This window comes from Pseudomonas sp. P2S-1, from assembly GCF_057197725.1.
In genome coordinates this window covers 1,366,338-2,284,884 of the sequence record NZ_CM170068.1, presented here as the reverse complement: position 1 = coordinate 2,284,884, position 918,547 = coordinate 1,366,338, and the positions used below count along the sequence as shown (strand labels likewise).

Genomic DNA, 918,547 nt, shown 5'->3' with positions numbered 1-918,547 from the left:
TCAGGTCGGCATAGGTCAGCACCCGACGCCCGTTGTTGCGCAGGCCCAGGCCGGGATCGGACAGGTTGGCCTTGGGCATCATGGCCTGCATGTCCACCAGCGGGTTGCCGGTTTCCGAGGCCGGGTGCTGCTGCATGCCCATGTTCATGCCCGGCATGGCGTGGTTCATCCCGCTCATCTGGCTGTGGTCCATGCCGGCCATGCTGCCGTGATCCATGCCGGCCATATCGCCATGGCCCATGTCGGCCATGCTCAGCACCGGCTTCGGTTCCAGCGCCGGCACTGGCGCACTCAGGCCCTGGGCCCGGGCCAGGCTGCCACGGGCATAGCCGCTGCGGTCCATGCTCTGGGCGAACAGGGTGTAGGCCGGCTGGTCGCCAACGGTGACCAGTACATCGTAGGTTTCCGCGACCGCCAGGCGCAGTTCGTCTACCGTCACTGGCTGCACCGGCTGGCCGTCGGCCGCGATCACGGTGAGCTTCAGGCCGGGAATGCGGAAGTCGAAATAGGTCATGGCCGAGCCGTTGATCAGGCGCAGGCGCAGGGTTTCGCCGGGCTGGAACAGGCAGGTGAAGTTGCCCTCCGGGGGCTGTCCGTTGAGCAGGTAGGTGTAGGTGGCGGCGCTGATATCGGCGATATCGGTGGGCGTCATGTGCATCAGCGCCCAGTCCTTGCGGTTGGCCAGGGTGGCCGACCAGCCGTCGCGGGCCACGTCGTCGATAAAGTCACCGACGGTGCGCTGGCGCTGGTTGTAGTAGTCGGCCTGTTTCTTCAGTTGCGCCAGCAGGGCGGTGGGTTTCTCGTCGCTCCAGTCGCTGAGCAGCAGCACGCAGTCGCGCTGGTAGACATGGGGTTCGGGCGTTTTCGGCTCGATGACGATGGCGCCATACACCCCCGCTTGCTCCTGCAGCCCCGAATGGCTGTGGTACCAGTAGGTGCCATGCTGCTCCAGGGTGAAGCGGTAGAGGTAGTCGCCGCCGGGCTCGATGCCGGCGAAACTCAGGCCGGGCACGCCGTCCATGTTGGCCGGGAGGATGATCCCGTGCCAGTGCAGCGAGGTGCTTTCCTCCAGGCGATTGCGCACCCGCAGGGTCACGGTATCGCCCTCGCGCCAGCGCAGCACCGGACCTGGCAGGCTGTTGTTGATGGTCAGCGCGGTCTTCGGCTTGCCGGTGATATTCACGGCGGTCTGGCCGATGAACAGCTCGAAATGCTGGCCGTCCAGCTCGACGAAATCATGCGCTCCGCGGGCCCAGGCGTTCGCTCGCCAGAGGCCGAGGCCGCCAAGGGCGCTGGCGGCGGCCAGGCCTTTGACGAAGGTGCGGCGGGTAGGAAAGTGGGGCATGGGGTTGTCAGTCCATCAACGGGGATGCCTGACCATAATCCGCGGCGGCTGACAGCAAACTGAGGTTTGAATTACAGATTTGTCAGCGAGAAAATAGCCCGCCCCGTTAGCGGTTCGTACCGGGTGGGGCAAGGGGATACAAGGTTCATATTGCACCAGGAGTCGCAATGGACAAGGTCATCATCATCACCGGAGGCAGTCGCGGCATCGGCGCCGCCACTGCGCTGCTCGCCGCGCGCCAGGGCTACCGGATCTGCATCAACTATCACGCCGACGACGAGGCGGCCCAGCGGGTGCTGGCCCAGGTCCGTGAACTGGGCGCCGAAGCCATCGCCGTGCGTGCCGATGCCAGCGTCGAGGACGAGGTGATCAGCCTGTTTCAGCGGGTCGATCACGAACTGGGGCCGGTCACGGCGCTGGTCAACAATGCCGGGACCATCGGGCAGCAGAGCCGGGTCGAGGAAATGTCGGAGTTTCGCCTGCTCAAGGTGATGAAGACCAATGTGGTCGGGCCGATGCTGTGTGCCAAGCACGCGCTGATGCGCATGTCGACGCGCAATGGCGGCAAGGGCGGGGCCATCGTCAACGTGTCGTCGGTGGCGGCGCGCCTGGGCTCGCCCAATGAATACGTCGACTACGCGGCGTCCAAGGGCGCGCTGGACACCTTCACCCTGGGGCTGGCCAAGGAAGTGGCGGGCGAGGGTGTGCGGGTCAACGGGGTGCGGCCGGGGTACATCTTCACCGATTTCCACGCCCTGAGCGGCGACCCGGACCGGGTGCGCAAGCTGGAGCCGGGGATTCCCATGGGGCGGGGCGGGCAGGCGCAAGAAGTGGCCGAGGCGATCCTGTGGCTACTGTCGGACAAGGCGTCCTACTCGACCGGGAGTTTCCTGGATCTCGGGGGTGGGCGGTAGTTGTTTGCCGCACTTCAGGGCCTCATCGCTGCATAGGTATTTTCACATCTCTCGCTCAGGCCCGGATGGCTTGTCAACGCGAGGTCTGTAGGAGCGTGGCTTGCCCGCGAAGGGCCGCAAGGCGGCCCCAAAACCTGCCACGCCGAGTATCTGGGGTACCGAAGTCGAGCAGGCGCTGAATCCATAAAGGCGCTCCCCAACTAGCTCGTGCTGGATGGTCTTGGGGCCGCTGTGCGGCCCTTCGCGGGCAAGCCACGCTCCTACCTGAACCGCGTCGGCCATCAGCCCGAGATGTGTAGATACTCATGCAGCGATGAGGCCCTGAAGGACCCAGCAGCTCATTGCTCCCGGAGCATCGCCTCGACCCGCTCCATCAACCCCTCCAGCCGAAACGGCTTGGTCATCACGCTGATCCCCGGTGCCAGGCGCCCGTCACTCATCGCCGCGCTTTCGTCATAGCCGGTGATGAACAGCACCGGCAAGTGCGGATGCACCTGGCGCACCGCTTCGGCCAGTTGCCGGCCGCTGAGCCCGCCCGGCAGGCCGATGTCGCTGATCAGCAGGTCCGGCGGCGGGCCGTTCTTCAGCACCGGCAAGGCCAGCACCGCGCTTTCGTAGACATCGACCCGGTGCCCGGACTCTTCGAGCATTTCGGCGATCACCATGCGCAGGGTTTCCTGATCTTCCACCAGGACCACGCGCGCCTCCTCGCCCCGGGCCGGCAGGCGCTGTTCGGCACCCGGCAGCATCTGCGTCAGCGGGGCCCGGTCATGGCGCGGCAGATACAGCTCGATCCGTGTGCCCTGGCCCGGCGCCGTGACAATGCGCAACTGCCCGCCGGACTGGCGGACAAAGCCGTAGGCCATGGACAAGCCAAGCCCTGTGCCCTGGCCCAGCGGCTTGGTGGTGAAGAACGGGTCGATGGCCCGCGCCGCGACATCGGCGGGCATGCCCTGGCCGTTGTCCGCCACGCTCAGGCGCAGGTATGGCCCGGCCGCAAGATCCAGCGGCCGGCCGTGTTCTTCGTCAAGTTCGAGATTGTCGATGGTGATCTCGATCAGACCGCCATTGGGTAGGGCATCCCGGGCATTGATGCACAGGTTGAGCAGGGCGCTTTCCAGTTGCGGCGGGTCGATGAAGGTGGTCCAGAGGTTCTCGGTAAACCGGCTGCGCACTTCGATGGCCGGGCCGACACTGCGCTGGATCAGGTCTTCCATGCCCCGTAGCAGCAGGCCGATATGGGTGGGCTGGGGCTGCAGGGTCTGCTGCCGGGAGAACGCCAGCAGGCGATGGACCAGCGACGCCGCGCGCTGGGCCGAGTTGCTGGCGGCCTGCAGCAGCAGGTCGACCTCGGCGTGGCGCTGTTGGCGCAGGCGCTGGCGCATCAGCTCATGGGCGCCGAGGATGCCGCCGAGCAGGTTGTTGAAATCATGGGCGATACCGCCGGTGAGCTGGCCCACCGCTTCCATTTTCTGCGCCTGGCGCAAGGCGTCTTCGGCGCGCAGCAGACGCTGCTGTTCCGCGACCCGGGCACTGATGTCGTAGGCGAACAGGTAGGCACCGCGTACCGCGCCATGCTCGTCGTGGAGGACGTTGAAGCGCATTTCATAGTGGCGGCGGCGCCCGCTGGCACCGAACTCGGCGTTCTCGATAAACACCTCGCCGGCCAAGGCCCGGCGCCACAGGGCCAGGCCGCGGACGCAATCGGCCGGGACGCTGCGCAGGACCCGCTCGACCGGCTCGCCGATGCCCGGCACTTCGCCGTACAGGTAGTCGAAGTCGTTGAGCGACTGCTGGTTGATTGCCATCCAGCGCATATCAGGGCCGACCACCTGGACGCAGGCGATGCTGTTGTCCACCAGCGTGGCCAGCAACTGGCGCTCGGCCACGCTGTCGAGTACCCGTTGTTCCAACTGTTCATTGAGTTGCTGCAAGGCGACCTCGGCGTCGCGCCGCTCGGTCACGTCCTTGAACAGCACGGCCACCTGCCTGCGCTCGGCCGGTTCGATGCGGAAGGTGGTCACCGACAGCACCCGGCCGGTGGCCACCAGTTCCTGTTCGAAGTGCAGCGGCTCGCCGGTGCGCAGTACCGCGCCATAGCGGGCGACCCAGTCGTCGGCTTCATCGGGCACCATCTCCCGCAGCTTCTGCCCGACCACATCGGGAATCCCCGCATGCCGGGCATAGGCGGCGTTGGCCAGTACATGGATATAGTCGCTCAGCGGACCGTGCGGGCCATCGAAGAACTCGATGACACAGAAACCCTCGTCCATGGTGTCGAACAGGAAGCGGTAGAAGTCCCCGTCCAGTGCCCGTTGCTGCACCAGTTGCTGTTCGAGGTCGGCATTGCGCCGCTTGAGTACCTGGAGTTGCAGGCGCAATGAATCGAGTTCGCTGACGGGCATGGAAAGATCCGGAAACAAGCCAATTTCGCCACTTTAGACCCACGCTCGTCCGGCGGCTAGAACGAACGTACGATCCGTCCGAGTGTTTCCATGGCTTTTTCCGATTGCTCGGTCCAGGGGCTGCCGTAATTCAAACGGATGCAATGGCGGAAGCGCTGGGTCGGCGAGAAGATCGGCCCTGGGGCGATGCTGATGCCCTGGGCCAGGGCCATCTGGAACAGCTTCAGGGAGTCCATGTTTTCCGGCAGTTCCAGCCACAGGAAGTAGCCGCCGGATGGATGGCTGACCCGCACCGAGGCCGGGAAGTGCCGGGCGATGGCGGCGAGCATGGCGTTCTTCTGTTCCTCCAGGGCATAGCGCAGGCGGCGCAGATGGCGGTCGTAGCCGCCGTGCTGCAGGTAGTCGGCAATGGCCGCCTGGGCCGGCATCGAGGCACACAGCGAGGTCATCAGCTTGAGCCGCTCGATCTTGCGGGCGAAACGCCCGGCCGCCACCCAGCCGATGCGATAACCCGGGGCCAGGCTCTTGGAAAACGAGCTGCAATGCATCACCAGGCCCTCGGTGTCGAAGGCCTTGGCCGGCTTTGGCGCCTGCTGGGCGTAGTACAGCTCGGCGTAGACATCGTCCTCGATCAGCGGCACCTGGTGCTGGCGCAGCAACTCCACCAGCGCCTGCTTCTTCGCTTCCGGCACGCTGGCGCCCACCGGGTTCTGGAAGTTGGTCATGCACCACACGGCCTTGACCGGATGACGTTCCAGGGTTTGCGCCAGCACCCCCAGGTCGATACCCTCGCGCGGATGCACGGGAATCTCCACGGCCTTGAGCTTGAGACGCTCCAGCACCTGCAGGCAGGCATAGAAGGCCGGCGCCTCGATCGCCACCAGGTCGCCCGGTTCGGTCACCGCCTGCAGGCACAGGTTCAGCGCCTCCAGGGCGCCGTTGGTGATCAGCAGCTCCTCCATCGGCAGCATCAGCCCGCCGACCATGTAGCGCAGGGCGATCTGCCGGCGCAGTTGCGGGTTGCCCGGCGACAGGTCGGTGACCACCATGCGCGGGTCCATGTCCCGGGTCGCGCTGGCCAGGGAGCGGGCCAGGCGCTGCAGGGGGAACAGGGTCGGGCTGGGGAAGGCCGAGCCGAAGGGCACGGTGTGCGGGTCCTTGATCGACTCGAGGATGGAGAACACCAGCTCGCTGACATCCACCTCGGTGGACTCGCCGGCCGGCTCGCCGATCCGTGGCTCGCTGAACGGCTTTGGCGCATGGGCGTTGACGAAATACCCCGAGCGCGGCCGCGCGCGGATCAGGCCGCGGCGCTCCAGCAGGTAGTAAGCCTGGAACACCGTGGACGGACTGACCCCATGGGTCTGGCTCGCATAGCGCACCGACGGCACCCGCTGGCCGGGGCCGAGGACCCCGGTGTAGATCAGTTCGGCAATGTCGTCGGCGAATTTCTCGTAGCGTTTCATCATGGCTCTGCTGGTTCGAAGTGCACGCAGTGTAGGGGATCAGCGGTTCAGCGGGGCAACGAAGCGGCTGCGGGCCACGGCGCGGATGTCCGGCTCGTCGCTGTCGACCAGTTCGAAGTCCAGCTCCTGGGAGCTGCTGGCGGCGCGCTCACCGAGCATCGCCACCGAGACCGGCAATTCCGCCATCTCGCTGGCGGCGAGGGTGAAGCGGGTCTTGCCGTGCAGCTCGAAGCCGTCGGCATCGAGCAGGCGCAATTGGTAGCTCTGTGGCGCCTGGGTCTTGTTGATCACCTTGAGGATGTAGATGTTCTCGATCTGGCCCTGGGCGTTCTCGCGGAACAGGCCTCGGTCCTTGATCACGTCCATGGACAGCATCGGCCGTTCATGGAGGGCGATGGCCAGGGCGCCGATCATCACCACCAGCACGGTGACGTAGCCCAGCAGGCGCGGACGCAGCCAGTGGGTCTTGCCGCCTTGCAGGGTGTGCTCGGACTTGTAACCGATCAGGCCGCGCGGGTAGTTCATCTTGTCCATGATGCTGTCGCAGGCGTCGATGCAGGCGGCGCAGCCGATGCACTCCATTTGCAGGCCATTGCGAATATCGATGCCGGTGGGGCAGACCTGCACGCACATCGTGCAGTCGATGCAGTCGCCGAGGCCGGCAGCCTTGTAGTCCTGCTCCTTCTTGCGGGCGCCACGGTTCTCGCCGCGACGTGGGTCATAGGCGACGGCCAGGGTGTCCTTGTCGAACATCACGCTCTGGAAGCGGGCGTAGGGGCACATGTGCATGCACACCGCCTCGCGCATCCAGCCGGCATTGATATAGGTGGCGCCGGTGAAGAACAGGATCCAGAACAGGCTGACGCCGCCGGCCTGCAGGGTGAACAGCTCTTCGGCCAGGGGCCGGATCGGCGTGAAGTAGCCGACGAAGGTCAGCCCGGTCAGCACGCTGATGGCCAGCCACAGGGTGTGCTTGAGGGCACGGCGGGCCAGCTTGTTCGGGCCCCAGGCGGCCTTGTCCAGCTTCATGCGCTGGTTGCGGTCGCCCTCGGTGACCTTCTCGCACCACATGAACAGCCAGGTCCAGGTGCTCTGCGGGCAGGTGTAGCCGCACCAGACCCGGCCGGCGAACACGGTGATGGCGAACAGACCGAAGGCGCAGATGATCAGCAGCGCCGAAAGCAGGATGAAGTCTTGCGGCCAGAAGGTCGCGCCGAAGATGTGGAACTTGCTTTCCGCCAGATCCCAGAGCACCGCCTGGCGGCCGCCCCAGTTGAGCCAGGCGGTGGCGAAGAACAGCAGGAAGAGAAAACCTGCGCCACTCAGGCGCAGGTTGCGGTACAGACCGGTGAAGCTGCGGGTGAAGATCTGTCTGTCGCTGCTGGCGGCCTTCTTCTTGTGAGACGGCTCGGCAATTTCAACGATCTTGACGGGGATAGGTTCGCTCATGGTTCGTCGCTCATCAGGCCTCGATCAGGCCCATGAACTATGGCGAGTGATCTGTTTGCAGAACAGATTCAGGTATCCCGATAAAAACCGTATCAGATTTCCCGTGTATCGCCTGCAGGCCCTAGATTATCGAGCCCGGAGCGCTGCTCTTAAGATGCCTGCGACCATCCACCGCACCGGCCACGGTGAGGGCGTCGGCCTCGGCTTCGGTGATCGGCACGCGCTTGCCGGCCAGCTCGGCGACCGACATGCGCAGGTCTTCGTCGGTCAGCACCTGCACCTCGGTGGCGTCGCCTTCGATATCCAGGTCGTCGCCGATCAGGGTGCAGCGTTGGGTGGTTTCATCGATGCGGATGGGCATGGCGTGTTCCTCATGCGGTGGCTTATGAGGCTGTGACCGTCGTGCCGTGGCGCTTGCGGCCTTGAACCGATCAGCGGTCGCAATCGCACTTTGTCGAAGCGGGTGTTGTCCATCGGGTAACTGCTCTGACAAGGACAACGCCATGGACGCCTGGTGGCATGAGGTGTGGGTGACACTGGTGGCGGAATTCGCCGACATCACCGATGCGAAACAGCTGACCCAGGTGTCGGTTCGCCTGTTGATGGCGGCGCTATTGGGCGCGGTGCTCGGTTTCGAGCGCGAGATGAAGGGCAAGGCCGCCGGGGTGCGTACCCATATGCTGGTGGCCATCGGTGCGGCGCTGTTCGTCCTCGTGCCGCGCATGGCCGGGGCCGACGATGCGGCCTTGAGCCGGGTGGTGCAGGGTATCGTTGCCGGGATCGGCTTTCTCGGCGCCGGGACCATTCTCAAGGGCCACGATATGGACGCCAGTCACGTCAAGGGCCTGACCACGGCGGCCGGGCTGTGGATGACCGCGGCGATTGGCGTGGCGGCCGGCATGGGCCGCGAGGCCACGGCGCTGTTCAGCACACTGCTGGCGCTGGTGGTGTTCGCGATCATGCCGTGGGTGGTGGACCTGTTCGAGGACGAGGAACACAAGAGGAAGCGCAAGGAGGAGGAGGGAAAGAAAGAGGAAAGTGGCAAGGCCTGAATGCACTGAGGGGAGCCGAAGCTCCCCTCAAAGATTGTTGCGCGCTCTTTTTTTGTTATTGGAGGGCGGTCTATTGTTGTTTTTGGCAACCGTTGCCTCTTGGTGCTGTTTTGTGCGATTCCCATCCGGGATCAAGAGCAAACGTATTTTTTTGAGCGCTGATCGACCTTTATCAATTGATCCAACCGTGACGGGCGCTACCTTGAGGTAGTTTTATTGTTCTCTGCCTGGTTGCGGGGCACGCCCCCGAAAAGCCATCCACTTCAAAAAAATCAGTTAGCTTCGTCTCTGCCGTATTGTTCTTGTTATGTCAGATCCGGTACGTCTTGTTTTTATTGGGTTTGCCGCATTTTTTATTCTTGTTGTGCCAGAGATATAGCAGGTGTCGTGCCAACTTTTAAAAACCCAATGAAATCAAGGGTTTGGCGGTTTCTGTGAAAAAGCTGGCACGGGAAAATCCGCTGATTTGTTTCCGTGTTACCCGGTTTTTCCCTGGGACGTGGGTAGGCGGTAACACTTTGTGACCAAGTGCACAGTGTTACCACATCCTCAGCAGGCGTTACGCGCACGTGCTACCCGCGAGCCGGTGGCACGGCCGAGCACCGCGCTGATGCGCTGGCCGGCGGCGATCAGTTTGTCCAGGTCGATGCCGGTGTCGATGCCCAGGCCCTGCAGCATGTACAGCACGTCCTCGCTGGCCACGTTGCCGCTGGCGCCCTTGGCATACGGGCAGCCGCCGAGGCCGGCGACCGAGCTGTCGAACACGCTGATGCCTTCCAGCAGGCTGGCGTAGACGTTGGCCAGGGCCTGGCCGTAGGTGTCGTGGAAATGCCCGGCCAGTTGCGGGCGTGGGACCTGGGCGCCGACCACGTTGAACAGGTGGCGGGTAGCGCCCGGGGTACCGGTGCCGATGGTGTCGCCCAGGGACACTTCATAGCAGCCCATTTCGTACAGCTCGCGGGCCACGGCGGCGACCTGGGCCGCATCCACTTCGCCCTCGTACGGGCAACCCAGCACGCAGGACACATAGCCGCGCACCCGCACACCGTGCTGGCGCGCCGCGTCCATGATCGGCACGAAGCGTTGCAGGCTCTCGCTGATCGAGCAGTTGATATTGCGCTGGGAGAACGCCTCGGAGGCGGCGGCGAACACCGCGACTTCCTTGACCCGGGCGGCGAGGGCGTCCTCGAAGCCGCGCATGTTCGGGGCCAGGGCGGCGTAGGTCACCCCCGGTTGCTGGCGGATACCGGCGAACACCTCGGCCGAACCGGCCATCTGCGGGACCCATTTCGGCGAGACGAAACTGCCGACTTCGACGTAGGACAGGCCGGCATCGGTGAGGTCATCGACGAGGCGCACCTTGTCGGCGACGCTGATGGGTTGGGCTTCGTTCTGCAGGCCGTCGCGGGGACCGACTTCGACCAGACGCACTTTGGCGGGCAATGGCATGGCGGGGGCTTCCTGGTGGGGCTCAATGGCCGTTGTTGTTCTGTTTGTTCAGGGTTGCGGCCAGGGCTTGCTGGCAGCGTTCTTCGGCGGTATCCAGTTCCAGCTGCATCTGCTGGATGTCGAGCAGTTGCTGTTCCAGCTGGGCGCGGCGCTCGGCGATCTTCGCCAGCATGCTGTTGAGCTGCTTGGTATTGCCGCCGGTGGGGTCGTACAGCTCGATCAGTTCGCGGCATTCGGCGAGGGAAAAGCCGATGCGCTTGCCGCGCAGGATGAGTTTCAGGCTGACCTTGTCGCGGGCCGAGTAGATGCGCTCCAGGCCGCGCCGCTCGGGGCTGAGCAGGCCTTGTTCCTCGTAGAAGCGGATCGCCCGGGTGGTGATGTCCAGCTCGCGGGACAGGTCGGAAATACTGTAGGTCTGGCTGCTCATGGCGGGGCTCTGGGTGTGAAGGCGATGGGGCCTAACCTAAAGCCAGGTTGACGTATACGTCAAGGTGATTGGCGGTGTCCTTCAGGGCCTCATCGCTGGCAAGCCAGCTCCCACAGGGTTCGAGTTGCTGCAAAACCCTGTGGGAGCTGGCTTGCCAGCGATAAATGGCCCAGACAACCTCTACTTATCGGTCATCCGCCGAATGACTTCCCACAACCGCTCATCCTCGAAATCCGCCACCACCAGTTGCGCCCCCGCCGCCATCAGCGCCTCCACCGTCTGACTCGTCGACAACCCCACGGTAAAGATCCCCGCACCGCTGGCCGCCTTCACCCCCGGCACCGAGTCCTCGAACGCCAGCGCCCGCCCGGCCTGCGCATTCAAGCGCTGCAACCCGATGAGGTAGGGCAGCGGATCCGGTTTGGCCTTCGGCAGCTCCTCGGCCACCAGCACATGCTCGAAACGCCCGGCCAGGCCCAGCGCCTTGAGCATGTGTTCGGCATTGGCTCGCGGTGCATTGGTCACCACCGCCATGCCGATGCCACGGGCCTCGGCGTACTCCATCAAACGGACCAGCCCCGGCGTCGGCTGCAATGTCGGCGACAGCTCGCGAAACCGCGCTTCCTTGCGGTCGGCAAAGTCCCGGTGCTCGCTCAGCGGCCGGTCCGGAAACAGGTAACGGCACAGGTCGGCATTGGCCCGCCCGCTGATATGCGCCTCGAATTCCGCCTCGGTCAGGGTGCGGCCGTCCTCGTGCAGCAGTTGCTGCATGGCTACAAGATGAAGTTTGTCGGTATCGGCCAGGGTGCCGTCGAGGTCGAAGAGCAGGGCGTCGAGCATGGTGCATATCCGTAAAACAATGAGTGGCCATCATACCCGCCGATCGACGGGGCTGGTCAGCGGAGTACGAAAAGAGTACAAATGTACCCCATGACCAGACTCTCTCCCAAACGCAGCGCCATCCTCACCTTCATCCGTGATCGCATCACCGGAGAAGGCCGGCCGCCGAGCCTTGCCGATATCGCCCAGGCCTTCGGCTTCGCCTCGCGCAGCGTGGCGCGCAAGCATGTCCAGGCCCTCTGTGAGGCCGGCTTCATCGAAATCACCCCGAACCAGGCGCGCAGCATTCGCCTGGCCGGGGTCCTGCGCCGCCCCGAAGTGCTGGAGATCCCGGTGCTCGGCCAGGTGGCCGCAGGCCGGCCGATCGGCCCGGACGTGGATATCCACGAGCAACTGATGCTCGACGCCCACCTGTTCAGCCGCAGCCCGGACTACCTGCTCAAGGTCCGTGGCGACTCGATGATCGACGACGGCATCCTCGACGGCGACCTGGTGGGCATCCGCCAGCAGTCCGATCCCCGCGACGGGCAGATCGTCGTCGCCCGCCTCGATGGCGAGGTGACCATCAAGCGCTTCGAACGGGGCAACGGCCATTACCGCCTGCTGCCACGCAACCCGGCCTACGCGCCGATCGTCGTCGGCCCGGACCGCGACTTCGTCATCGAAGGCGTGTTCTGCGGCCTGGTGAGGCGTGACTGATGGGCGCCGTGCTCAGCCTCGACGGGCTGCTCGACAGCCGACGGGTGTGGAAAGGCCGGCCTGTGGTCGAGGACCATGGCCTGCAACCCACCGGGCACGCTGCACTGGATGCGTTGTTGCCCGGCGGCGGCTGGCCGGCGGCCGCGCTCAGTGAACTGTTGCTGGCGGAGGAGGGCGCAGGTGAACTGCAACTGCTCTGGCCCAGCCTGGCCCGCCTGACTGCCGGCGGTGAGCGGGTGGTGCTGGTGGCGCCGCCGTTCATTCCCTATCCGCCGGCCTGGCAGGCGGCGGGCGTGGACCTGCGCTGGCTGTCGGTGATCGAGGCCGACAGCAAGGAAAGCCTGTGGGCTGCCGAGCAATGCTTGCGTTCCGGCAGTTGCGCCGCCGTGCTGTGCTGGCCGCAGCGTGCCGACGACCGCGCGCTGCGGCGCTTGCAGGTGGCGGCGGAAACCGGGCAGGCCCTGGCCTTCGCCTGTCGTGGGCAGAGCGCCGCCTTGAACCCTTCACCCGCTGCCCTGCGCATCGCCATCGACACCCGGCCAGCGCAATGGCGGGTGCTCAAATGCCGGGGCGGCCTGGCGCCGAGCCGGCCGATCGCCGCCAGCGGGCGCGTGGGGTGAGACGCCATGCTCTGGGCCTGCATCCTGTTACCGCAACTGGCGCTCGACAGCGTCCTGCGCGGTCGTGACAACGCCGATCAGCCGCTGGTGCTGCTTAGCGGTCCGAGCAATCGCCGGGTTTTGCAGGCGGTCAATCCTGCCGCCCGCGCCCTTGGTCTGCGTGCCGGGCAGAGCCTGACCAGCGCCCAGGCCCTGGCCCAAGGATTCGCCACGGCCGAACACGACGCCGACGCCATCGAGCAACAACAGCAACTGCTCGCCGCCTGGGCCTATCGCTTCAGTTCCCAGGTCAGCCTGCATTACCCCCGCGCCCTGTTGCTGGAGGTGGAGTCCAGTCTCGGTCTGTTCGGGCCCTGGCCCCGATTCGAGGCGCGTTTGCGTGAGGAGTTGAAGGCCCTGGGCTTCAGTCATCGCATCGTCCTGGCCAGTAATCCCGTGGCGGCGCGAATGCTGGCCAACGCCCATGACGGGCTGGCCACCGAGGATGCCGACAGCACCCGCGCCGCCCTGGCCGCCATGCCCATCGACCGCCTCGGCCTGCCAGCGGAAGCCGCCACCGCCTTTACTCGCATGGGCCTGCGCCACCTCGACCAGGTGCTGGCACTGCCCCGGGAAACCCTGGCCCGGCGTTTTGCCGCCCAGGTGCAATTGCATCTGGACCGCCTGCTCGGCCTGCGTGCCATTGCGCTGGACTGCTACCTGCCGCCGGACCGTTTCGAATCCCGTCTGGAACTCAATTTCGATGTGGAATCCAACCAGGCACTGCTGTTCCCGTTGCGGCGGATGATCGAGGACCTGGCCGCCTTTCTCGCCGGCCGCGATGCCGGGGTGCAGCGCTTCAACCTGTTCATGGAGCATGCCGAGGGCGCCGACACCCTGTTGCAGGTCGGCCTGCTGGCGGCCGAGCGTGATGCCGGACGTCTGCTGGAACTGGCTCGCGGCCGTCTCGAACAACTGACCCTGCGCGCCCCAGTGCGCAACCTGCGCCTGACTGCCGAGGAACTGCCGGCCTTCGTGCCCCTGGCCAGCGAACTGTTCTCGGCCCGGGCCCAGCAGCAACAGGGCTGGGAGCAATTGCGCGAACGCCTGCGCGCACGGCTGGGCGATGAGGCGGTGCGTGCGGTGGGCGTGGTGGCCGATCACCGTCCGGAATGTGCCTGGCGCAGTGCCGATCTGCCGACGGTTTCCGGTTCCTGTCCGGCGCCGCGGCCCGGCTGGTTGCTGGAAGCACCGCGCTGCCTGCCGCTGAACGGCCTGCGCCTGCTGGCCGGGCCGGAGCGCATCGAGTCCGGCTGGTGGGACGGCGGCGATGTGCGCCGCGACTACTACCTGGTGGAAACCGCCGCCGGCCAGCGCGGCTGGGCGTATCGTCAGTTGGGTGAAAGCCGCGACAGCCCGTTGTGGCTGCAGGGCTGGTTCGCATGAGCGGCTATGCCGAGCTGCATTGCCTGTCGAACTTCAGTTTCCAGCGCGGGGCGTCCAGCGCTCTGGAGCTGTTCGGGCGGGCGAAACAGCAGGGCTACCAGGCCCTGGCGATCACCGACGAATGCACCCTGGCCGGGATCGTCCGGGCCTGGGATGCAGCGGGCAAGGTCGGGCTGCCGCTGATCGTCGGCAGCGAGATGCGCGTGGAAGACGGGCCGAAGCTGGTGCTGCTGGTGGAAAACCTCAAGGGCTACCAGCGCCTGTGCGGGTTGATCACCCAGGCCCGGCGGCGTACGGAAAAGGGCAGTTACCGGGTGCTGCGCGAGGACTTCGAGCCACCCATGGACGGCCTGCTGGCGCTGTGGGTTCCGGACACCACGGACGATCCGGCCCCGGGCCGCTGGCTGCGCGGGATTTTCGGCGAGCGTCTGTGGCTGGCAGTCCATCTTCACCACGGTCATGACGACCGCCAGCGCCTGCAAGACCTGCTGGCCCTGGCCCGCGACCTGGACATCCGCCCATTGGCCTGCGGCGACGTGCATATGCACAGCCGCGGGCGGCGGGCCTTGCAGGACTGCATGACTGCGATCCGCCATCACACCACCGTCGCCGAGGCCGGGCATCGCCTGTTCGCCAATGGCGAGCGCCATCTGCGTCCGGTGGAGCAACTGGCCGCGCTGTATCCTGCGGCGTTGCTGGAAGAAACCACACGGATCGCCCAGCGTTGTCATTTCGACCTCAAGCGCGACATCAACTACCAGTACCCCCACGAAATCGTGCCCCAGGGCTACACCGCCGGTGCCTGGCTGCGTGACCTCTGCGAGCGGAGAATTCCCACGCGCTGGCCGGCGGGCATCAGCGACAAGAATCGCGAGGCGCTGGAGCACGAACTCGAACTGATCACCGACCTGCAGTACGAGTCCTATTTCCTTACCGTCTACGACATCGTCAATTTCGCCCGTGAGCAGGGCATCCTCTGCCAGGGCCGTGGTTCTGCAGCCAACTCGGTGGTGTGTTTCGTCCTCGGCATCACCGAACTGGACCCGAGCCACACCAGCCTGTTGTTCGAACGCTTCCTGTCCCGCGAGCGCAACGAGCCGCCGGATATCGACGTGGACTTCGAGCACGACCGTCGCGAGGAAGTCCTGCAATACGTGTTCAGGCGCTATGGCCGCCATCGTGCGGCGCTGACGGCTGTAGTCAGCAGCTACCATGCCTCCGGCGCGGTACGGGATATCGGCCGGGTGCTCGGCCTGCCGCCGGACCAGTTGGGTGCCTTGTCCGACTGCTGCGGGCGCTGGAGCGACCGGGTGCCGTCGCCCGAACGCCTGGTGGAAGCCGGCTTCGACCCGGACAGTCCGTTGCTGCACCGGGTCCTGACCCTGACCGGCGAGCTGATGGGCTTCCCCCGGCACCTGTCCCAGCACCCCGGCGGCTTCGTTATCAGCGAGCAGCCGCTGGATACCCTGGTGCCGGTGGAAAACGCCGCCATGCAAGAGCGCACGGTAATCCAGTGGGACAAGGACGACCTCGACATGATGGGCCTGCTCAAGGTCGATGTACTGGCCTTGGGCATGCTCAGCGCCTTGCGTCGCTGTTTTGATCTCTACGAAGTGCATCGCGGCAAGCGCCTGAGCATTGCCGCAATTCCGGCGGACGACCGCCCCACCTACGACATGATCAGCCGCGCCGACACCATCGGCGTGTTCCAGATCGAATCGCGGGCGCAGATGGCCATGTTGCCGAGGCTCAGGCCGCAGACGTTCTACGACCTGGTGATCCAGGTGGCGATCGTGCGGCCGGGGCCGATCCAGGGGGATATGGTTCATCCCTACCTGCGCCGGCGCAACGATGAAGAAGAGGTGGTCTACCCCTCGGAGAAGCTCAGGGCGGTCTTCGAGCGGACCCTTGGCGTACCGCTGTTCCAGGAGCAGGTCATGTCCCTGGCCATCGTCGCCGCCGACTTCACCCCCGGCGAAGCGGACGAACTGCGTCGTTCCATGGCCGCCTGGAAGCGTCATGGCGGGCTGGAGCCGCACCGCATCCGCCTCACCGAGGGCATGTTGCGCAACGGCTACGACCTGGAATTCGCCGAGCGCATCTTCGAGCAGATCAAGGGCTTTGGCAGCTACGGCTTCCCCGAATCCCACGCCGCCAGCTTCGCCCTGTTGACCTACGCCAGTTGCTGGCTCAAGTGCCATGAGCCGGCGATCTTCGCCTGCGCCCTGATCAACAGCTGGCCCATGGGTTTCTACAGTCCGGACCAGATTCTCCAGGACGCCCGCCGGCACCGCATCGAGATCCGTCCGCTGGATGTCCATCACAGCCATTGGGATTGCAGCCTGGAGCCGGGGGAGGGTGGCGCGTTGGCGCTGCGTATCGGGCTGCGGCAGATTCGCGGGTTTCGCGAAGACGATGCCGTGCGCCTGACCAGGGTGCGAGAGATGCAGGCATTCCGAGATGTCGGCGACCTGTGCCTGCGCGCCGGACTCGACGGCCGCGCCCGCGACCTGCTGGCCGATGCCGGAGCCCTTGCCGCACTGGCCGGGCACCGTTACCAGGCGCGCTGGGAAGTGGCGGCGGTGCAGGCGCAACTACCGTTGTTCGCTGCCGTCGAGCCAACGCCCGAAGTCGCGGTGGCGCTACCTGCGCCAAGCGTGGGTGAGGACCTGTTCGCCGACTACAACAGCATCGGCACCACCCTTGGTCCGCATCCACTGAGCCTGCTGCGCCGCCGCCTCACCGCCATGGGTTGCCGCAGTTCGCGGGCGCTGGACGATGTCGAGCACGGCGACAGCATCAGCGTTGCCGGGCTGGTGGTGGGGCGGCAGCGGCCGCAGACCGCCAGTGGCGTGACCTTCGTCACCCTTGAAGACGAATTCGGCATGCTCAACGTGGTGGTCTGGCGCGATCTGGCCGAGCGCCAGCGCCGGGTGCTGGTGGGCTCGCAACTGATGCAGGTGCGCGGCAAGCTGGAATTCGCCGAGGGTGTGCGCCATCTGATTGCCCGGCGAATGGAAGATCTCAGCCCGCTATTGAGCGGGCTGGATGTGCGCAGTCGGGACTTTCACTGAGGTTCAGACCATCGCCAGGCGTTGCTTGCGGGTCGGGGCCGGGAAGGCCTGGTCGATGGCCTGCAGGTCCTCGGCCTTGAGTACCAGCTTGCCGGCCCCGGCATTGAGCTGGACATGGCGCGGTTCCACGGCCTTGGGAATGGCGATCACCCCGTCATTGCGGGTGACCCAGGCCAGGCTGACCTGGGCGGGCGTCACGCCGTGCTGTTCGGCAATGTTCGCCAGCACCGGATGGTTCAACAGGCGTCCGGCCTGGGCCAGCGGACAGTAGGCCATGACCGGTACCTGCTGTTCGCGGCACCAGGGCAGCAGGTCGAACTCGATGCCGCGCTGCTGCGGGTTGTACAGCACTTGGTTGGTGGCACAGGCCGGGTTGTCCAGTTCGCGCATATCGTCGGTATCGAAGTTCGACACGCCCCAGCGCCCGATCTTGCCGGCCTCGCGCAGGCGCTCGAAGGCGTCGACGGTTTCTTCCAGCGGGTACTGGCCGCGCCAGTGCAGCAGGTAGAGATCGATCTGATCGGTGGCCAGGCGTTGCAGGCTGCGTTCGCAGGCGGCGATGGCGCCCTTGTGGCTGGCGTTGTGCGGGTAGACCTTGCTGACCAGGTAGACTTGCTCGCGGCGCCCGGCCAGCGCTGCGCCGACCACTTCTTCCGCGCCGCCTTCGGCGTACATCTCCGCGGTATCGACCAGGGTCAGGCCGAGGTCGATGCCTTGTTGCAGGGCGGCGACTTCGCTGCGCCGCTTGCCCGGGTCCTCGCCCATGTACCAGGTGCCCTGGCCGATGACCGGGACCTGGTGGTTGCCGAGTGTTGTCGTTCTCATCTGTGAAACTCCTCCTGAATTTTCTTTGTGGCTGATGGCCCTATCGCTGGCAAGCCAGCTCCCACAGGGTTATGCGGTGCACGCGATACCTGTGGGAGCTGGCTTGCCAGCGATGAGGCCATCAGCCACACCACAAATCACAACCAGGATCGGTGACCTCAGCCACCAATACCTCCAAAACCGCCTGCGCCGCCGCCGACAGCTTGTGATCCGCCAGCATCATCACCCCGATCCGCCGCTCCACCACCGGCTCCACCAGCGCCACGCACTGCGCGCCCAGTTCGCGCATCTGCCCGATGCACAACGCCGGCACCGCACTGACGCCCAACCCATTGGCCACCATCCGGCCAATGGTAGACAACTGGTGACTCTCGAACGCCACCGCCAGCCGACCGTGATCCGCCGCCACATGCCGCTCCAGCAGCAAGCGCACCGCCGACGGTCGTTGCAGGGCGATGAAGTCCTCGCGCAGCAGCTCCGTCCAGCTCACCTGCGCCTGCCCGGCCAACGGCGAATCCTTCGGCACCACGGCAACGAAACGGTCCAGGTACAACGGCCGGAACAGCAACGGCTCGCTGGCCTCCGGCTCGAAACCGATCCCCAACTCGACCCGGCGGTTCCTGACCAGCTCCAGCACCTGTTCATTGATCACGTCATGCACCGTGACGTTCACCCGCGGGTAGCGCTGGCGAAACAGCTTGAGCACCGGCGGCAGCAGGTTGCCGGCAAAGGCCGGCATGGCCGCCACCGATACCCGCCCCAGTTGCAGGGTGAAGTGCTGGCGCAGCAGTTCCTCGGTGTTGTCCCAGTCCGCCAGCAGGCGCCGGGCCAGGGGCAGCAGCACCTCGCCCTCCGGGGTCAGGCTGACGCTGCGGGTGGTGCGGCTGAGCAGGGCGCCACCCAATTGTTCTTCGAGGCCCTTGATGGTCAGGCTCAGGGCCGGTTGCGAAAGATGCAGATGCTCACCCGCCTGGGCGAAGCTCTGGTAGGTGGCGACGGCGACGAACGCCCGTAGTTGCTTGAGGTTCATGGGATTGTTTTGAATTCCAAATCAATCAATGAGAAAAACAAAATTAACAAATCAGTGCCCAAGGAGGAAGATCCGTTCAAGCCCAAAGCAAGCCCCAACAACGACAACAAGGCGGATCACATGGCCGGACTGGACAAGCGCGTAGCAACCTATGAACAGGCCCTCGAAGGCTTGACCGACGACATGACGGTACTGGCCGGCGGCTTCGGCCTGTGCGGCATCCCCGAGAACCTCATCGCCGAAATCAAGCGCCGCGGCGTCACCGGCCTGACCGTGGTCTCCAACAACTGCGGCGTCGACGGCTTCGGCCTCGGCGTGCTGCTGGAAGACCGCCAGATCCGCAAGATGATCGCCTCCTATGTTGGCGAAAACGCCGAATTCGAACGCCAGTTGCTCAGCGGCGAACTGGAAGTGGAACTGACCCCGCAAGGCACCCTGGCCGAGAAGATGCGCGCCGGCGGCGCCGGGATCCCGGCCTTCTACACCGCCACCGGCTACGGCACCCCGGTCGCCGAGGGCAAGGAAGTGCGCCAGTTCAACGGCCGCCACTACATCCTCGAAGAAGCCATCACCGGCGACTTCGCCATCGTCAAGGGCTGGAAAGCCGACCACTACGGCAACGTGGTGTACCGCAACACCGCCCAGAACTTCAACCCGCTGGCTGCCACCGCCGGCAGGATCACCGTGGTCGAGGTCGAGGAAATCGTCGAGCCAGGCGTCCTGCTGCCGACCGAGATTCATACCCCGGGCATCTATGTCGACCGGGTCATCGTCGGCACCTTCGAGAAGCGCATCGAAAAGCGCACCGTCAAAGCCTGACCCGTCCCCAGAACAACAAAGAGATCCTGACCATGGCACTTACCCGCGAACAAATGGCCCAGCGCGTCGCCCGCGAACTCAAGGACGGTTACTACGTCAACCTCGGCATCGGCATCCCGACCCTGGTGGCCAACTACGTCCCGGCGGATATGGACGTGATGCTGCAATCGGAAAACGGCCTGCTCGGCATGGGCGAATTCCCCACCGAAAGCCAGCTCGACGCCGACATGATCAACGCCGGCAAGCAGACCGTGACCGCCCGCCGTGGCGCGTCGATCTTCAACTCGGCCGAGTCCTTCGCGATGATCCGCGGCGGGCATGTCGACCTCACCGTGCTCGGCGCTTTCGAAGTGGACGTGGAGGGCAACATCGCCTCCTGGATGATCCCCGGCAAGCTGGTCAAGGGCATGGGCGGAGCGATGGACCTGGTGGCCGGTGCCGAGAACATCATCGTCACCATGACCCACGCTTCCAAGGACGGCGAATCCAAGCTGCTGCCGCGCTGCAGCCTGCCGCTGACCGGCGCCGGCTGTATCCGCAAGGTGCTCACCGACCTGGCTTACCTGGAGATCGAGAACGGCGCGTTCATCCTCAAGGAGACGGCGCCGGGGGTGAGTGTCGAGGAAATCATCGAGAAGACCGCGGGCAAGCTGATCGTGGCTGACGATGTGAAGGAAATGACCTTCTGATCTTCTGTTCTCGAGGACCCTATCGCTGGCAAGCCAGTCCCCCCTGGGCCTGGAGTCAAACGGTGGGCCCGCTTACTACGCTGACCCTGTGGGAGCTGGCTTGCCAGCGATAGGGCCCTCGAGAACACCTTGAGCAACAAGCCGGTCCGGGGCAGGGAACCACGCACTCCCTGCCGCAGACCGGCTCCCGCCTGCTACTGCTTCGCCTCCCGCTCATCCTGCGCCACCACCGCCTGGCACAACTCGATCATCTGCTCGCGCATCCAGCGGTTGGCCGGGTCCTGGTCGGTGCTTTCATGCCAGTACAGATGGGTTTCCAGCGGCGGCACATCGTTCACCGGCAAACGCACGTAGTTCAGTTGGTGGCGCCGGGCAAAGCGCTCCGGCACGGTCATCACCATATCGGTCTGCTGCAGCACCTGGGACGCCATCAGGTAATGCTGCGAGCGCAGGGCAATGCGCCGCTGCAGCCCCATCTTGCCCAGCGCCAGGTCCACATAACCCAGGCCATTACGGCGGCTGGAGATATGGATATGGGTCATGCCCATGTACTCGTCGAGGCTGATCTTGTCTTTCGCCATCGGATGCCCCTGGCGCAGGGCGCAGACGTACTGGTCCTGCATCAGCTTGACGTGGCGTACCTGCGGGTCGGTGTTGAGCGGCGCATCCACGGCGAAGTCCAGGCGCCCGGCGGCCAGTTCCTTGGTGGTTTCACGGCGCTTGCACAGGAAACTCTCGATCACCACCGCCGGGGCCAGGCGGCGCAGGCGCTGGAACAGCGGCGGCAGGATCACCGCCTCGGTGAGGTCGGTCATGCTGATGCGGAAGGTCTTGTTGGCCTGCAGCGGGTTGAAGATGCGGCTTTCCTGCACCGACACCCGCAGCAGCGACAGGGCGTTGCGCACCGGGCCGATGATGTTCTGCGCCATGGGCGTCGGCACCATGCCCTGGGCGGTGCGCACGAACAGCGGATCGTTGAAGGTCTCGCGCAACCGCGCCAGGGCGTTGGACACCGCCGGCTGGGTGATGCCGACGATCTGCCCGGCGCGGGTCAGGTTGGCTTCGGTGTAGATCGCATCGAAAACGATGAACAGATTCAGGTCGACCTTGTTCAGGTTCATGGGCACCGCTCTTGTTGGTGTTATCGGCCGATCATATATCGGTTATGAATGTTTATACACGCCGAAAATAGACTAGGTGGATTTTGATCGGTGATCTAGCATCCTTTCCAGATCCCTTTCACGAAGAAGGTACTGCTCATGGATTTCGCCTACACACCCAAGGTCCAGGCCCTGCGCGAACGCGTCACGGCGTTCATGGACACCTATGTCTATCCCGCCGAGGCGGTGTTCGAGCAACAGGTCGCCGAGGGTGATCGCTGGCAGCCGACGGCGATCATGGAAGAACTGAAGAACAAGGCGAAGGCCGAGGGCCTGTGGAACCTGTTCCTGCCCGAGTCGGAACTGGGCGCCGGCCTGACCAACCTGGAATACGCGCCGCTGGCCGAGATCATGGGCCGCTCGCTGCTCGGGCCGGAACCGTTCAACTGCTCGGCGCCGGACACCGGCAATATGGAAGTGCTGGTGCGTTACGGCAGCGAGGAGCAGAAGCGCCAATGGCTGGAACCGCTGTTGCGCGGTGACATCCGTTCCGCCTTCGCCATGACCGAGCCCGACGTAGCGTCGTCGGACGCCACCAACATGGCCGCCCGCGCCGAGCGCCAGGGGGATGAGTGGGTGATCAACGGGCGCAAATGGTGGACTTCCGGCGCCTGCGACCCGCGTTGCAAGGTGATGATCTTCATGGGCCTGAGCAACCCGGACAATCCGCGGCACCAGCAGCATTCGATGATCCTCGTGCCCACCGATGCCCCGGGTGTGAAGATCGTCCGCCCGCTGCCGGTGTTCGGCTATGACGACGCGCCGCACGGGCATGCCGAAGTGCTGTTCGAGAACGTGCGGGTGCCCTACGAGAACGTGCTGCTGGGCGAGGGTCGTGGTTTCGAGATCGCCCAGGGGCGCCTTGGCCCGGGGCGGATTCACCACTGCATGCGTTCGATCGGCATGGCCGAGCGCGCGCTGGAACTGATGTGCAAGCGTTCGGTGGAGCGCACGGCCTTCGGTCGTCCGCTGGCGCGGCTGGGTGGCAACATCGACAAGATCGCCGACTCGCGGATGGAGATCGACATGGCTCGCCTGCTGACCTTGAAGGCGGCGTTCATGATGGACACCGTGGGCAACAAGGTGGCCCGCAGCGAGATTGCGCAGATCAAGGTGGTGGCGCCGAACGTGGCCTTGAAGGTGATCGACCGGGCGATCCAGATCCATGGTGGCGCCGGGGTGTCCGGAGACTTCCCGCTGGCCTACATGTATGCGATGCAGCGCACCTTGCGCCTGGCCGATGGCCCGGATGAGGTGCACCGGGCGGCGATCGGCAAGTACGAGATCGGCAAGTATGTGCCGAAGGAGATGCTGCGCAGCGGCCACTGATCCATTTTGAAGGCCTGCACTGTCCCCTGTGGGAGCTGGCTTGCCAGCGATAGCTGTAGTGAATTCACCATAGCAATCGCTGCGGTTCGGCGGTCCGACAAGCCAGCTCCCACAGGTTCAGCGATCAGCCTTCTTTCTGGGGCGTTTTCTCATCCCGGGTCTTGAACAGCGACAACACCACCCCACCCGCCAGCAACCCGAAGGTCACCCCCAGCGACACCAGCGCCGGGATCTTGCCGATGAAGCCGTGCAGGAAGATCTTCCCGCCAATGAAGATCAGCACCAGCGCCAGCGCGTACTTCAGGTACACGAACCGGTGCATCAACGCCGCCAGCGCGAAGTACAGCGCCCGCAATCCAAGAATCGCAAAGATGTTCGACGTATAGACGATGAACGGATCCTGGGTGATCGAGAAGATCGCCGGCACGCTGTCCACCGCGAACACCAGGTCGGCGAGTTCGATCAGCACCAGCGCCAGGAACAGCGGCGTCGCGTACAGGATTGCCTTCGACCCGCCCGGTGGCGTCAGGCGCACGAAGAAGTGCGCGTCATGCAGGCGGTCGGTGACCCGCACATGCTTCTTGATGAACCTGATCAGCGGATTGTTGGCCAGGTCCGGGTGCGCGTCCTCGCGGCTGAACAGCATCTTCACCCCGGTGATGAGCAGGAAGGCGCCGAACACATAGAGGATCCACTCGAATTCCTTCACCAGCGCGCTGCCCACGCCGATCATGATCGCCCGCAGCACCACCACCCCGAGGATCCCCCAGAACAGCACGCGGTGCTGGTAGCGCCGGGGGATGCCGAAGAAGCCGAAGATCATCGCCATGACGAAGACGTTGTCCATCGACAGCGACTGTTCCACCAGCAACCCGGTGTAGAACTCCAGCGCGCTCTGCGCCCCCAGCTCGTACCAGATCCAGCCGCCGAACATCAGGCCGACGCTGAAATACCCGGCGTAGAGCAAGAGGCTTTCGCGCATCTCGATTTCGCGCTGGTCACGGTGCAACACCCCGAGGTCGAAGACCAGCAGGGCGATGACGATAACGACGAATGCCAGCCAGAGCAGGCTGCTGGTGCCGAGGAATTCGGCATTGATGAAATCATGCAGAGCTGTCATGAGCCCCTCCCAATGTCGTGGAAGTGACTCCGACATGGCGGTCGAATGACCGTCAGAGGGGCCCGGCGTCACACCTTTCAGACTAGCCGGGGATTGGCACGGGTCAGGGCGAGAGCGTTACAAGGTCTTACAAGAGCTGGCGAAATTTCCTTCAGTAGACCCAGGCTTCGACACGGCGATTGCGGATCCGGCCCTGGGTATCGGTGTTGGCCGCCACCGGCAGTTCGGCACCGAGGCCGATCACGTCGCGCAGGGTCACGCCTTCGCGCACCAGCTCGCGGCGTACCGCCATGGCCCGCAGACGCGAGAGCAGGTCGGCGCGGCGGGCGTCGTCCTTGGCATCGCCGAAGCCCACCAGCACCACCTTGTCGTCGAGCTTGCGGTTCTGCCTGAGGTACTCGACCAGGCGCTGGATATCGCGCAGGGCCTTGTTGTCGAGGGTCGCGCTGCCTTCCTGGAAGCGGAAGTTGACCGACAGGCGACGGGCTTCGCTGGACAGGTTACGGTAGCTCGGCGGCATGTCCGCCTGCGGCGGTTCGCTGATGGTGCGCACGCGCTGGTCGATGAAACCGCTGCTGGCGACGATGGCCTGGCCCTTCGGGCTCTGGGTGAAGTCGAGCAGGGCGCGGGCGAGGGGATTGGACTGGGCGGGCGGCAGGTAGAAGTACAGACGGCGGGAGAGGGGATAGTCCTCGCTGGCGATCTGTTCCGGGCTTGGCAGCATGGGCCGCGAAGCACCGTCGGCGATGGCCAGCACCCGTGCGCCGTGGACCGTGGTCAGGCTGCTGAAGCCGATGGCATGGCGATCGTTGCGTACGGCCTGGGTGAGTTCTTCGCCGGACTCGAAACGCTGGGTGGTGTTGGCCAGGGCGCGGTGTTGCGGGTCGAGTACCAGGCTCTTGAAGGTTTCCCAGGTGCCTGAGCGGTCGTCGCGGGCGTACAGGCTGATGGGGCCGCCGCCGACGCCGAGTTCTTCCCAGGTGCTGATCTGTCCGGAAAAGATCTTCGCCAGTTGCTCGATGGTCAGTTGCGGCAGGGGGTTGTCCGGGTGGACCAGCACGGCGACGCCGTCGAGGCCGATGACTTGCTCGGCTTCGGCGCTGGTCAGGTTGCCCAGGGCCTGGAGTTCAGTTTGCTCGCTGTCCTTGATCGGGCGTGAAGCGGCAGCCAGGTCGGCGCTGCCGGCCTTGAGCGCGGCGAAACCGGTGCTGCTGCCGTGGGCGGCGATGTCCACCTGGATGGTGCCGCCGCTGATGCGCACCTCATTGGCCTGGGTGCCGGGCTCACTGCGGATATCGCTGATGCCCTTGCTCTCCAGCAGCCCGCGCACCAATGCCGGAGCCAGGGCTGCGCCGATGGTATTGGACCCCTGGATGCGCAGGGTATCGGCAACCACCAGGGGGGCGAGCAGGGCGAGGAGCAGGGCGCAGGCGCGGATCATTGCCGAAGGGCACTCTCGAATGGACGAAGGTGGCGGCAGATTAAGACAGAAAGATGAAATAAAGATGACGGCCACGACGCAGGCCCCTGTGGGAGCTGGCTTGCCAGCGATTTGGCCGGCACTGACAACAAGGGTGTCAGGTCGGGCCTCATCGCTGGCAAGCCAGCTCCCACAGGGTTTGTGTTATCAGCTCAATTCAAGCCAGATCGGCGCATGGTCGGACGGCTTCTCCATCCCGCGCAGTTCATAGTCCACCCCGGCAGCCTTGACCCGCGGCAGCAGCGCATTGGACGCCATGATCAGATCGATCCGCAGCCCACGCTTCGGCTCATCCTCGAAGCCCCGGCTGCGATAGTCGAACCAGCTGAACTGATCGACCACTTCCGGGTGCAGGTGGCGGAAGCTGTCGGTCAGGCCCCAGCCTTTCAGCTTCGCCATCCACTCGCGCTCTTCCGGCAGGAAGCTGCACTTGCCGGTTTTCAGCCAGCGCTTGGCGTTGTCCGGGCCGATGCCGATATCGCTGTCCTCCGGGGAGATGTTCACATCGCCCATCACGATCAGCGGCTGGTCGTTCTTGAACTCGTTTTCCAGCAGATTCTGCAGGTCAGCGTAGAAGCGCTGCTTGGCCGGGAACTTGGTGGGGTGGTCGCGGCTTTCGCCTTGGGGGAAGTAGCCGTTCATGATGGTCACCGGGTTGCCCTGGTCATCGGCGAAAGTGCCCCAGATAAAGCGGCGCTGGGCGTCCTCTTCATCGGTGGAGAACCCTTTGACCAGGCTCAGCGGCGCCTGGCGCGACAGCAGGGCGACGCCGTAATGGCCTTTCTGGCCGTGGTAATGCACGTGGTAACCGAGGGCCTGGACGTCAGCGAGCGGGAACTGATCGTCGGAGACCTTGGTTTCCTGCAGGCCGATCACATCCGGCTGGTGCTTGTCGATCAACGCCGCCAACTGATGGGGCCGGGCGCGCAGGCCGTTGATGTTGAACGAGACGATCTTCATGGAAGGGCGATCCTGGGGAAAAGGCTGGATGCTAGCCGAGTCGGGCGGCAGGGGCCAGTCGGTTGGGTGCTTGCCGTGAAGTCCGGGTCTGCTGTGATGTCGTATATAGCGACGAAATTCCCCGGATATCCGCCTTTTCTGTAGGCAATTTCCCAATCATGCTTCCGCGCTTCGTTTGGCATTGCACTCCTGAAAATGGCTGCCTAGTCTTCGCCGGTCGCGGCTACTTGGCGATCAGGTTTGGTCACCTGCTTGGTAACTTATGAAGCGCGGCTGCCGTTCCGTTCGTTATGGCGGCTGTGTGCGGGGCGCCCTCGTGCGCGCCGGGTTTTCCTAAGTTCCCCGGTTGACCAACCTGCACACAGTCGCCACCCAGCATTCGCTGGAGATCTGCCAGGCGTTGGTGGAGTCGTTGATGAAAGCGGGTCGGAAGTCCACCTCCTGAGTTGAGCGCTGAACGAGAGGCTGCCGGGTCTGCATGGCAGCCTTTCCAAGTAACTTCAAAAAAGTCCTACAAATCCGTCAGAAACGTCTGATTTATCCAGTCTCTCCGAACCTTCACGGTTGCAGCCTCCCAACCGACACGCACCGCTGTTCTTTCATCTCGAAGACAAGGCCGGTGCTCACAAGCAAGGAGCAATGCCATGGATATCAGCACCTCACGTTTTACCAATGAAGTTTCGCCTGTGTTGTCCGTCACCCAGGAGCTGTCCTGCTTCGAGAAGGACGTTTGAATCATGGCCCGCTCAATACTCTTCGGCCTGGGTCAAGGTCTCCATGGTGACCAGACTACTACGGGCGCGGTCTGCTTCAGCAGCTTGCCCAACATGGCGCAGGATGGACGCGGTGTCCTGCGGCTGGGCGACAAGACCACGCGATGTCCTCGATGTGGTGAAGTCGGCACCATCGCTGAAGGCCTGGATGCCTTCAAATGGATGGGGCAGCCTACAGCAGTAGACGGGGCGCGTATTCAGTGTGGTTGCCCAGCAGGCAGCAATCGACTCATAGCGAAGGATGGAATGCCTACGCGGGTAGCAGAGCCGGCTGCTGGGGTGGCAGCGAGCGCAAGCCCGGCTCAGCCACAACCCTATTCTCAACCTGCTGCTGCCACGCGGGCTGCTCCGCCAGTGGCTGCCGCTCGTCCTTCGACACCAACTGAAGACAACGAACTGGCCGAGCCCGGCTTCTACATCGTTCCGAAATCCATTGGTCGCCGCTCACTGGAAGCCGAATTGTTCGGGGGCTTCCCTTCTCACGAGGTGATGCGCAAGTTCAACGCGCTGAACGGCAGTCTTGGTCAGGACATCGTCAAGGCCGGGCAGTTGGTAGTGCTCAGCGATCCCCGCAACTCCATGTGCATGCAGCAAGAGGCGCATTTGATGGAGGCGGCGGAGGAGGTGGCTGAGGCGCTGAAGGACCTGTCGCCGGAAGATGCTGATTTCATGGTCAAGCATCAGGGTGCGGTTGCCTCGGTGCTGGGAGAGGTGTCCACTTGGGCTGGTGTTACGACAGCCGTACTTGAAAAACACATGAAAGATTTGACCCGGATCCTGGTGGACTTCGAGAAACTCCACCAAGAGACCTACCGCACCTATGGCCATTTGCGAGTGCCTGAGTTTTTCGAAAAGCGGCAAAAATTACTGGATGAACTGGATGCCAGTTTTTTCAAGTCAAATCGGTTACGCAACTTTTCCTCACTCGGTGGCCATCCCAAATTGAAAAAGGCCTTGGGGATCTCGACAAAAAGTCTTGTGCATCATTGGAACAAGGCTGGGGGACCAGGACCTATCCCCGGATATTCCAACTATGTAACACCCATCGCCAAAGCGGAAAAATACATGAAGGCTGGTGGCGCTATTGCCATTGGAATTGGAGGTGTGTCTTCGGCGCTGGCCATTAAGGACGTCTGTATGACCGGCACTGAGGAAGCCTGCAAAAAAATGATGGTGACTGAGGGCGGTAAGTTCACCGGTGCGACTGTAGGAGGCATTGGTGGGGCAGGGTTGGGGGTCAAGGCCAGCCCCGCAATTTGTATCAGCCGAAGTGCTAGCCCAAGCGCGAGGGGGATTCTCATCTGTTCGCTGGTTGTCGTGGGCGGCGCGTCTTGGCTTGGAACCTTCTTTGGTGGTAAGGGCGGTGAAAGAGCAGGAGAGGTCATCCATGACTTTTATCTATATGACTGATCTGAATAATTGGCCAAAAGAGATGGTTCTTTTTCTCATTGTTGGCCTGTTGGCGTTTTTCTTTTGCTTGCTCGGTTTCAGGTTGTATATCGCCAAAAAGTATTGGGTGGATATATCGTCGACCTTTCCGAATAGTCCGCTTATAAAGTCTGCGATTATGTTACTTCAGCCTCAGGGGCTTTTTGCTCGTAGCTTTGTCATTGACTTCATCGGTGGGACGCTTTCTTGTTCGAGGATGCTGATTCGTAAGAAAAGATTATCTCCGGATGATATTGATAATTTCCCTTCGCATCTGCGACGGTTGATTTTTAGAGAAGGTTTGGCTTTTAGAGTGCTCCTTCTCTGGTTCATTATCCTTTACTTGCTCTTGGAGTTCAGGGGGCATAGCACCTGAGGTTGGCTTTTTAGCTTTTATGACTGATATCGACACCTGGCCGATCACGGTGGCAGCTACGGTTCTAGGGGGCGATTTTTTGACAGCCTCGCCTTGCCTTTTGGGAAAGATATAAATTAGTAGGAAATACCTCGGGCGAGTGTTGGAGGTGTTTTCGAGAAGTCCAGAGGTCAGGGTGTGGGGGATTCTATATGACAGATATCTCTATGATTGATATGGATACGTGGCCACTAGGGGTTAAGGCGAATGTTCTTGGTGGAGGTATGTTAGTCATTTGGCTCTGCCTTTTAGGACGATTCTATATCAGTAGAAAGTACCTTGATCGGGTTCTAAACGCCTTCGGAAGAAGTCCAGATGTCAGGTTTTGGGAGAGGCGATTCAATCAAGGCTTATTCTATAGATCGTTATTGTTCGGTATCTTGGCGCAGTTCGTGTTTTTCTCGGGGTTTCATATTAAAAGAGGCGAGGTCTCTGCTGAGGATATCCGGGATTTTCCCCGTGATTTAAAACGCGTCCTACTGATCGATAGTGTTTTGATGTGGGCGTCCGCAGCTCTCTTCGCGGTTTTGTGCGTGTTGATGGAGATCAGGAGTAGCGCCTAGTCAATGTAAGGTGCGCTGACCCATGACAGCGATCGGCGGATTTGTGTCGCGCGATAAAGCTTGGCCATCAGGCATAAATCGGTAGAGCTTCAGCACCCTTGAGATCGAGCCCCGACCGCCCCGCCGCTAGCCTTTCGTTGATGGAAATCATGAATAACGAACTGCTCAGATACTCTCTATGTAGTTCGTTATTCAGTCGCGGATAGGAACCCTATTCAATAAAGCGCCCGGGACATGTAGACGCCCATGCGGCGATGAGCCCTGCAGGGGAAGTGACGTTATCAGGCCTGGCCCTATCGCTGGCAAGCCAGCTCCCACAGGGTTCTGGGTCGGGCACGAAATCCATGGCCGACGCGCACATTGTGGGGCTTGCCAGCGATAGGGCCATCAGTGACAACAACGCTCCTGCTATCAACCGCCCGAATCCGGCTCCAGCAACGCCCCACATAACTCCCCAGCCTGACGACTGAGCGTGCGGACCGCCTGATGAATACCGGCATAGCAACGCATATTGAGCAGCGGTTGCCCGCCATTCTCCAGGTGCTCGTCAAAGACGACCAAGGCCTCGGCGAGCAATTCGAGTGTCCAGACATATTCCTGGATCGAAGCCAGGCGTTCGTTGTGGGTCATGGGTGCACCTGCCTTTTCTCCGTTTGGGAGAAGCAGGTCGAAGGGAGGTTCGGCGAAAAGCGCCGGCGGAGAACGGATACGAGGATCCTGAACAGACTTGCGGTGGTCATGCATGAGTTCCTTTCGTTTTGAAACCACCACCGTTCGCGGCCAAGCGAGTTGAGGTGGCAGCGGTACGCAGGTTGGCCGACCGGGACGAAAGGGGCCCGGCACACCCGAAGGTGTCCTGCGTACCACCGCCATGAGATGCGGAACCTATCCCCCCACGCAGCACAACGCAAGCACCCCGTCCACGCTGTCTATACTCCCTCCCATCAGGAAGGAACGTTGGCGCAGCCCACCCCTCAAAGAGCCATGCCCAACTGCCATAAGGAGATCCGCGACCATGCCCCAATCGACCCCCGCGCCGGCCGAAGTGCGTTTGCTCGACGGCGGCTACAGCCGAGAGGCGCGTTCTCTGCTCTACCATGCCTACCGCCACGAACACACCTACGGCTACCTGTTCGAAGCCGAACGCCCCGGCTTCGACCAACGCGTGCGCGCCCTGGTCCGCGAGCGGGTGCGCCAGCATTTCCTTCAGGACCTGCCTGCCATCGGCCTGCTGGTGGACGACCGCCTGATCGGCGTGGCCCTGATCTCCCCGCCGGTGCGCCGCCTCGGCGTAACCGAAAGCTGGGCCTGGCGCCTGCGCATGATGCTGTCCGCCGGCGTCCGCTGCACCCGCCGCTACCTCGAATACCGCGCCGCTTTCCTCGCCTGCCTGCCCGGTGACGCCGTGCATATCCTGCCGCTGCTGGGCATCCATCCGCAGTTCCAGGGCCAGCACTACGGCGAGCAATTGCTCGCAGCCGTGCAGGATTGGTGCGCCGAAGACGAGGCATCCCGCGGCGTGGTCCTGGACACCGGCAACGAGCATTACCTGGAGTTCTATCGGCGCCAGGGCTATCTGGAAATCGGCGAAGTGGCGGTGGGGCCGATCCGCGAACATGTGTTCTTCCACCCCGCACCCCATGCGATCGAACGGGCACAGGCTTGATCCAGACGGCTTTCGACATGCAAGTCGCCATCCTGCTCTGGTAGCATCCCTGCCCATGACGTATTCAGGACGCTTTTCCCTGGGTTTGATCCTGTGCCTGGCCAGCAGTGTTGCCATGGCCGTACAGAGCGAACTGGTCGTTCGCGTCAAACCCGCCAATAACGATCTCAAGGCCAATGTCGAGGGCTATATCGGTAGCCTCGGCGAGCGCGACGAAGAGGCGCTGCTGCGCTTCAGCCGTGGCGCGGAGGAGCAGGCGCGCAAAGCCGCCCAGGCCTTGGGTTACTACCAGGCCCAGATCGGCAGCGAAGTGCTGCCGCCCCGCGACGAGGACAAGGGCCCGCGCCTGCGCCTGACCATCGAGCCCGGCGAGCCCATTCACCTGCGCAACGTCAAGGTGCGCATCGACGGACCGGCCAGCCAGCTCAAGGCCTTCCGCATTCCCGACAGCAAGGCGCTGCGCAGCGGCGCGGTGCTTAACCACGGCAGCTATGAGGACGCCAAGCGCCTGATCCAGAACCAGGCCTCGCGCTACGGTTTCTTCAAGGGCCACTTCACTCAAAATCGCCTGTCGGTGGACCCGGCCGCCGGAGTCGCCGATATCGACCTGGTCTACGACAGCGGTCCGCGCTACACCCTGGGCAAGGTGCAATTCGACGGTGACTCACCCTTCGACGAAGACCTGCTGCAACGCATGGTGCCGTTCAAGGAAGGCACGCCCTACGACTCCGAGCTGATCGCCGAACTGAACAACGCCCTGCAATCCAGCGGCTACTTCGAGGGCGTGCGGGTCGATGCCGCGCCCACGGCGGCGCAAGGCCAGAGCATCCCGGTGGACGTCAACGTGCAGGCGCGCAAGCCGCGGACCATGGGCCTGGGCCTGGGGTATTCGACCGACGTCGGGCCGCGGATCAAGGCCAACTGGACCCGCCATTGGGTCAACCCGCAGGGCCACAGCTACGGGATCGAAAGCGAAATCTCCGCACCCCGGCAGAACATCGGCCTGTGGTACGACGTGCCCCTCGATCCGCCACTGACCGACAAGCTGCGCTACGCCGGCGGCTATCAATATGAAGAGATCGCCGGCACCGACACCCTGAGTAAATTGCTCACCGTCGGCCCCGAGTGGCATAGCAAGCTGCCCAGTGGCTGGCAGCGGGTGCTGTCGCTGAAATGGCAGCGTGAGGAGTATCGCCTCGGTGACGATTCCGGCCTCAGCACCCTGCTGATGCCGGGCGTGAGCTACAGCTACCTGCGCAGCGACAACCGGATCGACCCGCACAACGGCTACCGCCTGCAGTTCGATGCGCGGGTGGCCAAGGAAGGGCTGATGTCCGACACCAACCTGTTCAACGGCACGGTGCTGGTCAAGGGCCTGACGACGATTGCCGACAAGCACCGCTTCCTCGGTCGCGCCCAGTTCGGCGGCAGTGCCACCAACGGCTACAAGTCGATTCCGCCGTCGCTGCGCTTCTTCGCCGGTGGTGACCAGAGCGTACGCGGCTACGACTACCAGACCCTGTCGCCGACCAACAGCGATGGCGACCGCATCGGCGGGCGCTACATGGTCGCGGCCAGTGCCGAATACCAGTACCAGATCGCCGATAAATGGCGGGTGGCGACCTTCGTCGACCAGGGCAACTCCTTCAACAATCTCGAACTTCCCAGCCTCAAGACCGGCGTCGGCTTCGGCGTGCGCTGGATCTCCCCGGTGGGGCCGCTGCGTCTGGACCTGGCCAAGGCGCTGGATGACGACGGCGGGATTCGACTGCACTTTTCGATGGGACCAGAGCTGTGAAACGGGTAGCGAAATGGAGTGCGATCAGCCTGTTCGCAGTGTTGGTTCTAGTGGCGCTGGCCTTGGGCCTGGTGCTGGGTACGCAAGCGGGCAGCCGCTGGGCCCTGGGCCTGGTGCCCGGCTTGCAGGTGGACGGTTTCCAGGGGCGTCTGGCTGGTTTGTGGCAGGCGGAAAAGCTGGTCTGGCAGTCCGGCGAGGACCGCGTCGAACTGACCGCGCCGCTGTTTGAATGGACTCCGGGCTGCCTGCTGCGCCGCACGCTGTGTATCGACAAGCTGCACGCCGCGCAGATCGAACTGGCCTTCGCACCCACCGAAACCGATCCGGACAGCGGCCCGCTGAAACTCCCCGACCTCGATCTGCCCCTGGCCATCGAGCTGGGCGAGGTCCAGGTCGGCGTATTGCGCCTGGACGGCGCCGAGCAGTTGAGCGGCCTGACCCTCGCCGCCCACTGGACCCGCGCAGGCCTGAAGATCGACAGCCTGGACCTCAAGCGCGAAGACCTGCACCTGACCCTGCAAGGCCTGCTGCAACCCAGCGGCGACTGGCCGTTGCAGGCCGAAGGCCAGTTGCAGTTGCCGCCGGTGGATGGCCAGCCCTGGCAACTGGCGCTGCAGGTCAAGGGCGACCTGCAGAAGAGCCTCGACCTGCAGGCCGACAGCAGCGGCTACCTGCAAGGGCGCCTGGATGGCCAGCTCCAGCCGCTGGTGGAAAACCTGCCGGCGCAGGTTCATCTCAGCGCCAAGGACTTCAAGCCTGCCGCCAGCCTGCCGGACACCTTGCTGTTCCAGCAGCTCGAACTGACTGCCCATGGTGACCTCAAGGCGGGCTATCAGTTGGTCGGCGCCGGCAATCTTGCCGCGCAAGACGGCCCGATCAACCTGGCCCTGCGTGGCCGGGTCGATGCCAAGGGCGCCGAAGTGGCGGGGCTGGACCTCACCGCCACCCCCGAGCAGCGCCTGGCCCTGACCGCCACCGCCAACTGGGAAAATGCCCTGACCGCAACCGCAACCCTCGACTGGCAGGATTTCCCGTGGCTGCGCCTTTATCCACTGGACGAGGCGCCGCAGGTGGTGCTGCACCGGCTCAAGGCCCAGGTGCAATACCGCGATGGCAACTATGAAGGGGATTTCAGCGGCGACCTCGACGGCCCCGCTGGCGCCTTCAAGCTCAGCAGCCCGTTCAAGGGCGACCTGGGCCGCATCAGCCTGCCGCAACTGGCGCTGGAAGCCGGGCAGGGCAAGGCGGCCGGCAGTGTCAGCGTGGCCTTCGCCGATGGTGTGGCCTGGGACGCGGCGCTGGACCTGTCCAACCTCGACCCGGCGTACTGGCTCAAGGAGATGCCCGGCACCCTCGCCGGTCCATTGCGCAGCAAGGGCGAACTGAAGAACGAAAAGCTCTCGCTGAACGCCGACCTCGATCTCAAGGGCCGTCTGCGCGGCCAGCCCGCCGTCTTGCAACTGAAGGCCGAAGGCGCGGGCGAGCAATGGACCCTCGGCGCCTTGCAGGTGCGCCTGGGCGATAACCAGATCAATGGCAGCGGCAGCCTGCAACAGCGCCTCGCCGGTCAGATCGACCTGAACCTGCCGCGCCTCGGCCAGCTCTGGCCGCAACTGCAAGGGCAGGTCAAGGGGCGGCTGGATGTCTCCGGCACCCTCAAGGCGCCGCAAGGTCAGTTGAAACTGCAAGGCAGCCAATTGGCCCAGGCAGAAAACCGTCTGCAATCCCTCGATCTCGATGCCCGCCTCGATGGCGCCCAGAAAGCCCTGATCAACCTCAATGCCAGCGGCATCCGCGCCGGCGAAACCGCGTTGGGCACCCTGACCGCCAAGGGCCAGGGCGATATCCGCCAGCAACAGTTGCAACTGGCCCTCGACGGCCCGCAGCTCAAGCTCGACCTCGGCCTGGACGGGCAACTCGACCAGAAGAAAGGCGACTGGCGCGGACGCCTGGCCAGCGGCGAGATCAAGGCCGGCGGCCAGGACTGGCGCTTGCAGGCGCCGGCCACCTTGCAGCGTCTGGCCAACGGGCAGATCGATTTCGGCGCTCATTGCTGGCGTTCCGGGCCGGCCAGCCTGTGCGGTGATCCGCAGCGCCTGGCGCCGGAGCCGCGGATTCGCTATCACCTCAAGCAGTTCCCGCTGGAAAGCCTGGCGCAATGGCTGCCGAAGGACTTCGCCTGGCAAGGGCAACTGAATGCCGATATCAATCTCGACCTGCCGGCCAGCGGCCCGAAAGGCACGGTGCAGGTGGATGCCAGCGGCGGCACCCTGCGCATTCGCGAGAAGGGGCAGTGGGTCGACTTCCCTTACCAGGCCCTGCGCCTGGACAGCACCCTCGGCCCGCGCCGGGTCGATACCCAGGTGAACTTCCGTGGTGGTCGCCTCGGCGAGCTGAGCCTGAATGCGCGCATCGATCCGCTGGCGCGCAACAAGCCGCTCAGCGGCGACTTCAACCTGAGCGGCCTGGACCTCGCGGTGGCGCGGCCCTTCGTGCCCATGGTCGAGCGCCTGGCCGGCCAGTTGAATGGCAGCGGACGGATTTCCGGCACGCTGCTGGCGCCGCTGGTCAATGGCAACCTGGTGTTGTCGGGTGGCGAAGTGGCGGGGGCCGAGCTGCCGATCAGCCTGCGCGACCTGACTGTACGGGCGCAGATCGCCGGTGAGCAGGTGCAGCTCAATGGTGACTGGAAAAGCGGCGAGCTGGGCCAGGGTCGCCTGAGTGGCGAGATTGGCTGGGGCCAGGCCTTGATGGTCAACCTGGCCCTGCAAGGCCAGCGCCTGCCGGTCAGCGTCGAACCCTATGCGGCCCTGGAAGTGGCGCCGGACCTGAAGATCAGCCTGCAAGGCGAGCGCCTGGCGGTCAGCGGCAAGGTGCTGGTACCCAAGGGCACGATCACCGTGCGCGAGCTGCCGCCGTCGACGGTCAAGGTCTCCGAGGACACGGTGATCGTCGGCCAGCAGACCGAGGAGGGCAAGGCGCCGATGCAGGTGGCGATGGACATCGACGTGCAGGTCGGCCAGGACAAGCTGGCCTTCAGCGGCTTCGGCCTGACTGCCAACCTGTTGGGGCATGTACATATCGGCGACAACCTCGATACCCGCGGCGAACTGAGCCTGGCCGACGGCCGCTACCGCGCCTACGGCCAGCGCCTGACCATCCGCCGCGCCCGCCTGCTGTTCGCCGGGCCCATCGACCAGCCGTACCTGGATATCGAAGCGATCCGCAAGACCGACGATATCATCGCCGGCATCCGCCTTACCGGCAGCGCCGAGCAGCCCACCACCACGGTGTTCTCGGAGCCGGCGATGAGTCAGGAGCAGGCGCTGTCGTACCTGGTGCTGGGGCGTCCGCTGAGCACGACCGGGGAAGACAACAACATGCTGGCGCAGGCGGCGCTGGGCCTGGGGCTGGCGGGGAGTGCGGGGATCACCGGGAGCCTGGCGTCGAGCCTGGGCATCGAGGACTTCCAGCTGGATACCGAAGGCAGCGGGCAGAGTACCGCCGTGGTCGCCAGCGGCAACCTCACTGAAAAACTCAGCCTGCGCTATGGCGTGGGCGTGTTCGAGCCGGCCAACACCATTGCCCTGCGTTATCTGCTGAGCAAACGCTTGTACCTGGAAGCGGCCAGCGGCGTGGCCAGCTCCCTGGATCTGTTCTACAAGCGGGATTTCTGAATCAGCGCACGGTGGCGGCGTCGATGAATTCGTTGCCGGAAGGCGGGGTATCGTCAGGCGGGGCGGGGTGACGGGCAGGCGAGATCAGGTTGGTGTATTCCTCGATCAGCCGGTTCAGCGCCTCGGGTGGCTCGCAGGCCTGGAACTGCATGCGGATCTGCACCTCGTCCGGGTCGCGGTTCTCACCCTGGCGGCGGTTCTGCTGGCCGACCTTGACGAAAAAGCGCTGGTGCGCCGAGTCGCTGCACTGGCCGGGGGCCGGGCGGGTGTTCTGGATCTTCACCGACAGGTCCACCTGCATCCGCTCCAGCGCCAGGCCCCGCGGCGCGACCAGGGCGATCAGCGGGATCTTCAGGGTATGCCGGTCATCCATCGCCACCTCGACCATCTTCGCCTTCATCGGCGCACCGAGCTGCTGGCTGTCGTAATCGAAGAACTGGTCGAACAGCTTGATGTACTGCTGGGCGATCAGCCCGGTGGTGGCGGAAGCGGCTTCCTGCAGGCCGCGGGTGATGTCGCAGAGGTCGCTGGTGGCGATGGGTTCCTTGGGCGGCGTGTGGTCCACGGGCGGCATTCCTTATGCGGATCAAAGGTTGCCCCGCGCGAGGCGGGGCGGTGTTTGTGTTGCGCGATGGCTCAGTTGGCGCTGGGTGGCATCAACTGGGTCTTTGGATCGGGGACGGCATTATCGGTTGGCGGGGCGTCCGGGTTGGTCGTTTCACTATTGGGCAAGGTGATCGGCTTGGTCGCCGCCTCGGTGAGGAAATCGATCACCCGCATCAGTGCCTCCGGTGGATCCTGGCGGCGAATGCGGGTGCTGATGGCATAGCGGGCGCGGGTGTCGGTCTTGCGGGTTTGCGCCGACTTGTGGCTGGCCTGGCCGCGGATGTCGACCTTGAACGGCCCCCAGCCCAGGGATGCACCGAACTCGACGGAGCCGCTGGTTTCCTTGGTGTCTTCGGCGCTCTGGCTGATGGTCAGCTCGAAGTCGATGGTGCCCTCCTCGATGACGATATTCGGGTGAGCGACCGCCGCCAGCAGCGGGATCTGCATCTTGCGCGACATGGTGCCCTTGTAGACACCCTGTTCGTCGGTGATGGCCTCGTCATAGTCGAACTGGATGGAGACCGCCTTGCCGTCCTTGATACAGACGCCCAGGAGGAAGTCCGCATAGCTTTTGCTGGCGGTGACCTGGGCCTGGATCATGGCCTGCAGGGGGCCGGAGATCATCCGGTCCAGGGGTAGTGCGTTGATTACCGAGCCAATGAGGCTGCTGTCGATGGACATTCAAGAATTCCTTCTCTTGATTGCGCGAAAGTGCGCGGGGGTTGCCGGACGCTGGAGGGCGCCCGGCAGTCGGGGTTCAGCGTGAGTGCGCTTCCTGGCGACGGATGTTGCCGATCTGCCGCAGGCTCAGGCCGTACTTGTTGGCCAGCACGCTGCGCGACAGGCCGTTGGAGCTTTCCTCCTGGATCTGCTGGTTGCGCAACTGGCGGTTGAAGTGGTCGCACTTGGGGATTTCCAGGGCCATGCCGGCATAGCGCTTGATCAGGGCTTCCAGGGCCTCGGCCGGGAGGATCTCGGCCAGTGAAGTGCGTTCGCGATGCTTGGGGATGTACTTGGGGCGCCCGCCGTAGATATGGGTCAGGCGGTACGCGTGTTCGATGCCGATGCACTCGATGAGCATCTGCAGGGATTGGGGGAGTTGCTCGATGTCGATTCGCTTCAGGTCACATGATTGCATGATGACGTCCTTGTATTTCCGGCGTGAGCAAAAGGGTCTCTGTCTGGGCCAGGCGAGGCTTGAGCGTTGTGCAGGATGGGTAGCGGGCACTGGGCTGGCCAGGTGGCGTGGGATCGATTCTCGACCAGCCGTACAAGTGGTCGCTAGGTAGCAAGCAGGTCAGGAGCGGTAGCCAGGAAGTCAAAGCGCTGTAAGTATTGTGGTCGCCGAAAGTAGGCAGAAACGCTCTGATGCGCGCGGGGGCCTTGTTTTTCCGCACGCCCCCCCAGGTGAGGAGCGTGTGGTTGCTCAAGGTTGACTCAAGGGCAAGGCTGGCTGAGCAGCAGGCTCACCTGGCCCATCCACGGCCCCGCGTCGCCGCCGGTGCGCTCGGGCAGGGTGCGCCAGTCGACCGTCAGGCACAGGGCGCTGAGCGGGCTGCCGTCAAGGTTGCCCAGTACCAGCGGCTGGAAATCGCGGCGGTATTGCACGCGGGTACGTTTTTCCGCCGTGGCCGAGTGCGGGCTGGCCAGGGTGGCGCGGGTCAGTTCGTCGATGCGTTGCGCCGGGAGGGTGAAGTGGGCCGCCTTGCCCGGCGTCAGGTGCCCGGCTTCGCGGCTGCGTTGCCAGAGCAACTGCCACTGGCTGCTGCCGGCGTGTTGCGCCAGGGTCGTGGCCAGGGCGATCAACTCGGCTTGCGGACGGTTTTCGGTTTCCAGCGCCTGGGCGCCGAGGCTGGTGGACAGCACGAGGCTGCCGAGGAGGATGCGCGGGGACATGGCATTGAGGCTCGCTGGACAAGGGCGTGGGCCCGGAGCCGTGTATGGTTTCAGCTGCCGCCGGACGAAAAAACCGGGAAAAGATCCTCTGGCGCAATGCTGCGATGTATCATGGCGCCCGGCCAGTTACCGGCCTTTACCATCGCTGTGCAAGGATTTTCCAATGACTCAAGGGCAACGCCTGAAATACTCGATCCTGATGACCCTGGTCTTGCTGGCCGCCATGTTCGGCCTGTCGTGGCTGCAGAAGGAGGGCGTGATCACCGAGCAGATGTTCCAGTACATCGCCATGGGCCTGGCGGTGATCTTCGTGGTCATCAACGGCATCATGCGCCGCAAGGTCAAGCCCTGACCTGAGGGAACAGGGCGGCCGGCGGATCGCCGGCCGGTCGCTCAACGTGACGGGGCCTGTTCCAGAACGGCGCGGGCCTGCGGGTTGAGGCTGTAGCATTTGTCGCTGCCCATGCTGATCACGCCTTCCACGCACAGGCGCTTGAGCACTTCGCGTACGCTGAGGAACGACAGCGGGATATCGAGCTTTTCCAGCTGGCCGTGGATGCCGCGCACGCCGATCGCGCGCCCCTCGCGATCGGCCATGTGCAAGGCGTCGATCACCTTGAGGCGGATCAGGCTGGTGCGCAGGCCAAAGACCCGCAGCAGTTCGCGGATCTGTTCGTTGCCGGCGCGCTCCTCGGTTTCCGGAGCCTCGTTCTTGACCTGCAGTGTGGTATTCATCTTGCGTCTGTAGCGAAGCGGCTGGGCCGGTTGCGGTTGCTGGTTGTACATACAAAAAACTCCCTTTTCAGAGCCTGTCTGTCCTGCGTTCAAATGACGCTCCCAACCTATAAGACGAATGAGAACGACAAATCTGCAACTTTTGCGGAAAAAAAATCCGTCTTCCTACCTGTAACGAAGCAGCCACCCCTTTACCGTAAATTTTTCATCTGAGCTTCGTTCTATCAGGATGTCCTCGATATCCCTGATCCGGCAGGAGTTCCCGTGATCGCCATTGCTTCCCCCTCCAGGCTTTGCCTGGCCGTGCTGCTTGCCGGCCTCGGTCTTTGCGCCCAGGCCCGGGACAATCCCGCGCAGGTGTCTGCAGAAATCCGCCGTACCACCTTCGGTGTCCCGCATATCCTCGCCCGTGATGACCGCGGCCTCGGCTACGGCATCGGTTATGCCTACGGCCAGGACAACCTGTGCCTGCTGGCCAATGAGGTGGTCACGGTCAATGGCCAGCGTTCACGCTGGTTCGGTCCGGAGCAGCGCACCCTGGAACAGCGCAAGAACCTCGCCAGCGACCTGTTCTTCACCTGGTTGAACACCCCGCAGGCGGTGTCCGCCTTCTGGCAGGCGCAGCCGGCACCGATCCAGGCATTGCTGGAAGGCTATGCCCAAGGCTTCAACCGCGCCCTGGCCGAACGTCGGCAACAAGGCCTGCCCGCCGAGTGCCAGCAGGCCGAATGGCTGCGGCCGATCACGGCCTTCGACCTGCTCAAGCTGACCCGACGCCTGCTGGTTGAAGGTGGCGTTGGCCAGTTCGCCGAGGCGCTGGCGGGGGCAACGCCGCCGAATGCGCTCGCGCAACTGGATCCGAACGACTTCCGCATTGCCCTGGAAAACCAGCAGCGTTTCGCCCTGGAGCGCGGCAGCAACGCCGTCGCCCTGGGCAGCGAGCGTTCGGCGACAGGGCGCGGCATGCTCCTGGCCAACCCGCATTTCCCCTGGAACGGCGGCATGCGCTTCTACCAGATGCACCTGACCATCCCTGGCCAGCTCGATGTGATGGGCGCGGCGCTGCCAGGCCTGCCGCTGGTGAATATCGGTTTCAATCGCCACCTGGCCTGGACCCACACCGTGGATGCCTCGAAGCATTTCACCCTGCATCGTTTGCAACTGGACCCCAAGGACCCGACCCGGTATCTGATCGACGGCCAGTCGGTACCGATGGACCGCCAGCAGTTGAAGGTCACGGTCAAGGGCGAGGATGGGCAACTGCGGGAGGTTGGCCGCGAGCTGTTCAGCACGCGCTTTGGCCCGGTGGTGCAGTGGCCGGGGCGCCTGGACTGGACCTCGAGCGTCGCCTTCAGCGTGCAGGACGCCAACCTCGGCAACACCCGGGTATTGCAGCAATGGCATGCGCTCAACCAGGCTGGCAGCCTGTCTGAGCTGCAGGCCTCGGTGCAGCAGTTGCAGGGCATTCCCTGGGTCAACACCCTGGCCACTGACGCCGACGGCCAGGCGCTGTACCTGAACCAGTCCGTGGTGCCCTATGTCGATGCCGACCTGCTGGGACGTTGCAGCGATCCCAAGGCCGGCCTGGAAATGATCGTGCTCGATGGCTCGCGCAGCGCCTGCGACTGGAAGGTCGATGCCCGCGCTGCGCAGCCGGGGATTTTCCCGGCAGAGATGCAGCCGCACCTGAGTCGCGGGGATTTTGTCCAGCACGCCAACGACACGGCCTGGCTGGTCAACCCGGTGCAGCCGCTGACCGGTTTCTCGCCGCTGATCAGCCGCGACGGCATCCCCCTTGGCCCCCGCGCGCGTTTCGCCCTGAGCCGCCTGGAGCGACCGGGCAAGCTGGGGGCGGACGATTTGAAGAACATGGTGATGGACGACCAGGTCTACCTGGCCGAGGTGCTGCTGCCGGACCTGCTCAAGTGGTGCGAGGGTGTGGGTGATGACCCGAGTCTGAAAGGCGTGTGCGCCGCGCTGAGTAAATGGGATGGCCGGGCCAACCTCGACAGCGGCCTGGGCCTGGTGCATTTCCAGATCATCATGCAGGTCCTGCAGGAGAAGGGCGGGTTCTGGCGGGTCGCCTTCAACCCGGCCGACCCGCAGCACACGCCCCGTGGCCTGGCCTGGGAGCGGGCCGCGGTGGCGCAGATGCTGCGCGAGGCGGCGCTGGCGTCGGCGGCCCGGGTGGCCGGAGCCGATCCTGCGACGCAATGGGGGCAGATCCAGCAGGCCGCCGACGGTACGCCGATCCATGGCGGCCCGGCCACGCTCGGCGTCTACAACGCGATCCAGAGCGTCGACGCAGCGCCGGGCAAGCGCCGCGTCGTCAGCGGCACCAGCTACCTGCAACTGGTGACCTTCGACGACAAGGGGCCGAAAGCCGAAGGCCTGCTGGTGTTCTCCCAGTCCAGCGAGGCGGCGTCACCCCATGGCAGCGACCAGACCCGCGCCTTCTCGGCCAAGCACTGGCAGCCGACGCCGTTCACCGAGGCGCAGATCAAGGCCGATCCGCAGTACCGCTCCCAGGTGATCAGCGAGCCGTTGCCGGTCGAGGCGGCGGTCAGCCGGTGACGTCGCGCATCAGCAGGCCGTAGGCCAGGTCTGCCTGCTCGGGTACCGGCAGGTAGACCACATGGCCGTCGCCCGGCGCGACCTGCAAAGGGTTGCCCTGGCGGTCGCGCAGTTCGGCGAGGTCGAAGTGGAAGTTGCCGCCCGGGGTCATCAGTTCCAGATGATCGCCCAGGGCAAAGCGGTTCTTCACCTGGACTTGCGCCAGCCCGTCGACCCGTTCGCCGGTCAGCTCGCCAACGAACTGCTGGCGGTCCGACACCGAGTTGCCGCGCTGGTAGTTCTGGTACTCGTCATGCACATGCCGGCGCAGGAAGCCCTCGGTGTAGCCGCGCTGGGCCAGGGATTCCAGGTCGAGCATCAGCGAGCGGTCGAATTCGCGGCCGGCCACCGCGTCGTCGATGGCCTGGCGGTACACCTGGGTGGTCCGGGCGCAGTAGAAGTGCGATTTGGTCCGCCCCTCGATCTTCAGCGAATGCACGCCCATGCGGGTCAGGCGCTCGACGTGCTGCACGGCGCGCAGGTCCTTGGCGTTCATGATGTAGGTGCCGTGTTCGTCCTCGAAGGCCGGCATGTCTTCGTCCGGGCGGTTGCTTTCCTGAAGGAGGAACACCTGTTCGGTCGGCGCTCCCAGGCCCAGGGTCGGTTCCGGCTCGAACTGGCGGACGATATCGCCGGTCTCGTTTTCGGTGGCTTCGCTGGCGGTGTATTTCCAGCGGCAGGCATTGGTGCAACTGCCCTGGTTGGCATCGCGGCGGTTGAGGTAGCCGGACAGCAGGCAACGCCCGGAATAGGCCATGCACAGCGCGCCATGGACGAAGACCTCCAGTTCCATTTCCGGCACCTGCTGGCGGATCTCGTCGATCTCTTCCAGGGACAGCTCGCGGGACAGGATCACCCGGGTCAGGCCCAGGCTTTTCCAGAACTTCACGCTGGCCCAGTTCACCGTATTGGCCTGCACCGAGAGATGGATCGGCATGTGCGGGAAGTGCTCGCGTACCAGCATGATCAGTCCCGGGTCGGACATGATCAGCGCATCCGGGGCCATGGCGATCACCGGCTCCAGGTCCTTGAGGAAGGTCTTCAGCTTGGCGTTGTGCGGGGCGATGTTGACCACCACGTAGAACTGCTTGCCCTGGGCCTGGGCTTCCTTGATGCCGAGGGCGAGGTTGGCGTGGTCGAACTCGTTGTTGCGCACCCGCAGGCTGTAGCGCGGCTGGCCGGCGTAGACCGCGTCGGCACCATAGGCGAAGGCGTAGCGCATGTTTTTCAGGGTGCCGGCGGGGGCGAGCAGTTCGGGTTTGGTCATGGTCGGGGGCACTGGGGGCAAAAGGCGGGGATGCTACGGCAGGGGCGGTTGCGATTTATTGATCTGGAGCAACGGCACTTTCTGTGTGGCGCAAAGCACTAATGTTCAGTGCTGCTGGCGGCCTCATCGCTGGCAAGCCAGCTCCCACAGGGACTGCGTGCACCGCCGGACCTGTGGGAGCTGGCTTGCCAGCGATGAGGCCATCAGCAGCACCCGATAAACAGGTGTTGATCTAAGGGCCGACATGAGCGAAACCGTATTGCAAAAACGAACCCTCATCGGGTTGCTGGTCCTGGTCACGGTGGCCTTTGGCTGGATCCTCCTGCCGTACTACGGCGCGGTGTTCTGGGCCGTCATCCTCGGCGTGCTGTTCGCGCCCATGCAGCGCCGTCTGCTGCTGCGCTTCAACCAGCGCCGCGGCCTGGCCGCCGGGGTGACCCTGCTGACCTGCCTGGTGATCGTGGTCCTGCCGGTGATCGTGGTCAGTGGCCTGCTGGTCCAGGAAGGCGGGATGATCTACAAGCGCATCGAAAGCGGCGATCTGGATATCGCCGGCTACATCGAGCGCTTCAAGGATGTCCTGCCGCCGATCGTCCAGCATGGCCTGGAACGCCTCGGTATCGGCGACCTGGAAGGCCTGCGCGACAAGGTCACCAAGGGCGCCGTGGAGGGCAGCCAGTTTTTCGCCAGCCAGGCCTACAGTTTTGGCCAGAGCACCTTCGAGCTCCTGGTTGGCCTGGGCGTGATGCTTTACCTGCTGTTCTTCTTCCTGCGTGACGGCCCCGAGCTGGTCCGACGCATCCGCCAGGCAATACCGCTGGCCGAGCAGCAGAAGCGCCGCCTGCAACTGAAGTTCAACCGGGTGGTGCGGGCCACGGTGAAAGGCAACCTGCTGGTGGCTATCGCCCAGGGCGCCCTCGGTGGACTGATCTTCTGGGTGCTGGATGTGCCGAGCCCGCTGCTGTGGGGCGTGCTGATGGCGTTTCTCTCGCTGCTGCCGGCCGTGGGAGCGGGGATCGTCTGGGGACCGGTGGCGGTGTACTTCCTGTTCAGCGGGGCGCTCTGGCAGGGCGTGGTGCTGACGGTGTTCGGCGTCTGCGTGATCGGCCTGGTGGACAACCTGCTGCGCCCGCTGCTGGTGGGCAAGGACACGCGCCTGCCGGACTACCTGATCCTGGTCTCGACCCTCGGCGGGCTGGCGGTGTTCGGGCTCAACGGCTTCGTCATCGGGCCGTTGATCGCCGCGTTGTTCGTGTCCAGCTGGGGGATTTTCACCAGCACCCGGCCCCAGGTGCAGTTGCCGCCTTGAGGGCCGGCCCCGTCATTCGAAGTGCTTGATATCCACGGCGTCGCCGGACTGCATGTTGAGCTTCTGGCGAATGTCCTCGAACATCAGGTCGTAGTGCTTGTGCTGCGAACCGATGCTGCTGAGTTCCTTGGGTATCCCGTACTTTTCGGCAATCTGCGTCACGTTGCGGGCAAAGTTGTAGGCTTCTTCCTTGGGTAACCAGAAGGATTCATCCATGTTCTGGTCCTGGATGCTGCCATGCATGCGGAACTGCATGCCCTTGCCCTGTTTCGGGTCCTGGGTGACCTCGTAGCTGATCTTCAGGTTGTAGCTGACGTCCTTAGGGGTCAGCGCATGACGCTCGATATGCAGCTGCCCCGGCTCGAATGTGGCCATCGTCGTTTCTCCTGGGAAGGGGGCGGTGCCCCGTTAACGCCACCGCCACCGGGCCTGGCCGGTCAGCGCGACCCAGCCAGTATGGTGGACAATCCCGTGGTTCGCCTGACCTTCCCCAAAGAGTTTGCCTGGAGGCCTAGCGCAAGCTGTACGAGACGCCTGCGTACACGCCGAAGCCTTCGCCCGGCACCGAGCGGGCCACATCCGCGCCGTTGTCGTTGTAGCCCGGGACGACGATGGCGGCGTAGCGCTTGTTGGTCAGGTTGCGCAGGTCGATCCAGGTCTGCCAGTCCTGCTTCGGCGCGTTGTAGCCGAAGGTGGCGCCGAGGATGGCGTAGGCATCGGCGTCACGGCTGTTGGCGTAATCGACCTGGACCCTGGACGCCAGGGTGGTGTTGAGCCCGGCGTAGAAACCGCTGGGCAGGTCGAAGCGCAGTTCGCCCTGGTAGTAATGCATAGGGATGCCCGGCAGGCGGTTGTCGCCGAAGACCTTGTCGTCGCGGTAGTGGAAGTCGTTGAAGGTGTAGGCCTGGCGCAGCGACAGGCGACCGATATCGCCGCGCTGCCAGAGGGTGCTGTCGAGGCTGGCTTCGATGCCTTGGTGGATGGTCGGGCTGGCGTTGCTTTCGCTGCGCAGCGGCGCCTGGATTTCCACCATCAGCAGTTCGTTGCGCACGGCGGAGTAGTACCAGGCCAAATCCCAGCGTCCCAGCTCCGCGTCACCCCGGGCACCCAGCTCGAGCGTGGTGGCGGTCTGGTTTTTCAGCTCGATGGGCTGGTACTGGGTTGGCGCGCTCCAGACCAGCGACCACGGGTGCGGCGGCTCCACCGAGCGGCTGAGGTTGCCGTACAACTGCAGGCTCGGATTCAGGTCGTAGCGCAGGCCGAGACGCGGGGCGTAGTCCCAGTCATGCATGCTGACCTTGCCGCCTGGACCCGCGGTAACGTTGCTGTAGGTCACATCGCTTTCCCGCCGGGTATAGATCGCCGCCAGGCCGCTGGTCAGCCAGAGATCGGGAATCAGCTCCAGTTCATTGCCGACGTGCAGGACGGTGTCCGAACCCTGGTAGGAAAAGTCCCGGGTCTTGGCGCCGACGATATCGTTTACCCGCGAATACTGCGAGGCACCACTATTGGGCAGGTGCTTGGTCGTCCGCCAGCCGATCGTGGTCTTGCTCTCATGACCGAACAGCGTATGCCGTCTCTGATAATCAAGGGTACCGCTGACATCGGTGTAGGCCACCTTCAGACGCATCGGACCTTCGCGCAGGTCCATCGGAAAGTCGTGATAGACCAGGCCCGCCACCAGTTGCGAATCGTCGTCGAGGTAGAAGGTGGTCTTGTTCGCCAGCCAGGTGGCGCCGGGCTGTGGACGGCTGTCGTTGCGGCTCAGGTAGGCCGGGTTGGCGTCCCGTGGATGGTGCTTGATCTGTTCCTTGGTCAGGCGCCCGGCCAGGTCGTTTTCGGTTTCCCGGTAGCGCAGGTAGAAGCGTGTCTCCAGGTTTGGATTGAAGCGGTAGCCGACATTGGCCGCGACACCCTTGCCGCTGCCGCTGCTGTGCTCCTGGTAACCGTCATACTCGGTATCGGTGAGGGCGACATAGTAGTCGAGGTCGCCGAGTACCTGGCCGGAACTGATATGACGCTTCTGGTAGCCACGGCTGCCCGCTTCGTAGCGCAGTTGCAGGGGCGCGGCGTCGTAACCGGTGTGGGTCACATAGTCGATGGCGCCACCGAGGGCCAGAGCGCCGCGATCGAAACCGTTGGCCCCGCGCAGGACTTCGGCGCGGCTCAGCCACAGCGGCTCGAACAGCTCGTAGGGCGTGCCGCCGGGGCCGGTCAGGGGCAGGCCGTCGAACATCACGTAGGTCCCCGAGCCGTGGGCCCCGGGTGCGCGGTTGATCCCGGAACCGCGAATCGACAGGCGAATGCCGTCGTTGCCGGCGGACTGGGCGAACACCCCGGGCTGGTAGGCGAGGACGTCCTGGTTGCTGGCGACCCGACCTTGCCCGACCCGGTTCATGTCCACCAGGTTGGTGGCACCGGGTACCTGGCGCAGGCGCTCATTGGCCTCCTGCAGTTCATTGCGCTCTTCGCCCTGGATCACCACCTGGCCCAGTTCGACGCTCTCGGGCGTCTGCGCGGCGGCACTGCCGGCCAGGGTCAGGCCCAGCAGGCACAGAGAAGAATGCAAGGACAGCGGTGACGGCATCGTACAGCTCCAACGGATTTGGTCTGGCAGGCAATGTGAAGTCAGACGAACGAAAGGGCTGTTAAATCACCACTTTCTTCTGCCGCGGTTGAGCGACTTGATTCCACTGACTTGTAGCTTTGCCGGCTACAAGTTGTGCGACTGGTCCTACAGCAAGGCCGCTCCGTATCGTTCGCCCATCGTTAACCGACCCGGGCGAGCCCCGGGCCTCGTGCAGGAGATTGCGCATGTCATCCGCTTCCGCTGTTAGCCCGCCCCCTACCGGCGTGGCACCGCCCAACCTGACCCGCCGTGAAGAAGAGGTGCTGTACTGGTGCTCGTGCGGGAAAACATCCTGGGAAATTTCGCAGATTCTCGACTGCAAGGAGTCCACGGTGAACTTCCATGTCAGCAATGTACTGCGCAAGCTGTCCGTGCATTCCCGGGTGGCCGCCGTGATCAAGGCCTTGCGCTACGGCATTCTCCGTCATCAAGCCGAATTGCCAGGGAGGTGCGTTGCTCATGAGTGATCCTACGAGCTCGAGCCTGTCCAGCCTGTTCGTAGGGCTGGGGCTCGCCGCATCCTTGCCGGCGGTGGAGGGCGATATGGTCTTCGGCGCGGTGCTCGGCGCCTGGCTGGTCGCGAGTACGCGGGGCTTTTTGAAGGCCTGGCAGCGCATGGGGTCACTGCTGCTGTCGGCGGGGGTGGGCTATCTGTTTACGCCGCTGATGCGCTCGATCGGCCCGTTTCTTTCAGGCGGGGAGGCGGCGTTCATCGGTGCCGTGGTGGTGATCCCGATCGTGATCAAAGTGATGATCTGGCTGGACGGCGCCGACCTGCGCGACATCATCCAGCGTCTGCGGGGCTCATGAGTCCTGCTGGTCGAGCTGTGACAAACGGCTGCTGATGGCTTCGAACTGCTGTTCCAGCTCGCGCAGGCGCTGCTTTTCCTGGATGGCCAGGGCAATGGCGCGTTGGTCCTGGGGGCTGAGCAGGCGCAATTCGGTGATCACCTGGGTTTCCCAGTCCGGATCGGCGCTGGGGATCATGGCCTGGTGGCTGTGCACGCGAAAACGTGGGCCTTCGCCGACCAACAGCCAGTCGAGGGAAATGCCATGGCGGTTGGCGAGTTCTACGCATATCGCATAGGGGATGCTGTCACGCCCCTTCCAGCTGCTGACCGTCTGCGGGCTGACCCCTAGTGCAGCGGAAAGCCCGGAGTCGGTGACCGATTGGGTAACGAGCTTCATCCGTGCCAGCACCGCAGCGAAGCCATTAATACTCATAACGAGTAATCCTGTGGGGTGCTGATATAATGTTCGGCAAAAAAATACGCAAAACGCATTCTCTCTCTTTGCAACATTGAGCACTACTCGTTTGGGGAAATTAAATGTCAGAAATTTCCGCTCGTAGCATAGGAAATTTCTTCTGCTTGGGCGTTTTGAGCTTACAGGAGATTGGAATAGGAATGAATTATCGTAATGGTCGCACTGTGCGCTGCTTCCGTGTTCGGATGCCGTCGCGGGCAAGGAGTCTGCAGTGAGTACTTACAAGCTCGTATGCCCGCACTGCCAGAGCCGGATGCGCATACGTACCAGCGAAGGGCGGCATATCTTCCTGCGCGTGGCTTACCTGCAATGCACCACGGAGGCCTGTGGCTGGTCGGTGCGTGCCGAGTTCGAAATGACCCACGAACTCTCGCCCAGCGGCATGCCCAATCCGGAGGTTTACTTGCCGCGTGCCGACAGTGATCTGCGACGTGCCGCGTTGCGCCCGGCGCGGGATGACCTTTCCGGGCAGGAGCGTGGCACGTCCTGAGCGTGATGAAGTCCAGGGCCAAGGGCGCTGGAAAAAAAACACCCCGCCGAAGCGGGGTGTCTGTTCTTGCCAGGTGGATCAGCTGACCAGTTGCAGGCCGGCGTGTTGCACCAGGTCCAGCAGCGGCTGCGGGTAGACGCCGAGGACGAAGGCCAGGATGGCAATGGCCAGCAGCATGACGCCGCCGGTACGTTGCTCCCAGTTGAACGGTGCATCGTGACGACGCAGGTTCGGCTCGATCAGGTACAGGGTGACCATCACGCGCAAGTAGTAGAAGACGCCGATGGCGCTACCGATGACCAGGGCACCGGTCAGCCACCACAGCTGCGACTCGACGCCGGTAGCGATGATGTAGAACTTGCCGATGAAGCCGGCGGTCAGCGGGATACCGGCCAGCGACAGCATCATCACGGTCAGTACGGCGGTCAGGTACGGACGGCGCCAGAACAGGCCGCGGTACTCGTACAGGGCGTCCGCGTCACGGCCGTTGTACGGCGAGGACATCAGGGTGATCACGCCGAAGGCGCCAAGGCTGGTGATCACGTAGGTGACCAGGTACACGCCGATGGCTTCCAGGGCCAGACCCTTGCTCGCCACCAGGGCGATCAGCAGGTAACCGAAGTGGGCGATCGACGAGTAACCCAGCAGGCGCTTGAGGTTGCTCTGGGTCAGGGCCAGCAGGTTGCCGACCAGGATCGAGGCGACGGCGATCACCGACAGCACGGTGGTCAGCACGCCGCTGCTGGCGGCAGGGGAGAGCATGTACAGGCGGACCACCACGGCGAATACCGCGACCTTGCTGGCGGTGGCCAGGAAGGCGGCGACCGGTGCCGGAGCACCTTCGTACACGTCCGGGGTCCACAGGTGGAACGGTACCAGCGACAGCTTGAAGGCCAGGCCGACCAGCATCATGCCCAGGCCCAGCTGGGCCATCAGGCTAGGCATGCTGGTGGCGGCCAGGGCCTTGCCGATGGCGTCGAACGCCAGGCTGCCGGCGTCGGCGTAGAGCAGGGCCATGCCGAACAGCAGGAAGGCGGAGCCGGCGGCCGACAGCACCATGTACTTGATGCCGGCTTCCAGCGAGCGCTTGTTGAAGAACGCATACGCCACCAGGCCGTAGACCGGTACCGAGAGCAGCTCCAGACCGATGAACAGGCCGGCCAGGTGTTGCGCGCAGACCAGCACCAGACCGCCGAGGGCGGCCATCAGGATCAGCAGGTACAGCTCTTCGCGGTTGCCCGGGTAGCCCGAGCCGCCATCACCCAGGTAGGCATGCGCCAGGGTCACGCAGGCCAGGGTGGCGACCAGGATCAGCGCCATGTACAGGCAGGCGAACTTGTCGATGGTCAGCAGCGGGGTGACCGCCAGGGGTATGACTTTCAGGACCGGCAGGATCGACAGCAGGGCCAGGTTCAGGCCCACGGTCGACAGCAGGAAGGTTTGCGAGTGGTTGCGGCGCCAGGCGATCGCCAGCATCACCACGACAACGGTGATGGTGGTGATCAGCAGCGGCGCAAGCGCGATAAAGTGTTGAATCGTCAGGTCCATAGCGCTCTTACCGGGCCGAAGCGAGTTGAGTGAAGGCGGTGCCGAGCCACTGCTGCACACCACTCATGGTGGCGGCAGAGGTGTCGAGGAACGGCTGCGGGTAGACGCCCAGCACGATCAGCAGGACCGCAAGGCCCAGCACCATGATCAGTTCGCGGTTGTCCATGCCGGCCAGGACCTCGTCGGACTTCGACGGGCCGAAGTAGGCGCGGTGGATCATGATCAGCGAGTAGACCGAACCGAACACCAGGCCAGAGGTGGCGATGACGGTGACCCATGGGGCACTGACGAAGCTGCCGAGCAGGATCAGGAATTCGCCGACGAAGTTGCCGGTACCCGGCAGGCCCAGGGATGCTGCGGCGAAGAACAGGCTGATCGCCGGCAGGTAGGCGATGCGGTGCCACAGGCCGCCCATCTGGCGCATGTCACGGGTGTGCAGGCGCTCGTACAGCTGGCCACTGAGGATGAACAGCGCCGCAGCCGACAGGCCGTGAGCCAGCATCTGGATCACCGCACCTTGCAGGGCCTGCTGGCTGCCGGAGTAGATGCCGATCAGCACGAAGCCCATGTGCGACACGCTGGAGAAGGCGATCAGACGCTTGATATCGGTCTGCGCGAAGGCCAGGAAGGCACCGTAGAAGATCCCGATCAGACCCAGGGTCATGGCGATCGGCGCGAACTCCGCCGAAGCGTTGGGGAACAGCGGCAGGGCGAAACGCAGCAGGCCGTAGGCCGCGGTCTTCAACAGGATACCGGCGAGGTCGACGGAACCGGCGGTCGGTGCCTGGGCGTGAGCGTCAGGCAGCCAGGAGTGGAACGGCACCACCGGCAGCTTCACCGCGAAGGCGATGAAGAAGCCCAGCATCAGCAGGTACTCGGTACCGGCCGGCAGGTTGGCTTTCAACAGCTGGCTGTAGTCGAAGGTGATCACGCCGGTATTGTTGAAGTTGACCAGCACCAGGCCAAGGATCGCCACCAGCATGATCAGGCCGCTGGCCTGGGTGAAGATGAAGAACTTGGTTGCTGCGTAGATCCGGGTCTTCTTGCCGTCGGAGGAGCTGTGACCCCAGAGCGCGATGAGGAAATACATCGGCACCAGCATCATTTCCCAGAAGAAGAAGAACAGGAACAGGTCGAGGGCGAGGAACACGCCGACCACGCCGCCGAGGATCCACATCAGGTTGAGGTGGAAGAAGCCGACGTGGCGCTGGATCTCTTTCCACGAGCACAGCACCGACAGCACACCGAGCAGGCCGGTGAGCAGGATCATCAGCAGCGACAGGCCGTCGAGGGCCAGGTGCAGGCTGATGCCGAAGCGCTCGATCCACAGGACCTTGAACTCGTAGGCCCACTGCGGCTCGGCACCCGGGGCAGGGGCGAGGGTGTAGTCCCCGTTGGCCCACAGCCAGAGGCCGATACCAAGGAGCAGGGACATGGTCAGCAGCGCAATGTAGCGCGGCAGGGTGGCGCCGAAGCGCTCACCCAGCCAGCACAGCAGGCCGCCGATGAAGGGGATCAGGATCAGCCAAGGCAAAATCATGACGGGCTCAATTCCTTTCGCAAAGTCGCAAGGTTCATATCAGACCGCAGCCATCAGTACGGCGCCGAGTACCAGCACGGCACCGACGGCGATGGAAGCGGTGTACCAGCGCAGCTGACCGGTTTCGGTCTTGCTCATGGCGGCGTGGCCGCCACGGGCCATGCGCGGGATCAGGCCGATGGTGCGGTCCACCGGGTCCTTGCGCAGGATATGGCTGATCAGCAGGTAAGGTTTGACGAACAGCTTGTCGTAGATCCAGTCGAAGCCCCAGGCGGCGAACCACCAGGCCGAGAGCAGGCGACCGATGCCGCTGTTGGCGACGGCAGTCACGAAGCGGCGCTTGCCGAGGAACAGCAAGGCCGACAGCAGGATACCGGCGATGGCGATGGCGCCCGAGGCGATTTCCAGGCTGTGCTTGGCTTCGCCGCCGGCATGGCCCGCGCTTTCCGGCAGCACGCCGGCCAGCGGTGGGTGGATCCAGGCGCCAACGAAGGTCGACAGGACGATCAGCACGCCCAGCGGCAGCCAGTGGGAGATACCGTGGCCGGCATGGGCTTCGGTCTTGGCTTCGCCGTGGAAGGCAATGAAGATCAGGCGGAAGGTGTACAGCGAGGTCATGAAGGCACCGACCAGGCCGGCGTACAGCAGGCCGGTGTTGCCGCTGGCGAAGGCTTCCCAGAGGATCTCGTCCTTGGAGTAGAAGCCCACGGTGATCAGCGGCAGGGCCGCCAGGGCCGCACCACCGACCACGAAGCTGGCGTAGGCCAGTGGCAGTTTCTTCCACAGGCCGCCCATCTTGAAGATGTTCTGCTCGTGGTGGCAGGCAACGATCACCGCACCCGATGCAAGGAACAGCAGGGCCTTGAAGAAGGCGTGGGTCATCAGGTGGAAGATCGCCGCGTCCCAGGCGCCAACGCCCAGGGCCAGGAACATGTAGCCGATCTGGCTCATGGTCGAGTAGGCGAGGATACGCTTGATGTCGGTCTGGACCAGGGCGGCGAAACCGGCCAGGACCAGGGTGACACCGCCGACCACGCCGACCAGGTGCAGCACTTCTGGCGCGAGGGTGAACAGGCCGTGGGTACGGGCGATCAGGTAGACACCGGCGGTGACCATGGTCGCGGCGTGGATCAGTGCCGAAACCGGGGTCGGACCGGCCATTGCGTCGGCCAGCCAGGTCTGCAGCGGCAGCTGGGCGGATTTACCGACCGCACCACCGAGCAGCATCAGGGTCGCCAGGACCATCCAGGTGTCGCCCGCCTGGAACTTCTGCGGGGCCAGCACCAGCAGTTCCTGGATGTTCAGGGTGCCGAGCTGCTGGAACAGGATGAACAGGCCGATGGCCATGAACACGTCGCCGATACGGGTGACGATGAAGGCTTTCAGTGCCGCGTTACCGTTGTTGCGGTTGCTGTAGTAGAAACCGATCAACAGGTACGAGCACAGGCCCACGCCTTCCCAACCGAAGTAGATGAACAGCAGGTTGTCGCCCAGGATCAGGAACAGCATGCTGGCAATGAACAGGTTGGTGTAGGAGAAGAAGCGCGAGTAGCCCGCTTCACCACGCATGTACCAGGAGGCGAACAGGTGGATCAGGAAGCCGACGCCGACCACCACGCCGAGCATGGTCACCGACAGGCCGTCCAGGTGCAGGGTGAAGGTCGGGGCGAAGCCGTCGACCGACATCCACGTCCACAGCAGTTGCGAGTACACGCCGTTTTCCGGTGGCGCGACGTTGAACTGGAAGATCACCCAGGCGGCGACGATCGCCGACAGGCCGATCGAGCCGACACCGATCAGCGCCGAGAGGTTCTCCGAGAAGCGACCACGGGAGAACGACAGCAGCAGGAAGCCGATCAGGGGGAATACGAAAGTCAGGAAGAGAAGGTTCATCCGCGCATCTCACTGGCTGCATCGATATCGAGAGTGTGGAAGCGGCGATACAGCTGCAGCAGGATCGCCAGGCCGATACTGGCCTCGGCGGCTGCCAGGCTGATCACCAGGATGAACATCACCTGTCCATCCGGCTGGCCCCAGCGGGCGCCCGCGACGATGAACGCCAGTGCCGAGGCGTTCATCATGATTTCCAGACTCATGAGCACGAAGAGAATGTTGCGGCGGACCATCAGGCCGACCAGACCGAGGCTGAACAGCAGGCCGGCGACCGCCAGGCCATGTTCGAGAGGGATAGCAGACATGTGATTACTCCTTCGCCTCGTTGCGGCCGAGGTGGAAGGCCGTGACCGCTGCGGCGAGCAGCAGCATGGAGGCCAGTTCCACTACCAGCAGGTAAGGACCAAACAGGCTGATGCCGACCGCCTTGGCGTCGACCGTGGTATGACCGATGGCGCCGCCGCTCTCGGTGCTGAACAGCACGTAGAGCAGTTCGGCCAGCAGCAGGCCGGCCAGCACGACCGGGCCGAGCCAGATGCCCGGGGTCAGCCAGCCGCGCTCCTGGGCGACCGAGGCCGGCCCCAGGTTGAGCATCATCACCACGAAGACGAACAGCACCATGATGGCACCGGCGTAGGCGATCACTTCCAGGGCGCCGGCGAACGGCGCACCGAGGGCGAAGAAGGTCATCGCCACGGAGATCAGGGAAATGATCAGGTAGAGCAGGGCATGCACCGGGTTGGTGTTGGTGATCACCCGCAGGGTGGACACCACGGCGACACCGGATGCGAAATAGAAAGCGAATTCCATCTTTCTTCCTTAAGGGAGCAAGCTCTTCACGTTGATCGGCTCGGCTTCGTTCTGCGCGGCGCCTTTCGGCTTGCCGGCAACGGCCATACCTGCAACACGGTAGAAGTTGTAGTCGGGATTCTTGCCGGGGCCGGAGATCAGCAGATCTTCTTTCTCGTACACCAGGTCCTGACGTTTGAACTCGGCCATTTCGAAATCCGGGGTGAGCTGGATCGCGGTGGTCGGGCAGGCTTCCTCGCAGAGGCCGCAGAAAATGCAGCGCGAGAAGTTGATACGGAAGAACTCCGGATACCAGCGTCCGTCATCCGTCTCGGCTTTCTGCAGCGAGATGCAACCCACCGGGCAGGCCACGGCGCACAGGTTGCACGCTACGCAGCGCTCTTCGCCATCGGGGTCGCGGGTCAGGACGATGCGGCCACGGTAGCGTGGCGGCAGGTAGACCGGCTCTTCCGGGTATTGCAGGGTGTCGCGCTTGCGGAACCCGTGGGAGAACACCATCACCAGGCTGCGCAGCTGGGTGCCGGTGCCCTTAACGATGTCGCCAATATATTTGAACATGGGTCAAATCCTCACTGGGCCGCAACAGCTGGCGTGTTGAGCAACACGATCGCAGCGGTCACCAGCAAATTGATCAGGGTCAGCGGCAGGCAGAACTTCCAGCTGAAGTCCATCACCTGGTCATAGCGCGGGCGCGGGATCGAGGCGCGCAGCAGGATGAACAGCATGATGAAGAAACCGGTTTTCAGGGCGAACCACAGGAACGGAACCTGCGGCAGCAGATCGAACGGACCGTGCCAGCCACCGAAGAACAGGGTTACCAGCAGCGCCGACACCAGGATGATGCCGATGTACTCGCCGACGAAGAACATGCCCCATTTCATGCCGGCATACTCGATGTGGTAGCCGTCGGCCAGTTCCTGTTCCGCTTCCGGCTGGTCGAAGGGGTGACGGTGAGTCACGGCCACGCCAGCGATGAAGAAGGTACAGAAGCCGAAGAACTGCGGAATGATGAACCACAGGTTCTGCGCCTGGTACTCGACGATGTCGCGCATGTTGAACGAGCCGACCTGGACCACCACGCCCATCAGCGCCAGGCCCATGAACACTTCATAGGACACGGTCTGGGCCGAGGCCCGCAGGCTGCCGAGCAGGGCGTACTTGTTGTTCGACGACCAGCCGGCGAAGAGCACGGCGTAGACCGACAGACCGGCCATGGCGAAGAAGAACAGCAGACCGATGTTCAGGTCCGCGACACCCCAGGTCGGGGTGATCGGGATGACCACGAAGGCGATCAGCAGGGCGCTCATCGCCACCACGGGTGCCAGGGTGAAGATCATCCGGTCGACGAAGGGCGGGTTCCAGTCTTCCTTGAAGAACATCTTCAGCATGTCGGCAGCGATCTGGAACATGCCGAACGGGCCGACGCGGTTCGGACCATAGCGGTCCTGCCACCAGCCCAGCAGGCGCCGCTCGACGAAGCTGAGCAGCGCGCCGCAGACCACCACCGCCAGCAGGACCACAACGGCCTTGACGACGGCGATGATCACATCGATCACTTCGGGGGTGAACCAGGTCATTGTGCTGCCTCCTGCAGGCCTTCGACGGATGCACCGAAGATGGCGGGCGGAATACCGGCCAGGCCTTTCGGCAGGGCAACCAGGCCAGCGCCCAGTTCTTCATTGATACGCAGCGGCAGGCGCAGGGTCTGGCCGGCAACGTTCAGGCTGAGCAGGGCACCTTCGTTGACGCCCAGGCGGTCGGCTTCCGACTTGGCCAGCGCAACGTAAGGCTGCGGGATGCGCTCTTGCACCGGGGCGGCGCGGGAGGAGTTCTCCTCGCTGCCGAACAGGTGGTAGAACGGCACGGCCTGCCAGGTGCCACGGGCCGGGGCGAAGGCCGCCGGGACGCTGGCGAACCAGTTCAGGCGATCGCCCTGCGACTCGATCAGGCGGGTGCCCGGGTCGCCTGCACGCAGGTGACCACCGACCTCGTCCTGGAACTTGTTCCAGGCTTGCGGCGAGTTCCAGCCCGGCGACCAGGCGAACGGCACTTGCGAGCGCGGTTCGGCGGAGCCCGAGTAACCTTCCATGGAGAAGGCGAACGCGGTGTCCTGGTCCTGCGGGGTACGCGGCTCGTGCACGCTGATATTGGCGCGCATGGCAGTACGACCGGAGTAGCGCAGTGGCTCACGGGCGAGTTTCATGCCCTTGATGCGGAACGCGGCGGACGGTGCGGCATCGACGATGCCGGCCAGTTGCGGGGCAACGGTGGCGCAGGCGCTGGTGACGTGGTCCAGTTGGGTCCAGTCCACCGGCTTGTTCAGCAGGGTCGCACGCAGGGCGTGCAGCCAGCGCCAGCCTTCGTGAACCAGGATGCTGCTGTCCAGGTAGGTCGGATCGAACACCTGGAAGAAGCGCTGGGCACGGCCTTCCTGGCTGACCAGGGTGCCGTCGCCTTCGGCGAAGGAAGCGGCCGGCAGGACCAGGTGGGCGCGGTCGGTGGTCGCGGTCTTCGAGTGATCGGCAACGATGATCACCTTGGCGGCGGCGAAGGCGGCATCGACCTTGGCAGCCGGTACGCGGCTGTACAGGTCGTTTTCCAGGACGACGATGGCGTCGGCCTTGCCGCAGATCACTGCGTCCAGGGCGGCGTCGACGGAATCACCACCGAACATGGCCATACCGATGCTGTTGGCTTCCGGGACCACCAGGCTGAGGGAGCCGGCTTTCTCGCGCAGCTTCAGGGCCTTGGCGATGTTGGCAGCCGCTTCGATCAGGGCTTTGGAGCCGAGGGAGCCACCGGACACGATCAGCGGACGCTTGGCGGCGACCAGGGCATCGGCGATGCGCTTGGCCAGCTCGACAGCTTCGCTGTCCAGGCCTTCGACGGCAGGGGCGCTCGGGTCGATGGCGTGGGCCACGGCGAAACCGATGCGGGCCAGGTCGTCTGGCGCTGCGTGCACGCACTCTTCGGCGACGTCATCCAGCTTGGTCTCGGCCAGGCTGGCGATGAACAGCGGGTACAGGGCGTGCTGGCCGATGTTCTTCACCGCAGCGTCGAGCCACGGCTGGACCTTCATCGCTTCGGCCATGGCCTCGGCCTTGCCCTTGGTGGCCTGGCGCACGGCCAGGGCGACGCGGGCAGCGGTCTGGGTCAGGTCTTCACCGAGGACGAACACGGCGTCGTGGTCTTCGATGTCGCGCAGGGTCGGCACCGGCAGCGGGCTGTCGTTCAGCACCTGCAGGACCAGGCGCACGCGCTCCAGCTCGGCCGCTTCCATACCGGAGTAGAAGTGCTCGGCACCGACCAGCTCGCGCAGGCCGTAGTTGCTTTCCAGGCTGGCGCGGGGCGAACCGATACCGACGATGTTGCGGCCGCGCAGCAGGTCGGCGGCCTTGTCCAGGGCGGCGTCCAGGCTGAGCTTGGAGCCGTCGGCCAGCAGCGGCTGGCGTGGACGGTCGGCGCGGTTGACGTAGCCATAGCCGAAACGGCCACGGTCGCACAGGAAGTACTGGTTCACCGAGCCGTTGAAGCGGTTCTCGATGCGACGCAGTTCACCGTAGCGCTCGCCCGGGCTGATGTTGCAACCGCTGGAGCAGCCATGGCAGATGCTCGGGGCGAACTGCATGTCCCACTTGCGGTTGTAGCGTTCGGAGTGGGTCTTGTCGGTGAACACACCGGTCGGGCAGACCTCGGTCAGGTTGCCGGAGAATTCGCTCTCCAGGGCACCGTCCTCGACGCGGCCGAAATAGACGTTGTCGTGGGCACCGTAGACGCCCAGGTCGGTACCGCCGGCGTAGTCCTTGTAGTAACGCACGCAGCGATAGCAGGCGATGCAGCGGTTCATCTCGTGGGCGATGAACGGGCCGAGCTCCTGGTTCTGGTGGGTACGCTTGGTGAAACGGTAGCGGCGCTCGTTATGGCCGGTCATTACCGTCATGTCCTGCAGGTGGCAGTGACCGCCTTCCTCGCAGACCGGGCAGTCGTGCGGGTGGTTGGTCATCAGCCATTCGACGACGCTGGCGCGGAACGCCTTGGACTCTTCGTCTTCGATGGAAATCCAGGTGCCGTCGGAGGCAGGGGTCATGCAGGACATGACGATGCGACCACGGGTGTCGTTCTCGTCGGTGTACTGCTTGACCGCACACTGCCGGCAGGCGCCGACGCTACCGAGCGCCGGGTGCCAGCAGAAATAGGGGATGTCGAGGCCGAGCGACAGACAGGCCTGTAACAGGTTGTCTGCACCGTTGACTTCGAGCGCTTTGCCGTCTACGTGGATAGTGGCCATGGTTCAAAGTTCTTCGTTGGCCCGCGTGAGCGGGTGTGGCTAATGGAAATCGGTGTGCCCGCGGCTCGCGCGAATCATTCGGGCGAGCCTGCGTGGCTGGCGGGCGGCACGGACCACCCGCTTTTTCATCTTGTTATGCGCCGACCACAATCGGCTGCGCCAGGTTCGGGCGCAGGGTTTCACCACCAGGATTGGCGGCGACACCGGCCTCGAACTCGGAGCGGAAGTATTTGATGGCACTGCCCAGCGGCTCGACGGCACCTGGTGCGTGAGCACAGAAGGTACGGCCAGGGCCGAGGAAGTTGACCAGTTGCAGCAGGGTGTCGATGTCCTCGCGCTTGCCCTGGCCTTTTTCCAGGGCGCGCAGCATCTTCACGCTCCATGGCAGGCCGTCGCGGCACGGGGTGCACCAGCCGCAGGATTCGCGGGCGAAGAACTCTTCCATGTTGCGCAGCAGCGAGACCATGCTGACGCTGTCGTCCACCGCCATGGCCAGGCCGGTACCCATCCGGGTGCCCACCTTGGCGATGCCGCCGGCGTACATTTGTGCGTCCAGGTGCTCGGGGAGCAGGAAGCCGGTACCGGCGCCGCCTGGCTGCCAGCACTTGAGCTTGAAGCCGTCGCGCATGCCGCCGGCGTAGTCTTCGAACAGCTCGCGGGCGGTGACGCCGAACGGCAGTTCCCACAGGCCCGGGTTCTTCACCTTGCCGGAGAAGCCCATCAGCTTGGTGCCGTGGTCTTCGCTGCCTTCACGGGCCAGCGACTTGTACCAGTCGACGCCGTTGGCGACGATCGCCGGGACGTTGCACAGGGTCTCGACGTTGTTCACGCAGGTCGGCTTGCCCCAGACGCCGACGGCGGCAGGGAAGGGCGGCTTGGAGCGCGGGTTGGCGCGGCGGCCTTCCAGCGAGTTGATCAGCGCGGTTTCTTCACCGCAGATGTAGCGGCCGGCACCGGTGTGCACGAACAGTTCGAAATCGAAGCCGCTGCCGAGGATGTTCTTGCCCAGCAGGCCGGCGGCCTTGGCTTCATCGATGGCGCGGTTCAGGTTGCGGGCGGCGGTGGTGTACTCGCCGCGCAGGAAGATGTAGCCACGGTAGGCCTTGAGGGCGCGGGCGCTGATCAGCATGCCCTCGACCAGCAGATGGGGCTGTTGCTCCATCAGCATGCGGTCCTTCCAGGTGTTCGGCTCCATTTCGTCCGCGTTGCACAGCAGGTAGCGGATGTTCATGGATTCGTCTTTCGGCATCAGGCCCCACTTCACGCCGGTGGGGAAGCCTGCGCCGCCACGGCCCTTGAGGCCGGAGTCCTTGACGGTCTGGACGATCTCGTCCTGGGACAGCTGGGCCAGGGCGGTACGCGCGGCGGCGTAGCCGTTCTTGGCCTGGTACTCGTCGAGCCATACCGGCTCGCCGTCGTCACGCAGGCGCCAGGTCAGCGGGTGGGTCTCGGCGCTGCGCGCGATGCGGTTGGCCGGGCCGAAGGAAGTGATGGTCATACGTAACCCTCCAGCAATTTGGCAACACCGGCCGGCTGCACGTCACCGAAGGTGTCGTCGTCGATCATCAGGGCCGGGGCCTTGTCGCAGTTGCCCAGGCAGCACACCGGCAGCAGGGTGAAGCGCCCGTCCGCGGTGGTCTGGCCGAGGCCGATGCCCAGCTCGCTCTGGATCTGGCCGACCACGGACTCGTGGCCGCCGATGTAGCAGACCATGCTGTCGCACACGCGGATGATGTGGCGGCCAACCGGCTGGCGGAAGATCTGGCTATAGAAGGTGGCCACGCCTTCGACGTCGCTGGCCGGAATGCCGAGGATCTCGCCGATGGCGTGGATGGCGCCGTCCGGCACCCAGCCGCGCTGTTTCTGGACGATCTTCAGGGCTTCGATGGACGCCGCGCGCGGGTCCTCGTAGTGATGCATCTCGTGCTCGATGGCCGAGCGCTCGGTTTCGCTCAGGGCGAAACGGTCGGTTTGGATAAGCGTGCTGTTCATGCTTAGCGGTCCACGTCAGCCATAACGAAGTCGATACTGCCCAGGTACGCGATGAGGTCCGCGACCATGCTGCCCTTGATCACCGAAGGGATCTGCTGCAGGTGCGGGTAGCTCGGCGTGCGAATCCGGGTGCGGTAGCTCATGGTGCCGCCGTCGCTCGTCAGGTAGTAACTGTTGATGCCCTTGGTCGCCTCGATCATCTGGAAGGATTCGTTGGCCGGCATGACCGGGCCCCACGAAACCTGCAGGAAGTGGGTGATCAGGGTTTCGATGTGCTGCAGGGTGCGCTCTTTCGGCGGCGGCGTGGTCAGCGGGTGATCCGCCTTGTACGGGCCTTCCGGCATGTTGCGCAGGCACTGGTCGATGATGCGGATACTCTGGCGCATCTCCTCGACACGGACCATGCAGCGATCGTAGGCATCGCCGTTGTGGGCCAGCGGTACTTCGAACTCGAAGTTCTCGTAGCCGGAGTAAGGACGCGCCTTGCGCAGGTCGAAATCGAGGCCGGTGGAACGCAGACCGGCACCGGTGACGCCCCAGGCCAGGGCTTCCTTGGTGTTGTACTGGGCAACGCCGATGGTGCGGCCCTTGAGGATGCTGTTCTGCAGGGCCGCCTTGGTGTACTCGTCGAGGCGCTTGGGCAGCCATTCGACGAAGTCCTTGACCAGTTTGTCCCAGCCGCGCGGCAGGTCGTGGGCGACGCCACCGATGCGGTACCAGGCCGGGTGCAGGCGGAAGCCGGTGATGGCCTCGATCACGGTGTAGGCGCGCTGGCGGTCGGTGAAGGTGAAGAACACCGGGGTCATGGCGCCGACGTCCTGGATATAGGTACCCAGGAACAGCAGGTGGCTGGTGATGCGGAAGAATTCGGCGAGCATCACGCGGATGGTGTCGACCTTCTGCGGCACCTTGATCCCGGCCAGCTTCTCGACTGCCAGTACGTACGGCAGGTTGTTCATCACGCCGCCGAGGTAGTCGATACGGTCGGTGTACGGGATGAAGCTGTGCCAGGACTGGCGCTCGGCCATTTTCTCGGCGCCACGGTGGTGGTAGCCGATGTCCGGGACGCAGTCGACGATCTCTTCGCCGTCCAGCTGCAGGACGATACGGAAGGCACCGTGGGCGGACGGGTGGTTAGGGCCGAGGTTGAGGAACATGTAGTCCTCGTTCGCGCCCTGGCGCTTCATGCCCCAGGCTTCCGGATTGAAGCGCGCGGCTTCTTCTTCCAGCTGCTGCTTGGCCAGGTTCAGGGTGAACGGGTCGAACTCGGTGGCACGGGCCGGGAAGTCCTTGCGCAGCGGGTGACCTTCCCAGGTCGGCGGCATCATGATCCGGGTCAGGTGCGGGTGGCCCGGGAAGTCGATGCCGAACATGTCCCAGACTTCGCGCTCGTACCAGTTGGCGTTCGGCCAGATACCGGTGACGGTCGGCACGCTCAGGTCGGTTTCGCTCAGCGAGACCTTGATCATCACGTCGCTGTTACGTTCCACCGAGAGCAGGTGGTAGAACACGGTGAAGTCGGCACCCGGCAGGCCGCGGCGCTGGGTGCGCAGGCGCTCGTCGACGCCGTGCAGGTCGTACAGCATGCTGTACGGCTTGGCGATGTTGCGCAGGAAGGTGAGGATCTCGATCAGGCGGGCGCGGTCAACCCACAGCACCGGCATGCCGGTACGGGTGTCCTGGGCGCTGAACGCCTCTGCGCCAAAACGGTTGTGCAGTTCGACGACCACATCCTGGTCGTCAGCCTTGTAAGGCGGAATATAAATAGCGGTGTCCGCTGTCATGGTCTCGGTCGCTTTCGGTCAACGTAGAGAATGAAGCCAGGCCGCCGGTTCCGGGGAACGGGCGGCAGGTCGCTGGATCAGACTTCGTCGGGGCTGCGCAGGTTGGTCACCTGCATGCGCTGTTCACGACGCAGATCTTTCTGGGCCGGCATCTCGGCGCGGTACACGCCTTGATCGCCAACCACCCAGGAAAGAGGGCGTCGCTCCTGGCCAATCGACTCCTGCAGAAGCATCAGGCCTTGCAGGAATGCTTCAGGGCGAGGCGGGCAGCCAGGTACGTAGACATCCACGGGGAGGAACTTGTCGACCCCCTGGACAACCGAGTAGATGTCGTACATGCCGCCGGAGTTGGCGCACGAACCCATGGAAATGACCCACTTCGGTTCCAGCATCTGCTCGTACAGGCGCTGGATGATCGGCGCCATCTTGATGAAGCAGGTGCCGGCGACGACCATGAAGTCGGCCTGACGCGGAGATGCCCGGATCACTTCGGCGCCGAAACGGGCGATGTCGTGCGGCGCGGTGAACGCCGTGGTCATCTCCACGTAGCAGCAGGACAGGCCGAAGTTGTACGGCCACAGGGAGTTCTTGCGACCCCAGTTGACCGCGCCACTGAGCACATCTTCGAGCTTGCCCATGAAGATGTTCTTGTGGACCTGGTCCTCTAGCAGTGAATCGGAGACGGTTTCCCGGTCTCCGATTGGATACTGCTCGTTGGGCGCATCCGGATCGATTCTGGTGAGATTGTATTGCATTGCCAAAGCCTCATTGTTTCAGCTTCGCTTGCCGCTTGCGACGACCCACGGGAGCCCAATCGAGCGCCCCGACCCGCCAAAGGTAGACAAGACCTGCCAACAGAATTGCTATGAAAACGAGAGCTTCGACGAATCCGGTCCAGCCGCTTTCGCGGACGGACACAGACCATGCAAAGAGAAAGAGGGCTTCGATATCGAAGATCACGAACAGCATCGCGACCAGATAGAATTTGGCCGACAGGCGCAGGCGGGCGCCGCCGGTAGGCAGCATGCCGGATTCGAACGGTTCGTTCTTGCTGCGGCCCCAGGCCTTGCTACCGAGCAGGCTGGACAGGCCGAGCATGAAGGCGCAGAGGCCGACGACACCCAACAGGAAAATGGCGAAACCCCAGTTGTGGGCGATCAGTCCGGTCGAATCGGGCATGCTGGAAATCCTTAACAGAGCACGTGGTCTCTGAGCGTAAAAAGAGTGTAGAGCAGTGACGATATGTCGCAGCGGGATCTATCGCGCTGATTTTATGGGTAAAGCGGGTGTAAGTAAAATTCCCGAGGCAAATTTATTCGTAGGATTAAGAACAAAAATCGCTCGTAAGTGCCTGTAGCCCTTGTATTTCGGGGATTCGACGCGGTTTCGTTAATTATGTTTCTTGCAGGCTGTAAAGAATTGCAAGTTTCGAAATGATAATTGATATCATTTGGCGGTCGCGTGTTATTCCTACTGTTCGAGTCAACTAAGAAGTTCATCGCTTTTCTTCCTGCAAGTTATTTGCAACCTGCGTTCTAGACGCTTTTGTTCGCGGGCGTTGCGGCCTGGATCAAGGGTTGGGCAGATCGTTGCCGCTGCGCTGATCCGGCGATGGCCCACTGGCCCAGCCAGTAGAACAGGATGATCAGGTAGGGCGCGGCGGCGAAGGGGCTGACGAAGCGGTCGATGCCGATCAGGCTGTCCGAGAGCACGAAGCTGGCGGCGCCCAGGGCGGCGAGGCCGGCGCAGGCCAGGGCGCGCCAGAGCATGGCGCTGATGACCAGGGCGTAGGCCGCCACCGGGATCAGCAGGTCGCCCAGGCCGTGCCAGGCCAGCAGGGTGAACAATCCGACGCCGCAGGCGGCTGCTACCAGCAGGGCGCCTGGAGCGAATGTGCGGGTTTCATCGAGGTAGGCGCGCAGGTAGGCCAGGTGGGCGCAGAAGAAGGCGGCCAGGCCGATGATGAACAGGTCGGTGGGCCAGGCCAGGGCCAGGTCACCGAGTATCGAGAAGCCGAGGCCGATCAGGATCCAGCGACGGTAGGTGCCCGCGGGAGCGCCGGCAAGCCAGATCATCAGCATTAATACCGGAACGGGCTTGGCTGCGAAGGCGAGCCACGGCTGGCCGCTGCCGGTTGCATATAGATAGAAGGCGCCGCCGATCAGGGCGAGGGCGCAGAGTGTCGCGGAGCGGGGCATGGCCGATCCTTGTCCGTTGCTGTGCGAGCAAGCATAGCCAAGGATGGAAAAGCTGCGGCCCGGAACCCCATCACAGGTTCCGGGCCGCAGGTGTCACCCGAAAGTCACCGATCGGTCAGATCAGTGGAACTGCTCTTCTTCGGTGGAGCCGGTGAGGGCGGTAACCGAAGATTTGCCACCCTGGATCACGGTGGTCATGTCGTCGAAGTAGCCGGTGCCGACTTCCTGCTGGTGGGCCACGAAGGTGTAGCCCTTCGAAGCGTCAGCGAATTCCTGCTCCTGCAGCTTGACGTAGGCGGTCATGTCGTTGCGGGCGTAGTCGTGCGCCAGGTTGAACATGCCATGCCACATGTTGTGGATGCCGGCCAGGGTGATGAACTGGTGCTTGTAGCCCATGGCCGACAGTTCGCGCTGGAACTTGGCGATGGTCGCGTCGTCCAGGTTCTTCTTCCAGTTGAAGGAAGGCGAGCAGTTGTAGGACAGGATCTGGTCCGGGTATTCCTTCTTGATCGCTTCGGCGAAGCGACGGGCTTCGTCCAGGTCCGGCTTCGCGGTTTCGCACCAGATCAGGTCGGCGTATGGCGCGTAGGCCAGGCCGCGGGCAATCGCCTGGTCCAGGCCGGCGCGGACTTTGTAGAAGCCTTCCGGAGTACGGTCGCCCACTACGAACGGCTGGTCGTACGGGTCGCAGTCGCTGGTCAGCAGGTCAGCGGCGTTGGCGTCGGTACGGGCCAGGATGATGGTCGGTACGCCGGCAACGTCGGCTGCCAGACGGGCAGCGGTCAGCTTCTGCACGGCTTCCTGGGTCGGAACCAGTACCTTGCCGCCCATGTGACCGCACTTCTTCACCGAAGCCAGCTGGTCTTCGAAGTGAACGCCGGCGGCGCCTGCTTCGATCATGTTCTTCATCAGCTCGTAGGCGTTCAGCACGCCGCCGAAACCGGCCTCGGCGTCAGCCACGATTGGCGCGAAGTAGTCGACGTAGCCTTCGTCGCCCGGGTTCTTGCCGGCTTTCCACTGGATCTGGTCGGCGCGACGGAACGAGTTGTTGATGCGCTTGACCACGGTTGGAACCGAATCCACCGGGTACAGCGACTGGTCGGGGTACATGGATTCTGCCGAGTTGTTGTCGGCAGCCACTTGCCAGCCGGACAGGTAGATGGCCTGGATGCCGGCCTTGACCTGTTGTACAGCCTGGCCGCCGGTCAGGGCGCCCATGCAGTTGACGAAATCTTTCTCAGGGCGGAAGGACGGGTGTGCGCCCTTGGTCACCAGGTTCCACAGTTTTTCCGCACCCAGGCGAGCCAGGGTGTGCTCTGGCTGGATCGAACCACGCAGACGGACGACATCGGCAGCGGTGTAGGTACGGGTCACGCCTTTCCAGCGCGGGTTCTCGGCCCAGTCTTTTTCGAGGGCTGCAATTTGCTGTTCGCGTGTCAGTGCCATGGAAATAAACCTCGTCGCATAGGTCTTGGTGAAAAGAGTTCGCTCTGTCGGCTGCGCTGTGTCGTACAGGGGCAGCACCGAATGCTCGCGGCTCAGGGACGCGCTGGCGATGAAACAGTCTAGTCGGGCGAAATCGCGACGGTGAACGATGTGGGCTCGGAGGGGGAAGTGAGCAGGTGCGGGCGTCCGTCGGGCAGGTTGGCTCGTGGATGCCGTGCTGCTTCGATCAGGGTGTGCCGTGTACCGTTTGATGCGCTTCCGTCCCTCGGGACAACCTCGTTCCAGTCGTGATCACGTCCAACGCGCCTTGTGGGCTGTACAGACACGAATCGGCCTCGGGGGTAGTTCGAAGCGCGACCCGAAGGCCCTTGCCAGGGCCCCTGATTAGCGGGAGCGGGGCCATCATGCCTCTGTGATTTGAGGTCGTCAAATGTTTTGTAGTGCTTTTTTCACTTCACTACATCTTTGGTCTAATACGACTCCTCAGTCAGTTTCAAGGCCGTTGGTCGAGGCCTTGATTTCCGTGGGTTCAGTCCAAAGCGTCGACTTTTACCCGTAAAGTCATGTTTTCACCGCGCTGGGTGGAGTAGGTGATGGCCGAGGCAGAGCGGTCGGCCTGGCTCTGCTGATTGAATCCGGCCAGGGTGATCCACTCGCCGAGCTTGCCGGTGACCTTCGTGTCGGTACTTTGTACTTTCACTACATCGGGACGTTCCTGGCTCATCCGGTCATTGTTGGTGCTGATGGCCAGGTGAACGGTTTCACCCGAGACGCTGGCGGTGACGTAGAAGCCCTGGGTGACGTTGCGGTATTCGGTCTGGCTCTGCAGGCGGCCGTAGGGGTCGGTCTGGGTGCTGGTGAGGGGCACGCTCTGGCCGATCTGGATCAGCGCCGGGGTGCCTTCGCTGGCCTGGATCTGTTGCAGGCCGCCGTCGCGGTTGGCGGTGCCGTAGCGGATGACTCGGCCGTTGCCGTGGTTGTCCTGGTAGTTGCTGTCGTCGTTGTCGACGCTGATCAGCAGGCGTTTCGGGGCGGTGTCCAGGTCACGGAGAAGGGTGCGAAGTTCGTCGATCTTGCCGGGTTCGGCCTTGACGATAAGCTTGTTCTCGAAGGCGCTGACGGTGCCGTCCCGGCCGATGAAGGCCTGGGCCGTGGGCAGGATTTCCGCGCTGGTGCGGTGGTTCAGCGGCAGGACTTCGGTGGCGGCGACAGCGGTGAGGCTGAAGGCCAGAAGCAGGGAAGCGAGTAGGGGGCGTAGCGGCATGTCCATGATCTCCGCGGGTGGAGTGGACATGATGGCAAAGATTTTTTGCGGTCGGGAGGATTTGCTGTGGATTTGAAGGCCTCATCGCTGGCAAGCCAGCTCCCACAGGGTCCGTGGGGCTGGCTTGTCGGCGATTGGGGTCACAGAGGTTTCGAGTCGCGCACCATGTCGACATGAGGAATCCCGGCTTCCAGGAACTCCTCACTGACCACCCGGAACCCCAAACGCTCATAGAACGCCGTGGCATGCACCTGCGCCGTCAGCATCTGCTGGCTCAGGTCGCGGTTCTGCGCTTCGATGATCGCCGCCTGCATCAGCGCATCGCCGACTTTCAGGCCGCGCCAGTCCTTGAGCACGGAAACCCGGCCGATCTGTCCGTCCAGCAGCAGGCGGGCGGTGCCGATGGCGTAGTCGTCTTCCATGGCCAGGAAATGGATGGCTTCGTTGTCGTCCGAGTCCCATTCCAGCTCCGGCGGCACGTTCTGCTCGGCGATGAACACCGCCTCGCGAATGCGGCGGATATCTGCATTGTCCTTGTGCCAGTCGGCCAGACGGACCTTGATCTTATTCATTGGCGAACCCCAGGCTTCCTTGCTGGATCAACTGGCGCACCAGTTCCAGGCCGTTTTCATCGCCGAGCCAGTCGCCAAGGTTCTCGGCGTGCAGCGCATCGGCAGAGCAGATCAGTTTCAGCAGCTCGCGCAGGTTGCCCGGCAGCAGACGGCTCTGGCCGCTGGCGAACAGCAGCAGGTTGTCGTCCACTTCCGACCAGGCCAGGCGCGCGCTCGGGTTGCGAATGATGATCGCGCCTTGCTCTAGGCTGTCGATCAGGTCTTCCTCACTCAGTTCCTCGCCGCTGACCAGTTCGGGGTAGCGCGGCTCGGTCATGAACTGGCCGAACCAGGTTAGCAGCAGGCGCTCGTCGCCCATGTGCTCGTTGAGCAGGCTTTTCAGGCGGCCGAGGGCATCGTGCTGGATCTGGTGCGGATCGTCGCTGACCGGCTGGGCATCGGCGTCGCTGTAGCGCTCTTCGTCGGTAAGGAACTGGCCGAGGAAGTCGGTGAAGTGGGTCAGCACTTCGGCGGCGCTCGGGGCGCGGAAGCCGACCGAGTAGGTCAGGCAGTTGTCTTCGGCGACGCCGTAGTGGGCCAGGCGCGGCGGCAGGTAGAGCATGTCGCCCGGTTCCAGGGTCCACTCGTCGCTCTGCTCGAAGTCGGCGAGGATGCGCAGGTCAGGGTGCTCCAGCAGCGGGCTGTCGCTGTTGCACATCTGTCCGACTTTCCAGTTGCGCTTGCCCTGGCCCTGGAGCAGGAACACGTCGTAGTTGTCGAAGTGCGGACCAACGCTGCCGCCCGGGGTGGCGAAGCTGATCATCACGTCGTCGATGCGCCAGCTCGGCAGGAAGCGGAAGTGCTCCAGCAGTTCGCCGACTTCCGGAACGAACTGGTCGACCGACTGCACCAGCAGGGTCCAGTCGCGCTCCGGCAGGCTGCCGAAAGTCTCTTCGGTGAACGGGCCGCGGCGCAGTTCCCACGGGGTTTCACCGTGTTCCAGGACCAGGCGCGACTCGACTTCTTCTTCCAGGGCGAGGCCGGCCAGTTCGTCGGCATCGATAGGGCTTTCGAAATCGGTAAAGGCCTGACGGACCAGCAACGGTTTTTTCTGCCAGTAGTCGCGCATGAACTGGCGCGCAGTCAAACCGCCGAGAAGTTGCAGTGGGATATCAGGATTCATGATTAACCTATTGAAAAAAGACAATTTTCTTTCAGGAATAAAAACGCCCGGCTCGGCCGGGCGTTAAAACGCGGGTCGCGGATCAGACGCGCTTGGCTTGCTCTGCAGCGTTGCCGATGTAGCTGGCAGGGGTCAGCTTCTTCAGCTCTTCGCGAGCGTCGGCAGGCATGTCCAGGCCTTCGATGAAAGTCTGCAGTGCTTCCGGGCTGATGCCCTTGCCGCGAGTCAGCTCCTTGAGCTTCTCGTAGGGGTTTTCGATGTTGTAGCGGCGCATGACGGTCTGGATCGGCTCGGCCAGGACTTCCCAGCAGGCGTCCAGGTCGTCGGCGATGCGCGCGGTGTTGATTTCCAGCTTGCCGATGCCTTTCAGGCTGGCTTCGTAGGCGATCACGCTGTGGGCGAAGCCGACACCGAGGTTGCGCAGCACGGTGGAGTCGGTCAGGTCGCGCTGCCAGCGCGAAACCGGCAGTTTGCTGGCCAGGTGCTGGAACAGCGCGTTGGCGATGCCCAGGTTGCCTTCGGAGTTCTCGAAGTCGATCGGGTTGACCTTGTGCGGCATGGTCGAGGAGCCGATTTCGCCGGCAACGGTCTTCTGCTTGAAGTAGCCCAGCGAGATGTAGCCCCAGACGTCACGGTCGAAGTCGATGAGGATGGTGTTGAAGCGGGCGATGGCGTCGAACAGCTCGGCGATGTAGTCGTGCGGCTCGATCTGCGTGGTGTACGGGTTGAACACCAGGCCCAGCTCGTCTTCGATGAAGGCGCGGGCGTTGGCTTCCCAGTCGATCTGCGGGTAGGCCGACAGGTGGGCGTTGTAGTTGCCCACGGCGCCGTTGATCTTGCCCAGCAGTGGCACGGCGGCAACCTGGGCGATCTGGCGCTCCAGGCGGTACACGACGTTGGCCAGTTCCTTGCCCAGGGTGGTCGGCGAAGCCGGCTGGCCGTGGGTGCGCGACAGCATCGGCACTTCGGCGAAGCGGTGGGCCAGTTCACGGATCGACTGGGCGATCTGGCGCATCAGCGGCAGCAGCACGGTGTCGCGGCCTTCGCGCAGCATCAGGGCGTGGGACAGGTTGTTGATGTCCTCGCTGGTGCAGGCGAAGTGGATGAATTCGCTGACCTTGGCCAGTTCCGGCAGCTTCGCGGCCTGCTCCTTGAGCAGGTACTCGATGGCCTTGACGTCGTGGTTGGTGGTGCGCTCGATCTCTTTGACGCGCTCGGCGTGCTCGAGGGCGAACTCATTGGCCAGACCGTCCAGCAGGGCATTGGCTTCGGCGGAGAAGGCCGGGACTTCGGCGATCTGCGGGTGGGAAGCCAGGCGCTGCAGCCAGCGGACTTCGACCAGGGCGCGGAAACGGATCAGGCCGTATTCGCTGAAAATGGGGCGCAAGGCCTGGGTTTTGCCGGCGTAGCGGCCGTCTACAGGGGAAACCGCAGTGAGCGAGGAGAGCTGCATGGGGTGTTCTCGGACAGTCAGGCTTTTAAGAGGGCGCATATCATACATGAAAAATGCGCCCGGGTCGGGTGGCTGACAAAAGGTATTTGTCAGCCGCGAAGCATTGGATAGAGCTCGCGCAACAGCTTGCGGCGGCTGAACACCAGCTGCCAGCGGTGCCCGCCGAGCTGGCGCCAGAGGCGCGCGGCACGGATGCCGGCCAGGAGCAGGGCGCGGATCTTCGAAGCGTTGTTGGTCTGCTGCAGGTGGCGCATGTCGCCGTGGACCTGGATGCGCTGACGCAGGGTGCTCAACGTATCCTGGTACAGCGCGCCACTTGAAGCGATGACGTTTTCGTGAACCAGGCCGAAATGGTCGGCCTGGGACTGGATCTGCGGCAGGCGGTTGCCGATGGTTTCCAGCATGTCGCCACGCTTGGCCAGTTGGCGCTCCAGGCCGAGCATCGACAGGGCGTAGCGCAGCGGCTCGCGCTGCAGGCTGCCGGGGTCGCGCTCCAGGGCGCTGGCCAGGGCGCGGTAGCCGTCGCGCAGGTTGAGGTCGTCGCCGCCGAAGACTTCCAGGGTGTCCTTGGGGTCACGGACCAGCAGGCTGCCGAGCATGCAGCCGACGTCGGCCTCGCTGACCGAGCCGGTGCGGGCGATGCGGTCCACCAGCACGGCGGCCTGGAACACGCCGCCGAGGGCAATCAATTGCTCCTGGGTCTGGTTCATCCGCGCGGGCTCCACGGCTCGGCGATCTCGATCACGCCGCCGCCGAGGCAGACTTCACCGTCGTAGAACACCACGGACTGGCCGGGGGTGACCGCACGCTGCGGCTCGTCGAAGATCGCGCGGTAGCCGGTTTCGGTGCGCTCCAGGGTGCAATCCTGGTCGCTCTGGCGGTAGCGCACCTTGGCGGTCAGGCGGCGCGGCGCGGACAGGTCGACCGGGTTGACCCAGAAGATGTCCGAGGCGAGCAGGGCGCGGGAGAACAGCCATGGGTGTTCATTGCCCTGGCCGACCACCAGCACATTGCGCGCGAGGTCCTTTTCCAGCACGTACCACGGCTCGTCGCCGGCGTCCTTGAGACCGCCGATGCCGAGGCCCTGGCGCTGGCCGATGGTGTGGTACATCAGGCCATGGTGGCGACCGATGACTTCGCCTTCGGTGGTCTGGATCTCGCCCGGCTGGGCCGGCAGGTATTGCTTGAGGAAGTCGCTGAAGCGGCGCTCGCCGATAAAGCAGATGCCGGTGGAATCCTTCTTCTTCGCCGTCGCCAGGCCGTGTTTCTCGGCGATGGCGCGGACTTCCGGCTTCTCCAGCTCGCCCACCGGGAACAGGGTGCGGGCGATCTGCTCGCCGCCGACGGCGTGGAGGAAGTAGCTCTGGTCCTTGTTCGGGTCCAGGCCCTTGAGCAGTTCGGTGCGGCCGTCGATATCGCGGCGACGCACGTAGTGGCCGGTGGCGATCAGGTCGGCGCCGAGGGACAGGGCGTAGTCGAGGAACGCCTTGAACTTGATTTCCCGGTTGCAGAGGATGTCCGGATTCGGGGTGCGGCCGGCCTTGTATTCCTCGAGGAAATGTTCGAAGACGTTATCCCAGTACTCGGCGGCGAAGTTGGCGGTGTGCAGCTTGATGCCGATGCGGTCGCACACGGCCTGGGCGTCGGCCAGGTCTTCGCGGGCGGTGCAGTATTCGGTGCCGTCGTCCTCTTCCCAGTTCTTCATGAACAGGCCTTCCACCTGGTAGCCCTGCTCCATGAGCAGGACGGCGGAAACGGAAGAGTCCACGCCGCCGGACATGCCGACGATGACGCGCGTCTTTTCGGGAGCGGGAAGAGCTGTTTCGGACATAGGTATGGGATGCGTATCTGGAAAAAGACGACGATTCTATCAGGCTGCGTCCTGCAAGGCGAAAGGCGCGCTCAGTTGCGGATCAGATCCAGGCTGTGCAGCGGGCCGGCCAGGTAATCGTCGAGGCATTGCGGCACCAGTTCGCTGCGCCAGCGTTGCGGGTCGGCGAGCAGTTCTTCGCGGGTCAGCCAGACGGCGCGGACGATATCGCTGTCCAGGGCGCGCTCGGTGTGGTGCTTGACGGGTTTGGCGGCAAAACAGATGCGCTGGTAGGTCACGCCGTTGCTGGGGGCGGTGTAGAGGTAGATGCCGACCACGCCGGTCAGCTCGACGTCCCAGGCGGTCTCTTCCAGGGTTTCCCGCAGGGCGGCTTCGAGCAGGGTCTCGTTGGCTTCGAGGTGCCCGGCGGGCTGGTTGAAGACGTGCTTGCCGGCCTTGAACTCTTCGACGAAGAGGAAACGGCCCTGGTCTTCGACGACGGTGGCGACGGTGATGTGGGGTTGCCAGGTCATTTTGTATTCCTTGAGAGGGAGGTGTGGCTTGCAAAGAACCCTGTGGGAGCTGGCTTGCCAGCGATGAGGCCGGACCTGACAGCCTCTTGGTCAATGCCGGCCAAATCGCTGGCAAGCCAGCTCCCACAGGGTTCAGCGTGCAGCTGATATAAAAAACCCCGGTGCGTGGCCGGGGTTTTCCTTTATTGCTTCAAGCTGACGCTCTTACAGTGCGGCGATCGCGCTGTTGAAGGTCTGGCTTGGGCGCATCACCTTGCTGGTCAGCTCGACGTCGGTGAAGTAGTAACCACCGATTTCAGCTGGTTTGCCCTGCACGGCGTTGAGCTCGGCGACGATGGTCGCTTCGTTCTCGGCCAGTGCCTTGGCCAGCGGGGCGAAGCGTGCCTGCAGGGCAGCGTCTTCGGTTTGTGCAGCCAGTGCCTGGGCCCAGTACAGGGTCAGGTAGAAGTGGCTGCCGCGGTTGTCGATGCCGCCGACCTTGCGCGCAGGGGACTTGTTGCTGTCCAGGAACTGGCCGGTGGCCTGGTCCAGGGTGGCCGCCAGTACCTTGGCTTTCGGGTTGGCGTAGGCGTTGCCCAGGTGCTCCAGGGAAGCGGCCAGGGCCAGGAACTCACCCAGGGAGTCCCAACGCAGGAAGTTTTCTTCGACCAGTTGCTGCACGTGCTTCGGCGCCGAACCGCCGGCGCCGGTTTCGAACAGGCCGCCGTTGTTCATCAGCGGGACGATCGACAGCATCTTGGCGCTGGTGCCCAGTTCCATGATCGGGAACAGGTCGGTCAGGTAGTCGCGCAGCACGTTGCCGGTGACCGAGATGGTGTCCTGGCCGGCGCGGATGCGCTCCAGGGAAACCTTCATCGCCTCGACCGGTGCCAGGACGCGGATGTCCAGGCCAGTGGTGTCGTGGTCCTTCAGGTAGGTCTGGACCTTCTCGATCAGCACGCCGTCATGGGCGCGTTGCGGGTCGAGCCAGAAGATCGCCGGGGTGGCGCTGGCACGAGCGCGGTTGACCGCGAGCTTGACCCAATCCTGGATTGGCGCGTCCTTGGTCTGGCACATGCGGAAGATGTCGCCCGCTTCCACTTCCTGTTGCAGCAGCAGGTTGCCCTTGCTGTCGAGGACGCGGATGGTGCCGTCGGCCTTGGCCTGGAAGGTCTTGTCGTGGGAGCCGTACTCTTCGGCTTTCTGTGCCATCAGGCCAACGTTCGGCACGCTGCCCATGGTGGTCGGATCGAAGGCACCGTTTTTCTTGCAGTCTTCGATGACGGCCTGGTAGATGGTGGCGTAGCAACGGTCCGGGATCAGCGCCTTGGTATCCTGCAACTGGCCTTCGGTGTTCCACATCTTGCCCGAGTCACGGATCATCGCCGGCATCGAGGCGTCGACGATCACGTCGCTCGGTACGTGCAGGTTGGTGATGCCCTTGTCGGAGTTGACCATGGCCAGGGCCGGACGAACGGCGTAGACCGCCTTGATGTCGGCTTCGATCTGCGCCTGCTGGTCGGCTGGCAGGGTCTTGATGCGGGCGTACAGGTCGCCGATACCGTTGTTCAGGTTGAAACCGATCTGCTCCAGTACGGCAGCATGCTTGTTCAGCGCGTCAGCGTAGTACTCGGCAACGATCTGGCCGAACATGATCGGGTCGGAGACTTTCATCATGGTGGCTTTCAGGTGCGCCGACAGCAGCACGCCCTGGGCCTTGGCATCTTCGATCTCGGTGGCGACGAAGGCGCGCAGGGCCTTGGTGCTCATGACCGCGCAATCGATGATTTCGCCGGCTTTTACCGAAGTTTTCTCTTTCAGGACGGTAGTGGCGCCGTCCTTGCCCAGCAGTTCGATGCGCAGGCTGTCATCGGCTTCGATGAGGGCTGCTTTTTCGCTGCCGTAGAAGTCGCCGCTGCTCATGTGGGCAACGTGGGACTTCGAGTCGGCGGCCCAGGCGCCCATCTTGTGCGGGTGCTTGCGCGCGTAGTTCTTGACCGACAGCGGGGCGCGGCGGTCGGAGTTGCCTTCGCGCAGGACCGGGTTCACGGCGCTGCCTTTGATGCGGTCGTAACGCGCCTTGGCTTCCTTCTCGGCATCGTTGCTCGCGGTGTCCGGGTAGTCCGGCACGTTGAAGCCCTTGCCTTGCAGCTCCTTGATCGCGGCCTTCAGTTGTGGAACCGAGGCGCTGATGTTCGGCAGCTTGATGATGTTGGCTTCGGGCGTGGTCGCCAGTTGGCCCAGTTCCGCCAGGTGATCGGCCACTTGCTTGTCGGCGCCGAGCTGTTCTGGGAAGGCGGAGAGGATGCGGCCGGCGAGAGAGATGTCCCGGGTTTCTACCGAGATCTCGGCGGTAGCGGTGAAGGCTTCGACGATAGGCAGCAGGGAGAAGGTGGCGAGGGCGGGCGCTTCGTCGGTGAAGGTGTAGATGATCTTCGAACGGGTGGACATATTCGGGTTAACTCTCTGTTTTGCTGAGCGTGCTCGGAATCTCGGTAGGGCGCGCAGGGTAAGCGCTTCGCTCAGACACATCCATAAGCGGAAAGTCGAGGATTCCAGGCTGTGATGGTGGGTTGCATCAGTCGAGTGTCAAACGGCTGCACTGCTGTAACAGTTCAGTCTTGTCGGGGCCGTGGGGCCTGTGGCGGTCGTCTCGCCCCCGAGTGACCCTTGGGTCACCGGCGCAGTATACCAATTCCTTGGTCCTAATCAGCAAGACGAACATGTCGGATGGCCATTTATAGACCAAAGATGTAGAGCTTTTTTCAGCTTCGTGACGGTTTTCCCCGTGAGGTTTCCGTTCTCCGCCAAGTGGGTTAGGCTCAGTGGATTGCATGACTTCAAACCAAGAAAAAGCGGAGTGCAGCATGGGATACCAGAAAATCGAGGTTCCGGCAGTCGGCGACAAAATCACCGTCAACGCAGACCATTCTCTCAATGTTCCAGACAATCCGATCATCCCGTTCATCGAGGGCGACGGCATCGGCGTCGATGTCACCCCGGTGATGATCAAGGTGGTCGACGCTGCGGTCGAGAAGGCCTACGGCGGCAAGCGCAAGATCTCCTGGATGGAGGTCTATGCCGGTGAAAAGGCCACCCAGGTCTACGACCAGGACACCTGGCTGCCCCAGGAAACCCTCGATGCAGTGAAGGATTACGTGGTTTCCATCAAGGGCCCGCTGACCACCCCGGTCGGTGGCGGTATCCGTTCCCTGAACGTGGCCCTGCGTCAGCAGCTCGATCTCTACGTCTGCCTGCGCCCGGTGGTGTGGTTCGACGGCGTGCCGAGCCCGGTGAAGAAGCCAGGCGATGTCGACATGGTGATCTTCCGCGAGAACTCCGAGGACATCTACGCCGGTATCGAGTGGAAGGCCGGTTCGCCCGAGGCCAACAAGGTCATCAAGTTCCTCAAGGAGGAAATGGGCGTCACCAAGATCCGCTTCGACCAGGATTGCGGTATCGGCGTCAAGCCGGTGTCGAAGGAAGGCACCCAGCGCCTGGTGCGCAAGGCCCTGCAATATGTCGTGGACAACGACCGCAAGTCGCTGACCATCGTGCATAAAGGCAACATCATGAAGTTCACCGAAGGCGCATTCAAGGACTGGGGCTACGAGATCGCCCGGGACGAATTCGGCGCCGAGCTGCTCGACGGCGGCCCGTGGATGAAGTTCAAGAACCCGAAGACCGGCCGCGAAGTCATCGTCAAGGACGCCATTGCCGACGCCATGCTCCAGCAGATCCTCCTGCGCCCGGCCGAATACGACGTGATCGCCACCCTCAATCTCAACGGTGACTACCTGTCCGACGCCCTGGCGGCAGAGGTGGGCGGTATCGGTATCGCGCCGGGCGCCAACCTGTCCGACACCGTGGCCATGTTCGAGGCGACCCACGGTACCGCGCCGAAATACGCCGGCAAGGACCAGGTCAACCCGGGCTCGGTGATTCTCTCCGCCGAAATGATGTTGCGCCACCTCGGCTGGACCGAGGCGGCCGACCTGATCATCAAGGGCACCAACGGTGCCATCCGCGCGAAGACCGTGACCTACGACTTCGAACGCCTGATGGATGGGGCGACGCTGGTCTCGTCTTCCGGCTTCGGCGAAGCGCTGATCAAGCACATGTAACGATTAAAGGCCCGCGTCAGTTAAATGAGGCGGGCCTTCATTCGTAAAGCCTGTTGAGACTCAAGCGTCTGCTGTGATGGCTGCGGCAGCCTTGGCCTCCACGGTGGCAGGCGCCGAGCGGATCTCTGTGGCGTGTAATCCCTTCGGGCCTTGAATGATTTCGAAAAGAACCGGCTGACCCGCTTTCAGCGTTTTATAGCCGTCCATCTGGATCGCCGAATAGTGTGCGAACAGGTCGTCTGTCTTTCCGTCTTCATTGATGAAGCCGTAACCCTTCGCATTGTTGAACCACTTGACTTTACCGCTTGCCATCCTCATATCCCTCTGCAAAGGACTCCATCACTGGAGTATCATCCACTCCATCCGCATACGAACCTGCGAAATTCCTGGTTGACTGCGCGGATCTAATTGACCACGGTGGGTTCTTATTGGTTGTAACACCGTTTTACCGATAGTCAAGGTCAGGCGACGGGCCGTAATCCGCGCCGTTCCAGCGGCCAACCCACAACCTTAACCTGTCGAAATGATGAAATTCTTTCCATGCATGCACATAGCCAGATTCGACTAACATTCAATCAGGATCGCCCGCAATCGCATGAGGACGATGGCTCCGGATTGGCGGTACAGGAAGCCAAGCCGGCGCTGCAGGCGCCACCGATGTACAAGGTGGTTTTGTTCAACGATGACTACACGCCGATGGATTTCGTCGTCGAAGTGCTCGAAGTGTTCTTTAACCTGAACCGCGAGCTGGCGACCAAGGTCATGCTGGCCGTCCATACCGAGGGACGGGCAGTCTGCGGATTGTTTACCCGCGACATCGCCGAAACCAAGGCCATGCAGGTCAACCAATACGCCAGGGAAAGCCAGCATCCGCTACTCTGTGAAATCGAGAAGGACGGTTAATCGCCGACCACTTGGGTATGAGGTGAAGCTATGTTAAACCGCGAGCTCGAAGTCACCCTCAATCTGGCCTTCAAGGAGGCGCGCTCGAAGCGTCATGAGTTCATGACCGTCGAGCACCTTCTGCTGGCATTGCTGGACAACGAGGCTGCCGCCACCGTTCTGCGGGCGTGCGGGGCGAATCTCGACAAGCTCAAACACGATCTGCAGGAGTTCATCGACTCCACCACGCCACTGATCCCCGTTCACGACGAGGACCGCGAAACCCAGCCGACCCTGGGCTTCCAGCGGGTGCTGCAGCGTGCCGTTTTCCATGTACAGAGCTCCGGCAAGCGTGAAGTGACCGGGGCCAACGTACTGGTCGCCATTTTCAGCGAGCAGGAAAGCCAGGCGGTGTTCCTGCTCAAGCAGCAAAGCGTGGCTCGCATCGATGTGGTCAACTACATCGCCCACGGTATTTCCAAGGTTCCCGGGCACGGCGAACACCAGGAAGGCGAGCAGGAGATGCAGGACGAGGAGGGTGGTGAAACCTCGTCGTCGAGCAATCCGCTGGACGCCTATGCCAGCAACCTCAACGAACTGGCGCGCCAGGGGCGGATCGATCCGCTGGTGGGGCGTGAGGTCGAAGTCGAGCGCGTGGCGCAGATTCTCGCCCGTCGGCGCAAGAACAACCCGCTGCTGGTCGGTGAGGCCGGTGTCGGCAAGACCGCCATCGCCGAAGGCCTGGCCAAGCGCATCGTCGACGGCCAGGTGCCGGACCTGCTGTCCCACAGCGTGGTCTACTCCCTGGATCTCGGTGCCCTGCTCGCGGGCACCAAGTACCGCGGTGACTTCGAGAAGCGCTTCAAGGCGCTGCTGGGCGAGCTGCGCAAACGCCCGCAGGCGATCCTGTTCATCGACGAAATCCACACCATCATCGGTGCCGGCGCGGCATCGGGCGGGGTGATGGATGCGTCCAACCTGCTCAAGCCGCTGCTGTCCTCGGGTGATATCCGTTGCATCGGTTCGACCACCTTCCAGGAATTCCGCGGCATCTTCGAGAAGGACCGGGCCCTGGCCCGACGCTTCCAGAAGGTCGACGTCAGCGAGCCGTCGGTGGAAGACACCGTGGGCATCCTGCGCGGTCTGAAGGGTCGCTTCGAGTCGCACCACAGCATCGAATACAGCGATGAAGCCCTGCGCGCCGCTGCTGAACTGGCCGCACGCTATATCAATGACCGGCACATGCCGGACAAGGCCATCGACGTGATCGACGAAGCCGGCGCCTACCAGCGCCTGCAGCCGGTCGAAGCGCGGGTCAAGCGCATCGAAGTGCCGCAGGTCGAGGACATCGTCGCTAAGATCGCGCGCATTCCGCCAAAACACGTCACCAGTTCCGACAAGGAGCTGCTGCGTAACCTGGAGCGCGACCTGAAGCTGACCGTCTTCGGTCAGGATGCCGCTATCGACTCCCTGTCCACCGCCATCAAGCTGTCCCGTGCGGGGCTCAAGGCGCCGGACAAGCCGATCGGTTCCTTCCTGTTCTCCGGCCCGACCGGGGTGGGCAAGACCGAAGTGGCGCGGCAGTTGGCCAAGGCCCTGGGTGTGGAGCTGGTGCGCTTCGACATGTCCGAGTACATGGAGCGGCATACCGTTTCCCGTCTGATCGGCGCGCCTCCGGGCTATGTCGGTTTCGACCAGGGCGGTCTGCTGACCGAGGCGATCACCAAGCAGCCGCATTGCGTGTTGCTGCTCGATGAAATCGAGAAGGCCCACCCGGAAGTCTTCAACCTGCTACTGCAGGTGATGGACCACGGTACCCTGACCGACAACAACGGGCGCAAGGCGGACTTCCGCAACGTGATCCTGATCATGACCACCAACGCCGGCGCGGAAACTGCGGCGCGTGCCTCGATCGGCTTCACGCATCAGGATCACTCTTCCGACTCCATGGAAGTGATCAAGAAGAGCTTCACGCCGGAGTTCCGCAACCGTCTGGACACCATCATCCAGTTCGGCCGTCTCAGTCACGAAACCATCAAGAGCGTGGTGGACAAGTTCCTCACCGAGCTGCAGGCGCAACTGGAAGACAAGCGCGTCCTGCTCGAGGTCTCGGATGCGGCGCGTGGCTGGCTGGCGACCGGTGGTTACGATGTGCTGATGGGCGCACGGCCGATGGCCCGGCTTATCCAGGACAAGATCAAGCGGCCATTGGCCGAGGAGATCCTGTTTGGCGAGCTGGCCGAGCATGGCGGTGTGGTGCATGTCGACATCCGCGATGGCGAACTGGTGTTCGACTTCGAAACCACGGCGGAGATGGCCTGACCGGAGATCTTGTGGGGGTAGGCTGGCCTCATCGCTGGCAAGCCAGCTCCCACAGGGTCGGCGGTGCACTCGATACCTGTGGGAGCTGGCTTGCCAGCGATGAGGCCCTCAGCCTCACCCCAAAAAACAGCAAAAACAAAAAAGCCCGGCATCTGCCGGGCTTTTTCGTTCGTATCGACTTTTAGCGGGCGCGGTAGGTGATGCGCCCTTTGCTCAGGTCGTACGGCGTCAGTTCGACGCGGACCTTGTCGCCAGTCAGGATACGGATGTAGTTCTTGCGCATCTTGCCGGAGATGTGCGCGGTTACGACGTGCCCGTTTTCCAACTCCACGCGGAACATGGTGTTGGGCAGGGTGTCGACGACAGTGCCTTCCATTTCGAAGCTGTCTTCTTTCGACATGCAGTAAAGCCCTCGGTGTTCAGTTATGGCCGGCCACAGAAGCACCCGGCTACAAAAAGTGGCGTGCATTGTGCCCGAAAAAGGGAGGTCAAGCCAAGGATTTCAATTAAGGGTGACCCAGCGCTGGTTGATCAGCAGTTCAATAGGGCGGTATTGGGTCTTGTAGTTCATTTTTTTGCAGTTCTTGATCCAGTAGCCCAGGTACACCGCATCCAGGCCAAGGCGCAAGGTTTCACCGATCTGCCAGAGAATGGCGTAGCGGCCGAGGCTGCGTTTTTCCTCGGTCGGTTCGTAGAAGGTGTACACGGCTGACAGGCCGTTGGGCAGCAGGTCGGTTACCGCCACGGCGACCAGCCGGCCTTCGAGGCGGAATTCGTAGAAGCGCGAAAACGGCAGGTCGCGGACCAGAAACGTCGAGAACTGGTCACGACTGGGCGGGTACATGTCGCCATCGGCATGGCGCTGCTCGATATAGCGCCGGTACAGGTCGAAGTATTCTTCATTGAAAGAAGGGCGGGCCGGGCTCACCACCAGGTCGGCATTGCGCTTGATGATGCGCTTCTGCTGGCGGTTAGGCGAAAAGCGCGCAGCCGGAATACGTGCCGGTACGCAGGCATTGCAGTTCTGGCAGTGGGGCCGGTACAGATGGTCGCCACTGCGACGAAAGCCCATTTCCGACAGGTCCGCATAGACGGTGGCGTCCATTGGCTGGCTCGGGTCGAGGAACAGCGTGGTGGCCTGCTCGTCAGGCAGGTAGCTGCAGGCATGGGGTTGAGTGGCATAGAACTTCAACCGCGCCAACTCAGTCATGGTCAACCCCTCGGCAGGTTTTTTACTAATTGTAAGCCAGCTCTGGAAACTCGCCTAGCAAACGGCCTGCGTACAGATCCAGGTCGCGCGATTGGGCTGGTCCAGATATTGATTCAGATAATCGGCGAAGGTTGCCCTGGCGATGGCCCGGGCACCAAGGCTGTGCAAATGATCGGTGGGCATCTGGCAGTCGATCAGGACGAAGCCGGCCTCGCGCAGGTGCTCGACCAGGGCGACGAAACCGACCTTGGAGGCGTTGTCGGCCCGGCTGAACATCGACTCGCCAAAGAACAGCCGGCCCATGGCCAGGCCATACAGCCCGCCAACCAGCTCGCCATCACGGCGCACTTCCACCGAATGGGCGAGGCCCTGGCGGTGCAGCTCGACATAGGCGGCCTGCATGCTGTCGGTGATCCAGGTGCCGTCGGCATAGGCCCTCGGCGCAGCGCAGGCGGCGATCACGGCCGGGAAGTCCTGGTCGAAGCTGACCTGGTACTGGCCCTGGCGGATCAGCTTGCGCAACGAGCGCGACACATGCAGCTCATCAGGGAACATCACCGTGCGCGGGTCGGGTGACCACCAGAGAATCGGCTGGCCGTCCTGGTACCAGGGGAAGCAGCCGTGGCGATAGGCCTGGACCAGGCGTTCCGGGCGCAGGTCGCCGCCCGCGGCAAGCAGGCCGTTGGGTTCGCGCAGGGCCTTCTCCAGTGGCGGGAAGTCCAGGGTGTTGCGGTTCAGCCAGGTCAGCATCGTGGTCCGTCGCGGTTTGGCAGGGCAGGGGAGGGCGCCCAGCATGACCCGAAAAAGCCTCGCCGGACAACCCCGCGCCAGACGCCGCGCGGCCCTGGCGATGATGGCTGTTGGCCCCGTGCGCAACTTAATATCCGTACAGTTGTCCCAACCATGCAAAAACACCGCATAAGCCTTTGTCACAAAAGAAAATGCGTGCTCAAATTGTTGTATTGGAATGTGCACCTGTCATGGCACGTTCCGCCGAGCGTCATGGCGATGGATCGGCAGTAATGTTAAAAGTAGTGATTTGTTGACCGGCCCCCTTGGTCAATCACGGTTGGACGCGCTTCCGCGCAGGAATAGACCAGTTTTGAAGAAAACCACAGCAACACCCAATCCCGAGCCGCTCTGGCGCCAGCAGTTGCATTACAGGCTCAAGGAAGGTGCCCTGATTGCCATGGGCGCCCTGTGCCTCTATCTGTGGATGGCATTGCTGAGCTACGACCAGGCCGACCCGGGCTTCAGCCACACCAGCAACGTCGACCAGGTGCAGAACGCCGCCGGGCGTGCCGGTGCCTTCTTCGCCGACATCCTGTTCATGGTGCTGGGCTACTTCGCCTATATCTTCCCCTTGTTGCTGGCGATCAAGACCTGGCAGATCTTCCGCGAGCGACACCAGCCCTGGCAGTGGAGCGGCTGGCTGTTCTCCTGGCGGTTGATCGGCCTGGTGTTCCTGATCCTCTCCGGCGCCGCCCTGGCCCATATCCATTTCCATTCCGCGCCGAGCCTGCCGGCCTCGGCGGGTGGCGCGCTGGGCGAAAGCCTCGGCGACCTGGCGAAAAACGCCCTGAACGTGCAGGGCAGCACCCTGATGTTCATCGCCCTGTTCCTCTTCGGCCTGACCGTGTTCACCGACCTGTCGTGGTTCAAGGTCATGGACATCACCGGCAAGATCACCCTCGACCTCTTCGAACTCTTCCAGGGCGCCGCCAGCCGCTGGTGGAGCGCGCGCAACGAGCGCAAGAAACTGGTCGCGCAATTGCGTGAGGTCGACGAGCAGGTCAATGAAGTGGTGGCCCCGGTGGTGCCGGACCGCCGCGAGCAGGCCAAGGCCCGCGAACGCATCATCGAACGCGACCAAGCCCTGGCCAGGCACGTTGCCGAGCGCGAGGACAAGACCCCGCCGGTGATCATGCCTGCGCCCGCCAAGGCCCCCGAGCCAAGCAAGCGCGTGCAGAAAGAGAAACAGGTGCCGCTGTTCGTCGACAGCGCCGTCGAAGGCACGCTGCCGCCGATCTCGATTCTCGACCCGGCCGAGCAGAAGAAGGTCAACTACTCGCCGGAGTCCCTGGCCGGCGTCGGCCAGTTGCTGGAAATCAAGCTGAAGGAATTCGGCGTCGAGGTCTCGGTGGACTCGATCCACCCGGGCCCGGTCATCACCCGCTACGAAATCCAGCCGGCTGCCGGTGTGAAGGTCAGCCGCATCGCCAACCTGGCCAAGGACCTTGCCCGCTCCCTGGCGGTGACCAGTGTCCGTGTGGTCGAGGTCATCCCCGGCAAGACCACCGTGGGTATCGAGATTCCCAACGAAGACCGGCAGATCGTGCGCTTCTCCGAAGTGCTGTCGTCGCCGCAGTACGACGAGGCCAAGTCGCCGGTCACCATGGCCCTGGGTCACGACATCGGCGGCAAGCCGGTGATCACCGACCTGGCCAAGATGCCCCACCTGCTGGTGGCCGGTACCACCGGTTCCGGTAAGTCGGTGGGTGTGAACGCCATGATCCTGTCGATCCTGTTCAAGTCCGGCCCGGAAGACGCCAAGCTCATCATGATCGACCCGAAGATGCTCGAACTGTCGATCTACGAAGGCATCCCGCACTTGCTTTGCCCGGTAGTCACCGACATGAAGGACGCCGCCAACGCCCTGCGCTGGAGCGTTGCCGAGATGGAGCGGCGCTACAAGCTGATGGCGGCCATGGGCGTGCGTAACCTGGCCGGCTTCAACCGCAAGATCAAGGACGCCGAGGAAGCCGGCGAGCCTATCTACGACCCGATGTTCCGCCGCGAAAGCATGGACGACGTGCCGCCGACCCTGACCACCTTGCCGACCATCGTGGTGGTGGTGGACGAATTTGCCGACATGATGATGATCGTCGGCAAGAAGGTCGAAGAACTGATCGCCCGTATCGCCCAGAAGGCCCGGGCCGCCGGTATCCACCTGATCCTCGCCACCCAGCGGCCGTCGGTGGACGTCATCACCGGCCTGATCAAGGCCAACATCCCGACGCGCATGGCGTTCCAGGTGTCGAGCAAGATCGACTCGCGGACCATCATCGACCAGGGCGGCGCCGAACAACTGCTCGGCCACGGCGACATGCTCTACATGCCGCCGGGCACCAGCCTGCCGATCCGCGTGCACGGCGCCTTCGTCTCCGACGACGAAGTGCACCGCGTGGTGGAAGCCTGGAAGCTGCGTGGCGCGCCGAACTACAACGACGACATCCTCAACGGTGTCGAAGAAGCCGGCAGCGGCTTCGATGGCGGTGGCGGCGGCGAGGGCGGTGAAGATGCCGAGACCGACGCGCTCTACGACGAAGCGGTACAGTTCGTCCTGGAAAGCCGCCGTGCTTCCATTTCCGCGGTTCAGCGCAAGCTGAAGATCGGCTACAACCGCGCCGCGCGGATGATCGAGGCGATGGAAATGGCCGGCGTGGTCACCCCGATGAACACCAACGGTTCACGTGAAGTCATAGCGCCGGGGCAGTCGCGGGACTGATCTTCCTTTTTTGACGGCGGGCACCGACGCCCGCCGTGTCATTCATTCAGCAACGAGGATTGCCATGCGCCTGATTCGCATGATGTTGGTTTCCGCTTTGAGCCTGTCCAGTGCCTCGGTGTTCGCCGCCGAAGCCGACGTGGCGCGCCTGAGCCAGTTGCTCGAGCGCTCGACGACCATCAGCGCCACCTTCTCCCAGCTGGCCCTGGATTCCAGTGGTACCCAGCTGCAGGAAACCAAAGGCCAGATGGCGGTCAAGCGCCCGGGCCTGTTCTACTGGCACACCGACGCGCCACAGGAGCAGGTGGTGGTGTCCGACGGCAAGAACGTCACCCTGTGGGACCCGGACCTGGAGCAGGCGACCATCAAGAAGCTCGACCAGCGCCTGACCCAGACCCCGGCGCTGCTGCTGTCCGGTGATATCTCGAAGATCGGCCAGAGCTATGACGTCACCTCGAAGGAGCAGGGCGAGGTCATGGACTTCGAGTTGCGCCCGAAGACCAAGGACACCCTGTTCGACTCGCTGCGCCTGTCGTTCCGGCGTGGCCTGATCAATGACATGCAGTTGATCGACAGCGTTGGCCAGCGCACCAACATCATGTTCAGCGGGGTCAAGGCCGGCGAGCCGATTCCGGACAGCAAGTTCAAGTTCGACGTCCCGGCGGGCGCGGACGTGATCAAAGAGTAAGAGGTCACCCAGTCGTCCATGGACCTGTTTCGCAGTGAACCGGTTGCCCAGCCCCTGGCCGCGCGCATGCGCCCGGCCAACCTGGACGAATACGTCGGCCAGCAGCACCTGCTGGCCCGCGGCAAGCCGCTGCGCGAGGCCCTGGAACAGGGCGCGCTGCATTCGATGATCTTCTGGGGCCCGCCCGGGGTCGGCAAGACCACCCTGGCGCGGCTGCTGGCGCAGTTCTGCGAGGCGCATTTCGAGACGGTCTCGGCGGTGCTCGCCGGGGTCAAGGAGATCCGCCAGGCGGTGGAAGTCGCCAAGCAGCAGGCGGCACAGTATGGCCGGCGGACCATTCTCTTCGTCGACGAGGTGCACCGCTTCAACAAGTCCCAGCAGGATGCCTTCCTGCCCTATGTGGAAGACGGCACCCTGATCTTCATCGGGGCGACCACCGAGAACCCGTCGTTCGAGCTGAACAACGCGTTGCTGTCGCGGGCCCGGGTCTATGTGCTCAAGAGCCTCGACGAGGAAGCCCTGCGCCGCCTGGTGCAGCGTGCGCTCACCGAGGAACGCGGTCTCGGCAAGCGCAACCTGAGCCTCTCCGACGAAGCCTTCGCCATGCTCCTGGCCGCCGCCGATGGTGATGGCCGGCGCATGCTCAACTTCCTCGAAAACGCCTCGGACCTGGCCGAAGACGGCAGCGAGATCGGCGCCGAGCTCCTGCAAAGCCTGCTCGGCGATACCCGCCGGCGCTTCGACAAGGGCGGCGAAGCTTTCTACGACCAGATTTCCGCGCTGCACAAATCCATCCGTGGCTCCAACCCGGACGCCGCGCTGTACTGGTTCGCGCGCATGCTCGACGGCGGCTGCGACCCGCTGTACCTGGCCCGTCGCGTGGTGCGCATGGCCAGCGAGGACATCGGCAACGCCGACCCCCGCGCCCTGAGCCTGTGCCTGTCGGCCTGGGACGTGCAGGAGCGCCTCGGCAGCCCGGAAGGCGAGCTGGCGGTGGCCCAGGCCATCACCTACCTGGCTTGCGCGCCGAAGAGCAACGCCGTGTACATGGGCTTCAAGGCCGCGCTGCGCGAAGCGTCGGAGCACGGTTCGCTGGAAGTCCCGCTGCACCTGCGCAACGCCCCGACCAAGCTGATGAAGCAGCTGGGCTACGGCGAGGAATACCGCTACGCCCACGATGAGCCGGGCGCCTATGCCGCCGGCGAGGACTATTTCCCCGACGAGCTCGAACCGCGCCAGTACTACCAGCCGGTGCCGCGCGGTCTTGAACTGAAGATCGGCGAGAAGCTGCGGCAACTGGCCGAGCTCGACCGCAACAGCCCGCGGCAACGGAGAAAACCGTGATAGCACTGATCGCTGCCGTCAGTGCCGGAGGGATTGCCGGCACCCTGTTGCGCTTCGCCACCGGCAATTGGGTCAACGCCCACTGGCCTCGACACTTTTATCTCGGTACGCTGGCCGTCAACCTGATTGGCTGCCTGTTGATCGGCCTGCTCTACGGACTGTTCCTGCATCGTCCGTACGTGCCGGTCGAGCTGCGGGGTGGCCTGATCGTCGGCTTCCTCGGCGGCCTGACCACGTTTTCATCCTTTTCACTGGATACCGTGCGCCTGCTCGAAAGCGGGCAGGCGCCGCTGGCTTTCGGCTATGCCGCGGCCAGCGTGCTGGGCGGCCTGCTCGCAACCTGGGCCGGCCTGGCACTTACCCGAATCTGAACCAACACCACACATAACGAGAGAACGATATGCTCGATTCCAAACTGTTACGCGGCCAACTTCAGGAAGTGGCGGACCGCCTGGCCTCCCGTGGCTTCAGCCTGGATGTCGCGCGCATCGAATCCCTGGAAGAACGCCGCAAGACGGTGCAGACCCGTACCGAACAGCTGCAGGCCGAGCGCAACGCACGCTCCAAGTCCATCGGCCAGGCCAAGGCCAAGGGCGAGGACATCGCCCCGCTGATGGCTGACGTCGAGCGCATGGCCGGTGAGCTGGCGGCCGGCAAGGTCGAGCTGGACCAGATCCAGTCCGAGCTGGACCAGATCCTCCTGACCATCCCCAACCTGCCGGACGCCAGCGTACCGGTCGGTGAAGACGAAGACGGCAACGTCGAAGTGCGCAGCTGGGGCACCCCGCGCCAGTTCGACTTCCAGATCCAGGACCACGTCGCCCTCGGCGAGCGCAACGGCTGGCTGGACTTCGAGACTGCGGCCAAGCTCTCCGGCGCGCGCTTTGCCCTGCTGCGCGGCCCGATCGCCCGCCTGCACCGCGCCCTGGCGCAGTTCATGATCAACCTGCATATCAACGAGCATGGCTACGAAGAGGCCTACACCCCGTACCTGGTCCAGGCCCCGGCGCTGCAAGGCACCGGCCAGTTGCCGAAGTTCGAGGAAGACCTGTTCAAGATTACCCGCGAAGGCGAAGCCGACTTCTACCTGATCCCGACCGCCGAAGTGTCGCTGACCAACATCGTTTCCAACGAGATCGTCGACGCCAAGGACCTGCCGATCAAGTTCGTCGCCCACACCCCGTGCTTCCGCAGCGAAGCCGGTGCCTCGGGCCGCGACACCCGCGGCATGATCCGCCAGCACCAGTTCGACAAGGTCGAGATGGTCCAGGTGGTCGAACCGTCGAAATCCATGGAAGCCCTGGAAAGCCTGACCGCCAACGCCGAGCGCGTGCTGCAGGCCCTGGAGCTGCCGTACCGCGTTCTGGCGCTGTGCACCGGCGACATGGGCTTCAGCGCCGTGAAGACCTACGACCTGGAAGTCTGGGTACCGAGCCAGGACAAATACCGCGAGATTTCCTCGTGCTCCAACTGCGGCGACTTCCAGGCCCGCCGCATGCAGGCGCGCTGGCGCAACCCGGAAACCGGCAAGCCGGAGCTGGTCCACACCCTCAACGGCTCGGGCCTGGCGGTAGGCCGGACCCTGGTCGCGGTGCTGGAAAACTACCAGCAGGCCGACGGCACCATCCGTGTGCCGGAAGTCCTCAAGCCGTACATGGGCGGCATCGAGGTCATCGGCTAAATGGAATTCCTGCCGCTGTTTCACAATTTGCGCGGCAGCCAGGTCCTGGTGGTGGGCGGCGGCGAGATTGCCTTGCGCAAATCGCGCCTGCTCGCCGATGCCGGGGCGCAACTGCGCGTGGTCGCGCCCGAGATCGAAGGGCAACTGGCCGCGCTGGCTCGGCACAGTGGCGGCCAGCTCTTGGAGCGTGGCTATCAGGAAGCGGATCTTGACGGTTGCCAACTGATCATCGCCGCTACCGACGACCCGGCGCTCAATGCCCGGGTCTCGGCCGAGGCGCGCAAGCGCTGCGTGCCGGTCAATGTGGTGGATGCGCCGGCACTGTGTTCGGTGATCTTCCCGGCCATCGTCGACCGCTCGCCTTTGGTGGTCGCGGTCTCCAGTGGCGGCGACGCCCCGGTGCTGGCGCGGTTGATCCGTGCCCGCCTGGAAACCTGGATTCCGGCCGCCTATGGCGAACTGGCCGGACTGGCTGCGCGGTTCCGTGACCGGGTCAAGCAGTTGTATCCGGACGTCAACCAGCGTCGTGGCTTCTGGGAGGAAGTGTTCCAGGGCCCGATCGCTGAACGCCAGCTGGCCGGGCAGGGCGCCGAAGCCGAACGCCTGTTGCAGGCCAAGGTCGAGGGCAAGCCCGAGCAGACGGCGGGCGAGGTGTATCTGGTGGGGGCAGGCCCGGGTGATCCGGACCTGCTGACCTTCCGCGCGCTACGCCTGATGCAGCAGGCCGACGTGGTGCTCTACGACCGTCTGGTGGCCCCGGCCATCATCGAGATGTGCCGGCGTGATGCCGAGCGTATCTATGTCGGCAAGCGGCGCTCCGATCACTCGGTGCCCCAGGAGCAGATCAACCAGCTGTTGGTGGACCTGGCGCGTCAGGGCAAGCGGGTGTTGCGTTTGAAGGGCGGTGATCCGTTCATCTTCGGACGGGGCGGGGAAGAGATCGAGGAACTGGCGGAGCAGGGCATTCCTTTCCAGGTGGTGCCGGGTATCACTGCAGCCAGTGGTTGCTCCGCCTATGCCGGGATTCCGCTGACCCACCGCGATTACGCGCAGTCGGTGCGCTTCGTTACTGGCCACCTGAAGGATGGCACCAGCAACCTGCCGTGGGATGACCTGGTGGCACCTGCGCAGACCCTGGTGTTCTACATGGGACTGGTGGGGTTGCCGACCATCTGTGCCGAGCTGATTCGCCATGGCCGTGCTGCCGATACCCCGGCGGCGCTGGTCCAGCAGGGTACGACCAAGAACCAGCGGGTGTTCACCGGCACGCTGGCCGACCTGCCGCAGCTGGTGGCGGAGCATGAGGTTCATGCGCCGACATTGGTGATCGTGGGTGAGGTGGTGCAACTGCGGGACAAGCTGGCCTGGTTCGAAGGCGCCCAAGTCTAGCGCAGATCCCTTGTAGGAGCGTGGCTTGCCCGCGAAGGACCGCGCAGCGGTCCCAAAATTGCGGCGACAATACAATTTTGGGACCGCTGCGCGGTCCTTCGCGGGCAAGCCACGCTCCTACGGGGGCGGTGGCGCATCAGACCCCGGTTTTCTTCCAGATCCCCCGCCCAACCAGCCGTTCCCGATCATGCGCCTGCCCGAAGTCCTGCTTCGGCCCTTTCGGCACGATCCCGTTCGGGTTGATGGTCTTGTGGCTGGCGTAATAGTGATGCTGGATATGCTCCATGTTCACCGTCTCCGCCACCCCCGGCCATTGATACAGCTCGCGCAGCCAGTTGCTCAGGTTCGGGTAATCGGCGATCTGCCGCAGGTTGCATTTGAAGTGCCCGTAGTACACCGCATCGAAACGCACGATGGTGGTGAACAGACGGATATCCGCCTCGGTCAGGTATTCCCCCGCCAGATAACGTTGCCCATCCAGTAGCTGCTCCAGGGTATCCAGCTCGGCGAACAACGCATCGAACGCCTCCTCATACGCCTTTTGCGACGTCGCGAATCCCGCCCGGTAGACGCCATTGTTCACTGCCGGATAGATACGGTCATTCAAGGCATCGATCTTTGCCCGCAGCGGCTCCGGATACAGATCCAGGCGATTCCCGGTCAAGCCGTCGAACGCCGTGTTGAAGATACGGATGATCTGCGACGACTCGTTGTTGACGATGCGCTGCTCCTGCTTGTCCCACAGCACCGGCACGGTGACGCGCCCGGTGTAGTGCGGGTCGTCGCGGGTGTAGCGCTGGTGCAGGTAGTCGAAGCCGTCGAGCTTGTCCCCGGTAGAGCCCAGGCCCTTGTCGAAGGTCCAGCCATGTTCGCCCATCAGCCAACTGACCACGGACACATCGATCAGGTTTTCCAGGCCCTTGAGCTTGCGATAGATCAGGGTGCGGTGGGCCCAGGGACAGGCCAGCGACACGTACAGGTGATAGCGCCCGGCCTCGGCCGCCGGCAGGTCGTTGCGGCGCTGCGCGTTTTCGCGCTCGAAGGCGCCGTCCTTGCTGCTTTGATACCACTGGTCATGCCAGCGTCCGTCGATCAACAGGCCCATGGTGAAGAGTCCTTGGCAATTCGTTAGAAGTTGGAGCCCATTCTACGGACTCAAGTTCGAACGAATAGCGCAAAGATCCCGCCTGTTTGATCGAAGGATTCGATGGGTCGCGATCAGACCAGACGTGCAGCCCAGTATTCGCGGGCCTTGGCGAAGTCTTCGTCCTGGGCGTGACCGAGACCGCGCAAGGCCAGGGCCATGGTCGCGACCACGGCCATCTCGCCATAGCTGTCACTGGATTCGCCGGACCACACCTTCAGCAAATGTTCCGGCTCCAGGCTGGCCGGCTTCACATGCCGTTGCGCCGACATCTGTGGCCATTCTTCATCCCAGTCCGCGCCGTCGGCGGTGCCGTAGAGGTGGCTGGTGGCATCCGGGTTGATCTCGATCTCGCCGCCATCACCCTTGACCACGATGGCGCGGTCACCCAGCAAGCGGCTGGCCTCGCGGTGCACGGCCTGGTAGCCGGGGTGGAAGATGCTCTGCAGGCCGCAACGGGCGCCCAGCGGATTGAGCACGCGGGCGAGGGAGTGGATCGGCGAGCGCAGGCCGAGGGTGTTGCGCAGGTTGATCATCCGTTGCAGGCGCGGGGCCCAGTCCTGCAGTGGGAAAAAGGCGAGGTTGTGCTGGTCCAGCGCCGTCTCGACTTCCTCCCAGTTGCGGCACAGCGGGATGCCCACCAGGTCCAGCACCTGTTCGGTATACAGGCGCCCAGCGGTATGCGCGCCGCCGCCGTGCATCAGGATGCGCACGCCATTGTTCGCCAGGCAGCGAGCCGCCAGCAGGTACCAGGGCAGGTGACGCTTCTTCCCGGCATAGCTCGGCCAGTCGATATCCACGGCAATCGCCGGGGCCTCCAGGCGCGCGCGCAGGGCTTCGGTGAAGCCGGCCAGCTCTTCCGGGCTTTCCTCCTTGTTTCGCAGCAGCATGAGGAAGGCGCCCAGTTGGGTTTCCTCGACCTTGCCATCGAGGAGCATGCCCATGGCGTCGCGGGCTTCCTCGCGGGTCAGGCCGCGGGCGCCGCGCTTGCCCTTGCCGAGGATGCGGACGAATTCGGCGAAGGGGTGCTCGGCCGGGGTTTCGGTAACGAGAGGACGTGGCTCGGTCATATGCAGTTGGTCGGCTTGGGCAGGCCCGCCAGCTTGGCGGCGAGTTTGGCGGGAGTGCCGTTGAACAGGCGGTTGAGGTGCGCGCTGTTACCCTTTTCAGGGCCCAGCTTGAGCGCGGTGTACTTGATCAGCGGGCGGGTCGCGGGAGACAGCTCGAACTCCTGGTAGAACTGGCGCAGCAGTGCCAGCACCTCCCAGTGATCGGCGTTCAGGGCGATGGACTCGCGCTCGGCCAGGGCCTGGGCGACCTCCTCGGACCAGTCGCCCAGGTCCACCAGGTAGCCGTCCTTGTCGAGGGCGATCTCTTGGCCGTTGACGTGCAGGGTGCTCATAGCCAGCTGTTGACCTTGTCGTAGTTCAGGGACAGTTCGACGAACGCCGGGTAGTCGATGGCCGTGGCCGGGCTGTCGGCGATGGCGCGGGCCTGCAGGTCTTCGGCGAGCGCATACAGGCGCGGGCCGAGGGTGCTCAGGCCGGCGACGGTGGCGCTGCCGGGGTTCAGCGCATAGACGGCGTCGCCACACAGCAGCAGGCCGTCATGGGCGCCGAGCAGGCGCAGGCAACTGGCAAGACGGTCGTCGCCGAACGGCGAACGGGAAATGACGTGCAGGGTGCTCATCAGAGGGTTACCACCTGGTCGAAACGGTCGATCAAGGCCGCGAGGCCGACGTCATCCAGCACTTGCACCGGCAGGCTCAGGCCGTCGGCGGCGAGGCCGCGCTCGGCGAGGCTGCTGGCGGCGACGAACAGCTCCTCGATGCCGAACATCGGCAGGGCCTGGAGATTGGCCGCGAGATTCTTCTGTTGCAGCAGCGCCGGTTGCTGGTGGGCGGCGAGCTGGAACACGCCGTCATCGAGAAACAGCATGCCCAGGGGCAGGTCGAAAGCGCCGCCGGCCAGGGCGATATCCAGGGCTTCGCGGGCGGACGGGCCGCTCCACGGCGCCTGGCGGCTGATGATCAGCAGGGACTTGGCCATTTCAATCGCCTCCGAAGCAGACCAGACGGTCCGCGCTTTGCGCCGCTTCATGCAACTGGCCGAGGCCGGACAGCTCCCACGGCACCGGCAGGTTGGCCGCCGGGCGCTGATAGCGGTTGGCTTCCTCGTCGTTCAGCACGCCACGGCGCAGGGCGGCGGCGATGCACACCACGGCGTCGAGGTTCCGGGTGGTGACGAAGTCGCGCCACTGCGCGGGCACGTCGTTCTCGTCCTGGGGCGTGACGACGTTGGCCGAGGCGCTGTGCACGCCGTCCTGGTAGAAGAACAGGCGCACGATCTCATGGCCGCCGGCCAGGGCCGCCTGGGCGAACAGCAAGGCGCGACGGGAGGAGGGCGCGTGGCCGGGGGAAAAAACCGCGATGGCGAACTTCATGGCAGGCCCTGTGGGAAAAACACCCGCCATGATAAAGCAAAAAGCCCGCAGCAGGCTGCGGGCTTGTCTGTTACGGGGCCGGGATCAGGCCTCGCGCTTGCTCTCGGGCAGGAACCAGTTCAGCACCAGGGCGCAGATACCGCCGGTGGCCACGCCGGATTCCAGCACATTGCGCAGGGCCGATGGCATATGGGCGAGGAACTCCGGCACCTGGGCCACGCCGAGGCCGAGGGCCAGGGACACGGCGATGATCAGCAGGGCGCGGCGGTCCAGGCTGACGCTGGCGAGGATATTGATCCCCGAAGCGGCGACGGCACCGAACATGACCATGGCCGCACCCCCCAGCACCGGCTCTGGCACGGCCTGGATTACCCCGGCCACCGCCGGGAACAGGCCCAGCAGCACCAGCATCAGGGCGATCCACACGCCGATATGGCGGCTGGCGATGCCGGTCAGCTGAATCACCCCGTTGTTCTGCGCGAAGATCGAGCTGGGGAAGGTGTTGAACACCCCGGCCAGCAGCGAGTTGGCGCCGTTGACCAGCACGCCGCCCTTGATCCGCTGCATCCACAGCGGGCCTTCCACCGGCTGGCGCGAGACCTTGCTGGTGGCGGTGACGTCGCCGATGGCTTCCAGGGAAGTGACCAGGTAGATCACCAGCATCGGGATGAACAGCGACCAGGAGAAACCGATACCGAAGTGCAGCGGCACCGGCACCTGGAACAGTGCCGCCTCATGCATGCCGGTGAAGTCCAGGCGGCCCAGGTAGCCGGCCAGGGCATAGCCCACGGCCAGGGCGATGACTATGGCGCAACTGCGCATCCACACCACCGGAATGCGGTTGAGCACCACGATGATCGCCAGCACCACGCCGGACAGCAGCAGGTTCTCGCCATTGGCGAAGGTGCCGTTGCCCATGGCGGCGAAGCCGCCGCCCATGCTGATCAGGCCGACCTTGATCAGGGTCAGGCCGATCATCAGCACGACGATGCCGGTCACCAGCGGGGTAATCAAGCGCTTGACGAAGGGCAGGATGCGCGAAATGCCCATCTCCACGAACGAACCGGCGATGACCACGCCGAAGATCGCTGCCATCACTGCTTCGACCGGGGTGCCTTGCTTGACCATCAGTGCGCCGCCGGCGATCAGCGGGCCGACGAAGTTGAAGCTGGTGCCCTGGACGATCAGCAGCCCGGCGCCGAACGGCCCGAAGCGTCGGCACTGGACGAAGGTGGCGATGCCGGAGATCACCAGGGACATGGACACGATCAGGTTGGTATCGCGGGCGGACACGCCCAGTGCCTGGCAGATCAGCAGGCCCGGGGTCACGATCGGCACGATGATCGCCAGCAGGTGCTGGAGCGCGGCCAGCAGGCCGATCACCAGGCGCGGCCGGTCTTCCAGGCCGAGGACCAGTTCATTGGCCTGTGCCGGGCCTTGTTCGATTGAGCTCATGGAGAGGATGCCCCGGAAAAAAAGGAGCGCATTCTACGGGGCGCCTGGGGTTTTCGGTAGTCCGGTTTTTGCAGTGTTCTTCAGGGCCTCATCGCTGGCAAGCCAGCTCCCACAGGGATCGCATGCGCCGCCGAACCTGTGGGAGCTGGCTTGCCAGCGATGAGGCCCGGGAGAACACCACAACAATCAACTGCCCCGACAAGCCGCCTCCAGCACCCGCGGCCCCGGCCCCTCCAGCCCCAGCCTGTCCTCCGGGTTGCGCAGCGGACAATCCTCCAGCGACAGGCACCCACAACCAATGCAGTTGTCCAGACTGTCCCGCAGTGCCTCCAGGGTCCGGATCCGCGCATTCAGATCCTCGCGCCAGGCCGTGGACATCTCCCCCCATTGCGCCGCCGTCAGCTTGCTGTTCGGCGGGTAGCGGCCGAACGCGTTCTTGATCTCCTCCAGCGGAATCCCGGTGCGCTGGGCCACCTTGATCACCGCAATCGTACGCAGTACCAGTGCCGGAAAACGCCGCTGGTTACCGGCATTGCGGGTACTTTCGATCAGCCCCTTGGCCTCGTAGAAATGCAGGGTCGACACCGGTACCCCGGCGCGCCGCGCCACTTCGCCGACGCTGAGCAGGCGCATCCCGTCCACCGCTTTTTTCCCCGCCATGCCTGTTGACCTCAAGTAAAGTTGAGGTTTTATAGTCCGGCCCCGTCGTTCCTGCAAGCGCAGGAATCATCATCGATCAGCGGGGCGGAGCATGGGCAAGAGGCTGCTGTTGGGGGGAGGGGCGCTGGCGCTGGGTGCGCTGGCGCTGGTAGTGGGGATGCAGCGGACGCCGCCGGCACAGGCCAGCGGCGCATGGCCGGCGACCAAGGTGGCGCTGGCCAGGGTCACGTCGATGCCGGCGCCACGGCAGCGCTTCGCAGTGGGCGAGCTGGAGGCGGTCGATCAGGTGCGGCTGGCCGCTGAAAGCGCCGGGCGGGTGACGCGTATTGCCTTCGAGTCGGGGCAGACGGTCAAGGCCGGGCAATTGCTGGTCCAGCTCAACGATGCTCCGGAACAGGCCGAACGCCTGCGCCTGCGGGCACAACTGCGCAATGCCGAATCATTGCTGGAGAGGACGCGCAAGCTGCGCGCCTCCAGTGTCACCACCCAGGAGCAACTGGACAACGCCAGCGCCGCCGCCGACATGGCCCGGGGCGAGCTGCAACAGGTTGAAGCACGGATCGCGCAGAAAGCCATCGTTGCGCCGTTCGCCGGCAAGCTGGGGATTCGCCGGGTGCACCAGGGCCAGTACCTGAATGCCGGCGACGCGGTTGCCAACCTGGTCGATTCGAATCGGCTACGGGTGAATTTCTCCCTGAACGAACAGGCGGTCGCCGAACTGAGTCCCGGACAGACCGTGCAACTGGGCATCGATGCCCTGGCGGACCGGACCTTCCCGGCGCGGATCAGCGCCATCGACCCGATGATCAGTTCGTCGCGCCTGGTCCAGGTCCAGGCCACCCTGGTCAACGCGGACAGCCAACTGCAACCCGGCATGTACGCCCGGGTGCGACTGGACGCGCAACAGCCGACCAGCGTGTTGTCCTTGCCGGAAACCGCCGTCACCTATACCGCCTACGGCCAGACGGTGTTCGTCGCCCGGCAGGACAAGGACGGCCTGCGGGTCGCCCGGGTCGGCGTGACCACCGGCGAGCGCTGGCAGGGCCGGGTGGAAATCACCTCCGGCCTCGCCGAAGGCGACCAGGCGGTGGTGTCCGGCCAGCTCAAACTGAGCGACGGCATGACCGTGGAGCCTGTGGCCGAGAACAGCCTGGATGAAGGAGGCCGGTCGTGAGATTCACCGACCTGTTCGTCCGTCGTCCGGTGCTGGCCCTTGTGGTCAGCGCGCTGATCACCCTGATGGGCCTGTTCGCCCTCGGCAAGTTGCCGATCCGCCAGTACCCGCTGCTGGAAAGCTCGACCATCACCATCACTACCGAGTACCCCGGGGCGTCTGCCGAGCTGATGCAGGGCTTCGTCACCCAGCCGATCACCCAGGCGGTGTCCTCGGTGGAGGGCATCGACTACCTGGCGTCCTCGTCGATGCAGGGCCGCAGCACCATCACCCTGCGCATGACCCTCAACCGCGATCCGACCCAGGCCCTGACCCAGGCCATGGCCAAGGTCAACCAGGTGCGCTATCGCCTGCCGGAAAAAGCCTACGACCCGGTGGTCGAGCTGTCGGCCGGGGACTCCACCGCCGTGGCCTACGTTGGGTTTTCCAGCGAAACCCTGTCCATCCCCGAACTGAGCGATTACCTGTCGCGGGTGGTCGAGCCACAGTTCTCGGGGATCGACGGCGTGGTCAAGGTGCAGACCTTCGGCGGCCAGAACCTGGCCATGCGCCTGTGGCTGGACAGCGAACGCATGGCCGGGCGCGGGGTGACTGCCAGCGACGTGGCCGAGGCGGTGCGCCGCAACAACTACCAGGCCACCCCGGGCCAGGTGCGCGGGCAATACGTGCTGGCGGATATTCGCGTCGATACCGACCTGACCAGCGTCGAGGCCTTTCGTGACATGGTCGTGCGCAACGATGGCAACGACCTGGTACGCCTGCGGGATATCGGCAGCGTCGAGCTGAGCGCGGCCATGACCCAGACCAGCGCCACCATGGACGGCAAGCCGGCGGTGCATCTGGGGCTGTTCCCCACGCCGTCGGGCAACCCGCTGGTGATCGTCGACGGCATCCGCAAGTTGCTGCCGCAGATCCAGCAGACCCTGCCGCCGGGGGTGAAGGTGGCATTGGCCTACGAGACCGCGCGCTTTATCGACGCTTCGATCAGGGAAGTGCTGCACACCCTGCTCGAAGCGATGCTGATCGTCGTCGCGGTGATCTGGCTGTGCCTGGGATCGCTGCGCAGCGTGGCGATCCCGGTGCTGGCGATCCCCCTGTCGATGCTCGGTGCTGCGGCATTGATGCTGTTCTTCGGCTTCAGCCTCAACCTGCTCACCCTGCTGGCGATGGTCCTGGCCATCGGCCTGGTGGTGGACGATGCCATCGTCGTGGTGGAGAACGTCCATCGCCATATAGAAGAAGGGCAGACCCCGGTGGCTGCGGCGCTGGCCGGGGCCCGGGAGATCGCCGGGCCGGTGGTGGCCATGACCCTGACCCTGGCGGCGGTGTACGCGCCCATCGGCTTGATGGGCGGGCTGACCGGCACGCTGTTTCGTGAGTTCGCCCTGACGCTGGCCGGTGCAGTGATCATCTCCGGGATCGTCGCCCTGACCCTGTCGCCGGTGATGAGCTCGTTGTTGCTCAAGCCGGGTCAGCAGGAGGGCCCGATGGCCCGGCTGGCGGAGAAGGTTTTCGGTGGCCTGGCCGGGGGTTATGGCCGGTTGCTGGGGCAGTCGCTGGCGCGGCGCTGGATCAGTGGCGGCATCGCCGTGCTGGTCTGCCTGAGCCTGCCCTGGCTGTACCTGCAGGCGCAGCGCGAACTGGCGCCGCCGGAGGACCAGGCGGCGGTACTGGCGGCGATCAAGGCACCGCAATACGCCAGCCTGGAATACGCCGAGCGTTTCAACGCCAGGCTGGATCGGGTGATGAAGGCCATTCCGGAAACCACCGATACCTGGATCATCAACGGCACCGACGGCCCGGCCAACAGTTTCGGCGGCATCAACCTGAGTGCCTGGGGCGAGCGCCAGCGCTCGGCGGCGCAGGTCCAGGCCGAGTTGCAGCAGGCGGTGGGTGAGGTCGAGGGCAGTAGCATCTTCGCCTTCCAGGTGGCTTCGCTACCGGGCTCCAGCGGTGGCCTGCCGGTGCAAATGGTGCTGCGCAGCGCCCAGGATTACCCGCTGCTGTACCAGACCATGGAAGGGCTCAAGCAACGCGCCCGGGAAAGCGGCCTGTTCGTCGTGGTGGACAGCGACCTCGACTACAACAACCCGCTGGTCCGGCTGAGCATCGACCGGGCCAAGGCCGCCAGCCTCGGCATCGGCATGCAGGCCATCGGCGATTCGCTGGCGGTGCTGGTGGGCGAGCAGTACGTCAACCGCTTCGCTTTGTATGGCCGCTCCTACGATGTGATTCCGCAGAGCATCCAGGACCAGCGCCTGACCCCGCAGGCCCTGGCCCGCCAGTACGTGCGGGCGGATGACGGGCAATTGCTGCCGCTGTCCACCGTGGTGCAGATGGACATGAGCGTGGCGCCGAACCGCCTGCTGCAATTAGACCAGCAGAACGCCAGCACCTTGCAGGCGATACCGGCGCCCGGGGTGTCCCAAGGTCAAGCCGTGGCCTTCCTTGAACAACTGGCCAGCGAGCTGCCGCCGGGCTTCAGCCATGACTGGCAATCGGAGTCGCGGCAGTACGTGCAGGAAGGGCTGGCGCTGATGTGGGCGTTCCTCGCCGCGCTGGTGGTGATCTACCTGGTGCTCGCCGCCCAGTACGAAAGCCTGGTGGACCCGCTGATCATCCTGGTCACCGTGCCGCTGTCGATCTGCGGTGCCTTGCTGCCGCTGGCCCTGGGCTGGGCGACTTTGAACATCTACACGCAGATCGGTCTGGTGACCCTGATCGGCCTGATCAGCAAGCACGGGATCCTGATGGTGGAGTTCGCCAACGAAATCCAGGTGCGCGACAACCTGGGCCGTGGCGAGGCGATCATCCGCGCCGCGCAGGTCCGCCTGCGCCCGGTGCTGATGACCACGGCGGCGATGACCTTTGGCGTGGTGCCGTTGTTGTTCGCCAGTGGCGCCGGGGCCAACAGCCGTTTCGGCCTGGGCGTGGTGATCGTCTGCGGCATGCTGGTGGGCACGCTGTTCACCCTGTTCGTGCTGCCGACCCTTTATGCATGGCTGGCCCGGGATCACCGGGTCGAAGGTGCACGCAAGCAACAGCTGGCGGATGCCCAGCGCGTGCTGGGGAGTTGAGGAATGTCCATGAAGTCATTTGTCGTGTTGGGCGGGGCGTTGTTCCTGGGGGCTTGCAGCGTCGGGCCGGAGTATCGGCAGCCGGATGTGCCGCCGATCGCGCTGGTCAGTCCGCAGGCCGGGGGATTCGCCGCGGCCGGGGCGCAGTCGCAGGCGAACTGGTGGGGCTTTTTCGAAGACCCGCAGCTGTCGCGCCTGATCGAGCGGGCCCTGGTGCAGAACAACGATGTGCGCCAGGCCCACGCCAACCTGCTGCTGGCCCGCGCCGGGTTCGACGAGCAGGACCGCAAGCGCTATCCGCAGGTGACCAGCGAGGCCGGTTACCAGCGCAGCCTTGAACAGCGCGCGGTGGACGGTGCGGCACCGCAGCGCAGCCTGGCCGAGTCGTGGCGGGCGGGCCTGGACCTGCAATGGGAACTGGACCTGTTCGGCCGCCTCGATCATCTCAGCCGTGCCGCGCAGGCGCGGGTCGAGGCGTCCCGGGCGGATCTGGAGCAGATGCAGTTGAGCATCGCCGCCGAGGTGGCGCGGGCCTGGTTCGAGGCTCAGGGGCAACGTCGGCAACTGGCCCTGGCCAATGACGAAGTACGCAGTTGGGGCGAGACGGTGCGCATGGTCGAGGCGCAACTGGCGGTCGGCAGCGGCCTGCCCGAGGACCGGGAAAGTGCGCGGAGCAACCTGTTGCGGGCCGAGGCATCGATTGCACCCTTGAGCAGTGCGATGCAGCGCAGCCTGTATCGGCTGGAGGTGTTGTGCGGACAGCGTCCTGGCAGTCTTGCGCTTGAGTTGGGAGCGGCGCCACCGCTGCCGTTGGCGCGGCAACTGCCACTGGGTGATGTCGACCGGCTGATCCGCAATCGCCCGGATGTCGTGCGCGCCGAGCGTTTGCTGGCCGCGCGGGTCGAGGATGTGGGAGCGGCGACGGCGGATCTCTATCCGCGCTTGAACCTCGGGGGCTTTATCGGCTTCTTCGCCTTGCGCGACGGCGATCTCGGCAGCGCCTCGCGGGCCTTCGAACTGGCCCCCGGCCTGACCTGGCCGGCGCTCGACCTGGGCAGTGTGCGGGCTCGCCTGCGGGCGGCGCAGGCGCGTTCGGCGGGCGAGGGCGCGCGCTTCGAGCAAGTGCTGCTGGTGGCGGTGGAAGAAGTGGAGGGCGCCGTGGTGGAACTGACCGAGCAGCAGCGGCATTTGCAGGGGCTGGTGAAGTCGGCGGTGCATGGCGAGGCGGCGTTCGACATTGCCAGCCGGCGTTATGACGCCGGGGGCGGCAGCTATCAGGCGGTGCTGGAGAGTCAGCGCGAGCTGTTGCGCATGCGCCAGGAGATTGCGGGGGCGGAGACGGCTTCTTATCTGAATGCGGTGGGGTTGTACAAGGCGTTGGCCTGGCGGGGGTGATGTTGTTCTCTCGGGCCTCATCGCTGGCAAGCCAGCTCCCACAGTGTCCGTGGCGCTGCCGATCCCTGTGGGAGCTGGCTTGCCAGCGATGAGGCCCGAAAGAGCAATAAAAAGCATGCTGCCCACCCGAAGCCTCTGGCAAACTCCTGTTACACAAGGCAGCCAAGAGCCCCCCGATGATTGATATCCACAATGTCACGGCCTTCCAGCAGCAGACGCGAGTTCTGGAAGGTTTCTCCCTGCATATCGGCGAAGGCGAGAAGGTCGCCATCCTTGGCCCCAACGGCGCCGGCAAGAGCACCCTGCTCAAACTGATCACCCGCGAGCTGTACCCGGTGGAGCGCGAGGGCAGCCATCTGCGCCTGTTCGGCAGCGATACCGTCAACCTGTGGGCCTTGCGCAGCCGTATCGGTTTCGTCTCCCAGGACCTGCAGGACGACTACACCCCCTACACCAAGGCCCTGGACGTGGTGGTTTCCGGCTTCTTCGGTTCCATCGGCGCTCATGGCCATCTGCAACCGAGCGAGGAGCAACTGGACAAGGCCCGCGAACTGCTGGCCGTGGTGGAGATGTCCGGGCATGAGCAGACCATGTTCCAGCGCCTGTCCACCGGTCAGCGCCGTCGCCTGCTGCTGGCCCGCGCCCTGGTCCACCAGCCCAGCGCGCTGATCCTCGACGAGCCGGCCAACGGCCTCGACATGGGCGCGAGCCTGGGCATGCTCAAGCTGATGCGCCGCTTCTGCGGCGCCGAGCACGCGATGATCATCACCACCCACCATATCGATGAGATCATCCCGGAGATCGAGCGGGTGGTGCTGCTGGACAAGGGCCGCATCGTCGCCGACGGGCCCAAGGCCGAGGTGCTGACCAGCGAACGCCTGTCCGCCCTGTACCAGACCGACCTGCGCCTGACCGAACAGGATGGCTGGTACCGGTGTTGGCACGGTTGATTCACTAAGGGGCGCTTTACGCAATGACAGGAGTTCGATCGGGCTTCAAGGCGCTGGCGGTCGGTCTGTGCCTGCTAAGGCAAGGACCTGGACGCGGAGATCGACCGACGTTGCGTGCTGGCGCTCACCCGTGCCCTGGGATATATGAAGGATCTGGCAAGCCGGGAGCTGCGCCGGACCGACGTCAAGGAAGGAGTGATCGACGGGGTGCGCAGCGGGTGCTGACCGCGACCAGTGTCTACGGCAAGCTTCCCTAGGGATCACCTGGCCTGGGCGATACCTGCATACTGCGCTTTCAGGTGCCCCTGGTCGTCCAGCAGGTAGGCATCCATCACTTCACGCACCACCGGCCCGGCCACCCGGCCACCGGCCTCGCCGTTCTCGATCATCACCGCCACCACCACGCTGGGGTGGTCGGCGGGGGCGAAGCCGACGAACAGGGCGTTGTCGCGGTGCCGCTCGAGGGTCTTGTTGCGGTTGTAGCGCTCGCCCTGCTTGATCGCCACCACCTGGGCCGTGCCGCTCTTGCCGGCGATGCGGTACTGGGCGCCGGCCGCTGCGGCGCGGGCGATGCCGCGGGGGTCGTGCATGACCATCTGCATGCCCTGGTTGACCTGGTCCCAGGCGTGGCTGTCGTGCAGCACGATGTCCGGCATGGGGTTCGGATCGACGGGCTCGACGCCACCCACGCTCATGGCCAGGTGCGGGCGGTGCCACTTGCCCTTGCTGGCCAGCAGGCTGGTGGCCTGGGCCAGTTGCAGCGGGGTGACCTGCATGTAGCCCTGGCCGATGCCGAGGATCAGCGTCTCGCCGGGGAACCAGGCCTGGCGGCGGGTCGCACGTTTCCACTGTTGTGACGGCATCAGCCCCGGCGCCTCCTCGAACATGTCCAGCGAGACCTTCTCGCCCAGGCCGAAACGCGCCATGTAGTCGTGCAGGCGGTCGATGCCCAGCTTGTGCGCCAGGTCGTAGAAGTAGGTGTCGTTGGAACGCATGATCGCCGTGTACATGTCCACCCAGCCATCGCCGCTGCGGTTCCAGTTGCGGTATTTGTGGTCGTAGTTGGGCAGCTCGTAGTAGCCCGGGTCGAAGACCCTGCTGCCGGGGGTGGTCGCACCGCTGTCGAGGCCGGCGATGGCCACTTCCGGCTTGATCGTCGAGCCGGGCGCATACAGCCCGCGCAGCACGCGGTTGAACAGCGGTCGGTCGATGGAGTCGCGCAGGGCGGCGTACTGCTTGAAGCTGATGCCCTTGACGAACAGGTTGGGATCAAAGCTCGGGTTGCTGACCATCGCCAGTACGTCGCCATTGGCCGGGTCGAGCACCACCACCGAGCCACGGCGATCGCCCAGGGCGTGCTCGGCGGCCAGTTGCAGATGCGAGTCGATGCTCAGGACGATGTTTTTCCCGGGCACCGGGTCCTTGTGGTTGAGCACGCGCATCACCCGGCCCTGGGCGTTGGTCTCGACTTCCTCGTAGCCGACCTGGCCGTGCAGTTCGTTCTCGTAGAAGCGCTCGATCCCGGTCTTGCCGATCGACTGGGTCCCGCGGTACTGGGTGCTGTCGAGGACCTTGGCTTCCTTCTCGTTGATCCGCCCGACGTAGCCCACGGAATGGGCGAAATGCTCGGCCAGCGGGTATTCGCGGATGAACTGCGGCTCGACGTCTAGGCCGGGCAGGCGGAACTGGTTCACCGCGATCAGGGCGATCTGTTCTTCGCTCAGGCCGACCATCAGGGTCACCGGCTCGAAGGGTTTGCGGCCGCGGCGCAGGTCCTTGTCGAACTGGCGGCGGTCGTCTTCGCCGAGGCCCAGGACCTGGGCCAGGGTGTCCAGGGTCGCCGCCGAATCGCCGGCGCGCTCGCGGGTCATGGTCAGGTCGAAGCTGGGCTTGTTGTCGGCCAGGACCACGCCGTTGCGGTCGTAGATCAGCCCGCGCTCGGGCGGGATGGGCAGGACGTGGACCCGGTTGTTTTCCGAGACGGCGGTCTGCTGGTCGTGCTGCAGCACCTGCAGGACATACAGGCGACCCACGAGCACGGCGACCAGGGTCAGGACCAGGATGGCGCAGGCGACCAGCCGGCGGTTGACCAGGTGCTGTTCCTTTTCGTGGTCCTTGAGGGGGATGGGCTGTGGCATGGACGTGTTTCGGGCAGCGGGCGGGCGATGCTACGCGTTACCAGCGCGTTCAGGGGCGAATATGAAGACTTGTTCATGTGGATTCATGAAGGGCGGGGTTGTCTGATCTGGCCTCATCGCTGGCAAGCCCACACGGACCCTGTGGGAGCTGGCTTGCCAGCGATGAGGCCATCAGCAACAACCCAGGTTGGCTGTCAGAGCAGAGAAAGTGGATAGCTCACGATCACCCGATGCTCATCGAACTCATTGCTGCTGAAATCCCGCCGCAAGGTCGAACTGCGCCACATCAGCGTCAGGTCGCGCAGCGCCCCGCTCTGGATCGTGTACGCCAGTTCGCTCTCGCGCCCCCATTCCTTGCCATCCTTCACGCTACCGACCTGCACCTGATCCCCACTGATATAGCGCGTCATGAACTGCAGCCCCGGCAACCCGTCCACCGCGAAATCATGGTCATAGCGCACCTGCCATGAGCGCTCATGGGCATTGTCATAGCTGGAGTTGTAGCTGTCGTTGGCCAGGCTGGTGCCCGCCGTACCATTGACCCGCATCCACCCGGTGTCGCCGCTGACCTTCTGCAGGCCCAGATAGAAAGTGTGCCCACCGGTGCGCGCCGAGAGCATTAGCGAGGCGGTGCGGTTGTCCATGTCGCCGGCCAGCGAGCGGCCGCTGTCCTTGCCGGTGAAGTAGCCGAGGTTGGCACCCAGGGTCCAGGTGCCCACGGCCTGGCGGTGGGTCAGGTTGTAGTACTGCTGCTGGTAGATGTCCTGCAGGTCCGAATGCCAGACGCCGACCAGGGTTGCCTTGTCGTTGAACAGGTACTCGCCACCGAGGATATCCAGGCGGTCCGAGGTAGCGCCGGGGCGGCCGGACATGAACATATCGTCCATGCTCGCGTCGTTGCGCGGGCTGTTGCCCCGGAAGCGCGCGCCGTAGAGGGTCAGGTCGGTGATCTCCCGGGAGGTGACCTGGGCGCCCTGGAAGGTCTGCGGCAGCGAGCGGCCATCGTCCGAGCGCAGCACCGGGAGCATGGGCGACCATTCGCCGACCTTCAGCTCGGTCGCGGAAAACCGTGCTTTCCCGGCGACCCCGAGACGCCCGAAATCATCCGCCGGACGCCCGTCGTCATGCACCGGCAGCAGTTGCGTGTTGGCCGTGCCACGCCCGCCGTCGAGCTTCAGCGAATACAGCCCCAGCACATCCACGCCGAAGCCCACCGTACCCTCGGTGAACCCCGAGCGGGCGTCGAGGATGAAACTCTGGGTCCATTCCTCGGCCTTGCCTTGCGGATACGCCGGATCGACGAAATTGCGGTTGATATAGAAGTTGCGCAGGGTCAGGCCGGCCTTGGCGTCTTCGACGAAACCGGCGGCCTGGGCAGCGCTGGCGCCGAACAGCAGGCAGGCGCAGGCCGCCGGGAGACGGCGTGGGGAGCAAAGGATATTCATTGTTGTTGTTCCTTTCTTGCGGGCGAGTGAAACCACGCAGCCGCCGCAGGCTGCGTGGGAAAAGGTGAAGGGTCAGGTCAGGCGAGCAGGGCGACGATGGCCGGTACGCTGAGCACGGCGGTGTAGTACCCCATGAATTGCACGCCGATATTGAAGCCGATGAAGCGCTGCAGGAAGCCGCCCAGCAGGCCGATGGTGAGGATCACCAGCAGGCCCAGCAGACCGCCTTCCCACAGGCCGATCACCAGGATCAGGCCGACGAAGGTGGCGATCACCGCCTCGTGGCTGATGCGCCGTGACACGAACGAGGCGGCGCGGTGGGCGAAGTTCATCGAGAACGGGTAGGCGATGAGGATGGCGATCACCACCGCGAGCATGCCGAAGGCCAGGAACTCACTGGCGCTGAGCAGGTTGTGCAGGTTGTTCACCTGGCCGGTGGCGCTGTCCACGGTAAAGCGTGGCGGGGCGTTGAACAGCGGCGCGGCCGGGCCGGCAGCCACCGGGCTGAGCGGCAGGCCGAAGGCGATCAGCGGGATCAGCGCCTCGGCGATATAGGTGGATTCGGTCACCCCGTTGCGCACGCTGATCACCGAGGTCAGGCGGTGATAGGCGTGCTTGATGCGCGCCCCGACCACTTCGCCGAGGATCACGGTCATCGCCACCGGGCTGAACACGAAGGTGGCGCTGGACACCGTGGCGGTGGCCAGGGTCCAGCCGGCCTGGCGGCGGTCGAGGACCTTCAGCGGGTTGGGGAACCAGCCGCCCCAACTCTTCACGTCCGGCGACAGCGAGAAGGTCCGTGGTTCGCTGCGCTTCATCCGCGCCCGCTCGGCCGGGGCGAGCATGGCGAACAGCGCGGCGATCAGCGGGCCGATGGCGATACCGAGGAAGTAGCTGACGCTGAGCTTGACCCCGTGCTGGCCGGTGAAGGTCTGCAGGGCGATGATCACCAGCACGAACGGCAGCAGCGCCAGCACCGAGGCCCAGCGACCGGCGGAAAAATACGCGATGGTCGTTGCCGCAGCGAGGAACACCCAGGGCGCCGCCTGCTTGATCCCGTCGCCGAACGGCGCCAGCAGCACGGCGAACAGCACCGCCAGCGGTACCGCCACCAATGCAGCGATCACCGCCCCGGAGATCATCTTGCGCAGGGCGATATGCGGCACGCCGAGGTTGCGCAGGAAGTTCGCCTCGCGCATCAGCGGCGTGGCCATGGTGTCGCCGGGGATGCCGAGCAGGGCGGTGGGTACGGCGTGGGTCATGTGCTTGGCCACGGCGCCGGCGAGGAAGAAGGTGAAAACCCCGGCGGCAGGAACGCCGAGCAGCACCACCAGCAGGGTCAGCGGGGCCAGGGTGGTGGTCTCGTCGCTGCCGGAGATCAGGCCGATGGCGGAAAACACCACGGCGCCGATCACGCCCATCAGGGCGGCGATCAGGATCTGGTCGAACAGGGCTTCCATCAGGCGGTACCTCCCTTCAGGGCTGGGGTGGTGGTGACGGTGCGGGTAGTGCTGGCGGGTTCGGCCTCATCGAACAGTTGCTCCAGGCCCAGTTCGCGCAGCTCGGCGCGGACTTCCGGCGGCAGATCGGAGAGTTGGCCGATGCCGCCGTATTCGCTGCGCAGCTCTTCGATCACCTGCTGGCGCCAGGCCGGGTCGGCGACGTGTTCCACCACATGGCGCTTGGGCTTGAACAGGCAGGCGCTGACGCCGCCGCCCAGCAGCGAGCCGAGGATCCCGAGAAGCATGGCGTAGGCGCGGGCCATCTGGCTGGATTCGACCCAGCCGGTCAGCAGGTGCTCGGCGAGGAAGAAGATGCCCAGGCTGCAGGCGGCGCCGATGGCGATTGAGGCGACCAGGTGGCGGCTGTCCACGGTGTCGCCCCAGACTTCGTAGAGGTTGTCGTCAGCCATGGTCCACCTCCGTGGGGCGGGGGTGCAGGCGGCATTCAAGTGTCATCGGAATTCTCCTGCCCTTGCGGGCTTGTTGTTTTTGTTCGGGAGCCAGGGTCGGGTTCAGCGGTGTTCTGCGCTCCCTGCCGCCAGGGCCAGGCCGGCGCGGGAGCGGTTGGCGACACCCAGCTCCGCGCTGATCCAGGTGCCGACCCGGGCCACTGCGTCCAGGTCCACGCCGGTCTCGAAGCCCATGCCGTGCAGCAGATAGAGCACATCCTCGGTCGCCACGTTGCCGCTGGCGCCGGGGGAGTAGGGACAGCCGCCGAGGCCGGCAACCGAGCTGTCGAAGGTGCGTACACCCTGTGACAGCGCGGCCTGGACATTGGCGATGGCCATGCCCCAGGTGTCATGGAAATGCCCGGCCAGGGCTTCGACCGGCACGTCACGGGCGCAGTGCTCGATCAGGCGGGCGGTCTCGTCCGGGCGGCCTGCGCCGATGGTGTCGCCCAGGCTGATCTCGTAGCAGCCCAGTGCATGCAACCGGCGCGCTACCGCTGCCACGGCTTCTGGCTCCACTGCACCGCTGAACGGGCAGCCGAGCACGCAGGATACATAGCCGCGCACCCGGACACCCGCCGCTTTGGCGGTTTGCAGCACCGGGGTGAAGCGCTCGAAGCTCTCGTCGATGGAGCAGTTGATGTTATTGCGCGAGAACGCCTCGGAGGCGGCGGCGAACACCGCCACCTCCCGGCAGCCAGCGCGCAGTGCGGCGTCGAGGCCCTGGCCGTTGGGCACCAGGGCTGCGTAGTTCACCCCGTCGTCCTGCGGCAGGCGCTGGAACACCGCCTCGCTATCAGCCATCTGCGGCACCCAGCGCGGCGACACGAAGGCGCCGCCCTCGATATGCCGCAGGCCGGTGGCGGCCAGTTTGCCGATCAGGGCCAGGCGGGTGTCCACTGACAGGTGCCGGGGTTCGTTCTGCAGGCCATCCCGCGGGCCGACCTCGAAGATCCTGACCTGCATGGTCATTCGCCGCGTTTCTGTTTCAGCAACTCGACGGCGCGGTCGGCGCGCACGTCGTGGTCCTGCACCAGCTGGCGGGCGACCCAGTCCACCTCGTCGCCACGGGCACCGGCCACTACGGCGATGTTGCGCGCGTGCAGGGCCATGTGGCCGCGCTGGATGCCTTCGGTGGCGAGGGCGCGCATCGCCCCGAGGTTCTGCGCCAGGCCCACGGCCACGGCGATCTCGGCCAGGTCCTGGGCAGTCTTGACCCCGAGGATGCGCAGCGACAGTTGCGCCAGCGGATGGGTCTTGGTCGCGCCGCCGACCAGGCCAACCGGCATCGGCATTTCCAGGGTGCCGACCAGATGGCCGTTGCCGTCCTTTTCCCAGGTGGTCAGCGAACCGTAGTGGCCGCTGCGGCAGGCGTAGGCGTGGGCACCCGCTTCGACGGCGCGCCAGTCGTTGCCGGTGGCGACGATCAGCGGGTCGATGCCGTTCATGATGCCTTTGTTATGGGTCGCGGCGCGGTAGGGATCGACGGCGGCGAAGGAGTAGGCATCGAGAATGCCCTCGATCACCGCTTCGCCGCTGAACTCGGCGGACTTCAGTTGCTCCGGGGTGATCCGCACCTGGGCCCGGGCCAGGCGCAGGTCGGCCAGGTTGGAGAGGATGCGCAGGCGCACCTTGCCGCCGGTGATCTCCTCCATCAGCGGCGCCACGGCCTCGGCCATGGTGTTGACGGTGTTGGCGCCCATGGCATCGCGCACATCGACGATCAGGTGGGCCACCAGCATCGGGCCGCGCGGGGTGTCGGCGAAGGTGTGCACCTCGATATCGCGGCAGCCGCCGCCGAGGCGGTTGAGCAACTGGTCCTTGCGGTTGGCCAGCTCGATGATCTCGTCCTTGCGCCGCAGCAGGCTCAGGCGCGCATTGAGCGGATCGGCGACACCGACGATCTGTACCTGGGCGCGCATCAGCGGGGCGCTGCTGGAGGTTACGAAACCGCCGTTGGCCCGGGCCAGCTTGGCCATGTAGGAGGCGGCGGCGACGATCGAGGGTTCTTCCACCACCAGCGGCACCAGCACATCGCGGCCATTGACCTGGAAATTGCTGGCCACGGCGAAGGGCAGTTCGAACTTGCCGATGACGTTTTCGATCATGCCGTTGGCGATCTCCATCGGCAGGGCGCCGGCGTCGGCCAGCAGGGCGACGTCATCGCCGCTCAGGCCGAGCAGGCGGCCGATATGGTCGAGACGGGCAGCGGGGGACAGGTTGCGGAAATCGGGCAGGCGGGAGTCGAGGCTCATGGGGGCTCCTGTGGAGTCATTGTTGTTGGGGCGACGGCTTGAGCGCGGCGCCGGCGTGGTGCTAAATGTGCAGCCACTGTGCCCTTGGATAAAGGTACAGTTTTGCCCAACAGTACCCAGACTGTACCCATGACAGCCCAGGAGCGTGCCGATGGTCCGTGTCACCCTTGCCCAGCAGGTCGCCGATTCGGTGGAGCAGCAGATCCGTGCCGGGGTGCTCAAGGCCGGCGACCGTCTGTCGTCGCTGCGCGAATACATGCGCCTGCACGGACACTCGAAGAACACCGTGATCACCGCCTACGAAATCCTCGCCTCCAAGGGGCTGGTGGAGGCGCGGCACGGGCAGGGCTTCTTCGTCGGCGTGCTGGTGCAGGCGGCGGAAGCGGACGAAACGCCGCCCTACACCCGGGCCATGGACACCATCTGGATGATGCGCCAGCAGTTCGTCCGCGAGCCGGGGGTGGCGCCGCTGGGCGAAGGTTTCGCACCGGTCTCATGGCTGCAGGACATGCGTCTGGACAAGTTCACCCGGCAGGTGATGCGCAGTGGTGCCGGCAACCTGTTCCGCTACGGCAACCGCCTGGGCAACCCGGCCTTGCGCCAGAGCCTGGTGCGCAAGCTGGCCAGTTATGCGATCAGCGCCACGCCGCGGCAGATCGTCACCACCCACGGCGCCAACCATGCGCTGGACCTGATCATCCGCCGCTTCGTGGTGCCGGGGGATGCGGTGCTGGTGGAGAACCCGGGTTACTACCCGTTGTTCGGCAAGTTGCAGATGCAGGGCGCGCGGATGCTCAGTGTCCCGCGCCTGCCTGACGGGCCGGACATGGATGCCCTCGAAGCGCTGTTGCAGCGGGAGCGGCCGCGGTTGTTCTTCGTCCAGTCGGTCTGCCACAACCCCACGGGTTCGGATATTTCCCCGGCCAAGGCCCATCGCCTGCTGCAACTGGCCGAGCGGCATGACCTGCTGCTGGTGGAGGACGATGCCCTGGCCGACTTCAAGCCCAGCTCCGCGCTCAAGGTCGCGGCGCTGGATCAGTTGCGGCGTTCGCTGTACATCGGCAGTTTTTCCAAGTCGGTGTCGGCGGCGTTGCGGGTGGGGTATATCGCCGGCAGCAAGGACATCATCGACGAGCTGGCGGATCTGCAGATGATGCTGCACACCAGTTGCTCGGAGCTGTGCGAGCGGACGGCGGATGTGATTCTTGGCGAAGGGCATTTCCTGCGGCATTTGATGCGGTTGCAGGATCGGGTGCGGGAGGCCACGGAAGGTGGGTTGCAGGTGCTGGATGAGCTGGGAGCGGAGGTGTTCTGCCGGCCGCAGCAGAGTCTGTATTTGTGGGCGCGGTTTCCGGGGATCGAGGACACGGCGCAGTTGACCCGGGAAGTGCAGGGCAGGGGGGTGATGCTGGCGCCGGGGGCGATTTTCCAGACGGATCAGAAGGGGGTGACGCCGTGGACGCGGTTGAATGTGGCGTATTTGCGGGAGGCGGTGTTTGCGGAGTGTATTCGGGGGCGGGGAGAGCAGGTCTGAAGTGCGACGCGGACCTTGTGGGAGCTGGCTTGCCAGCGATTGCAGTAGTGAATTCACCACCGCAATTCCGCAAATCCAGGATCGTCTATTCACAGGCATGAAAAAGCCCGCCGAAGCGGGCTTTTTCAATTCAGCACCTGGATCAGTCGTCCGAGCTCATGATGCCGAACAGTTGCAGCAGGCTGACGAACAGGTTGTAGATCGATACATACAGGCTGATGGTCGCCATGATGTAGTTGCGCTCGCCGCCGTGGATGATCTGGCTGGTCTGGAAGAGGATGCAGACCGACGAGAACAGTACGAAGCCGGCGCTGATCGCCAGTTGCAGGCCGCTGATCTGGAAGAAGAAGCTCGCGACCACCGCGCCCAGCAGGACGAAGAAGCCAGCGGTGATGAAGCCGCTGAGGAAGCTCATGTCCTTGCGGGTGATCAGCACGTAGGCCGACAGGCCACCGAAGACCAGCGCGGTCATGGCGAAGGCCGAGCTGATGACCTCGGCGCCACCGGCCATGCCCAGGTAGCGGTTGAGGATCGGGCCAAGCAGGAAGCCCATGAAGCCGGTCAGGGCGAAGGTGGAGACCAGGCCCCAGACCGAATCACGCAGCTTGGCGGTGAGGAAGAACAGACCGTAGAAACCGATCAGCACGACGAAGATGTTCGGGTAGCCGACGCGCATCTGCTGCGCGACATAGGCCATGACGGCGCTGAACGCCAGGGTCAGGGCCAGCAGGCCGTAGGTGTTGCGCAGGACCTTGCTGACTTCCTGCTGATCGGCCTGCAGGCCGTGGTGGACGGCATAATCCTGTTCGCGCATGGCGACACTCCTGTGGGGTTTGAAACGTTGAGTTGCAAAGATCATATCAGACCCTTGGAAAGCAGCCACGTAGAGAGTTTGACAGCGTGTTTCATTTCGGTATGATGGCGCCCGCATGACAAAGTGGAAGCGTGGCCGAGTGGTTTAAGGCAACGGTCTTGAAAACCGTCGATGGGCAACTATCCTAGAGTTCGAATCTCTACGCTTCCGCCACTAATTTTCATCAAAGCCCTGATTTTTCGGGGCTTTTTTGTGTTTAGACGCTTTGGTTCCCCCATCTGGTCCCCCATTGTTAGTACGGCTTCCCCAGGTCTACGGTGGATTGATAGTCCCGCGAACGACTTCGGAGCATGACGAAGCGTTTGGTGGTGGGCGAAGTTGACTCCAAGGGTTGTCCACGAGGTGCAAGAGGCAGCGTTCCGTGGCTCGGGCCATGTATTTGGTCCGCGATTTGCCCTTCCATCTGCGACATCTGGACCGCTGTTCTCGCCTTTACACCCAGCCCGTCAGCGTGCAGACCGAGCACAGCAGTATGCCCCTGGCAATGTGGCCGACGCACGTGGCAGCGTCCAACCATTGGGCTCAGTTGCGAGGACGAAACCCGCATCGCTATCGCTACTATGTTGGACGTTATAGTCTTTGAGCAGTCAGACAGCAGGTAAGTACTAATGCGGTCTGCTCTAAACAGTGAAATTAAGCAGGGGCAGGTCCGATTTTATGAAGCTCTATTTTATTTGTTTTTTTCTTGTCCTTTAGCTCTGTCTTTTGAGTCAGCTAGTGCGCCGCAGCTAAGAATGAGCTGTCGCCCATACGCCCGCGAAGCATCCCGGACTGATTTTTTGTTGACGGCGATGATCATATATGCCGTGTGGAATACTACAGCCGTGATTGCAATGATTAGCTTCTCGTCCAGGCGAGGGAGGGTATCAAAGTATGCGGGGCGAAAGTATAGGATATTGATGCAAAAGATAAAAACCAGAAAGTTGCATATTACGGCGACCGGCTTTAGGCCCAGCAGGTTTCTGCGGAATCCATAAGTTATATTTTCGTTGAAGAGCATCGAGAACTTGGCTGTGTCACGTGTGCGCTCGCGAAGCCACGCGTTCGCGGCTCGATAAAAATCATTTGCTTTAGTTGGGTTTTTTTGTTCTTCGGCTGCGGATGGGGCTTTTTGCTCGAGATGCTCAGCAATTAATTTTCGAAATCCCTTTTTGTAAGCTTCGGGGACGTCAGTATTATCTCTATGCCATTGTTCAGGAGTTTCTCCTGAACCTAGTTTTTTTTGTATGTTCTTACCTAGGTGTCGAGCCCAATCAGAAAATGCATAAACCAAAATCAAGCTCATTGCTGTGGCAATTGCTTGAGAAATGCCCAAGTGGTCCCATGGTATTATAATAAATAATAAGGTTAGTGTCGGCAGTCCGGCAATGATTGCTGGGAAAACTCTCGCTTTCAGGCTGTAGGTGTCAAAGTTTTTGAATAAGTCCATGTTCGGCTCTATTGTGTTGTGATTGCCTTGATTTTATTTGGTGCTCTAGCTTGTTTTAATGAGAAGCTGATGCAGCCTGTCAATCAGAATCCCAGCGCTCGTAAGCGCATTTATTAAGGTAAATCGAGCGGTAGCAATACAGTGCTCCGCCCACGTAGGCTATAGCGCCGCACATCAGGGGCACCTTTAAGGGTGCGTAGGGCTGAGGTAGCAAGTCCAGGGCCCTGGAGGCGATGGAATAGGTTGCAAAAACCAGAGGAGCCAGCAGGTAGAAAATAATGAGGATCGTGTAATCCCTTCTTGGCTCAGCTGCGGATGCTTCACTCATCTGCTCATGACTCCATGACAACTTTTTCAATACGGAGCATCACAATCTGCTGATGCTCACCCACTGTTTCGCCAGGCTTCACGTCCAAATTGAGCCTGCGCTTCAGGTAATACAGTTGAGGTTCACGGGCACGAAGGTAGGCTTCACCGTTCAACATCTGGTAGTCGTGCTCGATCGCTTTACGTTTTTCAGGCGGATAGCTCGGGTTTGGGCCGATGACCACGTCGACAAAGGTTTCCCACTCCACGTCCTGGGGCACCTTGGTGGGTGCCGTCTTCGACGCATGCAAAGCGGTGATGCGACCCAGTACGAAATCCTTGAATTTTTCGGATCGGAAGCAGTAAGCGCGGGTATGCCATCGGAAGCCGTCGTGTGCGAACGTCGTGGGAAAAATCGTGCGCAGCTCCGGAGAATCAAAATTGGTCATTGATCTGTAGTCGACCTCAACGGCTTCACCCATCTGGATCGCTCGGATCAGCTTGATCAGAATCTGCTGATCCACCTGTCTTGTGGGGGAGGGTAGGCTTGCAACGGGGGGCGCCCAGCCGATGAAACTGTCTGAAGGCGCGATATTCCCGATGCCGCGTTGCAGCAGCTCATTTAGATAATGCCCAGGATCAGGGTTCGTGAGCACGGGCTTGAAGTTGGGGCCGGCCACATACGCCTTAAGCGTACGATCGTAGGCCATATTTTCCGGAGCGAGCTCTTGGTAAGCCGAAAAATCCAGGGAAGCCTGTGGTACAGAAATTCCGAAAAAACCGGTCAGGTCGGAACGATTTAGCCTGCCCTCCCAGAGCAGTCGAAAGTCAATGAATTCGAGGCGGCGTTCCTGGCCCCAGCGACCTGTGCGAGTAGCGGTAGCAGTCATGGAAGATCAGCCTGACGATTGGTGGGTATAAAAAATATTCGCATAAAATCTAGACGGGTTGAATTTCTATACGTATCTTATCCCACCTGAAGCGTTTCTCATAGTTGGCGCAATGCCCGGGGAGGGATAAATGGCTGCCAAGGTGACTTTTTTTCAAGTAGGTACCGGTGACATGACGTTGATCCGGCTCGCCGACACGTCTGTGACCACCATTTTGATCGACTCGCGTATCCGCCAGGCAGCGGACAACCCCAACGATGACACCCCTGATGTGGGTAGGGCGCTGAGGGAGCGGCTGCAGTGGGATGCCAAGGGCCGCCCATTCGTTAACGCCTTGCTGCTGACCCATCCTGACCAGGATCACTGCGGAGGCTTGAGCAAGCACTTCTGGCTTGGTCACCCCGATGATTATCCCGACGACGATCTGGATCGTTGGGAGAAGCGAATTTTCATCCGCGAGCTTTGGTCGTCGGCTCTGGTGTTCCGTCGCCGATCGGACAATCATCCTCTGTGCGACGATGCCATCGCCTTCAATGCTGAAGCGCGGCGTCGTGTAAAGCACTGGCGTACCTATGGCTGGGCTGGTCATGGCAATCGCATTCGCATCATGGGCGAGGACATCAAGAAGAAGACGGACGACCTGGGGCCAATCCTGGTTAAAGCAGGAGAGAAATTCAGCACTATTGCGGGTGAAGACGTCTCGCCTTACTTCACCTCGCACTTGCTTGCACCGGCTCCACACGAGGATGACGAAGAGCTCGAAAGAGAGCTCTCTAAAAACGAGTCGAGCGTCATCATGAATATGCAGATCTCGCCGTCCGCCTATTCGCAAACCAAAACCAAGTTTCTCATTGGCGGTGACGCTGAGGTGTTGATTTGGGAGCGCATGTGGGGTCATTACGAGTCCACCCCCGAGGTGCTCGAATATGATCTGCTCCTGGCTCCGCACCACTGCTCCTGGCACACGCTTTCTTGGGATAGCTGGTCGGGTAAGGGCAAGAACGCCAAGGTTAGTTGGGATGCCCGCCAAGCCTTGAGCCAGGCGCGCAATGGCGCAACGATCGTTTCCAGCAGCGATGAGATTCTCGACGATGACTGCGATCCGCCCTGTATTCGGGCAAAGCGGGAATATCAGGACATCCTGGAGGATGTGGATGGCTGGTTCTCCTGCACGGGGGATCTTGGTGACAAGGCCTGCATGGACTTCGAGGCTCGCTCGGATGGTAAGGTCAAGCTGCTGACCGCTGCAGCAGCACTTGCCGGAGCGGTACCGAGCTCCGTGGCGGCATCGATTCCTCCGCGTGCAGGCAAATGCGAATGATCGATTTCTACGAACTCGGTGAGGCGTGGGCCGGGTCAGGGGAGGATCACCTCTATCCCCAGACCCAGGCACTGCTCAATGCGTTACGGGCTTGTCCCTACACCGATGTTCGAGAAATAAGGAAAGACCAGCCGGGGAAGAGAAACAGCGAATACATCGTCATCGATGCCGGGGACGGTACAGTTGATTCGGGTAATCCCGCCGGAATCAGGCGACTCGAGCGATTGGCGGTCGGTGTAAACCCCGCTTTCCGTGTGCAGGTGGTGGTGTACACGCTGCGCAAAGACTTCCCTGTGCTGTCGCACCAACATCCACCATCCCCAGGCGGAGCTAGGGTGCTCTGTCTGTACGACAGTACTTGGTCGACGGTAGAGCGCACTTGGACGCCGGAGCGCTTCATCGCTCGGATGTTCTGGTGGTTGAGGGAGTCTGCACTGTTGAAGCTGCACCGGGATGATCAGCCGCTGGAGCAGCTTTTTTACATGAGCCCTTATCAACTCATCTTGCCATCCAACTATGTCGATTACGCGAAGTCAGACAGCAACACGTTGACCATCTGCAAAGTGGATGTAGGTGATTCGATCATCTTGAGGGCAGATCCCACTCAGCCAGGCGACCAGTCGAAAGTAGTTAGGATGGTCTCAGTGGTAGTTGATCCTGTGGGATCGCCAACGTTGGCTGGGTATCCGGAGACCTTGGGTGATCTGCACGATCAACTTGTGTCGTGGGGCAGCGACCTCTATGAGTCACTTTACGCGACTGTTTATGACGCCGTAGAAGGCGGCGTTTCTGCTGCGCCTGCCCAGGGCCAGGGTATCCTCATCACTGTCTGGATTCCCCGTGTCCGCGAGGGTGAGGCTGAACGCTTTGACGTAGCAGGGTACATGCTGAACGTCTCCTTGTTCGACCTCGCAACGGCCCTTGAGATGTTGGGGCCGCCCGATTCAAAAGGATTGAGTCACCGTACCGTACTCATTGGTGGAGCTACGGGCACTTCCTGGCGATTCATTCCTCTTTGGTCGGTAGAGGTTCGTTCGGCCCTTACGGCCAAAGCTGCTCGTGACCTGTCAGGCACCCCTGAGGAGAGAAGCGACATTCAGGGCGTCCTGGCCGGGGTAGGGGCTTTGGGTAGTGTGTTGGCTGATCTATGGGTTCGCCAAGGCTGGGGGCGTTGGACGTTCATCGATCCTGATCGAGTGCTTCCTCACAACCTGTGCCGCCATGTGGCGTTTGACTCATTAGTTGGTCTGCCAAAGGTCAACGTCGTGCGAGATATAGCAGTAGCGACCTATCCAAATTGGGATCCGCCCAAGGCCATCGCCAAAGGCATACTCGATGATGCCGAGGAAATCACTTCGTCATTGAGCGCTGCGGAAATCGTGGTGGATGTTACGACCACGTTAGAGGTACCACGTGAGCTCGCCCGCAGGGCGGCAGCGCCCAGGACGGTGAGCTTGTTCGTGACACCTTCAGGGCTCTCAAGTGTGATGATCCTGGAAGATCAGGACAGGCTTCAGCGAATCGATGGTCTGGAGGGGCAGTACTACCGAGCGATACTGGAAAATGATTGGGGTCATGAGCATTTGGCCCAACATCTGGGGGATCGTTGGGTCGGTGGCGGCTGCCGAGACATATCGGTGAGAATGTCTGGTGAGTCGATCCATGGTCATGCCGGGATCCTTTCTAAACAGCTTCGGCAGTCGGTGGCCAAAGCGAAGGCGAGGATTTGCATCTGGGAGTCAGATGAGGGGTCCGGTTCGGTCATAGCTCATGAGGTCGAACTCGCGCAAGTGCATACGGTGGAGTCAGCAGGTTGGACAGTGAAGTACGACGAGCTTCTGGTTCAGAATTTGTACTCCGCTCGTGAGAAAGCCCTGCCTAATGAAACGGGCGGTGCGATTCTCGGCGTCACCGATATAAAGACCAAGACCATCGTCATTGTTGATGTGCTGCCTACCCCTCCGGATAGTGAGGCCAGCCCGAGCCACTTCATTCGTGGTAAAGAAGGTCAGGCAGAGGCACTGGAGGTGGTGCATAAGCGAACGGCTGGTATGGTGGATTACGTGGGCGAATGGCATTCCCACCCAGATGGGTGTCCGGCACTTCCAAGTGAGGACGACAAAAATCTGCTTGCAAATCTACATCACAGAATGAGCCTCGAAGGGCTCCCCGCGCTAATGCTGATCGTTGCTAAGCAGCAAACCTTTTTTGAAGTGAAATTCACAAAATAACGATCTCGAGGGGGTGACCAGGTCAGTTAACAGTTCCACAGTTTAGGTGCATCAATACCGTAGATTTTTCATGGAGTGAGGAAGCAGATGTCCGACTATTTTGAAATTGATTTTCTTGGGGTTGAGACCGCCAAAAGTGGTGATGCAATCACTATGCGCTATTCCGTGAACGGTGTCGAAGGCGTTCATGTGGTTGATGGCGGATACCTAGATACTGGTGATCAAATTGTCAGGCATTTGCAAACCGTGTACGGAACCACTGTGATCGATAATGTGATTCTTACCCATCCCGATCGCGATCACGCCAATGGCCTGAGGCGTGTGTTGGAACAGTGTACGGTCAAGAACCTCTGGATGAATAGGCCATGGATGCATGCAGCTGAACTGATCCATCAGTTTGAGAATTATCAGTCGGTTGAAGCGCTAGCGAGAAAGCTCCGTTCGGTATATGAGGCGTCTGCAGCCCTTGAGGAAATTGCCATGGAGAAGGGCATTCCCATCCATGCGCCACTTCAAGGTTGTAGGATTGGACCGTTTGTGGTCATGGCACCCACATTGGCGCGCTATCTAGATTTGGTTGTGCATTCCGCAAAAACTCCTGAAGCGGTTGACGAGTCTCCGTTAGGAAACGCGCTAAGCGAAATTTTTCGTGCAGTTAAAGCTGCCACTGCGTATGTCAAATCACTGTGGGGCGAAGAATATTTTCCGCCAGGCCCCACTAGTCGTGAGAATGAAATGAGCGTTGTGCAATCAGCAGTCTTAAATGGTCATCGTGTGATGCTCACTGGGGATGCCGGGCGCGAGGCGTTGCAGGAAGTGATCAACTATGCGCCAGTTGCCGGATTGATGCTGCCAGGGATCCGATACTTTCAGGTGCCTCATCATGGTGGGCGTCACAATGTTTCGACTGAAATTCTCGATCAGCTGGTTGGGCCTCGGTTAGAAAGCCTGCCAGCGAAGCACTCATGGAATGCCATCTGTAGCTCGGCTGAGGCTGATGAGGACCATCCGCGCAGATCTGTGATCCGCGCAATGATGCACCGCGGTGGTCATTGGGCGGCAACTGAAGGAAAAGATATACGCATAGGTGCTGGCATCAAGCGAGAAGGTTGGATAGCTATCCCTCAGGCGGCATATCCTGAAGAGCAAGAGAGCTAAACAGAAGTAGCAAGGCTCAGAATAGAATGAGTAAAGACTGAACGCTTAAGACGTCGGAGGCTGGAGAGAAAGAAAGGGGTTGTCTGGAGGAGGCGGGAGACCAAGAAGAATCACGTCACGCAGGATGTAGCCGTTGAGAGATGTGGTTTTCCGCGGGCCTCGTACAGTGCATGTCCAAAAGTTCTGGCTATTGGGCTTTCTCAGATGAACATCCAGCTTTTCAAATTGACGTTGGATTCGTCGCCAGGGGTCGCTTTGAAGGTCTGCTTCGGCTGACTTGGGGTGTTCGGCAGCGTAGCGAATGCCCGGGGTGACTAGGCTCTGTATGAAAACCTTTGAAATTCCGCCAACGCCCCAGCCCGCCTGAGTTTCCGTAGAGTTCTGGCCTTTTCAGCGCGGAGATCTGCCATGCCCAAACAGCGATACGAAATTTCCGGCGCCGACTGGGAGCTGGTAGCGGACCTCTTCAACACGTCGCGTCGCGCAGGACGCCCGCGTGCCGATGACCGATTGATCTGGGTACTTTGCTCTGGCGCAACCTGGAGAGACATGCCTGAGCGATATGGCCCCTGGTCCACGGTTTACCAGCAGTTTCGGGATTGGCGAAATCAGGGCACGTTCAACAAGATGCTCAAGCGGATGTACGTCAAACTCAACGCACAAGGGCTGATCTCTACTTGCCACGACGCTTCGACATCTCTCCGACGCTCTGGCTAAGCGACGCGAGTGAGCGCTCGATGACCGCGAAGCCCCCGTGCGCTTCTGCATCTGCTGCCAAGGCTTGTTCGTTTTCACGGAGATCAAGCAGCGAGTTCTGCGCAGCAGCAGACAACCCAGTGTCGGGTGAACGCATACAAGACACCTTAAGCAGGTGGTACAGCCGGTCTTCATTGACCGTCGCTCGTTTCACATGGTGGCGAAGTAGTCCAGAGATGAAGAAGAGCATCAACACGAAGCCACTGAGCATGACATACCCCAAATTGTGTTCCGCGGCCAAATTTGTGAAGTCCACGGGTGAGGGCTGTTCCATTCCTGCTGACCTTGCGGCCGTGATTGCCCCAGCGGTAGTTTGGAGGAGCTGAATGAGATAGCTGCCAAAGGCTAGCGAGCCCATGAACACCATCACGGCGAAGAAAAGCATCGTGAAAAGGTGAACTCTTGCTCGAGATCTATGAAACCGCAATGCGTTCCGAACCTCCCGGATAACCGCTTCAAGATCGTGCATAGGGACTCCTTGTGACACGAGTGTTATTTGGCTGATCTGAGCGTCAAATTGCCGTATCTGGATTGCGGTGGCGCCAGATTACGGCATCAAGCTCGGCCAGGTTTTTAGCTGGGTATTTTTTGGCACGGCTTAGGGCGATGCGGAGCAGGCGAGCTGAGCGGATGTAGTTGGCCCCCTGAGTCGCCCCCCTGACTTTTGAAACACCTGTCCCTTGCAACCAATGACGAATAGGGGAGTTGAGGACGTAATAGTCATCCGGAAAAAACTGACAGAGCATTTCTGAAAACAGGGCTCCTCGTGTGCTTACCCCTTCGGTCGCTAAGCGATCAATCTCTAGTCTTACCACTCGATCCCGAGAAATTTCGAAGGCGTCTAATACGCGCACTACGCTTCGAGCGAGCTCTTGAAAATTGCTGCTTCGGCCCTGGCGCTCCCAGCCCGCCCCTTGAAAGCGATTCCCCTTGTAGTAAGACCAGAGGCTGTTAAGTGTGTCGTAGAATCTCAAGCTGTCGCTGTCGTCCCAATTCTTTTTTCCCGAGGCTGAGCGGAACGCCGATTCCAGTTTTGCGCGGGTTGCAGCGAACTGAAGCATTTGTTCTCGACGTCTTTTCAGGACATCCTTCAGACCAGAGAGAACATGCGGATCTGGGAGTACCAGGTCATATACGCCTCCGTTATCGCCTTCGTCGTTTTGGGCCGGGCGTTTAGGTTTAGGAGGTTGTATGGCCTCTTGATAGCCGGCAAGCCAGTTGGCGTCCAGCGTTGCACAGTTGTGAGCGAGCCCCTCGATCCACTCCTCTGCGGCTTTGAAGCTTGTCTTTGAAATCAGTGAAAAGCCGTTTGCTTCGTGGTTCGATGAGAAAGCAGCTTTAGATAGATTCGACGAGCCCACAAGCGCGTAGCACGACCCACCTACCTCACGCCAGAACATAGCCTTTGGGTGGAAGCCTTCGATGCCCTCAGCAACTAAAAACTCCTCGTGCCACTTTTCAGGGAGCCATGTGAGCACCTGTAGACAGGCAGCCTTGCGTGTAATGCCAAAATCCTTCCCCACGATGAAGGTGAAGGTCTCGCACTGCTTTCCCAGTTCCTCCTGGATATCCCAATTGGTCAGATACGCGCTGACGATATAGAGGTGCGTCGACCTGCGAAATGCGCGTCTGTAGACATCCGCGAGTGTCGATTTCGATCTATCAGGCAGCAGCAGTAAATCCATACGGTGTGCATCCATGGCTTTTGATTGAGAGTGGAAGGGCCTTGCAACGTGAACCGCAATGGGAGGCACCGTCCGCCGAAGGCGTTCGAACCTGATCTCATGGAGTGGTCGCAGGGTGATGGCATCTGGCTACCTATGGTGGGGTGCTAGCTGCATCTTTTCAAGCATGCGATATGAGAGGGAGGCCGTTGCGCTTAGCTAAGCGATCGGACAATAAGCCCAGCTCACTGCCATTACTCAAGGATTGCGGTTGGTATGACGTTCATAAATGTTCCCCCAGAACAGCAGCGTGCGGTTGTCGCTATTGATTTGAGAGCCCTCCACACCGCGGTAGACAGGTGTCTCGACCAAGAACGGTTGACGCCGATCCTTGAGCTAAACCTCAAGGATTGTGGGAGATGCATCGGTAACGAGCTCGTACGATTCGCGCGATCTATCGATGCTTATGCCAAGGCGAAAACCATCGCAACACGCGAGAGCACCAAGGTTCAAGCCCTTCGTGTAGGAGGCGACCTAGTACACGCCTTCTACGTCATGAGGGTGCGAGTCGAAACCGATTTGGCGGACGGGGAGATTCTTCGTTGATGACGAAATGAGCAGACCGTTCTTTGTTACCAATCAGCTTTCGGTCAGCATTTCATACCGCTGGCGACCACCAGCGAGCCCAGAGTGGAAGCATGGGCTGATCACCTTTCATTACGAGTACGAACCTCCTAGGAACTATGCGCTGCCGCTGCCAAAGGGGGTAGCTTCGCGATGCCTCTCGTCCTCATTGATCGATCACTCGCACCCGCCCTCCCTCCGAATGGTGCCAACGGAGGTATATCTGAGATATCTGAATTGAAGCGTAAGCGTGCAGTCAGCTGCACGCTTACGCTTCAATTCAGTATTTGCGATAAAGGCTCGATTTTGCTAGGGCTAGGCTAGATGGGAATAAGCGGAAGAAGATCAAGAACGCTAAAATCTCCGAAAATGGGGAGAACCTTGAATAAGAGTTTGAATCTCTACGCTTCCGCCATTACATACCCGGCAAGGGGAAGTGTTAGCCAGAGGCAGGGGTGTCGCGGGTGACTGCGAATCTGAAGGAAGCCCGAGGCAAAATGCTGGCCTGACGAACAGGAAGCGGATCAGGCGGCGCTGCGGGGTGAGGCGGCAACTATCGCCAAAGCCCAATACTTGCACGGAACGCTGTGACGTAAATCCGACAGGCATAAGCAGGAAGGTCGCGCGAATTACCCTGGGAGATCTGCACGTTTGCCACTGTGCTACCGAGCGTCGAGAGGCGACGGGATGAACGTGCAGAAGTCAGCCGCCGTTCGGCTCCTGCGCATTGGCGTGCGATCAGTTGAGCCATTGCCTGGCGCTCGGGCCTCAGGCCCGGGTATCGGGGCGAAGCATTCATTGTCAGAGAGAGGTGATATGCTTCGCCACCTATCGAATTGAGGGTGTGACCATGGGCAGGAAACTACAGGAACTCCGAAACGGCTTTACGCTCAAGCACCGCCTCTGGACCGCCATCTCCCTCATCGCAGCCGCACTCTCCGGCGGCGCCCTGGTCAGCTCCGAAACCAGCCTCACCGCCCTGATCGCCCCCGCTGCCACCTTCGTCGTCCACACCATCCTCCCCGCCGCCAGCTGACGCCCCGCCAACGCGCACAACGCCCCAATACCGTGCATCCCCCGCGCCCATAATCCCCCCGCATCCCCCAGAACCCCCGCAAAACCCACCCCGCCATCCACTTGGCACGCCTCTGGCATTACTTCCCTCCGTGCGGGAGTAGCGCGAGCTAAATTGCACCACAATCTGAAAATAGGTCGGCTAGGGTTCCGGTCCGCTTCTGCGGGCGTCTGGACCGAGAGCCGGCGACCTCCAGTTCGAGGTTACACGGCGGGATAAAAGCCCGGGAGACAGACCACTCACTGCAATGAGTGTCGTGCTGCTCCCTGGTTCGTCCACCGTCAACTGGAGTCACTTCATGCGAAAGTCCCTGCTTTCCGCCTTCCTCGCCGCCGGCCTGGCCCTGTCCGCGAGCTCCGCCTCCAACGCCGCGGCGAAGACCGATTTCGATATCTGCTGGACCATCTACGCCGGCTGGATGCCCTGGGAATACGCCGCCGCCGAAGGCATCGTCGACAAGTGGGCGAGCAAGTACGGCATCCATATCAAGCTCACCCAGGTCAACGACTACGTCGAGTCGATCAACCAGTACACCGCCGGCCAGTTCGACGGCTGCTCGATGACCAACATGGACGCCCTGACCATCCCTGCCGCCGGCGGCGTCGACAGCACCGCGCTGATCGTCGGTGACTTCTCCAACGGCAACGACGGTGTGGTCCTGAAAGGCACGGGCAAGACGGTCAACGACCTCAAGGGCATGGACGTTAACCTGGTCGAGCTGTCCGTCTCCCACTACCTGCTGGCCCGCGCCCTGGACACCGCCGGCCTGCGCGAGAAGGACCTGAAGGTGATCAACACCTCCGACGCCGATATCGCCGCCGCCTTCAATACCGCCGACGTGCAGGCGGTGACCACCTGGAATCCGATGCTCGAAGAGGTGCGCAACAAGCCTGGCGTGACCCAGGTCTTCGACTCCAGCCGTATCCCCGGCGAGATCCTCGACCTGATGGTGGTCAATACCCAGACCCTCAAGGACAACCCGGCCCTGGGCAAGGCGCTGACCGGCGCCTGGTACGAGGTGATGGACCTGATCGCCGGCGATTCGCCCGAGCGCACCAAGGCCCTGGAGCACATGACCAAGGCTTCCGGTACCGACCTCGACGGTTTCGAGCGCCAGCTGTCCACCACCTACCTGTTCGATACGCCCAAGGCGGCACTGACCTTCGTCAGCAGCGCCGAACTGCCGAAGACCATGGACAAGGTCGCCAGCTTCTCCTTCGACCACGGCCTGCTGGGCGAGGGCGCCAAGGACAGCAAGGCGGTGGGCATGAGCTTCGCCAACGACGTCATCCTCGGCAACCGCGACAACCTCAAGCTGCGCTTCGACCCGACCTACGTGCGCATGGCCGTCGACGGTTCGCTGTAAGCGAGGAGTGAACATGCGCCTGATCAACCGCCATCCCGATCGCCCGTCGCGGCTGCTGCTGATGCTGCTGCCGTTCGCCCTGGTGCTCTGTGCCTATTTCCTCGGCTCGGCGCAGCGCCTGGCCGAGAACCCCAACGACAAGCTGCTGCCCAGCGCGGCCCAGATGGGCGCGGCGGTGGAGCGCATGGCGTTCGTCGAGGACAAGCGCAGCGGCAACTACCTGCTCTGGCAGGACACCGCCTCCAGCCTGCAACGCCTCGGTTTCGGCCTGGCGATCAGCGCCGTCATCGGCCTGTGCCTGGGCATCGCCTCGGGCACCTTGCCGCTGTTCGGCGCGCCGCTGTCGCCGTTGCTGGTGGTGCTGTCGATGATTCCGCCGCTGGCGATATTGCCGATCCTGTTCATCGTCTTCGGCCTGGGCGAGCTGTCCAAGGTGATGCTGATCGTGATCGGCATCACCCCGGTCCTGGCCCGTGACCTGGAGCAGCGTGCCCGGGAGATTCCCGCCGAACTGCTGATCAAGGCCCAGACCCTGGGCGCCAGTTCCTGGACCCTGATCCTGCGGGTGGTGCTGCCGCAACTGCTGCCACGCCTGCTGATCTCCCTGCGCCTGGTGCTGGGTTCGGCCTGGCTGTTCCTGATCGCGGCGGAGGCCATCGCTTCCGAGGATGGCCTGGGCTACCGGATCTTCCTGGTCCGCCGTTATCTGGCGATGGATGTGATCCTGCCTTATGTGGTGTGGATCACCTTGCTCGCCTGGTTGACCGACTGGCTGCTCAAGACCCTGACCCGCCGTGCGTTCCCCTGGTACGAGGGGGCACGGGCATGAGCTTTATCCAGGTGAAGAATGTCTGGCAGGAATACGACCAGCATGTGGTGCTCGAAGGCCTGAACCTGAACATCGCTGAAGGCGAGTTCTGCACCATGGTCGGTGCCTCGGGCTGCGGCAAGTCGACTTTCCTGCGCCTGCTGCTGGGCCAGGAGCGGCCGAGCCGCGGGCAGATCCTGCTGAATGGCGAGCCCCTGGTGGCCGAGCCCGATCCGGCCCGGGGCGTGGTGTTCCAGCGCTATTCGGTGTTCCCGCACCTGAGCGTGCTGGACAACGTTGCCCTTGGCCTGGAGCTGCCGCGGGCCAAGCTGCTGGGCCGGCTGTTCGGCAGTGCCAAGCGCGACGCCCGCGAGCAGGCGGCGGCCTTGCTGCACAAGGTCGGTCTCGGCCACGCCCTCGACAAGTACGCCAGCCAGCTTTCCGGCGGCATGCAGCAACGTCTGGCGATTGCCCAGGCGCTGATCATGAAACCCAAGGTGCTGCTCCTCGACGAGCCCTTCGGCGCCCTCGATCCGGGCATCCGCAAGGACATGCATGCCTTGCTCCTCGAACTGTGGCGCGAGACCGGGGTGACCGTGTTCATGGTCACCCATGACCTGAGCGAAGGCTTCAGCCTCGGCACCCGCCTGCTGGTCTTCGACAAGGTGCGCCACGACCCCCACGCGCCCACGGCGTTCGGCTCGCGGGTCACCTACGACCTGCCACTCAACGGCAAACGCCTCGCAGCCCGGGCTGATGATTTGCCCGAGCTTCTTCAATCGTACGCAAGAGGTTAACCATGACCGACACCAACGTTTTCGCAGAGGAACTCCTGCCCGGAGGCGGCCATCTGTCCTTCGTCCTCAAGCGCGGCCAGCAGGTACGTTTCACTGACCTGGAAGGCGGCGCCAACGTCAGCCTGATGCTGTTCAACGCCCATGAAAAAAGCGAGCGCCTGAACCTGCCGGACAGCCTCAAGTGCCAGCACACCGCCAAGCTCACCAGCGGCCACTGCCTGTACTCGGACATGGGCCGGGTGCTGGCGGCGATCACCCGTGACACCTGCGGCTGGAGCGACAGCATCGGCGGCGTGCTCAACGCCGAGGAAGTCCAGGAGAAATACGGCGCCGGCCGATACCAGGAACTGCGCAACCGCTTCCACCGCAACGGCACCGACAACCTGCTGGTGGAAATGGGCAAGTGGGGCCTGGAGCTGTCCGACCTGACCATGCCCCTCAACCTGTTCAGCCGCGTGGACGTGGGCGCCGATGGCAGCCTGCATTTCGTCGAGGGCAATTCGCAGCCGGGCGATGCCATCGAGCTGTATGCGCCGATGGACACCCTGTTCATCGTCACTGCCCTGCAACACCCGATGGACCCGTCCGCGCAGTACGCGCCCAAGCCGGTGCGACTGACCTTCGCCCGCGCCGATGAAAGCGTTGCCGAACACTGCCGCACCTCGCGCCCGGAGAACGAGCGCGGCTTCCTCAACACCCAACGCCTGTTCGCCTGAGGACCCGTCATGACGTCATCCCTGCAAGCCGACACCGCGATCTACCGCGCCACCATCCCCGCCGGCGAGCCGTGGCTCACCGAGGTCAAGGCCGGCCAGACCCTGCGGATCCTCGACCTGGAAGGCAACCAGGCTATCGACACCCTGTTCTACAGCGTCGCCAACCCCCGCGAACGCTATGACGTGCAGCGCACCCTGCGGCGCCAGGGCAACGTCTACCTGGGCGTCGGCAGCGTGCTGTATTCCAACCTCGGCCGGCCGATGCTGACCATCGTCGAAGACAACTGCGGCCGCCACGACACCCTCGGTGGCGCCTGCGCCCAGGAAAGCAACACCGTGCGCTACGCCCTCGACAAGCGCCATATGCACAGTTGCCGCGACAACTACCTGCGCGCCTGCTGCCACGACGGCCGTCTGGGCAAGCGCGATATCAGCCCGAACATCAACTTCTTCATGAACGTCCCGGTCACCCCCGAAGGCGGCCTGACCTTCGAGGACGGCATCTCCGCCGCCGGCAAGTACGTGCAGCTCAAGGCCGAGATGGACGTGATGGTGCTGATCTCCAACTGCCCGCAACTGAACAACCCGTGCAACGGCTACAACCCGACCCCGGCGGAGCTGCTGATATGGAACTGAAAGCCCTGCTGCGCCAGGTCCGCCTGTGCTTCTTCAGCGCCTGCCAGGCCCGTTTCGGCCAGCTGAAAACCGACAAGCGCGTCTGATCTGCCGTCCGGGGACGACCCCGAGACCTCCAAACAACTGCGGGACGGCCCGCACCCCTCCGGGGACGTTGTCATGTTCGAAAAACTGCTGATCGCCAACCGTGGCGCCATTGCCTGCCGCGTCCTGCGCACCTTGCGCGAGCTGAAGGTGCAGGGCGTCGCGGTCTACTCCGAAGCCGATCTCGCCAGCCGCCATATCGTCGAGGCCGACCAGGCCATCAGCCTGGGGCAGGGCGCTGCGGCGGGCACCTATCTCGCCGTGGACAAGATCCTCGCTGCCGCCAAAGAGAGCGGGGCGCAGGCCATTCATCCCGGCTACGGCTTCCTCTCCGAAAACGCCGCGTTCGCCGAAGCCTGCGAAGCGGCCGGGCTGGTCTTCGTCGGCCCGACGCCGGAGCAACTGCGCCTGTTCGGCCTCAAGCACACCGCCCGTGATCTGGCCCGCCAGCAAGGCTTGCCGCTGCTGGAAGGCACCGATCTGCTCGACAGCCTCGGCGATGCCTTGCAGGCCGCCGACTCGGTTGGCTACCCGGTGATGCTGAAAAGCACGGCGGGCGGTGGCGGCATCGGTATGCGCGTGTGCCGCTCGGCGGCGGAGCTGGAAGACGCCTTCGAGGCGGTCAAGCGCCTGGGCCAGAACAATTTCAGCGATGCCGGCGTGTTTATCGAGAAGTACATCGAACGCGCTCGCCATCTGGAAGTGCAGGTGTTCGGCGATGGTGCCGGCGAGGTGCTCGCCCTGGGCGTGCGCGACTGCTCGGTGCAGCGCCGCAACCAGAAAGTGCTGGAGGAAACCCCGGCGCCGAACCTGCCCGAAGGCATGGCCGAGGCCCTGTGCGACGCCGCGATCCGCCTGGCCCGCGCGGTGAAGTACCGCAGTGCCGGCACCGTCGAGTTCGTCTTCGACAGCGATGCGCAGCGTTTCTATTTCCTTGAAGTGAACACCCGTCTCCAGGTCGAGCACGGCGTCACCGAGCAAGTCTGGGGCGTGGACCTGGTGCGCTGGATGATCGAACTGGCGGCCGGCGACCTGCTGCCGCTCGATCAGCTCGCCGCTGGCCTCAAACCCGTGGGCCATGCCGTGCAGGCGCGGCTCTATGCCGAAGATCCGGGCAAGGACTTCCAGCCGAGCCCCGGCCTGCTCACTGCCGTCAGCTTCCCCGAGGCGGACGGCAAGGCGCTGCGGATCGACACCTGGGTCAGCGCCGGTTGCGAAATCCCGCCGTACTTCGACCCGATGATCGCCAAGGTGATCGTCTGGGCTGCAGACCGCGAGCAGGCGCGGGAGCAACTGCATCGCGCCCTCGGCGACAGCCAGGTCTACGGCGTCGAAACCAACCGCGACTACCTGCGCCAGATTCTCCAGGACACGCCCTTCGTCAGCGGTCAGCCCTGGACCCGCTGCCTCGAGGGCCTGACTTACCACGCCACCACCTTCGAAGTGCTCAGCGGCGGCACCCAGACCAGCGTGCAGGATTACCCGGGGCGCCTGGGCTATTGGGCCGTCGGTGTACCGCCCTCCGGCCCGATGGACAGCCGCGCCCTGCGCCTGGGCAACCAGTTGCTCGGCAATCCGGAAGGTGCCGCAGGCCTGGAAGTGACCATGAGCGGTCCGACCTTGCGCTTCAACACCGATGCGGTGATCGCCGTGACCGGCGCGGTGATCCCGGTGACCCTGGACGGCCAGGCGATCGCCATGAACACCAGCGTGCTGGTCAAGGCCGGCAGCCTGCTGGCCCTGGGCACCATCGCCGGTGCCGGCGCCCGGGCTTACCTCTGTGTGCGCGGCGGCCTCCAGGTGCCGGCGTACCTGGGCAGCCAGAGCACCTTCATGCTCGGCCAGTTCGGCGGCCATGGCGGCCGTGCACTGCGTGCCGGGGATGTGCTGCACCTGGCGCCGCTGGAGGATGCGTCGGCAGGCGCCACGCTGCCCGCGCAACCAGCGCTGGCCGCTACCCGGCAGATCCGGGTGATCTACGGTCCCCACGGCGCTCCGGAGTACTTCACCGAAAGCTACATCCGCACCTTCTTCGCCACCGACTGGGAAGTGCACTTCAACTCCAGCCGTACCGGCGTGCGCCTGATCGGCCCGAAACCGGAATGGGTCCGTGCCGATGGCGGCGAGGCCGGGCTGCATCCATCGAACATTCACGATAACCCCTACGCCATCGGCGCGGTGGACTTCACCGGTGACATGCCGGTGATCCTCGGCCCGGATGGCCCGAGCCTGGGCGGTTTCGTCTGCCCGGTGACGGTGATCGAGGCCGATCTCTGGCAGCTCGGCCAGCTCAAGGCGGGGGACAAGGTGCGCTTCGTGCCGACGTCGCTGGCGCAGGCCCGCAAGCTGGCCTGCGCCGCGCTGCTGGACGAGCCGGAGGAGGCGGTCTCCGAACAGGACCTGCTGTCGCCCATCGTCCTCGATATTGGCGCGGACGATACCCGGCTGGTTGCCCGTCTGGCGGGTGATACCCACTTGCTGCTGGAAATCGGCGCCGCCGAACTGGACCTGGTCCTGCGCTTCCGCGGCCATGCCCTGATGCAGGCGCTGGAAGCCAAGGCCCTGGCCGGTGTCGTCGACCTGACCCCGGGCATTCGCTCGCTGCAGGTCCATTACCAGCCGGAGCGTCTGCCGCTTGGTCATCTGCTGGAGGTTGTGGCCGGTGAATGGCAGACCGTGTGCGCAGCGAAAGACCTTCAGGTGCCATCGCGCATTGTCCACCTGCCACTTTCCTGGGACGACCCGGCCTGCCAGCGGGCCATCGAGAAATACATGACCACCGTGCGCAAGGACGCCCCTTGGTGCCCGAGCAACCTGGAGTTCATCCGCCGCATCAACGACCTGCCGAACCTCGACGAGGTGCAGCGCACGGTGTTCGACGCCAGCTACCTGGTCATGGGCCTGGGCGACGTCTACCTCGGCGCACCGGTGGCTACGCCGCTGGACCCGCGGCATCGCCTGGTCACCACCAAGTACAACCCGGCGCGCACCTGGACCGCGGAAAACTCCGTGGGTATCGGCGGTGCCTACATGTGCGTGTACGGCATGGAAGGGCCGGGGGGCTACCAGTTCGTCGGGCGCACCCTGCAGATGTGGAACCGCTATCGCGAGGTCGAGGCCTTCGATGGCAAGCCGTGGTTGCTGCGCTTCTTCGACCAGATCCGTTTCTACCCGGTCAGCGCCGGGGAGCTGGAGCGTATTCGCCGCGACTTCCCGTTGGGTCGTTTCGACCTGATGATCGAGCCGAGCCAGTTGCGCCTGGCGGACTACCAGCAGTTCCTGGCTGAGGAAGCACCCAGTATCCAGGCCTTCCGTGACCAGCAGCAGGCGGCGTTCGCGGCCGAGCGCCAGCGCTGGATCGACAGTGGGCAAGCGCATTTCGAGTCCACCGAGGCGGTGGCCGAGGTCGGTGAAGAGGCGCCACTGCCGGCCGGGCAGATCGGTGTGGAAAGCGCCATCGCCGGCAATCTCTGGCAGGTCCAGGTCACCGTTGGCCAACGGGTCGCGGCGGGGGAGGCGCTGGTGGTGCTGGAGTCGATGAAGATGGAGATCCCGGTGCTCGCGCCGTGCGCCGGGGTGGTTCGGGAAGTGCGGGTCGAGCCGGGCTCGGCGGTGCGTGCGGGGCAACGGGTGGTGGTACTGGAAGGAGGTGAGGCATGAAGGTGAATCTGCAACTGGATGCGCTGCGCAAGGGTTATGGCGCTGGTGAATACTCGGCGCGGGACCTGATTCTGGCGCTGCGCGAGCGAGCGGCGGAACTGAATCCGCGCTTCAACATGTTCATTCATCTGTTGAGCGTCGAAGAGCTGGAGCCTTATCTGGCGGCGCTGGACGGTGCTTCCCTGGAGAGCCTGCCGCTGTACGGTGTGCCCTTCGCGATCAAGGACAATATCGACCTCGCCGGCATCCCGACCACGGCCGCCTGCCCGGCATTCGCCTATGTACCGGAGCGTTCGGCCACGGTGGTCGAGCAGTTGATCAGGCTGGGTGCGGTGCCGCTGGGCAAGACCAACCTGGACCAGTTCGCCACCGGCCTCAACGGTACGCGCTCGCCTTATGGCGCCTGTATCAACAGCGTGCTGGAAGAGTATCCGTCGGGTGGTTCGAGTGCCGGATCGCCGCTGACCGTGGCGTTGGGGCTGACCAGTTTTGCCCTCGGCACGGACACCGCAGGCTCCGGCCGGGTACCGGCAGCGTTGAACAACCTGGTGGGTCTCAAAGCCAGTAAAGGATTGATCTCCACCGCTGGCGTGGTTCCGGCCTGCCGCACCCTGGACTGCGTGACCACCTTCACCGCCACTGCTCCAGAGGCCAGCCAGTTGCTGCAACTGCTGGCGGTGCAGGATCCGCGTGACGAGTACAGCCGGGCCAATGCCGGCTGGAACCTGGGCAGTGCTTTTGGCCGTGTGGGCAAATTCCGCTTCGGTGTGCCACGGGAGCAGGACCTGGAGTTCTTCGGCTGTCAGGAAGGCCCGGCGCTGTTCGCCGCAGCAGTGGAGCGCTTGCAGGCGCTGGGTGGCGAGGCGGTGACCCTCGATCTTTCTCCGTTCCTCGAAGCCGCCCGGCTGTTGTACGAGGGCCCGTGGGTGGCCGAGCGCTACAGCGTGGTCGGCGAGCTGGCGCGTACCCAGCCGGAGGCGGTGTTGCCGGTGATCCACGCGGTGCTGGCCAAGGCGCCGCAGGTCAGCGGCGTCGATACCTTCCGCGCCCAGTACCGTTTGCAGCAGCTCAAGGCCGAATGCGACCGGCTGCTGGCCGGGCTGGAGTGCGTGCTGACCCCGACCATTGGCCGGCCAGTGACCCTGGCCGAGCTGGCCGAGGAACCAGTGCTGCGCAATGCCGAACTGGGTTACTACACCAACTTCATGAACCTGCTGGATTACGCGGCGGTCGCGGTGCCCAGTAGTTTCATGGGGAACGGTTTGCCGTGGGGCGTCACCCTGCTCGGGCGGGCGTTTACCGATCAGTACCTGTTGAGTCTGGCGAGTGCTTACCAAGGTCTTGAAACGCCTGCTCGTGAGGCGCGCAACGATCAGGTCCGGGTTGTGGTCTGTGGTGCTCACCTGGAAGGGCTGGCGCTCAACTGGCAGTTGAAGCAGCGTGGCGCGACGCTGGTCGAGGCGACCCGAAGCTCGCCGAATTACCGGCTGTATGCTTTGGCGGGCGGACCGGTGCAACGGCCGGGGATGGTTCGCGTCGCCACGGATGGCGTGGCGATTGCGGTGGAGGTCTGGCAGGTACCGAGTGCCGCGCTGGGTGCCTTCCTCAGCGAGATTCCAGCGCCGTTGGGGCTGGGCAAGGTCGAGCTGGAGGATGGACGCTGGGAGACTGGATTCGTCTGTGATGCCTATGGGCTTGAGGGAGCGCAGGACATCAGCAAGTGGGGCGGCTGGCGCGCCTGGTTGAAGTCGTAGTCAACATTCCGAAAGCGCACCGCAGACCCTGTGGGAGCTGGCTTGCCAGCGATGAGGCCGACAATGGCGATGATGTTGTCAGGTCGGGCCAAATCGCTGGCAAGCCAGCTCCCACAGGGTATGCGGCGCGCTCACCTAGAACGCTATCTCGTAACTGACAATAACCCGATTTTCATCCACCCCATCCTGCAGATTCGACCGCGCCGTCGCATTGCGCCACCTCAGCCCGAGGTTCTTCAACGGCCCGCTCTGGACCACATAGGCCAGGTCCGTGGTCCGTTCCCATTCATGCCCGTCCTCTCCGGCAGCCCGCAGCAACGCGGCCTTGCGCGTGGACACATGGCTGACATCGACGTCATCTCCCTTCACATAACGCAGGGTGAAGCTCAGCCCGGGAATCCCAAGCGCCGCAAAGTCATAGTCATACCGCGCATGCCAGGCCCGCTCGTCCTGCAGGGAGAAGGTATAGGCCTGCTGCTCGCTGAACAGGTAGGTATCGGTCCCCCCGAGATAGGCATAGGCCGTATCCCCGGCCACCTTCTGGTACCCGCCACTGATCCGGTGCCCGCCCAGCTGATAGCCGAAGTTGCTGCTGATCACCCGGTTATCCACTTCGCCGATCAGCTTCGCCCCGGTCTCCTGCGCGGTGAAGTGACGGATCTCGGTAAACACCTTGCCCGGCCCCAGCGGCAGCGAGTATTTCAGCCCAAGATAGGTACGCCGGTAGAAATCCTCCAGTTCGCTGGCGTGAGCGCTCAGGGTCAGCTCGGGCACCGGCTGGTAATCGACGCCGCCATAGGTGTAGCTGTCGCTATGGATCGCGGTGGACCAGGCACCCACCTGGGCCATGGTGGTCAGCTCTTCCGAATCCGCCGAGTCGCGCTGCTTGACCTTGTCGACCCGGCCGAGGTGGAAGGTGAAGTCGCCAAGGTCCCGGGAGGTCAGTTGCCCGCCATTGAAGTACTGCGGCAACAGCCGGCTATTGTTCGAGGCGATCAGCGGCAGCACCGGATTCAGCCCGCCATAACGCAGTTCGCTCTTGGCGAAGCGCACTTTGGCGGTCACCAGCATCTTCGAATAATCATCCTCGGCACGGCCTTCGGCATTGCGCGGCAGTAACCCGGTACCTGAACGATCCGGACTGGAATCCAGCTTCAGCCCGAGCATACCGATCGCATCCACACCAAAACCCACCGGCCCCGAAGTAAAGCCTGACTGCCAGTTGACGATAAAACCCTGCGCCCATTCCTCACGTTTCGACTGGCTGGGAAACCCATCGCGGAAATCCCGGCTGAAATAGAAATTGCGCAGTTCCAGCTTGCCCTTGCCGTCGGCCAGGAAATCCGCCGAAGCCTGCGGAGCGAGCAGGGTGAAACCCAGGCCCGCGCCCACGGCGCAAGCCCACCAGGAGGTGCTTGTTGTCATTGTTATTACCTTCAGGAGCGGGTCGGGCTGAAGACCAGCCCGACCACAGGGGAGGGCTCAGGCTTTCGCCGGGTTCTTCACGAATACCGCGATGAGCACGACGCAGCCGAGGATCAGCGGGACGATGGAGAGCATGCCCATGTAGCTGACCCCGGTCAGGTCGTTGACGAAGCCGACCATGGCCGGCGAGACGATGCCGCTCAGTTGCCCGAGGGAGTTGATCGCCGCCGTGCCGGTGGCGATGCCCAGCCCGGAGAAGGTCGACTGGGGAATGGTCCAGAACACCGGGATGGCAATGAAGGTGCCGGCCGTCGCCAGGACCAGTGCCAGCATCAGCGCCACCGGATTGCCCGAGAAGCCGCAGGCGAGGATATAGCCGATGGCCGAGGCGACCATGCACCAGAGCAGGTAGCTCTTGCGGTCGCCGGTCTTGTCCGAGCGCCGGGTCACCACCAGCATGCCGATGCAGGCGACGATATAGGGCGAGGAACTCAGCAGCCCGACCATCAGCAGGTCGTGCACCCCGGACATCTGGATCAGGTTGGGCATCCAGAAATTCAGGCCGTAGCTGGCGCTCTTGATGACGAAATAGATCAGCGCGAACACCCCGACCTCCCAGGTCAACAGCACCCGCCAGATCGAGCCGTGGCTGTTGCTGTCCGCCTTGCGATCGGCCTTGAGGTTTTCCTTGAGCTGGTGCTTTTCCTCCGGGCTCAGCCATTTCGCCGAGTCGATGTCCTTGTCCAGCTTCCACAGCACCGCCAGGCCGAGCAGCACGCAGGGCAGGCCGGAGAGCAGGAACAGCCAGTGCCAGCCGGCCAGCCCCAGCAGGCCGTCCATCTTGCCGAGGATCAGCCCGGCGGCCGGCGACCCTACCGCACCGGCCAGGGGCACGGCGAGGAACCACAGGCCGTTGATCCGCGCCAGGTAGCGCTTGGGGAACCAGCAGGCGAGATAGAAAAGGATCGCCGGGCCGAAGCCGGCCTCCATCACCCCGATCAGGAAACGCAGGAAGTACAGGGTGTACTGGGTGTAGGCGAAGACCAGGGCGGCGGTGGCCAGGCCCCAGGAAATCATGATCCGGCAGATCCACGCCGGCGCCCCGTACTTCTTCAGTCCCCAGCTGCTGGGCACTTCGAAGAGCACGTAGCCGATGAAGAACATGCTCGCCGCCAGGCCGTAGGCGGCGTCGCTCAGGCCCAGTTCGGCCTGCATCTGGGTCTTGGCGAAGCTGATATTGATACGGTCGAAATAGGAAAACAGGAAGCAGATGATCGCCAGCGGCATGATCCGCCAGGCCACCCGGCGGTACAGCAGCAGTTCGTTGAGGCGTGCAGAGGCGTGTGGAATGTCCAGCGCCGTCGAGGACGTGGTCATGGTGTTCTCCATTCTTGTAATTGTGCGGAGAGTGTTTGCCGCCTGCGTGGGCGGCGGGCTCGGGTCAGGCGATGCGGATCAGGGTCCGCTTGTGGATCTGTGCACGCTCCACATAATCATGGGCATTCTTGTGGAAGCTGCTGATGCTTTCGTCGGTGAGTTCCCTCACTACCTTGGCCGGCACGCCGAGGATCAACGAGTTGTCGGGGTAGACCTTGCCTTCGGGAACCACTGAGCCGGCGCCGACCAGGCAGTTCCTGCCGATCACCGCGCCATTGAGGATCACCGACTGGATGCCGATCAGGCTGCCGTCGCCGATCTGGCAACCGTGCAGCATCACCTGGTGGCCGATGGTCACGTCATTGCCGACCCGCAGCGCAAAACCCGGATCGGTATGCAGCACCGCGCCTTCCTGGACGTTGCTGCCGGCACCGATCTCGATCAGTTCGTTGTCGCCGCGCAGCACCGCCTGGGGCCAGACGCTGGCGCCCTGGCCGAGGGCCACCTTGCCGATCACCGTGGCGTCCTCGGCCACGTAGACGCTGTCGTGCAGTTCCGGCCGCTGGCCGTCGTATTCATAGATCGCCATCTTGCAGTCCTCTTCTTATTGTTCGCTGCGCAGCACGCCGGCATCGCGCAGGCGGGCGATTTCGTCGTCGCTGTAGCCGAGATCGCGCATCACCGTGAGGGTGTCCTCGCCGATCCGTGCGATGGGGCGGCGTGGGCCCAGGCGTTCGCCATCGAGGGAGAAGGGCAGCAGGGGCATCTCGGTATGGCTGCCATCTTCCAGCTCCAGGCGGGCGAGGCCGCCGCTGTGGATCAGGTGCTCGTCGTCGAACAGTTCTTCCGGACGGCGGATCGGCGCGAAAGGAATGCCGCTGGCTTCCAGTTGCGGTGCCAGCTGCTGGGCGTCGATGGTGGCGAAGATCTCTGCCAGGTGGGCCAGCAGGCGTGGGCGTTGCAACACCCGATCGTTGTTGGTCGCCAAGGTCGGGTCGTTCATCAGCGCTTGCTGGCCGAGCAGGGTGCACAGGGTGCGCCACTGACCGTCGCCGGTGGCGGCGACGAACATCTGCTCGCCGCCGGCAAAAACGAACACGTCATAGATGGCCCAGGCACTGATGCGGTTGGGCATCGGTGCCGCCGCCTCGCCGGTGACCACGTATTGCTGCATATGCTGGGCGGCCAGCAGCACGCAGTTCTCGTACAGCGCGCTTTGCACCTCGCGGCCCTGGCCGCTGCGCTGGCGCTCGAACAGTGCGGCGAGCACGGCGATAGCGCCGAACATGCCGCCCATGATGTCGTTGACCGAACTGCCGGCGCGCAGTGGCCGGCCCACCGGCCCGGTCATATAGGCCAGGCCGGCCATCATCTGCACCACTTCATCGAGGGCCAGGCGCTTGTCGTAGGGCCCGGCGAGAAAGCCCTTGTGGGTGGCATAGATCAGCCGCGGATTGCGGGCTTTCAGGGCGCTGTAGCCAAAGCCCAGGGCGTCCATGCGCCCGGGCTTGAAGTTCTCGATGAACACATCGGCGCTGTCCAGCAGCTTGAGCACCGCATCGCGGCCCTCGGGCGTCTCGACATCCACCGCCAGGCTCTGCTTGTTGCGGTTGAAGGTACGGAAGAAGCCGGCGCCGGCACCGAGCAGGCGGCGGGTGCCGTCGCCCTTGAGCGGTTCGACCTTGATCACTTCGGCGCCGAGGTCGGCGAGGATCATCCCGCAGGTGGGGCCCATGACCATATGGGACATTTCCACGACGCGCACGCCGTCGAGTGGCAACTGTTGCATGGTGGTTTCCTCAGGCGGCGGGGGCGACGAAGTTCTTCGGCAGGCCGGCGCGGGCGATATAGCCGTATAGTGGCTCGCCGGGCAGGGCACGGCTGAGCAGCTCGCGACTGGCGATCAGGCGCTGCAGGTCGATGCCGGTGGCGTAGCCCATGCTCTGCAGCATGAACACCAGGTCTTCGGTCACGGTATTGCCCGAGGCGCCGGGGGCGAAGGGGCAGCCGCCGAGGCCGGCGAGGGAGGCGTCCACCTCGGTGATGCCGTGCTGCACCGCCACCAGGCTGTTGGCCAGGGCCAGGCCGCGGGTGTCGTGGAAGTGTGCGGCTTGCAGCTTCGCGCCGGCGATCTCGCGGACCGCATCGATGGTCTCGCCGACCTGGCCCGGGGTGGCGTAGCCGGTGGTATCGCCGAGGGAAATCTGTTCGCAACCGGTTTCCAGCACGCGACGGACCAGGGCGCACAGGTCGGCCAAGGGCACTTCGCCCTGGCGGGTGCAGCCGAAAGCGGTGGACATGCCGGCGACCATGATGACGTTGTCGCGCCCGCTGCTGCTGCGCAGGTCGCACATGCGGGCGAATTCCTCGACCATCTCTTCCGGCGAGCGGCGCACGTTGGCCTGGCTATGGGCGGCGCTGACCGAAATCGGCGCGACGATCCGGTGGGCGCCGGAGGCCAGGGCATTCTCGGCGCCGCGCAGGTTGGGGGCGAGCACGGTGACGTTCAGGTCCGGGTAGGTCAGGGCATGGGCGACCACTTCGGCGGCGTCGGCCATCTGTGGCAGCAGGCGGGGGGGGACGAAGGAGGCGACTTCCATATGGCGCACGCCGGCGGCGTAGGCCTGGTCGATCCAGCGTTTCTTGTCGTCGGTGGGCATGATGCTCTGCAGGCTTTGCAGGCCATCGCGCATGCCGACTTCATTGATGATTATTCTTGTCATGGCATCTCTCGCGGGGTGATCTGCCGCCTAAGGTAGGCAGGGGGCGGGCGGGGGAAAAGACGTCTTTGGCGGGGGTATCCATCGTGGATGGCGATGGATCGATGCGGTTCGCACAGAACCCTGTGGGGGCAGCCTGCTACGCGGGCATCTCCGCCAACAGATGATTCAACAACCGCCGCGCCGAAGGTGACAGCGCCTCCTGGTCACGCACGCAGATCACGAACTCCCCCTTGGCCCAGGCATCGGTCAGCGGAATCACCTTCAACCCGAACATCGCCGCATAGCGCGTCACTGCTTCCCGCGGCAGGATGGTCTGGGCCAATCCGGCCTGGACCAGCCGGTAAGCCGCATCGAACGACGACACATGGGCGCGGATGCGCAGCTCCCGGCCCAGTTCCTGGGCGGTGTTCTGCATGAAACTGTTGAGGGTGGCGAAGGCCGAGTGGCCGATATGCTCGTAATCGAGGGTCTCGCCGAGGGTAATGCTGCTGCGCCCGGCCAGCGGATGCCGCTCGTTGACCACCAGCGCCAGGTGATCGCGCCGGTAGGGGATGAATTCCAGCTCGCTGGTGGACACGGTCTTTCGGCAGATCCCCAGGTCGGCCTGGCCCTCCAGCACACCGCGCACCACATCGAAGCTGAAGCGCTCCTCCACATCCACGCGGATATTCTCGTTGGCCATCATGAACGATGACAGCGACTCGGGGAGGAACTCCATGATCGACGAGATATTCGCGTGAACCTTCACATGCCCCCGCGCACCCTCGGCGTACTCGCTGATTTCCCCCTGCAGGCGCTCCATGCTCAGCATCAGTTGCCGGGCATGGCGCAACAGCGCCTGGCCGGCGGGGGTCGGCGTCACCCCGCGCTTGCTGCGGCGCAGCATCGGCACGCCAAGGTCGGCCTCGATATCGGCGATGCGCTTGCTCACCGCCGACGGCGCAATGAACTCGCGCTCGGCGGCGCGGGCGATGGTGCCTTCCTCGCAGACTGCGATGAACAGGCGCAGGGAGATCGGGTCGATGTGCCACATGAGGGGAGGCCTTGTGTTTATGTAGGCCGGTGCAGGATACGCAGGCCGCCGAGACCTGGGCAACCAGAACGGCAGGAGCGCCGCGGACCCTGTGGGAGCTGGCTTGTCGGACCGCCGAACCGCAGCGATAGCGGCGGTGAATTCACCTAAGTCATCGCTGGCAAGCCAGCTCCCACAGGGTGATGTGGTGTACTTGAGATGGCTACATCCGATCCACATCCACAATCGCCTGGGCAAACGCCCGTGGCGCTTCCTGCGGCAGGTTGTGCCCCACGCCACCTTCGATCAGGCGGTACTCGTACTTCCCGGTATAGCGCTTGGCATAAGCCTCGGCCGGCGGGTGCGGCGCGCCATTGGCGTCACCTTCCAGGGCAATGCTCGGCACCGTGATCGCGGGGAAGCCGGCGAGCTTTTTCTCGATGGCGTCATAGCGTGCCTCGCCCTTTTCCAGGCCCAGCCGCCAGCGGTAGTTGTACACCGACACCGCAACATGGTCCGGGTTGGCCAGCGCCGCGGCACTGCGGTCGTAGGTGGCATCGTCGAACTGCCACTGCGGCGAGGCGGTCTTCCAGATCAGTTTGGCGAAGTCATGGGTGTTCTGCGCATAGCCTTCGCGACCGCGCTCAGTGGCGAAGTAGAACTGGTACCACCATTGCAACTCGGCAGCCGGCGGCAACGGTTTCTTGCCGAGTTCCTGGCTGCCGATCAGGTAGCCGCTGACCGCCACCAGCGCCTTGACCCGCTCCGGCCACAGCGCCGCGACGATATCCGCGGTCCGTGCACCCCAGTCATAACCGCCGAGTACCGCGCTCTTCACCTGCAGTGCATCCATGAAGGCGATCAGGTCCTCCGCCAGCGCCGCCGGCTGGCCGTTGCGCAGGGTCTTCGGCGAGAGGAAGCGGGTTTCGCCATAGCCCCGGGCATAGGGGATCAGCACCCGGTAACCCTGTTCGGCGAGCGCTGGTGCGACATCGGCGTAGCTGTGGATGTCGTAGGGCCAGCCGTGCAGCAGGATCACCACCGGGCCATCGGCCGGGCCGACCTCGGCATAGGCGACATCCAGCAGTCCGGCCTTGATGTGCTTGAGCGGGCCGAGGGTCGTGTGGCTGCCGGCGACAATCGGGGCGATCTGCGGGGTGCTGGCCTGATCGGCATGGACGGCACCCAGCAGGCCCAGGTGCAGGGCGGTGGCGGCGAAGATCGAGGTGAGGGTGTTCATGGTCAGGCTCCTTCAGTGAGTGGTTTTGGCTTCGGCCAGCAGTTTTTCAATGACGTGTTCCTGGGTGGCATAGGCGCCCTCGCCGAAGTGGGCGTAGCGCACCTGGCCCGTGGCATCGATCAGGTAGTGGGCGGGCCAGTACTGGTTGGCGAACTGGCGCCAGATGGCGTAGTCGTTGTCGATCGCCACCGGGTAGGTGATGCCGAGCTTCTGCACCTGCTTGCGCACGTTGGCCGGGACCCGCTCGAAGGGGTATTCCGGGGTATGCACGCCGATCACCACCAGGCCGTCCTTGCCGTAGCGCTCGGCCCATTGCTTCACGTAGGGCAGGGTGCGCTGGCAGTTGATGCAGTCGAAGGTCCAGAAATCCACCAGCACCACCTTGCCGCGCAGGGCTTCGGCGCTGAGTTCAGGGGAGTTGATCCACTCCACGGCACCGCCCAGCGAGGGCATTTTTCCCTTGGGCGAGAGGTCCGGTTCGGTGGCGGCCTGGGCCTTGGCGATCAGGCGGTCGAGGGCCGTGGAGACCGACTTCAGCACCTGCTGCTCGACCCGGTTGGACAGTTGCGACGAGGTGTCCGCCAGCAGGCTGCGGGTACCGCCGCTGGCGATCCCGACCGCGGCCAGCAGCACCACCACGCCGGTACCGCGGCGCAGCCATTCGAGGGTTGGCAGGGACAGCCGCAGCCGCCGGCTCAGGCCCTTGCCGGCGAGGATCAGCACGCCCAAGGACACCGCGCTGCCCAGGCCATAGGCGAGCAGCAGCAGGCTGGTCTGGACATTCGGCCCGGCGAGCATGGCACCGCTGAGGATCAGGCCAAGGATCGGTCCGGCACAGGGCGCCCAGAGCAGGCCGGTGGCGACACCGATCAGCAATGAAGCCAGCGGACCCGAGGCCGACGCCCTGGGTGCGATCCGGTTGCCCAGGGCCACGAAGGGCCTGGCCAGCCAACTGCCGAGGCGCGGCGCCAGCAGCGACAGGGCGAACAGCATCAGCACCGCCAGGGCCAGGAAGCGGCCACCGGTATTGGCCTTGACCACCCAGTCGCTGCCGACCACCGCCAGGCTCGAGACGGCAGCGAAAGTCAGGACCAGGCCGCCGAGGGTCAGCAGGATCGAAGTGCGGCTCTGCCCGCCACGGGCGAAGACGAAGGGCACGACGGGCAGGATGCAGGGACTGAGGACGGTCAGCAGGCCGCCCAGGAAGGCAATGATCAACATGGCGTTCTCCGGTTGCGAGGGGGAGGGCGCCGCTCCGCAGATCGGCGCTTGCCAGGCATTTCACGCCGCCGAGGTATCCGGGATGTGTCGATCCACGGCCTTGCTGTCGCTTTTGGTATCTGTGTACCGTCCTGATACAAAACCCTACAAAGGCTGCTGCCAGCCCCGGGGCGTCTCGCTAGACTCAGCGCACCTCCCGCTGAGCAAGGCCACTGCAATGGACTCCAACGCTGATCACGTGCTGATCGTCGACGACGACCGCGAAATCCGCGAACTGGTGGGCAACTACCTGAAGAAGAACGGCATGCGCACCACCCTGGCCGCCGATGGCCGGCAGATGCGCAGTTACCTTGAAGCCGGCCAGGTCGACCTGATCATCCTCGACATCATGCTCCCCGGCGACGATGGCCTGGTGCTCTGCCGCGAACTGCGCGCCGGCAAGCACCGAGCCACACCGGTATTGATGCTGACCGCGCGGGACGATGAGACCGACCGCATCATCGGCCTGGAAATGGGCGCCGACGATTACCTGGTCAAGCCGTTCTCGGCCCGCGAGCTGCTGGCGCGGATCAACGCCGTGCTGCGACGCACGCGGATGCTGCCGCCGAACCTGCAGGTCAGCGAGCAGGCGCGCTTGCTTGAGTTCGGCACCTGGCGGCTGGACACCACGGCGCGCCACCTGCTCGATGCACAGGACACCGTGGTCGCCTTGAGCGGGGCCGAATACCGCTTGCTGCGGGTATTCCTCGACCATCCGCAGCGGATCCTCAGTCGCGACCAGTTGCTCAACCTGACCCAGGGCCGCGACGCCGACCTGTTCGACCGCTCCATCGACCTGATGGTCAGCCGCCTGCGCCAGCGCCTGCTGGATGACGCGCGCCAGCCGGCCTATATCAAGACGGTGCGCAGCGAAGGCTATGTGTTCAGCTTCCCGGTGCGCCTGGTCGGAGCCGGCTCATGAAGCGCTGGCCGCGCAGCCTGGCCTCGCGCCTGTCGCTGATCTTCCTGGCCAGCCTGATCCTCGCCCATGGCCTGTCCTTCGGCCTGCAGACCTTCGAGCGCTACAGCAGCGCGCGGACCCTGATGCTGAGCAACTTCGAGCAGGACATCGACACCTCGGTGGCGATTCTCGAACGCCTGCCGGCAGCGGAGCGCCCGGTCTGGCTGCCGCGCCTGCAGCGACCGAACTACAGCTACCAACTGGACCAGGGCGAAGCGGGCATCGAGATGACCGACGAACCGGCCTCGGTGCAATCGATCAAGACCACCCTGGGCGCGCACTACGCCTTGAGCTTTCGCGATATTCCCGACGTCCGCCCGCATTACCAGGCCCACCTGCGTTTCGCCGATGGCCAGCCGCTGACCATTGATGTGCGGCCGTCGATCATGCCGTTGTCGCCGTGGTTGCCGGTGCTGTTGCTCGGGCAGCTTGCCCTGTTGCTGATCTGCACCTGGCTGGCGGTACGCACGGCGATGCGCCCGCTTGCCCACCTGGCCAGCGCCGTGGAAAACCTCGACCTCAACCAGCAAGGCCAGCGTCTGGAAGAACAGGGCCCGAGCGAGGTGGTGCAGGCTGCCGTAGCCTTCAACCGCATGCAGGAGCGGATCGCCGCTTATGTGAAGGAGCGCGTGCAACTGCTCGCCGCCATCTCCCACGACCTGCAGACGCCGATCACCCGGATGAAGCTGCGGGTCGAGTTCATGGACGACTCGGCGGACAAGGACAAGCTCGCCAGCGACCTTGAGGAGATGCGTCACCTGGTCAAGGAGGGCGTGGCCTATGCCCGCAGCACCGAGCCTTCGACCGAGGCGCGGAGCCGGATCCGCTTGAAGGCGTTTCTCGACAGCCTGGTGTTCGACTACCGCGATGTCGGGCGGGCGGTGGAACTGCTGGAAACCGGCGATCTGCTGGTCAGCAGCCGGCCGCAGGCGTTGCGTCGGCTGCTGACCAACCTGATCGACAACGCCCTGAAGTTCGGTGGTGAAGCGTGGGTGCGCGTGCTCGAGGAGGGTGGTGCCGGCCTGTCGATCCAGGTACTGGACAACGGGCCTGGGATACCCGAGGCGCTGCTGGGGGAAGTGGTGAAGCCGTTCTACCGCCTGGAAAGCTCGCGTAACCGGGATACCGGTGGTACGGGATTGGGCCTGGCGATTGCGGCGCAGCTGGCGGTGAGCCTGGGGGGAGAGCTGCGTTTGGGCAATCGGCAGGAGGGTGGCTTGTGTGCCGAGGTGAGATTGCCCTTGGTCTAGTGTCTCTCCTCAGGGCCTCCCACAGTGTCCGCGGCGCACGCAGAACCTGTGGGAGCTGGCTTGCCAGCGATGAGGCCCGGGAGGACAGCTCAACTCGACGCAGACTACGCATTTGCAAAGAAGTTCCAGTAACAGCAGTTCGATGAACATTTTGCCGATGACCGGCGCTATGTGATTGCCATCATCCAGCCACTTGGTATGCCATCAGGTTAGTTGTACGACAAGGTCTCCGGGCCTATCCAGGCAGACCCGGGAATGAATTTCACATTTTGATACATCCACTCACATGAGTGATTCGAAATGGCTATAAGGCCATTCAGTTGGGTTCTATCTTTGGTTGTAAGCTGGCATTCGGGTGATAGCGGAAAGGCATAACCTCCAAATGGAGGTGCCATCATTAAGCTATCAACTATCTGTTCGAAGCCACGCATCTTTGCACCCTAAGGCGAGTTACCTGCTGGCCAGGCCGGCTCACAGTGGCTGATGACTGCCACCCCCGTAATCATTGCTCCGCGTCGTTTTTGTGATGCGCTTCACATTATTTATCAGGTGATTTCGGAGCGAATCGGGCGTGATTCAACGGTGCTCTTTTTCGGCGCTCGACGTTCGTAACTCACCAATGGAATGCGATGTTCTCTTGAGTTTTTTCTCGCCGAACCCGACTCTCAGGTCGTCAATATACTCGGACTTTTCCTCTATTTTAATTTGTTCTAATAGGTTCGCAGTTTTCTGTTCAGGTTTTTCTCTGCATTTTATTTTGGTTTATTTGTATCGGCTCTCTTTTGGTTGTTAACTTTGCTGCTGATACCAGTATTATTTTATCTGCGTTTCCTGGATGCGATTTATATGAGCGCCTCATCGAATACGTTTTCTGCTTGTACCCAGAAAGTATAACTTTCTGCATTTTTACTTGCGCGCAAAATATTTGCGGGACAGCCTTGCGTCGCTGTGAATCCCTTGTTCTGCAAGGGCTGCGGGCATGGTTCTGACCCGTGGGTCGATTATTTTGCGCACTTATGAAAGTTGCACTTCGTCGCGTCAAACCCTCGGCGTCAAAAAATATCAGCAACTTGCCGTTGACCGTTATTGCTAACGGCGCTATTAATGCGCCAACTCTACCCAGACCATGCTATTGGTCGTGACTGCGAAGGACTTGCGGGGGGAGTGGTAAACTACTTTGCGTGCAAGCTTCCTCGAAGCCGCTTGTGTGTGCCCAACTAAAAAAATGAATTGGCTGACTATTTTCGGCCAGGGCCTCGTATGCCCGAAACAATGCAAACGGTTTACCAAAGGACTGTTCGTCGCCCTGTTTTGGGGCGTCGCTCGAGTGTGCTTAATCGCTAGAGAAACAACGATGCCGGATGTATCACGACGCTCGACACACCTGTCCCGCGCAACCTCCTCGCCAATAACTGACAGCAAGGTTCCCATGTTCAATTCCCCCGTACCGGCGAAGGCGCTGCTGTGCGCCCTCGGTTTTGCCGTGATGACAGCCAATGCCGCGATGGCCAGCGAAAGCGCGGCCCCGGCCACTCCGGCCCAGGCCTCCCAGAGCCGGGTGATGGTCAAGGCCGTCGAGTTCAGCGGTAACCGCACCTTCACCAGCGAGCAGCTCAGCGCGCAGATCGCCAACGACATTGGCCGGCCCATGAGCCTGGTCGAGATGAAGGCCCTGGCTGCCAAGATCGAGGCCTACTACCAAGCCGCCAACTACCGCCTGGTCAAGGTGGTGGTCCCGGCCCAGGACTTCGCCAACGAGCCGGCCCTCAAGCTGGTGGTGCTGGAAGGCTGGCTGGGCAATGTCCAGGTCACCGGCGCCAAGCGCTTCACCCCGGAACAGGTGCACGACGCCCTGACCGCCGGCGGCGTGGTCGAAGGCAAGCCGTTCACCCTGGAACAGGTCGAGCGCGCGCTGACCCACCTGAACCGCCTGTCCGGCATCGAAGTCACCTCGACCCTGCAGCCTGGCGTGCAGACCGGTTCCACCGACCTGGTGGTCGACGTCACCGAGGCGCCGCGTATCCAGGGCGCCATGGAAATCAACAACTACGGCAGCAAGGACACCGGCGAAACCCGCCTGATGCCGAGCCTGAAGTTCGCCAACCTGACCGGCCACGGCGACGAAGCCAACGTCCTGGCCCTGACTTCGGTCGGCGACGGCGACCTGTGGTACGGCTACGTCGACTACAGCCTGCCGCTCAACGCCCAGGGCACCAAGGCCCGCGCCTACTTCTCGAAAGGTAACGTCGACGTCGGCAACACCTATCGCGTGCTGGAGATCGAGGGTGACAACCAGAGCTGGGGCCTGGGCGTGTCCCAGGACTTCGTGCGTTCCGCGCGCAGCATCGTCACCGCCGAAGCCTGGCTGGAATCCCAGGACCTGGAGCAGAGCATCCTCGGCGTGCGTACCGCCGAAGACAAGATCCGCAAACTGCGCTTCAGCCTGAACCTGGACAACTCCGACCTGTACGGCCGCACCCTGGCCACCGCCGGCCTGCACTACGGCCTCGGCGAGGCCCTGGGCGGCATGGACGACGACTCGCTGATGTCCAGCCGCGCCGCCGCCAAGGCGGACAACAAGTTCACCAAGTTCACCTTCGACGTGGCTCGCCTGCAGCAGATCACCCCGCGCTTCCTGGTGATCCCGCGTATCGCCGGCCAGTACTCGCTGGATTCGCTGGTCTCCAGCGAGCAGTGGGGCGTCGGTGGTTTCAACTCGGTGGTCGGCCATGCGCCTTCCACCTACTCGGGCGACCACGGCTTTACCGCCAGCCTCGAGGGCCGTTATTCGCTGTTCAAGGACAACGACCGCTACCAGGCCACTGCGCGCCTGGACCACGGTCAGGTCTGGTTGAAGGACCCGCTGGTCGGCCAGGACGACCATCAGGACCTGAGCGGTGCCGCCATCGGCCTGCTGGCCCGGCCGATCGACAGCGTCGACCTGCGCGTCGATTTCGGAGTGCCGATCGGTGACAAGACCGAAGACAGCTCCTACGTCTACGCCCAGGCCCGCTATCGCTTCTGAGCCCCGGAAACCACACCCCATTTGCACAGGTAAGTACTTATGTCCCGCAAGAAGAAAGGCACACAGAGATTCATCAAGGCGGTTTCGGTTTCCGTCATCGGCGCGACCAGTTCGGTTGCGCTGGCAGGCCCGACCGGCGGCGTCGCGGTGCAGGGCGGCATCAGCATCGGCACCATGAACAACAACGAGCTGGTGATCACCCAGGCCCTGCAGAAGGGCATCATCAACTGGACCGATTTCAGCATCGACGCGGGCGAACTGGTGCGCTTCGCGCAGAACGCCGGTAACGACTCGATCACCCTGAACCGGGTGCTGGGCAGCCAGGTCTCGAACATCCAGGGCGCCCTGCAGGCCAACGGCAACATCTTCCTGATCAACCCCAACGGCATCGTCTTCGGTGCCGGCTCCCAGGTCGACGTGGCCGGCCTGCTGGCCACCACCTTCGACGTCACCGACCAGAGCTTCATCGACGGCGGCCAGCTGAACTTCGCCCAGGTCGCCGGCAAGGACCTGGCCAGCGTCGCCAACCAGGGCACCATCACCGCGGGTAGCGGTGGTTTCGTCTACCTGGTCGCGCCAAAAGTCGATAACTCCGGCTTCGTCATCGCCAACGTCGGCCGCGTGACCATGGCCGCCGGTGACCGCTTCACGGTCAACCTGCAAGGCAGCAACCTGATCAACTTCAGCGTCAGCGCCGACACCCTGGCCGCCGCCACCGGTAACGACCTGACCGGCGTCAAGAACAGCGGCACCGTGACCGCCCAGACCGTGCTGATGCAGGGCAATTCGGCCAGCGGCCTGATGAGCTCGGTGGTCAACAACAGCGGCATCATCGAAGCCACCGACCTGACCATCGAAGCGGGCGATATCGTCCAGAACAACGTGATCAAGGGCGTCGGCACCGCAGCGGCCACCACCGCGACCCTGACCGCCGGCAAGACCATCACCACCGGCGCCAACAGCTCGACCCGCGCCGGCACCCTGAACCTCAGCGTGAAGGACGAAGGCGCCTCGATCGGTTCCGAAGAAGGCGCGCTCACCGTCGATGCCGACGTGCTCAACGCTTCCTCGCAAAGTGGCAACGTGCTGGTCACCGACGTCAGCGGCGGCGTCGCCCTGGGCGACGTCAAGGCCGGTACCCCGGCAGCTGGCGGCAGCGTGGTGATCACCGCGCAGAACGGTTCCATTACTTCTGCGGACACCTCCAAGGCCAACGTCACCGGCTACTCGGCCAAGCTGGTCGCCGACGGCGCGGTCGGCAGCGACAGCACCGCGGTCAACACCAAGGTCGGCGTGCTCTCTGCCTCGACCCAGAACGGCGGCATCAACGTCAAGAACGACGGCGCGCTGATCCTTGGCGACGTGGTCGCCCGCGAGCAGATCACCATCAACGGCCAGTCCTCGGTGTCCGGCGCGGTGGACAACAGCGGCGCGATCACCCTGAGCAACGGCAGCACCGGGACCAAGAACGTCAAGGTCCAGGCCAGCGAAGGCGTGATCCTCACCGGTACCGTCTCGGCCACCAACGGCCTGAGCGTCACCTCCGACACCGGCAGCATCCTTGCCGCCCAGGCCGGCACCTCGCTGGTCGGTCGTAGCGTCAACCTGTCCGCCGGTGGCGAGATCGGTGACGCCGCCCAGTCCCTGAGCACCCAGAGCAACACCGTCAACGCGGCGGCCGGCAACGGCGGCGTGTACCTGAGCGAAAGCAACGGCCTGACCGTCGGCACCATCACCGCTGCCGGCACCGACAACAACGTCGTGCTCAACGCTACCCAGGGCAACATGACCATCGGCAGCCTTACCGCCACCGGCGGCGCCGTGACCCTGAATGCCGACAACGGCAGCATCATCTCCGCCAGCGGCTCGACCACCAACGTCACCGCCAAGGACCTGACTGCTTCGAGCAAGTCCGGCATCGGTACCTCGGCGAAGAAGCTGGGCACCAGCGTCGATACCCTGACCGCCACTACCACCGCCGCCCAGGCCGGCGTCTACGCGACCAACGACAAGGCCCTGAGCGCACTGTCGGTAACCACCCCGAACGGTGACACCAACGTCGCCTTCACCGGTGGCTCGCTGGTCTACAGCCGCACCCTCGGCACCCTGACCCTGAACCGCACCCAGGCGCTGGACCTGTCCTTCGCCAACACCGCCGCCGGCCTGAAGCTCAATGGCATCGACGCCGGTGCCGACAAGAACGTGTCCCTGACCGCCGCCGGTGATATCACCCAGGGCAGCGGCAGCGTGGTCGGCAAGGACGTGGTCATCGACGCATCCGGCAGTGTCGGCGCCGTTGGTACGGCCCTGGCCACCCAGGCCAGCAGCCTGAACGTGACCAGCCGCAATGGCACCGTCAACCTCGCCAACACCTCCAGCGACCTGACCCTGACCGCCAAGGCCAACGCCACCAACGGCGCGATCACCGCGACCCAGACCGGCAACCTCGCAGTCAACTCGGTCATCGCCAAGAAAGCCGTGGACCTCAGCGCCGGTGGTGCCGTGACCACTGCCGCCGACGCCGTGGGCACGCCGATCTCGGCCGGCTCGCTGAACGTTACCGGTGCCTCCATCGGCACCAGCAGCAAGGCCCTGTCCAGCCAGGTAGCTGGCGGCGCAGTGAACCTGACCGCCACCGGCGGCGACGTGAACTTCTCCAACAGCGGCGCCATCAGCCTGCTGGACGTGCTTGCCTCCAGCGGCAAGATCGCCTTCCAGAACGCGGGTGACACCGTGGTTGGCCAACTGCAGGCCAGCGGCACCATCGACTTCAAGGTCACCGGCAACGTCACCGACGGCAACGGCAGCGCCGCCAACTTCATCACCAGCGGCCTGACCGCGGCGGTGAAGTCCTTCGGTACCAGCGGCGACGCCCTGGAAATCCAGGTCGACAACCTGGTGATCGACGCCGCCAACGGCGGTATCTACGCACGCCAGAGCAACGGCAACCTGCTGTCCCTGGTCCAGGTCACCAGCGGTGGCACCGGCAGCGACATCCAGATCGACGCCGATGGCTCCATCAAGCTGGGTAACGTCGATGCCGGCGGCAACAACGTCAAGATCGCTGCCGGTGGCAGCATCGAAGATGGCCGTACCGACCGCAGCAAGGCCAACGTCGTCGCCCGCTCGCTGGACATCAGCGCGCCGAACGGCATCGGCCAGCAGGGCGACCTCGCCCTGGACGTCAGCTTCCTCTCCGCCGCGGGCGGCAGCGCGGGCGTGACCGCGACCAACGCCGGCGCGGTGGCCGTGGACGCCAGCTCCCTGACCGGCAAGGGCACCAGCGCGATCAACATCGTCGCTACCGCCATCACCATCCTCGACAACAACGGCGGCACCATCACCATGGATGGCGGCTCGCTGGTGCTGAAGGCGACCTCGGGCAACATCGTCTTCCTCAACCAGAACGACACCATCTACCTGCCGGGTGGCGGCAGCATCACCCTGATCGCCACCTCCAAGGCCAGTTCCCAGGTGCCGGGCTACGACGGCGTGATCATCGCCGGCAACCTGAAGACCGACGGCGGCAACATCACCCTGCAGGCGCAGTCGAACATCACCATCGGCATGCTCGATGCCGGCAGCACCGGCAACGTCACCGTGGCCTCGGCCGGCGGCGTGATCCTCGACGGCAACGGCACCGCGCAGAACATCCGCGGCAATAACGTCAGCCTGACCGCCAGCACCCCGAGCGAGCACACCGCCGAGCTGACCCGCGACACCGCCATCGCCGAATACTCGGCGCGCGACGCGGAAGCGGCGGCCAAGCTGCTGCAACTGAACATCCTGATCCAGCAACTGAAGGACTACGAGGCGCTGGTCACCTCGGCCACCCTGCAGAACAGCCTGGCCGAACTGACCCAGCGTCTGTCCGAGATCAACGCCAACGCGCAGTCGGCCAAGGTCGACAGCATGTCCGCCAAGGCCGACGCGCTGAACACCGCGCTGAACGCCGCCACCGTGGTGCGCAACGCCGCCGCCGTGATCGCCGGTGCCGCCCAGGCCGTTCCGTTCTCCGGTGACGCCGGTGCCGACGCCGCCTTCGCCGTGGTCGACCTGGTGATGTCCGCCGCGTCCCTGGCCCTTGACAGTTACGAGCGCTACAGCCTGGCACCGCAGCAGGACCTGCTGGTCGAGCTGAACAACACCCTGGACGTGGCCAACGCCGCGGTCTACACCGCCGCCACCAACCTGGCGACCACCACCCAGATCCGCGACACCACCGCGACCTCCAAGGCCACGGCCGACCTCGCCGTGTTCAAGGCCAACACTGCCCGCGACGCCGCCCTCCAGGTGCGCAAGCAGGCCGTGGCCGCCTACGACCTGAACCAGCAGATCGACAGCTCCGCCGACAAGCCGCTGGGCATCACCGCCAACCGCCTGGACATCAACAACGGCGGGGTCATCGACTCCAGCCTGTACCTGAACTCCACCGGCAGCCTGGGCCTGGGTGACATCACCGTCGCCGCCGGCGAGAAGATCGTCGCCGAAGCCACCGGCAACGTCGGCGTGGTCGGTACCGTCAACAGCAACACCTCCATCAGCCTCAAGGCTGGCCAGGCCATCCTCGGCCAGGGCGGTGTGCTGGTCACCCCTGACCTGAAAATGGTCGCCGGCAACGGCATCGGTGCCCTGCAAGCGGTCAACACCAAGACCGACCGTGTTGCAGCGGACGCCGGCAACAGCGGTGTGGCCATCGTCAACGCCAATGGCGGCGCACTGCTGACCATCGGTACCCAGGGCGCGGTCAAGGGCATCACCGGTGCCGGCGATATCAGCGTCACCACCGATGGCTCGCTGAAGATCGACCAACTGGTGAAAGACAGCACTCACAGCCACACCGTGAGCCTGACTGCCACCGATGGCGCGATCGTCGACGGCAACACCGTCGAGCGCAATGTCCAGGGCGGTACCCTGGTGGCCAAGGCCGCCGGCAATATCGACCTCGACACTGAAGTCGACACCCTTAACGCCGACATCACCAACGCTGGCAACATCACCGTGCGTGAAGCCAACGGCGTGACTGCACGCAACCTGAAGACCGCCAGCGGCAACATCGACCTCAAGGCCGGCGGTGCCGTGGTGGTGGGCAGCCTCGACGCCGGTGCCGGCACTGGCACCATCGACCTGCATGCCGATGGCGCGGTCTCCGATGACCAGGACAACACCACCCTGATCGTCGCCGACACCCTGAACATCAACGCGGCCGGCAGCGTCGGCGCGGTGGGCAGCAACGCCAACCGTCACCTGGACCTGAAGGTCAACACCGTCAATGTCACCGCCAGCGGCGAGGTCAACCTGGCCGAAGCCGACAGCCTGACCATCGGCACCCTGGAAACCGAGCAGGGCAACGTCACCGTCACCACCGCTGGCGCGCTGAACGTCGGTCGCATCAGCACCGCCAGCGACACCGTGACCCTGGTATCCGGCGACACCATCACCAACGCCGGCAGCGGCGACGACAGCAATATCGACGCGGGCAACCTGTCCCTGTCGGCGATCAACGGCATCGGTACCGACAAGGCGCTGAACGTCAAGGTCGACAAGCTGGTCGCGCAAACCGGTAACGGCGGCGTCAAGGTCAAGGACCTGGACGGCGACCTGGTCATCGGCGGCGTCACCGCGAACCTGGGCAACCCGTCCATCCTCGGTGTCACCGCCAACGGCGGCGATATCGAGGTCGGCACTGCCGGCAACCTCACCGTTAACGAAGGCGTGGTCAGCAGCGTCGACGGCGCGATCAGCCTGCAAGCGGGCGGCAACCTGGAGCAGAACGCTTCCCTGTTGGCGAACAACGGCAGCCTCTCGGTCAAGGCCGGTGGCGATATCGTCATGCAGTCGGGCGTGCTCTCGGCCTCCCAGGGCAACGGCAACATCACCTACAAGGCGGGTGGCAACGCCAGCCTGCAGCGTCTGAATGCCGTTACCGGCAACATCGACCTGAAGGCTGAACAGGGCGACCTGACCCTGAACCGGCTGGTGCAGACGGACGAAGGCAACATCACCGCCCATGCCGGCGGCAACCTGGTGGCCGAGCAGGAAGTGCTGGTCGGTGCGGCGGGCGATATCCAGCTCACCGCCCTGGGCACCCTGACCCAGAAGGCTCTGGTACAGACCGGCGCAGGCGATATCCGTATCGGCGCGCTGGGTGACGTGACGGCCCTGGACACCGCCAATGTGATCGGGACCGGCGACATCACCTACCTCAGCTTCGGCAACCTGAACGTGCAGCAGGTCAATACCGGCGCTGGCGACATCAACCTGGGCGCGGCGGGCAACCTGACCCAGAACGCCCTGGTCATGACCGGCGAAGGCAATATCACCGCCAACGCCGGTGGCAACCTGACCACCCTGGCGCCGACCGCTGTCATTGGCAATGGCACTATCGACTACACCGCCGGCGGTAACCTGGACCTGCAGCAAGTCACCACCTCGGCCGGCAACATCGACCTGAAGGCGGGCGGCAACCTGATCCAGAACCAGCTCGTGCAGACCGGTGCTGGCAACATCACCGCCAAGGCCGACGGCAACCTGACCACTCTGGCCGACACCACCGTGAACGGCACCGGCAACATCGACTACAGCGCCGGCGGCAACGCCAGCCTGCAGCAGGTAACCACCGGTGGTGGCAATATCGGCCTGAAGGCTGGCGGCAACCTGGTCCAGCACGCCGTAGTGCAAACCGTTGCCGGCAACATCGTCGCCCATGCCGACGGTGACCTGACCACTGAAGACGACACCACCGTGATCGGTGCGGGTAACCTCGACTACAGCGCTGGCGGTAACGCCAACCTGCAGCAGGTGACCACCGGCAGCGGCAACATCGACCTGAAGGCCACTGGCAACCTGACCCAGCACGCGCTCGTGCAGACCGGCGCGGGCACTATCACTGCCCATGCCGACGGCGACCTGAGCACCGAAGCCACCACCAGCGTGGTTGGCACCGGCAACATCGACTACAGCGCTGGCCGTAACGTCAGCCTGCAGCAGGTGAGCACCGGTACCGGCAACATCGACCTGAAGGCCACCGGCAACCTGACCCAGCACGCGCTGGTGCAGACCGGCGCGGGCACTATCACTGCCCATGCCGACGGCGACCTGAGCACCGAAGCCTCCACCAGCGTGGTCGGCACCGGCAACATCGACTACAGCGCTGGCCGTAACGTCAGCCTGCAGCAGGTGAGCACCGGTACCGGCAACATCGACCTGAAGGCCACCGGCAACCTGACCCAGCATGCTCTGGTACAGACCGGCGCCGGCACTATCACTGCCCATGCCGACGGCGACCTGAGCACCGAAGCCACGACCAACGTGGTCGGCACCGGCAACATCGACTACAGCGCTGGCGGCAACGCCACGCTGCAGCAGGTGAGCACCGGCGGCGGCAACGTTGACCTGAAGGCGCTGGTCGGCAACCTGACCCAGCAAGCGCTGGTGCAGACCGCTGGCGGTCAGGTCAATGCCAGCGCTGGCAGCGACCTGATCATGAGCGTTGGCGCGCAGACCCTGGTCAACGGCCAGGGTGACGTGACCTACACGGCCGGCAACAACCTGCTGATCGACGAGATCCGCACTGCCGACGGCAACGTCAACCTGGCCGCCACCACCGGTGACATCCAGGTCCAGGGCACTGCGGCACGCAACGTCACGGCCAGGCAACTGACCGCCAACGCGGGCGGCAGCATCGGTACCAACGATGCGCTGCGTACCGATATCGACACCCTGGTGGCCAAGGCTGGCAGCGGTTCGATCGTGGTCGACGAAGCCAACGCCATCACCCTCGACGACGTCGCTGCGGCCAATGGCCAAGTGGCGGTCAGCGCCGGTGATATCAGCGTCAAGCAACTGCAGGGCGACAGCCTCTCGCTGAACTCCAGCGGCAAGGTGGTTACTGCCACCGGTGGCCTGGTCAAGGGCGGCAGCCTGGACGTCAACGCCGAAACCGGTGTCAACCTGCACACTGCGGTGGACAGCGCCACGGTCCGGGTCAACGGCAGCGGTGATGTGGTCCTGGCCGAAGACGACGGCATCAGCCTGAATCGCCTGAGCACCGCCGATGGCAACATCCGCGTCAACGCCGGTGGCGACATGGCCGTGCGGACCGTCGATGCCGGCAGCCACAACGTCAGCCTGACTTCCACCAGCGGCGCCATCGTCACCCAGGCTCAGCCGAGCTTCTTCGCTCGCCTGCTGTCCCGTGTGGCCCAGGCCACCGGGATCACCGGTGACCGCGTCGAGCTCAATGCCGCTACCGGCCTGGGCAACGGCGAGCAGGGCGCACTGCAACTGCACGGCAGCACCGTGGCGGCCAGCACCAGCGGCGGCGACGTCAACCTGGCGCAGAGCCAGGCCGTCACCCTTGAGCAGGTGCGTACCGGCAACGGCAATGTCTCGGTCAGCGTGGCCGACGGCAACGCAACCGTGGGTGCGGTCAGCGGTAGCGGCTCGGTGAGCCTGTCTGCCGAAAACGGCCAATTGGTCGACGATGGCAATGCCAACACCCGGGTCCAGGGCAACGCGCTGAACCTGACCGCCAGCAATGGCATCGCTACGCAGACCCAAGGCAGCAGCGTCAACGCCCAGGTCACCGGCAGCGGCAACATCGCCATCGACGAGGCCGACGGCCTCAATCGCCTGACCGTCAACAGCGCCAACGGTGACGTCTCGGTCACCAGCCGCACCGGCAACATCGGTGTGGATGTGGTCAATGCCAGCGGTCATGCGGTCAACCTGAACGCCAACGCCGGTGCGATCCTCGATGCCAACGGCAACGCGGCGAGCAACGTCAACGCGCAGAGCGCCAACCTGGTCGCGGCCAGCGGCGTCGGCCAGAGCGGCAACGCGTTCGACGTCAACGTCCGGACCCTGGCGGGTAACGGCGGCAACGGCGGTGCCAACCTGAACAGCACCTCGACTGCGGCGCTGAACGTGAGCGGTCTGTCGACTGCCCAGGGCAACATCGCCCTGACTAGCGCTGGCGACCTGAACGTCAACGGTGCGGTCAGCAATGGCGGCGCGGGCAACATTGCCCTGAGCGGTACCAACGTCAACCAGAACGCCGATATCAGCACCAGCGGTCGCGGCAATGTCAGCGTCACGGGTAGCGGTGACGTGGTCATGGCGGCCGGCAGCACCACCAGCACCGACACCGGTACCGTCAGCTACCAGGGTGGCAAGACCATCAAGGTGGCGTCGATCCAGACGGCCAACAACATGGGTGGCGGCAAGGTGGTGTTCGTTGCACCGCAGGTCCTCGACAACATGCCGGGCGTGGCCAACGTGCGCGCATGGCAGGTGTCGATCAAGGCGGACAACGGCAATGCCGCGCTGATCCAGGAGCTGATGGGCGACGTCAACGACTCGTCGCAGGTCGACCTGGGCAGCCGCGTCATCGGCGGCAGCCTGGCCGAAAGCCGTCGCTTCATGGAAGCGCTGCTGCAGCCGGCGATCGTCCAGCAGACCGGTCCCGAGAAGCTGTTCGATGCGGGCCTGCTGACGACCAAGCAGGTCACGCCGTACAACGGCTTCGTCGAAGGCGAAGACGGGGTGATGACTTACAACAAGTAAGTCGGAACCTGTAATGAAAAAGGCCGCCGGGGAGACCCGGCGGCCTTTTTTATTGGTGTGTCTGCAAGGGCCGTGTCGCTGGCGACACTCGCGCAGCCCCGCCTCTACGGCACCGCCGAAAACACCGACCCGGTAATCCGCTCGCTCAGTAACTCCAGCGCCCGCAACCCCGCCAGCGAATTCCCCGAGGCATTCAGTGCCGGCGACCACACGCAGATGCTGTAGCGCCCCGGCACCACTGCAACGATTCCGCCGCCGACACCACTCTTGCCCGGCAACCCCACCCGATAGGCGAAATTCCCCGCTTCGTCATACAGCCCGCTGGTGGCCATGATCGCGTTGACCTGCTGGGCCTGGCGCGGGCTGAGGATCTGCTCGCCGCTATGCGGGCAATAGCCGCTGTTGGCCAGGAAGGCGAAACCACGCGCCACATCCACGCAGTTCATCGACAGCGCACAGTGATGGAAATAGCTGCGCAGCACTGCATCCACATCGTTATGGAAATTGCCGAAGGCGGTCATCAGCCAGGCCATGGCGGCGTTGCGTGCGCGGTGCTGGTACTCGGATTCGGCCACCACGGCATCGCTGACGATCCGCGGATTGCCCGCCAGGCGCCGGACGAAGTCGCGCATGGACAGGGCCGGGGTGGCGAAGCGCGACTGGTTGATATCGCAGATCACCAGGGCCCCGGCATTGATGAACGGATTGCGCGGCCGGCCCTTTTCCACTTCCAGCTGGACCAGCGAGTTGAACGCCTGCCCGGACGGCTCGTAGCCCAGCCGTGTCCAGATCTCCTCGCCGCTGTGGTTGATGGCCTGGACCAGGCTGAAGACCTTGGAAATGCTCTGGATCGAGAACGGCGTATGCGCGTCGCCAGCGCAGTACAACTGGCCGTCCAGGCTGTGCACGGCGATGCCCAGCTGGTTCGGCTCGACCTGGGCGAGGGCGGGGATGTATTGCGCGACCTGGCCCTGGCTGAGCAGGGGGCGGACCTGGTCGAGGATCTCTTGCAGCATGTCTTGCATCGCGACGGCCTTGGGTGCGGGAGCATGGAGTAGTCACAGACGATGCGCCACGCGCCCGAGGCACGTGCTCAGTGCCCGCTCGCCGCCGCGCTGCCCGGGGTTCTCGGCCCCGGGGTGAAGCCGTGGCGATGGGCACTCCAGGCGATCAGCAAGCCAATGCCGATCAGTACCAGCATCGCCCAAGGGAAGGCTGCCGCGCCCCAGTGGTCGAGCAGCACTCCGCCGACCACGCCGCTGCCGGCGATGGCGCTGTTCCAGGCCACCACGTTGAGCGACAGGGCGACATCCGCACCTTCCCCGGCGGCATCGGCCAGGGCGGTCTGCAGCAGGGTCGCGGCACCGCCGAAACTCAGCCCCCACGCGGCCACGCCGAGGTAGATCACCAGGGGCTGGTCGGCGCACAGGGCGAAGACCAGGGTGACTGCGGCAAAGCCGACGAGGCTGGCGAGGGTGGTTGCCCGCAGTGCCGGTTCGACCCGTTTCGCCGTGAGCCAGATGCCCGCCAGGGCGAACATGCCGAACACCAGCAGCACTAGGTCAACCCGTGTTTCCAGGCCGGCCTGGGCTACGAACGGCGCGATGTAGGTGTAGAGAATGTTGTGCGCCAGCATCCAGCTGATCACCACCGCCAGTACCGGACGCACGCCGGGCGTGGTCAGCACCTGGTGCAAGGACTGGCGCTGGTGCGCGGCTTGCGGCGGATAGTCCGGGACCTTGACCAGCACCCAGGCGATCAGCACCAGGGTCAGCAGCGACATCAGGCCGAAGGTCGCGCGCCAGCCCATGGCACTGCCCAGCCAGGTGCCCAGCGGCACGCCGAGGGACAGCGCGATCGGTGTGCCGACCATGGCCACCGCCAGGGCCTTGCCTTGCTGATGCGGCGCGACCATGCGCCGGGCATAGCCGGCCAGCAGGCTCCAGGCCAGGCCTGCGCAGACCCCGGCGCAGAAACGTGCGACCAGGGTCACGCCGTAGTGGGAGGAGAGGGCGGTGATGGAGTTGAACAGCAGGAAACCGACGATGGTCAGCAACAGCACATTGCGTCGCCGCCAGCCGCGGGTGGCGATGGTCATGGGGATCACCGCCAGCACCGAACCGAGGGCATAGGCGGTCACCATCTGCCCGGCCATGGACGGGGAAATATCGAGCCCGGCGCTGATAAGCGGCAACAATCCGGCCGGCAGGGTTTCGGTGACGATGCAGAGAAAGCCGGTCATGGCCAGGGCGAGCAGGGCGCCGAGGGGCAGGCGCTGGTCTGTCGCGGGGAGGGAGAGCGAGGCGGTCACGGGAAAGGTTCCTTGAGTTAGATATCGATCGGTACAAATGTTGGCGGGCCTGCGGCTGCGTTGTCAACGACTTATGTATCAACTAGTATCGAAGTCCTTGTCCCGAGGAGTTTCCCCATGGCGCAAATGGGCCGTCCGCGCACCTTCGATCGTGACCAGGCGCTGGAGCAGGCGCTGCACCTGTTCTGGCAGCATGGCTACGACGCCACCTCCCTGGCCCAGCTCAAGGCCGGGCTGGGTGGCGGCATTTCCGCACCGAGTTTCTATGCCGCCTTCGGTTCCAAGGAGGCGTTGTTCAACGAGTGCGTGGAGCGCTACCTGGCGACCTACGCCCAGGTCACCGAATGCCTGTGGGATGAAGGCCTGTCGCCGCGGCTGGCCATCGAAACCGCGCTGCGCCAGTCGGCGCGGATGCAATGCGAGGACGGGCACCCGCGTGGCTGCATGGTTGCGCTGGGGGTGATGAGTGCCCCGAGTCCGGAAAACGCCCGGGTGACGTCAGCACTGACACACTCGCGGCAGCGTACCCGGGCCGGGCTTCTGCGTTGTGTTGAACGCGGGATCAGCGCGGGCGAGTTGCCCGGGGAGACCCAGGCCGAGGTGCTGGGGACGGTGTTCGACAGCTTCCTCCAGGGCATCTCGATCCTGGCCCGGGATGACACGCCGCATGCCGTGATCGATGCGGCGATCACCCGGGTGATGCGGGTCTGGGAGCTTAGCGGCGGCTGATCCAGCCGTGCATCAGGCCGGCCTGGAAGAAGGGCAGCGAATGGCTGAAACCGCCGGCCTCGATGATCCGTGCGACCTGCTCCCGGGGCAGGATCGCCACATCCCTGGCATAGGCGGCCCGGGCTCGCTCCAGCGCCTCCGGCTGCACGCCGGCGGAGGACATCAGCGACATCCAGGCGTGGAGCAGGGTGTCGTAGGCGGGGGAGGCGGTGTCGGCCGACAGGTCGGCGCTGGCGAGCAGGCCTCCGGGTTTCAGGCGCTGGGCGATTTCGCCGAAGAAGGTGCTGCGTGCGGCGGGATCGAGGAAAAACTGCGAGACCAGGAAGCAGGTGCTGGCGTCGTAGGTCGGCGCGCTATCCAGGTTTTCCAGATAGCCTTCATGGAAATCGCAGCGTTCCAGAAAGCCCTCTCGCCGTGCCCTCTCGCGGCACACTTCCAGCATGGCGCCGGAAGGGTCGAGGGCGATGAAACGCCAGCCTGGATTGCGCGCGGCCAGATAGCCGATTTCCGCGCCGGTCCCGGCGCCGACGGCGAGGATCCGGGCATTGTCCGGCAGGCTGGTAAACAGTGAGCCGAGCAGGAATGCAGGTTGTCGCGGATCGGCGCCATGCCGGCCCACTGCTGGTCGTAGCCGGCGGCCTGCTGGTCGAACAGGGCCTTGAGTTCGTCGTTGTGCATGGGAGTCTTCCTGTCTTTTCGACGCGGTATCGAGGGTGGTGTTTCCTTTTATTCTCGCAGAGCTGTCAAGCCCCCGATCCTAAGGACACATCAGAACCCTGTGGGAGCTGGCTTGCCAGCGATTTGGCCCTATCTGACAACATCATTGTCATGTCGGCCTCATCGCTGGCAAGCCAGCTCCCACAGGGTTATTGGTCAGCCCCGAGATTGGTGTTTATGCTTGACGCCCTTCAAGGAGAAGCACCCAAGATGACGGACCACAACCTCCCCCTGATTTTCGCCGCCACCCTCAGCCTGCTCGCCGCCCTCGCGCACCTCTGGTGCATCCAGCAGGGCCCAGCCGGCTACCGCCTTCTCGGTGCCGGCGAGCGCATGGTCCGCGCCGCCGAGAAAGGCCGGAAACTTCCGACCCTGATCACCCTGTTCATCGCCGCCGTCCTGACGGTCTGGGCCGCGTACGCCTTGTCCGGCGCCGGGGTGATCGGCCCGCTGCCACTGCTGCGCCCGGCGCTGTGCCTGATCACCCTGGTCTACCTGCTGCGCGGTATCCTCGGGCCCGTGCTCCTGCGCAATACCGGGCGCACTGGGCGCTTTATTGCCGTCAGCTCGCTGATCTGCACCGGTTACGGACTGGTTCATCTGCTCGGGCTGGTCCAGGTCTGGAACAGGATCTGAACCAAAAAGCTGACCTGTAGGTCAGTTGCTTCAGTCCCTAGCCCATTGCCCGGAGCGTTCCATGGCCCATTTCACTCTCAACTACCTGTTCAACGACAAACCCCAGTCCCATACCTTCGACCTCAAGCAAACCGAGCTGCCGCTCCACGAAGCCGCCATGCACCTGCTGGTGCTGCACTTTGGCGACGGCGAGAACAGCCTGGTCATGCCGTCTGCCGATGCCACGCCGGAGGAGATTCTGGAGCAGGCTCAACGGATGGGGCTGACCTGGATCGAGGTGGTCGGCCGGCAGCCGTGAGTTCGAGCTGCCTGGAAAACCTGCACCCTGTTATCCTCCCCGGCCTAATCCCCCGCACCATCGAGGCAGACATGGGTCGACCCCGCAAAGAGGACTCCCTGGGTCTTGAAATCAAGAACGTGATCATCGACGCCGCCCTGGCGATGATCGTCGAGGATGGCGTGGTCGGGGCCACATCCCGGCGCATTGCCGCGCGGGCCAAGGTGTCGCCGGGCACGGTGACCTACCATTTCACCTGCATGAACGAGATCATCGCCGCGGCCTTCGTGCGTATGAGCGAGGGGATTGCCGGGATCTATTACAGCAAGCTGCGCGAGGCCCGCGACAAGGCCCAGGCGCGGGAGGTGGTGGCGGACCTGATCTGCGGTGACCTGTGGAAGGTCTCCGGGCAGATGCTGCTGATCTTCGAGCTGTATTCCTTCGTGTCGCGCTTTCCCGAGTACATGCACATCATGGATGACTGGATGGCCCTGTCGCGCAAGGCCCTGCAACTGCACTTCGACGAGCGCGCGGCGCGGGCCATCGATGCCTTGATCGAGGGCTTCACCATCCACAATGCCCTGGGAAAAACGCCGGTGGAGCGGGGGGAGATTTTGCGGCTGATCAAGGCGGTTTCCTGAGTGATGTCGCGGGCCTCATCGCTGGCAAGCCCACAGGTATCGCGTGCGCCGCTGAACCCTGTGGGAGCCGGCGTTGCCGGCGATGAGGCCCGAACCAACGAGATCAAACCACAGCCTGTTTCCCCGGCCGATCCTGCAACGCCGACGCCACCACGAATGCCATCGCCACCAACCCCAGCACTGGCAGCATCGCCAGGCGCAAGCCGAAATGCTCGCCAATGAACCCGAGCAAAGGCGGCCCGACCAGAAACGCCATGTACCCGGCAGTCGCTGCCACCCGCACCCGCTGGTCGCTGTCCCGGCCACTGTCCCCGGCCGCCGAGATCGCCAACGGGAATCCAAGCGAAGCGCCCAGTCCCCACAAGACCACCGCCGACGCGGCAATCCACTGAATATCGCAGAACACGATCAACCCCAGGCTCAGCGCTCCGATCAGGGCACTGCCGCGCAAGGTCGCCGCCCGCCCCAGGCGCTCCACCACCCGGCCCCCGGCAAAGCGCCCGAGGGTCATGCCCAGGGTAAACACCACGTAGATCAAGGTCCCGGCGGTATGAGCGAAGCCGTGCCCGTCGATCATCAACAGCGGCAGCCAGTCGTTCGCCGCGCCTTCGGCCAAGGCCATGGCCAGGACCACGAAGCAGATCAGCAGCAGTCGGCGATCGGCGAGCAGGTTGCGTAATGGGGCGGTCGATCCATTGGCATGCCCCGTACTTTCCTGCTCGCTGAGCCGTGGCGCCTTGCCGATCAAGGCCAGTACCAGCAACACCGACAACAGTGCAATCGTCCACAGATGCCGGCCCAGCGGCACTTCCAGGGCCGTCATGGCCATCCCGGCCAGCGCTCCCAGCAGCGTGCCGAGGCTGAAGAAACCATGCAGGGTGGTCATGATCGAGCGCCCAGACGCCCGCTCCACCGCCGCGCCCTCGATATTCACCGCGATCTCTGCCCAGCCCATGCCCAGGCCGAAGATGAACAGCCCGGCAAAGGCCCCGGCCATGCTCAGCAGGTCACTGCCGGCTGCCAGCACACACAGGCTCAAGGGCAGGGCGAGCAGACCGATCAGGGTCAGGCGATGGCTGCCAAGCCGCGCCACCAAGGGGCCGGCGCTGAGAATCCCGCTCATGGCCCCGGCGGAAAAGCCAAAGAGGATCAGGCCCATCTGCTCGGTGGACGCCGCCAGGCCATCGCGCAAGGCCGGCGTGCGGGTGACCCAGGTGGCCATGGTCAGCCCGGGAATCAGGAACAGGAGATAAAGCGCACGGCGGGCGCCGGCGCTGACGTGGATCGACATCGGGGATTTCCTGCGCAGAGATATCTTCATTCGTACATGTGTACGATAAGCTATCCTACGGTGATGAAATTCCCGGGTCAACGTCCCCGAGGTCCGGCAAAGCCTTGCGTCAGACGGTCGCAGGCCCCTAGCATGGCTGTTTTTGCCAAGGAACACGCCCCATGCTGGCTTCGTTGTTCGCCGTTCTGGCACCGGTCTTTATTGTCGCCGGGATCGGCTTTATCTGGGCGCGGCGGGGCAATGCCTATCCCACGGACTTCATCGCCAGCCTGGTGATGACCATCGGCACGCCGTCGCTGGTGCTGTCGACCCTGCACCGCACCCGCCTGGAGCCGGCGGCGTTCGCCAGCATGGCCCTGGCCTGCGTGATCTGCATGGTGGTCATGGCGGGTATCGGCTATCTGGTCAGCCGCGCATTCCGCCAGCACTGGCGCGTGCTGATGCCGGCGTTCATGTTCCCCAACACCGGCAACATGGGCTTGCCCGTGGCGCTGTATGCCTTCGGTGACCAGGGCCTGGCCCTGGCGGTGGCATTCTTCCTGACCCTGTCGAGCTTCCAGTTCACCCTCGGCATCGCCATCTCAGGTGGCGCGGCAAACTTCCGCTCGCTGCTGAAGAATCCCATCGTCATCAGCCTGGTGCTGGCCTTGCCGCTGATCTTCTTCGATATCAAGCTGCCGCTGTGGCTGGGCAACACCGTCGACCTGCTGGGCGGCATGACCATCCCGCTGATGCTCCTGACCCTCGGCGTGTCCCTGGCCAGCATCCGCCTCAGCGACGTCGCCAGCGGCATGCTGATCGGCGCGCTGCGCATCGTGCTCGGTGCTGGCGTGGGCTGGGGGATCGGTGCCTTGCTCGACCTGAACACCCTGGAGCGGGCGATCCTGGTGATGCAGACGGCAATGCCCGTGGCGGTGTTCAACTACCTGCTGGCGGTACGCGCCAACCGCTCGCCGGAGCAGGTGGCGAATGTGGTGATGTGCTCCACCGTGCTGTCGTTCGTGTGGTTGCCGGTGGTGCTGGCGGGGTGGATGTAACAGATTTGAGTACCGGAGAACCTCGACCATGGACCTGAAATTCAGCCACACCGACATCCTCGTCGCCGACCTGGAAAGCGCCTGCGCCCACTACGCCCGGGTGTTTTCGGCCCAGGTCTCGCGGCCCTTCACCTGGCAGCGCGACGGCCTGCATGTGCGTTACGCGGTGGTTTTGTTCGGCAGCGAGCGCTTCATCCTGGTCCAGCCCCTGGCCGGAAACCTCCACGACCTGTTGTTGCGCTGCGGCGAGGGCACCATCTACCGGCAGTGCTACACCACCCCGGATATCCTCGTGGCCTATGACGAACTCGTCGCCAAGGGCGAACAGCCCGAGGACGAGAACGGCCAGCCGCTGCTGCGCGAGCACCTGGACTCGCCCAGCGGGGTGCGGATCATCTGGTTGCCCAAGCGCTTCGGGCAGTTGTCCATCGAGATTCTCCAGGCCGACGAGCTGGAGCATTTCATCCGCAGCGCCTTTGCCCTGTCCCCTGCGGAATCAGGCTGACGGCTTGAACAGCTCGGCGCACATGAAGTCGATGAACACCCGCAGCTTCGGCGCCAGTTGCTTGCTCGACGGCCAGAGCAGGCGGAAGCTGCCCTGGTGCTCGACATGCGCCTCCAGCAATGCCACCAGCTCACCCCGGGCGATCGCCTGACGCACCATGAAGTCCGGCAGGCAGGCGATGCCGAGGCCGGCCAGGGCCACGTCGACCAGGGCGGCGGAGGTGTTGCAGGCCATCGAGGCCGGCAGCTTCCAGTCCCGAGTGCCTTGTGCATCCTTCAGCGGCCATGGCTCGAACTTGCCGGTGGTGTGCAGCTTGTACTGCAGGCAGGCGTGCTGCGCCAGGTCGCCGGGTACCTGGGGTGTACCACGACGGGCCAGGTAGTCCGGGGCGGCGACGATCTGCAGGTGGTAGGTGCCCAGCGGCCGTGACATCAGCCGGGAATCGGCAGGCTCGCCGGTGCGCATTACCACATCGAAGCCTTCGTCGATCACATCCACCAGGCGATCGGTGAAGTCCAGGTCCAGTTCGATTTCCGGGTACCGGTGCATGAATGCGGTCAGCGCTGGCATCACCAGCATGCCCACCAGGGGCAGGCTGACCCGCAGGCGCCCGCGGGGTGCCTGCCAGGTTTCCGACAACTCCAGTTCGGCCGCTTCCACTTCGCACAGGATCCGCCGGCAGCGTTCGAGAAACAGCGAGCCCTCGGCCGTCAGGGTGATGCTGCGGGTGCTGCGGTGGAACAGGCGCACGCCGAGGCGCTGCTCCAGACGGCAGATGCTTTTGCCCACCGCCGAGGCCGAAACCCCAAGCTGGCGTCCCGCCGCCGAGTAGCTGCGGGTTTCCGCCGCCTGAACGAAAAAGGCAATGCCGTTGAGCGATTCCATCACTGCGCCTATTGCGGACATTTTGTCCGATATGTTTTGAGTCCGGGCATTATTGTCTTGTATCGACGATAGCTCCAGCATGGCCGCCTCATTTGGCACAGGACGGCACCATGGCACTTTCCAGCACCACCCCGATGGACGACGCGACGCCCTTGCCGATCGCCGCGCTACTGGCCCTGGCGCTGGCCGGCTTCATCACCATCCTCACCGAGGCGTTGCCCGCCGGTTTGCTGCCGGCGATCAGCGGCGACCTGAGGATTTCCGAAGCGCTGGCCGGGCAACTGGTGACCTTGTACGCCATCGGTTCGCTGGTCGCGGCCATTCCCCTGATTGCGCTTACCCGTGGCGTACGCCGGCGCCGTCTGCTGCTGACGGCGCTGGCCGGGTTCGTGGTCGCCAACGGCGTCACCACCCTGTCCGCCAATGTCGGCCTGACCCTGGCGGCGCGCTTCGTTGCCGGGGTGTCCGCCGGATTGCTCTGGGCACTGGTCGCCGGATACGCGGCGCGGATGGTCAGCGAGGCGCAGAAAGGCCGGGCTATCGCCATCGCCATGGTCGGTACGCCGTTGGCGCTGTCGCTGGGTGTGCCGGCGGGGACCTGGCTGGGCAACCTGGTCGGCTGGCGCCTGTGTTTCGGGCTGATGAGCCTGCTGGCGCTGGGCTTGATGGTCTGGGTGCGGATCAAGGTTCCGGACTTTCCGGGGCAGGGCGCGGGACAGCGTTTGTCGCTGGGCAAGGTCTTCACTCTGGGCGGGGTGCGCCCGGTGCTGGCGGTGGTGCTGCTGTTCGTGCTTGCGCACAACATTCTCTACACCTATATCGCGCCGTTCCTGGCCGAGGCGGGGATGGGGGATCGGACCGACCTGGTGCTGTTGGTCTTCGGCGCAGCATCGCTCCTGGGGATCTGGATCACCGGCGTGCTGATCGACCGGCATCTGCGGGTGCTGACCCTGGTCAGTAGCCTGCTGTTTGGCGTGGCAGCCCTGGTACTGGGTCTGAGCGACAGCCCGATGCTGATCCTGGCTTCGGTTGCGGTCTGGGGCCTGGCCTTCGGCGGCGTGCCGACGCTGTTCCAGACCGCGCTGGCCAAGGCGGCGGGGGAGGCGGCGGATGTGGCCCAGTCGATGCTGGTCACGGCATGGAATTCGGCGATCGCCGGGGGCGGAATACTCGGGGGCGTGTTGCTGAAGCAGTTTGGCGTTGTGGCGTTCGCGCCGGTACTGGTGCTTTTGCTCGGGGTCACCCTGAGCCTGGTGTGGAGCGCCCGGCGCCACGGTTTCACCCCATGAAAAAGGGCCCCGCGGGGCCCAGATCGGTCACTGGCTCTTGCGTCCGCCACCATGGCTGTTCTGGCCGCCAAGACGTCCGGCTTCGGACGCGCGCTGGCGGTCGTTGGCAAAATTGCCGCCCGAGGACTGGCCGCCTTTACGGCCGGCTTCGGCGGCTTTCTGCCGGTCATTGGCGAAATTGCCCGGATTGGAGTGTGCGGGTTTGCCTTGATCGTTGGCCATGATCCTTCACCTCATGTCGGTTTCAAGTGTGCACACAGGATGCCCTGCGTACAGGTACGACGAGGGCTGCGGTGTCGCTGCTCAACGCGATTCGGCACGGGCCGACGAATTGTCGTAAAGGTTGGCGGGCCAAGGGAAATGGATGGAACGCTCTGCGGCCGGATGCAACCTAACGCAGGACATTCGTTACGGGAGCATCGTCATGAACCACGACAAGCCGCGCCACGACCAGGGGCCGCATTCTTCGGAGCATTCCAGTGGCAAGGATGATCCGGGTTTCGATCCGGATTCGCCGGATCTCGAGGATCCACAGGTGGATCCGGTCGGGCCGGCCAAGGCGCCCAAGGGCGGGCCGGGGGACAGCAAGGGTGGGGATCGGAGCTGAGGAATTGGGCGTTCTCCCAGGCCCTATCGCTGGCAAGCCAGCTCCCACAGGTACTGCACAAGTCTCAAGGTTTGTGCTGACCCTGTGGGAGCTGGCTTGCCAGCGATGAGGCCCGAAAGAGCACTAGATCCGGAACTGCTTCACCAACGCCCGCAGATGCCCCTCCAGCGCCGAAAGACTCTGCGCCGTCTGAGCCCCCTGCCGGGTCTGCTCGGCCACGCTGTCCACCGCCTGGGCGATCTGGTGCACGCTGCGGTTGATCTCCTCGGCCACGGCCGTCTGTTCCTCCGCCGCACTGGCGATCTGCGCGTTCATCGAGCTGATGGTGCCAATCAACCCCGCCATGGCATCCAGCGACACCCCGGCCTCGCTGGCCTGGTCGCGGGTGCTGTCGCCGGCTTCGCAGGAGTTGCGCATCGACTCCACCGCCGAATGGGTGCCGGTGGTCAGACGATCGATCATCACCTGGATTTCCTGGGTGCTCTGCTGGGTCCGGCTGGCCAGCCCGCGTACCTCATCGGCAACCACGGCGAAACCACGCCCGGCCTCACCGGCCCGGGCTGCCTCGATGGCGGCGTTGAGGGCCAGGAGGTTGGTCTGCTCGGCAATCGAGCGGATCACCCCGAGCACCCCGACGATGGACTGCACGTCCTGCTGCAGGCTGTCCAGCGAGGTGCCGCTGCCGCGAATGTTCTCCACCAGCGCATGAATGCGCTTGATGCTGCCGTCTACCACCTGCCGCGCCTGCTGGCCCTGGCTGTCGGTTTCCTGGGCGGCCTGGGCGGCGTTCTGCGCGCTGTGGGCCACTTCCTGGGCGGCGGCGGACATCTGGTTGATCGCCGTGGCCACCTGAGTGGTTTCGTGGCGCTGGGCTTCCATTGCCCGCTCCGAGCGACGGCTCTGGCTCTCCACGGCTTCGACCAGGGTCGACAGCTCGCCACTGACCTCGACCACCTGGCGCACCAGGCCCTGGATCTTCTCGACGAAACGGTTGAACGAGCCGGCCAACTGGCCCAGTTCGTCGTTGCCGGCGCGCAGGCGATGGGTCAGGTCGCCGTCGCCGTCGGCGATGGCGTCGAGGTTGTCCTTCATCGCCTTGAGCGGCTTGAGCAGGGTGTTGCTGAGCATCAGCCCGGCGATGCCGAGGATCACCAGGAGCACCGCGGCGATGGCGATGATGCTGGTGAGGATCGAGTCGATGCGCTGGTCGATCTCGGCGCGCAGCTCGGTGATGCGCAGCTCGATGTTGTCCAGGTTCACTGCGGTCCCGACGGCCATGTCCCATTTCGGCAGGTAGAGGCTGTAGGCCAGCTTCGGCACCTGCACGCTTTCGTTGCCCGGCAGCGGCGAGCTGTAGTTGACGTAGTGGCTGCCGTCCTTGGCCACCCGCACCAGCTCGCGGTTGATGAACACGCCGTTGACGTCCTTGCGGTCGCTGAGGTTCTTGCCCACGTCCACCGGGCTGTCGCCACGGAACAGGCGGACCACGTTGGAGTCGTGGGCGAAGAAGTAGCCATCCTTGCCGTACTTGATCTTCGCCAGCAGGGCGATGGCTTCGCTTCGGCTGGCCAGGTCGCCGGCGGGGGCGGCGTCGTACAGGGCCTGGACCGAGCCAACGGCGATCTGCATGTAGTGTTCGAGGCTCTGGCGGCTTTCATCCAGCAGGCGCTGGCGGGTTTCGCTGATCTCGCTTTCGGCGAGGTTGCGCAGGATCCGGTCGGCGGCGCCACTGATGACCAGGGCGAAAACCAGGACGGGGAGTACGGCAAGCAACAGCAGTTTTGTTTTTAGAGTCAGCTGCATCTTCGAGTCCTCAGTGACGGGCACAAGGCGAGGGGAGGTAACAGGGTCATCGGCCTGGCCGGGAAAAGCTGAAGGCTCGAGGGCGCACGCGTCACCGAAGTGTCATGAAACGAGAGGTAACATTCCTGCCATCAAATTCGAACATGCTTGCGCCCGGCGCGGAATTGGCCGTCGGACCTATCAGGACATCTCCCATGAAAGGCAGCGCCCCCCTGTTTGCGGCCGTGGACCTCGGTTCCAACGCCTTCCGCATGACCATCGGCCAGCAGATCCCCGGCAACCGCCGCCCGTTGATCCGCAAGGTGAAAAGCCTGCGCGAGCCAGTGCGCCTGGCCGAGGGTCTGCGTGACGAGTCGCTGGACAAGCTCGCCCTGGAGCGCGGCTGGCAGGCCCTGGAGCGCTTCGGCAAACACCTCAGCGGCTTCAAGGAGGCGCGGGTGCGCGCGGTGGCCACCAGCGCAGTGCGCCAGGCGCGCAATGCAGCGGTGTTCCTGGAAGGCGCCGAGGCCCGCCTGGGCTTTCCCATCAGGGTGATTTCCGGCCAGGAAGAAGCCGAGCTGGTGTTCTCCGGCATCGCCCACACCATGCCGTGCGAGAAAACCACGCGCCTGGTGGTGGATATCGGCGGCGGCTCCACCGAGCTGATCGTCGGCCGCGGCAAGCAGCCGATCTTCACCGAAAGCCTGACCATCGGCTCCGGCACCTTCGGCAAGCGCTATTTCCCCGCTGGCCGGGTCGACAGCCGCGCCCTGCAGCAGGCCGAGCAGCACGCCACCCTGGAGTTCTCCCGGGTCGATGGTTATATCCGCGAACACGACTGGCATGCGGCGATCGGCTCGTCCGGCACCGCGCGCATGCTGTCCCGGGTGCTCAAGGCCAATGGCCTGAACGAGGGCGGGCGCGATGGCATCACCTATGCCGGGCTGTTGCGCCTGTCCCTGGCCCTGCTCGATGCCGGCCAGGTCAAGCGCCTCAAGCTTGGCGGTCTGCAGGCCCATCGCCAGGGCATGCTCCCCGGTGGCCTGGCGATCATGCTGGCGGCGTTCAAGGTCTTCGGTATCGAGGACATGACCCCGTCCGAGCCCGGCCTGCGTTTCGGCCTGCTGCACAGCCTCGTGGATAGCGGTTCTTCCCGTCACTGATTCCCTTGCCGAGAGCCCGCATGATCACCACCCAGGGCCATCAGCAGGACGCCGACCTCAACGGCCTGCTCTACGGCTTCGTGTTCCGTCCCGGCCAGCCGGGGCGGGAGATCGATTCCAGCGAAGCCCGCGAGCTGATGCTCGCGCCCCGCGACCCCGAGGAATTCCTCTGGCTGCACATGAACCTCGCCCACGCCGCCTGCGAGCGCTGGATGAAGGGCAGCCTCGACCTGCCGGAAACCTTCTTCGAAACCCTGCGCGAAGGCTCGCGTTCGACCCGCATCGAACACGCCGACACCGCCTTGCTCGCGGTGGTCAACGATGTGGTGTTCAACTTCGGCATGGTCTCGTCCGACGTCTCCACCCTGTGGGCCTGCGTACGTCCGCGCTTGCTGGTGAGTACGCGCCTGCAGCCGCTGCACTCGGTGGATCGCCTGCGTTCGTCGGTCAAGCGTGGCGAGCAGTTCAGCTCGACCATCGAGTTGCTGGTGCACCTGTTCGGCGACCAGGGCGATGTACTGACCCAGATCGTCCGCGAGACCACCATGAACGTTGACCGCATCGAGGACCAGTTGCTGTCCCAGCGCCTCAGCGACAACCGCGCCGACCTCAGCGCCATGCGCCGTGTACTGGTGCGCCTGCAACGCCTGCTGGCGCTGGAGCCGGGCTCGCTGCTGCGCCTGCTCAACCGGCCGCCGGACTGGCTGCAGGAGCAGGACATCCGCCAATTGCGCGCGGCCACCGAGGAGTTCTCGGTGATCATCAACGACCTCACGGCGCTGGGCGAGCGGATCAAGCTGCTGCAGGAAGAGATCGCGGCCAAGCTGACCGAGGAGAACAACCGCACCCTGTTCACCCTGACGGTGGTCACGGTGCTGGCGCTGCCGATCAACATCATTGCCGGCTTCTTCGGCATGAACGTGGGCGGGGTGCCGCTGTCGGAGGACCCCAACGGCTTCTGGGTGCTGGTGGTGCTGGTGGCGACCTTTACCGCGCTGGCGGGGCGCTGGGCCTTCCGCAAGCGTGGGGACTACTGACGCTCGCGTCAGGCTTTCGGGCTGCTCCGCAGCGCGCAGACCGGGAAAGACAGCAGCGCTCCGGGCGCTTAATTCCCGGTTAATCGCACCTTCGGACAATGCCCGGGCTAAACGATTTCCGTTAGCGCAAGCAAAGGTCCTATTCCATGTCCATGTTCAAAGCCGCAACCCTGTCCGTCCTTTTCGCCCTGCCAGTCCTGGCCCATGCAGAAGGCGGCAGCGACCGGGTCAATGAATGGCATGCGCAATTCCAGCAGGCACAAAAAGAGGCACCGCAGCAGGCGGTAGCCGACAAGAAAGCCGAGCAGTCGACTACCGACAAGCGCGATTCCTGATCACAGGTCGTAACGCACGCTCAAGGTGATGGTCCGCGGATCATTCACCGAGTAATACGCCGTACTGCTCGCCGCCGAATACGCAATGCTTTGCGGATAAGCGCGGTTGAGCAGGTTCTTCACCGCAAGGGTGGTGGTCCAGTGGCCATCACCACTGCTGTAGCTGCTGGTGGCGTTCCAGAAACTCTGCTGCGGCACCTCGTAGATATCGCCATTCACCGCATTCGCGTAGGACTTGCTCTGGAATTGCCAGTCGGTCCCCGCCACCAGTGCGCCCGGTACGTCCACCGGCAGCGTCCAGTTCAAGCCCAGCGCCAGGTTCCAGCGCGGCGCGAAGACCATCCGGTTGCCATCGGCATCCACCCCCGGCCCTGCCGCATTCTTGAAGTCGTCGTACTGCGCCTCGAGGTAGCCGAGATTGGCCTTGAAGGTCAGGTCGCGGCTGAGTAGCGCGGTGTTTTCCAGCTCCACCCCGTAGCTGTGGGCGCTGCCGACGTTGGTGCGCAGGTTGGCGCTGATGGCCGGGTCCCAGGCGTTGGTCTGCAGGTCCTTGTAGTCGTTGTAGAACACCGCGATGTTGCTGCGCAGGCGGCCATCGAGGTAGTCGCCCTTCACGCCGGTTTCATAGGTGATGACGTTCTCCGGGTCGAAGCCCTGCAAGGCGGCGAGGCGGGTCGGCGCACGGTTGTCGAAGCCGCCGGCCTTGAAACCCTTGGCCACGTAGCCGTACTGGGTCAGCTCGTCGCTCCAGGCGTATTCCAGGCCCAGCTTGGGGCTGAACGAGGCCCAGCTTTCGCTGGTTTCGGCGCTGAAGTTGAGGCCGGTGATCTCGCGCTGCCGGGTAATGGCGTAGTTCTGGTAGTCGAAGTTCTTGTGCTCGGCGGTGTAGCGCAGGCCGGCGGTCAGGGACAGGCGTGAGGTCAGCTTGTACGTGCCCTGGCCATACAGGGCGTAGCTTTCGGTGTCGGTGGTGCTGTACTGGCCGCTGGCATTGACCCGGTCGGCGGCCACCGAGTAGGTCAGGCTGTCGCGCTCGGCGCGGAAGCGCTCCTTGTACAGGTAGGCGCCGAGGGTGAAGTTGAAGCGCTGGTACTCGCCGTTGAGCTGGAACTCCTGGGTGGCGTAGCGCTGCTTGTAGTGGATCAGGTTGTTCTGCGTCGGTGCGGCGTTGCCGGTGTTGGCTTCGCCGGAGTTGTCGTAGTCCACCGGCTGGTCGAAGGCCGACCAGGCGGTGACCGACTTGAAGCTCAGCTGATCGTCGAAGTGGTAGATCGAGCGCAGCACTGCACTGCCCTGGTCGAGGCGGTTCTTCGGGTCGAGGCTGCTGTAGGTCTTGAACTTGTCGAAGTGGCCGTTGCTCGGGTCGAAGGGGGTGTAGCTGGTGGTGTCGCCGCGGTCGAAGGTGCCGGCCAAGGTCAGTTGCGTGTCCCAGGCCGAGTCCACCGGGGCCAGGCGCAGCTTGCCGCGATAGGACTGGATATCCACGTTGTTGACGTCCTTGTGCCGGGTGCGGTTGTACACCGTGCCATCGCGGCTCAGGCGCAGGGCCGAGAAGCTGGCGAACAGGGTGTCGTCCACCAGCGGGCCGCTGACCAGCAGGCGGCCGTTGCGTGCGTCGTAGTTGCCAGCGCCGAGTTCGACGAAGGCGCGGGTTTTCTGGTCCGGGTCGCGGGTGATCACACGGATCGCCCCGGCGGCGCTGTTGCGGCCGTACAGGGTGCCTTGCGGGCCACGCAGCACTTCGACGCGCTCGACATCGTTGAAGTCGAGCATCGAGGAGATCGCCCGGGGGATGTACAGGTCGTCGGCATAGACGGCCACGGCGGCTTCCTGGATCGGGTCGGTCTCGCCGATGCCGCGGATGCCGTAGGTCTGGGCGCTGTAGGAGATCGACTGGCGATTCAGGGTCAGGTTCGGGATGCGGCCGGAGAGGTCGCGGATATTGTTGATCTGCTGGTCGCGCAGGGTGGTCTCGTCGAAGGCGCTGATGGCCACCGGGGTTTTCTGCAGGTTTTCCTGACGGTGCTCGGCGGTGACGGTGACGCTGGGCAGGCGTTCTTCGGTGGCGGCGATGGTGGTCAGGGGGAGGGTCAGCAGCAATGGGGGGAGGGCGTGGCGCAAGGCGGGTTTGGGCATGTTGGCTTCCTGCTTTTTTTGGGTTTTTCCTCCCTGAGTGGGGTCGGTCAGTGGGTTCTCTAGTGCATCTGAAGGCCAATCGCTGGCAAGCCAGCTCCCACAGGTCCAGCGGTGCACGCGATCCTTGTGGGAGCTGGCTTGCCAGCGATGAGGCCCTCACTGTTTGTAATCATCTCCCTCCCGATCCAGTTGCCGGATCAACGCATCCCAATGCCGCTGGATCCCCGGGCTGTTGCCGTCGATAAACGCCGCCGTCTGCTGCCTGACCTTCTCGATCGCCGCCTCCGGCGCGAACAGCAGGTCCGCATTCCCGCCGGCCTGCGCCGCGATCTGGATATTGCAGGCCCGCTCCAGCCCGTGCAGTTCACGGAACGCATGCTCGACGCTGATCCCGCCCGTCAGCAGCCCATGGTTGCGCAGGATCAGGATATTGCTCTCGCCCAGGTGGGCCACCAGCCGCTCCTGCTCGTCCAGGTCCAGGGCCACGCCCTCATAGGTGTGATACGCCACCCGGCTGTAGTAGGCCAGCGCATGCTGGGACAGCGGCAGCAGGCCGTCACGCTGCGCCGACACCGCCGCGCCATCGCGGGTATGGGTATGCAGCACCGCCTTGAGGTCCGGGCGGGCGCGGTGGATGGCGCTGTGGATCACATAGCCGGCCTGGTTGATGCCCAGGTCCAGCGGGTCGTCGATGAGGGTCCCGTTGACATCCACCTTGACCAGGTTGGACGCGGTGATTTCATCGAACAGCAAGCCAAAGGCATTGATCAGGAAATGCTCCTCCGGCCCCGGCACCCGCGCCGAGAAGTGCGTGTAGATATGGTCGGTCCAGCGAAACAGCGCGGCCAGCCGATAGGCGGCGGCGAGCTTGACGCGCACCTCCCATTCCTCGGCGCTGACCCGCTGGCGCACGCTGTCGAGATCGGATTTGACGGATAGAACGGCAGTCATTGCAGTACTCCTGGGGATTCGCGTGAAAGGTCAGTAGCCGCGCTGGTGATCGACCAGGTTGCGCAGCGGCTGGCCCTGGTGATAGCGGCGGAAGTTCTCGACGAAATCCACGGCGAAGCCGCGAATCCCGTCGGTGGAAAGGGCGCAGGTGTGCGGCGAGATGAACACCCGCGGGTCGCTGTACAACGGGTGACCGGCCGGCAGCGGCTCGGGTTCGGTGACATCCAGGGTGGCCCGACCGATGCGCCCGGCGTCCAGCGCTTCGAGCAGCGCCTGCTGATCGAGCAGGCCGCCCCGGGCGATATTGATCAGGTGCAGGCCGGGCTTGGCATGCGCCAGCGCTTCGCGGCCGATGATCCCGCGGGTCTGGGCGGTCAGCGGCGCGGCGAGGACCAGGTGGTCGGACTCGGCGAACAGCTGGTGGATATCCGCCACGGCCTCCACCGGTACCCCGGCGTCGAGCGGCTGGCCCGGACGGCCCAGGGCGATGACCCGCAGCCCCAGCGCCGCGGCCTTGGCCGCCAGGCTTTTGCCGATGCTGCCGAGGCCAAGAATGCCCAGGGTCTTGCCCCGCACTGGCTGCAGCGAGCTGAAGCGCCAGTCATCGTCCTTGACCCAGATATCCGGCAACTGTTTGGCCGCCGAGAAGATCGCCGCCAGGGCGAACTCGGCCACCTGCTCGGCATTGCTGCCCTTGCCGCTGGTCACTGGCGGGCCCTGGAACAGCCAGTCCGGGTAGAAGTCGATACCGGACGACACTAACTGCACCCAGCGCAGCGACCAGGGCCAGCCGCGCGGCGCCTCGTCGACCCGGCGCCCGCGCACGTTGACCGGGCGCAGGATCACCACGTCGGCGCGTTCGGCATTGAACTGCTCCGGGCTCAGGTCCAGGACCCGGTGCTCCGGCAATTGCTGGCGGATGAATTCGTTGGCTTGTGCATCCAGCTGGCTGGCGATCACGCTGACGCTGCTCATGGGCTGACTCCTGCATCGAGGGCGGCGCGACCGGTGCCATGGAACACCACGTCGTCCTGCGGGGTATGGATGCGACTGCACAGCACGTCGCGGTAATGCCGCTCCAGCGGGTTGTGCCGCGACAGGCCGGGGTTGCCGGTGGCCTCGATGGCCAGTTCCACCGCCTGGATCGCGTTCTGCGTCACCAGTTGCTTGAGCTGCCCGGCGTTCTGCGCCGGGACCAGGCCGGCGGCGGCGGAGTCGAGCAGGTTGCGGTTGGCGAAGAGCAGGGTGTCGATGCGCCCGACCCGCTCCTGGAAGCGCGGAAGGCTGGCCAGCGGCTGACCGAGGTTGGACGGGGTGCGTTCGCGCAGGAAGGTCACCAGCCAGTCGCGGGCGGCCTGGGCCACCGCGTCGTAGATGCTCGACAGCAGCACCGCCATCCATACCAGGCTTTCGCCATCCAGTTCCGGGCGCGGCGCGCTGGCCGGGCTGACCGAGACGGCGTGGTCCAGGGGCAGCAGCACGTTGTCGAACTCGACCCGGTGGCTGCAGGTGGCGCGCATACCGAGGTGATCCCATTCATCGACGATGCGGATGCCGGGGCTGTCCTTGTGCACCAGGAAGCCGCCCACCAGCGGGTCGGCGTCGTCGCTGCGACCCCACACCAGGTACCACTCCAGGCCATGGCTGCCGGTGGAGTAGAGCTTGGTCCCGGACAGCCGCCAGCCTTCGGCGGTACGCCGGGCAACGGTTGCCGGCAGGCCGCCACGGGCCGGTGTGCCGAGCTCGGGCTCGACGCGGAAGGCATTGATCAGCGCGCCGTGCTCCACCGCCTCGCGGGCCAGGCGTTCACGCAGATGGGCCGGCCAGCGCTGGTCGTCCTGCAGGCGGAAATGCTGGAGGTACTGCATCACCAGGATCAGCGCGGTGGACGGCTCGCCCTTGGCCACTGCGGCGATCACCTTGCGCGCTGTCGGCAGGTCGGCGCCGCCTCCGCCGAGGCTTTTCGGCACGGTCAGGCCGAGCAGGCCATGGCGCTGGAGCAGGGCGAAGTTGGCGGCGGGAAACGCGCCGCTGCGGTCGAAGCCGGCGGCACTGGCGGCCAGCTCGCGGGTGATGATCGCAAGGACCGGGTCTAAAGCGTCCTCGGGCGGCGTCGCCCGGTGCAGTGGAACGGTATTGGCGGAAGACTGGCTCATCAGGCACTCATTTGCATAAGACGGCAGGGCTTATGACCGTATGTGCGGTGAGTGCCTATGTAAAATTCTTTATGGTTCTAAGCTAATCACGGAAATGAAAAATTGTTCGCATATTAGGTTATGACCAAAATGCATTTCACTGATTATGCGCGACTCGCTACAGTCGGCTCACATTCCGCGTCGCATAGCGGATGGAACCCGGAACCTGACAACAGGCTGAGATCCAGCCTCAAGGAGCGTCGCGATGATCCCCCTTACCCGAATCCTGGCCCTTGGAGCCGCCTTGCTGCTGGCCAGTCCGGCTTTCGCCGCCGAGCGTGTCGAACTGCGCATCGGCGACCAGAAGGGCAATATGCGCGCCCAGCTCGAAGCGGCCGATGGCCTGAAAGATCTGCCCTATGACATCCGCTGGGCCGAATTCCCCGCCGCTGCGCCCCTGGCCGAAGCGCTGAATGCCGGGGCCATCGATGCCGGGATCATCGGCGATGCACCGCTATTGTTCGCCCTGGCGTCCGGGGCGCAGGTCAAGGCGATTGCCGTGGACAAGTCCGATGCCTATGGCACGGCAGTGCTGGTCAGGCCGGACTCGCCGTTCAAGAGCGCCGCGGACCTCAAGGGCAAGCGCATCGCCACCGGGCGCGGCTCCATCGGGCACTACATTGCCCTGAAGGCCCTGGTCAGCGCCGGCCTCAGCGAGAAGGACGTGGAATTCCGCTTCCTCGGCCCGGTGGACGCCAAGGTCGCCCTGGCCAATGGCTCGGTGGACGCCTGGGCCACCTGGGAACCCTACACCGCGTTGTCCGAACTGAGCGGGCAGGGCCGGGTGCTGGTCAATGGCCGTGGCCTGTCCAGCGGCAACAGCTTCCTCGCCGCCACCGACAAGGCCCTGGCCGATCCGGCCCGGCGCGAGGCCCTGCAGGATTACCTGACGCGCCTGGCCAAGGCCCAGGACTGGGCCAACCGCAACCTCGACAGCTATTCGAAGACCCTGGCGCAGATCATCGGCTTCCCGGTGGACGCCGCGCGCCTGCAGTTCGAGCGCCGGCAACTGCGTTGGCAGGCCGTGGATGCGCAGACCATCGCCGAGCAACAGGACACCGCTGATTTCTACCAGGCCCACGGCCTGATCGCCGGGCGCCTCGACGTGGCCCCGACCTTCGCCAGCGGCTTTGTCCTGCCGGCCACCGTACAACTGACCAAGACCCCCTGATTGCGGAGCTTCGCGCATATGATTCCTTTCAAACGCATCTATCAACTGGCCGCCGCCGTGGTGCTGGGCGCCAGCCTCGCCGGCACCGCCAGCGCCGAAACCCTGCGTATCGGCTACCAGAAATCCTCGACCCTGCTGACCCTGCTCAAGGCCCAGGGCAACCTGGAGAAAGACCTCAAGGTCCAGGGCATCGACGTCACCTGGCACGAATTCGCCAGTGGCCTGCCGCTGCTGGAGGCGCTGAACCTGGGCAATGTCGATGTCTCCGCCGATGTCGCCGACACCGTCCCGGTATTCGCCCAGGCGGCCGGTGCCAAGCTGGTTTATTTCGCCCGCGAAACCCCGTCGCCCCTGGCCCAGGCCATCCTGGTGCCGGCGGACTCGCCGCTGAAGACCCTCGCCGACCTCAAGGGCAAGAAGATCGCCGTGACCAAGGCAGCCGGCAGCCATTACCTGCTGATCCAGGCCCTGGCCAAGGCCGGATTGAACTTCAACGATATCCAGCCGGCCTACCTGATTCCGGCGGATGGCCGCGCTGCCTTCGAGAACCGCAAGGTGGATGCCTGGGTGACCTGGGACCCGTTCGTCGCCAGCGCCCAGCGCCAGCAGCATGCACGGGTGTTGAGCGATGGCCAGGGCCTGTCGAACTACCAGCGCTACTACCTGGCCTCCAGCGATTACGCCAAGGCTCACCCACAGGTACTGAACACCCTGTTCACTGCCCTGAGCGGCGCCGGTAAGTGGATCAAGGCCCATCCGAGCGATGCTGCGAAGGTGCTTGGACCGCTCTGGGGCAACCTCGATGTCGCGACGGTCGAGCAAGCCAATGGCAGACGCAGTTATGATGTGCAGCCGGTACAGGCTGATAACCTCGCCGAACAGCAGCAGATCGCCGATGTGTTCTTTGCCCAGGGCCTGCTGCCGCGCAAGATCGACGCCAGCGCCGTGGAGCTGTTCAAGCCCGTCGCGCGCTGAGGCGGTAACCGAATACAGGCCGCTGGCGCCTTTCGGGGTGCCAGCGGCCTTCGCCGTTTCGAAAAAGGAGTGCTTCATGGAAAAGCGTCAACTCGGCAACAGCGGAATCCAGGTCAGCGCCATCGCCCTCGGCACCATGACCTGGGGCGAGCAGAACAACGAGGCCGAGGCCTTCGAGCAGCTCCAGGTGGCCCGTGAGGCCGGCGTCAACTTCATCGATACCGCCGAGATGTACCCGGTGCCGCCGATCGCGAAGACCTACGGCGAGACCGAGCGCATCATCGGCAACTACTTCGCCCGCTTCGGCGGCCGTGAGCACTGGGTGCTGGCGAGCAAGGTGGCGGGGCCGCACCGCATCGACCATATCCGTAACGGCGATGCACGGCTGAACCGGGCCAATATCACTGCGGCCCTGGAAGACAGCCTCAAGCGCCTGAAGACCGACTACCTCGACCTCTACCAACTGCACTGGCCGGATCGTCAAAGCAACTTCTTCGGTCAGCTGGGTTATGTGCACGACGCCACCGATGAGCCCACCGCCATCGAGGACACCCTCGAGGTGCTGGACGACCTGGTCAAGGCCGGCAAGATCCGTCACATCGGCCTGTCCAACGAAACCCCGTGGGGCGTGCACCGTTTCCTGCACCTGGCCGAGACCCGTGGCTGGCCGCGGGCGGTGTCGATCCAGAACCCCTACAGCCTGCTGAACCGCAGCTACGAGGTGGGCCTGGCGGAGATGTCGATTCGCGAGAAAGTGGGGCTGCTGGCGTATTCGCCGCTGGCGTTTGGCGTGCTCTCGGGCAAATACCTGAATGGTGCGCAGCCGCCGAAGGGGCGCCTGACCCTGTTCGACCGTTTCCAGCGCTACAACAATCCGCAGGTAGAGAAGGCCACTCAAGGCTACGTCGCCCTGGCCCGTGCCCATGGCGTGGACCCGGCGCAACTGGCGCTGGCCTATGTCACCAGCCGGCCGTTCGTGACCAGCAACATCATCGGCGCAACTAACCTGGAGCAGTTGCACAGCAACCTGGCCAGCGTCGAGGTGAAGCTGACCGAGGAGCTGTTGCGAGGGATCGAGGCGATCCATGTGCAGCAGCCGAATCCGGCGCCTTGAGGCGGGTCTGAGGGTGCCTTCCGGGGCCTCATCGCCGGCAACGCCGGCTCCCACAAGGATCGCGGACACCGCCGAAACCTGTGGGAGCCGGCGTTGCCGGCGATGAGGCCCTTACCGGCGCCGCTTACCAAAGCACCAGGGTGTAATCGATATTCACCCTTAGCTCATTGTCATCCCTGAACGACGCCGTCGAAGCAAAGTCATTCCGATACCAGGCATGCCGCAACCGCAGCGCGACGTTCTTCAACGGCCCGCTCTGCACCACATACGACAGCTCGATATCCTTCTCGCTCTCACTACGATCCGAGCCACCCAGCGCCGCCGGCAACTCGATATGGCTGCCATCCAGGTAGCGCAGCATGCCCTTCAGCCCCGGTACCCCGACCGTGGCGAAGTCATAGTCGTAGCGCACCTGCCAGGTCCGCTGCTTGGGGTTGAGAAACTCGCTGCTCAACGCGCCCTCGCTGACCACCATCGGCTCGGACCCGGCGATATAGGGCATCGAGGTATCACCATTCAACTGCATCCAGCCCAGCCCCAGGCTATGCCCGGCCTGGCTGTAGGTGCTCATGATGCCGAAGGTGCGGTTGTCCACTTCACCGGCCTTGCCGAGGCCATCCTCGCGGCTGATGTGGTAGCGCACATCGGTCTTCAGGCGTCCGCCACCCAGGGCACGGTTGTCGACGAAGCCGAGGTAGTCCTGCTTGTAAATGTCTTCCAGCTCGGCGTGGTAATACTTGAGGGTCAGTGGCTCGGACCATTGGTAATCACCGCCGATATAGGTGAAGGCATCCGACTGCGCCGCACCATTGAAGCGCCGGTTGGGCGCGGCGATGCTGATCTTCTGGTCGTTGCTGGAGTCGCGCTGGTTCATGCGGTCCAGGCGCCCGGCGGTGAAGGTCAGGCCGGCGAGGTCCTGGGACTTGAGGTTGAAGCCGCGGAAGGTCTGCGGCAGCAGGCGGGTCGGGCTGGCGAAGAGGATCGGCAGGATCGGCATCAGCGTGCCGCCCTGCAGTTCGGTCTTCGACACCTTGACCTTGCCGGTCAGGCCCAGCTCGGAATAGTCGTCACGTGGCTCGCGGTCGGTGCTGTCGAACGGCAGCAGGCCGGTGCCGGTGCGGTCTGGGCTGGAATCGAGCTTGAGGCCGAGCAGGCCCTGGGCATCGAGGCCGAAGCCGATCGGGCCTTCGGTGTAGCCGGAGTTGAAGCGCAGGATAAAGCCCTGGGCCCATTCCCGGGTCGCCGATTGCGCCGAGGTACCCTTGTAGTCGCGGTCGAAGTAGTAGTTGCGCGCGGTGATGCTGGCCTTGCTGTCCTCGAAGAAACCTTGTGCGTGCAGCACCGGGCTGAGGGCGCTGAGGGTGGCGAGAACGAGGGTGCGGTTGACTGATTTCATGCCTGTGCCTTTGTTGTTCTTGTTATCGGTGATGGAAGTCATTCAGGGGCATGCAGCAGGACCCATTGCTGGTCCTGCACGCTGACCAGGGCGCGGGCGCGCTGGTCGTGGCCGAAGTGGTCGGTGGGGCTCAGGCTGTAGACGCCATGGGTGCCGGCCACTTCCCTGGTCTTCTCCAGCTGGTCGCGCAAGCCCTGGCGGAACCCGGCACTGCCCGGCTGGCCGCTTTTCAGGGCTTCAGGCACCGCCACTTCGACCAGGCGCATGGCGTCGAAGAGGTAGGCGCCGAACGGCGACAGGCTGTTGGCACCGTACTTGGCCTCGTAGCGCTGGGCGTAGTCGCTGGCGATGGCCTTGGACGGATGGCTGTCGGGCAGCTTGTCCCACACCACCACCGGCCCCACCGGCAGGATCGCGCCGTTGAGGGCCTTGTCACCGATACGCAGGAAGGCCGAGTTGGCCGCGCCGTGGGTGTGGTAGATCGTGCCCTTGTAGCCGAGGCGGCGCAGTTCGGTATGGGGCAGGGCGGCCGGGGTGCCGGTGGCGCCGATCAGCACTGCGTCGGGCTTGGCGCTCATGACCTTGAGGGCCTGGCCACTGACCGAGGAATCGGTGCGGTTGAAGCGCTCGTCACGCACCAGCGTGATCCCGGCGGCCGGCGCCAGCTCGCTCAGTACCTTGTGCCAGTCCTCGCCCCAGACGTCGTTGTAGCCGATATAGCCGAGGGTCTTCACGCCGTTTTCCTGCATATGTTCGATCAGCGCTTCGGCCATCAGTGCGTTGGTCTGGGCGATGGTGAAGATCCATGCCTGCTCGCCGTTGGCCGGGGCATAGGGGGCCAGGGCGATCTGCGCGGTGTGGCTTTCCTTGGCGATCTGCGCCACCGCCGCCGAGGTCGGCACGGTGCTGGAGCCGATCAGCAGGTCGACCTGGTTCTCGCTGACCAGCTTGCGCGCGTTCTTGGCGGCGGCGGTGCTGTCGCTGGCGTCGTCGAGGACCACGTATTTCACCGCTTGCCCGGCGATCTCTTGCGGCAGCAGATCGACGGTGTTGCGCTCGGGAATGCCCAGCGAGGCACCCGGTCCGGTAGTGGAAAGGATCACGCCGACGGTGACATCGGCCTGGGCGGCGGACGCCATGGCGGCGACCAGCAGCAAGGGGAGGAAGGGTTTCATGAACAGCTCCTTGGATGTTGTTGTTATGGGGCGAGCGAATTCGATAAAGCGGGCGCTAGGTGCCGGTAGCGCGGGGTGCCTCCGTGCCGGTGGGTTTGCGTCCGAGGTAGCTCTCGACCACCCGCGGGTTCTGCGCCAGGTCGGCGGCAGGGCCGTGGAGGACGATGTCGCCGGTTTCGAGGACGTAGCCGTAGTCGGAAATCTTCAATGCAGCGCGGGCGTTCTGTTCCACCAGCAAGATGGAAACGCCGCGCTCGCGCAGGGTCTTGAAGATCTCGAAGATCTCGCCGATCACCCGTGGTGCCAGGCCCAGGCTCGGTTCGTCGAGCATCAGCAGGCGTGGTTTGGCCATCAGCGCGCGGCCGATGGCGAGCATCTGCCGCTCGCCGCCGGACAGGGTGCAGGCTGCCTGCTCGCGGCGCTCCTGCATGCGCGGGAACAGGGCGTAGACCTCGTCGAGGGTCTGCTGATGGTCACGGTGGCCCTGGCGATGGCGGCTGAAGGCGCCAAGGCGCAGGTTGTCCTCGACGCTCATCAGGCCGAACAGCTCGCGGCTTTCCGGGACCAGGGCCATGCCCTTGTCGATGCGCTGGGCCACGCCATGGTGGGCCAGTAGCGGCTGGTTGGCGTAGTCGATCTCGCCGCGTGACGGCAGCAGGCCGATCAGCGCCGCCATCAGGGTGGTCTTGCCGGCGCCGTTGGGGCCGATCAGGCTGACGATCCGGCCCTCGTCCAGGTGCAGGTCGAGGTTGCGCACCGCCTCCACCTTGCCGTGGTTGATCGACAGGTTGCGTACATCCAGCAGGCGGCTCATTCCACACCTCCGAGGTAGGCGGCCAGGACCGCCGGGTTTTCCTGGATCTCCAGCGGCGTGCCGCTGGCCAGGGGCTGGCCGAACTCCATCACCACGATCCGGTCGGACAGGCCCATGACGAACTCCATGTCGTGCTCCACCAGCAGCACGCCGAGGCCTTCGCTGCGCAGTTGTTCGAGCAGGCGGGCCAGGGCCTGTTTCTCGCCGTAGCGCAGGCCGGCGGCGGGCTCGTCGAGGAGCAGCAGGATCGGGTCGCTGCACAGGGCGCGGGCGATCTCGACGATGCGTTGCTGCCCCAGGGCCAGGCTGCCGGCCGGGGTATGCAGGTGCTCGCCGAGGCCGACCCGCTCGATCTGCCGCGCAGCTTCGGCGAGCAGGCTGGCTTCCTCGGCCCGCTCCAGGTGCAGCATCGAACGCAGCAGCCCGGCCTTGCCGCGCCGGTGCGCGCCGAGGGCGACGTTCTCCAGTACGCTCATGTCCGGCAGCAGGCGCACATGCTGGAAGGTGCGGCTGATCCCGAGGCTGGCGATGGTGCGCGGGGCGAGGCCGTCGATGCGCTGGCCGAGGAAGGTGATCTGCCCGGCATTCGGTGCGAGCACGCCGGAGAGCAGGTTGAAGAAGGTCGACTTGCCGGCGCCGTTGGGGCCGATCAGCGCGGTAATCTCGCCGCTGTTGAGCGCCAGGCCCATGTCCTTGTTGGCCACTAGCCCGCCGAAGCGCTTGACCAGTCCTTCTGCTTGCAGCAATGGCTGGCCGTGCCCGGGCATGCTGCGCCGGGGCAAGGCGGCGGCGTCGCCGGCGAGGGTGTTGTGCCGGCGGGCTTTCGGCAGCGCCGCCTGGATCAACGGCAGCAGGCCGCCGCGGGCGTATTGCAGGACCAGGATGATCAGCACGCCGAAGAAGATCATCTCGAAGTTGCCGGCCTGGCCGAACAGGTGTGGCAGCACGTCCTGCAGCACCTGCTTGAGCAGGGTCAGGAGGAAGGCGCCGAGCAGCGCGCCCCACAGGCTGGCGACGCCGCCGAGGACGATCATGAACAGGTACTCGATGCCCATCACCACCGAGAACGGCGTCGGGTTCACCACCCGTTGCAGGTGGGCGTAGAGCCAGCCGGACAGGGCGGCCAACAGCGCGGCGACAAGGAACACCTGCAGGCGGCTGCGCCCGGTGTTGATGCCCATGGCCTCGGCCATCCCGGCGGCGTCCTTGAGGGTGCGGATGGCCCGGCCCTGGCGGCTGTCCAGCAGGTTGCCGAGCAGCCACAGGGTGACCGCCAGGATGACCCCGAGCAGCGGGCTGAACTGCGCCGCGCCGCTGATCGTCCAGCCGAACAGCTCGATCGCCGGCAGGTCCTGGATCCCGCCGAAGCCACCGAGCCCCGGCAGGTTGCCGAACAGGTAGAACAGCGCCAGGCCCCAGGCCAGGGTGCCGATCGGCAGGTAGTGCCCGGCCAGGCGCAGGGTCAGCAGGCCGAGGCAGGTGGCGACCAGCAGGGTGATCGCCAGGCCCGCCAGCAGGCCGAGCCAGGGCGACAGGCCGTACTCGGTGGTCAGCACTGCCGTGGCATAGGCGCCGATACCGACGAAGGCCGCCTGGCCGAAGGAGGTCATGCCACCGATGCCGGTGAGCAGCACCAGCCCCAGGGCCACCAGGCTATAGAGGCCGATGTAGTTGAGCAGGGTGACCTGGAATGGAGGAAGCACCATCGGCGCCACGGCCATGGCCGCCAGCAGCAGGAACAGGGGAAGCAGGCGACGGCTCATCAGTGTTGCTCCTCGACATGCGGGTGTTTCAGCGACAGCCAGAGCAGCACCGGGATCACCAGGGTGAAGACGATGACTTCCTTGAAGGCCGAGGCGCCGAAGTTGGCGAAGCTTTCCAGCACGCCGACGAAGAACGCGCTGGCAGCGGCGATCGGGTAGCTGGCCAGGCCGCCGAAGATCGCCGCGACGAAGCCCTTGAGGCTGATCAGGAAGCCGGAGTCGTAGTAGAGGGTGGTCAGCGGGCCGATCAGCACACCGGACACCGCGCCGATAAAGGCGGCGAGGCCGAAGGCGCTTTGCCCGGCGAGCTGGGTCGGGATGCCCACCAGTTGCGCGCCATTGCGGTTCAGGGCGGTGGCGCGCAGGGCCTTGCCGTACAGGCTATGGCCGAAGAAGGCGTAGAGCAGGCCGATCAGGCCCAGGGCGCAGGCGATCACCAGCAGGCTCTGCAGGCTGACCGGCAGGTCGCCCAGCATGAAGGTGGTATCGGCCAGGGAGCGCGTGCGCACCCCTTCGGCGCCGAACAGCCACAGGCTGACGCCGACCAGGGCGATATGCACCGCCACCGAGATGATCAGCAGCGACAGCACCGAGGTCTGTGCCACGCGCTGGTAGACCAGGCGGTAGAGCAGCGGCCCGAGTGGGGTGACCAGGGCCAGGGTGATGACGATCTGCAGCAGGCCGGGCAGGGCGGCCAGGTCGAGATTGCCGAGGGCCAGCCAGAGTACGGCGGGCAGCCCCAGGTAACGCAGGGCCAGGCCGGGCAGGCGGCGGTAATGGCCGTGGCGCAGGGCGATGCCGGCGTCGAGCGCGCAGGCCAGCAGCGACAGGCCGATCAGCAGCCACAGGGTGCCGGGCAGCAGGCCCAGTTGCAGGGTCGCCAGGGTCAGGGCGCTGTAGGTCACGAAATCGCCCTGGAACACCAGGATGGTGCGGGTGACCGAGAACACCAGGACCAGGGCCAACGCCACCAGCGCATAAATCGCACCCGTGGTGAGGCCGTCCTGGCCGAGAAACGCCAGTATCGAGAAGTCCATAGGCAACCCTCAGCGAGTGATGGGGTAAGGAAAACCGGGCCGTGTGCAGGTGCACCCGGACAGGGAAGGGGGAGGCGAGGTGGCGGCGGGGCGGCCGGTGCACGCGTGCGACATCATGGTGAGATACCCAGCTGTATTTTTATTGTCGTGTGATCCAGCCATTGCGGGGCTTTGGCCAAGTCACTCTGGATACACATGTGAATGTGTATGTATAGACTAGCCGGTCATGATGGAGGGTTGTCAAGAGGGGAGAGGGGAATGATGGTGTTTTGAAATTAGGGGATACAGTTATGTATCTTTCGAGGCATGTACAGGATCAAGGTAGGAGCGTGGCTTGCCCGCGAAGGACTGCGAAGCAGTCCCAAAATGGTGTGGCCAGTGAGAGTTTGGGACCGCTGCGCGGTCCTTCGCGGGCAAGCCACGCTCCTACAGGGGGCTGAGTGTTTGGTCAGGCCGGCACGGCCGCCTGCTGCGGCAACAACAACCCCGCCATCCGCTGGCTGCGCTCCAGCCGTTGCTGCTGGGTGTCATCCCCATGCAGCAGCGACAGGCTGATCTGGTACGCATAGATCAGGTACGCCCGGTCCTGCGCCTCATCCGCCGGCGCCCCGGCCTGGATCAGCAAACCTTCGATGTAGTTCAGGCGGTGACTGTCCACCTCGTCGATCGCCTGGCGCGCCTGTTTGTCGCGGCGCGCCCAGGCGCGGATGCCCAGTTCGATTGCCGCCGCGTCCTTGGCCGTCTGCCCGTGGGACGGCAGCTCCAGCAGGCGCTGCAACTGCTGCAACGGTGAGACATGGGCGTTGCGCAGGTTGAGGATCACATCCTCCGTGGCCCGCGCCCGCCAGTTGCCGAGGATGCCTTCGAGCAGCTCGCCGCGGCTCTTGAAGTGGTAGTAGAAGCTGCCGCGGGTGATCTTCAGTTCCTTGGCCAGGGTATCGACCCGGACCGCATCGACGCCGCTGCTGACCAGCACGTGCTGCGCGGCGTGAATCCAGTCTTCGCGGGTGAGATTGGTGCGTGATGACATCGTGTAAGGGCCTTGTTGATCGAGCTGGACAGGCGCAGGGGCGGCAAGCCCGAAGCGCGAAGGAGGGCATTCTAGCGCCCGGCGCAAGGCCGGTGCTATCGCCGCCGGCGCCCGTGTGGCGCGGCCTGCGGCCCTGGCAGTGTGCCGAATTCCCTCGGTTCTTGAAATACACATGTGTAGGTAGAGCCCCATTATTTTGCACGGTTCCAGGTTTTTTTCGTTGACGCACGTCAAAAGCGTCCCTAGCATCTAGATACACATCTGTATGTTAAGAATAAAAACGGAGACCTCGATGAGCGCACATGCCAAGACGCTGCTGGCTGCAGGGCACAACACCCACTACTACGAGGCGGGCCAGGGCGACGCCCTGTTCCTGCTGCATGGTTCCGGACCAGGGGTTTCCGGCTGGAGCAACTGGGGCAAAAGCATGCCTGTATTCGCCGACCGCTATCGGGTGATCGTTCCGGATATCGCCGGCTTCGGCTTCACCGAGTTCCAGGAGGATGCCAAGTACGACATCAAGCTCTGGGTCAATCACCTGGTCGGCATCATGGATGCCCTGGACATCCAGAAGGCCTCGTTCATCGGCAACTCCTTCGGCGGCGCCGTGGCCATCGGCCTGGCGGTGTTCGCCCCGGAGCGGGTGAACAAGCTGGTGCTGCTGGGCACCCCCGCCGGTGAATTCGTGCAGACCGCCGGGCTGCGTGGCGCCTGGGAATACGAGCCGTCGCTGGACAACATGCGCCGCCTGATGGAGCTGTTCCCCTACGACAAGGCGCTGATCAGCGACGAGATGGTCCAGGCCCGCTACGAGGCCAGTGCACGTCCCGGCGCCCAGGACGCCCTGCGCAAACTGATCCCGCAACCGGCCGCCGAAGGCGAAACCATCGTGCGCGGTTTCCCCGCGGCCGCCCTGGCCAAGATCAGCGCGCCGACCCTGGTGGTGCATGGTCGCGAAGACCGCGTGGTGCCGCCGCAATGCGGCCTGCTGATCGCCAACAGCATTCCCGATGCCGACCTGCACCTGTTCGGCCATTGCGGCCACTGGGTGCAGAGCGAGCAACCCCGGCGCTTCGCGGCGCTGGTCCGCGACTTCCTGGGCGAGTAAGCGCCATGAGCCGAAATGTGATGGAGCGGGTGCTCTGGCAACTCTGTGTCGAGCGGGCGGCGAAAGATCGCTTTCGCCAGGACGCCGAAGGCTTTCTCGGACGCTTCGACCTGGCAGAAGAAGAGCGGGCGATGATCCTCGCCTTCGACGTCGCCGGGCTGCAGGCGGCCGGGGTCAACCCGATGCTGACCATGGGCTTCTGGCAGGAGCTCTCGGTCGAGCGCGACATGGCGGTCTACAAGCAGCGTCTGGGCTGCACCGATGAACAGGGCGCCGGCTTTTCCGCCGCGCTCAAGGGGTGACGAAATGGGCAAGATAGTTGGCGGCTTCTGGATGCCGCATGACCCGGTGATGTTCGTGGCGCCCAAGGCGCCGTCCGAAGCCCAGCGCGATGCGGTGTGGGGCGCCTATGCCGAATGCGCCCGGCGCCTGGCCGAGCTGGAGCCGACCGCGGTGATCATCGTCGGTTGCGACCACTACATCCTCTTCGGCACCCACTGCCTGCCGCGCTATGTGATCGGCACCGGCGACGTGGATGGCCCGATCGACCGCCTGCCGGGCCTGCAACGGCGGGTGGTGAAGAACCATGAGGCCCTGGCCGAGCACATCGTCGCCCATGGCGATGCCAATGGCGTGGACTGGAGCGTGGCGCGCAGCTTTACCGTCGACCACTCCTTCTCCATTCCCCACCAGTTGGTGGTGCAGCCGGCCGAACAGCTGATGGGCAAGACCCTGCCGAGCATTCCGGTGTACCTGGCCTGCGGCGTCGATCCCTATATCTCGCTGCAACGCTCGGCCGACCTGGGCCGGCAGATCCGCGCGGCGGTGGCGTCCTTCGACGCCGACGAGCGCGTGGTGATCATCGGCAGCGGAGGCATCAGCCACTGGGTCGGCACCGCCGAGATGGGCAAGGTCGCCGAGGACTTCGACCGCGAGATCCTCGAACTCGGGGCCAGGGGCGATCTCGCCGGGCTCTGCGCCTACAGCGATGAAGACATCCTCCGTCGGGCCGGCAACGGTGCCATGGAAATCCGCAATTTCGCCTGCGCCATGGCCGCGCTGGAGCAGCCGGTGGGTGACGTCATCGCCTACGAGGCGGTGCCGGCCTGGGTCACCGGCCTGGGCTTCGTGCAACTGAAGGAGGCGCGCCCATGAGCCGCGTACTGCTGTGCCAGCGCGACGAGCTGGCCCCGGGTGAACTGAAGAAGGTCGAGCGCGCCGAGGGTGATGCCATCTGCGTCTACAACCTGGGCGGCACCTTCTACGCCACCACCGACATGTGCACCCACGCCACCGCCTCCCTGGCCGAGGGCGACCTGGAAGACGACCTGATCACCTGCCCGGTGCACTGGGGCCAGTTTCATATCCCCACGGGCCAGGCGGTGACCTTCCCCTGCGAGCGGCACCTGCGCACCTACAAGATCATCGTCACCGACCGCGAAGTGTTCGCCGATGTGGCGCTGGAAGCCGACGAAGCCCTGGCCGCGGCGCAAAGCCCGGTCTGATAACCGCATGCCTGTGAGTTGAACCATGGATAACAATAAGCACATTCCGCTCAGGACCATAGAATCGACCCCCGCCCTCGGCAACCTCGACCGTATTTGCGATATGCAAGAGGGTCGGCTGTCGGGCAAGGTGTTCTGGGACCAGGCCATTTACGAGCAGGAGCTGGAGAAGATTTTCGCCCGCTGCTGGCTGTTCGTTGCCCACGAATCGCAACTGCCGAAATTCGGCGACTACCTGACCACCTCCATGGGCGAGGACGAAGTGCTGGTGGTGCGGCAGAAGGATGCCTCGCTCAAGGTCTTCCTCAATTCCTGCCCGCATCGTGGCAACAAGGTCTGCTTTGCCGAGGCCGGCAATGCCCGGGGCTTTATCTGCAACTACCACGGCTGGTCGTTCGGCGCCGACGGTGGCCGCTTGATGGGCATGCACGAGTCCAAGTGCTACGAAGAAAGCAACTTCGACAAATCGAAACATGGGCTGCGCGAGGCCCGGGTCGCCACCTATAAAGGCCTGGTCTTCGCCACCTTCGCCGCCGATGCACCGACCCTGGAGGAATACCTCGGGCCGATGACCTGGTACATGGACGTGATGCTCGACATGGACGAGGGCGGCAGCGAGTTCCTCGGTGGCTGCATCCGCTCCACCATCGAATGCAACTGGAAGATCGCCGCGGAGAACTTCGTCGGCGACATCCTCCACGGCGGCTGGACCCACGACTCGGCGGCCAAGGCCATGCTCGGCGGGCCGGTGGCCAATGTCGGCGAGCTGGAAGAGTCCTACTCGGTCAATTGGAACGGCCACGGCTACGAGTTCGCCACCGATGTGGTCGGCAATGCCGCGACCCTCGGCGAGCGCGATATCAACAAGTACCTGCACGTGCTGCGGCCCAAGGTGGCCGAGCGCCTGGGCGAGTTCCGCTCCAAGCTCATCGGGGCGATCTCGTCGTTCACCGTGTTCCCCAATTTCTCCTTCCTGCCGGGGCAGAACACCGTGCGCATCTGGCAGCCGCGCGGGCCGCACAAGATCGAGCTGTTCACCTGGGTGATCGTCAACAAGAACGCGCCGCAGGACATCAAGGACAAATGGCGGCGCGGCGCGATGATGACCTTCTCGCCCACCGGCGTGTTCGAGATGGACGACGGCGAAAACTGGGAATACTGCACCAAGACCGCCAAGGGCGTGGTCACCCGCTACCAGGACCTGTATGTCGGCCTCGGCATGCACACCCGCCTGGAAGACAGCGACCTGCCCGGCAATGTGTTCAAAGGGCAGCTCAACGAATGCAACGCGCGGGCGTTCTACCAGCGCTGGAAGGACCTGCTGCAAGCGCCGACCTGGGCCGATGTCCCGGACCGCAACGGCACGCTGCGCTGAGGAGAACGAGATGAACCAACCACAACTGTCCTTCGAGGAAAGCCGCCGGGTCGAGCAGTTCCTGCTGCGCGAGGCGCGCTTGCTGGATGACGAATGCTGGGATGACTGGCTGCAGACCCTGAGCGAAGCGATCCACTACTGGATGCCGGGCATCGAGAACCGTCGGCGCGAGGACAAGTCCGGGCCCTACACCCTGGAGCACATGGCCTTTTTCGACGACGGGTTCCGCGAGTTGCAGCGCCGGGTGGCGCGCTTCAAGCAGCCTTCGGCCTGGGCCGAGAACCCGCCGACGCGCAATGTGCACCTGGTCAGCAATATCGAGGTGTATGCCGGGGAGGAGGCGGGGGAATACCGGGCCTTCTCCTGCTTTATCAACGTGCGCAGCCGCGGGCTGGACGAACAGTCGCAGATCACCGGGCGGCGCGAGGATGTGCTGAGGGTCGAGGCCGACGGGCTGAAGCTGCTGCGGCGCAAGATCCTGATCCCCAACGCGATGTTGCTGTGCAAGAACATCAATACCTTCCTATAGGCGCAACACCCCCCCTGTGGGAGCTGGCTTGCCAGCGATGAGGCCAGCAGGACCAACATCTTTGCCCGGCCTGGCCCTATCGCTGGCAAGCCAGCTCCCACAGGGGGCGCGTAGATTTCGAGGACTGAAACATGGGTTGGCTAAACCACCAGGTAGCCCTGGTCACCGGCGGTACCGGCGGGATCGGCAGCGCCATCGTGCGCCGCTATGTCGCCGAAGGTGCCAGGGTCGCAGTCATGGGCCGCGACGCCGCGCAACTGGCAGCACTTTCCAGCGAACTGGGCGACGCCATCATCACCGTCCAGGGCGATGTCTCCCGCTGGCAGGACAACCAGCGCGCCGTGGCGGCGACCTTGGAAGCCTTCGGCAAGCTCGACACCTTCGTCGGCAACGCCGCAGTCTTCGACTATTTCACCCGCCTGGACCGCATCGCCCCGCAAGACTTCGAAAGCGCCTTCAACAAGCTGTTTTCGATCAACGTCCAGGGCTACCTGCTCGGTGCCCAGGCCGCCACGCCAGCGCTTCTTGAAACACGCGGCAACATGATTTTCACCCTGTCCAACAGTGCGTTCTATGCCGGGGGTGGTGGCATTCTCTACGTTACGGCGAAACATGCCCTGGTCGGCATGATCCGCCAGTTGGCCTATGAGCTGGCGCCGAATATCCGCGTCAACGGTGTCGCCCCCGGTGCCACCAACACGCCGATGAAAAGCCTGGAAGGCCTGAACAGCCGCAGCGTGCCGCTGAACCAGATTCCCGGCTTCGGAACCGGCGCCGCCGAGGCCGTGCCGCTGCAACGGATCGCCGAACCCGAGGAACACACCGGCCATTACGTGCTGCTGGCCTCGCGGGAAAACGCCGGCCTGACCACCGCCAACATCATCCACAGCGATGGTGGCTGGGAGATCCGCAGCGCCGGGGCGAAACACCGCAAGACCTGAATCGACAACGGCGTGCTCTACAAGACAAACAAGAGAGATGCGTGATGAGCAACAGAAGCCTTAATGCACCGCAACAACAACTGCTGGAGATGTTCTCCGGCCTGAATATGCCGGTGCTGGCCGCGCCGATGTTCCTGGTCTCCGGCCCGCAACTGGTCTCCGCCTGCTGTCAGGCCGGGATCGTCGGCAGCCTGCCGGCGCCCAATGCCCGTACCGTCGAGCAACTGGACGCCTGGCTCGGCGAGATCGTCGCCGAACGCGAAGCGGCGATCCAGCGGGGTGAAAACCGTGCGCCGTGGATGCTGAACATGATCGTGCACAGCACCTACGACCGCTTCGATGCCGAGCTGGAACTGGTCAAGCGCTACCAGCCACCCATCGTTTCCACTGCGCTGGGCAGTCCCAAGCGGGTCCTGGAAGCCGTGCATGCCTACGGCGGCGTGGTCATCGCCGATGTGATCAGCCCGGCCCTGGCGCGCAAGGCCATGGAGGCCGGGGTCGATGGCCTGGTGCTGGTGTGCAACGGCGCCGGTGGGCATACCGGGACCTATAACCCTTTCGCTTTCATCGGCGAGGTTCGCCAGTTCTGGGACGGCCCGCTGGGCCTGGCCGGGGCGATCTCCACGGGGCGCGATATCCATGCCGCGCAGGTGCTCGGCTGTGATTTCTCGCTGGTCGGCACGCGCCTGGTGGCCGCCGAGGAAAGCCTGGTGGAGGACGCCTACCGCGACATGCTGGTGCAGTGCGGCCTCGACGATATCGTCACGACCAAGGCGGTCAGCGGCGTGCTCGCCAACTGGATGCGTCCGTCACTGGAAAGCGCCGGGATCGATCCGGCTGCGCAGAGCCGGGCCAGCATCGACTTCTCCGGGAATATCGCCAGCGCCAACAAGGCCTGGAAACACGTGTGGTCGGCGGGGCAGGGCGTGGGGCAGATCAGCCGCCGCTACAACGTCGCCGAACTGGTGGACGAACTGCACCAGAGCTACCGCGCAAGCCGTGCCCGGACCCTTTGAATCGAGGAGAACCCGATGAGCCATCCCGCCCTGCACCCCGCCGCCGAAGCCCTGGCCCGTGCCCGCGAATCCCGCGTGCCCTGCGCCCGGATTTCCGAGCGTTTCGACATCAACAGCCTGGCCGACGCCTATGCCATCCAGGAACTCAACACCCAGGCCGCCCTGGCCGCCGGCCGCCGCCTGAGCGGGCGCAAGATCGGCCTGACTTCCCTGGCCGTGCAGCAGCAACTGGGGGTCGACCAGCCGGACTTCGGCATGCTCTTCGCCGACATGGAAATCCGTGACGGCGAGGCCATCGACAGCACGCGGCTGATCCAGCCCAAGGCCGAGGGCGAGATTGCCTTTGTCCTCGGTCGCGACCTGCCCCATGCCGACACCACCCTGGCCGAGCTGCTGCGCGCTGTCGATCATGTGCTGCCGGCCCTGGAGATCGTCGATTCGGCGATCGAGGACTGGAAGATCACCCTGGTCGATACCGTCGCCGACAACGCCTCGTCCGGCCTCTATGTGCTGGGCAAGACCCCGGTCAGCCTGGCCGGGCTGGACCTGGCCCTGGAAGGCATGCTGCTGGAGAAGAACGGTGCGCAGGCGGCCATCGGCGTCGGCGCTGCCTGCATGGGCAACCCGCTGGATGCCTGCCTCTGGCTGGCACGGACCATGGCCGAAGCCGGGCGTCCCCTGCAGGCCGGCGATGTGCTGCTGTCCGGGGCATTGGGGCCGATGGTCCAGGTTCAGGCCGGCGACAGCCTGCGTCTGCGCCTGACCCGCCTGGGCGAGGTGAGCTGCCGCTTCGTCTGAACAAGCCACGCCGGCCCACGCGCCGGTGAACGTCACAACAATAAAACCAGTGGGCGCCGGAACCTGATCCGCCGACCCACGAGGGCGTGCCATGTACGATTTCTTCAACGACCCGACGCGGTTGGCGCCGGCCCGTGTGCGCTGTGAACCCGGCGCGGACGGCAGTTTCATCCTTGCCTCGACTGAACCCCTGCAACCCTATGCCCGCTGCATCGGCCAATGGCTGGAGCATTGGGCTGCCGTCAAACCGGATCATCCTTACCTGGCCGAGCGCCGTAACGGCGGCTGGTTCACCCTGACCTACAAGGACGTGCGCCAGCGCGTCGGCGCCCTGGCCCAGGGCCTGCTGGAGCTGGACAGCGCACCCGGTCGCCCGGTGCTGATGCTCTCGGAAAACGATATCGACCAGGCCCTGCTGACCCTCGCGGCGATGCACGTGGGCATTCCGGTGTCCACGGTCTCGGTGGCCTATGCGCGCAATACCGGCAGCGGCTGCAGCAAGCTCAAGGCGATCATCGAGGTGCTGGACCCGGCGCTGATCTTCGTCAACGACGGCGATGCCTACTGCCGGGCCATCGAACTGGTCGCGCCGCAATGCCCGGTGGTCGCTGCGCGAAATGCCCAGGAGATCCCCGACGGCCTGGCCCTGCCGCTGTTGTACAAGCCCGAAAGCCCGGCAGTGATGGAGGCCTTCTTCCGCCTCGATGGCGACACCCCGGCGCGCTATCTGCTGACCTCCGGCTCCACCGGTGCGCCCAAGGCCGTGATCAACACCCACGGCATGCTCTGCGCCAACCAGCAGGCCATCGCCCAGTGCTGGCGCTTTATCGATGACATCGAAGTGGTGGTGCTGGACTGGCTGCCGTGGAGCCATGTGTTCGGCGCCAACCACAACTTCAACCTGGTGCTGCGCAACGGCGGCACCCTGTATATCGACGATGGCCGGCCGCTGCCGGGGCAGATCGACCGCACCGTGGAGAACATCAAGTCGGTACGGCCGACCCTGTTCTTCAACGTGCCCCGTGGCTACGAGGCATTGCTGCCGTACCTGGAGCGCGACGAGGAGCTGGCCCGCGCCCTGTTCGGGCGTCTGGACCTGCTGTTCTACGCCGCCGCGGCCCTGCCGCAAAGCTCGTGGCAACGGCTCTCGGCCCGCGCCGCCGAAGTACGCGAAGCGCCGCTGTTCTTCGCCACCGAGTGGGGCTCCACCGAGACCTCCCCGGTGGTCACCAGCGTGCATTTCCAGTTGGACCGGGCCGGCAATATCGGCCTGCCGGTCCCGGGCACGCAGATCCGTTTCGTGCCCAGTGGCGACAAGCTGGAAATGCGCGTGAAAGGGCCGTCGGTGTTCCCGCGCTATCTGAATGACCCGAAAAGCACCGAAGCGGCCTTCGACGAACTGGGCTTCTACCGCATTGGCGATGCCGGGCGGCTGGTCGACCCTGAGCGGCCAGAGCTGGGGATTCTTTTCGATGGCCGGGTTACCGAGGACTTCAAGCTCAGCAGCGGCACCTGGGTCTCGGTGGGCACCCTGCGTCCGCGCCTGGTCAGCGCCCTGGCGCCCTATGCCAGCGACTGCGTGATCTGCGGGCATGACCGCGATGCGATTGGCGCTCTGGTCTATCCGACCCCGGCCCTGCGCGAATTGCTGGGCAAGGCGGGGCAGGGCATGAGCGGCGAACAGCTGGCCCTGCAGCCCGAAGTGCGCCTGGCCCTGAGCGCCGGTTTGCAGGCCCTGGCCCGGGATTTTCCGGCCTCGTCCCAGCACGCCGTGCGCCTGATCATCCTCGACACCTCGCCGAGCCTCAACGACGGGGAAATCACCGACAAGGGCTACATCAACCAACGCACCGCCCTGACCCTGCGCGCCGACGCCGTGCAGCGCCTGTACGCCGACACCCTCGGCCAGGACGTGATCCTGCTTGCCGAAGTCTATGGAGAAGCCGTATGAGTCACCGCAAATTGAAAGTCGCCATCATCGGCTCGGGCAATATCGGCACCGACCTGATGATCAAGATCCTGCGCCATGGCGAGCACCTGGAGATGGCGGCGATGGTCGGTATCGACCCGGCTTCCGACGGTCTGGCCCGTGCAGCGCGGATGGGCGTGGCGACCACCCACGAGGGTGTCGAGGGGCTGACCCGGATGTCGGCGTTCGCCGACATCGAGTTCGTCTTCGATGCCACCAGCGCCGGCGCCCATGTGCAGAACGACGCCTTCCTGCGCTCGATCAAGCCGGGGATCCGCCTGATCGACCTGACCCCGGCGGCCATTGGCCCGTACTGCGTGCCGGTGGTGAACCTGGAGCAGAATCTCGGGCAACTGAACGTGAACATGGTCACCTGTGGCGGTCAGGCGACCATCCCGATGGTGGCTGCCGTGTCCCGTGTAGCCAAGGTGCACTACGCCGAAATCGTCGCGTCGATTGCCAGCAAATCCGCCGGCCCGGGCACCCGCGCCAATATCGACGAGTTCACCGAAACCACCTCCCGCGCCATCGAGGTGATCGGCGGCGCGGCCAAGGGCAAGGCGATCATCGTGATGAACCCGGCGGAGCCACCGCTGATCATGCGTGACACCGTGTTCGTGCTGTCCGAGGCGGCCGATCAGGCGCAGGTCGAGGCCTCCATCGAGGAAATGGCCCAGGCCGTCCAGGCCTATGTGCCCGGTTATCGCCTCAAGCAGAAGATTCAGTTCGAGGAGGTCAGCGACCTGAAGATCCCCGGCCTGGGCGTGTTCTCCGGCCTGAAGACCTCGGTGTTCCTTGAAGTCGAAGGCGCCGCCCATTACCTCCCGGCCTATGCCGGCAACCTCGACATCATGACCTCCGCCGCCATGGCCACTGCCGAGCGCATGGCCCTGTCGATGCTCAACGGGAGCGCAGCATGAACAAGCTCTACATCTCCGACGTCACCCTGCGCGACGGCAGCCACGCCGTGCGCCACCAGTACACCCTGGACAATGCCCGGGATATCGCCCGGGCCCTGGACAAGGCGCGAGTGGACTCCATCGAGGTGGCCCATGGCGATGGCTTGCAGGGCTCCAGCTTCAACTATGGCTTTGGTCGCCATACCGACCTGGAGTACATCGAAGCGGTGGCCGACGTGGTCTCCCACGCGAAGATCGCCACCTTGCTGCTGCCCGGCATCGGCACGGTGCATGACCTGAAGGCCGCCTATGACGCCGGTGCCCGGGTGGTTCGCGTGGCGACCCACTGCACCGAGGCCGATGTCTCCAGGCAGCACATCGAATACGCCCGTGAGCTGGGCATGGATACCGTCGGCTTCCTGATGATGAGCCATATGATCCCGGCCGAGCAGCTGGCGGCCCAGGGCAAGCTGATGGAAAGCTACGGCGCGCAGTGCATCTATATGGCCGACTCCGGCGGCGCGATGAACATGCAGGACATCCGCGACCGCATGCGCGCCTTCAAGGCGGTGCTGGACCCGGCGACCCAGATCGGCATGCATGCGCACCACAACCTCAGCCTCGGTGTCGCCAACTCCATCGCCGCCGTGGAAGAAGGCTGCGACCGCATCGACGCCAGCCTCGCCGGCATGGGCGCGGGGGCGGGCAATGCGCCGCTGGAAGTCTTTATCGCCGCCGCCGAGCGTCTGGGCTGGAACCACGGCACCGACCTCTACACCCTGATGGACGCCGCCGACGATATCGTCCGGCCGTTGCAGGACCGGCCGGTGCGGGTCGATCGCGAATCGCTGGCGCTGGGCTATGCCGGGGTCTATTCGAGCTTCCTGCGCCACGCTGAAATCGCCGCTGCGCGCTATGGCCTGAAGACCGTGGACATCCTCGTCGAGCTGGGCAAGCGGCGCATGGTCGGCGGTCAGGAAGACATGATCGTCGATGTGGCGCTGGACCTGCGGGGGCGGTCATGAGCTTCCGCCTGCAGATCGAGCCGGTCGGCCTGAGCTGCCCGGCCTCTCCCGAGCAGACCGTGCTCGACGCCGCCCTGGCCGATGGCCTGATGCTCAAGCACAGCTGCCGCACCGGCACATGCGGGAGCTGCAAAGGACGTTTGCTCAGCGGTGAAGTGGACCATGGCGACAGCCCGCTGGAGGTGCTCAGCGAGGCCGACCGCGAGCAGGGGCTGGCGCTGTTCTGCTGTGCCCGGGCCAGGTCCGACCTGGTGATCGAGGCTCCGGAAGTAACCGAACTGCGCGGGATCAGCATCCAGCAGATGGGCGCCCGGGTCGGCTCCATCGACAAGGTCAGCCATGACGTCGCGGTGCTGCGTCTGATGCTGGCGCCGGGCAGCGCCTTCAACTACTTCCCCGGGCAGTACGTGCAGGTGCTGCTCAAGGATGGCAGCCGGCGCAGCTATTCCATGGCGACTGCGGCGCCCCGGGATCAACAGCTGGAACTGCATATCCGGCATATGCCCGGTGGGGTGTTCAGCGGGCATGTGTTCAACGCCTTGCAGCCCAAGGCGATCCTGCGCATGGAGGGGCCGTTCGGCTCGTTCTTCCTGCGCGAGGGCGAGGCGCCGATGGTGTTTCTCGCCAGCGGTACCGGGTTCGCGCCGATCCAGGCGTTGCTCGAGCAGTTGCGCGAACAGGGTAACCGGCGGCCGGTGTACCTGTACTGGGGCGGGCGGCGACGCGAGGATCTTTACCGGCATGAGCAGTTGCTGGCCTGGGAGGCGGAGCTGCCGTGGCTGAGGTATACGCCGGTGCTGTCGGAGCCGGCCGAGGCCTGCGACTGGCAGGGGGCGACGGGGTTCGTGCACCGTCAGGTGATGCAGGACTTCCACAGTCTCAAGGGTTTCGAGGTGTATGCCTGCGGCGCGCCGGTGGTGGTGGAATCGGCGCGGCGGGAGTATGTGGCGGAGCGGGGGCTGCTGGAGGGGGATTTTTATGCTGATGCCTTTGTGTAGCAGACAAGGTTGACACAAATCCCGTAGGAGCGTGGCTTGCCCGCGAAGGACCGCGCAGCGGTCCCAGATTTTCATTGTTGCTACCATTTTTGGGAGCGCTTCGCACTCCTTCGCGGGCAAGCCACGCTCCTACAAACCTGTGTGTTGCAGTGCTCAATCGGTTTGCCATCATATAGCCACTTCCGTAGAATGCTTTCCCCATAAATCAGGCCTGCGACCTGACCAGAAAAAAGCCTTTGTGTGCACCACGCCCTCCGTAGCCGGCGCAGTAACGCCGTGCCCGTGGGCTCCAAGGCTTTATTCGAGGATCGGTCAATGCGGGTCAGAAATCTCTCCATCGGCGCCAGGGCCGGGTTCGCTTTCGCAATCCTGGCGGTGCTTGTCTTGCTGCTGGGTGCGGTCGCCATTTTCGAAGCGGAGAAAATGGATTCCTCGACCAAGAAGATCACCGGCTACTGGCAGCCCGGCAGTCATGCCCTGGCCGAAGTCGGCCTGGCCCTCGGCCGGACCCGCGCCCTGACCCTGCGCTCGATCCTGCAGCGTGATCCCCAGGAGCGCCAGCGCACCCTGGAGCTGATCACCGAGCGTCAGGGCGAGATGACCAGCAACCTCAAGTTCTACGAGGACAGCATCGCCAGCCCGCGCAACCGCGAGCTGTTCGACGCCTTCAACAGCTCCTACAGCCAGTACTCCGAACTGCAGCGCCAGTTGCTCGACGCCGTGCGCGCCGACCGCACCGAGGACGCCATCGACCTGCTCAACGGCCCCATCGTCGCCCATGCCGACAACATGATGAACGACCTGAGCAACCTGATCCGCTACAACTACGATGGCTTGCTGGAGTCCGGACGGGTCAGCGGCGAAGCCTATGACCGCGCCATCGTGATCATGGCGGTGACCCTGGTGGTGATCCTCCTCGCGATGATCGCCATCGCTGCCGTGCTGACCCGCAGCATCGTCCTGCCGCTGCATGAAGCGGTGGTGGTCGCCGACCGCGTGTCCCACGGCGACCTGACCCAGGAAATCAACGTCTACGGCAAGGACGAGCCGGCGCTGCTGCTGGAGTCCATGCGCACCATGCAGGAACGCCTGCGCACCACCATCCGGCAGATCGCCGAATCCTCCGACCGCCTGGCCTCGGCCTCGGAAGAGCTGCATGCGGTCACCGACGACACCAGTCGCGGCCTGCTGCAGCAAAGCGCCGAGATCGAGCAGGCGGCCACGGCAGTCAACGAGATGACTGCCGCCGTCGAAGAAGTCGCCAGCAACGCGGTGACCACTTCCGATGCCTCGCGCCGGGCCGACGACACCACCCAGCATGGCCGCTCCCAGGTGGACCAGGCGCTGGCCTCGATCCAGAGCCTGGTCAGCGATGTCGGCGAAACCGCCCAGGAAGTCGAGGACCTGGCCAACCACGTCAACGACATCAGCCGGGTGCTCGATGTGATCGGTTCGATTGCCGACCAGACCAACCTCCTGGCGTTGAATGCCGCCATCGAGGCCGCGCGCGCGGGGGAAGCGGGGCGTGGTTTCGCCGTGGTCGCCGACGAGGTCCGCGCCCTGGCGCACCGCACCCAGCAGTCCACCGAAGAGATCGAGCAGATGATCGGCGGCGTGCAGGCTGGCACCCACCGGGCGGTCAGTACCATGCACAGCAGCCAGAGCCAGGCCAGCCAGACCCTGGTGGTCGCCCAGGCCGCAGACGAAGCGCTGAAGGTGATTGCCGAAGCCATCGCCTCGATCAACGAACGCAACCTGGTGATCGCCAGCGCCTCGGAAGAGCAGGCCTCGGTGGCGCGGGAAGTGGACCGCAACCTGGTGAACATCCGCGACCTGTCGATGCAGACCTCGGCGGGGGCCAACCAGACCAATGCGGCGAGCCAGGAGCTTTCGCGGCTGGCGGTGGAGCTGAATGTGATGATTTCCAAGTTCAAGGTGTGATTGTCGGCTTCACTCCAACCCTGTGGGAGCTGGCTTGCCAGCTCCCACAGGGTCAGTGTCGCTTGCACTTGCGTGAAAAAAGTTCCCTTCCCCCGACATGCGGTATTTGGCTTCATGCCTCGCTAAAACCCCGTCCCAGAGCCTCTCCTGGCTGAAAAACATCCTTTCGATATATATCCAAAAGCCTGTTGTCGCCGCTTCGCCTCGCCACTAGCCTCAACCTGCTAACGCTCACATCACTGCCACCCAAAGCGCATTCGGGAGGGACCCTCGCGCTTGATGACCGAGGTGCATCATGTCGTTTAGTGCCGACGTATTGAATGTTCTGGCACGAGAAGTCTCTCCCAACCTGCGCATGAACATCCTGCACGGCCTGATCGTGCAACTGGGATTCGATTTCTTCGGATTTACCTGCTGGACCAGCTTCGGCCCGCGCCCGACGCTCTGGGGCACCTGGCCGGCAGGCTGGATCCAGAAATACAAGGCCAGGCAGTACCTGGAGGTCGATCCCAGGGTCGCGCACTGTCGGCGCTCGATCCTGCCGATCTCCTGGAACGAGAACTTCTTTCGCGGCGCCCCCGGGCTATGGGATGAAGCCCAGGCCTTTGGCCTGTGCCATGGCTGGTCGCAGGGCGCGCATTCGGAAGGGGTGTTCAGCATTCTCGATGTAGCCCGTGAAAAGGGTGCGATAGGCGACGAGGAGTGGTACGAAAAAGCCGGTCAGGTGCTGCTCCTGTGCAACCTGATCCATATGCAGCAGGTCGACGACCTCAAGCGCAGGATCGAGGCCCTCAATCTCACTACTCGCGAAATCGAAGTACTGCGCTGGTCAGCCATCGGCAAAACCGCCGAGGAGGTGGCAGACATCCTCAACCTGTCGGAATCGACGGTGAACTTCCATTTGCGCAATAGCATCATCAAGCTCGGTGTTCAGAACAAGGTGGCCGCCATTGCCAGGGCGGCGCAGCTGGGCCTGTTCATCAATTGCGAAGAGCGGCGGGTCAGCGACGAACCTACCCATTACCGGCGACGCTCGAGTGATTGGGCGCTGGCGTCCAGTGTTTGAGCTAACTCATTGATATTGCACTGTTATGACGACTGTCACGGCAAAAACGCCCCTATTTGGGGCGGTTTTAGTTGTGCAAGACAGGAACAATTCTTATCTGCGCTCCGCGCAGTGGCAGAAAGCCAGTTTTACCGGTCAATTCGTTAGCTAGCTTTGCTCTTGGCCTGTTAGTTGCCTCTCAAAATGCATTGCAATGTCGCCATTGGAGAGGTCTATGTCGCTATCAAGCAACTCCATGCAGTTATCCGCTGAAGAGCGCCGTTGGTTGCCGTGGTTTGGCAAGACCGGCAAATTCGCCATGGGCTGGGCCTGCCGGGTCAACCGCACGGCCTATCCGGTGATCGAGCAAACCTTTGAAGCCATCGCCGACACCCGGGTCAAGCTCCTCACCGGCTGGGCCGTGGAGCAATGGGAACACCTTGCCGAACTGGCCCAGGGCATCGATGGCCTCAGTGCCCTTGACGGGCAGGTCCTGCAGGAAAAACTGCAACAGGCCGAGGACTTCTCCGAACTGTTTGTCGTCGATGCCACCGGCACGCTGCTGGCCTCGACCTGGAACGGCGCGCAGGCGCGCAACCTGAATCCCGCCGCCCTGGCTGAAGGCCTGAAGGCGCCGTTCCTTCATGGCCCCTACAGCGATCCGCTGACCCTGGTCATCGGCCCGTCCTCGTCGCGCTTCCATGATGAAGTCACGCTGATGTTCTACCAGCCGCTGAAAGTCGCCGGCAAAACCCTTGGCTGCCTGTGCGGGCGGGTGCCCAACGACGTACTGGGTGACCTGATCCAGCGCGAGGCCGGGCATATCTTCGCCGAGTCCGGGGACAACTACCTGTTCATGGTCCAGTCGCGTTTCGACCGCAACCTGCAACCGGGCGTGGCGCTGTCGCGCTCACGCTTCGAGGACGGCACCTTCAGCCATGGCGAAAACCTCAAGAGCGGCGTGCACACCGCCTGGAAAACCGTGCAGGTGCAGCGCCACACCGAACTGGAACTGCGCTTCACCGACCCGGCCACCCAGCAACTCCACCCCGGCGTGCGGGAAACCATCCGCAACGGCTCGAACCTGTTCGTCACCTACCCGGGCTACTCCGACTACCGGCATATCCCGGTGGTGGGCAAGGGCGTGACCTTCCAGTTGCCGGGCTCGCCGGACCGCTGGGGCATGATGTGCGAGGCGGACCTGGAAGAGGTCTACCGCCGGCGCTCCCTCAGCTTCGGCCTGATGAAACCCTATCTCGCCACCATGCTCGGCCTGTTCGCCTGCAACTATGGCGTACAGCACTACAGCGGCTTGCCCCAGCACCTGATCGACCTGTGCGAGGCTGCCAGCCTGGTGATCGCCGCCCTGGTCTTCAGCGCCCTCGGCCCGAAGCGCCTGGCCGCGCGCCTGACGGAAATGACCGGAGTGATCCGCACCATTGCCGAGGGCGAGGGCAACCTGCGCCAGCGTCTGGACCCGACGCGCATGGCCAATGACGAAACCGGCGACATGGGCCGCTGGATCAACAGCTTCATCGACCACCTCGACTCAGTGGTGGGCCAGGTGGTCAAGGCCAGCCACAGCGTTGGCACCACCAACCAGATGATGATCGGCCGCAGCCGCAAGGCCAGCAGCACTTCCATGGAAGTGGCGGACGCGGTGCACCGGATGATGGTCATCGTCGAAGAGCAACTGGGCGAAATCCAGCAAGCGTCTGCCGGTGCCGAGCAGATGAAACAGGCCATGGACGAAGTGGTCGAGCGGGCGCGGGAGCAATTCCTCACCGTGCAGCAGGGCACCCAATCGATCCGTGACGTGGTCGAACGCTCGGCGTCCAGTGTGCAACTGCTCGACAGCCGCATGGCCGAGATCGGCAAGATCAGCGGCCTGATCAGCGACATCACCAACCAGACCAACCTGCTGGCCCTCAACGCTGCCATCGAAGCGGCCAGGGCAGGGGAGCACGGCCGCGGCTTTGCGGTGGTCGCCGACGAAGTGCGCAGCCTCGCGGCGCGTACTTCCAGTGCCGCCGAGGAAATCCGCGTCACCGTCGAAAGCCTGCAGGGTGAAACGCGCAAGGCGGTCGGCTTCATGGAAGACGGCGTGCACAATGTCGACCAGAGCCTGGGCCTGGCCGAACAGGCCTCCTCGGAAAACGTGCAGTTGCACCAGGCGGTGGAAAACATGTTCCAGATCATCCAGCAGCTCAACCAGCGCAGCCTGGACTACGGGCGGACCATCAAGGAAGTCGACCAGTCCTCGCTGGAAATGCACCAGACGGTCAACGTCCTGCATGCCAGTGCGGAAACGGTGCGGCTCAATGCCAACAAATTGCAGAAACTGGTGGGGCTGTTCGAGGTCACCCGCACGGGCGCGCAGCGGGAAGCCGCCTGAGATGAAAGGCGAGGGGCAGGGCGCTTTCCGGGCGCAAAGCGGCCCTGTCACCGGGCAGAAACTTTTTTTAAATCAGGGGGTTGCAAGGGTGGGGGAATGTGGACATAATGGCGTCCATCGAAAGCGACGAGAAATAAAAAATCTCAACGTTTTCAACGAGTTAGGGAAATCGAGAGATTTCTGAAGCTCATGAGGCCGAGTAGCAAAGTGGTTATGCTCCGGATTGCAAATCCGTCTACGCCGGTTCGATTCCGACCTCGGCCTCCACTATTTCAAGCCCCGCAGATTAAGTTCTGCGGGGCTTTTTAGTTTGTGCGGGATGATGCCGGAGTTCCGGAACTGCTTAGAGGAACACGGCCATCGTTTCGGTTTTTTGTGAGTTTCCGAGTACATAAGGACATGTTCATGCGGGTCGTCACAGTCGTAACTTTGTTCGCTTTAACGCTGGCCGGTTGCTCCGGCATCCCCTCGGTTCCCTATGAGGAGCCTGCTCAATCAGATGGGGTGGCGCGTCTTCGCGTGATCACCAACTCCAGTGTGTATGGCGACAGCATCACGGGTAATTGTGCCCCTGCTACCCGTCACAAGATGGCTGATGCCGGACGCTTCGGGCGGGACGGAACCGCCAACCTCAACTATCCCCAATATCCCCTGAACCCCTCGAGCACTGGCATGCCAGCCAGGCTTGCGCCCGCTCTTGTCGACTACGTTCCCTCCATCCGGATGGCTGAAGGTGCCTATAAAGAGGTCGTAACCGAGTATCGCGTCAGGACTGATTTGCCGTTCCAGATTGCAACCTTGGGCGCGACCATTGGCAGTTATGGCAGCACCTACTCTGCTTGCGGTGCCGAAGCGCACGTTTACAAGCTCGAGCCAGGGAAAGACTACGAAGCGTTGGTCGGGGTGGGTAGCAGACCAGGTAGTGATGGCGGGCAAGAGCTTGTTTGCATGCTCGGCGTTTTTGAACTTGCGCCCTTGGGGCTGACGTCAATCGTGGTTCCGCGGAAGCTGACAGCCTCTGCGCCTGCGCAGGTGGTGTGCAAAAACTAGGCGCTGTACAAAAGGACGTGGCGCCTACGCCGTTGTTTATCGGGCGCCAGCGGTAGTATTCCGGTTTTCTACACAGGTGAGTCTGGCGCTATGGTTATGTTCTTGCTGCTTTCTGGGCTTGGTCTGATGGTGGCCATGCAGGTGGTTATCTTTTTCGTGGCGTTCAAGAATTCGCCAGGTCAGGCGCTGGTTTGTTTATTGATACCGTTTTATGTGTATGTCTACGCGAAGAAGGATCCCCAAGCGAAGCCGTTTCTTAAGCTTTGGTACGCCGGGGTGGCGCTATTGATCGGTGGGGTGGTCGCGTCATCGTGACCCGCTGAAGTTGCAGCATGAGTTTGCTGGGCAGGCGAAACCTCAGGGCCTCAGGCCCACAGAGGCTGCGTGTCAGGTCTGGTGTAACCCCAGATGCGTGGCACTCCATCCTCCAGGGAAAAGGCTAGATTGTGTTTTCGTAGCGTGGAGATTAGCCAATCGGATGAGACCGCTCTGAGCTCGATCCACTCGATTTCTGCTACTGGATGGATGTGGTAATGCCATTCTCGATCCCAGTCCGTGCAGTAATCGCCTGGAGCCAAGACGCTGTGCAGTCTGAATTCTGGCTTCATTTGCGGAGCGTCTGTCATTGCTTTGATCAGCTCAGCCCATTTGGTGTTGTTCATGATGGGAAGAATCTTACCTGACGTCAGCAGCCTGCGAATTTTCGATTTTTCTACTTCGTTGAGTTCGGGTAACTGATGCATAGGATTCGCCGAATTGTATGAAGTGAGTAGCGCGAAGACAGAAAGTATTTATTTTCGTCGACTGCATGCTGAGCGTCGAGTGGTAAACAAACCCGCCTTCTCCTTCTGGCCCCCTAAATGCCCTGGAAAAATGCCAGGGTGGCGGTTAACCTGCTGCTATTTGTTATTAGAGAGAAGGGGACAGAAAAGGGGACCAGAAAAGGAGAAAAGAGAAAAGGAGAAAAGGAGAAAAGGGGACAAGAAAAGGGGACAGATTTATTTTCGAGAGAAAAGGGGAGAGAAAAGGGGACAGATTTATTTTCTCGTCTCCTTTTCTCGAGTGTCTGAGTCGAGTGGAAAATAAATCCGTCCCCTTTTTCGCTGGTGACCGTGAGCTTCATGTTGGACCTCATTCCTTGGGTTGGAGCTTCTATCCTAGACCGAATCGCCGGGGCGCGGCTGCGTCATCGCACGATATGCGTCCACTGGGTTACGCTTACCCAGGATCGAATATCCCGGGATGGAACCAGAGTGCTGGACTTGTTGATGACCTACGTGCTGGCCCCAGTGGCGGCAGCCGTTTTCTTTCCGATCGGTTGGCCGATCGTCAAGCTGGTCACCTGGGGGCGCTACCCCAGAAAGGGCATGTGGTTCAAGGATACGCCCGAGTCGAACTGGACAATCGGGGCAGGCATGGCTGTCTTGGTGATTGCCATGATGGTGGCGCTGCAACAGTTCCAGATGCTGTAGTCGTCACAGGTCCTGCGGGACATAGGTGACTCCAGCAGCACGCTGTAGGTCCGGTGGCCGAATTGAAGTTTTGCGAGGGTTAAGTTCGTATGTCGTGTAGCTGTTTGAGCGCAGAGAGTTGCGTCAGCTTCGGTGAGTCGGAAGAGGCGTTTTGCAGGGGCTGTGCGTTCATCAGCCAACGCCCCGACCTCAATTTGTACCAGTGCCGAAGCTGCGGAACTCATTGGCAGATCGATACCGATGGCAGGTCAGACCTGGCAATCAAGGTCGAGCATCCAGACCACTGGGCTACCTTCAATGATTTGCCCCTCAGGCGCGATTTCTTCATCCGTTTCCATGGTGGTGAGGATCGGACGAAATGCCTGTGGGCGAACTGCCCGAATTTCGCCCTGAAGAATATGGCGATCTGCGTTGATCACGCCTATCCGGAGTTCTCTCCCGGCGGCGAGTAACAGGGAACAGCAATTAAGCCTTGAAAGGCCGTTCAAGCCACTCCATCAATACCCGATCGGAGCGCATTACCCCAAGGGCCTGATCAGCTCGCCCCCCTGATTGCGGACGTTACCGACACCCCTGCCCACCGCAAACCAGCGAAAATCCTCTGCCGGCCTGCAGCCCTCCCGCACGATTTCAGCCGCTCGCCCAGGCGCAGTACCAGGATCAAGCCATTCCACCGCCATAGCCGCCGTCAGCACCAACGGCTTGCGCTCATGAATATCCACCAGCCCTCGATCAGCTTCAGCGGTGATGATCACAAACCCGTCCTGCTCGTCAGCCTCAAGCCCTGAATGAACCTGCGCCAACGCCGCGAAATACAATGGTGCACCGTCCACCGGCGTGATGTAGTAGGGCTGCTTGCGCTTCACATCCTGCGCATCCGCAATCCACTCGAACCACCCATTCGCCGGCACCAGCGCTCGCCCATGGGGCCACAATGCCTTGAAGAACTTCCCCGTCATCACCGTCTCGGCCCGGGCATTGATCGGATCCGGCCGCGTGCCCTTCGCCCAGAACGGCGCCCATCCCCATTTCACCTTGTCGACCCTGACGCCACCCGCAGCCGGGGTGATGATCTCGACCTTTGTACCCGGTGCGACGTTGTAGCGCTCGATCGGCTCATGGTCGTAGCCATCAATCACGACCAGGTCGAGCGACAGCTGGCGCAGATAGTGGTCCATCGACTCGTAGAGCGAGTACCTGCCACACATGGCCATTACCTCGTTTGTCAGAAATTTCCTACGCGTCATTGACCGGGCGATTTACGCCGGATTAACTGTATATGCATACAGTTTGCATCGAGCCCGCAATCATGACTATCACCATCCTGGGTACGCCGACCGGCGGTACCGAATCCCTTCCGCTGTATTCCTTCCGTGTTCCGGCGGGTTTTCCGTCGCCTGCGGCCGATCATCTTGAAGGCCATATCTCGCTCGATGAGTTGTTCGATATCCGCGCGCCCCATGTGTATGTGGTGAAGGTTGAAGGCGACAGCATGGAAGGCGCCGGTATCTACTCGGGCGATCTGGTCATCGTCGACCGCGGCCGCGAGGCCGAGCACGACGATATCGTCATTGCTGCCGTGAACAGCGAGCCGGTGTGCAAGCGCCTTTATCGGCGCGACGGGGTGGTGATGCTCAAGTCGGAGAACGTCAAGTACCCGACCCGCTACATTCTGGAAGGCGACGAATTGCTGATCTGGGGTGTTGTACGCTATAGCGTGCGCGACCATGCGCAGTGACCAGGTGTTTGCGCTGATCGATTGCAACGCGTTCTATGCAAGCTGCGAGCGCGTGTTCAGGCCGGACCTGGCCAGGACTCCTATCGTGGTGCTGAGCAACAACGATGGTTGCGTGATCGCGCGAAGCTACGATGCCAAGCCGTTCGTGAAGATGGGCGAGCCATACTTCCAGGCCAGGGAAAAACTGCGCCGGCACGGCATCGTGGCGTTCAGCAGCAACTACGCGCTGTATGGCGACATGAGCGAACGGGTGATGACGCTGATCGAGTCGAGGGTGCCGAGCGCCGAGGTCTATAGCATCGACGAATGCTTTGCCGACCTGACGGGTATCCCAGGTGATCTGAACGTGTTTGGTCGTCAGCTTCGATCGCGGGTCCTGCAATGCACCGGTATTCCTGTCGGGGTGGGAATCGCCCGGACCAAGACCCTGGCCAAGCTGGCCAACCACACCGCCAAGCGCTTGCTCGCGCACACCGGCGGGGTGGTGGATATAACCGCTGATTTTCAGCGTGACTGGGTGCTGCGCAACACCGAGGTCAAAGAGGTATGGGGCATCGGCAAGCGCATGAATGCACACCTCGCAGGCATGGGGATCCGGACCGCCATGGACCTGGCCAGGGCCGATCCGCGGCTGTTGCGCGAGACATTCAGCGTGGTCGTTGAAAAGACGGCCCGTGAACTCGCCGGTACGCCTTGCCTGGAACTCGAGGAGGTGGAACCTGCGAAGCAGGAGATCTGCTGCAGCAGGATGTTCGGCAAGCGCCTGAGCGAGATCGAGCCCATTCGGCAGGCCGTGGCTACCTATGTGGGGCGTGCCGCGGAAAAGCTCCGGGCCCAGGGCTCGCTGTGCAAGCGCATGCGGGTGAGCATTCGCACCGGCATGTTCAATCCCGATGAGGCGCACCATGCCCAGGGTGCCTTGGTGGAGCTGCCGTACCCCACCAATGACACCTTGCTGCTGACGCGACTCGCGGGCAAGGCGCTGGAGCAGATCTACCGGCCCGGCTATCGATACAGCAAGGCCGAGGTGCTGCTCGTCGATCTGCGCCAGCCGGGAGCGTTTTCGGAGGACCTGTTCGCGGCAAGGCAGACGCTGTCCTGCGATCGACTGATGCAGGTAATGGACACTATCAACGGACGTTGGGGCCGGGGGACCATGCGCGCCGCCAGCGTGCCATTGGCACCGGACTGGGGCATGAGACGGGACATGCTGAGCCCGTCGTACACGACCAGGCTCGATCAGTTGTGGACCGTTCGCTGCAATTGATTGAATGACGGCGGGGCGTCCATGGGAGCTGGCTCATTGGGCCTGCTGCCGTGTTGTTTACGAGTGGCTGCATGCCCGGAGCGATCGGAAAACGCTAACCCTGGAAAAGGGGGCCGAAAAGAGAAAGCAACGTGATGCGCCCGGCTCAAACAGGGCGATCACTTCACCTGAAGTGCCAAAGCCAGCGCACTTCGAATGCCTCCATGCTTCTCCTCGACATACAGCGGCGCCGTTTTCCAGTCGTAGAACCAGGCAGGCATTCGGCGTTTCTCATCCGGCTCGTTGGCGAAGCGAGGAAACAGGTGGCAATGCAGCTCGGGCTCGGAGTTTCCAAGGATTTCATAGTTGATCCTCGCGGCACCCGTGACCTGCAGCAGCGCATCGCCCAGTCGGGCCATGTCGAGGAGGTAGGCGGCCCTGGCGTCCGCGTCCAGATCGTTGAGGCTGGGTACCACAGGATCAGGCAGCAGGAGGCAATATCCCTCAAGAAACTGTACATCGCCCATCACCGCCCAGCCCGAGGGCATTCTGCAGATGACTTTGTCGTTGGTGCCGTTGCGCGCCATTTCCACACGTTGGGTAATCAGAGACATGGGTCAGTCCACAATGAAGAGTTTGGCGCCGACAGGCGTTGATGAACGGTGCGCCTCGGCGTTGTCGCCGACCTGATAGCTCATGCCCGGGTGGAGCGTGAAAGTGCGACCATCTTCCAGTTCGGTGTCCAGTTGCCCTTCGAGGCAGAGCAGAATATGACCCTTCCGGCACCAATGATCGGCCATATAGCCCGGGCTGTACTCAACCAGGCGAACCCGTATTTCCCCAAACTGGCAAGTGCGCCAATACGCCGTACCGGTCTCGCCTGGATAAGCAACGGGATCGATCGTTGACCAGTCTGTGGTTGCAAAGGGAATTGCGGTCAGTTCCATGACACTCTCGTAGCAAACAGTGGGGCTCGAACCATACCGATGGCGCCGCTCTGTCGATAGGCACAGACTGCGGGGAATTTGAACATACAGAGCGAAGTAGGGGTTGCCTCCACTACTCGCAAAACTACTCAGCCGCGCCTGCGCAGCCATTCATCCGCGACATCGCCCATATTGGCTGGCGCGCCACTCTTGATCCAGGCCATGAAGGCCCGGTCGAACTTGAACCCTTCGCCACATTCGCCCAACAGAAACTGCCGGACCTTCTGCGTGTTGCGGTAACGGGCGTCGATCAGGGTAGTGCGAGTGATGGGCCCGGCATGCCAGTCGAAGTTCATGTTATTCGTTACCCCTCCGGCGCAGTCACGCCGCTGATAAACTCATCCGTCCCAAGTCGGTGAGAACCATACTCTACGACGTAATCCCCACCCCGACGATCCGCCTCGGCCCTGGCGGTTTTCTGGTCGGCATAGACATCGACGAAGTGCCACGGATGCCGGTCCCGCAAGACACCCCAGCCCAGCACACAGCCCTCGTTATCAGGATCCGCCGGCAGGTTTTTCGCCAAGCTGCGAATAGTCATGTCGTTCTCCTGGTGGATGCAAACCACGACGGAAACAACCGTCACCTGCAAACATGGCTCAACGATGGAGCACTGGCAATACAGACCGACCCATCATCAGTCGCCGTGGCGGCCGTGTAATCCGCCTGGTTATAAATCCCGTGATTACGGTAGTGAATTCAGCATCGCAATCGCGGGTGAACCCGCTCCCACAATGATCGCGGCGCGGCTCAATAACTGTTCTCTGGGCGACGGCAATGGCGGCGGGCAGCGCTGCGCGCGCGCAACCTGTACTATCGGCGACCTTGTTCACATGACCACGAGGAGCCTGAAGTGAGAGGCCTGGAAAAATTCGTATCGCTGCGCTTTGTCGTGCTGATGCTGTTCATCGCGTTGGGCGCAGCGTTGCACGGCGCCGGCAAGGTCGGTTTCTGGGGCATGCTGGCGATCATGATGGCGCCAAACGTGTTCTTTGCGCTGCTGCGAGCAAGAAAGTCGAACGACGCTCAGGGCTGAGAAGGGCGGGTTGCTGCGGCGCGGGAGTGATCCGCAGTGCGCTCGCGCCACAGGAGGACGCCCAGCATGAGACTCGTGCTGACACCCGGCATCAGGAACAACGCAGTGATCTTCGGCACCTCGGGCCAGAAGGCTCCACCCACCACCACGCTCCACACCGGGCAGGCCACCCCGCCGGCAATCAGCAGCCAGCGCTTGGGCATCACTGGCTCACTGGCCTTGGCCAGTGCATAAATGCGCCACCCGGACCACAGGCTGAAGGACGAAATGGCGCAGATCCCCAGGGCCCAGGTGACGCTGCGCACGTTCGGCTCGATGAATGCCATCGGAATGAACACGGCGACGATACCGTAGAGGAACAGCAGGGTCACCGGCAGCAGGCCGACCAGTGCGACGAGGGTGAGGGCGATGCGAGGTGCGGTAAGCCTGTTCATTGCGCTCCTTGGCGATTCGAGTGCCATGTCCTGGCGATTGACCCTACATTGAACGCTCGAATCCTGAGAAATCGGCCAGCTGAGCGGTGGGATCGCCCATGACTTCAACAACCTGCTGACACCGATCATGGGCACCCTTGACCTGATCCGCCGACGCTTGCCCGACGAGCGCTCCCAGGCCCTGGTCGAAGGCGCGCTGCATGCGGCGGAGCGGGCCCGCAGCCTGGTCGGGCGCCTGCTCAGTTTCGCCCGGCGGCAGACCCTCAAACCGCAGGCGGTGGACCTGCTGGCGCTGGTCAATGGCATGCGCGAGCTGATCGAGCGCTCTCTCGGGCCGCGGATCAAGGTGGTCATCGCCATTGAGAAGGGTTTGCCGGCGCTGCTGGTCGATCCCCATCAACTGGAGCTGGCGGTGCTCAACCTGGCGGTGAATGCCCGGGATGCCATGACCGAGGAAGGCTGCCTGGAAATCAGCGTCCAGGCCGAGGAGGTGCCCGCCGGGCTGGTCAAGGGGTTGCTGGCCGGGCGTTATATCCGCCTCAGGGTCAGCGACAACGGCAGCGGCATGAGCGCCGAAACCCTCAAGCACTGCATGGAACCGTTCTATTCCACCAAGGGCGTGGGGCAGGGCACCGGCCTTGGCTTGTCCACGGTGCAAGGGCTGGCGATGCAGTCCGGTGGCGGTATTGATATCGACTCGGCGCCGGGCGAGGGCACCCGTGTCAGCCTGTGGTTGCCGGTCACCGCGCAGGCGGTGCGCGACGATGAACTGCCTGCCGAGATCGGCGCCGTGTCCGCTGGGTTGCAATTGCTGCTGGTGGATGATGACGAGCGGGTGCGCAGTACCACGGCGTTGCAACTGCGTGAGCTGGGTTATCGGGTTGTCGAGGCGGATTCGGCGAGCAGCGCGTTGCAGTTGATTATCCAGGGCGTGCAGGTCGATGCCCTGGTCACCGACCAGTTGATGCCGGGCAAGGCCGGAGTCGAACTGGCCCGGGAACTGCGTGAACATCTGCCCGGGTTGCTGGTGCTGATCATCACCGGCTACGCCAACCTGTCACCGGAGCCGTTGCAGGGCTTCGAGGTGCTGGCCAAGCCGTTTCGCGGGCGGGAGCTGGCGGCGGCGCTGGGGCGCTTGCTGGACGAGGCGCCGGGTCTGGTCGCTAAATAGTGCATCACCACGGACCCTGTGGGAGCTGGCAAGCCACCCACAGGGTTTTGAGTCGGCCGCAGGACCTGACGAACTGCACCACGCCACGCATCAAGCCTCGCTAGACTTTCCCTATCCGCCCAGCCACTCCCTAGCAGTGATCGCGCCGGGATCCGCAAGCACCCGGCCGGGAGATCAGGATGAGCCCATCCCTGTTCCAGCAGACGCCGTCGATCACCGCGTTCGACAGTCGCGGCCTGAGCGTGCGCAGCATCGAGTACCTGCGCCACCCTGATACCGAACCGGCCACCACTGCCCTGATTACCCGGCACCACTACGGCGCCATGGGCTTTCTGGCCAGCAGCAGTGACCCCAGGTTGCATGCGCTGGGCCGCTCCAGCCTCGATTGCGTGACCGACCTGGCCGGCAAACCCTTGCGCACCCGCAGTGCCGATGCCGGCACCGAGGTCAGGCTGCACGATGCCGCCCGCCGCGAGGCCTTCGCCGTCAGCCGGATCCGTAGCGACGGCCCGCGTGCCGATGACCTGACCGAGGCGGTGACCCGGACCTGGCAGTACGAGGATGACACCCTGCCCGGACGCCCTCTGGCCCTGACCGAACAGGTGGCCGGCGAGCCACCGCGTATCAGCGAGCGTTTTGTCTGGGGCGGTGTATCGCCGCAGGAGCAAGACTTCAACCTCGCCGGGCAATGCGTCAGCCACTATGGCACCGAAGGTTTGACGAGCATCGACAGTGTCAGCCTGAACGGAGTGTCGCTGCAGCAAACCCGGCGCTTGCTGGCGCAGGCCGATATGGCCGGGACGCTTGCCGACTGGCAGGGCACGGGCCCGGACAACTGGAATGAATGGCTGGCCGAGCAAGCCTGGGTCAACCTGAGCGTTGTGGATGCCTGCGCTGCCACCCTGGCGATTACCGATGCCCAGGGCCATCGCCGCCGCTTTGCCTATGATGTCGCCGGGCTGCCGAAGGCCAGCTGGGTTGCAGTGGCCGACGGCCCCGAACAGATCGTCGTCAAGGCTTGCAGCTACTGCGCCAATGGCCACAAGCTGCGTGAGGAGCACGGTAACCAGGTCCTCACCACCTACGGCTATGAGGTGCAGACCGAGCGCCTGGCCCGGATCCGTACCGAGCGCCCGGCGGGGCACCCGGCTGGGGCCATGCTCCTGCAGGACCTGCACTATGAATACGATCCCTGCGGCAACGTCCGGCGGGTGACGAACGAGGCGCAGGCCATCCGTTTCTGGCGCAACCAGCGGGTCGCGCCGGAGACCGTGCTGGACTATGACAGCCTCTATCAACTGGTCAGTGCCACTGGCCGGGAGATGGCAGCGATGTCGGCGGCGGTCGATGACGTCACCTACACCCGCTATCAGCGCAGTTACAGCTACGATGCAGCGGGCAACCTGTTGCGTATCCACCACACCACGCCGGCTACCGGGCATGCGTCCAATCTGTCCCTGGTAGTCAGTGAGTACAGCAACCGGGCACTGCCGGACTCGCTGGTGGGGTCGCCCGCCGAGGTGGAGGCGCTGTTCACGGCGGGTGGGCAGCAGAAGGTGCTTTCGCCGGGACAAACCCTGGCCTGGACGCCGCGCGGACACCTGGCGGAGGTGACCTCGGCTGCCGGGGATCTTGACGAGCACTATCGCTACGACAGCCGAGGACTGCGGGTACTCAAGACCGGCACGCGAGGCAATGTGAGTGGCGAACGCTGTCACTACCTGCCGCAACTGGAACTCAGGACCTTGCATAACGGCGCACGGGCCAACGGCCAGTTGCAGGTGCTGCTCTGCGATCAGGGCCAGGATGCCCAGGTGCGTCTGCTGCACTGGGTTTCCGGCAAACCCGACGAGGTCGCCAATGACCAGCTGCGTTTCAGCTACGTCGATCGCCTCGGCAGCGGCATGCTGGAACTGGACCAGCACGGCCAGGTGCTCAGCCGCGAGGAGTACTACCCCTATGGCGGCACCGCCGTGTGGGCGGCGTCGAGCCAGGTCGAGGGTGATGGCAAGACTATCCGCTATTCGGGCAAGGAGCGTGATGCGACCGGGCTGTATTACTACGGGCAGCGCTATTACCAGCCCTGGCTAGGGCGCTGGCTGGGCGCCGATCCGGCTGGGACGGTGGATGGTTTGAATCTGTTCCGGGCAATGCGCAACAACCCGGTGACGTTCAAGGATGTGGCGGGGTTGGTGCCGGTGGCGCCAGAGCAGGTGGAGGAAAAGAGTACCGAGGTAGTGGCGCGTGGCGGGCCTGATGTTCTGTCCTTGCCCCACCGCGAGATCAGGCACCTGGACCCATATCACCAGAAGGAATACGCCTTCATCGCGGCTGACCTCGGGGAGCATTATCGGCTCTATATGGACAAGGGCGGCCCATCGGACAACCTGGTCATCACAGCTGACGGTGCAACTGCGTTCTGGCTTCGCGACATACCGGTCGAGGAGGGGCAGCGGTTCGGCTTTTTCACCCCTCACGGTCAATTGCTTGAGGATCCCGGGATCGGCAAGCTGATGCGTGGCAGCAACAAGGCATTTGTCCTGACCGATGGCACTGACTTCGAGCCCAGAAAGCAGGAGGCGCAGGATCTGCTTGCAGCAGGCAGGACTGGCAAGCTTTCCGGGAGCCGGAAGGCAGGCTTCATTGCGGACTACAGCCTTTTCAAGTTCGCGGATGACAACGCTGACGTGCTGGCTACCGTCTTGAGCTTGAACCGTTCTGAGCAAAGCGACTTCCGATTCGATGTGCTGACGGTCAGAAGGCGCCGGGCGCTTCCTGCGATGTTGAAAATGGCTAGCCTGAGTGGTGCGTTGAGTGTCTTGAAGAAGAACGGCTTCAACTACAGCACTGTGTATGCTTCATTTTGTCGTGGGGTGTTTCTACACCGGGCCAAGTCGTTCGATCCGACGCGGGCGAAGGACATCTGATGGGTGGTGTTTTTCAGGGCCTCATCGCTGGCAGGCCAGCTCCCACAGGTTCAGCGGTGCACGCGGATCACTGTGGGAGCTGGCTTGCCAGCGATGAGGCCTTGGAATCCAGCATAAAAAAGCCCCGCAAGGCCGAAGCCTGCGGGGCAAAGCGGTCGGTGTGAACCAACCAAAGGAGCCTCAATAATCCAGTTCAGCGAGACGCCACCGCCTCGCTCTGCCAGCCACCACCCAAGGCCTTGTAGATCGCGACGATCCCGCGATACAGCTCGACCTCGCCCTGGGCCTGGGCATCTTCCGCGGCCAGGCGCTCGCGCTCGGCGTCCAGCAGCACCAGGTAATCCACCGTGCCTTCGCGATAACGGATCGACGCCAGGTCCGCCGCCTTGCGGCTGGCCTCGCTCTGCTTCAGCAGCGAGATCAGGCGCTGCTGGCGCTTGCCGTAGTCGCTGAAGGCGTTTTCCGATTCTTCCAGGGCCAGCAACACCTGCTGTTCATAGGTCGCCAGCGCACCCTCTGCCTCGGCATTGGCGCCGCGCAGACGGGCACGCACGCTGCCCAGGTCAAAGGCCGGCCAGGTGATGCTCGGGCCCAGGGCCCAGGCCGAGGCCGCCGACGAACCCAGTTGTGAACCCCGCCCGGCAGTGAAGCCAAGGAAGCCGCTGAGGCTCACCCGCGGGAACAGGTCCGCCGTGGCCACGCCGACATTGGCCGTGGCCGCCGCCAGCTGGCGCTCGGCGCGGCGGATATCCGGACGGCGTTGCAGCAGCTCGCCCGGGTCACCGATCGGCAGGGCCTTGGCAATCGCCGGCAACTGCTTCGGCGCCAGGTCGACACTCAGCGCATCCGGCCGCTGGCCGAGCAGGGTAGCGATGCGATTGCGTGCCCGTACCTGTTCCGCCTGCAATTGCGGCACGCTGGCTTCCACCGCCGCGAGACGGGCATCGGCCCGCACCACATCCAGCTCGTTGCCGACCCCGGCTTCACGCAGGGTTTCGGTAATGCCGCGGGAATCCTGCTGGGTCTTCAGGTTGGCCAGGGCGATTTTCTCGCGCTCCTGGGCGCCGCGCAGTTGCCCGTAGGCATCCACCAGTTCGGCGATCAGGCTGACCTGCAACTGCTGCAGATCGGCCTGGGCCGCCGCTTCCTGCGCCTCGCTGGCTTCCAGGCGACGCTGGATGCGGCCGAACAGGTCCAGCTCCCAGGCCATGTCCAGGCCCAGGTCGTAGCGTTCGCTATTGACCCGGTCCTCGGTCTGGCCAGGAATCTGGCCCTTGCCGAGGTTGCTGCTGGCGCGGCTGGTCACGGTCGGGAAGGCGTCGTTGTCGACGTCTTCACGGATCGAACGGGCCGCCTTGAGGCGGGCGAAAGCCACCCGCAGGTCACGGTTGCCGTTCAGCGACTGGCTGACCAACTGGTCCAGCACCGGGTCTTCGAACTGGTGCCACCAGGCGCTTTCGAAGCGGCTGCGGTCCAGGCCGGACTGGCCGTCGGTGGCGGCCAGGTGTGCGGCGGCGGTGTCCGGGGCCTTGTAGTCCGGGCCCACGGCGCACGCGCTCAGGGCCAGGACCAGCAGGCTCGGCAGCCACAGTTTGCTACTCATTTCTAGACGGCTCATGCGTGGCTCCCTTGCGCGGTCAGACGGGCGGCCTTGCGAGCCTGGTTGCGTTCGACGCGGCGACGGATCAGGACGAAGAACACCGGCGTCAGCAACAGGCCGAAAATGGTCACCCCGATCATCCCGGAGAACACCGCTACGCCCATGGCATGACGCATCTCGGCACCGGCCCCGGAGGAGAACACCAGCGGCACCACACCCATGATGAAGGCGAACGAGGTCATCAGGATCGGCCGCAGACGCAGGCGGCAGGCTTCCAGGACCGCAGCCAGCGGGTCGAGCCCTTCGGCCTGCTTGTCCTTGGCGAACTCGACGATGAGGATCGCGTTCTTGCACGCCAGCCCCACCAGTACGATCAAGCCGATCTGGGTGAAGATGTTGTTGTCGCTGCCCGACAGGATCACCCCGGTGATCGCCGAGAGCAGGGTCATCGGTACGATCAGGATCACCGCCAGCGGCAGGCTCCAGCTTTCGTACTGGGCCGCCAGCACCAGGAAGGCCAGCAGCACGCAGAGCGGGAAGACGAACAGCGCGGTGTTACCGGCGAGGATCTGCTGGTAGGTCAGCTCGGTCCATTCGAAGGTCATGCCGTTGGGCAGTTCTTCCTTGAGCAGCTTCTCGATGGCTTTTTCCGCCTGGCCGGAGCTGTAGCCCGGGGCTGCGGCACCGTTGATCTCGGCGGTGATGAAGCCGTTGTAGTGCATCACCCGGTCCGGGCCGGAGGTGTCGCTGACCTTGATGAAGGTCGCCAGCGGGATCATCTCGCCCTGGTTGTTGCGCACCTTCAACTGGCCGATCTGCTCGGCGTCGAGACGGAACTGCTGCTCGGCCTGGACGTTGACCTGGTAGGTACGGCCAAAGCGGTTGAAGTCGTTGGCGTACAGCGAACCCAGGTAGATCTGCAGGGTGTCGAAGATGTCGCTGATGGCCACGCCGTGGGTCTTGGCTTTCTCGCGGTCGATGGCGGCATCGACCTGGGGCACGTTCACCTGGTAGCTGGTGAACAGGCCGGCCAGTTCCGGCACGTTGTGGCTCTTGGCGATGATGTTCTGGGTTTCCTTGTACAGCGCTTCATAGCCCAGGTTGCCACGGTCCTCGATCTGCAGGCGGAAGCCGCCGATGGTGCCCAGCCCCTGTACCGGCGGCGGCGGGAAGATCGCGATGTAGGCGTCCTGGATATCGGCGAACTGCGCGTTCAGCGCGGCGGCGATGGCGCCGGCCGACTGGCTCGGGTCCTTGCGCTCGTCGAACGGCTTGAGCGGGGTGAACACGATGCCGCTGTTCGGGCTGTTGGTGAAACCGTTGATCGACAGGCCCGGGAAGGCCACCGAGTCGGCCACGCCCGGCTGTTTCAGGGCGATCTCGCTCATGCGCTTGATCACCGCCTCGGTGCGGTCGAGGCTGGCCGCGTCCGGCAACTGGGCGAAGGCCACCAGGTACTGCTTGTCCTGGGCCGGCACGAACCCGGTCGGGGTCGAGGAGAAGCCCATCCAGGTCAGGACCATCAACCCGGCATAGACGAACATGGCCACGCCACTGCGGCGGATGACCCGGCCGACGGTGCCGACATAGCTATGGCTGGCGCGCTCGAAGAAGCGGTTGAACGGACGGAACAGCCAGCCGCCGAGCAGACGCTCCAGCAGCCGCGAGAAACGGTCCTTCGGCTCGTGGTGACCTTTGAGCAGCACGGCAGCCAGGGCCGGCGACAGGGTCAGCGAGTTGAAGGCCGAGATCACCGTGGAGATGGCGATGGTCAGGGCGAACTGCTTGTAGAACTGCCCGGTAAGACCGGAGATGAACGCCGCCGGAACGAACACGGCGCACAGCACCAGGGCGGTGGCGATGATCGGGCCGGTCACTTCGCCCATGGCCTTTTTCGTCGCCTCAAGAGGCGGCAGGCCGAGCTCGATGTTGCGTTCGACGTTCTCCACCACGACGATGGCGTCGTCCACCACGATACCGATGGCCAATACCAGGCCGAACAGCGACAGCGCGTTGAGCGAGAAGCCGAACAGGTGCATCACCGCGAAGGTACCGATCAGCGAAACCGGAACGGCCACCAGCGGGATGATCGAGGCGCGCCAGGTCTGCAGGAACAGGATCACCACCAGCACCACGAGGATCAGCGCTTCGAACAGGGTATGCACCACCGCCTCGATCGAGCCGCGAACGAACACGGTCGGGTCGTAGACGATGCTGTAGTCCATGCCTTCGGGGAAGTTCTGCTTCAGCTCGGCCATCTTCGCCCGCACTTCGTCGGAGATCTCGATGGCATTGGAGCCCGGGCGCTGGAAGATCGGGATGGCCACCGCCGGCTGGTTGTTCAGCAGCGAACGCAGGGCGTACTGGCTGGAGCCCAGTTCCACCCGGGCGATGTCCTTCAGGCGGGTGATCTCGCCGTTTTCGCCGGAGCGGATGATGATGTTCTCGAACTCTTCCTCACTGACCAGGCGGCCCTGGGTGTTGACCGACAGCTGGAAGCTGGTGGCGCCCGGCGCGGGCGGTGCACCGAGCTGGCCGGCGGCGACCTGGCGGTTCTGCTCGCGAATGGCGCTGACCACGTCGGCGGCGGTCAGGTTGCGCGAGGCGACCTTGTTCGGGTCGAGCCAGACCCGCAGCGAGTAGTCGCCCATGCCGAACAGCTGCACGTCGCCGACGCCGCCGAGGCGGGCCAGTTCGTCCTTGATGTTGAGGATCGCGTAGTTGGACAGGTAGAGCATGTCGTAGCGCTGGTCCGGCGAGGTCAGGTGCACGACCATGGTCAGGTCGGGCGAGGCCTTGTCGACGGTGATACCGATGCGCGTCACTTCTTCCGGCAGCTTCGGCTGGGTCCGCGTCACGCGGTTCTGCACCTGGACCTGGGCGTTGTCCAGGTCGGTGCCCAGGGCGAAGGTGATGGTCAGGGTGATCTTGCCGTCGGCGGTGGACTGCGAGGACATGTACAGCATGTTCTCGACACCGGTGATGGCCTGCTCCAGCGGCGCGGCGACGGTCTCACCGATCACTTTGGGGTTGGCGCCGGGGAAGTTGGCGCGCACCACCACGGTGGGCGGGACCACTTCCGGGTATTCGCTGATCGGCAACTGGAACAGCGAGATCGCACCGGCGATCAGGATCAGCAGGGAAAGCACCGCGGCGAAGATCGGCCGGGTAATGAAGAACCGGGAAAAATTCATTGGAGTCGTCGTCCCTTAACCGCGTGGGGTCGCGGCGCTGGCGAGCTTGACCGTGGCCTTGCCGGTCTCGGCAGGCTGACGGTTGGCGGCTTCCAGGGCCTGGCGCTGTTGGGCGAGGGCGGCGAGGGTGGCATCGCTCGCCATCGGCGTTTCTTCAGGGGTGACCGGTGAGCCCGGGCGTACCCGTTGCAGGCCCTTGACCACGATACGGTCTTCCTTGGCCAGGCCGCTGCGCACGATGCGCAGGCCTTCCAGTTTCGGGCCCAGCTCGACGGCGCGGTAATCGGCCTTGTTGTCCTTGTCCATGACCAGCACGAACTTCTTGCCCAGGTCGGTGCCCACGGCTTCGTCGTTGATCAGCACGGCGGAGTAGGTGGCGCTGCCTACCAGCTTCAGGCGGGCGTAGAGGCCCGGGGTGAACTGGCCGTCGCGGTTGTCGAACACGGCGCGACCACGGATGGTGCCGGTCTTCGGGTTGACCTGGTTGTCGACGAAGTTCATCTGGCCCAGGTGCGGGTTGCCGGTTTCGTTGGACAGGCCCAGGTACACCGGGGTGGTCTGGCCGCGCTGGCCTTCGCGGGCCAGCTGGGTGTACTTGAGGTACACGCGCTCGTCGGCATCGAAGTAGGCGTAGACGCGGTCGGTGGAGACCACGCTGGTCAGCGGGGTGACGTCGGCGGTAACGATGTTGCCGGCGGTGAACTGGGCACGGCTGACCCGGCCGCTGATCGGCGCGGTGACCCGGGTAAAGCTCAGGTTCAGTTTGGCCAGGTCCAGTTGCGCCTGGATTGCGGCGACACCGGCGCGGGCTTCGGCGGCGGCGCTGGTGCGCGACTCGGCGAGTTCGGCGGAAATCGCGTTGCTGTTGCGCAGGCGTTCACCGCGCTGGGCTTCGTTTTCCGAGCGGATGGCGGTGGCGCGGGCTTGTTGCAGTTGGGCTTCGAGGCGGCGGACCTCGGCCTGGAACGGGCGCGGGTCGATCTGGAACAGCAGATCGCCTTTCTGCACCTGGGCGCCTTCGGTGAAGGCGACCTGGTCGATCTGGCCCGAGACACGGGGACGCACCTCAACGGTTTCCGGCGCTTCGAGGCGGCCGGTGAACTCGTCCCATTCATTGATCGGTTGCTCGATCACCTGGGCCACGCTGACTTTCGGTGCCGACGGAGCCTGCACCGCTTCCGGGGTGCGACCGCAGGCACTCATCACCAGAAGGGCCAACGCAGCAAGGGGATAGCGCAAGGGTTTGAGTGACTGCTCCATGGAAAACTCCGCCAATGTATTGATAGTGGGCGGATTCTGCGTTTTGCCGCGGGCGGGCACGAATCGAACGAAGCGAAGGTGACTATCACGGGGAATGATGGAAGTCGGGGATTATCGTCTGGCGTTGATAGTTGCAGCTTGTGGAGCCTGTGCGGGCTTCATCGCTGGCAAGCCAGCTCTCACAGGGATCGCGTGCACCGCAAACCTGTGTAGCTGGCTTGCCAGCAATAGGAGTCCACAGGGATCTGAGCGGCACCGCAGAACCCTGTGGGAGCTGGCTTGCCAGCGATGAGGCCCGCACAGGCACCACAAGGCCAATCAGGCAATCACCCCCATATATTCCCGCGCCAAGCCCAGGTACTCCTCGGCCCGGCTGTACCGCGCCAGCAGTTCGCCAGTCTTGAGTTCGGCCCCGGTAGCGGGCCCGCGCTGCGCCCGCAGGGTGTCGTAGGTCGCCTTGATTGCCGCGAAACAGGCGGCATGCCCGTCCACCACGATGCGCACGCCGAGCCCGGCCAGGCGCTGTGCATCCCAGTGTTCCTGGCTGCCATAGGTCACCAGCATCACCGGCACCCGCAAGCCCTCGACGATGGCTTCGAGTTGCGAAAAATCCCGGACCCCGATCAGGCAGATCCCGTCCGCGCCCGCCTTCTGGTAGGCCTGCGCGCGCTGGATGACCTGCGGCAAGGATTGCACCCCAGCATGGGTCCGGGCAATCAGCGCCAGGCTGCGGTCCTGCCGCGCCCGCTGCGCCGCGCGCAGCTTGCCGACGGCTTCCTCGACACTGATCAGCTCCGACAGCGGCTCCTCGAAGCGCGCCGGCAGCAGGGTGTCCTCCAGGGTCAGGGCGGCGACCCCGGCCCGCTCCAACTCTGCGACACAGCGCATGACATTGAGGGCATTGCCATAGCCATGGTCGGCATCGGCAATCACCGGCAGGCGCGACACCCGGCCGATGCGGGTGGCCTGTTCGACGAATTCGCTCAAGGTCAGCAGGGCGATATCCGGCGCGCCCAACACCTGCAGCGAAGCCACCGAACCCCCGAGGATGCCGACTTCGAAACCCAGGTCGGCGGCCATGCGTGCGGAAAGGGGATCGAACACCGAAGCGGTACGCTGGCAGGTCGGACTGGCGAGCAGGCCACGGAAGGTCTCGCGCAGTGCGTGATGACTGGCTGGATACATGGCGATCTCACGTTGTTCTGTAGAAGGAGGGAACAACCGGCCAGGGCGGCGTGGGCCCCGGCCGGTCGCGGTCTTACTTGATGAAGCGCACCTGCGCGTTGATCTTCTCGATCACCGAGCCCTTGCGTTCGTTGAAGCGCTTCTTGTTCTGCTCGAACAGGTTGTTGCCCTTGGTATCGATGGAGATGATCAGCGGGCCGAATTCGCGCACGCGGTTGACCCAGAGGGTCTCGGGCATGCCCAGGTCCTGCCATTCGGCGCGTTCGATCTCTTCCACCTTGGTCGCCGCCAGGACCGCGCAGCCACCGGGGAATACCGCGTGCACCGCCTTGTTCTCCAGGCAACCGGTGGTGGTTTCCGGGCCCATGCCGCCCTTGCCGACAATCAGCTTGACGCCGGTCTGCTCGATGAATTCCTTCTCGAACTTCTCCATGCGCATGCTGGTGGTCGGGCCGATGGAGACCATCTCGAAGCTGCCGTCGTCCTTTTTCTTGACGATGGGGCCGGCGTGGAAGATCGCGCCACCGCGCAGGTCCACCGGCAGTTCGCGGCCCAGCTCGATCAGGCGGCGGTGCGCGACGTCGCGGCAGGTGACCAGCTGGCCGGTGAGGTAGACCACGTCGCCTACGTTGAGCTCGGCCAGGTCTTCGTCTTTGATCGGGGTGCTGAGGATCTTTTTCACAGAACTACACCTTCATGGGAAAGGATGTCGTAGGACAGGTCGGCATTGATACGGATCTTGCCGCGGCGGTGGGCCCAGCAGCCGGTGGACACGGCGACCCCGATGGTCGACGGGTGCCGCGCCGAGGACTCGATGTTGACCCCCATGACGCTGCTGTTGCCGGTCAGACCCTGGGGGCCGATGCCGATTTCGTTGAGGCCGTCTTCCAGCAGTTTTTCCATCAGCGCCGCACTTTCGTTCGGGTGGCTGGAGTCCACTTCCCGGAGGATGGCGCGCTTCGACAGGCGGGCGGCGGTCTCGACCGAGGTCGACACGCCGACGCCAACCAGCAGCGGCGGGCAGGCGTTGACGCCGCGGGAGGTGATCACGTCGAAGACGAACTCGGTCACCCCTTCGTAGCCCTGGCCAGGCATCAGCACCTTCGCCGAGCCGGGCAGGGTGCAGCCGCCACCGGCCATGTACACGTCGACGATGGCGTAGTCGGCATCGGGGATGATTTCCCAGTCCAGCCAGGGGATCTTCGAGCCGGTGTTGGTCCCGGTGTTCTTCTCGACGAAAGTTTCCACGGCGTTATGGCGCAGCGGGCCCTGGATGGTCGCCTCCTTGGTGGCGTTCTCGAGGATGCTTTCCATCTCGCCCAGCAGCGGGAAGCGCGCACCGGCCGAGATGAAGTACTGGATCACCCCGGTGTCCTGGCAGCTCGGGCGGTTGAGCTTGTCGGCGTAGTCCTGGTTCTCGGCCATGGAGTCGTACACGGCGATGGCCAGGGGGTTGGTTTCCGCCGCGCGCAGCTTGGCGGTCTTGGCTTTGACGTCCTTGGGCAGGCGCTTGCCGATGTAGGCGGTGAATTTCGCCAGGGTGTCGGTCAACGACTGGACGGCTTCTTCTTTTTCCACGGTCTTATCTCCTTACAGCATCACAAGGCGGTTGGGTTCGGGTGCGGGTCACGCACCGCTGGCGCTGGTCGCCGGTTTCACGGTCTGGTTGTTCTGCAGCACCGGGGCTGCTTCTGCACGTTGCGCTTCGGGTTCGGGCTGGCCGTCGAGGGCACGGTTGAGCTGGGCGCTGTCCAGGGCGCCGACCCACTTGGCAATGGCCAGGGTGCCGACGGCGTTACCGATGGTGTTGGTGATGGCGCGGGCTTCGGACATGAAGCGGTCGACGCCGAGCAGCAGGACCATGCCGGCCACCGGGATGCTGCCCAAGGAGGCCAGGGTCGCGGCCAGGGTGATGAAGCCGGAGCCGGTCACGCCTGCCGAGCCCTTGGAAGTGAGCAGCAGCACGCCGAGGACGATGAGCTGGTCGGTCAGGCTCAGCGGCGTGTTGGTGGCCTGGGCGATAAAGATCGCCGCCATGGTGTAGTAGATGCACTGGCCGTCGGGGTTGAAGGTCAGCCCGGACGGAATCACCAGGCCCACCACCGGTTTCGACACCCCGGCCTTTTCCAGCTTGCCCATCAGTTGCGGCACCACCGATTCCGAGGAACTGGTGCCCAGTACGGTGAACAGCTCTTCCTTCAGGTACTTGAGGAACTTCCACAGGCTGAAGCCGGACAGGCGGGCGACGAAGCCGAGGACGATCACTACAAAGAGGAAGCAGGTGATGTACATGGTCGCCATCAGCTTGCCGAGGGACACGATCGAGCCCAGGCCGTACTTGCCGACGGTGAAGGCCATGGCGCCACAGGCCGCCAGCGGGGCGACGCGCATCACCATGCCGACGATATGGAACATGCCGTGGGAGAAGCTTTCCAGCACGTCCACCACCGGCTTGCCGCGCTCGCCCAGGTGGGCCAGGGCGATGCCCAGCAGGGTCGAGAACAGCAGGATCGGCAGGATCTCGTTCTTGGCGAAGGCGTCGGTGACGCTGGCCGGGATGATGTGCAGGAGGAAGTCGGTGAAGCTGCCGGAGCCAGCCGCTGCTGCCGAGGTGTAGGTGGAGATGCTCTTGGTATCCAGGGTCGCCGGGTCGATGTTCATGCCCTGGCCAGGCTGGACCAGGTTGACCACCACCAGGCCCAGGACCAGGGCGAAGGTGGAGAGCACTTCGAAGTAGATCAGCGCCCGCGCACCGACCCGGCCCAGCTCCTTCATGTTTTCCATTTTGGCGATGCCGAGCACCACCGTAGCGAAGATGACCGGCGCGAAGACCATCTTGATCAGCTTGATGAAAGCGTCGCCCAAAGGCTTGAGATCGACGCCGACTTCGGGCCAGAACACCCCGAGGGCGATACCGAGGCTGACGCCGATCAGAACCTGCACATACAACTTGCCTAGAACTTTCATGGCCGTTTTTCTCCGCTTTATTGTTGTGAGTCGGATTTTTTCTTGTCGGCCGGGCTTATCGCGCCGCTGCGACCAGGCAAGTCGTGGCGGCGGGATAGCCCAGTTTTCGTGTGGGTAATCACGGGAGGGAAAGTTAAAGGTTTTTCTGAAATGTGGTAATACAATGAAATTCACTTCATTGTTTACCTGAGGTTACTAATGAGTCCGGTCTCGGAATTGGCCTTCTTCATCCAGTTGGTGCGGCTCGGCAGCCTGGCGGCGACGGCGCGGGAACTGAACCTGACCCCGCCGGCGGTTTCCAAGCGCCTGGCCCAGCTGGAGCAGCGCCTGGGCGTGCGCCTGCTCAACCGCACCACGCGCAGCATCAGCCTCACCGCCGAGGGCGAGCTGTACCTGGTCAATGCCCAGCGCATCCTTGGCGAGATCGAGGAGATGGAGCGCCAGGTGTCCAGTAGCCGGGCCGAGCCCAAGGGGTTGTTGCGGGTCAATGCGCCGTTGGGCTTTGGGCGGACCCATGTCGGGCCGGCGATTTCCTCGTTCGTCCAGCGCCATCCGGAAGTGGAAGTGCAGTTGCAGCTCACCGACCGGCCGATCAACCTGCCGGACGATGCCATCGACGTGGCCATCCGTTTCGGCGACCTGCCGGACTCGCGGCTGATCGCCCGCAAGATCGCCAGCAACCGCCGGCGCCTGTGCGCCTCGCCGGCTTATCTGGCGCGTTGCGGGATGCCCGAAACCCCCAGGGACCTGGCCAATCACGACTGTATCGTCCTGCGCCAGAACGACGCCGCCTTCGGCAGTTGGCGCCTGAGCCGGGGCAAGCAGGCGGAGTCGGTCAAGGTGCGTGGCGGGCTGAGCACCAACGACGGCGAAGTGGCGTTGAACTGGGCGCTGGACGGCCACGGCATCCTGATGCGCGCGGAGTGGAACCTGGCCCGGCACCTGCGCTCCGGCGAGCTGGTGGAAGTGCTCGGCGAGTACGAAACGCCGCCGGCGGATATCTACGCGGTGTACCTGGAGCGCCTGAACCTGTCGGCCAAGGTGTCGTTCTTCATCGAGCACCTGCGCGCGTTCTTCCAGCGTGAAGCCTGGAAATAGGAAAAATATCGCTCGGGTGCAGGAAAATCCTCGGTCGGCGTTTTCTGCGGCTAGGGTAAGGTGACGGGTCAAACTGCCAGGAGACGTTCACGTGGCGACCTACACCCTGCGACAACTCAAGTACTTCGTCACCACGGTCGAGGCCGGCAGTGTCGCCGAGGCCTCGCGCCAGCTGTATATCGCCCAGCCGTCGATTTCCACGGCGATCAAGAGCCTGGAAGAAAGCTTCGGTGTGCAGTTGTTTATCCGCCATCACGCCCAGGGTGTGTCGCTGACCCCGAGTGGCAAGCGCTTCTATGCCAAGACCAAATCGCTGTTGCAGATGGCCCGGGAGTTCGAGCAGAACGCCCTGGCCGACAACGACACTGTGGCCGGGCAGATCGATATCGGCGTGTTCGAGACGGTGGCGCCGCTGTACCTGCCGCGCTTGATCGCCGGCTTTCGCGAACGGTATCCGGGGGTGGATATCCGCATGCGCGACGGCGAGCAGCAGGAGCTGGTCCAGGGGCTGACATCCGGGGCGTTCGACCTGGCGTTCCTGTATGACCACTACCTCGACAACACCATAGAGACCGAGCCGCTGATGCCGCCGCAAAAGCCTTACGTGTTGCTGCCGCACAAGCACCGTTTTGCCGGGCAGGCCCAGGTCTCGTTGCGCGACCTGTGTCCGGAACCGATGATCCTGCTGGACGTCGCCCCGAGCCGCACCTACTTCGTCAGCCTGTTCAACGACCTGGGGCTGACCCCCAACATCGTCTTCAGCTCGCCGTCGATCGAAATGGTGCGTGGCATGGTCGGGCAGGGCTTCGGCTTCTCGCTACTGGTGACCCGGCCGAGTTCGGAATGCACTTATGACGGGCAGAAGGTGGTGGCGGTGGAGATTGCCGAGCCGGTGGAATTGTCCGGGCTGGTCACGGCCAGGCTGAAGCGGGTGCAACTGACCCGGCCGGCGCAGTTGTTCGTGGATTTCTGTCGGGAAGAACTCTCTACCACACATCACCCGTAGGAGCGTGGCTTGCCCGCGAAGGAGTGCGCAGCGCTCCCAAAATTGTGTTGTCACCACCAATTCGGGACCGCTGCGCGGTCCTTCGCGGGCAAGCCACGCTCCTACCTGGATTGCATATGCTGCAATACTCTTTTGGTAGCTCAGCGATGCGGTCTTACTACCTTGAAATTTCACCTTTCAAGGAAGAAACCTCATGTCCAGACGCCTGCGTATTGGCCGATACTCCGAGCCGGGGCGGCTCTACCTTCTGACCTGTGTTGTGCAGGACCGCGAACCGCTTTTCCATGATTTGAAACTAGCCCGGATCGTCATTCAGCAGTTCCGTCTTGCCCAGGAGGAGGGTGTAGTCAACTCACTGGCCTGGGTGGTGATGCCCGACCATTTGCACTGGCTTGTAGAGCTGACGGAGTGGAAGTTGGACGCGGTGGTCCGAAGGCTGAAGTCTCGCAGCTCGCATGAAATCAATGCACTCAGGCAACGACAGGGCAGGCTGTGGCAGCCCGGGTTCCATGACCGTGCGTTGCGCAAGGAGGAAGACATTCGTGCGGTAGCCCGCTACATCATCGCCAACCCGATAAGAGCTGGCCTTGTCGAAAAGGCCAGGGACTACCCGCACTGGGATGCCATCTGGCTGACGTGACCTTGACCTGTAGGAGCGTGGCTTGCCCGCGAAGGACCGCGCAGCGGTCCCAAAATCGCGTTGTCGCTGCAATTTTGGGACCGCTGCGCGGTCCTTCGCGGGCAAGCCACGCTCCTACAAGAGCAGGTGCAATCAGTCCGGAATCACCGCGATCACATCGATTTCCATCAACCACTCCGCCTGCGCCAGCCCGGCCACCACCAGGCCGGTGGAGATCGGGAACACGCCCTTCAGCCACTTGCCCACCTCCTTGTACACCGGCTCGCGGAAGCGCGGGTCGGTAATGTAGGTGGTGGTCTTGACGATGTGACTGAGGTCCGAGCCCGCTTCTTCCAGCAGTTGCTTGACGTTCTTCATCGCCTGCTCGGCCTGTGCCCGCGGGTCACCGAGGCCCACCAGGTTGCCGTCGAAGTCGGTGCCCACCTGGCCACGCACATACACGGTGTTGCCGGCACGCACGGCCTGGCACAGGTCGTTGTCCAGGGTCTGGTTGGGGTAGGTGACCTTGGTGTTGAACATGCGGATGCGGGTATGGGTAGGCATCAGTTGACTCCTTCGAGAGCGGCGGTTTCAGACGGTTCGGTAGCGGCGGGGGACTGGCGCTGGGCCTTGTCCTGGTACGCCTGGTAAGTGCGTTGGGTGGCGATATGGCCAGCGACGTGCTTGGCGTCATGCCACACGCCCCAGATGAACGACGAGCCCCGACGGGACAGCCATGGCAGGCCGAGGAAGTACACGCCTGGTTCGCTGGACACACCGCGCTGGTGCCTGGGTTTGCCATTGGCGTCGAAGGCGTCCACCGCCAGCCAACTGAAGTCCAGGCCGTAGCCGGTGGCCCAGATCACGCTGGTGACGCCGGCCTTGGCCAGGTCCAGTTCGCGGATCGGGTGGGTCATGCACTCGGGATCGGCCAGGCGCTCGCGGGCTTGCGGCTCTTCCGGCAGGTCGAGGCCATTGCGTTCGATATAGGCGTCGGCGGCGTCCAGCAGGGCCAGGTAGTTCTCGTCGCCAAGGCGGATGTTGTCCACCAGGTTGTCCTGGAAGCGCGCGATACCACCCTCGAACGACTGGGTCAGGCCGACCAGGGTCATGCCCTGGTGGGCGAGGGCGCGGAAGTCCACGGTATGGCCGCCACGGGCGCCGCTGACGGCGATGGTCACGTGCTCGCGGCCGGGCTTCATGATTTCCGCGTCCCACTCGCCGAGCACGCCCAGCCACCAGCAGAAGTCACGGTTGCGGTAGGCACGCGGCGGACGGTCATGAGCGCCCACGGAGAGATAGACCTTGCGGCTGGCGCGCATCAGTTCGTCGGCGATCTGTACGCCGGACGACCCGGCGCCTACCACCAGCACTGCGCCTTGCGGCAGTTGCCCGGGGTTGAAGTAGGCGGCGGAGTGGATCTGGTGCAGGGCTTCGTCCTTTGGCGCGATGGCCGGGATCACCGGGCGCTGGAACGGGCCGGTGGCGGCGACGACGCGGGCGGCGCGGATCGTGCCTTCGCTGGTCTCGATGGTGAAGCCCGGGCGGTCGGCATTGCGGGTGACCTTCTTCACCTCGACACCGGTGCGGATCGGCAGGTCGAACTTGCGCACATAGGCTTCGAAGTAATCGGCGACCTGGTCCTTGCCGGCGAAGGCGTCGGCGTCGAGGTCGAACTCCAGGCCGGGGAAGCGGTCGTGCCAGACCGGGCCGTTGGCCACCAGGGAATCCCAGCGGCCGGTGCGCCAGGCTTCGGCGATGCGGTTGCGTTCCAGCACCAGGTGCGGCACGCCGAGCTTGCTCAGGTGTTCGCTCATGGCCACCCCGGCCTGGCCGGCGCCGACCACCAGGGTATCGATTTCAAGGTTGTTCAAAGTCATGTCCATTGCCCTGTTCTCTAGGCGTTGTTGTTCAGGGACGGTCAGTGGAACCGCCGTTGCCTGGGGCCAGACTAGGGAAGCGCAGGGAAAGGCGAAAATAGTTAATAGCTGGGGGTTGGCGATAAAAAGGCGAGGGTGGGGGTGTTCTTTCGGGCCTCATCGCTGGCAAGCCAGCTCCCACAGGTTATGCAGCGAGCCTGCCGGCGATGAGGGCAGTCCAGACAACCTTTTTCCTAAGCCCGAAGCACATTTTTCATCGTTTCCCCCATCTCCCCGTTGCCCCACCATCGCCTGGACAGCCACAACAAACGGGCCGCATGGACGGTCCTCAGGGAGAGCACGTGCAAGATCTCGGCTTCTGGCAGCAACGCGCTGCGCAACAGACCTTCATCGACCAGGCACTGATCGGCGGCCGCCGTGTCAGCGCGCAATCCGGCGCCACCTTCGATTCCATCAACCCGGCTACCAACCAGTTGCTGGCGCGCGTCGCGGCCTGTGGCGAAGCAGAAGTCGACCTCGCCGTCGCCAGCGCCCGCCGCGCCTTCGAGCAGGGCCCCTGGGCGCGCATGGCCCCGGGCGAGCGCAAGAAGGTGATGCTGCGCCTGGCCGAGCTGATCATGAGCCACCGCGAGGAACTGGCCCTGCTCGACTCGCTGAACATGGGCAAGCCGGTGATGGACGCCTACACCATCGACGTGCCGGGCTCGGCGCATGTCTTCGCCTGGTACGGCGAGGCGCTGGACAAGGTCTACGACCAGGTCGCCCCGACCGCCGCCAACGCCCTGGCGACCATCACCCGTGAAGCCCTCGGGGTGATCGCCGCCGTGGTGCCGTGGAACTTCCCGCTGGACATGGCCGCCTGGAAACTCGCCCCGGCGCTGGCCGCCGGCAACAGCGTGGTGCTCAAGCCGGCCGAGCAGTCGCCGTTCTCGGCCCTGCGCCTGGCCGAGCTGGCCCTGGAGGCCGGGATTCCGGACGGGGTGTTCAACGTGGTGCCGGGCCTGGGCGAAAGCGCCGGCCGTGCCCTCGGCCTGCACCCGGACGTGGACTGCCTGGTGTTTACCGGTTCGACCCAGGTCGGCAAGTACTTCATGGGCTACTCGGCGCAGTCCAACCTCAAGCAGGTCTGGCTGGAGTGCGGTGGCAAGAGCCCGAACCTGGTGTTCGACGACTGCCAGGATCTCGACCTTGCGGCGGAAAAAGCCGCGTTCGGCATCTTCTTCAACCAGGGCGAAGTCTGCTCGGCCAACTCGCGGCTGTATGTGCAGCGCTCGATCCATGACGAATTCGTCGAACGCCTGCTGGCCAAGGCCCGCGACTGGCAACCGGGCGACCCGCTGAACCCGGCCAGCCGCGCCGGGGCCATCGTCGATGCCGAGCAGACCGGGCGTATCGTCAAGGCCATCGGCAAGGCGCAGGAGGAGGGCGCTCGTCTGCTGGCCGGTGGTCGCCAGTTGACCTTCAATGGCTCCAGCAACTTCATCGAACCGACGATTTTTGTCGGCGTCGACAACGGGATGAGCGTGGTTTGCGACGAGATCTTCGGCCCGGTGCTAGCGATCAGCAGCTTCGACAGCGAAGCGCAGGCGGTGAGCCTGGCCAACGACAGCATCTACGGGCTGGCCGCCTCGGTGTGGAGCGACGACCTCAACCGTGCGCATCGTGTTGCCCGCCAGTTGAAGGCCGGCACCGTATCGGTGAATACCGTGGATGCGCTGGACGTGACCATTCCATTCGGCGGTGGCAAGCAGTCGGGCTTCGGCCGTGATCTGTCGCTGCATTCGTTCGACAAGTACACGCAACTGAAGACCACCTGGTTCCAGTTGCGCGGTTAAGCAGATTTGCGCTGGCTGTTCCGGCCTCATCGCTGGCAAGCCAGCTCCCACAGTGTCCGCGTCGCCGCCGAACCCTGTGGGAGCTGGCTTGCCAGCGATGAGGCCGGTGCAGCCACCACATTACTTCTCAGACACCCAGTTCAAGGATCCCCAACATGACCTTCTCCATCATCGGCCGCTGCCCCGAAACCGGCCAGGTCGGCATCGCCATCAGCTCCTCCAGCATCGCCGTCGGCGCCCGTTGCCCCTGGGTGCGTGCCGGCGTCGGCGCAGTCTCCACGCAAAACATCACCCTGCCAGCCCTGGGCCCGCAGATCCTCGACCTGCTCGAACGCGAACAGATCGCGCCCGCCGAGGCCCTGGAACGGGTGCTCGGCTCCAACGGCTGGAGCGAATACCGCCAGGTCACGGTGATCGACAGCCACGGCAAGGTCGCCCTGTTCACCGGCAGCGAAGCCCTCGGCGTGCATAATGCGGTAGCCGGCGAGCAATGCGCTGCAGCGGGCAACCTGCTGTCTGGTCGCCATGTGATCGAAGCCATGGTCAGCGCTTTCGAACAGGCCGACGGCCAGTTGCCCGACCGCCTGCTGGCCGCCATGCACGCCGCCATGGCCGCCGGTGGCGAAGCCGGTCCGGTGCACTCGGCAGCCTTGAAAGTGGCCGGCGAACTGACCTGGCCGCTGGTAGACCTGCGGGTCGACTGGGCTGACCAAGACCCGATCGGCCAGCTCGACGCCCTGTGGCAAGCCTACCGCCCGCAGATGCAGGACTACGTCACCCGTGCCCTCGACCCCACCACCGCACCGAGCTACGGAGTGCCGGGCGATGAGTGAAACGAGCAGCCGCGATCTGCTGGAGCGCCTGATCGCCTTCCCGACGGTCAGCCGTGATTCCAACCTGGAGCTGATTGCCTTTATCCGCGACTACCTGGCCAGCCACGGCGTGGACAGCGAGTTGTTCCTCAACGATGAAGGCACCAAGGCCAACCTGTTCGCCACCATCGGTCCGCGCGATCGCGGTGGCGTGGTGCTGTCCGGGCATACCGACGTGGTGCCGGTGGACGGCCAGGCATGGACGGTCGAGCCCTTTGTCATGAGCGAGCGTGACGGTCGCCTGTATGGCCGTGGTGCTGCGGATATGAAGGGGTTCATCGCCTGCGTGCTGGCAGCGGCCCCGGCCTTTGCCGCCGCGTCGCTGCACACGCCGGTGCACCTGGCGTTTTCCTATGACGAGGAGGTCGGCTGCCTCGGCGTGCGCTCGATGCTCGCCGCCCTGGAGCAGCGTGCGCACAAACCGACCCTGTGCCTGATCGGCGAGCCCACCGGGCTCAAGCCGGTCCTCGGCCACAAGGGCAAGCTGGCGATGCGTTGCCAGGTGCATGGCGCGGCCTGCCATTCGGCCTATGCGCCTTATGGCGTGAACGCCATCGAATATGCGGCGCGGTTGATCGGCAAGCTGGGAGAGATCGGTGAGCGCCTGAGTGCGCCCGAGTTGCATGATGAACGCTTCGACCCACCGTTCTCCACGGTGCAGACCGGGGTGATCAAGGGCGGCCGTGCGCTGAATATCGTCCCGGCGGAATGCGAATTCGACTTCGAGGTCCGTGCCTTGCCGGGCTTCGATGCCCAGGTGGTGGCGGATGAACTGGAGCGCTTTGCCGAAGCGGAGCTGGTGCCGAGGATGCAGGCGGTCAAGGCTGACACCGGCGTGAGCCTGAGGCCGTTGAGCGCCTATCCGGGGCTGGCGACGGCGCCGGATAGCGAAGCGGCCAGGTTGCTGGCGATGCTCAGTGGCTCCGATGAGTTCGGCACCGTGGCCTTTGGCACCGAGGGCGGGCTGTTCGAGCAGGCTGGGATTCCCACCGTGGTGTGCGGGCCGGGGAGCATGGACCAGGGGCACAAGCCGGATGAGTTCGTCAGCCTGGAGCAGTTGCAGGGTTGTGACGCGATGCTGGGGCGGTTGCTGGATTATTTGCGGGAGTGAGGGGGCTGCGCCGTCAGGGGTAGGAGCGTGGCTTGCCCGCGAAGGACCGCGTAGCGGTCCCAAAGCCTGCCACGCCGAATATCTGACTGAATGCGATCTGCTCGGCGCTGAATCCGAACTCTGGACTCAACGATACTCGTGCGGGATGGTTTTGGGACCGCTGACGCGGTCCATCGCAGGCAAGCCAGCTCCTACACCGATCGCGTTGTTCGAATACCGCCTCAATGGCCCGCTCAACTTCTGTTGCATATGTCTGGAAACTTCACCGATTTCCGACTTTCTTGTAGGCAATTTCCCAAGCATACTCCCGACCCCCGCTTGGTGGTTGCGTCCTTGGGAAACCCTGCCTAGTCTTCGCCGGTCGTCGCACATCGACGACACGGATTAGCAGTCCGAATGGCTAGTGCATTCCAGCGACGCTTGTAATGGCGGCTGTGCGTGTGGGCACCTTCGGGTGCGCCGGGTCTCCTAGCCCTCGGTCTGCTAACCCGCGTACAGCTGTCACCCACTCGCGGAAAAAAGGCCGCGGAGCAACCCTCCGCGGCCTTTGCTTTCAACCAGCCAGCGCGATCAGTGCGCAGCCGCCAGCTTGGCGCTCGTCTGCCGCCGACGGTACGCACTGTCCCGGGTCGCCAGCCAGTAGTACAGCGGCGAGGTGATCAGCAACCCCACCAGCCACGACAGGTCGGCGCCATCGATATGCGCCGAGACCGGGCCGACATACAGCGGAGTGTTCATGAACGGGATCTGCACCACGATGCCGATGGCATAGGCCAGCAGCGCTTGCGGGTTGTAACGGCCATAGATGCCGCCATCGACCTTGAAGATCGAGGCGATGTCGTAGTCGCCCTTGTGGATCGCGTAGAAGTCGATGAGGTTGATCGCCGTCCACGGCACCAGCACCACCAGCAGCACCAGGACCATATCGACGAAGTGCCCGATGAAGTCCGCCGAGGCGAATACCGCCACCACGCAGCAACCCAGCAGCACCACCAGCGACAGCACGGCGCGGCTTTTCGCGGTGGGGATCCAGCGATACGCGAAGGTCTGCACCAGGGTAATCAGCGACAGCACCGCGCCATACAGGTTGAGGGCGTTATGGCTGATCACGCTGAGCAGGAACAGCACCAGCATCAGCGGGCCGATGGCGCCAGTGGCGAGCTTGACCGCGTCCATGCTGTCCATGCCGGCCGGTACCGCCAGCACCGCGACGGCGCCGAACACGAACGACAGGCTCGACCCCAGGGCCGAACCCAGGTAGGTGGTCCAGAAGGTCGCCGCCACCGGCACGTTGGCCGGCAGGTAGCGCGAGTAATCGGACACGTATGGGGCAAAGGCGATCTGCCACAGCGCGGCGAGGGACACGGTGGCCAGCCAGCCGGACAGGTTGAAGCTGCCGCGGGTGAGGAAGTCATCGGACTGCACATGGGTGAGGATGTAGCCGAAGCCGACCACGATGCCGATGCCCAGCACCCAGGTGCCGATGCGGTTGAGCACGTGGATGAAGCGGTAGCCGATGATGCCGATGATCCCCGAACCGAGGGCACCGATGACGATGCCCACCGGCACCGGAATGCTCTCGGCCACGCCATGCAGGGACTTGCCGGCGAGGACGATGTTGGAGGCGAAGAAGCCGATGTACATCAGCCCGGCGATCACCACCACCAGCAGGGCGCCGAGGGAACCGAACTGGGCGCGGCTCTGGATCATCTGCGGGATGCCCATCTGCGGGCCCTGGGCCGAGTGCAGCGCCATCAGCACGCCGCCGAGCAGGTGACCGACGAGGATCGCGACGATGCCCCAGACCAGGTTCAGGTGAAACAGCTGGACCCCGAGGGCCCCGGTAACGATAGGCAACGGCGCGATATTGCCGCCGAACCAGAGGGTGAACAGATCCCTTACCTTTCCATGGCGATCTTCAGGGGGCACGTAGCCGATCGTATGTTTCTCGATGAGCGGTGCGGATGACGCTGCGTTGGTCATGACGGACTCCAAGGCAAGGATGAGCACGCTGGGCGCACTTCAGTTTTTGTAGGGAGCCGATCTTGAGGGGGCAGGGGCGGGGGCGAAATTAGTAAATATGTGTTCTCAGGCGTTAAAAAAACTTGGGGGTCGACTCGGTCCCTGTGGGAGCTGGCTTGCCAGCGATTTGGCCAGACCTGACAACATCATTGCCCAAGCCGGCCTCATCGCTGGCAAGCCAGCTCCCACAGGGACCGTGTCCAGTCCTTGCCATTTCACGGCAGGCTCAGGTTAAATGCGATTAATTACCATTTGTTTCGGTGCAGTCCCCCCGCCATGTCCTCCCCCGACCTCTCCCTGCAAAAGGCCGTGCACACCCTGTACGAGGATCACCACCCCTGGCTCTGCGCCTGGCTGCGCAATCGCCTGGGTTGTGTCGAGCATGCGGCGGACCTGGCCCAGGACACCTTCATCCGCGTCATCACCCTGCGCAAGGCCGCCGACCTGCGCGAGCCGCGGGCGTACCTGAGCAGCGTGGCGCGCAGCCTGATGATCGATTCGTTCCGCCGCCGCGCCCTGGAACAGGCCTACCTGGAGGCCCTGGCGGCACGTCCGGAAGCTGTCGATATCTCCCCGGAAACCCGCCTGCAGATCATCGAGACCCTGGTGGAAATCGATCGCCTGCTCGATGGCCTCGGCAGCCGCACCCGGGAGATCTTCCTCATGGCCCAGCTCGATGGCCTGAGCTACGTGGAGATCGCCCGGCGCCTGGAGGTGTCGGTGACCACGGTGAAGAAACACGCGGTGCGCGCGTTGACCCATTGCCTGCTGCTGGTCGAGGACTGACGCGTGACGCTGCCCCGTGATGTGCTGGAAGCCGCCGCGCACTGGTTCGTCGAGCTGCGCTGCGAGCCGGATGCGGCGACCCGTGCCGCCCACCAGCACTGGCTCGACAGCGACCCACGCCACCAGCAGGCCTGGGCGCGTCTTGGGCGCCTGCAGGGCACCTTCGGCCAGGTCGCCCCGCAACTGGCGCGGACCACGCTGGCCGGGGCCAGGGCCAAGCGCCGTGAGGTGCTCAAGGTGCTCTCGCTGTTGCTCGCGGCAGGCGCTGCGGGAACCCTGGCCTGGCGCGATACCACGGTGCAGGGTCTGCTCGCCGACCAGCGCACCGCCACCGGCGAGCGCCGTGCCCTGCGCCTGGAGGACGGCAGCCAGTTGCAACTCAACACCGCCAGCGCGCTGAACATCCGCTACAGCGCCGACCTGCGCCAACTGGAGCTGCTGCACGGGGAGATCCTCGTGGAAACTGCACGCGACGTCCTGGCCCGGCCTTTCGTGGTGCACACCGCCGAAGGCAGCCTGCGCGCGCTCGGCACGCGCTTCCTGGTGCGCCGCGAGGCCGGGCTGACCCGGGTCTGCGTGCTCGAGCACGCCGTGGAAGTACGCTGCGCCGCAAGCACCACGCCAATCCGCATCGACGCCGGCCAGCAACTGGCCTTCAGCACCGCGCAGCCCGGCCCGCTTCAGGCCGCCCCGGCCCAGGCCGACGCCTGGAGCCGCGGCATGCTGGTGGTCAGCGACTGGCGCCTGGGCGACTTCATCGCCGAGCTGCAACGCTACCGCCCCGGTCACCTGGGCTGTGCCGAGGCTGTCGCCGGGCTGCGGATCTCCGGGGCCTTTCATCTGGCCGACAGCGATATCGTCCTCGACAACCTCACCAGCACCTTGCCGGTGCGCATCCGTCGTTTCAGCCGGTTCTGGGCGCGGGTCGAGGCTGCCTGAAAAAAATTCCAGCGGGGGGTTATCGATTGCGCAACAGCTTCGACTTGTAGGTAGAGGCGCCACAGAGACGCCGTTAATCACTGCCACAGGGCGAAAGGAAAACCCATGTCCCGTTACATCGAGCATCGTTCCCCCCGCGTGACCTTCACCACCTGCGCCCTGCGCCGGGCCATCCGCTGTGCCCTGCTGGGCGCCACCCTGGCCGTGCCGGTCGGCCTGCTCGGCAACGTGCAGCCGGTGCTGGCCGACAGCCTGGGCGCCACCACCTTCGATATCCCCGCCGGGTCGCTGGACAACGCCCTGGCCCAGTTCGCCGCCAGGGCCGGGGTGACCGTGTCGTTCGACCCGGCCCATGCCCGCGGCCTGAAGTCGCCGGGGCTGCACGGCCAGTACGACGTCGACAGCGGCCTGCGTCAGTTGCTCAGCGGCAGCCGCCTGCAGGCGCTGCGCCAGGCCAACGGCAGCTACTCGCTGTTGCCGATGGCGGGCGAGGGCGCAATGCAGCTGGACAGCACCACCATCACCGGCACCGTCGCCGAGTCGGCCTGGGGCGCGGTGGACGGCTATGTCGCCAGCCGCAGCGCCAGCGCGACGAAAACCGACACGGCGATCCTGGAAATCCCCCAGAGCATCAACGTGGTCACCGCCGCGCAAGTGGAAACCCAGGGCGCACGCAACCTGACCCAGGCCCTGCGCTACACCCCCGGCCTGAACATCGGCGGCTTTACCGACCGCAACAGCATCGCCGACGAAATCACCAGCCGCGGCTTCGCCCCGACCCCGCTGTATTTCGACGGTGCCTACGTGCCTTATGCGGGCAGCCTCGGCGGTGCGCCACAGATCGACCCCTACACCCTGGAGCGCATCGAGGTGCTCAAAGGGCCATCCTCGGTGCTGTTCGGGCAGAACCAGCCGGGCGGGCTGGTCAACATGGTGTCCAAGCGTCCGACCTTCGAAGCGCGCAACCAGGTCAAGCTGGGTGCCGGCAGCTATGACCGGGTCAATGGTGCCTTCGACAGCAGCGGGCCGCTGGACGAGCAGGGCACATTCGCCTATCGCCTGGTCGGCGTGGCCAACAAGGGCGGCGACCAGGTCGACCACACCCACAGCGAGCGCATGCTGCTGGCGCCGAGCCTGAGCTGGCGGCCGAGCGAGGCGACCACCCTGACCCTGCTGGCGCAACTGCAGCGCGACAATGGCGCGGTCGACTACCAGTCCTTGCCACGCATCGGCTCCCTCGACCGCGGCCCCAACGGCCAGCGCATCGACCGCAACTTCTACTCCGGTGACTCGCACTACAACGACTACCGCCGCGACCAGTACATCCTCGGCTACGAGCTGCGCCACGACTTCAACGACGACCTGACCCTGCGCTCCACCGCGCGCTACCTGGATATCCGCGACCGTTACCGCGGCTTCTACCTGCGCAGCTTCGTCAGCGACGGCGGGGTTACCGACTACACCCGGGCCAACCGCACCAAGCTCGACTGGCGCCAGCACAACATCGCGTACACCGTGGACAACAACCTGGAGTACCGCTTCGCCACCGGCGCCCTGCAGCACACCACCCTGGTGGGCGTCGACTACCGCCACTTCAGCCGCAAGTACGATGGCTACAACGCCAACAACGTGCTGCCGGTAGACCTCTACGGCAAGAACAACTACGACACCTCCAGCGTCACCCCGGTGCTGGATACCCAGTGGGACAACACCGTGCGCCAGACTGGCGTCTACCTGCAGGACCAGATCCGTCTTGACCAGTGGCTGCTCACCGTCGGCGGGCGCCAGGATTGGGCCGAGATCGACAACAAGGACCTGCTCGCCCACTCCATCGCCTCGCAGCGCGACAGCAAGTTCACCGGCCGGGTGGGGCTGACCTACCTCACCGACTTTGGCCTGGCGCCCTATGTCAGCTACTCGCAATCCTTCCTGCCCAGTGTCGGCACCGCTGCACCGGAGCGCGGCGGCAAGGCCTTCGAGCCGACCGAGGGCGAACAGTATGAAATCGGGGTCAAGTACCAGCTGCTGGAGAAGACCCTGCTCACGGCCTCGGTGTACCAGGTCAAGCAGAAGAACGTGCTGACCGGCGATACCGAGTATCCGCAGTACCAGGCGCAGAGTGGCGAGGTGCGTTCGCGGGGTGTTGAGCTGGAGTTGAAGAGCAGCCTGGACGCTTTCGATGTGCTGGCGGCGGCGGGTTATATCGACTCGTTCTACACCAAAAGCACCTATGGCGATCAAGGTAACCGCAACGAATCCCAGGCGCCGGTCTCGGCCAGCCTGTGGGTGGATTACCACGTCACGGCGGCGGGGCTGGACGGGCTGACGGTGGGTGGCGGGGCGCGTTATACCGGGCGCAAGCCGGGGGACTCGTCGCATTCGTTCGAGGTGCCGTCTTACACGGTGTATGACCTTACCGTGCGTTACGACCTCGGGAGGCTGGAGCCGAGCCTGCGCGGGTTGCAGGCGAGCGTGAACCTGCAGAACCTGTTCGATCGCGAGTACGTGTCGGACTGCAACTATGCGTTCGGCTGCTACTACGGGCAGGAGCGGGTGGCTTCGGTGCAGATGACCTACGACTGGTAAGGATCCGAGGGCCTCATCGCAGTTCAAGCCAGCTCCCACAGGGTTTTGCGGCGCATGCAATACCTGTGGGAGCTGGCTTGCCAACGATAGGGCCCTCAAGAACCCCGCAAAAATCAGACCCCTTTGGTCGACGGCAACAGCACCGTCAATATCCCAAGCAACGGCAGGAACGAACACAGGGTGTACACCTCGGTGATCCCGTGCAGGTCCGCCAGGTGCCCGAGCAGTGCCGCGCCGATCCCGCCGAAGCCGAACATCAGGCCGAAGAAGATCCCGGCGATCATCCCCACGTTGCCTGGCACCAGCTCCTGCGCATACACCACGATGGCCGAGAAGGCCGACGCCATGATGAAGCCGATGATCACACTCAGCACACTGGTCCAGAACAGGTCGGTGTAAGGCAGCATCAGAGTGAACGGCGCAGCACCAAGAATGGAGAACCAGATCACCGCCTTGCGCCCGATCCGGTCACCGATCGGCCCGCCGAAGAAGGTCCCAGCCGCCACCGCCCCGAGGAACAGGAACAGGTGCAGCTGCGAACTGGCCACCGACAGGTCGAACTTCTCGATCAGGTAGAAGGTGAAGTAGCTGGTGAAGCTGGTCATGTAGAAGTACTTGGAGAACACCAGCAGGGCCAGGATCACCAGGGCGAAGGTCACCCGGCGCTTCGACAGACCGTGGGTGGCCTTGGTCCCGGCCTTGAGCTTGAACAGGCTCAGGTGGTGGCTGTACCAGCGGCTCAGCTTGTACAGGACGAACATCGAGAACAGCGCCACCAGGCCGAACCAGGCGGTGTGGCCCTGGCCGTAGGGAATGATGATCGCCGCCGCCAGCAGCGGGCCGAAGGCGGAACCTGCATTGCCGCCGACTTGGAAGGTCGACTGGGCCAGGCCATAGCGGCCGCCCGAGGCCAGGCGGGCAATGCGCGAGGCTTCCGGGTGGAAGGTCGAGGAACCGATGCCCACCAGCGCCGACGCCAGGAGAATGGACCCGAAGCTGCCAACGAAGGCCAGCATGATGATGCCGACCAGCGTGCAGATCGAACCGACCGGCAGCAGCCACGGCTTCGGATGGCGGTCGGTGTGGTAGCCGACCCACGGCTGCAGTAGCGAGGCGGTGAGCTGGAAGGTCAGGGTGATCAGGCCGATCTGGGTGAAGCTCAGGCCGTAGTTGGCCTTGAGGATCGGGTAGATCGACGGCAGCACCGCCTGGATCAGGTCGTTGACCAGGTGGGCCAGGGCGCAACCGGCGATGATCTGCATCACCAGCTGGCTGCCAGGGCTGGCGGTCGATGTGGCTGAAGCGGGTGGAGCGGTACTGGTTGTTGTACTGGACATGCGGGACCTTCCGGAAATAACTCGACACACAAGGAGAAAGCGAGCTTATGCTAGGCGCCCCCCGGTCGCCTGTCTCGCGCGATTGGGACAACAGCTGTCGAGAAACGGGCAAGATGATCAGAACACTGGACGAATTTGTCCGCGATATCGACCGTGGCGACTGGCGCCTCGTCAGCAGCGCCACCGATTACCCGGAAAACTGGTTTATCCATCCTCACTCGCACGAGAAGCACCAGTTGATCTACGCCATCGAGGGCGTGATGGTGGTGCACTCGGCCCAGGAGCAGTGGACCGTGCCCCCCAGCCGCGGCATCTGGATGCCGAAAGGGCAGGTGCATTCGATCCGCTGCGTCGGCCCGGTGAAGATGCGCAGCGTGTTCGTCCACCCCGACGATAGCCTCGACCTGCCGATGCAGACCTGCGCGGTAAGCATCTCCAGCCTGCTCAGCGAACTGATCAAGGTGTCGGTGGAGATCCGCCATCCCCATGCTCCGGACTCCCGGGAAGCACGGGTGCTGCGCTTGATCCTCGACGAACTGGAAATCCTCCCGACCCTGCCCTTGAACCTGCCGCAACCGGACGAACCGCGCCTGCACACGATCTGCGCCGCCTTGCAGACCGACCCCGGCGATGCCTCGACCCTGGCCGACTGGAGCGCGCGCCTGGGCCTGGACGAGAAGACCATCCAGCGCCTGTTCCAGCGCCACGCCGGGATGACCTTCGGCCAATGGCGCCAGCAGGCGCGCTTGCTGGCGGCGCTGGAACGGATCGCCCTGGGTGAGAAGATCATCGATGTGGCCGGGGCGCTGGGCTACGACAGCCCGAGCGCGTTCAGCGCGATGTTTCGCCGGCATTTCGGGCGCACGCCGAGCGGCTTCTTCCGCTGAGCCCCGGCTTTGCGGCTAGAATCCGCGCTTGCCCCTTCAGACAGGAGTCACCCCGTGCGGGTCCCATCTCTCCCGCGAACCCTGGTTCGCCTGCTTTCCTGCGGCCTGGCCGCGCTTGTCCCGCTGCTCGCCAGCGCCACCGACAGCCGTGGCGAACTGGATGCCGCGCACTTCGAGGGCTTGTCCCGGTCCACCTACCAGTTGGAAAACTTCTCCGAGCGTTATCGCGCGACCCTGGAGATCGCCGACCAGGACGATGTCTTCCGTCCCGGCATCATCAGCGTCTATGACAAGCAGGGCGGCCAGGCGCTGTTGCAGGTGCGTTCGGAGGAGCTGGTGCTGGACCAGCAGACCGGCTCGGAGGAAGTCCGGGTCAATATCCACGAGCTGCCCTACGGCGAGCAGAGCGTGCTGGTGTACCAGGATTTCAACCTCGACGGGATCAAGGACCTGGCCCTGATGGACGGCCAGTTCAGCTGCTACCACGGCCCGTCGTACCAGGTCTTCCTCGGCACTGCCGACGGCTTTCGTCACAGTGAATCCTTCACCCGCCTGGCCCAGGAGTACTGCGGGCTGTTCTCGGTGGACGAGAAGGCCCGGGAGATCAACACCTTCACCAAGGATGGCTGCTGCTGGCACGAGTCCAGCACCTTCGTCCTGGAGAAGGGTGAGCCGGTGTTCAAGGTGCGCGCGTCGGTGGGGCACAACGATCCGTCCGGGCTGATCGTCGAGACCCTGGAGGAAAACCGGGGCGGCAAGCGGGTCAACAGTGTGCACCGCTACTGGAATGCGGAAGACCCGCCCGAGGTGCTGCTGGCGTTCCGCCTGGCGCCGTCGGGCAAGCGCATCATCCTGTTCAAGAGCCCGAACGACGGGCGTCCGACCTATGCGGCGCTGGACCAGCGTGACGAGGCGGTATTGCTGTACCCGGACGAGGAGGGCGAGGGGATCGAGGCGGATGCACGCCAGGTGCGTTTCTCGCGTGGGGACACCATTTGGCGCATCCTCGCCGACGAGCAGGGCCGGCTGTTGAAGATGCAGGTGGAAGTGAAGGGCAAGGTCACTGACCTGAAGCTGATGCCGGATGGGGTGGAAGGGTCGCTGGAGAAGGTGGCGGCGGCCATGGCGGAGGCTGGCTGAAGATCTCAGTTGGCCTCATCGCTGGCAAGCCAGCTCCCACAAGGTTCGCGGCGCATGCCATACCTGTGGGAGCTGGCTTGCCAGCGATGAGGCCATCAGCCCCACCGAAAATTCCGGATCAGTAGGCGTAGCGCAAGGTCGTCATGAAGTTGCGCGGCGCCCCATACAACCCCGCCGCCGTGGTCGTCAGGTATTCCTTGTCGAACAGGTTGTTGACGTTCACCGTCGCCGACAGCGACGGGCTGATCTGGTAGCGCGCCATCAGGTTGGCGATCGCATAGCTGCTCTGGGTGGTGGCATAGCTCAGGGCATACCCCGTCTCGCTCTGCCAGTTGACCCCGCCACCCACGGTCAGCTTGTCCAGCTCGCCAGGCAACCGGTAGGTGGTGAACAGCTTGACGCTGTTGCGCGGAATCTCGGTGACGATGCGCTCGTCCTCCGAGTTGAAGCTGACGTTGTACGAATAGCCCCCGGTGACCTGCCAGCCCTCGAGAATCTCGCCGTTGACCTCCAGTTCCACGCCTTCGCTGGTGGTCCCGCTTTCCGCCTTGTAGGCCTGGAAGCCATTGGGTTGCAGCCGGCCGCCATCGGCCACCGCCAGGTTGTCCTGCTCCACACGGAACAGCGCCAGGCTCGCATTCAGACGGTCTTCAAGAAAGCCGGCCTTGATCCCCACCTCGTAGCCCGTACCTTCCTGCGGATCCAGCGGCGTGCCGTTGACGTCGCGGATATTGGCGTTCTGCGGGTTGAAGATCTGCGTGTAACTGGCGTACGCCGTCCAGGTGTCGTCGAGGTCGTAGACCAGCCCGGCATAGGGGATGACGATACCGGTCTCGGTGCGTTCGGCCTTGGTCACCGCGCCGCTGCTGTACAGCCAGCTCTTGCTGTCGCGGTTCCAGTCCACCACCCGCGCGCCGAGGATCAGGCTGGCGGCGTCGGTCAGGTGCCAGCGCGAAGTGAGGTAGGCGGCGTACTGGGTTTCGGTCAGGTCGCTTTCGCCGAGCTTGTTGAACACCGGCTTCGGCGTGTGGCCGTCCCAAGTGAAGATATTGTCGATGCTCCCGGCATAGCCCGAACTTGCCCGCTGCCAGCCGCCGTAGTTGGGCGTACCGCGCTCCTCGATACGCGACAGGGTGACGCCGCCGATCAGCTCGTGCTCGCGGCCGAACAGTTCGAAGCCGCCGGTGAGGTAGGCGTCGATATTGTCCTGGGTCGGCGCGGCCTGCCAGCGGGTCGGCATGATGTAGGCGCCGCTGCCGTCGGCCATGTCGATTTCGCCATCCATGTAGGCGACCACCGTGTCGTAGTCGTTGCGCGCGTGGCTGTACTCCAGCTTGCCGCTCCAGCCATTGGCGAAGTGGTGTTCCAGGGAGGCAAACACGGTGCTTTGCTGGCGATCGTAGTAGGACCAGTCCGGCGAGGTGTTGAACGAACGCTTGAAGTCGGTACGCGCACCGTCAGTGGTGAACAGCGGGAAGCCGGTGCGCATCGGCGCGTTGCTGTGGGTGACCTGGTAGCTGAAGCCGGCGGTGACCAGGGTGTCCTCGTTCAGGTCCACCTCGCCGATGCCGTAGAGGGTGCTCAGCTCCTGGCTGAAGCGGTCGATCCAGGCGTGCTGGTCCTTCTGCTCGGCGACGAAGCGCCCGCGCACGTTGCCCGCGTCATTGAGCGCGCCGCCGACGTCGAGGCTCAGGCCATAGCGATCCCAACTGCCGGCTTCGGCGCTGATCAATACCTGCGGCTCGACCGTGGGCCGTTTGCGGATCAGGTTGATGGTCGCCGATGGATTGCCCAGGCCGCTGACCAGGCCGGTGGCGCCGCGCACCACTTCGACGCGGTCATACATGGCGGTGTTCTGGGTGTAGTTGTCCATGCGCGACGAGGTCGGCACGCCGTCGATCTCGAAGTTGCTGATGGCGAAGCCGCGGGACAGGTAGGCGGTGCTGTCGGCACCGAGGCTTTCGCGGACCACGGTAATGCCGGTAGTGGCGTCGAGGGCGTCGGTGAGGTTGTCGAGCTTCTGGTCCTCGAGGCGCTGGCGGGTCAGCACGGTGATCGACTGTGGGGTTTCCTTGAGCGACAGGTTCAGGCGCGTCGAGCTGCTGGACGACTCGGTGGTGTAGGAGCCGGAGCCTTCGGTGGTGGAGCCCGGCGCCTTGCCGGAGATACTCAGGGCGGTGAGCTCCAGGGCGCCGTCGCCGGCCGCGGCGCGGGGCATCAGGACGTAGCTGCCATTGGTTTCACGCCGGGCCTGCAGGCCGCTGCCTTCGAGCAGGCGGGCCAGCCCTTCGTCCACCGAGTACTCGCCTTGCAGGCCGGGGGAGGTCAGGCCCTGGGTCTGTTCACTGGGGAAGGAGAAGGTCACCCCGGCGCGGGCGGCGAACTGGCTCAGGGCCACGCCGAGCGGGCCGGGGGCGATATCGAAGCGCGCCACCTGGGTCTGCGCCATGGCCACGCCGGGCAGCACCAGCACGGGGCTGGCCAGCGCCCCCAGCAGGGCCAGATGGATTGCGCGAGCCAGGGGGCTCGCGGCTTGCTTGGCAAAACGGGACATGCGGATTTCCTTCGGTTGGCGTGGCACATATGCGGCAGTTGTCGCCGCTTCAGTGCATGGCCGGATGAGAATGAAAATCGGCAACCCCAGTGAAGAAAGTTTTTTCACGCGGCATCGAGGCGCACCCAGTAGCGGGTCAGGTAGCGCACCCGGACGGGCAGGGCGGTGGCGAGGTTTTCCAGCACGGTGTCGGTGTCGTCGAGGCGGAAGGCGCCGGTGACCTTGAGCCCGGCCACGCTGTCGGCACAGGTCAGGTAGCCCCGGCGGTAGCGGCCCAGTTCGCCGAGCAGGCGTTGCAGCGGCCAGTCCACGGCCATCAGCATGCCGTGGGTCCAGGCGTCGCTGGCGTCGGCCAATGGGGTGACAGGCAGCAGGTGCCGAGGATCGAAGCCCGATTGCTGTCCGGCTTCGACCCGTTGCAGCGTTGCCGGTGTGCTGGCCGGGCGCAGTTCCACCGCGTGCTCGAACACCTTCACCTCGCTGCGCCCGTCATGGCTGTACACGCTGAAACGGGTACCGAGGGCGCGCACGCTGCCTTCCGGGGTGTGTACCAGCAGCGGCCGGTTGGCCGGGTCCTTCGCGGTTTGCAGCAGCAGTTCGCCGCGGTGCAGTTGGATCTCCCGCAACGAACTGCCGTAGTGCACATCCACGGCGCTGTCGGTGTTGAGGATCATTTGGCTGCCATCGGCCAGTTGCAGCTCGCGGCGCTCGCCCTTGGCAGTGCGGTACCGGGCCAAGCGCGACGACAGCGGCTCCAGCGTCTGCAGGCTGGCTCCCGTGGCGCCGGCCATCAGCAGCAGGCCGAGGACCTTGTTCACGGCACGCCGTTTGGCCCGCACATCCGCCAGGGTCGGCAGGGCCAGTTCCGGGGAGAGCAGGGCCAGGCGCTGTTGCAGTTGCTCCACCTGGGTCCAGGCCTCGGCGTGCCTTGCGTCTTCGGCCAGCCAGTTGCGCCAGGCCTTGCGTTCCTGCTCGCAGGCCGGCGCGGCACTGAGGTTGACGTACCAGGTGGCGGCGGCTTTCAGCACTTCGCGATCAAGCATCGGTTCAGCCCTGGGCCAGCAGCAGACAATGGGTGATGGCGCGGACCATGTGCTTCTTCACCGTGGTCACCGACACCCCGAGGCGCTCGCCCACGGCGACGTAGCTCAGGCCTTCGAGCTGCACGGCGAGGAAGATGCTGCGGGTGCGCTCGCCGAGTTCGTCGAGCATGGCGTCGACGGCGGTCAGGGTCTCGATGATCAGCAGCCGGGTTTCCGGGGAGATGTCCGTGGCTTCCGGGCGCAGGGCCAGGGTGTCGAGGTAGGCCTGCTCGACGGCGCGGCGGCGGAAACGGTCGATCATCAGGGCGCGGGCGATGGAACTGAGGTAGGTGCGCGGCTCGCGGATCGCCTCGACATTGCGCGCGCTGAGCACGCGGACGAAGGTGTCCTGGGCCAGGTCCGCCGCGTCGCTGGAGTTGCCCAGGCGCGTGCGCAGCCAGGTGTTCAGCCAGCCGTTGTGCTGCTGGTAGAGGTGGTGCAGGGCGGAGGTGTCGGACATGGCGGAAAAGGTTATTGAGAATTATTCGCTGTATTGTTGGCGAAAAGGGGCCGCAATAACAAGGCTTCAGGGCTGTGTTGTTCCTGAGGGCCTCATCGCTGGCAAGCCAGCTCCCACAGGTATCGCATGCACCGCGAACTCTGTGGGAGCTGGCTTGCCAGCGATGAGGCCCTCAAGAGCGATGAAATTCTAATGCGGCCACGCCTCCACCAGAAAATCCCTCACCGCCTTGATCCGCGCACTCTCGCGCAACGAACGATGGGTACACAACCACACCTCCCGGGTCAGCCCGGGCATCTCCATCACCAGCTCCAGGGTCGGCGTCAGCTTTGCCGTGCGCTTCTCCACGATGCCCAGCCCGGCCCCGGCGATCACTCCGTCGTAGATGCCCAGGGTCTGGTTGCAGCGCAGCCAGGGCGGCGGCGCACCGTCGAGGCCTTGCCACCAGGTTTCCAGGTCCTGGTCCAGGCGCGATTCCTCCAGGCCGACGAAGTCGAGGTTGGCCCAGTCCCGCGCCGTCACCGCCGGACGATGGCGTTCGAGGTACTGGCTGGCGCCGTACAGGGCGAATTCGATCTCGCCGAGGGGCTCGGCAATCAAGTCCTTGGTTTCCGGTTCGGCATAGCGCAGTGAGAGATCCGCTTCACGCCGGGCCAGGTTGACCGGATGCGGCGTGGTCAGCACTTCCATGTCCAGCAGCGGATGACGCGGGCGGATCGGTGCAAGCAGGGCGATCACCAGGAACGACAGCCACTCGTCGGCATTGACCCGTACCGTGCCTTCCACGCTTTCCGGCGAGTCCGCCTCGCGCAGGATCTCGTTGGCCGCGCCCTCCATCTGCTCGGCGAAGCCGGCAATGCGCTGACCAAAGGCGGTGGGCAGGCAGCCGGTGGAGCTGCGTTCCAGCAGTTGCCCGCCGAGTTGTTCCTCCAGCGCATCGAGGCGCCGCGACAGGGTGGCGGTGCTCAGGCGCAGGCGCTGGGCCGCGCGTTTCAGGTTGCCGGTGCGGACCACGGCCAGCAGGACATGCAGGTTGTCCCATTCAAGGCGTTTCATATTTGCAACCACTGCTTGGGGTATTGGCTGTTGAGGTACGGAAATGTAGGTCATAAGCTGGCCGGGTTCAAACGTTTCCAGGAGTCATTACATGACCACCGAAAAGACCCTGCTCACCCGCATCGTCCATGCGCTGGGCTTCGAATGCTTCGCGCTGCTGCTGTGCGCGCCGACCATCGCCCTGGTGATGGACAAGCCGCTGATGAGCGCCGGGCTGCTGACCCTGGCCATCTCGGTCACCGCGACGCTGTGGAACATGCTCTACAACGTCCTCTTTGACCGGCTGCAGGGGCGCCTGGGCTTCCAGCGCACGCCGCTGGTGCGGATTGCCCATGCGCTGGGCTTCGAAGGCGGGCTGATCCTCGCCGTGGTACCGGCGGCCGCCTGGTGGCTGTCGATCGGGCTGGTGGAGGCGTTCCTGATGGAGGTGGGCTTGCTGGTGTTCCTGCTGCCGTATACCTACCTGTACAACCTGGGGTTCGACCGGTTGCTGGAGCGGCGGCGGATGGCCGCGAAGCTGGTGTGCGGCTGAAGGCCTCATCGCTGGCAAGCCAGCTCCCACAGGTTCTTGTGCGCTGCGGACCCTGTGGGAGCTGGCTTGCCAGCGATAGCGTCAGTGATGTCTCAACTGTCCTTGCGGAAACACAACACCTTCGAAACCAGCTTCTGACAAACCTCTCCAGCCTGGTTACGGGTCAACGACTCCACCACCACGAACCCCCGGTCCGGCTTCGACCGCGACGGCAACAGCTCCAGCACCGTGCTGGTGACCTTGAGCACATCCCCCGGCCGGGTCGCCCTTGGCCAGCTGATTTCCCCGCCAGCGCCGATCACCCCGCGTGACAACCGCAGGCTTTGCACCAGCAGTTTCATGGTGATCGCCGCCGTGTGCCAGCCACTCGCGGCGAGCCCTTCGAAGAAGGTGCTCCTGGCGGCATCTGCGTCGATATGGAAAGGTTATGGGTCGAACTCTGTAGCGAAACGGATGATCTGTTCGGCGTCCAGCGCATGTTCCTCGCTGACAAAAACATCGCCAACCGCCAGGTCATCCAGATAGATTGTATTTCCCGCTGGCATTTTTCCGGTCTCCTTGCACGGCACGAGTCAGGTGTTCATCCTCCGGCTCCGCAGCCCGCCATTCAACCCCCGACGGCCCATATGAGCGTTGATTCACACGACACCCGCGACAACGACTGGATTCACATGCGTCGTGACGCGGAAACCGGCATCGAAAGCGTTCATGCGCATTTCGAGGGCCACGCCTACGACCCCCATGACCACGACGAGATGCTGGTGGGCGTGACCCAGCAGGGCGTGCAGCAGTTCAGTTGCAACCGCTCGCTGCATGTCAGTACGCCTGGCCGGGCGATCCTGATCGAGCCGGGCGCGGTGCATGATGGCCATGCCCCGGAAGCCGAGGGGTTCACCTACGCCATGCTCTACCTGCCGCAGTCCTTCGTCAGCCGCATGACCGAGCGCCTCGGCATGGGCGATGCCTCCAGCCTGCAGGCGGCCTTCCACAGCACGCTGACCGACGATGTGCACCTGACCGGGGCGATCCAGCAGGCCTTTCTCGCCCTGCACAACAACGAGGGCCGGCTGGCCCGGGACCAGGGCATGGACCAGTTGCTCGCTGTGCTGTCGCGCCATCTCTACCTAAAGCCGGCTTCGCTGCGCCGCGATTCGCCGGAGGAACTGCAGCGGGCGCGGGACTTCCTGCATGCACAGATGGCCCACGACGTCAGCCTCGAAGAGCTGGCGACCTACTCGGGCGTCGACCGTTTCCGCCTGACCCGGCAGTTCAAGAAAGCCTATGGCCAATCGCCCCATGCCTACCTGGTACGCCTGCGTCTGCGCGCGGCGCGGGCCTTGCTGGCGCGGGGCATGAAGCCGGTGGACGTGGCGGCGGAAACCGGCTTCTCCGACCAGAGCCACCTCGGCGTGTGGTTCCGTCGTGCGTTTCGCATGACCCCGGCGGCCTACCGCCGACAGTGCACAAACCTTACAGACTGACCCGCCCCCCGGCTCCGATCATGACGCCTCGGTTCTGATCTGGAGTTTCCCGATGTTCGACAGCAAAGTAGCCATCGTCGTGCGCGACGACCTTGCCACCTGGCAGCGCCTGAATGTGGTGGCCTTCCTCTCCACCGGTATCGCCGCCGCTGCGCCCGAGGTCATGGGCGAACCCTACGTGGACGCCGCCGGCAACACCTACGGCAACCTGTTCGGCCAGCCGATGATGATCTTCGAAGGCGACCTGGCCGGGTTGCAGAAGGCTCACCGCATCGGCCTGGAGCGCGGCCTGACCCTGTCGCCCTATGTCCAGGCGATGTTCGCCACCGGCCACGACGTGGCCAATCGCGAAGTGTTCCTCGCCGAGGATCCGGCCAACCTGAACCTGGTGGGCCTGGCCCTGCGCGGGCCGAAGAAGGCCGTGGACAAGGCGTTGAAGGGGCTCGCATTGCATGGCTGAGTTCACCGGAATGAATGCGACGACGCTGTGGGGCTTCTGGGCCTTTGCCATGGTCTTCGTGGTGATCCCGGGGCCGGACTGGGCCTATGCGATCGCCGAAGGCCTGCGCGGCAAGGGGGTGATGGCGGCGGTGGCCGGGTTGCTCGCCGGGTATGTCGCCTTGACGCTGGTGGTGGCCGGCGGCTTCGAGGTGTTGGTGGCGGGCAATACCACTTTTCTCACGGGCCTGAGCCTGGTGGGCGCGGCGTATCTGGGCTGGTTGGGCATGGGCTTGTTGCGCAATCCGCCGGTGGTGGAGGCGGGGGCTGAGGCACTGCGGGTCAGCCGGCTCGGGCAGTTCGTCCGTGGTGCGCTGGTCAGCGGCTTGAATCCGAAGGGCTTCCTGTTCTTCGTCGCCTTCGTCCCGCCGTGGACCACTGCCCAGGCGAGCCTGAGCGTCGCCTGGCAGATCGTGGTGCTGGGGTTGATCTACACGGCCAGTTGCGCGGTGGTGTATTCGCTGGTGGGGCTGGGCGCCGGGGTCGCGTTGCGTTCGCGGCCGGCGGCTACGCGCTGGGTCGGCCGGGTGTCGGGCGGGGCGATGCTGGTGCTGGCGGTGATGCTGGTGTGCTCGGAGAGCGGGCTGGTTTGATGGGGATGTTCAGGGCCTCATCGCTGGCAAGCCAGCTCCCACAGGGTTTTGCAGCGACTCGGACCCTGTGGGAGCTGGCTTGCCAGCGATGAGGCCCTGAGAGTCACCAGAACAACATGCCTTGGCAACGCTTCCCTAATGCATATAATGCGAACCACTCCCATTCGCACACCCTTGCCATCATGCCCGATTCCACCTCCAACCCCGAACTGATCGGGGCCCTGGCGCTGCATTACGACGATCTGGTCGCCTATATCCGCCGGCGCTTCCAGGGCAGCCAGTTCGCCCGCGAGGTGGTGCATGACGTTTGCGTGCAGTTGCTGGAGAAACCCCCGCAACAGCCGGTGAAGCTGCCGTTCGCTTTCCTGCGCAAGGTGTCCTTCAACAAGGCCATCGACCGCCGCCGCGCCGATAACAGCCGTGCGGCCTTGATCGACTACACCCCGGACGTCCCCGACTGGCATGTGCACGACCTCGACGGCGCCGCCAGCCTCGACTTCGAGCAGCAACTGCATGCCTTGCTGGCCATCATCGACAGCCTGCCGGCCCGGGCCCGCCAGGTGTTCCTGCTGCATCGCATCCACGGCATGCCACAGAAGGAAATCGCCACCGAGCTGGGCATTTCCCTGAACATGGTCACCCAGCATTTCTCCCGCGCCATGCACACCATCGCCCGCCAGTGGGAACCGGCGCGCCGGGCCCTGGCGACCCCATGAAGAACACCGAGAAACCCGCCGACGCCCTGACCCCGTTCGAGCAGGCCCTGCGCGAGCGTGTGCCGTCCCGCGACGCCCTGCTGGCCGAGGCCAAGGCCCAGAGCGCGCGCCAACGCCAGCGCAAGCGTGCCCTGGGTGGTGGACTGTCAGTGTTGCTGCTGGCCGCTGCGGCCTGGGTTTTCGACCCGTCGTACTACAGCGACGAGGTGCGCGTCGCCATCGGCCAGCGCGAGCGCCTGACCCTGGCCGACGGCAGCCAGTTGGTCCTCGACAGCAACAGCCGCCTGCGCATCGAACACCGCCTGCGCAGCCGCCAGTTCGAGCTGCTCGAGGGCGAAGCGACCTTCACCGTGGCCCACGGCCCGCAACCGTTCATCGTGCGCAGCCAGGGCATTGCCGTGCGCGATATCGGCACCGTGTTCAACGTGCGCAGCGACAGCCGCGGCGTCGCCGTGGCGGTGGTGGAGGGCGAGGTGGAAGTCTCCAGCGCCGCCGTCGCGCCCCGGCGCCTGCTCGGTGGCCAGCAGGTGCAGGCCAGGGACGCGCAGATCGGCCCGGTCATCCCGGTGGACCCGACCCGTGTCACCGCCTGGCAACAGGGCAAGCTGCGCTTCGACGGCACGCCGTTGCGCGAGGTGATCGTCGACTTGCAACGCTATCGCCAGGCGCCGATCCACCTGCTCGACAGCCGGGCTGCCGGCCAGCGGCTTTCCGGTGAATTCGACAGCGCTGCGGTGGAGCCGCTGCTCGACCTGCTGCCGTCGATCCTGCCGATCAATGTGGAGCGTGCCGCCGATGGCCAGGTGTCGATCCGCAGTCGTTGACGGAAAAGAGAATATTTTTCATTCCGGACCTCAACATTTTCCCGGGCCCATTCGCCACTCCCTGTGAGCGTCGATTCAGAACGCGTTTTTCGACTGCACTATCGGGGAGTCCAATGAGCATCAACACATCGCGCCGTTTGCGCCGCCTGTCATTGCTGGCCGTCAGCATCACCTTGGCGACCAGCCTGCAGGCCCAGGAGGCCCGGCATGCCGTGAACCTGCCGGCCCAGCCGCTGGATCAGGCCCTGAACGCCCTGGCCGGGCAGACCGGGGCGCGCATCCTGTTCGCCACCGACAGCGCCGAGGGCCTGCAGGCGCCGGCCTTGAGTGGCGACGTCACGGTGGAGCAGGCCCTGCAACGCCTGCTGCGCGGCAGCCGCCTGAAGCTGCAGAAAACCGGGGACGGCAGCTACCTGGTGTCCAGCCCGGCTTCCGCCGACGACGGCGCGCTGCAACTGGACGCCACCAGCATCAACGCCAGTGGCCTCGGTGCCACCAGCGAAAGCACCGGCTCCTACACCACCGGGACCATGAGCAGCGGCACCAAGCTGGCCCTGACCCCGCGGGAAACCCCGCAGTCGGTGAGCGTGGTGACCCGCCAGCGCATCGAGGACCAGGCCATGACCACCCTCGGCGATGCGGTGAAGTACACCACCGGCCTGACCCTGACCAAGTGGGGCGGCGAGCGCGAGCGCTTCAACTCCCGGGGTTTCCAGTTGAACAACCTGATGGTCGACGGGATTCCCGTGGCCTACGACGAAGCCAGCCTGTCCACCGGCCTGTTGTCCATGTACGACCGGGTCGAAGTGGTGCGTGGCGCCTCGGGCCTGATGGAGGGCGCGGGGTCCCCGGGCGGCTCGATCAACCTGGTGCGCAAGCGCCCCACCGAAACCTTCCAGGGCAGCATCACCGCCGGCGCCGGCAGTTGGGACAACTACCGCGGCGAACTGGACCTCAGCGGCCCGCTCAATGCTAGCGGTACGCTGCGCGGGCGCACCGTGCTGTCGCTGCAGGACCGCAATTCCTACATCGACGACTATGAGAACCGCCGCAGCCTGTTCTACGGCGTGCTCGAAGCCGACCTCGACGACGCCACCACGGTCGCCGTGGGCTACAGCTGGAGCCAGGACAACAACCCCGGCGCCGACTGGAACGGCCGCGGCACCAACGCCGATGGCAGCTTCCTCGATATTTCCCGCTCGACCCGGATGAGCCCGAGCTGGTCGTACTGGGACAAGGAAAGCAGCACGGTCTTCGCCGACATCACCCACCGCTTCGCCAACGACTGGACGGCGAAGTTCGCCGCCACTGCGCTGAAAAGCCAGATGGACATGTTCGGCTCCTACCTCTATCGCCCGGACGAGACCTCCCGCGACCTCGGTTTCGGCTTCGGCAAGTACCACTACGAAAACACCCAGACCAGCCTCGACGGCTATGCCAGCGGTCCGTTCGAACTGTTCGGCCGCAGCCATGAGCTGGTGGTCGGCGGCAGCTACCGCCAGCAGGATATCGACGACGGCCCTGGCGGCTGGCCCCTGGGCTTCGTCTACGAGTTCGACCCGCTGGCGTTCAATGGCAAGGGCGTGCCCAAGCCCGCCATCAGTGACGCCTGGTCGCGGGACGGCAAGATCGACCAGTCCAGCGTCTACCTCACCGCGCGCTTCAGCCTGACCGACGCCCTGAAGATGGCCGCCGGCGGGCGCCTGGACTGGTACGCCTACGAACTGACCACCCATTCCGGCACCTGGACCGGCAACGACGAGTACAAGGCGACCCGGGAATTCACCCCCTACCTGGGCTTCACCTACGACCTGAACGACACCTATACCGCCTATGCCAGCTGGACGCGGATCTTCAATCCGCAGAACTACAGCATGGCCGGCGGCGGTCTGCTGGACCCGCAGGAAGGCAGCAACTATGAGGTCGGGCTCAAGGGCGAGTACTTCGACGGGCGCCTGAATGCCAGTGTCGCGCTGTTCCAGATCGACCTGGAGAACCTCCCGGTGCAGCTGGATGCCGCCACCTGCGGGGCCATGCCGGACTGCTACGGGGCGTCGGGCGAGGTGCGCAGCCGGGGCGTCGAGTTCGAGGTCAGCGGCGAAGTGCTGCCGGACTGGCAACTGTCGGCCGGCTACACCTACAACTACGCCAAGCACCGCAAGCCCAGTGACTATGCGCCGATCGGCACCCAGTCCAGCGGCGAGCGCTACGGTACCAACCTGCCGCTCAACCTGTTCAAGCTGGCCACCAGCTACCGCCTGCCGGGTGACTTGAACCGCTGGAAGGTCGGTGGCGGTCTGCATGTGCAGAGCGATATCTACACCAGCGCCGGCATCGAGCAGGGCGGTTACGCGGTGACCGACCTGTTCGCCAGCTATGATGTCGACCGGCACCTGAGCGTCAGCCTGAACGCCAACAACATTTTCGACCGCGATTACTATTCCAGCATCATGACCACCGTTGGCGGCAATTTTGTCGGCGATCCGCGCAACTACATGCTGACTGCCAAGTACCGCTTCTAATTCGGGGAGTGCTTTCGGGCCCCATCGCAGCGATGGGGCCATCAGCAATCAGCGTGCATCCACCAGACGGATACTGTCCCGCCCACCGCGCTTGGATTCATACAGTGCCGCATCGCTCTGCTCGATCAGCGCCGCGAGGCTGGCCGGCGGGTATTCGAACAGGTTGGCGCCGATGCTCAGGGTCACCGGCTCCGGCGTGACGAAGGTCGAAGCCTGGTGACGGAAGCCGTCGCGCAGGGCGCTGCCGAGGGCGACGATGCGTTCGGGGGAGGCATTGCCCAGCAGGATCACGAATTCATCGCCGCCCAGCCGCGCCGCCAGGGCGTCTTGCGGCAGCCCGGCGAGGATCATCTCGCCGAGGCTCACCAGCAGGCGGTCGCCGGCCGCATGCCCGTACAGGTCGTTGACCAGCTTGAAGTTGTCGATATCGATCAGCAGCAGGGCACCTGGATGCTGCACCGAAACATTGTCCAGCAGGCGCGGCGCCCGCACTTCCAGGGCGCGGCGGTTGTACAGGGTGGTCAGCGGGTCGCGGGCGGCGAGGCGGGCGATGCGCTTTTCCCGACGGTAGCGTTCGCTGCCGGTCATCGACAGGGCGATCAGCATCAGCGCCACCGCACCTTCCACCAGGGAGATCTGGATGATCTCGCCGCGGAACGAGGCCAGGTCCAGCAGGGTCCCGGGGACCATCGCCAGGCAGGCCTTGAGCACGTAGAACAGGCCGTGGCCGAGCATTACATAGCGCAACTGCACGGCGCCGACGCTGAGGGACCTGCCGTGAGGCCGCAGCAGGGCGCTGGCGCGCAGGGCCAGAACGCCCACCAGGCCGGCATTGAAGAAGGTCATGACCTTGGACCACCACTGGTCGTCGGGCAGCAGGAGCAGCGCGCCCCAGAGCACGAAGATCAGGTACCAGGCCCGTGACAGGCGGGTTTCGGTGAAACGCGCGACACCCAGAAGGAACAGCCAGTGGGCGGTCACCAGCAGGCCGTTGGCGAACCAGATGCCCAGCACCAGCAGGCCGTTGCTGCGCATCAGCGCCAGGGTCGAGCCGATGGTGATGGTGGCGAAGCCGGCGCTCCAGAACAGCAGCGAGTTTTCCCGCACGCTGCCCCATTCGATCGCCAGGTACAGCGCGGCGGTCGCGGCGAGGACGACAGTGAGGACCAGCATGGTAGGGGGATCGAGCGTCATGTACTGACGGGACCTTTCTTGTTAATTACGAATGGGGCGGGATTGTAAGCTGTTGAAACGTTTTTTCGGAGCGTTGTGGACGTTTTGTCACGTTTGTTTCGTTGCTGGGGCTGATGGCCTCATCGCTGGCAAGCCAGCTCCCACAGGGGTCGCGGCGTACACAGAACCAGTGGGGAGCTGGCTTGCCAGCGATAGGGCCATCAGCCACAACCTCCATCCATGTCCGTCCCCACCCTCCGATTGTCCGTATCCCGCCCCCCGCCACGGTTGTCCCGCCATCCTCCGCTGCCAAGATGGTCGGCAAAGACTTTTGCCGCGGAGGTGGACGCTGTTGGGTACGCTGGCCAGGGTTTGCAGTCCGGTCGAGGCACTGCGCTTCGACCGCTTTATCGTCCACACCGGACAACGCCTGCTGCTCGCCGACGGCCAGCCGCTGCGCCTGGGCGGTCGGGCGCTGGAGATTCTCCTGGTGCTGCTCGAACACGCCGGCGCGGTGGTCGACAAGCAGACCCTGCTGGCCCGGGTCTGGCCCGGCAGCGTGGTTGAGGAAATCAACCTGCGGGTGCATATCGCCGCCCTGCGTCGGGCCCTCGGCGACGGTTTTATCGTCAACCTGCCCGGCCAGGGCTACTGCTTCGTCGCCCCCGTGCGGCGCGAAGGCCAGGCCCCCGTGCTGCCGGCGAACAACCTGCCCACACGCCTGAGCCGGATCATCGGCCGCGACGAGGAACTGGCGGCCCTGGCCTTGCTGCTGGCCCAGCGGCGCCTGGTGACCCTCACCGGACCGGTCGGCGTGGGCAAGAGCAGCCTGGGCCTGGCCGCCGCCGAGGCGCAGGCCAAGCGCTGGCGCGATGGCGTGTGGCTGCTGGATTTTGCCCAGGCGCACTGCGCGGACGACGCCGTGGCCGGGTTGCTGCGCGACCAGGGCCTGCAACCCCGCAGCGATTGTCCCCTTGGCGGACTGCCCGGCCATCTGCTGCAACGCCAGGCGCTGCTGGTGCTGGACCATTGCGAGGCCCAGCCGAAAGCCAGCCGCCGCCTGGTCGACGCCCTGCTGGCACTGGCCCCGGGCGTGAGCCTGCTGGTAATCGGCCGCGAGCCGCTGCGGGTGCGTGGCGAGACCCTGCTGCCGGTCTCGCCCCTGGCCGTCCCACCGGGCAGCGACGCCCACAGCGTCGAGCAGTTCATGAGCTATGCGGCGGTACGCCTGTTCGTCACCTGCGCCCAGGCCCGCCAGCCGGATTTCCAGCTGCGTCAGCAGGACCTCAAGACCGTCTGGGACATCTGCCGGCGCCTCGACGGGCTGCCCCTGGCCCTGGAACTGGCGGCGGCGCAGATCGATGTGTTTGCCCTGGTCGGCCTGCGTGCGCAGTTGAACGAGGGCTTGCAGGTGCTCAATCGCGGCCGGCGTACCGCCGAGGCCCGGCATCAGTCGTTGAAGGCGGCGCTGGACTGGAGTTTCCAGCGCCTGTCCGACGCCGAGCAGCAGGTATTGCAGTGCCTGGTCACCCTGGGTCGGGGCTTCAGCCTGGAGCAGGCCGTCGCCCATGCCGCCGCCGCCGGCCTCGGCCCGCTGGTGACGGTCCGGGCGGTGGAGCAACTGGCGGCCAAGTCCCTGCTCACGGTGGAACATGGCCTGGCGCGCTACCGGGTGCTCAACAGCACCCGCTGGTACCTCGGGCAGGTGCGCCAGTCAGTCCCGGCGTAGCGGCAGTTGCTCCAGCAGATGCCGGGCACGCAGCAGCTCGATGCTGGCGAAACCTTCCTTGAAACGTGCGTAGACCGGTGCCAGCAACTGCCGCGCCGGTAGCGGTCGTTGCTGTTCCAGCCAGAGTTGCGCCAGGGCGGTGGCGCTGCGCAGTTCCCAGGCCAGGGCCTGCTGCTTGCGCGCCACACCCAGGGCCTTGAGCAGCAGGCTTTCGGCCTCCTGGCGGGCATCGCCGGTGGCAGCGTTCAGCAGCTCCGCCGCCCGGGAGCAGAGCAGGGCGGCACTGGCCCAGCCCGCTGCGCCGCTCTGGGCCCGTTGCAGCAGGGTGGCGTCCACCCGGCCCGGCACCAGGGTCGCCAGCAGATCGCCGATCAACCCGTTGGCTGCGCCCAGCGGCCGTTCAGCCGCCGTTTCGAACGCCTGGGCGTAGTGCTCCGACCAGTCGCGGAACAAGCCCACCGAGTGACGCAGCGACTGCTCGCGCAGCAGGCGCACCCGCTCCCGCGCCAGCTCCCGGTCGCCGTTGTACCAAGGGATCACGCAGCCGCTCAGGGCGAGGGTGTAGCAGAGGGTGGTGCCATGGTTGATCTGCACCGCCAGTTCCAGGGCCTGGTTGGCGCTGCACGCGGCCTGCTCCGGCAAACCTTGCAACCAGAGGATCCGTGCCTGCAGGGTCAGGGCGGCGACGCTCTGGTCGTACTGCACGCCGAAGCCATGGGTAAAGCGGTTGAGCCGGCCGCTGTGGGCCATGCGTTGCAGGGCGTCGTCCGATTCACGCCGGGCGCCGGCCTGGTCACCTGTGAAATGCAGGCCAAGACCGCGCAGGCGCTGGGCGCTGAGGGCCAGTTGCGGGTCCTGACTGAGGCCGCGCTGGTCGAAGTCGCGGCTCAGTTGCAAGGCTTCCTGGTATTCGCCGCGGCTCAGGTGCACCGCCATATTGCCGGAGATCGCCCGTAGCTGGCCGGGCAGGTCGCCGTGGGCTTCGGCCATGTGCCGGGCGCTGGCAAAAGCGTCGAGGGTGGTGGGGACGCCGCCGTGATCGTGGTAGCTGAAGGTGCCCATGGCGAGCTTCAGGTTGATCGCCAGGCTGCCGCCGGGATGGGCGTCGGCTTCCAGGCGGCGCAGGGCCTTGCGGATATGCCGGCCATGTTCCGAGAGCAGCGAAAGCTCTTGCCACAAGGGCGCGGAGGCGGCGGTCAGGCGTGCGCCCAGTAATCCTGCCTCGGCATTGGCGAAACCCCATTCCAGCGCGCCGCGCAGGTCGTCCAGGCAGCGCGAGTAACGTTCCAGCCACTGTTCGGCACTGGTCCGCGACCACTCCCGTTCGGCTTGCTGCATGATCGCCAGGCAGCGCTCGGCATGGCGCTTGAGCGCTTCGGGCAGCTCGCCGGCCTGTTGCAGCTTGTCCAGGGCGTAGCTACGAGTGGTGTCGAGCATGCGGTAGAACACGTCTTCGTCGCCGACATCGACATTGAGCAGCGACTGGGTGACCAGTTGGCTCACCGCATCGCGCACCTGGTCCGGGGACAGGCGTTCGCCCGCCGCCAGGGTCATCGCCGAGTTCAGGCTGAAACCGCCACGGAACACGCTGAGCCGGCGCAGCACGGTGCGTTCGCTGTCGGCGAGCAACTGGAAGCTCCAGTCCAGGGTGGCGCCGAGCAGGTGCTGGCGGCGCTCGTCGCCCGGCACCGGCAGCAGGTGGCGGCGCAGGTCGGCGAGCAGGGTGTCAGGGCCGAGGCTGGCGAGTTGCGCGGCGGCCAGTTCCAGGGCCAGGGGGATGCCGTCCAGTTGGCGGCAGATGGCAACCACGGTGGCTACGTTGCCGGCATTCAGTTCGAACGGTTCCTGGTTGGCGATGGCGCGCTCGACGAACAGTTGCACCGCGCCGTAGTTCAGGGCCACGGCGGGATCGTCGGGGGCATCGGCGGGCGGGCATTCGAGGGTTTCCAGGCGCTGCACCGCCTCGCCTTCGGCGCGCAGGCTCTCGCGGCTGGTGACCAGGATCTGCAACTCCGGGGCGCAGCGCAGCAGGTGCTCGCAGAGGCTGGCGACCGAGTCCACCAGGTGCTCGGCATTGTCGAGCAGCAACAGCAGATGCCGCTCGCGCAGGTGTTCGCACAGCGCCTCCAGCGGCGCCTGGTCGGGCAGGGCGAGGCCGAGCACCCCGGCCAGGTTGCTGACGATGGTGGACGGGCTGGTGAGGGTGCTGAGGTCGAGCAGACGGATGCCGTCGCGGTACTGGCCGATCAGTTGCTCGGCGACCCGCAGGGCCACGGTGGTCTTGCCGATGCCGCCGGGGCCGGCGAGGGTCAGCAGGCGCTGGCGGGTCAGTTGCCCGAGCAGTTGATTGACCAGGATCTGCCGACCGATCAGGCGGGTGCGCCGCAGGGGCAGGTTGTGCGGCACCTGGGTCGGTGCCAGGGGCTCCTCGGTCTGGGCGCGCAAGGGGGCGACAAAGCTGTAGCCGCGCTGGGCGACGGTGACGATGTAGCGCTGCCCGCCCTGGCCATCGCCAAGAGCCTTGCGCAGGGCGGCGATATGCACCCGCAGGCTGATGTCCTCGACCACGGTATCCGGCCAGACCCGGGCCATCAGCTCGCTTTTGCCCAGCACTTCGCCGGGGTGTTCCAGCAGCGCCAGGAGAATGTCCATGGCGCGCCGGCCGAGGCGCAGGGGGCGGTCGTTTTCTACGATCAGGCGCTGGCCGGGAAAGACCCGATAAGGGCCGAACTGCACGGCCTGTTCACGGTGACGGCTCACTTCATACTCCTGACGCTGTTCCGACTGCCGGCAAGGGCCATGGAAGGGCTCTGGCCTGTGGTTTGCGAGCATGTTGGGGAGGTTTGCCCGACAAGGCAATGCTTCCTTGGGCCTTGGTGGCTTTTTGCCCCGGCTACGCTTGTCACGCCTCGCTGGCAAAAGCCCGGTCTACGCGGCTTTGACCGGTTGGACAAAGGCCTACAGGGCAAGGGGAGATAATTAACAACGATTAACTCGTACATCCCCCACCCGCCCTGAAGAATTCCCGGCACACACCATCGGAACGTCCTTCATGACCGACCAGGATGACCGCAACGACCCGACCCGGCGCCGCCTGCTGGCCGCCGGATCCCTCCTGACCGCGGCGGCGACCTTGCTGCCGCGGTTGTCCTTCGCCTCACTCACTCCAGACCAGGGACCTGCAATGAATGCCGATCTGATTCTGTTCAATGGCCGCTTCCACACCGTGGACCGGGAAAAACCCGAAGCCAGCGCCGTGGCCATCAAGGACGGGCGCTTCGTCGCCGTCGGCACCGATGCCGAAGCCATGGCCGCCCGTGGCAGCGCCACCCAGGTCATCGACCTCAAGGGCCGCTGCGCCATTCCCGGCCTCAACGACTCGCACCTGCACCTGATCCGTGGCGGCCTCAACTACAACCTGGAACTGCGCTGGGAGGGCGTGCCGTCCCTGGCCGATGCCCTGCGCATGCTCAAGGACCAGGCCGAGCGTACGCCGAGCCCGCAATGGGTGCGGGTGGTGGGTGGCTGGAACGAATTCCAGTTCGCCGAAAAACGCATGCCGACCCTGGAGGAAATCAACCAGGCCGCGCCGGACACCCCGGTGTTCATCCTCCACCTGTATGACCGCGCCTTGCTCAACCGCGCGGCCCTGCGCGTGGCGGGCTACACCAAGGACACGCCGAACCCGCCGGGTGGCGAGATCGTCCGTGATTCCCGTGGCGAGCCGACCGGCATGCTGGTGGCGCGGCCGAACGCGATGATCCTCTACTCGACCCTGGCCAAGGGGCCGAAGCTGCCGCTGGAATACCAGATCAACTCGACCCGCCAGTTCATGCGCGAGCTCAACCGTCTTGGCCTGACCAGCGCCATCGACGCCGGTGGCGGCTTCCAGAACTACCCGGACGACTACGAGGTGATCGAGCATCTGGCCAAGGAAGAGCAACTGACCGTACGCATCGCCTACAACCTGTTCACCCAGAAGCCCAAGGAAGAGCTGGCCGACTTCAAGAACTGGACCGGCAGCGTCAAGCTGCACCAGGGCGACGACATGCTGCGGCACAACGGTGCCGGCGAGATGCTGGTGTTCTCCGCTGCCGACTTCGAGGACTTCCTCGAACCGCGCCCGGACCTGGCACCGTCCATGGAGCAGGATCTGGAACCGGTGGTGCGTCACCTGGTCGAGCAGCGCTGGCCGTTCCGCCTGCACGCCACCTATGACGAATCCATCAGCCGCATGCTCGATGTGTTCGAGAAAGTGAACCGCGATATCCCGTTCAACGGCCTGCCGTGGTTCTTCGACCACGCCGAGACCATCACCCCGCGCAACATCGAGCGGGTCCGGGCGCTGGGCGGTGGTATCGCGATCCAGGACCGCATGGCCTTCCAGGGCGAGTACTTCGTCGACCGCTACGGCGCCAAGGCGGCCGAGGCCACGCCACCGATCAAGCGCATGCTGGCCGAAGGCGTGCCGGTGGGCGCCGGTACCGATGCGACCCGAGTTTCCAGCTACAACCCGTGGACTTCGCTGTACTGGATGGTCAGCGGCCGCACCGTCGGCGGCCTGGCCCTGCACCAGGAAGGCCTGCCGCGCTCCACCGCGCTGGAGCTGTTCACCCATGGCAGCGCCTGGTTCTCCTCCGAGCAGGGCAAGAAAGGCCAGATCAAGGTCGGCCAACTGGCGGACGTGGCGGTACTCAGCGCCGACTTCTTCAGCGTCGAGGAAGAGGCCATCAAGTGGATCGAGTCGCTGCTGACCGTGGTTGGCGGCAAGGTGGTCTACGGTGCCGGCGAGTTCGGGCCGCTGGGTCCGAAGGACATCCCGGTGCTGCCGGACTGGTCGCCGGTGGTCAAGGTTCCGGGGCACTGGCGTCCGTCTTCGCCGTTGCAGGCCCAGGTACACCAGTGCAGCGGCCCCTGCGGCGTGCATTCGCACAGCCATGAGCGCGCGCGGATGTCCAACGTACCGGTCAGCGACTTCCAGGGCTTCTGGGGCGCGTTCGGCTGTTCCTGCTTCGCTTTCTGAGTTCCACCCCGGCGCGGGCAGGGGCCCGCGCCTCTTTCTCTGTAGAGGAGTCATGAAATGAGCAACGACTACAAACGCCTGAACAAAGACGACGCGGTGGTGTTGCTGGTGGATCACCAGACTGGCCTGATCTCGCTGGTACAGGACTTCTCGCCCAACGAGTTCAAGAACAACGTGCTGGCCCTGGGCGACCTGGCCAAGTTCTTCGGCCTGCCGACCATCCTCACCACCAGCTTCGAACAAGGCCCGAACGGCCCGCTGGTGCCGGAACTGAAGGAACTGTTCCCGGATGCGCCGTACATCGCCCGTCCTGGCCAGATCAATGCCTGGGACAATGCCGACTTCGTCCAGGCGATCAAGAACACCGGGCGCAAGCAGCTGATCATCGCGGGTGTGGTGACCGACGTTTGCGTGGCGTTCCCGACCCTGTCGGCGCTGGCGGAAGGTTATGAAGTATTCGTGGTGACCGATGCGTCCGGCACCTTCAACGACACCGTGCAGCAGGCGGCTTGGGCACGGATGAGTGCTGCGGGCGCGCAATTGATGAACTGGTTCTCGGTGGCCTGTGAGCTGCACCGCGACTGGCGCAACGATATCGAAGGCCTGGGCAACCTGCTGTCGCAGCGGATTCCCAACTATCGCAACCTGATGAACAGCTATGCGGCTCTGAAGTAAGAGCAGGTTCGGGTCGCGGCAGGCTCTTGGGCTCGCCGCGATTTTTCTTGTGTGGCTGATGGCCTCATCGCTGGCAAGCCAGCTCCCACAGGGTTCGGCAGCGCTGCTGGCATTGTGGGAGCTGGCTTGCCAGCGATGAGGCCCGAAAGAACAACACAAAAAGCAAAAGGGGCCGCGTTTGCGGCCCCTCCCATTTCCTGCCTTTCAGTTCAGATGCGCCTTCAGCTCCAGCGCCGCCTGACGCATCGCCGCCTGCACTTCCGGCACCTTGGCCAGCGGGTTGAGCAGGCCGTAGTCGTGGATCATGCCGTTGTAGCGCACCGCCGTGACATCGACCCCGGCCGCGTCCAGCTTGCGGGCATAGGCTTCGCCTTCGTCACGCAGCACGTCGAACTCGGCGGTCTGCACCAGCGCAGGCGGCAGGCCCTTGAGCTGTTCGGCACTGGCCCGCAGCGGCGAGGCGTGGATGCCGGCGCGCTGGGCCTGGTCGGTGGTGTAGCTGTTCCAGAACCATTTCATCATCCCGGTGGTGAGGAAGTGCCCTTCACCGAACTGCTTGTACGAAGCCGTCTCGAAGCTGGCATCGGTCACCGGCCACAGCAGCAACTGGAAGCGCAGGGCCGGGGTTTTCTTTTCCTTGGCCATCAGCGCGACCACCGCCGCCATGTTGCCGCCGACGCTGTTGCCGGCCACTGCCAGGCGCTTGCTGTCGACACCGATCTCCTTGCCATGCTCGGCGACCCATTGGGTGGCAGCGTAGGCCTGGTTGATCGCGGTGGGGTAATGGGCCTCCGGCGATGGCGTGTAGTCAACGTAGACCGCGACGGCACCGGAACCGACCACCAGGTCGCGGATCAGGCGCTGGTGGGTCGGGAAGTCGCCGATGACCCAGCCGCCACCGTGGAAGAACATGAACACCGGCAACTCACTGGCGACCTTGGCCGGACGGACGATCTTCAGGGTGACCTTGTCCTGGCCGACGCTGATGATCTTCTCGCTGACTTCGATCCCGGAGAGGTCCACCTGGACCGAAGCCTGGGCACCGGTCAGCACTGCACGGGCATCCTTCGGGGCCAGTTGCTCCAGCGGTTTGCCGCCGCCTTTTTCCAGGGCTTCGAGGAAGGCCTGGGTCTGCTGTTCGACGCCAGGGCTGCCGGCCGCGAAAGCGTTGCCGATGGACAGGGCGAGAAGGGTGGCGCCGAGGGTTTTGTTGATCAGTTTCATGGTGAGATTCCTTTTCTTCGTATGAGGTGTGGGCAGCAAGGTTTGAAGCCATCAGCGCCGCGGTTGGTTTGGGCTGCGCTGTAAGGTGTGGCTAGATTATTGGGATGCGCGGAAGTGAAAAAGCCGCTATAAAGCGTTTAACTGTCCACTGGAAAGAGACAATGAACCCGTTTGAAGATATGCGTGTGTTTGCCCAGGTCATGGAGTCCGGCAGCTTTACCGCTGCGGCCGACAAGCTGGGCCTGTCCAAGCAGTTCGTCAGCCGCCGCCTGATGGCCCTGGAAGAGCGCCTGGGCGTGCGCCTGCTGAACCGCTCGACCCGGCGCCTCGACCCGACGCCCCTGGGCCAGAGCTACTACGAATCCTCCCTGCGCCTGCTCAACGAGGTCGAGCAGGTGGAGCAGGGCATCGCCGGGCAGACCAGCGAACCCCGTGGCACGGTGCGCGTGAGTGCGCCGCTGTCGTTTGCCGTGGCCCACCTGGGCTGCCTGCTCCCGGAATTTCTCCAGCGTTATCCGCAGGTCAGCGTCGAGGTGGACCTGAGCGACCGCTCGGTGGACCTGCTCGGCGAAGGCTACGACCTGGCCCTGCGGATTGGCGTGCTGGAAGACTCGACCCTGATCGCCCGGCGCCTGGCAGCGGTTGACCGGGTCTACTGCGCCAGCCCCGAGTACCTGCAGCGCAAAGGCACGCCGTCACACCCGGACCAGTTGGTCGACCACGACTGCCTGCCCTACGGCCACGGCCGCCAGGTGCAATGGCGTTTCCTCGAACAGGGCAAGTCGCGCACGGTGACGGTGTGCGGGCGCATGCGCGCGAACAACGGTGAGCTGCTGCGCGATGCGGCGGTGAAGGGGATGGGGATTACCTACCTGCCGACCTTCATCGTCGGCGAAGCCTTGGCGGCGGGTCAGTTGGTGACGGTCCTGCAGGACTTCGTCACCGAGCCGTTGCAGCTTTCGGCGGTCTATCCGCAACACCGGCAGAGTGCGCGCCCGGTGCAGGCGCTGATCGAGTTCATGCGCGAGCGCCTCAGCGCATGAAGTGCACCTTGCCGCTGTCGTCGTTGCCCATGTAGATGCCATAGACCCCGGCCTGGCGTTCCTCGATGTAGCGTTCGAGGATCTGCCGGATCGCCGGGTAGTAGATGGCGTCCCAGGGGATTTCATCGGGGGCGAAGAAGCGGCAGTCCATGGTTTCCGGGCCCCACTGGCCGGTGATCTCCAGGGCCACGGCGCGGAAGATGATGTACACCTCGCTGATCTTCGGCACGCTGAAGATCGAGTAGGGCGAGACGATGTCGCCGCGCACCCCGGTTTCTTCCCAGACCTCGCGCAGCGCCGCCTGCTCGGTGGTTTCCCCGGCCTCCATGAAGCCCGCCGGCAGGGTCCAGGTGCCGGGGCGCGGCGGGATGCCGCGCTGGCACAGCAGGTACTTGCCGTCGCGCTCGATGATGCAGCCGGCGATGATCTTCGGATTGATGTAGTGGATGTACCCGCAGCCGCCGCACATCAGGCGCTCGTGGGTATCGCCGTCCGGCCGTCCCTGGTGCAGCGCGGCGGAGCATTGCGGGCAGAAACGCGGGACGGCGGGCATGATCAGCGACCTATGCGGGGTTCTTTGATGGCGATCGGCGTGGCGATCTCACGGATCTTGCTGTTGTCTTCCTGCTTGGACCGCAGGTAGTCCAGGGCGACCTTGGCGGCGGCGCGGACGTGATCGACGGAGGCCTGGTGCGCGGCCAGCGGGTCGCCGCTCTTGATCGCCTCGACGATCTTTTCCATCTCCCGGTTGCTCGCGCCACGGCGGTTTTCCTGGGACACGGAAGTGGCGCGCAGGTAGCTGATACGCGCCTGCAACTGGCGCAGCTGGGTGGCGGCGACATGGTTGCCGGAGCCTTCCAGGAGCACGTCGTAGAAGCCTTGCACCGATTCCAGCACCTGTTGCAGCTCGCCGTCGGTGAGGGCGTTGCGGTTCTCCTCAAGGGCCTTCTCCAGGGCGCGGATGTCCTTGGCCTTGGCATTGAGGGTGAACAACTGGACGATCAGGCCTTCGAGCACGCAGCGCAGCTCGTAGATATCGCGGGCGTCTTCGAGGGTGATGATGGCCACGCGCGGGCCCTTGGCATCGGCGAATTCCACCAGGCCTTCGGACTCCAGGTGGCGCAGGGCTTCACGTACCGAGGTGCGGCTGACGCCGAGGCGGTCGCAGAGGTCGCGTTCGACCAGGCGGTCGCCGGGCAGGAGGTGGAAATTCATGATCGCGCTGCGCAGTTTGTCGAGCACGATTTCGCGCAGGGTAACGGGGTTGCGGTTGACCTTGAAGCTGTCGTCGAGTGGCTGGCGTTTCATCTTCTGCGCTCTGCAATTGGCTGTTGCGCCAGCGACATCGACGCACTCGCCGATCGGGTGCGTCCTGCGGTGGGTCAAGAACAGCCAGTATTAACTGGTTGACTCCGAGTCGGCCTCGGCGAAGGCTTCGCGGGCCAGGCGGAAGCTGTCCACCGCCGCGGGTACACCGCAATAGATACCGACCTGGAGCAGAATCTCGCGTATTTGTTCACGACTCAGTCCGTTGCGCAAGGCACCGCGGATGTGCAGCTTGAGTTCGTGGGGCCGGTTCAACGCGGAAATCATTGCCAAGTTTATCATGCTGCGTTCTTTCAGCGACAAACCGTCTCGGCCCCAGACATGGCCCCAGCAGTACTCGGTGACCAGTTCCTGCAGCGGCTTGGTGAAGTCGTCGGCGTTCTGGATAGAGCGGTTGACGTAGTCCTCGCCCAGTACCTGGGTGCGGATGGCGAGGCCTTTTTCGTACTTCTCGTTGCTCATGCCCGGGGTTCCTGCATGGGGTGATGAAAAACGGGGTGCCGCAAACCGAAGGTGAGTGGTTGCTCGGCGGCACCCCTGAAAACAAAGGTATTGCGATTTCGCTGTAGGAGCGTGGCTTGCCCGCGAAGGACCGCGCTAGCGGTCCCAAAATCTCACTGACAGCACCAATTCTGGGAGCGCTTCGCACTCCTTCGCGGGCAAGCCACGCTCCTACAGGGATGGCGGCGTTAGCCGAGGTTCGGCAGGGCGCCCAGCTTGCCCTTGTGGTAGATCATCGGCGTCGCCGGCTGCTCGGGAAGAATCAGGTTCTTCACTTCGCCGACGATGATCGCGTGGTCGCCACCGTCATACTCGCGCCACAGCTCGCATTCGATCACCGCCGTGGCATGGGCCAGCACCGGGTTGCCCAGTTCGCTCAGGCTCCACTCGATGCCCTTGGCCTTGTCCTTGCCTTTACCCGCGAAGGCGTAGGCTTCGGCGGTTTGCCCGGCGGCCAGCAAGTGAATGGCGAAACGCTTGCTGTCACGCAGGATCGGGTAGGTGTCGGAGGCGTAGTTGGGGCAGAACAGCACCAGCGCCGGTTCGATCGACAGCGCGCTGAAGGCGCTGGCGGTGATGCCGACGATGCCGCCCTCGGCATCCAGCGTGGTGACGACGGTCACGCCGGACGGGAAGGAGCCCATCACGTCTTTGTAGATGCCGGGTTCGATCATTTCAGTTCACCTTTCAGCGCATCACGAAGGGGTCGGGCATGGGCGCGGTCGAGAGGTTGATCCAGACCGTTTTCAGTTCCGTGTAGGCCAGCACCGAGTCAATACCGCTTTCGCGGCCATAACCACTGTTCTTGAAGCCACCGATCGGCGCCATGGCGGACACGGCGCGGTAGGTGTTGACCCAGATGATCCCCGAACGCACGTCGCGGGCCAGGCGGTGGGCACGGCCCAGGTCGCGGGTCCAGATGCCGGCGGCGAGGCCGAACTGCGAGTCGTTGGCGATCGCCAGGGCTTCTTCCTCGGTCTTGAAGCGGATCACCGCGGCGACCGGGCCGAAGACTTCTTCCTGCATGATCTTCATCGAGTTGCTGTCGCACTCGAACAGGGTCGGCTCGTAGAACCAGCCTTCACCCTCGACCTCGGCACGCTTGCCGCCCATGCGCAGGCGCGCACCTTCGGCATTGGCGGCAGCGACCAGGCCTTCGACCACGGCCAGTTGCTGGGCGGTGGCCATCGGGCCCATCTCGCTGGTTTCGTCCTGCGGGTTGCCGATGCGGATGCGCTTGGCCCGTTCGATCAGGCGCTCGACGAACTCGTCGAAGATCTCGTCCTGCACCAGCAGGCGCGAACCGGCCACGCAGCTCTGGCCCGAGGCGGCGTAGATGCCGGCCACGGCGCCATTGATCGCGCTGTCGAGGTCGGCGTCGGCGAAGATGATGTTCGGCGACTTGCCGCCCAGTTCCAGGGACAGCTTGGCGAAGTTCTCGGCACTGCTGCGCACCACGTGACGCGCGGTGGCGGCGCCGCCGGTGAAGGCGATCTTGCGGATCAGCGGGTGACGGGTCAGCGCCGCGCCGGTGCTCGGGCCGTAGCCGGTGACCACGTTGACCACGCCGGCCGGGAAGCCGGCTTCGAGGGCCAGGCGGGCCAGTTCGAGGATGGTCGCCGAGGCGTGCTCGGACGGCTTGATCACGATGGTGTTGCCGGCGGCCAGGGCCGGGGCCAGCTTGATCGCAGTCAGGTACAGCGGGCTGTTCCACGGGATGATCGCAGCGACCACGCCGATTGGCTCATGCACGGTGTAGGCGAACAGGTCCGGCTTGTCGAGGGGCAGGGTGCCGCCTTCGAGCTTGTCGGCCAGGCCTGCGGTGTAGTGGAAGAACTCCGGCAGGTAGCCGACCTGGCCGCGGGTTTCGCGGATCAGCTTGCCGTTGTCGCGGCTTTCCAGTTGGGCCAGGTGTTCCTTGTTCTCGGCGATCAGGTCGCCGAGGCGGCGCAGCAGCTTGCCCCGGGCGGTGGCGGTAAGGCCACGCCAGGCCTGGCTGTCGAAGGCGTTCTGCGCGGCCTGCACGGCCAGTTCGACATCGGCTTCGGCGGCGTCGGGCAGTTGTGCCCAGACTTGCGCGGTGGCCGGGTCGAGGCTGTCGAAGGTCTTGCCGCTTTGTGCATCCAGCCACTGGCCGTCGATGCACATCTGGAAACGGGAGAGAGTCATGCAACGATCCCCTTGGCTGAGTCGGAGAGAGTGCGGGCGTGCCCGAGGAAGTCCAGCAGCATCTGGTTGACCAGGCGCGGCGACTCCACCGGCATCATATGCCGCTGTTCGGCCAGGACCACACTCTGGGCGCCGGGAATGCGCGCGGCCAGTTCGCGGGTCATGGTCGGGGTCGAACCGAGGTCGTGCTCGCCGGTGGCGATCAGGGTCGGTACCTGGATGCTGCCGAGGTCGTCGGCACGGTACATGTCCTGGGTGGCGAACAACTCATAAGTGGTCAGGTAGCCCTGCGGGTCGTTGCCGGCCAGGGTCTGGCGGATGGCCGCGACCTGGGCCGGGTTGGCCGCCTGGTATTCGCGGCTGAACCAGCGCGCCAGGGCCGCTTCGGCATTGGCGTCGGGGCCATGTTCGGCGGCCTGTGCGGCACGGGCGATCACGCCGGCGCTCTGCTCGGGGCTGCGGTTGAACACGCTGTTGAGCACCACCAGCGCCGCCAGGCGTTGCGGGTAGTGCAGGGCGAAGGCGCGAGCGACCAGGCCGCCCATGGAAAAACCGATCACCGTGGCCTGGGTGATCTGCAGGTGGTCGAGCAGTTCCAGCAGTTGCTCGGCATAGCCCTTGAGCGGGGTACCGGCCTGCGGGCGCGGGCTCTGGCCGTGGCCGAGCATGTCGTAGGCGATGACGCGGTAATCGCTGGCGAGGCCGACGATCTGTCCGCCCCACATTTCTTTGTTCAGGCCCACGCCGTGGATCAGTACCACGGGTTGGCCCTGGCCGGTGGACAGGTAGCTGGTGCCGGCAGGTGTACGTTCAGCGACAGGCTGAATCATGGTGGGGCGCTCCTTCAGAGTCGGGCGTGGTGCGACCCACGCCCCGGCCCGGTGGACATTGTTGTTATTGGTTTTTTTCTGCAGCCAGCTCTTCCAGGTCGATGTAGCGGTTGCCGATGCGCGGGTGCAGGCGGCCGCCGTCGGAGGCGCCGAGGACCACGACGATCTCGTCGGCACGCGGGGCGTCTTCGATCTGCATTTCCAGGGTGATGTAGTGCGAGCGCTGGCCTTCGTCGTCCTTCTGCATCATCGGGATCTGGATCGAGGTGCCAGGGCCGCCGCGCTTGTTGGTGAAGCTCAGGTAGCTCTTGGCCTGGACCGCTTCACGGTAGTGGTTGCCGAAGCGCAGGGTGTGGATCACGGCGGAGGCGTGCTCGATCTCGCCGTCGGCGCCGACCACGGCAGCTTTACCGTAGGCCTCGATCTTGTCGGCACCGCCGATGGCGGCGATCAGGCGCTCGACCATCAGTGCGCCGAGGTCGGAGCAGTTGGCGCGGATTTCCGGCTTGAGGTCTTCGACGAAGCCGCGGCCGACCCATGGGTTCTTGATCACTACAGCCAGGCCGACCATGGTCACCGGCTTGTCGGTGGCCTTGCCGCCTTCGATGCGGGTTTCTTCGGAGTAGGTGACGATCTTGCGGATTTCGAAACTCATGGGGCGGGGCTCCTGTGGAGTGTGTTTAGGTCTTGTTGTCTGATGGTATACCATAATATTTGATGTGCAAGGGGTTACAGGAAATTTCTGTGGGGGAGGGGATAAGTGGTTGTCAGGAGGAGGGGGCAGGGCTTGAGGGGTGTGGTGTTCTGGCCATAGCTATCGCTGGCAAGCCAGCTCCCACAGTGACCGCGTGCACCGCGAAACCTGTGGGAACTGGCTTGCCAGCGATGAGGCCCTGAAGGGCAAAGGAGTTATCAGTGCTTGGCGAGCTGTTGATCCACCAGCCATCGACCATGGGCCAGCGACGCATGCTGGGCATTTTCCAGGTCGGACATCCAGGCCATGCTCAGCGGCAACGACCTGCGCGTTCCGGTATGGCCCTGGGGATCGGTAATGAGACAGCCGCCGGCATAAGGGGTGGGGATCCCGGGATGGGATTCGACGCTGGCGGTGATGGTGTAGCCACGGTAGTCGCAATGGAGACTTTGCATGGTACTGACCTCGCTGCGGGAAAATCGGAAGTCTCCTATCGATATACCACAGCGTCGGACCAGGCTGCCCCGGTCCGACGAACGTCATGACTCAGCGAAACGCCGGTACGACTTCCTTGATGAAGAGTTCCAGCGACTTGCGCTTCTCTTCATGGGGCAGGCTGTTGTCGCACCAGAAGCTGAACTCGTCGACACCCAGCTCCTTGTAGTAACGGATGCGCTCGATGACTTCCTGCGGGGTACCGATCATCGCGGTCTTGTGCAGGCTTTCCAGTTCGAACTCCGGACGCTCGGCGAACTTGGCTTCCGGGCTTGGCGCGAGGAAGCCGTTTTCCGGGGTCTGCTTGTTGCCGAACCAGGCATCGAAGGTGCGGTAGAAGCGGTTGATCGCCTGGGCGCCGATCTTCCAGCCTTCCGGGTCGTTCTCGGCATGCACGTGGGTGTGACGCAGGACCATCAGTTGCGGACGCGGGACGTCCGGGTTGTTGGCCAGGGCCGCTTCGAACTTGTTCTTCAGGTCGACCACTTCCTCGTCGCCTTTCATCAGCGGGGTGACCATGACGTTGCAGCCGTTCTTCACCGCGAAATTGTGCGAATCCGGGTCGCGGGCGGCGATCCACATCGGCGGCATCGGCTGCTGGATCGGCTTCGGCACGGAGGTGGAGGTGGGGAATTTCCAGATCTCGCCGTCGTGGGCATAGTCGCCCTGCCACAGGGCGCGCACCGCCGGGACCATCTCGCGCAGCGCCGCGCCGCCTTCGGAGGCCGGCATGCCGTTGGCCATGCGGTCGAACTCGAACTGGTAGGCACCACGGGCCAGGCCCACTTCCATCCGGCCGTTGCTGATCACGTCGAGCAGGGCGCATTCGCCGGCGACGCGGATCGGGTTCCAGAACGGCGCGATGATGGTGCCGGCGCCGAGGTGGATGGTCTCGGTGCGCGCGGCCAGGTAGGCCAGCAGCGGCATCGGGCTTGGCGAGATGGTGTATTCCATGGCGTGGTGTTCGCCGATCCACACGGTGCTGAACCCGCCTTTCTCGGCCATCAGGGTCAGCTCGGTCAGGTCTTCGAACAGTTGGCGGTGGCTGACCTGTTCATCCCAGCGTTCCATGTGTACGAACAACGAAAATTTCATGAGGCGTTTCCTCGGCTCTTGTTATCGGGCGCCCGTCGGATCAGCCGGGCGCATTAAGAAGAATAGGGGCTCAGGCGAAAGCTGGCAGGCTGGCCATCTTGCCGCGGCAATACACCAGCGGGCTCGGCGCTTCGTTCGGGACGATCAGGTTTTTCACGGCGCCGACCATGATGGCGTGGTCGCCACCTTCATATTCGCGCCACAGTTCGCATTCGATGATCGCCGTGGCATTGGCCAGCAGCGGGTTGCCCAGCGCGCTCAGGGTCCACTCGATGCCCTGGGCCTTGTCCTTGCCTTTCTTGGCAAAGGCATAGGCTTCGGCCTGTTGCTGGCCGGAGAGTAGGTGGATGGCGAATTTCTTGCTGCGGATCAGCACCGGGTAGGAGTCGGAGCTGTAGTTGGGGCAGAACAGCACCAGCGGTGGCTCCATGGACAGGGAGCTGAAGGCACTGGCGGTGAGGCCGACGATCTGGCCGTCGTCGTCCAGGGTGGTGATGACGGTAACGCCGGACGGGAAGGAGCCCAGGACGTTCTTGTAGACGGTTGCGTCGATCATGGCGTGATCCTCGTGATGCAGCGGTGGGTCCGCGTTTTTATCGTTGATGTGTCTGATGGTATACCGTAATACCTAATTTGCAAGAGGATTTTTCCTGCCCTGACGAACGCGTTGATCCAGGTCAACGCCCAATGAATCCGGGGCCTGGCGCCGTTAAGGGGAGCAAAGCGAGGCGGTAAAAAGCAGATCAGTTGGTCGGCAAAAGGACGAATCAGTGTTGTCAAAAGCTTGGAATACCATAATATGGTCTTCAGCTTCGACGCCGCTTGCAGCGTGCCGCAAGTGGTTTCCTACAAAGATAAAAACAGAACCTTTCGAGCTTTTTGCCCATGTCCCAGTCGTCTTCGCAACACCAGTTGATCGAAAACCATACGGTCGATTACGTACCGCCAGCAGAGCGCCATGGGAAGGCGCGGGATCTGTTCACGCTGTGGTTCAGCACCAACATCGCGCCGTTGCCCATCGTCACCGGGGCCATGGTGGTCCAGGTGTTCCACCTCAACCTGCTGTGGGGGCTGGTGGCCATTGTCCTCGGCCATATGCTCGGCGGTATCGTCATCGCCCTGGCCTCGGCGCAAGGGCCGCAACTGGGCATTCCGCAGATGGTGCAGAGCCGCGGGCAGTTCGGCCGTTATGGCGCGCTGCTGATCGTGTTCTTCACCGCGTTGATCTACGTCGGCTTCTTCATTTCCAACATCGTGCTTGCTGGCAAGTCGATCCACGGTATCGCCCCGAGTGTGCCGATGCCGGCGTCGATCATCATCGGCGCGCTGAGCGCCACCGCCATCGGGGTGATCGGCTATCGCTTCATTCATACTCTGAACCGCATCGGCACCTGGGTCATGGGCTCGGCGCTGCTGGCCGGCTTCATCATGATGTTCGCCCAGGACCTGCCGGCGGACTTCTTCACCCGCGGCGCCTTCAACCTGTCGGGCTGGATCGCCACGGTGTCGCTGGGGGTGATCTGGCAGATCAGCTTCTCGCCCTACACCTCGGACTACTCGCGCTACCTGCCTCGTGAAGTAGGAATCGCCAAGCCGTTCTGGGCCACTTATTTCGGCGCGACCCTGGGCACCATCCTGTGCTTCAGCTTCGGTGCCATTGCCGTGCTGATGGTCCCGGAAGGTACCGAGGCGATGGACGCGGTGAAGCAGGCCACCGGCTGGCTGGGGCCGATCCTGATGGTGCTGTTCCTGCTCAACATCATCAGCCACAACGCCCTCAACCTGTACGGTGCGGTGCTGTCGATCGTCACCTCGATCCAGACCTTCGCCGCCAACTGGACCCCGAGCATCAAGGTCCGCGTGGTGCTGGCCAGCGTCATCCTGCTGGGCTGCTGCCTGACCGCGCTGAGCGCCACCTCGGATTTCATCGGCCACTTCATCGGCCTGATCCTCGCGCTGCTGCTGGTACTGGTGCCGTGGGCATCGATCAACATCATCGACTTCTACCTGATCAAGCGTGGCAATTACGACATCAAGTCGATCTTCGCGGCGGATGGCGGGATCTATGGCCGCTTCAACATGCACGCGATCATTGCCTATGCCTGCGGGATCCTGGTGCAGTTGCCGTTTGCCAATACCTCGCTGTATGTCGGGCCGTATGCCAACCTGGTGGAAGGCGCGGACCTGTCGTGGCTGGTGGGATTGGTGGTGACGGTGCCGCTGTATTACTGCCTGGCGACCCGTGGGCGCAAGGAGGCATTGGTGGCGGCCTGGCGGGCACAATGATCTCCTGAGAGCACCGCTGAACCCTGTGGGAGCTGGCTCTGAAGGATGAGTACAAACAAAAATGCCGCGGACTATCCGCGGCATTTTTCATTTCAGCAACCGAATCAGAACTCGGTCGGCTGGATGATCTCGACCCAGTAGTCATCCGGGTCCTTGATGAACGCCAGGTGCTTCATGCGGCCATCGCTCAGGCGCTTCTGGAAGTTGACGCCCAGTGCTTCGAAACGCTCGCAGGCCGCACGGATATCCGGCACGGAAATACAGATATGACCGAAACCACGCGGGTCGGTGTTGCCGTTGTGGTAGGCGAAGTCCGCGTCGTTCTCGGTGCCATGGTTATGGGTCAGTTCGAGAATGCCGGGGATCGACTTCATCCACTCGGTACGCTTGGCCGCATCGGCCGGGATCTGCGCCTTGTCCACCAGGGCGAGGAAGTACAGGCTGAACTCGGCCTCCGGGAAGTCACGCTTTTCCACCAGGCTGAAGCCCAGCACGCGGGTGTAGAAGTCCAGGGATTTGGCGACGTCCTTGACCCGCAGCATGGTGTGGTTGAAGACGAAGTTGCGGGTGGCGGCATCGGGTTGCGCGGTGACGCCAGGGAGGTTATCGAGATCTTGCAGGCTCATGGGCACTCCGCTTGAAAAGGCCGGCGCCAGAAGCGCCAGCGGAAAAGATAGGCAGCCATGATACGGAACTGAAACCATTGCGCAAACAACAACGCCCCGTGGTGGCGGCCACGAGGCGTTGGAATTAGAAGCCCGCCGAAGCGGGCGCATTGGGGCGCTAGTCCTTTAGCAGCCTTCATCCTGATCCATCACGTGTGAAAAATATGTGAAGTGCATTTCATTTGCGCAACCAGCTGTCGACCGTCGCCGCGCCATGCTGTTCCTTCCATGCTTTCAGGCCGCGATGGTTGCCGCCCTTGGTCTCGATCAGTTCGCCGGTATGCGGGTTCTCATAGACTTTGACCACCCGTGCCCGACGGGTTTTCGGGGGGCGGGCAACCGATTTGCCGACACTGGCAGGATCAAGAATGGCGATGATGTCGCGCAGGCCCTTGTCGTGGGCTTTCATCAAATCAAGAAGTTTGCGTTCGAATTCGATTTCGCGTTTAAGGCCGGCGTCCTTTTTCATGGTCTCCAGCTGTGCGAGCTGTTCCTGAAGGGCTTTTTCGGCGGCGCGAAACTCTGCAAGTCTGGACATGGGAGTCACTCCTTATCGAGGGTGGGCGCTGTTCAGATACAGGGAGAAACAACGACCACAGGTGGCGGTAACTAACAGCATGTTTGACAGTGTAGCCAACTCGGGATGGACTAACAGTAAACTTTTATTATGCGGCGGCAGGAACTTTCAAAGTTGCCGATGTTCTGCCGCGCCGAGTAAAAGTTAAGGCCTGACCTGGGTGAAAAGCGGTGTACCCCGGCTATAACTTGTCGATCTTGCAACCTGCGGAGCCTCATCCATGAAACATCTGTTGTTGATCGGTATCGGCCCGGGCAATCCGCGGCAGATCACCCTGGAGGCCATCGATGCGCTGCAGCGCGTCGACGTGTTCTTCGTCCTGGACAAGCACCAGGAGCACGACGACAGGCTGCGTCTGCGCAAGGAGCTGCTGGCGCAGCATGCCGCGCAGCCGTACCGCCTGGTTCAGGTGGATGATCCGCAGCGCGACATCGAGGCCGCCGACTATGTAGGCGCGGTACAGGACTGGCACCGTCAGCGCGCCGCGCTCTACGGCCGGCTGCTCGCCGATGAACTGGGGGGGGGCGAATGCGGCGCCTTCCTGCTCTGGGGGGAACCGGGGCTGTACGACAGCACCCTGCGCATCCTCGAACTGATCGAGGGCTCGGCGTTCAGCCTCGAAGTGATTCCCGGCATCAGCAGCGTCCAGGCCTTGGCGGCGCGCCATCGCATTCCCCTCAACCGCATCGGCGAGCCGCTGCAGATCCTCCCCGGGCGGCGCCTGGCCGAGGTGCAGCGGATCGACAATCTGGTGGTGATGCTCGACGGCAAGTGCGCGTTCGCCGCGCTCGACGATCCCGAACTGGACATCTATTGGGGCGCTTACCTGGGCACGGCGGACGAAATCCTGGTCAGCGGGCCGTTGCAGGAGGTCAAGGCGCAGATTCTTGCCGCCCGCGAGCAGGCGCGGGCCGACAAGGGCTGGATCATGGACACCTATCTGCTGCGACGCAGCATGGCGCCGGTGAGGTTGTAGAGACGCTGGTCGGCCAGGCCCATCAGGGTTTGCTGGATGCGCTGAACGAGCGCGGCGCCGTGCCACTGCGGGTTGAAGTGCCGCTCGAGGACCTGTCGGGCATCCCGCTGTGCCTGGTTCCAGCGGGCTTCGTCGCTGTACAGGCTGATCGCGGCTTTGGCCAGGCCTTCTGCCGTGCCCGATACCAGCCCCGGCCAGGGCTGGTTGCCATGCATGGCTTCGCTGCCGATCGGCGTGGTGATGGCGGGGGTGCCGGCGAGCAGGGCGTTGGCCAGTACTGCCTTGGTTCCGGCGCCAAAGCGCAGTGGCGCCAGGCACAGGCGGGCCTTGCTCATGACGTCCAGCGGCACTTCGGGCTGTTCGTGAATCAGCAGGCCGCCGACAGGGTCATGCAGTGCCAGGGCCTTTTCCGTGGGGGAAGGGCCGTACAGGCGCAATTGCACATCGGGCAGATGACGGCGGGTCATCGGCCAGATGTTGTGCCTGAGCCAGAGCACGGCATCCCAGTCGGCCGGGTCGCGGAAGTCGACGAAACCGACCATGTGTTCCCGTTTGCCAAAGGGTGCCATCGCCTGCGGTGCCAACAGCAACGGCGGGCACCAGTGCAGCAGGTCGGGCGGCACGCCGAAACCGTTGACCAGCAGGTCGATCTCGACGTCGGAGGTTACCAGGCTCAGGTCGCTGCGATGGATCGCGGCGATTTCGCGCTGGGCCAGCTCGGTCGGGGCCATCTGCTGGTACAGGTCGGAGCCGGAGGTGGTGAAGAGTTCGCGGAAATCGTTGGGTTCCAGGCCCGTCACCAGGCGCCGGCGCAGCAGGGCCTGGCGCGCTTCGCGCAGACTGTGCAGGAGCGGGATTGCGAGGACGCGCAGGGCGTTGGGATGCTGCTGTTCGATGTGGGCGCCGAATTGTTCCTCCATCCTGTGGCCGTCGAACAGCACGATGTCCGGGGCAGGGTCGCCGGGAGTCACTTGCCAACCGTGGGCGAGGAAGCGGTCGAGGATCTGCTGGAGCGGGCTGCCCGGGGCGGGCGGGGTTTGGCCGATGACCAGAATGTGCAGGGGAGTGGCGGGCATGGGCGGGTGGGGCCTTGGCAGAAAAGGTGCGTATTAAAGCAGATTCATTGATGTCGTCTTCAAGGGCCTCATCGCTGGCAAGCCAGCTCCCACAGGGACCGCGTGCACCGCGAACCCTGTGGGAGCTGGCTTGCCAGCGATGAGGCCCTCAGCAACAGCACAAAGTCCTAATGGCAGCACTCTTGCTTCTGGCTACCTTCATCATACCGATCATGATGCCGCACCCAATCCATGGTCCCTTCCTCATTCCGCCCCTTGGGCATCAGGTCAAGGAGGTTGTAAGTCCCAACGAGAATATCCAGCCCCCGGGCATAGCTCGAATAGGTATGGAACACAGCCCCGCTGGCATCCCGGTAGAACACACTGAGCCCCGGCAACTCGGTCTCGTTGCCGCTGTACGGCTCATAATTGTATTCCGCCCCTTCCCCTGACGGCGTGACCCCGAAGTCCCGGTTGAAGCTGCTGCCATGAGACGAAACCCAGGCGAATTTCCAGCCCATGCGCCGGCGAAACGCCTGGAACTCGGCATAAGGCGCGCGCGACACCGCCACCAGTGATACGTCGTGATGGGCCAGGTGCAGGTTCGCCCCGTCAAAGTGGTCGGCCAGGAACGAACAGCCCGGGCAGCCTTCCTCCCAGCCCTCGGCAAACATGAAGTGATAGACCAGCAACTGGCTGCGCCCGGCGAACAGATCGTCAAGGCCCAAGGCGCCGTCCGCGCCTTCGAAGCGGTAGTCCTCTTCCACCTTGACCCAGGGCAGGGCGCGGCGGGCGGCGCTGAGTGCGTCGCGCTGATGGGTGAAGGCCTTCTCGTGCAGCAGCAACTGGCGGCGGGCGCCGAGCCATTCGCGGCGGGTGACCACCGGGTGCTTGCGATCGTTGTTCATGACGGAATCTCCAGTGAAGGTGACTGTGGTCGTCTGGTGTGCCCGTCAATAGACAGCCAGGTCAGCCAATCTTCACAAATCCGATGAGCGGGACGCTTCCGGTGGCTGCGAAACGTTGATAGCATCGAGCCACCTCGTCGGCCGTGGAATTTGTGACGTCCGTCTCAGTTCCCCGGGTTCCGACTCAGGTCCCCTTTACTTGGTGTGATGACTAAAAAGTTACCGCCCTGTGATAAACGGCTATCACGTTCTGTGAAGAGCAGCCGATACCCCGATTGAAACGAATCCAGACCTTTGACAGGGACGTAGTGCGATGAAGCAGGCAGTGTGGTGGGCGGCGTTGGCCTTGATGACTGGTGTTGCACAGGCCGCGACCGAGAGCAGCGATCCGTTGCTCGATGGCGCCACCTCCAGCGGCGGCAGCGAAGTGCGCGGTGTATTGCGCGCCCGGTCCCAGGCTGTGCTGGCCAGCGAACTGCCCGGCCGGGTCACCGACATGCCCTTTACCGAAGGGCAGTCGTTCAGCAAGGGCGATGTGCTGGTGCGCTTCGACTGCAGCGCCTACCAGGCCCAGGCCAATGCCTCCGCCGCCGCCGTGCGCGCGGCCCGTGAAGAGCTGCGCAACAAGCAGCAACTGGCCGCGTTGAACTCGGTGGGCAAGTTCGAAGTGTCCCTGGCCGAGGCGCGCCAGGCCCAGGCCCAGGCCGAAGCCCAGGTCTACCAGGTGCAGGTGCAGCGCTGCCAGATCAAGGCGCCTTACGACGGCCAGGTGGTGCAGCGCCGGGTCCAGGCCCACGAGAGCGTGGCCAGCGGTGCGCCGCTGCTGGAAATCGTCGATAACCGCTCCCTGGAAATCCATCTGCTGGTGCCGTCGAGCTGGCTGGGCAAGCTCAAGCCGGAACAGACCTTCAGCTTCGTCCCCGATGAAACCGGCAAGCCGATCGATGCGGTGATCAAGCGCCTCGGTGCGCGTATCGACGAAGGCAGCCAGACCCTGCTGCTGATTGCCAGTGTCCCGGCCAATACCCCGGGCCTGCTGTCCGGCATGAGCGGTACTGCGCACTTCGCGGAGAGCAAATGAACGCTCCTGTTCCCGGCGCCCTCGAGCAACTGCTGGCCCATTACCTGAAGCTGGAGCGCCAGGCCCGGTCTGCGCCCTCGGTGGAGGAACTGGCCTTCAGCATGGTCAACGACAGCCAGCCGCTGTTCGGCTATCGCCATGGCGCGTTGTTGATCACCGGCAAGGTCCGTGCGCTGACCGGGATCAGTTCGGTGGAACCCAACGCGCCGTTCGTTGTGTTTATCGAACGGGTGGCCAAGCGTCTGGCGGCCGGCGAACGCTTCGCCCTGCCGGGCGCCGTGCCGCCCCAGGACCTGGACCAGGCCAGCCGTGATGACTGGCAGGCGCTGTCCGCTCCCCATGCTTTCTGGTTGCCGTTGAAGGATCGCCAGGGCGAGGTGTTCGGCGGCCTCTGGCTGGCCCGCGACAACCCCTGGAACGAAGCCGAGCAAGTGCTGCTGGCTCAGCTGGGTGATTGCTACAGCCACGCCTGGCTTGCCCTGCAACCCGGCAAACCGTGGCGCCTGCGCTGGCCGGCGCGGACCCGCTGGGCCCTGGCCGCCGCGCTGTTGCTGGTGTTGCTGGTGCCGGTGCGCCAGTCGGTGCTGGCACCCGCCGAAGTGGCGCCGCGCAACGGCCAGGTGGTCGCCGCGCCGCTGGATGGCGTGGTCGCCGAATTCCTGGTCAAGCCGAACCAGCCGGTGAAGGCGGGCGAGGTGCTGGTGCGCTTCGATGCCACCACCCTCAAGGCCCAGGCCGATGTCGCCGAGCGTACCCTCGGTGTCGCCGAGGCGGAGTTCAAGGCCAACACCCAGCGCGCCTTTTCCGATGCCGATTCCAGTGCCCGTCTCGATCTGCTGGCGGCCCGGGTCGAGCAGAAGCGTGCCGAGCGTGACTATGCCCGCGACCTGCTGGCGCGCAGCGACGTGCGCGCCGAGCGCGATGGCATCGCGGTGTTCGCCGATGCCCAGCGCTATCTCGGCAAGCCGATGCGCACCGGCGAGCGCCTGATGGAAATCGCCGACCCGGCCCAGGCCGAGCTGCGCATCGAACTGCCGGTGGCCGATGCCATCGGCCTGGAGAAGGGCGCCGAAGTCGCGCTGTTCCTCGACAGTGATCCGCTGAACCGGCACAACGCCGTGCTCGAACGCGCCGCCTACCAGGCGCAGAACACCCCGGCCGGGCAGCTCGCCTATCGGCTCGACGCCCGCTTCGAGAACGCACCGCCGCGCATCGGCCTGCGCGGGACTGCCAAGGTCTTCGGGGACCGTGCGCCGCTGGCCTTGTACCTGTTGCGCCGGCCGCTGGCGGCCCTGCGCCAGGCGGTGGGCCTGTGATGCTGCCGGCGCTGCGTCCGGACCTGCAGCTCTCGGCGGGTGCGCCGGGGCTCGACGGTTCGCCCAGCTGGACCCTCGCCGATCCGTTGCGCGGACGCTATTTCAAGCTCGGCGCGCCGGCCATGCGCCTGCTGCGCCATTGGGCGCTGGGCGATCCGCAGAAGGTGCTGAACGCCGCCAATGCCGAGCCGGGTGCCCCGCTGGCCGGTGCGGCAGTGGAAGAGTTGCTGCGCTTCCTGCGCGGCCATGACCTGGTCAGCGCCGTGGACGAAGAGCAGCGCGCCAGCTATGCCACCAAGGCCGCAGCCCAGCGCCAGGGGATCTGGACCCAGGTCCTGCACAAATACCTGTTTTTCCGCATTCCCCTGTGGCGCCCGGATGCCTTCCTCAACCGCACCTGGCCCTGGCTGGAGCGCAATGGTCGCAACCTGCTGCGCTACGGCCTGCCGACCGTGCTGCTGCTCGGCCTGTTCCTGGTCATGCGCGACTGGGAGCGTTTCCTCTCGACCTTCCCGCACCTGCTGAGCCTCGGCGGCATGGCGGCCTTCGCCATCGCCCTGGGCTTCGCCAAGCTCTGCCATGAATTCGGCCATGCCTACATGGCCAAACGCGCCGGTTGCCGGGTACCGAGCATGGGCGTGGCGTTCATGGTCCTGTTGCCGATGCTCTATACCGATGTCAGCGATGCCTGGCGCGTGCAGGACCGGCGTACCCGCCTGCTGATCGGTGCCGGCGGCCTGCTTGCCGAGCTGATCCTCGCCTGTATTGCCCTGCTGGCCTGGTCGCTGCTGCCGGACGGGGCAGGGCGCACGGCGGCGTTCATGCTCGCCAGTGCCACCTGGATCACCACCCTGGCGATCAACGTCAATCCGCTGATGCGCTTCGACGGCTACTTCCTGCTCAGCGACCTGTGGGGTGTCGACAACCTGCAAGGCCGCGGCTTTGCCCTGGGGCGTTGGCACCTACGGGAAAAACTCTTCGGCTACGGCGAGCCGATGCCCGAGCGCTGGTCGCCAAAAATGCGCCGGCGCCTGCTGACCTGGAGCTACGCCTCGTGGATCTGGCGTGCAGTGTTGTTCTTCGGCATCGCCCTGGCGGTCTACCACCTGTTCTTCAAGGTGCTGGGCATCTTCCTGATGATGGTCGAGCTGGTGTGGTTCATCGGCCTGCCGATCTGGCGTGAATGGCAGCACTGGTGGAAGCACCGGGACAAGGCCCAGCCGCGCAAGGTGCTGTTCCTCGGTGCCGGTCTCGCCTTGGTGCTGGCCCTGCTGATCGTGCCGTGGCGCAGTGGCGTGGAAGTGCCGGCGATGCTCGAAGCGTCCCGTTTCAGTGCCTTGCATGCGCCGGCGGCAGCGCGCATTCGCGAAGTGCTGGTCAAGGATGGTCAGCAGGTCGAGGCCAACCAGGTGTTGATAACCCTGGAATCGCCCGACCTCGAAGCGCGCATGGCGATCGGCCGGCGCGAAATCGAAATACTCCAGCTGCAACTGCGGCGCCAGTCCGGGCGTAGCGAAACCGCCGCCGACAGCGGCATCCTCGAGCAGCGCCTGGCCGAAGCCGTGGCCGAATACCGCGGCCTGGCGGCCCAGCGCGAGCGTCTGGTGCTGCGTGCGCCGCATGCCGGGACGCTCCGGGACCTGGCCGATAACCTGATACCCGGTCGCTGGGTCGGTACCGAGCTGCCTTTGGCGCAGATCGCCGAAGGTGGCCTGCGTCTGCGCGGTTATCTGGCCGAGGCCGATCTGTGGCGGGTTGCACCGGGGACCACGGGGCATTTCGTCGCCGACGACGTATTGCGCGATTCCCTGCCTGTAGCGCTGCAGGCCGTGGATGCCAATGGCGTGACCTATATCGATCAGGAGGCGCTGATTTCCGATCATCACGGCCCTATTGCCACCCGCCGGGATGAAGAGAAGAGGGCGCAGCCGCTGCAGGCGCAATACGGTGCGCAATTCGTGCTTGAAAACAGTGCGCCACAACAGGTTTCACACCCCGTGCGCGGCCTTGTGGTGCTGGACGGAAAGAGCGAATCACTGCTGTCCGCCGCATGGCGACGTATGGCTGCAATTGGAGTGCGAGAAAGTGGATTTTAGTAGTGCGATTGTAAGACAGTTGGGTTAATCTGCTGTCAATTGGCCATATTTCTAAGTGTGACGCCCGTCACGTAAATAATTAGCTCGCAAAGTATCGCTTACAGGGAAGTTTGCTTTGATGTCGAAGTACGCTGTGACACTCCGTGCCTTGCATTCAGATGATATGGCATTTATCGAGCGCCTCTACGCCGGCTCGCGCGCCTTCGAGATGTCGCATAGCGGCTGGCCCGTCGAGCAGATCGTCGCTTTCCTCAGTCAGCAGTTTCACGCCCAGCACACTTATTACCAGGCCCACTATCACGATGCCGATTTCTGGATCATCGAGCATGAGGGGCAGCCCATCGGACGCATCTACATGTTCTGGGGCCCGAGCACGATGAACCTGGTCGACATCATCCTGCTGCCTGAATACCAGGGGCGGGGAATCGGTTCGGCATTGATCGAAGAACAACTTCGGCGTGCCGATGAGCTGGGCCTGATCGTGAATCTGTTCGTCGAGACCTATAACCCCGCGCAGCGCCTTTATGGGCGCATGGGCTTTGTCGTGTGCGGCAACAACGGCGTGTACCTGCAAATGCGCCGTCAACCGCAGGCCCTCTCCAGGAAGATTTCATGAGCGAATCCACCGCTTTCCTCATCCCCACCCGCGAGGAACTGCAACAGGCCGATCCCGAGGGATTCCTGCTGCAGATCACGCCCGAGCGGGCGTTGAAGGTCAGTTTGCTGCAAGTCCGTGAAGGGCTGCCGATGACCCCCGACTACGACTGTTATTCCCTGCTGATCGCGTTGCCCCAAGGGGTGCGACTGCCGCAGGCCACGTTCAATCTTTTCGGCCCGGGGCGCGAGCAGCCCTGGATGTTGCTGATGTCGCCGGTCAGGCCCGAGCCCGATGGACGGCAGGTGCTGGAAGCGGTGATTCACAGCACGCGTTCCCAGGATTTTTCCAACGCATGTCAACGTAAGGAAGTGTCTGATGTCTGATCAATATCTCGGCGAAATCAGGTTGGTGGGTTTCAACTTTGCCCCCTATGGCTGGGCGCAGTGCATGGGGCAGATCATGTCTGTCAGCCAGAACGCTGCGCTGTTCTCGCTGCTTGGCACCATGTACGGCGGCAACGGCCAGTCGACCTTCGCGCTGCCGGACCTCCAGGGTCGGGTTCCGGTCGGCTACGGCACCAGCACCAACGGCGCCCCGACCTACGTCCAGGGGCAGGTCGGCGGGGTTGCGAGCATCACCCAGCTGGTTTCGAACATGGCTGCGCACAGCCACCCGATCGCTTCCACCCTGGCGGTGCAGGTCGATCCGACCACCGTGCTGAACGTTGAAGCCAACCTCACCGAACCGGTTGCGGGTAGCTTCCTGGCCTTGCCGGTCGATGGCAACGGCAACGCTATCAACCTGTTCCACGCCCCGGATGCCACCAAGAGCCAGATCAAGCTGGCGTCCAACAACCCGACGCTGACCGGCACCATCAACGCCGCCGTCTCCGGCCAGAGCGTGCCGATGTCGGTGATCAACCCGTATGTGGCGGTCAACTACATCATCGCCATGCAGGGTCAGTACCCGACCCGCGGCTGATTGCTACAACCGGCGCTGCCCCAGGGGCAGCGCCACTTTTTCGAGTGCATCGCCCAAGCAGGCGGTGCCAAGGCACTCCAGGAGGTGCAGCATGAAATTCATCGAGCGATTCTCGCGCAAGTCCAGCCAGCAGCCGCAGCCGGCCGATGCCGTACAGGCCCCGCTGTTGATGGCTCTTGAACCGCGGATCATGTTCGATGCGTCCGTTGGCGTGGTCGCCCAGGACGCCGCGGCCGATGTCGCCAGCGACACGGCTAAGGACAGCACCTCCGCAGACAAGACCGCTGTTTCGGCCGCCAGCGCGACCAGCGCCGCCAGCGGCAGCGCGCAGAACAGCCAGCGCCAGGAAGTGGTGTTCGTCGACGGCCAGGTAGCCAATGTCGGCGAGTTGTTGCAGGGCCTGTCGGGCAATGCCGAGGTGGTGATCCTCGACCCGAACAAGGACGGCCTGCAGCAGATGGCCGATTACCTCAAGGGCCGCGAAGGGCTGGATGCGATCCACCTGCTGTCCCACGGTGCCGATGGCAGCGTGCAGATGGGCAACCTGTGGCTGTCCAACGCCAATCTCGCCGAGCACCGCGCAGAGCTGGAAAGCATCGGCGCCGCGCTCAAGGCCGACGGCGACCTGATGCTCTACGGCTGCCGTGTCAGCGAGACCGAGCGGGGCCAGGAGTTCATCGACCAGCTGGCGCAGATCACCGGCGCCGATGTCGCCGCCTCCGCCGACGATACCGGTGCTGCGGACCTGGGCGGCAACTGGACCCTGGAGCGTACCAGCGGCGCCATCGAGACCACCGCCCTGGGCGCGCAACTGCAGGGCTACGAGGCCCTCATGTCCGTCGCCTTCAGCGGCGATCTCAGTGCTTCCGGGCCGGTCCTGGGTAGTGGCCAGCTGTCGCGTATGGTGATCGGCGACTTCAACAATGATGGTCGTGACGACATCCTCTATCAGATTGGCGGTGACGGAACCAACTGGCGCTTCGCTGCGGGCAACGCCAACGGCACCTTCACCGTGGTCGAGCAGGGGCAATCGCCGTTTTCCGGCGTGACGCTGATCAATGCCGTGACCAACGGCATCAACTACTACGCTGCGGATTTCGACAAGGACGGTGATATCGACCTGCTCGGTGTGGAGTCCGGCGGTGCCGCGTACCTGTACCGCAACAACAACGGTGTGTTCGCCCGTGAAACCGTGACCAGCTTCGGTGGCACCCAGTACAACGTGCGCCTGGTAGTGGGCGACTTCGATGGCGATGGCGCCGCCGACATCCTTTATCAACCCGGCAACGTCGACCCCAGCAACAGCTGGCGCTACGCCAAGAACAACGGCGACGGCACCTTTACCGACGTGGCCCAGTCAGCGTCGCCGTTCGCCGCATTCACCCTGGGCAGCTACAGCTCGTTCAACTACCGGGTCCTGGATTTCGATGGCGACGGCGACCTCGACATCATGTGGGTCGCCAACGGCTCCAAGGGCACGCTGTACGTCAACAACGGGGGCAGCTTCACCCTGGGTTCGACCACCAACTTCCCGACCACGCCTTACGGCGGGCGTACCCTGTGGGGCGATTTCGACGGTGACGGCGATGCCGACGTGTTCTACCAGAACGGCACCAACGGCAGCGAGTGGATGTACGGCACCAACAATGGCGACGGTACGTTCACCACTGTCGCGCGGGCCAGTTCGCCGTTCGCCGGCCTGAGCATGGTCGACTTCAGCAACAGCAACTTCCGCGCCGGCGACTTCGATGGTGATGGCGACCTGGATGTGATCGGCATCTCGGCGACCGGCAGTTCCTACGTGTACTACCAGTCCGGCACCACCCCGCGGCTGGTCAGCGCCACGCCGGCCGACGACAGCCTCAATGTGTCGCCTGCCGCCAATATCGTGCTGACCTTCAGCGAGAGCGTGACCAAGGGCACCGGCAATATCTATATCGTGCGCACCTCTGACGGGCAGGTCGTGCAGACCATCCCCGTCACCAGCGCCCAGGTGACCGGCAGCGGCACCACCTTCACCATCGACCCGAGCGACCTGGCCCAGGGCACTGCCTATGCTGTGCGTATCGACAGCAAGACCTTCGTCAACACCGACGGCAAGGTCTACAAGGGTATCTACAACAATACTGCGCTGAACTTTACCACCTCCGTCGTGCAGGCCCCGGTGATCAGCAACCTCAACGGCGATTCTGTCAGCTACACCGAAGATGCCGCGTACGTCCTGATCGACCAGAACAGCAACGCCGTCGTCACCGACGCCGACTCGGTCAACTTCGCCGGCGGCAAGATGACCGTGCAGATCACCTCGGGCCTTGCCAGTGGCGAAGACGTGCTGTTCATCCGCGACCAGGGCAACGGGGCCAACCTGATTTTCGTCACCGGCGCCTCGGTCATCTACAACGGCCTGGTGGTCGGTACCTTCACCGGCGGTACCAACGGCAACCCGCTGGTGATCACCTTCACCAACAACGCCAACCCGACTACCGTCTCCGCCCTGGTGCAGAACCTGGCGTACCGCAACTCCAACAGCACCGAGCCGTCGACCACCGCGCGCAGCGTGTCGATCGCCATGGATGATGGTGCCGGCGGCAGCAGCACGACGTCGGTGGTCAGCCTTTCCGTAGTGGCGGTCAACGATGCGCCGGTGGTCAACATCACCGCGACCAACCCGACCTACACCGAGAACACCTCGGCGGTGCAGCTGTTCAGTGGCGCGACCATCAATACCGTCGAGTCCGGGCAGTCGGTGCTGCAGATGGTCTTCACCGTCAGCGGCATCGCCAACGGCGCGGCTGAGAAGCTGGTGATCGACGGCACCGACGTGACCCTGGTCCAGGGCACCTCGCTGACCACCTCGATCAATGGCATCACCGTCACTGTGTCGGTGAGCAGCGGCACGGCCACCGTCACCCTGGACAAGGCCGCCGGCCTGTCCACGGCGACGGCGCAGACCATCCTCAACAACATGGCCTACCGCAACGACAGCGAGACCCCAACCACGGTCAACCGGGTCGTGACTCTGAGCACCGTGAGCGACAATGGCGGAACTGCCGGCGGTGGCCAGCCTACCGCTGCCGTGGGCATCTTCAGCACCGTGACCGTGGTCGGTATCAACGATGCGCCGATCCTCTCCGGCGGGCCCTACAACTTCGCCACCATCAACGAAGACGTCACGGCCACTGGTGTGCGGATCTCGACCATACTGGCCAGCCACACCATGATCGACCCCGATACCGGCGCCCTGCGCGGTGTCGCGATCATCGCCAAGACCGGCAATGGCACCTGGCAGTACTCCACCGACAACAGCACCTGGACCGACTTCGGTGCCGTTTCGAGTAACAGCTCGCTGTTGATCGCCTCCACCACCTATGTGCGCTACGTCCCGGACGCCGCCAACGGCGAGACCGCGACCCTGACCTTCCGTGGCTGGGACCAGACCACCGGCACCGCCTCCGCCAACGGCATCCGCAGCACGGCCGATACCACCAACAATGGCGGCACCACGGCGTTCTCCATCGGTACCGGCGCGGTCAACCAGATAGTCACCTCGGTCAACGATGCACCGGTCATGATCGGCGTAGCGCCGACCCTGGGCGGCCTCACCGACACCTCGATCAACAACGGTGGCGCGCTGGTCAGCGATCTGCTGGGCGGTGTGACCGACGTCGACACCGGCGCGCTGAAGGGCATGGCGATCACCGGCTTCACCGCGGACTACGGCAAATGGCAGTACAGCACCAACGCCGGCAGCACCTGGAGCGATATCGGTAGCGTTTCCGTCACTACCGCGCTGATCCTCACCGCGCAGAACATGGTGCGCTTCGTGCCGGACGGCATCCACGGCGAAACCGCGACCATCACCTACAAGGCCTGGGACCAGACCAACGCCACCTTCGGCCTGCAGGGCACCAAGACCAATACCACCACCTCCGGCGGTACTTCGGCCTATTCCAGCCAGTTCGACACCGCCACCGTGGTGGTGACCGCCGTCAACGAACGCCCTGTGGTGACGCTGACCGGCACTGCGGCCATCTGGACCGAAGCCAACAACGCACCTTCCAACCGTATCCCGGTGGACTCCGGGGTGACCGTGTCCGACCCGGACGGCCCGAACCCGCTCAGCGCCACCGTGCGCCTGCTGACCTACTACAGCTCCCAGGACAGCCTGGCCTTCGTCAACGACGGCCTGAGCATGGGCAATATCGTCGGCACCTGGAGCGCCGGCACCGGCATCCTGACCCTGACGTCCGCCGGCAACCTGGCGACCGCCGCGGAGTTCCAGGCCGCGATGCGCGCCGTGACCTACGGCAACTCCTCGGACACCCCGAACACCACCAGCCGTACCATTCAGTTCCAGATCACCGACGGTGGCAACATGGCCTCCATCGCGGTCACCCGCGATGTCACCATCGTCGCGGTCAACGATTCGCCGACCATCAGCGCCCCGGTTTCGCAGTCGATCAACGAGGACATCCCGACCGCGCTGAGCTCGATTACCTTCAGCGACGTCGACTCGACCCTGGGCATCGTGACCTTCTCGCTCGTCGGAGGTACCGGTACCCTGAGCGCCACCGGTGCCGGGGGCGTGACCGTGGGCGGCACCTCGACCGCGCTGACCCTGAGCGGCACCCTGGCCAACATCAACCTGTTCATCGCCAACAACCGCCTGGTCTACACCCCGGCGGCCAATGCCAGCGGTGATGTGACCCTGACCATCAACGTCAACACCACCAGCGTGTCCGACGCCACCACCACCATGACCCTGCAGGTCCAGGCGGTGAACGATGCGCCGGTGGCCACCGTGCCGCCGTCCATCACCGTGACCGAAGACGTGTCAAGCGTGATCACCGGCATCAGCTTCACCGACATCGATGTCGGCATCAACGCCGTCACCGCGACCTTCTCGGTACCGAGCGGCACCCTGAGCGCGACCACCGGCCTGGGCGTCACCGTCGGCGGTTCCGGCACCGGCCTGCTGACCCTGACCGGCAGCCTGGCCGATATCAACTTCTTCATCGCTGCCAACGGCCTGACCTTCAAGACCGCCCAGGACGCCACCGCCAGCGTGATCCTGACGGTCAACATCAACGACGGCGGCTTCAGCGGCAGCGGCGGCGAGCAGACCGACACCAAGACCGTGACCCTCAACGTCACCGCGGTCAACGATGCCCCGGTCAACAATGTGCCGGGTGTGCAGACCGCCTCGCAGAACGTTGCCCTTGGCTTCAACACCGCCAACGGCAACGCCATTTCGATCAGCGATGTGGACGCCGGCAACGGCCTGATGACCGTGACCCTGACGGCCGTCAACGGCACGCTCACCCTGAGCAACCTCAGCGGCATCAACATGGTCAGCGGCACTGGCCTGAACAACGTCGTCATGATCTTCGAGGGCAACCGCACCAATCTCAACGCGGCGTTGCAGAGCCTGACCTTCCGGCCGACCAACAACTTCCTCGGCGCTGCCAGCGTGACCATCGAGACCAACGACAACGGCAACTCCGGTACCGGTGGTGCCAAGTCCGATGTCGATACCATCTCGATCAACGTGATTCCGGTGAATCCGAAGGTCACCAACGTCTCGGCCCAAGGCCTGGACCGCACCGTGAAGATCGGCGACGAAGTGCTGATCAGCATGACCTGGGACCAGGTGGTCAACGTCGACCTGAGCAGCGGCAGGCCGACCTTGCTGCTGGAGACCGGCCTGGTCGATCGCAGTGCGGAGTATGTCAGTGGCACCGGCACCAACACCCTGGTCTTCAAGTACACCGTGCAGGCCGGGGATATCAGCGCCGACCTGGACTTCCAGAGCACCGCGGCGCTGCAACTGAACGGCGCGGTGATCAGCAACAATACCAGCGACCTGGCAGTCCTGACCCTGCCGACCGTGGGCGGTTCCGACTCGCTCGGCGGGCGCAGCAATATCGTGGTCGACGGCGTGGTGCCGGTGGTAGGCAGCGTCAGCGCGCCCACCAATGGCACCTACATCACCGGCCAGGGCCTGGACTTCACCGTCAACTTCAACGAAGCGATGACGGTCGACACCACCACCGGCGTGCCACGCATCGCCGTGACCCTGGATACCGGCGGTACCGCCTATGCCGAATACGTCTCCGGCAGCGGCAGCAGCGCCCTGGTGTTCCGCATGGTGGTCACCAGCGGCCAACTGGACAGCACTGGCGTGACCCTGGGCAGCAGCATCGATACCAATGGCGGGGCGATCACCGACCTGGCCGGCAACGCTACCGTGACCACTCTGAACAGCGTGGCCAGCACTGCGGGCGTGAATGTCGATGGCGTCGCGCCGAGCATCGTCAGCGTGGTTCCGCCGGTCGACGGCAGCTACAAGGCCGGCGACGTGCTGACCTTCACCGTCAATGCCAGCGAAGCCTTGCAGATTGGCAGCCTGGCACCGCGCCTGGTGCTGGATGTCGGTGGTGTCACTCGCTACGCCACCTATGTGTCCGGCAGCGGCAGCGGCGCGCTGGTGTTCCAGTACGTGGTGCAGACCGGCGACAACGATGCCAACGGCATCGCCGTCAGCAGCCTGGACCTGCGTGGCGAACAACTCACCGACCTGGCGGGCAACGACATCGACCCGACCCTGGGCAGCGGCAACCTGCCGGGCGTGCTGGTCGACACCACCCGGCCCTTGGTCCAGAACATCAACTTGCGCGATCCGGCGAGCATCAACCTCCTGGGGTCGGCCACCTTTGACGTGATCTTCTCGGAAACGGTCAGCGTCGTCGATCCCCGTTTCTTCGTTGTCGCGGTCAATGGCAACACCACGGTGTCTATCGATAGCATCACCAGCCTGGACGGCAAGACCTGGACCGTGAAGGTGAGTGGCATCACCGGGCAAGGGCACGTGGGTATCATCGTGAGCGGCAGTGGAGTCGTTGATGCTGCGGGTAACACAACCACCGGCTCCGTCGGCCCGGTCATCTACCACTTCGACCGCGTCGCACCGAGCATCACCAGCGTCAGTGTGCCGACCAATGGCACCTACGTTGCCGGACAGAGCCTCGACTTCTCCGTGACCCTGGATGAAGACGTACAACTGACCAGCAATGGCCAGTCGCCAAGCATCCTGGTGAACCTGGGCAATGGCCAGACTGCTCTCGCGCTCCTTCAGAGCCAGACCGGCAACCGGACCCTGACCTTCCGCCTGACCGTCGAACAGGGCCAGCTCGATACCGACGGGATTACCCTCGGTTCCTCGATCAACCTGAACGGCGCTACGCTGCGTGATGCCGCGGGCAACGATGCCAACCTGACTCTGAACAACGTCGGCGATACCTCGGGTATCAACGTCGATGCAGTGGCGCCGGTGATCGACTCCGTGACCCTGCCGCCGAATGGCGAGTACCGCATTGGCGAGGTGCTCACCTTCACGGTCAACACCAGCGAGAACCTGGTGCTCGATACCAGCGGCGGTACGCCGTACCTGCTGCTCGATGTCGCTGGAATCCCGCGCTACGCCATGTATGTGTCCGGCGGTGCCGACGGCAAGATGGTCTTCGAGTACAGCGTGCAGCCAGGGGAGAACGCCACCGGCCTGGCGATCACCCGCCTTGACCTCAATGGCGCCAGTGCCCGCGATGCGGCGGGCAACGCCATGGTGCTGGATGTGAACGGGGTGGGGGATACCAGCGGTATCGTTATCGACAACACCGCCCCGACCCTCGTCAACTTCACCCAGTTGACCGCGTCGCCGACCGCTTCCAGCAGCGTGGTGTATTCCCTGCTCTTCAGCGAGAAGGTGAGCGGCGTCGACCAGGCCCTGACCCTGAGCTTCACCGGTACGCTGCAAGGCGCGATCGAGAGCATCACCTCGGTCGACGGCAAGACCTGGCTGGTCACCGTCAGTGGCCTGACCGGCCAAGGTAACGTGCGCCTGGCGATCGACACCGCAAACGGCGTCAAGGATGTGGCCGGCAACCCGGCGCGTGGCTACTCGACCGCCTCGGAGTACCGTGTCGACCGGGTCGATCCGACCGTGGCCAGCGTCAGCGTACCGGCCGCCGGCACCTACGTGGCCGGGCAGAACCTCGACTTCACCGTGACCATGGACGAGAACATCGAGATGGTCGTCAGCGCTAACAGGCCAACCATCGAAGTCAAGCTGGGCAATGGCCAGACCGCGTTGGCTACCTATGTGAGCCAGACCGGCAGCCGTACGCTGCTGTTCCGCATGACGGTTGCCGAAGGCCAGATCGACAGCGACGGCATCGCCCTGGGGGCCTCGATCAACCTCAATGGCGCCATCCTGCGTGACAGCGTGCGCAACAATGCCGATACCACGCTCAAGAACGTCGGCGACACCCGTCAGATCCTGGTGGATGCGGTGGTACCGAATGTCACCGGCGTGACCCTGCCGGCGGCAGGTACCTACCAGGTAGGCAGCGTGCTGCGCTTCGATGTCGCGGTCAGCGAGAACGTCAATGTGGTGACCAGCAACGGCGTTCCGCGCCTGGTCCTGGATATCGGCGGGGTGACCCGCTTCGCCAGCTACGTTTCCGGCACCGGCACCTCGATGCTGACCTTCGAATACACCGTGGTGGCTGGCGACAATGCCAGCGGCATCGGTGTGGCCAGCGTCGTCGACGTGAACGGCGGCACGCTGCGCGATGCGGCCGGCAACGACATGACCCCGCAACTGAATGCACCGGCCAGCAATGCCGGCGTGATCATCGACACCGCGCCGCCAGTGCCACTGAGCATCGTCGCCGAGGGCGCCTACCAGGCCAGCGACCGCAGCCTGAGCTTCACCCTGACCTTCAACGAAGCCGTCAGTGGGGTCGACACCGGCGACTTCTCGCTGCTCGGCACCCAGAGTGCCACCGGTACGGTGCAGTCGGTGCAGCAAATCGATGCACGCACCTATCGCATCGTGGTGAGCAACATCACCGGCCAGGGCAGCCTGTCGCTGAACCTCAACGCGCCGGGCAGCGGCATCCAGGACGCGGTCGGCAACCTGATGACCCAGTCCCTGGCCAGTTCTGCCCAGGGAATCCCGAACCAGGACGTCGGCGATCTGGAATACCGCATCAACCCGCCGGACACCTCGAATGCTCCGCAACCTTCGGTGATCCAGCCGCAGGTACCGGGCATCATCATCAACGAAAGTATCTCGCCGCTGGCCCCGGGCTCGCTGTTCGAAGTGCGTACCGTGGGCGGCGACCTGAAACCGCTGGGCACCATATTCCTCGGCCAGGCCGGCAGTGCGCCGAGCTTCATCGCCCAGGTCTTCGGCAGCAGCGACACCGGCCTGGGTGGCGGTGACGGCCAGGGCTTCCTCGGCTTCGGCGGCGGCAATGGCGGGATCTTCGGCGGCAGCACCTTCGCCACCATCTTCGGTCGCGAGGTACCGGGCGTCACCGAGATGAACGTGTTCAGTGGCAGCCAGTGGAAACAGAGCGACCTCAACCAGGGGCTGCGCGGGGTGTTCGGCGTACCGACCTTCGGCCAGCAACTGCAACAAATCAACGAAGCCGACCAGCGCCACGTGCGCGAATTGGCCAAGGCCCTGGCAAAACCGGCAGAGATCGGACAACGGGCATGAAAAACAGCACAACTCTTGAGAATCGAGCCGTACCAGGGGGCGGCGCAAGGATGAACAACAAACACAAACTGTTTGCCGCCAGTCTGTTGGCATTGGCCATTACCGGCTGTGCCGTCAAGACCGACCCGATCGAACGCAGTGCCAGCGAAGAGCGTGCCCGTGCCGACATGGCGCAGATCTACAAGGACCAGGAGCCCCTCAGCGGGCCCCTGACCCTGCACCAGGCCATGGCTCGTGCGGTCAAGTACAACCTCGAAGCGCGCCTGAAGGTGATGGAAGAAGCCCTCGGCCAGCGCCAGCTGGACCTGGCGCAGTTCGACATGCTGCCACGCATGGCCCTGTCCGCAGGCTATGCCGGTCGCAACAACGTCAGCGCTTCCAGCAGCCAGAGTATCCGCACCGGTACCCAGTCCCTCGAGCCTTCGACCTCTCAGGACCGTGACCGCGACGTGGCCGACCTGACCATGGTCTGGAACGTGCTGGACTTCGGCGTCAGCTACCTGGGCGCCAAGCAGCAGTCCGACCAGCGCTATATCCTCCAGGAGCGCAAGCGCAAGGTCATCCACACCATCACCCAGGACGTGCGTTCGGCCTACTGGCGGGCCGTGGCGGCGGAGCGTCTGCTGACCCAGATCGACACGCTGATGGGGCGCATCAACCAGGCCCGCATCAACAGCCAGCTGATGAGCGCCCAGCGCATCGGCGACCCCGTCCAGGCCCTGAGCTACCAGCGCGCCCTGATCGAGGCCACCCGCCAACTGGAAGAGCAGCGCCGTGCACTGACCCTGGCCAAGACCGAGCTGGCCGCGCTGATCAACCAGCCGATGGACAAGCCGTACACCCTGGCGCTGGACAACAACTACGCGGTGCCGGAGCTGCATGTCGACTTCGCCAGGCTGGAGCAGCAGGCCCTGGCCAGCCGTCCGGAACTGCGCGAGCAGGACTACCAGTCGCGGATCAGCGCCACGGAAACCCGCAAGGCCATGCTGCGCATGCTGCCGGGCCTGGAGTTCTCGGCCGGTGGTCACTACGACAGCAACTCCTTCCTGACCAACCAGAGCTGGGCTGACTACGGCCTGAAGGTCACCTGGAACCTGTTCAACGTGATTTCCGCACCGACCGCGATCAAGGTCGCCCAGGCCGGCGAGAACGTGGCCGATGCACGTCGCCAGGCGATGTCGGTGGCGGTGCTGGCCCAGCTGTACGTGGCGCGGGCCAACTTCGAGGAAGCCAGCCGCCAGTTCAAGACTAGCGAAGAGATGGCCAATCTCGACGGGCAGATCGCCGATCAACTGCGCAATCGCTTCAAGACCAACAACATTGGTGAGCTGGAGCTGATCCAGGGCGAGCTGAACAACCTGCAAACCCAGCTCAAGCGCGACCTGTCCTACGCCGAAATGCGCAATGCCTACTCCCAGGTGTTCGTCAGCACCGGTGCCGATCCGCTGCCGAAGGAACTGGCGGACGACAAGGTGCAGACCATCGCCAATGCCTTGCAGACCAGCGAGGACAGCTGGAATCGTTGATTCTGCTTCGTAGCTGATGGCCTCATCGCTGGCAAGCCAGCTCCCACAGTGTCCGCGGCGCGACCGAACCCTGTGGGAGCTGGCTTGCCAGCGATAGGGCCCTCCTTGACCACAAAGAAGCGTGGTCTTACACATTGAAATACTTTCCCTGTGTAGTAAAACGCCGCTACAACTGTAGGATCGACATCCCAAATTGATCTCAGGTTGATATGACTTCCTTCTCCTCGGAGCCCCCCAGTACCAGGCCTTCATGGCCTGTCTTGTTTTCCCGTCCCCGTGACCTGTCCTGCATGAGTGCCCATCCATGGAATGGCTAGCCGATCCCACCGCGTGGCTGGGTCTGGCCACGCTGATTGTCCTGGAACTGGTCCTGGGCATCGACAACCTCGTCTTTATCGCCATCCTTGCCGACAAGCTGCCGCCCCATCAGCGCGACCGCGCGCGGGTGATCGGTCTGTCCCTGGCCCTGATCATGCGCCTCGGCCTGCTGGCCTCGATCTCGTGGATGGTGACCCTCACCGCGCCGCTGTTCGAGGTGTTCGACAAGTCGTTCTCCGGACGCGACCTGATCATGCTGTTCGGTGGTGTGTTCCTGCTGTTCAAGGCCACCATGGAGCTGCACGAGCGCCTCGAAGGCCATGTGGTGCAGGCCGGCGGCCCGGTGCGCCATTCGGCGTTCTGGCCGATCGTGATGCAGATCGTCGTGCTGGATGCGGTGTTCTCCCTGGACGCGGTGATTACCGCCGTAGGCATGGTCGAGCACCTGTCGATCATGATGATCGCGGTGATCTTCTCCATCGGCATCATGATCGTCGCGAGCAAGCCGCTGACCCGCTTCGTCAACGCCCACCCGACCGTGATCATGCTGTGCCTGGGCTTCCTGATGATGATCGGCTTCAGCCTCACCGCCGAAGGCCTGGGCTTCCACATTCCGAAGGGCTACCTGTACGCGGCGATCGGCTTCTCGTTGCTGATCGAAGCCTTCAACCAGTTGGCCCGGGCCCGGCGCAAGCGCAGCCTGCAGCAGCACAAGCCGCTGCGCGAGCGTACCGCCCATGCCGTGCTGCGCCTGCTGGGCGGGCGCCGGGTGGAAGCCGACGAGGTGGGTGAGGAAATCGCCGACCTGGTGGGCGATGGCGAGGAGCAGGTGCTGTTCGATCGCCGCGAGCGGGTGATGATCAGCGGCGTGCTGAACCTGGCCGAACGGCCGATCAGGACGGTGATGACGGTGCGTGCCGAGGTCGATGCCATCGACCTGGCGCAGCCGCCGGAGGCGATCCGCGAGGCGCTGATGAACTCCTCGTACTCACGCCTGCCGCTGATCCGCGGCGGTCGTATCGAGGAGCCGCTGGGCTACGTACACAAGAAGGAACTGCTCAAGGAACTGCTGGCCGGTGGCGAACCGGACCTGGAGCAACTGATGCGCGCACCGTTGAACCTGCTGGAGAGCTTCAGCATCCTCAACGCCCTGGAGCAGATGCGCAGCGAATCGACGCACATTGCCTTCGTGGTCAACGAGTTCGGTGATTTCACCGGTGTCCTGACCATGACCGACATTCTCGAGTCGATTGCCGGCGAGCTGCCCGACGCCAGCGAAGTGGAAGGCCCGGGCATCGTCGCCGATGGCGACGGCTACCTGGTCAGCGGCGCCCTGAACCTGCGCCAGATCCAGGCGCAGACCGGCTTCGCGGCCAAGCCCACCGACGACTACCAGACCCTCGCCGGGCTGGTGATGAGCCTGCTGGACCGCCTGCCGATGGTCGGCGACCAGCTCGCCTGGGATGGCTGGTCGCTGACCGTGGTCGAAGTGGAAGAGCGCCGCGTGCGTCAGGTCCGGCTTACACAGCCGGCCGACGCTGCCGCAGCAGGTGCCTGATGCCTTCGATGACCAGCACCACGACCGCCAGCCAGATCGGCAGGTAGGTCAGCCACTGATCCGGGGCGATGCTCTCGCCCAGGATCAGTGCCACCATCACCAGCAACACTGGTTCCACATAGCTGAGCAGGCCGAACATGCTGAACGCCAGCATCCGGCTTGCCAGCACATAACTGATCAACGCCAGTGCACTGATCGCCCCCAGCAGCGGAATCAGCCCGTAGAGCTGTGGATGGCTGGCTAGGTCACTGGCGTTGAGCGGTCCGTTGACCACGAAGTACAGGGCCGCCGGCGACATCAGCAGCATGTCGGTCCACAGGCCGCCCAGGTGGTCGGTGCGCAGGCGTTTGCGCAGGACGAAATACACCGGATAGCCACCGGCGACCACCAGCACTTCCCAGGCGAAGCTGCCGTGCTGGTACAGCTCGTGGCCGACCCCGGTGGCCGCGCAGGCCACAGCGACCTTCTGCAGACGCGAAAGGCGCTCGCCATACACCAGGCGCCCGGTGATGACCATGGTCAGTGGCAGCAGGAAATACCCCAGCGACACTTCCAGGCTGCGCCCTTGCAGCGGTGCCCAGAGAAACAGCCACAACTGCACGCCCACCAGGGCCGAGGTCGCGCACAGGCCGAGGAACAGTGCGGGCGTCTGCCTGACCCGGCGCATCAGCCCGGTGACCAGCGACCAGTCGCGGGTGAAGATCATGAACAGGGTGGCGCAGGGCAGGGTGAGAAGCATGCGCCAGCCGAAGATCTCCTCGCCATCGAGTGGGGCGAGGAGGGAGGTGTAGTAATACATCACGGCAAATAGGCAGGATGCCATCACCGATAGAGCAATGCCTCTGGACAAGGGGGCCTCGAACAACAGTAAAGCGGGAAGGATTGACCGTTCATGATCTCAGGGCCGGCTCCGGTTCGGCAACCGCCGCAGCCCCCGGCTGTTCGCCCAGGGCCTTGATGAAGTCGGCCAGGGGCATCGGCCGGCCGAACAGATAGCCCTGCTGGTAGTCGACATCGAAGCGGGCCAGGTAGTCGCGCTGCTCCGGGGTTTCCACGCCTTCGGCGACGATGCCCAGGCCAAGCTTGGCGGACAGCTCGATGATGCTGTCGAGGATATGCAGGGACAGGGCATCGACACCGATCATGGCGACGAAGCTCTGGTCGATCTTCAGGTAGTCGATGTTGAAATGGCGCAGGTAGCTGAGGCTTGACTGGCCGGTGCCGAAGTCGTCGATCGCCAGCAGCACGCCCATAGCGTGCAGGCGTTCGAACAACTGGTCGGTGACCGGGCCGGGCTTGATCGGGGTGCGTTCGGTCAGTTCCAGGGTCAGTTGCAGGCGGCCCGGGGGAAAGGCGTCGAGCAGGGCCTGGCAGTCGTCGCACAGGCTCGGGTCCTGGCAATGGGCGGCGGTGATGTTGATTCCCAGGTGGAAACCCTCCTCGATCAGGTGGGCGTGGGGGGCCAGGTCACTGGCCACCCTGGCCATCATGCGCCGGGTCATCGCCACGATCTGCCCGCTGTGCTCGGCGTAAGGGATGAACAGGTCCGGCCGCACCAGGCCATCCCGCGGGTGGTGCCAGCGCATCAGCACCTCGGCGCCGGACCAGCGGTAGTCGCCACGGCGCACCACCGGCTGGAAATACGGCACGAACTCGTCGGCCTCCAGCGCCCGCTGCAACTCGGCCCGGGGCGACGAGGCGCGGCGCAGTTGCCAGTAGCAGGCGGTGCCGGCACTGGCGCCGAGAAACAGCAGCAGGCCGAACAGCGCCGGGTACTCGCTGCGCATCAGGCGCCAGGCCCGGCCGTTTTCGAAGCCGCTGTAGAGGGAAAAGGCGTAGCGTTGCGAATCCACCCGCTGCGCGGCCAGCGGATAGCCCGGCACCGCGTCCTCATGCACCTGGCCGAGCTTGTCGATCCAGTGCCGGCCGACCTGCAGGCGCAGGTCGATATCCGGGGCGATCAGCTCCAGGGCGCTGGTCAGGTGGTCGCCGTCCAGGGTGGTGATCGCTCCCCGCGGGCCGTCGCTCAAGCGATACACCAGCAGCGGATGCCCGGGCGTCACCGAGTTGCCGTCCATCAGCCACAGGCTGCCAGCGGTGTAGTCGGCGGGGTCGACCTTTTCGCGGAACTCGCCGAACAGCGAGGTGCAGTAGATTTCGTCGTTGAGGGTCAGGTTGGTGGAGCGCACGAAGGAGCGCCGGGTAACCTGCTCGCGCAGGGCCAGGTCCACCTCGGGGCAGGGCCTGCCGGCCAGGGGCAGCAGGGTGCGTGCGGCTTCGGCGACGTTATCCAGCACGCCCTCCAGATGCCGGACGGCCTGGCGGGCGCTGTTCTGCGCACGGGCCTGGAGCTCCCGTTCGGCCTGCCAATGCATGATGGCGAGGCCGCCAAGCACCGGCAGCAGGCCCACCAGCCAGGGCAACAGACGACGTGACAGGCGCGTACGGCGACGGGCTTTGTGCAGGGGCATGGGCGGATCCATCCTGAAGCTGTCCGGACAGCATAGCGGGCAAATGAAGGCGCCTATGATAGGTGTTACGGGGTAGATAAAGCAGTGCGCGACAAATCGAATTACGCCCTGTAGAATCGCGTTACGAATACAACAATAAGGTTCTCCGCTCTCGGGGAATCAAACCCGCCGCACATGGGTCTTCTATGAAGTGTCATGGATTCAAACTGATTCTTGGTGACTACCTTGCTCGCAGTACCCGGGGCATTTCCTGCGCGCCACCACGTTCACTCGCATCGACCGAACAGTAACTCGCGTTATTCAACCGTTTTGATGATGAGGCATACGAACATGGCAGATCTCTTTGACAACCCGATGGGCCTGATGGGCTTTGAATTCATCGAATTCGCCTCGCCGACCCCCGGCACCCTGGAGCCGATCTTCGAGATCATGGGTTTCACCAAGGTCGCGACCCACCGCTCCAAGAACGTCCACCTGTACCGCCAGGGCGGGATCAACCTGATCCTCAACAACGAGCCGAAGAGCGTCGCCTCGTATTTCGCCGCCGAGCACGGCCCGTCGGTGTGCGGCATGGCCTTCCGCGTGCGCAACGCCCATGAAGCCTATGCCCGGGCCCTGGAGCTGGGGGCGCAGCCGGTGGAAATCGAGACCGGTCCGATGGAACTGCGCCTGCCGGCGATCAAGGGCATCGGTGGTGCGCCGCTGTACCTGATCGACCGTTTCGAGGAAGGCAGTTCGATCTACGACATCGATTTCAACTGGATCGAAGGTGTCGATCGCAACCCGGCCGGTGCCGGCCTGAAGATCATCGACCACCTGACCCACAACGTGTATCGCGGGCGCATGACCTACTGGGCGGGCTTCTACGAGAAACTGTTCAACTTCCGCGAGATCCGCTACTTCGACATCAAGGGCGAGTACACCGGCCTGACCTCCAAGGCCATGACCGCGCCGGACGGCATGATCCGCATCCCGTTGAACGAGGAATCGTCCAAGGGTGCCGGGCAGATCGAAGAGTTCCTCATGCAGTTCAACGGCGAGGGCATCCAGCACGTGGCCTTCCTCACCGACGACCTGCTCAAGAGCTGGGATGCCCTGAAGAAGATGGGCATGCGCTTCATGACCGCGCCGCCGGAAACCTACTACGAGATGCTTGAAGGCCGCCTGCCGGCCCATGGTGAACCGACTGCCGAGCTGCAATCGCGGGGCATCCTGCTGGACGGCTCGTCGAACCCGGACGACAAGCGCCTGCTGTTGCAGATCTTCTCGGAAACCCTGATGGGCCCGGTGTTCTTCGAGTTCATCCAGCGCAAGGGCGACGATGGTTTCGGCGAGGGCAACTTCAAGGCGCTGTTCGAGTCGATCGAGCGTGATCAGGTGCGCCGTGGGGTGCTGAGTACCGACTGATGCTTGTTTGTCATTGCTGATGGCCTCATCGCTGGCAAGCCAGCTCCCACAGGGATCGCGTGCATCGCTGGACCTGTGGAGGTTTGCCAGCGATAGGCATAGGTACCTACACATCTCTCAGCCCCATGCTGAGTGCTCTGGCTCTGGCTCTGGCTCTGGCTCTGGCTCTGGCTCTGGCTCTGGCTCTGGCTGTTGCTTTTGATCTGCTTTTGATCTGCCGCGACTTCAGGAGGCTGAGTGGAGCGCTGATGTAGGGGGTGGAGGGCCATGGATGGCCCGGAAAGCGCCATAGGGCAGGAGCCCGTATGGCGCGGCCCCCGGAAGCAGTGCGGAGGGAAGGAACCCGGAGCGAAGCGTAGGGCCGGATGCAGGAGCGGAGGCCTTTTGCTTACTTTTGGGCCTTTTTTCCAAAAGTAAGCCGCCGTAAGGGCGGAAGGGTGATTCTGGGGCGCTGCATGTAATGGATATGCCCCCCATTTCTGTACCCGTCGCTTCGCCCTTAGGTCCTGCTTTTTGTGAGCATATCCATTCACTTTGGTGACATTTATTCACCTTTTCGCCCTTACGGCGACTCCCTTTTGGAAAGGCCCAAAAGGAAGCAAAAGGCCTCCCGGGGTATGACTCACCCACATGGGTTACAAATCAGTTCACTCACATAGGTAACAGTTTTTAACTGGCAGGGTCGGTTTTCGAGGATCTGACTATGCCTTGGCGAGAGCTAAAACCTATGGACCTCAAACTGCTGTTCATCGCGGACTACATCAAAGGCCCGCCTAGCTTCAGTGCGCTTTGCCAAGCCTATGAGATCAGTCGCAAGACTGGCTATAAATGGGTTGAGCGGTATGAGAAGGAGGGGCCAGCAGGGCTGGAGGAGCATAGTCGTCGTCGACTTACCCAGGAGTGGGTGGTGCCTCTTGCTGTCCGTGAAGCGATCATTGAACTGCGCGGCCGGGGTGAAACAGAGCCTGGACCCAAGAAAATCCAGGCCGCTTTGCTTGAGCGTTTCCCTGACCAGGCGCCGCCATCAAAGACGTCTATCTACAACATCCTGAAGAAAGCCGAACTGGTTAAGCCTCGACGATTGCGTCAGCGCGTGGCGGTTTATCCCAGGCCATTACAGAAAGCAGAGTCGCCCAACCAGCTGTTTAGCGCCGATTACAAGGGCCAGTACCTGACAGGTTCGGGCGTCTGGTGCTATCCATTGACGATCATGGACCATGCCAGTCGCTTCCTACTTGCCTGCCACAGCATGGCTAACACTAACTTTCAGGAAACCCAGGCGGTTTTCACTCAGGTGTTTCGTGAATATGGTCTGCCGGAGCGCATTCGTACCGATAACGGTGTTCCGTTTGCGAGCAAGGGGCGAGCCGGGCTCTCACAGTTGTCCATCTGGTGGTTGCGTCTCGGGATCATTCCTGAGCGGATAGCTCCAGGTAGGCCGGAACAAAATGGTCGACATGAGCGCATGCATCGAACGTTGAAAAGTACGCTCCCGTCGCCACCAGCAGTAGCGTGGGAGGCTCAACAGAAGCACTTTGATCGCTTTATGCAGCACTACAACCACGAGCGTGTACATGAGGCGTTGAAGCAGAAAACACCCGCGTCCTGCTATAAACCTTCTACCCGCCCATATCCTGAGAAGCTACCGGAGATGACCTACCCAAGTCATATCGATAGCCTCCACGCGGACTGTTCAGGCATCGTCAACCGTCGTGGCCTGAGGATCTATGTCGGCTGCGTGCTCAAGCATCAGGCCATTGGACTGGAGCGAGTCGGGGATGGAGTCTGGGATGTTATCTTCGGCCCAATCATCCTTGGGAGGATCGATGAAAGAGATGCCATTGATGGCTATGTGACACTTCAAGTGTTACCTATGTGAGTGCACTTTTTTGTAACCCATGTGGGTGATCCGTACACCGGCCCGCATCCGGCCCTGCGCTTCGCTCCGGGTTCCTTCCCTCCGCACTGCTTCCGGGGGCCGCGCCATACGGGCTCCTGCCCTATGGCGCTTTCCGGCCCATCCATGGGCCTCCACCCCCTACATCAGCGCTCCACTCAGCCTCCTGAAGGCCGGGACAATCAAGATCAAGATCAAGATCAAGATCAAGATCAAGATCAAGATCAAGATCAAGATCAAGAGCCAGAGCCAGAGCCAGAGCCAGAGCCAGAGCCAGAGCAACAGCAACAGCAACAGCAACAGCAACAGCAACAGCAACAGCACTCAGTATGGGACTGAGCGATATGTAGATACCCATGCAGCGATAGGGTCCGTGAGAACACCATCAAGCAAAAAGCCAGCTCACGCTGGCTTTTTCATTGCTACATCGCCCGGCGCATTCCGCGCCGCCGACGATACATCGCCCAGTAACTCCCCGCCGCCGTCATGATCCCCACCAGTAGCAGCGAAGGCACGACCACGAGGCTGTTGTCCAGCAGTTGCCGAACGGCATGCCCCGGTGGATGAAGGATGTGGAGGGTGTAGCCGTACATCGGCGATACCTGGCTCATGTCGGGCTCGCTGGACAGGGCTTCCAGGCTGTCCTCGACCTCGCCCAGCGCGCCGATCAGCGTCGGCCCGAACTGCAACTTCACGCTCTCCGGCAGGCGGGTGCCACGCAGCACCCTTTGCAGGATCTCACCGTCCGCCACCGCCAGCACGCCGTAGGGATACTCCTGCAGACGGTAATAGAGAATCGCCGAATCCGGCGTGTTGTCGTTGCCCGCTTCCAGGCGCAGGCGGTGGTTGAAGTAGTCGCCGGGATCGACCAGCAAGCCGGACTCCCCACGCAAGGTGCTGCAATAGGCCCGGTTTTCCCGCACCAGGGTCAGCGAGCGCAGTTGCGGGTTGCCCACGACTTCGCTGTGCAGGGCAGGCAAGGCCTTGTCGCAGGCGTATTCGGCAAGATTGAGCACCTTGTTGCTGGCGCCGTGCAGCGAGTCGAGCAGGCTGTCGACACCCAGCCGGGCGTCACGCAAGGCCAGCACGGCGGACTCGTCGAGCTGCTTGTTGACCTGCCAGGCCATGACCAGCAGGCCGAAGGCGACCGGGGCCAGGCCAATCAGCAGCAAGGTCAGCAGGGTAAGCAGCGCGTGTCCGGAGTGGGAAGTACGAGGGGGCATGGTTCACCTGTAGGCAGAAGGCAAGGGTCCGGATGGGGCCGGACCGAAGCCGATCAGCATAAGTGAGCGCTATACCCGCTTCCTGTACGAGCAGCTGACAGCAGCTGTCGGATTCTTCGTTTCGTCACAGACCCGGGCTGTTCTGCGCACTGTCCAGTGCCCTGAGCACCAGGCGCCCGACCGCAGCACCGGAGGCCGGATTCTGCCCGGTGACCAGGCGACCTTCCTTCTGGTCGGCGATGGCGAAGGCGGCCCATGGGTCCTCGGCCTTGCGGTAGAGACCGCCGCGAGCGGCCAGTTCGGTTTCGGTCAGGAATGGAACCACCTTGTCCAGTTCTGCCAGCTGTTCTTCAATATTGGAGAAGCCGGTCACTTCGCGGTCGCGCAGCAGCAACGAGTTGTCGCTGAGCTTGATGTTCAGCAGACCCACCGCGCCATGGCAGACCGACGCCACCACACCGCCGTTTTCCCAGATTTGCCGGGCGATGTCCTGCAGTCCCTGATGGTCGGGGAAATCCCACAGCACACCATGCCCGCCGGCATAGTAGATCGCCCGGTAGTCGCGGGCGCGCACCTGGCCGGGGGCCAGGGTGGTGCCGAGGCGGTTCATGAACGCCTTGTCGTTGTACCAATGCCAGTCGATATCCTGGGCCAGGTTCAGGCTGTGGGGGTCGATGGGCACGTAGCCGCCCGCCGGGCTGAGGTAGTCGACCTGGTAGCCGGCCTGTTGCAGGACATCGACAAAATGCACGGCTTCACCCAGCCACAGGCCGGTCGCGCGTTTCAGGGTCGGATATTTGGCCGTATTGGTCAGCACCACGAGAACTTTCTGGCTCATTGCGGCGGTCCTCGGCAGAGGTCAGGGTCGGAGGGGAATTTCGAACCTGTACAGCATAGTCCTCCGGGAAAAGCCCGCCACGGGCTATGGCTATGTGCTAGCGTTCTGAAATGGTGTCCGCAATCGCACAGGAGAACGACATGGTCGATGCCCAGCAGCAGTCGCAGTTCATGCAGGCCGCCATCGACGAGGCCCGCCTGGGCCTGGAAGAGGGCGGCATTCCCATCGGTTCGGTGATCGTTCATGCGGGGCGAATCATCGGCCGCGGGCACAACCGCCGGGTCCAGCAGGGCAGTGTGGTCCTGCACGGGGAAATGGATGCGTTCGAGAATGCCGGACGCCAGGATGCGCGGATCTACGCCGAGGCCACGCTTTACACCACCCTGTCGCCCTGCGCCATGTGCAGCGGAGCGATCCTGTTGTACGGGATCCGCGAGGTGGTGGTCGGTGAAAACCGCACCTTCATGGGCGAAGAGACACTGCTGCGCGAACGCGGCGTGCAGGTCAGGGTGTTGCAGGACGAGCAGTGCATCGACCTGATGACCCGCTTTATCCGCGAGCGTCCGGCACTGTGGAACGAAGATATTGGACAGGAGTCCGACCGCTGACAGCGGTCAAGGAAGCACGGCGATGCACATCATTCATCTCGCACCTCGCCCGGTGCAAGCCCAGGGCATGAGCGAAGCGCTGCGCTGCTTCGATTGGAGCACGACGTCCCTCGGGCCTTTGCACCGCTGGCCCAATTCGCTGCGTATCGCCGTCGACCTGATGCTCGCCTCGCGCTTCCCCAGTTGCCTGGTCTGGGGCAGCGACATGGTCACCCTGTACAACGATGCCTTCGTGCCCATCCTTGGCACCAAGCCCAGTCCGCTGGGACGGCCTTTCCCCGAGGTGTGGAGTGACATCTGGGACGAGGTGGGCGGGCTGGTGTTCCGAGTCATGGACGGAGAGGCGGTGTTTCTCGAAAACTTCCCCCTGGTGACCAACCGCAATGGCGTGCTCGAACAGGTCTGGTTCACCTTTTCCGTCAGTCCGGTGCGCGATGAGAGCGGCAAGGTCGCCGGCTTTCTCGACACCGTGCTGGAAACCACCAGCAGCGTCGAGTCGGAGCGGCAATGGCGCGAGCTGGCCAGCTCCTTCGAACGCCAGGTGCAGGAGCGCACCGTCGACCACAACCACATGTGGGAGCTGTCCAGCGACCTGATGGTGGTGGTCCGGGATGACCTGCGCCTGCGTACCTTTAACCCGGCCAGCCGGCAGTTGCTCGGCTGGGATGACGATTTGCACGGCAAGTCGCTGCTGGAGGTGCTGCACCCGGACGACCACGACGAAGTCCGGCGCATCCTGCAGGGGGCCCAGCCTGCCGGCGAGGGGCGCCTGCGCCATGTCGAAGGCCATTACCGGCGCTTCAGCCTGAGCGCCATGCCTGGATCGGACTTCACCACCCTGCTGGGCCATGACATCAGCCAGGAACGCGAACGCGCGGAGGCCCTGCACCAGGCCGAGGAACTGCTGCGCCACGGCCAGAAGATGGAAGCGGTCGGCCAGTTGACCGCCGGCGTGTCCCACGATTTCAACAACCTGCTGGCCGGGATCGGCACCAACCTGGAAATGCTCGAACGACGCCTGGCCCAGGGACGTCTCGAGAACCTCGGGAAATACGTGCACGCCGCGCGCCAGGCGGCCGACCGCGCCTCCGAGCTGACCCGGCGCATGCTTGCGTTCTCGCGCCGCCAGCCGTTATCGCCGCGCCCTGCGGACCTGAATGACCTGCTGGCCGGGATCGAGCCCTTGATCCATCAGGCCATCGGTCCGGATGTCGAACTGCGGTGGCAGGTGGACCCGCGCCCGTGGTTGATCGAGGTGGATATCAGCCAGATGGAAAACGCCCTGATCAACCTCTGCGCCAACGCTCGCGACGCCATGCGCCAGCGTGGCTGGCTGAAGATCAGCACCTGCAACGAGCGGCATTACAGCGAATTGCCCGGAATCGACCTACCGCCGGGCGATTACTGCTGTCTGCGGATCGAGGACAACGGCTGCGGCATGTCGAAGGCAGTCGTGGCGCGGGCCTTCGATCCGTTTTTCAGCACCCGGCCGGCGAGCGAGCGCAGCGGTTTGGGCCTGTCCATGGTCTACGGCTTCGTGCGCCAGTCCGGCGGCAGCATTCGCATCCTTTCCGAAGAGGGCAAGGGCACCTGCGTCGAACTGCTCCTGCCGCGTTTCATCGGCCCGGCGCTGCCGTTGCCGCAGCCGCTGGCGGAGCCGGAAGTTGCGCCGCTGATAGCGCCGACCGGCAGCCAGCGCATCCTGCTCATCGACGACGAGCCGGTGCTGCGCATGGTGATCCGCGAGTGCCTGCAGGAACAGGGCCTGGAGGTGCTGGAGGCGGGCGACGCCAGCAGTGGCCTGGCCTTGTACGAAAGCGCCGGGCCGATCGACCTGGTGGTGTCGGATATCGGTCTGCCGGGCGGTCTCAGTGGCATCGAGGTGGCCAAGGCTGTGCGTGCCCGCACGCCGGAGCAGAAGATTCTGTTCATCACCGGGTTCACCCAGGAGTCCATCAGTACCAGCGGCCTGCACGACCAGGGGCTGGAGTTGCTGATCAAGCCATTCGGCCTCGAGGCGCTGCTGCGCAAGGTCGGCAGCATGCTTCAGTCCACGGCAGACGCCGGGGCACGGGAGCGCTGACGGGCAGCCACGCGCTCGAGCACCAGGTAGGTCACGCAGGCGATCAGCAGCGGCAGCAGGAAGTACACCGCGCGATAGCCGATCAGCGCCGCCAGCAGCGTGCCCTGGCTGTATTGCCCCTGCAGCAGGGTGATGAACACGCTCTCCAGCACCCCCAGTCCGGCCGGGATATGGGTGATGACCCCGGCGATGCTGCTGACCATGAGGATTGCCAGGAGGGTCGGGTAGCCGGCCTTGTCCGGCAGCAGCGTATAGATCACCAGGCCCATCAGGCACCAGTTGCCGGCGCCCATCAGCGCTTGCAGGGCGGCCAGGCGCCACGACGGCAGGGTGAGCGAGTGGTCGCGGATCGTCCATTCGCGGCGCCGGGCGAAGCGGCAGGCCAGCAGATAACCGATGGCCACCGCCAGCATGCCGATGCCGATCACCCGCAGCCCGCTGCTGCCGATCTCCAGGCCCGCGGGGAGCTTGGGAAAACCGAGGACGAACAGGCTGCCGGCCACCAGCAGATAGCCCAGCCAGTTGGTCACCAGGCCGCAGCCGAGAATACGGGTGATGGTCGCGGTCTCCAGGCCCAGCCGCGAGTACAGGCGAAAGCGCAGGGCGACGCCGCCGACCCAGGCGCTGAGGTTGAGGTTGAACGCATAGCAGACGAAGGCCAGCGGCAACACCTGGCGCGCCGGCAACTGATGCCCGGTGTAGCGCCGGCCGAGCAGATCGTAGCTGCTGAACAGGGCGAAGCTGCACGCCACGACGCCCACGGCGGCGAGCAGTACCTGCGGCCGGTACGAGGTCAGGGCCTGCCAGACCTCGCCCCAGTCCTGGTTGCGCAGAAGCATGAACAGCAGCACCGGGACCAGGATGAAGAACAGCACGGTCAGTGCCTGGCGCGCGCGTTTCCACAGGGTCTTGTTCACGAGAGGCGCTCCTGCACGGTTTCCACTTCCTGATACAGCGGCTTGAGCCGCGGCTTGTGCGCCGGCAGCCCGGCGAACAGCGCGGGGAAATAGCGGGTGAAGTGGAAGGTCAGGAAGATCAGCGGCGCCCGCCACCAGTAACCGCGCAGCACCCGTTGCAGGGTCACGCGCTTGCAGCGTTTGTGGCGCAGTTCGTCGAGGTGTTCGTAAAGGCGTTGGTTGAAGGCTTCGTCGCGGATCACCAGGTTGGCTTCAAGGTTCAGCGACAGGCTCAGCGGGTCGAGGTTGCTCGAACCGACGGTGCTCCACTGCCGGTCCACCAGGGCTACCTTGCCGTGCAGCGGGCGTTCGCAATATTCGTGGATCTTCACCCCGTCACGCAGCAGGTAGTTGTAGAGCAGGCGCGAGCACAGGCGCACCCAGGGCATGTCGGGCATGCCCTGGAGGATCAGGGTGACGTCCACGCCACGTCGCGCGGCATTGCGCAGGGCGCGCAGCAGGCGGTAGCCGGGGAAGAAATAGGCATTGGCGATGATGATGCGCTCGTGGGCACTGACGATGGCGCGCAGGTACTGTTGCTCGATATCGGTGGGGTGCTGATTGTTGTCGCGGATGAACAGGCGCATCCGCGCCTGCTCGCTGTCCGCCTCCAGCACCGGCGCCCGGCGCCACCAGGCGCGGTGGCGACGAGCGACCCGGGCATGGCTATCGAGCAGGGTGAGGGTGGCCTTGCGCAGGTCATCGACGATCGGCCCGCGCACCTGCACCGCGTAATCCTGCTTGGCCAGCGGTCCGAAATCGCCAAGGTGGTCGGCGCAGTAGTTGATCCCGCCAATGAAGCCCAGGGTGCCATCGATCACCAGGATCTTGCGGTGCAAGCGCCGGAACAGGTTGGTGCGCACGCCAAGGCGCATCGGGCTGGGGTCGAAGGCTTGCAGGTCGACCCCGGCATCGAACAGCGCCTGCAGGTACTCGCGGCTCAGCTCGGCGGTGCCGTAGCCGTCCACCAGCAACTGCACGCGCACGCCGCGGCGGGCGGCCTCGATCAGCACCTGCTGCAGCTCCAGGCCGACCTTGTCCTCGTAGATGATGAAGGTTTCCAGTAGTACCTCTTCCCGGGCCTGGCGAATGGCCTCGAACGCGGCAGGGTAGTATTCCTCGCCGTTAATCAGCAGTTGCACGTGGTTTTCTGCGCGCCATTCGGTGTTCATAACAGGACCTCGACACAGAGTGGCAGGTGGTCGGACAGATGCGACCAGGGTTTGCGCGACATCACCCGCGGCTCGCGGGCCCGGGCATTGCGCAGGTAGATGCGGTCCAGGCGCAGCAGCGGCCAGCGGGCCGGGAAGCTGCGCGCCGGCGCGCCGAACTCATGGGTGAACACCTCGAACAGCCCGCGGCTGGCCAGCATCACATCGGCGCGCTGGCGCCAGTCGTTGAAGTCGCCGGCGATCACCACCGGCGCGGCCTCCGGCAGGGTGTCGAGCAAGCCGCAGAGCAGCTTCAGTTGCTGGGTGCGCTGGCGTTCGTCGAGGCCCAGGTGCACGCAGATGGTGTGCACCCGGCGTTCGCCGGGCAGCGCCAGCACCGAATGCAACAGGCCGCGCTGCTCGCTGCCATCGACGCTGACATCGAAGTTGTGGTGCTCGAGAATGGGAAACTTCGACAGCAGGGCATTGCCGTGCTCGCCCTCCGGATACACCGCGTTGCGTCCATAGGCGAACATCGGCCACAGGCTGTCGGCGAGAAATTCGTATTGCGGCAGCGGCGACCAGCCCGGGTAACGCCCGGCATGCCGGCTGTGGCTGCCCAATACCTCCTGGAGAAACACCACATCGGCATGATGGGCGCGCACCGCCTCGCGCAACTCCGGCAGCACATAGCGCCGGTTCAGTGGGCTGAAGCCCTTGTGCACGTTGACCGTCAAGACCCGCAAGGCGTTGACCGGGGCGACATCGCTGAGTTTCAGGGGGCGTTGCGCCTGGGTCATGGGCGGCCCTCGCTGGCCAGCATGTGCGCGACCTTGTCTTTCAGGGTGGCGAAGCTGAAGGGCTTGTTCAGCACTTGCATGCCCGGGGCCAGGCGCCCCAGGTGGGCGGAGGCGTTCTCCGCATAGCCGGTGATGAACAGCACCCGCAGGCCGCCGCGCAACTTGCGCGCGATCTCCGCCAACTGCAGGCCGCTCATGCCTGGCAGGCCGATGTTGCAGATCAGCAGGTCGTAGTGCCGCTCGCTGCGCAGCAGGCTCAGGGCCTGGTCGGCGTCGGCGACGTCCTGGCACGGGTAGCCCTGTTCCGTGAGGTGGTCGCGCACCAGATGGCGCACCGTGCTGTCCGACTCGACGATCAGGATTCGTTGCTCATGCCCGGCCTGGGCCTCGTTGCCGCAAGCCACCGGCGCAGCAGGATCTTGTGGATGATGACGTGGCAGCAGCAACTCCACCTCGGTGCCCTGGCCGAGTCGGCTGTGCAGGCTGACATGGCCGTGGGACTGGCGACTGAAGCCATAGACCATCGATAGCCCGAGACCGGTGCCCTGGCCAATGCCCTTGGTGGTGAAAAACGGATCGAAGGCCCGGTCCAGGGTGCTTTGCGCCATGCCGCAGCCGTTGTCGCTGACGCTGATGCGCACGAAGTCGGTGCCGCTCAGCGGATGGGCTTCCGGCAGCGGACGGGGCAGATGGCGGTTGCTCACCTCGATGCGCACCTCGCCACCCTCGGGCAGGGCGTCCCTGGCGTTGACCAGCAGGTTGTCGAGGGCTTCCTGCAACTGGCGGGCATCGGCCTTGGCCGGCCACAGTTTGTCGTCGATGCGGACCTGCAGGCGCACGCCCGGGCCCAGCACTTCGTTCAGGCGCTTGCGCTCCAGCAAGGCCGCCAGTTGCACCGGACGGTCGTCCAGCGACTGGCGGCTGGAAAAAGCCAGCAGCCGGTGGGTGATGCTGGCGGCGCGCTGCACTGCATTGAGGCCCATTTCCACCAGCCTGGGGATTTCTTCCGGGCGCTGCTGGGTGTGGCGCTGGCGGATCAATTCGAGGCTGCCGCCGATACCGGTAAGCAGGTTGTTGAAATCATGGGCCACGCCGCCGGCGAGCTGGCCGATCGCTTCCATCTTCTGGTCCTGGCGCAGGCGTTGTTCTTCCTCGCGCAGATGGCGCACCCGCTCTTCGGTCTGGCGTTGCAGGCTGGCCAGTTCCAGGCCTTGCTGGCAACTGTAGTACTGGCGACGCCGGGCGCGCAGCGAGGAGTGGGCCAGGTCGAGCAGAGCCTGTTCGGCGAACGGGCAAGGCAGAATGAACAGATTGCCCAGGGCCAGGCACAGGTCGGGGCTGTGGCTGATCGACTGCGCGCCGTCGCCGAGCAGCAGCACCGGCAGGTCGGACCACAGCGGCTGGCTGCCCAGGTACTGCTTGAGCTGCGAGGACTCGAAGCCATCCAGGCTGGTGTGGGCGATGATTGCCAGCCCGGCGCCCTGGTCAAGGGTTCCGGCCAGTTCTTCCAGACTGCGCATGACCAGGGCTTGCAGCCCGGCCTGATCGAGCAGGTTCAGAGCCTGCCCGCTGATCGGCGGTGGCGCCAGGATCAGCGCACGCTCGCTGTTGGCTGACGAATGATTCACGGTCGATCTCCTTGGAAGGCGCCCCATGCAGCGTTGCGCCTGCATGGGATGCATTCTCTCTGGACTCGCCGTGAAAGCGGGGGTTCAAACCGATTGCGCGGACCGCGCGAGGTGACTCAGAGACCCTGCTGGACCAGCGGATCGTCGGGGTTCTGCTGCTCCAGCTGGGCCAGCAGGATCTGCACGTTTTGCAGTTGGCCGCTTTCTTTCCAGTACTCGATCAGCAGGACCCGCGCCTTGCGGTTGGCAGGCTGGCGGGTGAGCAGGGTTTCCAGCTGCTTTTGCGCGACCTGGAGCTGGTCAAGGCTGTGCAGGCTGACCGCCAGGGTATAGCGATAGTCGCTGTTGTCAGGTTCCAGCTCCAGTGCGCGGGAGAAGGCCAGCAAGGCGTATTCCTCCTGCTGGTGACGCAGCAGCCACTGGCCCAGTTCGAATTGCAGGAAGGCGGAATCGGGATGGCGCTGCAGGGCTTCGGCCAGCACTGCCCGGGATCCGTCGGTCTGGCCCTGGGCGTCGAGCAGGCGGACCCGGGTGGCGAGGGCGTCGAGGTTGCCGGGTTCCAGCTTCAGGGCCTGCTCCAGCGCGCCGGTGGCCGAAGCGAAGTCGCGCTCCTGCAAATACAGGTTGGCCAGGTGTACCTGGTCGCGGACATCGTCGCCCCGGGTTTGCAAGGCCAGTTGGTACTGGTCGAGCACGCTCTGCAGCGGGGCGAAATACAGGCCCACGTCATCCGGGCTCAGGCCCATCAGCGCGTCCACTGCGGCAAAGCGCACGTTGTCGTCTTCATCGTCGAGCAACGGGCCGAGCAGCAGGCTGCGCTGGTTGGCCGGCACCATGGCGGCGATCGCTTCGAGCGCGGCGCGACGTACCAGGGGATCGTCGTGCTGCAGATCCTTGCTGGCCAGTTTCAGGGCCACGGGGGAAGGATAATTGGGCAGTTCGGCGTACAGGCTGGCGCGGCGAATGGCCGAAAGGTCATGGCGGCCCAGTTGCTGGTACAGCACTCGCGCCGCACCTGGCAGACCATTGTGTGCCTGGGCCAGGGCCCTGACGTAGGAATGCTGCAGGGCCGGATCGGGCGCCGGAGGATCCTTGTGCAGCAACAGGCTGCCCACCCCCAGAAGCGATAGCAGGGCAAGGCCGGCGAACAGGTAGAGGCGCGGTCTGGGCATGCGGGGTCCGGGTCCATGGCCTACAGAAAGGGACCAAGCTTGGGTCAGACGAATGGTTGAGTCAATGTGCGAGGTCGTGACGAGGCCTCTGGGGCAGCGGCTTCCCCCGCGAAGGTGGCGGTAGTGGAACCGCAGCCACGATCGCGGGTAAGCCCGGAAGGATCAATGTCCGCGATGGCGACGTTTGTGCTTGTACTTGCGCTTGCCCGAATCATGCCGGTTGTCATCGGCCAGATGGTTGCCCAATGCGCCCCCTGCGGCACCGCCAAGGCCGGCACCGATGGTCGAACCGGTCGAGCCGCCGACCTTGCCACCCAGTACCGATCCGCCGGCCGAGCCCAGGCCGCCGCCGATTGCCGCTTCGGTGCGGTTGCCTTTCTTCGCACCCACCGCGCTACCGGCAGCACCACCCAGCCCGGCACCAATGGCCGCACCGGTGCTGCCACCGATCTGCTGTCCAACCACGTTGCCCAGCGCGCCGCCGAGACCGCCGCCAATGGCGGTGGTGCCGTCACCGGCCAGCGCGGCCTGGGAGATCAGGAAACCTAGAGCGAGGGTAGGCAATATGAGACGCATGGGAGAAACCTCGGGGTTGTTGAAGCGATCAGGTAGTCAGGGGAAATCAATCGTCATCGCGGTAGCGGCGATCGTCACGACGGTAGTCATGGCGGTCGTCGTAACGGCGTTGGTCCTGGCCGTGCCAGCGTCGCTGATCACGGTCGCGGTCGCGCCAACCGTCGTCACGGTCATGATGATGGTGATGGGCACAGCCGGCGGACAGCAGGATCGCGGCGAGCAAGGAGAACTGGGTCAGGCGGGTCAGCACGTGGATTTCCTCGAATCGACTCGGGAGGGTCGATGGCGAGGTTATGACCGCATATTTGCGGTTTGGTTTCCGTGATCACCGGTAACCGATTGGCAGATATGAAAAAAGCGCCTCGAAGGGCGCTTTTTCAGAAGAGTGGTGCCCCGGGCCGGACTCGAACCGGCACGCCTGCAAGGCGGCGCATTTTAAGTGCGATGTGTCTACCAATTTCACCACCAGGGCAGTGGGAACGGCCGATTAGACACCAAAAGCACGTCAGAATCAACGATTTAGGTGCTGCGAAAGCGCTTGCGGGTGGCTCGATGGAGCAGGGCACTGGCGGACCGGAGATTGTCCGTTTAACGCTATTTCCTGCCCTTGTCGCGTTAGTTGGAAGAGCGCGAGCGCGTTAAGGTAGCCAGGCACTTCCGATAACAACAGGATTTTCCTCATGGCCCGTTCGCGTTTCCTGCCGGACAACTTCACCCTCACCCTGGTTGCGGTGGTCGCTGCCGCAACCTTTCTACCGGCACATGGCCAGGTCGCCGTCGCGTTCGACTGGATCACCGACATCGCCATTGGCCTGTTGTTCTTCCTTCATGGCGCCAAGCTGTCGCGCCAGGCCATCGTTGCCGGCGCGGGCCACTGGCGCCTGCATTTCCTGGTATTCCTGTGTACCTTCGTGCTCTTCCCGCTGCTTGGCCTGGCACTGAAACCGGTGCTGCTGCCGTTGGTGGGCGGCGAGTTGTACATGGGCTTCCTGTACCTCTGTGCCTTGCCGGCGACGGTGCAGTCGGCGATCGCCTTCACCTCGCTGGCCAGGGGCAACATTCCCGCGGCGATCTGCAGTGCTGCGGCCTCGAGCCTGATCGGCATTTTCATCACCCCGGTTCTGGTGGCGCTGCTGATGGGGGTTCATGGTGATGGCGGTTCCACCCTCGAAGCCATCAGGAAAATCAGCATGCAGTTGCTCGTGCCATTCGTGGCTGGCCAGATCGCTCGGCGCTGGATCGGCGACTGGGTGGGGCGCAACAAGGCCTGGCTCAAGTTCGTTGACCAGGGTTCGATCCTGCTGGTGGTGTATTCGGCTTTCAGCGCGGCGGTGATTGGCGGCTTGTGGCAGCAGGTTCCTCCGGTGGTGCTCGGATCCATCGTCCTGGGCTGCTGCCTGCTCCTGGCCCTGGCCCTGGGAATCACTTCGTTGCTGGGCAGGTGGCTCGGCTTCAGTCTTGAAGACCGCATTACCATCCTGTTCTGCGGCTCCAAGAAAAGCCTGGCCACTGGCGTGCCCATGGCCCAGGTGCTGTTCGCCGGCAGCAGCATCGGCGTGCTGATCCTGCCGTTGATGCTGTTCCACCAGATCCAGCTGATGGTCTGCGCCTCGCTGGCCCAGCGCTATGCGCGCCGGCCGGAAGCGCCGGTGGTCGAAGCGAGTGCCTGCCCACGATAGGTGCTGGGTTCACACGCGTCAGCGCGCCATATACCGCTGCACCCAGCGCCGCGGAATCAACAGCGACGCCAGGCCGAGCAATGCCGCCAGCACGCTGCTGAACAGCAGGGCGGCAAAGCCCAGGTGATGTTCCAGCCAGCCGCCGAGCACCGCGCCGAGCAGCATGCCGCCCCACGGCACCAGTTGCATGCGCCAGCCAGCCCGGCGCTCGCCCATCAGCCAGCGTCCCAGGCCGCGACCGAAGCGGGACAGCGCGCCGGTGACGTAGGTCAGGCCGATGGGCAGGCCGTTCACTTCTTCCACCGCAGCATTGAGCATGCCCATGGCCAGGATCGCCGCGAGCAGGGCGAGCAGTTCCAGGTAGCTGCCGCACAGGGCTGCGCTGAGCAGCAGCAGGGAGGTCAGGGCCAGCAACGGCCAGGCCCGCTTGCGGCTGGAGCGGGCGATCATTACGCCGAGGGCGTTGCCGACAACGAACATGATGACCAGCAGGGCCAGGCGCAGCACCAGTTCGAAATGCCCTTCGCTGACCGCTACTGCCAGGCGCGTGGTATTGCCGCTCATGAAGGAGACGAAGTCACCGCTGGCGAGAAAGCCGATGGCATCGGTCATGCCGGCCAGCACCGAAAGTCCGCCGACGAAGAACAGCCCGACCTGGCCACGCCTCTGGTACAGGCGCTGGGCATGAGGCCTGCGCAATCCGCCGGGATGTTCGGGCAGCATGCGCGACTTAGCGGGGTTCGATGCTGCTGGCCACGGCACGCAGCTCGTTGACCGAGTCGGTCAGGCCGCTGACCCGGGCATTGACCTCGACAGCGTCCTCGGCATGCACCGAGTTCTGCAGGTAGACGGCGTGCCCGGCCAGGCCGCGGGCGAGTTGCTCCATGCCGTCGGCGGTGTGTTCCAGATCGTCGTGGATACGTTTCATGCGTGTGTCGATGACCAATCCCTTTCCCTCAACCACTTGTCTGTCGGTGCCACCGGGCGCGGCAACTATAGCAACTTGCCTGCATTCCCGCAGGCGCGGCGCCGACAATCGCGCTATACCTTGATCCAGCGCAATGGTTGTGGGGCTTATCTATGGTCAGCGCCGGATTACTCCTTCGGATATCGGAACTTCGGCGTAGGAGAAGGCGTCTTTTCGTGTCGTCCTCAGCGTATGCTGTAGCTACACTCCAACAATAGTCAACGGACTCCGAAATGGATGCATCCGAACGCGTCGATTCGCATGGCATGAACGCCGGCCTGTACGAGCAACTCGTGCAGACCGTGGTGGACTACGCCATCTACATGCTGGACCTCGAAGGTCATATCGTCTCCTGGAACGCCGGTGCCGAACGCATCAAGGGCTATCGGGCAGAGGAGGTCATCGGCCAGCATTTCTCGCTGTTTTTCACTGAACAGGACAGCGCTGATGGGCGCCCCGGTTTCCTCGTCAGCCAGGCCCTGAGCAAGGGCCGGGCCCAGGATGAGGGCTGGCGGGTGCGCAAGGACGGTACGCGTTTCTGGGCCCTGGTGGTGCTGGATGTGGTGCGTTCGCGCGAAGGCCAGGTGATCGGCCTGGCCAAGATCACCCGGGACATCACCGACCGCCGCGAGGCCGCGTTGCAACTCGACGCCATGCGCGCCCAGCTGTTCCAGTCGCAGAAGCTCGAAGCCCTCGGCCAGTTGACCGGGGGCATGGCCCACGATTTCAACAACCTGCTGACCATCATCCTCAATTCGGCCAAGCTGGCGATCAACAGCAGCGATGCGCAGCGCACCCGGCGCCTGCTCGAGCATATCCTCGATGCCGGCCAGCGCGGCAGCCAGATGACCCAGCAGTTGCTCAGCTTTGCCCGGCGCAAGGAACTCAACGTGGTGCGGGTCAACCTCGCCGAGGTGATCGAGTCGATCCACGCGTTGCTGTATCAGGCGCTGCCAAAGAACATCGAGCTGCATGTGCTGTGCGATGACGATCTGGCGCCGGTGGAAGTGGACGCCGGGCAGTTGCAGATGGTCCTGCTCAACCTGGTGCTCAATGCCCGCGATGCCATGGAGGCGGGCGGCGAAATCCGCATCCGCGCCGGCAATCGCACCTTGCTCGGCGAGCGTGATGGACTGGTTGGCGACTTTGCCGTGATCAGTGTCGTCGATACCGGCAAGGGCATCGATACCGAGGTGCTGCCGCGGATCTTCGAGCCGTTCTTCACCACCAAGGGTTTCGGCAAGGGCACCGGTCTGGGCCTGAGCCAGGTATATGGGTTCGCCAAGCAAAGCAATGGCGGGATCTGGGTCGACAGCGAGCCGGGGCAAGGCACCTGCATGACCCTGTGCATTCCGCTGCTGGTTAACGGGGAGGAAAAACAACCGTGGAACAACTCCAGCGTCTAGTGACGGGAATCGGAGGGCTCGACGAGCTGCTCAAGGGCGGGCTGGTCGCCGGCTCCGCGTATATCGTCCAGGGCCGTCCCGGCTCGGGCAAGACGGTGCTGGCCAACCAGCTGGCGTTCAATCATGTCGAGCGCGGCGGGCGGGTGCTGGTGGCGACCTTGCTCAGCGAGTCCCACGAGCGCCTGTTCCAGTTTCTGTCGACCTTGTCGTTCTATGATCCGGCGAAGATCGGTGACCAGATTCGCTTCCTCAGTGCCTTCGACACCCTTGAACAGGAAGGGCTGGAGGCGGTGGTGCGCCTGTTGCGCGGCGAGATCGCCCGTCAGGGCGCTTCGCTGCTGATCGTCGATGGCCTGCTCAACGCCCGCTCGCGTGCGGAAACCGTGCTCGACACCAAGAAGTTCATCTCCGAGCTGCAAGCCCACGCGGCCTTTGCCGGCTGTACGCTGGTGCTGCTGACCAGCATTCATCTGGACGAGGACGGCCCCGAGCACACCATGGTCGATGGCGTGATCGAACTGGGCGAGGACCTGCACGGTGCCCGTGCGGTGCGCCGCATCCAGTTGCGCAAGACCCGCGGCAGTGCGGCGCTGTCCGGGTTGCACGAGTGTGAAATCACCGATGATGGCATGCAGGTCTATCCGCGGCTCGAAGCGTTGTACGGGCATCCTTCCGGGGCCGGCAGCGACACCTTCGCCCGGGTCGGCAGCGGCGTACCCTGTCTTGACACTCTGCTGCAGGGCGGGCTGGCAGAAGGTTCGGTGACCTTGGTGATGGGGCCTTCGGGCAGTGGCAAGACGTCCCTCGGCCTGAGTTTCCTCGGGGCGGCGACGCCCGAGGCGCCGGGGCTACATTTCGGCTTCTACGAACCCGCCTCGCGCCTGCGCATCAAGGCCTCGAGCCTCGGGCTCGACTACCCGGCGATGGAGCGCGAAGGCGCGCTGCACATCAGTTGGCAACCGACCACCGAGGGCTTGCTCGACGATGTCGGCGCGCGCTTGCTGCGGCAGGTCGCCGAGCACGGGATCAAGCGCGTGGTGATCGACAACCTCGGCGCCTTCACCCGCCTGGCGACCCGTCCCGAGCGGCTCAACGAATTCTTCCGCGCGTTGATGGGCGAACTGCGTGCCCGCGACGTGACGGTGCTGGCGACCTGGGAAATGCGCGACCTGTTCGGCTCCGAGATCATTGCCCCGGCACCGGAGCTGTCGAGCATCGTCGACAATCTGCTGCTGATGCGTTTCGTCGAATTGAACTCGCAACTCAAGCGCGTTTTGTCGATTCTCAAGGTACGCGACAGCCGCTACGACCCGGCGCTGCTGGAGGTGTGTTTCAGCGAGAAGGGGATGGAATTGCACAAGGCTTTCAACGAGGCCGCCGCGGTGTTGTCCGGCACGGCGAAACCACTGGAGCGGTCCTGAGGGCCGCGGTCTGACGATATGAGCACAGTCCTGGTAGTCGACGATGAATACGTGATCTGCGACATCCTGGGGTTTGCCCTGGAAGATGCGGGGTATCGGGTGGAAAAGGCCAGCAATGGCGAGAAAGCCCTGGAAACCCTGACAGCGGGGCTTGCGGCGCAACCGCCTGGGGACGCGAGGATCGAGTTGTTGATTACCGACTACATGATGCCCGTGATGAATGGTGAAGAGCTTGCCAGGGCGCTTCGCGCCGAACCCAGCTTGCAGGCCTTGCCGATCATTCTCATGAGTGGCGCGCAGGCCAGCATTGGCCGGGAGAATCCCGGGCTGTTCGATGGGGTGCTGGACAAGCCTTTCGATACCGAACTGCTGATTGCCATGGTCCAGCAGCTGTTGCCACTGCCCGGGGAGTGAAGCCCGGCATCGCCATCAGGTGTATTTCGGCAGGGGACAGGCGCATCCGTGCGACTGCAATCATGCCAGCGGCTTAATGATTGCCTTCTCCTTTCTCCGGCGCCGGGCTGCCGGCCTGAATGCGTTTGTAGATCTCCTCGCGGTGCACCTGGACATCTTTCGGTGCATCGATGCCAATCCTCACTTGCATCCCTTTGACGCCCAGAATGGTGACCTTGATGTCATCGTCGATGACGATGCTTTCGCCGACTTTACGGGTGAGTATCAGCATGTATTTCTCCTTGGTAACTTGAAATGCCTCGCGGGCCTTTTCCCCACTGAGGATGGGGGCGCCGGAAGCGCTTCCCTCTTTCCCTTCATTAAAGACGCATTCGTTGAAAATTAATTCCCCGAGCAAAATATTTGCTGATGCCTTTTTCTGGATTGGGAGTCGACGGGCAGGTAATCATTTCGCTTGGCGGGATTCGCCACCCCGCAAGCATAGGGGGCTTGAACGCATATGGGAAATTTCTCTTGCGAAAAGAGAAACTTTCGATAGTTAACTTTTTTTATGTGGATTTAGCGCTGCTGGCCAAATGAGTTTCATTCTTTTTGGCGGCGTGTTGCCGGTAGGAGCGTGGCTTGCCCGCGAAGGACCGCGCAGCGGTCCCAAAACCTGCCACCGCCGGGCATCTGGAAGAACGCTATCAACCAATCTCTGTGAATCCAGCAGACTCGTGCTGGATGGTTTTGGGACCGCTGCGCGGTCCTTCGCGAGCAAGCCTCGCTCCTACAGTGTTCTGGCCAGGTTCAGTGATGGCCGAGCAGTGCCACACCCTTGATCTGCGCCCACAATTGCTGCCCCGGCTGCAGCCCGAGCTGGTCGCTGGAATAACGCGTGACCCGCGCCAGCAGCGGATGCCCGGCGGCCTCGAGGCTGACCAGCATCTGCGCCGGATTACCCTGTTCGGACAGCGCCCGCAGGGTCACCGGCAGCCGATTGATGATGCTCGAACGATTATCTTCGGTCAGGCTCAGGCTGATATCCCGGGCCTGAATGCGGATGCGCAGGGTCGAGCCCGGCGGTAGCGGCGCATGGGGAATGCGCAGACGCAACTCGCTACCCGGCAGGTGCAGGTCGAGGAGCTGGTAGGTCTCGTCGTAGTGGCCGGTACGGCCCTCGATCACCACGCCAGCTTCCTCGTCCTGGGCCAGGGGCAGGTCGAGACGGGCCAACGTCTGGTTCAGCGGGCCGCTGGCGAGGACCTTGCCTTGCTCCAGCAGCACCAGGTGATCGGCCAGCCGCGCGACCTCTTCCTGGGCGTGACTGACGTACACCAAGGGGATTTGCAGCTCATCGTGCAGGCGTTCCAGGTACGGCAGGATCTCGCGCTTGCGCGGTGCATCCAGGGCCGCCAGCGGCTCGTCCATCAGCAGCAGGCTGGGGCTGGTGAGCAGGGCCCGGGCAATGCCGACGCGCTGGCGCTCGCCGCCGGACAGAGTATCGGCCTTGCGTTCCAGCAGATGGTCGATGCCCAGCAGTTCGCAGGCCTGCGGCAGGTTGATGCGGCGGATGGCCGGATCGATACGCTTGCAGCCGAACTCCAGGTTGCCGCGCACCGAGAGGTGGCTGAACAGGCTGGCTTCCTGGAACACATAGCCGATCGGGCGCTGGTGCGGCGGCACGAAGATGCCCTTGGCCGAGTCTTGCCAGACCGTTCCGGCGACTTCGATATAGGCATCACCCGCCCGCTCAAGGCCGGCCAGGCAGCGCAGGCAGGTGGTCTTGCCGGAGCCGGAGGCGCCGAACAGGGCGCTGACGCCCTGGCCGGGCAGGACCAGGTCGACATCCAGGGTGAAGTCGTCCCGGGCCATCTTCAGCCGGGCATGGATGCGCGAGGTCATGCAGAACTCCAGGCCGATTTGCCACGGCGGCTGCCATACAGCGCCAGCAGCACCAGAAACGAGAACACCAGCATCGAACCGGCCAGCCAGTGCGCCTGGGCGTACTCCATGGCCTCGACGTGGTCGAAGATCTGCACCGAGACCACCCGGGTCTTGTCGGGGATATTGCCGCCGATCATCAGCACCACGCCGAATTCGCCCACGGTATGGGCGAAACCGAGGATGCTGGCGGTGATGAAACCGGGCCTGGCCAGGGGCAGGACCACGCTGAAGAAGGTGTCCCACGGACTGGCGCGCAGGGTCGCGGCCACCTCCAGCGGGCGGTCGCCGATCGCGGTGAAGGCGTTCTGCAACGGCTGCACCACGAAGGGCATGGAATACACCACCGAGCCGATCACCAGCCCGGTGAAGCTGAACACCACGGTGCCCAGCCCCAACGCTTCGGTGGTTTTACCGATAAAGCCATGGGGTCCGAGGGCCAGCAGCAGGTAGAAACCGATCACCGTCGGCGGCAGCACCAGGGGCAGCGCTACCACCGCACCGACCGGGCCGCGCAACCAGGAACGGGTGCGCGCCAGCCACCAGGCGATCGGCGTGCCGACCAGCAACAGCAGCAAGGTGGTCAGCGACGCCAGCTTGAAGGTCAGCCAGATTGCGCCGAAATCGCTGGCGTCGAGCGGCATCAGAGTTCGTAGCCGTAGGACTTGATCACGGCAGCGGCCTTGGGACCTTTCAGGTATTCGACCAGGGCCTTGGCGGCAGGGTTGTCCTTGCCTTTCTCGAGGATCACCGCGTCCTGGCGGATCGGGTCATGCAGCTCGGCCGGCACGATCCACGCGGAACCGCTGGTGACCTTGCCGTCCTGGAAGATCTGCGACAGGGCGACGAAGCCCAGCTCGGCATTGCCGGTGGAAACGAACTGGAAGGCCTGGGTGATGTTCTGGCCTTCGACGATCTTGCCCTTGGTGGCGTCGGTCAGCTTCAGCTTGTCCAGCACCTGGGTGGCGGCCAGGCCGTAGGGCGCGGCTTTCGGGTTGGCGATGGAGAGGTGCTTGAACGCGTTCTTCTTCAGCACTTCGCCCTTGCTGTCGACGTAGCCCGGCGTGGCCGACCACAGGGCCAGGGTGCCCACGGCGTAGGTGAAGCGCGAGCCTTTGACGGTAGCGCCTTCGCTTTCCAGCTTGGCCGGGGTGCTGTCGTCGGCGGCGAGGAACACTTCGAACGGCGCGCCGTTCTTGATCTGTGCATAGAACTGGCCGGTGGCACCGAAAGCGGCGACCAGCTTGTGGCCGGTGTCCTTCTCGAAGTCCTTGGCGATAGCCTGGATCGGTGCGGTGAAGTTGGCGGCGACGGCCACCTGGACATCATCGGCCCAGGCGCTGTTGAAGGCGAACAGGGTGAACAGGCTGGTCAGGGCAAGGCGAGGTGCGGAAATACGCATGAAACGACTCCGTGGTTGAGTGAAGGCCAATCGCTATATAGTTGAATATATAGCGATTGCCTTGCAAACGGAAAGCTTTGTTTCAGCGACGAATAAGCGCGAGGGTTTGTTCGGCAAGTGTGCGGGTAAGTTCGGCGGCGGGGCGTTCGATACCCAGGCGCAATGCCTGGCCGGACCAGAGATTGCTGAAATCGCTGTTGCTCTCGGACTCGCTGATCGCACGGATCGGCATCAGCGCCCCGCCGGCCAGGGGGAAGGCCGGGGCCAGGTCGCTGACCGGGCCCAGCTCGCGCATGATCCGGTTGTAGATGCCCCGCGCCGGGCGCCCGGTAAACAGGTTGGTCAGCGCCGTGTCGCTTTCCCGTGCGGTATGCAGGGCGCGGCGGTGCATGGCCGAAACCTTGGCCTCCGGGCAGAACAGGTAGGCGGTACCCAGTTGCACGGCCGAGGCGCCGAGCATGAAGGCCGCAGCGATACCGCGCCCGTCGCCGATCCCGCCGGCGGCGATCACCGGCACACGCACGGCGTCGGCGATCTGCGGCACCAGGGCCATGGTGCCGACCTGGCTGTTCAGGTCATCGCTGAGGAACATGCCGCGATGGCCGCCCGCCTCATAGCCCATGGCGATGATCGCGTCGCAGCCGTGCTGTTCCAGCCACAGTGCTTCGGTGACGGTGGTGGCGCTGGAAATGACTTTGGCGCCGGTCGCCTTCACCCGGGCCAGCAGGCGCGGCTCGGGCAGGCCGAAGTGGAAACTGACCACCTCGGGCTTGTATTCCTCGACCAGGGCGCAGGCGTTGTCATCGAAGGGCGCGCGGCTGGACACTGGCGTCGGCGCTTCGTAATCGGCACCGACCTCTTCGTAATACGGCCTGAGCGCTTCTTTCCAGCGGGCGATCCGGGCCGGATCGTCGGCCGGCGGGGTGTGGCAGAAGAAGTTTACGTTGAGCGGGCCGTTGCTGGCCTGGCGGAAGGCTTCCAGCTCCTGGCGAATCTGTTCGGCGCCGAGCATGGCGCAGGGCAGGGCGCCCAGCCCGCCGGCCTGGCTCACGGCGATCGCCATGGCCGAGCCGGTAGCGCCGGCCATCGGTGCCTGGAGGATCGGCAGGTCGATGCCGAACAGATCGAGGATGCGTGAATCCGGCCAGTGGCTCATACCCGTGAACTCCTTCTACGGCGGCCAGCGGCGTCAGAGCGCCTTGCTGACCTGGATATCGGTGATCTTGTCGGCGTCGTCGCCGTGGATCTTGCGCAGCGCTTCCTGGGCCTGCTCCAGGGAGTTGTCCGGCAGCACGGCGAAGTCCCAGCGGCGTTCGCCGTCGAGCTTGTACTTGATGACGTATTTGATATTGGTGCTCATAAGGCTCTTATCTCAACTGCGACGACGAACGACGGATGATCTTGATCTTGTGGCTGAAGGTCGGCTTGCGGGTCACCGAGATCGGCCGCGGGGTCACGGTGTCGATGGTTATGTTCCAGAACCCGGTGCTCGGCACGGTGATCTTCGCCGGGAAGCGATCGAAGGCGCCGCCATGGTAAGTGTGGCGGCCGCCGTTCTTGAAACTGCGGAAGTTGGCGTCGTTCATCAGGCGGATATTGCAGCGCTGGGAGCACTCGATCACGACGATATCGTCTTCGTTGAGGTGCTCGCGCTGGTGTACGAATTTCATGTAGCGGCTCCGCAAGGGGATATTTCGGCAAAGCGGCACGATAACAGATGCGTGGGAAAGGAATGTAGGACTCATCACATTCCTTGCGATAAATCTGACAATCCAGGGAGCAAATTGGCCTAATAGCGGTCTTAGGATTTTTGAATGAATATGGGAGAGGGTCTCGATGAAATGGTTTGTATCTGCCTTGGCGTTGGCGCTGACCGGTTGTGCCAGTGTGGCCGAGCTGGAACAGAGCCCTGAAACCCTGAACGTGATGTCCGGCAAGTCACCGGAGCAGTACCTGACCTGTGTGCAGGAAAAACTCAAAGACAGCCGCGACCCTTTGCAGGTGACCCGTGGCGAGAAGAATTCGATCCGGGTGATCGTGCCGCAGAAGCTCTCCGAGGCACCTGCGGCGGTGATGGATATCAGCGAGCGTTCCGCTGGCAGCTCGATCAAACTGCATGAACGCCTGAACAACTTCCCGCTGCGGCTTTCCGACGTGAACAACGCCGCGACCCAGTGCATTTCGGGCTGATTCCAGCCCTCTAGAGAACACTGCACGACCCTGTGGGAGCTGGCTTGCCAGCGATTTGGCCAGATCTGACAACCTCTTCGTCAGTGCCGGCCTCATCGCTGGCAAGCCAGCTCCCACAGGGTTTTTGTGCAGTCTGGAAATTTCCTCTCATTAATCGATTCACCGATCCAAATGCCCCTTTCTGGTGCTTTCCGCCGTTGTAGTGGCGGAGGGATAGCCCTACTATCCATAGGCTTATATTTTTTGAGTCTAAGCATATAACCATAAGAAAAAGCCAGAAGAAAAAGGGAGCTCCGTGATGATTACACTGGATCGAATCCTGATCAGTAGCCTGTTGTTGTTTTCCCTGCCGATAGCCCACGCCGACCAGGGCCAGAACGTCTTCACCCAGGGTGGGGCCAACCCTGCGGCCATGGCCTGCCAGGGCTGCCACGGGCCGGATGGCCTGGGCATGGCCGCTGCCGGCTTTCCGCGACTTGCCGGTCTCCCGGTGGGTTACCTGAGCAAGCAGTTGCGCGATTTCCGCGACGGCACGCGCAAGAACCCGATCATGGAGCCATTGGCCAAGGCCCTCGGTGATGAGGAGATCGCCGCCGTCAGTAAAACCCTCGCGGCCATGCCGGCGCCTGCGGCGCCGACTACCCGCCGTCAGCAGATGGCCAGCAATGCGACCGAACAACTGGCGTTGTACGGCGACTGGAGCCGGCAGATTCCCGGCTGCGTGCAATGCCACGGCCCGGGTGGTGCCGGTGTCGGCGAGCACTTCCCGCCGCTGGCCCACCAGCCGGCGACCTACCTGACCGCGCAACTCAACGCCTGGCGCGATGGCAGCCGGCACAACGACCCGAACCAGTTGATGGTGGGCGTGGCCAAGGCCATGACCGACGAAGAGGTCAAGGCCATCGCCGACTACTTCGCCGCAGGCCAGGAGGTCAAGCCATGAAAGCATTCGTTTTTTCCGCACTGGCCTTTGCGTTGGGTTCGGCGCATGCCGCGCAGGTTGCCATGGAAGACCAGTCGCAACTGAAAGTGCCGCCCGCCAGCCAAACGCCGTTCTTCGTGCCTCCGTCCCAGAGCGAACTGCCGGACAACGCCTTCGGCAAGATGGTCCGCGACGGCTATGCGCTGTTCGTCGACACCAAGCGCATGGCCCCGGACTACGTCGGCAACGGCATGAAATGCAGCAACTGCCACCTCGACCAGGGGCGCCTGGCCCACTCCGCGCCGCTGTGGGGCGCTTACCCGATGTACCCGGCCTACCGCAAGAAGAACGACAAGGTGAACACCTACGCCGAGCGTATCCAGGGCTGCTTCCAGTTCAGCATGAACGGCAAGGCACCGGCGGCCGACAGCCCGGAGATCACCGCGTTGTCGGTGTATTCCTACTGGCTGGCGAGCAAGGCCCAGATCGGCGTTGAGCCGCCTGGCCGTGGCTACCCGGACGTCGCCCAGCCTGCGGGCGGCTACGACATCGCCCGTGGCGCGCAGGTCTACCAGCAGCAGTGCGCGATCTGTCACGGTGACACGGGGCAGGGGCAGAAGGTCGGCGACGACTACGTGATGCCGCCACTGTGGGGCAAGGACTCCTACAACTGGGGCGCCGGCATGCACCGGATCAATACGGCGGCGTCCTTCATCAAGTACAACATGCCCCTCGGCAGGCCCGGCAGCCTCAGCGACCAGCAGGCCTGGGACGTGGCAGCGTATATCAACAAGCACGAGCGCCCGCAGGACCCGCGCCTGGTGGAAGGCTCGGTGGAGAAAACCCGCCTGAAGTTCCACGCCAACGATGGCGTCAACCTGTACGGCCAGACCGTCGACGGGGTGTTGATCGGGCAGGGCACTGGCAAGTAGCTATAGTCGTCTGGACGATGATGGCCAGGGCGCCGTTTTTCGAAGGGAAAACGGCGCCTTTTTGTCGCCGGAGTAATGGCACAAAGCCAATATTTTCAACGGCTGGGAACTATCCCGCCGGTTATTTCTCTATGATGGCAACGGTTGCGCTCGGGCGCCCCATTGTAAGCTTCACGCCGCCTGATTAGACTGCGCCGAATTTCGTACACGCAGCCCTTCGTTAAGGACTTTTATGATCAAGAAATGCTTGTTCCCGGCAGCCGGCTACGGCACTCGCTTCCTGCCAGCCACCAAAGCCATGCCCAAGGAAATGCTGCCGGTGGTCAACAAGCCACTGATCCAGTACGGCGTTGAAGAAGCCCTCGAAGCCGGCCTGACCGAAATCTCCATCGTCACCGGCCGCGGCAAGCGCGCGCTGGAAGACCACTTCGACATCAGCTACGAGCTGGAAACCCAGATCAAGGGCACCGACAAGGAAAAATACCTGGTCGGCATCCGTCGCCTGCTGGACGAATGCTCCTTCTCCTACACCCGTCAGACCGAGATGAAGGGCCTGGGCCACGCGATCCTCACTGGCCGCCCGCTGATCGGCGACGAGCCGTTCGCCGTGGTCCTGGCGGACGACCTGTGCGTCAATCTCGACGACGACGGCGTGCTGACCCAGATGGTCAAGCTGTACAAGCAGTTCCGCTGCTCGATCGTCGCCATCCAGGAAGTCGATCCGCAGGAAACCAACAAGTACGGCGTGATCGCCGGCGAGATGATCCGCGACGACATCTACCGCGTGCACAGCATGGTCGAGAAGCCTAAGCCGGAAGACGCGCCGTCGAACCTGGCGATCATCGGCCGCTACATCCTGACCCCGGACATCTTCGACCTGATCGAACAGACCGAGCCAGGCAAGGGCGGCGAAATCCAGATCACCGACGCCCTGATGAAGCAGGCGCAGAACGGCTGCGTCATGGCCTACAAGTTCAAGGGCAAGCGTTTCGACTGCGGTGGCGCCGAAGGCTACATCGAAGCTACCAACTTCTGCTTCGAGAACTTCTACAAGACTGGCAAGGCTTACTGAGTCGGTAGGGTTTCAGACAAAACGCCCGGTGCCTGCACCGGGCGTTTTGCTTTGCGGCTCAAACGCGCACCGCCCGATTCTTGCGTGGCGTACGGCCGATGCAGCAGACCCAGCGGTGATTGCGGCGGTAGGGCGCGCGGATGAAATTGATCTCGGCCAGCAGGCGCATGCCGCGCTTCTTCAGGGCTTCGGTCAGTTGTACGAGTGTCTCTGCTTCGATAGTCATCGCTGTTACCTCGTCAGATTACTGCGTTCATCAGTGTTGACCGGGCGGGTTTGCCGCAGATTCATTTTTTTGACTTGGGCGACAGCTTTTCGCCCGCAAGCCTTGCAAGCCCTTTTGTTTATGGCCTGGACTGGCGCTATGCTGGCGGCCTGCCGAGGAGAGTGAAATGGCCTACGATTTTGACCTGTTTGTAATTGGCGCCGGTTCCGGCGGTGTGCGTGCCTCGCGATTCGCCGCGGGCTTCGGGGCCAAGGTGGCGGTAGCGGAAAGCCGCTACCTGGGCGGGACCTGCGTCAACGTCGGCTGCGTGCCGAAGAAGCTGCTGGTGTACGGCGCCCATTATTCCGACGAATTCGAGCAAGCCTCGGGCTTCGGCTGGTCGCTGGAAGACGCGCAGTTCGACTGGGGGCAACTGATCGCCAACAAGGACCGCGAGATCCAGCGCCTCAACGGCATCTACCGCAACCTGCTGGTCAACAGCGGCGTGACCCTGCTGGAAGGCCACGCACGGATCACCGCGCCCCATGAGGTGGAAGTCGAGGGCAAGCGCTACTCGGCCAGGCATATCCTTATCGCTACCGGCGGCTGGCCGCAGATCCCGGAGATTCCCGGGCGCGAGCTGGCGATCAGCTCGAACGAGGCGTTCTACCTCAAGACCCTGCCCAAGCGCGTGCTGGTGGTCGGTGGCGGCTATATCGCCGTCGAGTTCGCCGGGATCTTCCAGGGCCTGGGCGCCGACACCACCTTGCTCTATCGCGGCGACCTGTTCCTGCGGGGCTTCGACGGTTCGGTGCGCACCCACCTGAAGGAAGAGCTGGAGAAGCGCGGCCTGGACCTGCAGTTCAACGCCGATATCGCCCGCATCGACCAGCAGGCCGACGGCAGCCTCAAGGCCACCCTCAAGGATGGCCGCGAGTTGCTCACCGACTGCGTGTTCTACGCCACCGGGCGCCGGCCGATGCTGGACAACCTGGGTCTGGAGAACACCGAGGTGCAACTGGACAAGCGTGGCTTCGTCCAGGTCAACGACGAGTTCCAGACCGATGAACCGTCGATCCTCGCCATCGGCGATGTGATCGGCCGGGTGCAACTGACCCCGGTGGCCCTGGCCGAAGGCATGGCGGTGGCACGGCGCCTGTTCAAGCCGGAAGACTATCGTCCGGTGGACTACGCCAACATTCCTACGGCGGTCTTCAGCCAGCCACCGATCGGCACCGTTGGCCTGACCGAGGAGCAGGCGCTGGAAGCCGGGCACGCGGTGAAGATCTTCGAAAGCCGTTTCCGCCCGATGAAGCTGACCCTCACCGAGGTCCAGGAAAAGACCTTGATGAAGCTGGTGGTGGATGCCGACAGCGACCGCGTGCTCGGCTGCCATATGGTCGGCCCGGAGGCGGGCGAGATCATCCAGGGCCTGGGCATCGCGCTGAAGGCCGGGGCGACCAAGCAGCAGTTCGATGACACCATTGGTGTGCATCCGACGGCGGCGGAAGAGTTCGTGACGATGCGAACCGTGACCCGCTAACCCGAAGCCAACACAAAACCCTGTGGGAGCTGGCTTGCCAGCGATGAGGCCGGCACTGAAGAAGATGTTGTCAGATCTGGCCCTATCGCTGGCAAGCCAGCTCCCACAGGGGATCTCCACAAGCCTCGAAATCTTCTATTAGTACCCACCGGTTATAGCCAAAACCAATCATCAACATCATTTTTGCCAATGAGCATTGATCGGCTCTATTGGCTAGGATTTCTCCATCAAGTTTTTCCAACCCTGAAGGAGCGATACCGATGCCAATCATCAACAGCCAGGTCAAACCGTTCAACGCAACCGCTTACCACAACGGCAACTTCGTTCAGGTCTCCGACGCCGATCTGAAAGGCAAGTGGTCCGTGGTGTTCTTCTACCCAGCCGACTTCACCTTCGTGTGCCCGACCGAGCTGGGCGACCTGGCCGACAACTACGCCGAGTTCCAGAAACTGGGCGTGGAAATCTACGGCGTGTCCACCGACACCCACTTCACCCACAAAGCCTGGCACGACACTTCCGACACCATCGGCAAGATCCAGTACCCACTGATCGGCGACCCGACCCACGTCATTTCGCGCAACTTCGACGTGCTGATCGAAGAAGCCGGCCTCGCTGACCGCGGCACCTTCGTGATCAACCCGGAAGGCCAGATCAAGATCGTCGAGCTGAACGACGGCGGTGTCGGCCGTGACGCCAGCGAGCTGCTGCGCAAGGTCAAGGCTGCCCAGTACGTCGCTGCCCACCCAGGCGAAGTCTGCCCGGCCAAGTGGAAAGAAGGCGAAGCCACCCTGGCGCCATCGCTGGACCTGGTCGGCAAGATCTAAGCCGGTCATGACGAAGTCGAGGGCGGTCATCCGCACCTGATTGCAGTACCCGCCCCGCACAAACGCCCGGGCGCTTTCGCCCGGGCGTTTGCATTTATAGAGATTGAAAAAAGGAATCGCCCGTATGTTGGACGCCACGCTTAAAACTCAGTTGAAAGCCTACCTGGAACGGGTCACTCAGCCGATCGAGATCGTCGCCTCCCTCGATGACGGCGCGAAGTCCCGCGAACTTCACGACCTGCTGCGCGAGATCGCCAGCCTGTCGAGCCTCATTACCCTGCGCGAGGATGGCACTGACGCCCGTGTCCCGTCGTTCTCGCTCAATCGCCCCAATGGCGAGATCAGCCTGCGCTTTGCCGGCATTCCCATGGGTCATGAATTCACCTCCCTGGTCCTGGCCCTGCTGCAGGTCGGCGGGCACCCGTCCAAGGCCAGCGCCGAGCTGATCGAACAGATCGCCGGGCTGGAAGGGGAATTCAATTTTGAAACCTACTTCTCGCTGTCCTGCCAGAACTGCCCGGACGTGGTCCAGGCGCTGAACCTGATGGCGGTGCTCAACCCCAACGTGCGCCATGTGGCCATCGACGGTGCGCTGTTCCAGGCCGAGGTCGAGTCGCGCCAGGTCATGGCGGTGCCGAGCGTGTACCTCAATGGTGAGGTCTTCGGCCAGGGCCGCATGGGCCTGGAAGAGATCGTCGCCAAGCTGGACACTGGCTCCAGTGCCCGTCAGGCCGACAAGCTGAACGCCAAGGACGCCTTCGACGTGCTGGTGATCGGTGGCGGTCCTGCCGGCGCCGCCGCGGCGATCTACGCAGCGCGCAAAGGCATCCGCACCGGTGTCGCGGCCGAGCGTTTCGGCGGCCAGGTGCTGGACACCATGGCCATCGAGAACTTCATCTCGGTGCAGGAAACCGAAGGCCCGAAACTGGCCACGGCGCTGGAAGAGCACGTCAAGCAATACGACGTCGACATCATGAACCTGCAGCGTGCCGACGCCCTGGTGCCGGCCACCGATGGCGGTCTGCACCAGGTGCGGATGAACAGCGGCGCGACACTCAAGGCCAGGACCGTGATCCTCGCCACCGGTGCCCGCTGGCGCGAAATGAATGTTCCGGGCGAGAAGGAATACCGCAGCCGTGGCGTGGCTTACTGCCCGCACTGCGACGGTCCGCTGTTCAAGGGCAAGCGCGTGGCAGTGATCGGCGGGGGCAACTCCGGCGTGGAAGCGGCCATCGACCTGGCCGGCATCGTCGCCCAGGTGACCCTGATCGAGTTCGACAGCCAGTTGCGCGCCGATGCCGTGCTGCAACGCAAGCTGCACAGCCTGCCGAACGTCAAGGTCATCACCAGCGCGCTGACCACCGAGGTGCTGGGTGACGGGCAGAAGGTCAACGGCCTGCGCTACAAGGACCGCACCACCGATGCCGAGCATGAGCTGGCGCTGGAAGGGATCTTCGTGCAGATCGGCTTGCTGCCGAATACCGACTGGCTGAAGGGTACCGTCGAGCTGACCCCGCGTGGCGAGATCATCGTCGATGCCAAGGGCCAGACCAATATCCCGGGGGTGTTCGCCGCAGGAGACGTGACCACCGTGCCGTACAAGCAGATCGTGATTGCGGTGGGTGAGGGGGCCAAGGCTTCGTTGGCGGCGTTCGATCACCTGATCCGCACCTCCGCACCAGCCTGAAGGGCCTCATCGCTGGCAAGCCAGCTCCCACAGGGATCGCGTACACCGCGGACCTGTGGGAGCTGGCTTGCCAGCGATGATCTCCCAGACAATAGAAATCCCGGCCAATGGACCGGGATTTTTCATTCTCCGCCGCCTTTAATGTGCCCCGGCAGCCTTGTTCAGATCACTCTCCTGCCACTCGGTATACACACAGGCATCCGCCACCGCCCAGCGCACTTTCACCTCATCGCCCGGCTTCATCGACATGCCGGCCGCCGATAGCGCCTTCACGGTCATCTGCGTACCGCCAGCCGTTACCACGGAGCAGGTCTGGCTCTCGCCGAGGAACAGCACCTCGCCGACCTTCGCCGTCACTTCGTTCCAGCCCGCTGGCAGTGCTTCCTGGGCAGCTTGCTCACGACTCAAGGCCAGCGCTTTCTCCGGCCGAACCATCAGCAACACTTCCTGCCCGTCGCTCACACCCGAGGTCAGACGCATCGCCACCGGCTGCCCTTCGAAGCTGGCCGCGCCATTGCCGTGGGCCTTCACCCGCAGGAAGTTCGAGTTCCCCAGGAACGACGCCACGAACGCATTCGGCGGATTCTGGTACAGGTCATACCCGGTCCCCAGGCCGACGATCTTGCCGTGGCTGAAGATCGCGATGCGCTGCGACAGGCGCATGGCTTCTTCCTGGTCATGGGTCACATAGACGATGGTGATCCCCAGTCGGCGATGCAACTGGCGCAGTTCATCCTGCAGGTCTTCACGCAGTTTCTTGTCCAGCGCGCCCAGCGGTTCGTCCATCAGCAAAATGCGTGGCTCGTAGACCAGCGCCCGGGCGATCGCCACGCGCTGTTGCTGACCACCGGACAGTTGCGCCGGGCGCCGATGGGCGAACTTGTCCAGTTGCACCAGCTTGAGCATCGCATCCACCTGCTTGTCGCGCTCGGCGGCGCTGCGTTTGCGGATGGCCAGGGGGAAGGCGATGTTGTCGCGCACCGAGAGGTGCGGGAACAGCGAGTAACGCTGGAACACCATGCCGATATCACGCTTGTGCGGCGGTACGTTGACCAGCGATTGCCCGCTGACCAGGATCTCGCCGCTGCTCGGCGTTTCGAAGCCGGCCAGCATCGACAGGGTGGTACTTTTGCCCGAGCCGCTGGAGCCGAGGAAGGTCAGGAACTCTCCGTCCTGGATCTCCAGGTTGATGTTGTCCACCGCGGCGAAGTCGCCGTAGTGCTTGTTCAGGTTGCGCAGGCTGACGAGGGTCTTGGCCTGGGCGGCATCTTTGATCACTGCACTCATTATTGTTCTCCGGGCGCTCAGGCGCTGACTTCGTTGCGCCGGCGCAGAGCGGCGGCGATCACCATGACCAAAACCGACAGGCCGATCAGCAGCGTCGAGGCGACGGCGATCACCGGTGTCAGGTCCTGACGCAGGGTGGTCCACATTTTCACGGGGAGGGTCTGCAGGTTGGGGCTGGCCATCATCACGCTCAGCACCACTTCATCCCAGGAGACCAGGAAGGCGAACAGCGCGCCGGCGATCATCCCCGGGCGGATCGCCGGGAAGGTCACCTTGAACACCGCCTGCAGGCGCGAGGCGCCGCAGATCACCGCGGCATCCTCGATCGACTGGTCGAACAGCTTCAGCGAGTTGATGATCGAGATGATGGTGAAGGGCAGGGCGACGATCACGTGGCTGACCACGAAGGAAAACAGCGTGCCGGTCCAGCCCAGCTTGAGGAACAGCGCGTACACCGCCACGGCGATGATCACCAGCGGCACGATCATCGGCAGGGTGAACAGGCCGTAGAGCATTTCACGGCCTGGGAAGCGCCCGCGCACCAGGGCGAAGGCGGTGGGCAGGCCCAGGGCCACGGCGCAGATCGTGGTCAGGACCGCGACCTTGAGGCTGGCCAGGGCCGCGTCCATCCACTCGGCATTGGAGAAGAACTGGCCGTACCACTTCAGGGTCCAGCCCGGTGGCGGGAACACCAGCCACTGGGACGAACCGAACGACAGCAACACGATGAACACGATCGGCAACAGCAGGAACAGCGCGATCAGCCCGGTGGTGGTGTAGAGCCCGAAACGCATGCGCCGGCTCATGGCATTGGGGGTCAGGAGCATGGTCGCTTACCTCGCGTTGCCAACCGGGGATTCCGGTTGCAGCTTCAGATAGAAGTAGAACAGCACCAGGGTGATCATGATCAGCAACGCCGCGGCGGCGCTGGCCAGGCCCCAGTTGAGGAACGACTGCACCTGCTGGACGATGAATTCCGGCAACATCATGTTCTGCGCGCCGCCGAGCAGGGCCGGGGTCACGTAGTAGCCGAGGGACATCACGAAGACCATAAGGGCCCCCGAGAACAGGCCCGAGCGGCACAGCGGCAGGAACACCTTGAAGAAGTTGGTCCAGGGGCTGGCGCCGCAGATGGAACCGGCCTGCAGGACCATCGGGTCGATGGCCTGCATGGTCGCCTGCAGCGGCAGGACGATGAACGGAATCATGATGTAGCTCATGCCGATCACCACGCCGGTGAGGTTATGCACCATCTCCAGCGGGGCATCGATGATACCCATGGCCATCAACGCCTTGTTGATCACACCTGACGCCTGCAGCAGCACCAGCCAGGAGTAGGTCCGCGCCAGCAGGCTGGTCCACATCGACAGCAGCACGATGTTCAGCAGCCAGCGGCCCCAGCCGCGGGGTACCAGGGTGATCGCCCAGGCCAGCGGGAAGCCGAGCAGCACGCTGATCAGGGTGACCAGGCCGGCCACCGAGAAGGTGTTGAACAGCACCCGGGCATAGGCCGAGTTGGCGAACAGTTGCTCGTAGTTGCCCAGCCCCGGCACCGGTTCCAGCACGCCGCGCAGCAGCAGGCCGATCAGTGGCGCGAAGAAGAACAACCCGAGGAACAGCAGGGCCGGCAGCAGGTTGCGGCTGCCGCGCCAGCGCTGGCGCAGGGTGGGCGAATGGCTCATGGCCGCTCCCTGGGCGCCGGTACCGCTGGCACCGGTCGCCGATTGCAAGGCGTTGATGGCGACTTTCATTTGACCAGCCACTCATTCCAGCGGGTAGCGATTGCCGGACCGTTCTTCGCCCAGTAGGCGAAGTCCAGGGTGACCTGTTCCTGAGCGTAGGCGGTAGGCAGGTTCGGTGCGAGTTCAGGCTTGAGCAGGCTGACCGAATCCAGGTTCACCGGGGCGTAGGCGGTCTGGTTGGCGAACTCGGCCTGGCCCTGGGCGCTGGCGGCGTTGGCCAGGAACTTCATGGCCGCGTCCTTGTTCTTCGCGCCTTTCGGTACCACAAGGAAGTCGGCCATGACCAGGTTCTGCTTCCAGCTCACGCCGACCGGTGCGCCGTCCTGTTGCAGGGCGTAGACCCGGCCGTTCCAGAACTGTCCGAGGGTTGCCTCGCCGGAGGCCAGCAGTTGCTGGGACTGGGCGCCGCCGCCCCACCAGACGATGTCTTTCTTGATGGTGTCGAGTTTCTTGAAGGCGCGGTCCAGGTCCAGCGGGTAGAGCTTGTCGGCCGGCACGCCGTCGGCCAGCAGGGCCAGTTCCAGCACGCCGGGGCTAGGCCATTTGTACAGGGCGCGTTTGCCGGGATAGGTCTTGGTGTCGAACAGCGCGGACCAGTCCTGGGGCTTGTTGCCGCCCAGCTTGCCTTCGTTGAAGCCGAGGACGAAGGAGAAGAAGAACGAACCTACGCCGTGGTCGGAAACGAAGCGGGGGTCGATGCGGTCGCGCTTGATGGTGTTGAAATCGAGAGGTTCGAGCAGGCCTTCGGCGGCGGCACGCAGGGCGAAGTCGGCTTCGACGTCGACCACGTCCCACTGCACGTTGCCGCTCTCGACCATGGCCTTGAGTTTGCCGTAGTCGGTAGGGCCGTCCTGGACGACCTTGATATTGGTGCTCTTGGAGAAGGGCTCGGCCCATGCGGCTTTCTGCGCGTCCTGGGTCGTACCGCCCCAGCTGACGAAGTTGAGGCTGTCGGCGGCCTGGGCGGCCTGACATGCCAGGGTCAGCAGGCTGGCGGACAGCACTGCGGTTACACGTTTGCTCAATTGCATGGTTACGCCCTCGTTGCTTTTGTTATTCGAGGCGGGCTTTCTGGTGCCCGCCAATCTAGTTCGGGGAGCAGCTTTTACAAAGTGTGGTGGCCGTTTGTGATTGTAGGTGCCGGCCTGCAGTTTTTAAGGTCTACGGGATATCATATTATGGTATTCCAAACTTTTGGCAAGAGGGATGGGGCGACCGGCCATCACTCGGGGGCTGTTTTCTGGTTTGGGGTCTTGTGGTGGAGCTGAGGGCCTCATCGCTGGCAAGCCAGCTCCCACAGGTATTGTTGTGGGAGCTGGCTTGCCAGCGATGAGGCCGGTACAGGCAATGAAGACGTCGAGCCTTAGCCCAGCATTCCTTCTTCAAAAGGAATGCTCTGCACCACCTCCAGGTCATACCCGGTCAACCCGGCATATTTCAGCGGCGGGCCTAGATGGCGCAGCTTGCCCACGCCCAGGTCCTGGAGGATCTGTGCGCCGGTCCCGACCTCGGAGTAGGTCCTGGTGGTCCCACGCTGATACGGCCGTGGCGGCTGGGTCAGGTGCGGTACCCGCTCCAGCAGGGCCTGCGACGATTCATGGTTGGCCAGAATCACCACCACCCCGGCACCCTCGGCCGCGACCTTCTGCAAGGCCGCCCACAGGGTCCAGTTCGCCGGCCCGGCATATTCGGCGCCAACCAGGTCACGCAGCGGATCGATCACATGCACCCGCACCAGGGTCGGCTGTTCGCGACGGATATCGCCCATGACCATGGCCATGTGCACGCCGCCTTCGATACGGTCTTCGTAGGTCACCAGACGGAAGGTCCCGTGCACCGTCGGCAGTTCCCGCTCGCCGATGCGCTTGACCGTCTGCTCGGTGCTCAGGCGGTAGTGGATCAGGTCGGCGATGGTGCCGATCTTGATGCCGTGCCTGGCGGCGAAGATCTCCAGGTCCGGACGCCGGGCCATGGTGCCGTCATCGTTCAGCACCTCGACGATCACCGAAGCCGGGGAGAAGCCCGCCAGTCGGGCCAGGTCGCAACCGGCCTCGGTATGCCCGGCGCGGGTCAGCACGCCGCCTTCGCGGGCACGCAGGGGGAAGATGTGTCCCGGCTGGACCAGGTCTTCCGCCCTGGCATCCGGCGCCACCGCGGCGGCCACGGTGCAGGCGCGGTCGGCGGCGGAAATCCCGGTGGTCACCCCGCGCGCCGCTTCGATGGACACGGTAAACGCCGTGCTGAAGGCGCTGCCATTGGCCGGCACCATCTGCTCCAGGCCCAGGCGCTGGCAGTGATCGTCGGTCAGGGTCAGGCAGATCAGGCCACGGGCCTCGCGGGCCATGAAGCTGATGGCGGCGGCGTCGCAACGCTCGGCGGCGATCAGCAGGTCGCCTTCGTTTTCACGGTCTTCGTCGTCCACCAGCAGGACCATCTTGCCCTGGCGATAGTCTTCGAGGATTTCTTCGATGGTGTTGAAAGCCATGCTGCGCGCTCACTATCTATGGTTCGGTAAAAATTATGGTATACCATAATACGAATTAACCCGGTAAGAGGAGCTTGACCCATGAAGGCCTACTGGATTGCCCATGTCGATGTGACCGATCCGCAGCAATATCAGCAGTACACCCAGCGCGCACCGGCGGCCTTCGCGGCATTCGGTGGCAAGTTGCTGGCCCGGGGCGGGCGCAGCGAGGCGATGGAAGGTCGAGCGACACCACAACGCAGTGTAGTGATCGAATTCGACTCGTATGAGCAGGCCGTCGCGTGCTATCGCTCGGCGCAGTATCAGGAAGCCTGCAGCCACCGGCAGGGGGTGGCCAAGGCTGAGGTGATCATTGTCGAAGGTTACGAGCCCTGAGCTTCAAGCTTTAAGCGGCAAGCTGTAAGTAATCGTGTTGGCAACGCGATCTGCTTTTGCTTGCCGCTTCTAGCTTGGAGCTTGCAGCTTCAGAAACCGGGCAGTTCGTGAGGGCGCAGGTCGAAGACCAGCACTTCGGCGTCCTCGCCCTTGCCCAGCTCGATGATCTGCTCCTGACGCAGGCGCACGCCATCGCCTTCGTTCAGTTGCAGGCCGTTGAGCTCGACGCTACCACGGGCCACGTGGACGTAGGCATTGCGCTCGGCCGGCAGCTTCAGCACGGCGCTTTCCTCACCGTCGAACAAACCGGCAAACACCCGCGCGTCCTGGCGGATCTGCAACGAGCCGTCGGCGCCGTCCGGCGAGATGATCAGCTTCAGCCGACCGCGTTTTTCCTCGCTGCTGTAGTTCGCCTGCTGGTAACGCGGCTCGGCACCGACCTCCGCCGGGACGATCCAGATCTGCAGGAAGTGCACCGGCTCGTCATGGGAGTGGTTGAACTCGCTGTGGGTCACGCCACGGCCCGCACTCATCAGTTGCACGTCGCCCGGGCGGATCACCGAGCCGGTGCCCATGCTGTCCTTGTGCTCCAGCGCGCCTTCCAGCACGTAGGAGAAGATCTCCATGTCGCGGTGCGGGTGCTGGCCAAAGCCCTTGCCCTCGCTGACCCGGTCATCGTTGATCACCAGCAGGTCGGAAAAGCCTTGCTCGGCCGGGTTGCGGTAGTGAGCGAAGGAAAAGGTGTGGAACGACTTCAGCCAGCCATGGTTGGCCAGGCCACGATCGGACGCTTTGCGCAGGGTCAGCATGATGTATCTCCTTGTCAGGTCGGGGTTGCGAAACGGCAACCGCGTTTCTATGGGGGTAGATTACTGTTTACCGGGCAAGGCAATAAGTAGATGACAACGGAATGACTGTCCCTTTCAAGTGGACAATGTCAGCGGGCTTTCCGCTTCGCTTGCAGGAAGGGTCATAATGCGTCGCACTGTTTTCCTGAATTGCGGTGATTCCCTTCGATGAAAAGCGTGGCCATGGTGCTGTTCCCGGATTTTCTCCTGCTCGACATGGCGGGGCCGCTGGAGGTGTTCTCCATTGCCAATCGCTACCTCAGGCCCGAGGAGCATTACCGGCTGACCACCCTGGGCGCGGTGCCGGGGGCGATTCGGGCGTCGAATGGGGTGAACGTGCTGCCGGACGCGGTCATCGACCCCGAAAAGGGGCGCTGGGACCTGCTGCTGGTGCCGGGCGGGCCGGGGGCCTACAACGAGATCTGTCCGCCGTTGAGCCTGTGGCTGGAGGATGTGGCCGAGCGCGCCGTCTGCTACGGCTCGATCTGCACCGGTGCCTTTATTCTCGGCCACGCTGGACTGCTCGACGGTTATCGCTCGACCACCCACTGGCACTACACCGAGCGCTTGATCAAGGCGTTCCCGAAGACCCAGGTGGAGACCGACCAGATTTTTGTCCGTGATCGCCAACTGATCACCTCCGGCGGCGTGACGGCGGGCATCGACCTGGCCCTGGCGGTGGTTGCCGAGGATCACGGCAAGAAGGTTGCCCAGGACGTGGCCAAGGTGCTGCTGGTGGTGATGAAGCGCCAGGGCGGCCAGGCGCGGTTCAGTCCGCTGGCGGGGGAGGTGGCCAAGGAAGAGACGCCGATTACCCGAGTGCAGAACCATGTGCTGGAGCACCTTGATGAGTCATGGGGGATCGAGCGCATGGCGGCGCTGGCGGCCATGAGCCCGCGGCATTTTTCCCGGGTGTTCTTGCGCGAGGTGAACATGACGCCGATGGCGTTTTTGCAGAACGCGCGGATCGACCGGGCGCGGGCGTTGCTGGAGAGCGAGGACCTGCCGTTGAAGACGGTGGCCTGGCGTAGCGGGTTTGGCAGTGTGCGGTATATGCGGCAGGTGTTCAGTGAAAGGCTGGGGGTCACCCCCAGCGAATACCGCGAACAATTCGGCTAGGAGCAGTATCAAGAGCCGATCGCGGACCCTGTGGGAGCTGGCTTGCCAGCGATAGCTGTAGTGAATTCACCATCGCAATCGCTGGCAAGCCAGCTCCCACAGGGTCCGCGGTCGGCCCTAACGAAAGAGGGGCGCCTTCTCAGGCGCCCCTCTTTTTCACGCAGCGGACTGTATCAAGCCCACGGACGATCACCGTTCTCGTCCTTGATCCGGGTCGGCAGACCCATCACATCAAGGGCGTGCAGGAACGGCTCGGCCGGCAGTTCCTCGACGTTGACCATGCGCGCGACATCCCACTGGCCACGGGCGACCAGCAGGGCCGCAGCCACGGGCGGTACACCGGCGGTGTAGGAGATGCCCTGGCTGTCGGTCTCGGCGTAGGCTTCTTCGTGGTCGGCCACGTTGTAGATGAAGACTTCGCGCGGCTGGCCATCCTTGGTGCCCTTGACCAGGTCACCGATGCAGGTCTTGCCGGTGTAGCCCGGCGCCAGCGAGGACGGATCCGGCAGCACGGCCTTGACCACTTTCAACGGCACCACTTCCAGGCCTTCGGCGGTCTTCACCGGTTGCTCGGAGAGCAGGCCGAGGTTCTTCAGCACGGTGAACACATTGATGTAGTGCTCGCCGAAGCTCATCCAGAAACGCACGTTGGGCACGTCGAGGTTCTTCGACAGCGAGTGCACTTCATCGTGGCCGGTGAGATAGAGGTTCTGCGAGCCGACCACCGGCAGGTCGTCGGTACGCTTCACTTCGAACATGGTGTTGCTGGTCCACTGGCTGTTCTGCCAGCTCCACACCTGCCCGGTGAATTCACGGAAGTTGATTTCCGGATCGAAGTTGGTGGCGAAGTACTTGCCGTGCGAGCCGGCATTGACGTCGAGGATGTCGATCGAGTCGATGCGGTCGAAGTACTGTTGCTTCGCCAACGCCGCATAGGCGTTGACCACACCCGGGTCGAAGCCGACACCGAGAATGGCGGTAATGTTCTTCTGCTGGCATTCCTCGAGGTGTTTCCACTCGTAGTTGCCATACCAGGGCGGGGTTTCGCAGATCTTGCCCGGTTCTTCGTGGATCGCGGTGTCCAGGTAGGCGACACCGGTATCGATGCAGGCACGCAGCACCGACATGTTGAGGAAGGCGGAACCGACGTTGATGACGATCTGCGATTCGGTCTCGCGGATCAACGCCTTGGTCGCCTCGACATCGAGTGCATTGAGCGAGAAGGCCTGGATGTCGGCGGGTACCTTGAGGCTACCCTTGGCCTTGACGCTGTCGATGATGGCCTGGCATTTGGAGATGTTCCGCGACGCAATTGCAATACGACCGAGTTCGTCGTTGTGCTGCGCGCACTTGTGGGCCACCACCTTGGCGACACCTCCTGCACCAATGATAAGAACGTTCTTCTTCAATTCTCTATCTCTCCTTATCTGCCAGCTCAGGAAAGGCTGGACAGGTAGTCTTCGAAACCGAACTCACGAACCACCTCGACGCTACCGTCGAGTTGTTTCACTACGATGGACGGCATTTTCAGGCCGTTGAACCAGTTTTTCTTGACCATGGTGTAGCCCGCTGCGTCGATGAACGACAGCCGATCGCCGATGGTCAGCGGACGATCGAATTGGTACTCGCCGAAGATGTCGCCGGCCAGGCACGATTTGCCGCAGACCATGTAGGTGTGCTCGCCATCGTTGGGGGCCATCTTGGCGTTGAGACGGTAGATCAGCAGGTCGAGCATGTGCGCTTCGATCGAGCTGTCGACCACGGCCAGGTGCTTGCCGTTGAACAGGGTGTCGAGCACGGTCACTTCCAGCGAGGCGCTGTTGGTGATCGCCGCTTCGCCCGGCTCCAGGTAGACCTGCACGCCATAGGTTTCGGAGAACGACTTCAGGCGTGCGCAGAACGCATCCAGGGCATAGCCTTCGCCGGTGAAGTGGATGCCGCCGCCGAGGCTGACCCATTCGACCTTGTGCAGCAGGTGGCCGAAGCGTTCCTCGATGGTCCCGAGCATCTTGTCGAACAGCGCGAAATCGCCGTTCTCGCAGTTGTTGTGGAACATGAAGCCGGAGATCTGCTCGATCACCGCTTCGACCTTGACCGGGTCCCACTCGCCGAGGCGGCTGAACGGGCGGGCCGGGTCGGCCAGCAGGTAGTCGGAGCTGCTCACCTGCGGGTTGACCCGCAGACCGCGGACCTTGCCCTCGGACGCCTCGGCGAAGCGCTGCAGCTGGCCGATGGAGTTGAAGATGATCTTGTCGCAGTTGGCGAGCATCTCTTCGATCTCGTCGTCGGCCCAGGCCACGCTGTAGGCGTGGGTCTCGCCCTCGAACTTCTGGCGACCGAGCTTGAGCTCGTAGAGCGAGGACGAAGTGGTGCCGTCCATGTACTGCTGCATCAGGTCAAACACCGACCAGGTGGCGAAGCACTTGAGTGCCAGCAAGGCCTTGGCCCCGGAGTTCTCGCGCACGTAGGCGATCTTTTCCAGGTTGCTCAGCAGCTTGGTTTTGTCGATGAGGTAGTACGGGGTCTGGATCACTTATAAGGCTCCGGGTAGGCCAGCCAAAAAAAGAGCCGCATTGTGCCCGTACTCGATACATATCGAAAGGGCGGGATGCGCTTTTGGCGGTGTCAATGGCTGGGACGCGCACGGCGGTGGCGTTTTGCCGGTTAACGGGTTGCAAAATGTTACGCGAGGTAGGAGGAGGGTGGGGTGACCGTCGGGAAGGTCATCGGGGTCTGTGCTATCTAGCCCGCGATTGTGTGAAAGGCGCAAGCGAGGTGGATGAATATTGGGTTAAGCCACGTCCTTGTGGCTCATTGTCAGCAGTCGGCTCACAGCACGATCCACCCGCCCACCAGACCGGCCAGCGCCACCAGCGCACCCAGCACTACCACGGCAAATACCAGCTTCTCCGCGCCGCTGAAGGCCGCCACGCCCTGTTCGTGCCGGGCCTTGAGATACAGCAGCGTTCCCGGCCCGTAGATCAATGCCGATAGGAGCAGGTACTTCAGCCCGCCCGCCAGCACCATCAGCACGGCATAGGCCGTGGCCAGCAGGGCGATCAGCAGGTCCCGTCCGCGTCCGGCGCCGTTTTCGTAGGTATCGCCACTGCGCGCCAGTTTCACCGCATAGGCTGCCACCAGCAGGTAGGGGATCAAGGTCAGCGAACTGGTCAGCTCCAGGGCCAGGGTAAACGCTGCCTCGGTGAAGAAGGTCAGGACCAGGAACAACTGCACGAACAGCGTGGTCAGCCACAGCGCGGCGCTGGGCACGCCATGGGCGTTCTCCCGGGTCAGCAGCGCCGGCATGGCCTTGTCGTGGGCGGCGGCATGCAGCACCTCGCAGGCCAGCAGGGTCCAGGAGAGGAAGGCACCCAGCACCGAAATGATCAGGCCGATACTGATGAAGATCGCTCCCCAGCGTCCGACGATCATCTCCAGCACCCCGGCCATGGATGGCTGGCGCAGCGCCGCCAGCTCCGGACGCAGCAGCACGCCGTAGCTGAGCAGGGTGATCAGGATCAGCAGGCACAGCACCCCGACGAAGCCCAGCACCGTGGCCACGCCGACATCCCTGGGATTGCGCGCATAACGGGAATACACACTGGCGCCCTCGATCCCGAGGAACACGAACACCGTCACCAGCATGGTGCTGCGCACCTGCTCGAACAGCGACTCCTGTGGCGCCATCACCAGCTCGGCCGCGGCATGGCCGATGCGCCCGTAGTCGTCCAGGTGGGCCAGGTCCGGATCGGGGGTGATCGCCGCGTGGGTCCCCCAGAAGTTCAGCACGAACAGCTCACGGTCGAAGGCCACGGCCACGAGGATGATGAACACCAGGATCGGGATCATCTTCGCCACCGTGGCGATGGTATTGATCACCGCGGCCTCCTGGACGCCCCGCAGCACCAGCAGGTGAAAGCCCCACAGCAGCAGCGAGGACACGCCGATGGCGATCACTGTATTGCCGTCGCCGAACACCGGAAAGAACGCGCCCAGGGTCGATTTGATCAGGATGAAGTAGGACACGTTGCCGATGCAGGTCCCGGCCCAGAAGCCGAAGGCCGAGGCGAAGCCCAGATAATTGCCGAAACCGGCGCGGGCGTAGGCGTAGATCCCCGAGTCCAGGTCCGGCTTGCGCTGGGCCAGGGTCTGGAACACGAAGGCCAGCATCAGCATCCCGGAGCCGGCGATCAACCAGGCGATGATCGCCCCGAAACCACCGCTGGCGCGGCCGAAGGTGGCGGGCAGGGAGAAGATCCCGGCGCCGATCATCGAGCCCACGACCAGGGCGGTCAGGGCGCCGACGCTGAGTTTTCCATCGGTGGGGGAGCTCATCGAACCTTCCTTGGTGTTGGGGCGGGAGTCGATGAGTGAAGACGGTGAGGGGCGATTGTGCCAGTGGGGAGGGTTGGAGGTGATGAAAGTAAAGCCGGCTGCGTAGGTGCAGCCGGCTTTGCTGGGGTTATCGACTGTGGTTTGTCTCAGGTGTGGCGCTGATGCAGTCTCGGATGCTTGGGCCTATGTAAATCATCCCGGAGTAAACCGCTCCTGACCTGTTCCAACTGATACGGTCACTTGAGAACTCAAGGTCGTATATCTCACTTTCTCCTATCAGTTCGCCGCTATGGTTATCGTACAGTCGATAGAATCCTGGCAGTCCCCAACCGGTAAACCACCGAGGCGAAATGTCCTCGTTGGGATCGGACTTTGGATAAAAAATGTCTGGAAGAATCCAGAATGGCCTGAAACTTCGGATGCTCATGCATCCGTCAGGGCTCGACTCGGCGTATGCAACTTCAGTCGCGAGGCCTTTTTCCCACGATTTAGAAGCAAGCCAGGCTCCAACTATTATTGTGCTGGCCAACAGAGTGCACTTAACCCACTGGGTGGTCTTGGGCTTGAGGTGGCTGATGTCTCGCAAGCAATATGGTCCGGATGGTGTATTTAAATTTTAACTCCAAGCCGGCCTTTACAGCCGGCTTGGAGCGTTATGGTGAAGTTATTCCGGCAGTGTTTGTTGACGGCCAGTACAATCTCGGATGCTTGGGCCGACGTAGGTCATGCCTACCCATACGCCTCCGGCTCGATCCCAACTCAGCCTTCCTCCAGAGAATGCGAGGTCATAAATTACAGTTTCACCAATCAACTGATTATTGTAGTTGTCGTATAGACGATAGAAACCCGGGACCTCCCAAAAGTGAAACCATCTTGGTTTCGCTGCCTCATGGGGCGCTAGTTCACGATGGAATATATCGGGCAGCAGCCAAAATGGCTTGAAGGTCTGAATGCGAGAGCAGCCATTGGGACTATTTTCGGCGTCGTCGATTGGCGAAGCGAGGCCTTTCTCCCACCACTCGAAAGAAAACCACAGTGCGGAAATCGCAACGCCAAAAATGGCTGCCACCCTCCAAGGGTTTTTCAAGTTATCTCCCCCAAGTCAATGGTTAAATTGGAGTCTCTCCAGAGAATCTCAGAGTAGAGCACGTAATCGCCGCCCATCCCGGTTTTGTTTCTGTAGCTTCTGAAGTCATTATTCGTGACAAGGGCGAATTCATCATTGGCCCATTTGTAGATGGATTGTCCGCTTGGTACGCTGGCTCGCATCATTTCTTTCTTGGTTAGAACTCGATCGCCTGTCCATATTCCCAAGAATTGAGTGCCGTTGAAATCATAATGGTCGCGGATGTAAAAGCCGATACGCTCCACCTGAGAGTAACTGTGTGGTCTTTGTGTTTTTGGATTTTCTTTAGCGAGGGTCTTTCCAATTACCCCAATCTTCAATGTGGCGACTCCCAGAGCGCCGTACATGTCGTCAAGGGGATCTTCCGAGCTTCCGAGAGCGATAAAGTTAACTTGAGATGTTGCATCCATTTCTCGTGCTGAAAATCTGGAAGACCCCAGTGTCACGACACTGCCTTTGTGCCATCCGGCCTTTTCCAATAACTCTTTCAGTCGCTTTTGACAAAGGACACACCTCCCTCGATCTGGTAGGTCAAGCCAGTGACGCCACAGGTGACGCTGTCACCCTCGCGGGAATGTTTGATGCCCATCATCGTCATCAGCTTGTCGGAGCCGGTGACGACACCTCCACAGCTGGTCTTGTCGCCGAGGCGAATGAAATAGCCAACCATCGCGTTGTTTTCCTCTTGGCGGGGTAATCGGGTCGTACCCGAGTACCGGTAATGGCCTGCGCTGCGCTGTCAGATTTCTGAAGGCATGCAGGCCGACTGCCTGAGAATGGGGAGGATGCTTGGTGGGGTATGTAGGACGGATCTGAGTGATATAGAGGAATGCGCCTTATTTTCCTGATATCTCCAGAGTGCTGGCGCTGGGTGCGGAGTGCACAGTGGCCGATCCAGTTGAATCTCCTCGCACGGGCGATGGTCACAGGCACAACGACCATCGCATCGAGAGAGGTAGTCATGAGCAACGATGAACTGGAACGCGAAGTCCTGACCCGCCTGCTGCACGCGCATCCGGAGGGGCTGGGCAAGGAGATTCTCGACAACTACCGCGGCGAGAAAGCCGTGGCCGGGATGCTCAAGACCTTGCAGGAACGCAAGCTCATCCAGGGCCACCCGGTCAAGGTGGAGGAGCATGAACCGAGTGTCGAGTTCCCGATCAAGCTGACCAGTGCGGGGGTGGAGGCGGCGAAGCGGTTGGAGGGGGTGGAGTAAAGATCCAGAGCGCGACGCGTACTCTGTGGGAGCGGGTTCACCCGCGATTAGGGTAGTGAGTTCACCACCGCAATCGCGGGTGAACCCGCTCCCACAGGGTCCGTGTTGGGCTTTAGAGCTTAGGCGTACGCGGCGGAATCATCCGGCGGTTGCCGGTAGCCTCGAACGCCGCCCCCAGCTTCAGCAGGTTCGAATCGTCATAAGCCTTGCCGGCAAAGGTCAGGCCCACCGGCATGCCGATATCGGCCATCACGCCCATCGGCACGGTGACGGTCGGCACGCCCAGGTGACGGATCGCCAGGTTACCGTTGGCCACCCAGATGCCGTTGCTCCAGGCGATATCCGCCGATGCCGGGTTGACATCCGCATCTGCCGGGCCGACATCGGCCACGGTCGGGAACAACACGGCGTCCAGCCCTTGCGCGTCCATCCAGTCTTCCAGGTCCAGCTTGCGGGTCGCTTCCAGGCCGCGCAGGCCGTCCGGCACGGTGGGGATCTCGTTCCACGGGGTGATGCCGCGTCCGGCCATCTTCACGTACTCGTCCATGCCCGCTGCCAGGTCGCCTTCGCGGTTGGGCAGGGTGCCCGGGTCGTGCGGGAAGATCTTCGGCCCATCCACATCGACCAGGCGGTTCAGCTTCGGATCGCCATTGGCCTGCAGGAAGTCATCGAAGGCCCAGGCCGTCAGGTCCCAGAGTTCGTGGTGGAGGAATTCCTTGGAGACGATGCCGCGATTGAACACGGTCGGCGCGCCCGGTCGATCACCCTCGCAGTTGGATACCAGCGGGAAGTCCACCTCGATCACTTCGGCACCGGCCGCTTCAAGCGCCTGGCGGGCCTGTTTCCACAGGTCGATCACCGAAGCGCGGGTATTGATGCGCTGGCCGGTCGGGCCGCCGATACCCGGCGCTTCGGAGGTACCGGCGGCTTCGTCGGCATTGATATACATGCGCGGCACGCCGAGGCGCTTGCCGGCCAGGTCGCTGGCGCCCACGGCCAGTTCGGCATAGGAGGCCGGGCGCACCGAGGCCACGCTCGGGATCGGTACCCAGGGTTGCAGGCGCCACAGGTCGCCGCGGGTGTCGGTGTCCTCGGCGACCACCACATCCAGCACTTCCAGCAGGTCGGCCATGGTCCGCGCGTAGGGCACCACCACATCCATGGTCGGAGTCAGCGGCCAGTTGCCGCGTACCGAGATCACCCCGCGGGACGGGGTGTAGGCGCACAGGCCGTTGTTCGACGCCGGGCCACGACCGCTGGACCAGGTTTCCTCGGCCAGGCCGAAGGCGGAGAAGCTGGCGGCGGTGGCGGTACCGGCACCGTTGGACGAGCCGGAGGCGAATGGCGCGGTCAGGAAGGCGGCGTTGTACGGGCTTTCCGCACGGCCATAGACACCGCGCTGCATCCCGCCGTTGGCCATCGGCGGCATGTTGGTCTTGCCCAGGCAGATCGCCCCGGCAGCGCGCAGGCGCTCGATGGTGAAGGCGTCACGGTAGGCCACCAGATTGGCGAAGGCCGGGCTGCCGGAGGCGGCGGTCAGGCCCTTGACCAGGTAGCTGTCCTTGGCGGTGTAGGGAATGCCGTCCAGCGGGCCGAGGGTTTCACCGCGGGCGCGACGGGCATCCGAAGCTTCAGCTTCTTTCAAGGCCTCGGGGTTGCGCACCACCACCGCGTTCAATGCGGTCGGCGTGTCTGCGCCATCGTAGGCATCGATCCGGGCAAGGTAGGCCTTGACCAGCTCGACCGCCGTGGTCTGGCCGGACTCGAGCGCGGCACGCAGTTGGGCAATGGAAACTTCGGTGACCTCGATCATGCAGCTTGCTCCGGTGGCTGACAGGTAACAGGGAAGGGGATTCCCTCACGCAGGGACATCACGCTTTTCAAATTGTTTTCTCGTTGGATACCCCGTTGTGTGGTTTTACACAACGGCTAGGCCTAAAGCGGGTGATATTTTTAACACTTGGCGATCAACAAGGGAATGGGGCGCGATGCAAACCCAGTGATTTAGCCGATAGGCCGCACTGTATCCGTTGAGTGTGTAGAAAAATATGAACAGTCGATCGCCGTGTGCTTGAGCACCGGAATCAGGAGAGGAGGGAGAGAATAGAAGAAAAAATGGCAGGGGCGGCTGGATTCGAACCAACGCATGGCAGGATCAAAACCTGCTGCCTTACCGCTTGGCGACGCCCCTGTTGCGACGGACAAAAGCTTGTCCTGATGCAGATCCCGCTGCTGGTCACTGTGTGTCCGTCGCGGGATGGGCGGCAATTTAACAAGATTTGTTACGCCTGGGAAGTGTTTTTTGCAAAGAAAAGCGTTTTTAAACAGCGACTTAGTTGGATAGAGAACGCAGGTTTGATCGCCGCGGACCCTGTGGGAGCGGGTTTACCCGCGATTGCAGTAGTGAATCCACCATCGCAATCGCGGGTAAACCCGCTCCCACAAGGTCCGCGGCGCACTGGAACTCAGCGCTACCAATCGCTTGGCAACGCAGGTGGTCCTGGCAGCGAAGGGAAGTGCGGCAGCACTTCTTCAGCCAGTTCCTGGATGACCTCGGCGGGCGGCCTTTGCGAGTGCTGGATCCCTAGCGCGGCATGATTGACGCCCGCTGCCTGCCAGCGCTCCAGCAGATCGATCAGCCCTTTGCGACCCGTGCGCAGTATGTAGCCGCCCTGAACGGGCGTGCGCGGGTAGTCCGGATCATCAACCAGGTCCAGCCATTCGTTGGTCATGTGCGGGCGGAAGCCGCCGTCGCGGATCAGCTCGCGCCAGGCACGGATCTTTTCCGCCAGGTGTTGCGGCCCGCGTTCGTTGTGGGTCGCATCCGGGTAGGTGAGCCAGCCGTCGGCATGTTCGGCGATCCATTCCAGCGATTGGCCGGACGAGCCGGTGACGATCAGCGGGATGCCTCCCGTCGCCGGATCGGGCAGCAACTGTGCCCCCGTGAAGCGACCGAGCGGCGAGTCCAGCGTCAACGGACCAGGGCCGAGCAGTTGACGGAAGCACCTCACCGCTTCGGCGAAGCGTTCCCCCCGCTGCGCACGATCGATACCGTAGGCAGGAAACTCGATTGGCCGGTCGCCGGACGCAATCCCCATCACCAGGCGCCCGCCAGACAGTCGGTCGATGCTGGCCGCCGCCTTGGCCAGGTCAATGGGGTGGCGCAGGGTAAAGATGGCACTCCCGGTCGCCAGCGCCACGTTCTGCGTGCGCGCGGCAAGAAAGGCCAGGTAGGTGAACGGATCGAAGACCTGGCCCGCATCGCCGAAGGATGGATCGTATAAAGGTACGTCACGGACCCATACGGCGGCGAAACCAAGCCGGTCGATCGTGCTGGCCAGGTCGGCCTGGCCCGCCAGCACCTCCATGCGCCCTTGGTAAAAGCGCAGGGGCAGGAACAGACCAAGCGTCAGGCGCTCGGGGGCGAACATGCGCCGGTAGCCGGGATGGCCGTGGAACCTGGCCATTGGTGCGCCGGTCAGGCGCGGAGTAACAAACGCGTCGTTCATAAGTGACCTTCCTTGTGCCTCAGGCACCCGTAGCCGTTGCGGGAATGACAATGCCGCGCTGCACCGCCGGACGGGCGGCGACCCGTTGGTGCCAGGCATCGAGATGACGGTGATGGCTGAAGTCGAAGCCCACCAGCCGGGCGATATGGCTCCAGCCGAAATGCGCGATATCGGCGATGGAGTAGTGCTCTCCCGCCAACCAGGTGCGGGTAGCCAGGCGCTGGTCGAGCACGCTGAAAGCCGCCTCGGTCAGCGCCCGGTAGCGCTCGATGGCGGCGGGCAGGGGCGTCTCGGCAAACAGCTCGAAGTGCACGCGCTGGCCGAGCAGCGGGCCGACGCTGGCGGCATGGAACTGCAGCCAGGTGATCGCCTCCCAGCGCTCCCGCGCAGTGTCGGGCAGCAATTGCCCGCTGAGGTCGGCGAGGTACAGCAGGATGGCGGCCGATTCGAAGAGCGTGATATCGCGCTGGTCATCGCGCAGTACCGGGATGCGTCCGTACGGGTTCAGCGCGAGGAATTCCGCCGTGCGGTGTTCGTCGTTATCGATGCGGACGTGGTGCAGCTGATAAGGCAGCCCGAGCTCCTCCAGGGCGATGGTGATCTTGAAACCGTTGGGCGAGCTGTCGGTATACAGGTGAAGCATTGGCGGCATCCTTGTTCGGGGCGGTTTCGCTTGAGGAGTGAGCTGGCCTAAACTGCCAGGCACTCCGTTGTGGCAATGTTCCCTGATGAAGCCAATGCTGGAAAACGATGAATCATGAAGCCTGAATTTAGAAAAACTAAACCATGAACAGCATTCTTCCGTTGCTGGCCCTGCGCGCCTTTACCCAGGTCGGGCGCTTCGGCAGCGTCAAGCACGCCGCCGAGTCCCTCGGCGTGACCCCGGGTGCGGTCAGCCAGCAGATCCGCCAACTGGAAGAGCGGCTCGGCGTGCCGCTGTTCAATCGCGGGCGCAATGGCATGCACCTGACCGAGGCCGGGCAGAAGGTCTGGCCGCAACTGCTGGCCGCCTTCGAACAGATCGAGAGCGCCCTGCATACGCTGGAAGCGGACCGCCTGCGCCCGACCGTCACGGTCAGTACCGTGCCCTCGTTCGCCGCCTCCTGGCTGGTTCCGCGACTGGGCCGCTTCACCGAGCGGCACGGGCATATCGAGGTGCGGGTCGAGGCCTCGGGGGCACTGGTGGACCTGCGTCAGGAGCGGGTGGATATCGCCATTCGCCACGGACTGGGCGACTATCCGGGGTTGTCCTGCGAGCCACTGATGGCTCCGGTGCTGCTGCCGGTGGCGAGCCCGACGCTGTTCGCTTCACGGACCGGCCTGGTCGAACCGGCGGATTGCCTGGAGTGGCCTTTGCTGCAGGACGCCGATCGCGCCGATTGGGTGTTGTGGCTGGGCGCCCATGGTGTCGCCCAGGACCCGCGAGCCGAACGAGGGACGGCCTTCGATGACGATTACCTGCTGATTCGCGCCGCCGTGGCCGGGCAGGGGCTGGCGCTGGTGCCCGAGCAATATGCGGCGGAGGAAATCGCTGCAGGACGCCTGGTGCAGGTGCTGGACAAGCCATGGCCGGCACGGTTTGCCTATTACCTGGTCACCCTGGCGGAAGGGGCGCGGCGCCCTGAGGTGGAGGCGTTCATGGCCTGGATACGCGACGAGGCAGCCGACGTTCAGTGACGCACAAAAAAAGCCCCCGCGACCTGACATCGCGGGGGCAAACGAGTGGACACCCCTATGCTGCGCTGCCGTTACACACCGTCCACCCGGTAAACCCCGATCAGCACCTCCTTGTCATTCACGTCGTCGATGGTCCCGACGTAGGTGTAGTCCTCCAGCCAGTCGTACTTGCCCGCTGGGGTGCTGAAGCTCGGCACGGTGCGGCAGTAGAAGTCGGCCTGGGTCAGCTCCTCGCCCTTGGCCTGTTTCGCAAGGCCCGCAGCGGTCGGCCGCCAGAGCCCGTAGTTGTGGATGATGATCACCTGGCCGTCTTCGGTCTTGAGGCGATAGAGCGCATCGATCTTCGTCACCCCGTCATTACGCTCCACCGACATGTCGGCGCCGCCGGGAATCACCTCGCCCTTGAACCCGCTCGCAACGAAGTGCCCGCCGATGATCGGGTAGTTGATCCGGTGGCCTTCGGCACCTTTGCCCATGTCCTCGTCGGCGCCGAGCTTGACGTTGATCTGCATGACCAGCTCGGTCTTGACCCGGTCCGGCTTGCTGTCCTTGAGTTCGCCGGCCTGGACGACGCCGACGAGCAGGCCGAGGGCGGTGACCAGCAGGGTGTGCGTGGTTGTTTTCATGAGTGCGCTTCCTTATTTGAGTGGGTCGGGACGGCAGGGTTGCTTGAGCAGGCTGTCGCAGGCCGGCTGGGCCTTGGGAATGGCGACGCCCTTGAGTTCGCCAAGCACCAGCGCTGACGGGTGTTCGGCGTCGTGCAGCAGCTTGGGCCGGGCGGGCAGGGCGAAGGTGTCGAAGCCGTAGCCGCCGGTGCGACCCGGCGCATCGATCCAGATACGGATGCGCGAACCGGCACGGAACGGGTGGGAGAACGGCGGGATTTCCACCCGGCCCAGGGTCGGCGTGTCCGGCAGCATCGGTTCGACCGCGTCCGGGGTATCCAGGCGCCATGGGCGCAGGGCGGTGGACTTGTGGTCGTCGAGCTTGCGTGACGACATGCGCAGCCAGCCGCGCTGCACGAAGACTTCCTGGCCGTCAGGCAGCAACTGGGTCAGGGTCACCTGCACGTCCATGTCCGGGCCCATCGGCGTCGACAGCCAGAGGTCGGCGCTGGCCGTGCCGTAGCCGAGCACATCGCGCTGCAACGGCGCGCTGGTGTAGGCCAGGCTGCCGTCCTTCCAGCCGGGCTTCTGTGCGCCCCAGGCGTTGTCTTCCTCGTAGGTGTTCACGTCCGGGCCGGCTACCGGGTAGGTGTACTCGTCCGGCTCGCCGCTGGGCTGGCCGTTCTCCAGCAGCTTGCCGTCGCCGGCCAGGGCGAAGCGCAGCGGGGTGATGTCCAGGGGCAGGCGCGGCCGTTCGATGACCCAGCCCGGGGTCGCGGTTTCGTTCAGGTCATGGGGCGTGTCGCGTTTCGGGCTGGTGGTTTCCTGCCAGATTTCCACGTGCGCGGTCTTGTCGAAGCCGTTGCCCTCGCCCTTGACGAAGTGGTCGAAGAAAGCCACCAGCTTGTCGCGGAAACGGGTCGCTTCGTAGATATCGTGGGGGCCGTTGGTTTGCACGGTCCACAGTTGCTCGGGCTTGAGCGTCTCGTGGTAATAGCCTTCGCGGGCCATCACCGCTTCGTCCTGCCAGGCCTCGAAGGACAGCACCGGGACCTGGATGCGGTGGGTGCGTGAGCGGATGTTGCGCTGTTCGGTCCATTCGTCCCGCAGCGGATGGCGGATCAACTGGTAGGTCAGGGCATGCTTGCCGATCTCCGCCTCGTTGCGTGCCAGCTGGGCCAGGCAGCGGCTGTCGTTCTCGCTCTGCGCGCTGGCCTTGACCGCTGCCCAGCGCTGGGCCAGGTACCAGTGCCAGCCGGTCACGAATTCCGGCGCCGGCACGCCGCCCGGTGCCCAGCTGTCGCCCCGGGCATCGCCGAGGACCATGCCCGGCGCAATGGCCTTGAGGCTGGCGGGGCGCTCCGAGGCGGTCATCAGTTGCGACATGCCCGACCAGGACCAGCCGAACATGCCGACCTTGCCATTGGACCAGGCCTGTTTCGCCACGAACTCCACGGCATCGCGGCCATCGGTGCCGTAGGCCGGGCCGAGGAAGTCGAAGGTGCCCTGGGAGCAACCGCTGCCCCGGGCCTGCACGCCGACTACCGCATAGCCGAGGGCGACCAGTTGCTTGTCGAGATCGACCGAGAAGGTCTCGTCGTCCGCCAGGTAGGCGCTGCCGCCGATGCTGCCGGAGTCGTAGCCGCTGTAGCGCACCAGCACCGGGAACTTGCCCGAAGTCGCCGGGAGCAGGGCGGAGTAGCGCAGTTCGGTGCCGTCGGCGGTCTTGATGTAGCCGGTCTCGCGCTTGGCCCAGAAGGGCTGCCACTGGCGGGCGGGAATGTCGCTGACGTCCTGCCCGGGGATGTCCTGGGCAGCGTGCGCGCAGGCACAGAACAGCAGGGCGGCGGCCAGCGCCGTGGTACGGAAGATCATGGCGGTTTCCTTGGGTCAGAAGAGCTTCGAAGCGGAGAGCATCACGGTCGCCGAGCAGATATCGTCGACGCCCTGGGTGGACTGGCATTCGGCCCTGGACAGGTCGGTATCTACATAGGCCAGGCGCCAGTCGATATCCAGCAGGGTCCTGTTCAGGCCCACTTCCCAGTCGTGGTAGGTGCTGCGGGTGCTGCCGTCGTGGCTGACGTAGACCGGGTCCTTGGCGTCGGAGTAGCCGTAGCGCAGGTCCAGCGAGGTTTCCCAGGGCAGCTCGAAGCGGTAGCCGGCCCAGAGCACGCTGCGGTCATCGCCGTAGGGCTTCACTTCCTTGGTGTATTTCATGCCGAAGGTGGCGTTCCAGGCACTGAGCACGCCGATCCATTCGCCGTAGTTGAAGGCGCTGTCCTTGGGGTAGTCGTACTCGTAGTAGATCAGCGAGGCGGCGATGTCCTCGTTGAAGCTGTGCTCGATGCCGGCGTAATAGTCGTATTCGCGACGGGTATCACTGTCGAAGTCGACGTTGGAGGTGAACACCCCGAGCAGCAGCCCGCTGGAGTGCCGCAGGCTCAGGTCGAGTTGCAGGGCCGGGCGGTTGAGGGTCTGGGAGACACCGCCGGTGCGGTAATCGCTCATCGCCGCGACCAGTACGTCGAGGGTGAAGTCGTCATTCAGTTCGATGGCCTGGACCGGCAGTGTCAGACCCAGGGCCAGAAGCGCGCCGAGGCGCCTGGTGGTTGCTTTCATGTGCTCCGCTCCGTTTATTATTCTTGATGGCAGATGTGCACTAACTGGTTATTGGTCTTACTTATTTTTTTTGGGTGAAGCCTGTTCGTGACTCGGTTTTGTGTCGTGAACAGGCTTAATTTATGGCTTTGCGCCCTATGGTCTCTATCCGTCTTGCGCACGAAAGCCGTCCGGAACTAACCTGATGATTAATAAATTTAACAATATGGGATGTGGGCTATGACGATCAGGGTGCTGGAGGCGCAGGAGGTGAACGAGCACCGCGTCGCCCTGCCGGGCTGGCAGGAGCAGTACACGCAGATGTCCGCCGGGCGCTTCCAGGGGCGTCTGGTGCATGCCGAGACGGCGGGCGTCGAGTTGTACGAGGAGCGCATGAACCTGCGGGTCGAGCAGGAGTTCCATGCCCCGGCCGACGCCCTGGTGTTCAGCTTCGACATGAGCGACAACGCCCTCTACCTGCTCGACGGCCAGACCCGCAATGCCTGGGTCACCCCTGAGAATTACCGCGAAGTGGCGGTGGTGTTGAAGCAGCCGGCGACCTGGCAGCGTTCGGCGGCGGAGTTTCGCCGGCTGGTCCTGCAGCCGCTGCGCTCCAGTGGCTGCAATGCCTTCGCCAGTTCACTCAGTGGCGTGCTCGCCGAAGCGGTGCGCGGAGAGGTGGATGTGGATGCGCCGGGGTTTGCCCGGCAGATCGCCGATGGTTGCTTCCAGTTGCTCGACGAGGCCATGGACGTGGGTGGGCGCGGGCGGGCGGAATGCCATATGCGCCGGGTGGTGGAGCGGGTCAAGGAAGTGGTCAACGACTGCCCGCAGGACAGCTTCGGCGTGCAGGACCTGGCGGATGCGGCGGGGGTCTCGGTGCGGCATCTGCAGCAATCGTTCCTGCGCTATGCCGATATGCCGCCGACGGTGTGGCTGCGTAACCGGCGCCTGAATGCGGTGAGGAGGGACCTGCTGGCGTCGGACCCGGGGCAGGTGACCGTGGCCGAGGTGGCGATGCGCTGGTCGTTCTGGCACCTGGGGCGGTTTTCCCAGTCGTACCATGGGTTGTTCGGGGAATATCCGAAGGAGACGCTGAAGCGGGGGTGAGGGCTTGGGGCCTTGTGCCGGCTTTCAGGGCCTCATCGCTGGCAAGCCAGCTCCCACAGGGTTCAGCGGCGCCGCGGACACTGTGGGAGCTGGCTTGCCAGCGATGAGGCCATCAAATACACCACATCAATCAGCCAACCATCTCCTTCACCCGATACCACAACATCCCCAGCGCCAGCAGCGGCGAGCGCAACAGCTTGCCCCCGGGGAAGGTCAGGTGCGGCACCGCGCCGAACACATCCAGCCCCTTGCTCTGCCCGAGCGAAATAGCCTCCGCCAGCAGCTTCGCGCTCCAGTGCGTGACATTCAGTCCATGCCCCGAATACCCCTGGGCAAAGAACACGTTCGGATGCTGCGCCAGCCGCCCGACCTGCGGGAAGCGGTTGGCGGTGATGCCGATCATCCCGCCCCACTGATAGTCGATGCGCACATCTGCCAACTGCGGGAAGACCTTGAGCATCTTCGGCCGCATATAGGCGCCGATATCCTTGGGGTCGGTCCCGGAATAGTGACAGGCGCCGCCGAACAGCAAGCGCCGGTCCGCCGTGAGCCGGTAGTAGTCCAGGCCGACCTTCTGGTCGCACAGCGCCAGGTTCAGCGGAATCAGGCTGGACGCCACGGCCTCGGACAATGGCTCGGTAACGATCACATAGCTCCCCGCCGGCAGCACCTTGCCACTCAGCTTCGGCTCCAGCTCATCGAGATGGGCATTGCAGCCCAGCACCAGGCTGTCCGCCCGCACCCGACCATGGGCGCAGTGCACCACCACCTGGTTTCCATGCTCGATCCGTACGACCGGGCTCTGCTCGAAGATCTTCACCCCCAGCCGGCTGGCCGCCCGGGCTTCGCCGGTGACCAGGTCCAGCGGATGCAGATGCCCCGAGCCCATGTCGATCAGCCCGCCGGCATAGCAGTCGCTGGCGACCACCTGGTGCATGCGCTTCGGCTCCACCAGTTCGATCGGGTGCGGATACCCCGAACTCGCCAGTGACTCGTACTCTTCACCCATCGCCGCGAACTGCGCCGGGGTATTGGCCAGTTCGCAGAAGCCCCAGCGCAGATCGCAGTCGATAGCGAACTCGTCGATGCGTTCGGCGACCAGGGTCACCGAATCCACCCCGGCCCGCTCCAGATAGCGCACGCCTTCTTCGCCGACATATTTGGCGAAGCCACTGACATCGTGGCCGATGCCACGAATCAGCTGCCCGCCATTGCGCCCGCTGGCGCCCCAGCCGATGCGCCGGGCCTCCAGCAGCACCACCGAGTGCCCGCGCAAGGCCAGCTCCAGGGCGGTGTTGACCCCGGTCAGGCCGCCACCGATCACGCACACATCGGCCTGGATCTCGCCGTCCAGCGCAGGGTAGGGCTGGCTGTCGCGGGCGGTGGCGGCGTAGTAGGACGCCGCATGCTCAGCGCTTTGCATCATCAAGGGATCTCGACTCATTGGTTGAACTTGACCTTGCTCCAGCTGCGGGTCATCAGGCGCATGATCTTCGGCGACGGGGCCTTTGAGATATACAGCTTGTCCAGCACCGCCTGGGGCGGATAGACCTCGGGATTGTTCAGGGTCTCGGGGTCGATGAACGGCCTGGAGTCGGCATTGGCGTTAGGGTAACCCACATAGTCGCTGATTCCGGCGATCACCTTCGGCTCCATCACGTAGTTGATGAAGGCCAGGGCCTGGTCGGGGTTCTTCGCGTCGGCGGGAATCGCGATCAGGTCGAACCACAGGTTGCTGCCTTCCTTGGGAATGCTGTAGGCGATCTTCACCCCGTTGCCGGCCTCGCGGGCGCGGTTGGCCGCCTGCAGCACATCGCCGGAGAAGCCGAACGCCACGCAGATATCACCGTTGGCCAGGTCCGAGATGTACTTGGAGGAGTGGAAGTAGGTGACGTAGGGGCGCAGTTCCAGCAGGCGCTTTTCCGCCTTGGCGTAGTCGGCCGCGTTGCTGCTGTTGGGGTCCAGGCCCAGGTAGTTGAGGATCGACGGGATCAGCTCGTCGGCAGAGTCCATGAAGGCCACGCCGCACTTCTGCAGCTTCTTCAGGTTCTCCGGCTCGTACAGGGTGGCCCAGGAGTCGATATGGTCGACACCGAGCACTTCCTTGACCTTGTCGACGTTGTAGCCGATGCCATTGGTGCCCCACAGGTAGGGCACCGAGTGGCGGTTGCCGGGGTCGTTCTGTTCGAGCAGCCTGAGCAGCGCCGGGTCCATGTGCTTCCAGTTCGGCAGCTTGCTGCGGTCCAGTTCGAGGAACACCCCGGCGTCCACCTGGCGGGTCAGGAAGTGGTTGGACGGCACGACGATGTCGTAGCCGGTCTTGCCCGCCAGCAGCTTGCCTTCCAGGGTCTCGTTGGAATCGAAGACGTCGTACACCGGCTTGATCCCGGTGGCACCCTCGAAGCCGGCGAGGGTGTCCGGGGCGATGTAGTCGGTCCAGTTGTAGATGCTGACACTGGGCTGCGCGCTGGCCAGCAGCGGCGCGGCGAGCAGGGCGAGAGGGGCAAGACGTTGCAACAGCTTCATGGCGACTCCTGATCCGTTTTTATTGTGTGCGGCGGGGCGATCGATGTCAGACGCTGAGCAGCAGGAACTCGCGTTCCCACGAGCTGATCACGCGCTTGAAGTTCTCGTGCTCGGTGCGTTTCACCGCGACATAGCCCTGGACGAACTTGCGGCCCAGGTACTGTTCCAGCACCTCGCAGTTCTCCATCGCTGCCAGGGCGTCCTCGATGGTGATCGGCAGGCGCAGGCTGCGGCGCTCATAGGCGCGGCCCTGGACCGGTGCGCTTGGTTCGATCTTCTCGACCATGCCCAGGTAGCCGCACAGCAGGCTGGCGGCGATGGCCAGGTACGGGTTGGCGTCGGCGCCCGGCAGGCGGTTTTCCACGCGCATGGCTTCCGGCGAGGACGGCGGTACGCGCAGGCCGGCGGTGCGGTTCTCTTCGCCCCACTCGACGTTGACCGGCGCCGAGGTGTCCGGCAGGAAGCGGCGGAACGAGTTGACGTTCGGCGCGAACATCGGCAACACCTTGGGAATGTACTTCTGCAGGCCGCCGATGTAGTTGAGGAACAGCTCGCTCATGCTGCCGTCTTCGTTGACGAAGATGTTCCGGCCCGACTCGGTATCCACCACGCTCTGGTGAATATGCATGGCGCTGCCCGGCTCGTCGGTGATCGGCTTGGCCATGAAGGTCGCCGCCACGTTGTGCTTGAGTGCGGCTTCGCGCATGGTGCGCTTGAACACGGTGATCTGGTCGGCCAGGCTGAGGGCGTCGCCGTGGCGGAAGTTGATCTCCATCTGCGCCGGGCCGTCTTCGTGGATCAGCGTATCGAGGTCCAGGCCCTGGGCTTCACACCAGTCGTAGACGTCTTCGAACAGCGGGTCGAATTCGTTGGCGGCATCGATGGAGAAACTCTGGCGTCCGCTTTCCGGGCGGCCCGAGCGGCCGATTGGCGCTTCCAGGGGGAAGTCCGGGTCGCTGCTGCGCTTGGTCAGGTAGAACTCCATTTCCGGCGCGACGATCGGCGTCCAGCCTTTCTGGGTGTACAGGCGCAGCACGCGCTTGAGCACGTTGCGCGGCGACAGCTCGACGGGGTTGCCGCGCTTGTCGTAGGTGTCATGAATCACCATCGCGGTGGGCTCGATGGCCCAGGGCACCAGGAAGATCGCCTCCGGGTCGGGGCGGCAGAACATGTCGATGTCCGCCTCGTCCAGCAGGTCGTAGTAGATCTCGTCCTCGACGAAATCGCCGGTGACGGTTTGCAGCAGGACGCTCTCCGGCAGGCGCATGCCGCCTTCGCCGAGAAACTTGTTGGTGGGGGAAATCTTGCCGCGGGCGATGCCGGTGAGGTCACTGACAATGCATTCGACTTCGGTGATCTGGTGTTGCTTCAGCCAGGTGCTCAGCTGATGCGCGGGGGTGTTCATGCAAACCTCTGACGGGTTAGTTGGAAGGCACGCGACCGGCGTGGGCCGGTGGGCGCGTGACTAGTCTTGGTCAGAGGCGGGGGGCGGTTCTATCCGTTTTCCGCAGGAATGGCTTGTGTTGCTCTTTCGGGCCTCATCGCTGGCAAGCCAGCTCCCACAGGGTTCAGCGGCGCCGCGGACACTGTGGGAGCCGGCGTTGCCGGCGATGAGGCCCGAAAGAACAGCAACTTTGTTCAAGGCCGGAACGCCTCCGGTCAATACACTTGAGTCCTTCATCCCCAAGGACTACTCATGATCACCTGCCAGGTTCGCTACATCATCGACCCCTACCAGCTACCGGCCTTCGAAGACTACGGCCGCCAGTGGATCCGCCTGGTCCAGCGCCTCGGTGGCCAGCACCACGGCTATTTCCTCCCTGCCGAAGGCGCCAACAATATCGCCTACTGCCTGTTCAGCTTCCCCGGCCTCGCCGAGTACGAGCAGTACCGCAAGCAGGCCGAGACCGACCCCGAGTGCATGGCGGCGGTAGCCAAGGCGGTGCAGTTGAAGTTCATCCTCAGCTATGAGCGGACCTTCCTGCGCCCCGTATTGGAATGACCCGGGTCAATATCCCGGGCCATGCGCCGGAGTAGGGTGAAACTGCCCGAATCCAGCAGGGAGCCCGCCATGGCCAAGCCGTTTCCCGTCAATCCCAAGCACCCCGAGCGTATCTGCTGGGGCTGTGACCGCTATTGCGCTACGGCCGAGCTGGCCTGCGGCAACGGCGCCGACCGCACCATGCACCCCGCCGAGATGCTCGGCGAGGACTGGTACGAACATGGCGACTGGGGCCTGGAGATCAGCGGCAAGATCGCGACCGACAAGCAGCCCCCGTCCTGACCCTCAGCACGTGCGCGCCTGGCCGCCAATGGCCAGTGCGGCGCGAATCAGGGCCAGGTGGGTCAGGCCTTGGGGCAGGTTGCCCAGGTACTCGCCGCTCTGCGGATCGATCATCTCCGAGTAGATCCCCACCCCATGGGCCAGCCCCATGACCGCCGCCTCGAAGGCCCGGGTCGCGTCCTCCCGTTGACCGAGCAAGGCACGGGCCTCGATCAGCCAGAAGGTGCAGGCCAGGAAGCAGCCTTCCTCGCGATACACCTCGCTGTAGCGATAGTGGAAGGCGTCGCAGCCCAGCTCGCGCTGGATGGCATCGAGGGTGCTGCCCAGGCGCTCCCGTGACGGATAGCCGAAATGCACGGCCAGGGCCACCGAGGCATCCAGCTGCTCGCTGCCCGGATAGAACTGGTAGGCCTGCAGCTTCTCGCTCCAGCAGTGTTTCTCGATCCAGTCATGTACCCGCTGGCGCTCGCGATCCCAGCGGTCGCGGCAGGTGGTCGGCAGGTGACCGCCGTCGGCCAGTTCCACCGCCCGGCTCAGGGCCTGCCAGCAGGCGATCTTGGACAGGGTGTAATGCTGCTCGTCCGGCAGTTCCCAGATCCCCGAATCCGGCTTGCGCCAGCGGTCGGCGCACTGGTCGGCGATGCCGGAGAGGATCCGTGCGCTAACCGCGTCGAGGATATTGCCGCAGTCGATGAAGCAGCGGGCGGTCTGGAAGATATCGCCGAAGATGCCGTGCTGGATCTGGCTCACCGCGTCATTGCCGATCTGCGGCGGCGAGTTCTTGTAGCCGGGCAGGTGCACCGGGCGGGTGCCCTTGGCGAGGTCGCCTTCGAGGGTGAAGAGCACCTGTGGGCCGTGCTCGCCAAGGCGGTGGAGCAGCCAGGTAAAGGCGGCCTTGGCTTCCAGTTCCGCGCCGATACCCAGGAACGCCTCGATGGTGTAACCGGCATCGCGCACCCAGGCGAAGCGGTAGTCCCAGTTCTTCGGTCCGCCGATGCGCTCCGGTAGCGAAGTGGTAGCGGCGGCCATGATCGAGCCGGTGGAGGAGGACAGCAGCAGTTTCAGGGCCAGGGCGCTGCGGATCACCAGGGGCTTGTAGGCGCCTTCGTAGCCGAGGCTGTCGCTCCATTGCCGCCATTCGCGGTGGGAGCCGTCGATGCGCGCTTCGATCAGCTCAAGGGGTGGTACCACCAGCGGCTCGTCGCGGCCGCAGATGATCGCCAGCACGGTCTTGTCCCCGGCCTTCAGGCTCAGGCTGGCGCGCAGGCCGAGGTCGTCCTTGCGATCGACGTCGAGCAGTGCCTTGTCGTAGCAGACCAGGCCGAGAATACGCCCGGCATGGAAGACGCAACCGTTGTGGTTGGCGGCCAGGAAGGGGCTGACGGTATCGGCCTGGGTGCCGAAGTCGATGCGGATGGTGAAGTCCATCTGGCCTTCGAGCACTTCGATGCGCCGTGCCAGTTCGCCCCAGGGCAGACGGCCGGCGGGGCCGCTGTTGAGGGATTCGGTGAGGAGGGCGCGGCCGGTAGCGCCGATGACCAGGGTTTCCAGGACGTTGCTGCCGGGCCGGTAACGGCGTTCGATGCGGTACTTGCCTTCGGGGGTGATGGCGAAGCGGCCGCCTTCAAGGGGCGAAAGCAGGCGGTCGAACAGCGGTGGGGAGTCCATGTGCGGCACGCACCACCAGTCCACCGAGCCGTCCCAGCCCACCAGGGCCACCGAGCGACCGTCGCCGAGGGCGGCGTAGCCCTCCAGTGGCAGCCAGCCGCCGGCGTCCCGTTGCGGTTCGCCGAGCTGGTAGCCGTTCATCACGCTGTCGTCCACGGGGAGGGTCTCCGAAATGCAAAGGGGTCATTCGGAGAGATTCGTGGGGGAGGGGTTTGGTTCCGGGTGTTGTGTTGTTGCTGAGGGCCCTATCGCTGGCAAGCCAGCTCCCACAGTGTCCGCGTCGCTGCTGAACCCTGTGGGAGCTGGCTTGCCAGCGATGAGGCCCGAGAGAACACTACAGAATCAGGCTTTTGCCGCCCTGGCCGCATGCAGCTTCTTGTAGCTCTCGATCAACCGCAGATGCCGGTCCAGGCCTTCCAGCTTCATGCTGGTCGGGGTCAGGCCGTGGAAGCGCAGGCTGCCTTCGACCGAGGCCAGCACCGCATCCATCCGCGGATTGCCGAACATGCGGCGGAAGTTGACCTCGTAGTCGGCCATTTCCAGGTCGCTGTCCAGCTCCACTTCCAGCACCACGTTGAGCGCCTGGTAGAACAGCCCGCGCTCGACGGTGTTGTCGTTGTACTGCAGGAACATCTCCACCAGTTCCTTGGCATCGTCGAACTTCTTCAGCGCCACCTGGATCAGGATCTTCAGTTCCAGCACCGTGAGCTGGCCCCACACGGTGTTGTCGTCGAACTCGACGCCGATCAGCGTCTTGATCTCGGTGTATTCGTCCAGCTCCGACTCCAGCAGACGCTCCAGCAGGCTTTCCAGGGCGTCGTCGTCGAGGCTGTGCAGGTTGAGGATGTCCTCGCGGAAGAACAGGGCCTTGTTGGTGTTGTCCCAGATCAGGTCGTCCACCGGGTAGATTTCCGAGTAGCCCGGCACCAGGATGCGGCAGGCCGGGGCGCCCAGATGGTCGTAGGTGGCCATGTAGACCTCCTTGCCCATGCCTTCGAGGATGCCGAACAGGGTCGCGGCTTCCTCGGCGTTGGAGTCTTCGCCCTGGCCGGAGAAGTCCCACTCGACGAACTCGAAATCGGACTTGGCACTGAAGAAACGCCACGAGACCACACCGCTGGAGTCGATGAAGTGCTCGACGAAGTTGTTCGGCTCCATCAGCGCATGGCTTTCGAAGGTCGGCTGCGGCAGGTCGTTGAGGCCCTCGAAGCTGCGGCCCTGGAGCAGTTCGGTGAGGCTGCGCTCCAGCGCCACCTCGAAGCTCGGGTGGGCGCCGAAGGAGGCGAACACACCACCGGTGCGCGGGTTCATCAGGGTCACGCACATCACCGGGAATTCACCGCCCAGGGAGGCGTCCTTGACCAGCACCGGGAAGCCTTGTTCTTCCAGGCCCTGGATGCCGGCGAGAATGCCCGGGTACTTGGCGATGACTTCCTGCGGCACATCCGGCAGGGCCAGTTCGCCTTCGAGGATCTCGCGCTTCACCGCCCGTTCGAAGATCTCCGACAGGCACTGTACCTGGGCTTCCACCAGGGTGTTGCCGGCGCTCATGCCGTTGCTCAGGTAGAGGTTCTCGATCAGGTTCGACGGGAAGTACACCACCTCGCCATCGGACTGGCGCACGTAAGGCAGCGAGCAGATACCGCGCTCGATATTGCCCGAGTTGGTGTCGTACAGGTGCGAGCCGAGCAGCTCGCCGTCCGGGTTGTAGATCGCCAGGCAGTATTCGTCGAGCAGCTCTTTCGGCAGGGCGTCCTTGCGCCCCGGCTTGAACCAGCGCTCGTTCGGGTAATGCACGAACCCGGCGTTGGCGATCTCCTCGCCCCAGAACTGGTCGTTGTAGAAGAAGTTGCAGTTCAGCCGCTCGATGAACTCGCCCAGGGCCGAAGCCAGCGCGCTTTCCTTGCTCGAGCCCTTGCCGTTGGTGAAGCACATCGGCGACTGCGCATCGCGGATATGCAGGGACCAGACGTTGGGCACGATATTGCGCCAGGAGGCGATCTCGATCTTCATGCCCAGGCCCGCGAGGATCTCCGACATGTTGGCGATGGTCTGCTCCAGCGGCAGGTCCTTGCCCGGGATGATCGTGCTGGTTTGCCCGTCGAGGCCCGGCATCAGCAGGGCCTGGGCATCGGCGTCGAGGTTCTCGACTTCTTCGATGATGAACTCGGGGCCGGTCTGCACCACTTTCTTCACGGTGCAGCGGTCGATGGAGCGGAGGATGCCCAGGCGGTCCTTCTCGGAGATGTCCGCCGGCAGCTCGACCTGGATCTTGAAGATCTGGTTGTAGCGGTTTTCCGGGTCGACGATGTTGTTCTGCGACAGGCGGATGTTATCGGTGGGGATATCGCGGGTCTGGCAGTACAGCTTGACGAAATAGGCCGCGCACAACGCCGAGGAGGCCAGGAAGTAGTCGAACGGACCCGGTGCCGAGCCATCGCCCTTGTAGCGGATGGGCTGATCGGCGATCACCGTGAAGTCGTCGAACTTGGCTTCGAGTCGGAGGTTGTCGAGAAAATTGACCTTGATTTCCATGCGGGTTCCGTAGCGGGCGAATCGATTTTGGCGGCCATTATCCGGTTTTTCGCCGGGAAGTCTTGTCCTTTCACCCGCGGCCGCCGGGCGGGCAGGGAGGTTAGTCCTCCTCCAGATGATGGACAAAGGTCGCACCGCTGTAGGCCTTGCGGAACAGGCCCAGTTCCACCAGCCGTGGCATCACCTGCTCAAGGAACAGGTGCACCGATTCCACCGAGCCGCCGGGCGCCGCGATAAACCCGTCCATGGCCCCGGCCTCGGCCCATTCGACGATGCTCGCTACCGCGTCGTCCACCGTGCCGATCACCTGCCAGTGGGCGGCCGAGATCACTTCCGGCTTCAGCAACAGCTGATCTACGGTCAGCGACTCCCGCTCGATCAGGCGGCGCAGCAGGCGGGTGTGGGTGCGGCTGTTGGTCTTGGCCAAGGGGGGCGGCAGGTCGTCACGGGTCACCGGGCGATCCGCCGGCCAGTCGCTGAGGTCGAGGCCGGTCATTTCCTTGACCGAGGCGAACTTGCGCTGGCGGTCGAGGCGGGCATGGGTTTGCATGAACAGGGCGCGGGCTGCTTCCCGGGTCGGCGCCAGGTACAGGCTCAGGCCGGGCAGCAGGCGGACATCCCGGGGATCGCGGCCATGGGCCTCGGCACGGCGTGACAGATCGCGGCGCAGATCAATGGCTGCCTCGATATCCGGGGTCGGCGAGAACACCAGGTCGGCCACCGAGGCAGCGAAGTCGCGGCCGGATTCCGAGGCGCCCGCCTGGACGAAGGGAATCCGCGCGCCGCCGAAGGCCGGCAGGTTGAGCGGGCCCTTGACCTTGAAGTGGGGGCCTTCGTGGTTGACCGGGTGGATCAGCGAGGTGTCGGCGTATTGACCGGCGGCGCGGTCGAGTTTCAGCGCTTCGTTGGGGAAGCTGGCCCACAGTTGCTGCACCAGCTCGGTGAACTCGGCGGCGCGCTGGTAGCGCTGCTCGGCGTCAGGCATGCGCTCCAGGCCGAAGTTCTCGTGGCCCTGCAGGGCGGTGACGATGTTCCAGCCGACCCGGCCCTTGCTGATCCAGTGCAGGGATTGCAGTTGCCGGGCCACCACGTAGGGCGGGTAGAAGGTGGTGGAGACGGTGGAGACCAGGCCGATATGGGTGGTTGCCTGGGCGACGGCGGCGAGCAGCACGGTGGGGTCGAGGCTGGCGAAGCCGGGAGCGTGTTCCATCACTTCAACGGCCAGGCTGCTGACGTCGGGGCGGAACACGAAGTCCAGGTGCGCGGCTTCGGCGCGACGGGCCAGGTCGATGGCGAAATCGGCGCTGAAGAGGTGCTCGATATTGCTGTTGTCGCGCCGCCAGCCGTCGCCGCTGAGCCAGGTGGGGGCGAGGGAGAGGCCGATGTGGAGCTTGCGGGTATTCATAAATAATCCTATGTATTCGCAATACCTCTGTAGGAGCGTGGCTTGCCCGCGAAGGACCGCGCCAGCGGTCCCAAAATCTCACTGCTACCACTATCTTGGGACCGCTGCGCGGTCCTTCGCGGGCAAGCCACGCTCCTACAGAAGCGGGTACGCGTCGTTCTTTAGAAGGCGCCCTTGACCCCGACCCCGAACATCCGCGGCGTGGTCATGCTCGCCTCCGTCCCGCCTATCCCGCGGTTCTGCTGCATGTACAGCGGCGACCGATCATCGAAGACGTTCTTCACATAGCCATACAGCTCCACTTCCTTGCTGTAGCGGTAGCCCATGCGCATATCGGTCAGGGTGTAGGCGTCCACGGCATAGGCCTTGGTGTTGGCGGTGTCCGAGTAGTAGCCATCCACATGCCGCACCTGGGCCGAGACGTTCAGCCTGTCGGTGACATCCCAGCTCGGCCCGAAGCTCAGGCTGTAGCCCGGCGAACGGGCGAATTCATTGGCCTCGTAGCTGTCGTTGCCGGAGATCCTGTCGATCCGCGTGCGCAGGGTGCCGGCGCTGGCTTTCAGGGTCAGGTTGTCCAGCACCCGGTAGTCGGCGCTGAGTTCCAGTCCGTAGGCGTGGGCCTTCTCGGCATTGATGGTGTAGGACTGGGTGATGCCGGTGGAGATCACCACCGGGATGTTGTACTGGGCATCCTTGTGGTCCATGTAGAACAGGTTGCCGCTCAGTTGCAGACGGTCGTCGAGCAGGCTGGCGCGGGTGAACAGCTCATAGTTCCACACCGACTCTTCCTTGAACGACATCCAGTTGCGGGTGGTCAGGTTCAGCGCCACGCCGCCCGGGTTGTAGCCACGGCTGACCATGCCGCCGACGGTCCAGTCCGGGGTCACGGCAAAGGCCAGGGACAGCTTGGGTAGCAGGGCAGAGAAGGTCTTTTCGTAGTCCAGCGGAGTCGGCGCCAGTACCGAGCGGCCTTCGCGTTCGATGCGGTCTTCCTGGTAGCGCAGGCCGCTGCCGAGGGTCCAGCGGTCGGTCAGGCGGTAGCTGACATCGCCGAACACGCCGAGGTTTTCCTTGCGGTCATCGAAGGTGGACAGCCCGCTGAGCAGCAGGCTCTCGTCGGACTTGGTCTTCGCCACGTAGATCCCGGTGGTGCCGCTGACCGCGCTGTCCTGGTCGCCGAAGTTCAGGCGGGTTTCGTTGGACAGGTTCTTCTGCTGGATATCGGCGTCGCCGTTGCCGGGAATCCCGGTGTAGCGCTGCACATGGGACAGCGAGTACTGCGCCTGGTTGAGCAGCTTGAGGCCGTTGTCGAAGTCGTAGCTGACATCGAGGATGCTGGTGTTGGTCGACTGCTCCCAGCTCGGCATGGTGGTCGTGGTGTGTTCCAGCTTGTGGTACGGCGCGGCCGCAGCTTCCTGGCTGGGCCGGTTGGCGTCACCGTGGGAAAAGGTGTACTTGGCTTCCAGCCCGGGCAGGGCGCTGGGCAGCCAGAGCAGCTTGGCGCGTGCGGTGGTGGAACTGAAGTTCTTGTCCGCCTTGCCTTTCTGGAAATTCGGGTTGGTGTAGTCGATGAAGGTGTCGCGGGCCGAGTGATCCACGGTGATGCGCCCGGCCAGGTCATTGCCCATCAGCGGCCCGGAGGCCATCAGTGAGGTGCGGTGCGAGTCGTAGTTGCCGAGTTCGGCCTGGTAGGCGGCTTCGGGGGTGAAGCTCGGGTCCTTGGTATTGACGATGATCGCCCCGGCGATGGCATTGGCGCCTTGCGAGGTGGTCTGCGGGCCGCGGAAGACCTCGATGCTGTCCAGGTCCCAGACCGAGGTGGCGCCGAAGTACATCTCGTTGTAGTTCAGGTAATGACCGTCGAGGTTGATGGTCGCCCGCGGCACGGTGCCGCCCCAGAACACGTTCTGCCCGTTGTTCGGGCCCTGGCTGTCCATGCCGCGGATCACCGGGGCGCCGACGCTGTCGGTGTAGATCACGTTGGGCACGTCGTTGAGCACTTCGGTGACGGTGGAGCTGCCGGCCTTTTCCTTGTCGATTTCCTGCCCGGTCTTCACCGTCACCGAAGAGGCGGTGTCCTTCAGTTCGCGCTCGACTTTTTCACCGGTGATCACGATCGGCTCGAAGGTCAGGCTGGCGGGTTCCGCCATTGCCGACGTGGCGCCGAGCAGGGTCGACAGGGTCAGGACGCTGAATCCGCCGGTGAGGGTGAGAGGGGAGTAGGGCTTCAAGGGTACTGCTCCTGAATGAGAATGGTTGCGATTTGCCGAAAGGCTATCACGCAGCCATCACATTCCTCAATAAAGAATTCATTCCGCAATGTGGTTTGTGCTTTTTGCCTCGGGCAAAATCGGTATCATGCCCAGCGCGATGGAAACCAAGCCTGAGGAGAGGTCATTTGAACAACGACGAGTCCACCCTGGACGACGCCCCGCAAGCCCCCGGCGAAAAGCGCTCTGGCACTATCCAGTCGGTGGCCATCGCCACGCGTTTTCTCCAAGTGCTGGCCAGTGCCGAGCGCGAGCTGGCGTTGGGTGAAGTGGCCCGGCGCACCAATACCGGCGGGTCCACCACCCACCGCTATCTGCAAAGCCTGGTCAAGGAAGGCCTGGCCCGACAGGACCCGGCCACGGGGCTCTATGACCTCGGGCCGACGGCGCTGAGCATTGGCATTGCTGCGCTGAAGCGGGTGGATGCGGTGGAAATCGCCGCCAGCCACATGAAGGCCCTGGCCCACCGCCAGGCGGCCAGTGGTGGCGTGGCGATCTGGACGGAGCGCGGGCCGACGCTGGTGCGCTGGTATCGCAGCGCGTATTTCTCGGTGAACCCGCTGGCGCTGGGGGATATCCTGCCGCTGGACAACACCGCCTGCGGGCTGGTGTTCCAGGCGTTCCTGCCCAAGGCCACCATCGATGCGGCGCGCAAGCAGCAGCCGGCGCATTTCCGCGGCACGCCGCCGAGCAAGGCGGTGCTGGACGAAGTGCGCAACAGCTGCTGGGCGGAGCTGACCAGTCACCTGCTGTCGAACGTCACCGGGCAGGCTGCGCCGGTGTTCGATGCGCAGGGGGAGATTGTGTGCTGCATGACTACGGTGACGGATCTCGGGCGCTTGAATTCGCCCGAGGACCGGGATGCGCTGTTCAGGGAGGCGGGGGTGGTGAATCAGGCGACGGGTGGGGCGGCTTCAGGGTTGTGGTGATGCATCCGGCCTCATCGCTGGCAAGCCAGCTCCCACAGGGTTCGCGGCGCACACAAGACCTGTGGGAGCTGGCTTGCCAGCGATGAGGCCCTTAAGAGCGACTCCGGGCCAGCCCCTTCGCCACCAACATCGGCGTCCCCGTCACCGGATCCTCAATGATCAACGCCTCCAGCCCGAACACCCGCTCCACCAACGCCTCGGTAAACACCTGCGCCGGCGCCCCGCTGGCAACGATCTCGCCATCCTTCATCGCCACCAGGTGCGTGGCATAGCGGCAGGCCTGGTTCAGTTCGTGGAGCACCGCGACGATGGTCCGGCCCTGGCGGTTCAGTTCGGCCAGCAACTCCAGCAACTCGATCTGATGAGCGATATCCAGGTAGGTGGTGGGCTCGTCGAGCAACAGGATCGGCGTCTGCTGCGCCAGGACCATGGCGATCCACACCCGCTGGCGTTGGCCGCCTGACAATTCGTGCAAAGGCCGCTCGGCCAGTTCCTCCACCCCCGTCGCCTGCATCGCGTCCTGCACCGCCTGCTCGTCCGCTTTCGACCACTGTCGCAGGAACGACTGGTGCGGATAGCGCCCGCGCGCCACCAGGTCGGCCACGGTGATGCCGTCTGGCGCCGTTGCGCTCTGTGGCAGCAGGCCGAGGATCCGCGCCACTTCCCGGGCCGGGAATTCACGGATCGGACGCTGATCGAGCAGCACCTCGCCGGCGCTCGGCACCAGCAGGCGGGAGAGGGCACGCAACAGGGTGGACTTGCCGCAGGCATTGGGACCAACGATCACGGTGAAGGAGCCGTCGGGGATGGCGATGCTCAGGTCGCTGGAGATGGTCCGCTGCTCATAGCGCAGGGTTAGCGCATCGGCCCGCAGGCGGTGCGTCATGGCGGGGATTCCTTGGGGATGATGGCGCGGCAGTATTGCATGTGTGGAATTTATTCCGCAATATGGAATGCGAAAGCCTCTCAATCGTATCATTGCCTTTGAATTCGTGGTGTCCCAATCGCTGGCTTGCCAGCGATTGGCCCGACCAGACAGCGGACCTGAACCTGCCCAATGAAAACCCTGACTCCTCTACTGCGCCTCGCCGCCACCACCCTGGCCCTGATGGCCGGCCTGGCCCAGGCGGTGGAAACGCCGAAGCGCATCGTCTCGACCACCCCCAGCGTCACCGGCATCCTTTTGGCGATGAACGCCCCGCTGGTGGCCAGTGCCGCCACCACGCCCAGTCGCCTGTCCGACGCCAAGGGCTTCTTCACCCAATGGGCGAAGGTCGCCGATGAGCGCGGCGTCGAAGTCCTCTACAAGAACCTGGTCTTCGATATCGAAGCGGTGATCGGCCAGGACCCGGACCTGCTGGTGCTCTCCGCCACCGGCGCCGACAGCGTGATCCAGCACCAGGGCGAGCTGGAAGCCCAGGGCATCCGCACCACGGTGATCAACTACTCCAACCAGAGCTGGCAGGACATCGCCACCGAACTGGGTCGCCAGACCGGTCTGCAAGCCCAGGCGGCCGCGGCCATCAAGCGCTTCGACGACTACACCGCCGAAGTCGCCGCAACCCTCAAGCCCGCCAGCGGCAGTGTCAGCGTGGTCGGCTACAACATCGGCGGCAGCTACTCCATCGCCCGGGAAAACAGCCCGCAGGCGCGGGTGCTGAATGCCCTGGGCTTCAAGGTCAGCGGCCTGCCGGCTGCCCTGGAGTCCCAGGTGCAACGCAGCTCCGACGTGGCGTTCATTTCCCGCGAGAACCTTTCCGCGGCGATCGCCGGGGACAGCGTCTTCCTCCTTAGCGCCACCGACGCCGACGTCCAGGCCTTTCTCAATGACCCGGTGCTGGCCAACCTGCCGGCAGTGATCCACAAGCGGGTCTACGCCCTGGGCCCGAGTTCGTTCCGTATCGACTACTACTCCGGCCGCGAGATGATCGACACCGTGGCGCGGAATTTCCGTTAAGTGGTGCTGGCAAGACGACGTCGCCAACGCGCGTGGGGGCTGCTTGCCGGGTTGGGCTTGCTGGCACTGGCGGTGGTGCTGAGCCTGACCCTGGGCTCGCGCACCCTGGCCCTGGCCGAAGTGCTGGACGCCCTGCGCCATTACGACCGGCATAACGACCTGCACCTGATCGTCCGCGAGATGCGCATCCCGCGCACCCTGGTGGCGATCCTCGCCGGGCTGGCTCTGGGCCTGGCCGGGGCGATCATGCAGGCGGTGACCCGCAATCCCCTGGCCGAACCCGGCCTGCTGGGGATCAACGCCGGCGCGGCGCTGGCAGTCATCGGTGCTGCCGCGACCTTCGGCATGGCAAGCATGGCCAGCTACGTGTGGTTCGCCTTTCTCGGCGCCGGGCTGGCAGGCGCGGCGGTGTTCATGCTGGGGCAGGCCCATGAAGTCAGCACCAACCCGGTCAGGCTGGTGCTGGCCGGGGCCGGCCTGTCGGTGCTGCTGGGCTCGGTCACCGGGGTGATCGTGCTCAATGCGCCGCCGGAAGTGTTCGACCAGTTCCGGCATTGGGCCTCGGGCTCCATCGAGCGTGCGGATTTCAGCGCGGTGTGGGTCCTGCTGCTGGCGGTGCCGGCAGGTTCGCTGGCGGCGTTTGCAATTGTCGGCAACCTGAATGTCCTCGCTCTCGGCCGCGATCTGGGCCAGGCCCTCGGCGCCAGCGTGCGCGGCACCTGGTGGCTGGCCTGTCTGGCGGTGATGCTGCTGGCCGGCGCCGCGACGGCGGGTGCCGGGCCGATCGCTTTTGTCGGACTGGTCGCGCCCCATCTGGCACGCCTGCTGGTGGGGCCGGATTACCGCTGGCTGCTGCCGTACTCGGCGCTGTTCGCGGCGGTGCTGTTGCTGCTGGCGGATGTGCTGGGGCGGGTGGTCGGCGGCACGACCGAGATCGCTGCCGGGATCATCGCCGCCGTGCTCGGTGGTCCGTTCTTTATCGCCGTGGTGCGCAAATACCGGTTGAACAGACTATGAACAGAACCCTGCGTTTTGCTGGAGTGTCCCTGCGCTGGCAGCCCCGGATGGTATTGCTGTGCCTGGTGCTAGCGTTGCTGGCCCTGGTGCTTGGCGTCGTGCTGCTGGGCATCGGCAGCCTGCACCTGAGCCCGGCCCAGGTCGTCGACAGCCTGGTCGGCACGCCGGACAACCTGACCGCGCAACGGGTGATCACCCGGGTGCGCCTGCCTCGCGTCCTCACCGCCTTGCTGGTGGGCGCGTCGTTGGGCATGGCCGGGGCGATCTTCCAGTCGATCTCGCGCAATGCCCTGGGTTCGCCGGACATCATCGGCTTCACGACTGGCGCGGCCAGCGGGGCGATTGTCCAGCTGATCCTGTTCGATGCCGGGCCCCTGGGGACCTCGTTGGCAGCGGTGGCGGCGGGGATGGTCACGGCGGCGCTGGTGTTCGTGCTGGCGATGAAGGGGCGCAGTACCGGTGGCTACCGGCTGGTGCTGGTGGGGATTGGCGTGGGGGCGATGCTGTCCGGGTTGAATACGGTGTTGCTGGTGGTCGGTGATCTCGACCGGGTGATGACGGCACAGCTGTGGCTGGCGGGATCGTTGAATACCCGGACCTGGGCCCATGTGCTGCCGGCGGCGCTGGGCTTGCTGTTGATTGGGCCGCTGGCGCTGTATCACGGGCGGCAGATGAACCTGCTGGAGATGGGCGATGATGCGGCGAGCCAGCTGGGTGTAGCGGTTGAGCGTACGCGGTTGACGATGGTGCTGGCGGCGGTAGGGCTGACCGCGATTGCCACGGCGGCGGCGGGGCCAATTGCCTTTATCGCGCTGGCGGCACCGCAACTGGCGCGGCGCTTGAGCGGGGCGGGGCAGGTGCCATTGCTGGCCGGGGCCTTGATGGGGGCGGTGTTGCTGCTGGCGGCGGATTTGCTGAGCCAGCGGTTTGCCGGGGCGGTGAACATGCCGATCGGGTTGACCACGGGGATGCTGGGTGGGGTTTATCTGTTGTGGTTGCTGGCCTGCAACCGCCGAATATAGATCATGCACATAACCTGTGGGAGCTGGCTTGCCAGCGATTGCTGTAGTGAATTCACCATTGCAATCGCTGGCAAGCCAGCTCCCACAGGTTCTGTGCAGTTTTCGGGGGCGAGGTTCTCAGAGGGATTGCAGGAACAGCAGCAGCGCCTGTCGGTCTGCCTTGTCCATCCCGGCAAAACGCTCCCGCGCAACCCCGGCTTCCCCGCCATGCCACAACACCGCCTCGCTCAAGCTCCTTGCTCGCCCATCATGCAGATACCCGGCCCCCGGATTGATCCGCTCGATCAGCCCCACCCCCCATAACGGCGGCGTGCGCCACTCCGTGCCGGTGGCCAGGAAATCCTCGCGTCCATCCGCCAGACCGTCGGCCATGTCATGCAGCAACAGATCGGTATACGGCTCGATCACCTGTGCCCCGGCCTTGAGCTGCGGCCGGTGGCAAACCGCGCATCCAGCCTCGGCGAACAGGCGTTCTCCCTCCAGCACCCTGTCCCGGTCCCGCCGCGCAGGCGGAGCCAGATTGGCCAGGTAGAAATGCAGCTCGCTCAACTGCATCGCATCCACCTCCGGCAGCCCTCCACTCAAGGCCTGCTGGCAGTCCCGCTGCTGCGGCGCGCAGTTTTCCTCGGGATACAACGGCGAGGTGATCCCCAGGTCCCCATGCAGGGCGCTGGCGATCTGTTGCAGCAGGTCCGGCTGGTTGGCCTTGAGCCCGAAACGCCCGGGCTCCAGGCGCTGGCGCTCGACGCTCCAGACCTGGTTGACCTTGCCGCGCACGCCATCGGCCTTGGGCTCATCGGCCATGCGCTGCAACTCCGCGGCGCTGACCTGTTCCAGCAAGCCCAGCCCGAACACCGGATTACCCACCCGCATTGACGTGTGGATGTCCCCAAGCGGCCCGTAGCCCTGCTCACTGAACAGCAGATGCGGTTGGCGCAGGCTCAGGGTTTCGCCATTGGCAAAGCGCACCGGCCGTTCTTCCCAGCGAATCCGAGCCTGGCCTTCGCCACGCACCCCGGGAATCCCCAGTTCATTGAGCTGATCGCCATAGGCCGGATGCGGCAGCGGCCCGCCATGGGCATCCTTCCCCGGCAGCGACAGACGCACCAGCATGGTCCGCATCGGTGCCGTTTCATCCGCAGGCGCCTGACCCCGACCGTTCTTCGGGTGACAGGCAATACAGGTGATCCGGTTGTACAGCGGCCCCAGCCCGTCCACCGCCTCATCCCGCGACGGGGCGATCACCCAGGCCTGGCGAAACAGCCCGCGGCCCTTGAAGAAGCGCTCCAGTTGCATGTCGTCGTCGAGCCCTGGCAGTGGCCGGGCGAAGGCTTCACGGTCGGCCCGGGCACTGGCGGAAAACACCACCAGTGCGCCGAGCAGCAAGGCGCCGAGCCGCCTCACAGCCCCATCTCGTCGAGCAACCGCGCCGCCTCGGCCTGACGCGTGGCGCCCTGGAACTGCCAGGCGATTTCGCGCTTGCCGAGTGCGTCCTGGTCGCTGGCCGGCTGGTGCTCCATGCCGCTGTCCTGGCGTGCGCCGAACAGCTTCAGCAGATCCGTCGAAGCAGCCTGCCCGGCACTCAGCGGCGGTACCGTCAGATAAGCACGGACCGCTTGCAGGTCGCGGCCCATGGCTTCCCCGGCATGCACCCGTTGCCACAGTTCGGTCAGGCGCTCATGGGGCTGCCCCAGCCATTGCACGAACAGCGACGTAACCAGCGCCAGACGCTCGCGGGACGCTGCCTTGTAGCTGTAGGCACCCTGTTCGGCTGCCACGAACGGATCGTGATAGCCCGCTGGGAGTTCGGCATAGACGCTGGGGCGTACCGGCAACTTGCGGATATCCGCATCGGCCAGCAGCTTCTGCCCGGCATCGGACAGCACGAAACGCACGAAGGCGCGTGCGCCGTCCGCCTGCTTCGTGCTCCGGGTGATCGCGATATGCGCCGGATTCAGCCCGCCATGGGCCGGATAGACGAACGCCACCGGTTGCCCGTTGCTCACCGCCGAGGCGACGAAGAAGTCGATGGACAGGCCCACCGCTGCGCGCCCGTTGGCCACCTCGTCGCTGACCAGGGTGCCGCCGCGGCTGACCAGCCGCGACTGCCCGGCAATCTCGCTCCACAGTGCCCAGCCGCGCTCCCAGCCGTAGTGCTGCAGGACGATATCCAGCAGCACCGGCGCGAAGCCGACCCGGCCCGGATCGGGCAGGGCGATGCGCCTGCGCAGGCGCGGATCGAGCAGGTCGGTCCAGTCCTTCGGCGCCTCGATGCCCAGTTCCGCCAGGGCCTTGGGATTGGTGGCGAAGCCATAACCGGCCAGTTCCGTGGCCTGGTAGCGGGCGTCCGGGTCGCGCAGGGCCGTAGCGCCGATCCGTGGCGGCAGACCCTTCAGGTCCACGCCCAGCGGTTGCCAGCTTCCGTCCTTGGCCAGCCGGGCGAAATTGCCCGGCGACGGCGCCCAGTACACATCGACGCCGCCCTGGTCCGCCTGGCGCAGGAAGGGCAGAGCATCGAAGCCCTGGCGCCAGAGGATCTGCAGGCGATAGTCCGGGTTGGCCTGTTCGAAGGCTTCCTCGAAGCGGCTCATCATCTCCTCGGGGTAGCTGGTCAGCACCACCACCGGTTCGGCCGCGAGCAGGCTCGCCGGGCTCAGCGCCAGGGCGAGCAGCCATGCCTTACAGCGGAACATTGAACTGCACGAAGTAGTTGCGGCCGATTTCCGGGTAGCCCTCGCTGTACTCGTAGAGACGGTCGAACAGGTTGCGCACCCCGGCCTCGACCAGCACGTCGTTGCTGAAGCGGTAGCCGCTCTTGAAGTTGTACACCGCGTAGCCGCCGGACATCTGCGTACCATCGGATACGTTGTAGCGCTTCGATGCCGCTTCCGCGCTGCCGGTCAGGCGCCAGGCGTCGTGATTCCAGGTGGCCGAGGCGAACAGGTTGTGGCGCGGCGTGTCGATCGGGTGCAGTTCGGGATTGCTGCGGTTCTCGCGGTCGAGGAAGGTGTAGCTGGCGCCCAGTTCCCAGTCGCCCAGGTCGCCCTTCAGGCCCAGTTCGAAGCCCTGGTTACGTGCCTTGGCGATGTTCTGGTACTGGCCGCAGGGCGCTGCGCAGTTGAGCTGTGCCGGGACGGTGACCTGCTGGATCGAGTCCTCGATATTGGCCACGAACAGCGCCGCATCCAGGTTCCATTGCGCGGTCAGCGCGCCGCTGTAGCCCAGCTCGTAGTGGGTGGCCCGTTCCGACTTCAGGTCGGGGCTGGCGATCACCGTGCCGAAGCGGGTCGAGTAGCGGTCCTTGATCGTCGCGAAGCGGCTCTTGCGCGAGACGGTCAGGCGCACCTGGCCGTTGTGGTCGATATCCAGCAGGGGGCCTGTGTTCATGAACAGGCCGAGCTGGCTGTTGACCGCGTCGTCGCTGCCGGTGGGCTCGTCGTACAGGGTCTTGACCCGTGGCGAGCCGGGGTTGGTGCCGTAGTTCTCGGCGTCCAGGCTCTTGCGGTAGTTGTAGGACACGCCACCGACAATGCTGAAGATCGCGTTCAGGCGCAGGGTGTCTTCCAGGGCGATGGACTGGGTCTGGTCGCGGAAGTGGGTCTGCGGGTCGCTACCGTCGCGGGAGCGGTGCACGTCTTCCTTGAAGTGGTAGGCCACGCCCAGGCGGTTGCCCTCGGTCAGGGCCAGGTCGCCTTCGATGGAGAAGCCGCTGGACTCGTCGTCATACTTGCTCGGGAAGCCGGATTGCAGCGCGCCGGGGATACCGTTGTTGTAGACGTAGCTTTCCAGGGAGTTCTTGAAGGTGTCGTGGTAGACCCGGGTCTTCAGGCCGTGCTCGCCGAAGCGGGTGTTGGTGGCGACGAACAGGCTGGTCTTGTCCCAGGTCGGCCATTCCCACCAGCGCTTGCGCTGGCCGGTGGCGGGCAGGTCGCCGGCATAGGGCGGCTGGCCCTTGCTGCCTTCCTGCTGGACGTAGCCGACCACGTATTCGTCGGTCTCGTTGGGGGTGAAGCCGAGCTTGAAGCTGAACTTGCCATCGCGCTTGTTGCTGTTCTCGCGGCGGCCTTCGCCTTGCTGGTTGTTGGTCGGCTTGAAGTCGTCCGGGAGCATCGTGTAGTCGTAGTCGACATAGGACACGCCGCCCTGCATCCACCAATTGCCCTGGTTGGAGCCGACGTTGGCGTAGCTGCGCCAGGCGTTGACGTTGCCGTGGTCGGTCATTTCCAGGCCGCCGCCCACTTCACCCTCGAAGGCCTGGGTCGGGCGTCGGGTCACCAGGTTGATCGCCCCGCCCAGGGTATTCGGGCCGTACAGCAGGGAGGCGAAGCCCTTGGCCACCTCGATGCGCGACAGGTCGTAGGTGGTGAAGCGGCCCAGGTCGATATTGCCGTCGTAGGGGACGTAGGTGGGGATGCCGTCGATATACACCGGCACCTGCAAACGATCGAAACCGCGCACGTAGACCACCTGTTCGGCGCGGCCGCCGATGTAGCTCTGGTTGACGCCTGGGGCCAGGGCCAGGGCGCGGTCGACGGTTTCCCGGTCGTGCAGGCGGATGTCCTGCAGCTCGACCACGGTGCTGCCGGTGGCGAGTTTTTCGTCCTGCGGCGCGGCGATCTGGATTTCACCGAGGGTGAAGGGCTTGCTGTCCTCGGCGGCGAGGGCGGACTGGGCGCTGATGGCGGCGATGGCCAGCACCAGGGTACGGGGGGTGAAGGGTTGCATGACTGCTCCATGGTTATGGGGCTGGTCGTTGCGGGCATGCAGTCTTGTGGTGTTGCTGAGGGCCTCATCGCTGGCAAGCCAGCTCCCACAAGGTCCGCGGCGCCGCAGAACCCTGTGGGAGCTGGCTTGCCAGCGATGAGGCCGGTAACAGGCGACACATCCTGAACTGCCTAGCACGGGGAAACGAATCCAGCTTTCGTTATATATTTTCCTATACAGCGATACCCGCAAAAACAGCTCGGGCCTTCCTCCCCGAAGACTGCGAACCGTTTGGAAATCCAGCGGACAGGGTCCGGCAGAAAGCGGACCGGGACGAATACTAGCGTTGCCAGGCGCCCGCTGACAACGCTGTATATCAAATTACATAACGATATTGTCGTGATGGCAGTTGTGGCGGGTCGCGCAGAGGCAATCCCCAGGCTCAGTTGCGCCCGGCGGTCACCCCCCCATCCACCGGCAGGATCGCCCCGGTGATCCATGACGCCTGTTCCGACGCCAGGAACAGGATCGCCTGGGCCACATCCGCCGGCTGGCCATTGCGGCCCAGGGGGTGGAAGGCGTTGAAGGTCGGCAGCACGTCCTTCACCTGGTCGGCGCTCATGAAGGTCCCGTAGACCGGTGTTTCCACCACGGCCGGGGCCACGGTGTTGATGCGGATATTGGCGCTGGCCAGTTCCAGGGCCAGGTTGCGGGTCAGGGCATGCACGCCGGCATTGGCAGCGGAATAGGCTGCCGAAGGCGTCGCGCCGATGGCCTGGATAGCCCACAGCGAACCGGTCTGCACGATTGCGCCGCCACCACGCTGGATCATCGCCCTGGCCGCTGCCTGGGCCATGAAGAACTTGCCCTTGAGGATGATGTCGAGAAACCCGTCGTACTCGGCGGGGCTGACTTCAAGAAAAGGCTTGGGGTTAAAGACCCCCGCGTTGTTGACCAGGATATCGACGCCACCGAAGGCCTTCTGCGCCAGGGCGACCAGTGCCTCGGCGGTTGCCGGATCAGCGATATCGCCGGCCAGGGTGCGTACCTGGTTTCCGCTGGCATCGATTCGCACCGCCGCCTCTTCTAGCTTGCGTGCATTACGCCCGCCGATCACCACGCTGGCGCCGGCTTTCACCAGTTGCCGGGCCACCTCTTCGCCGATACCTGAACCACCACCGGTGATGATTGCTACCTTGTTAGAAAAACTTTGCATCGAGAACACTCCAGGGCCTTGATCGGGCACGCATCGCATTGAGCAGGAAAAACCGCCCCGGTTCTGCTATTTTCCTTAGAGAGTCGGGCTGGCTTGCGCTGCATTGTTGTCTCGCGCAGGCTCGCTCGCAACGCAGGATATTTTCGCTAACGGGAAAGAAAAACTTTCAATGTCACTGGCCTATCTCAACGCCTTGCGCGCCTTCGAAGCGGCGGCGCGGCACCAGAGTTTTTCCGCAGCAGCGGCGGAGCTGAACGTCACTCCGGCGGCAGTCGGGCAGCAGGTGCGCAGCCTCGAAGCCTGGCTCGGCATCCCGCTGTTCACCCGCGCCGGCAGTGGCACGGCGCGGCTGATGCTGACCGATATCGCCCGCTCGGCCTTGCCGGATATCCAGGCCGGCTTCGACCGGCTCACGGTGGGGCTGGCGCGGCTCAAGGATGCTGGTGTGCATACGGGGCTGACGGTCAGCGTCAGTCCGGCCTTTGCCTCGAAATGGCTGCTGCCGCGGATCGAGCGGTTCCAGCAGGCGCATCCACGGCTGGATGTGCTGCTCGATACCAATGCCCGCTCGGTGGATTTCCAGGCAGAGCGGATCGATATTGGTGTGCGTTATGGAGCCGGGAAACGGCCGGGGCTGACGGCGCTGCACCTGATGGCCGAGACCTTGTTCCCGGTGTGTGCGCCGGATTATCCGTTGTTGAAGAAAGGACGTTTGCCGGAGAAGGTGCTGGATCGCTGCACGCTGATTCATGACCTTTCCATGGCGGGCGATCCGGACTATCCGACCTGGCGGATGTGGATGGATGCTTCGGGCTTTACCGGGATCGATACAGACCATGGCCTGCGCATCAACAACTCGGCGGCGGTGCTTCAGGCGGCCATGGACGGGCAGGGCTTGGCCCTGGCGCGCAGCGTGATGGTCAAGGATGACCTGGCGGCAGGGCGGTTGATCCGGCCGTTTGCCGACAAGGGGCTGGATTGTCCGTTGACCCAGGCGTACTACGTGGTCTATCGGCCGGAGTGTGGGGAGTTGGGGAAGGTGCAGGCGTTTCGGGATTGGTTGCTTTCGGAGGCCAGTGCACAGCACTGACTTTTTCGGTGGCAGGACCGGCCTCATCGCTGGCAAGCCAGCTCCCACAGGGTTCGGCAGCGACTCGGACCCTGTGGGAGCTGGCTTGCCAGCGATGAGGCCCGACCAGTCAACCCATCATTTTCAGATCGCCCAACCAAACACCCGGAAATGCTGATTGGCAAACCTCACCCGTACCGGTAGCGAATCGATCCTCCATTCACTGGCCAGCGGCTCATTGAAACGTGCCGGCACCATCAGCCCCCGGGTCGGGCTGCTGAACGGTTTGCGCAGGTCACTGGGCAGCGGGTTGGCGCTTTCCGCCGGGCTGATCACCTGCGCGCCGACCCATTCACCATTGGGCAGCAGCACATCCAGCGCCGACCCCAGCGTCGAGTGCTCGACATCCTTCGGGTCCAGGTACACCCACAATTGCGCCGGCCCCTCGCGCTCCAGGCGCATCAGCAAGGTCCCCGGACCGACATTCTCACCCGGCGCGGCAATCACCTCGGCAACCCGTCCGGCCTCGCTGGCATGCACGTCCATCCGCGCCAGTTGCTCCTTCAGCCATTGCCCCTCGCGCTCCTGCTGCCGGGCGTAGTCCTGCGTCGCACCACCACTCAGGCTGCGCTCGAAGGCCAGCAACTCCGACTCGCGACTGTCCAGGGCATTCTGTGCTTCCAGCAGCTCGCCACGGGTCGCGGCACCCTGCTGCACCAGCCGGCGCACTTCGCCAACATGTGTCGAGGCCCGTTGCACCAGGCTGCGCAGCACCGCGCGGTTCTGCTCGTTCACCGAGGCACTGGCAGCCGGCGCCGAGCCGGCCTGCAACAGGCTCAGGCGCAGGCGCCATTCCGGGTTGTCCAGATCCGCCAGCGGCGTGCCGGCCTGCACATGATCCCCGGCCTGGACCCGCAACGCACGGATCTCGCCGGGTTGCATGGCGCGTACTTCCAGGGTCGGCAAACGCACCAGGGCCGGGGCCTCGATGCGCAACAACGCCAGCCCGTAGCGCCCGGCGAGCCAGAGCACCGGCAGGCAGATCAGGAACAGGATCAGGTACCAGCGCAGCCTGAACGCCAGGCGCTTGCCCGGCGCATAGAGCACCTGCATGCCGTTGTCTTCGGTGGGGTGTTGTTCCTTGGCACTGCTGAATTTGATCTTCATCGGCTTCTCGGGTACTCGCTCCAGGACTGCCAGTCGATGCCGCTGATGCCGGCGGGCAGCAGCGCGTTTTTCCAGTGGGTGGTCTGCTCCTGCAGTTTCTGCTGGCCCGCGTCGGCCCAGCTGAGGTCCTTCGGTTGATCGGTTTCCACGCTCTGCGCCAGACGCAGGTGCAGGCCCGGCCATTTCTTCGCGATCTCCGTCGCCCGGTTGGCGCTGGAGGTCGGGTTGCGGGTGTAGATCATCAGGCTGATTTCACCTACGCCCAGCTGCTGCAACTCGCAGGGCACGCAGGGGTTGCGCCGGGCCTCTTCGAGGAACCAGCGCGGATGGCTGGACAGGTTCAGCGGCCACGGGCTTGCCGCCTTGGCCTCGCGCAGGGTGGCGAGCCAGTCCTTCAGGCGCTGGTCCGGCACCGGCCAGCCCAGTTGCTCGACTTCCAGGTCCAGGTGCAGGCCGTCGAAGGGCAGGGCGCTCAGTTGACGGATCAGCGCCACCAGTTGCGCGCGCTCCCGGGGCTTGATCCAGGCCGGATCGCCCAGCAGCAGGTTGACCTTGAAGCCCTGGGCATGGGCGCTGCGCAGTAGCTGGTCGAGGGCGGGCCGGGTGCGTTCCATGGCGGCCACCTGCACGGCGTCGAGGCCAAGATTCAGCACCTGCATGCCAGCCTGTTTCAGCGCGCGCAACTCACCGTCGCGGGTCCGTGGATCGAGCAGTATCTCGCTGTGCCAGAGGTAAACACCCTGGCGCCAGTCGCTGGATGCGGCCGGTGGCTGTTCCTCGTCGACCGGCTGCCAGCGCAACCAGTGATCGCCCAGCAACGCCTCGAAATCTGCACTGTCATCACCGAACAGACGCAGCGCCGCGTCCTGCAACCAGGCCGCATGCCAGGCGGAAATCTGCGCGAAGCCGGCGTTGTAGTGATCCACCTCGGCCTGCAGCAGGCGCACGCTGGCTTCGCCGGAGTCCAGGCCGGTGCGCTGGCGGCGTTCGGCGACGATGCGGTCCACGGCAGTGCGTCGCTCACTGCGCCACGCGTATTCATTGGCGTTGCGCCGCTGCTGCTCCAGCACCTTGCCCAGCTCGCGCAGCAGCACGCCGTGTTCCTGTTCCTTCGCTTGCACCGCCGCCTGGTAGCGGGCCTCGCCTTCGCGACTGCGGGCGGTGCCGTAGTCGAGCAGGTCGAGTGGCGCGCTGAAGGTCACCCCGGCGCTCAGGCCGCTGCCGTTCTCGCCGGCACCGCTGCGCTGCTCGACGGTCTGGGTCACGTTGAAATACGAGTCGATGGCGCTGTACCAGGGGCGATGGCGGTTCTGCTCGGCCAGGCTCAGCTCGGCATCGCGGCGGGCCAGGCGCGGGTTGCTTTCCAGTTGCGTGCGCCAGGCTTCCAGCGGGCGCGGCTGGCCGGCGAGGGGGATGGCGACCGGGGTCGATGACTCGTCCACCGGCACACCGAGGCTGCGCAGGCTGGCGCGGATATCCGCGAGCAGATCGCCCTGCATGTCGCAGCGGCGGGTGACGGAGATCCATTCGCTGCGCATCAGCTCGGCATCGGACGGCAGGATCCACTGGCCTTTCAGGCGGGTGCGCAACTGTTCCTCGGCATCACGCGAGGCGGCCTGCACGTCCTGGCACAGTTGCTGTTCCTGGGTCGCCCGCCACCAGTCGGCGTAGCTGCTGCGGATCGCCAGGCGCTGACGGGCGCGCTGGTAACCCTGTTCGATCTCGCCGACCCGCACATCGCGCTCGCTGGCCCTTACGGCCTCCATGCGCCGGGCCAGGCTGCCAAGCAGTGGATAGCGCACGCCGATGGCGGCATTGCGGCCGTAGTAATCATCGCGGATATCCTCGGTGACCAGCTCACGGTAATGGCCGACATTGGCATTGCCATAGACCTCCCAGCCGCTCTCGCTTTCACGTTGTTCCCTGGCCGCATAACGCGCCTCCAGTTCGGCATTGCTGGCGCCGACGCCACGGCCGTCGCCGGCCTGGCGCAGGGCCTGGTCCAGGGTCAAGGGAGCCGCCTGGGCCAAAAGCGGCGCGCAGAAAGCCAGCGGCAGCAGCCGCAGTGCTGTTTTCATCATCAGTAGTGAATGCCTTAGAAACGGTTGGCCCGCTTGAGTACCCACCAGGGCGCCATGCTCGATTCCTCGTGCCCGCGCCGCAGGGTTTCATTGAGAATGGCGACCACGCTCCAGCAGCGCAGGGCGTACATCGCCAGGGGGTAGAAGGGCAGTACCCAGATCAGCGCCAGGTCTTCCCGCGGTCGTTCGCTGACCATCAGCATCAGCCCCAGGTACAGCAGGCCGCTCATGGCCAGGTACAGGGTGTAGATCAGCAGCGAATAGAACAGGAACGCCGTCGGCGGCAGGATGAACAGCGCCACCAGGCTGTAGCCGACGATGATGAAGGGCAGCACCAGCTGGAAGAACAACCCGCTGACCATCAGCATCAGGAAGTTCGGCCAGCCCAGCAGGCGCGGGGTGAAGGCATGCCGGTGCTTGCGCAGGTAGACGAAGAACAGGTCGCCGTCCCAGCGCAGGCGCTGGTCGAGGAAGCTGCGCAGGGTCGCCGGCGCATCGGTGTGCCCGATGGCCCGGGGCTCGAAGGGAATGCGCAGGCCGTAGCGGCGGAAGTAGCTCTTGATGCGCAGGGTCAGGTCGAGGTCTTCGGCGGTGTGGGTGTCCCAGCCGCCGATCTGCTCGAGGAACTCGCGGCGGAAAGCGCCGAAGGCTCCGGACACGTTGTTCACCAGGTTCCACTCGGCCAGGCCGATCTTGCACATCTGGATCGACAGCAGGTACTCCAGCGCCTGGATCCGCGCGATCCACGACTGCCGCGCATTGCGCACCCGCAGGCTGCCGGCCACGGCGGGCACCTTGGGGTCGCTGAAATGGCGGACCATGCGCAGGACCATGTCGTTGTCGAAGGAGGTATCGCCATCGACATTGATCAGGATCTCGCCGCTGCTGAAGGCCAGCCCGCTGTTGAGCGACGACACCCGCCCGCCGCGCTGCCACTTGGCAATGGGCCGCAGCACCCGGTTGCCCGGCAGCTTGTGCTCGGCCTTGAAGCGTCGCACCACCTCGGTGGTCTCGTGGTTGACGCTGGCGCCGTCGACGATGGGAATGATCTCGATCATCCCCGGGTACGTCTGTTCGGCGAGGCTGCGCAGGGTCAGCTCGACATCCTTGCCCTCGCTGTAGCAGGTGATGATGCACGACACCCGCGGGTACCAGGCCTCGTTGCGCGGCACGGCGCTGTGTTCGCGCACGAACCAGCGCAGGGTGCCGAGCAGCACCAGCAGGTTCAGCGGCACCTCCAGCAGCAGGAAATATGGAAACACCATCAGGAACAGCCGCCAGTGCCCGTCGGGCCCCTGGATCTCGGCCAGCCAGGCATCGAGGTGAGCGAGCAGGGCATCCATCAGAGCGCCCCCGCCAGACGCGCCATCAGCAGCTCGGCGTCTTCCTTCTCGACCAGGTCGGCCGGGGCCACGCAGCCGCTGGTGGTCAGCACGATGTCCTGCAGGTCCTGGCCGACGAACAGCTCGCTGATCTGGTTCAGGCGCTCGGTCACCCGCTCCAGGCCGACGCGGTCGGTGCACATCAGCAGCAGCCACAGCTGTTCCTCGCTGGTGCGGGTGCAGCGGTCGGTATCACGGATGGCCACCTGGATGCGTTCGATCAAGGTATCGAGCAGGGCGTGGCCGCGTTGCGGGCCGAGGCGGGCGAGGGCGCCGCCAAGGTTCTTGAAGCGGATGCCGAGCAGGGCGAAGGTTGGCGAGCCGTGGCGGGCGATCAGTTCAAGCTGCCAGTCGAGCAGGGTCTTGAAGGCGTTCACACCGACCAGGGACAGGCCGCCGAAGTACTGGTCGAAATCCCGCTCCAGGCCCTGGCGAGCGCTGATCAGGCCGGTCTCTGACAAGCGATGGTCATGCACCTGGCGCACCAGCAACTCGTCCGGCGCATGGTGCTCGCCGCAATCCAGGCATCGCGCCTGGATATCGCCATCGACGAAGAAGGCCGGATTGGCAGCGGTAGTTTTCCAGCGGCCGGTCGTAGTCGGTGCCGATATGGCGCAGGCGGGTCAGGCAGTTGGGGCACACCAGTACGCCGTCCTTGAGGTACTCGGCCTGGGCGCCGACATGGCCGCAGGTGAAGCAGTGCAGGGACGGCTCGCGGACGATATCCAGCGACGTGCATTCGACGCACACATCCACGTAGTTCAAATGCCCGCTGCCGCAGCGGCGGCACAGGCGGATGCGGTCCACCAGGCTGACGCTGTCCAGCAGATTGCGCTGGACCAGGCTTTGTACCAGGGCGTGGCCGTTGAGCTGGTCATCGCCGAGGGCGTCGATCAGCGGGTAGTGGTAGAGCGCCGGGGAATCGGGTTTGCGCAGGGCCTTGAGCTGGCCGGGGGCGCGCAGCCAGAGCCAGGCGATCAACTGCGCCTCAGGGCCTTCCGGGGCGCGGCCGCGGTTGAACAGGGCGAGGCGTTCGCGCCATTGGTGAAAGGCTGGTGCCGGGTCGGCGGGAGGTAGGCCGTCGCACAGGGCCTCGGTCAGAGGGTGGTCGCCGAGACAGTAGATCAGGCTCAGGGTGTAGGCCGGATGGCGGCGCAGTTTCTGGGCGGATTCGGCGTTCTGCTCGGGGCTGCCGGTGAGGATCAGCACGTCGAAAGCGGGCTGCTCCAGCAGGTCTTCAACGGTGGTGAAACAGGTGGTGGAGGTCGGAAGGGTGAGGTGGCCGGGGCCTATCGCAGCAACGCGGAGGGTCGTAACGGTCATCGGACTTTTCCAGGCATCAGGTCTGTTTGGTCCGAGCCTGATATCGCGGAAAAGTTCTACAAGTGTTTGGCTTGTACAAGTTTCATGTACAAATTTACGGGGTGTTCATTCCGAGGTCCAAAGGGGCGTCCTTGAGCCAGAAACGGGTGCCGTTTGGTCCCGATCGTGCGTAGAAGTGATGGCCTGGAGGCAGGCGTAGCCAGCCGAGTGTTTCCAGTCTTAAATCAGCGGTTTGCAAATCACCCTCGAGGATCAGAAGCTCGAGTCCGCGTGGGTTATCCAGGGTGATTGCCGTGTTTTTCGCGACCGTTCGCAGCGAGACGCGTTCGTGGATGTTTTCGAATAGCAGTTCGTCGGTTTGAGTGGGTAATGGGCGGGCGAGGTGGACGGAATCGAGGGGGTGGAACTGGCGCAGGCGGACGAAGATCGTGCAGCCGTTTGTGGAGCCGGGGGTGTGCTGGCTGCCGGGTGGGTTGCGTACGTAGGTGCCGGCGGGGTAGCTCCCGTGCTCGTCCTCGAAGGTGCCTTCGAGGACCACGAATTCCTCGCCGGCGCCGTGGAGGTGGGGGCTGAAATGGCTGCCAGGGGCGTAGCGCACGATCGAGGTGGCGCGGGCCTGTTCGGCGCCGAGGCGGTAGAGCGGACGGCGCTCTACGCCGGGTAGCGGGCTGGCAAGCCAAGGCAGGGTGGGGGCATGCATCACTGCTGGCAGGGTCAGGTCTGCGTTCAGGTGTTCGTTGAGCATGGTGGGCTCCGGTGGGCTGGCCACGAAATTATCGCCGCGGAAGGAGGCTGGAGCGAGTAAGGAATTCTGTGGGTGGGCAAACAAATGCTTTGCGATGCGGGCTGGGTGAGAGCTGGCGTCATGATATACGCGGACCGGGTGGGAGCGGGTTCACCCGCGATTGCGGTAGTGAATCCACCACCGAAATCGCTGGCAAGCCAGCTCCCACAGTGTCCGCAGCGAGCACAAATAACGTGGCTGGCTCAGGACCCTGTGGGAGCTGGCTTGCCAGCGATGGCGTCAGTCCAGACACCCAGTAATTCACTGATATACGCGGACCGGGTGGGAGCGGGTTCAGCCGCGATTGCGGTAGTGAACCCACCACCGAAATCGCTGGCAAGCCAGCTCCCACAGTGTCCGCGGTGAGCACAAATACTGTGGCTGGCTCGGGCCCCTGTGGGAGCTGGCTTGCCAGCGATGGCGTCAGCCCAGGCCCAGTAATTCACTGATATACGCGGACCGGGTGGGAGCGGGTTCACCCGCGATTGCGGTAGTGAATCCACCGCCGCAATCGCTGGCAAGCCAGCTCCCACAGTGTCCGCGGCGAGCACAAATACCGTGGCTGACTCAGGTCCCTGTGGGAGCTGGCTTGCCAGCGATGGCGTCAGTCCAGACACCCAACATTTCCCTGATAAAGCCGGTCCCGATGTTTGCAGAAGGCGGAGCAGGTGGCGACTGTGGCACAGGTTGGTCAACCGGGCCTAAGGATACCGGCGCGCTTTCGGGCGCCCTGTACACAGCCGCCATAACTCGATCTCGGTGAGCGGGGAGGCAACTGCACGCAGGTTGGTCAACCGGTCTCAAGGCATCCCGGCGCACTCGAAAGTGCCCCGCGTACAGCAGCCATAACGCATGTGCAACGTTGCACGCTCAAACGGGGCGACGACCGCACGCAGAGTTGGTCAACAGGTACCGAGGCAAACCTGCTCGCCTCAAGGCGCTCCACGCACGGTCGCCATTTCGATTGGAGCCAGATGATTGAAGCTGAACAATGGCAACGTCACCTGCCCTCAGCAGGATTGAATTGTAAGTTTCCATGCTCAGCTCGCGAGGCCGGGCGAATCCACGTCCTTGGTTACCCCATGATCCTTGACTGCCACGGGCAGGTACGCTTGCAGGTTTCCTTCGATCACCCGCTTGCCTCCCTGATCTCCCTCCAGCTCAATCAGCTCTCCCCAAAACTTCCTGCCAAACACCACCGGGTGACCTCGCTTCCCCTCGAACTCCGGCACCACAATCCGTTCTGTTCCCGCTAACCCCTTCAACTTCACCAGCGTTTCCACCTCGATCCAAGGCATATCCCCCAGCAGCACTGCCACCGCCTCAGCATCCGAAGTCCCGGCCACGACCCGAATACCAGCCGCCAGACTCACCCCCATCCCGTCATCTGCCCGCTCAGCCCTGACTACGGTCACCCGCGGATCCACACCCAGCGCCGCCGGATCGTCTCCCGGTCGCAACACCACCCAAACGTCATCGAACGCTTCCATCACCCGCGCCAGCGTCGTCTCCAGCAACCGCTTCCCCGAAGGCAACACCGCCACCCGCTTGTCACTCCCGAACCTGCGCCCGCGCCCCGCCGCCAGCACCAGCGCCGCACACCCCCCGGTCAATCCCTTTGAACCCATCTCTGCACCCCCCGGTCGGACCTGAAAAGCACAAGCATACCTACCGTGAGGCCTTTGTCATGAGCGATGTCCCAACCGAGCCGAGCACGCACCCCATCCGACTGGAGATCAACGGCAATCTCCACCAGCTCCAGGTCCCACCCTGGCTGACCTTGCTCGACCTGCTGCGTGACGAACTCGATCTTGTCGGTAGCAAAAAGGGCTGCGACCACGGCCAGTGCGGCGCCTGCACCGTGCTGCGCAACGGCCGCCGGGTCAACGCCTGCCTGACCCTGGCGGTCATGTGCGACGGCGACGAACTGACCACCATCGAAGGCCTCGCCGACGGCGACCGCCTGCACCCGCTGCAACAGGCGTTCATCACCCACGACGCCTTCCAGTGCGGCTACTGCACCCCCGGCCAGATCTGCTCAGCCGTGGGCCTGGCCCGTGAGGGCAGGGCGACGTCGCGGGCGCAGATCCAGGAGGCCATGAGCGGCAACCTGTGCCGCTGCGGTGCGTACAGCAATATCGTCGCGGCGGTGGAAGAAGCACTGCCGCACATGGGAGGGCCGCGCCCATGACGCCCTTCGCCTACAGCAAGCCCGACAGCATCGAACAGGCCGTGCAGCAGGCCGGACCGGACGCACGCTTCATCGCCGGCGGGACCAATCTGCTCGACCTGATGAAAGAGAACGTCGAGCGCCCCTCACGGGTGATCGATATCACCGGCCTGCCCCTGGGCGAGGTGTGCGCCACGCCCCTCGGCGGCTTGCGCATCGGCGCCCTGGTGAGCAACGCCGAGCTGGCCTGGCACCCGGAAGTGGAGGCGCGCTATCCGTTGCTGAGCCAGGCGATCCTGGCCGGGGCCTCGCCGCAGTTGCGCAATATGGCCAGCACGGGCGGCAACCTGTTGCAGCGCACCCGCTGCCATTACTTCTACGACGCGGCAGTGCCCTGCAATAAACGCCACCCCGGCAGCGGCTGTCCGGCGCGGGACGGGCTGAATCGCCAGCACGCGATCCTCGGCGCCAGCGAGCAGTGCGTGGCGGTGCATCCATCGGATCTGTGCGTGGCCCTGGCGGCACTGGACGCGCGGGTGCTGGTGCACGGCAAACAGGGCGAACGGACGATACCCTTCGCCGACTTCCATCGCCTGCCAGGCACCACTCCCGAACAGGACAACGGTCTCGCACAGGACGAGCTGATCGTCGCCATCGAACTGCCGCAGCCCCGCTTCGTCGCGCGCTGCCGTTATCTGAAGATCCGTGACCGTGCGTCCTATGCCTTTGCCTTGGTATCGGTGGCAGCCGGCCTGGCACTGACGGACGACAACCGCATCGCCGAATTGCGCGTGGCCCTCGGCGGCGTAGCGCACAAACCCTGGCGCGAGGCCGAGCTGGAGCAGTCAATGCACGGTCGCCCCGCCAACCGCGACACCTGGGCCGACTTCGCCGACCAACTGTTGCGCGATGCCTGCCCGCTGGAGCACAACGCCTTCAAGATCACCCTGGCGAAGAACGCCATCATTCGTGCACTGAGCCAGGCACAGGCCGCGGAGGAGCAGCCATGAACAGTCCCCTGAGCGGTCAGCCACTGGACCGGGTGGACGGCCCGGCCAAGGTCACCGGCAGCGCCCGCTACGCCGGCGAGTACCCCGAGCAGGGCTTGCTCTTTGGCAGCGTGGTCAGCGGCAATGTCGCCCGCGGCCGGATTCGCCGCATCGATTGCGACGCGGCGCTGGCGGTGCCCGGCGTGGTCGCGGTGCTGCATCACCTGAACCGGCCGAGGATGGCCGGGGACGACGAGTCCTATGAGGACGCCGACTCCGCCGACGGCAAACCTTTTCGTCCGCTGTTCAATGATCGCGTGCTGTACAGCGGCCAGCCGTTGGCGCTGGTGGTCGCCGAGAGCCTGGAACTGGCGCGCCACGCCGGTTCGCTGGTCAGGATCGAGATCGACGAGGAGCCACACCAGACCGATCTGCTCGCCGATCTGCCCAAGGCCCACGCTGCCCCGGCAGAACTACCCAAGCCCCGGGGTGACTTCGCCAGAGCCTTCGAGTCCGCAGCGTACAAGGTCGATGCCACCTACAGCACGCCGATCGAGCACCACAACCCGATGGAGCCCCACGCCTCGACGGTGATCTACAGCGCGGACGGCAGCCTCCAGGTTCACGACAAGACCCAGGGTACCCAGAACAGTCAGGACTACCTGCACAAGGTCTTTGACCTGCCCAAGGACAAGGTGCGGGTGTGCGCGGCCTATGTCGGCGGCGCCTTCGGCTCCGGCTTGCGCCCGCAGTACCAGTTGACCCTGGCGGTGATGGCGGCGCTGCAGTTGCAGCGCTCCGTGCGGGTCACCCTGACCCGCCAGCAGATGTTCACCTTCGGTTACCGTCCGCGCACCGTGCAGCGCATGCAGCTCGGTGCGGACGCGCAAGGCGGGCTGCTGGCGATCTCCCACGAGGCGACCGGGCAGACCTCGCGCTTCGAGGATTTCACCGAGCATCTGGTGGAGTGGTCGGGCATGCTCTATCGCTGCGACAACGTTGCCATGGGTTACCGCCTGGTACCGCTGGACGTCTACACGCCGCTGGATATGCGCGCGCCGGGCGCGGCCTCCGGGGTGATCGCCCTGGAGTGCGCGATGGACGAGCTGGCGTGCGCACTGGCGATGGACCCGGTGGAGCTGCGCCGGGTCAATTTCGCCGACAGCAATGGCAACGAGGGCAAGCCGTATTCCAGCAAGGCGCTGCTCGACTGCTATGCCCGGGGTGCCTTGCGCTTTGGCTGGCACAGTCGCGATCCGAAACCGCGGAGCATGCAGGAGCAGGGCGAGCTGATTGGCTGGGGCATGGCCGGCGGCGTCTGGGAAGCCATGCAGATGAAGGCCAGCGCCCGTGCGCGACTGGACCGGGATGGACATCTGTGGGTGAGCAGCGCGACCACCGATATCGGCACCGGGACCTATACGGTGATGACCCAGATCGCCGCCGATGCCTTTGCCGCCGAACTGGCCGACGTGACCTTCCAGCTTGGCGACAGCAGCCTGCCGACGGCGCCGTTGCAGGGCGGTTCATTTACTGTGTCGTCGGTAGGTTCGGCGGTGCGGCAGGCATGCCAGGCGCTGCGCGGCAAGCTGGTGGCCTGGGCCAAGGGGCGCTATCCGGAGTTGGCGGCGCTGGAAGCCGAGGCGTTCATCGTTCGCGACGGGCAGTTGCAGGTCAATGGCCGGGGGTATCCGCTGGAGGACCTGGAAGCGCGGGTCGACGCCGAGCCGTCGGCCAGGCGCCAGGGCTTTGCCAGCGCAACCCATTCTGCAGTGTTCGTCGAGGTGCGGATCGACGAAGCCCTGGGCACCTTGCGCGTCAGCCGGGTGGTGAGCGCGGTGGCGGCGGGGCGGGTGATCAATCCCAAGACCGCGCGCAGCCAGATCCTCGGCGGCGTGGTCTGGGGGCTGGGCATGGCCTTGCACGAAGAGACGCAGATCGATCATCGATTGGGCCGCTACATGAACCACAACCTTGCCGAGTACCACATCCCGGTGAACGCCGATATTGGCGAGATCGAGGTGATCTTCGTCGACGAGCCGGACGATATCGTCAATGAGCTGGGGTCAAAGGGCGTGGGTGAAATCGGCGTGGTCGGCGTGGCGGCGGCGGTGGCCAATGCGGTGTTCCATGCCACCGGGAGGCGGGTGAGGGACTTTCCGCTGACGGTGGAGAAGCTGATGGGTTGAGGGTGCTGTTCAGGCGCCCTTAAATCCCGGCCAGGTGCAGGTCGCACTCCTGCGCCTGCTTGGCCTTGACCACGGAAAACTCCGTTGGCAACACCACCGCATTCTTCTCTGCCAGCACCTCCGCCATCACACTCACCGCAATCTCCGCCGGGGTCTTGCTGCCGATATAGATTCCGATCGGCCCATGCAGCCGCTGTAACGACACCTCCGTCTCCCCAAAATGCTCGATCAACCGCTCGCGCCGGCTCTGGCTGTTACGCCGCGACCCGATCGCGCCGATATAGAACGCCGGGCTGTGCAGGGCCTCCAGCAGCGCCAGGTCATCCAGCTTGGGGTCGTGGCTGAGGGCGATGATGCAGGTGCGCAAATCGGGAGCGAAGGCGCGGACGATATCGTCGGGCATACCGACCAATTGCTCGACACCGTCAAGACTCCAGGCCTCCATGTACTCCGGACGCGGGTCGCAGACGCTGACCTTGAAGCCGTTGAACTGCGCCATGGTCGCCAGGTATTCGGCGAGGGCACCGGCACCGATCAGCAACATGCGGTAGCCGGGGCCGAGGGTGGTGAGCATGCGTTCGCCATCGAAGGCGAACTGTTCAGGGTTGAGCGTGGTTCGAAGCGAGACCCGGCCGCTAGCGAGATCAAGGCTGCGGCGCACCAGGTGACCGTTGTCGAGATGCTGGAGAAGCTGGCCCAGGCTGTCGGCGCAGGGCGCAAATTCGAGGACGATTTCCAGCGTTCCGCCGCAGGGCAGGCCAAAGCGGTGGGCTTCGTCGGCGTCGATGCCGTAGCGCACCAGTCGCGGCAAACCGTCGGGTAGTCCGGGACCTTCATAAGCGGTGGTGTAGCGATGGATCAAATCGTCCTCGATACAGCCACCGGAAACACTGCCGATGACCCGGCCATCGCCGCGCAGGGCCATCATCGAGCCGACCGGGCGCGGGGAAGAGCCCCAGGTGCGGACCACCGTGGCCAGCAGGGTGCGCTGGCCCGAGGTGAGCCAGTCGTGGGCGGTGCGCAGGACCAGGAGGTCGATGCTTTCCATGGGGTGGGCCTCTGTTGATATGACGTTCAGGCTGGCCGCGATCCCTGTAGGAGCTGGCTTGCCTGCGATGGACCGCGAAGCGGTCCCAAAACCTGCCACGCCGGGGTATCTGGAAAACCACAATCGACCAGGCGCTGAATCCACAACTTCATATGACCACAACTCGTGCTGGATGGTTTGGGACCGCTTTGCGGTCCATCGCAGGCAAGCCAGCTCCTACAGGGGATTGCGGTGTCCCGGGATCAGCGCATACGCAGCACGATCGGGCTGGCACTCGCCGGGTCGGTGCGCTCGCGCAACTTTCCAACATCCTTTACATCCACAGCACCACCCCGATTCCCCCATTGCGTCCTGACGAAACTCAACACCTCGGCAATCTCCCGATCCGACAACTGCTCCCTGAACGCCGGCATCCGGTAGGCATCCGGCACCCCGGCCGCCACCACCCGCTGCGCACCATTCAAGGTGATGTTGATGCTCGACGCATTCTCATGGGCCATTGACGAAGAAGCCCCCGCCAGCGGTGGCATCCATTCGCTTTGCCCACGCCCGTCGAGACCATGGCAGGACGCACAGCGGGTCGCATAGGTATGCGCGCCCGGCGCATCGGCCTGCGCCGCCTGGTACTGCCATGCCGGCCCATCGCGCTGCGGATCACCCGGCAGCGACTTGAGATAGCGGGCAATCGCGGCGAGGTCGTCATCGGTCATGAATTGCGTGGAGTTGTTGAACGCCTCGGTCATCGAGCCGAACACCACCGCATGTTTGTTACGCCCGGTCTTGAGGACCTGCGCGATCTCCGCTTCGCTCCAGCGCCCCAGCCCGGTATTCGGGTCGTCGCGCAGGCTTGGCGCATACCAGCCATCCAGCAGGGCGCCGGAGAGGTAGGCGGGCTTGCTGCCGTCCAGGGCCTTTTCGTTGAAGGCCAGGCCCCGTGGCGTATGGCAACTGCCGCAGTGGCCGGGCCCTTCAACGATGTAGGCGCCGCGATTCCACAGCGCGTCCTTGCCCGCATTGTCGGCATGGGGCGCGGAGTGACTGAACAGCCCGTTCCACAGCGCGATCGGCCAGCGCAGGTTCAACGGCCAGGGAATCTCGCCCGGCTTGTTCGCCTCGGCAACCGGCGCCACGCCCTTGCTGAAGAAGGCATACAGCGCCCGCACGTCCTCATCGCTAAGCCTGGCGTAGGACGGGTAGGGCATCGCCGGATACAGCCGCCCGCCATCCGGCCGCACGCCATGGCGCACGGCGCGGTCGAAGTCGGCGAGGCTGTAGGTGCCGATACCGTGCTTGCGGTCCGGGGTGATATTGGTGGCGTAGATCGCCCCCAGTGGCGTGTCCATCTTCAGACCACCGGCAAAGGGACGCCCCTCCGGCAGGCTGTGGCAGGCCACGCAGTCACTGAGACGGGCGACATATTCGCCGCGCTTGATCAGTTGCTCATCCGCCCCGTCGTCCGCCTGCGCCACAAAAGGCGAGGCGGGGGTGCGGGTGACGTACCAGCCCAGCACAGCAACGCACAGCAGGACCAGCAGGCCCAGTCGTTTCACAGTCATCGACGGCCCCTTAGCTGAAGCTGTAGCGTGACAGCGGCATGCTGCGAATGCGCTGGCCGGTCAGGTGCGCCACGGCATTGGCCACCGCCGGCGCCGTGGCCGGCAGCGGTGGTTCGCCGATGCCGCCCATCTTCGCGCCGCTTTCGATGATCTTCACATGCACCCGGGCCATGCGCGCCGGAGGCAGGATCGGGTACAGGTCGTAGTTGCGTGCCCGCGGCTTGCCGTCGATATACACGGCTTCCTCCACCAGCGCCTGGGACAACCCCAGGGCCACTGCGCCATTGACCTGGGCGTCGATGATCGCCGGGTTGACGATGCTGCCCGGGTCAATCGCCTGCCAGATCTCGTGGACCTTGACCTGGCCGTGCTCGATGGACACCTCGGCGATCACCGCCGCTTCCGAGCCGAACGGCGAGGCCATGGCCACGCCACGGGCGCGACGGGTGCCGTCTTCGGCGACATACGGGCCGCGTTTCCAACCGCCGGACAACTCGCCCACGGCCTTGAGCAGGGTGGTCAGGCGCGGGTTGTCGCGCAGCAGTTTCAGGCGCAGGTCGAAGGGGTCGTGCTTACCCTGGTCGGCCAGTTCGTCGAGGAAGGCTTCGTAGAAGAAGTCGTTCAGCGAGTTGCCCACCGAGCGCCAGTAGCCCAGCATCGCCGGGCCTTTCACGTAGTTCTGGGCGATACGCCGGTTGGCGATGGCGTAGGCCTTGCCGGCCAGGCCCTCGACGGCCGTGTTGTCGATTTTTTCCCCTTGCTTGCCGGCGATGGCTTCGGTTGGGCCTTCGGTGGCGCTGACGGCTTCCAGTGCTATCGGCAAGCCATCCTGGTCCAGCGCGGCGCGGAACCTGACCACGGCCATGGGCCGCAGGGCATCACGGACGAACTCTTCCTCGCGGCTCCAGATCAGCTTGATCGGGCGCCCGGTGGCCTTGGCCAGTTCGATGGCCTGGGGGTACGGGTTGGCGCTTTCGTAGAGGAAGTGGCGGCCGAAGAAGCCACCCAGCAGCGGCGAATGCAGGCTGATCTTTTCCGGATCGAGGCCGGTGCGCTTGGCGATATCGGCGCGGAACATGTCCGGCGCCTGGTTCGGCAGCCAGACTTCGAGGGTGCCGTCCGGGTTGAAGCGGGCGGTGGCCGACGGCGGTTCGAGCTGGGCGTGGTTGAGGTACTGGTTGTGGTAGGTGGCTTCGACCTTGGTGGTCGCCTTGTTCCAGGCGCTGGCGAAATCACCTTCCTTCTCCGCTTCGCGGCCCGGGCCGGTTTCTGCAGCCAGGCGCTCGCGATGGCCGTCGCTGGAGAAGTCCGCCGGCATGGGCCGCAGTTTCGAGTCGGGGCCGGCTTCCTGCCAGTCCACCTGCAAGGCTTCAGCCGCACGCTTGGCGTGCCACCAGCGTTCGGCGACCACCGCCATGGCGCCCGGCAGACGGTGCACGGAATGCACGCCCTTCATGGCCTTGACCTGGTCTTCGTTGCGCACGCTGCCGACCGTCATGCCCAGGCGCGGCGCGTGCTGCACGGCGGCATGGAGCATGCCCTCGACCTTGATATCGATGCTGTACACGGCCTTGCCGGTGGACTTGTCGTAGGCATCGACGCGCTGTACCGGCTTGCCGATCCAGCGGAACTGGCTCGGGTCGCGCAGCGGCACGCTGTCGGCGTTCGGCACCGGCAGGTCCATGGCCCGTTCGGCCAGTTCGCCGTAGCCGAGGGAGCGGCCGGACGAGGCGTGGATCACCCGGCCAGGTTCGGTGGTCAGTTCGCTGACCGGCACCTTCAATCGTTCGCTGGCGGCCTGCAGCAACATGGCCCGGGTCAGGGCGCCGAGCTTGCGCATGGTCGGGTAGCTGGTACGCACCGACATGCTGCCGCCGGTGATGCGCAGGCCATTGTCCATCACCACGAAGGCCGGGCCGGCCGGCGCGGCTTCGACGATGAAGTGGGCGGGGTCGATATCCAGTTCCTCGCCGACGATCTGCGCCATGGCGGTGTAGATGCCCTGGCCGCCTTCCATGAACGAGCAGAGCAGGCGCACGCGGCCGTCGGGGCGGATTTCCAGCAGGGCCGGGACCTTGATGCCGGGCGCCGCAGTCTCGGCGGCTTCGACGCGGCTGATGCCCAGGGGCAGGCCGCAGCCAATGACCAGGGCGCCGGCCGCAGCGCCGGCACTGGCGAGCAGGAAACGGCGCCGCGACAGGTTGACCGGCTCGCCGAGGGGCAGCTGTTCAGTGCTCATCAGGCAGCCCCCTCGTTGTTGGCCACTTCGTGGACGGCGCTGCGGATGGCGTTGTAGGTGCCGCAGCGGCACAGGTTGACCATGGCCGCTTCGATCTCGCCGTCGTTGGGGCGGGCGTTGTGCTTGAGCAGGGCGGTGGCGGCCATCACCTGGCCGGACTGGCAATAGCCGCACTGGGCAACCTGATGCTTGACCCAGGCCTCGACCACGCGCTTGCCGACGTCATCGGCCTCGACCGCTTCGATGGTGGTGATCTCGCGGCCGACCACGCCGGCCACCGGGGTCACGCAGGAACGCACCACATTGCCATCCACCAGCACCGAGCAGGCGCCGCACTGGGCCAGGCCGCAGCCGTACTTGGTCCCGGTCAGGCCGAGGTCGTCGCGCAGCACCCAGAGCAGGGGCGTGTCCGCATCGGCGTCGACCTGGTAGGTCTGTTGATTGATTCGCAGGTCCATGGGATCACCAGTCTTTTCGGTCGGTTGTCTGATCGGGCTTTTTATAGGCAGCCGTGCGCTTCGGTGCGTGAGCCCGTCGGGAAACGCTAGCACAGGGATGCATGAAGGATGACCGGACCGCTTCGCTAGGTGCTAGCGATGGGATTGATCAATCCCCCGTGCTGAAACATTTTTGGGGTGATCCGAACCCCGGCACCGGAGTCCTTATAATCGGCAGCGATAGGTAATGGCCACATGATGCTATTCATTCCAGGTAGCCTGAAATTCGATGACGCGAGCCGAACTGCTGGATTGTCTGCAACACACCGTCGGCGACTTCTACAAAGGTGAAATCGACGAAGCCATAACCCTTCATCTGGAGTTGATGCTCGATGACTACCAGCGCAAACCATTCTTTTACAAGAGCCTGTTGAAGTACGACCGCTTCATGGTGGTCCTGTCGCTGTTTGCGTTTCATTACCGCGATCCACTGACGCCGCTTTCCCAGGTCAGGGAGTTTTGTCTGCGGCGAGGGTACCTGTCGCGCAACAGCCTGGAGTCCTATTTCTCGTTCTTTATCATCACCGGCTACATGCATGTGAGTGTGCATCCCGAAGATGCCCGGTTGCGTATCTACCGCCCGACCCGCTTCGCCGTCGAGGAAGCCGCACGGCTTATCAAAGCCTATCTGCTGCCTGGTTGCCTGCTGACGCCGGGCGGCGGCGCGTACGGCAGGGCCAATGACGCGGCCACGTTGCTGCGGCGGTTTTTCACCGGCCTGGTGCAGTTCCTCGATGCCGACATTCTTCTCGACAGCCTGCTGCCGGGTGCCAAGTGGATCATGAACAAGGATGGTGGTCACCTGCCGATGCTGGCGCTGTACCTGGATGCTCTCAGGCACCGCCCGGCCAATGGTGGCTACAAGGTCTCGACCTATGCCGAGCTGTCGTCGCGCCTGTATGTGTCGCGAACCCATGTCATGCGCCTGGTCCGCGAGGGAGAGACGAAGGGCTACTTCCGCTGCTGCGGTAACACGGTGGAAATGCGGCCGATGTTTGCCGAGCTGGTCAGGCACACCATGGCGATCAATTTTGCGGTTGCGCGGGTCAGTATGGAGCTAGGGGCGGATGTCAAGGAAACCGAAGTGTTCAAGCCAGGCGCCGGACGTGTCGGCTAGTCAGGGACAGCGCATCCGGCTGCTGCTTCGCGAAGGCGTTATCGCTGCCCAGATGCTGGTGCTGGCCACCTGGATGCTGATCCATGTGGTGCTGTTCGAGCGGGCAGCCGGCCCGGCCGCCTGGGGGCCGCTGCTGGTTTCCGGGGCGCTGGCCCTGTTGCAGACCTTTACCGCGTCCGACCGGATCTGGCGCTTCTCCGGGCTGGCCTTCGTGCTGGTGGTGATGGTCGGCTTCAAGCTGATCTTCATCGAATACCCGCTGTTGCATCAGCGCTTCTCCCTGCCGCTGACGGTGCTGGCGGTCGTCGGTGCATCGCTGCTGATTCGCGGGGCCTGGGATTACCTGGTCGTGGCGGTGCTGACCTGGATCGTGATCGGCCCCTATGTGAACGGTGAACCCGACGACCTGTATTTCCTGGGCCTGTTCGTGGTGTGCTCCATCAGCCTGGGCTGGATCAACAGCCGCACCTATATCCGGGCCCTGAAGAACACCCTGGATATCGAGCGGCACTACCGCACCTTGTCGGAGACCGACGACCTCACCTCGCTATACAACCGTCGGGCGCTGATGGCGCGCCTGGAACGCTGCGTCGCGTCGGGCACCGGCGGGTTTTTCATGATGATCGATGTGGACGACTTCAAGAGCATCAACGACCGCTTCGGCCATGCTGTCGGCGATGACGTCCTGCGGATGCTGGCCGATCGGCTGAAGGCCATGGCCGTCGGGCATTGCGTGGGACGACTGGGCGGCGAGGAGTTCGGCGTCATCATCGATGCCCGTGACCCGCGCAAGGCCCGGGCATTGGCGCAGCAGTTGCTGGAAGGCGTGCGCGAGTGTCGCGGAGCACCGGTGCCGTTCACCTTCAGCGCCGGCCTGGTGCCCTTTGCCCGGGACCAGGACCTTTCCGAGATTCTCATTCATGCCGATCGCAACCTGTACAAGGCCAAGCGCGCCGGCAAGAACAGGGTGCATCCGGGCACCCGGGACAGTCATTCCCGTCAGTAAATGGAGTCAGCCATGTTCAACCGTCGTTGCCAGCAGGACCTGCGGGCCTGCCAGCAGGAGTTGCAAGCGCTTCAGGGATCGCTCGCCTGTCTCGGACAGGGCCTGGCCAGTATCGCCCTGGATGAGCGAGGGCAGATCTGTGCGGTCAACCAGGTGTGCGCCGAGGCCCTCGGGCGCCCCTCGACGCGGCTGCTCGGCATGCGTCCGGGCGAGTTGCTGGAGCCTGGCGCCGAGTGGTCGGCGCAGCCGCAGACCGCCACCCGCTGGCGCTGCCGCGGGACCGATGGGCGTTCGGTGATGCTGGGCCTGTACTGGCTGTGCGATGGCCATGGCGGTTGCCGGGGCTACGGCTCTGCCTGGCCGGTGCCAAGCCGCCAGGAGCGGGACGGGCTGGAGATGTTCCAGGCCCTGAACCGTTCGACGGCGATCATTCAGTTCAACCTTGAGGGCACCGTGCTGGATGCCAACGACCCTTTCCTGCAGGCCATGGGCTACGGCCTTACCTCGATCCTGGGCAAGCATCACCGGATGTTTTGTCGGGCCGAGGACGCCGCTTCGCTGGAGTACACCGAGTTCTGGCGGGCGCTCAAGCGCGGCCAGTTCATCGCGGGACGGTTCCAGCGCCTGGACAGCCGCGGTGAGGTGGTTTGGCTGGAGGCGACCTACAACCCGATCAAGGATGCGTCCGGCAAGGTCTACAAGGTCGCCAAGTTCGCCAACACCGTCACGGCGCAGGTCGAGAAGGCCGATCTGGTCAAGCAGGCCGCCGGGCTGGCCTTTGATGTCGCCCGGGTCACCGACCAACACGCGCGGCGTGGCATGGGCGTGGTCGGTGAAGCGGCCACGGCGATGCGCGATATCGCCGGTCAAATGCAGGCATTGACCGAGAGCATGGGCGCTCTGGAAAACCAGTCGCGGCTGATCGCGTCGATCGTCGAGACCATTGGTGCGATCGCCACCCAGACCAACCTGCTGGCGCTCAATGCGGCGATCGAGGCGGCGCGTGCTGGCGGACAGGGCAGGGGCTTTGCGGTAGTGGCCGATGAGGTCCGCCGGTTGGCCGCACGTACCACCGAGGCGACCGCGGAAATCTTCGATGTGGTCAAGCAGAACCGCACCCTGACCGATGCCGCGACCCGCGGCATCGAGTCCAGCCGTGCCCACACCGACCAGGTTCAGGCCCTGGCCGAGCAGGCCGGCAGCACCATGCTGGAGATCCAGCAAGGCGCGAGGCAGGTGGTCGAGGGGATTGGGCGCGTGGTGAGTGATCTGGGGTAGACGCGTGTGCCGGTCCATTTCTGGGGAGAACGAATCGCCGAAGACTGGCCTGTTAGCCTGACCTGAATTCAACAGCTATTGCGAGTGGAGGAAAACATGGCTGATTTGGTAGTGCGGGTGACGGGGCTACAGGCGAACACCGACAAAGCAGTGCTTCGGATGCAGACCCCGATGAAGCCGCTGGACAAGGAGGCTTCCGAGCTCGAGAGACAAGGATCGGATGCCATGGGAACCCTGTTTGCGCTGGAACAGGGCAAGGAAAACCAGCAGGATCTCCTGCGGCGTACTCGGGAACTGATCCAGGAGGCGCAAAAACGCTTGCAGCAAGAGCAGCAGAAGCTTGATCGGCTTGCCGCCGAGGCGGCGGAAAATCCCTCTGCCTCGGCGGCGTTGTCTGCCCAGCGCACTACTGTCTCGGCCGCCAATGCGCAACTGCTCGCCCTGCATGCGCAATTGATCCAGTTGATGAGCCAGGCCCCGGGGGTTTCGGTGGGTCGGGTCGACACGACGGCCTGAACCTGGTGCTCAGGCCAGGCGCAGTTCATCGATCACCAGGCACATCGCCCGCGACACCTCGCGCTGGTTGGAGTAGTACAGATGAAACCCCGGAAACTCCCGCCACCAGTCTTCCAGTACCGGCAGCAGCCGCCCGCTGTCGAGGTGCGGGCGGGCCATGCCCTCGGGCACGTAGGCCAGCCCGTGCCCATCCAGCGCTGCATTCATCACCTGGTAGATCCCGTTGAACACCAGCCGCCCGTTGACCCGCACGTTCAGCTCCCGCTCGCCCCGTTTCAGTTCCCAGGCGTACAGGTTGCCCATGGTCGGCAGGCGCAGGTTGATGCAGTCGTGGTTCATCAGCTCTTCCGGGGTTAGCGCCATCCCGCGTTCGGCCAGGTAAGCCGGTGCAGCGACGATGGCCAGGCGGAAGTCCGGGCCGATGCGCACCGCCTGGATATCCTTCGCCAACCCGTCCCCCAGGCGTACGCCGAAGTCATAGCGGCCCTGGACGATATCGGTGAAGGCGTAGTCCGAGTGCATCTCCACCTGCAGACGCGGATAGCGTTGCAGCAGTGGCGCCAGCTTTGGCCAGAGCAGGGTGTCGATGGCGTGGTCGCTGGCGGTGAAACGCAGGGTGCCACCGGGGCTGTCGCCCAGCTCGCTGACTGCGCGCAGTTCTTCGGCGATGTTCGCCAGACGCGGGCCTACCGCCTCAAGAAGGCGTTCGCCGGCTTCGGTCAGGGACACGCTGCGGGTGGTGCGGGTGAGCAGGCGGATGTCCAGGCGCTTTTCCATCTCGCGGATGGTGTAGCTGAGCATCGACTGGGACATGCCCAGTTGCGCCGCCGCCCGGGTGAAGTTGCGTTCGCGGGCCACGGCCAGCAGGGCGAGCAGTTCACCGTAACGTTCCCGGGCCATCAGTCGGTCTCCAGGCGCAGGGCGGCGATCAGCAGGCTCATGGCCCCCGATGGCTGGCGCCGGCTTGGGTAGTAGAGGTGCAGGCCCGGCCACGCCGGGCACCAGTCTTCCAGCAGGCGCACCAGGTGGCCGGAGCGCAGCCAGGGATCGGCCATCTCCTCCGGTACGTAGGCCAGGCCGAGGCCGGCCACCGCCGCTTCGACGCAGTCGGTGGCGCGGTTGAAGGTGAGTTGGCCATCGACCCGCACCGCCAGTTCCTTGCCATCGCGTTCGAATTCCCAGGCCCAGAGGTTGCCATGGGTGGACAGGCGGATATTGATGCAGTTGTGCCGGGTCAGGTCCTGCGGATGCTCAGGAGCGGGATGCCGGGCGAGGTAGGCCCTGGTCGCGACCAGGGCGAAGCGCAGGTCCGGGGCGATGCGTACGGCGATCATGTCCTGGGCCAGGGATTCGCCCAGGCGCACCCCGGCATCGAAGCGCTCGGCGGCAATGTCCACCAGGGCGTTGTCGATGGAGATCTCCACCTTGATTCCCGGGTAGTGCGGCAGGAAGCGCTTGAGCTTGCCCATCAGCACCGATTGCACGGCGTGGTCCGAGGCGGTGATGCGGATGCTGCCGGTGGGTGTATCGCGCAGTTCGTCGAGGGCCTGGAGTTCGGCGTCGATCTGCGCCATCTGCGGCGCCACCTGCAGCAGCAGGCGCTCGCCGGCTTCGGTCGGCACCACGCTGCGCGAGTTGCGTGATAGCAGGCGCACGCCCAGGCGCGCTTCAAGGTTGCGGATGCCATGGCTGACGGCGGTCTGCGACAGGCCCAGGCGTGCGGCGGCCCTGGTGAAGCTGCGCTCCTCGGCGACGGCGAAGAACAGCGGCAGGCCGGCGAAGGCGTCACGCAGATGGCGGTGTTCCATCAGCGACCGCGACGCCGCGAGACCACGGCTTCGATATTCTTGCGGCCGATCAGTTTCGGCTGCTCGGGCTCGCCCAGCCACTTGTACATCACCAGGCAATCGACCAGGCCGAGGCGGGCGTGGCGGTAGGCCTTGGGCAGGCGCCCGACCGTCTCGAAGCCGAGCTTGGTCCAGAGGGCGACGGCGACTTCGTTGGTCGACACCACCGAGTTGAATTGCAGGGCGAGAAAGCCCGAGGCGCGGGCCAGTTGCTGGGAGTGTTCGCACATCTGCCGGGCGATGCCGCGACCGCGGGCATTTTCGCTGACCATGTAGCCGCAGTTGCCGACATGGCTGCCGGGGCCGGCGGCGTTGGCCTTGAGGTAGTAGGCGCCGAGAATTTCGCCGTTTTCCTCGGCAACCAGCGTGTGCACCGGGATATCGAGCCAGAGATGGCGGGCCTGTTCCTGGGTCATGGCGGGGTCGTAGGCATAGGTTTCCCGGGCCGCGACGATGGCCTGGAAGGTGGGCCAGAAACGGTCGAAGTCGGCGGCGGTCATCGGGCGGATCTGCAGCATGCGGGGGCCTTGGCTGGGGGAGGGCAGCCGGCATTCTAGGGGATTTGCGTGGTCTGTGCCGGCCTCATCGCTGGCAAGCCAGCTCCCACAGGGTTCGCGGTGTACAAAAACCTGTGGGAGCTGGCTTGCCAGCGATAGGGCCCTGGAGCCTTACTCGGTCGCCTTGCCCACCGCATCCAGCGCCCGCGCCGAATACACCAGGGCCGCGCCGGCATTCATCGCCACCGCCACCCCCAGCGCCTCGGCGATCTCTTCACGGGTCGCGCCATGCTTCACCGCCTGCTGCGAGTGCACAGCGATGCAGCCGTCGCAGCGGGTGGTGACGGCCACCGCAAGGGAGATCAGCTCGCGGGTCTTGGCGTCCAGGTGATTGGTCTTGGCCCCGGCCGCGCTGGCGGTGGCGTAGCCGGCCACGGTGTCGGGCGACAGCTGCTTCAGATCGCCGATTCCCGCCATCAACTGCTTACGGTAACCATCCCAGTCCATCATGCTCATCGTGTTCACCTTGTTGGTTTGGATCGATCGAACAGTGAAGCTAGTCGCTTCCCCGCCGCCTCGCCAATGGTCGTTGGGCCTGAGCGGGTAGTGCTTTAGAACCAGTCGCCGGCCAGCACATTGAGCAGCGCCATCAGCGCGGCGCTGCACAGCACCACGAGGATCGCCAGGCGCTGGACCCAACGTCGTTGCGCGCCGTCGCCGCCGGCCAGTTGCAGGGCCATTTCGATCTTGCCCGGCGAGGCGAGGATGGAGATCGCCGCCGCCACGTTGTGGGTGGCCATGAACAGCAGCAGATTCGCTCCGAGCGACCTGGCGATCTCCGCCTGGGTCGCGGCGAACATGGCGTTGGAGCCGCTGCTGGAACCGGTGACGAAACCGCCCAGGGCGCCCACGAAGGGCGAGATCGCCAGGTAGCCCGGGCCCATGTCCGCCAGCAGCCGGGCAAGGTAGGCCGCCGTACCGCTGACCGCCATGACGATGCCCATGATGATGAACAGCCCGGTCACCGGGGCCACCTGCAGCCAGGATTTCCATGCCCGCCCCAGCGGTTCGGCGGGCACCCGGCCGGCGCAGAACCACAGGGCGGCGACGAACAGCCACAGGGCCGGGGAGGCGATGTAGTGCCAGGTTTCAGGCAAGCCGGAGAAACGCACCAGGCTGCCGGCAATCAGGACGCCGCCGAGCAGCAGGCCGTAGGCGTGCAAGGCGCGTCTGCCGATCGGCAACAAGGCTTCGCCGCCCGCCCGGCCGCCGCGCAGCAGGTGCAGGCAGATGATCGCCACGCTGCCCACGGCACCGGCCGGCGCCGTGCCGAACGCCAGGTTTGCCAGGCCCACGGCAAAGGTCAGCACCAGCGCCGACAACAGTGCCAGCAGCAGGGCTCGTGGTCGCTCGCCCGGTGTACTGACCAGCCACGCCGCGACACAACCATTGATAGCGAACGGCAGGACGCTCAACGCTGCCGAGGCGATCCCCAGCTCATCGAAACCCAGCCCCGCCAGGCTCGCGGCGATCATCGTCCCCGGTCCCATCGAGCCCCAGGGCACGGCGCACAGGCCAAGCAGGCCGATCAGCGCCGCATGCCGTGGCGTCAGGCCCATGTACACCAGCAGCGGAATGCCGATGGTCACGCCAATACCAAAGCCGGTTACCGATTCGGCGAACGGTGTAATGCCATGTACCACGAGCAGTACGGCGGCGACACCTGTACCGGCACGCCCCTTGATCCAGTTGGCCAGCGCCGCCTGGGCGCCCGCATGGCGCAGCACCTCGGACATCAGCAGGCCGCCGCCGACGATCAGCAGCACCTCCAGCACCAGCGGCAGCCACTTGATCGTGGCCACGCCGATTTCCGCTGCACCCAGTGGAAAGGCAATAATGGCCGCCAGCAACGCGGCGCACACACCCAGCAGCGCCGCATGCAGCGAACGGATGCCCAGGCCGAGGGCCAGGATCGCGGAAAACACCGGGGACGCTGCAAGAAAGGCATTCATCGTTCGAATTACTCAGGTTTGCGTTTTCGCAATTATATTTGCTGATAAGCAATTGGCAAGATTGAAAGGACCGGAATGAAAGACAAAGACGAACATGCGGAACAGGATCTGTTCGGCCTGGCCGTGCGCCAGCGTCGCCTGCAACTGGGAGTGACCCTGGATCAGTTGGCGGAGAACAGCGGGGTTTCCGCAGCGGCGTTGTCGCGCCTGGAGCGCGGCATGCTGAGTCCGAGCCTGCGCAACGCGCTGGCGATCGCCCGGGGGCTGGGCTGCGAATTGTCGGAGCTGATCGAGCAGGAACCGACCGAAGTCACCCGGGCGGGGGACAACCTGCGCTTCGTCGACGAGGAGACCGGGATCGTGCGCCTGGCCCTGGCGCGGCCTGGGCCGGATCTGGAGTTGCTGTCCTATACCGTGCCGCCGGGGGCGTCATCGGCCAGGTTCTCGCCGCACAAGAGCGGCTCGCGGGAGATCTTCCATATCGTCGCCGGGACGCTGGAAGTGCATGCCGGGGATCAGGTGGTGGTGTTGAACGAAGGGGATACGGCGACGGTGCGCGGGGACTGCGAGCACTGGTTCAGGAATGTGGGGGAGGGGGATGTGCGGATCTTGCTGACCATCTTCAAATAAGGTGGTGAAGCTGAGGGCCTCATCGCTGGCAAGCCAGCTCCCACAGTGTCCGCGTCGCTGCAGAACCCTGTGGGAGCTGGCTTGCCAGCGATTGGGGCCACCTCAGATATAGATGAACACCAGCGCAACCAAAGCCACCACCGCCCACTTCTCCGCGTAATACCGCGCCCGATTGCGCTTCTTCAGCGCCTTGCCGCGCTCGCGGATCTTGTAGATGCGGGTGAACAGCCGGTTGATCCCGCCGGTCTTGTCCCCGGCATCGTTCGGCGCCGCAGCCGCCGCCATGACATTGGTACTGAACCAGCGGTTGAACGCCGTCGCCCAGCGGTATTTCAGCGGCCGCTCGACGTCGCAGAACAGGATCACCCGGTTGTGCTCGGTCTGGTTGGCGGCGTAGTGGATATAGGTCTCGTCGAACATCACCGCTTCACCGTCGCGCCAGTGGTAGTTCTCGCCGTCGACGCAGATGAAGCAGGCTTCGTCGTTCGGCGTGTCCAGGCCCAGGTGATAGCGATAGGAGCCGGCATAAGGGTCGCGGTGCCGCACCAGCTTCGACCCCGGCGGCAGGGTGGCGAACATCGCCGCCTTGACCGTGCCGATGCTCTGCAGCAGTTCGGTGGTGCGCGGGCACAGCTTCATCGCCGAGGGGTGGCTCTCGCCATACCACTTCAGGTAAAAGCGCTTCCAGCCGCTCTTGAAGAACGAGTTGAAACCGACGTCGTCGTAATTCTGCGAGCTCTTGATCTCGCCGACATGCAGCAGTTGCAGGGCTTCTTCGCGGATCTCCTGCCAGTTGTCCTGCAAGGGCTTGAGTTCGGGGAAGGCCTCGGTCGGCAGGTAGGGCTTGGCCGGCAGCTTCGAGAACAGGTAAAGGAAGGCGTTGACCGGCGCCAGGAAGCTGGAGTGGTCGCCCAACTGGCGGGTGATCTTGTGTCGGACGCGGCCACGGAAATGCACGTAGGCAATGGAGACGGCGAACAACAGGACAATGAAGATTTTCATGGGCGGGTACTTGTCGATGTGGCGATGCGCCATGGCATAAGCCCGCCAGCATAATCAATTGCCCTGTGGGTTTGTACAAAATGTTGCAGTGACCCGACTCGACCATGGTGCAATGGCTCACCCCCGCAGCAGCCGGGAGGTGAGCCGTTTCAGCAGGGGCTCAGGGGTTGACGGTGATGAACGGGTCCCAATTCAGCCGTTCGCTGATGATGTTGCCCTGGCTGTCAAGCACGTAGAAATCGATCATGTACCAGATCTTGTCTGCGCCGGGCTTCTCGGCGTCGGCCTGCCAGAGGCTGACGGTAGTGCTGGTGGTGCCGATGTTTGGCGGATTGCTCACGTTGCTGCCTTTTTTCACGTAAGGCACCAGCACATCCTCGAACCAGTGCAGCTCCGGGTCGGAGATATCGCCCGCGTTGGCCGTTTGCTTGTTGCCCTTGTACACACGGGAGATCACGGTCGACCGGTCGAAGTTGCGCGACAGGGTGGTGGCGCGCCAGCGGATGACGTCGCCTTTTTTCACGTCGATCCAGAGTTCGTTGCCTCCGTCCTGTTGATCACCCGATGCACTGCCATCCACCAGCTTGCGTTGGGCTACCAGGTACACAGCGCCCGGTACCCGGCTCTGCTGGGTGCCACCGACCCCGTCGATAATCTGATCGGCGTCGACCACCAGCAATACATCCACGATGTTTCCAGACATGCATGACTCTCCATTGGTGTTGGGTTGACAAGGCGACCACGCCCGTTGGGCGCATCCCGGCTCCCGGTCCCTGGGTGCGGTCGCGGGATCAAGGATGGTTGATGGCTATCTGATGTCAATTCACGGCGGATGACAGGGGTTCGATCCGCGGCTTCTCCGGCCCTTGGCTATCCTGTTGAATTGTCTGGCAATGCGCCGATGTCCTGGGTCGTGATGAGGTCATGTCGCGCGGGCGCAATGGCTGAAGGCTTACGGGAACTGACGGCAACTCGTGTGGATTTCCGTTGTCGTAGCCCGGCTTCCGGCCCTGCTCCGAAGCAATTGTTCTATCGTTCCGAGGACCGCCTGCCCGGGAAAGGACCCAATGACCTTCAAGCACATCGACCTGCGCAAGATCATCCTGCTGTTTGCCCTGGTCACCGCCGGCGTGACCCTGGCCAACAGCTTCTATGCGGCGCGCCAGGTGCAGCACCAGGTGCTGGTGGACAACGCCCTGGAAGCCAACCGCGCCTATGCCGCCAAGGTGGCGTCGAGCATCGAGGCCTTTCTTTTGTCTGCGCAGCAGCAACTGGCCTACAGCGTCGATCAGATGAGCCGCGATTTCGGTGACCCGCGCCTGCTGCATGCCGAAGCGAAACGCATCCAGGAACAGGACCAGGGCTTCAACGCCATCACCATCGTCGACGCCACCGGCCATGTCCTTGCGGCCTGGCCGCCGTCCTTGCTGCACGACGGCCAGGCCCTGACCTCCAGCGGTGCCGAGCATGCGCTGAACAGCCGCGTGCCCCTGATCAGCGACGCCTACACCTCCAGCACCGGCAACCTGGTGGTGTTCATCTCGCACCCGGTGTTCGACGATCAGCAGCGCTACCTGGGCTTTGTCGGCGGCGCCGTGTACCTGCGCGAAAAGGGCATCCTGCACACCCTGATCAGCAACCACTTCTACCGTGACGGCACCCTCAGCTACGTGGTCGACAACAACCGCCGCCTGCTCTACCACCCGCAGTTCGACCGGGTTGGCAGCGTGGTCGGGGCCAACCTGGCGGTGGACGAACTGCTTACCGGCAAGAGTGGCGCCATGCAGGTGGTCAATACCCAGGGCGTCGAGATGCTCGCCGGCTTCGCCAGCATTCCCCTGACGCGTTGGGGCGTGGTTTCGCAAAAGCCCTACCGCGACACCGTGGCGCCGCTGGACCGGCTGATGTGGCAGATGTTCCGCGGCACGGCGCCGGTGGGCGTGCTCGGGCTGATCGGCATCTGGTGGATGACCTTGCTGATCACCCGGCCGCTGCGCCAACTGGCGGACAACGCCAATGCGATGAACGCCAGCAGCTCGCCGGAGCGCATTCGCGCGGTACGCGCCTGGTATTTCGAGGCGGACCACATCAAGCGCGCGCTGCTGCGCGGGATCAACGTGATGCAGGAGCGCATGGGGCGCCTCAACCTGCAGGCGCAGACCGACCCGCTGACCGGCCTGTTCAACCGCCGGGCCCTGGGTGAGGCGCTGGAGGTGATGGACGAGCGCAAGCAGGGCTTTGCCGTGATCGCCGTGGATATCGACCATTTCAAAGCGATCAACGACGGCCATGGCCACGATGTCGGCGATGAGGTGCTGGCGCGGCTGGCGGGTGTGCTGCGCGAGTGCTCGCGGGAAGGCGACCTGGCGTTTCGCCTGGGCGGCGAGGAGTTTCTCCTGCTGCTGCCAGACACACCCATCGCCGCCGCCGGGGAGATGGCCGAGCGCTTGCGCGGGCAGGTCGAGATAACGCGAATCGAGCCGGTGGGGCATGTCACGGTGTCGCTGGGGGTGGCCCGTTGTGCGGCGGGCGATGACAGCCATGCCGCGCTGAAGCGGGCGGATGAGTTGATGTACAGGGCAAAGCAGGGCGGGCGGAACCGGGTAGTGCTGGAGTAGCGCGCTGGCCTGCAGGCGTTGTCGTTCTGGAGGCCCGTCTATCTCCTGCCTTTGCGCGGCGCCTGATATTTCTGTCAGTAGCGCGAATGTTCCCGGCTGGTTAGCTTCATCGAACGGGCGGCCCGCTAGCGCCGCAGCACTCGATGGAGAACCTGCCCATGGCTCGGCGCAAGGCCACACCCTCCGGTAATTCCCTGTCCCGTATCGCCACCCGGCCCGAGCAGGCCGAGCAACTGTTGCAGGCTGGCCTCGGGTCGGCCTTTGCCATTGCCCGTGGCAACCTCGACAGCTTGATGCAGCGCATCCCCGGCCTGGCGGGCGAGGACGCCCGGCGTCTGCACCAGCGTGCCAGTGCCCTGGCGGTGCTGGCTGCGCGTGAGTATCGCGAGGAGCGCCTGACGACCGAGGACAGCGGCGACCAGCCGTGGCGCACCGGGCTCCGCGCCTTGGTCGAGGGCCCGACCTTTGAAAGCCAGTTCAGCCCGAGTTGGAGCGATAATTGCCTACCCGGCTCGATCGAGGCCACTACCTCGCCGGCTGCCTATTTGACCGCGCTATTCACCTGGGTCACGAGAGTGATCGAGCCGCTGGCCAACACTGAGGAGGCTACGCCCATCCTGCTTGCCGAGCGGCGCCCGGACCTGGCTGCGCTGCTGCTCGACAACCAGGCCCTGGAGCGGGTTGAGCCGACCATCGGCATTGTCAACGAAATCCTCGAAGGCGCCGCGCGCCGTCATCTCGACGAGCTCAACCAGAAGACCCTGGCGGTTGACGATGCCTTGCTCGAGTCGCGCTATCCGCTGGGCTTGCCGTTCGAACGCTACATGTCGCAAATCAACAACATCCTCCAGCCAAAGAACTACGGACTCGGCGACCTGGTGCGCCAGCTCGATCCGGAGTTTCCCTATTTCTGCCGTCTCGGCCTGCATTCGCTGCGCTCCGACGATGCGCTGCAGATGGACACGGCACTGGGCCCCGAGCAGCGTGCCCTGCTCCTCGAAGCGGCATATTTCCCCCGTGGCGCGCGGCGCGCCAGCGCCCGCACGGTACAGACCCTGACCAACCCGCGCACGTTGTTGCGCGAGTCGCTGCATACCCTGCAGAACGCTTTCTTCATGCGTCACTATGGGGCGGAGAAGGCCGAGGATCTCTTGCCGCTGAGCGCCTTCTGTCTGCGCACCGGGCTGAACCAGGACGGCATTGAGTCGCTGCTGTCGATACAGCGCTATGCGCCGGTAGCGTCTCCGAACGTGCCAGGGCTGACAGTACCGGGGCCGGCGCGCTTCGGCTCGGTCTATATCAACAGCGGCATCGAGCCGGCAATCGGTGTGAGCACGGTCGACAAGCAACACCGCCTCAGCGACTGGAGCAACGACCATTTCGACCGCATGCAGCGCATGATCCGCCTGGCACGCTGGCTCGAGCTGCCCTTCGGCGAGACCGACCAGCTCCTCGACGCCGCTTTGCAGGCCGAATATGGTGAGGCGGGCCGGGGGCGCGAAATCACCGAGAACACCCTGCGTGCCCTCGGACTTTTCCGTCGCCTGCGCCGTGACTTCAAAGTCCAGGCCGAGGAGTTCGCAGCGCTCCTGCAAGGTGTCGCCCTGTATGCCCGAGGGAGCGAGATCCCGCAGTTCGACCGGGTCTTCAATGACCCGACGCTGTTCAGCGAGCCGCTGGTGCTCGATGGGCGCCCTTTCAATATCGCGCCTGGCAACGAAGTGGAGTATCGCCGCATCCACCATCTGTGCGCGGCCTTGGGCATCGATTACGAAACCTACCTGTACCTTGCCCGCTACATCGTCCAGACAGGGGATCAGCAGGCGCTCCTGGCCAAAGGGCAAGCCGAGGTGCTGCATTGGTCACATTCGGTCATTTCCGCCTTCTACCGCCTCGCCCGCTTGCCGGCGTTGCTCGGTCTCACCAGCATCGAGGCCTTGGCGCTGCTGCAACTGATCGGGGAGCGCGGGCATCAGTACGTTTCGCGCCTGGTCAATACCACCCTGGCCATTCATCAGCACAGTGACCTGAGCGACACCCTGAGCGTGGTGCAGTCGATGGCCGATGCCGTGCAGTGGTGCCGGGAGCATGACCTGAGTGTCTCCTGGCTCTACCAGCATCTGATGCCGCTGGCACCACCAGCGGCCGCCAGTGGTGTCGAGCTGGACTTGTTGCGGCAAATGCACGGACGCATGTTGCCGACCTTGCTCAGTAATATGGTTTTCAGCGATGCGGGATTGCCGATGATTTCCGGCAAGGACGAACCCACCCCCATCGACTGGATGACCCTGTTGCAGGTTTTTGTCTCCAAGGAAGGATTGATCGTCGAACCGGGCGAGTACCCGAACATCGAGGATTATGAAGCCGCGCTGAAAAGTCGGCTGGAATTGATCGTGGACAATCTTGAGCTGGAAGACGGTCCGCATATCGTCATCCGCGTCTTCCAACTGGTGATGGATGCCCGCTCGGCTCAGCACGCGCTGGTCTGGGAGTCACTGGCCAGCAGCTTCGGGGGCAGCGCCGAGTTGAGCCAGGAAGTACTGGCCTGGGCGGGTGGCAGCAGCTACCAATTGCTGGAGGAGGTCCATGAGCTGTTTGTGGAGGAGGATCCGCTGCCAGTGCCGATTGGCGACGATATTCTCGAATTGCTTGCACGCCTTGGTCACCGTATGGGCATCGTCGAGCAACTCGGTCTTAGCCCCTTGGCACTGCGAAGCTGGCGCCTGCACCCGGAGTGGTTCGAGGGAGAGATGGGCGGTGACGGTGGCACCATCACGTTCGCTAATCTCCACCTGCTGACCCAGTACCACTATTTGCTGGCGTTTACCAAGCAGGCCGAGCAGGTGCTGCTGGACTATCTGAAACTGGTCAACAACCTGCCACCGGACCTCACCGAGCAGGACCTGCAACTGATCCGCGAGGACGCTGCCGGCAAGATTGCGCAATTCACCGGTTTCGGTGTACGCGACATCCTCGAGACTGCCGCAGAGATCACCGATAACGGGCTGATCGTCACGGTTCGGCAACTGGGTCATCTGGTCCGAGTACGCCAGGCCTGTACCAAACTGCAACTGGGCAGCGCGGCGGCCGTTGCGTTGAGCCGGCTACGTAGCAACAGCCTGCGCGAGGAGTACCGTGCTGCGGCCGAGAGCGCCCTGAGTAGCCTGGTGGAGCAGCAAAGGGGGCAATCGACGGCCCAAGGCGAGCTAGGTCAGAGCGAGGCTTCGTGGATCGTGGTGGATGTGCTGCGTCTGGTGGCCAAGGCGGGGGGCAGGGCGATATGCCTGCTGACCGTGAAGAACTTTGCCGGCGAGCCTCTGCCGGGGATCACCGTCACCTGGGAAACCGATCATTCACGACTCGGCGGTCCCTCTTCGTTCACCACGGACGAAAACGGCCAGGTGGAAAACTATCTGCTGGCCGGCGAGGAAATGGGAACCGCCCAGATCATTGCTCGTTTTGGTCTCGACCGGCAGATTCTTGCACCGTTGATCCTGATCGATTGCGATGAGACCTCCCTGACCATCAAGGACCCGGTGTGCGCGCCGATGGAGGCGTTGGCCGGCAACCTGGCATTGATCGAATATGGTCTGCGCCTCGAGGACGACTTTGGCAACCCCGGGCGCGATCGGGTGCTGGAGTGGAGCACCGACCTTGGGACTTTCGAGCGCCCGCAGACCCGTACCGATGCCAAAGGCCTGGCCAGTGCGCGTCTGCGCAGCCTGTCGTCCGGCGAGGCGGTGGTGGTGGTCAGGCTGCCGCTCAATGGCGAGGCGCATACCTACGAGGCGGTGGAGTTTCTCGAACAGCAGTACTTCCAGTATGTGCGGTTCAACGGGCCGGTGGCCGCCACCCAACCCGTCACCGTGACCTGTCGGGCGGTCAATCTCGATGGCAGTCCGCAAGACAAACTGACCGCGCATTGGGATGCCGATGTCGGCAGTTTCAGCGCCGACCGCAGTATTACCGATGCGCAGGGTATCGCCAGCATCGAGTACACCGCCGATGAACCCGGCGAGGTGACAGTCACGGTCAAGGCTACGTTCAACGACAAACCGTTGCAGCCCTTGTCGTCCGAACGCACGACGATTCATGAACTGCCCAGATTGGTGGAAATGGAACCTGCCGAACAGTTCTACATCGTCGGTCAGTTCCTGGCGGCCACCTTCCGTGTGCGTCTGGAACCAGCTGCGGCGGAGTTGCCGGTGACCTGGTGGAAGGGCGACGAACTGCTGGCGACGACCAAGACCACTGCCGAGGGTGTGACGGGCTACCAGGCACATTTCAATGACAATGAGGTGGGCACTCACACCATCACCGTGAAGTCGGTGCGCGCGGGTGACGAGTTTAATTTCAAGGTGAGGGTGGTGGCACAGCACGCAGAGCTCGTGGCGCAAGTAGGGTCGAACAGTCCGGGCATGGTGCCGGTCGATGCAGTCAAGGGCGCGTACTGTATCGACCCCGGCCTGAGTTCGAGCCTTTTAGTACGTGCCGTGCGCAACGACGGCGAGGGCGACAGCCAGGGACGTATGACCTTCAGTCTGGGCGAGGGCGCGAATCCGGCTTCTCTGGGCGTTACGTTCAGCCCGCCCTTGGGCCAGCTTCTGGATTGCGCAGAAGATGGCGGTGTGACATTGCAGATTGACTGCAGCAAGGCAGCCTTCCTGGCTGACAGTGACCCTTACTCCAACGACATCGTTCTGAACGTGAAGTCGAACCTTGGCGTCACCCTAGCACTGAAGTTCAGCTTGCGATACCTGCTTGATCTGGAGAAGAGCGAGTTGCACTTCTTCCGGGGACCCCTGGATGGCAAGGATCATGCGGCATTCGGTGGCCGCCTGGCTCGGCGCAACGGAGCGGCACCCATGACGTTGCCGGAAGGACAGACTCGCGTGCAACTGTTCCTTGCTGGCGCTTCGTCGCAAGTGGCCGACCTGACTTCCTACGGACAGGGTGATGTTTGGCTGCCTTGTACTTCCTTTACAGGTGACTTGGGTGCCATTGAATCGAAATGTCGTTTCAATCGGACAGGTGACTTGTCCAGACGTGTGCATTTCGTTGGTTCGGATACCTTCGAGGCCAAGCGGATCATAAGCGAAGCCACCTTGACGCTGCTGCCAGCCACCGATTCAGGCATTGTCGGCAGTGGGAACACTTTCGTGGCCGACCAGGGAGATACGTCCCGGCTCGTGCTGACGTTGAGTGATGCCGGAGGCGGCATCAGTGGTTTGCCACTGCTTCCTGGAAAAAAACAGGTTCAAAGCGTGGAATTCCGTGGAGGTGGGCCTACCGATGCGAACGGCCAGACCTGGCTAGACGTCGATGCGCGCAATGCGCTGATCGAAGGTCAGTACCCACTGTTGATTTCCCTTGGCCATTTGTCTCGCACCCTGGATTTGCTGGTCCGCGAACTGATTGCCACGGATGTTGAAATGACCCGTGAAGCCGAAACGCTCATTCGGATCAATGTCCATTACGCCCGAAGGAAAGGCTTTGTCTTCACCGAAGATGGCCAGAGCTACCTGTTCGAGCTTCATATAGATGACACCATGAGAAACCTTAGAGCCACTCCAGAGGCGCATGGGTTCACGCTCGGAACATTAGCGAATACGTCTGAAAATCTTCTTCGGCTTGCGCTGGGTCATTTAACCGACAGACGTTTCTGTCTGTACGGACCTACCGAATTTCCCATCATCGCCGACAGTGCTTCTGGAGTTGAATCATGAACCCCATCTTCGCCAAGCTCGCCGAAGACCTCCGCGATGCGCTGGTCGCCTACTACCTCGGCCAGATTGTCCCGCAACACTCGGTGGAAGCCGGGCGCGGCCTGGTCACCGAGCAGGACCTTTACGAGTTCCTGCTGATCGACAACCAGGTCAGCGCCAAGGTCGATACCAGTCGCATCGCCATGGGCATGGCCAGTATCCAGCAATATATCCACGCCATCTTCAACGGCATGGAGCCTGGCTACCTGGGCATGCTCGAAGGCAGCGAGCAGCAGCAGTGGCGGGTGGCGAAAAGCGAGTATGCGGTTTGGGGCGCCAACCAGATGCTGCGCGACTACCCGGAAAACTACCTGGTGCCCAACCTGCGCCTGAAACAGACTACGGCTTTCCGCGAGTTCCTCGGCGATACCGACCAGAGCCGGATTTCCAAGGACTCGGTGCAGCGCGCGTTGCAGCATTACCTGGACAAGTTCGAGACGATCAGCAACCTGGAGGTGGCCACCGGCTATATCGATGGGCTGGATTTGCGCAATGCCGACTACTACTTCATCGGCCGGCAGAACGTCGAGCCGCGTGCCTGGTTCTGGCGCAAGGCGGCGGTTCGTTTTGGCGATCCCGAGGAGGCGCGCGCCGAGGATGACGACTACCTGAGCCCTACGGCCTGGAGCGAATGGATGCCGGTGGAGGTGCCGAAGGGCGACGAAGTGATGCATATGCGTCCGCTGGTACTGGAAGGGCGGCTGTATGTGGTCTGGATCGAGGAGCGCGTCGAGCAGAAGGCGGTCCCCGCCGAGCGGGCCGAGGTGCCGGGGCTGATGGAGCCGGTAAACCGTTATCGTCTCAAGCTGGCCTATCGCACGCTGGAGGGAACCTGGTCGGTACCGATGAGCTATGACCTGCAGCATGAGGGGGCACGGGTCTATACCCGCCTGATGGCCTTCGTCAACCTAGCCGACCCGCAGGACAAGAAGATCGTCATCGGCTTTGCGCTCAACAAGGACGCGATGCTCGAGGGCCTGGTTCTGGATATGCGTTTCAGGGTGCTGCTTCATGAGCAATTCACGCCGAAACCTCCTGAGAACGAGAACGAACCGCCGACCGAGACGCAGAGGATCGCTCACGGCATTCGCCACTTCGTCGAGCCGCCCAACGCCCTGCAGCACCCTCTGGTCAGCGACAAACCCTTGAATGTGACGGTGCGCAATGTGCGCGACGGGGAGCATGCCGTCCAAGGCCCGTTCAATGGCCGCCTGCACCTGGACTGCCAGCTCGGCTTCAATGGCAATGGGCCCTATTTCTGGCTGCAGGGTCGCTCCAACCTTGCACTGGGTTATCACGGACCGGCCCAGGCGGCGTTCGTCATGGACGGTTACCGAGGGGATACCAAGGATTGGACATGGACGAACACGGTTATCCTCAACGGTAATGTGCAAACCACGGTGATAACCAAACCTGTCGTTCAGGACGAACAGCTCGTGGTTGCGCTTGGTTTCCCGCCATTCGATTCGATCAATCACTATGAGGTCACCGTGTCGGGCGTGGTTCCCAAGGCACCGCTACTGGTCGGGAACAAAGGTGGCCAGTACCTGGACCTGGGTAACCTCGGCCTGAAAGGCCTGCGGTACGTGCGTTTGAACACGCTCTTCGCCAAAGAGCTGGTCGCCCGTGCCCTGATCTCGGTGGACGCCCTGATCAATTGGGACTCACAGCACATCAAGGAGCCGCCATTACCGGGAACTACCCAAGAGCAGCACATGGACTTCCACGGCGCCAACGGTCGCTACTTCTGGGAGCTGTTCTTCCATATCCCTCACGCCGTGGCTTGGCGCCTGAACAACGAGATGGATTTCCAGGGCGCCGAAGAGTGGCTGCACTACATCTTCAATCCGCAGGCGCGGATCAAGCCGACCAATCCCCCCAGCCCCTACTACTGGGGCGTGCGGCCGCTGGACGAACCGGGCCGGGGCGATTACGAGGTCGATGGCATCGCCGATCCGGATGCCATCTGCTATTCGAAACCGGTGCATTACCGCAAGGGCATCTTCGCGTTCTACGTGCAGAACCTGCTGGGCTATGGCGACCTGCTCTACCGCCGCTTGACCCGCGACTCGCTGAACGAGGCCAAGCTTATCTACACCCGCGCCCTGAGCCTGCTCGGGCCGCGTCCGGACAACCGCATGATCGGGCGCTGGGAACCGGTGACCCTGGAGGAGGCGGCGACCCCGGACGAAAGCCTGTTCGCGACGATCGAGGCGCAACTGCCGGCCGGGCTGCCGCTGCAACTGGCGCCCGACAGCACGCCCTGGCTGGAACTGCTCGATTCGCCGCGTTTCCGCCTGCCGGTCAACACCCAGTTGCTGGACCTGTGGGACCAGTTGGAAAGCCGCATCGGCAACCTGCGCAACAACCTGACCATCGACGGCAAGCCGCTCATGCTGCCGCTCTACGCGAAGCTACTTGATCCGCTGGACCTGCTGCGCGCGCAAAACAGCGGCAGCGGCCTGGTGCAGCGCAGCGTCGGCAGCATGGCGCCGGTGCTGGCGTTCCGGTTCCGGGCGCTGCTCCCGCGGCTGCAAAATGCGGTGGAAACGCTGAGCCGCTTTGGCGAGCAGGTGCGGATGTACCGTGAGCTCAAGGACCGTGCCGAGCAGGAAGAACTGCAACATGCTCACGTCCTGGAGCTTTCGCAGTTCGCCATCCAGTTGCAGGAGGTGGGGCTGGAGCAGGCTGATGCGACCCTGCTGGCGCTGGAGGCAAGTCGTCGGGTGATCGACCAGCGACGGGCACATTACGACCGTCTGGCGGATGAAGACATGTCCTTGGGCGAAATGGATTCGCTTGCGTTCCAGACGGCTGCTGCCGTGTCCTCCGCTATCGGCGAGGGCTTCGAAACCGCTGCCGGAGCCTTGCAAATGGGGTCCGTAGTCGTTACCACATTTGGTGGCGGCCCTATCCGCCTGGGTTCCGCATTGTTGGCGACCGCAGGCGTGTTTCAACTGGTGGCCTCTGGTCAACGCATCACCGCTGACCGGCTAAGCTCGAACGAGCAATACCGACGCCGCCTTCAGGACTGGGAGCTGCAACGCGACCAGGCCGCCGCCGAACTGGAAGCCATTGACGAACAGATCACTGCCCAGCGTAGCGCCATCGATATGGCCAAGGTGCAGATAGCCCAAGCCAGCAAGGCCGAGCAGCAGGCCCAGGACTACTACCGCTTCCTCAAGTCCCGCAGCACCAACGCCGGGCTCTACCAGTGGCTGCTCAGCCAGATGTCGACCTTCTACTACCAGGCCTACGACGCGGTAGTCGCCCTATGCCTGAACGGCGAAGCCAGTTGGCATTACGAAATGGGCGACTACCAGACCCGCTTCATCCAGCCGAACGTCTGGTTCGACAACCACTTCGGCCTGACCGCCGGCGAGGCCCTGCGCCTGCAGTTGCTGCGCATGGAGGCGGCCTGGCTCAAGCGCTTCGAACGGCGCCAGGAACTGGTGCGCACCATTTCGCTCAAGCAACTGTTCAACCAGCCTGGCAGCGACCAGAACTGGGAGACTGCGCTGAAGGGCGTGATCAACGAGGGTGTGCTCAATTTCGAACTGGCACCGCGCCTGTTCGATGGCGACTATCCGGGGCATTACCTGCGCCAGCTGGTCAGCGTCTCGGTCTCGCTGCCGGCGCTGGTCGGCCCTTACCAGGATGTGCGCGCGGTGCTCACCCAGGTTTCCAGCCGTACCGTGCTCAAGGCCGATCCGCGGGCAATGAACGAGCTGTACAACCAGCCGGAGGGCGACGCCAGCCACATCCTCTACAACCCCCGCGCCAGCCAGAGCATCTGCCTGTCACGCGGCATCGACGACCACGGCGTGTTCCAGCTCGACTTCAACGACGAACGCTACCTGCCATTCGAGGGTACCGGCGCCTTGTCGCACTGGGAACTGCGCTTCCCGCGGCACGCCGAGCAAACCGACATGCTCGAAAGCCTGACCGATATCATCGTGCAGTTGCGCTATACGGCGCTGGATGGCGGGCCGGACTTTGCCGGGCATGTGGAGGGGTTGCTTGGGGATTGAGGCGGATGCATGGCGGTAGGTGTTCGGCGCTATTGAGATCGAGCGCCGCTTGCGCGGCGCATCGCTGGCAAACCAGCTCATAGAACAAAACATAACTTTTTGATTTTGCAGGGTCTTTGTGGGAGCGGGTTTACCCGCGATTGCTATGGTGGATTCACTATTGCAATCGCGGCGGCTTGTGGGAGCGAGCTTGCTCGCGAACGGCGGCGAAGCCGTCGCAAAACCTGAGTCCGCGTCTGGCCTGACACACTGAGGTGGATGGCTTTGGGGCCGCTTTGCGGCCCTTCGCGACGGTTCGGCGCTCCGACAAGCTCGCTCCCACAGGGTGTGCGCCGCGCTCAAGAACTGTTCTCTGCGTGACAGCGCAGCCTGCAAGGCTGGGCGGACTCCCACAATCATTGCGGCGCGTTTCATGCTTCGCCCTGCATTTCTTCCCAGGTGTCGTTCTCGTCCTCGCTGATGCTGTACCACGGCAGGTAGCGTTGCCGACGCAGGTAGCCCTTGGCGGTCAGCACGCGGATTTCCCGGCCCAGCGGGTCGTAGAACTGCTGGTCGTTGTAGCCGAACAGCTTGAACGAGGCGTCGTTGATGTAGCGCCAGCGCTCGGCGAAGTAAGGCCGGTAGACCCGCACCGGCAGGCCCTTGTTGTTGTATTCGACCCGCTCGCTGACCCGCCAGCGCGCAGCCGCCTCCACCAGCACCGGCTTGCCGTCTTCCAGGCGCAGTTCGCCGTTGTCGTCGACGGCGTAGGCCAGGCCCGGCTCGACCCGCTGCTTGCTCTGCAACGCGCGGCCGAAGCCGTCGCTGCTGCTCAGGCTGATGCGGATCTGCAGTTCGGGATCGCCCGGGTAGCGGTCGGCCAGCAGCACGGCGCTCTGCACCGGCTGGCGGGTTTCCACGGGTTGCATCCAGCTGAAGGCGTCGTAGTAGCAGGCGCTGGCGGCGTTCTGCAGGGCGGCGTGCGGGTCGTCGATGGCGCTGGCGAGGTCCTCGCTGTCGCGATGGTATTCGCTCAACGGCGCGAAACCCGCCGCTTCACCGTTTTCGGTGCCGTGGAAGCTGCTCGCCAGGAGCCGGCCGAAGCCGTCGTACAGAGCTTCCTGGATATTGTCGTTGGGGTCGGTGATGTGCCGCGGTTGCAGGCAGTGATAGTCGAATTCGGCCAGGGTCCGGCAACCATCGGGCAGGGTGATGCAACTGACCTGGCAGTGATAGGGGTCGTGGGTCACTTCGGTGACACCGTGGCTGCGGGTTTCACGGAAGGCCTGGGTGCGGTGGAACGCGCTGGCCGGCGCGTAGGTGGTGAAGCCCTGGCGGATGGCCCAGAGCTCCAGCTCCGGCTGTTCCGGCAGGAACGCCGGCATGCGCTCGTAGTTGAGTTCGACCAGCTTGTCGCGCAATTCGTCGCGGCTCATCACCCGGTCGTAGGCCTGCATCGCCTGTTCGTTCAGTTCGGCACTCTCCAGGTAACCGGGCAGGGCCTCGAAGCTGGCCTGGCCATCGGGCAGGTCTTCCCGGGTGGTCATGTCGGGCGCCTGGTAGCGTTGCACGGTCTGCCCGCTGAAGACCCGCTCGGCGTCCTCGCCCAATGGGCTTTCCGGGCCGACCAGGTGCTCGTAGCTGATCTGCCGCAGCGGCAAGGCCGTGCGCGCCAGCATCACCACGTTGTTGCGCTGGCGCCAGGGCAGGCCGAGGCGCCAGCCCTGGGCGTCGCTGAGGTGGATGGCCTGGCTGCGGGTTTCGTTGAGGTAATGGTTGTACTGCGCGTCGTCATGGGCGTCGCGCCACCAGGTCTGTTCATGCTCGGTGTCGAAGGGGGGCGGGTCACTGACATGGCGGCGGCGTGCGCAATGGATGACCACGGCATGGGTCGGCTGGGCGTAGGCGTCATGGGCCAGGTTGATGCTGTGCTGGCAGCGTGGGTCGTCGGCCTGGCGCTCGTAGTTCAGGCTGATGCTTTCCAGTACCAGCGGCAGCATGCGCGCATAGGGCTGGTGGGCGCCGGCGGGGGCCAGTTCGCGCAACAGGTAGCGATGCTGCTCCACCGCGTAAGGCACCGCCGCGTGCGGACTGTCGTCGAGGCCGTAGTGCTCGCTGCGGATCGGCGAACCGCTGAGGGCATGGGCCATGGCACGCAGGCGGGCCTCGTCCGGGCTGGCGACGATGTGCTCGGCCGCGTTCTCGAACAGGCTGAGCAGGTCCGGCCCAGGCTCGGCCGCCTCGCTGTCCTGGTAGAAATCATCCCGGGCCGGCGCCGGGTACTGGCCGGTGTGGAACCAGGTCTTGCTGAGGATCGGCGCGGTGAAGTGCGTGTCCTCGTCACCCCGGGCGCTTTCGCTGTCGGTTTGCAGGAGCAGGCCGAAACCGCGCAGCTCCCGCTCATGGCGGTCGTAATGGCCGCGGCGGTACTGCATGCGCTGCACCAGCAGGTTGCCGGTGATCTCGTCGAGCTGGGTCTGCCGGGTGACCACGTGCAGGGTCATGGGCAGGTGGCTGACCGCAGGCTGCCCGGCCTGGCGCAGTTCCGCTTTCTCGTCCAGCCATTCCTGACCGGAACTGCGGTATTCGACGCTGCCGACCGCGCCCATGTTGTTGTCGGTGCGGTTGAGCAGGTAGGGCTTGTGCGCGGTGAAGTCCATGCGCCAGTGGCGTGGCTGCATATGTGGCACGGTCAGGACCAGGCTGGCACAGCCCAGGCCCTGCAGGTCGGCGGCGCTGACCTGGCACAGGCGGTCGTAGCGCACGCCCTGCGGCCAGGGTTGCAGCACCGGCGCCTGCAGGCCGCAGCCGCTGCGGTTCATGAACAGGCGCACGCCGTCGCTTTCCAGGTAGAGCAGATCGCTGGCGCCGGAACCGTCGAGGTCGGCCAGGCGCACCCGTCCGGCATCGAACGCGGCATGCTCGAAGGGCAGGCTGGCGAAGCGGAAGCCTTTGCCGAAGCGGCCGTGGCCGAGGTTCGGCCAGCAGCGGATCTCGTTGTGGCGGATGCGCACCAGGTGCTGCTGGCCACTGCCGAGGATATCGCTGAAAGCCACCAGCTCGGCGCGGTCGTCGCCGATGACCGGCAGGCGGTCGTCCTGGCTATGGGGCACGTCCACCGGCGCGGCATGCCCCTGTTCACGGCGGTTGGCATACAGGCGCACGCTGCGCGGGCCAATCAGGGCCAGGTCGAGCAGGCCGGCACCGCTCAGGTCGGCCAGTTGCGCCAGCGGGTGCAGGGCTTCCGGGGCGACGGCGGCGAACGGCACGAAGGTCGACCAGCTACGGTCCGGGTTGAGGGTGAAGAAACCGTTCAGGCCGGGAGCGCTGATGCACCATTCGAGGCGGCCGTCGCCGGTCAGGTCCTGCAGCGCCTGGCGCAGCGGCCGGCTGCTGTCGGCCAGGGGCAGGCGCGGCAGCAGCGACCAGTCGCCATAGGTCACCCGGTCGTTGCGGGCGTCGTCGTCGCGGCCGCTGGCGTCGCGCAGCGGCTCGCGGTAGTACCAGCCCTTGTCGCTGCTGTGCAGCACGCCGGGCAGGCCCTCGCCGTACAGGTCGACCAACTGGTAGCCGAGGTCATCGTTGAGCCCGGGCATGGCCGGGAATTCGCTGAAGGTGCAGGGCGCCTGCGGATAGAACGGCGCATAGGCGAAGGTCAGCGGCGGCAGGCTGCTGAACTGGCCGCTGGCAGACCAGGCCTGGCTATGGGCACCGACCAGCAGGTTGTAGGACAGCTCGCTGGCCTGGTACTCCAGCAGCAGGCGCTGCACCAGCACCGGTTGAGGCCCCAGTTCGGCCTCGAAGCGGTGGAACATCAGGACCTGCCGGCACAGGCGCAGGTTGCCCAGCTCGAAACCGTAGGCGAAGGTGCTGTGCGAGTCGCTGCGCACGCTCCAGGGCCCGGCCTCGGCGTAGCCGGGCTTGTCCGCGGCCTCGGCGCTGCGCTCGCCGTAGTCGAACAGCACCTCGAAATGCCAGTGCACGGCGTCGAGGGTGTCCGGCTGCCACAGGTACAGCCAGGGGTGGGCGCTTACATTGCCGTAGCAGACCCGGCTCAGGTAGCGCTGGGCGCGGAAGTCGCGGGGATGCTCCGGGTCGAGTCCGGCCAGGTCTTCGCCCTTGTACTGGTAGAGGATGTGCTCGCCATGGGCATTCATGCTCTCTTCCAGCAGCCATTCGCCGACCCGCCGCGAGTCGTCCGGGTCGGTGCTGCGCGAGGAGGGGTTGCGGCCGTAGAAATGCAGGCTGCCGTCGCCGCCGTGGATCAGCCAGAAGCCCGGGTCGTCGGCATCGGCGCGCCAGTGCTCGATGCGCTCGAAGGCGCCTTCGATGCGCGGGAAGTGGCGGATCACCTGGTAGCGGCGGTCCAGGGCCAGGCTGCGGTAGTCATCGACCTCGGTGAACAGCAGGTTGCCGCTCGCATCGCGTTCAGGCAGCCAGACCACCCCGTCCGGGCCAAGGATCACGTCGTCATCGGTGTAGCGCGGCACGCCCTTGCTGGTGCGCCGGGCGACGCAGCCGATGGACAGGCTCCAGCCCATGCCGAACAGGCCGTTGCTGACCGTGCTGCGGTAGTTCAAGGCCAGTGGCGGGGCATAGCCGCGACCAGGGGACACGGGCAAGGGAATGTCGAAGGAGGCCGCCCCCGTGGTGCCGACACCGCCCCAGCCGCTGCCGATGCTCTGGATGGCGCCGCCGCCCTTGGGCAGCGCGGGAAGGGCGACAGCGGGTGTCTGATCCTGCATGACCTATGCTCCATGGACTGTCCATGGAGCAAGAGTGCCTTGGTTGGGGGATTTCGTTAACTGACAAAAATGCTAGGTGGACGACCGTGCCGCGCACCTTGGCAGCCGTTCATGGCGTCCCGAACAACGCCGTCCAGTAGATTCCCGCATCGCTCTTCGGGTCGGTGGCATAGGCCCCGCCCATCTCCCGCAACTGCGGGTTCATCAGGTTCGCACAATGCCCCGGGCTGGCCAGCCAGCCATCGACCACCTTGCGCGGGCTGTCGAGGCCGGCGGCGATGTTCTCGGCGATGCGCTGGCCGCTGTAGCCGGCGAGCTCCGCCCGGTCACCCGGGGTGCGGCCTTCACGGTCGATATGGTCGAAGAAATTCTGGTTGGCCATGGCCCGGCTGTGGCTCTGGGCCGCCCCGGCCAGGGTGTCGTTCCAGCCCAGCGGGGTGGTCGCGCTCATGGCCTGGGTACCGCATTGGCGCGGCTGGGCGCGGGCGCTGTTGATCGCATCGAGCAGATTGCGCCCTTCGCTTTGCCAGTCGCCCAGGCGCGCGCTGAGCAGCGGGCGGGCGACCACGATACGCCATTCACGGTCTTCGCGGCTGACGCCGATATCGACGAACTGCGGGTCCAGCACCACCTGGCAGAAGCTCTCGCGGATGGCTTTCATCGCCGCCCCGGCATCCCGCGGGCCGGACAGGCTGATGGCCTGGACATTGACCATTGGGTAGGCGACCCGGGCCAGTTGTTGTTGCAGGTCGCCCATGCTGGTGGCCGACAGCACCAGGCGCGGGTCGCTGGCCAGCGGTGGCAGCTCCAGGGACGCCTGGTTGGCGCAGGCCTGGGACTGGTTGCGGTAAGCGTTGATCGAGTCGATCAGTTGCGTCTCTTCCGACGCCTGGACCTGGCTGGCGAGCAGGGGGCCGAGGCAGAGCAAGACGAAGCAAAGCATGGAGGAACGGACGCGCATTGAAATCTCCCTGGTACATGAAACCGGCGGGTCCGCGCTGATGGCCCGACCGGAGCCCCGATGGATTGGGGTAAAAATGCAGAACAAGCGGGTGCATGGTAGCCAGAATGGCTACTGCCTGTCGTCTTTGTCCGGCATCAGGCCGTTTGGGTTCCCTGCGACGGATCAGCGCGCAGCGCCATTTTGCGGTTTATAGAAGACAAATCGACTGGTTTGCGCGGTTTTCACGAAGGTTTTTCGCCATGCGGGAGCGGCTTTGCGGTCGTGGAAATAGAGGGCGCCATGGCTGTTGTCGGGGAGCTGGCGGTTGAGGGTCTTGCGCGCAATTTCCTTGGCCTGGAGGAAGGGCTCGTCTTCCTTGATCTGGTCGGCACGGCCATCGCACCACCAGGAGAACTGGCAGGCATGGCGTTCCGATCCCTGCTTGACCACGCCGCAGACGGTATCGGGGAAGCCGTCATGGCCGAGACGATTGAGCACCACGTTGGCCACTGCCTGCATGTCGGCGGCGCTGGCGCCCTTGGCTTCCCAGTAGATGGTGCGTGACAGGCAGGTCAGAGTGTCGTCGAGGGCGGCCTCGCCGTTGGGGTCAACGGCCTTGGCTTCTGTCGGGGTAAGGGTGGTGCCGGGAGCGGGCTTGGCCTGGACCGCGACGGCGTGTTCCAGGGCTTCGGCTTTTTCCTCGGCCTTGTTGGCGACCGGGTCGGCGGCCTGGGCGGTGAGGCTGAGCAGGGCGGTGAGGCAGAGGGTGGTCCACGGAGCGTGCATGGCCGGAGTCTCAGGTTGAGTACCTGATGTATTGACTGCGGGGGAAGTTCAATGATTCCGGGGTTGCCGCCGGACGGTAGCGGTTCGGTTGTTTGCGGTTGTGAAGCGCACTGCTGATCCCTGTGGGAGCTGGCTTGCCAGCGATGAGGTCGGCACAGGCAAAGATGTTGTTCGATCTGGCCAAATCGCTGGCAAGCCAGCTCCCACAGGGTACGCGGCGTATTCAGATCAGTCGTATAGCTCGCAACTGCCAGTTCGCAGTACGCTCCCAGGCAAACGCCGCCGCATGCCGGCTCAATTCATCCAGTTGCCGATCACGCTTCTTCTCCGCCTCGACCATCGCCTTGCGCCCATGCTGCTTGAGCAGGTAGCTGTGGATCTGCTGGATCTCCACCGTGCGGAAGATCGGCGCCACATCCAGCACCGCCAGCTCCGCATCCCCGGCCGGCGCATCGGTGGCCATCAGCACCTGCGGCCCCCGGGCTCCGACCACCTCGAAGCCGAGGGCTTCGAAACACGGCACCTTGCCCTTGCCACAGGCCAGTTCGATACGCGGATGACGCTGGCGCACCTCGTCGAGCATCGCCCGGGCGATCCCGCGGCGACGTAGGTCCTGGCGCACCGCCATATAGGCCACGGCGCAGGCCCCGGGCTCGCCCTCGATCGGCAGGTACAACACGAACCCGGCCAGTTGCTCCTCGTCGCACGCCAGCACCAGCTCCACCGGCAAGCGCGTGCCACCCAGCGCTTGCAGATAAAGGTGCACCTCGAAGCCCAGCGCGTATTGGTACAGGTTGTACAGCGGATTGCTCGGCTGCAGGCCGGTGGCGCTGAGGTCGCTGAAGTTGTCGACCACCAGTTGCATCAGCTGGCTGTGCAGCGGTTCGGCAGGGGCGGTCTGGTGCAAGGTGACAACGGGCATCGCGGGCAAGGCTCCGGAAACGGGACAGGGCCGCCAGTCTACAGGAGCCCGCGCGGAACTCAGACCCTGAATCGCCCCACCAGCGCCGTCAGCTCGCTCGCCAGCCCCGACAGGGTCTGGCTCGCCGCGCTGGTCTGCTGCGCGCCCTCGGCCGAACGCGCCGACAGTTCGCGGATATTCAGCAGGTTGCGGTCCACCTCCCGCGCCACCTGGGCCTGCTCCTCGGCGGCACTGGCGATCACCAGGTTGCGTTCGTTGATCTGCCCGATGGCGGCATAGATGCCTTGCAGCACCTGCTCCGAGGCCTGGGTGGTGTCCAGCGCCGAACGCGCCCGCTCGGCACTGGCGTGCATGGAGCTGACCGCCACCTCGGTACCGTGCTGCACGCTGCCGATCATCTGCTCGATTTCCTGGGTCGACTGCTGGGTGCGGTAGGCCAGGGTACGCACCTCGTCGGCGACCACCGCAAAACCACGCCCGGCTTCACCGGCCCGGGCCGCTTCGATGGCAGCGTTGAGGGCCAGCAGGTTGGTCTGCTCGGAAACCGCACGGATGACTTCCAGCACCTTGCCGATATCGCGGATCTCCCCGGCCAGCAGTTGCAAACGCTCGCTGCCGGCCTGCACTTCGCCGGCCATGGCCTGGGTGCCGTCGAGGGTGTCGCTGACCTGCTGGCGGCTTTGCTCGGCCAGGCGGTTGGAGTCATTGGCGGCCTGGGAGGTGGACACGGCATTGCGCGCCACTTCTTCCACGGCGGTGGTCATCTCGGTGACGGCGGTGGCCGCCTGTTCCAGCTCTTCATCCTGGCGGCGCAGACTTTCCGCGCTCTGTTCGGTGACCGTATTCAGGGCCTTGGCGGAGGCGGCCAGTTGCCCGGCGCAGGCGCCGATCTGGCCCAGGGTGTCGCGCTGGCTGTACTGCATGCGTTGCAGTTCGGCGAACAGCTGGCCGATCTCGTTGCTGCCCGGCACTTTGACCGGCTCGCTCAGGTCGCCGCCGGCAATGCGCTGGAAATGCCGCCCGGCTTCGGCCAGCGGGCGCAGCACGCGCTGCTGGATAAAGCCCCAGCACAGCACCGCCAGCAGCACCGTGGTCACCAGCAAGGCCAGGCTCAGCAGTTGCGCGGTGCGCAGGCGGTTGGCCGACTCGGCCATGATCTGCTGGCTGCGCGCGCTCAGCTCCTTTACCAGCTCCTGGCGCAAGGCCTGCAGGCGGCCCATGGCATTGCCGGCATCGACGTTGACCGCGAAATAACGGTCCAGGGAGTTTTCCAGGGTCGCCTGGCGCTGCCCGGCGATGGCCACGGAATAGGTCTGGAAGGTGCGTTGCAGCTCATCGGCGGTGCCCTTGATTGCCGGATCATCGACGGCGGCGACGAACTCGGCGGTCAGCGCCAGGCTGGCGTTGATCAGCTCTTCGGAGCGGGTCAGGCGGCCCTTGGCACTGTCCATATGGCCGCCTTGCTGTTCGATAAAGCCCGAGGACACGTTGGCGCTGGAACGGATCGCCATCAGCAGGGCGTTGTTCAGGCGATCGGACTGGTGCGCGGTACGGTCCAGCTCGGCGATCTGCGCGTCGCTGCCCACGGCGGCGCGCCAGGCGCTGACGGTGGAGAACAGCAGGGTCAGGCTGAACAGGGACAGCACCCAGAACATACCGGTGCGGATTTTCAGGTCGGCGAACATGCGGGCAGGGCTCCTCGATTGTCGGTCCCGCCACTTGTCGTGTGGGGCGGGTTGCCATTGCTATCGGAGGACGAAGATGACCGCTTGAGGGGTGGAGACCGGGTTGTGTTCGATTATCGAACGGAGATGCTCGGCGCGCTGTCGGCACAGGCGCGGCGGTATTCGCCGGGGGTGACGCCGAAGGCCTGCTTGAACTGGCGGTTGAGGTGGGCCTGGTCGGAGAAGCCCAGGTCCATGGCGACATTGAACGGCAGGTAGCCGTGGCGCAGCAGGGTCCGCGCCCGGGCCAGGCGGCGCTGCTTGAGCCAGGCATGGGGCGGCAGGCCGGTGGCCTGGCGGAACACCCGGGCGAAGTAGAAGGGCGAGAGGTGTACGGCAGCGGCCAGTTCTTCCAGCGAGGGCGGGCAGTCGAGGCGCGCATCCAGCAGCTCGCGGGCCCGGGCCACGGCCAGCGGCTCGTTGCCCGGGGCGCGCGGATCGCGGACCTTAGCGTGGCGTTGCATCAGCAACAAGGCCGCCTCGCGCCATGCCGACTGCTGCTCCAGGGCGCTGGCGCCCTGTTGCGCGCAGCGGTGCAGGCCGAGCAGGGCACGGAACACCAGCGGGTCCTGCAACACGCTACTGCTGAAGCCCGGGGTGCCGCCGGCGCTGAGTTCCAGCTCGTCCAGCACGCCGGTCATATGCGCCACGTCCGGGTAGCAGCCGCGATAGCTCCAGCCGTTTTCGTGGGCGCGGGAGCCGGTGTGCAGTTCTTCCGGGTTGATCAGCACCACGCTGCCCACCGGCGCCACATGGTCGGCGCCGCGGTGCCAGAAGCACTGCGCGCCGGTCTCGATGGCGACGATGGAGTAGCCCTCGTGCACATGAGGCGCGAAGCGTTGCTGGAAATAGCGGGCCTGGAGCAACTCGAGGTTGTCCAGCGCCGGCGCCTGCCAGAAGTGGGTCTGTTCCCGTGGAGCCTGTGTCATGGCGAACCGTTCAGCCACCAGCGATAGACGAAGAAGAAGCCCATGCTCAGCAGCATGCTGAGCAGGGTATTGCGCGTCCAGAGTACCAGCACCACCGCCAGCAGCGAACCCAGCAGGTAGGGGTTGGCCGGATCCAGGTTGAGCTGGTGTTCGGGCAGGAACACGATCGGCCCGCAGATCGCGGTGAGCATCCCCGGCACGGCAAAGCCGAGGAACTGCCGGGCATTGGAGCTCAGGCGCAGCGGCAGGCGGGGCTCGAGGAAGGCGTAGCGGTTGAGGAAGACCAGCAGGCCCATGGCGAAGATCAGGACGAAGACCATCAGCGTGCTCCGGAGAATTTCTGGCAAATGAAGCCGGCGGCCATGCCCAGCAGCCCGGCGGCGACCAGTGCGGTCTCCCAGTGCCAGTAGCTGAACAGCACCGAGCAGAACAGCGCCACCGCCACGCAGACCACGGTCGGCAGGTTGCGCACGGTCGGCGCGATCAGGGCGACGAAGGTGGCAGCGATGGAGAAGTCCAGGCCCAGTTGGTCCAGGTGCGGGATGCTCTGGCCAAGGATGATCCCGGCCAGGGTGAACAGGTTCCACGCCAGGTAGAAGGTGAAACCGACGCCGAAGGCGTACCAGCGGTTGAACTGCTGGCGGTCGTGCTGGCTGACCAGGGCGAAGAACTCGTCGGTCAGCAGAAAGCCCAGGGCCAGGCGCCAGCGGGTCGGCAACTCCGACAGTACCGGGCGCATCGACAGGCCGTAGAGCAGGTGCTGGGAGGTCAGCAGCAGGGTGGTCAGCAGGATCGAGAACAGGTTGGCGCCACCCTTGAGCATGCCGATGGCCACCAGTTGCGCCGCGCCGGCGAAGACGATCGCCGACAGGCCCTGGCTTTCCAGCGGGGTAAGGTTGGCTTCAATGGCCATGGAGCCGGCCAGCAGGCCCCAGGGCGCGACCGCCACGGACAGTGGCAGGCAGGCGATGGAGCCCTTGATATAGGCGGTGCGGGCAAGGGATGGGGACATGGGCGACAGCGTGGTGAGGGACGGCCATGCAGGATGCCAGAGCGCCGCGCGGGCGCCTTGAACAATCTTGCCCAGTTACCTCAGGGGTGCTGGCTGACCAGTTGACGGCGTGCCGCCTGGCAGCCGTTGAGGTCCATGGCCTTTTGCACATAGCTGACGCGCTGGTTGGCATCCAGGCCGGCGAGCAGGCGGTAGACCTCGGCCTGGAAGTCGCGCTGGCGCCCCCATTGCAGGGCCAGGCCCTGCGGGCGTTCGCGCAGGCACAGCAGGCGCACGGCAGGTTGCGGATAGTAGCCGGCGTAGAACGAACTGCGCGCCGCGACCTGCTCCAGGTCCTGGCGGTAGGTACGGTCTTCCAGCAGGTCCGGACACCAGTTGACCACTTCCAGCGCGGCCGGGGCGAAGCCCTGGGCGATGCTCGAACGCAGCAGCGGACAGGCTTCGGCGGCGATCTGTGCGGAGGGCAGGTGGGTGATGTAGTGCAGCGCCAGGCGGTACTCGGCCACCGGATGCTGCAACAGCGCGGCGCGTTGCAGCAGGGCGACGGCGGGTTGCAGGGTCTGGTCGAGGGCCTGGACCTTGCGGATCAGCTCGCCGTCGGTGGGCAGGGCATCCAGCGGCAGGGCGTTGCTTTGCGCGTCGGCCTTCTCCAGCAGGGGCAGCGCCTGGCGGTAGAGCAGGTCGGCATGGGGATCGATGAGCGGATCGCCGGCCAGTGCCGTCAGCGGCAGCAGCCACAACAGGGAGAGCAGGGAGCGGTCACATCGCACGGGGTTGGTCCTGCTGGGCGGCATTCATGGTCTCGGGCACTGTCCATAGTGAGGGAAGAAACTCCTGGCCGGACATTCTAACGGGATGAGGGGCGCGCCGAAACCCGTCGTCGACAAGGTGCCGTGCAGGTAGAATCCGTCCCCTTCGCGGCTTGCGCAAAAACCTGTGGGAGCTGGCTTGCCAGCGATTGGGCCGGACCTGACAACATCTTTGCCATGGCCGGCCTCATCGCTGGCAAGCCAGCTCCCACAGGGTTTTGCAGCGGCCATTGGATTTTTGCCAGCAGAGGAAACTGTGGTGCAGCCACAACAGGGCTTTGTCCTGACCCGCCATTGGCGGGACACGCCCCAGGGCACCCAGGTGGAGTTCTGGCTGGCCACTGATGCGGGCCCGCGCCTGCTGCGCCTGCCATTGCAGACTTCGGTGGCCTTCATCCCCGCGCAGTACGAGGCCCGCGTGCGCGAGCTGCTGCGCGGCGAGCGGGATGTCGAGCTGCGCCCCCTGGCCCTGCAGGACTTCGAGCACCAGCCCGTCCTCGGCCTGTACTGCCGGCAGCAACGCCAGTTGATCCAGTTGGACAAACGCCTGCGCGCCGCCGGCATCGAGGTGCTCGAAGGCGATATCCGGCCGCCCGAGCGCTACCTGATGGAGCGCTTCATCACCGCCCCGGTGGCCTTCAGCGGGCAGGTGGATGCCGACGGCGTGTACCTCGACGCCCAGTTGAAACCGGCCAATGACTACCGCCCGCCGCTGAAACTGGTGTCCCTGGATATCGAGACCAGCGAGCGCGGCGAACTGTATTCCATCGCCCTGGAAGGCTGCGGCCAGCGCCAGGTGTACATGCTAGGCCCGGCCAACGGCGAGCCCGGCGCTGTGGATTTCGACCTCGCCTGGTGCGATTCGCGCGCCGACCTTCTGCATAGCCTCAACACCTGGCTGGCCCGCCATGATCCGGATGCGATCATCGGCTGGAACCTGGTGCAGTTCGACCTGCGCGTCCTGCATGAGCACAGCAAGCAACTGTGCGTGCCGTTATTGCTGGGCCGCGATGCCCAGCCCATGGAGTGGCGCGAGCACGGCAGCCGTACACACTTCTTCGCCGCGGCGGCCGGCCGGTTGATCATCGACGGCATCGAGGCGCTGCGTTCGGCGACCTGGAGCTTCCCGTCCTTCAGCCTGGAAAACGTCGCCCAGACCCTGCTCGGCGAAGGCAAGGCCATCGACACACCGTACCAGCGCATGGACGAGATCAACCGCATGTTCGCCGAGGACCGTCCGGCCCTGGCACGCTACAACCTCAAGGACTGCGAACTGGTCACGCGGATCTTCCGCAAGACCCGCCTGCTGGACTTCCTGCTGGAGCGGGCGACGGTTACCGGGTTGCCGGCGGATCGCAGCGGCGGTTCGGTGGCGGCCTTCTGCCATTTGTATATCCCGCTGATGCACCGCCTTGGCTTCGTGGCGCCGAACCTTGGCGGGCGCGAAGGCGAGGCCAGCCCCGGCGGTTTCGTCATGGACTCCCGGCCCGGGCTCTATGAGTCGGTGCTGGTGCTGGACTACAAGAGCCTGTATCCGTCGATCATCCGTTCCTTCCTGATCGACCCGGTGGGCCTGATCGAGGGCCTGCGCGAACCGGATGACCAGCACTCGGTGCCGGGTTTCCGCCAGGCGCGTTTCTCGCGGACCCGGCACTGCCTGCCGGCCATCGTCGAGCGGGTCTGGCAGAACCGCGAAGCGGCCAAGCGCGACGGCAACGCGCCGCTGTCCCAGGCCCTGAAGATCATCATGAATGCCTTCTACGGTGTGCTCGGCTCAAGTGGTTGCCGCTTCTTCGATCCCCGCCTGGCCTCGTCCATCACCCTGCGTGGGCACGAAATCATGCAGCGCACCCGCCAACTGATCGAGGCCCAGGGCTACGCGGTGATCTATGGCGATACCGACTCCACCTTCGTCTGGCTCAAGAGCGCCCATGCGCCGGAGGATGCCGACCGCATCGGCAAGGCGCTGGTGGCGGGTGTCAACCAGTGGTGGCGCGAGCACCTGCGCGAAGAGTACGGGCTGGAAAGCGCCCTGGAATTGCAGTACGAGACCCATTACACGCGCTTCCTCATGCCCACCATCCGCGGCGCCGAGGAGGGCAGCAAGAAGCGCTATGCCGGGCTGGTGCGGCGCGCCGATGGCAGCGAGGAGATGGTCTACAAGGGCCTGGAAAGCGTGCGCACCGACTGGTCGCCGCTGGCCCGGGAGTTCCAGCAGGCGCTATACCAGCGGATCTTCCAGCGCCAGCCATACCGGGAGTTCGTCCGTGATTACGTGCAGCGCACCCTGGCAGGGGAGCTGGATGAACTGCTGATCTACCGCAAGCGCCTGCGTAGGCCATTGAGTGACTACCAGCGCAACGTCCCGCCGCATGTCCGCGCCGCGCGTCTGGCGGACGAATACAACGACAGCCGGGGCCGGCCGCGGCAGTACCAGCGCGGTGGCTGGATCAGCTACGTGATCACCACCAGCGGGCCGGAGCCGCTGGAGAACCGGCGCAGTCCGATCGATTACCAGCATTACCTGGACCGGCAGTTGCAGCCGGTGGCGGATGCGATATTGCCCTTTGTCGGGGATGATTTCGATGGGTTGATCGATCGGCAGATGGGGTTGTTCTAAAGGGCCCTATCGCTGGCAAGCCAGCTCCCTCAGGGATCGCATGCACCGCGACCCTGTGGGAGCTGGCTTGCCAGCGATGAGGCCATCAGCAGCACCACAAGGTCTATTGATGAATCTGGTTCATGGCGGCATCAAGCCCCGGCGGGTTATGCCCTCGCCGATGCTGTGGCTGAATCGGTTCGATCAGCCATCGAACGGAAACCGCCCATGAGTCTTACCAACCCGAGCGTTTGCCTGCTCTGCCTCGCCGCCCTGCAACTGCCGGTGGCAGAGGCCGGCGAGCAACGCATCACCCGTGCCGGAGAACAGGCGTCCATCGCCGGCTCCGAGCAGTTCTTCACCGGCCGGGTCCGCATCGACCCGGTCTGGCCCGCCGATGACAACCTCAGTGCCTCCGGTGGCCTGGTCACCTTCGAGCCCGGTGCCCGCTCAGCCTGGCACACCCATCCGGCCGGACAGCGCCTGCTGGTCACCGCAGGCGTCGGCCTGGTCCAGGAATGGGGCCAGCCGGTGCAGGTGATCCGCCCCGGCGATGTGATCTGGTGCCCGCCCGGCATCAAGCACTGGCACGGCGCCGCGCCCAACACCGCCATGACCCATCTGGCGGTTACTCCCAGCCTGGACGGCAAGAATGTGAACTGGATGGAGAAGGTCAGCGATGAGCAATACCTCGCCCGTTGAACGCCTGCGCGCCGGCGTGTTGAGCGCTACCCTCTGTCTGGCCGCCGCCGCCGAAGCCAGCACTTCACAGGAGATCACCCAGGTGAACCGATCCGCCGATAGCAGCATCAGCCTTTCCACCACCCTCGATGCCCGCCAGCAAGCCATGGTGCCCATCGCGGCGCTGGCGGCAGCAGGGCAGATGGAGCCGCTCAAGGCTGCCCTGGGCAAGGGCCTGGATGCCGGCCTGAGCATCAGCGATACCCGGGAAATCCTGGTCCAGCTGTATGCCTACGCCGGGTTCCCGCGCAGCCTCAATGCCCTCGGCGTGCTGATGGCGGTGGTGGAAGAGCGCAAGCAGCGCGGTATCGAGGATGTGCCAGGACGTGAACCGCAGCGAGCGATTCCGGTCGGGGATGAACTGCTCGCCGCCGGTACCGCCAACCAGACCCGGTTGTCCGGGGCCCCGGTGGCCGGCCCGTTGTTCGAGTTCGCACCGTTGGCCAACCAGTACCTGCGCAGCCACCTGTTCGGCGATATCTTCGAGCGCGACAACCTCGACTGGCAGAGCCGCGAGCTGGCAACGGTGAGCATGCTGTCCGCCCTGACGGGCGTCGAGCCGCAGTTACAAGCCCATATGCGCATCAGCCTGAACGTCGGCATCAGCGCCGAACAGCTTGAACATCTCGGCCGGGTGCTGGCCGAGGTCGATCCGCACATGGCACGCCGGGCCAGCGAGGCGCTGGCCCGACAGTTGAAGCCATAACCTCAGCGGGTCAGCTTCAGCAACGCCTTGGCGGCGTCTTCGGAACTGGCCGGATTCTGCCCGGTGACCAGCCGCCCATCGACCACCACGAACGGCTGCCAGTTGCCGGTTTTCTCGTACAGCCCGCCCAGGCGCTGGAACTCGTCCTCGATCAGGAACGGCACCACGTCGGTGAGCTGCACATCAGCTTCTTCGCCATTGGTGAACCCGGTGACCCGGCGCCCGGCCACCAGCGGACTGCCGTCGGCGGCCTTGACATGACGCAGCACCCCCGGGGCATGGCAGACGAAACCGATCGGCTTGCCGGCTCGCTCGAAGGCTTCGATCAGGGCGATGGAGCGTGGCGATTCGGCCAGGTCCCACAGCGGGCCGTGGCCGCCCGGGTAGAAGATGGTGTCGAAATCACTGGCCTCGATGCTGTCCAGTTTCACCGTCGAGGCCAGTGCGCGCTGGGCCTCGGGGTCGGCCTTGAAGCGCTGGGTCAGTTCGGTCTGGAAGTCCGGCAGCTCGCTTTTCGGGTCCAGCGGCGGCTGGCCACCGGCCGGGGAGGCCAGCACGACTTCGGCACCGGCATCCTTGAACACGTAGTAAGGCGCGGCGAACTCTTCCAGCCAGAAGCCGGTTTTGTGTCCGGTGTCGCCCAGTTGGTCGTGGGAAGTCAGAACCATCAGTACTTTCATCGGGTGTGTCCTTTCAATCGGGATTCGGGTGTTCAGGCTTCGAGAAAAGCCTGGATCGCTTGCAGTTTCGTGTCATAGGGCGCACGCAGGCGCAGGTTCGAGGCGCCATCCTCACTCTGCCGGACCACCGCCTTGGCATGGGTGAAACGACGGAAACCATGTACACCGTGGTAGGCGCCCATGCCCGACGCACCCACGCCGCCGAAGGGCAGGGCGTCGATCGAGGCGTGGGTCATCACATCGTTGATCACCAGTGCTCCCGAGGTGGTGTGACGGGCGAAGGCCTGTTGCTGCGCCGGGTCGTCGCTGAACAGATAAGCCGCCAGCGGGCGCGGATGGGCGTTGATGTACTCCAGGGCCGCGTCGAAGCCGGCACAGGATCTGACCGGCAACAGGGGACCAAAGATCTCTTCCTGCATGATCTGCATCTCGTCGCTGGCACCCAACACCAGGTGCGGGGCAATCTTTCGAGTGCGGGCGTCGAAGTCCGGTTCCCCTTGCGGGGCCAGGCTGATCACCGTGGCGCCCTTGCGCCGGGCGTCGTCGAGCAGGCCGAGCAGGCGCTCGAAGTGCCGTGGGTTGATGATCGCGGTGTAGTCCGGATTGTTCTGCAGGGTCGGGAAGGTGCTGGCGATGAACGCTCGGCTGGCCGCGACAAACGCCTGTTGGTCCTGTTCGGCGATCAGCAGGTAATCCGGCGACAGGCAGATCTGCCCGGCATTGAAGGACTTGATGGTCAGGGTGCGTTGCACCGCCGTGGCGATATCGAAGCCTTCGGCGACCACCACGGGCGACTTGCCGCCCAGCTCCAGGGTGACCGGCACCAGGTTCTCGGCCGCAGCCCGCATCACATGGCGACCGACCGCCGTGCTGCCGGTGAACACCAGATGATCGAAGGGCAGGGCGCTGAACGCGGCGCCGACGCTGGCATCGCCGAGCACCACGCAGAGCTCGGAGGGTTCGAAGTACGCGGGAACCAGCTCGGCCAGCAGTTGCGAGGTGGCCGGGGTCAGTTCCGACGGCTTGAGCATCGCACTGTTGCCCGCAGCGAAGACCCCGGCCAGCGGCCCGAAGGCCAGGTTGATCGGGAAGTTCCACGGACTGATGACGCCAACCACGCCCAGTGGCTGCTGTTCGATCCAGGCACTCATGCCGGGGCCGGGACTTTCCACCGGCTCAGGCTGCATCCAGCTTTCCAGGTGTTCGGCCGAATGTTCGAGCATCTTCACCGTGGTCGCGAGGTCGGCCACCAGAGTCTGGTAGCGGCTGCGGGCGCCGAAGTCGGCCGCGATGGCCGTGGCGATCGCCCCGTGGTTGTCGCGGATCAGGCGGGCGGCGCGGGTCAGGCGGTCGCGGCGCCGTGCAGCGCTGGCCGGACCGGCGGCGAGGTGGGCGCGCTTCATGCCGCGCAGGATAGCGTCGAGGTCCTGGAGGGCCTGGTTGTCGATCATCATGATGCTCCACTGGCTATCTCGAAAAGATGCCGGCCATGCTAGGGGACTGGTGAGGCGTGCAGAAGTCAGGGTATTTTGCGTCTCATATAAAATTATTTATGGATGGCCCATGTCCCTTGTCCGTCTGCGGACCTTTATCGAGGTCTACCGGCAGCGCTCCATCAGCGGCGCGGCACGCACCCTCAGCCTCACCCAGCCGGCGGTTTCCCAGCATATCGCCGGGCTCGAAGCGGCCATTGGCCGGGCCCTGTTCGACCGTCAGGCGCGAGGCGTGGAACCGACCTCGGCGGCCCGGGAGCTGGCCGCCGACCTGGGTGACAAACTGGACCTGGCGGAGTCGGCCCTGGCCTCGGCACGGGCGCGTTCGGTGGAGCTGGCCGGGGCCTTGCAGATCATCGGCCATGCCGATTTTCTTGCCGAAGTGGTATCGCGTCAGTTGCGCCCGCTGCTTGAAGACGGCATTCGCCTGCGCATGCGCAGCGGCAACCACGAGCTGATCACCCGGTCGTTGGTGGAAGGCGAATGCGATCTCGGCATCTCTGCTCAGGCCCCGGACGATCCACGACTGCGTGGCGAACTGATGTCCAGCGACGAAGTGGTCGCGGTGGCGGCGCCCGCCGTGGTGCAGCGCCTGCTGGCTGGCGGGAGCCTGCAACAGGCGCTGGGCCGGGAGCCGCTGTTGGCCTACAGCCTGGAACTGCCGCTGGTGGACACCTGGCTGGCGCACAACGGCATCGAGCTGCCGGCGTCGATTCCGGCCGTGGCCGGGCAGGATCTGCGCACCTTGCGCACCCTGATGGTCGACGGTTTCGGCTGGAGCGCGTTGCCGGCCTATCTGTGCGAGGCGGCCATCGCCCGCGGTGAGCTGGCGGAGATTCCCGGCCCGGTCGGCCGCACCCGGCGTGATTACCACCTGCTCTGGACCCCGGCTGCGCTGCGCCAGCCCCGGGTCGCCCACGCCCGGCAGATCTTGCTCTGGCAGTTGCGCAACAACCCGCGCAGTTGAGCTGTCATCGACTATCCTCCTGACTAACAAGTAGGAAATTTCCGCGGTGCGATCGCGAAAAATTACCTTTCTGAAACCGAAAGTTACCTTTGTCCCGGGCAGTCGCCCTGTGCAGTCGTTTAGGCTCCGACCTTCGGATCTTTCCTGGAGGTCTGTAGTCATTGTTACGAGGATTGAAAAAGGAGAAACACATGCTCGTCCGGTCCCTGACCCTTGCCGCGCTGCTGGCCGTTGCCGGTCCGCTGTTCGCAGATGACAGCCCTCTGGATCTGGATGCGGGCCGGGCCCGTCCGCTGGTGGTGATCGCACCGACCAGCGCCGACCCGCTGCTGCGAAGTCTCAACGAGTCGCTCAAGGACCCGGCGACCCAGGCGGGCTTCAAGGAGCGCGGCCTGGTGCTCTACAGCGTGGCCGGGATGATCGGCAAGCGGGATGACAAGAACCTCGAGCAGCAGACCACCATGGCGCTGATCCGCCAGGTCAGCCGCGGCGCGCAGAACGGCACCCAGGTGACCCTGGTGGGCAAGGACGGCAGCAAGCATGTGCTGGAAAACGACGGGTCGCTGGATATGAACAAGATCTTCGCGGCGGTGGATGCGCTGCCGGCGGAGGAGAAGGCGATCAGCAAGCCGGAGGCGGAGGTGGCACCAGTGGCCGCTGATGCCAAGGCGGGCAAGGCGGATGCCAAGCCGGCGAAGCCGGCAAAACCCAAGGCACCGCCCAAACCGCTGGATGACTGAAACGCGGACCCTGTGGGAGCTGGCTTGCCAGCGATAGGGCCAGGCCTGACAACATCTTTGCCAGTGCCGGCCTCATCGCTGGCAAGCCAGCTCCCACAGGGTTTTGTGTCTGGCTTCTAAACGACTTAACCGAAACGCGCCGCGCTATACGGCGCAGGGTCAGTCAACGGCACCTCCCCACACATCATCTCCGCCACCAGCCTTGCCGTGACCGGCCCCAGGGTCAGGCCATGGTGGGCATGCCCGAAGTTGAACCACAGCCCTTGATGCCGCGGCGCCGGGCCGATCACCGGGCGCATGTCCGGCAGGCACGGGCGACGGCCGAGCCACGGCTGCCGGTCGACCCGTTCGCCCAGGGGGAACAGGCTGCGCGCGATCACCTCGCAGCGCTGCAACTGGATTTCATTGCCCGGATCGTCGCTGGCCGCGAACTCCACCCCCGTGGTCAGGCGGATGCCCTGGTCCATCGGTGCCAGTACGAATCCCGCCTCGACATCACAGATCGAATGCCTGAGCGGCATGCCCGGACGCACCTGGTAATGCATGTGATAACCGCGCTTGTTTTCCAGCGGAATGGCGTAGCCCAGTGGCTTGAGGACCTCGCTGGCCTGAGGGCCCAGTGTAATCACTACGTCCTTGGCATCGATCGGCCCGCGCTGGCTGCTGACCTGCCAGCCACCTTCGACCTGCCGCAGGCTGCGCGCATCGCCATGGATGAACTGCCCGCCACGCTGCACGAACAGGCGTGCGTAAGCGCGGACCAATGCCCCGGGGTTGCTCACCGTCTTGGGATCGAGCCAGTGAATGGCGCCGATTGCGGCCTGGCTCAGGCTGGGTTCCCGGGCATGCAGTTGCTGGCGGTCGAGCAGGTCGAAGGCCAGGCCGTAGGGGCCCAGGCTTGCCGCGTCGGCCTTGGCGGCCGCGAAGGCGGTTTCGTCCCGGTACAGCTCGACCCAGCCCTCGGCCCTGATCAGCGCCTGGGCACCGGCCGCATCGATCAACGGATCATGTTCGCTGACGCAGCGCTGCATCAGCGGCTGGATGGCCCGGGTCGCGTCGGCCAGCGGTGCCGGCGCGGAGTGCTGCCAGTAGCGCAACAGCCAGGGCGCCAGCTTCGGCAGGTAGCGCCAGTCGAAACGCATGGCGGACTGGCGGTTCAGGCTGTAGCGCGCCAGTGTCTTCAGGTCGCGGGGAAAGGCGTAGGGCGTCACGCTGGAACACTGGATCAGCCCGGCATTGCCATGGCTGGTACCGCTGCCGGGCTCGTCGCGGTCGATCAGCACCACTTGACGGCCGCGCGCTTGCAACTGCAGCGCGGTACTGACGCCGACGATTCCGGCACCGAGAACGAGGGTTTGGCAGTGCATGCGGGGACACCTCCAGTGTGATCAGGGTTGTTACAGACTTTGACAGATAGCGGTCATCCGGAGAAAGTCCACAGGTGGCTGTTCCCACTCCAAATCCAAGCAAGGGAGCTTCAGATGTCCGCACCTGCCCGACAGATTCCGTTCGCTGACCTGGTGAACCTGTTGCAGCGTATCTTCATTCGCAATGGTTGCAGCGACACGGTGGCCGCCGCGCTCGCCACCAACTGCGCCAGTGCCCAGCGCGATGGTGCCCATAGCCATGGCGTGTTCCGTATCCCCGGTTATCTCTCGACCCTGGGCAGCGGCTGGGTCGATGGCCGGGCCGAGCCGGTGGTCCGCGATGTGGCCAGCGGTTATGTCAGCGTCGATGCCGGCGGCGGTTTCGCCCAGCCGGCTCTGGCGGCGGCCCGCGAGTTGCTGGTGAGCAAGGCGCGCAGTGCCGGGATCGCCGTGCTGGCGATTCACAATTCCCATCATTTCGCGGCCTTGTGGCCGGATGTCGAGCCCTTCGCCGACGAGGGCCTGGTGGCCCTGAGTGTGGTCAACAGCATGACCTGCGTGGTGCCTGAGGGCGCACGACGGCCGCTGTTCGGGACCAATCCGATCGCCTTTGCCGCGCCCTGTGCGGGCGGGGCGCCGATTGTCTTCGATATGGCCACCAGCGCCATGGCCCATGGCGATGTGCAGATTGCCGCGCGCAAGGGCGAGTTGCTGCCCGAGGGCGTTGGCGTGGATCGCGAGGGCAGGGCAACGCGCGATCCGGCGGCGATTCTCGATGGCGGGGCGTTGCTGCCGTTCGGCGGGCACAAGGGCTCGGCGCTGTCGATGATGGTCGAGCTGCTGGCGGCGGCGCTGACCGGCGGGAACTTCTCCTTCGAGTTCGACTGGTCGCAGCATCCCGGGGCGAAGACGCCGTGGACCGGGCAACTGATCATCGTCATCGATCCGCGCCTGGCCCAGGGCGAGCGTTTCGCCGAGCGGGCGCGGGAACTGGTGGGGCAGATGGAGGCGGTGGGGGTGACGCGGATGCCGGGGGAACGGCGGTTCAGGGAAAGGGACAAGTCGGCGCGGGACGGGGTTAGCCTGACGTGGGAGGAGTGGACACAACTGCACTCCCTGGCCTGACACTGACCCTGTGGGAGCTGGCTTGCCAGCGATTGCTGTAGTGAATTCACCATCGCAATCGCTGGCAAGCCAGCTCCCACAGGGGGTGGCGGCGTTCTCCAGATCATGCGCGAGCGCACAAAACCCTTGCACCAAGGGCATGTTCCTGCGCCCTGACTCCGGGTATCCTCGACACACTTTGTTCGATTCATCCTCCCCAAGGAGTTGTGCGCTGTGTTCAAACATGTCGATGCCTATGCTGGTGACCCGATTCTGTCCCTGATGGAAACGTTCAAGACCGATCCGCGTGCCAACAAGGTCAACCTGAGCATCGGCCTGTACTACGACGCCGCTGGCGTGGTGCCGCAACTGGCAGCCGTGGGCGAGGCCGAGAAGCGCCTGGCCGACAAGCCCCACGAAGCCTCGCTGTACCTGCCGATGGAAGGCCTGGCCGGTTACCGCCAGGCGATCCAGAACCTGCTGTTCGGTGCCGACCACCCGGCGGTGACCGACGGCCGCGTCGCCACCGTGCAGACCGTTGGCGGTTCCGGCGCGCTGAAAGTCGGTGCCGACTTCCTCAAGCGCTACTTCCCCGAGTCGCAGGTGTGGGTCAGCGATCCGACCTGGGACAACCACCGCGCCATCTTCGAAGGCGCCGGGTTCAAGGTGAATACCTACCCGTACTTCGACCAGGCCACCCGTGGTGTCAACTTCGACGGCATGCTGGCGGCCCTGCAGACCCTGCCGGCCAACAGCATCGTCCTGCTCCACCCGTGCTGCCATAACCCTACGGGTGTCGACCTGAACCAGGCGCAATGGCAGCAGGTGATCGAGGTGGTCAAGGCGCGCAACCTGATCCCGTTCCTCGATATCGCCTACCAGGGCTTCGGCGAAGGCCTGGCCGAGGACGCCTTCGCCATCCGCGAAGCGGCCCGTGCCGGCGTGCCGTGCCTGGTCAGCAACTCGTTCTCGAAGATCTTCTCGCTGTACGGCGAGCGGGTCGGCGGCCTGTCGGTGGTCTGTGACGACGCCGCGACCCAGGCCAGCGTGCTCGGCCAGCTCAAGGCCACCGTGCGCCGCAACTACTCCAGCCCGCCGGCGTTCGGTGCGCAGCTGGTGGCTACCGTGTTGAACGATGCCGGCCTGAATGCCCAGTGGGCGGCGGAAGTGGAGCAGATGCGCCTGCGCATCCTCGACATGCGCCAGGGGCTGGTGGATGCCCTGGCGGTTTTGCTGCCGGGCCAGGACTTCTCGTTCTTCCTCAGCCAGCGCGGGATGTTCAGCTACACCGGCCTGAGCGTGGCCCAGGTGCGCCGTCTGCGCGACGAGTTCGGCGTGTACCTGATCGACAGCGGCCGGGTGTGCATGTCGGGGCTGCGTCCGGACAACCTGCAGCAGGTGGCTGAGGCGATCGCTGCGGTCCAGTAAGTCTTCTAGTGGCTTTTAGGGCCCTATCGCTGGCAAGCCAGCTCCCACAGGATTCGCGGGGCACGCGGTCTCTGTGGGAGCTGGCTTGCCAGCGATGAGGCCATCAGCAACACCGTCAAAACCTGCTGTCCATGCACCGCAAAGGTGCAACCATTCCTCGGACAGGGCTTTAAAAGTGCAACCTTTCAGCGCACAATCGCGCCCCTCTTTTATGGCCGGGGTGTGCTGAGGCGTCTATTCAGCCACTTCCGGCGCTGTTGCAGTCTTGCGAGTGGAGCTTCACCCGGAATGAACGAGCAGTCCCCGAGCGTTGAACAACGCTTCGAATCCACCCCGGCGGCGAGCCTTGCGCGCTGGGATCGTCATGACACCACCTGGATGCTCGGCCTGTTCGGCACCGCCATCGGCGCCGGTACGCTGTTCCTGCCGATCAACGCCGGCCTCGGCGGTTTCTGGCCGCTGCTGATCCTGGCGCTGCTGGCCTTCCCGATGACCTATTACGCCCACCGCGGCCTGACCCGCTTCGTCCTCTCCGGCCGCAACGACGGCGATATCACCGAGGTGGTGGAAGAGCACTTCGGCCTGAGCGCCGGGGCAATGATTACCGTCCTGTACTTCCTCGCCATCTTCCCGATCCTGCTGATCTACTCGGTGGCCCTGACCAACACCGTCGGCAGCTTCCTGGAGCACCAGCTGCATATCCAGCCGCCACCGCGGGCGCTGCTGTCGTTCGTGCTGATCCTCGGCCTGCTGGGCATCGTGCGCTGCGGCGAGCAGGCCACGGTCAAGGCCATGAGCCTGCTGGTCTACCCGTTCATCGTCGCCCTGGCGTTCCTCGCGGTGTTCCTGGTGCCGCACTGGAACGGCGGGATCCTCAGCACCGCCGGCGATGTGCCGAGCGGCGGCGCCTTCCTGCATACCCTGTGGCTGGCGATCCCGGTGATGGTCTTCTCGTTCAACCACTCGCCGATCATCTCGGCCTTCGCCGTTGCCCAGAAACGCCGCTACGGCGCCCACGCCGACGAGCGCAGCGGGCAGATCCTGGCCCGCGCCCACCTGCTGATGGTGGCGATGGTGATGTTCTTCGTGTTCAGTTGCGTGCTGACCCTGTCCCCGGCGCAACTGGCCGAGGCCAAGGCACAGAACCTGTCGATCCTGTCGTACCTGGCCAACCACTTCAGCAACCCGACCATCGCCTTCGCCGCACCGCTGATTGCCTTCGTCGCTATTGCCAAGTCGTTCCTGGGGCACTACATCGGTGCCAGCGAGGGCCTGAAAGGGATCATCCTCAAGACCGGCAAGCGCCCGGCGGCCAAGACCCTGGACCGGGTGACCGCTGCGCTGATGCTGGTGGTGTGCTGGATCGTCGCCACCCTCAATCCGAGCATCCTCGGCATGATCGAGTCGATGGGCGGCCCGGTGATCGCGGCGATCCTGTTCCTGATGCCGATGTACGCCATCCGCAAGGTCCCGGCGATGCGCAAGTACAGTGGCAAGGCGTCGAATGTGTTCGTGGTGGCGGTGGGGCTGGTGGCGCTGTCTTCCGTCGTCTATTCGCTGCTGCCGTAAGCCGAGCGCATAACCCCTGTGGGAGCTGGCTTGCCAGCGATAGGGCCCTATCTGACAATATCTTTGTCATTGATGGCCTCATCGCTGGCAAGCCAGCTCCCACAGGGTTTTGTGGTGACTTGTCGGTTTTTGTACGACACGATTGTCCACAAAAAACGTCCGACAATTCAACAATTTGCATTCCCCCATAGGTGCCAGCGCACTTTCATGCTTAACTCTGGGTCCTTTCAATCCCCGAACAAGGACTCCGCTCATGGCTCAAGTGACTCTCAAAGGCAACCCGGTTCAAGTCAAAGGCGAACTGCCGAAAGCTGGCGCCCAGGCTCCGGCCTTCTCGCTGGTTGGCGAAGGCCTGGCTGACAAGTCGCTGAAAGACTTCGCCGGCAAGCGCAAAGTGCTGAACATCTTCCCGAGCGTCGACACCCCGACCTGCGCCACCTCCGTGCGCAAGTTCAACGCCCAGGCCAACGACATCGCCAACACCGTCGTGCTGTGCATCTCCGCCGACCTGCCATTCGCCCAGGCCCGTTTCTGCGGCGCCGAAGGCCTGAGCAACGTCCAGAACCTGTCGACCCTGCGCGGCCGCGAGTTCCTGGAAACCTACGGCGTGGCCATCGCCGACGGCCCGCTGGCCGGCCTGGCTGCCCGTGCGGTCGTGGTCCTGGACGAGAACGACAAGGTCCTGCACAGCGAACTGGTTGGGGAAATCGCCGAAGAGCCCAACTATGACGCCGCCCTGGCCGTCCTGAAGTAAGACGCTCTGGCAACACCTTGAAACGGCCTGGCTTAGTCCAGGCCGTTTTTTTTAGCTACAAGCTTCAAGCCGCAAGCTGCAAGTAAAAGCAGGCGCGGCGCTGGCGGGCTCTTTCTTATGGCTTGTGGCTTAAAGCTTGAAGCTTTTCCATTAAAGTTCAGAAACTTGGCAACGTCAGTAATCAGTAAATTGCCGGTAAAGGCGCTTTGCTAAAACGTCTCGAGTGCTTATCGTTCAGCCTCCTTAAAAGTTTCCTGCGTACTCATGGTCGAGAACCCGATGCAATCTTCCTCCCGTTCTTCCCGCCGCTGGCTCTTCAGCCTGTTGATTCTGCTGGTCATTGCCGGCCTGTGCTGGTGGCTGTGGCCCAGCGCGCAGACCCCTGCCACGCCGACTGCCCAGGGTGAGGCCAAGGGCCATCCCGGCGGGCGCCGCGGGGCCATGGCCGGTGCCGGCGGCGGGCGGCCGGGCTTCGGCACGTCCACCGCCAGCGTGCCAGTGCGCGTGGCACCGGCCACGGTCGGCGACTTCCCGGTCTACTACAAGGCCCTGGGCACCGTGACCGCGACCAATACGGTCAACGTGCGCAGCCGGGTGGCGGGGGAGCTGGTCAAGGTCCACTTCAAGGAAGGCCAGCAGGTGAAGGCCGGCGACCTGCTCGCCGAGATCGACCCGCGCAGCTACCAGATCGCCCTGCAGCAGGCCGAAGGCACGCTGGCGCAGAACCAGGCGCAACTGAAGAACGCGCAGATCGACCTGGCCCGCTATAAAGGCCTGTACGCCGAAGACAGCATCGCCAAGCAGACCCTCGACACCCAGGCGGCCCTGGTTGCGCAGTACGAAGGCACGATCAAGACCAACCAGGCGGCGGTCGGCGACGCGAAGCTGAATCTCGACTTCACCAAGATCCGCGCCCCCATCGCCGGTCGCCTCGGCCTGCGCCAGCTCGACCTCGGCAACCTGGTGGCCGCCAACGACACCACCGCCCTGGTGGTGATCACCCAGACCCAGCCAATTACCGTGGCCTTCACCCTGCCGGAAAACGAACTGGACACCGTGCTCACCCGCTTCCGCAGCGGTGCGCCGCTGCCGGTCGAGGCCTGGGACCGTGGCGACACCCGTCAGCAGGCTACCGGCGTGCTGGCGAGCATCGACAACCAGATCGACATCACCACCGGTACCCTGAAATTCAAGGCGCGTTTCGAGAACCGGGACGAAGCTCTGTTCCCCAACCAGTTCGTCAACGCCCGCCTGCTGGCCGACACCCTGAAGAACGTGGTGCTTGCGCCGTCGGCGGCGATCCAGTTCGGCAACAACGGCACCTTCGTCTACGTGATCGACGACGAAAGCAAGGTGCATATCCGCAACCTCAAGGTCGGTGCCAGCGATGGCGAGCAGACCGTGGTCAAGGAAGGCCTGGCCAAGGGCGAGCGGGTCGTGCTGGAAGGCACCGACCGTCTGCGCGACGGCACCAAGGTCGATGTGGTGGACGATCCGGCCAAGGTCCCGGCCACCCCCGGCCAGCACCTGCAGGGCCAGGACAAGCCTGAGGTTTCCGAAGCCCCGGCCACCACCACCAAGGCTGGCGCATGAACCTCTCGCGCCTGTTCATTCTCCGCCCGGTCGCCACCACCCTGAGCATGCTGGCCATCGTCCTGGCCGGCCTGATCGCCTACCGGCTGCTGCCAGTGGCGGCGCTGCCCCAGGTGGATTACCCGACCATCCGGGTCATGACCCTGTACCCGGGCGCCAGCCCGCAGGTGATGACCAGCGCGGTGACCGCGCCGCTGGAGCGCCAGTTCGGGCAGATGCCAGGCCTGGAGCAGATGGCCTCGACCAGCTCCGGGGGCGCCTCGGTGCTGACCCTGCGCTTCAGCCTGGAAATGAACATGGACGTCGCCGAGCAGCAGGTCCAGGCGGCGATCAACGCCGCCAGCAACCTGCTGCCCAGCGACCTGCCGGCGCCGCCGGTGTACAACAAGGTCAACCCGGCGGATACCCCGGTGCTGACCCTGGCGATTTCCTCGAAGACCATGCCGCTGCCCAAGCTCAACGACCTGGTCGATACGCGCATGGCGCAGAAGATCGCCCAGATCAGCGGCGTCGGCATGGTCAGCATCGCCGGCGGCCAGCGCCAGGCGGTGCGGATCAAGGTCAACCCCGAGGCTCTGGCGGCCGCCGGGCTGAACCTGGCCGACGTGCGCACCCTGATCGGCGCCTCCAACGTCAACCAGCCCAAGGGCAACTTCGACGGCCCGACCCGGGTGTCGATGCTCGATGCCAACGACCAGCTGCGTTCCCCCGAGGAATACGCCAACCTGATCCTCGCCTACAACAACGGCGCGCCGCTGCGCCTGAAGGATGTCGCCGAGATCGTCGACGGCGCCGAGAACGAGCGCCTGGCCGCCTGGGCCAACCAGAACCAGGCGGTGCTGGTGAATATCCAGCGCCAGCCCGGGGCCAACGTGATCGAGGTGGTCGACCGGATCAAGACCCTGCTCCCGGAAATCACCGACAACCTGCCGGCCGGCCTCGATGTCACCGTGCTCACCGACCGCACCCAGACCATCCGCGCCTCGGTGCGCGACGTGCAGCACGAACTGCTGTTCGCCATCGCCCTGGTGGTGATGGTCACCTTCCTGTTCCTGCGCCGTCTCAGCGCGACCCTGATTCCGTCCATCGCCGTGCCGCTGTCGCTGATCGGCACCTTCGGCGTCATGTACCTGGCCGGTTTCTCGATCAACAACCTGACCTTGATGGCCCTGACCATCGCCACCGGCTTCGTGGTGGACGACGCCATCGTCATGCTGGAGAACATCGCCCGGCATATCGAGGAAGGCGAGACGCCCATGCAGGCGGCGCTCAAGGGCGCGCGGCAGATCGGCTTCACCCTGATCTCCCTGACCTTCTCGCTGATCGCGGTGCTGATCCCGCTGCTGTTCATGGCCGATGTGGTCGGGCGGTTGTTCCGCGAGTTCGCCATCACCCTGGCGGTGGCGATCCTGATTTCCCTGGTGGTGTCCCTGACCCTGACCCCGATGATGTGCGCGCGCCTGCTCAAGCGCGAGCCCAAGGAAGAGGAGCAGAGCCGCTTCTACCGCGCCAGCGGTGCCTGGATCGACTGGCTGATCGAACATTACGGCCGCGGCCTGCAATGGGTGCTCAAGCACCAGCCACTGACCCTGCTGGTGGCGGTGGCGACCCTGGGCCTGACCGTGCTGCTGTATATCGCCGTGCCCAAGGGCTTCTTCCCGGTGCAGGACACCGGGGTGATCCAGGGCATTTCCGAAGCGCCGCAAGCCACGTCCTTCGCCGCCATGAGCCAGCGCCAGCAGGAACTGGCAGCGCTGATCCTCGAAGACCCGGCGGTGGAGAGCCTGTCGTCCTATATCGGTGTCGATGGCGACAACGCCACGCTCAACAGCGGGCGCTTGCTGATCAACCTCAAGGCCCACGGCGAGCGTGACCTCACGGCCGCCCAGGTGATCGCCCGCCTGCAACCCAGGGTCGACCGTCTCAGTGGCATCCGCCTGTTCATGCAGCCGGTGCAGGACCTGAGTATCGAGGACCGGGTCAGCCGCACCCAGTACCAGTTCAGCCTGTCGTCGCCGGATGCCGCGATGCTGTCGGAGTGGAGCGACAAGCTGGTCCACTCCCTGCAGCAGTACCCGCAGCTCACCGATGTCGCCAGCGACCTGCAGGACAAGGGCCTGCAAGTGTTCCTGGTGATCGACCGCGACGCCGCCAGCCGCCTCGGCGTGACCGTTTCGGAAATCACCAACGCCCTGTACGACGCCTTCGGCCAGCGGCAGATCTCGACCATCTACACCCAGGCCAGCCAGTACCGCGTGGTGCTCCAGGCCGAAGCCGCCTCGACTCTTGGGCCCAAGGCGCTGGACGGCATCTACGTCAAGACCACCGCCGGCAGCCAGGTGCGCCTGTCGGCCCTGGCCAGGGTCGAGGAGCGCCAGGCGCAACTGGCGATCGCCCATATCGGCCAGTTCCCGGCGGTGATGATGTCGTTCAACCTGGCCGAGGGCGTGTCCCTGGGCGAGGGCGTGCAACTGATCGAGCAGGTGCAGAAGGACATCGGCATGCCGCTGGGCGTGCAGACCCGCTTCCAGGGCGCGGCGGAAGCCTTCCAGGCCTCGCTGTCGAGCACCTTGCTGCTGATCCTCGCCGCCGTGGTGACCATGTACATCGTGCTGGGCGTGCTCTACGAGAGCTACATCCACCCGGTGACCATCCTCTCGACCCTGCCGTCGGCGGCGGTGGGCGCCTTGCTCGCGCTGATCCTCAGCGGCAACGACCTGGGGATGATCGCCATCATCGGCATCATCCTGCTGATCGGCATCGTCAAGAAGAACGCGATCATGATGATCGACTTCGCCCTGGAGGCGGAGCGCAACCAGGGCATGGACCCGGAAAAGGCCATCTACCAGGCGGCGCTGCTGCGCTTCCGGCCGATCCTTATGACCACCCTGGCGGCGCTGTTCGGTGCGCTGCCACTGATGTTTGCCAGCGGTTCCGGCGCCGAGCTGCGCCAGCCCCTGGGCCTGGTGATGGTCGGCGGCCTGGCCCTGAGCCAGATCCTCACCCTGTTCACCACTCCGGTGATCTACCTGTACTTCGATCGCCTGTCGCGGCGTTTCAACAAGCGCGAAGTCGTGGGAGAGCCGGTATGACCTGGCAGCAGCAAGCTTCAAGCTGCAAGCGGCAAGAGAACCGGGTAATGGCGGCTGTTCGCGTACTTTCTTGCGGCTTGAAGCTTGCCGCTTGGAGCTGCCATTGAACCTCTCCGGACCCTTTATCCGTCGCCCGGTGGCGACCATGCTCCTGAGCCTGGCAATCATGCTCCTGGGGGCGGTGAGCTTCGGCCTGCTGCCAGTGGCGCCGCTGCCGAAGATGGACTTCCCGGTGATCGTGGTCTCGGCCAGCCTGCCCGGGGCCAGCCCCGAGGTGATGGCGGCCACCGTGGCCACGCCGCTGGAGCGCAAGCTCGGCACCATCGCCGGGGTCACCACCCTGACCAGCAGCTCCAGCCAGGGCTCGACCCGGGTCATCCTCGGCTTCGACCTGGACCGCGATATCGACGGTGCCGCGCGGGAAGTGCAGGCGGCCATCAACGCCGCGCGCAACCTGCTGCCCAGTGGCATGAAAAGCATGCCTACCTACAAGAAGATCAACCCGTCGCAGGCGCCGATCATGGTGCTGTCGCTGACCTCGGACGTTTTGCAGAAAGGCCAGCTCTACGACCTGGCCTCGACCATCCTGTCCCAGAGCCTGTCCCAGGTGAGCGGGGTAGGGGAGGTGCAGATCGGCGGCAGTTCGCTGCCGGCGGTGCGCATCGAGCTGCAACCGAAAATGCTCGCCCAGTACGGCCTGGCCCTGGACGACGTGCGCGCCAGCGTGGCTGCGGCCAACCAGCGCCGGCCCATGGGCTTCGTCGAGGACCCGGAGCGCAACTGGCAGGTACGGGCCAACGACCAGCTGGAAAAGGCCAAGGACTACGAACCGCTGGTGATCCGCTACCAGGACGGCTCGGTGCTGCGCCTGAGCGATGTGGCCAAGGTCAGCGATGGCGTGGAGAACCGCTACAACAGCGGCTTCTTCAATGACCAGGAAGCGGTGCTGCTGGTGATCAACAGGCAGACCAACGCCAACATCATCGAGACCGTGGCGCAGATCAAGGAACAGTTGCCGGCACTGCAGTCCCTGCTGCCGTCCAGCGTCACCCTGAACATCGCCATGGACCGCTCGCCGGTGATCAAGGCGACCCTCAAGGAAGCCGAGCACACCCTGCTGATCGCCGTGGTCCTGGTGATCCTGGTGGTGTACCTGTTCCTCGGCAATTTCCGCGCTTCGCTGATCCCGACCCTGGCGGTACCGGTGTCGCTGGTGGGCACCTTCGCGGTCATGTACCTGTGCGGTTTCTCGCTGAACAACCTGTCGCTGATGGCGCTGATCCTCGCCACCGGCCTGGTGGTGGACGATGCCATCGTGGTCCTGGAGAACATCTCCCGGCATATCGAGGACGGCCAGCCGCCAATGCGCGCGGCCTATCTGGGCGCCAGCGAAGTCGGCTTCACCCTGCTGTCGATGAACGTCTCGCTGGTGGCGGTGTTCGTTTCCATCCTGTTCATGGGCGGCATCGTCAACGCGCTGTTCCGCGAATTCTCCATCACCCTGGCGGCGGCCATCATCGTCTCCCTGGTGGTGTCCCTGACCCTGACCCCGATGCTCTGCTCGCGCTGGCTCAAGCCCCACGACCCGGCTGCCGGGCAGACCCGCCTGCAACGCTGGAGCGAGCGGGTCAACCAGCGCATGGTCGCCGGCTACGACCGCAGCCTGGGCTGGGCCCTGCGCCACAAGCGCCTGACCCTGCTCAGCCTGTTCGTCGCCATCGGCGTGAACATCGCCCTGTACGTTGTGGTGCCCAAGACCCTGATGCCGCAGCAGGACACTGGCCAGCTGATGGGCTTCGTGCGCGGTGACGACGGCCTGTCGTTCAGTGTGATGCAGCCGAAAATGGAGATCTACCGCCGCGCCTTGCTCGCCGACCCGGCGGTGCAGAGCGTGGCCGGCTTTATCGGCGGCAACAGCGGCACCAACAATGCCATGGTGCTGGTGCGCCTGAAGCCGATCAAGGAGCGCAAGCTGTCGGCCCAGCAGGTGATCGAGCGCCTGCGCAAGGAAATGCCCCTGGTCCCGGGCGGGCGCCTGTTCCTCCAGGCCGACCAGGACCTGCAACTGGGCGGCGGCGGCCGCGACCAGACCACGTCCCAATACCTGTACACCCTGCAAAGCGGTGACCTGACCGCCCTGCGCACCTGGTATCCGAAGGTGGTCGCCGCCCTGCGTGCGCTGCCCGAGCTGACCGCCATCGACGCCCGCGACGGCGGCGGCACCCAGCAGGTGACGCTGGTGGTCGACCGCGACCAGGCCAAGCGCCTGGGCATCGACATGAGCATGGTCACCGCAGTGCTCAACAACGCCTACAGCCAGCGGCAGATCTCGACCATCTACGACAGCCTCAACCAGTACCAGGTGGTGATGGAGATCAACCCGAAATATGCCCAGGACCCAAGCACCCTGGAGCAGGTCGAGGTGATCACCGCCGACGGCGCGCGCGTGCCGCTGTCCACCTTCGCCCATTACGAGAACACCCTGGCCGATGACCGGGTCAGCCATGAAGGGCAGTTCGCCGCCGAGGATATTTCCTTCGATATCGCCGAAGGCTACGCCCCTGACGCGGCCCTGGCCGCGGTGGAGCGGGCGGTGGCGGCGGTGGGCCTGCCCGAGGACGTGATCGCCAAGCTCGGCGGTACCGCCAATGCCTTCGTAAAGACCCAGCAGGGCCAGCCACTGATGATCCTCGGCGCGCTGGTGCTGGTGTACCTGGTGCTGGGCATCCTCTATGAAAGCTACATCCACCCGCTGACCATCCTCTCGACCTTGCCGTCGGCCGGGGTCGGCGCCTTGCTGACCCTGTACGTCACCGGCGGCGAGTTCAGCCTGATCTCGCTGCTGGGGCTGTTCCTGCTGATCGGCGTGGTCAAGAAGAACGCGATCCTGATGATCGACCTGGCCTTGCAACTGGAACGTCACCAGGGCCTGGGCCCGGAGGAGTCGATCCGCCGCGCCTGCCTGCTGCGCCTGCGGCCGATCCTGATGACCACCCTGGCGGCGATCCTCGGTGCGCTGCCGCTGCTGCTGGGCAGTGCCGAAGGTTCGGAAATGCGCCAGCCGCTGGGCCTGACCATCATCGGCGGCCTGGTCTTCAGCCAGGTCCTTACGCTCTACACCACCCCGGTGGTCTACCTCTACCTGGACCGTGCACGCCATCGCTTCAACCGCTGGCGCGGCGTGCGCACCGATGCTGCCCTGGAAACCCCGCTATGAGCCAACGTCCGTTTCTTTCCGATCCCTCGCTGATGCGCCTGCTCGGTGCCCGTGGCTCGCGCCTGCTGGCGGCCGGCCTGTGCGTGGCGATGCTCAGCGCCTGCACCCTGAGCCCGGACTACCAGCGCCCGGCCATGGACACCGATGTGCCGTTCAAGCACGCCGAGGGCTGGACCCAGGCCACGCCGTCCGACGCCCTGGCGCGCGGCGCCTGGTGGGAGCTGTATGGCGATGCGCAGCTCAACGGCCTGGTCGCCGAGCTGAATGCCAACAACCAGACCGTGCGCCAGTCCGAAGCCCAGTACCGCCAGGCCCAGGCCCTGGTGCGCAGCTCGCGGGCGTCGTTGTTCCCGAGCCTGAGCCTGAGCGCCAGCAAGAACCGTTCGAGCCAGGGTACCGGCAGCTCCAGCTCCAGCCTGAGCAACAACAGCAGCGGGATCCGCGATACCTACAGCACGCAACTGGGGGTGAGCTGGGAAATCGACCTGTGGGGCAAGTTGCGTGAAGGCCTGAATGCCAACGAGGCCAGCGCCGAGGCGAGCTTTGCCGACATGGCGTCTATCCGCCTCAGCCAGCAGTCCGAGCTGGTGCAGAACTACCTGCAACTTCGGGTGATCGACGAGCAGAAGCGCCTGCTCGAAGCGACCCTGGCGGCGTACCAGCGCTCGCTGAAAATGACCCAGAACCAGTACCAGGCGGGGGTGTCCGGCAAGGACGCGGTGGCCCAGGCGCAGACCCAGCTCAAGAGCACCGAAGCGGACCTGGTGGACCTGGTCTGGCAGCGCGCCCAGTACGAGAACGCCATTGCCGTGTTGCTCGGCAAGCTGCCGGCGGAGTTCTCCCTGGCGGCCACCGACAGTATTCCGGCCTTGCCGCAGATCCCGGTGTCGCTGCCGTCGCAACTGCTGGAGCGGCGTCCCGACATCGCTGCCGCCGAGCGCAATGTCATGGCGGCCAATGCCAATATCGGCGTGGCCCGGGCGGCGTATTTCCCGGACCTGAGCCTGAGCATGAACGGCGGCTACAGCAGTAGCAGCTTCAGCAACTGGATCAGCCTGCCGAACCGCTTCTGGTCGGTGGGGCCGAGCCTGGCCATGACCCTGTTCGATGCGGGCAAGCGTTCAGCCGAGGTGGACCGTACCGAAGCGGTGTATGACCAGACCGTGGCGCAATACCGCCAGACCGTGCTGGACGGCTTCCGCGAGGTGGAAAACTACCTGGTGCAGCTCAAGGTATATGGCGATGAAGCGCTGGTGCGCCAGCAAGCGCTGGAGTCGGCAAGGGAATCCCTGCGCCTGACCGAGAACCAGTACAAGGCCGGCTTGATCGGCTATCTGGATGTGGTGAATGTGCAGACCACGGCGCTGAGCAACGAGCGCAGCGTGCTGAACCTGCTGCAGGGCCGGCTGGTGGCCAGTGTCCAGCTGATTGCTGCACTGGGTGGTGGCTGGGATGGGCAGATGGCGGCGGCCGAGGACTAGGATACCTGTGGGAGCCGGCGTTGCCGGCGATGAGGCCCTCAGCCAGCGCCTCAAGCCGCCGAACTGATCCCCACCGGCAGCCCACCCTCGATCGCCCCCAGCAACATGCTTTCCATCAAGGCCAGCCGCTGCGCCTGGGGTGCTGCCGAGTTCTGCAGCCAGCCCGGCAGGCTGTTGAGCAGGCTCGCCACCACCTGCGCCGCAGCCTCCAGGGCCGCTCCGTCGAGGCGGCTGGAGGGCGCGATCAGCTCGAGCAATCGCGCCTCATATTCCCTGCGCATTCCGGCTATCAACGCCTGCTGCTCTTCGCTCAGGCAACACAGGTCGCGCTCCGCCAGGCGGAACTGCAACGGCCGTTCCCCATGCAACTCCCAATGGGCGCGGATCACCGCCGACAAGCGCACGGCCTTGCCCCGGCCTACCGGGTGCAAGGTCGCCAGCAGTTCCTCATACAGCTCCTCGATCAGGTCGAACAACAAGTGCTGCTTGCTCGGGAAGTGGTGGTACAGCGAGCCCGCGGTCAGGCCCACATGGGCCGCCAGCTCGCGCATGCTGACCTGGCCGAACCCCTTGAGGGCGAAAAGCTCGAGGGCCTTGTCGCGGCGTTCTTCGTAGTCGGCGCAGGTCCTGGGCATGGCGGTTTACCCGTAGACGTGGAAGCCGCGGCCGCTCTTGCGACCCAGGTAGCCGGCCGCGACCATCTCCTTGAGCAGCGGAGCAGGGCGGTACTTGCTGTCGTTGAAGCCCTCGTGGAAGGCCTCGATGATCGCCAGCAGGGTGTCCAGGCCGATCAGGTCGGCCAGGGCCAGCGGGCCGATCGGCTGGTTGCAGCCCAGGCGCATGCCGGTGTCGATGTCCTCGGCACTGGCCAGGCCTTCCTGCAACACGAAGATCGCTTCGTTGATCATCGGCACCAGGATACGGTTGACCACGAAGCCCGGACGGTTGCCGGCGGTGATCGCGGTCTTGCCGACCTGGCCGGTCAGGGCCATGGCCGCGGCGTAGGTCGCGTCATTGGTCTGCAGGCCGCGGATCACCTCGACCAGGGCCATCATCGGCACCGGGTTGAAGAAGTGCACGCCGATAAAGCGCTCCGGCTGGCTGACGGTGGCGGCCAGTTGGGTGATGGACAGCGACGAGGTGTTGGTGGCGATCACGCAGCTGTCGCTGACGCTGGCGGCGACCTGCTGGAGAATGCGCTTCTTGAGCTCGAGATTTTCGGTGGCGGCCTCGATCACCAGTTGCGCGTCTTTCAACTGGGCGTAGTCGGTGCTGGTGCGAATGCGCCCGACCGCGGCTTCGGCCTGGTCCGCCTGCAGGGTCTGCTTGCTGACCTGGCGCTCCAGGTTCTTGCGCAGGGTGGCCACGCCACGCTCCAGCGCGGCGTCGGACACGTCGATCAGGGTGACCTGGTAACCGGCCACGGCACACACCTGGGCGATGCCGTTGCCCATGGTCCCGGCGCCGATCACGGCGATGTTGTGAATGCTCATGCGGTTATTCCTCAAACCCGTTCGAACAGGACGGCGATACCCTGGCCGCCGCCGATGCACATGGTCGCCAGGGCATAGCGACCCTGGATGCGTTGCAGTTCATGGATGGCCTTGGTGGCGATGATTGCGCCGGTGGCGCCCACCGGGTGGCCCAGGGAGATGCCGGAGCCGTTCGGGTTGACCTTCTCCGGGTCGAAGCCGAGCAATTTGGACACGGCGCAGGCCTGGGCGGCGAAGGCTTCGTTGGACTCGATCACGTCCAGGTCGGCGACCGTGATGCCGGCCTTGGCCAGGACTTTCTGGGTGGCTGGCACGGGACCAAGGCCCATCAGCTCCGGTTCGACACCGGCATGGGCGTAGGCCACCAGGCGGGCCAGGGGTTTCAGGCCTTCGCGCTCGACCATCGCCCCGGTCGCCAGGACCAGCGCCGCAGCGCCGTCGTTCAGGCCGCTGGCGTTGCCGGCGGTGACGCTGCCGTCCTTCTTGAACGCGGTCTTCATCCCGGCCAGTTGCTCGGAGCTGACCTCACCGCGCACATGCTCGTCCACCTTGAACTGCACCGGGCCTTTGCGACCGGGGACTTCGATGGCGACGATCTGGCTGTCGAAACGGCCTTCGGCGATGGCGCGGGCGGCGCGCTGCTGGCTGGTGATCGCCACTTCGTCCTGCATCTCGCGGCTGATGCCGTGTTTGGCGGCAACGTTTTCGGCGGTGATGCCCATATGGAAGCCTTCGAACGGGTCATGCAGGATGCCGAGCATGTAGTCGATGCTCTTCATGTCGCCCATGCGTGCGCCCCAGCGGGCCTGGGTCAGCAGGTACGGGCCGCGGCTCATGGCCTCGGCGCCGGCGGCGAGCACGGCCTCGGCTTCGCCCAGTTGCAGGGTCTGCGCAGCGGAAACGATGGCCTGCAGGCCGGAACCGCACAGGCGGTTGACGTTGAAGGCCGGGGTTTCCTTGGGGATCCCGGCGTTCATCGCGGCCACGCGGCCCAGGTAGGCGTCGCGGGCTTCGGTGGGGATCACGTTGCCCATCACCACATGGCCGATCTGCTCGGGGGCGACACCGGAGCGTTCGAGGGCAGCGCGGGTGACGTGGGTGGCGAGGTCGGCCAGGGGCAGGTCCTTGAGCGAGCCGCCGAAGGTGCCGATGGCCGAGCGCACGGCGCTGACTACATAGATATCGTTGTTGTTCATGATCCACTCCAATGGGCTAAGGCGTGGCATGACGCCACCCGCTCTGCGAGAATGACGCCCGGTTCACGCCCGGATTGTCAGCGAGTCTAGGCAAGGGGCGGGGCCGGGCCTATGCCTTAACTGTCCAGCGTGCCTGTCATTTTTTGCAATGCAGGGGCGCCAATGCGGAACTGTTCATGCGGGAAAACGATTCGGTCGCGGTCTACTTCGTCCACATCATGCTGTATGCCCTGCGCCAGCAACCGGCGCGGGCTGCGGCGCTGCTGCGCCAGGCCGGTATCGATCCGGTGGTGCTGGAGGATAGCAGCGCCCGGGTGCCGGCGACGGCGTGCGCCCGTTTGTGGCTGATCCTGATCGAAGCCCTCGACGACGAATTCTTCCACCTCGACAGCCACGGCATGCCCCTGGGCAGCTTTGCCCTGATCTGCCGCGGGCTGATCCAGGAGCCCAACCTGGAAAAGGCCCTGCGCCAGTGCCTGGGCAACTTCAGCCTGTTCCTGCGGGATATCCGCGGCAGCCTCAGCCTGCGCGGGCAGCGGGCGGTGATCAGCCTGCACTCGTGCATCGACGATCCGCAGCGCCGGGTTTTTGCCGAAGAAACCTTCCTCGTCCTGGTGATCAGCCTGCTGTGCTGGCTGGGCGGGCGACGCATTGCAATCGACCGCACCGAGCTGACCGATGCCCGGGTGCGGCTCGAGGACGATGCACTGTTGTGGGGGCCGAACCTGCAATTGGGGGCGGGGCGGACGGAAGTGGAGTTTGCCGCCGACTACCTGAAGTTGCCGGTGGTACAGGACCTTGGCGCGCTGAAGACCTTCCTGCGCAGTGCGCCGCAAGGGTTGGTGGTGCGCTGGCGCAACCAGAACGGCCTGGCGGCGCGGGTGTACCGGCATCTGCGTCGCACCGAGTACGACCAGTGGCCGACCTTGCTGGCCCTGGCGGGTGAAATGGGCCTGAGCCCGAGCAGCTTCCGGCGCCAACTGGAACGTGAAGGCTGCTCGTTCCAGCAGATCAAGGACGAAGTACGCCGGGCCATGGCCTTCGAATGCCTGCGCGATAGCGACCTCAGCGTTGCCGAGATCGCTGCGCAGACCGGTTTCCAGGAGCCCAGCGCGTTTCACCGGGCATTCAAGAAGTGGACCGGGGAGAGCCCCGGCAGCTATCGCCAGCGCCTCGCCGAGGCTTAGGCTTTGTTCGAGAAGTGCCTGCGCGGCGATCAGGCACTTCTCGTACAAACCTACGCCGGGATCATCGCAAAGCCCACGCCAAAGCGGTTCCAGGCATTGATGGTGGCGATGGCCAGGGTCAGGTTGACCACTTCGCTTTCGCTGAAGTGTTCCAGCAGGGCGTCGTACTGGTGCTGCGGCGCATGTTTCTCCGGCAGGCGGGTCAGGCTCTCGACCCAGGCCAGGGCGGCCTTTTCCCGTGGGGTGAAGAAGTTCGTCTCGGCCCAGACGCTGAGGGTCTGCAGGCGTGCCTCGGTTTCGCCGGCCTGGCGCGCATCGTTGGCATGCAGGTTGACGCAATAGGCACAGCCGTTGATCTGCGAGGCGCGCAGGCGGATCAGCTCGAGCAGCGAGTGCTCCAGGCCGGATTTCACCATGGCCTGCTCCAGGCCGACCATGGCTTTGTAGGCGTCCGGGGCGTGCTTGGCCCATTCGATTCGGGTGGTCATTGGCGGGTGCTCCGTTGTGTGTCAGGGGATGGAGCACACCTTAAGTGCAGAGTCCGGCTGGCCGAATAGCCAATTCCGGGTTTTCCAGGGAGGCCAATCCCGCAGGCGCTACCAGAGCACGATCGCCGCCAGTTCCACCATGCACATCACCGTCACGCACAGCGCCAGCAACAGATGCACCCTGACCCCGGTGGCCACGGTCTCGGCGCACAACCCCTGCACCTGCACTGCGTAACGTCGCCGCAAGCGCAACCACGCCAGGCCCGCCACCGCCAGGCACAGCCCGGCCGGTAGCACCGCCAGCCAGCCATGATGGGGAACCCAGCGCAGGAAAAAGCAGCTGCAGACGATCATCGCCAGAATGGTCCGCCGCCACGCCAGCAGGGTGCGCTCGGGTTGCAGGCCGATATCGCCATGGGTCAGTTCAGGCACGGAAGAACACCGCCCAGGCAAAGATCACCATCACCAGCGACACCCCGATCGACAGCGCCGGGGCAATCATCGGGAAGGGCAGCGGCTGGCGCTTGCGCATGGCGCGCTCGACGTTCAGCCAGCGGATGAAGGCCGGCAGGCTCAGCAGCAGCGCAAGGACGATCAGCGACACTGCCAGCAAGCGGCGGGTGCCGGAGGAGAAGATCTCGGCAGTGAACATGTCTACCGCGATACCGCTGGCCAGCAGGGCCAGGGACGTGCGGATCCAGGCGAGGAAGGTGCGCTCGTTGGCCAGGGTGAAGCGCGGGTCCGGTTCCTGGCCGTCGGCGAGGAGCTTGCTCGCGAGCCAGCCGCGGGAGGGGTCGGTGTTGTCGGTCATGGGGTGCTCTCCTGATGGCGAAGGTCAAGCATTCGGCCGTCGCACTTTCCGCGATGTGGTTCGCCGATGGCAAGTGCAATAGAAGGTCCGACAGCAGATCGCGTCAGGGCTGACCGGTGCAATGCGATTTCCCGGCATTCCCTTCGCGCAGGCAGTACCGTCCTGGGTCCTACAGCGCCCGGTCCCGACAGTGCAGCAGCGCCTCGCGAATCATCGCGCTGACCAGTGCCGGCGAGACGCCCAGGGCGCGGGCGATCTCGTTCTGCTTCATGCCGTGGATGCGGCTCATCTCGAAGGCTTGCCGGGTGCGCGCCGGCAGGTCGGCGAGGGCGGCCGAGACCCGCTCCAGCACCTGTTGGTCCGAGATCAACGCCTCCGGATTGGCCCCCGGCGGCACCGGCGCTTCATCGCATTCAGTCTCGGCATTGATCAGCCGGTCTTCGAACTGGCGTCGCCGGTAATGATCGATCGACAGGTTGTGCACCACGCGGTTGAGGTACGAGACCCGGGACTGGATCTGCTGGTCCTTGCCGGCGTCATCGACCTTGATAAACGCCTCGTGGACGATGTCCTCGGCGTGGCTGCGGCAGCCGATGATCTTCGCGGCCAGGCCGATCAGGCGCGAGCGCTGGGTCGAGAACACCTCGAGCCAGGGAGAACCACCGCGGGCCACACCGGTTTTTTGCATGGGATACCTGGGTTCCGTTCTTGAAGTCAGCGCGCACGGTCGGGAAATCTAGTGCTATCAAGAAGTATTTGCAACAACTCTCGTAAATGGCGCGCCAGGGCAGCCAGGGCAAAAGCGGATGGAGTAAGCTTGCGCACTTTCCGCCCATGGCCGTCCCGATGTCCGACCCTGCCCAGCCTGAGAAAACCCCGAGCGAGATGGCCGCCGACTGGTGCGTGCGCCTGCATTTCGAGGAATGCAGCGCGGCGGACCGGGCGGCGTTCCTGCGCTGGTATCACGCTGATCCGGTGCACGCCATCGAGTACGCCAACATGTGCCGGGTGTGGCAGGTCAGCGAGCAGTTGCCGGAGCCGGCGACCCGGCGTCGCCGCCTGCCGCCGCTGGCCCGCGCCGCCGCCGTGCTGCTGGCGGTGGGGGTGGCGTGGAGCGCTGGCTGGTCGTGGGGCGTGTTGCCGGGCAGCGTGCGTTACTACGCCGCCGAGGAACTGCGTCGCCAGGTGCAGTTGCCGGACCGCAGTGTGGTGGAGCTCAACCGGCGCACCGGCCTGCTTTACCTCGGCTACCGTGACCAGCGGCAGATTCGCCTGCGTGACGGCGAAGCCTTCTTCGATGTGCAGCGCGATACCGACAAGCCTTTCGTGATCAACACCGAGAACGCCCGGGTGCGGGTGACCGGCACCCATTTCAACGTCTGGACCACGCCGTCGCAGAGCACCGTCACCGTCGCCGAAGGCACCGTGCTGGTCTCCCGTGGCGAGGACGGCGAGGGCGCCAACCAGGGCGCGGAGCTGACTGCCGGCCTGCAGGCCGACGTTCGTCCAGGGCGGGCGCCACAGCTGCGCCGGGTCGATCCGGCGCGGGCCACGGCCTGGCGCCATGACAAGCTGATCCTCGATGACGTCAGCCTGCGCGAGGCCATCGTGCAGTTGAACCGTTACCTCGAGGTGCCTCTGCAACTGGACGGCAGTGCCATCGCCGAGCTGCGCCTGGGCGGGATCTACGACATCGCCGAGCTCGGCCAACTGGTGGCCGCATTGCCACGGATCCTCCCGGTGAAACTGCGCCGCGGCGACGGCGTGCTGATCCTCTCCGCCCGCTGAAATCACGCGCTCCCGACAATTCGCTGAACAAATCCGCGACTCGTTCGTCGATCCGGCATGCGCCCGGTTTCATCCCTCGCGCAGGCCAATACATAACGAGAATCGTCAGGAGCATCATGATCACCCACCCGCTGAATCATTCGCCGCAACGGCTGCGCCAGTGCATCGCCGCCGCGACCCTGGGCCTTGCCATGGCCATGGCGCCGTCGGTCCGCGCCGAGCCCGTAGCGATCGACATTCCGTCCAAGACCCTGGCTGCGGCGCTGACCGACCTGGGCAACCAGGCCGGGCTGCAGATCCTCTACAGCCAGGACATCGTCTCCGGCTTGCGCAGCCAGGGTGTGTCCGGGCAGATGGAGCCAGAGCAGGCGCTGCGGCAGATGCTCCAGGGGACCGCGATCGTCTTCCTGATCGATGGCCGCCACGTCACCCTGCAGGACAGCGCCGGGGAGGCGAGCCTGGTGCTGCCGGGCACCAGTATTTCCGGCCAGGCCTACAGCTCGGTGACGCCGGATGATGGCTACGTCGCCAAGCGCGCTTCGGCGGGGAGCAAGACCGACACGCCGATCATCGAAACGCCGTATTCGGTGTCGGTGGTCACCCGCGAGCAGATCCAGGCCCAGCAGCCCAAGACCGTGTCCCAGGCGCTGCGCTACACGCCGGGGATCAACACCGAGCTGGCCGGTCCGCAGTTCGTCACCGACCAGCTGACCATCCGCGGTTTCCAGCAGGGCACCGGGCGCATGCTGCGTGACGGCACCCGGACCTTCCTCCCCGAGTTCCTCGGCTGGGATGCCCCCGAGCCCTATGGCCTGGAGCGCATCGAGGTGCTGCGTGGTGCCAGTTCGGTGCTCTACGGCGCCTCGGACCCCGGTGGGCAGATCAACCTGGTGAGCAAGCGGCCCACCACCGAACCGTTGCGCCAGGTGCAAGTGCAGGGTGGCAACCATGACTACCAGCAGACGGCCTTCGACCTGGGCGATGCCCTGGACGATGAAGGCGTCTGGAGCTACCGCCTGACCGGCCTGTTCCGCGAGGCCGATGCCCAGGCCGACGACATCACCAACCGCCGCGAGTACCTGGCCCCCGCGATCAGCTTCCGGCCCAATGCCGATACCGAGCTGACGGTGCTGGGCGAGTACCAGAAGCAGACCGGCAACTTCGCCAACCCGCTGCCGGCCCAGGGCACGGTGTTCCACGATCCCCGTGGCCGCCTGGACCGCGATACCAACGTCGGCGACAGCGCCTACGACTTCATGACCAACGAGAAGACCTCCCTGGGCTATGTCTTCGAGCACCATGTCGACGAGGTCTGGACCCTGCGCCAGAACGTGCGCTACAGCGACTACCGCCAGTCCAGTTCGGAAATCGCCATCTTCGGCCCGGTCGGCAGCGACTATTCGCGCTACAACGACCAGCGCAAGGGCGATGGCCGCCTGTTCACCATGGACAACCAGGTTCAGGCCAACTTCGCCACCGGGCCGCTGGAGCACACCTTGCTGATGGGCGTGGACTACAACAATGGCAAGTTCGACCAGCAGCAGGCGCTCAACTTCATCCTCGAACCCTTCGATGTGTACAACCCGGCGCACGGCCAGGCGCTGACCTACGCGCCGGTCAGCAGGGCGAGTTGGGAGCAGAAGCTGTCGCAGACCGGTGTCTACCTGCAGGACCAGTTGAAGGTCGACAACTGGGTATTCCTGCTTGGCGGTCGCTACGACTGGGCCAGCAACCAGAAGGACGACCGTGATCCGCAGACCCAGAAGGACGAAAAGTTCAGCGGCCGGGCGGGCATCGTCTACCTCTTCGACAACGGCCTGGCGCCTTATGCCAGCTACAGCGAGTCGTTCCTCCCGGTGATGGGCGTGACCGCCAGCAACAGCCAGTTGTCGCCGGAGAGCGGCAAGCAGTACGAGCTGGGCCTGAAGTACGAGCCGCCGGGGGCTAACAGCCTGTACACCGTCGCGATGTTCGACCTGACCAAGCGCAATGCCACGGAGTACGTTTCCGGCGTGGCCCGCCAGGATGGCGAGCGTCGCTCCCGGGGGATCGAGTTCGAGGCCAAGACCGAGATCAGCAAGGGCTTCAACCTGATCGGCAGCTACACCTGGAACGATGTCGAGGTGACCAAATCCGATCTCGGCACCGAGGGCAATACGCCGATCCGCATTCCCGAGCACATGGCCTCGGTCTGGGCCGACTACATCTTCCAGGGCGGGCCGCTGGCCGGCTTGAGATTGGGGGCGGGGGCGCGCTATGTAGGCAGCACCTACGGTGACGACATCAACAGCTTCAAAGTCGACAGCTACACGCTGTTCGATGCGCTGGTGGCCTATGACCTGGGCAAGCTCGATGCGTCGCTGCACGGGATGGAGGTGTCGCTGAACGCCAACAACCTGCTCGACGAGAAGTACGTGGCCGGGTGCTTCAGCACGGTGGGCTGCCAGTATGGGCAGCAGCGGACGGTGTACGGGTCGGTGACCTACAACTGGTAAGTGACTGGTCAAAACCGGTTCTCGCGGCTGGTCAAAAACCTGTGGGAGCTGGCTTGCCAGCTCCCACAAGGTCCGCGGTTGGCGAATTTCCGACGACAGGGAATTTATTCCGCCCCCGCACTGTCTTCCCCTGCGTCAAGGCGATCGGCTATCGTCGCCGGGCACCGTTCCCGTTCGCCGCCGCGAGGCCCGTCATGCAATCTCCATCCTCCGATACCGGCGACGCCCTCGAGCGTCTGCAACTGGCCCTGGATTCCGGGGCCATCAGTGGCACCTGGGTCTGGGACATCCCCAACAACAGCGTCACCGCCGACCAACCCTTTTCCAGGGCTTTCGGCCTGCCTCTGGACCGCTGCCGCGCCGGCATGCCGATCGAGGAAGCCTTCACCTCGATCCATCCTGGCGACCTCGATCGCGTCGCCGCCGAAATCCAGCAGACCATGCAGCGCGGCGGGGCCTTTCGCTGCGAGTACCGGGTCCGGCAGCAAGACGGCTGCTACCGCTGGATCGAAGCCAGCGGCCATTGCGAACTGGACGCCGAAGGGCAGCCCGTGCGCTTCCCGGGCGTACTCATCGATATCGAGTCGCGCCGCGCGGCGGAGGCCGAGCGCGATCGGGTGTCGGCGCTGCTGCGGATCTTCGCCGGGGCGGTCCCCGGCGTGGTCTACGCCAAGGACCTGGACGGGCGAATGCTGGTGGCCAACCACGGCACCACCGAGCTGATCGGCAAGCCGCCCGCCTTCTATATCGGCAAGACCGACCTGGAATTCCTCGAGGACAAGGAGCAGGCACGCCAGGTGATGGCCACCGACCAGCGCATCATGCACGGCGGCAAGGCCGAGCAGATCGAGGAGCAGGTCGACATGGCAGACGGCACCGCGGCCACCTGGCTGTCGGTGAAGGCCCCCTTGCTGGATGACACGGGGGCGGTCATGGGCTTGATCGGCTCTTCCATCGACGTCACGGCCAAGAAAGCCGCCGAAGAGGCGCTGCTGAATCTCAACCGCACCCTGGAAACCCGGATCGGCGAGGCCCTCGCCGAAAACGAGGCCGCGCAGGCCGCACTGCGTCAGGCGCAGAAGATGGAGGCGGTTGGCCAGCTCACCGGCGGTATCGCCCATGACTTCAACAACCTGCTGGCCGGCATCACCGGCAGCCTGGACCTCATCAAACTGCGCCTGGCGCAGGGCCGCTCGGCGGATCTCGAGCGCTATGTGGCGGTGGCCTACGGTGCGGCGCAAAGGGCCGCCGCGTTGACCCACCGCTTGCTGGCGTTCTCTCGCCAGCAAACCTTGCTGCCGGTACCCACCGATATCAATTCGCTGGTCAGCGGCATGGAAGAGCTGATCCAGCGCACGGTCGGGCCGACCATCGATGTCTCGGTGCAACTGGAGTCGCTGCGTTCGACCTGCGTGGTCGATCCGGCCCAGGTGGAAAACGCCCTGTTGAACCTGTGCATCAATGCCCGCGATGCCTTGCGTGGTGGCGGCGAGCTGCGCATCAGGACCTTCGACCAGCCAGGCGGTCAGCACGAGCTGCCGCCCGGCGACTACCTGACCATCGCGGTGGAGGACGATGGCTGCGGCATGAGCCCCGAGGTGCTGGCCAAGGCCTTCGAGCCGTTCTTTACCACCAAGGCGGTCGGTGCCGGTTCGGGCCTGGGCTTGCCGATGATCTACGGTTTTGCCCGGCAGTCCGGCGGCCAGGTGCGGATCGAATCCGAGGAGGGCAGGGGTACCCAGGTATTCCTGTCGCTGCCGGCACGGCCCCAGTTGCTTGCGCCGCCAGCGCGCGAACAGACCGTGGAGGACGTCGCCAGGGTCGCCAGTGGCGCCACGGTGCTGGTGGTCGAGGATGAGGCCTCGGTGCGGGCCTTCGTCAGCGAGACGCTCACCGGGCATGGCTATTCGGTGATCGAGGCGGCGGACAGCAAGGCCGGGCTGCGCCTGTTGCGCTCGGACATTCCCATTGATGCGCTGGTCACCGATATCGGCTTGCCCGGTGGCATGGACGGGCATCGGATGGTGCTGGAAAGCCGCGCGGCGCGGCCTGGCTTGCCGGTGCTGTTCATGACCGGCTACGCGCGACCGGAAGTGCTGGACAACTCGCCGCTGGAAGCGCCGGTACTGACCAAGCCGTTTGCCCTGGAGGCGCTGCTTCGGAGTGTCGATGCGCTGTTGAAACGCTGAGAGCGACGCGGACCTTGTGGGAGCTGGCTTGCCAGCGATTGCGATGGTGAAGCCACTGCTGCAATCGCTGGCAAGCCAGCTCCCACAAAGTCCACGCCAATCCAGCTTTCTCGTGTATAAAGCGCTGATAGCCGTCTGATATCAACGTATCGCCACCGAACATTCACATTACTGTCATAAAGTTTCGGCAAAGTGCCTCGGCCATCACATGGAGCACTTTCTGAATGAAACGCCTGATGAAGTCCGCTGCACTCGCCGTTTCGGTATCCCTTTTCGCTTCTTCGGCCTTTGCCGAAAGCGTGCGCCTGACCGGTTCCGGCGCCAGTTTCCCTGCGCCGATCTACCTGACCTGGTTCAAGGATTTCAGCAAGAACACCGCGGGTGTGACTGTTGACTACCAATCGAAAGGCAGTGGTGCAGGTGTTCAGGACTTTCTGAACAAGACCGTCGACTTCGCCGCCAGTGACTCGGCGATGAAAGACGAAGAAATCGCCAAGGTCGCCGAAGGCGTCCAGCTGCTGCCGATGACTGCCGGTGAAATCGTCCTGGCCTACAACCTGCCGGGCAACCCGAAAGGCCTGAAGCTGCCACGTGAAGTCTACTCCGACATCTTCCTGGGCAAGATCACCCAGTGGAACGATCCTAAGATCGCCGCTGCCAACCCTGATCTGAAGCTGCCGGCTACCCCGATCACCGTCGTTGTGCGCGCTGACTCCAGCGGTACCACCGCCGTGTTCACCAAGCACCTGTCGGCCATCAACCCTGCCTTCAAGGAAGCACTGGGCGAGGGCAACACCGTCAACTGGCCTGCGACCGACAAGTTCATCAAGTCGCCGAAGAACGACGGCATCACCGCCACCGTTCGCCAGACTCCAGGCGCTATCGGCTACATCGAATACGGCTTCGCCAAGCTGGCCAAGGTCGACTTCGCCGTTCTGCAGAACAAGGCCGGCCAGTACGTCGTCCCTAACGCCGAAAGCGGTGCCGAAGCACTGGCCGCGGTGAAGATGCCGGAAAACCTGGTGGCCTGGCTGCCTGATCCGGACGGCGCCAAGTCCTACCCGATCACCTCCTACACCTGGATGATCTTCCGCAAGGACAACGGCAACCCGGCCAAGGCCAAGGCCATGCGCGACATGATCGAGTACAGCCTGACCGAAGGTCAGAAGATCGCTGACTCGATGGGCTACATCCCGCTGCCACCATCGGTTGTCGAGCAGGTACGCAAAGCGTCCGCCAACATCCAGTAAGACTGCCAGCGCGCTCTCGGAGTGGCTTGATCGCCACGCCGGGAGCGTTTGCCCCTGTCCCGGAATTAATCGATGAACACCCCATTTGACATACCGGAAAACCCCGACTCTGCATGCCGGCCACCTTCGGCGAAGGATTTCCTGGTCGACCGCATCTTCCGTGCCCTGGCACGCATCGGTGTTGCGCTGATCCTGGCGCTGGTCTTCGCCCTGATTTTCGAAGTAGGACGCAAAGCGCTCCCTGGTATGGAAAAACACGGCTTCGACGTGCTGTTCGGCACCGTCTGGGACGTCAACCAAGGCAAATACGGAATTCTGCCAGCCATTTGGGGCACGCTTTACAGCGCCTTTATCGCACTGCTGATCGCCGGTTTCTTTGGCGTGAGCATGGCGATCTTCCTGACCCAGGATTTCCTCCCGGCGAAACTCGCCGCCGTCTTCCGCACCATCGTCGAACTGCTCGCCGCGATCCCCAGCGTGGTCTACGGCCTGTGGGGCATCTACGTGGTGATCCCGGCCATCCGTCCGCTGACCGCCTGGCTGAACAGCGAACTGGGCTGGATCCCGTTCTTCGGCACCTCCCTGAGCGGCCCCGGCCTGCTGCCGGCTGCACTGGTACTGGCGATCATGATCCTGCCGACCGTTGCCGCCGTGTCCCAGGACGCCCTGACCAGCGTGCCGATGAAAACCAAGCAGGCCGCCTACGGCCTGGGTACCACCCACTGGGAAGCGATCCTCAAGGTGATGGTGCCGTCCGCGGCCACCGGCATCTTCGGCTCGCTGGTCCTCGGCCTCGGCCGTGCCCTCGGTGAAACCATGGCTTTGGCCATGCTGGTGGGCAACGCCAACACCATCACCGTGTCGCTGTTCGCCCCGGCCAACACCCTGGCGGCCTTGCTCGCCCTGAACTTCCCGGAAGCCGGCCCGACCGAGGTCGAAGTGCTGATGTACGCGGCACTGGTGCTGATGTTCATCACCTTGCTGGTGAACGTGCTCGGATCGCTGCTCATGCTCTACGCCCAGCGGGGGAATAAATAATGACCGACCTGTCCCAACCAGCCACCGCGCTGCCGAGCCTGCAGCGCCGGTTCGAAGGCCGCGCCCTGCGCAGCATCATCCTGACCAGCCTGGCCTGGTTCACCGCGATCGTCGCCAGCGTGCCGTTGCTCTCGGTGCTGTACATGCTGATCACCAAGGGTGGCGCACGCCTGAACCTGGAAGTGTTCACCGAGCTGCCACCGACCGGTTTCGAGATGGGCGGCGGCTTCGGTAACGCCATGGCCGGTACCTTCGTCATGGTCGGCATCGCTGCCGCCATCGCGGTACCGGTCGGCATCCTCGCCGCGGTGTTCCTCGCCGAACTGGGCCCCGACAGCAAGCTGGCCAACGCCTCGCGCTTCGCCGCGAAGATGCTCACCGGCCTGCCGTCGATCCTCGCGGGTGTATTCGCCTACGCCCTGGTGGTCATGACCACCGGTACTTACTCGGCGCCCGCAGGTGGCGTAGCGTTGGCAGTCCTGATGTTGCCGATCGTCGTACTGACGGCCGAGGAAGCCATGAAAATGGTCCCCAAGATCATGAAGGACGCCGCCTACGGCATGGGGTGCACCCGTGCCCAGGTGATCATGAAGATCGTCCTGCCGACCGGCCTGCCGGCGATCCTCACCGGCGTCATGCTGGCCGTGGCCCGCGCCGCCGGCGAAACCGCGCCGCTGCTGTTCACCGCGCTGTTCAGCAACTACTGGATCTACCACGACGGCAGCCTGGCGGTGATGAACCCCACGGCGTCGCTGGCGGTACTGATCTACAACTTCTCCGGCATGCCGTTCGACAACCAGCTGGAGCTCGCATGGGCGGCCTCGCTGGTCCTGGTAATGATCGTGCTGCTGGTCAATATCGTCAGCCGTATCTTCGGCAAGCCCAAGTATTAAGAAAGGGAGCATCTGAACTTGAACGTATCTACCGCGCAACAGGCCGCTCCCGTGGCCAGCCAGGCTCCAGTGGTAATGGACTGCAAGCTGGACAAGATCTTCTACGGCAACTTCATGGCCGTGCGTGACAGCCATGTGCCGATCGAGAAGAACAAGATCACCGGTTTCATCGGTCCGTCCGGTTGCGGCAAGAGTACCGTGCTGCGCAGCCTGAACCGCATGAACGACCTGGTGAAGGGCTTCCGCTTCGAAGGCCACGTGCACTTTCTCGGCCAGGATGTCTACGGCAAGGGCGTCGACCCGGTCGTGGTGCGCCGCTACATCGGCATGGTGTTCCAGCAGCCGAACCCGTTCTCCATGAGCATCTTCGACAACGTCGCCTTCGGCCTGCGCCTGAACCGCTACAAGGGCGATATCGGCGACCGCGTCAAGCACGCCCTGCAAGGCGCGGCGCTGTGGGATGAGGTCAAGGACAAGCTCAAGGTCAGCGGCCTGTCGCTGTCCGGTGGCCAGCAGCAGCGTCTGTGCATCGCCCGTGCCATCGCCACCGAGCCGGAAGTCCTGCTGCTCGACGAGCCGTGCTCGGCACTCGACCCGATCGCTACCCGTCGCGTCGAAGAGCTGATGGTCGAACTGAAGAAGGACTACACCATCGCCCTGGTGACCCACAACATGCAGCAGGCGATCCGTGTTGCCGATACCACCGCGTTCTTCTCGGTGGACATCTCGCAAGGCACGCGTACCGGCTACCTGGTGGAAATGGGCCCGACCACGCAGATCTTCCAGAACCCGCGTGAACAACTGACGGATGACTACATCAGCGGCAAGTTCAGCTGAGTCACGCCGTACTTCACAGGCGACCCGCCGCCGGAGACCGAAAGGTCTGCCGGCGGCGGGTCGCTTTATCGTCTGTCCAGCCTTTAGCGGAATAGTCCATGGGTGCGACGCATCGTCTCAATCTGTCAGCGGTAGAACAGGCCCTGCGCGAGGTGCAACAGCACTTCGCCGAGCTCAGCCGGCACTTTCTCGAACCGCGTGATCCGTTCACCGACGAGGTTCTGCAAAATGTGCTTGAAGGCTATGCGCTGATTGACGACTATGTCGCCCGTGGTGTGGACCTGTTCGACCTGCGGCAACTGGACCTGATGCTGGAGATCAACGCCACCGTGCTGTGTGGGAGCGATCCTGTACGCCGGAGTGAATTTGCCCAGCACCTCGAGGCGACCGAGGAGCACTTCTTCAATAACGTCGAAGGTGGCATCAAGGATCTCTACAACTGGTATTGCACCTACCGCAGCGATTCGGTGTGGAAGCGGGCGGCCGGGGTCTACGTCCGGATCCTCAGCAAGCCGCAGCTGTTCATCGAAGGCAACAACCGCACGGGCTCGCTGATCGTCAGCTACCTGTTGATGCGCGCAGGGTTGCCGCCCTTCGTGCTGTCGCTGGACAATGCCGAGGGCTACTTCAACCCGTCCTCGGTGATACGCAATTCTGCCAAGCATGGCGTCAAGGCACTGTATGAACTGCCCAAGATCAAGAAAAAGTACGCGGCTTTTCTTGAAGCTAAAGCACCGGATCCCAGGAAATTCTTTCTGAGCGCTCCCCGCATGCCGATTTATCAGGAGAATCAATGATGGCCAGGTACCGAATGCTCGAGCGAACGCAGGCCAGCGGGAAAAGGGCATGGCAGGCCATCGGGCATGCCATGAACCGGCCGCGCATCCGCATCTCGTTCGACATCGACGACACGCTCGCCTGCCTGCCGCATCACAGCCCTGCCGAAGACAGCAAGCTTCCCGACTTCATCCACCGCTGGCTCGGCGAGCCCCTGCGCAGCGGCACCCGCGCCCTGATCCGCGACCTGCGTCGCCAGGGCTGCAGCATCTGGATCTACACCTCTTCCGGGCGTACCCCTTCCTATATCCGTCGTTGGCTGATGCTCTATGGCATTCGTGTCGATGGCGTGGTCAACAGCGACCGGCACAACCATGCGCTGACCGAGCATGCGTTCGAGAAGATGCCGTCGAAATTCCCGCCGGCGTTCGATATCGACCTGCATGTCGATGACTCCGATGGTGTGCGGATCGAAGGCGATGACCATGGTTTCCGCGTGGTGGTGATCTGCCCGAAGGACAAGAGCTGGGCCAAGAAGGTGCTGGCGGCGGCGGGGGAGGTGCAGGCGAAGCTGGCGCCGCAGCACAAGCCGGTGATGGCTGTTCGTCGTCCGGAAACCGTTACTTCGTGGCGCGGGCTGGATCGGGCTAACTGAAGGGCCTGAAATCGAAGCATTTCTGTCAGGTTCCATCTTGATGCGTCAGCTACCGGATGAAACCAATTCGACGGCCGACTGCCGCTCAGCGACGCCGAAGCGCTTCGCTGAGCGGCAAGACCGACAATCTACTCCGTCGGCATCTTCTTGAACTCGATCACCTGTTGGGTCACGTAGCTTGCTGCGAACCAGGTGACCATGCCGAGCCCGGTGGCGTAGAGCAGCGCTTTTGTGACCGGGTCCACGACGATGATGCACGCCTGCATGCAGACACCGGAGGCCATGTAGGCGATGCGGTTGGCCAGTTTCCAGGGATTGCTCTCGTCGTCGGCCCAATAGCTGAGCATCCAGAACAAGCCGCCTGCCGCGATCAAGACAGCCGCAGGCGCAGCCGCCACGGCCTGGGCCATGATGTTGTCGCTGGCGTTCAGCAGCCCCCGGCTCTCGCTGTTTAAGAACTCCAGCGTCAGTTGCGTCATTCCGGCAAGCCAGGACAGGCTCAGGAATATCTCGACCCAGGGTCCGGATTTGCGCCCGGTCGGAAAGAACGGAGTGGCAGCCTTTTGCAGCATCTGGCCGGCCCAGAGAATTTTCTGATACCAGTTCATCGCTGCCTTGGGCAAAACGCCCTTGGTCAGCAGGCTCGCCTTCATCAAGCTCGTTACCACGCCATATGCGTTGAGCGCGATGTCGCGAAAGAGATCGGTCCAGCGCTTGATTCTGGCAAACCTCGCCGTGACCTTCTCCTGCTTCAGTGTATCGGAGGCCATCAGCAACTCGATGGCCTCGTCACCCAATGCCAGCTTGCACGTGATGGTGGTGAGCACGGCAGCCGGCCACATCACTACATCGATGATGCGGAACGAGGTATCGATGGTCTTGCCACCGGTAAGCAGGGCGAAGGTCTTTTCCATGAACGGGAAGCGAATCTTGCTGAACAACAGAACGCGGAAGCTGTTGATCAGCCCCTGCAGCGCCGTCAGTAATCCGGTCACCACCTGTTTGAGCACGCGCACGGCGACGTCGGCGATGTTGAACATCAGGCTGAGCACCAGCTTCTCGATCTTTTCGAAGTCCAGGTCGGCGAGCTTGAAGCCCTCGGGGCCGAAGACGTCCTTCGTGTTGACGCCAAGATCCTTGAAGGCTGCCTTCAACTCGTCGAGGTGCTGGTTGATGTCTTGCTCGAGCTTTTGGTGCGAGTCCCCCAGATCGGGCGTTTCATACACCACGAATGCACTGGTGATGCCGTTGATCAGGTCGTTGACCCACGCGGCCGGACCGGTACGAGTGACTTCGTACCTGTTATGTTCTTCCTTGGAATGTTCGCGCACCAGACTGTGCTGCGGCTTGCCCGGTACAGGCTGCCCGGCGCAGTTGATGCCCAGCCGCTTGGCATGGGCACGGAGCCTTTCCTGAACCCCGTCGAAGCCTTTGCCGACGCTGCCCTTCATGCGTTCGGCCAGTTCCAGCATTTCCACGAACTGAGAGTCGACGTTGTCCAGCATGTACTGGCGGACCTTTCCGATGTCCTTCCAGTTGAACAGGAACTTAAGGTATTTCCACACCTCCTCTGCGGCGATCTTGACACTTTCCCACAGGTTCTTGAAGAAGGTGCCGATCGATTGCAGTGTGTCGAGCACGAAGCGCCTGATCTTGCCGGCGATCTCGCAGACGAACTCGATCGCATCGCCGACCTTGCGAATCACGAAGCTGAAGGCCGATTTCACTGCCGAGGTGGCCCTGGCCCATAGCCCTTCCAGAAGGTCCGACAGTGACTCGCCGAAACCACCAAGTTCCGCGTCGTCGCTGCCCTGGATGGCCAGTGCCTGCGCCGCAGTGGTACTGCTGAGCCTGCCCTTGCCGTCGCTGGCAACGCCCCAGGCGTATTGATCGCTCAGGTGGCTGCCCACCTGTGAGTCGAAACCGGCACCCAGCGGCACCAGCCTGGCAGGTCCGGCGGCGTCGCCTAGCAGCAGCGAAGCCTGCTTGAGCGCCGAGACCAGCGCCTCGAGCGTGCGCGAGCCTTCAGCGCTGCGGTACTCGTCGCCGAGCAGCGGCTTGTCGTCGGACCTGGCGGCCTGTAGTTCTGCGACCGAGAGATTGTCGAAACGGCTGTACAGTGTGGCCGCAGGATTCACTTCCAGGGTCTGGCAACAGGCATCGATGTCAATCCGATAAAGCGCCGGAGCGAACGACAGCGCCCGATTGAAGATGCGCAGGCTCCCTTGGGCATCGGTCTGCACTCGAATCGGAGTGTCCGGCCCAGTGGTCACGCTCCGGCCATTGACCACCAGAGTGGACAACACGGACGCGCGCAACGTGACCTCACTGAGCGGCAAGCCAAAACCGTTCTCGTCGGAGATGACGATATTGCTTGCGAAACAGGTGGTAGTGGCCGAGCCCTGCGGGTCGGCAACGCGGATTTCGCTTTCTTGCCAGATACCCTGCGCATCACGCCACAGGTAGCCGGCATGACCATCGCGGTACACCAGCAGTACCCCGGCGGTCAGGTGGTCATCACCCATTACGGGGGCCAGCTCTGCGATGTCGCTGCGTATCATCAACGACTGGTTCCACTGCTCTGCGGCGTTCTCCCGGCAGGTCATCAGCAGTTGCCCGTCCGCCTGCAGGGCCCAGACACTGGTGGCGCCTTCGGCGTTCTCGCAGACGCTGAGTTGACGAATGTTCCTGGCGCGCTCAGGGGCAATCACTTCTTCGAATTGTGGGTCTCGAACGAAGAACTCGTCCTTGCCCAGCAGATGCACACCGTGGCCGCCAACGTATAGGTCACTGCCGTCGGTGCTAGCTGCACCAAGGGACAGGACTCGTGCATCGGGCGGGCAGACGAACGGATGCACACCGGTAGGGGACATCCGGCTGCCTGGCATGCGTCGAGTGAACAGCGCCAGCGTATCGTGGCTGCGTTGTATGCCCAGGGCGAACAAGGTCGCATCGTCGCCCACCGAACCCAGGTCCAAGGCAAGGGTTTCCTTCAGTTCCGATGGCACCGTGAACACCAACGCCTGTTGCAGGGACGGGGCGCGGTCGTCGCGCACCAGCCAGACGTCCTGCTTGCCGCCCTCCATCGCGGACAGCACGATGGTCCAGCGCCGGTCGGGTTCGCGGTGCAGGCGGATGGCATCGATGGTCATGTCGCCACGGGTACCGTAGTCGGTCCAGGGCAGGGCGCTCCAGTCGGTCTGGCTGGCGTCGAGGTTGTAAGCCACCAACAGCCGGGAAACGGCTTTGCCGCTGGTGTTGTCCTTGAGCGCCACCGCCAATGTGATACGTTCCTGGCCGTCGATCTCGGCCCAGGCTGCACTGAACGCCATGACATTGCTTGCGACCGCGATGCTTTCCCAGCCTGCGGAAGCTTCCCCGGTGCGGCGTACCAGCGCCAGGCGCTGGCCCTTGCCCAGCGTCAGTACCATTGGCTCCACCGATGCATTGCGGCGATCGGGCAGGGCGATCATCCTGGCCTGGAAACGGCCAGCAGCCGTAGGGTCTGCCAGGTCGTCGCGGCCGAAGGTACGGGCGGGCTCGATGTACTCGAGCACATCGGTCCCGATGGTGAAGCTGGCCTTCGCTTCGCCGTGTTCATCCAGGGCATCGAGCTGGCTGATTTTGGGAGTCTTGTCCATGCGCGCTTACCGTCCTTGCTTGTTGGTGGTGCCCTTGCCCTGGGTAAAGCTCTGGCGTGGGATGGTGACGTCGACGTACATCACGTCGAGCATCAGGTCGTGGTGTTCGCTGAAGCGCACATTGCGGAAGGCGAAGACCTTCTCCCCTGGCGGAACGAAGGCCATGTTGTCGAGTGTCACCTGTACCTTGCCGAAGGACTCTTCCAAGCGCAGGGCGATCTGCTCGCTGAAGCGCGTGGTCACTTCCCTGGCGCGCCTCACATCATAGTCATTGGAGATCTGCAGTACGTATTTCCTGATGAAGTCGTCGGGTTCGCCGCTGGCGAACGGAGCATGCGCCTTGGCGTTAATGCGCAGTACCGGCTTGATCGAATACTCCAGGCCCTTGTTCTCGATATCGAAGGTCAGCGAGCCGTTCAGTTCGATGTCCGACGCCGCGCGAGCCTCGGACTCGAACAGGGTTACCTTGCGTTTGCGTTCCAGGTGGATCCTTGCCATACCCTTCACAGACCAGGCATTGCCAGGCTGCGGAATAATGCTCAGATCGAGCCACTCCAGCAGCGCGTAGTCGATGTCATCGTGTTTGAACCTGAACATTTTCTGGTTCGACAGCCGCAGCGAGCGGTCCGACAGACTCACGTCCAGGCCGTCGAGTAGGTCCAGCTCCGGCTTGTCGAGACGTTGTGCGATGGTTCGGGAGGCGTCGGATATCGCGATCAGGCGCCTGGCTTCTGCCTCGAAGGCCTTTTGCAACTCCTTGTGCATGTGCTGCTGGAACAGGCGGCCGCGCAGCACCATCAGGCCGGCCACGCTGCTGTTCACGCCGTTGCCGCTTTCGATCTCGTACCACGGGCCCAACTTCCCGCGTGCGGCATCGAGCTCATCGCCCGCGAGCATAGGGCGACTGGTAGGGCCGGTGAACACGCCGAGGTAGTCCAGGGTGCGGGTGAGCGGGTTGCTTGGCCCCTGGCTGTGGTCGTCGGTGATCTTGAAGGCGTAGTCACACAGGGTGAAGGTTGACGGGCGCTCAGGTGCGGCGGGGTACACCACGCAGTTGAGAACCAGCTTGTCGTGCAGGGGTGAGACGTCGCTGCCCAGCCAGGTCTCCAGGCGGTCGAGCAAATTATCGCGCGATGCTTCGTCGGGCATACTGAAGCTGGTGACCTCAGGTGGCGCTTCCAGCGTGCATTGGCCTTTGGCCAGAGTCATCAGCAAGGCCTCGATCGAAAGGCCCCCGGCACCGACATCTTCCTCCCGTTCCCACTTTTCCACTTGGTCAGCGGCAGTGGAATCGAACTGGTACAACTGGGCGGTGCTCAGCGTGCGTCGGTCCAGATGCGCGAAGAAATGCACTTTCCAGTGCAGGAACCTGGCGACCTCCTTTCCACCCTGTGTGGCTGACTCGATCTTCAGGCTCATGCGCACACGGTTATTGGGAGCTCCTTGGGTATCGAGGGAAATGGTCGGGTATCCCAGCACCAGATCCAGGCCGTCCACACTGATTTTGTCGGGGCTGCCGGTCCTGATACGCTTCCACACCTTCCAGCCCGCCCGCAGTTGGTCGTTGATCGACGCCTCCGAGAGCGAAAGCGCCATGTCGAAATCCGTGAGCTTGTTCGTTGTTGCCAATGGCATTGGACCACCTCGTTCCTTTAGGTTTTGATCCAGCCACCGGCTACCATCGGGCTGGACAACAAATAATGTCTCATTGACATCATTGAAGGCTAGTGGAATGTCTCGGCCATTTGCGTGACAGCAAGGACCGGTGTGCGAGGGGCGACTCGAGGGCAAAGAGCACCGAAAAGGGGACTGACCGAACAGCGTTCCATTGCGATGCGAGCGCGGGTTGAATCGATCGAAGAAGTCCCTATGTGACCATGCTCGCCAGAGTCATTGGCTTGAGGATCGATCAGTCGGCTTGAACGCCACCCGGCAAATGAATGGTGAACTTGGTCCCATACACCGGATTCGACGTCACCGAAATCTTCCCGCCATGGGCCTCGGCAATCTGCCGGACGATGAACAGTCCCAGCCCCACAGAGCGCAACGCATCCTGCTGCTCGCTGGCGCGCACCATGGGTTCGAACAGGGTCGGCAATAACTCGTCGGCAATGCCCGCTCCGTGGTTGTGAACGGTGATGCTTGCACCATGCTCGGTCAGGTCGGTGGTCAGGGTGATGGGGTAATGCGGGTCGCCGTAGGCCACGCTGTTGGCCACCAGGTTGCCGATCATCTGCTGCAGGCGGTCCGGGTCCACCGGGAACTCGCCACGGCCGCGGGCCAGATGGCGGATAGCGGCGCTGTCGAAGGCCACCCGCAGTTCCGCCACGCTGTGTTCGATGGCCTGCGCCAGGTCGACGGGCTGGCGGCGGATGCTGATGCCCTGGCCGATCCGTACCGAGGCGAAGTCCAGCAGGTCGACGATCATCCGCTGCGCGCGCTCGGCGGACTGGCCGATGCTGCTCAGCAGGCGGTGCTCCTTGTCGGAGCGAGCATCCTGTTCGAGCATCTGCGTGGCCATCTTGATCGCGGTCATCGGGTTTTTCAGGTCATGGCTGGCGATGGCGACCATGCGCTCGGCAAAGATGGCCCGGCGCTGGGTGCTTTCATAGGCCTCTGCCAGTTCTGCCTTGGCCTGTTGCAGCGCGGTTTCGGCGGTGATCTTCTGCTCCAGCAGCTCTTCGGCCCGCTGCCGCGCGGCGAGTACGGCGCGTTCGTAGCGGTCGCGCTCGGTGGTGCCGAACAGGGCCAGTTCGTAATGCACACCCTCGGCGGTTTCCCGGCGTACGCCGTTGAGCAGCATGGCAATGATATGCCCGTCGCGGTGCAGCAGTTCGAGCTTCACCTCGGCCACCGAGCCCTGCATCTTCATCAACGGCACCCAGTGGGTGCGCTGGAACAGGCGGGCGCCGGTGGTCAGCAACTGTTCGAAGCGACGCTCACAGAGGCTCGCCTGGTCATATCCCAGCCAGTTGCAGAAGGTCTGGTTGCTGCGCAGCAGGCTGCCGTCCTCGGCCATGACCACCAGCCCGCAGGGTGCCTCTTCGAACAGGGATTCGCTGCAGAGCGACAGGGTGTCATCCATGGCCGAGGCCGCGCTGGGTCAGGAAACTGTCCATGGCTGCGGAACAGGCACTCGGTGCGCTCATCTGCGGGTAATGGCCGATATTGTCGATCAGGTTCAGTTGGCTGTCGGGCAGCACGCTGTGCAGGTACTCGCCAACGGCCACCGGAACCACCGGGTCGTCGCCGCATTGCACGATCAGCGTCGGAGTTGGCAGGCCGGCAATATCCTGGCGATGGTCGGAGAGGAAGATCACCCGGGCGAAATGCCGGGCGATCTGCGCATCGGTGCGGCGGAAGCTGTTGGTCAGCTCTTCGCCCAGCGCCGGTTGCCCCGGAGCGCCCATCAATATCGGCGCCATGGTGCTGGACCAGCCCAGGTAGTTGTCGTCCAGGGTATCGAGCAGGGAATGGATCTCTTGCAGGGAGAAGCCGCCGGTGTAGTCCGGAGAGTCGATATAGCAGGGCGAGGCGCCGATCATCGCGTGGGCGGCGATCCGTCCCGGGCGCTGGCGGTCAGCGAGGATGCCAATCATCGCGCCCACCGAATGGCCGGCGAGGATCACCGGGCCTTCGGCGTATTCGTCGATCAGTTCGTTGAGGTCCGAGGCGTAGCCCCACAGGGAAGCGTATTTGTCGCGGTCGTGCAGCTCGACAGCGGACTGGCCCGCGCCGACCAGATCGTAGGTGATCACCCGGAAACGCGTGACGAAATGCGGCAACAGGAATTTCCACATCGACTGGTCGCAGCCGAAGCCATGGGACAGGATCAAGGTCGCGCTGCCGCTGCCGGCGAGGTGCACGTTATTGCGTTTTTGCAGGGTCATACCTATCCCGGGGTTGTGCAGCGCGGTGCGTTCGTTGCCATTTCAGCGTAGTAGCAAAGTGATGCAATTGACCTTGCATTTGACGCTAAAGTTTCGTTTCGTGCGGTCATTTGGATCTGAAGGCGGGTGCTATGCAGCCCGGTACCATACGCGAAAAGGCTGTTGGGTGCGTGGATAATGCAAAAGCCCCCGGCGTTTTGGCGGCGGGGGCTTTGGGGGGGATTCGATTGGGGAGCTTGTGCGGATTCTGTGGGAGCGGGTTTACCCGCGATAGCGATGGTGAATTCACTATCGTAATCGCGGGTGAACCCGCTCCCACAGGGTCCGCGTCGTGCTTTAGAAATGTACTCTGTGCGGCGCTCGATGAAACGCGACCCCTATACCTAGCTCGCGGGCAAGAGAATCACGAAGTTCTTTTTCATATCTTCCAGCACGGTCCATTTGCCCTTGGCGCCTGGTTCGATAATGAAGGTGTCACCAGCGGCCAGTGTGACGGGGGCGCAACCCTCGAGTTCGATGACGCAGCGTCCACCCAGGACATGGCAGAACTCCCAGACCTTGTAGTCGATGCGCCACGCTCCGACGCTGGCTTCCCATTCTCCGGAAATGCGACCTTGCTGTTCATCGTGATAGTACTTGGAGGTCAGTGTATGAGGGGTGCCCTCCAGGACCTCTTCAAAAAAGGGAAGGTCGCGCACCGGTTGGATATCCAGTTCGCGGAACACGGTCAGTTTCTGGTTCATGGCTTTTGCTCCAGTACGTCGTAGGTTGGGCGATACATCAAATAGGCTTCACCGGTTACGCCCAGCATGGGGTGCGGAACGATCTGGCAGGTTTTCACGATCTGGAAACCATGGCGTTCATAGAAGCGGCGTGCACCGTGGTTTTCCGCATAATCGATCAGGCAAAGCCCCTTCAGTCCAGCGTCATCAGCGCGCTGCTGGGCATGGCGAAGGAACTGGACGCCCAGCCCCTGGCTACGCCAGGCCTCATCCAGGGCCAGGCTGGAGATGTACAGGGTGTCGGGTATTTCCATGTCGGAATAAGGCGCGAGGACCGGGTCGGTCTCGACAGACCTGTCAGGGCTCTCGCGCAAGGCATAGCTGTGCATCATGCCGATGACGCGCCCTTCGGAAGTGGCCATCAGGCAATTCTTATAGGAGAAGTCGCCGTGTTCCCTGGCATAGCGCGACGCACCGACACTCAGCAGTGTTTCTCCGGGTGCGGCCAGCTTGCTCCATATGTAATCGGCCATGCCCTCGGATGTCAGTTGAAAGAAGCGCGCAATATCCTGCGCGTCCGAGGCTTGGGCGGGTCTGAAGGCGATAGGCATGTACGGTGCTTCCGTGGGCTCGGGTAGTTGGTTTTCGAGGATTACTCCGTTGGCAGGGTAGGCGGGTTGAAAGATTCCCGTGATGCTCTGGGCGACAGTGTTTGCGCTGTGTGCGACGCAGACGTGGCGGTTTGACCTTTTCCAATGTCGGTCTGCGACAGGTTCAGAAATGCGACGATGACTGGGTCGTCACGGGCAGCTTCCCTCGTCATGCCTCAGCTCTCACGCACCTGTCTTCCTTGCGCAACGCATCGATCAGTGCCTGACAGACTTCCAGTGATTGCCAGGTAGCCCAGGCCACATCCGCCAGAGGCCGGGCGAGCATTTCGCATAGCTGGGCGTTGGATTCGAATGCCGATGTGACTGCTGCCGTGAGGTGCATCAGTACATCGTCGATGTCGACATCGGGATTCACCGCGAAAACGGGTGGATGAGTACCGTTACAGGCGCCGAAATGGGTGGCTGCGGTGGTTCGGCGAGAGGTCGGGGCAGGTGAGGTGTTTTCTTTCATGGTGGCGATCCTTGGCGTTGGAGGAGTTGCCAAGCATCGGTGTAAAACGAGTCCGGGGCGACGGCGTATGTTCCGCATTCCGGATCCTGGACGCTGCGTTATGGCGCGCCAGGCACATGCCGAGAGCTCTTCAGCGTCCTTGCGATCGAGCGCCGCTTGCGCGGCGCATCGCTGGCAAGCCAGCTCCCACAAGGTCCGCGCTGGGCACAACGTTCTGCGGCTGGCTCAAAACCCTGTGGGAGCCGGCGTTGCCGGCGATGAGGTCATCAGCAACAGCTTCAATCTGTGGGTCCAACATGGAGTCCCCCACAGTTCCCGTTTCGCAAGGATGCCTGTGTGCTTCATCCGCCCCGAAGAAACTCCAACACAACCCGCCCAACCCCTACCAGATCCCTGACACCCACGGCCGAATGCCCAGCCGGCATCACCACCAGCACCGGCGCCATCCGCTCCGCCTCCGAATACCGCCCATGCCCATTCCCCATCCCGCCGTGATCACTGACAAAGATCACCAACCGCTCAGGCCCAGGGGACACATTCAACGCGTTTTCCCACAAGCGCCGCAGCCGCCCATCGGTTTCCCGCACCGCCGCCGCATACCCCGCATCCCCGACATCGAACGCCCCGCGATGCCCGGCCTGATCCACCGCATCCAGATGAATGAACGCCAACTGCGGCTGACAGCGCCGCCACGTGCCCAGCACCTCCTGCTCGATCGCCGCATCATCGGCCCGCAAGACCGTGGCGTGATGTAGCCCGGAACGCGCGTCCAGCCGCCCTCGCACCAACTCATAAAGCCGCTTCCACTGCGTAACCAGCAGGCTCCGGCTACCCGGCACATCCTCCTCGACACGCTCGAACAGCGTCTCGACCTTGATCGGACCAGCACTGTCATTGTCGAGAATCCCGTGCTCCCTGGCCCAACGCCCGGTAAGCACCGTGATCCAGCCCGGCGCCGAGAACGTCTGCTGGGTCCGGCCATTGCTCACATCCACCGTCCCCGCGCTCACCCCGGGTGACTGCACAGCGCCAGGAGCACAAGGCCCTTGCGCAGCGCCAGGTATCGAGAGTTGGAAGACAGGGTCGGTTCACACCGTCAGCAAGCGGGAGCCTCGAACTCTACACCTGCAACCGCAACAGCTCCCGCGCATTCACGCCTGTGCAAGCAGTCGATAACTGCGCAACCTGTCCTCCAGCCGATAGGTGACGGTCACGATCCCCACCTCATCACAGCCAAACTCATCGGCAATCCGCTGCATTTCCCGGCGACAGGTCTCAGGTGAGCCCACCACCATATCGCCCAGGGTGTCATCGAACTCGGCTCGCTCTTGGGCGCTCATCAGTTCGTAACGACGCTGCACCTCGGCCGGGCTCTGCAACGGCTCCCGAGGCATCCGCCCGGCCGTCATCTTGCGATAGACAGCAGTCCCGGCGACAAACCGAGCCTCCTCATCCGAAGCAGCACAAATCACCGCCAGCGCCACCAGACGCGGCGCCGGCGTGGTCATGTCAGCCTGCCGATACACCTCGGCATGATGCTCGAAGATCGCCGGCGAGCAGGCCTTCGGTGCGATAAACCGGGCCAGCGCCAGCCCCATGCCGAGCTGCCCGGCCAAGGTCGAACTGCCACCGCCGGAACCGAGCATCCACAGCGAGGGCAGGGTGCTGGCGTCGACATTGCAGGTCAGCGCTGCATAGCCATGACCAGCCGGAAAACCACCGCGCAGGAAGGCGCAGAGTTCTGCGGCCTGCTGGGGAAAAGCGTCGTGCTGCGCAACAGTACCCGGTGCCGCCAGGGCAACGGAACTCAGATGACTGCCACCCGGAGCCCGACCGATGCCCAGGTCGATTCGCCCGGGAAACAACCCGCCAATCAAAGCAAAGGTCTCGGCCACCTTGTAGGGGCTGTAGTGGCTCAGCATCACGCCGCCGCTGCCGACGCGCATGTGCCGGGTGGCGCTGGCGATCCGGGTCAGCAGGATCTCCGGCGCGGTACCGGCGAACTGGATGCTGTTGTGGTGCTCGGCGACCCAGTAGCGGTGATAGCCCCAGCCCTCGCATTCAGTGGCCAGTTCCACCGAGGTGCCGGCGGCGCTGGCCGCCGTGCAGTGATCGTGGATAGGGGTTTGGTCGATTACGGTGAGTTTCAACGACACTGGAGAGGTTCCGTTCAGATCGAAATTTGTGTCGATGTTAACTAATTTTGCTAGAAGCTGCGCGGCAACCACAACGCCAGTTGCGGAAAGGCGATCAACAGCCCGATCAGCACCAGCAACGCCAGGCAGAACGGCAGCGCACCGTAGACCACGTCCATGAAATTGCCGCGCCCGCGAATGCTCTGCACCACGAACAGGTTCATGCCGAACGGCGGGGTGATCTGGCCCATTTCGCACAGCACGATCAGCACCACGCCGAACCACAGGGGATCAAAGCCCAGGCTGACGACGATCGGCACGATCAACGGCGCGGTGGTAATCAGCATCGCCAGGGTGTCCATGAAACAGCCCAGCACGATGTAGAACAGGATGATCGCCAGCAGTGTGAACATCGGTGACAGCTGCAGGTCGGTGACGAAGCTGACCAGGGCAGTGGTCAGCCCGATGGAGGCCAGGACGAAGTTGAGGAAGAACGCCGACAGGGTGATGAAGATGATCATGCCGCTGGTGCGCATCGTGGCTTCGAAGGCCTGGCCCAGGCTCTGCCAGGTGAAGGCCCGGCGCCACAGGCCAAGGCCCAGGGCGCTGAGCACACCCAGTGCGGCGGATTCGCTGGCGGTGGCGAAGCCGCTGTAGATCGAGCCGATCACCAGCACGAAGATCGCCAGTGGCGGTATCAGGTCCGGCAGGCAGGCCAGGCGTTCGGCCCAGCGGGTGTGCTCCTTGCGTCCGCCCAGTTGCGGGCGCACCAGGCAGGCGATGACGATCAGCGCGACGAACAGCAGGCTGAGAATGATGCTCGGGATGGTCGCAGCCAGGTACAGCTTGGGCACCGAGACGTTGGCGATCAGGGCGAACAGGATCATGTTGATCGACGGCGGGATCAGGATGCCCAAGGTGCCGCCGGCCGCGATCGAGCCGAGGAACAGCGGGGCGTTGTAGCCCTTGCGCACCTGCTCGGGGATGGCCAGGGTGGAGATGGTGGCGGCGGTGGCGACACTGGAGCCGCTGGTGGTGGCGAACAGGGCGCTGGCGCCGATGTTCGAGTTCATCAGGCCACCGGGCAACCAGGACAGCCATTTCTCCACCGCCTGGTACATGCGCCCGGCCACGCCCGAGCACACCAGCAGTTCGCCCATGAGGATGTACAGCGGAATCGCCACCAGGAGAAATTCGGTGCTGGTGTTCCAGGCGATCTCGCCCATCGCATTGCTCAGCGGCAGGGTGGAAAACAACTGCGACAGCGACATGCCCAGCAGACCGACGCTGACCGCCGCCGCCACGCTCAGCCCGAGCAGGGCCAGCAACAGGAAGAGGGTGATGCTCATCATGGCGTTTGCTCCTTCAGGGGCTTGCCGGCATTGCCGAGTTCTTCGTCGATCTCTTGTTCGACGCTGTTGATGCCGATCAGCGCGCTGACCTCGGCCCAGCGCCCGCGCAGCAGGTGGCCGAGGCTGGTGAGCATCAGGCTGAGCAGGGTCAGGGCGAAGAACAGGTAGCCGGCGAACCACAGCGATTGCGGTATCCATTGCGGCACCTGCAACGGCGTGTTGGACACCGAGTGGTAGTCGATGGAGTCCCACAGCACCGCCCAGGCGTGGTACGTCAGCGCGCAAACCAGGACCGCCATGCAGGCCAGGGCGAACAGGTCGAGGGCCACCCGGGGCTTGAGGCCGAGGCGGGCGTAGAGGATGTCGACGCGGATATGCGCGCGCTTGAGCAGGGTCACCGGGAAGGCCCAGGCGCTGGTGATCGCCAGGACGTAGCCGGCAATCTCGTCGGCCCCGCCCATGGACACGCCGAGGGTCTTGCGCAGGATCAGGTCGATGCCGATCAGCAGGGCGCAGCCAAGCAGGGCGAAGCCGCCGACCCAGGTGCTGGCCTTGGCCACGGCGTTGATTGCGGTCATGCCGGAGCGTGGGTTATTCATGGCGGTGGGCTCCGGAGGACAGGTGCATGCCGAGGGTTTGCCCGACCGTGGCGTTCCAGCGCTCGACGCAGGCGGCGCCGCAGCGCTTGCCCCAGTCGTTGGCGATCTTCAGCGCGGCCTGGCGCACGGTTTCCCGTTCCTGTGGATCCGGAGCCGAAGCGGTCATATGGGCGGGCTGGTGGATCTGGCAGTCGGGGCGACCGAGGTTGCAGGCCAGGGCGTAGCGGTTCTCCCTGGCGGTCTCGCGCCACAGCGCATCTTCCAGCACCTGGGCCTGGGTTTGCAGTAGCTCGCGGACTTCGGGTGGCAACTGCTGAAAGCGCTTGAGGCCGATGCCGTAGAAGCCGATCGACCAGTCCACCGGCAGGTCGTACAGGTGCTCGGCCACGTCGTACCACTTGGCGGCGTTGCCCGAGCCGATGCCGGTGATGGCGCAGTCGATGACGCCGGTCTGCAGGGCGGTCACCACTTCGGCGAAGGACAGGGTCACCGGGACGGCGCCGATGGCCTTGACCAGCTCGGCCATGTTGCGTCCGCGGGTCCTGATTTTCCGGCCTTTCAGATCGGCCAGGGTCTGCACTGGAGCACGGCAGAAGAACACCTGGGCGGTGTAGGGCACGGTGGCCAGCAGCTTGATGCCGTGGCGCTCGGCCATGCGTTGTTCCAGCACGGGCTTGTAGGCGTTGGCGATGCTGCGGGCGCTGTCGATGTCGGCAGCCATGCCCGGCAGGTCGACGCCTTCGAAGGTGGCGTCGTCACCGGCGACGAAGGCGAACACGCCCATGCCGATGTCCACCGCGCCGAAGCGCATCAGGCGGATGATCTCGGGGCCTTTCAGGCCGCTTTCGGAGAGGCCCAGCAGTTGCGCGGTGACCTTGCCGCCCGAGGCTTCCGGCAGGGTCTGGGTCCAGAAGGGGCGTTCGACTGCGCGGAACGTGTAGTTGTGGCTGCCGCCGCCGACTACGTTGAAGCGCATCTCGGGGTAGTCCTGGGCCTGTGCTGCGGTGCTTGCCAGCAGGGCCAGGGGGATAAGTAGCGAGCTGAGTTTCACGGGAGTCCTCTTGTTCTTTTATTAGGAGCAGTGATCAGCAGTACGGCGCGTACCTTGTAGGAGCGAGGCTTGCCCGCGAAGGACCGCGCTAGCGGTCCCAAAATGGTGTGGTCAATGAGATCCTGGGACCGCTGCGCGGTCCTTCGCGGCGGTTCGGCGGCCCGACAAGCCTCGCTCCTACAACATTCAGCGCGGAATCACTGGTCGGGTCGCCGCCTCGATGGTCGCCCGCGACCCAACGATATCCGGAAACTTCTCGCCCTTCGCCAGCCGCGCCAGGGTGTGCTTTTCATTGCGCTGGAAGTCGATGGCACGTTGCGCCAGCCCGAGCATCTGCTCCGGCGGCAGGAACACGATGCCGTTTTCATCCGCCACCACCGCATCCCCCGCACGCACGACAACCCCACCGCAGTGGATGGGCGTGCAGAACTCGCCGTCCAGACCAATGACCCGCGTGGTAATCGCACTCGCGCCCCGCGACCAGACCGGTACGCCATGCTCGCGCAACTCGCCCAGGTCGGTGACATAACCATCGACGATGATCCCGGCCACGCCGGCCTGCTTGGCCGCATAGGCCATGGCGCCGCCCAGAGCAGCGGTGATGCGCTCGCCACAGCGGTCCACCACCAGGAAGTCGCCAGGCCGCACGCAGCCCATGGCGTAGTGGAGGATGCCACCGTCATTGCCGGGCATGCGCACGGTCACCGCCGTACCGACCGCACGCACGTTCTGCAGGTGCGCCTTGATCTCGGGATGGGGAATGCCGTGGGTGATGAAATGTCCGATGGTGGCCGGTTCGGCCTCGATCAGCACTTCGAGGATGTTCGGATCGACCGGGGCAGGCAGCGCTTCGATTAGATACATAGTGGGTTCTTGTTATCTCGGATGCTTTTTCGAAGGGTTTCGGTCATCCTAACAACCACCTTGAACGGTCGATAATAAAAATCCGTAAGCACTGGCGGGAGCAGTTTTTATCATGCGTATTACGCTGATGCAGATCGAGGCATTCTATTGGACCGCACGTCTGGGCGGCGTTCACGCAGCCTCCCGGCATCTTCATCTGACCCAGCCGGCCATCTCGGCGCGCATCAAGGAGATGGAGTCGCTGCTCAGCGTGAAGTTGTTCGATCGCAATAAACAACGCATGAGCCTGACCGCCGACGGACATACCGCTTTACGTCATGCGGAACTGGTGTTGAACAACAGCACGCAACTTGAACAGTTCGCTGCGCAGCAGAAGAAACACCGGCGTTTGCGCCTGGGCGCCGACGAGTGTTCGGCCATGGTCGGGCTGACGGCGGTCATCACGGAAATCAAGGCGCACTTCCCGGAAATCACCCTGGAAATCACCATTGACGTGGGCGCGGCGCTAAACCGCAAGCTCAACGATCATGAACTTGATATCGCCCTGCTGACCAACCCGGCGACCCGTGAAGACGTCACCGATGTGTTCCTGGGCTGGATGACGTTCCAATGGGTCGCCGCTCGGCATCTCGATATCGAGGAAGGGCCTTTTCTCGCCCGACATGCGCAGGAATATTCAATCGTGACCCACAGCGCGCCATCGACGCTGTATTCGGTAGTTGATCGCTGGTTGAAGGAAAGTGGCTCGGTGAGCCACGCCTTCCATTCGAGCAACTCGTTGGCCTTTATCGCCAAGATGGTTTCGGCCGGGCATGCCATCGGTATTCTGCCGGTACCGTTGATTCGCGACATGCTGGCCGTGGATATGTTGAAAACATTGCCCTGCGATCCGGCGATTCCACCCGCGAAGTTCTGCTTGTCCTATCTGACCGAGCGCCCTGATATGCAACTGGGCGAACTGGTTTCGATTATTCGCGCAACGCTGGTCAAGCAGAACTTCCTGGTGGATTAACGTACTTCAGGCAAGAGCACGTTTCACCGCCGCAATATGCTGCCCCGCCTGGTTAAGCCAGGACAGATCACTGCCCATCAGCAGCATGTCGCTGCCCAGTTCCATCAGCCGCCGGGCGTTTTCCCGGTCGGCCGGGGCGCAGGGCACCATCACCTGGATGCCACGGGCATGGCATTTCTCGATCAGCAGTCTCAGGCGCTGCAGCACCTCCGGGTTGCCGAGGCGATAGTCCACCGGCAACTGGCGCGACAGCGAGTAGTCCGCCGGCCCGAAGTGCACCGCATCGATGCCTTCCACATCGAGTATCTCGTCGATGTTGTCGAAGAACTCGAAGCTTTCCGCCATCGGCACGATCACGCTGCGGGCGTTCTCCGCCTCGGTGTAGCGCGCCCAGTCGAAGCCGGGCCCGGCGAAGCCTGCCGAGCGCACGGAGCTGTCGCCACCACGGCGCCCGAGCGGCGGGAACTTGCTGAACTGGATGATCTGGCGCATCTGCGCGGCCGTGTGCACCTGCGGCACGATCACCCCCGCAGCGCCCATTTCCAGGGCCTTGCGGATATCCCATTCGAGTGTGCCGCGGACCCGCACCAGGCTGGGAATGGCGGCGTGGCTGGCGGCCAGCAGGAGCTTTTCCATGTCGCGGTCGATGCCGAGCGCGGTGTGCTCGGCATCGATGAAGACGAAGTCCAGCCCCCAGTTGCCGGCCACTTCGATGGCCATGCAGGCGGTGCTGTAGATGTTCATGCCGAAGGTGGTGCCGCGCGCCATGCGCGCCTTCAGCAAGGTATGTGTGGTGCTCTGGTTCATGGTCGAGTTCGTCCGGGTCAGAGGCGGTAGGTTTCAGGCAGCCGGTCACGGAACGGATGCACTTCGAACACGCCCGGGTCGCGGATCAGCGACTTGTTGCGGGCCTTGGCCAGGTCGATCTCGACGCTGTACACACCGTCTTCCAGGCCGGCACGCACCAGCGTCTTGCCGGACGGCTCGATGATGTGGCTGGTGCCGATGAACTGCATGCCCTCGTCCATGTCGTTGCGGTTGGGGGCGACGAAATAGACCATGTTTTCCGCCGCGCGCACGGTGCTGAAAATGTCCGGCAGCATGCGCGCCTGCTCGGGCCAGGCCGCCGGCAGCACGACGATATCGGCGCCTTCCAGGGCCAGGGTACGCACTACCTCGGGGAAGCGGATTTCATAACAGATGGCCAGGCCGACACGGCCGATCTCGGTGTCGAACACCGGTGGCGTCCATTCGCTTGGGCGGTCGGTGAAACGGTCACCGATCATGAACGGCAGGTGGCGCTTGCGGTGCAGGCCGATGATGCCCTCGGCACCGATCAGCGCCGCGGTGTTGAACACCTGGGCGTCGTGACGCTCGTAGAAGCCGACAACAATCAGGATGCCGGTCTGTGCCGACACTTCGAGCAATGGCGCCAGGGCGTCGAGGGTGATGGCGCCGCGTTCGAGGTCTTCACGGCTGTCGAAGGCGCCACCGGTGATCAGGCACTCGGCGAAGGCGATCAGGCGCGAGCCTTCGGCGGCGGTCTGGCGCGCCAGGGCAGCGACTTTATCAATGGTCTGTTCCGGGTTGCCGGCTACGGGATGAATCTGTGCGACGGAGATTTTCATGGTGTTCCTTGATGACAAGAGAGGAGCGCCGCACCCGGCGGCGCGCTTGGCTTCACTGCGCCTGGTAGCCCATGGCCTGGTAGACCTTGCTGACCAGTTCGGGGTTGATTTGCGCGGCGTACTTGTCCACCACCGGGCGGATGGTGGCCTGGATGCGTGCGACTTCTTCGGGCGCCAAGTCGTTGACCTGCATGCCGCTGGCCTGCAGCTCGGCGATGGCCTTGGTGTCCGCCTCGCGGGAGATCCGCCGTTGCTCCAGGCGCACGTCCTGGGCCGCTTCGCTGAGCAGTTGCTGCTCATCGGCGTTCAGGCTGTCCCAGAAGGTCTTGCTGATCAGCACGATCTGCGGGTTGTAGTTGTGCCGGGTCAGGCTCAGGTACTTCTGCACTTCGTTGAAGCGCGAGGCGAGGATCAGCGCCGCCGGGTTTTCCTGGCCGTCCACGGTGCCGGTCTCCAGGGCGGTGTTGACCTCGGTGAAGGGCAGGGGCGTCGGGTTCGCGCCCAGTGCCCGCCACACATCGAGGAACAGCGGCGACTGCTGGGCACGAACCTTCAGGCCGGCGATGTCTTCAAGCTTGCTCACCGGGCGCACGTTGTTGGTCAGGTTGCGCACGCCAAGCTCCCAGAAGGCCAGGCCGACGAGGTTTTTCGCCGGCAACTGGTCGGTGAGCATCTTGCCGACTTCGCCATCGAGCATGGCGTCCACTTTGGCGGTATCGGTGTAGAGGAACGGGAAGTCGAGGATGCCGAAGTCGGTGACGTGGTTGATCATCAGCCCGGCGTTCCAGGTCATCATTTCCACCACGCCGCCCTGCAGCGACGACAGCACCTGGACGTCGCCACCCAGCACACCGTTGGGGAAGGTGCGGACCTTGATCTTGCCGCCGCTGCGCTGTTCGACCTGCTTGGCGAACAGCTCCATGCCGATGGCCGGCGGGGTGCCCTTGGGGCTGGTGGCGGCGAACTTGATGGTGCGGGCGTTGTAGTCGGCGGCCATGCTCAGGCTGCTGGACAGCAACAGCGCGGCGATGAAGGCGAGTTTCTTCATGGTGTGGGTACCTTTTGTTTTTATTGAGTGTCAGTGGCCGAACCACTGGGCCGGGACGAGGACCAGGTCGGGGAAAAGCACCAGCAGGAACAGCACGATGATTTCGGCGATGAGGAACGGGAAGGTGCCCTTGAGCAGTTCCTCGTAGCGCATCCTGCCGATGCCGCAGACCACGTTGAGCACCGTGCCCACCGGCGGGGTGATCAGGCCGATGGAGCAATTGATCATGAACAGCACGCCGAAATAGATCGGGTCGATATTCGCGGCGGTGACCACGGGCACCAGGATCGGGGCAAGGAGCAGCACTGTGGGGGTCAGGTCCATGACCATCGAAATCACCAGGATCAGCAGCATCAGCACCACGATCAGCAGGCGCGGGCTGTCGATGACCGGCTGGATCAGGTCGATGATCTGCCCGGGGATATCGGCGATGGTGATCATCCATGCCGGAATCGAGGCGGCGGCCACCAGGAACATCACTGCGGCGGTGGTCTTGCCGGCGCGCAGCAGCAGTTCATTGAGCGACTTCAGGCTCAGCTCCCGGTAGATCAGCGAGGACACCAGCAAGGCGTAGACGCTGGCCACGGCGCCGGCTTCGGTGGGGGTGACGACCCCGAAGCGCAGGCCGACCACGATGATCACCGGCAGCATCAAGGCCCAGAAGCTGTCCACCAGCGCCTTGAGGCGTTCCTTGAGGCTGGCCTTGGGGCTCAGTTCCACCTCGTCGTTGCGTCGGGTCATCAACCACCAGGCCACCACTAGCGCGGCGGCGATCATCAGGCCCGGGGCGATCCCGGCGAGGAACAGCTTGGTGATCGACAGCCCCGAAGCGACACCGAGCACCACGAAGCCGATGCTCGGCGGAATGATCGAGCCGAGCACCGACACCGAGGCGATCAGCCCCCCGGAGCGATTACGGTTGTAGCCGGCGATGACCATCATCGGCAGCAGCAGGGCGGTCAGCGAAGCGGCATCGGCCAGTGCCGAACCCGACAGGCTCGACAGCAGCACCCCGGCGAAGATGGTCACGTAGCCCAGCCCGCCGCGCAGGTGCCCGACCAGGGTGATGGCCAGCTTGATGATGCGTTTGGACAGGCCGCCGGTATTCATCACTTCACCGGCGATGATGAACAGCGGAATGGCCAGCAGCGGGAAACTGCCTGCCGAGTTGATGATGTTCTGCGCGATGATCTGGCCGTCGAACAGGCCCAGCAGCCACATCAGGGCCACGCCGCAGAGAATCAGGCCATAGGCGATCGGCGTACCGATCAGGATGGCGGCCATCAGCACGCCGACGAAAACGGACAGGGCCATTATTCGGCTGCTCCATGTTCAGTGGACGGGGTCGGCGCAGGGAGTGTGCCCATGAGGTTGCGCACCAACTGGGTGCAGATCAGCAGCGCGCTGCAAATGGAAAAGACCAGGCCAGCCCCGTAGAACAGGGCCATGGAAACCCCCGTGGACGGGGCGCCGACATGCAGGTTGATCAGCGTCTGCTTCCAGCTGCCGTCGAGGAACAGCCAGGTGACATAAAGCATCAGCACCTGGGTCAGGGCCAGCAGGCACCTGGCGACGCCGGGCGAGGCACGGCGGGTGAGGATATCGACGCCGATATGGCCGTTTTCGTGGAGCATCAGCTGGGCGCCGGCGAAGACCAGCCAGACGAACGCCAGGCGGGAGATTTCCTCGCTGAAGAACAGGCCTGAGTTGAAGCCGTAGCGCAGCACCACATTGGCGAAGATCAGGCAGGTAATGCCGACCAGGCACAGGACCACGAGGCTTTTGAGGACGAGGAAGTAGCTATCGATCAGTGTTTTCATGGCGCCTCCTGGAACATTGCTGTCCAGAGGGCGCCGGGCGTGCCTGGTGTGAAGAAGAGGACGGCGAAGTCCAGGGATATCCGGGAGGAGGGCATCGGGGGTCACCTTTTTATTATTAGACATACGTCGTCGTATGACTGACCCGATTGTTCAACTAAACGTGGGCGCTGCGCTGCCTCAAGATTTTTATCAGGGGGATAAGGAATGGCGATCAGTGGGCGGCCAGCCGTGCCTGCTCGAGGACGCCAATGGCCTCAAAGGCAGGCACCCGGCAATCCCACTGCGCACAAACCCATCTACGCTCAACCTTTCACCGGCGGCTCCTCGCTCGGCGGATCGCCCACGGTGGGTGGCATGGTCGGCTGCACCGGCACGCCCTCCGGATCCTCCTCGTCGGGTACCGCTGGCGGCAGGGTCGGGTCGTCGATATTCGGATCGGGCGTTTCCGCAGGGATAGGAATGTTCATCGCTGTACCTCGCAAGGACGTTGATCGTGTCTTTCGCTTGGACCTCTTTCCCGCAACAACGCTCATTTTTTATTGAACCCCCGCGCCTGCCGTTGCTCTCAACCCTTACCGCCACGCCGTAACGGAGCGATGTTCGATGACCCGCAATGAGCCTTTCGTAACCGAGCGCATGGCCGCTGCCGACAATCCCGCCGACGATCCGCTGACCCTGTCCCAGGCCCTGTTGCTGCCCCGGGTGGTGATCGAGAACACCACGCCGGTGCTCGATGCCGGGCTGTATGCGGTCAAGACCGAGACCGGCCGCACGGTCACCGTGGGCAGCACGGTCTACGCCGACGGCCACGATGTCCTGGCGGTGACCCTGAACTGGCGCCAGGCCCATAGCCGGCGCTGGCGCAGCATCAACATGAGTTTTCTCGGCAACGACCGCTGGGAAGGCCGCTTCAGCATCAATGAAGTGGGGCGCCATCTGTTCGTGATCGAGGCGTGGGTCGATGCGTACGCCACCTACTGTCACGATCTGGAAAAGAAATTCGCCGCCGGGGTGAATATCGAGCTGGAGCTGGAAGAGGGCCGCCTGCACCTGGAACACGCTGCCGAACGCAGCGCCGGGCCGCTGCGCGAGGAGCTGGCCGGGCTGGCCCGACGCTTGAGCAAGGGGCTGCCTGCGGCCAGCCGGGTCGAGATGCTGCTGGCCAACGATACCCGGGTGCTGATGGCCCAGGCCGATCCGCGCAGCTACCTCAGCCGCAGTCCGGAGTTTCCATTGGACGTCGAGCGCGAGCGCGCGGCCTTTGCCAGCTGGTATGAGCTGTTTCCCCGCTCGATCACCGACGATCCCCAGCGCCACGGCACCTTCAACGATGTCCACGGGCGCCTGCCGATGATTCGCGACATGGGCTTCGATGTCCTGTACTTCCCGCCGATCCATCCCATCGGCACGAAGTTTCGCAAGGGCCGCAACAACTCGCTGACGGCCGGGCCGGACGATCCCGGCAGCCCTTATGCGATCGGCAGCCCCGACGGTGGCCATGATGCGATCCATCCGCAACTGGGCAGCCGCGAGGACTTCCGTCGCCTGGTCGCCGCTGCGGCGGAGCACGGCCTGGAGATCGCCCTCGACTTCGCCATCCAGTGCTCCCAGGACCACCCCTGGCTCAGCGAACACCCCGGCTGGTTCTCCTGGCGCCCGGACGGCAGCATCCGCTATGCGGAAAACCCGCCGAAAAAATACCAGGACATCGTCAACGTCGATTTCTACGCCGCCGACGCCGTGCCCTCGTTGTGGCTGGCGCTGCGCGATGTGGTGGAAGGCTGGGTGGCAGAGGGCGTCAAGCAGTTCCGCGTGGATAACCCGCACACCAAGCCGCTGCCGTTCTGGCAATGGCTGATCGCTGATATCCGCAGCCGCCATCCCGAGGTGATCTTCCTTGCCGAAGCCTTTACCAAGCCGGCGATGATGGCCCGTCTGGGCAAGGTCGGCTACAGCCAGAGCTACACCTATTTCACCTGGCGCAATACCAAGGCGGAGATCCAGGAGTACTTCGAGACGCTCAACCAGCCGCCGTGGTCGCTGTGCTACCGGCCGAACTTCTTCGTCAACACGCCGGACATCAACCCGTTCTTCCTGCACACCTCGGGGCGCGCCGGGTTCCTGATCCGCGCGGCACTGGCGACCATGGGTTCGGGCCTGTGGGGCATGTACTCAGGCTTCGAGCTGTGCGAGGCGGCGCCGATCCCGGGCAAGGAGGAATACCTGGATTCGGAGAAGTACGAGATCCGCCCGCGGGACTTCACCCAACCCGGCAACATCATCGCCGAGATCGCCCAGCTCAACCGCATCCGCCGCCAGCAGCCGGCCCTGCAGAGCCACCTGGGCGTGCGCTTCTACAACGCCTGGAACGACAACATCGTGTATTTCGGCAAGCCCGCCCCGGATGGCGAGAGCTTCGTGCTGGTCGCCATCAGCCTGGACCCGCACAACGCCCAGGAGGCGCATTTCGAGCTGCCGCTGTGGGAGCTGGGCCTGGACGACAACGCCGTGACCCGTGGCGAGGACCTGATGAACGGCCATCGCTGGGAGTGGTTCGGCAAGACCCAGTGGATGCGCATCGAACCCTGGCACCTGCCATTCGGTATCTGGCGCCTGGACAAGGCGCACTAGGAAGGGAAGTCGAGCATGGCGAAGAAAAGCCGCCCCGCGGCCTTTATCGATGATCCGCTGTGGTACAAGGACGCGATCATCTACCAGATCCATATCAAGTCCTTCTTCGATTCCAACAACGACGGTATCGGCGATTTTCCCGGCCTGCTGGCCAAGCTCGACTATATCGCCGAGCTCGGGGTCAATACCCTCTGGCTGCTGCCGTTCTACCCGTCGCCGCGCCGCGACGACGGCTACGACATCGCGGCCTACAAAGCTGTGCACAGCGACTACGGGACGATGGCCGATGTGCGCCGCTTCATTGCCGAGGCACACAAGCGCAACCTGCGGGTGATCACCGAACTGGTCATCAACCACACCTCCGACCAGCACCCCTGGTTCCAGAAGGCCCGGCGCGCCAAGCCGGGCTCGGCGGCGCGGAATTTCTATGTCTGGTCCGATAGCGACGACAAGTACGACGGCACGCGGATCATCTTCCTCGATACCGAAAAGTCCAACTGGACCTGGGACCCGGTGGCCGGGCAGTACTTCTGGCACCGCTTCTACTCGCACCAGCCGGACCTGAACTTCGACAACCCGCAGGTGATGAAGGCGGTAATCGGGGTCATGCGCTTCTGGCTGGACATGGGCGTCGATGGCCTGCGCCTGGATGCCATTCCGTACCTGATCGAGCGCGACGGCACCAACAACGAGAACCTTCCGCAGACCCACGCCGTCCTCAAGCAGATCCGCGCCGAGATCGACGCCAACTACCCTGACCGCATGTTGCTGGCCGAGGCCAACCAATGGCCGGAAGACACCCAGCAATACTTCGGCGACGGCGAGGGCGACGAGTGCCATATGGCCTTCCATTTCCCGCTGATGCCGCGCATGTACATGGCCGTGGCCCAGGAGGACCGCTTCCCGATCACCGATATCCTGCGCCAGACCCCGGCAATCCCGGAGAACTGCCAGTGGGCGATCTTCCTGCGCAACCACGATGAGCTGACCCTGGAGATGGTCACCGACCGCGAGCGCGACTACCTGTGGAACTACTACGCCGCCGACCGCCGTGCGCGGATCAACCTGGGCATCCGCCGACGCCTGGCGCCGCTGATGCAGCGTGACCGCCGGCGCGTCGAGTTGCTGACCAGCCTGCTGTTGTCCATGCCCGGTACGCCGACCTTGTACTACGGCGACGAGATCGGCATGGGCGACAACATCTACCTCGGTGACCGCGATGGCGTGCGCACGCCGATGCAGTGGTCGATCGACCGCAACGGCGGCTTCTCCCGCGCCGATCCGGCGCGCCTGGTGCTGCCGCCGATCATGGATGCGCAGTACGGCTACCAGAGCGTCAACGTCGAATCCCAGGCCGAAGACCCGCACTCGCTGCTCAACTGGAACCGCCGCCTGCTCACCGTGCGCAAGCAGCAGAAGGCCTTCGGCCGCGGCACCCTGAAAATGCTGGCGCCGAACAACCGCCGGATCCTCGCCTACCTGCGTGAATACACCAGCCCCGAAGGTGTCAGCGAAACCGTACTGTGCGTGGCCAACGTATCGCGCGCCGCGCAGGCGGTGGAGCTGGACCTGGCACCCTGGATCGACCGGGTGCCGGTGGAAATGCTTGGCGGCTGCGCCTTCCCGCCGATCGGCCATCTGCCCTTCCTGCTGACCCTGGCGCCCTACGGCTTCTACTGGTTCCTGCTGGCACCGAAGGACCAGATGCCCAGTTGGCACGTCGAGGCGGCGCAACCCTTGCCGGAGTTCACTACCTTGGTCGTCAAGAAACGCATGGAGGAACTGCTGGAGGCTCCGGCCCGGCAAACCCTCGAAGCAACCATCCTTCCCGAATACCTGCCGAAACGCCGCTGGTTCGCCGGCAAGGACCAGGCCATCGACAAGGTCCACCTGGCCTACGGCGTGCGCTTCGGTACGCCGACCAGCCCGGTGCTGCTGGGCGAGCTGGAGGTGGACAGCGGTGGTCAGCGCCGTCGCTATTTCCTGCCCTTCGGCCTGATCGGCGAGGAGCAGATCCATACCGCGCTGCCCCAGCAACTGGCGCTGGCCAGGGTGCGGCGCGGGCGTCAGATCGGTTTCATCACCGATGCCTTCAGCCTGGAAACCTTTATCCGTGGCTTGCTCGCCGGCTTCCAGGAGCACCTGCGCCTGCCCGGCAGCGATGGCGAACTGCAATTCGAATCGACTCCGCAACTGGCGGCGCTGAAGCTGGGCGATGACGCCGAGGTGCGCTACCTGTCGGCCGAGCAGTCCAACAGCTCGGTGGTGGTCGGTGGCAGCCTGGTGCTCAAGCTGATCCGCCGGGTCAATGGCGGCGTGCATCCGGAGCTGGAAATGGGCGCCTACCTGACCGCTGCCGGCTTTGCCAATATCTCGCCGTTGCTCGGCTGGCTGAACCGCGTCGACGACAGCGGCGAGCCGTACCTGCTGGCCATTGCCCAGGGTTACCTGAACAACCAGGGCGATGCCTGGGACTGGACCCAGAACAACCTGGAACGGGCCATCCGCGACGAGATGGAGCCGCCGCAGTTGCGCGGCGAGGGCCATGCCGATGCCCTCGAAGACCTCACCGGCTTTGCCGCCTTGCTCGGCCAGCGCCTCGGCGAGATGCACCAGATCCTGGCCCGGCCTACCGACGACGAAGCCTTCAAGACCCGCATCAGCGACGCCGAGGACAGCCGCCGCTGGGGCGAGCAGATTGCCGATCAACTGCGCACCGCCCTCGACCTGCTGGTGCAGCACCGCGACGCACTGGACGAGGAAAGCCAGGCCCTGGTCAGCGACCTCGAACAGCAGCGCGATGGTCTGCTGCGCGAGGTCGGGCAACTGGCGCAGCAGGCCGAGGGCGGCCTGGTCATGCGCGTGCACGGCGACCTGCACCTGGGGCAGGTACTGGTGGTGCAGGGTGATGCCTACCTGATCGACTTCGAGGGCGAGCCGGCGCGGCCGCTGGACGAGCGCCGGGCTCGCCACAGCCCGTACAAGGATGTCAGCGGCGTGCTGCGCTCCTTCGACTACGCTGCTGCGATGGCCTTGCGCGGAGCAGCGGGCGCTGGCGCACTGCCGGACAACCTGCAGGCACGCCAGCGGGTTACCAAGCGTTATCTGCACGCTGCGCGCCATGCCTTCGTCCAGGCCTACGGCCTGGCCACCGCCAGTCTGCCCCATGCCTGGCTCAAGGAGGGTGGCGAGCAGGCGGCACTGGAATTGTTCAGCCTGGAAAAGGCTGCCTATGAAATCGCCTATGAAGCGGAAAATCGCCCGAGCTGGCTGGCCGTGCCCTTGCATGGTCTGCATGGGCTTGTAAGTACCTGGGGAGAGCAGTAGATGAGCGTGCACAAGAAGGAACAGGGCGGACTGGGCCGCAGCGATATCGACGACCTGGTCAATGCCAGGCATGTCGATCCGTTCGCGGTGCTCGGTGCGCACGCCGATGGTGCAGGAGGCACCTGGCTACGGGCTTACCTGCCGGAGGCCTTGAGCGTGCAGGCGCTGGGTGGCGACAGCGACGAGTTGATCGCCGAATTGCAGCAGGAGAGTGTGCCGGGCCTGTTTACCGCGCATGTGCCGCGGGGTATCGACAAATACCGCTGGCGGATCAACTGGGCCGGTGGTGAGCAGGTCACTCCGGACCCGTACAGCTATGGCCCGCAACTCGGAGACATGGACCTTTACCTGTTCAGCGAGGGCAATCACCGCGATCTGGCCAACCGCCTCGGCTCGCAGCCGGTGACGGTGGACGGGGTCGAGGGCGTGCGTTTCTCGGTGTGGGCGCCGAATGCCCGGCGGGTCTCGGTGGTGGGTGACTTCAACAACTGGGACGGGCGCCGGCATCCGATGCGCCTGCGTCACGCCAGCGGGGTCTGGGAGCTGTTCATCCCAGGGCTGCGCGCTGGCGAAACCTACAAATACGAAGTGCTCGGCCATGACGGCGTGCTGCCGCTCAAGGCCGACCCGCTGGCCCGGGCCACCGAACTGCCGCCAAGCACCGCCTCGAAGGTCGCCGGCCCGCTGGCCCATGAATGGCGCGACCAGGACTGGCTGCGCGAGCGCGGCGATGCCCAGGGCGTCGGCGCACCGCTGTCGATCTACGAACTGCACGCCGGCTCCTGGCAATGCGAGCTGGACGAAGCCGGCGAGGTCAGCCGCCTGTACAACTGGCGCGAGCTCGCTGAACGGCTGATTCCCTACGTGCAGGAGCTGGGTTTCACCCATATCGAGCTGATGCCGATCATGGAGCACCCGTTCGGCGGCTCCTGGGGTTACCAGCCACTGTCGCTGTTCGCACCGACCTCGCGCTACGGCACGGCGGAAGACTTCGCCGCCTTCGTCGATGCCTGCCACCAGGCGCGGATCGGCGTGATCCTCGACTGGGTCCCGGCGCATTTCCCCACCGACAGCCACGGCCTGGCGCGCTTCGACGGCACCGCCCTGTACGAGTACGACAACCCGCTGGAGGGCTTCCACCAGGACTGGGACACCCTGATCTACAACCTCGGCCGCACCGAGGTCCATGGCTTCATGCTGGCTTCGGCGCTGCATTGGCTGCGCGAATTCCATATCGACGGCCTGCGCGTCGATGCGGTGGCCTCGATGCTCTACCGCGACTACTCGCGCAAGGCCGGCGAATGGGTGCCCAACCGTCACGGCGGGCGGGAGAACCTCGAAGCCATCGATTTCCTTCGCCACCTCAACGAGGTGGTCAGCCTCGAAGTGCCGGGTGCGCTGGTCATCGCCGAGGAATCCACCGCCTGGCCAGGTGTCAGCCAGCCCGTGCAGCAGGGCGGGCTGGGTTTCTCGTACAAATGGAACATGGGCTGGATGCACGACACCCTGCACTACATCCAGAACGACCCGATCCACCGCCAGCACCATCACAACGAGATGAGTTTCGGTCTGATCTATGCCTATTCCGAGCACTTCATCCTGCCGATCTCCCACGACGAAGTGGTCCATGGCAAGCGCTCGCTGATCGACAAGATGCCTGGCGACCGCTGGCAGAAATTCGCCAACCTGCGCGCCTACCTGGCGTTCATGTGGTGCCACCCGGGCAAGAAGCTGCTGTTCATGGGCTGCGAGTTCGGCCAGTGGCGCGAGTGGAACCATGACAGCGAGCTGGACTGGTACCTGTTGCAATACAGCGAGCATTTGGGCGTGCAGCGGCTGATCGGTGATCTCAACCGGCTGTACCGGGAAGAGGGCGCCTTGCACCAGCAGGATTGCCAGCCGCAGGGCTTCCAGTGGCTGATCGGCGATGATGCGCACAACAGCGTGTTTGCCTGGTTGCGCTGGAGCCGCGAAGGCGAGCCGCTGCTGGTGGTGGCCAACTTCACTCCGGTGCCGCGGGAGGGCTACCGGATCGGTGTGCCGTTCGGCGAGCGCTGGGATGAAGTGTTCAATAGCGATTCGCAGCGTTATGCCGGGTCGAACTTCGGCAATGAAGGGGCGGTGAAGGGCGGGACGGTGCCCAGCCATGGGCAGCCGATGTCGCTTGAGGTGAATCTGCCGCCGTTGGGGGTGCTGATCCTGCGGCCTGCTCAGCAGTAATATCTTCCTGCCAGCCCATCAGCGCCGACCGCGAGGTCGGCGCAGCTCCAGCAACAACAAGCGCAACGCCTTTGCCAGCAGCGCGCCCAGAATGCACCCCGCTGCCGTGGCGATGATCTGCAGCAGCAACCCCAGCCCGCTGGCCAGGCGCGGCGCCTCGGCAAAGTGGATCAGCTCCGGCCACAACGCCAGCCACAGGGCGATGAATCCCAGCACCAGGTCGTACCACAACCCGCTGACCCCGGCCGGACGATAGCCGCGAACGAACAGGATGAACGCGCTGAAGGCCATGGCCAGCAGCACAACGCCAAACACCTGGTGAAGCGCGTCGGGTCCGGACATCAGGCCTGCTCCCCGTGCTCGCCGCGCAAGCGCAGGCATTGCTGGCGATGCAGGCCCAGGCGCATTTCGTCGAGCAGGGCCGCGGCGCAGCCCAGCGCCCGGCGCGCCTCGGGGCTTATGGTCGTGTCGGCACCGCTGAAATCATCGATGCGCAACCCCGGCAACAGATCGGGCATCTCCACCAGTGTCCAGTCCAGCCCGCTGACGTCCAGGCTGCGCCGCAGCCCGGCACTCAAGGCCTGGTCACCGCTGTCATCCGGGTTCACCAGCCATTGCCAGTGCCCGAGCAGAAACAGCCGCGGCGCTCGGTCGCCGAGGCCCAGGGCAGCGTCGATCAGGCAGCCACACTGCGGCGGCAGATCTTCTTCAGGCTCAGCGCCGAGGCAGGCGAATACTACTTCCAGCCCGGCCACTGCGCGCTTCACCGTATCCACCGAATCCAGGCTGCCCAGCTTGCAGCGCAAGCCAGGCCGGGCGGTGATCCGGTTGAGATCGTCCAGCAGCGCGCTGACTTCGTGCTGGCGATGCAAGGCGGCCGCGATCAGCGCCTGGCCGAGACTGTCCAGCGGGTTGAACACGCCGAGCTTCAGGTGTGGCGTTTCGAGGTTATGCATTGCAGCCTCCTGGCGCAGTCGGCAATCGATATGACTTTCGAAGTTGCGCCTGCACCCGGAGTTCCGCCGGCTTGACGAGCGTCAAGCCGGGAAGCCGGCCGCCGCGTTAGGCTGACCGGCACAATGAGGCCCCGCCATGATCTATCCCGTTCTGCTGACCCTGCATCTGTTCGCCGCCATCGTCTTTATCGGCACGGTGTTTTTCGAAGTGCTGTTTCTCGGCGCCATCCGCCAGCAGTTGCCCGACCGCCTGATGATGATGCTCGAGCACGCCGTCGGCCAGCGCGCCCGGCGCCTGATGCCCTGGGTCCTGCTGGTGCTGTTCGGCGCCGGGGTCGGCATGGTTCGCGAGCGTTACATGGCGCAGGTGAGCACACCCTGGACCTCATCCTTCGGCACCTTGCTGAGCCTGAAGATCCTCGTCGCGATCAGCGTGCTCGGGCATTTCCTCACGGCGCTCTGGATGTTCCGCAGCGGCCGCATGACGGCGAACGCGGTGCGCTTTATCCATGCCAGCGTCTTTACTCATCTGTTGCTGATCGTGCTGCTGGCCAAGGGCATGTTTTATCTGAGCTGGTAAGGAGTAGGCCACGATGCAAGTGATCGACCGCAAGAAGGCCCTGGCGACACCGCCGTGGCTGCGTCTGGCGTTTCGTCCGTTCTTTCTTGGTGGCAGCCTGCTGGCGCTGATCGTGGTGCCGATGTGGCTGCTTGCGCTGGGCGGCAAGTTCGACTGGAGCCCGGCCGGCGGCTGGTTGGCGTGGCATCGGCATGAGTTGCTGTTCGGCTTCGGCCTGGCCATCGTTGCCGGCTTCCTGTTGACCGCCGTGCAGACCTGGACCGGGCAACCGGGGCTGACCGGCAAGCCGCTGGCGGCGCTGGCGTTGCTCTGGCTGGCGGGGCGGCTTGCCTGGCTGGCGGCAGCGCCTTGGCCGATGCTGATCGTGCTGGAACTGGGTTTTCCGCTGCTGCTGGCGTGGCTGATGGGGCGAACCCTGTGGAAGGTCCGTCAGCAGCGCAATTATCCGCTGGTGGGATTGTTGCTGTTGCTGACGCTGGTGGACGCCATCGCCATGGCCGGACTGGTCGCCGGCGACGACGGCTGGCAACGCCAGGGCGTGCTCGGCGGGCTGTGGCTGGTAGCGGCGATGATGGGCTTGATCGGCGGCCGGGTGATTCCGTTCTTTACCCAGCGCGGGCTGGGGCGCAAGGACATGGTGGCGCCCTGGGCATGGCTGGACTGGGCGCTGCTCGGTGGTTCGGCGCTGGTTGCGCTGCTGTACGCGGCCGGACCGGCGTTGCTGCCCAATGTGTTGATCGGGATGTTGTTCGCGGTACTGGCCGTGGGTCACCTGGTTCGCCTGGCTCGCTGGCACGACAGCGGCCTGTGGCGCGTGCCGCTGCTCTGGTCGCTGCACCTGGCCTACGGCTGGCTGGTGCTGGCGTGCGCAGGTATGGCGCTGTGGCATTTCGGCGTGGCGCTGAATCCGAGCCTGGCGGTGCATTGCCTGACCATCGGCGCCATGGCCGGGCTGATCCTGGCGATGATTGCCCGGGTCAGTCTTGGGCATACGGGGCGGCCGTTGCAGCCGCCGAAGGGGATGGCGCTGGGCTTTATATTGCTGAATCTTGCCGGGCTCAGCCGGATCCTGTTGGTGCAGGTGAATCTCCACGCTGGCCTGGGCGTGGCGACGCTGTGCTGGGTGCTGGCCTTTGGGTTGTTTGTCTGGGGCTATGCGCCAATGCTGCTGAAGGTGAGGGTGGACGGGCATCCGGGCTAGCTGGATCGACAACAGGCACTTGCATCCCTGCTAATCTCGAAATACTGTATGGATATTCAGTGTTTCGGGAAAGGCTCCCCATGCAACTCATCGCCAAGCTCGGCATCCTCGCCGATGCCGCCAAGTACGACGCCTCGTGCGCCAGCAGTGGCGCCCCCAAGCGCAGCTCCAAGGGCAGCGACGGGCTTGGTGCGACCAATGGCATGGGCATCTGCCATAGCTACACCCCCGACGGGCGCTGCGTCTCGCTGCTCAAGGTGCTGCTGACCAACTTCTGCCTGTACGACTGCCAGTACTGCGTCAATCGCCGCTCCAGCAATGTGCCGCGGGCGCGCTTCACGCCGGAAGAGGTGGTGCGCCTGACCCTGGATTTCTACCGGCGCAACTGCATCAGCGGGCTGTTCCTCAGCTCGGGGATCATCCGCTCGGCGGACTACACCATGGAGCAACTGGTCCGTGTGGCCCGGCTGCTGCGCGAGGAGCATGACTTCCGCGGCTATATCCACCTCAAGACCATTCCCGACGCCGACCCGCTGCTGATCGAGGAAGCCGGGCGCCTGGCCGACCGTCTCAGCGTCAATATCGAACTGCCCAGCGACGCCAGCCTCAAGCGCCTGGCCCCGGAAAAGCAGGTGGCGACCATCCGCCAGGCCATGGGCACCATCCATCGCGGCCAGCAGGCGGTGGCCGGCGAGACACGGGCGCCGCGTTTCACCCCGGCCGGGCAGAGCACGCAGATGATCGTCGGTGCCGACACCTCGGACGACCGCACCATCCTGCGCAATGCCGAGTCGCTGTATCAGGGCTATGACCTCAAGCGCGTGTACTACTCGGCCTTCAGCCCGATCCCCGACAGCCCGAACAGCGTGCCCCTGGCAGCACCACCGCTGCTGCGCGAGCACCGCCTGTACCAGGCCGACTTCCTGATGCGCGGCTATGGCTACAAGGCCGGTGAGCTGCTCAACACGTCGAGCAACCTGGAGCTGGACATCGACCCCAAGCTGGCATGGGCGCTGTCCAACCGTGAGGTGTTCCCGGTGGATATCAATCGTGCCGAACCGGCCTTGCTCGCGCGAATTCCAGGCATCGGCCTGCGCAGCGTGCAACGCCTGGTGGCGCTGCGGCGCGAGCGGCGGGTGCGCTACGACGACCTGATCCATCTGCGCTGCGTGCTGGACAAGGCCCGGCCGTTCATCGTCACCAGCGATTATCGCCCGGCCCTGGCCGATACCCGCAGCGGGCTGTTGCGGGCGCGCCTGCGTGACCCGGTGGCGCCGGTGCAGATGGGGTTGTGGGGATGATCGCCCTCGACTGCGACGACCGCTTCGCCACCTGGCGCGACCAGGCGCGGGTGTTGCTGGGCCATGGCATCGACCCGGCGGAGGTGAATTGGGGGCAGGGGCCGATCCAGGACCTGCTGGCAGTCCCCGAGGGCCTGCCGAGTGGCCCGGGACCGTTCCGGGCGCGGGTGCCGGCAGAGCTGCTGGCACAGTTGCAACTGGCTGCCCGCTACCGTGGCGAGCAGCGCTGGAACCTGCTCTATGAAGTGCTCTGGCGAGTGGCCCATGGCGACCGCACGGCAATGCTTGCGGGTGATCGGCTGGGCAGCGAACTGCAACGGCGGATCAAGCAGGTCACACGCGAGGCGCACCACCTGCATGCCTTCGTGCGTTTCGTGCCGTTGCCGGCAGCGGTGGCGCAGAGCCTGCAATTGGACCTGGTGGCGTTCCACGAGCCGGCCCACGACATTCTCGAAAGCGCCAGCGGGCACTTTGCCGAGCGTTTGGGCAAGCAGCGCTGGTTGATTGCCACTTCGCGGGATGGCATTCGCTACGACGGCAAGGATTTCGATTACCGCCGCCAGTGTCCGCCTGAATGGCGGCAGTGGGCCGAGCAGGCCGATGACCCGGATGCGGACCTGTGGCTGACCTATTACCGCCATACGTTCAACCCGGCGCGGGTCAATCCCGATGCCTTGCGCATGCATATGCCGGGGCGCTTCTGGCGGCATCTGCCGGAAGGGCCGTTGATCCCCCGGCTGGTCGGGCTGGCACGGCAGGGCAAGCAGCGCGACGGGCAGGCCCAGGAAGTGGCGGAGCGGGGTGGGAAAAGGATTTCGGTGGTGACCCGTTAGTGGGATGTCGTTGCTGAGGGCCTCATCGCTGGCAAGCCAGCTCCCACAGGGTTCTGCAGCGCCGCGGACACTGTGGGAGCTGGCTTGCCAGCGATGAGGTCCTGAAGGACAACAGAAAGGCTCTTGATTCAACACGGACATGAGGTACCTCGAATGCACAAAGCCGACCGCCTGTTCCAGCTGGTGAACCTGATCCGCGTGCACCAGCCGATCACTGCCGAACGCCTGGCTGAACGGATCGGCGTTTCCGTGCGCTCGATCTATCGCTACATCGACGACCTGTCCCTCAGCGGCGTGCCGGTCTATGGCACCACCGGCGTCGGCTACGCCCTCGACGCCGCGTTCGAGATGCCACCACTGCGCCTGAGCCGCATCGAGGTGGATGCCCTGACCCTGGGCATGGAAATGCTCGCCGGCAGCGCCGACAACGAACTGGCCAGTGCTGCCCGTACCCTGCTGAGCAAGGTCTCGGCCAGCGCGCCGCAACAGGCTGTCGATCCGCAACAGAGCCCGATCCGCGCCTTGAACAGCAGCACCGCCACGACCCGCAGCCACCTCAGCGCCCTGCGCCAGGCCATCGAGCACAAGCGGGTTGTGCAGATCACCTATACCAGCCTCGACGGCGCCGTATCCCGACGCCTGATCCAGCCCATCGGCCTGTTCTACTGGGGCGGCAAGTGGACTGTCGGCAGCTGGTGCAACACCCGTGCGGCCTATCGGGATTTTCGCGTCGACCGCATCGCCTCCGTCTTCACCAGCGAAGAACCCTGGCGCGACAGCCCGCAGATTGCCTTGCGCACCTACATGCGCCATCAATCCAGCGCCGGACGTACTGACAGCACGCTGTCAGGATGACCTGCCGATACTGGGTCTTTCTTAACTCCATGGAAGACCTCCACCCATGTCACACGTACTCGAACTCGCGATCTTCACCGTCAAGCCTGAACACCTCGCGCAGATGCCCCGACTGCGCGACGGCCTGCGCGAAACCCTGAAAGCCTTCCCGGGGCTGATCGAATACAGCGGTTATTCCCCGATGAATAACGAACGCACTTTCGCCGACTTGGCCAAGTGGCAAAGTTACGAACATGCGGCGGCCGTGGCCAAGGCATTCAATGAAGGCGACCCATGCTTCGCCGGATATAGGGATGCCATTGAAAGTCTGACTCTGATGAATCATTTCCTGCCGGAATAACAATCCGCGTTTATATGAATGGCGCAGTCTGCGCCATTCCCAACCAGCCGACCAATGGCCCGCAAAGCCGCTGTTATCAAGGATTCTGGCAGCTAGTATCAACAATCCTGATACTCCAATTGCATCTGCTGTTTTCGTGAATATGCAGCCGTACACTCGATCGTAATCCGGTCACCAACACCGGTCCCCACAACTAAAACAACAGGTGGAGAGACGAATGAGTCAGGTAGCGTTCGAGGATCTTCCGCTGAGCCGTTTTCATATTCGGACGGTATTCAGCGGAACAGGAGGGCAGTTCAGCGACGGATTCGTGTTGGGCATCATCGGCATCGCCGTGAGCATGGCGGCGGGTCCCCTGCAATTGAACGCACTGTGGATGGGATTGCTCGGCGCCGCGTCGCTGGCCGGCCTGTTCCTCGGCAGCTTGTTCGCCGGTCCCCTGGCCGACAAGTTCGGCCGGCGCACCATCTTTGCCTGGGACATGCTGCTGTTCGCGGTGATCTCCGCATCGCAGTTCTTCGTCACCTCGCCGGAACAGTTGCTGGCCTTGCGCTTGCTGTTGGGCCTGGTCCTCGGCTTCGACTATGTCGTGTCCAAATCCCTGGTCACCGAGTTCGCCCCCCGGCGTTATCGCGGGCGTCTGCTCAGCGTGCTGGCGGCGGCCTGGGCGGCGGGTTACGTCGCGGCTTACCTGGTGGGCTTCGCGATCCGCGATATCGGTCCGGATGCCTGGCGCTTGATGTTGGCCTTGAGTGGCGTGCCGGCCTTGCTGATCCTGCCGCTGCGCATGGGCGTACCGGAGTCGCCGATCTGGCTGATGGCCCGTGGTCGCAGTGCCGAAGCCCTGGCGATCATTCATGCCAAGTTCGGTCCCCATGTGACCCTGCCGGCCGCGCCGCCCGCCGCCACGAAGAAGCGCGGCAGCATCGCCGAGCTGATGAGCAAGCGCTGGCGCCGCAACACCCTGGTCGGTTGCGTGTTCTACACCTGCCAGGTGATCCCGTTCTTCGCCCTCGGCACCTTCTCGCCACGTGTTCTCGAAGCACTGAACGTGCAGGACAAGTTCGTCGGCGGCCTGGTCTACAACGTGCTGCTGATGCTCGGGGCGCTGCTCGGCCTGCTGATCATCGACCGGATCTCCCGCCGCGCCTTCCTGGTCGGTACTTTCTATCTCAGCGCCATCGGCCTTGCCGTGCTGGCCTACGCCGGTTTCGGTCCGCTGGGCACCATCCTCGCCTTCGGCTTCTTCGCCTGTGTCCTGGCGGCGGCGGTGAACCTGGAGTTCGTCTATCCACCGGAGCTGTTCCCGACCCACCTGCGCGCCTCGGGCATCGGCCTGGCGGTAGCGGCCAGCCGTTTCGGTTCAGCCTTCGCCACCTTCCTCCTGCCGATCGCCGTGCAGCACCTGGGCATCCACACCGCCCTGGGCGTGTGCGTCGCGGTGCTGCTGTTCGGCGGGGTGTTCTGCCACCTGTTCGCCCCGGAAACCAGCAAGGAAACCCTGGCAGCCGTCAGCCCGGAAGGCGAGGGCGAGCCTGCGCCGCTGGCATTCGCCGACACCAAGTAAAGAAGAGGACATCCCCATGTCAGCCAGCAAGCTTATCGATATGTACGCGGTGCAGGTCTTCGTCGCCGTGGCCGAGGAGGGCAGCATGTCGGGGGCGGCCAGCCGAATGGGGATTTCCCAGTCGGGGGTGTCGCAGATGGTCCGGCAACTGGAGGACGACCTCGGCGTGGTCCTGGTCGATCGCACCACCCGGCCGCTGACCCTGACGCCGTTCGGCCTGGCCCTGCGCAACCGCGGTGCGATCCTCAGCGAGGAACTGTGCAATCTCAAGGCCCAGGTGCTGGATGCCGGGCGCGGGGTCAAGCCCGACCTGCGCATCGGCCTGGTGGACTCCTTCGCCGCCACCTGCGGTTCGGCCTTTACCCGGCAGATGCTCGGGCGGGTCACGCAGCTGTCGGTCCGCACCGGCCTCAGCCCGCAACAGGGCGAATCGCTGCTGCGCCGCGACCTCGACCTGATCATCACCAGCGACCCGCTGATGGACGCCAATGATGTGGTGCGCTACCGGCTGTTCACCGAACGCTATTTCGTCATCACCCCGAAGGCGCTCGGCAAGCCGCTGCACAGCCTCGACGACCTGCGTGCCCTGGCCAATGTCCTGCCGGTGGTGCGTTTCAACCGCCTGTCCCAGGTCGGCCTGCAGATCGAGCGGCATATGCGCGGGCTAAATGTGCGCATGCCCAACCGCCTGGAGCTGGACAACGCCGACGCCCTGACCGCCATGGTCGCCGACGGCATCGGCTGGGCCGTGACCAGCCCCATGTGTTTCCTCCAGGCCTGCACCTGGGTGGAAAACGTCAACGCCCACCTGGTGCCGCCACTGAGCCTGGAGCGCTCGCTGTACCTGGTGGCCCGTCGCAACGAATACAGCGCCTTCTTCGCCGATGCGTGCGAGACGGCGCGCACCGTCATTCTGGACACCTTCCTGCCGCGGCTGAGCGCCCTGGGCAAGGGTGTCGAAACCCTGGTAACCATCGATGAGGAAGATTCCCGTGAGTACTTTTGAGAGCGCCGGCGAGCGGATCGAGCAGGACTACGTCGGCGAAGTGCGGATCCCCGCCGGCAAGCTGTACGGCGTCAACACCGTGCGCGGCTTCGACAATCTCAGCGTCTCGCCGCTGAGCATTGCCCACTACCCGGCGTTCCGCGATGCCTTTGCCCAGTGCAAATGGGCGGCGGCGCTGGCCAACCTGGATTGCGGGGTGATTTCCGGGGCACAGGCCGAAGCCATCGTCCTCGCCTGCCAGGACATCATCGCCGGCAACTGCGACGACTCGCTGATCGTCGACCTGCTGGAAGGCTCCGGCGGCACCTCGACCAACATGAACTTCAACGAAGTGGTGGCCAACCGCGCCCAGCTGTTCATGGGCCATGCTGCCGGCAGCTACGACATCGTCCACCCCAACGACCAGGTCAACGCCTCGCAGTCGACCAACGACGTCTACCCGGCGGCACTGAAGATCGCCACCCACGCCATGCTCGAGGGCCTGATCGGCGAAGTCCGCCAACTGGCTGCTGAGTTCGACGCCAAGGCCGTGCAGTTCGCCGATATCCTCCACCTCGGCCGCACCTGCCTGCAGGACGCCCAGCCGATGCGCCTGGGTCAGCTGTTCTCCGGCTATGCCTCGCTGACTCACCGTCTCGCCGAGGAACTGGTCGCGGTACGCGCCAAGCTGCACACCCTGCCACTGGGCGGTACCGCCATTGGTACCGGTTTCGGTGCACCGGCGGCCTATCGTGGCGCGGTGTACCGCCATCTTGGCGACGTTACCGGCGTCGCCTACCAGGCGCCGGAAAACGCCTTCGACGCCATGCAGAACATGGACGTGTTCTCTCGCGTTTCCGCCGAGTTGCGCACCTGCGCGGCGGCCCTGGCGAAGATCGCCAGCGACCTGACCAAACTCTCGTCCGGCCCGGTCGCCGGCATCGGCGAGCTGAAACTGCCGGAAGCCCAGGCCGGTTCCTCGATCATGCCGGGCAAGGTCAACCCGGTGCTGCCGATGGCGATGATCCAGCTCAGCTTCGCGGTGATCGGCAATGATGTCGCCGTGGCCCAGGCGGTGCAGGCGGGCGAGCTGGAGATCAACCATTTCGAACCGGTGGTGGCTTCGCGGGTGTTCGACAGCATCACCTTGCTCACCCAGGGCATCCAGCGTTTCCGCGAAAAATGCATCGCCGGTATCCAGGCCGATGAAGCGCGCAATCTCGCGCACCTGACCGATTCGATGGCCGTGGCCACTGCGCTGGTGCCGCGCCTGGGCTATGCCAGGGTCAGCAAGCTGGCGCGGCAGTCGGTCAATGAAGGCCGCTCGTTGCTGGCGATCATGGCCGAGAGCGGGGTGATGAGCGAAGCCGAGGCGATGGCGGCGATCGAGAAGGCCTCGCGGCCAGTCTTCGAAAACTGAATCGTTTCACGAGATCGTCATCTGATTCTGTTCAGATGTACGAATTACTTCGGCCCCAGCCTCGCGGATTGGTCCCTGCGAGGTGCCGAAGTTCTGGTTGGAAGGCGTTTTCCCGAGCACCGCTGATGCGGTGCTTTTTTTTTGCGCCAGGCCAGGTGCAAACTGATGGCGTCGTACACATCGACAAGCGGATCCATGCCCGGTAGCCTGCCGTCCCGCCGGAAAAGGATGCCGTTGTCATGCGTGAAAGGAAGTCTGCCCGTCTATTGGTCCTCGACCCGGAGGATCGGGTCCTGCTGTTCCACTTCGTGCACAAGGGCGATGCCCTCGATGGCAGCGATCACTGGGCCTCGCCCGGTGGTGGCCTGGAGGAGGGGGAGAGCTTCAGGGATGCGGCGATTCGCGAGCTGTACGAGGAAACCGGGATCCGCACCGAGGAGGTCGGCGAGCCGGTGGCCGAGCGGCGTTTCGTCATGCGTCTGCCCAGTGGCGAGGATGTGATCTCCATGGAACGTTACTACCGTGTACAGGCCGGGTCGCAGCAGCTCAGTCGTGAAGGCTGGACCGCGCATGAGCAGAAGGTGATGGCGGCGCATCATTGGTGGTCGGCGGAGGAATTGCGCACGACCACTGCCACGGTTTATCCGGAACGCCTGCTGGAGATGCTAGGGCATGCTTGAGAAGTCAGGAGGATTTTCGGGTGATCTTTCGGGCCTCATCGCTGGCAAGCCAGCTCCCACAGGGTCCTGAGTCATCCATAGAACCTGTGCCCGGCGCGGACCTTGTTTGGGCGCCGAACCGCCGCGATTGCTATGGTGAATTCACTGCTGCAATCGCGGGTGAACCCGCTCCCACAGGGTCCTGAGTCATCCACAGAACCTGTGCCTGGCGCGGACCCTGTGGGAGCTGGCTTGCCAGCGATGAGGCCCTTCAGGTCGCCGCCACCCTCAGGGTCTTGACCAGTAACCCATGCAACCGGTCCACCGGCTGCGAGCCCTGCGACGCCCGGCTTCGATACACCGCCACCGCCATCGGCTCCAGCGGCCCCAGCCCATGTTCGGCGCCGAGAATCTCCAGATGCTCCGGCACACTGCACCGCGTCAGCACCGCCACCGCCAGGCCACTTTCCACTGCGGCGATCTGCCCGGCCAGGCTCGAACTGTTGTACACCACCCGGTAATCCCGCCCTTGCAACGCCAGCGAGTTGATCGCGCAACGCCGCGCCAGGCTGGTGCTTTCATAGGTGGCAATGGGCAGCGGATCACGCCGCCAGATATCGAACTGCGGCGAGCCAACCCAGACCATCGGCTCATGGAACAGCAGCGTCCCGCGCCGGGCGTGATCCCGTGAGACCAGCGCAAGATCCAGGTCATTGCGTTCGATCCGCGGGATCAGCAAGGTCGATTGCTCGCAGTCCAGCTCGATCTCCACCGCGCCATAACGCAGGGCAAAACGCTTGAGCACCGGGGTCAGGTAGCGTGCGGCGTAGTCGTCCGGTACGCCAAGGCGGATGCGCCCGGTCAGCTCGTCGCCATGGAAGGCCTGCTGCGCATCGTTGTGCAGGTCGAGGATGCGCCGGGCATAACCCAGCAGTAGCTGGCCGTCCGGGGTGAGCTGCTGCTGTCGCGCATCGCGCACCAGCAACTGTCGGCCCACCGCCGCTTCGAGCTTCTTCAACTGCATGCTCACCGCCGATTGCGAACGATGGACCTCCGGCGCGGCATTGGACAGCGAGCCGGTATCGACCACGGCGACGAAGCACTTGAGCCAGTCGATCTGCAGGTCCTGCATAAGCATGCACTCCGCTGTATTCGGTAAACGAATGGGTTGGTCGCGTAATATGCGCTTTTCGCAATGGCGTGTCTGCTGGATAGTGGCTGGCGTCCGTACATGCACGATTTAAAAACAGGAGAGAGTTTGTGTTATCGGTAGCCAAAGGCTCCACGCAGTTGGGGTACAACGAGATCCGCGACGGCTTCAGGCTGTTGCTGCCGATCTCCATGTTCGTGGTGGTGTTCGGCCTGGCCTTTGGCCTGGCCGCCGCCCAGGTCGGCCTCGACCAAGGCACCATCCTGTGGATGAGCACGCTGGTCTTCGCCGGTGCCTCGCAGTTCGCCGCCCTCGACCTGTGGGGCGCCCAGGTGCCGCTGGTGCCGTTGATCGTCACTGTATTCGCCATCAATGCCCGCCACCTGCTGATGGGCGCAACCCTCTATCCCTGGCTGCGCGAGCTGCCGGTCGCACGGCGCTACGGGATCATGCTGGTGGTCTCCGATGCCAACTGGGCCATGTCGATGCAGGCGTTGTCCGCTGGCAAGCCGGGGTTGGGCATTCTCTTCGGTGGCGGCCTGGCGCTGTGGTCGACCTGGATCCTCGGCACCTGGCTCGGCCTGTACTTCGGTAACCTGGTGGCCGACCCGGTCAGCTGGGGCCTGGACATGGTCATGGGCTGCTTCCTGTTGTCCATGGTGGTGGGCGGCAAGAAGGACCTGCGCATGCTGCTGATCTGGGGCGTGGCCGCCGGTTCCGCGCTGCTTGCTTATCGTTACCTGCCGGAAAACAGCCACGTGGTGGTCGGCGCCCTGGCCGGCGGCATCGTCGGTGCGGTCTGGATGGAGAAACAGAAGTGACTATCGAAACCACGGGCCATGGCCCGCTGATCCTGGTCCTGATCATGGCCGTCGTGACCCTGGCGACCCGTTGGGGCGGGGTCTTCGTGATGTCCTTCGTACCGATCAACTACCGCGTGCAGCAGTTCATCGGCGCCATGTCCGGCTCGGTGCTGGTGGCGGTGCTGACGCCCCTGGCGGTCAATGGCGACAACGGTGCCCGGGTGGCCCTGGCGAGCACCGCCGTGGTCATGCTGCTGGTGAAGAAACCGCTGCCGGCAATCGCCGCCGGCATCATCGCAGCGGCCGTGTTCCGCCACCTCTGAACCGTCCGGCGCCCTCCCGCGAGGGCGCTGGATTTCCGCCAGCCGCCTATTACGCTTAACCCTGCGTGCAACGCGAGGCCGTCCGCCTGTTCCCCAGGCCCGGCGCAGTCCGTGATCCGATGTCATCAGCCTTTTTGAATGGCCAGAGTGCGTATGGATTCATCAGCGGGATGCTCCGGCCTACAAGAACAAAAACGGAGAACACCTTCATGGCGGTTACCTACGGCACTTCGACGCCCACGCCGGGCAGCACGTCCGGCAAAGGCATCACCCACGACGAGCGCAAGGTGATCTTCGCCTCGTCCCTCGGTACGGTCTTCGAGTGGTACGACTTCTACCTGTACGGCTCCCTGGCGGCGATCATCGCCAAGCATTTCTTCGCCGGGGTCAATGAAACCACTGCCTTCATCTTCGCCCTGCTGGCCTTCGCCGCCGGCTTCGCGGTGCGACCGTTCGGCGCCATCGTCTTCGGCCGCCTCGGCGACATGATCGGGCGCAAGCACACCTTCCTGATCACCATCATCATCATGGGCGTGTCCACCGCCATCGTCGGCCTGCTGCCCAGCTACGCGACGATCGGCGTGGCGGCGCCGATCATTCTCATCACCCTGCGCCTGCTGCAGGGCCTGGCACTCGGCGGCGAATACGGCGGCGCGGCGACCTATGTGGCGGAACACGCGCCACCCGGCAAGCGCGGTTTCTTCACTTCGTGGATCCAGACCACCGCGACCCTCGGCCTGTTCCTCTCACTGGTGGTGATCCTGACCTGTCGCACCGCCCTCGGTACCGAGGCCTTCGAGGCCTGGGGCTGGCGGATTCCGTTCCTGCTGTCGATCCTCCTCCTGGCGGTGTCGGTGTATATCCGCCTGCAACTGCACGAGTCGCCGGTGTTCAACAAGATGAAGGCCGAAGGCAAGGCGTCCAAGGCGCCGCTGACCGAATCCTTCGCCCGCTGGGACAACCTGAAAGTGGTGATCATGTCGCTGCTCGGCGGCACCGCCGGCCAGGCCGTGGTCTGGTACACCGGGCAGTTCTATGCGCTGTTCTTCCTCCTGCAAACGTTGAAGATCGACCCGCAGACCGCCAACCTGCTGATCGCCGGTTCCTTGCTGATCGGCACGCCGTTCTTCGTGATCTTCGGCAGCCTGTCGGACCGGATCGGACGCAAGAAGATCATCATGGCCGGCTGCATCCTCGCCGCGCTGACCTACTTCCCGATCTTCAAGGGCCTGACCGAATTCGGTAACCCGGATATCTACACGGCGCAGCAGCAGAACCCGGTGACGGTGATCGCCGATCCTGCGCAGTGCTCATTCCAGTTCGACCCGGTGGGCAAGGCGCGCTTCACCAGCTCCTGCGACGTGGCCAAGAGCCTGCTGGCCAAGCGGGCGATTCCCTATGAGAACGAGGCGGGCGAGCCGGGTGCGGTGGCGCAGATCCGCATCGGCAACAAGATGATGCCGAGCTTCGAAGGCAGCAGCCTGCCGGCGGCGGAATTCAAGGCGGCCAATGACGGCTTTACCGCCTCCCTGGGTGCGGCGCTGAAGGAAGCCGGTTACCCGGAAAAGGCCGACCCCGCCAAGACCAACTACCCGATGGTGCTGCTGCTCCTGACCATTCTCGTGATCTACGTGACCATGGTCTACGGCCCGATCGCCGCCTGGCTGGTGGAGCTGTTCCCGGCGCGGATCCGCTACACCTCGATGTCCCTGCCGTACCACATCGGCAATGGCTGGTTCGGTGGCTTCCTGCCGACGGTGGCCTTCGCCATGGTCGCGGCGACCGGGGATATTTACTACGGGCTCTGGTACCCGATCGTCATTGCGGTGATGACGGCGGTGCTGGGGATCTTCTTCATGCCTGAGACCAAGGACCGGGATATCAGTCATACCTGAGGTGTTCTTGAGGGCCTCATCGCTGGCAAGCCAGCTCCCACAGGGGTCGCGTAACCTGTGGGAGCTGGCTTGCCAGCGATAGGGTCCTCACACGCTATACATCTTCCTTGAGCCAGAGCTGATCAAACCGCCACGTCGGAAACAGCGTCCTCTCCGCCGCCGCCCCACCCACCCTGCGCGAAAACCCGTCCACCAGGTTCGCATAGCCCCACACCAGCATCCCCCCACGCTCGTACTGGATCCGCTGCGCCTCATGCACCAGCGGCTTGCGCTTCTCCACTTCCGGCTCGGCCAGCGCCTGCAGGAACAGCTCGGAAAACCGCGGATCGTCGAAGTGGGTCTTGTTCGCCACCGACACCGGTGCATCGGCATGCAGGGCACAGGTGAGGAAGGGCGCGCCGATGCTGCCGCCGGTGCTGAAGGTCCATTCGGTATGCTGCGGCCCGTTGAAGGTCGCCGCATCCACCTGGCGCACCTTGATCTGCACCCCGGCCTTGCGCGCCTGCTCGGCAAATACCAGGGCCGAGGACAGAGACACGCCTTCCTGCTCGGCGACCAGCTCCAGCTCCAGGTTCTCCTGACCCGCTTCGCGCAGCAGGGTCCGGGCCTTTTCCAGATCCTGGCGACGCGGCGGGATGCTCTGGTCGAAGGTCGGATCGTTGGGCGCATACAGGTCGTTGGCCGGTCGTCCTTGGCCATTGAGCACCCGCGCTACCAGCTCCTCGCGATCCGCCAGCAGGCGGAAGGCCTGGCGTACCCGGGGATCGTCGAACGGCGCCTTCTGCGTGTTCATGTCGAAGCCCAGCCAGTTGCCGGTCACCGAGGTCAGCACCTGCACCCGCGGATCGTTCTCGATCAGGCGCAGGTGCTCGGCGGCCAGGGCATTGGCCATGTCCAGTTGGCCGGCCTTGAGTGCGGCGAGGCGCGAGGTCTGGTCCTTGAAGCCGATGATTTCCAGCTCGTCGGCATAGGGCCGGCCGGACTTGTAGTAGTTCTCGAAGCGGGTGAACAGCGAGCGCTGCCCGGCCGAGAAGCTCTTGAACTTGTACGGCCCGGCGCCGACCGGATTGGTCACCGGGTGATAGTCCACCGGCACGATGCCGCCGAAATTCACCCAGGTTTCCGGCAGCGGCACGAAGCCCGCGCCGTCCTTGAAGCGCACGCGCAGGGTTCGCTCGTCGAGCTTCTGCAGGTTGTCACGGTCGATCCAGTGCAGCAGGGCGGCGTAGGGCGAGGCCAGTTGCGGGTCGGTCAGGCGGCGGATGGAGAACAGCAGGTCCTCGGAATCGATGGTCTTGCCGTGATGGAACTCCAGGTCCTTGTGCAGGCGCAGGGTCCAGACCTTGCCGTCCGGGCTGACCTCGGCCTCTTCAGCCAGGGCCAGGCGCGGCAGCATGTTCTCGTCCCACTCCCAGAGCTTGCTGTACAGGGCGAAGCCGCGAATGATGCCGCTGCCGACCGGCTTGTGGGCGTCGAGGTTGCCGGCCTGGTTACCGTCAAGGATGCCCAGGCGCAGGCGCCCGCCATGGCGCGGGCCCTGGTCGATGGCGGCGCTGCCGGGCTGGCTGTCGTCGCCGCAACCGGCAAGCAGGCTGCCGCCCAGGGCCAGGCCACCGAGGGCCAGGCTGTTGCCGAGGAAGCAGCGGCGGGTGAAGGGAGGGTGGGACGTCATGGCGCGGACCTGTGATTGCTGGGTTGGGGCAGGGCAGAGCAGGTTTCGCGCCAGATGGCTGGAGGGGCCGGAATTGCTGGGATTGGGGCCGGTGGGTGGTGGTGGGGGAGCAGTGGGGTGTTGCTGGGGCAGCAGGGGTTCAGCAGGTCGGGTTGTGTTGCTATCGCTGGCCCTATCGCTGGCAAGCCAGCTCCCACAGGGATGGCGTGCACCGCTAAACCTGTGGGAGCTGGCTTGCCAGCGATAGGGCCCTCAAGAACACCAGCAATCTCCATCCCCGACATTCCGCCAATGGACAACCCCATCCCCCGCTCCTTATCCTCCCGCCACTACATGAACAACAATTACAAAGCCCATGGATGTCGAATTCCCCGCCGCTGCGCTGTGGCGCCGGTTTGCCCGGCCGCGGCGCAGCCTGGTCGCACGCTATACCCTGCTGTCCACCCTGGTGATGAGCGTGGCGCTGATCGCTTTGGCCGTGCTCTACGAACAACTGGCCAAGGACCTGCTCAACCGCCTGACCGGCGAACGCCTCGATGCCCAGGCGCTGTCCACCGCCAACCGGGTGTCGTCCTTCCTCGATGAGCGCTTCTACCAGCTTTCGGCCCTGTCCAATCACCCGAACATGCCGGACTTCATCGCCGACCCTGGCCATTCCGTCGGCGATATCGACGCGTTGCTGAAGCTGGAAAGCGAACTGCCGTTCCTCTATGGCGTGCTGTTCTTCAACGACGACGAACGCCTGCTCAAGGTCCTGCCCGGCCCGGCGGCATCCGGCGCGCCGTACTGGAGCAACGAGGACTGGTCCCTGGCCGGGCTGCCGCGGCAGAAGGTCGGCGATATCGAGGTGATCGGCCCGGCCTTGCCCCAGGCCGGACGCTCCGGCTGGCTGCTGATCCGCAAGACCATCCGCAACGGCCGCACCGATCACCGGGTCAGCATCGGCCTGCACCTGCGCCTGGCCTCGCTCACTGAACTGCTGACCAGCGCCGGCCTGAGCGGGGTGGTGACGCCCTTGCTGCGGGTTCCCGGTGGCGCCTTCATCGATGCTACCGGGCGCCAGGTCGCGGCACCCGAGGACCTGCGCGAAGGCCCGGTGATCCTGCCCGGCTGGCAGGTGGTGTTCAGCGTGCAGCCGGACGCCATCCTCAAGCCGCTGGACGATGCGCGCTGGTGGCTGTACCTAGCCGCCGTCGGCTTCATTGCGTTCATCCTGGTGGTGTTCTTCACCCTGTCGCGGCAGTTGCGGGCGCGGGTCGGTACCCTGGTCGAGGGCGCCCACCAGCTGTCCATGGGCGACCTCGGCTACCGCCTGCCAGAGCAATCGAGCAACGACGAGATCGGCCGGGTGACCCGCGCCTTCAACGTCATGGCCGGGCGTCTGGCGGATGTCATGGAGCGCACCGTACGCTCGGAGAACCTCGCCGTGCTCGGCACCTTCGCCACTGGCGTAGCCCATGAAGTACGCAATCCCCTGGCGACCATGAAGACCACCGTCCAGGCCCTGCTGCGCCGCGAACCGGAAAGCGAGCGGCGCCTGCTGCTGAGTGACCTCGGCCAGGAGATCGACCGGCTGTCCCATGTCACCAGCGACCTGCTGGAGTACGGTCGCCCGCATCCGGCCAACCCGGACATCGTCGAGCTGCACGGCCTGTTCGAACGGGTGAAGCGGCAGATCGCCCCGGAAGCCGAAGCCCGTTCCATCCACTTCGACGCCAGCTGCGCCCCGGGCATCCGCCTGTTCGTCGACCCGGACCAGGCCCAGCAGATCCTGCTCAACCTGTGCCTGAACGCCGTGGAGGCCTGCACCCCCGGTAAGCGGGTCAGCCTCGGCGGACAGCGCACCGGCGAGCGCGTCCTGGTCAGTGTCAGCGACCAAGGCTGCGGTATCCCTGCCGACGCCCTGAAGCGCGTGCGCCAACCCTTCTTCACCCTTAAACCCCGGGGCACCGGCCTTGGGCTGAGCATTTGCCAGCAACTGCTGGAAGCCAATGCATCGCGAATGGAGATCGCGAGTACCGCCGGCAAGGGCACCGTGGTGACCCTGGACTTTCCCGCGCCTTGCCCGACCGATTTGAAGTGAGCCTGTGATGTCCGACTTTCATGTACTGATCATCGACGACGAAGAAGCGCTGGTGCGTTCCCTCAGCTACGCCCTGCGCGCCGAGGGTTTCAAGGTCGGCGCGGCCTACAGCGGCGAGGAAGGGCTCAAGGTCCTGGCCGACAACGCCACGCGCTGCGATATCGTCCTGCTCGACCTCGGCCTGCCGGGCATGGACGGCATCGCCACCCTTGACGGCTTGCGCAAGCTGCGCCCGCACCTGCCGGTGATCATGATCTCCGCCCATGGCGACACCCGCGCCGCGGTGCAGGCGGTGAAGGGCGGCGCCACCGATTACCTGACCAAGCCGTTCGAGCTGGACGACCTGCTGGCGACCATCGAAACCACCCTGGCCGTACCCGACGCCGTCAGCGATGATCCAGCCCCCGGCAACCTGCTCGGCCACAGCCCGGCCATGCGCGGCCTGCACGCGGCGGTGCTGCGGGTGGCACGCAGTTCGGCGACGCGCATCCTGTTGCTCGGCGAGTCCGGCACCGGCAAGACCCTGGTCGCCCAGGCCCTGCACGACGCCAGCAACCGCGCCGGCCAGCCCTTCGTCGAGGTCAACTGCGCGGCGCTGCCGGAACAGTTGATCGAGGCCGAACTGTTCGGCTCGGAAAAGGGTTCCTACACCGGTGCGCACCAGAAGCGCGTCGGCCTGGTGACCCAGGCCAGCAACGGCACGCTGTTCCTCGACGAGATCGGCGAGCTGCCCCTGGCATTGCAGGCCAAGCTCCTGCACTTCCTGGAGAACGGCAGCTACCGTGCGGTGGGCGCAAGCCAGGCGAGCAGCGCCGATGTGCGGGTGGTGGCGGCGACCAACCGCGACCTGGCCGAGGACGTGCGCCAGGGCCGTTTCCGCGAGGACCTGTTCTACCGCCTCAACGTCATCACCATCGATATCCCGGCCCTGCGCGAGCGCGGCGAGGACATCCTCCTGCTGGCCCGGCATTTCGCCGAGCGCCAGGCCCGGGAAGAGCAGGGTGCGGCGATCAGCTTCCAGGCCGACGCCGAGGCGGCCCTGCTGCGCCATCGCTGGCCGGGCAATGTCCGCGAACTGAAGAACATGATCGAGCGCCTGACCATCCTCATGCCCGGCCAGGCCATCGCAGCGGCGCAGTTGCCGGGGCCGATGCAGGCTGCCGAGCCAGTGGGCGCCAACCGCTCGCCGATCGAAGACCAGCTGGAGCGCGCCGAACGCGAACTGGTCTTCGATGCCCTGGCCCGCAGTGCCGGACACAAGGGCATGGCCGCCGATCTCCTCGGCATCTCCCGCCACGCCCTGAAGCGCCGCTTGCAACGCCTGGGCGTCGAGCGCGGTGATGAGCGCTAACCGCTCAAGCGCTCGCCCGCGCTGAGCGGCTACCGCTCAACGTTCCCCGCTCAACGCCGTGGCACACCGCGCCACGGCACCTCGATTTCGTCACAAGTAGCCGCGCAAAGCCTTGTTCCAGAGCGCTTTCGCGGTTTCTTATGGAGCATCGTGCAGAGGCTGGCACAGCCTTTGCGATAACCCTTCCGCTAACCACAAGAGGCGTCCACGAACGCCCCAAGGTATTTTCATGCAAGCGTCGTTTTCCCGACTGCCATCCGTTATCGCCCTGAGCGGCCTGCTCCTGGGCTTCGCCTGCACGGCCCATGCCGGGCGGGTCGAGCTGGGCGCTGCCGCCCCGCAGGCCGACCTGACCCTCGGCTGCCTGTACCCGATGACCGAGCGCGCCGCGATCTACGGCCAGGACAGCATCGCCGGCATCCAGGTGGCCCTGAGCGAACTGCAAAGCCAGCGCGAAGCCGGCGAGCAGGTGCCGCGGATGCGCGTGATCATCGACGACGACCAGTCCAAGGCTTCCTATGGCACCGGCCTGGCCCGGGCCTTCATCCGCAAGGACGGGGTGCAGGTGCTGTGCGGCATGGTCTCTTCGGGTGTGGCGATCGCCGTGAGCCAACTGGCCCGGGAAGAGAAGGTGCTGATGATCGGCACCGACCACGCCTCGTCGCGCATGAGCCTGGAAAACGGCCATCGCTATTACTTCCGGGTGACCAACGACACCTGGACCTCCATGGCCGCTGGCGCCCGCTACCTCAAGGACCTGCAAGCCAGGACCGGCTGGAAACGCCTGGCCTTCATCGGCCCCGACTACGAGTACGGCCATGTTTCCCGCGATGACCTGCATGAAGCGCTGCGCCAGCAGGGCGTCAAGTTCGACGACGTCACCGAGCTGTGGCCGCGCCTGTACGAGCCGGACTACTCCGCCTATATCGCCGCGCTGGAACAGGCCCGGCCCGACATCATCGTCTCGGCCCTGTGGGGCGGCGATTTCCATGCCTTCGTCAAGCAGGCGGCCGGGACCCGGTTGTTCGAAAGCTCGCGCCTGGCCAACTTCGATACCGGCGGAAACTACGACTTCCTCGCCTCCCTGGGCGACAAGGCACCCCCGGGTCTGATCCTCTCCGCCCGGCACCACAACAACTTCCCGGATACGCCGCGCAACCGCGCCTTCGTCGAGCGCTTTCACACCCTGACCGGGCGCTTCCCGACCTACGCCGCGCAAGGCGCCTATACCGGGGTGATGGTCCTGGCCAAGGCCAGCCAGAAGGCCGGTGGCGCCACCGATACCGAATCCCTGATCCGCGCCCTCGAAGGGCTGGAGATCGCCTTGCCGGAAGACCCGCCGGGCTTCGTCTCGCGCATCGACCCGCTGACCCACCAGATCCAGCAGACCCAGGCCGTCGGCACCCCGGTGCCCAACCACGACTACCCGCCGGCCCAACTGATGCTCGGCAACTGGCAGCTGTATTCCGCCGAGGAGCTGCAACCCGATCCCGCCACACGCGCCCGCCGTTTGGCCCAACAGATCCGTAATCCCGAGGGGCATGCCCCTTAGCCCGGCTCTTAGCCAGTAAATCCCCGCAATGGAAACGCCATGAATAACTACAAGAAACGCCTCCAGCAACACTGCAAGACCCTGCCATTGGCCCTGGCCATTGCCGCCGCCGGCTTCAATGGCGCGGCGGTTGCCGCCGAAAACGGCAAGTTCCGTATCGGCGTGGTGACCTTCCTCTCCGGCCCGGCGGCCGGTCCGTTCGGCGAGCCGTCGGCCAATGCCGCCAAGGTGCTGGTGGAAGGCCTCAACCAGGGCAAGCTGCCCGCGCCCTACGACAAGCTCGGCATCAACGGCGCCGAAATCGAGATGGTGATCATCGACGAGGCCGGCGGTGCGGCGAAGCAGGTCGAGGAATTCCGCAACCTGGTGCAGCGCCAGAAGGTCGATGCCGTGGTCGGCTACATCTCGTCCGGCGACTGCCTGGCGATCGCCCCGGTGGCCGAAGAACTGGGCGCCATGACCGTGTTCTACGACTGCGGTACCTCGCAGCTGTTCAGCGAAGACAAGACCCCGCAATACGTGTTCCGCACCAGCCTCGACGCCGCCGTGGACAATATCGGCGCCGCCCGCTACCTGGCCAAGACCCGTCCGGACGCCGTGCGCGTCGGCGGCATCCAGCAGAACTACGCATGGGGCCAGGACAGCTGGAACGACTTCACCCTGTCCATGGCCCAGGTCATGCCCAAGAGCCAGGTGGTCGAGTCGCAGATGCCCAAGGTCTTCCAGGGCCAGTACGGCGCGGAAATCTCGGCGCTGTCGGTGAAGCGTCCGGACATCATCCATTCCAGCTTCTGGGGCGGCGACATGGAGGCCCTGGTATTGCAGGCCAACTCCCGCGGCCTGCTGGAAGACGCCACCGCCGTGCTGACCTGCGGCGAGTCGGCCCTGGAGCGCTACAAGGACCAGGCCCCCAACGGCATGATCATCGGCGGTCGCGGCCCGTTCGGTGCCTTTGCCCCGGATAACGCCCTGAACAACTGGTTCACCACGCAGTACAAGGCCGCCTACAAATCCTCGCCGACCTACCCGGCAAGCAAGATGGCCCAGGCCATCCTCGGCCTGAAGTTCGCCGCCGAGAACGCCGGCAGCGAAGCCGGCAAGATCCCGGCCCCGCTGGACATGGCCAAGGCCATGAAGGGCGCGACCTTCGAATCGGTGTCCGGCACCGTGCAGATGGCCCGCGCCGGCGGTCACCAGGCAATGCAGGGCATCGCCTATGGCGAGTACCACTACGACGCCGCCAGCAAAAAGGGCAGCGTGCAGAACGTCATCGCCTTCGCTGGCGAATGCGTGACCCCGCCGGACGGCACCAGCGCCCACGACTGGATCAAGGCCGGCTTCCCCGGCGCGCAGTGCAACTGATCGCAGTGCACACAGCTGACTGATGGTGGCGGCCGGTCCCGGCCGCCACACTAGCCTGGTACGAATTTATGCTGAGTCTTTATGCGGTGCTGATCGACGGCGCCATCTATGCCTCGTGGCTGTTCCTGGTCGCGGCGGGGCTCACCGTCATCTACGGTGTCATGCGCATTCTCAACATGGCCCATGGCAGCTTCTATGCCATTGGTGCCTATGCCGCCGCCTCGCTGGTGGGCTGGTATTTCAACAACGGCATCGGCCCGGTCTGGGTCGGCTACCTGATGATGCTCGGCTGCGCCCTGGCCGCCGGCCTGATCGTCGGCCTGCTGATCGAGCGCGGCCTGCTCCGGTTCATGTACGGCCGCGACGAGGTGCTGATGGTGATCATCACCTACGCGCTGCTGCTGATCCTCGAAGACGCCATGAAGATGATCTGGGGCGTCAACCCGTACTTCGCCTACCAGCCCTACGCGGAAATGGGCCGCAGCGTGCTGGCCGGGCTCAAGGTGTCGAACTACGACCTGATGCTGGTCGGCGTGTCGCTGGTGCTCGGCCTGTCGCTGTGGCTGTGGCTGGAGCGCACCCACCAGGGCAAGGTCCTGCGGGCGGTGATCCATGACCGTGAAGTGGCCCAGGCCATGGGCGTCAACGTGCGCCGGGTGTTCACCCTGGTATTCGTCCTCGGCACGGTGCTCGGCACCCTGGCCGGCGCGCTCACCGCTCCGGCGATCTCGGTGGCGCCGGGCATTGGCGTGGAGATCATCGTCCTGGCCTTCGCCGTGGTGGTGATCGGCGGCATGGGCAGCATCGAGGGCGCCGCCCTGGGCGCCTTGCTGGTCGGCCTGAGTCGTGCGGCGGCGGTGCACTACGCACCGCAATTCGAACTGTTCGTGATCTACGGCGTGATGGCGCTGGTCCTGGCGGTGCGTCCGCAGGGCCTGTTCGGTCGCGTGCTGGCGAGGAAAATCTGATGCGTCTCGATCGAACCGAAATGATTCTCCTGGGCGTGGCCGTGCTGCTCGCCCTCGGCGGCGTGATCGCCCCGCAATGGCTGGTGTTCCTGCTGACCATGGCGCTGGCCAAGTCCATGGTGGTGCAGGGCGTGGTGATGCAGATGCGCGCCGGCCTGGTGACCTTCGGCCAGGGCCTGTACTTCTGCATCGGTGGTTATGCCGTGGGCATGAGCGGGCACTTTCTCGATATCAGCGACCTGCCGACCCTGCTGCTGATCGGCGTTGCCGCCGCCGTCGCGTTGGCCATGCTGCTGGGCCTGCTGATGACCCGCTACCGCGAGATCTTCTTCGCCATGCTGTCGCTGGCGTTCTCCATGATCCTCTACGGCATGCTGGTGAAAAGCCCGGCCCTGGGCAGCACCGACGGCTTCAACGTCAAGGCCTGGACCCTGTTCGGCTGGAGCCCGGCGCAAGGGCAGGCGCCGCTGGCGCTGTTCGTGATCATCGTCGCCGTCAGCGCGGTGCTCGCCGTGCTCCTGCACCGCTACGGGCGCAGCAGCGCAGGGGCCATGTGCGAGGCGATTCGCGAGAACGAAGTGCGGGTCGAGTACCTCGGCCAGTCGCCGCGCTGGGTGCTGTACATGAACTATGTCGCCGCGGCCGGCGTCTCGGCCCTGGGTGGCGGCTTCATGGCCCTGTCCGCCGGGCATATCGACCCGGAAATGGCCTACTGGATCACCTCCGGCGAGTTCGTCTTCATCGCCTTGCTCGGCGGCACCGCCCATGTGGCGGCGCCGATCATCGCCGCGATCCTCTTCGCCGTGGTGCGTACCTATGCCATCGAGCTGGTGCCCCATAGCTGGCAGATGATCCTCGGCATCACCCTGTTGGCAATCATCGTGTTCCTGCCCAAGGGGCTGTGGAGCCTGTTCAGTGGCCAGGCCCGCCGGGCCAAAGCCGTGGAGGCCAAGGCATGAGCTGCATTCTGGAAACCCGTGGACTGTACAAGGAATTCGGCGCGGTCACCGCCGCCAAGGACGTCAACGTGCGCATCGCCAAGGGCGAAGTGGTCGGGGTGATCGGCTCCAACGGCGCCGGCAAGACCACCTTCATCAACATGGTCACCGGCTACCTCAAGCCGAGCCGTGGCGAGATCCTGTTCAACCAGCAATCGATCATCGGCCGCACGCCGCGGGCGATTACCCGCGCCGGCATGGCCCGTTCGTTCCAGGTTGCCCAGCTGTTCCCGGAACTGACCGTGCTGGACAACCTGCTGATTGCCCTGGCCGCCGCCGAATCGCCGTTCCCGTCGCTGCTGCGGCCGCTGCGCAGCGATGCGCGGATTGCCCGTGCCGAGGCGATCCTCAGCGAGTTCAGCATCCTCAACTGGCGCGACAGCAAGGTCACCGCCGTGCCCCAGGGCGTGCGCAAGCTGATCGATATCGCCATGGCCCTGATCGGCGATCCGCAGATGCTCTTGCTGGACGAGCCCACCAGTGGCGTCAGCGCCGAAGAGAAGACCCAGTTGATGGACACCGTCATGCAGGTGGTGTCGCGGCATCAGGTCACGGTGCTGTTCGTCGAACACGATATGGACGTGGTGCGCCGCTATGTGTCGCGCATCCTCGCCTTCTACAGCGGTGAAGTGCTGGCCGACGGTCCGCCCGAGGAGGTCCTGGCCAATGCCCGGGTCCAGGAGCTGGTCACCGGCGGCCACAAGGCGCACAAGGGAGCACACGCATGAGCCTGGAAATCCGCAACCTCAATGTGTCCATCGAGTCGGTGCCGATCCTGCACAACGTCTCGCTGAATGTCGGTGCCGGGCAGATGGTCGGCCTGATCGGCCACAACGGCGCCGGCAAGACCACCCTGATCCGCACCCTGATGGGCCTGCTCGAGGCCGAATCCGGCTCGATCAGGTTCAACGACAGCGACCTGCGTGCCCAGCCCGGCCATCAGCGCGCGGCGGCGGGGATCAGCTACCTGCCCGAAGACCGCCGGCTGATCCCGGCGCTGACCGTGGAGGAGAACATCCTCCTGCCGGTCTGGGCCAACAAGCTGCCGGGCAGTGCCGAGCGCCTGGAATGGGTCTACAGCCTGATCCCGGAAATCGCCCAGTTCCGCGAGCGCCGCGCCATGCAGCTGTCCGGCGGGCAGCAGAAGCTGGTGGCCCTGGCCCGGGCGCTGATGCCCGCGCAGCGTCTGCTGATCCTCGATGAACCCTTCGAAGGCGTGGCCCCGGTGCTGTCCCGGCGCCTCACCGAAGTGATTGCCAAGCTCGGCGATGCAGGCCTGTGCGTGCTGATCTCCGAATCCGATGACACCCATTCCGCTGACCTGGTCGATGCCGTCTACCGCATCGAGCGCGGCAGCGTGCGAGCAGGATGAACGCCATGTCGACCTTTACCTTTGAAACCACCCCACGGGTGATCTGCGAAGTGGACGGCGCCCTGCGCCTGGGCACCCTGTGCCGCGAACTGGGGGCCGAGCGGGTGCTGCTGGTCAGCGACCCGGGCCTGCAGAAAGCCGGCTTGCTGGAGGCGCCGATGCAGGCGCTGCGCGAGGCTGGCGTCGAGGTCAGCCTGTACAGCGATGTACAGGCCGATCCGCCCGAGGCGTCGGTGCTCGATGCCGTGAAGGCTGGGCGTGACTGTGGCGCCCAGGCGGTGATCGGCCTGGGTGGCGGCAGCTCGCTGGACACCGCCAAGCTGGTGGCCTTGCTCTGCGGTCGTGAGCAGAAGCTGGAGGACATCTACGGTATCAACCTGGCCCAGGGCCCGCGCCTGCCGCTGATCCAGGTGCCGACCACGGCCGGGACCGGTTCGGAGGTCACGGCGGTGGCTATCGTCACCACCCCGAGCCATGAGAAGAAGGGCGTGGTCAGCCCGCTGCTGTACCCGGATATCGCCCTGCTCGATGCGCGCCTGACCGTCGGCCTGCCGGCGGCGGTCAGTGCCATGACCGGTGTCGATGCCATGGTCCACGCCATCGAGGCCTACACCAGCCTGCACAAGAAGAACGTGCTGTCCGATGGCCTGGCCCAGCAGGCGCTGCGCCTGCTGGCGGGCAACCTGGATCGGGTGCTGGCCGAGCCGGGCGACCTCAAGGCCCGCTCCGACATGCTGCTGGGCTCGATGCTGGCCGGCATGGCCTTCGCCAACGCCCCGGTGGCGGCGGTGCATGCGCTGGCCTATCCGCTGGGCGGGCACTTCCATGTGCCCCATGGCTTGAGCAATGCGCTGGTGCTGGTGCCGGTGCTGAACTTCAACCGCAGCGCAGCCGAGGGGTTGTATGCCGAGCTGGCACCGAGCGTCTTGCCGGGGCAGCGCTTCGATTCGCCGGCGGCGGCTTGCGAGGCCTTTATCGGGTTCATGACCGCCTTGGTCGAGCGCATGCCGTTCGCCCAGCGCCTGGCTGAAGTCGGCGTCACAGAAGCGGACCTCGACCGCCTCAGCGACGACGCGATGAAGGTCCAGCGCCTGCTGATCAACAACCCGCGCCCGGTCACCCGCGACGATGCGCGGGCCATCTACGCCTCGGTCTTGTGAGGGCCTGTGCGATGAATCATGAATTCAGAAGCGTGCCGCGCATCGTCTGTGCGGCGGGGAGCCTGGGCAGCATCGGCGAAGTGTTCGCCGGGCTCGGGGCAGGGCGGGTGTTGCTGGTCTGCGACCCGGGCATCGTCAAGCTGGGCTTTGCCGCTACGGCGGTGACTGCGCTGGAGGCAGCGGGTCTTGACGTGGCGGTGTTCGACCAGGTAGTGGCGGATCCGCCGGCCGCCGTGGTCCGCCAGGCCGTCGCCCAGGGGCGGGCTTTCGACGCCGATGGCGTGCTCGGCCTGGGTGGCGGCAGTTCGCTGGATGCGGCCAAGCTGGTGGCCTTGCTGATCAACAGCGAGCAGCCGCTGGAAGACCTGTACGGCACCGACAGGGCCCGAGGCCGGCGCCTGCCGCTGGTGTTGATGCCGACCACGGCGGGGACCGGCTCGGAGGTGACCTGGGTCTCGGTGATCACCGACGAGCAGCAGCGCAAGCAGGCGGTGTACTCGGCGCAACTGATGCCGGACGTGGCGGTGCTCGATCCCGAACTGACCCTCGGCCTGCCGGCGCAGGTCACGGCGGCGACCGGGCTGGATGCCATGGTACATGCCATCGAGGCGTACACCAGCCGCACCCGCAAGAACCCGATTTCCGATGGCCTGGCCACCACGGCCCTGGGGCTGCTGGGCGGCAACCTGCGCAAGGTGCTGGCGGACGGTCGCGACGTGGCGGCGCGGGAGGCCATGCTGCAAGGCTCGCTGATGGCCGGGATGGCCTTCGTCAACGCCTCGGTGGCGGCGATCCATGGGCTGGCGTATCCGCTGGGGGCGCGGTTCCATATCCCCCATGGGCATGCCAATGCGCTGGTCATGGCACCGATGATCCGCTTCAACCTGGAAGCGGCGCAGGGGTTGTATGCGGAGCTGGCGGGGTATCTGTTGCCGGGGGAGGTGTTTGCTGACGAGGCGGCTGCGGCCGAAGCCTTTGTCCAGGCTATCGAAGGGCTGGTCAGGGATAGCGGGCTGGAGACCCGTCTGTCGAAGCTTGGGGTGGATGAAGCGGCGATCCCGGGCATGGCCGCGGATGTGGTCGGCGGGTTGAAGCGGCTGCTCGACAGCAATCCGCGGGATATGGATGTGCGGGAGGTTGAGGCGATTTATCGCGGGATTTACTAACCCCTTTCCAGGATCACCGCAAACCCTGTGGGAGCTGGCTTGCCAGCGATGACGATGGTGAATTCACTACCGCTATCGCTGGCAAGCCAGCTCCCACAGGGTCCGTGTCGCTTGTTATTGCTCTGTTTTCTTCAGTTCAGCACGAACCTGCTCCAGCAACTTGCCCAGCATGTTCTTGCCAGTTCCATCCCCACCATCTGCCCAGTACCGGTCGTTTTTGGTGTGCTCCACCAGCTCCGCATCCCCGGTCCCCAGCAGCGTCTCGCGCAGCTCGGCATGCTGGCTGAACTTGGCCCGCAGGGCGTCGAGCATCACCTGGTCGCGCACCTGGTCCCAGTCGCTGCGGAACGAGCGATGCCGCTCGCGGCCCATCTGTGCGGCGAGGAAGGGCGTCTTCGCTTCACGCACGGCATCGATATCCACCTGCTCGGTGAACTTGCAGGCCTGGAAGTAGTGTTCCGAGGTCGGCCAGACGCTGCCGTCGAGGGTGATCGCATGGCGGGAGAAATTCGAGAAGCAGCCGTAGGGCTTGTCGGTCTCGTAGAAGAGGATCTGCATGTCGGTCCTTGAGCGGTAGTGCGGTAGCGGATGATACCGCAGCTCTCAAGAACACTGCATGACCCTGTGGGAGCTGGCTTGCCAGCGATTACTGAGGTGAATTCACCATAGCTATCGCTGGCAAGCCAGCTCCCACAGGGTTAGGTGTCAAGCTTCAGTTCAGCGTCAGAAGGTGTACGCCACCCCGGCCTGCACCGTGCGCGGCGCGCCCGGATAGGCATAGGTGTTGAACGCCCCTTCGTCATACCCCTTGTTGAATACGTTCTTCACGTCCAGATTCAGCCGCACGTGCTCGTTGACCTTGTAGAAGCTCAGCAGGTCGACGACGCTGTAGCGCTCCATGGTGTAGGTCACCGCTTCGGTCTGGCCGTTGCGGTCATCGACGTATTTCACCCCGACACCCAGCCCCAGGCCCTTGGCGAAGCCATCCTGGAATTCATAGGTGTTGAGCAGGCTGAAGCTGTTGCGCGGGATGTTGGCCAGGCGCGTGCCGGTGGGCAGGCGGTTATCCTTGGTCACTTCGGCGTCGACATAGGCATAGCCACCGATTACTCGCCACTCAGGGGTGATGTTGCCGGCAACGTTGATATCCAGGCCGCGACTGCGCACCTCGCCAGCGGCGATGCTGTAGTTCGGGTCCACCGGGTCGCGGGTCAGGACGTTTTCCTTGACGATGTGGTAGATCGCCGCGTCCACCGCCAGCTGACGCTCCAGCGCTTCCCACTTCACGCCCAGCTCATAGGATTTGCCTTTTTCCGGCTCGAAACCGGCACCGTCACGGCTGGCACCGCTGTTGGGCTTGAAGGAGCGGGCGGTGTTGGCGTAGACGGCCACGGTGTCGGTCAGGTCATAGAGCAGGCCGAAGCGCGGGGTTACCGCATTGTGCGACGCGTCCCAGTCGGTGCTGCCCGGCAGCAGGTTGTCGTACTCGTGCTCGAAGCGCTCCACGCGCAAGCCGGCCAAGGCCTTGAGGCGCTCCGTCAAGGCCACCTGGTCCTGGATGAAGAAGGCCCAGGTCTTGAGGTTTTCCTGGTCATGGGTGGTGGTGCGGGTCAGGGCGGGACGTGGCTGGCCGAGGACCGGGTTGTAGATGTCGATCGGGTAGGTGCCGTTGGCGGCCGAAGAACGCATGATGATCGAGTTGTAGTCGTAGTCTTCGTATTCCACGCCGGTCAGCAGCGTGTGGCTGAAGGCACCGGTATCGAAGTGGCCGGTGAGGTTCAACTGATAGTCACGGTCGGTCCATTCCAGCCGGCGCCAGTTGAAGTTGCGCTGCAGGGTACGACCGTCCGCCGGGGCGCCGTTGGCCTCCACCGCATTGCCGTCCAGCGAGCCGTCGAGGTACTGGAAACCACCGCCCAGGGTCCAGTTGTCATTGAGCATATGCTCGAAGCGCACCTGGGCCATGTCGTTGTCGTTGTGCAGCAGGTTGTCGCTGCCTTTCTCCCAGATATTGGTGTCCCGTGAGGCGCTGCCTTTCTGCGTGGTGTAGCGGGTCAGGCCGCGGTCCAGCGGGTGGTTGTTGCGCATGAAATCGCCTTCGAACACGATCTTCGTCGCATCGTTGACCTGCCAGCTGAGCACCGGCGCCACTTCGTAGCGCTCGCTTTCCACGTCGTCACGGAAGCTCTCGCCACCTTCGCCGAGCAGGTTCAAACGGTACGCCAGGCTGCCGTCCTGGTTCAGCGGGCCGCTGGCATCGAGGGTGCCGCGGTGCATGCCCTGGTCATCGAACTGGCTGCCGACGGTGACTTTCGATTCCGGCAGCGGCTGCTTGGTCACCACGTTGAAGGTACCGCCGGGATCGCCACGGCCATACAGGCTGGTGGCCGGACCGCGGATCACTTCCAGGCGCTCGACGCTGGCCGCGTCCGGGGCATTGGGGTAGCCGCGGTTCATCGGGAAACCGTTGCGGTAGTACTCGCCGGTGGTGAAGCCGCGCACAGTCACGGTGGTCAGGCCCTGGCCGCCGAAGTTGTTGGCCCGGCCAACGCCGCCGGCATAGTCCAGAGCATCCTGCAGGCAGGTCGAGCCGGTATCTTCCAGCACCGCCTTGGGCACTACGCTGACCGATTGCGGCGTCTCGTGCAGGGCGGTGTCGGTGCGCGTCGCGCTGGCGGAACGGGTTGCCTTGTAGCCCTGCACCGGGCCATCGGCACGCTCGTAGTCGGCACTGTCGTTGATGTTCACGGCTTCCAGCTGGAGGCTCGGTTCGGCCGCAAGGGCCAGGGCAGGGACGGCGTGGAGCAGGCAGAGCGAGACGATGGTACGGCGCATCGGCGTAGGAATCCTGACGGAATTTGTAGGACAAGGGAAAAATGCGCGCGGATAGTATCTGCGACTACTTCTTGTTTGCAATCACTTTATCAGTTGATGGTATGCCAGAAATCTTGATGAATCGGACAGGAAAACCCCCGGAACAGAGGGCTTTTGCCCTAAGCACCAAACTGGTGAGTTCTGTATTGGTTTTGCACTAAAAGAAATTTAATTTCCTGAGGGGAATTGACTAGCCGGGCGCTGCTACTGATTTTTTCCTACAACAAACACCCATGTTTTCAAGCGATTGCGACAAGTTCGCGGTGATTTTCCGAACTTGGCAAGGCGCTTGCGTTGCCTCCCTGGCTATCACACAGCTGCGGTGCGCCGCAGCGACAATGAATGCCGGCCCGCCCAGCAAATGCGGCCACCGGCATCCCCATCGATTGGAGGCAGTGGGCAATGATCCGGTATTCACCTGTGGTCCGCGGTACCTTGGGCCTTTCCCTGATGTTGGGCGCGACGGCGGCATTCGCCGAGGACGCGCCGGCGGCCATCGACAGCGGCGACACCGCCTTCGTGGCCCTGTGTTCGCTGGTGGTGCTGTTGATGATGTTGCCCGGGCTTGCCCTGTTCTACGGCGGCATGGCACGCAGCAAGAACGTGTTGTCGATCCTCATGCAGGTGTTCTGCACCGCGTCCCTGGCGGCGGTGCTGTTCGCCCTCTATGGCTACAGCCTGACCTTTACCGATGGCGGCTCGTTGCAGTCCTTTATCGGCGGCCTGGACAAGCTGTTCCTGCGTGGCGTGAGCAAGGACTCGATCACCGGGACCATCCCCGAGTACCTGTACTTCCTGTTCATGCTGCTATTCGCCGCGATCACCCCGGCGATCATCGTCGGTGCCTTCGCCGAGCGCATGAAGTTCTCGGCGGTGATGGTCTTCATGGCCTTCTGGCTGACCCTCAACTACCTGCCCATGGCCCATATGGGCTGGGGTGGCGGCTGGGTGTTCAACCTCGGCGTGCAGGACTTCGCCGGCGGCAACGTGGTGCACCTCAACGTCGGCATCGCCGCCCTGGTCGGTGCCTGGATGCTCGGCCGCCGCCGCGGTTTCGGCACCCAGGCCCTGGCCCCGCACAACATGACCATGACCTACACCGGCGGTTGCATGCTCTGGGTCGGCTGGCTCGGTTTCTGCGGCGGTTGTGCCCTGGCGGCCAGCGGCTTCGCCATGCTGGTGATGGTCAACACCATGCTTGCCAGCTGTGCCGGCGCCCTGGGCTGGCTGATCGTCGAATGGCAATACCGTGGGCGTCCGAGCCTGTTCGGCGCAATTTCCGGGGCGATTGCCGGCCTGGTGGCGATCACCCCGGCCTGCGGTTTCGTCGGGCCGATGGGTGCCATTTTGCTGGGCTTTATCGCCGGTCCGGTGTGCGTCTGGTCGGTGGACAAGCTCAAGCCTATGATCGGCCTGGACGATGCTTTCGACGTCTTCGGCGTGCATGGCGTGGCCGGGATCCTCGGCGGCCTGCTGACCCCGGTGTTCGCCCTCACCGCCATCGGTGGCCAGGGCTTCGCCGAAGGGCGCGGGCTGATGGAGCAGTTGATGGTCAATGGCGGGGCGATCCTGTTCAGCATCGTCTTCTCGGCGCTCAGCAGCTGGATCGCCTTCAAGATCGCCGGCGCGCTCTGCGGCGGGCTGCGGGTGGATGAAGAGTCCGAGGTGGATGGCCTCGACCTCTCCGCTCACGGCGAGGTGGGATACAAGTATTCCAACTGATCCCTGAGGGAAAACAGCGCCGGCGCCTTGTGCCGGCGTTTGCATTTGTCGTGAAAGGAGAAGGGCAGTGGGCTGGTTGAATGGATGGACGTATCTGCTGGCGGCCGGGGCGTGCGAGGTGCTGTATGCCTCGATCATTCCCAGGACCGATGGCTTCACCCGGTTATGGCCGAGCCTGTACTGCGGGGTGTTCCTGGCCTTGAGCATCTACCTGCTGAGCCTGTCGGTCAGGGAGCTGCCGCTGGGGCTGGCCTATGCGGTGTGGGTGGGCATCGGGACGCTGGGGACGGTGATCTACGGGAGCATGTTTCTCGGGGAATCGCTGGGGGTGTTGAAGGGGGTGTGTTTGCTGATGATTGTCGGCGGGATTGTCGGGTTGAAGCTGGTGGGGGATGGGCAGGTGGCCTGACTCTGTCGGGATCGACGCGGACCCTGTGGGAGCGGGTTCACCCGCGATTACGATGGTGGGTTCGCTATCGCAATCGCGGGTGAACCCGCTCCCACAGGGTCCGCGTCGTTTTGTAGCTTTACTTCAGCTTCGGTAGTTCTTCATCCGGCATCGCATAGCTGTGCTTCTCATGCACGAACGTAGTGACCAGCGCATACAGCGTGGCCGCGATCACCACCACGGTGATCACCCCCAGCACCGCAGGCTTGTCGGCAAAGGTGAATACGGCGCTGGCGCCTTCATAGGTACTGATGCTCATCCCGGTTCTCCTCAGACAGTGGCTTTGCTTTCAGCGATCATCACCGGCTTGGCTTTCACCGGCTCACCATAGATCCCGCTCCATTCCGGATAGGCCTGGGCCGGTACCTCGGTCAGGTCCAGGCCACGCTCTTCGGCATGCGCCGGCACCCGCAGCACGCCGGCCTTTTTCAGCGCCCAGGACACCAGGTAGCCCGGAATGAAGCCGAGCGAAGCCATGACCAGCGCGCCGCCCAATTGCCCCATGAAGCTGATCTCGGCCATGCCGTTCATGTTCGGGTAGCCGGAGAGGAACACCCCGCTGATCACCAGCCCGGCAAAGCCGCCAAACCCGTGCACGGCAAAGGCGCCCACGGCATCGTCGAGGCGGAATTTCAGCAGCAGGTTGTTGACCAGCGGCGCCACGGCGGCCACGCCCATGCCGATCAGGTAGGCCAGGCCGGGGTGGTAGAGGTCCAGGCCCGGGGCCACGGAGATGATCCCCACCAGCCCGCCGGACATCATCCAGTACGGCTCGCGACTGGTCAGGTAGGCACCGATCAGGCCGCCGGCAAAGCCCATCAGGGTGTTGAAGGCGAAGGCGGAGAGGGTGGTGGGCTGGCCGTAGATATTGATCCACTGCGCCCCCGAGCTGTAGATGATGCAGCCACCCAGGAAGCCGAAGAAGCCGACGATGATCAGCATCAGCCCGACCACGCTCATCGGCATGCTATGGCCGACAATGGCGTTGGCGCTGCCGTCCGGGTTGAAGCGGCCGATCCGCGCGCCGAGGTTGATCACCACGGCCAGGGCGAAGAAGCCGGCGATCATGTGCACCACGCCTGCGGCGCCGACGTCGTGGTAGCCCCACTTGACCGTCAGCCAGCCCTCCGGGTGCCAGCCCCAGGCCGCGCCGAACAGCCACAGTACCGAGCCGAGGAGGATGGTCATGATGATGAAGGCGCTCATCCGCGCCCGCTCGATGATCGCCCCGGACAGGATCGAACCGGTGGTGGCGGCGAACAGGGCGAAGGCGCCCCAGAAAATGCCGGTGGCGTTGTCCTTGATGTTCGGGCCCATGACCTGGCTCCACGGCATGGCCGCGCTGAGGGCGTCCATGCGCGGCACCAGGCCGTCGGGGAAGGCGTTGTAGATGGCCCAGCCGAACAGGAAGAAGGTGGGGACGATGAAGCCGAAGGCGAGGATGTTCTTGACCCCGGCAGCGAGAGCGTTCTTCAGGCGCGAGGCGCCGATTTCATAGGAGAGGAACCCGGCATGGATCAGGATCATCAAGGCGATGCACCACCAGTAGAAGATCTCCATGTTCAGGGTGTTGGTCATTTCGATCAGACCCTTCAGTTCCTCCAGGGTCGGGGCTTTCTGTTCTTCCATCACTCGATCCTCGATGCAGATGCTTTTGGAATGTTGTGGTGGGCAGAGGGAAGTGGACTGCTTGCCTTTGAAGGCTTTTGTTTTTATGTGTTCTTGAGGGCCTCATCGCTGGCAAGCCAGCTCCCACAGGGTTCGCGGCGCATGCAATACCTGTGGGAGCTGGCTTGCCAGCGATAGCGGTCTCAGGATTGCAACATGTTCTGGATCTGCTGCACTGACTCCTGCGTCCTGCGCGCCAGGTTGCGCACTTCATCCGCCACCACCGCAAACCCCCGGCCGCCTTCCCCGGCCCGGGCTGCCTCGATGGCCGCATTCAACGCCAGCAGATTGGTCTGCTCGGCAATCCCGCGGATCACCCCGGCGACCTGGGCGATCTGCCCGTAGGTGGCCTGGATGCTCGCCTGCTCGCGATCATGCAGGCTCGCCGCAGTCTTCTCGTCGCTGATCTCGCGCACCGCCCCGGTCACCCAGGTCAGCCGCCCCTTGGCATCCCGCAAACAGCGCCCGCGCTCGCGGAACCACACCTCGCCACGGGTCTTGTGGCGCATGCGGTATTCCACGGCATAGAACCCATCACCAGCGCTGTCGACCATCGAGGCATTGAAGGCCTTCATCACATTCTTCAGGTCATCGGCATTGACCACGCCGAAGTAGCTGTCCCAGCCATCGGGGAACTCGTCGCGGCCATAGCCGATCAGGGCGCGAAACTGTTCGGACCAGCGAATCACATTGTGCGGATGGTCCGGGTCGCCATTGACCACGTTCATCGCCCAGCAACCCTCGGTGAGGGTGCGCTGGGTCAGCTCCCAGACCTGTCGGTCTTCATCCCAGCGCTCGCGCTCGGCATTCAATACCTGCAACTGCTGGGCAACCGCATCGCGTTCCGCAGTCAGCTGCTGCACCCGCGCATCGGCCTCGGCCAGGCGCCGTTGCAGCGCATCCAGCTCATCCGCGGTGCACGGCGGTGTTACATAACCCTCGGCCTGCTGGCGAATCCGTTGCAGTTCGCCCCAGTCCCTTTGCAGATGTTCCAGGTTGCCGAGCAGCCGCGGCTGGCGCTGCAATACGGGTGAATGGCCCGTAACAGAGCCATTGCGGGAAAGTTGTTCGAGCCACTGGCTGAGCTCGTTGGCCAGGTCGCTGGACGCTTTGCTGAACCACATCGTCAGGTTCTCCATGCAAAAGGGACAATCCCTGTCCCGGTTACCTGCAATTTCCCATCCAGTTTCACGAACGTACCCGACGTTTTTCCGGATCGTAGGCCACGGTGCTGGCCGTGACGGTCGCACTGATGCGTTTCTGCTGGCCATCGAGCTTGCCCACCTCGACCTGTGTGCCCGGCGCGCAATGGGCCACATCGAGGCGGCACAGGGCGATATTGCGGCCCAGCACCGGCGAGCGGGTGGCGCTGGTGATCACCCCGACCTGGGCCCGGCCCACGCGCACGCAATCGCCATGGACAGCCGGTTCATTGCCCTCCAGCTCCAGCCCCACAAGACGCCGCTGCGGCTCGCTACTGCGCCGCAACAGGGCAGTGCGCCCGATAAAGTCCGCCTGCTTGCTGTTCAGCGGCACGCAGAAGCCGATGCCGGCCTCGAACGGGTCGGTCTGGTCGCAGAAGTCATAGCCGGAGAAGATCAGCCCGGCCTCGATGCGCAGCATGTCCAGGGCATCCAGCCCCAGCGGCACCAGGCCCAGCGGATCGCCCAGTTCCCAGAGCCGCGTCCACACCGCCATGGCATCCCGCGGATGGCACCAGATCTCGTAGCCCAGCTCGCCGGTATAGCCGGTGCGCGAGACCATCAGCGGCGGGCCGTTGTAGTCGTCCAGGCGCCCGGTGAGAAAGCGGAACCAGCCGAGATCCTCCAGCACCGGCTGCGTGCCCGGGGTCCAGATCATGCCCTTGAGCAGGGCACGGGCCAGCGGGCCCTGCACCGCGATGTTGTGGATCTGCTCCGAGGCGCTCTTGACCCACACCTTCATCCCCAGCCGCGCCGCCTGCTCGCGCAGCCAGTCGCCGGCATGGTCTTCGCCACCGATCCAGCGGAAGGCATCCGGGCCGAGACGCAGTAGCGTGCCGTCATCGAGCATGCCGCCATGCTCGTAGCACATCGCGCTGTAGACCACCTGGCCCACCGCCAGCTTGCGCACGTCGCGGGTCAGGCAGTGGTCGAGCAGGGCCTCGGCATCCGGGCCGAGCACTTCGAATTTGCGCAGGGCCGAGAGGTCCATCACCGCCACCCGCTCGCGGCAGCCGTGGTATTCGGCGAGGGTGCCGTAGCCGTCGAACTGGCGCGGGGTCCAGAAGCCACGGTATTCGATGAATTGTCGGGTCAGGGCGCTGGTGCCGGGGTGGAAGCCGCTTTCCCGGGTCAGTTGCGCTGGAGCATCGGGGGCTTTGCGAGTGGCCATGGCGAGACTGAAACGCTCCTTGGCGGAATAGACGCGGATATGGATGTCGGTGGGCTGCCAGCCGTTGGCCGGGTCGATATCGTCCGGGCACGAACTGCTGGCGCAGACCAGGTCGGTCATGGCCCGCAGCAGCACGTAGTCGCCGGGGCGCGACCAGGGTTCGTCGACGGTCAGTTGCTGATGGGCATCCACCGCGGTGTTGAAGAAGAAGTTGATCGCCGGCCAGCCGGCCCGGGCCGTCACACCATGGCGGGCGAGGACGCGGCTGAGGTTGTCGCTGCAGTTGGCGTGGCCGAAGTAGCCCTGGGCCTCGTAGTAGCGTGCGGTGCAGGCGAGGGCGAAGGTGTCGTGGCGGCCGACGGTGTCGCGCACCACTTCCAGCATGGGTTGCAGGTTGCGGTCGTAGAAGCGGCTGAACAGGCCCGGGCCGGGATAGGCATTGCCGTTGAGGGTGCGGGTCACGGTCGGGTCGAGGTCGATCTGCGCGCCGCTGTCCAGGCCGCGGCGGTCGAAGGCGACGAAGTCCGAGCACTGCCGGCCGGCCACGTCCAGCACCTGGATGTACTGGCCGGCGCCCACTACATAGTCGCGGGCGGTGCCGGGCGTGATGGTGAACTCGTCCACCACCTCGCCCAATGGCACTGGCAGGGGCGGCGTGAATTGTGCCCGGGGATTGGCCCGGCGCACCAGTACACGCAGCTCGCTGGCCCGCGCCTGGCTGTCCACCGGCGTGGCGCCGCCGGGGGCGGCCACCAGTACCAGCAGGTTTTCGCTGCTATGGAACACCCGGCTGTGGCCCGCCGGAGTGGCCTCGGACCAGAGCCGTGCGGCCTCCGGCAACTGTCGGCAGTCGATGCCACGACGGGCCAGACCCGCCGTCACATGCGCCGCTTCGCGACTGCCGTCGTGCAGCAGATGGCTGATGAAGGCCGCACCGGGGCTGGGCCGCAGACCCATTGCGCCCAGGGCCTGGCGGTTGCCGGCGAAGGCCAGCAGCTCGGCGCCCTGGTCGCCCTCGAGGTCGATCACCTCCAGGCGGTCGCCGGGTTCCAGCTCCACCACCGTCAGCCCGGCCGGCGCGACGCGATGGCGCTCCACCAGCGGGTTGCGGGCGAACAGCGCCGGCTCCAGCGGCCGTGAAATCACGGGTGCTTGCATGGGCTGCTCCTCAAGGCGCGGTCAGTTTGCCGGGGGCCGGCGCGTCGGCCAGGTAGGCGTGCAGCGAGTCGTCCAGCGCCTCCAGCCAGGGCGTGTGGTGCGGCGTGGCCAGGGTGCCGGTAATCAACGAGCGATGGCACTTGTCGCGGTAGCCCATGATGTTTTCGTACTTGTCGTGCTTCCATTCGAGGAAGGTGCGGTTGACCTCGGCGATATCGAAGCTGGGGTAGTCGGTGGCCTCGATCAGTTGGCGGATGTACTCGCCCTGGAACTCGAACATCTGCTGGGCGTTCTCCAGCCCCAGTTCGGTTTCGCGCCAGGCCAGGTCCTCGGCGTGCATGGCCGTCGGGTCGGGCAGGGCGATGCGCCCGAGGATCACGTCGCGGGCATACCAGGCCTGGGCGTCGAACATGTTGAAGCTGTACCACTGGTCCTGCATGCCCAGGTACACCAGGCGCGGGTTCTGTTCCCAGAACACGCCCTTGTACAGGTTCAGCGGCCACAGGCGGTTGTCGGTCTTCAGGCGCAGGTCTTCGGGGAGGAAGGGGAAGTGGTGCTTGTAGCCGGTGCAGAGGATCACTGCGTCGATGCTCTTGCTGCTGCCGTCGATGAAGTGCGCGGTGTTGCCGGAAACGTGGGTCAGCAGCGGTTTTTCCTCCCAGTTCTGCGGCCACTGGTAGCCCATGGGCGCGCTTCGGTAGCAACTGGTGATGCTGCGGGCGCCGTACTTGAAGCATTGCGAGCCGATGTCTTCGGCGGAGTAGCTGCCGCCGACGATCAGTACGTCCTTGCCCTTGAATTCCAGGGCATCGCGGAAGTCATGGGCGTGCAGGATGCGGCCGGCGAAGCTTTCGAAACCCGGGAAGCTGGGCACGTTGGGGGTGGAGAAATGCCCGCTGGCGACCACCACGTAGTCGAAGGTTTCGCTGTAGGTCAGGTCTTCGGCGTAGTTGTGCGCGGTGAGGGTGAAGGTCCGGCTGTCGGCATCGAAGCGCACGTCTCGCACGGCGGTATTGAAGCGGATCAGCTCGCGTACCCCGGCTTTCTCCACCCGGCCCTTGATGTAGTCCCAGAGCACCTCTCTTGGCGGGTACGAGCCCATGGGCCGGCCGAAGTGCTCGTCGAAGCTGTAGTCGGCGAACTCCAGGCATTCCTTCGGGCCGTTGGACCAGAGGTAGCGGTACATGCTGCCGTGGACCGGCTCGCCGTGCTGGTCGAGGCCGGTGCGCCAGGTGTAGTTCCACATGCCGCCCCAGTCGGCCTGCTTCTCGAAGCACACCAGTTCGGGGATGTCGGCGCCCTTGGCCCGGGCCGACTGGAAGGCTCGCAACTGGGCCAGGCCGCAGGGGCCGGCGCCGATGATGGCTACGCGTTGGTTCATGGCATCTACTCCTAGTGATGACCCAGAGCAGACCGCGGACCCTGTGGGAGCTGCGGTGTGCTTGAGGGAGGGCTAGCGGAAAATCACGGTGCGCTCGCCGTTGAGGAACACCCGGTGCTCCAGGTGGTATTTCACCGCCCGCGACAGCGCCACGGTCTCGGTGTCACGGCCGATGCGCACCAGGTCATCCGGCCGCCAGGCGTGGTCGACCCGCTGCACCTCCTGCTCGATGATCGGCCCCTCGTCGAGGTCCGAGGTGACGTAGTGCGCCGTGGCACCAATCAGCTTCACGCCTCGCGCATAAGCCTGGTGGTACGGCTTGGCACCCTTGAACCCGGGCAGGAACGAGTGGTGGATATTGATCGCCCGCCCCGACAGCTCGCGGCACAAATCGTCGGAGAGGATCTGCATGTAGCGGGCAAGCACCACCAGTTCGGTACCGGTCTCTTCCACCAGCCTGAGCAGCGCCGCCTCCTGCTGGGCCTTGCTGTCCTTGGTCACCGGCAGGTAGACGAAGCGGATGCCCTCGCGCTCGGCCATGGCCCGCAGGTCCAGGTGGTTGGAGACGATGGCGGTGATGCGCATGTCCAGCTCGCCTTTCTGGTGGCGATAGAGCAGGTCGGTCAGGCAGTGGTCGTACTTGCTGACCATCAGCAGCACCGGCATCGGCCGGTTGCCTTCGAACAGCTCCCAGTCCATGGCGAAGGGCACGGCGATATCGGTAAACCCATCGCGCAGGGCATCCAGCTCGGGCGTGACCCCGTCGTTGAAGCGGAACACCGCACGCATGAAGAAGCGCCCGGCCAGTTCGTCGTCGAACTGCGCCAGCTCGCTGATATAGCACTGGCGCCCGGCCAGGTAGGTGGTCACCGCGGCAACGATGCCGGAAGTGGCGGGGCAACCGATCTTGAGGATGTAGTGGGTCATGGTTCTCAGCCTTTGGCAGTGCGTTTCTTTTTTTCGGGGTCGTCGAACGGCAGGCTGTGGGCGATGGCCTTGGCGGTGAGGCTGCCGCGTACTTCCAGGGGCAGGCCCTGGGTGGCGATCTGCGGCTCGACCCGGGCGATGGCCATGGAGCGTTCGGTCAGGCGCGAGTACATGGCGCAGGTGATCACCCCGACCTGGCGGCCGTCGTGCCACAGGGTGTCGCCGTTCTGCGCGGCGCTGTGGCCGTCGAGCAGCACGCCGTAGATCCTGAAGCGCTCCTTGCCCTGCAGGCGCACATGCTCGCCGGCCCCACGGAAGTCCTGCTTGCCGGGCGACACGGTGAAGTCCAGGCCCAGCTCCCACAGGGTGTCGCCGGCCTTCTGGTCGGCGAAGGGGTACATCTGCGAGTTGTCGTAGGGGTAGAACAGCAGGTAGCTCTCGACCCGCAGCCAGTCCAGGGCGGTGAAGGCGCAGGGGATGATGCCGTGGCCGGCGCCTTTCTCCAGGATGCCGTCCCAGATCAGCGGCGCATCGGCGGCCTTGCAGAAGATCTCGTAGCCGCGCTCGCCGGTGTAGCCGGTGCGGGAGATCATCACCGGGCGGTCGAAGAGTTTGGTCTGCAGGTGATGGAAGTAGGGCAGGTCGCGGATGCCGGGCACGTGCTCGGCGAGGAAGTCCACCGCCTTCGGGCCTTGCAGCGACAGGTCGTGCAGGTCGTCGTCGAACAGCACCGCCACCTGCCGGCCCTGGGCCGAGCGCACCAGCATCTCGTGGCCAATGCCGGCCCCGTGCACCACCATGAAGGCATTGGGCCCGGTGCGGTAGACGATGCAGTCATCGGCGAAGGTGCCGTCTTCATTGAGCATGCAGGCGTACACCGACTTGCCCGGATACAGCTTCGAGATATCCCGGGTGGTGGCGTCCTGCAGCAGGCTTTCGGCGTGGGGGCCGACGTAGTGGACCTTCTTCAGCCCGGAAACGTCCATCAGCCCGGCATGGGTGCGGATGGCTTCGTGGTGGTCGGCGAGGTCGCTGGCGTAGGTCCAGGCGGTGCCCATTCCGTTCCAGTCTTCCAGGTGCGAACCGAGCGCCAGGTGGCGTTCGCGGAGCGCGCTGATGCGCCATGAGGTGGCCATGGGAAATGTCCTTTTGTAGTGATTGTTGAAATCAGGCTTCGGGGTCGAACGGGCGCAGCCAGTCCAGCAGCGGCTGGCGGTAGCGGCTGATGCCTTTGTAGTCGGCGATCGGCTCGGGCAGGTCGCGCATGACCCGATACATACGCCGGGCCCAGGCGGGATTGGTGACCAGCTCGTCCAGGCTGATGAGGTAGGTACGGATGCTGAACATCAGCGCGTTGGAGCGCGGCAGGCGCACCATCAGTTGCAGCTCCACCCGCAGATGCACCAGCGCGCCAGCGTTGTCGGCGGTGACCTTGCCGCGATCGTTGCCCCATTCGTGGTAGGTCTCGGGGGAGGTGTCGAGGCGCGGGTTGATGGTCAGGGTCCAGTTCAGGCGGCGCACCGGCTGGCCGACCTGGAGGTTCAGCAGGTACTTCAGGGCCCGCTCGAACACCCCGGCGCGATGGGCCATGGGCACCGGCGTATGCCATTGCTGGAAGCTCATCCCGGCATCGAAGCGCAGCGACCAGTCGGCCGGGCAGGTGACCATGCCGGCATCCATGAACAGGTCGTTGTCGCGCTGGTCGAGCAAGGCGAAGTCACCCTGCATCTGCCGGGTGATGTATTCCAGCGGCTCGCAGGGCAGGGTCGCCGGGTCGCCGAAGGTGAAGTGCTGGTCGATGCCCAGGGCCAGGTTCTGCCAGTGCCAGGCATTGCCATCGCGGCTCAGGCGAAAGTGCCGGGGGTAGTCGGTGGCCAGGCTTTCCATCAGCAGGGCGACGCTGTCCCAGGCGGCCTGGGCCATATGCGGCATTACCAGGCAGCGTTGCGGGTCCAGCTCCAGCACCCGGGCGCGCTCGGCCATCTCCGAGACGTAGTGCTCGTCGACATCGAACAGGTGCTCGAACACCGAGCCGGGGTCGCGGGAGGTGGCCGGCTCCAGGTTCACCGAGTACATGTACTGGTCTTGCGGGAACGGGAAGGGAAAGCGGGCGATGGCTTCGGCGCTGTTGGCGAAGCTGAAGTCGTCCCGGTAGGTTTCCAGCGGCTTGAAGGTCAGGGTCATGGCAAGGGCTCCGGGTCAGATATCCAGCAGGATCGGGCTGCCGCAGCCACGGGAGACGCAGGGCATCAGGCTGGCGGCGCGATCGGCGGCGGTGAGGAAGTGGTCGCGGTGCTCGACGTCGCCCTTGAGGTACGGCGTCTGGCACTGGCCGCAGACACCGCCACGGCAGAGGTTGGGCAGCTCCACGCCGGCCGCTTCCAGGGCTTCGAGCAGGCTTTGCTCGGCGCCGACCTGGAGCTGGCGGCCGCTACGGTGCAGCTCGACGCTGAAGGGCAGGCCCGGCTCGGGCGCGGCGAAGGCTTCGCTGTGGATGCGCCGCGGGCTCCAGCCCTGGGCGGCGGCCTGTTCGGCGATCGCCAGGGGCAGGGACTGCGGGCCGCAGCTGTAGACATGGGCGCCGAGCGGACGGTCTTTCAGCAGCGCTTGCGCGTCCAGGCGGCGGGTGCCGGCGGGGTATTCATGCAGGCGCGGGCCGAGCAACTGGCGCAGTTCGGCGAGGTAGGCATCGCTGCTGCCGCGACGATAGGCATAGTGCAGCTCGAAATCCGCACCCCGGCGCAGCAGTTCGCGGCTATGGGCGAGAAAGGGCGTGATGCCGATCCCGGCCGCCACCAGCAGGTGCTGCTGCGCCTTGCTGTACAGCGGGAACAGGTTGGCCGGGGCGCCGATGCGCAGCGAATCGCCGCTGCACAGCACCTGGTGCAGGTAGCGCGAGCCGCCCCGGGAATTGTCCTGGTGACGCACGGCGATGCGGTACTCGCCGCTGTCCGCCGGGTCGCCGAGCAGCGAGTAGGCGTTGCGCCGGCCATTGGGCAGGTGCACCTGGACATGGCTGCCGGCGGAGAAGCCGGGCAGGCTGCCGCTCATGGCGTGCAGGCAGTATTCGCGGATTACCGGGGTGAGTTCGCGGATGGCGGCGACGCGGACATCGATCATGGGCGGGCCTCTGCGTAGGGTTGGTCGGCATCGGTGCACACGCCGAGGTAGGCGCCGAGGCGTTGCGAGAAGTGGCGGCGTACTTCCAGGCGCACGCCGCAATGGGCGCAGGTCAGGACCTCGGCGGCGCTGGCCGGCTGGCAGCGGGCGCAGTGCACGCAGAACACCTGGCGGCTGCCGGGCACGCGGCTGAGGAGGATTTCGTCGTCCTGCAGGCCGGCACTGCGGGCCAGGGCCTGCAGCGGCCAGATGAAGGATTCGTCGCCGCGCAGCTCCAGACGCAGGCCGCAGCGGGCCAGCTCGAGGCGGGCGGTCAGGGCCCGTTGCAGGGCGGCGGCGTTGGCGAAGTCGGCCAGGGCCAGTTGCTGCCCGGCAGGCAGGTCGGCGTCGCGGTACTGGGTAACCAGCAGATCCGCGGGCCGGCCCTGGGGCTCGTAGCGGGGGACGCTGAAGGGGTGGTCGGTCATGGCGCGGTCTCGGCGGCTGTTTCTTCGTGAGGGAAATAATTTCCCCGGAAGAAATTTCACTCAATCCGCTAGAGGGGGTATGCCAAAAGGCGTAGTGGGCGCTGGAGGGCACGGAAGTTGCTGCCCTGGAGGTAATTCCCCAAGGGTTGCAGGAGGAGAGGGATGGACAATGCCTTGCAGTCGGCCCCCGTGTGGGACGACCTCACCGAGCGCGAGGGCCAGACCCTGACGCTGATCAGCACGGGCCTGAGCAACAAGCAGATCGCCCGGGAGCTGGGGATCAGCGACGGCACGGTGAAGATCTACGTGCGCAATCTGCTGCGCAAGTTCCGCCTCGGCTCGCGCCTGGAGCTGGCAACCCGGGTGCATCGCGGTGCATCGGTGGTGCCGGCTGCACCGATACCGTTCGCTTCGGGTCTGCTGGATGAGTTGCCGGGGCTGATCTATCGCGGGCGCAATGATCGTAGCTGGTACATGGAGTACGTGAGCGCGGGGTGCCTGCCGTTGACCGGGTATCCGGCGGAGTACCTGACGTCCAGCCCGGAGCGCAGTTTCGGCACGCTGATTCTTGATGAATATGCGGAATACATCTGGTACTGCGTGCAGTGTGCGCTGCTCAAGCATGAGCCGTATCAGCTGAGCTACCGGATCCGCAGCGCCGAAGGGCGGATCAAGGATGTGTGGGAGACGGGGGTGGGGATCTACTCGGGCAGCGGAGAGGTGCTGGGGATCGAGGGGGCGATTTTCGAGCGGTTGGTCTGAGCCCGTTTGACCACCACCGAACCTGTGGGAGCTGGCTTGCCAGCGATGAGGCCGGCTTGGGCAACGATGTTGTCAGGTCTGGCCAAATCGCTGGCAAGCCAGCTCCCACAGGGTTTTGCAGGGTCAGTCAGTTCGCCGCTCCAGATGCAGGCACAAGCGCCGGGCCGGCCACAGGCTGATCACCGCAATCGCCGCAAGCCCGGCCAGCAACCCGCCATACCCGACAAAATGCGCCACCTGCATCGCCCCCAGCGAAGCCACCATCGCTACCGCCGCATCCACCGACTGGAACAACGCATAGTCCGACGCCGGCTGGTGCCCCCGGACCTGGCCCATCAGCAGGTTGTACAGGGTGACGAAGCCGATCGCCGCGACCACATTCACCACAGCGAACAACCCGAGCCACCACGGCAGGTCGAACACCTTCACCCCGAACGCCGCCGCCAGCGCGACCCCGGCATGCAGCAGCATGCACGGCAGCAGGCAACGCCACGCCCCCAACCGCCGCGCCATCCAGCTACCGAGCAGGATGCCCAGGCCACTGGCGACCGTGCCGTACAAGGTGATCACCAGCCCCAACCGCTCGAACGCCAGCCCCTTGTCCAGCAGCAGCACCGTCTGCACCGCCATCAACCCGCGCATCGCCAGGTAATAGATCGCCACCAGGCACAGCGCCGGCCACAAGGCGCGCAGGCTGCCGAGGTCCAGTCGCGGCGCCGGGGCATTCGCTGCTCGAACGCTACTCGCAGGCAGCCAGCGCAACGGCAACAACAGCGCCAGGGACAACCCCGCCATCCCCACGAACCCGCCCCGCCAGCCCCAACGCTCGGCCAGCCAGAGAAACCCCAGGCTGCCGAACACCACGCCAAGGTAACTGCCGCCCACCTGCGCCGCGTTGGCGAACGGGCGCTGGCGGCTGTCGGTGGTGGTGATGGTGATCGCGTCGGCGTAGACATCGTGAGTCGCCGAGAGCAGTGCCAACAGCATCAACGCCATCAGGATCGGATACAGCGCGCTCTCCGGCGCCAGGCTGGCGATCACCAGCAGCACTGCGGCCATCCCCAGTTGCAGCATCACCAGGCTGCCCAGGTAGCGATTGCCCCGCAGCCCCAGGCAATGCCGCTCGCACCAGGGCGCCCAGAAGCACTTGCCGACCCAGGGCAGGAAGGTCAGCGACAGCAGGCTGAGGCTGGCCAGGTCCAGCCCCTGGTGGCGGAAGTAGCCGGTCACCCCTTGCAGCATCAGCGCGGTGAGCATCCCTTGATGCAGGTAGTAGCACCAGTAGGGCAGGTAGCGCCGCATCTCAGAAGCTCGCCTTCACGCTCAGGCCCAGCTCACGCCCCGGCCCCGGCTGGGCGAACTGCTGGCCCGGTGCGGATTCGTAGGCATAGGTGCGGTACAGCTTGTCGCCGAGGTTGTTGGCGTACAGCGCCAGTTCCAGGTCCGGTTGCGGCAGCCAGCTCAGCCGCGCGTCGATCAGGCTGTAGCCGCTTTGCGCGACCTGGTTGTCGACATCGAAGTAGTGCTTGCCGATATAGCTGACCCCGGCACTCGGACGGATCTCGCCAAGCAGTCCGTCGAAGAACAGGCTGTGCTCGATCGACGCACGCAGGCTGCGCTGCGGGGTGAAGGTCAGGTGATTGCCCTGGCGTTCGGAGTCCAGCAGGCGGTTGCGGTTGACCGTGCCGGCCACGCGCACCCGGGTGGCGTCCGTGGCCTGCCAGTCGAGGGACAGCTCGGCCCCCTCGCTGCGGGCCTTGCCGATATTGGCCAGGGACTGGGTGCCGGTCCCGGCATCGCCGACGAACTGCTGCACATCCTCGATGTCGATGCGGTACAGCGCGCCGTTCAGCCACACCTGCTTGTCCAGCAGGCTGGCCTTGAAACCGACCTCCAGGTTCAGGGATTTCTCCGGCGAGTAGGCCACCGCATCCGGGGTGATCGCGCCGATCCGGTTATAGCCGCCAGCCTTGAACCCCTTGCTGACCGAGGCATACAGGCGGGTGTCCGGGGTGGCCTGGAAGCCCAGGGCGACCTTTGGCGTGGTGCTGGTGAAGCGGTCGTTGCCGCTGTAGTCGAAGCCGGGGGTGTACAGGGCGTTCTGCTGCACATAGCGGGTCTCGGCCTTTTCCTCGCTGTGGCGGGCGCCGAGGGTCAGGTCCCAGCGCGGCGCCAGGTGCCAGGTGAGCTCGCCGAACACCGCCTTCTCGGTGTTCTCGATGCGGCTGTCGGCCTGGCCGTAGACGCCGAACAACGGTGCGCTGCTGTCGGGTTCACGGCGCGAGTGACTTTTGCTGTTCTGCCAGTACAGGCCGGTGACCAGGTCCCAGGCGCGGTCTTCGCCCTGGGTCGCCAGGCGCAGTTCCTGGCTGAGGGTGCGCTGGGTTTCCGGCCAGAGGAAGCCGAGGTCGCCGAACAGGCGTTCATGCCGGTAGTTCTGCAGGGCGCTGATGGCCGTCAGGCGCCAGCTGTCGTTGAGGCTCCAGTCGAGGGTTGCGCTGCTGCTTTCCACGCGACGGACATAGATCGACTCCTGCAATGGCACGCTGGCCCGGCGCTTGCCGTAGGTGGCATCGGCCAGGTACTGCTCGTCGTAGGAACGCAGTTTGTCCCGGGCATAGGCCAGGCGCAGGCTGAGGTCTTCAGTGGCCTTGAACAGCAGGCCGACCCGGGCACCGCCGTTGTCGCTGTCGCCATGGTGCTCGCTGCGGGTCAGCTCGCCGTCGGTGTCCTCGTGGTAGACCGTGCCTTGCAGGTACAACCGGTCGCTGAGCACGGGCGTCGAGCCGCTGGCGGACACCTGCTGGTGCAGGTTGCTGATCCGGCTTTGCAGCGTGGCGCGGGGCGTGTCGTCCGGCTGGCGGGTGAGGATGTTCAAGGCGCCGGCATGGGCGTTGCGGCCATACAGCGTGCCCTGCGGCCCCTTGAGCAATTCGATCTGCTCGATATCCAGCAGCTCCTGGTTGAAGGTCCCGAGGTACTGCGGCACGCCATCGATATAGATGCCCACCGGGGCGTTGTACGGATCGGACGAGGAAATGCCGCGCAGACTCAGGCTGGGAAACAGGTCGGCGCCGGTATTGCGCACCAGCAGTTCGGGAAAGACCCGCTCCAGCTCGCCGCTGTGGTAGACGTTGGCCTGCTCCAGGTCGGCCGGGGTGGCGACGGACAGGGCCAGGTCGGTCTGGTTCTGGTTCTGCACGCGCTTGTTGGCGGTGACCTGCAGGTCGGGCAGGGTCAGCACGTTATCGGCGAAGGCAGTCGGGGACAGGGCGCAGAGCACCGCAAGGCTGAGCAGGGAGCGTTGCATCGGAAATAACCTGAGGCGGGAATGATGGCCAGATGGTCGCGATCCGCGCCTTGGCCTGCGCGCGCGATCAGGGTGACGGCGCGCGCGATCGGGTCATTTGTTGATAGTCATTATCATTTGTCGTGTGTGTCGCAGCGGTTGCGGTAGTCGCTGGGGCTGATGCCGTGGTGGCGGCGGAACACCTTGGCGAAGTGGCTGGCATTGGAATAACCCACTTCCAGCGCCGCATCCACCACCCGCTCGCCCCGTTGCAGGCGCTGGGCGGCCAGTTCCATGCGCATGTCCTGGAGCAGGGCATAGGCGCCCTTGCCGTAGAGCTGGCGGAAGCCTTGCTTGAGCTTGCGCACGTTGAGGCTCACGGCGTCGGCCAGGGCTTCGAGGGTCCAGGGCTCGGCGGGGCGGGCTTGCAGGAGGTTGCGCGCCTGTTCGATGCGGCCCCGATCGCGCGCACCGAGCACGGGTTGCGCCGCGCCGCTTTGCAGGTAGCCGACCATCTCGCCAAGCATCTCGAAGGCCTTGCCACGCAGGAAGATCTCCCGTGCCACGCCCTGCAGCGGGCAATCGAGCATGGCCATGCCGACCTTGCGCAGCACCGTCGGTGCCGGGAACTGCACCAGCCGCGCCTGGCCGTCGGCGGAGATGCGCCGCTCCCACAGCCCGGCCTGATCCAGCAGTTGCTGGTCGAGGCCGATCCGGCTGAGCACTTGGGGCGCGAAGCTGATATTCACCCCGCGCACCCGGGTGTTGGCGGCCAGCAGGCCCTCGCCCTGGATCGCCACGGTGCCGTGGTAGAGGCAGCAGGTGTCGGGGCTCAGGAGCATGAACGGGGTATCGGCGAACTGCCGCCAGCCGCCGCCTTCGGCGTAGTAGGCGATGGACAGCGACGGGCCGCTGTTGGCCTGGATACGGCAGTCCTCGCTCGGCAACAGGTCCAATACGCGGATATCCAGTTCCTCGTCGGCCAGGTTGGCGAAGGTCGGGGACAGCGGCTGGTCGGCGACGTAATGGTTGATGGACATGGCGGGGCCCTGGCTAAGCGATGGTGGATGATAACACTTATCATTACCGACCGATCGCGCGCGTCCGCTCCCTTATCGCGCGCGCAGCGGCGGGGTCGCCTCGGCAAGCTGTCGACACCATTGATGAGGTGATACAGAGTGACTGTGAAGATTCTGATTCAGGGCGCCGGGATTGCCGGCCTGGCCGCCGCGTGGTGGTTGAAGAAGCGTGGTTTCGAGCCCGTGCTGGTGGAGCGGGCGGCGGACCTGCGCTGCGATGGTTTCGTTCTCAGCCTGGGCGGCAGCGGCCACGATATCGCCGGGCGCATGGGCATTCTCGAAGGCCTGATGGCCAAGGGCGTGGAGCTGGGGCGCACGCAGTTTCGCGACAGCCAGGGGCGCGACGTACTGCTGATCGACCATCGCAAGCACCTGCGCCAGACCAATCTGCTGCCGGTGTGCCGGGATGATCTGGTTAATGCGCTGCACCGGGCGTTGAACGATCAGGTAGCGATTCGCTTTGGCACTCAGGTCGAGACCCTGGCGCAGGATGGCGAGGGCGTCGATGTGTGCTTCGACGATGGCACCACCGAGCGTTTCGACTTCGTAGTGGCGGCGGATGGCTGTTTTTCGAGCCTGCGCCAGCGCTATTTCGCCAGTGACGACGCGTGCCTGAAGTCCCTCGGCTACAGCGCGGCAGCCTTCACCCTGGAAGGCGCCCAGGCGCGCGGCGGCGAGCGCCATGTTTCGTTCTCCGAGCCGGGCTACACCGTCGAGTTGTACGGCATGCGCGAAGACCTGCTGGCCGCGCTGTTCGTCTGGCAGGATCACGAGGGCCTGCGGGTGCCAAGGGCGCAGCGGGCAGGGCGCCTGCGCGAGATGTTCGTCCATGCTCATGGCGATATCCAGCGGGCGCTGGATGCAGTGCCGGAGGGGTTCTACCTGGATCATCTGATGCAGGTGCATTTGCCCGCCTGGCATCAAGGCCGCCTGGTGTTGCTCGGGGACGCGGCGCATTGCCTGACCCTGGCCTCCGGGCGGGGAGCGAGCATGGCCATCACCGGTGCCTGGCTGCTGGCCGAGGAGCTGGCCCGCAGTGGTGATGTGGCGGCACTGCAGCGCTACGAAACGCGACTGCGCCCGGATATCACCGTGCTTCAGGCGCTGGCGCCGAAGATGGCCGGGTGGTACGTGCCGTTGACGCGGCGCGGCTGGCACCTGCGCAACCTGTTCATGCGCTGGACCCCGGACTGGCTGACCGGCTGGATGTTGCGCCGCACTTTTACCGAAGTGGATCAGGGGGCGTTGAGCCAGGCGGTGAGAACGCAACCTTGAGCGCGGCGCGGACCTTTTGCGTCCGCGCCCGCCGAAAATCCCTTGCCCCTGTCCAGGCCCTCGGTCATCCTGCCTCGCTTCGCCCCCCGCCGAGGAACCCCAAGGTTTGCCCGATCCACTGACCCGCCCGCTCTCGCAATACCTCGCTCGACTGGCGCCTTCCAGCCAGTTGACCATGAAGTACGTCCTGCAGGATGCCGCCGACCGCCTCGGTTTCGACGAGGTGGATATCGTCGAGGTGCCCTGGCACCAGCTCGAACCCGCGCATATCACCGAGCTGGTCGCCGCATTGCGCAGCGATGGCTACGCGCCCAACAGCACTTCGCTGTACGTCAACGCCATTCGCGGGGTGATGAACGAAGCCTGGCGCCTGGGCCTGATCGACCAGGAGCGGCTGTTGCGCATTCGTGAGGTGAAAGGTGTGCAGGGCACGCGCCTGCCGGTGGGGCGCAACCTCAAGCGCAGCCTGATTCGCGAGCTGATGGAGGCCTGCGCCGCCGATCCGCGGCCTCAGGGCCTGCGCGATGCGGCGTTGATCGCCTTGCTGTATGGCACCGGCATGCGCAAATCGGAGTCGGTGAACATCGACCTGGCCCAGGTGGACTTCGCCGAGCGCAGCTTGCAGGTACTGGGCAAGGGCAACAAGCAGTTGATCAAGTACGCCCCGGTCTGGGCCTTCGAAAAGCTCGACGCCTGGCTGAAATTCCGTCGTGAACAGCTACCTCCGGGGCAGGAGGACGACACCTTCCTGTTCAACCGCATCCGCCGCGGCAGCCATATCACCCGCGAGCGCATCACCAAGCACGCGATCTACTACATCGCCCGCCAGCGCGGACAGCAGGTGGGAGTGAAGATCATGCCCCACGACTTTCGCCGGTCATTCATTACCCGGGTGATCGAGGAGCACGACCTGTCCATCGCGCAGAAACTGGCGCACCACAGCAATATCCAGACCACCGCCAACTACGATATGCGCGATGACAACGAGCGGCGCAGGGCGGTGGATCGGTATGACTACTGAGGAATCATCACGTAGCACGTTGCAGTGCGAGATCTACGATTTGTTTGACGGTTAGTTGCGCTATGTCTTCCAGGCGAAGTTGGCAACCAAGTTCGTGGGATAGCTGTATGGCCAGCCATATTTTGTCCACTTCATCCCAATCAAACTCATGAATAGTGTTGTGCATTTCTACTTTCTGCCCGGGTAGCAACCGATCGGTAATAAGCCCGACGACAAGTTCAGTGACGTTTTCTTCATTTATAGTTATCGACTGGCGCATCTCATTTGCCTCGTTTTCCACGCAGGATGGGTTCAAGCATTTCAGCAGAGAATCCGATCCCACAAAACTGACAAAAATACCAGGTGCCCGCCCTAACGCGAGCACCCGGTACATTCAGGACCCGGCCTTCTGCAACGGTGCGGAAACGGTCTCCGTAGCCTGTCCGGAACGCCGCATCACATGGATCGCCGCCAGCGCCGCTACCACCAGCCCCGGCGAAGCGGCCAGCAACACGCCGGCCGTTCCGGCACCGGCCGCGAGGATCTGCCCGGCCGCCAGCGGTCCGCTCACCGACCCCAGGCGCCCGATGGCCACTGCCGCCCCGACACCGGTAGCGCGTACGGCGGTCGGATACAGCGGCGGGGCCAGCGCGTAGAGCACCAGTTGCGCGGCGATCACGAACAGCCCTGCGGCAAACCCGGCAATGGCCATGGCCGTCACGCCCACCGACAACCCCAGCCCGGCCAGCGATACGAGCAGGCCGGCATAAATGCACAGCGTGACCCGCTGCGGGCTGCCACGGTCCAGCAGCATGCCACCCAGCAGCGAACCCAGCGCGCCGCCGACGTTGAACAGCATCTGCACCAGCCCGGCATCCGGCTTGCTGAAGCCCTGGCCGATCAGCAGCGACGGCAGCCAGTTGAGCAGCATGTACATCACGGTCAGGGTGAAGAAGTAGGCGAGCCACAGCATCAGCGTGGCACTGGCCCTGCCTTCGCCGAACAGCGCGCTGGACGTGGAAGGTCGTTGCAGCACCGCACCGGCCTGCTGGAAGGCGCGGGATTCCGGAAGCATGACCAGCATCAGCGGGACCGCGAGCAGGGGCGCGAGGCCACCGATGATAAAGGTCATCTGCCAGTGGTCATGGGAGAACATCGCCACCACCGCCGCCAGTGCGCCGCCGAGCGGTACCCCGGAGTACATGATGCTGATGGCGGTGCTGCGCCGTTGTTCGCCCACTGCTTCGGCGCACAGGGCGATCAGGTTGGGCAGGGCGGCGCCCAGGCCCAGGCCGGTCATCAGGCGTGCCAGCAGCAGGTGGCTGTAGGTCTCGACATAGGCGGTCCACAGGGAGAACACGCCAAACAGGATGACCGCCGCCACCAGGACTTTCTTGCGCCCGATGCGGTCGGCCAGCCAGCCGCCGAAGAAGGCGCCCGGCAACAGCCCGACGATGCTGGCGCTGAACACCCAGCCGAGCATCTTCGGGTCCAGCTCGAAACTCTGGCGCAGCCCGGCGGCAGCGGTGCCGGCCGATTGCAGGTCGAAACCCTCGATCAGCGCGACGATGAAACACAAAGCGATTGTCAGCGTCGGACGACGCGATGAAGTGTCCATGGCATGGCCTCGTTCTTGTTGTTGTTCTGCGTGTGCCGGTCGCGAATGGCCGGCTGGAAAACAAGATAACAAGAATAACTATTTTTGCAGCTGCTTTTTTCCACTGGTTGATAGCGGTTGAGAGGTCCGTGCTAGACGCGGGCGAGACAGAAAAGCGCCTGCCTCGCGGCAAATAGTTAATAAAATTAACGTTCGATTATCGGTCATTCACCGTTGACGGACCCCGGGCGGCTTTCCATTCTCCGCTGCGTGGCGATGCCTGACACCTCGCCCGACTGCCAGAAAAACAACAACAAGAGTGGACTTCCCCTATGCATCACTGCGTTCGTGATACCCGCGCCACCCTGGCGCTGGCGATGGCATTCGCCAGCACCCCGAGCCTGGCCGGCGGCTTCTTCGAAGACAGCCACGGCAATCTTGCGCTGAAAAACTACTACCTGGATCGCGACTACAAGGACGCCGGCGCCAAGAGCGCCGCGCGGGAATGGGCACAGGGTTTCAATCTGTTCGTCGAGTCCGGTTTTACCGAAGGGCCGGTGGGCTTTGGCCTGGATGCCCGGGGATTGCTGGGGCTCAAGCTGGACTCGGCGCCGCACCGCAGCGGTACCGAGCTGCTACCGGTGTCGAAGAGTGACGGGGTAGCGGCCGACGATTACTCGCGGCTGGCGATGACCGCCAAGATGAAGATCAGCCAGACCACCGTGAAGAGCGGCGATAACCTGATCTTTCTGCCGTTCGCCTTCGCCAGCCCGTCGCGCCTGCTGCCGCAGACCTTCCGCGGCACCACCCTCAGTTCGAAGGAAATCGCCGGCTTGACGATCAATGCCGGCTACCTGGACCGGATCAACAAGCGTGATTCCACCAGCTACGAGCGCATGGCGATCGCCTCGCCCAATGGCCGCTTCCGTGGCTCGGAAACCTCATCGCACATGCTCTATGCCGGGGGCGACTACCAGTTGAACAAGTCCCTCGGCCTGCGCGCCTATCACGCCGAACTCGAGGACCTGTACCAGCAGGACACCCTGGCCGCGCTGTACGAGCAGGGCATCGGCGACGGCACCTTCACTGCCGACCTGCGCAGCTTCTTCAGTCGCGAGGACGGCCAGGCAAGGGCGGGCAGGGTGGACAATATCAACGCCTCGGCGCTGTTCAGCTACCGTCTTGGCGGGCACCGGCTGGGGATCGGCTACATGAATTCCAGTGGCGACTCGGCCACGCCCTACGTATCGGGCACCGAGCTGATGGGCATGAGTGAGCTGACCATGAGTTCGGACTTTCTCAATGCCAAGGAGCACACTTGGCAGGCCATCTACGACTATGACTTCGTCGCCATGGGCATCCCGGGGCTGAAAGGGCGGCTGCGCTATGTGCGCGGGGACAATATCGAACTGGCGTCGCTGAATGCCGATGATCGCAAGGAGCGCGAGTTCCAGATGGAGCTGGGCTACGTGATCCAGAGCGGGCCGCTGAAGAATGTCGGGTTCCAGGCGAGGAAGTCGATCTACCGCAATGACTTCCCGACGGGGGCGGCGTTCAGGGACGAGAACCAGACGCGGTTTCTGGTGACCTACACCTTGCCGATCTGGTAACCCGCATCTCACGGACAACACATAACCCTGTGGGAGCTGGCTTGCCAGCGATTTGGCCAGATCAGGCAACATCATTGCCCTTGCCGGCCTCATCGCTGGCAAGCCAGCTCCCACAGGGTCATGTGTTGCCCGTCAGTCCTGATACACCTTCTTCAACAACCGCAACAACTCCGCCCGCTCGCCGTCATCCAGCGCCGCCGTGGCATCGCGGTCGCTGTCGCTGGCGATCTGCTTGAGTTCCTTGAGCAGGGTTTCCCCGGTCTTGCTCAGGAAGATCCCGTACGAGCGTTTGTCCGGCTTGCAGCGAATGCGCACCGCCAGGGCCCGCTCTTCCAGCTTGTTCAGCAACGGCACCACCTGCGGCGGTTCGATGGCCAGCGCCCGGGCCAGGTCCGCCTGCATCAGCCCCGGGGTCTGCTCGATGATCGCCAGCGCCGAGAACTGCGCCGGGCGCAAATCATGGGCGCAGAGCCGGGCGATCAGATTCTGGAACAGCTTCAATTGGGCACGACGCAAGGCGTAACCGATCAGGTCTTCGAGGGAGGCATCCAGCGCCGGGGCCGGCTCGGGGGCGGTGTCGGAGGTGCGGGCGGACCTTGCCATCAGGATTGGGGTTCCTTGAGTAAGAAAGTTACCCAGTTTGCCCGCCCGGACAGGATCTGGCTAGCACGACCTCGGAAGAAAGCCCTGCAACTGACTCAGGAAAAAAGATAATTTTCATAATAGTTAATTGACATAACTAATTTGCTCGATTAGCGTGCTAACCATCACCTCGAACAACAAGAGTGCATCACATGAGCAACTACGAAGGCCGCTGGACCACCGTCAAGGTCGAAATCGAATCGGGTATCGCCTGGGTCACCCTGAACCGTCCGGACAAGCGCAACGCCATGAGCCCGACCCTCAACCGCGAGATGGTCGACGTGCTGGAAACCCTGGAGCAGGACGCCGAGGCCGGCGTGCTGGTACTGACCGGTGCCGGCGAGTCCTGGACTGCGGGTATGGACCTCAAGGAATACTTCCGTGAAGTGGACGCCGGCCCCGAGATCCTTCAGGAAAAGATCCGCCGCGAAGCCTCGCAATGGCAATGGAAGCTGCTGCGCATGTACGCCAAGCCGACCATCGCCATGGTCAACGGCTGGTGCTTCGGCGGCGGTTTCAGCCCGCTGGTGGCCTGCGACCTGGCGATCTGCGCCGACGAAGCGACCTTCGGCCTCTCGGAAATCAACTGGGGCATCCCGCCGGGCAACCTGGTGAGCAAGGCCATGGCCGATACCGTCGGCCACCGCCAGTCGCTGTACTACATCATGACCGGCAAGACCTTCGGCGGGCCGAAAGCCGCCGAGATGGGCCTGGTCAATGAAAGCGTGCCGCTGGCGCAACTGCGCCAGACCACCCGCGAGCTGGCGCTGAACCTGCTGGAGAAGAACCCGGTGGTGCTGCGCGCCGCGAAGAACGGCTTCAAGCGCTGCCGCGAGCTGACCTGGGAACAGAACGAAGACTACCTGTACGCCAAGCTCGACCAGTCGCGCCTGTTGGACACCGAAGGCGGTCGCGAACAGGGCATGAAGCAGTTCCTCGACGACAAGAGCATCAAGCCGGGCCTGCAGGCGTATAAACGCTGAGTGGTCCAAGGCGGCGTCCGCCGACGCCGCCACCGCGTGCTTCCTGACAAGACAAAAAAAGAGGAACGAGCATGTTGCAGGTGCCTTTGCTGATTGGCGGGGAGTCGCGCCCCGCCAGTGATGGACGAACCTTCGAACGGCGCAATCCGGTGACCGGAGAAGTGGTCTCGCAGGTGGCCGCCGCTACCCTGGACGACGCCGATGCCGCAGTCGCCGCCGCCAGCGCCGCTTTCCCGGCCTGGTCGCGCCTGGCCCCCAACGAACGCCGCAGCCGCCTGCTGGCCGCCGCCGATGCCTTGCAGGCGCGCACTGCCGAGTTCATCGCCGCCGCCGGCGAGACCGGGGCCATGGCCAACTGGTATGGCTTCAACGTCAAGCTGGCGGCCGGGATGCTTCGTGAAGCGGCGTCCATGACCACCCAGATCACCGGCGAAATCATTCCTTCCGACGTGCCCGGCAGCCTGGCCATGGCGGTGCGTGCGCCGTGCGGCGTGGTCCTGGGTATCGCGCCGTGGAACGCCCCGGTGATCCTCGCCACGCGGGCCATCGCCATGCCTTTGGCCTGCGGCAATACCGTGGTGCTCAAGGCCTCCGAGCTGAGCCCGGCGGTGCACCGCCTGATCGGCCAGGTGCTGCAGGATGCAGGCCTGGGCGACGGCGTGGTCAATGTGATCAGCAACGATCCGGCCGATGCGCCGCAGATCGTCGAGCGCCTGATCGCCAATCCGGCGGTGCGCCGGGTCAATTTCACCGGTTCGACCCATGTCGGGCGCATCGTCGGCGAACTGGCGGCGCGGCACTTGAAGCCGGCGCTGCTGGAACTGGGCGGCAAGGCGCCGTTCCTGGTGCTGGACGATGCCGACCTGGAGGCCGCCGTCGAAGCGGCGGCCTTTGGCGCCTACTTCAACCAGGGCCAGATCTGCATGTCCACCGAGCGCCTGGTAGTGGACGAGAAGATCGCCGATGCCTTCGTCGACAAGCTCGCCGCGAAGATCGCCACCCTGCGGGCCGGCGATCCGCAGGACCCGGCCTCGGTCCTCGGCTCCCTGGTGGACGCCGGCGCTGGCGAGCGCATCAAGGCGCTGATCGACGACGCGGTGGAGAAGGGCGCGCGCCTGGTCTGCGGCGGCCAGCTGGACGGAAGCATTCTCCAGCCGACCCTGCTCGACCGCGTGGACGCGAGCATGCGCCTGTACCGCGAGGAATCCTTCGGCCCGGTGGCCGTGGTCCTGCGTGGCCAGGACGACGAGGCGCTGCTGGCCCTGGCCAACGACTCCGAGTTCGGCCTGTCCTCGGCCATCTTCAGCCGCGACACCAGCCGCGCGCTGGCCTTGGCGCAGCGTGTGGAATCGGGGATCTGCCATATCAACGGCCCCACCGTGCACGATGAAGCGCAGATGCCGTTCGGCGGCGTGAAGTCCAGCGGCTACGGCAGCTTCGGCAGCCGCACCGCCATCGACCAGTTCACCCAGTTGCGCTGGATCACCTTGCAGCACGGTGCCCGTCACTACCCGATCTGATACGCCGGGACTACCCGCCGCCCGGCGCATCCGGGCGGCGGCACGACAGACAACAAGAACAAGGAGCAACCTGCGTGAATTCCGAAGCCAGCACACGGCCGGCCGACCGTGCCCAATCTCCACGCTATCGGCAGGTGTCCATCGGTCATCCCGAGGTCGAGGTCAGCGAAATCGACGGCATCCTGCGCATGCAGGCACGCGAGCCCCTGGCGCCGCTGCCCGCACGTTTGCTCGAACGCCTGGAATACTGGGCCGAAGCGCGTCCACGACAAACCTTTGTCGCTGCAAGGCAGAACGACGGTGCCTGGCGCGAGATCAGCTACGCCGACATGTTCCGGCAGGTGCGCACCATCGCCGCCCATCTGCTCGACCTGGGCCTGAGCGCCGAGCGCCCGCTGGCGCTGTTCTCCGGCAACGATATCGAGCACCTGCAGATTGCCCTCGGCGCCATGTATGCCGGCATTCCCTATTGCCCGGTGTCGCCGGCCTACGCCTTGCTCTCCCAGGACTTCGCCAAGCTGCGGCATGTCTGCGACGTGCTCACCCCGGGCGTGGTCTTCGTCAGCGACAGCCAGCCATTCCAGCGCGCCATCGATGCGGTGCTGGAGCCCTCGGTAGCGGTGATCAGCGTGCGTGGCACCGTCGAGGGCCGCCGCACCCTCGATTTCGCCTCGCTGCTGGCGCCGGCCGACCTGCAAAAGGCCGATGCCGCCTTCGCCGCCACCGGTCCCGACACCATCGCCAAATTTCTCTTCACCTCCGGCTCGACCAAGCTGCCCAAGGCGGTGATCACCACCCAGCGCATGCTCTGCGCCAACCAGCAGATGCTTCTGCAGACCTTCCCGGTATTCGCCGAGGAGCCGCCGGTACTGGTGGACTGGCTGCCGTGGAACCACACCTTCGGTGGCAGCCACAACCTCGGCATCGTCCTGTACAACGGCGGCAGCTTCTACCTCGATGCCGGCAAGCCGACGCCCCAGGGCTTTGGCGAAACCCTGCGCAACCTGCGGGAAATCTCGCCCACCGCCTACCTGACGGTGCCCAAGGGCTGGGAGGAACTGGTCAAGGCGCTGGAGCAGGATGCCGAGCTGCGCGAGGTGTTCTTCGCCCGCATCAAGCTGTTCTTCTTCGCGGCGGCGGGGCTGTCGCAGAGTGTCTGGGACCGTCTTGACCGCATCGCCGAGCAGCACTGCGGCGAACGTATCCGCATGATGGCCGGTCTCGGCATGACCGAAGCCGCGCCGTCCTGCACCTTCACCACCGGGCCGCTGTCCATGGCCGGCTATATCGGCCTGCCGGCGCCGGGTTGCGAGGTCAAGCTGGTGCCTCTGGGCGACAAGCTCGAAGGGCGTTTCCGCGGGCCGCATATCATGCCCGGCTACTGGCGCGCCGCGCAGCAGACCGCCGAGGTGTTCGACGAGGAAGGTTTCTATTGCTCGGGGGATGCGCTGAAGCTGGCCGACCCGCAGCAGAGCCAGTTGGGGCTGATGTTCGACGGGCGTATCGCCGAGGACTTCAAGCTGTCGTCCGGGGTGTTCGTCAGTGTCGGTCCGCTGCGCAACCGCGCGGTGCTGGAGGGCTCGCCCTATGTGCAGGACATCGTGGTCGCGGCGCCGGATCGCCAGTGCCTGGGCATCCTGGTCTTCCCGCGCTTGCCGGAATGCCGGCAACTGGCGGGGTTGGGGGCCAGCGCGACGGATGCCGAAGTGCTCGCCAGCGCCCCGGTGCGCGCGTGGTTCGCCGACTGGCTGGAACGCCTGAACCGCGATGCCCAGGGCAACGCCAGTCGACTTGAATGGCTGGCCTTGCAGGATGAAGCGCCCTCTATCGACCAGGGCGAGATCACCGACAAAGGCTCGATCAACCAGCGCGCCGTGTTGCAACGCCGCGCCGCCCAGATCGAGGCGCTGTATCGCGGCGAGGCGCCCGGCATGCTGCATGCGCGGGTGAAGGCATGAGCCTGTGCAGCCGCTTCGATGATCTGGCGATCGTCGAGATGGCGCGCACGCCTTGGATCGATCTGGGCGGTGCGCTGGCCGGGGTGTCGCCCATCGACCTGGGGATCCATGCGGGGAGGGCGGTGCTGGAGCGGGCCGCCATCGATCCGGCCAGCATCGACAGCGTACTGGCCGGGAGCATGGCCCAGGCCAGTTTCGACGCCTACATGTTGCCCCGTCATATCGGGCTCTACAGCGGTGTAGCGCAAAGCGTGCCGGCGCTGGCGGTGCAGCGGATCTGCGGGACCGGGCTGGAGCTGCTGCGCCAGGCCGGTGAGCAGGTGCGCGACGGCGTGCAGCGGGTGCTGTGCGTCGGGGCCGAGTCCATGTCGCGCAATCCGATCGCGGCGTACGAGCATCGTGGCGGCTTTCGCCTCGGTGCACCGGTCGGCTTCAAGGACTTTCTCTGGGAAGCCCTGTACGACCCGGCAGCGGGCGTGGACATGATCGGCACCGCCGAGAACCTGGCCCGGGAATACGGATTGAGCCGGGAAGAGGTGGATGCCTGGGCCTTGCGCAGTCATCAGCGGGCGTTGGCGGCTCGGGAGGCGGGCTGGTTCGATGCGGAGATCGCTGCTGTCCGCTCCGTGCGTTTTGACGCCGAAGACTGCCTGCCCCGGGGTATCGAACTGCCTCGGGGCATTAGCGAGGTGCTTCGCGACAGCCATCCGCGTCACACCGATACGTCTGCGTTGGCCCGCCTGCGAGCGATCCACGAAGGCGGCGTGCAGACCGCCGGCAACAGCTGCGCGGTGGTCGATGGTGCGGCGGCAGCGCTGGTCTGCCGCTACTCCGCCTGTGAACGGCCGCCGCTGGCCCGGGTGCTGATGGCCACTGTGGTAGGCGTACCGCCACGGACCATGGGCATCGGCCCGGCCCCGGCGATCCGCCTGCTGCTGGAGCGCAGCGGCCTGCGCCTGGAGCAGATCGACCGCTTCGAGATCAACGAGGCCCAGTCGGCGCAGGTACTGGCGGTAGCCCGCTCGCTGGAGCTGGACCCGGAGCGCCTGAATGTCCACGGCGGCTCCATCGCTCTCGGCCATCCGCTGGCCGCTACCGGCCTGCGCCTGGTGCAGACCCTGGCCCGCCAGTTGCGCGACGGCAATCTGCGCTACGGCATCGCCGCTGCCTGCATCGGCGGCGGGCAAGGCATGGCGCTGCTGATCGAAAACCCCCAATTCGCTGCTTGAACGAGGAAACCCATGGCCTATCGGGCGCCCCTGGGCGATATGCAATTCGTGCTGCAACACTGGTTGCGTGCCGACCGTGACTGGCGGCAGATGCCAGCCTTCGCCGAGGTCGATCTGGACCTTGCCGTGCAGGTGCTGGAAGAGGCGGCACGCTTCAGCAGCGAGATCCTCGCGCCGCTGAACACGCCGGGTGACCGTCAGGGTTGCCGGCTGGTCGAGGGCGAAGTCATCACGCCGGAGGGTTTCCCGGCGGCTTACCGCGCCTATGTCGAAGGTGGCTGGCCGGCGCTGGCCTGTGCGGTGGAGCAGGGCGGCCAGGGCCTGCCCCAGGTGCTGGATGCGGCGCTGCTGGAAATGCTCTACGCCAGCAACCATGCCTGGGCCATGTATACCGGGATTGCCCATGGCGCCTACCTGTGTCTGAAGACCCACGCTTCGGTCGAGCTTCAGCAGCGTTACCTACCCGGCATCATCAGTGGCGAAACCCTGCCGACCATGTGCCTGACCGAGCCCCAGGCGGGCAGCGATGTCGGTCTGTTGCGCTGTCGCGCCGCGCCGCTGGACGATGGCAGCTATGCGCTCAGTGGCAGCAAGCTGTTCATCTCCGGGGGCGAGCATGACCTGAGCCACGACATCCTTCATCTGGCGCTCGCCCGGTTGCCCGATGCACCGGCGGGCAGTCGCGGTGTCTCGCTGCTGCTGGTGCCGAAGTGGCTGGACAACGGCGAGCGTAATGCCGTGCATTGCGATGGCCTGGAACACAAGCTGGGCATTCGCGGCAGCGCCACCTGCGCGCTGCGTTTCGAGGGTGCCCGGGGCTGGCTGGTGGGCCAGCCGCACGGCGGGCTGGCGGCGATGTTCGTGATGATGAACTCGGCGCGCCTGCATGTGGGCCTGCAGGGGCTGGGGCATGCCGAGGCGGCCTGGCAAATGGCCCGCGACTATGCCCTGGAGCGCCGGCAGATGCGTGCGCCGAAGCACCCCGAGGGTATCGCTGCGGCGCTGGCCGATCCGATCCACCTGCACCCGGCGATGCGCCGGATTCTCCTGGAGCTGCGGGTGCGTACCGAAGGCATGCGCGCCATTGGCTACTGGGCTGCGCACTGGCTGGATATCGCTGCCGAAGCGGCTGACCCGGCCCTGCGCGGCAAGGCCGAGACCCTGGCCGCGCTGCTCACGCCCATCGTCAAGGCCAGCTTCACCAGCCAGGGCTTCGAGCTGGCGAGCAAGGCCTTGCAGGTGTTTGGCGGCTATGGCTACACGGCGGAATTCCCCATCGAGCAGACCTTGCGCGATAGCCGGATTGCCATGATCTACGAGGGCAGCAACGAGATTCAGGCCAATGACCTGCTGCTGCGCAAGGTGCTTGGGGATGGCGGCGAGGGCTTTGGGTTGTTGCTCGCGGAGCTGCGCGCGGAGGCGCAGGCCACCGGGTCGGTGTACGCCGAGGCGCTGGGCGAGGTGTGCGACGGGCTGGAAGGGCTGATGCCGGAATTGCAGGCGTTCAGTGCCGGGGATGGCGAGTATCCGTATCGGGCGGCGGGGGACTTCCTGCAACTGTGCTCTATCAGTTTGCTGGCCTTTGCCTGGGCCCGGAGTGCCCGCTGTGCCGAGGGGCTGGCGGAGCCGTTGCGGCGGGAGAAGCTGGAGAGTGCGGGGTTCTGTTTCGATTATCTGTTGCCGGAGTTCGATCGGCAGGTGGCGGCTGTAAGGGCGGCGCGGGCGCCATTGCCCTTCATTGGCTGATCCGGCCTCATCGCTGGCAAGCCAGCTCCCACAGGGATCGGCAGCGCTGCGGACACTGTGGGAGCTGGCTTGCCAGCGATGAGGCCCGGGAGAGCACTACAGAATCCAGCTATTCGATACCTGCATACCTGACTTGCACAAACCGCCGCCCTCAGCCCCTCTGGCCCGGTGCTATAGTCCGCCGACCCCCGATCCCCAGAGGAGCCCCCGTGAGTACCTTCACCTATACGGTCAGCCCCGATATCTTCCGCGATCACCCCGACTACCGCCGTGGTGTGGTGGTGTTCCGCAACCTCGACAACGCCCGCCCCGATCCCGACCTCACTGCGCAACTGCGCGCCAGCGAGGCCTCGGTACGCCAGCGCATCAGCGGCAACCCCGCTGACTTCCCGCAGATCGCCGCCTGGCGTGACGCTTACCGCCGCTTCGGCGCCAAGCCCTCGGAGCACCGGGCCTCCATCGAAGCCCTGAGCCGCCGCGTGCTCAAGCCCGACAACCTGCCGGACATCAACCCGCTGGTGGATATCGGCAACCTGCTGTCCCTGCGCTACCTGCTGCCTGCCGGAGTCCACCCCGTCGGTCCGCAGTCGAGCCACATCGAGCTGCGCAAGGCCCGCGATGAAGACCGTTTTCTCGCCGACGCCGGAAGCGCAGCCGAAACCATCGCCCCCGGCGAAATCGTCCTCGCCGCCGGCCCGCGCATCCTCACCCGGCGCTGGACCTGGCGCCAGGCCGCCGATACCCGCACCCTGGCCGACACCGGCCATGTGTTCTTCGATATCGACGGGCTGCCACCCACCAGCCCGGAAGACGTGCAGGCCGCCATCGCCGACCTGATCGAACTGGTCGCGCGCTTCTGCGGCGGGGAGTGCCTGGCTCACGCGGTGCTCGACGCCGCGCATCCCAGCCTGAACATCGCCTGATGGGCCAGGCCTTCAACAACCTCAGCATCGGTCAGTTGCGCGTGCTGCTGACCCTGCTGGAGGTGCGCAACCTCAGCCATGCCGCGACCCGCCTGGGCACCAGCCAGTCGGCATTGAGCCGGCACCTGGCGCAGTTTCGCGAGGCCTTCGGTGATCCGCTGCTGGTGCGCCAGGGCCGCCAGTACATCCTCAGCGAGCGTGGCCTGGCGCTGGTCGAGCCGATCAAGGTGGTACTGGGGCAGTTGCAGGACCTGGGCACGCCTTCGCAATTCTCCCCGGCCACCTGCGAGCGGCGTTTTGCCCTGGCCGGGTCCGATCACGTCGCCCAGTACATCCTTCCGCAATTGCTGCGCGACCTGGCCGAGGTGGCGCCCGGGGTCAGCCTGGATTTCCGCCCCTGGGAAGCCAACCGTTTCGACTGGCTGGCCAACGGCAAGGTCGACCTGGCCACCAGCATGATCGAAGACACCCCGGCCGAGTTTCACGGTCGGGTGATCGGTGAGGACATGGCAGTGTGCGTCATGCGCAACAGCCATCCGCTGGCCGGGGAGTCACGCTTGAGCGTGCAGCAGTTCCTTGCCTGGCCGCACCTGAAGATCAGCACCGGCGGCGACAAGGACAGCTTCGTCGACGCCTGGCTGCGCAAGCATGGCCAGCAGCGCGACCTGAAACTCACGGTGCCGTACTACTCGGCGGCGCTGGAGGTGATCCGCGACAGCAACATGCTCTTGATGCTGCCGGAACATATCGCCCGCAAATGGAGCGAACAGGCCGAGGTGTGCAGCAGGCCGCTGGCCTTTGTCGAGCATCCATTCCGTTACTGGGTGGTCTGGCATAGCCGCACCCATGCGTCAGCGGAGCAGCAGTGGTTTCGCAAGTTCATTTATGAGCATTGCCGGGGTTCGCAATTCCTCAGTCCCGGTTCTTGAAGCTTCAAGCCTCAAGCGGTAAGCGGCAAGAAAGAGCAGTCCGCGTCGCCGCGGCTTTTTCTTGCCGCTTGAAACTTAAAGCTTGCAGCTATCCATCCCCCGCATAGTTGCCATTCAATATTGCCGGCTGTTGCGCCGGAAACTTGCTGGTAACTTGAAGTTCGACGAAGTGCACAAACAACTTCGCACTAAATAAGAGTTTAATACTTCACCTGCCGAACTATCGCCAGGCGCCGGGTCATGCCGTGCCTGAAAAACAATACGGACAATAAAGACGATGAGCAGAAACATTGATGCCGACCCCGCCCTGGCGCGGGGTCTGTCCAACCGGCATATCCAGATGATCGGCCTCGGCGGCGCCATCGGCACCGGCCTGTTCCTCGGCAGCGCCGGGGTGATGAAACTGGCCGGGCCTTCGCTGCTGCTGGGCTATGCGCTGGCGGGGCTGATCGCCTTCCTGATCATGCGCCAGCTCGGTGAGATGCTGGTGGACGAGCCGGTCTCCGGTTCCCTGAGCCACTTTTCCAACAAGTACTGCTCCGGTTTCATGGGCTACCTGGCCGGCTGGAACTACACCGCCGGCTATATCCTGGTGGGCATGGCCGAGCTGACCGCCGTGGGCAAGTACGTGCAGTTCTGGTGGCCGGAAATCCCCACCTGGGCCTGCGCTGCGTTCTTCTTCGTGCTGGTCAACGGCCTCAATTTGCTGGCGGTGAAGGTCTACGGCGAGGCGGAGTTCTGGTTCGCGGTGATCAAGGTCACGGCGGTGGTGATGATGATCGCCTTGGGGGCCTGGCTGCTGTTCGGCCCGACCCCGCCTGCGGGAGCGGCGGTCAGCAACCTGTGGAGCCATGGCGGCTTTGTGCCCAATGGCTTCGGCGGGTTGATCCTGGCCCTGCCGCTGATCATGTTCGCCTTCGGTGGCCTGGAGTTCATCGGCTTTACCGCCGGCGAGGCACGGGACCCGCAACGCACCATCCCCCGTGCGATCAACAAGGTGCTGCACCGTATCGGCCTGTTCTATATCTGCGCCCTGGCGGTGCTGCTGGCCCTGACGCCATGGGATGAGCTGGTGGCCTCGCTGTCGGCCGGCGGCGACCCTTACAGCGCTAGTCCCTTCGTGAAAATCCTCGATCTGCTGGGCATCGGCGCGGCGGCCCATGTGCTCAACCTGGTGGTGCTGACGGCGGCGCTGTCGGTGTACAACGCGGTGGTCTACTGCACCGTACGCCAGTTGCATGCGATGGCCGGGCAGGGTCATGCACCGAAGAAACTGCTCAAGCTCAATCGCAACGGGGTGCCGGTCAATGCCCTGTTGGTCACCGCCGCGGTCACGGCATTGGCGGTGATCCTCAACTGGCTGTCGCCCAACGGCACCCTTGAACTGCTGATGGCCCTGGTCGTGGCCACCACCATCATGAACTGGATGCTCACCAGCTATACCCACCTGAAGTTTCGCCGGGCGAAAGTTGCAGCGGGGGAGAGCACCGGTTATCGCTCGCCACTGTTTCCACTGAGCAACTATCTGTGCATCGCCTTCATCCTTGGAATCATGCTGATCATGGCCTTTATTCCGTCGATGCGTATTTCGGTCTGGTTGATTCCGCTGTGGTTGCTGCTGATCTACGGCAGTTACCGCAAATATCACGCGATGAAGTCCGGCGCGCTGCGTTTCGAATAATCCGCAACAGGAAATGATGATGAAATCCCAACTCCCCGCTGTTCAACAGCTCACGGGCGGCGAAGCCCTGGTCGAAAGCCTCAAGGTGCATGGCGTCGATACCCTGTTTGCCCTGCCCGGGGCGCAGATCTACGGCCTGACCGATGCCCTGGCGCGCAACGCCGAGAGCATCCGCACCGTTGGCGCCCGGCATGAACAGACCAGCGCCTACATGGCCTTCGGTTATGCCCGCTCCACCGGCCGCCCCGGCGTGTTCACCGTGGTACCCGGCCCGGGCATCCTCAACGCCAGTGCCGCCATGCTCACCGCCCACGGCTGCAATGCCCCGGTGCTGGCCCTGACCGGTGATGTGATGAGCGGCTTCAAGGACCGCGGTCGCGGCCAGTTGCATGAACTGCCGCGCCAGTTGGAAATCCTCCAGGGCATCGGCAAATGGGCAGCCCATATCGAACAACCGGCGGACGCGCCGTGGCAGGTGGCCCAGGCCTTCCAGGCCATGCAGTCGGGGCGGCCAGGGGTGGTGTCGTTGCAGGCGTCGTGGGACTTCTTCACCCGTGGTGGAGCGGTGCGCATGCAGGCGCCGCTGGCGTTGCAGGCCAAACCGCCGGTGGATACCGATGCGCTGGAGCAGGCGGCGAAGCTGCTTTCCGGGGCGAAGGCGCCGATGATCTTCGTCGGTTCCGGTGCGCTGGAGGCCAGCGCCGAAGTCGGCCAGCTCGCCGAAGTGCTGGGTGCCCCGGTGGTCAGTTTCCGTGGCGGACGCGGTGTGGTTTCCGATGATCATCCGCTGGGCTTTACCGTCGCTGCCGGTGCGCGCCTATGGCCGCAGACCGATGTGGCGGTGGTGATCGGTTCGCGCTTCGAGCTCCTGGATATCCGCTGGCGCCATCGCCCGGCCGGGCTGAAACTGATCCGCATCGACATCGATCCGGCGGAGGTGCGGCGGATCCCTTCGGAGGTCAACCTGCTGGCGGATGCCGCCGAGGGTTCCAGCGCCCTGGCCGAGGCGGTGCTGCGCGTCGGTCCGCCGCGTCGTCGCGACAGCGAGATCGCCGAGGCCAAGGTAGCTGCCGAGCAGGCGATCCAATGCGTGCAACCGCAACTGGATTACCTGCGGGTGATCCGTGAGGTGCTGCCACGGGACGGCTTCTTCGTCGAGGAGATTTCCCAGGTTGGTTTCACCTCGATCTTCGGCTTCCCCGTGTATCAGCCGCGCACCCTGGTCACGTCCGGGCACCAGGGCACCCTGGGCTTCGGCTTCCCCACGGCGCTAGGGGTCAAAGCGGCCCATCCGCACAAGGCGGTGGTGTCGATCTGCGGCGACGGCGGCTTCATGTTCGCCGCCCAGGAACTGGCGACGGCGGTGCAGTACCAGCTCAACCTGGTGACCATCGTGTTCAACAACAACGCCTTCGGCAACGTCTACCGCGACCAGCAGGAGAGCTTCGGCGGGCGTCTGCTTGGCTCGGAACTGGTCAACCCGGATTTCGTGCGCTTTGCCGAGTCCTTTGGCGTGCAGGCGGTGCGTGTTGCTTCGCCCGCACAGCTGCGGCCGGTGCTGGAACAGGCCTTCGCTGCCGATCGCCCGGTGCTGATCGAAGTCAGCGTGCCCCGTGGCAGCGACAGCAGCCCGTGGCAATTCCTTCACCCGACCTTCAACTGAGGCGCACCTGATGTTCGAACATGTCGAAACGTACCCCGGCGACCCGATCCTTTCGCTGATGGACAATTACCAGCGCGACCCGCGCACGGACAAGGTCAACCTGAGCATCGGTTTCTACTACGACGACGCGGGCCAGGTGCCGGTGCTGGAGTCGGTGCGCCAGGCCAGGGCGCTGCTGGAGGCGCGGGCGGAAAGCGCCAACCTGTACCTGCCCATGGACGGCCTGCCGGACTTTCGCCGGGCGGTGCAGGGCTATCTGTTCGCCGAGGCGGATTGCGAGCGCATCGTCACCCTGCAGAGCGTCGGCGGTTCCGGTGCGTTGCGGGTCGGGGCGGATTTTCTCAAGCGTTACTACCCGGACTCGCAGGTGTGGGTCAGTGATCCGACCTGGGACAACCATCTGGCGATCTTCCAGGGGGCCGGGTTCGCGGTGAACCGCTATCCGTACCTGGATGGCTCCGGGCAGCAGGTGGATTTCCCCGCAATGCTGGAGGTGTTCGCCAGGCTGCCGGCCAACAGCATCGTGCTGCTGCATGCGTGCTGCCATAACCCGACCGGGGTTGACCTGCAACCGCAGCAGTGGGATGCGTTGTATGCGCTGTTCCGCGAGCGGGGTCTGATTCCGTTCCTCGATGCCGCGTACCTGGGGTTGGGGCAGGGGCTGGATGAGGATGCCTATGCCATCCGTGCCCTGGCGCGGGCCGGGATCACCGGGCTGGTGAGCAACTCGTTCTCCAAGGTGTTCTCGCTGTATGGCGAGCGGGTCGGGTCGTTGTCGGTGGTCTGCGACAGCGCGGCGATTGCCGCGCGGGTAGCGGGGCAGTTGAAGGGGACGGTGCGGACCAATTATTCCAATCCGCCGCGGCATGGCGCGGAACTGGTGGCGACGATCTTTGCCAACAGCGAGTTGAGCACACTGTGGCGCAGTGAACTGGATGGCATGCGCGAGCGGATGTTGGCGATGCGTCGGGCGTTGTTCGAGCGGATCGAGCCGGGGCTGGAGGTCGGGTATCTGCTGCGCCAGCGGGGGATGTTCAGCTACACCGGGTTGAGTGCCGAGGCGGTGGATCGGATTCGGGAAAAGCACGGGGTGTATCTGATTCGCAGCGGGCGGATGTGTGTGGCCGGGCTTAATTCATCCAACCTGGATGCGGTGGCGAGGGCACTTTCGGACCACTGATAATCGGGTGTTCTTGAGGGCCTCATCGCTGGCAAGCCAGCTCCCACAGGTCCAGCGGTGCACGCGATCCCTGTGGGAGCTGGCTTGCCAGCGATGAGGCCCTCAAGAACACCCATAAAACCTGGGCAAGGCCCGTCCCAGAGCCTCGCCTTGTGCGAAACATTTCACAAATCTTTCACTTTATTTCGAACTTTCCTACAGACCCCTCCCTCGAAGCCCTGCATTCGTTAATACGTTTACCGTCATGGAGGCTTCACCAATGCGTACCCGTAACCTGCTCGCCCCGACCTGCATCCTGGCCCTGCTGGGCGCGCCCCTGGCTGCCGTCGCTGCGCCGAGCACCGACCCGCTGTTCACCCTCGGTCTGACGGGCAGCTACGACAAGTTCAAGTTCGAAGGCGGCAGCGAATCCGACGATAGCCATATGGGCCAGGGCGGTGTGTTCGCCACCTTCGGCAACAAGCTCACCGCCGAATCCGGCTTCATCTACCAGCTCGGTGCCGAGGCCAAGTACGGCAAGAAGAACGACAACAAACTCAAGGAAGCCCAGGCTGACCTGGACCTCGGCTGGCGTGCCGCGCTGGATGCGCGTAACTTCGTCGATGTCAGCGTGGGTGGTGGTTATGGCTGGTCGCGCTTCGAGCCGGACATCAACGACATCGACACCAAGCTCACCGTCAAATCGCCGTTCGCCAAGGCTGCGCTGGGCTACAACCACCAGTTCGACGCCTCGACCCTGCGCGTCGAAGTCGGTGCCCGCCACACCATCGACGGCCGTGCCCGCCTGAAGGTCGAGGACTTCGGCAGCGACAGCGTCGACCTCAAGGACCGCACCAACCCCTATGCCGAAGTCAGCCTGCTGATGAACCAGCAGGGCGGCATGCCGATCCAGGTCGGCGCCTACTACACCCGCACCGAGTACAAGCTGGACGAGGACTCGGCAGTGGCTGACAACACCAAGCTCAAGCGTGACGAGTTTGGCGTGAAGGTCGGTCTGGCGTTCTGATGCAGTAAGTCGCGACACAGCAAAACCCCTGTGGGAGCTGGCTTGCCAGCGATGAGGCCAGATCAGACAACAGTGTTGCCAGTGAGGGCCCTATCGCTGGCAAGCCAGCTCCCACAGGGGCCAAGGTGACCACAGAATCTGTGCTGTGTCAGTAGCAGCAACCTACTGCTGAGCCATTGCTCCTGACGCAACAGTCAAAACTCCCAACCCCGCCACACCCCTTGATCCACAAGCCCTCCAGCCTCTGGCACGGGCATTGCCATGGTCCAGCCATCCGTAATCAGAGAGCTGCCCATGACCCTGCCTTTCCGCCGCCAGCCCCTGGCGCTGTTGATCGCCGCGACCTTGCTGCCTGCCCACGCCGCCCTGGCCGACGACACCGATAAACCCGATGCCCTGCCCACCGTGACCGTCACCGCGCAGAAGCGCGAAGAGTCGCTGCAGGACGTCGCCGCTGCCGTATCTGCCGTGTCCGGCAAAAGCATCCAACAGACCGGTGGCGGCTTCACCGCCGGCAAGGCGCTGCAGGACGTGCCCAACGCCATCGCCCCGGAATTCGCCGGCAACCAGCGGCCACGCTGGTACATCCGCGGCATGGGCTCGGGCGACATGGCTTCGACCACCGTCTACCCGGTGGGCATCTATGTCGACGACACCTATATCAGCCCGCATATCGCCACAGGCGGTCCGCTCTATGACCTGGAACGGGTGGAGATCCTGCGCGGTCCGCAAGGCACCCTGTGGGGCAAGAACACCACCGGCGGGGCGATCAACTTCGTCTCGCGCAAGCCGCAGTTCGAGGAGGGCAACGGCTACCTGAAGATCGACGCCGGTAACTACGAGTCGCGCCTCTACGAAGGCGCCTATGGCGGCACCCTGGTGGACGATCGCCTGGCCGCCCGGGTGGCGTTCGTCGACCAGAGCAAGGACGGCCAGTTGAAGAACATCGTCGATGGCCATACCGTCGGCGATGTGCACGACCAGGCCGTGCGCGCGCAAATCCTCGCGCGCCTGAGCGACGACGTCGACGCCACCCTGCAGATCCGCTCCCGTGACTACAAGGGGCAGGGCATCGCCACCCGCGCCTGGGGTGCCGGCCCCGGCGGCACCACGCTGTTCGGCCCGGCACCCACGGTCAAGGACGATGAAGCGGCCTTCACCGGCAAGGGCGAGGACCGCATCCAACACAACGGCGTGCAACTGAACCTGCACTGGGACCTGGGCGAGCTGGCCCTGGATTCGATCACCGCCTTCGACGACATCCAGGAAAAGGCCCAGGGCCCGAACATGGGCATCTACGAATTCGGCCGCTCCTATGGCGACGATCACTGGCGCCAGGTGTCCCAGGAACTGCGCCTGTCCTCGGCCAGGAACCAGGCCGTGAGCTGGATCGTCGGTACCCACCTGTTCCATGAAAGCCTCGACAGCGCCAGCAGCAGTGCGATCCTGCCCACCGCCTACAACGCACCTTTCGATGTCGCCAGCTATGGCCGGACCGACCTCGACCAGACCACCACCAGCTACGCCCTGTTCGGCAGCAGCACCTGGCAGGCCACCGATGACCTGAGCTTCACCCTGGGACTGCGCTGGACCCGCGAGACCAAGGACATCGACCTGAACCGCGTCGCCTCGACGGATGCCGCGGACGTGTCCTTCGCCAGCAGCAACCGCTGGTGGAAGGACTACACCGGCACCCTGGCCACCGTCGCGACCCAGGACGAGCAGCGCACCTGGAACAAGCTGACCTACGACTTCACCCCCGAATACCAGCTCAACGACAACGCCCGGGTGTATTTCCGCTACGCCAAGGGCTTCCGCTCCGGCGGTTTCAATGGTGGCGCCACGGTGCAGGCGGAGAGCTCGGTGGTGGCGCCGGAGAACGTCGATGCCTACGAGCTGGGGCTCAAGAGCGAGTGGTTCGACGAGCGTCTGATCGCCAATGCCAACGTCTTCTACTACGACTACGCCGATATCCAGGTGAATACCGTGTCGGTGAGCAACGGGCAGGTGGTGTCGCTGCTGACCAACAGCGGCGCCGGGGTGATTCGCGGGGCGGAGTTCGAACTGCAGGCGTTGCCGTTGCAGAACCTGCAACTACGCGGTTCGCTGGGCTTGCTGCATACCGAGTTGAAGGACTTCTCGTCACCGGGCGGCCCGGATTACTCGGGTAACCGCATTGCCCGCTCGCCGGAGCGAACCCTGTCGGTGGGGGCGAGCTACCGGATTGCGCTGGAGGGCGGGGATGCGGTGACGCTGGATAACAGCTGGCGCTATCAGAGCCGCATTTACTTCCTGCCGACGGCGCAGGAGGACCACAGTGTTTCGCAGGGTGGGTACACGCTGGGGAATGCCAGCCTGACCTATCACTTTGCCGGGAAGCAGGACCTGGACCTGAGCGCCTACGTCAACAACCTTACCGACAAGCGCTACAAGACCGACAGCGTGCCGCTGCCGTTCGATATCGCCTGGGATGCGCGGGGGGATCGCAGGACTTATGGAGTTTCGGTGACTACCCACTTCTAACGTCGATCGCAGCAGTCCTGTAGGAGCGTGGCTTGCCCGCGAAGGACCGCGCAGCGGTCCCAAATGCTCACTGTCAGCACCATTTTGGGAGCGCTTCGCACTCCTTCGCGGGCAAGCCACGCTCCTACAGGGTCCGTGCTGTGCCCTTTATCCAAACCACCGGGCCAACCCACTCGGCGTCAACCCGGTCCAGCGCTTGAACGACCTGCGGAAATTGGTCGTATCACTGAACCGCAGGTAGTTGCACACCTCTTCATTGGTGTACCCCTTCATCTGGTACAGGTACAACGCCACGTGCCGTCGCACCAGGTCCAGCTGCTGCTGGAAATGGGTGCCATGCTTGCTCAGCTTGCGCTTGAGGGTAGTCGGACTGATACCGAAGGCGGCAGCGACCCGGTCGAGGTTGATCGGCTCATGGATATGCCCGTGCAGGTGATCGAACAGCTCATCCAGAAAACTCGCCCCACCTCCCAGCGCCTCCAGTTGCCCCAGACACGCCTGCCGCGCCACCAGCCCAGGTGTCGCAGCGGCATTGGGCAACGGTCGATGGATATATTCCCGAGGCAGGGAGAGCAGGGTGATCTGCGCATCGAAACGCACTTCCTCACCTAGATACACCCAGTACTGCTCGATATGCCGCGGCTGGCTCCAGGCGCACTGGATACGCCAGGGCAGATGCTCGCCGACCAGCCGCCGACTCATTGCAAGGACCGCGCTCAGGCAGGCTTCACCGAGAAACTGCGCCTGGTTGCCGGTACCACAGCCATCCTGCCAATACAGATGCAGGTAATGCTCCTCCAGCATCAGCCGCGGCGTCAGCAGCGGGCTGAGCAGGGCATGGAACTCGCACAGGTGTTCCAGCGCCTGGTACAGGTCGCGGGCATGCAGCAGGGTCTGGCTGGCCTCGCCGTAATGCCCTGGCAGCAAGCGCTGACCAAAGAGGAAAGCACTGTCATCGGCATCCAGCAGGCGCCGGGCATTGTCGATCAGGGTCAGGAACTGCTCCTGGCTGAAACGCGTTGCGCCCCGGCTGACATCCTCGTAGAACACCTCGCAACCGCGCAGCAGACGGTGGCTGTCGATGCCCCGGGAGAGGGCCAGGTCGATCAGGGTTGCCGGCTGGTAGTGGCCGACGATGAAACGCTGATCACGCTCGTAGCCGCTCATGCCGCCCCCTGCTGCGGAGCCTGGCGCTTGGCCCTGGCGATACCGAGGTTGACCCGCTTGAGCAGGCTGTCTACATCGTCGTCATAGGCCATGGCGGCCGCCACGCTGGCGCGCAACTGCAAGCGCTCGCCGTGGCGTTGGGTCTTGTAGGCGAAGCTGGCCACTGCCTGTTGCAGCTCCCCGGCCAGCCAGCGGGCCTGGGTTTCGCCGGTATTGGGCATGACCACGACAAAGCGGTCGCCGGCCAGACGGCAGAGCACATCCTGCTGGCGCAGGTTGAGCAACAGCAACTGGGCCAGCGCCTGCAGCAGGTGATCGCCCTCGGCCTCGCCATGCATCAGGTTCACCGCGCTGAAATCATCGATATCCAGCACCACCAGCGACAGCGGCTGCTCTTCGCGGGCCGCCTGTTCCAGGGCCAGTTGCACATGCTGCTTGAGGTACTGGGCACCGCCCAGCGGGGTCAGCTTGTCGAACAGCAGGTGTTCGCGGAACAACCCCTCGCGCTTGCTCATCTGCGCGTTGATCGCCTGCTGTTCCTGGTGCAGGTGATAGATGCCGAAGGTCACCAGGAGCAGGCCCACCGGCATCGGCGCGGTTTCCAGCCAGTTGTCCCAGACCGCGTCCGGGGCCAGGCGGATGAATTCGTCGAGCACGTCCATCCACCAGGAAAAACACACGCAGGCCATGCCCACCGCCAGCAGGCGACTGACCCGGCCGGCCGGGCGGCTGCGCATCAGCATCACCAGCCAGATCAACCAGATCAGCCCCGAGCCGCCTTCGCCGACCACGTCCATCCAGTTGATCTGCGCCCACGGCTTGACTTCGCCGAAGGCCAGGTAGATCTGCAGGCCGAGGTTGGCGGCGATGGCCAGGCCGACAAAGGTCAGGGTGTGCAGTTTGAGCAGTGATTTCATCGACGGTCTCCGGGCCGGGCCCGCTGAGCGTGCCCGACCAAGGTCACAGGGGTGTTACAGGGATTTGCTGCGGGACTTGCAGGGAAGCTGGTCCGGACCCTGTTCGCCAGTGCAGAAACGCTCGGCGGGCAGGTTCTTCGCCGGCTCGCTCAGGCGATTGCTCCCTTGCTTGTCGCGGTTCAGGTCGAAGGCGTCGTAGAGCGTGCCGTTGGCGGTGAAGCTGCGCACTTCCAGGCGCGACGGCAGCACCTCGACGGTCTGGTACAGCTGGGTTTCCTCGGCGCTGCGGTCTGGCTGCTGGCGGGCGCGGTCGTTGAGGCCGTACATCTTCGAACCGGCCACCGAGACCATGTACACCGGGCCCTGGACCTTGCCGGCGGCGTGGTCCTTCTTCGCCGCGACACGGCCGTTTTCATTGCTCAGGCGGCTGTAGCAGTGGTCGTGGCCCTGCAGCACCAGGTCGACCTTGTAGCGTTCGAACAGCGGTTTCCACGCGGCCTTGAGCGGGCCGGTGTCTTCCGGGCGGGCGCAGGTGAAGATCGGCTGGTGGGTGACGACGATCTTCCAGCGCGCCTTGCTCTCCTTCAGGCGCTGTTCCAGCCACTGGCTCTGCTGGTCGAGGGTGTTCAGGTCGAGGGCGGCAGTGCCGTCGAGGACGATGAAACGCACGCCCTGGTAGTCGGTGAAGTAGGTGGTGGTTTCCAACCCCTTCACGCCATTGCCGGGCAGGGCGAACTGCTTCGCCCAGTGCGGACCGAGCACGCGGCCTTCGCTGCCATCGGGGTTCACGCTGTCCAGGTACTCGTGGTTGCCGGTGGCGACCACCTGTGGCACCCCGGCGTAGTGGAAGCCACCGGCCTGGTTCCATTCGCCCCATTCATCGTCGTGGACCAGGTCGTCGCGCTGCGAGGTGAGGTCGCCGGCATGCACCACCAGCGCCGGGCTGGCGGTGGCGTGCAGGGCCTGGCGCACGCTGCGCGAGGCGATGGAGAGGATGTCGTTCTGGGTGTCGCCGAGGTAGATGAAGCGGAAGGGCTTGAAGCCAGCGGCGGCGGTGCGGAACTGCAGCCATTCGCTCCAGCCATCGGCGCCCTTGACCCGGTACACGTAAGGGGTGTCCGGTTGCAGGTCGGTGAGGCGGACCTGGTGGTACAGGGCGGCGCCGTTCTCGGTATCCAGCGACTGGCTGCTGCCTTCGAGCAGGATGGCGCGTTTTTCCAGTTGCGGACCGTCGAGGGCCGGGGCCAGTTGCAGCTGGCTGGCCGCCTGGCGGCTGTCGGTGCGGAAGGTCACGGCCATTTCCCGGGCCGGGTTGGCGCCGGGGGTCAGGACGATACGGTCGGCCAGGCCGGTGGCGGCGTAGGGCGCGCCGGGTGAATGCGGCAGGGGTTCGGCTGCGCTGGCGTTGCCGATGCAGGCGGCGAGGGCGAGGGCCAGCAGGCTCAGGCGGGACATGGAGGATCCTTGGGTCGGTGAGTTCTGGCGGCCAAGGAAACAAAGGCAAATGACGCTTGGGTTACAGGGTGGGGGGTCTATTTGGACGCTGGCAGATGTGAAAAAAATGTTGGTTTTTTCAGTGTTCTCAAGGGCCTGATCGCTGGCAAGCCAGCTCCCACAGGGACCGCGTGCACCGCTGAACCTGTGGGAGCTGCGGTTCGGCGCCCCGACTTGCCAGCGATGAGGCCGGTACAGCCAATGAAGAGTGAAAGGGGGTCATATCAGGCCAATTCCCCGCGAAAACCACCCGAAAATGCCCCGATCCGACCGCTGTGAAAATCCCTGTCACAGATCTGCCACACGCCACCCCTAGCGTGCCCCTCAGTTTCCGCCGGGTGTGGCGGATCGACTTCAGGGGAGCAACAACGTGGCAATCGTCAGATTCAAGATCAGCCTGCTGAGCATGGCCATCGCCGCCAGCCTGCCGGCCTTCGCCGAAGACAAGGTGGAGCACGTCAACGTCGTCGGCCAGGCCGCCAGCCTGGACCAGGCGCTGAAGGAGCAGAAAGCCTCCGACACCATCCGCAGCGTGGTCCACGCCGATGCCGTCGGCCAGTTGCCCGACGATAACGCCGCCGAAGCCCTGCAACGGATTCCCGGCCTGTCGGTGGAACGCGACCAGGGCGAAGGCCGCTTCGTCAGCGTGCGCGGCATCGGCCCGGACCTGAACAGCGTGACCATCAACGGCACCCTGCTGCCCGCCCCGGAAGCCGACCGCCGCGCCGTGGCCCTCGACGTGCTGCCCACCGAACTGGTGCAGTCGCTGTCGGTGGTCAAGTCGCTGACCCCGGACATGGACGCCAACTCCCTCGGCGGCACCATCGAGGTGGAAAGCCTGTCGGCCTTCGATCACCCGGGCCTGTTCTACACCGTCAGCGGCGAAGCCAGCCACGACGAGAACACCCGCCAGACCAGCCCGAAATTCTCCGGCGCGTTCAGCAACAAGTTCAGCCTCGGCGACGGTATCGACAACTTCGGCGTGGCCGCCGCCCTTAGCTGGCAGCAGCGCGATTTCGGCTCGGACAACGTCGAGACCGGCGGCGCCTGGGACTTCGACGGCGACCAGCCACGCCTGGAAGAAGCCGAACAGCGTGACTACCGCATCCGCCGCGAACGCACCGGCGCCGGCCTGAACTTCGACTACCGCCCGGACGATTTCTCCAGCTACTACCTGCGCACCCTCTACAGCCGCTTCAAGGACACCGAGACGCGCAATGCCGCCGGGATCGAGTTCGAAGACCCGCAAGCCTCCGGCGAGCGTGGCGACGGCGAAGGCTGGCGTTCCCTGAAGTCCCGCGAGGACACCCAGGAAATCCAGTCCTATGTATTCGGCGGCGAACGCCTGATCGATGCCTGGACCCTCAGTGGCCAGGTCGGTTACAGCAAGTCCAGCGAGAACGACCCGGGCGGCATTGCCGACGCCAAGTTCGAAGGCGACTTCAGCGACATCGGCTTCGACGGCACCCGTAAGCCACGCCTGTCCACCGGCGCGGCCTTCTACGACCCGAACGCCTTCACCCTGGACAAGGTGGAATGGGAGAAAGCCCATTCCACCGACGAAGAAAAGAACATCCGCTTCGACCTCGCCCGCGACTACGAACTGGCCGGCAACAGCTCCCAGGTCAAGTTCGGCGCCAAGGCCAGCCGCCGCGACAAGCGTGCCGACACCGATATCTGGGTCTACGAGGACTTCGACGATGTCACCCTGGCCGGCTACCAGAGCGGCAAGGTCGACTACTCCCTGGGCAACTTCGGCAACGGCATCAGCGCCGGGGCGATCAAGAACCTGATCGGCGGGATGGACCGCGATGCCTTCTACGACGAAGAAGAATCGCGGATCAACGACTTCACCATGCGCGAAGACATCAACGCCGCCTACCTGATGAACACCGTCGATGTTGGCGCCTGGCGCTTTATCGGCGGCGTACGCTACGAGGGCACCGAGTTCGAGGCCAAGGGCACCGGCCTGCGTGACGGCGTCTACAGCCCGACCGAAAGCCGCAAACGCTATGACCACTGGCTGCCGGGGTTGCACGCACGCTACCAGTTCACCCCGCAAACCCAGTTGCGCGCGGCCTGGACCAACACCGTGGTGCGCCCGACCTTCGGCCAGCTGGCGCCGGGCTTCATGATCGACGACGGCGAAGGCGAAGCCGCCTTCGGCAACCCGAACCTCAAGCCGCTGGAATCGATGAACCTCGACCTCGGCATCGAGCACTACATGGGCCGTGCCGGCACCGTCTCGGCGTTCCTGTTCTACAAGGACATCGACAACTTCGTCTACAACACCGACCTGGCCGGCACCGGCGAGTGGGTCGACTTCGACGAGGCCAAGACCTACGCCAACGGCCAGAGCGCCAAGCTGTACGGCATGGAACTGGCCTACTCGCAGACATTCGACTGGCTGCCGGCGCCGTGGAACGGCCTGCTGCTGGGCGGCAACCTGACCCTGAGCAAGTCCCGCGCCGAAATCGAAGGCCAGGGCCTGACCCGGCGCATCGACCTGCCCAACCAGTCCGACACCGTCGGCAACCTGACCCTCGGCTGGGAAGACGACAAGCTCAGCCTGCGGGTGGCCGCCAACTACAAGTCGAAGTACCTGGCGGAAGTCGCCGGCATCGACGATAAGGCCCATGACCTGTACTCGGACGACCAGCTGTTCGTCGATTTCAAGGCCGGGTACTTCATCACCCCGGACCTGCAACTCACCTTCGAGGCGCAGAACATCACCGACGAGTCCTACTACACCTACACCGGGCGCTCGCGCTTCAACTCGCAGTACGAGGAATACGGCCCGACCTACAAGGTCGGCCTGACCCTGACCCACTTCTGATCGCCAGCCCGAGACCCGAACATGTTCAATGCAAGACCTTTCACCTTCGCCGGGGGCCTGCTGCTGGCCCTGGCAGTATCCCAGGCCGTGGCCGCCGCGCCGCTCCTGACCCTTGGCGAGCGCCTGCCCGGCAGCGTCGAGAATGCCCGTCTGTTGAGCACCGATGGCTTCTGGCCCGGTGCCGACCGCCTGGTCGCCGGCAAGCAGGGCCTGCAACTGCTCAAGGCCGACGGCCAGGTGCTGAGCCAGCTCGATGGCCGCTACAAGGGCCTGGACCTGCGCAGCGACCAGGACGCGTTGCTGGTGGCGACCGTCGATAGCAAGCGCCAGCAGGCCGTGCTGGTGCAGTTGCACAAGGACAAGGGCTGGAGCACGCCGCTGTACCTGCCCAAGCGTGATTTCCCGGTCGAAGGCCTGTGCCTGTATCGCGACAGCGCGCGCAACAGCTTCGTCTTCCTGATGGGCGCCGAGGGCGTGGGCGAGCAGTGGTTGGTGGCCACCGCAGACAAGCCGCTTGGCGAAGCCCTCCGCGTGCGTGGCTTGAGCCTGCCGCCGCTGAGCGAGCACTGCCAGGGCGACGATGCCGGTGACAGCCTGTTCGTCAATGAAGAGAACGTCGGTTTCTGGCGCTATGGCGCGGCCGCCGAGGCGCCGCTGCAACGGCGTCCGGTGGACTTGCGGGCGCCATTCGGCTCCATCGCCAAGCGTGCGGCCGGGATGGCGGTAGTGCCCGGCGGTGTGCTGGCCCTGGATCCGCTGGGCGCCAGCCTGCACCTGTATCGCCAGGCCGGCACGAGCTGGAAAGCCGAGGCGAGCCTGCCGCTGGCCGGTCTCAAGGAGCCCGAGCAACTCAGCGTGCGCCAGGACGCCAAGGGCCTGGACCTGTTGATCGTCGACGATGAAGGCCAGCGCCGTGCCCGTCTCGACTGGGACCTGCCGGTTGCCAAGGTCGCCGCGCCGGTCCCGGTATTGCCGGCCCAGGTCCAGACCGAGCCGGTCCCGAGCTTCGGCGATGCCGCCGACGATCCGGCGATCTGGGTCAATGCCGCCAACCCGCAGCAAAGCCGGATCATCGGCACCGACAAGAAGGGCGGGCTGCTGGTGTACGACCTCGCCGGCAAGCAGCTGCAGGACCTGCGTGTCGGCCGGGTCAACAACGTCGATGTGCGCAATGGCTTCAAGCTCGGCGAACGCACCGTGGACCTGGCGGTGGCGAGCAATCGCGATAACAACAGCCTGCAGGTGTTCGCCATCGAACCGCTGACCGGCGAAGTCAGCCCGCTGGGCGAGGTGGCCACGCCGCTGGAGGAAATCTACGGGCTGTGCATGTTCAAGGATGCCGCTGGTGCCATCCACACCATCGTCAACGACAAGAACGGCAGCTTCCTGCAATACCGCCTCGGCGCGGCGAAAGGGCAGGTCGAGGGCGAAATGGTGCGCCGCTTTGCCACCGCGACCCAGCCGGAAGGCTGCGTGGCCGACGACCGTGGCCAGCGCCTGTTCATCGGTGAGGAAGACAAGGCGGTCTGGACCCTGGATGCCCGCGCCGAAGCACCGACCACGCTTGAGAAAGTCATTGCCGTGGGCGACCCGATCAAGGCCGATATCGAAGGCCTGGCGTTCTACCAGGGCAAGCAGCGCGACTACCTGGTGATCTCCAGCCAGGGCAACGACCGCTACGTGGTGGTCGAGGCCAGGCCGCCGTATCGCCTGCGCGGCGCCTTCGCGATTGGCCTGAATGCCGAACGCGGCATCGACGGTGCCTCGCAGACCGACGGCCTCGAAGTCACCTCCGCCAACCTCGGTGGTCCGTGGAGCCAGGGCCTGCTGGTGGTGCAGGACGGCCGCAAGCGCATGCCCGAGGGCCGGCAGAACTTCAAGGCGATTGCCTGGAGCCAGGTGGTCGAGGCGCTGCAGCTCGATTGAGCCGCTGTCATCAACCGGCAATGCCGTTGTCATCCAATACACGACGCCCTGCCTGGTGCGGGGCCAAGGAGCAAAGAACATGCACGCAAGTGAACCTATGAGCATCTGGGGCCTGGTCAGCGATGCCAGCCTGGTGGTGCAGGCGGTGATGGCCTGCCTGGTACTGGCCTCGCTGCTCAGCTGGTACCTGATCGTCCAGCGCGGCTGGGCGCTGGGCCGTAGCGAGAAGGCCTCGGACGGCTTCCTCCAGCGTTTCCGCGCCAGCGGCGACCTGGCCCTGCTGTACCGCGAAAGCCAGGCGCGCACCGCCGAGGGCGATGACGAGACGCCGCTGCAGCGCCTGTTCGTCGATGGCTACCAGGCCTTCGCCCAGTTGCAGCGACAGCCGCAGATCGAGAATTCCGCCGTGCTGGAAGGTGTCGAGCGCCGCCTCTACGTGTCCCTCGCCGAGCAGGACGAACGCCTCGACAAGGGCCTGGCCTTCCTCGCCACCGTAGGTTCTGTCAGCCCGTACATCGGCCTGTTCGGCACCGTGTGGGGGATCATGAATGCCTTCCTCGGCCTGTCCCAGGTCCAGCAGGCGACCCTCAACACCGTGGCCCCGGGCATCGCCGAAGCGCTGATCGCCACCGCCATCGGCCTGTTCGCGGCGATCCCGGCGGTCATGGCCTACAACCGCTTCAGCGCGCGCGGGCAGATGCTCAGCGCCCGCCAATACGCCTTCGCCAATGAATTGCAGGCGCGCCTGCACAAGCGTCTGCACTGCACCCCAAGCATGGCTGCGGTGGCCTGAAAGGAGTTTCCCCGATGTTGGTAAAACCCCAGCGCAAGCACGCCGTGAAGGCGGAAATGAACGTGGTGCCCTATATCGACGTGATGCTGGTGCTGCTGGTGATCTTCATGGTCACCGCGCCGATGCTGGTCCAGGGCGTCAAGCTCGAACTGCCCAAGGTCGCCGCCCAGGCCATGCCGGCCGACAGCGAGCGGCAGGTGCTGACCCTGTCGGTAAAGGTCGATGGCGGCTTCTACTGGAATGTCGGGCCGGACCTCAAGCTCGACGGGCAGAGCGACAGCGCCGTGAGCCTCGAGGAAATGCGCGACAAGGTCGGGCGGATCATTGCCGAGCGCGGTGATACCCAGGTCTATGTGCGGGCCGACCAGGGTGCCGATTACGGGCGGGTGGTTGCCGGCATCGCCGAGTTGCAGCGTGGCGGGGTGAGCAACCTGGGCCTGATTACCGAGGAGCCTTGAGATGACTGCGATGAGTCTGCCGCTGTCGGCCCCGGTGCCGTCCTTCAATCTGCCGAAATGGCGCGCCAATGCAGGTGCCGCGGGCGTGGCCGTGGCCTTGCATGTGGCGGTGGCGGTGGCCTTGCTCGGGCATGACTACAGGCCGCAGATGCCGGCGCCGGTGGTGCCGGTGATCACTACCCAGTTGATCAGCGTGCCGCTGCCGGAACCGGTGGTTGAGCCTGTGGTGGTGCCGGAGCCGCCTGCGCCTGCCGTTGTCGAGCCGCCGCCTCCGGAAGTAGTGAAGGCCCCGGCGCCGGTGGTGCCGACCGAGGCGGAACTGGCGTTCAAGCGCGAGCAGTTGCGCGAGAAGCAGGAGCAGGTGGCGGAGCAGAAGCGTCAGCGTGAGGAAGTTCGTCAGCGCGTGGAACAGCAGCGTCAGGAACAGATGGCAAGGGAAGCGGCGCAGGCGCGGGAGGTTGAGCAGCAGCGCCTGGCCGCCGAGCGTCGGGCGGCGGATGAGCGTGCCCGTGCCGCAGCGGCGGCGAGCCAGCAGTACCTGCCGATCACCAAGAAAGCCCCGGACTACCCGCAACGGGCGCTGGACAAGGGTATTCAGGGGGATTGCACGGTCAGCTACACCGTGGATACCCAGGGCAAGGTGCGGGATCCGCAGGTGGTGGACGGGTGCCATCCGTGGTTTGCCCAGCCATCGTTGCAGGCGGCGCGGAGCTTTCGCTATCAGCCGAGGATTGTGGATGGCCGGGCGGTAGAGGTACCCGGGATCAAGAACACCTTCCACTACAGCATCGAGCAAGGCTCCCGGTAGAGGGTGATGCTGATGGCCTCATCGCTGGCAAGCCAGCTCCCACAGGGTTGCGGTGCATGCGGTCCCTGTGGGAGCTGGCTTGCCAGCGATAGCGGTCTCAAGGCAACGTCGCAGGCCGTAGGTACTCGGGCTGGAGTGTGTTGAACCAGAACAGAATCATGCTCACCAGAATGGTCACCAACACCAGTAACCCAACCCCCCACACCGAAGCCGCATAGAGAAACCCCTGGTCCTGGGTCAACCGCATGAATTTCGGCAACCCCACGAACAGCAGGTAGGTCGCATAGGCCCCCGCCACGATCAGCGCCGCCACTGCCAGCCAGCGACTCGGATACAACCCGGTGATCCCCGCCAGGAAATACGGCGTGGTGGTGTACGCCACGAAACCGATGCACTGATTCAACGTTGGCCGCGCCTCGAAGGTCCGCGACATCCAGCGGATAAACCCGCCCATGATCAGCGTGCCCAGCAGCATGGTGACGTACAGCAGCACCCCAAGCTGCAACCCACTGGCCATGCTGACCCGCACCCGATCGCCCTCGGCCAGGCTCCAGCCGGTCCAGGTCACCCCGATGAACAGGCAGATGGCCGGGAGCAGGGCCCATAGCAGCAGGTGCGGGAGGTAGTGGCGCGGTTGCCGTTCTTCTTCGGTGCGGATATCCACCCAGGCGTAATCCGGGTGGGTAAGGAGTTTGACCAGGTGAGCTTTCATCGGAGTGATCTCCTGTCAGCGATGAAGTTTGGAAACAGGAGGGTTTTCCGGTGTTCAGTTTTTGTCGGGGCAGGGCGCCGAGTGGTCGGTTGACAGGCCGGTGATCATCTCGATGGATCTTTTTCACCAGCGCAGCGGTCGGTTTCTGCAACGGTCATCCACGGAGAACTATCATGCCTTCCAGCAAGCACCCGGGCGCTGCGCCCGACCAGCACATGCCCGGCGAAGTGGAGCGCGACAACGACGCCCACCGCCCCGATCAACCCGGCCAGGGCAAGCGTGATTCCACGGCCCAGGAACACGCAAAACGCGAAGGCGGCGGGCAGGGAAAATATTCGAAGTAAATGGCGCAATCGTTTGTCCGGTTGGTTATTTCAATATTCCGCACCTGTGGAAGTAACAGGATGTTTTTCCGCTGTTGCAGCATTGAAATACCGGTCGTCCGTTAATCCAGAAAAAACGCCGCGTTTGTTGGCGGAAATATTCCGGGGCGTTAGTCTCACTGACGTACTTATAAAACCCGGGCACAGGAGCGTGAATATGAAGTATCGCGGAAAACACTATTGGGCCTGGGCCGAAGCGCCTCTGATGAGCCGTTCCCATGAAGAAGTGCTGGACGGTGGCGAGATTGTCGATGTGCAGGTGCGGCTCTCCCGGCTGGGCGCAACCCAGCTGTTTATCGGGGTCTACAACGCCGGCGGCACGCTGATGTTCGAGGAAACCTACGATTCCCGGCCGGGCGAAACCATGACCCGGGCGATGAACTGGGGCACGGCAAGGGCGCGTTTGCTGGCCAGTGAATCGATGGGCGGGAATATTGTTGCGGTATTGTGAAGTGTCGGGTTAGTTGGTGTTTTAACTATTGTCGTCCTGTTGTAATTGAACTGTTTTTGTTCTTTCTGGCCTCATCGCTGGCAAGCCAGCTCCCACAGGTACTGCAGTACACGCGGTCCCTGTGGGAGCTGGCTTGCCAGCGATAGGGCCCGGGAGAACACTCCGCATTCAACTGTCCATCCAGCAACAGTGGCTCAACATTTTGCTGTTTCAACAGTCGCACTGACTGTTGCCTGAAACCATCAAGCCCCTGAAATACAAGGCTTTTCCTGCTTGGCATGGGAAATGCGATAGCCCTGTGGTCATCGCATTCCAGGATTCATCTTTCCCATGACCACACCTGCCGTTTCCGCCCATTACGACCTCCGCCAGCCGGATGCCCATGTCATCCGCGACGATGCCGAAGCCATCGCCGTCGCCCAGCGCATCGCCGCCTTGCTCCGCGAAGGCGCCGCCGAGCGCGACCGCCAGCGCCGGGTGCCCGCCGATGTAGTCGATGCCTTCTCCAACAGCGGCCTGTGGGGTATCACGGTGCCTCGCAGCCATGGCGGCGCCGAAGTGTCCTTCGCCACCCTGGCCCGGGTGATCGCCATCGTCTCCGCCGCCGACCCGTCCCTTGGCCAGATCCCGCAGAACCACTATTGCTTGCTGGAAGACATCCGCCTGCAAGGCACAGAGGAGCAGAAGAGCTTCTTCTTCGACCTGGTGCTCAAGGGCCATCGCTTCGCCAATGCCCTGTCGGAAACCGGCGGCAAAACCGTGGCCGATATCCAGACCCGCCTGGTCGCTGAAGACGAGGGTTACCGCATCGACGGGCGCAAGGGCTACTGCACCGGCTCGCTCTACGCCCACTGGATCGGCGTGCTGGCCCTCGACGAAGCGGACCGCGCCCACCTGGCTTTCGTCGAGCGCGGCACCCCGGGCCTGGTGGTGGTCGACGACTGGGACAGCATCGGCCAGCGCACCACCTCCAGCGGTACGGTGATCGCCGATGGCCTGCGCGTTCCGACGTTCAACCTGTTCCCCAGCTACCGCTCCTATGAAGTGCCGACCCTGGCCGGCCCCTTCGCCCAGCTGACCACCGCCGCCATCGACGCCGGTATCGGCCGTGCTGCGCTGGACGACACCATCGCCTTCGTTCGCGAGCATGCCCGACCGTGGGTTGATGCCCAGGTGGAGAAGGCCGGGGATGATCCGCTGACCATCATCCAGGTCGGCTCGCTGGAGATTCGTCAGGAAGCTGCCGAGGCCCTGCTGGAGCGCGCCGGCTGGGTACTGGATGCCGCCAGGCCGAGCCCTGACGAAGACAATGTCGCCGCCGCCTCGGTAGCCGTGGCCAAGGCCAAGGTGCTCACCACCGAAGCCGCCATCGAAGCCAGCAACCGCCTGTTCGAGCTGGGCGGCACCCGCTCTTCCCTGGCCCGGCACAACTTCGACCGTCATTGGCGCAATGCCCGGGTGCACACCCTGCATGACCCGGTGCGCTGGAAATACCACCTGGTCGGCAACTGGGCGCTGAACGGCATCAAGCCGGCGCGGCACGACTGGAACTAGGGGGCGGCCATGAGCAAGCAGATCCGCCTCAATGCCTTCGCCATGAACACGGTCGGGCACCTGTCCCCCGGCCTGTGGCGCCATCCCCGCGACCAGTCGCGGCGCTACACCGATATTCATTACTGGGTGGAGCTGGCGAAAACCCTCGAACGCGGGCGTATCGACGGGCTGTTCATCGCCGATGTGCTCGGGGTCTACGACGTCTATGGCGGCAGTGCCGATGCGGCGCTGAGCACCGGGGCGCAGGTGCCGGTCAACGACCCGCTGCAACTGGTCCCGGCCATGGCGGCGGCCACCGAGCACCTGGGGTTTGGCGTGACGGCCTCGGTGTCCTTCGAGCATCCGTTTCCCTTCGCCCGGCGCATGTCCACCCTCGATCACCTGACCCAGGGCCGCGCTGGCTGGAATATCGTCACCTCCTACCTGAGCAGCGGTGCGCGCAACCTCGGCCAGCGCGAGCAGCTGTCCCATGACCAGCGCTATGCCCTGGCCGAGGAATACCTGCAGGTCTGCTACAAGCTCTGGGAAAGCAGCTGGGAGGAGGGCGCGGTCCGAGCCGATCGCGACAGCGGAGTCTATGCCGATCCGGCGAAGGTGCATGGCATCGGGCACGAGGGCGAGTACTTCAAGGTGCCCGGCTTCCACCTCAGCGAGCCGTCGCCACAGCGTACCCCGGTGCTCTATCAGGCCGGTGCGTCCAGCCGGGGCCGGGCCTTTGCCGCGGCCAACGCCGAATGCGTGTTCGTCGCCGCGCCAAGCAAGGCGGTGCTGAGGAAGCAGGTGGACGAGTTCCGTGCGGCAGCCGTCGCTGCCGGGCGCGCCGCCGACGATATCGTCATCCTCGAACAGCTCACGGTGATCGTCGCCGAGACCGACGAGGCGGCCCTTGCCCGTCTGCGCGAGTACCGCGAGTACGCCAGTGCCACCGGCGCCCTGACCCTGATGTCGGGCTGGACCGGGATCGATTTCTCGCAGTACGGCCCGGAGCAGATCCTCAAGGAAGTCCCGAGCGACGCTATCCAGTCGGCAGTGGAAGCCTTCACTCGCGCGGACCCGAACCGCACCTGGACCACCGCCGAGATCGCCGACTACTGCGCCATTGGCGGCGACGGCCCGGTGCTGGTCGGCTCGGCCCGGACCGTGGCCGACCAGTTGCAGGAATGGGTCGAGGCCACCGGTGTGGACGGCTTCAACCTGGCCAGCGTGGTCGCCCCGGAGACCTTCGTCGCCGTGGTCGACCTGTTGGTGCCGGAACTTCAGGCTCGCGGCCTGTTCAAGCGCGAATACGCCGAAGGCACCCTGCGCCACAAACTGTTCGGCCAGGGTGACCGCCTGCGCGCGCCGCACCCGGTGGCGGCGCTGCGGCGGGAGCACGGGCAATGAACGAGTTGCTGGTCAACCTCAACTGGGGCGAAGTCGGCCAGGCCAGCCTGGAGACCCTGAGCATGCTTGCCGCTGCCCTGGGATTCACCGTGCTGCTTGGCCTGCCGCTTGGCGTACTGCTTTATCTCACCGGACAGCGCCAGTTGCTCGCCAGCCCTGGCCTGTACCGGGGCATGTCGCTGGTGGTCAATGTCCTGCGTTCGTTGCCGTTCATCATCCTGCTGATCGTGCTGATCCCGTTCACCACCTTGCTCACCGGCACCTCGCTGGGCGTGCGCGGCACCATCCCACCGCTGGTGGTGGGCTGCACGCCGTTCTTCGCCCGGCTGGTGGAAACCGCGCTGCGCGAGGTGGATCGCGGCCTGGTTGAAGCCAGCCAGGCCATGGGTGGCAGCACCTGGCAGATCATCCGCTACACCCTGTTGCCGGAATCGCGCACCGGGCTGATCGCGGCGGTCACGGTGACGGCCATCGTCCTCGTCGACTACACCGCCATGGCCGGGGTGATCGGCGGTGGCGGGCTGGGCGACCTGGCGATCCGCTTCGGTTACCAGCGCTTCCAGACCGACGTGATGGTGGTCACCGTGCTCTTGCTGATCCTGCTGGTGCAGGCCCTGCAAATGAGCGGCGACCGCCTGGTGCGGCATTTCACCCGTCGTTGAAACACCTTTTTGCCTACCTTTGGAGTCAGACCATGTTCAAGCAATCCCTGGCGCTGCTTGCCGCTGCCATCATCAGTTTCTCCGCCCACGCCAATGAAAGGCTCACCGTCGGCGCTACCCCGGTGCCCCACGCGGAGATCCTCGAATTCGTCAAACCGGTGCTGGCCAAGGAGGGTGTGGACCTGGATATCAAGGTCTTCACCGACTTCATCCAGCCCAACCTGCAACTGGCGGAAAAGAACCTCGACGCCAACTACTACCAGTACCGGCCGTTCCTCGATGACTTCAACAAGACCCGCCACACCGACCTGGTGCCGGTGGTGGGCGTGCATATCGAGCCCTTCGGTGCCTACTCGACGAAGATCAAGGATCTGAAGGATCTTCCGGACGGCGCCAGCGTGGCCATTCCCAATGACCCGGTGAATACCGGCCGGGCGCTGGTGCTGTTGCATGAGGCCGGGCTGATCAAGCTCAAGGACCCGAGCAACACTTTGGCGACCCAGCGGGATATCGCCGAGAACCCGAAGAAACTGAAAATCCGGGAGCTGGAAGGCGCCTTGCTGGCGCGGGCGGTGAACCAGGTGGATTTGGCCTTCGTGTTCGCCAACTACGCGCTGGAGGCGGGGATCGACACCAGCAGTGCCCTGATCGTCGAGAAGGGCAAGGACCTGTATGTCGAGTACCTGGTGGCGCGGCCGGACAACCTCCAGGACCCGGGGATCCAGAAACTGGCCAAGGCGTTGAATACGCCTGAGGTAAGGCAGTTCATCCTGACCCGCTACAAGGGCCAGATCGCCCCGGGGTTCTGAGCCTGAATCTTCATCTGCCTTGAGGGCCTCATCGCTGGCAAGCCAGCTCCCACAGGGTCCGCGTGCGCCGCTGGACCTGTGGGAGCTGGCTTGCCAGCGATAGGGCCCTCAGCAACAACACAACAATCCCGGACCCTCCCCATGACCAGCTTCCCCCCGGAATCCCTCACCACCCACCTGCACCTCCAGGGCATCGGCAAGCGCTATGGCAGCCTCACCGCCCTGGCCGACATCGACCTGCAGATCCACCGCGGCGAGATCTTCGGCATCATTGGCCGCAGTGGCGCCGGCAAGTCCTCCTTGCTGCGCCTGATCAACCGCCTGGAAACCCCGAGCGCCGGCCAGGTCCTGATCAACGGCCAGGACATCGCCCGGCTGACCAGCGCCGAACTGCGCCCGCTGCGCCGCCAGGTGGCGATGATCTTCCAGCACTTCAATCTGCTCGCCACCCGCACCGTCGCCGAGAACATCGAGCTGCCGTTGCAGATGGCTGGTGTCCCGGCGGCGGAGCGGACGCGCAAGGTCGAGGAATTGCTGCAACTGGTCGGCCTCGGCGAGCGCCGCGATGCGTACCCGGCGCAGCTTTCCGGTGGCCAGAAACAGCGGGTCGGTATTGCTCGGGCGCTGGTTCTCGACCCGCAGATCCTGCTCTGCGACGAAGCCACCTCGGCCCTCGATCCGGAAAGCACCCAGGCGATCCTGCAACTGCTGCGGGATATCAACCGGCGCCTCGGACTGACCATCGTGCTGATCACCCATGAGATGGAAGTCATCCGCGATCTCTGCCATCGGGTCGCCGTGCTCGAGCGCGGACAAGTGGTGGAGCAGGGCGAGGTCTGGCGGGTGTTCGGTGATCCGCAGCATGAGGTCAGCCGGATCCTGCTGGCGCCGTCGGAGCATCGTGAGGCGGTCGAGGTGGCGGGGGAGCAGGTGCTGGATCTGCACTACACCGGCGAGCATGGGCTGGAGCCGGATCTGGCGGCGCTGAGCAAGGCGCTGCCGGGGTTGCGGTTGTTGCACGGTGGGGTGGAGCGGATCCAGGGCCGGGCGCTGGGGCGGTTGCGGGTGGCGGTCAAGAGTGGCGATCTCGAGCGCGTTCAGATGCTGGCAGATCGAGTGGATGAGGTTCAGATTGCGCGTTACTTGTAGGCGGGCGCCGGCAAGCTACGGCTGAATCAAAAAGTCAGACGTTTCTGCTTAATCCTTCAGATTTGCCCTACTTATTTACCAACGCATTGCTTCCATGATCTGGCTCGATTGGATGGCACCAAATAACGACGAGGCCTACAGCACCCTTGCTATCCATGTGCAAACCACCAGCAGCGGCCCGTCGCCAGATCTGGAGTAGCTTCATGTCGTTAAAAGATTTCCAGCAAGCCACAGCCTTGGGCCCTGATGCTCTGTTTCTCCTGGAGGGTGTCACGCTGGATACCCTGCCGGGCAGAGACCATCCACCCAAGCAGATCGTCATCCACGCCCTGCCTCTGTCAAAAGTCCCGGTGGCCATGCGCAAGATGAATTGGCACACCGCGGCAGCCTTGATGCAGCGTTGGTTCGACAGCCCCGCATGGCAAATGCCGGAGGCGTGGAAGGAGGAGAAAACCAGGCCTGATCCCATGACCCTGACGCGAGCTCATTGCGATGAGGGCATCGTGAAGATGAGTTGGGCGATGGGGTTCGCGCGTTGTCGGGAGGCTGTGTCCCTGGCAGCGTCAAGGATCCACACGCCGAATGGCGTTCAGCGGCTGAATGACCTTCTGATGAAGGCCGGATGGGACAGAAAGGCCCCCATCCGGCTCGGTGATTTGAATGCGACCGCTCGGGTACTCGATGTGACAGCCCAGGTAAACGTTGCGCCGTTAGGGAGTCTGTCCGACCCGCTGGACGACATGTACGGTGCGCTCGGGCAGGCGATAGTCAAGGTATGTGTCTCGGGCAGGGCCTTTGTCGAGCAAGAGCCAGGGAACCAGCGCTCGATCGGCTATTTCCAGGTGGAGCGGCTGGGGTTCTATATCCGGGATCACTATGACTTCAATGGCTTTCAGTTCTTGGGGATCTGGACACAGGACCAGATATTGAACCGCTCTGAATTGATAGAGGTTGCGACAGGTGGAAGTGCCCCGATTTTCGAACTCGGTGATACAGCCTTCGCTTCGGTAACAAACGGTGACTTCAGGAAGTATCGGGATGGGGTTGGAATGGGCGGAGACTTCCTCCTTTACTCCGATGTTCTGTGGGTCGAAACCGACCAGATCATCAACCTGGGACCGGTATCGTGAACCGAACTTCCCGAGCTATTGCGCTCGCCATCGCAATCTCGGCAGCCCTTTGGGCTGCTTCTGGATGGTGGGAAAAAGGCTTGGCGACACAATGGGACGAGATCAGCAGCCCCAACGGCTGCTACCGACTGCAAAGTCTGAAGCCGTTCTGGGTTCTGCCCGATATTTTCCATCCCCGTGCAGATCCCAATGAAGATGTTCCAGCACAAAGATGGCCGCTGTGGAAATACCCGGGCTTCTATCGTCTTTACGATAACCGCACGGGAGAGCTGTTAGGGGAAAGCAAGATCTACGACCTGGCTCAGGCCAGTGGAACAATCAACTGGGGAGTGAGCGGTGAGGTGTATGCCGGGTTGATTCATGTCGGTCCCAATGCTCCAGACTGCATCTATGACCAACCGGTAAAACCAGGGCGCAACCAGTAAGTACAAAGATTCTGCAATCAGGCTCATCGCCGGCAATGCAGCTTTCCACAAGGTTTGACGGCATACGCGATACCTGTTGAAGTCCACCCTGCCTGAAAGACTGGGCGGACTCCCATAGTGACCGTGTGCACCGCGAACCCTGTGGGAGCTGGCTTGCCAGCGATGAGGCCAGTGGTTTCACCCCAGATTCAACAGCGTGACGTCAGGCGTCTCCAGGTGTCCATAGGCCGGACGGCAGCGCAACTCGACCCTCATGCCGCCTGCTCCTTGCCCTTCCCCGCACGAATATCGAACGCTCCACCGGTAAAGGCGCCATCCACGGTGACCTTGCCCTTGCCCGGCAGCAGCGGGAAGACCAGTTCGGCGAAGCGGTAGGCTTCTTCCAGATGCGGATAGCCGGACAGCACGAAGCTGTCGACACCCAGTTCGGCGTACTCCAGCAGGCGCGCGGCGATAGTCTCGGCATCACCCACCAACGCAGTGCCGGCACCGCCACGCACCAGGCCAACCCCGGCCCAGAGGTTCGGCGCCACTTCCAGCTTGTTGCGGTCACCGCCATGCAGCGCGGCCATGCGTCGCTGGCCCTCGGAGTCCATCTTCGCGTAGTTGGCCTGGGCGGCAGCGATGGTGGCGTCGTCGAGGTGGCTGATCAGTTCGTCGGCCGCGGCCCAGGCGGCCTCGTTGGTTTCACGGACGATCACGTGCAGGCGCACGCCGAAACGTACGCTCCGGCCATGCTTCGCGGCACGGGCTCGCACATCGGCGATCTTTTCGGCCACGGCGGCAGGCGGCTCGCCCCAGGTCAGGTAGGCATCCACATGCTTGGCCGCCAGTTCATGCGCAGCCGGCGAAGAACCACCGAAGTACAGCGGCGGGTACGGCTGCTGCACCGCTGGGAAGAAGTTCTGCGCGCCCTCGACCTTGAGGTGCTTGCCCTCGAAGTCGACGTTCTCGCCCTGCAGCAGGCGGCGCCAGATGGTGAGGAACTCGTCCGAGGCTTCGTAGCGCTCGTCATGCTTGAGGAACACGCCGTCGGCCGCCAGTTCGGTGGCATCGCCGCCGGGCACCACGTTGAGCAGCAGGCGGCCGTTGCTGGCCTGGTCCAGGGTGGCGGCCTGGCGCGCCGAAGCCGTGGGGTTGCCGAGGGACGTACGCAGCGCCACCAGCAGCTTGATGCGCTGGGTCACTGGCACCAGGCTGGCGGCGGTGACCCAGGGGTCCAGGCAACTGGTACCGGTGGGAATCAGCAGGCCGTCGTAGCCAAGCTGGTCGGCGGCCACGGCGATCTGGCGCATATAGGCGTTGGTTGCCGGCCGGCCGCTGGCGGAGTGACCGAGGTAGCGGGTGTCGCCGGAAGTCGGCAGGAACCAGAAAATATCGAGACTCATTGCAGTGTCCTTGTTGCCATCGTTGAGTGGTAGGCACGCGTAGCAGGTTCTGTTTCTAGGAATTCAGATCGACAGGTTGATCACCCGGCCATCGAAGCCACCGGGGGCGGGACGGCGCTTGTTGACCACCAGTTCGCCGATGCGGATCAGGTGGGTGCGGGTGATGTTGCGCGACAGCCCGAGCAACTGCGCGGTATGCACCTGGTTGTAATGGCAGAAGTGGTAGGCGGCACGCAGCAGGGCGTCCTCGACCTTTTCATGCAGGCCTTCGCCCTGTTCCTCGAACAGTTGCAGCAGGGCACGCTGGAGCAGTTCGTCGGCGCTTTCCTGGCGCGGCCGGTTGTCGTTCTCGCGCTCGATGCGCAGGTTCGACAGGTGCAGGTCCTCGGCGCGGATCACCTGGTCGCGGCACAGCAGCAGGGTGTGGTGGATGACGTTTTCCAGCTCGCGGATATTCCCCGGCCAGTCGTAGCTGGCCAGGCGCTGGCGGGCTTCGTCGCTGAGGCTGACCTCGGCGTAACCCAGGCGCCGGCTGTATTCGGCGATGAAATGGCGGGCCAGCGGCAGGATGTCGCCCGGCCGCTCGCGCAGCGGGTGCAGTTGCAGGCTGACCACGTTCAGGCGGTAGTACAGGTCCTCGCGGAAATGCCCGGCATTGATGGCTTTCTCCAGCTGCACGTTGGTCGCCGCCAGCACCCGCACATTGATCGGGATGCTCTTGCGCGAGCCCAGACGCACCACCTCGCGCTCCTGCAACACCCGCAGCAGCTTGACCTGGATCGGCATCGGCAGGTCGCCGATCTCGTCGAGGAACAGGGTGCCGCCGTCGGCTTCCTCGAACCAGCCGGCCTTGGCCGCGAGGGCGCCGGTGAAGGCGCCTTTTTCGTGGCCGAACAGCTCGGCCTCCACCAGCGACTCGGAAAACGCCCCGCAGTTGACCGCCACGAACGGCCCGTTGCGCCGCCCGCTGAGGTTATGGACATGCCGTGCCACCAGCTCCTTGCCGGTCCCGGTGGCGCCGATGATCAGCACGCTCGCCTCGCTGGGCGCGACCTGTTGCAGATGGGCCAGCAGCGCCTGCGAGCGCGGGTCTTCGAAGACCTGCGCGGTGGCGCGGATCGAGGTGGCCAGGGTCGGGGACGGGGGCAGGGTGAGCAGTTGCATGGGCGGGCCTTATGAGTAGAAGGTCGGGGTCGGGCGCGTACCGTTGAGCGCCCATTCGCCGAGCTCGTGGACGCGGTAGTCCACCGGGTCGTGCAGGGTCTGGGTGCGCAGGTTGCGCCAGTGCCGGTCGAAGCGCAGCGAGGCATGGGTGGCGCGGGCGCCGGTGACTTCGAACAGGCGGTTGCAGATGTCCAGGCCGTGGCGGGTCGCGGCGACCTTGGCGGTGCCGATGGCCAGGGCCAGTTGCCCGCGTTCCTCGGCACCCAGGCCGGTGCCCTTGGCCCAGGCCTTGTCGAGCAGTTCGGCGGCGCGCTCGATCAGCAGGCGCACGCTTTCCAGGCCGACCCAGAACTCGCCGTAGTGGCGCAGCACGTGGGGGTCTTCGCCACTGTGACGGGCGCTGGAGCGGAACCACGGGCGGCTTTCGTTGAGGGTGTACTGGCGCGCTTCGGCGAAGGCGCCTTCGGTGATACCGAGGAACAGGTTGGCGAAGTGCAGCTGGGCGATCAGCGGGCGCAGGCAGGCGAACGGCGTGCTCAGCGGGCCCGGATCGAGCAGCAGTTCACCCTGCTCGATGCGCACCCGCTCGAAGGTGGCGCTGCCGCTGTCGGTCTGGCGCTGGCCGATATTGTCCCAGTCGCCATGCAGGGTGATGCCGCTGCGGGCGCTGGGTACGGCGGCGATCAGCAGCTTGCCGCCCGCGCTTTCGTCCACCGCCGAGGCGATGAGCATTTCCGAGTCGCTGGCGCCGGAGCAGAAGCTCTTCTTGCCGGAAAACTCGACCCAGCCATCGAAGCGCTTGACCACGGTGCGGGTGTCCAGCGGGTTGAGGGCATTGCCCCAGAACCAGTGCTTGCGCGCGGTCTGTTCGAACCATGGCTCCCATTGCTCGGGGCGCGAGAACAGGCGCACGGTGGCCAGCATCAGGTGCTGGAAGCCGAACACATGGGCAATGGAACTGTCGACCCGGGCGAACTCGCGGGTCACTTCCAGGGTTTCGCTCCAGCTGGCGCCGAGGCCGCCGTACTGGCTCGGGATCACCAGGCCGAGCAGGCCGCTGGCGCGCAGGGCATCGCGCTCGGCTTTCGGCGTGCCGCCGCGGGCATCGCGTTCGACGGCGGTGGCGGCGAAGCGGGTCGCCAGTTCGCGGGCGATTTGCAGTGGGGTTTGCAGGGCGTGTGAAGGCAGGGTCATGGTCCGTGTCCTGCCTCAGGCGATCTTGCGCAGGGCGCTGTCGGCCACGCCGCCCAGCACTGCGGCGGCCCGTTCGGCAGCCAGGGCGATACGCGCCTGGAGGGCCGGGCTGGTGATCTGGTAGTCAGTGAAATCGGCCTGGGAGGCATAGACGCCGATGGGCAGGGTCAGGGCCTGGAAGAAGCTGAACAGCGGGCGCAGCTGGTGATCGATGACCAGCGCATGGCGCTCGCTGCCGCCGGTGGCGGCGAGCAGTACCGGGGTATCGATCAGCGCGTCCTGGCCGATCAGGTCGAACAGGTGCTTGAACTGGCCCGGGTAGGAACCGCGGTAGACCGGGGCGGCGACGATCAGCAGGTCGGCCTGTTCGATGGCGACCAGTTGCGCCTCGACATCGGCGGGCAGTTCGCTGCGCGACAGGGCACCACCGACCGGGCGGGCAATATTGCCCAGCTCGATGATCTGGACGTTGAAGTCCAGGTGCTGGCCGAGGGCGCTGATCAGGGCTTCGGTCAGGACCAGGGTGCGCGAAGGGCGCCAGGCCCCACCGGAAACGGCGACGATGTTGAATGCGGTGCTCATGATTCGGATTCCTTGGCGGAGTGAGTTGCCTGGACAAGAGCAAGAGCCGTTCCAGTTTTCAAAAGCCTTTTGAATCAATGGGTTGTGATGGGTTTGTGAGGAGCCAGGGTGTTGCCCAGAGCGGCAACTGTTGCTGGGGTGTTGGTGGGTGAACAGTTGCCTGGCGAACAGTGGCTGGGTGAGGGGATTGTTGGAGGGGAGGGGTTATTCAGTCCAATTATTAATAAAGATAAATTAATAACTTTATTGAATATATGTCCGGGTGGCTTGATGAAGTTGAGGGAAATTTCCTACGGATAGGCTAGAGTCGAGCCCTTCGACTTCCACCCGGATGGAGCCACGCAATGTCCTGCCCCCAGGTCTGTACCGGTGCCTTGCTGCAATGCAGCTTCGGCGCCGCGCCATGCGCGCTGAATGTCCTGCCGGTCAACCGGGTCATGGTGGGGGGCGTGCCGGCGGCGAACATCATGGACCATATCCCGCTGGTGAATATTCCCACCTTCGGCATGTGCATGAGCATGGCCAACCCCATGGTCGCCGCGGCCACTGCCGCCGCGCTCGGGGTGCTGACGCCGATGCCGTGCATCCCGGCGACGTCTGCGCCCTGGATGCCGGGCGCGCCCACGGTGCTGCTGGGCAACATGCCGGCGCTGGATGCCAACAGCATGCTGATGTGCAACTGGGCGGGGGTGATCAAGATCAATTTTGCGGGGCAGGTGCAGACCTTGATTCCTTGAGTTGTCTTGAGGGCCTCATCGCTGGCAAGCCAGCTCCCACAGGTCTAGCGGTGCACGCGATCCCTGTGGGAGCTGGCTTGCCAGCGATGAGGCCCTCAAGGTCAAAACAGATCCCGGGCCTCACTCCGCCCCATTGGTCCACCACCACTTCAACCGCGAAACCGGCTTCCCCGCCGCATTCAGCGGCCGCCCGTCCTCGGCATACTTCTGCCCTGGATCCAGCGCCTGGCCATTGAGGTATTGCGCCCTCATCGCCAGCTTGCCATTGGGGTGATAACGCTGCTGCAAGCCCTCGCGCACGCCATGGTTGTACAGTTCGCGCTCGGCCACCGTCCCATCCGGGAAGTAGCTGACCGCCTCGCCATGCAACACGCCCCGGCGGTAGCCGGCCGAGCGCAGCAACTGGCCGTCCTCGCCATAGAACTGCGCCACCCCCTCCAGCTTGTCATTGCTGAAAGGCAGTTGCGCCGAGACCCGGCCATTGGCGTGGAAGGTCTGGCTGACCCCGTGCAACACCCCGCCGGCATAGTTGAGGTGGGCCTGGGACCGGGCGTTTTCCTCGATGCGCAGCGGGCCGTTGAGGTCGCCCTCCAGCAGCCGCCCGGTCAGGCGCGAGTCGCCGCGTTCAAGCTGGAAGGCATCACCCCTGGCGGTATTCTTCAATTGATCTTCACCAGGCCGCCCTTGATGGTCAGCATGCCGCCGCCATCCACCGTCTGTTCGGCACCGCCCTTGTTGGTCAGGCTGACCCCGGCATCGTTGGTCAGGGTGGTGCCGGCCTTGTTCTCCAGCGAGGTGCCGGCCTGGTTGGCGAAGGAAGTCCCGGCCTTCTGCGCGATGGACGTGCTGGCCTGCACCGCCAGGTCGGCACCGCTCTTGATGCTGAAGCTGGCACCGCTTTGCAGGGTAATGGCGCCAGTGACCTTGATGCTCAGGTCGCCATCGATGGTCAGGCTGTAGTTGCCGCTGACCTTGTCGGTGTAGTTGCCGCCGGTCTTGTGGGTCTGGTCGCCACCCACGGTGACGGTGCGGCTGTCCTTGACGTCGAGGCTGTCGCTGCCGGTCTGGATCGCCACCGTGCGCTTGCCCTTTTCCAGGGTGATGGTTTCGTCGCCTTCCTTGACCGTGCGGGTGCGGGCGTTCTTCACGGTCTGGGTCTCGTCATGGCCGATATCCACGGTCACGTCGTTGAGTACGTTGGTCTTGAAGTCCTTCTGCGCCTGCAGGAACACTTCCTCGGCGTCCTTCTTGTCCTCGAAGCGCAGGGCGTTGAAGCCGCCGCCGCCCTTCGACGAGTTGGTCATGATCCCGGACTGGGTCTGGTTGTCCGGCAGGGTCCAGGGCGGGGTGTTGTCGCCGTTGTACACGCAGCCGCTGACCAGCGGGCGATCCGGGTCGCCGTCAATGAAGGTGACGATCACTTCCTGGCCGACCCTGGGCACGAACTGCATGCCGAAGGCCTTGCCGGTCCAGGGCAGGACCACCCGGACCCAGCACGAGCTGGTTTCGTCGTTCTTGCCGTCGCGGTCCCAGGGGAACTGGATCTTGATCCGGCCGTGTTCGTCGGTCCAGATTTCCTCCCCGGACTTGCCCACCACCTTGGCCGTCTGGGTGTGCATGCGCGGTTTCGGCGTGACCCGTGGCGGGCGGTAGGCGGTGGCCTTGGGGATCGCCTCGAAACGGTTGCGGTAGTGCTGGTGGTCGACGTCGTGGGTCACCGAGGTCACCACCCAGTCGATGTTCAGGCTGGCGTCGTCGTGGTTGCCGAGGGTGAAGTAGTGGCCGGGCACCAGCCAGCGGCAGTCGCTCTCGCCGATAAAGCGCTGCTCCTGGCTGCGCAGGCCGTCGACCCGTTGCTTGGTCAGGGCATCGCCGCGGGCCTTTTCGATATAGCCGCCGGGGTGCTCGTAGAGGTTCAGCGGCCCGGACTTGGCCTCGGCCTGGCTGTACAGCTCGGTGGTGGGGGTGGCGAAGGTGTAGTCGCTGGCCGAATAGACCCCGGCCACCGCCTGCATCACCAATTGCCCGGAGCGGATTCCGTGCAGCTCGCGCACCCCCATCTCCTGGCCGATGTACTTGATCGCCGCGCCGTTGGGCAAGGCCGGGAAGGCGTCGTTGTTGTCGGCCAGGACCAGGGTATGCACGCCGTCTTGGTGGGTGAAGAACCAGAAGATGCCGTCTTCCTCCAGCAGCCGCGAGACGAAGGCGAAGTCGCTTTCGCCGTACTGCACGCAGTATTCCCGGGCGGTGTAGCTGCCGGTCAGGGACAGCTTGTAGTCGCTGAAGCCGTGGGCATCGAAGATCTTGCTGGCAATGTCCGAGGTGGTCAGGTTCTGGAACACCCGGTTGTTGCTGGCCAGGTTCAGCCACCACAGCCAGGGGCGCAACAGCAACTGGTAGCGGTCGGCGCTGGCATCGGCGGGCATCTGGCGGATTTCCGCGACCAGGCCGTCCAGCGGGCGCTGCTTGTCGTCGTTGTGCAGCACGGCGGTGACATGGCTGGCCACCGCATCGGTCAGGGTCAACGCCGTATCCGAGTGCCCACGCAACATCTGCATGCCCAGCCCGTTGAGCAGCTCGGTGCCACTCAGCGCCTCGGGGTAGAGGTCGCCGAGGGCACTGGCGCTAAGGGAGAGGCTGGTGGTGCTGTCGGTGGCGCGGGGCATCGAGGGCTCTCGGACAATCTGGCGGAAGCTGGGACTTTACACGGTCATGGCACTTTCACTGCGCTTTTACTCAAGTGCACACTTACTCAAGGGCCCACTCCGCCAGCTTCCCGGTGACCTGCTTCATCAGCACATTCTCGATATCCCGCGCCCCCGCGCCGCTGCATTTGGCGAGCACCGCCTTGACGATCCCGCGGTCGAAATCGAACTGCTTGCCGGTGGCGGCCTTGTAGCGGTCACGGAGTTTTTCCAGTTTGTGCAGGACAATGCCTTCCAGCGTGGCCTCGTCCAGCGGGTGATAGGGCACCACGGTCATCCGCGCCAGGAACGCCGGGCGGAAGGCCTGCAGCAGCACCTTGTGCAGGCGTTCGTTGAACACTTCGCCCTCCAGGTCGGCCTTGGCCGTGTCGAGGATCAGTTCGGCACCGACGTTGCTGGTGGCCAGCATCACGGTGTTCTTGAAGTCGACGATCAGGCCGCTGCCGTCCTCCATCACGCCCTTGTCGAAGACGTTGTAGAAGGCTTCGAGCACATCGGGGTGGGCCTTTTCGATCTCGTCCAGCAGCACCACGGAATAGGGCTTGCGGCGCACCGCTTCGGTGAGCACGCCACCGCTGCCGTAGCCGACATAGCCGGGCGGGGCGCCCTTGAGCTGGCTGACGGTGTGGGCCTCCTGGTACTCCGAGAGGTTGATGCTGATCAGGTTGCGCTCGCCGCCATACAGGGCATCGGCCAGGGCGTAGGCGGTTTCGGTCTTGCCGACCCCGGTGGGGCCGGGCAGAAGGAACACCCCCACCGGTTTCTGCGGGTCGGTGAGGCCGGCGCGGTAGGCCTGCAGGCGCTGGGCGATGGTGTCGAGGGCGACCTGCTGGCCCATGACCCGCTGCCCCATGCGCTGGCCGAGGGTACGCACGGCATGGGCTTCGTCGGCGAGCATCTTGCCCACCGGAATGCCGGTCCAGCCGGCGATCACCGCGGCGACGATCTTCGAGTCGACCTGTTCGGGCACCAGCGGATCGTCCTGGCGGATGGCATCGAGGCCCGCCTCCAGGCGCAGCAGCTCGGCGGCCAGGTAATCGATGCGGCTGTCGGTGTCCGGGTCGCGCTTGTCGCCGTCGGCATCGGCTTTTTCGCTGAGGGCCAGCAGCTCCTGGCGGGCGTCGAGCAGTTCGCGCACCGCTTCACGCTCTTCGCTCCAGCGGCTTTCCAGCTCGCGCATGGCGTCCTGGTTGACCAGCGATTCGCCTTCCAGGGTGGTGATGCGTTCACGGTGGTCCTGGCCGGTGGCCTGCTCGCGGCGCAAGCGTTCCAGTTCCTCGGTGAGGCTGTGCTGGCGATGGCGCAGGTGTTCCAGGGGCGGCGGTACGTCGTGCTGGCCGAGGGCGACCCGGGCGCAGGCGGTATCGAGGATGCTGATGGCCTTGTCCGGCAACTGGCGCCCGGAGATGTAGCGGTGCGACAGCTTCACGGCATCCTGGATCGCGCTGTCCAGCACCAGCACGCCATGGTGCTGCTCCAGCTTGGCGGCGATGCCCCGCAGCATCTGCACGCAGGTGGCTTCGCTCGGCTCTTCCACCTGGACCAGTTGGAAGCGCCGGGCAAGGGCCGGGTCTTTTTCGAAGTACTTTTTGTATTCCTGCCAGGTGGTGGCCGCCAGGGTCCGCAGCTCGCCGCGGGCCAGGGCCGGCTTGAGCAGGTTGGCCGCGTCGCTGCCGCCTTCGGCGCCGCCGGCACCGATCAGGGTGTGGGCTTCGTCGATGAACATGATGGTCGGCTGGGGTGCGCTGCGCACCGCGTCGATCACCCCCTTGAGGCGCTGTTCGAACTCGCCCTTGACCCCGGCGCCGGCTTGCAGCAAACCGAGGTCGAGGACCCGCAGGCAGACGTCTTGCAAGGCCGGCGGTACGTCGCCGGCGGCGATGCGCAAGGCCAGGCCTTCGACCAGCGCGGTCTTGCCCACCCCCGGCGCGCCGACCAGGATCGGATTGTTCTGGCGGCGGCGCAGGAGAATGTCGATGCATTGGCGGATCTCGCCTTCGCGACCGATGATCGGGTCGATGCGCCCGGCCCGGGCGTCGGCGGTGAGGTCCTGGGTGTATTGCTCCAACAGCGGGTCTTCGGCGCCTTTCGCCGTGCCCTTGCCGCGCTTGACTGGGATACTCTCGGCCAGTTGCTCGCGGGAACCACGGGTCAGCTCCTGGAACTGGCTGCGCAGGCGGTCGAGGGGGATCGCCAGCAGCGCGGCGGCGCTGTTGAGCAACTGGCTGCGCAGCTCTTCGCGTTCCAGCAGGGTCAGCAGCAACTGCCCGGAGCGGATGTGCTGCTGGCCGCCGCCGATGCTGGCCTGGAGCACGGTTTCCTTGAGCAGGTTGATGGTCTGCGCCGACAGCGACGGGGTCCGGGTATTGCCGCCCTTGAACAGTTCCAGGGCGCGGTTGATCTGTTCGGCCAGGGTGTCGCGCTCGACCTTGAAATGCGGCAGCAGCAAGGCCAGGTCACCGCCCTGGATTTCCAGCAGTTCGAGGAGGAAGTGTTCGATCTCGACGAAGTGGTGCCCGCGTTGCAGGCAGCGCTGCGCGGCCCGTTCCAGGGCGTCGCGGGTATCGGTGTTCAAGCATGCGATAAGGCTGCCGAGTTCCATGTTCAGTCCCTGGTCGGTGGGCGCAATCGGGTTTCGATGCGCTGGAGGTGATCCGCGTCGCCGTGGCGGCGCACGCCGTTGTTCCAGTTCAGGCGGGTGTTGTGCTGGCGGCCCAGGTGCAATACCGGCGCGCCCTTGATTTCCAGGACCAGGGTGCAATCCAGGTCGGGGCCGAAGTACAGCGCCGCAAGGTCGGCCAGTTGCTGGTGCACCGCGTTTTCGGGCAGCAGCGATTCGGCTTGCGCCGGTGTCAGCGGGCTGAAGGTCAGGGTGATGCCGGCATGTTCGTCCCAGATGTGTCTGCCGGCAATCGCGCTGCGCCCGAGCGCCAGGTTGCGCCGTCCACGCCCGAGTACGCTGCGGCTGCCCGTCGGGATTTCGCACCACGCGCCGGTGTAGGGGGCGATGCTCAGGGGCAAGCCGAAGTGATGGCGGACGATGGAGGTAAAGCCGGCCAGCGAGCGGCGGCCACCGGCGAGCAGGGCCGTGCGCGCCAGCACGGCGGCATCCGGCAGCTCCTGGCGGTCGCGCAGGCCCTGGGGCAGCAGGCCGCTGAGGGCGCGCAACTGCTGGTGGACCGGGCTGGCCTCGGGCCGGGCGAAGCCGAAGGCGATACGGTGCTTGCGCAGGGCCCGGTAGAGCAGGCTGAGCAGGCGGTGCTGGAACAGGTCGAGGAATTCCGCCGGGGCATGGTCGCGGGCCACGGCGCGTTGTTGCAGCCATTCCTGGAAGGCATAGGGCAATGGGCCGTCGGGGCCACCGAGGCCAAAGACCGGCGTACTCAGGATCGGCCGCGGGTCGTCGGGATCGTGGCTGATCTTCTCCACTTGGGCCACGGGGAATACCGGTGTCAGCGGGCCACGCAGGCGCACCGCCTCGTTTTGCGGGACGCTGCCACAGCCGAGGGAGGTGGCCTTGCGGTTCTCGTGTTCGAGGATCAGCAAGGCCTGAAGCAGCTCGAAGCCCTCGGGGCGCCCGCGCAGCGTCTCGCTCAGAGGCTCAGGGGCATGCCGGCTTGCGGGCTCCATGTCTTGATCTCCTTGGTGGCGTCGTCAGCGTCGACCAGTACCGTACTGATATAGCGGTTGGCGGTGGCATAGAGCGAGAAAAATTGCGCCAGTACGGCGGAAAACAGCACGGTGCTGTGCCCGGCGAAGTGCGTCGGGTCGAGCTGGATGCGCACTTCCAGGCCCTTGCGCCAGCCACGCCAGGCATCCTCGCCGACATGGGCGACACGACGTTCGCTGCCCAGGCTTTTCAGGCCGTCGATCTGCCGGCTGGCGCTGGCTTCGTTGCGCAGGTTGTGCAGGGTCAGCATCTCGCGCAGGGCATCGAGGGCCTGCGGGCCTTCCACCAGCGACAGGTGATTGAGGGTCAGTTGCGACACCAGGCGCCAGCGCGACTGGCCGTCGAGGCTGGGTTCGCCCTGGCTGCTGGGCGGATTGACCAGGCGTGCGCTGGCCGGTGCGCCGGGCCGTTCGAAGGACAGTTGGGTGCCGGCTGCCAGGCTTTGTGCCAGATGGCGGTTGGTGCACAGCAGGTCGGCACTGAGGGTGAAGTTCCAGGCCTGGGTCAGTGGATCGAAACCAGGGTCCACCAGGCTGATCATCATGTCCGTACCGATGCGATTCGCCGTCAGGCCACGGACCCGCCGGGCATGCCAGTACAGCTTCGCGTCGCTGCCATGCTGGCTGCCGTAGTACGGCGCCAGCGGGCGCACCACGCCGTCGGCGGACAGGCTGCGCAGGCTGCGGATGCTGTGGATTTCCACGCTGTTTTCGCGATGGCTGTCGGCGACCAGGCGGTATTCGCTGCTGCGGCCGTCCGGGCGCAGGGGCTCGGAGGTGCGGCGGAACAGGTTGATCGCCGGGGCGCAGCCGAGGGCGAAATCGCTGGACTGGAGGAACAAATGTGGCGGAATCGGCCGGTCGAAGACCAGGTACAGGTCCAGGCTGTTGCCCTCGATGTGCCGTGGGTCCAGGGGCACATCGAAAAAGTGGAATTTCTCCGGGAAGGCGAAGTATTCGGCCAGCAGTCGCAGGCCGGGGTGCACGCCATCTTCCTCGGGCAGCAGCGCCTCGTCGCCGGCGAAGCCGACCACTTGCGGCAGGCCGTCCAGGCGTTGCAGGCGCTCGCGGCCGTTGCCGTTGCAGACCGCGAGGGTGTGGGCGCCGAGCAGGTCGTAGAGGGTTGCATTGACCATGGGCGAGGCATCCAGATGCAGGCGCAGGCGCCGCAGCTCCAGGGCGCTCCACGGCGCCTTGCCCAGGCAGTCGATGCGCAGGCGCAAGGCCGAGGCGGCGTTGCGCAGGCCGGTTACCTCACGAGCCTCGTCGCCGCCGAGCAACACCGCCTCGCTGATCTGCAGCGGCCACAGGGTGACCTCGGCGCCGGTGCGGAAATGCAGGCTGTCGCCGCGGGTCGTGGTGACGAACAGCGGCGTGTCGCGGGGCAGGGTGTAGCCGCTGTCGAGCACGCCCTTGGTCAGGTCCGGCTCGAAGCGCACGATGGCGCAGGAGGGCAGGGGCCGCAGGGCCAGCGGATAAAGCTGTTCCAGCAGGGCGTCGCTGAATTCCGCGTAGTCGTCGTCGAGACGCCGTTGCAGACGCGCCGAGAGCAGCGAGAAGCCTTCCAGCAGACGCTCGATATGCGGGTCCTGGCTTTCTCCCGGGGACAGTTCCAGGCGCCGTGCCACCTTGGGGTAGCGGTTGGCGAAGGCGCTGCCGGCATTGCGCAGCCAGGTCAGTTCGCGTTGGTAATAGTTGAGCAGCAGCGGGTCAATCGAGTCGCTCATGGCTGACCTCCACCGCCGGATCGCCCTTGTCCAGGACAAAGGCCACCGGCCATTGCTGGCCAGCCTGGCGCAGCAGGCCGCTGACCAGGATATTCAGGCGCCGTGGCTGCCCGAGCACCTGGCGCACCTCGACCTCGCCCAGTTTCAGGCGCGGTTCGAAGTGACTGATAGCGGCGCGGACCTCCCTGGCGATACGCCGGCGATCGTCACTGTTGCTGGCCTGCAGGCCGCTCCAGTCGCCGATGCCGTAGTCCAGCACGGTGGGCGGCGTACTCAATGCCGGTCCCGCGCGGCGGCTGTTGAGCAGCCGCGTCAGTTCCTCGCGCACCGAGTCGGCCAGGGCCTGGCGGTCGAGCAGCGGCGCCTCGCCCGGGCTGTCGGCCAGACGTTCGAACAACAGGGGGCGCGAGGCGCTGGACATCTATCGTGAACCTCAGGCGCCGGCCTTGTTGAGAGTCATGTCCCAGCTGGTGCCCGCCACGCCTTCCTTGGTGCCGTCGTCCTTCTGGGTGGTCAGTTCCCACTTGATCTTGGTGAAGTTCAGGGAAATGGTTTCCACCGGCTTGCCACCGCTGCCGCCGCTGACGCTGACATTGGAGAGGACCACGTTGTCCAGGGTGTAGACGATGAAGGGCATGATCTGCCCGCTGCTCTCGGCGGCGTTGCGGCCGATGGTGATCTTGGCCTGGGTGATCGGCTTGCCCGAGACGCAGTACAGGTTGAGGTTGGGGGTCGAGGTGTCGATGAACTTGGTCAGGGTGAATTCGCCGACGAAGGGCTTGCCCGAGGTCCGCTCGGTGTTGCTGACGTCGTTGGTCACCTGCATGGCGACGTTATGGCTGTAGGACATGATCTCGATCTTGTCCTTGTAGCCCTCGATCAGCGAGTCACCTTTGATGTCGTCGCCCAGGTCCAGAATGATCGCATCCATCGCATGAAGCTCCTGCAGTCAGAAAATTCGAATGAAAAGAAGGGGAACACTCCCGCGGGCGTACCCGCGGGAGCCGGGGTCAGGCAGCGACCGGTGGTGGCAGGGTAGCGACCAGGCGGATCGAGGCGGTCAGCTCTTCCAACTGGAAGTGCGGCCGCAGGAACACCGTGGCCCGGTAGGCACCCGGCTTGCCGGCCACCTCGGTGACGTCGATGCGCGCTTCGCGCAGCGGGTACTGGGCCTTGATGTCCTGGGGCGCGTTGTCGTTGACCAGCACGTAGTCGGCGATCCAGTTGTTCAGATAGGTCTGCACGTTGTCGCGGGTCATGAAGCTGCCCACCTTGTCGCGCATGATCACCTTCAGGTAGTGAGCGAAGCGCGACGACGCCAGCACGTACGGCAGCATCGAGGAGATGCGCGCGTTGGCGTTGGCCTCGTTGGTGTTGTAGGCGCGTGGCTTGTTGGTGGTCTGGCCGCCGAAGAACACCGCGGTGCCGGTGTTTTTCTTGTGGCACAGGGCGATGAAGCCGAGGTCGTTCAGCTCTTTCTCGCGGCGGTCGGTGATCGCTACTTCGGTCGGGCACTTCAGGGTCAGGTCGCCGGAGGCGGTCTTGAAGGTGTGCTGTGGCAGGTTGGTCAGCGCACCGCCACTTTCGGCGCCACGGATCGCCGCGCCCCAGCCGAACTTGGCATAGGCGTCGGTCAGGCGGCGGGCCAGGGCCCAGGCGGCATTGCCCCAGAGGTAGTGGCTGCCGTCGGCCTTGCTGACGTTCTCGCTGAAGTTCATGCCTTCCACCGGCAGGGTGTCCGGGCCGTAAGGCAGGCGCAGGAGGAAGCGCGGCAGGACCAGGGACACGTAGCGCGAGTCCTCGGTGTTGCGGAAATCACGCCATGGGCCCAGTTCCAGGCTTTCGAAGACCTTGGCCAGGTCCTTCGGTACGCCGAGGTCGTTGAACTGCTTCATGTCGAACAGCAGCGGGCTGGCCGCGGAAATGAACGGCGCATGGGCGGCTGCGGCGACTTCCGAGAGCTTGCCCAGCAGGGCGATATCCTGCGGGTGGCGACCGAAGTAGTAGTCACCCACCAGCACGCTGAACGGATGCCCGCCGAAGGTACCGTACTCGTCCTCGTAGATCTTCTTGAACAGGACGGTCTGGTCGAAATCGATGGCGCGGGTCAGGTCTTTCTTCAGGTCATCCTGGGAGACGTTGAGCAGGCGCAGTTTCAGGCGGGTACTGGTCTCGGTGTTGCTGACCAGCATATGCAGGCCGCGCCAGGAGGATTCGAGCTTCTGGAAGGCCTCGTCGTGGAGGATTTCGTTGAGCTGGTCGCCGATCAAGCGGTCGATCTGCTCGATGCGGTTGTTGATCAGGGCGCGGGTGTCAGGGTCCTGGCCCTGGTTGACGGCGAGGGCCTTGTCGAGGACCTGGCTGGCGAACTCGGCGATCATGTTCTGGGCGTAGGTCTTCTGACTTTCGTCATGAACGATCTGGCCTTCCTTGATGATCTTTTCCAGCAGGGTCAGGGTCTGGGTGCTGCCTTCGCTTTGGTTCTCGGTGCTGGACGCGGGCATGGTGAAGTCTCCGGGTGCAAAGGGAATGATCGGGCGTGCGAATCAGGCGTCGGACCGGTTACTCGGTCTTCGGCTCGGGGCTGTCGCCGGAATCCGCTGCGTCTTTCTGCTCATCCGGGGTTGCGTCGGTCTTGCCGGTGCTGGCGCCGGAGCCGGCGGCCTTGATCTCTTCGAGGTCCTTCTGGGTGCCAGCCAGGACTTCCTTGAGCAACTCGTCCAGGCGGTCGTTGCCGTCGAGCTTGGTCAGCAGGTCGCGCAGGCGCTCACGGGCTTCGAACAGCACCTTGAGGGCCTCGACCTTTTTCACCACGTTGACCGGGTCGAAGTCTTCGATCGATTCGAATTGCAGCTTGGCACTGAGAGGGGAGTTGCCACCGCTGAGGGTGTTCTTGACGTTGACGGTGACGCTGGGTTTGATCGAACTCAGGACCTGGTTGAAGTTGTCGCTGTCGATCTCGACGAAGCGACGCTCGTTCAGCTTGTCCGGGTTGGGGGTGGCGCCGGAAAGGTCGGCGAGGATGCCCATGACCAGCGGCAGCTCCTTTTTCTCGATGGCGTTACCGGTTTCTACGTCATAAGTGATCTGCACGCGAGGCGGGCGGACCCGGTCCAGCTTGTGCTGAATACTCTCTTCCATAGTGGCTGACTCCGATGCAGAAGGCGGGCGCAATGCAACGGTTTCCCACTGATCGCATTCCCTTGCTTAGACCGCGGGCCGGACACACTCGCGTTGGAGGATCCTGTTTTCCGCAATCACCTCAATTCGTCATGGTGGCGAATTGGCATGGATGCTATAACAGGCATCCGGAAATGCAAATAAAACTTTTCTTGGATCATTATGCGTCTTAAAAAGTTCATGTTTTTCAAGATTATGCTGGTACTTTTGGGCCTCGCCGGGATGGGCGGGTGCGCATATTTTGGATCCAAGGTTAGTGTCGACGGAGTTACCCTCGATGTTGCTTTGCGTGCAAATGATGACTCGCCGATTGCGGTCGACTTTATTGCGGTCAACGATAATGATTTGCTGACAAAGTTGTCAGGACTGACAGCAAAACAATGGTTTGCAAGTCGCGATCAATATCAGCGGGATTTTCGTCAATATCTTTATGTCTGGGGCCTGGAACTGGTACCGGGTCAGTTGATTGAGTCGTCAACTTTCCCGCTTGATGGAAAACCTTCGGTGGGACTTCTGGCCTTTGCCAATTACCAGAGTGCGGGCGCCCATCGCCTGCGCCTGGAAGACCAGCGCAGCATTCGCTTGAAATTCGATGCGCGCGAGATGACCCTGCTCGACCAGAACCTGCGCTAAGCACCCCGGGTGCGGCCAGATGCCAAATACAGGATGTCAAGGGAACCTATGAGCGTGCGACCTGATGTGGTTTGCTGGTACGAAGGCATGCAACTGCTGCCCCAGCATTTTCAGTTGCAAGGGATGCGGGCCGAAGCCATCGCCGCGCACCTGGCCCGGGCCGCCAATCCCTGGTTCTGGGGGGTGACGCAACTGTCCTGGGAGTTGCCTGCGCTGGTCGCCGGCAAGCTGCGCATCCTCAGCCTGGAAGCCACGTTGCCCGATGGCATGCCGATCAGCCTCGAGGCCGGTGAGGGCGGCCTGCCCGAGTTCGATCTGGCCGAGGTGGTCGCGGCTGCGCCGGATGCCGCCGTTACCTTGTACCTGGCGGTCAGTCCACTGTGGCAAGGCCAGCGCCTGCGTGCCCTGGACGGCCGCTGGCGCTCGGAACTCAGCGAGCCGGTGCCGAACCTCGACAACAACCTCGATGACGAGCGCATCACGGTGTGGAAACCCCATCCGCGGCTGGTCACCGATGCCAACAAGGCCGACACCGTGTGCCTGCCGCTGCTGCGCATCAGCAAGGCCGATGGTGGTTACCAGGTGATGAATGACTTCATTGCGCCGACGCCGCGCATCCTCCCCGAGTCGCCCCTGGGCCAGCGCGTCTTCCAGCTCTGCGCGATGATCCGCGAGAAATGCGTGTTCCTCGGCAAGCGCCTGCAGGCCGTGCAACTGGAGGGCGATGCCGGCAGCGCCGACGACCTGCGCCGGCAATCGGCCGCGCTGTGGGCGCGCCTGCCGGAAATCGAGGGCGCCCTGAACAGCCGCATCGCCACGCCTCAGGGGCTGCATGGGCTGTTGCTGGGCATGGCCGGTAGCTGGTCGGTACTGGATCCGGCCAAGGGCGTGCCGGCCTTTGCGCCGCTGGATTTTCTCGATCTGTACCGCGGCTACAACGAAGTGCTGCGCTGGATGGAGCAGGTGCTGGGCAAGCTGCGCCTGGGCTATCGCAGCGTGCCGTTCGAGCAGAAAGGCAATGTCTACGAGGTGCAGTTGCCCTCGACCGAAGCCAGCCAGACCCTGGTCATTGGCCTGCGCATGCCGGCCGGTTCGCCGGAGGAAGATGCCCGCCTGTGGCTGGGCCGCACCATCATCGCCACCGCCGCCCAGGTTGCCGAACTGGCGCGCCAGCGCCGTCCGGGCCTGGCGCAGAACCCCATGAGCCGCAAGGAGCAGGTGGCCTACGGGGTCGGCGACGATACCCGCCTGTTCGTGATCGAGGCCGAGGGTCTGGGCTTCGATCCGCAACTGCCGTTGCAGATCGTTTCCACCGGCTCGGGGGAGACCTTCCGGCCCTGGCAGATCGTTCTGCTGATCGACGACCACCACGAAGAACAAGACGCCTGACACGGTAGGGAAGCCTATGCCAGAAGGGATTGCCGTTTCGCGTTATCGCGGCGTGCAGGATGCGCCCCTGACCAGTGCCTTTCGCCAGGCCTGGCAGGAGTGGGCGCAGGCCTGGGACGAGCTGGACAAGCGCGGCCAGGACCACGACGCCCTGATCGACCAGGTGGTCGAGCTGTCGACTGCTGCTACCCGGCGCCTGTGGCGCACGGCCTTTGCCAGCGTCGGTGACTCGGCGCCGCTGCAGATCAAGTCGATGGTCTATGCCTTCGTCGCCCTGGTCGACGAGACCCTGCTGTTCGCCGACTGGCCCGGCCAGCCGGCCTGGCAGGAGCGTCCGCTGGAACTGCGCCTGTACAGCAGCCGCCAGGCCGGCGACCGCCTGCCGGTGGAGATCAAACGCCTGCTCGACGAGCAGGCGCCCACCAGCCAGGACCTGGGCAATGTCTACCTGCTGTGCATGATCCTCGGCTTCCACGGTCGCCTGCGTGGTCCCGCAGGTGAGGCGCTGCACGCCAAATGGCGGCATGCGCTGTTCAACTTCACCCGCCAGCGCGACCCGGACTATGCCAATGTCAGCGCGCTGCTGGCCGAGCCGGCCAGTGTCCGTCCGCAGCAGTTGCCGCCTCGCGAATCCATGGGCGACGGCCTGCGCCTGGGGCTGCTGATCCTTGGCGTGAGCCTGCTGCTGATCGCGGCCGGGCATCTGTTCTGGCGCGATATCGGCCAGGAACTGGCGCCGGTGCTGCACCTGGCCACCCCGCATCAGGTCCAGGAGCCGATTTCATGAGTCTGTCCGTCGTGGCCTGGGTGGTCGGCATCCTCCTTGTCCTGCTGCTGGTCGTGCTGCTGGCGCTGTGGCTGCGCAACCGCAATGGCGCGATGGTGCGCAGCTTCTACCTGGCGGTGCGCCAGATGGAACACGAGCAGGGCGTCAGCGATCGTTACCAGGCGCCGTGGCTGTTGATGCTCGGTGACGAGGTCGAGGGCAAGCGCCTGTGCGCCGACTGGAACCTTAATCCCGTGGACAAGCCGGCCTGGTTCGGCCGCTGGTGGGCGGACCCGAGCGGCGCGGTGCTGGTGGTACCGCAGGCGCTGTTCATGCCCGGTGAAGGGATGAAGCAGGCCAGTGGCTGGTGGAACCTGATCGGCCTGCTCCTGCGCCTGCGTTCACGGCGCCCGCTGGACGGGGTGATCTGGACCATCGCCGCCGCCGACCTGCTCGATGCCGACCGCGCCGCGACCCTGGGTCTCGACGCGCGCCGGCGCTTTATCGATCTGCTGCAACGCCTGGGCTGCAGCCTGCCGGTGTATGTGCTGGTCACCGGCATGGACGAAGTGCCGGGCTTCCAGGAACTGGCCCGGGCCTTGCCGGACGCGGCGCGCAAACAGGCGCTGGGCTGGTCGTCGCCGCATCCGGCGGATGCCGCCTGGCAGTCGCAGTGGACCGACGACGCGGTGGATGGCATCAGTCATGCGCTGTCCGAAGCGATCGTGCAGATGGGCACCCTGTCGGGGCAACTGAGCAACGACCTCGATACCCTGCCGCAGCGGTTCGAAGGCATGCGGCGCAACCTGCAGATGCTCCTGTGGCCGGTGTTCCAGGGCAACACCCATGGCGAGGCGCCGGCCCTGCGCGGCCTGTACTTCACCGGCGCCCAGGCTTTGCCGGGCGAGGCCGGGGCCTTGAGCGCGCTGGACCAGCCGCTGGTGCAGAACGTCTTCAGCCACGGCCTGTGGCAGCAGCGCATCAATGCCGAGCGCGGCCTGGCCCGGCCGATCCCGCGCCTGTTGCAACTGCGCCAGCGCTGGCAGCGGGTGGCGGCGGTGAGCGCGGCGCTGGTCGGGGTGGTCTGGGCCATTGCCATGGTCTGGGTCTGGCGCGATTCCCTGCGCGATGCCGGCGAGCTGTCGCGGCTGCTGCAGAACGCACAGAACGATTACATCGCCATCCCTGACGACAGTCACCGCCAGGAACTGACCCGGCACAACGTGCAGAGCTTCTGGAACGTGCTGGAGCGCGCACCGCGCTGGCACTTCACCTCGCTGGCCTATCCGACCTCGTGGTTCTCGTCGCTGGACGATGACATGGACCGGGTCCTGCAGCACACCGCCATGAGCCATATGCAGCAGCCGATCCACGACCTGCTGCAGGCCGAGCTGCGCGATGTCCTGGCCATTGCCGAGGTCACCCGCCGCGCCGGCGCGCCCCAGGGCGGTGATCCGGCGCAATGGCCGAGTTACCTCAAGGCCCGCGAGCTGGTGCACAAGGTGCTGCGCCTGGAGCAGGCCGCCAGCCTCTACGGCCAGGCCCAGGCCAACCAGAAAACCCCGCTGGACCAGTTGATCCCGCTGAGCAACCAGGCCCTGGACATGAACCTGAATGTCGGGACCCTGCCCAACGAGCGCTACTACAACCGCCTGCTGGTCAACCAGGGCATCAGCCCGCTCAAGCCGCTGGACCTGGCGTTGTATCGCAGCACTATCCAGGGCAATTTCAACCAGTTGATGGAAAACTGGCTGGGGCATTACTTCCGCACCGACGGCTATGTGGTCTCGGCCGGTTACCTCAAGCTCTATCTCGACCGCCTGGAGAACGGCGCCGGGCAGACCCTGCGCGAGCTGGAGCATATGGACTCGCTGATCGAGGACCTGCAATCGGCCATCGACCTGACCAACTCCACCTGGAGCCGCGGCAAGGGCCAGGACCTGGTTGCCGGCTACGGCGACCTGCTGGAGAAGATCCGCCAGAGCAAGCTGCTCGGCCCGGCGATCGCCGACGAGACCGAGCGCCAGGCCGAACAGATGCAGTACGCGTTCAAGGAGCAATGGATCGCCCAGGGCTCGTCGAGCCGTAACCTGCTGGTGCAGAACGCCGCCGGGCAACTGGCCCTGCAGGAGCGTATCGTCCATCTGCAAAGCGCCATCAACCTGTTGCTCAAGCGTGACTTCGTCGCCCGCGCCCTGCGCGAGGACGCGACGGGCGAGGCGACGCCGCTGAGTCATGTCGACAGCGAGGGCCTGCGCCTGGCCCAGAGCTATGCCGACAGCTACAAGCAGTACTCCCATGAGTCGCTGGCAGGCATTCCGCCGGTCTACCGCAATGCCCTGCTCAAGACGGCCGAAACGGTCGCGGGCGATGCCATGTGGGCCAGCCTCAATCGCCAGGCCGCCGACAGCGAGCTGCTGGGCACATCGACCTTCCAGGTGCGCCCCGACCAGGCCCTGGCGGTGCACCGCGCCTTGATCCAGCTGCAGCGGCCGGACCTGGCCAGCGGCCTGCAAAGCGCCCTCAACCAGAGCGCCCTGGCCGATATTTCCCAGGCGATCGACGCGGTGTTCCAGCAGCCGGTGTTCCGCGACCGTGCCGACATCCAGCAATGGGACGGCAGCAAGGACTTCGGCTTGCGCCTGTTCCGCGCGGTGGACGCACAGGACCTGAAAGGCAGCCTGGACCAGCAGTTCGCCGTGATCACCGCGATCACCGAACAGGCGGCCCCGGCCAAGGACTGGTTGATGACCCAGTTGCCGAGCCTGAACCTGACCGAGTCGGAGCTGGTCAGCCGTTTCAACTCGCTGGGTGAGGAGATGGTCAAGTACAAGGCGCAGAATCCGTCCAGCTCCCCGGCGCTGATCACCCAGTTGATCGTGCGTGACTTCAACGACATGGACCAGGCCAGTTGCCTGAAGATCCTCGGCTCGGCCACCGCCCCCCATGCTAGCGGGCAACTGACCCAGCGCTGGGTCAGCCTGCAGCAGGCTGCCCTGCAGCGTTGCCAGTACCTGCAGCGGCAGAGCGTGGCCAGTGCCTGGAACGAGCTGGCCGGCTACTTCAACCAGTACCTGGCCGGGCGTTTCCCGTTCGCCGTTGACCGTCATGCCCCGGACGCCGATCCGGCGCGGGTCCAGTATTTCCTCACCCTGATCGACAACCGCCTGCCCCAGGCGCGGGATGGCCTTGGCCTGCTGAGCGTGCGTGAGCGTGCCGCGGCCGCTGAATTCCTCGACCGCATCGCCCTGGCGCGGCCGTGGCTGGGGGCGATGCTGGTGCGCGACAAGGCCGGGTTGTCCGGGATCGACATGGAAGTCACCTGGCGTACCGACCGTGACAGCGAGCGCGGAGCCGACCAGGTCATCGCCTGGAGCCTGGAAGCCGGCAATCGCCAGATCGTCTGGCCGGGGGATGACCAGGTCCTGCACTGGAGCCTGGGCCAGACCCTCAACCTGCGCCTGCGCTGGGCCCGTGACGGTACCCAGCGGCCGGTCAACGACCCGGTGCAGCAGCAACTGCATGTCAGTGGCCTGGAAGCCGAATGGCAATACCAGGGGCCGTGGGCGCTGTTGCGCATGATGGCGGCGCACAGCTCGCTGCTGCGCCAGCCGAACGTCGACTACACCGAATTCCCGCTGAGCCTGGAAGTGCCCGTGCACGCCCAGCCCGAAGAGGAAAACCAGACCCAGATGTTCCTGCGCCTGTCGCTGATGAGCCAGGGGGGCAAGGCCCCGCTGTCGATTCATCCGCTGCCGGTTCAGGCACCGCTGTCCCCCCTAGGCTACGCACCGCGTGGCGTGGCGATTTCAGGAGATTACCCATGACCATTCCCGGCTTTTCCAAGCGGGTCAGCGAACTGCTCGAGCCCATTTCCGCCAATGCGCCCTGTGGCGTCGATGTGACTTACGACGGGGCGTACGACCGGATCAAGGAGCTGCGCCGCGAAGATGACACCAGCCTGCCCACGGGCGTCTGGTCGACCAGCGAGGTCAAGCGCGCCGAGTGGGAGAAGGTCCAGCTGATTGCCAGCGAGGTCATCAAGACCCGCAGCAAGCACCTGATGATTGCCGCCTGGCTCGGTGAGGCCTGGTTGCACCGTGAAGGCCTGAAGGGTGTGGCGGATGCCCTGGCGCTGATCGGCGGCTTGTGCGAACGCTACCCCGACGATCTCTACCCGCTACTGGAGGATGACTATGGCCACCGCTCCGCCCCCTTGATCTGGATGGCGCGGCGTTACGACGAAGTCCTGCATACGCGGATGCACCTGTTCCCCGAGGTCGTGCCGGATATCGGCAACTTCAACCTGTACACCTGGCAGCAGATGAAACAGCGCCAGGTGCAGATCAACGACAGCAAGCCGGCCAAGGTCGCTGCCGAAGCGGCCCAGGCGTTGCAGAAAAAGGTCAACGAAGAGGTGCGACGCACACCGGTCACCTGGTGGCTGGAGGGCGTGAAGGCGCTGGAAACCGCCAAGGCGCAACTGCTGCTGCTCGATGGCTGGTGCGACCGCAACCTGGGCGGCGAAGGGCCTTCGTTTACCAAGCTGCGCAAGCAGCTGGAGAACCTGGAAGCCCTGCTGCGCGAGTTCGTCGCGATGCACCCGCCGCAACTGTTGCCGCCCGAGCCTGAGCCCGAGCCTGAGCCGGAAGTGGAGAGACCCCGTGCCGACCTGGCGGCTGTCATCGAGCCGCGGGTTCCCTTCGCCGAGCCGCGCACCCGTGATGAAGCCTACCGGCAGTTGCTGGTGATTGCCGACTACCTGGCGCGCACCGAACCCCACAGCCCGGTGCCGTACCTGATCAGGCGCGGGGTGGAGTGGGGCAACAAGCCGCTGCGCGAGCTGCTGTCGGAGTTGATCAACTCGGACGCCGAGGCGCGGCGCTTGTGGACGTTGCTGGGGGTTCTCTAATACAGCGGCGATGCGGTCCCTGGCTGGAATGTGGACCCTGTGGGGCTTGCCAGCGATTGCTGCAGTGAATTCACCATTGCAATCGCTGGCAAGCCAGCTCCCACAGGGGTGATATGCTGCGTCCTTTTCCAGCCAGGACCTCTCATGAGCGCCACCACTCCCGACGGCCTGCCGGTCTACCGCCTGATCACCGGCAAGGACGATTCTGCCTTCTGCAAACGCATCTCCGAACTGCTTGCCCAGGGCTACCAACTGCATGGCTCACCCACCCTGACCTACGACCCGCAGCAGCAAAGCGTGATCGCCGGCCAGGCGGTGATCTGGGCCGGCAGCAAGGTCAGCGACTGAAGATCCGCTGCACGCCCAACAGCACCAGCGCGCCACCGGCCACGCCGTTGATCCAGCGCTCGATCCGCAGGTACAGCCCGCGCAACCGCGAAGTACCGAAGACCATCCCCAGCCCCACATGCCAGGCGAACGACAGCACGCCGATCAGCACCACGGTCACCGCGTAGAACCACAGCGGCGGATGGGCCGGGAAGATCGCGGCGAAGGCGCTGGTCCAGAACGCCGCGCCCTTGGGGTTGGTCACGCAGGTCAGCAGGCCGGTGCGAAAGGCCGCCAGGCGCGAGCCGTCGAGCTGCGGCTGGTCGATGGCGGCGCTGCGTGGCGCCGGATGGAAGGCCGACCAGAGCAGGCGGGCGCCATACCAGACCAGGTAGCTGGCGCCGAGCAGACGCACCGCCGAGGACAGCCAGGGATGCTGCGAGAGCAGGGTCGCCAGCCCGGCGATCGAGACGATGACCCAGAACACCGAGCCGGTGCCGATGCCGAAGGCCACATAGCGGGCATCGCGACGGCGCTGACTCAGGGCCATCTGGCTGAGGATGAAGAAGTTCGGCCCGGGGCTGGCGAGGACCGCCAGGTAGATGCCGGTGATCAGCAGTAGGGAATAGAGGTAGGTCATGGTCGCGGCCGGGCAGGAGGAGTGACCTCGATGGTGCACCAACTCCCCTTGCCAGTTCCAGCCTCATCACCGGGAACGCCACGGACCCTGTGGGAGCTGCGGTTCGGCGCCCCGACTTGCCAGCGATGAGGCCGGTAGCGACAACTCAGTCCTTGCTGCCCAGCATGTACTGCTCGAAATGCTTGATGTGATCGTCGAGGTTGTCCTCGAGCATCATCCGGTACTGCTCGCTGAAGTACTTCACCAGCTCTTCCCGCGCCGCCGCCATCTCGGCCCCGGACTTGAAGCTGCGGGCGCTCATCCAGGCGTTGAAGCGCGACGCGCCGAAGGTCATCGAGGCGCTGACCTTGCCCAGGTCCTCGAGGCGTTCGATCTGCTGGTTGGCCAGGTCGATATGGGCGTCGGCACGGTCGTAGAAGGCTTGGTCGGTAGCTTGGGACATGGCAGGGCCTGAAGGGCTGGAAATCGGACCGGCGATTGGACCACGTTTGCCAGCCCGACGCTATGCGTCGGGCAAGGCGTAGTCGGTCGGCTCGAAGCGCTCGCTGCAGTCCATGCTCACATTGCGCAACGCCGCCGTCTGCCGGTAGCTGTCATGCAAGGGCTCGGCACAGTAGGTGATCAGTAGCGAACGCCGCCGCGCACCGGACGGATTGAGGCTGGCCGCATGCACCAGGTCGGCGTCGAACACCAGCAGGTCGCCGGCACTGCCGGACATCTGCACGCTGCGGCTTTCGTCACTGGAGTCGAAGGGCGGTTCGTCCGTTTCATAGCGGTGGGTACCGGGTACCAGGCGCGTCGAGCCGTTGTGCGGGCCGTAGTCGTCGAACCAGGCCATGACGATCACCGTGTCCCCGGGCCGCTGTCCCCACATGTCCCGGTGCAGAGACTGGTGGCCACCCCCGGCCAGGGGCTCGCGACCCTCGACCTGGGCGAGAAAGAAACGCTCGTCGATCATTGCGCCGACCGCCGCCAGCAAAGCCGGCAAGCGGCACAGGGCCTGGATGCGCGGGTGTTCATCGAGCAGCGAATGCCGCCAGTCCTGGCCACGGGGAACCGGCCAGTCGCGGGACTCCAGGACGCCGTCGTCGAAGACCTTGCGCAGTTCTTCCAGCCAGTCGGCCGGGATCGCCTGGGGCATAAGGAGGTAACCGTCTCGACGGAGTTGCTCGCGGGGACTCATGGTGGCTCGGCATTCCTTGTCGTGCGGCACATTGATCATGCCCGGGGCTCAGCCGGCATCCTGCCCCCGGGTCGCTTGTTGTCAATTTGATATCGGTCGGCCGGGGCCGGTATTGTCCTGGATCACGCCCGGATGGCGTTGGTGTCACCTTGCAGCCACCACTGATTGCGCTTGTCCGCCAACTGCGACTCCAGTACCGACACACCCTTGTCGCGCATCGAAACCCGTTCACGCTGCAGCACGTCCGTCAGCAAACCGAGCAGGTTGCGGGTCTGCGAGGTCGACTTCGGCGTATTCGTTTCACTGGTCAGCACGCCATCGACATAGCTGCGCACGCGCTCGTTCTGGCTGGCCTGCTGCGTGGCACTGGCCTCGACCAGGCGGTTGTCCTTGTTGAAGCCCAGGCGCGTGCTGCTTTTCGCTTCGTCGGTGACCTCGTGGTAGCGGTAGTTCTGCGATTTGTAGTCGGTGCCCAGGGCCAGCGGCACCTGCGGGTTGGCCCCGACATGCCAGGCGGCGCTGAGCTTCGATTGCTGGTCCTGCTGGATCGAACGGCTGGACAGGGCCTTGCCCTGGGCCGTGGTGCTTTGCGAGACGCTGTAGTCGAAGCGATCGGTTTCCGTTGGCAGCAGCGGATTGACCGACTTCGCGGTCTGGCCGATCGAGGCCTTGAAGTCGGCCAGGCCGCTGAGCAGCAGGCGGTCGGTCTTGCCGGAAATTGGCCCGGCACTCTCGGCCTGTTTGGCGTCATCCACGCTGTTGAGCTGGACGAAGGCCTCCTTGAACAGGTTCATCAGGTCCTTGTCGCCATTGCCACGCTTGCGCGCGGCGTCGAACTGTTCGAGGTAGTTGCCGATCGCCGCCTGGCGTTGGCCGCTACTGCCGAGCAGGCTGCTGTCATGGGTGTCGAGGTCGAGCTTGAAGTTGCCCGACGGGCCCTGCAGGCTCAGGTTGCGCGCCTTGTCATCGAGGCTCAGGTCGAAGACCTGCGGTTCGCCGCTGGCGGTTTGCAGCGAGGCGTTCATCTTCAGCGAGCTGAACAGGTTGCTATCGAACTTGACCAGGCCATCCAGCTTGAGGCTCGGCGGTTCCTTGGCCAGGCCGTCGATGGCCGCCTGGAAACCGTCGGCCAGGTCGGCCAGGCCCTTGAGTTCGTAAGCGTTGAGCTCGCCGCCCTCGACCTCGGCGCTGACCGCCAGGCCATGCTCGTCGCTGGCCAGGGACAGGGTGATGGTGGCCCCGGAGGCGGTAGTCAGGCTCAGGCTGATGGCATTGGCCGGCGCCTGGCGCAGGCTCTCGCCGCGCAGCTTGAGAGCCGCTGCGCTGGGCTCGGTGCCTTCGGCGTAGCGGAACACCGATTGCGAGACGGACTGGCCGCCCTTGAGTGCCAGTTGCTCGATCAGTGCGGCCCCCACGCCCTGGAAGCGCTCGCTGTTGGACGAGCCCTGGATGCCGGTCAGCAGGCTGACGCTGAGCTTGTCGACGCTGTCCTGCTCCAGGGCATAGCTGGCCGAGGCGCTGCTGCTGCGCGAGGAATAGGTGTAGCCGTCGCTGTCGTTGCGGGTCTGGCCCAGGGTGACATTGCTGGTGCTGACCACGGCTGGCGCCTGCACGCTGCTGGCGCTCGGCGTGGTGGTGTTCTGCGGTGCGGTGTAGACCGGCGTGATTCGCAATCCTGCGCTGATCGGGTTCATCTTGGGGCCCGTGATGTCCATGGAGATGCCAGGGTTATCGGCCATCACGGGAGAAGCTTGAGTGCCCCGGGCGCCGATGCCCTTCGGCGCCCGGGAATTCCCTGCGGGTTGGCGGTCAGTCGAACTCACCACGCAGGGTCAGGGTGAAGTTGCGCGGCTCGCCGTAGTAGTTGCCGTACTCCGAGGTCCCGACGCTCTCGTAGTAGCGACGGTCGAACAGGTTGTTGCCCTTGAGCGCGACGGTCCAGTTCTGGTCAACCTTGTATTCCACCAGGGCGTCATACACCGCGTAGCCGGACTGGCTGAAGTCATAGGCGCGGCTGTCGATGGTGTTGCCCTGCGCGTCGAAGCGGTAGGCCTGGCCGGACACGTAGGTCGGGCTCTGCGCCGTGACGCCGCCGCCGACCCGTACCGCCGACAGCGCACCGGGCAGGGTGTAGACGCTCCAGAGCTTGAACAGGTGCTTGGGCGTGATGGTGCTGTAGAGGGTTTCCTCGGTGTTGTTCTGCACGCGGTTGTAGGTGTAGCCGGCGAGCACTTCCCAGCCCGGGGCGATCTCGCCGCTGGCTTCCAGGTCGATACCCTTGCTGACGATCTTGTCCTGGGCCAGGTAGCAGCAGGCGCTGCTGTAGCTGAAGGCCGGGTCGGGATAGGCCGGGTCGATTGCCGCCTGGTGCTCGCGGGTGGTGTAGAACAGCGCAGCGCTGACGTTCAGCGCGCCGCCCAGCAGCTCACCCTTGATCCCTGTTTCGTAGGTCTTGCCGGTCATCGGCTCGATGGAGGTCGCGGCGTCTTCCGGGCCCTTGAGTTTCTGCGCCTGGGGCTTGAACACCTCGCTGTAGCTGACGTAGGCCGACCATTGATCGTCGAGGGCGTAGATCAGGCCGCCGTAGGGCACCAGGGTGGTGGGTTCGCGGTCGGAGACGCGGTCCTGCAGTGTCCATGGGCCGGTGCCGTTGCTGTTGCGCATGCTGTAGGCCTGCTCGAACTTGTAGCGCTGGGCACGCGCGCCGAGTACCAGCTTGAGCGGGTCGCTCAACTGCAGGCGCAGGGTCGAGTAGACGCCGTACTGCTCGCGGGTGTTCGGGGAATAGTCCCGCCAGAAGGCATGGTTCGATTCGTCGCTGGACAGCGGCGTGGCGCTGGGGTCCCAGAGGTCGATCAGGCCGCCCTTGCCGACCATACCGCCCGCCGCGCGCCAGCGGCTGGTGACCTTCTGGTAATCGGCACCGAGCAGCAGTTCGTGGCGGCGGCCGAAGGCATCGAAACCACCGGACAGATTAATGTCGAACACCGATTGCTCGCTCCAGCTCGACACGTAGCTGCCCCACCAGTACGGACCGGTGTTGGTCGTCTCGTCCACCGAGCCATAGGGGATCACGCCTTCGGTGGTGGAGCCGTTGTGGTTCCAGGTGTAGGAGGTGTTGAGCTTCCAGTCGTCGTTCAGGTAGTGGTCGACCTTGGCAAACCACTCGCGGGTGAAACTGTCGTTCCAGGCCTGGCTGGTGGTGTACCAGGTGTGCCGCGGCAGGTGCACGTCGCCGCCGGTGCTGTAGCGCGGCAGGCCGTCGCCGGTGCCGTTCTCCTTGACCTTGTCGTAGCTGCCGCCGACGGTCAGCAGGGTGTCGGCGCCGAGATCCGCTTCGAGGATGCCGTACAGCAGCGGCTTCTCGGTGCTGCGGTTGTCCATGAAGTACTGGCGGTCGGTGTAGGCCGCGACCAGGCGCCCGCGTAGTGCGCCGTCGAAGGCCAGCGGGCCGGTCACATCGACCTCGCTACGGTAGTTGTCCCAAGAGCCGGCGGAGGTATTGAGCTTGAGCTGGTAGTGGTCGAGGGGGCGCTTGCGCACCAGGTTGACGATGCCCCCCGGATCGCCGGTGCCACCCAGCAGGCCGCTGGCGCCGCGCAGGACCTCGACGTGGTCGTAGGAGGCCAGGTCATACATGCGGTCGCTGTAGAAGGTACCGACCCCGGTACCGATATCCATGGGCGCGGCACCATCGATCTGCACGTTGTCGATGCCGAAACCGCGGGAGTAGAACTGCTTGGAGTGGTAGGTCGAGCTGCGCGTGGTGATACCCGGTGCCAGCTTCATGGCTTCGGGCAGGTTGGTCATGCGCTGGTCCTCGATGACCTTGTTGGTGATCACCGAGACGCTTTGCGGGGTGTCCTTCAGGCTGACCGGGGTCTTCGAACCGATGCTGACCAGGCTGGTGGTATAGGCGCCGGAGTTCTCGGTCATCTCGCCCATGCCCTGGCCGCTGATGGTGGTTACGCCCAGCTCCAGGCTGCCGCTGGCAGGACGCTCGACCAGGCGGTAGCCGGCGCCATCGCTGATGGCTTGCAGGCGGGTGGCGACGAGGATCCGCGCCAGGCCTTCGCTGACCGAGTATTCGCCGTCAAGGCCATCGCTGCGCAGGCCGGCGGTCAACGCCGAGTCCACGCCGATCATCACCCCGGCCTGCTGCCCGAAGGCACCGAGGACGCTGTCCAGGCTGCCGGCCGCAATCCGGTAGCTGCGGGTCTGTTGCTGGCTGCTGCTGTCGGCGGCGAACAGCGGCTGGCTGGCGCTGCCCAGGGTGGCGCCGAGCAGGGCCAGGCGCAGGGCAAGGGCAAGAGGAGAAGGGCGTGTATGCATGAAGACGATCCGTTGGGTTGGCAGGGGAAAGGGCGCTGTTTTTCAGCGTTCTGCCTGTCTTGATGCGCGAGACGGAAAAAACTGCCGGGTATCGCGAATTATTTTTATTTGAGTGCAGGATTCAGGCAGGCAGCACCGTCGTCCAGAGACCGAGCACCCGCTCTACCCTGATCGGCAACATGCGTGTCAGCAGCTCCAGGCTGGCCTCGGGATGCTCCAGCGAGTACGACCCGGAGACCGCCAGCCCGGCCACTTCCGGCGCGCAACGCAGCACGCCGTGGCGATAGCGGTCGAGGTGGGCGAGGAGCAGGCCCAGGGGCATGCGCTCCACCACCAGCAGGCCGTTGCTCCAGGCCAGGTCGGTGCTGCTGACGGGTGCCTGTGGCGACGCCTGTGCGTTGCTAAAGCGCAGTTGCTGTCCGGCGCCGAGCATCAGCCGGTCGCCCTGGGCGAGTTGCAGCGTGGCGCTGCCGGAGAAGACCTGGAGCTGGGTGCCATGCACGCCCGGCAGGTCTCGGCCGATGACCAACTGGCTGGACGCTCCGGGCATGACCCAGCCGCCCTGGGTACGGATGCGCAGGGCGGCTTGCGGGCCGGTGCTGATCAGCACGCGGCCGAGGTTGAGGCTCAGGTCGCCCGCCTCCTGGTCCAGCGCGGTGCGGGTATCCAGTTGCAGCGTCGTGCCGCCGGCCAGTTGCAGGCGCTGGCGCTGGCCAGTGCCAGTGCGGTAGTCGCTGAACAGCTCCGGCAGCACGCTGCGTTCGCGTACCCCGGCGCCGGCCGCGGTGAGCAGGGCCAGGCCGGCGATACCCTTGAGCAGGGTCCGTCGGGAGCTGCCGCTGCGGGCCCGCAACAGGCTGCGGGCGCTGGCTGGCGCCAGGTTACGGGTGTTCTGGCGCAGGTCCTGGTTGAGGCCGGCGAGGCGTTGCCAGGCCAGTTCATGGGCAGCGCTCTGCGCGCGCCAGGCGTCGCAGGCCAGGCGCTCGTCGTCGCTGCTGACCCCGGATTGCAGGAGCACCATCCACTGTAGCGCCTGCTCCAGCACCTGCTCGTCGATGGCTTGGCGGTCCAGTGGCTGGAAGGCTTTCACAGGTCGTAGACCGAGGCGTAGCAGGTCCGGTAGGCCTTGAGCATGGCCTTCTGCACCACGTTGACGCTGATGCCGAGCTGTTCGGCGATCTGCGGATAGGTCAGGCCATCGAGCTGCGACAACAGGAAGATCTCCCGCACCCGGCTGCCCAGACCGTCGAGCACCCGGCCCACGGCATCCAGGGCTTCGAGGACCAGCAGGCGGGTTTCCGCTGACGGTACCTCCTGCTGATCGAGGGCGGCCAGGGATTCCAGATAGGCATTTTCCAGGGCACGGCGGCGGAAGAACTCGGCGCACAGGCGGCTGGCGACGGTCGCCAGATAGGCCCGGGGTTCGCGCAAGGAGGGCAGTGTGTCCTGGCGCATCAGGCGCACGAAAGTGTCCTGCGCCAGGTCCTGGGCCTGCTGGTGATTGCCCAGCTTGCGCCGCAGTAACTGAACGATCCAGCTGTGGTGGGCGACGTAGAGTTCACCGATGGCGTGGTGCGGGGACGCGGGGGAGGGCATGCGCGCGGTTCCAGGTTCGAAGTTGTCGAATGGTGCGCATGGTAATACTTCTCATTAACCCTGTTGCAACTAAATTCTGTACACGGACCCTGTGGGAGCTGGCTTGCCAGCGATAGGGCCCTGGCTGACAAAGATGTTACCAGTGCCTGCCTCATCGCTGGCAAGCCAGCTCCCACAGGGACCGTGTCGACAGGACCTTTTCAGATCCCGCCCGGCGAATCCAGCACCTGGCGAATCTTGCGCGCCAGGTCATGGGGCAGGTACGGCTTGGAAATCACCTCGAATTCCGACCCGCCGATATCCGTGCGCTCGATGGAGTTCTCGGCATAGCCGGTGGTCAGCAGCACCTTGATCGCCGGGTGACTGCGCCGCACCTCCCGGGCCAGCATCACGCCGTTCATGCCCCCGGGCATGATCAGGTCGGTGAACAGCAGGTCATAGCGCTCGCCACCTTCGAAACGCTTCAGCGCCTCGCGGGCGTTGAGTACCAGGTCGGCCTGGTAGCCGTAGTCCTCCAGTACCATCTTCGCCAGTTCCGCAACATCCGGGCGGTCTTCGACGATCAGTACGCGCTCGTGCCCGTTCTTCGCCTCGGCGGTCTGGCGCCGCTCCAGCGGCAGCACGGCGCCGCTGTCCATCGGGAAGTACAGGCGCAGGGTGGTGCCGATACCTTCCTCGGTATAGATCCGCGCCGTGCCCCCGGATTGCTTGGCAAAGCCATAGACCATCGATAGCCCGAGCCCGGACCCCTTGCCTTCTTCCTTGGTGGTGAAAAAGGGGTCCATGACCCGGTCGCGGATGCTTGCCGACATGCCGATGCCGTTATCGGTGATCGCCAGGCTGACGTAATGCCCCGGCAGCAGCCCGTCGTAGGAGGTAGTGGCGAGGTCGCGCACGGTGACGTTGCGGGTTTCGATGAAGATTCGCGGCTTTTCCCGGCCGATCAAGGCATCCCGCGAGTTGATGAAGATGTTCAGCAGGGCGACTTCCGCCTGGGTCGGGTCGATGCGGCAGTTCTTCAGGCTGTGTTCGAGGTCGTATTCCACCTGCACGCCAGCGCCGAAGGTGCGGGTGACCAGCGGGCGCACGGTGTCCACCAGCTGGTTGAGGTTGAGCACCCGGCCTTGCAGCTTCTGCTTGCGCGAGAACGCCAGCAATTGCTTGGTCAGGGTGCTGGCCTTGTCCACTGCCGAGCGGGCGTGGAAGGTGCTGCGGCGGATGCGCTCCATGTCCGGCGCGGGCTTTTCCGCGGCGGTGCGGATCAGGTCGATATAGCCGCCCATGACCTGCAGCAGATTGTTGAAATCATGGGCGATGCCGCCGGTCAACTGGCCCAGGGCTTCCATCTTCTGCGACTGGTGCAGCGCGTCCTCGGCATCCCGGCGGCGGCTGACATCCAGTTGCGAGGCGAAGAAATAGATCAGTTCGCCTTTCTCGTTGAAGATCGGCGAGATGAACAGCGCGTTCCAGAACGAGCTGCCGTCCTTGCGGTAATTGAGGATCTCGGTGGAAAAATCGTAGCGTCCCTCGACGGCGTCGCGGATGGCATCGACCACTTCCGGATCGGTGTCCGGCCCCTGGAGAAAGCGGCAATTGCGCCCGACGATCTCTGCCGAGACATAGCCGGTCATGTCGAGGAAGGCCTGGTTGGCGAAGATGATCGGATTGTCCGGAGCATTGGGGTCGGTGACGATCATCGGCATGCGCGTGGTTTCCACCGCTGCGAAGAAGATGTCCTTGGGATGGCCGGAGATGTCTGCGGTCGAGGAATCGTCGACGCGGGTGGGGGTGTTGGGCACGGGGTGGTCCTTGTGTAAGCCTGCTCTTGAATGCAGACAGCGGCGATGGCGCTTTGGTTGCTTGCTGGTGTCGGACTTGTTGTGCACAGGTGCGCAATGGCCATTTCCAGCCATCCCCAGGTCCGTCCCAACCGGTCTGTCTCGCGGCTTCTACGCTAGAATCGCGCTCTTTTTGCCAAGGAAACCTCCATGACTGTCATCGGCCCCCGGGCCGCCACCGCCTGTGGCCTGCTTGCCATCCTGCTGTGGAGCACCGCCTCCGGCCTGATCCGCAGCATCAGCCAGATGTTCGGCCCGCTGGGTGGCGCGGCCCTGATCTATTCCTTGGGCACCGTGTTACTGGTCCTGTTGCTGGGGCGTCCGCGCCTGCGTTCAGTGCCGCGGCTGTACCTGTGGCTCGGCACTGCGCTGTTCGTCGCCTACGAAATCTGCCTGTCCCTGGCCCTGGGGTTTGCCAGCGACGCCAACCAGGCCATTGAAGTGGGCATGCTCAACTACCTGTGGCCCTGCCTGACCGTTGTTCTGGCGATCTTCATGAACGGCCAGCGCGCACGCTGGCTGATCGTGCCGGGCAGCGTGCTGGCCTTGACCGGGGTGGTCTGGGTGGTCAGCGGCAATGGTCTCTCAGTGGCGCGAATCCTCGCCAATGTCGGCAGCAACCCGTTGAGTTATGGCCTGGCCCTGAGCTGCGCGATCACCTTCGCCCTGTACTGCAACATCACCCGCCGCTATGCCAACGGGCAGAACCTGGTGGTGCTGTTCTTCTTCCTGACGGCCTGCCTGCTGTGGATCAAGTACGCCTTCAGCAGCGAGCATCTGCCGGCGTTCACGCTCGGCAACAGCGTCGAGCTGTTCGCTGCCGGCGTGGCCATGGCCGGTGGCTATGCGTTGTGGAACCTGGGCATCCTGCGCGGCAACCTGACCTTGCTGGCCACCGCGTCGTACTTCTCCCCGGTGCTGTCCTCGGCTTTTGCCGCCGTGTGGCTGGGGGCGCAACTGAGCGGGCAGTTCTGGCAGGGCGCGGTGCTGGTGGTGATCGGCTCGCTGCTGTGCTGGCAGGCGACGCGGCAGGTACACTGAGGGTCCTTTTTCCTGGTTGTTGCCCGCCATGCTCCGTACCGTCACCGACCTTGATCTGCGCCTGCTGCGCATCTTCACCACCGTGGTGCGCTGCGGCGGTTTCACCGCAGCACAGGCCGAGCTGAACATGAGCCAGTCGAATATCAGCATGCAGATCGGCAGCCTGGAGCAGCGCCTGGGTTATCGCCTGTGCGAACGCGGCAAGGGCGGCTTTCGCCTGACGGCCAAGGGCAAGCGCATCCTCGACGCGTCGCAGACCATGTTCGAGGCCATCGGGCTGTTTCGCGACGAGGCCCAGGGGCTGTCGGGCAACCTGGTGGGGGATCTGTATGTGGGCATGGCGGACAACGTCGCGACCTTGCCCGAGGCACGCTTCGGCGAAGCCTTGGCGCGCTTTCACGGGCGTGAGCAGGACGTGCAGTTGAACCTGTACGTCAACTCGCCGACCGAGCTGGAGCTGGCGGTGATCGACGGGCAACTGGACCTGGCGGTGTCCTATTTCAGTCGCTCGCGGCCGAGCCTGGAGTACCTGCCGCTGTATACCGAGGAGATCGGGGTGTTCTGCGGTGACCGGCATCCGCTGTTCAACGAGGCCGAGCCGGACCTGCAGCGGATCGCCGCGTGCAACTGGATCAGCCACGGTTTCCTGCCGGAAAACCAGGAACTGCCGCTGCGCCCCGAACGCAGCCGGGCCACCGCCTTTCATATGGAGGCGGTGGCCCATGCGGTGCTGGCGGGGACGCACCTGGGCTATCTGCCGACCCACTATGCGCAGATCTGGATCGAGCGCGGGCGGATGCGTGCGCTGCAGCCGCAGCACCTGAAGTACGAGGTGGTGCACAGCATGATCACCTATAACGGCCGGCCCAGGAGCGAGGCGGCGCGGGCGTTTGTCGAAGATCTGCTGGCGGTGCATGGAGTAGAAGGATAAGGAGGGAAGTTCTTCAGCGTTTTCCCGGGCCTCATCGCTGGCAAGCCAGCTCCCACAGGTACAGCGGTGCTCTCAAGAACACTGGTGAACCTGTGGGAGCTGGCTTGCCAGCGATGAGGCCGGTAGCAGCACTACAAATCTATTTTAGAAACCCACCCACCGCATTCCGATAGATCCGCGCATAGTCCGAAGCCCCCAGCGCCAGCGCATTGGTCTCCGACGACGAGATATCCGCCACCGCCAGCTCACCTATCAACGCTGCATCCTCGCCACTCAACCCCAGCTCGGCCAGCGTCGCCGGAATCCCCACCCGCGCCCGCAACTCCAGTACCCAGGCCAGCAATCCATCGAAGCTGCTGTCCTCAAGCTGCAGATACCGCGCCAGCCGCGCTGCATCCCCTTCGATGGCACTGCGATTGGCCACCAGCACATAGGGTAGCAACACCGCATTCAGAAGCCCGTGATGCAGGTGATGCCGCGCCCCAAGCGGATGGGCGAGGGCATGCACGCCTCCCAGGCCTTTCTGGAAAGCCACGGCCGCACTGGCCGAGGCAATCAGCATGCCTTCCCGGGCAACCAGGTCATTGCCATCACGCACGGCATTCTCCAGATGCAAGCGAACCAGCCGCACACCTTCCACGGCAATCCCCGCCGACATCGGATGGCACAGCGGCGAGAACAGCGCTTCAAGGTGGTGGGTGAGGGCGTCCATGCCGGTGGCCGCGGTAAGTTTCGCCGGCAGGCCAGCGGTCAGGCGCGGGTCGAGGATCACGCTGCGGGCCAGCAATTCGCGGTGCCCGATCACCTTCTTCACGCCTTGCGCGGTATCGGTCAGCACCGCCTCGCGGCCCAGCTCCGAGCCGGTACCGGCAGTGGTGGGAATGGCGATCAGCGGCGGCAGGTCCAAGGCCGGGTAATCGGCCAGGGTCGGATAATGCTCCAGCATCTGCGCCCATTCGAAACGCTCGAGCCCCTGCGGATCGCGGCTGAGCAGGGCGATACCCTTGGCCGCGTCGAGGGCGCTGCCACCCCCCAGGGCAATCAGCGAGTCATGCTTGCCCGCCGCGAAAACCTCGGCCCCGGCGCGGACTTGCTCCAGGCTCGGGTTGCCCGACAACCCATGGAACAGCGCGTAAACGACGCCCGCTGCCTGCAGATGCTCACGCACCGCCCGCAGCGGTGGCAGCTCCAGCATGCCGGGATCGGTCACCAGCAACGGCCGGCGCATCCCGGCCAGGGCGCAACGCTCGGCCAGCACGCTCAGCGCATCGACGCCGCAGAAGATTTCGGTGGGGTAGTTCCAGTAATGAATCATGCTCAATTCCTGTTTTCAGGCATGCCTCGTCCCGCCGGCCAGCACACCGGTGACGGGACAAGGAAGGGAAGGGGATCAGTCGACGGCGCGACCGGCAAAGCTGAGGCTGGTGGCGATCCGCCGATGAGGCTTGGCGATTGCCAGGTAGCCCAGGCCGAACAGGGCCAGCGCCGAGAACACCAGCACCACCGCCCAGACCTGGAACCACGGCGCACCAGGTGGCGCCAGCAATTCCCGCGGCCAGGCCACGTTGATCGCTTCGAAGAGCAGCCAGACCACAGCGAAACAGTTGATCGCCAGGCCCTTGCGCCCCAACTGCAAGGCGCCCTTGGCCGGATCCCAGCGCCCGCTGAGACGGGCATACAGGGCGCTGACGGTAACGATCAGGAAGACAAAGAAGAAGCCGCCGCTGCCAAAGGCGATCAGGGTGCCCACGGCGGTGGCGTTCAGGCCCAGGGCCAGGCCGAGGCTGGCCAGCAGGGTGCTGCCGATCATCGCGGCCATCGGTACCTTGCGCTTGTCGACCCGGCGCAGCAGCCCCGACGCCGGCAGGATGCCGTCCCGGGCCATGCCGAAGATCGCTCGGCCGATATAGGTCTGTACCGAGACCACGCAGGCGACGAAGGCGATCAGCACGATGGCGACGAAAGGCCGCTCGGCCCAGGCGCCGAAGGCATCGGTCACTGCCGGGGTGACCGGGTCGATGATCTGCCCGCTGACCACGGCGGCCGGGTCCTTGAACGACAGGGTCACGGCAAACGCGGTGAGCATCACGGTCAAGCCCACCACCAGCATCGAGCGCAGGATCGCCCGTGGCGTGGACACCCGCGCATCGGTGGTTTCCTCGGACAGTTGCGAGCAGGCATCGAAGCCGAGGAAGGCCCAGCCGCACACGGCCATGGCGGTCAGCAACCCGCTGAAATACGAGCCCCCGGAGGCACTTTCCGCGCCCATGCTGGTGAACAGCAGCTCGAACGAGTGATTGCGGAAGAACAGCAGCAACAGCACGCCGATGCCGATGGAGGCGATGGCCTCGGCGAAGATCCCGGCGTTGACGAAGTACTTCAGCGGGTTGATGCCCAGCAGGTTCACCCCCAGGCCCAGCGCCAGCAATGCCGCCCCGCAGGCCACCTGGGCATTGGCCGAGGGCGGTTCGTCGAACAGCAGCAGGCCGAGCCAGAAGCCGCCGAGGTAGGCCACGGTGGTCAGCGAGGCCAGCGCCGCCGCCAGGTAGAGGAAACCGGTGAACCAGGCCAGGCGGTCACCCACCAGGCGGCGCACCCACTGGTAGCAGCCGCCGGCCAGGGGAAACTGCGAGGACAGCTCGGCATACACGAGGGCCACGCTCAGTTGCAGCAGCAGGCACAGCGGCACGATCCACACCCAGGACGGCCCGACGCTGATGGCGCCGAGGGACATCACCGAATAGATGCCGACAACGGGAGAGATGGTGGCGAAGCCCACGGAAAACGACGACCACAGGCTCAGGCCGCGATCCAGCTCCTGGCGGTAGCCATGGCTGGCGAGCAGGTGCTCGTCGGGATTGGACGGAACGGACATGGGGGATCCTCGGCAGGTATTGGAATTGTTATCGAGATCCGGTGCCTCTGGGGGCACTCGAGGTTCCGGCACAGGGTATGCCGGGCTTGGGTCAGGAAAAATTCATGATTGCTGCGGCCAGCATCAAGGTTTCTTGATGTTCTGCAGATGACGACTAAAGGCTGGCGGGTGTCGTTCGTGCTACTGGGAGGGACGCTGCAGCCCGGCAATACCGGGAGTCTCAGCTAACCTTTGAACTGTTCGTCGATGGCGGGCCTCGAAACCTTCGTCCCGCCGTCGAGCCACGCGCCTTGCGTGCACAAGGGCGGGCAGTCGGTCCATCGGGCAGGGAACTCAAGCCAATCACACCGGGGCTCGCCTCGTGGGAGAAGAGATGAATAACGGGATCAAATGGCGAGGTGCGCTGGTCGGCTTCGCGCTGGCATGCAGCTTTACCAGCGTCCAGGCCGCCGAGCCAAAGAAAGTCGATGTATTGCTGGTGGGCGGCGGGATCATGAGCTCGACCCTGGCCATCTGGCTCAACGAGCTGGAGCCGGGCTGGTCGATGGAAATGGTCGAGCGCCTGGACAAGGTCGCCGAGGAAAGCTCCAACGGCTGGAACAACGCCGGTACCGGGCATTCGGCCCTGGCCGAACTTAACTATACCCCGGAGAAGGACGGCAAGATCGACATCACCAAGGCGGTGGAGATCAACGAGTCGTTCCAGATCACCCGCCAGTTCCTCGCCTGGCAGGTGAAGAACGGCGTGCTCAACAACCCGCGCTCGTTCATCAACACCACGCCGCACATGAGCTTCGTCTGGGGCGATGACAACATCAGCTTCCTCAAGCGCCGCTACGAAGCCCTGCAGAAGAGCCCGCTGTTCCGCCCCATGCAGTATTCGGAAGACCCGGCGCAGATCGCCAAATGGGTGCCGCTGATGATGGAAGGCCGCGATCCGCAGCAGAAGCTGGCGGTGACCTGGACGCCGATCGGCACCGACGTCAACTTCGGCGAGATCACCCGGCAGTATGTGGGCTACCTGCAGAAACAGCAGAACTTCAGCCTCAAGCTCAACAGCGAGGTCGAGGACATCACCCGCAACGCCGACGGCTCCTGGCGGGTCGAGTACAAGAACCTCAAGGACGGGACCAGAACCAGCACCGACGCCAAGTTCCTGTTCATCGGCGCCGGTGGCGCGGCCTTGCCGCTGCTGCAGAAATCCGGCATCCCCGAGGCCAAGGACTATGCCGGCTTCCCGGTGGGCGGCTCGTTCCTGGTCACCGACAACCAGGACATCGCCCTCAAGCACATGGCCAAGGCCTACGGCATCGCCTCAACCGGTGCGCCGCCCATGTCGGTGCCGCACCTGGACACCCGGGTGCTGGATGGCAAGCGGGTGATCCTGTTCGGGCCGTTCGCCACCTTCTCTACCAAGTTCCTCAAGGAGGGCTCGCTGCTCGACCTGTTCGCCAGCATGTCGCTGCATAACACCTGGCCGATGGTGCGGGTCGGGGTGCGCGAGTTCGACCTGGTCAAATACCTGATCGGTCAACTGATGCAGAACGACGACGATCGTTTCGCCGCCCTGCAGACCTACTTCCCTCATGCCAAGAAGGAAGACTGGCGCCTGTGGCAGGCCGGGCAGCGGGTGCAGATCATCAAGAAGGATGAGCAACTGGGTGGCGTCCTCAAGCTCGGTACCGAGGTGGTGACTTCCAAGGACGGCACTATTGCTGGCCTGCTCGGCGCCTCGCCAGGTGCCTCGACCGCGCCGCCGATCATGCTCGACCTGATGCAGAAGGTGTTCAAGGACCGCCTCGCTTCATCGGCCTGGCAGGAAAAGCTCAAGCAGATCATCCCCAGCTACGGCACGCACCTGAACGACGATCCGGCGGCGGTGGAGCGGGAATGGGCCTATACCAGCGAAGTGCTGCAGCTGGCCCCGGCGCCGGGTATCGACCAGCGCCAGGACCCGGGCAATCCGCAGAACATCGACCCACTCGGGCAGAAGAGCGGCAATGCCGATCCGGATATCAACCCGGACGGGGAGGAGTAGAGGGACAACCGAAGGCCGCTGATGCGGCCTTCGGGCTTTTTGGGGATCAGATATTGCTTGTCACCGACTGGCATGGGTATCTACATATCTTTTCCGACGATCAGTGCTGACCCCGGGTCGTTTGTCGAGAGACCGCATGATGGCCACAAGGCGCAAGCCGACAGATCTCCAGCGTTCTCCAGATCGAGCGCCGCCCGCGCGGCGCATCGCCGGCAACGCCGGCTCCCACATTTGTTGCAACGCGCCATGGCCTGTGAGATCTCCTTTGCCAGCCTTTGGATGTTCGGCGATGTATCGCGGGGAGGCTGTTGGGTACGACGCGGTATCGCGTCGTACAAACAAGGCGATCACTATGGCCTGTCAGGCATAGGTACGTTGCAACAAATGTGGGAGCCGGCGTTGCCGGCGATGCGCCGCGCGGGCGGCGCTCGATCTCAAGGGCGCTGGAAAAGTCATGACAAGCACCTGTCAGCCCTGATGCAGTCTACTGAAGGGCCTTCTCGCATCAAAAGATGTGTAGATACCCATACACCGATAGGGCTCTGGAATGCGGCTGTGAAAGACTTTCGGGGCCTAAGCTAATGACCGCTTCGGGTGTCCGCCTGTCGCCCGGATTGAACAGCGGGGACCTTTCGCTCATCAGTGTTCAGGTAGACCTTTGGAGTAACGCGCAACCTCCGGCCAACGAGGACACGCATGCAATCAGGGAAGACATCCACCCCCGCAAGCCGCAGCCGCTTGACCCGGCAACTGATCTTCGGTTTTTCCGGAGCCATCCTGCTGATCCTCGCCGTCGGCCTGGCGTCTCTGTACCGCATCGTGGTCTCCCTCGACGAGCGCGAGGCGTTGCGCAGTGCCTTTCTCGCCAGCTCGGTCCAGCAGAGCCTGGAAAAATCGCAGAACAGCTACCTGCTCTCCAACGCCTTCTGGCAGGCGGCCTACGACGAGCTGGGCGTCGGCAATAACCACCAATGGGCCTACGCCGAGGACAATGTCGGCCCGACGCTGTACAGCAACGATGGCTTCGCCGGGGTCTTCGTCATCGACGAGAACACCACCAGCTACGCCATGCTCGACGGCCAGCTCAGCGATCAACCGCTGGAGGCCCTCAGCCCGGCCAGGCAACGGATCCTCGGCGAAGCGCGCAAGGCGCTGCGCGATGATCAGGCCGCTTCAGGCTATATCCGTTTTCGCGATGCCCCCGCGTTGTTCAGCGCCGCCGTCATTCGTCCACCACAGTTGCCCCATCACGTGCCCGGCCCGCAGCGGGTACTGGTGTTCATCCGCCCGCTGACGCCGGCAGTGCTGGAACCCATGGCCGCCAGCGTCGGCCTGGCCTCGTTCGCGGTCACTTCGCGGGGTGACGACCTGCCCGGGCAAGGCCGCATGCGCATGGACGACAGCGGCTATTGGCTGGCCTGGCCGGTGGAGCGTCCCGGCAGCGAGCTGGCGCTGACCGTGATGCCGCCGCTGGCCCTGGCGACCCTGTTGATTCTCCTGGCCATGGTCGCCTTCGCTCGTCAGGCCCTCAACGTCAGCGCGCGCAACGACCGCAATTACCACGAGCTGGTGGAGTCCCGCGAAGCCCTGCAGATCAGCAAGGAGCGCTTCAAGGCCGTGGCTGAAGCTGCCTCGGACTGGATCTGGGAAACCGATTCGCGGCTGAAGCTCACCTACCTGTCCGGGCGTTTTGCCGAGTTGACCGGTTATCCGGTGGAAGACTGGCTGGGCCGGCCCTTCACCCATCTGATGAGCTGTGACACCGGGCATCTGGAGCACTGGCTGGCGCAACTGGCGAACACCAACGGCACCGGTAGCCTGCGCTGCCAGTACCGTGATCATCTCGGCCAGCAGCGCATCTGCCGGCTTTCCGCGCGGCCGGTGTTTCATCACGACCAGCTCCAGGGCTATCGCGGCACCAGTTTCGATATCACCGACGAGGTCGCGGCCCACGCGCGCATCCAGCACCTGTCCCAGCACGACGCCCTGACCGGCCTGCCCAACCGCAACAAGCTGTTCGCCTTTCTCGAACAGATATTGCTGGACGGTGCGACGGAACTGGCGGTGCTGCTCCTCGACCTCGACAATTTCAAGCCGATCAACGACCACCTTGGCCATCCGGCCGGTGACGCGGTACTGATCGAAGTCGGCCGGCGCCTGGGGCGCATCACCCGGGACAGCGACCTGGTGGCCCGGCTCGGGGGTGACGAGTTCGTCCTGGTGGTCGCGCGGCCGGGCGCGCGGGAGGAGGTGGATGCCCTGTGCGAGCGGATCGTCGAGGCCCTGCGCCGCCCCATCGAGCATGACGGCCAGCACCTGCATATCGACGCCAGCCTGGGCGTGGTGCTGTCCCGCGAGCATGGCGGACAGCCCACGGACCTGATCAAGTACGCCGATATCGCCCTGTACAACGCCAAGGCCGCCGGCAAGGGCACCTGGCTGTATTTCTCGGCGCAGATGAACGATGCCTTGCAAGGCAAGCGCACCCTGGAGCGGGAGCTGGCCGTGGGTATCGAGCAGGGGCAACTGGTCCTGCATTTCCAGCCGCGCTTCCTGATCGACGGGGTCACCGTGGCCTCGGTGGAAGCGTTGGTGCGCTGGCAGCATCCGCAGCGTGGGCTGCTGGCGCCGGACGAATTCATCCCGCTGGCGGAGGAGTCGGGGCTGATCGTGCAACTGGGCAACTGGGTCCTGCGCGAGGCCTGTACCACGGCCAAGCGCTGGCCGCAGCCGGTGATGGTCTCGGTGAACATGTCGCCGGCCCAGTTCACCCGCAGCAACGTGGTCCGCGATGTGCGCGACGCCTTGCTCGACAGCGGCCTGCCGGCCCATCGGCTGGAGCTGGAGATCACCGAGAACGTGATGCTCAACGATATCGAGAATGCCCTGGCGACCATGACGGCGCTCAAGGAACTGGGCGTGCGCCTGAACATGGATGACTTCGGCACGGGTTATTCATCGCTGGGGTATCTGCGCACCTACCCGTTCGACAGCATCAAGATCGACAAGCGCTTCGTCCAGGCCCTGGGCAAGAGCGACAGCGACCGTAGCGTGGTGCAGGCGATCATCAACCTGGGCAACGCCATGGGCATGACGGTCACGGCGGAAGGGGTGGAAACCGAGCGGCAACTGGATCTGCTCAGTGCCGACCAGTGTCATGAGGTGCAGGGGTATCTGCTGAGCCGGCCGGTGGAGAATGGGGTATTGGTGGGGATGATGAAGACCGAATGAGGGCATCCAGGCTTGCACAGACCCTGTGGGAGCTGGCTTGCCAGCGATGAGGCCGGCTTGGGCAATGATGTTGCCAGGTAGGGCCAAATCGCTGGCAAGCCAGCTCCCACAGGGGTTTGTGCAAGCCGCAGATGCTCATAGACTGACCGCCCTCGTTTGCACTTCAGCCAGTGGCACCGCCCGCCCCGGCATATCCTCCAGCAACCGCCGCGTATACTCGCTCCCCGGCCGCCCGAACACCTCTTCGGTGGCCCCCTGATCCACCAACCGACCCTGGCTCATCACCAGCACCTGGTCACTGATCCCGCGCACCGTCGCCAGGTCATGGGAGATGAACAGGTAGGTCAACCCCAGCTCCCGCTGCAAGCGCTGCAACAAGTCCAGCACCTGGGCCTGCACCGGCGCATCCAGTGCCGACAGCGGTTCATCCAGCACCAGCAACTCCGGCTCCACCGCCAGCGCCCGGGCGATTGCCACCCGCTGTCGTTGCCCGCCAGAGAGCTGGGCAGGGCGCCGATGCAGCAGATCCCCCGACAGGCCGACCCGCTCCAGCAACGCCAGCACCCGCGCCCGGTCATCCTGCCGCTGACCTATGCCGAACGCTTGCAACGGCTCGCTGACGATCGCCAGCAGATCCAGCCGGGGATCCAGCGCCGCATAGGGATTCTGGTAAACCAGCTGCACCCGCCGCCGATAGCCGCGCAGATCGCGCCGGCTGGCCCCCAGCACCTCCAGTCCGTCGAAACGCACGCTGCCGGCACTGGCCTGCTCCAGCGCGAGAATGATCCGCGCCGTAGTGGATTTACCCGAGCCCGATTCACCCACCAGGCTGGTGGTCGTGCCCCGTTGCAGGCTGAAACTGACGTCATCCACCGCCGCCGGCCCTTGCCTGTCGAAGCGCCGGTGCAGGCTGGTGACCTGCAACAGCGGCAGCTCCCGGCTCACCGCTGGCGCCACCCGACGCTGCTGCAAACGGGCCAGCGGCGACGCCTGGAGCAACTGGCGGGTGTAGGGATGCTCCGGCGTATGCCACAGCTGCGCCGGGGTGCCGCTTTCCAGCAGGCGCCCATGGCGCATCACCAGGATCCGGTCGGCACGGTCCAGCGCCACCGCCAGATCATGGGTGATCAGCAACAGGCTGCTGCCACGCTCGCGCACCAGTTGCTGCAAGCGATCGAGGATCTGCCGCTGCACGCTGACGTCCAGCGCGCTGGTCGGTTCGTCGGCGATCAGCAGCGGCGGGTCGTTGGCCAGGGCGATGGCGATCAACACCCGCTGGCACATGCCGCCAGACAGTTGATGAGGGTAGCGGCTGAGCAGGGTTTGCGCTGCCTTCAGGCCGACTTCCCGCAGCAGTTTCAACGCCCGCGGACGGGCTTCGGCCAAGGGCACACCATGCACGGTCATGGCCTCGACCACTTGCGCGCCGATGGTCTTCACCGGGTCCAGCGATGTCCCCGGGTCCTGCGGCACGAAGCCCACCCGCCGACCCCGGCGCTGGCGCCAGGCGCGTTCGTCGAGGCTGTCCAGGGCCTGGCCCTGCAACCACAGCTGTCCTTGCTGGCGTGCCGACTCCGGCAGCAACCCGGCCAGCGCCGCCGCCGTGGTCGACTTGCCGGAACCGGACTCACCGACGAGGCAGACGATCTCGCCCGCCGCGATCTCCAGGTCCAGCTCCGCCACAGCGGGTTGTGTCGCCCCCGGATACTCGACGCCAAACTGACGGATACGAACCAGCGGCGCACTCATGAGCGTTCTCCCTGAAGACGTTGCAGACCGCGGCCAAGCTGCTGGGTCGCCAGCACCACGCCCGCCACCACCAGCCCCGGCAGGGTGGTGTACCACCAGGCGGCGACCATGTAGTTGCGCCCCTCGGCGATCAGCAGGCCCCATTCCGGTTGCGGCGGCGGTGCACCGAAGCCGAGGAAGCTCAGGGCCGATACCGCCAGCACCGCACTGGCGAACTCCAGCGCCGCCAGCGCCAGCAGGGGGCCGACCGCATGGGGCAGGACATGCCGGCAGAGGTTGGTCCAGGGCCCGACGCCTACCACCTGCGCCGCCTCGACGAACACCCGGCTGCGCCAGCGCAGGACTTCGCCGCGGGCCAGCCGGGCGAACACCGCGACGGAGGACAGGCCGACGGCGATGGCAATCTCCAGCGTGCCGAAACCCAGGGCCGTGACGATGGCCATCGCCAACAGCAGCGCCGGAATCGCCATCAAGACTTCCACCAGCACCGCCAGGACCCGATCAGCGACACCGCCAAACCAGCCGGCGATACCGCCGAGCAGGGTGCCGGCCACCAGGGCGATCAGCACCGCGATGGCGGTTGCCTGCAACGACAGCGCAGCCCCATGCACGCAGCGCGCATACAGGTCGCGGCCCAGGTGATCGGTCCCGAACCAGTGCTGTGCCGAGGGCGCGCGCAGGGTCTGGGTCGGGTCGGCGAGCAGCGGGTCGGCGCTGCTGAACAGCGCCGGGAAGAACGCCCAGCCCAGCAGGACAAGGAACAGCAGCAGGCTCAGCGCCACTGGAAAGCCGGGCCAGTAGCGCAGTGAAACCGACGGCGAAAGGGCAGGTTGCAGGATCATGGTCGGCTCCCTTGGCGAATGCGTGGGTCGAGCAGCGGATAGAGCAGGTCGGTGAGCAGGTTGGTCAGCACATAGAGGGTCGCCGCCAGCAGCACCACGCCCTGGACCACGGCGATGTCCTGGCTGGCCACCGCCGCCTGGGCCAGGCGGCCCACGCCATCGCGGGAGAACACCGTCTCGGTGACCACCGCCCCGGCCAGCAGGTTGCCCAGCAGGGTGCCGGTCAGGCTCAGCAGGGGAATCGAAGCGTTGTGCAGAATATGCCGCCACAACAGTTGCCAGCGGCCCACGCCCTTGCTGCGCAAGGCCTGGACGAAGGGCTGCTGGCTGACACTGGCAATCGAGCGCCCGAGCACCTGGGCGATCATCGCCGCGCAGGGCAAGGCCAGGGTGACGGCCGGCAGCACCAGGCTGGCGATACCGTGCTCGCCCATGGCTGGCAGCCAGTGCAGGCGGAAGGAGAACAGTTGCAGCAACAGCAGGCCGACCCAGAAGGTCGGCAGCGACACCACCAGCGCCGGGGCATTGTGCAGCGCTGCCTGTACTGGGCGACGACGCACTTGATGGGCCGCCAGTGCCACGCCGATCCCCAGCGGCACAGCGATCAGCAGGGCGGAAAAGGCCAGGGCCAGGGTCGCCGGGAGCGCCGCGGCCAGGGCCGCCGCGACCGGCTTGCCGGTCTGCAACGATACGCCGAGGTCCAGCTGCAACAACCGCCACAGCGCACCGCCGTACTGCTGCCAGAGGCTGCCGTCGAGGTGATAGCGGGCGCGTAGCTCGGCTACCTGCGCCGGGTCCACCGCACCCGGCTCGCCGCTCTGGGCCAGGAGGATCGCCACCGGATCGCCCGGCAGCGCGTAGAGAATGGCGAACGACAGGCTGAAGGCCGCCCACAGCACCAGCAGGGCCTGACCCAGGCGCCAGAATGGAGAGCTGTTCATGGTTGCACCAGCCAGGTGTCATAGAACTGCAGGCGGGTCGAGGCCTCGTAATGCAGGCCGCGCACTGCGTCGCGGAAGGCGGTCACCGTTGCCGCCTCCACCAGCGGGATCACATGGCCCTGGTCCAGCAACTCGGCACTGGCTTGCTGGATCAGCGTGCCACGCTTCTGCGCATCGAGGCTGGCGGCGGAGTCCAGCAGTAACTGGTCCAGCGGCAGCGGCCCGCGGACATTGACGTTGCGCCCGGAAGACAGGAACACCGTGCGCAGCACATCCGGGTCGGCGCGGGTCAGGTTGAAGAACCACAGGCTGTAGTCGAGGGAGGTCTGTTGCAGGCTGACCTGGCCGATGGTGGATTTGTTCAGGCGCAGCTCGACGCCGACCTTGCGCAGTTGCTGCTGTACCAGTTCCAGCACCGGGGTGGTGGCCTGCCAGTAGTCGAGGGCGAAGCCCAGGCGCTTGCCGTCGCGCTGGCGCCAGCCATCGGCGCCCTTGTGCCAGCCGGCATCGTCCAGCAGCTTTTCCGCGCCCTGCGGGTCGTAGGCGAGGTGGCTGCTGAGGTCCTGGTAATACGGCGTGCTGGTCGCCAGCACCGAGGAGGCCGGCTTCTGGTAACGGGAAATCACCCCCTGGAACTGGCTGCGGTCGATGGCCTTGTTCAGCGCCTGGCGCACGGCCAGTTCATCCAGCGGCGCCCGCGAGACATTCGGCGTCAGGCTGAAGACGATGCCCGGGTTGGGCCGGTTGATCGACGGCACGCCCTGGGCTTCCAACACGGCTTCGTCCTGCACCGGCACGCTGGTGTTCACGTCGATCTGCCCGGACAGCAGGCTGCCCAGGCGTACCCCGGATTCGGGAAGAATGTGGAACTCGATAGCGTCGAGCCAGGCACGGCCCTGGTGCTCGGCAATGGACGAGGGCCAGTTGTAGTCGGGCCGGGCCTCGATCCGCACCAGCTTGTTGTGGTCGAAGCGTTTCACCGTAAACGGTCCGGAGCCTACCAGCGCACCTTGGCAACGCTCCTCGGCACTGCGCTTGAGGGTCTCGAGGGAAAATAGCCCGAGGCTCATGGTGGAACTGGCCTGGAGGAACTGGGCGTTGGCCTGCTTGAAGGTAATGCGCACGCTCAATGGCCCGGTGACTTCCACCGATTCCAGCCCAGCCAGATAGGTCCCTGCCAGTTGTGCTCGGGCCCCGAGGGCGACGATGGCCTCGAAGTTGGCCTTCACCGCTGCGGCATCCAGCGGGCTGCCATCGGCGAAGGTCACGCCCTCGCGCAGATGGAAGCTGAACTGCCGCGAATCCTCGCTGACCTCCCAGCGCTCGGCCAGCCAGGGCAGGATCTCGGCGCTTTGCGGGTCCTGATCGGTAAGCGAGTCCACCAGTTGCCGACCAACGTTGAGCGCGGTGTTGTTGCCGGCCTGCTGCGGATCGATGCAGTTGGGGTCGCCGTCGAAGGCTACGCGCAGCACACCGCCAGGCTTGGGTTGCGCCGGGGTGCCGGTGGCGGCCTGTTGTTCAGGCTTGCCGTCGCAGCCGGCCAGGGCCACGGCGATGGCCAGGATTGCCAGGGGTCGAAACATGGACGCTCCTTAGAAGAACCGGTTTTTGCGGTAGGGCAGGCCGAGGTTTTCCCGCAGCGTGGTGCCGGCGTATTCGCGCTGGAACAGGCCACGGCGTTGCAGCTCGGGGACCACGCCGTCGACGAAGTCATCGATGGCCGAGTGCAGGCCGCTGAACATGATGTTGAAACCGTCGGCAGCACCGGCTTCATGCCAGGCCTGCAAGTCGTCGGCGATGCTTTCGGGGGTGCCGATGAGGATGCGATGACCACCGGAGGTGAGCTGGTTGAACAACTGGCGCACCGTCGGGCGCTCGCGGCGGATCAGATCGAATATCAGCTTCTGCCGGCTCTGGTGGGTGTTGGTGGTGAAGGTTTCGGGCGGCAGCGGCACTACCTCGTCGAAGGGCAGCTCGGACAGGTCGTAGCCGAGGCTGACGAACTTCGAGATGGAGCTGAGGAAGGCCTTGGGTTCCAGCAGTTCCTGCTGACGGTCGTACTTGGCCTGGGCTTCGGCGAGGGTCTTGCCGACCACGGGAGAGACTCCGGGGAGGATTTTCAACGCGTTCGCGCCACGCCCGAAGCCGGCCGCCGCCGTCTTGGTCTCCGCATAGAACGCCCGGCCCTGCTCGATGGTGTGCTGGGCGGTGAAGATCAGCTCGCCAACCCGCGCCGCGAGACGTTTCCCGGCTACCGAAGCACCGGCCTGGGCCACCACCGGATGACCCTGCGGCGAGCGCGAGACGTTGAGCGGGCCACGCACCTGGAAGTGCTCGCCCTGGTGATCCAGCACATGCAGTTTGTCGATATCCAGCCAGGTGCCGCTGGCCTTGTCCTGGACGAAGGCGTCGTCGGCCCAGCTGTCCCACAGGCCGCTGACCACGTCGTAGAACTCCTCGGCGCGGGCATAGCGGTCGTCATGCTCGACATGCTCCTGGCGGTTGAAGTTCTCGCCGCCGCCGAGGGAGGTGACCAGGTTCCAGCCGGCGCGGCCGCCGCTCAGGTGGTCCAGCGCCGCGTACTTGCGCGCCACGTTGTAGGGCTCGTTGTAGGTGCTGCTGGCGGTGGCGATCAGGCCGATATGGCGGGTGCTGGCGGCCAGCGCCGGGGCCAGGATCAGCGGGTCCCAGCGCACGCTGTTGGGCCCGCGTTGCAGGGCCAGGTCGAGCTTGACGTCGAGGGTGTCGTTGAAGAACAGCGAGTGGAAGCGCCCGGCCTCCAGCTTGCGGGCGATGTACTGGTAGTGCTCGAGGCTGCGGAAGGTGTCCAGCGGTGCCTCCGGCAGGCGCCAGGCGCTGCCGCTGAGGGTCCCGGGGATAAAGGCGCCGAGTACGAACTGGCCTTGGCTCATGAGGGTTCTCCTGGCGCCCGCCGAACACGGCGGGCACGGGTTCGGTGGGGTCAGAAGTTGTAGGCGATACGGGTGTACCAGAAGCCGCCGTACGGGTCGAAGGGCGAGATCGAGCCGAATTTCGGGAAGCCGTTGACGTCGCCGGCGGGGAATGCGTTGTTGTCGGCGCGCACGTCGAACAGGTTGTTGGCGCCCACGGCGACGTCGAAGTTGTCGGTGACCGCATAGGCCACTTCCAGGTCGGTTAGCCATTTGGCGCCGTAGGTCACGTCATAGTTGGGGTTGGCGTCGCGGGCCACGACCTTGTCGTAGCGGGTCACTGCAGCATTCACGGTGAAGCGCTCGATCTGCCAGTTGGCGCTGAGGATCAGCTTGGTCTTGGGGTTGGCCACGGTGAGGTAGCCCTGGGCGACCCGGTCGAACAGCTCCAGGTTGTTGCCGGCGGCCTTGAGCGAGGCCGGGGTCTGCTTGATGTCGTCGATCTCGGTCTTGTTGTAGTTGGCGCCTATGCCGTATTTCACCCGGCCGAACTGCCCGTAGTCGACCCGGTAGTCGGCCACCAGGTCGACGCCGCGGGTGGTGGTGTCGGCGGCGTTGGTGAAGTACTTGATGCGGTAGCCGGGCTTGTAGCCGTTGTCGGCGAGGATCTGGTCGACGCCATTGCCGTAGAGGAAGCCGGTCAGGGCGATGCGGTCGCGGATCTCGATCTGGTAGGCATCCAGGGTCACGCTGGCCTGGGCCAGTGGCTGCCAGGTCAGGCCGAGGCTGATATTGCGCGACTTCTCCGGGCTCAGGTCCTCGGCGCCGAGGGCCCTGGCCAGGGCCGAATCGACCCGGGCGGTCTTGGCCTCGACGAACTGCGAGACGCCATTGACCGTGGTGTACTGGTTGGCGGTCTGGGCGTAGATCGACTGGGACAGCGACGGCGCGCGGAAACCATTGCTCAGCGTGCCGCGCACGGCGAAGGTCGGGGTGAAGTCATAGCGCGCGGTGAGCTTGCCGCTGCGGGTGTTGCCACTGCTGTCGTCGTATTTTTCGAAGCGTGCGGCGGCGCCCAGGTAGAGCTTCTCGGTAGGGTTGATGCCCAGGTCGACATAGCTGGCGTAGCTGTTGCGGCTGGCCTGGCCTTCGTCTTCCGGGGGCAGGGTGATCGCGCCCTGGGCCCCCACCGAGCCGGGCTGCCCGGCCAGCGGACCGCTGGGGTAGATATAGCCGCCGTTGATCCACGAGAGCGGGTCGTCCGACTCGGTCTTGTAGCGCTCGTGACGGTGTTCCAGGCCCCAGGAGACTTGCAGCGGCTTGCTCAGGCCGACCTCGAAGGCGCGGGTCAGGTCGAGGTTGTTGGTCCACTGGTCGAAGGTATTGCTGTAGGTATCGAAGTGGGTCGGGCTGCTCGGGCCGAGTGAGGCATTGAGGGTCTCGTCGGCCCCGGCCTGGCTTTTCGCGCGACCGAAGGTGGAACTGAGGTCCCAGTGCCAGTCGGCGATCTCGCCCTTGCCGCCGATGGCGGCCTGGTAGTCGTCTTCCTTCAGGGTGTAGAAGGGCGCGGTGCCGTCCGGGTAGATCTCGGGGATGATGTTGGTCGAGTTGGGGCGCCGGTAGTTCTGTCCACCCTTGGCGTCGCGCTGGCTGTAGGTGGAGAAGGAATACAGGGTCAGGTCGTCGCTCACCGGCAGCTCGGCGTTGTACGACAGGTTGATCGCCTTGATCTTCGGCAGGCCGTTCTTCTGCACTTCGCGGTCGGCGGTGGCGTTGCGCGGGTCGCCGGCGAAATACAGGTTGCCGGTGGCCTCGCGGGAGCGGGTCGCGGTCTGTACCGACTTGGCGTCCAGGGCATAGTTGAAGAAGCCGCCGTTATCACCCAGGGCCAGGCCCTGGTTGAGGGTCTGGCGCAGGTTGCCGCCGTCGCCGTCCTCGTAGTACTGGCCATATTGGGTGCTGGCCGAGCCACCGTTGTCGTGCTGCTTGAGGATGATATTGATCACCCCGGCGATGGCATCGGAGCCGTACTGCGCCGAGGCGCCGTCGCGCAGGACCTCGATATGGTCGATGGCGCTGACCGGGATCATGTCCAGGTCCACCGGGTTGGTGCCGTAGGCGGCGGTGGAGTCGAGGTTGATCACCGAGCTGTTGTGGCGGCGCTTGCCGTTGACCAGCACCAGCACGTTGGAGCCGTTCAGGCCGCGCAGGCTGTAGGGGCGGGCGACGCTGTCGTTGGAGGTGCCGGAGGGGCGCTGGGAGAACGACGGCAGGGTCTTCTGCAGGGCTTCGCGCAGGCTGCTGGAGCCGGTCTGTTCGAGCTGCTTGCTGTCGATCACATCGATCGGTGCCGGGCTGCTGGTGACGGTGCGCACTTCGCTGCCGCGCGAGCCGGTGACGATCACCGTGCCGAGCGCGGTATCGCTGTCGGCAGCCAGCGCCAGGGGGCTGAGCAGGTAGCCGGCGAACAGCGCCGGGGCCATGGACAAAGGGGTGAGTACGGACTTCATGACGGTTCCTAAGGGTTCGATTGGCAGTCAGGCCCTGGATGTGCGATCGAACGGGCTCTCATAGGTTGTTTCACGTTTTCCAGGCATGGCCGGGCCGGCGGGAGGTCCATTGCTCCCGTGTCCTGGCGTGCCTGTGTCTCGTCCGGCGCGCGCCGGTACGCTTATGCCGCGGCGGATCCCTGGCCGCTGAGCAAGGAAGTGAAGCGCCGGTCCCAGAAGTCGCGGACCGTCAGCGGCTGGCGCAGCAGGCCGCTGTCGTGGAACAGGTCGGCGATGCGCTGCTGGGCGGCGATGTCCTCTTCGCTCACCGGCAGCAGGCAGCACGGGTGCTGGCGCTGGTTGAACTGTTGCAGGTAAAGCTCGCGGGAGATCCCGGTCAGGGCTTCGTTGCGCGCAGCCCAGGCCTCGGGGTTGCGTTCCACCCAGTCCCAGGTGGCGCGCTCGCGCTCCAGGAAGTCGGCGATCTGTGCCTGCTTGCCCGGTTGTGCGAGCACCTTGGCGCTGGTGGCGATCAGGTAGTTGCCGCACTGGTAGCGGCTTGCGTCGGCCAGCCACTCACCGTCCATTTGCGTCAGCGCCTGCAGGGCCCCGATTCCGCCCGCGACGATGGCGTCGAGATGGCCGTTCTGGAAGGCGATCAGCGCATCCCGCGCCGGCATTGGCCGGGCCTGGATATCGGCAAGGGTCAGGCCGGTGTCGCGCAGCAGGTTGAGCACCAGGTAGTGGGTGTCGGTGGCGCGCACGAAGCTGATGCGCTTGCCCTTCAGGTCGGCGATCGAGCGGATGCCGCTGCCGCGCTTGACGATCAGGCCACTGCGGTTCTGCTCGCCCTGGTAACTGGCGATCAGCACCAGCGGATTGCCGGCGGCGCTGGCGAACAGGGGCAGCACCGGGCTCATGAAGGCGTAGTCCAGGCTGGCACTGGCGAAGGCTTCGAGGACCATGGCTCCGCCCGGAATATCCACCCATTCCACGGGGTAGGGCGTGGCGGCCTGGCCGGCATCGCCGAGAAAGCTGGCGGCCTGGCCCTTGTAGCGCCACACCCGCAGCGCTTGCGCAGTGCTCGCCAGTGCCGGTGCCATGCCCGCCGCCAGGCCGAGCAGGGCGCTGTGGCTGAGGAAGCGGCGGCGGTGGAGGTCGATGTTCATGGCTCAGTCCAGCAGGTCGGGTTGTTGCTGGACGATGCGGTCCCACAGCGGCAGGAAGTTCAGCCAGCCAAACAGCTCCCGTTGAGCCGAATTGAAGCTGTCCTCGCCCAGTTCCGGAACCCGTGGCTGGCCGGCGGAGTACGCCAGCAGATGGGCGCGGGCGGTGTCGTCGGCGAGGATAAAGCGCCACGCCGCACTCTCCACCGTCTGCCCGGTGGTCCACAGGCCGTGGTTCTGCCAGACCAGCAGGTTGTTGTCGGCGAAGGTCTCGACGAAGGCGTGGGCCACCAGGTCGCGATCGTTGGTGTGCAGGGCGTGACGGTCGAACAGCACCTGCTCACCGACAAAGGCCGAGGACTCGGCGGTGATTGGCTGGAACAGCTGGCCCAGGGACGACCAGACCCGGCCATGGAACCCGTGCAGATGGGCAATGCCGACCACCTCCGGACGGGCCTTCTGCAACTCGTAGTGCAGTTCCAGGGCGCTGGTATTGAGCAGGCCATCGCCTTCCACTACTTCCCCCTGGCCGTTAACCCGCAGCAGATGGCTGGTGCGGATCTGCGAGAACGGCACGCCCAGTGGGTTGATCCAGTAATGCTCGGTCTCGATCGGGTCGCGGGCGGTGAAATGCCCGGCCAGGCCGACCTCGAAGCCCAGTTCGGCGAACAGGCGGTAGGACGCGGCGAGACGTTGCTTGCGGTGCAGGCGTTCGGCGTGGAGATCGGCGTGGGTGGTCGGGGCGCTCAGTTGCAGGCGATGGTTGTGGTTCGACAGGCGGGTAATGCTGTGGCTCATCGGGGCGTACTCGCAGGTGGATGAATCGGGCGCCTCCACCGTGCGAGGGGTCGGGTCTGGAGGGACTGTAACAAGGGGGGAGGGAGGGGCAGAAATACTGTTTTGATCTATTTTTATTATTATTTTTAGGAATTAAAAATTGATTGAATATTTAAGTATTGCATTTTGCTCGAGGACCTCATCGCCGACAACGCCGGCTCCCACAGGTATCGTGTACACCGCTGACCTTGTGGGAGCCGGCGTTGCCGGCGATGCGCCGCGCGGGCGGCGCTCGATCTAAAGGGCGCTAGAGAAGTCGTGCCAAGCACCTGTCAGCCCTGATGCGATCTACTGACGGGCTTTCTCGCCTCAAAAGATGTGTAGATACCCATGCAGCGATAGGGCCCTGATAAACAACATAAACAGAAAAGGCCGGACTCCGATCCGGCCCAACGGACCAGCCATGCACAACAAAAACAAGATCCTGCCTGCTCTTACCCTGCGGCCCCTGTCCCTCCAGGTCCATGCCGCCGGCTTCCTGGACGACAGCCAGGCCACCCTGAAAGCCCAGAATTTCCACCTCAACCGCGACTTCCGCGAAGATGCCGGGATCTCCAAGCGCGAGGAATGGGCTCAGGGTTTCATCCTCGATTTCCGCTCCGGCTACACCCTGGGCACCCTGGGCTTCGGCGTAGATGCCATCGGCATGCTCGGCCTCAAGCTCGACTCCTCGGCCGGTCGCAGCGGTACCGGTCTGCTGCCGGTAGGCGACGACGGCCGGGTGTCCGACGAGTACAGCAAATTCGGCGTCGCCGGCAAGGTTCGCCTGTCGAAGACCGAGCTGAAGATCGGCACCCAGTTGCTCAAGTACCCGACCATCGCTTCCAGCACCGGGCGCATCCTGCCGCAGACCTTCCAGGGCGGCGCGCTGACCTCGAAGGAACTGGACAACCTGACCTTCACCTACGCCCAGATCGACCGCACCACCAAACGCGACTACTCCCACAGCGAGGCCTGGTCAACAAGAACCGGCGCTTCAGCGGCACCCCGGAGGCTGACGACTTCCGCATGGGCGGCGTGGATTACGCGCTCAGTCCGGACCTGGTGCTCAGCTACCAGTATGGCGAGCTGGACCAGGTCTACGGCCAGCACTACCTCGGCCTGCTTGGCAGCCGCAAGGTCGGGCCGGGCAAGCTGGCCCTGGATGCGCGCTATTTCATCAGTGATGACACCGGCCAGGCGCGGGCGGGCAGGGTGGATAACCGCACACTCAATGTGCTGCTCAGGGCGACAAGGACGCGGCTGATGCTGGTCTGGCAGCTCGCCTGCGCCAGGCTCGCAAGCCACGGCAGCAGGACCAGCAGCAGGCTCAGGACAACAAGCCGCATGGGCGGCAGGCAATCCGTGGCAGTAAGTGGAAGATGCGCGAATTCGACACGCGATAGTGGCCTTCGACCATCGCCAGAATCAGGTATAGCGCTGCCACGCCCCGGTGTGAAATTACCTAGTTTCAGTGATAGCCAGTGGCCAATACCTTCACGTCCAATAGCGTTTTGCCAGGCCTGCTGGTCAGCACGCGCCTGCGCCTTGATCGCTAAAGGGAGCCCCCATGAACCGCACTTATGCCCTCGTCTGGAACCCAAATTTCGGCGCCTGGAGCGTTGCCGATGAACATGCCCGGCGACGGGGCAAGGGCGCTGGCGCAGTGCTGGCGGCGATCCTGCTGCTGCCGGCACTGGCCAATGCTGCCGATCTACCGACTGGCGGCCAGGTGACGGCGGGGCAGGGGCAGATCGGCTTGCCGGCGAACAACCAGATGGTTATCGACCAGGCCAGCAACAAGCTCGCCATCGACTGGCAGAGCTTCGATATCGCCGCCGGCAACAAGGTGACCTTCAACCAGCCCGGCCGCGATTCGGTTGCGCTGAACCGGGTTCTGGGCGCCGATGGCTCGAAGATCATGGGCCAGCTCGATGCCAATGGCGGGGTCTTCATCGTCAACCCCAACGGCGTACTGTTCGGCAAGGACGCCCAGGTCAATGTCGGCGGCCTGGTGGCCTCGACCCTGGACATCAGCAACCGCGACTTCGAGGCCGGCAACTACGCGTTCAAGAGCAACGGCAAGAACGCTGCGGTGGTCAACAACGGCAAGGTCAGCGCCACCGATGGCGGCAGCGTCGCCCTGCTTGGCGGCACGGTCAGCAACAACGGGGTGATCGTCGCCAACCAGGGCAGCGTGGCCCTGGCGGCGGGCAACGCCGTGACCCTGGACTTCGCCGGCGACGGCCTGCTCAACGTGCAGGTGGACGAGGCGGTGGTCGATGCGCTGGTGGAAAACCACCAGCTGATCAAGGCCGATGGCGGCCAGGTATTGCTCACTGCCAATGCCGGTGACGTGCTGATCAACACCGTGGTCAACAACACCGGCACCATCGAAGCGCAGACGGTTGGCGAGAAGAACGGCAAGATCGTCCTGCTTGGCAGCTTCGATGGCGGCAGCGTACAGGTGGCCGGCACCCTCGACGCCAGTGCGGCGAGCGGCGGCAACGGCGGTTTTGTCGAAACCTCGGGTGCTCACGTCAAGGTGGCGGACAGCGCCAAGGTCACCACCCTGGCCCAGAATGGCAAGACCGGTACCTGGCTGATCGACCCGACCGACTTCACCGTCAGCGCGGGCGGTACAGCCAAGACTGACAGTGGCATGGGCGCCGACACGCTTTCCAGCAACCTGGCGACCACCGACGTCACCCTGCAAACCGTCGCCACCAATACCGGCGCCGAACCGGGCGATATCCACGTCAACGCCGCCGTGACCTGGAATGCGGGCACCACGCTCACTCTCAGCGCCCATAACAACATCAATATCAACGCCGCCATTACTGCCCGGCACGCCAATGGCAAGGTCGCGCTGAAGTACGGCCAGGCCAGCATCAGTGGTGGCACGGCGGACTACAACCTCAAGGCGCCGATCAATCTGCAAAGCGGGCTGAACTTCAGCACGCAGAAAGGCCTGGCCGGCAACACGTTCACCTACAACGTGGTCAACGATGCCCAGGCGCTGCAAGCCATAAACGACAACCGACACGGCAACTACGCCGTGGGTAGCTATATCGACCTGGGCAGCATCAGTAACTGGGTGCCGGTGGGGACCTGGAATGAAGCGTTCGTTGGCCGACTGGTCGGGTTGGGTCATACCCTCTCCAACCTCACTATCGACCGTAGCGGGACCGACAATGTCGGTCTGGTCGGTTACGCCGACAGCGGCAGCGTGATCCGCGATATTGGCCTGGTCGGTGGTAGCGTCACAGGCGGGAACACAGTTGGTGGGCTGATCGGAGTCAACCAGGCAACAGTCAGCAACGTCTTTAGCACTGCCACAGTCAATGGCCAGGCGGGCGTCGGAGGGCTGGTCGGGATCAACGACGGCCCCATCACCAACGCCTATGCCGCTGGCAGCGTCACGGGTCAAAATTCCGTCGGAGGGCTGGTCGGGGTCAACAGGGGCATCATCAACAACGCCTATGCCACTGGCAACGTCACGGGCCAGGTAGAGGTCGGCGGGCTGGTCGGAAGCAACGAAATGACCGTCAGGTTCGCCTATGCCACCGGTCTAGTCCAGTCGGGAGATGTTTTCTTCGGTGGTCTGGTCGGAAGCAACACCGTCTTCGGCTTTGTAGGCGAGTCCAACTGGGACAGCGACAGCACTGGCAGCGCCAAACCCAACTTTTCCGACTTCTTCAATGGCGTAAACGTGAGCGCCGTCACCTCCAGCAACCGCTACAACCACAGCAGCTATGGCAACCTTGGCACCTGGAGCCTCGTCGCCGGCACTGGCAACGTCTACACCACAGGTGCGAATGGCTGGATCATGATCGAGGGCCAGACGCGCCCCTTCCTCGCCAGCGAATACAGCACCAGCGTCGGCAACGACCACCAGTTGCAATTGATGGCCTACAGCCTCGGTGCCAGCTACACCCTGGCACGCGATATCGATGCCAGCGCTACCGCGGGCAGCAATGCCAGCGGCATGTGGAGCACGGCAGGCTTCGTTTCGGTGGGCGACACCGGCAACCGTTTCACCGGGCAATTGGACGGCGGCAGCCATGCCGTGACAGGGCTCACCATCAACCGCACGGGCACCGACTCCGTCGGCCTGTTTGGCTACACCAACGTCGGGAGTGTGATTCGCAATATCGGTCTGGTGGGCGCCACTGTCGTGGGCAATAACGACGTCGGCGGCCTGGTTGGCAGAAGTTACAGCGCCCTCAGTAATGTCTATGTCACGGGCAGCGTGACGGGCAATAGCAACGTCGGCGGTTTGGTGGGTAGCAGTGGCGGGCTGATCAATAGTGCTTATGCCGCTGTCGCGGTGAACGGCAACTCCAGTGTTGGCGGCCTGGCTGGCTACAGCGAGCAAAACGTAATCAACACCTATGCCTCCGGCAACGTGACAGGAGGCGCCTATGTTGGCGGTCTGATCGGCTTCAATGGCGCCCGGATCGATGACTCATTCGCAACCGGTAGCGTGAGTGGCACTGGTGCACTCGGTGGTCTGGCTGGACTGAACAATGGCGGCGGCGTCGTGGCGCGCAGCTTCTACGCCACCACCGACGCCAATGGCGCGGAAATCAACAACGGCGGCGCCAATACGGGATTATTCAGCGGCAACTCGCTCGGCACTGGAAAAAACCGGAATCAGCTGACCCAGGCTTCCACCTTCACTGGCTGGAGCATCGCCACTACCGGCGGTTCGAACGCTGCCTGGCGAATCTATGACGGCTATTCTGGCCCGCTGCTGCGCAGTCTTCTCAAGTCAGTGACTGTCACGGTCGACGATGTTACCGGCAAGACTTATGACGGCACGAGCGGCACGGTCGCAGGGGTAAGCCACAGCCTCTCCGACAGCAGTGCCAACCTGCAGGGCAGCGCCAGCTACTCCAGTGTTTCCACGCGCAATGCAGGCACTTATGGCCTGGGGCTGACCGGTTTGTATTCCGATCAGCAGGGCTATGACATCGAGGTTGTCGAGGGCAGCTATGTCATCGGCAAGGCCAGCATCAGTGCCGTGACCGGTATTACCGCGCAAAACCGCACTTATGACGGCACTACCGATGTCAGCCTCAACACGGGTAGCGCCGGCTTCACCGGTCGTTTCGGCAATGACGCGTTGAGCGTGACCTCGGCCAGCGCTGCCTTTGCCGACAAGAGCGCTGGTGACGGCAAGACGGTCGACATCACCGGAATCGTCCTCGGCGGTGCCGATGCCGGTAACTACACCCTGGCTGACAACACCGCCAGCACAACCGCCGATATCGCCAAGGCCAGCATCAGTGGCGTGACCGGAATCACCGCGCAGAACCGCACTTATGACGGCACCACCGATGCCACTGTGAACACCGGCGCCGCCGCGTTCACTGGTCGTTTCGGCAATGACGAACTGAGCGTGGCCTCGGCCAGCGGCGCCTTTACCGACAAGAACGCCGGCGACGGCAAGACCGTCAACATCGACAATATCGTCCTCGGCGGTGCCGATGCCGGTAACTACACCCTGGCTGACAGCACCGCCAGCACGACCGCCGATATCGCCAAGGCCAGCATCAGTGGCGTGACCGGCATCACCGCGCAGAACCGCACCTACGACGGCACCACCGCTGCAGGACTGAACACCGGCGCTGCCGCGTTCACCGGTCGTTTCGGCAATGACGAGTTGAGCGTGAGCTCGGCCAGTGGCACCTTCGCCGACAAGAACGCCGGCAACGGCAAGGCGGTCGATATCACCGCAATCGTCCTGGGCGGCGTCGACGCCGGCAACTACACGCTGGCTGACAACACCGCCACCAGCAGCGCCGATATCGCCAAGGCCAGCATCAGTGGCGTAACTGGCATCACCGCACAGAACCGTACTTATGACGGCACCGCCGATACCACGTTGAACACCGGCGCCGCCGCGTTCACCGGTCGTTTCGGCAACGACGAGCTGAGCGTGGCCTCGGCCAGCGGTGCCTTTACCGACAAGAACGCCGGCGACGGCAAGACCGTCAACATCGACAATGTCGTCCTCGGCGGTGCCGATGCCGGTAACTACACCCTGGCTGACAGCACCGCCAGCACGACCGCCGATATCGCCAAGGCCAGCATCAGTGGCGTGACTGGAATCACCGCGCAGAACCGCACCTACGACGGCACCACCGCTGCAGGACTGAACACCGGAACCGCCGCGTTCACCGGTCGTTTCGGCAACGACGAGCTGAGCGTGACCTCGGCCGGCGGTGCCTTTATCGACAAGAACGCTGGCGACGGCAAGACCGTCAACATCGACAATATCGTCCTCGGTGGTGCCGATGCCGGCAACTACTCCCTGGCTGACAGCACCGCCAGCACGACCGCCGATATCGCCAAGGCCAGCATCCGTGGTGTGACCGGCATCACCGCGCAGAACCGCACCTACGACGGCACCACTGCTGCTGGACTGAACACCGGCGCTGCTGCGTTCACTGGTCGTTTCGGCAACGACGAGCTGAGCGTGGCCTCGGCCAGCGGCGCCTTTACCGACAAGAACGCTGGCGACAGCAAGACCGTCAACATCGACAATATCGTCCTCGGTGGTGCCGATGCCGGTAACTACACCCTGGCCGACAACACCGCCAGCACGACCGCCGATATCGCCAAGGCCAGCATCAGTGGTGTGACCGGCATCACCGCGCAGAACCGCACCTACGACGGCACCACTGCTGCTGGACTGAACACCGGCGCTGCCGCGTTCACTGGTCGTTTCGGCAATGACGAGTTGAGCGTGGCCTCGGCCAGCGGTGCCTTTACCGACAAGAACGCTGGCGACGGCAAGACCGTCAACATCGACAATATCGTCCTCGGTGGTGCCGATGCCGGTAACTACACCCTGGCCGACAACACCGCCACCAGCAGCGCCGATATCGCCAAGGCCAGCATCAGTGGTGTGACCGGCATCACCGCGCAGAACCGCACCTACGACGGCACCACCGCTGCTGGACTGAACACCGGCGCTGCCGCGTTCACTGGTCGTTTCGGCAATGACGAGTTGAGCGTGAGCTCGGCCAGTGGCACTTTCGCCGACAAGAACGCCGGCAACGGCAAGACGGTCGATATCACCGGAATCGTCCTGGGCGGTGCCGATGCCGGTAACTACACCCTGGCTGACAGCACCGCCACCAGCAGCGCCGATATCGCCAAGGCCAGCATCAGTGGCGTGACCGGAATCACCGCGCAGAACCGCACCTACGACGGCACCACCGCTGCTGGACTGAACACCGGCGCTGCCGCGTTCACTGGTCGTTTCGGCAATGACGAGTTGAGCGTGAGCTCGGCCAGTGGCACTTTCGCCGACAAGAACGCCGGCAACGGCAAGACGGTCGATATCACCGGAATCGTCCTGGGCGGTGCCGATGCCGGTAACTACACCCTGGCCGACAACACCGCCACCAGCAGCGCCGATATCGCCAAGGCCAGCATCAGTGGCGTGACCGGAATCACCGCGCAGAACCGCACTTATGACGGCACCACCGATGCCACTGTGAACACCGGCGCCGCCGCGTTCACCGGTCGTTTCGGCAACGACGAGCTGACCGTGGCCTCGGCTAGCGGCGCCTTCGCCGACAAGAATGCCGGCGCCGCCAAATCGGTCGCCATTATCGGGATCACCCTCGGCGGTGCCGATGCCGGCAACTACGTCCTGGCCAGCGATACCAGCAGCACCCAGGCCGCTATCGCCAGGGCGGCACTGACCATTGCCGCCGATGACGCCGCCAAGATTGCCGGGCAGAGCATCGTCCTGAACGGCTACAGCAGCCGCGGCCTGGTCGCCGGCGACAGCGTGGTGTCGGTCAGCCTCGCCAGCAGCGGCGAAGCGGCCAGTGCCGCCGCCGGCTCCCACGCCATCGTGGCCAGCGCTGCCACCGGTGCTGACTTAAGCAACTACACCATTCGGTACGAGAACGGCATCTTGTTCGTGCTCCCTGCACTGAGCGAGCCGAGCCTGCCGGTGATGGGTCAGGATTACCTCGGCGTACAGGCCTCCAACGGCCAGATCGTATCGAGCCAGGCCACACAAGAGGCTAGCGAACCTCAGGGCCTGAGCCACGACCTGCTGATCACCAACCCGTCCGACGAGCGCCTCAACCTGCACGTCGTCAACCAAGGCATCCGCCTGCCAGAAGGAATCTGATTCATGCGTTTCGTTCGTTCTTTGATCGGCGGTGGCCTGTCCCTGCTGTCGCTGTCCGTGATGGCGACCACCTTGCCGGACGCCGGCCAGTCGCAACAGAACATCGACCAGCTCCCGCTGCAACTGCCTGGCAAGCAGCGACTGGAGCTGAACCTGCCCGATACGCCGTCGGCCGCAGTGACGGCCAAGGGTCCCAGCCTGCAGGTCAACGGCTTCACCCTGGAGGGCAACGGCGCCATCGGCAGTAACGAGCTGCTGCCCCTGCTTGGCGACCTGCAAGGCCGCACGGTATCCCTGGGCGAACTGCAGGCTGGCGCCAACCGCATCACCCGGCTGTACCGCGAGCGCGGTTACCCGCTGGCCCGAGCCTACGTTCCGGCGCAGGAGATCGACGGCGGCGTGGTGCGCATTGCCGTGATGGAAGGCCGCTTCGGCGAGGTCGGCGTGAATAACACCTCGCGGGTCTCGGATAAGGCGCTGACGCCGCTCACGGCGCTGAAAAGCGGCGACGCCGTGCGCTCGGCCGAGCTGGAACGCAGCCTGCTGTTGCTGTCCGATACGCCAGGGGTGGAGGTGAAATCCACGCTCAAGCCGGGTGCTTCGGTAGGTGCTACCGATCTGTTGGTGGATGTCACGCCGGGCCCGCTGCTGTCCGGTTCGGTGGATGCCGACAACTACGGCAACCGTTTCACCGGCGAATACCGCCTGGGCGGCACGCTCAACGTCAACAGCCCGCTGGGTTTGGGCGACCGCTTGACCCTGCGGGCCATGGGCTCGGACGAAGACCAGCAGTACGGGCGCATCGCCTACCAGTTGCCGATCGGCCCCTGGGCCACCCAGGTCGGTGTGGCCTATTCGGACATGGACTACCAGCTGGCCAAGGACTTCGACGACCTCAAGGCCCACGGCAATGCCCGGATCGGCAGCCTTTACGCGATCCAGCCGCTGGTGCGCAGCCGTGACTTTTCCCTCTACGCGCAAGTGCAGTTCGACGACAAGCGCCTGAAGGACGATATCGACCTGTTCGGCAGCAAGAGCGACAAGCGCTCCCGCGTGGTCATCGCCACCCTCAACGGCAACAGCCGCGACACCCTGCTCGGCGGTGGCGTAAACAGTTTCGCCCTGGCCTGGAGCCAGGGCAGCCTGAATATCGACGGCCAGTTGAACCAGACCATCGACGACCTGACCGCTGGCACGCAAGGCCGCTTCCACAAGCTCAACCCCAGTCTGGTGCGCCTGCAACGCTTGACCGAGCGCTTCAGCCTGTATGGCCAACTGCAAGGCCAGTGGGCCGATGGCAACCTCGATAGCTCGGAAAAGATCAGCCTCGGCGGCGCCTACGGCGTGCGTGCCTATCCGCAGGGCGAGGCGTCTGGCGACCAGGGCTGGCTGGCCAACCTCGAATTGCGCTACGCCCTGACCGACGCCTGGCAGTTGAGTACCTTCGTCGACCACGGCGAAGTGCGCCTGAACAAGGACACCTGGAGCAATGGCGAAAACCACCGCAGCCTGTCGGCGGCGGGTGTTGGCGCAAGCTGGGCTGCGTATGGCTGGCAAGTCAATGCGGTGGCCGCCTGGAAGCTGGGCAATGATGACCCGCAGAGCGATGTCGACCGCAGCCCGCGGGTGTGGGCGCAAGTAGTGAGGTTCTTCTAGGCTCTGTACGAAAAGCATCCGAGCTCGTCCATGCTGCGTTAAAAACGGGCTCGGAATGCTCATTTACATCAATAAACCCCACTTCCCCGCCTGTTTTTGCCTCGCCGGGCCTTCGCTAAAGGGCTTGTGCTGAAGTGGCACATGGTCGTTGGCTGGCCAGTGCCGAGCTGCGTTACGCCTTGACCGATAGCTGGCGCCTGGTTACCTTCGCCGACCATGGCGAAGCGCCTGAATGCACCGGCCCTGAGCATCGATACCGCGCCCCGTCGGCTGTCTGCCGCCGGCCTGGGAGCGGGCCGGTCGACCCGGGTGTGGAGCTTCAGTGCGCTGGCAGGCTGGAAGCTGGGTGAGCAACTGGGTGCGGCTGCCAGCGAACGCCAGCCACGCCTGTGGTGGCAGTTGGCGCATTTTTTCTAGGCTATGGCTTCTGCCGGTTCCACTTGATACCGGTTGACCGGCACCTCCAGCCCCAGATGGCCCCTCAGGGTCGTGTCGGCATAGTCCTTCCTGAACAGACCCCGCGCCCGCAGGATCGGCAGCACTTCCTCGGTAAACCGGGCAAACGCCGCCGGTGCACCGACATGCACATTGAATCCGTCCACCGCACTGTCGCGGAACCAGCGCTCGATCTCGTCGGCCACCGTCCGTGCCGACCCGGCAAACCCGGTAAACGGCCGGGCGAACCTGAGCGCTGTCTCGCGCAAGGTCAGCCCCTGTTCCCGCGCCACCCGCTTGATCTTCTCGGCATGTCCGCGATAGCCATTGCTGCCCAGGTCACCCAGCTCCGGGAACGGCTCATCCAGCGGGTACTGGCTGAAATCGTGGTAGTTGAACGGCCGCCCCAGTTGCACCAGCGCCTTGCCCAGATCCAGCTCGCCATGCCGCGCCTTGAGGATCGCCTGCGCCTCTTCATCGGTGTCGGCAATGATCGGCGTGATCCCGGGGAACACCAGCACCTGCGCCGGATCGCGCCCGGCCTCCGCCGCCCGGCGCTTGATATCGGCGTAGTACTCGCGGGCATCATCGAAATTGTCGACCCCGGCGAAGATCCCTTCGGCGATCCGCGCTGCCAGCCCGCGTCCGGACTCTGAAACGCCGGCCTGGAAAATCACCGGCTGGCCCTGTTCCGAGCGGGAGATGTTCAGCGGGCCGGTGACCGAGAAGAACTCGCCGCGATGATCCAGCCGATGCTGCTTTGCCGGATCGAGGAAACGCTTGCTTGCCCGGTCACGGGGGAAGGCGTCGTCCTCGTAGGAATCCCACAGCCCCTGGACCACCGCCACATGCTCGTGGGCCCGGCGATAGCGCTCGCCATGGTCGATATGCTGCTCGCGACCGAAGTTGCCAGCGGCGCCTTCCAGGCCGGTAGTAACCACGTTCCACCCGGCGCGACCATGGCTGATCTGGTCCAGCGAGGCGAACTGGCGGGCGACGTTGAAGGGTTCGGTGTAGGAGGTGGTCAGGGTCGCCACCAGGCCGATCCTGTCCGTGGCACCGGCCAGCGCGGACAGCAGGGTCAGCGGCTCCAGGCGGTTGAGGAAGTGCGGCGCCGAATCCGCGGTGATGTAGGGGCTGTCGACGATGAAGACGAAGTCGAACTTCGCCGCTTCCGCCGCCCGGGCCTGCTGCTTGTACCAGTCGATATCGATGCTCGCGTTGCCGGGGATGCCCGGGTCCAGCCATTCCTGCTGGTCGGTGCCGACGCCGGTAAGGATGGCGCCAAGGTGCAAGTGCCGTGTGCTCATGCTGCAACTCCTGTCGTGCGGAAAAGGGATGGGCTCAGGCCCAGGCGTGGCGGACTTGCAGGCTGTCGGCATCGAGGGCGGCGTCCACCGCATCGATGATCGGCTGGGCTTCGCTGCGCACCAGCCAGTCCGGGCTGACCTGGGCGAAGTGCACCCGGCGATCGCGACCGATCACCACCACCGTGGGCTGCGGCAGTTCCCAGGTCCCGGTGCCGGTCACTTCACCAATGCCGTTGCCTTTGGCCAATGCGGCCTGGCGCGAGGCTTCGTCGAAGCTGTAGAGCACGCCGAAGCGACGGCCGAGCTGGTTGTCCGTGTCGCTGGCGACCTGCAGGGTCAGCTGGTGCTTGTCGCGGATCTCGATCAGGCGTTCCGGCACCTGCGGGCTGATCGCTACCAGCGGTACGCCCCGGCGCTGCAAGGCCGGTTGCAGGTTCCGCTGGTAATAGGGGATGGCGATATTGCAGGCCGGGCAGCCGGCAAAGCGGAAGAACACCAGCACGGCGGGGCCGTTGTCGAGCAACTGGTCGAGGTCCAGGGTACCGCCTTCGACCTTGAGCAGTTCGAATGGCTCGACGATGTCCCCGGCCTTGATGAAGCGCTGCGGGTCGGCCTCGTCCACCAGGCGCTGGCGCTGGTCGATATTGACCTTGAGGGCTTCCGGCGCCCAGGTGCGCACGCGCTCGGCATGCAGTTCGGCGAGCAGTTGATTGAGGGATTCACTCATGGCGGGATCCTGTGTCGGGGGAAGGAGAAGGGGTGGCCAGTTCGCGGGCCAGGGCGAAGATGTGTTCCATGCGCCAGTGCTGGTTTTCATAGCGCGGGTCCGTGGCGAACTCGTCCCAGCCGGAGTCGCGGCGGTACTGGCCGGGGAGGTTGCTGGCGAGGATCTGCGCCGGGTCGAGGCTGACCGGCCGCTCGTAGTCGGGGTGCACGTAGAGCGCATCGCTGGCGCAATAGAGCTCGCACATGAAGCAGGTCTGGCAGGCAGCCTGGTCGGCGATGCGCGGTTTGCCGTCGTCGCCGAGGGCGAGGACGTCGGTGGGACAGACACTGATGCACTGGGTGCAGCCGCTGCAGCGGTCGTTGAAGATCAGTTCGATCATGCCGGGACCTCCTCGGCTTGCGGGACCGGGTCATGACGGACCCAGGGCGTGTCCAGTCCGCCGCTGCGCAGGTGGGCGTCGAAGCGGCGGTGCTGGCCAGGAGCATCCTCGCGCTGGTGGATGCCGCGGCTTTCCTTGCGCGCCAGGGCGCTCGCGTAGCACCAGCGGGCGCTGGCCAGCAGGGCTTCGGTTTCGCGCCAGCGCAGCAGGATGGTGGGGTCGCCATGGGTTGAGCGGGTGTGCAGGCGGTCGCGGTGGTTGTCCAGTACGTGCAGGGAGCGCTGCAATTGGGCGCCCGTGCGGAACAGGTTCTTGTCGTAAGGGTGCAGCTCGTTCTGCACGGCCTGGATCGTCTCGCGGTAATCGGCATTGGAAGGGAAAAATGAAATCTCAGCGTACCGTGCTACGTTACGTATCACGGTACGATTGCGTTTTGCGTACTGTGCGGCGCCGGTTCCGGCCCATTGCCCGCTGGACAGCGCCCATGACGAGTTCACTGCGCCGCCGCCGGAGATTGCCCCGGTTACCGCCTCACGGCTGGCGGCATCGCCGGCGGTGAACAGGCCGGGGACGGTGGTCTGGCAGTGGTCGTCGGTCACCCGCAGGCCGCCGACGCCGCGAATGGTGCCTTCGCCGTGCAGGGTCACCGGGAACTTGTCGCGGTAGGGGTCGATGCCGAGACGGTCGAAGGGCAGCATCAGGTTGGGTTGCACATAGGGCAGGCGTGCACGGACATCGGCCGGGATCCGGTCCAGGCGGCAGAACACCGGACCTTGCAGCAGATGGCGGGCGAGGGCGTTATTGAAGTTCGGGCCCTGGGGGATCTCCAGTTCGCGCCCGGCGGCATCGAAATAGCGGCCGAAGGTGTAGACCATCGAGCGGGTCATGGTGCTGCCGGCCGGGGCGATGCAGTAATAGGCGGAAAACTCCATCCCCGACAGCTCGGCGCCGGCTTCCACGCCCAGCAGGTAGCCGTCGCCGGTGTTGGTATGGCTGCCCAGCAGGCGCGACATGAACCCGCAACCACCGGTGGCCAGTACGGTGGCCGGGGCCTTGACCTGCCACTCCCGCTTGAGCTGGCGCTGCCAGCCGCGGGCGCCGGCCAGTTCGCCGGACTCGTTGCGCAGCAGTTCAAGGGCCGGGCTCTGGTCCAGCAGGGTGACGCGGTGTTCCAGGGCCAGTTGGCGCATGGCGCGCATATATTCTGGGCCGCGCAGGGCGCGGTATTGCTTGCGGCCCTGGTCGTCGGTGGGGAAGTGGTAGAGGCGCTCCAGTTGCGGCAGGGAGTGCCAGGTGGTGTCGAGGATCCGCGCCATCCAGCGTGGGTCGCCGAGTCCGGCGGCGCTGTCGACGCGTTTGGCGATCGCGGATTGACGTTGTTCCGGTGGCACCCACCAATGGCCCGGTCCGGCGGTGGCAGTCACGCCGCTGCTGCCGCACCAGCCTTTCTCGGCCAGCACCACCTTTGCGCCTTCACGGGCAGCGGCGACGGCGGCCCAGGTGCCCGCGAGGCCACCGCCGATCACCAGCACATCGGCATCGAGCTGGAGCGGGGCGGGGGCGTTGTGAAACAGGGGGATCATGGGTGCGGTTACTCCGGTTGAGGTCGTGGGGACGGCCTCCGCCGGGAGTGGGGTCGGGTCTTGGGGTAGAACGATAGGCGTGGGAGCGGGTGGGAGGGAAAGGCTTTTTGGTTCTAAGCTAATTATGCGAGTTATGTATTTATTGGCTTTTCAAAATCAGGAATAGGTATTTATTGCGTGACGCCACGGTCCCTCCTATGGCTGGTGTCTTTTTGCTATCATTTGCCCACAAATCAAATCCAGCGCTCCCTGCGAGCGGGTTGTACTAAGGATCCCGAGTCCCATGGCGTTATTCCTGCAGAAACCGGTGTTCTGGAACACCAACCACTACATCGCCCCGTCCGGTGGTTTCGCCACCAGTGGCTACGCCAGGGAAAACGGCTACGGCCACGAAGAGTGGAACAACTCGCCGCGCCTGCTCCTGCGCCAGGGCAATCAGCGTTACCGGGTCTTCCACACCGACGGCGCCGGTAACTCGCCGCTGGTGGAAAATGCCGGCCAGATCTTCGTCTTCATGACCGCCGCGCACAACGGCATCCTGCAATTGGTGGGCATCGCCGGTAATGCCGTCGGCCTGTTCGACGAGCGCCTGTTGCCGCAGCGCCAGCAGATCGTCGAGAAACTTGCCCTGCTGGATCTCTGGGAAGAAGCTTGGTCGGTGACCAAGGTGCGGCGCATCCACGAGGATGACCGTCATCACTTCATCAGGAACTGGAAACAGAACCTGCACCGCATTCCGAGCTGGATCTGCCCTGAAGAATATTTCTGGTGGTTCGACGAGCCGGTGACCCTGGATCCTCGCACCGTGACGGGGGCGGAGATACTCGCCTCCGCCGGCACCAGCGAACTGGACCTGGCCCTGGTCGGGCGGATCATGGATGCCGTTCCCCAAGCGCAGCGTGGCGAGCGCTGGGCACGCTTGATCGATGCCATCCACTGCGCGCCGACCGAGCCGGTGGTGGCTTCGGATCGGGATGCGTTGCTGGAGGGCAGCGAGCCGGTGACCGAGCAACTGACCAACCTTCAAGCCCGCCGTGGTCGCGGCAAGTTCCGCCAGGACCTGCTGGAAATCTGGGGCGGGGCCTGTGCGGTGACCGGGCTGGCCTGCAGCGAGGTGCTGCGGGCGTCGCATATCAAGCCGTGGGCGGTGGCGACGGCGGCGGAGCGGCTGGATCCGAACAATGGGGTGTTGTTGTCGGCGAATCTGGATGTGCTGTTCTACCGCGGGTTGATTTCGTTCGATGAACAGGGGCAGATGCTGGTGTCGCACTGGTTGAGCGAGTCCCATCGGGTGGCGTTGGGGTTGCCGCAAGCTTTGCGTCGCGTGCCAATTGAAATGGTCACGTATTTGAAATTCCACCGAGAGAATGTGTTTCAGTATTAGGCTCGGTGCGAAAAATTCTTGCCTGATCCTTATTAGGTGCTGAAGCGCAAGGTTAAGGTGAGTGTATGTTTTCGGCCATTTGCTAGTTTCTGGCTGTATGGTTTTTCTGAATCTAGGAGGGTATATGTCCCGGTGGAGTTCTCATGTTTCTTATGAGGTAGATCTTGAGTTGGAAAGGAGGGCGGCAGGGTGGGTGTGTAAAGAGTGTATTGGTGACTGGGTTATAAAGTGTGTGCATCATTCGCTGATGGAAAAGAAAAATTGCGAAGCTTGCGGTGTTGAGGTTGATCGTGCTCGCAGTGTAGAGAGTATCGCATCGCGAATTGCTGCGGTACTGCCTAGTTTTTTTGAAGTCGACTACTCAGATTCGGCTTTTACGTTAGCTGATGTCGTAGGTGAGTCCATAGGTTGTAATGGGGCGGAGGCCAACCAGTTAATTGCTCTTAGCTTGAGTCAGGAGTATGGGGGTAATGGTTTCTATAGGGAGGGAGCGACCTATGTCCGGAAAGCTGGAGGAGCAGAGGATGATCCGAAAATAAACTTGCGTACACAAGATGAATGGGCGGGCCACGCAAGAGCATTAGTGCATGAGAGGCGATATTTTAATCAAGGGGCAAAGAGTTTTTTTGAAAGGTTAGTTAGTGAAGCCCTTCAGGCAAGGAAAATTGGGGCTTCTGACCCGGTTGTGGTTAGGCGGGTGCCAGCAGGGAAAATATTCTTTCGCGGCCGTATTGCAAATAAAACGGCTTTGGAGGAAATACTGAAAAATCCCGAGAAAAAATTGTCGGCGCCGCCGAAAGAGCTTGCCGCTAATAGTCGAATGAGTGCGGCTGGTGTGCCATTTCTCTATGCTGCTGAGGAGCTGGCGACCAGCATCGCTGAAATTCGCCCGTCTATTGGCGATACAGTTGTGGTGGGAGAGTTCTCTTCATTGAGAGAGCTGACCTTCTTCGATTTTACCTGTTTGAATGACAATCTCGAATATCCAGCTGTAAGTATGTTTGATAATTTTGCAGGTGATGTTGAGGGCGTCAGGTGGATGTTGCGTAACCTCCATATTGAGTTAGGTAGGCCTGTGCGGGCTAATGATACGGACTATGTCGTGACTCAGGCGCTAGCGGAGTGCATTAAGTTTCATGAAGCTGTAAAATTCGACGGCATCGTTTTTAGCTCTGTTCAGCATAACGGGGGAGTGAACTACGTTATTTTTAGTGAAGGGGGAGATGTGGCGGATAACTTGAATGAAGAGTTGTCATTCGCTGTTGAGCTTGTCGAGGGGCGGGTTACCGTTCATCGTGTGGGTGGTGTCAAATATGAGTTTTTCAATGTCCCAGGCTAATGCATCGAAAAGAGTGTTGGGCGGGCTTAGCTAGACTCGACCAACATCGTGGACCTTCGACGAACAGAGGGTCGGTCGAAACCTTCTTGAAAGTGTTCTCCAGATGAGGCTTGAGTCCAAAGACGTGTCATATCGGCCTAACGCTGGCTGGAGACGTCAGACGCGAATTCGGGTTATGCAGGGCCTTTTCTCTGTCGGGAGCGACGAAACGGCTCGATGTGCTTTCCGTCGCTCAGCCAAAATAGGGCAGCAGTTCGGCCGATTTTCACATCGTTGCTCCCAGAGCATCTCTGGTGCTCAAAAGCCGGAACTAAAATATGAGTGTTATTTGAGAAACACTATGAGGTTTAAAACGACGCAATTTCTTTCACCGCATCCAGCACCACCCCCCGCAACCACCGCGAAGCCTGCGACCGATGCTTCCTCGCATGCCACAGCTGGTAATACCGCAGCGCCGGCACCTCCACTGGAAACGGCTCGATCCTTAGCGGCAGCAACTCGCTGTAGTGCCGTGCAAACGACCGCGTGGTGGTAAACACCAGATCCGATTTCACCAGCACATAGGGCGCGATGCAGAAATACGGCAGCGTGGTGGTTACCCGTCGCGCCAGCCCGTTGCCCGCCAGCTCATCGCCAATGGTCCCGTGCCCCGAGGCGTTGTGGGTCATGACTGCCAGATGATCCGCTGCGGCATAGGCTTCCACCGTGAGTTCGCCCGGGCGGATCGGATGCTCTTCACGCAACAGACACACCAGGTCGTCATCGCACAGCGGTTGCAGGTGCAGGTGATCCGCCGGGGTGCGCCAGTTGCCGATTACCAGGTCCAGGTAGCCATCCTCCAGCCCCTTGGCATAGCCGCCTTCCGCCTGCAGGTGGGTGAGTTCGAGAGTGGCGTGGGACGCCTGGGCGTTGAAGCGTTCGACGATGGCCGGGACGAAGAACACGCTGAGGTAGTCCGGGGTGCTGATGCGGAACGTCTGGCGGGTAGTCGCGGGGTCGAAGCGGTCGCTGGGGTGGAGGATCTGCTCGATGCTGGCCAGGGCGCGGGCGGCGGGTTCGATCAGGGTCTGGCCGTGGGTGGTGAGGACCATGCCGCGACCGCTACGCACCAGCAGCTGGTCGCCGGTGAGCTGGCGCAGGCGGCGCAGGGCGACGCTGATGGCCGGCTGGGTCTGGCCCAGCAGGTCGGCAGTGCGCGAGACGCTGCACTCGGTGAGGAGGGTGTGCAGGGTGCGGATCAACTGGGCGTCGCAGTTGGGGAGGGTGGTGGGCACTGGGGACTCTGGGCTGTCATGGAGTCTGTGGTGAGACTGATGGCCTCATCGCTGGCAAGCCAGCTCCCACAAGGTCCGCGTGCACCGCAAAACCCTGTGGGAGCTGGCTTGCCAGCGATGAGGCCGTCAGCGGCAACAATCTATATCGCTATATAAACATCTATATAGCGTCACGCCAACCTACCGCCAATCCGGCAGCCCCTTCAACAGCTCGGCTTTCTCCTGCGTCGCTGCCCCCATCAACACGAACCCGAGCATCCGGCTCTGCGCGTCATGGTAGAGCGAGCGCACATTGGCGATCCCTTTGTCGCAACGCTCCGCCAACCGCGTCGACCACAATCCGCCGGTATCCATCGGCGAAGCCACCACCGTCGGCAATACGCTGGTCTTGATCGTCACCGGCATCGCCGGGTAGGCAACCGCTGTCGGCTCGCCGGCCAGTGTGCAAGCCAGCGCCCGGGCCTGGAGCATGATCGGCATCACGTAGGGCAGCACCAGGTCGTGCACCTGGGCGCAGTCGCCAAGGGCATATACATTCGGTGCGCTGGTACGCAGGCAGGTGTCGGTGACGATCCCGGCGCCCACCTCCAGCCCGGCCGCCCGGGCCAGGCCCATCCTGGGTTCGAGCCCGATGGCGCAAAGTACATAATCCACTTCGATCCCGCGTCCATCCGCCAGTTGCAGCTCGTAAGCCGCACCACGTCGCCATACCCCCAGCGGTCCATTGCCCAGTTCCAGACGCACGCCGATAGACTCCAGCGCATTGGCCATTTCCTCCCCGGCCTCCGCAGGCAGCAGCCGGCTCAAGGGCCAGCCCGCCCGGTCCACCAGGCAAACCGGGTGCCCGGCATGGCGCAGGTCATTGGCGAACTCGCAACCGATCAGGCCGGCACCAAGGATGGCGATGCGGCTGTCCGCGCCGGTCTCGCTGCGAAACCGCCGATAGTCCTGCAAATCGTTGACCGTGACGATCGCCTGCGCGCCATCACCCTCCAGCACTGCACGCCGGGCATCCGCGCCAAGGGCCAGGACCAGCTTGCCGTAACGCTGCGGCTGGCCGTCGATGTACACCAATTGCGCCTCGGTATCGATGCGCTGCACTTCGACCCCGGTCCGCACCTGCGCTTGCAACTGCGCGGCCATCTGCCCGGCACTGGAAGTAACCAACTGCTCCGGCAAGCGCCCGGTCTGGAAGGCGTTGGACAGCGCCGGCTTGGAGTAGAGCTCACCGCCATCGCGGGTCACGATCAGGATCGGAGTCTCGCTGTCGAGCTTGCGCAGCTCACGGGCCAGTGTGTACCCGGCCAGCCCGGAGCCGACGATCACCACCGGATCGACTGGCGCCTTCACGGCTGCAGCCACCGCCTCCAACGGCAGCCGGACCATCTCGAAATCCGCCTTGCCCACCCCGCATTCCGGGCAGTACCAGTCCTCCGGCACATCCTCCCAGCGGGTGCCGGCGGCAATGCCGTCCTCCGGCCGGCCCAGGGCCTCGTCATAGAAAAATCCGCAGACCAGACATTCCCACTTGTACATGTTCATTCCTCTCTCAGCTGGTAAAGGCTCGACCCAGGCCCAACGCGCTCAGGGCGCGGCGGTAGGCGGTGGAGGAGCGGTCGGCGGGGATGTGGATTTCCAGGGACAGGTCCAGCGGCAGCTCCTCGGGGCGGCATTGCTCGACGATATCCCGGTCCTCCTCGAACACCTGCTGGTTGAAGGCGTAGACGTCAGCCAGGGGCATGTCCTTGTCGAAGTTGCGGGTGATGGAACAGAACATCCGGGTCTTGCGCGCCGAGATGGGGCTGGCGGCATTGAGAATCACCAGGCGCTGGCCCGGCTCGGGGAAGTCCACGGTCAGGCGCGCGGTGAAGGGCGCGAACACGTCGAAGGTGCGGGTCCACAGATAGCCTTGCGGCGCTCGGTGCTGCAGGGATTTGGGGAAATTGCTGACGTCGCTGACGTACTCGGCATGCACGCCATAGGGGGTGACCTCGGCCTTGTAGGTCGGCACCACCGGGTTGTCGCGCTCGGCGAAGGCTTCGTGGTGGATCCAGGCGAAGTGCGCGACATCGATGAAACCTTCGACCTGGCGCCCGGCCGACGCGGCGATATCGATGGACGGCGGCAGGATGCGCTGGAAGTCCGGGTCATGCCAGGACGGCATCTGTGCCAGCGGCGCTTCGTCACCGGCCATCAGCACCCAGATCAGCCCGAATTCCTCGCGGGCCTTGTACATCTGGATGCGGTGGCGCTCGGTGAGCCTGGCGTTGGGTTCGGAAGGAATCCGCGTGCAGCGGCCATCGCTGCCGAAATGCAGGCCGTGGTACGGGCAGATGATATTGCCGTCGCGCACCCAGCCCTTGCTCAGCGGCGCACCGCGGTGGCTGCAGATGTCACGGGCGGCATTGAGGGTGTCGCCGGTGCGGTAGAGCACCACCGGCTCGTCGAGCAGGATCACCGCATGGGGCTGGTCGGTGACGTCGGCCGAGAAGGCCACGGGATGCCAGTGGCGGGTGAGGATCTCGCGGTCCTCGGCGCTGAAGGTGCTGGTTTTGGTGATGGGGTTCCAGGTGATGTCCCGGCACGCAATGGCGGCGCTGTTCATATTCTTCTTCTCCTCGATAGGGGCTGACACGGGAGCAACGCCACCACCGTTCGCTTGCCTCGAGCCGGTGGTGCGTTGCCAGGCCCATGCTAGGGCGTCAGGCGCGTGGCACCCATGGTGCGAAGAACATGTCTGGCATGTGCCTTGGCTTATGTCATGGCGTTATCCCGTGCGTTGATCCAGCGCCGATAGCGACGGGCCCGCAGGGCGGTGGAGAGCTGTTGCAGCACCAGCGCCCAGGCCGGGGCGACCTGCGGTCGGGGCTCGCGGCCCTGGCTCAACCGGCGCAACTGGAACTTCACCGCCGCCATGTTCGCCACCGACGCCAGTACCTTGTTCTTCCAGGTGATCGGGCGCAGGGCCGGGGCGCTGTCCTGGCCCTGTTGCCATTGGCGGGGCAGGTCCGGCGCGATGGCCAGGGCCGTGCCGATCCCGGCCATGGCCACGCCGGAGGCGATCACCTGTTCCGCCACCGGGCGGCGACGGATGCCGCCGGTGACCATCAGCGGCATCTTCGCCACGTTTTGCAGCGCCTTGGCGAACTCGATGAAGTAGGCCTCCCGGGCCAGGGTCCGGCCGTCGCGGGCGTCGCCCTGCATGGCTGGCGCCTCGTAGCTGCCGCCGGACAGCTCCACCAGGTCCACGGGCAGGTCATTCAGGCGCAGGACCACCTCACGGGCGTCCTCGGCACTGAAGCCGCCGCGCTGGAAGTCCGCGGAGTTGAGTTTGACTGCCACGGTGAAGTCTCTCGACACCACGGCGCGCACCGCCTTCACCACTTCGATAAGCAGGCGGGCGCGGTTGTCCAGCGAGCCGCCCCATTGGTCGTTGCGCTGGTTGCTCAGGGGCGAAAGAAACTGGCTGAGCAGATAGCCGTGGGCGGCATGGATCTGCACGCCGTTGAAACCGGCCTGCTCGGCAAGGCGCGCGCTGTTGGCGAAGCGCCAGATCACCTCGGCGATCTTCGCTTCGTCCATGGCTTGCGGTTCGGTGAAGTGGCGGGACATGTTGCCCAGGGCCAAGGGCACGGCGGAGGGCGCCCAGGTCGGCTGGCCGAGATTGGCCGGCATCTGCCGCCCGGGATGGTTGAGCTGCAGCCAGAACTGCGCGCCCTGTGCCTGGCCGGTCCGGGCCCAGTGGCGGAAGCGGTCGAGCTGGCGGTCGTCTTCCAGCACTACGCCGCCGGGCCCGGTCATGGCGCGGCCATCGATCATCACATTGCCGCTGATCAGCAGTCCGGCACCGCCTTCGGCCCAGGCCTGGTACAGGCGCAGCAGTTCGGCGGACGGGGCGTGATCGGCGTCGGCCATGTTTTCTTCCATGGCGGCCTTGGCCAGGCGGTTGGGAATCACGGCGCCGTTGGGCAGGGTCAGGGGCGTGAACAGGTTCATGAAGGGACACCTCGGTTGGTCGTGGCAGCACCTTAGGTTTAAAGTGAACTTTAAGGTCAAGCACTTTGCTGTGAGGTGGTGGATGAAAATCGGTGAACTGGCGAAGCGCAGTGGGTTGTCGGCCTCGCGTATCCGTTTCTATGAGGCCAGCGGGCTGCTGAACGCCGTGGAGCGTACCGGCAATGGCTATCGCAGTTATGGCGCGGATGCGCTGTGGATCCTGGAACTGATCACCGGCGCACAGAGCGCCGGGTTCTCCCTGGAGGAGATCCGCAGCCTGCTGCCGATGTCCAGCGGCGGCTGGCAGCATGATGAACTGCTGGCGGGGCTGAAGCGCAAGGTCGCGGAGATCGAGGTGCTTCAGGAGCGCCTGGCGCGGAACAAGGCGCAGTTGCTGGTGGCGATCGAGGGGATCGAAAGCCGGCCGGAGGGGCGGGATTGCGTGGAGAATGCGCAGGCGGTGCTGGAGCGGTTGCGAGTACAGTCGCCCAAAGCTGATATGGGCGACTCCAATTCTGGCTGGTGAATACGAGTAAGAAATCTGAGTTGCCCAGCTTCTTGCTGATTAGGAAACTGCGGGGGGGGGGCGCAATTTCTATCGATTTACTATTGTTTGTATAGTGCTGAATATAAGGCTCGCTCTGGGTTGAGGCGTAAAAAAAACTGAGGGGGTTGGAAGTTTTTTTCATATGATCTCATGGTCTCAAGACACAAGTCTTGGTCGAGGGCCTCGATATTTTTTAGCCCTATAGCGGTAACACGCTCACGTGCAATGGTATAGTCATCGAATTCTTTTTTTGAAATGCATATGCAGTGGCCGTATTTTTCCCACATTTTCTTTGGTGGCAATGACTCAATGAAGTCGATATCGGCAGAGACTTTTATCTCTCCGACAGGTAGGGTGCTGTAAATCCATAGCTTGGAACCAATCGGGAGGTTGACGTTTCGCACGCGAAGTTCAACGGTCTTTTTTCCAAGCAATATATTTGTAACGTGTTTTGGCTTTATAGAGATGATTGCGTCAGCCATTGAAAGCTTCTCCAATAAGTTTTTTCAAGCTCTGGAATGGTATCTTTTCAGGAGAAACCAAATTGGCATTGCTGACGAGTCCAAGCTGCTTGGCTCTGGTGAAGGAAATGCGCCTGTCAAACTCTAAAAAGTTGTCAAATGTGAAAACGTGAACATTTCCTGTTTGGTCTGTTATGTTTATTAGCTCCTCTCGGGATAAAACTCCTTGTCTATCTAGTTTTACTATGGCCTCATCAATGTTGATGATGTTTGAATAAGTTATTCTTGCAAAGCCTATGATTTCTTGGATGCTTTTTGTGCCGGATACGTAGAATGCAATAACTTGGCCCTTTTTGAAGATGGCGGTGTTCTTGGTTGAGCGAAAGTATGCTTTCTCAAGCAAGAATGATTTTTCATTGCTTGCTAGTAGAGAAAGCTGGTTTTTGGTGTTGCCTATTAAGCTGTTGGCGAAGACCTCACGAATCGGGACTAATATGCAGCTTCTGTCGTTGTTTAAGATGAAGCGAGGGCCGATTACAGTTTCGAAGTCAAACCAAGATATGGTTTCAGTTCTGCTAGAACAGTCCGTAAGACATACTCCGGTGTTTTGAAGCTCTTTCTTTGTTGGGATTTTTTCTGGTGCTGTAAAACCGCATAGTTGTTTCAGGTCTTTGGCGAAGCGCGGCCAGGTTTTACTATCGAGAAATAAGTTGCTGATAATTTTTACGTAGTGATTGGTCGATTTGAAAAAAACCTCGTTTGAGTAGCGTTTCCTCAGTGAGGTACTGGCCGTTGCCTACATAAAAGTCCAAGCGATGCAAGAAACCGCTTTTGTGACGTAGAGTCATCTCCAAGAAATGGTCTATAGCAGCAATGGACTGAGGACAGCTTTCGTCTAAGTAAAGAGTGGCAATGGCACGCTGAGTAGCTTTGGATGGCTTTTCAAAAAAGAAGACGCCGAATAATTTTCCATCCAGTCTGGACTCATAAACGCTGATGGCGCTTTTTATAGGAGAATTTAGTAATAGCGCTTCAGTTACTGGGCTGGGAGATGAGAAGGCGCCTATGAAATTTCGGATTTCGTCTGTTATGGGGGATGATGTAAAAGCGAAGTCAGAGTTTAGAGGTGTCGCTGCCGAAGCAGAATCATCCTCAGTAATGAGTTCGTCAGGGGATAAAATCGAGACGCCATAACGATCTCTTATTTCATTGCATGCGCGTAGCAGTGCCTTTTCACGAGTAATAAAACCTCTTATTCCTGCTAGGATGCAATAGCTTAGATGTGCAAGGTCGGAATTGTCGTTTTGTGCTGATTTTCTAAAGTTATTTCGATCTGGGAAAATAATGCTTTTTAGTTTTGCGGAGATTTCGACTATGTCGAAGTCTGTTTTTAGCTCGGGGAAAGCTCCAGCTAGCCTTAGGATAGGGTCATCGTCAACTTTTAAGGATCGTCTTTCTAGCTCTTTCTTGAATTCGGGAGTTATGCAAATCGAAAAGCCACCTTGGAAACCAATTTGCATGATTTTAATGACTTTTTGGTATCCAGGCCTTGCTTGAAATATGTCGAATAGCAGATTAAGGTCCATGGCGTAAATCGGGCGCTCTAACACAGGTCCAATAGGTTGAACTTTTGTTTTTTCTCTGTGTAGGTCGCCGAATAAGTCATTTTCCTCTAAGCTGCAGCCTCTAAGATTGATTGTCCTTTTGGTAGTGTCTCCGCCTTTAACTTGCCGGTGTACCAAAAATCCAGATTTTTCCCAAAAGGCATTTGCAGGCAGGTCGGAGGCTACCTTTGCTACGATAGAATGGTAGTTTTTGCTCTGAGCGAAATTTTTTAGTTCTTCGATAAGTATGCTTCCCAGTCCATGTCCCCGAACCGATTGACAGGCATAAACTTGAAAGATTTTGAGGGTAGGCATAACTCCCCCGAACATCAGATAGCCCTTTAGCTCGTTTCTTGTATTTAGAGCAACCCAGAGTTGGCCTTTTGATGCCATCTGTTCATAGGCGGATGCAGAAAGAAAACCAAATGATTTTTTGTTTTTATCTGCAATTGCAGCCACTTGTGCTACATAGGAAATTGTTTCGTCGGGTTTTTTGAGAATTGCATATTCCATTGCGATTTCAACCGATTCTGATTTATTTGTTAGCAGAGTGAGGCGTCGATTTTGCCACATATGGCTGAAAATTCATCGCGTTTTTGTAGTATTTGATGTCTGTGAACGTGGACGGCCTACCTTGGCTCACCGCAACTCGTGTTGCCTGCTTTGACAGCCTCATCGATTGAGGAAACGGAGCTCTCAAGGCGTTTCTGCGTCAGGTGGTGGCTCGCGTGCAGAGTATTAGGATCTGAGCACGAGAAGTTACTTACGAAGGCTTACCTTCACTCTGACTCTTGTCCGCCCGATTTCGGTCGAAACGCTTGATCCCGGGAAATACAGGCAACCAGGATTCCCGGCGGATCACCCAAAGCTCATAGGTCGGCTTGAACTGGTCCGGCGCATCCAGAGCGCCGAGGTTCAGCTCGACTTCATCGCCGCTGCGGGAGAACACCGGGGAGCCGCATTTCGGGCAGAAGTGGCGGTTCTGGTAGCTGCCGGTCTGGCCGGTGACCTTGACGGCGGTGTCGGGGTAGATCGCCGAGGCATTGAGCAGCGAGCCGTGGTGCTTGCGGCAGTCGAGGCAGTGGCAGAGGCCGACGCGGTAGGGCTCGCCGCTGGCCTGGAAGCGGACCTGGCCGCAGAGGCAGCCGCCTGTGATGGGGGGCATGACCAGCACCTTTGTTGTGAGGGTAATGGTGTTGGGACTCTTCCAGGTTTGTGTTGTTCAGTCGGGCCTCATCGCTGGCAAGCCAGCTCCCACAGGATTTTGTGTTGACCACAGGACTCATGATCGACGCGGACACTGTGGGAGCTGGCTTGCCAGCGATGAGGCCCGAAAGAACACGGCAGAGGTCAGCCCGCCAGCGTACCGTTATCGATCACGAACCGATACTTCACATCCCCCTTCAACATCCGCTCGTAGCTCTCGTTGATCTGCTCCGCGCGGATCAGCTCGATATCCGAGACGATCCCGTGCTCGGCGCAGAAATCCAGCATTTCCTGGGTCTCCGGAATCCCGCCGATCATCGAGCCGGCGATAGAGCGGCGCTTGAAGATCAGGTTGAACACGTTCGGCGACGGGTGGTTGCTCGCCGGGGCACCGACCAGGGTCAGGGTGCCGTCGCGCTTGAGCAGGACCAGGAAGGCATCCAGGTCATGGGGCGCGGCCACGGTATTGAGGATCAGGTCGAAGGATTTGGCATGCGCCGCCATCTCCGCCGGATTGCGCGAGACCACCACTTCATCCGCGCCCAGCTCCAATGCCGCCTCGCGCTTGGATTCCGAGGTGGTGAAGGCCACCACATGGGCGCCCATGGCATGGGCCAGCTTGATGCCCATATGCCCGAGGCCACCGATGCCGACCACGCCGACCTTCTTGCCCGGCCCGGCACCCCAGGTGCGCAGCGGCGAGTAGGTGGTGATCCCGGCACACAGCAGCGGGGCGACTGCGGCCAGTTGCGCTTCAGGGTGGCGAATGCGCAGGACATAGCGCTCATGCACGACGATCTGCTCGGAGTACCCACCCAGGGTCCAGCCCGGTGCGTCCGGGGTCGGGAAGTTGTAGGTGCCGATCATACCGTCGCAGTAGTTCTCCAGGCCTTCGTCGCAGTCGGCGCAGTGCTTGCAGCTGTCGACGATACAGCCGACGCCCACCAGGTCGCCGACCTTGAAGCCGCTGACATGGCCGCCAACACTGGCGACCCGGCCGACGATCTCGTGGCCCGGCACGCAGGGGTACTGGGTGCCATCCCATTCCGAGCGCACCTGGTGCAGGTCGGAGTGGCAGATGCCGCAGTAGGCGATTTCGATGCGCACATCGTGGGCGCCGACGTCGCGGCGGGTGATGGTCAGCGGCTCCAGTGGCTGGTGGCCGGCGTGGGCGCCATAGGCGATGACTTGCATGCGCTGCTCCTTGGTAGGGATAGGTGACCGTTGCATCTTCCGCGTCGCACGGGGCCGGCCGGTAACCCGATTCGACCGGGTTCTTGCCTAATCCTTCAGCGCCGCCTCGATCCCGGCGATATCGATCTTGCCCATCTGCATCATGGCTTCGAACGCACGCCTGGCCTTGGCCGGGTCGGGGTGGGTGATGGCTTCGGTGAGCACCCGCGGGGTGATCTGCCAGGAGATGCCCCATTTGTCCTTGCACCAGCCGCAGACATTGGCTTCGCCGCCGTTGTCGACGATGGCGTTCCAGTAGCGGTCGGTCTCGGCCTGGTCGTCGGTGGCGACCTGGAAAGAGAAGGCTTCGCTGTGCTTGAACATCGGGCCGCCGTTGAGGCCCAGGCAGGGCAGGCCCATGACGGTGAACTGCACGGTGATGATGTCGCCCTGCTTGCCGGAGGGGTAGTCGCCGGGGGCGGGGTGGGCGGCGATCACCTGGCTGTCGGGGAAGGTCGCGGCGTAGAAGGTGGCGGCGTCGAGGGCGTCGCCGTTGAACCACAGGCAGAGGGTGTTTTTCGGGGTCATGACGGCAGCTCCGGGGTGGGGTGGCTGGTTGAGTCTAGACCCTGAGGGCCTCATCGCTGGCAAGCCAGCTCCCACAGGTATCGCGTGCACCGCTGGACCTGTGGGAGCTGGCTTGCCAGCGATAGGGCCCTCAAGAACACTATCAGTGCTCCTGCATATAACTCAGGGTCATCCGGCTCAAAGCCCGGATCCCGACCTCCAGCGCCCCGTCATCCACCTGGAACCCCGGCGAATGGGTCGGCCACACCGGCGTGTCCGCCAGTTCCTTCGGCGTCACCCCCAGGCGCATGAAGATCCCGGGAATCTGCCGCGCATACTCGGCGAAGTCATCCGCACCATAGGTCCCGCTGTCCACCTTCACCGGCACCGTCGATACCTGCTCCAGCACAGGCAACAAACGGTCCACCAACGCCGTGTCGTTATACCCGGCGCGATAGTTGCCCGGCAGGTACGCCACTTCGGCACTGGCCCCGGACGCCTCGGCGATCTTCTCTGCCGTGCGGCGCATCCGTTCCAGCACATCCTCGCGCTGCTCGTCGCTGACCGTCCTGATCGAGCCTTCCAGGCGCACTTCGGCGGGGATGATGTTGTGCCGGTCGCCGGCCTCGATCCGCCCCACGGAAATCACCGGAGCCGGCAATACGCTGAGGTTGGACTGGCGGCTGGGAATGGTCTGCCAGGCGAGGATCGTCTGCGCCGCCACCGGCACCGGATCGATCCCGGTCCAGGGAAATGCGGCATGGGTCTGCCGGCCCTTGATCCGGGCGACGAAGGTGTCCGCCGCCGCCGTGGTGCGGGTGCGACTCAGGGTGAAGCCACCGGAGGTCCCGGCAGTGACGTGAATCCCGAAGATCACCGCCGGTGCCGGGTTCTGCAGCACGCCTTCCTCGATCATCAGCTTCGCCCCGCCCGACTCGCCCAGGGGCGGGCCTTCCTCGGCCGGCTGGAAGATCAGCTTCAACGTCCCCGGCAACTCGTCGCGCCGCGCCGCCAGCACTTCGGCCACACCCAGGGCCATGGCCATGTGCGCGTCATGCCCGCAAGCATGCATCACTCCGACTTCCTTGCCACGGGTACGGAAATCACCCCCTTCGTCCTTGGTACGGACGCTGGAGGCATAGGGCAGGCCGGTCTGTTCGGTCAGCGGCAGGGCGTCCAGTTCGGCACGGATCGCCACCACCGGCCCCGGCTTGCCGCCGCGCAGGATGCCGACCACGCCGGTATGGGCGACCCCGGTCTGCATCTCCAGCCCCAGCTCGCGCAGGCGCCGGGCAATACGCTCGGCGGTCTGCACTTCGCGATTGCCCAGTTCCGGGTGCTGGTGGATCTGGTGGCGGATCTCGATTACCCCGGGCAAGGCCCTGGCGATCCGTGCATCCAGATCAGCCCAGTCCTCGGCGGCAACGCTCCCGGACACCAACAAGAGTGCAATCCCCGCAAGACGAAACGGCAGCATCCCGGCTCCTCAGTAGGTAAAGGCGATCGGCGGATAGTTGCCGTTCACCAGGTAGTCGCCGATGGCCTTGTACTTGTAGGCCACGGCATCGTGGGTGGTGTGGGTACGGGCGTTGCGCCAGTGGCGGTCGAAGTTGTAGCGCGACTGGGTGGTGGCCGCGCCGCCGACTTCGTAGAGCCGCTCGCAGACATGCAGGGCGGCGCGGGTCGAGGCGATCTTGGCTTCGGCCACGGCGATGGAGGAGCGGGCGAGCAGGGCGTCCAGTTCCTCACCTTCCAGCAAGCCCTGCAACTGGGTACGGGCAGCGAGATCGACGGTGAATGCGGCTTTCTCCACCAGCGCCTCGGCACCATGGATCGCAGCGGCAAGATCCCCTACGGTATGCAGGATGTACGGATCGTTGCGCGCCTGATCGACACCGCTTTCCCGCACCGGCCGCGCCCCGGTTCGCGACCACTCCACGGCATCGTCAAGCGCCGCCAGGCCGATGCCGATATCGATGGCGCAGTGGATCAGCTGGGCGCTGGCACCGATGTAGTTGCGGCGCTGGTACCACTGGGCGAGGGGAATGACCTGCTCGGGCAGCACTGGCACGTCCTTGAGCAGGGTGGTGCCGCTGGCGGTGATGCGCTGGCCCATGCCGTCCCAGTCGTCCAGCAGGGTGATGCCGGGGGTCTCGGCCGGGAGCATGACGTACACCGCGTTGCCGGCCTCGTCCACCGCCTGGATCTTCAGCAGGTCGGCGAACAGGCAGCCGGTGCTGTAGAACTTGCTGCCGTTGAGCACCAGGCGATCACCATCGCGCTCCAGGCGGGTATGGATCTCGCCGCGAAACTTGCCGCTGCGCTCGGCAATCGCACCCGAGGACAGTTGCCGTTCGGCAAAGGCGCCGAGGTATCGGCGCTGCTGGTCGTCACTGGCGATCAGGCGCAGGTGCTCCACCGTGGCGAAGTGCGGAAACAGCGCCTGGGCCACGCTCGGGTCGGCCTTGGCCAGGGTGATGAAGATCCGCGCGACGTCGAGCTGGCTGACATCGCCGCCACCCAGTTCGACAGGGACGCGGGCGGCACCGAGGCCCGACTCGCGGATCAGGTCAAGCTGCTCATGGGGCAGGATGCGCCGGGCATCGCGTTCGGCGGCGCCAGGTTGGATGTGGGTGGCCAGTTCATTGGCCAGTGCCAGGTAATCGGTCATGGGCATGTCTCGAAAAAGGGATCAGGGTGCATCGCGCAAGGCCTGGCGCGGAACGCCGAGCAAGAGGATCAGGGTGCCGCAGGTGACGAGCCCCGCGACGATGTACAGCGCCAGGCTGATATCGCCCGTGTTGGTCTTGATGCTGCCGATCATGATCGGCGTCAGCAGGCTGCTGACCTGCCCGCAGCAGTTGACCAGGGCCAGGCCGGCGGCCCGGGCGCGGTCGGAGAGGTAATAGGTGGGGATGGTCCAGAAAACCGCCGTGGCCACCAGGTAGCCGCTGGTCATCAGGGTCAGCAGGGCGATGGCCGACCAGGGGCCGGCGATCAGGTTGGGCAGCAGGGTCATGGCCAGCGCCGCGGTCAGCCCGCCCAGGGCGAAGTGCCAACGGCGTTCCTGGTGCAGGTCGGAATGCCGGCAGGCCCAGAGCATCACGCCGACCCCGACCACATAGGGCAGGGCCGAGAACAGTCCGAGCTGGCCGAGGTTGCTCACCCCTGAATCGCGGATGATCGACGGCGCCCAGATATTGGTGACGTTGCCGGTGCACATGATGGTCAGGCAGTAGGCCAGGGTGATGAACCAGACCTTGCGGTCCTTCAGCGCCTCGACGAAGCGCTGGTGACCGCCCGGCTTGCGCTTGGCCTTCTCGTCCGCCAGGGCCTGCTCGATGGCCAGCTTCTCGGCGTCGCTCAGCCATGTCGCCTTGGCCGGCTTGTCGTCCAGCCAGTACCAGGCGAACAGCCCGGCCAGCACCGGCGGGATCCCGGTGAGCACGAACAGCCATTGCCAGCCGCTGAACCCGCCGACGCCGCCGAAGTGCCCCATGATCCAGGTCGACAACGGCCCGCCGACGATGCCGCAGACGGCGATGGCCATGATGAAGCGCGAGGTGATGCGCGCCCGGTAGGCCGCCGGGAACCAGTAGGTCAGGTACAGGATCACCCCCGGGAAGAACCCGGCCTCGGCCGCCCCCAGCAGCACCCGCAGCACATAGAACTGCGCCGGGGTCTGGGCGAAGGCGGTGGCGATGGTGACCAGGCCCCAGAGGATCATGATCCGGGTCATGGTCTTCTTCGCCCCGAACTTCTCCAGCAGCAGGTTGCTGGGGATCTCGAACAGCAGGTAGCCGATGGAGAACACCCCGACGATGATGCCGAAGGTGGCGTCGCTGATGTTCAGGTCGGCCTTGAACTGCAGGTGGGCGAAGCTGATGTTGACCCGGTCCAGCCAGTTGAGCACGAAGCACAAAAACAGGAACGGCATGATGCGCCAGGCCAGCTTGCGGTACAGGCGCTGGTCGAAGACGACGACGGAGGCGGCGGACAGGCTGCTCATGGTGGGTTACCAGCTCACGTCGACTTTGCCGAAGAAGTACGCGCCTTCCAGCCCGTACGGCGAGTACCAGCTGTAGGTCGGGTCGTCGGTCGGGAAGAAGTAGTAGCGCTTGGCTTCGGCGTTGAGCTGCTGCGGTCGGCGGTCGAAGATGTTTTCCCCGCCGACGGTGACTTTCACCGCGTCGCTCAGCCAGTAGCCCAGGCTCAGGTCGGTGATGAAGGCCGGGCGGATTTCCTCGTCGCGGCTGGCGGAGATCTGATTGCGTCCGGTGACCTTGGAGTAGCGGGTGCCCTTGAGGGTCACGTCGAAATCGCCCAGTTGCCAGGCGGCGGTCAGCGAGGTGACGTTCTTCGGGTAAGCCGTGGTCAGGTTGCCCTGGCGGTCGCGGCCGACGGCGGTCACGCCGGTGCCGGCCAGGGCATCGGGCTCCTTGATCTTCTCGATGGTCTGCAGGCTCTGGTTGCTCAGCAGGGTCCACTTGGTCTTGCCGTATTCGCCGAGGTCGTAGCGGTAGTCGGCGACCAGGTCGATGCCGCGGGTGCGGGTGTCGGCCAGGTTGCCGAAGTAGGAGACGATCTGGTTCGGGTCCAGGCCGTTGGCGGCGAGGATATTGGAGACGGCGGTGCCTTGCAGGTTGCTGGTCTGCAGGATGCGGTCCTTGATATCGATCTGGTACAGGTCGACGGTGACGTTGAGGTTCTCGGTCGGCGTGGCGACGAAGCCGAGGCTGTAGTTCATGGATTTTTCAGGCTTCAGGTCCTTGGCACCCAAGGCCCGGCCGGCAGCGTCATCCACGGTGACATAGCGCGTGGTGGCCTGTTCCAGTACCCCGGTCAGCGGGCTGGTGCGCCAGGCAGTCAGCGACGACGAGTAGTACTGCTGTTGCAGCGACGGTGCGCGGAAGCCGTTGCTGATAGTGCCGCGCACGGCAAACTGCGGGGTGAAGGCGTAGCGGGTGGACAACTTGCCACTGGCGGTGTCGCCGAAGTCGCTGTAGTGCTCGAAGCGTCCGGCCAGGCTCACGTCCCATTGCTCGGTAAGGCTCTGGCTCAGGTCGATATAGCCGGCGGTATTGGTCCGCGAATAGTTGTGCGCATCGGCCGGGGTGAAGCCTACCAGGCCCGGGGCACCCGGGTTCGGGCGCTGGCCCGCGAGCGGGTGGCCGGCCGGGAACACATAGCCACCGTCGGCATAGGAGGCGTATTCACCCTCCTCGATCTCGAAGCCGTCGCGGCGGAATTCCAGGCCAGTGGAGACGTTCAGTGGCTTGGCGAACAGCCCGGTGTCGAAGGCGCGGGTCAGGTCGAGGTTGTTGGTCCACTGGCTGGCGATCAGGTGCCCGCCGTCCATGTTGCGCGGGCTGTCCGGGCCGAGGGACGGGTTCAGCGACTTCTCGTTGCGGGTGTTGGCGTCGTTGTAGCCGTAGCTGGTGCTCAGGTCCAGCTTCCAGCCCAGCACATCCTCGTGGCGCAGGCCGACCACGGTCTGGAAGTCATCCTCTTCCACCACGAAGCGCGGCGAGAAACCGTCCGGGTACACCGAGACGATGTTCTGCGGCGAGTTGGCGGTGCGGTAGGTGCCCCAGCTGGTGGAGTTGCGGTGGCTGAGGGTGGAGAAGGAATACAGGCTGAGCTGGTCGTTCAGCGGCAGCTCGGCGTTGTAGCCGAAGTTGTAGGTTTGCGAGCGGGGCTGGCCGAGTTGCTGGCGGTAGCGGCTTTCGCCGTTCTCGCGTGGGTCGGCGGCGCCATTGACCGGGAAATAGATGCGCGTGCGGTCCGGCACGGCGCCGGCGACGTTGGAGCTTTCCTGGATGCCGATGTCGGCGCTGAGGCTGAAGAAGCCGTCGTTGGGCAGTGCAAAGCCCTGGTTGATCTGGCCCTGGCCGCGGGCGCCGAAGTTGCCCTTGCCGCCGACGCGGTTCTCGTACTGGCCGTACAGGGCGCTGGCGCTGCCACCGGAATCGTTCTGCTTGAGGATGATGTTGATCACCCCGGCGATGGCGTCCGAGCCGTACTGGGCCGCAGCGCCATCGCGCAGGACTTCCACATGGTCCACGGCGCTGATCGGAATCAGGTCGAGGTCGGCCGGGGACTGGCCACTGGAACTGGCGGCGGTCTGCACGAAGATCAGCGAGGTGTTGTGCCGGCGCTTGCCGTTGACCAGCACCAGCACATGGTTGCCGCCCAGGCCGCGCAGGGTCGCGGACTTCACTGACAGCCCGGTGCCGCCGGTAAAGCCAGCGGCGTTGGTGTAGGAGGGCACGCTGGCGGCGAGCGCGTCGCGCAGGTTCTGCTTGCCGGAGCGGGCCAGGTCGTCGGCGCTGATCACATCGATCGGCGCCAGGCTCTTGGCCACGGTGCGGCCGCTGTCACGGGCGCCGGTGACCACGACGGTCTGCAGGGCGGTGTCGGTGCTGCTGGTATCGGCGGCGCTGGCCAGGGGCGCGACGCACAGGCCGAGGATGCCTGCGGTCAGCAGGTTGAGCCTGGGCTGGAAAAGGGTGGGGCGAGACATGGTGAGGCTCCGGGATCGGGGGCCGCTATCCATTCCTGGTGGTGGGTGTTCCTGACAGTACTGGCGAGGCGTTTAAGTGTTGGGCTTGTAGTTATCGGTACAGCATGACGTCCTGTCGGGCCTGGTCGACCAGCGCCATGTGTTGTTGCAGGCGCCGTTTGCGGTCGGCCAGCAGCAGGGTCTTGCTCCATTCCATGGCCTTGGCCGAATGGCCGGCCAGTTGTGTCGCCAGTTCGATGGCGGCGCTGTGCGGATCCTCCGCGATACGATTGATCAGGCCCAGGGCCAGGGCCTCCTCGGCATCGAAGCTGCGGGCACTGAGCATGATGTCCAGGGCCGCCGCCTCGCCGATCAGGCTGGGCAGGGTGATCGCGCTGAAGCCGGAGAGCATGCCGTGGCGCACCTCCGGGAAGCTGAAGCGGGTTTCCGGGCGGGCGATGCGGAAATCGCAATGGATCGCCAGGCTGATGCCCAGGCCCAGGGTGTGGCCGTGCAAGGCGGCGACCACCGGCTTGTTCAGGTCAAGGCCGACATCCGGCAGGGCGCGGGCGAGCAGGGCGCTGGCCACGGCCTCGCCGGTGGCCTGGATTTCCTTGAGGTCGGAGCCGGCGCAGAACGCCTTGTCGCCAGCGCCGCGCAGGACGATGGCGCGGGCTTCGCGGTCTGCGGCGGCACGTGCCCAGGCCTCGGCCAGCTCGCGCTTGGCCTGGCCGTCCAAGGCATTGAGACGCTCGGGGCGGTTCAGGGTGATCTGCACCACGCCATCGCCAAGGGATTGATAGTCGACTGTCATCACGGGTTTTCGCTGCGGGTGAAAGAAAGACGTTTTGCCTCTTGCGGCATCGCGTCGAAGTGGGGAAAACTTAATGGATGTTCATAATGCAAACAACATGTTTGTTATACGAACATGTTTTGTGTTCCTCACTATTGGTTATAAAAAATGAAAGCGATAGTACTGAAAGCCTTCGGCGGACCGGAGCAACTGCAACTGGAGAAGGTGCCCACGCCGCAGGCCGGGCCGGGTGAAGTGCTGGTGCGGGTGCGTGCCGCCGGGGTCTGCCATCACGATCTGCTGCACCGTGCCGGGCAGTTGCCCGGCGCCCATACCGGTGTGGTACTGGGGCACGAGGTGGCCGGGGATGTGGTCGAGGTGGGTGCTGGCGTGTTGCAGCTCAAGGTCGGGTCGCGGGTGGTGGTCTATCAGCGACGCTTCTGCGGGCAGTGCCGGGATTGCCTGCGCGGGCGCCAGGACCTGTGTCGGGCGCTGGGGTTGCCGTCGGTGGATACCGAGGGGGCGTATGCCGAGTACCTGCGGATTCCGGCGATTTCCGCCGTCGAGTTGCCCGTGGGGCTGGATTACAACCTGGCCGCGCTGGCGTCCTGCCCGATCGCTACCAGCGTTCGCGCGCTGTATGGCGAGGCCGGATTGCAGCCCGGCGAAACGGTGCTGATCAATGGCGCCAGTGGCGGGCTGGGGGTGCATCAGATCCAGCTGGCCCGGGCCCTGGGCGCGCGGGTGATCGCGGTGACCGGCAGTGACGCCAAGCGCGGGTTCCTGCATGAGCTCGGGGCCCATGAGGTGGTGGTCGCTGCCGGCAGCTATAGCGCCGAGGTGTGGAAGCTCACGGGCAAGCGTGGCGTCGATGTGGCCATGGAAAACCTCGGGCATACGCTGGAAGACACCCTGCGCAGCATGACCCTGGGTGGTCGTGTGGTGGTGCTGGGCAATGTCGAGCCGGGCAGCGTGCCGGTGAATCCGGGGCTGCTGATCGGGCGCCGGTTGAAGCTGCAAGGCTCGGGCAGCGCGACCCTGGAGCAATTGCGCACGGCGCTGGCGCTGATCCATGGCGGGCAGGTGCGGCCGTTGATCGATCGGGTCATGCCGTTCCCGCAGGCGGGTGAGGCCCATGCCTTGCTGGAGTCGCGGCAGGTCAATGGACGTATCGTCCTGAGCGGGTGGTGAGCATGGATATCAGTACCCTGCTGGGCCAGGCGGCGCGGAAATGGCCGGAGGCGTCGGCGCTGCATGAGCCGGCGACCGGGCGGCGCTTGTCCTTTGCGCAACTGGAACAGGCATTGACGGCCTTCGGCCTCGCGCTGGATGAACTGGGTGTCGAGCCTGGCGCGCGGGTGGCGCTGTTGGCCGATGCCAGTGTCGACTACCTGATCGCCGATTATGGCTGCATGGCCAACGGGCGGGTACGGGTGCCGCTGGATCCGGCGCTGTCCCAGGGTGAGTTGCTGGCCCAATTGCGCGATGCCGGGGCTGCGTTGCTGCTGTTTTCCTCGGCGTATGCGGAAATGGCCGAGGTGCTGCGGGGGGAGGGTATCGAGTGTCGGCACCTGGCTTCGCTGACGGTTGGCTCCGTACACCCGTTGCCTGTTCGGGCCGCGCAGCCGGCGCAGTCTCTGGCTTCTCTCAACTATACCGGCGGCACAACCGGCGTGCCCAAGGCTGTGATGCATCGGCATGCCAGTCTCTGTGCGGTATTGCAGAACGTGGTCATGGGCCGTGGTGCGCTGCCGGGGGATGTCCTGCTGAACGTGCGGCCGCTATGGCCGATCGCGGCGGTGGCAGTGCTGGCGCATCTGCTGGCCGGTGGTGAGGTGGTGCTGGGAGGGCGGTTCGACAGCAAGCAGTTCCTGGGATCACTGCGTGAGTACCGGGTGGCGTTCAGTTCGCTGGTGCCGACCCAGTTGCTGCGGTTGTTGCGCGAGAGCGGGAGTGCACCGGCGGATCTGCCCTGGTTCAAGAGTCTTGATATCGGGGCTGCTGCCTTGACGGGTGAGGTGCTGGAAGGCTCGTTCAGCCTGTTCGGCGGGCGGATTGCGGTGCTCTATGGCATGACCGAGGCGCCGTGGAGTTGCTATCTGTCCGCCGGGCAGATGGCTGCATTACGTGGGGTCGGAGAAAGCGCTGAAGGTGTGGTCGGGCGTTCGCTGTTCTCGGCGGCGGTGAAGATCGAGCGGGTGGATGAGCGGGGGATCGGCGAGATCCTGCTGGCCGGGCCGCAGTTGATGGCCGGTTATTGGCAGCAGCCGGGGCTGACCGGTGAGGTGCTGGTGGACGGTTGGTTGCGCAGTGGCGATCTCGGGCGGATTCGGCCTGACGGGCTGCTGGAAGTGCTCGGGCGCTGCAAGGACATCATCCGCAGCGGCGGCAAGTCGGTGCAGCCGGGGGAGGTGGAGCAGGCGTTGCTCGGACATGCGGCGGTGCGGGAGGTCCATGTGTTCGGCAGGGCGGATCTGGAGTGGGGAGAGCAGGTGTGTGCGGCGCTGGTTCTGGAGCCTGGGGCTGTCGTGACGGTGGAGGAGTTGCTGGAGCACTGTCGCGGGTTGCTGTCGCGGTACAAGGTGCCGAGGCAGGTGCATTTCATCGAGGAGTTGCCGCGGTCACATTATGGGAAGGTGCAGCGGAACCGGTTGTTGGCGGTGCTGGAGGCTGGCGTTAGCTGATCCGGGAAATGCACTGATCTTCCGGGCCTCATCGCTGGCAAGCCAGCTCCCACAGGTACAGCGCCGCTCTCAAGGACGGTGGTGAACCTGTGTGGCTTGCCAGCGATGAGCATGGGTATCTACATATCTCTCGCTCGGGCTCGGATTCTGGACTTGCGCTGGATCCGTAGGAGCGTGGCTTGCCCGCGAAGGGCCGCAAAGCGGCCCCAAAACCTGCCACGCCGAGCATCTGGAGTACAGCAGTCGCGCAGGCGCTGAATCCAGAAAGGCGTTCCCCTGCTAGCTCGTGCTGGATGGTTTTAGGGCCGCTTTGCGGCCCTTCGCGGGCAAGCCACGCTCCTACCTGAACCGCGTCGGCCATCAGCCCGAGGTTGTAGATACCCATGCAGCGATGAGGCCATCAGAATCGACGGGAAACTAAACGGGTTGACTACCCCGGCTTGCTGCGTTTTCTCTGGTTTCGGAATGGGGAACAGGTTTGGGGCAGCCAGTGCTGAGACTATTTGCCCAGTCCTGCACGAGGCGTTGGTCAACAACCTGGCCAGTATCTACATCTGCCAAAGCCTCACGGGTTTTATCATCGCTATTCATTCGATGTACTCCTGATCAGTAAGGCGGGGCTAGAGATTCCCCAACTGCGCCGCAATCCCCTCACAAGCCCGCCGCACATGCGCCGCCAGTGCCGACCCCGGATGGGTCTCTTCCTCCATATCCAGCCCGGCCACCACCACCGCACCCAACGCCTGCCCACCTGCGACCCGGATCGGAAACGCCACCGACGACAGCCCCGGCTTGAACTCCCCATGCCCAAAGGCGAAATCCCGCTCGCTGCGGATCAGTTGCAACCCCGGCAGTGCCTTGGCATAGCGCTCTTCCCCCAGCACCCCCAGCGCCAGCGCCTCGCTGTAGGTCGCCAGCACCGCCCGCCCGCTGGGGCTGCCCTCGATCGGAAACTGATCCGCCAGGTCCACGATCACATTCAACGGCGTGGCCGGCGTCCACATCCGTTCGATCAGCACCACCTGGTCCCCCACCGGTACCGACAGCGAGACGATCGCCGGCCGCTCGCCGATTACCCGCTGCAGTTCGATGGCATAGGGCAGGGCCAGGCGGCGCAGGTTCAGGCGGTTCAGGTAGGCGGCGGAGTAGATCAGGCTTTCCGGGCCGATATGGTAGGTCGCCCCGCGGGACTCGATCAGGCCCCAGTAGGTGAGGGTCTTGAGCAGGCGGTGGATGGTGGAACGCTCGATACCGGTCTGCCGCGCCAGGTCGAGGGCGCTGGCGCCGTGCTTGAGGTTGGCCAGGGCACGCAGCAGAACGATCGAGCGGTCGATGACCTGGACGCGTCCGCCGGCGTTGTCCTTGCCGTTGGTCGCAGGTTGAGGGGCAGAGATTTCCATCGTGACAGGGGATTCCAAAAGACCGGTCGCCAAGGTTAGCCGTGATCCGCCACCGGGTGAAGAGCCGGTGCCGGCGATTATTTCGCGACGGCTTAGATCGAATACGCATGCCGGTTATGAGCATGGATCTTTCGGCGATATCCATTGCGTCGTTTTCGAGGCCATAGAGAGCGAGGATTTCGTGATAGCGCTAAAACCGTTGCTATTGCATGAGCCGCCATTGCCAAGGCCGTCCACTGGCCTGTGATCACGGCCCCGACCGCTGCTTTCCCGCCATCTTGCCGCTGCGCCGGCGATCCCTAGAATCCGCCCCCATCTCCTCTCGTCACCTTGAACAAGGACTTCACCATGATGAACGCAATGCAGATGCCGATGATGAACAGCGCCATGCCGATGATGCCCATGACCGGCATGCCGATGATGATGGCGACCATGACCTGCAAGATGCTCGACGACGGCATGCTGTGCACTATGAAGCCTGCCGCCGGCATGGACATGGCGATGTTCCGCAACAGCGCGGAAATGATGCAGATGATGATGAACTGCGGCATGCCGATGATGATGCAGTGCGGCAACCTGATGCTGATGGGCTGCAATCAGATGACCCTGGGCATGCCCATGAACGGCATGATGATGCCGATGATGAAATGCCTGATGGAATGCACCGTCATGGCCGACGGCATGACCTGCAAGATGATGCCGATGGCCGGCATGAGCATGGAAATGATGAGCAGCTGCTGCATGCTCATGATGAAGATGATGAACGACTGCAGCATGCCGATGATGATGAGCTGCAACGGCATGCCGATGATGTGCTGCACCTGCTGACGCTTGGGTGACTCAGTCCCGGCTTTCGGGATGGGTCACCACCAGGTACGCCACCGCTTCGCTGTCCACCGGATTGCGATAGCGGTGGGGCTGGTCGGCGTAGAAGACGATGGAGTCGCCGGTTGACAGCAGAAAGCGCTCGTCGTTGACGCTGATCTCCAGCGCCCCCTGGGCCACCACCAGATTCTCCCGCACCCCCGGCGCATGTCCGGCGGAGTGCTCCTCTCCCAGCGGGCTGATCCGCAATTCGTAGAACTCCGTCTGCTGCGGTGCATCCACCGGATACAGCGCACGGCTGATGAAGGTCCCCGCCGCACTGACCAGGCGCTTGCTGTCGCGCTTGGGCAACAACGTCACCCCGGCACATTCGCGCTGATCGAGAAATGCCGCCACCGACACCTTCAAGCCCTTGGCGATCTTGCACAGCACGCGGATCGACGGCACGCTGCGCGCGGATTCGACCTGGGCGAGCATGGCCCGGCTGACCCCACTGGCCCGGGCCAGGGCATCGAGGGACAACTGACGCTTGGCGCGCAGGCGCTGGAGATTGCTGGCGACCCGCTGGCCGATGCCGTCGTCTTCCTGGGTGATGGCTTCGGGCAGGGTGAAGGGTGGTTCGTCGGCGGTGACCAGGAAGCGGTTTGGCGTGTTCATGCCTGCGGTACGGCCAGGCTGGCCTGCTGCACGTACATCGCCCAGAGCAGACGGCCGCGTTGTTGGGCCAGCTTGCGTTTACGGTGCAGGGTGAAGTCGATGACGGTGGCGGCTTGGCTCATGGGGGGATTCCTTGTCTGGAGCAGGGGGCCATGAGCGGAGACTACTGATTTGTTTTTAGAACCAGAAATACTGAATTTGCATTTGTTAATTCCATTTTGGTGTTGGTCCTGAAGGCCTCATCGCTGGCAAGCCAGCTCCCACAGGGATCGCGTGCACCGCTGAACCTGTGGGAGCTGGCTTGCCAGCGATGAGGCCCGAAAGGTCAAGGAAATCTGTTGATTTCCCCCACAACCTGCCCACCCACCTCAGTCTCCACCTGCAGCACACCCCCCGAATCCGGCGCACTGCCCAGCACCTCCAGCTTCAACTCCTGCCGCGCACTGGTGATGAACAAGGTGCGCATCCCGTCCCCGCCAAAACACAAATCCGTAGGGCAGGGCACCGGCAACCCGATCATCCGCTCCAGGTTCCCCTCGGCATCGAAGTGCGCCAGGCTCCAGCCATCGCGCTGGGTGGTCCAGACCCCGCCCTGCGCATCCAGCGCCAGTCCACTGAGGCTACCGCCACCCCGAGGCAGCGACGCCAGCCTCCGCACCGCCGTGCTCCCCGGCTGCAGGCGCAAAATATCCCCGGTCTCCGGCGCGATCGCATACACCGCACTGCCACTGGCATCCCAGCGAAACCCGCTGATCTGCTCGCTCAGCGCCCAGCCATGACGCAGTTCGCCTTCGCTGCTCATCTCGCCGATCAGGCAGCCGCCCGCCGTGCGCGCGCAGGCCCACAGGGTGCCGGACGGATGTCCGGCCAACGCCAGCAAGCGACTGCCGAGTACATCCTGCATCGGATGCTCATTACCGTCCCAATCCACTAACGACCAGCCCCCGGCCTGGGCCACCAGCAAGCCGTCGCGGTGCAGCTCCATGGCCCGCACCGGCATGTCCAGGCGGGTCAGCAGGCGGCTGGTCTGCCCGTCCCAGCAATGGATCGCCGGGGCCAGGGTATCGGCCCAATACAGGAGGCCGCTTGCCGCATGCCAGCGCGGAAATGCGCCATGGAACGACCAGGGTGCTGGCAGCACGTTCAGGGCCCCCGACGGCCGCTGTGAGGTCTCCGGGCGCAATTGCTCGCCCACCCGCCGCGCTGCATCCGCCAGTTCCGGGCCAAGCAGGGTCAGGCGCTCCAGGGTCAGGCGGTAGGCCGGTCCGGCCACGCTCAAGGCGCCGCGCACCACGCCCTGCTTGTCGATGATCGGCGCCGCCACGCAGCGCACGCCGAGGCGGATTTCCTCATCGTCGAGGGCATACCCGCGGGTACGGGTGATCTGCAGTTCGGCCAGCAAGCGGCGGCGGTCGGTGATGGTCAGCGGGGTCAGCGGCTCCAGCACCACGCCCTTGAGGATCTCGTCCCGCGCCGTGGCCGACAGCGCCGAAAGGATCGCCTTGCCCTGGCCGGTGCAGTACACCGGTTTGCCCTGGCCAAGACTGGCCGCCGAACGCTGGGTATGGGCGCCATCACAGCGCTCCAGGGACAGCACCTGGTTGCCGTCGAGCACCGCCAGGTACGAGGTCTCCCCGGTCAGGTCGCGCAGGGCGCGCAGCTCCTCGCTGGCCGCCGCCACCAGGTCCGGCTCCAGGTAGGCGTTGCGGACCATCTCCAGGTAGTTGAAGCCCAGGCGGTAGACCTTGCGCGTCGGGTCGCGGCGGATCATCCCGCGCTCCACCAGGGTGGCGAGGATGCGGTACAGGGTGGTGCGCGGCAGTGGCACCTCGTCGGCCAGTTGCGCCTGGCTGATGCCGCTGGGCATGGCGCCCACGGCCTGGAGCACGTCGAGGGCCTTTTCGAGGGCGGCGGTACCTTCACCTGGTTTCATCGGTTATTCCCATCAGTTGGAACGGAACGGCTGTGGCACCGATTCTGCCCCTTTTCGCCGGGACTTTCCCCCATAGAATCGGCCTCAACGGGGGTTGAAGCCGGCGCTTGTTCCACATGGTGGGAATTGATGTCGGCCACCCATCGGATGAATCCCGCCTGGAGAACCTATAAGAATGTCCGTCATCCATACCTATGCCGATGCCCACGAAAGCACCTCGGGCAAGCGCGTCGAAGTCAGCGACGCCACCCTCGCCAAGCTGGCTGCCTGCAGCAGCGGTTCGCTGACCACCCAGCTGTTCAAGCGTGGCTTCCGCCAGCCAGCCCTGGTCGGCCTGCGCGCCATGACCCGCGATACCAAGCCGTTCGCCGGGCGCGCCTTCACCATGCGCTTCATTCCTGCCCGTGAAGACATCGACACCTACCAGACCATGACCACCAAGCCCAACGACGACAACCTGCAATGGGTCGGCGTGGAGCAGGTGCAGGCCGGCGACGTGCTGGTGATCGACAGCCGCAACGACCCGGCCGCCGCGTCCGCCGGCAATATCCTGGTAACCCGCCTGCTGGCCCGTGGCGCCAAGGCCATCGTTACCGACGGCGCCCTGCGCGACGGCAGCGAGATCGCTGCGATGAACCTGCCGGCCTATGCCCGCGAGATCACCGCCACCACACGCATCTCCTACCACCACGTCGCCGACCTGCAGGTGCCGATCGGCTGTGCCGGCGTCGCCGTGTACCCGGGCGACATCATCGTCGGCGATGCCGACGGCCTGACCGTGGTCCCCGCGCACCTGGCCGAGGAACTGGCCGACGTGTGCACCGTGCAGGACGACATCGAGAACTACCTGGCCATGCGCATCGCCTCGGGCGAGCCGCTGTGGGGCGTCTACCCGCCGAGCCCGACTTCGGTCTCCGATTACCACGCCTGGGTCGCCAGCGGCCGTCCGGCGATCCCCTCGATCATCGACAAGAAGGAGGACTGAACCGTGGCCGAGCACAAGCACGCGCAACTGATCCGCCGTTACTTCGACGCCTGCAACGAGGGCGACTACGACAAGCTGGTGTCCTGCTTCACCCCGGACGCCGTGCATTACTTCCCCGCCGGCCTGCCGGAAGTGCCCTGGCGCACGGCCGACACCATCGCCCGCAAGTGGGTGTGGTGCGTGGAGAACCTGGGCTCGCAGTGGACCATCGAGAAGATCCTGGTCAGCCACGACAGCCATGAAGCGGTGATCGAGTGGACCCACTGGAAAAGCAAGCTGGGCACCGCCCTGCGCGGTGACGAGTGGTACATCTTCGACGAGGAAACCGGCCTGATCCGCGAGATCCGCGCCTACTACGCCTCGCCGGCGGACAAGGAGGTGGCGATCAACGAGCTGGTGGCCTTCGACTACACCGGCCGCGGCTACCACCTCGAACCCAAAGCCCGCTGAAGGAAGCGTTCAATGAGCATTCAACAAGATCCGTCCCTGGCGCTGATCGACCAGGTCGTCGCCAAGGCCGTTGCCGCCGCTGATTTCTGGGCCGAGTCCCCGGCCGTCGTGCGCGCCGCGCTGCTCAATGGCCTGGCTACCGCACTGGAAGAGCAGCAGGCCGAACTGGTTGCCATTGCCGACCGTGAAAGCGGCCTGGGCGAAGGGCGCCTGAACGGCGAAGTGGCCCGTACCGCCTTCCAGCTGCGCGGTTTCGCCAGTGAAGTGGAAGCCGGCGTGCCGTATCGCCAGGTGGTCAGCGATGCCGTGGCCGGCGCGCCGCCTGCCGGGCGTCCGGCGCTGGTGCGGGTGCAGTGCGCACTTGGCCCGGTGGCCATGTTCTCGGCGAGCAACTTCCCGTTCGCCTTCTCGGTGCTGGGGGGCGATACCGCCTCGGCCCTGGCCGCCGGTTGCCCGGTGGTGGTCAAGGCGCATTCCGGTCACCCGGAGCTGTCCCGCGCGGTGTACGAGCTGGCGGCCGGCGTGGTTCGCCAGCAGGGCCTGCCGGAAGGCGTGTTGACCCTGGTCGAAGCCACGTCCCGCGCTGGCGGTACCTACCTGGTGCAGCATCCGGGCATTGCCGCGGTAGCCTTCACCGGCTCCTACCAGGGCGGCAAGGCGCTGTGGCAGGCGGCCAATGACCGTCCGCGTCCGGTGCCGTTCTTCGGCGAGCTGGGTTCGATCAACCCGCTGGTGGCCCTGCCTGCCGCCCTGGAAAAAGACAGCGAAGGCCTGGCGAAAACGCTGGCGGGCTCGATCACCCTCGGCTGCGGTCAGTTCTGCACCAGCCCCGGCCTGATCGTGCTGCTGGACTCGGCCCACAGCGAGCGTTTCGTCGCCCAGCTGGCCGAGGCCATTGCGCCGATCACCACGCACCGTATGCTCACCGCCGGTATGCGCCAGGGCTTCGACAGTGCTGCTGCCACCGTGGCCGCAAATGCCGACGCCGTGTTCACCCCGGCGGCCGATGGGGCTGGCCCGGCGCCGCGCCTGTTCAGCACCGATGCGGCGGCCTTCATCGCCAATGCCCACCTGCGCGAGGAGATGTTCGGCCCGGCGGCGCTGCTGGTGCGTGCTGCTTCGGTTGCTGAAGTCGTGGCCGTGCTGGAAGCGGTCGGCGGCACCCTGACCACCACTCTGTGGGGTGCCGAGCAGGCCAGCGAGGACAATCGCCAGCTGGTTCGTGCGGCCGGGAAGATCTCCGGTCGCGTGCTGTTCGGCGGTGTGCCGACCGGTGTCGCGGTCTGCCACGCCCAGCAGCATGGCGGGCCCTGGCCGTCGTCCACCACCCCGCAAACCACCTCGGTCGGCTACGCCGCGCTGGAGCGCTTCCTGCGCCCGGTCGCGTTGCAGGATGCGCCGGCGTGGACGCTGGGCTAAGGGGAGGGCAGCGCCATGATGCGTCACGTCGTGATGTTTCGCCGCCTCGCCCAGGTCGAGCGGCAGCCGGAGCTGGAGCAACGCCTGGTCGCGCGCATGCGCGACCTCGATCAGGAGATCGATTTCATCCGTGACTGGACCGTCGCCGCCAACGAGCTGGATCGCCCCATTTGCTGGGACTACATCCTCGACTCGGGCTTCGACGATGCTGCCGCGGTAGAGCGGTACCTGCCACACCCCGCGCACCAGGCCCTGGTCGCGGAGCTCAAGCAGTACTTTGAGTGGGTGGCAGTGGATTACAGCGTCTAGACCCGACAGGCAGCCGGACCCTGCCTGGGGTCCGGCGCTATAACAACAAGATCCGGTTTGCTACTGGCGCCGGACGGAGACGTACATGAACAAGAAAAAGAATTACCGCTGGACGATCCTGACGATGCTGTTCATCGCCATGATCATCAACTATGTCGATCGGGCCGCACTGTCCATCGCCATGCCCTTCATCACCCAGGAATACCATCTGACCCCTGCCGAAAAAGGCATGATCTTCAGTAGTTTCTTCTTCGGCTACGCACTGTTCTGCTTTGTCGGCGGCTACCTGGCCGACCGCTTCGGACCGAAGAAGGTGCTGACCTGGTCCATGAGTTTCTGGTCGGTGCTCTGCGGTTCCACCGCGCTGGCCTTCAACTTCTGGTCGCTGCTGATCGTCCGTGCCCTGTTCGGCGTGGGTGAGGGTCCGGTCTCGACCACCGCGAACAAGACCGTCAACAGCTGGTTCCCGATCAAGGAACGCGCCCGCGCCATCGGCATCAACCAGGCCGGCGGCCCGCTGGGCGGTGCCCTGGCCGGCCCGATCGTCGGTTTCCTCGCCCTGTGGCTGGGCTGGCGCGTGGCCTTTGTGGTGATCGCCGTGGTCGGCGTGCTCTGGGCCATCGCCTGGTACCGCCTGGCGACCTCGACCCCGCAGGAGCACGCCAAGGTCTCGCCGGAAGAACTGGCCGAGATCAACGAAGGCCGGGTCGCCCCGGTGATGACCGCCGAACAGGTCCCGCGCACCCCGGTGCTGCAGATCATCCTGCAACGCTCGGTGCTGGTCACTGGTGTCTCGCTGTTCTGTTACAACTACATCCTGTACTTCTTCATGACCTGGTTCCCCAGCTACCTGATCGACGCCAAGGGCATCGACCTCAAGGCCATGAGCATCGTCACCGCGCTGCCGTGGCTGGTGGGTACGGTCGGCTTCGTCTGCGGCGGCCTGCTGATCGACTGGGTGTTCAAGCGCACCGGCAAGCAGCTGTTCTCGCGCAAGGTAGTGCTGGTCAGTTGCCTGCTGGTGGCGGCGGTGTGCATCGTCCTGACCGGCCGGGTCGAAAGCGTGACCGCTACCGTCGCGGTGATGACCGTGGCTATCGGCTTCCTGATGTTGACCGCACCGGCCTATTGGTCGCTGATCCAGGACGCGGTGCCGGATCACCAGGTGGGCACTGCCGGCGGCTTCATGCACGGCCTGGCCAACCTGTCCGGCATCGTCGCGCCGACCGTGACCGGCTTTATCATCCAGGCCACCGGCACCTACGGCAGCGGCTTCGCCCTGGCCGGAGGCCTGGGTGTGCTGGGTGCGCTGATCGTGGCGTTCTTCGTCGGCAAGGCGCCGTCCAGGCGCGACGCCGTGGTCGCGGCGGCCTGACAGTAAACGCGGCCTGCGGGCCGCAACCCGCTTGTGCAATTACCAGGATTTCAGGAATTCGCTATGCCTACGCTTCTTGTCACCGGCGCCGCCGGTATCGTCGGGACCGCCCTGCGGCCCTTCCTGCGCCAGCGCTACAGCCTGCGCCTGCTCGACCGCAAGGCGGTCGCGGACCTGCGCGAAGGCGAGACCGCAGTGGTCGGCGACCTCACCGACCCGGCCTGCGTGCAGCGCGCGGTGGACGGGGTCGATGGCATCCTCCACCTGGCCTGTGCCCATGGCACCGACATCCATTTCAACACCACCGTCGAGCCCAACTACCACGGCACCCTGTACCTGCTGGAAGCGGCGCAGCGCCATGGCGTGAAGCGCTTCGTCTTCGCCAGCAGCCACCATGTGCTGGGCCAGTACCGCAGCGACCTGGCCGAATTCTTCGACGACATGCCGGTGGCCCCGGACAGCTACTACGCCCTGAGCAAGGTGTTCGGCGAAGCGGCCTGCACCACCTTCTCCCTGCGCAGCGACGTGGCGACCTTTATCGTGCGGATCGGCAATGCCGACCCGAAGGTCTCCGACGCCCGCCGCCTGCGCATGTGGACCAGCGCCCGCGACCTGGCCCAACTGATGCTCATCGGCCTGGAACATCCCGAGGTGCGCAACGAGATCGTCTATGGCGTCTCGGAAAGCCCCAACCCGCTGTTCCACAACAACTGCGCCCGCGCCCTCGGCTACAAGCCCCAGGACAATGCCGGCGAGCACCTGGCCGACAACTACCTGCCTTATGAAGCCATGGCCGCGGAAGGCTCGGGCCGCGACCATGTCGGCGGCGCCTACGCCGGCGTGCCCCTGGCTTCGCTGCTGGAGAACCCGCAATGAAGATCGTCCGCATCGACACGCAGATCGTGGAAATCCCGTTCCATGATGGCGGCAAGGGCCAGGGCATCACCCCGACCACCTGGAACACCCTGGAAAACGTGCTGATCCGCATCGAGGACGAGCAGGGCAATGTCGGCTGGGGCGAGGCCTTCGGCTACTTCGTCGCCAATGCCACCAAGGCCCTGATCGACCGTTTGATCACGCCGCTGCTGCTGAACCGCGAGATCACCGATATCGCCGCGTTCAACCAGGAGCTGCAATTGCGCCTGCACCTGTTCGGGCGATATGGCGTAACGATGTTCGCCATCTCCGGCATCGATATCGCCCTGTGGGACCTGGCGGCACGCCGGCGCAACCTGCCGCTGCACCGGCTGCTGGGCGAGGCGGTGCGCGAGAGCGTGCCGGCCTATGCCAGCCTGGTCCGTTACGCGGACAACGAGGTGGCCCCGGCCATCTGTGAAAAGGCTCTGGAAATGGGCTTCAGCGATATCAAGCTGCATGAAGTCACGGTCGACGAGATCGCCGCCTGCCGCCGTGCCATCGGCGACGACGTGCCGCTGGCCACCGACGTCAACTGCGGCTGGAAGGTCAGCGATACCCGCGACTGGCTGCCGGCCCTGCGCGATCTGAAGCTGGCGTGGCTGGAAGAGCCAATCTTCCCCCCGGAAGATTTCGCCACCCTGGCCAGCCTGCGCGGGCAGGGCGTGCCGTTGTCGGCGGGGGAAAACTGGTGCACTGCGGTGCAGTTCGAGCAGGCCCTGGTGACGGGCGCGGTGGATTCGATCCAGCCCAGCGTGACCAAGGTCGGCGGTATCTCCGAATGCCTGCGCATCGGCGAACTGGCGCGCCAGCGTGACGCCGTGGTGTTGCCGCACTGCCCGTACTTCGGCCCCGGTCTGATCGCCACCCTGCACCTGGCGGCGGTGCAGCCGTGGGTGCCGCAGGTGGAATACCTGTTCGTCGAGCCGGCGGACTGGCTGTATCCGGTGGAGTCGCTGCGCAGCGGCAACCAGTTGCAGATCCCGCAGGGCGCGGGCCTGGGCCTGGACATCGATCAGCAGGTGATCGAGCGCTTCCGCCGCCACTAAGGGGTTTTGTCCTTTGGCTTTCAACCTCCGCCACGCTCCGGCGCGGCGGCAGGGGCTTGTCGTGCCCGCTTTCGGGTAACGGAGGGTCTTATGCACCGCGTCGAACTGAACAATGCAATCTGGAAACTGGCCCTGCTGCCGGCTTGGGGCGGGCGTATCGCCGCGCTCAGCGCCGAGGGGCTGGAGGTGCTGCTGCCAATCACCAGCGAGTCCTTCGACCCGCTGGACTGGCCGCGGGCCGGGGGCTATCCGCTGTTTCCGTATTCCAACCGGATCCGTGATGCGCGCCTGGCGTTCAATGGTGTCGAGCATCGTCTGCCGGCGCATCACGCGGCCTTGCCGCATACCCTGCATGGGGTCAGTCATACCCAGCCGTGGCAGGTGGTCAGCGTCGGAGCCGAAAGGGCGCTGATCCGCTGCGATTACCAGGGCGAGCACTGGCCCTGGGCGTTTCGTGCCGAACAGGAATTCGTGCTGGAGGGCAATCGTCTGCGGGTCACCCTGCGCCTGGTCAACCAGGGTGATACGCCGATGCCGGCCGGGCTCGGCCTGCATCCGTACTTCCAGCGTCATTCAGGGATGCGCGTCGAGTACCGGGTCGGGCGTGAATGGCAGATCGATGCCGACTACCTGGCTACCGGTGAATTCCAGGACGCGCCGAAGACCCTGCGCATCGCTGCCGACAACGGCGAGTCGGTCGCCCATTACCAGTCCCGCTGGGACGGCAACATGCGGGTGGACTATCTGCAGGGTTCGCTGGAGCTGCGCTCAGACCTGAGCCATATGGTCGCCTTCGCCCCTGCGGGACTGGGCTACCTGTGCCTGGAACCGGTTTCCCACCTGGCCGACGCCTTCAACTGCCCAAGAACGGAGTGGGCCGAGGTCGGCACCCATGAACTGGCCCCGGGAGAGGCCCTGGAGGCCACCCTGACGTTTATCTGGCACGGGCGCTGAGCCCGGCCGCGTTTTACCGATCCACCACCCCTAAAAAAGAGAACAACAACAATGAAATCATCCTCGTACGGGGCGGGCTTCGCTCGCTCGGCAAACCCCCTGACACTGCTGCTGGGCCTGGCGCCGCTGGGCGCCCATGCGGCGTTTTTCGACGACGCCAAGGCCAACCTGACCCTGCGCAACTTCTACTACAACCACGATCTGCGCGACTCCACCAAGCCGGCGCAATCCAAGCTGGAGGAGTGGGCCCAGGGCTTCATTCTCAAGGGCGAGTCGGGCTACACCGAAGGCACCATCGGTGTGGGCGTGGACTTCTATGCCGGCCTGGGCCTGAAGCTGGATTCGTCGCCATCGCGCAGTGGCACGGCCTTGCTGCCGGGTGCCTACGACCGTGCCGGCGGCCCACGCAATGCCGATCCGCGCTCGGTGGATCAGTTCTCCGAAGCCACGGCCGCGCTCAAGTTCAAGTATTCGAAAAGCGAGCTGAAGGTGGGCGGGCTGTTTCCGAAGATCCCGCTGGTCAGCTCCGGCGATGCGCGCCTGCTGCCGCAGTTCTTCGAAGGTGCGATGCTCGATGTGAAGGAGATCGACAACCTCGACCTCAGCGTCGGCCAGATGCGCCAGGTCAACCAGCGTGAATTCGCCGGGGCCCGGGATATCCAGGTGGGCAACTACTACAGCGTGTTCAGCGACCGCTTCAACTACCTCGGCGGCACCTGGCGCATCACCCCGCAATGGTCGGCGGGGCTGTGGGGCGGGCGGCTGGAAGATGTCTACCAGCAGAACCTGGCCACCGTTACCCACACGCAGAAGCTCGGCGACTGGAACCTCTCCGGCACGCTCAACTACCTCGATACCGGCGAATCCGGCGCCGAGAAGGCCGGCAAGCTGGACAGCCGCATGACCTCCGGGATGCTCAGCGCCAATCTCGGGCCGCAGACCTTCCGCGTGGGCTACCAGTACAACGCCGGTGACAGCGCGCTGCCCTTTATCCACGACACCGATCTGCCAGCGGCGGCCAACGCCGTGCAGGTGCTGCGTTTCGACCGTGCCCAGGAGCGCTCATGGCAGGCGCGCTACGACCTCGACTTCGCCTCGCTGGGTGTGCCGGGGCTGGTGGCCTTCGCCCGTTACGTCAAGGGCGACAACTTCAAGGTGGCGGGTGAGGACGGCAGCGAGTGGGAGCGCAATATCGACATCACCTACACCGTGCAGGACGGGCCGCTGAAGAACCTCGCCCTGCGCCTGCGCAACGTCCAGTTGCAAGGCGATGCCACCGGGCGCCGGGATGAGAACCGGGTGATCCTGGCGTACACCTTGCCGTTGTTCTGATCCTTGTCTTGAACCCTGCCGCTGCCCTGGAACGGGTGGCGGCTTTTGCGTTTTTTGGAGTGTTGCCATGAGTTATCGCCTTGATCCGGAAATCCAGGCCTATGTCGAGGCTTGCCAGCGGTTCGTGCCTGTCGATGACAGTATCGAGGCGCGGCGGAATGCTTTCCTGCGGGCTTGTCGGGCGTGTACGCCGGAGGCGCCGGAAGGTTGGTCTATCGCTGACCGGGTGTTGGATGGCGTGAATCTGCGCGTCTACAAACCGGCGGGAGCGGTGCCGGAGGGCGGCTGGCCAACGCTGTTGTATCTGCATGGCGGTGGGTGGAATCAGGGCAATCTGGATACCCATGACTGGTTTGCCTATGCCCTTGGGCGGCGGGTATCGGTAGCGATCGTGGCGGTGGAATACCGGCTGGCGCCGGAGCACAGCTATCCGGCGCCGCTGGAGGATTGCCTGGGGGCATGGAATGGCTTGCGCGAAGGGCGGGTCGATGCGCAGCTGAGTCGCGAGCGGCTGATCGTCGGGGGTGACAGTGCTGGCGGGACATTGGCTGCCGGGTTGTGCATGGCCTTGCGTCGGGAGGATTTGCCGCAGCCGTTGGGGCAATTGCTGGTCTATCCAGTGCTGACGACACGGGAGGATTTGTCGTCGATGAGCGAGCATGCCGAGGCGCCGTTGATGACGGTGACGGGGTTGCGGCGGTCGCTGGCGGGGTTTCTCCCGCAGCAGGGTGATTGGCGGGATCCTTGTGCCATGCCCTTGGAGGCCGGGGATTTCAGCGGGCTGGCGCCGGCGTTCATTGCCGTGGCCGGGGTGGATCCGTTGCGGGATCACGGGGTGGCTTATGCGGCGGCGCTGGTGGAGGCGGGGGGCGAGGCCAAGGTCGAGGTGGTAGCGGGCTTGGTTCACTCCGGATTGCGCGCGTTCGGGGTGAAACGAGTAGAGCAATTATGGGATCGCCTGGGCGCGATGGCCTTGCACTATCTAGCCTGACGACACGGACCCTGTGGGAGCTGGCTTGCCAGCGATAGCGACGGTGAATTCACTGACGTAATCGCTGGCAAGCCAGCTCCCACAGGGTCCGCGTCGAATTAGCTGGCTCAGCCAGACGCTTGCTCCGCGATCCCTCTCATCATCGACTCCGCCAACGCCCGGGACGCTTCGAGTGTGTGCTGGGTCGCCCAGAGAATCCCGGCCAGATGGTCTTGCTTGACCACATCGCAGGCCTGGAGATTGGTTTCATAAGCAGAGCGCAACAGCACGATGAGATGGACCAGTGCTTCGTCGACATCGGCACCGGCGCACACGGCGAACAGCGGGGGATGGTGGCCGTCGCAGGCGGAGAAGCGGGTATGGACGGTGACGGCACGGGGTGGATCGGGGACGATCTTTTTCATGGGCACTTCCTTTCGGATTGATCGGAACTGCCAAGCGTTGCTGTCAAACAAACGGGTGGCAGCTGTACGTAGGTTGACAGACCGGACCGAAAGGACCCCGGCGCGCACGAGTGCGCCCCACGCACAGCCGCCATGACACGGCGCCTAGGCGTTACAAAGCCTGCGGCGAAGGAAATGGGCGTTGCGGGTACTTTCGGTTGCGGTCTGTCAAAACCGGTCGCCAGACATCAACGACGGCAGCAAGACTAGGCAGCGTTTCCCCAGCACGCAACAGCTAATAAGCCGCGGGAGTATGCTTGGGAAATTGCCTACAAGAAAGTCGGAAATCGGTGAAGTTTCGTTGCCTGATATGGCGGGAAACCGGCCTGACGACGCGGACCCTGTGGGAGCTGGCTTGCCAGCGATAGCGGTGGTGAATTCACCGACGTCATCGCTGGCAAGCCAGCTCCCACAGGGGCCGCGGCGAATCAAGCAAAGGGTGGCAACTTCACCCCCTCAGGTCGCAACCCGCGAAGTCGAACCGATCACCGCCTCCAGCACCCTGAAATCAATCCACTCCCGCACATCGAAGTGCCGCGGAATGAATTCCCACCGATACAGGAAATCGGTGAAGTCCTGCAGGGCACTGATCGACCGACTGTCGAGGGTAGTCCGCAAGCGCCGATGAGCATCCTCGCCATAGGCCGCCGCCACCCAGTACTCGCTGGTATTCAGCTCCCGCGCGAGATAGCGCCGGGTCTCATCCGGGTTGGCCCAGGCCCATTGCTCGGTACGCAATAACACATCGACGATGCGCTTGCAGGCGCCGAAGTGGTTGTCCAGCAAATGGGTGTCCACGGTCAGCGTACGCGGCGTGCCGTTGTTGGCGCGAATCAGCGGGTCGGGGTGCGAGCCGGTGTCGATCACCACATGCAGGCCCAGCTCGTAGGCCAGCTGCAACGCCGTGGCGCCCTTGAGGAAGATCGCGTCGATATCCCCGCGCAGCAGGCCGATCAATTCGTTGTTGCGCCGGCTGATCCGGGCGCCGCTGAGGTAGACGGCGGCACCATGGACATGGGTGACCTGCTCGTCGCTGTGGGTCCCGCCATAGGGATAGTCCACCAGTTCCACATCACCCACGTTCAGGCCTTCCAGGCGCAGCGCGTTTTCCAGCCCGCGCAAGGCCTGGGCGCGGGTGAAGTCGATCTGCACATTGGCCCACTTGGGCAGGCCGAAACGCCGGTTCTTCAGGTCGCGGACGGTTTTCACCCCGCTTTCGGCGGTGGTCAGGATCAACTGCACTTCATCCGCCCAGCTCAAGCCCAGCACCCGGGTTTCCACCCCGGCGGAATAGGCCCAGATCGCCGGGATATTGCCGCCATGGCGCACCGAGTTGGGTAGGTGGTGGTCGTAGTGGGCCTCACGCACTTCCCGCTCGCTGGATTCGCGCAGGGACTGGATCGAGGTGCCCAGCGGGGCGAAGGCTTCGGCCAGGCGCCCGGTCTGCACGGCGATGCCGAGGCCGGTGGGCACCGGGCTATGGGTGTACCAAAGGGTATCGAGGGGTGTGCTCATGAGGCGATCGGGTCCTTGATGGCCGGGAGGGCAGGTTGACGCAGCAGCGGCAGGACTTCCTGGCCGATGCGTAGGGCTTCTTCCAGGTGCGGGTTGCCGGCGAGGATGAAGGTGGAGAAACCGGCGTCACGGTATTCGGCGAGGCGCTCGGCGATATTCTGGTGGCTGCCCACCAGGCCCACGGTCGGGCCCGGCTTGGCCTTGGCGAAACCGGCCCAGAGGTTGGGGCCCAGGATCAGGTCGTCGAAGTCCTGGATGTTCTGGTGATAGGCCGTCTGCCGCGCGCCGCCGACCGAGTCGCTGGCCCGGGTGAAGGCGCTGGAGACCGCGCTGGGCTTGCCTTCCAGGCGCTCGAACTGACGACGCAGGTCATGCCAGGCAGCGTCCTCGGTTTCCCGGGCGAAGAGGTCGACGCGCAGGCCGAAGCGCACGCTGCGCCCTTGCTTGTCGGCCAGTTCGCGGACCCGTTCGATATGCGGCTTGAGCTTGTCCACCGGCTCGGCCCAGTTCAGGTAGACGTCGGCATGCCGGGCGGCAACATCCAGCGCCGGGTCGGAGAAGCCGGAGAAGTACACCGCCGGCTTGCGCTCGTTGCCCAGGCCCGGTGGCAGGGCGCCGTTCTCCAGGCGGTAGATCTCGCCCTCGTAGCTGAAGCGCTCGTTGTTCCACAGGCCGTCGATGATGTCGAGGAACTCGCCGGTGCGCTGGTAGCGCTGGTCGTGGTCGAGGAAGTCGCCCTGGGCCCGCTGGCTGGCCGGGTTGCCGCCGGTGATGATGTTCCAGTCGAGGCGGCCGTGGCTCAGGTGCTGGAGGATCGCCGCTTGCTGCGCGGCATAGGCGGGCAGGGTCCAGGTGGCCTGGAATGCCACGAGGAAGCGCAGACGCCGGGTTTCCCGGGCCAGGGCGGCGGCGACTATCCAGGGCTCCGGGCCGGTGGGCAGCAGGGCGCCTTCGAAGCCGGCCAGTTCGGCGGCCTTGGCCACCTGGGCGATGTAGTCGATGTAGGTGAAGCCGTCAGGGCTGCCGTCGGCCAGCAGGCCGGGGGCGATATGGCCGTGCCGGGCGGCGAAGCTGCCGCGGTTGTGTTTGTCGGTGGTGAGTTGCGGGCCGTCGGTGCCGAGGGGCAGGCGCCAGAAGAATTCGGTGGTCATGGCGGGTCCTTTGGTGAATTGAAGAGGGGTGGTGCAACCTGTGTGCCACGGTGTTCTCAGGGGCCCCATCGCTGGCAAGCCAGCTCCCACAGGTACTGTGTTCGCCGGACCTGTGGGAGCTGGCTTGCCAGCGATGAGGCCCGGAAGAGCGCCGCAGGGTGCTGCCTGGGCAGCACCCCGCAAGCAATCACTGTTCATGCACGGCCAGCTGGTCATGGCTGCGATACAGCGCCGCATAGGCGCCGTCCGCCGCCAGCAGTTGCCCGTGGCTGCCTTGTTCCTGCACCCAGCCCTGGCGGATCACCACGATGCGGTCGGCATCGCGGATGGTCGCCAGGCGGTGGGCGATGATGATCGCGGTGCGGCCTTCGCACAGCCGGCGCAAGGCGCGCTGGATGCGCCGTTCGGTATGCACGTCCACCGCCGAGGTAGCCTCGTCCAGCACCAGCACCGCCGGGTTGGCGAGGTAGGCGCGCACCAGGCACACCAACTGCCGCTGGCCATGGCTGAGATGGCTGCCAAGGCTGCCGACCTGGGTCGCGTACTGGTGCGGCAAGCGCTCCAGCACCTCGTCCGCCCCCAGCTCCCGCGCCGCGGCGATCAGGCTGGCGTCGTCGGCCCCGGGGGCCGCCAGGCGCAGGTTGTCGAGGATGCTCCCGGCGAACAGCACGTTGTCCTGCAGCACCACGCCGATATGCCGGCGCAACTGGGCCTGGCTGACCTGGCGGATATCCACGCCATCCAGCCGCACGGCACCGTCGTTGACCTCGTAGAAACGGGTCAGCAACTGCACCAGGGTGCTTTTGCCATGCCCGGACGGGCCGACGATCGCCAGCACTTCACCGGCGCGGATGCGCAGGTCCAGGTCATCGATCACCGGGCGCCCCGCGTCGGGCTGATAGGCAAAGCGCACCTTGTCGAAATGCACCTCGCCCTGCACCCGTGGCAACGACAAGGGCCGTTCCGGATCGCGGATTTCCGGGGCGGTATCCAGCAACAGGAAGATCCGCTGCGCCGAGGCCGAGCCCGTGGCATAGCGTTCGAACAGATCGGTCAGCTCCTGCAAGGGCCCGAGGAACAGCATCACGTAGAACAGGCTTTCACCGACCTGGCCCACGGTCACCGTGCCCTGCGCCAGCGCGTAGCCACCGACCAGCACCAGCACCGCCATGCCTCCAGCCGCAAGCAGGGCAGTAAATGGCGCGAACCAGCCGGAACGCAGGCTGCCGGTGATCAGCGCGCCATTGAACTCGTCCAGCAGCCGGCGATAGCGCCGCTGGTTGTCCGCTTGCCGCCCGCTCTGCTGCAACAGGCGCACGCCGCCGACGCTTTCCACCAGGTGCGCGGTAAAGCGGCTGCGCTGCTCGGCGACTTTCGCCCAGTTGCGCTGGGCCACGCGCTTGAACGCCCAGGTAGCGAGGAATAGCAGCGGCACGCTGCCGATCAGGGCAAAGAAGAACAGCGGGGTGATCAGCCACAGCATCAGCGCCGCCAGGGTGCAGCGCAGCAAGGCGCCGAGCAGTTCCGGCGGGCCCTGGATCAGCAGCGGTTCGAGGGCGTCGACGTCGCGGTCGGCGCGGGACAGGATGCGCCCGGCGCGGGTCCGGTCGAAGTAGCCGATGCTCAGTGCCTGGACATGGGCGAACACCCGCACCCGTAGCTGATTGAGCACGGCGATGGCGGCGCTGCCGGCGATGTACTGCGATAGCCCACCGAGCAGGATCCGCCCCAGCCAGCTTGCCGCCAGCCCGGCGCCAAGCCACAGCACCAGCGGCAGATCCAGCAGCCAGGCATTGCCGTCGTGGACCAGCCCGCGATCCAGCAGTTCGCGAACGAACCACGGGCGCAGGAACACGGTGAACACCAGCACCAGTTCCAGCACGATCACCCAGGCCACCTGGCCGCGCACCGGTTTCAGCAGCGGCAGCAGGCGTTGCAGCATGCTGCGGTCGAGGGCCTTTTTCGCCAGGCGCTCCTCGATCTCGATATCGCTCATGGCGGTATTGCCGGCGTTCCTGCTCATTGGTCGATCCCCAGCAGGTCGCGATAGGCGGCATTGCGTTCGAGCAACTCGGCGTGGGGACCGCTGTCGACGATGCGGCCCTGGTCCAGCAGCAACACGCGGTCGGCGCGCTCCACGGTGCTGGCCTTGCTGGCGATCAGCAGCAGGGTCGGGCCGCCGGGGCGGCGCAGGTGGTCGAGTACATGCCGTTCGCTGATGGCGTCGAGGGCGCTGGTGGCGTCGTCCAGGCACAGCAGGTCCGGCGCGGCGAGCAGGGCGCGGGCCAGGCACAGGCGCTGGCGCTGGCCGCCGGAAAGGGTCACGCCGCGATCGCCCAGCGGGCTGTCGAGGCCATGGGGCAGGCGTTCGAGAATGTCGTCGGCGGCGGCGCGGTGCAGGGCGTCGAGCAGTTCGGCGTCGCTGGCGTGTGGCGCGCCGAGGCGCAGGTTGGCGGCGAGGCTGTCGGCGAACAGGAAGCTTTCCTGGGGCAGTACATGCACGCGCTGGCGTAGGTCTTTCAAATCGACGGCGCGCAGGTCCTGCCAGCCGCCTTCGTGATTGCCCACCAGCACCCGGCCGCTGTCGGCATCGGTCAGGCGTGGCAGCAGGCTGGCCAGCAGGCTCTTGCCGGTGCCGGTGGCGCCCACCAGAGCGACCACTTCGCCGGGGGCCAGCAGCAGCGAGCACTGGCGCAGGATGTCGCGCTCGCTGCCGGGAGCGCTGACATTCACTTCTTCCAGTTGCAGGCCCAGCGGGCCCGGTGGTAGTCGGCGCGGGCCGCTTTCGATCCGGGTCGGCGCGTCGAGCAATTGCCAGATCCGCCCGGCGCTGGCGCGGGCATCGGCGAAGGTCTGCATCACCCGGCCAATGCCTTCGATGCGGAACACCAGGGTGGTGGCGATAAGCAGCGAGGTGACCAGTTCGCCAATCCCGATCTTCCCGGCGGCCACCAGTTGCGCGCCGATGATCAGGATCCACACATGCCCCAGCGCCACCAGGGCCTGGGGCAGGGGAATCCGCGAACTGGCCCAGGCCAGGGCCTGCCGCGCCAGCCCGGTGAACTGCCGGACCTGTTCACTGAAATCATCGATACGCTGCTGTTGCAGGCCGAACGACTTGATCACTCGCACTGCGCCGATGCCTTCGGCGAGATCCTGGTTGACCCGGTCATAGGCCGCACCCACGGCGCGGTCCAGTTCGACCAGGCGGTCGGTCTGCAGCACGAACAGATACAGCCCGAGCAGGGTCAGCAGCAGCGGCCCGAGGGCCAGCAGCGGGTGATACCAGCCCAGCAGACCGACCGTGGCCAGCACCACCAGCGGGGTTTCCACCAACTGGCGCCAGAAGCTCACCAGCGCATCACGGACCTTGTCGGCATCGCGGGTGGTGCGGGTGACGATCTCGCCGATGCCGTGCTGCCAGTGGTAGCCCAGGTGCAGGCGCAGCACCTGTTCGAGAATGCGCTCGCGCAGGCGGGTCAGCAGTTCCTGGCCGAGGATCAGCGAACCGAGGGAGGCGGCGTACTGCAACACGGCGCGACCGAAGGCGACGGCCAGGATGGCCCAGAACCAGTGCCAGGCCACACTGCCGTCAAGGCCTCCGTCATCGAGGCGGCGCACCGCAACCCCGGCGGTCACGTCGTTGAGGGCATGGCCGATCAGCCATTGCTGCCAGACCAGGCCCAGGTTGATAAGAACGAACAACCCGGCGACCAGGGCGAAACGCCAGGGCATCTCGCGGTAGATCGCCAGGCTGCGCAGCAGCGGATGTCGATGGCTCATGAAGAACTCGAAACAGGACGAAGAAACGCGCGGGTCGGCCCGCGCGATGGGATTCAGCGACTGGCACCGATCTTCTGCTTGGCCGCCAGGATCGCGGTGTACTCGCCCGGGTCGACGCCATTGAGGTAGTAGTTGCCGACGTGGTGCAGGCGCCAGCGGATCGGGTCGTGGGTGGTGTGCACCCGGGCGTTGCGCCAGAAGCGGTCGAGGTTCCATTTGCTCAGGGACGAACTGGCGCCGAGCAGGGAGAAGATATCGCTGGAGATCTTCAGCGAGGCGCCGTCGGAGTGGGCGCGGGCGGTGGCCACGGACAGGATCAGTTCGTCCTGCAGTTCCTTGTTCTCCGGGTCGCGCTCATGGGCATCGAAGACCCGTGCGGCATCACGCAGCAGCGATTCGGCAGCGCGCAGCGCCACCGCGTATTCGCCGATCTGGCGGATGATATGCGGCTCGTCGCTGGCGCGTTCCACCTCGCTCTCGACCCAGGGCCGGGCGTGCTGGTTGAGGTAGTCGATCCCGGCCTGCAGGGCGCCGGCGGCGATGCCGGTGTCGATGGCGGCGTGGAGGATCTGCGGGAAGGTCAGGCCGGTGCGCTTCATCGGGCCCTGGCGGCGCAGCACGTAGCGCTCGTCCAGCTCGATATTGTCGAATTGCACGGTGCCGCTGACCGAGTTGTTCTGGCCGAAGGCGTCCCAGTCGTCGACCAGGGTCAGGCCGGGGGTATCGCGGTGCAGCAGCACCCCGGCGCCGCCGTCGTCGCTGGCTGCGGTGAGGGAGATCCATTCGGCGAGGTACGAACCGGTGGAGTAGAACTTGCTGCCGTTGAGCACCAGCACGCCGTCCTCGCGGCGCTCGACCCGGGTCTTCAAGGCGAACTTGTTCTTGCCGCCGACCTCGGCCAGGGCATTGCCCAGGCGCTTGCCGGCCAGCACATCGTCGATCAGGCGCTGGCGCACCTCCTCGGGATAGCCATTGAGCACGCCGCGCAGCATCACGTTGTGGATCTGCAGCAACTGGCCGACGCCGCCATCGGCGCGGGAAATGATCCGCACCGTCTCGACGATGGTTTCCACCGAGGCACCGAGGCCGCCATCGGCCTTGGGCACGCCGATGGCGGTGATGCCGCTGGCGGACAGCAATTCGGCCTGGCGCCGGGGCAGGCTGCGGTTGTACTGCGGGTCGGCGGCGAGGGCGGCGATCTCGCCGGCAATCTCATGGGCGGCGGTGATGGCCTGGGCTTCGCTTTCGAGGCGGCGGGGCAGGTTGGACACGATAAGACTTCCTTGGATGAACAGGTGCCAGCTCAAGAGCAGGTTCTGTGCCATCGGTCTGGAGGCCTCGCGCTACGTGGCTTGCAGCGATTTCTCCGATGCCTGTTGCTGCTCCAGCAGCAACGCAAGGCGGGTTGTTGCTCAGGCAGCAGCAGTCCCGCTGGGGGAGTGTTGGCAGATCAGCAGTCGCCACCTGCCTGTTAAGGTAAAACCCAATAAAAACAACGAGTTAATGAGTTGGCACGGGCGCTGCAATAGCCCTGGGCAAAGGCCACCCGGCCCGTTCGATCCCCTGATGGAGCCTACTCATGTCACTTGCCGCTACCTTGCCGCTGCCTGCCGCAGCGCCCCTGGAGCAACTCTGGTTCACCCGTTGCCCGGTCCCGACCGCCTCCGGCATCGCCTACACCCTCGGCTGGCTTGGCGAGGAATTCGCTGCCGATGGCCTGCCGGTCCTGACGCTTCAGGAGGCCCGCCAACTCGGCCACCATCATTACGATCACCAGTTGCCCGGGCTGTTTCGCGAGGGCGGCAATGTCCCGGCCCTGGCCGCCCGTGCTGCTGGCTCGCCGAGCCGCCTGATCGGCCTGACCTGGATCGAGGAATGGCAGACCATCCTGGTCCGTCCCGGCTCCGGCATCCGCAGTGCTGCCGACCTCAAGGGCAAGCGCCTGGCCCTGCCGGCCTGGGGTGCCAATCGTCCCGGCAGCATCGCCCGGGCCATGAGCCTGCATGGCTACAAGGGCGCCTTGAGCTCGGCCGGATTGAGCTTCGATGACGTCACCCTGGTCGAGGTGCCGCTGCACGACCAGGAACAGGCGCCAAACCCGCAGGAAGGCCTGCAACGCCTGTGGTCCGGCCTGGACGTCCTGGTCCGTGGCGAGGTGGATGCGGTCTACGTCAAGGGCGCTTCCGCCGCCGACGCCGCCCGCCGCCTGGGCCTGGAAGTGGGCATCGATCTCGACCGGATCGAAGACCCGCGCTACCGCATCAACAACGGCACCCCACGGCCGATCACCGTGCACCAGAGCCTGCTCGACGAGCATTTCGACCTGGTGGTGCGCTTCCTCGCCCAGACCCTGCGCGCCGCCGACTGGGCCCGGGACAACCGCGAGGGCCTGCTGCGCATCCTCCAGGACGAAACCCGTGCCGGCGCCGAGGGCGTGGACGAAGCCTACCGCGGCGATTTCCACACCACCCTGGCCCCGGACCTGTCCGAGCAGCGCCTGGCCTTCCTCGATATCCAGAAGACCTTCCTCAACCTGCATGGCTTCCTCGAAGCCGACTTCGACCTGGCCGAGTGGGTTGACCACCGCCCGCTGCAAGCCGCTCGCGAACTGTTGGCCCAACGCACTCAAGAAAAGGACATCTGACATGACCGTACTGACCGCCGAACACCTGATCGACGCCGAACTCAAGGACTTCGTCGACAACGTCACCCACCTGGCCGGCGAGGCCTTCCGGGTCTACCGGGAAACCAACAGCATCACCGCCAATGGCACCGTCGGCTTTATCGAGCGGGTCCCGGGGCGCGAGCTGCTGGTCTCGGTCAACTACCCGGGCCCGTGGAAGAAGGACCAGCCACTGAAGGCCTCGGTCACCGACTTCGCCGGCAACCTGGTGCATGGCCAGGGCAAGGGTGGGCTGAACCGCTATACCCGGCTGTTCGTCCAGCAGCCGCAGATCACCACGGTGTCCCACGTGCATTCGCCGTACCTCGGTGCCTGGGCCCAGACCCAGCGTTCGCTGCCGTTCAACTATGTGCCGGTGCAGCGCTTCCAGCTGGCCCGCGAGCTGCCGGTGTATATCGACCGGCGCCAGGACGAGGTGGATTTCATCCTCGACAGCCTCGCGGAAAACCCCTTCACCCCGGCCATCCTCGAAGCCAATGGCGGCGCCACCGTATGGGGCACCCAGGGCCTGCAGGCCACGGCGGAATTCATCCTGCTGCTGGAGGAGGGCGCGCAACTGCAACTGCTGGCCGAGGCCATCGGCGGCTCGCGGCCTTATGGCCCGGGCGTGCTGACCCAGCAATGGACCATGAGCAAGCTGCTCGGCCAGGCCCGTGAGCTTGGACTCGTACCGGCCAATGACAGCCCCCGCGCATAAGGACATCGAACCATGGCAGTGAAGATTCTCTGGTACCTCACCAGCCCCGACGGTCCCTATCCATGGGAAGCGCAGGGCCGCTGGCTGACCGATTTCAACCACCTCAAGCAACTGGCGGTGAGCGCCGATCGCCTCGGCTACTACGGCTCGCTGCTGGGCACCAGCCCCAACGAGAGCCTCGCCGTGGCCGCCTCGCTGATCGACGCCACCGAGCGCCTGCGCTTCCTGGTGGCCCAGCATCCAGGCGAAGTGTCGCCGGCAGTGCTGGCCAAGTGGGCGCTGACCTTCGACGAGTTCTCCGGCGGCCGCCTGCTGTTCAATGTGGTCAATGGCAGCGATGCCGGGCTGGCAACCCTCGGCGTGCATTACCCGCATGACGAGCGCTACCAGTTCAGCCTCGAATACTGGCGCGCGTTCCAGGCGATCTATGCCGGCGCCACCGAGGGCTATGACGGCCGGTTCGTCAAGCTGGCGCCGCGTCCGGCGGCGGCTGCGCGGCATCCGCTGGGGGGCTGGCACCCGCCGCAGCGTCTGTCCGTGCCGCTGTGGGGCGCCGGTACTTCCGATCCGGGCGTGGCCCATTCGGTGCAGTTGCTCGACGTGTACCTGAGCTTCGCCGATACCCCGCCGAAGCTCGGCGCCAAGTTCCGCAAGGTCGGCGCCGAGGCGGCGAAGATCGGTCGCGAGCTGACCTATGGCACGCGTCTGCAGATCATCGTCCGCGAGACCGAGGAAGAAGCCTGGGCCCACGCCCAGAAGCTGCTGGACAACACCTCCCTGGCCACCGCCCGCGCTGCCATCGAGCGCCAGTTGCCGCCAGGCCAGAGCCTCGACAGCTTCCACAGCGACGACCCGCGTATCCAGGCCAATGTCCAGGCAATCCGCGAAGGCCGCTTGCCCAAGGCCCGCGACCTGGAGATCTACCCGAACGTGTGGACCGGCCCGAGCCTGTTCGGCTTCAACCTGCTCGGCCCGGCTGCCGGCACCTACCTGGTGGGCAGCGCCGAACAGGTGGCCGAGCGCATTCGCGAATACGAGGCCCAGGGCACCAGCGCCTTCATCCTGTCCGGCTTCCCGCTGATCGATGAGGCGCACCGGGTCGCCGACCTGCTGTTCCCGCTGCTCGACCTGGACCATGGCTTCGAGGTTCCGCGCCTCAAGGCCCGCACGGCCGCCGAAAAGGCCTAAGGAAGTACCCATGCGCAACGAATTTTCCCGCCGGGCGTTTCTCGGCAATGGCCTGGTCGTCGGTGGGGGCCTGATCCTCGGCTCCAGCCTCCTCACGGGCTGCGGTGGCGGCGAACCCGCCGCCGTGGCCGGGGCGGCGGTCGCGCCCGGTACCCCGGTGCGCGGCGGTCGCCTGCGGGTCGGCATCATCGACGGCGACCAGGCCGGCAACCTTGACGCGCACAAGCCGTCCGGCGGCGGGATCATTCGCGGCTGGGCGCTGTACAGCAAGTTCTGGGAATGGAACGACGATGTCAGCACGCGCCTGGGCCTGGCCGAGTTCGCCGAGCCCAACGCCGACGCCAGCGCCTGGATCATTCGCATCAAGCCGGGGCTGGAATTCCACCACGGCAAGAGCATCACCTCGGACGACATGCTGTTCTCGATCCTGCGCCTGACCGACCCGAAACTGGCCTCGCCCTACGCCGGGCTGGTCGGTGCCATCGATCGCCAGGCCCTGCGCAAGCTGGACGACCGGACCATCGAGATCCGCTTCAAGGAGGGCCGCAGTTTCTTCCCCCTCGACGAAACCCTGATCGCCTTCGGCGGCATCGTGCCCACCGACTACGATCCGAACAATCCGGTGGGCGCCGGGCCGTACCGGCTCAAGCGCTTCGTGCCGGGGCAGCGGGCGCTGTTCACCCGCTTCGAGAACTACTTCAAGCCCAACCAGCCCTACGCCGACGAACTGGAGATCATCGAATTCAAGGACCAGGTCTCCCGGGTCGCGGCCCTGCGTGCCGGGCAGATCGATATCGCCAGCGGTATCCAGGCCGAGCACAGCGCGCTGATCAAGGCCGATCCGCGCCTGCAACTGGTGGCTTCGCCGACTACGTCGTTCAGCGGCTTCAACCTGAACACCGCCAAGGCACCGTTCCAGGATGAGCGGGTGCGCCAGGCGTTTCGTCTGCTGGCGGACCGTCAGGAGCTGGTGGGGCGTGGACTGAACGGTTTCGGCCGGATCGCCAATGACCTGTATTCGCCCAACGATCCGACTTACAACCACGCCATCGCCCAGCGTCCCTACGACCTGGAGCAGGCCCGTGCGCTGCTGCGCCAGGCCGGGGCCACCGACCTGCGCCTGGAACTGACCACCACCGCCAACGAGGTGAATGCTGCATTGGTGTTCGCCCAGCAGGCCAAGAAGGCTGGCGTCGAGATCAAGGTCACGCCGGTGGATGCTTCGGTCTTCAACGGCCCGCAGAAGGAGCAGTGGCTGATGTCGCCGTGCTCGACGCCCGCTCGCGGCTTCCTCGCCACCGGCCTGCACAACGATGCGCCGCTGGCGATCTACAACCGCAGCAACTTCCGCGACGAGCGCTTCTCGCAGCTGTTCACCCAGGCCCTCGCCCAGCCCGACCTGGCACTGCGCCGCGAGCTGGTGCATGAGGCCCAGGCCATCCAGCACCAGCGCGGCGGCCTGCTGATCTGGGGCTTTACCGACGTGCTCGACGCCGCCTCGCACAAGGTCGGTGGCCTGCACGGCGAACAGACCACCTTCGCCTCCTGGCGCTTCGACAGCCTGTGGTTGAACCATGCCTGAACCTATCCGTACCTCCCGTTTGCCGGCGTGGCTGCCCTGGTTCGTCGGTCGGCTCGGCTACGGCCTGCTGACCGCCTGGGTCATCAGCCTGGTGGTGTTCATCGCCACCCAGGCGCTGCCGTCGGACCCGGCCCGGGTGATCCTCGGACCCGAGGCGCCGCTGGAAAGCATCCTCACCCTGCGCCAGCAACTGGGCCTGGACCGGCCGATCCTGGTCCAGTACTTCAGTTGGCTGGCCCAGGTGTTGCGCGGCGACCTGGGGATTTCCCTGGATTCGGCGCAGCCGGTGGCGGGGCTGCTGTTCATCCGCTTCGGCAACACCCTGGCGTTGTTGCTCGGGGTCTTGTTGCTGGTGCTGCCGCTGGCCCTGGTGATCGGCGTCGGCCTGGCCCTGCGCCGGGATTCGCGCATGGACCGCTGGGGCCTGGCGACTCTGATCGTGCTGAAGGCCACCCCCGGCTACCTGATCGCCATCGGCCTGGTGCTGCTGTTCTCCATGCCGCATTTCGACCTGCTGCCGGCGGTGTCGCTGATCGATCCGGACCGTCCGCTGTGGCGACAACTGGACTACCTGGCCTTGCCGGTTTTCGCCCTGAGCCTTTCGGCGCTGCCGTATCTGGCACGACTGGTACGCGCCTCGATGATCGAGACCCTGGACTCGGACTATGTCGGCGCCGCCCGCCTGCGCGGCGTGCCGCACTGGCGCCTGGTCTGGCGCCACACCTTGCCCAATGCCCTGGTGCCGGCGATCCAGGGCGTGGCCCTGACCCTGCGCACCCTGATCGGCGGCGCGCTGCTGGCCGAGGTGGTGTTCAGCTACCCCGGCATTGGCACCTTGCTCAACAGCGCGATCCAGATGCGCGACCTGCCGCTGATCCAGGGCGCGGTGCTGGTCATCACCCTCGGCGTGGTGCTGGTCAACCTGTTGGCCGACCTGCTCACCGTACTGCTCACCCCGAAGCTGCGTACCGCGCGCCGGGCCGGCCTGATCCAGCGCAACCGCCGCGGCATCCAGAGCTGGTGGCGGCGCCCGGCGGCCAAGGCCCCTTGATAAGGAGATTTGCCCATGTTCAGCGCTCGATTCTGGCGTGAACCCTCGATCCGCCGGGGCGCCCTGGTGACCCTGGCAGTAGTCCTGCTGGCCCTGCTGGGCCCCTGGCTGGCACCTCATGCGCCGACCGACATGCTCGGCGGTATTTATGGCGGGCCTATGACGGGCGCGCCGCTGGGGCATGACTTCCTTGGTCACGATGTGCTGTCGCGCTTGCTGGCGGGCGGGTTATCGATCCTCTGGATGTCGGTGGCCGCTGCCGGGCTGGCGCTGGTCGTCGGCAGCGTGCTGGGCATGCTCGCCGGGCTGTCGCGCCAGCGCCTGGACCAGGCAATCACCTGGCTGGCGGATGTCTGGCTGGCGTTCCCGGACCTGATCCTGGTGCTGCTGATCGTCTCCATGCTCGGGCGTCAGCCGTGGCTGATCGTGTTGACCGTGGCGATTGCCTTCACCCCCGGGGTGATCCGTCTGGCCCGGGGTAGCGCGGTGTCGGTGGCCAGCCAGGAGTTCGTCGAGGCGGCGCAGATGATGGGCTTCTCGCGCACGCGGATTCTGCTGCGGGAGATTCTGCCCAATGTGCTGACGCCGCTGCTGGTGCACTTCGGCAATATGCTCACCTGGGGCATCGGCATGCTCTCGGGCCTGAGTTTCCTTGGCTACGGTGTCGCTCCTCCGGCGGCGGACTGGGGCCTGATGATCAATGAAAACCAGGCCGGCCTGCTGATCCAGCCCTGGGCCGTGCTGGCCCCGGCGCTGCTGATCGCGGTGTTCGCCTATGGCACCAACCTGCTGGCCGAAGGCATTGCCCGGTACAGCGCGGGAGCGCGCTCATGAATGCATTCGTTCTTTCCACCCCTGAGGCGCTACAGGTCGAGGGCTTGCGGGTCGAGCTGGAGAGTGGCGCCGATGTGATCGAGCACATCGATTTCAGCCTGGCGCCGGGGGAGATCCTCGGCCTGGTCGGTGAGTCCGGCTCGGGCAAGACCACCCTGGCCACCGCCTTGCTCGCCCATGCCCGTCGCGGTGCGCGGATCAATGGCGGGCGGGTGAGGGTGGCGGGGACCGATCTGCTGGCCCTCGAGGGGGAGGCCTTGCGCCGGGCCCGCGGCGGCCTGATCGGCTATGTCGCCCAGGATCCGGCGCTGGCCCTGAACCCGGCGATCCGCATCGGCAAGTTGTTGCTGGAAACCTTGCAGGCTCATGAACCGGGTCTGGGTCGCGAGGCGCGGGAGCAGCGTCTGCAGCAGACCCTGGCGGATGTCGGGCTGCCGGGGGAGCGGGAGTTTTTGCGACGCTTCCCGCATCAACTGTCCGGTGGTCAGCAGCAGCGGGTGATGCTGGCGCTGGCCTTCGTCCTGCGGCCGAAGCTGATCGTGCTCGACGAGCCGACCACCGCGCTGGATGTCGGCACCCGGGCGCATATCCTCGCCACCGTGCGCCGGCTGTGCAAGGAGCAGGGCGTGGCGGCGGTGTATGTGTCCCACGACCTTGGGGTGATCAAGGACCTGGTGGACCGGGTGATGGTCATGTATGCCGGGCGCATCGTCGAGGTAGCCAGTCGTGAGCGGCTGTTCTTGCGGCCGGGGCATCCGTACACCCTCGGTTTGCTCGCGGCGATTCCCGAGGTCGGTCGGCAGCGGGTGCTGCGGGCGATTGCCGGGCATGCGCCGGCGCCGGGGCAGCGACCTGCGGGTTGCGCGTTCGCGCCCCGTTGCCCGCGACGCAGCGCGGCGTGCTCGGCTATCGAGCCGGCGTTGCAAGGGCTGGATAGTGTGCAGCAGGTGGCTTGCCTGCATCCGCAACTGACGGTGGTGCCCGAGGAAGAGGTGATCCCGTTGCAGGTGGTGCAGCAGGAGCGCAAGGCGTTGCTGGAGTTGCGCGGGCTAAACCTGAGCTATGACCGGCAGGTGCTGTTCGATCTGTCCCTGGATGTGTATCGCGGTGAATGCCTGGCGGTGGTGGGGGAGTCGGGGTCGGGCAAGACCAGCCTGGCGCGGACCCTGGCCGGCCTGGGTGATGGCGGTGTCGGGGCGTTGAGCTTCGACGGGCAACCTTTGAGCCTGATAGCGCGCAAACGCGACGCGGCGACCCGGCACCGGATCCAGTACATCTTCCAGAACCCTTATCGGGCGCTGAATCCGCGGCAGACCGTGGGCCAGTGCCTGCAGGCACCGCTGGAGCATTTCTTCGGTCTCAAGGGCGCAGCTTGCCGGACAAGGATCGAGGCGGCGCTGGCGCGGGTGGCGTTGCCGGCGGAAACGGCGGCGAAGTATCCCCACCACCTGTCCGGCGGCGAGCGCCAGCGCGTGGCGATTGCCCGGGCGCTGGTGTGCGAGCCCGAGGTGCTGATCTGCGACGAGGTGACCTCGGCGCTGGATGTCTCGGTGCAGGCGGCGATCCTCGCGTTGTTGCGGGAGTTGCAGGGGGAGGGGATGACCCTGGTGTTCGTCACCCATGACCTGGGGGTGGTCAGGGCGATCGCCGACCGGATCGTGGTGGTGAAGGACGGGAGGATCATCGAGGAGGGTGGGAGTGGCGAGGTGCTGGATCGGCCGGGGACGGAGTATGTGAAAGGGTTGGTGGCACAGGCCAAGTTTCAGCGGTGAATTTCGGGGCCCTATCGTTGGCAACGCCAGCTCCCACAAGGTCCGCGTCGGGCACAACTTCAGCGGCTGACCCGCAACCCTGTGGGAGCCGGCGTTGCCGGCGATGAGGCCGGCGCGGGCAGTGATGGTGTCTGATCGGGCCAATCGCTGGCAAGCCAGCTCCCACATTGACCGGGTCGTACCCGGAATTGATGACCGGCGGAGGACCCTGTGGGAGCTGGCTTGCCAGCGATTGGGCCCTGAAGAACACAACAAATTCTGCGTCCATCCCCATCCCAGTGCACATCCCCCGCAAGAAATCCCCTACATGCGCCATTCTGGCCCGCAATATGCTTTTACAGCTTCCATCGATTACTGATCGATCGATCAGGTCCGCGCAAACCCGCCAACTACAAGGCTTGCGCAGACAGTCTTAATCAGCCGCGTAGTCCCGGGATGACAGAGTTTTCCCAGTAAACGCGGCGTTTATCGGAAGCGTCACAATGTCCCTACCCGAACTGCTCGCACCGGCGGATGACACCGCAGGCTGGAGCGCCGAGCTGAAATTGCGCTTTGTCCAGCGCAACGGGAGGACCTGTATTGGTGCGCGTCGACATTTCGGACCTCTTTTGGTGCAGAGACCGTTCTACCCCGAGGGCGCGCCCTGCCATGTGTATGTGCTGCACCCCCCGGGCGGCGTGGTCGGCGGCGACCGCCTGACCCTCGATGTGCACCTGGACCCCGACACCCACGCGCTGCTGACCATGCCCGGCGCGACCAAGTTCTACCGCAGCGCCGGCCCCGTTTCGGTGCTCAAGCAGCATTTCCATCTGGCCGAAGGCAGCACCCTGGAGTGGCTGCCCCACGGCAATATCTGCTTCCCCGGCGCCCGTGCCCGCCTGGAAAACCGCTTCTCCCTGGCCCCCGGCGCGCGCCTGCTGGCCTGGGAAACCCTGTGCCTGGGCCGTCCGGTGATGAACGAGAGCTTCAGCCACGGCGCGGTAGACAGCCGCCTGCAGATCGACATGCCCGACGACCCGGGCCTGCAGGAACGCCTGCGCATCGACGGCGACAGCCTGCACAAGCTTGCCGGCTATCCGCTGCAAGCCACCTTCTGTGCCGCCCCGGCCACTCCGGAGCTGCTGGAACAGGCACGCACCCTTATCGAGCATCTTGCCGTCCCCGCCGGGGCAACCCTGCTGGGACACCTGCTGGTAGTCCGTTTGCTTGACCACGACAACCAGCGCCTCCAATCCACACTGCTACGCCTGTGGTGCGCGCTGCGTCCGGCCATCATCGGCCTGGCGCCGTGCCCGCCACGGATCTGGGCCACCTGAAGAGAGCGACCATGGAGCTGACCCCGAGAGAGAAAGACAAACTGCTGCTGTTCACCGCCGCGCTGCTCGCCGAGCGCCGTCGTGACCGTGGCCTGAAGCTCAACTACCCGGAAGCGGTGGCGCTGATCAGCGCGGCGGTGATGGAGGGCGCCCGTGATGGTCGCACCGTCGCCGAACTGATGAACCTTGGCCGCGAAGTGCTCGGTCGCGACGAGGTGATGGAAGGCGTAGCGGAGATGATCCATGACGTCCAGGTCGAAGCGACCTTTCCCGACGGGACCAAGCTGGTCACCGTCCATGACCCGATCGTCTAGGAGCGCAGGATGATTCCAGGAGAAGTACAGGTCGCCGCCAGCGGCGATATCGAGCTGAACGCCGGCCGCGAGACGATCAGCGTCAGCGTTGCCAACCATGGCGACCGGCCGGTGCAGGTGGGCTCGCATTATCACTTCTACGAAGTCAACGACACCCTGGTGTTCGAGCGCGAGGCCACCCGTGGTTTCCGCCTCGATATCCCGGCCGGCACTGCCGTGCGCTTCGAGCCGGGCCAGTCACGCAGCGTGACCCTGGTGCCCTACGCGGGCAGACGCGAGGTCTACGGCTTCCAGGGCAAGGTCATGGGCAAGCTGGAGGCGGGCGCATGAGCCGGATTTCCCGCAGGGCCTACGCCGACATGTTCGGCCCTACCGTCGGCGACCGCGTGCGCCTGGCCGACACCGAGCTGTGGGTGGAGGTGGAGAAGGACTTCACGATCTACGGCGAAGAGGTCAAGTTCGGCGGCGGCAAGGTGATCCGCGACGGCATGGGCCAGGGCCAGATGCTCGCCGCCGAGGCCATGGACCTGGTGCTGACCAACGCCCTGATCATCGATCACTGGGGCATCGTCAAGGCCGACATCGGCGTGAAGAACGGCCGTATCTTCGGCATCGGCAAGGCCGGCAACCCCGATGTGCAGCCCGGCGTGACCCTGCCGGTCGGCCCGGGCACCGAGGTGATCGCTGCCGAGGGCAAGATCGTCACGGCGGGCGGTATCGACTCGCATATCCACTTCATCTGCCCGCAGCAGGTGGAGGAGGCGCTGACCTCGGGCATCACCACCTTCATCGGCGGCGGCACCGGGCCGGCCACCGGCACCAACGCCACCACCTGCACCTCCGGCACCTGGTACCTGGCGCGCATGCTCCAGGCCGCCGATGAACTGCCGATCAATATCGGTTTGCTGGGCAAGGGCAACGCCTCCCGCCCCGAGGCCCTGCGCGAGCAGATCGCCGCCGGTGCGGTGGGCCTCAAGCTGCACGAGGACTGGGGCTCGACCCCGGCGGCCATCGACTGCTGCCTGGGCGTGGCCGAGGAAATGGACGTGCAGGTGGCGATCCACACCGACACCCTCAACGAGTCCGGCTGCATCGAGGACACCCTGGCGGCCATCGGCGATCGCACCATCCATACCTTCCATACCGAGGGAGCGGGCGGCGGGCATGCGCCGGACATCATCCGCGCGGCGAGCTTCGCCAACGTGCTGCCGTCCTCGACCAACCCGACCTTGCCGTACACGGTGAACACCGTCGACGAGCACCTCGACATGCTGATGGTCTGTCACCACCTGGACACCAGCATCGCCGAGGACGTGGCCTTTGCCGAGTCGCGTATCCGCCGCGAGACCATCGCCGCCGAGGACATCCTCCACGACCTCGGCGCCTTCGCCATGACCTCCTCGGACTCCCAGGCCATGGGCCGGGTCGGCGAGGTGGTGCTGCGCACCTGGCAGGTGGCGCACCAGATGAAGCTGCGCCGCGGCCCGCTGGCCGGGGATTCGTCGTACAGCGACAACACCCGGGTCAAGCGCTACATCGCCAAATACACCATCAACCCGGCGCTGACCCATGGCATCGCCCATGAAGTCGGCTCGCTGGAGGCCGGCAAGCTGGCCGACCTGGTGCTCTGGGCCCCGGCCTTCTTCGGGGTCAAGCCGGCCCTGGTGGTCAAGGGCGGGATGATCGCCACGGCGCCGATGGGCGATATCAACGGCTCCATTCCGACCCCGCAACCGGTGCATTACCGCCCGATGTTCGGCGCCCTCGGCGCGGCGCGGCATGCCACGCGGATGACCTTCCTCTCCCGCGAGGCGCTGGAGCGTGGCGTGCACCAGCAACTCGGCCTGCGCAGCCTGATCGGCCTGGCCCATGGCTGCCGCACGGTGCGCAAGGGCGACATGCTGCACAACGGCCTGATGCCGAATATCGAAGTGGATTCGCAGACCTACCAGGTGCGCGCCGACGGCGAGCTGCTGGTGTGCGAGCCGGCCACGATTCTGCCGATGGCCCAGCGTTATTTTCTGTTTTGAGCAAGGAGAACCGCATGATTCTGTTGACCCGCAAGGTGAGCGAGGGCGCCGTGACGGCCACCGCCACCCTGAGCCTGGATACCCGGATCAAGAGCCGCGTGCGCATCACCCTCGACGACGGTCGCGATGCCGGGCTGATGCTCGAGCGCGGCCAGTTGATCCGTGGCGGCGAGCTGCTGACGGACGAGGCGGGCGGGGAGGTGATCCGCGTCATCGCCGCTGCCGAGGAGGTGTCCACCGTGCGCTGCGCCGATGGCCTGGCGCTGGCACGCACCGCCTACCACCTGGGCAACCGCCATGTGCCGCTGCAGGTCGAGGCGGGCTTCCTGCGCTACCAGCACGACTATGTGCTGGATGACATGGTCCGCGGCTTCGGCCTCGAGGTCGTGGTCGAGCAGGCGCCATTCGAGCCCGAAGCGGGCGCCTACCAGAGCGCGCCGCACAGCCATAACCATTCCGATCACCTGTTCGTCCGCCTGCCTGCCCAGGCGCTGTGAATTACAACAAGGAGTTCCTCATGAAGAAGTTTCTCGCCCTGGCCCTGCTGCTGGTTGCCGTTCCCGCGTTCGCCCACCCCGGCCATGACGCCAACCCGCTGCAGGATGGCCTGCTGCACCCGCTGACCGGCATCGACCATCTGCTGATGCTGCTCGGCACCGGCGTGCTCGCCGCCCTGACCCGCAGCCGCCTGACCCTGCCAGCCCTGACCCTGGCCGCGATGTTTGGCGGGGCGGTGCTCGGTCATCTGTTCGGCGGGGTGATCGGCATGGAGCAGATGATCCTCGGTTCACTGCTGGTGGCCGCTGCGGCGCTGCTGGTGCCGCGTCGCCAGGTCCTGCTGTCGCTGGTGATGCCGCTGTTCGCCCTGTTCCATGGCTGGGCCCATGGCGTCGAGGCCAGCCCGGGCGCGTTCTGGATGTTCAGCGCCGGCTTCGTCACCGTCAGTGGCCTGCTGCTGGTGGCCGGTTTTGCCCTGGGCTGCGTACTGCGCCGCCATACCCGCCTGCAACAGGCCTTCGGCGGCGGCCTGCTGGCCGGCGCGGCGATGCTGCTGGCGGGCTGATGAACAGCGACCTGAAGCTCCTGCGTTTGCTGCAACTGGCCAGTCCGGGCCTGCCGGTGGGTGGCTTCACCTACTCGCAGGGCCTGGAGTGGGCAGTGGAGGCGGGCTGGGTCAAGGGCGCGGAAGGCTTCCGCGCCTGGCAACGGCAGCAGATCGACGACACCCTCGGCTATCTCGACTGGCCGTTGCTGGTGCGTCTGTACCGGGCCTGCGAGGCAGATGATGCCGAGGCGTTCGCGCACTGGAGCCGTTTCCTCCTGGCCAACCGCGAAACCGCCGAGTTGCGCACCGAGGAGCGCCAGCGTGGCGCCGCCCTGGCGCGGATGCTCGATGGCTGGCAGTTGGGCCAGGCACCGGAATGGCGCACCAGCCTGGAGCTGACCCAACTGGGTGGCATGGCCTGGCTGGCGGCGCACTGGGGTATCCCGCTGCGTGACCTGCTGCTGGGGCATGGTTTCAGCTGGCTGGAAGGCGCGGTGATGGCCGGGGTCAAGCTGGTGCCGTTCGGCCAGCAGGCTGCGCAAAGCCTGTTGCGCGACCTTTCCGAAGACCTGTCCGCCGTGCTCGAGCGTGCCCTGGCGCTGCCTGACGAAGAACTGGGTGGCGGCCTGCCTTTGCTGGCGATCGCCTCGGCCCGTCACGAAACCCAATACACCCGATTGTTCCGCTCCTGAGGAATTCCCTATGCAAAGCTACAAGCAACCCCTGCGCGTTGGTGTCGGCGGCCCGGTCGGGTCCGGCAAGACCGCGCTGCTCGAAGCCCTGTGCAAGGCCATGCGCGATCACTATGAAATCGCCGTGGTGACCAACGACATCTACACCAAGGAAGACCAGCGCATCCTCACCGAGGCCGGCGCCCTGGAGCCTGACCGTATCGTCGGCGTGGAAACCGGCGGCTGCCCGCACACCGCGATCCGCGAGGATGCCTCGATGAACCTGGCGGCGGTGGAAGAGCTGGCGCGCAAGTTCGGCAACCTCGAAGTGATCTTCGTCGAGAGTGGTGGCGACAACCTCAGCGCCACCTTCAGCCCGGAGCTGGCGGACCTCACCGTGTACGTGATCGATGTCGCCGAAGGCGAGAAGATCCCGCGCAAGGGCGGGCCGGGGATTACCAAATCGGACTTCCTGGTGATCAACAAGATCGACCTGGCGCCTTATGTCGGGGCTTCCCTGGAAGTGATGGAGAGTGACACCAAGCGCATGCGGCCGGAACGGCCCTGGGCCTTCACCAACCTGAAGACCGGGCATGGGTTGCAGACGTTGATCGACTTCATTGTGGATCGGGGGATGTTGCGAGCGGTCTGAGTCCTGCTTCGCTCTTTCGGGCCTCATCGCTGGCAAGCCAGCTCCCACAGGTTTCGCGGTGCACGCGCTCCTTGTGGGAGCTGGCTTGCCAGCGATAGGGCCCGTCAGCTCACCGCATAAAACACAGCCAGCCACACAGTCGGCTGCCCCGCATCCGTCCACTCCACCCGATGCCTGCACCCCGCCGGAATATCCACGAAATCCCCCGGCCCCAACACCCGCACCTCGGCCTCACCCTCCAGCCGCAACCCCGCCGACCCCGTCAGCACCAGCACGAATTCCCCCTCCGCCTGGTCATACCAGAACCCTTCCGGGCTGCACTGTCCGTTGGACACGATGCGCTCGATCCTCAGTCCTGGCTGCTTGAGCAGGTCATCGAAACGCTCCTCCACCGCCGTCTCGGCGATGCCCTCGAACAGGTTGTGCAACATGGCTGATTCGTCCCTCGTAACCTTTGGCAATGTGTTCTAAGGTTGCCAGTTCCCGCGTGAGAAGGAACTCCCCCATGAAGCATTCCAGGCTGTTTTTCACCGCTCTGCTGCTCGGCGCCGGCCAGTCCGCCCTGGCCGCCTTGCCCTCGGCCCCGGCCTATATCGACGACAGCCAGTACCCGCAGGCGGCCAGGCAGCGCATCCTGCCGGCGATGTTCGAACAGCAGATCACCAGCACCCGCTATATCGCCAAGCCCGGCAACCCGTTGATCACGGTGGCCGAGGCCAGTGACTTCAAGCGCACCAGCACCTACGAGGAAACCCGCGCCTGGCTGCGCAAGCTCGCCGCTGCCTCGGGCGGCAAGGTCGTCCTGAGCGAACTGCCGGAAAAAAGCGCCGAAGGTCACCCGATGGTGCTGGCCGTGGTTTCCCTGGCCAAGGACAAATCCCCGGCTGGGCTGAAGAAGTCCGGCAAACCGACGATCTTCGTCGAGGCCGAGATCCACCCCGGCGAATCCAATGGCAAGGACGCCATGTTCATGCTCCTGCGCGATATGACGGCCGGCGACAAACCCCTGGCCGCGTTACTGGAGCGGGTCAATATCCTGTTCATCCCCACGGTCAATATCGACGGCGATATCCGCCGCAGCGCCTACGGGCGGATCAACCAGAACGGCCCGGATATCGCCGGCTGGCGGGTCAACGGCCTGAACTACAACCTCAACCGCGACTTCACCAAGCTCGACAGCGCCGAGATCCGCAACGTCGCCTGGGTCTTCAGCCATTACGAACTGAGCTTCTTCGCCGACACCCACTCCACCGACGGCGCCATGTACCCCTACGACAGCTCCTACTGCCACAACGGCAACGGCTGGTCGCCGGCCAGCAGCGCGTGGATGGACCAGGTCATGCGCACCCCGGTGTACCAGGCCCTGCAGAACGAAGGGCACGTGGTCAATGAATGCATCAGCTTCAACGACAACCAGGACCCGACCCAGGGCTACTACCCGTACCGCACCGACCTGGCACGCTTCTCCAACCAGTACGGCGATATCCGCAATGTGCCCTCGATCCTCATCGAGCAGCACGCCTTGCACCCGTACCAGACCCAGGTGCTGGGCAACTACGTGGTGCTCAAGGCAATGTTCCAGGTCATCGGCGAGCAGGCTGCGTCCCTGCGTACCGCCATCGACAAGGACCGCGCCCGGCTCGCCGCGCAGAAGGACGTGATCCTCACCTGGAAAGCCGGTGAGCCGCAGACCGTACCCTTCACCGTGGGTGACTACCGCTACGAGGAGTCGCCGATCACCGGGGCCAAGACGATTGTCTGGAGCAACCAGCCGAAGAACCTCGAAGTCCCGGTCACCGGCAATACCTTGCCGGACCTGGTGGTGAAGCGACCGAAGCAGTACATCGTCCCGGCGCAATGGCGCGACGTGATCGCCCGGCTCAAGGCCCACGGCATCGCCATGCGCACCCTCGACAAGCCGACGGCGGTGGCGGTGAAGCTCTATCGCATGGACGACGTGAAGGTCGCCGGCGGTTTCGAGCCGGACCGGGCACAAAGCAACGAGATTCCGGGGTATGAAGGGCATCTGCTGGTCAGTGGCACCGGCAAGCCATTCGAACGGCTGCAAACTTTCCCCGCAGGCTCGGTGGTGATCGATACCGACCAGCCGCTGGGCGTGTTGGCGATCAACCTGCTGCAACCGGAAAGCCCGGATTCGTTCTGGTCGTGGGGCTTCTTCAACTCGACCCTGGTGGTGGCCGAGGAGCCGGAGGAATACGTGATGGAACCGATGGCGCGCAAGATGCTGGAGGAGGACGGGGCGCTGAAGGCCGAGTTCGAGAAGAAGCTGAAGGACGATGCCGGGTTTGCGGCGGATCCGAAGGCGCGGTTGAACTGGTTCTACCAGCGCACGCCGTTTTATGACGTGAATGCGTTTGTGTATCCGGTGGGGGTTGTGGAATGAGGTGAAGGGTAGGGGAGTCGATGACTCCCCGGTTTCTGTCGGTCATCGGCGACACGAGGAGCCTGACAGTATCCAGCTGGCGAGCTCCAGATCGGTTCCTCGGTGTCCTTCGCTAGGCTCTGTACGAAATGTATTCGAGCGAAGGCCAGGCAAGGCGAAAACAGGCGAGGAAGCGGAGTTGACTGGTTGTCAATGAGCATTCCGAGCCTGTTTTCAACGCAGCATGGGCGAGTTCGGATGCATTTCGTACAGAGCCTAGGCAGCATTCTCAGTGCATTGCTCAGGGAGGCACCCTGTATTTCACCATCACTGGCGACGAAGGCGGCGCGTCGTCTCTTGCTCTTACCACGACCCGGCAATGGTGACCCCGTTCGTAGTTGTCGGTGAGAGTAGTGGCCTTGCTTGTGCCCCACAGGGTTGTGACGGAAGGCCCGAAGGTTATGGTTTCCAGAGGGCGGTCACTGAAGAGGTGAGTGAAATCGGATGCTTGGACTTGCAGTGCAAGAAATAAGGGTATTCCGGATAGGGCGATGGTGTTTATCGAGCATGCTCGGAGGTTTAGCTGCATTTTTCTACTCTGGGTTTTCCATCGGTTGCCGAAGTGACGAATGCGTCATGAGTTATTCCCTTTATTGATACTTTGGAGAACTCACGAATTCGCCTGGTGGCTCCTGACGTGTCCTTTGTATGATGCTCACGCACGAGCCGTTCGTTGCTGAAAAATTTAACCGCATTTCTCTGTCGCCATTTTTATTAAATCCGACTCGTCAAATCGTTTGATTGTCATGGGTGAATGGCTGGTGACCACGTCAAGATAGGAGGGGGTGGTGTTGTTCGGAGCCATAAACACAAGGAATGCAGTGGTATCCTTCATGGATAGGCAGTCATCGACTGATCTAATATATTTGCGTGGGCTTGACTTCATCAGATCGTTCTCTGATTCATAGGAGTCGTATATTTCAACTTTCCCAATTTTCCCCAGGAGAAATTTGGATTTCAGACCTCTGCTTACAGGTGATGTGTCGAATGAGTAAATTGACTCTCCGAAGATGTTTGATTGGTATTGCGCTGCCTCAATGTATGTTTGGTCAAGGTTTAGGTTCGAGTTGCATAGACCAACAGATATGCCTGCTCCGTTCTGCTTGTTGCGCTCGTTGATGTAGATGCAGTCTATTAGGGTCCGGTTTTTTTGTGTGGTCAGAGTGAAATAGTATTCGCCCCTTCCAAGTGCAATGAGCCCGATTTCTCCATTGATGGAGATAAGCTCTCTATAAAAGCCGTACCATTCGCCTATGACGTCTTGGTAGTGACTCGTAGTGGTCTCGTTATTTGAGGTTAGCCCTTCGTTATCTATATGTGTGGTTTTTGTTTCGCCAGCTAAGACTTGTGGGCAGGACAGCAGTAAGCCGATTGCCAAGTAGCACATTTTTTCCATTTCATACCTCAGAGTAAGTTTCGAGTTAGTACTGATCCTCGCGACCGGCCTCGCATTGGAGATCTCCAATGGAATGGTCTGTCAGCGCAATACTGCATTTTAAATTGTCCTCGAAGATGGCTCGAAGAGGAATCAGGGTTAGCAGAGCTTGAATGCTGTCACTATTGAATTTTATCTTTGAGAAGCCGGCGTAGGAAAAATCAGTATTGAGGTTTTTATGGTGGATTGAGCATATTTCTTTTTGTTGTACTACTTTCCATGGTGATCGTGGATCAAGGATTTCTATATACAGACATGGGCTGTCAAGACTTGTCATATATCGTATCACCATTTCTCCGACTCGTTGAGAGTCGGCACTATCGAGTGTCGAGTAGTCTAGCGCAGCCCCCGTGGCGCTGCTGATGAAAAAAATACTTGTGAGAAGTGCTACCGTTTTCTTCACTGGGTTTTCCCTATGTTGTGTGGGTGCCTCAATTTTCTATGGTAAGGGCCTGTTTTAACGTAACCTATAAGGAGTCGCACTCAACCAAAGCTTCGCATTCAATCCAGCCGACGATGGTTTTTTGAGTGTCGTTACTTTCAATTTTAACGAAATACTGATCATTACGACTTTCTATGTTTTTAATTGCTACAATATCGCCTTGTCTCAAAGAAGTATTGCTGGGGGCATTTTTGTCTGGGGCTTTATGGATGATGGTGCTCGCTGCTGAGATAGTGCCTAGTAATCTTGATCTATTTTTGAAGTTTGGTGCGTTTCTGACTAAGTAGCCATCAATGATAACGTCGTTACGATATTCGTTTCTGAAAACCCAGTTGCAGTCGAGGCAGCTATCTCTAATCACGATTTTGAATTCTCTATTTTCAATGGCATAAATATCTTCTATCCAGCGCCCCTCGCTACGATACTTACTTATGAGATAAGGTCCTTTTCTGGATGGGCTGCATAGATCGCCCCCAGCGAAATTGATCTGCTGTAAATCCTTTGTGGCTGGTGAATATCTGAAAACTGCCACGCATGCGTTAACAGCGTTAGCAGTTAACGGTACCAGAATCTCAGGTATTCCATCATCGTCCAGATCTTCCAGGAAACTGCTACTCGTTTCCTCGAATAGGTCTTTCGGTAGAGCGGTTTCATAAGTTCTTTTATCGTCGGGGTTAAGAAGCTCAAATAGGAGGTCTCGATCGTCAGCGGCCAAGCTGCTTGAAAGTCCTATACATAATAGAAAGCTGGTCACTGAGAGTCTGGCTGAATTTGTGCTGTGCATTTAATGCAGGTTCCATTCTTTGGAGATTTCAAGAAATATTCTTTCTCGGTCCGCCAAGCCATTCGTACCGCCGTTTACTGCAAGCGTAATCAACTTGACATTCATTGGTTCTTTCTCAATCAATATATTGATATCGCCTCGAGCATTGTGTTTTGCGTAGACGGCCCCTTTGTTTCTCCAGAACCAGCAGGAAACATCTATCGCCGTTTCCATGTCTGTTGCCAGAATCTGGGGTGCGGCGACAAAGTTGAACTCTTTGAATTCTGAGTAAGATTTGTAGTTGTCCTTCCAGGTCAGCTGGATCAGACCCTTGCCTTTATATTTTGGTCCGTCGCCAATTTCCGTATTTCCGTTTGCCAAGGCATCTCTATGGTTGCCGGGGTCGTAACCTTCACCTGAAGCAAATTCAATGGTGGTTTCAAAGTGTGCTGACTCATGGAAACACTGGGCAATAAAATGCGCTTGCTGGTGTGGGGTATTTATTTCATATTTTTCCAGTGCTTGATTAAGCAGTGTTACGAATTCGTTTTTGTCGAATCGATATATGTTGGGGTGCGCTGCCTGGAAGTTATTTTCAAAGGTGCGCCCACCACCTTTTCCACTAAACCAAGCGCCAGTTTTTCCCGTGACTTTCTCAATTAGTGCTACGGTAATTCTGTATTGTCTTGCCTGAGTTGTGAGTAAACCTATAGGGTGTAGGAAGTATATTGGCATACTCGCCGATCCCCCCACTGTTTGAATCGCCTCCTCCCACCACCCCAACTCCTTGATCCGCCCCTTCTCCGCAATCCAGTTCAACAACGGCGCCGACGTGGTATGTCCAAATACCTGATCCAGTGCATCCCATTTCTCCTGGCGGTAATACCACTCGCTTTCACTGCACAGCACGATCTTCGACAGTGCCTGGGCCAGAACCGGGGACTTGAGTGCCGCACGCACTTCATCGGCACACATCTGGCGGTCATGGTTACGATCGATGAGCGAGTAGAGCTTGCTCATCAGTTCACCGTTGTCCCATGCCTCGGCCTGTTGCCGAACACGATTGCGGTCCTCTTCACTGGTGTTCCTGTCCTGGTACATCCGATAGGCCATGCCTGGCACCGGCGAGCGAGGGGTTTCGATGATTTCGTAGCCATCCCATTCCCAAGGGCTGACCCAGCAGGCTGTTTCTTGCATGACCTTTACCCAGCCGTCGACAAGGTGGCCTTCGGCATCGTGGAACAGGCTTTCCAGGCGGTACCAGGTGCAGCCTTCAGCAGTGTCTGTTTTCGGACGATGGATCTTTTTATCCGCAGGCAGGCTGTCCAGCAGGCTCTTCGGGACGAGCAGGTCGTGCTCACTGACCAGATGCGGGTGGACATTGGTCGGATGGGCCCTGTTCCCGAAGTTGTCGCGATGGAAGACCACCTCCGTTCCCGCCTTGAGTTTCAACCAGGTCTTTTCCTTGGCCGGCAGGCGCTTGGCCCAGGCACGGCTTTCCTCGAGGAAGTCGGGGAAGTAGTCGACGCAGAAGACTTCGAGGTGCAGGTGCCGGCGGGGCTTGGCATCCCTGGCATTCTGGTAGGGGCCGATGTGGCCGATCAGTTCACCGGCCTTGATGGGGATGGGCTTTGCCGGGACGAAAACTTCATCACGACCTGCCGGGACATATTCGCTGCGCAGTTTTTCCGCCAGTACATACTGTTCGACGTACTCGAGTTTGACGAAGTCGCCACTGCCGCTGACGCGCACTGAGGTCCCTTGGGTCAACCCGCCCAGCACGGTCGCTTGCCCATGGGGCTCGGCACGCACATTCAGGACATCGCCTGAGACCTCGGACAGATCGCCCTTGCCCGGGCGCAAGTGGCGGGCGGAAACATACCCGCGCAGGGTGCCGTCCGTACGGCGTAGCGAGGCGGGGCCCGGGGTATTTTCCAGCTTGCGGTGACGGCCCGTGCCGGAAACCGCAACCTGCGTGCCGGGCGGCAGGATATCGAGGGTCCGGCTTGATCCCTCATGCCCTATGACCTTGAGGCCCCGCTTGCCTCTATGAATGTCATTGGCATCGTCCTTGACCCATTGCGCTTCGCTCTGCACCCAGAACCGTGGCCTGTCCAGCGTGCTGCCGTCGTACGCAGCCCAGTCCTCCAGATGCATGTACAGGCTGTAGAAGGTCAGTGCAGGCGGTGCTTGCTCGGTATTTTCAAGAGGCGGGGCCTGGATGCGATGGCGCACCAGGACGAAGCCGGACGCGCAGGGCGCTTCGAATTCGGGCTTGGGGAAGGGCGCGTAGCGGGTGGTCGGGGTCGTGGTGGGGATGCGATAGGCGACCACTTCGCCATCGGCCATGCACAGCACCCGGGATTGGTCGAGCACGCCCGCGGTGCTGTCGTCGAAATGCACGCCGCCATGCCAGGTGCCATGCACACCGATGGGATAGAAACCGTTGGCGGCCTTGCCCAGGTGAGTCAGTTGCTGGAACAGGTCGGAACGGTCGCCGAAGGGATGGCTCCAGTTCTTCGTCAGCAGTTCGGGCGCCGGCTCGGGGTGAGGTTTGAGCGGCACTGGCCACGCCGTCAGTTGTGGGCGTTGCGGTACGGGAGGTGGCGGCGGCAGCGGGTCACCCTTGCCGAACAGGTACTCGGATAAGCGCTTGAGCATGCGTGGTTTTCCTGTGATGGGACGGGGAAGGGTCAGCCGGAGTGGTCGCTCTGGTAGGAGCCTTTTTTCTCGTAGTCCGTCAGCACCGGCAGCGCCGGGAGGTCGAGCGTCATTTTGGTTTTGCCGGTGAAGTAGACGTAGGGCGCCTTGACCAGGTAGTCCCCCTCGGTCCCCGCTTCGACGCGGCAGGGGTCGAGGATCAGGTAGCTGCCACCGGCATTGAGGGTGATCTTCTTGCCCGCGCTGATGCGGATTTCATCCTCGGTGCTGGTGATCTCCAGCCCTTGCCGGGCCATCAACAGCAGGCGGTCGTTCTGTGCCTGGACCTGCACCGGGCCCTGGTTGGCAATCAACTTGATGCCGAGCTTGCGCACGAACAGGCTGAGCCCCTGGCCGGCGCCGATGAACAGGCGCTTGATCACGCTGACGTCGCCATGGCCGCCGGCGTTGAGCATCAGGTTGTCCCGGGCCGCCAGTTGCAGGTGGGTGCCACTGGTGGCGGCAATGCCTTCAGGCGCGCTGAGCAGCAGGACTGCAGACTTGAGCTGCGCCAGATCCTGCTTGAACAGGTCGATCTGCGCCTGCACATCCGCCGATTCGGCCCGACAGCTCCCGGCATCGTTGGAAAGATGTTCCAGTTGTTCGGCAGCCTGTTGCAGAAGGCCGAGAGTCGACCCCATTTCCAGTACCTCGCCTTCGGCCCCAGGCTGGGCGTGGGCACTGATGAGCAAGCCTTTTCCTGCCCTGAGCACGCCCCAGTGATCGGTCCGCAGTTCAAAACCCTCGCCCCGTTTCCTGCGCTCTCTATCCACCAGGTGCCCGAGGTTCAACTGGCTCTTGCCGGCGAACTCGGTGCTGAGCTTGACGTGCTCCTCTCCTGTCTTGTCCTCCATGCGTAACTTGTTGTTGCTCGGGGTGCGCAGCACATTACGGTGGAAGTTGTCCTGGGTGACGTGGTCGGGATGCCGGCTGTCATGCAGCGCATGGGCGATGTAGGGACGATCCGGGTCGCCCTCTACGAAGGCCACCGCTACCTCGGTACCGGCGAGCAGCGGGAAGTGGCTGCCGTATTTGTCCCCGGCGTAGGGTCGGGCGAGACGCATTGGCAGGCTCTCGAAGCCGGCCTTGCGCTCGTCCCGGTCGAACAGGAAGCTGACCCGGTAGCAACCGTTCTCGTCCAGGTGGCTGTAACGGTCATAGGGGTTCTTGCTGGTGATGCGTGCCGGCAATGTTCCGGAGATCTGCGGTTTTGCCAGGTACGGTGGGCGGAAGCAGATGAAATGCGAATAAGGAATGCCTTCGAATTCGACGCTGAAGCTGGCGTTTCGCGCTGCCCGGGTCGTGATGGTCGTGATGGCTACCCGGTTGGCGAAGTCTTGTGGCACCGGGCCCTCGATCTCGAGAACCTGGCCCGGGGCCAGGGTGGGGCTGCTACTGCTGCCCAGCAGGCGCGAGCGCTGGTTGAGGATGCGCTCGCGGCGAAGGTTGGCGAAGAAGTGGCCGCTCTCCACCTCGGCTTCGCCCCTGTGTGCGTAGCGATCGCCGAGTTCGGTGTACGGTTCGTTGTAGTCGTAGCGTTCACCGTACGTCGTGGCGACGATCAGATGATGCTGCTCGATTTCGTCCTGAAGCTCTTTCTGCGCCTGACGATGGTCGTAGCTCCGGAAAAACTGGTTTTTTTCAACAACCTGATGATGGGTGCGCAGGTTCCACGCGCCATCGGCACCACCGCTTGAAAACCCCGATGGCCAGAGCAGCGGCAGTTTGACGTCGAACTGGAAGTGGCAGGGCGCGTCGTGGAAACGCACCACGTCGATGTTCAGCTTGAGGTCGGCGTCGATGCGGTACCAGATGCCGACCTCGGCCAGCAAGCGGTTGATGAAGCTCAGGTCGTTTTCGCCGTACTGCATGACGTGGGGGCGGCGTGGGTATTCCCGTACGAGCTTGAATTCGAACTCATGGGGCAACAGGCCGTGCCGCTGGGTCAGGATGTATCGGACGATCTCCGGTACCGACTGGTTGCGGTACAGGCGGTATTGCTTGCCACGTTCCAGGTGGGCGAAGCGCGGTTGCAGGACGACCTCGTAGTGCCCCTGTTCGTGACTGCCGCCCAGGCGCCGGAATGCGCTGATCGCACCGTAGAGCTTGCGCAGTGGCAGATGCTCTCGAGGGGGCTCCTCCCAGGGGTAACGGGGTGGCGGCGGGCCATACAGGGCGAAGCTGGCCCGGCGATTGAGTACGGAGGTGGCGTCGATGTCCAGCGCCGAGGCGGGGGACTCGTCGCTGTCGGCCTGGAAGACGCCCGGAGTGGCGCGAGGTACCGGGCTGGTGAACTGGATGCGGTAATGGAACGGTTGGCTGAGATGCTCCTTGCCCTCGAAAGAGAGCACATCGGCCTGCACCTTGAGGTGGCTGATTTCCAGCTCGTAGGGGTTTTTCACGGGATGGGAAACGGGCATGGCAAGTCGATCCTTGGCCTGGGCATTCAGTGCGTGGTCGCAGTTGAGCCAGGGACCGGCCGCGCTACGTTCGGGGGGAACTTGGCGCATTGCGGTGGGTGTGGACAAGGCGAAACGGGTGGTGTGCAGGATATTCAGCAGGGGCCTACAGGCTGCATGGAAAATGCCTACGAGAAATAGGCTGTATCGCGGCCGAAACGTCCTGTTTGCTAGGGTTGTGCAGGATTGACGCCCACCGTGGGCGGGCGATCCCGTCTTCAATCCGGATCGATTTCCCTGCAAGGACAAAATGACTTCTGAAGTCCACTACGCCGGCATCCGCCTGCACATCGACCACCGCCCCGCCAGCAGCGATATCTACCTGCTGGCACTCCACGGCGGTGGAGCAGGGCACCTTGGTGTATTCACCGGGGGGCGCGATGAGCTTTGGCAGCGCGGTATCGGCTCCACGGCCTTCGACTGCATCGGCCATGGCGCGACGGGCGGGACCATGGAGGCATGGGTATCTACACATCTTTTCCGAAGGCCAGTGGTGACCCCGCGTCGCTTGTCGAGAGACCGCATGATGGCCACCAGGCGTAAGCCGACAGATCTTCAGCGTTCTCCAGATCGAGCGCCGCCCGCGCGGCGCATCGCTGGCAAGCCAGCTCCCACATTGGTTGCAACGTACCTATGCCTGTAAGGCCATAGTTGTCCGCCTTGTTTGTCCGACTCGATATCCCGCCGAGCCCAATAGCCTCCATGCGATACATCGCGCAAACCTCCAAAGGCTAGCAACGGAGATCTCACAGGCCATGGCACGTTGCAACAAATGTGGGAGCGGATTCATCCGCGATGCGCCGCGCGGGCGGCGCTCGATCTAAAGGGCGCCAGAAGAGTCATGGCAAGCACCTGTCAGCCCTCATACGATCTACTGACAGGCCATCTCAGCCCAAAAGATGTGTAGATACCCATGCCATGGAGGGCTCGCCACTGCTCCAGTGCGAAGAGCAAGCCGTTGCACTGCGTCGAAGCCTAGGCGCTGACCGGCAGGCTGCGGGTGGCCCGGGTGAAAATCCGCGTTGATGCCTTGCATTCCGGCGGGTAGCGCTCGAACAGCTTGAGCACCCAGTCGGGCCGGGTCTTGCTGGCGTCGTTGAGCCAGTTGGCCACCGAGTCCTGCGGGTACTTGTCGGCTTCGGCCAGCAGCGGGACGAGCAGCGCCTCGGCGATTTCCGGCTCGGACTTCAGGCGGGCGATATGCTCGCACCAGACCCCGCGCGGGCGTAGGATCTCGATGCTGAACCGGCGGATCAGCGGGTCGTTGTCGCGATGGTGGCGCTGGAGCAGGGCGAGGCTGTGCTCCAGCTCCGTCACCAGTTGCGGGCGCAGGGCCAGCCAGGCCCATTCGCGTACGCCGAAGTGCTCGTCGGTGGCGAAACGCAGCTGGCCTTGCAGAGCCTCGCCGATATCGCTGTCACGTAGCGCCCAGGCATTGGCGAAGGCCGCCCAGCCACGCACGGTATCGGAAGGGTGGCTGAACAGCAGGTCAGCGTCCCGGGATGGCGCGGGAGTCGCTTCCAGCCATTGGCCTAACGCCAGGCCAATTGTTGCAATTTTTTTCGAAATACCCAGCGCGCGACTGCTTTCTGCAGCCTCTTGCAGGGCCTCGGCCAGGCTCCGGTCGACCTGCGCGGCGACGCTGGCGGCCAGTACCCGTTGGTCCACAGCCAAGCATTCAGCGAGATTGCGGGTAGCCATAGCGCCTTGATCGATAAGCGCTTTTCGGTTTTCGCTCATTGTCCTTTCCTTGACGGTTCGCCGATGTCATCGGGCCAGGGGCGTCCGTCGGCGGCGGCCAAGCCTAGCATTTTCGAACCGGCTGCAAAGGGACGAATAGCCGTGAACAGACAATAGTGTCATATTGGTATCAATCGTTTGCGGATGTTACCATTCCCTTACTATAAGTAGGGTAATGCCGGGCATTGGAAGCCCGGGCAAAAAGAGGTTTCCCGCCCTTGGGGAACCGCATGGATGCCCAGCGCGTGAATCCCCTTCGGAACACTCCTGTGCACCAGGGCCCGTGCCGTTCGCACGGGCTCCGCGTCCCATTGGCTTCGGCGTCATGACAGACAGGCTTGCCGGTTACCGTCACCTGCGGACCGGCGAGGGCGAACTCACAGGTTGGAGAAAGGTATGTTCCAGGCATTCACGCTGAAGAACCTCAGCGTCACCCGCAAACTCGGCCTCGGCTTCGGCCTGCTGCTGGCCTTCGCCTTGCTGCTGTCGCTGCTCGGCGGCTTCGGCCTGCAGAACAGCAGTGCATCCTTGCAGCGCATCAGCTTTATCAGCGGCCTGTTCGACGAGATCGTGTTCGCCCGGGAAGCCAACTACAGCCTGGCGCTGACCAATGACTCCGGGCAGCAGGCGCTGCACCAGGAGCACCACGCCAAACTCAAGGAAGGTTTCGACCAGCTTGTCCTGGATGCACGGGAAGGGCGCTGGCCGGCCCAGGACCTGGCGGCGGCGCAGAAGCTCCAGGCTGATCTGCAAACCTATGGCAAGGCCCGCGAGCAGGCCCGCTCGGTGGCCGAGCTGACGGCCGCCAACCAGTTGCTCTCCAAGCTGCAGGACGGCGCCAACGCCCTGTATTACGCCGAGGAGGACCGTGCCTCCGCGCAGGTGAAGAGCACCCATATGCTGCTGGCGGTGATCACCCTGGTGGCAATCATCTGTGGTATTGCCGTCGCCTTGCTGATCAGCCGGCAGATCGTCTATCCGCTGCGTGAAGCGGTGAAGACTGCCCAGCGCATCGCCGGTGGCGACCTGACTGGCGAGACCCACTCCGAACGCGGCGACGAACTCGGCGTGCTCCTGCGCTCGCTGGACAGCATGACCGCCAGCCTGCGCGACGTCATCTCGCAGATCGGCTGCGGCTCGCAGCAACTGGCGGCCTCGGCTTCGCAGTTGGCAGCGATCACCAGCACCACCCGCGAAGGCATCGACAGCCAGCGCAACGAGACCGACATGGTCGCCACGGCGATGAACGAAATCGCCGCCACCGTGCAGGAAGTGGCGCGCAACTCCGAGGAGGCCGCCAGTGCTGCCAAGGGCGCCGACCATGAGGTGACCAGCGTGCTGGCGATGTCCCAGCAGGCGATCCGGCAGATCGAGGCAATGGCCAATGGCGTGGGCATCTCCGCCGAATCCCTCGGGCGTTTGCAGCAGGAATGCGGGCGTATCGGCGCGATCCTCGATGTGATCAAGGCGGTGGCCGAGCAGACCAACCTGCTGGCCCTCAACGCTGCCATCGAAGCGGCCCGGGCCGGTGAGGCGGGGCGCGGCTTTGCCGTGGTCGCCGACGAGGTGCGCAACCTGGCGCAGCGTACCCAGGCCTCGTCCAGCGAGATCGAGCAACTGATCATCAAGCTGCAGCACATCGCCAATGAAAGTACCGGGATGATGCAGACCAACCTGGAGCAGACCAGCGCCTCGGTGAATGGTGTACGTGACACCGGCACGGCCCTGGAGCAGATCACCCGGCAGGTGTCGAATATTCAGCAGATGAGCGAGCTGATCGCCACTGCTGCGGAGGAGCAGGCGGCGGTGACCGAAGAGATCAACCAGAGCGTGACCCGCGTGCGCGAGACCGCCGAGGAATCGGCCACTGCCAGTGCCGAGATTTCTGCGGCGAGTACCGAGCTGAGCCACCTCAGCAGCCGTCTGCACGGCATGGTCGGGCACTTCCGCTGCTGATCTGATCCGTATTTTTCAGTGCTTTCTGAATCTGTTATGCAAACAGATGCTTGCCGAGAATAGGCCCCATGCAAGGTTTATTTTCGGTAGGTGGAGGCAGTGATGGGCAAGATGGCGATTTTTCTGTTCGGGTTTCTGGCACTGGCGATCGTGATCGGGGCGTTGGGGACCATTTCGCCGGTTTGAGTTCTTTATTGGCTTTCAGGGCCTCATCGCTGGCAAGCCAGCTCCCACAGGGATCTGCGGTGCACGCGGTCCCTGTGGGAGCTGGCTTGCCAGCGATAGGGCCATTAGCAACACCGCAAATCAGCGATCTTTCTCATACCGCACATCCCGCTCATCCACCCGCCCGACCAACTCCCAGCCCAGTCGCTGATAGAACCCGTTGGCCCTGATATCGGCATTGCCATCGGTCACCAGCCAGATCCGCTCATGGTTCCGGAACAGGTACGCCTCGGCCAGCCTCATCAGCCCCCGGCCAATCCCCAGCCCTTCAAATCCCGGCCTGATGAACAGGGCAAAGACCTCCCCAGCCTCGCCATCGACCATGGCGAACCCCACGGCAACGCCATCCTGGTGAGCGATCCAGGCACAGGGCTCGGTTTCGAGGATCGAGGCCAGCACCTCGGCGGTGATCCCCAGCCCGGCCATCTGCTCGCGGGACAGGTGGTTCTGGGTGACGCTGGTGCGGATCTCGAACAGGGTTTCGACGTCCGTCGGGGTGGCAACGCGCAGCTCCAGGCTCATGGGCTCTCCTTGTCTGTCATTTTCTGGCGCAGCCGAGGATAGCCGGGCAGGGTGGTGCTGTCTTGAGTCATAGTGCCGCGAGACACCCAAGGAGCCTATCGTGATCAGCCTCGACCCCGGACCCAACGAACCCTTCAAGCGCCTGTTCTTCGCCTTGCCCTGCACCCCGGCGCAAGGCAAGGCCCTGTCGCGCTGGCGTAGCGACCTGCGCCTGCGCAGCGGCAAGCCGGTACCGAGCGGAAATTTCCATGTGACCCTGATGTTTCTTGGTGCAGTCGGTGTAAGCCAGTTGCCGGCGATTCTCGAAGTAGCCGCACGGCTGCGCCCGCCGGAGCGCCTGGAACCGTTGGTCCTCGATCGGCTGGAGGTCTGGCGGCGCAGCCAGGCGCTGGTGCTGACCACGCAGGAACCGCCAAAAGTACTACTGCGCTGGGTCTACCAGTTGCAGGAGGCCTTGGTGCCACTGGGCTTCGTCGTCGATTCAAGAGAGTTTCGCCCGCACCTGACGCTGGCCCGGGACTTCCGCAACGAAGTGCCCGAGGCAGCGGTGGCGCCGGAGTTTCGCTGGAATGCACGGGAGTTCGTGCTCTACGAGTCCACCAAGGGCAAGTACGAGCCCCTGGCGCACTGGCCCCTGCTGGATATCGCCAGAAGTTAGATCGCCGCACCCGCGCCGTTCCTATACTCCAGTAAGCGTGGCGAAGGGGGTGGCGATCGTGAACCGGCGTTCCCTGTATCGGGTGTGGCTTGTGGCGTTGCTGGTGATCCTGTGCGGCTGCGGTTCGCGCAATCGCGTGCCGGAGGTACCGCCGGTTGTGCTGTCGCCCGCTGCCTGGCAGCAGGTGGACCGGGAGATCGTCCAGGCCTCGCGCGGCGCCGCCGGGTCGGCCGGGGACTATGCACGGCGCTCCATGCGGGTCTGGCGCGAGCAGGTGCAGGTACAGACCGAAGAGAATTTCATTCCCTGGTTCACCGGCTACTGGACCCAGCAATGGCTGACCCTCAGGGTGGCCTGGTACAAGATGAGCCAGCACCGCGACCAGCCCGATAACCGCCTGACCCTGTATCTGCAGGACGCCTATCGCGAGCGCGTTCTGGAACCGGTGGCCGAGCAGATCAACCCCGACCTGATCCGCGAGCGTGCGACCGAGCTGTACGTGCAATTGCTCGGCCAGCAGATCCAGGGGATTGGCGAGCGCTATCGGCCTGCGCCAGACCAGTTCGCCCTGCACCTCGAACGTATTCCCGCCATTGCCCTGGGCCCGCCTGCCGCGCGGGACGCCAGCCTGCGCGGCGTGCTCACGGCAAAGCCCTTCGTGCAGCTGCCGGCCTGGCTGGCGCTGAACGAAGAGATTCGCAAGGCCGCCGCGGCCAATGCGACAGCGTCGGACAATGGACTGTCATCGGTGGCCAGCAAAGCCAGCACACGCTTGGAAGCGACCCTGGCGCCCCGGGGCGCACTCAGCGCCGTGGCGGCAGCGGTGGGCAAGGCGGCGGGGATGGCGATCTCGGTGGCCTCGGCCGGGATCGGCGCGATGATGCATGAGAGCGACCGGCCGGAGATGGTCGAGCAGTTGCGGGTGATCCTCAACGCGGCATTGAACGAGGAGTGGCAGAACCTGATGGAGAACCATGGCACCGGGGTGATGGCCGGGGTCTGGTCGTTGTCGGGGCAGATCGAAGGCGAACTGACGGGAAGGGTGGGAATGGAGCCGAGGATGGATGCCATTCCGTAGCGCAGACAGCAGCTTGAGCGATATTCTTAAAGTTGATTATATTTCCGGTTAAATCATTCAAAAACAACGAGTTACGACGTTTTTATAAAATCATTTGTGAGGTGTGGCGCTGCGATGCGCACAAAAAAGGCCGTATCGATGTGTCTTCGATACGGCCTTTTTGATTTAAAAATCCTTTTAAATCAGTTGCTTGAGATGATTATCTCAAGCAATGCTTTGAGTCTTGCTCTGCTGCTTCTTTCCCGCTTGCGCCCGGCAAGCGTCGCCAAACGCCTCGAACATCCGCACCGAATCCGGATTCTTCGCGGCTTGCCATTCCGGGTGCCATTGCACTGCGAACAGGAACGGCGACAGGCTTGGCGCATGGATCGCCTCGACCAGGCCGTCTTCGGCATGAGCCAGGGGCTCGACGCCGTCGCCCAGGGTTTTCAGGCCCTGGCCATGCAGCGAGTTGACGCGGATCTCGTCGCTCTGCAGCAGTTCCCGCAGCCAGCTGCCCGGCTTCAGGCGCACGCTGTGGGAGGCTGCGTATTGCACGTCGACCGGATCCTCGGGGTTCTCCCGGTGATCGTTGAAGCCTGGCTCGGCATAGACCTTCTGGTAGATATCACCGCCGAGGGCCACGTTGATTTCCTGCATGCCACGGCAGATGCCGAAGATCGGCAGGCCACGGGCAATCGCCAGTTGCACCAGCGGCAGGTCGAAGAGGTCGCGGTCACGGTCCTGGGCCTTGCCCGGGGTTTCGTTTTCCTGGCCGTAGAGGGCCGGGTCGATGTTGCTCCCGGCGCCGGTCAGGTACACGCCGTCGGCCATGTCCAGGTACTGCTCGAGGTCTTCCACGCCGCAGCAGGTGGGTACCAGGACCGGGACGCAGTCAGCGTGTTCGACAAGGGGGACGATGTACTTGTGGGTCATCACCTGGTAGTCGTGACCCTTGCGTTCTTGAGTGCCCATGGTCATCAGGACCACGGGTTTGCGGGATTTCTGATTCTTATTGCCAATGTTGCTGTTGGGCATATGTCACCTTGGGACAGGCGCGGCCTGTCATTGTTGTGCAGGCGCGCCGGTTCGGACCTGGCGCTGCCTGAGGTTTCGAGCACTGCCGGGATGCACGCGAAGGTCGATTCCCGGTCGAAACCTGCCCCATAGCTTGCCAGAGCCGTTAAATATATCAAGCGGATTCACGTTTCTGTGTCCGTATTTCTTAACATTTGGACTACGATTTATCGGTTAAGCCATTGAAAATTCGGGTGAAAGCGTGATGTTTTACGCACGCGTCAGTTCAATATATTTGACGAGTGCGCAGGGTTCGCCGGCGCGGTAGTACAGCGGCGCTTGCAGCCCGAAAGCCCGGCTCTTAAGCTGCACAATCACCGTTGATATCAGTCTGACCATGCCGAAACCAAGACCGTCCCTGACCCTCACCCTGTTGCAAGCCCGGGAAGCCGCCATGGCCTTCTTCCGGCCCTCCCTCAACGAACATGGCCTGACCGAGCAGCAGTGGCGGGTGATCCGCATCCTGCGCCAGCAGGGTGAGCTGGAAAGCCATCAACTGGCCGAGCAGGCCTGCATCCTCAAGCCGAGCATGACCGGCGTGCTCAGCCGCCTGGAGCGCGACGGCCTGGTGCGCCGCAAGAAGTCCAGCACCGACCAGCGCCGGGTCTTCGTCGGCCTGACCGAGCAGGGCCAGCAGTGCTTCATCGCCATGAGCGAGGATATGGAGCGCAACTACCAGCGCATCCTCGAGCAGTTCGGCGACGAGAAGCTGCAGACACTGCTGGGTTTGCTGAACGAGCTGAAGAGCGTCAAGCCTTGATCGCAGGTTATTCGCGCAAGTAAAAAGTCCTACATATACTGTCGGGTATCCGCCACAGCCTGCTGTCGTCGGTCGGACTTCGACGTCTCGATGCCCGTTGTAGTGCCGTATCCGCAGTAGCCCGCACGCGAGGCGTTCTTGCAGACGCTAAGAGAGGCTATTGCAATGGATATCATCAGTCTGGTTGTGCAAGTCATCGCGGGTGTGATTGGCGGCAACGCGGCGGGGTTGAGCAAGGAGGGCATGGGCCCGGTGCTCAACAGTGTCCTTGGTGGGGTCGGTGGCGTGGTGGTGGGGCAGGTGCTGGCCCATCTGACCGGCGATCAGTCCCTGGCCCAGGCCGGCGCGGAAGGTTCCCTGGATATTCCAGCCATTATCAGCAGCGTGATCGGCGGTGGCGCCGGTGGTGCGGTGCTGACCTGGGTGGTGGGGTTCATCAAGAGCAAGATGCAGGCGCATTGATGTGAATTCGATGGCCTGATCGCTGGCAAGCCAGCTCCCACAGGGTTTGCGGTGCACACACTACCTGTGGGAGCTGGCTTGCCAGCGATGAGGCCATCAGCAACACCATAAGCTTCTAGTGTGCAGGACAGCCTTCGGCCTTCACCGTCCGCACCGTCGTCGCCGGATTCTTCACCAGCTTCTCCCCGACCCGCGCCGGTCGCGGTTGCAATTCACCCCCGCAATTCGGGCACTTGCCCTTCAGTTGATCGTCCGCGCAGCTACGGCAATAGGTGCACTCGAACGAGCAGATCATCGCGTCACGGCTGTCGCCCGGCAGTGCCGTGGCGCAGCATTCGCAGCAAGGACGAAGTTCCAGCATCGGGGGAAATCCTTTCTTGGGTGGTGGTCGTCCTAATGTGCAGGCACGGTGATAGCAATGCAATACGTCTCAAGGCCGGTACAGATGGGCATGCCCCGCCCGATACAGCGCCGATTCGCTGAAGCTGTCGCTGGCCAGCACCCGGCCCACCAGGATCAGCGCGGTACGCCGGAAGCCCTTGGCCGCCGTGAGCTCGACGATGTCGTCCAGTGTTCCCAGCACCCAGTCCTGATCCGGCCAGGTAGCCCGGTGCACCACGGCGATCGGGCAGTCACCGCCGTAATGCGGGCGTAGCTCCTCGACGATCCTTGGCAGATGGCGCACTCCCAGGTGTATCGCCATGGTCGTCTTGTGGCTGGCCAGGCTGGCCAGCGCTTCGCCCTCGGGCATCGGCGAGGAATCGGCGAAGCGGGTGAGGATCACGCTCTGGGCGATATCCGGCAGGGTCAGTTCGCAGCCGAGCAGGGCGGCGCTGGCCGCCGTGGCCGTGACCCCGGGGACGATCTCGTAGGGAATCTCCAGCTCGCGCAGGTGGCGGATCTGCTCGCCGATGGCGCCATACAGGCCGGGGTCGCCGCTGTGCACCCGGGCGATGTCCTGGCCCTTGGCATGGGCGGCGGCGATCACCTCGATGATCTGTTGCAGGTGCAGTTCGGCACTGTTGATCAGGGTCTCGGCGTTATGCCCGTCGAGCACGGCGGCGGGCACCAGCGAGCCGGCATAGATGATGACCGGGCACTGGCGAATCAGGCGCTGGCCCTTGACGGTGATCAGCTCCGGATCGCCGGGGCCGGCGCCGATGAAATAGACGGTCATGGGAGGTCTCTGGAAAACGGAAGGGCGGATTATCCGCCAGAAGCAGGGATCCAGGCCAATGCCAGGGTCATATCGTCGCGCACGATGCGCTCGACGCGCAGCTCGGCCAGCCCGCCGTCAAGCTGCTCGGCCAGGGCCAGGGCGCTGCTTTCCGCTACGCCATAACAGCCGCTGTGTTGAAAGGCGATGGCCGAGCGATGGCTCAGGCGCGGGGTATACGGGGCGAGTTGCACGGCATTGAAGAAGTGCAGGGGCAGGCCGAGATCGGCAGCCAGCTGCAGCAGGCCGGGTTCCTGGCGCTTGAGATCGATGCTGGCAAGAGCAACCAGCGCGGCGAAAGGCAGGTTGCGCGATTGCATCACATCCCGCAGCAGCCCGGCCAGCTCACTGGCCGGGGCACCACGGCGGCAGCCCAGCCCGGCGTACAACGCTGCCACGCCGGACGGGACGGCCATCAGGCGGACTGCCGCCGGTACAGCCAGGCGCTGATCAGGCCCAGGGCCAGCCAGAAACCGGCATTGGTCAGCAACGAAGCGACGATGAACTGCGATTCCAGGGCTTCCGGTGCCAGGCTTTCATGGACGTCCGGCTGCGGGGCGCCGATCACATGGGGAATCGCCAGCAGGATCAGGCCGGCGATTTTCAGCACCCAGTTGCCTGCAAACACTATCAACACCAGGCCGACAGCGGTGGCAGCGGCGGTGCCAACCCACCAGAACTGGCGCTGGGCCAGGTCGGCTGCGGCGGTACCCGGCAGCTCCGGTGGCAAGCCGAGGTTCGGCGCCAGGCAGAACACGGCGAAACCGCCCAGGCCCCAGAGTGCGCCGACCCCGACGCTGCCCGGATTGCGCAGGGTGTACATGGCCGCCAACAACAAGGCGAAGCCCACCGCGACCACCAGGTTGCCGCCGGTGGTGGACAGCACGCGCTGCCAGCCATCTTCCGGCGACCAGGCTTCGGCATCGTGGTGATGACCTTCGCCCGCTGCGGTCGCGCCGGCGTGCTCATGCTCATGGACCTCGGCCGGCGCCGAGTTCTCGTAGGTTTCCGCCTTGAGGATCAGCGGCGCGACCCAGAAGCTTTGCAGCAAGGTCAGCAGCACGGCCGCCAGCAGACCGGTAAAGCCCGCGGTGCGGGCAATGCGAGTGAACATGGGTCGGGCCTCAGTGGCAGGGGAAGGCGGCGCTGTGGCGGGTGTCGTGGGCGGCGTTGTGCACCGCTTCGATATGCGAGAAGCCGGCGAAGTAGACCAGGCACAGGCCCAGTACCGAAGCGCTGACGGCCGCGACGATGCGCTGGCTGAGGGTGGTGGAGGTGCTGCTGGCGTGGCTGGCGGTACTGATGACGGGCATGGCGCTTTCCTCTTGGTGTTGTTCGGGCAACAGGCAAGCGCGAAGAACGCCTGGATGCGGGGCACCCAGGCGTTGCAACGTCGCCCGCCCACCGCGGGTTTGGTCAAATCTGTCATGGGCCGGTCTCCGGGCTTGCAAGGGGCTGTTGGCCGAGGCGTCTCCTTCCCATGCCGGACTGCTGGCACAGTGGATCAGACGCTTTCCTTGCTTACCGTTGCGGGGGCAGCACCGGAATGACTGGACCTGACGATCACAGCGCACCGGTTTCCCGTTTCACCTTTTGTAATAAAAAAGGCACCCAAACGAATCGCGCTAGGTAATCACGCGCGTTGACATCCGTCAATACAGCGGTTGACCGGCTTCCGGGCACTGCGTAGCCTTGCCGGTTCGAGGTTCTCCGACGCGGGTCGGAGCTAAGACGGGAACGCGGCAAGCCGCGGCTGCCCCCGCAACTGTAAGTGCCGAGTCCATCGACCAGTGCCACTGCCGAGCATAAAAGGCGGGAAGGCGTCGATGGCGTCCCGAGGACACGGCGCAAGCCAGGAGACCTGCCTCGACCAGCTTCCACATTAACCGGGCGGGGTGATCCGGTGGCGAACGCGTCCAGACCGCACGGTTCCTGGCCTCCGTCCCCCATGCCCGCCATGCTGCCAAGGGCATCCGACATGAAAACACTGGCCAAACTCCCCGTTACCATCGTCACCGGCTTTCTCGGCTCGGGCAAAACCACCTTGCTCCGCCATATGCTGGACAACGCCAATGGCCGCCGCATCGCGGTCATCGTCAACGAATTCGGCGAACTGGGCATCGACGGCGAGATCCTCAAGCAATGCAGCATCGGCTGCACCGAGGAAGAGGCCAACGGGCGCGTCTACGAACTGGCCAACGGCTGCCTGTGCTGCACCGTACAGGAAGAGTTCTTCCCGGTGATGCGCGAACTGGTGGCGCGCCGTGGCGACCTGGACCAGATCCTCATCGAAACCAGCGGCCTGGCCTTGCCCAAACCACTGGTCCAGGCGTTCCAGTGGCCAGAAATCCGCAATGCCTGCACCGTCGACGCTGTGATCACCGTGGTCGACAGCCCGGCCGTGGCCGCCGGCACCTTCGCTGCCTTCCCCGACCAGGTCGATGCCCAGCGCAAGCTGGACCCGAACCTGGACCACGAATCGCCACTGCACGAGCTGTTCGCCGACCAGTTGGCCAGCGCCGACCTGGTGATCCTCAACAAGTGTGACCAGGTCGCCCCTGAAGCCCTGGCCGCCGTGCGCGCCGAGGTGGAAGAGGAGCTGCCGCCAGCGGTCAAGGTGGTCGAAGCCAGCAAGGGCGTGCTGCCGCTGGAAGTGCTGCTGGGCCTGGGTGCCGAGTCGGAGGCCCATATCGACGGCCGCCGCACCCACCACGATTCGCACCATGACGGCGACGATGACCACGACGATCACGACCACGACGCCTTCGACTCCATCTCCCTCGACCTGCCGGAAGCCGACGAAAGCCTGCTGCTGGATGCCCTGACCCAACTGGTCACCGACACCGGCATCCTGCGGGTCAAGGGTTTCGCGGCGATTCCGGGCAAGCCGATGCGCCTGCTGATCCAGGGCGTGGGGACCCGTTTCGACAAGCACTTCGACCGCGCCTGGCGCAGCGACGAAGCGCGCATCACCCGCCTGGTGCTGATCGGCCAGGACCTGGATGCCGCTGCTCTGGAAGCACGCCTGCGCGCTGCCCTGGGCGCCTGATCCATGCACCTGCTGCGGACCCAGCCCGGCGGCTTCGTGCCGGACGACAGCATTGCCGACCTCGGCCAGACCCCGGCCGAGCTGGTGATTCTCTGCAGCGGTGATTCGCACCTGGCGCTGCTGGCGGAAACTGCCCGCGAGCTGCCGGAGGATTACCCCAGCCTGCGCCTGGCCAACCCCATGCAGGTGCAGAACCACGCCTCGGTCGACCTGTATGTCGACGAGGTGCTGCGCCATGCCAAGGTGATCCTGGTGTCGCTGCATGGCGGCATCGGCTATTGGCGCTATGGCGTCGAGCAACTGGTCGAGCTGGCGGCCCGTGGCGTGAAGCTGATCCTGGTGCCGGGTGACGACCGCCCGGACCCGGAGCTGAGCAGCCTGGGCAACGTCGCTGCCGAGCAGGCCGAGCGCCTCTGGCACTTCCTGCGCCAGGGCGGCAAGGCCAATGCCCTGAACCTGTTCAATTGCCTCGCCAATACCTGGCTGGGGCGCGATTACCGCTGGGACGAGCCACGGCAACTGCCGCGTACCAGCCTGTACCACCCGCGTCATGCCGAGGCCGGAATGGGCCACTGGCGCGCTGATTGGCATGTTGGGCGACCGGTCGTGCCGATCCTGTTCTACCGCTCCCATCTGCAGGCGGCGAACACTGGCTTTATCGATGTGTTCTGCGAGCGGCTGCAAGGCGCCGGGCTGAATCCGCTGCCGATCGCCGTGGCCAGCCTCAAGGAGGCCGGCTGCCTGGCCCAGGTCGAGGACTGGCTGGACGAAACCGCTGCCGCGCTGATCATCAACACTACCGGTTTCGCCCAGTCCAGCCCGGAACAGCCGCACCTGCGCCCGTTCCGCCGGGATATCCCGGTGCTGCAGGCGATCTGCGCCCAGGACAACGAACCCGGCTGGCAGGCCAGCGAGCAGGGCCTCGGTGCCCGCGACCTGGCCATGCATATCGCCTTGCCGGAACTGGACGGACGCATCATCACCCGGCCGATCAGCTTCAAGGACCTGGCCTGGCGCAGCGAGCGCAGCCAGTCCGACGTGGTCTGCTACCGGCCGCAGCCCGAGCGCATGGACTTCGTCGCCGAACTGGCGCGGCGCTGGTGCGAGCTGGCACGCCTGCCGAATCAGCAGAAGCGCGTGGCCCTGGTGCTGGCCAACTACCCGACCCGGGATGGCCGCATCGGCAACGGCGTCGGCCTCGACACCCCGGCGGCGGCACTGAATATCCTGCGGGCCTTGAAACTACAGGATTACCCGGTGGGCGACCTGCCGGACAGCGGCACCCAGTTGATCCACGACCTGCTCGGCGGCGTCAGCAACGACCTCGACAGCCTCGACCAGCGCCCGTGCATGCAAAGCATGGCCCTGGACGACTACCTGGCGGCCTTCGCGCAATTGCCCGAGGCCAACCAGCAGGCAGTGCGCGAGCGCTGGGGCGAGCCTGCGCAGGATCCGATGTTCCGTGGCGGGCGGATGATGATCGCCGGCCTGCGCCTGGGCCTGACCTTCGTCGGCATCCAGCCGGCCCGTGGCTACCAGCTCGACCAGAGCGCGGTGTACCACGACCCCGACCTGGTCCCGCCCCATGGCTACCTGGCCTTCTATTTCTGGCTGCGCCATGGCTTTGCCGCCGATGCGCTGATCCATGTCGGCAAGCACGGCAACCTGGAATGGCTGCCGGGCAAGGGCGTCGGGCTATCGGCGCAGTGCTGGCCGGATGCACTGATCGGGCCGCTGCCGAATATCTATCCCTTTATCGTCAACGACCCGGGCGAGGGCGCCCAGGCCAAGCGCCGTACCCAGGCAGTGATCATCGACCACCTGATGCCACCCCTGACCCGCGCCGAGACCTACGGCCCGCTGCGCAACCTGGAGCGCCTGGCCGACGAATACTACGAGGCGCAACTGCTGGACCCGCGCCGCGCCGTGGAATTGCAGAAAGAAATCCTGCAACTGGTGCGCGACAACCATATCGACCGCGAGCTGCAACTGGACGGCGCGCTGGACGATGCGGCGGTGTGGCTGCCGCGCCTGGACACCTACCTGTGCGACCTCAAGGAATCGCAGATCCGCGATGGCCTGCATGTGTTCGGAGAGTCGCCCACGGGGCGTCTGCGCCTCGATACGCTGGCGGCGTTGTTGCGTGTGGCTCGCGGCGATGGCCGTGGCGCCAATGCCAGCCTGCCACGGGCGCTGGCCCGGGCCATGCTGCTGGGCTTCGATCCGCTGGATTGCGAACTGGGCGAGCCCTGGCAGGGGCCGCGACCGGCATTGCTGGCGGACCTCGAATGCGGCCCGTGGCGCACCGCCGGGGATACCCGCGAACGCCTGGAAGTCCTTTCGGTGCAGTTGATCGAGCAGACCCTGGCCGGTGAGTCGGCCTTGCCGGACGCGCCACAGTGGGATGACGTGCGCGCCGTGCTCGAAGCCCTGGCCGAGCGCGTCGCACCACAGTTGGACAGTTGCGGCGCAGCGGAAATGCACGGCGTGCTGTCCGCTCTCGAAGGCTGTTTCGTCCCGGCTGGCCCCAGTGGCGCGCCGAGTCGCGGGCGACTCGATGTGTTGCCCACCGGGCGCAACTTCTACACCGTCGATGTGCGCAACCTGCCCACGGCCACCGCCTGGCGCCTGGGGTTCACCTCGGCCAGCCTGATTCTCGAACGTCACTTGCAGGATCACGGCGACCATTTGCGCCAGCTTGGCCTGTCGGTCTGGGGGACGGCGACGATGCGCACCGGCGGCGACGATATCGCCCAGGCCATGGCCCTCATGGGCGTGCGCCCGGTGTGGGCGGCGGGCAGCCATCGGGTCGACGACTTCGAGATCCTGCCCCTGAGCCTGCTGGACCGGCCACGGGTCGATGTGACCCTGCGCGTCTCCGGCTTCTTCCGTGACGCCTTCGGCAACCTGATCAGGCTGTTCGATGCGGCGGTGCAAGCGGTGGCGGCGCTGGACGAGCCGGACGACATGAACCCCCTGGCCGCCCGGGTACGCAGCGAGCGCGCCGAGCTGCTGGCCAGCGGCCTGGATGAAGACCAGGCCCGGCGCCAGGCCGGCTGGCGGGTGTTCGGCTCCAAGCCGGGTGCCTACGGCGCCGGCGTGCAGAACGCCATCGACGGACGCCTGTGGCACAGCCGCGAGGACCTCGCCGAGGTCTACCTCAATCACGGCGGCTACGCCTATGGCGGCGCCGACGAAGGCACCGAAGCCCGTGGACATTTCGCCAAACGCCTGGGTCAGATGCAGGCGGTGCTGCAGAACCAGGACAACCACGAGCACGACCTGCTCGACTCCAACGATTACTACCAGTTCCAGGGCGGCATGCTCGCGGCGGTGGAAACCCTGGGCGGGCAGGGCGTCGCCAGCTACCACGGCGACCACAGTCAGCCGGAGCGCCCACGCATCCGCACCCTGAAGGAAGAACTGAACCGGGTGATCCGTGCCCGCGCCCTGAATCCCAAGTGGATCGACGGGGTCAAGCGCCATGGCTACAAGGGCGCCTTCGAGCTGGCGGCGACGGTGGACAACCTGTTCGCCTTCGACGCCACCACCCTTTTGATCGATGACCATCATTACCAGTCGCTGGCCGATGCCTATGTGCTCGACCCGGCGACCCGCGAATTCATCCGCCAGCACAACCCCGAGGCGCTGCGCGAGATCACCGAGCGCCTGATCGAGGCCCAGCAGCGCGGCCTCTGGCAGGAACCCGGGGAGTACCGCGAAGCCCTGGAAGAACAACTGCTGGACGGCGAGGAAGAGGCTTGAAATGACTGAACCCCTGCACTTTCCCCTGGCGGCGGTGGTCGGCGCCGAGGACCTGAAACTGGCCTTGTGCCTGACCGCCATCGACCCGAAGATCGGCGGCGTGCTGATCGAGGGGCCACGGGGCATGGCCAAGAGTACGCTGGCCCGTGGCCTGGCGGACCTGCTCGGCGAGGGGCCGTTCGTGACCTTGCCCTTGGGCGCTACCGAGGAGCGCCTGGTCGGCACCCTCGACCTGGATGCCGCGCTGGGCCAGGGCCGGGCGCAGTTCTCCCCGGGCGTGCTGGCCAAGGCTGATGGCGGCGTGCTCTATGTCGACGAGGTCAACCTGCTCGCCGACCACCTGGTGGACCTGCTGCTGGACGTGGCTGCCAGTGGTACCAACCGGATCGAGCGTGATGGCTTGTCCCATCGGCACAGTGCGCGCTTCGTGCTGATCGGCACGATGAACCCGGAAGAAGGTGAGCTGCGTCCGCAGTTGCTCGACCGTTTCGGCCTCAATGTGGCCCTGCACGGACAGCCGCTGCCCGAGGCCCGGGGGCAGATCCTGCGTCGGCGCCTGGCCTTCGACAGCGATCCCGCCGGCTTCCTTGCCGACTGGGCGCCGGCCCAGGCCGCGCTGCGCCAGCGCTGCCAGAACGCTCGCCAGCGCCTGGCAAGCATCGAACTGGACGATCGCTCCCTCGCCCTGATCACCGAACGTTGCTTCGCTGCCGGCGTGGATGGTCTGCGCGCCGACCTGGTCTGGTGGCGTGCCGCCCGGGCCCATGCGGCCTGGCGGGGTGGCGAGCGGATCGAGGACGCGGATATCGAGGCGGTGGCCGAGTTCGCCCTGCGTCATCGTCGCCAGGAACCGTCCACTGGCAGCCAGCCACCGGCAACAGCGAACGGCCAGGCGCAGCCATCGCCGCCAGCGCAAGCCGGGCAGTGGGGTGAAATGCCGGCCCAGCCAGTGGCCACCGGGGCCCGGCGCGAGGTCCCGACCTGGCCAAAAAAGCCCTGAGCATCCGTGCCCGCGCCAGCGCGGATGCCAGGCCCAAGGCCGGCAGGCTCGACCAGGGCCCGCGTGGCCGCGGGCGCAGCGCGGGGCAGGGCAAGGTCGACTGGCCGGCGACCCTGCTTAACGGCCGGCCACGGCAACGCGGCGACCTGCGCTGGATCCAGCGCAATGCCGCGCATCCCGAACTGTGGCTGGTGATTGTCGACGTTTCGGCCTCGACCCGGCGCTACCAGGCATTGAGCAAGGCCAAGGGCGTGCTGGCGCATTTCTTCGATCAGGCTTACCGCGCCCGGGCACGCCTGGCCTTGCTGACGGCCAGCGGCAACACGCCGCGCTGGCAGCGTCATGGCCTGAAAGCCTCGGCGGCTTTACAGCCGTGGCTGGTGGAGCTGGGGGCGGGAGGTGGTACGCCGTTGCTGGCGGCGCTGGAGGAAGCGCGACAGTGGCTGCTGCGTCGACAACGGCAATTTCCCGGCGAAATGCAGCGATGCCTGCTGCTCACCGACGGACGGTTGACGATTGATAGACAACTTCAAGCGCTGCCCTGCTGCACTTTATTGCTCGATATGGAAAGTGCACCGATCCGTCTGGGGCGGGCCCGGCAGCTTGCGGAAAGTTTGCAGGCACAATACCGGCATATCGACGAGTTGCGCGAAGGCTAACGGCGGTGAAGTGTCGCAGCGACAATAAGCCTCAAGTTTCTGGATAACTTTCGGCGCAAGCTTCAAGCTGCAAGTTGCAAGAAAAAGCAGATCAAACGCGCGTTGCTCTTACTTGCCGCTTAAAGCTTGAAGCTTGTAGCTGGATCAGGAAGGCATGGTCCAGGGCTGCAGGTCGTAACCTTTCTGGCTCAGCTCGGCACGCACTTCCTCGATCAGGTGTGCCCATTGTGCCGGGTCCGAGTAGGTGCTGCTCGGCACCTGCTTGCTGCCAATCCGGGTGCTGGTCCGGTCAATCACTGCAAGGCTTAGCTCGCCAGTGCCGTTTGGCGCATCCCAGGCAACGCACTGGAAGGGTTCGAAGGCGTGGTCGGCAATCAGCAGTGCTTCGTTGACACGCAGCGGAGCGTTCATGGGTTCGGTCTCTCTATGGTCCCAAACAGCAGAGGAAAGTTGCCGGGGCGTCATGCGCGGCGGCAGGTTACTTGTACTGATGTCCGAAGTAACAGGTGAAGTCACACTGCATTGAAAAATTTTTTGTTCTCGCTTCGGACATTCAATTATTTCTGGCGCTTGTGACGTTGAATTCAGGCAAATGTTCCGTGACGTAAATGTAATGGAATTTTTCAGCGGACAGACGGTCATGGGCGAACTGGCGTTCGTTGCTACCGTTACCCACAGGTTTGCCAAGATGCTGTTTCTACTCGATTTTCCAAAAATTGACGTCAAGGAAAGATCATGCTCGAGCCTGCCCCGCACCGTCGTTTGCTGGTGGTCGATCCCTGCGATGACTGCCACCGTCTACTCCCCGGTTTGCGCAGCATTGGCTGGGATGTCCACAGCTGTACCCTGGCCACGGCGCTGGAGCATTCCTGTGATGTCGGTCTGCTGCGCCTGCAGGCCAGTCACTTGCAGCGCCCCGAAGCGGTCAAGGACCTGATCAGCCGCAGCGGCGCCGAATGGATCGCGGTGTTGAGCCCCCAGGAACTGCGGGCGCAGAAGGTCGGGGATTTTGTCTGCGAGTGGTTTTTCGATTTCCATACCCTGCCGTTCGATGTGTCGCGGGTCCAGGTGACCCTGGGGCGGGCCTTTGGCATGGGGCGCCTGCGCGGCAAGGGGGCGGCGCGCACCGAGGAGCCGGCGCACGAACTGCTGGGCGACAGCCGGGCCATCCGCGAGCTGCGCAAGCTGCTGAGCAAGCTGGCGCCGACCGAGTCGCCGGTGCTGATCCGTGGCGAAAGCGGCACCGGCAAGGAGCTGGTGGCGCGTACCCTGCACCGTGAATCCTTGCGCAACGACAAGCCGTTCGTGGCGATCAACTGCGGGGCGATTCCTGAGCACCTGATCCAGTCGGAGCTGTTCGGCCATGAGAAAGGCGCCTTTACCGGGGCGCACCAGCGCAAGGTCGGACGGATCGAGGCGGCCCACGGGGGCACGCTGTTCCTCGACGAAATCGGTGATCTGCCCCTGGAGCTGCAGGCCAATCTGCTGCGCTTTCTGCAGGAAAAGCATATCGAGCGGGTGGGCGGCAGCCAGCCGATCGCCGTGGATGTGCGGGTGCTGGCGGCGACCCATGTGGATCTGGAGAGCGCCATCGTCAGCGGGCGTTTTCGCGAAGACCTGTATTACCGCCTGAATGTCCTGCAGGTGATCACTGCGCCGCTGCGTGACCGGCATGGTGACCTGTCGATGCTGGCCAGCCACTTTTCCCGCTTCTACAGCCAGGAAACCGGGCGGCGCCCGCGCACTTTCAGCGAGGACGCCCTGAGCGCCATGGGCAAGCATGACTGGCCGGGTAATGTGCGTGAACTGGCCAACCGGGTAAGGCGCGGGCTGGTGCTGGCGGAAGGGCGGCAGATCGAACCGCGCGACCTGGGCCTGCATGAGCAGCTCAACCACGTAGCGGCGCCCATGGGCACGCTGGAAGACTACAAGCACCAGGCCGAACGTCAGGCGCTATGCGATGTGCTGGATCGGCACAGCGACAACCTGAGTGTCGCAGCCAAGGTCCTCGGGGTGTCACGGCCGACGTTTTACCGGTTGTTGCACAAGCATCAGATACGGTAAATCAGGAAGCCTCCGCGGACCTTGTGCGTTCATCGGACCGATAGGGGGTTCACCACCGCAATCGCTGGCAAGCCAGCTCCCACAGGGTCCGAGTCGCTGCAGAATGAGCTGGCTTGCCAGCGATGAGGCCCTCAGCACCAACCCAGGTGCATTGCCTTGCCAGCCAACCCGTGCACCACTAACCTTGCCGGCTTTCCCCGCAACTCCCCGAGCCGCCATGTCCCGCAGCACCTCCCGCACCACAGGCCGTCCCACCCTGGCCGAAGTCGCCCGGCTTTCCGGGGTTTCGCCGATCACCGTGTCCCGGGCCCTGCGCGGGGTGGCCACGGTGGCGCCGGAGTTGGTGGAGAAGGTCCAGGCCGCTGCGGCCCAGCTCGGCTATGTCGCCAACCCCGCGGCCCGCGCCCTGGCCTCGGCGCAGAGCCAGTCGGTGGCGGTGCTGATCCCGTCGCTGTCCAACCAGTTGTTCGTCGAGACCCTCGACGCGATCCACGATGTCCTGCGCCCGCGCGGCCTGGAAGTGATGATTGGCAACTTCCACTACGACGCCAGCGTAGAGGAAAACCTGCTGCGCAGTTACCTCGCCCATCAACCCCGCGGCCTGTTGCTGACCGGCTTCGAGCGCAGCGAGGCGTCACGGCGGATGCTCGCCGCCAGCCGCGTGCCCTGCGTGCATATGATGGAGCTGGGCGACCAGGAGGGTGTGGTCTCGGTGGGCTTTTCCCAGCATGAGGCCGGTCGCGCGGTCGCCCGCCATCTGATCGAGCGTGGGCGACGACGCCTCGGCTTTATCGCTGCGCAACTGGACGCCCGGGTCCTGCAACGCGCCGAGGGTTTCCGCCAGGCACTGCGCGAAGCGGGGCTGTACGATCCGGCGCTGGAACTCCTGGTCCCGCAGCCATCGTCCATCGGCCTGGGCGGCGAGCTGTTCAGCCAGTTGCTGGCCCGCCATGGCGATCTCGACGGGATCTTCTTCTGCAACGACGACCTCGCCCATGGTGCGATCTTCCAGGCCCAGCGCCAGGGCATCCGGGTCCCGCAGCAGGTGGCGATGGTCGGTTTCAATGACCTGCCGGCCTCGGCCCATATGGTCCCGCGCCTGACTTCGATCCGCACGCCACTGGCCGCCGTCGGCCGGCACGCGGCGCAGGCGCTGCTCGATCTGCTCGACGGCAAGCGCGGGAAAAATCCTGCCCAAGACCTTGGTTTTGCCCTGATGATCCGCGAAAGCAGCTGAACACTGCCGATAAATGGTCGAGGCAGGGCGCTTGCAGGGCGCCTTGGCCCATCTATGCTGAGCACAATTCCGCCAATGGAGTGTGCGTGACATGTTCGACTCCCATCGCAAATCGGACCTGGCAGAAATCGAGCGGTGTAATCGGGCGTTGGCCGAAGCCAACGCAAAACTGGCAGCGATCAGCCGTTCCATGGCCATGATCGAGTTCAGCCCCGATGGAGTAGTACTCGACGCAAACGAGCATTTTTGCAAAGCCATGGGCTACAGCCTCGACGAGATCCGCGGTCAGCACCACCGGATCTTCTGCGAGGAGGCCTACACCAAGACCGAGGAATATCGCCAGCTGTGGCGCGACCTGGCCCAGGGCCAGGCACGCAGCGGGACCTTCCTGCGCCTGGATCGCCAGCGCAAGGAGCTGTGGCTGGAGGCCAGCTACATGCCGGTCTTCGGCAACAATGGCGTGGTCACCAGCATCATCAAGGTGGCCAGCGACATCACCGCGCGGGTGGTGCACGAGCACGAGGCGGACTGCCTGCTCGAAGCCATCGGCCGCTCCATGGCGGTGATCGAGTTCACCCCCGAAGGCCGGGTAATCACGGCCAACGACAACTTCCTGCATACCATGCACTACCGCCTCGACGAGGTGGTCGGGCAGCATCACAGCCTGTTCTGCCACAAGAGCGAAAGCGAGTCGGCGGACTACAGGGCCTTCTGGGCTTCCCTCAACCGCGGTGAATACCACTCGCACCGCTTCGAACGGGTCAACAAGCTGGGGCAGATGGTCTATCTGGAAGCCTCGTACAACCCGATCTTCGACACCAAGGGCCGGCTGTACAAAGTGGTCAAGTTCGCCAGCGATATCACCCATCAGGTCTGCACCCAGCAGTCTGCTGCCGAAGCCGCCCATGCGACGTCAGTGCAGAACGACGCCTGCGCGCGCAAGGGCTCGGAAGTGGTGCAGCAGACGGTGCACGTGATCGAAGAGATTTCCCATGACCTCAACGAGGCGGCACGCAGTATTGACGCGGTGAACCGGCAGTCGGAGCTGATCGGGCAGATTGTCCTGACCATTCGCGGGATTGCCGACCAGACCAACCTGCTGGCGTTGAATGCGGCGATCGAGGCGGCGCGGGCAGGGGAGCATGGGCGCGGTTTTGCCGTGGTTGCGGAGGAAGTGCGCAATCTTGCGGCGCGAACCAGCAAGGCCACGGTGGAGATCGTCGAGGTGGTCAGGCAGAACCATGACCTGTCGCTGAAGGCGGTGGCCAGCATGCAATCCAGCCTGAACCGGACGGGGCAGGGAGTGGACCTGGCCAATGAGGCCGGCGAGGTGATCCTGGAGATCCAGCAGGGCTCGCGGCATGTGGTGGATGCGATCAGCCAGATCAACTCGACCTTGCAACTGCACTAGGCTTTCGGGCCCTATCGCTGCGGTGCGGCGGTCCGACAAGCCAGCTCCCACAGGTTCAGCGGTGCACGCGATCCCTGTGGGAGCTGGCTTGTCGGACCGCCGCACCGCAGCGATGAGGCCCTCAGCCCCACAACATGATTTTCAGACCGCAGCCGCCAGCTGCGCCACCACATGCTCCTTGCGAATCCTCGCCAGCGGCACACTCACCAGCGCCAGGGTCAGCACCACCGTCACCGCAATCCCCCAGGCCGCCAGGGTAAAGCCGCCCAGCGAAATCAACCCACCGGAAATCGCCGGCCCCACCGCCAGGCCGAGGCTCAGGAAACTCCCCGCTGCCGCCACCACGCGACCCTCGCGATCCAGCTCCGCCGCCAGCCCGGTGAGGTAGCTCAGGGCGTAGAAGTAGGTGATGCAGATGGTCATCACCCCGGCCGTGTACATGCTCTTGGAATGCTCGCCCAGTACATAGCTCAGGCTGGTCGCGCCAGTCAGCAGCACGGCAAGGATCACCGGGGTGCTCATGCCGAAGCGCTTGCCGATCATCGCCGCCAGCAGCGGGCCGATCAGGCCGACCACCGATTGCACCGAGAGCAGCACGCCCAGCTCGTCACCGCTATAGCCGACCATGGTCCCGATCCGCTCGACGAAGGCCCAGCCCATGGTGTCCCGCGCCTGGAACACGAACATCGCCAGCATCATGCACACTGCCGGCAGGCTGAGCAGGACATTGCCCTTGCCGCCACTGGCAACCACCACGGTCTCCACCGCCGGCGCGCGCTGGACCATGGCCGGGATCGCCAGCAACATCACCGCCATGGTCGCGGCCATCGCGTAGTACAACCCGGGCAGGCCGAACGCCGCCATGACCTTGGCGTAACCCAGCATCACCACGATCATCAGCAGTACCGACAGCACGTTCATATGCCCGGCGATACGGTCCGGCTGCTTCGCGCTGGACACCGCGGCATTGCCGCAGGCCAGGGCCAGCCCGGCGCCAACCCCGGCGACGCAGCGCACGGCGGCGAGCAGATAGAGATCGGCGACATTGGCGCTGACCAGGTTGGCGGCGATCGCCAGCAAGGTGCCGCCGATCGCCAGGGTCCGCCGCGGCGCACGCCCCATGAACGGCGCCACCAGCAAGGACGCGAGCATGGTGAAGCCAAACTCCGCCGACATCAGCAGCCCGGCCTGGGCCTCGTTGAGTTGCAGGTCGTGGATGATCGCGCTGATCAGGAACGGCAAGGCCCACAGGCCGAGCAAGCCGACCCCGTAGGCCGAGGCTGCGGCGGAGAACACCAGGCTCCAGCTTTCAGGCAGGAAGTTGCGTATTGTTTTCATTATGGTTTTCCCGGATTTGCACGCAAAAAAGCGCGCCATTATCGGCGCGCTTGTGGTTTTTTCATTGCTGACTTTCGTCGACTGGCGTGCCGTCGTCGTATTGCGCCAGCCAGGCCACCATGGCCTCCCGATAACGGGTGAAGCCCTTGTAGTCCACCAGCTCCTGGTCCAGGTCGCGGATCACCCGGTGCATGCGCTTGGCCCATTGCGGGGCGAAGTCGGCCAGTTGTTGCAGGCTGACCAGGTAGGTGCGTACCGGGAACAGTACGGCGTTGCTGCGCGGCAAACGGTGCAGCGGTTGCAGCTCGATGCGCAGGTTGACCAGCTCGCCGGCGTTTTCCGCGGTCACCGTGGTGCGGTCCGGGGCCCAGTCCGGCAGCGTCTCGGCAGAGGTTTCCAGGCGCGGATTGACGGTGATCGACCAGTTGGTCCGACGCACCGGGTGCCCCGGGCGCAGGCGCAGGAGGAACTTCAGCGCACGCTGGAGAATGCCCATCTCGTGCAGCTTCGGCACCGGGCCATGGAACTCCATGAAGCTCATGCCGAGGTTGAAGCGCAGCGAGTAGTCGGCGCGCTGGGTGGCCATGCCGGCGCCCATCACCAGGGTGTCGTCGCGCTCTTCGAGGAGGATGAACTCGCCCTGGGCCTGGCGGGTGATGTATTCCATCGGGTCCATCGGCAGGGTGCTGGCATCACCGAAGGTGAAGGTATCGTCCAGGCCCAGCGGGCGGTTGATCCAGCGCCATTGCGTGCCGTTCTTCTCCAGGCTGAAGTGCTCGGGGAAGTCCCGGGAATAGGACTCCATCAGCAGTTCCAGCAGGTCCCACTGGGCTTCCATCATGTGCGGCAGGGCGGCGTAGTGCACGCCCGGCTGGGTTTCGAGGATCTGCGCGCGGTGATGGCACTCGGAGATGTAGTGCTCGTCGATATCGAACTGGGCACGCAGGGCACCCTCGCCGAAGGGCACATGGGGTTCGACGTTCATCGAGTACATGTACTGGTCTTCCGGGTACGGGAAGGGCAGGCGCAGTACCGCCTCGCGGCTGTTGCGGTAGGTGAAGCCCTTGGCGTCGAGGTCGGCGTAGCTTTCGATCGGCTTGAATACGGTCATTTGTTGTTGTCCTGTCTCAGAGGTCCACGACCAGGCGGCTGCAACTGGCCCGGGATACGCACGGCATGAATTTGCGCTTGCTCAGCTTGTCTTCCTCGCTGAGCCAGTCGTCGCGGTGGTCCAGTTCACCGTCCACTTCCAGCACTTCGGTCTCGCAGTAGCCGCAGGCGCCGCCACGGCACAGGTAGGGCACCTTGTAGCCGGCCTGTTCGGCGGCTTCGAGCAGGGATTGCTCGGCGGGTACCTCCAGGGTCACGCCCTGGCGCGCCAGGGTGACGCTGAAGGGTTGACCGGTGGAGCCTTGCTCGACGAAGCGCTCGTAGTGGATATGGCTGTCGGTCCAGCCGAGGCTATGGGCGCTCTCGAGGGTGTCGTCGATCATGCTGTCCGGGCCGCAGACATAGACGTGGCTGCCCAGCGGGCGGCCGAAGAGGATGCCCGGGATATCCATGCGCGCGTCCTCGCCCTGCACGTACAGGTGCACGCGGGAACCGTAGCGGGCCTGGAGTTCACGGCCCAGGGCGATATGCTCCGGTCCGCGCACCGCCAGGTGCAGTTCGAAGCTGGCCTTCTTCAGTTCCAGCTCTTCCAGTTGCGAGTAGACCGGGGTAATGCCCACGCCGCCGGCGATGAACAGGTGCTGGCGACCGTGCTTGGCCAGGGGGAACAGGTTGGCCGGCTGGAGGATCTGCAACAGCTCGCCTTCGCCGACCCGGTCATGCAGGTAGCGCGAACCGCCACGGCCGTCGGCCACCCGGCGCACGGCGATCTGGTAGGCACTGGAGTCGTAGGGCGAGCTCATCAGCGAATAGGCGTTGCGGTGGGTCTTGTCGCCATCTTCGAGGACCACCACCACATGGCTGCCGCCAGAGAACGCCGGGAGGTGCTTGCCGTCCGGGTCGACCAGGGTGAAGCGGGTGATTTCCGGGGTCAGGGCCTCGATGCGGGCGACGCGCACGCTCAGGGTGCCGTTATGGGTATTCATGTATCGAGCTCCTCGGCGGCAGGCAGTTCGCCCGGGACTTCGCCATCGGCCTTGATGCCCTGGAAGGCGGCCAGGCGGCGGGAATAGTGATCGCGCACGACCAGGTTCAACCGGCAGCCCGGGCAGACGAAGACGCGTTGGGTAACGTTCTCGGTATAGGTGTCGCAGTGCGCGCACCAGACCCGGCGGACCAGGGTGCCGCTGTGTTCGCGCAGCACTTCGTCGCGGTTCAGGTCGACCGCGTTGGCCGCCTGCATGGCGGTGCCGATAAAGCTTTCCGAGCCGCTCAGGTACAAGCGTGTGCCCATCCGCGCCTCGCCGAGGCGCTCGCGCAGGGCGTCGATCAGTTCCTGGTTGCTGGCGAACACTTCCAGCCCGGCCGCTTCAGCCTCCTGCAGGGCTTGCAGGTGGTTGTGCCCGGAGAAGGATTCGACGGAGTAGAGCAGGGTGCTGCCGTGGCGCTGTTCGGCGGACATGTCGCCGATCAGGCGCAGCATGGCCGCGCCGCCGCTGCCCTGGCCCGCGATCAGGTGGCGCAGGCCACCCGCCATGGGTTGCAGCCGGTCGTAGACCGGGCGGCTCTTGATGCCGGTGATTAGCATAGGGAATCCTCGTATGCCATATTGCCTATGGTTTTATATGTATTGTTTCGGCCGCCAGGAAATGGCGTTTTTCATCGGTTGATCAGTGCTTGAACATCACGTGGCGCACGCAGGTGTAGTCCTCCAGGCCGTACATCGACATGTCCTTGCCGTAGCCGGATTGCTTCATGCCGCCGTGGGGCATTTCGCTGACCAGCATGAAGTGGGTGTTGATCCAGGTGCAGCCGTATTGCAGGCGCGCCGAGAGGCGGGTGGCGCGGCCGATATCGCGGGTCCAGACCGACGAGGCCAGGCCGTAGTCGGAGTCGTTGGCCCAGGCCAGGGCCTGCGCCTCGTCGTCGAACGGGGTGATGCTGATGACCGGCCCGAAGACTTCGCGCTGGACGATCTCGTCGTCCTGGCGGGCATCGGCCAGCACCGTGGGCTCGAAGAAGAAACCCGGGCCATCGACCCGGTTGCCGCCGGTGATCACGCGAATATGCGCCTGGGCCTTGGCGCGGTTGACGAAGCCTTCGACGCGCTCCAGGTGATCGCGGGTGATCAGCGGGCCGAGTTCGGTTTGCGGGTCGTCCTGCAGGCCCATGCGCAGGCTGGCGACGGCTTCGCCCAACTGGTTGACGAAGCGCTCGTAGACGCCGCGCTGCACATACAGGCGGCAGGCTGCGGTGCAGTCCTGGCCGGCGTTATAGAAGGCGAAGGCGCGGATGCCCTCGACGGCCGCATCGAGATCGGCATCGTCGAAGATCAGCACCGGGGCCTTGCCGCCCAGTTCCATGTGGGTGCGCTTCACGCTGCTGGCGGTGCTGGCGATGATCCGCGCGCCGGTGGCGACTGAGCCGGTCAGGGAGACCATGCGCACTTTCGAATGGTTGACCAGCGGCTCGCCCACGCTCGGGCCGCGGCCGAAGAGAATATTGACCACGCCGGCCGGGAACAGCCCGGCGATCAGCTCGGCCAGGGCCAGGGCGGTCAGCGGGGTCTGCTCGGAGGGCTTGAGTACGACGGTATTGCCGGCAGCCAGGGCCGGGGCGAGCTTCCAGGCGACCATCATCAGCGGGTAATTCCACGGCGCGATGGAGGCGATCACCCCGAGCGGATCGCGGCGGATCATCGAGGTGTGGCCGGGCAGGTACTCGCCACCAGCCGATCCCGACAGGCAGCGGCTGGCCCCGGCGAAGTAGCGGAACACGTCGGCAATGGCCGGGATTTCGTCGTTCAGTGCAGCCTGGTAGGGCTTGCCGCAGTTCTGCGATTCGAGGCGGGCGAGGTGTTCGGCATTGGCCTCGATCAGGTCGGCTACCTTGAGCAGCAGGTGGGCGCGGTCTTTCGGCGGAGTCTGTGCCCAGCCGTCGAACGCCTGATCGGCGGCCTGCACGGCGGCATCCACCTGGGCGCTGCTGGCCTCGGGAATGCTCACCAGCACGGCACCCTCGGACGGGTTGTAGACGGCGTAGGGTTCGCCTTGGCCAGCGACCAGTTGGCCGTTGATCAGGAGTCGGGTCTGCATTGCGTATTCCTGCTTGGAGTTATTGGTGAATACAGGCGCACAGGATCAGGTGGCCTGTGCAAGGCTTAAACATATAAAACCATATCTTAAATTGGTTGACCAGCCCGACTGGGTGGAATTGCCATGAGCAGAAGGTAATAAGGCGCTAACACCCGGACTGTGCTTCGCTATAAGATGCGAAACCGAATTTTTAACCGTGCCTGTGCAAGGCTCGAAAGGGAGAGGCAATGACTGCCCTGAATAGTGCCCGCAACACCGCATTCATCCGCCTGCGCCAGGAGGGGCGCACCGATGAAGTGGCGCGGCGCCTGGTGGAGGCCATCGAGCTGGGCCTGTTCGCCGAGGGCCAGCAATTGCCCAGCGAGTCGGAGCTGGCCCTGCAACTGGGGGTGGCCACGGTCACCCTGCGCGAAGCCCTGGTGGTACTGCGCCAGCGTGGCCTGATCGAAACCCGACGCGGGCGCAATGGCGGCAGCTTCGTCTGTGCCCCGGTGGAGTTGCCGGAGGCGTTGCTCCTGCAAAAGCTGCGGGAGATGAGCGGGCCGGACCTGCGTGACCTCGGCGACGAGCAGACTGCGATCTCCGGCACCGCCGCCCGCCTGGCGGCCAAGCGCAGTTCGCCCGAGCAGCAGGGGCGCATCGCCCACCATATCGAGACCCTGCGCCAGGCCGGCTCGCGCCTGGCCCGGCACCGCGCGGATGCGCGTTTCCATATCGAAGTGGCGGCGGCGGCCCAGTCCCTGCGCCTGACCCATGCGGAAATGCGCCTGCAATCGGAAGTCGGCGAGCTGCTGTGGATGGAGGCTGCCGGTGGTGGCGACATCGCGCTGGTCGAGCAGGAGCACCAGGCGATCCTCCAGGCCCTGGTGGCCGGTGACGCGGTGCTCGCCGGAGCGCTCGCCGAGGCCCATGTCAGTCGCGGCATCAAGCGCCTGATCAGCCTGCGCCTTGAACTGCTGGCGGCAGACCCGGACTGATCGCGTTTTCCCCATCCATAACAAGAACAGCCGAACCCTGTGTGAGGTAATGCCATGTTTGCCCCGAGCGATAACGCGTCCTTCTCGGCCTGCGCCCAGCAGTTGGACAGCACCCTGGGCACGATTTTCGGCCAGGTCCGCGAATTGGCCGAGGAAACCCGTGCGCTGTGGCAGCGGGTCCTGGCGGAAGGGCGCCAGCCCGTGGCCAGGGACCTGGCGTCGCTGCGTCCGGCCATCGACAAGCAGCTGTTCGCCACCGGTGCCTTTGGTTGCGGTGGCGGAGTGATCGTCGCCCCCAACGGCCTGGCCGACCGCGAGATGCACCTGGAATGGTGGTACCTGGCCGATGGCGGCAAGACCCTGCCATTGCGCCCCAATTTCGACCGTCGCCGGGAGAACTACTACGACTACAACGCCATGCCCTGGTACAGCAAACCCAGGGATACCGGGCGCAGTGTGGTGGAGGGGCCCTATGTGGACCTCTATGGCACCAACATGTACGTGCTGACCTTCACCATGCCGATCCATGTGCAGGGCGAGTTCATTGGCGTGGCGGGGCTGGACCTGTCGTTGCACAACGTCGAGCGGTTGCTGGTGAAAAGCCTGATGCGCCTGGATCATGAGGCGGTGCTGATTTCGGCAGAGGGCAGGGTGATTGCCTCGAACACGGCGAACTGGATGGTCGGGGACCTGGTGTCGACCTTGCTCAACGATATGCAACTGGGGGAGATCAGGCTGACCTTGTCGGAGTCGGAGACGGGGTGGTCGCTGGTGCGGCTGCCGGGGTTGCGCTGAGGTTCAGCAGTGACCTTGAGGTCCTCATCGCTGGCAAGCCAGCTCCCACAGGGTTTGGGGTCAGTCACAAGAGTTGTGCTCGACGCGGACCTGTGGGAGCTGGCTTGCCAGCGATGAGGCCAGCGCGTCAGGCACCCGCTTCCAGCCGCACCAGCAACCTCTCCAGGCTTCCTTCCAGCGCCTGCTTCAGCTCCAGCAACCGCGCGTCCCCGACGCCTTCGGCGCAGCCGCGCTCCAGCGCATCGCAGTGCTCCACCAGCCCCCGCGCCTTGAGCATCTTCATGCCTCCGCGAACCCGGTGTGCAAGGGCCTTCAACCGCGCCACCGGCGCCCCCGGTGGCAGTGCACGCAACGCCGCCAGATCCTGCGCGGTGCTCATCGCCAGTTGCTCGACCAGGCGCCGGATCATCTCTGGATCATTCAAGGTCAGATGCCGCAGCTCGTTCAGGTCGAAACCACTGTCATCCTCGACCACCGCCGGCTCCAGCCCGCCCAGGTGACTGCGCAGCGCCCCCAGCCCGATGGGCTTGAACAGGCAATCGTCCATCCCCGACGCCAGGCAGCGCTCACGTTCTTCCGCCTGGGCATTGGCCGTCAGGCCCAGGATCAGGCAGCGGCGGCGGCCATTTTCCTCGGTCCGTACTGCCCGGGCCAACTGATAGCCGTCCATGCCCGGCATATTACAGTCGGTGATCAATACGTCGAAATCGCCGTCGCGCCACATCTGCAAGGCCAGGGCGCCGTTGTCCGCCTGGCTGACCCGGTGACCGAGCACGTCCAGTTGCTTGTGCAGCAGCATCAGGTTGGCCGGGTAGTCATCCACCACCAGGATGCTCAGCGAGGCTATGCTGGCCGGGCTGTCGTCAATGACCGGCGCGCTGTCTGCCAGCTCGCCTGCCCAGGGCAGCAGCAGGACCACCTCGGCCCGCGTGCCTTGCCTGGCTGGCTGGACAGGTTCAGCGCCCCACCCATCAGTTCGCAGAGCGTGCGGCTGATCACCAGCCCCAACCCGGTGCCTTGGCCCGCCGGTTGCTCGCCAGCCTGGACAAAGGGGCTGAACAGGCGGGCCTGGTCGGTTGCGCTGATACCAATACCGCTGTCCTCCACGACCAGGTTGACCCGTGCACCGCCGTCCTGCGCTTCCAGTGCCAGGCCAATGCGCACCCGGCCCTGTTCGGTGAACTTGATCGCATTGCTCAGCAGGTTGGCCAGTACCTGGCGCAGGCGCAGCGGGTCCACGGCCAGCGGCCGGGTGGTGGGCGGCAGGTCGAGGCGCAGTTCCAGGCCCTTGAGCCGCGCGCTGCTCTCGAAGATCCGCGCCGTGGCACGGATCAGCGCGGGCAGGTCGGTCGGCTCGGGCGCCAGGGCCATATGCCCCGATTCGATGCGGGCGATATCCAGCACATCGCCGATCAGGTCCAGCAAGGCGCTGGCCGAGTCGAAGGCAACCTGCAACGATGGCTGGTCGATGCGCCCTTGCTCGGCATCCTTCAGGGCCAGTTCGAGCAGGCCGATCACCGCATTCATCGGTGTGCGGATTTCATGGCTCATGGTGGCGAGGAAGGTGCTTTTGGCATGGTTGGCACTGTCGGCTTGCTCCTTGGCAAGGCGCAGTTCGCCGAGCAGGCCTTCGCTGATCTTCAGTTGCTGTTGCAAGGCCTCTTCGGCGGCGGTGCGCCGGGCGATCAGGCCGCGCAGGTAACGATTCCACAGGACGACCGCAGCGATAGCCAGGCCGGCCACCAGGAGGATCTGCAGGACCAGCCCGCGATAGTTGCGCCAGGGGTTGTCGCTGATCAGGGCGTTGGTGCGCCAGCGGTTGGCAAGCAGGGTCATTTCATCCGGCTCGATGCTCAGCAGGGTCTTGTCGAGGATGCTGTGCAGCTCGTTATCGCCACGGGCAGTGGCGAAGGCGGCAATGGCCGGGTTGTCGTCGAGCAGTGCGGCAATGCGCAGGCGATCCTTGAACAGGCGGCTGATGAAATAGGCGGCATTGATCTGCGAGGCGATGGCCGCATCGGCCCGGCCCTGGGCGACATACTCCATCAGGGCCAGCGGGTCGGCGACCTCGATCAGTTCGATGCCGGGATGCTCGCGGCGCAGGGTGTCGGCGAAGGGCGTGCCGCGGATCAGGGCCAGGCGCTTGCCTTGCAGGGCCGCGGTGGTATCCGGGGCATCGGCGCGGATGGAGGTGACCAGCACCCTTGGCGTGGTCAGGTACGGGCGGGTGAACTCCAGGCCTCGGGCCCGTTCGCCGCCATAGGGCAGGGCGCCGATCAGGTCGGCCTGGCCGCTTTCCACCAGCTCGATCATTTGCGCCACGCTTTCGGCTTCGACGATCTGGAAATGCAGACCGGTACGCAGGCTGATCTGTTCCAGCAGGTCGGCGGTAATGCCGCGGAACTGCTGCTTGTCGTCGAGAAAGGTCAGCGGCGCGAAGTATTTGTTGATCACCACCTTCAGGCTTGGGTGGCGACTGATCCACGCCTGTTCGCCAGCTTCCAGCTGCAGCGCGCCGCGGTTGAGCAAAGGACTGTTGAGGCCGCTGCTCCAGCGCCGGGCGACATTGATCCGGTCGCTCTCGGACAGGCTGGCCAGGGCCTGGTTGATGACTCGCAGGAGGATGGCGTTGTCGTGTTCCAGGGCGAAGCTGAAGGCCGAGCGCAGTGGCTTGACGTACCAGGCGATCTGTACGCTGTCGCGGTAATGGTTGCCGATCAGGTAATCGGAGCTGATGGCGTCGCCGATGAAGGCATCGGCATCGCCCTGGGTGAGGGCTGACAAGGCTGCCATGCTCGACGCATGGAGTTGCAGCCTGGCCTGGGGATAGACCTGCTGGATGCGCTCCACCGGCAGGTAATGGTCGACCATCGCCAGGCGTGCGCCGGCCAGCCCGTCGCCGGGGTTGCGTGGCTTGCCCAGCGGTGTGGCAATGATTGCCTGGTCGTCGGCGTAGGGCTGGCTGAGCAGCAGTTCGGTGTTGGCTTCCTCGAAGCCGTTGGCGCTGCCGAGCAGGTCGATCTCGCCCCGCGCCAGGGCCTGGATCGCGGCGCTGCGGCTGGGGTAGTGGAGGACTTCCACGGGGATCTTCAGTTGCTCGCCGAGCAGCCCGGCATAGTCGGCGGTGAGGCCTTCATAGTCGCGCTGGCTGACGTTGATGTCGAAGGGCGGATAGTCCGGCGCCGAGGTGCCCAGGCGCAGCACCTGCTTGCGCTCCAGCCATTGCCGGTCGGCGCTGCCAAGCACCGGCGGGGCGCTGCTGCTCAGGGAGCGCCCGAGCAGTTGGCGCGGCGCGACCTCGCCGGCCGGGAGTGGCGCCGGCAGCACCAGGGCCAGACCCAGAACCAGAACCAGCAGCGGCAGGGCTTTCATCGATCGCTCAGATCATGCCGCGGCGGTTGGCCAGGTCGAGCAGCTCGGCCAGGGAGCGTACCTGCAGCTTGTCCATGATGCGGGTCTTGTAGGTGCTGATGGTCTTGGCGCTGAGGAACATTTCTTCGGCGATCTCGTTGTTGGTGGCGCCCTTGGCCAGTTGCCGCATCACTTCGAATTCGCGGTTGGACAGGCGGTCGAGGCGATCGTCCTCGGTTTGTGCCCGCGGGCTCAGGCGCAGCGCATCGGGGAGGTAGGAGTAGCCACTGAGCACTGCCTTGAGGGCACCGAGGAGAATCGACAGGTCTTCGTCCTTGCGCACGAAGGCCGAAGCACCGGCCTCGATGCAGCGCTTGGCGAACAGGCGTGGAGGCAGGCCGGTGAACACCATGATCCGCGGCGCCGGGTCGAGGCCGCGCAGGCGCTCCAGCACGCAGAGCCCTTCGAGCCTTGGCAGGCCGAGGTCGAGAATCACCACGTCGGGCAGCAGTTCCTGGCTCAGGCTGACCGCACTGACCCCGTCGTGGGCTTCGCCGATCACTTCGTAGCCTTCGCGCTCCAGCAGCAGGCGGGCGGCGAAACGGATGGTGGGATGATCGTCAACGATCAGGATCTTGTGCATCGCGTAGGAACTCCTGCATCAGGAATGGATTTTTCCCGAGTCACTCAGGAGGGGGAAACCGCCGGTTCAGACGGGCCGCTCACGATACGTCGATTCAGGTGCGATGAGTACGAGCAGTATAGAGGCGTGGAACAATTCAGCCTGGTTAGCTGAAAATTCCTACAAGAAGTGCCAAGGCTCCCACAGTAGGAAACGGCGCACATGGGGTCGGGCGCCGGATATTGCCTGACGGGCAAAGGTTATCGGGCTGACGGACGCGGCACCCCGAAGGTGGGAAAAGCGCCGATCAATGGCCGGCCAGGCTATCGCCGGGTGCCAGGCGCAGGGCCTTGGCCACTTCCGCCTGGATCTTGTAGGCCGGCGCCTCTACCGCTTCGTAGTTGCGTGTGTAGCGTGCCGCGAAGTCGTCCACGCCCCATTGCTGATATTGCTGCACGTGCTTGAGCTCGTGGGCCCAGAGGGCGATGTTGCTGCGCGCGTCCTCGGCGTTGCGGAAGACGATCACGTCCACCAGGGTCACTGCGGCGACGTCCGGGTTTTGCAGGAAGGCGCTGGCGGCATCCAGTTGCTGCGGGTTGCCGATCTGGAAGCGTGCGGCGTCGAGGACCTGGAAGTCATACCAGGGCTCCAGCTGTACGCGGATATCCAGCGGGATCGGCTCGACCCCGGCGGCCATGGCGCTGTCGCGGGACAGCCTGAGCCAGTTGGCCAGTCCGGAGGAGGCCATGCGCGCGACATTGTCGAGCAGGGTGAACAGGTCGTTAGCCTGGCCAGGCATTTCGCCTTGCGGCGTGGTGGCGGCGGGGGACGGGGCGGCAAGGCCCAGGGTCAGGCACAGCAGCAAGGGGCGGTACAGCGGGGAACTCAACACAGGACTCCTGCCGGTACGGTCGGGGGGTGAGCAGTTTGACCGGGATTTCGCGTTTTGGTTGGGCACTGCGGAAAAATTCTCACGGGGCTTGAGAGCCGCCGGCCAGGCAGGCATCCTGCGCCCTTTGCTCTGCCTGGAACCGTCATGGACGCCTCGACCCTGCTGCTCTACATCATTGCCGCCAGCGCGGTGATGATCACCCCCGGACCCGCCATGCTCCTGGCCCTGAACAACGGCGCCAGCCACGGCATGCGCGTGGCCGGCTTTGGCATGGCCGGAGCGATGCTCTCCGATCTGATCCTGATCGCCGCCGTTGGCTGTGGCCTTGGCGCCTTGCTCCAGGCCTCGGAGCAGCTGTTCAGCCTGGTCAAGTGGGTCGGGGCGGCATACCTGCTGTATCTGGCGGTAGTGCTCTGGCGTGCGCCGGTGCGCGCCCTTGGAGCAAGCGGCGGGCCGGCGGCGGTGAGTGGCCGCTCGACCTTTTTCCGCGCCCTGATCGTTGGTTTGTCCAACCCCAAGGGGCTGCTGTTCTTCTCGGCGTTCCTGCCGCAATTCATCCGCCCTGACCAGCCGGTGCTGCAGCAGTACCTGGTGCTGGCGGTGATCACTGCGTCCCTGGACTGCCTGATGATGATCGTCTACGCCCTGGGCGGGCGTCATGCGGTCCGGGCGTTTTCGGCGCGGGTCATGCAGTGGATCAACCGCGGCTGCGCCGGCATGCTCGCGGTACTGGCGGTCGGCCTGAGCCTGTATCGGCGCAACGACCTGCACTGACCGGCTAGTCCATCGCCTCCTGCAAGAACGCCCGGCTGGCCTGCAGCACCGCCAGCTGGGTCGCTTCCCCCGCCAGCATCCGCGCAATGACCAGGGCACCCACGCACTGGGCGAGCATGGCCCAGGCCAGCGCGTCATCGTTCAGGGTCACCGACCATGCCTGGTGCAGGGTGACCAGCCAATGTTCGGCTTCCTCACGCACGCCGATATCGGCCCGGGCGATCTCCGCGCCGAGGGTCGGGATCGGGCAGCCGCTTTGTGGATTGTGCACATGGGCCAGGCTCAGATACTGGTCGAGGCAGCGTTGCAGCCTGTCCAGGGTCAGATCGCCCTCCTGGGCACGCAGGTTGATGCGGCTGCCGGACAATTCCTGGCGCACGATCTCGCTGAACAGATCGTCCTTCGACGGAAAGTGGTTGTAGAAAGCGCCGCCGGTCAGGCCGATGGCTTTCATCAACCCGGCCACGCCGGTGGCGGAGAAACCGCCTTGCTTGGCGATGGCGCCGCTGCTCTGTACCAGCTTCTGCCGGGTCTGTTCCTTGTGTTCGGTGGAGTAGCGCACCCGGGAAATCCTCGCTTGTCCGCTTGACGAAGGTCCGGATCATAGCATAGCGTTCGTTTACTAAACGATCATTCATCAATAAGGCGAGACCCATGAGCGATAACAACAAGGTCGTACTGGTGATTGGTGCCGGCGATGCCACGGGCGGCGCCATCGCCAGGCGTTTTGCCCGTGAAGGCTACATTGCCTGCGTGACCCGGCGCAGCGCCGACAAGCTGCAGCCGCTGCTGGACCAGATCCATGCCGAAGGCGGCCGGGCCCATGGCTTCGGCTCCGATGCGCGCAAGGAAGAGGACGTGGCGGCGCTGGTCGAGCATATCGAAAGCAGCATCGGCCCGATCGAGGCCTTCGTCTTCAATATCGGCGCCAATGTGCCGTGCAGCATCCTCGAGGAAACCCCGCGCAAATACTTCAAGATCTGGGAAATGGCCTGTTTTGCCGGGTTCCTCACGGCCCAGGCGGTGGCGCGGCGCATGGTCGTGCGTGAGCGTGGCACGCTCCTGTTCACAGGTGCGACTGCGGGCCTGCGCGGCGCTGCCGGTTTCGCTGCTTTCGCCGGGGCCAAGCACGGCATTCGCGCCTTGGCCCAGAGCATGGCGCGCGAGCTCGGGCCGCGGAACATCCATGTTGGCCATGTGGTGGTGGACGGGGCCATCGACACCGCTTTCATCCGTGACAGCTTTCCCGAGCGTTATGCGCTGAAGGCCCAGGACGGCATCCTCGATCCCGAGCATATCGCCGACAGCTACTGGTATCTGCATGCCCAGCCACGGGATGCCTGGACCTTCGAACTCGACCTGCGTCCGTGGATGGAACGCTGGTAATAGCCCCTGCACAAGGACTGAAGACATGAGCAAACGCGTTGAATTCTTCTTCGACCTGGGCAGCCCGGCCAGCTACCTGGCCTGGACCCAACTGCCGCGGATCTGCGCCGAACACGGTGCGCAACTGGTATTGCGGCCGATGCTGCTGGGCGGAGTGTTCCAGGCTACCGGCAACAGCTCGCCGGCGATGATTCCGGCCAAGGGCCGTTACTTCTTCAAGGACCTGCACCGTTATGCCCGGCGCTATGGCGTGCCGTTGACCTTCAACGAGCATTTTCCGATCAATACCCTGGGCCTGATGCGCGCGGCGATGGGCGTGCAGATGCGTCAGCCGCAGCGTTTCGAGGCCTGGCTGGAGACGATGTACCGGGCGATGTGGGCCGAGGGGCGCAACCTCGGGGATCCGGCGGTGGTGGCGCAGGTGCTGGAGGAGGGTGGTTTCGAGGCGGGTGGATTTGCAGCGCTGGTCAGCGATCCCGAGGTCAAGTCAGCCTTGAAAGCGGCTACCGACGAGGCGGTCAGCCGTGGGGTATTCGGTGCGCCTAGCTGCTTTGTCGGGGATGAGATGTTCTTTGGGCAGGACCGGCTGGAGTTCGTGGTGGAGGCGCTGAAAGGGTAAGGCTTCAGGGCTTCATCGCTGGCAAGCCAGCTCCCACAGGGTTCTGAGCGATGCGGACCCTGTGGGAGCTGGCTTGCCAGCGATGAGGCCATCAGCAACAACAAAAAACCGGAGCCTTATTTCTGCCCGTCCAGCAACTCGAACACCCGCCACGCCAGCTTCACCCGCTCGGCATTCGGATAGTTCTTGTTGGCCAGCAACACCACCCCACGCTGCTGCTCCGGCACGAAGGCCACATAGGCACCAAACCCGTTGGTGGCGCCGGTCTTGTTCACCCAGACCTTCGACTGCGGCGCCAAGGGTGGACGTATCCCACTGACCTCGGCACCCTCCAGGGCATAGCGGTTGTCATTGCCATCGAGCAGGGTCTGCAAGGCCAGCGGATAGTCGTACTGCTCCCAGACCAGGTCCTGGGTCATCGCACCGCGCTTGTAGTAACCGCGCCGGGTATCCTCCAGTGCCTGTTTCAGCGGCGCCGCCAGCTGCACCCGGCCGAGATGGGCCTCGACATAGCGCAGCATGTCGCGGCTGCTGCTTTTCATGCCGTAGGCCTCGTCGGCCAGCACTCCGGGATTGACCCGGACCGGTGCGTCGTTCCTGTCATAACCCCAGGCGTACAGCGCCTGCTGCTGCGCCGGGACCTGGATGAACGTGTGCGCAAGGCCAAGCCCCGGCAGCAGTTGCTCCTGCATGGCGTTGACGAACGGCGTGCCCAGTCGCCGCGCGGTAATCACCCCAAGCATGCCGATGCTCGGATTGGCATAGGCCCGCCAGGTGTCCGGCGCATGCTCCGGTTTCCACTGCCTGAGCCAGGCGAACAACTGCGCCTGGTCGGCAATCCCGTCCGGTACCTGCAGGGGCATGCCGCCATTGCTGTGGGTCGCCAGGTTGACCAGGCTCAGTTGGCCGAACGGCGTGCCGGCCAGTTCTGGCAGGTAGTCGGCACTGCGGGCTTGCAACGACAGGCGGCTTTCGATCTGCGCCCGGGCCGCCAGGGTGGCGGTGAAGGTCTTGCTGATCGAGCCCAGCTCGAACAGGGTATCGCGGCTGACCGCCTGTCCGCTGGCCTTGTCGGCCACGCCGAATTCGTAGAAGTACTGCTTGCCGTGATCGGTGATGGCGATCGCCAGGCCCGGGATGCCGTTGTCGCGCATGACGTGCTGCGCAGCGCTGCGAACCTGGCTGTCGAGGGCCGGATCGGCACAGGCGAGAAGGGGGCTGGCGCATGCCAGGAGCAGGGCGGGGAAACGCATCGGCAAAAGGTCCGTGACGGAAAAGTCCTCACCCTAGCAGAACCTGCAACGGAACTCCGCCCCGGGCAAAACGATCCTAGACTGGGTAATACCTGACAATTCCGTTCAGGTAGACCGGAGGACTCCCTCATGCGGCGTACATTGCTCGTATCTTCATTGTTGCTTTGCCTGCCTTTCGGGTCGGCGCTGGCCCGGGTGGACGCAGGTGATGTTGCCACCTCGGCCGGTGTTTCGGCGTCGCTGTATTCCACCTTCAAGGACGATAAGCGGATCATCCCGGCGCGGGACGAGGCGTCCAGCTTCGTGGCCAGTGGCGGCGCGATCCGTGGCGCTTACCTGGAGGCCGTGCTGCAGAAAGTGCGTCAGGAACACCCGGGCCTGCAGGCCAGCGATGAAGACCTGGCACGGGCCATCCTGGTCAGCGATCACTTCGAAGACGAACGCTGACATACGCGGTACAGGTGGGCGGCTGGACGTTGTTGCGGGGCTGGGCTTCACTCATAGCCTTGCCTGAGTAAACAACAAGGATATTCTTCCATGAGCAACAACAGCGTCCGCCTGCACCGCGTTTTCAAGGCACCCGTGGAGCGGGTCTACCGCGCCTTTCTCGATGCCGACGCCATGGCCAAATGGTTGCCGCCCCATGGTTTCACCTGCCATGTCGAGCACATGGATCCGCGTGTCGGCGGCACCTACAAGATGTCCTTCAGCAATTTCTCCAATGGCCAGCGCCACGGCTTTGGCGGTGAATACAAGGAATTGCTGGTCAATGAACGCATCCGCTACACCGACCGCTTTGACGACCCCAACCTGCCCGGGGAAATTACCGCCACCATCAGCTTCAAAAGCGTGTCCTGCGGCACCGAGGTGCATATCGTCCAGGAGGGCCTGCCGGACGTGATCCCGCTGGAAGGCTGCTACCTCGGCTGGCAGGATTCGCTCAACCAACTGGCCCATCTGGTGGAACCGGACATTCCGGGCTGAGCTCACCCGTCGCGGGGACGCGGCTCGCGTTAATGTTTTGTTACTGTTTTAATGGCCGGATCCCCTAGCTGTGGATTTCCGAGCATGTCCGACGCCTCTCCGGCCAGCGTTTCCACCTCTTCTGAAGCCACCCCCGTGCGCCGTCGCGCCCTGCTGGCGGCGTGCGGCGCCCACGCCGTCAACGATGGCCTGACCGACCTGATCTACGTGCTGCTGCCGATCTGGCAGACCCAGTTCGGTCTCAGCTACGCGCAGATCGGCCTGATGCGCGGGGCCTACTCGGCGACCATGGCCGGTTTCCAGTTGCTCGCCAGCCGAGCTGCCCGGCGCTTCGGCCGGCAAACCCTGCTGATCGGCGGCACCGCGCTGGTCGGTGTGGCTTACCTGCTGGCCGGGCAGGCGGGTGGTCTGCTGGCCTTGATGGCCGCCCTGGTGCTCGGCGGTCTTGGCGCCAGCACCCAGCATCCACTGGCGTCGTCGCTGGTCACCGATACCCATGAGCCGGGACGCCAGGTCAAGCAGGCGCTGTCCCACTACAACTTCGCCGGCGATATCGGCAAGACCCTGATTCCCGCCCTGGTCGGTGTATCCCTGACGGTGATGAGCTGGCGTCTGAGCGTGACCCTCGCCGGGGTGTTGGGCCTGTTGGCGGCGCTGGCCATGTACCTGTTGATTCCGCGCAATCTGGACCCTCATGCCGCGGGTTCCGGCAAGCCCGGGGCCGGCGAGGGCAGCGGTTCGGCCAGCGGCCTGCGCGCACTGCTGGCCACCGGCGTGCTCGACAGCGCGGTGCGCATGGGCTTTCTGACCTTCCTGCCGTTTCTGCTCAGCGACAAGGGTGCCGGCACCGCCGGCATCGGCCTGGCGCTGACCCTGCTGTTCATCGGCGGTGCCTTTGGCAAGCTGATCTGCGGCTACCTGGGGGCGCGGATCGGCCTGTTGAAGACCGTGTGGTTCAGTGAGTCCCTGACCGCCGCGCTGATCGTCGCTGCGGTGTACCTGCCGTTGAACGGGCTGATGCTGATGCTGCCACTGCTGGGCCTGGTGCTGAACGGCACTTCGTCGGTGCTGTATGGCGTGGTTCCGGAGCTGGCTGCGGCGGGGCGGCGCGAGCAGGCGTTCGCCCTGTTCTACACCGGGACCATCGGTGGCGGGGCGCTGGCGCCCATCGTCTTCGGGCGCCTGGGGGATCTCAGCGGGGTGCCGCTGGCCTTGATGGCGCTGGCGGCGACCCTGCTGCTGACCTTGCCGCTGACCTGGTACGTGGACCGCGGCCTGGCCTCCTGATCAGCCTTGTGGCAGTTCGGCGAGGGCCTTGCGCAGGGCCTCGGCGTCGCTGAACGATTGCTTGGCCGTGACCTTGCCGTCTTCCAGTTGCAGCCACTGCACCTGGCCGGCGGTGACGGCGTACTGCGGCACCACCAGGCCGTCGCGGTCGAGGACCACGCGGTAGCTGTAATCGCGCATTTTCGGAATGGCGAACAGCTTGCCGATCAACGACGGCATGCCCTGGATATCGGCGACGAAGATCGCGTGGCGCGCTTCCAGCCAGCCTTTGGGCTGATCGGCCAGGGCCGCCTTGACCAGCTTGGCGCCGTCCATGTCGCTGGCCGCCAGCAGTACACGGGTGCCGGCGTCGAGGGTGAAGGCCTGATCGTGCTGGTCGTTCAGGGTGAAGGGCTTGAGGCTCTCGCCGACTTCGGCGGCGCTGGCCATGAACGGCAGCAGGCCCAGGAGCAGTACGCAGGCAGCTTTCAAAGCTCGAATCCTTTTTCTAGTGGTTGGAAATTGCCGCGCCAGCATAGCAAGCGCTTCTCATTCAGGCCTGCGTCATGCTGCCGCCCCGAGCCAGTTCGCCAGGCGACAGGCCGAACAGCTTGCCGAACGCCGCACTGAACGCCGACAGCGACTCATAACCGCAGGCCAGCGCCACATCGGTGACCCGCTCACCGCGTTCCAGTGCCGGCAGCGCGCTGACCAGGCGCATGCGCTGGCGCCAGGTGCGGAAGGTCATGCCGGTTTCCTTGAGGAACAGGCGGCTGAAGGTCTTTTCGCTGACCCCGGCCTTGCGGCTGGCCTCGCCCAGGCCGATCTCCGCCCAGGGCCTGGCCGTGGCCTGGCGGCACAGGGCCCGCAGGCGCGGGTCGCGGGGCTGGGGCAGGACCAGGTCGAGCTGTTCGGCCTGGCGCAGGCGGTCCAGCTGGACCTCGGCCAGGCGCCCGTCGGGACCGTCGCAATCGTATTCCACGGGCACCTCGCCGAAGGCGCGGATCAGCTCGCGCAGCAGTGCATCGACGGCGATTACCCGGCATCCGGGGTCCGCCCAGAGCACCAGTGAAGGGTCGATATACAGGCTGCGGATGCAGGCATCCGGGGTGCTTTCGACCCGGTGCATCAGGCCCGGCGGAATCCAGACCGCACGGTGCGGCGGCACCACCAGCCGGGCATTGTCGGTGCGCACCTGGAGCACGCCGTGCAGGGCATGGGAAAGCTGGCCCCAGGGATGCCGGTGACGGTAGTCGAGGGCGATGTTCGGCAGGCTGTCGCGCTGGCCGTAGAGCGGGCGGGGCAGGGCGACGAGATCACTGAGGTGCAAGGTCAAGTGTCCATTCAACGACATTACCGGGTTTCTGGCGTTAGCCGGAAGTGCGCGGACACCTTATCGTCTCCGGCACTCCCCTCACAACCTTCCGGAATGGCGCGATGAAACACTTGCGGTTGCTCTTCGACAACTTCACCCTGGCCCTGCTCGCAGTGGTCGCCATCGCCACCTGGCTGCCGGCCTCGGGTGGCGTTGCGGCGTTCTTCGAAACCCTGACCCACCTGGCCATCGGCCTGCTGTTCTTCCTGCACGGTGCCAAGCTGTCCCGCGAGGCGGTGATCGCCGGGGCCGGGCACTGGCGCCTGCACCTGCTGGTGTTCGCCTGCACCTTTGTCATGTTCCCGCTGTTCGGGCTGCTGCTGAAACCCTTGATCCTGCCACTGGTGGGCGATGCCCTGTACCTCGGCGTGCTCTACCTGTGCGCCTTGCCGGCCACGGTGCAATCGGCGATCGCCTTTACCTCGCTGGCCCGGGGCAATGTGCCGGCGGCGATTTGCAGTGCGGCCGCGTCGAGCCTGCTGGGGATCGTGCTGACGCCCTTGCTGGTGATGCTGTTGATGGGTGTCGAGGGCGACAGCGGCTCGAACCTGGACGCGGTGGGGGCGATCGTTTTGCAACTGCTGGTGCCGTTCGTGGCCGGGCAACTGGCGCGGCGCTGGATCGGTGCCTGGGTGGCGCGCAACGCGGGCTGGCTGAAGTCGGTGGACCAGGGCTCGATCCTGCTGGTGGTGTACACGGCGTTCAGTGATGCGGTGGTCAGCGGGCTGTGGAGTTCGGTGCCGCCGTCGAAGCTGCTGGGCCTGACCCTGGTCTGCTGCGTGTTGCTCGCCCTGGTGCTGTGGTGCACCCGCAGCCTGGGGCGCTGGCTGGGGTTCAGCGTGGAAGACCGTATTACCATCCTGTTCGCCGGATCGAAGAAGAGCATGGCCACCGGGGTGCCCATGGCGCAGTTACTGTTCGCCGGTGGCGCGGTGGGGGCGTTGATCCTGCCGCTGATGTTGTTTCACCAGATCCAGTTGATGGTCTGTGCGGTGCTGGCGCAGCGTTACGCGGGAAGGCAGTGAACGCGAGCCCTGTGGGAGCTGGCTTGCCAGCGATTGCGGTAGTGAATTCACCATAGCTATCGCTGGCAAGCCAGCTCCCACAGGGACCGCGCCCGGCTTAAAGCTCGAGGATCACCTCGTCATACAGCACATCCACTGCCAGCCGGTGGGTGTCATGCAGGTCCGAGTCCTTGTCCAGCTCATTGAGCAACGGCACCCGCGGCACCTCGGTACCCGCACCCTCGCTCTTGCCGCCATACTGCCCGGGCAAGGTCGACAACACGCTGGTCAAACGCCCCGGGTGTTTCGCTTCGCCCTTTTTGCTGAAGCCGTTCCACAGGGTCTTGGGCGTGGCGTTCAAGCTGCCGTGATGGCCGACCTTGTACAGGTCCACCGAAGCCAGCAGTTCGGCTATTTCCGGCTGGTTCAGGGCATAGCGCCAGTTCTCGATCTGTGCATCGCCGGGAAACAGCAGTTTCTTGCCTCCCGCCTCGAACAGCAGGATCAGGCTGGTGTTGTTCATCGCCTTGTCCAGCGCGGTGACGATGGACAACCACTGCTCACCCCGGGCCGCACGCACCCGCCCGGCGACCCAGCGCGTGCTCTGGGGCAGCTTGCTGCCGCGCTCGTAGGCTGCGCCGGGGAAGGGCGAGGTGCTGCTGCCGCCGGCAGCGCCAGGCCGGGCAAACAGCAAGGGCGCACGCAGCCAGTATTCCGGGTCGCTACGCCGCTCCCGGCGCACCTCGGCACTCTGTTCCACCGTCGGCGGGCCGAGCACCCGGGTACGGATGCCGGGCAACACCTCGGCCAGCGGGTCGTCGCTGCCGAAATGGGCATACACCGCCCGGGCTCCGGAGCGGCTGCCCATGGCGATCAGATTGTTGACCGCGCCCTTGTTGGCGATGTTGTTCTCGCCGAGAAAACCCAGGCGCCGGTCCAGCTCGGCAGTCAGCCCCTTGGGCTTGCCATCCAGGCGCGTCTTCAGGCGCTGCGCCACTTCATTCATGCCGGCCAGCGCCTGGGCATGGGCTGCCGCCAGCGGCGCGGTGGCGTTCTCGGCCAGGTCGGGCTGCTCGGTCCAGGGTTGCAGCACCACGTCCGGCTCCAGCGCGCGGATGATACTGCCAGGGCCGTTGCCTTTCTTCAGCGGGTCGAAGCCGCTGATATGGTCGGCATGCCGGTGGGTGGCGACCAGGGCGTTCAGCTTGCCGGCGCATTTGTCCTTGATGTCGTTGGCGATGCGCAGCATCTGCGTGGCCTTGTTGACCCCGGCGGGCATGCCCACCGTGCCGAAGTCGATCAATACATGCCGGGCACTGGCGTCCGGATAAACGAAGCGCAGCAGGAAGCAATCGCCGAAACCGACCTGGTAGGCGAACAGGTGCAGACGTATCGGACTCATGAGCGAACCTCCGTGGGCGCTTGCATGGCCCGGGCGCGATGGATGCGGGTGAGGTCGGCGGCGGAGCCGGGCTCTGCTGCGTCGCTGCCGGGGCCGTACAGCCACTCCAGGCGGCGCACCTGCCAGCGCGCATCGTTGAGCGGGCGCTGGATGCAGTACTTGATCCGCCCGTACTGGTCGAAGATCAGCGTGCCGGCGCCGTAGACGGTAAAGGGTGTGGTTGGCGTGAGCCACTCGGGACGCGGCTCCTTGAACACCGAGGTGAACTCGGCGCCGAACAGGTTGACCCGGCTGGTGAACTCGCAGACCGTCTCGCGCAGGATGAAGCCGTCGGGGCCGAAGCGCAGGCTGGGGCGCACCGAGACCACCTCGGTATAGGCGCGCTCGTCGATCTGCAGCACTTCGCGGTTTTCCCAGAGGAAACGGAAGACCTCTTCCGGGTCGCGCAGCATCGAATCGAAATGGCTGCTCTGGTAGCGCACCTGGTCATTGCCGGCAAAGGTCAGCCAGCAGCCGTCGGCGTCTGTGCGTGCGGCAGGCACCCGGATGCCATAGCTGGCGAACGTGTCGCGGATGATCTGGCGATAGCTGAAGCGCGAGTCGTCCGGCGCCACCTCGCTGTCGACCGTGAGCAAGGCCGCCAGGTAGTCGCCGAACTCCAGGTCCAGCGGCGGCGAATAGTCGAGGGCGCGGATGGCGATGGTGAGCAACTGGTCGGCGGCCTTGGCGCCTTCGTCGATCACCGCGTCGAGGTTGTACAGGTGGTCGCCGAAGGTTCCGAGGTCCTGGCAGCGCGCCACCCACAGTTCGAGCATGCAGCGCAGCATGGCGGCGGCGAAGATCTCGCCGCGGGTGTGCGGTTCGTCGTACTCGCCGCTGTCCAGGTAGTCGGTGGACGGGCGCTTGTCGATGGAACGGCGCAGCGGGTTGGCGCGCAGGCCGCTGACGGCCTGGCCGAACTGCTCACCGAGGCCGAACAGCAGGGTGTTCGCCAGGGCATCGATGCTCAGCGCGGCGCCGTCGATCAGGCGGGTCGTGCCCTGCTTGTGCAGGGGCACGCCGCGATCACAGGTCAGGGCGAACTCGACCACCTCGCGCAGGGAAAACACCGACAGCAGCGCGACGACATCGGCGAAGCCTTCGTGGAAGGCGGCCTGGTCGGGACCTGAGGCGCGCATGAAGCCGGCGCGCAGCCCGTCGAGGATGGCATGGGTGGTTTCATGGGCGACGATATCGTGGGACAGGCAGGTGAAGACCCAGTTTTGCGCTTCGTCCTGAAAGTACCCGAAGAGCAGGGCGCGGTCCTCCCGCGAGTAGAACGCGTTGGCCTCGACGAAGGCATGGGGCACCACATGCAGTTGATGGCCGTCGAAACCCCAGGCCACGCGCCGGCCTAAGGCCAGTTCGAAGCGCGCCAGGGTGCGCATGATCACTGCGTAGACCTGCTGGCAGTGGAAGTTCGGCTGGCCGATCAGGCTGGCGTCCGGCGGATCGAACGGGTCGATGGCCGTGTCGTCCGGCGCATGCGCGTAGTGATGCGGCGTATACAGGCGATTGGCGTCGGCATCGAAGTCCACCACCTTGACCCGGTAGCCAACCGGGCCATCGGCCAGGCGCTCCAGGGGCACGCCGACCCGGGCGAACAGCGGCTGTCCGGGCGCGCGTTCGATGGCCGGGTCCTGGGCGAGGATGGTGAAGGTCTGGGTGTTCGCTTTCACTGCCATGTGTCGGTGTGTCCCTTGAGTCGATCAGCCCCTGGCGAAGGCGCGCAGGGTTTCGCCGTCCATACGGTAGCGCACCCATTCGTCCTGGGGTTCGGCGCCGATGGATTTGTAGAAGTCGATGGCGGGCTGGTTCCAGTCCAGCACGCTCCACTCGAAGCGGCCGCACTCATGGTCGCAGGCCAGCCGGGCCAGGTGCCGCAGGAGCAATTTGCCTGCGCCGGTGCCGCGGGCCTGTGGGGTGACGTAGAGGTCTTCGAGGTACAGGCCGTTCTGCCCGAGCCAGGTGGAGTAGCTGAAGAAGTACACGGCAAAGCCGATCGCCTGGCCGTCGCGTTCGCAGATCAGGGCCTTGGCGGTGCTGTCGGCGGCGAACAGGCTCTGCCGGATGTGCTCGACGCTGGCGACCACTTCGTGGCGGGCACGCTCGTAGTCGGCGAGCTCGGTGATGAAGGCAAGGATCTGGTCGGCGTCGTCGAGGCGGGCAGGGCGGATGTGCAGGGGCATGAAGGGTTTCCGGTTGAGAGGGGTGGCGACATCCTAGTCCAGATTGCCAGCACCTGACACTGCTCTTGAAACGCCTGTAAAACCCTGTGGGAGCTGGCTTGCCAGCGATGAGGCCGGCACGGACAGCGATGGTGCCTGATCTGGCCAAATCGCTGGCAAGCCAGCTCCCACAGGTTTCTTCGACAACCATAACAGTATTGTGTGCCTGTATAATTTTTGGTGACTGTACCGGTCATCACTAAAACATTCACGGTAGGGTAAATCCCACAACTCGAAACACCTCCCACCAGGAATACCCGCCATGCTGCTCACCTCCCTGAACCTGCTTTCAGCCTTCGTGCTGTTCGCTTTCGTGTCCTCCATCACCCCCGGCCCGAACAACACCATGCTGATGGCCTCGGGGGTCAATTTCGGTGTGCGCCGCAGCGTGCCCCATGGCCTCGGGGTGAGCATCGGTTTCATGGTCATGGTGCTGGCGGTCGGCCTGGGCCTGGGCGAGGTGTTCAAGGTCTATCCGTTCACCTACACGGTGCTGCGCTACGCTGGCGCGGCCTACCTGCTGTACCTGGCGTGGAAGATCGCCACCTCCGGGCCCATGTCGGCGGCCTCGGCGGAAAGTAGCAAGCCCCTGAGCTTCCTCGGTGCGGCGGCGTTCCAGTGGGTCAACCCCAAGGCCTGGGTGATGGCGGTGGGCGCGATCACCACCTACACCCCAGCCCAGGGCTACCTGGTCAACGTCGTTGTCATCGCCCTGGTGTTCTGCCTGGTCAACCTGCCGGCGGTGTGCGTCTGGGTCATGTTCGGCAGCGCCTTGCGCCGCTTTTTGCAGGATCCCCGCTGGCTTCGGCGGTTTAACCTGCTGATGGCCGCGCTGCTGGTGCTATCTCTGTATCCGCTCCTGTTTGTAGAATCGGGCTTTTCCTGATTCCTGCTGCGAGCCTCGATGGAACTGATCCCCTGGGCGCATGATTGCGCCGAACACTTCACCCTGCGCGGCTGGCGCTCCCCGGCCAGCGGCAAGCCGCTGTTGCATTTCATCCATGGCAACGGCTTCTGCTGCCTGGCCTACCAGCCGCTGCTGGAGTTGCTGGCGGTGCATTTCGACCTGTGGCTGAGCGATGTGCAGGGCCATGGCGACAGCGATCACGGCGGGCCCTTCGTGGGCTGGAACCGTAGCGCCGAACTGGCCCTTGAGGCCTTCGAGGCAGGCCGCGGCGAGTACGCTGACGTGCCTTGCTTCGCCGTGGGCCACAGTTTCGGCGGCGTGCTGACCGGGCTGATGCTGGAACTCGAACCGCAGCTGTTCCAGCGTGCCGTGCTCCTCGACCCGGTGGTGTTCAGCCGCTCGATGATCGGCGTGATGGGGGTCGCGAGCTGGTTCGGCATGCACCGTCGCCACGGCCTCGCCCGCAAGGCCGCGACCCGCCGCAGCTACTGGCCCGACCGCCAGGCCGCGCATGACTCGCTGCAGGGCCGGGGCATCTTCAAGGGCTGGAGCGAGGCGGCCTTGCAGGCGTATGTCGCCCATGCCATCGGCGAATGCGGCGCCGGCGTGGTGTTGCGTTGCCGGCCAAGTCGCGAGGTGGAGATCTTCAGCTCGTTCCCGAAACGCATGTGGGCCTCGTTGTCCCGGGTGCAGACCCCGACCCTGGTGCTGCATGGCGAGCAGACCTATCCCTTTGTCCCGCTCTCGTTGTCGCGCTGGGCCCGGCTCAATCCGAACGTGCAGCCGCACAAGGTCCCTGGCGGACATTGCTTCATGCAGGAAGATCCCCACGACAGTGCGCACCGGATCGAAGCCTGGCTGTTGCAGGCTGCCGTTGAGCCTCAGTTCAAATCCGCCTGATCGTTCCATCAGTGGAACAGTGAAAGCGCTTTTTGCCCTCTACCGCCTCTTTCGCTGCATGGGTATGGTGTTCCCATGCAACGAGGAGGTTTCTCATGAAGAAGATTCAAGGTGTCTACCAGGCCCCGCCTGCCCACTGGGTCGGTGATGGCTTCCCGGTACGCAGCCTGTTCAGCTACGACAATCTGGCCCGGCATATCAGCCCGTTCCTGCTGCTGGACTATGCCGGACCGCAGCATTTCGCCCCGACCGGCGCCCGCCGTGGCGTCGGCCAGCACCCGCATCGCGGCTTCGAAACCGTGACCATCGTTTATCAGGGCGAATTGGAGCATCGTGACTCCACCGGTGCCGGCGGCTTTATCGGCCCGGGCGACGTGCAGTGGATGACCGCCGCAGGCGGGATCATCCATGAAGAGTTTCATGCGCCATCGTTCGCCGAAAGCGGCGGCATGCTGGAAATGGTCCAGCTCTGGGTCAACCTGCCGGCCCGCGACAAGTCCGCGCCTGCGGGTTACCAGACGCTGCTGGCGGCGGATATCCCACGTATCGCCCTGGACGACGGCGCGGGCAGCCTGCGGGTGATTGCCGGTGACTACCTGGGGCACCTGGGCCCGGCCCGGACCTTCACGCCGATGGATGTCTGGGATGTGCAACTGGGCGCCGGCAAGTCGCTGCGTCTGGCCGGTGGTGAAGGGCGCAACGCCGCGCTGGTGGTGCTGCGGGGTTCGGTGCGGATCAATGGCGAGAACCGCGCAGGCGCCGCGCAACTGGTGCTGTTCGAGCGCGCTGGCGATGAGCTGCTGATCGAGGCCGAAAGTGACGCGATGCTGCTCTGGCTCAGTGGCGAACCCCTGGACGAGCCCATCGTCGGCTACGGTCCGTTCGTCATGAACAGCCAGGCAGAAATCGTCCAGGCCTTCGACGATTTCCATGCCGGCCGTTTCGGCCACATGGGTTGATGCCGACCTTTCGTCCGATCCCCGCGACACGCCGTTGAACCGGCGCTGCCGCGGGACCCTCCCTGTTACAGGACGTACGAGATCCGACGGCATGCGGTCATGCCCGGCCTCAATGGAGCAAGCGCTTGCAGATGGCTTTTTTCCATTGGACGCCGGCCCCCGGCAGGTTCTGACTTGGACGGCCATCCTTGCCTGCGGAGGGGTTGATCATGCCTATGAATGGAGTGTGCGATCTGGAATTGCGCCAACTGATCGAGGGGGCGTTCCTGCCTGACCATTGCCAGGTCAGCTGCAGTGACGGGATGTCGCTGACCCTGCATTTTCCTGCCGATGCAAGCCGGGCGGCGTTGACGGTGCGGGATATCCAGTTGAGTGAACTGCCCAATTGCCGGGCCCTGGCCGAGCTGGTCAGTCGGGTTCGGCGCCAGCGCGACCAGGCCGTAACGCCGCACCTGCTGACCGGGCGCTGAGGGTTACTGGAGTTCCAGTCGCAGTTGCAGGCTGCCGTCATGGCACTGGCGGGAAGACTGCACGATGCCTCGACACATATGACCGCGCCAGGTGAATACCAGGGTGTGCGCGCGATCCAGGCGGGCCGGAAGGGGTGGGGTGATCTGTAGCTGGACGCCCGGCTTCCCGGCGATGTTCAAGGCCTCCAGTTGCACCTGGCACTCCACGCTCTGGGTAGAGACACCAAAAAGCGTGTCGCGGGTGAATGCGATCTCCAGTGGTTGAGGGCGAGGGGCGATAGCCGCGGCCATGGTAGTCACCTCCTTTTGAGCGGGCGGATGCTGGCTGATGGAGGTTAGACCATGGCGCGGAGACTTCTTCTCAAAAGATTTCAGCAATCTTGCGGGTTCAGGGCTGACTTGAACCCGTGCCGGTGCCTGTACCCGATCCGCCCATTCCGGATCCACCACCCGAGCCACCCATGTCCGAGCCATTACGCTCGTTGCCCCGCTCGGTGCCTCGGTCATCCATGGTTTCCGGACGCTTGGTTCGGTCCGTCCCGTCCGTGCTGGCGCCGCCCTGGCGACCTGGATCACTGCCTTGCATCCGTGGATCGGTACTGCCCGGCGCCGGGATTTCCGGTGGTACGCCCGAGCCCATTCCCGGTGTGCTCGGATTGGGGTTGGTCGGTCCGGTGTCGGCCATGGCATGGCCACCAAGCAGGGCAGTGAAGAGCAATGCGGCAAACGCTGTACGTTTCATGATCGAACTCCTTTTTCGCTGGGATACCTGTCATTGGGTAAGCCCAGGGAAAGGAGGTGCGACCGCATGCGTGCCCGCGCCGACCAATGGTGCTTGGCTACAGACTCATTCCCGACCCCGCATGAAGAACCCCGCCACATACTTGCGGAAGGTATCCAGCCCCTTGAAGTCGGCATAGCGGCGGAAATGCTCGACCTCCGGCTCCGGGCCCATGGGCTTTTCGGTCAGGGAGATGGACAGCACCCGGTCCTGGTCGGAACTGAGCACCAGTTCATCCATGACCTCGCCACCGATCACCGGCCGGCGCATGGTCACCCGCACGCCCTTGCTGGCCATCCAGTCGATCAGCGAGACCAGCATCTTCAACGGTTCGCGCTCTTCATCGCGGTACACCGGGAACAGGTGGCCGCGGGACAGCACCGGAACGCTGGCGACATGGATCAGTTCGTAGAAATGGCTGCCGGCGCTGGCGGGGGAATAGATGCCAAGGGCCAGCAGCGGGCCCGGGGTGCGGCTGCCGCCCCAGAGCAGATGATGGCCCTGGAAGTCGAAGCCGTCCTCGCTGCGCTCGTTGTAGACCTTGCGCGCCTTGATCTGGTTGACGCAATCGAGCAGCAGGCCGTGGCGGCGGTGATTGCCGAATACCGTGGACTCCCGCAGGCGCGCCTTGAGCATCATCATGTGCTTCATGTCGAGGCGGGTTTCCAGGTAGTTGCTGGCCGGGACCCGCTCGATCAGCGGGTAGCGCGCCGCGACCCCGCGCAGTTCGGCGAACTGCGCGGTCAGGTCCTTTTTCAGGTGGGTGGCGTAGACGTTCAGGCCGCTGGCCTCGATCCAGGTCAGCAGCAGGGAGAGCAGGCGGTGCTGTTCGCGCTTGTCACTGGTGCCGCTGCCCGTGCCTTCATCAGCAGAAGCGCGGCGGAAATCGCCCAGCAGGCGCAGCGGCGCATCCGGGGCCAGCCAGGCGGGCGGGGTGTCCTGGGTGTCGCTGTCGCCGGCTTCGCGTTCGTCCTTGATGAACGGGCAGTCGGTGGTGTGCTCGGCGGTGCCGGGGTTGTTCTTCAGGAACAGGGTGCCGGTGTGGCTGTTGAGGGTGACATTGAGCACCGGCATGGCCTTGCTGTTGCAGTCGCAGGCCAGCCAGTGGCCGGCGCCGCGGATCTTCATCAGCAACTGGTTGGCCTGGAGCAGGCGCGGGCCTTCCAGGGTGCCGCGGTTGAAGCCGCGCAGCAGGTCGTCCTCGGCAGGGGTGAGGCTGCGTACCAGGGCGGCGTTTTTATCGATGATTCGCATGGAGGTCCTTGGGGTGCGAATGGGCTCTGCTTTTCGTAGGAGCGTGGCTTGCCCGCGAAGGACCGCGCAGCGGTCCCAAAAATGGTGTTGCCAGCACAAATTTGGGACCGCTGCGCGGTCCTTCGCGGGCAAGCCACGCTCCTACAGGCGATCGCGCAGGATCGAAAGCATACTTCAACCACCAAACAACTTCGCCGCACGGGCACGGATCTCTTCCACGCTCAGGTCCTCCTTGTGGGTCGAGATGAACCACAGGTTGCCGAACGGGTCCTTCAGGGTGCCGCTGCGGTCACCGTAGAACTGGTCCTGCACCGCGCTGACCTGGGTGGCCCCGGCCGCGATCGCCTGGGCGTAGCGCGCATCGACATCTTCCACATACAGGTGCAGGCCGACGGAAACCCCCGGCTGCGACTGGCTGCTGACCAGCGAGGCCTGGTCGCAGGGCTCGGCGAGCATGATCGAGGAATCGCCGATCTTCAGTTCGGCATGGCCGATGCGGCCGTCCGGGCCTTCGAGCCGGAACATCTCGACGGCGCCAAAGGCGGCCTTGTAGAAGTCGATGGCCTGGTGGGCGTCCTTGATGCCCAGGTACGGGGTGATGCTGTGTGCACCTTCGGGGATGGGTTTTGCTGCCATTGCCTGTTCCTCCTGTCGTAACACCATGGGTCAGGCCCGGGGCCAATACCCCGGACGCAGACCTGTATATTTGTACAGGATCGGCAAAAGCGCAAACCGGCGGGCATGAAGCCCGCCGGACGGTCGTCAGAAGATGTAGTCGGTGGTCAGGAAGCTCGACTCGCGGTTGCGGATGATGTCACTGATCAGCTCCTTGTTGGCCTCCTGGAACCTGGTGGCAACCAGGGTGCGGATGGAGAACACGCGCAATGCGTCATGCACCGACAGGGTGCCCTCGGCGGAGTTCTTGCGGCCATTGAACGGGAAGGTGTCGGGACCGCGCTGGCATTGCGCGTTGATATTGATCCGCCCGACCTGGTTGGCGAAGGTGTCCACCAGCCGGCCGATTTCCGCCGGGTTGGTACCGAACAGGCTCAACTGCTGGCCGAAGTCGGAATCCAGCACGTAGTCGACCACTGTTTCCAGGTGGCGATAGGGCACCACTGGCACCAGCGGGCCGAATTGCTCCTCGTTGTACACGCGCATCGCCGGGCTCACGGGGTACAACAGCGCCGGGTAGAAGAACGAACCGCGACTCTGCCCGCCGCCAGGGTTGAGCACCTTGGCGCCATGGGCCAGGGCGTCATCCACCAGCCCATTGAGGTAGTCGATCTTGCCCGGTTCCGGCAGCGGCGTCAGGCCCACCCCCGGGGTCCACGGCATGCCGGCCTTGAGCGCCGCCAGCTTGACCTGGAATTTCTCCAGGAAGGCCTCCACCACCTGCTCGTGCACGAAGAGGATCTTCAGTGCCGTGCAGCGCTGGCCGTTGAAGGAGAGGGCGCCGGTGAGGGCCTCGTTGACCGCGTTGTCCAGGTCCACTTCGGGCAGGACGATGCCGGGGTTCTTCGCATCCAGGCCGAGGGCCGCGCGCAGGCGGTGCGGGCGCGGGTGGAGCTTCTTCAGGTCGCTGGCGGCCTTGTTGGTGCCGATGAAGGCGAACACATCGACCTTGCCGCTGGCCATCAGGGCGCTGACGGTCTCGCGACCACGGCCATAGATGACGTTGATCACCCCGGCCGGGAAGCTGTCGCGGAAGGCTTCCAGCAGCGGACGGATCAGCAGCACGCCGAACTTGGCCGGCTTGAACACCACGGTGTTGCCCATGATCAGCGCCGGGATCAGGGTGGTGAAGGTTTCGTTCAGCGGGTAGTTGTAGGGGCCCATGCACAGCGCCACGCCCAGCGGTGCGCGGCGGATCTGGCCGAGGGTGTCCTGTTCCAGTTCGAAGCGGCTGGAGCGGCGGTCCAGTTCCTTGAGGGCGCCGATGGTGTCGACGATGTAGTCGCAGGTGCGGTCGAATTCCTTCTCGGCATCCTTGAGGTTCTTGCCGATTTCCCACATCAGCAGCTTGACCACCGCCTCGCGCTGCTGGCGCATGCGCCCGAGGAAGCCCTCGACATGGCGGATACGCTCGGCCACGCGCATCGTCGGCCAGGCGCCGCGGCCCTTGTCATAGGCGTGTACCGCAGCGTCGAGGGCGGTGAGGGCGGTGTCGGCATCCAGCAGCGGCGCGCTGCCGAGGATCACCTGCTGTTCGCTGCCGTCGGCCTGCTTCAGCCAGATCGGGCTGCGCACCGTGGCCAGCGGCCCGTCCCAGCGGCGCAGCTCGCCATTGACCAGGTAGTCGCGCTGCTCCAGGGGCGGACCCAGGCGGTACACCTCGGGAATTTCCTCGGCAGTGGGAAACAGCGAATCCAGCAGACGATCCATGGCACGACACCTCTTTTTCTATGTTGGGTGAAACGTTTCAGTCGAGAATAACGCCGGCGCGCAAAAAAAAGCCAGCACGCCTCAATATTGTTTTGCCATCGCCGATAACCCGGGAAACGGACGCAAGCAGCCGGCGTATGACGACAAGAATACTGGTCCAGGGCAACACCTCCCGACTTCTCCCCACCCGCGTGCGCTCCACCGCTTATCGCTTGCTACCCATCGGTTTCGCCCTGATCGGCATCGGTCTGTCCGTTGCCCTTGGCCGTCTCGATGTGCAGCGTCAGGAAAGCGAGCTGATCGCCAATGCCAGCGTGCGCCTGTCGGGTATCCGCGCCGGGCTCGAGGCGCAGATGCGCTCGGCCTTTGGTGAGACCGAGGGCATTGCCCAACTGCTCAGTGCCGATGGTGATATTTCCACTGCACATTTTCATGACATGGCGCGCCAGGCCCTGGAATCGGTGCCCTATATCCGTCATATCTCGGTGGCGCCCAACGATGTGATCGCCGATGTCTACCCGGCCGGCAGCAATAACAACGAGCGCATCATCGGCCTCGACTATCGGGCGCTGCCGCGGCAGTACCCACTGGTGCAGCGGGCGCGGGAACGCCAGGACGTGGTGCTCGCCGGACCGGTGGAGCTGTACCAGGGCGGGCGCGGCCTGATCTATCGGCGGCCGGTGTTCCTCAAGGGCCACAAGGGCGTGCGCCTGTACTGGGGCAACGTTTCGGTGGTCGCGGATGTCGACAGCCTGCTGCGGGCTGCCGGGGTGGTCGAGGACTCGACCTTCCGCCTGGCCTTGCGCGGCACCGATGGCGAAGGCGCCCAGGGCGCGATGATCTGGGGCGAGGCGAAGCTGTTCGACGATGCCGCGGTGACCCTCAAGGTCGATGTCCCGGGCGGTACCTGGCAACTGGCGGCCATGCCGCGCAGCGGCTGGTCGTCGATCAGTCTGTTCGCCTCGCCGCTGTTCCTGTTCGCCCTGTGCACCACCGGGCTGTTCAGTGTGTTCGTCGCCCAGTTGAACCGCAGCAACCGCCTGATCAACCAGCGCAATGCCGAACTCAAGCATTCCCAGGCGCAACTGGAGCGCCTGGCCCATTACGACGCCATTACCGGCCTGCCCAACCGTGTGCTGTTCCTGCGCCGGCTGGAGCAGGCCCTGGCTGCGCCACGGGTGCAGATGGCCGTGCTGTTGCTGGATATCGACGGTTTCAAGCAGGTCAACGACAGCCTTGGCCACGACCTCGGCGACCTGCTGCTGGAGCAGGCCGCGCAACGCCTCGGTGCCGGGATCGGCCTGGACGATACGGTGTGCCGGCTGGGCGGCGACGAGTTCGCCTTCATCCTGACCCGCGCCGACAGCCTGGACTACGTGGGCAAGGTGGTGGACGGCCTGTTGCGTGCCTTGCAGCGCCCCTTCGACCTCAAGGGCAATGCCGCGCTGGTCAGCGGCAGCATCGGCATCGCCATGTGTCCGGAGCATGGGCATACCGCCGAGATCCTGATGCGCCATGCCGACACCGCGATGTATGCGGCCAAGGAGGGCGGGCGCAACGCCTGGCGCCTGTATCACGCCGATATGACCGCGCGCCTGCAGCAGCGCCTGGCCATGGAAAGCGCCTTGCGCCGGGCTCTGCAGGAGCAGGAATTCGAGCTCTGGTACCAACCGCGCATCGACCTGTTCAGTGGCCGGGTGGAAGGCGCCGAAGCGCTGCTGCGCTGGCGTGATCCGCAGCACGGGCTGATTTCGCCGGGCGATTTCATTCCCCTGGCCGAGCGCACCGGGCTGATCATTCCCCTCGGCGAGCGGGTGCTGGAGATGGTCTGCCAGCAGATCCGCGAATGGCGCGACCGGGAACTGCTGCCCGGCCCGATCGCCATCAATGTCGCTGCCCTGCAGATCGAGCGCAGCGACTATGTGCAGAGCCTGACCCGTTGCCTGCAACGCTACGAGTTGAGCCCGCAGCTACTGGAAGTGGAAATCACCGAGAGCCTGCTGATGGAAAGCCAGCAGCATGCCTGCGAGGTCCTGGCGCAACTGCAAGCGTTGGGAGTGGCCACGGCGGTGGACGACTTCGGTACCGGCTATTCGTCCCTGGCGTACCTGAAAGCCCTGCCGATCAACCATCTGAAGATCGACCGGGCCTTTATCAAGGACCTGCCCCAGGGCGAGAACGACGTGGCGATCACCCGGGCGATCATCGACCTGGGCCACGCCCTGGGTTACCGCATCACCGCCGAGGGCATCGAGACCCATGCCCAGCATCAGTTCCTGCGCAATGCCGGCTGTGACCACGGCCAGGGTTACCTGATCGGCCGGCCAATGCCCGCGGAGCGCTTCGAGCACTGGCTGGCCGGGGAACGCTTTACCAGCGTGCCGTACTGACCCGCGTCACCAGTGGGTCTGGCTGCCGTCGGCGATGCTGCGGGTCAGGTCGTCCAGCAGGCGCTTGCGTTCGCGCTCCAGTTGCTGGCGCAGGTGGTTGGCCTCGGCCAGGTATTCGCCTTCGCTGAGCAGGTTCTCAGCGTCCAGCAGTTGCGCATTGGCCTGTTCCTGCAACTGCTCGAACTGCACGTGGTAGCGCTGCTGCAGATGCCGGACCCAGAACCCCAGGGCCGGCTCGCCATTGGGCTCCTCGGCGAGCAGGGCATCGCGCCCGACCGTGGTCGAGCCATCGATCAGCCGCAGTTGATGACGCAGGGCGCTGGTCCACAACCCATCCAGTTGCCGAGCCTGCTCTTGCACGCCGTCAAGGTTCACCGGTTCCCGTGCCGTGGGGGCGATCCGCAGGCGCAGTTGCGGGTCGTTGCCCAGGCGTTGCAGGGTCAGGGCGCTCAGGGCCTCCATCTGCTCGCGGCTGGCTCCGGGGACCCGGGCAGTCAGGGCATCGTCCAGGGCCAGGCAGCGCGCGGCGGACACGGCGATGCGCAGGTAGTGCTCGGTGCGTTGCCGGTGCGTGGCGAAGGGTTCCGGTTGCTCCAGGTCGGCGAGCATTTCGTACTGCAGCAGCTTGCTGGCATCGATGCGCTTGGCCGAGGCCCGTGCCCGCGGGCTGCCCTCCAGCCAGTGCAGCATGAACCAGAAGCGTCGCCGGGTGGTCACCGGTGCGGCGTGGTACATCGGCTCGTCGGCAATGCCGCGCAGATCGCGGCGGTACTCCACCGGCATCAGCCGGGCCAGGCGCTCCCAGCAGGCCTGGGTCGCGTCGTCGGCATCCAGCAGCAGGCTGGTGTAGTCATCCTCGGCCACCAGCAGGTCGATGCCGGTGGTCTGGTAGTGCAGGTCGATCCGGTTCAGGGCATCGTCGTCCAGCGGGTTGTGTTCCAGGCTCAAGGCGCGCCGGGCGTCGGCCGACAGGTGCTGTTCCAGGCCCGCTGGCAGCGCGCTGATGTGGTTGGAAGAGAGGTCGAGGTGTTCCAGGTTCGGCAGGCGCTCAAGGTGCACCGGCATCTCGTACAGCGAGCAATCGAACAGGTTGGCCTCGATCAGGTTCGGCGCGGCGGGCAGGTACGGTGGAACGGTGAGCGGGTTGCCGGCCAGGTTCAGGCGTTCCAGCGCCGGGTAGCGGGCCAGGGCATCCTGGGACTGCTGGCTCCAGACGATGTTGTTGTCGGTCAGTTCCAGGCTTTTCAGGGCCGGGGTCAGGCCGCCGGGCAGTTCTTCCAGCTCCAGGGCGCTGGCGAACAGCGTATGCATCCGGGGCAATTGCCCGGTCAGCAGGTAGGGCATCGAGCGCAGCGGGTTGCCGCTCAGGTGCAGTTCCTCGACATGGCCGAAGGCGTCGGCCAGGTGGGGCAGGGTGGCGAGGTCCTCGTCGGTCAGGCCGACGGTGGACAGGTTAAGTTCCTGTGGGTTGAGCTGGTTGCGCTGCCAGCAGCGGATCAGCGTGTCCCGCGCCACCGTACGCCGGGGCGCGACCGAAGCCCATTGGCCGAGGGCGGTGCGCAGGTAGTCGAGTTGTTGTTCCAGGGTGCGCAATTCCAGGTGCGGCTGCTTGCCGGCGTCGCTCCAGGCGCGCAGGGCGTTGCCTGCCTGTTCCTCGTTGCTGGCGGGATACAACCGGCAGTAGCGCGCCCGCAGGGGATCGACGGGCGGGCGGAACGACGGGTAGTGGAACGTCCGTGGCGGGGTGTCGAAGCCGCCGAGCAAGCGGCCTTCGTCACGCCAGCCGCCGCTGTGGCCGGACCAGATCAGGCTGCGGGTGCGTTCGGGCTGTTCCAGGGCCTGGGAGACGATGCGGTTCTTCAGGCTGCGCGAAGCATTGCCCAGCTCGGGCACGGCCTTGCCGATGGCGTCGAACAGATCACGGTGGCGCGGGCCGCCGGGTTTGGCCTGATAGCCCTCCGGGCCCTTGAGGAGCGTGCGCAAGTCGCCGGCAAAGCGCTCGCCGGCCCGCTCCAGCAGCGGTCCGGAGCGATCCCCGGCGCGCAGTTCCAGGGTGCAGTCGGCGGGCCAGCCGGGCTGCTCCGGCAGGCTGAGCAGGATCAGGCGTTCGCTGGCCGGCAGGCAGCGCTCCGGGTGATACAGGCCTTCGAGCACCGCCTCCAGCGGGTCGCTGGCCGGCACGGCGGCGCGTACCCGTTGCAGGGTCGCCAACAGTCGGGGTGGCGTAGGGCGGTGCTTGAGGTAGACGTCCAGCAGTTCATCACGGCGGGTGCCGCTGATGCGCCGGGCGATATCCAGTTCGTCGTCGCTGTAGTCCGCCACCTTGCCACCGAGGCGGCGCAGCAGGGTGTGTTCCGGCCATTCCAGTGGCCGCTCGTGGGCGCCGTGCCAGGCGCCTTCGCCGTTATGTTCGAGCAGGGGTTGCGCGGCCCCCGGGTTGTCCGGGTGGCGGATCTGCCAGCGCTGGCCGTCGGCATGGCGCTGCACGCGGTAGTGGCCGTCGTCCAGGGGCAGGTAGTGCTCGCCGCCGCTTTCCAGGAGTCCCAGTTCGTTGCGCCTGGCCGTGGCGGGTGCCTCGACGCGATAGGGCGCGAGATCGCCGTTCCACAGGCGCGGCGTGCCATCGGGGCGGATCACTTCCAGCAGCTTCGAGCCCAGCTTGCCGCCGTAATGCAGGGCTACCCCGGTGGCCACGGCGGCGCCGATATCGATGGCTACCGCCTTGGCATGGTCAAGGGCGTTGTCGATATCGCCTTGTTCCCAGGCCTCCACGCCCTCGTAGACCTCATCGAGGATCTGCGCAGCGAACACCAGCATCATCAGGCTGCCGGCGGCTGGGATGAAGAACGCCGCGACACCCAGTACGTCGAGCCCGACCGACTCCCAATAGTGCAGGCGGCGCTGGCGCGCGGCTTCGTCGACTTCGGCGCTGGGCACCGCGAGCAGCCGGGCTTCGTTGCGCAGGCGGCGGTAATGGCGGTCCTGGAGGAAGGGGAACAGGTCGTCCTTGATGTTCTTGTTCTCCCAGTGCAGGTCAGTGTCTGCCGGGGTGCTCCACAGGCGGTCGCGGTCGCCGGCCAGGGTCTGTCCGGTGAGGTTGCGCTGCAGCACGCTGGCGAAGTGTTCGAGCTTGTCCTGCTGGATGAAGGTGTAGAAGCGCTGGCGCATGGCCGGATCGCACAGCAGGCGCAGCAGCGCGCCCTGGCAGGCGGCCAGGCTCGGGTAATGGAGCAGGGCCTGGGGCATGCCGGGCATGTACAGGAACAGGCTTTCACCCTGGGCCGGGCGGATCAGCAGGGCGTCGAGGACATCCACGCCGAACAGGCTGAAATGCTGGCAGCGCGGCGCATCGCTGGCGCCGTCGAGCAGGCGCTGGACCTGGGTATGATCGCCCGGCATGCCGCGCATGCGCGCCACGATCAGTTCCAGTTGCAGCGCCTCGCGCCGGGCGCGGATGCCGAGGTTGCGCACCTCTTCGCGGTTGAGCACGTTTTCCAGGTGCTGCTGGTAGCGCTGGCCGAGGTCCAGTTCGTGGCAGCGCGCGGCGAAATCGGCGGCGCTGAAGGGCAGGGCATCGAAGCTGTAGCGGGCGTAGCCGTTGAACGAGCCGACCTTGAACTCGCCACGGATGGCCGCGCTTTCCGGCTGCATTTCCGCGTCTTTCTCGAAGTTTTGCAGGGCGGCCTGGAGCAGGGGCTCGACCTTGTGGTTGAGGTCGGTGGCCAGGGCTTTCCAGTTCCAGTCGCGGGTGAAGCGTACGAACTTCAGGTCGTGCAGTTGCAGGCTGTCCAGGCCCAAGTGGTGCAGCAGCAGCGGCGCGCTGAATTCCGGGATGCTGCGCAGGTCGGCGGTGGCCCGGGCCAGGGCGAAGGTGATCTGGCGGTTGCGTTGCTGGGCCTGGGCCAGGGCTGCGCGAAGCTCTAGGGAGGCGTTGTTGGCCCAGGTGCAGTTGGAATAGTCCTCGAGGTGTTTCAGGCGGGCCAGTTGCTCGGGGTTCAGGTGTTCGAGCCAGCGTGGCAGGCGCTCCTTGACGTGCAGGTCGTGGAAGCTGGGGGCGGCGTTCTCGGTCATGGGTGGCACTCCGTGTTGAAGGAGCGCCAGCACACCGCGTCCTGCCTGGCGTGGGGTGGCACATAGTTATGCGGGGCGCTGGCTATAGTGTCAGGAGACGAGAGTGTTCAACCGAGGGGATTTGCATGGCACTGATCAGCCGCGAGGTCTGGTGGTTCGAACCGCCCAAACCGGGGCAGACGGAGAAGGACCTGCGCTGGGGCTTCCTGGAAATCCACAGCGATGGCCAGGCGCGCTTCGTCGATGAACGGCCGACGGACAAGCAGATGATGGAGCGCAAGAGTTGTCGGCGGTTTCCGAAGGTTGGCGAGGAGTGAAGCAAGAACGACGCAAAACCCCGTGGGAGCTGGCTTGCCAGCGATTTGGCCGGAACTGACAACAGCTTTGTTCCGGATGGCCTCATCGCTGGCAAGCCAGCTCCCACAGGGTTTTGCATCGGTCAGGGATGCTTGAGGCGGCCACTACACCGAGCGCGTCGTGTTGAGACGCGGCGCCCGGGCGGTTCCCCGCGCCAACACCCCATACCCAACCCGCTTCACCCCCGGCAGCCGATCCTCGAGCAAATCCAGCAATGACTCCCCGCTGTGCAGATAGGCATCGCCGAAATCCGCATACCCCAGCGCACTCGGATGCACCACCACCTCCAGCAACCCGCTCTGCGGGACCAGCCCATCGCGCAGGTCCACCGGGGTGCAGACATGGTCCGCACTGGCCCCGGCCAACTGCCGCAGCCGTCGGTTCAACAGGCTTTTGAACGCCCGTTTCCCCGCGCCGATATTGCCGCCGATATTGCGCGCCAGCCGCACCGGCACCCTCTCCCGTGCCGCGAAGCGGGCGACGATCTCGCCAATCGGCCAGACGTTGTGTACATGCTGGTGCGAGTCCAGATGGCTGGGCAGCAAGCCCAGGCTCAAGCAATGCTGCCATTGCGCCGCCAGCTCCCGCTCCACCGCCTGCCGGGTGCGCTTCTTCAGCCACAGGCTCTTGCGCGACAGGCTGAACTCGAATTCCCCGGCGCCATTGCAGAACAGCGGTTCCTCGAGAATCGCATCACTCAAGGGGCGCCCGTGACTGATATTGAAATGCAGCCCGACCCGCCCGCGCAGCATTGGCTGTTGCCTGGCCAGGGCACAGGCGTTGCGGAACGCCGGCATGTTGGCCATGGCCGTGGCAGAACTGATCATGCCGCTCTGGAAGGCCCGCAGGATCACGGCATTGGTGGCCTCGTTGAGACCGAAATCGTCGGCATTGACTATGACCTGGAGGGACATTGCGCAGCTCCTGCAACGGAAGGGCGAGGGGAAGGCTTGCCGGCAGCACGCGGCTTGCCCGGGCGCAACCAGGGCTGGCAGCGCCGCCACAGGCGCAAGGCCAGGCCCAGGCACAGGCCGGACGGGCGCCAGCTGTAGAAACCATGGCGCAGATGCTCGATCTGCCCGGTCATGCGTTCGTGCAACTGGTGGCTGGAGTTCTCCAGGCTGACCCGCGAGGCGTCGATCCATTGCCAGCCCTCGTCCAGCCCCCAGTCGATCCATTCCTGCAACAGCACCCGGCCACTGCCCAGTTCGGCATGGGCGGGCAGGAAGGCCAGGTTGTAGTCATACAGGCGGCCGCGTTCCAGCAGGCCGAGGCGATAGCTGATACACCCGCCATCGAGTTCCAGCACGACCAGGCGCACGCGGTCTTCGCCGGCGAGGGCGGTCAGGGCCTGGAACATCCATGCCCGTGATGACGGCGAGCTGAAGATGCCGACCCCGTCATCGCCCTTCCAGCTGGCGTCCTCGACCGCCGCGATACGCTGCAGCCAGTCTTCGATATTCCCGGCATCCACCCGTACCCGATGCACCCGGGCACCACAGGCGGTGATCCGCTTGCGCGCCCGGCGCAGCTTGTAGCGCGGGTCGCCGCTGACCTCCTGCCTGTCCGCGGCGCTGATCCCGTGTACCGGCACGTTGCATACGCGTCGGCATTCGTAGGTCGAACAGTGCCAACTCCAGTGCCGCAACCAGGGCTCGCCGGCGGTCAGCTCGTTGAGCTGCAGCAGCGCATGGGGCAGGTGCTTGCGAATCGCCCGGAGTACCTGCGGCGCATCCTGCTCGTCGAGATCGACCATCAGCCCGACCCGATCGCTCAGCGGCCAGCCCAGATGGCGCAGCACCACGAACCCCGGCAAACCCTCGCGCAACGGCATGCGCAGCAGGGGCAGGCACAGGCACAGGCGCCCGTCGTCATGCCCGAGCAGCACCTGCACGCTCTGCCCTGGGCGCACCGCCGCCTCGGCCGCGCGCAACCAGGCCAGGCCATTGAACGGCGTGGCCTGGGGCAGGCGCTGGCGCAGGGTTTCATAGTCCGCTTCGGGAAAGCCGGGCTCTGCCAGCGAGCCCAACCAGCTCAGGCGCAGGCCCATCAGGCCGCTCCCATCGCGGCAGGCGCCGCCGGCTTGTGCAGCCCGGCCAGGCGCGAGCCCTCGTAGCGGCTTTGCCGGAAGAACTTCCAGCGCCCGAACAGGCAGTACACGTGGGTCACCCGGTGCTGCTCGTGGTAGCCCATGCGCATGTGCAGTTTCAGGGCCGGGATGTTGTGGCTTTCGCAGACATCCACCACCTTGTCGCAGCCTTGCTTGCTCATGGCCTTCCACAGGTCCAGCTGCAGGTCCACCGACAGGGTGGTGCCCCAGTAGGCGCGGGTCAGCTCGCCGCCGAACTCGAAGAACTCCCCGGGCTTGACCGGGAACCAGCAGCCATAGAAATGATGGTCGTGGTAGTCCTTCGGGCAGCCCCAGATAAAGGCCACCACATGGCCTTCCGGGTCGCGGTGGATGATCCCGGTATGCCCTTCGGCGACCAGCTCGCGCATGGTCTCCAGGCGGTCGCCGAAGTAGCGGGCGAAGGCATGCACGTTGTGCAGGGTGATCAGCTCGCTGTGGGTCGGCGGGCTGGACTTGAGGTTGTGCGGTGGAACGGGGCTGACCAGGTCGCGCTCCATCCAGAGCAGTTCCCAGTGATAGAACACATAGTGCCGGAAGGCGGTGTTCAGGGCCGAGCGCAGTCCTTTGTGCCTGATGTGGGTATGCAGCTGGTTCAGTACACGCATGATTGCCTCCAGGAGCGGGCAAGACAGGTGATCGACGTCGCGCGGTTCACGACGCGTTCCAGCCCAGGGCAAAGATCGTCTGCCCCGGCAATTCGAATCCGATGTATCCGTCATGGCAGGCCAGGTCGGCCTGGCGTGGCTGATGATCGGGTCCGAAGAAGGTCAATACGCTTTGCGCCGGGCATTGCCGGGCGCCGCTGTCGAAGCGCACGCGTTGCAGGCGCTCGCTCTTGTTCACCCCGAGCAGGCTGCGCCGGGGCCCGCGGGCCATGGCCAGGGCGTCCACCTCGAAGGCGTCGTTGTCCAGTTGCAGCACCTCGTCCAGCCAGTGCTGCTGGAGGAACTGCTGGGCCAGGCCCACCGGCTTGAGTTCGAAGGTGCGCGGCCCGAGGACCCGCAGCATGCCCTTGGGGTACTCCGGCTCGTCGGCCGCCTGGAACCAGTTGAGCATGTCCAGCAGGCCGTCGGCGCTGGCGTTGATCGCCACCGAGGCCCACCACAGTGCGCCGAGGTGACCGTCCTGTTCGTAGAGGCTCAGGCTGGAGCCGCTGGACAGGTTGGTCTGGTCCAGCAGCAGCGCCTTGCGTGGCCGGCCGCGCTCGTCCAGGCCGACCAGCCCGGCGGCCTGGCGTACCTGGTCGCGATAGGCCCGGGTCGCCAGCAGGTCGCGGACCATCCATTCGTGCCAGGCCAGGGCATCGACCCGCGGGCCGAATTCCTCCAGCAAGCGCCGGGCCCAGTCGGCGCCACGACGCTCGTCGCTGCGTTCGGTGGTGGGGCCGTTGAACAGCCGCGAGCTGGCCGGCAGGGCGATGCGCACCCCGGCCTCGCGAGCCCCGGCGTAGTCCTCGACCTGTTGCAGGCGCTGGGCGAAGAAGGCGCGGAAGTCCTCGTAGCGGGTGTAATTGAGGTTGGGCTCGTCGGCAAAGGCCAGGTAGTGCCGGCCGCTGCCACCCAGGGCGACACTGGCTGCCAGCCAGGCGTCCAGGCCGCGACGGCTGGTGCTGTCATCGCTGAGGTCGGCGCGGCGGCCGCTGGCGGCGAGCAGGGTGATGTCGTCCTCGATGCCGAAGCGCTGGCGATACAGGCGACGGAAACCGGTCTCGTAACCGGGCTGCCGCGCCAGTACGTCGACGAAGCTGTAGAACCCGGCGGCGCGAGGCTTCAGGGCATCCAGCACTTCGTGGCTGGCGGGTGGCGGCAGCAGATAGGGCAGGTTCAGCCCCAGCTTCGCAGTCGGGCCCAGGTGCTTGCCGTCCAGGCGCAGATCGACGTTGCCGGGCTGCTCCTCCAAGGGTTGCAGGTCTTCGATGCGGCGTGCGAACAGGTTGGCTGTGCCGTCGAGCCAGAACGCCGCCTTGCCGCTGCCTTGCAGCTCCAGCCGCCAGGTCTGCGCTTTCTGGCTGACCGGCAGGCTGACCTGCTGGAACTGCCAGTAGGCCGCTTGCGGGTTCAGCAGCAGGTCCAGGCTCTGCCCATCCGCGAGCCGCACCGCGCGCAGGCCACTGACGCCGCCATGGTATTTGCCTGCCAGCACGGCTTGCTCGCCGGGGCCGATGCGAAAGTAGAACGCCGTCCCGGCCTCCACCTGAAGGCTGAAATGCACTTTCGCCGGGGCGAACTGCACCCGGGTGCTGTCGCTGAAGGCCGGCCGGAAGCGCCGGAAGCTGTAGCCGGGAATCTCCAGGCGATAGCTGCCGAGCCCGGCGCGCAACGGCCATGGCTGCTGCCCGCGCACCTCGCTGGCGGCGATATCGCGGCGCGCCGCCAGGCGCCCCTGGCCATCGAGGAGGAACATCTGCTCGGGATTGGCGCTGGCCTGCCAGGCGCCGACCCAGTCCAGGTGCAGGGTGTCGCTGCGTCCTGGCGTCAAATACAGCGCACCGTCGCGAATATCCGGCCAGCGCAGTTGCCCGGCACTGGCCAGGCTGCTGAACAGCAGACCCGCGAACAGCGCGACGACGGTCTTCATCCGGCAACCCTCCCGGGCCGCATGCGCCACAGCGGCAGCAGGTCGGCGGGCAGCACGATCAGTACCCGCCACCAGGCCACGCCACTGAGCCGGCAATACAGCACCAGCATGGCCAGGGTCACCGCCAGGTAGGCGATGGACGAAGCCAGCGCGGCACCGACGATGCCGTAGCGGGGGATCAGCAGCACATTGAGGACCAGGTTGAGCGCCGCGCCAGCACCCATCATCAGCGACACGCTGCCGGGGCGGTTCTTGCCCAGCAGGTCAAGGCGCAGGATGCTCGCGTAGCACAGGCCGAACAGCCCCGGCAGCAGGGCCAGCAGCGCCGGATAGGCCGGCTGGTAGGCGGCGCCGAACAGGGTGACGATCAGCCATTCGCCGATCAGCGCCATACCGAGGCAGGCGCCGAGCATCACCGTGGCGGTCAGGCGCAGGGCCAACGGGGTCAGGCGCTCCATGCCGGCGTCCTGTTGCAGCAGGCGTTTCATCAAGGGCGTGGTCACCGCCTCGGGGACGATCAGCAGCAGTTCGGCGGCGGCGCTGGCCATGGCGTAGTGACCGAGGGCGGCGCTGCCGAGCAGGGCGCTGATGAACAGGTAGTCCGAGCGCAGGATCACCTGCTGGAACAACAGGTCCGGATGGCTCTTGGCACTGTAGGCCAGCAGCTCGCGCTGGCCGCTGCGGTCCCAGCACAGGTGCAGTTGCCGGCCACGGCGCAGCCACAGCAGGCCGAGCACCACCACCAGGCCGAGACCCAGCAGCCAGCTGGCCAGGGCCGCCGACAGCGCCGCGTCGGGCCACAGCCAGTAGAACGCGAGGAACAATAGCAACGGCGCCAGGGATTCGCTCAGGCGCAGGGCATTGAAGGCACCCACGCCGCCGGTAGCGTTGTGCAGGGTCAGCAGGCCGCTTTTCAGCACGCTGAGGGGCACCGCCAGCAACAGCAGCCAGGCCAGCAGGCCGAGTTGCTCGGTAACTTCCAGTTCAATACCGAAGCCGCGCAGCACGGCCAGGCAGACGAGGGTCAGCAACCCCGCCAGCAGGCAGCCGTAGACCAGCACCTGGGTCAGCAGCAGGCCGAGATTGCGCTGCTGCGCCGCCTGGTAGCCGATGGCGCTGTTCAGCCCGCCGCTGGTGGCGGCGGCGATCAGGTCCGGCAGGCTGCTCAGCAGGGCGAACAGCCCGCGCTCGCTGGGCCCGAGCAGGCGCGCCAGGAGCACATTGCGCAACAGGCGCAGGGCGATCATCGCCAGCCTGGTGCCCATGCTCAGCAGCAGGTGGCGCAAGTAGTGGCTGCGGTTCATGAGCGGCCTCCGCGGCTGATGCGCCAGGCCAGCAGCGCAGGTCGGCTGGCATTGCGCTGGCTGACCCCGATGCGCGGCAGGGCCAGCGGATCGTCACTGCAGTGGCAGAGGCCGGGGCGGGTGCTCAGGGCCCAGGGGTACTGGTGCGCGGCCAGGCGCTGGCGCACCCGCAGGTCATGGTCACCATTGGGGTAGCAGTACACCGGCAGCGGATCGCGGCAGCCGTTGCGCAGGGCACGGTGGCTGCGACTGATTTCCTCTTCCAGGCGATGGTCGTCCAGCCCTGGCAGCAGGGCATGGCTGGCGCCATGCGGACCGAAGCGGACCAGCCCGGAGTCTTCCAATTGCCGCACCTGTTGCCAGTTCAGGGCCTGGGGCAGGGACTCCTCCGGGCAGGCATCGGTGAGCAGATGCAGGGCCGGGGCGGCCAGGCTTTTCAGGCTTTGCAGATAATGCGCCAGGGCCAGGCTGCGGGCCCGGGGCGCATCGTGCATGAAGTAGGCGGCGGGCAGCGGGCGACCGACCCGGCGCAGTTTCTCGATCAACTGATGCCGTGCCGGCTCGCCATGGCTGCCCCACAGGGTTTCACCAAGGCTTTCCCACCAGAAGCGCTGGCGGCTGCCGATGTAGTCGGTGGACAGGAAGATGCTCGCCGGCACTTCGTAGCGTTGCAGCAGGGGGAAGGCGTGCAGGGCGTTGTCGCGCCAGCCGTCGTCGAAGGTCAGCGCCACCCGCGGGCGCTTGCCGCTGCCCTGGCCGTGCAGCAGGTCCAGCAGCGGCAGGCACTCGAAGTGCCCGCGCAGCCAGCGCAGCAGGCGCTCGAAGGCCAGCGGCCCGAGGCACAGCTCGTTGCGATGGGGCAGGGCAGCGGCGCGGTCGTCCGGCAGCACCCGGTGCAGCATCAGGATCAGCCCGGCGCCCTGCAACTGGCGGCGGCCCGCCGGGGAGTTGAGGTAGATCCAGCCTCGGGCGCGCTTGAGCGTGGTCTTGATCGGCATGGTCGTGGCCTCAGCGATTCTGCTCGGGATTCCACTGCCGGTAGCTGTGGCCGCGGAGGAACTGCCACAGCCCGACGCTCATTCCGGCGAAGGTCACCAGCACATAGGCGGCCAGGCGGAAGGGTTTGGGCAGGCGTTTGCCGCTGTCCAGCAGGCCGATCAGGGCAATCCCATAGGCCAGCAGTTGCAGGGTGCAGGTCCACAGGTAGAAGGCCCCGGCATCCAGCAGGCACAGGTTGCTCAGCAGCAACGGCAACAGCAGCAGCGGCGCGAGGCGGCGCAACAGCTTGTGGCTGATCAGGGCGAGGGCGTACAGGCCGTATTGCGCCGGGTCGAGCAACGGGCTGCGCGCGGCCAGGCTGCGCAGGCCGCCGACCGTGACCCGCTGGCGGCGGCGGAACTGCTTGCCGGGCTGGTCCACGCCACAATCCAGCACCACGGCCTCGGGCACGTAGACGATGCGCTGGCCCGCCGCCGGCGCGCAGGTACTGATGAAGAAGTCATCGTTGACCTGTTCCGGGATCGCTTCGAACAGCTCGCGGCGCAGGGCCAGCAGGGCGCCGTCGGCGGAGACCATGCAGCCGTTGCGGTTTTCCACCCGGCGCACCCAGCCCTCGTAATGGCGGTACAGGCTGTCGCCCAGGCTCAGGCCCTTGCCCGGCCGCGGGATGATCATCTGCCCGGCGCTGCCGCCGACGCCCGGCACGGCGAAAGGGCGCAGCAGATGGCCAAGGGTGTCGTCGGTCCACTGATTGTCCGCATCGGTGAACACCAGGATCTCGCCCTGGCAGCGCTCCACCGCGATATTCAGCGCCGCGGCCTTGCCGATCCGCGGCAGGTCAAGGACCAGGATGCGCGGGTCGTCGATGCTGCGTGCGCAGGCCACGGTGCGGTCGCTGGAACCGTCACTGGCGACGATGATCTGCAGGCTCGCGGTGAACGGGGCCTGGGCCAGTACGCTGCGCAGCTTCTGCTCGATATGTCGCTGCTCGTTATGGGCGGCGATCACCACGCTCACCGACTGGGGCTTGGCCGGGCCCGCCTCGGGCTGCTGGCGAAACGGCGCGAACAGGGTCAGCAGCAGCGGATAGCCGAGCCAGGCATACAGCGGCAGCAGCAGGCACGACCAGAAGATGAATTCAGCCACGGGCAGGCCTCCTTGCGTTGAGGTTGAACAGGCTCAGGACAAAGGCCATGCCGGCCAGGTGCAGGCGAATGAAATGCAGGCCCCAGAGCTGCAGCATCAGGCGCGGATCGCGGTGCTTCAGGCTTTGCCGCAGGCTCAGGGCCAGGGCCGGCAGGCTGGCGATCAGCACCAGCAGCAGGCTCAGGTGGGGAAAGCCGTCGAGCAGTGCCGACAGGGCCATGGCGTCGAGTCCCCAGGCGCCCAGGGACAGCGCCGGGAAGCGCAGCAGGCGCAGGCTCGCGCCATGGCTGCGCAGCAGTTGCAGGTGGCTGCCCTGGCGCCACATTTCCTTGCCCAGCCATTCCTTCCAGCTGCCTTCGTAGCCCCAGTGCAGCACCACCGGATCGCGCAACACCGCCAGGCGTGCGCCGGCTTCGTGCAGGCGCAGGGTGAAGTCCTTGTCCTCGCCGCTGCGCAGGCTTTCGTTGAAGCCGCCGACATTCTCGAACCAGTAGCGCGGCATCAGCAGGTTGGGGCTGGGCAGCCACTGCTGGGTTTGCAGCAGCTCGCCGGCGCGCAGGGTGCGGCGTTGCCAGGCAATGGCGAACCAGGGCGCCTGGTGCGGGGTGTCGCAGTCGAGGGCGAAGACATCGGCGCGGTCCTCGTCATGCAGGGCAAACAGGCGCTTGAGCCAGCTGTCGGGCACCTCGATATCGGCATCGAGAAAGGCCAGCCATTCACTCTCGCAGGCCGCTGCGCCACGGTTGCGCAGGGCGCCGATGCTCAGGCCCGGCAGGCTCAGCACCTCGGCACCGAGGGCCCGGGCAATCCGCGGGCTGTCGTCGCTGGAGCCGTTGTCGACCACGATCACCTGGCATTGCACCGCCGCCTCCCGCGCCGCCTCGCGCAGCGCCACCAGGGTGCGGCCGATATGCCGGCTTTCGTTGAACATCGGGATGACGATGGCGACCCGGTTCATGAGCGTGGCTCCCGTTGGCGCGACGCCTCGGCCTGGGCGCGCAACACCCCGGACAGGGCGAGCATGATCCACAGGTACTTGTGGTTCGGCGCGCTGAGGAACATCAGGAACAGCCCCACCGCGAGCATGTTCATGCTCAGGTGGGTCAGCAGGTCGGCCCGGGCCACCTCATGCTGGCGCAGCCAGGCATTGCGCGCGGCCCAGAAGTTGCGCAGGGCCAGGGCGATCATGCCGACGAACAGCAGCGCCCCGGGGATCCCGACTTCGCTGAACAGCTCCAGGTAGGTGTTGTGCGCACGGCGATACAGGTCGGTGACCTTGCGGTTGGCCGAGAAGGCCTTGGCATAGCCGGTATGGGCGTAGTGCAGCGGGAAGGTTCCGGGGCCGGAGCCGAATACCGGGTTTTCCCGGATCATCCGGCTGCCGACCACGATATAGGAGGCGCGCCGGCCCAGGGAGTCGTCCTCGTAGGCGTTGACCCCGGACTTGAGCACGCTCAGCGACTGGATCCGCTCGATGTACTTGGCCGGCATCACCGCCACCGCCGTTGGCAGCAACACCGCCAGGGCGAGCATGACCAGGCCGAGATGCCGCGGGCGAATCCGCTTCAGGTGCACCCGGTAGTGATACAGACCGATGCCCAGGCTGATCAGCAGCACCACCAGGCCCGAGCGCGATTCGGTGCGGGTCATTCCGGCCAGCAGCAGCCCGGTGCACACCAGCCACAGCAGTTTCTCGGCCAGGCGCGGCACATTGAGCAGCAGCCAGATGGTCAGGGGGATGGCGAAGGCGATCAGCATGGCGAACACGTTGGGGTCGTCGAGCAGCCCGGCGGCGCGGCCCTGGTCCTGGTATTTGCTGGAGTACATGGCCAGCACGCAGGTGGCGGCGACGCTCAACGACACCAGGCGGGCGAACAGCACCAGGTTGGCCTCGCGCCCGACCAGCAGGGTCATGACGAACAGCAGCAGGCCGATCAGCAGTTCGCGCAGGTGCTGGGCCGAGAGCAGCCAGTCGTCGCTGAGCCAGAAACTCAGGCCATAGCAGGCCAGGAAGCCCAGCAGCAGGGGCCACAGGTTGCTGCGCAGGCGGCTGCCATCAAGCTTGCCGCTGGCCAGTTGCAGCATCAGCACCAGGGCCAGGCCGGCACCGACCAACTTGGCGGCGGACAGGTCGCTGTCCTTGAACAGCCCTTCGAACGGCACCAGGGCAATGATCGCCAGCAGGCCCCAGGCCGGGCGCCGCCACAGGCCGAGGAGGCCGGCCAGGGTCAGCACCGCGCCGGGGGCCAGGTACGGCCAGGGACTGACCAGCAGGGCGACGGCGGCAAGGCCGAACAGCCCGATCAGGGAAAGGGGCAGGATCATGCGCGGACCTCCTTTGCGGCGCCCAGGTAGACCTGGGCCCAGCGCTGGGCCAGGGTAGGCAGGTGGAAGCGTTCGCGCTGGGTACGCCGGGCCTGGGCGATCAACTCGCCGGCCTGGGCCGGGTCGTCGATCAGCGCGGCCAGTTGCGCGCCCAGCTCGTCTACCGCCAGGGGCCGGGCCAGCAGGCCGCTGCGCCCGTGTTCGATCACATCGGGAATGCCGCCGACGCCGAAGGCCACCACGGGAACCCCGTCCTGCATGGCTTCGAGCAGGATCATCGGCGTGCCCTCGGTGCGCGAACTGATCACCAGGGCGTCGAGGCGGCGCATCCAGGGGCGCATGTCCTGCTGGAAGCCCGGCAGGAGAATGCGCTCGCACAGCCCGGCGGCGACAATCCGCGCGCGCAGGGCCGGCAGTTCCGGCCCGTCGCCGAGCATCACCCCATGCAGTTGCGGGTAGCGTCGGCACAGCGGGATCAGGGTGTCGAGAAACAGGTCCGGGCCTTTTTCACTGCTCAGGCGGCCCACGTAGCCGGCCAGCCACTGGCCGTGGTGCTCGGCATGCTGGAGCGGTTGCGCGCTGTCCGGCAGGCCGTTGGGAATCACCCGGATCTTGCTGTTGGCGACCCCGGCCTCGCGCAGGATCCGCGCGATGCTTTCGGCCACGCAGACCACCTTGCTCACCAGCGGCGAACGGCACAGGCGCAGGGTCAGCCAGGTGTACAGGCGCTGCTTGCGGGTGCGCGGGGTGAAGCCGTGTTGGGTGGCCAGCAGCGGCATGCCCCACACCAGTGCCGCCAGGCAACCGAACAGCAGGCCGCGGAAGTTGTGGGCATTGAGCAGCGGCCGCGCTGAGCGCTCGCGGCCGATCTCGCCGAGCAGCCCCGCCACCCCGGTGCAGCGCTGGCAGTCCACCCCGGCGCGGCGAAAGCGCGCCAGCAATTCATCCGGAGCCTCGAGAAACAGCACCCGATGCTGCCCTGGCGTGGCCAGGCAGTGGTCCAGCAGCATGCGCTCGGCGCCGTAGAACCCACCGCTGTTGAGCAGGTGGATGATCGGCTGGCGCGGGGCCACGGCGTTCAATTGCGCACCCAGTGCCACAGCCGTGGCAGCGACCATTGCTTGTGCGGGTTGGGCAGTGCCGGGGTCTGGTCGTTGATCACCAGCAGCACCGGCAGGTTCAGCTCCTGACCGATCTGGGCCGGATGTTTGAAGCGGTGGTCGAAGAACTCGCGGACATAGACCAGGGCGATGGCGAACAGCAACCCGGTCAGCATGCCGAACGGAATGATCAGCAGCGGCCGCGGGAAGGCGGCTTCCGTGGGCTGGTACGGCGCGCTGAGGATACGGGCGTTGGACAGATTGTCGAGCTGGCCCTGGCCACGGCTTTCTTCATAGCGTTGGGTGTAGGTGAAGAAGGCCTTGTGCAGGGCATCGATCTCGGTATCGAGCTGGCGCGCCTTGCTCTGGGTTTCCTGCAACTGGTGGATGCGGCTTTTCAGCTCGCCGATGCGCGCGGTTTTCTGGGCGATCACTTCCTGGACCACGGTCAGGTCCTTCTCGCGTTCGCGGATACGGTTGGACACCACTTTCAGGAATTGCTGGCGGGTGCGGGTGATCTGCTCGCGTTGCAACTGCATGGGTTCACTGCCGGGCTGGAAGATCGCCGTGTCATTGCCGTAGCGCGACACCTGGCCGGTCAGTTGCTCGCCCAGTTGCTTGATCTCGCGATCCTCGAAGGCGATGTTGTCCACCGTGGTGGTGAAGGTGAAGGGGAAGCTGTAGTCGGCCATTTTCGCTGAGCTGGCATTGGCCAGCGCGCCCTTCAGGTAGTCGAGCCAGCGCTGGCTTTGCAGCAGGCGGTCGCGGTACTGGTTGAGGTCCTGCTCCTCGGTGTTGATCGCGTTCAGGCGGAAGGTGATTTCCTCCTTCGGATCGGACGAGCCGTTGGCCTCCAGCAAACCCAGGCGCTTGCTTTCCAGGTCGTCGAGACGGGTCTGGTACTGGAGTTTCTTCTGTTCATAGAAGGACTCCGGCAACTCGTTGGATTGCAGGTCCTGGCGGTTCTTCAGGTAGTTGTCCAGCAGGCGGGCGACGAAGGCGGTGCCCTGGGCCGGATCGGGGAAGCTGTAGTTCACCGAGATCACGTTGGAGCCGGGCAGGGTATCGACCTTCAGGCTTTTCACCGCCTGCTCGGTCAGGGCATCCAGCTCGCTGTCGCCGGCGGATTGCACGCGCAGGCCGAGGGCGCTGCGCAGCGGGTCGATGACATGGGCATGCAATGGGCTGACTACCCAGCGATCAAGCATGCCCGGCTCCGAACTGTAGCTGCCTTCGCTGCGCAACTGGCTGATGGTCTGGCGGATCAGGGTCGGCGAACGCAGGATATTGCTCTCGGTCTCCATGTCGGCCAGGGAGGGCGGGATGAACTTGTCGGTTTCCTGGGCCAGGGCGGTATTGGTATCGCTCTGCGACAGTTTCTTCGACTGGACGATGACCTCGGCGCCGATATCGAAGCTCTGGCGCAGGACCAGCGGCAGCAGCAGGGCAATCACCGCGAAGGCCAGGAAGATGCGTTTCACCCACTGGCGGTTGGCGAAGAAGATGCGGAAGAACTCGTGCAGGTAATTCTCTTTGGGATTCATGTCGCGATACTCCCGGGATCAGTTGTCACTGCCTTTGTTGTCGAGGCGATAGCCGAAGCTCACGCCAACCCCCTGGAACAGCACCACGTCGGCCAGTTGCCGGGCCAGTTCGCCGGCGCTGGCGAGTTTGGTCTTGGGCACATAGAGCATGTCGTCCGGTTGCAGGTAGGCGACCTGGGCGGCGCTGGCGTCGAGCGCCTTGTCGATGTTGTAGGGCACCGCCGTCACCTGGTTGCCCTTGCGCCGCATGATCATCACCGAGTCCAGGCGTGCCTTGATGCTCGGCCCGCGGGCCAGGGTCAGGGCCTCCAGCACCGAGACCGGACGGCGGATCGGATAGGCGCCGGGCGCGCCTACTTCACCCAGCACGTAGATCTCGTTGACCGCCGTGGACTTGAGCATCACGTCGACGCTCATTTTTCCCGGCAGCTTGGCGTAGCGCTCGTTCAGGTAGCTTTCCAGCTGGCTCACGGTCATGCCCTGCAGGGCCACCGAGCCGACTTCCGGGAAGTTGGCGCGGCCGTCGCTGTTCACCGTGATCTCCCGGCTCAGGCCGGTAGCCGGGTGGTTCAGCGAGTTCTTCAGGTTCTGCTCGTTGGTCAGCGGGCTGATCACCTGCACGGTCAACTGGTCGCGGTTGGGCTGGAACAGGCTCTTGTTGCGGTAGGCCTGCTGGATCGCGGCGCGGGCCTGATCCGGGGTTAGCCCGGCGACCTGCACCGAGGTGTTGGCCGCCGGCAGTTCGATACGGCCGTCAGGCAGCACCAGCTGGTTGCCGTTCAGGGAACTGGCGGAGAGGAAGTTCAGGCCGATGGTATCGCCGGGCTGGATGCGATAGGCATCGGTGCCGCTGGTGGCGATATGGAAGATCACGTCGAGCACGTCCTGCGGGCGCAGCACCTGTTCCTGGCTGTCGAGCTCGGTGGCCTGGGCACTGGCGCTGGGGGCGGTCATGATCTGCACCGGCATCTGGTGCATTTCCTGGTGACTGCTGCAGGCGGCCAGCAGTGGTACCAGGGCAAACAGGGCGATCAGGGAATGGTTCATGTCGGGGGCCCTCGCACGGTCGGCTCAAAGGTTGTTGTAGAGCCACTTGGGCATGTAGTAGCGGCGCCGGTTGAAGACGCTGCCGATCAACTGCGCACCGGCCTGGACCAGGCGCTGGCTGGCAGCCTGGGCCACTTCGCGGCGGGTGTCGTCGGCGTCGATGACCAGGATCACGCCATCCACCAGCGGCCCCATCACCAGGCTGTCGGCCCCGGCGTAGACCGCCTCGCCGTCGATCACGACGAAGCGGTAGTCGCTGGCCAGCTTGTGCAGCAGGACCCGCAGCATTTCCGGGTCGAGACGCTCGCCGCCGCGCTTGTGCAGGCCGCCGGGCAGCACGTCGAAGCTCTGGTCGGACAGGCGCACGATGCAGTCCTGGGGCAGCGGCGGGGTCTGGTCATCGAACAGCAGGTCGTTGAACCCGCGCAGCTTGCCCAGGCCCAGTTGCTGGCTGAGGTTGTCGGGGGTGTCGCTGGCATCCACCAGCAACACCGCGCCACCGCTCATCTGTGCCAGTTGCTTGGCGACGGCCAGGGCGCTGGTGCTGGTGCCGCTGCCGCGGTTGGCGGCGGTCAGCAACAGCAGGCGGCGGTCCTGGTCGAGCAGGGTGGAGGTCAGGTTGGTTTCGCTGGGGGTCGCGATACGCATGCTTCTTGAAGTAGAACCGTCCATCTCAACTTGCTCCGTGGCCGTTGAACACTTTGAAGGGAGTCTTGAGCAGGATCTTCAGGTCCAGGCTCAGGCTCTGTTCGGCGATGTAGCTGAGGTCAAGCTCGACCCGCTGGTCGAAGTCGATGTCGCTGCGCCCGGAGATCTGCCAGAGGCCGGTCATGCCGGGGTAGATGCTCAGGCGTGCGAGGTGGCTGTCCTTGTAGCGGTAGGCGTTGAACGAGGTAGGCCGGGGGCCGACCAAGCGCATCTCGCCGCGCACCACGTTGAACAGGTTGGGCAACTCGTCGAGGCTGCTGCGCCGGAGCCAGCGGCCGATCCGGGTTACCCGCGGGTCATCGTCGATCTTGAAATCGATGGACTGGGCGCCGTGCTTGTTCAGGTGCCGAAGGGACTCCTTCAGCGCCTCGGCGTCGGCGACCATGGTGCGGAACTTGAACATGCCGAAGCAGCGTCCGCGGTAACCGGTGCGCCGTTGCACGAAGAACACCGGCCCCGGGCCGCTGGCCTTGACCAGCACGGCGAGGGCCAGCAGCAGTGGCGCCAGGCAAATGATCAGGAGCACGGCGCCGAGGCCGGCGAGGCAGCGGTTGGTCCGCGACAGGGTCCAGGGCCGGCCGCCGATACGCCCGGTGAACCAGCCACGACCTTGCTTGTGCACCGCCGAATCGATGCGCATGCGGTGCTTGGGGTCCATCCGTTTGTCCTCTTGCAGCGCCTGTACCTGGGCGCTTTGCGGTTGTCCGGTCATATCGACCTCCGTTGCTCTGCGGGCGAAGCCCGATGGGTCTGCGCTGGCGTCCCGAGCAGCGGCAGGTAGTGGTCGAGGAACCAGGCTGCGAAGCGCCCGAGTCCGTCATCCAGGGAAATGAGGGGAGTGAAACCGGTGGCGGCGGCGAGGTCGCTGGCGTCGGCGCAGGTGTCGAGCACGTCCCCCGGTTGCAGCGGCAGCAACTCGACTTCGGCCTGGCGCCCCAGGTGCTTTTCCAGCAGGGCGACATAGTCGAGCAGGGCCACCGGGCGCTGCCCGCCGATGTTGTACAGGCGCCAGGGCGCGTGGCTGCTGGCCGGGTCCGGGTGGCTTGCGTCCCACTCTGGATTGGCTTGCGGGGCCTGAGGGATCAGGCGCACCAGGCTTTCGACGATGTCATCGATATAGGTGAAGTCGCGTTGGTGCTGGCCATGGTTGAACAGGCGCAGCGGACGGCCTTCATGGATGGCCTGGGCGAACTGGATCGGCGACATGTCCGGGCGGCCCCAGGGGCCGTACACGGTAAAGAAGCGCAAGCCGGTGGCAGCGATGCCGAACAGATGGCTGTAGCAGTGGGCCATGGCCTCGTTGGCCTTCTTGCTCGCGGCGTACAGCGACAGCGGGTGGTCGACGCCATCGCGTACCGAATACGGCACCGTGCGATTGGCGCCGTACACCGAACTGGACGAGGCGAACAGCAGGTGCTGCACCGGATGGCGGCGGCAGCATTCGAGGATATTGAGGAAGCCGGCGACATTGCTGTCCAGATAGGCCCGGGGGTTGTCGAGGGAGTAGCGCACCCCGGCCTGGGCGGCGAGGTGCACCACCACCTCGGGCTGCTCGCTGGCGAACAGGCGTTGCAGGCCCTCGGCATCGTTCAGGTCGAGGATCCGCAGAGTAAAGTCACCGGCCTGCTGGCGTACCCAGTCGACCCGCGCGACTTTCAGCGCCGGGTTGTAGTAGGCGTTGAAATTGTCCAGGCCGATCACCTGGTGGCCGTCGCGCAGCAGGCGCAGCGCGCAGTGGGCCCCGATGAAGCCGGCGGCGCCGGTCACCAGGACTTTCATGGTGCCGGTACCTCGGGCACGACATGACGCAGGCCGATGCCGCAGTAGTCGAGGCCGAAGGTGGCGACCTGGTCGGGGTTGTACAGGTTGCGCCCGTCGATGATCAGGCGCTGGCGCAGTTTCTGCGCCAGCAGGCTGAAATCCACCACGCGAAAATTCTTCCATTCGGTGCAGATCACCAGGGCGTCGGCGTCTTCCAGGGTATCGTCGCGGGTGGCGCAGAGCTGCAGGTCCTTGCGGTAGCCGTAGATTCGCCGGCACTCGGCCATGGCTTCCGGATCGAAGGCATGCACCGTGGCGCCTTCGGCCCACAGGGCTTCCATCAGGTAGCGGCTGGGCGCTTCGCGCATATCGTCGGTATTGGGCTTGAAGGCCAGGCCCCAGAGCGCCACCGACTTGCCGGCAAGGCTGCCGGGGAAGTGCTGCTTGAGCTTGGCGAAGAGAATCTGCCGCTGGCTGTCGTTGACCTCGCTGACGGTCTGCAGCAGGCGCAGCGGCATGCCGTTGTGCTCGGCGGTGTGCAGCAGGGCGCGCAGGTCCTTGGGAAAGCACGAGCCGCCGAAGCCGCAGCCGGGGTAGATGAAGTGGTAGCCGATGCGCGGGTCGGAGCCGATGCCCTTGCGCACCGCCTCGATATCGGCGCCCAGGCGCTCGGTGAGGTTGGCCAGCTCGTTCATGAAGCTGATCCGCGTGGCGAGCATGGCGTTGGCCGCATACTTGGTCAGCTCGGCGCTGCGGTTGTCCATGAACATGAGCTTTTCATGGTTGCGGCAGAAGGGCGCGTAGAGTTCGCTGAGCTGGTCCTGGGCGTCGGCGTCGCAGGTGCCGACGATGATCCGGTCCGGACGCAGGCAGTCGGCCAGGGCGCTGCCTTCCTTGAGGAATTCCGGGTTGGACACCACCCGTACCTTGAGCTCCAGCTTGCCCAGGCGGTCCAGTTGCTCGCGGGCCAGTTGCGCCACCTGGTCGGCGGTACCCACCGGCACCGTGGACTTGATGATCAGGGTGCGGTCGCCGTCCATCAGCTCGGTGATCTGCCGGGTCACGCCAAGGACATGGGAGAGGTCGGCGGAGCCGTCTTCGTCCGGCGGGGTGCCGACGGCGATGAAGATCAGTTCGCCATGGCTCACCGCATCACTGGCCTGGGTGCTGAACAGCAGGCGGCCGTCGCGGATGTTGTCCTCGAGCATGGCCGACAGGCCCGGCTCGTGGATCGGCGGCACACCGACGCGCAGTTGGCTGATCTTGTGGGTATCGACATCCACGCACAGCACCCGGTGACCGACGTCTGCCAGGGCGGCTGCCTGAACCAGTCCTACGTAACCCGTACCGAACACACTCACGTCCATTCCGGATGCCTCGCATGGCGTAATGGGGGTGTAACAGCGATGTGTTTTCGGTATAGCGCAGGCTGCGGAAAAAGTGTCAATGGAATGGCATGTTTCACTCAACTTACGTTGCCTGTTGCAGCGGTCGTTTTGCCATCAACCCTTTCAATCCGCGCCTTTGCGTCAAAAAGGTGATGGCCAGTCGCCGGGTGATTTCTCGATAAACGGTCGAAGGCCGCGCCGTTCAAGGCTTGTAGAGATTTGTTCGCAATTGGTTTGACGGCTCTCCTTTAGTGTTAATCCCTATTTTTCGGCGCCAATAATTCGCCATAAAATTGGCAGTCGATAGCTGGAAAGACCCGCGCAAGCTGACTACCTTTCGAAAATCCCCGGTCTGCCGAAGGCGGTCTCATTCCATGCGTGCATATCTCAAGGGCTCGTTGTTGCTCGGCTACCTGGCCTGTTTTCATGAAGCGACAGGCGAACGTTTGCAGGCGCTGGGCATGGGGCCTGCGCTGGTGTTGTACCTGGGCGTGTTCGGGTTGTTGGCGCTGGGGCTGTGGCTGGCAGCGCAGATTCGCCTGGGTCTGGTGCGCTGGGCGCTGGCGTTGCTGTTCTTCGCCAGCGCGGTGTTCTTCGATGCCTACACGCGGATCACCGCCAGCTACCTGACCTACAGCGCCTTTATCTCGATGGTCTATTCCGGCGCATTCATCCAGGACGCGCTGCTGCAGTACCAGGACGCCATCCTGCTGGCGCTGGCGCGCGGGCTGTTGCTGCTGCTGGGAATCGGCTTGCGCCCAGGGACCTGGCCGCGGCTACCGCGGGTGTTGCCCTGGGCGGCGCCGCTGCTGGGGGTGCTGCTGCTGACGGGGATCCTGTTCGTGCGTGCCGGGGAGGGCGCCCGGGGCTTGCCGGTGATGTATACGCCGCTGGCCTATCTCAACCTGCTGGCCTACGAAACCCTGCATGACCATGTCGGTGTGCGCCAGCCGGTGAGTCTGGCGCGCACGGGGCCGGCCATGGCCCGGGACATCGTGCTGCTGATCGATGAAAGCGTGTCCGGCAACTACCTCGACCTCAACACCGCCCAGGGCGTGCCCACGCCGCTGACCCAAGGGCAGGCGGGGCTGAAAATCTTCAACTTCGGCTACGCCGCGTCCATCGCCAACTGCAGCGCCGACACCAATGTCACCCTGCGCTATGGTGGCACTCGCGCCGACTATCTGCGGATCAACTCGACCCAGCCGTCGATCTGGCAGTACGCCCATCAGGCCGGTCTGCAGACGGTGTACATCGACGCCCAGCGTACCGGTGGCAACCTGCAGAACCTGATGAGCGAAACGGAAAAGCGCGATATCGACCGCTTCATCCAGTTCGACGACACCCCGGTGCAGCAGAGGGATATGGCGGTGGAAGCGCAACTGGTGGAGTTGCTGGGTGATGGGCGGCCGCAACTGATCCTGGTCAACAAGGTCGGTGCGCACTTTCCGGTGCACGACAAGTACCCGGATGACTTCATGCTCTGGCGTCCGGCCTTGCCGCGCGGGGAGTACACCGATATCGCCGATACCGGGCGGCGCGATGGCTTTTCAGGCAGCCCGCAGGACTGGGTGCTGTACCGCAATGCCTACCGCAACACCCTGGCGTGGAACGTGGGGGAGTTCTTCAAGCGCCTGTTCGCCCAGGCCGACCTCAGCCAGGCGATACTGATCTACACCTCGGACCATGGGCAGGACCTGCATGAGCGGGGCAATCCCGGGTTGAACACCCACTGCGACAGCGACCCGGTGATGGAGGAGGGCCTGGTGCCGCTGGTGGTGATCCAGGGTGAAGGAGTCAAGGCGCCGGACTGGGCCGCGCATCTGCAGCAGAACCGCGATCGGTCGAGTCACTACAACCTGTTTCCGACCCTGTTGCAGTTGCTGGGGTATGACCAGGCGCAGGTGCAGGCGGCGTATGGGCGGCCGTTGAGTGTGGCGACGGAGGATGAGTTCAGTTTCAACACGCGGTTCAATGCCAGGTTGGGGGCGAGTCCGGTGTTCAAGCGGATCGATCTGGGGCAGGTGGTGGTGCCGGAGGGGACGGTGGTTGGTAGTCGGGAATGAGGGTGTTCATTCGGGCCTCATCGCTGGCAAGCCAGCTCCCACAGGTTTTGTGTGCGCCGCGAACCCTGTGGGAGCTGGCTTGCCAGCGATGAGGCCGGTATAGCCTACCAACACGCCTCGGCCGACCCCAATTCCGAAGCCCCCAACTCCCAATGCAACGCCGCCCCCACCACCTGCAGCGGCGCCTTCAGCCGCAGCGCCGGCCCCCAGGGCGTTTGCTCCCGCCGCAAGCCCAGGTCCGCCGCCGTCTCGGCCGCCAGCGGCAGGTCATCCGGCATGGTCCCCTGTTCCTCCAGCCATTTCGCCGTCCGCGCCAGTGACAACCTGGCCATGCCACCTTGCCCCGTCGCCAGCCGCTCCGCCAGTCCGCGAATCGCTGCCGCCGCCATCAGGTACCCGGTCGCATGATCCAGCGCCTGCACCGGCAAGGGCACCGGCCGGCTGGCCTGCTGCCAGCGCATTCCGGCATGGGCGATCCCGGTGCTCATCTGCACCAGGCTGTCGAAGCCCCGGCGCAGTTGCCACGGGCCGCTCCAGCCATAGGCGTTGAGGCTGATGTCCACCAGCGCGGGATTCAGCACCCGGCGCTGGGCATCGCCATAGCCAAGGCGCTCCAGGGCATCGGCACGGTAGCCGTGGACGAGGATGTCGGCCTGGGCCAGCAGGCGTTCGAAGATCTTGCGGTCATCGAACTCGCGCAGGTCCAGGCGGGCGCAGCGCTTGCCGAGGGTGACTTCGGCGACCACGCCGGGTTCGTCCCAGTCCGGCGGGTCGATGCGCAGTACCTCGGCGCCGAAGCCGGCGAGCAGCCGGGTGGCAATGGGGCCGGCGAGGATCCGGGTCAGATCAAGGACGCGCACTCCCGCCAGGGGCCGCTCCGGGGTGCCCGACCAGTTGCGTGAGCCATCGGCGTCGAACGGCTGGCGGCGGATCAACGGCTCGGCATTCACCGCACGGCCCTGGGGATGGTCCGACCACTGCTGCCAGCTACGCATCTGCGCTGCGCAGCCGCCGCTTTCGACGATGGCCTGTTCCAGTTCGCCCGCAGACCAGGTGATGACCTGGCGAGCCATGGCTTCGCGATCAGTGGCCGGGCCGAGCACGGCTTCGGCGATCAGGCGGTGGTGCGGGGCATTGGTGTGCAGGCGGATCCAGCCATCCCTGGTCTGGTAGTCACCGGCAATGGCATCCCACAGCGGCGGTGGCTGCCAGCCTTGCGGGCGCAGGCTGGAGGCGAACCAAAGGGCGGCCAAACGGCGGTCCACCTGGACGCGGTGGCATTCGCCGGCCTGCTGTTCGATCAGCGCGGCTACCGCCAGACCGGCGGCGGCAATGCTGACCCCGGCCATCTCGGTGACGGCGAAGGCTGATGGCAGGTTGCCAGGGGTGGAGAAACGCACGGCCCCGTCCAGCGGGCGGGGCAGGTCGAGGTCATGGGCGATGGCGCTGAGCATGTTCAGCATCGTTGTCCTCCTGGGGTCGAAGGACACAAGTGAAGTTAATCAGCGCGCGCAGGTCAAATGCCGCTCGGCTTGGCAGCGGCCTCGGGGACGGCTTCCGGGCGCGACCAGATCCACAGGTTGCCCAGGGTCATGCCGCCGATCGCCAGGAATACCGGCCAGTGGTGGTCGAGGAATACCAGCATCAGGGTGGCGCAAAGCAGCATGCTGATGGTCGCGCTGACCTTGGCCCGGCGCTGGATCACCTTGCCGTTGCGCCAGTTGTGCAGGATCGGGCCGAACAGCCGGTGGTTTTCCAGCCAGGCGCTGAGGCGCGGCGAACTGCGGGTCGCGGCCCAGGCGGCGAGGAGGATGAATTCGGTGGTCGGCAGGCCGGGTATGACGATCGCCACCAGGCCGATGCCCAGGCTCACGTAGGCCAGCAGGCCGTAGAGCACGCGGGAAAGCTTCGAGGAAGAAGGTCGGGTCATGGGGTTTGTCGACTGCACGGGGAAATCCGGCCGTCATGATGACGGCCGGAGCGCGATCAGGCCAGTTCGGCTTTAGGCGCAGTGGCGTAGGCGTGCTTGAGCAGCTCGGTGAAACGCTCGAACGCAGCGACCGCGCCTTGTTCGGCAGCGGCTTCTTCCTCGGCGCTCAGCTCCAGGCTGTCGAGGATCCGGCAGAACTGTTTCCAGCCTTCGGCACGGCCGCCGGCCGGCTCGCCCAGGTGGCGGGCGCCGAAGTTCTCGTTCAGTTCCAGGGCCACGGCGCGCTTGATCAGGAACGCAGCGCCGAGCTTGGAGCCTTCGGAGACGAAGATCCAGCCCATGGCCTGGGCGATGCCCGGGTTCTGCAGGGCGCCGGGGAAGTCGGCAGGGACTTCGGTGTCCAGGTCGGCCAGGTCCAGGCGGGCCTGTTCGGCGCGGCAGCGCTGGGCCAGGTCGGGGACGATGGCGATCAGCCGCGGGTCGGTGTACAGCGCCTTGAGTTCGTTCTGGAACAGGTACTGGGCGACGACGAAGCGGGCGAAGTTTTCACGGGTTTCGAAAGGCGCGTGGGACTTGACCAGCGCGTCCAGCTCGGTGTGCGGCGCATGGGTGATCTGGTTCAGGCGCTGCGAGCGCAGGCTGGCGCGTTCGGTGTTGGCTGTCATTGGGAATTCCTTGCGTTTGGGACGGGCCTTGTAACTAGACGTGCAAGATGACGCGCGACAGTAAAAAAACCTCACCCCTGTGCTCTGGAATTTGTTTTGCCTGTACCGGCCTCATCGCTGGCAAGCCAGCTCCCACAGGGATCGCGTGCACCGCTGGACCTGTGGGAGCTGGCTTGCCAGCGATGAGGCCCTCACATTCAACCGAAGGCCCGGGCTTCTTCCACCAGCCAGTCATGCACCGCCCGCGCACTCGGATGCGCCAGGGTCCCGGCGCTGTACAGCAGCACATAACGCTTGTGGTTCGGCACCGGCGCACCAAAGGGCACGATCAAGGTCCCGCGTTCCAGCTCGTCATTGAGCAGCGTGCGCCGGGCAATCGCCACGCCGATCCCGGCAATCGCCGCCTCGATGGTCAGGTGATTGCGGTTGAAGGTGTGCCCGCGCCTTACATCCAGCCCTGCGGCGCCGATCGCTTCGAGGTAGAACTCCCATTCCGCATACTCGGAGCTGCCGCGCCAGGCGGTGATGTCATGCAGCAGCGGGTAGTGCACCAGATCGCTCGGTCCGTGCAGCGGCGGGCGACCGCGGAGCAGGGCGGGGGAGCAGACCGGGAAGATCTCCTCGTCCAGCAGCGGTGTCGAGTACATCCCCGGGTAGCTGCCGTCGTTGAGGTCGATGGCCAGGTCGAAATCCCCTTCGTGCAACGCCTGGTTGCTGTCCTCGGCCACCAGGCGCAGCTGGATATCCGGGAAGCGCTGCTGCAGGCGCGGCAAGCGCGGCGTCAGCCATTTGGCGAGGAACGAGGGAATCGAGCGCAAGCGCAGGGTGCCGCGGATCTCCCCGGCATCCAGGCGCAGCAGCTCGGCCTCGATGCTGCCGTAGGCCTCGTGCACAGTCACGGCCAGGCGCTGGCCCTCGGCCGTCAACTCCACACCCCGCGCCCGGCGCAGGAACAGGCGAAAGCCCAGGCGCTCCTCCAGCTGGCGAATCTGCTGGCTCACCGCACCCGGGGTGATATGCAGCTCCTCGGCGCAGCGGGTGAACGACAGATGCCGCGCCGCACAGGAAAACACATGCAGCCAGACATACATCTGGCCATTCATCGATCTCCGCATCGTTTAGTCCTGCTAAAGCCTTGCTTAGAAAGTTTCGTTGGTCGTAGGAAATTTCGCAGGGCAGTATCGCCCAACTTAGCGACACCTCTCAATTTTTTCACCGTGCACCGAAAGGGTTCACCGCTTTCGTGCAGGCAGGCATTAGCATGGCTATCAGTGTTTTCGACCTTTTCAAAATCGGCATCGGCCCGTCCAGCTCCCATACCGTCGGTCCGATGCGCGCCGCCGCGACTTTCGTCGAGGCCCTGCGCGGGCAAGACCTGCTGACGGCGGTGACCCGGGTCGAAGTGCGCCTGTACGGTTCGCTGTCGGCCACCGGCGTCGGCCATGCCACTGACCGCGCCTGCCTGCTGGGCCTGATGGGCGAATGGCCGGACCGCATCGACCCGCAGTGCATCGGCCCGCGGATCGAGCAACTGGAAAGCACCGGCGTTCTGGTTCTGGGTGGGAGCCAAACGATTGCGTTCGACTGCAAGCGTGACCTGCTGCTACTCGACGAAAGCCTGCCGTACCACCCCAATGCCATGACCCTGGAAGCCTTTGGCGCCGGCGGCCTGCTGTTGCAGCAGACTTACTACTCGGTGGGCGGCGGTTTCATCGTCGAGGCAGCTGAGATCGGCGAGGGCGCAACGGGTACGCAGGTCGAACTGCCTTACGAATTCTCCAGCGCCGAGGAAATGCTCGCTCTGTGCAAGCGCCACGGCCTGCGGGTCAGCCAGCTGATGATGGCCAACGAACTGGCCTGGCGCGAGGAACACGAGATCCGCGCCGGCCTGTTGCAGCTCTGGGCGGTGATGCGCGAATGCGTCAGCAACGGCCTGAGCAACGAAGGCATCCTGCCGGGCGGGCTCAAGGTCAAGCGCCGCGCCGCCAAACTGCACCGCAGCCTGCAGGAACTGGGCAAGCCCAATGTGATCGGTTCGACCCTCAGCGCCATGGAGTGGGTCAACCTGTTCGCCCTGGCGGTCAACGAGGAAAACGCCGCCGGCGGGCGCATGGTCACCGCGCCGACCAACGGCGCGGCGGGGATCATCCCGGCGGTGCTGCATTACTACATGAAGTTCAACACCGAGGCCTGTGACAACGACGTGGTCGACTTCCTTCTGGCCGCCGCCTCGGTGGGCATCCTGTGCAAAAAGAACGCCTCGATCTCCGGCGCCGAGGTCGGTTGCCAGGGCGAGGTGGGCTCGGCCTGCGCCATGGCCGCTGCCGGTCTGGCCGACGTGCTGGGCGCGACCCCGCCGCAACTGGAAAACGCTGCGGAAATCGCCCTGGAGCACAACCTCGGGCTGACCTGCGACCCGGTCGGCGGCCTGGTCCAGGTGCCGTGCATCGAGCGCAACGCGATCGCTGCGGTCAAGGCGATCAATGCCGTGCAGATGGCCCTGCGCGGCGACGGCGAACACTTCATTTCCCTGGACCGGGTGATCCGCACCATGCGCGATACCGGCGCCGACATGCACGAAAACTACAAGGAGACCTCCCGCGGCGGCCTGGCCGTCAGCTTTGTCGAGTGTTAAGCCGGCGTCCGGCACAGGCGACGGTTATTCAGATGCAACAAAAATAATTACAAGGCGATATCGATGACTGATGTAAACAGCACCACTTCCCTGCGTGGCGAAGCCGCCGCGCCTGCCACCCGCGGCTGGAGCCGCCACGACACCACCTGGACCCTGGGCCTGTACGGCACCGCCATCGGTGCCGGCGTCCTGTTCCTGCCGATCAACGCCGGGGTCGGCGGCTTCTGGCCGTTGCTGATCCTGGCGCTGCTGGCCTTCCCCATGACCTTCTTCGCCCACCGTGGCCTGACCCGTTTCGTCCTGTCCGGGCGCAAGGGCGGCAACGAGGACATCACCGAAGTGGTGGAGGAGCATTTCGGCGCGGGTGCCGGCAAGCTGATCACCCTGCTGTATTTCTTCGCCATCTTCCCGATCCTGCTGGTGTACAGCGTGGCGCTGACCAACACCCTGGGCAATTTCCTCGAGCACCAGTTGCATATCACGCCGCCGCCACGGGCCTTGCTCTCGTTGCTGCTGATCTGCGGCCTGATGATCGTGGTGCGTTGCGGCCAGGGCATCATCGTGCGGGTCATGAGCGTGCTGGTCTATCCCTTCGTCGCCGCGCTGCTGTTGCTGGCCCTGGGCCTGATCCCCAACTGGAACAGCGCCTTCTTCGCCCAGGCCAGCGAAGGCATGAGCGCCGGGCTGCTGCTCAAGACCCTGTGGCTGGCGATTCCGGTGATGGTGTTCTCGTTCAACCACTCGCCGATCATCTCGGCCTTCGCCGTGGCGCAGAAGCGTGAGTATGGCGAGCGTGCCGAGCAGAAAAGCGGGCGCATCCTGGCCGCCTCGCACCTGATGATGGTGCTGACCGTGATGTTCTTCTGCTTCAGTTGCGTGCTGGCCCTGTCCCCGGCCGACCTGGCGGCGGCCAAGGCGCAGAACATCTCGATCCTGTCGTACCTGGCCAACCACTTCCAGACCCCGATCATCGCCTTCGTTGCGCCGCTGATTGCGCTGGTGGCGATCACCAAGTCGTTCCTCGGTCACTATGTCGGAGCCAGTGAGGGCTTCCAGGGCCTGATCGTTAAGAGTCTGCGCGGCCGTGGCCGGAGCATGTCGGCCAAGGGCCTGGAGCGGGTCACCGCGCTGTTCATGGTGCTGACCTGCTGGATCGTTGCCACGCTCAACCCGAGCATCCTCGGGATCATCGAGTCCCTCGGCGGTCCGGTGATCGCCTGCCTGCTGTTCCTGATGCCGATGTATGCGATCAACAAGGTGCCGTCGCTGCGTCAGTATTCGGGCAAGGTGTCGAATGTGTTCGTGGTGGCGGTGGGGTTGATTACCTTGTCGGCGATTGCTTACTCGGTTATTGCCTGAAGACCGTTGTTGTCTGATCGGGCCCTATCGCTGGCAAGCCAGCTCCCACAGGCTCAGCGGTGCACGCGGTCCTTGTGGGAGCTGGCTTGCCAGCGATGAGGCCCGATCAGCCACCTAATACCCCAGGTACTTCCACAGGGCATCCGCCACCTTCGATTCCTCCTTCCCATCCCCGAACAACCGCCGGCCGATCTGCAACCCCAGCTGCCGATACCCCTCGAACTGCGCCTCGTCGAAGAACTGGTTGGCCGTGCTTTCGTTGGGGAAGGTCGGGTGTTCGCTGGCGTAGTTGACCAGGTCCACCGGCAGCCCGGCGATCAGGTTCGGCTTGAGCAGCAGGATGCGCGAGGTCAGATCGCCCTGCTTGTTGCGCACATTGAGCAGGATCGCGCAGCGCTTGTAGTCCGCCTTCTCGCGCTCTTTCGAGCTCAGCTTGAAGTCCTGGACCCGGCCGAAATACGGCGCCAGTGCCTCCACTTCGAACACCCCTGGATCCTCGCTGATCTCCAGCGCCTGGTCGATCCGTGCCAGACGGATCAGGTTGGCCAGGTCGTCGAAGCGGTAGGTCGGGTCGGCGCCGCAGTCGCACATGACGATCAGGTCGATCTTGCGCCCCTCGCGGATCAGCTCGTAGCACGCGGTGTTTTCGAAATGGCCACCGTCCGACAGATACTGGAAATCCCGGTTCAGGCCGTGGAACTGCGCGGTCAGCTCATAAAACAGATAGTGCTGGCTAGTCAGGGAGCGCTCACGCAGGCTGTCGCGGGAGGCGCGGGTGCCCGTGAGCTTTTCACCGTTCTGCAGCACGTCCGCCGGCCACCAGGTGCCCAGGCGCATATTGGTCAGGCCCAGGGCCAGCGAGGTGCCGAGGCTGGTGGCCCGGCCAAGGCCGGTGGAGACCGCCGCACCGGACGTGGCCACCCAGTGGGCCAGGGTCAACGGCTGGTAGATCTCCCCGCAGTCCGGTGGCGTGGCGCGCTGGCGCGGCTCACCATCAATGATGTAGCTGACGCTGGCCCAGCCATCGGCCCCCGATGGCGCCAGGCACAACGGCTTGCCCTTGCGGTCGCGCTGCACCAGCTGTTCGGCGGGGTCCACCGTCTGGTTCAGGGTGACGTTGATCAGGTGCACCGGCGCGCAGGTGGTGCTGGCGTAGTACGCCTCGATGCCCGGGTCATCGCCGGGCAGGGTTTCGGCAACGCTCAGCAGGCGCTTGCGCTGGTTGCGGGTCTTGCCGGAGAAGCGCAGGCCGTTGGAGGCGCCGAGGTAGGCGCGGGCCAGGCGCGCGCGGTAGAAGGAGTGCCATGACGACAGGTTGAGGAAGCCGATGAACTTGCCCGAACCCAGGCTGAACAGCGCGGCCATGACGGTCAGGCCGAGCAGGCGCGCCCAGTCGTGGGCGTCGTCGCCGGCAATGCGCACATATTGCACCAGCAGGCCCCAGCACAGCGCGACCAGCAGGAAGATCAGCGCGCCCGCGACCCCGGCGATCAAACTGATCGGCAGTTTGCTCAGCAAGCCCTGGCTGGGTTTGTCGTCGTTGGACAGCGACACCCAGCGCACCAGGGCGATCAAGGCGGGCAGGGCGGTGGCACTGGAGATCAGCGGGCCATGCCCGAATTGCGCGATCAGCCATTCGCTCAGCCACGGCACGAAGGCAAAGAAGGCCGCCGCGAGGGTGGCTATGATCGCGCTGGCCAGGCGCCGGGTCACCAGCACGCGGTAGGTGGCCACGGTGTTTTGTCGGGCGAGGAGCTTGTCCGCAGCAAAGCGGCCGCGCTTGAGGTAGGCACACAGCCACAGGCAGTAGACCAGGCCCAGCAGGCAGATCAGGCCGAACACCACCATCAGCACGCGCAGCCCGGTGCCGAGCCACGGCGCGGCGACGCCGAGGGCCAGCATGACCACGCCGCTCAGGGCGTAGAGACCGGTGGCCTGGTTGAACGGATGGGGCATGTGGTCATCGTTGCGCCGCCGGTAGACCATCCAGAACGTCAGCATCAGTGGCATCACCACCAGCCCGACCAGGGCGACCGGCATCCACCACAAGGAGGTGCACGCCACTTGCCCGGCGCACCACGGCAGGGAGTCGATCCCGACCTGCAGCAAGGTGGCCAGGGCCAGGCCGAACAGCAGCGGCATGCCGATGACCATGTGTACGGCCAACAGGTTGCGCAGCGACATGCCAAGGACATAGAAAAGGTCGCCGCCGCCGCCCGGGGTCAGGTAGCGGCCGTTTTCCCGCAGCCAGCCCAGGGGCGCGGCACCGACGGGTTCACGGGCGTAATCGTCGCTGGTATGGATGCGCCCCGGTGGCTCGTAATCCAGGGTGTCATAGGCTTCCCGGGCCGCCTGGCGTTTGGCTTCGTCGGTCGGGTTGCTCTGGTCATTTGCGTTGCCGCTGTGTTCCCGTCCGCGCAGGCGTCCGGGGATGAACAGGCTGCCGAAGAACGAGCCCAGGTAACCGCCGCCGCTGACTGTCGAAAGGTAGTCGAAGCGCGGCAGCAGGCGCTTGCCCAGCTCATTGCCGGTTGGCTCCGGCTGGGGTGCCTTGGCCCGGGCCAGGGCCTGGAGTACCCCGAGGCAGAAGGTGGCGCTGCGGATGCCTCCGCCGGAGAGCGCCAGGGCCCAGCGCTTGTCGCTGCCACCTGGCAGTTCGAGCAGCCGGTAACGCTCGGCGAGACGCGCCCGTTCGGCGTTGAACTGCGTGCTTTGGTCCGTGCTGACGGATTCTTCCCTGTCCATGCTGTGCCTGCCGGTTGGTTGGAGGTTGTACTCAGGCGGGGGAGTGTAGAGCAGGAAAATGGCTAGTTGCCACTACTGTGATGTGGATTACACCTGCACTGCGCGCAAAGTTGTTTGCCCCTGCAAAAGCTGATGCCGTGCAGGTTTTGCGCAATTGCTCAGGTGCAGCATCGGGCACGCCGGAAAAGCTGGGCTATACCTAAACCCGCTGGCGTGGTGCCAGCGGGTTTTTTCCATGGATTTCCGTAGTGGGGAGCACTTATGAAAGTCGCACTGGCGATTGGCCTGAGCTCGTTACTGCTTGCCGGTTGCTCCAGCAACCTCAGCAAGCCGGAGGATTACTCAGGCTTTCTCAAGGATTACAGCCGCCTGAAAGAAGCGAAATCACCGTCCGGCGCGCCGGTGATGCGCTGGGTCGACCCGCAACTGGACAGCAAGGCCTACACCAGCGTGTATATCGAGCCGAGCCAGCTTTATCCGAAGCCTGCGCCGACCCAGCAGATCCCGGCGGGTACGCTCAAAGGCATCACCGACTATTACGACCAGGCGCTCAAGCGTGAGCTGGGCAAATCCCTGCCCTTGGCGCAAGGGCCCGGTCCGGGCGTGATCGTGGTGCGTCCGGCGATCACCGGGGTCAGCAGCAAGACCGAAGGGCTCAAGCCCTATGAAGTGATTCCTGTCGCCCTGGTGGCGGCGGCGGTGAGCACGGCTTCCGGAATCCGCGACCAGGAAACCGATATCGCCACCGAAGCGGTGTTCCTTGACGGAGGCAACCAGAAGGTGCTGGCCCAGGTGGTGCGCAAGGGCACCGGCAAACCGCTGGAGAACACCAGCCAACAGATGAAACCGGACGATGTGAAGGCCGTGATCGATGGTTGGGCCAGCGATCTGCATCAGTCCTACCTGAGGCTGAAAAACAAGTAGTCGCAGTGGCTGTGCCGGCGCCCGCAGGTATCGCGTGCAACTCCGAACCTTTGGGAAGCCGGCAAGCTTCATGGCTTCCAGCAGTCAAGGTCTTGCCATTTGCATTAGTGCTAATGTAATTTGCGCTCACCTGCTGGAGGACACCCATGCCACATCACAATCATCCCGGTCTCGGTGAGCTGCTGCGCTATGTCGGTGAGCTGGTCGAGCGCGGGGCGGAAAACCACTACAAGCAAATGGGCCTGAACTACCGGGCCCGTTTCACCCCGGTACTCAGGGCTCTGGAATCGGGGTTGCAGACGGTTACCGAGATCACTGCCCATAGCCACCTGACCCAGGGCGCGGTCAGCCAGACCGTGGCGCAGATGGAGACGGAAGGGCTGATCGTCCGCCAGCGCCAGGATGACGGGCGCAAGAGCCTGATCGTCCTTACCGAGCATGGTCGGTCCCTGATCGAGGCACTCGGCGCCCACTGGGCTGCCACCTTCGCAGTCATCGAATCCCTTGAACACGAAATCGGCCATCCGCTGCGGCGGGTGCTGGAGGACGCGGCCACAGCCCTGGAGCGTCAGGATTTCGGGGCGCGGCTTACGCAGATCAAACAGGAGCAGGCCTCATGAGCGATCTCAATCGGAACTGGTTCGATCAAGGTGGCGAAGCCTACTCGACCTTTCGCCCGCACTATCCGGCGCAGTTGAGCGAATTCCTCGCCGGGATCGCGCCCAACACCACCCAGGCGGTGGATGTCGGCTGCGGCAACGGTCAACTGACCCGGCAACTGGCGCAACACTTCACCAGCGTTTCGGGTTTCGACTCCAGCGTGGAGCAGCTGGAGCATGCCGAGGCGGCGGAGAATGTTTCCTACCAGGTGGCGCCTGCCGAGGACCTGCCGCTGCTCAGTCGCAGTACCAGCCTGATTACGGCGGCGCAGGCGGCGCACTGGTTCGACTTGCCGGCGTTCTACCGCGAAGTGCGGCGGGTGGCCGAGCCGGGGGCGGTGCTGGCGTTGATCAGCTATGGGGTGCTGGAACTTGAAGAGCCTTTGGTTGAGCGGTTTCGCCGGTTTTATTGGGAGGAGATCGGCCCGTACTGGCCGGCTGAGCGCAAGCTGGTGGACAGCGGTTACGCCACGCTGGATTTCCCGTTCGCGGTGATCGAGGCGCCGGTGATGGAGATTCGCCTGGCGTGGAGTCTCGATGAGTTCCTTGGCTATGTCGGCACCTGGTCGGCGGTGCGCAAGGCGCGGGAGGCGGGCCGGGAAGGGTTGCTGCAGGCGTTTGCCCGGGATCTGGCGGGGCTGTGGGAAGGAGGTATGGCGGTGCGTTGGCCAATCAATATGAGGTTGGGTCGGGTGTGATGGTGGCTCGACTGGCCTCATCGCCGGCAACGCCGGCTCCCACAGGTTCGGCGGTGCACGCGGTCACTGTGGGAGCTGGCTTGCCAGCGATGAGGCCAGAACAATCAACACATTCCTCTGAGTCATACATCAATTCCCCAAAATCACTTGCCCACCTGCTATTGGGTCCCTATTTTGTAGGCCCAATGCCATTCCCCCCGCTCATCGAGACCCCGCGATGGACAAATCCCCCAAGACCCTCCCTCTGGTCGGCCCGTTGGTCTTCTTCGAAGCCGTCGCCCGCACCGGCAGTTTCACCCAGGCGGCCGAGGAGCTGTACCTGACCCAGAGCGCCGTCAGCAAGCAGATCAAGAAACTCGAAGATAACCTCGGCTTCCCGCTCTTCACCCGCAAGCACCGCGGCGTGGCCCTGACCGAGCCCGGGCGGATGCTCTACGACGGCGTGCAACCGGCCCTCGACAGTTTCCGCGACACCGTGCAGAAGGTGCGCAACTGGCATGACCAGGACGCCTTCAGCATCCTCTGCACCCATGCTGTCGCCCACTACTACCTGTTCCCGCGCCTGGCCCATTTCCAGCAGCGCTTTCCCCATATCACGGTGAACGTGGTCGCCAGCAACCTGCTGACCCCGTCGTCCTGCCTGAACCACGATTTCGCCATCCTCTATGGCGATGGCGACTGGCCGGGCCTGTCCGGGGTGAAGCTGTTCGACGAGGAGGTGTACCCGATCTGTGCCCCCGACCATCCCGTCGGGCACATCCACACCCTCGACGATCTGCTCGCACAGCCGCTTATCCAGCTCGACACGGCAGGCTGGAACTGCATGAACTGGAACGATTGGCTGCGCTACTACGACCGTGAATTCAAACCGGGCAACAAGGTCATCACCTACAACCAGGTCACCCTCGCCATGCAGGCCGCCGAGCAGGGGCTGGGCATCGCCTTGGGCTGGGAATTCATGGCCCGGCAGATGATCGACAAGGGTGCGGTAAAGCAGTTGGAGCAGTTTTCGCTGAAGACGGGCAGGGCGGATTACCTGGTGCACCCGAGCAAGACCCGGCAATCCGAGGCTTGCCGGGTGTTTCAGGACTGGTTGCTCTCAGATATCGCCGCCGGCATTGCCTGATTCGTGGCGCAGGCGCACGGCCGCGCCGAGGCCTTTGAGCGGATCCGGCGGTACCCAGCTGGGGCTGGCGTTGTCGAGGATGAAGTCCAGGCGCTCGCTGCCCAGCCCGCTCATGTACTCGGCCATGTAGTAGCCGAGGTAGGTGCCCTTGGCCACGCCGACGCCATTGCAGCCGACGAGGGTGTACACCCCCTCGGCGGACTGGCGGAACACCGATTGGTGGTTCAGCGTCATGCACAGCATGCCACCCCAGGTGTACTCGAAGGTCTTGTGCGCGAGGAACGGGAAGCGCGCCTCGAACGAGTGGCGGTGTTGTTCCCAGGCCTGGTTCAGGCCTCGCGGATTGCTGTTCAGGCTGCGTTCGTAGTTCAAGGTATTGCGCACGAAGATGCGGCCATCCGGGGTGAAGCGCACCGTGGTGCCGGCCGGGTGGGCCGAGGTCGTGCCCCAGGCTTCCACGCCTTTGAAATGGCTGTCCAGTTCGTCCCGGGTCAATGGCTCGCTCAGGCTGGCGTAGGTGAAGATCGGCGCCAGGCGATTGCTCAGGTGGCCGAACTCTTCGTTGAACGAACTGGTGGTCTGCACCACGGTGTGCGCCCGGATCGACCCGCCGAGGAAGTTCAGGCGGTGAGGGCGCCCGTAGTCGCAGCTGACCACCGCGCTGTTCTCGAAAAGGTGTACTGAGGGTGGCAGGGCGTGTGCCAGGCCGCGGATCAGTGACGACGGGTTGATCAGCACATTGCCCGGGGTGTAGACGGCGGCGCGGTAATAGGACGTACCGAGGCGCTTCTTCAGCTCGGCGCCTTCCAGCCACTGGTAGTCGAAGCCACCGAGTTTCAGGGTTTCTTCGAAGTGCTTCAGCCCGGCGATATTGCTTTCCTCATGGGCGGACATGTATTTGCCTGCGTCTTGCCAGGCGCAGTCGATGGCATGGCGGTCCTTGAAGCTGCGCAGGCGTTCGATGGCGAAGGTGTTCAGTTCGAACAGCTTGCGGTCGTGTTCCACATCGGACTTGCTGGCATCGAGGTTGTGCGGCACATCGATCACGAAACCGGCATTGCGCCCGGAGGTACCCTGGCCCACGCCGAGGGCATCGACCAGGGCAATGCGGGCCTGCGGATGCAGCTCGGCGAGGCGCTGGGCCACGGCCACGCCGGTGTAGCCGGCTCCGATGATGGCGTAGTCGAAATCGTGGGTGCCCTTGAGGCGCTCGCCCAGCTTCCGGCCGCAGGAGGGGGAGGTTTCGTACCAGCCGAGGTGGCCGTCGACGATCGGGAATTTGTGGATTTGCTGCATGGCTCTTCTCCATCGAAGTTGGAGGAAAGCATCGGGGATGGGGCGGGGTGGGGCTAACGAAGAATTGGCATTCTGGTATTCCTGTGGGGCATGGCTGGATTGCAATCACAGCCAGCCCAGGAGTGCGATAGCTTACTGTGGGATCGAACAGCTTTTTGCCGCAGCTTGAAGTGCTCTGCCATGATCGACGAAAGTTGCAGGGTTATAGAGTTCTGCTGTTATGTCAAAACTGGACACTTCGTTCTGGTCGATCTCTTGCCAGATTATCAACGCCCAAACCCGTCCATCATGCTCCGCCAATAAATCAAACAGATGACTGTTAAGGTTGCTGTTTTCATCCAAGACCGAGTACCGGTATTTCAGATTCTTGTACCACTCGGGCATCGCAATGACTGCTTGAATTGCTTCTTTGGCAAGGGTCTTTTCAGCATTGTTTAGCGCATACATTTTTCCGAGTGTGAGCACGCCTGATCGTTTCAATTCTGCGCTGGGAATGGGGAGTGGCTTTCGGCTGACCAATCGTGAGCGCCCGCAGTGGAAAACCCAGTCTCCGGTGTGGACGTAATTGTCAGCACGAATCACCACGCCATTTCCCAAGTCAGTCTTGTATTTGCTGTTCATGATGTTCAGTCCGTAATAAAGCGCTATCAAAAGCAACGAAAGCAGAATGGCTGTTGTGATCGTCAGCCTCCTACTGGGGTAGAAACTCAAAGTATCCTCCTGGTACACCCACTGGTGTCTCGCCAGAGATAACCGGATTGCTGGCACCCATTGCCTGATAGGTGAAGTCGAACATGTCGTTGGTGCTCTTTCGCTCTTTGGCCATACTGGCCCAGTCCCGGCACCATTCTCCATCAGGAGTGGTATTTTCGCTGACGTTACACAGCTTGCCCAACTGACGCTCCTCGAATGAGCCCCAAGTATTTTTGTAGTCTGATCGACGGATGAAAGCATGCACTTTGATGCGCAGATGATTGGCGAGCAGTTGCGCCAGGCTCTCATGGGTTTGCGGGAAGAACTGAATGGCCTCTTCGATAGGATGATCAGGACGATTTCCCATTCCGGTACGGCAGGCAAAGCTATCCAGTTGTGCGGTACGGGAGAAGGCACGGGGGGAGATAAGGGTGTAGTTCAGTACGTCCAATGCCATTCGAGAACGCTCGGGAAGTTCGTAGCCGAAAGCTATCTGTTGAGGTACTCCGTGGCTGAACAATGAGAGGCGCTCAATGGGTGACTGCTGCCGATTCTTGCCGTTGTTCAGATAGTCAATCAGCTCCTGGGCGGTAGTTATCTCCACGATAGTCGCGCCATAGCCCTCGGCAGAATCGCGCGCAGCACTGAGCATTTGTTCGCTGTAAGACGGTGTGAACACTACCAGCGTTCGGCTCAGCGCGGGTTTGCTGCGCAGAAACTCGGCGAGTTCACGTACCGCCTGTCCGATGAACATCATCTTGTTTCCTGAACCTTGGTCGTGCTGACTGCCGGCTACGGCAATCAACTCAGGACTCCAGCGCTCCCACTGGCTGGTTAAGGGAGAGGAGGCAGTAGTTTGGCGCTCGGGGACGCAGGGGGCGCGTTCAGCAGCCACGTTTGCCCGCTGGGATGCCGTACCCATTGCGTGTTGTTTCGGGCCTTCGGCCGCCTTTCCGCTGGACGACTCGTAAGAGAAGATAAAGCAACTGGGAACCAGAGCGGCCCTGCACGGGCAGGTGCTGATGCTATCCAGGCTGCCAGCCACCCGACGGCCATCGTTGGTGAATGTGTAAACGCCACCAAGAATCTGGTAAACCTGCCCGGTGACACCACAGGACACGGGGTCCCCTTCGCTGGCTCTGGGTTGACCCATAATCTCGAAACGCGGGTTGCCATCCAGAACCTGTCCCCCACAGGAGGTCTTGTCGCCCCTGCGGATCATGTAACCGGTTGCCATGTGTCTGCCTCCCTGTCTTTTCTTGTCAAACCTGTGTTCCGCCGGGAAATGGCTCCCGGGGCGAAGGGGCAGATCGTTGCTGAAAGTCTCTTGGGAGTAAGTCGGTAGATTCTGGTGTGGCTGTAGGACGATTCTTTCGTGATGTAGGGAAGTGAGCTGAGCCCAGCTAGTTGGCAGATGTTAAAGAAGTGAGGTGGCAACTGTACGCGGGTTGACAGACCAGGACACTGAAGACGCAAACCTGGCGCACCTGAAGGTGCCCACACGTACAGCCGCCATAAAGGATGGTGTTTGAACAGACGTCATCGCCGGCAATGCCGGCTCCCACAGGGTCATATGCCAGCCGCAAATCGAATGCCCGACGCGAAACCTGTGGGAGCTGGCGTTGCCAGCGATGAGGCCATCAGCCGCGCAGCATATCCGCGCCTTGCCGCTCAACCGCCTTCAACAACGAAGCCGTCAACGCCTGGGAAATCTCCAGCGACTGCTGCGTACTCCACAACAGATCCCCATATTTCCGATCCGCAAGGTCACACATCTGGGCATTGGTTTCCGCCGCCGATTTCAAGGCGGCCGCGAGATGCGCAAGGGCATCGCCGATATCGGCGCCATCGCAGACGGCGAACAGGGGCGGGTGATGGTTCTGGCAGGTGGCGAAGTGGGTGTGGACGGTGGTGAGGCGTGGGGATAAATCAGGTGGCGGATCAGGTACGAGTTTTTTCATGGTGATCTCATGCTCTTGAGAGTGGGAAAAGACTCCTGCTGTCAAACAGGTGGGTGGCAGCTGTGCGCGGGTTGACAGACCAGAGAGCATGAGAATCCTGGCGCACCCGGAGGTGCCCACACGCACAGCCGCCATAACGGTAGCTAGCGTTCATGCAATCCAGGCCTGTCAAAGCCGATCGTTGATTTTGCAACGACCGGCGGAGACTAGGTGCTGGTTTCCATGAGCGCAACCGTCAAAAGCGCGCAGGAGTATGCTTGGGAAATTGCCCACAAGAAAGCCGGAAGTTACGCGCTTTTCGTAGCTTTGTATGACACCTGATGCACATGTGTTGCCTGAACGGGCCTCATCGCTGGCCACACACGCCGGGTTCTGCGGCGCACCCGATACCTGTGGAAGCTGGCTTGCCAGCAATGAGCCCCTGAATTTCATCCAGGTTTCCGCACAGGGTGCTTTCCTGCCTGTGCCTGAGCTAGCATCTGCCCTTTGCCCCTCCCTCAAGGAAAAAGCCATTGGATTCATTGACCCAAGCAGTTCTGGGCGGCGCCATCCAGGGCGCGGTGCTGGGCAAGGTGCAGGGGCGGCGCTCGCTGGTCTATGGTGCGCTGCTCGCGACCCTGCCGGACCTGGATGTCGCCATCCGCTACGCCGATCCTGTGTCGAGCATGACCTTCCACCGTGGCTTCTCCCATTCCCTGTTCGTCCTCACCGGCCTGGCCCTGCTGTTGACCTGGCTGGTGCTGTTCATCGTTCGTCGCCGCCGGCCCGATGCCGGCTACAGCGGCCCACGGTTGTTCCTCGGCCTGTGGCTGGTGCTGATCACTCACCCGCTGCTGGATGCCTTCACCGTCTACGGCACGCAGCTGTTCTGGCCGTTCCAGCCCACGCCGCAGAGCTGGGCGGCGGTGTTCATCATCGATCCGCTGTACACGGTGCCGCTGCTGTTCGGGGTGATCTATGCCGCGATCAAGGGCTTCAAGGGCGGGGCTGCCACCGTGCTGGGCGTGCTGCTGTTGCTGAGTACGGTCTACCTGGGCTTCGGCCTGCTCTCGAAGAACATCGCCGAACAGCGGTTCCACGCCGCGCTGCGTGCGCGGGAGATCGACGTCACGCAACTGCGCGCGCTGCCAATGCCGTTCAACACCCTGGTCTGGCGGGTGGTAGCGAAAACGCCCGATGGGCATTACTACGAAGGCGTCACCAGCCTGTTCGACGACGACCCGCCCGAGTGGCAGCGCCAACCGCTGAACCTGGATGCGGCCAAGGTGCTGGAGGGCTCGCCGCTGTACGAGCGGCTGCGCTGGTTCACCGGTGACTGGCTGCGCTACGACGTGGTCGGCGATGCCCTGGTGGTCAGTGACCTGCGCATGGGCATTCCCGGCAACTACACCTTCCGTTTCCGTATGGCCAGTTGTGACGGGCAGAGGCAATGGCAGGTGCAGACGCCGGCATCGTGGCCGGGGGCGGGGGTGGATTCGATCCGCAATCCCGAGGCGCTGAAGCGGATCATGGCGCGGATCTTCCAGCAGCAGCCGCCGTTGCCGCTGGAGCAGTGGAGCCGCGAGTACCTGGATGGACCGGCTGCGCAAGCGGGGTGTGGTCCGCACGAGTGAGGGTGCACCACCGAACCCTGTGGGAGCTGGCGTTGCCAGCGATTGGCCGGGCCAGACACCACCATTCATTGCCAGTGCCGGCGTCATCGCCGGCAACGCCGGCTCCCACAGGTTTCTGAGCCAGCCGCAGAGTTTGTGTCCGACACTGACCCTGTGGGAGCTGGCTTGCCAGCGATGAGGCCGGAACTGCCGACATCGGCATCTGACCGGTGCTGCGCTTTCTACCGAGCGATCATTGCAGACCGACGTCCCCGCCATATGCCGTCTGCAAATCCCGCTCCGGAATCTCCCAGACCACCAACTGCGGCGGGGTTTGGGAGAACGCCGGGCTGTTGAAGTAGGCCTTGGCCGCCCCCGAGAACTCCCCGCCATCCTTGGCAAAGTTGCCCACCGGCGCCTTGAGCGCCTGTTGCAGGAACCCGGCGAAGTTCGAGTTGCGCGAGAACGAGGTGCCGATCAGCGCCAGGTTGGGCAGGTTGTCGTCGCCGAACAAGTCATCGAGGCTGTCTCCTCCACCTTCGGCTTCCGGCACCTGTTCGTTGATGGTCGAGGCCATCACCACTTCTTCAGCGGGTTGCAGAGGCATTGGCAGCCAGTCGAGCCCGGCCAGCCGCACCAGATCGCCAGGGCGCGGTGCCGCCGGTTGCTGGGCGATAGCGAAACTGCGCGTCGGCGTCGCCGTGAAGCCCATGGCGGCGATCTTCCCGGCAATCGCCAGCGCCGCCGCATGGGCCCCGGCCTCGCTCCAGTGAGTATCCAGGCGCAGGAAGGCGTCGGCACCCAAGGGTTGCAGGGCAGGGGTGAGGTCGAGGACATTGACCCCCGCCGCCTGCAGGCTGGCCGTCCAGTCCCGTACCCGAGGCTCCAGGCTGGCCGGACGCGGCAGATCGCAGAGCTGGCCGGCAGCGACCCGGCTCTTGTCCGGGACCACGCTGACCAGCAACTGGATATTCCGCGCCTTCAGTTGGTCACGCAGGGCAATCACCGCCGCCGCCTTGGCCTCGGCATTCTGCGCCGCATGCCGGTTGATCTTCAGTTCGTCGCTGATGAACAGCCACTGCGGACACCCCTCGCGGACCCGCGGACCGGTATCGCCCAACGCCAGCCAACTGCCGGCGCGTTCCAGTTGTGCGGCATGCTCCGGCAGCGGCGCCTTGGCCAGTTCCTTGGCAATGCGGTGGGTGATTTCACCCTCCAGCACCGCGTCGTTGGACAGCGCCTTGCCTGGCAGCAACTGGAGCTTGCCGCTGAACAGCAGCCAGCCACAGGACAGCAGGCCGGCGGCCAGGAAGGCGGCGAGGGTGGCACCGGCCAGCGGGCTGGTGCGCAGGGCGATGGCGCTCGGAGGCGTCGGTGCCGTACTCGGCGGCGGAGTCTTGGTCGTCATCAGAACTGGAAGTACAGGAAGGGCACGGCATCGCGGCTGGCGATCAGGGAGAACGCCAACAGGAAACCGGCCACGGGCCAGAGGGCAGCCAGCACCGCATACAGCGCGCTGTGACCGAAGGATCGTTCAAGCCGCGCCTGGTACAGCGGCGCGATCACGCAAAACACACCGAGCGCCGCCGCCAGGCCATGCACCGGACGCACCGTGGCTGACAGCGCCTCGCCCAGGGCGAAGGCGTGCAGGCCGAACTGCCCGGCGTACATGTCCAGGGCGGTAGCGAAGTCCGGGGCACGGAACAGGGTCCAGGCCAGGCAGACGAACAGCAGGGTCAGGCTATGGGACAGCACTTTCGGGATCGCCGGCAGGCTGGAACGGCTCCAGGCCCGGTCGACGCACAAGGCAACGCCGTGGGCAGCGCCCCAGAGCAGGTAGTTCCAACTGTCGCCGCCATGCCAGAGGCCGGCGATGGCCATGGTCAGGAACAGGTTGCGGTAGGTGTTCCAGGTGCCGAAGCGGTTGCCGCCCAGGGCGATGTACAGGTAATCCCGCAGCCAGCTGGACAGCGACAGGTGCCAGCGCCGCCAGAAGTCCTGGATGCTGCTGGCCAGGTAGGGCCGGTTGAAGTTTTCCGGGAAGTGGAAACCGAGCATCAGGCCCAGGCCGATGGCCATGGCGCTGTAGCCGGCGAAGTCGAAGAACAGTTGCAGCGAGTAGGCCAGGCAACCCAGCCAGGCGTCGAGGAACGACGGGTTGTCCAGATGGAAGGCCACGTCCACCAGCGGCGACAGGGTGTCGGCCACCAGCACCTTCATGCACATGCCGATCATGAAGCGCCGGGCGCCGAGGGAGAAGTTCTGCCAGTTGAAGTAACGCTGCTCCAGCTCGCGGCGCACCCAGTCATAGCGAATGATGGGGCCGGCGATGGAGTGGCCGAACATCGAGATATAGGTGGCGAAGTTCACCAGGCTGCGTTCCACCGGCACGGTGTGGCGGTGCACATCGACCAGGTAGGAGATCGCCTGCAGGACGATGAACGACAACCCCGCCGGCAAGGCCACGCGCTGCCATTCCATGGGCAGGTAGCCGTAATGGGTGATCAGCTCGTTGTAGGTCGCGGCGACGATATTGGCGTACTTGTACCAGCACAGCACCAGGGTGTTGAGCACGATCAGCGCCGCCAAAAGACGCACCCGGCCGCGGCCGTCCTCGCGGCTGCGGTCCACCGCCAGGCCCCCGGCCCAGGCGATCACCGTCAGCACCACGTGCAGCAGCAGGAACAGCGGGCTCAGCCAGCCATAGAAGAACCAGCTGCCGAGCAGCAGCACCAGGTTGCGTCCCCGCGCCGGGCTCAGGGCATACACCAGCATGAACAGCGGCAGGAACAGGGTCAGGAACTCGAGCGAGGCAAAAACCATGGTGCGGCGGACGTCCTGTCAGTTGGCCAGGGTATCGGTGGCGTTGAGCAGTTGCGGGCCGTTGGCCCCCGGCAAGAGCATGACGCTGTAGCGCTCTCCGGCCTTGAGCTCGCCCAGGTCCAGCGGGTTGCCGACGTTGGCGTTGGCACAGACCAGCTGCACCGAGAGCTTCACCGGGTTGATCGAGCGGCGCTGGAGGCTGCCGTCGGCGGTGTCCTTGAACAGGTCGGCATTGCGTCCGGCCGGGCGCAGACTGGCGCCCTGGCAGGTGGCGTCGAGGCTGATGAAGGCCAGCGAGGCTTTCAGGCCGTTGAAGTCGTCCGGTTGTTCGCGGACCACGCGCTGGCTGATCTTGCCGCCGTCGTCGAAGGCGAACACCGTGGCGAACTCGCCCGGCGCCACTTTCAGGTCCAGTGCAGCGCTCTGGCCGCCACGGCTCAGGGTGCCCTGGATGGACTTGTTGGCCGGCACCGGCAGGTAGTCGGAGACCTTCTTCGTATCGTTCAGGGCGAGGCTGGCCTTCGAGCCGCTGGCCTCCATCTTCAGTACGCCGGGGGCGACATTGACGAAGCGCAGGAACGCCGAGTCTTCGCTGGGGCCGGTGGGGTACAGGGCGACTTCGGCACTGGCCGTGGCGGCCGCCAGAGCCAGGGGCAGGGCGAGCAGGATACGCAGGGTCATTTCTTCGCCCCTTGCACGGCCGGGGTTTTCAGGATGGCGTCGGTGATCGCCTTGCTCCAGCTGGTGTAGCCCATGGCGGTGTAGTGCTGGCCATCGATGGTCGCCCATTGGCCTTGCTTGGCGAAGGTCAGCGAGTCGATGTAGTCGCAGGGGGCGACGTTGGCGGCGAGGAATTTCGAGGTCATTTCGACACGGGCGAAGGTCTTGCCGTACTTGCCGCCTTCGGTGCCCCAGCCCGGACCGACCCAGACGCATTTGGCGCCGGTTTCCTTGATCGCCTTGGTCAACTGGGTGGTTTGCTGCCAGGCCCAGGCTTTCGGGAACGCCGGCTTGGTGTAGTCGGCCATGGTGTCACCCATCACCACCACGATCAGGTTGGCCTTGTCGGCAGCGACCAGCTGGCCCACCGGCTGGGTGGTGGCCTTGTTGCCCAGGACCACGGCCTTGTCCTTGTTGCGCCGCTCGGCGCCGCCGCACTCGCCGGGCACCACCTGGGTCCAGTCGCCGGCCTTGGAGCCGCACACGCCGAGGGTATGCACCTGCGCGCCCTGGTTGACCAGGTTGTTGTGCAGGTCCTGCATCAGGTAGTTGGGCGTGGCCAGGTGGCTGTCGCCGATCATCAGGATGGTCAGGCCAGCAAGCAGGGAAGCAGCCATGTATGAATCTCCTTTGGCTTAATTCGAATAAGGGGAACGGTAAGGACTGACGGGCAGGGGCATGGCGCCGCCGCCGTCCTCGAACAGGTAGCGCAGGTACAGGCCACCGGTGAACTGGCGGTAGTCGCGGGCGTTGTCGACGCCCAGGGTACCGCCGAAGAAGAAGCCGTCGCCCAGGCGGTACTCGCCCGTGGCGCCGAAGGAATAGCCGATGCCGGTCTTGCTCTGCTTCTCGTAGCGGGTGTTGACCACGCTGCCGGGGTTGTTCGCCTGGTAGATCGCGGCAAGGCTTTCCAGTGCGGCCTGGGCGCTCTTGTTGCCGTAGTAGGGAGCGCCTTCCTGCTCGATATGCTGCACGCCGATCGAGCTCTGGATCTGGTACGACCAGTCCGGCCCGCGATGCGCCCAGCTGAACGGCAGGCCGATGGAGAAGAAGTTCTGCGGGCTGAAGTAGCCGCCGTGGCCGTAGGTGAAGAAGCTCTGGTTGCTGTCGTAGCTGGCCGCCGACACGCCCAGGCCACCGGTCAGGCGGTAGTCTTCGCTGTTGAGCAGGTACCAGTAGATACCGCTGCCTAGTTCGACCCGTTCGTTGCGCTCGACATGCTTGCCCTCGAGGCTGGCCCAACCGGCGTAGGCGTAGGTACCCCAGCGCTGGTTGTCGTAGCTGAGCTGGCCGCGCAGGCCGGTGGCGGTGACGCCGCCCCATTCCACGCCGCTGCGCGCATCGCGGGCGCCGGCGAAGGACAGCAGGCTGTCGGTCATGGCCCGGCGCGACAGGTTGAGGTTGTAGCGGAAGTTGCTGTTCTCGGCGAACGGCCGGTCGAGGCTGATGCCGCCGACCATATTGGTTTCGCGGAAGCCGATCGGCGTGCTGCCGATATCGGTCTTCAGGCCCAGCGCTGGCATTTCATAGGCCAGGGCCAGGCCGACGCCGGCATCTTTCTGCGAGCCGGGGTAGCCGTTGAGCAGGGTGTCCATGTCGTCCAGCTGTTCTGCCAGCGGTTCGGCCAGCAACACCTGGGCGTCAGCCGCGTCGAAGCCGCCGAAGCGGTAGGCGCTGTTGCTGCTTGAATGGAAACCGCTGGCATTCAGCGACACCGGCGTCACCCGCACGGCCATGCGGTCGTCGTTGACCGGGAAGCTGATTTCCAGCGGGGTTTCCACATCGAAGATCTTGCTCAGGCCACCTTCGCCGTTGTTACTGCGGAAGGTTACGCCTTGCTTGATCTGCGGGCTGCGCTGCTCGGCCAGGCTGGTCAGCTCGGTTTCGATGGCGGCACGCGGATCCGGGTTGATCACCGCGCGGTCCGGCTCGGCCGCCGGCCGGGTGCTGCGACGCTGAACCGGCGCGTCATCGAGGCTGGCCAGTTGCACCGGTTCGTCGAAGGTATCCGCGTCGCGGAGCTGGGTCGCGGCGGCACGGCTTTTCGCCTGGACCCGCGCCGGTTCGGGAATCTCGTTGAGGGCGATATCGCCCAGGCGCGAGGCCTTGCGCTGGCCGGGCTGGCCGACGAAGGGGTTGGCGGCGATGGCCGGGCCGAACGGGTTGTCGATCAGTTCTTCCTTCGGCCCTTGCAGGGCCAGGGCCTGGGCGTACAACTCCTGGGCCCGGGCCAGCTTGCCGCGGCTGCGGTACCAGGCGGCCGCCGTGCTCAGCACTTGCGGATTTTCCGGGGCCAGTTCCAGGCCGCGCTCGATGGCGTGCTCCGCCTGGGCGGTCTGGCCGTTCTGCTGGTAGGCCAGGGCCGCGCCCATCTGCACGTCGGCGTTGTCGGGTTGGGCAGCGAGCAGTGGCTGATAGAGGTCCACGGCCTTCTGCGGATTGCGGTTGTCCAGGTACATGCGCGCCAGCGACGACACCGCCTGGGCATCGTCCGGGCGCTGGGCCAGGGCCGGGGCCAGGGTGTCGTAGGCGGCGACCAGGTCGCCTTTCTCGCGCAGCAGGTCGGCCTGGCGCACGGTGTACTGGAACAGCAGGTCGTCGTAGCTGCGCTGCTCGGCCGCGGTCAGCGGCAGGCCGCGCAGCTCGCGGAGCATCTGGCTGACCTGCAGGTCGTCGCCGGCCTTGAGCAGGGCGCCGGCATAGGCGATGCGCAGGCTCGGGGTCGGCTTGCTGCTCTGGGCGATGGCGTTGCGCAGCATGGATACGGCGCGGTCGGTGTAGCCGATTTCGATATAGGCCGCGGCCAGGCTGGCATACAGGTCGGGGCTGGCGCTGACCCCGGTTTCGGCGCGCTTGAGCAGGTTCATGGCCTGGGTGCGCTTGCCCTGTTTGGCCAGGGTTTGCGCCTGGGCGGCGAGCTGGCGCAGTTCGACTTCCTCGGCGAGATTGTTCATCGCCTTGCTGCGCTGGCTGGCGGGAATGCGTTCGAGCAACTGGCGGGCCTTGGCCCACTGCGCCTGGCGGCTGGCGAACAGCGCCCCGGCATACAGCGCCTCGGGCTTGCCCGGGTTGGCCTGGACCAGTTCATCCATGGTCTGCCGCGCCTTGTTCGGCGCGTCGGTCTTCAGGTAGATCTCGGCGAGATCCGAGCGGGTCCAGGGGTTCTGCGGGTCGTTGCGCACCGCGTCTTCCAGGGCCTTGCGTGCCCCGGCCAGGTCGCCACGAGCCTCGGCGTCCTTGGCCTGGCCGACGGCGATGGCGGCGCGCAGCCGGCTCATGTCCAGGCGCTGACGCTGGGCATCGCCGAGGTTGTCGATCATGCGCTGGGCTTCGCCGAGCTTGCCGTTGCTGGCGAGCAGGGCGATGAGGCCGGCGAGGGCGTCGGGCTGGGCGGGGTCCAGGCTCAGGGCGTGGCGATAGGTGGTTTCAGCCAGTTGGAGCTGACCCTGGGCCGCTTGCAGCTCGGCCAGGTTGAGATGGCCCTGGACCTCGCGCGGATTGTTGGCGATGGCCCGCTGCAGCAGTTCCCGGGCCTTGTCCGGATTGCCGGCATCCCGTGCCTGGGCCGCCTGGTCCAGCAGCACCCAGTACTGGTTGGCGACCAGTGCACTCTGCCAGCGGCTGGCATTGCCTTGCTTGATCGCCTGGCGCAGCAGGGCGTCGGCATCGGCCAGGCGCCCCTGGCGCTGGCGCACCAGACCCAGGCCGCCGAGGGCGTCGGCGTCTTGCGGTGCTTCACGCAGACGGGCCTGGAAGGCCTGTTCGGCGGCGTCCAGGTCTTCGCTTTCGAGGGCCTTGAAGCCCCGGGCCAGATGCGGATTCTGCTGGTAGCTGGATTGCGCCCGGCGCTGGCCGGTGCGCATTTGCTCGCGGATTTCCTCGTCGTCCGGATAGGCCTTGAGGTAGTCCTCGAACAAGGCCATGTCGGCCTTGCTCCCGCCCAGCCACGACAGGCCCTGGCGCCAGGCTTCCACGGCCTGGCTGCCGATCACCGGATCGTCGCGGAACGAGGCCAGGCGACGCAGGCCGTCGGCGCGGGTGCTTTCGTCGCTGAGCAGCAGCTTGGCCAGGGTCAGTTTGGCCCGGCGGTTATCACCGCCCTGGGCGATCAGGCGTTCCAGTCCTTGCCGGGCTTCCTGCCAGCCGCCCTTGGTGTAGCCGAGGGTGCCGTAGTACTCCAGGGCCAGGTCGCCTTGTGGCGGTTGCCCGCCGAACAGCCCGCGGTAGGTTTCCACGGCCTTTTCCGCCTCGCCGGACTCCACCTCGACCCGCGCCTGGTTCAGGTGCTCGCCGGTGGCGTCGCCGTGCAGGCGGATTTCCTGGTCCAGCAACAGGGCCTGTTGCGAACCGGGATGGGCCGCTTTCAACTGCTCCAGGTAGCGCTTGGCGTTTGCCGGACGATCGCTGTCCAGCTCGATCAGGCCGAGGTTGTAGATGGCATCGGATTGCTGCGGATCGATCAGCAGCAGCTTGCGCCAGGCCTCCGAGGCCCGGGCCTTGTCCTTGCGTCCCTGCCAGTACTGGCCCTGTTCGAGCAGGGCCTTGCCGTTCGCGCTGAGTTCGGCGTGGGTGGCAGTGCAGGACAGTGCGGCAAGCAGGCCGACGGCTAGAGTTTGACGACGCGAGCGCATGAAGTCTCCCAGAGAGGTTGCAGCTTCCCGTCGGCGAGGAAGCGGTAATGCTCATCCATGTAGCCAAGGGCGAACAGGCTGAGGACCACGGAGTAATAAGGTGGTTGGCTGGCCTGAACTGCCTGCGGGGTAAAGCTTTGGGCCAGCTCGGCATCGACCCGGGCGCGTTGCTGCTGCTCCAGCCAGGGTTGCTGGCGGGCCTTCAGGTAGGGCAGCAGGGCGGCGGAGAAACCGAAGTTGGCGGCATTGCTGGTGGTGTTGGCGTGTACCTGGACCTTCTCCGGCGGCGTGCCCTGGGTGGCGACGATGCGCGACATGCCATCGAGGCTGTCGAGGATCGGCTTGGCCAGGGGGTCACTGTTGGGGGTCATGCCGGCCCACAGATACACGCGGATCGCGTCGTAGCTGCCCTGTTCGCCCTTGAGCGGGTCGATGATGAACAGCCCGGAACTCGGCCCGGTGCCGCGATAGCCGACCCAGTCGGCGATAAAGCCGTGCTTGGCGGCGCGCTGCATCAGGCTGCCGGTGCTGCGGGCGATCTCGTTCCACGGGCCTTGCGGGTCGACTGCGGCGATGCGGCGCAGCACCGGCACCGGCAGGTAGCTCGGGTTGAGATGCCAGAGGTGGCCGGGCTGGGCGAAGCCGAACGGGCCGGGCAGGAGCATCTTGCCCAGGCCGGGCAGGTCGGCGACTTCCCTGGCCTTGATATTGGCCAGCAGCTGGCTGGCTTCCTTGGCGTAGCTGTCGTCCTTCCACAGGCGCGCGGCCTCGCTCAGGGCGTAGGCGAACCACAGGTCGGCGTCGGAGGCGGAGTTGCTGTCGAGCAGGCGCCACTGGCCTGCCTCGTCCTTGCCCCACCACCAGCCCGGCAGGTTGTTGGCGATGTCGCTGCCGGCCAGGTTGTTCCTGGCCCAGGCCCAGAGTTTGTCGAAGGCCGGCCGGTCATTGGCGACCAAGGCGAAGAACATGCCGTAGGACTGGCCTTCGGAAGAACTGTGCAACTGCGGGGTACTGGCGTCCAGCACCCGGCCGTCAGGCTGGATGAAGTGCTGCACGAAGTCGTGCCACAGCGGCCACTTGCTGACGCCGCACTGTTCGGCGGCCTGGCTGGTGGCGGGCAGCAGGCAGGCGCCGAGGGCGGCAGCGAGCAGGGTCTTCAATGGAGTCTTCATGACTTACTGGTCCTTGAGCCGGCGTCGGGCGATGGCCCGCAGCGAGAAGTAGGCCGCGCCACTGACCAGGGACACCCCGACGACGGTCAGCACCAGCAGCAGGAACACGTGGCGCGACAGCACCCATTGGATGTAGCGGAACGGGCCCAGTTGGCCGACGTAGTAATCCTCTTCGGCCACCAGCGACTGGATGTTCTTGCCCTTGATCACTGCCAGGCTGCCTTGCAGGGCCTGGGTGTAGTGCTCGCCGCCGATCAGGGCGTCGGTCACTTCGCTGAGCTTGCCGGCCTGTGGGCTGGACAGCAGGACCACGCTGCGGCCCTTCTGCAGCGGCGATTCGAAGCCGCTGACGTAGGAGCCGCTGTCGCCGCCGCTGAAGGTCAGGGCGCCCCGGGCCTTGCGCAGGTTGGCGGCGGGGTCCGGGCTGATCCATTCGCGCAGGCGCAGCGGCAGGTCGGAGAACTCCACATAGCGCCTGGCGTCTTCGCTGCGGCTGGGCAGGTAGTCGGCCCAGGTCTTGAGCAGCGGTTGGTTGTGCCCGGAGGACAGCACCAGCAGGTCCTTGTCGGCGAACTGCCCGACGTCGTCGGCCTGGCCGACGCTGACCGCCGTGGCCGGGTAGCCGGTGGAATCACCAAAGCGTCCGAGCACGGTCAGGTAGGCGTCCCAGTCGGCCGGGCCGGCATTGTCCGGAAGGATCACCGCAGTCTGCGACAGGTCGGCCAGGCGGGTGAAGGGGAAGCCGCTGTCCTTGAACACGCCGAGGTTGGGCATGGCGATGAAGTGGTCGTAGCCGCTCAGGTCCAGGGTCGAGTCGGGGTCGATGGCGCCGCGCATGTTGTCGATGATGATGTCGCCGCATTCACCCTGCTTGACGTAGTCGAACATATAGCGGAATTGCAGGCGCGATTGCAGGGCCACCGAGTCCAGCGGCAGCAGCATGCTCGCTTCGCGGACCAGGCTGTCGTCCTTCTTCAGCATCGCCAGCAGGCTTTCCCCGGCACCCATGCTCTGGATCGACGGCAGGGTCATGGAACGGATGAAGCGATCGTTGAAGCTGACCATCAGCGACGAGTTGGTCGAGGTCTGCTGCGGCGTGTAGCGGTACTTCAGGTTCAGCCGGGCGCCGTCTTCACGCCAGTTGAACAGGTCCGGCGGCAGGCGCATCGGCACGGTGATCATCGCCGGGGCGTAGCCGGAGACGTTCAACTGGCGCGGCTCGAGCAACTCGCCCAGGCGCACCGGGCGATCGCTGGGCAGCCAGTTCGGCGCGTCGTAGGGCTGGCGCGGCAGCAGGTCGACGGCGTCGATCTTCACGCTTTGCCCGGCGAAGCTGCGGTTGCCGAGGACCAGGGCGGTGGCGGCTTGCTTGATTTCGGCACTGTCGCGGCCGGCGATGACCAACAGCTTGCCGAAACGGTCGTTAGGGTTGGCGACGATGGACAGGCTCGGGCCGTCCACCGCTGGCAGGTCGAGGCCGGCCAGGTGCGAGGCCTCGGTGCTGTTGACCAGGACGACGCCGTTGCCGCTGGCGGGCAGGCCGTCGAGTTGAGTCGAGAAGCGCGCGCCACGGTAACTGGCCAGCGCGCCCAGCCACGAGGAGACCGCGCCGGCGGCTTCCAGGGTGGTGTTGTCCGGTGCAGCGGCAAACACGAACGGCAAGGCCAGGGCGCGGCGGTCGCGACGGTCGAACAGCGGCATGGGCAGGTTGGCCAGGTCGTTGGGCAACTCGACCTGGGACACCTGGATGCTCAACTGGCTGTCGCTGCCGATCTTCGCCCACAGGCTGGAGTGCTGCGGGTCCTCGCACTGCATGGTGTAGTGGCCGATCAACTGCACGCTGAGGCGGTTGAACTCGGTGATCAGGTAGGGCGGGATCTCGATGGTCTGCTTCTGCAGGGTGCCGGCAGTTTCCTTGGGCAGGGCCAGGCTGGCGGCGACTTCGTCGTTGACCATGATGTTGATCTGCGACAGGTCGCTGAGCAGGGCCGGCGAATAGGTGTATTGCAGGGTCAGCTGGGCCCCGGTGACCACCTCGTCGGCGCGCATGTCGAAGTTCACCGTGTCGGCGGACTCGATGCCCTTGAGGCTCATGGTGTAGTCCTTGCCCAGCTCCTTGAAGGTCATGTGGTAACCGGGGGAGCTGCCTGCCGGGCTGAGGGCCGCATCCGGCGCCGCCACTGCCGACGCGCTGGCCGGCAGTTCCTCGGCCTGGGCTACACCGGCCAGGAGGAGGGCGCAGGCGAGCAGGGCGCGGGGGCGGCGCAACGAATTCACGGAGCGGGGGAAGGGAGCCTGGAAGGTCATTGGGTTTCCACTGCAGGTTCGGAAGGGGAAGTCGGGTTCTTGCGGAAATAGCGGCGGTGCTGCAGCGCGGCCACGGTCGCCTGGCCGAGGTCGTAGATGCCGCGCAGGCCGACCCGGCTGACATCGCGCAGGGCGTGCAGCGGGGTGTCGGTCTTGGCGCCGCCCCAGGTCGAGGCCCAGGTGTCGGCGCGGGAGAACGTCAGGCGGACCATGTCGCTCTGCTGGCGCAGGCTCAGTTCGCGGAAGCGCATGCCGGCCATGCCGTTGCGCGAGAACATCACCCGCGCCGGCAGCACGCAGGCCTGGCCGCCGCGGTGCAGGGTCACGTCGAGCTGCATGTCCTTGGTCAGGGCCAGGTCCGCCGGCAGCTTCACGCCCACGCCGCTCTGGGAGAAGTCGAGGGTGCTGGTGTCGATCTCGCGGCCGTCGGGCAGGTGCAGGCGCACCGGCAGCTCGGCGTGCGCCCGTGGCTCGGTGCGCACCTGGCGGCTTTCACTGGCCACGGCCACGGCGGCGCTGGTCATGATCACGTTGTACAGGGTCCAGCCGAGGTTGATGACGATGGTCACTGCCGCGTCCGGGTCGCCGATCACCAGTTGGACGATGCCGCAGGCCATGCCGATCAGGTTCAGCGCCAGCAGGACGATATAGGGCCGGGCCAGCTTCCAGTCGAAATAGTCCTTCTCGATGATCCCGCCCTTGTCGGTGACGTTGAAGCCGCCGACCTTCGGGTTGATCAGGGCCACCAGCACCGGGCGCATGATGTACCAGGCCAGTACCGATTCGTAGACCTCGTTCCAGAACGAATGGCGGAACTTCCCCTGGATCCGTGAGTTGGTCAGGCTGGCGTGGATGATATGGGGCAGCACGTAGGCGGTGATCATCAGCGCCGAGGCGTGGAAGATCTTCGCGCCGAAAATCAGGTAGGCCAGCGGTGCGGTGAGGAACACCAGGCGCGGCAGGCCGTAGAAGAAGTGCGCCATGGCGTTGGCGTAGCAGACCCGCTGGCCGAAGTTCAGGCCCTTGCCCATGAACGGGTTGTCGGTGCGGAAGATCTGCGCCATGCCCCGGGCCCAGCGGATGCGCTGGTTGATATGCCGTGACAGGCTCTCGGTAGCCAGGCCTGCCGCCTGGGGGATCGCCAGGTAGGCGGTGTTGTAGCCCTTGCGGTTGAGCTTGAGGGCGGTGTGGGCGTCCTCGGTCACGGTTTCCACCGCGACGCCGCCGACTTCCAGCAGGTGGGTACGCCGGATCACCGCGCAGGAACCACAGAAGAAGGTGGCGTTCCACAGGTCGTTGCCGTCCTGGATCAGGCCGTAGAACAGCTCGCCCTCGTTGGGTACCGAACGGAAGGTGTTGAGGTTTTTCTCGAACGGGTCAGGCGAGAAGAAGAAGTGCGGCGTTTGCAGCAGCGACAGCTTTGGATCCTTGAGGAACCAGCCCAGGGTGACCTGGAGGAAGGAGCGGGTCGGCACGTGGTCGGCGTCGAAGATCGCCACGAACTCGCCGTCGGTGACCTTCAGCGCTTCGTTGAGGTTACCGGCCTTGGCGTGACGGTTGTTGTCGCGGACGATGTAGTTGACCCCGATCTGCCGGGAGAACTCGCGGAATTCCTCGCGGCGACCGTCGTCCAGCACATGGATGCGCAGCTTGTCCCGCGGCCAGTCCATGGCCTGGGCGGCGAGGACGGTGAGTTTGACGATGCTCAGTTCTTCGTTGTAGGTCGGCACGAACACGTCCACCACCGGCCATTCCTGCGGCGGCGTGGTGAGGATCTTCGGCTTGCGCTGCAGCGGCCAGGCGGTCTGCATGTAGCCGAACGCGAGGATGATCAGGGCGTAGGTCTCGGCGGCCACCAGGCCATAGCCGAAGAACATGTCCACCCAGTTGTCGAAGCCGAGGGTGTCGGTCAGGCGCCAATAGACGTAGCGCAGGGTCGCCAGCAAGGACAGGGCGATCATGGCCATCACCGGCAGGCGTCCCGGCACCTTGCGCAGGATCAGCAGGCAGACCAGGCACAGGCCGGAAAAGGCGAACTGGCGTTCCAGGTCCAGGGGCGCGGTGACCACGGCGGCGAGCAGGAACAAGCCGACCAGGGCGGCAGCGATCTTCAGGCTGAGCTTGAGGGCCGGGGACAGTGCTTCCATCCGGGCAACCCAGGCATGCGCCCGCGCTCTCCTGGACGTCGGCAACTCCGGCGTCGGTGTGAGTTGGGCGGTCATGAGGCGCTGTGTTCTTCGCGAAGCTGCTCGAGGCGGTGGGTCAGCTGGCCGGCGACGTTGCGCAATGCCTGGCAGGCAGGGCTATCGGCCGGTTGCTGGAAAAGGTCGTATTCGAAGGCCAGGGCCTCGCCGACCTGCGGGTCGAACGGCACGGCGGCCAGCCATTGGTTGCCCAGTTGCTGGCGCAGCACTTCGCTCATATCCAGGCTCAGGGCGCTGCGGGCGTCCACCTGGTTGACCAGGTAGGTGCAGTGTTCGGGGCGCAAGGGGGAAAGCCAGGACTGCAGCTTGTCCAGCACCAGGTAGGAGGCAGCGTCGGCCAGGGTCACGGCGATCACCTGGTCGGCGATGGCCAGGACCTGGTGCAGCCAGGGCGAGGCGCCGGTGCTGGTGTCGATCAACAGCAGGTCGTCCTTGCCCAGGTCGAGGGTGGACAGCTCCTGCACCAGCCACTCCGGGTTGCCCGCCAGCAGAGTTTCGAAGGCGCGCAGGTCGGCAGCGTTGCTCGGGCCGAACGGCAGGCATTCGATACCAGCGTCGGTAGGGGCGCAGATTTCGCTCCAGTCCAGCGCATCCAGGCGTGCCTGGCTCAGGCCGGGCGTGGTACGCGGCAGGTTGAAATGGCTGAGCAGGGCGTTCTGCGGATCGAGGTCGAGGACCAGGGTGCGGCCGACCGGGCGCTTGAGCAGTTTGGCCAGGGACATGGCCAATGTCGTCTTGCCGACACCGCCTTTGGCTGACACGACGGCAACGATGCGTGCTTGTGGTCGCGACGCGGGTTGCACCCGCATGGCCTTGTCGAGGGCGCGGCGGTTGCTTTCTTCGGCGGCGAGGCGGCGTTGCCGGGCGATGCCTTGCAGGCGGTCACGCAGGGAACCGGCCGGCGCCTCGGCGCTCGACGGCAAAAACGCCGGAGCAGGGACGGCGGGCACGGGAGATTGCACAACAACCGGAGCGGATGGCGCGGGGGCGGCGGTGACCAGGGCGGGGCGCTTGACCTCGACCAATGTGACCGGAGCGGGTTTCACCGCAGCGGGCGCAAGCGGCGCCGGCTCTGCGTTTGCGGGCAAAGGCTCGAGGAATTCGAACTCGGTGTTGATTTCCTGGTAGCTGTCGGCACTGGCCCCAAAGCGGTGGAACAGATTTCCAATATCGTCTGCTTGACTCATATATGTACTTCCAGCCAACGGCTATCTGGACTACAGAAGGGCAGATCAGGTCTTCCAAAGAGGCAAGGGTGTGATATCAAAATGACGGTGTCAATAATTTGTTTTTTCAGTGCGCCTGTTTCCGATCGTTGGTGCAACGGAAATAAAACGCCGATATTTTGACTGGTTTTGCACCGTTCTAACCCGGCCTGTGCTCCATACATCGGCCCATGTCTGCAAAAGTTGAATGCCGTTTAAGGTGTTTCCCTAGCGTGATTCCGGGGGTGAGCCCTGAGTCTCGTAGGAAAATGCTTACAGATGATATCAATATTTCCTACAGGTTGCGCAAAGCGCTACCGGTTGGTGGTCGGGTAGGGAGGAGATGGAGTGGCGGAATGCGATCACTGTGGGAGCGGGTTCACCCGCGATTGCGGTAGTGGACTCTCCGACACAATCGCGGGTGAACCCGCTCCCACAGGGGCCAATGTGGCCCGCCGTGGGAGGTGACAAGGCAAAACAGATGCCAGATGGGGCCTCAGTGCGGCCCGCGGGGAATGGTCTTCATCAGGTCTTCGGCGCTGATATGGCCGACCACCGCGCTGCCCGGCTGCGGCAGGTCGAGGATATGGCCCTTCATCTTGCCGATCACATGCATTTCGCAGGGCTTGCAGTCGAACTTCAGGGTCAGCACTTCATCACCATGGATCAGTTGCATCGGTGCCACCTTGGTGCGCACGCCGGTCACGCCCTTGGCCTGTTTCGGGCACAGGTTGAAGGAGAAGCGCAGGCAGTGCTTGGTGATCATCACCGGTACTTCGCCCGGTTCCTCATGGGCTTCGTACGCAGCATCGATCAGCTCGACACCATGACGGTGGTAGAAGGCCCGGGCTTTCTCGTTGTAGACGTTGGCCAGGAACGACAGGTGCGACTCGGGGTAGACCGGCGGCGTCGTGCTTTCCGCCTTGCGCCCGCCACGCGGATGCGCCGCGATCCGTGCCTCGGTCAGGGCCTCGATCACTTCGCGGCGCAGGGCCTTGAGCTGCGAGTTGGGGATGAAGAAGGCGTGCGGTGCATCCAGTTCGACGGCATTGGCGTGATACTGGGTGGTACCCAGTTGCCCCAGCAGGTCGTGCAGTTGCTCCAGGGCCTGTTCCGGCTTGTTGGCGGCGCCGAACGGGCCCTCCAGGCGGGCGCTGGCGCTGATGCCTTCTTCGCTGGTGGCGATCAGTTCCAGGGCGTCCTCGCGCAGACGGGCAACCCATGACAGGCCGATACGGCGCTCGGCCGAGGTCTTCTGCAGCGCCTGCTGCCAGTTGTGGTCGAGGTTGCGGCTCAGCGGGTGGTTCGGGCGCAGCTTGTACAGGCCCTCGGGCATCTCGTTGGGCTCGACGCGGTAGCGGTAGCGCTTCTCGCCGTCTTCCTCGAACTCGCCTTTCAGCTCGGCGATATTGGCGCGGAAGCCCACCACCTCACGCTTGACCAGCACGTTCAGGCCGTCGCCGTTGGACAGCGGCTCATGGGTGACCACGCTCATGTCGCGCTTGCCGACTTTCTCCACGTTGCCCACCAGCAGGCCGGTGAAGGTGGGCGAGTCGAAGGCGCCGATATCGATCTTGCGTTCGCTGACGAAGTAGTCGGTGCTGCCGCGGTGGAAGGTCTTGTCCGGGTCCGGGACGAAGAAGTGCGCGGTACGGCCGCTGGAGGCACGGGCGAGATCCGGGCGACCTTCGAGGATGTTGTCGAGCAGCTGGCGGTAGTAGGCGGTGATGTTCTTCACATAGCCCATGTCCTTGTAGCGGCCCTCGATCTTGAACGAGCGCACGCCGGCGTCCACCAGCGCGGCCAGGTTGGCGCTCTGGTTGTTGTCCTTCATCGACAGCAGGTGCTTCTCGTAGGCGATCACGCCGCCTTTTTCATCCTTCAGGGTGTAGGGCAGGCGGCAGGCCTGGGAGCAGTCGCCGCGGTTGGCGCTGCGCCCGGTCTGGGCATGGGAGATGTTGCACTGGCCGGAAAAGGCCACGCACAGCGCACCGTGGATGAAGAACTCGATCGCCGCGTCGGTTTCGTCGGCGATGGCGCGGATTTCCTTGAGGTTCAGCTCGCGGGCCAGCACCAGCTGGGAGAAGCCGGCCTGGTCGAGGAACTTCGCCCGGCCCAGGGTGCGGATATCGGTCTGGGTACTGGCGTGCAGTTCGATCGGCGGGATATCCAGCTCCATCACCCCGAGGTCCTGGACGATCAGCGCGTCGACGCCGGCGTCGTAGAGCTGGTGGATCAGCTTGCGTGCCGGTTCCAGCTCGTTGTCGTGGAGGATGGTGTTGATGGTGGTGAAGATCCGCGCATGGTAGCGGCGGGCGAATTTCACCAGTTCGGCGATCTCGCTGACTTCGTTGCAGGCGTTATGCCGCGCGCCGAAGCTCGGGCCGCCGATGTACACGGCGTCGGCGCCATGCAGGATGGCCTCGCGGGCGATGGCGACATCGCGGGCAGGGCTGAGCAATTCCAGGTGATGCTTGGGCAAGGACATAATGTTTTTTTTCGGGCTGCTTCACGGTCAAGGCGCGCATTGTAGCGGCGAAATGGCCGGGGGGCATCCGAATGCTGCTCACCGGTCCTTGTGGGAGCTGGCTTGCCAGCGATAGGGCCTTCAATGACAAAGAAGGTGTCGGGTCTGGCCTCATCGCTCGCAAGCCAGCTCCCACAGGGTCTCGCGTTCAGCCTGGGGAGATCAGGCCTTGGCCGCCATCGCCGTGACTTCCACCTTCATCCCTTCCACTGCCAGCTCCGCCACGCCCACCGCCGCACGTACCGGCCATGGCTGCCGGAAGAAGCGCTGGTACACCTCGTTGAACGCCGCGCGCTCGGCCATGTCGGTCAGGTAGATGGTCAGGTGCAGCACCCGGTCCATCGAGCTGCCGGCTTTTTCCAGGGCCACTTTCAGGGCCTGCAGGGTGCATTCGCTCTGCGCGGTGATATCGCCCAGCTCCAGGCTGCCGTCGGCGCGGGTGGGGATCTGGGTGGACATCAGGATGCCGTTGAAGCCGGTCACATCGGAGGAAATCGATTCCGGGTCCGGGTCGGGAATGTAGGTGATGTCGTGGTTGGCCATGGGGGTCCCTTGCGTTGACTGAATGAAACGGCCGCACAGTGTAAGCCGTGCAGCCATTCGCGGCGAATCCGGCTGAACCTTGCGCCTGGCGTGCCAGTCCATGGAAGACCTTTCATGCAAAACAAGGAGCTGTCCCATGAAACCACTGACCTCGATGTTCGCCGGCCTCGCCCTGATCGGCGCCCTGGCCGGCCCGGCCTTCGCCGACCAGCCTGGCGCGGACTGGAAAGTCACCCAGGCCCAGGCCGAAACCACCCTCAAGGCGGCCGGCTACACCCAGATCACCAAGATCGAAGCCGATGACGGCCATTGGGAAGGCGAAGGGATGAAGGCCGATGGCATGAAATACGAATTCAAGGTCGATCCGCACAGCGGCAAGATCGTGAAGGATGAGATGGATCACTGACCGCCTTGAGGGCCTCATCGCCGGCAACGCCGGCTCCCACAGGTATCGCGGTGTACGCCAAACCTGTGGGAGCCGGCGTTGCCGGCGATAAGGCGAGTACAGGCCCCCGGGAAATCAGTCCACCAGCGCCTCGGCAATCGCTCGATTGAACGCCGGAATATCATCCGGCTTGCGCGAAGTGATCAGGGTCCAGCCTTTCGCTCCGCAGGTCTGCACCTCCTTGTCCACCCACTCGGACCCGGCGTTGCCCAGGTCAATCTTCACGCTGGGATATGACGTCAGCGTCTTGCCCTCGGCCACCCCGGCATCGATCAGCGCCCAAGGCCCATGGCAGATCGCCGCGATCACCTTGCCGGCCAGGCTGAATTCATTGATCAGGCGCCGCGCATCCTCGTCGGTGCGCAGGGTGTCCGCGTTGACGGTGCCGCCTGGAATCACCAGGGCATCGAAGTCCGCTTCCTGCTGGTCTTTCAGTTTGGCATCGGATTCGACTGCCCGATCCTTCTCGGTGTCATGCAGGAAGGTCTGCACCGTCCCGCCCTTGATCGAGCCATGGACCAGTGTCGCGCCAAGGTTGCGCAGCTCTTCCAGCGGTTTGAGCAGTTCGTCGCGCTCGACGCCAGCGTTCGAGGTGATCACCAGGATTTTCTTGCCTTGCAGTTGCTGAGCCATGGATGAGCTTCTCCCGTTCAGGTCATGACGACGGTTGTCGCCTCCTGGGTGTTGAGGGCCGCGAGCCGGGAAAAGTTTGGTTTTTCTGAACGCCCGCCGTCCGCCGGGGCTCATAAGCAACAGGTAGAAGATCAGGACACGCCACCATGAACGCCAAACCCCACCGCCCGGAACTCCAGGCCTGGCACGACCTGCTCAGCGACGATGGCTACCGCCTGGACTCGCCGGATGCCTGGCACACCAGCCTGCTGCAGGGCACCGAGGAACTGCTCGCCAGCGGCGTGGTGGACTGGGATGAATACATGGCGCTCAAGGCCCTGGCCAACAGCGGTCACGCCCGGGCGCTGGAAGATGCACTGGAAAGTCGGCTGGCCGATCCGGACGCATGAAAGCGCTAAAGATCGCCACCTTCAATATCAACGGTATTCGTGCGCGCCTGCCTAACCTGCTGGCGTGGCTGGAACGCGAAAAACCGGATATCGCCTGCCTGCAGGAACTCAAGGCGGCGGATTTTCCCGTCCAGGCCCTGGCGCAGGCCGGTTATGGCAGCCTTTATTCCGGGCAGCCCTCCTGGAATGGCGTGGCGATTCTTGCGCGCGATGCCGAGCCGCTGGAAATCCGCCGTGGATTGCCGGGCATGGAGGGCGACCCCCAGCGTCGTTACCTGGAAGCGGCTGCCCATGGCGTGATCATTGCCTGTCTGTACCTGCCCAATGGCAATCCCCGGCCCGGACCGAAGTTCGACTACAAGCTGGCCTGGTTCGAACAACTGATCACCCATGCCCGGTCGCTCCACGATAGCGAGCACCCGGTAGTGCTCGCCGGTGACTACAACGTAGTGCCGACCGACTTCGACATCTACAACCCCCGCTCCTGGCTCAAGGACGCCTTGCTGCAGCCTGAAAGTCGAGATTGCTACCAGCGCTTGCTGGAACAGGGTTGGCTCGATTCGCTGCGTCACCTTTATCCGCACGAGCGCTTCTACACCTTCTGGGACTACTTTCGCCAGCACTGGGAGAGGAACTCGGGGTTGCGTATCGATCACCTGCTGCTCAACCGCGCCCTGGCCCCCTATCTGAAGAACGCAGGGGTCGATGCCTGGGTGCGCAACGAAGCCAAGGCCAGTGACCACGCGCCGACCTGGATCGAGCTGGGGACGCGCAAGAAGAGGTAAACCATGCACGCTTTCGATGATCTGCAACGGGGCCTGGAACATGTCCGGCAACTGTACTTCCACGATGACGGGTCCACGCCGAACAGCCACCTGCCGGTGCTGCACTATCACCTGCGCAGTACCAACGGCGCGGCATTGGCCGACGCCTTCGGAGCACTGTTCAGCGAAAACCAATGGATTCCACTATGGCGCGCCGGCATCTACGACTATCACCACTACCATTCCACGGCCCACGAGGCGCTGGCGGTGGTGCACGGGCGGGCGCGGGTGACGCTGGGTGGCGAGTCCGGACAGACCCTGAGCCTGGAGCCCGGCGACGTGCTGGTGCTACCGGCGGGCACCGGGCATCGCTGCGTCGAGTGCAGCAAGGACTTCCTGGTGGTAGGTGCCTATCCGCGTGGGCAGGAGGATTACGATATCCAGCGCCCGGGCAGTGGCAATCACGCCGACTCGCAGGCGCGTATCGCCCGCGTGCCGTTGCCGGAAGCTGATCCGCTGGGAGGCGTGGAGGGGCCGCTGATGACTGCCTGGGGGCCTCAGGTCAGTTGAGCGGACAGCAACAAGGGAGTTTGTCCATCGTCGTGCTCCGGGCAGCATGCAGAACTGCAATTCACCACAAAACCCTGTGGGAGCTGGCGTTGCCAGCGATGAGGCCGGCAATGACAGCGATGTTGTCTGGTCCGGCCTCATCGCCGGCAACGCCGGCTCCCACAAGGGATCGGTGTCAAGCCAGGAGATCTTCGTAGAACGCACCATACGCCTTGGTGGGATGGGCAATCTGGATCTCCAGAATCCACAACCCCTTGTTCGGCTGCCCGTCATAATCCCCCAGGTCCCCGGCGCGGTAGATGGCATGGGGGAAATCACTGACCCGGTGCCCCTTGATATCCAGGTTCAGCTTCCAGCCCATGGCCTCGGCCTGTTCGTGGGCAAAGTCATACAGCTCGACCCCGCTGCACCCCGATGCGCGCCAGTGCGCCTCGACCCGCTGGTACAGGCTCTTGGCTGCCGCCGCACAGGCGATCATCTCGGCGTCGTCGCCGACGGTGAAGGTCGCCCCGGCGTCGCCTTCATGGCCCTTCCAGACCACGCCCATGTCGATGAAGAAGATATCGTTCTCGCCCAGCACCGGCTCGCCTTCCGAGCGTTCGTTGAAGGCTTTCAGGGTATTGGCGCCGAAACGCACCAGCAGCGGGTGCCAGATGCGTTCCATGTTCAGGTCGACGAGGATCTGCTTGCCGAGCAGGGTGGCTTCCTTTTCGGTCATGCCCGGACGAATCACCGCGGCGATGGCGTCCACGGCTTCCCAGGTACGGGCCTGGGCATAGTTCATCAGGTCGGGGGCGTAGTTCGCCCCGGTGGCTTCCTTGGGATACACGGCGGTGGTCATGCGTGGCCTCTCTATGGCAGGGCTCTTGGGCTGTTTTTCGACGTATAGCATTCTATATAGCGATGGCGGCTTGCAACATTTTGTTAAGAGGTTTCCGGGCGGTAGTGGCGCAACGATATACCTGCTTGTACGCTTCGCTTAATCACCCCGTTCTCCCGAGATTCCTGCCTTGAAGCGCCTCCTGCCGATCGTTGTTTGCCTGCTCCCGCTCCTGGTTCACGCCAAGGAGGAGTACGTCAGCGTCGAGGTCTATTACGGCGAAGAGTGGACGGTGAAGGAAAGCAAGGTCCTCGACAACATGCCCGCGCCCACCAGCCAGCAAGGCTTCGGCTTCTGCTACGGGCATTCCGCAGCCACGGTGTTCAACTACCACAACTGCCAGGCCTACAAGGAAAACTGCAGCACCCTGGAGCCCAATCGCCTGGTGTCGCCGTTGGGCGTGGCGGTCTGGGGCCAGGAACTGCCCAAGAACAACGACGGCCACTACAGCTTCAGCAAACCGCCCGAACTCACCGAAGGCGGCAGTTCGATCGGGGCGTTGTTCAACACGGCGGTGATTCGCGGTTCGGCGCCCGACCAGTCGTGCATCGACGAGCGGGCGTTCCTCGGCGACCTGTATGTCGAGGACGGCAGCATCACCGAAGCGTCAGTGGCCTCCCAGCGCAAGCTGCTGGGCCGCTTGCAGTCTTTTTACCGCAAGTACACGGGCAAGTTCGCCACTACCGCCGACATTCCGGCACCGGTAATGGCCGAATTGCGACAGATCGTCCCCGGCCTGGACAACCCGGAGCTGGCCAAGGGGCTCAATGGCAAGAAGTTCGGCGAGTTCTTCTACCGGGTGGTGATCCCCGACCGCTGCAAGCGCGTAAGCAACCATGCCCTGTTCGAAACCGACATGAAGCTGGTCGAGTATCCCAATGGCGAGAAATTGCCGCACACCGTCAAGGGCACCATGGCGGTGATCCGCAAGGCCATCGACGGCGGCTCGCCGCTGATCCTCGAAGTGCAATGTGCGATCAAGAAGGTCGGGGCCAACGGCTGTAGGCCTGAAGACGCGCACTCCTTCGTGGTCTACGGCTACGCCCGGTTATGCCTGGCCTCGGGCAAGTGCAGCGACGGCCTGCGCCTGCGTGGCAGCGCAGGCGAAAAGGCGGACGCCCTCGATCGTGTGCGCTGGTACGACGCCGAGCCGCTGATCGACGCGGCGCCGAAGAAGGGGGTGATCCTCGGCTGGTTGATCCCCAGGCCGAAGAAGGCTCAGTGACCGTACAGGCCGATCAGGCTTTGCCCACCCAGGGCATGGCCTTGCAGTGCCTTGATCAATCCCTCGCGGTCCAGGCCTGCGGGTAGCGCGTCCGGCGCCAGGTCGCTGGCGATCAGGGTCAGGGCGTAGTGGTGAGGGTTGTCACCGGCAGGCGGGCAGGGGCCGCGGTAGGCCGTGTCGCCCCTGATGTTCTTGCCAACGGTGATGCCTTCGCTCGCACCTTCGGCGATCTCGCCACGCTTGGCATTGATGTTGTAGGCGACCCAGTGACTGACCCCGAGGCCCTTGGCGCCGTCCGGGTCGAACATCAGCAGCGCCACCGAGCGGGTGCCTTCCGGCAGGTTTTTCCAGCTGACTTGCGGCGACAGGCCCTGGCCCTTGCCGCAATTGGCATCGGGCCCGACCTGGGCGAGGGGAACGGTGCCGCCATCCTTGAAGGCGGTGGAGTGGATCGACAACGGCGCCGCCTGGGCGACGCCGGTCAGTGCCAGCAGCGCGATCGCGCCAGCCAGCGAGCGGGTGGTGGTGTTCACTGCGGTGCTCCTTCGAAATGCTCCGGGCACCGCAGTGTAGACCTTTATTCCACCCCGGCGCGGGGCACGGGCGGGGAGTGGGCGTTGTCGCACTCGGGCACCGGCGGGTGCTCCTGGGCGGCATGACGCAGGTCGTCGGTGACCCGCAGTTCGGCGCCGGTCGGCGAGAAGGTCGCAGACGGCACGAACGGCGCCGGGTTGGCCGGCACCGGACGCTTGCCGCGGCGCAGCAGGAAGAACCCGACCATGGCCAGGTTGACCGCCGCGAAGGCCCAGAACAGCCCGGCCGCGCCGTAGGTGTTCATTACGGGCGAGATCGCCAGCGGACTCATGGCCGAGCCCAGCGAGTTGATCAGCAGCATGCCCTGGATCATCGGCACCAGCGCCTCGACCGGGGCACGGTCGGCTGCGTGGCTGACCGACACCGGGTACACCGCGAACACACCGCCACCGAGAAGGAACAGCATGGCCGGCAACAGCACCGAATTGGACGGCAGCAGCACGATCACCACCGACAGCACCACGCACGCGGCGGCGAGGGCGATCAGCACGTCCTGGCGGTCCTTGCGGTCGGACCAGCGGCCCACCGGGTATTGCAGGAGCATGGCGCCGAGGATCACCCAGGCCATCATGCGCCCGACTTCACCGACGTCCAGGCCGATGCGTTGCAGGTACAGCGGCAGCAGGGTGTAGACCGCCGCGATGGTCACACCCGAGCCGAAGCAGCCGATCAGGCCGGTGGGGGTCACGCTCAGCAACTGGCGCGGTTTCAGCGGCTCGACATGCTCGAGGATCGGCGACACCCGCGGCAGGATCACGATCGGCAATACCGACAGCGAGGCCAGCATGCCGGCGACCATGAACGGTGCCATGTCGCCCATGTTGGCCAGCTCGCCCAGGCCGGCCTGGCTGAGTACGCCAGCGCCGTAGAAGGCGATCATGTACAGGGCCAGCAGGCGGCCGCGGACCTTGGTGTCGCCAGCCATCAGCAGCCAGCTTTCGATCACCAGGAACACCCCGACCGTGGCCCAGCCGTTGATCAGGCGCAGCACCATCCAGCCCCAGGTATCGACGAACAGGCCCTGCAGGAGGATGGTCACGGCGATCAGCGAGGCGAAGCTGCTGTAGGCGCGGATATGGCCGATGCGCAGGATCAGGCGGTCGTTGAACACGGCGCCGAGGGTCAGGCCGATGAAGTAGGCGGAGGAGACCATGCCGATCATGGTGGCCGACTCGCCGGCCTCGTCCAGGCGCAGGGTGGTCAGGGAAGACAGGAAGCCGTTGCCCAGGGCCATGATGAACAGCCCGAGCAGGGGTGCCAGCGCCATCGCCAGCAAACGCGGAGACATACTTACCTCGAAAGTCATTGAATAGCGGACAGACACCCTCGGGACGCGCGCGCATGTCAGCCGGACCGTTGCGGGCCGGGGCTGCTGGTTTTTATTGGGGTTGTCGCTGCTCGATGCGATGAGGCGAAAAAGGGGCGGGCAATTCTAATGGGTTTCGGGGGTGGGCCGACAGGTGGGATGGGGTGCGGCGGAGTGTCGCACTCTGGCTTGGGGTTTGTGTTGCTTTTGCCGGCCTCATCGCTGGCAAGCCAGCTCCCACAGGGTCGGAGTCGCTGCAGAACCCTGTGGGAGCTGGCTTGCCAGCGATGAGGCCATCAGCAACAGCATCCATCCTGAGCCTGGCAGAGACCTCCAACCCCCCGGCACACAGAGACAAGCTTTCCTGACCATCCAGATGAGTTAATCCCCCTCGATCCAGATGGATCAGATCCTTACGACAATAACAAAGGGGATTGATGTGAACAGGATTCGCCATGGCTCGATACTGGCCGCGGCCTTGAGTGCCCTTACCAGCGGCGCCCAGGCCTACGAGCTGTACTCCGACGCGGACTCCACGCTGAAACTGAATGTCCAGGGTGCCCTGGGCTTCTTCCACAGCGACGAAAGCTACAACCAGGGCGGGCCCATCGCCCCGGGCTCGGTGGCCTGGCAGGAAGCCTTCCTGCGCTACGGCCTGGGCGGCACCACCCGGCTGGCGCGCAACGCGTCCTTGTATGGGGAGTTCAATGTCGTCAGCAACGGCACCTGGGGCGACGGCGACGCTGCCGGCTACACCGACGGCAGCGAACGCCGCACCGCCGTCGACCGCGCCTACGCCGGCTGGCGCTCCGGCGATCTGTTCCCGGCCCTGGGCAAGGACGGCGTGGATTTTTCCGCCGGCAGCCAGAAGGTCAAGGTCGGTGACGGCTTCATCATCAACGGCGACGGCCTCAGCGTCGGCAACAACATTGCCGACGGCAGCGTAGATCGTGGTGGCGCCTATTACCTCACCGCGCGCAACGCCTTCGACCGCACCGCCTGGCTCAAGCTCGGCGGCCAGCAAGGCTGGCGTGGCGACCTGATCTGGGTGAAGTCGGACAACGAGCTCAAGGCCAAGCCGGAACTGGGTATCGGCGTGCTGGAGCATGTGGCCCCGCAAGGCACCGTCGGCCTGACCTACGTAAAAGGCCTGGGCGTCGACGAAAAACTCGCCAATCCCTTCAGTGCGCAACGTGACGGCCTGAAGATCACCAGCCTGCGGGCCCAGGGCAATGCCGGGGTCAAGAACCTGTTCCTGTCCTTCGAATACGCCCATGAAGCCAAGCGCCTGGGCGATGAGCATGCCTGGTACGCCGAGGCCGGCTGGACCTTCTCCGATCTGCCCTGGCAACCGCGCATCGGCTACCGCTACAGCCGTTACTCCGAGGACTACGACCCGCTGTTCAGCGGCTTCAGTCGTGGCTACGGCACCTGGTTCCAGGGCGAGGTGGCGGCCAACTATTCGGGGCCGTTCCAGCGCAACGCCGTCATCCATATGGCCAGCCTCGGCCTGACCCCGCACCCGGACGTGGCCATGGGCGTGCTGTTCTTCGATTTCTCCAGCCTCGACAAGCGCCAGGGCGATCTGGCCGCGCAGGAAGTGGACCTGTATCTGGACTGGACCGTCGGCCAGTTCACCGTCAGCCCGCTGATCGGCCTCTACAAACCGGAGAAAAGCGCGGAGCAGGGCGGCTCGCAGCAGGGCAGCGACGACCTGAACCTGTACAGCCAGATGGTCATTTCCTTTGCCTTCTGATTACGTTTGCCGGGTACATGGCTTCCCACCCTTATTCCAAGTACAACAAGGACATTCCTGATGCGTGCTCCCTTCTTCCCGCTGCTTGGCCTTGCCGCTGCGCTGGCCATGCCCCAGGTCCAGGCGGCCTCGGTCGATCCGGCCAGGCCCAATATCCTGCTGGTGGTGGCCGACGACATGGGCTACGGCGACCTTGGCAGCTTCGGCAGCGAGATCGAAACGCCCAACCTCGATGCCCTGGCCGCGTCCGGGGTGCAACTGACCAACTTCCAGGCCATGCCCGCCTGCTCGCCGACCCGCGCCGCCTTGCTCACCGGTGCCGACCCGCACCAGGTCGGCCTGGGCAACATGGCCGAGGAAACCTCGCCGAACCAGGAAGGCAAGAAGGGCTACGAGGGCTACCTCAACGACCGCGCCGTGACCATCGCCTCGCTGCTGCGCGATGCCGGTTACGACACCTACCTCACCGGCAAATGGCACCTGGGCAGTACCGACACCACCGGCCCGGACAAACGCGGTTTCGAACACTCCTTCAGCCTGCTCAGCGGCGGTGCCAGCCACTACCCTGACATGAAGCCGGCCTACGCCCCGACCCCGGACGCCAAGGCGCCTTACGCCGAGGACGGCAAGCGCCTGGACAAGCTGCCGGCGGACTTCGCCTATTCGTCGCAGTACTACGCCGACCGGATGATCGACTACATCGCTGCCGACCGGAACAGCGGCCGGCCGTTCTTCGGCATGCTCGCCTTCACTGCGCCGCACTGGCCGCTGCAGGCGCCGGATGCGGCCATCGAGAAGTACCGCGGGCGCTATGACGCCGGTTTCGATGCCTTGCTCGACGCCCGCCTGAACAAGCAGAAGGAGCTGGGCATCATCCCGGCCACTGCCGAAGCGGCCGCCCGTTCGCCCAAGGGCAAACCCTGGGACAGCCTGACACCGCAGGAGCGTCAACGTGAAGCCCGGGCCATGGAGATCTACGCGGCGATGATCGACCAGATGGACGCCAACACGGGCCGGGTCTTCGATTACCTGCGCAAGAACGGCCTGTACGACAACACCATCGTCATCTTCATGTCCGACAACGGCGCCGAAGGCCACGACCTCGATGAAACCTGGCCGGCAGACCTGTTCCCGAAGATTCGCAAGGTGATCGACGAGACCAACGACTTCAGCTACGAACAGATGGGCAAGCCGGGCTCGTACACCTTCCTCGGCCCGAACTGGTCGCGGGTGGCGGCGCCAACCCTTAGCCTGTTCAAGGGGTTCCCTACCGAGGGTGGCACGCGTACGGCGGGGATCATCCGCATCCCGGGCGTGGAGGCCCATGGCAAGCAGCTGGACCAACTGGTCAGCGTCAAGGACTTCGCGCCGACCTTGCTGGAACTGGCCGGGGTCAAGCACCCGGGGCAGAGCTACAGGGGCCGTGAGGTGACGCCGATGACCGGCACCTCGATCCTGCCGTTGCTCAAGGGTACCAAGGCCGCCGAGCGCACCACCGGCGGCGAACTGTTCGGCAAGCGCTTCGTGCGCAAGGGCGACTGGAAGCTGGTGCATATGCCCAAGCCGTGGGGCAATGGCGAGTGGCAGTTGTTCGATCTCGGGCATGACCTGGCCGAGCAGCATGACCTCAGTGCCAAGGAGCCGCAGCGGGTGGCGGAGTTGAAGAAGGTCTGGGATGACTATGCCCGGGACAACCATGTGATCCTGCCGGATCAGGTGAGTGGGTACTGAAACCCTGGGTTGATTTGTTGTCTGTAGCGGCCCTATCGCGGGTGAACCCCCACAGGTTACGCGGATCCTGTGGGAGCTGGCTTGCCAGCGATAGGGCCTCCCGGACGGATACTGGATAACCACCCACCTGATATTTCTGTCAGTTGTGGGCCCTGTTCGTCCTCATTACCGTTAAGCGCATCTCTGCCTTTCTTGTGGTTTCCGCGTCGGTCCGACGATGCCTTCCGCAGCCGTCCTCCGATGCCCATTCGAGGAGCTTGCGCAATGGCGAACAACTGGAACCAGCTGGGTGATGTCTGGTCGGGTCGCGATCTGGCCGAGGGTGAGCGGGTCACGGTCAATGTGTTCGACAAGGCGACGCAGACGGTGCTCGAGCAGACCACCTTCGTGGCCAAGGCCGGCCGCCTGGAGCAGTTCACCTGGGTGATGGACCTGTGCGAGCTGGTCAATGCCCGGTTGAAGCTGATCCGTGCCGGCGTCCAGGTGGGCGACAAGCTGGAGATCCAGGCCAGCGGGCATCTCAACCAGTTCTGGGGCATCACCGACCGCGATGTACAGGTCATCACCACGACCGCGCGCGGAAGCAACTGGACCACCGACAAGCGGGTGAATATCGACATCACCCAGACCTACAAGGTCGGTTCCACCCTTCGTCTTCAAGTGCGCAATGCCAAGGGCAAGCTGCTGGAAACCATCGATTTCTTCCCAACCCCGGGGCGTAATACCGGTGGCCTGTGTGGCAAGGATTTCGCGATCGAGATCAACAGAAGCAGTGCTTATGTCCGTGCGGGCAGGCAGGACGGGCACCTGATCGAGCCCCATTGGGACAGCCAATCGAACTGGATCTGGATTCCGTTCAACGCCGATTTCAGCGTGACCTGGAGCGTGGACGAATCACAAGGCTGGACGGAACTGGGCGAAGTCTGGTCGGGCCGTGATCTGGACGAAGGCGAGCGGGTCACGGTCAGCGTGTTCGACAAGGCCACGCAGGACGTACTGGAGCAGCTCAACTTCGTGCCCAAGCCCGGTCGGCTGGACCAGTTCACCTGGGTGATGGACCTGTGCGAGCAGGTCAATAGCCAATCGAAGTTGATTTATGCCGCTGATACAGACAACGGCGAATGGCTGATCCGCAACAGCGGCTACCTCAACAAATTCTGGAGTACCACCCCGCGGGAGGTGCAGGTCATCACCACGACCGCACGCTACGAAAACTGGATCAACGAAAAGCGCGTGCATATCGACCTCAACAATGAGGTGGTAGTTGGGTCCATCCTGCAGTTCAAGGTGCAAAACTCGAAGGGCAAACTGCTGGAGACCATCAGCCACAAAGTGGCACCCGGACGGAGTGGCCCCGGGCACTGCGGCCTGGACTTCGCGACCCGGATCAACCAGACAAGCCTCTATGCGCGCGCGGGCATCAGGACCCAGAGCCAGATCAAGCCTTCCGCACAACTCCTGTCGAACTGGATCTTCTATCCGTTCAATGCCGATTTCACCGTGACCTGGTCGGTCGACCTGTCCCCCTTGAAAGACCTGGGCAAGGTCTTGTCGGGCCGTGACCTGAGCGAAGGTGAAGAGATCACGGTCAACGTCTTCGACAAGGTGACGCAGAGGGTGATGGAGCAGATGGTCTTCTCGCCCAAGGCCGATCGGCTGAAGCAGCTGGACTGGGTGATGGACCTGTGTAAGCAGGTCAATGCCGAGCTGACGCTGGTTCGCGCCGGGGTCAAGGTGGACAGCAAGCTGGAGATCCAGGCCAGCGCCGACCAGAACAAGTTCTGGAGCATCACCGACCGTGACGTGCTGGTCACCACCACCGCCGCACACAACAGCAACTGGGGCAAGCAGGTGAACCTCGATGTCGGCGATGACATCGTGGCCGGTGCCACCCTCCGGCTGAAGGTAGAGAACCTGAAGGGCGAGTTGCTGGAGACCGTCAGTTTCAAACCGCTTCAAGGACGTAACACCAAAGGGTGGTGTGGCAAGGACTTCGCGATCCATATCAACCAGATGAGTAACTTCGTGCGGGCGGGGACCTGGCATGAGAGCCAGATGTATCCATCCGCGACCTACACGAACTTCGTCTGGCTGCCCTACAACGCCAATTTCACGGCGAACTGGTCGGTGGATCTGTCCTCCTTGAAAGACCTGGGCAAGGTCTGGTCGGGCCGCGATCTGACCGAGGGAGAGGAGATCACCGTCAACGTCTTCGACAAGGTAACGCAGAGGGTGATGGAGCAGATGGTCTTCTCGCCCAAGGCCGATCGACTGGGGCAACTGGACTGGGTGATGGACCTGTGCAAGCAGGTGAATGCCGAACTGACGCTGGTGCGCGCCGGGGTCAAGGTGGACAGCAAGCTGGAGATCCAGGCCAGCGCCGACCAGAACAAGTTCTGGAGCATCACCGACCGTGACGTGCACGTCACCACCACCTGCGCACACGACAGCAACTGGGGGAAACAGGTAGACCTCGATGTCGGCTATGGCAACGTGGCCGGTGCCACCTACCGGCTCAAGGTCGAGAGCCTGAAGGGCGAGTTGCTGGAGACCATCAATTTCAAACCGCTTCCCGGACGTAACGACCGCTTCTCGTTGGGCATGGACTTTTCGCTCCACATCAACCAGATGAGTAACTTCGTGCGTGCGGGTAGCTACCGTGACCGCCAGATGTATCCTCCATCCTCGACCTATACGAACTTCTTCTGGCTGCCGTACAACGCCAATTTCACCGCGAGCTGGTCGGTCGACCTGTCGTCCTTGAAGTTGCTGGGGACCGTCTGGTCAGGCCGTGACCTGGCCGAAGGCGAAGAGGTGACGGTCAACGTCTTCGACAAGGTTACGCAGAGGGTGATGGAGCAGATGGTCTTCTCGCCCAAGGCCGATCGGCTGGGGCAACTGGACTGGGTGATGGACCTGTGCAAACAGGTGAATGCCGAACTGACGCTGGTGCGCGCCGGGGTCAAGGTGGACAGCAAGCTGGAGATCCAGGCCAGCGCCGACCAGAACAAGTTCTGGAGCATCACCGACCGTAACGTGCAAGTGATCACCACCACTGCACATAGCAGCAACTGGACCAAACAGGTGAATCTCGATGTTGGCAACGACATCGTGGCCGGCGCCACCCTCCTGCTGAAGGTCGAGAACCTGAAGGGCGGGTTGCTGGAAACCATCAGTTTCAAACCGCTCCAAGGTCGTAGCTCGCGCTTCAAGTGTGGCCATGACTTCGCGACCCATATCAACCAGATGAGCAACTTTGTCCGTGCGGGCAACAAGTACGAAAGCCTTATCTCTCCCACTTCGGGTTACACCAACTTCGTCTGGCTGCCGTTCAACGCCAATTTCACGGCGAGCTGGTCGGTCGACCTGTCCGCCTTGAAGGACCTGGGGGAAATCCTCTCGGGCCGCGACCTGGCCGAGGGCGAGCGGGTCACGGTCAGCGTGTTCGACCAGGCTACGCAAGCAGTGCTGGAACAGATCACCTTCGTGCCCAAGGCCGGTCGCCTGGACCAATACACCTGGGTGATGGATCTGTGCGAGCTGGTCAATGCCCAACTGCAACTGGTGCGTGCCGGGGTCAAGGTGGATAACAAGCTGGAGGTCCAGGCCACCGGCTATCGCAACAAGTTCTGGAGCATCACCGACCGGGACGTGCGGGTCGTCAGCACGACCGCACGGGTCGGCAACTGGCCTGCTGCCAAGCAGGTCCCGATCGACTTGCCCGACGAGTTCGTATCCGGTGCCCCCCTGCACCTCAAGGTGCACAACTCGAAGGGTGAGTTGCTCGAGAGCCTGAGTTTCAAACCGGCTGCCGGTCACAATACCCGCGGCTTGGGCGGCAAGGACTTTGCGACCTACATCAACGCCAGAAGTCTGTATGTCCGGGCCGGTGTCCAGAGTGCCCAGAACGAGCACCTGATCCAGCCGTCAGCGACCGACGTGAACTCGATCTGGATCCCGGCCAAAGCCGACTTCCATGTGAGCTGGTCGCTCGACCTGTCGTTCTTGAAAGATCTGGGTGAAATATGGTCGGGTCGCGATCTGGCCGCGGGCGAGCGGGTCACGGTCAGCGTGTTCGACAAGCCTACGCAGACGGTGCTGGAGCAGATCACCTTCGTGCCCAAGGCCGGTCGCCTGGACCAATACACCTGGGTGATGGATCTGTGCGAGCTGGTCAATGCCCGCCTGCAACTGGTTCGTGCGGGGGTCAGGGTGGAGAGCAGGCTGGAGGTCCAGGCCACCGGCTATCTCAACAAGTTCTGGAGCATCACCGACGCTGACGTGCAGGTGATCACCACCACCGCGCGCTCCAACAACTGGCCGGCAGCCAAGCGCGTCCCGATCAGCTTGCCCGGGGAGTTCGACCTGGGTGCCACCCTCCAGCTCAAGGTGCACAGCTCGAAAGGTGACCTGCTGGAGAGCCTGAGTTTCAAAGCGACGCCTGGACGCAATACCCAAGGGTGGGGCAGCAAGGACTTTTCGATCTACATCAACGAGAACAGCCTCTATGTCCGCGCCGGTGTCCAGGACGGCCACCAGATCCAGCCGTCAGCGACCTACGGCAACTCGATCTGGATCCCGTTCAACGCCGACTTCGTGGTGAACTGGTCCATAGAACCGGCGGAAGACGAGGACTGGAGCTGGTCGATCGACCTGGCGGGCACCTTGACCGAGCTGGGGGAGGTCTGGTCGGGCCGTGACCTGGCCGAGGGCGAGCGGGTGACCATCAGCGTGTTCGACAAGGACCTGCAGGTGCTGGTGGAACAGACCACCTTCGTGCCCAAGGGCGGGCATACCGGGCAGTTCCTCTGGCCGATGGAGATGTGCCAGCACATCAACGCCAACCTCGCGCTGATCCGTGCCGGCAGCGTGGACGCGGATAACAAATGGGACATCGCCCGCGCCGGCCAGGCGAACAAGTACTGGACCCTGTCCGCGCGCAACCTCGAGGTGATTACCACGGTGGCGCGCAGCGACAACTGGAACACCACCAACCGGGTCAAGATCGACCTCGCCAAGGCCGTCGCCGCCGATGGGGTAGTGCGCGCCCATGTGCGCAGCACCTCCGGCGAACTGCTGGAAACCATCACCTTCACCCCGGCGTCCGGACGCACGGCTGCCGGGCTGTGCGCCCATGACTTCGCCGCCCACGTCAACGACACCAGCCTTTACCTTCGCGCGGGCGTGCAGAGTACCGCCAACAAAAGCTTGATCCAGCCCAGCACGGAGCAGGGCGCGAACTGGCTGTGGTTCCCCTACAACGCCGACTTCACCGTGACCTGGTCGGTCGATGAGGCCAAGGAAGGCTGCAAGATCCTGGCTGACCGCGATGCCCTGGAGGGCGAGCGGATTTCCCTGTTCGTCTTCGACGACAAGGCCGACCGCCTGCTCGAGCGCGCCACTCTGACCGCCAGGGCCAGCAAAAGCACCCTGGCCAAGGACAAATGGCCGGCGGCGCTGGTCAAGGAGATCAACGCCGTGTCCGCCCACGCCAAGGCCAGTGGCAGCGTGGTCAACAGCAATCATATGGAACTGCGCCTGTTCACCACCTCCCTGCATCTGGACAACTGGGTCGAGGCGACCAAGATCGCGGCCACTGAAGCGCTCACCGCTGCCGACCGGATCGTGGTCAAGGTCAGCACCGCGGAAAAGGGCAATTTCTGCGAAGCGGTGACCTTCACCCCGGATCCGGCGCGGCTGGAGCCCAAGCAGTGGGCCCATGACCTGGCCAAGTACATCAACGACGACAGCCGCCTGCTCAAGGCCGGGCTCAAGGACACCACGAAAAAGACCTATGTGCCGGCGGAGAACGCCAGCACCAACGTGATCTGGATACCCAAGGACTCGAAGCTGACGGTGGCCTGGGAAAAGACCCAGTTGAAGGAACTGGCGCCGATCTACCTGGAGCACGACCTGACCAGCGGCGAGTCGTGCTATGCCTATGTGCTGGACAACGCCACCGATGCCATCCTGCGCGAGATGACCTTCACCCCCGGCGATGATCGCACCGGTCGCTACTCGGTACCCCGTGACCTGGCCAGCCTGATCAACAACCGCACCGAACTGGTGAGGGCCGGGGAGAAAAGCGGCAATGGCGTACCGGCGCCGGCATCCAGCTTCTACGCGAACAAGATCTGGAGCTACGCGGACAATATCCGCGCCTTCACCACGCTGAACGACGTGATGAACTTCGACAAGGGCGGCGCCATCGGTGACCGCGACCTTGTCGAGAACGAGCAGATCACCCTGATCATCAAGGGCAAGGAAAGCGGGCGAATCTTCGAGGCCCTGAACTTCAGGCCCGAGGAAGGCGGGCTGGGCCATGGGGCCTGGTCCGGGCATGTCGCCGCCGGCATCAACCAGCGCAGCAAGTTCATCAGGGCAGGGCGGGAAAACCCGGATGATCACCGGCTGCAGGCGCATGAGGAGGCGAATACCAACTTCTTCTGGATTCCCAAGGGCTCGGGGCTGGAAGTGGAGATGCATATTCTTGCGGGGGTTACCTGGCCGTTGCCGGGGATGACGCATGAGGCGAAGGAGTTGTTTGAGCAGTATATAGAGGCGAAGAAGCATATCAGTGTCGATGCAAGGACCGGTAAGGGGACATTGTATATTCCTTTGGCAGAGTTGTTTGCCGATGATAGTTTCAAGGATCCATTGAAGGTCGGCCTGGCATACGAAGAGCGCGGCGGGATCCAGTTGAGACTTGCGGGTGGCAATATCAGGCCAGAGGCTTGGCGAAGTGAAAATACGCTTATTCTAAGAGACGGGCGAAGCATAAAAATCGATCCTGATACCCAGGACTTTAATGGTGGTGATTTTAGGCTCAAAAGATATGATACCTATAACAATTTATATGGCGCAGACGTTGAAGTTCGGTACAAGGATGGCGTTTCTGAATGGTATGCGTTCGTTTTTAATAGTTTTACCATCGCGAACCAGGCCAAAGAGAAGGTCCTGGTGTTGAAAGCTCTGGAAAACCCTTCGGGCGAGGCTTTGAAAGTTTCTTACCATGGCCCAAGTGATCTAGTAACTTCAGTGAAATCGAAAACGGAAACGCTCATGGAGGTTGAGTGGGTAACATATAAAAATAGTGCCGGCGAAATATCTCGCCTTGACCCAGACCTCCAAAAGATCACGATTTATCCTAACAGCAAAACCGAAAAGAAAGTATGCAGTTTCATTAGGCCGGAAAATGCGGCAGTCGGCGCCGTTGTGCCGTTCGAGTTGGAGGGTGCGGCGTCTGGGAAGCTTATTTATACGGCAAAGAAAAATGAGGCGAGGAGGCTTGCCGGGATCGAGATTGAACAACAGCATGTATTTGCGGTTGATAAAAGGGAGGTGACTGAAAAGCACATCAGCAGCGAAATCTTGGAATATTCAGGTGACAAGGTAATCCGCCACACCCTATCCCCCGGTGGCGGCATGGATGATCTTGTTCAGGATTACGCATATACCGAAAACTCCACCGTTCTCACGGGCTACTTCAAGAACGCCAGCCCTCGCACCACCTTCGTGCGGCAACACGAGTTTCTTGAACAACAGTCGTTTTCTGAAAGCCATGGCAGCGCGGCAGTCCCCTACAGCAAACGGCGCATCCAGCGGCTCGACACTACGGAGAAACGTGCCATCACGGAGACCTGTACCTGGGAAGGGGATATCCTGGTGGACCGGCAATGCTTCAGCCTGGATGCCGTCGGTAATCCGGTCGAAAGCATCAACAATGAACAGATCACCCGCTACACCTACTACAACAACTACCAGCAATTCACCGTGACCGAGACAGAGGTCAAGGTCGAGGACTGGAGTCTCTTCGGTTGCTTGTTCAAAGGCGTCGATTACATCAACCCCATTGGCCGGGGTTTCGCGATTGGCGGCAGGGGAGGCCTTACCTGGGGCACTCGTATCGATAGCAAGGTCGAGATGGAGCCGGCGGTCAACGACTACGCTGCGAAGACCTTCAACCTGCCGGTTGCCATCGCCCATTGCGGCAGTTACACGCCGTTTTCCTCTGAAGCGGAGTCCGAACTGGTGTTGCGCAAGGTCGGTGACAAGGAGGTGCCCCAGCGCCTGACCTTCTTCGGCTATGCGATGTTCGTTGGCCGTATCCGCGCCAAACAGAAACTTACGATCCTCCAGCCCGATTGCGTGGAGATCGATGTCACCGACGTGCAGTATGCGGTCGCTGAAAAAGCAGCCGGGGCGTTCATCAAAAGCCTGGAGGAGCAGATCGCGGCCTCCACCGGTGACGTGAAAAAAGCTTTCGAGAAGACCCTGAAGGAGCTGAAAGCAAGCCTGACGGCCCAGAGCAAGGCAAACTGCAAAGGCTACAAACTCAGCACCAAGAAAGCCGCTTCCATGGTGCTGGAAACCTACGACTATCACACTGACAGGAACAAGCCGGGCTTTGGCACCGTCAAGTCCACCGAGTCGGTGCAGATCCTGGAGTCTGGCGCCGAGCTCGCAGATTCCAAGGTCAAGACCGAGTACGAGTACACCCTGGACCCGGCCGATAGCACCAGACTGATCATCAAGACCACCATCTCACGCGGTAGCGAAGACAAGATCACCTCAACCCAGACCCGTTCGCGTCTAAGCGGCCGCCTGCTGGGCAGCACCGATACCGAGGGCAACGTCACCGTCCGCACCTACGACCCGCAGGGCAATCTGACAAGCGAGACCGTCACCGACGCCAAGAAGAACACCCGCGAAACCACCTGCACCCTGGTCAGCGGCTTGGTCTGGCAGACTGATATGGTCCAGGACGGCATCACCACCCGCATCGAGCGGGATGTCCTCGGCCGCAAGGTGGCGGAAGCGGTCAAGCCGGACAGCAAGTTCCTCGAAACCCGGCGCTGGACCTACGACACAACAGGGCGCATCGCCAGTTGCGTGGAAACCGACTACGGCGCCGGCGACGCCAAGATCGCCATTCGTGAAAGTACCCGCGAATACGATGCACTGACGGGCAAGGTCACCCTCATCAACCGGCTCAAGGACGGTGCCGGCAAGAAGGTCAGCAAGGTCACCCAGGAACAAACGCCGCTGCTCCGGGGCGAGCACTTCGCCCAGAGCGCCTTTAGCGTGCAGCGCCAGTACAACCCACACACTCGCGTCATGACCGAGCTGTTTGCGTACATGGGGATGGACAGCGGCAAGATCGAGCGCAGCATGTCGTCCGAGGGGCTGACCCAATCGGTGCGCTACTCGACGATCGCCGACTCCGTTGAAACCGAGCAGGACAAGCTGGACTTCGAATACGACGGCTACGGCCAGCTGACCCAGGTCACGCCGACCTTCGGCGCCCCCACCAGCTACACCTACGATGCCGCCGGGCGCTTGCTGACCACCACCCGGGACGGTGCGGTGTTCAGTAATAGCTACGACACCAAGTCGCTGGCGACCGTGGCCACGGAGGGTACAGCGACCAAGGGTGAGGACACGCTAACGCTGGGCACCCAGACGGTCGATCTGCTCGGTCGAGCTATCGAACGGACGGTCAGCGGCCATAAAACCGCATTCAAATATACCGGCGCCTCGACCCGAGCAGCACTCAAGACAGCGGTCAGCGGACCCGCCGCAGTCAGCGGCTACGAATCCAGTCACGACAAGAAGACCCGGACGCTCACCCAGAAACTCGGTGGCAAAAGCTCGACCGTCGTCTTCAGCACGGGCGGGCGGGTCGAGAGCTTCACCGACCTGACCGGGGCGAAGACCACGTATGAGTACGACTTCTTCAATCGCCTGATCAAATCCAGCAGTGAGCACTGCGTTTGCACCTGGCACTACTACGCCAATGGCCTGCTGGGTCGGGAAACCATCACGGCGGTTAAGCAGGATAATCTGACCATGACTGTCACCTACACCTATGATGGACTTGGCCAGGAGACCCGACGCGCCTTTGTTTGTCCCGGGGTCGACAGCGTGGAGCTGGATCGCACCCTGCTTGGGGATGGGCGCCTTAGCAAGAGTGTGCTCAAGGTGAAGGGCGTGGAGATGTACTCGGATAGCTATGAGTACGACCAGTCCTTGCGATTGATCAAGTGGGTTGAAAATGAACGGAAAAATAACGCGATGCGTGAAGGTGAGTCGCAGTGGATGGACTACGACATGCTTGGTAACTTTATCAGCCTAGGCAATCCTGCCAGCGGCTTCGCAAGCGCATCGGAGTCTCCGGGCAGCCAGCAGCCCAAGCTGTACACCTATGACACTGCTGGACGTATCACTAAGAAACTCAATGAGTTCACGTGGAGCTATCACGGAAATGGTCAAGCCAATGTCTTCACCATTCTGGGGGACAACAACCCATATACCTTTACCTACGACAGCGAAGGGCGGGTTCGCGGTGGTATCGACGGTGGCGGTTGGACCGATACCTATCATTATTGTGGTGACCGGGTGTATGCCCTGGTGCATACCGACAGCACCAAGGGGCAAGGCTACGAGAGTCGTACGCTGGTATTGAGGAACGAAAGCCGCTCGTGCCTGATGCAGGATGCGATTACTGATGGGCGCGAGAGTCGCTCGTTCGAATTGCGGGATGCGTCCGGTACGATCATTGCCAGTGTGGATCTCCCGAGCAAAACCATCACTTACCTTCGCTATCGGCCCTACGGAGACCGCTATGCTGGCGATAGTTCCGAGCGTTGGCTGGGCTTCAAAGGCGAGCCGCTCAACTCTCTGGGCATGTATTACCTGGGTAACGGCTATCGGATGTACGACCCGGCCATCGGATGCTTCCTGAGCCCTGACAGCAAAGCCCCCTTCGGCATCGGGGGTGTCGCAGCCTATGGTTTCGGCAACGGCGACCCGGTCAACTACAAGGACCCCAGCGGCCATCAAGTGGTAGCCGAATACTCCCGCTGGGGTGCGGTCCCGGCGATCCAGAGCACGGCGTTCCGTATCGTGATCGGCGCAATCGGCGTGTTGCTGGCACCGTTCACGGCAGGTACCTCGATATTGCTGGCAGTGGCGACCACGGCACTGGCGGCTATCTCCTTCGCCTTCGACGTGGCGTCGATCATCATCTCGGACAGCGACCCGGACCTGGCCAAGACCCTGGAAGCCTGGGGCCAGGCCTTCGGCATCGCTGGTGCCGCCGCTGGCGTGGCCATGACCGTGCACGGCTGGAAGGGCATACCGCGCAACTGGTTCCGCCCTCGCGGCGGGCCGTCGTCGCGGGCCCCTGTGAAACCGCTTGGCTCCGCGACCCGGCAACTGAGCGCAGGCACCGAGCGTGCGGTGAGGGAGCTGACCGACATGATGGTGGCAGATGCCAAGGCCGCAGGGAAAACCCGTGCGCTCAGCGCCATGTACATGGACGCGGATGGTGGGGCGACATCCATCGGCGCAACACAGGGCCTGAACCTCGATGTCCGCTTCAACCAGCGAGCCGGCAACGCTGGCAAGAACCTGTACAAGGGCATCGTCGCCCAGGCCGACGATATGTCGCTCGATCTGTTGGGGCACATCCTCGATGCCTATACGGGCCCTAACGTCATCGTGCAGAAGTTCGTTCCGCCGATGGTCAGCGAAACCGAGATCCGCTCGCTGGTCGCACTGCCGTTGCCGGGGCTGGAGGACCTGTTCAAATAGCCGGTGTTGATATGGGGCTATACGCGTCCCCTGTGGGAGCGGGTAAACCCGCTCCCACACTGGCTCCGCGTTGCCCTTCACAATCGCAATCACGCCGCCCCGGAATGACCACTGGATACCCACCCACCTGATATTTCTGTCAGTTGTGAGCCCCGCCCATCCTCACTAGCGTTAAGCGCATCTGTCCCTTTCTTGTGGTTTCCGCGTCGGTCCGGCGCTGCATGCCGCAGCCGCCCTCCGGCGCTTGTCCGAGGAGCATGCGCAAATGCCATCACGTAACTGGACCGACCTGGGCAACGTCTATTCCGGCAGCGACCTCGCCGAGGGCGAGCGGGTCACGGTCAGCGTTTTCGACAGCACCCTGAAGACCCTGCTGGAGCAGACCACCTTCGTGCCGCTGCGCGGGCACACCGGCAAGCTGCTCTGGGTGATGGACCTGTGCCGGCATATCAACGGCAACCTGGCGCTGATCCGCGCCGGCGTGGAAACCGCCACCTTCGACTGGAAGATCGACGACAGCGCCGAGGGCAACAAATTCTGGGGTGTCACCTCCCGCGCCCTGAAGGTGGTGACCACGGTGGTCAGCAAGAACAACTGGAGCACCACCAAGCGCCTGGCCCTGCAACCCACCACCGACCTCGCGGCAACCGCCAGGGTACGGATGAACGTGCGCAACGGCGTCGGCGACCTTCTGGAAACCGTGCTTTTCACCGCGAGCGCCGGCCGCCTGACCCCGGGTTTATGGAGCAAGGACTTCGCGGCACAGATCAACCGCACCAGCCTTTACGTAAGGGCGGGCAAGCAGGACGGCGAGCTGATCACCCCCATGGCGGACAAAAGCCTGAACTGGATCTGGCTGCCGCAGAACTCCGACCTGAGCGTGACCTGGCAGGAGGACAAGGTGAGCGAGGCTTGCAAGATTCCGGCTGACCGTGATGCCGCCGAGGGCGAGGAGATCTCGCTGTTCGTCTTCGATGAAAAGTCCGACAAGCTGCTCGACCGCATCACCCTGAAAGCCACCAAGGCCGGAAACACCTTGGGCAAGGCGCAATGGCCGGCGGCGCTGGCCAAGCAGATCAACGCCTCGTCCGCTCACGCCAGCGCCACCAGTACCGCGATCAACCAGAAGTTCGCCGAGCTACGGATGTTCACCACCGCGCTCCACGTGGATAACTGGGAGCAGGGCAGTACCATCGCCGCCACCGCCAGCCTGACAGCGGCCGACCGGATCGTGGTCACCGTATCCACGGCAGGCAAGGGCAATTTCTGCGAGGTCGTGACGTTCACACCACATCCTGCGCGGCTCACTGCAGCGCAATGGGCCAAGGATCTGGCGAAGCATATCAACGACCACAGCCGTTTTCTCAAGGCCGGGGTCAAGCACGCTACCAACAAGACCATCGACCCGACGGAGCACGCCAGCACCAACGTGATCTGGCTGCCCAAGGGCTCGAAGCTGAAGGTGGGCTGGGAAAAGACCCAGATGGTGGAGCTAGGTTACATCTCGTCGGAGCGGGACCAGGGTGTGACCGAGTCCTGCCGGGTCTACGTCATGGACGACACCACCGATGCCATCCTGCGTGAGTTCACCTTTACCCCGGGCGACAAGCGCAATGGCAAGAGCTCGGTGGCGATAGACCTGGCCAAGCTGATCAACCTCAAGACCGAACTGGTCATGGCCGGCGACCGCTCCGGGAACAAGGACGGGGCCCCGGTACCGTCGTCGAGTACCTACCTGAACAAGATCTGGTCATGCGCGAAGAATGTTCGCTGTTTCACCACCCTCGTCAGCCTGAAGAACTTCGACAAGGGGGCGTGCATCGGCAACCGTGCCCTGGTTGAAAACGAGCAGGTGGTGTTGGTCGTCAAGGGTAAAAAAACCGGGCGAATCCTGGAGTGCATGGCCTTTATCCCTGAAGACGGCCGGCGGAACCACGAACACTGGACCAAGGACTTTGCCAGCAAGATCAATAAACGCAGCAAGTTCATCAGGGCCGGGCGGGAGAATTCCACGACGTGTGAAATGGAGCCTTGGCACGAAAAGAACGTGAACTTCTTCTGGATTCCCAAGGCGTCCGGGCTGGAAGTGGAGATGAAGATCATCTCGGGGATTTCCTGGCCGTTGCCGGGGATGAGTAGCGAGGCGAAGGCGTTGTTCGAGCAGTGTGTCGAGTCAAAAAAACATATAACTGTTGATAGTAATACTGGCAGAGGAACATTGCTGATCCCTGTGGTAGATCTGTTCCCTGATGATGGTTTCAAGGACCCCCTGAAAGTCAGACTATCCTATCAGGAGAACGTTGGCGTCTATATAAAACTGGGCGATTCCAGCAGCTACGTCCCGGTCAAACGGGCGATTGCGATTAGTGAACTCTCCCTTGTCCTCAGGGATGGGCGAACTGTGCGTATCAGCTCAGGATCGATGTCGCTGAACGGCGGGGATTTCAAGATTGAACCTGTGTTCACGTCGATGGCTCCAGGAACTGTATCAGATGTTCAGACCATCTCCGGGTATGAAGTGACGTATAAGGATGGAAGCGCTGAGACATTCCAGCTGGACAAGGAAGACGAAAAAACATTGAATGTCGACTTGGTGAAGTACCAGTCACCCTCCGGCTTGAGCCTGGAGTTGGAGTACTCCTTAGGGAAGCTGCTGAAGATAAAAAGAGGTACGGAAACTGTCGTGCAGGTGAAGTGGTTTGTCGCGCCTGGCCTGAAACTTAACGTCACTCAGGTCGATATTCCTGAATCAATAACTCTATTTCCAGCAAGCCCGACTGAAAAAATAACATTTACGTTTACGAACAAGACAGCCAGCGACTTGGAGACAAAGCTGGAGGTGGATGGTTATGGCGTTTCCGGAAAGACTCAATACACCATAAAGCAAAACAGTGCCGGCAAGCTGGCGGGAGTCAAGATTGAATACCGGCACGCCTTTGCCGGTGTGGATAGTTGTGAGACGTACTCTGAAGCCTTGAGTTACAACGCTGACAATAAAGTCAGTCGTCATGCAATTTCGCCTGGCAGCGGTATGGACACACTGGTACAGGATTACACCTACGGCAGTAATACCACAACGTTGGTGGGTTATTATCAGGCGGCCATACCCCGTACGGAATTCGTCCGTATCTACAATTTCGTCAATGGGCTGTCGTCTATCGAGAATCACGGCACTGCAACGGCACCGGCTTGCAAGCACAGCAGCCATCGGCTGGATGCCGCGAACAAGACCGTGACTTCGGAGACCAGAATCTGGGAGGGAGATGTCTCTATTGACCAGCGGAGCCTGACGATTGATGCCGTTGGCAACCCCATTCGTCGTGTCGATAACGGCGAAATAACCGACTTGACCTATTACAACAACTACCAGGAATTCAGGGTTACGGAAACCGAAACCAAAGTTCAAGACTGGAGCCTTTTCGGTTGTCTTTTTAAAGGGCTGGATTATGCCAACGTTGTTGGAGCCGTCTTCGCCGTAGGCGGCTCCGGTGGCATGACCTGGGGTAAGCGCATCGATACGACCGTTCACATGACACCCGCCGCCAACAACTATGCGAAGAAAGCGTTCAGCCTGCCTGTGGATATAAGCCACTGCGGAAGTGACAGGCCGTTTTCCAGCGAGGTCGAGTCGGAACTGGTCTCGCGTAAAGTAGGCGATAAAGAAGAACCCCAACGCTTGACCTTCTTCGGTTATGCCAAGGTTGACGGTCGAATCAGGGCCAAGAATAAGTTGACCATACTCCAGCCCGACTGCAGCAAGGTCAATGTGGAGACTGAACAACTGGCCGTAGCCACCGAAGCAGCCAAGGCCTTTAAAAAAAGCCTGGAGGACCAGATCAAGGCCGTGAGCGACAAGGAAAAACCGGCCTACCAGAAAACCCTCGACGACCTGACAGCCAGCCTCAAGGCACAAAGCAAGGCCAACAACGAAGGTTTCAAGCTGAATTCGAAGAAAAGTGCATCCATGACCCTGGAAACCTTCGAGTATCACACCGAGAAAGGCAAACCAGGCTATGGCACGGTCAGCTCGAGTTCGGTCGCGCTAATAATTCTCTCGGCCGGGGTGTGGGAGGTCTACGAGGCATCACGGGTCACTACCAAATACACCTATAAAGTGGACACCGCTGATACCAACAAGCTGACCATTACCACCACCATCTCCCAGACCGGACAGTCGGACATCACCTCCATCCAGACCCGCTCGCGCCTGAGCGGCCGCCTGCTGGAGAGTACGGACAGCGAAGGCTATAAAACCGTGCGGACCTACGACCCGCAAGGCAACCTGAAAAGCGAGACCCTCAGCAAGGGCGGCACTGACCTGCGCAAGACCACCTGCACCCTGGCCAGCGGCCTTGTCTGGCAGTACGAGATGGTCGAGGATGGGACCACCACGCGCCTTGACCGCGACATCCTCGGTCGCCAGAAGTCCCAGCATCTCAAGCCCAAGGGCGCGACCAGCTTTCTGCAAACCCACACCTGGACCTATGACACCCTGGGTCGGATCGCCAGCACCGTGGAAACCGACTACGGGACCGGCAACACCAAGGTCAGCCAGCGCGAGAGCAAGCGTGCCTATGACGTCAGCGGCAAGATCACTACGACCAACCTGCTCAAGGACAAGGACGGCAAGGAACTGGGCAAGGTGGTCCAGGAGCAGGTGCCGGGTGTGCGTGGCGAGCGTTTCACCCAGGGCAAGTTCAGTGTCGACCGCCAGTTCAATCCCAACAAGAGTACCCTCACCGAGCTCTATAGCCTGTCCGGCAGCGAAGGCTGCAAGATCGAGCGCCTTATGTCCGCTGAGGGGCAAATCAAGTCGGTCCGGTATCTGAAGGTCGAGAGTGGCAACAAGGAGACCGAGCAGGACAAAGTCGAGTTTGGTTATGACAAGTACGGCCAGCTCACCAGCGTGACGCCGAAGGTCGGCGGGGCCATCAGCTACGGCTACGACAGCGCCGGACGACTGGTGAAAACTACCCGCGAAGGCATTGCCCTGAGAAATGTCTACGACCCCGCCACGCTGGCCCCGATCGCGGGGGAGGCGCATGTCAAGAACGGTTCGGCGAGCGAGGTTGAGCTGGGCAAGCAGAGCGTCGATATGCTCGGCCGTGCCTCCAGCCAGACGGTCAACGGCGAGACCACCCGGTTCAGCTACAACGGTGGCTCGACCACGGCAACACTCACCACCGCCGTGACCGGCCCGGGCGCGCTGAGCGGCTATGACAGTGATCCCAACAGGGCAAAGCGCATCCTTCCCCAGAAGCTGGGTACGGACACCTCGTCCCTGGAATTCAGCACCGCCGGGCGAGTCCTCAAGTTCACCGACCTGACTGGCGCGGCGACCACCTACGAGTACGATTTCTTCAACCGCCTGACCAGGTCGAAGAGCGACCACTGTATCTGCACCTGGACCTACGCCGATAACGGTCTGCTGACCAGCGAGACCATCACCGCCGTGAAGTCTTCCAACCTGGTGATGACCGTGACTTACGCCTATGACGGGCTGGGCCAGGAAACCAGGCGCACCTTCACGTGCGCGGGAGTCGATACCCTGACCCTGGATCGCACCTTGCTTGGCGACGGCCGGCTGGGCAAAAGCACGTTGAAATCAGCGAAGACCGATGCCAAGAAGGTCGTCACGGTCACCGAGCAGGAGGTCAACAGCTACGAGTATGACAAGTCGCTGCGTCTGACCAAGTGGATCGGGCCATCGGCAAGGACCGATACCTGGACCTACGATGCCCTCGGTAACCTGCTCAGCCATGCCAACTCGTCCACCGGCAACAGTGACCTGTTCTATCTCGACGCCAGCAAGCCCGGGGTGCTGAACACTGTCCTTAACCAGAAGTCGAGCCTGGCTGTTCCGGCGACGGCGACCGGCACCGCGCTTACCCACGACAGCAGCGGGCGCCTGACCGTCGAGGGCAACCGCCGGTTGAGCTACCACGGCAATGGTCAGGTCAAGACGTATTCCACCGATGCCGACAAAACCAAATACACCTTCAGCTATGACAAGGAAGGCCGGGTGCGCGGCGGCACGCTCGGCAACAAGACCGACACCTATCACTATCGAGGTGATTGCGTGTATGCACTGGTGCAGACGGATAGCACAACAGGAGCCAGCTTCAAGAAGCGCTCGCTCATCGTGCGCAACGAAAGCCGAGCCTGCCTGCTACAGGATGCCATCACCGACAGCAGCGAAAGCCGTTCCTTCGAATTGCGCGATGCCAACGGTACGGTATTCGCCAGCATCGACCTGGCGACCCAGGCCATCACCTACTTCCGCTACGAACCATACGGCAAGCGCTACTCAGGTAGCAAAGCCACCAACTGGCTGGGCTTCAAGGGCGAGCCGCTGAACAGCCTGGGCCTGTATCACCTGGGCAATGGTTACCGTCTGTATGACCCGAACTGGGGCCGCTTCCTTGCCCGGGACAGCAAAAGCCCGTTCAGTGTCGGTGGGGTGGGAGCCTATGTGTTCGGCTACGGCGATCCGGTTAACCATGAAGATGCCAGCGGACGCGAAGTCGTCGCGCAGTACTCACGCTGGGGAAGCATGCCGGTGATCCATAGCACGGCGTTCCGCGTCGTAGTGGGAGCGGTCGGGGTGTTGCTGGCACCGTTCACCGCGGGCATGTCGATGTTGCTGGCGGTCGCGACCACGGCGCTGGCGGCGATCTCCTTCGCCTTCGACGTCGCCTCGATCATCATCTCGGAAAGCGACCCGCAGCTCTCCAGGACGCTGGAGACATGGGGACAGGCCTTCGGCATCGCCAGCGCCGCAGCCGGGATCTCCATGGGGCTGCACGGTCTCAAGGGGCTTCCGCGCAACTGGTTCCGCACCCGCGGTGCGCCGTTGTCGAAGGTTCCGGCGAAATGGCCGACGGTGCCCAGTGAACTGTTGTTCGCCCAACAGGCACGGACCAAGGCCCTGACCCAACTGATCCAGCATGTGGACGAGGCCAAGGCTGCCGGAAAATTCGATGCGTTCAAGGCGGCCTACCTGAACAACGATGCTGTGGGAGCGACGGGAGGCTTGTTCCTGAGCGGTGGATTCAAGCAGCAGATCACCAGCACTTCCCGCAACCTGTTCAAGGGCACCATTCGCCAGTTCGATGACTCACTGTGCGACTGGCTTGGATATACCCTGGATATCAACGCGGGCCCCAATGTACTGGTGCAGAAGTTCAATCCGCCCACGATCAGCCAAACCGAGCCCGCGTTACTGGTAGCGTTGCCGATGCCGGGCCGGGAGAACCTGTTCAAATAGCCGGGCCGTCGTGTTCATCACCGCACCGCGCGGCCTACTTCAACAACCCGCTGTTCCACAGCCGGGTAAAGTGCTTCTGGCGCTGCGCCTGGCTTTTGGTCCAGCGGTTGATGACCAGGGTGACCGCGTCCACTACCGCCGGCTCGCTGCCCCGGTCGGCAATCTCCGGGAGCTTGCCGGCCAGCCAGAACTGCACCGCCGAGCGCAGCGCGTATTTCATGCTCAGGAGCAGGTCCGGGTCCTGCAGGAAAGCCGGCTGGTCCGCGGGCCAGTGATGCTGGTGCGCGTCGTGCCATTTCTGCAGGCGCGCGTAGTTGTAGCGGCCAGTCAATTGCACCAGGCCCCGCCCGCGAAATGTCCAGCCATCCCCGGCCTGGGTGTTGCCCAGGTTCGGGTTGGCGGCGTAGACCAGGTTGGCGATGGCTTCGAAGTCCAGCCGCGACATGGGCTGGCCGTCGGCCTTCAGGCAGCCGGGCTTGCCGCAATGGCCGTGCTCCACGGCCTTGTGCGGGTTGGCCTTGAAGTAGCTGAAGCCCATCAGGCGATCGCTGGAATAGCGAAGATTTTCCTCGACTCGCAGACCCTTGCCTGTCTCCTCGAGCACCTGGGCGAAGAAGTGGGTACGCCGCAGGGGCGTGTCGAGTTTGTAGAGGGTCTGGTTGGCATTCAACTCGTCGGCCAGCGCCTGCAAGTCGGCGTGTCGCTCCGGGCCGCAATCGCTGAAGACCTGTTGCAGGAGCGGCAGGGTGAAGTGGAAGTGGCCGGTGGCAACGGCTGGCCTGGCCACAGGCGCCGGTGTGGGTACAGGGGCACCGAGGATGACCGGCGCCGGCACAGCGGGCGGCACCGACGCTGCAGGCACAGGCGCATGCCGGTGCTTGTGTCTATCCCGCTTGAACCAACTGAACCAGCCCATGCCCGACTCTCCTCGGCATCCGTGAAAGCGGACACCTTGGACTACTTCCATGACTGATGGCAAGTTGCCTTGACTGGCCTCAGGATCCGCTGGCCTCGATGCGGATCCGCTCGCCACGGCATTCGCTGCGGTCGGTCCTGCGCGCGGTGAGGAAGTCCTGGCCGATCACGCCCTTGAGGCTGCGCTCGCCCTTGAAGTCCCTGGGCAGTGCGACCCGGACCTCTTCCAGGTACTCCCCCGTGCAGATCAGCAGGAAGTTGTTGGCAGCGGCCTGGCTGCCATAGTCGTCTGCCAGCTTTGAATAGAACTGTGCCCGCGACACCGAGCCTCCGGCGTTCTCGCGGATGTAGGCCCCGGCAGGCGAGTCGTTGAACGACTTCACCAGGTCCACGGCGAAGCGGAAGTAGTCGTCATCCGTCAGCGCGGTCTGGCAGACGCCATGTTTCTTCCATTCGTGATTGCCGAACTGGCTGCCGTAGTTGAAGTTGGGCATCCATGGCTTGATGTAGTCCACCGTGGCCTTGTCCAGGTCCAGCGCCGGGCCGGGGCAACTGCCGTAGTCGATGCCACAGGCCTGCTTGTTCGGCCACAGGCCGTGCAAGGTGAAGTGATCGACCTGCAACTCGCCTGCGCGCATGGCCTGGCATTCCGGCTTGCCCGGCCCGCTGCGGTCATGCTCGCAGAAGCCCGGTTGCCAGGTGATGGCCAGCACATGGCTGTCGTACTGGTCCGGCAGACGGCAGGCCTGGGTGCCGGAGCGGGCGATCTGCAGACCCTCGACCTGGCCGCAGTCGGCCGCGACCCAGCGCAGCTCCTTCCGGCCGCTGCCGACATTGACCCTGACCCACTGGTACTGCTCGCGGTTGACCTCGGCGATGGCGAACGTCTGCCCCGGCTGCACGGACAGACCGCCGGGATTGGTCTGGTTCTTGAAGGACTGGAAGGCTTCGCAGCGCTGGGTGATGGAGAAGGTGCCGGCGCTGGCATCCACGGCCAGGGCCGGGTCGAGGGTCAGCAGGGGGAGTGCGCTTGCGAGAAAAAGTGAGGCCAGACGCGCCATGGTGATGTCCTGAATGCATAGGCGCGGGATCTTACCAGCATAGCTCCGGGCCCCGGAATCGCTTGCGGGCCAACCGGCCTGACCTGATATTTCTGTCAGTTGTGGCCCCCTGCTGAAGTTGCTGCAATCGGATCGTTCTCAGCGACCACCACGAGGACCGCGCCATGACCCGGAATTCCCCCAACCCCAGCGCCAGACTTATCGACCTGGCATTCTCCACCCATGATCTCTACCCGCCACTGCGCGCCAGCACTGCCCGGGTGCTGGTCAGCATGGCGGCGCAGGAGGCGCCGAAAGCCCTGAGCTTCCAGTTGTCGCTCAATGGCCAGGCAGGCGTGCCCGAAGGGATGCAACTGGACCTGCTGCCAGAGGAGGGCAGCGGCCATCTGTTGGTGGGCAAAGGCTTTATCGAGCATTACAAGGGCACCTGGCCCGTCCAGCTCACACTGCAGGCACTGCGTGACGGCACTCTGGTGGACGAGGCGCTCCTGACCCTGCATGACACGCGCAAGATCGCGCCGGCCCGCATGGAGTCGAATGTCTGGCCGTCGACCCGGATCGAGATCCCCGGCAGCGAGGATGCCTGGGTGGTCATCACCCCGATCTTCTACGACCGCAATGGCCTGGTCCTGCCTATGGAAGAGCTGGACTGGCTGGTCCAGCTCTACGGCCAGCCCGCCGGGGTGAGCGCTCACGGCCATCTGCTGCAGATCACGTCCAGCGCGCAGGCCGGCATCGTCCAGGCCATGCTGCACAGCGCCTACGGCTTGCAACTGATGATCACGCTGACGCTGGAAGCGGGGCAGGCGACACCCGCCGGGCAAGCGAGCGCCACTGCCGACTTCGAGTTGATCGTCAGCGATGCTCATCTCTACGCCCCGGCGACCCAGGGAGCGCCGACCGTGCGCATCAGCTATGGGCCGGCCGAGCCGGCGGTCGGTCTGGTGCGCTATGTCGTCAAGGTTGACGGCAAGAACGGTCCGTTCACCGGCATGTTCATCAGCGAGAACGACAAGGAACAGAGCGGCAGAATCGAGGTCGATTACCGTTTCCTCGACAGCTGGCGCGGGACCTGGCCGGTGACGGTGCACATCCATGCCATCCACAATTTCCAGGAAGTCGCGGTAGGCGAGGTGGTGCTGCATAACCTGCGCACCGGCCTGCTGCCTGCAGTTCGCGCCGAATGGAAAAGCCCGCCGGCGGGCGAGCCGATCCGCATCCCCACCGACAAGCCGATCTACGTGGTCGCCCTGGTGTCCTTCTACGACGAGAACGACGCCCGCCTGCCGTACAACGAGCCGGTGTACTGGCAATGGTCGGTCGATCTGCCGGTGCCCTATGACGGGATCGCCATGCTCAAGCATGTGATCGAGGTGAAGCCGCAGGCTCGGCCCGGGCAGTTCGAGCTGCTCGGCTCCGAGAGCCAGGGGCTGACCAGCCGGATGACCTTCACCCTGGTGTGACAGAACCCCGGTCGGGCACCTGATATTTCTGTCAGTTGTTGGCTTCGCCCGGCGGTGTTCGAATGAGCCTCGTGCAGTTCCGAGATTAACTCCACGAGGCTCCGCCACCATGTCCAGTAGCCAATCCCCGCTGTATTTCAACGACCGCGACCTGCGCAATGACCTGGTCGGCGAGCTCAAGGGCAGTGTGCTGTTTGCCCAGGTCTCGGTGCTGCCGTCGCGCAGTTCGCCGATAGCCGGCGATGTGCAGCCGCGCCTGACCGGCCTGCGCGATACTCTGGTGATGTTCAAGCCCATCAGCGCCGTTGTCGCTGCCGAGGGTATCCAGCTGCGTGTCGGCGACTTCACCCTGGCCATGGCGCCGCCGGAGCAATTGCCGCCGATCGCCGAGCGCGATAGCGACGCGGAATACGGCCGGATCGTCTACGGCGAGCACTTCTGGAGCGCGATCCTGCCCTGGCAGCAGGTGGTTGCCGGCATGGACCTGGTATTCAAGGCAGGTGTCACCTCGGGGACCTACGCCAACGTCAATGTCGGTGCGCCAGGCGAAATGCTGGTCAACACCATCGATATCGGCATGCTGACCCCCAACCGGCGCAAGTTCACCGACGAGTTCATCACTGAGCTGCATCGCGAGTACTTCCAGACCCTGCCGTGCAGCCGCCTGATCGTCAACCAGTACGAGCCGGTGCACTTCCAGTTCATCGAGATGGCCGATGGTACCCTGTACCTGGAGCGCTCGCAGGATGAAGGCACATGGCACGCGGGTGATCTGCGCCAGCGTATCGGCAAGGAACTGGTATCACAGGGCATCAACAATGCCAGCCAGGGCATTCATTCCTCGCCCGGCAGCGGCGAGGACGGGCTGAACAAGCACATGGTGATTGCCTTGCTGACGGCGCACACATCGGTCGGCAACTACCGCAACGGCGTGGTGATTCATGGTGGGTCGGGCGGTGGCGGGATGGTGACCCTGCAATACATCGCCAGCAACGAACTGAGCCATGAATTCGGCCATCACTATGGCCTGTCCCACCATCCCGGCGGCTTCGCCGGCTCGGTGCATCGCGCCGCCCGGGGCACCAACTCGGCCTGGGGCTGGGACAGCGACAAGAACGTGTTCGTGCCCAACTTCCTCAAGGAACGCAGCGGTGAGAACACCTGCGAAGGCGGAATCTGCGAGCCGCCGTTCCATGGACATAAGTTCGGCCGCGACTCCATGTCCGATGGCTATGCCCACTATCCGTCGGTCAACCGCTACACCCAGTTCACCCCCTGGAGCCTCAAGACCATCCAGGGCTACCTGGAGAACAACGCGATCTTCAGCACCGATTCGCCGACGGGCCACCTGAAGTGGGACGAGCAGGAAAAGGCCATGTTGCCCTGGGGCGAACTGCACCGCGCCGGGGTGGACGAACTGGACCTGGCCTCGATGACCGGGCTGCTCAAGCGTTTCAAGCGGATCGAGGTGAACCTGGACGAGGAGCATTGGGCTGCCGACATCCATCTGCCGGTGACGTCCGAGCGGCTGCGGGGCGTGCGCATCCTGAGCACGGCGGCGGCCGACAGCGTGCTGCATGTCAATGGCACCCGCGTGACCGTGAAAAGGGGCGATGTGCTGAGCTACGAGATGGACGGCACCTGGACGCGGGTCGAGGACTTCTCCGTGAACGTCGCCGGCCAGCCGGATCAGGTCGGCATCCCGGTGACCACGGTGCTGGGCTACTACGACCCGGAGCTGGGGCGCGGTGGCATCGTCTACCCGGCGCTGCATGGGGCCTGGGGCATGACCTATGCCGGGGTTCCCGAGGAGGTCGCCCTGACGTTACCGGCCTACGCCGTGGTGACCAATGCGCAAGGCGAGCGGCTGTACTTCCCGCTGCGCGGCAGCCGGGTCAACCCGGGCGAACTCAACCGCCTGCACCTGAACGTCCCGCAGGCGTTCAAGGCCATCTACATCGAGGTCTACTGCGCCGGCACCCAGAACGCCTCGCGAGGGATAGACCCGCCCGAGGGAATTGCGCGAGTGACGTTCACTGGCCGGGACTGATCCGGCCGGGAAATGTTGACTGTGTTTGACCACGTTCGACTCCCTGATACGCCCAGGAGGCGTGCCACCATGTCTACCGACAATTATCCGCAGTACTTCAACCAGTCCTCTGTAAAAAACAACCTGACTGACGGCACCCTTCAGGGCGCGGTGCTCTTTGCCCAGGCTTCGATACTGCCGCAACCCAACACCTGGTTTTCCGACGACTTCAAGCCGCGACTGGTAGCGCAACGCCTCACCCTCGTGTTGTTCCAGCCGATGAACCCCTACGATCTCTATCCTGATAGCGTGCAACTGAGAGTCGCGGACCTGACGCTCCAGATGACCAAGCCTGAACATCTGCCACGAGTCACCGAGTGGTCCACCGATGAGGTCTATGCCAGGGTTGTCTATGGCACCCGTTTCTGGTCAGCCCTCCTGCCCGCTCGGTATGTCTCGCCAGGCGTGAAACTGGATTTCACGGCTGCAGGACGTGAAGGCAGCTATTCCCCGGACGTGGGTGCTGCGGGCGAACTACTGCTCAACACCATCGATATCGGCATGCTTACAGCCAACCAACGGGTATTCATCGACGGCTTCACCGGCGAGTTGCAGCGTCAGTACTACCAGACCATTCCTGCCTGCCGCCTGATCGTCAACCAGTACGAACCGGTGCACTGCGAGGTCATCGAAATGGCCGACGGCACCCGCTATACCGACCACTCAAGGCAAGAGGGCGACGTGCATGGTGGTGACCTGCGCCAGCGTATCGGCAAGGAGCTGATCTCACTGGGGATCAACAACGCTGCCGTTGGCGTGCACAGCTCCCCCGGCAGCGGCGAGGACGGGCTTAACCGGCACTGGGTGGTGGCGCAACTGACCGCACACAGTTCGGTGGGCAACTATACCAATGGCCGGGTGGTGCATGGTCTTTCCGGTGGAGGCAGCATCGTGACGCTGTATGGTTGCGACGGTAACGAATTCAGCCATGAGTTGGGGCATAACTTCGGTATCGGACACTACCCCGGCGGCTTCGGAGGGTCTATTCACCGCGCCGCCGTTTCACCGAATTCGACCTGGGGCTGGGACTGCGACAGGAATGTCTTCCTGCCCAACTTTGAAAAGGCCATAACCGGCGTACCGACGTGCCAGAGTAGCCAGTGTGAGCAGCCCTTTCATGGCCATTCCTTCGGCAGGGACACCATGGCGGATGGTTACCCGCTATACCCGGACACCAACCGGTACACCATGCTCACCCCCTATAGCATGAAGATCGCGCAGGGCTTCATCGAGAGCAAGGCGGTGTTCAGCAAGGCGTCTTCGACCGGCTACATGAAGTGGGATGAAGATCGCAAGAGCATGCTCGAGTGGGGCGAGCTGTATCGTGCCGCACCGCAGGAGGCGGGCGAGGGCGGGATTGCCGAATTGCTGAAAACCTTCCAGCGGGTCGAGGTGGATATCTTCGATGGGCAATGGACGGCCAAAATCTACCTGCCTGCTGCGACCGCAGCCAATCGCGGAAAGGGCGTGCGCATCATTCACCAGGCAGTCTACGAAACCACGCTCCACTACAGCGGCACCCAGCTGCAGTTGAAAAGCGGCGATGTCCTGAATTACGTCTCGAGTGGCAGCTCGTGGAACCTGTGCCAGGACTTTCCCGAGCATGTCGCCGGCCGGCCACAGCAGATCGGTGTACCGGCCACGACCCTGCTCGGCTTCTACGATCCGGATCTGCAGCGGGCCGGAATCGCCTACCCGGCCCTGCATTGCGCCTACGGGGTCACCCATGTGACGGCCAGTGCTGCGGAGGTTGGGGTTGCCCGCTGCTATGGGTGGGTCAGCAATGCCAGGAATGAGCGGCTGAATTTCATCCTGCATGGCACACGTTTGAATCCAGGCGAGCTGAACCGCTTCCACTTCAACGTCCCGCAGGACTTCCAGGCAACCCATGTACGTGTCATCTGCCAAGGTACCCAGAACGTTTACGGTGTCATCGCCCCGCCAAAGGGCACGGCGCGAGTGACGTTCAGTGGTCGCGATCCCGGCTGAGTGGTGCACGGTCAGTAAGGCGGGTCAGCTGAAGGCCTCATCGCTGGCAAGCCAGCTCCCACAGGGTTCGCAGCGACACGAAGCCTGTGGGAGCCGCACTTACAACGGATAGTTCTTCAGTTCCCGGGCAATCAACATGCGCTGGATCTCGCTGGAGCCCTCGTAGATCTGCGTGATCCGCGCATCCCGGTAGTACTTCTCCACCGGGTAATCCTCCAGGTACCCATACCCGCCATGCACCTGGATCGCCATGGAACACACCCGCTCGGCCATTTCCGAGGCGAACAGCTTGGCCTGGGAGGCTTCGCTCAGGCAGGGCTTGCCGGCGGTGCGCAGGCGCGCAGCATGCAGGATCAGCAGGCGCGCAGCATTGATCTGCACCTGCATGTCCGCCAGCAGGTTGGCGATGCTCTGGTGCTCGTTGATCGGCTTGCCGAACTGGATGCGCTCGCGGGAATACACCAGCGCCGCCTCGAACGCCGCACGGGCGATGCCCAGGGCCTGGGCGGCGATGCCGATGCGCCCGCCTTCGAGGTTGGACAGGGCGATCGCCAGGCCCTTGCCGCGTTCGCCGAGCATGTTGGCCTCGGGAATCCGGCAGTCATTCAAGGTCACGGCACAAGTGTCCGAGGCCTTGATGCCCATCTTGTGTTCGCTGCGATCGACCACGAAGCCGGGGTTGTCGGTGGGCACCAGGAAGGCCGAGAGACCTTTCTTGCCCAGTTCCGGATCGGTCACCGCGAAGACGATGGCCAGCCCGGCCCGTCGGGCGTTGCTGACGAACTGCTTGGCGCCATTGATCACCCACTGGCCGTCCTTGAGCTCGGCGCGGGTGCGCAGGTTGTGCGCTTCCGAGCCGGCCTGGGGTTCGGTGAGACAGAAGCAGCCGATCACTTCACCTGTGGCCAGGCGCGGCAGCCAGGTCTTCTGCTGCTCATCATTGCCGTAGGCCAGCAGCGGACCGCAGCCTACCGAGTTGTGGATGCTCATCATCGCCCCGGTGGCGCCATCGCCAGCGGCGATTTCCTCCACGGCCAGGGCATAGGCGACGTAGTCGGTGTAGCTGCCGCCCCATTCCTCCGGGGCGACCATGCCGAGCAAGCCCAGCTCGCCCATCTTGCGCACCACCTCGTTGTCGATCCAGCCGGCCTTTTCCCAGGCCTGGGCATGGGGCGCGATTTCGTTGCGGGCGAAGTCGCGGGCCATGTCGCGGATCATGATCTGTTCTTCAGTCAGTTCCAGGTCTTGCATAGCGGTGCTCCAGCCCTCACAGGCCTTCGAAGAATTGGTCGACGCGCTGGCGGTCGAGGCCGGCAACGGTGGGCGGGTTCCAGCGCGGCTGCTTGTCCTTGTCGATCAGCAGGGCGCGCACGCCTTCCATCAGGTCGCCGTGTTCGAACCATTGCTGGTCCAGGTGCAGTTCGGTGCGGAAGCACTCTTCCAGCGCCAGGTGACGGCCGCGGCGCAGCAGTTCCAGGGTCACCGCCATGCCGAGGGGCGAGCGGCTGTCCATCAGATCTGCGGTCTTCAGCGCCCAGTCGTGGCTGCCGGCGACGTTCACCGTGCGCAACTGCTCGATGATGCTGGCGATATCCGGCAGGGCGAAGAAGTGATCGATGGCCGGGCGCAGTTCGGCCAGCGGCGGGTTGACCAGGGTCTGGCTGCCGAGACGGGCGAGGGCGCCTTGCAGGTCCTTGAGCGGGTACTCGCCCCAGCTCAACTGGTCGAAGGCGCGGTCCAGGTCGGCCAGTCTGTCGCTGTCCAGGTACCAGTCGGCCAGGCCGCAGTACAGCGCGTCGGCGGCCTGGACCTGCACCCCGGTCACGCCCAGGTAGGTGCCCAGTTCGCCAGGAATCCGCGACAGGAAATAGCTGCCACCGACATCCGGGAAGTAGCCGATACCGACTTCCGGCATCGCCAGGCGGCTGCGCTCGGTAACCACCCGCAACTCGGCGCCCTGGGCCAGGCCCATGCCGCCGCCGAGGGTGAAGCCGTCCATCAGGCAGACGATGGGCTTGCGGTAGTGGTGGATGAACAGGTCGAGGTCGTATTCCTCGATGAAGAAGTCGCGGTGCAAGGTGGCGCCGCTCTTGAAGCTGTCGTACAGCGAGCGGATATCACCGCCGGCACAGAAGCCCTTGGGGCCGGCGCCGCGCAGGACCACCGCATGGATGTCGGCATCCAGCGCCCAGGCTTCCAGTTGCAGGCGCAGGTCGCGAACCATCTGCAAGGTCAGGGCGTTGAGCCCGGCGGGGCGGTTGAGGGTCAAGTGACCGATATGGTTGCGAACCTCGGCAAGAACCTGGGCGGTTTCCGCTTGAGTGATACCGGTGGTTGAAGCTGGCGCGGTCATCGCTGTCTCCCTGCTTTGTTATTGATTTTCCACGTGAATTGTCGCGGTCAAGGATCGCCCGGATCGTAACAGTGCAAATTTGCCCAGCTCAATCGACAAAACTGCAGTAGCAATCTGCATTTTTGCATGGGCAACCCCGACCTTAGGGCGTGCCTTCGACACTTTAGCCTTGTGACCCGCCCGCACAGGGGATTAGTTCCCTCGACCGCCGCGCCCATGGCCGCGGCCAAAGCACCGCGAACCTCGCGCCAAGGCAGCATAGGGCAGGGCGTGCGGGCTTTCGATAATCGGCTCCGACAACCGTCCAAACCGTTCGCGGAGAGCGTCATGCACAACAATAAGAATGCCAATGCCCGTTTCCTGCCCCTGTTCGCCGGCCTCGCCACCCTCGGCCTGGCGCCCCTGGCCCAGGCGGAAATCATGCTGTACGACAAGGATGAAACGACCTTCTCCACCGATGGCTACGTCAACGCCTTCTACGTCAACAGCGACGTCAACCGTGCCGGCGAGCAGTACGACCGGCGCCAGTCGCGGATCAAGATGGGCTTTTTGCCCAACACCCTCGGCTTCAACATGACCAGGCAGATGGGCGACCTCAAGCTCGGCGGCCGCGCCTCGTTCTGGGTGACCATCAACGACAGCGAGGAAAACGGCACCGACACTGCCATCGACGTCCGTCAGTTCTACGGCACCGTGGCCAATCCCGAGTGGGGCGAAGTGCTGATCGGCAAGGACTTCGGCCTGTTCGCCCGCTCCAACATCCTGCTTGACGAACTCCTCGCCGGTTATGGCCAGGTCAGCGATACCCTGGGCCTGGTGGATGGCGGCGGGGTGTCGTTCGGCAATATCGGCAGCGGCTACCCGTACCCGTTCCCCTCGGCGCAGATCACCTACCGCACACCGATCATGGACGGCCTGCGAATTGCCGTGGGCGTGCTCGACCCGGTGGACACCAACGACGACAGCGCGGTGGGCAAGGCCTACCAGAAGAACCCGCGTACCGAGAGCGAAATCACCTACCAGTTCGACCTGGGTGGCGCGCAGATCTACAGCTGGATCAACGGCAGCTACCAGACCTCGGACAACACCGACCACAACGTCGACAGCGTGACGTCCAAGGGCCTGGGCTATGGCGTGCAGGCCAAGATGGGCGCGTTCTCGCTGACCGGTTCGGGCTTCACCGCCAAGGGCATCAATCCGTTCTTCACCAACAACGCCGGTGAGGCGACCCTGCGCGAGGTGGACAGCAAGGGCTACCTGGTGCAGGGCTCGTACAAGTTCGGCAAGAACCGCCTGGCGCTGTCCTATGGCAAGACCAAGGACGACGGCAATGGCGCGGTGAATACCGGCGCGGACTATGAAACCCGCGGCATCGCGCTGTTCCACGACATCAACGACAACCTCAAGCTGGTGGCCGAGTACAACCAGTTCGAGATCAACGGCCATCACGGCGACGCGCAGAACGAGGACACCGACACCCTGGCACTGGGTGCCGTGCTCACCTGGTGAACCCCACCACTGCGGGGCGGGGTTTTTGGATCGGCAAGGCGCATCCTGCCGGCTAAAGGGCCTCGTCCTGCGGTGGCTTTTCGGGCCCTATCGCTGGCAAGCCAGCTCCCACAGTGTCCGCGTCGATCATGAATCCTGTGGTCAACACAAACCCTGTGGGAGCTGGCTTGCCAGCGATGAGGCCATCTGCAGCACCACAAATCCCTGATCTACAACCAATGCCACCACCACCCACTACCCAAGTAGCATTCGACCCCCTCCCGCCGCCCCCTAGAATTCCGCCATCCATCCCCTGAACCGCTGGAGGCTGCCATGCCGCAGTCCAACGCCGAAGGCGTCCTCAGTGCCGTCTCCCGCGCCGTGATCGCCGAGGAGGCCGCCCAGGACCTCGCCCGGCAACTGATGCACCCGCACCTGGGCTTCGTGCTGTTCTTCTGCTCCGCCGAATACGACCTGCCGGCCCTGGCCCAGGCCCTGCAAGCCAGCTTTGGCGGCATCCGCCTGGCCGGCTGCACCAGCGCCGGGGAGATCACTCCGGAAGGCTACGGCCGTGGCTGCATCACCGCCCTGGGCTTCGATCACCGGCAGTTTTCCATCGCCGCCGAGCTGATCGCACCGATCCATGACTTCAGCCTGATCGACGCCCAGCGCTGCGTCGAGCGCCTGATCAACGACTGCCGCGGCAACACCCTGGCGCCGATCAAGGGCCACAGTTTCGCCCTGACCCTGCTCGACGGCCTGTCCAGCCGCGAGGAAATGCTCCTCGCCGCCCTCAACGCAGCCCTGGGCGATATCCCGCATTTCGGCGGCTCGGCCGGCGACGACAACTACCTCAACCACACCCACGTCTACTACGACGGCGCCTTCCACAGCAGCGCGGCGGTGGTGCTGCTGGTCAACACCTGGCTGGATTTCGAGGTGTTCACCACCCACCACATCCAGCCCCGCGAGGAAAAGCTGGTGGTCACCCGCGCCGACCGCACCTTGCGCCGGGTCTACGAACTGAACGCCGAGCCGGCCGCCCTGGAATACGCGCAGCTGATCGGCGTGCCGGTGGAGCAGATCGACCAACGCACCTTCGCCGCCCACCCGCTGGCGGTACGGATCAACGAGCGCTACTACGTGCGGGCGATCCAGCAGGTCCACGACGACCTGAGCCTGAGCTTCTACTGCGCGGTGGAGAACGGCATCGTCCTCACCGCCATGCACCCCGGGCCGTTGATCCCCAACCTGAATGCGCTGTTCGACGGCCTCAACCAGCGCCTGGGCGAGTTGGTCCTGACCATCGGCTGCGATTGCTTCCTGCGCCGCCTGGAGCTGGAAGGCCGGCCGGAAAAGCAGGCGGTCGAGGCGATCCTGCGCCAGCACGCGGTGGTGGGCTTCAACTCCTATGGAGAACAGTTCAATGGCATGCATATCAACCAGACCTTCACCGGCGTTGCCATCGGACGGTCCCGTGCCCGCCGATTCGACTGACGTCCAGGCGCTGATCGCGCAACTGCGGCATGAGAACCACAAGCTGGGGCGGATCAACGCGGCGCTGATCGAGCGCCTTGAATCCGGTGCGGCTCGCCCCGACGACTCCTACGCCGCCTTCCAGCACTCGGTGATCCTGGCCGAGCAGGTGCGCGAGCGTACCGACGCGCTGAACCAGGCCATGGCCGAGCTCAAGGCCAGCAACCACCTGCTCAGCGATGCCCGCCTGCGCGCGGAAACCGCGCACCAGTACCTGGTGGATGCGATCGAGAGCATTTCCGACGCCTTCGTGCTGTTCGACGCCGACCTGCGCATCGTCCTGTTCAACCAGCGCTTCAAGGCGCTCTGGGCCAACAGCCGGATCCGCATCATCAGCGGCATGCACCTCTCGGAAGTGCGCCGGCTGATGCTGCGAACCGGGCTGTTCACCGAGGAACCGCGCACCATCAACGAAGAGAACCTGCTCTATCGCCTGCGTGACGGGCGCTGGCTGCAGGTCAGCGAGCGCCCGACCCAGGGCGGCGGACGGGTGGTGCTGCTGACCGATATCACCGAGGTCAAGCACAGCGAGACCCAGCGCCGCGAGCAGGCGGTGGCGCAGAAGTCGCACCTGTTGCAGCGGGCGGTAGACAACCTGTCCCAGGGCGTGGCCATGGTCAATGCCGATGGCGTGCTGGAGCTGTGGAACCGGCGTTTCCTCGAACTCAGCGGCCTGGCGCCGATTGCCGCGCACCGCCAATTCGCCGATGTGATCGGCGACAGCGAGCTGGACCTGCTGACCCCGGCCAGCCGCGATGCCAATGGCCGGCCGCTGCAAGAGCTGGAGCAGCGCCTGTACGACGGGCGCATGCTGGAAATCCGCACCCATCCGCTGCCCACTGGCGGCTTCGTCAACACCTTCACCGACATCACCGAGCGCTATCAGCACGCCGAAGCCCTGAGCGAAAGCGAGCGCTGGATCCGCCTGATCACCGACCAGGTGCCGGCGCTGATCGCCTACCTGAATGCCGACCTGGTCTACGAATTCACCAACAAGGTCTACGAGCAGTGGTACTGCTGGCCCCACGGAGCGATGCTCGGCCAGCGCCTGCGCGACGTACACAGCGCCGAGCATTACCAGCGCCTGGAAACCTACATCGCCCAGGCCCTGGCCGGCGAGGCGGTGACCTTCGAGTTCGCCGAGACCAATGCCCATGGCCAGGAGCGCTATATGCTGCGTTCCTATGTGCCGAACCGCCTGCCCAGCGGCGAGGTGGTGGGGATCTTCGTGCTGATCCGCGATATCACCGAGCGCCGCCGCACCGCCGAGGCCCTGCACCAGGCCTACCAGCACCTGGAGCTGCGGGTGCGCGAGCGCACCACCGAGCTGACCCAGCTCAACCAGCAACTGCTGCGCGAGGTCGAGGAGCGTCGCCGCGCCGAATCACGCCTGCGCGAGGCCAAGCAGGAAGCCGAGCAGGCCAACCTGTCGAAAACCAAGTTCCTCGCCGCCGTCAGCCACGACCTGCTGCAACCGCTGAACGCCGCACGCCTGTTCACCAGTGCCCTGCAGGAGCAAAGCGGCAGCCCGGCGCTGGTACGCAACGTCAGTAACGCACTGGACGATGTGGAAAGCCTGCTGGGTACCCTGGTGGATATCTCCAAGCTGGATGCCGGGGTGATCAAGGCCGATACCGCCACTTTCGCTGTCGCCGACCTGCTCGACAACCTCGCCGCCGAGTACGCCGCCACCGCTGCCAGCGAGGGCCTGCGCCTGGACTACGTGCCGACCCGCCTGCGAGTACGCAGCGACATGCAGCTGCTGGCGCGGATCCTGCGCAACCTGCTGAGCAATGCCATCCGCTACACCCCGAGCGGGCGCCTGCTGCTGGGTTGCCGGCGCCGGGCCGGGCGTTTGTGGATCGAGGTCTGGGACACCGGGATCGGCATCCCGGCGGACAAGCGCGAGGAAATCTTCCAGGAGTTCAAGCGCGGCGACTCGCAGCGCCCTGACCAGGACCGCGGGCTGGGCCTGGGCCTGGCCATCGTCGAGAAGATCGCCGGGATTCTCGGCCATCGCATCGCGCTGCGCTCGACCCCGGGCAAGGGTTCGGTGTTCGCCATCGAGGTGCCGCTGAGCCGCCAGGCGCCGCAGGCGTTGGTCACGGTGCCCGAGCCGCTGCCCGCGCTGGAGCGGCTTGAAGGGGCGCGGATCTGGGTGCTGGATAACGACGCGGCGATCTGCGCCGGCATGCGCACCTTGCTGGAACAATGGGGCTGCCGGGTCAGCACGGCCTTGAACGAAGAGGATCTGGCCGGACAGTTGCCGGCGGAGGAGGCGGGGCTGCTGATCGTCGACTACCACCTGGATAACGATCGCAACGGACTGGAAGCGGTGGCGGCGATCAATGCGCGGCGGGTTTCACCCCTGCCGGCTCTGATGATCACCGCCAACTACAGCAACGAACTCAAGCAGCAGGTGCGCGAACTCGGCCACACCCTGATGCACAAGCCGGTGCGGCCGATGAAGCTCAAGGCCGCCATCAGCCACCTGCTCGGCAACGAACTCAGCGTGCTGCACGCCCGCTGACGAAGTGCGCGACATCGTTGAAGCCCGGGGTCGAGGCGTGACCCGGGGTGACCAGCGAATCGATGAAGGCTTCGTCCTCGGCGCTGATCTTCACCTGCAGCGCGCCGCCGTAGGTGTCCCACTGCGCTTCGGTGCGCGGGCCGACGATGGCCGAGCTGACCGACTGGTTGTTCAGCACCCAGGCAATGGCGAACTCGACCATACCCACGCCCTTGGCCTCGGTGTAGGCGTGGATCTTCTGGGCGATTGCCAGGGACTCGGCGCGCCATTCCACTTCGAGGATGCGCTTGTCCTGGCGGGCCGCGCGGCTGCCGGCCTCGGGCTCGGCGTTGGGCGCGTACTTGCCGCTGAGCACGCCACGGGCCAGAGGGCTGAAGGGCACCACGCCGAGGCCGTGGTAGGCCGCGGCGGTCAGCTGTTCCGGTTCGGCCTGGCGGTTGACGATGTTGTACAGCGGCTGGCTGACCACCGGCTTGGGCACGCCCAGGCGCTCGGCCAGGTTGCAGATCTCGGCGATGCGCCAGCCGCGGAAGTTGGACACACCCCAGTGGCGGATCTTGCCCTGGCGCAGCAGCTCGCCGATGGCCGAGACGGTGATGTCCAGCGGCGTGGCATGGTCTTCGCGGTGCAGGTAGTAGATATCGATGTAGTCGGTGCCCAGGCGGGTCAGGCTGGCCTCGATGGCATTGAAGAGGTGCTTGCGCGACAGGCCGCTGCGGTTCGGCACGCCGTCCACCGGGCCGTAGCCGACCTTGGTGGCGAGGATCCAGTCGTGGCGGTGTGCGGCGATGCCTTCGCCGACGATCTCTTCCGAACGCCCGGCGTTGTAGACGTCGGCGGTATCGATGAAATTGATGCCCTGGTCCCAGGCCTTGTCGATGATGCGCAGCGAATCTTCGGTGCTGGTCTGCTCGCCGAACATCATGCTGCCCAGGGTCAGGGCGGACACTTGCAGGCCGCTGCGACCCAGAGGACGGTAGATCATGGTCGAAAGTCCCTTCGCGGTAGGTGGAAGGGACTTTTGTACAGGTTGGGGAGGCCTGGCTGCAAATCTGTGTGCCGGCCCTATCAATGCCTACCTGAGTCATGTGCAGTACCTGTGGGAGCTGGCTTGCCAGCGATGAGGCCCGATCAGCCCCCAGAAGACTCAATGACTCAACGCTGCCGCGAAACCCGCAACGCCACCAGGCTGCCGACCACGATCAACCCTGCCAGCGAATACAGCGCCGCATCGGTCGAGCCGGTCTGGTCCTTGATGAACCCCACCAGGTACGGGCTGAGGAAGCCGGCCATCTGCCCCACCGAGTTGATGATGGCCAGGCCGGCCACGGCAGTCCCGGCAGTCAGCAGCGCCGTCGGCATCGGCCAGAACATCGGCAGGCCGGTCAGCGCGCCCATGGTCGCGATGCTCAGGCCGAGGATGGCGATCACCGGGCTGTGGGCGAAGTTCACCGCGATCAGCAGGCCGATGGCGCCCATCAGCATCGGCACCACCAAGTGCCAGCGGCGCTCGTTGCGCAGGTCAGCCGAGCGCCCCACCAGCAGCATGAACACGCCCGCCAGCAGGTACGGGATCGCGCTCAGCCAGCCAATCAGCAGGGCGTCGCTGAAGCCGAGGCTCTTGATGATCGATGGCAGCCAGAAGTTGATCGCGTACACGCCGCTCTGGATGCAGAAATAGACGAAACCGAAGGTCCAGATCAGCGGGTTGGTCAGGACCGAAACCAGGCTGTCGCTGACGGTTTTCGGCTTGCCCGCCGCATCCGCAGCCAGGTCGTGTGCCACCGCCTGGCGTTCAGCGGCACTCAGCCAGCCGGCCTTGGCGAAGCTGTCGCTGAGCAGGAATACCGCCAGGCAGCCGAGGACCACGGTCGGCAGGCCCTGGATCAGGAACATCCACTGCCAGCCGGCCAGGCCGCCCTGGCCGGCGGCGAAGTGATTGAGGATCCAGCCGGAGAATGGCCCGCCGAGCAGCCCGGAGACCGGGATCGCCGACATGAACAGGGCCATGATCCGCCCACGGCGCTGCCCCGGGAACCACTGCGAAAGGTACAGCACGATGCCGGGGAAGAAGCCGGCTTCGGCAGCACCGGTGAACAGCCGCAGCACGTAGAACTGGGTCGGCGTGGTGACGAACAGCAGGCAGGTCGACAGGGTGCCCCAGGTGATCATCATCAGGGCGATCCAGCGCCGCGGGCCGAACCTGTTCAGCGCCAGGTTGCTGGGCAGGCCGCAGAGCACGTAGCCGATGAAGAAGATTCCGGCGCCGAGGCCGTAGATGGTTTCGCTGAAGTTCAGCGCGTCGAGCATCTGCAGCTTGGCGAAGCCGACGTTGACGCGGTCGAGGTAGTTGAACAGGTAGCAGACGAAAATGAACGGGATCAGCCGCAGGGTGATGCGCCGGTACAGCGCATCGCGGTCGATGCCGTGGCCTTGGTCAAGGGCAGGGCTGGATGACATGATTCTCTCTCTGTTGTTATGGTTGTGCGGCATCCCGCGTCGAGGCGGGCGCTGGTGAAAAGTCTCGACGAGCGCGGGGTGCGTGTCTTTGTGCTTTTGCACAGCATTCGCGGCGCTTCGCTGTGCTGCCGACCAACCTGTGGACCTGCAAGGAACCCCCAATGTTCGAACTGGACCATGACCTGGCGCAGGATATCGTCGACCGGGCGATGGCCATTCTTCCCTGGAACGTCAATGTCATGGACAGCCAGGGACTGATTCTAGGCAGTGGTGAAGCGCAACGTATCAATACCCGCCACGAAGGTGCGCAACTGGTGCTGGCCAACGAGCGTATCGTCGAGATCGACAGCGAGGCCGCCAAATGCCTGAAGGGCGTGCAGCCCGGAGTCAACCTGCCGCTGATGCTCGATGGCCGGCTGATCGGCGTGCTGGGTATCACCGGCGAGCCGCAGCAACTGCGGACCTACGCCGAACTGGTGCGCATGACCGCCGAAATGCTCCTGGCCCAGCGTCATTTGCAGGTGGAACAGCAATGGCGGCGGCAGCGTTGCGACGATCTGCTGGCGTTGCTGCTGGGTGGCAGCGGCGATGCCCCGCGCCTGGTGGATGAAGCCCGGCAACTGGGGCTCAAGCCGCAACTGCCGCGGGTGCCGTGCCTGTTCGAGCTCGACGAAGGGCAGGGCGCCGAGGCCTTGTCGGTGTGGTTGATGCAGCGTTATCCGGACAGTTGGTGCGTCAGCCCGGCGCGCCAGTCGCTGCTCTGGTGTCGTCCGGCCGGGGTGGCGCTGGATGAGAGCAAGCTGCTGGACAAGCTCCAGTCCCAGGGCTGGCGGGTGCAGCGCGTGGCCGTCGGCGGGGTGGCCGATGGCGTGGACAAGTTGCGCCGTGGCTACCGCCGGGTCCGCGACCTGCTGGCCTACGGGCGTGAGGTGCTGCCCGGCGAGCGCCTGCTGACCCTGGCCCGCTACCGCTTGCCGGCGTTGCTCTGGCGTCATCGGCAGGACGATGCCCTGGATGAACTGCTCGAACCCTTGCAGCGCATTCGCGCCAAGGATGTCAGCGGGCAACTGCTGGCGACCCTGCGTGCCTGGTGCAGCCATGACGGGCAGAGCCAGGCCTGTGCGGAGGCGCTGGGGATTCATCGCAACAGCCTGCGGTACCGGCTGGAGCGGATCGGCGAGCTGAGCGGGGTGGATCCGTTGCGGCTGGAGGGGATGTTGAGTCTTTATCTGGGGTTGCAACTGCTGCCTGTAGAGAAGCTTTAAGCTTCAAGCGGTAAGTAGAGCGGTTCATCTGAGGGTGTTCCACCGCGCACTGCTTTGACTTGGAGCTTAGAGCTTAGAGCTTGAAGCTTGAAGCTTGAAGCTGAATTGTCCAACTGACCAAACAACCCACCCTCCCTCTTGTGCAGGTGACAGAAGCGAGCCAGCCTGACAACTGGCAGCATGCAGGCATCTGACAGGAGCCCCCCATGAAAATCGTCATCGCCCCCGACTCGTTCAAGGACAGCCTCAGCGCCGAGGGGGTTGCCGCGGCCATTGCCGACGGCATCGCCGGGGTCCTGCCACAGGCCGAGGTGGTCTGCTGCCCCATGGCCGATGGCGGCGAGGGCACGATGGAGGCCATCGTCGCCGCTTGCCACGGTGAGCAACGCCGCCTGAACGTGCGTGGCCCGCTGGGGCTGGAAGTCGTCGCGCATTGGGGGTGGCTCGCCGAATCCCGTACCGCGATCATCGAGATGGCCCAGGCCAGCGGCCTGCAACTGCTCGATCTGGGTGAGCGCGATGCCTGCCGCACCAGCTCCTACGGCACCGGGCAACTGATCGGCGCGGCGCTGGATGCCGGCGCCGAGCGGATCATCCTGGCCATTGGCGGCAGCGCCACCAACGATGCCGGCAGCGGCATGCTGCGGGCCCTTGGCTTGCGCACCTGGGACGCCCAGGGGGCGGAACTCGAGGAGGGCGGCCTGGCCCTGTGCAATGTCGGGCGTATCGATGCCAGCCAGCTCGATCCGCGTCTGGCCGGGGTGCGCCTGGAAGTCGCCGCCGATGTCGACAACCCGCTGTGTGGCAGCAATGGCGCTTCGGCGATCTTCGGCCCGCAAAAGGGCGCCAGCCCCGAGCAGGTGCAACTGCTGGATCACGCCCTCGGCCATTTCGCCGATCACTGTGCGCAGTTGCTCGGTCGTGATGTGCGTGATTTTCCGGGGTGCGGCGCTGCCGGCGGCATGGGCTTCGCGGCCAAGGCCTTCCTCGATGCGCAGTTCCGTCCGGGGATCGACGTGGTGGCCGAGCTGGCCGGTCTGGAGGCAGCAGTGCAGGGCGCTGACCTGGTGATTACCGGTGAAGGTCGCTTCGACGCCCAGACCTTGCGCGGCAAGACGCCGTTCGGGGTGGCGCGGATTGCCAAGCGGCATGGTGTGCCGGTGGTGGTGCTGGCCGGAACCCTGGGCGAGGGCTATCAGGAGCTGTATGGGCATGGCATCGATGCCGCCTTCGCCATTGCCAGCGGGCCGATGACCTTGCAGCAGGCCTGTGGCAATGCGGCCGGGCTGCTGGCGGAGCGCGCCGGGGATATCCTGCGTCTGTGGCAGATCGCGAGACACCGCTGACCCTGTGGGAGCTGGCTTGCCAGCGATGAGGCCAGCAGGTTCAACCTGTGTTGTCCTGCCGGGCGCTATCGCTGGCAAGCCAGCTCCCACAGGGTGCGGTGCAGGTTCAGTTGATCTGCTTCTGTCCGGAAGGTGTTGGCAACTCCAGCTCCCCGAACGAAGCACTGGCATCCACATAGCGCAGCGCCGACTTCACATCCCGCCACCCGACATGGCTCATCAGGGCCTTGGTGTCCCAGCCGTTGCTGCTCGCCCAGGTGGCGAATCCGCGCCGCAGCGAGTGGGCACTGTAGCTCTCTGCCGGCAATCCGGCCGCAGCGAAGATCCGCCGCAGCAAGGCAATCAGGCTCCCGCTGTTCAACGCGTCCTCGCCCAGGTTGCCCCAGCGATCCAGCTTGCGGAACACCGGCCCACGAGCGATCCCCGCCACGCTGATCCACTCCACATACGCCTGCACCGGACACAGGCTTTTCAACGCCGGCATGCGATGGGTAACCCCGCGCCCCTGGCGATCGCCCTTGCTCTGCGGCAGGTACAGCTGCATGCCACCCCCGGCCTGGGCCTGGATATGTTCGACCCGCAGCCGCGCCAGCTCATCCCCGCGAAACCCGCGCCAGAAACCGATCAGCAGCAGCGCGGCATCACGCCGGGCGCGCAGCAGGTCGGGCAGGCAGTGCTCGCGCCGGGCAACCACGGCCTGCTGTTCGAGATGAGCGATGGTTCGTTGCAAATGCTCCAGGGTCAGCGCGGTGGCCTGGCGCTCCTGAACCGGGTGCAGGGCGCGAATGCCCTTGAGCATCTGCCGCACCAGCGGTGCCTTGGTCGGGTCGGGAAAGCCCTGGCTCACATGCCATTGCCCCAGTGCCGCCAGGCGCTGGCGCAGGGTGTTGAGCGAATGCTCGCCGGCAAAATCCGCCAGGTAGCGGGCGATGCTGTCCGCCGTGGCCGGCAGGAACCCGCCCCAGGTCACCTCGAAGTGCTCGACGGCGGCGCGATAGCTGCGCCGGGTGTTGTCGCGCACGGCGGCCTGGAGGTACTGGTCGATCTTGTTCATGAACAGGGAAGGTCAAGCGGAGGTGGCAGGAGTTTAGCGCCCAACCGTCCAGGGTGCATATTCCAGTGACACCTGCCCCACAGTCTGCTGCGGATCGCCCTGGGCAATGCCGGGCAATCCACTCAGGTCGAGCTTCATGCAGGCCTGGTTGAGCCGCCCCTGCAGGGCACCGTCCAGCTTGAAGTCCATCGGCCGGATATCGTTGGGGCGAATGTCCACCAGGCAGCCCTTGCCGTCGGTCTGGTAGCGCACGACCAGGTAGCCGACGCTGTCCACCGCCTCACCCTTGAGCAGATGCTCGCGGAAGAAGGCGCGCTGGGCATTGCGCTGTTTCCAGCGCGAAGCGTTCTGGACGGTGAACACCACCACTACCGGTGCCCGCAGCTCCATCTGGCCCTCGTCGTCGTAGAGGGCATCCGGCGCAGTGGGGTATATGGCTTGCCGGCAGTATTGCTCCATCATGGCCGCGAACTGGCGCGGCGGGGTGCGCGGTACGTCGAACGGCAACCGGGCTACCCCTTCGGGGTAGCCCTTGGCCTGGCAACTCACCGCCTGACCCTGGCGATTGGCGACGATCTGCAGCGACACCGCCCCTGCTGTCACCTCCCGGACGTTGGCGGAGACGCTGCGATAAAGCGCCGTCTGGAACGCCTGATGGAACTGCAGCCTGGCCAGGGGATCGACAGCGGGTCCGGCGGGTTTCTGTGCGCAGCCGCCGAGCAGGGCGACGGCGAGGAGGGCAAGCGTGAACTTCTTCGACACAACACATCCTTGGTCCGGGGTTCGAGAGGCCGCGCAGGATAAAAAGCGTGCGCAGCTGTTTTCAATCGAGAAGCGTTAGCGAGGGTCAAGCAAGGCAGGTTTCCTCCTTGACCCTCTAACGCAATCGGTGGTGGACCTTACCAAGCCAATCCGGGTCATCGATGCAGGACGCTTCCGAAGATCCCCCCCGGAAGCGACTGACAAGCGCGCAGATCGAATCCGAAGATCATCGTGGAAGTTCCAGGATCACCCAAAGCCCACCCCCCTCCCGCTCCGCCAGTTCCAGCGTCCCGCCGTGCCCGCGGGCGATATTCGCCGCAATGCTCAACCCCAGCCCATGCCCGCCGCTACTGCGCGACGGGTCCACCTGATAGAAATGCTCGAACACCCGCCCGCGGTGTTCTGCTTCGATCCCCGGCCCGTGGTCGCCGACCTTGATCAGCAAGCGCTGCGCCTCATCGATCACCTCGATGTCCACCGGCCCCGGGGCATAACGGCGGGCGTTATCCAGCAGGTTCTGCAAACAGCGGCGCAATCCGCCCGGATGAGCCAGCAACGGTTGCGCACTGCCGTGAATCCGCAGTTCCCCGCCGAGATCCTCGAAATCCGCCTGCAAGCCCTGCAGCAAGGCATCGATCGCCACCGGTTCCCGGGCATGCTCGAGCTCGCCACTGCGCAGGAAGTCGAGGCTGGCCGCGACCATTTCCTCCATATGCCCGAGGTCATCGCGAAAACGCTGGCGCAGGGTTTCCTCCGGCAGCATCTCGGCGCGCAGGCGCATGCGGGTGATCGGCGTCCTCAGGTCATGGGACACCGCCGCAAAGAACCGCGTGCGCTCGGCAATGCTGTCGATCAGCCGGCGCTGCATGGCATTGAAGGCCTGCGCGGCCTGGCGTACTTCCGCCGGCCCGTCCAGGCTAAGTGGCGGGCGATGAATATCCCGCCCCAGCGCTTCGGCGGCCGCCGCCATCTGCTTCAACGGACGCAACGCCAGGCGCACCGCGAGCAGGGCCACCAGCACCACCGCAAGAATCCGCAGCAGGTAGATGCGCAGGATGTAGTCGAACACCAGCGAACTGATCGAACCGCTGCTCCAGCCCTGGCTTTCCGTAGCCTGGAAGTACAGGGTGCGGCCGTCCGGGGTATGCAGGGAGAAACGCAGGCGCACCCGGGCCTGCTCGCCGTCGAACAGGGTTGCCGGGCCGGCCGGGGCGTCATTGGCCGCCAGCAGCTCAAGGCCCAGCACATGGATCGACGCCGGCTTGCCCAGGCGTTCGGCCACCAGCTGGCGCAGCAGGGTTTCATACATGGGGTCGATATCGGCCTGGTCCGGGGCCTCGGCCAGTCGCTGCCAGCGTGGCGATTCGAAACCGTCGAGCAGCGCGTCCAGTTGTTCCGGGTGCTGCCGTGCCACCTGCACTACATCGGCGATCCGTCCGGCGGCCAGGCGCAGGGGGATTTCCAGCACCTGGGTCTGGCGCACCTCGTGCCAGATGCTGCTGGTCAGCAACTGCGACACCAGCATGCCGCCCACCAGGATCAGCACCAGGCGGCCATGCAGGGAGCGCGGCCAGAAGCGTTTCATTCGCTGACCACCTTGTCGACGCTGAGCATGTAGCCCTCGTTGCGCACCGTGCGGATCAGTGCGCCGCCCTGGCGGGCATTGTCGTTGAAGTGCTGGCGCAGGCGGCTGATGCACACGTCGATGCTGCGGTCGTAGGGCGTGCGTTCGCGATCGAACACATGGTTGAGGAGGAAGTCGCGGCTCAATGGCCGGTTCGGGTGCTGCAGCAACAGGCGCAGCAGGCGGAAGTCCGAAGTGCCGAGGCTGATCACCAGGCCCTCGGGGGAGCGCAACTGGCGGCTGCTGGTATCCAGTTGCCAGCCGGCAAAGGCCAGGTTGCGCACATCGTCCATCCGCGCGCGCTCGGGGAAGGCGTTGGTGCGGCGCAGCACCACCTTGATCCGGGCCAGCAGTTCACGGGGATCGAACGGCTTGCCCAGGTAATCGTCGGCGCCCATCTCCAGGCCGACGATCCGGTCCACCAGGGTGCCCCGGGCAGTGAGCATGATCACCGGGATATTGCTGCGTACCCGCAGGTCACGGCACAGGCTCAGGCCGTCTTCGCCGGGGAGCATCAGGTCGAGGACCACCAGGTCGATCAGTTGGTCGTCGAGGCGTCGGCGCATTTCCCGGCCATCGGCAGCTACCGAAGTGCGAAACCCGGCCTCTTCCAGATAAGTGGAGAGCAACTGGCGGATCTCGGGGTCGTCATCGACGATCAGGATATGCTCGGGTGCGGACATCGGAATGCTTCTCAAGTGGAATTGGCGGACTTTACACCGGGCGGGCGAGGCAAATGTAATGGAATGTGTTGGAGCCGACGGAAGAGGGTGAGCCATTACATTTGCGCAAATAGTGCCATCAGACGCGTGGATAGAATCCGGCGATACAAATGCGACTGATTCACTTTAAGGAAAACCTCGATGTCTCTCGCTTCCTCCCAGCGCCTGCCCGCCACCCTGGCGCCTGCTGTCGGCCTGATGTTCGGTGCCTGCCTGCCGGCGGCGCATGCCGACGAGCAGGTACTGAACCTGCCGGCCACCAACGTCACCGGCAAGCAATCGGCCTACAAGGTCGATGAAGTCACCTCCAGCAAGATCACCACGCCGCTGCTGGATGCGCCGCAAAGCATCACCGTGGTGCCCAAGGCGGTGCTGGAGGAACAGAACGCCCAGAGCCTGCAGGACGTCCTGCGCAATGTGCCGGGCATCACCTTCATGTCCGGTGAGGGTAACCTGGGCTGGGGCGACCTGTTCTCGATCCGTGGCTTCGCCGCGGAGCAGAGCCTGACCGTAGACGGCGTGCGCGATGCCGGCATGTCCAGTCGCAACGACACCTTCAACCTGGAGCAGGCGGAAGTGTTCAAGGGCACCGGCTCCGTGGAGTCCGGCGTCTCGGCGGTGGGCGGCAGCGTCAACCTGGTCAGCAAGCGCGCCCACCTCGGCGACTCCGGCAAGCTCTCCGCCGGGATCGGCACCGACAACTACAAGCGCCTGACCGCCGACGTCAACCGCCAGCTCAACGAGACCACGGCGGTGCGGGTCAACCTGATGAAGCACTACAACGCGGTGTCCGAGCGCGACGAGGTGGACTACGACCGCTGGGGCTTTGCGACTTCCGTGGGCTTCGGCCTGGGTACCGACACCCGGGTCTGGCTGGATGCCTTCTACCAGAAGGACAAGAACACTCCGGACGGCGGCGTGCCGATCCAGCGTGGTACCGATGGCAAGCGCATGCCCGGAGTATCCCGCGATGCCTGGTACGGCGATTCGGACCTGTACACCCAGCGCACCGAAACCCGCTCCCTGACCGGCCTGATCGAACACGACTTCAACGATGACGTGACCCTGCGCAACCAGCTGCGCTGGCAGCAGACCGACAACTGGGCGGTGCTGTCGCCGGCGCGCTTCATTTCGGCCAATGCCGACGGCAGCCGGACTTGTACCGGCACCCGTTGCGCCAGCCTCGGCTATGTCGGCCTTGGCCCGCTGAGCTCGATCAACGGCATCAACGCCTACACCCAGTACGCCAACAGCAACGGTACCGGCTACGCCATCCTGCGCGGCAGCGACTTCGGCCTGTCCAAGCGCTACGAGATCTTCGACAACCAGACCGACCTGCGCTTCAAGCTCGATACCGGCGGCATCCACCATGACGCGGTAACCGGCATCGAGCTGTACCGCGAGTCCTACGGCGGCCTGCACAAGACCATGGAAGTGCCGGACGGCTCGATGTTCTTCGACCTGTCCGACCCAGCCCATCACTTCGCGTCCACCTACACCGACAAGGGCTACGGCGACCCACGCAGCGTGGTGAAGAACGCCGCGGTCTACGCCTCCGACACCCTGACCCTGGACCCGCAATGGCAACTGCTGCTGGCCCTGCGATACGACAGCTGGGAAGCCCAGAGCCAGCGCTCCACCGGCAACAGCAGCAGCCGCGACGACGCCATCGGCGGCCGCGTCGGCCTGGTCTACAAGCCACTGCCCAACGGCAGCATCTATACCTCCTACAGCGAGGCGGCGCAGCCATCGGCGATCGGTGCCACCACCAACAACCAGATCTACGGCGCGGCCAGCACCGAGGACTACAAGCCGGCCAAGTCCAAGACCTACGAGATCGGTACCAAGTGGGAGCTGTTCGATGACAGCCTGAACCTGAATGCCGCGATCTTCCGTACCGAACTGGAAGACAGCTGGGAATACAGCGAAGGCGAAACTTCCCCGGTGCGCGCATTGCCGGCCAAGCGCGTCGATGGTGTGGAACTGGGCCTGCAGGGCGATATCACCGAGCGCTGGTCGGCCTACGCTGGCTTCTCGGCCATGAAAAGCCGCCAGACCAAGGGCGCCAACAAGGGCGAGGAAGCCAAGAACGTTCCCGACCTGACCGCCAACCTGTGGACCAGCTATCAGCTCACCGACAAGCTCGGCCTGAGCTACGGTGCCGACTACGTAGGCCGACGCCGCTACAGCGACAACAAGTATGTCGGTGGCCTGAACAACAACAGCAGCTACGCCAACGGCCCGTCGGGTGTGTACACGATCTACACCCGCGACCACGAGAAGTCTCCGTCTTACTGGCTGCACAGCGTGGCCGCCCGTTACAAGGTGGACAGCCAGACCACGGTCAACCTCAACGTCAGCAACCTGTTCAACACGTTCTACTACAGCCGCGTCGGCGCCTCGCTCGACGGCTTCCAGCTGTACGGCGTGCCGGGTGCCGGCCGGACCCTGACCGCCAGCGTGGACTACAGCTTCTGATGCTGATCGAAATCGACCGGCTGTTCAGCGCCACCGAGCTGGACGACCTGCGCCAACAGCTGTTGGCGCAACCCTGGATCGACGGCAAGGCCACCGCTGGCGTGCAATCGGCCCAGGCCAAGCGCAATCGCCAGCTGGACGAGGACAACCCGGTTGCCCGGCAACTGGGGGACCTGATCCTGCGGCGCCTGTCGGACAACCCGCTGTTCATGTCGGCGGCGTTGCCCAAGCGCATCTATCCGCCCTTGTTCAATCGCTATGGCGGCGGTGAAGGCTTCGGCTTCCACGTCGACAACGCCATTCGCGGGATCAAGGGCGTGCGTGAGCGGGTGCGTACCGATCTGTCGGCGACCCTGTTCCTGGCCGAGCCGGACAGCTACGACGGCGGTGAACTGGTGATCCGCGACACCTTCGGCGAGCGCAGCGTCAAGCTGCCGGTCGGGCACCTGGTGCTGTATCCGGGCAGCAGTCTGCACCGGGTCGAGCCGGTGACACGGGGCGAGCGGATTGCCGCGTTCTTCTGGATCGAAAGTCTGGTGCGCGAGGACAGCCAGCGCAGCCTGCTGCTGGACATGGACGTGGCGATCCAGCGCCTGACCGGGCAGGGCGCCGACCAGGGCTCGCTGCTCGAACTGACTGGCGTCTACCACAACCTGCTGCGGCGCTGGGGCGAAACCTGAACACGCCGCCACCCCCTGTAGGAGCTGGCTTGCCTGCGATGGACCGCGAAGCGGTCCCAAAACCTGCCACGCCGTGTATCTGGATGACTTCAATATCGAGCAAGGCGCCGGCTCGTGCTGGATGGTTTTGGGACCGCCTTGCGGTCCATCGCAGGCAAGCCAGCTCCTACAGGGGGTGGCGTTAACCTGGCGAATTTTGTTTTTACTGAGGAGGCTTTACGTGATCCGACTTCTATCCTGCATGCTCCTGCTCCTCGGCCTGTCCCAGGCCGCCTGTGCCGTCGAAGTCACCGACGTGCTCGGGCGCAAGGTCCAGGTCGAGCATGCCCCGCAACGCATCGTCCTCGGCGAGGGCCGGCTGTTCTTCGCCCTGGCCTTGCTCGACCGGGAAAACCCGTTCCAGCGCGTGGTCGGCTGGCAGAACGATATGCGCCTGCTCGACCCGCACACCTACGAGGTCTACGCCAGGCTGTACCCGCAGATCACCAAGCTGCCTTTGATCGGCCAGGCCTCTGAACAGAGCGTCAGCGCCGAACAGATCCTGGCCCTGAAACCCGACCTGGCGATCTTCAGCATCGCCGGCGAAGGTCCGACCCAGCACAGCCCGGTGGCTGACCTGCTGGAAAAGGCCGGGATCCCGGTGCTGTTCATCGATTTCCGCGTGCACCCGATCCGCAATACCCGGGTCAGCCTGGAAGCCCTCGGCACCTTGCTCGGCCGCGAGCCGCAGGCCCGGGAATACCTGAGCCTGTACGACCGCCATCTGGCCAGGATCACCGAGCGCGTGGCGGGCTTCAAGGACGTGCAACGGCCCAAGGTCTTCCTCGAACTGCTGCCAGGTGTCTGGCAGGCGCCGGGGCATACCACCGGCAAGAGCGGCCTGGGCAGCGTGGTCGAGGCCGTCGGCGGGCATAACATCGCTGCCGACGTGATTCCCGGCGCGCTGGGGGATGTCAGCGTCGAGTACGTGCTCAAGGCCGACCCGGACGTGTATATCGCCACCGGCAACCGCGCGCCGGGTGTATTGCTCGGTGCAGGCGTGAGCGAGCAGACCGCCCGCGACAGCCTGGCGAAGATCACCGCGCGCCCCGAGTTCGCCCCATTGCGGCCGATCCAGTCCGGCCAGGCCCATGGCCTGTGGCATGACTTCTACAACTCGCCGTTCAACATCCTCGCCGTGGAAGCCATGGCGCGCTGGATCCATCCGCAACAGTTCGCCGACCTGGACCCCAGGGCGACCATGGCTGAAATCAATGGACTGCTGAAGGTCGGCCTGGATGGCCAGTACTGGATCGACGCCAAGTGACCGCCATGACCCAGGCGGGTGTGGCCCTGGCCACCCAGCGCTACCGCCGCCTGCTGTGGCGGCGGGCCTGGCTGGTAATTGGCCTGGCCGGTCTGCTGACCCTGTCGGTGCTCGGTGACCTGGCCAGTGGCGCCTCGGGCATGGGCCTGGGGCGCCTGCTCGAAGGCCTCTTCGACCCGGCGCTGCTCAGTGCCACCGACCGGGTGATCATCTGGAACGTGCGCCTGCCGTATTCGCTGATGGCGGTGTTGGTGGGCGCGGCGCTGGCCCTGGCCGGGGCCGAGATGCAGGCGATCCTCGATAATCCGCTGGCCAGCCCGTTCACCCTGGGCGTGTCGTCGGCCGCCGCACTGGGTGCGTCGCTGGCGATCGCCTACCCGCTGAGCATCGCCTGGCTCCAGCCGAGCGTGCAGGTGACGGTAATGGCCTTCGTCTTCGCCTGCCTTTCCGTGGTGTTGCTGCAGGCCATGGCCCGTTTGCG

Annotated in this window: 756 protein-coding genes, 4 tRNA genes, 12 pseudogenes and 3 riboswitches (2 of these 775 only partly in view); of the genes and pseudogenes, 351 read left to right on the top strand and 421 right to left on the bottom strand. The window is 64.4% G+C overall.

Annotated elements, in window-relative coordinates:
- Positions 1-1,345 carry the 5' portion of a copper resistance system multicopper oxidase gene (locus tag AC2CQI_RS10060; protein ID WP_484580052.1) on the bottom strand. The gene continues 389 nt to the left of window position 1, outside the view, so 1,345 of the gene's 1,734 nt are visible here — the first part of the coding sequence; its start codon is at positions 1,343-1,345; its stop codon lies off the left edge, out of view.
- A gap of 167 nt (positions 1,346-1,512) precedes the next feature.
- On the opposite strand from AC2CQI_RS10060, the gene AC2CQI_RS10055 reads away from it, so the two are divergent.
- Positions 1,513-2,259 (top strand): SDR family oxidoreductase, encoded by a 747-nt coding sequence (locus AC2CQI_RS10055; protein WP_484580051.1) that lies wholly within the window; start codon positions 1,513-1,515, stop codon positions 2,257-2,259.
- A gap of 338 nt (positions 2,260-2,597) precedes the next feature.
- On the opposite strand, the gene AC2CQI_RS10050 is transcribed toward AC2CQI_RS10055, so the two are convergent.
- The 4 genes from AC2CQI_RS10050 to AC2CQI_RS10035 form a co-directional block, all read right to left on the bottom strand.
- Positions 2,598-4,664 carry a PAS domain-containing protein gene (locus AC2CQI_RS10050; RefSeq protein ID WP_484580050.1) on the bottom strand — a complete coding sequence of 689 codons (2,067 nt, stop codon included), beginning with the start codon at positions 4,662-4,664 and terminating at the stop codon, positions 2,598-2,600.
- A 56-nt stretch (positions 4,665-4,720) separates the two neighbouring features.
- Positions 4,721-6,130 carry a GntR family transcriptional regulator MpaR gene (gene mapR / locus AC2CQI_RS10045; protein WP_075803270.1) on the bottom strand — a complete coding sequence of 470 codons (1,410 nt, stop codon included), beginning with the start codon at positions 6,128-6,130 and terminating at the stop codon, positions 4,721-4,723.
- Positions 6,131-6,169: 39 nt separating this feature from the next.
- The gene (gene ccoG, locus AC2CQI_RS10040; RefSeq protein ID WP_484580049.1) at positions 6,170-7,579 is read right to left on the bottom strand and encodes a cytochrome c oxidase accessory protein CcoG; all 1,410 of its coding nucleotides are present in this window, start codon (positions 7,577-7,579) and stop codon (positions 6,170-6,172) included.
- A 121-nt stretch (positions 7,580-7,700) separates the two neighbouring features.
- Complete coding sequence (locus AC2CQI_RS10035; protein ID WP_484580048.1) at positions 7,701-7,940, bottom strand: DUF3203 family protein; 240 nt, start codon at positions 7,938-7,940, stop codon at positions 7,701-7,703.
- A gap of 142 nt (positions 7,941-8,082) precedes the next feature.
- Here AC2CQI_RS10035 and AC2CQI_RS10030 point away from each other — a divergent pair, with 142 nt between their 5' ends.
- The gene (locus AC2CQI_RS10030; protein ID WP_075803267.1) at positions 8,083-8,631 is read left to right on the top strand and encodes an MgtC/SapB family protein; all 549 of its coding nucleotides are present in this window, start codon (positions 8,083-8,085) and stop codon (positions 8,629-8,631) included.
- A 549-nt stretch (positions 8,632-9,180) separates the two neighbouring features.
- Here AC2CQI_RS10030 and AC2CQI_RS10025 read toward each other — a convergent pair.
- From AC2CQI_RS10025 to AC2CQI_RS10015, 3 genes are all read right to left on the bottom strand, one after another.
- Positions 9,181-10,080, bottom strand: coding sequence for a hydroxymethylglutaryl-CoA lyase (locus AC2CQI_RS10025; protein WP_484580047.1), 900 nt, complete (start codon positions 10,078-10,080; stop codon positions 9,181-9,183).
- A 22-nt stretch (positions 10,081-10,102) separates the two neighbouring features.
- Positions 10,103-10,507, bottom strand: coding sequence for a MerR family transcriptional regulator (locus AC2CQI_RS10020; protein WP_075803265.1), 405 nt, complete (start codon positions 10,505-10,507; stop codon positions 10,103-10,105).
- Positions 10,508-10,687: 180 nt separating this feature from the next.
- Positions 10,688-11,347, bottom strand: coding sequence for an HAD family hydrolase (locus AC2CQI_RS10015; protein WP_484580046.1), 660 nt, complete (start codon positions 11,345-11,347; stop codon positions 10,688-10,690).
- Positions 11,348-11,428: 81 nt separating this feature from the next.
- Between AC2CQI_RS10015 and lexA the strand changes: the two genes are divergently transcribed.
- Genes lexA through AC2CQI_RS09995 form a run of 4 tightly spaced genes read left to right on the top strand, consistent with a single transcriptional unit; the run spans position 11,429 to position 17,165 of the window.
- Positions 11,429-12,046 (top strand): transcriptional repressor LexA, encoded by a 618-nt coding sequence (gene lexA / locus AC2CQI_RS10010; protein WP_075803263.1) that lies wholly within the window; start codon positions 11,429-11,431, stop codon positions 12,044-12,046.
- Positions 12,046-12,666 (top strand): translesion DNA synthesis-associated protein ImuA, encoded by a 621-nt coding sequence (imuA, locus tag AC2CQI_RS10005; protein ID WP_075803262.1) that lies wholly within the window; start codon positions 12,046-12,048, stop codon positions 12,664-12,666. Before lexA ends, imuA begins: the two co-directional genes overlap by 1 nt.
- Positions 12,667-12,672: 6 nt before the next feature.
- A complete protein-coding gene (locus AC2CQI_RS10000; RefSeq protein WP_484580045.1) occupies positions 12,673-14,091 on the top strand; it encodes a Y-family DNA polymerase in 1,419 nt (472 codons plus the stop codon).
- Positions 14,067-17,165 (top strand): error-prone DNA polymerase, encoded by a 3,099-nt coding sequence (locus tag AC2CQI_RS09995; protein WP_484580044.1) that lies wholly within the window; start codon positions 14,067-14,069, stop codon positions 17,163-17,165. Before AC2CQI_RS10000 ends, AC2CQI_RS09995 begins: the two co-directional genes overlap by 25 nt.
- A gap of 3 nt (positions 17,166-17,168) precedes the next feature.
- On the opposite strand, the gene AC2CQI_RS09990 is transcribed toward AC2CQI_RS09995, so the two are convergent.
- Both AC2CQI_RS09990 and AC2CQI_RS09985 read right to left on the bottom strand, forming a co-directional pair.
- Positions 17,169-17,990, bottom strand: coding sequence for an aldo/keto reductase (locus tag AC2CQI_RS09990; protein WP_484580043.1), 822 nt, complete (start codon positions 17,988-17,990; stop codon positions 17,169-17,171).
- Positions 17,991-18,111: 121 nt separating this feature from the next.
- Positions 18,112-19,020 carry a LysR family transcriptional regulator gene (locus AC2CQI_RS09985; RefSeq protein WP_484580042.1) on the bottom strand — a complete coding sequence of 303 codons (909 nt, stop codon included), beginning with the start codon at positions 19,018-19,020 and terminating at the stop codon, positions 18,112-18,114.
- A gap of 120 nt (positions 19,021-19,140) precedes the next feature.
- Between AC2CQI_RS09985 and AC2CQI_RS09980 the strand changes: the two genes are divergently transcribed.
- Both AC2CQI_RS09980 and AC2CQI_RS09975 read left to right on the top strand, forming a co-directional pair.
- Entirely contained in the window at positions 19,141-19,839 is a 699-nt protein-coding gene (locus AC2CQI_RS09980; protein ID WP_075803306.1) for a CoA transferase subunit A, read from the top strand.
- A 32-nt stretch (positions 19,840-19,871) separates the two neighbouring features.
- Positions 19,872-20,528 (top strand): CoA transferase subunit B, encoded by a 657-nt coding sequence (locus tag AC2CQI_RS09975; protein ID WP_075803256.1) that lies wholly within the window; start codon positions 19,872-19,874, stop codon positions 20,526-20,528.
- Between the two features lie 194 nt (positions 20,529-20,722).
- On the opposite strand, the gene AC2CQI_RS09970 is transcribed toward AC2CQI_RS09975, so the two are convergent.
- Positions 20,723-21,649, bottom strand: a complete 927-nt coding sequence (locus AC2CQI_RS09970; protein ID WP_075803255.1) for a LysR family transcriptional regulator — start codon at positions 21,647-21,649, stop codon at positions 20,723-20,725.
- Positions 21,650-21,787: 138 nt separating this feature from the next.
- On the opposite strand from AC2CQI_RS09970, the gene AC2CQI_RS09965 reads away from it, so the two are divergent.
- Entirely contained in the window at positions 21,788-23,017 is a 1,230-nt protein-coding gene (locus AC2CQI_RS09965) for an acyl-CoA dehydrogenase (protein ID WP_484580041.1), read from the top strand.
- Between the two features lie 124 nt (positions 23,018-23,141).
- On the opposite strand, the gene AC2CQI_RS09960 is transcribed toward AC2CQI_RS09965, so the two are convergent.
- The 3 genes from AC2CQI_RS09960 to xthA all read right to left on the bottom strand — a co-directional run bounded on the left by AC2CQI_RS09960 (position 23,142) and on the right by xthA (position 26,577).
- Positions 23,142-24,137, bottom strand: a complete 996-nt coding sequence (locus tag AC2CQI_RS09960; RefSeq protein WP_075803253.1) for a TerC family protein — start codon at positions 24,135-24,137, stop codon at positions 23,142-23,144.
- 151 nt (positions 24,138-24,288) lie between these two features.
- Entirely contained in the window at positions 24,289-25,578 is a 1,290-nt protein-coding gene (locus AC2CQI_RS09955; protein WP_484580040.1) for a substrate-binding domain-containing protein, read from the bottom strand.
- Between the two features lie 186 nt (positions 25,579-25,764).
- Positions 25,765-26,577: an exodeoxyribonuclease III gene (gene xthA, locus AC2CQI_RS09950; RefSeq protein ID WP_484580039.1), complete on the bottom strand. Its 813-nt coding sequence runs from the start codon at positions 26,575-26,577 to the stop codon at positions 25,765-25,767.
- 737 nt (positions 26,578-27,314) lie between these two features.
- Here xthA and AC2CQI_RS09945 point away from each other — a divergent pair.
- Together AC2CQI_RS09945 and AC2CQI_RS09940 are read left to right on the top strand one after the other, a co-directional pair.
- The gene (locus AC2CQI_RS09945) at positions 27,315-28,760 is read left to right on the top strand and encodes a PAAR domain-containing protein (RefSeq protein ID WP_484580038.1); all 1,446 of its coding nucleotides are present in this window, start codon (positions 27,315-27,317) and stop codon (positions 28,758-28,760) included.
- The gene (locus AC2CQI_RS09940) at positions 28,738-29,154 is read left to right on the top strand and encodes a hypothetical protein (protein ID WP_484580037.1); all 417 of its coding nucleotides are present in this window, start codon (positions 28,738-28,740) and stop codon (positions 29,152-29,154) included. Before AC2CQI_RS09945 ends, AC2CQI_RS09940 begins: the two co-directional genes overlap by 23 nt.
- Positions 29,155-30,167: 1,013 nt before the next feature.
- On the opposite strand, the gene AC2CQI_RS09935 is transcribed toward AC2CQI_RS09940, so the two are convergent.
- On the bottom strand, positions 30,168-30,386 hold the full coding sequence (locus AC2CQI_RS09935; RefSeq protein WP_484580036.1) for a hypothetical protein: 219 nt from the start codon (positions 30,384-30,386) through the stop codon (positions 30,168-30,170).
- A gap of 385 nt (positions 30,387-30,771) precedes the next feature.
- Here AC2CQI_RS09935 and AC2CQI_RS09930 point away from each other — a divergent pair, with 385 nt between their 5' ends.
- From AC2CQI_RS09930 to AC2CQI_RS09920, 3 genes are read left to right on the top strand one after another with little or no spacing between them, the layout of a single operon-like run.
- Positions 30,772-31,422 (top strand): GNAT family N-acetyltransferase, encoded by a 651-nt coding sequence (locus tag AC2CQI_RS09930; RefSeq protein ID WP_484580035.1) that lies wholly within the window; start codon positions 30,772-30,774, stop codon positions 31,420-31,422.
- 55 nt (positions 31,423-31,477) lie between these two features.
- Entirely contained in the window at positions 31,478-33,220 is a 1,743-nt protein-coding gene (locus AC2CQI_RS09925; protein ID WP_484580034.1) for an autotransporter assembly complex protein TamA, read from the top strand.
- Positions 33,217-36,897, top strand: a complete 3,681-nt coding sequence (locus AC2CQI_RS09920) for a translocation/assembly module TamB domain-containing protein (RefSeq protein WP_484580033.1) — start codon at positions 33,217-33,219, stop codon at positions 36,895-36,897. Before AC2CQI_RS09925 ends, AC2CQI_RS09920 begins: the two co-directional genes overlap by 4 nt.
- A gap of 1 nt (position 36,898) precedes the next feature.
- Here AC2CQI_RS09920 and AC2CQI_RS09915 read toward each other — a convergent pair whose 3' ends face one another.
- The 4 genes from AC2CQI_RS09915 to AC2CQI_RS09900 all read right to left on the bottom strand — a co-directional run bounded on the left by AC2CQI_RS09915 (position 36,899) and on the right by AC2CQI_RS09900 (position 39,399).
- Positions 36,899-37,471, bottom strand: a complete 573-nt coding sequence (locus AC2CQI_RS09915) for a DUF2589 domain-containing protein (RefSeq protein ID WP_075803245.1) — start codon at positions 37,469-37,471, stop codon at positions 36,899-36,901.
- 62 nt (positions 37,472-37,533) lie between these two features.
- On the bottom strand, positions 37,534-38,184 hold the full coding sequence (locus AC2CQI_RS09910) for a DUF2589 domain-containing protein (protein ID WP_075803244.1): 651 nt from the start codon (positions 38,182-38,184) through the stop codon (positions 37,534-37,536).
- Positions 38,185-38,260: 76 nt separating this feature from the next.
- A complete protein-coding gene (locus AC2CQI_RS09905; RefSeq protein ID WP_075803243.1) occupies positions 38,261-38,641 on the bottom strand; it encodes a Mor transcription activator family protein in 381 nt (126 codons plus the stop codon).
- A 299-nt stretch (positions 38,642-38,940) separates the two neighbouring features.
- Positions 38,941-39,399 carry a hypothetical protein gene (locus tag AC2CQI_RS09900; protein ID WP_075803242.1) on the bottom strand — a complete coding sequence of 153 codons (459 nt, stop codon included), beginning with the start codon at positions 39,397-39,399 and terminating at the stop codon, positions 38,941-38,943.
- A gap of 163 nt (positions 39,400-39,562) precedes the next feature.
- On the opposite strand from AC2CQI_RS09900, the gene AC2CQI_RS09895 reads away from it, so the two are divergent.
- Positions 39,563-39,751, top strand: coding sequence for a hypothetical protein (locus AC2CQI_RS09895; protein WP_075803241.1), 189 nt, complete (start codon positions 39,563-39,565; stop codon positions 39,749-39,751).
- Between the two features lie 41 nt (positions 39,752-39,792).
- On the opposite strand, the gene AC2CQI_RS09890 is transcribed toward AC2CQI_RS09895, so the two are convergent.
- Positions 39,793-40,134 carry a fe2+ zn2+ uptake regulation protein gene (locus tag AC2CQI_RS09890; protein WP_484580032.1) on the bottom strand — a complete coding sequence of 114 codons (342 nt, stop codon included), beginning with the start codon at positions 40,132-40,134 and terminating at the stop codon, positions 39,793-39,795.
- A gap of 264 nt (positions 40,135-40,398) precedes the next feature.
- Here AC2CQI_RS09890 and pvdQ point away from each other — a divergent pair, with 264 nt between their 5' ends.
- Entirely contained in the window at positions 40,399-42,708 is a 2,310-nt protein-coding gene (pvdQ, locus tag AC2CQI_RS09885; RefSeq protein WP_484580031.1) for a bifunctional acylase PvdQ, read from the top strand.
- On the opposite strand, the gene trhP is transcribed toward pvdQ, so the two are convergent.
- Positions 42,698-44,014: a prephenate-dependent tRNA uridine(34) hydroxylase TrhP gene (trhP, locus tag AC2CQI_RS09880; protein ID WP_484580030.1), complete on the bottom strand. Its 1,317-nt coding sequence runs from the start codon at positions 44,012-44,014 to the stop codon at positions 42,698-42,700. The two genes, pvdQ and trhP, sit on opposite strands and share 11 nt — an antisense overlap.
- Before the next feature lie 244 nt (positions 44,015-44,258).
- Between trhP and AC2CQI_RS09875 the strand changes: the two genes are divergently transcribed.
- Positions 44,259-45,323: an AI-2E family transporter gene (locus tag AC2CQI_RS09875; protein ID WP_075803238.1), complete on the top strand. Its 1,065-nt coding sequence runs from the start codon at positions 44,259-44,261 to the stop codon at positions 45,321-45,323.
- A gap of 12 nt (positions 45,324-45,335) precedes the next feature.
- Here AC2CQI_RS09875 and AC2CQI_RS09870 read toward each other — a convergent pair whose 3' ends face one another.
- Positions 45,336-45,698: a DUF5064 family protein gene (locus AC2CQI_RS09870; RefSeq protein WP_484580029.1), complete on the bottom strand. Its 363-nt coding sequence runs from the start codon at positions 45,696-45,698 to the stop codon at positions 45,336-45,338.
- 136 nt (positions 45,699-45,834) lie between these two features.
- Positions 45,835-47,910, bottom strand: a complete 2,076-nt coding sequence (locus AC2CQI_RS09865; protein WP_484580028.1) for a TonB-dependent receptor family protein — start codon at positions 47,908-47,910, stop codon at positions 45,835-45,837.
- Between the two features lie 227 nt (positions 47,911-48,137).
- Between AC2CQI_RS09865 and AC2CQI_RS09860 the strand changes: the two genes are divergently transcribed.
- Together AC2CQI_RS09860 and AC2CQI_RS09855 are read left to right on the top strand one after the other, a co-directional pair.
- Entirely contained in the window at positions 48,138-48,419 is a 282-nt protein-coding gene (locus AC2CQI_RS09860) for a helix-turn-helix domain-containing protein (RefSeq protein ID WP_075803236.1), read from the top strand.
- Positions 48,412-48,762, top strand: coding sequence for a putative holin (locus AC2CQI_RS09855; protein ID WP_075803235.1), 351 nt, complete (start codon positions 48,412-48,414; stop codon positions 48,760-48,762). Before AC2CQI_RS09860 ends, AC2CQI_RS09855 begins: the two co-directional genes overlap by 8 nt.
- On the opposite strand, the gene AC2CQI_RS09850 is transcribed toward AC2CQI_RS09855, so the two are convergent.
- Entirely contained in the window at positions 48,757-49,176 is a 420-nt protein-coding gene (locus AC2CQI_RS09850) for a helix-turn-helix domain-containing protein (protein ID WP_484580027.1), read from the bottom strand. The genes AC2CQI_RS09855 and AC2CQI_RS09850 overlap by 6 nt on opposite strands.
- Before the next feature lie 253 nt (positions 49,177-49,429).
- Between AC2CQI_RS09850 and AC2CQI_RS09845 the strand changes: the two genes are divergently transcribed.
- The gene (locus AC2CQI_RS09845; protein WP_075803233.1) at positions 49,430-49,708 is read left to right on the top strand and encodes an Ogr/Delta-like zinc finger protein; all 279 of its coding nucleotides are present in this window, start codon (positions 49,430-49,432) and stop codon (positions 49,706-49,708) included.
- Positions 49,709-49,786: 78 nt separating this feature from the next.
- On the opposite strand, the gene nuoN is transcribed toward AC2CQI_RS09845, so the two are convergent.
- The 23 genes from nuoN to AC2CQI_RS09730 form a co-directional block, all read right to left on the bottom strand.
- The gene (gene nuoN, locus AC2CQI_RS09840; protein ID WP_075803232.1) at positions 49,787-51,256 is read right to left on the bottom strand and encodes an NADH-quinone oxidoreductase subunit NuoN; all 1,470 of its coding nucleotides are present in this window, start codon (positions 51,254-51,256) and stop codon (positions 49,787-49,789) included.
- Positions 51,257-51,263: 7 nt separating this feature from the next.
- Positions 51,264-52,796: an NADH-quinone oxidoreductase subunit M gene (nuoM, locus tag AC2CQI_RS09835; protein ID WP_075803231.1), complete on the bottom strand. Its 1,533-nt coding sequence runs from the start codon at positions 52,794-52,796 to the stop codon at positions 51,264-51,266.
- Positions 52,797-52,835: 39 nt separating this feature from the next.
- A complete protein-coding gene (gene nuoL, locus AC2CQI_RS09830) occupies positions 52,836-54,689 on the bottom strand; it encodes an NADH-quinone oxidoreductase subunit L (protein ID WP_075803230.1) in 1,854 nt (617 codons plus the stop codon).
- Complete coding sequence (nuoK, locus tag AC2CQI_RS09825; protein ID WP_075803229.1) at positions 54,686-54,994, bottom strand: NADH-quinone oxidoreductase subunit NuoK; 309 nt, start codon at positions 54,992-54,994, stop codon at positions 54,686-54,688. The genes nuoL and nuoK overlap by 4 nt, the downstream gene beginning before the upstream one ends.
- 4 nt (positions 54,995-54,998) lie before the next feature.
- Positions 54,999-55,499: an NADH-quinone oxidoreductase subunit J gene (gene nuoJ / locus AC2CQI_RS09820; RefSeq protein ID WP_075803228.1), complete on the bottom strand. Its 501-nt coding sequence runs from the start codon at positions 55,497-55,499 to the stop codon at positions 54,999-55,001.
- 9 nt (positions 55,500-55,508) lie between these two features.
- Positions 55,509-56,057 carry an NADH-quinone oxidoreductase subunit NuoI gene (gene nuoI / locus AC2CQI_RS09815; protein WP_042125483.1) on the bottom strand — a complete coding sequence of 183 codons (549 nt, stop codon included), beginning with the start codon at positions 56,055-56,057 and terminating at the stop codon, positions 55,509-55,511.
- 11 nt (positions 56,058-56,068) lie between these two features.
- Positions 56,069-57,076 carry an NADH-quinone oxidoreductase subunit NuoH gene (gene nuoH, locus AC2CQI_RS09810; protein WP_075803227.1) on the bottom strand — a complete coding sequence of 336 codons (1,008 nt, stop codon included), beginning with the start codon at positions 57,074-57,076 and terminating at the stop codon, positions 56,069-56,071.
- On the bottom strand, positions 57,073-59,787 hold the full coding sequence (nuoG, locus tag AC2CQI_RS09805) for an NADH-quinone oxidoreductase subunit NuoG (protein WP_484580026.1): 2,715 nt from the start codon (positions 59,785-59,787) through the stop codon (positions 57,073-57,075). Before nuoG ends, nuoH begins: the two co-directional genes overlap by 4 nt.
- 133 nt (positions 59,788-59,920) lie before the next feature.
- Entirely contained in the window at positions 59,921-61,285 is a 1,365-nt protein-coding gene (gene nuoF, locus AC2CQI_RS09800) for an NADH-quinone oxidoreductase subunit NuoF (RefSeq protein ID WP_484580025.1), read from the bottom strand.
- Positions 61,282-61,779 carry an NADH-quinone oxidoreductase subunit NuoE gene (nuoE, locus tag AC2CQI_RS09795; RefSeq protein ID WP_075803224.1) on the bottom strand — a complete coding sequence of 166 codons (498 nt, stop codon included), beginning with the start codon at positions 61,777-61,779 and terminating at the stop codon, positions 61,282-61,284. Before nuoE ends, nuoF begins: the two co-directional genes overlap by 4 nt.
- Positions 61,780-61,781: 2 nt before the next feature.
- Positions 61,782-63,563: an NADH-quinone oxidoreductase subunit C/D gene (nuoC, locus tag AC2CQI_RS09790; protein WP_484580024.1), complete on the bottom strand. Its 1,782-nt coding sequence runs from the start codon at positions 63,561-63,563 to the stop codon at positions 61,782-61,784.
- Positions 63,564-63,640: 77 nt separating this feature from the next.
- Positions 63,641-64,318 carry an NADH-quinone oxidoreductase subunit B gene (locus tag AC2CQI_RS09785; RefSeq protein WP_075803222.1) on the bottom strand — a complete coding sequence of 226 codons (678 nt, stop codon included), beginning with the start codon at positions 64,316-64,318 and terminating at the stop codon, positions 63,641-63,643.
- Positions 64,319-64,328: 10 nt separating this feature from the next.
- A complete protein-coding gene (locus AC2CQI_RS09780) occupies positions 64,329-64,742 on the bottom strand; it encodes an NADH-quinone oxidoreductase subunit A (RefSeq protein ID WP_009400986.1) in 414 nt (137 codons plus the stop codon).
- A 356-nt stretch (positions 64,743-65,098) separates the two neighbouring features.
- Positions 65,099-65,761, bottom strand: coding sequence for a lysoplasmalogenase (locus tag AC2CQI_RS09775; protein WP_484580023.1), 663 nt, complete (start codon positions 65,759-65,761; stop codon positions 65,099-65,101).
- Between the two features lie 120 nt (positions 65,762-65,881).
- Positions 65,882-67,207 carry an isocitrate lyase gene (gene aceA / locus AC2CQI_RS09770; RefSeq protein ID WP_075803220.1) on the bottom strand — a complete coding sequence of 442 codons (1,326 nt, stop codon included), beginning with the start codon at positions 67,205-67,207 and terminating at the stop codon, positions 65,882-65,884.
- A 529-nt stretch (positions 67,208-67,736) separates the two neighbouring features.
- Complete coding sequence (locus AC2CQI_RS09765; RefSeq protein ID WP_484580022.1) at positions 67,737-68,501, bottom strand: secretin N-terminal domain-containing protein; 765 nt, start codon at positions 68,499-68,501, stop codon at positions 67,737-67,739.
- Between the two features lie 110 nt (positions 68,502-68,611).
- Positions 68,612-69,043 (bottom strand): GNAT family N-acetyltransferase, encoded by a 432-nt coding sequence (locus AC2CQI_RS09760; RefSeq protein WP_075803218.1) that lies wholly within the window; start codon positions 69,041-69,043, stop codon positions 68,612-68,614.
- Positions 69,036-70,205 (bottom strand): ribosomal protein uL16 3-hydroxylase, encoded by a 1,170-nt coding sequence (locus tag AC2CQI_RS09755; protein ID WP_484580021.1) that lies wholly within the window; start codon positions 70,203-70,205, stop codon positions 69,036-69,038. Before AC2CQI_RS09755 ends, AC2CQI_RS09760 begins: the two co-directional genes overlap by 8 nt.
- 82 nt (positions 70,206-70,287) lie before the next feature.
- The gene (gene purB / locus AC2CQI_RS09750) at positions 70,288-71,658 is read right to left on the bottom strand and encodes an adenylosuccinate lyase (RefSeq protein WP_484580020.1); all 1,371 of its coding nucleotides are present in this window, start codon (positions 71,656-71,658) and stop codon (positions 70,288-70,290) included.
- Positions 71,659-71,747: 89 nt separating this feature from the next.
- Entirely contained in the window at positions 71,748-72,368 is a 621-nt protein-coding gene (gene hflD / locus AC2CQI_RS09745) for a high frequency lysogenization protein HflD (protein WP_075803215.1), read from the bottom strand.
- The gene (mnmA, locus tag AC2CQI_RS09740) at positions 72,365-73,489 is read right to left on the bottom strand and encodes a tRNA 2-thiouridine(34) synthase MnmA (RefSeq protein WP_484580019.1); all 1,125 of its coding nucleotides are present in this window, start codon (positions 73,487-73,489) and stop codon (positions 72,365-72,367) included. The genes hflD and mnmA overlap by 4 nt, the downstream gene beginning before the upstream one ends.
- A 71-nt stretch (positions 73,490-73,560) precedes the next feature.
- Positions 73,561-74,001 (bottom strand): NUDIX hydrolase, encoded by a 441-nt coding sequence (locus AC2CQI_RS09735; protein WP_075803213.1) that lies wholly within the window; start codon positions 73,999-74,001, stop codon positions 73,561-73,563.
- A 204-nt stretch (positions 74,002-74,205) separates the two neighbouring features.
- Entirely contained in the window at positions 74,206-76,431 is a 2,226-nt protein-coding gene (locus AC2CQI_RS09730) for an NADP-dependent isocitrate dehydrogenase (RefSeq protein WP_075803212.1), read from the bottom strand.
- Positions 76,432-76,847: 416 nt separating this feature from the next.
- Between AC2CQI_RS09730 and icd the strand changes: the two genes are divergently transcribed.
- The gene (gene icd / locus AC2CQI_RS09725) at positions 76,848-78,104 is read left to right on the top strand and encodes an NADP-dependent isocitrate dehydrogenase (RefSeq protein WP_075803211.1); all 1,257 of its coding nucleotides are present in this window, start codon (positions 76,848-76,850) and stop codon (positions 78,102-78,104) included.
- 60 nt (positions 78,105-78,164) lie between these two features.
- On the opposite strand, the gene cspD is transcribed toward icd, so the two are convergent.
- Entirely contained in the window at positions 78,165-78,416 is a 252-nt protein-coding gene (gene cspD / locus AC2CQI_RS09720; protein ID WP_075803302.1) for a cold shock domain-containing protein CspD, read from the bottom strand.
- Between the two features lie 228 nt (positions 78,417-78,644).
- Between cspD and clpS the strand changes: the two genes are divergently transcribed.
- Complete coding sequence (gene clpS / locus AC2CQI_RS09715) at positions 78,645-79,007, top strand: ATP-dependent Clp protease adapter ClpS (protein ID WP_009400967.1); 363 nt, start codon at positions 78,645-78,647, stop codon at positions 79,005-79,007.
- 30 nt (positions 79,008-79,037) lie between these two features.
- Entirely contained in the window at positions 79,038-81,308 is a 2,271-nt protein-coding gene (clpA, locus tag AC2CQI_RS09710; RefSeq protein WP_484580018.1) for an ATP-dependent Clp protease ATP-binding subunit ClpA, read from the top strand.
- A gap of 181 nt (positions 81,309-81,489) precedes the next feature.
- Here the strand turns inward: clpA and infA are convergent, their stop codons facing one another.
- From infA to aat, 3 genes are all read right to left on the bottom strand, one after another.
- A complete protein-coding gene (infA, locus tag AC2CQI_RS09705; RefSeq protein ID WP_002553999.1) occupies positions 81,490-81,708 on the bottom strand; it encodes a translation initiation factor IF-1 in 219 nt (72 codons plus the stop codon).
- 102 nt (positions 81,709-81,810) lie between these two features.
- Positions 81,811-82,518, bottom strand: a complete 708-nt coding sequence (locus AC2CQI_RS09700) for an arginyltransferase (protein ID WP_075804001.1) — start codon at positions 82,516-82,518, stop codon at positions 81,811-81,813.
- Between the two features lie 54 nt (positions 82,519-82,572).
- Positions 82,573-83,268, bottom strand: coding sequence for a leucyl/phenylalanyl-tRNA--protein transferase (gene aat / locus AC2CQI_RS09695; protein WP_075804002.1), 696 nt, complete (start codon positions 83,266-83,268; stop codon positions 82,573-82,575).
- 352 nt (positions 83,269-83,620) lie between these two features.
- On the opposite strand from aat, the gene ftsK reads away from it, so the two are divergent.
- From ftsK to cysG, 6 genes are all read left to right on the top strand, one after another.
- Complete coding sequence (gene ftsK, locus AC2CQI_RS09690; protein WP_484580017.1) at positions 83,621-86,026, top strand: DNA translocase FtsK; 2,406 nt, start codon at positions 83,621-83,623, stop codon at positions 86,024-86,026.
- A 64-nt stretch (positions 86,027-86,090) separates the two neighbouring features.
- Entirely contained in the window at positions 86,091-86,714 is a 624-nt protein-coding gene (gene lolA / locus AC2CQI_RS09685; RefSeq protein WP_484580016.1) for an outer membrane lipoprotein periplasmic chaperone LolA, read from the top strand.
- 18 nt (positions 86,715-86,732) lie between these two features.
- The gene (locus AC2CQI_RS09680; RefSeq protein ID WP_075804005.1) at positions 86,733-88,058 is read left to right on the top strand and encodes a replication-associated recombination protein A; all 1,326 of its coding nucleotides are present in this window, start codon (positions 86,733-86,735) and stop codon (positions 88,056-88,058) included.
- Positions 88,055-88,429 carry a fluoride efflux transporter CrcB gene (crcB, locus tag AC2CQI_RS09675; RefSeq protein WP_075804006.1) on the top strand — a complete coding sequence of 125 codons (375 nt, stop codon included), beginning with the start codon at positions 88,055-88,057 and terminating at the stop codon, positions 88,427-88,429. Before AC2CQI_RS09680 ends, crcB begins: the two co-directional genes overlap by 4 nt.
- Before the next feature lie 29 nt (positions 88,430-88,458).
- The gene (gene serS, locus AC2CQI_RS09670) at positions 88,459-89,739 is read left to right on the top strand and encodes a serine--tRNA ligase (protein ID WP_075804007.1); all 1,281 of its coding nucleotides are present in this window, start codon (positions 88,459-88,461) and stop codon (positions 89,737-89,739) included.
- Positions 89,740-91,128: a siroheme synthase CysG gene (cysG, locus tag AC2CQI_RS09665; protein WP_484580015.1), complete on the top strand. Its 1,389-nt coding sequence runs from the start codon at positions 89,740-89,742 to the stop codon at positions 91,126-91,128.
- Positions 91,129-91,264: 136 nt separating this feature from the next.
- Here cysG and AC2CQI_RS09660 read toward each other — a convergent pair whose 3' ends face one another.
- The 8 genes from AC2CQI_RS09660 to soxR form a co-directional block, all read right to left on the bottom strand.
- Complete coding sequence (locus AC2CQI_RS09660) at positions 91,265-92,233, bottom strand: glutathione S-transferase family protein (RefSeq protein WP_075804009.1); 969 nt, start codon at positions 92,231-92,233, stop codon at positions 91,265-91,267.
- A 113-nt stretch (positions 92,234-92,346) separates the two neighbouring features.
- On the bottom strand, positions 92,347-93,342 hold the full coding sequence (locus AC2CQI_RS09655; protein WP_484580014.1) for a glycosyl transferase family protein: 996 nt from the start codon (positions 93,340-93,342) through the stop codon (positions 92,347-92,349).
- Entirely contained in the window at positions 93,339-93,674 is a 336-nt protein-coding gene (locus AC2CQI_RS09650; RefSeq protein ID WP_075804011.1) for a TusE/DsrC/DsvC family sulfur relay protein, read from the bottom strand. Before AC2CQI_RS09650 ends, AC2CQI_RS09655 begins: the two co-directional genes overlap by 4 nt.
- Complete coding sequence (gene tusB / locus AC2CQI_RS09645; protein WP_075804012.1) at positions 93,671-93,961, bottom strand: sulfurtransferase complex subunit TusB; 291 nt, start codon at positions 93,959-93,961, stop codon at positions 93,671-93,673. Before tusB ends, AC2CQI_RS09650 begins: the two co-directional genes overlap by 4 nt.
- Complete coding sequence (tusC, locus tag AC2CQI_RS09640; RefSeq protein ID WP_484580013.1) at positions 93,961-94,320, bottom strand: sulfurtransferase complex subunit TusC; 360 nt, start codon at positions 94,318-94,320, stop codon at positions 93,961-93,963. Before tusC ends, tusB begins: the two co-directional genes overlap by 1 nt.
- A gap of 1 nt (position 94,321) precedes the next feature.
- Positions 94,322-94,714, bottom strand: coding sequence for a sulfurtransferase complex subunit TusD (tusD, locus tag AC2CQI_RS09635; protein ID WP_484580012.1), 393 nt, complete (start codon positions 94,712-94,714; stop codon positions 94,322-94,324).
- A gap of 84 nt (positions 94,715-94,798) precedes the next feature.
- Entirely contained in the window at positions 94,799-96,169 is a 1,371-nt protein-coding gene (locus AC2CQI_RS09630; RefSeq protein WP_075804015.1) for a nucleobase:cation symporter-2 family protein, read from the bottom strand.
- Between the two features lie 186 nt (positions 96,170-96,355).
- A complete protein-coding gene (gene soxR, locus AC2CQI_RS09625) occupies positions 96,356-96,829 on the bottom strand; it encodes a redox-sensitive transcriptional activator SoxR (protein WP_075804016.1) in 474 nt (157 codons plus the stop codon).
- A 91-nt stretch (positions 96,830-96,920) separates the two neighbouring features.
- Here soxR and AC2CQI_RS09620 point away from each other — a divergent pair, with 91 nt between their 5' ends.
- From AC2CQI_RS09620 to AC2CQI_RS09605, 4 genes are all read left to right on the top strand, one after another.
- The gene (locus AC2CQI_RS09620) at positions 96,921-98,003 is read left to right on the top strand and encodes an efflux RND transporter periplasmic adaptor subunit (RefSeq protein WP_484580011.1); all 1,083 of its coding nucleotides are present in this window, start codon (positions 96,921-96,923) and stop codon (positions 98,001-98,003) included.
- Positions 98,000-101,080, top strand: a complete 3,081-nt coding sequence (locus AC2CQI_RS09615; protein WP_484580010.1) for a MexW/MexI family multidrug efflux RND transporter permease subunit — start codon at positions 98,000-98,002, stop codon at positions 101,078-101,080. The genes AC2CQI_RS09620 and AC2CQI_RS09615 overlap by 4 nt, the downstream gene beginning before the upstream one ends.
- A 9-nt stretch (positions 101,081-101,089) precedes the next feature.
- A complete protein-coding gene (locus AC2CQI_RS09610; RefSeq protein WP_484580009.1) occupies positions 101,090-102,475 on the top strand; it encodes an efflux transporter outer membrane subunit in 1,386 nt (461 codons plus the stop codon).
- Positions 102,476-102,651: 176 nt separating this feature from the next.
- Entirely contained in the window at positions 102,652-103,425 is a 774-nt protein-coding gene (locus tag AC2CQI_RS09605) for an ABC transporter ATP-binding protein (RefSeq protein ID WP_484580008.1), read from the top strand.
- Between the two features lie 260 nt (positions 103,426-103,685).
- On the opposite strand, the gene mrdA is transcribed toward AC2CQI_RS09605, so the two are convergent.
- The 6 genes from mrdA to AC2CQI_RS09575 all read right to left on the bottom strand — a co-directional run bounded on the left by mrdA (position 103,686) and on the right by AC2CQI_RS09575 (position 111,214).
- The gene (mrdA, locus tag AC2CQI_RS09600; protein ID WP_484580007.1) at positions 103,686-105,563 is read right to left on the bottom strand and encodes a penicillin-binding protein 2; all 1,878 of its coding nucleotides are present in this window, start codon (positions 105,561-105,563) and stop codon (positions 103,686-103,688) included.
- A gap of 194 nt (positions 105,564-105,757) precedes the next feature.
- Positions 105,758-107,008 carry an OprD family porin gene (locus AC2CQI_RS09595; RefSeq protein WP_484580006.1) on the bottom strand — a complete coding sequence of 417 codons (1,251 nt, stop codon included), beginning with the start codon at positions 107,006-107,008 and terminating at the stop codon, positions 105,758-105,760.
- A gap of 77 nt (positions 107,009-107,085) precedes the next feature.
- Positions 107,086-108,468, bottom strand: coding sequence for a tripartite tricarboxylate transporter permease (locus AC2CQI_RS09590; protein ID WP_484580005.1), 1,383 nt, complete (start codon positions 108,466-108,468; stop codon positions 107,086-107,088).
- Positions 108,468-108,920, bottom strand: coding sequence for a hypothetical protein (locus AC2CQI_RS09585; RefSeq protein ID WP_484580004.1), 453 nt, complete (start codon positions 108,918-108,920; stop codon positions 108,468-108,470). The genes AC2CQI_RS09590 and AC2CQI_RS09585 overlap by 1 nt, the downstream gene beginning before the upstream one ends.
- A 102-nt stretch (positions 108,921-109,022) precedes the next feature.
- Positions 109,023-109,931: a hydroxymethylglutaryl-CoA lyase gene (locus tag AC2CQI_RS09580; RefSeq protein ID WP_484580003.1), complete on the bottom strand. Its 909-nt coding sequence runs from the start codon at positions 109,929-109,931 to the stop codon at positions 109,023-109,025.
- Positions 109,928-111,214, bottom strand: a complete 1,287-nt coding sequence (locus tag AC2CQI_RS09575) for a hydroxymethylglutaryl-CoA reductase, degradative (protein WP_075804027.1) — start codon at positions 111,212-111,214, stop codon at positions 109,928-109,930. The genes AC2CQI_RS09580 and AC2CQI_RS09575 overlap by 4 nt, the downstream gene beginning before the upstream one ends.
- A gap of 151 nt (positions 111,215-111,365) precedes the next feature.
- On the opposite strand from AC2CQI_RS09575, the gene AC2CQI_RS09570 reads away from it, so the two are divergent.
- Positions 111,366-112,748, top strand: a complete 1,383-nt coding sequence (locus AC2CQI_RS09570) for an aminotransferase-like domain-containing protein (protein ID WP_484580002.1) — start codon at positions 111,366-111,368, stop codon at positions 112,746-112,748.
- A gap of 142 nt (positions 112,749-112,890) precedes the next feature.
- Here the strand turns inward: AC2CQI_RS09570 and AC2CQI_RS09565 are convergent, their stop codons facing one another.
- Complete coding sequence (locus AC2CQI_RS09565) at positions 112,891-113,562, bottom strand: Bax inhibitor-1/YccA family protein (RefSeq protein ID WP_075804094.1); 672 nt, start codon at positions 113,560-113,562, stop codon at positions 112,891-112,893.
- A 125-nt stretch (positions 113,563-113,687) separates the two neighbouring features.
- Here AC2CQI_RS09565 and AC2CQI_RS09560 point away from each other — a divergent pair.
- A tRNA-Ser gene (locus AC2CQI_RS09560) sits at positions 113,688-113,775 on the top strand.
- 517 nt (positions 113,776-114,292) lie between these two features.
- On the opposite strand, the gene AC2CQI_RS09555 is transcribed toward AC2CQI_RS09560, so the two are convergent.
- From AC2CQI_RS09555 to AC2CQI_RS09545, 3 genes are all read right to left on the bottom strand, one after another.
- Positions 114,293-115,051 carry a hypothetical protein gene (locus AC2CQI_RS09555; RefSeq protein ID WP_484580001.1) on the bottom strand — a complete coding sequence of 253 codons (759 nt, stop codon included), beginning with the start codon at positions 115,049-115,051 and terminating at the stop codon, positions 114,293-114,295.
- 79 nt (positions 115,052-115,130) lie between these two features.
- On the bottom strand, positions 115,131-115,379 hold the full coding sequence (locus tag AC2CQI_RS09550) for a hypothetical protein (protein ID WP_484580000.1): 249 nt from the start codon (positions 115,377-115,379) through the stop codon (positions 115,131-115,133).
- Between the two features lie 4 nt (positions 115,380-115,383).
- Positions 115,384-116,247 (bottom strand): BrxR family helix-turn-helix transcriptional regulator, encoded by an 864-nt coding sequence (locus AC2CQI_RS09545; RefSeq protein WP_484579999.1) that lies wholly within the window; start codon positions 116,245-116,247, stop codon positions 115,384-115,386.
- 130 nt (positions 116,248-116,377) lie between these two features.
- Between AC2CQI_RS09545 and mblB the strand changes: the two genes are divergently transcribed.
- From mblB to AC2CQI_RS09530, 3 genes are all read left to right on the top strand, one after another.
- Positions 116,378-117,568, top strand: a complete 1,191-nt coding sequence (mblB, locus tag AC2CQI_RS09540; RefSeq protein ID WP_484579998.1) for an anti-phage 6A-MBL system MBL-fold protein — start codon at positions 116,378-116,380, stop codon at positions 117,566-117,568.
- Positions 117,565-119,799 carry an anti-phage 6A-MBL system cap2_3 protein gene (cap2-3, locus tag AC2CQI_RS09535; protein WP_484579997.1) on the top strand — a complete coding sequence of 745 codons (2,235 nt, stop codon included), beginning with the start codon at positions 117,565-117,567 and terminating at the stop codon, positions 119,797-119,799. The genes mblB and cap2-3 overlap by 4 nt, the downstream gene beginning before the upstream one ends.
- A gap of 87 nt (positions 119,800-119,886) precedes the next feature.
- Positions 119,887-120,957: a ComEC/Rec2 family competence protein gene (locus AC2CQI_RS09530; protein ID WP_484579996.1), complete on the top strand. Its 1,071-nt coding sequence runs from the start codon at positions 119,887-119,889 to the stop codon at positions 120,955-120,957.
- A gap of 45 nt (positions 120,958-121,002) precedes the next feature.
- On the opposite strand, the pseudogene AC2CQI_RS09525 reads toward AC2CQI_RS09530, so the two are convergent.
- Positions 121,003-121,275: pseudogene (locus tag AC2CQI_RS09525) on the bottom strand (conjugal transfer nickase/helicase domain-containing protein); the annotation flags it as partial.
- Between the two features lie 90 nt (positions 121,276-121,365).
- Here AC2CQI_RS09525 and AC2CQI_RS09520 point away from each other — a divergent pair.
- Positions 121,366-121,662: pseudogene (locus AC2CQI_RS09520) on the top strand (transposase); the annotation flags it as partial.
- On the opposite strand, the gene AC2CQI_RS09515 reads toward AC2CQI_RS09520, so the two are convergent.
- Together AC2CQI_RS09515 and AC2CQI_RS09510 are read right to left on the bottom strand one after the other, a co-directional pair.
- Entirely contained in the window at positions 121,631-122,182 is a 552-nt protein-coding gene (locus tag AC2CQI_RS09515) for a hypothetical protein (protein WP_484579995.1), read from the bottom strand. The pseudogene AC2CQI_RS09520 and the gene AC2CQI_RS09515 sit on opposite strands and share 32 nt — an antisense overlap.
- A gap of 43 nt (positions 122,183-122,225) precedes the next feature.
- Positions 122,226-123,398 (bottom strand): phospholipase D family protein, encoded by a 1,173-nt coding sequence (locus tag AC2CQI_RS09510; protein WP_484579994.1) that lies wholly within the window; start codon positions 123,396-123,398, stop codon positions 122,226-122,228.
- 1,453 nt (positions 123,399-124,851) lie between these two features.
- On the opposite strand from AC2CQI_RS09510, the gene AC2CQI_RS09505 reads away from it, so the two are divergent.
- From AC2CQI_RS09505 to atzF, 8 genes are all read left to right on the top strand, one after another.
- Complete coding sequence (locus AC2CQI_RS09505) at positions 124,852-125,037, top strand: hypothetical protein (protein WP_484579993.1); 186 nt, start codon at positions 124,852-124,854, stop codon at positions 125,035-125,037.
- A 169-nt stretch (positions 125,038-125,206) separates the two neighbouring features.
- Positions 125,207-125,308: riboswitch (guanidine-I (ykkC/yxkD leader) on the top strand.
- A 66-nt stretch (positions 125,309-125,374) separates the two neighbouring features.
- The gene (locus AC2CQI_RS09500; protein ID WP_484579992.1) at positions 125,375-126,442 is read left to right on the top strand and encodes a putative urea ABC transporter substrate-binding protein; all 1,068 of its coding nucleotides are present in this window, start codon (positions 125,375-125,377) and stop codon (positions 126,440-126,442) included.
- 13 nt (positions 126,443-126,455) lie between these two features.
- Complete coding sequence (locus AC2CQI_RS09495) at positions 126,456-127,271, top strand: ABC transporter permease (protein ID WP_484579991.1); 816 nt, start codon at positions 126,456-126,458, stop codon at positions 127,269-127,271.
- Positions 127,268-128,047: an ABC transporter ATP-binding protein gene (locus AC2CQI_RS09490; RefSeq protein WP_484579990.1), complete on the top strand. Its 780-nt coding sequence runs from the start codon at positions 127,268-127,270 to the stop codon at positions 128,045-128,047. Before AC2CQI_RS09495 ends, AC2CQI_RS09490 begins: the two co-directional genes overlap by 4 nt.
- A 2-nt stretch (positions 128,048-128,049) precedes the next feature.
- Entirely contained in the window at positions 128,050-128,763 is a 714-nt protein-coding gene (locus AC2CQI_RS09485; protein WP_484579989.1) for an urea amidolyase associated protein UAAP1, read from the top strand.
- 9 nt (positions 128,764-128,772) lie between these two features.
- Positions 128,773-129,399: an urea amidolyase associated protein UAAP2 gene (locus AC2CQI_RS09480; RefSeq protein WP_075805094.1), complete on the top strand. Its 627-nt coding sequence runs from the start codon at positions 128,773-128,775 to the stop codon at positions 129,397-129,399.
- A gap of 159 nt (positions 129,400-129,558) precedes the next feature.
- Positions 129,559-133,143 (top strand): urea carboxylase, encoded by a 3,585-nt coding sequence (gene uca, locus AC2CQI_RS09475; RefSeq protein ID WP_484579988.1) that lies wholly within the window; start codon positions 129,559-129,561, stop codon positions 133,141-133,143.
- The gene (gene atzF / locus AC2CQI_RS09470) at positions 133,140-134,897 is read left to right on the top strand and encodes an allophanate hydrolase (RefSeq protein ID WP_484579987.1); all 1,758 of its coding nucleotides are present in this window, start codon (positions 133,140-133,142) and stop codon (positions 134,895-134,897) included. The genes uca and atzF overlap by 4 nt, the downstream gene beginning before the upstream one ends.
- A gap of 135 nt (positions 134,898-135,032) precedes the next feature.
- Here atzF and AC2CQI_RS09465 read toward each other — a convergent pair whose 3' ends face one another.
- The 8 genes from AC2CQI_RS09465 to AC2CQI_RS09430 form a co-directional block, all read right to left on the bottom strand.
- Complete coding sequence (locus AC2CQI_RS09465) at positions 135,033-136,322, bottom strand: OprD family porin (RefSeq protein ID WP_484579986.1); 1,290 nt, start codon at positions 136,320-136,322, stop codon at positions 135,033-135,035.
- A gap of 57 nt (positions 136,323-136,379) precedes the next feature.
- Positions 136,380-137,699, bottom strand: a complete 1,320-nt coding sequence (locus tag AC2CQI_RS09460; RefSeq protein ID WP_484579985.1) for an MFS transporter — start codon at positions 137,697-137,699, stop codon at positions 136,380-136,382.
- 64 nt (positions 137,700-137,763) lie between these two features.
- Complete coding sequence (locus tag AC2CQI_RS09455) at positions 137,764-138,288, bottom strand: gamma carbonic anhydrase family protein (protein WP_484579984.1); 525 nt, start codon at positions 138,286-138,288, stop codon at positions 137,764-137,766.
- A gap of 15 nt (positions 138,289-138,303) precedes the next feature.
- On the bottom strand, positions 138,304-139,488 hold the full coding sequence (locus AC2CQI_RS09450; RefSeq protein ID WP_484579983.1) for a CaiB/BaiF CoA transferase family protein: 1,185 nt from the start codon (positions 139,486-139,488) through the stop codon (positions 138,304-138,306).
- A 10-nt stretch (positions 139,489-139,498) separates the two neighbouring features.
- On the bottom strand, positions 139,499-140,422 hold the full coding sequence (locus AC2CQI_RS09445) for a hydroxymethylglutaryl-CoA lyase (protein WP_484579982.1): 924 nt from the start codon (positions 140,420-140,422) through the stop codon (positions 139,499-139,501).
- Positions 140,423-140,558: 136 nt separating this feature from the next.
- Complete coding sequence (locus tag AC2CQI_RS09440; RefSeq protein WP_484579981.1) at positions 140,559-141,455, bottom strand: LysR family transcriptional regulator; 897 nt, start codon at positions 141,453-141,455, stop codon at positions 140,559-140,561.
- A gap of 202 nt (positions 141,456-141,657) precedes the next feature.
- On the bottom strand, positions 141,658-142,674 hold the full coding sequence (locus AC2CQI_RS09435; RefSeq protein WP_484579980.1) for an alpha/beta fold hydrolase: 1,017 nt from the start codon (positions 142,672-142,674) through the stop codon (positions 141,658-141,660).
- 12 nt (positions 142,675-142,686) lie between these two features.
- Complete coding sequence (locus AC2CQI_RS09430; RefSeq protein ID WP_484579979.1) at positions 142,687-143,895, bottom strand: cytochrome c biogenesis protein DipZ; 1,209 nt, start codon at positions 143,893-143,895, stop codon at positions 142,687-142,689.
- Positions 143,896-144,112: 217 nt separating this feature from the next.
- On the opposite strand from AC2CQI_RS09430, the gene AC2CQI_RS09425 reads away from it, so the two are divergent.
- The 4 genes from AC2CQI_RS09425 to AC2CQI_RS09410 all read left to right on the top strand — a co-directional run bounded on the left by AC2CQI_RS09425 (position 144,113) and on the right by AC2CQI_RS09410 (position 158,737).
- Positions 144,113-144,856 carry a response regulator gene (locus tag AC2CQI_RS09425; protein ID WP_075805105.1) on the top strand — a complete coding sequence of 248 codons (744 nt, stop codon included), beginning with the start codon at positions 144,113-144,115 and terminating at the stop codon, positions 144,854-144,856.
- Entirely contained in the window at positions 144,853-146,145 is a 1,293-nt protein-coding gene (locus AC2CQI_RS09420) for an ATP-binding protein (protein ID WP_484579978.1), read from the top strand. Before AC2CQI_RS09425 ends, AC2CQI_RS09420 begins: the two co-directional genes overlap by 4 nt.
- Before the next feature lie 1,429 nt (positions 146,146-147,574).
- On the top strand, positions 147,575-149,170 hold the full coding sequence (locus tag AC2CQI_RS09415) for a ShlB/FhaC/HecB family hemolysin secretion/activation protein (RefSeq protein ID WP_484579977.1): 1,596 nt from the start codon (positions 147,575-147,577) through the stop codon (positions 149,168-149,170).
- A 39-nt stretch (positions 149,171-149,209) separates the two neighbouring features.
- Positions 149,210-158,737 (top strand): beta strand repeat-containing protein, encoded by a 9,528-nt coding sequence (locus tag AC2CQI_RS09410; RefSeq protein WP_484579976.1) that lies wholly within the window; start codon positions 149,210-149,212, stop codon positions 158,735-158,737.
- A gap of 104 nt (positions 158,738-158,841) precedes the next feature.
- On the opposite strand, the gene glsB is transcribed toward AC2CQI_RS09410, so the two are convergent.
- On the bottom strand, positions 158,842-159,762 hold the full coding sequence (gene glsB / locus AC2CQI_RS09405; RefSeq protein ID WP_075805108.1) for a glutaminase B: 921 nt from the start codon (positions 159,760-159,762) through the stop codon (positions 158,842-158,844).
- Positions 159,763-159,830: 68 nt separating this feature from the next.
- Positions 159,831-161,048: an MFS transporter gene (locus AC2CQI_RS09400; protein WP_075805109.1), complete on the bottom strand. Its 1,218-nt coding sequence runs from the start codon at positions 161,046-161,048 to the stop codon at positions 159,831-159,833.
- A 117-nt stretch (positions 161,049-161,165) separates the two neighbouring features.
- Between AC2CQI_RS09400 and AC2CQI_RS09395 the strand changes: the two genes are divergently transcribed.
- On the top strand, positions 161,166-161,777 hold the full coding sequence (locus AC2CQI_RS09395) for a TetR/AcrR family transcriptional regulator (RefSeq protein WP_484579975.1): 612 nt from the start codon (positions 161,166-161,168) through the stop codon (positions 161,775-161,777).
- Here the strand turns inward: AC2CQI_RS09395 and AC2CQI_RS09390 are convergent.
- A pseudogene (locus AC2CQI_RS09390) lies at positions 161,764-162,455 on the bottom strand (class I SAM-dependent methyltransferase). The gene AC2CQI_RS09395 and the pseudogene AC2CQI_RS09390 sit on opposite strands and share 14 nt — an antisense overlap.
- 249 nt (positions 162,456-162,704) lie before the next feature.
- Here AC2CQI_RS09390 and AC2CQI_RS09385 point away from each other — a divergent pair.
- From AC2CQI_RS09385 to AC2CQI_RS09375, 3 genes are all read left to right on the top strand, one after another.
- Positions 162,705-163,130 (top strand): hypothetical protein, encoded by a 426-nt coding sequence (locus AC2CQI_RS09385; protein WP_075805112.1) that lies wholly within the window; start codon positions 162,705-162,707, stop codon positions 163,128-163,130.
- A 61-nt stretch (positions 163,131-163,191) separates the two neighbouring features.
- Positions 163,192-163,428: a hypothetical protein gene (locus tag AC2CQI_RS09380; RefSeq protein ID WP_075805113.1), complete on the top strand. Its 237-nt coding sequence runs from the start codon at positions 163,192-163,194 to the stop codon at positions 163,426-163,428.
- 71 nt (positions 163,429-163,499) lie between these two features.
- On the top strand, positions 163,500-164,048 hold the full coding sequence (locus AC2CQI_RS09375) for a TetR/AcrR family transcriptional regulator (protein WP_484579974.1): 549 nt from the start codon (positions 163,500-163,502) through the stop codon (positions 164,046-164,048).
- 103 nt (positions 164,049-164,151) lie between these two features.
- Here AC2CQI_RS09375 and AC2CQI_RS09370 read toward each other — a convergent pair whose 3' ends face one another.
- Positions 164,152-165,339 (bottom strand): MFS transporter, encoded by a 1,188-nt coding sequence (locus AC2CQI_RS09370; protein WP_484579973.1) that lies wholly within the window; start codon positions 165,337-165,339, stop codon positions 164,152-164,154.
- A gap of 161 nt (positions 165,340-165,500) precedes the next feature.
- On the opposite strand from AC2CQI_RS09370, the gene AC2CQI_RS09365 reads away from it, so the two are divergent.
- Positions 165,501-166,376, top strand: coding sequence for an AEC family transporter (locus tag AC2CQI_RS09365; RefSeq protein ID WP_075805116.1), 876 nt, complete (start codon positions 165,501-165,503; stop codon positions 166,374-166,376).
- Positions 166,377-166,404: 28 nt separating this feature from the next.
- The gene (locus AC2CQI_RS09360) at positions 166,405-166,881 is read left to right on the top strand and encodes a VOC family protein (RefSeq protein ID WP_075805117.1); all 477 of its coding nucleotides are present in this window, start codon (positions 166,405-166,407) and stop codon (positions 166,879-166,881) included.
- Here the strand turns inward: AC2CQI_RS09360 and AC2CQI_RS09355 are convergent.
- Positions 166,873-167,766, bottom strand: a complete 894-nt coding sequence (locus tag AC2CQI_RS09355) for a LysR family transcriptional regulator (RefSeq protein ID WP_484579972.1) — start codon at positions 167,764-167,766, stop codon at positions 166,873-166,875. The genes AC2CQI_RS09360 and AC2CQI_RS09355 overlap by 9 nt on opposite strands.
- A 110-nt stretch (positions 167,767-167,876) precedes the next feature.
- Here AC2CQI_RS09355 and AC2CQI_RS09350 point away from each other — a divergent pair, with 110 nt between their 5' ends.
- The gene (locus AC2CQI_RS09350) at positions 167,877-169,055 is read left to right on the top strand and encodes an MFS transporter (RefSeq protein ID WP_484579971.1); all 1,179 of its coding nucleotides are present in this window, start codon (positions 167,877-167,879) and stop codon (positions 169,053-169,055) included.
- Between the two features lie 27 nt (positions 169,056-169,082).
- On the opposite strand, the pseudogene AC2CQI_RS09345 reads toward AC2CQI_RS09350, so the two are convergent.
- A pseudogene (locus tag AC2CQI_RS09345) lies at positions 169,083-169,241 on the bottom strand (con-10 family general stress protein); the annotation flags it as partial.
- 238 nt (positions 169,242-169,479) lie between these two features.
- Between AC2CQI_RS09345 and AC2CQI_RS09340 the strand changes: the two are divergent.
- Positions 169,480-169,662 carry a DUF6021 family protein gene (locus tag AC2CQI_RS09340; protein WP_484579970.1) on the top strand — a complete coding sequence of 61 codons (183 nt, stop codon included), beginning with the start codon at positions 169,480-169,482 and terminating at the stop codon, positions 169,660-169,662.
- Between the two features lie 123 nt (positions 169,663-169,785).
- Here AC2CQI_RS09340 and AC2CQI_RS09335 read toward each other — a convergent pair whose 3' ends face one another.
- Positions 169,786-171,465 carry a methyl-accepting chemotaxis protein gene (locus tag AC2CQI_RS09335; RefSeq protein ID WP_484579969.1) on the bottom strand — a complete coding sequence of 560 codons (1,680 nt, stop codon included), beginning with the start codon at positions 171,463-171,465 and terminating at the stop codon, positions 169,786-169,788.
- A gap of 194 nt (positions 171,466-171,659) precedes the next feature.
- Between AC2CQI_RS09335 and AC2CQI_RS09330 the strand changes: the two genes are divergently transcribed.
- The 3 genes from AC2CQI_RS09330 (at position 171,660) to AC2CQI_RS09320 (ending at position 173,979) form a co-directional block, all read left to right on the top strand.
- On the top strand, positions 171,660-172,607 hold the full coding sequence (locus tag AC2CQI_RS09330) for a Ppx/GppA phosphatase family protein (RefSeq protein ID WP_484579968.1): 948 nt from the start codon (positions 171,660-171,662) through the stop codon (positions 172,605-172,607).
- 20 nt (positions 172,608-172,627) lie between these two features.
- On the top strand, positions 172,628-173,644 hold the full coding sequence (locus AC2CQI_RS09325; protein ID WP_075805123.1) for a transporter: 1,017 nt from the start codon (positions 172,628-172,630) through the stop codon (positions 173,642-173,644).
- Between the two features lie 146 nt (positions 173,645-173,790).
- Positions 173,791-173,979, top strand: coding sequence for a co-regulatory protein PtrA N-terminal domain-containing protein (locus tag AC2CQI_RS09320; protein ID WP_484579967.1), 189 nt, complete (start codon positions 173,791-173,793; stop codon positions 173,977-173,979).
- Here the strand turns inward: AC2CQI_RS09320 and AC2CQI_RS09315 are convergent, their stop codons facing one another.
- The 4 genes from AC2CQI_RS09315 to AC2CQI_RS09300 all read right to left on the bottom strand — a co-directional run bounded on the left by AC2CQI_RS09315 (position 173,980) and on the right by AC2CQI_RS09300 (position 179,222).
- The gene (locus AC2CQI_RS09315) at positions 173,980-176,115 is read right to left on the bottom strand and encodes a TonB-dependent receptor (protein WP_484579966.1); all 2,136 of its coding nucleotides are present in this window, start codon (positions 176,113-176,115) and stop codon (positions 173,980-173,982) included.
- Between the two features lie 156 nt (positions 176,116-176,271).
- Positions 176,272-177,066 carry a class II aldolase/adducin family protein gene (locus AC2CQI_RS09310; protein ID WP_075805249.1) on the bottom strand — a complete coding sequence of 265 codons (795 nt, stop codon included), beginning with the start codon at positions 177,064-177,066 and terminating at the stop codon, positions 176,272-176,274.
- A 30-nt stretch (positions 177,067-177,096) separates the two neighbouring features.
- Entirely contained in the window at positions 177,097-178,041 is a 945-nt protein-coding gene (locus AC2CQI_RS09305) for a D-isomer specific 2-hydroxyacid dehydrogenase family protein (RefSeq protein WP_484579965.1), read from the bottom strand.
- A complete protein-coding gene (locus tag AC2CQI_RS09300) occupies positions 178,038-179,222 on the bottom strand; it encodes an acyl-CoA dehydrogenase family protein (protein WP_484579964.1) in 1,185 nt (394 codons plus the stop codon). Before AC2CQI_RS09300 ends, AC2CQI_RS09305 begins: the two co-directional genes overlap by 4 nt.
- Before the next feature lie 244 nt (positions 179,223-179,466).
- On the opposite strand from AC2CQI_RS09300, the gene AC2CQI_RS09295 reads away from it, so the two are divergent.
- From AC2CQI_RS09295 to AC2CQI_RS09285, 3 genes are all read left to right on the top strand, one after another.
- Complete coding sequence (locus tag AC2CQI_RS09295; RefSeq protein WP_484579963.1) at positions 179,467-180,432, top strand: ABC transporter substrate-binding protein; 966 nt, start codon at positions 179,467-179,469, stop codon at positions 180,430-180,432.
- Positions 180,433-180,450: 18 nt separating this feature from the next.
- Positions 180,451-181,407: an aliphatic sulfonate ABC transporter substrate-binding protein gene (locus AC2CQI_RS09290; protein ID WP_484579962.1), complete on the top strand. Its 957-nt coding sequence runs from the start codon at positions 180,451-180,453 to the stop codon at positions 181,405-181,407.
- A gap of 76 nt (positions 181,408-181,483) precedes the next feature.
- A complete protein-coding gene (locus tag AC2CQI_RS09285) occupies positions 181,484-182,521 on the top strand; it encodes an NADP(H)-dependent aldo-keto reductase (protein ID WP_484579961.1) in 1,038 nt (345 codons plus the stop codon).
- A gap of 124 nt (positions 182,522-182,645) precedes the next feature.
- Here the strand turns inward: AC2CQI_RS09285 and AC2CQI_RS09280 are convergent, their stop codons facing one another.
- The 6 genes from AC2CQI_RS09280 to AC2CQI_RS09255 all read right to left on the bottom strand — a co-directional run bounded on the left by AC2CQI_RS09280 (position 182,646) and on the right by AC2CQI_RS09255 (position 189,736).
- Positions 182,646-183,917, bottom strand: coding sequence for an OprD family porin (locus AC2CQI_RS09280; RefSeq protein WP_484579960.1), 1,272 nt, complete (start codon positions 183,915-183,917; stop codon positions 182,646-182,648).
- 38 nt (positions 183,918-183,955) lie between these two features.
- Complete coding sequence (locus AC2CQI_RS09275) at positions 183,956-185,092, bottom strand: ABC transporter substrate-binding protein (protein ID WP_484579959.1); 1,137 nt, start codon at positions 185,090-185,092, stop codon at positions 183,956-183,958.
- 55 nt (positions 185,093-185,147) lie between these two features.
- Positions 185,148-185,906, bottom strand: coding sequence for an ABC transporter ATP-binding protein (locus AC2CQI_RS09270; RefSeq protein WP_075805255.1), 759 nt, complete (start codon positions 185,904-185,906; stop codon positions 185,148-185,150).
- Positions 185,903-187,669: a branched-chain amino acid ABC transporter ATP-binding protein/permease gene (locus AC2CQI_RS09265; RefSeq protein WP_484579958.1), complete on the bottom strand. Its 1,767-nt coding sequence runs from the start codon at positions 187,667-187,669 to the stop codon at positions 185,903-185,905. Before AC2CQI_RS09265 ends, AC2CQI_RS09270 begins: the two co-directional genes overlap by 4 nt.
- On the bottom strand, positions 187,669-188,706 hold the full coding sequence (locus AC2CQI_RS09260) for a branched-chain amino acid ABC transporter permease (RefSeq protein ID WP_484579957.1): 1,038 nt from the start codon (positions 188,704-188,706) through the stop codon (positions 187,669-187,671). Before AC2CQI_RS09260 ends, AC2CQI_RS09265 begins: the two co-directional genes overlap by 1 nt.
- Before the next feature lie 448 nt (positions 188,707-189,154).
- Positions 189,155-189,736 carry a TetR/AcrR family transcriptional regulator gene (locus AC2CQI_RS09255; RefSeq protein ID WP_075805258.1) on the bottom strand — a complete coding sequence of 194 codons (582 nt, stop codon included), beginning with the start codon at positions 189,734-189,736 and terminating at the stop codon, positions 189,155-189,157.
- Between the two features lie 292 nt (positions 189,737-190,028).
- Between AC2CQI_RS09255 and AC2CQI_RS09250 the strand changes: the two genes are divergently transcribed.
- The 19 genes from AC2CQI_RS09250 to AC2CQI_RS09160 all read left to right on the top strand — a co-directional run bounded on the left by AC2CQI_RS09250 (position 190,029) and on the right by AC2CQI_RS09160 (position 208,645).
- Complete coding sequence (locus tag AC2CQI_RS09250) at positions 190,029-190,844, top strand: alpha/beta fold hydrolase (protein WP_484579956.1); 816 nt, start codon at positions 190,029-190,031, stop codon at positions 190,842-190,844.
- A 5-nt stretch (positions 190,845-190,849) separates the two neighbouring features.
- Complete coding sequence (locus AC2CQI_RS09245) at positions 190,850-191,146, top strand: extradiol ring-cleavage dioxygenase (protein WP_484579955.1); 297 nt, start codon at positions 190,850-190,852, stop codon at positions 191,144-191,146.
- Between the two features lie 4 nt (positions 191,147-191,150).
- Positions 191,151-191,999 (top strand): DODA-type extradiol aromatic ring-opening family dioxygenase, encoded by an 849-nt coding sequence (locus AC2CQI_RS09240; RefSeq protein WP_484579954.1) that lies wholly within the window; start codon positions 191,151-191,153, stop codon positions 191,997-191,999.
- Positions 191,996-192,349, top strand: a complete 354-nt coding sequence (locus AC2CQI_RS09235) for a non-heme iron oxygenase ferredoxin subunit (RefSeq protein ID WP_075805262.1) — start codon at positions 191,996-191,998, stop codon at positions 192,347-192,349. The genes AC2CQI_RS09240 and AC2CQI_RS09235 overlap by 4 nt, the downstream gene beginning before the upstream one ends.
- Before the next feature lie 103 nt (positions 192,350-192,452).
- Positions 192,453-193,724, top strand: a complete 1,272-nt coding sequence (locus AC2CQI_RS09230; protein ID WP_484579953.1) for an aromatic ring-hydroxylating oxygenase subunit alpha — start codon at positions 192,453-192,455, stop codon at positions 193,722-193,724.
- A gap of 10 nt (positions 193,725-193,734) precedes the next feature.
- Positions 193,735-194,253 carry a 3-phenylpropionate/cinnamic acid dioxygenase subunit beta gene (locus AC2CQI_RS09225; protein ID WP_484579952.1) on the top strand — a complete coding sequence of 173 codons (519 nt, stop codon included), beginning with the start codon at positions 193,735-193,737 and terminating at the stop codon, positions 194,251-194,253.
- 131 nt (positions 194,254-194,384) lie between these two features.
- Entirely contained in the window at positions 194,385-195,194 is an 810-nt protein-coding gene (gene hcaB, locus AC2CQI_RS09220) for a 3-(cis-5,6-dihydroxycyclohexa-1,3-dien-1-yl)propanoate dehydrogenase (RefSeq protein ID WP_484579951.1), read from the top strand.
- Positions 195,195-195,238: 44 nt separating this feature from the next.
- Entirely contained in the window at positions 195,239-196,210 is a 972-nt protein-coding gene (locus tag AC2CQI_RS09215) for an NAD(P)H-dependent flavin oxidoreductase (protein ID WP_484579950.1), read from the top strand.
- 15 nt (positions 196,211-196,225) lie between these two features.
- A complete protein-coding gene (locus tag AC2CQI_RS09210) occupies positions 196,226-197,008 on the top strand; it encodes a 2-keto-4-pentenoate hydratase (RefSeq protein WP_075805267.1) in 783 nt (260 codons plus the stop codon).
- Positions 197,009-197,099: 91 nt separating this feature from the next.
- The gene (locus AC2CQI_RS09205) at positions 197,100-198,959 is read left to right on the top strand and encodes a feruloyl-CoA synthase (RefSeq protein ID WP_484579949.1); all 1,860 of its coding nucleotides are present in this window, start codon (positions 197,100-197,102) and stop codon (positions 198,957-198,959) included.
- Positions 198,956-199,897 carry an acetaldehyde dehydrogenase (acetylating) gene (locus AC2CQI_RS09200; RefSeq protein ID WP_484579948.1) on the top strand — a complete coding sequence of 314 codons (942 nt, stop codon included), beginning with the start codon at positions 198,956-198,958 and terminating at the stop codon, positions 199,895-199,897. Before AC2CQI_RS09205 ends, AC2CQI_RS09200 begins: the two co-directional genes overlap by 4 nt.
- On the top strand, positions 199,894-200,901 hold the full coding sequence (gene dmpG, locus AC2CQI_RS09195; RefSeq protein WP_484579947.1) for a 4-hydroxy-2-oxovalerate aldolase: 1,008 nt from the start codon (positions 199,894-199,896) through the stop codon (positions 200,899-200,901). The genes AC2CQI_RS09200 and dmpG overlap by 4 nt, the downstream gene beginning before the upstream one ends.
- On the top strand, positions 200,898-201,899 hold the full coding sequence (locus AC2CQI_RS09190) for a CDP-6-deoxy-delta-3,4-glucoseen reductase (RefSeq protein WP_484579946.1): 1,002 nt from the start codon (positions 200,898-200,900) through the stop codon (positions 201,897-201,899). The genes dmpG and AC2CQI_RS09190 overlap by 4 nt, the downstream gene beginning before the upstream one ends.
- A gap of 315 nt (positions 201,900-202,214) precedes the next feature.
- Positions 202,215-203,840, top strand: a complete 1,626-nt coding sequence (locus AC2CQI_RS09185; protein WP_075805272.1) for a methyl-accepting chemotaxis protein — start codon at positions 202,215-202,217, stop codon at positions 203,838-203,840.
- Between the two features lie 295 nt (positions 203,841-204,135).
- Positions 204,136-204,906 carry an autoinducer binding domain-containing protein gene (locus AC2CQI_RS09180; protein ID WP_484579945.1) on the top strand — a complete coding sequence of 257 codons (771 nt, stop codon included), beginning with the start codon at positions 204,136-204,138 and terminating at the stop codon, positions 204,904-204,906.
- Between the two features lie 193 nt (positions 204,907-205,099).
- Positions 205,100-207,280, top strand: coding sequence for a methyl-accepting chemotaxis protein (locus AC2CQI_RS09175; protein ID WP_484579944.1), 2,181 nt, complete (start codon positions 205,100-205,102; stop codon positions 207,278-207,280).
- A gap of 193 nt (positions 207,281-207,473) precedes the next feature.
- Positions 207,474-207,547 (top strand) — tRNA-Cys (locus AC2CQI_RS09170).
- A 138-nt stretch (positions 207,548-207,685) separates the two neighbouring features.
- Positions 207,686-208,330 carry a hypothetical protein gene (locus AC2CQI_RS09165; RefSeq protein ID WP_484579943.1) on the top strand — a complete coding sequence of 215 codons (645 nt, stop codon included), beginning with the start codon at positions 207,686-207,688 and terminating at the stop codon, positions 208,328-208,330.
- Positions 208,331-208,426: 96 nt separating this feature from the next.
- Positions 208,427-208,645, top strand: a complete 219-nt coding sequence (locus tag AC2CQI_RS09160) for a hypothetical protein (RefSeq protein WP_484579942.1) — start codon at positions 208,427-208,429, stop codon at positions 208,643-208,645.
- Between the two features lie 50 nt (positions 208,646-208,695).
- Here AC2CQI_RS09160 and AC2CQI_RS09155 read toward each other — a convergent pair whose 3' ends face one another.
- A complete protein-coding gene (locus tag AC2CQI_RS09155; protein WP_484579941.1) occupies positions 208,696-209,073 on the bottom strand; it encodes a DUF6678 family protein in 378 nt (125 codons plus the stop codon).
- A 525-nt stretch (positions 209,074-209,598) separates the two neighbouring features.
- Between AC2CQI_RS09155 and AC2CQI_RS09150 the strand changes: the two genes are divergently transcribed.
- Positions 209,599-209,802, top strand: coding sequence for a hypothetical protein (locus tag AC2CQI_RS09150; RefSeq protein WP_075804409.1), 204 nt, complete (start codon positions 209,599-209,601; stop codon positions 209,800-209,802).
- A 248-nt stretch (positions 209,803-210,050) separates the two neighbouring features.
- Here the strand turns inward: AC2CQI_RS09150 and AC2CQI_RS09145 are convergent, their stop codons facing one another.
- Together AC2CQI_RS09145 and AC2CQI_RS09140 are read right to left on the bottom strand one after the other, a co-directional pair.
- The gene (locus tag AC2CQI_RS09145) at positions 210,051-210,221 is read right to left on the bottom strand and encodes a hypothetical protein (RefSeq protein ID WP_178392017.1); all 171 of its coding nucleotides are present in this window, start codon (positions 210,219-210,221) and stop codon (positions 210,051-210,053) included.
- A 99-nt stretch (positions 210,222-210,320) separates the two neighbouring features.
- Positions 210,321-211,010 carry an SOS response-associated peptidase gene (locus tag AC2CQI_RS09140; RefSeq protein WP_484579940.1) on the bottom strand — a complete coding sequence of 230 codons (690 nt, stop codon included), beginning with the start codon at positions 211,008-211,010 and terminating at the stop codon, positions 210,321-210,323.
- A 101-nt stretch (positions 211,011-211,111) separates the two neighbouring features.
- Here AC2CQI_RS09140 and AC2CQI_RS09135 point away from each other — a divergent pair, with 101 nt between their 5' ends.
- Together AC2CQI_RS09135 and umuC are read left to right on the top strand one after the other, a co-directional pair.
- Positions 211,112-211,540 carry a LexA family protein gene (locus AC2CQI_RS09135; RefSeq protein WP_075804339.1) on the top strand — a complete coding sequence of 143 codons (429 nt, stop codon included), beginning with the start codon at positions 211,112-211,114 and terminating at the stop codon, positions 211,538-211,540.
- Positions 211,530-212,807, top strand: a complete 1,278-nt coding sequence (gene umuC / locus AC2CQI_RS09130) for a translesion error-prone DNA polymerase V subunit UmuC (protein WP_484579939.1) — start codon at positions 211,530-211,532, stop codon at positions 212,805-212,807. The genes AC2CQI_RS09135 and umuC overlap by 11 nt, the downstream gene beginning before the upstream one ends.
- A gap of 158 nt (positions 212,808-212,965) precedes the next feature.
- Here the strand turns inward: umuC and AC2CQI_RS09125 are convergent, their stop codons facing one another.
- The 4 genes from AC2CQI_RS09125 to AC2CQI_RS09110 form a co-directional block, all read right to left on the bottom strand.
- Positions 212,966-213,400 carry an HIT family protein gene (locus AC2CQI_RS09125; protein WP_484579938.1) on the bottom strand — a complete coding sequence of 145 codons (435 nt, stop codon included), beginning with the start codon at positions 213,398-213,400 and terminating at the stop codon, positions 212,966-212,968.
- Positions 213,401-213,403: 3 nt separating this feature from the next.
- Positions 213,404-213,733, bottom strand: a complete 330-nt coding sequence (locus tag AC2CQI_RS09120; RefSeq protein WP_484579937.1) for a DHCW motif cupin fold protein — start codon at positions 213,731-213,733, stop codon at positions 213,404-213,406.
- 128 nt (positions 213,734-213,861) lie between these two features.
- Complete coding sequence (locus AC2CQI_RS09115) at positions 213,862-214,068, bottom strand: DUF6434 domain-containing protein (protein ID WP_075804335.1); 207 nt, start codon at positions 214,066-214,068, stop codon at positions 213,862-213,864.
- Between the two features lie 8 nt (positions 214,069-214,076).
- On the bottom strand, positions 214,077-214,313 hold the full coding sequence (locus AC2CQI_RS09110; protein ID WP_075804334.1) for a hypothetical protein: 237 nt from the start codon (positions 214,311-214,313) through the stop codon (positions 214,077-214,079).
- Between AC2CQI_RS09110 and AC2CQI_RS09105 the strand changes: the two genes are divergently transcribed.
- Positions 214,312-214,629, top strand: a complete 318-nt coding sequence (locus AC2CQI_RS09105) for a hypothetical protein (RefSeq protein WP_484579936.1) — start codon at positions 214,312-214,314, stop codon at positions 214,627-214,629. The genes AC2CQI_RS09110 and AC2CQI_RS09105 overlap by 2 nt on opposite strands.
- Positions 214,626-214,808, top strand: coding sequence for a hypothetical protein (locus AC2CQI_RS09100; RefSeq protein WP_075804333.1), 183 nt, complete (start codon positions 214,626-214,628; stop codon positions 214,806-214,808). The genes AC2CQI_RS09105 and AC2CQI_RS09100 overlap by 4 nt, the downstream gene beginning before the upstream one ends.
- Here the strand turns inward: AC2CQI_RS09100 and AC2CQI_RS09095 are convergent.
- A complete protein-coding gene (locus AC2CQI_RS09095; RefSeq protein WP_484579935.1) occupies positions 214,799-215,242 on the bottom strand; it encodes a hypothetical protein in 444 nt (147 codons plus the stop codon). The genes AC2CQI_RS09100 and AC2CQI_RS09095 overlap by 10 nt on opposite strands.
- Positions 215,243-215,369: 127 nt before the next feature.
- Here AC2CQI_RS09095 and AC2CQI_RS09090 point away from each other — a divergent pair, with 127 nt between their 5' ends.
- Together AC2CQI_RS09090 and AC2CQI_RS09085 are read left to right on the top strand one after the other, a co-directional pair.
- The gene (locus tag AC2CQI_RS09090) at positions 215,370-216,413 is read left to right on the top strand and encodes an ATP-binding protein (protein ID WP_484579934.1); all 1,044 of its coding nucleotides are present in this window, start codon (positions 215,370-215,372) and stop codon (positions 216,411-216,413) included.
- A gap of 179 nt (positions 216,414-216,592) precedes the next feature.
- The gene (locus AC2CQI_RS09085) at positions 216,593-219,340 is read left to right on the top strand and encodes an RHS repeat-associated core domain-containing protein (RefSeq protein ID WP_484579933.1); all 2,748 of its coding nucleotides are present in this window, start codon (positions 216,593-216,595) and stop codon (positions 219,338-219,340) included.
- 193 nt (positions 219,341-219,533) lie between these two features.
- Here the strand turns inward: AC2CQI_RS09085 and AC2CQI_RS09080 are convergent, their stop codons facing one another.
- From AC2CQI_RS09080 to AC2CQI_RS09050, 7 genes are all read right to left on the bottom strand, one after another.
- Positions 219,534-220,943, bottom strand: coding sequence for an efflux transporter outer membrane subunit (locus AC2CQI_RS09080; RefSeq protein WP_484580602.1), 1,410 nt, complete (start codon positions 220,941-220,943; stop codon positions 219,534-219,536).
- An 11-nt stretch (positions 220,944-220,954) separates the two neighbouring features.
- Positions 220,955-224,134: an efflux RND transporter permease subunit gene (locus AC2CQI_RS09075; RefSeq protein WP_075804328.1), complete on the bottom strand. Its 3,180-nt coding sequence runs from the start codon at positions 224,132-224,134 to the stop codon at positions 220,955-220,957.
- A 15-nt stretch (positions 224,135-224,149) separates the two neighbouring features.
- Positions 224,150-225,394, bottom strand: coding sequence for a multidrug efflux RND transporter periplasmic adaptor subunit MexE (gene mexE, locus AC2CQI_RS09070; RefSeq protein ID WP_075804327.1), 1,245 nt, complete (start codon positions 225,392-225,394; stop codon positions 224,150-224,152).
- A gap of 318 nt (positions 225,395-225,712) precedes the next feature.
- Positions 225,713-226,579 carry an isocitrate lyase/PEP mutase family protein gene (locus AC2CQI_RS09065; protein WP_484579932.1) on the bottom strand — a complete coding sequence of 289 codons (867 nt, stop codon included), beginning with the start codon at positions 226,577-226,579 and terminating at the stop codon, positions 225,713-225,715.
- A gap of 73 nt (positions 226,580-226,652) precedes the next feature.
- On the bottom strand, positions 226,653-227,261 hold the full coding sequence (gene ttdB / locus AC2CQI_RS09060; RefSeq protein ID WP_009407255.1) for a L(+)-tartrate dehydratase subunit beta: 609 nt from the start codon (positions 227,259-227,261) through the stop codon (positions 226,653-226,655).
- Positions 227,258-228,157, bottom strand: coding sequence for a L(+)-tartrate dehydratase subunit alpha (gene ttdA, locus AC2CQI_RS09055; RefSeq protein ID WP_075804624.1), 900 nt, complete (start codon positions 228,155-228,157; stop codon positions 227,258-227,260). Before ttdA ends, ttdB begins: the two co-directional genes overlap by 4 nt.
- Positions 228,158-228,205: 48 nt before the next feature.
- Positions 228,206-229,546 (bottom strand): dicarboxylate/amino acid:cation symporter, encoded by a 1,341-nt coding sequence (locus AC2CQI_RS09050; RefSeq protein ID WP_484579931.1) that lies wholly within the window; start codon positions 229,544-229,546, stop codon positions 228,206-228,208.
- Positions 229,547-229,744: 198 nt separating this feature from the next.
- Between AC2CQI_RS09050 and AC2CQI_RS09045 the strand changes: the two genes are divergently transcribed.
- The 3 genes from AC2CQI_RS09045 to AC2CQI_RS09035 all read left to right on the top strand — a co-directional run bounded on the left by AC2CQI_RS09045 (position 229,745) and on the right by AC2CQI_RS09035 (position 232,290).
- A complete protein-coding gene (locus AC2CQI_RS09045; RefSeq protein ID WP_484579930.1) occupies positions 229,745-230,644 on the top strand; it encodes a LysR family transcriptional regulator in 900 nt (299 codons plus the stop codon).
- Positions 230,645-230,735: 91 nt separating this feature from the next.
- Positions 230,736-231,650, top strand: coding sequence for a LysR substrate-binding domain-containing protein (locus tag AC2CQI_RS09040; protein WP_484579929.1), 915 nt, complete (start codon positions 230,736-230,738; stop codon positions 231,648-231,650).
- 193 nt (positions 231,651-231,843) lie between these two features.
- Positions 231,844-232,290: an REP-associated tyrosine transposase gene (locus AC2CQI_RS09035; RefSeq protein WP_484579928.1), complete on the top strand. Its 447-nt coding sequence runs from the start codon at positions 231,844-231,846 to the stop codon at positions 232,288-232,290.
- 132 nt (positions 232,291-232,422) lie between these two features.
- Here the strand turns inward: AC2CQI_RS09035 and AC2CQI_RS09030 are convergent, their stop codons facing one another.
- Both AC2CQI_RS09030 and AC2CQI_RS09025 read right to left on the bottom strand, forming a co-directional pair.
- Positions 232,423-232,833, bottom strand: a complete 411-nt coding sequence (locus AC2CQI_RS09030) for a RidA family protein (protein ID WP_484579927.1) — start codon at positions 232,831-232,833, stop codon at positions 232,423-232,425.
- The gene (locus AC2CQI_RS09025; RefSeq protein ID WP_484580601.1) at positions 232,833-234,149 is read right to left on the bottom strand and encodes a flavin-containing monooxygenase; all 1,317 of its coding nucleotides are present in this window, start codon (positions 234,147-234,149) and stop codon (positions 232,833-232,835) included. The genes AC2CQI_RS09030 and AC2CQI_RS09025 overlap by 1 nt, the downstream gene beginning before the upstream one ends.
- A 341-nt stretch (positions 234,150-234,490) precedes the next feature.
- On the opposite strand from AC2CQI_RS09025, the gene AC2CQI_RS09020 reads away from it, so the two are divergent.
- From AC2CQI_RS09020 to argE, 3 genes are all read left to right on the top strand, one after another.
- A complete protein-coding gene (locus AC2CQI_RS09020) occupies positions 234,491-235,984 on the top strand; it encodes an aldehyde dehydrogenase (protein WP_484579926.1) in 1,494 nt (497 codons plus the stop codon).
- Between the two features lie 155 nt (positions 235,985-236,139).
- Positions 236,140-236,817: a DUF1028 domain-containing protein gene (locus AC2CQI_RS09015; RefSeq protein ID WP_484579925.1), complete on the top strand. Its 678-nt coding sequence runs from the start codon at positions 236,140-236,142 to the stop codon at positions 236,815-236,817.
- Complete coding sequence (gene argE / locus AC2CQI_RS09010) at positions 236,810-237,967, top strand: acetylornithine deacetylase (RefSeq protein WP_484579924.1); 1,158 nt, start codon at positions 236,810-236,812, stop codon at positions 237,965-237,967. The genes AC2CQI_RS09015 and argE overlap by 8 nt, the downstream gene beginning before the upstream one ends.
- A gap of 570 nt (positions 237,968-238,537) precedes the next feature.
- Here argE and AC2CQI_RS09005 read toward each other — a convergent pair.
- The gene (locus AC2CQI_RS09005) at positions 238,538-239,950 is read right to left on the bottom strand and encodes a purine-cytosine permease family protein (protein WP_484579923.1); all 1,413 of its coding nucleotides are present in this window, start codon (positions 239,948-239,950) and stop codon (positions 238,538-238,540) included.
- 315 nt (positions 239,951-240,265) lie between these two features.
- Here AC2CQI_RS09005 and AC2CQI_RS09000 point away from each other — a divergent pair, with 315 nt between their 5' ends.
- The 3 genes from AC2CQI_RS09000 (at position 240,266) to AC2CQI_RS08990 (ending at position 244,300) form a co-directional block, all read left to right on the top strand.
- Positions 240,266-240,775 carry a sigma-70 family RNA polymerase sigma factor gene (locus tag AC2CQI_RS09000; RefSeq protein WP_484579922.1) on the top strand — a complete coding sequence of 170 codons (510 nt, stop codon included), beginning with the start codon at positions 240,266-240,268 and terminating at the stop codon, positions 240,773-240,775.
- Between the two features lie 3 nt (positions 240,776-240,778).
- A complete protein-coding gene (locus AC2CQI_RS08995) occupies positions 240,779-241,714 on the top strand; it encodes a FecR domain-containing protein (protein ID WP_075804614.1) in 936 nt (311 codons plus the stop codon).
- Positions 241,715-241,819: 105 nt separating this feature from the next.
- Positions 241,820-244,300 (top strand): TonB-dependent siderophore receptor, encoded by a 2,481-nt coding sequence (locus AC2CQI_RS08990; protein ID WP_484579921.1) that lies wholly within the window; start codon positions 241,820-241,822, stop codon positions 244,298-244,300.
- A gap of 113 nt (positions 244,301-244,413) precedes the next feature.
- On the opposite strand, the gene AC2CQI_RS08985 is transcribed toward AC2CQI_RS08990, so the two are convergent.
- On the bottom strand, positions 244,414-245,637 hold the full coding sequence (locus AC2CQI_RS08985) for an MFS transporter (protein ID WP_075804612.1): 1,224 nt from the start codon (positions 245,635-245,637) through the stop codon (positions 244,414-244,416).
- 113 nt (positions 245,638-245,750) lie between these two features.
- On the opposite strand from AC2CQI_RS08985, the gene AC2CQI_RS08980 reads away from it, so the two are divergent.
- Positions 245,751-246,524, top strand: coding sequence for an AraC family transcriptional regulator (locus tag AC2CQI_RS08980; RefSeq protein ID WP_484579920.1), 774 nt, complete (start codon positions 245,751-245,753; stop codon positions 246,522-246,524).
- A gap of 54 nt (positions 246,525-246,578) precedes the next feature.
- A complete protein-coding gene (locus tag AC2CQI_RS08975; protein WP_484579919.1) occupies positions 246,579-247,664 on the top strand; it encodes an XAC2610-related protein in 1,086 nt (361 codons plus the stop codon).
- 118 nt (positions 247,665-247,782) lie between these two features.
- On the opposite strand, the gene AC2CQI_RS08970 is transcribed toward AC2CQI_RS08975, so the two are convergent.
- From AC2CQI_RS08970 to AC2CQI_RS08955, 4 genes are all read right to left on the bottom strand, one after another.
- Positions 247,783-250,218: a TonB-dependent siderophore receptor gene (locus AC2CQI_RS08970; RefSeq protein ID WP_484579918.1), complete on the bottom strand. Its 2,436-nt coding sequence runs from the start codon at positions 250,216-250,218 to the stop codon at positions 247,783-247,785.
- Between the two features lie 104 nt (positions 250,219-250,322).
- Positions 250,323-251,261, bottom strand: coding sequence for a FecR domain-containing protein (locus AC2CQI_RS08965; RefSeq protein WP_484579917.1), 939 nt, complete (start codon positions 251,259-251,261; stop codon positions 250,323-250,325).
- Positions 251,262-251,265: 4 nt separating this feature from the next.
- The gene (locus AC2CQI_RS08960; RefSeq protein ID WP_075804608.1) at positions 251,266-251,760 is read right to left on the bottom strand and encodes a sigma-70 family RNA polymerase sigma factor; all 495 of its coding nucleotides are present in this window, start codon (positions 251,758-251,760) and stop codon (positions 251,266-251,268) included.
- A gap of 189 nt (positions 251,761-251,949) precedes the next feature.
- On the bottom strand, positions 251,950-252,816 hold the full coding sequence (locus AC2CQI_RS08955) for a LysR family transcriptional regulator (protein ID WP_075804607.1): 867 nt from the start codon (positions 252,814-252,816) through the stop codon (positions 251,950-251,952).
- Positions 252,817-252,907: 91 nt separating this feature from the next.
- Here AC2CQI_RS08955 and AC2CQI_RS08950 point away from each other — a divergent pair, with 91 nt between their 5' ends.
- Positions 252,908-253,348 (top strand): multidrug/biocide efflux PACE transporter, encoded by a 441-nt coding sequence (locus AC2CQI_RS08950; protein ID WP_075804606.1) that lies wholly within the window; start codon positions 252,908-252,910, stop codon positions 253,346-253,348.
- Between the two features lie 92 nt (positions 253,349-253,440).
- Here AC2CQI_RS08950 and AC2CQI_RS08945 read toward each other — a convergent pair whose 3' ends face one another.
- Positions 253,441-253,689: a hotdog family protein gene (locus AC2CQI_RS08945; RefSeq protein ID WP_484579916.1), complete on the bottom strand. Its 249-nt coding sequence runs from the start codon at positions 253,687-253,689 to the stop codon at positions 253,441-253,443.
- Between the two features lie 285 nt (positions 253,690-253,974).
- Here AC2CQI_RS08945 and AC2CQI_RS08940 point away from each other — a divergent pair, with 285 nt between their 5' ends.
- The 6 genes from AC2CQI_RS08940 to AC2CQI_RS08915 all read left to right on the top strand — a co-directional run bounded on the left by AC2CQI_RS08940 (position 253,975) and on the right by AC2CQI_RS08915 (position 259,982).
- Positions 253,975-254,829, top strand: a complete 855-nt coding sequence (locus AC2CQI_RS08940) for an AraC family ligand binding domain-containing protein (protein ID WP_484579915.1) — start codon at positions 253,975-253,977, stop codon at positions 254,827-254,829.
- Positions 254,830-254,881: 52 nt separating this feature from the next.
- Positions 254,882-255,289: a DUF2000 family protein gene (locus AC2CQI_RS08935; protein ID WP_484579914.1), complete on the top strand. Its 408-nt coding sequence runs from the start codon at positions 254,882-254,884 to the stop codon at positions 255,287-255,289.
- On the top strand, positions 255,282-255,920 hold the full coding sequence (locus AC2CQI_RS08930; RefSeq protein WP_484579913.1) for a LysE family translocator: 639 nt from the start codon (positions 255,282-255,284) through the stop codon (positions 255,918-255,920). Before AC2CQI_RS08935 ends, AC2CQI_RS08930 begins: the two co-directional genes overlap by 8 nt.
- Positions 255,921-256,102: 182 nt before the next feature.
- The gene (locus AC2CQI_RS08925) at positions 256,103-256,636 is read left to right on the top strand and encodes an RNA polymerase sigma factor (RefSeq protein WP_484579912.1); all 534 of its coding nucleotides are present in this window, start codon (positions 256,103-256,105) and stop codon (positions 256,634-256,636) included.
- Positions 256,633-257,460: a FecR family protein gene (locus AC2CQI_RS08920; protein WP_484579911.1), complete on the top strand. Its 828-nt coding sequence runs from the start codon at positions 256,633-256,635 to the stop codon at positions 257,458-257,460. The genes AC2CQI_RS08925 and AC2CQI_RS08920 overlap by 4 nt, the downstream gene beginning before the upstream one ends.
- Positions 257,461-257,573: 113 nt before the next feature.
- The gene (locus AC2CQI_RS08915; protein ID WP_484579910.1) at positions 257,574-259,982 is read left to right on the top strand and encodes a TonB-dependent siderophore receptor; all 2,409 of its coding nucleotides are present in this window, start codon (positions 257,574-257,576) and stop codon (positions 259,980-259,982) included.
- 48 nt (positions 259,983-260,030) lie between these two features.
- On the opposite strand, the gene AC2CQI_RS08910 is transcribed toward AC2CQI_RS08915, so the two are convergent.
- Positions 260,031-261,176 (bottom strand): GGDEF domain-containing protein, encoded by a 1,146-nt coding sequence (locus AC2CQI_RS08910; RefSeq protein ID WP_484579909.1) that lies wholly within the window; start codon positions 261,174-261,176, stop codon positions 260,031-260,033.
- Positions 261,177-261,507: 331 nt separating this feature from the next.
- Between AC2CQI_RS08910 and AC2CQI_RS08905 the strand changes: the two genes are divergently transcribed.
- Complete coding sequence (locus AC2CQI_RS08905; RefSeq protein WP_484579908.1) at positions 261,508-262,884, top strand: ATP-binding protein; 1,377 nt, start codon at positions 261,508-261,510, stop codon at positions 262,882-262,884.
- Here AC2CQI_RS08905 and AC2CQI_RS08900 read toward each other — a convergent pair.
- Positions 262,870-265,644 carry an ATP-binding protein gene (locus AC2CQI_RS08900; RefSeq protein ID WP_484579907.1) on the bottom strand — a complete coding sequence of 925 codons (2,775 nt, stop codon included), beginning with the start codon at positions 265,642-265,644 and terminating at the stop codon, positions 262,870-262,872. The two genes, AC2CQI_RS08905 and AC2CQI_RS08900, sit on opposite strands and share 15 nt — an antisense overlap.
- A 424-nt stretch (positions 265,645-266,068) precedes the next feature.
- Between AC2CQI_RS08900 and AC2CQI_RS08895 the strand changes: the two genes are divergently transcribed.
- Both AC2CQI_RS08895 and ycaC read left to right on the top strand, forming a co-directional pair.
- Entirely contained in the window at positions 266,069-267,907 is a 1,839-nt protein-coding gene (locus AC2CQI_RS08895) for an amidohydrolase (RefSeq protein WP_484580600.1), read from the top strand.
- Positions 267,908-267,964: 57 nt separating this feature from the next.
- On the top strand, positions 267,965-268,582 hold the full coding sequence (ycaC, locus tag AC2CQI_RS08890) for an isochorismate family cysteine hydrolase YcaC (RefSeq protein ID WP_075804597.1): 618 nt from the start codon (positions 267,965-267,967) through the stop codon (positions 268,580-268,582).
- 204 nt (positions 268,583-268,786) lie between these two features.
- Here ycaC and AC2CQI_RS08885 read toward each other — a convergent pair whose 3' ends face one another.
- Positions 268,787-269,806 carry an alpha/beta hydrolase gene (locus tag AC2CQI_RS08885; protein ID WP_484579906.1) on the bottom strand — a complete coding sequence of 340 codons (1,020 nt, stop codon included), beginning with the start codon at positions 269,804-269,806 and terminating at the stop codon, positions 268,787-268,789.
- A 161-nt stretch (positions 269,807-269,967) separates the two neighbouring features.
- Between AC2CQI_RS08885 and AC2CQI_RS08880 the strand changes: the two genes are divergently transcribed.
- Complete coding sequence (locus AC2CQI_RS08880; protein ID WP_075804595.1) at positions 269,968-270,849, top strand: LysR family transcriptional regulator; 882 nt, start codon at positions 269,968-269,970, stop codon at positions 270,847-270,849.
- On the opposite strand, the gene AC2CQI_RS08875 is transcribed toward AC2CQI_RS08880, so the two are convergent.
- The 10 genes from AC2CQI_RS08875 to AC2CQI_RS08830 form a co-directional block, all read right to left on the bottom strand.
- On the bottom strand, positions 270,839-271,402 hold the full coding sequence (locus tag AC2CQI_RS08875) for an NUDIX hydrolase (RefSeq protein WP_075804594.1): 564 nt from the start codon (positions 271,400-271,402) through the stop codon (positions 270,839-270,841). The two genes, AC2CQI_RS08880 and AC2CQI_RS08875, sit on opposite strands and share 11 nt — an antisense overlap.
- Positions 271,403-271,404: 2 nt before the next feature.
- Positions 271,405-272,157, bottom strand: a complete 753-nt coding sequence (locus tag AC2CQI_RS08870) for a GntR family transcriptional regulator (protein ID WP_075804593.1) — start codon at positions 272,155-272,157, stop codon at positions 271,405-271,407.
- 90 nt (positions 272,158-272,247) lie between these two features.
- Positions 272,248-272,637 (bottom strand): carboxymuconolactone decarboxylase family protein, encoded by a 390-nt coding sequence (locus tag AC2CQI_RS08865; protein WP_075804592.1) that lies wholly within the window; start codon positions 272,635-272,637, stop codon positions 272,248-272,250.
- Between the two features lie 227 nt (positions 272,638-272,864).
- Positions 272,865-273,350 (bottom strand): flavin reductase family protein, encoded by a 486-nt coding sequence (locus tag AC2CQI_RS08860; protein WP_075804591.1) that lies wholly within the window; start codon positions 273,348-273,350, stop codon positions 272,865-272,867.
- Positions 273,351-273,363: 13 nt separating this feature from the next.
- On the bottom strand, positions 273,364-274,845 hold the full coding sequence (locus AC2CQI_RS08855; protein WP_075804590.1) for an aldehyde dehydrogenase: 1,482 nt from the start codon (positions 274,843-274,845) through the stop codon (positions 273,364-273,366).
- Positions 274,842-275,675, bottom strand: a complete 834-nt coding sequence (locus AC2CQI_RS08850) for an alpha/beta fold hydrolase (protein WP_075804589.1) — start codon at positions 275,673-275,675, stop codon at positions 274,842-274,844. The genes AC2CQI_RS08855 and AC2CQI_RS08850 overlap by 4 nt, the downstream gene beginning before the upstream one ends.
- 64 nt (positions 275,676-275,739) lie before the next feature.
- Complete coding sequence (locus AC2CQI_RS08845; RefSeq protein ID WP_075804588.1) at positions 275,740-276,330, bottom strand: amino acid synthesis family protein; 591 nt, start codon at positions 276,328-276,330, stop codon at positions 275,740-275,742.
- Between the two features lie 257 nt (positions 276,331-276,587).
- The gene (locus AC2CQI_RS08840; protein ID WP_075804587.1) at positions 276,588-276,824 is read right to left on the bottom strand and encodes a hypothetical protein; all 237 of its coding nucleotides are present in this window, start codon (positions 276,822-276,824) and stop codon (positions 276,588-276,590) included.
- A 91-nt stretch (positions 276,825-276,915) separates the two neighbouring features.
- Positions 276,916-277,959, bottom strand: coding sequence for an LLM class flavin-dependent oxidoreductase (locus tag AC2CQI_RS08835; RefSeq protein WP_484579905.1), 1,044 nt, complete (start codon positions 277,957-277,959; stop codon positions 276,916-276,918).
- Positions 277,960-278,029: 70 nt separating this feature from the next.
- Positions 278,030-278,515, bottom strand: a complete 486-nt coding sequence (locus AC2CQI_RS08830) for a flavin reductase family protein (RefSeq protein ID WP_075804585.1) — start codon at positions 278,513-278,515, stop codon at positions 278,030-278,032.
- 329 nt (positions 278,516-278,844) lie between these two features.
- On the opposite strand from AC2CQI_RS08830, the gene AC2CQI_RS08825 reads away from it, so the two are divergent.
- Entirely contained in the window at positions 278,845-280,245 is a 1,401-nt protein-coding gene (locus AC2CQI_RS08825; RefSeq protein WP_075804584.1) for a purine-cytosine permease family protein, read from the top strand.
- A gap of 104 nt (positions 280,246-280,349) precedes the next feature.
- Here AC2CQI_RS08825 and gloA read toward each other — a convergent pair whose 3' ends face one another.
- Positions 280,350-280,871 carry a lactoylglutathione lyase gene (gene gloA, locus AC2CQI_RS08820; protein ID WP_075804583.1) on the bottom strand — a complete coding sequence of 174 codons (522 nt, stop codon included), beginning with the start codon at positions 280,869-280,871 and terminating at the stop codon, positions 280,350-280,352.
- 217 nt (positions 280,872-281,088) lie between these two features.
- Positions 281,089-281,448 (bottom strand): histone-like nucleoid-structuring protein, MvaT/MvaU family, encoded by a 360-nt coding sequence (locus tag AC2CQI_RS08815; RefSeq protein ID WP_075804582.1) that lies wholly within the window; start codon positions 281,446-281,448, stop codon positions 281,089-281,091.
- A 259-nt stretch (positions 281,449-281,707) separates the two neighbouring features.
- On the opposite strand from AC2CQI_RS08815, the gene cobF reads away from it, so the two are divergent.
- Positions 281,708-282,463 carry a precorrin-6A synthase (deacetylating) gene (cobF, locus tag AC2CQI_RS08810; RefSeq protein ID WP_484579904.1) on the top strand — a complete coding sequence of 252 codons (756 nt, stop codon included), beginning with the start codon at positions 281,708-281,710 and terminating at the stop codon, positions 282,461-282,463.
- Here cobF and AC2CQI_RS08805 read toward each other — a convergent pair.
- Complete coding sequence (locus AC2CQI_RS08805; RefSeq protein ID WP_484579903.1) at positions 282,424-283,539, bottom strand: glycosyltransferase; 1,116 nt, start codon at positions 283,537-283,539, stop codon at positions 282,424-282,426. The two genes, cobF and AC2CQI_RS08805, sit on opposite strands and share 40 nt — an antisense overlap.
- A 167-nt stretch (positions 283,540-283,706) precedes the next feature.
- Positions 283,707-284,426 carry a DUF899 domain-containing protein gene (locus tag AC2CQI_RS08800; protein WP_484579902.1) on the bottom strand — a complete coding sequence of 240 codons (720 nt, stop codon included), beginning with the start codon at positions 284,424-284,426 and terminating at the stop codon, positions 283,707-283,709.
- A gap of 313 nt (positions 284,427-284,739) precedes the next feature.
- Between AC2CQI_RS08800 and AC2CQI_RS08795 the strand changes: the two genes are divergently transcribed.
- From AC2CQI_RS08795 to AC2CQI_RS08750, 10 genes and pseudogenes are all read left to right on the top strand, one after another.
- Positions 284,740-285,507, top strand: coding sequence for an efflux RND transporter periplasmic adaptor subunit (locus tag AC2CQI_RS08795; protein ID WP_086937267.1), 768 nt, complete (start codon positions 284,740-284,742; stop codon positions 285,505-285,507).
- Positions 285,504-285,735: pseudogene (locus tag AC2CQI_RS08790) on the top strand (HlyD family secretion protein); the annotation flags it as partial. The gene AC2CQI_RS08795 and the pseudogene AC2CQI_RS08790, both read left to right, overlap by 4 nt.
- Before the next feature lie 83 nt (positions 285,736-285,818).
- Positions 285,819-286,823 (top strand): annotated as a pseudogene (locus AC2CQI_RS08785) (efflux RND transporter periplasmic adaptor subunit); the annotation flags it as partial.
- Positions 286,820-288,919 (top strand): site-2 protease family protein, encoded by a 2,100-nt coding sequence (locus AC2CQI_RS08780; RefSeq protein ID WP_484579901.1) that lies wholly within the window; start codon positions 286,820-286,822, stop codon positions 288,917-288,919. The pseudogene AC2CQI_RS08785 and the gene AC2CQI_RS08780, both read left to right, overlap by 4 nt.
- 118 nt (positions 288,920-289,037) lie before the next feature.
- Positions 289,038-289,535, top strand: coding sequence for a GNAT family N-acetyltransferase (locus AC2CQI_RS08775; protein ID WP_075805700.1), 498 nt, complete (start codon positions 289,038-289,040; stop codon positions 289,533-289,535).
- Positions 289,532-289,900 (top strand): DUF6916 family protein, encoded by a 369-nt coding sequence (locus tag AC2CQI_RS08770; protein WP_075805699.1) that lies wholly within the window; start codon positions 289,532-289,534, stop codon positions 289,898-289,900. The genes AC2CQI_RS08775 and AC2CQI_RS08770 overlap by 4 nt, the downstream gene beginning before the upstream one ends.
- A complete protein-coding gene (locus tag AC2CQI_RS08765) occupies positions 289,893-290,498 on the top strand; it encodes a phage tail protein (protein WP_075805698.1) in 606 nt (201 codons plus the stop codon). Before AC2CQI_RS08770 ends, AC2CQI_RS08765 begins: the two co-directional genes overlap by 8 nt.
- A 91-nt stretch (positions 290,499-290,589) precedes the next feature.
- A complete protein-coding gene (locus tag AC2CQI_RS08760) occupies positions 290,590-300,063 on the top strand; it encodes a DUF4347 domain-containing protein (protein WP_484579900.1) in 9,474 nt (3,157 codons plus the stop codon).
- A gap of 50 nt (positions 300,064-300,113) precedes the next feature.
- The gene (locus AC2CQI_RS08755) at positions 300,114-301,589 is read left to right on the top strand and encodes a TolC family protein (RefSeq protein WP_484579899.1); all 1,476 of its coding nucleotides are present in this window, start codon (positions 300,114-300,116) and stop codon (positions 301,587-301,589) included.
- A gap of 304 nt (positions 301,590-301,893) precedes the next feature.
- Entirely contained in the window at positions 301,894-303,465 is a 1,572-nt protein-coding gene (locus AC2CQI_RS08750; protein ID WP_075805695.1) for a TerC family protein, read from the top strand.
- On the opposite strand, the gene rarD is transcribed toward AC2CQI_RS08750, so the two are convergent.
- Entirely contained in the window at positions 303,428-304,315 is an 888-nt protein-coding gene (gene rarD, locus AC2CQI_RS08745) for an EamA family transporter RarD (RefSeq protein ID WP_484579898.1), read from the bottom strand. The two genes, AC2CQI_RS08750 and rarD, sit on opposite strands and share 38 nt — an antisense overlap.
- A 40-nt stretch (positions 304,316-304,355) precedes the next feature.
- On the bottom strand, positions 304,356-305,936 hold the full coding sequence (locus AC2CQI_RS08740; protein WP_484579897.1) for an EAL domain-containing protein: 1,581 nt from the start codon (positions 305,934-305,936) through the stop codon (positions 304,356-304,358).
- A 330-nt stretch (positions 305,937-306,266) separates the two neighbouring features.
- Between AC2CQI_RS08740 and hppD the strand changes: the two genes are divergently transcribed.
- Positions 306,267-307,343 carry a 4-hydroxyphenylpyruvate dioxygenase gene (gene hppD / locus AC2CQI_RS08735; protein WP_075805693.1) on the top strand — a complete coding sequence of 359 codons (1,077 nt, stop codon included), beginning with the start codon at positions 306,267-306,269 and terminating at the stop codon, positions 307,341-307,343.
- Positions 307,344-308,046: 703 nt separating this feature from the next.
- Positions 308,047-309,222, top strand: a complete 1,176-nt coding sequence (locus AC2CQI_RS08730) for an integrase core domain-containing protein (protein WP_484579896.1) — start codon at positions 308,047-308,049, stop codon at positions 309,220-309,222.
- A 121-nt stretch (positions 309,223-309,343) separates the two neighbouring features.
- Here AC2CQI_RS08730 and AC2CQI_RS08725 read toward each other — a convergent pair whose 3' ends face one another.
- The 3 genes from AC2CQI_RS08725 to AC2CQI_RS08715 all read right to left on the bottom strand — a co-directional run bounded on the left by AC2CQI_RS08725 (position 309,344) and on the right by AC2CQI_RS08715 (position 311,301).
- A complete protein-coding gene (locus tag AC2CQI_RS08725; protein ID WP_484579895.1) occupies positions 309,344-309,598 on the bottom strand; it encodes a hypothetical protein in 255 nt (84 codons plus the stop codon).
- 64 nt (positions 309,599-309,662) lie between these two features.
- Complete coding sequence (locus AC2CQI_RS08720; RefSeq protein WP_484579894.1) at positions 309,663-310,463, bottom strand: CSS-motif domain-containing protein; 801 nt, start codon at positions 310,461-310,463, stop codon at positions 309,663-309,665.
- A 124-nt stretch (positions 310,464-310,587) separates the two neighbouring features.
- Positions 310,588-311,301 (bottom strand): type 1 glutamine amidotransferase domain-containing protein, encoded by a 714-nt coding sequence (locus AC2CQI_RS08715; protein WP_484579893.1) that lies wholly within the window; start codon positions 311,299-311,301, stop codon positions 310,588-310,590.
- Positions 311,302-311,441: 140 nt separating this feature from the next.
- Between AC2CQI_RS08715 and AC2CQI_RS08710 the strand changes: the two genes are divergently transcribed.
- Together AC2CQI_RS08710 and AC2CQI_RS08705 are read left to right on the top strand one after the other, a co-directional pair.
- A complete protein-coding gene (locus AC2CQI_RS08710) occupies positions 311,442-311,909 on the top strand; it encodes a nucleoside deaminase (RefSeq protein ID WP_075803482.1) in 468 nt (155 codons plus the stop codon).
- A 22-nt stretch (positions 311,910-311,931) separates the two neighbouring features.
- Positions 311,932-313,992 carry a hybrid sensor histidine kinase/response regulator gene (locus AC2CQI_RS08705; protein ID WP_484579892.1) on the top strand — a complete coding sequence of 687 codons (2,061 nt, stop codon included), beginning with the start codon at positions 311,932-311,934 and terminating at the stop codon, positions 313,990-313,992.
- Here AC2CQI_RS08705 and AC2CQI_RS08700 read toward each other — a convergent pair.
- From AC2CQI_RS08700 to AC2CQI_RS08665, 8 genes are all read right to left on the bottom strand, one after another.
- Positions 313,956-314,909, bottom strand: a complete 954-nt coding sequence (locus tag AC2CQI_RS08700) for a lysylphosphatidylglycerol synthase domain-containing protein (protein ID WP_075803481.1) — start codon at positions 314,907-314,909, stop codon at positions 313,956-313,958. The genes AC2CQI_RS08705 and AC2CQI_RS08700 overlap by 37 nt on opposite strands.
- Complete coding sequence (gene clsB, locus AC2CQI_RS08695) at positions 314,906-316,120, bottom strand: cardiolipin synthase ClsB (RefSeq protein WP_484579891.1); 1,215 nt, start codon at positions 316,118-316,120, stop codon at positions 314,906-314,908. Before clsB ends, AC2CQI_RS08700 begins: the two co-directional genes overlap by 4 nt.
- Positions 316,117-316,899, bottom strand: coding sequence for an endonuclease/exonuclease/phosphatase family protein (locus tag AC2CQI_RS08690; protein WP_075803479.1), 783 nt, complete (start codon positions 316,897-316,899; stop codon positions 316,117-316,119). The genes clsB and AC2CQI_RS08690 overlap by 4 nt, the downstream gene beginning before the upstream one ends.
- The gene (locus AC2CQI_RS08685) at positions 316,896-318,527 is read right to left on the bottom strand and encodes an ATP-binding protein (protein WP_484579890.1); all 1,632 of its coding nucleotides are present in this window, start codon (positions 318,525-318,527) and stop codon (positions 316,896-316,898) included. Before AC2CQI_RS08685 ends, AC2CQI_RS08690 begins: the two co-directional genes overlap by 4 nt.
- Before the next feature lie 116 nt (positions 318,528-318,643).
- Positions 318,644-319,699, bottom strand: coding sequence for a tetratricopeptide repeat protein (locus AC2CQI_RS08680; protein WP_075803478.1), 1,056 nt, complete (start codon positions 319,697-319,699; stop codon positions 318,644-318,646).
- Between the two features lie 162 nt (positions 319,700-319,861).
- The gene (locus AC2CQI_RS08675; RefSeq protein WP_075803477.1) at positions 319,862-320,275 is read right to left on the bottom strand and encodes a glycine zipper domain-containing protein; all 414 of its coding nucleotides are present in this window, start codon (positions 320,273-320,275) and stop codon (positions 319,862-319,864) included.
- A gap of 46 nt (positions 320,276-320,321) precedes the next feature.
- The gene (locus AC2CQI_RS08670; protein ID WP_372239117.1) at positions 320,322-320,525 is read right to left on the bottom strand and encodes a hypothetical protein; all 204 of its coding nucleotides are present in this window, start codon (positions 320,523-320,525) and stop codon (positions 320,322-320,324) included.
- Positions 320,526-320,661: 136 nt separating this feature from the next.
- A tRNA-Leu gene (locus AC2CQI_RS08665) sits at positions 320,662-320,747 on the bottom strand.
- A 208-nt stretch (positions 320,748-320,955) separates the two neighbouring features.
- Between AC2CQI_RS08665 and AC2CQI_RS08660 the strand changes: the two genes are divergently transcribed.
- Positions 320,956-321,954: a bile acid:sodium symporter family protein gene (locus tag AC2CQI_RS08660; protein ID WP_075803476.1), complete on the top strand. Its 999-nt coding sequence runs from the start codon at positions 320,956-320,958 to the stop codon at positions 321,952-321,954.
- Between the two features lie 18 nt (positions 321,955-321,972).
- On the opposite strand, the gene AC2CQI_RS08655 is transcribed toward AC2CQI_RS08660, so the two are convergent.
- Together AC2CQI_RS08655 and AC2CQI_RS08650 are read right to left on the bottom strand one after the other, a co-directional pair.
- Positions 321,973-322,677, bottom strand: a complete 705-nt coding sequence (locus AC2CQI_RS08655; RefSeq protein WP_075803475.1) for a YoaK family protein — start codon at positions 322,675-322,677, stop codon at positions 321,973-321,975.
- Between the two features lie 7 nt (positions 322,678-322,684).
- Positions 322,685-322,882, bottom strand: coding sequence for a hypothetical protein (locus AC2CQI_RS08650; RefSeq protein ID WP_075803489.1), 198 nt, complete (start codon positions 322,880-322,882; stop codon positions 322,685-322,687).
- A gap of 272 nt (positions 322,883-323,154) precedes the next feature.
- Between AC2CQI_RS08650 and AC2CQI_RS08645 the strand changes: the two genes are divergently transcribed.
- The 3 genes from AC2CQI_RS08645 to AC2CQI_RS08635 are packed head-to-tail and all read left to right on the top strand — an operon-like array spanning position 323,155 to position 326,162.
- The gene (locus AC2CQI_RS08645) at positions 323,155-324,327 is read left to right on the top strand and encodes a two-component system sensor histidine kinase NtrB (RefSeq protein ID WP_484579889.1); all 1,173 of its coding nucleotides are present in this window, start codon (positions 323,155-323,157) and stop codon (positions 324,325-324,327) included.
- Positions 324,306-325,748, top strand: coding sequence for an ATPase domain-containing protein (locus tag AC2CQI_RS08640; protein ID WP_075803473.1), 1,443 nt, complete (start codon positions 324,306-324,308; stop codon positions 325,746-325,748). Before AC2CQI_RS08645 ends, AC2CQI_RS08640 begins: the two co-directional genes overlap by 22 nt.
- 18 nt (positions 325,749-325,766) lie before the next feature.
- Entirely contained in the window at positions 325,767-326,162 is a 396-nt protein-coding gene (locus AC2CQI_RS08635) for a response regulator (RefSeq protein WP_075803472.1), read from the top strand.
- Positions 326,163-326,235: 73 nt separating this feature from the next.
- Here the strand turns inward: AC2CQI_RS08635 and csrA are convergent, their stop codons facing one another.
- The 7 genes from csrA to AC2CQI_RS08600 form a co-directional block, all read right to left on the bottom strand.
- Positions 326,236-326,433, bottom strand: coding sequence for a carbon storage regulator CsrA (gene csrA / locus AC2CQI_RS08630; protein ID WP_064304133.1), 198 nt, complete (start codon positions 326,431-326,433; stop codon positions 326,236-326,238).
- Positions 326,434-326,951: 518 nt separating this feature from the next.
- Positions 326,952-328,046, bottom strand: a complete 1,095-nt coding sequence (gene modC, locus AC2CQI_RS08625) for a molybdenum ABC transporter ATP-binding protein (protein ID WP_484579888.1) — start codon at positions 328,044-328,046, stop codon at positions 326,952-326,954.
- The gene (gene modB / locus AC2CQI_RS08620; protein WP_075803470.1) at positions 328,043-328,729 is read right to left on the bottom strand and encodes a molybdate ABC transporter permease subunit; all 687 of its coding nucleotides are present in this window, start codon (positions 328,727-328,729) and stop codon (positions 328,043-328,045) included. Before modB ends, modC begins: the two co-directional genes overlap by 4 nt.
- Positions 328,729-329,487 (bottom strand): molybdate ABC transporter substrate-binding protein, encoded by a 759-nt coding sequence (gene modA, locus AC2CQI_RS08615; protein ID WP_075803469.1) that lies wholly within the window; start codon positions 329,485-329,487, stop codon positions 328,729-328,731. The genes modB and modA overlap by 1 nt, the downstream gene beginning before the upstream one ends.
- Positions 329,488-329,569: 82 nt before the next feature.
- Positions 329,570-330,643: an NAD(P)H-dependent flavin oxidoreductase gene (locus tag AC2CQI_RS08610; protein ID WP_484579887.1), complete on the bottom strand. Its 1,074-nt coding sequence runs from the start codon at positions 330,641-330,643 to the stop codon at positions 329,570-329,572.
- 33 nt (positions 330,644-330,676) lie between these two features.
- Positions 330,677-330,847 (bottom strand): hypothetical protein, encoded by a 171-nt coding sequence (locus tag AC2CQI_RS08605; RefSeq protein WP_484579886.1) that lies wholly within the window; start codon positions 330,845-330,847, stop codon positions 330,677-330,679.
- 7 nt (positions 330,848-330,854) lie between these two features.
- Positions 330,855-331,157 (bottom strand): DUF1883 domain-containing protein, encoded by a 303-nt coding sequence (locus AC2CQI_RS08600; RefSeq protein WP_042124691.1) that lies wholly within the window; start codon positions 331,155-331,157, stop codon positions 330,855-330,857.
- A 166-nt stretch (positions 331,158-331,323) separates the two neighbouring features.
- Between AC2CQI_RS08600 and AC2CQI_RS08595 the strand changes: the two genes are divergently transcribed.
- From AC2CQI_RS08595 to galU, 4 genes are all read left to right on the top strand, one after another.
- Positions 331,324-331,677 (top strand): hypothetical protein, encoded by a 354-nt coding sequence (locus tag AC2CQI_RS08595; protein ID WP_075803467.1) that lies wholly within the window; start codon positions 331,324-331,326, stop codon positions 331,675-331,677.
- A gap of 298 nt (positions 331,678-331,975) precedes the next feature.
- Positions 331,976-332,620 carry a c-type cytochrome gene (locus AC2CQI_RS08590; RefSeq protein WP_484579885.1) on the top strand — a complete coding sequence of 215 codons (645 nt, stop codon included), beginning with the start codon at positions 331,976-331,978 and terminating at the stop codon, positions 332,618-332,620.
- Complete coding sequence (locus AC2CQI_RS08585; protein ID WP_484579884.1) at positions 332,617-333,531, top strand: c-type cytochrome; 915 nt, start codon at positions 332,617-332,619, stop codon at positions 333,529-333,531. The genes AC2CQI_RS08590 and AC2CQI_RS08585 overlap by 4 nt, the downstream gene beginning before the upstream one ends.
- A gap of 232 nt (positions 333,532-333,763) precedes the next feature.
- A complete protein-coding gene (gene galU / locus AC2CQI_RS08580; RefSeq protein ID WP_009407129.1) occupies positions 333,764-334,603 on the top strand; it encodes a UTP--glucose-1-phosphate uridylyltransferase GalU in 840 nt (279 codons plus the stop codon).
- A gap of 58 nt (positions 334,604-334,661) precedes the next feature.
- Here the strand turns inward: galU and AC2CQI_RS08575 are convergent, their stop codons facing one another.
- On the bottom strand, positions 334,662-334,829 hold the full coding sequence (locus AC2CQI_RS08575; RefSeq protein ID WP_178391994.1) for a hypothetical protein: 168 nt from the start codon (positions 334,827-334,829) through the stop codon (positions 334,662-334,664).
- Positions 334,830-334,995: 166 nt separating this feature from the next.
- On the opposite strand from AC2CQI_RS08575, the gene gorA reads away from it, so the two are divergent.
- From gorA to ahpF, 3 genes are all read left to right on the top strand, one after another.
- Entirely contained in the window at positions 334,996-336,351 is a 1,356-nt protein-coding gene (gorA, locus tag AC2CQI_RS08570) for a glutathione-disulfide reductase (RefSeq protein WP_484579883.1), read from the top strand.
- Positions 336,352-336,611: 260 nt separating this feature from the next.
- The gene (gene ahpC, locus AC2CQI_RS08565) at positions 336,612-337,175 is read left to right on the top strand and encodes an alkyl hydroperoxide reductase subunit C (protein ID WP_075803463.1); all 564 of its coding nucleotides are present in this window, start codon (positions 336,612-336,614) and stop codon (positions 337,173-337,175) included.
- Between the two features lie 124 nt (positions 337,176-337,299).
- Positions 337,300-338,862 (top strand): alkyl hydroperoxide reductase subunit F, encoded by a 1,563-nt coding sequence (gene ahpF / locus AC2CQI_RS08560; protein WP_075803462.1) that lies wholly within the window; start codon positions 337,300-337,302, stop codon positions 338,860-338,862.
- 138 nt (positions 338,863-339,000) lie between these two features.
- Here ahpF and AC2CQI_RS08555 read toward each other — a convergent pair whose 3' ends face one another.
- The 5 genes from AC2CQI_RS08555 to ribBA all read right to left on the bottom strand — a co-directional run bounded on the left by AC2CQI_RS08555 (position 339,001) and on the right by ribBA (position 344,376).
- Positions 339,001-340,149 carry an ABC transporter ATP-binding protein gene (locus AC2CQI_RS08555; RefSeq protein WP_075803461.1) on the bottom strand — a complete coding sequence of 383 codons (1,149 nt, stop codon included), beginning with the start codon at positions 340,147-340,149 and terminating at the stop codon, positions 339,001-339,003.
- 17 nt (positions 340,150-340,166) lie between these two features.
- Entirely contained in the window at positions 340,167-340,976 is an 810-nt protein-coding gene (locus tag AC2CQI_RS08550; protein ID WP_075803460.1) for an ABC transporter permease, read from the bottom strand.
- 6 nt (positions 340,977-340,982) lie between these two features.
- Entirely contained in the window at positions 340,983-341,900 is a 918-nt protein-coding gene (locus AC2CQI_RS08545; RefSeq protein ID WP_075803459.1) for an ABC transporter permease, read from the bottom strand.
- Positions 341,897-342,922: an ABC transporter substrate-binding protein gene (locus tag AC2CQI_RS08540; protein WP_484579882.1), complete on the bottom strand. Its 1,026-nt coding sequence runs from the start codon at positions 342,920-342,922 to the stop codon at positions 341,897-341,899. Before AC2CQI_RS08540 ends, AC2CQI_RS08545 begins: the two co-directional genes overlap by 4 nt.
- A 332-nt stretch (positions 342,923-343,254) precedes the next feature.
- Positions 343,255-344,376, bottom strand: coding sequence for a bifunctional 3,4-dihydroxy-2-butanone-4-phosphate synthase/GTP cyclohydrolase II (gene ribBA, locus AC2CQI_RS08535; RefSeq protein ID WP_075803457.1), 1,122 nt, complete (start codon positions 344,374-344,376; stop codon positions 343,255-343,257).
- Between the two features lie 81 nt (positions 344,377-344,457).
- Between ribBA and AC2CQI_RS08530 the strand changes: the two genes are divergently transcribed.
- Complete coding sequence (locus AC2CQI_RS08530; protein WP_009407104.1) at positions 344,458-344,751, top strand: DUF1330 domain-containing protein; 294 nt, start codon at positions 344,458-344,460, stop codon at positions 344,749-344,751.
- Positions 344,752-344,840: 89 nt separating this feature from the next.
- Here AC2CQI_RS08530 and AC2CQI_RS08525 read toward each other — a convergent pair whose 3' ends face one another.
- The gene (locus tag AC2CQI_RS08525; RefSeq protein ID WP_484579881.1) at positions 344,841-345,560 is read right to left on the bottom strand and encodes a pirin family protein; all 720 of its coding nucleotides are present in this window, start codon (positions 345,558-345,560) and stop codon (positions 344,841-344,843) included.
- 207 nt (positions 345,561-345,767) lie between these two features.
- On the opposite strand from AC2CQI_RS08525, the gene AC2CQI_RS08520 reads away from it, so the two are divergent.
- Positions 345,768-346,718 carry a GlxA family transcriptional regulator gene (locus AC2CQI_RS08520; protein WP_484579880.1) on the top strand — a complete coding sequence of 317 codons (951 nt, stop codon included), beginning with the start codon at positions 345,768-345,770 and terminating at the stop codon, positions 346,716-346,718.
- Positions 346,719-346,891: 173 nt separating this feature from the next.
- Here the strand turns inward: AC2CQI_RS08520 and AC2CQI_RS08515 are convergent, their stop codons facing one another.
- From AC2CQI_RS08515 to AC2CQI_RS08490, 6 genes are all read right to left on the bottom strand, one after another.
- The gene (locus tag AC2CQI_RS08515; RefSeq protein WP_075803454.1) at positions 346,892-348,127 is read right to left on the bottom strand and encodes a saccharopine dehydrogenase family protein; all 1,236 of its coding nucleotides are present in this window, start codon (positions 348,125-348,127) and stop codon (positions 346,892-346,894) included.
- 26 nt (positions 348,128-348,153) lie between these two features.
- Positions 348,154-349,251 (bottom strand): carboxynorspermidine decarboxylase, encoded by a 1,098-nt coding sequence (locus AC2CQI_RS08510; RefSeq protein ID WP_075803453.1) that lies wholly within the window; start codon positions 349,249-349,251, stop codon positions 348,154-348,156.
- Between the two features lie 296 nt (positions 349,252-349,547).
- Entirely contained in the window at positions 349,548-351,053 is a 1,506-nt protein-coding gene (locus AC2CQI_RS08505) for an amino acid permease (RefSeq protein ID WP_484579879.1), read from the bottom strand.
- 664 nt (positions 351,054-351,717) lie between these two features.
- The gene (locus tag AC2CQI_RS08500; RefSeq protein ID WP_484579878.1) at positions 351,718-352,140 is read right to left on the bottom strand and encodes a hypothetical protein; all 423 of its coding nucleotides are present in this window, start codon (positions 352,138-352,140) and stop codon (positions 351,718-351,720) included.
- Positions 352,137-352,658, bottom strand: coding sequence for a DUF6402 family protein (locus AC2CQI_RS08495; protein WP_484579877.1), 522 nt, complete (start codon positions 352,656-352,658; stop codon positions 352,137-352,139). Before AC2CQI_RS08495 ends, AC2CQI_RS08500 begins: the two co-directional genes overlap by 4 nt.
- 8 nt (positions 352,659-352,666) lie before the next feature.
- Positions 352,667-352,849, bottom strand: a complete 183-nt coding sequence (locus AC2CQI_RS08490; protein ID WP_484579876.1) for a PAAR domain-containing protein — start codon at positions 352,847-352,849, stop codon at positions 352,667-352,669.
- Positions 352,850-353,140: 291 nt separating this feature from the next.
- Between AC2CQI_RS08490 and AC2CQI_RS08485 the strand changes: the two genes are divergently transcribed.
- Positions 353,141-353,395, top strand: coding sequence for a hypothetical protein (locus AC2CQI_RS08485; RefSeq protein ID WP_075803448.1), 255 nt, complete (start codon positions 353,141-353,143; stop codon positions 353,393-353,395).
- A 112-nt stretch (positions 353,396-353,507) separates the two neighbouring features.
- Here the strand turns inward: AC2CQI_RS08485 and AC2CQI_RS08480 are convergent, their stop codons facing one another.
- From AC2CQI_RS08480 to AC2CQI_RS08465, 4 genes are all read right to left on the bottom strand, one after another.
- On the bottom strand, positions 353,508-355,208 hold the full coding sequence (locus AC2CQI_RS08480) for an amidase (RefSeq protein ID WP_484579875.1): 1,701 nt from the start codon (positions 355,206-355,208) through the stop codon (positions 353,508-353,510).
- 303 nt (positions 355,209-355,511) lie between these two features.
- Positions 355,512-355,586 (bottom strand) — tRNA-Gln (locus AC2CQI_RS08475).
- A gap of 280 nt (positions 355,587-355,866) precedes the next feature.
- Entirely contained in the window at positions 355,867-356,904 is a 1,038-nt protein-coding gene (locus AC2CQI_RS08470; RefSeq protein WP_484579874.1) for an LLM class oxidoreductase, read from the bottom strand.
- Positions 356,905-356,923: 19 nt separating this feature from the next.
- Positions 356,924-357,556 carry a glutathione S-transferase family protein gene (locus AC2CQI_RS08465; protein WP_484579873.1) on the bottom strand — a complete coding sequence of 211 codons (633 nt, stop codon included), beginning with the start codon at positions 357,554-357,556 and terminating at the stop codon, positions 356,924-356,926.
- 134 nt (positions 357,557-357,690) lie between these two features.
- On the opposite strand from AC2CQI_RS08465, the gene AC2CQI_RS08460 reads away from it, so the two are divergent.
- A complete protein-coding gene (locus AC2CQI_RS08460) occupies positions 357,691-358,581 on the top strand; it encodes a LysR substrate-binding domain-containing protein (protein WP_075803443.1) in 891 nt (296 codons plus the stop codon).
- Between the two features lie 71 nt (positions 358,582-358,652).
- On the opposite strand, the gene AC2CQI_RS08455 is transcribed toward AC2CQI_RS08460, so the two are convergent.
- Genes AC2CQI_RS08455 through AC2CQI_RS08445 form a run of 3 tightly spaced genes read right to left on the bottom strand, consistent with a single transcriptional unit; the run spans position 358,653 to position 361,805 of the window.
- A complete protein-coding gene (locus tag AC2CQI_RS08455) occupies positions 358,653-359,207 on the bottom strand; it encodes a DUF3237 domain-containing protein (RefSeq protein WP_075803442.1) in 555 nt (184 codons plus the stop codon).
- Between the two features lie 12 nt (positions 359,208-359,219).
- Positions 359,220-361,061 carry a CocE/NonD family hydrolase gene (locus tag AC2CQI_RS08450; RefSeq protein ID WP_075803441.1) on the bottom strand — a complete coding sequence of 614 codons (1,842 nt, stop codon included), beginning with the start codon at positions 361,059-361,061 and terminating at the stop codon, positions 359,220-359,222.
- A gap of 15 nt (positions 361,062-361,076) precedes the next feature.
- The gene (locus AC2CQI_RS08445) at positions 361,077-361,805 is read right to left on the bottom strand and encodes a TorF family putative porin (RefSeq protein WP_075803440.1); all 729 of its coding nucleotides are present in this window, start codon (positions 361,803-361,805) and stop codon (positions 361,077-361,079) included.
- A 219-nt stretch (positions 361,806-362,024) separates the two neighbouring features.
- Here AC2CQI_RS08445 and AC2CQI_RS08440 point away from each other — a divergent pair, with 219 nt between their 5' ends.
- Entirely contained in the window at positions 362,025-362,894 is an 870-nt protein-coding gene (locus AC2CQI_RS08440) for a helix-turn-helix domain-containing protein (protein WP_484579872.1), read from the top strand.
- 130 nt (positions 362,895-363,024) lie between these two features.
- On the opposite strand, the gene AC2CQI_RS08435 is transcribed toward AC2CQI_RS08440, so the two are convergent.
- The 3 genes from AC2CQI_RS08435 to AC2CQI_RS08425 are packed head-to-tail and all read right to left on the bottom strand — an operon-like array spanning position 363,025 to position 366,825.
- Positions 363,025-364,320 (bottom strand): NAD(P)/FAD-dependent oxidoreductase, encoded by a 1,296-nt coding sequence (locus tag AC2CQI_RS08435; RefSeq protein ID WP_075803438.1) that lies wholly within the window; start codon positions 364,318-364,320, stop codon positions 363,025-363,027.
- 14 nt (positions 364,321-364,334) lie between these two features.
- Positions 364,335-365,420: a polyamine ABC transporter substrate-binding protein gene (locus AC2CQI_RS08430; RefSeq protein ID WP_484579871.1), complete on the bottom strand. Its 1,086-nt coding sequence runs from the start codon at positions 365,418-365,420 to the stop codon at positions 364,335-364,337.
- Positions 365,421-365,466: 46 nt separating this feature from the next.
- The gene (locus AC2CQI_RS08425) at positions 365,467-366,825 is read right to left on the bottom strand and encodes a glutamine synthetase family protein (RefSeq protein ID WP_484579870.1); all 1,359 of its coding nucleotides are present in this window, start codon (positions 366,823-366,825) and stop codon (positions 365,467-365,469) included.
- Positions 366,826-367,116: 291 nt separating this feature from the next.
- Here AC2CQI_RS08425 and AC2CQI_RS08420 point away from each other — a divergent pair, with 291 nt between their 5' ends.
- The gene (locus AC2CQI_RS08420; protein WP_075803435.1) at positions 367,117-367,422 is read left to right on the top strand and encodes an NIPSNAP family protein; all 306 of its coding nucleotides are present in this window, start codon (positions 367,117-367,119) and stop codon (positions 367,420-367,422) included.
- Positions 367,423-367,491: 69 nt separating this feature from the next.
- The gene (locus tag AC2CQI_RS08415; protein ID WP_484579869.1) at positions 367,492-367,704 is read left to right on the top strand and encodes a DUF3079 domain-containing protein; all 213 of its coding nucleotides are present in this window, start codon (positions 367,492-367,494) and stop codon (positions 367,702-367,704) included.
- A gap of 3 nt (positions 367,705-367,707) precedes the next feature.
- Here AC2CQI_RS08415 and AC2CQI_RS08410 read toward each other — a convergent pair whose 3' ends face one another.
- The 4 genes from AC2CQI_RS08410 to AC2CQI_RS08395 form a co-directional block, all read right to left on the bottom strand.
- On the bottom strand, positions 367,708-369,465 hold the full coding sequence (locus tag AC2CQI_RS08410; RefSeq protein WP_484580599.1) for a glycoside hydrolase family 15 protein: 1,758 nt from the start codon (positions 369,463-369,465) through the stop codon (positions 367,708-367,710).
- A 249-nt stretch (positions 369,466-369,714) separates the two neighbouring features.
- Complete coding sequence (locus AC2CQI_RS08405) at positions 369,715-371,907, bottom strand: OsmC domain/YcaO domain-containing protein (RefSeq protein ID WP_484579868.1); 2,193 nt, start codon at positions 371,905-371,907, stop codon at positions 369,715-369,717.
- Positions 371,908-372,007: 100 nt separating this feature from the next.
- Positions 372,008-373,312 carry an NtaA/DmoA family FMN-dependent monooxygenase gene (locus AC2CQI_RS08400; protein WP_484579867.1) on the bottom strand — a complete coding sequence of 435 codons (1,305 nt, stop codon included), beginning with the start codon at positions 373,310-373,312 and terminating at the stop codon, positions 372,008-372,010.
- 161 nt (positions 373,313-373,473) lie between these two features.
- A complete protein-coding gene (locus tag AC2CQI_RS08395; RefSeq protein WP_484579866.1) occupies positions 373,474-375,543 on the bottom strand; it encodes a TonB-dependent receptor in 2,070 nt (689 codons plus the stop codon).
- Positions 375,544-375,731: 188 nt separating this feature from the next.
- Between AC2CQI_RS08395 and AC2CQI_RS08390 the strand changes: the two genes are divergently transcribed.
- On the top strand, positions 375,732-376,511 hold the full coding sequence (locus AC2CQI_RS08390; protein WP_178391995.1) for an IclR family transcriptional regulator: 780 nt from the start codon (positions 375,732-375,734) through the stop codon (positions 376,509-376,511).
- 91 nt (positions 376,512-376,602) lie between these two features.
- Here the strand turns inward: AC2CQI_RS08390 and AC2CQI_RS08385 are convergent, their stop codons facing one another.
- Positions 376,603-377,397 (bottom strand): ABC transporter ATP-binding protein, encoded by a 795-nt coding sequence (locus AC2CQI_RS08385; protein ID WP_484579865.1) that lies wholly within the window; start codon positions 377,395-377,397, stop codon positions 376,603-376,605.
- A 171-nt stretch (positions 377,398-377,568) separates the two neighbouring features.
- On the opposite strand from AC2CQI_RS08385, the gene fepB reads away from it, so the two are divergent.
- Genes fepB through AC2CQI_RS08370 form a run of 3 tightly spaced genes read left to right on the top strand, consistent with a single transcriptional unit; the run spans position 377,569 to position 380,507 of the window.
- A complete protein-coding gene (gene fepB, locus AC2CQI_RS08380) occupies positions 377,569-378,468 on the top strand; it encodes a Fe2+-enterobactin ABC transporter substrate-binding protein (protein WP_484579864.1) in 900 nt (299 codons plus the stop codon).
- A 3-nt stretch (positions 378,469-378,471) separates the two neighbouring features.
- Positions 378,472-379,485 (top strand): FecCD family ABC transporter permease, encoded by a 1,014-nt coding sequence (locus AC2CQI_RS08375; RefSeq protein ID WP_256721114.1) that lies wholly within the window; start codon positions 378,472-378,474, stop codon positions 379,483-379,485.
- A complete protein-coding gene (locus AC2CQI_RS08370) occupies positions 379,482-380,507 on the top strand; it encodes a FecCD family ABC transporter permease (RefSeq protein ID WP_484579863.1) in 1,026 nt (341 codons plus the stop codon). Before AC2CQI_RS08375 ends, AC2CQI_RS08370 begins: the two co-directional genes overlap by 4 nt.
- 117 nt (positions 380,508-380,624) lie before the next feature.
- Here the strand turns inward: AC2CQI_RS08370 and AC2CQI_RS08365 are convergent, their stop codons facing one another.
- From AC2CQI_RS08365 to AC2CQI_RS08350, 4 genes are all read right to left on the bottom strand, one after another.
- Positions 380,625-381,911, bottom strand: coding sequence for a di-heme oxidoreductase family protein (locus tag AC2CQI_RS08365; RefSeq protein WP_484579862.1), 1,287 nt, complete (start codon positions 381,909-381,911; stop codon positions 380,625-380,627).
- Positions 381,908-383,200 (bottom strand): ABC transporter substrate-binding protein, encoded by a 1,293-nt coding sequence (locus AC2CQI_RS08360; protein WP_484579861.1) that lies wholly within the window; start codon positions 383,198-383,200, stop codon positions 381,908-381,910. The genes AC2CQI_RS08365 and AC2CQI_RS08360 overlap by 4 nt, the downstream gene beginning before the upstream one ends.
- On the bottom strand, positions 383,187-385,232 hold the full coding sequence (locus AC2CQI_RS08355; RefSeq protein WP_484579860.1) for a TonB-dependent receptor plug domain-containing protein: 2,046 nt from the start codon (positions 385,230-385,232) through the stop codon (positions 383,187-383,189). The genes AC2CQI_RS08360 and AC2CQI_RS08355 overlap by 14 nt, the downstream gene beginning before the upstream one ends.
- A gap of 421 nt (positions 385,233-385,653) precedes the next feature.
- The gene (locus tag AC2CQI_RS08350; RefSeq protein ID WP_484579859.1) at positions 385,654-386,427 is read right to left on the bottom strand and encodes an SDR family NAD(P)-dependent oxidoreductase; all 774 of its coding nucleotides are present in this window, start codon (positions 386,425-386,427) and stop codon (positions 385,654-385,656) included.
- Positions 386,428-386,596: 169 nt separating this feature from the next.
- Here AC2CQI_RS08350 and gcvA point away from each other — a divergent pair, with 169 nt between their 5' ends.
- The gene (gene gcvA, locus AC2CQI_RS08345; protein WP_484579858.1) at positions 386,597-387,517 is read left to right on the top strand and encodes a transcriptional regulator GcvA; all 921 of its coding nucleotides are present in this window, start codon (positions 386,597-386,599) and stop codon (positions 387,515-387,517) included.
- Positions 387,518-387,640: 123 nt separating this feature from the next.
- Here gcvA and AC2CQI_RS08340 read toward each other — a convergent pair whose 3' ends face one another.
- From AC2CQI_RS08340 to AC2CQI_RS08310, 7 genes are all read right to left on the bottom strand, one after another.
- A complete protein-coding gene (locus AC2CQI_RS08340; RefSeq protein WP_484579857.1) occupies positions 387,641-388,663 on the bottom strand; it encodes an HlyD family secretion protein in 1,023 nt (340 codons plus the stop codon).
- Complete coding sequence (locus tag AC2CQI_RS08335; protein ID WP_484579856.1) at positions 388,660-390,744, bottom strand: TolC family protein; 2,085 nt, start codon at positions 390,742-390,744, stop codon at positions 388,660-388,662. Before AC2CQI_RS08335 ends, AC2CQI_RS08340 begins: the two co-directional genes overlap by 4 nt.
- A 14-nt stretch (positions 390,745-390,758) precedes the next feature.
- Complete coding sequence (locus AC2CQI_RS08330; protein WP_484579855.1) at positions 390,759-392,087, bottom strand: glycosyltransferase family 2 protein; 1,329 nt, start codon at positions 392,085-392,087, stop codon at positions 390,759-390,761.
- Complete coding sequence (locus tag AC2CQI_RS08325; RefSeq protein WP_484579854.1) at positions 392,087-392,611, bottom strand: diguanylate cyclase domain-containing protein; 525 nt, start codon at positions 392,609-392,611, stop codon at positions 392,087-392,089. Before AC2CQI_RS08325 ends, AC2CQI_RS08330 begins: the two co-directional genes overlap by 1 nt.
- Positions 392,595-393,449, bottom strand: coding sequence for a TackOD1 domain-containing metal-binding protein (locus tag AC2CQI_RS08320; RefSeq protein WP_484579853.1), 855 nt, complete (start codon positions 393,447-393,449; stop codon positions 392,595-392,597). The genes AC2CQI_RS08325 and AC2CQI_RS08320 overlap by 17 nt, the downstream gene beginning before the upstream one ends.
- Positions 393,450-393,543: 94 nt before the next feature.
- The gene (locus tag AC2CQI_RS08315) at positions 393,544-394,194 is read right to left on the bottom strand and encodes a cupin domain-containing protein (protein WP_484579852.1); all 651 of its coding nucleotides are present in this window, start codon (positions 394,192-394,194) and stop codon (positions 393,544-393,546) included.
- Positions 394,195-395,273: 1,079 nt separating this feature from the next.
- Complete coding sequence (locus tag AC2CQI_RS08310) at positions 395,274-395,861, bottom strand: nucleotidyltransferase family protein (protein ID WP_484579851.1); 588 nt, start codon at positions 395,859-395,861, stop codon at positions 395,274-395,276.
- A 59-nt stretch (positions 395,862-395,920) separates the two neighbouring features.
- Between AC2CQI_RS08310 and AC2CQI_RS08305 the strand changes: the two genes are divergently transcribed.
- From AC2CQI_RS08305 to AC2CQI_RS08295, 3 genes are read left to right on the top strand one after another with little or no spacing between them, the layout of a single operon-like run.
- Positions 395,921-396,424: a (2Fe-2S)-binding protein gene (locus tag AC2CQI_RS08305; protein WP_484579850.1), complete on the top strand. Its 504-nt coding sequence runs from the start codon at positions 395,921-395,923 to the stop codon at positions 396,422-396,424.
- The gene (locus tag AC2CQI_RS08300; RefSeq protein WP_484579849.1) at positions 396,421-397,413 is read left to right on the top strand and encodes an FAD binding domain-containing protein; all 993 of its coding nucleotides are present in this window, start codon (positions 396,421-396,423) and stop codon (positions 397,411-397,413) included. The genes AC2CQI_RS08305 and AC2CQI_RS08300 overlap by 4 nt, the downstream gene beginning before the upstream one ends.
- Positions 397,410-399,581: a xanthine dehydrogenase family protein molybdopterin-binding subunit gene (locus AC2CQI_RS08295; protein ID WP_484579848.1), complete on the top strand. Its 2,172-nt coding sequence runs from the start codon at positions 397,410-397,412 to the stop codon at positions 399,579-399,581. The genes AC2CQI_RS08300 and AC2CQI_RS08295 overlap by 4 nt, the downstream gene beginning before the upstream one ends.
- Positions 399,582-399,600: 19 nt before the next feature.
- On the opposite strand, the gene AC2CQI_RS08290 is transcribed toward AC2CQI_RS08295, so the two are convergent.
- The 4 genes from AC2CQI_RS08290 to AC2CQI_RS08275 form a co-directional block, all read right to left on the bottom strand.
- Positions 399,601-400,629 (bottom strand): XdhC family protein, encoded by a 1,029-nt coding sequence (locus tag AC2CQI_RS08290; protein WP_484579847.1) that lies wholly within the window; start codon positions 400,627-400,629, stop codon positions 399,601-399,603.
- Between the two features lie 242 nt (positions 400,630-400,871).
- Positions 400,872-402,185 (bottom strand): c-type cytochrome, encoded by a 1,314-nt coding sequence (locus tag AC2CQI_RS08285; RefSeq protein ID WP_484579846.1) that lies wholly within the window; start codon positions 402,183-402,185, stop codon positions 400,872-400,874.
- Positions 402,186-402,195: 10 nt separating this feature from the next.
- Positions 402,196-404,424 carry a xanthine dehydrogenase family protein molybdopterin-binding subunit gene (locus AC2CQI_RS08280; protein ID WP_484579845.1) on the bottom strand — a complete coding sequence of 743 codons (2,229 nt, stop codon included), beginning with the start codon at positions 404,422-404,424 and terminating at the stop codon, positions 402,196-402,198.
- Complete coding sequence (locus tag AC2CQI_RS08275) at positions 404,424-404,882, bottom strand: (2Fe-2S)-binding protein (RefSeq protein WP_075803410.1); 459 nt, start codon at positions 404,880-404,882, stop codon at positions 404,424-404,426. The genes AC2CQI_RS08280 and AC2CQI_RS08275 overlap by 1 nt, the downstream gene beginning before the upstream one ends.
- Positions 404,883-405,150: 268 nt before the next feature.
- On the opposite strand from AC2CQI_RS08275, the gene AC2CQI_RS08270 reads away from it, so the two are divergent.
- The 5 genes and pseudogenes from AC2CQI_RS08270 (at position 405,151) to AC2CQI_RS08250 (ending at position 408,838) form a co-directional block, all read left to right on the top strand.
- The gene (locus AC2CQI_RS08270) at positions 405,151-406,038 is read left to right on the top strand and encodes a hypothetical protein (RefSeq protein ID WP_075803409.1); all 888 of its coding nucleotides are present in this window, start codon (positions 405,151-405,153) and stop codon (positions 406,036-406,038) included.
- Entirely contained in the window at positions 406,028-407,044 is a 1,017-nt protein-coding gene (locus AC2CQI_RS08265; RefSeq protein WP_075803408.1) for a GGDEF domain-containing protein, read from the top strand. Before AC2CQI_RS08270 ends, AC2CQI_RS08265 begins: the two co-directional genes overlap by 11 nt.
- Positions 407,045-407,722: pseudogene (locus AC2CQI_RS08260) on the top strand (PAS domain-containing protein); the annotation flags it as partial.
- A 141-nt stretch (positions 407,723-407,863) separates the two neighbouring features.
- Positions 407,864-408,322: a methyl-accepting chemotaxis protein gene (locus tag AC2CQI_RS08255; RefSeq protein ID WP_372239119.1), complete on the top strand. Its 459-nt coding sequence runs from the start codon at positions 407,864-407,866 to the stop codon at positions 408,320-408,322.
- Positions 408,323-408,418: 96 nt separating this feature from the next.
- On the top strand, positions 408,419-408,838 hold the full coding sequence (locus AC2CQI_RS08250) for a hypothetical protein (protein WP_484579844.1): 420 nt from the start codon (positions 408,419-408,421) through the stop codon (positions 408,836-408,838).
- A 9-nt stretch (positions 408,839-408,847) separates the two neighbouring features.
- Here the strand turns inward: AC2CQI_RS08250 and AC2CQI_RS08245 are convergent, their stop codons facing one another.
- The 5 genes from AC2CQI_RS08245 to AC2CQI_RS08225 form a co-directional block, all read right to left on the bottom strand.
- Entirely contained in the window at positions 408,848-409,738 is an 891-nt protein-coding gene (locus tag AC2CQI_RS08245) for a LysR substrate-binding domain-containing protein (RefSeq protein WP_484579843.1), read from the bottom strand.
- Positions 409,738-410,646 (bottom strand): LysR family transcriptional regulator, encoded by a 909-nt coding sequence (locus AC2CQI_RS08240; protein WP_075803404.1) that lies wholly within the window; start codon positions 410,644-410,646, stop codon positions 409,738-409,740. Before AC2CQI_RS08240 ends, AC2CQI_RS08245 begins: the two co-directional genes overlap by 1 nt.
- Positions 410,646-411,203 (bottom strand): GNAT family N-acetyltransferase, encoded by a 558-nt coding sequence (locus AC2CQI_RS08235; RefSeq protein WP_484579842.1) that lies wholly within the window; start codon positions 411,201-411,203, stop codon positions 410,646-410,648. The genes AC2CQI_RS08240 and AC2CQI_RS08235 overlap by 1 nt, the downstream gene beginning before the upstream one ends.
- A gap of 150 nt (positions 411,204-411,353) precedes the next feature.
- Positions 411,354-411,698 carry a carboxymuconolactone decarboxylase family protein gene (locus AC2CQI_RS08230; protein WP_075801701.1) on the bottom strand — a complete coding sequence of 115 codons (345 nt, stop codon included), beginning with the start codon at positions 411,696-411,698 and terminating at the stop codon, positions 411,354-411,356.
- Between the two features lie 95 nt (positions 411,699-411,793).
- Positions 411,794-413,194 (bottom strand): L-lactate permease, encoded by a 1,401-nt coding sequence (locus AC2CQI_RS08225; protein ID WP_484579841.1) that lies wholly within the window; start codon positions 413,192-413,194, stop codon positions 411,794-411,796.
- 75 nt (positions 413,195-413,269) lie between these two features.
- On the opposite strand from AC2CQI_RS08225, the gene AC2CQI_RS08220 reads away from it, so the two are divergent.
- Entirely contained in the window at positions 413,270-413,824 is a 555-nt protein-coding gene (locus tag AC2CQI_RS08220) for a helix-turn-helix domain-containing protein (RefSeq protein WP_484579840.1), read from the top strand.
- Positions 413,825-413,926: 102 nt separating this feature from the next.
- On the opposite strand, the gene lpxO is transcribed toward AC2CQI_RS08220, so the two are convergent.
- Positions 413,927-414,826 (bottom strand): lipid A hydroxylase LpxO, encoded by a 900-nt coding sequence (gene lpxO, locus AC2CQI_RS08215; protein ID WP_484579839.1) that lies wholly within the window; start codon positions 414,824-414,826, stop codon positions 413,927-413,929.
- Positions 414,827-414,986: 160 nt separating this feature from the next.
- Entirely contained in the window at positions 414,987-415,529 is a 543-nt protein-coding gene (locus tag AC2CQI_RS08210) for an AidA/PixA family protein (RefSeq protein WP_075801704.1), read from the bottom strand.
- Positions 415,530-415,893: 364 nt separating this feature from the next.
- Here AC2CQI_RS08210 and AC2CQI_RS08205 point away from each other — a divergent pair, with 364 nt between their 5' ends.
- From AC2CQI_RS08205 to AC2CQI_RS08195, 3 genes are all read left to right on the top strand, one after another.
- Complete coding sequence (locus AC2CQI_RS08205; RefSeq protein ID WP_484579838.1) at positions 415,894-417,444, top strand: sensor domain-containing diguanylate cyclase; 1,551 nt, start codon at positions 415,894-415,896, stop codon at positions 417,442-417,444.
- Between the two features lie 158 nt (positions 417,445-417,602).
- On the top strand, positions 417,603-423,170 hold the full coding sequence (locus AC2CQI_RS08200) for a Tc toxin subunit A (RefSeq protein ID WP_484579837.1): 5,568 nt from the start codon (positions 417,603-417,605) through the stop codon (positions 423,168-423,170).
- Positions 423,167-427,240, top strand: coding sequence for a Tc toxin subunit A-related protein (locus AC2CQI_RS08195; RefSeq protein WP_484579836.1), 4,074 nt, complete (start codon positions 423,167-423,169; stop codon positions 427,238-427,240). The genes AC2CQI_RS08200 and AC2CQI_RS08195 overlap by 4 nt, the downstream gene beginning before the upstream one ends.
- A 410-nt stretch (positions 427,241-427,650) precedes the next feature.
- Here the strand turns inward: AC2CQI_RS08195 and AC2CQI_RS08190 are convergent, their stop codons facing one another.
- The 9 genes from AC2CQI_RS08190 to AC2CQI_RS08150 form a co-directional block, all read right to left on the bottom strand.
- Positions 427,651-431,964: a SpvB/TcaC N-terminal domain-containing protein gene (locus tag AC2CQI_RS08190; protein WP_484579835.1), complete on the bottom strand. Its 4,314-nt coding sequence runs from the start codon at positions 431,962-431,964 to the stop codon at positions 427,651-427,653.
- Positions 431,965-432,073: 109 nt separating this feature from the next.
- The gene (locus AC2CQI_RS08185) at positions 432,074-432,925 is read right to left on the bottom strand and encodes a CAP domain-containing protein (RefSeq protein WP_075801709.1); all 852 of its coding nucleotides are present in this window, start codon (positions 432,923-432,925) and stop codon (positions 432,074-432,076) included.
- Between the two features lie 165 nt (positions 432,926-433,090).
- Positions 433,091-433,693, bottom strand: a complete 603-nt coding sequence (locus tag AC2CQI_RS08180; RefSeq protein ID WP_075801710.1) for a cell wall hydrolase — start codon at positions 433,691-433,693, stop codon at positions 433,091-433,093.
- Between the two features lie 223 nt (positions 433,694-433,916).
- On the bottom strand, positions 433,917-434,615 hold the full coding sequence (locus tag AC2CQI_RS08175) for a GNAT family N-acetyltransferase (protein WP_075801711.1): 699 nt from the start codon (positions 434,613-434,615) through the stop codon (positions 433,917-433,919).
- 59 nt (positions 434,616-434,674) lie between these two features.
- Complete coding sequence (locus tag AC2CQI_RS08170; protein ID WP_484579834.1) at positions 434,675-436,300, bottom strand: methyl-accepting chemotaxis protein; 1,626 nt, start codon at positions 436,298-436,300, stop codon at positions 434,675-434,677.
- Between the two features lie 113 nt (positions 436,301-436,413).
- Positions 436,414-437,268, bottom strand: coding sequence for a helix-turn-helix transcriptional regulator (locus AC2CQI_RS08165; RefSeq protein ID WP_484579833.1), 855 nt, complete (start codon positions 437,266-437,268; stop codon positions 436,414-436,416).
- Positions 437,265-437,591 carry an AzlD domain-containing protein gene (locus AC2CQI_RS08160; RefSeq protein ID WP_484580598.1) on the bottom strand — a complete coding sequence of 109 codons (327 nt, stop codon included), beginning with the start codon at positions 437,589-437,591 and terminating at the stop codon, positions 437,265-437,267. The genes AC2CQI_RS08165 and AC2CQI_RS08160 overlap by 4 nt, the downstream gene beginning before the upstream one ends.
- Positions 437,588-438,280, bottom strand: coding sequence for an AzlC family ABC transporter permease (locus AC2CQI_RS08155; RefSeq protein WP_484579832.1), 693 nt, complete (start codon positions 438,278-438,280; stop codon positions 437,588-437,590). The genes AC2CQI_RS08160 and AC2CQI_RS08155 overlap by 4 nt, the downstream gene beginning before the upstream one ends.
- Positions 438,281-438,360: 80 nt before the next feature.
- Positions 438,361-439,050 (bottom strand): SEL1-like repeat protein, encoded by a 690-nt coding sequence (locus tag AC2CQI_RS08150; RefSeq protein WP_484579831.1) that lies wholly within the window; start codon positions 439,048-439,050, stop codon positions 438,361-438,363.
- Positions 439,051-439,348: 298 nt separating this feature from the next.
- Between AC2CQI_RS08150 and AC2CQI_RS08145 the strand changes: the two genes are divergently transcribed.
- The 3 genes from AC2CQI_RS08145 (at position 439,349) to AC2CQI_RS08135 (ending at position 443,135) form a co-directional block, all read left to right on the top strand.
- Complete coding sequence (locus AC2CQI_RS08145) at positions 439,349-441,709, top strand: DNA polymerase II (protein WP_484579830.1); 2,361 nt, start codon at positions 439,349-439,351, stop codon at positions 441,707-441,709.
- 207 nt (positions 441,710-441,916) lie between these two features.
- Positions 441,917-442,390: a (R)-mandelonitrile lyase gene (locus AC2CQI_RS08140; protein WP_484579829.1), complete on the top strand. Its 474-nt coding sequence runs from the start codon at positions 441,917-441,919 to the stop codon at positions 442,388-442,390.
- On the top strand, positions 442,368-443,135 hold the full coding sequence (locus tag AC2CQI_RS08135) for a carboxymuconolactone decarboxylase family protein (protein ID WP_484579828.1): 768 nt from the start codon (positions 442,368-442,370) through the stop codon (positions 443,133-443,135). Before AC2CQI_RS08140 ends, AC2CQI_RS08135 begins: the two co-directional genes overlap by 23 nt.
- 2 nt (positions 443,136-443,137) lie before the next feature.
- Here AC2CQI_RS08135 and AC2CQI_RS08130 read toward each other — a convergent pair whose 3' ends face one another.
- Positions 443,138-443,815, bottom strand: coding sequence for a type 1 glutamine amidotransferase domain-containing protein (locus AC2CQI_RS08130; RefSeq protein ID WP_484579827.1), 678 nt, complete (start codon positions 443,813-443,815; stop codon positions 443,138-443,140).
- A 32-nt stretch (positions 443,816-443,847) separates the two neighbouring features.
- Positions 443,848-445,269, bottom strand: coding sequence for a coniferyl aldehyde dehydrogenase (locus AC2CQI_RS08125; protein ID WP_484579826.1), 1,422 nt, complete (start codon positions 445,267-445,269; stop codon positions 443,848-443,850).
- A gap of 109 nt (positions 445,270-445,378) precedes the next feature.
- On the opposite strand from AC2CQI_RS08125, the gene AC2CQI_RS08120 reads away from it, so the two are divergent.
- Positions 445,379-446,275: a LysR family transcriptional regulator gene (locus AC2CQI_RS08120; protein ID WP_484579825.1), complete on the top strand. Its 897-nt coding sequence runs from the start codon at positions 445,379-445,381 to the stop codon at positions 446,273-446,275.
- A gap of 191 nt (positions 446,276-446,466) precedes the next feature.
- Entirely contained in the window at positions 446,467-447,015 is a 549-nt protein-coding gene (locus AC2CQI_RS08115) for a DUF4174 domain-containing protein (RefSeq protein ID WP_484579824.1), read from the top strand.
- Between the two features lie 125 nt (positions 447,016-447,140).
- On the opposite strand, the gene AC2CQI_RS08110 is transcribed toward AC2CQI_RS08115, so the two are convergent.
- Positions 447,141-448,382, bottom strand: coding sequence for an NAD(P)/FAD-dependent oxidoreductase (locus AC2CQI_RS08110; RefSeq protein ID WP_484579823.1), 1,242 nt, complete (start codon positions 448,380-448,382; stop codon positions 447,141-447,143).
- A gap of 114 nt (positions 448,383-448,496) precedes the next feature.
- On the opposite strand from AC2CQI_RS08110, the gene AC2CQI_RS08105 reads away from it, so the two are divergent.
- From AC2CQI_RS08105 to AC2CQI_RS08070, 8 genes are all read left to right on the top strand, one after another.
- Positions 448,497-449,507, top strand: coding sequence for an Ldh family oxidoreductase (locus AC2CQI_RS08105; RefSeq protein WP_484579822.1), 1,011 nt, complete (start codon positions 448,497-448,499; stop codon positions 449,505-449,507).
- 213 nt (positions 449,508-449,720) lie between these two features.
- A complete protein-coding gene (locus tag AC2CQI_RS08100; protein WP_484579821.1) occupies positions 449,721-450,914 on the top strand; it encodes an amino acid aminotransferase in 1,194 nt (397 codons plus the stop codon).
- A gap of 288 nt (positions 450,915-451,202) precedes the next feature.
- Positions 451,203-452,483: a serine/threonine transporter gene (locus tag AC2CQI_RS08095; protein WP_075801725.1), complete on the top strand. Its 1,281-nt coding sequence runs from the start codon at positions 451,203-451,205 to the stop codon at positions 452,481-452,483.
- Between the two features lie 253 nt (positions 452,484-452,736).
- Positions 452,737-453,237 carry a thiol peroxidase gene (gene tpx, locus AC2CQI_RS08090; protein WP_075801726.1) on the top strand — a complete coding sequence of 167 codons (501 nt, stop codon included), beginning with the start codon at positions 452,737-452,739 and terminating at the stop codon, positions 453,235-453,237.
- 264 nt (positions 453,238-453,501) lie between these two features.
- Positions 453,502-454,830 carry an MdtA/MuxA family multidrug efflux RND transporter periplasmic adaptor subunit gene (locus AC2CQI_RS08085; protein ID WP_484579820.1) on the top strand — a complete coding sequence of 443 codons (1,329 nt, stop codon included), beginning with the start codon at positions 453,502-453,504 and terminating at the stop codon, positions 454,828-454,830.
- Positions 454,827-457,922, top strand: coding sequence for an MdtB/MuxB family multidrug efflux RND transporter permease subunit (locus AC2CQI_RS08080; protein WP_075801728.1), 3,096 nt, complete (start codon positions 454,827-454,829; stop codon positions 457,920-457,922). The genes AC2CQI_RS08085 and AC2CQI_RS08080 overlap by 4 nt, the downstream gene beginning before the upstream one ends.
- A gap of 103 nt (positions 457,923-458,025) precedes the next feature.
- Positions 458,026-461,139: an efflux RND transporter permease subunit gene (locus AC2CQI_RS08075; protein ID WP_075801828.1), complete on the top strand. Its 3,114-nt coding sequence runs from the start codon at positions 458,026-458,028 to the stop codon at positions 461,137-461,139.
- Entirely contained in the window at positions 461,136-462,620 is a 1,485-nt protein-coding gene (locus tag AC2CQI_RS08070; RefSeq protein WP_484579819.1) for an efflux transporter outer membrane subunit, read from the top strand. The genes AC2CQI_RS08075 and AC2CQI_RS08070 overlap by 4 nt, the downstream gene beginning before the upstream one ends.
- A gap of 50 nt (positions 462,621-462,670) precedes the next feature.
- Here the strand turns inward: AC2CQI_RS08070 and AC2CQI_RS08065 are convergent, their stop codons facing one another.
- From AC2CQI_RS08065 to AC2CQI_RS08055, 3 genes are read right to left on the bottom strand one after another with little or no spacing between them, the layout of a single operon-like run.
- The gene (locus AC2CQI_RS08065) at positions 462,671-463,255 is read right to left on the bottom strand and encodes a TetR/AcrR family transcriptional regulator (RefSeq protein WP_075801730.1); all 585 of its coding nucleotides are present in this window, start codon (positions 463,253-463,255) and stop codon (positions 462,671-462,673) included.
- 6 nt (positions 463,256-463,261) lie between these two features.
- Positions 463,262-464,113, bottom strand: a complete 852-nt coding sequence (locus AC2CQI_RS08060; protein ID WP_075801731.1) for a 3-hydroxybutyryl-CoA dehydrogenase — start codon at positions 464,111-464,113, stop codon at positions 463,262-463,264.
- Positions 464,114-464,124: 11 nt separating this feature from the next.
- Positions 464,125-465,309, bottom strand: a complete 1,185-nt coding sequence (locus AC2CQI_RS08055; RefSeq protein WP_484579818.1) for an acetyl-CoA C-acyltransferase family protein — start codon at positions 465,307-465,309, stop codon at positions 464,125-464,127.
- 176 nt (positions 465,310-465,485) lie between these two features.
- On the opposite strand from AC2CQI_RS08055, the gene AC2CQI_RS08050 reads away from it, so the two are divergent.
- Positions 465,486-466,496: a helix-turn-helix domain-containing protein gene (locus AC2CQI_RS08050; RefSeq protein ID WP_075801733.1), complete on the top strand. Its 1,011-nt coding sequence runs from the start codon at positions 465,486-465,488 to the stop codon at positions 466,494-466,496.
- A gap of 50 nt (positions 466,497-466,546) precedes the next feature.
- On the opposite strand, the gene AC2CQI_RS08045 is transcribed toward AC2CQI_RS08050, so the two are convergent.
- From AC2CQI_RS08045 to AC2CQI_RS08030, 4 genes are all read right to left on the bottom strand, one after another.
- Entirely contained in the window at positions 466,547-466,984 is a 438-nt protein-coding gene (locus AC2CQI_RS08045; protein ID WP_075801734.1) for a carboxymuconolactone decarboxylase family protein, read from the bottom strand.
- 108 nt (positions 466,985-467,092) lie between these two features.
- A complete protein-coding gene (locus AC2CQI_RS08040; RefSeq protein ID WP_218641230.1) occupies positions 467,093-467,416 on the bottom strand; it encodes a DUF202 domain-containing protein in 324 nt (107 codons plus the stop codon).
- Positions 467,409-467,795, bottom strand: coding sequence for a YidH family protein (locus tag AC2CQI_RS08035; protein ID WP_075801736.1), 387 nt, complete (start codon positions 467,793-467,795; stop codon positions 467,409-467,411). The genes AC2CQI_RS08040 and AC2CQI_RS08035 overlap by 8 nt, the downstream gene beginning before the upstream one ends.
- A gap of 169 nt (positions 467,796-467,964) precedes the next feature.
- The gene (locus AC2CQI_RS08030) at positions 467,965-468,483 is read right to left on the bottom strand and encodes a sigma-70 family RNA polymerase sigma factor (RefSeq protein WP_075801737.1); all 519 of its coding nucleotides are present in this window, start codon (positions 468,481-468,483) and stop codon (positions 467,965-467,967) included.
- Between the two features lie 158 nt (positions 468,484-468,641).
- Here AC2CQI_RS08030 and AC2CQI_RS08025 point away from each other — a divergent pair, with 158 nt between their 5' ends.
- From AC2CQI_RS08025 to AC2CQI_RS07985, 9 genes are all read left to right on the top strand, one after another.
- Positions 468,642-469,583 carry a FecR family protein gene (locus AC2CQI_RS08025; RefSeq protein ID WP_484579817.1) on the top strand — a complete coding sequence of 314 codons (942 nt, stop codon included), beginning with the start codon at positions 468,642-468,644 and terminating at the stop codon, positions 469,581-469,583.
- Positions 469,584-469,699: 116 nt separating this feature from the next.
- Positions 469,700-472,078 carry a TonB-dependent siderophore receptor gene (locus AC2CQI_RS08020; RefSeq protein WP_075801739.1) on the top strand — a complete coding sequence of 793 codons (2,379 nt, stop codon included), beginning with the start codon at positions 469,700-469,702 and terminating at the stop codon, positions 472,076-472,078.
- A 194-nt stretch (positions 472,079-472,272) separates the two neighbouring features.
- The gene (locus tag AC2CQI_RS08015; RefSeq protein ID WP_484579816.1) at positions 472,273-474,267 is read left to right on the top strand and encodes a hybrid sensor histidine kinase/response regulator; all 1,995 of its coding nucleotides are present in this window, start codon (positions 472,273-472,275) and stop codon (positions 474,265-474,267) included.
- A gap of 224 nt (positions 474,268-474,491) precedes the next feature.
- The gene (gene pstS, locus AC2CQI_RS08010) at positions 474,492-475,517 is read left to right on the top strand and encodes a phosphate ABC transporter substrate-binding protein PstS (RefSeq protein WP_484579815.1); all 1,026 of its coding nucleotides are present in this window, start codon (positions 474,492-474,494) and stop codon (positions 475,515-475,517) included.
- Positions 475,518-475,589: 72 nt separating this feature from the next.
- A complete protein-coding gene (pstC, locus tag AC2CQI_RS08005) occupies positions 475,590-476,555 on the top strand; it encodes a phosphate ABC transporter permease subunit PstC (protein WP_075801742.1) in 966 nt (321 codons plus the stop codon).
- Positions 476,555-477,448, top strand: coding sequence for a phosphate ABC transporter permease PstA (pstA, locus tag AC2CQI_RS08000; protein ID WP_075801743.1), 894 nt, complete (start codon positions 476,555-476,557; stop codon positions 477,446-477,448). The genes pstC and pstA overlap by 1 nt, the downstream gene beginning before the upstream one ends.
- Positions 477,449-477,523: 75 nt before the next feature.
- Positions 477,524-478,285 (top strand): phosphate ABC transporter ATP-binding protein PstB, encoded by a 762-nt coding sequence (gene pstB, locus AC2CQI_RS07995; protein ID WP_218641232.1) that lies wholly within the window; start codon positions 477,524-477,526, stop codon positions 478,283-478,285.
- A 98-nt stretch (positions 478,286-478,383) separates the two neighbouring features.
- The gene (locus AC2CQI_RS07990) at positions 478,384-479,082 is read left to right on the top strand and encodes a hypothetical protein (protein WP_075801745.1); all 699 of its coding nucleotides are present in this window, start codon (positions 478,384-478,386) and stop codon (positions 479,080-479,082) included.
- 14 nt (positions 479,083-479,096) lie between these two features.
- A complete protein-coding gene (locus AC2CQI_RS07985) occupies positions 479,097-479,717 on the top strand; it encodes an HAD family hydrolase (protein ID WP_484579814.1) in 621 nt (206 codons plus the stop codon).
- Between the two features lie 128 nt (positions 479,718-479,845).
- Here the strand turns inward: AC2CQI_RS07985 and AC2CQI_RS07980 are convergent, their stop codons facing one another.
- The 13 genes from AC2CQI_RS07980 to AC2CQI_RS07920 form a co-directional block, all read right to left on the bottom strand.
- Positions 479,846-483,358 (bottom strand): hypothetical protein, encoded by a 3,513-nt coding sequence (locus AC2CQI_RS07980; protein ID WP_484579813.1) that lies wholly within the window; start codon positions 483,356-483,358, stop codon positions 479,846-479,848.
- Positions 483,359-483,364: 6 nt separating this feature from the next.
- Positions 483,365-484,993, bottom strand: a complete 1,629-nt coding sequence (locus tag AC2CQI_RS07975) for a hypothetical protein (protein WP_144443529.1) — start codon at positions 484,991-484,993, stop codon at positions 483,365-483,367.
- A gap of 274 nt (positions 484,994-485,267) precedes the next feature.
- On the bottom strand, positions 485,268-486,443 hold the full coding sequence (locus tag AC2CQI_RS07970; protein ID WP_484579812.1) for a PAS domain-containing sensor histidine kinase: 1,176 nt from the start codon (positions 486,441-486,443) through the stop codon (positions 485,268-485,270).
- The gene (locus tag AC2CQI_RS07965; protein ID WP_484579811.1) at positions 486,436-487,248 is read right to left on the bottom strand and encodes an alpha/beta fold hydrolase; all 813 of its coding nucleotides are present in this window, start codon (positions 487,246-487,248) and stop codon (positions 486,436-486,438) included. Before AC2CQI_RS07965 ends, AC2CQI_RS07970 begins: the two co-directional genes overlap by 8 nt.
- A gap of 383 nt (positions 487,249-487,631) precedes the next feature.
- Complete coding sequence (locus tag AC2CQI_RS07960; protein ID WP_075801751.1) at positions 487,632-487,991, bottom strand: cupin domain-containing protein; 360 nt, start codon at positions 487,989-487,991, stop codon at positions 487,632-487,634.
- On the bottom strand, positions 487,988-488,581 hold the full coding sequence (locus tag AC2CQI_RS07955; protein WP_484579810.1) for a GNAT family N-acetyltransferase: 594 nt from the start codon (positions 488,579-488,581) through the stop codon (positions 487,988-487,990). Before AC2CQI_RS07955 ends, AC2CQI_RS07960 begins: the two co-directional genes overlap by 4 nt.
- Before the next feature lie 208 nt (positions 488,582-488,789).
- On the bottom strand, positions 488,790-489,092 hold the full coding sequence (locus AC2CQI_RS07950) for a hypothetical protein (protein WP_075801753.1): 303 nt from the start codon (positions 489,090-489,092) through the stop codon (positions 488,790-488,792).
- 341 nt (positions 489,093-489,433) lie between these two features.
- Complete coding sequence (locus AC2CQI_RS07945; RefSeq protein ID WP_484579809.1) at positions 489,434-490,081, bottom strand: alkaline phosphatase family protein; 648 nt, start codon at positions 490,079-490,081, stop codon at positions 489,434-489,436.
- 162 nt (positions 490,082-490,243) lie between these two features.
- The gene (locus AC2CQI_RS07940) at positions 490,244-491,248 is read right to left on the bottom strand and encodes an MsnO8 family LLM class oxidoreductase (RefSeq protein ID WP_484579808.1); all 1,005 of its coding nucleotides are present in this window, start codon (positions 491,246-491,248) and stop codon (positions 490,244-490,246) included.
- Between the two features lie 50 nt (positions 491,249-491,298).
- Positions 491,299-492,579 (bottom strand): TRAP transporter large permease, encoded by a 1,281-nt coding sequence (locus AC2CQI_RS07935; protein ID WP_075801756.1) that lies wholly within the window; start codon positions 492,577-492,579, stop codon positions 491,299-491,301.
- On the bottom strand, positions 492,576-493,178 hold the full coding sequence (locus AC2CQI_RS07930; protein ID WP_484579807.1) for a TRAP transporter small permease subunit: 603 nt from the start codon (positions 493,176-493,178) through the stop codon (positions 492,576-492,578). The genes AC2CQI_RS07935 and AC2CQI_RS07930 overlap by 4 nt, the downstream gene beginning before the upstream one ends.
- Positions 493,171-494,229: a TRAP transporter substrate-binding protein gene (locus AC2CQI_RS07925; RefSeq protein WP_484579806.1), complete on the bottom strand. Its 1,059-nt coding sequence runs from the start codon at positions 494,227-494,229 to the stop codon at positions 493,171-493,173. The genes AC2CQI_RS07930 and AC2CQI_RS07925 overlap by 8 nt, the downstream gene beginning before the upstream one ends.
- 186 nt (positions 494,230-494,415) lie before the next feature.
- Positions 494,416-495,093 (bottom strand): RraA family protein, encoded by a 678-nt coding sequence (locus AC2CQI_RS07920; RefSeq protein ID WP_484579805.1) that lies wholly within the window; start codon positions 495,091-495,093, stop codon positions 494,416-494,418.
- A 112-nt stretch (positions 495,094-495,205) separates the two neighbouring features.
- Between AC2CQI_RS07920 and AC2CQI_RS07915 the strand changes: the two genes are divergently transcribed.
- The gene (locus tag AC2CQI_RS07915) at positions 495,206-496,105 is read left to right on the top strand and encodes a LysR family transcriptional regulator (protein WP_075801760.1); all 900 of its coding nucleotides are present in this window, start codon (positions 495,206-495,208) and stop codon (positions 496,103-496,105) included.
- A 6-nt stretch (positions 496,106-496,111) separates the two neighbouring features.
- On the opposite strand, the gene AC2CQI_RS07910 is transcribed toward AC2CQI_RS07915, so the two are convergent.
- The 6 genes from AC2CQI_RS07910 to AC2CQI_RS07885 all read right to left on the bottom strand — a co-directional run bounded on the left by AC2CQI_RS07910 (position 496,112) and on the right by AC2CQI_RS07885 (position 501,068).
- Positions 496,112-496,912, bottom strand: coding sequence for an HpcH/HpaI aldolase family protein (locus tag AC2CQI_RS07910; RefSeq protein ID WP_075801761.1), 801 nt, complete (start codon positions 496,910-496,912; stop codon positions 496,112-496,114).
- A 17-nt stretch (positions 496,913-496,929) separates the two neighbouring features.
- Positions 496,930-497,733, bottom strand: coding sequence for a carbon-nitrogen hydrolase family protein (locus AC2CQI_RS07905; RefSeq protein WP_075801762.1), 804 nt, complete (start codon positions 497,731-497,733; stop codon positions 496,930-496,932).
- A gap of 52 nt (positions 497,734-497,785) precedes the next feature.
- Positions 497,786-498,781, bottom strand: coding sequence for a TRAP transporter substrate-binding protein (locus AC2CQI_RS07900; RefSeq protein ID WP_484579804.1), 996 nt, complete (start codon positions 498,779-498,781; stop codon positions 497,786-497,788).
- A gap of 30 nt (positions 498,782-498,811) precedes the next feature.
- The gene (locus tag AC2CQI_RS07895) at positions 498,812-500,095 is read right to left on the bottom strand and encodes a TRAP transporter large permease subunit (protein WP_075801764.1); all 1,284 of its coding nucleotides are present in this window, start codon (positions 500,093-500,095) and stop codon (positions 498,812-498,814) included.
- The gene (locus AC2CQI_RS07890) at positions 500,095-500,601 is read right to left on the bottom strand and encodes a TRAP transporter small permease (protein WP_075801765.1); all 507 of its coding nucleotides are present in this window, start codon (positions 500,599-500,601) and stop codon (positions 500,095-500,097) included. Before AC2CQI_RS07890 ends, AC2CQI_RS07895 begins: the two co-directional genes overlap by 1 nt.
- Before the next feature lie 302 nt (positions 500,602-500,903).
- Entirely contained in the window at positions 500,904-501,068 is a 165-nt protein-coding gene (locus AC2CQI_RS07885; RefSeq protein WP_178391959.1) for a hypothetical protein, read from the bottom strand.
- Positions 501,069-501,204: 136 nt separating this feature from the next.
- Between AC2CQI_RS07885 and AC2CQI_RS07880 the strand changes: the two genes are divergently transcribed.
- From AC2CQI_RS07880 to glgB, 3 genes are read left to right on the top strand one after another with little or no spacing between them, the layout of a single operon-like run.
- Positions 501,205-503,232: an alpha-1,4-glucan--maltose-1-phosphate maltosyltransferase gene (locus tag AC2CQI_RS07880; protein ID WP_484579803.1), complete on the top strand. Its 2,028-nt coding sequence runs from the start codon at positions 501,205-501,207 to the stop codon at positions 503,230-503,232.
- A 15-nt stretch (positions 503,233-503,247) separates the two neighbouring features.
- Positions 503,248-506,559 (top strand): maltose alpha-D-glucosyltransferase, encoded by a 3,312-nt coding sequence (gene treS / locus AC2CQI_RS07875; protein ID WP_484579802.1) that lies wholly within the window; start codon positions 503,248-503,250, stop codon positions 506,557-506,559.
- Positions 506,560-508,779: a 1,4-alpha-glucan branching protein GlgB gene (gene glgB / locus AC2CQI_RS07870; protein WP_075801768.1), complete on the top strand. Its 2,220-nt coding sequence runs from the start codon at positions 506,560-506,562 to the stop codon at positions 508,777-508,779. It abuts the gene before it with no gap.
- Between the two features lie 18 nt (positions 508,780-508,797).
- Here the strand turns inward: glgB and AC2CQI_RS07865 are convergent, their stop codons facing one another.
- Both AC2CQI_RS07865 and AC2CQI_RS07860 read right to left on the bottom strand, forming a co-directional pair.
- Positions 508,798-509,121: a hypothetical protein gene (locus AC2CQI_RS07865; protein WP_484579801.1), complete on the bottom strand. Its 324-nt coding sequence runs from the start codon at positions 509,119-509,121 to the stop codon at positions 508,798-508,800.
- Positions 509,121-509,735 carry an NAD(P)H-binding protein gene (locus AC2CQI_RS07860; protein WP_484579800.1) on the bottom strand — a complete coding sequence of 205 codons (615 nt, stop codon included), beginning with the start codon at positions 509,733-509,735 and terminating at the stop codon, positions 509,121-509,123. The genes AC2CQI_RS07865 and AC2CQI_RS07860 overlap by 1 nt, the downstream gene beginning before the upstream one ends.
- Before the next feature lie 136 nt (positions 509,736-509,871).
- Between AC2CQI_RS07860 and AC2CQI_RS07855 the strand changes: the two genes are divergently transcribed.
- The 10 genes from AC2CQI_RS07855 to AC2CQI_RS07810 all read left to right on the top strand — a co-directional run bounded on the left by AC2CQI_RS07855 (position 509,872) and on the right by AC2CQI_RS07810 (position 519,497).
- Complete coding sequence (locus tag AC2CQI_RS07855) at positions 509,872-510,315, top strand: CopD family copper resistance protein (protein ID WP_075801771.1); 444 nt, start codon at positions 509,872-509,874, stop codon at positions 510,313-510,315.
- A 13-nt stretch (positions 510,316-510,328) separates the two neighbouring features.
- A complete protein-coding gene (locus AC2CQI_RS07850; protein WP_484579799.1) occupies positions 510,329-511,516 on the top strand; it encodes an NnrS family protein in 1,188 nt (395 codons plus the stop codon).
- A gap of 80 nt (positions 511,517-511,596) precedes the next feature.
- On the top strand, positions 511,597-512,817 hold the full coding sequence (locus tag AC2CQI_RS07845; protein ID WP_484579798.1) for a putative DNA modification/repair radical SAM protein: 1,221 nt from the start codon (positions 511,597-511,599) through the stop codon (positions 512,815-512,817).
- Positions 512,808-513,650 carry a TIGR03915 family putative DNA repair protein gene (locus tag AC2CQI_RS07840; RefSeq protein WP_075801774.1) on the top strand — a complete coding sequence of 281 codons (843 nt, stop codon included), beginning with the start codon at positions 512,808-512,810 and terminating at the stop codon, positions 513,648-513,650. The genes AC2CQI_RS07845 and AC2CQI_RS07840 overlap by 10 nt, the downstream gene beginning before the upstream one ends.
- Before the next feature lie 153 nt (positions 513,651-513,803).
- Positions 513,804-514,505 carry a helix-turn-helix transcriptional regulator gene (locus tag AC2CQI_RS07835; protein WP_484579797.1) on the top strand — a complete coding sequence of 234 codons (702 nt, stop codon included), beginning with the start codon at positions 513,804-513,806 and terminating at the stop codon, positions 514,503-514,505.
- Between the two features lie 46 nt (positions 514,506-514,551).
- On the top strand, positions 514,552-514,845 hold the full coding sequence (locus AC2CQI_RS07830) for a hypothetical protein (protein ID WP_484579796.1): 294 nt from the start codon (positions 514,552-514,554) through the stop codon (positions 514,843-514,845).
- A 217-nt stretch (positions 514,846-515,062) separates the two neighbouring features.
- Complete coding sequence (locus tag AC2CQI_RS07825) at positions 515,063-516,412, top strand: MFS transporter (protein ID WP_075801777.1); 1,350 nt, start codon at positions 515,063-515,065, stop codon at positions 516,410-516,412.
- 16 nt (positions 516,413-516,428) lie between these two features.
- On the top strand, positions 516,429-517,418 hold the full coding sequence (locus AC2CQI_RS07820; protein ID WP_075801778.1) for a LysR family transcriptional regulator: 990 nt from the start codon (positions 516,429-516,431) through the stop codon (positions 517,416-517,418).
- On the top strand, positions 517,405-518,817 hold the full coding sequence (locus tag AC2CQI_RS07815) for an aspartate ammonia-lyase (RefSeq protein ID WP_081430190.1): 1,413 nt from the start codon (positions 517,405-517,407) through the stop codon (positions 518,815-518,817). Before AC2CQI_RS07820 ends, AC2CQI_RS07815 begins: the two co-directional genes overlap by 14 nt.
- 239 nt (positions 518,818-519,056) lie before the next feature.
- Positions 519,057-519,497, top strand: coding sequence for an NUDIX hydrolase (locus AC2CQI_RS07810; RefSeq protein WP_484579795.1), 441 nt, complete (start codon positions 519,057-519,059; stop codon positions 519,495-519,497).
- A 250-nt stretch (positions 519,498-519,747) separates the two neighbouring features.
- On the opposite strand, the gene AC2CQI_RS07805 is transcribed toward AC2CQI_RS07810, so the two are convergent.
- Positions 519,748-520,614 carry a LysR family transcriptional regulator gene (locus tag AC2CQI_RS07805; RefSeq protein WP_484579794.1) on the bottom strand — a complete coding sequence of 289 codons (867 nt, stop codon included), beginning with the start codon at positions 520,612-520,614 and terminating at the stop codon, positions 519,748-519,750.
- A 122-nt stretch (positions 520,615-520,736) separates the two neighbouring features.
- On the opposite strand from AC2CQI_RS07805, the gene AC2CQI_RS07800 reads away from it, so the two are divergent.
- The 3 genes from AC2CQI_RS07800 (at position 520,737) to AC2CQI_RS07790 (ending at position 523,647) form a co-directional block, all read left to right on the top strand.
- Positions 520,737-521,447: an AzlC family ABC transporter permease gene (locus AC2CQI_RS07800; RefSeq protein WP_484579793.1), complete on the top strand. Its 711-nt coding sequence runs from the start codon at positions 520,737-520,739 to the stop codon at positions 521,445-521,447.
- Positions 521,444-521,752, top strand: a complete 309-nt coding sequence (locus AC2CQI_RS07795) for an AzlD family protein (protein WP_484579792.1) — start codon at positions 521,444-521,446, stop codon at positions 521,750-521,752. Before AC2CQI_RS07800 ends, AC2CQI_RS07795 begins: the two co-directional genes overlap by 4 nt.
- Positions 521,753-521,961: 209 nt before the next feature.
- Positions 521,962-523,647, top strand: a complete 1,686-nt coding sequence (locus AC2CQI_RS07790; RefSeq protein WP_484579791.1) for an MFS transporter — start codon at positions 521,962-521,964, stop codon at positions 523,645-523,647.
- Positions 523,648-523,741: 94 nt separating this feature from the next.
- On the opposite strand, the gene AC2CQI_RS07785 is transcribed toward AC2CQI_RS07790, so the two are convergent.
- Entirely contained in the window at positions 523,742-525,319 is a 1,578-nt protein-coding gene (locus tag AC2CQI_RS07785) for an ABC transporter substrate-binding protein (protein ID WP_484579790.1), read from the bottom strand.
- Positions 525,320-525,674: 355 nt separating this feature from the next.
- On the opposite strand from AC2CQI_RS07785, the gene AC2CQI_RS07780 reads away from it, so the two are divergent.
- The 10 genes from AC2CQI_RS07780 to AC2CQI_RS07735 all read left to right on the top strand — a co-directional run bounded on the left by AC2CQI_RS07780 (position 525,675) and on the right by AC2CQI_RS07735 (position 537,331).
- Positions 525,675-527,402, top strand: a complete 1,728-nt coding sequence (locus tag AC2CQI_RS07780; protein ID WP_484579789.1) for a sensor histidine kinase — start codon at positions 525,675-525,677, stop codon at positions 527,400-527,402.
- Positions 527,403-527,409: 7 nt separating this feature from the next.
- Positions 527,410-528,753 (top strand): sigma-54-dependent transcriptional regulator, encoded by a 1,344-nt coding sequence (locus AC2CQI_RS07775; protein ID WP_484579788.1) that lies wholly within the window; start codon positions 527,410-527,412, stop codon positions 528,751-528,753.
- 229 nt (positions 528,754-528,982) lie between these two features.
- Positions 528,983-530,305: an ABC transporter substrate-binding protein gene (locus AC2CQI_RS07770; protein ID WP_484579787.1), complete on the top strand. Its 1,323-nt coding sequence runs from the start codon at positions 528,983-528,985 to the stop codon at positions 530,303-530,305.
- Positions 530,306-530,344: 39 nt separating this feature from the next.
- Complete coding sequence (locus tag AC2CQI_RS07765) at positions 530,345-531,667, top strand: ABC transporter substrate-binding protein (protein ID WP_484579786.1); 1,323 nt, start codon at positions 530,345-530,347, stop codon at positions 531,665-531,667.
- Between the two features lie 68 nt (positions 531,668-531,735).
- Positions 531,736-532,635: a branched-chain amino acid ABC transporter permease gene (locus AC2CQI_RS07760; protein WP_075801790.1), complete on the top strand. Its 900-nt coding sequence runs from the start codon at positions 531,736-531,738 to the stop codon at positions 532,633-532,635.
- Positions 532,635-533,594 carry a branched-chain amino acid ABC transporter permease gene (locus tag AC2CQI_RS07755; RefSeq protein ID WP_484579785.1) on the top strand — a complete coding sequence of 320 codons (960 nt, stop codon included), beginning with the start codon at positions 532,635-532,637 and terminating at the stop codon, positions 533,592-533,594. Before AC2CQI_RS07760 ends, AC2CQI_RS07755 begins: the two co-directional genes overlap by 1 nt.
- Complete coding sequence (locus AC2CQI_RS07750; RefSeq protein WP_075801792.1) at positions 533,591-534,361, top strand: ABC transporter ATP-binding protein; 771 nt, start codon at positions 533,591-533,593, stop codon at positions 534,359-534,361. Before AC2CQI_RS07755 ends, AC2CQI_RS07750 begins: the two co-directional genes overlap by 4 nt.
- A complete protein-coding gene (locus AC2CQI_RS07745; protein WP_484579784.1) occupies positions 534,358-535,005 on the top strand; it encodes an ATP-binding cassette domain-containing protein in 648 nt (215 codons plus the stop codon). Before AC2CQI_RS07750 ends, AC2CQI_RS07745 begins: the two co-directional genes overlap by 4 nt.
- A 5-nt stretch (positions 535,006-535,010) precedes the next feature.
- Positions 535,011-536,165 carry an iron-containing alcohol dehydrogenase gene (locus AC2CQI_RS07740; protein WP_484579783.1) on the top strand — a complete coding sequence of 385 codons (1,155 nt, stop codon included), beginning with the start codon at positions 535,011-535,013 and terminating at the stop codon, positions 536,163-536,165.
- Between the two features lie 11 nt (positions 536,166-536,176).
- On the top strand, positions 536,177-537,331 hold the full coding sequence (locus AC2CQI_RS07735; RefSeq protein ID WP_484579782.1) for an iron-containing alcohol dehydrogenase: 1,155 nt from the start codon (positions 536,177-536,179) through the stop codon (positions 537,329-537,331).
- 114 nt (positions 537,332-537,445) lie between these two features.
- Here the strand turns inward: AC2CQI_RS07735 and ybiA are convergent, their stop codons facing one another.
- Together ybiA and AC2CQI_RS07725 are read right to left on the bottom strand one after the other, a co-directional pair.
- Positions 537,446-537,889, bottom strand: coding sequence for a riboflavin biosynthesis intermediates N-glycosidase (gene ybiA / locus AC2CQI_RS07730; protein ID WP_075801796.1), 444 nt, complete (start codon positions 537,887-537,889; stop codon positions 537,446-537,448).
- Between the two features lie 165 nt (positions 537,890-538,054).
- The gene (locus AC2CQI_RS07725; protein ID WP_484579781.1) at positions 538,055-540,166 is read right to left on the bottom strand and encodes a TonB-dependent siderophore receptor; all 2,112 of its coding nucleotides are present in this window, start codon (positions 540,164-540,166) and stop codon (positions 538,055-538,057) included.
- A 441-nt stretch (positions 540,167-540,607) separates the two neighbouring features.
- On the opposite strand from AC2CQI_RS07725, the gene AC2CQI_RS07720 reads away from it, so the two are divergent.
- Both AC2CQI_RS07720 and AC2CQI_RS07715 read left to right on the top strand, forming a co-directional pair.
- Positions 540,608-541,927, top strand: a complete 1,320-nt coding sequence (locus AC2CQI_RS07720; RefSeq protein WP_484579780.1) for an ammonium transporter — start codon at positions 540,608-540,610, stop codon at positions 541,925-541,927.
- Between the two features lie 67 nt (positions 541,928-541,994).
- Positions 541,995-542,336: a DMT family transporter gene (locus tag AC2CQI_RS07715; protein ID WP_484579779.1), complete on the top strand. Its 342-nt coding sequence runs from the start codon at positions 541,995-541,997 to the stop codon at positions 542,334-542,336.
- Between the two features lie 118 nt (positions 542,337-542,454).
- Here the strand turns inward: AC2CQI_RS07715 and AC2CQI_RS07710 are convergent, their stop codons facing one another.
- From AC2CQI_RS07710 to AC2CQI_RS07660, 11 genes and pseudogenes are all read right to left on the bottom strand, one after another.
- Positions 542,455-542,634 (bottom strand): hypothetical protein, encoded by a 180-nt coding sequence (locus AC2CQI_RS07710; protein ID WP_075801800.1) that lies wholly within the window; start codon positions 542,632-542,634, stop codon positions 542,455-542,457.
- 11 nt (positions 542,635-542,645) lie between these two features.
- Positions 542,646-544,004, bottom strand: a complete 1,359-nt coding sequence (locus AC2CQI_RS07705) for an ammonium transporter (protein ID WP_484579778.1) — start codon at positions 544,002-544,004, stop codon at positions 542,646-542,648.
- Positions 544,005-544,195: 191 nt separating this feature from the next.
- Positions 544,196-544,369 (bottom strand): annotated as a pseudogene (locus AC2CQI_RS07700) (methyl-accepting chemotaxis protein); the annotation flags it as partial.
- Positions 544,370-544,519: 150 nt separating this feature from the next.
- Positions 544,520-544,771 (bottom strand): annotated as a pseudogene (locus tag AC2CQI_RS07695) (PAS domain-containing protein); the annotation flags it as partial.
- Positions 544,772-545,231: 460 nt separating this feature from the next.
- The gene (locus AC2CQI_RS07690; RefSeq protein WP_484579777.1) at positions 545,232-547,574 is read right to left on the bottom strand and encodes a trimethylamine N-oxide demethylase; all 2,343 of its coding nucleotides are present in this window, start codon (positions 547,572-547,574) and stop codon (positions 545,232-545,234) included.
- Between the two features lie 10 nt (positions 547,575-547,584).
- On the bottom strand, positions 547,585-548,955 hold the full coding sequence (locus tag AC2CQI_RS07685) for an NAD(P)-binding domain-containing protein (protein ID WP_484579776.1): 1,371 nt from the start codon (positions 548,953-548,955) through the stop codon (positions 547,585-547,587).
- Between the two features lie 72 nt (positions 548,956-549,027).
- Complete coding sequence (purU, locus tag AC2CQI_RS07680; RefSeq protein WP_484579775.1) at positions 549,028-549,882, bottom strand: formyltetrahydrofolate deformylase; 855 nt, start codon at positions 549,880-549,882, stop codon at positions 549,028-549,030.
- Between the two features lie 5 nt (positions 549,883-549,887).
- Positions 549,888-551,018, bottom strand: a complete 1,131-nt coding sequence (locus tag AC2CQI_RS07675) for an aminomethyl transferase family protein (RefSeq protein ID WP_484579774.1) — start codon at positions 551,016-551,018, stop codon at positions 549,888-549,890.
- A 31-nt stretch (positions 551,019-551,049) separates the two neighbouring features.
- Positions 551,050-552,066, bottom strand: coding sequence for a heme-dependent oxidative N-demethylase family protein (locus tag AC2CQI_RS07670; protein ID WP_484579773.1), 1,017 nt, complete (start codon positions 552,064-552,066; stop codon positions 551,050-551,052).
- A gap of 15 nt (positions 552,067-552,081) precedes the next feature.
- On the bottom strand, positions 552,082-553,002 hold the full coding sequence (locus tag AC2CQI_RS07665; RefSeq protein WP_484579772.1) for a PDR/VanB family oxidoreductase: 921 nt from the start codon (positions 553,000-553,002) through the stop codon (positions 552,082-552,084).
- Entirely contained in the window at positions 552,999-553,469 is a 471-nt protein-coding gene (locus AC2CQI_RS07660; protein ID WP_484579771.1) for a dimethylamine monooxygenase subunit DmmA family protein, read from the bottom strand. The genes AC2CQI_RS07665 and AC2CQI_RS07660 overlap by 4 nt, the downstream gene beginning before the upstream one ends.
- Positions 553,470-553,631: 162 nt before the next feature.
- Between AC2CQI_RS07660 and AC2CQI_RS07655 the strand changes: the two genes are divergently transcribed.
- Positions 553,632-554,231, top strand: a complete 600-nt coding sequence (locus tag AC2CQI_RS07655) for a LuxR C-terminal-related transcriptional regulator (protein ID WP_075801810.1) — start codon at positions 553,632-553,634, stop codon at positions 554,229-554,231.
- A 123-nt stretch (positions 554,232-554,354) separates the two neighbouring features.
- Here AC2CQI_RS07655 and AC2CQI_RS07650 read toward each other — a convergent pair whose 3' ends face one another.
- The 3 genes from AC2CQI_RS07650 to AC2CQI_RS07640 form a co-directional block, all read right to left on the bottom strand.
- Positions 554,355-555,533: an MFS transporter gene (locus AC2CQI_RS07650; protein WP_484579770.1), complete on the bottom strand. Its 1,179-nt coding sequence runs from the start codon at positions 555,531-555,533 to the stop codon at positions 554,355-554,357.
- A 1-nt stretch (position 555,534) separates the two neighbouring features.
- On the bottom strand, positions 555,535-557,541 hold the full coding sequence (locus tag AC2CQI_RS07645) for a TonB-dependent receptor (RefSeq protein ID WP_484579769.1): 2,007 nt from the start codon (positions 557,539-557,541) through the stop codon (positions 555,535-555,537).
- Between the two features lie 113 nt (positions 557,542-557,654).
- Entirely contained in the window at positions 557,655-558,560 is a 906-nt protein-coding gene (locus tag AC2CQI_RS07640) for a helix-turn-helix transcriptional regulator (RefSeq protein ID WP_484579768.1), read from the bottom strand.
- 144 nt (positions 558,561-558,704) lie between these two features.
- On the opposite strand from AC2CQI_RS07640, the gene AC2CQI_RS07635 reads away from it, so the two are divergent.
- Complete coding sequence (locus AC2CQI_RS07635; RefSeq protein WP_484579767.1) at positions 558,705-559,874, top strand: FAD-dependent monooxygenase; 1,170 nt, start codon at positions 558,705-558,707, stop codon at positions 559,872-559,874.
- A gap of 106 nt (positions 559,875-559,980) precedes the next feature.
- On the top strand, positions 559,981-560,895 hold the full coding sequence (locus AC2CQI_RS07630) for a site-specific integrase (RefSeq protein ID WP_484579766.1): 915 nt from the start codon (positions 559,981-559,983) through the stop codon (positions 560,893-560,895).
- Positions 560,896-560,902: 7 nt separating this feature from the next.
- On the opposite strand, the gene AC2CQI_RS07625 is transcribed toward AC2CQI_RS07630, so the two are convergent.
- Positions 560,903-561,268: a hypothetical protein gene (locus AC2CQI_RS07625; protein WP_484579765.1), complete on the bottom strand. Its 366-nt coding sequence runs from the start codon at positions 561,266-561,268 to the stop codon at positions 560,903-560,905.
- On the bottom strand, positions 561,269-562,492 hold the full coding sequence (mhpT, locus tag AC2CQI_RS07620) for a 3-(3-hydroxy-phenyl)propionate transporter MhpT (RefSeq protein WP_484579764.1): 1,224 nt from the start codon (positions 562,490-562,492) through the stop codon (positions 561,269-561,271). It lies immediately after the preceding gene.
- Positions 562,493-562,848: 356 nt separating this feature from the next.
- On the opposite strand from mhpT, the gene AC2CQI_RS07615 reads away from it, so the two are divergent.
- Complete coding sequence (locus AC2CQI_RS07615) at positions 562,849-564,081, top strand: OprD family porin (RefSeq protein ID WP_484580597.1); 1,233 nt, start codon at positions 562,849-562,851, stop codon at positions 564,079-564,081.
- A gap of 132 nt (positions 564,082-564,213) precedes the next feature.
- Here the strand turns inward: AC2CQI_RS07615 and AC2CQI_RS07610 are convergent, their stop codons facing one another.
- Positions 564,214-564,684, bottom strand: coding sequence for a MarR family winged helix-turn-helix transcriptional regulator (locus AC2CQI_RS07610; RefSeq protein ID WP_484579763.1), 471 nt, complete (start codon positions 564,682-564,684; stop codon positions 564,214-564,216).
- Between the two features lie 191 nt (positions 564,685-564,875).
- Here AC2CQI_RS07610 and AC2CQI_RS07605 point away from each other — a divergent pair, with 191 nt between their 5' ends.
- From AC2CQI_RS07605 to AC2CQI_RS07550, 12 genes are all read left to right on the top strand, one after another.
- Positions 564,876-565,706 carry a p-hydroxycinnamoyl CoA hydratase/lyase gene (locus AC2CQI_RS07605; RefSeq protein WP_075801819.1) on the top strand — a complete coding sequence of 277 codons (831 nt, stop codon included), beginning with the start codon at positions 564,876-564,878 and terminating at the stop codon, positions 565,704-565,706.
- A gap of 71 nt (positions 565,707-565,777) precedes the next feature.
- The gene (locus AC2CQI_RS07600) at positions 565,778-567,226 is read left to right on the top strand and encodes an aldehyde dehydrogenase (RefSeq protein WP_484579762.1); all 1,449 of its coding nucleotides are present in this window, start codon (positions 565,778-565,780) and stop codon (positions 567,224-567,226) included.
- 74 nt (positions 567,227-567,300) lie between these two features.
- The gene (locus AC2CQI_RS07595) at positions 567,301-569,184 is read left to right on the top strand and encodes a feruloyl-CoA synthase (protein ID WP_484579761.1); all 1,884 of its coding nucleotides are present in this window, start codon (positions 567,301-567,303) and stop codon (positions 569,182-569,184) included.
- Complete coding sequence (locus tag AC2CQI_RS07590; protein ID WP_484579760.1) at positions 569,181-570,413, top strand: thiolase family protein; 1,233 nt, start codon at positions 569,181-569,183, stop codon at positions 570,411-570,413. Before AC2CQI_RS07595 ends, AC2CQI_RS07590 begins: the two co-directional genes overlap by 4 nt.
- 12 nt (positions 570,414-570,425) lie before the next feature.
- The gene (locus tag AC2CQI_RS07585; RefSeq protein WP_484579759.1) at positions 570,426-572,159 is read left to right on the top strand and encodes an acyl-CoA dehydrogenase family protein; all 1,734 of its coding nucleotides are present in this window, start codon (positions 570,426-570,428) and stop codon (positions 572,157-572,159) included.
- Positions 572,160-572,368: 209 nt separating this feature from the next.
- Entirely contained in the window at positions 572,369-573,082 is a 714-nt protein-coding gene (locus AC2CQI_RS07580) for a B3/B4 domain-containing protein (protein WP_484579758.1), read from the top strand.
- On the top strand, positions 573,082-574,011 hold the full coding sequence (locus AC2CQI_RS07575; protein WP_484579757.1) for a LysR family transcriptional regulator: 930 nt from the start codon (positions 573,082-573,084) through the stop codon (positions 574,009-574,011). Before AC2CQI_RS07580 ends, AC2CQI_RS07575 begins: the two co-directional genes overlap by 1 nt.
- Positions 574,012-574,288: 277 nt before the next feature.
- The gene (locus AC2CQI_RS07570) at positions 574,289-575,692 is read left to right on the top strand and encodes an amino acid permease (protein ID WP_484579756.1); all 1,404 of its coding nucleotides are present in this window, start codon (positions 574,289-574,291) and stop codon (positions 575,690-575,692) included.
- Between the two features lie 19 nt (positions 575,693-575,711).
- A complete protein-coding gene (locus AC2CQI_RS07565; protein ID WP_484579755.1) occupies positions 575,712-577,355 on the top strand; it encodes a thiamine pyrophosphate-dependent enzyme in 1,644 nt (547 codons plus the stop codon).
- Positions 577,356-577,365: 10 nt separating this feature from the next.
- The gene (locus AC2CQI_RS07560) at positions 577,366-578,535 is read left to right on the top strand and encodes an amino acid aminotransferase (RefSeq protein ID WP_484579754.1); all 1,170 of its coding nucleotides are present in this window, start codon (positions 577,366-577,368) and stop codon (positions 578,533-578,535) included.
- A gap of 259 nt (positions 578,536-578,794) precedes the next feature.
- Positions 578,795-579,541 (top strand): outer membrane beta-barrel protein, encoded by a 747-nt coding sequence (locus tag AC2CQI_RS07555; protein ID WP_075804992.1) that lies wholly within the window; start codon positions 578,795-578,797, stop codon positions 579,539-579,541.
- 294 nt (positions 579,542-579,835) lie between these two features.
- Positions 579,836-582,064: a TonB-dependent receptor gene (locus AC2CQI_RS07550; protein ID WP_484579753.1), complete on the top strand. Its 2,229-nt coding sequence runs from the start codon at positions 579,836-579,838 to the stop codon at positions 582,062-582,064.
- Between the two features lie 147 nt (positions 582,065-582,211).
- Here AC2CQI_RS07550 and AC2CQI_RS07545 read toward each other — a convergent pair whose 3' ends face one another.
- The 3 genes from AC2CQI_RS07545 to AC2CQI_RS07535 are packed head-to-tail and all read right to left on the bottom strand — an operon-like array spanning position 582,212 to position 585,603.
- Complete coding sequence (locus tag AC2CQI_RS07545) at positions 582,212-583,231, bottom strand: AraC family transcriptional regulator (RefSeq protein WP_484579752.1); 1,020 nt, start codon at positions 583,229-583,231, stop codon at positions 582,212-582,214.
- Positions 583,228-584,148, bottom strand: a complete 921-nt coding sequence (locus AC2CQI_RS07540; protein ID WP_484579751.1) for a GGDEF domain-containing protein — start codon at positions 584,146-584,148, stop codon at positions 583,228-583,230. The genes AC2CQI_RS07545 and AC2CQI_RS07540 overlap by 4 nt, the downstream gene beginning before the upstream one ends.
- Positions 584,149-584,202: 54 nt before the next feature.
- Positions 584,203-585,603 (bottom strand): purple acid phosphatase family protein, encoded by a 1,401-nt coding sequence (locus AC2CQI_RS07535; RefSeq protein WP_484579750.1) that lies wholly within the window; start codon positions 585,601-585,603, stop codon positions 584,203-584,205.
- Positions 585,604-586,048: 445 nt separating this feature from the next.
- On the opposite strand from AC2CQI_RS07535, the gene AC2CQI_RS07530 reads away from it, so the two are divergent.
- The 5 genes from AC2CQI_RS07530 to AC2CQI_RS07510 all read left to right on the top strand — a co-directional run bounded on the left by AC2CQI_RS07530 (position 586,049) and on the right by AC2CQI_RS07510 (position 592,463).
- Positions 586,049-588,478, top strand: a complete 2,430-nt coding sequence (locus tag AC2CQI_RS07530; RefSeq protein WP_484580596.1) for a TonB-dependent receptor — start codon at positions 586,049-586,051, stop codon at positions 588,476-588,478.
- 21 nt (positions 588,479-588,499) lie between these two features.
- Entirely contained in the window at positions 588,500-590,404 is a 1,905-nt protein-coding gene (locus AC2CQI_RS07525; protein ID WP_484579749.1) for a phytase, read from the top strand.
- 79 nt (positions 590,405-590,483) lie between these two features.
- Complete coding sequence (tolQ, locus tag AC2CQI_RS07520; RefSeq protein ID WP_484579748.1) at positions 590,484-591,197, top strand: protein TolQ; 714 nt, start codon at positions 590,484-590,486, stop codon at positions 591,195-591,197.
- Between the two features lie 14 nt (positions 591,198-591,211).
- Complete coding sequence (locus tag AC2CQI_RS07515; RefSeq protein ID WP_075804999.1) at positions 591,212-591,655, top strand: ExbD/TolR family protein; 444 nt, start codon at positions 591,212-591,214, stop codon at positions 591,653-591,655.
- A 10-nt stretch (positions 591,656-591,665) separates the two neighbouring features.
- Positions 591,666-592,463, top strand: coding sequence for an energy transducer TonB (locus tag AC2CQI_RS07510; RefSeq protein ID WP_484580595.1), 798 nt, complete (start codon positions 591,666-591,668; stop codon positions 592,461-592,463).
- Between the two features lie 97 nt (positions 592,464-592,560).
- On the opposite strand, the gene AC2CQI_RS07505 is transcribed toward AC2CQI_RS07510, so the two are convergent.
- On the bottom strand, positions 592,561-593,175 hold the full coding sequence (locus AC2CQI_RS07505) for a Yip1 family protein (protein WP_484579747.1): 615 nt from the start codon (positions 593,173-593,175) through the stop codon (positions 592,561-592,563).
- Positions 593,176-593,348: 173 nt separating this feature from the next.
- Here AC2CQI_RS07505 and AC2CQI_RS07500 point away from each other — a divergent pair, with 173 nt between their 5' ends.
- The 9 genes from AC2CQI_RS07500 to AC2CQI_RS07460 all read left to right on the top strand — a co-directional run bounded on the left by AC2CQI_RS07500 (position 593,349) and on the right by AC2CQI_RS07460 (position 601,121).
- Positions 593,349-593,519: a hypothetical protein gene (locus tag AC2CQI_RS07500; RefSeq protein ID WP_484579746.1), complete on the top strand. Its 171-nt coding sequence runs from the start codon at positions 593,349-593,351 to the stop codon at positions 593,517-593,519.
- 196 nt (positions 593,520-593,715) lie between these two features.
- Positions 593,716-594,009 (top strand): hypothetical protein, encoded by a 294-nt coding sequence (locus tag AC2CQI_RS07495; protein WP_075805001.1) that lies wholly within the window; start codon positions 593,716-593,718, stop codon positions 594,007-594,009.
- 330 nt (positions 594,010-594,339) lie between these two features.
- Positions 594,340-595,563: an SfnB family sulfur acquisition oxidoreductase gene (locus AC2CQI_RS07490; protein WP_484579745.1), complete on the top strand. Its 1,224-nt coding sequence runs from the start codon at positions 594,340-594,342 to the stop codon at positions 595,561-595,563.
- A gap of 9 nt (positions 595,564-595,572) precedes the next feature.
- Entirely contained in the window at positions 595,573-596,946 is a 1,374-nt protein-coding gene (locus AC2CQI_RS07485) for an LLM class flavin-dependent oxidoreductase (RefSeq protein WP_484579744.1), read from the top strand.
- Positions 596,943-597,608 (top strand): methionine ABC transporter permease, encoded by a 666-nt coding sequence (locus AC2CQI_RS07480; RefSeq protein WP_484579743.1) that lies wholly within the window; start codon positions 596,943-596,945, stop codon positions 597,606-597,608. The genes AC2CQI_RS07485 and AC2CQI_RS07480 overlap by 4 nt, the downstream gene beginning before the upstream one ends.
- 32 nt (positions 597,609-597,640) lie before the next feature.
- Positions 597,641-598,417 carry a MetQ/NlpA family ABC transporter substrate-binding protein gene (locus AC2CQI_RS07475; protein WP_484579742.1) on the top strand — a complete coding sequence of 259 codons (777 nt, stop codon included), beginning with the start codon at positions 597,641-597,643 and terminating at the stop codon, positions 598,415-598,417.
- Positions 598,418-598,558: 141 nt separating this feature from the next.
- Complete coding sequence (locus AC2CQI_RS07470) at positions 598,559-599,566, top strand: methionine ABC transporter ATP-binding protein (protein WP_484579741.1); 1,008 nt, start codon at positions 598,559-598,561, stop codon at positions 599,564-599,566.
- 203 nt (positions 599,567-599,769) lie between these two features.
- Positions 599,770-600,696, top strand: coding sequence for a DUF6402 family protein (locus tag AC2CQI_RS07465; RefSeq protein ID WP_484579740.1), 927 nt, complete (start codon positions 599,770-599,772; stop codon positions 600,694-600,696).
- Positions 600,693-601,121, top strand: a complete 429-nt coding sequence (locus tag AC2CQI_RS07460; protein ID WP_256721168.1) for a hypothetical protein — start codon at positions 600,693-600,695, stop codon at positions 601,119-601,121. Before AC2CQI_RS07465 ends, AC2CQI_RS07460 begins: the two co-directional genes overlap by 4 nt.
- Positions 601,122-601,372: 251 nt before the next feature.
- Here AC2CQI_RS07460 and ssuD read toward each other — a convergent pair whose 3' ends face one another.
- From ssuD to msuE, 4 genes are all read right to left on the bottom strand, one after another.
- A complete protein-coding gene (gene ssuD, locus AC2CQI_RS07455) occupies positions 601,373-602,509 on the bottom strand; it encodes an FMNH2-dependent alkanesulfonate monooxygenase (RefSeq protein ID WP_484579739.1) in 1,137 nt (378 codons plus the stop codon).
- Positions 602,510-602,572: 63 nt separating this feature from the next.
- Positions 602,573-603,673, bottom strand: a complete 1,101-nt coding sequence (locus AC2CQI_RS07450; RefSeq protein WP_484579738.1) for a sigma-54 interaction domain-containing protein — start codon at positions 603,671-603,673, stop codon at positions 602,573-602,575.
- A 9-nt stretch (positions 603,674-603,682) separates the two neighbouring features.
- Positions 603,683-604,867 (bottom strand): acyl-CoA dehydrogenase family protein, encoded by a 1,185-nt coding sequence (locus tag AC2CQI_RS07445; RefSeq protein ID WP_075805010.1) that lies wholly within the window; start codon positions 604,865-604,867, stop codon positions 603,683-603,685.
- A 15-nt stretch (positions 604,868-604,882) separates the two neighbouring features.
- Positions 604,883-605,449: an FMN reductase gene (gene msuE / locus AC2CQI_RS07440; protein ID WP_484579737.1), complete on the bottom strand. Its 567-nt coding sequence runs from the start codon at positions 605,447-605,449 to the stop codon at positions 604,883-604,885.
- Positions 605,450-605,793: 344 nt separating this feature from the next.
- On the opposite strand from msuE, the gene AC2CQI_RS07435 reads away from it, so the two are divergent.
- Positions 605,794-606,186 carry a DUF4280 domain-containing protein gene (locus AC2CQI_RS07435; RefSeq protein WP_075805012.1) on the top strand — a complete coding sequence of 131 codons (393 nt, stop codon included), beginning with the start codon at positions 605,794-605,796 and terminating at the stop codon, positions 606,184-606,186.
- A 120-nt stretch (positions 606,187-606,306) separates the two neighbouring features.
- On the opposite strand, the gene AC2CQI_RS07430 is transcribed toward AC2CQI_RS07435, so the two are convergent.
- The 9 genes from AC2CQI_RS07430 to tssB form a co-directional block, all read right to left on the bottom strand.
- On the bottom strand, positions 606,307-606,849 hold the full coding sequence (locus tag AC2CQI_RS07430; protein ID WP_484579736.1) for a toxin-antitoxin system YwqK family antitoxin: 543 nt from the start codon (positions 606,847-606,849) through the stop codon (positions 606,307-606,309).
- The gene (tssI, locus tag AC2CQI_RS07425) at positions 606,846-608,852 is read right to left on the bottom strand and encodes a type VI secretion system tip protein TssI/VgrG (RefSeq protein WP_484579735.1); all 2,007 of its coding nucleotides are present in this window, start codon (positions 608,850-608,852) and stop codon (positions 606,846-606,848) included. Before tssI ends, AC2CQI_RS07430 begins: the two co-directional genes overlap by 4 nt.
- 82 nt (positions 608,853-608,934) lie before the next feature.
- Positions 608,935-611,493 carry a type VI secretion system ATPase TssH gene (gene tssH / locus AC2CQI_RS07420; protein WP_484579734.1) on the bottom strand — a complete coding sequence of 853 codons (2,559 nt, stop codon included), beginning with the start codon at positions 611,491-611,493 and terminating at the stop codon, positions 608,935-608,937.
- 2 nt (positions 611,494-611,495) lie between these two features.
- A complete protein-coding gene (gene tssG / locus AC2CQI_RS07415; RefSeq protein WP_484579733.1) occupies positions 611,496-612,521 on the bottom strand; it encodes a type VI secretion system baseplate subunit TssG in 1,026 nt (341 codons plus the stop codon).
- Positions 612,485-614,287, bottom strand: coding sequence for a type VI secretion system baseplate subunit TssF (gene tssF, locus AC2CQI_RS07410; protein WP_484579732.1), 1,803 nt, complete (start codon positions 614,285-614,287; stop codon positions 612,485-612,487). The genes tssG and tssF overlap by 37 nt, the downstream gene beginning before the upstream one ends.
- A complete protein-coding gene (gene tssE, locus AC2CQI_RS07405; protein WP_484579731.1) occupies positions 614,271-614,708 on the bottom strand; it encodes a type VI secretion system baseplate subunit TssE in 438 nt (145 codons plus the stop codon). Before tssE ends, tssF begins: the two co-directional genes overlap by 17 nt.
- 12 nt (positions 614,709-614,720) lie before the next feature.
- Positions 614,721-615,218, bottom strand: a complete 498-nt coding sequence (locus AC2CQI_RS07400; protein ID WP_075805019.1) for an Hcp family type VI secretion system effector — start codon at positions 615,216-615,218, stop codon at positions 614,721-614,723.
- 79 nt (positions 615,219-615,297) lie between these two features.
- A complete protein-coding gene (gene tssC / locus AC2CQI_RS07395) occupies positions 615,298-616,791 on the bottom strand; it encodes a type VI secretion system contractile sheath large subunit (protein WP_484579730.1) in 1,494 nt (497 codons plus the stop codon).
- A gap of 58 nt (positions 616,792-616,849) precedes the next feature.
- The gene (tssB, locus tag AC2CQI_RS07390; protein ID WP_075805021.1) at positions 616,850-617,428 is read right to left on the bottom strand and encodes a type VI secretion system contractile sheath small subunit; all 579 of its coding nucleotides are present in this window, start codon (positions 617,426-617,428) and stop codon (positions 616,850-616,852) included.
- Between the two features lie 201 nt (positions 617,429-617,629).
- Here tssB and AC2CQI_RS07385 point away from each other — a divergent pair, with 201 nt between their 5' ends.
- From AC2CQI_RS07385 to AC2CQI_RS07360, 6 genes are all read left to right on the top strand, one after another.
- Positions 617,630-618,100, top strand: a complete 471-nt coding sequence (locus AC2CQI_RS07385; RefSeq protein ID WP_484579729.1) for a type VI secretion protein — start codon at positions 617,630-617,632, stop codon at positions 618,098-618,100.
- Positions 618,101-618,148: 48 nt separating this feature from the next.
- Positions 618,149-619,489 (top strand): type VI secretion system baseplate subunit TssK, encoded by a 1,341-nt coding sequence (tssK, locus tag AC2CQI_RS07380; RefSeq protein ID WP_484579728.1) that lies wholly within the window; start codon positions 618,149-618,151, stop codon positions 619,487-619,489.
- Positions 619,490-619,505: 16 nt separating this feature from the next.
- Positions 619,506-620,276, top strand: a complete 771-nt coding sequence (locus tag AC2CQI_RS07375) for a DotU family type IV/VI secretion system protein (protein WP_484579727.1) — start codon at positions 619,506-619,508, stop codon at positions 620,274-620,276.
- Positions 620,273-624,082, top strand: a complete 3,810-nt coding sequence (locus tag AC2CQI_RS07370) for a type VI secretion protein IcmF/TssM N-terminal domain-containing protein (RefSeq protein WP_484579726.1) — start codon at positions 620,273-620,275, stop codon at positions 624,080-624,082. Before AC2CQI_RS07375 ends, AC2CQI_RS07370 begins: the two co-directional genes overlap by 4 nt.
- Positions 624,079-625,167: a type VI secretion system protein TssA gene (tssA, locus tag AC2CQI_RS07365; protein ID WP_484579725.1), complete on the top strand. Its 1,089-nt coding sequence runs from the start codon at positions 624,079-624,081 to the stop codon at positions 625,165-625,167. The genes AC2CQI_RS07370 and tssA overlap by 4 nt, the downstream gene beginning before the upstream one ends.
- A 144-nt stretch (positions 625,168-625,311) precedes the next feature.
- A complete protein-coding gene (locus AC2CQI_RS07360) occupies positions 625,312-625,515 on the top strand; it encodes a DUF1737 domain-containing protein (protein WP_075805026.1) in 204 nt (67 codons plus the stop codon).
- Here the strand turns inward: AC2CQI_RS07360 and AC2CQI_RS07355 are convergent.
- The 8 genes from AC2CQI_RS07355 to AC2CQI_RS07320 form a co-directional block, all read right to left on the bottom strand.
- Complete coding sequence (locus AC2CQI_RS07355; protein WP_075805027.1) at positions 625,505-626,134, bottom strand: LysE family translocator; 630 nt, start codon at positions 626,132-626,134, stop codon at positions 625,505-625,507. The genes AC2CQI_RS07360 and AC2CQI_RS07355 overlap by 11 nt on opposite strands.
- Before the next feature lie 145 nt (positions 626,135-626,279).
- A complete protein-coding gene (locus AC2CQI_RS07350) occupies positions 626,280-626,576 on the bottom strand; it encodes a DUF3144 domain-containing protein (protein ID WP_484579724.1) in 297 nt (98 codons plus the stop codon).
- Between the two features lie 60 nt (positions 626,577-626,636).
- Positions 626,637-627,317, bottom strand: coding sequence for a phytanoyl-CoA dioxygenase family protein (locus AC2CQI_RS07345; protein ID WP_484579723.1), 681 nt, complete (start codon positions 627,315-627,317; stop codon positions 626,637-626,639).
- Positions 627,318-627,439: 122 nt separating this feature from the next.
- Positions 627,440-629,056, bottom strand: coding sequence for a hypothetical protein (locus tag AC2CQI_RS07340; RefSeq protein ID WP_484579722.1), 1,617 nt, complete (start codon positions 629,054-629,056; stop codon positions 627,440-627,442).
- A 70-nt stretch (positions 629,057-629,126) separates the two neighbouring features.
- Entirely contained in the window at positions 629,127-631,649 is a 2,523-nt protein-coding gene (locus tag AC2CQI_RS07335) for a TonB-dependent siderophore receptor (protein WP_484579721.1), read from the bottom strand.
- A gap of 121 nt (positions 631,650-631,770) precedes the next feature.
- Entirely contained in the window at positions 631,771-632,739 is a 969-nt protein-coding gene (locus AC2CQI_RS07330; protein WP_484579720.1) for a DUF4880 domain-containing protein, read from the bottom strand.
- Entirely contained in the window at positions 632,736-633,245 is a 510-nt protein-coding gene (locus tag AC2CQI_RS07325; protein WP_075805032.1) for a sigma-70 family RNA polymerase sigma factor, read from the bottom strand. Before AC2CQI_RS07325 ends, AC2CQI_RS07330 begins: the two co-directional genes overlap by 4 nt.
- A gap of 200 nt (positions 633,246-633,445) precedes the next feature.
- Positions 633,446-634,999 (bottom strand): histidine kinase famiy protein, encoded by a 1,554-nt coding sequence (locus AC2CQI_RS07320; RefSeq protein WP_484580594.1) that lies wholly within the window; start codon positions 634,997-634,999, stop codon positions 633,446-633,448.
- Between the two features lie 234 nt (positions 635,000-635,233).
- Between AC2CQI_RS07320 and yddG the strand changes: the two genes are divergently transcribed.
- Together yddG and AC2CQI_RS07310 are read left to right on the top strand one after the other, a co-directional pair.
- Positions 635,234-636,124 (top strand): aromatic amino acid DMT transporter YddG, encoded by an 891-nt coding sequence (gene yddG, locus AC2CQI_RS07315; protein ID WP_075802303.1) that lies wholly within the window; start codon positions 635,234-635,236, stop codon positions 636,122-636,124.
- A 28-nt stretch (positions 636,125-636,152) separates the two neighbouring features.
- Positions 636,153-637,055, top strand: coding sequence for a LysR family transcriptional regulator (locus AC2CQI_RS07310; protein WP_484579719.1), 903 nt, complete (start codon positions 636,153-636,155; stop codon positions 637,053-637,055).
- Positions 637,056-637,194: 139 nt separating this feature from the next.
- Here AC2CQI_RS07310 and AC2CQI_RS07305 read toward each other — a convergent pair whose 3' ends face one another.
- Both AC2CQI_RS07305 and AC2CQI_RS07300 read right to left on the bottom strand, forming a co-directional pair.
- Positions 637,195-638,376, bottom strand: a complete 1,182-nt coding sequence (locus AC2CQI_RS07305) for an iron-containing alcohol dehydrogenase (RefSeq protein ID WP_484579718.1) — start codon at positions 638,374-638,376, stop codon at positions 637,195-637,197.
- Positions 638,377-638,445: 69 nt separating this feature from the next.
- A complete protein-coding gene (locus tag AC2CQI_RS07300) occupies positions 638,446-639,930 on the bottom strand; it encodes an APC family permease (protein ID WP_075802306.1) in 1,485 nt (494 codons plus the stop codon).
- A gap of 373 nt (positions 639,931-640,303) precedes the next feature.
- Here AC2CQI_RS07300 and mqo point away from each other — a divergent pair, with 373 nt between their 5' ends.
- Positions 640,304-641,968 carry a malate dehydrogenase (quinone) gene (mqo, locus tag AC2CQI_RS07295; RefSeq protein WP_484579717.1) on the top strand — a complete coding sequence of 555 codons (1,665 nt, stop codon included), beginning with the start codon at positions 640,304-640,306 and terminating at the stop codon, positions 641,966-641,968.
- Between the two features lie 696 nt (positions 641,969-642,664).
- Positions 642,665-645,199, top strand: a complete 2,535-nt coding sequence (locus AC2CQI_RS07290; RefSeq protein ID WP_484579716.1) for a bifunctional diguanylate cyclase/phosphodiesterase — start codon at positions 642,665-642,667, stop codon at positions 645,197-645,199.
- Between the two features lie 135 nt (positions 645,200-645,334).
- Here AC2CQI_RS07290 and AC2CQI_RS07285 read toward each other — a convergent pair whose 3' ends face one another.
- The 8 genes from AC2CQI_RS07285 to AC2CQI_RS07250 all read right to left on the bottom strand — a co-directional run bounded on the left by AC2CQI_RS07285 (position 645,335) and on the right by AC2CQI_RS07250 (position 656,075).
- Positions 645,335-646,948 carry a dipeptide ABC transporter ATP-binding protein gene (locus AC2CQI_RS07285; RefSeq protein WP_484579715.1) on the bottom strand — a complete coding sequence of 538 codons (1,614 nt, stop codon included), beginning with the start codon at positions 646,946-646,948 and terminating at the stop codon, positions 645,335-645,337.
- A complete protein-coding gene (locus tag AC2CQI_RS07280) occupies positions 646,945-647,790 on the bottom strand; it encodes an ABC transporter permease (protein WP_484579714.1) in 846 nt (281 codons plus the stop codon). Before AC2CQI_RS07280 ends, AC2CQI_RS07285 begins: the two co-directional genes overlap by 4 nt.
- Positions 647,787-648,731, bottom strand: coding sequence for an ABC transporter permease (locus AC2CQI_RS07275; RefSeq protein ID WP_484579713.1), 945 nt, complete (start codon positions 648,729-648,731; stop codon positions 647,787-647,789). The genes AC2CQI_RS07280 and AC2CQI_RS07275 overlap by 4 nt, the downstream gene beginning before the upstream one ends.
- The gene (locus AC2CQI_RS07270; protein ID WP_484579712.1) at positions 648,728-650,314 is read right to left on the bottom strand and encodes an ABC transporter substrate-binding protein; all 1,587 of its coding nucleotides are present in this window, start codon (positions 650,312-650,314) and stop codon (positions 648,728-648,730) included. The genes AC2CQI_RS07275 and AC2CQI_RS07270 overlap by 4 nt, the downstream gene beginning before the upstream one ends.
- 9 nt (positions 650,315-650,323) lie before the next feature.
- Complete coding sequence (locus tag AC2CQI_RS07265; RefSeq protein ID WP_075802313.1) at positions 650,324-651,643, bottom strand: LLM class flavin-dependent oxidoreductase; 1,320 nt, start codon at positions 651,641-651,643, stop codon at positions 650,324-650,326.
- A gap of 50 nt (positions 651,644-651,693) precedes the next feature.
- Positions 651,694-654,132, bottom strand: a complete 2,439-nt coding sequence (locus tag AC2CQI_RS07260) for a TonB-dependent receptor plug domain-containing protein (protein ID WP_484579711.1) — start codon at positions 654,130-654,132, stop codon at positions 651,694-651,696.
- 161 nt (positions 654,133-654,293) lie between these two features.
- Positions 654,294-655,280 (bottom strand): ABC transporter substrate-binding protein, encoded by a 987-nt coding sequence (locus AC2CQI_RS07255; protein ID WP_484579710.1) that lies wholly within the window; start codon positions 655,278-655,280, stop codon positions 654,294-654,296.
- Positions 655,281-655,283: 3 nt separating this feature from the next.
- Positions 655,284-656,075 (bottom strand): class II aldolase/adducin family protein, encoded by a 792-nt coding sequence (locus tag AC2CQI_RS07250; protein WP_484579709.1) that lies wholly within the window; start codon positions 656,073-656,075, stop codon positions 655,284-655,286.
- Between the two features lie 355 nt (positions 656,076-656,430).
- Between AC2CQI_RS07250 and AC2CQI_RS07245 the strand changes: the two are divergent.
- The 5 genes and pseudogenes from AC2CQI_RS07245 to AC2CQI_RS07225 form a co-directional block, all read left to right on the top strand.
- Positions 656,431-657,027 (top strand): annotated as a pseudogene (locus AC2CQI_RS07245) (OprD family outer membrane porin); the annotation flags it as partial.
- A gap of 95 nt (positions 657,028-657,122) precedes the next feature.
- Positions 657,123-657,725 carry an OprD family outer membrane porin gene (locus AC2CQI_RS07240; protein ID WP_484579708.1) on the top strand — a complete coding sequence of 201 codons (603 nt, stop codon included), beginning with the start codon at positions 657,123-657,125 and terminating at the stop codon, positions 657,723-657,725.
- A complete protein-coding gene (locus AC2CQI_RS07235) occupies positions 657,664-664,254 on the top strand; it encodes a YDG domain-containing protein (RefSeq protein WP_484579707.1) in 6,591 nt (2,196 codons plus the stop codon). The genes AC2CQI_RS07240 and AC2CQI_RS07235 overlap by 62 nt, the downstream gene beginning before the upstream one ends.
- 3 nt (positions 664,255-664,257) lie before the next feature.
- Positions 664,258-665,910: a ShlB/FhaC/HecB family hemolysin secretion/activation protein gene (locus AC2CQI_RS07230; RefSeq protein WP_484579706.1), complete on the top strand. Its 1,653-nt coding sequence runs from the start codon at positions 664,258-664,260 to the stop codon at positions 665,908-665,910.
- Between the two features lie 216 nt (positions 665,911-666,126).
- Complete coding sequence (locus AC2CQI_RS07225; RefSeq protein WP_075802321.1) at positions 666,127-666,327, top strand: hypothetical protein; 201 nt, start codon at positions 666,127-666,129, stop codon at positions 666,325-666,327.
- Here the strand turns inward: AC2CQI_RS07225 and AC2CQI_RS07220 are convergent.
- The 4 genes from AC2CQI_RS07220 to AC2CQI_RS07205 are packed head-to-tail and all read right to left on the bottom strand — an operon-like array spanning position 666,324 to position 670,344.
- Positions 666,324-667,655 carry an LLM class flavin-dependent oxidoreductase gene (locus tag AC2CQI_RS07220; RefSeq protein WP_484579705.1) on the bottom strand — a complete coding sequence of 444 codons (1,332 nt, stop codon included), beginning with the start codon at positions 667,653-667,655 and terminating at the stop codon, positions 666,324-666,326. The two genes, AC2CQI_RS07225 and AC2CQI_RS07220, sit on opposite strands and share 4 nt — an antisense overlap.
- Positions 667,656-667,689: 34 nt before the next feature.
- Positions 667,690-668,382: a peroxiredoxin-like family protein gene (locus AC2CQI_RS07215; protein WP_484579704.1), complete on the bottom strand. Its 693-nt coding sequence runs from the start codon at positions 668,380-668,382 to the stop codon at positions 667,690-667,692.
- Positions 668,375-668,761, bottom strand: coding sequence for a 4Fe-4S dicluster domain-containing protein (locus tag AC2CQI_RS07210; protein ID WP_484579703.1), 387 nt, complete (start codon positions 668,759-668,761; stop codon positions 668,375-668,377). The genes AC2CQI_RS07215 and AC2CQI_RS07210 overlap by 8 nt, the downstream gene beginning before the upstream one ends.
- Positions 668,758-670,344, bottom strand: a complete 1,587-nt coding sequence (locus AC2CQI_RS07205; protein ID WP_484579702.1) for an FAD-dependent oxidoreductase — start codon at positions 670,342-670,344, stop codon at positions 668,758-668,760. The genes AC2CQI_RS07210 and AC2CQI_RS07205 overlap by 4 nt, the downstream gene beginning before the upstream one ends.
- A gap of 283 nt (positions 670,345-670,627) precedes the next feature.
- On the opposite strand from AC2CQI_RS07205, the gene AC2CQI_RS07200 reads away from it, so the two are divergent.
- Both AC2CQI_RS07200 and AC2CQI_RS07195 read left to right on the top strand, forming a co-directional pair.
- Positions 670,628-671,728, top strand: coding sequence for an HNH endonuclease (locus AC2CQI_RS07200; protein ID WP_484579701.1), 1,101 nt, complete (start codon positions 670,628-670,630; stop codon positions 671,726-671,728).
- Between the two features lie 124 nt (positions 671,729-671,852).
- Entirely contained in the window at positions 671,853-673,067 is a 1,215-nt protein-coding gene (locus AC2CQI_RS07195) for an RES family NAD+ phosphorylase (RefSeq protein WP_484579700.1), read from the top strand.
- A gap of 347 nt (positions 673,068-673,414) precedes the next feature.
- Here the strand turns inward: AC2CQI_RS07195 and AC2CQI_RS07190 are convergent, their stop codons facing one another.
- The 4 genes from AC2CQI_RS07190 to AC2CQI_RS07175 form a co-directional block, all read right to left on the bottom strand.
- Positions 673,415-674,341, bottom strand: coding sequence for a LysR family transcriptional regulator (locus AC2CQI_RS07190; protein ID WP_484579699.1), 927 nt, complete (start codon positions 674,339-674,341; stop codon positions 673,415-673,417).
- A gap of 180 nt (positions 674,342-674,521) precedes the next feature.
- Positions 674,522-675,877, bottom strand: a complete 1,356-nt coding sequence (locus AC2CQI_RS07185; protein WP_484579698.1) for an FAD-dependent oxidoreductase — start codon at positions 675,875-675,877, stop codon at positions 674,522-674,524.
- A 13-nt stretch (positions 675,878-675,890) separates the two neighbouring features.
- Positions 675,891-676,946 carry a Rieske 2Fe-2S domain-containing protein gene (locus AC2CQI_RS07180; protein ID WP_484579697.1) on the bottom strand — a complete coding sequence of 352 codons (1,056 nt, stop codon included), beginning with the start codon at positions 676,944-676,946 and terminating at the stop codon, positions 675,891-675,893.
- Between the two features lie 149 nt (positions 676,947-677,095).
- Complete coding sequence (locus tag AC2CQI_RS07175) at positions 677,096-678,337, bottom strand: NADH:flavin oxidoreductase/NADH oxidase family protein (protein ID WP_484579696.1); 1,242 nt, start codon at positions 678,335-678,337, stop codon at positions 677,096-677,098.
- Between the two features lie 82 nt (positions 678,338-678,419).
- On the opposite strand from AC2CQI_RS07175, the gene AC2CQI_RS07170 reads away from it, so the two are divergent.
- On the top strand, positions 678,420-678,863 hold the full coding sequence (locus AC2CQI_RS07170) for a MerR family transcriptional regulator (RefSeq protein ID WP_484579695.1): 444 nt from the start codon (positions 678,420-678,422) through the stop codon (positions 678,861-678,863).
- Positions 678,864-678,943: 80 nt separating this feature from the next.
- Here AC2CQI_RS07170 and AC2CQI_RS07165 read toward each other — a convergent pair whose 3' ends face one another.
- The 11 genes from AC2CQI_RS07165 to AC2CQI_RS07115 form a co-directional block, all read right to left on the bottom strand.
- Positions 678,944-679,366, bottom strand: coding sequence for an ASCH domain-containing protein (locus AC2CQI_RS07165; RefSeq protein WP_484579694.1), 423 nt, complete (start codon positions 679,364-679,366; stop codon positions 678,944-678,946).
- Positions 679,359-679,748: a hypothetical protein gene (locus tag AC2CQI_RS07160; protein ID WP_484579693.1), complete on the bottom strand. Its 390-nt coding sequence runs from the start codon at positions 679,746-679,748 to the stop codon at positions 679,359-679,361. The genes AC2CQI_RS07165 and AC2CQI_RS07160 overlap by 8 nt, the downstream gene beginning before the upstream one ends.
- A gap of 292 nt (positions 679,749-680,040) precedes the next feature.
- On the bottom strand, positions 680,041-681,462 hold the full coding sequence (locus AC2CQI_RS07155; RefSeq protein WP_484579692.1) for a GNAT family N-acetyltransferase: 1,422 nt from the start codon (positions 681,460-681,462) through the stop codon (positions 680,041-680,043).
- Between the two features lie 250 nt (positions 681,463-681,712).
- Positions 681,713-682,114 carry a GFA family protein gene (locus AC2CQI_RS07150; protein ID WP_484579691.1) on the bottom strand — a complete coding sequence of 134 codons (402 nt, stop codon included), beginning with the start codon at positions 682,112-682,114 and terminating at the stop codon, positions 681,713-681,715.
- 185 nt (positions 682,115-682,299) lie between these two features.
- Positions 682,300-683,349: an NAD(P)-dependent alcohol dehydrogenase gene (locus tag AC2CQI_RS07145; protein WP_484579690.1), complete on the bottom strand. Its 1,050-nt coding sequence runs from the start codon at positions 683,347-683,349 to the stop codon at positions 682,300-682,302.
- Between the two features lie 87 nt (positions 683,350-683,436).
- Positions 683,437-683,916, bottom strand: coding sequence for a VOC family protein (locus AC2CQI_RS07140; protein ID WP_484579689.1), 480 nt, complete (start codon positions 683,914-683,916; stop codon positions 683,437-683,439).
- 142 nt (positions 683,917-684,058) lie between these two features.
- The gene (locus tag AC2CQI_RS07135; protein ID WP_484579688.1) at positions 684,059-685,372 is read right to left on the bottom strand and encodes an amidohydrolase; all 1,314 of its coding nucleotides are present in this window, start codon (positions 685,370-685,372) and stop codon (positions 684,059-684,061) included.
- Between the two features lie 9 nt (positions 685,373-685,381).
- Complete coding sequence (locus AC2CQI_RS07130) at positions 685,382-686,566, bottom strand: acyl-CoA dehydrogenase family protein (RefSeq protein WP_484579687.1); 1,185 nt, start codon at positions 686,564-686,566, stop codon at positions 685,382-685,384.
- A 21-nt stretch (positions 686,567-686,587) separates the two neighbouring features.
- Entirely contained in the window at positions 686,588-687,904 is a 1,317-nt protein-coding gene (locus AC2CQI_RS07125) for an MFS transporter (RefSeq protein WP_484579686.1), read from the bottom strand.
- A gap of 6 nt (positions 687,905-687,910) precedes the next feature.
- Entirely contained in the window at positions 687,911-690,418 is a 2,508-nt protein-coding gene (locus AC2CQI_RS07120; protein ID WP_484579685.1) for a TonB-dependent receptor plug domain-containing protein, read from the bottom strand.
- Positions 690,419-690,509: 91 nt separating this feature from the next.
- On the bottom strand, positions 690,510-691,211 hold the full coding sequence (locus AC2CQI_RS07115; protein ID WP_484579684.1) for an enoyl-CoA hydratase/isomerase family protein: 702 nt from the start codon (positions 691,209-691,211) through the stop codon (positions 690,510-690,512).
- Positions 691,212-691,358: 147 nt separating this feature from the next.
- Here AC2CQI_RS07115 and AC2CQI_RS07110 point away from each other — a divergent pair, with 147 nt between their 5' ends.
- Together AC2CQI_RS07110 and AC2CQI_RS07105 are read left to right on the top strand one after the other, a co-directional pair.
- Complete coding sequence (locus AC2CQI_RS07110; protein ID WP_484579683.1) at positions 691,359-692,381, top strand: alcohol dehydrogenase catalytic domain-containing protein; 1,023 nt, start codon at positions 691,359-691,361, stop codon at positions 692,379-692,381.
- A 2-nt stretch (positions 692,382-692,383) separates the two neighbouring features.
- Positions 692,384-693,874, top strand: a complete 1,491-nt coding sequence (locus AC2CQI_RS07105; RefSeq protein ID WP_484579682.1) for a class I adenylate-forming enzyme family protein — start codon at positions 692,384-692,386, stop codon at positions 693,872-693,874.
- A 620-nt stretch (positions 693,875-694,494) separates the two neighbouring features.
- Here AC2CQI_RS07105 and AC2CQI_RS07100 read toward each other — a convergent pair.
- Positions 694,495-695,274, bottom strand: a complete 780-nt coding sequence (locus tag AC2CQI_RS07100; RefSeq protein ID WP_075802375.1) for an IclR family transcriptional regulator — start codon at positions 695,272-695,274, stop codon at positions 694,495-694,497.
- Positions 695,275-695,622: 348 nt separating this feature from the next.
- Here AC2CQI_RS07100 and AC2CQI_RS07095 point away from each other — a divergent pair, with 348 nt between their 5' ends.
- Positions 695,623-696,102: a hypothetical protein gene (locus AC2CQI_RS07095; RefSeq protein WP_484579681.1), complete on the top strand. Its 480-nt coding sequence runs from the start codon at positions 695,623-695,625 to the stop codon at positions 696,100-696,102.
- A 12-nt stretch (positions 696,103-696,114) separates the two neighbouring features.
- On the opposite strand, the gene AC2CQI_RS07090 is transcribed toward AC2CQI_RS07095, so the two are convergent.
- From AC2CQI_RS07090 to AC2CQI_RS07080, 3 genes are all read right to left on the bottom strand, one after another.
- Positions 696,115-696,756 (bottom strand): helix-turn-helix domain-containing protein, encoded by a 642-nt coding sequence (locus tag AC2CQI_RS07090; RefSeq protein WP_484579680.1) that lies wholly within the window; start codon positions 696,754-696,756, stop codon positions 696,115-696,117.
- Positions 696,753-696,878, bottom strand: a complete 126-nt coding sequence (locus tag AC2CQI_RS07085) for a hypothetical protein (protein ID WP_484579679.1) — start codon at positions 696,876-696,878, stop codon at positions 696,753-696,755. The genes AC2CQI_RS07090 and AC2CQI_RS07085 overlap by 4 nt, the downstream gene beginning before the upstream one ends.
- Positions 696,879-697,081: 203 nt before the next feature.
- Positions 697,082-698,689 carry an IclR family transcriptional regulator domain-containing protein gene (locus AC2CQI_RS07080; protein ID WP_484579678.1) on the bottom strand — a complete coding sequence of 536 codons (1,608 nt, stop codon included), beginning with the start codon at positions 698,687-698,689 and terminating at the stop codon, positions 697,082-697,084.
- 175 nt (positions 698,690-698,864) lie between these two features.
- On the opposite strand from AC2CQI_RS07080, the gene AC2CQI_RS07075 reads away from it, so the two are divergent.
- The 10 genes from AC2CQI_RS07075 to AC2CQI_RS07030 all read left to right on the top strand — a co-directional run bounded on the left by AC2CQI_RS07075 (position 698,865) and on the right by AC2CQI_RS07030 (position 708,468).
- Positions 698,865-699,674 (top strand): RraA family protein, encoded by an 810-nt coding sequence (locus AC2CQI_RS07075; RefSeq protein ID WP_484579677.1) that lies wholly within the window; start codon positions 698,865-698,867, stop codon positions 699,672-699,674.
- A 3-nt stretch (positions 699,675-699,677) separates the two neighbouring features.
- A complete protein-coding gene (locus tag AC2CQI_RS07070) occupies positions 699,678-700,124 on the top strand; it encodes a nuclear transport factor 2 family protein (RefSeq protein ID WP_484579676.1) in 447 nt (148 codons plus the stop codon).
- Between the two features lie 12 nt (positions 700,125-700,136).
- Positions 700,137-701,543, top strand: a complete 1,407-nt coding sequence (locus AC2CQI_RS07065) for an aldehyde dehydrogenase (NADP(+)) (RefSeq protein WP_484579675.1) — start codon at positions 700,137-700,139, stop codon at positions 701,541-701,543.
- 15 nt (positions 701,544-701,558) lie between these two features.
- Positions 701,559-701,852 carry a Dabb family protein gene (locus AC2CQI_RS07060; RefSeq protein WP_484579674.1) on the top strand — a complete coding sequence of 98 codons (294 nt, stop codon included), beginning with the start codon at positions 701,559-701,561 and terminating at the stop codon, positions 701,850-701,852.
- 85 nt (positions 701,853-701,937) lie between these two features.
- Positions 701,938-703,227, top strand: a complete 1,290-nt coding sequence (locus AC2CQI_RS07055; protein WP_484579673.1) for an MFS transporter — start codon at positions 701,938-701,940, stop codon at positions 703,225-703,227.
- 63 nt (positions 703,228-703,290) lie between these two features.
- Positions 703,291-704,103, top strand: coding sequence for an NAD-dependent epimerase/dehydratase family protein (locus AC2CQI_RS07050; protein WP_484579672.1), 813 nt, complete (start codon positions 703,291-703,293; stop codon positions 704,101-704,103).
- Positions 704,100-705,191, top strand: coding sequence for a mandelate racemase/muconate lactonizing enzyme family protein (locus AC2CQI_RS07045; protein ID WP_484579671.1), 1,092 nt, complete (start codon positions 704,100-704,102; stop codon positions 705,189-705,191). The genes AC2CQI_RS07050 and AC2CQI_RS07045 overlap by 4 nt, the downstream gene beginning before the upstream one ends.
- Positions 705,192-705,281: 90 nt before the next feature.
- Positions 705,282-706,145 (top strand): aldose 1-epimerase, encoded by an 864-nt coding sequence (locus tag AC2CQI_RS07040; RefSeq protein WP_484579670.1) that lies wholly within the window; start codon positions 705,282-705,284, stop codon positions 706,143-706,145.
- Between the two features lie 51 nt (positions 706,146-706,196).
- Complete coding sequence (locus tag AC2CQI_RS07035; protein WP_484579669.1) at positions 706,197-707,477, top strand: OprD family porin; 1,281 nt, start codon at positions 706,197-706,199, stop codon at positions 707,475-707,477.
- Positions 707,478-707,544: 67 nt separating this feature from the next.
- Positions 707,545-708,468 carry an alpha/beta hydrolase gene (locus AC2CQI_RS07030; protein WP_484579668.1) on the top strand — a complete coding sequence of 308 codons (924 nt, stop codon included), beginning with the start codon at positions 707,545-707,547 and terminating at the stop codon, positions 708,466-708,468.
- A 107-nt stretch (positions 708,469-708,575) separates the two neighbouring features.
- Here the strand turns inward: AC2CQI_RS07030 and AC2CQI_RS07025 are convergent, their stop codons facing one another.
- The 6 genes from AC2CQI_RS07025 to AC2CQI_RS07000 form a co-directional block, all read right to left on the bottom strand.
- Positions 708,576-708,872, bottom strand: a complete 297-nt coding sequence (locus AC2CQI_RS07025) for a hypothetical protein (RefSeq protein ID WP_484579667.1) — start codon at positions 708,870-708,872, stop codon at positions 708,576-708,578.
- A gap of 495 nt (positions 708,873-709,367) precedes the next feature.
- A complete protein-coding gene (locus AC2CQI_RS07020) occupies positions 709,368-710,426 on the bottom strand; it encodes an ABC transporter substrate-binding protein (protein WP_075802390.1) in 1,059 nt (352 codons plus the stop codon).
- Positions 710,423-711,577, bottom strand: coding sequence for an LLM class flavin-dependent oxidoreductase (locus tag AC2CQI_RS07015; protein ID WP_484579666.1), 1,155 nt, complete (start codon positions 711,575-711,577; stop codon positions 710,423-710,425). Before AC2CQI_RS07015 ends, AC2CQI_RS07020 begins: the two co-directional genes overlap by 4 nt.
- A gap of 187 nt (positions 711,578-711,764) precedes the next feature.
- The gene (locus AC2CQI_RS07010; protein ID WP_484579665.1) at positions 711,765-713,600 is read right to left on the bottom strand and encodes an ABC transporter ATP-binding protein; all 1,836 of its coding nucleotides are present in this window, start codon (positions 713,598-713,600) and stop codon (positions 711,765-711,767) included.
- Positions 713,597-715,360 carry an ABC transporter ATP-binding protein gene (locus tag AC2CQI_RS07005; RefSeq protein WP_484579664.1) on the bottom strand — a complete coding sequence of 588 codons (1,764 nt, stop codon included), beginning with the start codon at positions 715,358-715,360 and terminating at the stop codon, positions 713,597-713,599. Before AC2CQI_RS07005 ends, AC2CQI_RS07010 begins: the two co-directional genes overlap by 4 nt.
- A 53-nt stretch (positions 715,361-715,413) precedes the next feature.
- Positions 715,414-716,631 (bottom strand): acyl-CoA dehydrogenase family protein, encoded by a 1,218-nt coding sequence (locus tag AC2CQI_RS07000; protein WP_075802416.1) that lies wholly within the window; start codon positions 716,629-716,631, stop codon positions 715,414-715,416.
- A 308-nt stretch (positions 716,632-716,939) separates the two neighbouring features.
- Between AC2CQI_RS07000 and AC2CQI_RS06995 the strand changes: the two genes are divergently transcribed.
- From AC2CQI_RS06995 to ureG, 15 genes are all read left to right on the top strand, one after another.
- Positions 716,940-718,004 carry an ABC transporter substrate-binding protein gene (locus AC2CQI_RS06995; protein ID WP_484579663.1) on the top strand — a complete coding sequence of 355 codons (1,065 nt, stop codon included), beginning with the start codon at positions 716,940-716,942 and terminating at the stop codon, positions 718,002-718,004.
- A 1-nt stretch (position 718,005) separates the two neighbouring features.
- Positions 718,006-718,740: a class II aldolase/adducin family protein gene (locus AC2CQI_RS06990; protein WP_484579662.1), complete on the top strand. Its 735-nt coding sequence runs from the start codon at positions 718,006-718,008 to the stop codon at positions 718,738-718,740.
- Between the two features lie 12 nt (positions 718,741-718,752).
- The gene (locus tag AC2CQI_RS06985; protein WP_484579661.1) at positions 718,753-719,928 is read left to right on the top strand and encodes an LLM class flavin-dependent oxidoreductase; all 1,176 of its coding nucleotides are present in this window, start codon (positions 718,753-718,755) and stop codon (positions 719,926-719,928) included.
- Positions 719,929-719,938: 10 nt separating this feature from the next.
- Positions 719,939-721,510, top strand: a complete 1,572-nt coding sequence (locus AC2CQI_RS06980) for an ABC transporter substrate-binding protein (protein ID WP_484579660.1) — start codon at positions 719,939-719,941, stop codon at positions 721,508-721,510.
- Positions 721,503-722,561, top strand: coding sequence for an ABC transporter permease (locus AC2CQI_RS06975; RefSeq protein ID WP_484579659.1), 1,059 nt, complete (start codon positions 721,503-721,505; stop codon positions 722,559-722,561). Before AC2CQI_RS06980 ends, AC2CQI_RS06975 begins: the two co-directional genes overlap by 8 nt.
- A 15-nt stretch (positions 722,562-722,576) precedes the next feature.
- Positions 722,577-723,395, top strand: coding sequence for an ABC transporter permease (locus AC2CQI_RS06970; RefSeq protein WP_484579658.1), 819 nt, complete (start codon positions 722,577-722,579; stop codon positions 723,393-723,395).
- Positions 723,392-725,167, top strand: a complete 1,776-nt coding sequence (locus tag AC2CQI_RS06965) for a dipeptide ABC transporter ATP-binding protein (RefSeq protein WP_484579657.1) — start codon at positions 723,392-723,394, stop codon at positions 725,165-725,167. The genes AC2CQI_RS06970 and AC2CQI_RS06965 overlap by 4 nt, the downstream gene beginning before the upstream one ends.
- Before the next feature lie 482 nt (positions 725,168-725,649).
- Positions 725,650-726,483: an urease accessory protein UreD gene (locus AC2CQI_RS06960; RefSeq protein WP_075802401.1), complete on the top strand. Its 834-nt coding sequence runs from the start codon at positions 725,650-725,652 to the stop codon at positions 726,481-726,483.
- A gap of 11 nt (positions 726,484-726,494) precedes the next feature.
- On the top strand, positions 726,495-726,797 hold the full coding sequence (locus AC2CQI_RS06955; protein ID WP_075802402.1) for an urease subunit gamma: 303 nt from the start codon (positions 726,495-726,497) through the stop codon (positions 726,795-726,797).
- 9 nt (positions 726,798-726,806) lie between these two features.
- A complete protein-coding gene (locus AC2CQI_RS06950) occupies positions 726,807-727,127 on the top strand; it encodes an urease subunit beta (RefSeq protein ID WP_484579656.1) in 321 nt (106 codons plus the stop codon).
- Positions 727,124-728,827, top strand: a complete 1,704-nt coding sequence (gene ureC, locus AC2CQI_RS06945) for an urease subunit alpha (protein ID WP_484579655.1) — start codon at positions 727,124-727,126, stop codon at positions 728,825-728,827. The genes AC2CQI_RS06950 and ureC overlap by 4 nt, the downstream gene beginning before the upstream one ends.
- Before the next feature lie 14 nt (positions 728,828-728,841).
- Positions 728,842-729,324 (top strand): urease accessory protein UreE, encoded by a 483-nt coding sequence (gene ureE, locus AC2CQI_RS06940; protein WP_484579654.1) that lies wholly within the window; start codon positions 728,842-728,844, stop codon positions 729,322-729,324.
- Between the two features lie 20 nt (positions 729,325-729,344).
- Positions 729,345-729,890, top strand: a complete 546-nt coding sequence (locus AC2CQI_RS06935; protein WP_484579653.1) for a HupE/UreJ family protein — start codon at positions 729,345-729,347, stop codon at positions 729,888-729,890.
- Positions 729,890-730,564 carry an urease accessory protein UreF gene (locus tag AC2CQI_RS06930; protein WP_484579652.1) on the top strand — a complete coding sequence of 225 codons (675 nt, stop codon included), beginning with the start codon at positions 729,890-729,892 and terminating at the stop codon, positions 730,562-730,564. Before AC2CQI_RS06935 ends, AC2CQI_RS06930 begins: the two co-directional genes overlap by 1 nt.
- Before the next feature lie 10 nt (positions 730,565-730,574).
- Positions 730,575-731,195, top strand: a complete 621-nt coding sequence (ureG, locus tag AC2CQI_RS06925) for an urease accessory protein UreG (protein WP_484579651.1) — start codon at positions 730,575-730,577, stop codon at positions 731,193-731,195.
- A gap of 104 nt (positions 731,196-731,299) precedes the next feature.
- On the opposite strand, the gene AC2CQI_RS06920 is transcribed toward ureG, so the two are convergent.
- Positions 731,300-731,626, bottom strand: coding sequence for a cupin domain-containing protein (locus AC2CQI_RS06920; protein WP_484579650.1), 327 nt, complete (start codon positions 731,624-731,626; stop codon positions 731,300-731,302).
- 74 nt (positions 731,627-731,700) lie between these two features.
- Here AC2CQI_RS06920 and AC2CQI_RS06915 point away from each other — a divergent pair, with 74 nt between their 5' ends.
- Positions 731,701-733,599, top strand: coding sequence for a M14 family metallopeptidase (locus tag AC2CQI_RS06915; protein ID WP_484579649.1), 1,899 nt, complete (start codon positions 731,701-731,703; stop codon positions 733,597-733,599).
- 724 nt (positions 733,600-734,323) lie between these two features.
- Here the strand turns inward: AC2CQI_RS06915 and AC2CQI_RS06910 are convergent.
- The 6 genes from AC2CQI_RS06910 to AC2CQI_RS06885 all read right to left on the bottom strand — a co-directional run bounded on the left by AC2CQI_RS06910 (position 734,324) and on the right by AC2CQI_RS06885 (position 743,177).
- Positions 734,324-735,103, bottom strand: coding sequence for a hypothetical protein (locus AC2CQI_RS06910; RefSeq protein WP_484579648.1), 780 nt, complete (start codon positions 735,101-735,103; stop codon positions 734,324-734,326).
- Between the two features lie 437 nt (positions 735,104-735,540).
- Positions 735,541-736,299, bottom strand: a complete 759-nt coding sequence (locus AC2CQI_RS06905) for a hypothetical protein (protein WP_484579647.1) — start codon at positions 736,297-736,299, stop codon at positions 735,541-735,543.
- A complete protein-coding gene (locus AC2CQI_RS06900) occupies positions 736,300-738,939 on the bottom strand; it encodes a glycoside hydrolase family 19 protein (RefSeq protein ID WP_484579646.1) in 2,640 nt (879 codons plus the stop codon).
- Between the two features lie 32 nt (positions 738,940-738,971).
- Positions 738,972-741,398, bottom strand: a complete 2,427-nt coding sequence (locus tag AC2CQI_RS06895; protein WP_484579645.1) for a type VI secretion system Vgr family protein — start codon at positions 741,396-741,398, stop codon at positions 738,972-738,974.
- Positions 741,399-741,543: 145 nt separating this feature from the next.
- Positions 741,544-741,870 (bottom strand): hypothetical protein, encoded by a 327-nt coding sequence (locus AC2CQI_RS06890; protein WP_484579644.1) that lies wholly within the window; start codon positions 741,868-741,870, stop codon positions 741,544-741,546.
- Positions 741,871-742,412: 542 nt separating this feature from the next.
- Entirely contained in the window at positions 742,413-743,177 is a 765-nt protein-coding gene (locus AC2CQI_RS06885; protein WP_484579643.1) for a hypothetical protein, read from the bottom strand.
- 396 nt (positions 743,178-743,573) lie between these two features.
- Here AC2CQI_RS06885 and AC2CQI_RS06880 point away from each other — a divergent pair, with 396 nt between their 5' ends.
- A complete protein-coding gene (locus AC2CQI_RS06880; protein WP_484579642.1) occupies positions 743,574-745,133 on the top strand; it encodes a methyl-accepting chemotaxis protein in 1,560 nt (519 codons plus the stop codon).
- A gap of 306 nt (positions 745,134-745,439) precedes the next feature.
- On the opposite strand, the gene AC2CQI_RS06875 is transcribed toward AC2CQI_RS06880, so the two are convergent.
- Positions 745,440-745,880, bottom strand: a complete 441-nt coding sequence (locus AC2CQI_RS06875; protein ID WP_484579641.1) for a GNAT family N-acetyltransferase — start codon at positions 745,878-745,880, stop codon at positions 745,440-745,442.
- Between the two features lie 100 nt (positions 745,881-745,980).
- Between AC2CQI_RS06875 and thpR the strand changes: the two genes are divergently transcribed.
- Positions 745,981-746,538 (top strand): RNA 2',3'-cyclic phosphodiesterase, encoded by a 558-nt coding sequence (gene thpR / locus AC2CQI_RS06870; protein WP_484579640.1) that lies wholly within the window; start codon positions 745,981-745,983, stop codon positions 746,536-746,538.
- Positions 746,539-746,587: 49 nt separating this feature from the next.
- A complete protein-coding gene (locus AC2CQI_RS06865) occupies positions 746,588-747,616 on the top strand; it encodes a hypothetical protein (RefSeq protein WP_484579639.1) in 1,029 nt (342 codons plus the stop codon).
- Positions 747,617-747,820: 204 nt separating this feature from the next.
- Here the strand turns inward: AC2CQI_RS06865 and AC2CQI_RS06860 are convergent, their stop codons facing one another.
- Positions 747,821-748,633, bottom strand: coding sequence for a gamma-glutamyl-gamma-aminobutyrate hydrolase family protein (locus AC2CQI_RS06860; protein WP_484579638.1), 813 nt, complete (start codon positions 748,631-748,633; stop codon positions 747,821-747,823).
- Between the two features lie 376 nt (positions 748,634-749,009).
- On the opposite strand from AC2CQI_RS06860, the gene hpaR reads away from it, so the two are divergent.
- Complete coding sequence (hpaR, locus tag AC2CQI_RS06855; RefSeq protein WP_484579637.1) at positions 749,010-749,432, top strand: homoprotocatechuate degradation operon regulator HpaR; 423 nt, start codon at positions 749,010-749,012, stop codon at positions 749,430-749,432.
- A 165-nt stretch (positions 749,433-749,597) separates the two neighbouring features.
- Entirely contained in the window at positions 749,598-749,894 is a 297-nt protein-coding gene (locus AC2CQI_RS06850; protein ID WP_075803002.1) for a hypothetical protein, read from the top strand.
- 115 nt (positions 749,895-750,009) lie between these two features.
- On the opposite strand, the gene AC2CQI_RS06845 is transcribed toward AC2CQI_RS06850, so the two are convergent.
- The 5 genes from AC2CQI_RS06845 to AC2CQI_RS06825 form a co-directional block, all read right to left on the bottom strand.
- Positions 750,010-750,255 (bottom strand): DUF1272 domain-containing protein, encoded by a 246-nt coding sequence (locus AC2CQI_RS06845; RefSeq protein WP_075803001.1) that lies wholly within the window; start codon positions 750,253-750,255, stop codon positions 750,010-750,012.
- Positions 750,256-750,324: 69 nt separating this feature from the next.
- Positions 750,325-751,071, bottom strand: coding sequence for a precorrin-4 C(11)-methyltransferase (gene cobM, locus AC2CQI_RS06840; RefSeq protein WP_484579636.1), 747 nt, complete (start codon positions 751,069-751,071; stop codon positions 750,325-750,327).
- 29 nt (positions 751,072-751,100) lie between these two features.
- Positions 751,101-751,526, bottom strand: a complete 426-nt coding sequence (locus tag AC2CQI_RS06835) for a cobalamin biosynthesis protein (protein WP_075802999.1) — start codon at positions 751,524-751,526, stop codon at positions 751,101-751,103.
- Complete coding sequence (locus AC2CQI_RS06830; protein ID WP_484579635.1) at positions 751,526-752,224, bottom strand: CbtA family protein; 699 nt, start codon at positions 752,222-752,224, stop codon at positions 751,526-751,528. Before AC2CQI_RS06830 ends, AC2CQI_RS06835 begins: the two co-directional genes overlap by 1 nt.
- Before the next feature lie 10 nt (positions 752,225-752,234).
- Entirely contained in the window at positions 752,235-752,423 is a 189-nt protein-coding gene (locus tag AC2CQI_RS06825; protein WP_075802997.1) for a CbtB domain-containing protein, read from the bottom strand.
- A gap of 100 nt (positions 752,424-752,523) precedes the next feature.
- A riboswitch (cobalamin riboswitch) is annotated at positions 752,524-752,740 on the bottom strand.
- A 56-nt stretch (positions 752,741-752,796) separates the two neighbouring features.
- Positions 752,797-752,993: riboswitch (cobalamin riboswitch) on the top strand.
- Between the two features lie 95 nt (positions 752,994-753,088).
- Here AC2CQI_RS06825 and cobW point away from each other — a divergent pair.
- The 4 genes from cobW to AC2CQI_RS06805 are packed head-to-tail and all read left to right on the top strand — an operon-like array spanning position 753,089 to position 759,583.
- A complete protein-coding gene (gene cobW, locus AC2CQI_RS06820; protein WP_484579634.1) occupies positions 753,089-754,159 on the top strand; it encodes a cobalamin biosynthesis protein CobW in 1,071 nt (356 codons plus the stop codon).
- A gap of 3 nt (positions 754,160-754,162) precedes the next feature.
- On the top strand, positions 754,163-757,924 hold the full coding sequence (gene cobN, locus AC2CQI_RS06815; RefSeq protein ID WP_484579633.1) for a cobaltochelatase subunit CobN: 3,762 nt from the start codon (positions 754,163-754,165) through the stop codon (positions 757,922-757,924).
- Position 757,925: 1 nt separating this feature from the next.
- The gene (locus AC2CQI_RS06810) at positions 757,926-758,924 is read left to right on the top strand and encodes a magnesium chelatase ATPase subunit I (protein WP_484579632.1); all 999 of its coding nucleotides are present in this window, start codon (positions 757,926-757,928) and stop codon (positions 758,922-758,924) included.
- A complete protein-coding gene (locus tag AC2CQI_RS06805; protein WP_484580593.1) occupies positions 758,921-759,583 on the top strand; it encodes a vWA domain-containing protein in 663 nt (220 codons plus the stop codon). The genes AC2CQI_RS06810 and AC2CQI_RS06805 overlap by 4 nt, the downstream gene beginning before the upstream one ends.
- Before the next feature lie 144 nt (positions 759,584-759,727).
- Here AC2CQI_RS06805 and AC2CQI_RS06800 read toward each other — a convergent pair whose 3' ends face one another.
- Positions 759,728-759,994 carry a hypothetical protein gene (locus AC2CQI_RS06800; RefSeq protein WP_075802992.1) on the bottom strand — a complete coding sequence of 89 codons (267 nt, stop codon included), beginning with the start codon at positions 759,992-759,994 and terminating at the stop codon, positions 759,728-759,730.
- 324 nt (positions 759,995-760,318) lie between these two features.
- Between AC2CQI_RS06800 and AC2CQI_RS06795 the strand changes: the two genes are divergently transcribed.
- The 4 genes and pseudogenes from AC2CQI_RS06795 (at position 760,319) to AC2CQI_RS06780 (ending at position 764,295) form a co-directional block, all read left to right on the top strand.
- Complete coding sequence (locus AC2CQI_RS06795; protein ID WP_075802991.1) at positions 760,319-761,647, top strand: sigma-54 dependent transcriptional regulator; 1,329 nt, start codon at positions 760,319-760,321, stop codon at positions 761,645-761,647.
- 217 nt (positions 761,648-761,864) lie between these two features.
- On the top strand, positions 761,865-762,884 hold the full coding sequence (gene gntR / locus AC2CQI_RS06790; RefSeq protein ID WP_484579631.1) for an HTH-type transcriptional regulator GntR: 1,020 nt from the start codon (positions 761,865-761,867) through the stop codon (positions 762,882-762,884).
- Between the two features lie 91 nt (positions 762,885-762,975).
- A pseudogene (locus tag AC2CQI_RS06785) lies at positions 762,976-763,710 on the top strand (PAS domain-containing protein); the annotation flags it as partial.
- A gap of 12 nt (positions 763,711-763,722) precedes the next feature.
- Positions 763,723-764,295, top strand: a complete 573-nt coding sequence (locus AC2CQI_RS06780; RefSeq protein WP_484580592.1) for a methyl-accepting chemotaxis protein — start codon at positions 763,723-763,725, stop codon at positions 764,293-764,295.
- A 141-nt stretch (positions 764,296-764,436) separates the two neighbouring features.
- On the opposite strand, the gene AC2CQI_RS06775 is transcribed toward AC2CQI_RS06780, so the two are convergent.
- The 5 genes from AC2CQI_RS06775 to AC2CQI_RS06755 form a co-directional block, all read right to left on the bottom strand.
- Entirely contained in the window at positions 764,437-765,633 is a 1,197-nt protein-coding gene (locus tag AC2CQI_RS06775) for an MFS transporter (RefSeq protein WP_075802988.1), read from the bottom strand.
- A 61-nt stretch (positions 765,634-765,694) separates the two neighbouring features.
- Positions 765,695-766,744 (bottom strand): heme-dependent oxidative N-demethylase family protein, encoded by a 1,050-nt coding sequence (locus AC2CQI_RS06770; protein ID WP_484579630.1) that lies wholly within the window; start codon positions 766,742-766,744, stop codon positions 765,695-765,697.
- 16 nt (positions 766,745-766,760) lie between these two features.
- Complete coding sequence (locus tag AC2CQI_RS06765) at positions 766,761-767,729, bottom strand: PDR/VanB family oxidoreductase (protein ID WP_484579629.1); 969 nt, start codon at positions 767,727-767,729, stop codon at positions 766,761-766,763.
- On the bottom strand, positions 767,726-768,331 hold the full coding sequence (locus AC2CQI_RS06760) for a dimethylamine monooxygenase subunit DmmA family protein (RefSeq protein WP_075802985.1): 606 nt from the start codon (positions 768,329-768,331) through the stop codon (positions 767,726-767,728). The genes AC2CQI_RS06765 and AC2CQI_RS06760 overlap by 4 nt, the downstream gene beginning before the upstream one ends.
- 82 nt (positions 768,332-768,413) lie before the next feature.
- On the bottom strand, positions 768,414-769,838 hold the full coding sequence (locus AC2CQI_RS06755) for a gamma-aminobutyraldehyde dehydrogenase (RefSeq protein WP_484579628.1): 1,425 nt from the start codon (positions 769,836-769,838) through the stop codon (positions 768,414-768,416).
- Positions 769,839-770,065: 227 nt separating this feature from the next.
- On the opposite strand from AC2CQI_RS06755, the gene AC2CQI_RS06750 reads away from it, so the two are divergent.
- Together AC2CQI_RS06750 and AC2CQI_RS06745 are read left to right on the top strand one after the other, a co-directional pair.
- Entirely contained in the window at positions 770,066-770,815 is a 750-nt protein-coding gene (locus AC2CQI_RS06750; protein ID WP_484579627.1) for a FadR/GntR family transcriptional regulator, read from the top strand.
- Between the two features lie 54 nt (positions 770,816-770,869).
- A complete protein-coding gene (locus AC2CQI_RS06745; protein WP_075802982.1) occupies positions 770,870-771,610 on the top strand; it encodes a PDC sensor domain-containing protein in 741 nt (246 codons plus the stop codon).
- A gap of 127 nt (positions 771,611-771,737) precedes the next feature.
- Here the strand turns inward: AC2CQI_RS06745 and AC2CQI_RS06740 are convergent.
- The 3 genes and pseudogenes from AC2CQI_RS06740 to AC2CQI_RS06730 form a co-directional block, all read right to left on the bottom strand.
- Positions 771,738-774,982 (bottom strand): annotated as a pseudogene (locus AC2CQI_RS06740) (transporter substrate-binding domain-containing protein).
- Positions 774,983-774,989: 7 nt separating this feature from the next.
- The gene (locus AC2CQI_RS06735) at positions 774,990-775,604 is read right to left on the bottom strand and encodes a response regulator transcription factor (RefSeq protein WP_075802980.1); all 615 of its coding nucleotides are present in this window, start codon (positions 775,602-775,604) and stop codon (positions 774,990-774,992) included.
- A gap of 286 nt (positions 775,605-775,890) precedes the next feature.
- Positions 775,891-776,436, bottom strand: a complete 546-nt coding sequence (locus AC2CQI_RS06730; RefSeq protein ID WP_484580591.1) for an eCIS core domain-containing protein — start codon at positions 776,434-776,436, stop codon at positions 775,891-775,893.
- 183 nt (positions 776,437-776,619) lie between these two features.
- On the opposite strand from AC2CQI_RS06730, the gene AC2CQI_RS06725 reads away from it, so the two are divergent.
- Positions 776,620-777,249, top strand: a complete 630-nt coding sequence (locus tag AC2CQI_RS06725) for a LysE family translocator (RefSeq protein ID WP_075802979.1) — start codon at positions 776,620-776,622, stop codon at positions 777,247-777,249.
- A gap of 4 nt (positions 777,250-777,253) precedes the next feature.
- Here the strand turns inward: AC2CQI_RS06725 and AC2CQI_RS06720 are convergent, their stop codons facing one another.
- Positions 777,254-777,811 (bottom strand): TetR/AcrR family transcriptional regulator, encoded by a 558-nt coding sequence (locus tag AC2CQI_RS06720; protein ID WP_484579626.1) that lies wholly within the window; start codon positions 777,809-777,811, stop codon positions 777,254-777,256.
- 92 nt (positions 777,812-777,903) lie between these two features.
- Between AC2CQI_RS06720 and AC2CQI_RS06715 the strand changes: the two genes are divergently transcribed.
- Together AC2CQI_RS06715 and AC2CQI_RS06710 are read left to right on the top strand one after the other, a co-directional pair.
- Positions 777,904-778,635: an SDR family oxidoreductase gene (locus tag AC2CQI_RS06715; protein WP_484579625.1), complete on the top strand. Its 732-nt coding sequence runs from the start codon at positions 777,904-777,906 to the stop codon at positions 778,633-778,635.
- A gap of 25 nt (positions 778,636-778,660) precedes the next feature.
- On the top strand, positions 778,661-779,254 hold the full coding sequence (locus AC2CQI_RS06710; protein WP_484579624.1) for a 2-hydroxychromene-2-carboxylate isomerase: 594 nt from the start codon (positions 778,661-778,663) through the stop codon (positions 779,252-779,254).
- A 116-nt stretch (positions 779,255-779,370) separates the two neighbouring features.
- On the opposite strand, the gene ampC is transcribed toward AC2CQI_RS06710, so the two are convergent.
- On the bottom strand, positions 779,371-780,507 hold the full coding sequence (gene ampC, locus AC2CQI_RS06705) for a class C beta-lactamase (protein WP_484579623.1): 1,137 nt from the start codon (positions 780,505-780,507) through the stop codon (positions 779,371-779,373).
- 129 nt (positions 780,508-780,636) lie between these two features.
- On the opposite strand from ampC, the gene AC2CQI_RS06700 reads away from it, so the two are divergent.
- From AC2CQI_RS06700 to AC2CQI_RS06690, 3 genes are all read left to right on the top strand, one after another.
- Entirely contained in the window at positions 780,637-780,954 is a 318-nt protein-coding gene (locus AC2CQI_RS06700) for a DUF2388 domain-containing protein (protein ID WP_075802974.1), read from the top strand.
- A 90-nt stretch (positions 780,955-781,044) separates the two neighbouring features.
- On the top strand, positions 781,045-781,491 hold the full coding sequence (locus tag AC2CQI_RS06695) for an SRPBCC family protein (RefSeq protein WP_484579622.1): 447 nt from the start codon (positions 781,045-781,047) through the stop codon (positions 781,489-781,491).
- A gap of 84 nt (positions 781,492-781,575) precedes the next feature.
- Complete coding sequence (locus tag AC2CQI_RS06690; protein ID WP_484579621.1) at positions 781,576-782,778, top strand: MFS transporter; 1,203 nt, start codon at positions 781,576-781,578, stop codon at positions 782,776-782,778.
- Here AC2CQI_RS06690 and AC2CQI_RS06685 read toward each other — a convergent pair whose 3' ends face one another.
- Positions 782,779-783,249: an FAD/FMN-containing dehydrogenase gene (locus tag AC2CQI_RS06685; RefSeq protein ID WP_484579620.1), complete on the bottom strand. Its 471-nt coding sequence runs from the start codon at positions 783,247-783,249 to the stop codon at positions 782,779-782,781.
- 61 nt (positions 783,250-783,310) lie between these two features.
- Entirely contained in the window at positions 783,311-784,111 is an 801-nt protein-coding gene (locus tag AC2CQI_RS06680; protein ID WP_484579619.1) for an AraC family transcriptional regulator, read from the bottom strand.
- Positions 784,112-784,194: 83 nt separating this feature from the next.
- Between AC2CQI_RS06680 and AC2CQI_RS06675 the strand changes: the two genes are divergently transcribed.
- Entirely contained in the window at positions 784,195-785,157 is a 963-nt protein-coding gene (locus tag AC2CQI_RS06675) for a bile acid:sodium symporter family protein (RefSeq protein WP_075802969.1), read from the top strand.
- A 97-nt stretch (positions 785,158-785,254) separates the two neighbouring features.
- Here AC2CQI_RS06675 and AC2CQI_RS06670 read toward each other — a convergent pair whose 3' ends face one another.
- From AC2CQI_RS06670 to AC2CQI_RS06660, 3 genes are read right to left on the bottom strand one after another with little or no spacing between them, the layout of a single operon-like run.
- Positions 785,255-786,538, bottom strand: coding sequence for a hypothetical protein (locus AC2CQI_RS06670; protein WP_484579618.1), 1,284 nt, complete (start codon positions 786,536-786,538; stop codon positions 785,255-785,257).
- Positions 786,535-788,262, bottom strand: coding sequence for a gluzincin family metallopeptidase (locus tag AC2CQI_RS06665; RefSeq protein ID WP_484579617.1), 1,728 nt, complete (start codon positions 788,260-788,262; stop codon positions 786,535-786,537). The genes AC2CQI_RS06670 and AC2CQI_RS06665 overlap by 4 nt, the downstream gene beginning before the upstream one ends.
- A 24-nt stretch (positions 788,263-788,286) precedes the next feature.
- On the bottom strand, positions 788,287-788,766 hold the full coding sequence (locus AC2CQI_RS06660) for a GNAT family N-acetyltransferase (RefSeq protein ID WP_075802966.1): 480 nt from the start codon (positions 788,764-788,766) through the stop codon (positions 788,287-788,289).
- 292 nt (positions 788,767-789,058) lie between these two features.
- Here AC2CQI_RS06660 and AC2CQI_RS06655 point away from each other — a divergent pair, with 292 nt between their 5' ends.
- The 4 genes from AC2CQI_RS06655 (at position 789,059) to AC2CQI_RS06640 (ending at position 792,041) form a co-directional block, all read left to right on the top strand.
- Entirely contained in the window at positions 789,059-789,691 is a 633-nt protein-coding gene (locus tag AC2CQI_RS06655; RefSeq protein ID WP_075802965.1) for a LysE family translocator, read from the top strand.
- Between the two features lie 18 nt (positions 789,692-789,709).
- Positions 789,710-790,612, top strand: coding sequence for an alpha/beta fold hydrolase (locus tag AC2CQI_RS06650; RefSeq protein WP_075802964.1), 903 nt, complete (start codon positions 789,710-789,712; stop codon positions 790,610-790,612).
- A gap of 95 nt (positions 790,613-790,707) precedes the next feature.
- Positions 790,708-791,571: a pirin family protein gene (locus tag AC2CQI_RS06645; protein ID WP_484579616.1), complete on the top strand. Its 864-nt coding sequence runs from the start codon at positions 790,708-790,710 to the stop codon at positions 791,569-791,571.
- 209 nt (positions 791,572-791,780) lie between these two features.
- Positions 791,781-792,041 carry a DUF1652 domain-containing protein gene (locus AC2CQI_RS06640; RefSeq protein ID WP_484579615.1) on the top strand — a complete coding sequence of 87 codons (261 nt, stop codon included), beginning with the start codon at positions 791,781-791,783 and terminating at the stop codon, positions 792,039-792,041.
- 3 nt (positions 792,042-792,044) lie between these two features.
- Here AC2CQI_RS06640 and AC2CQI_RS06635 read toward each other — a convergent pair whose 3' ends face one another.
- The 5 genes from AC2CQI_RS06635 to AC2CQI_RS06615 all read right to left on the bottom strand — a co-directional run bounded on the left by AC2CQI_RS06635 (position 792,045) and on the right by AC2CQI_RS06615 (position 796,461).
- The gene (locus AC2CQI_RS06635; RefSeq protein ID WP_075802961.1) at positions 792,045-792,332 is read right to left on the bottom strand and encodes a hypothetical protein; all 288 of its coding nucleotides are present in this window, start codon (positions 792,330-792,332) and stop codon (positions 792,045-792,047) included.
- 97 nt (positions 792,333-792,429) lie between these two features.
- Entirely contained in the window at positions 792,430-792,783 is a 354-nt protein-coding gene (locus AC2CQI_RS06630) for a hypothetical protein (RefSeq protein ID WP_484579614.1), read from the bottom strand.
- Between the two features lie 105 nt (positions 792,784-792,888).
- A complete protein-coding gene (locus tag AC2CQI_RS06625) occupies positions 792,889-794,076 on the bottom strand; it encodes a hypothetical protein (RefSeq protein ID WP_484579613.1) in 1,188 nt (395 codons plus the stop codon).
- A 174-nt stretch (positions 794,077-794,250) separates the two neighbouring features.
- The gene (locus AC2CQI_RS06620; RefSeq protein WP_484579612.1) at positions 794,251-794,712 is read right to left on the bottom strand and encodes a VOC family protein; all 462 of its coding nucleotides are present in this window, start codon (positions 794,710-794,712) and stop codon (positions 794,251-794,253) included.
- Between the two features lie 126 nt (positions 794,713-794,838).
- Positions 794,839-796,461, bottom strand: coding sequence for an NADP-dependent glyceraldehyde-3-phosphate dehydrogenase (locus AC2CQI_RS06615; RefSeq protein WP_484579611.1), 1,623 nt, complete (start codon positions 796,459-796,461; stop codon positions 794,839-794,841).
- Positions 796,462-796,598: 137 nt separating this feature from the next.
- Between AC2CQI_RS06615 and AC2CQI_RS06610 the strand changes: the two genes are divergently transcribed.
- Positions 796,599-798,851 (top strand): putative bifunctional diguanylate cyclase/phosphodiesterase, encoded by a 2,253-nt coding sequence (locus AC2CQI_RS06610; protein ID WP_484579610.1) that lies wholly within the window; start codon positions 796,599-796,601, stop codon positions 798,849-798,851.
- A gap of 6 nt (positions 798,852-798,857) precedes the next feature.
- Here AC2CQI_RS06610 and AC2CQI_RS06605 read toward each other — a convergent pair whose 3' ends face one another.
- A complete protein-coding gene (locus AC2CQI_RS06605) occupies positions 798,858-802,922 on the bottom strand; it encodes a dermonecrotic toxin domain-containing protein (RefSeq protein ID WP_484579609.1) in 4,065 nt (1,354 codons plus the stop codon).
- Positions 802,923-803,047: 125 nt separating this feature from the next.
- Between AC2CQI_RS06605 and AC2CQI_RS06600 the strand changes: the two genes are divergently transcribed.
- Positions 803,048-803,239 carry a hypothetical protein gene (locus AC2CQI_RS06600; protein WP_075802954.1) on the top strand — a complete coding sequence of 64 codons (192 nt, stop codon included), beginning with the start codon at positions 803,048-803,050 and terminating at the stop codon, positions 803,237-803,239.
- 144 nt (positions 803,240-803,383) lie between these two features.
- Here the strand turns inward: AC2CQI_RS06600 and AC2CQI_RS06595 are convergent, their stop codons facing one another.
- Genes AC2CQI_RS06595 through AC2CQI_RS06520 form a run of 16 tightly spaced genes read right to left on the bottom strand, consistent with a single transcriptional unit; the run spans position 803,384 to position 821,288 of the window.
- The gene (locus tag AC2CQI_RS06595; protein ID WP_484579608.1) at positions 803,384-804,193 is read right to left on the bottom strand and encodes a carbohydrate deacetylase; all 810 of its coding nucleotides are present in this window, start codon (positions 804,191-804,193) and stop codon (positions 803,384-803,386) included.
- Entirely contained in the window at positions 804,175-805,329 is a 1,155-nt protein-coding gene (locus tag AC2CQI_RS06590; RefSeq protein ID WP_484579607.1) for a GNAT family N-acetyltransferase, read from the bottom strand. Before AC2CQI_RS06590 ends, AC2CQI_RS06595 begins: the two co-directional genes overlap by 19 nt.
- Positions 805,329-806,015 (bottom strand): N-acetyltransferase, encoded by a 687-nt coding sequence (locus AC2CQI_RS06585; RefSeq protein WP_484579606.1) that lies wholly within the window; start codon positions 806,013-806,015, stop codon positions 805,329-805,331. The genes AC2CQI_RS06590 and AC2CQI_RS06585 overlap by 1 nt, the downstream gene beginning before the upstream one ends.
- A gap of 46 nt (positions 806,016-806,061) precedes the next feature.
- A complete protein-coding gene (locus AC2CQI_RS06580; protein ID WP_484579605.1) occupies positions 806,062-807,987 on the bottom strand; it encodes a hypothetical protein in 1,926 nt (641 codons plus the stop codon).
- Positions 807,984-809,291: a lipopolysaccharide biosynthesis protein gene (locus AC2CQI_RS06575; RefSeq protein WP_484579604.1), complete on the bottom strand. Its 1,308-nt coding sequence runs from the start codon at positions 809,289-809,291 to the stop codon at positions 807,984-807,986. The genes AC2CQI_RS06580 and AC2CQI_RS06575 overlap by 4 nt, the downstream gene beginning before the upstream one ends.
- Positions 809,288-810,289 (bottom strand): polysaccharide deacetylase family protein, encoded by a 1,002-nt coding sequence (locus AC2CQI_RS06570; RefSeq protein ID WP_075802948.1) that lies wholly within the window; start codon positions 810,287-810,289, stop codon positions 809,288-809,290. Before AC2CQI_RS06570 ends, AC2CQI_RS06575 begins: the two co-directional genes overlap by 4 nt.
- 10 nt (positions 810,290-810,299) lie before the next feature.
- Positions 810,300-811,436 carry a glycosyltransferase gene (locus AC2CQI_RS06565; RefSeq protein ID WP_484579603.1) on the bottom strand — a complete coding sequence of 379 codons (1,137 nt, stop codon included), beginning with the start codon at positions 811,434-811,436 and terminating at the stop codon, positions 810,300-810,302.
- Positions 811,429-812,394 carry a glycosyltransferase family 2 protein gene (locus AC2CQI_RS06560; protein WP_484579602.1) on the bottom strand — a complete coding sequence of 322 codons (966 nt, stop codon included), beginning with the start codon at positions 812,392-812,394 and terminating at the stop codon, positions 811,429-811,431. The genes AC2CQI_RS06565 and AC2CQI_RS06560 overlap by 8 nt, the downstream gene beginning before the upstream one ends.
- Entirely contained in the window at positions 812,391-813,761 is a 1,371-nt protein-coding gene (locus tag AC2CQI_RS06555; RefSeq protein WP_484579601.1) for an O-antigen ligase family protein, read from the bottom strand. The genes AC2CQI_RS06560 and AC2CQI_RS06555 overlap by 4 nt, the downstream gene beginning before the upstream one ends.
- Positions 813,758-814,879, bottom strand: a complete 1,122-nt coding sequence (locus AC2CQI_RS06550) for a glycosyltransferase family 4 protein (RefSeq protein ID WP_484579600.1) — start codon at positions 814,877-814,879, stop codon at positions 813,758-813,760. Before AC2CQI_RS06550 ends, AC2CQI_RS06555 begins: the two co-directional genes overlap by 4 nt.
- Positions 814,840-816,405, bottom strand: a complete 1,566-nt coding sequence (locus AC2CQI_RS06545) for a GumC family protein (protein WP_484579599.1) — start codon at positions 816,403-816,405, stop codon at positions 814,840-814,842. The genes AC2CQI_RS06550 and AC2CQI_RS06545 overlap by 40 nt, the downstream gene beginning before the upstream one ends.
- An 18-nt stretch (positions 816,406-816,423) precedes the next feature.
- Positions 816,424-817,452, bottom strand: coding sequence for a polysaccharide biosynthesis/export family protein (locus AC2CQI_RS06540; RefSeq protein WP_075802942.1), 1,029 nt, complete (start codon positions 817,450-817,452; stop codon positions 816,424-816,426).
- Between the two features lie 24 nt (positions 817,453-817,476).
- Positions 817,477-818,124 carry a CpsD/CapB family tyrosine-protein kinase gene (locus tag AC2CQI_RS06535; RefSeq protein ID WP_075802941.1) on the bottom strand — a complete coding sequence of 216 codons (648 nt, stop codon included), beginning with the start codon at positions 818,122-818,124 and terminating at the stop codon, positions 817,477-817,479.
- A 1-nt stretch (position 818,125) separates the two neighbouring features.
- A complete protein-coding gene (locus tag AC2CQI_RS06530; RefSeq protein WP_075802940.1) occupies positions 818,126-818,872 on the bottom strand; it encodes a sugar transferase in 747 nt (248 codons plus the stop codon).
- Positions 818,869-819,939 (bottom strand): NAD-dependent epimerase, encoded by a 1,071-nt coding sequence (locus AC2CQI_RS06525; RefSeq protein WP_484579598.1) that lies wholly within the window; start codon positions 819,937-819,939, stop codon positions 818,869-818,871. The genes AC2CQI_RS06530 and AC2CQI_RS06525 overlap by 4 nt, the downstream gene beginning before the upstream one ends.
- On the bottom strand, positions 819,936-821,288 hold the full coding sequence (locus tag AC2CQI_RS06520) for a UDP-glucose dehydrogenase family protein (RefSeq protein ID WP_075802938.1): 1,353 nt from the start codon (positions 821,286-821,288) through the stop codon (positions 819,936-819,938). Before AC2CQI_RS06520 ends, AC2CQI_RS06525 begins: the two co-directional genes overlap by 4 nt.
- Positions 821,289-821,683: 395 nt before the next feature.
- Here AC2CQI_RS06520 and AC2CQI_RS06515 point away from each other — a divergent pair, with 395 nt between their 5' ends.
- On the top strand, positions 821,684-823,375 hold the full coding sequence (locus AC2CQI_RS06515) for a sulfatase-like hydrolase/transferase (protein ID WP_484579597.1): 1,692 nt from the start codon (positions 821,684-821,686) through the stop codon (positions 823,373-823,375).
- Positions 823,376-823,479: 104 nt separating this feature from the next.
- On the opposite strand, the gene AC2CQI_RS06510 is transcribed toward AC2CQI_RS06515, so the two are convergent.
- From AC2CQI_RS06510 to AC2CQI_RS06495, 4 genes are all read right to left on the bottom strand, one after another.
- A complete protein-coding gene (locus tag AC2CQI_RS06510; RefSeq protein ID WP_484579596.1) occupies positions 823,480-824,838 on the bottom strand; it encodes a CoA transferase in 1,359 nt (452 codons plus the stop codon).
- A gap of 53 nt (positions 824,839-824,891) precedes the next feature.
- Positions 824,892-825,305, bottom strand: coding sequence for a YbaN family protein (locus AC2CQI_RS06505; protein ID WP_075802935.1), 414 nt, complete (start codon positions 825,303-825,305; stop codon positions 824,892-824,894).
- Positions 825,306-825,361: 56 nt separating this feature from the next.
- Positions 825,362-825,970 carry a biliverdin-producing heme oxygenase gene (locus tag AC2CQI_RS06500; RefSeq protein ID WP_075802934.1) on the bottom strand — a complete coding sequence of 203 codons (609 nt, stop codon included), beginning with the start codon at positions 825,968-825,970 and terminating at the stop codon, positions 825,362-825,364.
- Between the two features lie 197 nt (positions 825,971-826,167).
- The gene (locus tag AC2CQI_RS06495) at positions 826,168-827,085 is read right to left on the bottom strand and encodes a LysR substrate-binding domain-containing protein (protein WP_484579595.1); all 918 of its coding nucleotides are present in this window, start codon (positions 827,083-827,085) and stop codon (positions 826,168-826,170) included.
- A 146-nt stretch (positions 827,086-827,231) separates the two neighbouring features.
- Between AC2CQI_RS06495 and AC2CQI_RS06490 the strand changes: the two genes are divergently transcribed.
- Positions 827,232-828,605 (top strand): L-serine ammonia-lyase, encoded by a 1,374-nt coding sequence (locus AC2CQI_RS06490; RefSeq protein WP_484579594.1) that lies wholly within the window; start codon positions 827,232-827,234, stop codon positions 828,603-828,605.
- Positions 828,606-828,668: 63 nt separating this feature from the next.
- A complete protein-coding gene (locus AC2CQI_RS06485) occupies positions 828,669-829,964 on the top strand; it encodes a serine/threonine transporter (protein ID WP_484579593.1) in 1,296 nt (431 codons plus the stop codon).
- Positions 829,965-830,078: 114 nt separating this feature from the next.
- Here the strand turns inward: AC2CQI_RS06485 and AC2CQI_RS06480 are convergent, their stop codons facing one another.
- On the bottom strand, positions 830,079-832,709 hold the full coding sequence (locus AC2CQI_RS06480; RefSeq protein WP_484579592.1) for a cytochrome c oxidase subunit II: 2,631 nt from the start codon (positions 832,707-832,709) through the stop codon (positions 830,079-830,081).
- 261 nt (positions 832,710-832,970) lie between these two features.
- Between AC2CQI_RS06480 and AC2CQI_RS06475 the strand changes: the two genes are divergently transcribed.
- From AC2CQI_RS06475 to AC2CQI_RS06460, 4 genes are all read left to right on the top strand, one after another.
- Complete coding sequence (locus AC2CQI_RS06475; protein WP_075802931.1) at positions 832,971-833,633, top strand: DUF3313 domain-containing protein; 663 nt, start codon at positions 832,971-832,973, stop codon at positions 833,631-833,633.
- A gap of 146 nt (positions 833,634-833,779) precedes the next feature.
- Complete coding sequence (locus AC2CQI_RS06470; protein ID WP_484579591.1) at positions 833,780-834,253, top strand: MarR family winged helix-turn-helix transcriptional regulator; 474 nt, start codon at positions 833,780-833,782, stop codon at positions 834,251-834,253.
- Positions 834,250-834,990 (top strand): class I SAM-dependent methyltransferase, encoded by a 741-nt coding sequence (locus tag AC2CQI_RS06465; protein ID WP_484579590.1) that lies wholly within the window; start codon positions 834,250-834,252, stop codon positions 834,988-834,990. Before AC2CQI_RS06470 ends, AC2CQI_RS06465 begins: the two co-directional genes overlap by 4 nt.
- 217 nt (positions 834,991-835,207) lie before the next feature.
- Positions 835,208-836,116: a LysR substrate-binding domain-containing protein gene (locus tag AC2CQI_RS06460; protein ID WP_484579589.1), complete on the top strand. Its 909-nt coding sequence runs from the start codon at positions 835,208-835,210 to the stop codon at positions 836,114-836,116.
- On the opposite strand, the gene AC2CQI_RS06455 is transcribed toward AC2CQI_RS06460, so the two are convergent.
- From AC2CQI_RS06455 to AC2CQI_RS06440, 4 genes are all read right to left on the bottom strand, one after another.
- Positions 836,090-837,412 (bottom strand): NAD(P)/FAD-dependent oxidoreductase, encoded by a 1,323-nt coding sequence (locus AC2CQI_RS06455; RefSeq protein ID WP_484579588.1) that lies wholly within the window; start codon positions 837,410-837,412, stop codon positions 836,090-836,092. The two genes, AC2CQI_RS06460 and AC2CQI_RS06455, sit on opposite strands and share 27 nt — an antisense overlap.
- Before the next feature lie 132 nt (positions 837,413-837,544).
- On the bottom strand, positions 837,545-838,033 hold the full coding sequence (locus AC2CQI_RS06450) for a hypothetical protein (RefSeq protein ID WP_484579587.1): 489 nt from the start codon (positions 838,031-838,033) through the stop codon (positions 837,545-837,547).
- A gap of 70 nt (positions 838,034-838,103) precedes the next feature.
- Entirely contained in the window at positions 838,104-839,342 is a 1,239-nt protein-coding gene (locus tag AC2CQI_RS06445) for a PAAR domain-containing protein (protein ID WP_484579586.1), read from the bottom strand.
- 403 nt (positions 839,343-839,745) lie between these two features.
- Entirely contained in the window at positions 839,746-840,066 is a 321-nt protein-coding gene (locus tag AC2CQI_RS06440; RefSeq protein WP_075802924.1) for a hypothetical protein, read from the bottom strand.
- A 512-nt stretch (positions 840,067-840,578) separates the two neighbouring features.
- Between AC2CQI_RS06440 and AC2CQI_RS06435 the strand changes: the two genes are divergently transcribed.
- Entirely contained in the window at positions 840,579-841,679 is a 1,101-nt protein-coding gene (locus AC2CQI_RS06435; protein WP_484579585.1) for a metal-dependent hydrolase, read from the top strand.
- 232 nt (positions 841,680-841,911) lie between these two features.
- Here AC2CQI_RS06435 and AC2CQI_RS06430 read toward each other — a convergent pair whose 3' ends face one another.
- The 11 genes from AC2CQI_RS06430 to AC2CQI_RS06380 all read right to left on the bottom strand — a co-directional run bounded on the left by AC2CQI_RS06430 (position 841,912) and on the right by AC2CQI_RS06380 (position 859,790).
- Positions 841,912-843,066, bottom strand: coding sequence for an alginate O-acetyltransferase AlgX-related protein (locus tag AC2CQI_RS06430; RefSeq protein WP_075802922.1), 1,155 nt, complete (start codon positions 843,064-843,066; stop codon positions 841,912-841,914).
- Complete coding sequence (locus AC2CQI_RS06425; protein ID WP_484579584.1) at positions 843,066-844,481, bottom strand: MBOAT family O-acyltransferase; 1,416 nt, start codon at positions 844,479-844,481, stop codon at positions 843,066-843,068. Before AC2CQI_RS06425 ends, AC2CQI_RS06430 begins: the two co-directional genes overlap by 1 nt.
- Positions 844,482-844,499: 18 nt before the next feature.
- Positions 844,500-845,162, bottom strand: coding sequence for an alginate O-acetyltransferase AlgF (locus AC2CQI_RS06420; protein ID WP_484579583.1), 663 nt, complete (start codon positions 845,160-845,162; stop codon positions 844,500-844,502).
- Complete coding sequence (locus tag AC2CQI_RS06415; protein ID WP_075802919.1) at positions 845,159-845,818, bottom strand: SGNH/GDSL hydrolase family protein; 660 nt, start codon at positions 845,816-845,818, stop codon at positions 845,159-845,161. Before AC2CQI_RS06415 ends, AC2CQI_RS06420 begins: the two co-directional genes overlap by 4 nt.
- Positions 845,819-845,836: 18 nt before the next feature.
- Positions 845,837-849,832 carry a cellulose biosynthesis protein BcsC gene (locus AC2CQI_RS06410; protein WP_484579582.1) on the bottom strand — a complete coding sequence of 1,332 codons (3,996 nt, stop codon included), beginning with the start codon at positions 849,830-849,832 and terminating at the stop codon, positions 845,837-845,839.
- Positions 849,808-851,004 carry a cellulose synthase complex periplasmic endoglucanase BcsZ gene (bcsZ, locus tag AC2CQI_RS06405; protein WP_484579581.1) on the bottom strand — a complete coding sequence of 399 codons (1,197 nt, stop codon included), beginning with the start codon at positions 851,002-851,004 and terminating at the stop codon, positions 849,808-849,810. Before bcsZ ends, AC2CQI_RS06410 begins: the two co-directional genes overlap by 25 nt.
- A 3-nt stretch (positions 851,005-851,007) precedes the next feature.
- Entirely contained in the window at positions 851,008-853,311 is a 2,304-nt protein-coding gene (bcsB, locus tag AC2CQI_RS06400) for a cellulose biosynthesis cyclic di-GMP-binding regulatory protein BcsB (RefSeq protein ID WP_484579580.1), read from the bottom strand.
- Positions 853,308-855,533 (bottom strand): UDP-forming cellulose synthase catalytic subunit, encoded by a 2,226-nt coding sequence (bcsA, locus tag AC2CQI_RS06395; RefSeq protein ID WP_484579579.1) that lies wholly within the window; start codon positions 855,531-855,533, stop codon positions 853,308-853,310. The genes bcsB and bcsA overlap by 4 nt, the downstream gene beginning before the upstream one ends.
- The gene (bcsQ, locus tag AC2CQI_RS06390) at positions 855,530-856,702 is read right to left on the bottom strand and encodes a cellulose biosynthesis protein BcsQ (RefSeq protein WP_484579578.1); all 1,173 of its coding nucleotides are present in this window, start codon (positions 856,700-856,702) and stop codon (positions 855,530-855,532) included. Before bcsQ ends, bcsA begins: the two co-directional genes overlap by 4 nt.
- 514 nt (positions 856,703-857,216) lie before the next feature.
- A complete protein-coding gene (locus AC2CQI_RS06385) occupies positions 857,217-859,208 on the bottom strand; it encodes a peptidase U32 family protein (RefSeq protein WP_484579577.1) in 1,992 nt (663 codons plus the stop codon).
- A 201-nt stretch (positions 859,209-859,409) separates the two neighbouring features.
- Positions 859,410-859,790, bottom strand: coding sequence for a RidA family protein (locus AC2CQI_RS06380; protein WP_484579576.1), 381 nt, complete (start codon positions 859,788-859,790; stop codon positions 859,410-859,412).
- A 136-nt stretch (positions 859,791-859,926) separates the two neighbouring features.
- Between AC2CQI_RS06380 and AC2CQI_RS06375 the strand changes: the two genes are divergently transcribed.
- Positions 859,927-860,196 (top strand): PepSY domain-containing protein, encoded by a 270-nt coding sequence (locus AC2CQI_RS06375; protein WP_075802911.1) that lies wholly within the window; start codon positions 859,927-859,929, stop codon positions 860,194-860,196.
- 114 nt (positions 860,197-860,310) lie between these two features.
- On the opposite strand, the gene AC2CQI_RS06370 is transcribed toward AC2CQI_RS06375, so the two are convergent.
- Complete coding sequence (locus AC2CQI_RS06370) at positions 860,311-860,868, bottom strand: type 1 glutamine amidotransferase domain-containing protein (protein ID WP_484579575.1); 558 nt, start codon at positions 860,866-860,868, stop codon at positions 860,311-860,313.
- 146 nt (positions 860,869-861,014) lie between these two features.
- Here AC2CQI_RS06370 and AC2CQI_RS06365 point away from each other — a divergent pair, with 146 nt between their 5' ends.
- From AC2CQI_RS06365 to AC2CQI_RS06355, 3 genes are read left to right on the top strand one after another with little or no spacing between them, the layout of a single operon-like run.
- Positions 861,015-861,257 (top strand): hypothetical protein, encoded by a 243-nt coding sequence (locus AC2CQI_RS06365; protein WP_484579574.1) that lies wholly within the window; start codon positions 861,015-861,017, stop codon positions 861,255-861,257.
- Complete coding sequence (gene xth, locus AC2CQI_RS06360) at positions 861,254-862,042, top strand: exodeoxyribonuclease III (protein ID WP_075802908.1); 789 nt, start codon at positions 861,254-861,256, stop codon at positions 862,040-862,042. The genes AC2CQI_RS06365 and xth overlap by 4 nt, the downstream gene beginning before the upstream one ends.
- Positions 862,043-862,045: 3 nt before the next feature.
- Positions 862,046-862,591 (top strand): cupin domain-containing protein, encoded by a 546-nt coding sequence (locus tag AC2CQI_RS06355; protein WP_484579573.1) that lies wholly within the window; start codon positions 862,046-862,048, stop codon positions 862,589-862,591.
- Positions 862,592-862,766: 175 nt separating this feature from the next.
- Here AC2CQI_RS06355 and AC2CQI_RS06350 read toward each other — a convergent pair whose 3' ends face one another.
- Positions 862,767-863,432 carry a M24 family metallopeptidase gene (locus tag AC2CQI_RS06350; RefSeq protein ID WP_484579572.1) on the bottom strand — a complete coding sequence of 222 codons (666 nt, stop codon included), beginning with the start codon at positions 863,430-863,432 and terminating at the stop codon, positions 862,767-862,769.
- Positions 863,433-863,601: 169 nt separating this feature from the next.
- Here AC2CQI_RS06350 and AC2CQI_RS06345 point away from each other — a divergent pair, with 169 nt between their 5' ends.
- Positions 863,602-864,696 carry a hypothetical protein gene (locus tag AC2CQI_RS06345; RefSeq protein ID WP_484579571.1) on the top strand — a complete coding sequence of 365 codons (1,095 nt, stop codon included), beginning with the start codon at positions 863,602-863,604 and terminating at the stop codon, positions 864,694-864,696.
- On the opposite strand, the gene AC2CQI_RS06340 is transcribed toward AC2CQI_RS06345, so the two are convergent.
- Both AC2CQI_RS06340 and AC2CQI_RS06335 read right to left on the bottom strand, forming a co-directional pair.
- Positions 864,690-865,229, bottom strand: a complete 540-nt coding sequence (locus tag AC2CQI_RS06340; protein ID WP_484579570.1) for a YbhB/YbcL family Raf kinase inhibitor-like protein — start codon at positions 865,227-865,229, stop codon at positions 864,690-864,692. The genes AC2CQI_RS06345 and AC2CQI_RS06340 overlap by 7 nt on opposite strands.
- Positions 865,230-865,273: 44 nt before the next feature.
- Positions 865,274-866,578: an MFS transporter gene (locus AC2CQI_RS06335; protein WP_484579569.1), complete on the bottom strand. Its 1,305-nt coding sequence runs from the start codon at positions 866,576-866,578 to the stop codon at positions 865,274-865,276.
- 457 nt (positions 866,579-867,035) lie between these two features.
- On the opposite strand from AC2CQI_RS06335, the gene AC2CQI_RS06330 reads away from it, so the two are divergent.
- The 4 genes from AC2CQI_RS06330 (at position 867,036) to AC2CQI_RS06315 (ending at position 888,945) form a co-directional block, all read left to right on the top strand.
- Positions 867,036-868,352, top strand: a complete 1,317-nt coding sequence (locus AC2CQI_RS06330; RefSeq protein ID WP_484579568.1) for an alginate export family protein — start codon at positions 867,036-867,038, stop codon at positions 868,350-868,352.
- A 60-nt stretch (positions 868,353-868,412) separates the two neighbouring features.
- Positions 868,413-870,083, top strand: coding sequence for an arylsulfatase (locus tag AC2CQI_RS06325; protein ID WP_484579567.1), 1,671 nt, complete (start codon positions 868,413-868,415; stop codon positions 870,081-870,083).
- A 264-nt stretch (positions 870,084-870,347) separates the two neighbouring features.
- Positions 870,348-881,678, top strand: coding sequence for an RHS repeat-associated core domain-containing protein (locus tag AC2CQI_RS06320; protein WP_484579566.1), 11,331 nt, complete (start codon positions 870,348-870,350; stop codon positions 881,676-881,678).
- Between the two features lie 265 nt (positions 881,679-881,943).
- Positions 881,944-888,945 carry an RHS repeat-associated core domain-containing protein gene (locus AC2CQI_RS06315; RefSeq protein WP_484579565.1) on the top strand — a complete coding sequence of 2,334 codons (7,002 nt, stop codon included), beginning with the start codon at positions 881,944-881,946 and terminating at the stop codon, positions 888,943-888,945.
- A gap of 34 nt (positions 888,946-888,979) precedes the next feature.
- On the opposite strand, the gene AC2CQI_RS06310 is transcribed toward AC2CQI_RS06315, so the two are convergent.
- Positions 888,980-889,861, bottom strand: coding sequence for a glycoside hydrolase family 19 protein (locus AC2CQI_RS06310; RefSeq protein ID WP_484579564.1), 882 nt, complete (start codon positions 889,859-889,861; stop codon positions 888,980-888,982).
- Positions 889,862-889,940: 79 nt separating this feature from the next.
- A complete protein-coding gene (locus AC2CQI_RS06305) occupies positions 889,941-890,921 on the bottom strand; it encodes a ribonuclease T2 family protein (protein ID WP_484579563.1) in 981 nt (326 codons plus the stop codon).
- 164 nt (positions 890,922-891,085) lie between these two features.
- On the opposite strand from AC2CQI_RS06305, the gene AC2CQI_RS06300 reads away from it, so the two are divergent.
- From AC2CQI_RS06300 to AC2CQI_RS06290, 3 genes are all read left to right on the top strand, one after another.
- Complete coding sequence (locus tag AC2CQI_RS06300; RefSeq protein ID WP_484579562.1) at positions 891,086-892,384, top strand: hypothetical protein; 1,299 nt, start codon at positions 891,086-891,088, stop codon at positions 892,382-892,384.
- 109 nt (positions 892,385-892,493) lie between these two features.
- Positions 892,494-894,434, top strand: coding sequence for a M66 family metalloprotease (locus tag AC2CQI_RS06295; RefSeq protein ID WP_484579561.1), 1,941 nt, complete (start codon positions 892,494-892,496; stop codon positions 894,432-894,434).
- A 69-nt stretch (positions 894,435-894,503) separates the two neighbouring features.
- On the top strand, positions 894,504-896,462 hold the full coding sequence (locus AC2CQI_RS06290) for a M66 family metalloprotease (protein WP_484579560.1): 1,959 nt from the start codon (positions 894,504-894,506) through the stop codon (positions 896,460-896,462).
- 99 nt (positions 896,463-896,561) lie between these two features.
- Here AC2CQI_RS06290 and AC2CQI_RS06285 read toward each other — a convergent pair whose 3' ends face one another.
- Positions 896,562-897,713 carry an acyl-CoA dehydrogenase family protein gene (locus tag AC2CQI_RS06285; protein ID WP_484579559.1) on the bottom strand — a complete coding sequence of 384 codons (1,152 nt, stop codon included), beginning with the start codon at positions 897,711-897,713 and terminating at the stop codon, positions 896,562-896,564.
- A 16-nt stretch (positions 897,714-897,729) separates the two neighbouring features.
- Positions 897,730-898,815 (bottom strand): enoyl-CoA hydratase/isomerase family protein, encoded by a 1,086-nt coding sequence (locus AC2CQI_RS06280; protein WP_484579558.1) that lies wholly within the window; start codon positions 898,813-898,815, stop codon positions 897,730-897,732.
- Between the two features lie 327 nt (positions 898,816-899,142).
- Here AC2CQI_RS06280 and AC2CQI_RS06275 point away from each other — a divergent pair, with 327 nt between their 5' ends.
- The 3 genes from AC2CQI_RS06275 (at position 899,143) to nahK (ending at position 904,369) form a co-directional block, all read left to right on the top strand.
- Positions 899,143-900,324 (top strand): porin, encoded by a 1,182-nt coding sequence (locus AC2CQI_RS06275; protein WP_484579557.1) that lies wholly within the window; start codon positions 899,143-899,145, stop codon positions 900,322-900,324.
- Between the two features lie 312 nt (positions 900,325-900,636).
- Complete coding sequence (nosP, locus tag AC2CQI_RS06270; RefSeq protein ID WP_484579556.1) at positions 900,637-901,800, top strand: nitric oxide-sensing protein NosP; 1,164 nt, start codon at positions 900,637-900,639, stop codon at positions 901,798-901,800.
- Complete coding sequence (nahK, locus tag AC2CQI_RS06265; protein WP_484579555.1) at positions 901,730-904,369, top strand: hybrid sensor histidine kinase/response regulator NahK/ErcS'; 2,640 nt, start codon at positions 901,730-901,732, stop codon at positions 904,367-904,369. The genes nosP and nahK overlap by 71 nt, the downstream gene beginning before the upstream one ends.
- On the opposite strand, the gene AC2CQI_RS06260 is transcribed toward nahK, so the two are convergent.
- On the bottom strand, positions 904,347-905,354 hold the full coding sequence (locus tag AC2CQI_RS06260) for an aldo/keto reductase (RefSeq protein WP_484579554.1): 1,008 nt from the start codon (positions 905,352-905,354) through the stop codon (positions 904,347-904,349). The genes nahK and AC2CQI_RS06260 overlap by 23 nt on opposite strands.
- A 170-nt stretch (positions 905,355-905,524) precedes the next feature.
- Positions 905,525-906,829: an MFS transporter gene (locus AC2CQI_RS06255; protein WP_484579553.1), complete on the bottom strand. Its 1,305-nt coding sequence runs from the start codon at positions 906,827-906,829 to the stop codon at positions 905,525-905,527.
- A gap of 161 nt (positions 906,830-906,990) precedes the next feature.
- Between AC2CQI_RS06255 and AC2CQI_RS06250 the strand changes: the two genes are divergently transcribed.
- Both AC2CQI_RS06250 and AC2CQI_RS06245 read left to right on the top strand, forming a co-directional pair.
- Positions 906,991-908,094, top strand: coding sequence for a sugar diacid recognition domain-containing protein (locus tag AC2CQI_RS06250; RefSeq protein WP_075805674.1), 1,104 nt, complete (start codon positions 906,991-906,993; stop codon positions 908,092-908,094).
- A 206-nt stretch (positions 908,095-908,300) separates the two neighbouring features.
- Positions 908,301-909,440 (top strand): glycerate kinase, encoded by a 1,140-nt coding sequence (locus tag AC2CQI_RS06245; protein WP_484579552.1) that lies wholly within the window; start codon positions 908,301-908,303, stop codon positions 909,438-909,440.
- A 106-nt stretch (positions 909,441-909,546) separates the two neighbouring features.
- Here the strand turns inward: AC2CQI_RS06245 and AC2CQI_RS06240 are convergent, their stop codons facing one another.
- The 4 genes from AC2CQI_RS06240 to AC2CQI_RS06225 form a co-directional block, all read right to left on the bottom strand.
- Positions 909,547-910,494: a site-specific integrase gene (locus tag AC2CQI_RS06240; protein ID WP_484579551.1), complete on the bottom strand. Its 948-nt coding sequence runs from the start codon at positions 910,492-910,494 to the stop codon at positions 909,547-909,549.
- Positions 910,495-910,527: 33 nt separating this feature from the next.
- Positions 910,528-911,256 carry a hypothetical protein gene (locus AC2CQI_RS06235; RefSeq protein WP_075805677.1) on the bottom strand — a complete coding sequence of 243 codons (729 nt, stop codon included), beginning with the start codon at positions 911,254-911,256 and terminating at the stop codon, positions 910,528-910,530.
- Between the two features lie 226 nt (positions 911,257-911,482).
- Positions 911,483-912,841 carry a sensor histidine kinase gene (locus AC2CQI_RS06230; protein WP_484579550.1) on the bottom strand — a complete coding sequence of 453 codons (1,359 nt, stop codon included), beginning with the start codon at positions 912,839-912,841 and terminating at the stop codon, positions 911,483-911,485.
- Positions 912,838-913,563 (bottom strand): response regulator, encoded by a 726-nt coding sequence (locus AC2CQI_RS06225; RefSeq protein WP_075805679.1) that lies wholly within the window; start codon positions 913,561-913,563, stop codon positions 912,838-912,840. The genes AC2CQI_RS06230 and AC2CQI_RS06225 overlap by 4 nt, the downstream gene beginning before the upstream one ends.
- A 180-nt stretch (positions 913,564-913,743) precedes the next feature.
- Between AC2CQI_RS06225 and AC2CQI_RS06220 the strand changes: the two genes are divergently transcribed.
- From AC2CQI_RS06220 to AC2CQI_RS06205, 4 genes are all read left to right on the top strand, one after another.
- Positions 913,744-916,080 carry a TonB-dependent receptor gene (locus AC2CQI_RS06220; protein ID WP_484579549.1) on the top strand — a complete coding sequence of 779 codons (2,337 nt, stop codon included), beginning with the start codon at positions 913,744-913,746 and terminating at the stop codon, positions 916,078-916,080.
- Complete coding sequence (locus tag AC2CQI_RS06215) at positions 916,080-916,760, top strand: Fe2+-dependent dioxygenase (protein ID WP_484579548.1); 681 nt, start codon at positions 916,080-916,082, stop codon at positions 916,758-916,760. The genes AC2CQI_RS06220 and AC2CQI_RS06215 overlap by 1 nt, the downstream gene beginning before the upstream one ends.
- Before the next feature lie 241 nt (positions 916,761-917,001).
- Positions 917,002-918,066: an ABC transporter substrate-binding protein gene (locus AC2CQI_RS06210; RefSeq protein ID WP_484580590.1), complete on the top strand. Its 1,065-nt coding sequence runs from the start codon at positions 917,002-917,004 to the stop codon at positions 918,064-918,066.
- A 5-nt stretch (positions 918,067-918,071) separates the two neighbouring features.
- Positions 918,072-918,547 carry the beginning of a FecCD family ABC transporter permease gene (locus tag AC2CQI_RS06205; protein ID WP_484580589.1) on the top strand. 577 nt of this gene lie beyond the right edge of the window, so 476 of the gene's 1,053 nt are visible here — the first part of the coding sequence; the start codon lies at positions 918,072-918,074; its stop codon lies off the right edge, out of view.

Bases quoted from the DNA above. Each gene is read 5' to 3' on its own strand.
- AC2CQI_RS09200 (WP_484579948.1), top strand. From the start codon at position 198,956: ATGAGTCACCGCAAATTGAAAGTCGCCATCATCGGCTCGGGCAATATC.
- AC2CQI_RS09155 (WP_484579941.1), bottom strand. From the start codon at position 209,073: ATGCATCAGTTACCCGAACTCAACGAAGTAGAAAAATCGAAAATTCGC.
- AC2CQI_RS09895 (WP_075803241.1), top strand. From the start codon at position 39,563: ATGACTCAAGGGCAACGCCTGAAATACTCGATCCTGATGACCCTGGTC.
- AC2CQI_RS09495 (WP_484579991.1), top strand. From the start codon at position 126,456: ATGCGCCTGATCAACCGCCATCCCGATCGCCCGTCGCGGCTGCTGCTG.
- AC2CQI_RS07690 (WP_484579777.1), bottom strand. From the start codon at position 547,574: ATGCAAGCACCCGTGATTTCACGGCCGCTGGAGCCGGCGCTGTTCGCC.
- AC2CQI_RS07110 (WP_484579683.1), top strand. From the start codon at position 691,359: ATGAAAGCGATAGTACTGAAAGCCTTCGGCGGACCGGAGCAACTGCAA.
- AC2CQI_RS08320 (WP_484579853.1), bottom strand. From the start codon at position 393,449: ATGACCGTTACGACCCTCCGCGTTGCTGCGATAGGCCCCGGCCACCTC.
- AC2CQI_RS06835 (WP_075802999.1), bottom strand. From the start codon at position 751,526: ATGGCCGTCCCGTCCGGCGTGGCAGCGTTGTACGCCGGGCTGGGCTGC.
- cobN (WP_484579633.1), top strand. From the start codon at position 754,163: ATGCACCTGCTGCGGACCCAGCCCGGCGGCTTCGTGCCGGACGACAGC.
- AC2CQI_RS07830 (WP_484579796.1), top strand. From the start codon at position 514,552: ATGTCACACGTACTCGAACTCGCGATCTTCACCGTCAAGCCTGAACAC.
- tssC (WP_484579730.1), bottom strand. From the start codon at position 616,791: ATGCCCGCGTCCAGCACCGAGAACCAAAGCGAAGGCAGCACCCAGACC.
- AC2CQI_RS08660 (WP_075803476.1), top strand. From the start codon at position 320,956: ATGGCCCGTTCGCGTTTCCTGCCGGACAACTTCACCCTCACCCTGGTT.
- mhpT (WP_484579764.1), bottom strand. From the start codon at position 562,492: ATGGACACTTCATCGCGTCGTCCGACGCTGACAATCGCTTTGTGTTTC.
- AC2CQI_RS07090 (WP_484579680.1), bottom strand. From the start codon at position 696,756: ATGAACACGCCAAACCGCTTCCTGGTCACCGCCGACGAACCACCCTTC.
- AC2CQI_RS08080 (WP_075801728.1), top strand. From the start codon at position 454,827: ATGAACCTCTCGCGCCTGTTCATTCTCCGCCCGGTCGCCACCACCCTG.
- cobF (WP_484579904.1), top strand. From the start codon at position 281,708: ATGAAACATCTGTTGTTGATCGGTATCGGCCCGGGCAATCCGCGGCAG.
- AC2CQI_RS07560 (WP_484579754.1), top strand. From the start codon at position 577,366: ATGTTCGAACATGTCGAAACGTACCCCGGCGACCCGATCCTTTCGCTG.
- icd (WP_075803211.1), top strand. From the start codon at position 76,848: ATGGGATACCAGAAAATCGAGGTTCCGGCAGTCGGCGACAAAATCACC.
- AC2CQI_RS09680 (WP_075804005.1), top strand. From the start codon at position 86,733: ATGGACCTGTTTCGCAGTGAACCGGTTGCCCAGCCCCTGGCCGCGCGC.
- tssA (WP_484579725.1), top strand. From the start codon at position 624,079: ATGACCATTCCCGGCTTTTCCAAGCGGGTCAGCGAACTGCTCGAGCCC.
- AC2CQI_RS07820 (WP_075801778.1), top strand. From the start codon at position 516,429: ATGTCAGCCAGCAAGCTTATCGATATGTACGCGGTGCAGGTCTTCGTC.
- AC2CQI_RS08650 (WP_075803489.1), bottom strand. From the start codon at position 322,882: ATGAAACGTATCCACGACGATCTGGAACACACCGCCGACGGCATGGAG.
- AC2CQI_RS08990 (WP_484579921.1), top strand. From the start codon at position 241,820: ATGTCCCGTTACATCGAGCATCGTTCCCCCCGCGTGACCTTCACCACC.
- AC2CQI_RS07530 (WP_484580596.1), top strand. From the start codon at position 586,049: ATGGCCATCGCCGCCAGCCTGCCGGCCTTCGCCGAAGACAAGGTGGAG.
- AC2CQI_RS06985 (WP_484579661.1), top strand. From the start codon at position 718,753: ATGGCAGTGAAGATTCTCTGGTACCTCACCAGCCCCGACGGTCCCTAT.
- AC2CQI_RS07215 (WP_484579704.1), bottom strand. From the start codon at position 668,382: ATGAGTGAATCCCTCAATCAACTGCTCGCCGAACTGCATGCCGAGCGC.
- soxR (WP_075804016.1), bottom strand. From the start codon at position 96,829: ATGGCGGGGAAAAAAGCGGTGGACGGGATGCGCCTGCTCAGCGTCGGC.
- AC2CQI_RS08485 (WP_075803448.1), top strand. From the start codon at position 353,141: ATGAGCAACGATGAACTGGAACGCGAAGTCCTGACCCGCCTGCTGCAC.
- AC2CQI_RS06875 (WP_484579641.1), bottom strand. From the start codon at position 745,880: ATGAGCCTGGAGCTGCGCGTTGCCACCCCGACGGACGTCGAAACCCTG.
- AC2CQI_RS08115 (WP_484579824.1), top strand. From the start codon at position 446,467: ATGCTCGTCCGGTCCCTGACCCTTGCCGCGCTGCTGGCCGTTGCCGGT.
- AC2CQI_RS08965 (WP_484579917.1), bottom strand. From the start codon at position 251,261: ATGCTTGATCGCGAAGTGCTGAAAGCCGCCGCCACCTGGTACGTCAAC.
- AC2CQI_RS06750 (WP_484579627.1), top strand. From the start codon at position 770,066: ATGACTGCCCTGAATAGTGCCCGCAACACCGCATTCATCCGCCTGCGC.
- AC2CQI_RS07495 (WP_075805001.1), top strand. From the start codon at position 593,716: ATGAAGTATCGCGGAAAACACTATTGGGCCTGGGCCGAAGCGCCTCTG.
- AC2CQI_RS08045 (WP_075801734.1), bottom strand. From the start codon at position 466,984: ATGACCACCCGAATCGAATGGGCCAAGCACGCCCCGGACGCCTACAAA.
- AC2CQI_RS07095 (WP_484579681.1), top strand. From the start codon at position 695,623: ATGATGAACGCAATGCAGATGCCGATGATGAACAGCGCCATGCCGATG.
- mqo (WP_484579717.1), top strand. From the start codon at position 640,304: ATGAATAACGGGATCAAATGGCGAGGTGCGCTGGTCGGCTTCGCGCTG.
- AC2CQI_RS08830 (WP_075804585.1), bottom strand. From the start codon at position 278,515: ATGATCGACGCAACCGTCTACAAGAACGTCCTGGGCTCCTTCCCGTCC.
- AC2CQI_RS09340 (WP_484579970.1), top strand. From the start codon at position 169,480: ATGAACCACGACAAGCCGCGCCACGACCAGGGGCCGCATTCTTCGGAG.
- AC2CQI_RS07115 (WP_484579684.1), bottom strand. From the start codon at position 691,211: ATGACAGTCGACTATCAATCCCTTGGCGATGGCGTGGTGCAGATCACC.
- AC2CQI_RS08235 (WP_484579842.1), bottom strand. From the start codon at position 411,203: ATGCTGCAGATCCGCCCGATGACCGCCGCCGACTTCGACCGTTTCTGG.
- AC2CQI_RS07985 (WP_484579814.1), top strand. From the start codon at position 479,097: ATGCTCGAGCGAACGCAGGCCAGCGGGAAAAGGGCATGGCAGGCCATC.
- AC2CQI_RS06765 (WP_484579629.1), bottom strand. From the start codon at position 767,729: ATGAATACCCATAACGGCACCCTGAGCGTGCGCGTCGCCCGCATCGAG.
- AC2CQI_RS08765 (WP_075805698.1), top strand. From the start codon at position 289,893: ATGTCTGATCAATATCTCGGCGAAATCAGGTTGGTGGGTTTCAACTTT.
- AC2CQI_RS09430 (WP_484579979.1), bottom strand. From the start codon at position 143,895: ATGTTGATCATTGCCTTCCTGGGCGGCCTGCTGACCGTCCTCAGTCCC.
- AC2CQI_RS06465 (WP_484579590.1), top strand. From the start codon at position 834,250: ATGAGCGATCTCAATCGGAACTGGTTCGATCAAGGTGGCGAAGCCTAC.
- pstC (WP_075801742.1), top strand. From the start codon at position 475,590: ATGAACACCCCATTTGACATACCGGAAAACCCCGACTCTGCATGCCGG.
- csrA (WP_064304133.1), bottom strand. From the start codon at position 326,433: ATGCTGATACTCACCCGTAAAGTCGGCGAAAGCATCGTCATCGACGAT.
- AC2CQI_RS08295 (WP_484579848.1), top strand. From the start codon at position 397,410: ATGAACAGTCCCCTGAGCGGTCAGCCACTGGACCGGGTGGACGGCCCG.
- AC2CQI_RS09210 (WP_075805267.1), top strand. From the start codon at position 196,226: ATGAGCCATCCCGCCCTGCACCCCGCCGCCGAAGCCCTGGCCCGTGCC.
- serS (WP_075804007.1), top strand. From the start codon at position 88,459: ATGCTCGATTCCAAACTGTTACGCGGCCAACTTCAGGAAGTGGCGGAC.
- AC2CQI_RS07085 (WP_484579679.1), bottom strand. From the start codon at position 696,878: ATGAGCCAAGCCGCCACCGTCATCGACTTCACCCTGCACCGTAAACGC.
- AC2CQI_RS09985 (WP_484580042.1), bottom strand. From the start codon at position 19,020: ATGAACCTCAAGCAACTACGGGCGTTCGTCGCCGTCGCCACCTACCAG.
- AC2CQI_RS09295 (WP_484579963.1), top strand. From the start codon at position 179,467: ATGATCCCCCTTACCCGAATCCTGGCCCTTGGAGCCGCCTTGCTGCTG.
- AC2CQI_RS06295 (WP_484579561.1), top strand. From the start codon at position 892,494: ATGTCCAGTAGCCAATCCCCGCTGTATTTCAACGACCGCGACCTGCGC.
- AC2CQI_RS09230 (WP_484579953.1), top strand. From the start codon at position 192,453: ATGCAAGAGGGTCGGCTGTCGGGCAAGGTGTTCTGGGACCAGGCCATT.
- AC2CQI_RS08480 (WP_484579875.1), bottom strand. From the start codon at position 355,208: ATGATCGAGGTCACCGAAGTTTCCATTGCCCAACTGCGTGCCGCGCTC.
- AC2CQI_RS09420 (WP_484579978.1), top strand. From the start codon at position 144,853: ATGAAGCGCTGGCCGCGCAGCCTGGCCTCGCGCCTGTCGCTGATCTTC.
- AC2CQI_RS07720 (WP_484579780.1), top strand. From the start codon at position 540,608: ATGATCCGGTATTCACCTGTGGTCCGCGGTACCTTGGGCCTTTCCCTG.
- AC2CQI_RS07725 (WP_484579781.1), bottom strand. From the start codon at position 540,166: ATGCGCCGTACCATCGTCTCGCTCTGCCTGCTCCACGCCGTCCCTGCC.
- gcvA (WP_484579858.1), top strand. From the start codon at position 386,597: ATGTCACTGGCCTATCTCAACGCCTTGCGCGCCTTCGAAGCGGCGGCG.
- AC2CQI_RS06430 (WP_075802922.1), bottom strand. From the start codon at position 843,066: ATGACGACCAAGACTCCGCCGCCGAGTACGGCACCGACGCCTCCGAGC.
- AC2CQI_RS08360 (WP_484579861.1), bottom strand. From the start codon at position 383,200: ATGTTCCGCTGTAAGGCATGGCTGCTCGCCCTGGCGCTGAGCCCGGCG.
- AC2CQI_RS09590 (WP_484580005.1), bottom strand. From the start codon at position 108,468: ATGGAAGCCCTGTTCGACCAGATCCTGATCGCCGCCCTGATGGGCGTG.
- AC2CQI_RS08290 (WP_484579847.1), bottom strand. From the start codon at position 400,629: ATGGAAAGCATCGACCTCCTGGTCCTGCGCACCGCCCACGACTGGCTC.
- AC2CQI_RS10015 (WP_484580046.1), bottom strand. From the start codon at position 11,347: ATGCTCGACGCCCTGCTCTTCGACCTCGACGGCACCCTGGCCGATACC.
- AC2CQI_RS07900 (WP_484579804.1), bottom strand. From the start codon at position 498,781: ATGAAGAAACTCGCCTTCATCGCCGCGCTGTTGCTGTCCAGCAGCCTG.
- AC2CQI_RS10055 (WP_484580051.1), top strand. From the start codon at position 1,513: ATGGACAAGGTCATCATCATCACCGGAGGCAGTCGCGGCATCGGCGCC.
- AC2CQI_RS08025 (WP_484579817.1), top strand. From the start codon at position 468,642: ATGTCCGACCCTGCCCAGCCTGAGAAAACCCCGAGCGAGATGGCCGCC.
- AC2CQI_RS09135 (WP_075804339.1), top strand. From the start codon at position 211,112: ATGACTATCACCATCCTGGGTACGCCGACCGGCGGTACCGAATCCCTT.
- AC2CQI_RS08865 (WP_075804592.1), bottom strand. From the start codon at position 272,637: ATGAGCAACGAGAAGTACGAAAAAGGCCTCGCCATCCGCACCCAGGTA.
- AC2CQI_RS08310 (WP_484579851.1), bottom strand. From the start codon at position 395,861: ATGGGTTCAAAGGGATTGACCGGGGGGTGTGCGGCGCTGGTGCTGGCG.
- AC2CQI_RS08730 (WP_484579896.1), top strand. From the start codon at position 308,047: ATGCCTTGGCGAGAGCTAAAACCTATGGACCTCAAACTGCTGTTCATC.
- AC2CQI_RS07510 (WP_484580595.1), top strand. From the start codon at position 591,666: ATGAGTCTGCCGCTGTCGGCCCCGGTGCCGTCCTTCAATCTGCCGAAA.
- AC2CQI_RS09955 (WP_484580040.1), bottom strand. From the start codon at position 25,578: ATGATCCGCGCCTGCGCCCTGCTCCTCGCCCTGCTCGCCCCCCTGGTG.
- AC2CQI_RS08195 (WP_484579836.1), top strand. From the start codon at position 423,167: ATGAACCCCATCTTCGCCAAGCTCGCCGAAGACCTCCGCGATGCGCTG.
- AC2CQI_RS08955 (WP_075804607.1), bottom strand. From the start codon at position 252,816: ATGAAACGCCTTGAATGGGACAACCTGCATGTCCTGCTGGCCGTGGTC.
- AC2CQI_RS09915 (WP_075803245.1), bottom strand. From the start codon at position 37,471: ATGCCGCCCGTGGACCACACGCCGCCCAAGGAACCCATCGCCACCAGC.
- mexE (WP_075804327.1), bottom strand. From the start codon at position 225,394: ATGGAGCAGTCACTCAAACCCTTGCGCTATCCCCTTGCTGCGTTGGCC.
- AC2CQI_RS09260 (WP_484579957.1), bottom strand. From the start codon at position 188,706: ATGGACTTCTCGATACTGGCGTTTCTCGGCCAGGACGGCCTCACCACG.
- AC2CQI_RS07850 (WP_484579799.1), top strand. From the start codon at position 510,329: ATGCAAGTGATCGACCGCAAGAAGGCCCTGGCGACACCGCCGTGGCTG.
- tolQ (WP_484579748.1), top strand. From the start codon at position 590,484: ATGCACGCAAGTGAACCTATGAGCATCTGGGGCCTGGTCAGCGATGCC.
- AC2CQI_RS09515 (WP_484579995.1), bottom strand. From the start codon at position 122,182: ATGCACGATCTTGAAGCGGTTATCCGGGAGGTTCGGAACGCATTGCGG.
- AC2CQI_RS09410 (WP_484579976.1), top strand. From the start codon at position 149,210: ATGTCCCGCAAGAAGAAAGGCACACAGAGATTCATCAAGGCGGTTTCG.
- lexA (WP_075803263.1), top strand. From the start codon at position 11,429: ATGTACCCCATGACCAGACTCTCTCCCAAACGCAGCGCCATCCTCACC.
- AC2CQI_RS08420 (WP_075803435.1), top strand. From the start codon at position 367,117: ATGATCACCTGCCAGGTTCGCTACATCATCGACCCCTACCAGCTACCG.
- AC2CQI_RS09150 (WP_075804409.1), top strand. From the start codon at position 209,599: ATGACCTACGTGCTGGCCCCAGTGGCGGCAGCCGTTTTCTTTCCGATC.
- AC2CQI_RS09030 (WP_484579927.1), bottom strand. From the start codon at position 232,833: ATGCCTACCCATACCCGCATCCGCATGTTCAACACCAAGGTCACCTAC.
- hpaR (WP_484579637.1), top strand. From the start codon at position 749,010: ATGCCGAAACCAAGACCGTCCCTGACCCTCACCCTGTTGCAAGCCCGG.
- AC2CQI_RS06700 (WP_075802974.1), top strand. From the start codon at position 780,637: ATGCGGCGTACATTGCTCGTATCTTCATTGTTGCTTTGCCTGCCTTTC.
- tssK (WP_484579728.1), top strand. From the start codon at position 618,149: ATGAGCGTGCGACCTGATGTGGTTTGCTGGTACGAAGGCATGCAACTG.
- AC2CQI_RS07300 (WP_075802306.1), bottom strand. From the start codon at position 639,930: ATGTCCGTTCCGTCCAATCCCGACGAGCACCTGCTCGCCAGCCATGGC.
- AC2CQI_RS09965 (WP_484580041.1), top strand. From the start codon at position 21,788: ATGGATTTCGCCTACACACCCAAGGTCCAGGCCCTGCGCGAACGCGTC.
- AC2CQI_RS09315 (WP_484579966.1), bottom strand. From the start codon at position 176,115: ATGCCCAAACCCGCCTTGCGCCACGCCCTCCCCCCATTGCTGCTGACC.
- AC2CQI_RS09370 (WP_484579973.1), bottom strand. From the start codon at position 165,339: ATGTCGATCCACGTCAGCGCCGGCGCCCGCCGTGCGCTTTATCTCCTG.
- AC2CQI_RS09045 (WP_484579930.1), top strand. From the start codon at position 229,745: ATGAGTCCGGTCTCGGAATTGGCCTTCTTCATCCAGTTGGTGCGGCTC.
- AC2CQI_RS06245 (WP_484579552.1), top strand. From the start codon at position 908,301: ATGAAAATCGTCATCGCCCCCGACTCGTTCAAGGACAGCCTCAGCGCC.
- AC2CQI_RS07165 (WP_484579694.1), bottom strand. From the start codon at position 679,366: ATGGCTGACGCAATCATCTCTATAAAGCCAAAACACGTTACAAATATA.
- ybiA (WP_075801796.1), bottom strand. From the start codon at position 537,889: ATGCAGATCCTCTTCTACGAGACCGACAAGCCCTACGGCTGCTTCTCG.
- fepB (WP_484579864.1), top strand. From the start codon at position 377,569: ATGAAAACCCTGACTCCTCTACTGCGCCTCGCCGCCACCACCCTGGCC.
- AC2CQI_RS08465 (WP_484579873.1), bottom strand. From the start codon at position 357,556: ATGCCGCCAATGCTTCACCTGTATACCGACAGCTCGCCCAACGGTTTC.
- AC2CQI_RS06355 (WP_484579573.1), top strand. From the start codon at position 862,046: ATGCACGCTTTCGATGATCTGCAACGGGGCCTGGAACATGTCCGGCAA.
- AC2CQI_RS07555 (WP_075804992.1), top strand. From the start codon at position 578,795: ATGCGTACCCGTAACCTGCTCGCCCCGACCTGCATCCTGGCCCTGCTG.
- AC2CQI_RS07465 (WP_484579740.1), top strand. From the start codon at position 599,770: ATGTCGTTAAAAGATTTCCAGCAAGCCACAGCCTTGGGCCCTGATGCT.
- mapR (WP_075803270.1), bottom strand. From the start codon at position 6,130: ATGAAACGCTACGAGAAATTCGCCGACGACATTGCCGAACTGATCTAC.
- AC2CQI_RS06650 (WP_075802964.1), top strand. From the start codon at position 789,710: ATGGAACTGATCCCCTGGGCGCATGATTGCGCCGAACACTTCACCCTG.
- AC2CQI_RS07865 (WP_484579801.1), bottom strand. From the start codon at position 509,121: ATGTCCGGACCCGACGCGCTTCACCAGGTGTTTGGCGTTGTGCTGCTG.
- AC2CQI_RS07100 (WP_075802375.1), bottom strand. From the start codon at position 695,274: ATGGAAATCTCTGCCCCTCAACCTGCGACCAACGGCAAGGACAACGCC.
- AC2CQI_RS07220 (WP_484579705.1), bottom strand. From the start codon at position 667,655: ATGAGCACACGGCACTTGCACCTTGGCGCCATCCTTACCGGCGTCGGC.
- AC2CQI_RS08225 (WP_484579841.1), bottom strand. From the start codon at position 413,194: ATGAATGCCTTTCTTGCAGCGTCCCCGGTGTTTTCCGCGATCCTGGCC.
- AC2CQI_RS07670 (WP_484579773.1), bottom strand. From the start codon at position 552,066: ATGACCCTGACCTTCAAGCCGCTGGAAACCTACCGGGACGACTTCAGC.
- AC2CQI_RS07150 (WP_484579691.1), bottom strand. From the start codon at position 682,114: ATGCCCCCCATCACAGGCGGCTGCCTCTGCGGCCAGGTCCGCTTCCAG.
- AC2CQI_RS08460 (WP_075803443.1), top strand. From the start codon at position 357,691: ATGAACAGCATTCTTCCGTTGCTGGCCCTGCGCGCCTTTACCCAGGTC.
- AC2CQI_RS07905 (WP_075801762.1), bottom strand. From the start codon at position 497,733: ATGAAAATCTCCGTCGCACAGATTCATCCCGTAGCCGGCAACCCGGAA.
- AC2CQI_RS06420 (WP_484579583.1), bottom strand. From the start codon at position 845,162: ATGACCCTGCGTATCCTGCTCGCCCTGCCCCTGGCTCTGGCGGCCGCC.
- AC2CQI_RS07705 (WP_484579778.1), bottom strand. From the start codon at position 544,004: ATGGAAGAACAGAAAGCCCCGACCCTGGAGGAACTGAAGGGTCTGATC.
- AC2CQI_RS08525 (WP_484579881.1), bottom strand. From the start codon at position 345,560: ATGCTGACCCTGCGCAAAGCGTCCGATCGTGGCCTGGCCAACCATGGC.
- AC2CQI_RS07400 (WP_075805019.1), bottom strand. From the start codon at position 615,218: ATGGATGCGATCATTCTGGACCTGGGCGACGACATCAAAGGTGACTCG.
- AC2CQI_RS06370 (WP_484579575.1), bottom strand. From the start codon at position 860,868: ATGGCTCAGCAACTGCAAGGCAAGAAAATCCTGGTGATCACCTCGAAC.
- AC2CQI_RS06520 (WP_075802938.1), bottom strand. From the start codon at position 821,288: ATGGACGTGAGTGTGTTCGGTACGGGTTACGTAGGACTGGTTCAGGCA.
- nuoI (WP_042125483.1), bottom strand. From the start codon at position 56,057: ATGTTCAAATATATTGGCGACATCGTTAAGGGCACCGGCACCCAGCTG.
- AC2CQI_RS09365 (WP_075805116.1), top strand. From the start codon at position 165,501: ATGCTGGCTTCGTTGTTCGCCGTTCTGGCACCGGTCTTTATTGTCGCC.
- AC2CQI_RS09050 (WP_484579931.1), bottom strand. From the start codon at position 229,546: ATGAAAGTTCTAGGCAAGTTGTATGTGCAGGTTCTGATCGGCGTCAGC.
- AC2CQI_RS07650 (WP_484579770.1), bottom strand. From the start codon at position 555,533: ATGCGGCGCTACCTGCCCTACTGGTGCTACTACCTGCATCAAGGGATG.
- AC2CQI_RS07335 (WP_484579721.1), bottom strand. From the start codon at position 631,649: ATGCATACACGCCCTTCTCCTCTTGCCCTTGCCCTGCGCCTGGCCCTG.
- AC2CQI_RS08860 (WP_075804591.1), bottom strand. From the start codon at position 273,350: ATGATCGAACCCGGCATCTACAAAGACGTGATGGGCTCCTTCCCGTCC.
- AC2CQI_RS09910 (WP_075803244.1), bottom strand. From the start codon at position 38,184: ATGTCCATCGACAGCAGCCTCATTGGCTCGGTAATCAACGCACTACCC.
- AC2CQI_RS07895 (WP_075801764.1), bottom strand. From the start codon at position 500,095: ATGGCCCTGTCCGTTTTCGTCGGCGTGCTGATGGCCGCCATCCTGATC.
- AC2CQI_RS07035 (WP_484579669.1), top strand. From the start codon at position 706,197: ATGAAATCATCCTCGTACGGGGCGGGCTTCGCTCGCTCGGCAAACCCC.
- AC2CQI_RS09980 (WP_075803306.1), top strand. From the start codon at position 19,141: ATGGCCGGACTGGACAAGCGCGTAGCAACCTATGAACAGGCCCTCGAA.
- AC2CQI_RS07040 (WP_484579670.1), top strand. From the start codon at position 705,282: ATGCACCGCGTCGAACTGAACAATGCAATCTGGAAACTGGCCCTGCTG.
- AC2CQI_RS08555 (WP_075803461.1), bottom strand. From the start codon at position 340,149: ATGAGTGCAGTGATCAAAGATGCCGCCCAGGCCAAGACCCTCGTCAGC.
- AC2CQI_RS06570 (WP_075802948.1), bottom strand. From the start codon at position 810,289: ATGCCGATCAAGACCACGCTCAAGCGCGCCCGAGGCTGGATCTACCTC.
- AC2CQI_RS06950 (WP_484579656.1), top strand. From the start codon at position 726,807: ATGATTCCAGGAGAAGTACAGGTCGCCGCCAGCGGCGATATCGAGCTG.
- AC2CQI_RS06775 (WP_075802988.1), bottom strand. From the start codon at position 765,633: ATGAAAACAATACGCAACTTCCTGCCTGAAAGCTGGAGCCTGGTGTTC.
- AC2CQI_RS08775 (WP_075805700.1), top strand. From the start codon at position 289,038: ATGTCGAAGTACGCTGTGACACTCCGTGCCTTGCATTCAGATGATATG.
- AC2CQI_RS07200 (WP_484579701.1), top strand. From the start codon at position 670,628: ATGGCGTTATTCCTGCAGAAACCGGTGTTCTGGAACACCAACCACTAC.
- AC2CQI_RS06365 (WP_484579574.1), top strand. From the start codon at position 861,015: ATGAACGCCAAACCCCACCGCCCGGAACTCCAGGCCTGGCACGACCTG.
- AC2CQI_RS08055 (WP_484579818.1), bottom strand. From the start codon at position 465,309: ATGAACAACAACGATATCTATGTAGTCAGCGCCGTGCGCTCGGCCATC.
- AC2CQI_RS07990 (WP_075801745.1), top strand. From the start codon at position 478,384: ATGGGTGCGACGCATCGTCTCAATCTGTCAGCGGTAGAACAGGCCCTG.
- AC2CQI_RS09565 (WP_075804094.1), bottom strand. From the start codon at position 113,562: ATGCGCGAACAGGATTATGCCGTCCACCACGGCCTGCAGGCCGATCAG.
- AC2CQI_RS06305 (WP_484579563.1), bottom strand. From the start codon at position 890,921: ATGGCGCGTCTGGCCTCACTTTTTCTCGCAAGCGCACTCCCCCTGCTG.
- AC2CQI_RS07055 (WP_484579673.1), top strand. From the start codon at position 701,938: ATGAACAAGAAAAAGAATTACCGCTGGACGATCCTGACGATGCTGTTC.
- AC2CQI_RS09065 (WP_484579932.1), bottom strand. From the start codon at position 226,579: ATGTATCCAGCCAGTCATCACGCACTGCGCGAGACCTTCCGTGGCCTG.
- nuoJ (WP_075803228.1), bottom strand. From the start codon at position 55,499: ATGGAATTCGCTTTCTATTTCGCATCCGGTGTCGCCGTGGTGTCCACC.
- AC2CQI_RS06590 (WP_484579607.1), bottom strand. From the start codon at position 805,329: ATGGGCCTGCGCCTGAGCTGGTTGGGCTCGCTGGCAGAGCCCGGCTTT.
- AC2CQI_RS09185 (WP_075805272.1), top strand. From the start codon at position 202,215: ATGCGGGTCAGAAATCTCTCCATCGGCGCCAGGGCCGGGTTCGCTTTC.
- AC2CQI_RS06795 (WP_075802991.1), top strand. From the start codon at position 760,319: ATGCTCGAGCCTGCCCCGCACCGTCGTTTGCTGGTGGTCGATCCCTGC.
- AC2CQI_RS08275 (WP_075803410.1), bottom strand. From the start codon at position 404,882: ATGGACCTGCGAATCAATCAACAGACCTACCAGGTCGACGCCGATGCG.
- AC2CQI_RS07135 (WP_484579688.1), bottom strand. From the start codon at position 685,372: ATGCTGCCGTTTCGTCTTGCGGGGATTGCACTCTTGTTGGTGTCCGGG.
- AC2CQI_RS07775 (WP_484579788.1), top strand. From the start codon at position 527,410: ATGTCCGACTTTCATGTACTGATCATCGACGACGAAGAAGCGCTGGTG.
- nuoG (WP_484580026.1), bottom strand. From the start codon at position 59,787: ATGGCCACTATCCACGTAGACGGCAAAGCGCTCGAAGTCAACGGTGCA.
- AC2CQI_RS09305 (WP_484579965.1), bottom strand. From the start codon at position 178,041: ATGAGCAGCGTCAGCGTGATCGCCAGCCAGCTGGATGCACAAGCCAAC.
- AC2CQI_RS08470 (WP_484579874.1), bottom strand. From the start codon at position 356,904: ATGAACGACGCGTTTGTTACTCCGCGCCTGACCGGCGCACCAATGGCC.
- AC2CQI_RS06300 (WP_484579562.1), top strand. From the start codon at position 891,086: ATGACCCGGAATTCCCCCAACCCCAGCGCCAGACTTATCGACCTGGCA.
- glsB (WP_075805108.1), bottom strand. From the start codon at position 159,762: ATGCAAGACATGCTGCAAGAGATCCTCGACCAGGTCCGCCCCCTGCTC.
- AC2CQI_RS08335 (WP_484579856.1), bottom strand. From the start codon at position 390,744: ATGATGAAAACAGCACTGCGGCTGCTGCCGCTGGCTTTCTGCGCGCCG.
- AC2CQI_RS09570 (WP_484580002.1), top strand. From the start codon at position 111,366: ATGGTCCGTGTCACCCTTGCCCAGCAGGTCGCCGATTCGGTGGAGCAG.
- AC2CQI_RS08815 (WP_075804582.1), bottom strand. From the start codon at position 281,448: ATGTCCAGACTTGCAGAGTTTCGCGCCGCCGAAAAAGCCCTTCAGGAA.
- AC2CQI_RS06960 (WP_075802401.1), top strand. From the start codon at position 725,650: ATGTCCCTACCCGAACTGCTCGCACCGGCGGATGACACCGCAGGCTGG.
- AC2CQI_RS08715 (WP_484579893.1), bottom strand. From the start codon at position 311,301: ATGAGCCAGAAAGTTCTCGTGGTGCTGACCAATACGGCCAAATATCCG.
- tssH (WP_484579734.1), bottom strand. From the start codon at position 611,493: ATGGAACTCGGCAGCCTTATCGCATGCTTGAACACCGATACCCGCGAC.
- AC2CQI_RS09190 (WP_484579946.1), top strand. From the start codon at position 200,898: ATGAGCTTCCGCCTGCAGATCGAGCCGGTCGGCCTGAGCTGCCCGGCC.
- AC2CQI_RS09530 (WP_484579996.1), top strand. From the start codon at position 119,887: ATGTCCGACTATTTTGAAATTGATTTTCTTGGGGTTGAGACCGCCAAA.
- tssE (WP_484579731.1), bottom strand. From the start codon at position 614,708: ATGTCCAGCGCCTCGCGCCCCCTGTTGTTCGAACGTCTGGCCGACAGC.
- AC2CQI_RS08675 (WP_075803477.1), bottom strand. From the start codon at position 320,275: ATGCGTCTCATATTGCCTACCCTCGCTCTAGGTTTCCTGATCTCCCAG.
- AC2CQI_RS08880 (WP_075804595.1), top strand. From the start codon at position 269,968: ATGAACCCGTTTGAAGATATGCGTGTGTTTGCCCAGGTCATGGAGTCC.
- AC2CQI_RS07570 (WP_484579756.1), top strand. From the start codon at position 574,289: ATGAGCAGAAACATTGATGCCGACCCCGCCCTGGCGCGGGGTCTGTCC.
- AC2CQI_RS09925 (WP_484580034.1), top strand. From the start codon at position 31,478: ATGACGTATTCAGGACGCTTTTCCCTGGGTTTGATCCTGTGCCTGGCC.
- AC2CQI_RS10035 (WP_484580048.1), bottom strand. From the start codon at position 7,940: ATGCCCATCCGCATCGATGAAACCACCCAACGCTGCACCCTGATCGGC.
- AC2CQI_RS06485 (WP_484579593.1), top strand. From the start codon at position 828,669: ATGACTGATGTAAACAGCACCACTTCCCTGCGTGGCGAAGCCGCCGCG.
- AC2CQI_RS06665 (WP_484579617.1), bottom strand. From the start codon at position 788,262: ATGGCAGTGAAAGCGAACACCCAGACCTTCACCATCCTCGCCCAGGAC.
- AC2CQI_RS09660 (WP_075804009.1), bottom strand. From the start codon at position 92,233: ATGGGCCTGTTGATCGACGGACGCTGGCATGACCAGTGGTATCAAAGC.
- AC2CQI_RS09310 (WP_075805249.1), bottom strand. From the start codon at position 177,066: ATGACTGCCGTTCTATCCGTCAAATCCGATCTCGACAGCGTGCGCCAG.
- AC2CQI_RS08800 (WP_484579902.1), bottom strand. From the start codon at position 284,426: ATGAACAACGATCGCAAGCACCCGGTGGTCACCCGCCGCGAATGGCTC.
- AC2CQI_RS06930 (WP_484579652.1), top strand. From the start codon at position 729,890: ATGAACAGCGACCTGAAGCTCCTGCGTTTGCTGCAACTGGCCAGTCCG.
- AC2CQI_RS09450 (WP_484579983.1), bottom strand. From the start codon at position 139,488: ATGCAACAGTTGCCACTCGACGGCGTGCGCGTCGTGGAAATGTCCCAT.
- AC2CQI_RS06285 (WP_484579559.1), bottom strand. From the start codon at position 897,713: ATGCAAGACCTGGAACTGACTGAAGAACAGATCATGATCCGCGACATG.
- AC2CQI_RS08155 (WP_484579832.1), bottom strand. From the start codon at position 438,280: ATGTCCCCATCCCTTGCCCGCACCGCCTATATCAAGGGCTCCATCGCC.
- AC2CQI_RS08680 (WP_075803478.1), bottom strand. From the start codon at position 319,699: ATGCCCAGACCGCGCCTCTACCTGTTCGCCGGCCTTGCCCTGCTATCG.
- AC2CQI_RS06725 (WP_075802979.1), top strand. From the start codon at position 776,620: ATGGACGCCTCGACCCTGCTGCTCTACATCATTGCCGCCAGCGCGGTG.
- aceA (WP_075803220.1), bottom strand. From the start codon at position 67,207: ATGGCACTGACACGCGAACAGCAAATTGCAGCCCTCGAAAAAGACTGG.
- nuoM (WP_075803231.1), bottom strand. From the start codon at position 52,796: ATGATTTTGCCTTGGCTGATCCTGATCCCCTTCATCGGCGGCCTGCTG.
- AC2CQI_RS09580 (WP_484580003.1), bottom strand. From the start codon at position 109,931: ATGACCATGCAGGTCAGGATCTTCGAGGTCGGCCCGCGGGATGGCCTG.
- AC2CQI_RS06735 (WP_075802980.1), bottom strand. From the start codon at position 775,604: ATGCACAAGATCCTGATCGTTGACGATCATCCCACCATCCGTTTCGCC.
- AC2CQI_RS09780 (WP_009400986.1), bottom strand. From the start codon at position 64,742: ATGCCCGATTCGACCGGACTGATCGCCCACAACTGGGGTTTCGCCATT.
- AC2CQI_RS06915 (WP_484579649.1), top strand. From the start codon at position 731,701: ATGAAGCATTCCAGGCTGTTTTTCACCGCTCTGCTGCTCGGCGCCGGC.
- AC2CQI_RS09510 (WP_484579994.1), bottom strand. From the start codon at position 123,398: ATGGATTTACTGCTGCTGCCTGATAGATCGAAATCGACACTCGCGGAT.
- AC2CQI_RS07740 (WP_484579783.1), top strand. From the start codon at position 535,011: ATGTCGACCTTTACCTTTGAAACCACCCCACGGGTGATCTGCGAAGTG.
- AC2CQI_RS07610 (WP_484579763.1), bottom strand. From the start codon at position 564,684: ATGGCAAGGTCCGCCCGCACCTCCGACACCGCCCCCGAGCCGGCCCCG.
- AC2CQI_RS06495 (WP_484579595.1), bottom strand. From the start codon at position 827,085: ATGCGGAGATCGATGAATGGCCAGATGTATGTCTGGCTGCATGTGTTT.
- AC2CQI_RS08980 (WP_484579920.1), top strand. From the start codon at position 245,751: ATGATCAGAACACTGGACGAATTTGTCCGCGATATCGACCGTGGCGAC.
- AC2CQI_RS08030 (WP_075801737.1), bottom strand. From the start codon at position 468,483: ATGCAAAAAACCGGTGTGGCCCGCGGTGGTTCTCCCTGGCTCGAGGTG.
- purU (WP_484579775.1), bottom strand. From the start codon at position 549,882: ATGACCCACTACATCCTCAAGATCGGTTGCCCCGCCACTTCCGGCATC.
- AC2CQI_RS06630 (WP_484579614.1), bottom strand. From the start codon at position 792,783: ATGAAACGTACAGCGTTTGCCGCATTGCTCTTCACTGCCCTGCTTGGT.
- AC2CQI_RS07515 (WP_075804999.1), top strand. From the start codon at position 591,212: ATGTTGGTAAAACCCCAGCGCAAGCACGCCGTGAAGGCGGAAATGAAC.
- AC2CQI_RS07470 (WP_484579741.1), top strand. From the start codon at position 598,559: ATGACCAGCTTCCCCCCGGAATCCCTCACCACCCACCTGCACCTCCAG.
- AC2CQI_RS07155 (WP_484579692.1), bottom strand. From the start codon at position 681,462: ATGGAATATGCAATTCTCAAAAAACCCGACGAAACAATTTCCTATGTA.
- AC2CQI_RS06880 (WP_484579642.1), top strand. From the start codon at position 743,574: ATGTTCCAGGCATTCACGCTGAAGAACCTCAGCGTCACCCGCAAACTC.
- AC2CQI_RS06990 (WP_484579662.1), top strand. From the start codon at position 718,006: ATGACCGTACTGACCGCCGAACACCTGATCGACGCCGAACTCAAGGAC.
- nosP (WP_484579556.1), top strand. From the start codon at position 900,637: ATGCCGCAGTCCAACGCCGAAGGCGTCCTCAGTGCCGTCTCCCGCGCC.
- AC2CQI_RS09860 (WP_075803236.1), top strand. From the start codon at position 48,138: ATGTCATCCGCTTCCGCTGTTAGCCCGCCCCCTACCGGCGTGGCACCG.
- AC2CQI_RS08435 (WP_075803438.1), bottom strand. From the start codon at position 364,320: ATGATGCAAAGCGCTGAGCATGCGGCGTCCTACTACGCCGCCACCGCC.
- AC2CQI_RS06290 (WP_484579560.1), top strand. From the start codon at position 894,504: ATGTCTACCGACAATTATCCGCAGTACTTCAACCAGTCCTCTGTAAAA.
- AC2CQI_RS08950 (WP_075804606.1), top strand. From the start codon at position 252,908: ATGACCACCGAAAAGACCCTGCTCACCCGCATCGTCCATGCGCTGGGC.
- AC2CQI_RS09380 (WP_075805113.1), top strand. From the start codon at position 163,192: ATGGCCCATTTCACTCTCAACTACCTGTTCAACGACAAACCCCAGTCC.
- AC2CQI_RS07665 (WP_484579772.1), bottom strand. From the start codon at position 553,002: ATGATCGATGTCCGCGTCGCCGCCATCCGCGAACTCACCCCGGTAATC.
- AC2CQI_RS08520 (WP_484579880.1), top strand. From the start codon at position 345,768: ATGAAAAGCGTGGCCATGGTGCTGTTCCCGGATTTTCTCCTGCTCGAC.
- AC2CQI_RS09075 (WP_075804328.1), bottom strand. From the start codon at position 224,134: ATGAATTTTTCCCGGTTCTTCATTACCCGGCCGATCTTCGCCGCGGTG.
- AC2CQI_RS07480 (WP_484579743.1), top strand. From the start codon at position 596,943: ATGAACGAGTTGCTGGTCAACCTCAACTGGGGCGAAGTCGGCCAGGCC.
- atzF (WP_484579987.1), top strand. From the start codon at position 133,140: ATGAAGGTGAATCTGCAACTGGATGCGCTGCGCAAGGGTTATGGCGCT.
- ampC (WP_484579623.1), bottom strand. From the start codon at position 780,507: ATGCGTTTCCCCGCCCTGCTCCTGGCATGCGCCAGCCCCCTTCTCGCC.
- cobW (WP_484579634.1), top strand. From the start codon at position 753,089: ATGAAAACACTGGCCAAACTCCCCGTTACCATCGTCACCGGCTTTCTC.
- AC2CQI_RS08600 (WP_042124691.1), bottom strand. From the start codon at position 331,157: ATGAAATTCGTACACCAGCGCGAGCACCTCAACGAAGACGATATCGTC.
- AC2CQI_RS07810 (WP_484579795.1), top strand. From the start codon at position 519,057: ATGCGTGAAAGGAAGTCTGCCCGTCTATTGGTCCTCGACCCGGAGGAT.
- AC2CQI_RS06970 (WP_484579658.1), top strand. From the start codon at position 722,577: ATGTTCAGCGCTCGATTCTGGCGTGAACCCTCGATCCGCCGGGGCGCC.
- AC2CQI_RS07960 (WP_075801751.1), bottom strand. From the start codon at position 487,991: ATGAACCAGAAACTGACCGTGTTCCGCGAACTGGATATCCAACCGGTG.
- cysG (WP_484580015.1), top strand. From the start codon at position 89,740: ATGGAATTCCTGCCGCTGTTTCACAATTTGCGCGGCAGCCAGGTCCTG.
- AC2CQI_RS09575 (WP_075804027.1), bottom strand. From the start codon at position 111,214: ATGAGCCTCGACTCCCGCCTGCCCGATTTCCGCAACCTGTCCCCCGCT.
- bcsZ (WP_484579581.1), bottom strand. From the start codon at position 851,004: ATGAAGACTCCATTGAAGACCCTGCTCGCTGCCGCCCTCGGCGCCTGC.
- AC2CQI_RS08135 (WP_484579828.1), top strand. From the start codon at position 442,368: ATGAGCAATACCTCGCCCGTTGAACGCCTGCGCGCCGGCGTGTTGAGC.
- AC2CQI_RS07345 (WP_484579723.1), bottom strand. From the start codon at position 627,317: ATGAGTCCCCGCGAGCAACTCCGTCGAGACGGTTACCTCCTTATGCCC.
- nuoL (WP_075803230.1), bottom strand. From the start codon at position 54,689: ATGAACCTTCTCTTCCTGACTTTCGTATTCCCCCTGATCGGCTTCCTG.
- AC2CQI_RS06955 (WP_075802402.1), top strand. From the start codon at position 726,495: ATGGAGCTGACCCCGAGAGAGAAAGACAAACTGCTGCTGTTCACCGCC.
- AC2CQI_RS07045 (WP_484579671.1), top strand. From the start codon at position 704,100: ATGAAGATCGTCCGCATCGACACGCAGATCGTGGAAATCCCGTTCCAT.
- AC2CQI_RS09285 (WP_484579961.1), top strand. From the start codon at position 181,484: ATGGAAAAGCGTCAACTCGGCAACAGCGGAATCCAGGTCAGCGCCATC.
- AC2CQI_RS08065 (WP_075801730.1), bottom strand. From the start codon at position 463,255: ATGCCCAGGACCTGCGCCGACTACGAAGAACGCCGCGACAAGGCCCTC.
- AC2CQI_RS09765 (WP_484580022.1), bottom strand. From the start codon at position 68,501: ATGTCCACTCCACCCGCGGAGATCATGGACATGCCGCTACGCCCCCTA.
- AC2CQI_RS09850 (WP_484580027.1), bottom strand. From the start codon at position 49,176: ATGAGTATTAATGGCTTCGCTGCGGTGCTGGCACGGATGAAGCTCGTT.
- AC2CQI_RS07950 (WP_075801753.1), bottom strand. From the start codon at position 489,092: ATGAAAGAAAACACCTCACCTGCCCCGACCTCTCGCCGAACCACCGCA.
- AC2CQI_RS08205 (WP_484579838.1), top strand. From the start codon at position 415,894: ATGACCTTCAAGCACATCGACCTGCGCAAGATCATCCTGCTGTTTGCC.
- AC2CQI_RS08340 (WP_484579857.1), bottom strand. From the start codon at position 388,663: ATGAAGATCAAATTCAGCAGTGCCAAGGAACAACACCCCACCGAAGAC.
- AC2CQI_RS09125 (WP_484579938.1), bottom strand. From the start codon at position 213,400: ATGTCTCTGATTACCCAACGTGTGGAAATGGCGCGCAACGGCACCAAC.
- umuC (WP_484579939.1), top strand. From the start codon at position 211,530: ATGCGCAGTGACCAGGTGTTTGCGCTGATCGATTGCAACGCGTTCTAT.
- AC2CQI_RS08015 (WP_484579816.1), top strand. From the start codon at position 472,273: ATGCAATCTCCATCCTCCGATACCGGCGACGCCCTCGAGCGTCTGCAA.
- AC2CQI_RS09940 (WP_484580037.1), top strand. From the start codon at position 28,738: ATGACTTTTATCTATATGACTGATCTGAATAATTGGCCAAAAGAGATG.
- AC2CQI_RS06280 (WP_484579558.1), bottom strand. From the start codon at position 898,815: ATGACCGCGCCAGCTTCAACCACCGGTATCACTCAAGCGGAAACCGCC.
- AC2CQI_RS07880 (WP_484579803.1), top strand. From the start codon at position 501,205: ATGACCCGCAATGAGCCTTTCGTAACCGAGCGCATGGCCGCTGCCGAC.
- AC2CQI_RS08655 (WP_075803475.1), bottom strand. From the start codon at position 322,677: ATGCTGCCCGAACATCCCGGCGGATTGCGCAGGCCTCATGCCCAGCGC.
- bcsA (WP_484579579.1), bottom strand. From the start codon at position 855,533: ATGACCGCCCAACTCACACCGACGCCGGAGTTGCCGACGTCCAGGAGA.
- tssG (WP_484579733.1), bottom strand. From the start codon at position 612,521: ATGGAGCCCGCAAGCCGGCATGCCCCTGAGCCTCTGAGCGAGACGCTG.
- AC2CQI_RS06540 (WP_075802942.1), bottom strand. From the start codon at position 817,452: ATGAACCATTCCCTGATCGCCCTGTTTGCCCTGGTACCACTGCTGGCC.
- AC2CQI_RS07585 (WP_484579759.1), top strand. From the start codon at position 570,426: ATGGCCTATCGGGCGCCCCTGGGCGATATGCAATTCGTGCTGCAACAC.
- AC2CQI_RS07285 (WP_484579715.1), bottom strand. From the start codon at position 646,948: ATGAGTGCGCCGCTGGTTCGTATCCGTCAGTTTGGCGTCGAGTATCCG.
- AC2CQI_RS06895 (WP_484579645.1), bottom strand. From the start codon at position 741,398: ATGCCCGTTTCCCATCCCGTGAAAAACCCCTACGAGCTGGAAATCAGC.
- AC2CQI_RS08095 (WP_075801725.1), top strand. From the start codon at position 451,203: ATGAACGAGCAGTCCCCGAGCGTTGAACAACGCTTCGAATCCACCCCG.
- ahpC (WP_075803463.1), top strand. From the start codon at position 336,612: ATGCCAATCATCAACAGCCAGGTCAAACCGTTCAACGCAACCGCTTAC.
- modB (WP_075803470.1), bottom strand. From the start codon at position 328,729: ATGCCGCTCGACGCCAGCGATTTCGGCGCAATCTGGCTGACCTTCAAG.
- AC2CQI_RS07310 (WP_484579719.1), top strand. From the start codon at position 636,153: ATGCTCCGTACCGTCACCGACCTTGATCTGCGCCTGCTGCGCATCTTC.
- AC2CQI_RS06905 (WP_484579647.1), bottom strand. From the start codon at position 736,299: ATGCACAGCACAAATTCAGCCAGACTCTCAGTGACCAGCTTTCTATTA.
- AC2CQI_RS06860 (WP_484579638.1), bottom strand. From the start codon at position 748,633: ATGCCCAACAGCAACATTGGCAATAAGAATCAGAAATCCCGCAAACCC.
- AC2CQI_RS06225 (WP_075805679.1), bottom strand. From the start codon at position 913,563: ATGTCCGCACCCGAGCATATCCTGATCGTCGATGACGACCCCGAGATC.
- AC2CQI_RS06260 (WP_484579554.1), bottom strand. From the start codon at position 905,354: ATGATCTACCGTCCTCTGGGTCGCAGCGGCCTGCAAGTGTCCGCCCTG.
- pstA (WP_075801743.1), top strand. From the start codon at position 476,555: ATGACCGACCTGTCCCAACCAGCCACCGCGCTGCCGAGCCTGCAGCGC.
- AC2CQI_RS09890 (WP_484580032.1), bottom strand. From the start codon at position 40,134: ATGAATACCACACTGCAGGTCAAGAACGAGGCTCCGGAAACCGAGGAG.
- AC2CQI_RS09975 (WP_075803256.1), top strand. From the start codon at position 19,872: ATGGCACTTACCCGCGAACAAATGGCCCAGCGCGTCGCCCGCGAACTC.
- AC2CQI_RS07385 (WP_484579729.1), top strand. From the start codon at position 617,630: ATGCGTCTTAAAAAGTTCATGTTTTTCAAGATTATGCTGGTACTTTTG.
- AC2CQI_RS08120 (WP_484579825.1), top strand. From the start codon at position 445,379: ATGTCCCTTGTCCGTCTGCGGACCTTTATCGAGGTCTACCGGCAGCGC.
- AC2CQI_RS09120 (WP_484579937.1), bottom strand. From the start codon at position 213,733: ATGGAACTGACCGCAATTCCCTTTGCAACCACAGACTGGTCAACGATC.
- AC2CQI_RS07660 (WP_484579771.1), bottom strand. From the start codon at position 553,469: ATGACCGACCACCCCTTCAGCGTCCCCCGCTACGAGCCCCAGGGCCGG.
- nuoH (WP_075803227.1), bottom strand. From the start codon at position 57,076: ATGACCTGGTTCACCCCCGAAGTGATCGATGTGATCATCGCCGTCGTC.
- AC2CQI_RS06770 (WP_484579630.1), bottom strand. From the start codon at position 766,744: ATGACCGTATTCAAGCCGATCGAAAGCTACGCCGACCTCGACGCCAAG.
- AC2CQI_RS08770 (WP_075805699.1), top strand. From the start codon at position 289,532: ATGAGCGAATCCACCGCTTTCCTCATCCCCACCCGCGAGGAACTGCAA.
- bcsB (WP_484579580.1), bottom strand. From the start codon at position 853,311: ATGACCTTCCAGGCTCCCTTCCCCCGCTCCGTGAATTCGTTGCGCCGC.
- AC2CQI_RS07230 (WP_484579706.1), top strand. From the start codon at position 664,258: ATGCGTTTCGTTCGTTCTTTGATCGGCGGTGGCCTGTCCCTGCTGTCG.
- AC2CQI_RS07500 (WP_484579746.1), top strand. From the start codon at position 593,349: ATGCCTTCCAGCAAGCACCCGGGCGCTGCGCCCGACCAGCACATGCCC.
- AC2CQI_RS06890 (WP_484579644.1), bottom strand. From the start codon at position 741,870: ATGGCCGATGCAGTCGAAGGCCGTGGAGCCGATACCGCGCTGCCAAAG.
- AC2CQI_RS06830 (WP_484579635.1), bottom strand. From the start codon at position 752,224: ATGTTCACTCGCATTGCCCGCACCGCGGGCTTTACCGGTCTGCTGGCG.
- AC2CQI_RS06755 (WP_484579628.1), bottom strand. From the start codon at position 769,838: ATGCAGACCCGACTCCTGATCAACGGCCAACTGGTCGCTGGCCAAGGC.
- AC2CQI_RS07130 (WP_484579687.1), bottom strand. From the start codon at position 686,566: ATGACCGATTACCTGGCACTGGCCAATGAACTGGCCACCCACATCCAA.
- AC2CQI_RS09415 (WP_484579977.1), top strand. From the start codon at position 147,575: ATGTTCAATTCCCCCGTACCGGCGAAGGCGCTGCTGTGCGCCCTCGGT.
- tusC (WP_484580013.1), bottom strand. From the start codon at position 94,320: ATGGCCAAGTCCCTGCTGATCATCAGCCGCCAGGCGCCGTGGAGCGGC.
- AC2CQI_RS07485 (WP_484579744.1), top strand. From the start codon at position 595,573: ATGAGCAAGCAGATCCGCCTCAATGCCTTCGCCATGAACACGGTCGGG.
- AC2CQI_RS08915 (WP_484579910.1), top strand. From the start codon at position 257,574: ATGAGCATCAACACATCGCGCCGTTTGCGCCGCCTGTCATTGCTGGCC.
- clpA (WP_484580018.1), top strand. From the start codon at position 79,038: ATGTTAAACCGCGAGCTCGAAGTCACCCTCAATCTGGCCTTCAAGGAG.
- AC2CQI_RS10050 (WP_484580050.1), bottom strand. From the start codon at position 4,664: ATGCCCGTCAGCGAACTCGATTCATTGCGCCTGCAACTCCAGGTACTC.
- AC2CQI_RS07655 (WP_075801810.1), top strand. From the start codon at position 553,632: ATGGACAATGCCTTGCAGTCGGCCCCCGTGTGGGACGACCTCACCGAG.
- AC2CQI_RS09900 (WP_075803242.1), bottom strand. From the start codon at position 39,399: ATGTCCCCGCGCATCCTCCTCGGCAGCCTCGTGCTGTCCACCAGCCTC.
- ycaC (WP_075804597.1), top strand. From the start codon at position 267,965: ATGAGCAACGACTACAAACGCCTGAACAAAGACGACGCGGTGGTGTTG.
- AC2CQI_RS06505 (WP_075802935.1), bottom strand. From the start codon at position 825,305: ATGACCCGACCTTCTTCCTCGAAGCTTTCCCGCGTGCTCTACGGCCTG.
- AC2CQI_RS07350 (WP_484579724.1), bottom strand. From the start codon at position 626,576: ATGTCCCAAGCTACCGACCAAGCCTTCTACGACCGTGCCGACGCCCAT.
- AC2CQI_RS07185 (WP_484579698.1), bottom strand. From the start codon at position 675,877: ATGTACAAGTGGGAATGTCTGGTCTGCGGATTTTTCTATGACGAGGCC.
- AC2CQI_RS09545 (WP_484579999.1), bottom strand. From the start codon at position 116,247: ATGACTGCTACCGCTACTCGCACAGGTCGCTGGGGCCAGGAACGCCGC.
- AC2CQI_RS08545 (WP_075803459.1), bottom strand. From the start codon at position 341,900: ATGAAAGTCGCCATCAACGCCTTGCAATCGGCGACCGGTGCCAGCGGT.
- AC2CQI_RS08840 (WP_075804587.1), bottom strand. From the start codon at position 276,824: ATGCAAAGTCTCCATTGCGACTACCGTGGCTACACCATCACCGCCAGC.
- AC2CQI_RS07010 (WP_484579665.1), bottom strand. From the start codon at position 713,600: ATGAGCAGGAACGCCGGCAATACCGCCATGAGCGATATCGAGATCGAG.
- AC2CQI_RS06230 (WP_484579550.1), bottom strand. From the start codon at position 912,841: ATGAAACGCTTCTGGCCGCGCTCCCTGCATGGCCGCCTGGTGCTGATC.
- AC2CQI_RS09215 (WP_484579950.1), top strand. From the start codon at position 195,239: ATGAGCAACAGAAGCCTTAATGCACCGCAACAACAACTGCTGGAGATG.
- AC2CQI_RS09960 (WP_075803253.1), bottom strand. From the start codon at position 24,137: ATGACAGCTCTGCATGATTTCATCAATGCCGAATTCCTCGGCACCAGC.
- AC2CQI_RS07980 (WP_484579813.1), bottom strand. From the start codon at position 483,358: ATGGACAAGACTCCCAAAATCAGCCAGCTCGATGCCCTGGATGAACAC.
- AC2CQI_RS07355 (WP_075805027.1), bottom strand. From the start codon at position 626,134: ATGACCTACCTCTATTCCCTACTGCTGATCACCGGCATCTACCTGGCG.
- AC2CQI_RS08355 (WP_484579860.1), bottom strand. From the start codon at position 385,232: ATGCAACCCTTCACCCCCCGTACCCTGGTGCTGGCCATCGCCGCCATC.
- AC2CQI_RS06490 (WP_484579594.1), top strand. From the start codon at position 827,232: ATGGCTATCAGTGTTTTCGACCTTTTCAAAATCGGCATCGGCCCGTCC.
- AC2CQI_RS09465 (WP_484579986.1), bottom strand. From the start codon at position 136,322: ATGACAACAAGCACCTCCTGGTGGGCTTGCGCCGTGGGCGCGGGCCTG.
- AC2CQI_RS07575 (WP_484579757.1), top strand. From the start codon at position 573,082: ATGGGCCAGGCCTTCAACAACCTCAGCATCGGTCAGTTGCGCGTGCTG.
- AC2CQI_RS06320 (WP_484579566.1), top strand. From the start codon at position 870,348: ATGGCGAACAACTGGAACCAGCTGGGTGATGTCTGGTCGGGTCGCGAT.
- AC2CQI_RS09755 (WP_484580021.1), bottom strand. From the start codon at position 70,205: ATGAATCCTGATATCCCACTGCAACTTCTCGGCGGTTTGACTGCGCGC.
- hcaB (WP_484579951.1), top strand. From the start codon at position 194,385: ATGGGTTGGCTAAACCACCAGGTAGCCCTGGTCACCGGCGGTACCGGC.
- AC2CQI_RS06310 (WP_484579564.1), bottom strand. From the start codon at position 889,861: ATGGGCTGGTTCAGTTGGTTCAAGCGGGATAGACACAAGCACCGGCAT.
- AC2CQI_RS10020 (WP_075803265.1), bottom strand. From the start codon at position 10,507: ATGAGCAGCCAGACCTACAGTATTTCCGACCTGTCCCGCGAGCTGGAC.
- AC2CQI_RS06800 (WP_075802992.1), bottom strand. From the start codon at position 759,994: ATGAACGCTCCGCTGCGTGTCAACGAAGCACTGCTGATTGCCGACCAC.
- AC2CQI_RS06550 (WP_484579600.1), bottom strand. From the start codon at position 814,879: ATGGTCGCTGCCACGGCTGTGGCACTGGGTGCGCAATTGAACGCCGTG.
- nuoC (WP_484580024.1), bottom strand. From the start codon at position 63,563: ATGACAGCGGACACCGCTATTTATATTCCGCCTTACAAGGCTGACGAC.
- AC2CQI_RS06605 (WP_484579609.1), bottom strand. From the start codon at position 802,922: ATGACCGAGAACGCCGCCCCCAGCTTCCACGACCTGCACGTCAAGGAG.
- ureC (WP_484579655.1), top strand. From the start codon at position 727,124: ATGAGCCGGATTTCCCGCAGGGCCTACGCCGACATGTTCGGCCCTACC.
- AC2CQI_RS06415 (WP_075802919.1), bottom strand. From the start codon at position 845,818: ATGGCTGCTTCCCTGCTTGCTGGCCTGACCATCCTGATGATCGGCGAC.
- AC2CQI_RS06470 (WP_484579591.1), top strand. From the start codon at position 833,780: ATGCCACATCACAATCATCCCGGTCTCGGTGAGCTGCTGCGCTATGTC.
- AC2CQI_RS08110 (WP_484579823.1), bottom strand. From the start codon at position 448,382: ATGCACTGCCAAACCCTCGTTCTCGGTGCCGGAATCGTCGGCGTCAGT.
- AC2CQI_RS06440 (WP_075802924.1), bottom strand. From the start codon at position 840,066: ATGAAAAAACTCGTACCTGATCCGCCACCTGATTTATCCCCACGCCTC.
- AC2CQI_RS09180 (WP_484579945.1), top strand. From the start codon at position 204,136: ATGTCGTTTAGTGCCGACGTATTGAATGTTCTGGCACGAGAAGTCTCT.
- AC2CQI_RS07020 (WP_075802390.1), bottom strand. From the start codon at position 710,426: ATGAGCACACCCCTCGATACCCTTTGGTACACCCATAGCCCGGTGCCC.
- AC2CQI_RS08825 (WP_075804584.1), top strand. From the start codon at position 278,845: ATGTCCCAGTCGTCTTCGCAACACCAGTTGATCGAAAACCATACGGTC.
- AC2CQI_RS08210 (WP_075801704.1), bottom strand. From the start codon at position 415,529: ATGTCTGGAAACATCGTGGATGTATTGCTGGTGGTCGACGCCGATCAG.
- AC2CQI_RS08220 (WP_484579840.1), top strand. From the start codon at position 413,270: ATGAAAGACAAAGACGAACATGCGGAACAGGATCTGTTCGGCCTGGCC.
- argE (WP_484579924.1), top strand. From the start codon at position 236,810: ATGAGTGAAACGAGCAGCCGCGATCTGCTGGAGCGCCTGATCGCCTTC.
- AC2CQI_RS08705 (WP_484579892.1), top strand. From the start codon at position 311,932: ATGCACATCATTCATCTCGCACCTCGCCCGGTGCAAGCCCAGGGCATG.
- AC2CQI_RS06965 (WP_484579657.1), top strand. From the start codon at position 723,392: ATGAATGCATTCGTTCTTTCCACCCCTGAGGCGCTACAGGTCGAGGGC.
- AC2CQI_RS09395 (WP_484579975.1), top strand. From the start codon at position 161,166: ATGGCGCAAATGGGCCGTCCGCGCACCTTCGATCGTGACCAGGCGCTG.
- treS (WP_484579802.1), top strand. From the start codon at position 503,248: ATGGCGAAGAAAAGCCGCCCCGCGGCCTTTATCGATGATCCGCTGTGG.
- AC2CQI_RS06715 (WP_484579625.1), top strand. From the start codon at position 777,904: ATGAGCGATAACAACAAGGTCGTACTGGTGATTGGTGCCGGCGATGCC.
- AC2CQI_RS07250 (WP_484579709.1), bottom strand. From the start codon at position 656,075: ATGAGCCACAGCATTACCCGCCTGTCGAACCACAACCATCGCCTGCAA.
- AC2CQI_RS09110 (WP_075804334.1), bottom strand. From the start codon at position 214,313: ATGACTATTCGCAGCTTGGCGAAAAACCTGCCGGCGGATCCTGATAAC.
- AC2CQI_RS06560 (WP_484579602.1), bottom strand. From the start codon at position 812,394: ATGAACCGGGTCGCCATCGTCATCCCGATGTTCAACGAAAGCCGGCAT.
- AC2CQI_RS08855 (WP_075804590.1), bottom strand. From the start codon at position 274,845: ATGACTCTCTCCCGTTTCCAGATGTGCATCGACGGCCAGTGGCTGGAT.
- AC2CQI_RS09085 (WP_484579933.1), top strand. From the start codon at position 216,593: ATGAGCCCATCCCTGTTCCAGCAGACGCCGTCGATCACCGCGTTCGAC.
- AC2CQI_RS09970 (WP_075803255.1), bottom strand. From the start codon at position 21,649: ATGAACCTGAACAAGGTCGACCTGAATCTGTTCATCGTTTTCGATGCG.
- AC2CQI_RS07920 (WP_484579805.1), bottom strand. From the start codon at position 495,093: ATGTATCTAATCGAAGCGCTGCCTGCCCCGGTCGATCCGAACATCCTC.
- AC2CQI_RS07450 (WP_484579738.1), bottom strand. From the start codon at position 603,673: ATGCAACTGCTCACCCTGCCCCCGTCCCCGACCCTGGCCACCTCGATC.
- AC2CQI_RS08125 (WP_484579826.1), bottom strand. From the start codon at position 445,269: ATGATGATCGACAACCAGGCCCTCCAGGACCTCGACGCTATCCTGCGC.
- AC2CQI_RS07490 (WP_484579745.1), top strand. From the start codon at position 594,340: ATGACCACACCTGCCGTTTCCGCCCATTACGACCTCCGCCAGCCGGAT.
- AC2CQI_RS07805 (WP_484579794.1), bottom strand. From the start codon at position 520,614: ATGCTTATGCAGGACCTGCAGATCGACTGGCTCAAGTGCTTCGTCGCC.
- AC2CQI_RS07930 (WP_484579807.1), bottom strand. From the start codon at position 493,178: ATGAATAACCCACGCTCCGGCATGACCGCAATCAACGCCGTGGCCAAG.
- AC2CQI_RS08845 (WP_075804588.1), bottom strand. From the start codon at position 276,330: ATGAGTTTCGAAATCCGCAAGATCGTCACCTACTCCGAAGAAACCCGC.
- tssB (WP_075805021.1), bottom strand. From the start codon at position 617,428: ATGGAAGAGAGTATTCAGCACAAGCTGGACCGGGTCCGCCCGCCTCGC.
- AC2CQI_RS06810 (WP_484579632.1), top strand. From the start codon at position 757,926: ATGACTGAACCCCTGCACTTTCCCCTGGCGGCGGTGGTCGGCGCCGAG.
- msuE (WP_484579737.1), bottom strand. From the start codon at position 605,449: ATGAGCACCGCATTCAACATCGTCGCCGTTTCCGGTGGGGCCTGGCGC.
- AC2CQI_RS09115 (WP_075804335.1), bottom strand. From the start codon at position 214,068: ATGAACTTCGACTGGCATGCCGGGCCCATCACTCGCACTACCCTGATC.
- AC2CQI_RS09235 (WP_075805262.1), top strand. From the start codon at position 191,996: ATGAGCCGCGTACTGCTGTGCCAGCGCGACGAGCTGGCCCCGGGTGAA.
- cspD (WP_075803302.1), bottom strand. From the start codon at position 78,416: ATGGCAAGCGGTAAAGTCAAGTGGTTCAACAATGCGAAGGGTTACGGC.
- AC2CQI_RS08175 (WP_075801711.1), bottom strand. From the start codon at position 434,615: ATGCCCGTTGTCACCTTGCACCAGACCGCCCCTGCCGAACCGCTGCAC.
- AC2CQI_RS08550 (WP_075803460.1), bottom strand. From the start codon at position 340,976: ATGCTCCTGACCCCCAATGCCATGAGCCGGCGCATGCGTTTCGGGCTC.
- AC2CQI_RS07770 (WP_484579787.1), top strand. From the start codon at position 528,983: ATGCAAGCGTCGTTTTCCCGACTGCCATCCGTTATCGCCCTGAGCGGC.
- gloA (WP_075804583.1), bottom strand. From the start codon at position 280,871: ATGAGCCTGCAAGATCTCGATAACCTCCCTGGCGTCACCGCGCAACCC.
- AC2CQI_RS06410 (WP_484579582.1), bottom strand. From the start codon at position 849,832: ATGCGCTCGCGTCGTCAAACTCTAGCCGTCGGCCTGCTTGCCGCACTG.
- AC2CQI_RS06675 (WP_075802969.1), top strand. From the start codon at position 784,195: ATGAAACACTTGCGGTTGCTCTTCGACAACTTCACCCTGGCCCTGCTC.
- AC2CQI_RS06920 (WP_484579650.1), bottom strand. From the start codon at position 731,626: ATGTTGCACAACCTGTTCGAGGGCATCGCCGAGACGGCGGTGGAGGAG.
- AC2CQI_RS07050 (WP_484579672.1), top strand. From the start codon at position 703,291: ATGCCTACGCTTCTTGTCACCGGCGCCGCCGGTATCGTCGGGACCGCC.
- AC2CQI_RS09275 (WP_484579959.1), bottom strand. From the start codon at position 185,092: ATGAAACCCTTCCTCCCCTTGCTGCTGGTCGCCGCCATGGCGTCCGCC.
- AC2CQI_RS08490 (WP_484579876.1), bottom strand. From the start codon at position 352,849: ATGGTTGGCTATTTCATTCGCCTCGGCGACAAGACCAGCTGTGGAGGT.
- AC2CQI_RS08060 (WP_075801731.1), bottom strand. From the start codon at position 464,113: ATGAGCATTCACAACATCGCCGTGATCGGCGCCGGGACCATGGGCAAC.
- AC2CQI_RS09610 (WP_484580009.1), top strand. From the start codon at position 101,090: ATGAAGTCATTTGTCGTGTTGGGCGGGGCGTTGTTCCTGGGGGCTTGC.
- tusD (WP_484580012.1), bottom strand. From the start codon at position 94,714: ATGAAGTTCGCCATCGCGGTTTTTTCCCCCGGCCACGCGCCCTCCTCC.
- AC2CQI_RS06585 (WP_484579606.1), bottom strand. From the start codon at position 806,015: ATGCGTGTACTGAACCAGCTGCATACCCACATCAGGCACAAAGGACTG.
- AC2CQI_RS07025 (WP_484579667.1), bottom strand. From the start codon at position 708,872: ATGAAAAAGATCGTCCCCGATCCACCCCGTGCCGTCACCGTCCATACC.
- ureE (WP_484579654.1), top strand. From the start codon at position 728,842: ATGATTCTGTTGACCCGCAAGGTGAGCGAGGGCGCCGTGACGGCCACC.
- AC2CQI_RS09775 (WP_484580023.1), bottom strand. From the start codon at position 65,761: ATGCCCCGCTCCGCGACACTCTGCGCCCTCGCCCTGATCGGCGGCGCC.
- AC2CQI_RS08725 (WP_484579895.1), bottom strand. From the start codon at position 309,598: ATGGGTATCTACATATCGCTCAGTCCCATACTGAGTGCTGTTGCTGTT.
- AC2CQI_RS08985 (WP_075804612.1), bottom strand. From the start codon at position 245,637: ATGTCCAGTACAACAACCAGTACCGCTCCACCCGCTTCAGCCACATCG.
- AC2CQI_RS08755 (WP_484579899.1), top strand. From the start codon at position 300,114: ATGAACAACAAACACAAACTGTTTGCCGCCAGTCTGTTGGCATTGGCC.
- AC2CQI_RS07260 (WP_484579711.1), bottom strand. From the start codon at position 654,132: ATGAAGTCCGTACTCACCCCTTTGTCCATGGCCCCGGCGCTGTTCGCC.
- bcsQ (WP_484579578.1), bottom strand. From the start codon at position 856,702: ATGAGTCAAGCAGACGATATTGGAAATCTGTTCCACCGCTTTGGGGCC.
- AC2CQI_RS09330 (WP_484579968.1), top strand. From the start codon at position 171,660: ATGAAAGGCAGCGCCCCCCTGTTTGCGGCCGTGGACCTCGGTTCCAAC.
- AC2CQI_RS06885 (WP_484579643.1), bottom strand. From the start codon at position 743,177: ATGAGCGAAAACCGAAAAGCGCTTATCGATCAAGGCGCTATGGCTACC.
- AC2CQI_RS06480 (WP_484579592.1), bottom strand. From the start codon at position 832,709: ATGGACAGGGAAGAATCCGTCAGCACGGACCAAAGCACGCAGTTCAAC.
- AC2CQI_RS09650 (WP_075804011.1), bottom strand. From the start codon at position 93,674: ATGAGCACCCTGCACGTCAACGGCCAAGAGATCGCCCTCGACAAGGAC.
- AC2CQI_RS08105 (WP_484579822.1), top strand. From the start codon at position 448,497: ATGTCCGCACCTGCCCGACAGATTCCGTTCGCTGACCTGGTGAACCTG.
- AC2CQI_RS08020 (WP_075801739.1), top strand. From the start codon at position 469,700: ATGATCACCCACCCGCTGAATCATTCGCCGCAACGGCTGCGCCAGTGC.
- AC2CQI_RS06575 (WP_484579604.1), bottom strand. From the start codon at position 809,291: ATGAACCGCAGCCACTACTTGCGCCACCTGCTGCTGAGCATGGGCACC.
- AC2CQI_RS09870 (WP_484580029.1), bottom strand. From the start codon at position 45,698: ATGGCCACATTCGAGCCGGGGCAGCTGCATATCGAGCGTCATGCGCTG.
- AC2CQI_RS06460 (WP_484579589.1), top strand. From the start codon at position 835,208: ATGGACAAATCCCCCAAGACCCTCCCTCTGGTCGGCCCGTTGGTCTTC.
- ribBA (WP_075803457.1), bottom strand. From the start codon at position 344,376: ATGGCTTTCAACACCATCGAAGAAATCCTCGAAGACTATCGCCAGGGC.
- AC2CQI_RS06615 (WP_484579611.1), bottom strand. From the start codon at position 796,461: ATGGATCGTCTGCTGGATTCGCTGTTTCCCACTGCCGAGGAAATTCCC.
- nuoF (WP_484580025.1), bottom strand. From the start codon at position 61,285: ATGACCATCACTTCCTTCGGCCCGGCCAACCGCATCGCGCGCAGCGCC.
- nuoK (WP_075803229.1), bottom strand. From the start codon at position 54,994: ATGTCTGCTATCCCTCTCGAACATGGCCTGGCGGTCGCCGGCCTGCTG.
- AC2CQI_RS08605 (WP_484579886.1), bottom strand. From the start codon at position 330,847: ATGAGCACCAATATCAAATACGTCATCAAGTACAAGCTCGACGGCGAA.
- AC2CQI_RS08645 (WP_484579889.1), top strand. From the start codon at position 323,155: ATGGATGCATCCGAACGCGTCGATTCGCATGGCATGAACGCCGGCCTG.
- AC2CQI_RS06535 (WP_075802941.1), bottom strand. From the start codon at position 818,124: ATGGACGGTTCTACTTCAAGAAGCATGCGTATCGCGACCCCCAGCGAA.
- AC2CQI_RS08305 (WP_484579850.1), top strand. From the start codon at position 395,921: ATGAGCGATGTCCCAACCGAGCCGAGCACGCACCCCATCCGACTGGAG.
- AC2CQI_RS07375 (WP_484579727.1), top strand. From the start codon at position 619,506: ATGCCAGAAGGGATTGCCGTTTCGCGTTATCGCGGCGTGCAGGATGCG.
- AC2CQI_RS07205 (WP_484579702.1), bottom strand. From the start codon at position 670,344: ATGATCCCCCTGTTTCACAACGCCCCCGCCCCGCTCCAGCTCGATGCC.
- AC2CQI_RS08330 (WP_484579855.1), bottom strand. From the start codon at position 392,087: ATGGATGCCCTGCTCGCTCACCTCGATGCCTGGCTGGCCGAGATCCAG.
- AC2CQI_RS09205 (WP_484579949.1), top strand. From the start codon at position 197,100: ATGTACGATTTCTTCAACGACCCGACGCGGTTGGCGCCGGCCCGTGTG.
- clpS (WP_009400967.1), top strand. From the start codon at position 78,645: ATGCATGCACATAGCCAGATTCGACTAACATTCAATCAGGATCGCCCG.
- AC2CQI_RS08635 (WP_075803472.1), top strand. From the start codon at position 325,767: ATGAGCACAGTCCTGGTAGTCGACGATGAATACGTGATCTGCGACATC.
- AC2CQI_RS09335 (WP_484579969.1), bottom strand. From the start codon at position 171,465: ATGCAGCTGACTCTAAAAACAAAACTGCTGTTGCTTGCCGTACTCCCC.
- AC2CQI_RS09025 (WP_484580601.1), bottom strand. From the start codon at position 234,149: ATGACTTTGAACAACCTTGAAATCGATACCCTGGTGGTCGGCGCCGGC.
- AC2CQI_RS06325 (WP_484579567.1), top strand. From the start codon at position 868,413: ATGCGTGCTCCCTTCTTCCCGCTGCTTGGCCTTGCCGCTGCGCTGGCC.
- AC2CQI_RS07445 (WP_075805010.1), bottom strand. From the start codon at position 604,867: ATGACCCTGCCTTCACACGCCCTGCAAACCCCACTGCAAATCGCCCGC.
- AC2CQI_RS08835 (WP_484579905.1), bottom strand. From the start codon at position 277,959: ATGAAATTTTCGTTGTTCGTACACATGGAACGCTGGGATGAACAGGTC.
- AC2CQI_RS07645 (WP_484579769.1), bottom strand. From the start codon at position 557,541: ATGCAACGCTCCCTGCTCAGCCTTGCGGTGCTCTGCGCCCTGTCCCCG.
- AC2CQI_RS09700 (WP_075804001.1), bottom strand. From the start codon at position 82,518: ATGACTGAGTTGGCGCGGTTGAAGTTCTATGCCACTCAACCCCATGCC.
- AC2CQI_RS06450 (WP_484579587.1), bottom strand. From the start codon at position 838,033: ATGAACAGCAAATACAAGACTGACTTGGGAAATGGCGTGGTGATTCGT.
- AC2CQI_RS09620 (WP_484580011.1), top strand. From the start codon at position 96,921: ATGGGCAAGAGGCTGCTGTTGGGGGGAGGGGCGCTGGCGCTGGGTGCG.
- AC2CQI_RS08960 (WP_075804608.1), bottom strand. From the start codon at position 251,760: ATGTCCGACACCTCCGCCCTGCACCACCTCTACCAGCAGCACAACGGC.
- AC2CQI_RS06760 (WP_075802985.1), bottom strand. From the start codon at position 768,331: ATGCTAATCACCGGCATCAAGAGCCGCCCGGTCTACGACCGGCTGCAA.
- AC2CQI_RS06350 (WP_484579572.1), bottom strand. From the start codon at position 863,432: ATGACCACCGCCGTGTATCCCAAGGAAGCCACCGGGGCGAACTACGCC.
- AC2CQI_RS09015 (WP_484579925.1), top strand. From the start codon at position 236,140: ATGACCTTCTCCATCATCGGCCGCTGCCCCGAAACCGGCCAGGTCGGC.
- AC2CQI_RS06530 (WP_075802940.1), bottom strand. From the start codon at position 818,872: ATGACCGGACAACCGCAAAGCGCCCAGGTACAGGCGCTGCAAGAGGAC.
- AC2CQI_RS09325 (WP_075805123.1), top strand. From the start codon at position 172,628: ATGATCACCACCCAGGGCCATCAGCAGGACGCCGACCTCAACGGCCTG.
- pstB (WP_218641232.1), top strand. From the start codon at position 477,524: ATGGACTGCAAGCTGGACAAGATCTTCTACGGCAACTTCATGGCCGTG.
- AC2CQI_RS09175 (WP_484579944.1), top strand. From the start codon at position 205,100: ATGTCGCCATTGGAGAGGTCTATGTCGCTATCAAGCAACTCCATGCAG.
- tpx (WP_075801726.1), top strand. From the start codon at position 452,737: ATGGCTCAAGTGACTCTCAAAGGCAACCCGGTTCAAGTCAAAGGCGAA.
- ccoG (WP_484580049.1), bottom strand. From the start codon at position 7,579: ATGAGCGAACCTATCCCCGTCAAGATCGTTGAAATTGCCGAGCCGTCT.
- AC2CQI_RS07540 (WP_484579751.1), bottom strand. From the start codon at position 584,148: ATGAAATCACTGCTCAAACTGCACACCCTGACCTTTGTCGGCCTGGCC.
- AC2CQI_RS09265 (WP_484579958.1), bottom strand. From the start codon at position 187,669: ATGAGCCGTCGCCTGCTTCCCCTGTTCCTGCTGCTGGCGGCCATGGCC.
- AC2CQI_RS06620 (WP_484579612.1), bottom strand. From the start codon at position 794,712: ATGGCAGCAAAACCCATCCCCGAAGGTGCACACAGCATCACCCCGTAC.
- AC2CQI_RS07280 (WP_484579714.1), bottom strand. From the start codon at position 647,790: ATGATCCTGCAACCTGCCCTTTCGCCGTCGGTTTCACTGCGCTACTGG.
- AC2CQI_RS07755 (WP_484579785.1), top strand. From the start codon at position 532,635: ATGCGTCTCGATCGAACCGAAATGATTCTCCTGGGCGTGGCCGTGCTG.
- AC2CQI_RS07935 (WP_075801756.1), bottom strand. From the start codon at position 492,579: ATGATGAGCATCACCCTCTTCCTGTTGCTGGCCCTGCTCGGGCTGAGC.
- AC2CQI_RS08370 (WP_484579863.1), top strand. From the start codon at position 379,482: ATGAACAGAACCCTGCGTTTTGCTGGAGTGTCCCTGCGCTGGCAGCCC.
- AC2CQI_RS07855 (WP_075801771.1), top strand. From the start codon at position 509,872: ATGATCTATCCCGTTCTGCTGACCCTGCATCTGTTCGCCGCCATCGTC.
- AC2CQI_RS06690 (WP_484579621.1), top strand. From the start codon at position 781,576: ATGTCCGACGCCTCTCCGGCCAGCGTTTCCACCTCTTCTGAAGCCACC.
- AC2CQI_RS08180 (WP_075801710.1), bottom strand. From the start codon at position 433,693: ATGCACGCTCCGTGGACCACCCTCTGCCTCACCGCCCTGCTCAGCCTC.
- AC2CQI_RS08740 (WP_484579897.1), bottom strand. From the start codon at position 305,936: ATGCCCCTGCACAAAGCCCGTCGCCGTACGCGCCTGTCACGTCGTCTG.
- imuA (WP_075803262.1), top strand. From the start codon at position 12,046: ATGGGCGCCGTGCTCAGCCTCGACGGGCTGCTCGACAGCCGACGGGTG.
- AC2CQI_RS06640 (WP_484579615.1), top strand. From the start codon at position 791,781: ATGCCTATGAATGGAGTGTGCGATCTGGAATTGCGCCAACTGATCGAG.
- hppD (WP_075805693.1), top strand. From the start codon at position 306,267: ATGGCAGATCTCTTTGACAACCCGATGGGCCTGATGGGCTTTGAATTC.
- AC2CQI_RS08575 (WP_178391994.1), bottom strand. From the start codon at position 334,829: ATGACTATCGAAGCAGAGACACTCGTACAACTGACCGAAGCCCTGAAG.
- AC2CQI_RS09425 (WP_075805105.1), top strand. From the start codon at position 144,113: ATGGACTCCAACGCTGATCACGTGCTGATCGTCGACGACGACCGCGAA.
- AC2CQI_RS09735 (WP_075803213.1), bottom strand. From the start codon at position 74,001: ATGACCTGGCAACCCCACATCACCGTCGCCACCGTCGTCGAAGACCAG.
- yddG (WP_075802303.1), top strand. From the start codon at position 635,234: ATGACTGTCATCGGCCCCCGGGCCGCCACCGCCTGTGGCCTGCTTGCC.
- AC2CQI_RS06380 (WP_484579576.1), bottom strand. From the start codon at position 859,790: ATGGCCAACCACGACATCACCTACATTCCCGACCCGGACCCGGAATCG.
- xth (WP_075802908.1), top strand. From the start codon at position 861,254: ATGAAAGCGCTAAAGATCGCCACCTTCAATATCAACGGTATTCGTGCG.
- AC2CQI_RS07290 (WP_484579716.1), top strand. From the start codon at position 642,665: ATGCAATCAGGGAAGACATCCACCCCCGCAAGCCGCAGCCGCTTGACC.
- AC2CQI_RS06645 (WP_484579616.1), top strand. From the start codon at position 790,708: ATGAAGAAGATTCAAGGTGTCTACCAGGCCCCGCCTGCCCACTGGGTC.
- AC2CQI_RS07965 (WP_484579811.1), bottom strand. From the start codon at position 487,248: ATGACCCTGCAAAAACGCAATAACGTGCACCTCGCCGGCAGCGGCAGC.
- AC2CQI_RS10000 (WP_484580045.1), top strand. From the start codon at position 12,673: ATGCTCTGGGCCTGCATCCTGTTACCGCAACTGGCGCTCGACAGCGTC.
- AC2CQI_RS07340 (WP_484579722.1), bottom strand. From the start codon at position 629,056: ATGGCCGATAACCCTGGCATCTCCATGGACATCACGGGCCCCAAGATG.
- AC2CQI_RS07265 (WP_075802313.1), bottom strand. From the start codon at position 651,643: ATGAGCCAAGGCCAGTTCGTACTCGGCGCCTTTATCCCCGGGACCCTC.
- AC2CQI_RS07475 (WP_484579742.1), top strand. From the start codon at position 597,641: ATGTTCAAGCAATCCCTGGCGCTGCTTGCCGCTGCCATCATCAGTTTC.
- AC2CQI_RS07270 (WP_484579712.1), bottom strand. From the start codon at position 650,314: ATGTTTCGACCCCTGGCAATCCTGGCCATCGCCGTGGCCCTGGCCGGC.
- AC2CQI_RS08760 (WP_484579900.1), top strand. From the start codon at position 290,590: ATGAAATTCATCGAGCGATTCTCGCGCAAGTCCAGCCAGCAGCCGCAG.
- AC2CQI_RS08970 (WP_484579918.1), bottom strand. From the start codon at position 250,218: ATGTCCCGTTTTGCCAAGCAAGCCGCGAGCCCCCTGGCTCGCGCAATC.
- AC2CQI_RS06710 (WP_484579624.1), top strand. From the start codon at position 778,661: ATGAGCAAACGCGTTGAATTCTTCTTCGACCTGGGCAGCCCGGCCAGC.
- AC2CQI_RS08190 (WP_484579835.1), bottom strand. From the start codon at position 431,964: ATGCAGGATCAGACACCCGCTGTCGCCCTTCCCGCGCTGCCCAAGGGC.
- AC2CQI_RS09245 (WP_484579955.1), top strand. From the start codon at position 190,850: ATGAGCCGAAATGTGATGGAGCGGGTGCTCTGGCAACTCTGTGTCGAG.
- AC2CQI_RS07915 (WP_075801760.1), top strand. From the start codon at position 495,206: ATGCGTATTACGCTGATGCAGATCGAGGCATTCTATTGGACCGCACGT.
- AC2CQI_RS07675 (WP_484579774.1), bottom strand. From the start codon at position 551,018: ATGGCCACCTCATGGCGCATCAGCGCGCTCCGCGAACGCCACCTGGCG.
- AC2CQI_RS06975 (WP_484579659.1), top strand. From the start codon at position 721,503: ATGCCTGAACCTATCCGTACCTCCCGTTTGCCGGCGTGGCTGCCCTGG.
- AC2CQI_RS08445 (WP_075803440.1), bottom strand. From the start codon at position 361,805: ATGAAAGCAACCACCAGGCGCCTCGGCGCGCTTCTGGCCCTGGGTCTG.
- ahpF (WP_075803462.1), top strand. From the start codon at position 337,300: ATGTTGGACGCCACGCTTAAAACTCAGTTGAAAGCCTACCTGGAACGG.
- AC2CQI_RS08940 (WP_484579915.1), top strand. From the start codon at position 253,975: ATGAGCGTTGATTCACACGACACCCGCGACAACGACTGGATTCACATG.
- AC2CQI_RS08885 (WP_484579906.1), bottom strand. From the start codon at position 269,806: ATGAAACTGATCAACAAAACCCTCGGCGCCACCCTTCTCGCCCTGTCC.
- AC2CQI_RS09240 (WP_484579954.1), top strand. From the start codon at position 191,151: ATGGGCAAGATAGTTGGCGGCTTCTGGATGCCGCATGACCCGGTGATG.
- AC2CQI_RS07195 (WP_484579700.1), top strand. From the start codon at position 671,853: ATGTCCCGGTGGAGTTCTCATGTTTCTTATGAGGTAGATCTTGAGTTG.
- AC2CQI_RS07860 (WP_484579800.1), bottom strand. From the start codon at position 509,735: ATGCATAACCTCGAAACGCCACACCTGAAGCTCGGCGTGTTCAACCCG.
- AC2CQI_RS08590 (WP_484579885.1), top strand. From the start codon at position 331,976: ATGATTACACTGGATCGAATCCTGATCAGTAGCCTGTTGTTGTTTTCC.
- AC2CQI_RS08270 (WP_075803409.1), top strand. From the start codon at position 405,151: ATGACGCGAGCCGAACTGCTGGATTGTCTGCAACACACCGTCGGCGAC.
- AC2CQI_RS07180 (WP_484579697.1), bottom strand. From the start codon at position 676,946: ATGAACAGCGCCGCCATTGCGTGCCGGGACATCACCTGGAACCCCATC.
- hflD (WP_075803215.1), bottom strand. From the start codon at position 72,368: ATGAACCAGACCCAGGAGCAATTGATTGCCCTCGGCGGCGTGTTCCAG.
- AC2CQI_RS09160 (WP_484579942.1), top strand. From the start codon at position 208,427: ATGTTCTTGCTGCTTTCTGGGCTTGGTCTGATGGTGGCCATGCAGGTG.
- AC2CQI_RS09595 (WP_484580006.1), bottom strand. From the start codon at position 107,008: ATGAATATCCTTTGCTCCCCACGCCGTCTCCCGGCGGCCTGCGCCTGC.
- purB (WP_484580020.1), bottom strand. From the start codon at position 71,658: ATGCAGCTCTCCTCGCTCACTGCGGTTTCCCCTGTAGACGGCCGCTAC.
- AC2CQI_RS08910 (WP_484579909.1), bottom strand. From the start codon at position 261,176: ATGACGCTCGATCCCCCTACCATGCTGGTCCTCACTGTCGTCCTCGCC.
- AC2CQI_RS07885 (WP_178391959.1), bottom strand. From the start codon at position 501,068: ATGAACATTCCTATCCCTGCGGAAACGCCCGATCCGAATATCGACGAC.
- AC2CQI_RS09855 (WP_075803235.1), top strand. From the start codon at position 48,412: ATGAGTGATCCTACGAGCTCGAGCCTGTCCAGCCTGTTCGTAGGGCTG.
- AC2CQI_RS06385 (WP_484579577.1), bottom strand. From the start codon at position 859,208: ATGTCCTTGCCCAAGCATCACCTGGAATTGCTCAGCCCTGCCCGCGAT.
- AC2CQI_RS07745 (WP_484579784.1), top strand. From the start codon at position 534,358: ATGAGCCTGGAAATCCGCAACCTCAATGTGTCCATCGAGTCGGTGCCG.
- AC2CQI_RS10025 (WP_484580047.1), bottom strand. From the start codon at position 10,080: ATGCCATTGCCCGCCAAAGTGCGTCTGGTCGAAGTCGGTCCCCGCGAC.
- mrdA (WP_484580007.1), bottom strand. From the start codon at position 105,563: ATGCCACAGCCCATCCCCCTCAAGGACCACGAAAAGGAACAGCACCTG.
- tssI (WP_484579735.1), bottom strand. From the start codon at position 608,852: ATGCCCCGCGCCACCGACAGCACCACCAGCCTCTCCCTTAGCGCCAGT.
- AC2CQI_RS06695 (WP_484579622.1), top strand. From the start codon at position 781,045: ATGAGCAACAACAGCGTCCGCCTGCACCGCGTTTTCAAGGCACCCGTG.
- AC2CQI_RS09435 (WP_484579980.1), bottom strand. From the start codon at position 142,674: ATGAACACCCTCACCTCGATCTTCGCCGCCACCGCCCTGCACCTGGGC.
- AC2CQI_RS08085 (WP_484579820.1), top strand. From the start codon at position 453,502: ATGGTCGAGAACCCGATGCAATCTTCCTCCCGTTCTTCCCGCCGCTGG.
- AC2CQI_RS08255 (WP_372239119.1), top strand. From the start codon at position 407,864: ATGGGCGTGGTCGGTGAAGCGGCCACGGCGATGCGCGATATCGCCGGT.
- AC2CQI_RS09605 (WP_484580008.1), top strand. From the start codon at position 102,652: ATGATTGATATCCACAATGTCACGGCCTTCCAGCAGCAGACGCGAGTT.
- AC2CQI_RS09445 (WP_484579982.1), bottom strand. From the start codon at position 140,422: ATGACAAGAATAATCATCAATGAAGTCGGCATGCGCGATGGCCTGCAA.
- AC2CQI_RS07590 (WP_484579760.1), top strand. From the start codon at position 569,181: ATGAGCCTGTGCAGCCGCTTCGATGATCTGGCGATCGTCGAGATGGCG.
- AC2CQI_RS08805 (WP_484579903.1), bottom strand. From the start codon at position 283,539: ATGCCCGCCACTCCCCTGCACATTCTGGTCATCGGCCAAACCCCGCCC.
- tusB (WP_075804012.1), bottom strand. From the start codon at position 93,961: ATGAGCACCCTGCACGTCATTTCCCGTTCGCCGTTCGGCGACGACCGT.
- AC2CQI_RS06900 (WP_484579646.1), bottom strand. From the start codon at position 738,939: ATGCTCAAGCGCTTATCCGAGTACCTGTTCGGCAAGGGTGACCCGCTG.
- AC2CQI_RS06255 (WP_484579553.1), bottom strand. From the start codon at position 906,829: ATGTCATCCAGCCCTGCCCTTGACCAAGGCCACGGCATCGACCGCGAT.
- AC2CQI_RS08200 (WP_484579837.1), top strand. From the start codon at position 417,603: ATGGCTCGGCGCAAGGCCACACCCTCCGGTAATTCCCTGTCCCGTATC.
- AC2CQI_RS09320 (WP_484579967.1), top strand. From the start codon at position 173,791: ATGTCCATGTTCAAAGCCGCAACCCTGTCCGTCCTTTTCGCCCTGCCA.
- mnmA (WP_484580019.1), bottom strand. From the start codon at position 73,489: ATGTCCGAAACAGCTCTTCCCGCTCCCGAAAAGACGCGCGTCATCGTC.
- AC2CQI_RS07750 (WP_075801792.1), top strand. From the start codon at position 533,591: ATGAGCTGCATTCTGGAAACCCGTGGACTGTACAAGGAATTCGGCGCG.
- AC2CQI_RS07125 (WP_484579686.1), bottom strand. From the start codon at position 687,904: ATGAGCAGCCTGTCCGCCGCCTCCGTCGTCGTCTTCGACCAGCGCCTG.
- AC2CQI_RS06745 (WP_075802982.1), top strand. From the start codon at position 770,870: ATGTTTGCCCCGAGCGATAACGCGTCCTTCTCGGCCTGCGCCCAGCAG.
- AC2CQI_RS09270 (WP_075805255.1), bottom strand. From the start codon at position 185,906: ATGAGCCGCCTGCTGGATGTACGCAACCTGTCGATCAACCACGGCAAG.
- AC2CQI_RS07235 (WP_484579707.1), top strand. From the start codon at position 657,664: ATGAACCGCACTTATGCCCTCGTCTGGAACCCAAATTTCGGCGCCTGG.
- AC2CQI_RS09080 (WP_484580602.1), bottom strand. From the start codon at position 220,943: ATGAGTAGCAAACTGTGGCTGCCGAGCCTGCTGGTCCTGGCCCTGAGC.
- ureG (WP_484579651.1), top strand. From the start codon at position 730,575: ATGCAAAGCTACAAGCAACCCCTGCGCGTTGGTGTCGGCGGCCCGGTC.
- AC2CQI_RS09730 (WP_075803212.1), bottom strand. From the start codon at position 76,431: ATGTCCACCCGTTCGAAGATCATCTACACCTTCACCGACGAAGCGCCC.
- AC2CQI_RS06455 (WP_484579588.1), bottom strand. From the start codon at position 837,412: ATGCAGCAAATCCACAAATTCCCGATCGTCGACGGCCACCTCGGCTGG.
- AC2CQI_RS06670 (WP_484579618.1), bottom strand. From the start codon at position 786,538: ATGAGTCCGATACGTCTGCACCTGTTCGCCTACCAGGTCGGTTTCGGC.
- AC2CQI_RS09385 (WP_075805112.1), top strand. From the start codon at position 162,705: ATGACGGACCACAACCTCCCCCTGATTTTCGCCGCCACCCTCAGCCTG.
- AC2CQI_RS07835 (WP_484579797.1), top strand. From the start codon at position 513,804: ATGCACAAAGCCGACCGCCTGTTCCAGCTGGTGAACCTGATCCGCGTG.
- AC2CQI_RS06980 (WP_484579660.1), top strand. From the start codon at position 719,939: ATGCGCAACGAATTTTCCCGCCGGGCGTTTCTCGGCAATGGCCTGGTC.
- AC2CQI_RS06555 (WP_484579601.1), bottom strand. From the start codon at position 813,761: ATGATCCTGCCCCTTTCCCTGATCGGGCTGTTCGGCCTTGCCGCCGTC.
- AC2CQI_RS09630 (WP_075804015.1), bottom strand. From the start codon at position 96,169: ATGAGCTCAATCGAACAAGGCCCGGCACAGGCCAATGAACTGGTCCTC.
- AC2CQI_RS06240 (WP_484579551.1), bottom strand. From the start codon at position 910,494: ATGAACAAGATCGACCAGTACCTCCAGGCCGCCGTGCGCGACAACACC.
- AC2CQI_RS07825 (WP_075801777.1), top strand. From the start codon at position 515,063: ATGAGTCAGGTAGCGTTCGAGGATCTTCCGCTGAGCCGTTTTCATATT.
- AC2CQI_RS07790 (WP_484579791.1), top strand. From the start codon at position 521,962: ATGGCGGTTACCTACGGCACTTCGACGCCCACGCCGGGCAGCACGTCC.
- AC2CQI_RS09550 (WP_484580000.1), bottom strand. From the start codon at position 115,379: ATGAGTGAAGCATCCGCAGCTGAGCCAAGAAGGGATTACACGATCCTC.
- AC2CQI_RS09035 (WP_484579928.1), top strand. From the start codon at position 231,844: ATGTCCAGACGCCTGCGTATTGGCCGATACTCCGAGCCGGGGCGGCTC.
- AC2CQI_RS09280 (WP_484579960.1), bottom strand. From the start codon at position 183,917: ATGAAATCAGTCAACCGCACCCTCGTTCTCGCCACCCTCAGCGCCCTC.
- lolA (WP_484580016.1), top strand. From the start codon at position 86,091: ATGCGCCTGATTCGCATGATGTTGGTTTCCGCTTTGAGCCTGTCCAGT.
- AC2CQI_RS07105 (WP_484579682.1), top strand. From the start codon at position 692,384: ATGGATATCAGTACCCTGCTGGGCCAGGCGGCGCGGAAATGGCCGGAG.
- AC2CQI_RS07785 (WP_484579790.1), bottom strand. From the start codon at position 525,319: ATGACGTCCCACCCTCCCTTCACCCGCCGCTGCTTCCTCGGCAACAGC.
- trhP (WP_484580030.1), bottom strand. From the start codon at position 44,014: ATGACCAAACCCGAACTGCTCGCCCCCGCCGGCACCCTGAAAAACATG.
- AC2CQI_RS07605 (WP_075801819.1), top strand. From the start codon at position 564,876: ATGAGCAACTACGAAGGCCGCTGGACCACCGTCAAGGTCGAAATCGAA.
- AC2CQI_RS07075 (WP_484579677.1), top strand. From the start codon at position 698,865: ATGTCCGTCATCCATACCTATGCCGATGCCCACGAAAGCACCTCGGGC.
- AC2CQI_RS06220 (WP_484579549.1), top strand. From the start codon at position 913,744: ATGTCTCTCGCTTCCTCCCAGCGCCTGCCCGCCACCCTGGCGCCTGCT.
- AC2CQI_RS09350 (WP_484579971.1), top strand. From the start codon at position 167,877: ATGGCACTTTCCAGCACCACCCCGATGGACGACGCGACGCCCTTGCCG.
- AC2CQI_RS09300 (WP_484579964.1), bottom strand. From the start codon at position 179,222: ATGAGCCAGTCTTCCGCCAATACCGTTCCACTGCACCGGGCGACGCCG.
- AC2CQI_RS06845 (WP_075803001.1), bottom strand. From the start codon at position 750,255: ATGCTGGAACTTCGTCCTTGCTGCGAATGCTGCGCCACGGCACTGCCG.
- AC2CQI_RS06375 (WP_075802911.1), top strand. From the start codon at position 859,927: ATGAAACCACTGACCTCGATGTTCGCCGGCCTCGCCCTGATCGGCGCC.
- AC2CQI_RS06515 (WP_484579597.1), top strand. From the start codon at position 821,684: ATGCGTGCATATCTCAAGGGCTCGTTGTTGCTCGGCTACCTGGCCTGT.
- AC2CQI_RS07275 (WP_484579713.1), bottom strand. From the start codon at position 648,731: ATGAACAGCTCTCCATTCTGGCGCCTGGGTCAGGCCCTGCTGGTGCTG.
- AC2CQI_RS06600 (WP_075802954.1), top strand. From the start codon at position 803,048: ATGGCACTGATCAGCCGCGAGGTCTGGTGGTTCGAACCGCCCAAACCG.
- AC2CQI_RS09500 (WP_484579992.1), top strand. From the start codon at position 125,375: ATGCGAAAGTCCCTGCTTTCCGCCTTCCTCGCCGCCGGCCTGGCCCTG.
- AC2CQI_RS06825 (WP_075802997.1), bottom strand. From the start codon at position 752,423: ATGCCCGTCATCAGTACCGCCAGCCACGCCAGCAGCACCTCCACCACC.
- AC2CQI_RS06625 (WP_484579613.1), bottom strand. From the start codon at position 794,076: ATGCGAATCATCGATAAAAACGCCGCCCTGGTACGCAGCCTCACCCCT.
- AC2CQI_RS09505 (WP_484579993.1), top strand. From the start codon at position 124,852: ATGGGCAGGAAACTACAGGAACTCCGAAACGGCTTTACGCTCAAGCAC.
- AC2CQI_RS09480 (WP_075805094.1), top strand. From the start codon at position 128,773: ATGACGTCATCCCTGCAAGCCGACACCGCGATCTACCGCGCCACCATC.
- AC2CQI_RS08170 (WP_484579834.1), bottom strand. From the start codon at position 436,300: ATGTTCGCCGACCTGAAAATCCGCACCGGTATGTTCTGGGTGCTGTCC.
- AC2CQI_RS08585 (WP_484579884.1), top strand. From the start codon at position 332,617: ATGAAAGCATTCGTTTTTTCCGCACTGGCCTTTGCGTTGGGTTCGGCG.
- AC2CQI_RS08140 (WP_484579829.1), top strand. From the start codon at position 441,917: ATGAGTCTTACCAACCCGAGCGTTTGCCTGCTCTGCCTCGCCGCCCTG.
- AC2CQI_RS08875 (WP_075804594.1), bottom strand. From the start codon at position 271,402: ATGCCCGCCGTCCCGCGTTTCTGCCCGCAATGCTCCGCCGCGCTGCAC.
- AC2CQI_RS08610 (WP_484579887.1), bottom strand. From the start codon at position 330,643: ATGAGCCACTGGCCGGATTCACGCATCCTCGATCTGTTCGGCATCGAC.
- AC2CQI_RS09225 (WP_484579952.1), top strand. From the start codon at position 193,735: ATGAACCAACCACAACTGTCCTTCGAGGAAAGCCGCCGGGTCGAGCAG.
- AC2CQI_RS08795 (WP_086937267.1), top strand. From the start codon at position 284,740: ATGAAGCAGGCAGTGTGGTGGGCGGCGTTGGCCTTGATGACTGGTGTT.
- AC2CQI_RS08185 (WP_075801709.1), bottom strand. From the start codon at position 432,925: ATGCGCGTCCGTTCCTCCATGCTTTGCTTCGTCTTGCTCTGCCTCGGC.
- AC2CQI_RS06475 (WP_075802931.1), top strand. From the start codon at position 832,971: ATGAAAGTCGCACTGGCGATTGGCCTGAGCTCGTTACTGCTTGCCGGT.
- AC2CQI_RS08930 (WP_484579913.1), top strand. From the start codon at position 255,282: ATGGCTGAGTTCACCGGAATGAATGCGACGACGCTGTGGGGCTTCTGG.
- AC2CQI_RS06995 (WP_484579663.1), top strand. From the start codon at position 716,940: ATGTCACTTGCCGCTACCTTGCCGCTGCCTGCCGCAGCGCCCCTGGAG.
- AC2CQI_RS07565 (WP_484579755.1), top strand. From the start codon at position 575,712: ATGAAATCCCAACTCCCCGCTGTTCAACAGCTCACGGGCGGCGAAGCC.
- modA (WP_075803469.1), bottom strand. From the start codon at position 329,487: ATGCGTATTTCCGCACCTCGCCTTGCCCTGACCAGCCTGTTCACCCTG.
- pstS (WP_484579815.1), top strand. From the start codon at position 474,492: ATGAAACGCCTGATGAAGTCCGCTGCACTCGCCGTTTCGGTATCCCTT.
- AC2CQI_RS07780 (WP_484579789.1), top strand. From the start codon at position 525,675: ATGGATGTCGAATTCCCCGCCGCTGCGCTGTGGCGCCGGTTTGCCCGG.
- AC2CQI_RS07760 (WP_075801790.1), top strand. From the start codon at position 531,736: ATGCTGAGTCTTTATGCGGTGCTGATCGACGGCGCCATCTATGCCTCG.
- AC2CQI_RS06545 (WP_484579599.1), bottom strand. From the start codon at position 816,405: ATGAATCCCAAAGAGAATTACCTGCACGAGTTCTTCCGCATCTTCTTC.
- AC2CQI_RS08505 (WP_484579879.1), bottom strand. From the start codon at position 351,053: ATGAGCTCCCCCACCGATGGAAAACTCAGCGTCGGCGCCCTGACCGCC.
- AC2CQI_RS06335 (WP_484579569.1), bottom strand. From the start codon at position 866,578: ATGTCTCCGCGTTTGCTGGCGATGGCGCTGGCACCCCTGCTCGGGCTG.
- AC2CQI_RS07210 (WP_484579703.1), bottom strand. From the start codon at position 668,761: ATGATCGAACTGATCTTCAACGACCGCTGCAGCGGCTGCACCCAGTGC.
- AC2CQI_RS07710 (WP_075801800.1), bottom strand. From the start codon at position 542,634: ATGAGCATCAGTACCTATGAAGGCGCCAGCGCCGTATTCACCTTTGCC.
- AC2CQI_RS07640 (WP_484579768.1), bottom strand. From the start codon at position 558,560: ATGTCCATCAACCATTACGTCGCCGACCAGCCGCTGTCCCCGACCTTC.
- AC2CQI_RS09105 (WP_484579936.1), top strand. From the start codon at position 214,312: ATGTCGTTCTCCTGGTGGATGCAAACCACGACGGAAACAACCGTCACC.
- AC2CQI_RS06935 (WP_484579653.1), top strand. From the start codon at position 729,345: ATGAAGAAGTTTCTCGCCCTGGCCCTGCTGCTGGTTGCCGTTCCCGCG.
- infA (WP_002553999.1), bottom strand. From the start codon at position 81,708: ATGTCGAAAGAAGACAGCTTCGAAATGGAAGGCACTGTCGTCGACACC.
- AC2CQI_RS06275 (WP_484579557.1), top strand. From the start codon at position 899,143: ATGCACAACAATAAGAATGCCAATGCCCGTTTCCTGCCCCTGTTCGCC.
- AC2CQI_RS06250 (WP_075805674.1), top strand. From the start codon at position 906,991: ATGTTCGAACTGGACCATGACCTGGCGCAGGATATCGTCGACCGGGCG.
- AC2CQI_RS08245 (WP_484579843.1), bottom strand. From the start codon at position 409,738: ATGGCCCGGGAACGTTACGGTGAACTGCTCGCCCTGCTGGCCGTGGCC.
- AC2CQI_RS06425 (WP_484579584.1), bottom strand. From the start codon at position 844,481: ATGGTTTTTGCCTCGCTCGAGTTCCTGACCCTGTTCCTGCCGCTGTTC.
- AC2CQI_RS09355 (WP_484579972.1), bottom strand. From the start codon at position 167,766: ATGGAATCGCTCAACGGCATTGCCTTTTTCGTTCAGGCGGCGGAAACC.
- glgB (WP_075801768.1), top strand. From the start codon at position 506,560: ATGAGCGTGCACAAGAAGGAACAGGGCGGACTGGGCCGCAGCGATATC.
- AC2CQI_RS08920 (WP_484579911.1), top strand. From the start codon at position 256,633: ATGAAGAACACCGAGAAACCCGCCGACGCCCTGACCCCGTTCGAGCAG.
- AC2CQI_RS06850 (WP_075803002.1), top strand. From the start codon at position 749,598: ATGGATATCATCAGTCTGGTTGTGCAAGTCATCGCGGGTGTGATTGGC.
- AC2CQI_RS08850 (WP_075804589.1), bottom strand. From the start codon at position 275,675: ATGATTCAGCCTGTCGCTGAACGTACACCTGCCGGCACCAGCTACCTG.
- ssuD (WP_484579739.1), bottom strand. From the start codon at position 602,509: ATGAGTCTCGATATTTTCTGGTTCCTGCCGACTTCCGGCGACACCCGC.
- AC2CQI_RS08165 (WP_484579833.1), bottom strand. From the start codon at position 437,268: ATGACACAGGCTCCACGGGAACAGACCCACTTCTGGCAGGCGCCGGCG.
- AC2CQI_RS06215 (WP_484579548.1), top strand. From the start codon at position 916,080: ATGCTGATCGAAATCGACCGGCTGTTCAGCGCCACCGAGCTGGACGAC.
- mblB (WP_484579998.1), top strand. From the start codon at position 116,378: ATGGCTGCCAAGGTGACTTTTTTTCAAGTAGGTACCGGTGACATGACG.
- AC2CQI_RS06500 (WP_075802934.1), bottom strand. From the start codon at position 825,970: ATGACAGCCAACACCGAACGCGCCAGCCTGCGCTCGCAGCGCCTGAAC.
- AC2CQI_RS08050 (WP_075801733.1), top strand. From the start codon at position 465,486: ATGCGGGAAAACGATTCGGTCGCGGTCTACTTCGTCCACATCATGCTG.
- AC2CQI_RS09490 (WP_484579990.1), top strand. From the start codon at position 127,268: ATGAGCTTTATCCAGGTGAAGAATGTCTGGCAGGAATACGACCAGCAT.
- AC2CQI_RS08710 (WP_075803482.1), top strand. From the start codon at position 311,442: ATGGTCGATGCCCAGCAGCAGTCGCAGTTCATGCAGGCCGCCATCGAC.
- AC2CQI_RS06445 (WP_484579586.1), bottom strand. From the start codon at position 839,342: ATGGCAACCGGTTACATGATCCGCAGGGGCGACAAGACCTCCTGTGGG.
- dmpG (WP_484579947.1), top strand. From the start codon at position 199,894: ATGAACAAGCTCTACATCTCCGACGTCACCCTGCGCGACGGCAGCCAC.
- cap2-3 (WP_484579997.1), top strand. From the start codon at position 117,565: ATGATCGATTTCTACGAACTCGGTGAGGCGTGGGCCGGGTCAGGGGAG.
- AC2CQI_RS06315 (WP_484579565.1), top strand. From the start codon at position 881,944: ATGCCATCACGTAACTGGACCGACCTGGGCAACGTCTATTCCGGCAGC.
- AC2CQI_RS08530 (WP_009407104.1), top strand. From the start codon at position 344,458: ATGAAGGCCTACTGGATTGCCCATGTCGATGTGACCGATCCGCAGCAA.
- AC2CQI_RS08405 (WP_484579868.1), bottom strand. From the start codon at position 371,907: ATGGAAATCAAGGTCAATTTTCTCGACAACCTCCGACTCGAAGCCAAG.
- AC2CQI_RS07525 (WP_484579749.1), top strand. From the start codon at position 588,500: ATGTTCAATGCAAGACCTTTCACCTTCGCCGGGGGCCTGCTGCTGGCC.
- AC2CQI_RS06660 (WP_075802966.1), bottom strand. From the start codon at position 788,766: ATGCCCCTGCACATCCGCCCTGCCCGCCTCGACGACGCCGACCAGATC.
- AC2CQI_RS07845 (WP_484579798.1), top strand. From the start codon at position 511,597: ATGCAACTCATCGCCAAGCTCGGCATCCTCGCCGATGCCGCCAAGTAC.
- xthA (WP_484580039.1), bottom strand. From the start codon at position 26,577: ATGAAGATCGTCTCGTTCAACATCAACGGCCTGCGCGCCCGGCCCCAT.
- AC2CQI_RS09440 (WP_484579981.1), bottom strand. From the start codon at position 141,455: ATGTGGCACATCGACCCGATCTCCCTGCGCCTGTTCATCGCAGTCTGC.
- AC2CQI_RS08595 (WP_075803467.1), top strand. From the start codon at position 331,324: ATGAAATGGTTTGTATCTGCCTTGGCGTTGGCGCTGACCGGTTGTGCC.
- nuoE (WP_075803224.1), bottom strand. From the start codon at position 61,779: ATGAACAGCACGCTTATCCAAACCGACCGTTTCGCCCTGAGCGAAACC.
- AC2CQI_RS07120 (WP_484579685.1), bottom strand. From the start codon at position 690,418: ATGTCTCGCCCCACCCTTTTCCAGCCCAGGCTCAACCTGCTGACCGCA.
- AC2CQI_RS08440 (WP_484579872.1), top strand. From the start codon at position 362,025: ATGACGATCAGGGTGCTGGAGGCGCAGGAGGTGAACGAGCACCGCGTC.
- AC2CQI_RS07145 (WP_484579690.1), bottom strand. From the start codon at position 683,349: ATGCAAGTCATCGCCTATGGCGCCCACGCCGGCCACCAGCCACTGGAG.
- AC2CQI_RS08415 (WP_484579869.1), top strand. From the start codon at position 367,492: ATGGCCAAGCCGTTTCCCGTCAATCCCAAGCACCCCGAGCGTATCTGC.
- AC2CQI_RS07175 (WP_484579696.1), bottom strand. From the start codon at position 678,337: ATGAACCTGTTCACGCCCCTGACCCTGCCCAACGGCGCCGTGATTCCC.
- AC2CQI_RS08250 (WP_484579844.1), top strand. From the start codon at position 408,419: ATGGCTGATTTGGTAGTGCGGGTGACGGGGCTACAGGCGAACACCGAC.
- AC2CQI_RS07890 (WP_075801765.1), bottom strand. From the start codon at position 500,601: ATGAAAACACTGATCGATAGCTACTTCCTCGTCCTCAAAAGCCTCGTG.
- AC2CQI_RS07600 (WP_484579762.1), top strand. From the start codon at position 565,778: ATGTTGCAGGTGCCTTTGCTGATTGGCGGGGAGTCGCGCCCCGCCAGT.
- AC2CQI_RS08945 (WP_484579916.1), bottom strand. From the start codon at position 253,689: ATGAAACTGCTGGTGCAAAGCCTGCGGTTGTCACGCGGGGTGATCGGC.
- AC2CQI_RS09785 (WP_075803222.1), bottom strand. From the start codon at position 64,318: ATGCAATACAATCTCACCAGAATCGATCCGGATGCGCCCAACGAGCAG.
- clsB (WP_484579891.1), bottom strand. From the start codon at position 316,120: ATGAACACCGAATGGCGCGCAGAAAACCACGTGCAACTGCTGATTAAC.
- AC2CQI_RS08280 (WP_484579845.1), bottom strand. From the start codon at position 404,424: ATGAGCACTGAACAGCTGCCCCTCGGCGAGCCGGTCAACCTGTCGCGG.
- AC2CQI_RS08935 (WP_484579914.1), top strand. From the start codon at position 254,882: ATGTTCGACAGCAAAGTAGCCATCGTCGTGCGCGACGACCTTGCCACC.
- AC2CQI_RS09165 (WP_484579943.1), top strand. From the start codon at position 207,686: ATGCGGGTCGTCACAGTCGTAACTTTGTTCGCTTTAACGCTGGCCGGT.
- AC2CQI_RS08455 (WP_075803442.1), bottom strand. From the start codon at position 359,207: ATGAAAACAACCACGCACACCCTGCTGGTCACCGCCCTCGGCCTGCTC.
- tssF (WP_484579732.1), bottom strand. From the start codon at position 614,287: ATGAGCGACTCGATTGACCCGCTGCTGCTCAACTATTACCAACGCGAA.
- AC2CQI_RS07005 (WP_484579664.1), bottom strand. From the start codon at position 715,360: ATGAGCCATCGACATCCGCTGCTGCGCAGCCTGGCGATCTACCGCGAG.
- aat (WP_075804002.1), bottom strand. From the start codon at position 83,268: ATGCTGACCTGGCTGAACCGCAACACCCTGGACTTCCCGCCACTGGAG.
- AC2CQI_RS09555 (WP_484580001.1), bottom strand. From the start codon at position 115,051: ATGGACTTATTCAAAAACTTTGACACCTACAGCCTGAAAGCGAGAGTT.
- AC2CQI_RS08450 (WP_075803441.1), bottom strand. From the start codon at position 361,061: ATGATCTTCCGTACCACGGCGCTGGCCGCCGCCCTGCTGTTCTGTGCC.
- AC2CQI_RS07360 (WP_075805026.1), top strand. From the start codon at position 625,312: ATGAGCGCCACCACTCCCGACGGCCTGCCGGTCTACCGCCTGATCACC.
- AC2CQI_RS07685 (WP_484579776.1), bottom strand. From the start codon at position 548,955: ATGAACCAACGCGTAGCCATCATCGGCGCCGGCCCCTGCGGCCTGGCC.
- AC2CQI_RS07015 (WP_484579666.1), bottom strand. From the start codon at position 711,577: ATGACCACCGAATTCTTCTGGCGCCTGCCCCTCGGCACCGACGGCCCG.
- AC2CQI_RS09935 (WP_484580036.1), bottom strand. From the start codon at position 30,386: ATGACCCACAACGAACGCCTGGCTTCGATCCAGGAATATGTCTGGACA.
- gntR (WP_484579631.1), top strand. From the start codon at position 761,865: ATGTCCCGCAGCACCTCCCGCACCACAGGCCGTCCCACCCTGGCCGAA.
- AC2CQI_RS07975 (WP_144443529.1), bottom strand. From the start codon at position 484,993: ATGCCATTGGCAACAACGAACAAGCTCACGGATTTCGACATGGCGCTT.
- AC2CQI_RS08350 (WP_484579859.1), bottom strand. From the start codon at position 386,427: ATGCAAAGTTTTTCTAACAAGGTAGCAATCATCACCGGTGGTGGTTCA.
- AC2CQI_RS09585 (WP_484580004.1), bottom strand. From the start codon at position 108,920: ATGGCTGACGACAACCTCTACGAAGTCTGGGGCGACACCGTGGACAGC.
- AC2CQI_RS09655 (WP_484580014.1), bottom strand. From the start codon at position 93,342: ATGACCGAGCCACGTCCTCTCGTTACCGAAACCCCGGCCGAGCACCCC.
- AC2CQI_RS07080 (WP_484579678.1), bottom strand. From the start codon at position 698,689: ATGAAACCAGGTGAAGGTACCGCCGCCCTCGAAAAGGCCCTCGACGTG.
- AC2CQI_RS08385 (WP_484579865.1), bottom strand. From the start codon at position 377,397: ATGACGCACCGCCTGCGGGCCGATGCGCTAACCCTGCGCTATGAGCAG.
- AC2CQI_RS07240 (WP_484579708.1), top strand. From the start codon at position 657,123: ATGGGCGGCGTGGATTACGCGCTCAGTCCGGACCTGGTGCTCAGCTAC.
- AC2CQI_RS09945 (WP_484580038.1), top strand. From the start codon at position 27,315: ATGGCCCGCTCAATACTCTTCGGCCTGGGTCAAGGTCTCCATGGTGAC.
- AC2CQI_RS09990 (WP_484580043.1), bottom strand. From the start codon at position 17,990: ATGAGAACGACAACACTCGGCAACCACCAGGTCCCGGTCATCGGCCAG.
- AC2CQI_RS09095 (WP_484579935.1), bottom strand. From the start codon at position 215,242: ATGAACAGGCTTACCGCACCTCGCATCGCCCTCACCCTCGTCGCACTG.
- AC2CQI_RS09090 (WP_484579934.1), top strand. From the start codon at position 215,370: ATGGGCACCCTTGACCTGATCCGCCGACGCTTGCCCGACGAGCGCTCC.
- AC2CQI_RS07065 (WP_484579675.1), top strand. From the start codon at position 700,137: ATGAGCATTCAACAAGATCCGTCCCTGGCGCTGATCGACCAGGTCGTC.
- AC2CQI_RS07545 (WP_484579752.1), bottom strand. From the start codon at position 583,231: ATGAGCGGCTACGAGCGTGATCAGCGTTTCATCGTCGGCCACTACCAG.
- AC2CQI_RS08285 (WP_484579846.1), bottom strand. From the start codon at position 402,185: ATGACTGTGAAACGACTGGGCCTGCTGGTCCTGCTGTGCGTTGCTGTG.
- AC2CQI_RS10030 (WP_075803267.1), top strand. From the start codon at position 8,083: ATGGACGCCTGGTGGCATGAGGTGTGGGTGACACTGGTGGCGGAATTC.
- AC2CQI_RS09760 (WP_075803218.1), bottom strand. From the start codon at position 69,043: ATGAATAAGATCAAGGTCCGTCTGGCCGACTGGCACAAGGACAATGCA.
- AC2CQI_RS07030 (WP_484579668.1), top strand. From the start codon at position 707,545: ATGAGTTATCGCCTTGATCCGGAAATCCAGGCCTATGTCGAGGCTTGC.
- AC2CQI_RS07535 (WP_484579750.1), bottom strand. From the start codon at position 585,603: ATGTCCCGCCTGAGCCTGCTGGCCCTCGCCCTCGCCGCCTGCATCGGC.
- AC2CQI_RS08925 (WP_484579912.1), top strand. From the start codon at position 256,103: ATGCCCGATTCCACCTCCAACCCCGAACTGATCGGGGCCCTGGCGCTG.
- nuoN (WP_075803232.1), bottom strand. From the start codon at position 51,256: ATGGACCTGACGATTCAACACTTTATCGCGCTTGCGCCGCTGCTGATC.
- uca (WP_484579988.1), top strand. From the start codon at position 129,559: ATGTTCGAAAAACTGCTGATCGCCAACCGTGGCGCCATTGCCTGCCGC.
- AC2CQI_RS09865 (WP_484580028.1), bottom strand. From the start codon at position 47,910: ATGCCGTCACCGCTGTCCTTGCATTCTTCTCTGTGCCTGCTGGGCCTG.
- AC2CQI_RS08540 (WP_484579882.1), bottom strand. From the start codon at position 342,922: ATGCAATTGAGCAAACGTGTAACCGCAGTGCTGTCCGCCAGCCTGCTG.
- AC2CQI_RS07625 (WP_484579765.1), bottom strand. From the start codon at position 561,268: ATGTACCGGGTGCTCGCGTTAGGGCGGGCACCTGGTATTTTTGTCAGT.
- AC2CQI_RS07615 (WP_484580597.1), top strand. From the start codon at position 562,849: ATGGCATTCGCCAGCACCCCGAGCCTGGCCGGCGGCTTCTTCGAAGAC.
- AC2CQI_RS08130 (WP_484579827.1), bottom strand. From the start codon at position 443,815: ATGAAAGTACTGATGGTTCTGACTTCCCACGACCAACTGGGCGACACC.
- AC2CQI_RS08750 (WP_075805695.1), top strand. From the start codon at position 301,894: ATGGAATGGCTAGCCGATCCCACCGCGTGGCTGGGTCTGGCCACGCTG.
- AC2CQI_RS09140 (WP_484579940.1), bottom strand. From the start codon at position 211,010: ATGTGTGGCAGGTACTCGCTCTACGAGTCGATGGACCACTATCTGCGC.
- AC2CQI_RS07060 (WP_484579674.1), top strand. From the start codon at position 701,559: ATGATGCGTCACGTCGTGATGTTTCGCCGCCTCGCCCAGGTCGAGCGG.
- AC2CQI_RS08315 (WP_484579852.1), bottom strand. From the start codon at position 394,194: ATGCTCAACGAACACCTGAACGCAGACCTGACCCTGCCAGCAGTGATG.
- AC2CQI_RS09255 (WP_075805258.1), bottom strand. From the start codon at position 189,736: ATGTCATCACGCACCAATCTCACCCGCGAAGACTGGATTCACGCCGCG.
- AC2CQI_RS09005 (WP_484579923.1), bottom strand. From the start codon at position 239,950: ATGACCAACGCAGCGTCATCCGCACCGCTCATCGAGAAACATACGATC.
- AC2CQI_RS06525 (WP_484579598.1), bottom strand. From the start codon at position 819,939: ATGAAAGTCCTGGTGACCGGCGCCGCCGGCTTCATCGGGGCCCACTGC.
- AC2CQI_RS06210 (WP_484580590.1), top strand. From the start codon at position 917,002: ATGCTCCTGCTCCTCGGCCTGTCCCAGGCCGCCTGTGCCGTCGAAGTC.
- AC2CQI_RS08870 (WP_075804593.1), bottom strand. From the start codon at position 272,157: ATGAAACGCCAGCCACTCGACGACAGCTTCAAGGTCAACCGCAACCCC.
- AC2CQI_RS08400 (WP_484579867.1), bottom strand. From the start codon at position 373,312: ATGAATACCCGCAAGCTCCACATCGGCCTCTCCCTCGCCCCCACCTGG.
- AC2CQI_RS07550 (WP_484579753.1), top strand. From the start codon at position 579,836: ATGACCCTGCCTTTCCGCCGCCAGCCCCTGGCGCTGTTGATCGCCGCG.
- AC2CQI_RS07435 (WP_075805012.1), top strand. From the start codon at position 605,794: ATGTCCTGCCCCCAGGTCTGTACCGGTGCCTTGCTGCAATGCAGCTTC.
- AC2CQI_RS06610 (WP_484579610.1), top strand. From the start codon at position 796,599: ATGACGACAAGAATACTGGTCCAGGGCAACACCTCCCGACTTCTCCCC.
- cobM (WP_484579636.1), bottom strand. From the start codon at position 751,071: ATGACCGTCTATTTCATCGGCGCCGGCCCCGGCGATCCGGAGCTGATC.
- AC2CQI_RS09930 (WP_484580035.1), top strand. From the start codon at position 30,772: ATGCCCCAATCGACCCCCGCGCCGGCCGAAGTGCGTTTGCTCGACGGC.
- AC2CQI_RS07255 (WP_484579710.1), bottom strand. From the start codon at position 655,280: ATGAACATCGACCTCCACCGCCGCCGCTTCCTCAGCCACAGCGCCCTG.
- AC2CQI_RS09360 (WP_075805117.1), top strand. From the start codon at position 166,405: ATGGACCTGAAATTCAGCCACACCGACATCCTCGTCGCCGACCTGGAA.
- AC2CQI_RS06635 (WP_075802961.1), bottom strand. From the start codon at position 792,332: ATGGCCGCGGCTATCGCCCCTCGCCCTCAACCACTGGAGATCGCATTC.
- AC2CQI_RS07735 (WP_484579782.1), top strand. From the start codon at position 536,177: ATGAATCATGAATTCAGAAGCGTGCCGCGCATCGTCTGTGCGGCGGGG.
- AC2CQI_RS08070 (WP_484579819.1), top strand. From the start codon at position 461,136: ATGAGCCAACGTCCGTTTCTTTCCGATCCCTCGCTGATGCGCCTGCTC.
- lpxO (WP_484579839.1), bottom strand. From the start codon at position 414,826: ATGAAAATCTTCATTGTCCTGTTGTTCGCCGTCTCCATTGCCTACGTG.
- AC2CQI_RS09455 (WP_484579984.1), bottom strand. From the start codon at position 138,288: ATGGCGATCTATGAATACGACGGCCAGCGGCCGGAACTGCACGACAGC.
- gorA (WP_484579883.1), top strand. From the start codon at position 334,996: ATGGCCTACGATTTTGACCTGTTTGTAATTGGCGCCGGTTCCGGCGGT.
- AC2CQI_RS08035 (WP_075801736.1), bottom strand. From the start codon at position 467,795: ATGACCGACAACACCGACCCCTCCCGCGGCTGGCTCGCGAGCAAGCTC.
- AC2CQI_RS07955 (WP_484579810.1), bottom strand. From the start codon at position 488,581: ATGCCTATCGCCTTCAGACCCGCCCAAGCCTCGGACGCGCAGGATATT.
- AC2CQI_RS08425 (WP_484579870.1), bottom strand. From the start codon at position 366,825: ATGAACACCCCCGCGCATCAGCTGAGCACCTGGCTGAAGCAACACCAG.
- AC2CQI_RS07505 (WP_484579747.1), bottom strand. From the start codon at position 593,175: ATGAAAGCTCACCTGGTCAAACTCCTTACCCACCCGGATTACGCCTGG.
- AC2CQI_RS06595 (WP_484579608.1), bottom strand. From the start codon at position 804,193: ATGTCCCTCCAGGTCATAGTCAATGCCGACGATTTCGGTCTCAACGAG.
- AC2CQI_RS07970 (WP_484579812.1), bottom strand. From the start codon at position 486,443: ATGGATGACACCCTGTCGCTCTGCAGCGAATCCCTGTTCGAAGAGGCA.
- AC2CQI_RS08690 (WP_075803479.1), bottom strand. From the start codon at position 316,899: ATGACCCAGGCGCAACGCCCCCTGAAACTCAGCGATGTCGCCCCGGTC.
- AC2CQI_RS06580 (WP_484579605.1), bottom strand. From the start codon at position 807,987: ATGAAGACCGTCGTCGCGCTGTTCGCGGGTCTGCTGTTCAGCAGCCTG.
- AC2CQI_RS08720 (WP_484579894.1), bottom strand. From the start codon at position 310,463: ATGCCCCCTCGTACTTCCCACTCCGGACACGCGCTGCTTACCCTGCTG.
- AC2CQI_RS08895 (WP_484580600.1), top strand. From the start codon at position 266,069: ATGAATGCCGATCTGATTCTGTTCAATGGCCGCTTCCACACCGTGGAC.
- AC2CQI_RS07140 (WP_484579689.1), bottom strand. From the start codon at position 683,916: ATGACCCCGAAAAACACCCTCTGCCTGTGGTTCAACGGCGACGCCCTC.
- AC2CQI_RS07225 (WP_075802321.1), top strand. From the start codon at position 666,127: ATGGCGAAGCGCCTGAATGCACCGGCCCTGAGCATCGATACCGCGCCC.
- AC2CQI_RS09250 (WP_484579956.1), top strand. From the start codon at position 190,029: ATGAGCGCACATGCCAAGACGCTGCTGGCTGCAGGGCACAACACCCAC.
- AC2CQI_RS09905 (WP_075803243.1), bottom strand. From the start codon at position 38,641: ATGCAATCATGTGACCTGAAGCGAATCGACATCGAGCAACTCCCCCAA.
- AC2CQI_RS06680 (WP_484579619.1), bottom strand. From the start codon at position 784,111: ATGTCGTTGAATGGACACTTGACCTTGCACCTCAGTGATCTCGTCGCC.
- AC2CQI_RS07170 (WP_484579695.1), top strand. From the start codon at position 678,420: ATGAAAATCGGTGAACTGGCGAAGCGCAGTGGGTTGTCGGCCTCGCGT.
- AC2CQI_RS08240 (WP_075803404.1), bottom strand. From the start codon at position 410,646: ATGGAACACCGCCATCTGCGTGACGCCTTCGCCGGCCTGCCGCTGTTC.
- AC2CQI_RS07370 (WP_484579726.1), top strand. From the start codon at position 620,273: ATGAGTCTGTCCGTCGTGGCCTGGGTGGTCGGCATCCTCCTTGTCCTG.
- AC2CQI_RS09875 (WP_075803238.1), top strand. From the start codon at position 44,259: ATGAGCGAAACCGTATTGCAAAAACGAACCCTCATCGGGTTGCTGGTC.
- AC2CQI_RS07325 (WP_075805032.1), bottom strand. From the start codon at position 633,245: ATGCCCTCCCCCGCGTCCCCGCACCACGCCATCGGTGAACTCTACGTC.
- AC2CQI_RS09485 (WP_484579989.1), top strand. From the start codon at position 128,050: ATGACCGACACCAACGTTTTCGCAGAGGAACTCCTGCCCGGAGGCGGC.
- galU (WP_009407129.1), top strand. From the start codon at position 333,764: ATGATCAAGAAATGCTTGTTCCCGGCAGCCGGCTACGGCACTCGCTTC.
- AC2CQI_RS09000 (WP_484579922.1), top strand. From the start codon at position 240,266: ATGTCCTCCCCCGACCTCTCCCTGCAAAAGGCCGTGCACACCCTGTAC.
- modC (WP_484579888.1), bottom strand. From the start codon at position 328,046: ATGACCTCGCGCATCCATGCCCGGCTGAAGATGGCCCGGGACGACTTC.
- AC2CQI_RS08300 (WP_484579849.1), top strand. From the start codon at position 396,421: ATGACGCCCTTCGCCTACAGCAAGCCCGACAGCATCGAACAGGCCGTG.
- AC2CQI_RS09375 (WP_484579974.1), top strand. From the start codon at position 163,500: ATGGGTCGACCCCGCAAAGAGGACTCCCTGGGTCTTGAAATCAAGAAC.
- AC2CQI_RS07910 (WP_075801761.1), bottom strand. From the start codon at position 496,912: ATGAACCAGAGCACCACACATACCTTGCTGAAGGCGCGCATGGCGCGC.
- AC2CQI_RS09460 (WP_484579985.1), bottom strand. From the start codon at position 137,699: ATGACCACGTCCTCGACGGCGCTGGACATTCCACACGCCTCTGCACGC.
- AC2CQI_RS06510 (WP_484579596.1), bottom strand. From the start codon at position 824,838: ATGCTGAACATGCTCAGCGCCATCGCCCATGACCTCGACCTGCCCCGC.
- AC2CQI_RS09290 (WP_484579962.1), top strand. From the start codon at position 180,451: ATGATTCCTTTCAAACGCATCTATCAACTGGCCGCCGCCGTGGTGCTG.
- AC2CQI_RS08430 (WP_484579871.1), bottom strand. From the start codon at position 365,420: ATGAAGCTGTTGCAACGTCTTGCCCCTCTCGCCCTGCTCGCCGCGCCG.
- AC2CQI_RS08230 (WP_075801701.1), bottom strand. From the start codon at position 411,698: ATGAGCATGATGGACTGGGATGGTTACCGTAAGCAGTTGATGGCGGGA.
- AC2CQI_RS07765 (WP_484579786.1), top strand. From the start codon at position 530,345: ATGAATAACTACAAGAAACGCCTCCAGCAACACTGCAAGACCCTGCCA.
- nahK (WP_484579555.1), top strand. From the start codon at position 901,730: ATGGCATGCATATCAACCAGACCTTCACCGGCGTTGCCATCGGACGGT.